At 40.3% G+C, this 922,746-nt stretch carries 911 protein-coding genes, 57 tRNA genes, 27 rRNA genes, 1 other RNA gene, 4 pseudogenes, 8 riboswitches and 5 other annotated features (1 of these 1013 only partly in view); of the genes and pseudogenes, 770 read left to right on the forward strand and 230 right to left on the reverse strand.

The window, feature by feature from the left end:
* The 10 genes from dnaA (at position 1) to rrf (AC0VYJ_RS00050) (ending at position 14,501) form a co-directional block, all read left to right on the forward strand.
* Complete coding sequence (gene dnaA / locus AC0VYJ_RS00005; protein ID WP_194218140.1) at positions 1-1,353, forward strand: chromosomal replication initiator protein DnaA; 1,353 nt, start codon at positions 1-3, stop codon at positions 1,351-1,353.
* A gap of 197 nt (positions 1,354-1,550) precedes the next feature.
* Entirely contained in the window at positions 1,551-2,693 is a 1,143-nt protein-coding gene (dnaN, locus tag AC0VYJ_RS00010; protein WP_194218139.1) for a DNA polymerase III subunit beta, read from the forward strand.
* A 196-nt stretch (positions 2,694-2,889) separates the two neighbouring features.
* The gene (gene yaaA / locus AC0VYJ_RS00015; RefSeq protein ID WP_194218138.1) at positions 2,890-3,102 is read left to right on the forward strand and encodes a S4 domain-containing protein YaaA; all 213 of its coding nucleotides are present in this window, start codon (positions 2,890-2,892) and stop codon (positions 3,100-3,102) included.
* Positions 3,103-3,116: 14 nt separating this feature from the next.
* Positions 3,117-4,235, forward strand: coding sequence for a DNA replication/repair protein RecF (gene recF, locus AC0VYJ_RS00020; RefSeq protein ID WP_194218137.1), 1,119 nt, complete (start codon positions 3,117-3,119; stop codon positions 4,233-4,235).
* Positions 4,236-4,244: 9 nt separating this feature from the next.
* Complete coding sequence (gene remB, locus AC0VYJ_RS00025) at positions 4,245-4,523, forward strand: extracellular matrix regulator RemB (RefSeq protein ID WP_194218136.1); 279 nt, start codon at positions 4,245-4,247, stop codon at positions 4,521-4,523.
* A 69-nt stretch (positions 4,524-4,592) separates the two neighbouring features.
* Positions 4,593-6,521, forward strand: coding sequence for a DNA topoisomerase (ATP-hydrolyzing) subunit B (gene gyrB, locus AC0VYJ_RS00030; protein ID WP_475366268.1), 1,929 nt, complete (start codon positions 4,593-4,595; stop codon positions 6,519-6,521).
* A gap of 108 nt (positions 6,522-6,629) precedes the next feature.
* Positions 6,630-9,191: a DNA gyrase subunit A gene (gene gyrA / locus AC0VYJ_RS00035; RefSeq protein WP_475366269.1), complete on the forward strand. Its 2,562-nt coding sequence runs from the start codon at positions 6,630-6,632 to the stop codon at positions 9,189-9,191.
* 303 nt (positions 9,192-9,494) lie between these two features.
* A 16S ribosomal RNA gene (locus AC0VYJ_RS00040) occupies positions 9,495-11,046 on the forward strand.
* A gap of 237 nt (positions 11,047-11,283) precedes the next feature.
* A 23S ribosomal RNA gene (locus AC0VYJ_RS00045) occupies positions 11,284-14,213 on the forward strand.
* A 171-nt stretch (positions 14,214-14,384) separates the two neighbouring features.
* Positions 14,385-14,501: ribosomal RNA gene (gene rrf / locus AC0VYJ_RS00050) — 5S ribosomal RNA — on the forward strand.
* Together the 16S, 23S and 5S rRNA genes form the textbook arrangement of a ribosomal RNA operon.
* A 473-nt stretch (positions 14,502-14,974) precedes the next feature.
* Here rrf (AC0VYJ_RS00050) and AC0VYJ_RS00055 read toward each other — a convergent pair.
* A complete protein-coding gene (locus AC0VYJ_RS00055; RefSeq protein ID WP_475366270.1) occupies positions 14,975-15,940 on the reverse strand; it encodes a YaaC family protein in 966 nt (321 codons plus the stop codon).
* Between the two features lie 116 nt (positions 15,941-16,056).
* On the opposite strand from AC0VYJ_RS00055, the gene guaB reads away from it, so the two are divergent.
* The 6 genes from guaB (at position 16,057) to AC0VYJ_RS00085 (ending at position 22,695) form a co-directional block, all read left to right on the forward strand.
* A complete protein-coding gene (gene guaB, locus AC0VYJ_RS00060) occupies positions 16,057-17,514 on the forward strand; it encodes an IMP dehydrogenase (RefSeq protein ID WP_194222560.1) in 1,458 nt (485 codons plus the stop codon).
* A gap of 174 nt (positions 17,515-17,688) precedes the next feature.
* Positions 17,689-19,005, forward strand: a complete 1,317-nt coding sequence (locus AC0VYJ_RS00065) for a D-alanyl-D-alanine carboxypeptidase family protein (protein ID WP_475367431.1) — start codon at positions 17,689-17,691, stop codon at positions 19,003-19,005.
* A 187-nt stretch (positions 19,006-19,192) separates the two neighbouring features.
* Positions 19,193-20,080 (forward strand): pyridoxal 5'-phosphate synthase lyase subunit PdxS, encoded by an 888-nt coding sequence (gene pdxS, locus AC0VYJ_RS00070; protein WP_098445637.1) that lies wholly within the window; start codon positions 19,193-19,195, stop codon positions 20,078-20,080.
* A 72-nt stretch (positions 20,081-20,152) separates the two neighbouring features.
* Positions 20,153-20,746 (forward strand): pyridoxal 5'-phosphate synthase glutaminase subunit PdxT, encoded by a 594-nt coding sequence (gene pdxT / locus AC0VYJ_RS00075; protein WP_283153224.1) that lies wholly within the window; start codon positions 20,153-20,155, stop codon positions 20,744-20,746.
* A gap of 66 nt (positions 20,747-20,812) precedes the next feature.
* Positions 20,813-21,017 (forward strand) — a binding site (T-box leader).
* Positions 21,018-21,114: 97 nt separating this feature from the next.
* A complete protein-coding gene (serS, locus tag AC0VYJ_RS00080; protein ID WP_194222562.1) occupies positions 21,115-22,389 on the forward strand; it encodes a serine--tRNA ligase in 1,275 nt (424 codons plus the stop codon).
* Positions 22,390-22,602: 213 nt separating this feature from the next.
* Positions 22,603-22,695 (forward strand) — tRNA-Ser (locus tag AC0VYJ_RS00085).
* A gap of 135 nt (positions 22,696-22,830) precedes the next feature.
* Here AC0VYJ_RS00085 and AC0VYJ_RS00090 read toward each other — a convergent pair.
* Positions 22,831-23,499: a deoxynucleoside kinase gene (locus AC0VYJ_RS00090; RefSeq protein WP_194222563.1), complete on the reverse strand. Its 669-nt coding sequence runs from the start codon at positions 23,497-23,499 to the stop codon at positions 22,831-22,833.
* Positions 23,496-24,137 (reverse strand): deoxynucleoside kinase, encoded by a 642-nt coding sequence (locus AC0VYJ_RS00095; protein ID WP_194222564.1) that lies wholly within the window; start codon positions 24,135-24,137, stop codon positions 23,496-23,498. Before AC0VYJ_RS00095 ends, AC0VYJ_RS00090 begins: the two co-directional genes overlap by 4 nt.
* A gap of 182 nt (positions 24,138-24,319) precedes the next feature.
* Between AC0VYJ_RS00095 and AC0VYJ_RS00100 the strand changes: the two genes are divergently transcribed.
* The 8 genes from AC0VYJ_RS00100 (at position 24,320) to AC0VYJ_RS00135 (ending at position 32,264) form a co-directional block, all read left to right on the forward strand.
* Positions 24,320-25,516 (forward strand): cation:proton antiporter, encoded by a 1,197-nt coding sequence (locus AC0VYJ_RS00100; protein ID WP_475366271.1) that lies wholly within the window; start codon positions 24,320-24,322, stop codon positions 25,514-25,516.
* Between the two features lie 215 nt (positions 25,517-25,731).
* Positions 25,732-26,838: a 4-hydroxyphenylpyruvate dioxygenase gene (hppD, locus tag AC0VYJ_RS00105; RefSeq protein WP_475367432.1), complete on the forward strand. Its 1,107-nt coding sequence runs from the start codon at positions 25,732-25,734 to the stop codon at positions 26,836-26,838.
* Between the two features lie 42 nt (positions 26,839-26,880).
* Positions 26,881-27,510, forward strand: coding sequence for a flavin reductase family protein (locus tag AC0VYJ_RS00110; RefSeq protein WP_430243119.1), 630 nt, complete (start codon positions 26,881-26,883; stop codon positions 27,508-27,510).
* A gap of 5 nt (positions 27,511-27,515) precedes the next feature.
* The gene (locus AC0VYJ_RS00115; RefSeq protein WP_194222568.1) at positions 27,516-28,445 is read left to right on the forward strand and encodes a fumarylacetoacetate hydrolase family protein; all 930 of its coding nucleotides are present in this window, start codon (positions 27,516-27,518) and stop codon (positions 28,443-28,445) included.
* The gene (locus AC0VYJ_RS00120; protein WP_475366272.1) at positions 28,408-29,565 is read left to right on the forward strand and encodes a homogentisate 1,2-dioxygenase; all 1,158 of its coding nucleotides are present in this window, start codon (positions 28,408-28,410) and stop codon (positions 29,563-29,565) included. Before AC0VYJ_RS00115 ends, AC0VYJ_RS00120 begins: the two co-directional genes overlap by 38 nt.
* Before the next feature lie 106 nt (positions 29,566-29,671).
* A tRNA-Arg gene (locus tag AC0VYJ_RS00125) sits at positions 29,672-29,747 on the forward strand.
* 185 nt (positions 29,748-29,932) lie between these two features.
* Positions 29,933-31,195, forward strand: coding sequence for a hypothetical protein (locus tag AC0VYJ_RS00130; RefSeq protein WP_475366273.1), 1,263 nt, complete (start codon positions 29,933-29,935; stop codon positions 31,193-31,195).
* Between the two features lie 82 nt (positions 31,196-31,277).
* Complete coding sequence (locus AC0VYJ_RS00135; protein ID WP_430243093.1) at positions 31,278-32,264, forward strand: hypothetical protein; 987 nt, start codon at positions 31,278-31,280, stop codon at positions 32,262-32,264.
* 35 nt (positions 32,265-32,299) lie between these two features.
* Here AC0VYJ_RS00135 and AC0VYJ_RS00140 read toward each other — a convergent pair whose 3' ends face one another.
* Positions 32,300-32,923, reverse strand: a complete 624-nt coding sequence (locus AC0VYJ_RS00140) for a cysteine hydrolase family protein (protein WP_475366274.1) — start codon at positions 32,921-32,923, stop codon at positions 32,300-32,302.
* Positions 32,924-33,023: 100 nt separating this feature from the next.
* Here AC0VYJ_RS00140 and tadA point away from each other — a divergent pair, with 100 nt between their 5' ends.
* From tadA to rsmI, 21 genes are all read left to right on the forward strand, one after another.
* Positions 33,024-33,530, forward strand: coding sequence for a tRNA adenosine(34) deaminase TadA (gene tadA, locus AC0VYJ_RS00145; RefSeq protein ID WP_475367433.1), 507 nt, complete (start codon positions 33,024-33,026; stop codon positions 33,528-33,530).
* Between the two features lie 33 nt (positions 33,531-33,563).
* Positions 33,564-33,656: transfer RNA gene (locus AC0VYJ_RS00150), tRNA-Ser, on the forward strand.
* Positions 33,657-33,755: 99 nt separating this feature from the next.
* Positions 33,756-34,022, forward strand: an RNA gene (gene ffs / locus AC0VYJ_RS00155) — signal recognition particle sRNA large type.
* A gap of 140 nt (positions 34,023-34,162) precedes the next feature.
* On the forward strand, positions 34,163-35,860 hold the full coding sequence (dnaX, locus tag AC0VYJ_RS00160) for a DNA polymerase III subunit gamma/tau (RefSeq protein WP_194222573.1): 1,698 nt from the start codon (positions 34,163-34,165) through the stop codon (positions 35,858-35,860).
* Positions 35,861-35,903: 43 nt separating this feature from the next.
* The gene (locus AC0VYJ_RS00165) at positions 35,904-36,224 is read left to right on the forward strand and encodes a YbaB/EbfC family nucleoid-associated protein (protein WP_370314437.1); all 321 of its coding nucleotides are present in this window, start codon (positions 35,904-35,906) and stop codon (positions 36,222-36,224) included.
* A gap of 11 nt (positions 36,225-36,235) precedes the next feature.
* Complete coding sequence (recR, locus tag AC0VYJ_RS00170; RefSeq protein WP_194222575.1) at positions 36,236-36,832, forward strand: recombination mediator RecR; 597 nt, start codon at positions 36,236-36,238, stop codon at positions 36,830-36,832.
* A 17-nt stretch (positions 36,833-36,849) separates the two neighbouring features.
* A complete protein-coding gene (locus AC0VYJ_RS00175; protein WP_194222576.1) occupies positions 36,850-37,065 on the forward strand; it encodes a YaaL family protein in 216 nt (71 codons plus the stop codon).
* 70 nt (positions 37,066-37,135) lie between these two features.
* Positions 37,136-37,402 (forward strand): pro-sigmaK processing inhibitor BofA family protein, encoded by a 267-nt coding sequence (locus AC0VYJ_RS00180; protein WP_194222577.1) that lies wholly within the window; start codon positions 37,136-37,138, stop codon positions 37,400-37,402.
* A 302-nt stretch (positions 37,403-37,704) separates the two neighbouring features.
* Positions 37,705-39,256: ribosomal RNA gene (locus AC0VYJ_RS00185) — 16S ribosomal RNA — on the forward strand.
* 237 nt (positions 39,257-39,493) lie between these two features.
* A 23S ribosomal RNA gene (locus tag AC0VYJ_RS00190) occupies positions 39,494-42,423 on the forward strand.
* 54 nt (positions 42,424-42,477) lie between these two features.
* Positions 42,478-42,594 (forward strand): 5S ribosomal RNA (gene rrf, locus AC0VYJ_RS00195).
* 663 nt (positions 42,595-43,257) lie between these two features.
* Positions 43,258-43,455, forward strand: a complete 198-nt coding sequence (locus AC0VYJ_RS00200) for a sigma factor G inhibitor Gin (protein ID WP_226616831.1) — start codon at positions 43,258-43,260, stop codon at positions 43,453-43,455.
* 168 nt (positions 43,456-43,623) lie between these two features.
* Complete coding sequence (locus AC0VYJ_RS00205; protein WP_475366275.1) at positions 43,624-45,063, forward strand: aminotransferase class I/II-fold pyridoxal phosphate-dependent enzyme; 1,440 nt, start codon at positions 43,624-43,626, stop codon at positions 45,061-45,063.
* Between the two features lie 4 nt (positions 45,064-45,067).
* The gene (gene tmk, locus AC0VYJ_RS00210; protein WP_430243516.1) at positions 45,068-45,706 is read left to right on the forward strand and encodes a dTMP kinase; all 639 of its coding nucleotides are present in this window, start codon (positions 45,068-45,070) and stop codon (positions 45,704-45,706) included.
* Between the two features lie 38 nt (positions 45,707-45,744).
* Positions 45,745-46,074 (forward strand): cyclic-di-AMP receptor, encoded by a 330-nt coding sequence (locus tag AC0VYJ_RS00215; RefSeq protein ID WP_048313368.1) that lies wholly within the window; start codon positions 45,745-45,747, stop codon positions 46,072-46,074.
* Between the two features lie 26 nt (positions 46,075-46,100).
* The gene (gene holB / locus AC0VYJ_RS00220) at positions 46,101-47,087 is read left to right on the forward strand and encodes a DNA polymerase III subunit delta' (RefSeq protein WP_194222581.1); all 987 of its coding nucleotides are present in this window, start codon (positions 46,101-46,103) and stop codon (positions 47,085-47,087) included.
* A 4-nt stretch (positions 47,088-47,091) separates the two neighbouring features.
* Positions 47,092-47,919, forward strand: a complete 828-nt coding sequence (locus AC0VYJ_RS00225) for a PSP1 domain-containing protein (RefSeq protein WP_475366276.1) — start codon at positions 47,092-47,094, stop codon at positions 47,917-47,919.
* Positions 47,920-47,935: 16 nt separating this feature from the next.
* Positions 47,936-48,280, forward strand: coding sequence for a DNA replication initiation control protein YabA (gene yabA / locus AC0VYJ_RS00230; protein WP_098445898.1), 345 nt, complete (start codon positions 47,936-47,938; stop codon positions 48,278-48,280).
* An 89-nt stretch (positions 48,281-48,369) separates the two neighbouring features.
* Positions 48,370-49,107, forward strand: a complete 738-nt coding sequence (locus AC0VYJ_RS00235; RefSeq protein WP_194222583.1) for a tRNA1(Val) (adenine(37)-N6)-methyltransferase — start codon at positions 48,370-48,372, stop codon at positions 49,105-49,107.
* Entirely contained in the window at positions 49,094-49,396 is a 303-nt protein-coding gene (locus AC0VYJ_RS00240) for a GIY-YIG nuclease family protein (protein WP_194222584.1), read from the forward strand. Before AC0VYJ_RS00235 ends, AC0VYJ_RS00240 begins: the two co-directional genes overlap by 14 nt.
* The gene (rsmI, locus tag AC0VYJ_RS00245; RefSeq protein ID WP_194222585.1) at positions 49,356-50,225 is read left to right on the forward strand and encodes a 16S rRNA (cytidine(1402)-2'-O)-methyltransferase; all 870 of its coding nucleotides are present in this window, start codon (positions 49,356-49,358) and stop codon (positions 50,223-50,225) included. Before AC0VYJ_RS00240 ends, rsmI begins: the two co-directional genes overlap by 41 nt.
* A gap of 51 nt (positions 50,226-50,276) precedes the next feature.
* Here the strand turns inward: rsmI and AC0VYJ_RS00250 are convergent, their stop codons facing one another.
* Complete coding sequence (locus AC0VYJ_RS00250; RefSeq protein ID WP_136948810.1) at positions 50,277-50,555, reverse strand: AbrB/MazE/SpoVT family DNA-binding domain-containing protein; 279 nt, start codon at positions 50,553-50,555, stop codon at positions 50,277-50,279.
* 536 nt (positions 50,556-51,091) lie between these two features.
* Here AC0VYJ_RS00250 and metG point away from each other — a divergent pair.
* The 133 genes from metG to AC0VYJ_RS00915 all read left to right on the forward strand — a co-directional run bounded on the left by metG (position 51,092) and on the right by AC0VYJ_RS00915 (position 164,566).
* The gene (gene metG / locus AC0VYJ_RS00255; protein WP_475366277.1) at positions 51,092-53,032 is read left to right on the forward strand and encodes a methionine--tRNA ligase; all 1,941 of its coding nucleotides are present in this window, start codon (positions 51,092-51,094) and stop codon (positions 53,030-53,032) included.
* Between the two features lie 279 nt (positions 53,033-53,311).
* Entirely contained in the window at positions 53,312-54,082 is a 771-nt protein-coding gene (locus tag AC0VYJ_RS00260) for a TatD family hydrolase (protein WP_303536035.1), read from the forward strand.
* A 160-nt stretch (positions 54,083-54,242) separates the two neighbouring features.
* Entirely contained in the window at positions 54,243-55,529 is a 1,287-nt protein-coding gene (locus AC0VYJ_RS00265; RefSeq protein ID WP_283153214.1) for a G5 and 3D domain-containing protein, read from the forward strand.
* A gap of 155 nt (positions 55,530-55,684) precedes the next feature.
* Complete coding sequence (gene rnmV, locus AC0VYJ_RS00270) at positions 55,685-56,242, forward strand: ribonuclease M5 (protein ID WP_226616842.1); 558 nt, start codon at positions 55,685-55,687, stop codon at positions 56,240-56,242.
* Positions 56,239-57,132 (forward strand): 16S rRNA (adenine(1518)-N(6)/adenine(1519)-N(6))-dimethyltransferase RsmA, encoded by an 894-nt coding sequence (rsmA, locus tag AC0VYJ_RS00275; RefSeq protein ID WP_283153212.1) that lies wholly within the window; start codon positions 56,239-56,241, stop codon positions 57,130-57,132. The genes rnmV and rsmA overlap by 4 nt, the downstream gene beginning before the upstream one ends.
* Positions 57,133-57,336: 204 nt before the next feature.
* Positions 57,337-58,215, forward strand: a complete 879-nt coding sequence (yabG, locus tag AC0VYJ_RS00280; RefSeq protein ID WP_194222590.1) for a sporulation peptidase YabG — start codon at positions 57,337-57,339, stop codon at positions 58,213-58,215.
* Positions 58,216-58,506: 291 nt separating this feature from the next.
* The gene (gene veg, locus AC0VYJ_RS00285; RefSeq protein WP_098445908.1) at positions 58,507-58,764 is read left to right on the forward strand and encodes a biofilm formation stimulator Veg; all 258 of its coding nucleotides are present in this window, start codon (positions 58,507-58,509) and stop codon (positions 58,762-58,764) included.
* 140 nt (positions 58,765-58,904) lie between these two features.
* Positions 58,905-59,087, forward strand: a complete 183-nt coding sequence (locus AC0VYJ_RS00290; RefSeq protein ID WP_226616845.1) for a small, acid-soluble spore protein, alpha/beta type — start codon at positions 58,905-58,907, stop codon at positions 59,085-59,087.
* A 174-nt stretch (positions 59,088-59,261) separates the two neighbouring features.
* On the forward strand, positions 59,262-60,131 hold the full coding sequence (gene ispE, locus AC0VYJ_RS00295) for a 4-(cytidine 5'-diphospho)-2-C-methyl-D-erythritol kinase (RefSeq protein WP_404684326.1): 870 nt from the start codon (positions 59,262-59,264) through the stop codon (positions 60,129-60,131).
* 61 nt (positions 60,132-60,192) lie between these two features.
* Positions 60,193-61,047, forward strand: coding sequence for a pur operon repressor (gene purR / locus AC0VYJ_RS00300; protein WP_194222593.1), 855 nt, complete (start codon positions 60,193-60,195; stop codon positions 61,045-61,047).
* The gene (locus tag AC0VYJ_RS00305) at positions 61,044-61,418 is read left to right on the forward strand and encodes a RidA family protein (RefSeq protein WP_194222594.1); all 375 of its coding nucleotides are present in this window, start codon (positions 61,044-61,046) and stop codon (positions 61,416-61,418) included. The genes purR and AC0VYJ_RS00305 overlap by 4 nt, the downstream gene beginning before the upstream one ends.
* A 107-nt stretch (positions 61,419-61,525) precedes the next feature.
* Positions 61,526-62,706 (forward strand): IS3 family transposase gene (locus AC0VYJ_RS00310; protein ID WP_475366278.1). Its coding sequence is split into 2 segments (ribosomal slippage): positions 61,526-61,817 and positions 61,817-62,706, totalling 1,182 coding nucleotides; the frame shifts between segments, so codons are not numbered across the junction.
* 275 nt (positions 62,707-62,981) lie between these two features.
* Positions 62,982-63,272: a septation regulator SpoVG gene (gene spoVG / locus AC0VYJ_RS00315; protein WP_098445913.1), complete on the forward strand. Its 291-nt coding sequence runs from the start codon at positions 62,982-62,984 to the stop codon at positions 63,270-63,272.
* Between the two features lie 190 nt (positions 63,273-63,462).
* Positions 63,463-64,830, forward strand: a complete 1,368-nt coding sequence (gene glmU / locus AC0VYJ_RS00320) for a bifunctional UDP-N-acetylglucosamine diphosphorylase/glucosamine-1-phosphate N-acetyltransferase GlmU (protein ID WP_194222595.1) — start codon at positions 63,463-63,465, stop codon at positions 64,828-64,830.
* Between the two features lie 114 nt (positions 64,831-64,944).
* The gene (locus tag AC0VYJ_RS00325; RefSeq protein ID WP_194222596.1) at positions 64,945-65,895 is read left to right on the forward strand and encodes a ribose-phosphate diphosphokinase; all 951 of its coding nucleotides are present in this window, start codon (positions 64,945-64,947) and stop codon (positions 65,893-65,895) included.
* Positions 65,896-65,971: 76 nt separating this feature from the next.
* The gene (locus AC0VYJ_RS00330; protein ID WP_194222597.1) at positions 65,972-66,622 is read left to right on the forward strand and encodes a 50S ribosomal protein L25/general stress protein Ctc; all 651 of its coding nucleotides are present in this window, start codon (positions 65,972-65,974) and stop codon (positions 66,620-66,622) included.
* Between the two features lie 121 nt (positions 66,623-66,743).
* Positions 66,744-67,301, forward strand: a complete 558-nt coding sequence (gene pth, locus AC0VYJ_RS00335) for an aminoacyl-tRNA hydrolase (protein WP_194222598.1) — start codon at positions 66,744-66,746, stop codon at positions 67,299-67,301.
* Positions 67,302-67,358: 57 nt separating this feature from the next.
* Entirely contained in the window at positions 67,359-67,589 is a 231-nt protein-coding gene (locus tag AC0VYJ_RS00340) for an anti-sigma-F factor Fin family protein (RefSeq protein ID WP_283153210.1), read from the forward strand.
* Positions 67,590-67,821: 232 nt separating this feature from the next.
* Positions 67,822-71,355 carry a transcription-repair coupling factor gene (gene mfd / locus AC0VYJ_RS00345; protein WP_475366279.1) on the forward strand — a complete coding sequence of 1,178 codons (3,534 nt, stop codon included), beginning with the start codon at positions 67,822-67,824 and terminating at the stop codon, positions 71,353-71,355.
* 151 nt (positions 71,356-71,506) lie between these two features.
* Complete coding sequence (gene spoVT / locus AC0VYJ_RS00350) at positions 71,507-72,037, forward strand: stage V sporulation protein T (RefSeq protein WP_194222601.1); 531 nt, start codon at positions 71,507-71,509, stop codon at positions 72,035-72,037.
* Positions 72,038-72,161: 124 nt separating this feature from the next.
* Positions 72,162-73,754, forward strand: coding sequence for a putative polysaccharide biosynthesis protein (locus AC0VYJ_RS00355; protein ID WP_475366280.1), 1,593 nt, complete (start codon positions 72,162-72,164; stop codon positions 73,752-73,754).
* A gap of 3 nt (positions 73,755-73,757) precedes the next feature.
* Positions 73,758-75,212: a bifunctional methyltransferase/pyrophosphohydrolase YabN gene (gene yabN, locus AC0VYJ_RS00360; RefSeq protein ID WP_430243487.1), complete on the forward strand. Its 1,455-nt coding sequence runs from the start codon at positions 73,758-73,760 to the stop codon at positions 75,210-75,212.
* Positions 75,213-75,230: 18 nt separating this feature from the next.
* Positions 75,231-75,491: an RNA-binding S4 domain-containing protein gene (locus AC0VYJ_RS00365; RefSeq protein WP_194222604.1), complete on the forward strand. Its 261-nt coding sequence runs from the start codon at positions 75,231-75,233 to the stop codon at positions 75,489-75,491.
* A 161-nt stretch (positions 75,492-75,652) separates the two neighbouring features.
* Positions 75,653-75,961 (forward strand): sporulation protein YabP, encoded by a 309-nt coding sequence (gene yabP / locus AC0VYJ_RS00370; RefSeq protein ID WP_194222605.1) that lies wholly within the window; start codon positions 75,653-75,655, stop codon positions 75,959-75,961.
* Positions 75,958-76,548 carry a spore cortex biosynthesis protein YabQ gene (gene yabQ, locus AC0VYJ_RS00375; protein WP_430243485.1) on the forward strand — a complete coding sequence of 197 codons (591 nt, stop codon included), beginning with the start codon at positions 75,958-75,960 and terminating at the stop codon, positions 76,546-76,548. Before yabP ends, yabQ begins: the two co-directional genes overlap by 4 nt.
* 12 nt (positions 76,549-76,560) lie before the next feature.
* The gene (locus tag AC0VYJ_RS00380; RefSeq protein ID WP_226616861.1) at positions 76,561-76,944 is read left to right on the forward strand and encodes an FtsB family cell division protein; all 384 of its coding nucleotides are present in this window, start codon (positions 76,561-76,563) and stop codon (positions 76,942-76,944) included.
* 74 nt (positions 76,945-77,018) lie between these two features.
* Entirely contained in the window at positions 77,019-77,504 is a 486-nt protein-coding gene (locus tag AC0VYJ_RS00385) for a S1 domain-containing RNA-binding protein (RefSeq protein WP_194222608.1), read from the forward strand.
* A 272-nt stretch (positions 77,505-77,776) separates the two neighbouring features.
* Positions 77,777-77,853 (forward strand) — tRNA-Met (locus tag AC0VYJ_RS00390).
* 12 nt (positions 77,854-77,865) lie between these two features.
* Positions 77,866-77,940 (forward strand) — tRNA-Glu (locus AC0VYJ_RS00395).
* A 490-nt stretch (positions 77,941-78,430) separates the two neighbouring features.
* On the forward strand, positions 78,431-80,890 hold the full coding sequence (gene spoIIE / locus AC0VYJ_RS00400; protein WP_430243483.1) for a stage II sporulation protein E: 2,460 nt from the start codon (positions 78,431-78,433) through the stop codon (positions 80,888-80,890).
* 60 nt (positions 80,891-80,950) lie between these two features.
* Positions 80,951-81,682, forward strand: coding sequence for a vWA domain-containing protein (locus tag AC0VYJ_RS00405; protein WP_404684336.1), 732 nt, complete (start codon positions 80,951-80,953; stop codon positions 81,680-81,682).
* A complete protein-coding gene (locus AC0VYJ_RS00410; RefSeq protein WP_430243479.1) occupies positions 81,651-82,628 on the forward strand; it encodes a serine/threonine protein kinase in 978 nt (325 codons plus the stop codon). The genes AC0VYJ_RS00405 and AC0VYJ_RS00410 overlap by 32 nt, the downstream gene beginning before the upstream one ends.
* Before the next feature lie 102 nt (positions 82,629-82,730).
* Positions 82,731-84,116, forward strand: a complete 1,386-nt coding sequence (tilS, locus tag AC0VYJ_RS00415) for a tRNA lysidine(34) synthetase TilS (protein ID WP_475366281.1) — start codon at positions 82,731-82,733, stop codon at positions 84,114-84,116.
* A 21-nt stretch (positions 84,117-84,137) separates the two neighbouring features.
* The gene (gene hpt / locus AC0VYJ_RS00420; RefSeq protein WP_098445932.1) at positions 84,138-84,677 is read left to right on the forward strand and encodes a hypoxanthine phosphoribosyltransferase; all 540 of its coding nucleotides are present in this window, start codon (positions 84,138-84,140) and stop codon (positions 84,675-84,677) included.
* Positions 84,678-84,747: 70 nt separating this feature from the next.
* Positions 84,748-86,682: an ATP-dependent zinc metalloprotease FtsH gene (gene ftsH / locus AC0VYJ_RS00425; protein WP_430243475.1), complete on the forward strand. Its 1,935-nt coding sequence runs from the start codon at positions 84,748-84,750 to the stop codon at positions 86,680-86,682.
* Positions 86,683-86,865: 183 nt separating this feature from the next.
* Positions 86,866-87,651: a type III pantothenate kinase gene (locus tag AC0VYJ_RS00430; RefSeq protein ID WP_475366282.1), complete on the forward strand. Its 786-nt coding sequence runs from the start codon at positions 86,866-86,868 to the stop codon at positions 87,649-87,651.
* A gap of 270 nt (positions 87,652-87,921) precedes the next feature.
* A complete protein-coding gene (gene hslO / locus AC0VYJ_RS00435) occupies positions 87,922-88,803 on the forward strand; it encodes an Hsp33 family molecular chaperone HslO (protein WP_430243472.1) in 882 nt (293 codons plus the stop codon).
* Positions 88,804-88,890: 87 nt separating this feature from the next.
* A complete protein-coding gene (gene cysK, locus AC0VYJ_RS00440; protein ID WP_475366283.1) occupies positions 88,891-89,817 on the forward strand; it encodes a cysteine synthase A in 927 nt (308 codons plus the stop codon).
* Positions 89,818-90,125: 308 nt separating this feature from the next.
* Complete coding sequence (locus AC0VYJ_RS00445) at positions 90,126-91,532, forward strand: anthranilate synthase component I family protein (protein ID WP_475367434.1); 1,407 nt, start codon at positions 90,126-90,128, stop codon at positions 91,530-91,532.
* Positions 91,529-92,113 (forward strand): aminodeoxychorismate/anthranilate synthase component II, encoded by a 585-nt coding sequence (pabA, locus tag AC0VYJ_RS00450; RefSeq protein WP_430243468.1) that lies wholly within the window; start codon positions 91,529-91,531, stop codon positions 92,111-92,113. The genes AC0VYJ_RS00445 and pabA overlap by 4 nt, the downstream gene beginning before the upstream one ends.
* Positions 92,104-92,958, forward strand: coding sequence for an aminodeoxychorismate lyase (gene pabC / locus AC0VYJ_RS00455; RefSeq protein WP_475366284.1), 855 nt, complete (start codon positions 92,104-92,106; stop codon positions 92,956-92,958). The genes pabA and pabC overlap by 10 nt, the downstream gene beginning before the upstream one ends.
* Before the next feature lie 69 nt (positions 92,959-93,027).
* Positions 93,028-93,849 carry a dihydropteroate synthase gene (gene folP, locus AC0VYJ_RS00460; RefSeq protein ID WP_475367435.1) on the forward strand — a complete coding sequence of 274 codons (822 nt, stop codon included), beginning with the start codon at positions 93,028-93,030 and terminating at the stop codon, positions 93,847-93,849.
* A gap of 20 nt (positions 93,850-93,869) precedes the next feature.
* Complete coding sequence (gene folB / locus AC0VYJ_RS00465; RefSeq protein ID WP_194222620.1) at positions 93,870-94,235, forward strand: dihydroneopterin aldolase; 366 nt, start codon at positions 93,870-93,872, stop codon at positions 94,233-94,235.
* On the forward strand, positions 94,228-94,752 hold the full coding sequence (gene folK, locus AC0VYJ_RS00470; RefSeq protein ID WP_194222621.1) for a 2-amino-4-hydroxy-6-hydroxymethyldihydropteridine diphosphokinase: 525 nt from the start codon (positions 94,228-94,230) through the stop codon (positions 94,750-94,752). The genes folB and folK overlap by 8 nt, the downstream gene beginning before the upstream one ends.
* Entirely contained in the window at positions 94,704-94,916 is a 213-nt protein-coding gene (locus tag AC0VYJ_RS00475; RefSeq protein ID WP_283153205.1) for a helix-turn-helix domain-containing protein, read from the forward strand. Before folK ends, AC0VYJ_RS00475 begins: the two co-directional genes overlap by 49 nt.
* Positions 94,917-95,375: 459 nt before the next feature.
* Positions 95,376-96,869, forward strand: a complete 1,494-nt coding sequence (gene lysS, locus AC0VYJ_RS00480; RefSeq protein WP_475366285.1) for a lysine--tRNA ligase — start codon at positions 95,376-95,378, stop codon at positions 96,867-96,869.
* A gap of 315 nt (positions 96,870-97,184) precedes the next feature.
* A 16S ribosomal RNA gene (locus AC0VYJ_RS00485) occupies positions 97,185-98,736 on the forward strand.
* 110 nt (positions 98,737-98,846) lie between these two features.
* A tRNA-Ile gene (locus tag AC0VYJ_RS00490) sits at positions 98,847-98,923 on the forward strand.
* A 56-nt stretch (positions 98,924-98,979) separates the two neighbouring features.
* Positions 98,980-99,055 (forward strand) — tRNA-Ala (locus AC0VYJ_RS00495).
* 221 nt (positions 99,056-99,276) lie between these two features.
* Positions 99,277-102,206 (forward strand): 23S ribosomal RNA (locus tag AC0VYJ_RS00500).
* A 233-nt stretch (positions 102,207-102,439) separates the two neighbouring features.
* A 5S ribosomal RNA gene (gene rrf, locus AC0VYJ_RS00505) occupies positions 102,440-102,556 on the forward strand.
* Positions 102,557-102,565: 9 nt separating this feature from the next.
* Positions 102,566-102,641: transfer RNA gene (locus AC0VYJ_RS00510), tRNA-Val, on the forward strand.
* Positions 102,642-102,675: 34 nt separating this feature from the next.
* Positions 102,676-102,751, forward strand: a tRNA-Thr gene (locus tag AC0VYJ_RS00515).
* A gap of 17 nt (positions 102,752-102,768) precedes the next feature.
* Positions 102,769-102,844: transfer RNA gene (locus tag AC0VYJ_RS00520), tRNA-Lys, on the forward strand.
* A 7-nt stretch (positions 102,845-102,851) separates the two neighbouring features.
* Positions 102,852-102,936, forward strand: a tRNA-Leu gene (locus AC0VYJ_RS00525).
* Between the two features lie 5 nt (positions 102,937-102,941).
* A tRNA-Gly gene (locus AC0VYJ_RS00530) sits at positions 102,942-103,016 on the forward strand.
* An 18-nt stretch (positions 103,017-103,034) separates the two neighbouring features.
* Positions 103,035-103,111, forward strand: a tRNA-Arg gene (locus tag AC0VYJ_RS00535).
* A 26-nt stretch (positions 103,112-103,137) separates the two neighbouring features.
* Positions 103,138-103,214, forward strand: a tRNA-Pro gene (locus AC0VYJ_RS00540).
* An 11-nt stretch (positions 103,215-103,225) separates the two neighbouring features.
* Positions 103,226-103,301: transfer RNA gene (locus AC0VYJ_RS00545), tRNA-Ala, on the forward strand.
* 169 nt (positions 103,302-103,470) lie between these two features.
* Positions 103,471-105,022, forward strand: a 16S ribosomal RNA gene (locus AC0VYJ_RS00550).
* A gap of 237 nt (positions 105,023-105,259) precedes the next feature.
* Positions 105,260-108,189 (forward strand): 23S ribosomal RNA (locus AC0VYJ_RS00555).
* Positions 108,190-108,422: 233 nt separating this feature from the next.
* Positions 108,423-108,539: ribosomal RNA gene (gene rrf, locus AC0VYJ_RS00560) — 5S ribosomal RNA — on the forward strand.
* Between the two features lie 520 nt (positions 108,540-109,059).
* Complete coding sequence (locus AC0VYJ_RS00565) at positions 109,060-109,521, forward strand: CtsR family transcriptional regulator (RefSeq protein WP_194220266.1); 462 nt, start codon at positions 109,060-109,062, stop codon at positions 109,519-109,521.
* A 38-nt stretch (positions 109,522-109,559) separates the two neighbouring features.
* Positions 109,560-110,096 carry a UvrB/UvrC motif-containing protein gene (locus AC0VYJ_RS00570; protein WP_194220267.1) on the forward strand — a complete coding sequence of 179 codons (537 nt, stop codon included), beginning with the start codon at positions 109,560-109,562 and terminating at the stop codon, positions 110,094-110,096.
* A gap of 41 nt (positions 110,097-110,137) precedes the next feature.
* Complete coding sequence (locus AC0VYJ_RS00575) at positions 110,138-111,193, forward strand: protein arginine kinase (protein ID WP_475367436.1); 1,056 nt, start codon at positions 110,138-110,140, stop codon at positions 111,191-111,193.
* Entirely contained in the window at positions 111,190-113,631 is a 2,442-nt protein-coding gene (clpC, locus tag AC0VYJ_RS00580; RefSeq protein ID WP_206759457.1) for an ATP-dependent protease ATP-binding subunit ClpC, read from the forward strand. The genes AC0VYJ_RS00575 and clpC overlap by 4 nt, the downstream gene beginning before the upstream one ends.
* 277 nt (positions 113,632-113,908) lie before the next feature.
* Positions 113,909-115,282 carry a DNA repair protein RadA gene (gene radA / locus AC0VYJ_RS00585; protein WP_194220270.1) on the forward strand — a complete coding sequence of 458 codons (1,374 nt, stop codon included), beginning with the start codon at positions 113,909-113,911 and terminating at the stop codon, positions 115,280-115,282.
* Between the two features lie 3 nt (positions 115,283-115,285).
* Positions 115,286-116,347, forward strand: a complete 1,062-nt coding sequence (gene disA / locus AC0VYJ_RS00590) for a DNA integrity scanning diadenylate cyclase DisA (protein ID WP_194220271.1) — start codon at positions 115,286-115,288, stop codon at positions 116,345-116,347.
* 161 nt (positions 116,348-116,508) lie between these two features.
* Entirely contained in the window at positions 116,509-117,606 is a 1,098-nt protein-coding gene (locus AC0VYJ_RS00595; RefSeq protein ID WP_194220272.1) for a PIN/TRAM domain-containing protein, read from the forward strand.
* Between the two features lie 25 nt (positions 117,607-117,631).
* Positions 117,632-118,324, forward strand: a complete 693-nt coding sequence (ispD, locus tag AC0VYJ_RS00600) for a 2-C-methyl-D-erythritol 4-phosphate cytidylyltransferase (RefSeq protein WP_404684292.1) — start codon at positions 117,632-117,634, stop codon at positions 118,322-118,324.
* The gene (gene ispF, locus AC0VYJ_RS00605; protein WP_430246607.1) at positions 118,324-118,797 is read left to right on the forward strand and encodes a 2-C-methyl-D-erythritol 2,4-cyclodiphosphate synthase; all 474 of its coding nucleotides are present in this window, start codon (positions 118,324-118,326) and stop codon (positions 118,795-118,797) included. Before ispD ends, ispF begins: the two co-directional genes overlap by 1 nt.
* A gap of 68 nt (positions 118,798-118,865) precedes the next feature.
* Positions 118,866-120,335 carry a glutamate--tRNA ligase gene (gene gltX, locus AC0VYJ_RS00610; RefSeq protein WP_475366286.1) on the forward strand — a complete coding sequence of 490 codons (1,470 nt, stop codon included), beginning with the start codon at positions 118,866-118,868 and terminating at the stop codon, positions 120,333-120,335.
* A gap of 15 nt (positions 120,336-120,350) precedes the next feature.
* Positions 120,351-120,573, forward strand: a binding site (T-box leader).
* A 116-nt stretch (positions 120,574-120,689) separates the two neighbouring features.
* Entirely contained in the window at positions 120,690-121,346 is a 657-nt protein-coding gene (cysE, locus tag AC0VYJ_RS00615) for a serine O-acetyltransferase (RefSeq protein ID WP_404684295.1), read from the forward strand.
* Positions 121,336-122,736 carry a cysteine--tRNA ligase gene (gene cysS, locus AC0VYJ_RS00620; RefSeq protein ID WP_430246605.1) on the forward strand — a complete coding sequence of 467 codons (1,401 nt, stop codon included), beginning with the start codon at positions 121,336-121,338 and terminating at the stop codon, positions 122,734-122,736. The genes cysE and cysS overlap by 11 nt, the downstream gene beginning before the upstream one ends.
* Positions 122,737-122,739: 3 nt before the next feature.
* Positions 122,740-123,159, forward strand: coding sequence for a Mini-ribonuclease 3 (locus AC0VYJ_RS00625; protein WP_475366287.1), 420 nt, complete (start codon positions 122,740-122,742; stop codon positions 123,157-123,159).
* Entirely contained in the window at positions 123,152-123,898 is a 747-nt protein-coding gene (gene rlmB, locus AC0VYJ_RS00630; RefSeq protein WP_226616809.1) for a 23S rRNA (guanosine(2251)-2'-O)-methyltransferase RlmB, read from the forward strand. The genes AC0VYJ_RS00625 and rlmB overlap by 8 nt, the downstream gene beginning before the upstream one ends.
* A 3-nt stretch (positions 123,899-123,901) precedes the next feature.
* Entirely contained in the window at positions 123,902-124,411 is a 510-nt protein-coding gene (locus AC0VYJ_RS00635; RefSeq protein WP_194220279.1) for an NYN domain-containing protein, read from the forward strand.
* Between the two features lie 115 nt (positions 124,412-124,526).
* Positions 124,527-125,177, forward strand: coding sequence for an RNA polymerase sporulation sigma factor SigH (gene sigH / locus AC0VYJ_RS00640; RefSeq protein WP_194220319.1), 651 nt, complete (start codon positions 124,527-124,529; stop codon positions 125,175-125,177).
* 259 nt (positions 125,178-125,436) lie between these two features.
* A complete protein-coding gene (gene rpmG / locus AC0VYJ_RS00645) occupies positions 125,437-125,586 on the forward strand; it encodes a 50S ribosomal protein L33 (protein ID WP_194220280.1) in 150 nt (49 codons plus the stop codon).
* A gap of 91 nt (positions 125,587-125,677) precedes the next feature.
* The gene (gene secE / locus AC0VYJ_RS00650) at positions 125,678-125,872 is read left to right on the forward strand and encodes a preprotein translocase subunit SecE (protein ID WP_098445961.1); all 195 of its coding nucleotides are present in this window, start codon (positions 125,678-125,680) and stop codon (positions 125,870-125,872) included.
* Between the two features lie 78 nt (positions 125,873-125,950).
* Positions 125,951-126,484: a transcription termination/antitermination protein NusG gene (nusG, locus tag AC0VYJ_RS00655; protein ID WP_194220281.1), complete on the forward strand. Its 534-nt coding sequence runs from the start codon at positions 125,951-125,953 to the stop codon at positions 126,482-126,484.
* A gap of 148 nt (positions 126,485-126,632) precedes the next feature.
* Positions 126,633-127,058 (forward strand): 50S ribosomal protein L11, encoded by a 426-nt coding sequence (gene rplK / locus AC0VYJ_RS00660; protein ID WP_048313309.1) that lies wholly within the window; start codon positions 126,633-126,635, stop codon positions 127,056-127,058.
* Between the two features lie 139 nt (positions 127,059-127,197).
* Complete coding sequence (gene rplA / locus AC0VYJ_RS00665; RefSeq protein WP_194220282.1) at positions 127,198-127,890, forward strand: 50S ribosomal protein L1; 693 nt, start codon at positions 127,198-127,200, stop codon at positions 127,888-127,890.
* 58 nt (positions 127,891-127,948) lie between these two features.
* Positions 127,949-128,084, forward strand: a sequence feature (ribosomal protein L10 leader region).
* A gap of 44 nt (positions 128,085-128,128) precedes the next feature.
* On the forward strand, positions 128,129-128,629 hold the full coding sequence (rplJ, locus tag AC0VYJ_RS00670) for a 50S ribosomal protein L10 (protein ID WP_160921565.1): 501 nt from the start codon (positions 128,129-128,131) through the stop codon (positions 128,627-128,629).
* 54 nt (positions 128,630-128,683) lie between these two features.
* The gene (gene rplL, locus AC0VYJ_RS00675) at positions 128,684-129,046 is read left to right on the forward strand and encodes a 50S ribosomal protein L7/L12 (protein WP_430246602.1); all 363 of its coding nucleotides are present in this window, start codon (positions 128,684-128,686) and stop codon (positions 129,044-129,046) included.
* Positions 129,047-129,162: 116 nt separating this feature from the next.
* Entirely contained in the window at positions 129,163-129,762 is a 600-nt protein-coding gene (locus tag AC0VYJ_RS00680; RefSeq protein ID WP_475366288.1) for a class I SAM-dependent methyltransferase, read from the forward strand.
* Between the two features lie 261 nt (positions 129,763-130,023).
* Complete coding sequence (rpoB, locus tag AC0VYJ_RS00685) at positions 130,024-133,566, forward strand: DNA-directed RNA polymerase subunit beta (protein ID WP_194220285.1); 3,543 nt, start codon at positions 130,024-130,026, stop codon at positions 133,564-133,566.
* A 35-nt stretch (positions 133,567-133,601) separates the two neighbouring features.
* Positions 133,602-137,222 carry a DNA-directed RNA polymerase subunit beta' gene (gene rpoC / locus AC0VYJ_RS00690; protein WP_475366289.1) on the forward strand — a complete coding sequence of 1,207 codons (3,621 nt, stop codon included), beginning with the start codon at positions 133,602-133,604 and terminating at the stop codon, positions 137,220-137,222.
* A gap of 86 nt (positions 137,223-137,308) precedes the next feature.
* Positions 137,309-137,557, forward strand: coding sequence for a 50S ribosomal protein L7ae-like protein (locus tag AC0VYJ_RS00695; RefSeq protein ID WP_194220287.1), 249 nt, complete (start codon positions 137,309-137,311; stop codon positions 137,555-137,557).
* 112 nt (positions 137,558-137,669) lie between these two features.
* Entirely contained in the window at positions 137,670-138,092 is a 423-nt protein-coding gene (gene rpsL, locus AC0VYJ_RS00700; RefSeq protein WP_283153199.1) for a 30S ribosomal protein S12, read from the forward strand.
* Positions 138,093-138,131: 39 nt separating this feature from the next.
* Entirely contained in the window at positions 138,132-138,602 is a 471-nt protein-coding gene (gene rpsG, locus AC0VYJ_RS00705) for a 30S ribosomal protein S7 (RefSeq protein ID WP_194220289.1), read from the forward strand.
* A gap of 46 nt (positions 138,603-138,648) precedes the next feature.
* A complete protein-coding gene (fusA, locus tag AC0VYJ_RS00710) occupies positions 138,649-140,727 on the forward strand; it encodes an elongation factor G (RefSeq protein WP_194220290.1) in 2,079 nt (692 codons plus the stop codon).
* A 106-nt stretch (positions 140,728-140,833) separates the two neighbouring features.
* Positions 140,834-142,024 carry an elongation factor Tu gene (gene tuf, locus AC0VYJ_RS00715; RefSeq protein ID WP_194220291.1) on the forward strand — a complete coding sequence of 397 codons (1,191 nt, stop codon included), beginning with the start codon at positions 140,834-140,836 and terminating at the stop codon, positions 142,022-142,024.
* A gap of 376 nt (positions 142,025-142,400) precedes the next feature.
* Entirely contained in the window at positions 142,401-142,709 is a 309-nt protein-coding gene (rpsJ, locus tag AC0VYJ_RS00720) for a 30S ribosomal protein S10 (protein ID WP_098445973.1), read from the forward strand.
* 46 nt (positions 142,710-142,755) lie between these two features.
* On the forward strand, positions 142,756-143,391 hold the full coding sequence (gene rplC / locus AC0VYJ_RS00725) for a 50S ribosomal protein L3 (RefSeq protein WP_430246599.1): 636 nt from the start codon (positions 142,756-142,758) through the stop codon (positions 143,389-143,391).
* A 17-nt stretch (positions 143,392-143,408) separates the two neighbouring features.
* Positions 143,409-144,032, forward strand: coding sequence for a 50S ribosomal protein L4 (rplD, locus tag AC0VYJ_RS00730; protein ID WP_475366290.1), 624 nt, complete (start codon positions 143,409-143,411; stop codon positions 144,030-144,032).
* Positions 144,032-144,316, forward strand: coding sequence for a 50S ribosomal protein L23 (gene rplW / locus AC0VYJ_RS00735; RefSeq protein WP_194220294.1), 285 nt, complete (start codon positions 144,032-144,034; stop codon positions 144,314-144,316). The genes rplD and rplW overlap by 1 nt, the downstream gene beginning before the upstream one ends.
* A 28-nt stretch (positions 144,317-144,344) precedes the next feature.
* A complete protein-coding gene (gene rplB, locus AC0VYJ_RS00740) occupies positions 144,345-145,175 on the forward strand; it encodes a 50S ribosomal protein L2 (RefSeq protein WP_194220295.1) in 831 nt (276 codons plus the stop codon).
* A 58-nt stretch (positions 145,176-145,233) separates the two neighbouring features.
* Positions 145,234-145,512 (forward strand): 30S ribosomal protein S19, encoded by a 279-nt coding sequence (gene rpsS / locus AC0VYJ_RS00745; RefSeq protein WP_048313326.1) that lies wholly within the window; start codon positions 145,234-145,236, stop codon positions 145,510-145,512.
* Positions 145,513-145,532: 20 nt separating this feature from the next.
* On the forward strand, positions 145,533-145,874 hold the full coding sequence (gene rplV, locus AC0VYJ_RS00750; protein ID WP_048313327.1) for a 50S ribosomal protein L22: 342 nt from the start codon (positions 145,533-145,535) through the stop codon (positions 145,872-145,874).
* A 3-nt stretch (positions 145,875-145,877) separates the two neighbouring features.
* Complete coding sequence (rpsC, locus tag AC0VYJ_RS00755; protein WP_098445978.1) at positions 145,878-146,537, forward strand: 30S ribosomal protein S3; 660 nt, start codon at positions 145,878-145,880, stop codon at positions 146,535-146,537.
* A 3-nt stretch (positions 146,538-146,540) separates the two neighbouring features.
* Positions 146,541-146,975: a 50S ribosomal protein L16 gene (gene rplP, locus AC0VYJ_RS00760; protein ID WP_048313329.1), complete on the forward strand. Its 435-nt coding sequence runs from the start codon at positions 146,541-146,543 to the stop codon at positions 146,973-146,975.
* Complete coding sequence (gene rpmC / locus AC0VYJ_RS00765; protein WP_048313330.1) at positions 146,965-147,168, forward strand: 50S ribosomal protein L29; 204 nt, start codon at positions 146,965-146,967, stop codon at positions 147,166-147,168. Before rplP ends, rpmC begins: the two co-directional genes overlap by 11 nt.
* Before the next feature lie 20 nt (positions 147,169-147,188).
* A complete protein-coding gene (gene rpsQ / locus AC0VYJ_RS00770) occupies positions 147,189-147,452 on the forward strand; it encodes a 30S ribosomal protein S17 (protein ID WP_194220296.1) in 264 nt (87 codons plus the stop codon).
* Positions 147,453-147,497: 45 nt separating this feature from the next.
* Positions 147,498-147,866: a 50S ribosomal protein L14 gene (gene rplN / locus AC0VYJ_RS00775; RefSeq protein ID WP_098445980.1), complete on the forward strand. Its 369-nt coding sequence runs from the start codon at positions 147,498-147,500 to the stop codon at positions 147,864-147,866.
* A 41-nt stretch (positions 147,867-147,907) separates the two neighbouring features.
* Positions 147,908-148,219, forward strand: a complete 312-nt coding sequence (rplX, locus tag AC0VYJ_RS00780; protein ID WP_404684302.1) for a 50S ribosomal protein L24 — start codon at positions 147,908-147,910, stop codon at positions 148,217-148,219.
* A gap of 25 nt (positions 148,220-148,244) precedes the next feature.
* Positions 148,245-148,784, forward strand: coding sequence for a 50S ribosomal protein L5 (rplE, locus tag AC0VYJ_RS00785; protein ID WP_194220298.1), 540 nt, complete (start codon positions 148,245-148,247; stop codon positions 148,782-148,784).
* A 16-nt stretch (positions 148,785-148,800) separates the two neighbouring features.
* Complete coding sequence (gene rpsN / locus AC0VYJ_RS00790) at positions 148,801-148,986, forward strand: 30S ribosomal protein S14 (protein ID WP_098445982.1); 186 nt, start codon at positions 148,801-148,803, stop codon at positions 148,984-148,986.
* A 29-nt stretch (positions 148,987-149,015) separates the two neighbouring features.
* Positions 149,016-149,414 carry a 30S ribosomal protein S8 gene (rpsH, locus tag AC0VYJ_RS00795; RefSeq protein WP_048313336.1) on the forward strand — a complete coding sequence of 133 codons (399 nt, stop codon included), beginning with the start codon at positions 149,016-149,018 and terminating at the stop codon, positions 149,412-149,414.
* A gap of 27 nt (positions 149,415-149,441) precedes the next feature.
* Positions 149,442-149,978: a 50S ribosomal protein L6 gene (gene rplF / locus AC0VYJ_RS00800; RefSeq protein ID WP_194220299.1), complete on the forward strand. Its 537-nt coding sequence runs from the start codon at positions 149,442-149,444 to the stop codon at positions 149,976-149,978.
* A 30-nt stretch (positions 149,979-150,008) separates the two neighbouring features.
* Positions 150,009-150,371 carry a 50S ribosomal protein L18 gene (rplR, locus tag AC0VYJ_RS00805; RefSeq protein WP_430246595.1) on the forward strand — a complete coding sequence of 121 codons (363 nt, stop codon included), beginning with the start codon at positions 150,009-150,011 and terminating at the stop codon, positions 150,369-150,371.
* Positions 150,372-150,389: 18 nt separating this feature from the next.
* Positions 150,390-150,890 carry a 30S ribosomal protein S5 gene (gene rpsE, locus AC0VYJ_RS00810; protein WP_098445986.1) on the forward strand — a complete coding sequence of 167 codons (501 nt, stop codon included), beginning with the start codon at positions 150,390-150,392 and terminating at the stop codon, positions 150,888-150,890.
* 14 nt (positions 150,891-150,904) lie between these two features.
* Positions 150,905-151,093, forward strand: coding sequence for a 50S ribosomal protein L30 (gene rpmD / locus AC0VYJ_RS00815; protein WP_194220301.1), 189 nt, complete (start codon positions 150,905-150,907; stop codon positions 151,091-151,093).
* 29 nt (positions 151,094-151,122) lie between these two features.
* A complete protein-coding gene (rplO, locus tag AC0VYJ_RS00820; protein WP_098445988.1) occupies positions 151,123-151,563 on the forward strand; it encodes a 50S ribosomal protein L15 in 441 nt (146 codons plus the stop codon).
* The gene (gene secY / locus AC0VYJ_RS00825; protein ID WP_194220302.1) at positions 151,563-152,858 is read left to right on the forward strand and encodes a preprotein translocase subunit SecY; all 1,296 of its coding nucleotides are present in this window, start codon (positions 151,563-151,565) and stop codon (positions 152,856-152,858) included. The genes rplO and secY overlap by 1 nt, the downstream gene beginning before the upstream one ends.
* Before the next feature lie 66 nt (positions 152,859-152,924).
* Positions 152,925-153,575: an adenylate kinase gene (locus AC0VYJ_RS00830; protein WP_430246594.1), complete on the forward strand. Its 651-nt coding sequence runs from the start codon at positions 152,925-152,927 to the stop codon at positions 153,573-153,575.
* On the forward strand, positions 153,575-154,321 hold the full coding sequence (gene map / locus AC0VYJ_RS00835; protein WP_475366291.1) for a type I methionyl aminopeptidase: 747 nt from the start codon (positions 153,575-153,577) through the stop codon (positions 154,319-154,321). The genes AC0VYJ_RS00830 and map overlap by 1 nt, the downstream gene beginning before the upstream one ends.
* A 16-nt stretch (positions 154,322-154,337) precedes the next feature.
* Complete coding sequence (locus tag AC0VYJ_RS00840; RefSeq protein WP_430246593.1) at positions 154,338-154,658, forward strand: KOW domain-containing RNA-binding protein; 321 nt, start codon at positions 154,338-154,340, stop codon at positions 154,656-154,658.
* Entirely contained in the window at positions 154,651-154,869 is a 219-nt protein-coding gene (gene infA / locus AC0VYJ_RS00845; protein ID WP_098445993.1) for a translation initiation factor IF-1, read from the forward strand. Before AC0VYJ_RS00840 ends, infA begins: the two co-directional genes overlap by 8 nt.
* Positions 154,870-154,904: 35 nt before the next feature.
* Positions 154,905-155,018, forward strand: a complete 114-nt coding sequence (gene rpmJ / locus AC0VYJ_RS00850) for a 50S ribosomal protein L36 (protein WP_003720928.1) — start codon at positions 154,905-154,907, stop codon at positions 155,016-155,018.
* 21 nt (positions 155,019-155,039) lie between these two features.
* Entirely contained in the window at positions 155,040-155,405 is a 366-nt protein-coding gene (gene rpsM, locus AC0VYJ_RS00855; RefSeq protein WP_048313347.1) for a 30S ribosomal protein S13, read from the forward strand.
* Between the two features lie 16 nt (positions 155,406-155,421).
* Complete coding sequence (gene rpsK, locus AC0VYJ_RS00860) at positions 155,422-155,817, forward strand: 30S ribosomal protein S11 (RefSeq protein WP_048313348.1); 396 nt, start codon at positions 155,422-155,424, stop codon at positions 155,815-155,817.
* A gap of 244 nt (positions 155,818-156,061) precedes the next feature.
* Positions 156,062-157,006 carry a DNA-directed RNA polymerase subunit alpha gene (locus AC0VYJ_RS00865; RefSeq protein WP_194220306.1) on the forward strand — a complete coding sequence of 315 codons (945 nt, stop codon included), beginning with the start codon at positions 156,062-156,064 and terminating at the stop codon, positions 157,004-157,006.
* A gap of 47 nt (positions 157,007-157,053) precedes the next feature.
* Positions 157,054-157,416 (forward strand): 50S ribosomal protein L17, encoded by a 363-nt coding sequence (gene rplQ / locus AC0VYJ_RS00870; protein WP_098445995.1) that lies wholly within the window; start codon positions 157,054-157,056, stop codon positions 157,414-157,416.
* A 303-nt stretch (positions 157,417-157,719) separates the two neighbouring features.
* A complete protein-coding gene (locus AC0VYJ_RS00875) occupies positions 157,720-158,559 on the forward strand; it encodes an energy-coupling factor ABC transporter ATP-binding protein (RefSeq protein ID WP_194220307.1) in 840 nt (279 codons plus the stop codon).
* On the forward strand, positions 158,535-159,404 hold the full coding sequence (locus AC0VYJ_RS00880; protein WP_194220308.1) for an energy-coupling factor ABC transporter ATP-binding protein: 870 nt from the start codon (positions 158,535-158,537) through the stop codon (positions 159,402-159,404). Before AC0VYJ_RS00875 ends, AC0VYJ_RS00880 begins: the two co-directional genes overlap by 25 nt.
* Positions 159,401-160,198 carry an energy-coupling factor transporter transmembrane component T family protein gene (locus AC0VYJ_RS00885; RefSeq protein ID WP_475366292.1) on the forward strand — a complete coding sequence of 266 codons (798 nt, stop codon included), beginning with the start codon at positions 159,401-159,403 and terminating at the stop codon, positions 160,196-160,198. The genes AC0VYJ_RS00880 and AC0VYJ_RS00885 overlap by 4 nt, the downstream gene beginning before the upstream one ends.
* Positions 160,199-160,209: 11 nt before the next feature.
* Positions 160,210-160,950, forward strand: coding sequence for a tRNA pseudouridine(38-40) synthase TruA (truA, locus tag AC0VYJ_RS00890; protein ID WP_194220310.1), 741 nt, complete (start codon positions 160,210-160,212; stop codon positions 160,948-160,950).
* A gap of 170 nt (positions 160,951-161,120) precedes the next feature.
* On the forward strand, positions 161,121-161,558 hold the full coding sequence (rplM, locus tag AC0VYJ_RS00895) for a 50S ribosomal protein L13 (RefSeq protein WP_048313355.1): 438 nt from the start codon (positions 161,121-161,123) through the stop codon (positions 161,556-161,558).
* A gap of 19 nt (positions 161,559-161,577) precedes the next feature.
* A complete protein-coding gene (gene rpsI / locus AC0VYJ_RS00900) occupies positions 161,578-161,970 on the forward strand; it encodes a 30S ribosomal protein S9 (RefSeq protein WP_048313356.1) in 393 nt (130 codons plus the stop codon).
* Positions 161,971-162,164: 194 nt separating this feature from the next.
* Positions 162,165-162,602 carry a DUF2521 family protein gene (locus AC0VYJ_RS00905; RefSeq protein ID WP_194220311.1) on the forward strand — a complete coding sequence of 146 codons (438 nt, stop codon included), beginning with the start codon at positions 162,165-162,167 and terminating at the stop codon, positions 162,600-162,602.
* Between the two features lie 82 nt (positions 162,603-162,684).
* A complete protein-coding gene (gene cwlD, locus AC0VYJ_RS00910; protein WP_475366293.1) occupies positions 162,685-163,398 on the forward strand; it encodes an N-acetylmuramoyl-L-alanine amidase CwlD in 714 nt (237 codons plus the stop codon).
* A 133-nt stretch (positions 163,399-163,531) separates the two neighbouring features.
* A complete protein-coding gene (locus tag AC0VYJ_RS00915) occupies positions 163,532-164,566 on the forward strand; it encodes an Mrp/NBP35 family ATP-binding protein (protein WP_194220313.1) in 1,035 nt (344 codons plus the stop codon).
* A 42-nt stretch (positions 164,567-164,608) separates the two neighbouring features.
* Here AC0VYJ_RS00915 and gerD read toward each other — a convergent pair whose 3' ends face one another.
* Entirely contained in the window at positions 164,609-165,244 is a 636-nt protein-coding gene (gene gerD, locus AC0VYJ_RS00920; RefSeq protein WP_475366294.1) for a spore germination lipoprotein GerD, read from the reverse strand.
* Positions 165,245-165,393: 149 nt separating this feature from the next.
* Between gerD and AC0VYJ_RS00925 the strand changes: the two genes are divergently transcribed.
* Positions 165,394-165,996 carry a KinB-signaling pathway activation protein gene (locus AC0VYJ_RS00925; RefSeq protein WP_475366295.1) on the forward strand — a complete coding sequence of 201 codons (603 nt, stop codon included), beginning with the start codon at positions 165,394-165,396 and terminating at the stop codon, positions 165,994-165,996.
* A 34-nt stretch (positions 165,997-166,030) separates the two neighbouring features.
* Here AC0VYJ_RS00925 and pdaB read toward each other — a convergent pair whose 3' ends face one another.
* Positions 166,031-166,789 (reverse strand): polysaccharide deacetylase family sporulation protein PdaB, encoded by a 759-nt coding sequence (pdaB, locus tag AC0VYJ_RS00930; protein ID WP_194220316.1) that lies wholly within the window; start codon positions 166,787-166,789, stop codon positions 166,031-166,033.
* Positions 166,790-166,908: 119 nt separating this feature from the next.
* Between pdaB and AC0VYJ_RS00935 the strand changes: the two genes are divergently transcribed.
* The 15 genes from AC0VYJ_RS00935 to rocF all read left to right on the forward strand — a co-directional run bounded on the left by AC0VYJ_RS00935 (position 166,909) and on the right by rocF (position 174,548).
* On the forward strand, positions 166,909-167,133 hold the full coding sequence (locus tag AC0VYJ_RS00935; RefSeq protein ID WP_194220317.1) for a hypothetical protein: 225 nt from the start codon (positions 166,909-166,911) through the stop codon (positions 167,131-167,133).
* A 248-nt stretch (positions 167,134-167,381) separates the two neighbouring features.
* Positions 167,382-168,933 (forward strand): 16S ribosomal RNA (locus AC0VYJ_RS00940).
* Between the two features lie 237 nt (positions 168,934-169,170).
* Positions 169,171-172,100, forward strand: a 23S ribosomal RNA gene (locus tag AC0VYJ_RS00945).
* A gap of 256 nt (positions 172,101-172,356) precedes the next feature.
* Positions 172,357-172,473 (forward strand): 5S ribosomal RNA (gene rrf / locus AC0VYJ_RS00950).
* A 10-nt stretch (positions 172,474-172,483) separates the two neighbouring features.
* Positions 172,484-172,558, forward strand: a tRNA-Asn gene (locus tag AC0VYJ_RS00955).
* Between the two features lie 4 nt (positions 172,559-172,562).
* Positions 172,563-172,638: transfer RNA gene (locus AC0VYJ_RS00960), tRNA-Thr, on the forward strand.
* 6 nt (positions 172,639-172,644) lie between these two features.
* Positions 172,645-172,719 (forward strand) — tRNA-Glu (locus AC0VYJ_RS00965).
* Between the two features lie 22 nt (positions 172,720-172,741).
* A tRNA-Val gene (locus tag AC0VYJ_RS00970) sits at positions 172,742-172,817 on the forward strand.
* A gap of 77 nt (positions 172,818-172,894) precedes the next feature.
* Positions 172,895-172,970: transfer RNA gene (locus AC0VYJ_RS00975), tRNA-Thr, on the forward strand.
* 10 nt (positions 172,971-172,980) lie between these two features.
* A tRNA-Tyr gene (locus AC0VYJ_RS00980) sits at positions 172,981-173,065 on the forward strand.
* Positions 173,066-173,069: 4 nt separating this feature from the next.
* A tRNA-Lys gene (locus AC0VYJ_RS00985) sits at positions 173,070-173,145 on the forward strand.
* Positions 173,146-173,148: 3 nt separating this feature from the next.
* A tRNA-Gly gene (locus AC0VYJ_RS00990) sits at positions 173,149-173,223 on the forward strand.
* A gap of 10 nt (positions 173,224-173,233) precedes the next feature.
* A tRNA-Gly gene (locus AC0VYJ_RS00995) sits at positions 173,234-173,307 on the forward strand.
* 3 nt (positions 173,308-173,310) lie between these two features.
* Positions 173,311-173,386, forward strand: a tRNA-Ala gene (locus tag AC0VYJ_RS01000).
* Positions 173,387-173,645: 259 nt separating this feature from the next.
* Positions 173,646-174,548, forward strand: coding sequence for an arginase (gene rocF, locus AC0VYJ_RS01005; RefSeq protein WP_194222547.1), 903 nt, complete (start codon positions 173,646-173,648; stop codon positions 174,546-174,548).
* Between the two features lie 22 nt (positions 174,549-174,570).
* Here rocF and AC0VYJ_RS01010 read toward each other — a convergent pair whose 3' ends face one another.
* The gene (locus AC0VYJ_RS01010) at positions 174,571-174,783 is read right to left on the reverse strand and encodes an aspartyl-phosphate phosphatase Spo0E family protein (protein ID WP_194222546.1); all 213 of its coding nucleotides are present in this window, start codon (positions 174,781-174,783) and stop codon (positions 174,571-174,573) included.
* A 216-nt stretch (positions 174,784-174,999) separates the two neighbouring features.
* On the opposite strand from AC0VYJ_RS01010, the gene sigW reads away from it, so the two are divergent.
* The 8 genes from sigW (at position 175,000) to AC0VYJ_RS01050 (ending at position 183,791) form a co-directional block, all read left to right on the forward strand.
* Complete coding sequence (gene sigW, locus AC0VYJ_RS01015; RefSeq protein ID WP_194222545.1) at positions 175,000-175,563, forward strand: RNA polymerase sigma factor SigW; 564 nt, start codon at positions 175,000-175,002, stop codon at positions 175,561-175,563.
* Positions 175,564-175,579: 16 nt separating this feature from the next.
* Positions 175,580-176,209, forward strand: coding sequence for an anti-sigma factor family protein (locus tag AC0VYJ_RS01020; RefSeq protein ID WP_303535674.1), 630 nt, complete (start codon positions 175,580-175,582; stop codon positions 176,207-176,209).
* Positions 176,210-176,450: 241 nt separating this feature from the next.
* Positions 176,451-177,269 carry a diadenylate cyclase CdaA gene (gene cdaA, locus AC0VYJ_RS01025; RefSeq protein ID WP_194222558.1) on the forward strand — a complete coding sequence of 273 codons (819 nt, stop codon included), beginning with the start codon at positions 176,451-176,453 and terminating at the stop codon, positions 177,267-177,269.
* The gene (locus AC0VYJ_RS01030) at positions 177,269-178,507 is read left to right on the forward strand and encodes a CdaR family protein (protein WP_475366296.1); all 1,239 of its coding nucleotides are present in this window, start codon (positions 177,269-177,271) and stop codon (positions 178,505-178,507) included. The genes cdaA and AC0VYJ_RS01030 overlap by 1 nt, the downstream gene beginning before the upstream one ends.
* A 39-nt stretch (positions 178,508-178,546) precedes the next feature.
* Positions 178,547-179,890, forward strand: coding sequence for a phosphoglucosamine mutase (gene glmM, locus AC0VYJ_RS01035; protein ID WP_194222542.1), 1,344 nt, complete (start codon positions 178,547-178,549; stop codon positions 179,888-179,890).
* Between the two features lie 493 nt (positions 179,891-180,383).
* Positions 180,384-182,189, forward strand: coding sequence for a glutamine--fructose-6-phosphate transaminase (isomerizing) (glmS, locus tag AC0VYJ_RS01040; protein ID WP_194222541.1), 1,806 nt, complete (start codon positions 180,384-180,386; stop codon positions 182,187-182,189).
* Positions 182,190-182,339: 150 nt separating this feature from the next.
* Entirely contained in the window at positions 182,340-182,969 is a 630-nt protein-coding gene (locus tag AC0VYJ_RS01045; RefSeq protein ID WP_303535682.1) for a LysE family transporter, read from the forward strand.
* Between the two features lie 63 nt (positions 182,970-183,032).
* Positions 183,033-183,791 carry a YqcI/YcgG family protein gene (locus AC0VYJ_RS01050; protein WP_242057456.1) on the forward strand — a complete coding sequence of 253 codons (759 nt, stop codon included), beginning with the start codon at positions 183,033-183,035 and terminating at the stop codon, positions 183,789-183,791.
* On the opposite strand, the gene AC0VYJ_RS01055 is transcribed toward AC0VYJ_RS01050, so the two are convergent.
* Positions 183,788-185,098, reverse strand: a complete 1,311-nt coding sequence (locus AC0VYJ_RS01055) for an amino acid permease (RefSeq protein WP_475366297.1) — start codon at positions 185,096-185,098, stop codon at positions 183,788-183,790. The two genes, AC0VYJ_RS01050 and AC0VYJ_RS01055, sit on opposite strands and share 4 nt — an antisense overlap.
* Positions 185,099-185,232: 134 nt before the next feature.
* On the opposite strand from AC0VYJ_RS01055, the gene AC0VYJ_RS01060 reads away from it, so the two are divergent.
* The 11 genes from AC0VYJ_RS01060 (at position 185,233) to AC0VYJ_RS01110 (ending at position 198,692) form a co-directional block, all read left to right on the forward strand.
* Positions 185,233-186,174 carry an arginine deiminase family protein gene (locus AC0VYJ_RS01060; protein WP_430246632.1) on the forward strand — a complete coding sequence of 314 codons (942 nt, stop codon included), beginning with the start codon at positions 185,233-185,235 and terminating at the stop codon, positions 186,172-186,174.
* 135 nt (positions 186,175-186,309) lie between these two features.
* The gene (locus AC0VYJ_RS01065; RefSeq protein ID WP_303535692.1) at positions 186,310-186,639 is read left to right on the forward strand and encodes a metal-sensing transcriptional repressor; all 330 of its coding nucleotides are present in this window, start codon (positions 186,310-186,312) and stop codon (positions 186,637-186,639) included.
* Positions 186,640-186,652: 13 nt separating this feature from the next.
* Complete coding sequence (locus tag AC0VYJ_RS01070; RefSeq protein ID WP_475366298.1) at positions 186,653-189,058, forward strand: heavy metal translocating P-type ATPase; 2,406 nt, start codon at positions 186,653-186,655, stop codon at positions 189,056-189,058.
* Between the two features lie 21 nt (positions 189,059-189,079).
* A complete protein-coding gene (gene copZ, locus AC0VYJ_RS01075; RefSeq protein WP_475366299.1) occupies positions 189,080-189,286 on the forward strand; it encodes a copper chaperone CopZ in 207 nt (68 codons plus the stop codon).
* Positions 189,287-189,417: 131 nt separating this feature from the next.
* A complete protein-coding gene (locus AC0VYJ_RS01080; protein ID WP_475366300.1) occupies positions 189,418-190,137 on the forward strand; it encodes a ZIP family metal transporter in 720 nt (239 codons plus the stop codon).
* A gap of 102 nt (positions 190,138-190,239) precedes the next feature.
* On the forward strand, positions 190,240-192,354 hold the full coding sequence (locus AC0VYJ_RS01085; RefSeq protein WP_475366301.1) for a heavy metal translocating P-type ATPase: 2,115 nt from the start codon (positions 190,240-190,242) through the stop codon (positions 192,352-192,354).
* A gap of 292 nt (positions 192,355-192,646) precedes the next feature.
* Entirely contained in the window at positions 192,647-194,413 is a 1,767-nt protein-coding gene (locus AC0VYJ_RS01090; protein ID WP_475366302.1) for a PTS mannitol transporter subunit IIBC, read from the forward strand.
* 27 nt (positions 194,414-194,440) lie between these two features.
* Positions 194,441-196,564, forward strand: a complete 2,124-nt coding sequence (locus AC0VYJ_RS01095; RefSeq protein ID WP_475366303.1) for a BglG family transcription antiterminator — start codon at positions 194,441-194,443, stop codon at positions 196,562-196,564.
* A gap of 1 nt (position 196,565) precedes the next feature.
* Positions 196,566-197,003, forward strand: coding sequence for a PTS mannitol transporter subunit IIA (locus tag AC0VYJ_RS01100; protein WP_160921705.1), 438 nt, complete (start codon positions 196,566-196,568; stop codon positions 197,001-197,003).
* Between the two features lie 2 nt (positions 197,004-197,005).
* A complete protein-coding gene (locus AC0VYJ_RS01105; protein WP_430246641.1) occupies positions 197,006-198,151 on the forward strand; it encodes a mannitol-1-phosphate 5-dehydrogenase in 1,146 nt (381 codons plus the stop codon).
* Positions 198,152-198,362: 211 nt separating this feature from the next.
* Positions 198,363-198,692: a DUF1516 family protein gene (locus tag AC0VYJ_RS01110; RefSeq protein ID WP_430246643.1), complete on the forward strand. Its 330-nt coding sequence runs from the start codon at positions 198,363-198,365 to the stop codon at positions 198,690-198,692.
* A gap of 274 nt (positions 198,693-198,966) precedes the next feature.
* Here the strand turns inward: AC0VYJ_RS01110 and AC0VYJ_RS01115 are convergent, their stop codons facing one another.
* Positions 198,967-199,479: an acyl-CoA thioesterase gene (locus tag AC0VYJ_RS01115; RefSeq protein WP_226616780.1), complete on the reverse strand. Its 513-nt coding sequence runs from the start codon at positions 199,477-199,479 to the stop codon at positions 198,967-198,969.
* 477 nt (positions 199,480-199,956) lie between these two features.
* On the opposite strand from AC0VYJ_RS01115, the gene AC0VYJ_RS01120 reads away from it, so the two are divergent.
* The 3 genes from AC0VYJ_RS01120 (at position 199,957) to AC0VYJ_RS01130 (ending at position 201,786) form a co-directional block, all read left to right on the forward strand.
* Positions 199,957-200,700, forward strand: coding sequence for a divergent polysaccharide deacetylase family protein (locus tag AC0VYJ_RS01120; protein WP_475367437.1), 744 nt, complete (start codon positions 199,957-199,959; stop codon positions 200,698-200,700).
* 74 nt (positions 200,701-200,774) lie between these two features.
* Positions 200,775-201,341: a biotin transporter BioY gene (locus tag AC0VYJ_RS01125; RefSeq protein WP_475366304.1), complete on the forward strand. Its 567-nt coding sequence runs from the start codon at positions 200,775-200,777 to the stop codon at positions 201,339-201,341.
* Positions 201,342-201,402: 61 nt separating this feature from the next.
* On the forward strand, positions 201,403-201,786 hold the full coding sequence (locus tag AC0VYJ_RS01130) for a DoxX family protein (protein WP_475366305.1): 384 nt from the start codon (positions 201,403-201,405) through the stop codon (positions 201,784-201,786).
* 191 nt (positions 201,787-201,977) lie between these two features.
* On the opposite strand, the gene AC0VYJ_RS01135 is transcribed toward AC0VYJ_RS01130, so the two are convergent.
* Complete coding sequence (locus AC0VYJ_RS01135) at positions 201,978-202,880, reverse strand: aldo/keto reductase (protein ID WP_475366306.1); 903 nt, start codon at positions 202,878-202,880, stop codon at positions 201,978-201,980.
* 145 nt (positions 202,881-203,025) lie between these two features.
* Here AC0VYJ_RS01135 and AC0VYJ_RS01140 point away from each other — a divergent pair, with 145 nt between their 5' ends.
* The 6 genes from AC0VYJ_RS01140 to AC0VYJ_RS01165 all read left to right on the forward strand — a co-directional run bounded on the left by AC0VYJ_RS01140 (position 203,026) and on the right by AC0VYJ_RS01165 (position 207,234).
* Positions 203,026-203,226, forward strand: a complete 201-nt coding sequence (locus AC0VYJ_RS01140) for a hypothetical protein (protein WP_194222522.1) — start codon at positions 203,026-203,028, stop codon at positions 203,224-203,226.
* Between the two features lie 299 nt (positions 203,227-203,525).
* Positions 203,526-204,065, forward strand: coding sequence for a hypothetical protein (locus AC0VYJ_RS01145; protein WP_475366307.1), 540 nt, complete (start codon positions 203,526-203,528; stop codon positions 204,063-204,065).
* A 174-nt stretch (positions 204,066-204,239) separates the two neighbouring features.
* Entirely contained in the window at positions 204,240-205,340 is a 1,101-nt protein-coding gene (locus AC0VYJ_RS01150; RefSeq protein WP_475366308.1) for a M24 family metallopeptidase, read from the forward strand.
* Positions 205,341-205,472: 132 nt separating this feature from the next.
* A complete protein-coding gene (locus AC0VYJ_RS01155) occupies positions 205,473-205,910 on the forward strand; it encodes a disulfide oxidoreductase (protein ID WP_475366309.1) in 438 nt (145 codons plus the stop codon).
* Positions 205,907-206,371 carry a thioredoxin family protein gene (locus AC0VYJ_RS01160; RefSeq protein ID WP_475366310.1) on the forward strand — a complete coding sequence of 155 codons (465 nt, stop codon included), beginning with the start codon at positions 205,907-205,909 and terminating at the stop codon, positions 206,369-206,371. The genes AC0VYJ_RS01155 and AC0VYJ_RS01160 overlap by 4 nt, the downstream gene beginning before the upstream one ends.
* Positions 206,372-206,484: 113 nt before the next feature.
* A complete protein-coding gene (locus AC0VYJ_RS01165; protein WP_194222517.1) occupies positions 206,485-207,234 on the forward strand; it encodes an SDR family oxidoreductase in 750 nt (249 codons plus the stop codon).
* Positions 207,235-207,289: 55 nt separating this feature from the next.
* On the opposite strand, the gene AC0VYJ_RS01170 is transcribed toward AC0VYJ_RS01165, so the two are convergent.
* Entirely contained in the window at positions 207,290-208,507 is a 1,218-nt protein-coding gene (locus AC0VYJ_RS01170) for a DUF819 family protein (protein ID WP_194222516.1), read from the reverse strand.
* 174 nt (positions 208,508-208,681) lie between these two features.
* Here AC0VYJ_RS01170 and mscL point away from each other — a divergent pair, with 174 nt between their 5' ends.
* The 6 genes from mscL (at position 208,682) to AC0VYJ_RS01200 (ending at position 211,978) form a co-directional block, all read left to right on the forward strand.
* Positions 208,682-209,188 (forward strand): large conductance mechanosensitive channel protein MscL, encoded by a 507-nt coding sequence (mscL, locus tag AC0VYJ_RS01175; protein WP_475367438.1) that lies wholly within the window; start codon positions 208,682-208,684, stop codon positions 209,186-209,188.
* A 93-nt stretch (positions 209,189-209,281) separates the two neighbouring features.
* Positions 209,282-209,968 (forward strand): alpha/beta hydrolase, encoded by a 687-nt coding sequence (locus AC0VYJ_RS01180; RefSeq protein WP_475366311.1) that lies wholly within the window; start codon positions 209,282-209,284, stop codon positions 209,966-209,968.
* Positions 209,969-210,071: 103 nt separating this feature from the next.
* Positions 210,072-210,710, forward strand: coding sequence for a nucleotidyltransferase domain-containing protein (locus AC0VYJ_RS01185; RefSeq protein ID WP_430241952.1), 639 nt, complete (start codon positions 210,072-210,074; stop codon positions 210,708-210,710).
* A 90-nt stretch (positions 210,711-210,800) separates the two neighbouring features.
* A complete protein-coding gene (locus tag AC0VYJ_RS01190; protein ID WP_226616766.1) occupies positions 210,801-211,130 on the forward strand; it encodes a tRNA-binding protein in 330 nt (109 codons plus the stop codon).
* A gap of 95 nt (positions 211,131-211,225) precedes the next feature.
* A complete protein-coding gene (locus tag AC0VYJ_RS01195; protein WP_475366312.1) occupies positions 211,226-211,657 on the forward strand; it encodes a nucleotidyltransferase domain-containing protein in 432 nt (143 codons plus the stop codon).
* Positions 211,658-211,702: 45 nt separating this feature from the next.
* Positions 211,703-211,978, forward strand: a complete 276-nt coding sequence (locus AC0VYJ_RS01200; protein ID WP_475366313.1) for a hypothetical protein — start codon at positions 211,703-211,705, stop codon at positions 211,976-211,978.
* Positions 211,979-212,036: 58 nt separating this feature from the next.
* Here AC0VYJ_RS01200 and AC0VYJ_RS01205 read toward each other — a convergent pair whose 3' ends face one another.
* The gene (locus AC0VYJ_RS01205; protein WP_475366314.1) at positions 212,037-213,980 is read right to left on the reverse strand and encodes an oxidoreductase; all 1,944 of its coding nucleotides are present in this window, start codon (positions 213,978-213,980) and stop codon (positions 212,037-212,039) included.
* 213 nt (positions 213,981-214,193) lie between these two features.
* The gene (locus tag AC0VYJ_RS01210; protein WP_194222510.1) at positions 214,194-215,051 is read right to left on the reverse strand and encodes a DegV family protein; all 858 of its coding nucleotides are present in this window, start codon (positions 215,049-215,051) and stop codon (positions 214,194-214,196) included.
* A 147-nt stretch (positions 215,052-215,198) separates the two neighbouring features.
* Here AC0VYJ_RS01210 and uvsE point away from each other — a divergent pair, with 147 nt between their 5' ends.
* The gene (gene uvsE, locus AC0VYJ_RS01215; RefSeq protein WP_475366315.1) at positions 215,199-216,164 is read left to right on the forward strand and encodes a UV DNA damage repair endonuclease UvsE; all 966 of its coding nucleotides are present in this window, start codon (positions 215,199-215,201) and stop codon (positions 216,162-216,164) included.
* Positions 216,165-216,452: 288 nt separating this feature from the next.
* Here uvsE and AC0VYJ_RS01220 read toward each other — a convergent pair whose 3' ends face one another.
* Complete coding sequence (locus AC0VYJ_RS01220; protein ID WP_430241944.1) at positions 216,453-217,040, reverse strand: TetR/AcrR family transcriptional regulator; 588 nt, start codon at positions 217,038-217,040, stop codon at positions 216,453-216,455.
* 129 nt (positions 217,041-217,169) lie between these two features.
* Between AC0VYJ_RS01220 and AC0VYJ_RS01225 the strand changes: the two genes are divergently transcribed.
* On the forward strand, positions 217,170-218,159 hold the full coding sequence (locus AC0VYJ_RS01225; RefSeq protein WP_430241942.1) for an NADPH:quinone oxidoreductase family protein: 990 nt from the start codon (positions 217,170-217,172) through the stop codon (positions 218,157-218,159).
* Between the two features lie 154 nt (positions 218,160-218,313).
* Here AC0VYJ_RS01225 and AC0VYJ_RS01230 read toward each other — a convergent pair whose 3' ends face one another.
* Complete coding sequence (locus AC0VYJ_RS01230) at positions 218,314-219,888, reverse strand: IS1182 family transposase (RefSeq protein WP_475366316.1); 1,575 nt, start codon at positions 219,886-219,888, stop codon at positions 218,314-218,316.
* A 188-nt stretch (positions 219,889-220,076) separates the two neighbouring features.
* A complete protein-coding gene (locus AC0VYJ_RS01235) occupies positions 220,077-220,715 on the reverse strand; it encodes an O-methyltransferase (RefSeq protein WP_430241940.1) in 639 nt (212 codons plus the stop codon).
* Between the two features lie 356 nt (positions 220,716-221,071).
* Here AC0VYJ_RS01235 and AC0VYJ_RS01240 point away from each other — a divergent pair, with 356 nt between their 5' ends.
* From AC0VYJ_RS01240 to AC0VYJ_RS01260, 5 genes are all read left to right on the forward strand, one after another.
* Complete coding sequence (locus tag AC0VYJ_RS01240) at positions 221,072-221,971, forward strand: hypothetical protein (protein ID WP_430241938.1); 900 nt, start codon at positions 221,072-221,074, stop codon at positions 221,969-221,971.
* A gap of 296 nt (positions 221,972-222,267) precedes the next feature.
* Entirely contained in the window at positions 222,268-222,750 is a 483-nt protein-coding gene (locus tag AC0VYJ_RS01245; RefSeq protein WP_475366317.1) for a PH domain-containing protein, read from the forward strand.
* Positions 222,743-224,185, forward strand: coding sequence for a PH domain-containing protein (locus AC0VYJ_RS01250; protein ID WP_475366318.1), 1,443 nt, complete (start codon positions 222,743-222,745; stop codon positions 224,183-224,185). The genes AC0VYJ_RS01245 and AC0VYJ_RS01250 overlap by 8 nt, the downstream gene beginning before the upstream one ends.
* Positions 224,186-224,267: 82 nt before the next feature.
* Positions 224,268-224,921, forward strand: coding sequence for a cobalamin B12-binding domain-containing protein (locus AC0VYJ_RS01255; protein WP_475366319.1), 654 nt, complete (start codon positions 224,268-224,270; stop codon positions 224,919-224,921).
* Positions 224,911-225,681, forward strand: coding sequence for an STAS domain-containing protein (locus AC0VYJ_RS01260; protein ID WP_475366320.1), 771 nt, complete (start codon positions 224,911-224,913; stop codon positions 225,679-225,681). Before AC0VYJ_RS01255 ends, AC0VYJ_RS01260 begins: the two co-directional genes overlap by 11 nt.
* A 48-nt stretch (positions 225,682-225,729) precedes the next feature.
* On the opposite strand, the gene AC0VYJ_RS01265 is transcribed toward AC0VYJ_RS01260, so the two are convergent.
* A complete protein-coding gene (locus AC0VYJ_RS01265) occupies positions 225,730-226,491 on the reverse strand; it encodes a rhomboid family intramembrane serine protease (RefSeq protein ID WP_430241926.1) in 762 nt (253 codons plus the stop codon).
* Between the two features lie 175 nt (positions 226,492-226,666).
* Between AC0VYJ_RS01265 and acpS the strand changes: the two genes are divergently transcribed.
* The 15 genes from acpS to AC0VYJ_RS01340 all read left to right on the forward strand — a co-directional run bounded on the left by acpS (position 226,667) and on the right by AC0VYJ_RS01340 (position 239,401).
* Positions 226,667-227,026 carry a holo-ACP synthase gene (gene acpS, locus AC0VYJ_RS01270; RefSeq protein WP_194222500.1) on the forward strand — a complete coding sequence of 120 codons (360 nt, stop codon included), beginning with the start codon at positions 226,667-226,669 and terminating at the stop codon, positions 227,024-227,026.
* 57 nt (positions 227,027-227,083) lie between these two features.
* Positions 227,084-228,616 (forward strand): NAD(P)H-hydrate dehydratase, encoded by a 1,533-nt coding sequence (locus tag AC0VYJ_RS01275; RefSeq protein ID WP_475366321.1) that lies wholly within the window; start codon positions 227,084-227,086, stop codon positions 228,614-228,616.
* A gap of 60 nt (positions 228,617-228,676) precedes the next feature.
* Positions 228,677-229,681: a LolA family protein gene (locus AC0VYJ_RS01280; RefSeq protein ID WP_430241920.1), complete on the forward strand. Its 1,005-nt coding sequence runs from the start codon at positions 228,677-228,679 to the stop codon at positions 229,679-229,681.
* A gap of 292 nt (positions 229,682-229,973) precedes the next feature.
* Positions 229,974-231,140, forward strand: coding sequence for an alanine racemase (gene alr, locus AC0VYJ_RS01285; protein ID WP_475366322.1), 1,167 nt, complete (start codon positions 229,974-229,976; stop codon positions 231,138-231,140).
* A gap of 128 nt (positions 231,141-231,268) precedes the next feature.
* Positions 231,269-231,553, forward strand: a complete 285-nt coding sequence (locus AC0VYJ_RS01290) for a CopG family ribbon-helix-helix protein (RefSeq protein ID WP_048312993.1) — start codon at positions 231,269-231,271, stop codon at positions 231,551-231,553.
* A gap of 4 nt (positions 231,554-231,557) precedes the next feature.
* Positions 231,558-231,908: a type II toxin-antitoxin system endoribonuclease NdoA gene (gene ndoA / locus AC0VYJ_RS01295; RefSeq protein WP_048312992.1), complete on the forward strand. Its 351-nt coding sequence runs from the start codon at positions 231,558-231,560 to the stop codon at positions 231,906-231,908.
* Positions 231,909-232,185: 277 nt separating this feature from the next.
* Positions 232,186-233,007 carry an STAS domain-containing protein gene (locus AC0VYJ_RS01300; RefSeq protein ID WP_430241915.1) on the forward strand — a complete coding sequence of 274 codons (822 nt, stop codon included), beginning with the start codon at positions 232,186-232,188 and terminating at the stop codon, positions 233,005-233,007.
* Positions 233,008-233,019: 12 nt separating this feature from the next.
* Positions 233,020-233,376 (forward strand): STAS domain-containing protein, encoded by a 357-nt coding sequence (locus AC0VYJ_RS01305; RefSeq protein ID WP_194222497.1) that lies wholly within the window; start codon positions 233,020-233,022, stop codon positions 233,374-233,376.
* 3 nt (positions 233,377-233,379) lie between these two features.
* Positions 233,380-233,781 carry an anti-sigma regulatory factor gene (locus tag AC0VYJ_RS01310; protein ID WP_194222496.1) on the forward strand — a complete coding sequence of 134 codons (402 nt, stop codon included), beginning with the start codon at positions 233,380-233,382 and terminating at the stop codon, positions 233,779-233,781.
* A gap of 15 nt (positions 233,782-233,796) precedes the next feature.
* Positions 233,797-234,807, forward strand: a complete 1,011-nt coding sequence (locus AC0VYJ_RS01315) for a PP2C family protein-serine/threonine phosphatase (RefSeq protein ID WP_303535794.1) — start codon at positions 233,797-233,799, stop codon at positions 234,805-234,807.
* A gap of 74 nt (positions 234,808-234,881) precedes the next feature.
* Positions 234,882-235,211 carry an STAS domain-containing protein gene (locus AC0VYJ_RS01320; RefSeq protein ID WP_048312987.1) on the forward strand — a complete coding sequence of 110 codons (330 nt, stop codon included), beginning with the start codon at positions 234,882-234,884 and terminating at the stop codon, positions 235,209-235,211.
* Between the two features lie 23 nt (positions 235,212-235,234).
* Positions 235,235-235,690, forward strand: coding sequence for an anti-sigma B factor RsbW (gene rsbW, locus AC0VYJ_RS01325; RefSeq protein WP_048313049.1), 456 nt, complete (start codon positions 235,235-235,237; stop codon positions 235,688-235,690).
* The gene (sigB, locus tag AC0VYJ_RS01330; RefSeq protein WP_194222493.1) at positions 235,659-236,450 is read left to right on the forward strand and encodes an RNA polymerase sigma factor SigB; all 792 of its coding nucleotides are present in this window, start codon (positions 235,659-235,661) and stop codon (positions 236,448-236,450) included. Before rsbW ends, sigB begins: the two co-directional genes overlap by 32 nt.
* A 2-nt stretch (positions 236,451-236,452) precedes the next feature.
* Entirely contained in the window at positions 236,453-237,055 is a 603-nt protein-coding gene (locus AC0VYJ_RS01335) for a PP2C family serine/threonine-protein phosphatase (RefSeq protein WP_475366323.1), read from the forward strand.
* Between the two features lie 177 nt (positions 237,056-237,232).
* Positions 237,233-239,401, forward strand: a complete 2,169-nt coding sequence (locus AC0VYJ_RS01340) for a Tex family protein (RefSeq protein ID WP_475367439.1) — start codon at positions 237,233-237,235, stop codon at positions 239,399-239,401.
* A 9-nt stretch (positions 239,402-239,410) separates the two neighbouring features.
* Here the strand turns inward: AC0VYJ_RS01340 and cmpA are convergent, their stop codons facing one another.
* The gene (gene cmpA / locus AC0VYJ_RS01345) at positions 239,411-239,524 is read right to left on the reverse strand and encodes a cortex morphogenetic protein CmpA (protein ID WP_194222491.1); all 114 of its coding nucleotides are present in this window, start codon (positions 239,522-239,524) and stop codon (positions 239,411-239,413) included.
* 101 nt (positions 239,525-239,625) lie between these two features.
* On the opposite strand from cmpA, the gene AC0VYJ_RS01350 reads away from it, so the two are divergent.
* From AC0VYJ_RS01350 to tsaD, 24 genes are all read left to right on the forward strand, one after another.
* Positions 239,626-240,078 carry a SprT family protein gene (locus tag AC0VYJ_RS01350; RefSeq protein ID WP_430241906.1) on the forward strand — a complete coding sequence of 151 codons (453 nt, stop codon included), beginning with the start codon at positions 239,626-239,628 and terminating at the stop codon, positions 240,076-240,078.
* A 177-nt stretch (positions 240,079-240,255) separates the two neighbouring features.
* A tRNA-Asn gene (locus AC0VYJ_RS01355) sits at positions 240,256-240,330 on the forward strand.
* 3 nt (positions 240,331-240,333) lie between these two features.
* Positions 240,334-240,424 (forward strand) — tRNA-Ser (locus tag AC0VYJ_RS01360).
* A gap of 7 nt (positions 240,425-240,431) precedes the next feature.
* A tRNA-Glu gene (locus AC0VYJ_RS01365) sits at positions 240,432-240,506 on the forward strand.
* A 53-nt stretch (positions 240,507-240,559) separates the two neighbouring features.
* A tRNA-Asp gene (locus AC0VYJ_RS01370) sits at positions 240,560-240,635 on the forward strand.
* A gap of 35 nt (positions 240,636-240,670) precedes the next feature.
* Positions 240,671-240,745 (forward strand) — tRNA-Gln (locus tag AC0VYJ_RS01375).
* A 4-nt stretch (positions 240,746-240,749) separates the two neighbouring features.
* Positions 240,750-240,825 (forward strand) — tRNA-Lys (locus AC0VYJ_RS01380).
* A 6-nt stretch (positions 240,826-240,831) separates the two neighbouring features.
* Positions 240,832-240,916: transfer RNA gene (locus AC0VYJ_RS01385), tRNA-Leu, on the forward strand.
* 39 nt (positions 240,917-240,955) lie between these two features.
* Positions 240,956-241,041: transfer RNA gene (locus AC0VYJ_RS01390), tRNA-Leu, on the forward strand.
* Between the two features lie 10 nt (positions 241,042-241,051).
* Positions 241,052-241,128 (forward strand) — tRNA-Arg (locus AC0VYJ_RS01395).
* Between the two features lie 23 nt (positions 241,129-241,151).
* A tRNA-Pro gene (locus AC0VYJ_RS01400) sits at positions 241,152-241,228 on the forward strand.
* 8 nt (positions 241,229-241,236) lie between these two features.
* Positions 241,237-241,310: transfer RNA gene (locus AC0VYJ_RS01405), tRNA-Gly, on the forward strand.
* An 8-nt stretch (positions 241,311-241,318) separates the two neighbouring features.
* Positions 241,319-241,395 (forward strand) — tRNA-Ile (locus tag AC0VYJ_RS01410).
* A 168-nt stretch (positions 241,396-241,563) separates the two neighbouring features.
* Positions 241,564-243,115 (forward strand): 16S ribosomal RNA (locus AC0VYJ_RS01415).
* Between the two features lie 236 nt (positions 243,116-243,351).
* Positions 243,352-246,281: ribosomal RNA gene (locus AC0VYJ_RS01420) — 23S ribosomal RNA — on the forward strand.
* 117 nt (positions 246,282-246,398) lie between these two features.
* Positions 246,399-246,515 (forward strand): 5S ribosomal RNA (gene rrf, locus AC0VYJ_RS01425).
* A gap of 628 nt (positions 246,516-247,143) precedes the next feature.
* A complete protein-coding gene (locus AC0VYJ_RS01430) occupies positions 247,144-248,283 on the forward strand; it encodes a trans-sulfuration enzyme family protein (RefSeq protein ID WP_430243525.1) in 1,140 nt (379 codons plus the stop codon).
* Between the two features lie 240 nt (positions 248,284-248,523).
* Positions 248,524-248,600: transfer RNA gene (locus tag AC0VYJ_RS01435), tRNA-Met, on the forward strand.
* A 129-nt stretch (positions 248,601-248,729) separates the two neighbouring features.
* Positions 248,730-248,805 (forward strand) — tRNA-Asp (locus tag AC0VYJ_RS01440).
* A gap of 185 nt (positions 248,806-248,990) precedes the next feature.
* Positions 248,991-249,977: a thiamine-phosphate kinase gene (thiL, locus tag AC0VYJ_RS01445; RefSeq protein WP_430243526.1), complete on the forward strand. Its 987-nt coding sequence runs from the start codon at positions 248,991-248,993 to the stop codon at positions 249,975-249,977.
* 9 nt (positions 249,978-249,986) lie between these two features.
* Positions 249,987-250,457: a tRNA (adenosine(37)-N6)-threonylcarbamoyltransferase complex ATPase subunit type 1 TsaE gene (tsaE, locus tag AC0VYJ_RS01450; RefSeq protein WP_430243528.1), complete on the forward strand. Its 471-nt coding sequence runs from the start codon at positions 249,987-249,989 to the stop codon at positions 250,455-250,457.
* Positions 250,438-251,133 carry a tRNA (adenosine(37)-N6)-threonylcarbamoyltransferase complex dimerization subunit type 1 TsaB gene (gene tsaB, locus AC0VYJ_RS01455; RefSeq protein ID WP_475366324.1) on the forward strand — a complete coding sequence of 232 codons (696 nt, stop codon included), beginning with the start codon at positions 250,438-250,440 and terminating at the stop codon, positions 251,131-251,133. Before tsaE ends, tsaB begins: the two co-directional genes overlap by 20 nt.
* 10 nt (positions 251,134-251,143) lie before the next feature.
* Positions 251,144-251,602, forward strand: a complete 459-nt coding sequence (gene rimI / locus AC0VYJ_RS01460) for a ribosomal protein S18-alanine N-acetyltransferase (protein ID WP_194222486.1) — start codon at positions 251,144-251,146, stop codon at positions 251,600-251,602.
* A complete protein-coding gene (tsaD, locus tag AC0VYJ_RS01465; RefSeq protein ID WP_475366325.1) occupies positions 251,592-252,608 on the forward strand; it encodes a tRNA (adenosine(37)-N6)-threonylcarbamoyltransferase complex transferase subunit TsaD in 1,017 nt (338 codons plus the stop codon). Before rimI ends, tsaD begins: the two co-directional genes overlap by 11 nt.
* Positions 252,609-252,938: 330 nt before the next feature.
* Here tsaD and AC0VYJ_RS01470 read toward each other — a convergent pair whose 3' ends face one another.
* Positions 252,939-254,861, reverse strand: coding sequence for an ABC-F family ATP-binding cassette domain-containing protein (locus AC0VYJ_RS01470; protein ID WP_430243534.1), 1,923 nt, complete (start codon positions 254,859-254,861; stop codon positions 252,939-252,941).
* 263 nt (positions 254,862-255,124) lie between these two features.
* On the opposite strand from AC0VYJ_RS01470, the gene moaC reads away from it, so the two are divergent.
* From moaC to tatC, 4 genes are read left to right on the forward strand one after another with little or no spacing between them, the layout of a single operon-like run.
* Entirely contained in the window at positions 255,125-255,607 is a 483-nt protein-coding gene (gene moaC, locus AC0VYJ_RS01475; RefSeq protein WP_475366326.1) for a cyclic pyranopterin monophosphate synthase MoaC, read from the forward strand.
* A 45-nt stretch (positions 255,608-255,652) separates the two neighbouring features.
* The gene (locus tag AC0VYJ_RS01480) at positions 255,653-256,285 is read left to right on the forward strand and encodes a redox-sensing transcriptional repressor Rex (protein ID WP_194222549.1); all 633 of its coding nucleotides are present in this window, start codon (positions 255,653-255,655) and stop codon (positions 256,283-256,285) included.
* Positions 256,286-256,309: 24 nt separating this feature from the next.
* The gene (locus AC0VYJ_RS01485; RefSeq protein ID WP_475366327.1) at positions 256,310-256,489 is read left to right on the forward strand and encodes a twin-arginine translocase TatA/TatE family subunit; all 180 of its coding nucleotides are present in this window, start codon (positions 256,310-256,312) and stop codon (positions 256,487-256,489) included.
* Between the two features lie 20 nt (positions 256,490-256,509).
* A complete protein-coding gene (gene tatC / locus AC0VYJ_RS01490) occupies positions 256,510-257,277 on the forward strand; it encodes a twin-arginine translocase subunit TatC (RefSeq protein ID WP_194222481.1) in 768 nt (255 codons plus the stop codon).
* 29 nt (positions 257,278-257,306) lie between these two features.
* Here tatC and AC0VYJ_RS01495 read toward each other — a convergent pair whose 3' ends face one another.
* Together AC0VYJ_RS01495 and AC0VYJ_RS01500 are read right to left on the reverse strand one after the other, a co-directional pair.
* Complete coding sequence (locus AC0VYJ_RS01495) at positions 257,307-257,531, reverse strand: YdiK family protein (RefSeq protein WP_430243538.1); 225 nt, start codon at positions 257,529-257,531, stop codon at positions 257,307-257,309.
* Positions 257,528-258,238, reverse strand: coding sequence for a lysostaphin resistance A-like protein (locus AC0VYJ_RS01500; protein ID WP_475366328.1), 711 nt, complete (start codon positions 258,236-258,238; stop codon positions 257,528-257,530). The genes AC0VYJ_RS01495 and AC0VYJ_RS01500 overlap by 4 nt, the downstream gene beginning before the upstream one ends.
* Before the next feature lie 338 nt (positions 258,239-258,576).
* Here AC0VYJ_RS01500 and groES point away from each other — a divergent pair, with 338 nt between their 5' ends.
* Together groES and groL are read left to right on the forward strand one after the other, a co-directional pair.
* Positions 258,577-258,864: a co-chaperone GroES gene (gene groES / locus AC0VYJ_RS01505; RefSeq protein WP_048313430.1), complete on the forward strand. Its 288-nt coding sequence runs from the start codon at positions 258,577-258,579 to the stop codon at positions 258,862-258,864.
* A 43-nt stretch (positions 258,865-258,907) separates the two neighbouring features.
* Positions 258,908-260,551: a chaperonin GroEL gene (gene groL, locus AC0VYJ_RS01510; RefSeq protein ID WP_194222478.1), complete on the forward strand. Its 1,644-nt coding sequence runs from the start codon at positions 258,908-258,910 to the stop codon at positions 260,549-260,551.
* Positions 260,552-260,759: 208 nt separating this feature from the next.
* Here the strand turns inward: groL and AC0VYJ_RS01515 are convergent, their stop codons facing one another.
* Positions 260,760-261,932 (reverse strand): site-specific integrase, encoded by a 1,173-nt coding sequence (locus AC0VYJ_RS01515; protein ID WP_475366329.1) that lies wholly within the window; start codon positions 261,930-261,932, stop codon positions 260,760-260,762.
* A gap of 323 nt (positions 261,933-262,255) precedes the next feature.
* On the opposite strand from AC0VYJ_RS01515, the gene AC0VYJ_RS01520 reads away from it, so the two are divergent.
* The 10 genes from AC0VYJ_RS01520 (at position 262,256) to AC0VYJ_RS01565 (ending at position 269,471) form a co-directional block, all read left to right on the forward strand.
* Entirely contained in the window at positions 262,256-262,420 is a 165-nt protein-coding gene (locus AC0VYJ_RS01520) for a hypothetical protein (protein ID WP_475366330.1), read from the forward strand.
* A 457-nt stretch (positions 262,421-262,877) separates the two neighbouring features.
* Positions 262,878-263,444, forward strand: coding sequence for a hypothetical protein (locus AC0VYJ_RS01525; RefSeq protein WP_283153682.1), 567 nt, complete (start codon positions 262,878-262,880; stop codon positions 263,442-263,444).
* Positions 263,445-263,728: 284 nt separating this feature from the next.
* Positions 263,729-264,298: a sigma-70 family RNA polymerase sigma factor gene (locus AC0VYJ_RS01530; RefSeq protein ID WP_206891426.1), complete on the forward strand. Its 570-nt coding sequence runs from the start codon at positions 263,729-263,731 to the stop codon at positions 264,296-264,298.
* Positions 264,288-265,361, forward strand: a complete 1,074-nt coding sequence (locus AC0VYJ_RS01535) for a hypothetical protein (protein ID WP_475366331.1) — start codon at positions 264,288-264,290, stop codon at positions 265,359-265,361. Before AC0VYJ_RS01530 ends, AC0VYJ_RS01535 begins: the two co-directional genes overlap by 11 nt.
* 118 nt (positions 265,362-265,479) lie before the next feature.
* The gene (locus AC0VYJ_RS01540) at positions 265,480-265,815 is read left to right on the forward strand and encodes a hypothetical protein (protein ID WP_475366332.1); all 336 of its coding nucleotides are present in this window, start codon (positions 265,480-265,482) and stop codon (positions 265,813-265,815) included.
* Positions 265,816-266,008: 193 nt separating this feature from the next.
* A complete protein-coding gene (locus AC0VYJ_RS01545) occupies positions 266,009-266,158 on the forward strand; it encodes a hypothetical protein (RefSeq protein WP_169525660.1) in 150 nt (49 codons plus the stop codon).
* Positions 266,159-266,278: 120 nt separating this feature from the next.
* A complete protein-coding gene (locus tag AC0VYJ_RS01550) occupies positions 266,279-266,731 on the forward strand; it encodes a YoqH family protein (protein WP_475366333.1) in 453 nt (150 codons plus the stop codon).
* Positions 266,732-266,788: 57 nt separating this feature from the next.
* Entirely contained in the window at positions 266,789-267,364 is a 576-nt protein-coding gene (locus tag AC0VYJ_RS01555; protein ID WP_303536498.1) for a histidine phosphatase family protein, read from the forward strand.
* A 410-nt stretch (positions 267,365-267,774) separates the two neighbouring features.
* Positions 267,775-268,608, forward strand: a complete 834-nt coding sequence (locus AC0VYJ_RS01560) for a DUF6843 domain-containing protein (protein WP_475366334.1) — start codon at positions 267,775-267,777, stop codon at positions 268,606-268,608.
* A gap of 560 nt (positions 268,609-269,168) precedes the next feature.
* Positions 269,169-269,471 carry a hypothetical protein gene (locus AC0VYJ_RS01565; protein ID WP_475365790.1) on the forward strand — a complete coding sequence of 101 codons (303 nt, stop codon included), beginning with the start codon at positions 269,169-269,171 and terminating at the stop codon, positions 269,469-269,471.
* 203 nt (positions 269,472-269,674) lie between these two features.
* Here AC0VYJ_RS01565 and AC0VYJ_RS01570 read toward each other — a convergent pair whose 3' ends face one another.
* The gene (locus AC0VYJ_RS01570; protein WP_475365789.1) at positions 269,675-270,688 is read right to left on the reverse strand and encodes a DUF3231 family protein; all 1,014 of its coding nucleotides are present in this window, start codon (positions 270,686-270,688) and stop codon (positions 269,675-269,677) included.
* 399 nt (positions 270,689-271,087) lie between these two features.
* On the opposite strand from AC0VYJ_RS01570, the gene AC0VYJ_RS01575 reads away from it, so the two are divergent.
* Positions 271,088-271,255 carry a hypothetical protein gene (locus tag AC0VYJ_RS01575; RefSeq protein WP_475366335.1) on the forward strand — a complete coding sequence of 56 codons (168 nt, stop codon included), beginning with the start codon at positions 271,088-271,090 and terminating at the stop codon, positions 271,253-271,255.
* A 139-nt stretch (positions 271,256-271,394) separates the two neighbouring features.
* On the opposite strand, the gene AC0VYJ_RS01580 is transcribed toward AC0VYJ_RS01575, so the two are convergent.
* Positions 271,395-271,598 carry a hypothetical protein gene (locus AC0VYJ_RS01580; protein ID WP_475366336.1) on the reverse strand — a complete coding sequence of 68 codons (204 nt, stop codon included), beginning with the start codon at positions 271,596-271,598 and terminating at the stop codon, positions 271,395-271,397.
* Positions 271,599-271,883: 285 nt separating this feature from the next.
* Between AC0VYJ_RS01580 and AC0VYJ_RS01585 the strand changes: the two genes are divergently transcribed.
* Positions 271,884-272,324: a hypothetical protein gene (locus AC0VYJ_RS01585; RefSeq protein ID WP_475366337.1), complete on the forward strand. Its 441-nt coding sequence runs from the start codon at positions 271,884-271,886 to the stop codon at positions 272,322-272,324.
* 21 nt (positions 272,325-272,345) lie between these two features.
* Here the strand turns inward: AC0VYJ_RS01585 and AC0VYJ_RS01590 are convergent, their stop codons facing one another.
* Positions 272,346-272,768 (reverse strand): helix-turn-helix domain-containing protein, encoded by a 423-nt coding sequence (locus tag AC0VYJ_RS01590; protein WP_475366338.1) that lies wholly within the window; start codon positions 272,766-272,768, stop codon positions 272,346-272,348.
* Positions 272,769-272,935: 167 nt separating this feature from the next.
* Here AC0VYJ_RS01590 and AC0VYJ_RS01595 point away from each other — a divergent pair, with 167 nt between their 5' ends.
* The 30 genes from AC0VYJ_RS01595 to AC0VYJ_RS01740 all read left to right on the forward strand — a co-directional run bounded on the left by AC0VYJ_RS01595 (position 272,936) and on the right by AC0VYJ_RS01740 (position 306,774).
* Entirely contained in the window at positions 272,936-273,196 is a 261-nt protein-coding gene (locus tag AC0VYJ_RS01595) for a helix-turn-helix transcriptional regulator (RefSeq protein ID WP_475366339.1), read from the forward strand.
* Positions 273,197-273,520 (forward strand): DNA-binding protein, encoded by a 324-nt coding sequence (locus AC0VYJ_RS01600; protein ID WP_475366340.1) that lies wholly within the window; start codon positions 273,197-273,199, stop codon positions 273,518-273,520. It abuts the gene before it with no gap.
* Between the two features lie 68 nt (positions 273,521-273,588).
* Positions 273,589-274,092, forward strand: a complete 504-nt coding sequence (locus AC0VYJ_RS01605) for a helix-turn-helix domain-containing protein (protein ID WP_475366341.1) — start codon at positions 273,589-273,591, stop codon at positions 274,090-274,092.
* Positions 274,093-274,126: 34 nt separating this feature from the next.
* Positions 274,127-275,152, forward strand: coding sequence for a DnaD domain protein (locus AC0VYJ_RS01610; RefSeq protein WP_475366342.1), 1,026 nt, complete (start codon positions 274,127-274,129; stop codon positions 275,150-275,152).
* A gap of 35 nt (positions 275,153-275,187) precedes the next feature.
* Positions 275,188-275,424, forward strand: coding sequence for a hypothetical protein (locus AC0VYJ_RS01615; RefSeq protein ID WP_475366343.1), 237 nt, complete (start codon positions 275,188-275,190; stop codon positions 275,422-275,424).
* A 265-nt stretch (positions 275,425-275,689) separates the two neighbouring features.
* Positions 275,690-276,283: a hypothetical protein gene (locus AC0VYJ_RS01620; RefSeq protein WP_475366344.1), complete on the forward strand. Its 594-nt coding sequence runs from the start codon at positions 275,690-275,692 to the stop codon at positions 276,281-276,283.
* Positions 276,284-276,348: 65 nt separating this feature from the next.
* Positions 276,349-276,522 carry a hypothetical protein gene (locus tag AC0VYJ_RS01625; protein WP_475366345.1) on the forward strand — a complete coding sequence of 58 codons (174 nt, stop codon included), beginning with the start codon at positions 276,349-276,351 and terminating at the stop codon, positions 276,520-276,522.
* Between the two features lie 35 nt (positions 276,523-276,557).
* Positions 276,558-276,821, forward strand: coding sequence for a hypothetical protein (locus AC0VYJ_RS01630; RefSeq protein ID WP_475366346.1), 264 nt, complete (start codon positions 276,558-276,560; stop codon positions 276,819-276,821).
* Positions 276,822-276,835: 14 nt separating this feature from the next.
* A complete protein-coding gene (locus tag AC0VYJ_RS01635) occupies positions 276,836-277,945 on the forward strand; it encodes a hypothetical protein (protein WP_475366347.1) in 1,110 nt (369 codons plus the stop codon).
* Between the two features lie 12 nt (positions 277,946-277,957).
* Positions 277,958-280,477, forward strand: a complete 2,520-nt coding sequence (locus tag AC0VYJ_RS01640) for a VirD4-like conjugal transfer protein, CD1115 family (RefSeq protein ID WP_475366348.1) — start codon at positions 277,958-277,960, stop codon at positions 280,475-280,477.
* 27 nt (positions 280,478-280,504) lie between these two features.
* Positions 280,505-282,091, forward strand: a complete 1,587-nt coding sequence (locus AC0VYJ_RS01645; RefSeq protein ID WP_475366349.1) for a pLS20_p028 family conjugation system transmembrane protein — start codon at positions 280,505-280,507, stop codon at positions 282,089-282,091.
* A gap of 35 nt (positions 282,092-282,126) precedes the next feature.
* Positions 282,127-282,438, forward strand: a complete 312-nt coding sequence (locus AC0VYJ_RS01650; protein WP_242057247.1) for a DUF5592 family protein — start codon at positions 282,127-282,129, stop codon at positions 282,436-282,438.
* Positions 282,439-283,077, forward strand: a complete 639-nt coding sequence (locus AC0VYJ_RS01655; RefSeq protein WP_475366350.1) for a hypothetical protein — start codon at positions 282,439-282,441, stop codon at positions 283,075-283,077.
* 17 nt (positions 283,078-283,094) lie between these two features.
* Entirely contained in the window at positions 283,095-285,017 is a 1,923-nt protein-coding gene (locus tag AC0VYJ_RS01660) for a VirB4 family type IV secretion system protein (protein ID WP_475366351.1), read from the forward strand.
* 2 nt (positions 285,018-285,019) lie between these two features.
* Positions 285,020-286,120 (forward strand): lysozyme family protein, encoded by a 1,101-nt coding sequence (locus AC0VYJ_RS01665; protein WP_475366352.1) that lies wholly within the window; start codon positions 285,020-285,022, stop codon positions 286,118-286,120.
* Between the two features lie 14 nt (positions 286,121-286,134).
* Positions 286,135-286,695, forward strand: coding sequence for a hypothetical protein (locus tag AC0VYJ_RS01670; RefSeq protein ID WP_475366353.1), 561 nt, complete (start codon positions 286,135-286,137; stop codon positions 286,693-286,695).
* Positions 286,696-286,709: 14 nt separating this feature from the next.
* Positions 286,710-287,573: a hypothetical protein gene (locus tag AC0VYJ_RS01675; protein WP_475366354.1), complete on the forward strand. Its 864-nt coding sequence runs from the start codon at positions 286,710-286,712 to the stop codon at positions 287,571-287,573.
* 251 nt (positions 287,574-287,824) lie between these two features.
* Positions 287,825-288,082: a hypothetical protein gene (locus tag AC0VYJ_RS01680; RefSeq protein ID WP_475366355.1), complete on the forward strand. Its 258-nt coding sequence runs from the start codon at positions 287,825-287,827 to the stop codon at positions 288,080-288,082.
* Positions 288,079-289,254: a MobP2 family relaxase gene (gene mobP2, locus AC0VYJ_RS01685; protein ID WP_475366356.1), complete on the forward strand. Its 1,176-nt coding sequence runs from the start codon at positions 288,079-288,081 to the stop codon at positions 289,252-289,254. Before AC0VYJ_RS01680 ends, mobP2 begins: the two co-directional genes overlap by 4 nt.
* Positions 289,255-289,264: 10 nt before the next feature.
* Positions 289,265-289,672: a hypothetical protein gene (locus tag AC0VYJ_RS01690; protein ID WP_475366357.1), complete on the forward strand. Its 408-nt coding sequence runs from the start codon at positions 289,265-289,267 to the stop codon at positions 289,670-289,672.
* A 67-nt stretch (positions 289,673-289,739) separates the two neighbouring features.
* Positions 289,740-290,021, forward strand: a complete 282-nt coding sequence (locus tag AC0VYJ_RS01695) for a hypothetical protein (protein WP_475366358.1) — start codon at positions 289,740-289,742, stop codon at positions 290,019-290,021.
* Positions 290,008-291,474, forward strand: coding sequence for an ImmA/IrrE family metallo-endopeptidase (locus AC0VYJ_RS01700; protein ID WP_475366359.1), 1,467 nt, complete (start codon positions 290,008-290,010; stop codon positions 291,472-291,474). The genes AC0VYJ_RS01695 and AC0VYJ_RS01700 overlap by 14 nt, the downstream gene beginning before the upstream one ends.
* A 1,087-nt stretch (positions 291,475-292,561) precedes the next feature.
* Positions 292,562-295,243 (forward strand): DUF499 domain-containing protein, encoded by a 2,682-nt coding sequence (locus AC0VYJ_RS01705; protein ID WP_475366360.1) that lies wholly within the window; start codon positions 292,562-292,564, stop codon positions 295,241-295,243.
* The gene (locus tag AC0VYJ_RS01710) at positions 295,243-296,232 is read left to right on the forward strand and encodes a hypothetical protein (protein ID WP_475366361.1); all 990 of its coding nucleotides are present in this window, start codon (positions 295,243-295,245) and stop codon (positions 296,230-296,232) included. Before AC0VYJ_RS01705 ends, AC0VYJ_RS01710 begins: the two co-directional genes overlap by 1 nt.
* A 20-nt stretch (positions 296,233-296,252) precedes the next feature.
* Entirely contained in the window at positions 296,253-299,618 is a 3,366-nt protein-coding gene (locus AC0VYJ_RS01715) for a DUF1156 domain-containing protein (RefSeq protein WP_475366362.1), read from the forward strand.
* Positions 299,619-299,621: 3 nt separating this feature from the next.
* On the forward strand, positions 299,622-300,146 hold the full coding sequence (locus AC0VYJ_RS01720; protein WP_475366363.1) for a hypothetical protein: 525 nt from the start codon (positions 299,622-299,624) through the stop codon (positions 300,144-300,146).
* A gap of 13 nt (positions 300,147-300,159) precedes the next feature.
* Complete coding sequence (locus AC0VYJ_RS01725; RefSeq protein ID WP_475366364.1) at positions 300,160-302,907, forward strand: DEAD/DEAH box helicase; 2,748 nt, start codon at positions 300,160-300,162, stop codon at positions 302,905-302,907.
* Between the two features lie 688 nt (positions 302,908-303,595).
* Positions 303,596-304,672: a DUF3644 domain-containing protein gene (locus AC0VYJ_RS01730; protein WP_475366365.1), complete on the forward strand. Its 1,077-nt coding sequence runs from the start codon at positions 303,596-303,598 to the stop codon at positions 304,670-304,672.
* 85 nt (positions 304,673-304,757) lie between these two features.
* Positions 304,758-305,585 (forward strand): hypothetical protein, encoded by an 828-nt coding sequence (locus AC0VYJ_RS01735; RefSeq protein WP_475366366.1) that lies wholly within the window; start codon positions 304,758-304,760, stop codon positions 305,583-305,585.
* A gap of 529 nt (positions 305,586-306,114) precedes the next feature.
* Positions 306,115-306,774 carry an MFS transporter gene (locus AC0VYJ_RS01740; protein WP_475366367.1) on the forward strand — a complete coding sequence of 220 codons (660 nt, stop codon included), beginning with the start codon at positions 306,115-306,117 and terminating at the stop codon, positions 306,772-306,774.
* 39 nt (positions 306,775-306,813) lie between these two features.
* Here the strand turns inward: AC0VYJ_RS01740 and istB are convergent, their stop codons facing one another.
* Complete coding sequence (gene istB / locus AC0VYJ_RS01745) at positions 306,814-307,527, reverse strand: IS21-like element helper ATPase IstB (RefSeq protein ID WP_206891096.1); 714 nt, start codon at positions 307,525-307,527, stop codon at positions 306,814-306,816.
* Positions 307,524-309,026 carry an IS21 family transposase gene (gene istA / locus AC0VYJ_RS01750; protein WP_475366368.1) on the reverse strand — a complete coding sequence of 501 codons (1,503 nt, stop codon included), beginning with the start codon at positions 309,024-309,026 and terminating at the stop codon, positions 307,524-307,526. Before istA ends, istB begins: the two co-directional genes overlap by 4 nt.
* A gap of 134 nt (positions 309,027-309,160) precedes the next feature.
* On the opposite strand from istA, the gene AC0VYJ_RS01755 reads away from it, so the two are divergent.
* Both AC0VYJ_RS01755 and AC0VYJ_RS01760 read left to right on the forward strand, forming a co-directional pair.
* Entirely contained in the window at positions 309,161-309,808 is a 648-nt protein-coding gene (locus AC0VYJ_RS01755) for an MFS transporter (RefSeq protein WP_475367440.1), read from the forward strand.
* Positions 309,809-309,952: 144 nt separating this feature from the next.
* Positions 309,953-311,983 (forward strand): catalase, encoded by a 2,031-nt coding sequence (locus AC0VYJ_RS01760; protein ID WP_475366369.1) that lies wholly within the window; start codon positions 309,953-309,955, stop codon positions 311,981-311,983.
* A 67-nt stretch (positions 311,984-312,050) separates the two neighbouring features.
* On the opposite strand, the gene AC0VYJ_RS01765 is transcribed toward AC0VYJ_RS01760, so the two are convergent.
* Positions 312,051-312,404 (reverse strand): DUF488 domain-containing protein, encoded by a 354-nt coding sequence (locus AC0VYJ_RS01765; protein ID WP_283153163.1) that lies wholly within the window; start codon positions 312,402-312,404, stop codon positions 312,051-312,053.
* 95 nt (positions 312,405-312,499) lie between these two features.
* Complete coding sequence (fdhA, locus tag AC0VYJ_RS01770) at positions 312,500-313,717, reverse strand: formaldehyde dehydrogenase, glutathione-independent (RefSeq protein WP_475366370.1); 1,218 nt, start codon at positions 313,715-313,717, stop codon at positions 312,500-312,502.
* Positions 313,718-314,077: 360 nt separating this feature from the next.
* Between fdhA and AC0VYJ_RS01775 the strand changes: the two genes are divergently transcribed.
* The 18 genes from AC0VYJ_RS01775 to AC0VYJ_RS01860 all read left to right on the forward strand — a co-directional run bounded on the left by AC0VYJ_RS01775 (position 314,078) and on the right by AC0VYJ_RS01860 (position 334,273).
* The gene (locus AC0VYJ_RS01775; protein ID WP_475366371.1) at positions 314,078-315,052 is read left to right on the forward strand and encodes an AAA family ATPase; all 975 of its coding nucleotides are present in this window, start codon (positions 314,078-314,080) and stop codon (positions 315,050-315,052) included.
* Positions 315,049-316,299, forward strand: a complete 1,251-nt coding sequence (locus tag AC0VYJ_RS01780; protein ID WP_475366372.1) for a DUF58 domain-containing protein — start codon at positions 315,049-315,051, stop codon at positions 316,297-316,299. The genes AC0VYJ_RS01775 and AC0VYJ_RS01780 overlap by 4 nt, the downstream gene beginning before the upstream one ends.
* On the forward strand, positions 316,286-318,457 hold the full coding sequence (locus AC0VYJ_RS01785; protein ID WP_475366373.1) for a transglutaminase TgpA family protein: 2,172 nt from the start codon (positions 316,286-316,288) through the stop codon (positions 318,455-318,457). The genes AC0VYJ_RS01780 and AC0VYJ_RS01785 overlap by 14 nt, the downstream gene beginning before the upstream one ends.
* A gap of 37 nt (positions 318,458-318,494) precedes the next feature.
* Positions 318,495-318,596, forward strand: a riboswitch (purine riboswitch).
* A gap of 151 nt (positions 318,597-318,747) precedes the next feature.
* Positions 318,748-320,286 (forward strand): glutamine-hydrolyzing GMP synthase, encoded by a 1,539-nt coding sequence (gene guaA, locus AC0VYJ_RS01790; protein ID WP_475366374.1) that lies wholly within the window; start codon positions 318,748-318,750, stop codon positions 320,284-320,286.
* 85 nt (positions 320,287-320,371) lie between these two features.
* Positions 320,372-320,473, forward strand: a riboswitch (purine riboswitch).
* Positions 320,474-320,657: 184 nt separating this feature from the next.
* Positions 320,658-321,953: an NCS2 family permease gene (locus tag AC0VYJ_RS01795; protein WP_194222465.1), complete on the forward strand. Its 1,296-nt coding sequence runs from the start codon at positions 320,658-320,660 to the stop codon at positions 321,951-321,953.
* A 643-nt stretch (positions 321,954-322,596) separates the two neighbouring features.
* Positions 322,597-324,148, forward strand: a 16S ribosomal RNA gene (locus AC0VYJ_RS01800).
* Positions 324,149-324,323: 175 nt separating this feature from the next.
* A tRNA-Ile gene (locus AC0VYJ_RS01805) sits at positions 324,324-324,400 on the forward strand.
* A gap of 11 nt (positions 324,401-324,411) precedes the next feature.
* Positions 324,412-324,487, forward strand: a tRNA-Ala gene (locus tag AC0VYJ_RS01810).
* 148 nt (positions 324,488-324,635) lie between these two features.
* Positions 324,636-327,565: ribosomal RNA gene (locus AC0VYJ_RS01815) — 23S ribosomal RNA — on the forward strand.
* Positions 327,566-327,719: 154 nt separating this feature from the next.
* Positions 327,720-327,836, forward strand: a 5S ribosomal RNA gene (gene rrf / locus AC0VYJ_RS01820).
* A gap of 864 nt (positions 327,837-328,700) precedes the next feature.
* Positions 328,701-329,003 carry an urease subunit gamma gene (locus AC0VYJ_RS01825; RefSeq protein ID WP_475366375.1) on the forward strand — a complete coding sequence of 101 codons (303 nt, stop codon included), beginning with the start codon at positions 328,701-328,703 and terminating at the stop codon, positions 329,001-329,003.
* A gap of 15 nt (positions 329,004-329,018) precedes the next feature.
* Entirely contained in the window at positions 329,019-329,342 is a 324-nt protein-coding gene (locus AC0VYJ_RS01830) for an urease subunit beta (RefSeq protein ID WP_430242440.1), read from the forward strand.
* Positions 329,339-331,045 carry an urease subunit alpha gene (gene ureC, locus AC0VYJ_RS01835; RefSeq protein WP_475366376.1) on the forward strand — a complete coding sequence of 569 codons (1,707 nt, stop codon included), beginning with the start codon at positions 329,339-329,341 and terminating at the stop codon, positions 331,043-331,045. The genes AC0VYJ_RS01830 and ureC overlap by 4 nt, the downstream gene beginning before the upstream one ends.
* A 12-nt stretch (positions 331,046-331,057) precedes the next feature.
* Positions 331,058-331,498: an urease accessory protein UreE gene (locus AC0VYJ_RS01840; protein ID WP_194222450.1), complete on the forward strand. Its 441-nt coding sequence runs from the start codon at positions 331,058-331,060 to the stop codon at positions 331,496-331,498.
* A complete protein-coding gene (locus tag AC0VYJ_RS01845; RefSeq protein ID WP_475367441.1) occupies positions 331,491-332,177 on the forward strand; it encodes an urease accessory protein UreF in 687 nt (228 codons plus the stop codon). Before AC0VYJ_RS01840 ends, AC0VYJ_RS01845 begins: the two co-directional genes overlap by 8 nt.
* Positions 332,178-332,198: 21 nt before the next feature.
* Complete coding sequence (gene ureG / locus AC0VYJ_RS01850; protein ID WP_194222448.1) at positions 332,199-332,816, forward strand: urease accessory protein UreG; 618 nt, start codon at positions 332,199-332,201, stop codon at positions 332,814-332,816.
* The gene (locus AC0VYJ_RS01855; protein WP_475366377.1) at positions 332,813-333,622 is read left to right on the forward strand and encodes an urease accessory protein UreD; all 810 of its coding nucleotides are present in this window, start codon (positions 332,813-332,815) and stop codon (positions 333,620-333,622) included. The genes ureG and AC0VYJ_RS01855 overlap by 4 nt, the downstream gene beginning before the upstream one ends.
* 18 nt (positions 333,623-333,640) lie before the next feature.
* Complete coding sequence (locus tag AC0VYJ_RS01860) at positions 333,641-334,273, forward strand: HoxN/HupN/NixA family nickel/cobalt transporter (protein ID WP_475366378.1); 633 nt, start codon at positions 333,641-333,643, stop codon at positions 334,271-334,273.
* A 54-nt stretch (positions 334,274-334,327) separates the two neighbouring features.
* On the opposite strand, the gene AC0VYJ_RS01865 is transcribed toward AC0VYJ_RS01860, so the two are convergent.
* Complete coding sequence (locus AC0VYJ_RS01865) at positions 334,328-334,771, reverse strand: Hsp20/alpha crystallin family protein (RefSeq protein WP_194222445.1); 444 nt, start codon at positions 334,769-334,771, stop codon at positions 334,328-334,330.
* 235 nt (positions 334,772-335,006) lie between these two features.
* Between AC0VYJ_RS01865 and AC0VYJ_RS01870 the strand changes: the two genes are divergently transcribed.
* The 14 genes from AC0VYJ_RS01870 (at position 335,007) to purD (ending at position 348,699) form a co-directional block, all read left to right on the forward strand.
* A complete protein-coding gene (locus AC0VYJ_RS01870; protein ID WP_194222444.1) occupies positions 335,007-335,534 on the forward strand; it encodes a DUF2179 domain-containing protein in 528 nt (175 codons plus the stop codon).
* Between the two features lie 3 nt (positions 335,535-335,537).
* Positions 335,538-335,732, forward strand: coding sequence for an NETI motif-containing protein (locus AC0VYJ_RS01875; RefSeq protein ID WP_475366379.1), 195 nt, complete (start codon positions 335,538-335,540; stop codon positions 335,730-335,732).
* A gap of 78 nt (positions 335,733-335,810) precedes the next feature.
* Positions 335,811-335,912, forward strand: a riboswitch (purine riboswitch).
* Positions 335,913-336,054: 142 nt separating this feature from the next.
* Entirely contained in the window at positions 336,055-336,540 is a 486-nt protein-coding gene (gene purE, locus AC0VYJ_RS01880; protein WP_475366380.1) for a 5-(carboxyamino)imidazole ribonucleotide mutase, read from the forward strand.
* Positions 336,537-337,649, forward strand: a complete 1,113-nt coding sequence (gene purK / locus AC0VYJ_RS01885; RefSeq protein ID WP_475366381.1) for a 5-(carboxyamino)imidazole ribonucleotide synthase — start codon at positions 336,537-336,539, stop codon at positions 337,647-337,649. Before purE ends, purK begins: the two co-directional genes overlap by 4 nt.
* A gap of 25 nt (positions 337,650-337,674) precedes the next feature.
* The gene (gene purB, locus AC0VYJ_RS01890) at positions 337,675-338,967 is read left to right on the forward strand and encodes an adenylosuccinate lyase (protein ID WP_194222440.1); all 1,293 of its coding nucleotides are present in this window, start codon (positions 337,675-337,677) and stop codon (positions 338,965-338,967) included.
* 22 nt (positions 338,968-338,989) lie between these two features.
* Positions 338,990-339,715 carry a phosphoribosylaminoimidazolesuccinocarboxamide synthase gene (purC, locus tag AC0VYJ_RS01895; RefSeq protein WP_475366382.1) on the forward strand — a complete coding sequence of 242 codons (726 nt, stop codon included), beginning with the start codon at positions 338,990-338,992 and terminating at the stop codon, positions 339,713-339,715.
* Positions 339,703-339,954 carry a phosphoribosylformylglycinamidine synthase subunit PurS gene (purS, locus tag AC0VYJ_RS01900; protein WP_098446125.1) on the forward strand — a complete coding sequence of 84 codons (252 nt, stop codon included), beginning with the start codon at positions 339,703-339,705 and terminating at the stop codon, positions 339,952-339,954. Before purC ends, purS begins: the two co-directional genes overlap by 13 nt.
* A complete protein-coding gene (gene purQ / locus AC0VYJ_RS01905) occupies positions 339,951-340,634 on the forward strand; it encodes a phosphoribosylformylglycinamidine synthase subunit PurQ (RefSeq protein ID WP_303533656.1) in 684 nt (227 codons plus the stop codon). Before purS ends, purQ begins: the two co-directional genes overlap by 4 nt.
* A complete protein-coding gene (gene purL / locus AC0VYJ_RS01910; RefSeq protein WP_475366383.1) occupies positions 340,618-342,843 on the forward strand; it encodes a phosphoribosylformylglycinamidine synthase subunit PurL in 2,226 nt (741 codons plus the stop codon). The genes purQ and purL overlap by 17 nt, the downstream gene beginning before the upstream one ends.
* Entirely contained in the window at positions 342,819-344,231 is a 1,413-nt protein-coding gene (purF, locus tag AC0VYJ_RS01915) for an amidophosphoribosyltransferase (protein ID WP_475366384.1), read from the forward strand. The genes purL and purF overlap by 25 nt, the downstream gene beginning before the upstream one ends.
* A gap of 15 nt (positions 344,232-344,246) precedes the next feature.
* Positions 344,247-345,287, forward strand: a complete 1,041-nt coding sequence (purM, locus tag AC0VYJ_RS01920) for a phosphoribosylformylglycinamidine cyclo-ligase (RefSeq protein WP_475366385.1) — start codon at positions 344,247-344,249, stop codon at positions 345,285-345,287.
* A complete protein-coding gene (gene purN / locus AC0VYJ_RS01925) occupies positions 345,284-345,844 on the forward strand; it encodes a phosphoribosylglycinamide formyltransferase (protein ID WP_430242457.1) in 561 nt (186 codons plus the stop codon). Before purM ends, purN begins: the two co-directional genes overlap by 4 nt.
* A gap of 32 nt (positions 345,845-345,876) precedes the next feature.
* Positions 345,877-347,415, forward strand: coding sequence for a bifunctional phosphoribosylaminoimidazolecarboxamide formyltransferase/IMP cyclohydrolase (gene purH / locus AC0VYJ_RS01930; protein ID WP_475366386.1), 1,539 nt, complete (start codon positions 345,877-345,879; stop codon positions 347,413-347,415).
* A gap of 15 nt (positions 347,416-347,430) precedes the next feature.
* Complete coding sequence (gene purD, locus AC0VYJ_RS01935; RefSeq protein ID WP_475366387.1) at positions 347,431-348,699, forward strand: phosphoribosylamine--glycine ligase; 1,269 nt, start codon at positions 347,431-347,433, stop codon at positions 348,697-348,699.
* On the opposite strand, the gene AC0VYJ_RS01940 is transcribed toward purD, so the two are convergent.
* Both AC0VYJ_RS01940 and AC0VYJ_RS01945 read right to left on the reverse strand, forming a co-directional pair.
* Complete coding sequence (locus AC0VYJ_RS01940) at positions 348,677-348,778, reverse strand: EYxxD motif small membrane protein (protein ID WP_337957775.1); 102 nt, start codon at positions 348,776-348,778, stop codon at positions 348,677-348,679. The genes purD and AC0VYJ_RS01940 overlap by 23 nt on opposite strands.
* A 68-nt stretch (positions 348,779-348,846) precedes the next feature.
* Positions 348,847-349,092, reverse strand: a complete 246-nt coding sequence (locus AC0VYJ_RS01945) for a YgaP family membrane protein (RefSeq protein ID WP_226616410.1) — start codon at positions 349,090-349,092, stop codon at positions 348,847-348,849.
* Positions 349,093-349,179: 87 nt separating this feature from the next.
* On the opposite strand from AC0VYJ_RS01945, the gene AC0VYJ_RS01950 reads away from it, so the two are divergent.
* From AC0VYJ_RS01950 to AC0VYJ_RS01975, 6 genes are all read left to right on the forward strand, one after another.
* Complete coding sequence (locus tag AC0VYJ_RS01950) at positions 349,180-350,925, forward strand: adenine deaminase C-terminal domain-containing protein (protein ID WP_475366388.1); 1,746 nt, start codon at positions 349,180-349,182, stop codon at positions 350,923-350,925.
* A 158-nt stretch (positions 350,926-351,083) separates the two neighbouring features.
* Positions 351,084-351,380, forward strand: a complete 297-nt coding sequence (locus AC0VYJ_RS01955) for a YerC/YecD family TrpR-related protein (protein ID WP_136948324.1) — start codon at positions 351,084-351,086, stop codon at positions 351,378-351,380.
* A 506-nt stretch (positions 351,381-351,886) separates the two neighbouring features.
* On the forward strand, positions 351,887-352,576 hold the full coding sequence (pcrB, locus tag AC0VYJ_RS01960; protein ID WP_430242468.1) for a heptaprenylglyceryl phosphate synthase: 690 nt from the start codon (positions 351,887-351,889) through the stop codon (positions 352,574-352,576).
* 63 nt (positions 352,577-352,639) lie between these two features.
* A complete protein-coding gene (pcrA, locus tag AC0VYJ_RS01965) occupies positions 352,640-354,862 on the forward strand; it encodes a DNA helicase PcrA (protein WP_430242469.1) in 2,223 nt (740 codons plus the stop codon).
* A gap of 25 nt (positions 354,863-354,887) precedes the next feature.
* Positions 354,888-356,888, forward strand: coding sequence for an NAD-dependent DNA ligase LigA (ligA, locus tag AC0VYJ_RS01970; RefSeq protein ID WP_475366389.1), 2,001 nt, complete (start codon positions 354,888-354,890; stop codon positions 356,886-356,888).
* 13 nt (positions 356,889-356,901) lie between these two features.
* Positions 356,902-358,149: a CamS family sex pheromone protein gene (locus AC0VYJ_RS01975; protein WP_430242472.1), complete on the forward strand. Its 1,248-nt coding sequence runs from the start codon at positions 356,902-356,904 to the stop codon at positions 358,147-358,149.
* A gap of 42 nt (positions 358,150-358,191) precedes the next feature.
* Here the strand turns inward: AC0VYJ_RS01975 and AC0VYJ_RS01980 are convergent, their stop codons facing one another.
* Positions 358,192-359,145 carry a metal ABC transporter solute-binding protein, Zn/Mn family gene (locus tag AC0VYJ_RS01980; RefSeq protein ID WP_475366390.1) on the reverse strand — a complete coding sequence of 318 codons (954 nt, stop codon included), beginning with the start codon at positions 359,143-359,145 and terminating at the stop codon, positions 358,192-358,194.
* Between the two features lie 646 nt (positions 359,146-359,791).
* On the opposite strand from AC0VYJ_RS01980, the gene putP reads away from it, so the two are divergent.
* The 7 genes from putP to AC0VYJ_RS02015 all read left to right on the forward strand — a co-directional run bounded on the left by putP (position 359,792) and on the right by AC0VYJ_RS02015 (position 368,156).
* Positions 359,792-361,255, forward strand: coding sequence for a sodium/proline symporter PutP (putP, locus tag AC0VYJ_RS01985; RefSeq protein ID WP_194222424.1), 1,464 nt, complete (start codon positions 359,792-359,794; stop codon positions 361,253-361,255).
* Between the two features lie 242 nt (positions 361,256-361,497).
* The gene (gatC, locus tag AC0VYJ_RS01990) at positions 361,498-361,788 is read left to right on the forward strand and encodes an Asp-tRNA(Asn)/Glu-tRNA(Gln) amidotransferase subunit GatC (RefSeq protein ID WP_226616418.1); all 291 of its coding nucleotides are present in this window, start codon (positions 361,498-361,500) and stop codon (positions 361,786-361,788) included.
* A gap of 14 nt (positions 361,789-361,802) precedes the next feature.
* On the forward strand, positions 361,803-363,251 hold the full coding sequence (gatA, locus tag AC0VYJ_RS01995) for an Asp-tRNA(Asn)/Glu-tRNA(Gln) amidotransferase subunit GatA (protein ID WP_194222422.1): 1,449 nt from the start codon (positions 361,803-361,805) through the stop codon (positions 363,249-363,251).
* 16 nt (positions 363,252-363,267) lie between these two features.
* Positions 363,268-364,701: an Asp-tRNA(Asn)/Glu-tRNA(Gln) amidotransferase subunit GatB gene (gatB, locus tag AC0VYJ_RS02000; RefSeq protein WP_194222421.1), complete on the forward strand. Its 1,434-nt coding sequence runs from the start codon at positions 363,268-363,270 to the stop codon at positions 364,699-364,701.
* 307 nt (positions 364,702-365,008) lie between these two features.
* On the forward strand, positions 365,009-365,956 hold the full coding sequence (locus AC0VYJ_RS02005; RefSeq protein ID WP_194222420.1) for a diacylglycerol kinase: 948 nt from the start codon (positions 365,009-365,011) through the stop codon (positions 365,954-365,956).
* A gap of 299 nt (positions 365,957-366,255) precedes the next feature.
* Entirely contained in the window at positions 366,256-367,623 is a 1,368-nt protein-coding gene (rlmD, locus tag AC0VYJ_RS02010; protein ID WP_475366391.1) for a 23S rRNA (uracil(1939)-C(5))-methyltransferase RlmD, read from the forward strand.
* A gap of 221 nt (positions 367,624-367,844) precedes the next feature.
* Entirely contained in the window at positions 367,845-368,156 is a 312-nt protein-coding gene (locus AC0VYJ_RS02015; protein ID WP_475366392.1) for an iron-sulfur cluster biosynthesis family protein, read from the forward strand.
* A gap of 100 nt (positions 368,157-368,256) precedes the next feature.
* Here AC0VYJ_RS02015 and katG read toward each other — a convergent pair whose 3' ends face one another.
* Both katG and AC0VYJ_RS02025 read right to left on the reverse strand, forming a co-directional pair.
* On the reverse strand, positions 368,257-370,494 hold the full coding sequence (gene katG / locus AC0VYJ_RS02020; RefSeq protein ID WP_475366393.1) for a catalase/peroxidase HPI: 2,238 nt from the start codon (positions 370,492-370,494) through the stop codon (positions 368,257-368,259).
* A 302-nt stretch (positions 370,495-370,796) separates the two neighbouring features.
* A complete protein-coding gene (locus AC0VYJ_RS02025; protein ID WP_475366394.1) occupies positions 370,797-371,621 on the reverse strand; it encodes a Cof-type HAD-IIB family hydrolase in 825 nt (274 codons plus the stop codon).
* 390 nt (positions 371,622-372,011) lie between these two features.
* On the opposite strand from AC0VYJ_RS02025, the gene AC0VYJ_RS02030 reads away from it, so the two are divergent.
* On the forward strand, positions 372,012-372,662 hold the full coding sequence (locus tag AC0VYJ_RS02030) for an SDR family oxidoreductase (protein WP_430247013.1): 651 nt from the start codon (positions 372,012-372,014) through the stop codon (positions 372,660-372,662).
* A gap of 293 nt (positions 372,663-372,955) precedes the next feature.
* Here the strand turns inward: AC0VYJ_RS02030 and AC0VYJ_RS02035 are convergent.
* From AC0VYJ_RS02035 to hxlA, 6 genes and pseudogenes are all read right to left on the reverse strand, one after another.
* Positions 372,956-373,042 (reverse strand): annotated as a pseudogene (locus tag AC0VYJ_RS02035) (YjcZ family sporulation protein); the annotation flags it as partial.
* Between the two features lie 440 nt (positions 373,043-373,482).
* The gene (locus tag AC0VYJ_RS02040; protein WP_194222401.1) at positions 373,483-374,082 is read right to left on the reverse strand and encodes a response regulator transcription factor; all 600 of its coding nucleotides are present in this window, start codon (positions 374,080-374,082) and stop codon (positions 373,483-373,485) included.
* The gene (locus AC0VYJ_RS02045; protein WP_303533718.1) at positions 374,079-375,215 is read right to left on the reverse strand and encodes a sensor histidine kinase; all 1,137 of its coding nucleotides are present in this window, start codon (positions 375,213-375,215) and stop codon (positions 374,079-374,081) included. The genes AC0VYJ_RS02040 and AC0VYJ_RS02045 overlap by 4 nt, the downstream gene beginning before the upstream one ends.
* A 132-nt stretch (positions 375,216-375,347) precedes the next feature.
* Positions 375,348-376,406, reverse strand: coding sequence for a Delta(5) desaturase DesA (gene desA, locus AC0VYJ_RS02050; protein WP_194222399.1), 1,059 nt, complete (start codon positions 376,404-376,406; stop codon positions 375,348-375,350).
* Between the two features lie 203 nt (positions 376,407-376,609).
* Positions 376,610-377,164, reverse strand: coding sequence for a 6-phospho-3-hexuloisomerase (gene hxlB / locus AC0VYJ_RS02055; RefSeq protein WP_475366395.1), 555 nt, complete (start codon positions 377,162-377,164; stop codon positions 376,610-376,612).
* A 6-nt stretch (positions 377,165-377,170) separates the two neighbouring features.
* Positions 377,171-377,800: a 3-hexulose-6-phosphate synthase gene (gene hxlA / locus AC0VYJ_RS02060; RefSeq protein ID WP_430247007.1), complete on the reverse strand. Its 630-nt coding sequence runs from the start codon at positions 377,798-377,800 to the stop codon at positions 377,171-377,173.
* A 184-nt stretch (positions 377,801-377,984) separates the two neighbouring features.
* Between hxlA and AC0VYJ_RS02065 the strand changes: the two genes are divergently transcribed.
* Positions 377,985-378,347, forward strand: coding sequence for a winged helix-turn-helix transcriptional regulator (locus tag AC0VYJ_RS02065; protein WP_098446173.1), 363 nt, complete (start codon positions 377,985-377,987; stop codon positions 378,345-378,347).
* Positions 378,348-378,390: 43 nt separating this feature from the next.
* On the opposite strand, the gene AC0VYJ_RS02070 is transcribed toward AC0VYJ_RS02065, so the two are convergent.
* The 5 genes from AC0VYJ_RS02070 to AC0VYJ_RS02090 all read right to left on the reverse strand — a co-directional run bounded on the left by AC0VYJ_RS02070 (position 378,391) and on the right by AC0VYJ_RS02090 (position 382,724).
* Positions 378,391-379,191: an alpha/beta hydrolase family protein gene (locus tag AC0VYJ_RS02070; RefSeq protein ID WP_475366396.1), complete on the reverse strand. Its 801-nt coding sequence runs from the start codon at positions 379,189-379,191 to the stop codon at positions 378,391-378,393.
* Between the two features lie 134 nt (positions 379,192-379,325).
* Entirely contained in the window at positions 379,326-379,514 is a 189-nt protein-coding gene (locus AC0VYJ_RS02075; protein ID WP_475366397.1) for a spore germination protein, read from the reverse strand.
* A 143-nt stretch (positions 379,515-379,657) separates the two neighbouring features.
* On the reverse strand, positions 379,658-381,310 hold the full coding sequence (locus AC0VYJ_RS02080; RefSeq protein WP_475366398.1) for a lactate permease LctP family transporter: 1,653 nt from the start codon (positions 381,308-381,310) through the stop codon (positions 379,658-379,660).
* 32 nt (positions 381,311-381,342) lie between these two features.
* Positions 381,343-382,293, reverse strand: coding sequence for an L-lactate dehydrogenase (locus tag AC0VYJ_RS02085; protein ID WP_475366399.1), 951 nt, complete (start codon positions 382,291-382,293; stop codon positions 381,343-381,345).
* A 188-nt stretch (positions 382,294-382,481) separates the two neighbouring features.
* Positions 382,482-382,724 (reverse strand): hypothetical protein, encoded by a 243-nt coding sequence (locus AC0VYJ_RS02090; protein WP_475366400.1) that lies wholly within the window; start codon positions 382,722-382,724, stop codon positions 382,482-382,484.
* A gap of 176 nt (positions 382,725-382,900) precedes the next feature.
* On the opposite strand from AC0VYJ_RS02090, the gene AC0VYJ_RS02095 reads away from it, so the two are divergent.
* On the forward strand, positions 382,901-383,728 hold the full coding sequence (locus AC0VYJ_RS02095; protein WP_475366401.1) for a nucleotidyltransferase: 828 nt from the start codon (positions 382,901-382,903) through the stop codon (positions 383,726-383,728).
* Positions 383,729-383,777: 49 nt separating this feature from the next.
* Here AC0VYJ_RS02095 and AC0VYJ_RS02100 read toward each other — a convergent pair whose 3' ends face one another.
* The 5 genes from AC0VYJ_RS02100 to AC0VYJ_RS02120 all read right to left on the reverse strand — a co-directional run bounded on the left by AC0VYJ_RS02100 (position 383,778) and on the right by AC0VYJ_RS02120 (position 389,609).
* A complete protein-coding gene (locus AC0VYJ_RS02100) occupies positions 383,778-383,927 on the reverse strand; it encodes a hypothetical protein (RefSeq protein WP_283153130.1) in 150 nt (49 codons plus the stop codon).
* Between the two features lie 65 nt (positions 383,928-383,992).
* Complete coding sequence (locus AC0VYJ_RS02105) at positions 383,993-385,450, reverse strand: carbon starvation CstA family protein (protein ID WP_194222389.1); 1,458 nt, start codon at positions 385,448-385,450, stop codon at positions 383,993-383,995.
* A 137-nt stretch (positions 385,451-385,587) separates the two neighbouring features.
* Complete coding sequence (locus AC0VYJ_RS02110) at positions 385,588-386,316, reverse strand: LytR/AlgR family response regulator transcription factor (RefSeq protein ID WP_283153128.1); 729 nt, start codon at positions 386,314-386,316, stop codon at positions 385,588-385,590.
* 3 nt (positions 386,317-386,319) lie between these two features.
* Positions 386,320-388,053, reverse strand: coding sequence for a LytS/YhcK type 5TM receptor domain-containing protein (locus tag AC0VYJ_RS02115; protein WP_475366402.1), 1,734 nt, complete (start codon positions 388,051-388,053; stop codon positions 386,320-386,322).
* A gap of 179 nt (positions 388,054-388,232) precedes the next feature.
* Positions 388,233-389,609, reverse strand: a complete 1,377-nt coding sequence (locus AC0VYJ_RS02120; protein ID WP_475367442.1) for a sigma-54 interaction domain-containing protein — start codon at positions 389,607-389,609, stop codon at positions 388,233-388,235.
* Between the two features lie 297 nt (positions 389,610-389,906).
* Between AC0VYJ_RS02120 and AC0VYJ_RS02125 the strand changes: the two genes are divergently transcribed.
* From AC0VYJ_RS02125 to nhaC, 4 genes and pseudogenes are all read left to right on the forward strand, one after another.
* On the forward strand, positions 389,907-391,109 hold the full coding sequence (locus tag AC0VYJ_RS02125; RefSeq protein WP_475366403.1) for an ornithine--oxo-acid transaminase: 1,203 nt from the start codon (positions 389,907-389,909) through the stop codon (positions 391,107-391,109).
* Positions 391,110-391,136: 27 nt separating this feature from the next.
* Positions 391,137-392,426 (forward strand): annotated as a pseudogene (locus AC0VYJ_RS02130) (Glu/Leu/Phe/Val family dehydrogenase).
* A 46-nt stretch (positions 392,427-392,472) separates the two neighbouring features.
* On the forward strand, positions 392,473-392,727 hold the full coding sequence (locus AC0VYJ_RS02135) for a biotin/lipoyl attachment domain-containing protein (RefSeq protein WP_475366404.1): 255 nt from the start codon (positions 392,473-392,475) through the stop codon (positions 392,725-392,727).
* A gap of 84 nt (positions 392,728-392,811) precedes the next feature.
* Complete coding sequence (nhaC, locus tag AC0VYJ_RS02140; protein ID WP_475366405.1) at positions 392,812-394,245, forward strand: Na+/H+ antiporter NhaC; 1,434 nt, start codon at positions 392,812-392,814, stop codon at positions 394,243-394,245.
* Positions 394,246-394,323: 78 nt separating this feature from the next.
* Here the strand turns inward: nhaC and AC0VYJ_RS02145 are convergent, their stop codons facing one another.
* Entirely contained in the window at positions 394,324-394,701 is a 378-nt protein-coding gene (locus tag AC0VYJ_RS02145; protein ID WP_427391586.1) for a PH domain-containing protein, read from the reverse strand.
* A 214-nt stretch (positions 394,702-394,915) separates the two neighbouring features.
* Between AC0VYJ_RS02145 and AC0VYJ_RS02150 the strand changes: the two genes are divergently transcribed.
* The 13 genes from AC0VYJ_RS02150 (at position 394,916) to AC0VYJ_RS02210 (ending at position 408,037) form a co-directional block, all read left to right on the forward strand.
* A complete protein-coding gene (locus AC0VYJ_RS02150) occupies positions 394,916-395,722 on the forward strand; it encodes an alpha/beta fold hydrolase (protein WP_475366406.1) in 807 nt (268 codons plus the stop codon).
* Between the two features lie 271 nt (positions 395,723-395,993).
* Positions 395,994-397,028 carry an ATP-grasp domain-containing protein gene (locus tag AC0VYJ_RS02155; protein ID WP_475366407.1) on the forward strand — a complete coding sequence of 345 codons (1,035 nt, stop codon included), beginning with the start codon at positions 395,994-395,996 and terminating at the stop codon, positions 397,026-397,028.
* Between the two features lie 15 nt (positions 397,029-397,043).
* The gene (locus tag AC0VYJ_RS02160; RefSeq protein WP_475367443.1) at positions 397,044-397,712 is read left to right on the forward strand and encodes a vWA domain-containing protein; all 669 of its coding nucleotides are present in this window, start codon (positions 397,044-397,046) and stop codon (positions 397,710-397,712) included.
* A gap of 261 nt (positions 397,713-397,973) precedes the next feature.
* Complete coding sequence (locus AC0VYJ_RS02165; RefSeq protein WP_475366408.1) at positions 397,974-398,579, forward strand: TerD family protein; 606 nt, start codon at positions 397,974-397,976, stop codon at positions 398,577-398,579.
* Between the two features lie 30 nt (positions 398,580-398,609).
* The gene (locus AC0VYJ_RS02170; protein ID WP_194222367.1) at positions 398,610-399,191 is read left to right on the forward strand and encodes a TerD family protein; all 582 of its coding nucleotides are present in this window, start codon (positions 398,610-398,612) and stop codon (positions 399,189-399,191) included.
* Between the two features lie 71 nt (positions 399,192-399,262).
* On the forward strand, positions 399,263-399,841 hold the full coding sequence (locus AC0VYJ_RS02175; protein WP_475366409.1) for a TerD family protein: 579 nt from the start codon (positions 399,263-399,265) through the stop codon (positions 399,839-399,841).
* An 88-nt stretch (positions 399,842-399,929) separates the two neighbouring features.
* Positions 399,930-400,655 carry a TerC family protein gene (locus AC0VYJ_RS02180; protein WP_306558473.1) on the forward strand — a complete coding sequence of 242 codons (726 nt, stop codon included), beginning with the start codon at positions 399,930-399,932 and terminating at the stop codon, positions 400,653-400,655.
* A 105-nt stretch (positions 400,656-400,760) separates the two neighbouring features.
* On the forward strand, positions 400,761-401,921 hold the full coding sequence (locus AC0VYJ_RS02185; protein ID WP_475366410.1) for an HpcH/HpaI aldolase/citrate lyase family protein: 1,161 nt from the start codon (positions 400,761-400,763) through the stop codon (positions 401,919-401,921).
* Positions 401,848-403,191 carry a phosphoribosyltransferase family protein gene (locus tag AC0VYJ_RS02190; RefSeq protein ID WP_475366411.1) on the forward strand — a complete coding sequence of 448 codons (1,344 nt, stop codon included), beginning with the start codon at positions 401,848-401,850 and terminating at the stop codon, positions 403,189-403,191. The genes AC0VYJ_RS02185 and AC0VYJ_RS02190 overlap by 74 nt, the downstream gene beginning before the upstream one ends.
* Before the next feature lie 8 nt (positions 403,192-403,199).
* Positions 403,200-404,318 (forward strand): cysteine protease StiP family protein, encoded by a 1,119-nt coding sequence (locus tag AC0VYJ_RS02195; RefSeq protein WP_194222364.1) that lies wholly within the window; start codon positions 403,200-403,202, stop codon positions 404,316-404,318.
* Positions 404,315-405,127 (forward strand): HAD family hydrolase, encoded by an 813-nt coding sequence (locus AC0VYJ_RS02200; protein WP_475366412.1) that lies wholly within the window; start codon positions 404,315-404,317, stop codon positions 405,125-405,127. The genes AC0VYJ_RS02195 and AC0VYJ_RS02200 overlap by 4 nt, the downstream gene beginning before the upstream one ends.
* A 178-nt stretch (positions 405,128-405,305) precedes the next feature.
* Positions 405,306-406,919, forward strand: a complete 1,614-nt coding sequence (locus AC0VYJ_RS02205; RefSeq protein ID WP_475366413.1) for a YceG family protein — start codon at positions 405,306-405,308, stop codon at positions 406,917-406,919.
* A 17-nt stretch (positions 406,920-406,936) separates the two neighbouring features.
* Entirely contained in the window at positions 406,937-408,037 is a 1,101-nt protein-coding gene (locus AC0VYJ_RS02210) for a toxic anion resistance protein (RefSeq protein WP_430246991.1), read from the forward strand.
* Between the two features lie 51 nt (positions 408,038-408,088).
* Here AC0VYJ_RS02210 and AC0VYJ_RS02215 read toward each other — a convergent pair whose 3' ends face one another.
* Both AC0VYJ_RS02215 and AC0VYJ_RS02220 read right to left on the reverse strand, forming a co-directional pair.
* Positions 408,089-408,268 carry a CsbD family protein gene (locus AC0VYJ_RS02215; protein WP_430241624.1) on the reverse strand — a complete coding sequence of 60 codons (180 nt, stop codon included), beginning with the start codon at positions 408,266-408,268 and terminating at the stop codon, positions 408,089-408,091.
* Positions 408,269-408,369: 101 nt separating this feature from the next.
* The gene (locus AC0VYJ_RS02220) at positions 408,370-409,788 is read right to left on the reverse strand and encodes an alanine/glycine:cation symporter family protein (RefSeq protein WP_194222359.1); all 1,419 of its coding nucleotides are present in this window, start codon (positions 409,786-409,788) and stop codon (positions 408,370-408,372) included.
* A 338-nt stretch (positions 409,789-410,126) separates the two neighbouring features.
* Here AC0VYJ_RS02220 and AC0VYJ_RS02225 point away from each other — a divergent pair, with 338 nt between their 5' ends.
* The 8 genes from AC0VYJ_RS02225 to AC0VYJ_RS02260 all read left to right on the forward strand — a co-directional run bounded on the left by AC0VYJ_RS02225 (position 410,127) and on the right by AC0VYJ_RS02260 (position 417,603).
* The gene (locus AC0VYJ_RS02225) at positions 410,127-411,059 is read left to right on the forward strand and encodes an alpha/beta hydrolase family protein (protein WP_430241622.1); all 933 of its coding nucleotides are present in this window, start codon (positions 410,127-410,129) and stop codon (positions 411,057-411,059) included.
* A gap of 188 nt (positions 411,060-411,247) precedes the next feature.
* The gene (locus AC0VYJ_RS02230; protein ID WP_430241620.1) at positions 411,248-412,633 is read left to right on the forward strand and encodes a tetratricopeptide repeat protein; all 1,386 of its coding nucleotides are present in this window, start codon (positions 411,248-411,250) and stop codon (positions 412,631-412,633) included.
* Between the two features lie 207 nt (positions 412,634-412,840).
* Positions 412,841-413,602 carry a threonine/serine exporter family protein gene (locus AC0VYJ_RS02235; RefSeq protein ID WP_475366414.1) on the forward strand — a complete coding sequence of 254 codons (762 nt, stop codon included), beginning with the start codon at positions 412,841-412,843 and terminating at the stop codon, positions 413,600-413,602.
* Positions 413,603-413,617: 15 nt separating this feature from the next.
* A complete protein-coding gene (locus AC0VYJ_RS02240; RefSeq protein ID WP_194222355.1) occupies positions 413,618-414,064 on the forward strand; it encodes a threonine/serine exporter family protein in 447 nt (148 codons plus the stop codon).
* Between the two features lie 102 nt (positions 414,065-414,166).
* Entirely contained in the window at positions 414,167-414,592 is a 426-nt protein-coding gene (locus AC0VYJ_RS02245; protein ID WP_475366415.1) for a DoxX family protein, read from the forward strand.
* A gap of 15 nt (positions 414,593-414,607) precedes the next feature.
* Positions 414,608-415,273: a DsbA family protein gene (locus AC0VYJ_RS02250; RefSeq protein WP_430241614.1), complete on the forward strand. Its 666-nt coding sequence runs from the start codon at positions 414,608-414,610 to the stop codon at positions 415,271-415,273.
* 173 nt (positions 415,274-415,446) lie between these two features.
* A riboswitch (cobalamin riboswitch) is annotated at positions 415,447-415,630 on the forward strand.
* A 114-nt stretch (positions 415,631-415,744) separates the two neighbouring features.
* Entirely contained in the window at positions 415,745-416,239 is a 495-nt protein-coding gene (locus AC0VYJ_RS02255) for an acyl-CoA thioesterase (RefSeq protein ID WP_430241612.1), read from the forward strand.
* Positions 416,240-416,523: 284 nt separating this feature from the next.
* The gene (locus tag AC0VYJ_RS02260) at positions 416,524-417,603 is read left to right on the forward strand and encodes an AI-2E family transporter (RefSeq protein ID WP_475366416.1); all 1,080 of its coding nucleotides are present in this window, start codon (positions 416,524-416,526) and stop codon (positions 417,601-417,603) included.
* Positions 417,604-417,679: 76 nt separating this feature from the next.
* Here AC0VYJ_RS02260 and AC0VYJ_RS02265 read toward each other — a convergent pair whose 3' ends face one another.
* On the reverse strand, positions 417,680-418,675 hold the full coding sequence (locus AC0VYJ_RS02265) for an LLM class flavin-dependent oxidoreductase (protein WP_475366417.1): 996 nt from the start codon (positions 418,673-418,675) through the stop codon (positions 417,680-417,682).
* Positions 418,676-418,914: 239 nt separating this feature from the next.
* On the opposite strand from AC0VYJ_RS02265, the gene AC0VYJ_RS02270 reads away from it, so the two are divergent.
* From AC0VYJ_RS02270 to AC0VYJ_RS02280, 3 genes are all read left to right on the forward strand, one after another.
* A complete protein-coding gene (locus AC0VYJ_RS02270) occupies positions 418,915-420,243 on the forward strand; it encodes a CoA-disulfide reductase (protein WP_475366418.1) in 1,329 nt (442 codons plus the stop codon).
* Between the two features lie 134 nt (positions 420,244-420,377).
* Positions 420,378-421,037 (forward strand): histidine phosphatase family protein, encoded by a 660-nt coding sequence (locus tag AC0VYJ_RS02275; protein WP_475366419.1) that lies wholly within the window; start codon positions 420,378-420,380, stop codon positions 421,035-421,037.
* A gap of 101 nt (positions 421,038-421,138) precedes the next feature.
* Positions 421,139-422,319, forward strand: a protein-coding gene (locus AC0VYJ_RS02280) for an IS3 family transposase (protein ID WP_475366420.1) whose coding sequence is annotated in 2 segments (ribosomal slippage) — positions 421,139-421,430 and positions 421,430-422,319 — 1,182 coding nt in all. Because the reading frame shifts where the segments join, the coding sequence is not laid out codon by codon here.
* 52 nt (positions 422,320-422,371) lie between these two features.
* Here the strand turns inward: AC0VYJ_RS02280 and AC0VYJ_RS02285 are convergent.
* The 3 genes from AC0VYJ_RS02285 to AC0VYJ_RS02295 all read right to left on the reverse strand — a co-directional run bounded on the left by AC0VYJ_RS02285 (position 422,372) and on the right by AC0VYJ_RS02295 (position 425,398).
* Positions 422,372-423,685, reverse strand: a complete 1,314-nt coding sequence (locus AC0VYJ_RS02285; RefSeq protein WP_475367444.1) for an alanine/glycine:cation symporter family protein — start codon at positions 423,683-423,685, stop codon at positions 422,372-422,374.
* Positions 423,686-423,783: 98 nt separating this feature from the next.
* A complete protein-coding gene (locus AC0VYJ_RS02290) occupies positions 423,784-424,974 on the reverse strand; it encodes an MFS transporter (protein ID WP_430241604.1) in 1,191 nt (396 codons plus the stop codon).
* Entirely contained in the window at positions 424,967-425,398 is a 432-nt protein-coding gene (locus AC0VYJ_RS02295; RefSeq protein ID WP_475366421.1) for a MarR family winged helix-turn-helix transcriptional regulator, read from the reverse strand. The genes AC0VYJ_RS02290 and AC0VYJ_RS02295 overlap by 8 nt, the downstream gene beginning before the upstream one ends.
* Positions 425,399-425,725: 327 nt before the next feature.
* Between AC0VYJ_RS02295 and AC0VYJ_RS02300 the strand changes: the two genes are divergently transcribed.
* From AC0VYJ_RS02300 to AC0VYJ_RS02325, 6 genes are all read left to right on the forward strand, one after another.
* A complete protein-coding gene (locus AC0VYJ_RS02300) occupies positions 425,726-427,324 on the forward strand; it encodes a GGDEF domain-containing response regulator (RefSeq protein ID WP_475366422.1) in 1,599 nt (532 codons plus the stop codon).
* A gap of 25 nt (positions 427,325-427,349) precedes the next feature.
* Positions 427,350-428,396 carry a HEAT repeat domain-containing protein gene (locus tag AC0VYJ_RS02305; protein WP_475366423.1) on the forward strand — a complete coding sequence of 349 codons (1,047 nt, stop codon included), beginning with the start codon at positions 427,350-427,352 and terminating at the stop codon, positions 428,394-428,396.
* Positions 428,397-428,445: 49 nt separating this feature from the next.
* The gene (locus tag AC0VYJ_RS02310; RefSeq protein ID WP_475367445.1) at positions 428,446-429,798 is read left to right on the forward strand and encodes a glycosyltransferase family 2 protein; all 1,353 of its coding nucleotides are present in this window, start codon (positions 428,446-428,448) and stop codon (positions 429,796-429,798) included.
* Positions 429,799-433,083 (forward strand): hypothetical protein, encoded by a 3,285-nt coding sequence (locus AC0VYJ_RS02315; RefSeq protein ID WP_475366424.1) that lies wholly within the window; start codon positions 429,799-429,801, stop codon positions 433,081-433,083.
* 101 nt (positions 433,084-433,184) lie between these two features.
* The gene (locus tag AC0VYJ_RS02320; RefSeq protein ID WP_430241595.1) at positions 433,185-433,550 is read left to right on the forward strand and encodes a response regulator transcription factor; all 366 of its coding nucleotides are present in this window, start codon (positions 433,185-433,187) and stop codon (positions 433,548-433,550) included.
* Positions 433,543-436,431 carry an ATP-binding protein gene (locus AC0VYJ_RS02325; protein WP_475366425.1) on the forward strand — a complete coding sequence of 963 codons (2,889 nt, stop codon included), beginning with the start codon at positions 433,543-433,545 and terminating at the stop codon, positions 436,429-436,431. Before AC0VYJ_RS02320 ends, AC0VYJ_RS02325 begins: the two co-directional genes overlap by 8 nt.
* An 18-nt stretch (positions 436,432-436,449) precedes the next feature.
* On the opposite strand, the gene AC0VYJ_RS02330 is transcribed toward AC0VYJ_RS02325, so the two are convergent.
* Positions 436,450-438,006, reverse strand: a complete 1,557-nt coding sequence (locus AC0VYJ_RS02330; RefSeq protein ID WP_303533822.1) for an ABC-F family ATP-binding cassette domain-containing protein — start codon at positions 438,004-438,006, stop codon at positions 436,450-436,452.
* Between the two features lie 272 nt (positions 438,007-438,278).
* On the opposite strand from AC0VYJ_RS02330, the gene AC0VYJ_RS02335 reads away from it, so the two are divergent.
* Positions 438,279-439,457, forward strand: coding sequence for an endonuclease (locus AC0VYJ_RS02335; protein WP_475366426.1), 1,179 nt, complete (start codon positions 438,279-438,281; stop codon positions 439,455-439,457).
* 38 nt (positions 439,458-439,495) lie between these two features.
* On the opposite strand, the gene AC0VYJ_RS02340 is transcribed toward AC0VYJ_RS02335, so the two are convergent.
* A complete protein-coding gene (locus tag AC0VYJ_RS02340) occupies positions 439,496-440,386 on the reverse strand; it encodes a manganese catalase family protein (protein WP_475366427.1) in 891 nt (296 codons plus the stop codon).
* Positions 440,387-440,399: 13 nt separating this feature from the next.
* The gene (locus AC0VYJ_RS02345; protein WP_242057324.1) at positions 440,400-440,612 is read right to left on the reverse strand and encodes a YuzF family protein; all 213 of its coding nucleotides are present in this window, start codon (positions 440,610-440,612) and stop codon (positions 440,400-440,402) included.
* A 135-nt stretch (positions 440,613-440,747) separates the two neighbouring features.
* On the opposite strand from AC0VYJ_RS02345, the gene AC0VYJ_RS02350 reads away from it, so the two are divergent.
* On the forward strand, positions 440,748-441,194 hold the full coding sequence (locus AC0VYJ_RS02350) for a staygreen family protein (RefSeq protein WP_475366428.1): 447 nt from the start codon (positions 440,748-440,750) through the stop codon (positions 441,192-441,194).
* Between the two features lie 63 nt (positions 441,195-441,257).
* On the opposite strand, the gene AC0VYJ_RS02355 is transcribed toward AC0VYJ_RS02350, so the two are convergent.
* A complete protein-coding gene (locus AC0VYJ_RS02355; RefSeq protein WP_475366429.1) occupies positions 441,258-441,974 on the reverse strand; it encodes a 3-ketoacyl-ACP reductase in 717 nt (238 codons plus the stop codon).
* 207 nt (positions 441,975-442,181) lie between these two features.
* Here AC0VYJ_RS02355 and AC0VYJ_RS02360 point away from each other — a divergent pair, with 207 nt between their 5' ends.
* The 5 genes and pseudogenes from AC0VYJ_RS02360 to AC0VYJ_RS02380 all read left to right on the forward strand — a co-directional run.
* Positions 442,182-443,546 (forward strand): sigma-54 interaction domain-containing protein, encoded by a 1,365-nt coding sequence (locus tag AC0VYJ_RS02360; protein ID WP_475366430.1) that lies wholly within the window; start codon positions 442,182-442,184, stop codon positions 443,544-443,546.
* A gap of 118 nt (positions 443,547-443,664) precedes the next feature.
* On the forward strand, positions 443,665-445,062 hold the full coding sequence (locus AC0VYJ_RS02365; protein ID WP_194220150.1) for a YjiH family protein: 1,398 nt from the start codon (positions 443,665-443,667) through the stop codon (positions 445,060-445,062).
* A 27-nt stretch (positions 445,063-445,089) separates the two neighbouring features.
* Positions 445,090-446,415, forward strand: coding sequence for an aspartate aminotransferase family protein (locus AC0VYJ_RS02370; protein ID WP_475366431.1), 1,326 nt, complete (start codon positions 445,090-445,092; stop codon positions 446,413-446,415).
* Positions 446,416-446,648: 233 nt separating this feature from the next.
* Positions 446,649-447,257 carry a DedA family protein gene (locus AC0VYJ_RS02375; RefSeq protein ID WP_475366432.1) on the forward strand — a complete coding sequence of 203 codons (609 nt, stop codon included), beginning with the start codon at positions 446,649-446,651 and terminating at the stop codon, positions 447,255-447,257.
* 149 nt (positions 447,258-447,406) lie between these two features.
* A pseudogene (locus tag AC0VYJ_RS02380) lies at positions 447,407-447,829 on the forward strand (AhpC/TSA family protein); the annotation flags it as partial.
* Between the two features lie 129 nt (positions 447,830-447,958).
* On the opposite strand, the gene AC0VYJ_RS02385 reads toward AC0VYJ_RS02380, so the two are convergent.
* Positions 447,959-449,302: a globin family protein gene (locus tag AC0VYJ_RS02385; RefSeq protein WP_475367446.1), complete on the reverse strand. Its 1,344-nt coding sequence runs from the start codon at positions 449,300-449,302 to the stop codon at positions 447,959-447,961.
* A gap of 236 nt (positions 449,303-449,538) precedes the next feature.
* On the opposite strand from AC0VYJ_RS02385, the gene AC0VYJ_RS02390 reads away from it, so the two are divergent.
* Positions 449,539-451,647, forward strand: coding sequence for a HelD family protein (locus AC0VYJ_RS02390; RefSeq protein WP_475366433.1), 2,109 nt, complete (start codon positions 449,539-449,541; stop codon positions 451,645-451,647).
* 164 nt (positions 451,648-451,811) lie between these two features.
* A riboswitch (cyclic di-GMP riboswitch) is annotated at positions 451,812-451,898 on the forward strand.
* A 42-nt stretch (positions 451,899-451,940) separates the two neighbouring features.
* Positions 451,941-452,843, forward strand: a complete 903-nt coding sequence (locus tag AC0VYJ_RS02395; protein WP_475366434.1) for an amidase — start codon at positions 451,941-451,943, stop codon at positions 452,841-452,843.
* 55 nt (positions 452,844-452,898) lie between these two features.
* On the opposite strand, the gene AC0VYJ_RS02400 is transcribed toward AC0VYJ_RS02395, so the two are convergent.
* Together AC0VYJ_RS02400 and ytzI are read right to left on the reverse strand one after the other, a co-directional pair.
* The gene (locus AC0VYJ_RS02400) at positions 452,899-453,093 is read right to left on the reverse strand and encodes a YwbE family protein (protein WP_430241581.1); all 195 of its coding nucleotides are present in this window, start codon (positions 453,091-453,093) and stop codon (positions 452,899-452,901) included.
* Positions 453,071-453,250 carry a YtzI protein gene (gene ytzI / locus AC0VYJ_RS02405; protein WP_475366435.1) on the reverse strand — a complete coding sequence of 60 codons (180 nt, stop codon included), beginning with the start codon at positions 453,248-453,250 and terminating at the stop codon, positions 453,071-453,073. Before ytzI ends, AC0VYJ_RS02400 begins: the two co-directional genes overlap by 23 nt.
* 191 nt (positions 453,251-453,441) lie before the next feature.
* Here ytzI and AC0VYJ_RS02410 point away from each other — a divergent pair, with 191 nt between their 5' ends.
* The 6 genes from AC0VYJ_RS02410 (at position 453,442) to AC0VYJ_RS02435 (ending at position 458,039) form a co-directional block, all read left to right on the forward strand.
* Positions 453,442-453,786 (forward strand): lmo0954 family membrane protein, encoded by a 345-nt coding sequence (locus AC0VYJ_RS02410; protein ID WP_475366436.1) that lies wholly within the window; start codon positions 453,442-453,444, stop codon positions 453,784-453,786.
* Positions 453,787-453,808: 22 nt separating this feature from the next.
* Entirely contained in the window at positions 453,809-454,453 is a 645-nt protein-coding gene (locus AC0VYJ_RS02415) for a PspA/IM30 family protein (protein ID WP_371018531.1), read from the forward strand.
* Between the two features lie 98 nt (positions 454,454-454,551).
* Entirely contained in the window at positions 454,552-455,277 is a 726-nt protein-coding gene (gene liaF, locus AC0VYJ_RS02420) for a cell wall-active antibiotics response protein LiaF (protein WP_242057322.1), read from the forward strand.
* Positions 455,274-456,302 carry a sensor histidine kinase gene (locus tag AC0VYJ_RS02425; protein WP_475366437.1) on the forward strand — a complete coding sequence of 343 codons (1,029 nt, stop codon included), beginning with the start codon at positions 455,274-455,276 and terminating at the stop codon, positions 456,300-456,302. Before liaF ends, AC0VYJ_RS02425 begins: the two co-directional genes overlap by 4 nt.
* A complete protein-coding gene (locus AC0VYJ_RS02430) occupies positions 456,299-456,931 on the forward strand; it encodes a response regulator (protein WP_283153094.1) in 633 nt (210 codons plus the stop codon). The genes AC0VYJ_RS02425 and AC0VYJ_RS02430 overlap by 4 nt, the downstream gene beginning before the upstream one ends.
* A gap of 259 nt (positions 456,932-457,190) precedes the next feature.
* On the forward strand, positions 457,191-458,039 hold the full coding sequence (locus AC0VYJ_RS02435) for a YitT family protein (RefSeq protein WP_194220137.1): 849 nt from the start codon (positions 457,191-457,193) through the stop codon (positions 458,037-458,039).
* Between the two features lie 48 nt (positions 458,040-458,087).
* On the opposite strand, the gene AC0VYJ_RS02440 is transcribed toward AC0VYJ_RS02435, so the two are convergent.
* Together AC0VYJ_RS02440 and AC0VYJ_RS02445 are read right to left on the reverse strand one after the other, a co-directional pair.
* Complete coding sequence (locus AC0VYJ_RS02440; RefSeq protein WP_283153093.1) at positions 458,088-458,816, reverse strand: TspO/MBR family protein; 729 nt, start codon at positions 458,814-458,816, stop codon at positions 458,088-458,090.
* A 125-nt stretch (positions 458,817-458,941) separates the two neighbouring features.
* Positions 458,942-459,973, reverse strand: a complete 1,032-nt coding sequence (locus tag AC0VYJ_RS02445) for an NADP-dependent oxidoreductase (protein WP_226616501.1) — start codon at positions 459,971-459,973, stop codon at positions 458,942-458,944.
* A 221-nt stretch (positions 459,974-460,194) separates the two neighbouring features.
* Between AC0VYJ_RS02445 and AC0VYJ_RS02450 the strand changes: the two genes are divergently transcribed.
* Positions 460,195-460,920, forward strand: coding sequence for a YqjF family protein (locus AC0VYJ_RS02450; RefSeq protein ID WP_475366438.1), 726 nt, complete (start codon positions 460,195-460,197; stop codon positions 460,918-460,920).
* A gap of 14 nt (positions 460,921-460,934) precedes the next feature.
* Here the strand turns inward: AC0VYJ_RS02450 and rarD are convergent, their stop codons facing one another.
* Positions 460,935-461,876: an EamA family transporter RarD gene (rarD, locus tag AC0VYJ_RS02455; protein ID WP_475366439.1), complete on the reverse strand. Its 942-nt coding sequence runs from the start codon at positions 461,874-461,876 to the stop codon at positions 460,935-460,937.
* A gap of 123 nt (positions 461,877-461,999) precedes the next feature.
* Between rarD and AC0VYJ_RS02460 the strand changes: the two genes are divergently transcribed.
* Entirely contained in the window at positions 462,000-462,698 is a 699-nt protein-coding gene (locus AC0VYJ_RS02460; RefSeq protein ID WP_475366440.1) for a VCBS repeat-containing protein, read from the forward strand.
* Positions 462,699-462,746: 48 nt separating this feature from the next.
* On the opposite strand, the gene AC0VYJ_RS02465 is transcribed toward AC0VYJ_RS02460, so the two are convergent.
* Entirely contained in the window at positions 462,747-462,872 is a 126-nt protein-coding gene (locus AC0VYJ_RS02465; RefSeq protein WP_206894414.1) for a DUF2639 domain-containing protein, read from the reverse strand.
* A gap of 202 nt (positions 462,873-463,074) precedes the next feature.
* On the opposite strand from AC0VYJ_RS02465, the gene AC0VYJ_RS02470 reads away from it, so the two are divergent.
* The 4 genes from AC0VYJ_RS02470 to AC0VYJ_RS02485 all read left to right on the forward strand — a co-directional run bounded on the left by AC0VYJ_RS02470 (position 463,075) and on the right by AC0VYJ_RS02485 (position 465,314).
* A complete protein-coding gene (locus AC0VYJ_RS02470; protein WP_475366441.1) occupies positions 463,075-463,242 on the forward strand; it encodes a DnaJ family domain-containing protein in 168 nt (55 codons plus the stop codon).
* A gap of 332 nt (positions 463,243-463,574) precedes the next feature.
* The gene (locus AC0VYJ_RS02475) at positions 463,575-464,120 is read left to right on the forward strand and encodes an ABC transporter ATP-binding protein (protein WP_475366442.1); all 546 of its coding nucleotides are present in this window, start codon (positions 463,575-463,577) and stop codon (positions 464,118-464,120) included.
* Positions 464,117-464,518: an ATP-binding protein DrrA1-3 family domain-containing protein gene (locus tag AC0VYJ_RS02480; protein WP_475366443.1), complete on the forward strand. Its 402-nt coding sequence runs from the start codon at positions 464,117-464,119 to the stop codon at positions 464,516-464,518. The genes AC0VYJ_RS02475 and AC0VYJ_RS02480 overlap by 4 nt, the downstream gene beginning before the upstream one ends.
* Positions 464,519-464,522: 4 nt before the next feature.
* Positions 464,523-465,314: an ABC transporter permease gene (locus AC0VYJ_RS02485; RefSeq protein ID WP_475366444.1), complete on the forward strand. Its 792-nt coding sequence runs from the start codon at positions 464,523-464,525 to the stop codon at positions 465,312-465,314.
* Between the two features lie 45 nt (positions 465,315-465,359).
* Here AC0VYJ_RS02485 and AC0VYJ_RS02490 read toward each other — a convergent pair whose 3' ends face one another.
* Entirely contained in the window at positions 465,360-466,121 is a 762-nt protein-coding gene (locus AC0VYJ_RS02490) for a methyltransferase domain-containing protein (protein WP_475366445.1), read from the reverse strand.
* Between the two features lie 177 nt (positions 466,122-466,298).
* Between AC0VYJ_RS02490 and AC0VYJ_RS02495 the strand changes: the two genes are divergently transcribed.
* Complete coding sequence (locus AC0VYJ_RS02495; protein WP_430241559.1) at positions 466,299-467,609, forward strand: lysine N(6)-hydroxylase/L-ornithine N(5)-oxygenase family protein; 1,311 nt, start codon at positions 466,299-466,301, stop codon at positions 467,607-467,609.
* A 125-nt stretch (positions 467,610-467,734) separates the two neighbouring features.
* Here the strand turns inward: AC0VYJ_RS02495 and AC0VYJ_RS02500 are convergent, their stop codons facing one another.
* From AC0VYJ_RS02500 to ytvA, 4 genes are all read right to left on the reverse strand, one after another.
* Positions 467,735-468,526: an STAS domain-containing protein gene (locus tag AC0VYJ_RS02500; RefSeq protein WP_475366446.1), complete on the reverse strand. Its 792-nt coding sequence runs from the start codon at positions 468,524-468,526 to the stop codon at positions 467,735-467,737.
* Positions 468,527-468,593: 67 nt separating this feature from the next.
* Positions 468,594-468,866 carry an acylphosphatase gene (locus AC0VYJ_RS02505; protein WP_430241556.1) on the reverse strand — a complete coding sequence of 91 codons (273 nt, stop codon included), beginning with the start codon at positions 468,864-468,866 and terminating at the stop codon, positions 468,594-468,596.
* A 25-nt stretch (positions 468,867-468,891) separates the two neighbouring features.
* Entirely contained in the window at positions 468,892-469,641 is a 750-nt protein-coding gene (locus tag AC0VYJ_RS02510) for a YwaF family protein (RefSeq protein WP_475366447.1), read from the reverse strand.
* A gap of 157 nt (positions 469,642-469,798) precedes the next feature.
* Complete coding sequence (gene ytvA, locus AC0VYJ_RS02515; protein ID WP_430241554.1) at positions 469,799-470,587, reverse strand: YtvA family blue-light photoreceptor; 789 nt, start codon at positions 470,585-470,587, stop codon at positions 469,799-469,801.
* Positions 470,588-470,828: 241 nt separating this feature from the next.
* On the opposite strand from ytvA, the gene AC0VYJ_RS02520 reads away from it, so the two are divergent.
* The 6 genes from AC0VYJ_RS02520 to AC0VYJ_RS02545 all read left to right on the forward strand — a co-directional run bounded on the left by AC0VYJ_RS02520 (position 470,829) and on the right by AC0VYJ_RS02545 (position 475,238).
* Positions 470,829-472,043: an EAL domain-containing protein gene (locus AC0VYJ_RS02520; RefSeq protein ID WP_475366448.1), complete on the forward strand. Its 1,215-nt coding sequence runs from the start codon at positions 470,829-470,831 to the stop codon at positions 472,041-472,043.
* 134 nt (positions 472,044-472,177) lie between these two features.
* Positions 472,178-472,579 (forward strand): secondary thiamine-phosphate synthase enzyme YjbQ, encoded by a 402-nt coding sequence (locus AC0VYJ_RS02525; protein WP_194220122.1) that lies wholly within the window; start codon positions 472,178-472,180, stop codon positions 472,577-472,579.
* Between the two features lie 2 nt (positions 472,580-472,581).
* Positions 472,582-473,052: a low molecular weight protein-tyrosine-phosphatase gene (locus tag AC0VYJ_RS02530; protein WP_303533889.1), complete on the forward strand. Its 471-nt coding sequence runs from the start codon at positions 472,582-472,584 to the stop codon at positions 473,050-473,052.
* Positions 473,049-473,915 carry a fructosamine kinase family protein gene (locus tag AC0VYJ_RS02535; RefSeq protein ID WP_475366449.1) on the forward strand — a complete coding sequence of 289 codons (867 nt, stop codon included), beginning with the start codon at positions 473,049-473,051 and terminating at the stop codon, positions 473,913-473,915. The genes AC0VYJ_RS02530 and AC0VYJ_RS02535 overlap by 4 nt, the downstream gene beginning before the upstream one ends.
* Before the next feature lie 74 nt (positions 473,916-473,989).
* Positions 473,990-474,391, forward strand: a complete 402-nt coding sequence (locus tag AC0VYJ_RS02540; protein WP_475366450.1) for a hypothetical protein — start codon at positions 473,990-473,992, stop codon at positions 474,389-474,391.
* A gap of 22 nt (positions 474,392-474,413) precedes the next feature.
* Positions 474,414-475,238 (forward strand): YihY/virulence factor BrkB family protein, encoded by an 825-nt coding sequence (locus AC0VYJ_RS02545; RefSeq protein ID WP_430241544.1) that lies wholly within the window; start codon positions 474,414-474,416, stop codon positions 475,236-475,238.
* Between the two features lie 39 nt (positions 475,239-475,277).
* Here the strand turns inward: AC0VYJ_RS02545 and AC0VYJ_RS02550 are convergent, their stop codons facing one another.
* Complete coding sequence (locus tag AC0VYJ_RS02550; protein WP_475366451.1) at positions 475,278-477,191, reverse strand: heavy metal translocating P-type ATPase; 1,914 nt, start codon at positions 477,189-477,191, stop codon at positions 475,278-475,280.
* 300 nt (positions 477,192-477,491) lie between these two features.
* Between AC0VYJ_RS02550 and AC0VYJ_RS02555 the strand changes: the two genes are divergently transcribed.
* Positions 477,492-478,289 carry a VLRF1 family aeRF1-type release factor gene (locus tag AC0VYJ_RS02555; RefSeq protein WP_194220116.1) on the forward strand — a complete coding sequence of 266 codons (798 nt, stop codon included), beginning with the start codon at positions 477,492-477,494 and terminating at the stop codon, positions 478,287-478,289.
* A gap of 147 nt (positions 478,290-478,436) precedes the next feature.
* Here the strand turns inward: AC0VYJ_RS02555 and AC0VYJ_RS02560 are convergent, their stop codons facing one another.
* On the reverse strand, positions 478,437-479,603 hold the full coding sequence (locus AC0VYJ_RS02560) for a class I SAM-dependent methyltransferase (RefSeq protein ID WP_475366452.1): 1,167 nt from the start codon (positions 479,601-479,603) through the stop codon (positions 478,437-478,439).
* A 100-nt stretch (positions 479,604-479,703) separates the two neighbouring features.
* On the opposite strand from AC0VYJ_RS02560, the gene AC0VYJ_RS02565 reads away from it, so the two are divergent.
* Positions 479,704-480,165, forward strand: a complete 462-nt coding sequence (locus tag AC0VYJ_RS02565) for a VanZ family protein (protein ID WP_194220114.1) — start codon at positions 479,704-479,706, stop codon at positions 480,163-480,165.
* Positions 480,166-480,203: 38 nt separating this feature from the next.
* On the opposite strand, the gene AC0VYJ_RS02570 is transcribed toward AC0VYJ_RS02565, so the two are convergent.
* Complete coding sequence (locus AC0VYJ_RS02570; protein ID WP_194220113.1) at positions 480,204-480,662, reverse strand: TlpA disulfide reductase family protein; 459 nt, start codon at positions 480,660-480,662, stop codon at positions 480,204-480,206.
* 142 nt (positions 480,663-480,804) lie between these two features.
* Complete coding sequence (locus tag AC0VYJ_RS02575; protein ID WP_430241536.1) at positions 480,805-481,974, reverse strand: MFS transporter; 1,170 nt, start codon at positions 481,972-481,974, stop codon at positions 480,805-480,807.
* A 141-nt stretch (positions 481,975-482,115) separates the two neighbouring features.
* Here AC0VYJ_RS02575 and AC0VYJ_RS02580 point away from each other — a divergent pair, with 141 nt between their 5' ends.
* On the forward strand, positions 482,116-482,505 hold the full coding sequence (locus AC0VYJ_RS02580; protein WP_226616524.1) for an OsmC family protein: 390 nt from the start codon (positions 482,116-482,118) through the stop codon (positions 482,503-482,505).
* A 95-nt stretch (positions 482,506-482,600) separates the two neighbouring features.
* On the opposite strand, the gene AC0VYJ_RS02585 is transcribed toward AC0VYJ_RS02580, so the two are convergent.
* Positions 482,601-483,023, reverse strand: coding sequence for a pyridoxamine 5'-phosphate oxidase family protein (locus AC0VYJ_RS02585; protein WP_475367447.1), 423 nt, complete (start codon positions 483,021-483,023; stop codon positions 482,601-482,603).
* Positions 483,024-483,208: 185 nt separating this feature from the next.
* On the opposite strand from AC0VYJ_RS02585, the gene AC0VYJ_RS02590 reads away from it, so the two are divergent.
* From AC0VYJ_RS02590 to rlmD (AC0VYJ_RS02615), 6 genes are all read left to right on the forward strand, one after another.
* Positions 483,209-484,579 carry an MATE family efflux transporter gene (locus tag AC0VYJ_RS02590; RefSeq protein WP_475366453.1) on the forward strand — a complete coding sequence of 457 codons (1,371 nt, stop codon included), beginning with the start codon at positions 483,209-483,211 and terminating at the stop codon, positions 484,577-484,579.
* Between the two features lie 74 nt (positions 484,580-484,653).
* A complete protein-coding gene (locus AC0VYJ_RS02595; protein ID WP_475366454.1) occupies positions 484,654-485,256 on the forward strand; it encodes a YczE/YyaS/YitT family protein in 603 nt (200 codons plus the stop codon).
* A 166-nt stretch (positions 485,257-485,422) separates the two neighbouring features.
* Positions 485,423-486,217 (forward strand): YfkD famly protein, encoded by a 795-nt coding sequence (locus AC0VYJ_RS02600; protein ID WP_194220109.1) that lies wholly within the window; start codon positions 485,423-485,425, stop codon positions 486,215-486,217.
* Between the two features lie 144 nt (positions 486,218-486,361).
* A complete protein-coding gene (pdaA, locus tag AC0VYJ_RS02605; RefSeq protein ID WP_475366455.1) occupies positions 486,362-487,147 on the forward strand; it encodes a delta-lactam-biosynthetic de-N-acetylase in 786 nt (261 codons plus the stop codon).
* Between the two features lie 141 nt (positions 487,148-487,288).
* Positions 487,289-488,158 carry a DNA-3-methyladenine glycosylase family protein gene (locus AC0VYJ_RS02610; RefSeq protein ID WP_430241528.1) on the forward strand — a complete coding sequence of 290 codons (870 nt, stop codon included), beginning with the start codon at positions 487,289-487,291 and terminating at the stop codon, positions 488,156-488,158.
* Positions 488,159-488,176: 18 nt separating this feature from the next.
* On the forward strand, positions 488,177-489,583 hold the full coding sequence (gene rlmD, locus AC0VYJ_RS02615; RefSeq protein WP_475366456.1) for a 23S rRNA (uracil(1939)-C(5))-methyltransferase RlmD: 1,407 nt from the start codon (positions 488,177-488,179) through the stop codon (positions 489,581-489,583).
* A gap of 316 nt (positions 489,584-489,899) precedes the next feature.
* Here rlmD (AC0VYJ_RS02615) and AC0VYJ_RS02620 read toward each other — a convergent pair whose 3' ends face one another.
* From AC0VYJ_RS02620 to AC0VYJ_RS02640, 5 genes are all read right to left on the reverse strand, one after another.
* Positions 489,900-490,070, reverse strand: a complete 171-nt coding sequence (locus AC0VYJ_RS02620; RefSeq protein ID WP_430241524.1) for a YfhD family protein — start codon at positions 490,068-490,070, stop codon at positions 489,900-489,902.
* A gap of 80 nt (positions 490,071-490,150) precedes the next feature.
* Entirely contained in the window at positions 490,151-490,264 is a 114-nt protein-coding gene (locus AC0VYJ_RS02625; RefSeq protein WP_194220105.1) for a YfhE family protein, read from the reverse strand.
* Between the two features lie 180 nt (positions 490,265-490,444).
* Entirely contained in the window at positions 490,445-490,999 is a 555-nt protein-coding gene (locus AC0VYJ_RS02630) for a GNAT family N-acetyltransferase (RefSeq protein ID WP_430241522.1), read from the reverse strand.
* Between the two features lie 280 nt (positions 491,000-491,279).
* Positions 491,280-492,395: an amidohydrolase gene (locus AC0VYJ_RS02635; protein ID WP_475366457.1), complete on the reverse strand. Its 1,116-nt coding sequence runs from the start codon at positions 492,393-492,395 to the stop codon at positions 491,280-491,282.
* A gap of 189 nt (positions 492,396-492,584) precedes the next feature.
* Positions 492,585-493,487: a TIGR01777 family oxidoreductase gene (locus AC0VYJ_RS02640; RefSeq protein ID WP_475366458.1), complete on the reverse strand. Its 903-nt coding sequence runs from the start codon at positions 493,485-493,487 to the stop codon at positions 492,585-492,587.
* A 131-nt stretch (positions 493,488-493,618) separates the two neighbouring features.
* On the opposite strand from AC0VYJ_RS02640, the gene recX reads away from it, so the two are divergent.
* A complete protein-coding gene (recX, locus tag AC0VYJ_RS02645) occupies positions 493,619-494,428 on the forward strand; it encodes a recombination regulator RecX (protein ID WP_475366459.1) in 810 nt (269 codons plus the stop codon).
* Here the strand turns inward: recX and AC0VYJ_RS02650 are convergent.
* Complete coding sequence (locus AC0VYJ_RS02650; protein WP_475366460.1) at positions 494,415-495,086, reverse strand: SDR family NAD(P)-dependent oxidoreductase; 672 nt, start codon at positions 495,084-495,086, stop codon at positions 494,415-494,417. The genes recX and AC0VYJ_RS02650 overlap by 14 nt on opposite strands.
* A gap of 96 nt (positions 495,087-495,182) precedes the next feature.
* Between AC0VYJ_RS02650 and AC0VYJ_RS02655 the strand changes: the two genes are divergently transcribed.
* Positions 495,183-495,503, forward strand: coding sequence for a YfhH family protein (locus AC0VYJ_RS02655; RefSeq protein WP_475366461.1), 321 nt, complete (start codon positions 495,183-495,185; stop codon positions 495,501-495,503).
* A gap of 24 nt (positions 495,504-495,527) precedes the next feature.
* Here AC0VYJ_RS02655 and AC0VYJ_RS02660 read toward each other — a convergent pair whose 3' ends face one another.
* On the reverse strand, positions 495,528-495,686 hold the full coding sequence (locus AC0VYJ_RS02660; protein ID WP_194220098.1) for a YpzG family protein: 159 nt from the start codon (positions 495,684-495,686) through the stop codon (positions 495,528-495,530).
* A gap of 25 nt (positions 495,687-495,711) precedes the next feature.
* Positions 495,712-495,867 carry a small, acid-soluble spore protein K gene (gene sspK, locus AC0VYJ_RS02665; protein WP_371018515.1) on the reverse strand — a complete coding sequence of 52 codons (156 nt, stop codon included), beginning with the start codon at positions 495,865-495,867 and terminating at the stop codon, positions 495,712-495,714.
* Between the two features lie 136 nt (positions 495,868-496,003).
* Here sspK and AC0VYJ_RS02670 point away from each other — a divergent pair, with 136 nt between their 5' ends.
* On the forward strand, positions 496,004-496,273 hold the full coding sequence (locus tag AC0VYJ_RS02670) for a YfhJ family protein (RefSeq protein WP_159781055.1): 270 nt from the start codon (positions 496,004-496,006) through the stop codon (positions 496,271-496,273).
* Between the two features lie 65 nt (positions 496,274-496,338).
* Here the strand turns inward: AC0VYJ_RS02670 and AC0VYJ_RS02675 are convergent, their stop codons facing one another.
* Positions 496,339-497,319 (reverse strand): metal-dependent hydrolase, encoded by a 981-nt coding sequence (locus AC0VYJ_RS02675; protein ID WP_475366462.1) that lies wholly within the window; start codon positions 497,317-497,319, stop codon positions 496,339-496,341.
* Between the two features lie 251 nt (positions 497,320-497,570).
* On the opposite strand from AC0VYJ_RS02675, the gene mutY reads away from it, so the two are divergent.
* Together mutY and AC0VYJ_RS02685 are read left to right on the forward strand one after the other, a co-directional pair.
* Positions 497,571-498,671, forward strand: coding sequence for an A/G-specific adenine glycosylase (gene mutY / locus AC0VYJ_RS02680; protein ID WP_475366463.1), 1,101 nt, complete (start codon positions 497,571-497,573; stop codon positions 498,669-498,671).
* Positions 498,668-499,429, forward strand: coding sequence for an SDR family NAD(P)-dependent oxidoreductase (locus AC0VYJ_RS02685; RefSeq protein ID WP_475366464.1), 762 nt, complete (start codon positions 498,668-498,670; stop codon positions 499,427-499,429). The genes mutY and AC0VYJ_RS02685 overlap by 4 nt, the downstream gene beginning before the upstream one ends.
* A 63-nt stretch (positions 499,430-499,492) precedes the next feature.
* On the opposite strand, the gene AC0VYJ_RS02690 is transcribed toward AC0VYJ_RS02685, so the two are convergent.
* Positions 499,493-499,687, reverse strand: a complete 195-nt coding sequence (locus AC0VYJ_RS02690) for a hypothetical protein (RefSeq protein WP_283153072.1) — start codon at positions 499,685-499,687, stop codon at positions 499,493-499,495.
* Positions 499,688-499,904: 217 nt separating this feature from the next.
* On the opposite strand from AC0VYJ_RS02690, the gene AC0VYJ_RS02695 reads away from it, so the two are divergent.
* The 10 genes from AC0VYJ_RS02695 to nikC all read left to right on the forward strand — a co-directional run bounded on the left by AC0VYJ_RS02695 (position 499,905) and on the right by nikC (position 509,795).
* Positions 499,905-500,225, forward strand: a complete 321-nt coding sequence (locus AC0VYJ_RS02695) for a gamma-type small acid-soluble spore protein (protein WP_194220091.1) — start codon at positions 499,905-499,907, stop codon at positions 500,223-500,225.
* A 113-nt stretch (positions 500,226-500,338) separates the two neighbouring features.
* Positions 500,339-501,013 carry an SOS response-associated peptidase gene (locus tag AC0VYJ_RS02700; protein WP_475366465.1) on the forward strand — a complete coding sequence of 225 codons (675 nt, stop codon included), beginning with the start codon at positions 500,339-500,341 and terminating at the stop codon, positions 501,011-501,013.
* A gap of 150 nt (positions 501,014-501,163) precedes the next feature.
* Complete coding sequence (locus AC0VYJ_RS02705) at positions 501,164-501,385, forward strand: hypothetical protein (protein ID WP_194220089.1); 222 nt, start codon at positions 501,164-501,166, stop codon at positions 501,383-501,385.
* Between the two features lie 207 nt (positions 501,386-501,592).
* Positions 501,593-502,120 carry a nucleoside tri-diphosphate phosphatase gene (gene ntdP / locus AC0VYJ_RS02710; protein ID WP_226616541.1) on the forward strand — a complete coding sequence of 176 codons (528 nt, stop codon included), beginning with the start codon at positions 501,593-501,595 and terminating at the stop codon, positions 502,118-502,120.
* Between the two features lie 100 nt (positions 502,121-502,220).
* Complete coding sequence (locus AC0VYJ_RS02715) at positions 502,221-503,939, forward strand: ABC transporter ATP-binding protein (RefSeq protein WP_475366466.1); 1,719 nt, start codon at positions 502,221-502,223, stop codon at positions 503,937-503,939.
* 188 nt (positions 503,940-504,127) lie between these two features.
* The gene (locus AC0VYJ_RS02720; protein ID WP_475366467.1) at positions 504,128-505,132 is read left to right on the forward strand and encodes an ABC transporter ATP-binding protein; all 1,005 of its coding nucleotides are present in this window, start codon (positions 504,128-504,130) and stop codon (positions 505,130-505,132) included.
* 14 nt (positions 505,133-505,146) lie between these two features.
* Complete coding sequence (locus tag AC0VYJ_RS02725; protein WP_194220086.1) at positions 505,147-506,127, forward strand: ABC transporter ATP-binding protein; 981 nt, start codon at positions 505,147-505,149, stop codon at positions 506,125-506,127.
* Between the two features lie 28 nt (positions 506,128-506,155).
* Positions 506,156-507,769 (forward strand): ABC transporter substrate-binding protein, encoded by a 1,614-nt coding sequence (locus tag AC0VYJ_RS02730; protein WP_226616544.1) that lies wholly within the window; start codon positions 506,156-506,158, stop codon positions 507,767-507,769.
* Positions 507,770-507,876: 107 nt separating this feature from the next.
* The gene (locus tag AC0VYJ_RS02735; protein WP_226616545.1) at positions 507,877-508,881 is read left to right on the forward strand and encodes an ABC transporter permease; all 1,005 of its coding nucleotides are present in this window, start codon (positions 507,877-507,879) and stop codon (positions 508,879-508,881) included.
* A 14-nt stretch (positions 508,882-508,895) separates the two neighbouring features.
* On the forward strand, positions 508,896-509,795 hold the full coding sequence (gene nikC, locus AC0VYJ_RS02740) for a nickel transporter permease (RefSeq protein ID WP_194220083.1): 900 nt from the start codon (positions 508,896-508,898) through the stop codon (positions 509,793-509,795).
* Positions 509,796-509,822: 27 nt separating this feature from the next.
* Here nikC and AC0VYJ_RS02745 read toward each other — a convergent pair whose 3' ends face one another.
* Together AC0VYJ_RS02745 and AC0VYJ_RS02750 are read right to left on the reverse strand one after the other, a co-directional pair.
* Positions 509,823-510,905, reverse strand: a complete 1,083-nt coding sequence (locus AC0VYJ_RS02745) for an FUSC family protein (RefSeq protein ID WP_194220082.1) — start codon at positions 510,903-510,905, stop codon at positions 509,823-509,825.
* Between the two features lie 178 nt (positions 510,906-511,083).
* On the reverse strand, positions 511,084-512,373 hold the full coding sequence (locus AC0VYJ_RS02750) for a glutamate-1-semialdehyde 2,1-aminomutase (RefSeq protein ID WP_475366468.1): 1,290 nt from the start codon (positions 512,371-512,373) through the stop codon (positions 511,084-511,086).
* Between the two features lie 152 nt (positions 512,374-512,525).
* On the opposite strand from AC0VYJ_RS02750, the gene AC0VYJ_RS02755 reads away from it, so the two are divergent.
* From AC0VYJ_RS02755 to AC0VYJ_RS02765, 3 genes are read left to right on the forward strand one after another with little or no spacing between them, the layout of a single operon-like run.
* Positions 512,526-513,539 (forward strand): ABC transporter ATP-binding protein, encoded by a 1,014-nt coding sequence (locus AC0VYJ_RS02755; RefSeq protein WP_194220080.1) that lies wholly within the window; start codon positions 512,526-512,528, stop codon positions 513,537-513,539.
* A complete protein-coding gene (locus AC0VYJ_RS02760; protein WP_194220079.1) occupies positions 513,532-514,323 on the forward strand; it encodes an ABC transporter permease in 792 nt (263 codons plus the stop codon). The genes AC0VYJ_RS02755 and AC0VYJ_RS02760 overlap by 8 nt, the downstream gene beginning before the upstream one ends.
* Positions 514,324-514,326: 3 nt before the next feature.
* Positions 514,327-515,112 (forward strand): ABC transporter permease, encoded by a 786-nt coding sequence (locus AC0VYJ_RS02765; RefSeq protein ID WP_430241500.1) that lies wholly within the window; start codon positions 514,327-514,329, stop codon positions 515,110-515,112.
* 40 nt (positions 515,113-515,152) lie between these two features.
* Here the strand turns inward: AC0VYJ_RS02765 and AC0VYJ_RS02770 are convergent, their stop codons facing one another.
* Complete coding sequence (locus AC0VYJ_RS02770; protein WP_475366469.1) at positions 515,153-515,698, reverse strand: RNA polymerase sigma factor; 546 nt, start codon at positions 515,696-515,698, stop codon at positions 515,153-515,155.
* Positions 515,699-515,866: 168 nt separating this feature from the next.
* On the opposite strand from AC0VYJ_RS02770, the gene AC0VYJ_RS02775 reads away from it, so the two are divergent.
* The 7 genes from AC0VYJ_RS02775 to perR all read left to right on the forward strand — a co-directional run bounded on the left by AC0VYJ_RS02775 (position 515,867) and on the right by perR (position 520,599).
* Positions 515,867-516,673 (forward strand): DUF4397 domain-containing protein, encoded by an 807-nt coding sequence (locus tag AC0VYJ_RS02775; RefSeq protein ID WP_430241496.1) that lies wholly within the window; start codon positions 515,867-515,869, stop codon positions 516,671-516,673.
* Positions 516,674-516,697: 24 nt separating this feature from the next.
* Positions 516,698-517,336 carry a class F sortase gene (locus AC0VYJ_RS02780; RefSeq protein ID WP_475366470.1) on the forward strand — a complete coding sequence of 213 codons (639 nt, stop codon included), beginning with the start codon at positions 516,698-516,700 and terminating at the stop codon, positions 517,334-517,336.
* Between the two features lie 52 nt (positions 517,337-517,388).
* Positions 517,389-517,820, forward strand: coding sequence for an ion channel (locus tag AC0VYJ_RS02785; RefSeq protein ID WP_430241492.1), 432 nt, complete (start codon positions 517,389-517,391; stop codon positions 517,818-517,820).
* A gap of 53 nt (positions 517,821-517,873) precedes the next feature.
* Positions 517,874-518,344, forward strand: a complete 471-nt coding sequence (bcp, locus tag AC0VYJ_RS02790; RefSeq protein ID WP_226616553.1) for a thioredoxin-dependent thiol peroxidase — start codon at positions 517,874-517,876, stop codon at positions 518,342-518,344.
* Positions 518,345-518,547: 203 nt separating this feature from the next.
* Entirely contained in the window at positions 518,548-519,498 is a 951-nt protein-coding gene (locus tag AC0VYJ_RS02795; RefSeq protein WP_475366471.1) for a D-2-hydroxyacid dehydrogenase, read from the forward strand.
* Between the two features lie 2 nt (positions 519,499-519,500).
* Positions 519,501-520,055: a cob(I)yrinic acid a,c-diamide adenosyltransferase gene (locus tag AC0VYJ_RS02800; RefSeq protein WP_475366472.1), complete on the forward strand. Its 555-nt coding sequence runs from the start codon at positions 519,501-519,503 to the stop codon at positions 520,053-520,055.
* A gap of 109 nt (positions 520,056-520,164) precedes the next feature.
* On the forward strand, positions 520,165-520,599 hold the full coding sequence (gene perR, locus AC0VYJ_RS02805; protein WP_194220070.1) for a peroxide-responsive transcriptional repressor PerR: 435 nt from the start codon (positions 520,165-520,167) through the stop codon (positions 520,597-520,599).
* A 45-nt stretch (positions 520,600-520,644) separates the two neighbouring features.
* On the opposite strand, the gene AC0VYJ_RS02810 is transcribed toward perR, so the two are convergent.
* Entirely contained in the window at positions 520,645-521,010 is a 366-nt protein-coding gene (locus tag AC0VYJ_RS02810; protein WP_224598799.1) for a YgzB family protein, read from the reverse strand.
* Between the two features lie 253 nt (positions 521,011-521,263).
* Here AC0VYJ_RS02810 and AC0VYJ_RS02815 point away from each other — a divergent pair, with 253 nt between their 5' ends.
* The 30 genes from AC0VYJ_RS02815 to AC0VYJ_RS02960 all read left to right on the forward strand — a co-directional run bounded on the left by AC0VYJ_RS02815 (position 521,264) and on the right by AC0VYJ_RS02960 (position 536,271).
* Complete coding sequence (locus AC0VYJ_RS02815; protein WP_194220068.1) at positions 521,264-522,130, forward strand: nucleotidyltransferase-like protein; 867 nt, start codon at positions 521,264-521,266, stop codon at positions 522,128-522,130.
* A 273-nt stretch (positions 522,131-522,403) separates the two neighbouring features.
* Positions 522,404-523,955 (forward strand): 16S ribosomal RNA (locus tag AC0VYJ_RS02820).
* Positions 523,956-524,192: 237 nt separating this feature from the next.
* Positions 524,193-527,122 (forward strand): 23S ribosomal RNA (locus tag AC0VYJ_RS02825).
* 244 nt (positions 527,123-527,366) lie between these two features.
* Positions 527,367-527,483 (forward strand): 5S ribosomal RNA (gene rrf, locus AC0VYJ_RS02830).
* 9 nt (positions 527,484-527,492) lie between these two features.
* Positions 527,493-527,567: transfer RNA gene (locus AC0VYJ_RS02835), tRNA-Asn, on the forward strand.
* Position 527,568: 1 nt separating this feature from the next.
* Positions 527,569-527,660 (forward strand) — tRNA-Ser (locus AC0VYJ_RS02840).
* A gap of 23 nt (positions 527,661-527,683) precedes the next feature.
* Positions 527,684-527,758, forward strand: a tRNA-Glu gene (locus AC0VYJ_RS02845).
* Between the two features lie 22 nt (positions 527,759-527,780).
* A tRNA-Val gene (locus AC0VYJ_RS02850) sits at positions 527,781-527,856 on the forward strand.
* Positions 527,857-527,864: 8 nt separating this feature from the next.
* Positions 527,865-527,940: transfer RNA gene (locus AC0VYJ_RS02855), tRNA-Asp, on the forward strand.
* Positions 527,941-528,098: 158 nt separating this feature from the next.
* A tRNA-Met gene (locus tag AC0VYJ_RS02860) sits at positions 528,099-528,175 on the forward strand.
* Between the two features lie 16 nt (positions 528,176-528,191).
* Positions 528,192-528,267, forward strand: a tRNA-Phe gene (locus AC0VYJ_RS02865).
* 4 nt (positions 528,268-528,271) lie between these two features.
* A tRNA-Thr gene (locus AC0VYJ_RS02870) sits at positions 528,272-528,347 on the forward strand.
* A gap of 70 nt (positions 528,348-528,417) precedes the next feature.
* Positions 528,418-528,502 (forward strand) — tRNA-Tyr (locus AC0VYJ_RS02875).
* 7 nt (positions 528,503-528,509) lie between these two features.
* A tRNA-Trp gene (locus tag AC0VYJ_RS02880) sits at positions 528,510-528,583 on the forward strand.
* Positions 528,584-528,599: 16 nt separating this feature from the next.
* A tRNA-His gene (locus AC0VYJ_RS02885) sits at positions 528,600-528,675 on the forward strand.
* A 4-nt stretch (positions 528,676-528,679) separates the two neighbouring features.
* A tRNA-Gln gene (locus tag AC0VYJ_RS02890) sits at positions 528,680-528,754 on the forward strand.
* A gap of 8 nt (positions 528,755-528,762) precedes the next feature.
* Positions 528,763-528,837 (forward strand) — tRNA-Gly (locus tag AC0VYJ_RS02895).
* Between the two features lie 9 nt (positions 528,838-528,846).
* Positions 528,847-528,921, forward strand: a tRNA-Cys gene (locus AC0VYJ_RS02900).
* A gap of 27 nt (positions 528,922-528,948) precedes the next feature.
* A tRNA-Leu gene (locus AC0VYJ_RS02905) sits at positions 528,949-529,038 on the forward strand.
* A 34-nt stretch (positions 529,039-529,072) separates the two neighbouring features.
* Positions 529,073-529,157: transfer RNA gene (locus AC0VYJ_RS02910), tRNA-Leu, on the forward strand.
* Positions 529,158-529,327: 170 nt separating this feature from the next.
* Positions 529,328-530,314 (forward strand): tyrosine-type recombinase/integrase, encoded by a 987-nt coding sequence (locus tag AC0VYJ_RS02915; protein WP_475366473.1) that lies wholly within the window; start codon positions 529,328-529,330, stop codon positions 530,312-530,314.
* Between the two features lie 662 nt (positions 530,315-530,976).
* A complete protein-coding gene (locus tag AC0VYJ_RS02920; protein ID WP_475366474.1) occupies positions 530,977-531,618 on the forward strand; it encodes an HNH endonuclease in 642 nt (213 codons plus the stop codon).
* A 29-nt stretch (positions 531,619-531,647) separates the two neighbouring features.
* Positions 531,648-532,301: a hypothetical protein gene (locus tag AC0VYJ_RS02925; protein ID WP_475366475.1), complete on the forward strand. Its 654-nt coding sequence runs from the start codon at positions 531,648-531,650 to the stop codon at positions 532,299-532,301.
* Between the two features lie 140 nt (positions 532,302-532,441).
* Complete coding sequence (locus AC0VYJ_RS02930) at positions 532,442-532,690, forward strand: hypothetical protein (protein ID WP_475366476.1); 249 nt, start codon at positions 532,442-532,444, stop codon at positions 532,688-532,690.
* A 1,209-nt stretch (positions 532,691-533,899) separates the two neighbouring features.
* Entirely contained in the window at positions 533,900-534,154 is a 255-nt protein-coding gene (locus tag AC0VYJ_RS02935) for a helix-turn-helix domain-containing protein (protein ID WP_475366477.1), read from the forward strand.
* Complete coding sequence (locus AC0VYJ_RS02940; RefSeq protein WP_475366478.1) at positions 534,151-534,627, forward strand: hypothetical protein; 477 nt, start codon at positions 534,151-534,153, stop codon at positions 534,625-534,627. The genes AC0VYJ_RS02935 and AC0VYJ_RS02940 overlap by 4 nt, the downstream gene beginning before the upstream one ends.
* Positions 534,628-534,669: 42 nt before the next feature.
* Positions 534,670-535,086: a hypothetical protein gene (locus tag AC0VYJ_RS02945; RefSeq protein WP_475366479.1), complete on the forward strand. Its 417-nt coding sequence runs from the start codon at positions 534,670-534,672 to the stop codon at positions 535,084-535,086.
* A complete protein-coding gene (locus tag AC0VYJ_RS02950; RefSeq protein WP_475366480.1) occupies positions 535,086-535,736 on the forward strand; it encodes a hypothetical protein in 651 nt (216 codons plus the stop codon). The genes AC0VYJ_RS02945 and AC0VYJ_RS02950 overlap by 1 nt, the downstream gene beginning before the upstream one ends.
* A 95-nt stretch (positions 535,737-535,831) precedes the next feature.
* The gene (locus AC0VYJ_RS02955) at positions 535,832-535,984 is read left to right on the forward strand and encodes a hypothetical protein (RefSeq protein WP_475366481.1); all 153 of its coding nucleotides are present in this window, start codon (positions 535,832-535,834) and stop codon (positions 535,982-535,984) included.
* Positions 535,984-536,271 carry a hypothetical protein gene (locus tag AC0VYJ_RS02960; RefSeq protein WP_475366482.1) on the forward strand — a complete coding sequence of 96 codons (288 nt, stop codon included), beginning with the start codon at positions 535,984-535,986 and terminating at the stop codon, positions 536,269-536,271. Before AC0VYJ_RS02955 ends, AC0VYJ_RS02960 begins: the two co-directional genes overlap by 1 nt.
* A gap of 1,120 nt (positions 536,272-537,391) precedes the next feature.
* Here AC0VYJ_RS02960 and AC0VYJ_RS02965 read toward each other — a convergent pair.
* Positions 537,392-537,943: a tyrosine-type recombinase/integrase gene (locus tag AC0VYJ_RS02965; RefSeq protein WP_475366483.1), complete on the reverse strand. Its 552-nt coding sequence runs from the start codon at positions 537,941-537,943 to the stop codon at positions 537,392-537,394.
* Positions 537,944-538,558: 615 nt separating this feature from the next.
* Here AC0VYJ_RS02965 and AC0VYJ_RS02970 point away from each other — a divergent pair.
* The 7 genes from AC0VYJ_RS02970 to AC0VYJ_RS03000 all read left to right on the forward strand — a co-directional run bounded on the left by AC0VYJ_RS02970 (position 538,559) and on the right by AC0VYJ_RS03000 (position 544,395).
* Positions 538,559-539,011, forward strand: a complete 453-nt coding sequence (locus AC0VYJ_RS02970) for a helix-turn-helix domain-containing protein (protein WP_475366484.1) — start codon at positions 538,559-538,561, stop codon at positions 539,009-539,011.
* Between the two features lie 342 nt (positions 539,012-539,353).
* On the forward strand, positions 539,354-539,701 hold the full coding sequence (locus tag AC0VYJ_RS02975) for a hypothetical protein (protein WP_475366485.1): 348 nt from the start codon (positions 539,354-539,356) through the stop codon (positions 539,699-539,701).
* Positions 539,702-539,855: 154 nt separating this feature from the next.
* Positions 539,856-540,398 carry a DUF4352 domain-containing protein gene (locus tag AC0VYJ_RS02980; protein ID WP_475366486.1) on the forward strand — a complete coding sequence of 181 codons (543 nt, stop codon included), beginning with the start codon at positions 539,856-539,858 and terminating at the stop codon, positions 540,396-540,398.
* A 97-nt stretch (positions 540,399-540,495) separates the two neighbouring features.
* Complete coding sequence (locus tag AC0VYJ_RS02985; protein WP_475366487.1) at positions 540,496-541,356, forward strand: hypothetical protein; 861 nt, start codon at positions 540,496-540,498, stop codon at positions 541,354-541,356.
* A gap of 24 nt (positions 541,357-541,380) precedes the next feature.
* Positions 541,381-542,151 carry a hypothetical protein gene (locus AC0VYJ_RS02990; RefSeq protein WP_475366488.1) on the forward strand — a complete coding sequence of 257 codons (771 nt, stop codon included), beginning with the start codon at positions 541,381-541,383 and terminating at the stop codon, positions 542,149-542,151.
* 152 nt (positions 542,152-542,303) lie between these two features.
* Positions 542,304-543,281, forward strand: a complete 978-nt coding sequence (locus AC0VYJ_RS02995; RefSeq protein ID WP_475366489.1) for a hypothetical protein — start codon at positions 542,304-542,306, stop codon at positions 543,279-543,281.
* Positions 543,282-543,693: 412 nt separating this feature from the next.
* The gene (locus tag AC0VYJ_RS03000; RefSeq protein WP_475366490.1) at positions 543,694-544,395 is read left to right on the forward strand and encodes a DsbA family oxidoreductase; all 702 of its coding nucleotides are present in this window, start codon (positions 543,694-543,696) and stop codon (positions 544,393-544,395) included.
* 39 nt (positions 544,396-544,434) lie between these two features.
* On the opposite strand, the gene yvfG is transcribed toward AC0VYJ_RS03000, so the two are convergent.
* Together yvfG and AC0VYJ_RS03010 are read right to left on the reverse strand one after the other, a co-directional pair.
* On the reverse strand, positions 544,435-544,656 hold the full coding sequence (gene yvfG, locus AC0VYJ_RS03005; protein ID WP_098446367.1) for a protein YvfG: 222 nt from the start codon (positions 544,654-544,656) through the stop codon (positions 544,435-544,437).
* A 271-nt stretch (positions 544,657-544,927) separates the two neighbouring features.
* Positions 544,928-545,596 carry a B3/B4 domain-containing protein gene (locus AC0VYJ_RS03010; protein ID WP_475366491.1) on the reverse strand — a complete coding sequence of 223 codons (669 nt, stop codon included), beginning with the start codon at positions 545,594-545,596 and terminating at the stop codon, positions 544,928-544,930.
* Positions 545,597-545,679: 83 nt separating this feature from the next.
* Between AC0VYJ_RS03010 and AC0VYJ_RS03015 the strand changes: the two genes are divergently transcribed.
* The 16 genes from AC0VYJ_RS03015 to AC0VYJ_RS03090 all read left to right on the forward strand — a co-directional run bounded on the left by AC0VYJ_RS03015 (position 545,680) and on the right by AC0VYJ_RS03090 (position 564,372).
* Entirely contained in the window at positions 545,680-547,374 is a 1,695-nt protein-coding gene (locus AC0VYJ_RS03015) for an ABC-ATPase domain-containing protein (RefSeq protein ID WP_475366492.1), read from the forward strand.
* A gap of 30 nt (positions 547,375-547,404) precedes the next feature.
* A complete protein-coding gene (queG, locus tag AC0VYJ_RS03020; RefSeq protein ID WP_475366493.1) occupies positions 547,405-548,544 on the forward strand; it encodes a tRNA epoxyqueuosine(34) reductase QueG in 1,140 nt (379 codons plus the stop codon).
* A 66-nt stretch (positions 548,545-548,610) separates the two neighbouring features.
* Positions 548,611-549,147: a methylated-DNA--[protein]-cysteine S-methyltransferase gene (locus AC0VYJ_RS03025; RefSeq protein WP_475366494.1), complete on the forward strand. Its 537-nt coding sequence runs from the start codon at positions 548,611-548,613 to the stop codon at positions 549,145-549,147.
* Between the two features lie 205 nt (positions 549,148-549,352).
* Complete coding sequence (locus AC0VYJ_RS03030) at positions 549,353-549,982, forward strand: YczE/YyaS/YitT family protein (protein ID WP_475366495.1); 630 nt, start codon at positions 549,353-549,355, stop codon at positions 549,980-549,982.
* A gap of 55 nt (positions 549,983-550,037) precedes the next feature.
* Complete coding sequence (locus tag AC0VYJ_RS03035) at positions 550,038-550,925, forward strand: amidase domain-containing protein (RefSeq protein WP_430243145.1); 888 nt, start codon at positions 550,038-550,040, stop codon at positions 550,923-550,925.
* A 65-nt stretch (positions 550,926-550,990) separates the two neighbouring features.
* Positions 550,991-551,464, forward strand: a complete 474-nt coding sequence (gene trmL / locus AC0VYJ_RS03040; RefSeq protein ID WP_194220053.1) for a tRNA (uridine(34)/cytosine(34)/5-carboxymethylaminomethyluridine(34)-2'-O)-methyltransferase TrmL — start codon at positions 550,991-550,993, stop codon at positions 551,462-551,464.
* 1,101 nt (positions 551,465-552,565) lie between these two features.
* Positions 552,566-552,871, forward strand: a complete 306-nt coding sequence (locus AC0VYJ_RS03045) for an antibiotic biosynthesis monooxygenase family protein (protein WP_194220052.1) — start codon at positions 552,566-552,568, stop codon at positions 552,869-552,871.
* 165 nt (positions 552,872-553,036) lie between these two features.
* Positions 553,037-554,932 carry a PrkA family serine protein kinase gene (locus tag AC0VYJ_RS03050; RefSeq protein ID WP_226616162.1) on the forward strand — a complete coding sequence of 632 codons (1,896 nt, stop codon included), beginning with the start codon at positions 553,037-553,039 and terminating at the stop codon, positions 554,930-554,932.
* Between the two features lie 249 nt (positions 554,933-555,181).
* Positions 555,182-555,739, forward strand: coding sequence for a signal peptidase I (gene lepB, locus AC0VYJ_RS03055; RefSeq protein ID WP_194220050.1), 558 nt, complete (start codon positions 555,182-555,184; stop codon positions 555,737-555,739).
* Between the two features lie 59 nt (positions 555,740-555,798).
* Positions 555,799-555,966, forward strand: coding sequence for a hypothetical protein (locus AC0VYJ_RS03060; protein ID WP_194220049.1), 168 nt, complete (start codon positions 555,799-555,801; stop codon positions 555,964-555,966).
* A gap of 285 nt (positions 555,967-556,251) precedes the next feature.
* On the forward strand, positions 556,252-557,418 hold the full coding sequence (yhbH, locus tag AC0VYJ_RS03065; protein ID WP_194220048.1) for a sporulation protein YhbH: 1,167 nt from the start codon (positions 556,252-556,254) through the stop codon (positions 557,416-557,418).
* Positions 557,419-557,585: 167 nt separating this feature from the next.
* On the forward strand, positions 557,586-558,455 hold the full coding sequence (locus AC0VYJ_RS03070; RefSeq protein WP_475366496.1) for a ComEC/Rec2 family competence protein: 870 nt from the start codon (positions 557,586-557,588) through the stop codon (positions 558,453-558,455).
* A gap of 77 nt (positions 558,456-558,532) precedes the next feature.
* Positions 558,533-558,970, forward strand: a complete 438-nt coding sequence (locus AC0VYJ_RS03075; protein WP_194220066.1) for a CBS domain-containing protein — start codon at positions 558,533-558,535, stop codon at positions 558,968-558,970.
* A gap of 170 nt (positions 558,971-559,140) precedes the next feature.
* Positions 559,141-560,715 (forward strand): IS1182 family transposase, encoded by a 1,575-nt coding sequence (locus AC0VYJ_RS03080; protein ID WP_475366497.1) that lies wholly within the window; start codon positions 559,141-559,143, stop codon positions 560,713-560,715.
* A gap of 190 nt (positions 560,716-560,905) precedes the next feature.
* Entirely contained in the window at positions 560,906-562,441 is a 1,536-nt protein-coding gene (locus AC0VYJ_RS03085; RefSeq protein WP_194220046.1) for a bifunctional GNAT family N-acetyltransferase/carbon-nitrogen hydrolase family protein, read from the forward strand.
* Between the two features lie 191 nt (positions 562,442-562,632).
* Positions 562,633-564,372 carry a phospho-sugar mutase gene (locus tag AC0VYJ_RS03090; RefSeq protein WP_475366498.1) on the forward strand — a complete coding sequence of 580 codons (1,740 nt, stop codon included), beginning with the start codon at positions 562,633-562,635 and terminating at the stop codon, positions 564,370-564,372.
* Between the two features lie 137 nt (positions 564,373-564,509).
* Here the strand turns inward: AC0VYJ_RS03090 and AC0VYJ_RS03095 are convergent, their stop codons facing one another.
* Positions 564,510-564,698: a hypothetical protein gene (locus tag AC0VYJ_RS03095; RefSeq protein WP_194220044.1), complete on the reverse strand. Its 189-nt coding sequence runs from the start codon at positions 564,696-564,698 to the stop codon at positions 564,510-564,512.
* Positions 564,699-564,855: 157 nt separating this feature from the next.
* Here AC0VYJ_RS03095 and AC0VYJ_RS03100 point away from each other — a divergent pair, with 157 nt between their 5' ends.
* From AC0VYJ_RS03100 to AC0VYJ_RS03120, 5 genes are all read left to right on the forward strand, one after another.
* Positions 564,856-565,116 carry a metal-sensitive transcriptional regulator gene (locus AC0VYJ_RS03100; protein ID WP_194220043.1) on the forward strand — a complete coding sequence of 87 codons (261 nt, stop codon included), beginning with the start codon at positions 564,856-564,858 and terminating at the stop codon, positions 565,114-565,116.
* 273 nt (positions 565,117-565,389) lie between these two features.
* Positions 565,390-565,959 (forward strand): TlpA family protein disulfide reductase, encoded by a 570-nt coding sequence (locus tag AC0VYJ_RS03105; RefSeq protein WP_475366499.1) that lies wholly within the window; start codon positions 565,390-565,392, stop codon positions 565,957-565,959.
* A 113-nt stretch (positions 565,960-566,072) separates the two neighbouring features.
* A complete protein-coding gene (locus AC0VYJ_RS03110; RefSeq protein ID WP_194220041.1) occupies positions 566,073-566,261 on the forward strand; it encodes a hypothetical protein in 189 nt (62 codons plus the stop codon).
* Between the two features lie 286 nt (positions 566,262-566,547).
* Positions 566,548-567,435, forward strand: coding sequence for an EamA family transporter (locus tag AC0VYJ_RS03115; RefSeq protein WP_475366500.1), 888 nt, complete (start codon positions 566,548-566,550; stop codon positions 567,433-567,435).
* An 81-nt stretch (positions 567,436-567,516) separates the two neighbouring features.
* Positions 567,517-568,596, forward strand: a complete 1,080-nt coding sequence (locus tag AC0VYJ_RS03120) for a mechanosensitive ion channel family protein (RefSeq protein WP_475366501.1) — start codon at positions 567,517-567,519, stop codon at positions 568,594-568,596.
* Between the two features lie 38 nt (positions 568,597-568,634).
* Here AC0VYJ_RS03120 and AC0VYJ_RS03125 read toward each other — a convergent pair whose 3' ends face one another.
* Positions 568,635-569,600 carry a bile acid:sodium symporter family protein gene (locus AC0VYJ_RS03125; protein ID WP_475366502.1) on the reverse strand — a complete coding sequence of 322 codons (966 nt, stop codon included), beginning with the start codon at positions 569,598-569,600 and terminating at the stop codon, positions 568,635-568,637.
* Between the two features lie 171 nt (positions 569,601-569,771).
* Here AC0VYJ_RS03125 and AC0VYJ_RS03130 point away from each other — a divergent pair, with 171 nt between their 5' ends.
* The 6 genes from AC0VYJ_RS03130 (at position 569,772) to AC0VYJ_RS03155 (ending at position 575,158) form a co-directional block, all read left to right on the forward strand.
* Complete coding sequence (locus tag AC0VYJ_RS03130) at positions 569,772-571,175, forward strand: SpoVR family protein (RefSeq protein ID WP_475366503.1); 1,404 nt, start codon at positions 569,772-569,774, stop codon at positions 571,173-571,175.
* Between the two features lie 3 nt (positions 571,176-571,178).
* Complete coding sequence (locus AC0VYJ_RS03135; RefSeq protein ID WP_194220036.1) at positions 571,179-571,751, forward strand: hypothetical protein; 573 nt, start codon at positions 571,179-571,181, stop codon at positions 571,749-571,751.
* Between the two features lie 75 nt (positions 571,752-571,826).
* A complete protein-coding gene (locus tag AC0VYJ_RS03140; RefSeq protein WP_475366504.1) occupies positions 571,827-572,531 on the forward strand; it encodes an alpha/beta fold hydrolase in 705 nt (234 codons plus the stop codon).
* Positions 572,532-572,785: 254 nt separating this feature from the next.
* Positions 572,786-574,147 carry a TrkH family potassium uptake protein gene (locus tag AC0VYJ_RS03145; RefSeq protein WP_430243169.1) on the forward strand — a complete coding sequence of 454 codons (1,362 nt, stop codon included), beginning with the start codon at positions 572,786-572,788 and terminating at the stop codon, positions 574,145-574,147.
* 470 nt (positions 574,148-574,617) lie between these two features.
* Positions 574,618-574,833: an alpha/beta-type small acid-soluble spore protein gene (locus AC0VYJ_RS03150; RefSeq protein WP_194220033.1), complete on the forward strand. Its 216-nt coding sequence runs from the start codon at positions 574,618-574,620 to the stop codon at positions 574,831-574,833.
* Positions 574,834-574,909: 76 nt separating this feature from the next.
* A complete protein-coding gene (locus AC0VYJ_RS03155; protein ID WP_194220032.1) occupies positions 574,910-575,158 on the forward strand; it encodes a hypothetical protein in 249 nt (82 codons plus the stop codon).
* A 37-nt stretch (positions 575,159-575,195) separates the two neighbouring features.
* Here AC0VYJ_RS03155 and AC0VYJ_RS03160 read toward each other — a convergent pair whose 3' ends face one another.
* From AC0VYJ_RS03160 to AC0VYJ_RS03205, 10 genes are all read right to left on the reverse strand, one after another.
* Positions 575,196-575,855, reverse strand: a complete 660-nt coding sequence (locus tag AC0VYJ_RS03160) for an amino acid ABC transporter permease (protein ID WP_194220031.1) — start codon at positions 575,853-575,855, stop codon at positions 575,196-575,198.
* Positions 575,848-576,639, reverse strand: a complete 792-nt coding sequence (locus tag AC0VYJ_RS03165; RefSeq protein WP_430243172.1) for a transporter substrate-binding domain-containing protein — start codon at positions 576,637-576,639, stop codon at positions 575,848-575,850. The genes AC0VYJ_RS03160 and AC0VYJ_RS03165 overlap by 8 nt, the downstream gene beginning before the upstream one ends.
* Positions 576,640-576,814: 175 nt before the next feature.
* Positions 576,815-577,912 (reverse strand): ABC transporter ATP-binding protein, encoded by a 1,098-nt coding sequence (locus AC0VYJ_RS03170; protein WP_430243174.1) that lies wholly within the window; start codon positions 577,910-577,912, stop codon positions 576,815-576,817.
* A 170-nt stretch (positions 577,913-578,082) separates the two neighbouring features.
* Positions 578,083-578,973, reverse strand: coding sequence for a PucR family transcriptional regulator (locus AC0VYJ_RS03175; protein WP_430243175.1), 891 nt, complete (start codon positions 578,971-578,973; stop codon positions 578,083-578,085).
* 173 nt (positions 578,974-579,146) lie between these two features.
* The gene (locus tag AC0VYJ_RS03180) at positions 579,147-579,362 is read right to left on the reverse strand and encodes a hypothetical protein (protein ID WP_283153046.1); all 216 of its coding nucleotides are present in this window, start codon (positions 579,360-579,362) and stop codon (positions 579,147-579,149) included.
* A 57-nt stretch (positions 579,363-579,419) separates the two neighbouring features.
* Complete coding sequence (locus AC0VYJ_RS03185; protein ID WP_194220027.1) at positions 579,420-579,641, reverse strand: DUF5342 family protein; 222 nt, start codon at positions 579,639-579,641, stop codon at positions 579,420-579,422.
* 44 nt (positions 579,642-579,685) lie between these two features.
* Positions 579,686-580,849, reverse strand: coding sequence for a YheC/YheD family endospore coat-associated protein (locus AC0VYJ_RS03190; RefSeq protein WP_475366505.1), 1,164 nt, complete (start codon positions 580,847-580,849; stop codon positions 579,686-579,688).
* Positions 580,846-582,219 carry a YheC/YheD family endospore coat-associated protein gene (locus tag AC0VYJ_RS03195; RefSeq protein ID WP_430243179.1) on the reverse strand — a complete coding sequence of 458 codons (1,374 nt, stop codon included), beginning with the start codon at positions 582,217-582,219 and terminating at the stop codon, positions 580,846-580,848. The genes AC0VYJ_RS03190 and AC0VYJ_RS03195 overlap by 4 nt, the downstream gene beginning before the upstream one ends.
* Positions 582,216-583,277: a YheC/YheD family endospore coat-associated protein gene (locus AC0VYJ_RS03200; protein WP_430243180.1), complete on the reverse strand. Its 1,062-nt coding sequence runs from the start codon at positions 583,275-583,277 to the stop codon at positions 582,216-582,218. Before AC0VYJ_RS03200 ends, AC0VYJ_RS03195 begins: the two co-directional genes overlap by 4 nt.
* A 12-nt stretch (positions 583,278-583,289) precedes the next feature.
* Positions 583,290-584,648, reverse strand: a complete 1,359-nt coding sequence (locus tag AC0VYJ_RS03205) for a YheC/YheD family endospore coat-associated protein (RefSeq protein ID WP_475366506.1) — start codon at positions 584,646-584,648, stop codon at positions 583,290-583,292.
* Positions 584,649-584,775: 127 nt separating this feature from the next.
* Between AC0VYJ_RS03205 and AC0VYJ_RS03210 the strand changes: the two genes are divergently transcribed.
* A complete protein-coding gene (locus AC0VYJ_RS03210) occupies positions 584,776-585,918 on the forward strand; it encodes a DUF445 domain-containing protein (protein WP_475366507.1) in 1,143 nt (380 codons plus the stop codon).
* Between the two features lie 83 nt (positions 585,919-586,001).
* Entirely contained in the window at positions 586,002-586,370 is a 369-nt protein-coding gene (locus AC0VYJ_RS03215; protein ID WP_194220021.1) for a YlbF/YmcA family competence regulator, read from the forward strand.
* A gap of 191 nt (positions 586,371-586,561) precedes the next feature.
* Here AC0VYJ_RS03215 and AC0VYJ_RS03220 read toward each other — a convergent pair whose 3' ends face one another.
* A complete protein-coding gene (locus AC0VYJ_RS03220) occupies positions 586,562-586,783 on the reverse strand; it encodes a hypothetical protein (RefSeq protein WP_194220020.1) in 222 nt (73 codons plus the stop codon).
* Between the two features lie 195 nt (positions 586,784-586,978).
* Between AC0VYJ_RS03220 and AC0VYJ_RS03225 the strand changes: the two genes are divergently transcribed.
* Together AC0VYJ_RS03225 and AC0VYJ_RS03230 are read left to right on the forward strand one after the other, a co-directional pair.
* Complete coding sequence (locus AC0VYJ_RS03225) at positions 586,979-587,830, forward strand: Cof-type HAD-IIB family hydrolase (protein ID WP_404684046.1); 852 nt, start codon at positions 586,979-586,981, stop codon at positions 587,828-587,830.
* Positions 587,831-587,994: 164 nt separating this feature from the next.
* Positions 587,995-589,476 carry an aldehyde dehydrogenase family protein gene (locus AC0VYJ_RS03230; protein ID WP_194220018.1) on the forward strand — a complete coding sequence of 494 codons (1,482 nt, stop codon included), beginning with the start codon at positions 587,995-587,997 and terminating at the stop codon, positions 589,474-589,476.
* Positions 589,477-589,598: 122 nt separating this feature from the next.
* Here the strand turns inward: AC0VYJ_RS03230 and AC0VYJ_RS03235 are convergent, their stop codons facing one another.
* Positions 589,599-589,784: a YhzD family protein gene (locus AC0VYJ_RS03235; protein ID WP_194220017.1), complete on the reverse strand. Its 186-nt coding sequence runs from the start codon at positions 589,782-589,784 to the stop codon at positions 589,599-589,601.
* 146 nt (positions 589,785-589,930) lie between these two features.
* Here AC0VYJ_RS03235 and AC0VYJ_RS03240 point away from each other — a divergent pair, with 146 nt between their 5' ends.
* The 9 genes from AC0VYJ_RS03240 (at position 589,931) to AC0VYJ_RS03280 (ending at position 601,135) form a co-directional block, all read left to right on the forward strand.
* Positions 589,931-590,827, forward strand: a complete 897-nt coding sequence (locus AC0VYJ_RS03240) for an ABC transporter ATP-binding protein (protein ID WP_475366508.1) — start codon at positions 589,931-589,933, stop codon at positions 590,825-590,827.
* Positions 590,820-592,070 carry an ABC transporter permease gene (locus AC0VYJ_RS03245; protein ID WP_475366509.1) on the forward strand — a complete coding sequence of 417 codons (1,251 nt, stop codon included), beginning with the start codon at positions 590,820-590,822 and terminating at the stop codon, positions 592,068-592,070. Before AC0VYJ_RS03240 ends, AC0VYJ_RS03245 begins: the two co-directional genes overlap by 8 nt.
* Positions 592,071-592,249: 179 nt before the next feature.
* The gene (locus AC0VYJ_RS03250; RefSeq protein WP_475366510.1) at positions 592,250-593,491 is read left to right on the forward strand and encodes a metallophosphoesterase family protein; all 1,242 of its coding nucleotides are present in this window, start codon (positions 592,250-592,252) and stop codon (positions 593,489-593,491) included.
* Positions 593,491-596,274 (forward strand): ATP-binding protein, encoded by a 2,784-nt coding sequence (locus tag AC0VYJ_RS03255; RefSeq protein ID WP_475366511.1) that lies wholly within the window; start codon positions 593,491-593,493, stop codon positions 596,272-596,274. Before AC0VYJ_RS03250 ends, AC0VYJ_RS03255 begins: the two co-directional genes overlap by 1 nt.
* Before the next feature lie 12 nt (positions 596,275-596,286).
* The gene (locus AC0VYJ_RS03260; protein ID WP_430243196.1) at positions 596,287-596,952 is read left to right on the forward strand and encodes a response regulator transcription factor; all 666 of its coding nucleotides are present in this window, start codon (positions 596,287-596,289) and stop codon (positions 596,950-596,952) included.
* Positions 596,949-598,316 carry a sensor histidine kinase gene (locus AC0VYJ_RS03265; protein WP_194220011.1) on the forward strand — a complete coding sequence of 456 codons (1,368 nt, stop codon included), beginning with the start codon at positions 596,949-596,951 and terminating at the stop codon, positions 598,314-598,316. The genes AC0VYJ_RS03260 and AC0VYJ_RS03265 overlap by 4 nt, the downstream gene beginning before the upstream one ends.
* A 57-nt stretch (positions 598,317-598,373) precedes the next feature.
* A complete protein-coding gene (gene yhaM / locus AC0VYJ_RS03270) occupies positions 598,374-599,342 on the forward strand; it encodes a 3'-5' exoribonuclease YhaM (RefSeq protein WP_430243198.1) in 969 nt (322 codons plus the stop codon).
* Between the two features lie 147 nt (positions 599,343-599,489).
* Positions 599,490-600,767, forward strand: a complete 1,278-nt coding sequence (locus AC0VYJ_RS03275) for an MDR family MFS transporter (protein WP_430243200.1) — start codon at positions 599,490-599,492, stop codon at positions 600,765-600,767.
* Between the two features lie 89 nt (positions 600,768-600,856).
* The gene (locus tag AC0VYJ_RS03280) at positions 600,857-601,135 is read left to right on the forward strand and encodes a sporulation YhaL family protein (RefSeq protein ID WP_283153030.1); all 279 of its coding nucleotides are present in this window, start codon (positions 600,857-600,859) and stop codon (positions 601,133-601,135) included.
* A gap of 45 nt (positions 601,136-601,180) precedes the next feature.
* Here the strand turns inward: AC0VYJ_RS03280 and AC0VYJ_RS03285 are convergent, their stop codons facing one another.
* Both AC0VYJ_RS03285 and AC0VYJ_RS03290 read right to left on the reverse strand, forming a co-directional pair.
* Positions 601,181-602,107 carry a peptidylprolyl isomerase gene (locus AC0VYJ_RS03285; RefSeq protein WP_475366512.1) on the reverse strand — a complete coding sequence of 309 codons (927 nt, stop codon included), beginning with the start codon at positions 602,105-602,107 and terminating at the stop codon, positions 601,181-601,183.
* 262 nt (positions 602,108-602,369) lie between these two features.
* A complete protein-coding gene (locus tag AC0VYJ_RS03290; protein WP_194220063.1) occupies positions 602,370-602,552 on the reverse strand; it encodes a hypothetical protein in 183 nt (60 codons plus the stop codon).
* A 123-nt stretch (positions 602,553-602,675) separates the two neighbouring features.
* Between AC0VYJ_RS03290 and AC0VYJ_RS03295 the strand changes: the two genes are divergently transcribed.
* Positions 602,676-603,272: a YpmS family protein gene (locus AC0VYJ_RS03295; RefSeq protein ID WP_475366513.1), complete on the forward strand. Its 597-nt coding sequence runs from the start codon at positions 602,676-602,678 to the stop codon at positions 603,270-603,272.
* Between the two features lie 233 nt (positions 603,273-603,505).
* On the opposite strand, the gene AC0VYJ_RS03300 is transcribed toward AC0VYJ_RS03295, so the two are convergent.
* Positions 603,506-604,051 (reverse strand): DUF3267 domain-containing protein, encoded by a 546-nt coding sequence (locus AC0VYJ_RS03300; protein WP_475366514.1) that lies wholly within the window; start codon positions 604,049-604,051, stop codon positions 603,506-603,508.
* 235 nt (positions 604,052-604,286) lie between these two features.
* Here AC0VYJ_RS03300 and AC0VYJ_RS03305 point away from each other — a divergent pair, with 235 nt between their 5' ends.
* The gene (locus AC0VYJ_RS03305) at positions 604,287-604,628 is read left to right on the forward strand and encodes a DUF1878 family protein (RefSeq protein WP_430246908.1); all 342 of its coding nucleotides are present in this window, start codon (positions 604,287-604,289) and stop codon (positions 604,626-604,628) included.
* Here AC0VYJ_RS03305 and AC0VYJ_RS03310 read toward each other — a convergent pair.
* On the reverse strand, positions 604,625-605,197 hold the full coding sequence (locus AC0VYJ_RS03310; protein ID WP_430246907.1) for an HTH-type transcriptional regulator Hpr: 573 nt from the start codon (positions 605,195-605,197) through the stop codon (positions 604,625-604,627). The two genes, AC0VYJ_RS03305 and AC0VYJ_RS03310, sit on opposite strands and share 4 nt — an antisense overlap.
* Positions 605,198-605,268: 71 nt before the next feature.
* Complete coding sequence (locus AC0VYJ_RS03315; protein ID WP_430246905.1) at positions 605,269-605,637, reverse strand: YtxH domain-containing protein; 369 nt, start codon at positions 605,635-605,637, stop codon at positions 605,269-605,271.
* Positions 605,638-605,806: 169 nt separating this feature from the next.
* On the opposite strand from AC0VYJ_RS03315, the gene AC0VYJ_RS03320 reads away from it, so the two are divergent.
* Positions 605,807-606,004: a hypothetical protein gene (locus tag AC0VYJ_RS03320; protein ID WP_194220001.1), complete on the forward strand. Its 198-nt coding sequence runs from the start codon at positions 605,807-605,809 to the stop codon at positions 606,002-606,004.
* 120 nt (positions 606,005-606,124) lie between these two features.
* Positions 606,125-606,523 (forward strand): YkvA family protein, encoded by a 399-nt coding sequence (locus AC0VYJ_RS03325; protein ID WP_475366515.1) that lies wholly within the window; start codon positions 606,125-606,127, stop codon positions 606,521-606,523.
* A gap of 36 nt (positions 606,524-606,559) precedes the next feature.
* Here the strand turns inward: AC0VYJ_RS03325 and AC0VYJ_RS03330 are convergent, their stop codons facing one another.
* Together AC0VYJ_RS03330 and serC are read right to left on the reverse strand one after the other, a co-directional pair.
* Complete coding sequence (locus AC0VYJ_RS03330) at positions 606,560-607,078, reverse strand: tryptophan transporter (protein WP_430246902.1); 519 nt, start codon at positions 607,076-607,078, stop codon at positions 606,560-606,562.
* 130 nt (positions 607,079-607,208) lie between these two features.
* Complete coding sequence (gene serC, locus AC0VYJ_RS03335; RefSeq protein ID WP_430246901.1) at positions 607,209-608,297, reverse strand: 3-phosphoserine/phosphohydroxythreonine transaminase; 1,089 nt, start codon at positions 608,295-608,297, stop codon at positions 607,209-607,211.
* Between the two features lie 197 nt (positions 608,298-608,494).
* On the opposite strand from serC, the gene AC0VYJ_RS03340 reads away from it, so the two are divergent.
* Positions 608,495-609,394 (forward strand): hypothetical protein, encoded by a 900-nt coding sequence (locus tag AC0VYJ_RS03340; RefSeq protein ID WP_475366516.1) that lies wholly within the window; start codon positions 608,495-608,497, stop codon positions 609,392-609,394.
* Positions 609,395-609,426: 32 nt separating this feature from the next.
* On the opposite strand, the gene AC0VYJ_RS03345 is transcribed toward AC0VYJ_RS03340, so the two are convergent.
* Positions 609,427-609,861 (reverse strand): HIT family protein, encoded by a 435-nt coding sequence (locus AC0VYJ_RS03345; protein WP_430246899.1) that lies wholly within the window; start codon positions 609,859-609,861, stop codon positions 609,427-609,429.
* A gap of 537 nt (positions 609,862-610,398) precedes the next feature.
* On the opposite strand from AC0VYJ_RS03345, the gene AC0VYJ_RS03350 reads away from it, so the two are divergent.
* Genes AC0VYJ_RS03350 through AC0VYJ_RS03360 form a run of 3 tightly spaced genes read left to right on the forward strand, consistent with a single transcriptional unit; the run spans position 610,399 to position 613,138 of the window.
* Positions 610,399-611,139: an ABC transporter ATP-binding protein gene (locus tag AC0VYJ_RS03350; protein WP_226616110.1), complete on the forward strand. Its 741-nt coding sequence runs from the start codon at positions 610,399-610,401 to the stop codon at positions 611,137-611,139.
* A complete protein-coding gene (locus tag AC0VYJ_RS03355) occupies positions 611,136-612,350 on the forward strand; it encodes an ABC transporter permease (RefSeq protein ID WP_475366517.1) in 1,215 nt (404 codons plus the stop codon). The genes AC0VYJ_RS03350 and AC0VYJ_RS03355 overlap by 4 nt, the downstream gene beginning before the upstream one ends.
* A gap of 47 nt (positions 612,351-612,397) precedes the next feature.
* On the forward strand, positions 612,398-613,138 hold the full coding sequence (locus AC0VYJ_RS03360) for an EcsC family protein (RefSeq protein ID WP_475366518.1): 741 nt from the start codon (positions 612,398-612,400) through the stop codon (positions 613,136-613,138).
* Positions 613,139-613,190: 52 nt separating this feature from the next.
* Here AC0VYJ_RS03360 and AC0VYJ_RS03365 read toward each other — a convergent pair whose 3' ends face one another.
* Positions 613,191-613,625: a ferritin-like domain-containing protein gene (locus AC0VYJ_RS03365; RefSeq protein ID WP_098446445.1), complete on the reverse strand. Its 435-nt coding sequence runs from the start codon at positions 613,623-613,625 to the stop codon at positions 613,191-613,193.
* A 182-nt stretch (positions 613,626-613,807) separates the two neighbouring features.
* On the opposite strand from AC0VYJ_RS03365, the gene AC0VYJ_RS03370 reads away from it, so the two are divergent.
* The 3 genes from AC0VYJ_RS03370 (at position 613,808) to AC0VYJ_RS03380 (ending at position 615,539) form a co-directional block, all read left to right on the forward strand.
* On the forward strand, positions 613,808-614,323 hold the full coding sequence (locus AC0VYJ_RS03370; protein ID WP_475366519.1) for a type 1 glutamine amidotransferase domain-containing protein: 516 nt from the start codon (positions 613,808-613,810) through the stop codon (positions 614,321-614,323).
* Positions 614,324-614,341: 18 nt separating this feature from the next.
* Entirely contained in the window at positions 614,342-614,689 is a 348-nt protein-coding gene (locus AC0VYJ_RS03375; RefSeq protein ID WP_194219992.1) for a DUF3243 domain-containing protein, read from the forward strand.
* Between the two features lie 103 nt (positions 614,690-614,792).
* Positions 614,793-615,539, forward strand: coding sequence for a phosphatase PAP2 family protein (locus AC0VYJ_RS03380; protein ID WP_475366520.1), 747 nt, complete (start codon positions 614,793-614,795; stop codon positions 615,537-615,539).
* Here the strand turns inward: AC0VYJ_RS03380 and AC0VYJ_RS03385 are convergent.
* Positions 615,504-616,397 carry a diacylglycerol/lipid kinase family protein gene (locus AC0VYJ_RS03385; RefSeq protein WP_430246892.1) on the reverse strand — a complete coding sequence of 298 codons (894 nt, stop codon included), beginning with the start codon at positions 616,395-616,397 and terminating at the stop codon, positions 615,504-615,506. The genes AC0VYJ_RS03380 and AC0VYJ_RS03385 overlap by 36 nt on opposite strands.
* Before the next feature lie 245 nt (positions 616,398-616,642).
* Here AC0VYJ_RS03385 and AC0VYJ_RS03390 point away from each other — a divergent pair, with 245 nt between their 5' ends.
* Positions 616,643-618,874 carry a YhgE/Pip domain-containing protein gene (locus AC0VYJ_RS03390; RefSeq protein ID WP_430246891.1) on the forward strand — a complete coding sequence of 744 codons (2,232 nt, stop codon included), beginning with the start codon at positions 616,643-616,645 and terminating at the stop codon, positions 618,872-618,874.
* 49 nt (positions 618,875-618,923) lie between these two features.
* Here the strand turns inward: AC0VYJ_RS03390 and AC0VYJ_RS03395 are convergent, their stop codons facing one another.
* The 3 genes from AC0VYJ_RS03395 to AC0VYJ_RS03405 all read right to left on the reverse strand — a co-directional run bounded on the left by AC0VYJ_RS03395 (position 618,924) and on the right by AC0VYJ_RS03405 (position 621,304).
* Positions 618,924-619,787 (reverse strand): formate/nitrite transporter family protein, encoded by an 864-nt coding sequence (locus AC0VYJ_RS03395; RefSeq protein ID WP_322098214.1) that lies wholly within the window; start codon positions 619,785-619,787, stop codon positions 618,924-618,926.
* A gap of 188 nt (positions 619,788-619,975) precedes the next feature.
* A complete protein-coding gene (locus AC0VYJ_RS03400; protein WP_430246890.1) occupies positions 619,976-620,734 on the reverse strand; it encodes a PRC-barrel domain-containing protein in 759 nt (252 codons plus the stop codon).
* A gap of 60 nt (positions 620,735-620,794) precedes the next feature.
* The gene (locus AC0VYJ_RS03405) at positions 620,795-621,304 is read right to left on the reverse strand and encodes an antibiotic biosynthesis monooxygenase family protein (protein ID WP_430246889.1); all 510 of its coding nucleotides are present in this window, start codon (positions 621,302-621,304) and stop codon (positions 620,795-620,797) included.
* A gap of 159 nt (positions 621,305-621,463) precedes the next feature.
* Between AC0VYJ_RS03405 and AC0VYJ_RS03410 the strand changes: the two genes are divergently transcribed.
* The 10 genes from AC0VYJ_RS03410 to AC0VYJ_RS03455 all read left to right on the forward strand — a co-directional run bounded on the left by AC0VYJ_RS03410 (position 621,464) and on the right by AC0VYJ_RS03455 (position 634,692).
* On the forward strand, positions 621,464-623,653 hold the full coding sequence (locus AC0VYJ_RS03410) for a transglycosylase domain-containing protein (RefSeq protein ID WP_475366521.1): 2,190 nt from the start codon (positions 621,464-621,466) through the stop codon (positions 623,651-623,653).
* A gap of 180 nt (positions 623,654-623,833) precedes the next feature.
* Positions 623,834-624,877, forward strand: coding sequence for a uroporphyrinogen decarboxylase (hemE, locus tag AC0VYJ_RS03415; protein WP_475366522.1), 1,044 nt, complete (start codon positions 623,834-623,836; stop codon positions 624,875-624,877).
* A 21-nt stretch (positions 624,878-624,898) separates the two neighbouring features.
* The gene (hemH, locus tag AC0VYJ_RS03420) at positions 624,899-625,852 is read left to right on the forward strand and encodes a ferrochelatase (protein WP_194219984.1); all 954 of its coding nucleotides are present in this window, start codon (positions 624,899-624,901) and stop codon (positions 625,850-625,852) included.
* Complete coding sequence (gene hemY, locus AC0VYJ_RS03425) at positions 625,845-627,257, forward strand: protoporphyrinogen oxidase (protein ID WP_475366523.1); 1,413 nt, start codon at positions 625,845-625,847, stop codon at positions 627,255-627,257. The genes hemH (AC0VYJ_RS03420) and hemY overlap by 8 nt, the downstream gene beginning before the upstream one ends.
* A gap of 186 nt (positions 627,258-627,443) precedes the next feature.
* Positions 627,444-628,694 carry an ATP-binding protein gene (locus AC0VYJ_RS03430; RefSeq protein ID WP_475366524.1) on the forward strand — a complete coding sequence of 417 codons (1,251 nt, stop codon included), beginning with the start codon at positions 627,444-627,446 and terminating at the stop codon, positions 628,692-628,694.
* A gap of 10 nt (positions 628,695-628,704) precedes the next feature.
* Positions 628,705-629,280, forward strand: coding sequence for a TetR/AcrR family transcriptional regulator (locus tag AC0VYJ_RS03435; RefSeq protein WP_194219981.1), 576 nt, complete (start codon positions 628,705-628,707; stop codon positions 629,278-629,280).
* Positions 629,281-629,468: 188 nt separating this feature from the next.
* Complete coding sequence (locus AC0VYJ_RS03440; protein ID WP_475366525.1) at positions 629,469-631,796, forward strand: YhgE/Pip family protein; 2,328 nt, start codon at positions 629,469-629,471, stop codon at positions 631,794-631,796.
* Positions 631,797-631,983: 187 nt separating this feature from the next.
* Positions 631,984-633,123, forward strand: coding sequence for an ABC transporter ATP-binding protein (locus AC0VYJ_RS03445; RefSeq protein ID WP_475366526.1), 1,140 nt, complete (start codon positions 631,984-631,986; stop codon positions 633,121-633,123).
* Positions 633,116-633,778, forward strand: a complete 663-nt coding sequence (locus AC0VYJ_RS03450) for an ABC transporter permease (protein WP_194219978.1) — start codon at positions 633,116-633,118, stop codon at positions 633,776-633,778. The genes AC0VYJ_RS03445 and AC0VYJ_RS03450 overlap by 8 nt, the downstream gene beginning before the upstream one ends.
* Positions 633,779-633,792: 14 nt before the next feature.
* Positions 633,793-634,692: a glycine betaine ABC transporter substrate-binding protein gene (locus AC0VYJ_RS03455; protein WP_475366527.1), complete on the forward strand. Its 900-nt coding sequence runs from the start codon at positions 633,793-633,795 to the stop codon at positions 634,690-634,692.
* A gap of 47 nt (positions 634,693-634,739) precedes the next feature.
* Here the strand turns inward: AC0VYJ_RS03455 and AC0VYJ_RS03460 are convergent, their stop codons facing one another.
* Genes AC0VYJ_RS03460 through AC0VYJ_RS03470 form a run of 3 tightly spaced genes read right to left on the reverse strand, consistent with a single transcriptional unit; the run spans position 634,740 to position 637,717 of the window.
* Complete coding sequence (locus AC0VYJ_RS03460) at positions 634,740-635,663, reverse strand: glycine betaine ABC transporter substrate-binding protein (RefSeq protein ID WP_475366528.1); 924 nt, start codon at positions 635,661-635,663, stop codon at positions 634,740-634,742.
* A gap of 11 nt (positions 635,664-635,674) precedes the next feature.
* Positions 635,675-636,508 carry a choline ABC transporter permease subunit gene (gene choW / locus AC0VYJ_RS03465; protein WP_194220255.1) on the reverse strand — a complete coding sequence of 278 codons (834 nt, stop codon included), beginning with the start codon at positions 636,506-636,508 and terminating at the stop codon, positions 635,675-635,677.
* Positions 636,509-637,717 (reverse strand): quaternary amine ABC transporter ATP-binding protein, encoded by a 1,209-nt coding sequence (locus tag AC0VYJ_RS03470; RefSeq protein ID WP_475366529.1) that lies wholly within the window; start codon positions 637,715-637,717, stop codon positions 636,509-636,511.
* 334 nt (positions 637,718-638,051) lie between these two features.
* Here AC0VYJ_RS03470 and AC0VYJ_RS03475 point away from each other — a divergent pair, with 334 nt between their 5' ends.
* Complete coding sequence (locus AC0VYJ_RS03475) at positions 638,052-638,582, forward strand: GbsR/MarR family transcriptional regulator (RefSeq protein WP_430246878.1); 531 nt, start codon at positions 638,052-638,054, stop codon at positions 638,580-638,582.
* Between the two features lie 87 nt (positions 638,583-638,669).
* Here AC0VYJ_RS03475 and AC0VYJ_RS03480 read toward each other — a convergent pair whose 3' ends face one another.
* Positions 638,670-639,398 carry an amino acid ABC transporter ATP-binding protein gene (locus AC0VYJ_RS03480; RefSeq protein WP_475366530.1) on the reverse strand — a complete coding sequence of 243 codons (729 nt, stop codon included), beginning with the start codon at positions 639,396-639,398 and terminating at the stop codon, positions 638,670-638,672.
* 222 nt (positions 639,399-639,620) lie between these two features.
* On the opposite strand from AC0VYJ_RS03480, the gene AC0VYJ_RS03485 reads away from it, so the two are divergent.
* The 4 genes from AC0VYJ_RS03485 (at position 639,621) to AC0VYJ_RS03500 (ending at position 645,350) form a co-directional block, all read left to right on the forward strand.
* On the forward strand, positions 639,621-641,294 hold the full coding sequence (locus AC0VYJ_RS03485) for an alpha-glucosidase (RefSeq protein ID WP_475366531.1): 1,674 nt from the start codon (positions 639,621-639,623) through the stop codon (positions 641,292-641,294).
* Positions 641,295-641,543: 249 nt separating this feature from the next.
* Positions 641,544-643,544 (forward strand): transketolase, encoded by a 2,001-nt coding sequence (gene tkt / locus AC0VYJ_RS03490; protein ID WP_430246876.1) that lies wholly within the window; start codon positions 641,544-641,546, stop codon positions 643,542-643,544.
* 109 nt (positions 643,545-643,653) lie between these two features.
* The gene (locus tag AC0VYJ_RS03495; RefSeq protein WP_430246875.1) at positions 643,654-644,604 is read left to right on the forward strand and encodes a sugar-binding transcriptional regulator; all 951 of its coding nucleotides are present in this window, start codon (positions 643,654-643,656) and stop codon (positions 644,602-644,604) included.
* Positions 644,605-644,609: 5 nt separating this feature from the next.
* Positions 644,610-645,350, forward strand: coding sequence for an MBL fold metallo-hydrolase (locus AC0VYJ_RS03500; RefSeq protein ID WP_475366532.1), 741 nt, complete (start codon positions 644,610-644,612; stop codon positions 645,348-645,350).
* A 283-nt stretch (positions 645,351-645,633) separates the two neighbouring features.
* Here AC0VYJ_RS03500 and AC0VYJ_RS03505 read toward each other — a convergent pair whose 3' ends face one another.
* Entirely contained in the window at positions 645,634-645,828 is a 195-nt protein-coding gene (locus tag AC0VYJ_RS03505) for a hypothetical protein (protein WP_048313175.1), read from the reverse strand.
* A 170-nt stretch (positions 645,829-645,998) separates the two neighbouring features.
* On the opposite strand from AC0VYJ_RS03505, the gene AC0VYJ_RS03510 reads away from it, so the two are divergent.
* From AC0VYJ_RS03510 to paaX, 10 genes are all read left to right on the forward strand, one after another.
* Complete coding sequence (locus tag AC0VYJ_RS03510; protein WP_475366533.1) at positions 645,999-646,988, forward strand: lipoate--protein ligase; 990 nt, start codon at positions 645,999-646,001, stop codon at positions 646,986-646,988.
* 244 nt (positions 646,989-647,232) lie between these two features.
* Complete coding sequence (locus tag AC0VYJ_RS03515) at positions 647,233-648,759, forward strand: fatty acid--CoA ligase family protein (protein ID WP_475366534.1); 1,527 nt, start codon at positions 647,233-647,235, stop codon at positions 648,757-648,759.
* A 144-nt stretch (positions 648,760-648,903) separates the two neighbouring features.
* Complete coding sequence (gene paaA, locus AC0VYJ_RS03520; RefSeq protein WP_475367448.1) at positions 648,904-649,836, forward strand: 1,2-phenylacetyl-CoA epoxidase subunit PaaA; 933 nt, start codon at positions 648,904-648,906, stop codon at positions 649,834-649,836.
* Positions 649,837-649,842: 6 nt separating this feature from the next.
* Positions 649,843-650,184, forward strand: coding sequence for a 1,2-phenylacetyl-CoA epoxidase subunit PaaB (paaB, locus tag AC0VYJ_RS03525; protein WP_303533085.1), 342 nt, complete (start codon positions 649,843-649,845; stop codon positions 650,182-650,184).
* Positions 650,184-650,960 carry a 1,2-phenylacetyl-CoA epoxidase subunit PaaC gene (gene paaC / locus AC0VYJ_RS03530; protein WP_475366535.1) on the forward strand — a complete coding sequence of 259 codons (777 nt, stop codon included), beginning with the start codon at positions 650,184-650,186 and terminating at the stop codon, positions 650,958-650,960. The genes paaB and paaC overlap by 1 nt, the downstream gene beginning before the upstream one ends.
* Before the next feature lie 18 nt (positions 650,961-650,978).
* Positions 650,979-651,452, forward strand: a complete 474-nt coding sequence (paaD, locus tag AC0VYJ_RS03535) for a 1,2-phenylacetyl-CoA epoxidase subunit PaaD (protein WP_194220244.1) — start codon at positions 650,979-650,981, stop codon at positions 651,450-651,452.
* A gap of 25 nt (positions 651,453-651,477) precedes the next feature.
* A complete protein-coding gene (locus AC0VYJ_RS03540) occupies positions 651,478-651,798 on the forward strand; it encodes an EthD family reductase (protein ID WP_194220243.1) in 321 nt (106 codons plus the stop codon).
* A gap of 19 nt (positions 651,799-651,817) precedes the next feature.
* Entirely contained in the window at positions 651,818-652,591 is a 774-nt protein-coding gene (locus AC0VYJ_RS03545) for an enoyl-CoA hydratase/isomerase family protein (protein WP_430246864.1), read from the forward strand.
* 138 nt (positions 652,592-652,729) lie between these two features.
* Entirely contained in the window at positions 652,730-653,506 is a 777-nt protein-coding gene (locus AC0VYJ_RS03550) for an enoyl-CoA hydratase-related protein (protein ID WP_430246862.1), read from the forward strand.
* A 94-nt stretch (positions 653,507-653,600) separates the two neighbouring features.
* Positions 653,601-654,494, forward strand: coding sequence for a phenylacetic acid degradation operon negative regulatory protein PaaX (paaX, locus tag AC0VYJ_RS03555; RefSeq protein ID WP_475366536.1), 894 nt, complete (start codon positions 653,601-653,603; stop codon positions 654,492-654,494).
* A 41-nt stretch (positions 654,495-654,535) separates the two neighbouring features.
* Here the strand turns inward: paaX and AC0VYJ_RS03560 are convergent, their stop codons facing one another.
* On the reverse strand, positions 654,536-655,060 hold the full coding sequence (locus AC0VYJ_RS03560; RefSeq protein ID WP_475366537.1) for a gamma carbonic anhydrase family protein: 525 nt from the start codon (positions 655,058-655,060) through the stop codon (positions 654,536-654,538).
* Positions 655,061-655,230: 170 nt separating this feature from the next.
* Between AC0VYJ_RS03560 and AC0VYJ_RS03565 the strand changes: the two genes are divergently transcribed.
* From AC0VYJ_RS03565 to AC0VYJ_RS03610, 10 genes are all read left to right on the forward strand, one after another.
* Positions 655,231-656,199: an NAD(P)H-dependent flavin oxidoreductase gene (locus AC0VYJ_RS03565; RefSeq protein ID WP_194220239.1), complete on the forward strand. Its 969-nt coding sequence runs from the start codon at positions 655,231-655,233 to the stop codon at positions 656,197-656,199.
* Between the two features lie 228 nt (positions 656,200-656,427).
* Positions 656,428-657,399, forward strand: a complete 972-nt coding sequence (locus tag AC0VYJ_RS03570; RefSeq protein ID WP_475367449.1) for an ABC transporter substrate-binding protein — start codon at positions 656,428-656,430, stop codon at positions 657,397-657,399.
* A 102-nt stretch (positions 657,400-657,501) separates the two neighbouring features.
* Complete coding sequence (locus AC0VYJ_RS03575) at positions 657,502-658,536, forward strand: ABC transporter permease (protein WP_475366538.1); 1,035 nt, start codon at positions 657,502-657,504, stop codon at positions 658,534-658,536.
* Complete coding sequence (locus tag AC0VYJ_RS03580; RefSeq protein WP_194220237.1) at positions 658,502-659,296, forward strand: ABC transporter ATP-binding protein; 795 nt, start codon at positions 658,502-658,504, stop codon at positions 659,294-659,296. The genes AC0VYJ_RS03575 and AC0VYJ_RS03580 overlap by 35 nt, the downstream gene beginning before the upstream one ends.
* A gap of 213 nt (positions 659,297-659,509) precedes the next feature.
* The gene (locus tag AC0VYJ_RS03585; protein ID WP_475366539.1) at positions 659,510-659,905 is read left to right on the forward strand and encodes a thioesterase family protein; all 396 of its coding nucleotides are present in this window, start codon (positions 659,510-659,512) and stop codon (positions 659,903-659,905) included.
* A 19-nt stretch (positions 659,906-659,924) separates the two neighbouring features.
* Positions 659,925-661,031: a Glu/Leu/Phe/Val dehydrogenase gene (locus tag AC0VYJ_RS03590; protein WP_194220260.1), complete on the forward strand. Its 1,107-nt coding sequence runs from the start codon at positions 659,925-659,927 to the stop codon at positions 661,029-661,031.
* Positions 661,032-661,054: 23 nt separating this feature from the next.
* Positions 661,055-662,119 carry a pyruvate dehydrogenase (acetyl-transferring) E1 component subunit alpha gene (pdhA, locus tag AC0VYJ_RS03595; RefSeq protein WP_475366540.1) on the forward strand — a complete coding sequence of 355 codons (1,065 nt, stop codon included), beginning with the start codon at positions 661,055-661,057 and terminating at the stop codon, positions 662,117-662,119.
* Positions 662,116-663,111, forward strand: a complete 996-nt coding sequence (locus AC0VYJ_RS03600) for an alpha-ketoacid dehydrogenase subunit beta (RefSeq protein ID WP_475366541.1) — start codon at positions 662,116-662,118, stop codon at positions 663,109-663,111. Before pdhA ends, AC0VYJ_RS03600 begins: the two co-directional genes overlap by 4 nt.
* 14 nt (positions 663,112-663,125) lie before the next feature.
* A complete protein-coding gene (locus AC0VYJ_RS03605) occupies positions 663,126-664,277 on the forward strand; it encodes a dihydrolipoamide acetyltransferase family protein (RefSeq protein WP_475366542.1) in 1,152 nt (383 codons plus the stop codon).
* The gene (locus AC0VYJ_RS03610; protein WP_475366543.1) at positions 664,277-665,674 is read left to right on the forward strand and encodes a dihydrolipoyl dehydrogenase family protein; all 1,398 of its coding nucleotides are present in this window, start codon (positions 664,277-664,279) and stop codon (positions 665,672-665,674) included. Before AC0VYJ_RS03605 ends, AC0VYJ_RS03610 begins: the two co-directional genes overlap by 1 nt.
* Before the next feature lie 55 nt (positions 665,675-665,729).
* Here AC0VYJ_RS03610 and AC0VYJ_RS03615 read toward each other — a convergent pair whose 3' ends face one another.
* Positions 665,730-665,903, reverse strand: coding sequence for a hypothetical protein (locus tag AC0VYJ_RS03615; RefSeq protein ID WP_430246841.1), 174 nt, complete (start codon positions 665,901-665,903; stop codon positions 665,730-665,732).
* Positions 665,904-665,972: 69 nt separating this feature from the next.
* Positions 665,973-666,542, reverse strand: coding sequence for a helix-turn-helix domain-containing protein (locus tag AC0VYJ_RS03620; protein WP_430246839.1), 570 nt, complete (start codon positions 666,540-666,542; stop codon positions 665,973-665,975).
* 111 nt (positions 666,543-666,653) lie between these two features.
* On the opposite strand from AC0VYJ_RS03620, the gene AC0VYJ_RS03625 reads away from it, so the two are divergent.
* From AC0VYJ_RS03625 to AC0VYJ_RS03660, 8 genes are all read left to right on the forward strand, one after another.
* A complete protein-coding gene (locus tag AC0VYJ_RS03625; protein WP_475366544.1) occupies positions 666,654-667,358 on the forward strand; it encodes an AzlC family ABC transporter permease in 705 nt (234 codons plus the stop codon).
* The gene (locus AC0VYJ_RS03630; RefSeq protein ID WP_194220230.1) at positions 667,351-667,656 is read left to right on the forward strand and encodes an AzlD domain-containing protein; all 306 of its coding nucleotides are present in this window, start codon (positions 667,351-667,353) and stop codon (positions 667,654-667,656) included. The genes AC0VYJ_RS03625 and AC0VYJ_RS03630 overlap by 8 nt, the downstream gene beginning before the upstream one ends.
* Before the next feature lie 91 nt (positions 667,657-667,747).
* Positions 667,748-667,870, forward strand: a complete 123-nt coding sequence (locus AC0VYJ_RS03635; protein ID WP_255622949.1) for a hypothetical protein — start codon at positions 667,748-667,750, stop codon at positions 667,868-667,870.
* Positions 667,871-668,073: 203 nt separating this feature from the next.
* Positions 668,074-668,946: a Cof-type HAD-IIB family hydrolase gene (locus tag AC0VYJ_RS03640; protein WP_475366545.1), complete on the forward strand. Its 873-nt coding sequence runs from the start codon at positions 668,074-668,076 to the stop codon at positions 668,944-668,946.
* A gap of 132 nt (positions 668,947-669,078) precedes the next feature.
* A complete protein-coding gene (locus AC0VYJ_RS03645) occupies positions 669,079-669,330 on the forward strand; it encodes a hypothetical protein (protein WP_194220228.1) in 252 nt (83 codons plus the stop codon).
* Between the two features lie 211 nt (positions 669,331-669,541).
* Positions 669,542-670,810 (forward strand): M48 family metallopeptidase, encoded by a 1,269-nt coding sequence (locus tag AC0VYJ_RS03650; protein ID WP_475366546.1) that lies wholly within the window; start codon positions 669,542-669,544, stop codon positions 670,808-670,810.
* A gap of 131 nt (positions 670,811-670,941) precedes the next feature.
* Positions 670,942-671,364, forward strand: coding sequence for a YueI family protein (locus AC0VYJ_RS03655; RefSeq protein WP_404683982.1), 423 nt, complete (start codon positions 670,942-670,944; stop codon positions 671,362-671,364).
* 3 nt (positions 671,365-671,367) lie between these two features.
* Positions 671,368-671,904: a redoxin domain-containing protein gene (locus tag AC0VYJ_RS03660; protein WP_430246831.1), complete on the forward strand. Its 537-nt coding sequence runs from the start codon at positions 671,368-671,370 to the stop codon at positions 671,902-671,904.
* A gap of 57 nt (positions 671,905-671,961) precedes the next feature.
* Here the strand turns inward: AC0VYJ_RS03660 and AC0VYJ_RS03665 are convergent, their stop codons facing one another.
* A complete protein-coding gene (locus AC0VYJ_RS03665; protein ID WP_194220224.1) occupies positions 671,962-673,299 on the reverse strand; it encodes a DUF2254 domain-containing protein in 1,338 nt (445 codons plus the stop codon).
* 158 nt (positions 673,300-673,457) lie between these two features.
* Between AC0VYJ_RS03665 and AC0VYJ_RS03670 the strand changes: the two genes are divergently transcribed.
* Positions 673,458-673,631, forward strand: a complete 174-nt coding sequence (locus AC0VYJ_RS03670) for a hypothetical protein (protein ID WP_430246825.1) — start codon at positions 673,458-673,460, stop codon at positions 673,629-673,631.
* Between the two features lie 97 nt (positions 673,632-673,728).
* Here the strand turns inward: AC0VYJ_RS03670 and AC0VYJ_RS03675 are convergent, their stop codons facing one another.
* The gene (locus tag AC0VYJ_RS03675; protein ID WP_430246823.1) at positions 673,729-673,950 is read right to left on the reverse strand and encodes a hypothetical protein; all 222 of its coding nucleotides are present in this window, start codon (positions 673,948-673,950) and stop codon (positions 673,729-673,731) included.
* Complete coding sequence (locus AC0VYJ_RS03680; RefSeq protein ID WP_475366547.1) at positions 673,950-674,510, reverse strand: histidine phosphatase family protein; 561 nt, start codon at positions 674,508-674,510, stop codon at positions 673,950-673,952. The genes AC0VYJ_RS03675 and AC0VYJ_RS03680 overlap by 1 nt, the downstream gene beginning before the upstream one ends.
* A gap of 245 nt (positions 674,511-674,755) precedes the next feature.
* On the opposite strand from AC0VYJ_RS03680, the gene AC0VYJ_RS03685 reads away from it, so the two are divergent.
* Positions 674,756-675,316 (forward strand): GNAT family N-acetyltransferase, encoded by a 561-nt coding sequence (locus AC0VYJ_RS03685; RefSeq protein ID WP_430246821.1) that lies wholly within the window; start codon positions 674,756-674,758, stop codon positions 675,314-675,316.
* Positions 675,317-675,379: 63 nt separating this feature from the next.
* On the opposite strand, the gene cls is transcribed toward AC0VYJ_RS03685, so the two are convergent.
* Both cls and AC0VYJ_RS03695 read right to left on the reverse strand, forming a co-directional pair.
* Positions 675,380-676,879 carry a cardiolipin synthase gene (cls, locus tag AC0VYJ_RS03690; RefSeq protein WP_475366548.1) on the reverse strand — a complete coding sequence of 500 codons (1,500 nt, stop codon included), beginning with the start codon at positions 676,877-676,879 and terminating at the stop codon, positions 675,380-675,382.
* A gap of 51 nt (positions 676,880-676,930) precedes the next feature.
* The gene (locus tag AC0VYJ_RS03695) at positions 676,931-677,338 is read right to left on the reverse strand and encodes a DUF948 domain-containing protein (protein WP_283152996.1); all 408 of its coding nucleotides are present in this window, start codon (positions 677,336-677,338) and stop codon (positions 676,931-676,933) included.
* A 217-nt stretch (positions 677,339-677,555) separates the two neighbouring features.
* On the opposite strand from AC0VYJ_RS03695, the gene AC0VYJ_RS03700 reads away from it, so the two are divergent.
* The 4 genes from AC0VYJ_RS03700 (at position 677,556) to AC0VYJ_RS03715 (ending at position 680,110) form a co-directional block, all read left to right on the forward strand.
* Positions 677,556-678,254 (forward strand): AIM24 family protein, encoded by a 699-nt coding sequence (locus AC0VYJ_RS03700; RefSeq protein ID WP_475366549.1) that lies wholly within the window; start codon positions 677,556-677,558, stop codon positions 678,252-678,254.
* 3 nt (positions 678,255-678,257) lie between these two features.
* A complete protein-coding gene (locus tag AC0VYJ_RS03705; protein WP_475366550.1) occupies positions 678,258-679,028 on the forward strand; it encodes a GNAT family N-acetyltransferase in 771 nt (256 codons plus the stop codon).
* A 91-nt stretch (positions 679,029-679,119) separates the two neighbouring features.
* Positions 679,120-679,560 carry a macro domain-containing protein gene (locus AC0VYJ_RS03710; protein ID WP_194220215.1) on the forward strand — a complete coding sequence of 147 codons (441 nt, stop codon included), beginning with the start codon at positions 679,120-679,122 and terminating at the stop codon, positions 679,558-679,560.
* 169 nt (positions 679,561-679,729) lie between these two features.
* Positions 679,730-680,110, forward strand: coding sequence for a KGG domain-containing protein (locus tag AC0VYJ_RS03715; RefSeq protein WP_194220214.1), 381 nt, complete (start codon positions 679,730-679,732; stop codon positions 680,108-680,110).
* A gap of 107 nt (positions 680,111-680,217) precedes the next feature.
* Here AC0VYJ_RS03715 and AC0VYJ_RS03720 read toward each other — a convergent pair whose 3' ends face one another.
* From AC0VYJ_RS03720 to ymzB, 3 genes are all read right to left on the reverse strand, one after another.
* Positions 680,218-680,415: a DUF2188 domain-containing protein gene (locus tag AC0VYJ_RS03720; RefSeq protein WP_194220213.1), complete on the reverse strand. Its 198-nt coding sequence runs from the start codon at positions 680,413-680,415 to the stop codon at positions 680,218-680,220.
* A 308-nt stretch (positions 680,416-680,723) separates the two neighbouring features.
* Positions 680,724-681,089, reverse strand: a complete 366-nt coding sequence (locus AC0VYJ_RS03725) for a DUF4870 domain-containing protein (RefSeq protein WP_430246812.1) — start codon at positions 681,087-681,089, stop codon at positions 680,724-680,726.
* Between the two features lie 107 nt (positions 681,090-681,196).
* Positions 681,197-681,544 carry a protein YmzB gene (gene ymzB, locus AC0VYJ_RS03730; protein WP_430246810.1) on the reverse strand — a complete coding sequence of 116 codons (348 nt, stop codon included), beginning with the start codon at positions 681,542-681,544 and terminating at the stop codon, positions 681,197-681,199.
* A 115-nt stretch (positions 681,545-681,659) separates the two neighbouring features.
* Between ymzB and mnmH the strand changes: the two genes are divergently transcribed.
* A complete protein-coding gene (gene mnmH / locus AC0VYJ_RS03735) occupies positions 681,660-682,721 on the forward strand; it encodes a tRNA 2-selenouridine(34) synthase MnmH (RefSeq protein ID WP_475366551.1) in 1,062 nt (353 codons plus the stop codon).
* Here the strand turns inward: mnmH and AC0VYJ_RS03740 are convergent.
* Complete coding sequence (locus tag AC0VYJ_RS03740) at positions 682,684-683,148, reverse strand: hypothetical protein (RefSeq protein ID WP_194220209.1); 465 nt, start codon at positions 683,146-683,148, stop codon at positions 682,684-682,686. The two genes, mnmH and AC0VYJ_RS03740, sit on opposite strands and share 38 nt — an antisense overlap.
* A gap of 348 nt (positions 683,149-683,496) precedes the next feature.
* Between AC0VYJ_RS03740 and AC0VYJ_RS03745 the strand changes: the two genes are divergently transcribed.
* The 5 genes from AC0VYJ_RS03745 (at position 683,497) to AC0VYJ_RS03765 (ending at position 690,711) form a co-directional block, all read left to right on the forward strand.
* Positions 683,497-685,629 (forward strand): ATP-dependent Clp protease ATP-binding subunit, encoded by a 2,133-nt coding sequence (locus tag AC0VYJ_RS03745; RefSeq protein WP_475366552.1) that lies wholly within the window; start codon positions 683,497-683,499, stop codon positions 685,627-685,629.
* A gap of 358 nt (positions 685,630-685,987) precedes the next feature.
* Positions 685,988-687,256: an ATP-grasp domain-containing protein gene (locus AC0VYJ_RS03750; RefSeq protein WP_475366553.1), complete on the forward strand. Its 1,269-nt coding sequence runs from the start codon at positions 685,988-685,990 to the stop codon at positions 687,254-687,256.
* A 32-nt stretch (positions 687,257-687,288) separates the two neighbouring features.
* On the forward strand, positions 687,289-689,259 hold the full coding sequence (locus AC0VYJ_RS03755) for a hypothetical protein (RefSeq protein ID WP_430246802.1): 1,971 nt from the start codon (positions 687,289-687,291) through the stop codon (positions 689,257-689,259).
* 137 nt (positions 689,260-689,396) lie between these two features.
* On the forward strand, positions 689,397-689,693 hold the full coding sequence (locus tag AC0VYJ_RS03760; RefSeq protein WP_303533015.1) for a Dabb family protein: 297 nt from the start codon (positions 689,397-689,399) through the stop codon (positions 689,691-689,693).
* 22 nt (positions 689,694-689,715) lie between these two features.
* Positions 689,716-690,711: a zinc-binding dehydrogenase gene (locus AC0VYJ_RS03765; RefSeq protein WP_475366554.1), complete on the forward strand. Its 996-nt coding sequence runs from the start codon at positions 689,716-689,718 to the stop codon at positions 690,709-690,711.
* Positions 690,712-690,763: 52 nt separating this feature from the next.
* On the opposite strand, the gene AC0VYJ_RS03770 is transcribed toward AC0VYJ_RS03765, so the two are convergent.
* On the reverse strand, positions 690,764-691,252 hold the full coding sequence (locus AC0VYJ_RS03770; RefSeq protein WP_475366555.1) for a hypothetical protein: 489 nt from the start codon (positions 691,250-691,252) through the stop codon (positions 690,764-690,766).
* 167 nt (positions 691,253-691,419) lie between these two features.
* Here AC0VYJ_RS03770 and AC0VYJ_RS03775 point away from each other — a divergent pair, with 167 nt between their 5' ends.
* Positions 691,420-692,088, forward strand: a complete 669-nt coding sequence (locus tag AC0VYJ_RS03775) for a DUF1836 domain-containing protein (protein ID WP_430246798.1) — start codon at positions 691,420-691,422, stop codon at positions 692,086-692,088.
* Positions 692,089-692,152: 64 nt separating this feature from the next.
* Here AC0VYJ_RS03775 and AC0VYJ_RS03780 read toward each other — a convergent pair whose 3' ends face one another.
* The gene (locus AC0VYJ_RS03780) at positions 692,153-692,554 is read right to left on the reverse strand and encodes a BsuPI-related putative proteinase inhibitor (RefSeq protein WP_430246796.1); all 402 of its coding nucleotides are present in this window, start codon (positions 692,552-692,554) and stop codon (positions 692,153-692,155) included.
* Between the two features lie 237 nt (positions 692,555-692,791).
* Here AC0VYJ_RS03780 and AC0VYJ_RS03785 point away from each other — a divergent pair, with 237 nt between their 5' ends.
* The 3 genes from AC0VYJ_RS03785 to AC0VYJ_RS03795 all read left to right on the forward strand — a co-directional run bounded on the left by AC0VYJ_RS03785 (position 692,792) and on the right by AC0VYJ_RS03795 (position 694,397).
* Positions 692,792-693,418: an NUDIX hydrolase gene (locus AC0VYJ_RS03785; protein ID WP_430246794.1), complete on the forward strand. Its 627-nt coding sequence runs from the start codon at positions 692,792-692,794 to the stop codon at positions 693,416-693,418.
* A gap of 300 nt (positions 693,419-693,718) precedes the next feature.
* The gene (locus AC0VYJ_RS03790; RefSeq protein WP_194220200.1) at positions 693,719-693,922 is read left to right on the forward strand and encodes a hypothetical protein; all 204 of its coding nucleotides are present in this window, start codon (positions 693,719-693,721) and stop codon (positions 693,920-693,922) included.
* A complete protein-coding gene (locus AC0VYJ_RS03795) occupies positions 693,915-694,397 on the forward strand; it encodes an endolytic transglycosylase MltG (RefSeq protein WP_430246792.1) in 483 nt (160 codons plus the stop codon). The genes AC0VYJ_RS03790 and AC0VYJ_RS03795 overlap by 8 nt, the downstream gene beginning before the upstream one ends.
* Before the next feature lie 41 nt (positions 694,398-694,438).
* On the opposite strand, the gene AC0VYJ_RS03800 is transcribed toward AC0VYJ_RS03795, so the two are convergent.
* Together AC0VYJ_RS03800 and AC0VYJ_RS03805 are read right to left on the reverse strand one after the other, a co-directional pair.
* Positions 694,439-695,659 (reverse strand): hypothetical protein, encoded by a 1,221-nt coding sequence (locus AC0VYJ_RS03800; protein ID WP_475366556.1) that lies wholly within the window; start codon positions 695,657-695,659, stop codon positions 694,439-694,441.
* Entirely contained in the window at positions 695,659-696,192 is a 534-nt protein-coding gene (locus AC0VYJ_RS03805; protein ID WP_475366557.1) for an RNA polymerase sigma factor SigX, read from the reverse strand. The genes AC0VYJ_RS03800 and AC0VYJ_RS03805 overlap by 1 nt, the downstream gene beginning before the upstream one ends.
* Positions 696,193-696,398: 206 nt before the next feature.
* Between AC0VYJ_RS03805 and AC0VYJ_RS03810 the strand changes: the two genes are divergently transcribed.
* Positions 696,399-697,679, forward strand: coding sequence for an MFS transporter (locus tag AC0VYJ_RS03810; RefSeq protein WP_430246786.1), 1,281 nt, complete (start codon positions 696,399-696,401; stop codon positions 697,677-697,679).
* Between the two features lie 91 nt (positions 697,680-697,770).
* Here the strand turns inward: AC0VYJ_RS03810 and AC0VYJ_RS03815 are convergent, their stop codons facing one another.
* The 3 genes from AC0VYJ_RS03815 to AC0VYJ_RS03825 form a co-directional block, all read right to left on the reverse strand.
* Complete coding sequence (locus AC0VYJ_RS03815; RefSeq protein WP_430246784.1) at positions 697,771-698,307, reverse strand: GNAT family N-acetyltransferase; 537 nt, start codon at positions 698,305-698,307, stop codon at positions 697,771-697,773.
* Positions 698,308-698,391: 84 nt separating this feature from the next.
* The gene (locus tag AC0VYJ_RS03820; RefSeq protein ID WP_475366558.1) at positions 698,392-699,273 is read right to left on the reverse strand and encodes a protein-glutamine gamma-glutamyltransferase; all 882 of its coding nucleotides are present in this window, start codon (positions 699,271-699,273) and stop codon (positions 698,392-698,394) included.
* The gene (locus AC0VYJ_RS03825; RefSeq protein WP_430246780.1) at positions 699,254-700,195 is read right to left on the reverse strand and encodes a hypothetical protein; all 942 of its coding nucleotides are present in this window, start codon (positions 700,193-700,195) and stop codon (positions 699,254-699,256) included. Before AC0VYJ_RS03825 ends, AC0VYJ_RS03820 begins: the two co-directional genes overlap by 20 nt.
* Before the next feature lie 205 nt (positions 700,196-700,400).
* Between AC0VYJ_RS03825 and AC0VYJ_RS03830 the strand changes: the two genes are divergently transcribed.
* Both AC0VYJ_RS03830 and AC0VYJ_RS03835 read left to right on the forward strand, forming a co-directional pair.
* The gene (locus tag AC0VYJ_RS03830; RefSeq protein ID WP_475366559.1) at positions 700,401-701,258 is read left to right on the forward strand and encodes an ABC transporter permease subunit; all 858 of its coding nucleotides are present in this window, start codon (positions 700,401-700,403) and stop codon (positions 701,256-701,258) included.
* Between the two features lie 21 nt (positions 701,259-701,279).
* Positions 701,280-702,326, forward strand: a complete 1,047-nt coding sequence (locus tag AC0VYJ_RS03835) for an ABC transporter permease (RefSeq protein ID WP_475366560.1) — start codon at positions 701,280-701,282, stop codon at positions 702,324-702,326.
* A gap of 95 nt (positions 702,327-702,421) precedes the next feature.
* Here the strand turns inward: AC0VYJ_RS03835 and AC0VYJ_RS03840 are convergent, their stop codons facing one another.
* Both AC0VYJ_RS03840 and AC0VYJ_RS03845 read right to left on the reverse strand, forming a co-directional pair.
* On the reverse strand, positions 702,422-703,051 hold the full coding sequence (locus AC0VYJ_RS03840; RefSeq protein ID WP_475366561.1) for a hypothetical protein: 630 nt from the start codon (positions 703,049-703,051) through the stop codon (positions 702,422-702,424).
* A gap of 7 nt (positions 703,052-703,058) precedes the next feature.
* Complete coding sequence (locus AC0VYJ_RS03845) at positions 703,059-703,622, reverse strand: sigma-70 family RNA polymerase sigma factor (RefSeq protein ID WP_430246772.1); 564 nt, start codon at positions 703,620-703,622, stop codon at positions 703,059-703,061.
* Between the two features lie 219 nt (positions 703,623-703,841).
* On the opposite strand from AC0VYJ_RS03845, the gene AC0VYJ_RS03850 reads away from it, so the two are divergent.
* Positions 703,842-704,492, forward strand: coding sequence for an N-acetylmuramoyl-L-alanine amidase (locus tag AC0VYJ_RS03850; protein ID WP_430246770.1), 651 nt, complete (start codon positions 703,842-703,844; stop codon positions 704,490-704,492).
* Positions 704,493-704,551: 59 nt separating this feature from the next.
* Here the strand turns inward: AC0VYJ_RS03850 and AC0VYJ_RS03855 are convergent, their stop codons facing one another.
* Complete coding sequence (locus AC0VYJ_RS03855; RefSeq protein WP_084006653.1) at positions 704,552-704,719, reverse strand: YfhE family protein; 168 nt, start codon at positions 704,717-704,719, stop codon at positions 704,552-704,554.
* A gap of 137 nt (positions 704,720-704,856) precedes the next feature.
* Between AC0VYJ_RS03855 and AC0VYJ_RS03860 the strand changes: the two genes are divergently transcribed.
* Entirely contained in the window at positions 704,857-705,171 is a 315-nt protein-coding gene (locus tag AC0VYJ_RS03860) for a hypothetical protein (protein ID WP_283152975.1), read from the forward strand.
* Between the two features lie 22 nt (positions 705,172-705,193).
* On the opposite strand, the gene AC0VYJ_RS03865 is transcribed toward AC0VYJ_RS03860, so the two are convergent.
* From AC0VYJ_RS03865 to AC0VYJ_RS03875, 3 genes are read right to left on the reverse strand one after another with little or no spacing between them, the layout of a single operon-like run.
* Complete coding sequence (locus AC0VYJ_RS03865; RefSeq protein WP_475366562.1) at positions 705,194-706,327, reverse strand: Ger(x)C family spore germination protein; 1,134 nt, start codon at positions 706,325-706,327, stop codon at positions 705,194-705,196.
* Positions 706,324-707,412 (reverse strand): GerAB/ArcD/ProY family transporter, encoded by a 1,089-nt coding sequence (locus AC0VYJ_RS03870; protein WP_475366563.1) that lies wholly within the window; start codon positions 707,410-707,412, stop codon positions 706,324-706,326. Before AC0VYJ_RS03870 ends, AC0VYJ_RS03865 begins: the two co-directional genes overlap by 4 nt.
* Entirely contained in the window at positions 707,399-708,922 is a 1,524-nt protein-coding gene (locus AC0VYJ_RS03875) for a spore germination protein (RefSeq protein WP_475366564.1), read from the reverse strand. The genes AC0VYJ_RS03870 and AC0VYJ_RS03875 overlap by 14 nt, the downstream gene beginning before the upstream one ends.
* Before the next feature lie 278 nt (positions 708,923-709,200).
* Here AC0VYJ_RS03875 and AC0VYJ_RS03880 point away from each other — a divergent pair, with 278 nt between their 5' ends.
* On the forward strand, positions 709,201-709,401 hold the full coding sequence (locus tag AC0VYJ_RS03880) for a hypothetical protein (protein ID WP_430246761.1): 201 nt from the start codon (positions 709,201-709,203) through the stop codon (positions 709,399-709,401).
* 44 nt (positions 709,402-709,445) lie between these two features.
* Positions 709,446-709,660: a binding site (T-box leader), on the forward strand.
* A 54-nt stretch (positions 709,661-709,714) separates the two neighbouring features.
* Positions 709,715-711,400: an arginine--tRNA ligase gene (gene argS / locus AC0VYJ_RS03885; RefSeq protein ID WP_475366565.1), complete on the forward strand. Its 1,686-nt coding sequence runs from the start codon at positions 709,715-709,717 to the stop codon at positions 711,398-711,400.
* 30 nt (positions 711,401-711,430) lie between these two features.
* Here argS and AC0VYJ_RS03890 read toward each other — a convergent pair whose 3' ends face one another.
* Positions 711,431-712,162 (reverse strand): TraR/DksA C4-type zinc finger protein, encoded by a 732-nt coding sequence (locus tag AC0VYJ_RS03890; protein WP_475366566.1) that lies wholly within the window; start codon positions 712,160-712,162, stop codon positions 711,431-711,433.
* Positions 712,163-712,312: 150 nt separating this feature from the next.
* Between AC0VYJ_RS03890 and AC0VYJ_RS03895 the strand changes: the two genes are divergently transcribed.
* Entirely contained in the window at positions 712,313-712,789 is a 477-nt protein-coding gene (locus tag AC0VYJ_RS03895; protein WP_283152968.1) for a hypothetical protein, read from the forward strand.
* 419 nt (positions 712,790-713,208) lie between these two features.
* On the opposite strand, the gene ctaG is transcribed toward AC0VYJ_RS03895, so the two are convergent.
* The gene (gene ctaG, locus AC0VYJ_RS03900; protein WP_194220179.1) at positions 713,209-714,114 is read right to left on the reverse strand and encodes a cytochrome c oxidase assembly factor CtaG; all 906 of its coding nucleotides are present in this window, start codon (positions 714,112-714,114) and stop codon (positions 713,209-713,211) included.
* A gap of 289 nt (positions 714,115-714,403) precedes the next feature.
* On the opposite strand from ctaG, the gene AC0VYJ_RS03905 reads away from it, so the two are divergent.
* The 10 genes from AC0VYJ_RS03905 to AC0VYJ_RS03950 all read left to right on the forward strand — a co-directional run bounded on the left by AC0VYJ_RS03905 (position 714,404) and on the right by AC0VYJ_RS03950 (position 722,439).
* Positions 714,404-714,730, forward strand: a complete 327-nt coding sequence (locus tag AC0VYJ_RS03905; protein ID WP_276511830.1) for an ArsR/SmtB family transcription factor — start codon at positions 714,404-714,406, stop codon at positions 714,728-714,730.
* A 114-nt stretch (positions 714,731-714,844) separates the two neighbouring features.
* Positions 714,845-714,967, forward strand: a complete 123-nt coding sequence (locus tag AC0VYJ_RS03910; RefSeq protein WP_276511829.1) for a hypothetical protein — start codon at positions 714,845-714,847, stop codon at positions 714,965-714,967.
* Positions 714,968-714,993: 26 nt separating this feature from the next.
* Entirely contained in the window at positions 714,994-715,134 is a 141-nt protein-coding gene (locus tag AC0VYJ_RS03915) for a hypothetical protein (protein WP_194220178.1), read from the forward strand.
* 144 nt (positions 715,135-715,278) lie between these two features.
* Positions 715,279-715,728 carry an NUDIX hydrolase gene (locus AC0VYJ_RS03920; protein WP_475366567.1) on the forward strand — a complete coding sequence of 150 codons (450 nt, stop codon included), beginning with the start codon at positions 715,279-715,281 and terminating at the stop codon, positions 715,726-715,728.
* A gap of 92 nt (positions 715,729-715,820) precedes the next feature.
* A complete protein-coding gene (locus AC0VYJ_RS03925) occupies positions 715,821-716,138 on the forward strand; it encodes an ArsR/SmtB family transcription factor (RefSeq protein ID WP_475366568.1) in 318 nt (105 codons plus the stop codon).
* A gap of 199 nt (positions 716,139-716,337) precedes the next feature.
* A complete protein-coding gene (locus AC0VYJ_RS03930) occupies positions 716,338-716,910 on the forward strand; it encodes an SCO family protein (protein WP_475366569.1) in 573 nt (190 codons plus the stop codon).
* Between the two features lie 268 nt (positions 716,911-717,178).
* Positions 717,179-718,621: an NADP-dependent isocitrate dehydrogenase gene (locus AC0VYJ_RS03935; RefSeq protein WP_475366570.1), complete on the forward strand. Its 1,443-nt coding sequence runs from the start codon at positions 717,179-717,181 to the stop codon at positions 718,619-718,621.
* A gap of 130 nt (positions 718,622-718,751) precedes the next feature.
* Positions 718,752-720,242, forward strand: coding sequence for a spore germination protein (locus AC0VYJ_RS03940; RefSeq protein WP_194220173.1), 1,491 nt, complete (start codon positions 718,752-718,754; stop codon positions 720,240-720,242).
* A gap of 23 nt (positions 720,243-720,265) precedes the next feature.
* A complete protein-coding gene (locus AC0VYJ_RS03945; RefSeq protein ID WP_475366571.1) occupies positions 720,266-721,360 on the forward strand; it encodes a GerAB/ArcD/ProY family transporter in 1,095 nt (364 codons plus the stop codon).
* Entirely contained in the window at positions 721,357-722,439 is a 1,083-nt protein-coding gene (locus AC0VYJ_RS03950) for a Ger(x)C family spore germination protein (protein WP_194220171.1), read from the forward strand. The genes AC0VYJ_RS03945 and AC0VYJ_RS03950 overlap by 4 nt, the downstream gene beginning before the upstream one ends.
* A 40-nt stretch (positions 722,440-722,479) precedes the next feature.
* Here the strand turns inward: AC0VYJ_RS03950 and AC0VYJ_RS03955 are convergent, their stop codons facing one another.
* The 3 genes from AC0VYJ_RS03955 to AC0VYJ_RS03965 form a co-directional block, all read right to left on the reverse strand.
* Positions 722,480-723,028, reverse strand: coding sequence for an NADPH-dependent FMN reductase (locus tag AC0VYJ_RS03955; RefSeq protein WP_194220170.1), 549 nt, complete (start codon positions 723,026-723,028; stop codon positions 722,480-722,482).
* Between the two features lie 135 nt (positions 723,029-723,163).
* A complete protein-coding gene (locus tag AC0VYJ_RS03960; RefSeq protein ID WP_475366572.1) occupies positions 723,164-723,811 on the reverse strand; it encodes a response regulator in 648 nt (215 codons plus the stop codon).
* A gap of 12 nt (positions 723,812-723,823) precedes the next feature.
* Positions 723,824-725,416, reverse strand: a complete 1,593-nt coding sequence (locus AC0VYJ_RS03965; protein ID WP_475366573.1) for a GAF domain-containing sensor histidine kinase — start codon at positions 725,414-725,416, stop codon at positions 723,824-723,826.
* A gap of 138 nt (positions 725,417-725,554) precedes the next feature.
* Between AC0VYJ_RS03965 and AC0VYJ_RS03970 the strand changes: the two genes are divergently transcribed.
* From AC0VYJ_RS03970 to AC0VYJ_RS03985, 4 genes are all read left to right on the forward strand, one after another.
* Positions 725,555-726,904, forward strand: coding sequence for a TrkH family potassium uptake protein (locus AC0VYJ_RS03970; protein WP_475366574.1), 1,350 nt, complete (start codon positions 725,555-725,557; stop codon positions 726,902-726,904).
* 111 nt (positions 726,905-727,015) lie between these two features.
* Positions 727,016-727,495, forward strand: coding sequence for a universal stress protein (locus AC0VYJ_RS03975; protein WP_475366575.1), 480 nt, complete (start codon positions 727,016-727,018; stop codon positions 727,493-727,495).
* A gap of 126 nt (positions 727,496-727,621) precedes the next feature.
* The gene (locus tag AC0VYJ_RS03980) at positions 727,622-727,831 is read left to right on the forward strand and encodes a helix-turn-helix transcriptional regulator (protein ID WP_430246735.1); all 210 of its coding nucleotides are present in this window, start codon (positions 727,622-727,624) and stop codon (positions 727,829-727,831) included.
* Positions 727,828-728,295 (forward strand): hypothetical protein, encoded by a 468-nt coding sequence (locus AC0VYJ_RS03985; protein WP_475366576.1) that lies wholly within the window; start codon positions 727,828-727,830, stop codon positions 728,293-728,295. Before AC0VYJ_RS03980 ends, AC0VYJ_RS03985 begins: the two co-directional genes overlap by 4 nt.
* Positions 728,296-728,298: 3 nt before the next feature.
* On the opposite strand, the gene AC0VYJ_RS03990 is transcribed toward AC0VYJ_RS03985, so the two are convergent.
* Positions 728,299-728,661 (reverse strand): YuzC family spore coat inner layer protein, encoded by a 363-nt coding sequence (locus AC0VYJ_RS03990; RefSeq protein ID WP_430246731.1) that lies wholly within the window; start codon positions 728,659-728,661, stop codon positions 728,299-728,301.
* A gap of 136 nt (positions 728,662-728,797) precedes the next feature.
* On the opposite strand from AC0VYJ_RS03990, the gene AC0VYJ_RS03995 reads away from it, so the two are divergent.
* The 6 genes from AC0VYJ_RS03995 to AC0VYJ_RS04020 all read left to right on the forward strand — a co-directional run bounded on the left by AC0VYJ_RS03995 (position 728,798) and on the right by AC0VYJ_RS04020 (position 733,289).
* Positions 728,798-729,037, forward strand: a complete 240-nt coding sequence (locus tag AC0VYJ_RS03995; protein WP_194219929.1) for a hypothetical protein — start codon at positions 728,798-728,800, stop codon at positions 729,035-729,037.
* A 126-nt stretch (positions 729,038-729,163) separates the two neighbouring features.
* The gene (locus AC0VYJ_RS04000; RefSeq protein ID WP_475366577.1) at positions 729,164-729,610 is read left to right on the forward strand and encodes a GNAT family N-acetyltransferase; all 447 of its coding nucleotides are present in this window, start codon (positions 729,164-729,166) and stop codon (positions 729,608-729,610) included.
* A 422-nt stretch (positions 729,611-730,032) separates the two neighbouring features.
* On the forward strand, positions 730,033-731,211 hold the full coding sequence (locus AC0VYJ_RS04005; RefSeq protein ID WP_475366578.1) for a thiolase family protein: 1,179 nt from the start codon (positions 730,033-730,035) through the stop codon (positions 731,209-731,211).
* A gap of 366 nt (positions 731,212-731,577) precedes the next feature.
* Positions 731,578-732,576 (forward strand): ribosome small subunit-dependent GTPase A, encoded by a 999-nt coding sequence (gene rsgA, locus AC0VYJ_RS04010; protein ID WP_475367450.1) that lies wholly within the window; start codon positions 731,578-731,580, stop codon positions 732,574-732,576.
* 29 nt (positions 732,577-732,605) lie between these two features.
* Positions 732,606-733,103, forward strand: coding sequence for a DinB family protein (locus tag AC0VYJ_RS04015; RefSeq protein WP_430246725.1), 498 nt, complete (start codon positions 732,606-732,608; stop codon positions 733,101-733,103).
* A gap of 63 nt (positions 733,104-733,166) precedes the next feature.
* Positions 733,167-733,289 carry a YuzL family protein gene (locus AC0VYJ_RS04020; RefSeq protein WP_194219936.1) on the forward strand — a complete coding sequence of 41 codons (123 nt, stop codon included), beginning with the start codon at positions 733,167-733,169 and terminating at the stop codon, positions 733,287-733,289.
* Positions 733,290-733,408: 119 nt separating this feature from the next.
* Here the strand turns inward: AC0VYJ_RS04020 and AC0VYJ_RS04025 are convergent, their stop codons facing one another.
* Positions 733,409-734,827 carry an aminotransferase-like domain-containing protein gene (locus AC0VYJ_RS04025; protein WP_475366579.1) on the reverse strand — a complete coding sequence of 473 codons (1,419 nt, stop codon included), beginning with the start codon at positions 734,825-734,827 and terminating at the stop codon, positions 733,409-733,411.
* 394 nt (positions 734,828-735,221) lie between these two features.
* Here AC0VYJ_RS04025 and AC0VYJ_RS04030 point away from each other — a divergent pair, with 394 nt between their 5' ends.
* Positions 735,222-736,922 (forward strand): peptide ABC transporter substrate-binding protein, encoded by a 1,701-nt coding sequence (locus tag AC0VYJ_RS04030; protein WP_194219938.1) that lies wholly within the window; start codon positions 735,222-735,224, stop codon positions 736,920-736,922.
* A gap of 86 nt (positions 736,923-737,008) precedes the next feature.
* Here AC0VYJ_RS04030 and AC0VYJ_RS04035 read toward each other — a convergent pair whose 3' ends face one another.
* The 3 genes from AC0VYJ_RS04035 to AC0VYJ_RS04045 all read right to left on the reverse strand — a co-directional run bounded on the left by AC0VYJ_RS04035 (position 737,009) and on the right by AC0VYJ_RS04045 (position 739,985).
* On the reverse strand, positions 737,009-738,484 hold the full coding sequence (locus tag AC0VYJ_RS04035; protein ID WP_475366580.1) for an amidase family protein: 1,476 nt from the start codon (positions 738,482-738,484) through the stop codon (positions 737,009-737,011).
* Between the two features lie 141 nt (positions 738,485-738,625).
* Positions 738,626-739,207 (reverse strand): ECF transporter S component, encoded by a 582-nt coding sequence (locus AC0VYJ_RS04040; RefSeq protein WP_242057313.1) that lies wholly within the window; start codon positions 739,205-739,207, stop codon positions 738,626-738,628.
* Positions 739,208-739,351: 144 nt separating this feature from the next.
* Positions 739,352-739,489, reverse strand: a riboswitch (FMN riboswitch).
* 169 nt (positions 739,490-739,658) lie between these two features.
* Positions 739,659-739,985, reverse strand: coding sequence for a c-type cytochrome (locus tag AC0VYJ_RS04045; RefSeq protein ID WP_430246915.1), 327 nt, complete (start codon positions 739,983-739,985; stop codon positions 739,659-739,661).
* Positions 739,986-740,217: 232 nt separating this feature from the next.
* On the opposite strand from AC0VYJ_RS04045, the gene spoIIP reads away from it, so the two are divergent.
* Positions 740,218-741,390 (forward strand): stage II sporulation protein P, encoded by a 1,173-nt coding sequence (gene spoIIP, locus AC0VYJ_RS04050; RefSeq protein WP_475366581.1) that lies wholly within the window; start codon positions 740,218-740,220, stop codon positions 741,388-741,390.
* 28 nt (positions 741,391-741,418) lie between these two features.
* Here spoIIP and AC0VYJ_RS04055 read toward each other — a convergent pair whose 3' ends face one another.
* The gene (locus tag AC0VYJ_RS04055) at positions 741,419-741,991 is read right to left on the reverse strand and encodes a YitT family protein (protein WP_475366582.1); all 573 of its coding nucleotides are present in this window, start codon (positions 741,989-741,991) and stop codon (positions 741,419-741,421) included.
* A 655-nt stretch (positions 741,992-742,646) separates the two neighbouring features.
* Here AC0VYJ_RS04055 and AC0VYJ_RS04060 point away from each other — a divergent pair.
* The 6 genes from AC0VYJ_RS04060 to AC0VYJ_RS04085 all read left to right on the forward strand — a co-directional run bounded on the left by AC0VYJ_RS04060 (position 742,647) and on the right by AC0VYJ_RS04085 (position 752,008).
* Positions 742,647-744,563, forward strand: coding sequence for a putative bifunctional diguanylate cyclase/phosphodiesterase (locus AC0VYJ_RS04060; RefSeq protein ID WP_194219942.1), 1,917 nt, complete (start codon positions 742,647-742,649; stop codon positions 744,561-744,563).
* 408 nt (positions 744,564-744,971) lie between these two features.
* Positions 744,972-746,606, forward strand: coding sequence for a M4 family metallopeptidase (locus AC0VYJ_RS04065; RefSeq protein ID WP_475366583.1), 1,635 nt, complete (start codon positions 744,972-744,974; stop codon positions 746,604-746,606).
* Between the two features lie 258 nt (positions 746,607-746,864).
* Positions 746,865-748,469 carry a cation:proton antiporter gene (locus AC0VYJ_RS04070; protein ID WP_194219944.1) on the forward strand — a complete coding sequence of 535 codons (1,605 nt, stop codon included), beginning with the start codon at positions 746,865-746,867 and terminating at the stop codon, positions 748,467-748,469.
* A 202-nt stretch (positions 748,470-748,671) separates the two neighbouring features.
* Positions 748,672-749,181 (forward strand): GNAT family N-acetyltransferase, encoded by a 510-nt coding sequence (locus tag AC0VYJ_RS04075; RefSeq protein ID WP_283152946.1) that lies wholly within the window; start codon positions 748,672-748,674, stop codon positions 749,179-749,181.
* A 181-nt stretch (positions 749,182-749,362) separates the two neighbouring features.
* A complete protein-coding gene (locus tag AC0VYJ_RS04080) occupies positions 749,363-750,670 on the forward strand; it encodes an ATP-binding protein (protein ID WP_475366584.1) in 1,308 nt (435 codons plus the stop codon).
* 123 nt (positions 750,671-750,793) lie between these two features.
* On the forward strand, positions 750,794-752,008 hold the full coding sequence (locus AC0VYJ_RS04085; RefSeq protein WP_475366585.1) for a S1C family serine protease: 1,215 nt from the start codon (positions 750,794-750,796) through the stop codon (positions 752,006-752,008).
* A 20-nt stretch (positions 752,009-752,028) separates the two neighbouring features.
* On the opposite strand, the gene AC0VYJ_RS04090 is transcribed toward AC0VYJ_RS04085, so the two are convergent.
* The gene (locus AC0VYJ_RS04090) at positions 752,029-752,682 is read right to left on the reverse strand and encodes a queuosine precursor transporter (protein WP_430246703.1); all 654 of its coding nucleotides are present in this window, start codon (positions 752,680-752,682) and stop codon (positions 752,029-752,031) included.
* A 1-nt stretch (position 752,683) separates the two neighbouring features.
* Positions 752,684-753,100, reverse strand: coding sequence for a preQ(1) synthase (gene queF, locus AC0VYJ_RS04095; protein ID WP_226615987.1), 417 nt, complete (start codon positions 753,098-753,100; stop codon positions 752,684-752,686).
* Between the two features lie 192 nt (positions 753,101-753,292).
* On the opposite strand from queF, the gene AC0VYJ_RS04100 reads away from it, so the two are divergent.
* Entirely contained in the window at positions 753,293-753,802 is a 510-nt protein-coding gene (locus tag AC0VYJ_RS04100; protein ID WP_194219949.1) for a YtxH domain-containing protein, read from the forward strand.
* Between the two features lie 90 nt (positions 753,803-753,892).
* On the opposite strand, the gene AC0VYJ_RS04105 is transcribed toward AC0VYJ_RS04100, so the two are convergent.
* Both AC0VYJ_RS04105 and AC0VYJ_RS04110 read right to left on the reverse strand, forming a co-directional pair.
* A complete protein-coding gene (locus AC0VYJ_RS04105) occupies positions 753,893-753,976 on the reverse strand; it encodes a YjcZ family sporulation protein (protein WP_136948306.1) in 84 nt (27 codons plus the stop codon).
* Positions 753,977-754,072: 96 nt separating this feature from the next.
* The gene (locus AC0VYJ_RS04110) at positions 754,073-754,798 is read right to left on the reverse strand and encodes a glycerophosphodiester phosphodiesterase (RefSeq protein ID WP_475366586.1); all 726 of its coding nucleotides are present in this window, start codon (positions 754,796-754,798) and stop codon (positions 754,073-754,075) included.
* A gap of 175 nt (positions 754,799-754,973) precedes the next feature.
* On the opposite strand from AC0VYJ_RS04110, the gene AC0VYJ_RS04115 reads away from it, so the two are divergent.
* The gene (locus AC0VYJ_RS04115) at positions 754,974-755,309 is read left to right on the forward strand and encodes a YmaF family protein (RefSeq protein WP_475366587.1); all 336 of its coding nucleotides are present in this window, start codon (positions 754,974-754,976) and stop codon (positions 755,307-755,309) included.
* Between the two features lie 95 nt (positions 755,310-755,404).
* Here AC0VYJ_RS04115 and AC0VYJ_RS04120 read toward each other — a convergent pair whose 3' ends face one another.
* The 6 genes from AC0VYJ_RS04120 to AC0VYJ_RS04145 all read right to left on the reverse strand — a co-directional run bounded on the left by AC0VYJ_RS04120 (position 755,405) and on the right by AC0VYJ_RS04145 (position 762,466).
* Positions 755,405-756,379 carry an ABC transporter permease gene (locus AC0VYJ_RS04120; protein ID WP_303533234.1) on the reverse strand — a complete coding sequence of 325 codons (975 nt, stop codon included), beginning with the start codon at positions 756,377-756,379 and terminating at the stop codon, positions 755,405-755,407.
* Between the two features lie 55 nt (positions 756,380-756,434).
* A complete protein-coding gene (locus AC0VYJ_RS04125; RefSeq protein WP_475366588.1) occupies positions 756,435-757,943 on the reverse strand; it encodes a sugar ABC transporter ATP-binding protein in 1,509 nt (502 codons plus the stop codon).
* Positions 757,940-759,073, reverse strand: a complete 1,134-nt coding sequence (locus AC0VYJ_RS04130) for a sugar ABC transporter substrate-binding protein (protein WP_475366589.1) — start codon at positions 759,071-759,073, stop codon at positions 757,940-757,942. Before AC0VYJ_RS04130 ends, AC0VYJ_RS04125 begins: the two co-directional genes overlap by 4 nt.
* The gene (mtnA, locus tag AC0VYJ_RS04135; RefSeq protein ID WP_475366590.1) at positions 759,070-760,134 is read right to left on the reverse strand and encodes an S-methyl-5-thioribose-1-phosphate isomerase; all 1,065 of its coding nucleotides are present in this window, start codon (positions 760,132-760,134) and stop codon (positions 759,070-759,072) included. Before mtnA ends, AC0VYJ_RS04130 begins: the two co-directional genes overlap by 4 nt.
* Entirely contained in the window at positions 760,135-761,346 is a 1,212-nt protein-coding gene (gene mtnK / locus AC0VYJ_RS04140; RefSeq protein ID WP_475366591.1) for an S-methyl-5-thioribose kinase, read from the reverse strand.
* A 114-nt stretch (positions 761,347-761,460) separates the two neighbouring features.
* A riboswitch (SAM riboswitch) is annotated at positions 761,461-761,597 on the reverse strand.
* An 86-nt stretch (positions 761,598-761,683) separates the two neighbouring features.
* Positions 761,684-762,466, reverse strand: a complete 783-nt coding sequence (locus tag AC0VYJ_RS04145) for a carbon-nitrogen family hydrolase (protein ID WP_475366592.1) — start codon at positions 762,464-762,466, stop codon at positions 761,684-761,686.
* A 108-nt stretch (positions 762,467-762,574) separates the two neighbouring features.
* On the opposite strand from AC0VYJ_RS04145, the gene AC0VYJ_RS04150 reads away from it, so the two are divergent.
* The 5 genes from AC0VYJ_RS04150 (at position 762,575) to AC0VYJ_RS04170 (ending at position 767,099) form a co-directional block, all read left to right on the forward strand.
* The gene (locus AC0VYJ_RS04150; protein WP_475366593.1) at positions 762,575-763,747 is read left to right on the forward strand and encodes an aminotransferase class I/II-fold pyridoxal phosphate-dependent enzyme; all 1,173 of its coding nucleotides are present in this window, start codon (positions 762,575-762,577) and stop codon (positions 763,745-763,747) included.
* 83 nt (positions 763,748-763,830) lie between these two features.
* A riboswitch (SAM riboswitch) is annotated at positions 763,831-763,940 on the forward strand.
* Positions 763,941-764,034: 94 nt separating this feature from the next.
* A complete protein-coding gene (locus tag AC0VYJ_RS04155) occupies positions 764,035-765,234 on the forward strand; it encodes a 2,3-diketo-5-methylthiopentyl-1-phosphate enolase (RefSeq protein ID WP_475366594.1) in 1,200 nt (399 codons plus the stop codon).
* The gene (locus AC0VYJ_RS04160; protein ID WP_475366595.1) at positions 765,231-765,929 is read left to right on the forward strand and encodes a 2-hydroxy-3-keto-5-methylthiopentenyl-1-phosphate phosphatase; all 699 of its coding nucleotides are present in this window, start codon (positions 765,231-765,233) and stop codon (positions 765,927-765,929) included. The genes AC0VYJ_RS04155 and AC0VYJ_RS04160 overlap by 4 nt, the downstream gene beginning before the upstream one ends.
* Positions 765,892-766,515: a methylthioribulose 1-phosphate dehydratase gene (locus AC0VYJ_RS04165; RefSeq protein WP_475366596.1), complete on the forward strand. Its 624-nt coding sequence runs from the start codon at positions 765,892-765,894 to the stop codon at positions 766,513-766,515. Before AC0VYJ_RS04160 ends, AC0VYJ_RS04165 begins: the two co-directional genes overlap by 38 nt.
* 50 nt (positions 766,516-766,565) lie before the next feature.
* Positions 766,566-767,099 carry an acireductone dioxygenase gene (locus AC0VYJ_RS04170; protein ID WP_475366597.1) on the forward strand — a complete coding sequence of 178 codons (534 nt, stop codon included), beginning with the start codon at positions 766,566-766,568 and terminating at the stop codon, positions 767,097-767,099.
* A gap of 53 nt (positions 767,100-767,152) precedes the next feature.
* On the opposite strand, the gene AC0VYJ_RS04175 is transcribed toward AC0VYJ_RS04170, so the two are convergent.
* Positions 767,153-767,671 carry a GNAT family N-acetyltransferase gene (locus AC0VYJ_RS04175; RefSeq protein ID WP_430246678.1) on the reverse strand — a complete coding sequence of 173 codons (519 nt, stop codon included), beginning with the start codon at positions 767,669-767,671 and terminating at the stop codon, positions 767,153-767,155.
* 111 nt (positions 767,672-767,782) lie between these two features.
* Between AC0VYJ_RS04175 and AC0VYJ_RS04180 the strand changes: the two genes are divergently transcribed.
* The gene (locus AC0VYJ_RS04180) at positions 767,783-768,664 is read left to right on the forward strand and encodes an alpha/beta fold hydrolase (protein WP_430246676.1); all 882 of its coding nucleotides are present in this window, start codon (positions 767,783-767,785) and stop codon (positions 768,662-768,664) included.
* 8 nt (positions 768,665-768,672) lie between these two features.
* Here the strand turns inward: AC0VYJ_RS04180 and AC0VYJ_RS04185 are convergent, their stop codons facing one another.
* A complete protein-coding gene (locus tag AC0VYJ_RS04185) occupies positions 768,673-769,746 on the reverse strand; it encodes an ATP-binding protein (RefSeq protein WP_475366598.1) in 1,074 nt (357 codons plus the stop codon).
* A 262-nt stretch (positions 769,747-770,008) separates the two neighbouring features.
* Between AC0VYJ_RS04185 and AC0VYJ_RS04190 the strand changes: the two genes are divergently transcribed.
* The 15 genes from AC0VYJ_RS04190 (at position 770,009) to AC0VYJ_RS04260 (ending at position 789,186) form a co-directional block, all read left to right on the forward strand.
* Positions 770,009-771,181: an MFS transporter gene (locus AC0VYJ_RS04190; RefSeq protein ID WP_475366599.1), complete on the forward strand. Its 1,173-nt coding sequence runs from the start codon at positions 770,009-770,011 to the stop codon at positions 771,179-771,181.
* A 161-nt stretch (positions 771,182-771,342) separates the two neighbouring features.
* Positions 771,343-771,846 carry a DoxX family protein gene (locus tag AC0VYJ_RS04195; RefSeq protein WP_475366600.1) on the forward strand — a complete coding sequence of 168 codons (504 nt, stop codon included), beginning with the start codon at positions 771,343-771,345 and terminating at the stop codon, positions 771,844-771,846.
* 275 nt (positions 771,847-772,121) lie between these two features.
* Positions 772,122-772,427, forward strand: a complete 306-nt coding sequence (locus AC0VYJ_RS04200) for a hypothetical protein (RefSeq protein ID WP_475366601.1) — start codon at positions 772,122-772,124, stop codon at positions 772,425-772,427.
* A 73-nt stretch (positions 772,428-772,500) separates the two neighbouring features.
* A complete protein-coding gene (locus AC0VYJ_RS04205) occupies positions 772,501-772,842 on the forward strand; it encodes a CHY zinc finger protein (RefSeq protein ID WP_475366602.1) in 342 nt (113 codons plus the stop codon).
* Positions 772,843-773,113: 271 nt separating this feature from the next.
* A complete protein-coding gene (locus AC0VYJ_RS04210; RefSeq protein WP_430246665.1) occupies positions 773,114-774,433 on the forward strand; it encodes a TrkH family potassium uptake protein in 1,320 nt (439 codons plus the stop codon).
* A 318-nt stretch (positions 774,434-774,751) separates the two neighbouring features.
* Positions 774,752-776,303: ribosomal RNA gene (locus AC0VYJ_RS04215) — 16S ribosomal RNA — on the forward strand.
* 237 nt (positions 776,304-776,540) lie between these two features.
* Positions 776,541-779,470, forward strand: a 23S ribosomal RNA gene (locus AC0VYJ_RS04220).
* Positions 779,471-779,687: 217 nt separating this feature from the next.
* Positions 779,688-779,804: ribosomal RNA gene (rrf, locus tag AC0VYJ_RS04225) — 5S ribosomal RNA — on the forward strand.
* A 797-nt stretch (positions 779,805-780,601) separates the two neighbouring features.
* Positions 780,602-782,020: a cryptochrome/photolyase family protein gene (locus AC0VYJ_RS04230; RefSeq protein WP_475366603.1), complete on the forward strand. Its 1,419-nt coding sequence runs from the start codon at positions 780,602-780,604 to the stop codon at positions 782,018-782,020.
* Between the two features lie 107 nt (positions 782,021-782,127).
* On the forward strand, positions 782,128-783,618 hold the full coding sequence (locus tag AC0VYJ_RS04235; protein WP_475366604.1) for a spore germination protein: 1,491 nt from the start codon (positions 782,128-782,130) through the stop codon (positions 783,616-783,618).
* A gap of 12 nt (positions 783,619-783,630) precedes the next feature.
* Positions 783,631-784,722, forward strand: a complete 1,092-nt coding sequence (locus AC0VYJ_RS04240; protein ID WP_475366605.1) for a GerAB/ArcD/ProY family transporter — start codon at positions 783,631-783,633, stop codon at positions 784,720-784,722.
* Complete coding sequence (locus AC0VYJ_RS04245; protein ID WP_475366606.1) at positions 784,719-785,780, forward strand: Ger(x)C family spore germination protein; 1,062 nt, start codon at positions 784,719-784,721, stop codon at positions 785,778-785,780. The genes AC0VYJ_RS04240 and AC0VYJ_RS04245 overlap by 4 nt, the downstream gene beginning before the upstream one ends.
* 136 nt (positions 785,781-785,916) lie before the next feature.
* Positions 785,917-787,425, forward strand: coding sequence for a histidine ammonia-lyase (gene hutH / locus AC0VYJ_RS04250; protein ID WP_430243879.1), 1,509 nt, complete (start codon positions 785,917-785,919; stop codon positions 787,423-787,425).
* A gap of 88 nt (positions 787,426-787,513) precedes the next feature.
* Positions 787,514-788,008 carry an Lrp/AsnC family transcriptional regulator gene (locus AC0VYJ_RS04255; protein ID WP_475366607.1) on the forward strand — a complete coding sequence of 165 codons (495 nt, stop codon included), beginning with the start codon at positions 787,514-787,516 and terminating at the stop codon, positions 788,006-788,008.
* Positions 788,005-789,186 (forward strand): aminotransferase, encoded by a 1,182-nt coding sequence (locus AC0VYJ_RS04260; RefSeq protein ID WP_475366608.1) that lies wholly within the window; start codon positions 788,005-788,007, stop codon positions 789,184-789,186. Before AC0VYJ_RS04255 ends, AC0VYJ_RS04260 begins: the two co-directional genes overlap by 4 nt.
* Before the next feature lie 37 nt (positions 789,187-789,223).
* On the opposite strand, the gene AC0VYJ_RS04265 is transcribed toward AC0VYJ_RS04260, so the two are convergent.
* Positions 789,224-789,466, reverse strand: coding sequence for a hypothetical protein (locus AC0VYJ_RS04265; protein ID WP_430243874.1), 243 nt, complete (start codon positions 789,464-789,466; stop codon positions 789,224-789,226).
* Between the two features lie 262 nt (positions 789,467-789,728).
* Here AC0VYJ_RS04265 and queD point away from each other — a divergent pair, with 262 nt between their 5' ends.
* The 3 genes from queD to queC are packed head-to-tail and all read left to right on the forward strand — an operon-like array spanning position 789,729 to position 791,602.
* Positions 789,729-790,205: a 6-carboxytetrahydropterin synthase QueD gene (gene queD, locus AC0VYJ_RS04270; RefSeq protein WP_226616375.1), complete on the forward strand. Its 477-nt coding sequence runs from the start codon at positions 789,729-789,731 to the stop codon at positions 790,203-790,205.
* Entirely contained in the window at positions 790,198-790,926 is a 729-nt protein-coding gene (locus AC0VYJ_RS04275) for a 7-carboxy-7-deazaguanine synthase QueE (RefSeq protein WP_475366609.1), read from the forward strand. Before queD ends, AC0VYJ_RS04275 begins: the two co-directional genes overlap by 8 nt.
* A 1-nt stretch (position 790,927) precedes the next feature.
* Positions 790,928-791,602 carry a 7-cyano-7-deazaguanine synthase QueC gene (gene queC / locus AC0VYJ_RS04280; RefSeq protein ID WP_475366610.1) on the forward strand — a complete coding sequence of 225 codons (675 nt, stop codon included), beginning with the start codon at positions 790,928-790,930 and terminating at the stop codon, positions 791,600-791,602.
* 128 nt (positions 791,603-791,730) lie between these two features.
* On the opposite strand, the gene AC0VYJ_RS04285 is transcribed toward queC, so the two are convergent.
* Positions 791,731-792,816 (reverse strand): citrate synthase, encoded by a 1,086-nt coding sequence (locus tag AC0VYJ_RS04285; RefSeq protein WP_475366611.1) that lies wholly within the window; start codon positions 792,814-792,816, stop codon positions 791,731-791,733.
* Between the two features lie 115 nt (positions 792,817-792,931).
* Here AC0VYJ_RS04285 and AC0VYJ_RS04290 point away from each other — a divergent pair, with 115 nt between their 5' ends.
* Positions 792,932-793,810 carry a LysR family transcriptional regulator gene (locus AC0VYJ_RS04290; protein ID WP_475366612.1) on the forward strand — a complete coding sequence of 293 codons (879 nt, stop codon included), beginning with the start codon at positions 792,932-792,934 and terminating at the stop codon, positions 793,808-793,810.
* Between the two features lie 140 nt (positions 793,811-793,950).
* Here the strand turns inward: AC0VYJ_RS04290 and AC0VYJ_RS04295 are convergent, their stop codons facing one another.
* Positions 793,951-794,352: a hypothetical protein gene (locus tag AC0VYJ_RS04295; RefSeq protein WP_475366613.1), complete on the reverse strand. Its 402-nt coding sequence runs from the start codon at positions 794,350-794,352 to the stop codon at positions 793,951-793,953.
* Between the two features lie 111 nt (positions 794,353-794,463).
* On the opposite strand from AC0VYJ_RS04295, the gene AC0VYJ_RS04300 reads away from it, so the two are divergent.
* Complete coding sequence (locus tag AC0VYJ_RS04300; RefSeq protein WP_475366614.1) at positions 794,464-795,294, forward strand: SPL family radical SAM protein; 831 nt, start codon at positions 794,464-794,466, stop codon at positions 795,292-795,294.
* Positions 795,295-795,353: 59 nt separating this feature from the next.
* On the opposite strand, the gene AC0VYJ_RS04305 is transcribed toward AC0VYJ_RS04300, so the two are convergent.
* A complete protein-coding gene (locus AC0VYJ_RS04305; RefSeq protein ID WP_475366615.1) occupies positions 795,354-796,517 on the reverse strand; it encodes a S1C family serine protease in 1,164 nt (387 codons plus the stop codon).
* 22 nt (positions 796,518-796,539) lie between these two features.
* Entirely contained in the window at positions 796,540-797,697 is a 1,158-nt protein-coding gene (locus AC0VYJ_RS04310; RefSeq protein ID WP_430243861.1) for a zinc-ribbon domain-containing protein, read from the reverse strand.
* A gap of 699 nt (positions 797,698-798,396) precedes the next feature.
* Here AC0VYJ_RS04310 and AC0VYJ_RS04315 point away from each other — a divergent pair.
* The 8 genes from AC0VYJ_RS04315 (at position 798,397) to coaW (ending at position 805,620) form a co-directional block, all read left to right on the forward strand.
* Positions 798,397-798,981, forward strand: a complete 585-nt coding sequence (locus tag AC0VYJ_RS04315) for a TetR/AcrR family transcriptional regulator (protein WP_430243859.1) — start codon at positions 798,397-798,399, stop codon at positions 798,979-798,981.
* A 1-nt stretch (position 798,982) separates the two neighbouring features.
* Positions 798,983-799,306, forward strand: a complete 324-nt coding sequence (locus tag AC0VYJ_RS04320; RefSeq protein ID WP_194220337.1) for a DMT family transporter — start codon at positions 798,983-798,985, stop codon at positions 799,304-799,306.
* A 12-nt stretch (positions 799,307-799,318) separates the two neighbouring features.
* Positions 799,319-799,636, forward strand: coding sequence for a DMT family transporter (locus AC0VYJ_RS04325; protein ID WP_194220338.1), 318 nt, complete (start codon positions 799,319-799,321; stop codon positions 799,634-799,636).
* Positions 799,637-799,692: 56 nt separating this feature from the next.
* Positions 799,693-799,821: an RAxF-45 family protein gene (locus tag AC0VYJ_RS04330; protein ID WP_475366616.1), complete on the forward strand. Its 129-nt coding sequence runs from the start codon at positions 799,693-799,695 to the stop codon at positions 799,819-799,821.
* Between the two features lie 197 nt (positions 799,822-800,018).
* Complete coding sequence (gene abc-f / locus AC0VYJ_RS04335) at positions 800,019-801,878, forward strand: ribosomal protection-like ABC-F family protein (protein ID WP_475367451.1); 1,860 nt, start codon at positions 800,019-800,021, stop codon at positions 801,876-801,878.
* Positions 801,875-802,681, forward strand: a complete 807-nt coding sequence (locus tag AC0VYJ_RS04340) for an AAC(3) family N-acetyltransferase (RefSeq protein ID WP_475366617.1) — start codon at positions 801,875-801,877, stop codon at positions 802,679-802,681. The genes abc-f (AC0VYJ_RS04335) and AC0VYJ_RS04340 overlap by 4 nt, the downstream gene beginning before the upstream one ends.
* Positions 802,682-802,833: 152 nt before the next feature.
* The gene (locus AC0VYJ_RS04345) at positions 802,834-804,675 is read left to right on the forward strand and encodes a PAS domain S-box protein (RefSeq protein ID WP_475366618.1); all 1,842 of its coding nucleotides are present in this window, start codon (positions 802,834-802,836) and stop codon (positions 804,673-804,675) included.
* Positions 804,676-804,813: 138 nt separating this feature from the next.
* A complete protein-coding gene (gene coaW, locus AC0VYJ_RS04350; protein ID WP_475366619.1) occupies positions 804,814-805,620 on the forward strand; it encodes a type II pantothenate kinase in 807 nt (268 codons plus the stop codon).
* A gap of 65 nt (positions 805,621-805,685) precedes the next feature.
* Here the strand turns inward: coaW and AC0VYJ_RS04355 are convergent, their stop codons facing one another.
* Positions 805,686-806,792, reverse strand: coding sequence for a GGDEF domain-containing protein (locus tag AC0VYJ_RS04355; RefSeq protein ID WP_475366620.1), 1,107 nt, complete (start codon positions 806,790-806,792; stop codon positions 805,686-805,688).
* A gap of 144 nt (positions 806,793-806,936) precedes the next feature.
* Between AC0VYJ_RS04355 and AC0VYJ_RS04360 the strand changes: the two genes are divergently transcribed.
* The 4 genes from AC0VYJ_RS04360 to AC0VYJ_RS04375 all read left to right on the forward strand — a co-directional run bounded on the left by AC0VYJ_RS04360 (position 806,937) and on the right by AC0VYJ_RS04375 (position 812,815).
* Positions 806,937-807,611 (forward strand): response regulator transcription factor, encoded by a 675-nt coding sequence (locus AC0VYJ_RS04360; RefSeq protein WP_475366621.1) that lies wholly within the window; start codon positions 806,937-806,939, stop codon positions 807,609-807,611.
* Entirely contained in the window at positions 807,608-808,975 is a 1,368-nt protein-coding gene (locus AC0VYJ_RS04365) for a sensor histidine kinase (RefSeq protein WP_475366622.1), read from the forward strand. Before AC0VYJ_RS04360 ends, AC0VYJ_RS04365 begins: the two co-directional genes overlap by 4 nt.
* 168 nt (positions 808,976-809,143) lie before the next feature.
* Positions 809,144-812,215 (forward strand): efflux RND transporter permease subunit, encoded by a 3,072-nt coding sequence (locus AC0VYJ_RS04370; protein ID WP_475366623.1) that lies wholly within the window; start codon positions 809,144-809,146, stop codon positions 812,213-812,215.
* 99 nt (positions 812,216-812,314) lie between these two features.
* Positions 812,315-812,815 (forward strand): carboxymuconolactone decarboxylase family protein, encoded by a 501-nt coding sequence (locus AC0VYJ_RS04375; protein ID WP_475366624.1) that lies wholly within the window; start codon positions 812,315-812,317, stop codon positions 812,813-812,815.
* A gap of 111 nt (positions 812,816-812,926) precedes the next feature.
* Here the strand turns inward: AC0VYJ_RS04375 and AC0VYJ_RS04380 are convergent, their stop codons facing one another.
* Complete coding sequence (locus tag AC0VYJ_RS04380) at positions 812,927-814,678, reverse strand: N-acetylmuramoyl-L-alanine amidase (protein ID WP_475366625.1); 1,752 nt, start codon at positions 814,676-814,678, stop codon at positions 812,927-812,929.
* A gap of 551 nt (positions 814,679-815,229) precedes the next feature.
* Here AC0VYJ_RS04380 and abc-f (AC0VYJ_RS04385) point away from each other — a divergent pair.
* Positions 815,230-816,912: a ribosomal protection-like ABC-F family protein gene (gene abc-f, locus AC0VYJ_RS04385; protein WP_475366626.1), complete on the forward strand. Its 1,683-nt coding sequence runs from the start codon at positions 815,230-815,232 to the stop codon at positions 816,910-816,912.
* Here abc-f (AC0VYJ_RS04385) and AC0VYJ_RS04390 read toward each other — a convergent pair.
* Entirely contained in the window at positions 816,909-817,091 is a 183-nt protein-coding gene (locus tag AC0VYJ_RS04390) for a hypothetical protein (RefSeq protein ID WP_098442379.1), read from the reverse strand. The genes abc-f (AC0VYJ_RS04385) and AC0VYJ_RS04390 overlap by 4 nt on opposite strands.
* 132 nt (positions 817,092-817,223) lie before the next feature.
* Between AC0VYJ_RS04390 and AC0VYJ_RS04395 the strand changes: the two genes are divergently transcribed.
* Together AC0VYJ_RS04395 and AC0VYJ_RS04400 are read left to right on the forward strand one after the other, a co-directional pair.
* Positions 817,224-817,955 (forward strand): MOSC domain-containing protein, encoded by a 732-nt coding sequence (locus AC0VYJ_RS04395; protein WP_475367452.1) that lies wholly within the window; start codon positions 817,224-817,226, stop codon positions 817,953-817,955.
* 263 nt (positions 817,956-818,218) lie between these two features.
* A complete protein-coding gene (locus tag AC0VYJ_RS04400; RefSeq protein ID WP_475366627.1) occupies positions 818,219-819,910 on the forward strand; it encodes a M3 family oligoendopeptidase in 1,692 nt (563 codons plus the stop codon).
* Positions 819,911-819,979: 69 nt separating this feature from the next.
* Here AC0VYJ_RS04400 and AC0VYJ_RS04405 read toward each other — a convergent pair whose 3' ends face one another.
* Positions 819,980-820,261, reverse strand: coding sequence for a hypothetical protein (locus AC0VYJ_RS04405; RefSeq protein ID WP_194220351.1), 282 nt, complete (start codon positions 820,259-820,261; stop codon positions 819,980-819,982).
* A 171-nt stretch (positions 820,262-820,432) separates the two neighbouring features.
* On the opposite strand from AC0VYJ_RS04405, the gene AC0VYJ_RS04410 reads away from it, so the two are divergent.
* Entirely contained in the window at positions 820,433-820,921 is a 489-nt protein-coding gene (locus AC0VYJ_RS04410) for an NUDIX domain-containing protein (protein ID WP_242057330.1), read from the forward strand.
* A gap of 11 nt (positions 820,922-820,932) precedes the next feature.
* Positions 820,933-821,340 (forward strand): GNAT family N-acetyltransferase, encoded by a 408-nt coding sequence (locus AC0VYJ_RS04415; protein WP_475366628.1) that lies wholly within the window; start codon positions 820,933-820,935, stop codon positions 821,338-821,340.
* 108 nt (positions 821,341-821,448) lie between these two features.
* Here AC0VYJ_RS04415 and uptA read toward each other — a convergent pair whose 3' ends face one another.
* Positions 821,449-822,045 (reverse strand): undecaprenyl phosphate transporter UptA, encoded by a 597-nt coding sequence (gene uptA, locus AC0VYJ_RS04420; RefSeq protein WP_475367453.1) that lies wholly within the window; start codon positions 822,043-822,045, stop codon positions 821,449-821,451.
* A 214-nt stretch (positions 822,046-822,259) separates the two neighbouring features.
* Between uptA and AC0VYJ_RS04425 the strand changes: the two genes are divergently transcribed.
* The 3 genes from AC0VYJ_RS04425 (at position 822,260) to AC0VYJ_RS04435 (ending at position 823,845) form a co-directional block, all read left to right on the forward strand.
* The gene (locus AC0VYJ_RS04425; protein ID WP_475366629.1) at positions 822,260-823,039 is read left to right on the forward strand and encodes a hypothetical protein; all 780 of its coding nucleotides are present in this window, start codon (positions 822,260-822,262) and stop codon (positions 823,037-823,039) included.
* A gap of 86 nt (positions 823,040-823,125) precedes the next feature.
* Positions 823,126-823,623, forward strand: coding sequence for an N-acetyltransferase family protein (locus AC0VYJ_RS04430; protein WP_475366630.1), 498 nt, complete (start codon positions 823,126-823,128; stop codon positions 823,621-823,623).
* 66 nt (positions 823,624-823,689) lie between these two features.
* Positions 823,690-823,845 (forward strand): hypothetical protein, encoded by a 156-nt coding sequence (locus tag AC0VYJ_RS04435; RefSeq protein ID WP_475366631.1) that lies wholly within the window; start codon positions 823,690-823,692, stop codon positions 823,843-823,845.
* A 70-nt stretch (positions 823,846-823,915) separates the two neighbouring features.
* On the opposite strand, the gene AC0VYJ_RS04440 is transcribed toward AC0VYJ_RS04435, so the two are convergent.
* Complete coding sequence (locus tag AC0VYJ_RS04440) at positions 823,916-824,551, reverse strand: FMN-dependent NADH-azoreductase (RefSeq protein ID WP_283152915.1); 636 nt, start codon at positions 824,549-824,551, stop codon at positions 823,916-823,918.
* Between the two features lie 112 nt (positions 824,552-824,663).
* Here AC0VYJ_RS04440 and AC0VYJ_RS04445 point away from each other — a divergent pair, with 112 nt between their 5' ends.
* The 4 genes from AC0VYJ_RS04445 to AC0VYJ_RS04460 all read left to right on the forward strand — a co-directional run bounded on the left by AC0VYJ_RS04445 (position 824,664) and on the right by AC0VYJ_RS04460 (position 827,508).
* Positions 824,664-825,239, forward strand: coding sequence for a DNA-3-methyladenine glycosylase I (locus AC0VYJ_RS04445; RefSeq protein ID WP_475366632.1), 576 nt, complete (start codon positions 824,664-824,666; stop codon positions 825,237-825,239).
* Positions 825,239-825,616: a DUF4937 domain-containing protein gene (locus tag AC0VYJ_RS04450; protein WP_475366633.1), complete on the forward strand. Its 378-nt coding sequence runs from the start codon at positions 825,239-825,241 to the stop codon at positions 825,614-825,616. Before AC0VYJ_RS04445 ends, AC0VYJ_RS04450 begins: the two co-directional genes overlap by 1 nt.
* On the forward strand, positions 825,613-826,215 hold the full coding sequence (locus AC0VYJ_RS04455) for an SGNH/GDSL hydrolase family protein (protein WP_475366634.1): 603 nt from the start codon (positions 825,613-825,615) through the stop codon (positions 826,213-826,215). Before AC0VYJ_RS04450 ends, AC0VYJ_RS04455 begins: the two co-directional genes overlap by 4 nt.
* Before the next feature lie 63 nt (positions 826,216-826,278).
* Positions 826,279-827,508: an MFS transporter gene (locus tag AC0VYJ_RS04460; RefSeq protein ID WP_475366635.1), complete on the forward strand. Its 1,230-nt coding sequence runs from the start codon at positions 826,279-826,281 to the stop codon at positions 827,506-827,508.
* Here the strand turns inward: AC0VYJ_RS04460 and AC0VYJ_RS04465 are convergent.
* From AC0VYJ_RS04465 to AC0VYJ_RS04475, 3 genes are all read right to left on the reverse strand, one after another.
* Entirely contained in the window at positions 827,425-828,249 is an 825-nt protein-coding gene (locus AC0VYJ_RS04465; RefSeq protein WP_475366636.1) for a helix-turn-helix domain-containing protein, read from the reverse strand. The two genes, AC0VYJ_RS04460 and AC0VYJ_RS04465, sit on opposite strands and share 84 nt — an antisense overlap.
* A 21-nt stretch (positions 828,250-828,270) precedes the next feature.
* On the reverse strand, positions 828,271-828,888 hold the full coding sequence (locus AC0VYJ_RS04470; RefSeq protein WP_475366637.1) for an NUDIX hydrolase: 618 nt from the start codon (positions 828,886-828,888) through the stop codon (positions 828,271-828,273).
* 77 nt (positions 828,889-828,965) lie between these two features.
* Entirely contained in the window at positions 828,966-829,343 is a 378-nt protein-coding gene (locus AC0VYJ_RS04475) for a thiol-disulfide oxidoreductase DCC family protein (RefSeq protein ID WP_475366638.1), read from the reverse strand.
* Between the two features lie 148 nt (positions 829,344-829,491).
* Here AC0VYJ_RS04475 and fabG point away from each other — a divergent pair, with 148 nt between their 5' ends.
* The 3 genes from fabG (at position 829,492) to AC0VYJ_RS04490 (ending at position 832,544) form a co-directional block, all read left to right on the forward strand.
* Entirely contained in the window at positions 829,492-830,253 is a 762-nt protein-coding gene (fabG, locus tag AC0VYJ_RS04480; RefSeq protein ID WP_430243824.1) for a 3-oxoacyl-ACP reductase FabG, read from the forward strand.
* Positions 830,254-830,364: 111 nt separating this feature from the next.
* Positions 830,365-832,086, forward strand: coding sequence for a pyruvate oxidase (locus AC0VYJ_RS04485; RefSeq protein WP_194220365.1), 1,722 nt, complete (start codon positions 830,365-830,367; stop codon positions 832,084-832,086).
* A gap of 71 nt (positions 832,087-832,157) precedes the next feature.
* Entirely contained in the window at positions 832,158-832,544 is a 387-nt protein-coding gene (locus AC0VYJ_RS04490; RefSeq protein WP_475366639.1) for a gamma-glutamylcyclotransferase family protein, read from the forward strand.
* Positions 832,545-832,610: 66 nt separating this feature from the next.
* On the opposite strand, the gene AC0VYJ_RS04495 is transcribed toward AC0VYJ_RS04490, so the two are convergent.
* Positions 832,611-833,204, reverse strand: a complete 594-nt coding sequence (locus AC0VYJ_RS04495) for a hypothetical protein (RefSeq protein ID WP_283152906.1) — start codon at positions 833,202-833,204, stop codon at positions 832,611-832,613.
* Positions 833,205-833,413: 209 nt separating this feature from the next.
* Between AC0VYJ_RS04495 and AC0VYJ_RS04500 the strand changes: the two are divergent.
* Positions 833,414-833,910, forward strand: a pseudogene (locus AC0VYJ_RS04500) (NUDIX hydrolase).
* Between the two features lie 73 nt (positions 833,911-833,983).
* Here AC0VYJ_RS04500 and AC0VYJ_RS04505 read toward each other — a convergent pair.
* A complete protein-coding gene (locus tag AC0VYJ_RS04505) occupies positions 833,984-834,871 on the reverse strand; it encodes a DMT family transporter (protein WP_475366640.1) in 888 nt (295 codons plus the stop codon).
* A 242-nt stretch (positions 834,872-835,113) separates the two neighbouring features.
* On the opposite strand from AC0VYJ_RS04505, the gene AC0VYJ_RS04510 reads away from it, so the two are divergent.
* Entirely contained in the window at positions 835,114-835,938 is an 825-nt protein-coding gene (locus tag AC0VYJ_RS04510; protein ID WP_475366641.1) for a DUF368 domain-containing protein, read from the forward strand.
* Between the two features lie 45 nt (positions 835,939-835,983).
* Here the strand turns inward: AC0VYJ_RS04510 and AC0VYJ_RS04515 are convergent, their stop codons facing one another.
* Genes AC0VYJ_RS04515 through AC0VYJ_RS04525 form a run of 3 tightly spaced genes read right to left on the reverse strand, consistent with a single transcriptional unit; the run spans position 835,984 to position 838,768 of the window.
* The gene (locus AC0VYJ_RS04515; RefSeq protein WP_475366642.1) at positions 835,984-836,430 is read right to left on the reverse strand and encodes a GtrA family protein; all 447 of its coding nucleotides are present in this window, start codon (positions 836,428-836,430) and stop codon (positions 835,984-835,986) included.
* A gap of 16 nt (positions 836,431-836,446) precedes the next feature.
* Positions 836,447-837,589 carry a glycosyltransferase family 4 protein gene (locus tag AC0VYJ_RS04520; RefSeq protein WP_475366643.1) on the reverse strand — a complete coding sequence of 381 codons (1,143 nt, stop codon included), beginning with the start codon at positions 837,587-837,589 and terminating at the stop codon, positions 836,447-836,449.
* Between the two features lie 30 nt (positions 837,590-837,619).
* Positions 837,620-838,768 carry an NAD-dependent epimerase/dehydratase family protein gene (locus tag AC0VYJ_RS04525; RefSeq protein ID WP_475366644.1) on the reverse strand — a complete coding sequence of 383 codons (1,149 nt, stop codon included), beginning with the start codon at positions 838,766-838,768 and terminating at the stop codon, positions 837,620-837,622.
* Positions 838,769-839,201: 433 nt separating this feature from the next.
* Here AC0VYJ_RS04525 and AC0VYJ_RS04530 point away from each other — a divergent pair, with 433 nt between their 5' ends.
* Positions 839,202-840,380 (forward strand): MFS transporter, encoded by a 1,179-nt coding sequence (locus tag AC0VYJ_RS04530; protein ID WP_475366645.1) that lies wholly within the window; start codon positions 839,202-839,204, stop codon positions 840,378-840,380.
* 43 nt (positions 840,381-840,423) lie between these two features.
* Here the strand turns inward: AC0VYJ_RS04530 and AC0VYJ_RS04535 are convergent, their stop codons facing one another.
* Positions 840,424-840,612: a hypothetical protein gene (locus AC0VYJ_RS04535; protein WP_475366646.1), complete on the reverse strand. Its 189-nt coding sequence runs from the start codon at positions 840,610-840,612 to the stop codon at positions 840,424-840,426.
* Between the two features lie 139 nt (positions 840,613-840,751).
* Between AC0VYJ_RS04535 and AC0VYJ_RS04540 the strand changes: the two genes are divergently transcribed.
* The 5 genes from AC0VYJ_RS04540 (at position 840,752) to tyrS (ending at position 844,727) form a co-directional block, all read left to right on the forward strand.
* The gene (locus AC0VYJ_RS04540) at positions 840,752-840,955 is read left to right on the forward strand and encodes a helix-turn-helix transcriptional regulator (protein WP_475366647.1); all 204 of its coding nucleotides are present in this window, start codon (positions 840,752-840,754) and stop codon (positions 840,953-840,955) included.
* 8 nt (positions 840,956-840,963) lie between these two features.
* The gene (locus AC0VYJ_RS04545; protein WP_430243895.1) at positions 840,964-841,332 is read left to right on the forward strand and encodes a permease; all 369 of its coding nucleotides are present in this window, start codon (positions 840,964-840,966) and stop codon (positions 841,330-841,332) included.
* Positions 841,333-841,408: 76 nt separating this feature from the next.
* The gene (locus AC0VYJ_RS04550; protein ID WP_430243802.1) at positions 841,409-841,759 is read left to right on the forward strand and encodes a hypothetical protein; all 351 of its coding nucleotides are present in this window, start codon (positions 841,409-841,411) and stop codon (positions 841,757-841,759) included.
* A 376-nt stretch (positions 841,760-842,135) separates the two neighbouring features.
* A complete protein-coding gene (hemH, locus tag AC0VYJ_RS04555; RefSeq protein WP_194220378.1) occupies positions 842,136-843,071 on the forward strand; it encodes a ferrochelatase in 936 nt (311 codons plus the stop codon).
* A gap of 128 nt (positions 843,072-843,199) precedes the next feature.
* Positions 843,200-843,423 (forward strand) — a binding site (T-box leader).
* A 56-nt stretch (positions 843,424-843,479) separates the two neighbouring features.
* Positions 843,480-844,727, forward strand: a complete 1,248-nt coding sequence (tyrS, locus tag AC0VYJ_RS04560; protein ID WP_475366648.1) for a tyrosine--tRNA ligase — start codon at positions 843,480-843,482, stop codon at positions 844,725-844,727.
* A 37-nt stretch (positions 844,728-844,764) separates the two neighbouring features.
* Here tyrS and AC0VYJ_RS04565 read toward each other — a convergent pair whose 3' ends face one another.
* Together AC0VYJ_RS04565 and AC0VYJ_RS04570 are read right to left on the reverse strand one after the other, a co-directional pair.
* Positions 844,765-845,523 carry a FixH family protein gene (locus AC0VYJ_RS04565; RefSeq protein ID WP_475366649.1) on the reverse strand — a complete coding sequence of 253 codons (759 nt, stop codon included), beginning with the start codon at positions 845,521-845,523 and terminating at the stop codon, positions 844,765-844,767.
* Between the two features lie 242 nt (positions 845,524-845,765).
* Positions 845,766-846,572, reverse strand: a complete 807-nt coding sequence (locus tag AC0VYJ_RS04570) for a GNAT family N-acetyltransferase (protein ID WP_430243796.1) — start codon at positions 846,570-846,572, stop codon at positions 845,766-845,768.
* Positions 846,573-846,687: 115 nt separating this feature from the next.
* On the opposite strand from AC0VYJ_RS04570, the gene AC0VYJ_RS04575 reads away from it, so the two are divergent.
* Positions 846,688-847,368: an HAD family hydrolase gene (locus AC0VYJ_RS04575; protein WP_475366650.1), complete on the forward strand. Its 681-nt coding sequence runs from the start codon at positions 846,688-846,690 to the stop codon at positions 847,366-847,368.
* Between the two features lie 4 nt (positions 847,369-847,372).
* Here the strand turns inward: AC0VYJ_RS04575 and AC0VYJ_RS04580 are convergent, their stop codons facing one another.
* A complete protein-coding gene (locus tag AC0VYJ_RS04580) occupies positions 847,373-847,900 on the reverse strand; it encodes an isochorismatase family protein (RefSeq protein ID WP_430243792.1) in 528 nt (175 codons plus the stop codon).
* Positions 847,901-848,075: 175 nt separating this feature from the next.
* Between AC0VYJ_RS04580 and AC0VYJ_RS04585 the strand changes: the two genes are divergently transcribed.
* The gene (locus AC0VYJ_RS04585) at positions 848,076-848,495 is read left to right on the forward strand and encodes an organic hydroperoxide resistance protein (protein WP_194220382.1); all 420 of its coding nucleotides are present in this window, start codon (positions 848,076-848,078) and stop codon (positions 848,493-848,495) included.
* 81 nt (positions 848,496-848,576) lie between these two features.
* On the opposite strand, the gene AC0VYJ_RS04590 is transcribed toward AC0VYJ_RS04585, so the two are convergent.
* A complete protein-coding gene (locus AC0VYJ_RS04590) occupies positions 848,577-849,416 on the reverse strand; it encodes a transporter substrate-binding domain-containing protein (RefSeq protein WP_475366651.1) in 840 nt (279 codons plus the stop codon).
* Positions 849,417-849,664: 248 nt separating this feature from the next.
* Here AC0VYJ_RS04590 and AC0VYJ_RS04595 point away from each other — a divergent pair, with 248 nt between their 5' ends.
* The 3 genes from AC0VYJ_RS04595 to AC0VYJ_RS04605 all read left to right on the forward strand — a co-directional run bounded on the left by AC0VYJ_RS04595 (position 849,665) and on the right by AC0VYJ_RS04605 (position 852,177).
* The gene (locus AC0VYJ_RS04595; RefSeq protein WP_475366652.1) at positions 849,665-849,898 is read left to right on the forward strand and encodes a hypothetical protein; all 234 of its coding nucleotides are present in this window, start codon (positions 849,665-849,667) and stop codon (positions 849,896-849,898) included.
* 197 nt (positions 849,899-850,095) lie between these two features.
* The gene (locus AC0VYJ_RS04600; protein WP_430243787.1) at positions 850,096-851,685 is read left to right on the forward strand and encodes a BCCT family transporter; all 1,590 of its coding nucleotides are present in this window, start codon (positions 850,096-850,098) and stop codon (positions 851,683-851,685) included.
* A gap of 138 nt (positions 851,686-851,823) precedes the next feature.
* The gene (locus AC0VYJ_RS04605; protein ID WP_303530348.1) at positions 851,824-852,177 is read left to right on the forward strand and encodes a hypothetical protein; all 354 of its coding nucleotides are present in this window, start codon (positions 851,824-851,826) and stop codon (positions 852,175-852,177) included.
* An 83-nt stretch (positions 852,178-852,260) separates the two neighbouring features.
* Here the strand turns inward: AC0VYJ_RS04605 and AC0VYJ_RS04610 are convergent, their stop codons facing one another.
* Together AC0VYJ_RS04610 and AC0VYJ_RS04615 are read right to left on the reverse strand one after the other, a co-directional pair.
* Positions 852,261-853,070: a ZIP family metal transporter gene (locus tag AC0VYJ_RS04610; RefSeq protein WP_430243784.1), complete on the reverse strand. Its 810-nt coding sequence runs from the start codon at positions 853,068-853,070 to the stop codon at positions 852,261-852,263.
* A gap of 180 nt (positions 853,071-853,250) precedes the next feature.
* Entirely contained in the window at positions 853,251-853,823 is a 573-nt protein-coding gene (locus AC0VYJ_RS04615) for a thioredoxin family protein (protein ID WP_475366653.1), read from the reverse strand.
* Between the two features lie 151 nt (positions 853,824-853,974).
* Here AC0VYJ_RS04615 and AC0VYJ_RS04620 point away from each other — a divergent pair, with 151 nt between their 5' ends.
* From AC0VYJ_RS04620 to AC0VYJ_RS04695, 16 genes are all read left to right on the forward strand, one after another.
* Positions 853,975-854,532: a tyrosine-type recombinase/integrase gene (locus tag AC0VYJ_RS04620; RefSeq protein WP_430243780.1), complete on the forward strand. Its 558-nt coding sequence runs from the start codon at positions 853,975-853,977 to the stop codon at positions 854,530-854,532.
* A gap of 15 nt (positions 854,533-854,547) precedes the next feature.
* A complete protein-coding gene (locus AC0VYJ_RS04625; protein ID WP_303530342.1) occupies positions 854,548-856,020 on the forward strand; it encodes a potassium/proton antiporter in 1,473 nt (490 codons plus the stop codon).
* A gap of 171 nt (positions 856,021-856,191) precedes the next feature.
* Positions 856,192-857,016, forward strand: coding sequence for an endonuclease VIII (gene nei, locus AC0VYJ_RS04630; RefSeq protein ID WP_475366654.1), 825 nt, complete (start codon positions 856,192-856,194; stop codon positions 857,014-857,016).
* A 78-nt stretch (positions 857,017-857,094) separates the two neighbouring features.
* Entirely contained in the window at positions 857,095-858,084 is a 990-nt protein-coding gene (locus AC0VYJ_RS04635) for a LacI family DNA-binding transcriptional regulator (RefSeq protein ID WP_475366655.1), read from the forward strand.
* Positions 858,077-858,967, forward strand: a complete 891-nt coding sequence (rbsK, locus tag AC0VYJ_RS04640) for a ribokinase (RefSeq protein ID WP_430243777.1) — start codon at positions 858,077-858,079, stop codon at positions 858,965-858,967. The genes AC0VYJ_RS04635 and rbsK overlap by 8 nt, the downstream gene beginning before the upstream one ends.
* The gene (gene rbsD, locus AC0VYJ_RS04645; protein WP_475366656.1) at positions 858,964-859,356 is read left to right on the forward strand and encodes a D-ribose pyranase; all 393 of its coding nucleotides are present in this window, start codon (positions 858,964-858,966) and stop codon (positions 859,354-859,356) included. The genes rbsK and rbsD overlap by 4 nt, the downstream gene beginning before the upstream one ends.
* Before the next feature lie 14 nt (positions 859,357-859,370).
* Positions 859,371-860,861, forward strand: coding sequence for a sugar ABC transporter ATP-binding protein (locus tag AC0VYJ_RS04650; RefSeq protein ID WP_475366657.1), 1,491 nt, complete (start codon positions 859,371-859,373; stop codon positions 860,859-860,861).
* Complete coding sequence (gene rbsC, locus AC0VYJ_RS04655) at positions 860,854-861,807, forward strand: ribose ABC transporter permease RbsC (protein ID WP_194220396.1); 954 nt, start codon at positions 860,854-860,856, stop codon at positions 861,805-861,807. Before AC0VYJ_RS04650 ends, rbsC begins: the two co-directional genes overlap by 8 nt.
* 10 nt (positions 861,808-861,817) lie before the next feature.
* Positions 861,818-862,741: a ribose ABC transporter substrate-binding protein RbsB gene (gene rbsB, locus AC0VYJ_RS04660; protein WP_475366658.1), complete on the forward strand. Its 924-nt coding sequence runs from the start codon at positions 861,818-861,820 to the stop codon at positions 862,739-862,741.
* Positions 862,742-862,839: 98 nt separating this feature from the next.
* Positions 862,840-863,859 carry a phosphotransferase enzyme family protein gene (locus AC0VYJ_RS04665; protein ID WP_475366659.1) on the forward strand — a complete coding sequence of 340 codons (1,020 nt, stop codon included), beginning with the start codon at positions 862,840-862,842 and terminating at the stop codon, positions 863,857-863,859.
* A 64-nt stretch (positions 863,860-863,923) separates the two neighbouring features.
* Positions 863,924-864,859 (forward strand): aldo/keto reductase, encoded by a 936-nt coding sequence (locus AC0VYJ_RS04670; protein ID WP_475366660.1) that lies wholly within the window; start codon positions 863,924-863,926, stop codon positions 864,857-864,859.
* 131 nt (positions 864,860-864,990) lie between these two features.
* Complete coding sequence (locus tag AC0VYJ_RS04675) at positions 864,991-865,182, forward strand: hypothetical protein (protein WP_430243771.1); 192 nt, start codon at positions 864,991-864,993, stop codon at positions 865,180-865,182.
* Positions 865,183-865,188: 6 nt separating this feature from the next.
* Positions 865,189-865,611 (forward strand): NUDIX hydrolase, encoded by a 423-nt coding sequence (locus AC0VYJ_RS04680; protein ID WP_430243769.1) that lies wholly within the window; start codon positions 865,189-865,191, stop codon positions 865,609-865,611.
* A gap of 145 nt (positions 865,612-865,756) precedes the next feature.
* Positions 865,757-866,446, forward strand: a complete 690-nt coding sequence (locus AC0VYJ_RS04685) for a Na-translocating system protein MpsC family protein (RefSeq protein ID WP_430243768.1) — start codon at positions 865,757-865,759, stop codon at positions 866,444-866,446.
* Between the two features lie 139 nt (positions 866,447-866,585).
* Positions 866,586-866,771 (forward strand): hypothetical protein, encoded by a 186-nt coding sequence (locus AC0VYJ_RS04690; protein WP_194220403.1) that lies wholly within the window; start codon positions 866,586-866,588, stop codon positions 866,769-866,771.
* An 80-nt stretch (positions 866,772-866,851) separates the two neighbouring features.
* A complete protein-coding gene (locus AC0VYJ_RS04695; RefSeq protein ID WP_475366661.1) occupies positions 866,852-868,069 on the forward strand; it encodes an NUDIX domain-containing protein in 1,218 nt (405 codons plus the stop codon).
* A gap of 64 nt (positions 868,070-868,133) precedes the next feature.
* Here AC0VYJ_RS04695 and chrA read toward each other — a convergent pair whose 3' ends face one another.
* Both chrA and AC0VYJ_RS04705 read right to left on the reverse strand, forming a co-directional pair.
* On the reverse strand, positions 868,134-869,321 hold the full coding sequence (chrA, locus tag AC0VYJ_RS04700; protein WP_475366662.1) for a chromate efflux transporter: 1,188 nt from the start codon (positions 869,319-869,321) through the stop codon (positions 868,134-868,136).
* 12 nt (positions 869,322-869,333) lie between these two features.
* The gene (locus tag AC0VYJ_RS04705; RefSeq protein WP_475366663.1) at positions 869,334-869,642 is read right to left on the reverse strand and encodes a PadR family transcriptional regulator; all 309 of its coding nucleotides are present in this window, start codon (positions 869,640-869,642) and stop codon (positions 869,334-869,336) included.
* Between the two features lie 327 nt (positions 869,643-869,969).
* Between AC0VYJ_RS04705 and AC0VYJ_RS04710 the strand changes: the two genes are divergently transcribed.
* The 4 genes from AC0VYJ_RS04710 to AC0VYJ_RS04725 all read left to right on the forward strand — a co-directional run bounded on the left by AC0VYJ_RS04710 (position 869,970) and on the right by AC0VYJ_RS04725 (position 875,531).
* On the forward strand, positions 869,970-871,454 hold the full coding sequence (locus AC0VYJ_RS04710; protein ID WP_475366664.1) for an MDR family MFS transporter: 1,485 nt from the start codon (positions 869,970-869,972) through the stop codon (positions 871,452-871,454).
* A gap of 432 nt (positions 871,455-871,886) precedes the next feature.
* A complete protein-coding gene (gene ltaS / locus AC0VYJ_RS04715; RefSeq protein ID WP_475366665.1) occupies positions 871,887-873,845 on the forward strand; it encodes a lipoteichoic acid synthase in 1,959 nt (652 codons plus the stop codon).
* A 213-nt stretch (positions 873,846-874,058) separates the two neighbouring features.
* Positions 874,059-874,880, forward strand: coding sequence for an MBL fold metallo-hydrolase (locus AC0VYJ_RS04720; RefSeq protein WP_475366666.1), 822 nt, complete (start codon positions 874,059-874,061; stop codon positions 874,878-874,880).
* Positions 874,881-875,177: 297 nt separating this feature from the next.
* Positions 875,178-875,531, forward strand: coding sequence for a cupin (locus AC0VYJ_RS04725; protein ID WP_430243759.1), 354 nt, complete (start codon positions 875,178-875,180; stop codon positions 875,529-875,531).
* Between the two features lie 76 nt (positions 875,532-875,607).
* Here the strand turns inward: AC0VYJ_RS04725 and AC0VYJ_RS04730 are convergent, their stop codons facing one another.
* Positions 875,608-875,808 carry a cold-shock protein gene (locus AC0VYJ_RS04730; protein WP_098442444.1) on the reverse strand — a complete coding sequence of 67 codons (201 nt, stop codon included), beginning with the start codon at positions 875,806-875,808 and terminating at the stop codon, positions 875,608-875,610.
* A 478-nt stretch (positions 875,809-876,286) separates the two neighbouring features.
* Between AC0VYJ_RS04730 and AC0VYJ_RS04735 the strand changes: the two genes are divergently transcribed.
* From AC0VYJ_RS04735 to dhaM, 5 genes are all read left to right on the forward strand, one after another.
* Entirely contained in the window at positions 876,287-877,099 is an 813-nt protein-coding gene (locus tag AC0VYJ_RS04735; RefSeq protein WP_475366667.1) for an STAS domain-containing protein, read from the forward strand.
* Positions 877,100-877,418: 319 nt separating this feature from the next.
* A complete protein-coding gene (locus AC0VYJ_RS04740) occupies positions 877,419-878,054 on the forward strand; it encodes a YczE/YyaS/YitT family protein (protein ID WP_194220413.1) in 636 nt (211 codons plus the stop codon).
* A 128-nt stretch (positions 878,055-878,182) separates the two neighbouring features.
* Positions 878,183-879,181 (forward strand): dihydroxyacetone kinase subunit DhaK, encoded by a 999-nt coding sequence (gene dhaK / locus AC0VYJ_RS04745; RefSeq protein ID WP_475366668.1) that lies wholly within the window; start codon positions 878,183-878,185, stop codon positions 879,179-879,181.
* Positions 879,182-879,193: 12 nt separating this feature from the next.
* Positions 879,194-879,814, forward strand: coding sequence for a dihydroxyacetone kinase subunit DhaL (gene dhaL / locus AC0VYJ_RS04750; RefSeq protein WP_475366669.1), 621 nt, complete (start codon positions 879,194-879,196; stop codon positions 879,812-879,814).
* Complete coding sequence (dhaM, locus tag AC0VYJ_RS04755) at positions 879,814-880,200, forward strand: dihydroxyacetone kinase phosphoryl donor subunit DhaM (protein WP_404682952.1); 387 nt, start codon at positions 879,814-879,816, stop codon at positions 880,198-880,200. Before dhaL ends, dhaM begins: the two co-directional genes overlap by 1 nt.
* A gap of 55 nt (positions 880,201-880,255) precedes the next feature.
* Here the strand turns inward: dhaM and AC0VYJ_RS04760 are convergent, their stop codons facing one another.
* The 5 genes from AC0VYJ_RS04760 to AC0VYJ_RS04780 all read right to left on the reverse strand — a co-directional run bounded on the left by AC0VYJ_RS04760 (position 880,256) and on the right by AC0VYJ_RS04780 (position 887,621).
* Positions 880,256-883,423 carry a bifunctional cytochrome P450/NADPH--P450 reductase gene (locus AC0VYJ_RS04760; protein ID WP_475366670.1) on the reverse strand — a complete coding sequence of 1,056 codons (3,168 nt, stop codon included), beginning with the start codon at positions 883,421-883,423 and terminating at the stop codon, positions 880,256-880,258.
* Positions 883,424-883,496: 73 nt separating this feature from the next.
* Positions 883,497-884,069 (reverse strand): TetR/AcrR family transcriptional regulator, encoded by a 573-nt coding sequence (locus AC0VYJ_RS04765; protein ID WP_475366671.1) that lies wholly within the window; start codon positions 884,067-884,069, stop codon positions 883,497-883,499.
* Between the two features lie 307 nt (positions 884,070-884,376).
* Entirely contained in the window at positions 884,377-884,856 is a 480-nt protein-coding gene (locus AC0VYJ_RS04770) for a site-2 protease family protein (protein ID WP_430243749.1), read from the reverse strand.
* Between the two features lie 226 nt (positions 884,857-885,082).
* Positions 885,083-886,183 (reverse strand): M24 family metallopeptidase, encoded by a 1,101-nt coding sequence (locus AC0VYJ_RS04775; protein ID WP_475366672.1) that lies wholly within the window; start codon positions 886,181-886,183, stop codon positions 885,083-885,085.
* Positions 886,184-886,226: 43 nt separating this feature from the next.
* The gene (locus AC0VYJ_RS04780; RefSeq protein ID WP_475366673.1) at positions 886,227-887,621 is read right to left on the reverse strand and encodes a sodium:solute symporter family protein; all 1,395 of its coding nucleotides are present in this window, start codon (positions 887,619-887,621) and stop codon (positions 886,227-886,229) included.
* Between the two features lie 545 nt (positions 887,622-888,166).
* Between AC0VYJ_RS04780 and AC0VYJ_RS04785 the strand changes: the two genes are divergently transcribed.
* Positions 888,167-889,576, forward strand: a complete 1,410-nt coding sequence (locus AC0VYJ_RS04785; protein ID WP_475366674.1) for an MBL fold metallo-hydrolase — start codon at positions 888,167-888,169, stop codon at positions 889,574-889,576.
* Positions 889,577-889,618: 42 nt separating this feature from the next.
* Here AC0VYJ_RS04785 and AC0VYJ_RS04790 read toward each other — a convergent pair whose 3' ends face one another.
* On the reverse strand, positions 889,619-890,782 hold the full coding sequence (locus AC0VYJ_RS04790) for an MFS transporter (RefSeq protein WP_194220423.1): 1,164 nt from the start codon (positions 890,780-890,782) through the stop codon (positions 889,619-889,621).
* A 183-nt stretch (positions 890,783-890,965) separates the two neighbouring features.
* Here AC0VYJ_RS04790 and AC0VYJ_RS04795 point away from each other — a divergent pair, with 183 nt between their 5' ends.
* Both AC0VYJ_RS04795 and AC0VYJ_RS04800 read left to right on the forward strand, forming a co-directional pair.
* Positions 890,966-891,568 (forward strand): TetR/AcrR family transcriptional regulator, encoded by a 603-nt coding sequence (locus AC0VYJ_RS04795; RefSeq protein WP_194220424.1) that lies wholly within the window; start codon positions 890,966-890,968, stop codon positions 891,566-891,568.
* 144 nt (positions 891,569-891,712) lie between these two features.
* Complete coding sequence (locus AC0VYJ_RS04800) at positions 891,713-892,477, forward strand: alpha/beta hydrolase (RefSeq protein ID WP_430243739.1); 765 nt, start codon at positions 891,713-891,715, stop codon at positions 892,475-892,477.
* Between the two features lie 99 nt (positions 892,478-892,576).
* On the opposite strand, the gene AC0VYJ_RS04805 is transcribed toward AC0VYJ_RS04800, so the two are convergent.
* The 4 genes from AC0VYJ_RS04805 to AC0VYJ_RS04820 all read right to left on the reverse strand — a co-directional run bounded on the left by AC0VYJ_RS04805 (position 892,577) and on the right by AC0VYJ_RS04820 (position 894,175).
* On the reverse strand, positions 892,577-892,825 hold the full coding sequence (locus tag AC0VYJ_RS04805) for a hypothetical protein (protein ID WP_475366675.1): 249 nt from the start codon (positions 892,823-892,825) through the stop codon (positions 892,577-892,579).
* Positions 892,806-893,342 carry an RNA polymerase sigma factor gene (locus AC0VYJ_RS04810; protein WP_475366676.1) on the reverse strand — a complete coding sequence of 179 codons (537 nt, stop codon included), beginning with the start codon at positions 893,340-893,342 and terminating at the stop codon, positions 892,806-892,808. The genes AC0VYJ_RS04805 and AC0VYJ_RS04810 overlap by 20 nt, the downstream gene beginning before the upstream one ends.
* Positions 893,332-893,697 (reverse strand): hypothetical protein, encoded by a 366-nt coding sequence (locus AC0VYJ_RS04815; RefSeq protein ID WP_194220426.1) that lies wholly within the window; start codon positions 893,695-893,697, stop codon positions 893,332-893,334. The genes AC0VYJ_RS04810 and AC0VYJ_RS04815 overlap by 11 nt, the downstream gene beginning before the upstream one ends.
* A gap of 163 nt (positions 893,698-893,860) precedes the next feature.
* Positions 893,861-894,175 (reverse strand): PTS sugar transporter subunit IIB, encoded by a 315-nt coding sequence (locus AC0VYJ_RS04820; protein ID WP_475367454.1) that lies wholly within the window; start codon positions 894,173-894,175, stop codon positions 893,861-893,863.
* Between the two features lie 245 nt (positions 894,176-894,420).
* Here AC0VYJ_RS04820 and AC0VYJ_RS04825 point away from each other — a divergent pair, with 245 nt between their 5' ends.
* The 6 genes from AC0VYJ_RS04825 to AC0VYJ_RS04850 all read left to right on the forward strand — a co-directional run bounded on the left by AC0VYJ_RS04825 (position 894,421) and on the right by AC0VYJ_RS04850 (position 900,947).
* The gene (locus AC0VYJ_RS04825) at positions 894,421-895,020 is read left to right on the forward strand and encodes a hypothetical protein (protein WP_475366677.1); all 600 of its coding nucleotides are present in this window, start codon (positions 894,421-894,423) and stop codon (positions 895,018-895,020) included.
* A gap of 296 nt (positions 895,021-895,316) precedes the next feature.
* Positions 895,317-896,108 carry an SDR family oxidoreductase gene (locus AC0VYJ_RS04830; RefSeq protein WP_475366678.1) on the forward strand — a complete coding sequence of 264 codons (792 nt, stop codon included), beginning with the start codon at positions 895,317-895,319 and terminating at the stop codon, positions 896,106-896,108.
* A gap of 169 nt (positions 896,109-896,277) precedes the next feature.
* On the forward strand, positions 896,278-897,564 hold the full coding sequence (locus AC0VYJ_RS04835) for a PucR family transcriptional regulator (protein ID WP_430243733.1): 1,287 nt from the start codon (positions 896,278-896,280) through the stop codon (positions 897,562-897,564).
* Positions 897,565-898,138: 574 nt separating this feature from the next.
* Positions 898,139-899,056 (forward strand): proline dehydrogenase family protein, encoded by a 918-nt coding sequence (locus tag AC0VYJ_RS04840; protein WP_475366679.1) that lies wholly within the window; start codon positions 898,139-898,141, stop codon positions 899,054-899,056.
* Positions 899,057-899,086: 30 nt separating this feature from the next.
* On the forward strand, positions 899,087-900,634 hold the full coding sequence (pruA, locus tag AC0VYJ_RS04845; protein WP_475366680.1) for an L-glutamate gamma-semialdehyde dehydrogenase: 1,548 nt from the start codon (positions 899,087-899,089) through the stop codon (positions 900,632-900,634).
* Positions 900,635-900,743: 109 nt separating this feature from the next.
* Complete coding sequence (locus AC0VYJ_RS04850; protein WP_430243727.1) at positions 900,744-900,947, forward strand: hypothetical protein; 204 nt, start codon at positions 900,744-900,746, stop codon at positions 900,945-900,947.
* Here AC0VYJ_RS04850 and AC0VYJ_RS04855 read toward each other — a convergent pair.
* On the reverse strand, positions 900,926-902,518 hold the full coding sequence (locus AC0VYJ_RS04855) for an ATP-binding protein (protein ID WP_475366681.1): 1,593 nt from the start codon (positions 902,516-902,518) through the stop codon (positions 900,926-900,928). The two genes, AC0VYJ_RS04850 and AC0VYJ_RS04855, sit on opposite strands and share 22 nt — an antisense overlap.
* Before the next feature lie 216 nt (positions 902,519-902,734).
* On the opposite strand from AC0VYJ_RS04855, the gene AC0VYJ_RS04860 reads away from it, so the two are divergent.
* Both AC0VYJ_RS04860 and AC0VYJ_RS04865 read left to right on the forward strand, forming a co-directional pair.
* Positions 902,735-903,301 carry a hypothetical protein gene (locus tag AC0VYJ_RS04860; RefSeq protein WP_430243721.1) on the forward strand — a complete coding sequence of 189 codons (567 nt, stop codon included), beginning with the start codon at positions 902,735-902,737 and terminating at the stop codon, positions 903,299-903,301.
* Positions 903,302-903,333: 32 nt separating this feature from the next.
* A complete protein-coding gene (locus tag AC0VYJ_RS04865; protein WP_475366682.1) occupies positions 903,334-903,654 on the forward strand; it encodes a YnfA family protein in 321 nt (106 codons plus the stop codon).
* A 107-nt stretch (positions 903,655-903,761) separates the two neighbouring features.
* Here the strand turns inward: AC0VYJ_RS04865 and AC0VYJ_RS04870 are convergent, their stop codons facing one another.
* From AC0VYJ_RS04870 to AC0VYJ_RS04880, 3 genes are all read right to left on the reverse strand, one after another.
* On the reverse strand, positions 903,762-904,388 hold the full coding sequence (locus AC0VYJ_RS04870) for a DUF2642 domain-containing protein (protein WP_475367455.1): 627 nt from the start codon (positions 904,386-904,388) through the stop codon (positions 903,762-903,764).
* 270 nt (positions 904,389-904,658) lie between these two features.
* Positions 904,659-905,117: a spore coat protein gene (locus AC0VYJ_RS04875; RefSeq protein WP_475366683.1), complete on the reverse strand. Its 459-nt coding sequence runs from the start codon at positions 905,115-905,117 to the stop codon at positions 904,659-904,661.
* A 33-nt stretch (positions 905,118-905,150) separates the two neighbouring features.
* Positions 905,151-905,696, reverse strand: a complete 546-nt coding sequence (locus tag AC0VYJ_RS04880) for a hypothetical protein (protein ID WP_475366684.1) — start codon at positions 905,694-905,696, stop codon at positions 905,151-905,153.
* Between the two features lie 215 nt (positions 905,697-905,911).
* On the opposite strand from AC0VYJ_RS04880, the gene AC0VYJ_RS04885 reads away from it, so the two are divergent.
* From AC0VYJ_RS04885 to AC0VYJ_RS04900, 4 genes are all read left to right on the forward strand, one after another.
* Entirely contained in the window at positions 905,912-906,691 is a 780-nt protein-coding gene (locus tag AC0VYJ_RS04885; protein WP_475366685.1) for a class I SAM-dependent methyltransferase, read from the forward strand.
* Positions 906,692-906,724: 33 nt separating this feature from the next.
* Positions 906,725-907,450 carry a class I SAM-dependent DNA methyltransferase gene (locus AC0VYJ_RS04890; RefSeq protein WP_475366686.1) on the forward strand — a complete coding sequence of 242 codons (726 nt, stop codon included), beginning with the start codon at positions 906,725-906,727 and terminating at the stop codon, positions 907,448-907,450.
* Between the two features lie 266 nt (positions 907,451-907,716).
* Positions 907,717-908,496 carry a TerC family protein gene (locus tag AC0VYJ_RS04895; protein ID WP_475366687.1) on the forward strand — a complete coding sequence of 260 codons (780 nt, stop codon included), beginning with the start codon at positions 907,717-907,719 and terminating at the stop codon, positions 908,494-908,496.
* 104 nt (positions 908,497-908,600) lie between these two features.
* Positions 908,601-909,017 carry an NUDIX hydrolase gene (locus tag AC0VYJ_RS04900; protein WP_475366688.1) on the forward strand — a complete coding sequence of 139 codons (417 nt, stop codon included), beginning with the start codon at positions 908,601-908,603 and terminating at the stop codon, positions 909,015-909,017.
* Between the two features lie 54 nt (positions 909,018-909,071).
* On the opposite strand, the gene AC0VYJ_RS04905 is transcribed toward AC0VYJ_RS04900, so the two are convergent.
* Complete coding sequence (locus AC0VYJ_RS04905) at positions 909,072-910,352, reverse strand: histidine--tRNA ligase (RefSeq protein ID WP_475366689.1); 1,281 nt, start codon at positions 910,350-910,352, stop codon at positions 909,072-909,074.
* Between the two features lie 280 nt (positions 910,353-910,632).
* Between AC0VYJ_RS04905 and AC0VYJ_RS04910 the strand changes: the two genes are divergently transcribed.
* The gene (locus AC0VYJ_RS04910) at positions 910,633-911,556 is read left to right on the forward strand and encodes an aminoglycoside phosphotransferase family protein (RefSeq protein WP_475366690.1); all 924 of its coding nucleotides are present in this window, start codon (positions 910,633-910,635) and stop codon (positions 911,554-911,556) included.
* Positions 911,557-911,573: 17 nt separating this feature from the next.
* On the opposite strand, the gene AC0VYJ_RS04915 is transcribed toward AC0VYJ_RS04910, so the two are convergent.
* Together AC0VYJ_RS04915 and AC0VYJ_RS04920 are read right to left on the reverse strand one after the other, a co-directional pair.
* Positions 911,574-912,236: a DUF4396 domain-containing protein gene (locus AC0VYJ_RS04915; RefSeq protein ID WP_430243706.1), complete on the reverse strand. Its 663-nt coding sequence runs from the start codon at positions 912,234-912,236 to the stop codon at positions 911,574-911,576.
* 129 nt (positions 912,237-912,365) lie between these two features.
* Positions 912,366-913,352 (reverse strand): zinc-binding dehydrogenase, encoded by a 987-nt coding sequence (locus AC0VYJ_RS04920; RefSeq protein ID WP_430243704.1) that lies wholly within the window; start codon positions 913,350-913,352, stop codon positions 912,366-912,368.
* Between the two features lie 199 nt (positions 913,353-913,551).
* Between AC0VYJ_RS04920 and AC0VYJ_RS04925 the strand changes: the two genes are divergently transcribed.
* Entirely contained in the window at positions 913,552-913,704 is a 153-nt protein-coding gene (locus AC0VYJ_RS04925) for a hypothetical protein (protein ID WP_475366691.1), read from the forward strand.
* A gap of 30 nt (positions 913,705-913,734) precedes the next feature.
* Positions 913,735-914,133, forward strand: a complete 399-nt coding sequence (locus tag AC0VYJ_RS04930; RefSeq protein ID WP_475366692.1) for an NUDIX hydrolase — start codon at positions 913,735-913,737, stop codon at positions 914,131-914,133.
* Between the two features lie 29 nt (positions 914,134-914,162).
* On the opposite strand, the gene AC0VYJ_RS04935 is transcribed toward AC0VYJ_RS04930, so the two are convergent.
* Positions 914,163-914,579, reverse strand: a complete 417-nt coding sequence (locus AC0VYJ_RS04935) for a universal stress protein (protein ID WP_475366693.1) — start codon at positions 914,577-914,579, stop codon at positions 914,163-914,165.
* 165 nt (positions 914,580-914,744) lie between these two features.
* Between AC0VYJ_RS04935 and lspA the strand changes: the two genes are divergently transcribed.
* Positions 914,745-915,206 (forward strand): signal peptidase II, encoded by a 462-nt coding sequence (gene lspA, locus AC0VYJ_RS04940; protein WP_475367456.1) that lies wholly within the window; start codon positions 914,745-914,747, stop codon positions 915,204-915,206.
* Positions 915,207-915,275: 69 nt separating this feature from the next.
* Here the strand turns inward: lspA and spxA are convergent, their stop codons facing one another.
* Entirely contained in the window at positions 915,276-915,671 is a 396-nt protein-coding gene (gene spxA / locus AC0VYJ_RS04945) for a transcriptional regulator SpxA (protein ID WP_194220443.1), read from the reverse strand.
* 260 nt (positions 915,672-915,931) lie between these two features.
* Here spxA and AC0VYJ_RS04950 point away from each other — a divergent pair, with 260 nt between their 5' ends.
* The 3 genes from AC0VYJ_RS04950 to AC0VYJ_RS04960 all read left to right on the forward strand — a co-directional run bounded on the left by AC0VYJ_RS04950 (position 915,932) and on the right by AC0VYJ_RS04960 (position 918,691).
* Positions 915,932-917,134: an MFS transporter gene (locus tag AC0VYJ_RS04950; RefSeq protein ID WP_430243697.1), complete on the forward strand. Its 1,203-nt coding sequence runs from the start codon at positions 915,932-915,934 to the stop codon at positions 917,132-917,134.
* Positions 917,135-917,219: 85 nt separating this feature from the next.
* Positions 917,220-917,390: a hypothetical protein gene (locus AC0VYJ_RS04955; RefSeq protein ID WP_430243696.1), complete on the forward strand. Its 171-nt coding sequence runs from the start codon at positions 917,220-917,222 to the stop codon at positions 917,388-917,390.
* Positions 917,391-917,563: 173 nt separating this feature from the next.
* Positions 917,564-918,691, forward strand: coding sequence for a M14 family metallopeptidase (locus AC0VYJ_RS04960; RefSeq protein ID WP_475366694.1), 1,128 nt, complete (start codon positions 917,564-917,566; stop codon positions 918,689-918,691).
* Between the two features lie 44 nt (positions 918,692-918,735).
* Here the strand turns inward: AC0VYJ_RS04960 and AC0VYJ_RS04965 are convergent, their stop codons facing one another.
* A complete protein-coding gene (locus AC0VYJ_RS04965; RefSeq protein WP_226616259.1) occupies positions 918,736-919,035 on the reverse strand; it encodes an MTH1187 family thiamine-binding protein in 300 nt (99 codons plus the stop codon).
* A 180-nt stretch (positions 919,036-919,215) separates the two neighbouring features.
* On the opposite strand from AC0VYJ_RS04965, the gene AC0VYJ_RS04970 reads away from it, so the two are divergent.
* Together AC0VYJ_RS04970 and AC0VYJ_RS04975 are read left to right on the forward strand one after the other, a co-directional pair.
* A complete protein-coding gene (locus tag AC0VYJ_RS04970; protein ID WP_430243692.1) occupies positions 919,216-919,512 on the forward strand; it encodes a hypothetical protein in 297 nt (98 codons plus the stop codon).
* A gap of 79 nt (positions 919,513-919,591) precedes the next feature.
* Entirely contained in the window at positions 919,592-919,876 is a 285-nt protein-coding gene (locus AC0VYJ_RS04975; protein ID WP_430243690.1) for a putative quinol monooxygenase, read from the forward strand.
* A 154-nt stretch (positions 919,877-920,030) separates the two neighbouring features.
* On the opposite strand, the gene arsC is transcribed toward AC0VYJ_RS04975, so the two are convergent.
* From arsC to AC0VYJ_RS04990, 3 genes are read right to left on the reverse strand one after another with little or no spacing between them, the layout of a single operon-like run.
* A complete protein-coding gene (gene arsC / locus AC0VYJ_RS04980; protein WP_475366695.1) occupies positions 920,031-920,453 on the reverse strand; it encodes an arsenate reductase (thioredoxin) in 423 nt (140 codons plus the stop codon).
* A 27-nt stretch (positions 920,454-920,480) separates the two neighbouring features.
* Positions 920,481-921,773: an arsenic transporter gene (locus tag AC0VYJ_RS04985; RefSeq protein ID WP_475366696.1), complete on the reverse strand. Its 1,293-nt coding sequence runs from the start codon at positions 921,771-921,773 to the stop codon at positions 920,481-920,483.
* 13 nt (positions 921,774-921,786) lie between these two features.
* Positions 921,787-922,131, reverse strand: coding sequence for an ArsR/SmtB family transcription factor (locus tag AC0VYJ_RS04990; protein ID WP_430243686.1), 345 nt, complete (start codon positions 922,129-922,131; stop codon positions 921,787-921,789).
* A 267-nt stretch (positions 922,132-922,398) separates the two neighbouring features.
* Between AC0VYJ_RS04990 and AC0VYJ_RS04995 the strand changes: the two genes are divergently transcribed.
* The gene (locus AC0VYJ_RS04995) at positions 922,399-922,494 is read left to right on the forward strand and encodes a YjcZ family sporulation protein (RefSeq protein ID WP_142329528.1); all 96 of its coding nucleotides are present in this window, start codon (positions 922,399-922,401) and stop codon (positions 922,492-922,494) included.
* Positions 922,495-922,624: 130 nt separating this feature from the next.
* Here the strand turns inward: AC0VYJ_RS04995 and desB are convergent, their stop codons facing one another.
* Positions 922,625-922,746 carry the 3' end of a Delta(10) desaturase DesB gene (desB, locus tag AC0VYJ_RS05000; protein ID WP_475366697.1) on the reverse strand. The gene runs 931 nt beyond the window's last position, so 122 of the gene's 1,053 nt are visible here — the last part of the coding sequence; its start codon lies beyond the right edge, outside the window; it ends in the stop codon at positions 922,625-922,627.

The raw sequence follows: 922,746 nt of genomic DNA on the forward strand, positions 1-922,746 counted from the left end.
TTGGATAACATCACGGATCTCTGGCAACAGGCATTATCCGAAATCGAAAAAAAATTAAGTAAGCCGAGTTTCGAAACCTGGTTAAAGTCCACTTCTGCTAACAGAATGGAAGGCGACACCATTATTATTACTGCCCCCAACGAGTTCGCTAGAGACTGGCTCGAATCTAGATACTCAAGTTTAATAACGGAAACGTTACTTGAGCTAACAGGCAGTGAACTCAAAGCAAAGTTCATTATTCCCCAGAATCAGTCCGATACTGATTTGGATCTTGAACAATCTATGAAGAAAAAACCAAAAGCAAATCCCGCTCAGGAAGAACATCCGCAGAGCGTGCTTAATTCCAAATATACGTTTGATACTTTCGTTATTGGATCGGGGAACCGTTTTGCTCATGCAGCTTCCCTAGCAGTGGCTGAAGCGCCAGCTAAAGCTTATAATCCTTTATTTATTTACGGGGGGGTTGGCCTAGGAAAAACACACTTGATGCATGCAATTGGTCACTATGTCATTGAGCATAATCCGAATGCAAAAGTGGTGTATTTATCATCCGAGAAGTTTACTAATGAGTTTATTAACTCCATTCGCGATAACAAGACCGTTAATTTTCGCAATAAATATCGAAATGTAGACGTACTACTGATTGATGATATTCAATTTCTAGCTGGTAAAGAACAAACCCAAGAGGAATTCTTCCACACATTTAATGCGCTTCATGAAGAAAGTAAGCAAATTGTGATTTCAAGTGATCGACCACCTAAGGAAATACCAACGCTAGAGGACAGGCTACGATCACGTTTCGAATGGGGATTAATTACTGATATTACGCCTCCTGATCTTGAAACAAGGATTGCGATTCTTAGAAAGAAAGCGAAAGCTGAAGGTCTAGATATCCCAAATGAAGTGATGCTCTATATCGCTAACCAAATTGATACGAACATTCGTGAACTAGAAGGTGCTCTTATTCGAGTGGTGGCCTATTCTTCACTAATTAATCAAGACATGAATGCGGACTTAGCAGCTGAAGCTCTAAAAAATATTATTCCATCATCAAAACCTAGAGTCATCACCATCCATGATATTCAAAATGTTATAGGTGATCACTTCTCAGTAAAACTAGAAGACTTTGCGGCTAAAAAGAGAACGAAATCAGTCGCTTTCCCACGTCAAATTGCGATGTATCTATCAAGAGAACTGACCGATTTTTCTCTTCCGAAGATTGGGGAAGAATTTGGAGGCCGAGATCACACAACTGTGATCCACGCTCATGAGAAGATTTCAAAACTAGTGGATTCTGATCAAGCATTTCAGAAGAAACTGCAAGATATAGTAGAGCAGCTGAAAAATGGATAGTTACCTTTTTTGTGGATATTAGTTGATAGAGTGTGTACAATTATCCAGAGTTACTAACACACTATCCACAGGTGGATAACTTGCGTGATATAGGTTCAATAACACTTATCCACACATTCACAGCCCCTACTAGTAAGACTACGACTTTTTTTAAGTAATAAATATATAATCAGGGTCATTTATTTAGGAGGTAAATTATGCGTTTCAAAATCGAGAGAGATTATCTAGTATCAAGCGTATCTGATGTCATGAAAGCAGTATCTTCAAGAACAACGATACCGATACTGACTGGTATTAAAATCGTGGCAAGCGATGAAGGTGTAACATTAACAGGCTCTGACTCAGATATTTCAATCGAATGTTTCATTCCCGCAGAGGAAAATGATAAACAAATTGTTGAAATCTCTCAGATGGGAAGTATTGTTCTTCAAGCACGTTTCTTCTCTGATATCGTTAAAAAACTACCAGGTGATCAAGTAGAAATTGAAGTTCACGATAGCTTAACAACGAGAATCCGTTCTGGATCTTCAGAGTTTAACCTTAACGGTCTAGATCCTGAAGAATACCCACGTCTACCAGAAGTAGAATCCAAAGAAGGATTTCAAATTCAAGCAGATCTCCTAAAAAACATTATTAGACAAACGGTATTTGCTGTTTCTACTTCAGAAACTAGACCGGTGTTGACAGGTGTAAACTGGAAGCTTGAGAATAGCGAATTAAACTGTACTGCGACAGATAGTCACCGACTTGCTCTCAGAACAGTGCAGGTTGAACCTAATGGTAATGACCTTTCATTCTCAAATGTCGTTATCCCAGGAAAGAGTTTAAGTGAACTTTCTAAAATTATTGATGATAACGAAGAACTTGTAGATATTACGGTTACAGAGAATCAAATTCTATTTAAATCAAATCACATTCTCTTTTTCTCAAGACTTCTTGACGGAAATTATCCTGATACAAGTCGACTTATACCTAACGAAAGTAAAACAAACGTAACGGTATCAGCAAAAGAACTATTACAAGCAATTGATCGAGCTTCAGTTCTTGCACGAGAAGGAAGGAATAACGTAGTCAAGCTCGCAAGCATAGAGGAATCAACGTTAGAAATTTCCTCAAACTCTCCTGAAATCGGTAAAGTTATTGAACAGGTACAATCTCAATTCTTTGATGGAGAAGAGCTTAAGATTTCTTTTAGTGCTAAATACATGATGGATGCGTTGAGATCGATGGATTCCAATGAAGTGAATATTAGCTTTACTGGTGCGATGCGTCCATTCTTAATCAAGCCTATTGAAGGAGCTGCTATTATGCAGTTAATTCTACCGGTACGAACTTATTAATTTTAGTTAAAATTCATGCAAAAATATTGAGCTGCTGAGAAGAATTCTTCCAGCGGCTTTCTCTTTTTTCTTGCCATTGTGAAATTTCCACTCTATAAGTCATGCGTTTTAGTTAAAAAAGAGTTATAATAAACTATTGTCATCCTTCAAACTCGTCATCGTTGAATGGAGTAGAAGGAAAATGAGGTGAACGAAGATGAATGAAATCAAATTAATTAAAGAATACATCACTCTTGGCCAACTTCTTCAAGAAGCTGGAGTGATTAATACAGGCGGAATGGCAAAGTGGTTTCTGTCAGAGTACGAGGTCTATGTAAACGGAGAATTAGATGACCGACGTGGCAGAAAACTCTACAATCAGGATAAAGTGATGATTCCTGGAGTCGGGGAGTTTGTTGTATCTAGCTGAATGGGGGTTTCCCGTTGCATCTAAACACATTGAAAGTAACGAATTATCGAAATTACACGAAGCAAGAACTGCAGTTTGAAAATAACGTGAACGTTTTTCTCGGTGAAAATGCTCAGGGGAAAACAAACATCATGGAAGCTATCTATGTACTAGCTATGGCGAGATCCCATCGTACACCAAGAGATAAAGAATTAATCAATTGGGACGAGGAATATGCTAAAATAGAAGGTAGAATAGAAAAACGAAATGGTCCCCTCTCCCTCCAACTGGTTATTTCCCAAAAAGGTAAGAAAGCCAAACTAAATCAATTGGAACAGCAGAAACTGAGCAACTACATTGGTGCACTGAATGTTGTCATGTTTGCACCAGAGGATCTCAATCTGGTTAAAGGCAATCCTGGCGTTCGCAGAAGATTCATCGATATTGAAATTGGCCAGGTACAACCAGTCTATCTCTATTATCTTGGTCGATATCTGAAGCTTCTTCAGCAGCGTAACAGCTTGTTAAAGACCTTGCGATATCAAAAAAATCCCGATTATGTAATGTTGGATATCCTGACCGAACAATTAATTGAAGCTGCTGCGAATATTTATATACGTCGAGTTCGATTTGTTCAACTCCTTCAACAATGGGCTGAACCAATTCATTATGGAATTAGTAGAGGGCTAGAAAAACTTGAAATTCACTATAATCCAACTGTAGAGGTATCAGAACCAACCGATTTGTCGAAAATAGTAGATGGATATAAGCAAAAGTTTGATAAAATTAAAGAGAGAGAAGTTGAGCGTGGTGTTACGCTAGCGGGCCCCCATAGAGATGATTTGTCGTTTTTTGTAAATGGGAAGGACGTTCAAACCTATGGATCTCAAGGGCAACAGCGTACCACGGCTTTATCACTAAAACTTGCTGAAATTGAATTAATTCATAGTGAAGTAGGCGAATATCCTTTACTTCTGCTTGATGATGTTCTGTCGGAGTTAGATGATTACAGGCAGTCTCATCTTTTAAATACAATTCAGGGAAAGGTCCAGACGTTTGTCACAACGACTAGCGTCGAAGGCATCCATCATGAAACGCTTGAGAAAGCGACGACTTTTCAAGTCCAAGATGGACTAATCGAAAAGGTGAAATGAGGTGAAGTGGTGTTTATACACTTAGGAGAGGACGTAGTTGTTCAATCGAGAGATGTTGTTGGCATCTTTGATTGGCAAGTTATGGAGGAAGCGGAGATTACGAATGAATTCTTGCACCGCCATCAAAAAGATAAGCTAGTAGAAGATATTGGTGGTGATTTAACGAAATCAATCGTTATCACAACTGATACGGTCTATCTGTCCCCTTTATCTTCACTTACACTAAAAAGACGTGCTTACACAGTATCGGATAGTGTAGAAGTAACATCGAATGGAGAATCATCTTAAAACCAGGTTGGCTGGCAATCAGCAAGCTTAATTGAGTCTATCTTTGATAGAGAAATGTAGGTGAACAATATGACATTAGAGCAACAGTCTAATAAAGAAAGTTATGATGAAAGTCAGATTCAGGTCCTTGAGGGACTTGAGGCTGTTCGAAAACGCCCAGGGATGTACATCGGTTCCACAAGTAGCAGAGGTCTCCACCATCTTGTTTGGGAAATTGTAGATAACAGTATCGATGAAGCTCTTGCAGGGTACTGTTCACAAATTACAGTTAGTATTGAGAAAGACAATAGCATTAAAGTAGAGGATAACGGACGAGGCATTCCAGTCGGTATTCAAGAGAAAATGGGCCGTCCTGCAGTCGAAGTTATTATGACTGTACTGCATGCCGGTGGTAAGTTTGGCGGCGGTGGATATAAAGTCTCCGGTGGACTGCACGGTGTAGGTGCATCAGTAGTAAATGCTTTGTCGTCTAAACTTGAAATTACGGTAGAACGTGAAGGCAAAGTTTATTACCAAAGTTATACACGCGGTGTACCTGATGAAGATCTTAAGGTTATTGGTGATAGTGATGTGACGGGTACAACCATTCACTTCATCCCTGATACCGAAATTTTTACTGAAACAATAGAATATGAATTTGATATTCTTGCTCATCGTCTAAGAGAACTTGCTTTCCTAAATCGCGGAATTAAGATTGTTGCGCAAGACAAGCGTCCTGAAGAAACTAAGCGTAATGAATATCATTACGAGGGCGGTATTAAATCATACGTTGAACATTTAAATCGTTCACGTGAAGCGCTCCACGAAGAACCAATCTTCGTAGAAGGAGAACGTGAAGGGATTTCTGTCGAGATCGCTGTTCAATACAATGATGGTTTTGCGAGTAGTATCTACTCATTTGCCAATAACATCAATACACATGAGGGTGGAAGTCACGAATACGGTTTTAAAACAGCCCTTACTCGCGTTATTAATGACTATGCACGAAAAAATAGTTTATTCCGTGAAACCGACCCTAACTTAACAGGGGATGATGTACGAGAAGGATTAACTGCAATCATTTCAATTAAGCACCCTGATCCTCAATTCGAAGGTCAGACGAAAACAAAGCTTGGAAATGCAGAAGCTCGTACAATTACCGAGTCTATTTTTGGAGAAAAGTTCTCTACTTTCCTTTTTGAAAATCCCCTCGTTGCTAAGCAAATAGTTGAGAAAGGTCTTATGGCCTCACGCGCTCGTGCTGCAGCAAAGAAAGCACGAGAGTTAACAAGAAGGAAAGGTGCTCTTGAAGTGAGCGCTCTCCCAGGTAAATTAGCTGATTGCTCATCTAAAGATGCTTCTATTTCTGAACTCTATATTGTTGAGGGTGACTCAGCGGGTGGATCAGCTAAACAGGGACGTGATCGTCATTTCCAAGCAATATTGCCTCTAAAAGGTAAAATTCTGAACGTCGAGAAAGCACGTTTAGATAAAATACTATCAAATAACGAAATTAGAGCGATTATCACAGCACTTGGAACAGGTATAGGTGAGGATTTTGATTTATCAAAAGCTCGCTACCACAAATTAATTATCATGACTGATGCGGATGTTGATGGAGCCCACATTCGAACGCTTCTATTAACATTTTTCTATCGCTATATGCGTCCGTTGATTGAAAATGGCTATGTTTACATTGCCCAGCCGCCACTTTATAAGATTACACAAGGAAAAAAAGTTACTTACGCTTATAATGACCGCGAGCATGATATTATTTTGAACGAGATTCCGAAAGCTCCTAAGCCCGGTATTCAGCGATACAAAGGTCTAGGTGAAATGAACCCAACTCAGCTTTGGGAAACAACGATGGATCCTGAGTCGCGTACAGTACTGCAAGTTGAACTACAAGATGCGATCGAAGCGGATGAAGTCTTTGATATGTTAATGGGAGATCGTGTTGAACCGAGACGGAACTTTATTCAAGACAACGCCCATTATGTAAAGAATCTAGATGTTTAAGAAATAAACTGAAGGGGGGAATCCCCCCTTTTCTGCTGTTCAAGGGTTAATAAGGCAATACAGCTAAATGTTATGAGATGAACAAGAGTATAATTGGAGGTTTTCCGTATGTCTGATATGGAAAGATCGAGAGTTAAGGAAATAAATATTAGTCAGGAAATGCGCACCTCCTTCATGGATTATGCGATGAGCGTTATTGTAAGTCGAGCTCTTCCTGATGTACGAGATGGTTTAAAACCAGTGCATCGCCGTATTTTGTATGCCATGAATGACCTGGGTATGACTTCTGATAAAGCTTACAAGAAGTCTGCGCGTATTGTTGGAGAAGTAATTGGTAAGTACCATCCACACGGTGATTCAGCTGTATATGACACAATGGTGCGCATGGCTCAGGACTTTAGCTATCGTAATATGTTAATAGATGGCCATGGTAACTTTGGTTCTATTGACGGAGATTCAGCAGCTGCAATGCGTTACACTGAGGCGAGAATGTCTAAAATCGCTATGGAAATGGTGCGAGACATTAACAAAGACACAATAGACTACCAGGACAACTATGATGGCTCTGAACAAGAACCAATTGTTCTCCCTGCAAGGTTTCCTAACTTACTAGTAAACGGAGCTTCAGGTATCGCTGTAGGAATGGCTACGAATATACCACCGCATAACCTTGGGGAAGTCATTGAAGGGATTTTGGAACTTAGTAAGAATCCAGAGATTTCGATACCTGAATTAATGGAGTTTATTCCAGGACCAGATTTCCCGACTGCAGCTGAGATTCTTGGACGTGAGGGTATTCGCAAAGCTTATATGACTGGTAGAGGATCAATTATCCAGCGGGCAAAAGCTGAAATCGAAGAATTTAGCAATGGTAAAAAGACGATCATTGTATCTGAACTTCCTTATCAGGTTAATAAAGCACGTCTTGTCGAAAAAATCGCAGAGCTTGTTCGCGATAAAAAGATAGAGGGTATCACAGATCTTCGTGACGAATCTGACCGCACAGGAATGCGTGTTGTCATTGAAGTGCGTAAAGATGCAAATGCGAATGTTCTCCTAAATAACTTATATAAACAAACTGCACTTCAAACTAGCTTCGGGATTAACACCCTTGCTCTAGTAGATGGACAACCAAAAGTATTAACGCTAAAAGAATGTCTTGAGCATTATCTAGAGCATCAAAAGGTTGTTATTAGAAGAAGAACGCAGTTTGAGCTAAACAAAGCGGAAGCAAGAGCACATATATTAGAAGGTTTGCGAATTGCACTTGATCATTTAGATGAAGTGATTAAATTAATTCGAGCTTCTGAAACAACAGATATTGCTAGAGAAGGCCTTATGACAAAGTTCTCGCTAAGCTATGATCAGTCTCAGGCGATCCTTGATATGCGACTTCAGCGTTTAACTGGTCTAGAGCGTGATAAAATTGAATCAGAATATCAAGAATTAATGAAGCGTATCGCTGAACTAAAAGCGATCCTTGCTGATGAAGAGAAAGTTCTTGAAATCATTCGCGAAGAGCTAGCGGAAGTAAAAGAAAGGTTCGCAGACAAACGTCGTACCGAAATAACGGTTGGCTTCGATATGATCGAGGATGAAGATTTAATTCCTAAACAAAATATTGTTATTACCCTCACACATAAAGGGTATATAAAGCGTCTGCCAATCGATACGTATCGTAGTCAAAAGCGCGGTGGTCGTGGAATTCAGGGGATGGGTACAAATGATGGTGACTTTGTTGAACACCTATTCACTACTCTGACGCATAATACGATTCTTTTCTTTACGAATAAAGGGAAGGTCTACAGACTTAAAGGGTATGAAGTACCTGAGCTTAGTCGAACGGCGAAAGGGATTCCAATTATTAATCTCCTTCAAATAGAAAAAGATGAATATATCACTGCAATTATTCCTATAGAAGAGTTTGTTGATGATTGGTTCGTTTTCTTTGCGACGAAGCAGGGTGTTGTTAAACGCTCTCCATTATCTGCCTTTGCGAATATTCGAAAGGGTGGGCTCATTGCCATCAACTTTAAAGAAGACGATGAGCTAATGGGCGTTCGTCTAACGAATGGATCGAAAGAGCTTATTATGGGAACGAAACAAGGAATGGCGATTCGCTTTCATGAAGAAGACGTTAGATCTATGGGTCGAACAGCTACTGGTGTTAAGGGGATCACCCTTCAGGAGAACGATCAAGTTGTCGGTATAGGCATTCTAGATGAAAACCAGGATGTACTTATTGTGACTGATAAAGGATTCGGTAAACGAACACCTGTTGAAGAGTATCGCGTGCAAACAAGAGGCGGTAAAGGTATCAAGACGTGTAACCTTACTGAACGTAATGGTGTGTTAACAGCTCTCAAGACTGTCACGCTTGATGAAGAATGTATGATTATTACTGAGAGTGGCGTCATTATTCGTATTGATGTACAGGATATTTCTCAAACCGGAAGAAACACGCAAGGTGTGAGATTGATCCGTATCTCTGAAGGTGACTCTGTCGCAACGGTTGCGAAGGTAGAGATCAATGAAGAGGGTATCGAAGGTGAGGACATCGAAGATACAGAACCTACTATTGAAGTAAGTGCGGAAGAAATCATTGATGTTGATGCTGAAGAGATCATCGAGAATGATGATAACGACGATTCAAAGCCTGAAGAAGAGTAACAAGTTAGAAGAAGAGGAGAAATCCTCTTCTTTTTTTATTTTTCTATTGCAATACTGATAAGCAGATGATAAGATGTAATTCCGTCGCTTTGACGGGGTCTCCAAAACCTTCTAAAATTGGTTTTAAAAAACTTATAAAAAAGTGTTGACGAGATAACGCATTACATGATATATTATTTAAGTCGCCGATAAACAACGGCGAAAACGAAAGAAACAAATCGATCTTTGAAAACTGAACGAAACGCCATGTAAGTAGTTGTTTCTACGGAAACAAAACATTGTTTTAAAGCTAGATTAAGCTTTCTATCGGAGAGTTTGATCCTGGCTCAGGACGAACGCTGGCGGCGTGCCTAATACATGCAAGTCGAGCGAAGAGATGGGAGCTTGCTCCCTGATCTTAGCGGCGGACGGGTGAGTAACACGTGGGCAACCTGCCCTGCAGACTGGGATAACTCCGGGAAACCGGAGCTAATACCGGGTAATACATCGCACCGCATGGTGCAATGTTGAAAGTTGGCTTTCGAGCTAACACTGCAGGATGGGCCCGCGGCGCATTAGCTAGTTGGTAAGGTAATGGCTTACCAAGGCGACGATGCGTAGCCGACCTGAGAGGGTGATCGGCCACACTGGGACTGAGACACGGCCCAGACTCCTACGGGAGGCAGCAGTAGGGAATCTTCCGCAATGGACGAAAGTCTGACGGAGCAACGCCGCGTGAGTGACGAAGGCCTTCGGGTCGTAAAGCTCTGTTGTTAGGGAAGAACAAGTACCGTTCGAATAGGGCGGTACCTTGACGGTACCTAACCAGAAAGCCACGGCTAACTACGTGCCAGCAGCCGCGGTAATACGTAGGTGGCAAGCGTTGTCCGGAATTATTGGGCGTAAAGCGCGCGCAGGCGGTCTTTTAAGTCTGATGTGAAAGCCCACGGCTCAACCGTGGAGGGTCATTGGAAACTGGAGGACTTGAGTGCAGAAGAGGAGAGTGGAATTCCACGTGTAGCGGTGAAATGCGTAGATATGTGGAGGAACACCAGTGGCGAAGGCGGCTCTCTGGTCTGTAACTGACGCTGAGGCGCGAAAGCGTGGGGAGCAAACAGGATTAGATACCCTGGTAGTCCACGCCGTAAACGATGAGTGCTAGGTGTTGGGGGGTTCCACCCTCAGTGCTGAAGTTAACACATTAAGCACTCCGCCTGGGGAGTACGACCGCAAGGTTGAAACTCAAAGGAATTGACGGGGGCCCGCACAAGCAGTGGAGCATGTGGTTTAATTCGAAGCAACGCGAAGAACCTTACCAGGTCTTGACATCCTCTGACAATCCTGGAGACAGGACGTTCCCCTTCGGGGGACAGAGTGACAGGTGGTGCATGGTTGTCGTCAGCTCGTGTCGTGAGATGTTGGGTTAAGTCCCGCAACGAGCGCAACCCTTGATCTTAGTTGCCAGCATTTAGTTGGGCACTCTAAGGTGACTGCCGGTGACAAACCGGAGGAAGGTGGGGATGACGTCAAATCATCATGCCCCTTATGACCTGGGCTACACACGTGCTACAATGGACGGTACAAAGGGCAGCAACACCGCGAGGTGAAGCGAATCCCATAAAGCCGTTCTCAGTTCGGATTGCAGGCTGCAACTCGCCTGCATGAAGCCGGAATTGCTAGTAATCGCGGATCAGCATGCCGCGGTGAATACGTTCCCGGGCCTTGTACACACCGCCCGTCACACCACGAGAGTTTGTAACACCCGAAGTCGGTGGGGTAACCTTTATGGAGCCAGCCGCCGAAGGTGGGACAAATGATTGGGGTGAAGTCGTAACAAGGTAGCCGTATCGGAAGGTGCGGCTGGATCACCTCCTTTCTATGGAGAATTACGAAGGTAACTTACGTTACCAACCTTACATGAGCGTTTCGTTTAGTTTTGAAAGAATGATTTATTCTTTCAAACCAGGTGAAGTGATGAAGCTTAGGCGGATTTAAACAGTAGCCTTGTTCCTTGAAAACTAGATAGCACAAACAACGACATCCAATAATTATTTTTTATGCAATAACTTAGTAATAACTGATGCGTTATGGCAGCAATGCCTAACAAATCGAAGGTTAAGCTACTAAGGGCGCACGGTGGATGCCTTGGCACTAGAAGCCTAAGAAGGACGGGACGAACACCGATATGCTTCGGGGAGCTGTAAGTACGCTTTGATCCGGAGATTTCCGAATGGGGGAACCCACCATCTTTAATAGGATGGTATCCATTTCTGAATACATAGGGAATGGAAGGCAGACCCGGGGAACTGAAACATCTCATTACCCGGAGGAAGAGAAAGCAAACGCGATTTCCTGAGTAGCGGCGAGCGAAACGGAATCAGCCCAAACCAGAGGGCTTGCCCTCTGGGGTTGTAGGACGTCTCTTTGGAGTTACAAAGGCACGGATAGACGAAGCGACCTGGAAAGGTCCATCAGAGAAGGTAACAATCCTGTAGTCAAAATCCGATGCCCTCCGAGACGGATCCTGAGTACGGCGGGACACGTGAAACCCCGTCGGAACCCGGGAGGACCATCTCCCAAGGCTAAATACTCTCTAGTGACCGATAGTGAACCAGTACCGTGAGGGAAAGGTGAAAAGCACCCCGGAAGGGGAGTGAAAAAGAACCTGAAACCGTGTGCCTACAACTAGTTGGAGCCCGTTAATGGGTGACAGCGTGCCTTTTGTAGAATGAACCGGCGAGTTACGATCCCGTGCAAGGTTAAGCTGAGAAGGCGGAGCCGCAGCGAAAGCGAGTCTGAATAGGGCGAAATAGTACGTGGTCGTAGACCCGAAACCAGGTGATCTACCCATGTCCAGGGTGAAGTTCAGGTAACACTGAATGGAGGCCCGAACCCACGCATGTTGAAAAATGCGGGGATGAGGTGTGGGTAGCGGTGAAATGCCAATCGAACCTGGAGATAGCTGGTTCTCTCCGAAATAGCTTTAGGGCTAGCCTCGCGGCAAGAATCTTGGAGGTAGAGCACTGATTGGACTAGGGGTCCTTACCGGATTACCGAATCCAGTCAAACTCCGAATGCCAACGATTTATCCGCGGGAGTCAGACTGCGAGTGATAAGATCCGTAGTCGAGAGGGAAACAGCCCAGACCACCAGCTAAGGTCCCAAAGTATACGTTAAGTGGAAAAGGATGTGGCGTTGCTTAGACAACCAGGATGTTGGCTTAGAAGCAGCCATCATTTAAAGAGTGCGTAATAGCTCACTGGTCGAGTGACGCTGCGCCGAAAATGTACCGGGGCTAAACGTATCACCGAAGCTGTGGATTGTCTTACGACAATGGTAGGAGAGCGTTCTAAGGGCTGTGAAGTCAGACCGAAAGGACTGGTGGAGCGCTTAGAAGTGAGAATGCCGGTATGAGTAGCGAAAGACAAGTGAGAATCTTGTCCGTCGAAAGCCCAAGGTTTCCTGAGGAAGGCTCGTCCGCTCAGGGTTAGTCGGGACCTAAGCCGAGGCCGAAAGGCGTAGGCGATGGATAACAGGTTGATATTCCTGTACCACCTCCTTTCCGTTTGAACGACGGGGGGACGCAGAAAGATAGGGAGAGCGCGCTGCTGGAAATGCGCGTCCAAGCGATTAGGCTGGTGAATAGGTAAATCCGTTCACCGTGAAGGCTGAGTCGTGATGGCGAGGGAAATTTAGTACCGAAGTCCTTGATTCTACGCTGCCAAGAAAAGCCTCTAGTGAGGAAAAAGGTGCCCGTACCGCAAACCGACACAGGTAGGCGAGGAGAGAATCCTAAGACGATCGGGAGAACTCTCGTTAAGGAACTCGGCAAAATGACCCCGTAACTTCGGGAGAAGGGGTGCTTCCTCGGGTTTATAGCCCAGGGGAGCCGCAGTGAAAAGATCCAAGCGACTGTTTAGCAAAAACACAGGTCTCTGCAAAGCCGTAAGGCGAAGTATAGGGGCTGACACCTGCCCGGTGCTGGAAGGTTAAGAGGAGGGGTTATCCCTTACGGGAGAAGCTCTGAATCGAAGCCCCAGTAAACGGCGGCCGTAACTATAACGGTCCTAAGGTAGCGAAATTCCTTGTCGGGTAAGTTCCGACCCGCACGAAAGGTGCAACGACTTGGATACTGTCTCAACGAGAGACCCGGTGAAATTATAGTACCTGTGAAGATGCAGGTTACCCGCGACAGGACGGAAAGACCCCATGGAGCTTTACTGTAGCCTGATATTGGATTTTGGTACAGCTTGTACAGGATAGGTAGGAGCCATAGAAGTCGGACCGCCAGGTTCGATGGAGGCGTCGGTGGGATACTACCCTGGCTGTACTGACATTCTAACCCAGCACCGTGATCCGGTGCGGAGACAGTGTCAGGTGGGCAGTTTGACTGGGGCGGTCGCCTCCTAAAGTGTAACGGAGGCGCCCAAAGGTTCCCTCAGAATGGTTGGAAATCATTCGCAGAGTGTAAAGGCACAAGGGAGCTTGACTGCGAGACCTACAAGTCGAGCAGGGACGAAAGTCGGGCTTAGTGATCCGGTGGTTCCGCATGGAAGGGCCATCGCTCAACGGATAAAAGCTACCCTGGGGATAACAGGCTTATCTCCCCCAAGAGTCCACATCGACGGGGAGGTTTGGCACCTCGATGTCGGCTCATCGCATCCTGGGGCTGAAGTAGGTCCCAAGGGTTGGGCTGTTCGCCCATTAAAGCGGTACGCGAGCTGGGTTCAGAACGTCGTGAGACAGTTCGGTCCCTATCCGTCGCGGGCGCAGGAAATTTGAGAGGAGCTGTCCTTAGTACGAGAGGACCGGGATGGACACACCGCTGGTGTACCAGTTGTTCCGCCAGGAGCATAGCTGGGTAGCTACGTGTGGAAGGGATAAGTGCTGAAAGCATCTAAGCATGAAGCCCCCCTCGAGATGAGATTTCCCACAGCATTAAGCTGGTAAGATCCCTTAGAGATGATGAGGTAGATAGGTTCGGGGTGGAAGCGTGGCAACACGTGGAGCTGACGAATACTAATCGATCGAGGGCTTAACCTAAACGAAAAGCGAAGTAAGCCGTTTAAATCCGACAAGCGGTTGGAGGCTTTTGAGTCAGACGCGCTTTATGCGTCAGAATCAAAAGGTGAAACGATCGAGGATTTGGCTTACGTAGCTGGACATATTGGAAAGTTGTGCGTGCTATCTAGTTTTCAGGGAACACCTGAATCGTCTAGTGATGATGGCGAAGAGGTCACACCCGTTCCCATGCCGAACACGGAAGTTAAGCTCTTCAGCGCCGATGGTAGTTGGAGGATCTCCTCCTGCAAGAGTAGGACGTCGCTGGGCACAAGATGAAAGGCGAGAGACCTGAGGGTTTCTCGCCTTTTTTTGTATCTATAAAGTGAAGAAAACTCGCAAGAGAAAAAAGCTTCATGTGAGACAATCAAAACTTCTTCGAAAGCTTCGTAGGGGTGGGAGAAGCAAGAAATTCGAGGAAGCAAGCTATGTCAGACCGGAGTGGATATTCGAGAGATCCATGAGGATCTGGCATCGCGCAGCTGGCGAAGTTCGCCGCTTATCGCGCCCCGTATGAGAACACGGAAGTTAAGCTCGAGCGCCGATGGTAGTTGGGGGATCTCCCCCTGCAAGAGTAGGACGTCGCTGGGCAATGAAGAGAAGCGAGAGACCTGAGGGTTTCTCGCTTTTTTGTATGGTTTTTTCGGTGTGTATTACCTAGCTGAATACCTAGGTCCACCACGTTCGTCGAATAAATACGAACTACCTGTTTCAACTCCCTTTACTTTACCAACGTACTGCGATCAACTTTTACTTCTCTTATTTAAAAACTCATATAGTAAATGCGGTATTTTTTCAGAAGTTACTTCAAGAAATTGTAGAATAAAAGGTAGATCTAATGACTCCTGAGTATGAAAAAGATCTCCCCACCATTCTGTCTCGTATCGGCAAATCATACTGAGGTTATATAAAATTAGATAGTGAGCCATTACCTCAGCAATAGGATTGTACTGACTACGTTCTGCCGGGAGGTAAAGAGTATTCCTATCATATAGGAAGGGGCGTCTCTGTAAACCTGCGACGGGGTCTTCCTTGAACTGCAAAGTAATGAAATCACGATTATGAGTAAGAACTTTTATTGAAGTATCCCCATGCTGCTGAAGGTAGGATTCAAAACGTTCTGCAGTCATATTTAACGTATCAAGAATACTTGCCTGAATAGTGAAAGAAGTGGAGGTAAGAGAAATCATTTTATAGCTCGTTACTTTACGAGTCAGCTTCTCAAATAATGGGCAAACTTCGGGTATAAGGGTAAGAAGATCTTCCATTTTATATTTCTCCCCTTCTACCTGTTTCACATGAAACATTTTCCTTGAAAAGTATTCAAAGAGTCCATTTTTTTGACCTTTTACTTCATCTTGCAAAAAAGCATAATGGCGTTTTTTTCTTTTTCGAGACGTAACGCCGTGTGCAAGAACATGTGTGTCACCCGGATAATTTGGATCAATTGTAATAAGACAAGCTTTTAACAGTTGAATCATCCCATAAAAAAGAAGGATTGGTTTTAGCTCTGCATCAGCAGTTGAAGCATGCCGATAATAGCGTTCGCCATATTCGATAAAATACATAAATCGATAACAGGAATCGTAGCTTTTACGTTCGGCATCCGGAAGTTCGATGTTAGAATAACATTCCTTTAAATATTGCTGAACATATGAGGCTGAGTGATATGCAAAGTTGTTTGAATGATAATGTCCAGAATATCCCATAGGAGCCCTCCATGTTTGATTATTCAAACTTATTCTATCTTTCTTGACAGTAGTTTAACCAATTGATAAGCTACTAATAAAATTTCGGACAATTCGATTAGAGGAGGATGAAAGGGATGTGGGAAACAAAATTCGCTAAAGAAGGGTTAACCTTCGATGATGTCTTATTAACACCAGCTTTTTCCGATGTACTACCAAGAGAAGTATCGGTGAAAACTCAATTAACGAAAGATCTTGAATTAAATGTACCGATTATTAGTGCTGGTATGGATACAGTAACTGAAGCGCCTATGGCTATTTCGATGGCAAGACAGGGTGGATTAGGTATTATTCATAAAAGCATGTCGATGGAGGAACAAGCTGAACACGTTGATCGTGTTAAACGATCTGAAAGTGGTGTTATTACTGATCCTTTCTTTCTCACACCAGAACATCAGGTATTCGATGCTGAACATCTGATGGGCAAGTATCGTATTTCCGGTGTTCCGATTGTTAATGAGGAACGCAAGCTCGTTGGTATCCTTACTAATCGTGACCTTCGTTTTATTGAAGACTACTCTATACAAATTAAAGACGTTATGACAAAAGAAAATCTTGTAACAGCTCCTGTAGGTACAACATTAAAAGAGGCTGAGCGAGTTCTTCAAAAGCATCGCATTGAAAAGCTTCCATTGGTTGATGATGATGGAACACTTAAAGGTCTTATAACAATTAAAGATATTGAGAAAGTTATTCAGTTTCCTCAGTCTGCTAAAGACAGCAGAGGCCGTCTTCTAGTTGGCGCTGCTGTAGGGAATACAACAGATGCTCTGAAGCGAGTTGAAAAACTAGTGGAGGCTGGTGTTGACGTTATTGTATTAGATTCTGCTCACGGCCATACAGAAGGCATTATGACAAAGGTGAGTGAAATCAAAAGCGCCTATCCTGATCTTCCAATTATCGCAGGTAATGTCGCAACTGCTGAGGGGACTAAAGCGTTAATTGAAGCCGGAGCCGATGTTGTGAAGGTAGGAATTGGACCTGGTTCAATTTGTACGACTCGCGTTATTGCTGGTGTTGGTGTACCTCAAATCACAGCGGTGTATGAATGTGCAACAGAAGCACGCAAACATGGTATTAGTATTATTGCTGATGGTGGCATTAAGTTCTCTGGAGATATCGTAAAGGCGCTCGCTGCAGGTGGCCATGCAGTGATGCTCGGTAGTATCCTTGCAGGTGTTGATGAAAGTCCAGGCGAACGTGAAATCTATCAGGGTCGTCAGTTTAAGGTATACCGTGGAATGGGCTCGATTGGAGCAATGGAAAAGGGAAGTAAAGATCGTTATTTCCAGGAAAATATGTCTAAACTCGTTCCTGAAGGAATTGAAGGACGTGTTCCTTACAAAGGACCACTAACTGATACAATTCATCAGTTAATCGGTGGCTTACGTTCTGGAATGGGTTACTGTGGGACAAGAACACTTAACTCACTTCGTGAAGATAGCCAGTTCGTTCGAATAACGGGTGCAGGCCTTCGCGAAAGTCATCCACACGATGTTCAGGTTACGAAAGAAGCACCAAATTACTCTGTTTAAATAGTGCTTTAGACTGAAGTTATAACAGGTGTGTGACAAAAATAGCTTAATACTTTCGAAAAGTAGATAGGGGACTTTCCTCTATCTATTTTTTTAATTTTAGGTGTGATAGAATAGCGGTTATGTGAGACTTATTTGGAGGTGTAGGGGTTGAGAAACCTTGGTTTGAAAGCCATGATCGTAACTATGGCGATGGTATTATTACTAGCAGGAACATTTGGTGGAGGCAATACTGCAGAAGCAGCAGAGGCGCCCGACATCAAAGCAGAAGCATCAATCTTAATTGATGCAAATTCAGGAAAGATTTTATATCAGAAAAATCCTGAATTAACGCTCTCACCTGCAAGTATGACAAAGATGATGTCGGAATATTTAGTACTTGAAGCAATTAATAAAAACGAAATAAGTTGGGATGAAAAAGTTACAGTAAGTGATACGATCCAAAAGCTATCACAGAACCGTTCTCTTTCAAACGTACCACTTCGTGTGGGTGAACAGTATACAGTTAAGGAATTATATGAAGCAATGGCCATTTATTCGGCAAATGCTGCCACAATGGCGCTGGCTGAGCACGTTGCTGGAACAGAAGCGAAGTTTGTCGAAATGATGAATGCAAAAGCAAAAGAAATGGGTATGAAGGAATACAAGTTTGTTAATAGTTCAGGGCTGAACAACAAAGACCTACTTGGTAATCATCCTGCTGGAGACCCTGATGAAGAGAACATGATGTCCGCTCGTTCAACTGGACTTCTTGCTTATAACCTTCTTAAAGATTTTCCTGAAGTAATAGAAACCACTAGTACTCCAGAAAAGAAATTCCGCGAAGGTACAGATGATGAAATTACAATGAAGAACTGGAACTGGCTTCTTCCTTCACTTGTATATGCTAATAAATATAAAGTAGAAGGCATAGATGGTCTCAAGACCGGCTCTACAGACCTTGCTGGTTTTGCTTTTACAGGAACAGCTAAACAAGGTGATATGCGATTAATTTCTGTTGTTATGAAAACTGATTCGTATGAAGCTCGTTTTGAAGAAACAGCTAAGCTTCTGAACTATGGATTTGATCAATTCCAGTCCCAAACAATTGTTACTAAAGGTGATAAAGCTGATGGTAATTCCACGGTTAAAGTTGTCAAAGGTAAGGAGAAAGAAGTTGGGGTCGCTGCAGGAGAATCTTTCAATGCAGTAACAGTGACGAATACGAAAGAACCATTTAAACTAAGCTATGAATACGATCAATCTCTTCTAACAGAAGATGGAGAACTAACTGCACCAATTAAAGAAGGCGATCAAGTTGGAAAAGTCGTCTTAAAATCAACCGGTGAAGACTTCGGTTACATAACAGGTGACAAGGGTTCTTCAGTACCTCTTGTAGCAACTGAATCTGTTGAAAAAGCAGGTTGGTTTACACTTACTATGCGAGCGATTGGTGGCTTCTTCTCTGGTGTATGGACTAGCGTAGCAGATGCTGTGAAAGGTCTGTTTTAATTAATAATATCAAGTATACTTGGAAAAAATACTCTTCGATGCGTTCATCGAGGAGTATTTTTCTAAATCTTTTATGAAATCACTGCACATGTGATAGGACAAGTCATGAAAAAATGTTACAATAAAAGCGTTTGATAGATGTCGTGTAACAAAGACGTTTCTAAGTATAGATATGGGAGGAATATAGATGAATCAACAAACAGGTACAGATCGTGTAAAACGTGGTATGGCTGAAATGCAAAAGGGCGGCGTGATTATGGACGTTGTCAATGCAGAGCAAGCTAAGATTGCAGAAGAAGCTGGTGCAGTAGCAGTAATGGCACTAGAACGAGTGCCATCTGATATTCGTGCAGCAGGCGGCGTAGCGCGTATGGCTGACCCTACAATCGTAGAGGACGTTGTGAATGCCGTATCGATTCCAGTAATGGCAAAATGCCGTATTGGTCATATTGTAGAAGCACGCGTTCTTGAATCAATGGGCGTTGACTACATTGATGAAAGTGAAGTTCTTACTCCAGTTGACGAAGAATTCCACCTTGATAAGCGCAAGTACACTGTTCCGTTTGTATGTGGAGCGCGTAACCTTGGTGAAGCACTGCGCCGCGTAGGTGAAGGTGCTGCAATGCTTCGTACGAAAGGTGAACCAGGAACAGGAAACGTTGTTGAAGCTGTACGTCATCAGCGTCTTATTCAATCCCAAATTCGTAAAATTTCAAGCATGTCTGAAGACGAACTGATGACTGAAGCGAAAAACCTTCAGGCGCCATTTGAGCTTCTTCTTCAAATTAAAGAGCTTGGACGTCTTCCGGTTGTTAACTTTGCTGCTGGTGGCATCGCAACTCCTGCAGATGCAGCACTAATGATGGAGCTTGGTTCTGACGGCGTCTTCGTTGGATCTGGAATTTTCAAATCGGATAATCCTGAGAAATTTGCTAAAGCTATTGTGGAAGCAACAACTCACTATCAGGATTATGAATTGATCGCGAATATTTCTAAGAACCTTGGTATCGCAATGCCAGGTATTGAAATTTCTTCACTTAAGCCATCAGACCGTATGCAAGAGCGCGGCTGGTAAAACATTGATTCCCCACCTGTGCAACATAAGGTGGGGTTCTTACTTAGATAAAGAGAAGGAGTCGAGAGAAGCATGGTGAGAGTTGGGGTCCTTGGACTGCAAGGTGCAATCCGAGAACACGTGAAAGCACTTGAAACAAAAGAAGCAGAAATCATTGTTGTGAAACGAGTAGAACAACTTAAGGATTTAGATGGCCTCGTACTACCTGGTGGAGAGAGTACGACAATGCGTCGATTAATTGATCAATATGGATTTTTAGAGCCACTTAAAGCTTTTGCAGCTGAGAAGCCTATTTTCGGGACATGTGCTGGGCTAATTCTGCTTTCAAAGCATATTGAAGGAGTAGACGGATCGCATATTGGTGTTATGGATGTAAAAGCAAAAAGAAATGCATTCGGACGTCAGCGCGAAAGCTTTGAAGCGCCATTACCTGTTAAAGGATTAGAAGATGACTTTATCGGTGTCTTCATTCGAGCTCCGTATATCGAAGAAGTTGGAGAAGATGTTGAAGTGCTTGCTACGTTTAATGAAAAAATCGTAGCTGCACGTCATGGACGTTTTCTTGCGTGTGCCTTCCATCCAGAACTAACAGATGATGATCGCATGCATCAGATGTTTATTGATATGGTTTTGGAGTTTAAGAAAGAAGGACTTGCAACAGAGTAATTTTTCGTGTAAATTATTACGTACCAAGAAGAAGAGAATTCTTTTTCTGCATAAGACGAATGATAAACGAAAACGTTGACGGGAATTAGTAATAGATGTTCAATGCCAAGAGAGTCGATGTGTGGTGCGAATCGATCATTGAACCCTGTGAATCCATCCTTGAGTAGAATGCTGAATGAAGTAGGCTTTCTCGGAGCAGACCGTTATTCTGTTAAGAGGCAGACAATCGTCTGCAATCAGGGTGGCAACGCGGGTAGCTCTCGTCCCTTTATAGGGGACGGGGGCTTTTTTGTATTTAAATACACGTCTCTACACCACTATCCCTTCCGTTAATTCGTTTATTGTTCATTAAAAAAGGAGGAAAAAGCATGATCGATTTAAAGTATTTGCGTAAGAATTTTGAAGAAGTAAAAGTAAAGCTATCTAAGCGTGGGGAAGATCTAGTAGGTCTTGATCGTTTTGAAGAGCTTGACCAGCGAAGAAGAGACCTTATCGCTGAAACGGAACAGTTAAAAGGACAGCGGAATGAAGCTTCTAAAAACGTGGCAGCATTTAAACGTGAGAAGAAAGATGCTGATCACCTTATTAAAGAAATGCGTGAAGTTGGCGATAAGATTAAAACAATGGATGAAGAGCTTCGCAATGTTGAGACAGAGCTTGAGCAAATTCTTCTTCAAATTCCAAACATTCCGCATGACAGTGTACCTGTTGGTGAGACGGAAGACGATAATATCGAAATCCGTACGTGGGGAGAGAAAAATGATTTTGCTTTTGAAGCGAAGCCACACTGGGACATCGCAACTGATCTAAATATTATTAACTTTGAACGTGCTGCAAAAGTAACGGGTAGTCGCTTCGCATTCTATAAAGGTGTTGGAGCTCGTCTTGAACGTTCATTGATTAACTTTATGATGGACTTACATGAATCAGAGCATGGCTATGAAGAGATTCTGCCTCCTTACCTTGTGAACCGTGAGAGCATGACTGGGACTGGTCAGTTACCTAAATTTGAAGAAGATGCGTTCAAAATTAGGGAAGAAGACTATTTCTTAATTCCGACAGCGGAAGTTCCTGTTACAAATTTTCATCGTGATGAAATTATGGACGGAGAAGATCTTCCACTTGCTTACACCGCATATAGTGCTTGCTTCCGTTCTGAAGCTGGTTCTGCTGGTCGTGATACACGTGGGCTGATTCGTCAGCATCAGTTTAACAAAGTAGAGCTTGTTCGCTTCGTTAAGCCTGAAGATTCTTATGATGAACTTGAAAAGCTGACTGGCCACGCAGAGAAAGTGTTACAGCTGTTGAACCTGCCTTACCGCGTGATGAGCATGTGTACAGGTGATCTTGGATTTACAGCAGCAAAGAAATACGATATTGAAGTTTGGATTCCAAGCTATGGCACATATCGTGAAATTTCTTCTTGCAGTAACTTTGAAGACTTCCAGGCACGTCGCGCAGGTATTCGCTTCCGTCGAGAAAAGAACGGTAAGCCAGAATTCCTTCATACGTTAAACGGATCTGGTCTTGCAATCGGAAGAACAGTTGCTGCAATCTTAGAGAACTATCAACAAGAAGATGGCTCTGTAATTGTTCCTGAAGTTCTGCGTCCATACATGGGTGGTCGTGAAATCATTAAATAGAAAATGATAAAGAGCAGAGGCATCTCTGCTCTTTATTTTTAGGATATAATCGTGTATAGTAAGGGGTGTTGATTTTCGGCGCGGTTTAACTGAAATGATCAACATAAGTAAGTAATTCAAATTCTTTTAAAAAAGTTTTGAGATATCGTTGACATTATTATAAGACGATGATATTATATTACTTGTCGCAGTTAGTTAATAACTTCTTCACACGGAGGAATACCCAAGTCTGGCTGAAGGGATCGGTCTTGAAAACCGACAGGGGCTTAGTCGCCCGCGGGGGTTCGAATCCCTCTTCCTCCTCCATTTACTAATTAATAACCAACGCGCATATAATTTGGAGATTATATTTCGACCGCTGTCATCGCCGACAGCGGTTTTTTCTATGTACTCATATTTTACGATAAGAAAAAAGCTATCCAACGGATAGCTTTTTTTAGATTATCTACTTAAAGAAGGGATTTGTTGAAATTTCTGTTCAATACGCTTTAAGATAAGTTCAACAGAGGATGGGTCGTTAACTAGATCATACTCATTGATATTTAAGCGGAGAATTGGACAGGCATTGAAACTGTCAATCCAATTTGTATAGCGCTCATACATTTCTTCCCAATAAGCAGTTGGCGTTTGCTGCTCCATCGGACGGCCACGCTCTTTAATGCGATCAACGACATCATCAAATGATCCTTCAAGATAGATCATTAAATCAGGATGGGGGAAGAAAGGCGTCATCACCATAGACTGAAACAGATTCGTGTAAGTATCATAGTCAACAGCTGACATTGTTCCTTTTTCATAATGCATTTTTGCAAAGATGCCTGTATCTTCATAAATGGAACGATCCTGAACAAATCCTCCACCATATTCAAACATTCTCTTCTGTTCTTTAAAGCGCTCAGCAAGGAAATAAATTTGCAAGTGAAAGCTCCAACGTGAGAAGTCATTATAGAATTTCTCTAAATATGGATTGTTATCTACTTTTTCAAGAGAAGTCCTAAATTGTAAGGCGTTAGCAAGTGAGCTCGTAATGGTAGACTTCCCGACGCCTACCGTACCAGCGATTGTAATGACGGCATCCTGTGGGATGTTGTATTTTTCTCTGAGATTCATTTAACAGGGTCTCCTTCTTTCAATGTTTTTTCGAGGGATTGGAAGATGGTGTGTAAATCATCTTGATTGGACACAAAATCCATCTCATCACCATTGAAACGGAGCACGGGAATATCAGGATGATGTGCTTCAAATTCTTGCATAAACCGTTCATAGTCAGATGAAAGACGCTCAAGGTAAGCGGGATCGATGCTTTTTTCAATCTGTCTTCCACGTTGTGAAATACGGTTAAGCAGCGTTTCAAGGCTAGCATTTAAATAGATAATGACGTTCGGTTCGGGCATTCCTTCGGTTAGAATGTCATAAATCTTCATATATTTAGAAAAGTGCTTGTCACTAAGTGTCTGTTGGGCAAATATCTTATTCTTAAAGATGTGGTAATCGGAAATAACGGGAAGCTGTTTTGATAAATGATGCTTCTCCATTTCCTCTAACTGTTTGTATCGATGGCTGAGAAAAAACATCTCGGTTTGGAAGCTCCACTCTTCAATGTTGTCGTAAAACTTACCGAGAAAGGGATTCTCTTCTACGATTTCTTGAAAAAGTTCAAATTGATAATGAGCAGCAATCGCTCGAGATAGGGAGGTCTTTCCAACTCCGATGGGGCCTTCGACGGCAATAAATGGGGTCTGGTTCATACGTATCCTCCTCCGTCGTTTCCTATAGCAGACCTTGCTTATCTTTGAATAGACAAAGATTATTGTAGCATACACCACGAACTGTTGACAGGGTTAAAGGAAGCAAGTTAGAGGTAAATAAAGCCTGCCTGTTTGAAGCCTAAATGGAGTAGGGAATGACACTAATACAAAGGAGTGAAATCATGGATTCTAATCAGATCTTAATTTTACTGTTCATCGGTTATTTAGTTTATACGATTGATAAAAAGCAAAAAAACTTCCCTGCACCACTGGTCTTATTAGGTTTAGGAATAGGACTTTCTTTTCTTCCGTTCTTCAGCTCCGTACATATAACGAAAGACATTATCTTTGAATGGTTTCTACCTGCTCTTCTTTTTATTTCTGCGTATCAGTTTCCGTTTGCTCATCTAAAAAAGCACGCGGGTATTATTGCCGCATTAAGCACGCTGGGATTACTATTGAGTGCTCTCCTCCTCGGTAGTTTATTATTTATTATGAGCGGGCCGTTCCTTTCATTATCATTTGTTGGGGCTTTATTAATTGCTTCTATTCTTACACCTACTGATCCCGTCTCTGTGGTCTCGATTTTAAAGCAGGCTTCAAAAGATCCAAAAATAGCAGATGTGGTCGAAGGTGAATCGATGGTGAACGATGGAACGAGTATCGTTCTTTTTACAGTGTTCGCTGGCATGTATCTTGGTGATGAGAGCTTTTCTATTAGCTCGTTTATTTATGACTTTGCTCTTGTGTCAATTGGAGGAATTGCGATCGGAGCGATATTTAGTTGGATTGTCTGTCGAGCCATTTCTTTTACACACCAGCGACAATATCAGGTGATGCTAAGTATCGTGCTCGCTTATGGAAGTTTTTATGTAGCAGAAAATCTTGGTGTGTCAGGAGTTCTCTCCGTCGTTGCAGCTGGAATCATGCTTTCACATGAACTTGATGGCTTTATTAAAGAATCACACTATAGAGAATACCTTAATAGCTTCTGGGAAGTTGTTGAGCCAAGTATTCTGTCATTGATTTTTCTATTGATTGGGATTGAATCAACAAACTATCTTGATTTTAACTACTGGGTATTTGCAGGATTGATCTTTCTCGCATCTGTAGTTGTTCGTTTCCTTGTGCTTGCAGGTATTATTAAATCATTTACAGCCTGGCGTAATGAATTTAATTGGAAAGACATTTCGCTTGTTACCTGGTCCGGCATACGGGGAACGATGTCGGTTGCACTTCTTCTAAGTTTGGAATCTGAGTATGGTTCAGGAGATAGTACGCTTATCTCTCTCACGTTTGGGGCTGTGTTGCTATCTCTTGTTTTTCAAAGCGTGACGATCTATCCGATGTCTAGTTATTTTGAGAAAAAAGCGAAATGACCTGTGGTGTAAGCGAATTCTGCGATATTTTAGTTTTCCCGCGAAAACTGCATTTATTTCCACGGTATAGAGAAGGCGCCGTTTCTAAACGCTCGTCTTCGCTTTTCATTTACTGCGTTATGGCTTTAGCATATGTTCTTGAAATGTTTGGAAAAAAACTATACGTTTAAGCTGAGTGACAAACTATATTTGGAGGGATGATTGTGCAGGAGCAAATGATGAATCAAAATCAACAGGAAACGGCTGATTTTTTCCCGGTGCGTGATGTGGATTATTTGGAGATTTATGTTGGAAATGCGAAACAGGCTAGTCACTATTTTTGTAAGGCGTTTGGATTTACGCCGGTAGCTTATTCAGGGCTTGAAACAGGGGATCGTGAAAAAGTATCTTATGTGCTGCAGCAAAATAACATTCGTCTCGTTTTATCAGGTGCACTGTCGAATGATCACCCAATTGCGGAGTTTGTCAAATTGCACGGAGATGGCGTTAAGGATATCGCTCTTACTGTAGAGAATATTGATAACGCTTACAAAGAAGCTGCTGAGCGAGGAGCGATTGAACTAAGTCCACCGAAAGAATATAAAGATGAGCATGGCGTAGTGAAGATGGCGGTTATTGGTACTTATGGTGATACCATTCATACATTAGTTGAACGAAAAAACTACTCCGGGCTTTTTCTTCCTGGGTTTAAGGAGTTTGAAGGGAAAATCCCTTCAAAGGAAACGGGGTTACTTGGTATCGACCACTGCGTTGGGAACGTGGAATCAATGGAAGAGTGGGTTTCTTACTATGAAAATGTGATGGGCTTTAAGCAAATGATTCATTTCGATGATGAAGACATTAGCACAGAGTACTCTGCGTTAATGTCGAAAGTGATGCACAATGGGGGACGCATTAAATTCCCGATCAATGAGCCTGCAAATGGGAAACGTAAATCACAAATTCAAGAATACCTCGATTATTACAATGGTCCTGGTGTGCAGCATATTGCTGTCCTGACGAATGATATTGTTGATACAGTTGCAAAACTTCGTGAGGGTGGAGTTGAGTTTCTTGAAACACCAGATGATTATTATGATGCGCTTACTGAGCGAGTAGGTGAGATTGATGAAGAGATAAGCAAACTACGCGAGTTAAAAATTTTAGTGGACCGTGATGACGAAGGGTACTTACTTCAAATTTTCACAAAACCTGTTGTCGATCGACCAACGTTATTTATTGAAGTTATTCAGCGTAAGGGTGCGAAAGGATTTGGAGAAGGAAACTTTAAAGCGTTGTTCCAAGCGATTGAACGAGAGCAGGAACGAAGAGGCAACTTATAGAAGATTATTTTCAATCTGCTTTAAGAAGGAGTTGCCTTTTTCATGAAAGTTCAACCGAATACTTTGGGATGGAAAGATGCCTATAAATTATTGATTGGATCTATTCTACCTCGGCCGATCGCATTTGTATCCAGTATAGATGAGAGCGGTGAGACGAATCTTGCTCCTTTTAGCTTTTTTACAGGGATATGTGCGGATCCTATGATGGTTTGCTTTTCTCCGATGCGAAAGGCTGGTGCAGGAGATAAGAAAGATACGCTCTTAAACATTGAAGAATCAAAGGAGTTTGTGATCAATATCGTTGGTGAGAAAATTGCTGAACAAATGAATGAGTGTGCTACGCCTTTTCCAAAAGGTAAGGATGAATTTCTGGAGGCTGGACTTACAAAAGTAGAAAGTGAGCTAATTCGTCCTCCTAGAGTGAAGGAGAGTGACGTTCAGCTCGAATGTGTTCTTGATCAAATCGTTGAGTTTGGTGAGCATGAAGGCTCAGGTAGTCTCGTTATCGGAAAAGTTGTGATGGTTCACGTGCGTGATGAGTTATATAAAGATGGCAAGATAGATACGGAGATGCTCCAACCAGTTGGGCGTTTAGCGGGTCAGGAGTATACGAGATCTATAACAGATACATTTACATTGAGACGAAAAACATCTCCTGATGGAAAGAGCTGAGGCCGTTGAAGTTCGTTACTTTCGAAGTAGAGGGTAGAAGACAAGCTGGTATTTATAAGGACTCGCGTATTATCGGATTACATGAGGCTTCTAATGGTGTTATTCCAGAAGATCTCATGAGGATCATTGTCGACTACCCGCGTTATCAACCGCTTATTGAAGCATGTATAAATGGTGATTATGAACTCGAAAACGTTACTCTATATGCGCCTCTTCCGCGTCCACTGAGCATCCGAGATTTTTATGCCTTTGAAGAACACGTGGTCACTGCACGAGGGAAAAGAGGGCTTGGTGTTGTGCAAGAATGGTATGAGCTTCCGGTCTTCTATTTTTCAAATCATCTTGCGGTCAAAGGACCAGGGGATGTAATTCTACGACCTAAAGCATGTGAAAAGCTAGACTATGAATTAGAAATTGCATGTGTCATTGGAAAAGAAGGGCGCAACATAAAAGCAAATCAGGCGAAAGACTACATTTTCGGTTTTATGATTATGAATGACTGGAGTGCGCGTGATCTTCAAGCACAAGAAATGAAAGTCGGCCTAGGTCCAGCGAAAGGAAAGGATTTTGCTACTTCCTTCGGTCCCTTTCTAGTAACGATTGATGAGCTTCCTATGGAACATGGGAAGCTTGATTTACAAATGGAGGCATTCGTAAATGGCGAGCGTTATTCCTTGGGAAATGCGAAAGATATGTACTATTCCTTTGGTGAGATCATTGAACAGGCCTCCCGCAATGTTACCTTATATCCTGGAGAAGTACTCGGTTCAGGCACGGTGGGAAGCGGGTGTATTCTTGAACAGACAGATCGTATCTTTCTACAGTCCGGCGATAAAGTTGATTTAGCTATTACGAACCTTGGCACGCTTTCAAATGTCGTGGGGGAGGAGGAAGAGTATGGTTTACTATCGAAAAATGGGAGAGGTTCCTTCTAAACGACATACAACGTTTAAAAAAGAAGATGGTTCCTTATACAGGGAACAAGTGATGGGAACGAAAGGATTTTCGGGTGTTCAATCGATCTTGTATCATCACCATTTTCCAACAGCGGTGACAGATGCGACCTTTCTAAAGAATATAGCACCAGAGTATGAGACAGAAAGCGCCCTTCGCCATCGTCATTTCCGAACAGCACAGTGCGACAAAAAAGGTGATGCGGTTGTCGATCGATGTTATTTCCTAGGGAATGAAGATGTGATTCTCGGGATCGTGAATCCTACGAAGACAATGGATTACTTTTATCGTAATGGGGATGGCGATGAACTTTTCTTTATTCATCACGGTTCAGGGAAAATCGAGACGATGTTTGGGGAAGTCTCTTATGAAGCTGGCGACTATATTGTCATGCCAATTGGAACCATTTACCGCGTTATTCCAAAAGGGGAGGATAATCGCTGGTTGGTTTTAGAAGCAAACAGTGCCATTACGACTCCGAGGAGATATCGAAACGAATATGGGCAGCTGATGGAACACAGTCCATTCTGTGAACGAGATTTCAACGGGCCAGATCGTCTTCTATCTTTTGATAAAAAAGGATCGTTTGAAGTAGTAACGAAAACACGTGGGGGGTTGCACCGCCATATGTTCGATCATCATCCGCTTGATGTTGTCGGCTGGGATGGCTACCTTTATCCATGGAAGTTTAATATCAACGATTTTGAGCCGATTACAGGGCGAGTGCATCAGCCGCCACCAGTGCATCAAACCTTTGAAGGTCATAATTTTGTCGTCTGCTCATTTGTGCCAAGGCTCTATGACTATCATCCAGACGCCATTCCAGCACCTTATTTTCATAGCAACGTTGATAGTGATGAAGTGCTTTACTACGTTGAGGGGAATTTCATGAGCCGGAAAGGTATTGAGGAAGCGTCGATTACCCTTCATCCTTCAGGTATCCCACACGGTCCGCATCCAGGAAAAATTGAGGCAAGCATCGGCAAAAAAGAAACGCTTGAGCTTGCTGTAATGATCGATACATTCCGACCACTTAAGGTCATTGAACACGTTCAGCAATATGAAGATGAGAATTATATGAAAAGCTGGGTCACAGAATAACGAATTGGGGAAATGAACGGCAGTCGCGTGATCACTTGATCACGCGATGATTATGTTGCACGATGCTTTTGCTTTTATGTATTTTCATGTATAATGTTATTCATTCGGCCCCGTAGCTCAGGGGATAGAGCAACGGTTTCCTAAACCGCAGGTCGGAGGTTCGATTCCTCTCGGGGCCACCATTTAAATCCTTATATGATAAGGGTTTTTTATTTTGTTCTTTTTACCCTCAGTTTTCTACGATTATCCATCTCACCCTTTTTTTTACTTTAACACTATCATTTATAAAGCCAACTTCATAAAAGGAAACACCAATCCATTTAGCGAAAGAGTAACGAACGATTCACTGGAAATGAGTGAGCTGATGATGGGGAAGCGTAAATGGTTTATGCTCATTGTTCTTTTAGGAGCAGCTTTTATCACGTTTACATTTATCGGAAAGGAAAAGAAGATTTCCGATGATGTTTTAACTGTGGAAAAGGCTGATGATATCGTCCCTTACTTTAAAAGCATCACTCCTGGACTTGAACTAGCAATAAAGTCAGGAGATTATCAAGCATATGAAGGTCCTTCACTACCAAAAGATTTTAAAATAAACGTGGATAGCTTCTGGTACTCTCGACACAATGTCTTTGTTTTCTATCATGTTGATGTGTCGGATAGTAAGTTTGTCATAACAAGAGATAGAGAAGATCTCCCTAAAATTGATCAACTTGTGATGGAAGATGGTTCGGGTAAAGCATCTGTATTGGAACTCGTCGAAACAGGTGAAGGTGTACTGTTTGAAGATGACTATTATATGAAGGGAACGTTTCAAGCTGTTACTCATTCTGAGACAAACGAGCCTCTTCAAAAATGGAATGGAGCACTAAAGGCAATCGTAAGTGGAAAGCGATCTGCTACCGTTGAAGTGCCTGTGTCTTATGAGTACGAAAAGGAAGAAAAGATCACAAGACAAATAAATGAAACAAAGAAATTTGTAGAAACAATTGTAACTGTTTCTCAATGGGAGAAGACGCCCTCTGATAGTCGTCTCATACTAAATATCAATTCTCCTCTTTCAAAAATTGTTGATATGGATTTGAAGATCTCAACCAATGAAAAAGAGATAGCGCCGCTAATAGTAGAAGAGATCAGCGGTCAATACTCAGTATCTTTTCCAAGTGGAACCGAGCTACCCGAAGCCATCCAACTCTATGGGCTGATTGGCGCAACTTCAAAGGAAATCATTTTCGAAGTTGATCCGAATCAATATGAAATTTATAAGCAGATTAAAGAATCGACTTACACGCATCGAGTAGATGAACCTATCACTACGATGTATGGTGCTGAAATTGTTAAGGAGACTCTCTATTATGATGATCATGGAGTTACATTTCACTTACTAGTGAATCAAATTGCTACGGAAGGTCTTTCCTTAAATTTGTTGTATAAAGATCAGATCTTGATAGAAACCGTCAATGAGAGGAATGAGAAACGTCACTTGAGATTACTTGGGGATGAAGAAGATCGATTGACGTTTAAGATTGACCGTGGGTTTTATGAACGGTCTGAAATGATTCAAGTTAAATTAACGAATCTCCCCGTGTATGTGAAAACAAACTGGTTAATCAAACCTCCGAATGAGTAATGCTCATTGTTAAAAAATGCAAGCTAAAGCAACGTAAAGGTGATATGATAGAAATAGTATGGAGAGTTGGGAGGCTTTCAAGTTGGACGATTGGAAAGGGACTTTGGCAGAACTATTTCGTGCTGTTGGCATCAATCTTAAATCAGAGCTTTCTCCCGTGGTTGATGGTATAAAATCTGTTTTCTCAGATAATCCGTGGGGACAGCTTTTCTTATTATTGCTTATCCTTCTCATCATTGCTCAAGGTATGAGCGCGATTGCTCGGCAATATGATCGTGCTTTCAGGCAAACGATTGAGCGGAAGATGGAGACGAATTCACATCTACATAATTTTTTTAAGGGTTTTTTGCATCATAAGCGTTCAGAAGGCTGGATGAGAGACGCAGCCTGGCAACAAAAAGAGCTTCAGCGCTTTGATTTATATGAATTGGAATGGCTGAAAGCGGAACTTGCAACAGCAGAAAAAGACTTCCGCGATTATCGACCACAGACTTTTTTTGCTGGCACCCTTTTTTCGGTGAGCATTCTTTTTCTAATCTGGTATTATGATTGGACGATTTTCGAAAAGGAAGTTCTGACCATTTTGTTACCAGTTCTCCTTGTTATATGGTGTATGGGTCTCGTGTTTTATAAGGTTGGTATTAAGAAACGCTTCTATCAGTCTTTGGATACTAGCGTCCAACTGGCGATTTCGACAAAAAAGGTCCAGGATGTGATGATGTACATCGATTCTGATTTAAAGCGATATAAAACAGAGCGTGTGACAACTGACGGGGGATATTATGAAGTTGTTCGCTGCATGACCTGTCTTTACCATTCAAAATATCTTGAAGAAGTTCGCTTCCAGATCAATGATACGACCCTTGCCTTTGCGGCTAAAGAACGTGTGATTGAAGTTACAGTAAATAGCGGATTCGGCAATTCGTTTTTAATCGATCGTCTTGAGTTTAGAGACGGCTACTGTCAGAGTCTTCGTAAAGGTAGCAAGCTTTTCGATGATAAATTAATGGTTACGTATTTAAATGCTGCTTTTGAACAAAGACCGGCTTATTTTCAAACAAGCTCATAACAAATGACCCCTCTTCTATGGAAGAGGGGATTTTGTTATCCTTCATAAGCTGTTGTTGTATTTCGCTGATTCGCTTTTTCAATAAGGTTGTCAATATCCAATTCAGTTGAAGCTTGTGTAATGGCTTTTAAGTTTCCTTCCATTAAGCGGAGGGCATAGTCATTATCCTCCTTAACGTTAGAGGCACAGCAATCAGATGGTATATAAAGATCGTATTCCCTCATATAAGCATCATTCGCAGTAAAGAGCACACAAATGTTTCCTGCAAAACCAGTTAGAATAAGTGTGTTGACGTTCAAGAATTTGAGCAACGTTGAGAGTGGGGTTGAGAAAAAGCCAGAATGCTTCGGTTTCACAACAGTATAATCATCGTCTTCTGGCTCAAGGCGATCAACAAGATGTTGTCCATTTGCTTCGGCTGCATAGTTGATGACCTTTTTGAAGTCAGATTGCCATAAGCCGTAATTATCATTAACATAGATAACAGGCATCCCTTTTGCTTTCGCTTCTTTTTTTAAAGATTGTATATTGTCTGCTGTTTTCTCTGTGTATCTAGCAAGAAGTTCAGCATCTTCGAAATCCATTGTATTGATCACATCAATTAATAAAAGAGCGGCTGAAGTAGTTTGATGGCTATGTTCAATGTGTTTCTTACTCATATGAACTCCTCTCCTTTAAATGAATTGGAATAATATGTAGTTTACCCAAACGATTAATAGATAAAACGACTGTAAAGGATGGAAATGAATGCAGGACCAAATTGAAAAAGATGAGCAGTTTATGCGACTTGCTATAACGGAAGCACAGAAAGCTTCAACCATAGGTGAAGTACCCATAGGCGCAGTCATTGTAAAAGATAATGAAGTGATTGCCTCTGCATATAACCTTAGAGAAACGGAACAACGATCTGTAGCCCATGCAGAGTTGCTTGCGATTGATGAAGCATGTCGTAAAGTGGGGTCTTGGCGCTTAACTGACTGCACGTTATACGTAACCCTTGAGCCTTGCGCTATGTGTAGTGGAGCGATTGTTCTTTCTAGAGTAGAGCGTGTGGTCTTTGGTGCCTACGATCCAAAGGGTGGATGTGCTGGGACATTAATGAATTTATTGGAGGATCCACGTTTTAATCATCAAGCAGCTGTAACGCCAGGTGTTTGTGAAGAGGAATGTGGAAACATGTTATCAGCTTTTTTTCGTGACTTAAGACGAAAACGAAAAGAAGAAAAGCAGCGATCGTCAATCATTGAAAATCAGAAAGAGACGTGATATAGTTTTTTTGTCAAAGAGACAACGTTAGATGGAGGCGTACCCAAGTCTGGCTGAAGGGGGCTGACTCGAAATCAGTTAGGACGTTCACGCGTCGCGGGGGTTCAAATCCTCTCGCCTCCGCCAGTTACATTTATCGGTGTAGTAGACCTGTTGCTAAATTGGTCGAAATACGATATACTTTATCTTGCACCATTCGAGTGCACAACAATGTTATCAAATTTGCCGTGCTAGGTGGGGAATTAGCGGTGCCCTGTACTCGCAATCCGCTACAGCGAGACTGAATCCCTTCCCGAGGTTTAGCTACTGCGGGGTCTGCCCTGAATAAGTGGTGTTGACATTCGGGTCCTGCGCAACAGAGTCCTATGAACCCTGTCAGGTCCGGAAGGAAGCAGCAGTAAGTAGGTACCCTCTGTGTGCCGCGGGAGTGCCCGGATCGAGCTAACTGTTCAGGTAACGCCTGTGGTTGCTTTATCAAAGGAAGGTGCACGGTTTACTTAATTTAAATGCTCAAACTCACTCTTCTAATAGGGTGAGTTTTTTAGTATCGTTTTATCTGATTGTCTTTTGAATTAGAAGCGGTGAAAAGGTATAATAGAAATGTATGAAGAGGTTAGGAGGAGAGTAGGCGAATGAGTTATCAAGCGCTATACCGCGTTTGGCGACCGCAAACGTTTGAAGATGTGGTTGGTCAAGGGCATGTAACAAGAACAATTCAAAACGCACTCATGCAGCAAAAAATCTCTCACGCCTATTTGTTTACAGGACCTCGAGGAACGGGAAAAACGAGTGCTGCGAAAATTATTGCGAAGGCCATTAACTGCGAGAAGGCACCTGTTGCTGAACCATGTAATGAATGTTCAGCATGTCTCGGGATTACGGATGGTTCGATTTCAGATGTTATTGAAATTGATGCTGCCTCTAACACAGGTGTTGATGACATCCGTGATATTCGCGATAAAGTAAAGTATGCGCCGAGTTCTGTTTCTTATAAGGTGTATATCATAGATGAGGTTCACATGCTTTCAACTGGAGCGTTCAATGCCCTTCTGAAAACGTTAGAAGAGCCACCAAAGCATGTAGTATTTATTCTTGCGACCACTGAGCCGCATAAAATTCCATTAACCATCATTTCCAGGTGTCAGCGTTTTGATATGAGAAGAATTACGGCGCAGGACATCGTTGGACGGTTACAAACAATTATTAAAGCGCAGGATATAGAGGTAGAAGAAGATGCGCTTTATCAAGTTGCTCGAGCAGCAGATGGTGGGATGCGAGATGCGTTAAGTATTCTTGATCAGGCAATCTCATATAGTGAGGCTGAAGTTGTATTAGATGATGTGCTTGCAGTAACAGGAAGCGTGTCCCAAAAAATGATCTCGAAAATTGCGATGGCTTTCTACAATAAAGATGTGGCAGAAGCTTTGAACGCAGTAGAAGAATTAATGGATCACGGGAAGGATGCTGCTCGTTTTCTAGAAGACTTAATTTATTACTACCGAGATTTACTGCTATATCAAACCGCGCCTCAGCTTGAGGAAGTAGTTGAACGGGTGAAAATCGACGAAACGTTTCAGCACTTGGGAGATCGTTCTCGGAAAGAATGGATTTATACTGTTATTGAGACATTGAATCGATCGCAGCAGGAAATGAAGTGGACGAACCATCCACGAATCTTTCTGGAATTAGCGCTTGTTCAAATCTGCCAGGAAGAGACGAGTAGTCAGCCTATACAAGGTGGAGAAGACCAAAATGAACTACTTGATCGTATTCAAAAGCTAGAAAATGAGTTGAAAACACTCAAGGAGCAAGGCGTTACGGTTAAGCAACAAGAAGAAGGTTCTGAACCAAAACAGAAGAAACAATTTAAACCTTCCAGACAGAAATCCGGCGTATCTCATGGTAGAATAAAAGAGATGCTGAAGAAAGCTACTAAGCAAGATTTAATGAAAGTAAAAAGCGTGTGGGGAGAAGTGATGGAGAACGTTCGTCAGGAAAAAGTCTCAGCACATGCCTGGTTGAAAGATAGTGAGCCGGTGGCCGCTACAGACAACACTTTTCTTTTATCTTTTCAGTATGACATGCATTGCCAGATGGCAATGAAGGACAACATTCGTGGTACGCTTGAACAAGTATTAGCACGAACGCTTGGTAAACAGTTAGAAATGGTTGCAATTGTGGAACAAGAATGGAAGGAAATTCGCACAGAATTCTTGAAAACAAGAGATGAACCAGAACCTGATCAAAAAGGGGCTGAACCGGCGGAAGATCCATTGATCGCTGAAGCAAGACGTCTTGTCGGCGATGATTTATTAGATATTCAAACATAAAAATGAACAATAACTAAGGAGGAATTTTTTTATGAAACGTGGCATGGGTGGCGGAGGAAACATGAATAACATGATGAAACAAATGCAAAAAATGCAAAAGGATATGGCGAAAGCTCAAGAAGAACTAAAGGATAAAATCGTTGAAGGTACAGCTGGCGGCGGTATGGTTCTAGTTAAAGCGAATGGTCATAAAGAAATCCTTGAAGTAATTGTAAAAGAAGAAGTCGTAGATCCAGATGATATCGACATGCTACAAGACCTTGTGCTTGCTGCAACGAATGATGCACTACGTAATGTAGATGAATTGGTAAACAAAGACATGGGCAAATTTACACAGGGTCTTAATATGCCAGGAATGTTTTAGGGGGTACGCAGGTGCATTATCCTGAACCAATATCAAAACTGATCGACAGTTTTATGAAATTGCCGGGAATCGGACCAAAAACGGCGGTCCGCCTGGCTTTTTTCGTTCTTGAAATGAATGATGATGATGTCCTTGATTTCGGAAAAGCGTTAGTTAATGCAAAGCGTCAGTTAACTTATTGTTCTGTGTGTAATCACATTACAGACACCGACCCTTGTCGTATTTGTTCAGATAGCCATCGCGATGAGACGATTATCTGTGTCGTTCAAGATGCTAAAGATGTTATTGCTATCGAAAAAATGAAAGACTACACAGGTTTATACCATGTTCTTCATGGTGCTATTTCTCCTGTTGAAGGTATTGGGCCTGAAGATATCAAGGTACCAGAGTTATTGAAACGTCTGCAGGATGATAAGGTAACAGAAATTATACTAGCGACGGACCCGACGATTGAAGGAGAAGCAACAGCGATGTATATTGCTCGCCTGGTTAAGCCTACAGGTATTCGTATTACTCGTATTGCTCATGGTCTCCCTGTTGGGGGCGATCTTGAGTATGCTGATGAAGTCACCCTTTCAAAAGCAATGGAAGGACGTCGTGAATTGTAGCATCAGGAGGGAAGCAAATGTTCTTCAAACGTAAAGGCTATTTGCGGAAAGACGCTGATGAGCGTTTGATTCAGACGCTATACGAATTAAAAGATGTATGGAACAATCAAAAAGAAATCGTAGAGCGCAGTGTTGAGCCTTCTGGAGCCGTTCTTGCGAAGCTTAAAGTGGATGAAGCAAAATACTTCTTTCTATTAAAAGAAGCAAAACGAAGAAAGATAAGAATGGGATAAACCTCCCGTTCTTTTTTATTTGGACAGACATATGCTTTAGTAATTCTGAAAAAAAGAGCGGAGGCCTATTATGGATCCTAAACTTATTATTGGCTTATTTGTCTTCAGTATTGTTTTGCTTCTTTTTGTGGGGGCACCACTGAAGCCGATGCGTTGGATTGGGCAGGGGTTAATCAAGTTAGCAATCGGTGCATTACTTCTATTCTTTCTCAATACATTCGGCACTCCATTTGACCTCCATGTTCCTATTAATCCCGGGACAGCAGTGATCACCGGTTTTCTAGGCGTTCCTGGCCTTATAGCTCTGGCTGCAATTGAACTGATTTTGATAGGTTGAATGAAAAGGACTCATGTAACTAAAAGAGTCCTTTTTTGTTTTTCTGAAATAACTTTTGAAAAAGGGGTTGCGTAACAGAGTTAACCCTGATATAGTTATAGAAGTCGCCGCAACAACGCGGTTGACGCCGAAAATAATTTCAAAAAAGTTATTGACGCTGACGGAGTTAATATGGTATATTAATAAAGTCGCTGAAAACGACATTGAAAGAAACAAATCGATCTTTGAAAACTGAACGAAACGCCATGTAAGTAGTTGTTTCTACGGAAACAAAACATTGTTTTAAAGCTAGATTAAGCTTTCTATCGGAGAGTTTGATCCTGGCTCAGGACGAACGCTGGCGGCGTGCCTAATACATGCAAGTCGAGCGAAGAGATGGGAGCTTGCTCCCTGATCTTAGCGGCGGACGGGTGAGTAACACGTGGGCAACCTGCCCTGCAGACTGGGATAACTCCGGGAAACCGGAGCTAATACCGGGTAATACATCGCACCGCATGGTGCAATGTTGAAAGTTGGCTTTCGAGCTAACACTGCAGGATGGGCCCGCGGCGCATTAGCTAGTTGGTAAGGTAATGGCTTACCAAGGCGACGATGCGTAGCCGACCTGAGAGGGTGATCGGCCACACTGGGACTGAGACACGGCCCAGACTCCTACGGGAGGCAGCAGTAGGGAATCTTCCGCAATGGACGAAAGTCTGACGGAGCAACGCCGCGTGAGTGACGAAGGCCTTCGGGTCGTAAAGCTCTGTTGTTAGGGAAGAACAAGTACCGTTCAAATAGGGCGGTACCTTGACGGTACCTAACCAGAAAGCCACGGCTAACTACGTGCCAGCAGCCGCGGTAATACGTAGGTGGCAAGCGTTGTCCGGAATTATTGGGCGTAAAGCGCGCGCAGGCGGTCTTTTAAGTCTGATGTGAAAGCCCACGGCTCAACCGTGGAGGGTCATTGGAAACTGGAGGACTTGAGTGCAGAAGAGGAGAGTGGAATTCCACGTGTAGCGGTGAAATGCGTAGATATGTGGAGGAACACCAGTGGCGAAGGCGGCTCTCTGGTCTGTAACTGACGCTGAGGCGCGAAAGCGTGGGGAGCAAACAGGATTAGATACCCTGGTAGTCCACGCCGTAAACGATGAGTGCTAGGTGTTGGGGGGTTCCACCCTCAGTGCTGAAGTTAACACATTAAGCACTCCGCCTGGGGAGTACGACCGCAAGGTTGAAACTCAAAGGAATTGACGGGGGCCCGCACAAGCAGTGGAGCATGTGGTTTAATTCGAAGCAACGCGAAGAACCTTACCAGGTCTTGACATCCTCTGACAATCCTGGAGACAGGACGTTCCCCTTCGGGGGACAGAGTGACAGGTGGTGCATGGTTGTCGTCAGCTCGTGTCGTGAGATGTTGGGTTAAGTCCCGCAACGAGCGCAACCCTTGATCTTAGTTGCCAGCATTTAGTTGGGCACTCTAAGGTGACTGCCGGTGACAAACCGGAGGAAGGTGGGGATGACGTCAAATCATCATGCCCCTTATGACCTGGGCTACACACGTGCTACAATGGACGGTACAAAGGGCAGCAACACCGCGAGGTGAAGCGAATCCCATAAAGCCGTTCTCAGTTCGGATTGCAGGCTGCAACTCGCCTGCATGAAGCCGGAATTGCTAGTAATCGCGGATCAGCATGCCGCGGTGAATACGTTCCCGGGCCTTGTACACACCGCCCGTCACACCACGAGAGTTTGTAACACCCGAAGTCGGTGGGGTAACCTTTATGGAGCCAGCCGCCGAAGGTGGGACAAATGATTGGGGTGAAGTCGTAACAAGGTAGCCGTATCGGAAGGTGCGGCTGGATCACCTCCTTTCTATGGAGAATTACGAAGGTAACTTACGTTACCAACCTTACATGAGCGTTTCGTTTAGTTTTGAAAGAATGATTTATTCTTTCAAACCAGGTGAAGTGATGAAGCTTAGGCGGATTCAAACAGTAGCCTTGTTCCTTGAAAACTAGATAGCACAAACAACGACATCCAATAATTATTTTTTATGCAATAACTTAGTAATAACTGATGCGTTATGGCAGCAATGCCTAACAAATCGAAGGTTAAGCTACTAAGGGCGCACGGTGGATGCCTTGGCACTAGAAGCCTAAGAAGGACGGGACGAACACCGATATGCTTCGGGGAGCTGTAAGTACGCTTTGATCCGGAGATTTCCGAATGGGGGAACCCACCATCTTTAATAGGATGGTATCCATTTCTGAATACATAGGGAATGGAAGGCAGACCCGGGGAACTGAAACATCTCATTACCCGGAGGAAGAGAAAGCAAACGCGATTTCCTGAGTAGCGGCGAGCGAAACGGAATCAGCCCAAACCAGAGGGCTTGCCCTCTGGGGTTGTAGGACGTCTCTTTGGAGTTACAAAGGCACGGATAGACGAAGCGACCTGGAAAGGTCCATCAGAGAAGGTAACAATCCTGTAGTCAAAATCCGATGCCCTCCGAGACGGATCCTGAGTACGGCGGGACACGTGAAACCCCGTCGGAATCCGGGAGGACCATCTCCCAAGGCTAAATACTCTCTAGTGACCGATAGTGAACCAGTACCGTGAGGGAAAGGTGAAAAGCACCCCGGAAGGGGAGTGAAAAAGAACCTGAAACCGTGTGCCTACAACTAGTTGGAGCCCGTTAATGGGTGACAGCGTGCCTTTTGTAGAATGAACCGGCGAGTTACGATCCCGTGCAAGGTTAAGCTGAGAAGGCGGAGCCGCAGCGAAAGCGAGTCTGAATAGGGCGAAATAGTACGTGGTCGTAGACCCGAAACCAGGTGATCTACCCATGTCCAGGGTGAAGTTCAGGTAACACTGAATGGAGGCCCGAACCCACGCATGTTGAAAAATGCGGGGATGAGGTGTGGGTAGCGGTGAAATGCCAATCGAACCTGGAGATAGCTGGTTCTCTCCGAAATAGCTTTAGGGCTAGCCTCGCGGCAAGAATCTTGGAGGTAGAGCACTGATTGGACTAGGGGTCCTTACCGGATTACCGAATCCAGTCAAACTCCGAATGCCAACGATTTATCCGCGGGAGTCAGACTGCGAGTGATAAGATCCGTAGTCGAGAGGGAAACAGCCCAGACCACCAGCTAAGGTCCCAAAGTATACGTTAAGTGGAAAAGGATGTGGCGTTGCTTAGACAACCAGGATGTTGGCTTAGAAGCAGCCATCATTTAAAGAGTGCGTAATAGCTCACTGGTCGAGTGACGCTGCGCCGAAAATGTACCGGGGCTAAACGTATCACCGAAGCTGTGGATTGTCTTACGACAATGGTAGGAGAGCGTTCTAAGGGCTGTGAAGTCAGACCGAAAGGACTGGTGGAGCGCTTAGAAGTGAGAATGCCGGTATGAGTAGCGAAAGACAAGTGAGAATCTTGTCCGTCGAAAGCCCAAGGTTTCCTGAGGAAGGCTCGTCCGCTCAGGGTTAGTCGGGACCTAAGCCGAGGCCGAAAGGCGTAGGCGATGGATAACAGGTTGATATTCCTGTACCACCTCCTTTCCGTTTGAACGACGGGGGGACGCAGAAAGATAGGGAGAGCGCGCTGCTGGAAATGCGCGTCCAAGCGATTAGGCTGGTGAATAGGTAAATCCGTTCACCGTGAAGGCTGAGTCGTGATGGCGAGGGAAATTTAGTACCGAAGTCCTTGATTCTACGCTGCCAAGAAAAGCCTCTAGTGAGGAAAAAGGTGCCCGTACCGCAAACCGACACAGGTAGGCGAGGAGAGAATCCTAAGACGATCGGGAGAACTCTCGTTAAGGAACTCGGCAAAATGACCCCGTAACTTCGGGAGAAGGGGTGCTTCCTCGGGTTTATAGCCCAGGGGAGCCGCAGTGAAAAGATCCAAGCGACTGTTTAGCAAAAACACAGGTCTCTGCAAAGCCGTAAGGCGAAGTATAGGGGCTGACACCTGCCCGGTGCTGGAAGGTTAAGAGGAGGGGTTATCCCTTACGGGAGAAGCTCTGAATCGAAGCCCCAGTAAACGGCGGCCGTAACTATAACGGTCCTAAGGTAGCGAAATTCCTTGTCGGGTAAGTTCCGACCCGCACGAAAGGTGCAACGACTTGGATACTGTCTCAACGAGAGACCCGGTGAAATTATAGTACCTGTGAAGATGCAGGTTACCCGCGACAGGACGGAAAGACCCCATGGAGCTTTACTGTAGCCTGATATTGGATTTTGGTACAGCTTGTACAGGATAGGTAGGAGCCATAGAAGTCGGACCGCCAGGTTCGATGGAGGCGTCGGTGGGATACTACCCTGGCTGTACTGACATTCTAACCCAGCACCGTGATCCGGTGCGGAGACAGTGTCAGGTGGGCAGTTTGACTGGGGCGGTCGCCTCCTAAAGTGTAACGGAGGCGCCCAAAGGTTCCCTCAGAATGGTTGGAAATCATTCGCAGAGTGTAAAGGCACAAGGGAGCTTGACTGCGAGACCTACAAGTCGAGCAGGGACGAAAGTCGGGCTTAGTGATCCGGTGGTTCCGCATGGAAGGGCCATCGCTCAACGGATAAAAGCTACCCTGGGGATAACAGGCTTATCTCCCCCAAGAGTCCACATCGACGGGGAGGTTTGGCACCTCGATGTCGGCTCATCGCATCCTGGGGCTGAAGTAGGTCCCAAGGGTTGGGCTGTTCGCCCATTAAAGCGGTACGCGAGCTGGGTTCAGAACGTCGTGAGACAGTTCGGTCCCTATCCGTCGCGGGCGCAGGAAATTTGAGAGGAGCTGTCCTTAGTACGAGAGGACCGGGATGGACACACCGCTGGTGTACCAGTTGTTCCGCCAGGAGCATAGCTGGGTAGCTACGTGTGGAAGGGATAAGTGCTGAAAGCATCTAAGCATGAAGCCCCCCTCGAGATGAGATTTCCCACAGCATTAAGCTGGTAAGATCCCTTAGAGATGATGAGGTAGATAGGTTCGGGGTGGAAGCGTGGCAACACGTGGAGCTGACGAATACTAATCGATCGAGGGCTTAACCGATTAAATTGGAAAACGTTGTGCGTGCTATCTAGTTTTCAGGGAACACCTGAATCGTCTAGTGATGATGGCGAAGAGGTCACACCCGTTCCCATGCCGAACACGGAAGTTAAGCTCTTCAGCGCCGATGGTAGTTGGGGGATCTCCCCCTGCAAGAGTAGGACGTCGCTGGGCAACTAGGAGAAGCGAGAGACCTGAGGGTTTCTCGCTTTTTTGTATTCAAAAAATGTTGAAAGCTCGTAAGAGAAAAAAGCTGCAGGAAAGACAATCAAAAACTTCTTCGAAAGCTTCGTAGGGGTGGGAGAAGTAAGAAATTCGAGGAAGCAAGTGATGTCAGACCGGAGTGGATATTCGAGAGATCCATGAGGATCTGGCATCGCGCAGCTGGCGAAGTTCGCCGCTTATCGCGCCCCGTATGAGAACACGGAAGTTAAGCTCGAGCGCCGATGGTAGTTGGGGGATCTCCCCCTGCAAGAGTAGGACGTCGCTGGGCAACATAAGAGAAGCGAGAGACCTGAGGGTTTCTCGCTTTTTTGTATGGTTTTTTCACGTTCGCGGAATAAATCTCAAATTCGCGGAATTATCATGGAAAAGCGCGGAATTAATCCGATTTTCGCGGAAATATCTAAAATATAGCGGAATAAAATCGGTATTTTTTTACCTTCTTAAGCTACAAGGATAATATACTTATGAAATTTCCTTTCTTTTTTAAAATCACTGACACGGGATAAGTTAAAGCCACATATCCATAGAAAGAAGAAAAAAATAGGCTAAAATGAAGTGAATCGGTATAGATCCACTATAATTGGGCAAAGCTTTTACCATGGAGGTGGGAAGATGGAGAAGACAATCAGGTATAGCTTAAGTGAGTGCTGCCTTGTTTGCGAAGAACACAGTTTAAAAGGTATTCATATTTGCGACCGATTTATTTGTTATGAGTGTGAGCGAAAGGTAATTCAAACAGATACCAGTCATGAAAACTATCAATTTTATCTTGAAAAACTACGAAAACTACGACTTAGTCGATTAGCATAAGCAGATAGCTGTTTTATAGGCTATCTGCTTTTTTACGGAAGAATGTGAAGCGGCAGTAAGTAGGAAGAGACGATACAGATTTACTTGCGCCTTTACTTCTCCGAAAGTCTAGATAATGATAGAATACTAGTATAAGTAATGAATCTTCGATAGATAGAAGTTGGTTTTATGAATAAAGCAAATCAAGCACCTTTATATGAAGCATTAACTATGTGGAAGGAACAGAACCCCCTCTCATTTCATGTACCAGGTCATAAAAACGGTAAGGTTTTTTCAACTTATAGAAGTGCGGATAACTCATTTAAAGAAATATTGAATATAGATGCCACAGAACTTTCTGGACTAGATGATCTTCATCATGCAGACGGTCCAATTAAGAAGGCAGAGCAGCTTACTGCTGATCTTTATGGAAGTGTTGAAAGCCGATTTTTGGTAGGGGGATCTTCAGCTGGTAACCTTGCGATGATCATGGCATTATGTTCTGAAGGGGACATTGTTCTTGTTCAAAACAACTGTCACAAATCAGTACTAAATGGACTTCGCTTATCGAAAGCACATCCTATTTTTCTTACTCCCTCCATTGATGAGGAAAGTCAGGTGCCAACAGGTGTGTCAGTTGATCTCATCCATCGAGCGATCACAAGATATAAGAATATTAAAGCAATCGTACTGACAAACCCCAATTATTACGGAATGACGAAAGATCTAAAACCGATCATTTCTTATGCTCATGAGAAAGGAATTCCGGTTCTTGTTGATGAAGCACATGGTGCACATTTTGTAAAAGAAAGGTTTTTTCCTGAAAGTGCTTTGAAACAAGGAGCAGATGTTGTTGTTCAATCAGCACATAAAACACTCCCTGCCATGACGATGGGCTCATACTTACATATAGGTGATCCGAAATATAGGAATGCAATAAACGATTATTTACAAGTCTTTCAATCAAGCAGCCCTTCATACCCGATCATGGCTTCGCTCGATTTAGCAAGACACTATATTTCTTCACTTCCTGATAAACAACTTGGTCAAATTTTAGAAGAGATTCTTCAGTTTAAGCACCGGCTGAATAAGATTCCTGGTATAAACGTTATTGGAGATGTAAGTCATGCTTATAAGCAGATTGATCCAATAAAAATAACGGTCCAGTTATCTGGCACCTCAGGATATGATTTGGCAAAAAAGCTTGAGAATGAAGGTATATTTGTTGAGCTTAGTGACCCATTAAACATTTTGCTCATTTGTCCCATAGCATTTAATGGTGAGGCTTATGAGCGAACGTTACAGGCGTTCAAAAGGATTGCAGTTCATAGGGATGAATCCACATTTAGAGTGTCTTTGAATCAGTTGAATCATGAAGAGATAACATTTCCTGCTTATTCTTTTGCGAAGTTGGAAACGATGAATACCAATACAGTTAGTATTAGAAACGCTGTTGGTTTAATTGCAGCGAAAGCCATTATCCCCTATCCCCCAGGGATCCCTATCGTTCTGCCAGGAGAGCGCATAACTTTAGGTAAGATCCAACTAGTAGAAACAGTGTTGTATGGCGGAGGACACATACAGGGGATGAATGGTGAGATGATTGAGATTGCAAGAGAAGAGGAGTAGGGCATTGAAAGGATTATTTATAACTTTTGAAGGACCGGATGGCGCAGGTAAGTCAACACAGGTTCAGAAACTAGCCGATTATTTAAACGAAGAAGGCATTCGTTTTATTCATACAAGAGAACCAGGTGGTACAGCTATAAGCGATCAAATTAGATCTTTGATCCTTAATCCAGAACATGAAGAGATGGTGGATGAGACGGAAGTACTTCTTTATGCTTCCTCCCGAGCTCAGCATGTGAGAGAAAAGATTCTTCCAGCATTAAACGAAGGATATCTTGTACTGTGTGATCGCTTTGTTGATGCATCAATCGCTTATCAGGGGGTTGGCCTTGGATTAGATGTAGAAACGATAAAGGTCATCAATGAATTTGCAACAGGAGGACTAACACCTGATCGAAGCTATATGATTGATCTTCCTGTTTCTGTTGGTAAAGAAAGAATGGCAGCAAGAAATCAACTTGATCGGATAGAGCAAAAAGGAACCGCTTATCATGAAAAGGTGAGAGAAGCTTTCCTGGAATTATATAAAAATAATAATGAACGGATTCATTTGATTGATGGTGAAAATGCTGTCGATGAGATTTTTTCCTCAATAAAAAAGGATTTTACAGTGTTGTGGGATAACTATTGTAGTAATAACTAATTGACGGGTGCATGCTTGCCGCCCGGGGAGGGATATACATGAAACTAGTAATGGCTGTCGTTCAGGATAAGGATAGTAATCGGTTATCCAATGCCCTAGTCGATCATAATTTCCAGGCGACAAAGCTTGCGACTACAGGTGGATTTTTACGTGCAGGAAATACGACATTTCTAGTAGGTACGGAAGATCATCGTGTACAAAAGCTTCTTGATATTATTAAAGACAATTGTCAGAGTAGAGAACAGATGGTGGCACCGGTCTCTCCGATGGGAGGAAATGCAGATTCTTATGTACCGTATCCTGTTGAAGTGTCAGTTGGAGGAGCAACGGTATTTGTTCTTCCAGTAGAGGCCTTCCATCATTTTTAATATGCACGGTAGGATGAGTGATAGCAATGACAGATTGGAATGAATTAAAAGACCGGCAACCCACGGTTGTTAGAATGGTCATAAATAGTTTCAAGAAAGAACGTCTTTCTCATGCGTATTTATTTGACGGTGGGGCAGGAACAGGCAAAAAAGATATTGCGGTTCATATGGCGAAAACGTATTTTTGTCAGGAAAGAACAGGAATCGATCCGTGTCAAAACTGCAGAGACTGTAAAAGGATTGATTCTGGAAATCATCCCGATCTTCATCTCCTAGAACCTGATGGACAATCGATTAAAATCGATCAAATTCGTAAGCTTCAGAAGGAATTCTCTTATCTTGGGGTAGAATCTCGAAAGAAAGTTTATATATTGAATCATTCAGATCGAATGACAACTCAAGCTGCTAATAGTTTACTTAAATTTCTTGAAGAGCCAGGACAAATGACGATGGCTATTCTCTTAACAGAGCAAAAGCAGCATATTCTATCCACGATTTATTCGAGGTGCCAGGTTATTACATTTCAACCCCTTTCAACAAATGGGGTGGAACAAGCCTTAGTGAATGACGGAGTAACACCACACCTTGCTAAATTAGCTGCTCAATTAACGAATGATCAGCGTGCAGCAAAGGAGTTGGCGCTTGATGAGTGGTTTGCACAGGCTAGAGCGATAGTGATACAATTGACTGAAGAGTTGAAGGAAAGACCTCATCAGGTTTTCCTAACGATCCATGACAAATGGCTAGCTCATTTTAAGGATAAAACGCAGCAGGATATGGGACTTAATCTTATGCTTTTTTGGTATAAGGATATAATGAAAATACAACTGCAGGATAATCGGATTGTCTATGCAGATCAGAAGGATAAGCTCGAACGTTATGCCCTTCAATTCGGAAGAAAGAAGATAAGTCAGCATATGATGGCGATACTTGATGCCAAAAGACGTCTGAGTGCAAACACAAACCCGCAGTTTGTGATGGAACAGCTAGTACTCAGGTTACGGGAGGGATAAGTTTGTGTATGAAGTAGTTGGCGTTCGCTTTAAGAAAGCGGGGAAGATCTATTACTTTGATCCGAGTAGCCTCCAGGTGTCCAACAAAGAATTTGTTATCGTGGAGACTGCAAGAGGGGTTGAATTTGGCAAAGTCGTATTAGCAAACAAGCAAGTTGATGAAGAGGATGTTGTACTTCCTCTTAAGAAAGTAATTCGCATAGCTGATGAAAAAGATCGCATTGCGGTAGAAGATAATAAACACGCAGCTGAAGAAGCTTTTGAAGTGTGTGTTTCTAAAATTGAAGAGTACAAGCTTGATATGAAGCTTGTTGATGTTGAATATACATTTGATCGGAATAAGATCATCTTTTACTTTACAGCAGATGGAAGAGTAGATTTCCGCGAACTTGTGAAAGGGCTCGCATCCATCTTTAGAACAAGAATTGAACTTCGTCAGATTGGTGTAAGAGATGAAGCGAAGATGCTTGGTGGAATTGGACCATGTGGCCGAATGCTTTGTTGCTCAACATGGCTTGGCGATTTTGAACCTGTTTCGATTAAGATGGCTAAAGATCAAAATCTATCTTTAAATCCTGCTAAAATTTCTGGACTTTGCGGCAGGTTAATGTGCTGCTTGAAATATGAGAACGATGCATACGAATCCGGCAAAAAAGAGCTTCCAGACGTTGGGAAGACGATTCAAACCGGACAAGGTAAAGGAAAAGTTGTTGGGTTGAATATATTGGAACGTCTTGTTCAGGTCGAATTATTTGAACTCAACCGCGTGACAGAATATACGCTTGATGAATTGATACAAGACGGCGCAGTATCTACGCAAGCCACAGATTGATTGAGGTGGAACGGAAGTGGAGAAAAAAGAAGTTTTTTCACGTGTAAGCTCAATGGAAGAACAGATTGGTGACTTATACAAACAATTAGGCGAACTAAAAGAACATCTTGCAGGACTGCTGGAAGAAAATCACCATCTCGAAATTGAGAATCACCACTTGCGAGAGCGGTTAGAACAAACTTCCGAGCCGAAGAGTCATTCATCTGGCAAAAAGAAGCGCGGTAAACCAGAAGTTGGAGAAGGATATGATAATCTTGCGAGATTATATCAAGAAGGTTTTCATATTTGTAATCTCCATTACGGTAGCATCCGGACAGAGGGAGATTGTCTTTTTTGCTTGTCGTTCTTAAATAAAAAGTAGTGATTTGGTCTTTCCACATCTGGAAAGACCTTTTTTACAATTATATAACTTGTTCACTAAAGAATTAAAATAGATAGGAGAAAAGCATCATGCATTTATATGATGATGAACGGATTGACTACATCATTGAAAATGAATTAAGAATTATTCAAAGCCCAACGGTATTTTCTTTTTCTCTAGATGCCGTTCTACTTGCACGATTTGCCTGGGTGCCGATAAAACGTGGTAAAATAATTGATCTTTGTACAGGTAATGGCATTATTCCACTTCTATTATCGAGAAGAAGTCAGGTTCCGATTGATGCGGTCGAAATTCAAGATCGGCTATATGACATGGGGACGAGAAGTGTGGATTTAAATGACCTTAATGATCAGCTTACCCTACATCATGGGGATATTCGGGACCTACCTGCTGGGTTATTAAAGGAATCTTATGATGCAGTAACATGCAACCCACCCTATTTTCAAAGTAAGCGAAATGAACAGCGTAATCTAAATGAACACCTTACCATCGCCCGACATGAAGTTATGTGTACTCTCGAAGATGTTATTCAATCTTGCAGTCGTTTAGCGAAACAGGGTGGGAAGGTATCACTTGTTCATCGTCCTGAGAGGTTACTTGATATTGTGACGCTAATGAGAAAATACCGTGTTGAACCTAAGAGAATGCAGCTCGTTTATCCGAAAGCTGGTAAAGAAGCAAATACGCTATTAATAGAAGGAATTAAAGATGGGAAGCCTGATTTAAAAGTGTTGCCGCCGTTCATCGTTTATCAGAAAGATAATACGTATAGTGACGAGATGAGAAATGTTTATGAAGAACTATAGTCATTTTGTCTATATGCTCGAATGTCGAGATGGTAGTTATTATACAGGCTATACGACGGACTTATCTCATCGATTAGCTCAACATGAATGTGGAAAAGGTGCAAAATATACGAGGGGGAGAGGTCCACTACGCCTCGTTTATCAAGCGGAATATGAGACAAAAAGTGAAGCAATGCAAGAAGAATATCGGATCAAACAACTATCTCGTATTCAAAAAGAAAAGATAATAAAAGAAAAGAGGCAAGTTCATGTGGAGTCAGAAGAGTTACAAAGAGAGCGAGACAGGTAAACTTTATCTCGTACCTACCCCTATCGGAAACCTGAATGATATGACTTTCCGCGCTATTCAGACGTTAAAAGACGTAGATCTTATTGCTGCAGAAGATACAAGACAATCAAAAAAGCTAACGAATCATTTTGAGATTGAGACACGGTTGATTAGCTATCATGAACATAACAAGGAATCGAGTGGATATAAACTTCTGGAGCGATTAAGGGAAGGACAAAGTATTGCCCTTATTAGCGATGCTGGAATGCCCGCTATTTCAGATCCTGGTTATGAAATTGTGTCAGCATGTGTGGCAGAGGAAATCCCTGTTATTCCCTTACCAGGCGCGAATGCAGCAATTACTGCTCTTGTGGCATCAGGTTTGCCAACACAGCATTTCTATTATTATGGTTTTTTATCTAGACAAAAGAAAGAGCGGAAAATTGAATTACAACAGCTAAAAACAATTCCTTCACCAGTTCTATTCTATGAGGCTCCTCATCGCTTAAAAGAAATGATGAAAGCGGTTCTTGAAGTTCTGGGAAACAGAGAAATTATTATAGCAAGAGAATTAACGAAGAAATATGAAGAGTTTATTAGGGGATCAGTTGAAGAGGTGCTTCGCTGGTTTGAAGAAAATGAAATCCGTGGTGAATTTTGTGTGATCGTCGAAGGTGGCATAGCCGAAGAAGTGAATGAAGAGCTTTGGTGGGAAGATTTCACCTTACGAGATCATGTAGAACACTATATTAATGACGGAATGAAAAGTAAGGATGCGATCAAACAAGTGTCGATTGATCGCGAGCTACCAAAAAGAGAAGTGTATCAGGCCTATCATGTAGAATCTTAGAGTACAAAAAAAGCTCCTGCCTTTATTGGCAGGAGCTTTTCTATACGTTCATTATTTAGCAAGAGCTTTTTGGATTTCTTCCAATACTTGCTCCGCACCTTCGCGACTAAGGATTAGTTTGCCGTTACCGATGGCAAGATTGTCATCGGATACTTCACCAGTTACCTGGCAAGTCATGTTAGGCTTATACTTTTTTAGGATGATGCGCTCATCGTCAACGTAGATTTCAAGAGCGTCCTTTTCTGCAATACCAAGTGTACGGCGTAGTTCGATCGGAATAACAACACGGCCAAGCTCGTCAACTTTACGTACAATACCAGTAGATTTCATGTTTTATACTCCCCTATTCCCAATTTTTTATTAATTACGTCAGGATTCGACAAATTTCTCTATTTATGTTCTATATAATACCAGTGTTTCCCATAAGCGTCAATCCTTTTAATCGGGTAAATATTTCCTATAATAGGTTTGTTACGGGATTCGAAGTACTATATTATTACCAAAACCTGACTTCCTTAAATAAATGATTCGACAATTTTCTTGTAAATCCTTCGACATTAATTGTAAATTTGTGTAGGTTACGCGATTTAAGCTCCGCTTCCTTGCATTTCTTCCTTAAATTAGTTATATTTTGATGAAGAAGAATTGTACTTGAATGAACAAAATGACGTTACACAGCGATACGCAAACGCGGGCTGTAGTTGAGAGTTGCTAACGTTCTCGTCCTACATGGGGCGGGAGCTTTTTATCCAGTAGCCCCCACCTCTAAACGTGAGTCAATTTTGCGTTAAGGTGGGGGATTCACTGTTCTAAAGAACGAATTAAGCTTTTCACTTTATCACTGTTTTAATCAAGGAGGAAGCAACATGGGTGACAAGACGTTTTATATTACGACACCGATCTATTATCCTAGTGGAAAGCTCCACATAGGTCATGCCTACACAACTGTAGCAGGAGATGCTATGGCACGTTACAAGCGTTTAAGAGGTTTTGATGTTCAGTATTTAACAGGAACGGATGAACATGGGCAAAAGATCCAAAAGAAAGCACACGAGCAGGGGGTTACTCCTCAGAAGTATGTTGATGACATCGTTGCTGGCATTAAAGATTTGTGGGATAAGTTAGACATTAGTTACGATGATTTTATCCGTACAACCGAAAAGCGTCACGAGGAAATTGTCGAAACGATTTTTCAAAAGATGTATGAGAAGGGTGATATCTACCTTGACCAATATGAAGGTTGGTATTGCACACAATGTGAGTCCTTCTTTACTGAACGCCAGTTAGTCGATGGGAAATGTCCCGACTGTGGACGTGAGGTGGAGAAAGTAAAGGAAGAGTCCTACTTCTTTAAAATGGGCAAGTATTCCGATCGTCTATTGAAATTTTATGAAGACAATCCCGAGTTTATCCAGCCGGAATCTCGAAAAAATGAAATGATCAATAACTTTATCAAGCCTGGTCTTGAGGATCTTGCGGTATCAAGAACTTCTTTTGACTGGGGTGTTAAAGTTCCAGGAGATCCGAAACATGTCATTTATGTTTGGATCGATGCATTGTCCAATTACATCACCTCCCTTGGGTATGGCACTGAAAATGATGAGCTTTATAATAAGTTCTGGCCAGCGGATGTGCATCTTGTTGGGAAAGAAATCGTTCGTTTCCATACGATTTACTGGCCAATTATGCTGATGTCACTAGACCTGCCGTTACCAAAGAAAGTTTTTGCTCATGGTTGGTTGTTAATGAAAGATGGAAAAATGTCTAAATCCAAAGGTAATGTGGTTGACCCAGTTACCTTAATTGATCGCTATGGACTTGATGCTTTACGCTATTATTTATTGCGTGAAGTACCGTTCGGTTCAGATGGCGTCTTTACACCTGAGAGCTTTGTGGAGCGAATCAATCATGATTTGGCGAACGATCTCGGCAACCTGTTAAATCGAACAGTAGCGATGATCGCTAAGTACTTCGACGGTGAAGTACCTGTGTATGAAGGATCGGTCACAGATTTTGATGATACTCTTGTAGAGATGGTAGATTCAACAATTTCCAAAGTAGAGACCTCTCTTGAAAACATGGAGTTTTCAGTTGCCCTTGCTTCGATTTGGCAGCTCATTAGTCGAACGAACAAGTACATTGATGAAACAGAACCATGGATTCTTGCTAAAGAAGAAACTCATAAAGACAAGCTTGGTGCTGTAATGGTTCACCTCGCTGAATCATTGAGACAAGTGGGTATTCTATTGCAGCCTTTCCTTACGCAAACGCCTAAAAAGATCTGGTCACAGCTAGGTATTGAAGAAGGCGAGAAAACAAGCTGGGAATCATTAGGATTCAAAAAAGGATTCGGTGGTACAACGGTTCAAAAAGATGCTCCGCTTTTCCCAAGGCTTGACCGTGAAGAAGAGGTTGCATATATAGTTGAACAAATGGGTGGCAATGTCGTTAAGGAAGCACCGCCAATTGAAAAACCAGATTTAGATGAAATTTCAATTGATGACTTTACAAAAGTTGATTTAAGAGTCGCCCAAGTACTTGAAGTAGAGCCGGTGAAAAAAGCCAATAAGTTATTGAAATTAAAATTAGATCTTGGTTATGAAACGAGACAAGTTGTTTCAGGAATTGCAAAACATTATAAACCAGAGGAACTCATCGGCAAAAAAGTTGTTTGTGTTTCCAATCTTAAGCCAGTAAAGCTTAGAGGAGAATTATCTGAAGGTATGATTCTAGCAGGTGAGCATGACGGCGAGCTGAAATTGTCGACTATTGCTGAAAGCTTGCCAAATGGAACACAAATCAAATAATGACTCATGACTCGGTCTTAAAATAGACCGGGTCTTTTTTACTTTCTAATTCACAATAAATCCCTGCCATTTACTTTGCTATTTGTGACTAAACTTCCATTTTGAGTTGCAAGATAAGTATATAAAAAAGAACCAAAACACCTTAATATACAGAATATTCTAACTTATTTTGTGAGCATTGTAAACAAAATGTAATTAAAATGAAACTGTTTAGACTTAGAAAATAACTAGGACATTTGGTACACTAGCATCGTACTAGAGCGGAGAAGGAGTTTTGACATGTTATTCGACACACACACGCATTTGAATGTTGAACAATTTTCCGAAGATCAAAAAGAAGTAATTGAGCGTGCCCAGGCAGCGGGAGTAAGCAAGATGGTTGTTGTTGGTTTTGATCGTGAAACGATAACACATGCTATGGAACTTGTTGAACAGTATGATTTTCTTTATGCAGCCGTAGGTTGGCATCCTGTTGATGCGATTGATATGAAAGAAGAGGACCTTGAGTGGATTGAAGAACTTGCTGGTCATCCAAAAGTAGTAGCAATCGGTGAAATGGGACTTGATTATCATTGGGACAAATCACCTCATGACATACAAAAAGATGTTTTTCGTAAGCAAATTCAACTTGCGAAAAAAGTGAAATTACCGATCATCATACATAATCGTGAAGCGACGCGAGATGTCATTGATGTATTGAAAGAAGAAAATGCAGCTGAGGTAGGTGGCATCATGCACTGTTTCGCTGGAACTGTAGAAGAGGCTAATGAGTGCCTTGATATGAATTTCTACATTTCTCTAGGTGGACCAGTAACGTTTAAGAACGCTAAACTACCAAAAGAAGTAGCGAAAGAAATACCAATTGATCGTTTGCTAATTGAAACGGACTGTCCTTTTCTAGCACCACACCCAAACCGCGGGAAGCGAAATGAACCTTCATATGTGAAGCTCATCGCTGAACAAATTGCGGATTTGAAAGAAATGGATTATGAAGAATTAGCAAGAAGAACATCCGAAAATGCTATGACATTATTCGGTATTAGTCGCTAATAAAAAAGACCGTTGTCGTTGAAAAGAAATGATAGGATGCTTTTAAAAATAACTTCTCCCATCATACAAGATCAAAGTAGATGCCTTTTCTACTAAACTAGCAATTGGGGATAAGTAAGAAGCTTTTCTTTTTGAAACACAGTCGGTTCAGGGGGTAACTATGACAATGAAATCGAACATGGAAAACTTTTTTGCTCGCGTTAAGGGTGGAAAGAACGTATTCATGATTTGTTTAAGTGTAATTGTACTAGGTTTAGTCTCCGGCTTTATCGTGTTTGAAACTACAAAAGCTTCGGTCACGCTTGTCCTTGATGGGGAAGAGAAGCCGGTAGATACACATGCAGATACAGTTGCGGAGTTATTAAAGGATGAAGAATTGAATCCTGGTTCTCATGATTATTTAAGTCACGATTTATCAGCCAAGGTTGAGGCTGGAGATGTGATTGAATGGAAACCGGCTTTTCAAGTAACGCTATCGATTAATGGGGATAACCAACAAGTTTGGTCCACCAAAGATACAGTGAAAGGGTTTCTTGAAGATCAAAACATGGAGCTCGGTAAGCATGATCAAATGTCTGTATCACTCGATGATGAATTGAAAGAAAATATGACGATTGCCGTTGATGAAGCTTTCAAAGTTGCGGTAAACGACGGTGGGAAACAAAAAGAGATTTGGACAACTTCGACTACGGTCGCTGGCTTTTTAGAACAGCAGAATATACAACTTGGAGAACTTGATCGCGTAGAACCCAAAAAAGATGAGGACGTTACAGCGAACTCGGAAATCAACGTGATTCGAGTGGAAAAGGTCACCGATGTAGTGGAAGAGACGATTGACTATGCAACGATTAAGAAGAATGATAGTTCAATTCAAAAAGGTAAAGAAACAGTCCTAGAAGACGGACAAGAAGGCAAGCGGGAGAAACATTACGAAGTTGTTTTAGAAAATGGTAAAGAGGTTTCCCGTGAGCTTAAGAAAACCGATGTAGTGAAGGAAAGCAGTGACAAAATCGTTGCTGTTGGTACCCAGGTTATTACACAAACAGCTGTGAAAACTAGCAGTGCCCCTTCAACTCAATCTAAATCAACAAAGACAGCTAGTAAGCCTGCTACAAAAACTTCAAAATCACCATCTAAACCTGAAAGTAAGTCGTCAGGGAAGGTAATGAACGTATCGACGACAGCTTATACGGCAAATTGTGCTGGCTGTTCAGGTATCACATCTACGGGCTTTAACTTAAAATCTAATCCTGATGCGAAAATCATTGCGGTTGATCCTAGTGTGATTCCCCTCGGCTCAAAAGTTCACGTAGAAGGATATGGAACGGCTATTGCGGCTGATACGGGTGGTGCGATTAAAGGTAACAAGATTGATGTGTTTTTCTCTTCGAAGTCTGCAGCTTACGCATGGGGAAACAAGACTGTTCAAATTACAATTCTCGATTAGTGATCGAGATATGGTATGCTAATAACACAGAGTGGGGAAAGTCTCTCTCTGTGTTTTTTGTATGATAAAGAAAAGATTTATGAGAGAAACTATAAAAATTCACGTGTAGTTATAATAACAGGGTAGAATCGGTTATGTATTATGGAGGAAACAGAGTGAAAGTAAAAGAAATCATTATCGTAGAAGGCAAAAACGATACATTGGCTGTGAAACGAGCGCTTGATGCGGATACGCTAGAAACGAATGGATCTGAGATTAGCGAAGAGACGCTTAGACGTATTGAGCTTGCTTGGAAGAGACGAGGCGTAATTGTTTTTACAGATCCAGATTATCCTGGTACAAGAATTCGTCAAATCATTAGTGACCGACTGCCTTCTTGTAAACACGCCTTTCTAAATAAAAAACGTGCCATCTCATCTAATGGAAAGAAAGTTGGAATTGAACATGCCTCTATTCAGGATATTCAAGAAGCCATTCTTTCAGTAAGAGAAGAGATAGAAGCTCCAGATGTTTTGATTGAATGGGAGGATCTTATCGCTGCTGGTCTGGTTGTAGGCGATCGTTCTAAGGAGAGAAGAAAAGCTTTAGGAGATCGGTTGCAAATGGGCTATATGAATGGAAAGCAGCTTTTCAAACGGCTACAAATGTTTCAAATTTCAAGAGAAGAGTTTAGTCAGGCTTTGGAAGAAGTGTTACAGGAGGAAGAGAAATGAATAAAGAAATATCAACCCCTTTTAGAACAAAAGAAATTTTATCTAAACATGGTTTTACTTTTAAGAAAAGTCTTGGACAGAACTTTTTAATTGATTCGAATGTCCTAACAAAAATTGTTGACCAGGCTAAGTTATCACCGAATTCTGGCGCTATCGAGATCGGACCAGGTATTGGAGCCTTAACAGAGAAACTAGCAAAACAAGCTAAAAAGGTCGTGGCATTTGAGATTGATCAGCGTCTACTCCCTATTCTAGAAGACACTCTTTCTCCTTATCCACACGTTCACATACGTCATAGTGATGTGTTAGAAGCCGATGTTCGTCAAGTGATTGAAGAAGAGTTTGAAGAGGGTCAGGATTTGATGGTAGTAGCGAATCTTCCTTACTATGTGACGACGCCTATTCTCATGAAGTTATTGGAAGAAAAATTACCAGTACGTGGGATCGTTGTTATGATTCAAAAAGAAGTAGCAGAGCGTATTGCTGCAAAGCCTGGTTCTAAGGAATACGGCTCATTATCACTTGCAGTGCAATACCATGCAGTGGCTAAAACGGCTCTCACAGTACCAAAAACCGTTTTTGTACCAAAGCCCAATGTAGATTCATCCGTTCTTCACTTGGAGCTGCGTCAGGAGCCTCCTGTCGATCTTTTGAATGAAGCCTATTTCTTTGAAGTGATTCGAGCAAGCTTCGGTCAACGTAGAAAGACCTTATTGAACAATTTGCAAAATAATCTTTTAAGTAAAGAGCAAAAGCCAATGATTGAGGAAGTATTACAAGAGACAGGGATTGATGGAACACGTCGGGGCGAAACGCTCTCAATGGAAGAATTCGCGGCGTTGAGTAATGCTTTTTATAGCAGAAAAAATGAAACTAAAAAAACACCTTGATTGTGGTGCACCCCGAACGTTAGAGTTATAAACTAACTTCCGGGGTGTTTTTTTAGTTTTCATGATTCGAACATCTTCCTAATAATCAGTGAAGGTAAACCAAGTTCTCATTTCTATATAAATCATCTTTTCTTAAAGTTCTCATATAGTAGGTAAAGGAGATGCTGTTTAGTCTTTCAGGTCAAGCGGTGTGGAGGGAAGATAATGACGATGAAAGAAGGAGATATCGTTGCCAGGCGTTCATATGGCTGTGACTTAATCTTTCGAGTAACAAGGATGAATGAGTCAAGTAAGTCAGCGGAGCTCGTGGGCGAGGATATGAGGCTAATCGCAGATGCCCCGTTTGACGACCTGGTGGTAATTGACTCCAATGAACACAAAATGAGACGGGAGCAGTCCAAAGAGAAAGAAGACTATTCCTTTCGTTTGTTTCGACAAGACTATCAACTGTTGCGAATGAAGCGAGAATATTCGGCAACTAGTCATTTTAAGAAAGAAACAAGTTTTTTTGAACTACCGGGGAAAATTCTTCATATTGACGGGGATCCACTATACCTTAGTAAATGTTTGGAAATGTATAAGCGTCTTGGCGTCCCGGTTTATGGGCTATATATGAAGGAAAGCGAAATACCGGAGAATATTATCAAATTAGTTAACAATGTTAGACCAGATATTTTGGTTATCACAGGGCATGATGCGTATACAAAACATAAAGGCGAGAAAAAGGATCTTCAATCGTACCGAAATTCACGGTACTTTGTTCGAGCTGTAAAAGAAGTGAGAAGTGTTTTTCCGAATCTTGATCACCTTGTAATTTTTGCTGGAGCGTGTCAGTCTCATTTTGAGTCACTCATTCGTGCAGGGGCTAATTTTGCAAGCTCTCCAGCTCGAATCAACATTCACATGCTTGATCCAGTTTTTATCGTATCCAAAATTGCACTCACATCTTTTACTGATCACGTTAATGTTTGGGACGCTCTTAGAAACACGTTGACTGGTGAAGATGGACTTGGTGGAGTAGAAACAAGAGGAATTCTACGCACAGGTATGCCTATGAAGGACCAGGAGGATTATTCAGAGTGAGCGAACGGGTGGAATACATATCCATCCGTTCGCTTTTTTACGTCAGTTTTAATAAAAAAATAAGCTCGTTGAAAGGGGCTAGAATAGAGAAATGTTCTTATGCGAAACCTGAGATAACCAGCATATTTCAATGAGTATACATATTTTTCGACAAATTAAGAAACAATAAAAATACACATCATCAGTAAATAACAATTGACATTGTTTTTGCTTCGTTGTTATAATTTAAGTTTTATTTGACAAGATGATGCAAAAGATGTTATAATTTGTCTAAGTGAGGTGGAGGTTCCGATGGCAAAAACGATTATTGAGATCAAACAAACGTTACAATCTCAGGTTGGCAAACGGTTGACCTTAAAGGCAAACGGAGGTCGCAGAAAGACAATTCAACGTTCAGGCATCCTTGAAGAAACCTACCCGGCAGTGTTCATTGTTAAGCTGGATCAGGACACGAACGCATTTGAGCGTGTGTCATACAGCTACACAGATATTCTAACAGATACAGTACAAATTACATTTAATGAAGAACAAGCGGCAGTAAGCGGTTAAGGCAAATGGTCTAACTGCTTTTTTGCTTTATTTGGGAATAAATAATTTTTCTCCTTCTTTTGGTTACATATTGGCAGTATAGCGATGGCTTTCGATCCTCACACTAAGAGAGTTACAGGATAGAAAGGAGCTTGATTCGCATGGCAAGACGTAAAGGGATTATGTCTGATCAATTGAAAGAAGAAATTGCGAAAGAGCTTGGTTTTTATGATACGGTTCAGAAAGAAGGTTGGGGAGGAATAAAAGCTCGCGATGCAGGTAACATCGTGAAGCGTGCTATTCAACTAGCTGAGGAGCAACTTGCAAACCAACAAAAACACTGAACCCTGTGACGATTGAACTCTGACTAATAGTCAGGGTTCTTTTTTTGTTGCAGAGAAGTTAAACTCTCCCGTGGTTGCATCCTATTCCGTTTCTTTCTTTTAGGCTTGTTGTGTTACAATAATTCACAGTAAGTTAAAATGTCGAACGGTAGGACGAAAATGTAGGTGAACGAGATGAAAAGAAAACTGAGTGTGAAAGCACCGGCGAAAATAAATTTAGCACTCGATGTGCTTCATAAACGACCTGATGGCTTTCATGAAGTAGAAATGGTTATGACGAATGTCGATCTTGCAGATCGACTTGAGTTAACGGAATTGAGACGAAATGAAATCATTATTGAGTCAACAAGCGGTTTTGTTCCAGACGATCAAAGGAATTTAGCTTTTCAAGCTGCAGCATTATTAAAGAAAAAGTTCAACATTCGGCAGGGTTTATCGATCAAGATTGATAAGCAAATTCCAGTTGCTGCTGGTCTTGCTGGAGGAAGCAGTGATGCTGCCGCGGCATTACGAGGACTTAATGAGCTTTGGCAATTAGGTTTAACTTATGATGAGCTTGCTAATATTGGTTCTGAGATAGGGTCAGACGTTGCATTTTGTGTATATGGTGGCACCGCCCTTGCAAAAGGACGTGGAGAAATTATTCAGCCAATGGATGCACCACCTCCTTGTTGGGTGATTCTTGCTAAGCCTTCTATTGGGGTATCGACAGCAGATGTATATCGACGCCTTAGAACAGCAGAGATGAACCATCCAGACGTAAGAGGAATGATGCAAGCAATAGAGGAAAAAAATTATGAAGCGATATGTCAGCGCCTTGGTAATGTTCTCGAGGATGTTACATTGAAACTTCATCCTGAAGTACGTCAAATTAAAGAAAAGATGGAAAGCCTCGGAGCAGACGGTGTGCTGATGAGTGGCAGTGGGCCAACTGTCTTTGGTCTTACACGACATGAATCGCGCATGCAACGAATTTATAACGGTTTAAGAGGTTTTTGTGGTCAAGTTTATGCGGTACGTCTATTAGGTGAGAAGAACCCTTGAATAAATCCGTACATTAGTGATATATTATGATTAATTATTCGGATTTTTTGGAGGTTCTTCTATGAAGATGAAACGAAGTTCTCGGCTAGTGGATATGACAAGGTATTTATTAGAGCATCCACACCGGTTAGTTTCACTAACTTATTTCTCAGAGCGATACGGGGCGGCTAAATCATCTATAAGTGAGGATTTGGTCATCATTAAAGAGAATTTTGAACAACAGGGTGTGGGATCGTTGTTAACCGTTCCAGGTGCAGCTGGAGGCGTAAGATACATGCCGCTTATTAGTGAAGAAGAAGCAGATCGTGTGGTTGGTGAACTATGCGATTTTCTAGAAAGTCCTGATCGTCTTCTTCCGGGTGGTTATTTGTATTTAACAGATATCCTCGGTAATCCGGAAATTATGAATCAGGTTGGCCGCTTATTTGCGTCTGTTTTCGCTGATCGTAAAATTGATTGTGTGATGACTGTTGCTACGAAAGGAATCCCCCTTGCGTATGCTGCTGCAAGTCATCTTAACGTTCCGGTTGTCATTGTTAGACGCGATAGCAAGGTCACTGAAGGCTCAACAGTAAGTATTAACTATGTATCAGGATCGTCAAAACGAATTCAAACAATGGCGCTTGCTCGTCGAAGTTTGAAACCAGGAGCGAACGTTTTGATTGTAGATGATTTCATGAAGGCTGGTGGAACAATTCAAGGAATGGTTAATTTGCTTGAAGAATTTCAAGCAGACGTTGCTGGAATTGGAGTGCTTGTTGAGGCTGAGGGTGAAGGCGAAGAACGACTAGTTGAAGAGTACGTATCTATGATGAACCTTGGTGGAGTCGATATGAAAGAGCGATCGATTCAGGTTGCGCCAGGGAATTACAAGAAATTTCTTACGCCATTAACAGAAGGAGTGGAGAACGAATGAAGACAGTCTATACGAAATCAGCACCAGAAGCGATTGGCCCCTATTCACAAGGAATGATCGTGAATAACATCTTTTATAGCTCTGGCCAAATTCCTCTTAAAGCAGATGGAACGCTCATTGATGGAGCGATAGAAGACCAGACTCATCAAGTATTTCAAAATGTGAAAGCTGTACTAGAAGCTGCCGGATCTTCACTCGAGAATGTCGTAAAAACTACAGTTTATATTAAAGACATGAACCAGTTTAGCGCGATCAATGAAATCTATGGTGAATATTTCAATGCACATAAACCCGCAAGATCTTGTGTTGAAGTTGCGCGTCTTCCAAAAGATGCCCTTATCGAAATAGAAGTAATTGCCCTAGTAGGCTAATCAATTGAACCCACTCATCCGCTGATATTATCCCCTTTAAGTAGACATTCAAAAAAACCTCCATGATATGGTGGAGGAAAGAATGATGCTTGGAGGGGATTTTTTCTATGGCTAAAAAAGGGCAGAGGTTTGAGAAGTATACAGACGAGTTTAAACAGAACGCCGTGATGAAATACATTAATGGTTCTCAAAGTTACAAAGCTTTAGCGGAAGAATTAGGAATAAAAAATAGTACACAGCTGAAAGTCTGGGTGAGGAAGTGGAAAAACGGTGAGCCGTTTGATATTCGAAGTCGCAGTGAGGTAAATCCTATGCATGGTAGGCCACGCACAAACTTTAAAACAATTGAAGAAGAGAGAGATTACCTGAAAGCGCAGGTGGATTACTTAAAAAAGCAGTATCAAAATCTCGAAAAGGAGGGAAAATCACGCAAAAAATAAAGTATGAAACCGTGGAAGATTTAAGGAATAAAGCTCCTGTTACCTGGTTGTTAGAGATTGCTTCCCTCCAACCATCCAGCTATTACAAATGGAGAGCTAGTAAAGTAAAGCGCGAAGAAAGGGCCAATCAAGATCATGACATCCAAATGCATATGATGGGGATTCATTTTCTTCATCCGGAAACAGGTTACCCTACTATGACGCGTTTATTAAAAGAAAGTGGTTACCGCATCAACCACAAAAAGGTGTATCGATTGATGAGCGAGATGGGCATTCAATCGGTGATTCGTAGAAAGAGGAAAAGGCATGGATACACTCCATCTGTGATCAATCCCAATAGGCTAAAACGAAACTTTAAAGCAAATGGAACGAATCAGAAAATGGTGACGGACATTACTTATGTATCAGATGGTAAACGATTCTATTACTTATCTGTGATTCAAGATTTATTCAACAATGAGATCGTAAGCTGGCAGCTTTCTAAACGCAACGATTTAGCGCTTGTACTAGATACAGTTGCGCAATGGACAAAGAAAAAAGACGTAACGAAAGCCGTTCTCCATTCGGATCAAGGCTTTCAGTATACGTCTAAGGCATACAACACACGAATAGAAGAATACGGCGTTAAGGGCAGCCACTCTCGCAAAGGAAACTGCCTGGATAATGCCTGCATTGAGTCCTTCTTTTCGCATCTCAAAACAGAGAAGTTGTATATCAATCAGTGTAAAACAGAAAACGAGATCAGACAAGCAATCGAGGATTACATCTACCACTATAACTACAGACGTTTCCAGAAGAAATTAAAGCAACGCGCGCCGATTGAATATCGACACGCGTTGGCAGCTTAGTTTTTTTAGACTGTCTACTTGACAGGGGTAGGACCACGCTGAGTGGTTTTTTTATTTATGAAACTTTTTTCTGACTTATTTAAGTTTTTGGAGTGAATGTCACTAGGGTGATTAATTTAGCTTGTTTCAGTCGATTTTTTATTCTGGAATAGAATCTTAGGATGAAAGCAACTAAATTTTTATAACATTTTTTATATTTAGAAGAAGGAATTAATAACTAGAAGTTGAATAGTGCATATATGCTCTAATTAATGGAAAAAGGTGGTGCACTCAAGTTGGAAATTACAGATGTTCGCCTACGTCGTGTGAATACGGAAGGACGCATGCGCGCAATCGCTTCCATCACAATGGATCATGAATTCGTCGTTCATGATATTCGCGTCATTGATGGGAATAACGGCATGTTTGTAGCGATGCCAAGCAAAAGAACTCCAGATGGAGAGTTTCGCGATATCGCTCATCCAATTTCCTCGAATACAAGGGAAAAGATTCAAACAGCTGTGTTAGCTGAATATCACCGTGTTGGTGAAATGGAAGCTGCTTATGAGGAAGCTGGAGCTTCCTAATCGTAAAAGTCTGGTCAACTGACCGGGCTTTTTTATTTGACCAGAAATTTCGCTTCATTTAGAAAAAAGTCATAGACCTTTCTTTTCCAACTTTTTATATGCTGAGGATTTAGGGAACTTCCTTGAAAATGAGGGGTTTTTGAGATATAGTCAAAGTGGAAAAATAGGATACAATGGAGGAACCATATACATGAATAGATTTGCAGTTGTGCTAGCAGCAGGTCAGGGAACACGGATGAAATCAAAGCTTTATAAAGTGCTTCACCCCGTTTGTGGGAAGCCTATGGTAGAGCATGTTGTTGATCAACTTGATGAACTTAAGCTCCAAAACATTGTAACTGTCGTCGGTCACGGCGCTGAAAAGGTTCGTGACCAGCTTGGTAGTCGAGTGAATTATGTCCTCCAGGAAGAACAGCTTGGTACAGCGCATGCTGTGATGAAGACTCAAGACACCCTATCCGATAAGGATGGCGTCACCCTTGTCGTATGTGGAGATACCCCTTTAATTACGAAAGAAACAATGGATGCACTATTGACTTATCATGAAGATCAGGGTGCAAAAGCCACGATTCTAACAGCAGATGCGGATAATCCATTTGGATACGGTCGAATTATCCGTGATGAGAATGGAAGTGTTCAACGAATTGTCGAACAGAAAGACGCAAGTGAAGCTGAGCAGAAAGTAACGGAAATTAACACAGGTACATACTGTTTTGATAACAAAACCCTTTTTGAGACGCTTCAGCTCGTTAAGAATGAAAATGCTCAGGGAGAGTATTATCTTCCAGATGTTGTTGAAATTCTTCAAAAGCAAGGTGAGGTCGTAAGCGCCTATCAAACAGCAGATTTTGATGAAACAATGGGCGTAAATGATCGAGTCGCGCTTTCAAAAGCTGAAATTGCGATGAAAAAACGAATTAATGAGAAACATATGCGTAATGGCGTTACGTTAATTGATCCCAATCAAACATATATTTCTTCAGAAGCAGTGATTGGTCAAGATACTGTTATCTATCCAGGAACCACTATAACTGGCAGAACCACTATTGGTAATGAAGCTAAGATCGGCCCTAACTCTGAAATTAAGGATAGTAAAGTTGGAGATAAGAGCGTTGTGAAACAATCGGTTATTCATGATAGCGAAGTGGGAAATGCTGTCAATATTGGTCCTTTCGCACACGTTCGTCCAGCTTCACAAATTGGGAACGAAGTGAAGATTGGAAACTTCGTTGAAGTAAAGAAATCCGTTATGGGTGATGGTAGCAAAGCTTCTCACCTAAGCTATGTTGGCGACGCTGAAATTGGTAAAGATGTGAATCTTGGCTGTGGTTCTATTACAGTAAATTATGATGGTAAGAAAAAGTACCTAACAAAAGTTGAAGATGGCGCGTTCATTGGATGTAATGTGAATTTGATTGCCCCTGTAACGGTAGGTAAAGGTGCAACTGTTGCTGCTGGATCGACGATCACAGATGATGTTCCTGAACAGGCGCTATCAATTGCTCGTTCTCGTCAGACGAATAAAGAAGACTACGCAACGAAAAAGAAGGATAGTTAATTTTAAGAAGATAAGAAAGCTTGAACTCTTGGTGTCTTACTACAATGCATAATCGTTTTGAAGTGATTAAGACGCTCGCGCTTTTCTTACTAATTAATGGAGGGGTACCGGCCAATGGCTAATTATTTAGATCCAAACTTGAAAGTGTTTAGTTTAAACTCGAATCCTGATCTTGCAGAAGAGATCGTAGAACATATTGGTGTTCCGATGGGGAAATGTTCTGTTGTTCGCTTTAGCGATGGGGAAATCCAGATTAACATTGAAGAGAGTATTCGTGGGTGTGACGTTTACGTTATCCAATCAACTTGTGCTCCAGTAAACGAAAACATTATGGAGCTTCTTATCATGATTGATGCGCTAAAGAGAGCCTCAGCTAAAACAATTAATATTGTACTCCCTTATTATGGATATGCACGTCAGGATCGTAAAGCAAGGTCTCGTGAACCCATTACGGCGAAGTTAGTTGCAAACTTACTTGAAGTTGCTGGAGTAACTCGACTCATTACACTCGATCTTCATGCTTCTCAGATTCAAGGATTCTTTGACATTCCTGTTGATCAATTAATGGGGGTTCCGACTCTCGCTAAACACTTTGAAGAAAAGAACCTTGAAGATATTGTTGTCGTATCTCCAGACCATGGCGGTGTAACTCGTGCTCGCAAGCTTGCTGAGCGACTGAAGGCACCAATTGCTATTATTGATAAGCGTCGTCCACGTCCAAACGTAGCAGAGGTCATGAATATTGTAGGTAATATTGAAGGGAAAACGGCAATCATTATTGACGACATTATTGATACGGCCGGTACAATTACCTTAGCAGCCAATGCATTGATCGAAAATGGAGCGACAGAAGTCTTTGCATGCTGTACGCACCCTGTTTTATCAGGACCAGCTATTGAACGCATCGATCAATCTAAAATTAAGGAACTTGCTATCACAAATACGATTCCGCTTCCGCATGATAAGCAAATCGATAAAATCACACAACTATCTGTTGCACCTCTTCTTGGTGAAGCAATCATCCGTGTTCATGAGCAACTTTCTGTAAGTAAATTATTTGATTAAATAATTTATGTTTATTGCCTCGTGATTATGGGTATCCATATAGAAGAGTAAAACCTAATCAGGAAGGTGATTTCAAATGGCAGCAACATTAAAAGCATTAGATCGTAATACGAAAAAAAGAAGTGAACTTAGAACATTACGCGAAACAGAAGAAGGTCTTCCGGCTGTTCTTTACGGTAAAGACCGCAAAAGCGCACCGGTACAGGTTGACGCTTTAGAGTTCATTAAAGTATATCGTCAGGTCGGAAAAAACGGCGTTATTGAATTGAACTTTGAAGGACAAGGCACTTACCCAGTCATGGTTTACGACATGCAAGTTGACCCAATTAAGAATCAAGTTCTTCACGTAGACTTCTATTCAGTTGACCTTAACAAGGAAGTTGAAGCAGAGGTTCCAGTTCATTTGACTGGCGAAGCTGCAGGTAGCAAAGAGGGTGGCGTTGTTCAGCAAATGCTTCACGAGATTCTCGTAAAAGCGAAGCCGAACGATTTCCCTGATAGCATCGACGTTAGTATTGCTGAACTTAACATTGGAGACGCTATTCAAGCGGGAGATCTTCCAAAAGGAGATAAATACGAAATTCTTCTAGACGCTGAAGAGCCAATTGCTTCGATTGTTCCTCCGACGGAAGAACCTGCTGAAGACGAAGAAGAAGCTGATGAAGTGGCTGAAGAGCCACCAGCAGATCAAGAAAAAACTGATGATGAAACAACGAAAACCGAATAAACTTCGAAGACGTAACCGAACGGGTTACGTCTTTTTTTCAAGATAATGAGCTAACAGGTGAATAAGTGGTCGCATTTTTGATAGGATAGAATAAAAGTAATGAAAGGTAGGGCGTCAGCTGTTGAAATTAATTGTAGGCCTCGGTAATCCGGGGAAGAAATTTGATAATACAAGACATAATGTAGGATTCATGGCTATTGATCAGCTATCGAAAGACTTAGGCATATCTTTAGATCAGAAGAAATTTCAAGGGATCTATGGGAAAGGTATAGTAAACGGAGAAGTAGTGTACCTCTTAAAACCGCAAACATATATGAACTTGTCAGGTGAATCGGTACGTCCTTTGATGGAATACTTTAATATTGAAGTGAATGATTTGCTAGTCATTTACGATGATTTGGACCTTCCTACTGGTAAAGTGAGAATTCGTCAAAAAGGTAGCGCCGGTGGTCACAATGGGATGAAGTCGATTATCACGCACATTCATACTCAAGATTTTAAGAGAGTGCGGATAGGAATTGATCGATCTGCCAGACAGTCCGTTATTGACTACGTTCTAAAGCCATTCTCTAAAGAAGAGGCAGAGCCAATTCAGCTTGCCATTGAACAGACGGTCAAAGCTTGTGAAGCATGGACAACGACGTCGTTCCCAGAAGTAATGAATCAATATAACACGTGAATATCCTTCTATTCTCCCGTCCATACTAGTAAAAGTTAGGAACAGGGAGGATCTGTTATGGATATTCATTACGTATGTCGTCACTGTAGAGCTGAGATTGGAAGACTGTCACAGATGAATCACACAGCTGATGAACTCGGATTTCAGCAGCTCACTGAAGAGGAGCGGCAAGCAATGGTTCATTACCACCACGATGGTACAATTGAAGTGAAAGCCATTTGTGAAGATTGTCATGAAGCTATGGAGCGTACGCCTTCTTTTCATGAGCTTGATACATTTATTCAGTAAGAAGCTTTGGGAGTTCGTCCAAAGCATTTTTGCGTTAACAGAATGATTATAAACATTAGTTTGTGTTATAGAATATAAATTTAAGAGAAGTCTAGCTTCAGTGCCAGGTCCCTTGGGCTGCTTCGCCTTTTTCAAAACAATCAAGATCTGTTTTGACTAATTGGTGGAAGCGCTTCTTGGGACTACATGTGCGCTTGCGCTTTTCAGAGTGAGAGGGGAGAATAACCTACCGATGTTAGGCTTAAGAGAATATTTTAGTAAGGGCGATGAATTCCAATCCGTTTTTACCGGGGTGAAAGAGGGTCTTAAAGAACAACTTGTTGCAGGGCTAGCTGGTTCTGCTCGGATGTTCCTAATGGCTTCTCTCTATCATGAAACAAAGCGCCCCCAGCTGATTATTACCCATAATTTATATCAAGCTCAAAAGCTATATGAAGACATGTGTGAGCTTGTTTCACCAGACGAAGTTTACTTATACCCAGTTAATGAACTCATTTCTTCGGAAATCGCGATTGCTAGCCCGGAATTAAGAGGGCAGCGAATGGAAGCTTTAAATTATTGGATGAAAAATAACAATGGTATTGTGATTGCCCCGATCTCGGGAGTAAGAAGATATTTACCACCGAAGAGTATCTGGGAAAGAAGTCAGATTTCGTTTGCAGTAGGCGACGATATTCCTTTGGATGAAACACTCGCTACTTTTGTAGCGATGGGTTATGAACGAGTACCAATGGTATCTTCACCGGGGGAGTTCAGTGTGCGTGGTGGTATCATAGATATTTATCCATTGACTGAAAATAGCCCAATACGAATTGAGTTATTTGATACTGAAGTTGATTCGATTCGATTTTTTGACATCGAGTCTCAGCGCTCTGCTAACAAAACAGAACGAATTACGATAGGACCAGCAGACGAAGTTGTTTTATTCCCTGAGCACTATGAAAAAGGGGCAGAACGTCTTCAAAAAGAACTTCAGAGTTCTTTAAAGAAAGTGAAGGATCAGAAAGTAAAAGAAGCAATGCATGAAAACATTACTTACGAAATTGATCAATTAAAAAGCCAGCAAAATTTCCAGGGTGTTATCAAATACATGGACTTTTATTACGATCAGCCTGCGAGTTTGCTAGACTATTTACCCGATGATGGTCTGGTCGTTTTTGATGAAGTGAGTCGCATTCAGGAAATGTCATCTGATCTGGATAAGGAAGAAGCAGAATGGCAAACAGCTCTTCTCAATCAAGGAGAGATTGTCTCGTCTGTTTCCCTGTCGAGATCTTATGATACGTTATTCGCTAAGCCTGTACACTCAACTATCTATTTATCGATTTTCTTACGACATGTTCCCTATACAAATCCTGAGAATATCATTAATGCTTCAAGTAAAGCGATGCAAAATTTCCATGGTCAGATGAAAGTATTAAGTACTGAGATTGAACGATGGAAGAAAAGCGGTATGGCGATTGTCTTTCTTGCAGCAACGGAAGAAAGACGTAAACGACTTGAACGTGTACTAGAGGATTATGAAATTAATGCGATGATGGTCGAACAAGATACGCCGATCTCTCATCAGCAGCCACAGATATTAATCGGAAGTCTTAATGGTGGATTTGAACTGCCGATGCAAAAGCTAGCCGTTCTAACAGAGGCGGAAGTGTTTACGAAACAGTCGAAAAAACCGCGTCGCTCTCAAAAGATGTCTAATGCCGAGCGAATCAAGAGTTATTCAGAACTAAAAGTAGGCGATTATATCGTTCACGTGAATCATGGGATAGGAAAGTATCTCGGTATCCGAACCCTTGAAGTGAGTGGTATTCATAAGGATTACCTGTATGTGAGCTATGCTGGTAATGACAACTTGTATGTACCAGTTGAACAAATTGATCAGGTGATGAAGTACGTTGGATCTGAAGGAAAAGAACCAAAACTATATAAGCTTGGTGGAACAGAGTGGAAGAAAGTTAAACGTAAAGTACAATCTTCCGTTGAAGATATTGCAGACGATTTAATTAAATTGTATGCAGAACGTGAAGCAAGCGTTGGCCACAGCTTTGAGAAAGATACGGAAGAGCAAAGAGAATTTGAAGCTGCCTTCCCTTATCAAGAAACAGACGACCAGCTTAGAGCCATTCAAGAAATTAAAGAGGATATGGAAAAAACACGTCCGATGGATCGATTGCTTTGTGGAGATGTTGGTTACGGTAAGACAGAAGTAAGTATCCGTGCCGCTTTTAAAGCTATAATGGACGGAAAGCAAGTAGCCTTGCTTGTTCCAACTACAATTCTAGCTCAGCAGCATTTTGCAACGATTCAAGAGCGTTTTGCAGATCACCCGATTAACATTGGCTTATTAAGTCGTTTTCGCTCACGTAAAGAGCAAAATGAGACGTTAAAAGGATTGAAAAATGGGACCGTTGATATTGTTATTGGTACGCACCGTCTTTTATCAAAGGACGTCACCTATAACGAGCTTGGATTACTTATTGTGGATGAAGAACAGCGTTTTGGAGTAACACATAAAGAGAAAATTAAAAAGTTAAAAGCGAATGTCGATGTGCTTACTCTTACTGCAACGCCAATTCCACGAACGCTTCATATGTCGATGTTAGGTGTGAGGGACCTATCCGTGATCGAGACCCCGCCTGAGAATCGCTTCCCAGTTCAAACGTATGTGGTTGAATATAGCGGCACGCTTGTACGAGAGGCAATTGAAAGAGAGCTTGCTCGAGGGGGACAGGTCTATTTCCTTTATAATCGAGTGGAATCAATTGAATACATGACAGACCAAATTCGTACACTAGTGCCTGAAGCAAGAGTCAGCTTTGCACACGGTCAAATGACTGAGACGGAGCTTGAGTCTGTGATGATTGATTTTCTTGATGGGAATTACGATGTTCTTGTAAGTACAACGATTATTGAAACAGGCGTTGATATTCCGAATGTCAATACACTGCTCGTATATGATGGGGATAAAATGGGGCTTTCTCAGCTCTATCAACTACGTGGTCGCGTTGGGCGTTCCAACCGAGTAGCTTATGCTTATATCACTTATCAACGGGATAAGGTTTTAACCGAAGTAGCGGAAAAACGTCTTCAAGCGATTAAGGAATTTACTGAGCTAGGTTCTGGATTTAAAATTGCGATGCGAGATCTTTCGATTCGAGGTGCTGGTAACCTTCTAGGTGCGGAACAGCATGGGTTTATTGATTCAGTTGGTTTTGATTTATATTCTCAAATGTTAAAAGATGCCATCGAAGAAAGAAAAGGTGATGCACCGAAAGAGAAGGCATTTAGCGTTGAAATTGACCTTGAAGTAGATGCCTATATTCCTGGTACGTATATTAACGATGAGAAACAGAAAATCGATATGTATAAACGTTTCCGATCAATTGAATCGTTGAAAGATATTATGGACTTACAAGATGAAATGATGGATCGCTTCGGTGATTTTCCTGAAGAAGTGGACTATCTTTTCCAGGTCTCCCGCATGAAAGAGATTGCCAAAGAAGTTAAGGTTGAGAAAGTTGGCCGAAGTAAAAAAGATATACAACTTCTATTCCATGAATCGGCTCGAGAGACGATTGGTGGGGAAACAATTTTTGAAGTAGCGAATGAATTTGGAAATAAGTTAGCTTTAGGAGCAGATGGAAATAAAGTGAAGGTAACGGTGAAAGGAAGAGGTCTTGATACAAAAGCTCACCTACAGCTTGTTGAGAAAGTCTTAAAGAAAGTGAAGCAAGCAGTAAAACAGCCAATGAATGCGAATTAAAGTCGATTTTGGATGAATCTCATAATTTTGACAGGTTTGTGAATAGAACTGATACCTCGAAAGGATACTAATGGAAACATATTGTAGAACAAACAATAGTAAAAGTGATTGGAGCAATCACCTACAACTTCCAGAAAGTGAGGCAACTTAGATGAAAGCAACAGGTATCGTTCGTCGTATTGATGATTTGGGTCGTGTTGTCATTCCGAAAGAAATTCGCAGAACCCTCAGGATTAGAGAAGGAGATCCATTAGAAATTTTTGTTGATCGCGAAGGGGAAGTTATTCTTAAGAAGTATTCTCCCATTAGTGAACTAGGTGACTTTGCCAAAGAGTATGCCGAGTCTCTTGCAGAACATTCGGGACACATTGCTCTCATATCTGACCGAGATGTCTATATTACAGCTGCGGGGGGACCAAAGAAAGAGTATTTGAACAAAAGCATTGGCGATTCTGTAGAAAAAGCAATGAATGAGCGAAGAAGTTTACTGAACGAAAGTAAGTCAGAGCTCATTGAAGGTGTTCCTGTTGATACAGGTCACGTGATAGCTCCAATTATAGCGAATGGCGATCCAATTGGTACGGTGATTCTACTTGCAAAAGAAGATGAAAAAGTGACTGAATTGGAACAAAAGCTGTCTGAAACGGCAGCTGGTTTCCTAGCAAGACAAATGGAACAATAAGTATAGAAGAAAATGGAGGCCAATGCCTCCATTTTCTTCGTTTTATGAAGCTTGAAAAGTTTCCCACTTTTATTCATGTGATATAATTCGTACATAAACTGGTACTTTCATTTGGCAGGTGTATATGACAAAAGAAGAAAATCAAAAAGGATTTTGGCAAGGCGCACTTCTGCTAACTGCAGTAGCCCTTTTTATGAAAGTCCTCAGCGTCGGCTATCGAATTCCTTATCAAAATATAACTGGTGACATCGGTTTTTATGTGTATCAACAAATTTATCCATTTTACTCAATCGCGATAATACTTGCTACATATGGGTTTCCTGTCGTGATCTCCCGACTTATTTCAGAAGAAATTGCAAAAAGTGAGTATGAGAAGGCTGAGGAGCTTTCACGGTATAGCTTTTGCGTGGTTGTGATTCTAGGCATTACAGGCTTTATTTTGCTTTATACAGGTGCGCCAGCGGTGGCGGCTTTAATGGCGGATCGAAATTTAGTTGGTCCTCTGCGAATGACGGCATTTTCATTTCTTATTATGCCTGGCATTGCTTCAATCAGAGGTTTTTTTCAGGGGCAGGAAAATGTGGTACCTACTGCATGGTCTCAAGTGACAGAACAATCGATTCGTGTTATCGCTATTCTTGCTATTTCAATTGGTCTTGTAGCGGGCGGAGCGGATGCATATGCGACTGGTACAGGTGCAGCGCTAGGGTCAATATTAGGAGGAGTCGCTGCGCTATTGCTTCTTGTAGTGCTTCGATTTAAAAAACGAGTAGCTAAAATAACGAAAATCAAATTTGAGCCTTTTCGGTTCATTGGCATTGCGCGTAGGCTCCTAACAGAAGGGACGTTAATTTGTGTAAGTGCGCTTGTATTGGTGCTATTTCAGTTAATGGATGCTTTAACGATTGTGCCGGGATTAACTGAGCATGGTCTTTCTTCTTTAGAAGCTCGTGAAATGAAAGGGGTATTTGATCGAGGACAGCCATTAATGCAGGTCGGTACCGTTCTGGCCACATCTCTCTCATTATCGATTGTCCCAGTCATTTCTAAAGCGGCTGCAGAGAATAATGAGATATTGATTCGCGAAAAAACAGCTCTTGCTCTTAAAGTGAGCTTTGTAATAGGGCTTGCTGCTGCAGCGGGATTGGCCATTATTATGAGTGAGACAAACATGATGTTATTTAAAGATCAATCCCTTTCTGCTACGCTCAGTATCCTTGCCATTGCAATCTTTTTTAGTTCGCTTAGCATGACGGCAGCAGGTGTTTTGCAAGGAGTAGGCTTAGCGAGAAACGCTGCTCGGTATGCTGGAATTGGAATACTAGTTAAGGGATTGTTAAACCTTGTTCTAATCCCGCTTATCGGTATTAATGGGGCGGCAGTGGCCACGGTTTTTGGCTTTGTCGTTGTCGCTACGCTCGCCATTCTTGCCGTATATTACAAAGTAGGGCTTCTCCAGTACCAATTTCATTTAAGGCGTGCAGTAACAGCCGTTATGTTCATGAGTGCAGCAGTAATCATTCTGCAACTATTTATCCCCTCCTTCCTTTCTAGGGGGCTTTCAAGCGTTTCAGCACTTGGAGGCGCATTACTCGGAGGCATCGTTTTTGGGTTTGCAACATTAGCGCTGCGGGTGTTTACAGAGAAAGAATTAATGCAATTGCCAAAAGGAGAAATTATTACGATCTATCAAAATAAATTACGGAGAGGGGCATAAGCGATGCCACGTATAACAATTGTAGGAACTGGAGCGGGAGATCTCAGTCAGCTTTCACTAGGAAGTTACCGCACGCTTCAGTCAGCTGAACGGATATTTGCTAGGACGCTTGATCATCCCGTTCTTAGGGAATTGATGGATGATGGGCTATCGATGACAGGGTTTGATGAGGTATATGAAGCGAATGAATCTTTCGAGGAGACTTATCGAACCATTGTTAATCAGCTGTTTCATGAAGCACAAAAAGGATCGCTTGTTTACGCAGTACCTGGTCATCCAATGATGGCTGAAGCAACCGTACAGCTCCTGTTGGAAGAACAATCTCAACATGGTGTTGAAGTGACTGTTGCTGGAGGTCAAAGCTTTCTTGATGCGCTTTTTACTGCAGTTCGAATCGATCCTATTGAAGGTTGTCAAATTCTAGATGCCACGCGTTTTACAAAGTCTGAGGTTCAGGTACGTAATCACTTAATCTTTGTCCAAGTTTATGATCAATTTACAGCATCGAGTGTAAAACTCACATTAATGGAGCTCTTACCTGACGATTATGAAATTACTGTACTGCAAGCAGCGGGAAGTCGGGATGAGAAAATCGTCTCTGTTCCCCTATTTGAATTAGATCGTTCGATGGAAGTAAATAATTTAACCGCTGTCTACGTTCCTCCAGTAAAAGAAGAAAATCTTCTCTACCAGGATTTCGGATGGTTACGAAATGTGGTTGCAACACTGCGAGGACCTGGGGGGTGTCCGTGGGATAGAAAGCAGACGCATGAGTCTCTCAAAAAATATTTGATTGAAGAAGCCTATGAAGTATTAGAAGCTATTGATGATCAAGATGAAGAGCATCTCGCAGAAGAGCTTGGTGATGTGCTGCTTCAAGTTATGCTTCATGCTCAGATAGGTGAAGATGAAGGTATGTTTTCTGTGGATGATGTGATTCATAAGCTAAACGACAAATTAATACGGAGGCATCCACACGTATTCGGCGACGAAAATGTGCAAACAGCCGAGGAAGTAGCTGGTGTTTGGAAGCGAGTGAAAGAAGAAGAAAAGAAAATTGCACCATCACAGTTTGATCAGGTACCAAAAGGGCTTCCAGGTCTCATGCGCGCCAATGAAATCCAGAAGGCTGCTGCGAAAGTCGGGTTTGACTGGGACGAAGTTGAACCGATTTGGGCAAAGATTTATGAGGAACTAGCCGAATTTAAAGAAGCTGTAAATGAAAAATCTTTTGATGATCGAGAAGACGAATTAGGCGATTTAGTGTTCGCTGTCGTCAATTTAGCTCGGTACTATAAAGTTGATCCGGAAGTGGCGATCCATCGCACGAATCATAAATTCTTCTCGCGTTTTCAATATATTGAGAATCGGGTAAAGGAAAAGGGACTTGAGATCGAGAATTTATCACTTGAGGAACTTGATCACTTCTGGGATGAGGCAAAAGAAAAAGGAATTTAATAGGGAGCGTTGAAACAAATGAGATTAGATAAATTTCTGAAAGTATCGCGTTTAATTAAACGTCGTTCAATCGCAAAAGAAATTTGTGATAAAGGACGAATTGAAGTGAATGGAAATAAAGCTAAAGCTGGAACAAATGTGAAGGCCGGCGACGAACTGGTGATTTCCTTTGGTCATAAGAAAGTGACGGCCCGAGTTGATGAAATTAAAGAAACAACGAAGAAAGAAGAAGCTAGCAATATGTTTACCATTTTAAAAGAAGAAGCTGCAGGTGAATAAAAAAGATCCGAGAGGGTCTTTTTTTTATTGATGTTCATTTTGAAATTCTCTTTTAATGAGAAGGGAATGGGCTACTTTTTGAATCGTTTTAGCCATCAGAACAGCTTGTTCTAAATGATCTCTTCTTCTCATAGACATGTATCGAGAAGAGGAGGAGAGCGATGGATAATTATTATGAATATGGCACATACGATAAGGCTTCTAACACCCCAGAGCATGATTTAGTTATGAAGTCGCGAAAGTCGCTTGAAATTACAGGTGTGAAGCACGTCGATAGCTTCGATAATGAAGAATTTCTTCTAGAAACAGCAATGGGATTTCTTGCGATCAGAGGGCAGCATTTGAAAATGAAAAATTTAAATGTCGAGCAAGGTCGTGTTTCGATCGAAGGGAAAATCTTTGATCTTAGTTATCTCGATCATCACGAAGGGGAAAAAGCTAAAGGTTTCTTTAGCAAGCTGTTCAAATGACGCTAACGGTGCAATTTTATACGATGGTAGCCATGGTGGCTATGGGGGTGTGGCTTGGTATAGCCATGGATACCTATAGCCGTTTTCTTCATCCAGATAGAAGTAAAAGTTTGTGGCTCTATGCGAACGATATCGTTTTCTGGTTGCTACAAGGGCTGATTATCTTTTATGTTCTCTATCTTGTTAACGAGGGTGAATTACGATTTTATGTCTTTTTGGCCATATTATGTGGTTATGCAGCATATCGGTCCCTTTTTCAACCGTTATATCGCCGTTTACTTGAACGAATCATTTTAATAACTATTGCTATTATTCGTTTTGTGAAGTCTTTATTTATTTATCTTATTTATCAGCCGATAAGGTTCATATTGAAAGTTGTATTTAGCTTATGTATGATGATAGTGAGTATTATGACAACCATTTTTTGGTTTATCTTTAAGTTTTTTTGGGTACCGTTAAAGTGGGGATTCTCGTTGATCTGGCGATTAATACCACAATCGGTACAAATGCCACTAATAAAATTAGCAGGAGTTGCCGATAAAATAAAGAACTACATATACCATTGGTTAACTAAAATACGAAAGTGAGGAGGGAAAAGCTTGGTTACTGCGAATAAGCGTAAGCCTAAAGTTACGGAAGTGCATTCGGAATATCATCAAGAGAAACAGCTACAGGACAAAGTGAAAGAACGAAGAAAGAGAGGTCTTGTACGGCGTCTGACAGCCTTCGCGGTAGCTGCTTTAGCCATAGCTATTCTATTCATCTCCGTATTCACTTCACAGGCAGCAACGATCGAAGAAAAAAACTTACAGCAAAAGCAGGCTGAAGAAGAATTAACGAAACTGAAAGACCAGGAAAAATATTTAACGGAAGAAATTGAGAAACTTAATGACCTTGATTATATCGGTGAATTGGCAAGAAGAGACTACTTTATGTCAAAACCCGGAGAGACAATCTTTAAGCTTCCTTCTTCCTCAAATTGACACGTTGTTTTTTGAAGGGGTATAATTAGCGTACGACTGATCTTTTAAAGATTCTAAGGAGGAGCTTTTTTTACATGGCAATCGAAGTAGGCAGCAAGTTACAGGGAAAGGTAACAGGTATTACAAATTTTGGCGCGTTTGTTGAACTACCAGACGGCAAAACAGGTCTCGTTCACATTAGTGAAGTTGCAGACAATTATGTTAAGGACATTAATGATTTTCTTTCAGTTGGCGATCAGGTTGAGGTAAAAGTCATCCAGGTTGAAAACGACGGTAAAATTGGTTTATCGATTAAGAAAGCAAAAGATCGACCTGCTCCTGAGCGTCCTCAGGGCCGTCCACAAGGTCGCCCTCAAGGTGGAGGAGGCCGTCCACAAGGCGGTGGAAGACCTGGAGGCGGTGGTTTTAAAGGTAAGCCACGCGGTGGTGGCGGACGTCCACCGGTAGAGTCATTTGAGGATAAAATGAGCAAGTTCCTTAAAGACAGTGAAGACCGCCTTTCAACTTTGAAGAAACAAACAGAGTCAAAACGCGGTGGTCGCGGCGCTCGTCGCGGCTAGGGCTTGTTGTCTACTATTTATATTCTATAACAAACCAGGCATGCATTCGCATGCCTGGTTTGTTATATGTGAAGATGTATTCCCTGTCATCTCAGTAAATGTTTTTGGTTAATTTTCTTAAGTAAGTTGCAGTATAGGATTATACGAAATGAATCTTTTATAGTTTCTGAAGAAGATTATAAGATTTTTATGCAAAAATATTAAAAAGAAGTTGACACAAACTTTCTCGCAATGTATTATATATCTTGTGCTTAAGAAAGCAACAGTCTTATGGCGGTGTAGCTCAGCTGGCTAGAGCGTACGGTTCATACCCGTGAGGTCGGGGGTTCGATCCCCTCCGCCGCTACCATTTTTATTAATTGGCCCGTTGGTCAAGTGGTTAAGACACCGCCCTTTCACGGCGGTATCACGGGTTCGAATCCCGTACGGGTCACCACTTATTAGTAATAACTATTCATTTGAATGTTTGTTATATACATAGTCTGCTAAAAAACACCCTGCATTTTATTAATGCAGGGTGTTTTTTTGTCTTGTCTTTCATGATTTCACTATGAGTCCTAGGATTCATAGTGAAAATAAACGTTATTAATATTCTTTTATTGGTTTTATGAGAGTTTCTTTTCTTTTTTATCTTTAACATTTCGACCTTTTATTTCTAGTTGCTTTTTTAGATAGAAAAGCATGAAAAAGCTTTATCTTTCTAATGAAAATTCATACTCTCCTATAATATGGATCGTTCCAGTTGTTTACAGGTTTCTTGTTCTGTCTACAAGTGATTGACAAGCTTCACTGAAAGAAGTCGAGAAGTTTATATCATACCTGTTCTTTTTTTGACAAAAAGCGAATTTCTATTGTGTTTTAATGATTAACACAAACTGCTTCAAGCAGATCGGTGAAAAAAAGAATGAAAGAAAGCAGGTGGGGGAATGCAAAGCGAACTAGTGATGGAAAGGTCAAAATCGAAGGTGGGCAAATGGATTCACGGAACAAAGAGTCGATTAGAAACGATTCTATTCCAGCGAGGTCTTCTGCTTTTTGTGATTGGGTTCCTACTTGGACGAGCTGTTATCCTTACTCAGGTTACTCCTTTCGCTATTCCTTTTTTTGGCGCAGTATTCTTCCTGAGACGAGAACGTGCACCTATGATTATCGTTGCTTTATTAGCTGGAGCGGTATCAACGGCTAATTTGCAGAATACAGCATTTATAATGTGTGGCATTCTTGTTTTTCTATTCATTAATCGTTTTGTGAAGTTATCTTCCCTTTCTCTTGTTAAGACGTTACCCATACTTGTGTTCTCAACGAGTATGTTGGGACGTCTGATCCTAAGTTTACTTACTGAACGTTCATTAGCTAACACAAATTGGATCCTAGCAGCTGTTGAAGGTGCTCTTGGAATGATACTAACCATTATTTTTATTCAGAGTATACCGGTATTATCTATTAAGAAAAGAACTCAGGCTCTAAAAAATGAAGAGATCATTAGTTTTATCATTTTATTAGCAACGATGTTAACAGGAACAATAGGTTGGGTTGTATATGGTTTCTCAATTGAAAATATCCTTTCTCGGTATCTCGTATTAATTTTCGCATATGTAGGTGGAGCAGCGATTGGCTCAACAGTTGGCGTGGTTACTGGCTTGATACTGGCCCTCGCTAATGTAGCTAGTCTCTATCAGATGAGTATGCTTGCGTTCTCGGGATTACTTGGTGGGTTATTGAAAGATGGTAGAAAAGTTGGAGTTGGTATGGGTTTACTGATCGGTACGTTATTAATCGCTTTATATGGGAGTGGTCCTGAGTTTCTATATCCTAATCTGATGGAGTCTGTGATTGCCGTATTACTCTTTTTCTTCACACCATCTAAAGTTACTTCACAGCTTTCTAAATATATCCCGGGAACGGTGGAACATGCGAATGAGCAGCAACAATACTTAAGAAAAGTACGCGACGTTACAGCTAATCGTGTCGAACAATTTTCAAGCTTATTTCAGGCTCTTTCTAGTAGCTTTACAGATGCCGATCTTCAAGGTGAAGAACAGTCAGAACGCGAAGTTGATTATTTTCTAAGTCACGTTACAGAAAAGACTTGTCAAAATTGTTTTAAGAAAGAAACTTGCTGGGCGAAAAACTTCGATGCCACCTATGGGTATATGACAGGGATAATGGAGGAACTGGAACAAACGGCGGAATTGACTAACTATAGTCTGAAGAGAGATTTCGATAAGCACTGCATTAAGGCAAATAAGGTGATTGATCTTATTGGAAAGGAGATGAGTCACTATCACGCCAATCGAATGTTAAAAAAACAAGTTCGTGAAAGCCGGAAGATCGTTGCCGATCAATTGCGTGGAGTGTCGCATGTTATGGGGGATTTCGCGAAAGAAATACAAAAAGAGCGTGATAACCTCCACCAACAAGAAGAGCAAATCATGGATGCCATTCAAAGTATGGGTCTGGAAGTAGGACAGGTGGAAATCTACAGCTTAGAAGAGGGAAACGTCGACATTGAGATGAAGATACCTGCCTGCGGAGGGAGAGGAGAAGGAGAAAAGGTCATCGCTCCAATGCTGTCAGATATTCTAAAGGAAAACATCGTCGTGAAAAGAGAAGTGTGTGCAGAACATGAGCACGACACATGTCACCTTTACTTTGGTTCAGCTAAAGATTTTGTGATCGAAACAGGCGTAGCAAATGCAGCGAAAGGAGGAGCTTGGATATCTGGAGACAGTCATTCTACGATTGAGCTAGGTGCAGGCAAATATGCTATTGCGATAAGTGACGGAATGGGCAATGGAGAGAGAGCGCATCAGGAAAGCACGGAAACCATTCAACTCCTTCAAAAAATTCTACATTCAGGAATTGATGAGACGGTGGCGATTAAATCGGTTAACTCTGTTCTATCTTTACGAAATACCGACGAAATATTCTCAACGCTTGATTTAGCCATGATTGACTTACAGGATGCTTCAGCCAAGTTTCTTAAAATTGGATCAATTCCAAGCTTTATAAAAAGAGGCGATCGAGTCATGATGGTGGAATCTGGTAATCTACCGATGGGGATTATTCCAGAATTTGATGTAGAGGTCGTAAGTGAACAATTAAAAGCTGGGGATCTCTTGATCATGATGAGCGACGGTATTTATGAAGGGGTTAAAAATATAGAGAATCCGGAGTTCTGGATGAAGCGGAAAATTAGAGAGCTTTCAACAGATAAGCCACAAGAAATTGCAGACCTCATCATGGAAGAAGTAATTAGGACGGAGTATGGCAGAATTGATGATGACATGACGATTGTAGTGGCAAGAATAAAACGTAATGTGCCTAAATGGTCAACTATTCCAATCTATTCAGCTCCTTCATTCAGGAAGAAAAAAGCGCAGTAGGTAAGTATAAACTCTCCTCCTAAAGGCGATGCTTGTAACAGCAAAAAAGGAGGAGTCGAGATGAAGAAAGGAACGCTAAGACAGATTCTATTAATCACAGACGGATGTTCAAATCAGGGGGAAGATCCGGTTGCAATGGCGGCTCTTGCACGGGAGCATGGAATGACAGTGAATGTAATTGGAGTGCTAGACGAAAACGAGCGGACAGATCATGGACTAAAAGAAATTGAGAATATTGCATTATCTGGCGGGGGCATCCACCAGCTTGTTTATGCTAAGCAGCTATCGCATACGGTACAAATGGTTACACGTAAAGCGATGACCCAGACGATTCAAGGATTCATTCATAAAGAATTGCAATCGATCTTGGGTAGCGAAAAAGAAATAGAAGATTTACCACCTGACAAACGGGGGCAGGTCGTGGAAGTGGTCGATGAACTGGGGGAAACGATGGATCTCGAAGTGTTGATTATGATCGATACAAGTGCGAGTATGCAGCATAAACTTCCTACGGTAGAAGATGCCCTTCTTGATCTTTCAATTAGCCTTCATTCAAGAATCGGTGAAAACGAATATTCTCTATATGCATTTCCCGGGAAACGAAAGCAAGTAGAACGTCTAATGGATTGGACGCCAATGTTGAAAGATATTCATACCATTTTTCCAAAGCTGACATCTGGAGGCATTACGCCAACAGGTCCGGCATTAAAAGAAGCGATCGAAGCTTATCAGAAAAAACGCTCAAAGAGAGGGCTATTAGATGACGGGTACTTCGAAGAATCAGGCAGCTGATGTTTCTCGTGGAACAAGACTAAGTGGGAAATGGAATCAGCAAAGCTACCAAATTATGAGGAAATTAGGTAGCGGGGCACTTGGTACAGTATACTTAGCTGACTCTGCAAGGGGGCGAGTCGCATTAAAATTAGGTACTGATAGTATGTCCATTACGTCAGAAGTGAATGTTCTAAAACAGCTTTCGGTGGTCCAGGGAACAGTTCTTGGGCCGTTTTTCTATGAGGTGGATGACTGGGAGATAAATGGGAAGCGTTATCCGTTTTATGTGATGGAATATATTGATGGTGAACCTCTTTTTACTTTCATTGAACGTAGAGGAAAAGAATGGATTGGGATTTTAATGCTTCAATTGCTCCGTGATCTTTCAGCCCTTCATAAAGAAGGCTGGGTTTTTGGTGATCTAAAACCAGACAATCTTCTAGTAGAAGGATCGCCTCCAACTATGAGATGGCTTGATGTGGGAGGGACGACTTCAATGGGAAGGTCAGTGAAGGAGTTTACGGAGTTTTTCGATCGAGGATACTGGGGGCTTGGCAACCGAGTAGCAGAGCCGTCGTATGATTTATTTTCTGTAGCTATGATCGTAATAAATGCCGCTTACCCTAAGCGATTTGACCGTCCTAAAAAAGACTCAGAAACCTATTTGCTCAATAAAATGGAACAAAGTCATCTGCTAAGGGAGTATAAGCCAATTCTTCGAAAGGCTCTACTAGGGAAGTATATACATGCTCAAGATATGCGACAGGAGCTTTTTTCCCTACTGCAAGGAGATAAGTCAAAGGTCCGTAAACGACCAGAAGCACCTTCTAACTCAAGGGTAGCCTCAAGGCAGAAGCCTCCAAAACGTGTGAAACAAAAGAGCTCAAAATGGATTGAAACCGTACTAATAGTTGCTTTTCTTCTATTCTTCTATACTTTATACTTAGTTGGTCATGTTTTTTAACAGAGCCTATATAAAAGAAAGGTTTGAAAAAGACGTAGTTGGGTTATTAGTACTAAAATGAAATGCTGTTTATCGAGACAGTGAGTGAGAGGAAGACAGAGTTTGTTGCAAGATGTCGAACGTTTTATCCACAAGCATGATTTAATCAAACATGGGGATACGCTAGTTATTGGAGTTTCTGGAGGACCAGACTCTGTTGCGCTACTTCACTACTTAGTAAGTTTAGCTCCCCGATTAAAATTATCAATTGTTGCCACGCATGTGGACCATAGTTTACGGGGAAAGGAATCTGCTGAGGATTTAGCGTTTGTGGAGAGCTATTGTGAACAAGAAGGGATCATCTTTGAAGCTTCTACGGTAGATGTGAATGCTTACAAAAAGGAGCGAAACCTCTCTACACAAGTTGCAGCACGAGATTGCCGCTATGATTTTTTTCGAAAAGTAATGGAAAAACATCATGCTAGCGCTCTGGCCCTTGCTCACCATGGAGACGATCAGATTGAAACAATGCTTATGAGACAGGTTCACGGTAGCTCAGGTTCTGGACTTTCTGGGATGCCGGTCCAACGTCCCTTCTCAACTGGAAAAATCATTCGTCCGTTTCTATGCGTTACAAAGGAGCATCTCGTGAACTATTGTAAGGAGCATTTACTTGGGTATAGGCTCGATCCATCTAATGAGAGCAATCAATATATGAGGAATCGTTTTCGGAATCATGTGTTACCTTTTCTTAAAGAAGAAAATCCCAATGTCCATACAAGATACCAATTATATAGCGAGCGAGCTCAAAGTGACGAAGCATTTTTAATGAATTTAGCTAAGGGATATCTCGATGATGTGATCATCGATCAATATGACAAATTTGTGAAGTTGGATAACAAGGCGTATGATTGCCTTCCTATTCCTTTACAAAGAAGAGTGATTCATCTAATATTAAATTATCTTTATACAGGCAATGCTCCTTTTTCTTCTATACATATTGAGGATTTGCGGTTAATGCTCGATTCTGAGCACCCTTCTGCTTCCCTTAATCTACCCCTGGAACTGAGGGCGGTAAAATCTTATACCACCTGTTATTTTTCTTTTGAAACCTTTTTGCAACCAGAACCGTATAAGTATCATCTCCCTTTATGGGGTACTGTCGAAACGCCACTTGGAACGATTACGGCCATTCCAGTTAACGACGTTCCGCAACACCTGACAAGTGATGATCTTATTATTGAGGAGCAATTGCTTCCTGCGGTTGTGCGCTCCAGGCGTCCTGGTGATCGAATTCAGCCAAAAGGCATGATAGGGACGAAAAAGGTAAAAGATATTTTTATCGACCGTAAAATAGACCGTTCAGAACGCGATGTATGGCCAATCGTTGAGGATGTGATGGGCCACACAATCTGGGTCGCTGGAGTAACTCGTTCTGAAAAGGCAACACTGTCTGCAAAAAAGAATCAGCTCGTGCACGTGCACTATGAGAAAAAAACACTTACATAGGTTGGGAGGGCAATACCACTGATGTTAAATGAAATTCAAGAAACACTAATTAGTGAAGAACAGATTCAAGAGAAATGCCGCGAGTTAGGGAAACGGCTTTCAGATGAATACGAGGATCGCTTTCCGCTTGTAATTGGCGTCCTTAAAGGTGCAATGCCTTTCATGGGTGATTTAACAAAGCGGATGACTTGTCATCTTGAGATGGACTTTATGGACGTATCAAGTTATGGCAATTCAACCGTTTCTTCTGGTGAAGTAAAGATAATTAAAGATCTTGATACTTCCGTAGAAGGACGAGACGTTCTTATTCTCGAAGATATTATAGATAGTGGGTTAACGCTTAGCTATTTGATCGACCTTCTAAAATACCGTAAAGCAAAGTCGATTAAGATTGTAACGCTTCTAGATAAGCCTACTGGAAGAAAAGTTGATTTAAAGCCGGATGTGGCAGGATTTATCGTACCTGATGAGTTTGTAGTCGGATACGGTCTTGACTTTGCTGAAAGGTATCGTAATCTTCCGTTTATCGGGATTCTTAAACCCGAGATTTATCAAGGTTAATTTGTTGTAGTCAGTTGTGCCAGTATGGTAAGATAATCTATGGTTTCCTGTTCGTGGGAGGAGGTAAGGAATGAATCGTATCTTCCGAAATACAATATTTTATTTGTTAATATTCCTCGTCGTAGTAGGTGTAGTCAGTTTCTTTAACGGAACAAATAATGACACGAATGTCCTCGATTACGGCGAATTTCAGTCCAAATTGAATAATGGTGAGATTCAAGAGTTAACGTTACAACCTGAGCGTGGGGTTTACACTGTCACTGGTCAATTAGCTGGTGGCGATGAAGACAGCGAAGATGCCAATGCATTCGTAACGAATGTACCTGACTCAGAGAAAGCTGTAGAGAATATCTTAACTGCAGCTGACGAAGGGATTGTAGAATTAACGACAGAACCAGCCCCTGAACAAAGTGGGTGGGTTACATTTCTAACAAGCATCATTCCTTTCGTTATTATCTTCATTCTGTTCTTCTTCCTACTTAACCAGGCTCAAGGCGGCGGTGGCCGTGTCATGAACTTTGGTAAGAGTAAGGCGAAGTTATACAGCGAAGAGAAAAAGAAAGTTACATTTAAAGACGTAGCTGGTGCAGATGAAGAGAAGCAAGAGCTTGTTGAGGTCGTTGAGTTTTTGAAGGATCCTCGTAAGTTTGCTGCAGTTGGGGCCCGTATTCCAAAGGGTGTTCTATTAGTAGGACCTCCAGGTACAGGTAAAACGTTGATCGCACGAGCGGTTGCTGGTGAAGCAGGCGTTCCGTTCTTCTCAATTTCTGGTTCTGACTTCGTAGAAATGTTCGTAGGTGTCGGTGCATCTCGTGTACGTGACCTATTCGAAAATGCGAAGAAGAACGCACCTTGTATAATCTTTATTGATGAGATTGATGCAGTTGGTCGTCAGCGTGGTGCAGGTCTTGGCGGCGGTCACGATGAGCGTGAGCAGACGCTTAACCAACTTCTCGTTGAAATGGATGGCTTTAGTGCAAACGAAGGTATCATTATCGTTGCGGCAACAAACCGTCCTGATATTCTTGACCCGGCACTTCTTCGTCCTGGACGTTTTGACCGTCAAATCCCGGTAAATCGCCCTGATGTGAATGGTCGTGAAGCGGTACTTCGAGTACACGCACGTAACAAACCTCTTAGTGATGAAGTCGATTTGAAAACAGTCGCAATGCGTACACCAGGGTTCTCTGGTGCAGATCTTGAAAACTTGTTGAATGAAGCTGCTCTTGTTGCTGCTCGTCATAACAAGAAGAAGGTTGATATGAACGATATCGATGAAGCGACAGACCGTGTTATTGCTGGGCCCGCTAAGAAGAGTCGCGTGATCTCTGTAAAAGAGAAAAATATCGTTGCTTATCACGAAGCTGGTCATACAATCATCGGTACACAGCTTGATAATGCAGATGTTGTTCATAAGGTTACGATTGTTCCGCGCGGACAAGCTGGCGGTTATGCTGTAACACTTCCTAAAGAAGACCGTTACTTAATGACAAAGCCTGAATTGGTCGATAAAATCATAGGCTTACTCGGTGGGCGTGTTGCCGAAGAAATTACATTCGGTGAAGCAAGTACCGGAGCAAGTAATGACTTCCAACGTGCGACAGCCATTGCCCGTAGTATGGTTACAGAATATGGTATGAGTGAAAAGCTAGGTCCGATGCAGTTTGGATCAGGTTCGGGAGGAAATGTCTTCCTTGGACGTGATATCCAAAATGAACAGAACTATAGTGATTCATTCGCCAATGAAATTGATCTTGAAGTTCAAAAGATCATCAAATCAGCTTATGAGCGTTGTCGTGAAATACTCCTTGAAAATCAGGATAAGTTAAATCTTGTTGCTGAAACGCTTAAGGAAATTGAAACGCTTGATGCTGAACAAATTCGTTCTCTTGTTGAAGAAGGAAAACTTCCTGAAGGTCACCATGCAACTGGTAGTTCAGAAGATGTGAAAGTCAACATCTCTAAAAAGGAAGATAAGCCTGAAACAGATGAAGAACAAGAATAAGTAAGATTGAAAGTAGGATGTCTTAAGGACGTCCTGCTTTTTTATTTATAATAAATCCATGTTATCTGTGAAATCGATATCTATGGTAATCGTTTTCAAAAAAGAACTTCGTTTTTAATTCCATTGTGTGGTATAACTATAGAGAGCATGATGAAAGTTAAAATTTTTTAATAAGGTGATAATATGATACTTGTGCTTGATGTAGGAAATACAAATATTGTTCTTGGTGTATACGAAGGCGAAGAGTTAACGCATCACTGGCGAATGGGAACAAGCAGAAAACAGACAGAAGATGAGTACGCAATGGTTATTAAAGGACTCTTCTCTCATGAAGAACTTTCTTTTGACGATGTGGAAGGCATCATTATTTCGTCTGTAGTGCCACCTATTATGTTCGCTCTTGAGCGTATGTGCCAGAAATATTTTCATCATAAACCGTTAGTGATTGGTCCAGGAATTAAGACAGGCCTCAATATAAAATATGATAACCCGAAAGAAGTAGGAGCGGATCGTATTGTGAATGCCGTGGCGGGGATTCAATTATATGGAGCACCGCTAATTATTGTGGATTTTGGAACAGCTACAACTTACTGCTACATTGATGAGCAAAAACAGTATGTTGGGGGCGCCATCGCACCAGGCATTAACATTTCGACAGAAGCTCTATACATGCATGCAGCAAAGCTTCCACGAATTGAAATTGCGAAGCCAAATCATATCGTTGGAAAGAATACGGTTAGCGCCATGCAAAGCGGCACGCTATATGGATACGTAGGACAAGTGGAAGGGATTGTTTCTAGGATGAAGAAACATTCTCCGAAGGAACCTACTGTAATAGCGACTGGTGGACTTGCCTCACTTATAGCAGAAGAATGCGATCTTATCGATGTGGTTGACTCGTTTCTAACATTAAAGGGATTACACATAATTTATAATAAGAACAAAGAAGAATTAAACGCATACCGATAAAACGGGGTGCGTTTTTCATTTTGCGTTTTGGGGGAAAATAAAAATAGATACTCTTTTTATCTCTTGTTTTATGGATGGATGTACCGTTTCCCATAATGATATCTAGACTTAGTTAAAAAAGCATTTAAAAAGTAAGTCGCAAGCCACAGATTTATTTAACGAAAGATACTAAAGGGAGAGCAAGTTAGTTTCTCATAATGGAAGTTCTTGAAAAAAATATTGTATCGTGTAATTGGGCAATGGCCCATTAGTGAAAGGAGCTACAAACAAATGAATGATTATTTAATAAAAGCACTTGCGTTCGATGGCAATGTAAGGGCTTATGCGATATCTAGTACTGAAATGGTTGCGGAAGCACAGCGACGTCACACTACTTGGCCTACTGCATCTGCTGCAATTGGTCGTGCTATGACTGCTTCCACAATGATAGCAACAGGATTAAAAGGTGAAGAGAAAATCACTGTGAAAATTGAGGGCGGTGGTCCTATCGGAGCCATTGTTGTAGACGCTAACGCGAATGGTGAAACGCGCGGGTACGTAAGCAATCCACATGTGCACTTTGATCTTAATGATAGTGGGAAATTGGACGTTGCGCGTGCCGTTGGACAAGATGGTTTCCTATCCGTTGTAAAAGATATTGGTATGCGTGAAAAATTCACAGGGCAAGTTCCAATTGTCTCAGGTGAATTAGGAGAAGACTTTACGTACTATCTTGTGACTTCAGAACAAGTCCCTTCTGCAGTTGGAGTGGGCGTGCTTGTTAATCCAGATAATACGATCCTTGCAGCAGGTGGTTTTATGATTCAATTACTTCCTGGTGCAGGTGAAGAAACGATTCGTTTTATTGAAAAACGTATTGAAGCGATTCCTCCAATCTCTAAATTGATTGAAGCAGGGAAAACACCTGAAGAAATCTTGAATGAACTTCTCGGAGAAGAAAACATTAAAATTATCGACAATATGCCTGTTCAATTTGAATGTAGTTGTTCCAAAGAGCGCTTTTCGAATGGCATTATGGGGCTTGGCAAAGAAGAGATCAGCAGTATGATTGAAGAAGACGGTGAAGCGGAAACAACTTGTCACTTCTGTAATGCACATTATCACTTCTCGAAAGAAGAGCTTGAAGAATTACACGCTGAGAGCAAAGTTTAATAAGGTTCAAATTGACACTTTTGACCTACGGTGATATTCTTTTAGAAAGAGAATTCCTATAAAAACACTCGGGTTTGAGGAGGCGTGATGATGAGGGTAGCAAATTCTATTACTGACTTAATCGGTCAAACACCTATTGTGAAACTAAATCGCATCACTAACGAGGATCATGCAGAGGTATATTTAAAGCTTGAATTCATGAACCCTGGAAGCAGCGTTAAAGATCGTATTGCACTTGCAATGATCGAAGCAGCTGAAGAAAAAGGCGAATTGAAACCTGGTGATACATTTGTAGAACCAACAAGTGGTAATACAGGTATTGGTCTTGCTATGGTTGCGGCTGCAAAAGGTTACCAGGCTGTTCTTGTTATGCCAGATACTATGAGCATGGAACGTCGTAACCTGCTGAAGGCGTATGGAGCAAAGCTTGTCCTTACTCCTGGTTCTGAAGGTATGGGCGGAGCGATTCGTAAATCAGAAGAACTAGCGAAGGAACATGGTTATTTCATGCCTCAGCAATTTAATAACGAAGCAAATCCGGAAGTGCACCGTCGTACGACTGGTCAAGAAATTGTTGATCAGATGGGCCAGCTTGATGGATTTGTGGCAGGTATTGGCACTGGTGGGACAATTACTGGAGCAGGCGAAGTGTTAAAAAAGCATTTCCCTTCAATCAAGCTATACGCGGTTGAACCAACAGATTCACCTATTCTATCCGGAGGCAAGCCTGGCCCACATAAAATTCAGGGGATTGGTGCAGGTTTTGTACCGTCAGTTTTGAATACGGATGTATATGATGAAGTTGTTCAGGTTCAAAATGAACAGGCTTTTGAATGGGCTAGAAAAGCTGCACGAGAAGAAGGTATTCTTGGAGGCATTTCTTCAGGCGCGGCGATTTATGCAGCGCTTGAGGTAGCAAAGAAACTGGGTAAAGGAAAGAAAGTGCTTGCTGTGATTCCAAGTAATGGGGAACGTTACCTCAGCACACCTCTTTTTCAATTTGATGAAGATTAAGCAACTCTAAAAACAGTCCTTAACGGGCTGTTTTTCTTTTTAGTTTTTTGAAGTGTTGATTTTTTACTATTCTAAACGAACGCTAATTAAATTAGACCGTCTATTAATTTATTTATTAGAGACAACGAAAAGCAAAATGAAAAGGTGAGTTTTTCCAAAAGGGTGTTCGGAAGAGTTTGGGGAATATAAAAAGGATGAAGCAACGAAAGACTTCATGTAGAATAGAGGCATAAACAGGGCGTACGCTTAGCTTTTGATAGGGTGTGAAAAATTTGCCGGAACAACTAGAGAAAACAACACGGTTTTCAATTTTTGAAACTCTCGAATTAAGTGCGGATGAGTGGTTTTCAGGGTATAAATCTTTTATTGAAGGCCGCGATGAACATATTTTATTGGATAGTACACGTGGTGGTCGATATAGCATGTTTGGTATTAAGCCTATTGCGAGCCTGTATGGACACGGCACTTTTCTTACGATTGATGAAGTAGGAAAAGAACCGAAAACGTTAGAGGGTAATTTACTTGAGTTGATGCAACACTGGATGGAACGGAATGTGTCGATCATGGATGAACGCTTACCTGACTTTCAGGGTGGGGCAATGGGGTTTCTGAGCTATGATATTGCGCGTCAAATTGAAAAACTTCCTGATATAGCATCAAATGATCTGGAGCTTCCTGAACTTTTCTTTGTTGTGTATGAAGATGTTGGCGTATATGATCACACTACGCAAACACTATGGTTTATTGCGCAAGTTGAAGAGGGAAATAAAGAAGAAGGTAAGCGGCGTCTCGAAGCCTATAAGGAGAAGTGGGTACAACAAAGTGAAGCAAGTTCTTCTGTGTCTGATTCTTATTCAAAAGCAACAACACAGACCTTTTCAATGAGTCAAGAGTCATTCTCGATTGCCGTTCGAAAAGTACAGGAGTATATTTCAGCTGGAGATGTTTTTCAGGTCAATCTTTCCTTAAGAGAGTCAAGAAGTCTCCACACAGCCCCTATTTCTATTTACGAGACGCTAAGAACGATTAATCCATCTCCGTATATGTCCTTTATTCATACTCACTCATTTGATCTTGTGAGTGCGTCACCAGAATTACTTATTAAGAAAAAGGGACAAGAATTAAGTACAAGACCAATTGCGGGGACGAGATCACGGGGAAAGAATGACGATGAGGATGAAGAATTGGCACGGACCCTTATTGAGAATGAGAAAGAACGCGCCGAGCATGTGATGCTTGTCGATCTTGAGCGAAATGATCTGGGGCGCGTTTGTACCTATGGAACGGTAGAAGTAGATGAGTTTATGGTGATCGAAAAATATTCTCATGTGCAGCACATTGTTTCAAACGTTCGTGGTATTTCATCGCCTGAGGCGACAGCATTTGATGCTATTAAAGCCACTTTTCCAGGGGGGACAATCACGGGCGCCCCTAAGGTTCGAACAATGGAAATTATTGAAGAACTTGAGCCTGTTCGCCGAGGGGTTTACACTGGATCTATCGGATGGATTGGATTCAATGATGATATGGAATTAAATATTGCTATTCGAACTATGGTCATTAAAGATAATATTGCTCACGTACAAGCCGGTGCTGGAATTGTAATTGACTCTAATCCCGAAGCGGAGTACAAAGAGTCATTAAAGAAAGCAAGAGCATTATGGAAAGCGAAAGAGTTAAGTGAAGAGATTAGCTTAGAGGAGGAAACAAAATGATTTTAATGATTGATAACTACGATTCATTTACGTATAACCTTGTGCAATACCTTGGAGAAATGGGAGAAGAGCTAGTTGTAAAAAGAAATGATGAGATAACTATTCAAGAAATTGAACAGCTTCGTCCGTCATTTATTATGGTTTCTCCAGGACCGTGTAGTCCTGATGAAGCGGGAATTAGTATGTCTGTTATTCAGCACTTTGCCGGTAGCATACCGATATTCGGTGTTTGTCTTGGTCACCAGTCGATTGCGCAGGTATTTGGTGGAGATGTTATTAAAGCCGATCGACTTATGCATGGGAAAACATCCCCGATGCATCATGATGGACGATCAATCTTTAAGGGGCTTGAGAACCCGTTTACTGCAACGAGATATCATTCATTAATTGTCAAAAAAGAGACATTACCGGACTGCTTTGAGATCAGCGCCTGGACACAGGAAGGCGAAATCATGGCAATTCGACATAAAGAGCTTGCGATTGAAGGGGTTCAGTTCCACCCTGAATCGATTATGACTGGTATAGGGAAAGCTTTGCTTAAGAACTTTATAGATGAGCATCGAAAAGAGCCATGTTTATAAACGTTAACGGAGAACTTATCGATGAAAAATCAGCAGTTATACCAGCTTATGATCACGGTTATCTCTATGGCGTAGGAGTTTTTGAGACGTTTCGAACGTACGATGGACATCCCTTTCTATTTGAAGATCACTATAATCGACTTTGTGATTCCTTAAATGAACTTCAAATCGCACTACCTTTTACAAAAGAAGGGCTTCTCTTTGAGATAAGGCGAACGATTGATGTAAATGGCATTAAAGACGCATATGTTCGCTTAAATGTTTCTGCTGGAGAAGGAGAGATTGGTCTGAGGACGGAACCCTACATTAGTCCAACGGTGATTATTTATTTGAAAGAAATAGGCGAACCAGTGCGAAAAGAAAAGCGTGGTGTGATTCTTTCGCTTAGGCGAAATACGCCTGAAGGCCCTGTAAGAATTAAATCACACCATTATTTAAATAATATTCTTGCGAAAAGAGAAGTTGGAAATGATCCTTCAGTGGAAGGGATTTTTCTCTCACAAAGAGGAAAGCTTGCTGAAGGAATTGTTTCAAATTTATTCTGGTTTAAAAACGGCATTCTTTACACCCCGGACCTTACTACAGGAATTTTAAATGGCATTACGAGACAATATGTGATGGACGTAGCAAGAAAAAAAGGGATTTTAGTTAGGGAAGGTAACTTCGAGAAAAAGGAAATTCTCGAAGCAGATGAAGTGTTTGTTACAAATTCTATTCAAGAGATCGTGCCATTATCTAAGATTGAGCATAAATCTTTACCCGGACTTGAGGGTCATGCGACAAATGAGCTCATCCTTCAATATGAACAACACCGCACTTCGTTAATGAGTCGAAATGAATGCTAGCTGAGAACATATGTACGAAAAGGAGTGAGCCGTTTGTCGACGGTAATAGATAATCATAAAAAACACCCAATGATGATGAAATGGCGGAATGGATTCATTGACTGGAATGAAAAAACCTGGGTTATGGGTATTCTGAATGCTACCCCCGATTCGTTTTCTGATGGTGGAGAATATAACACCACAGTTCAAGCAGTAGCGCATGCTCTCCAACTTGTTGAGGATGGCGCGGACCTCATCGACATTGGCGGTGAATCTACCCGCCCAGGGGCTACAATAGTTCCGATGGATGAGGAGTTGAACCGTGTTATTCCAGTTATCAAAGCTGTGCGTCATACTGTGGATGTTCCTATTTCTATTGATACTTATAAAGCGGAAGTGGCTAACCAAGCAATATTAGCAGGAGCGGATATTATTAACGATGTATGGGGAGCTAAGGCGGACCCTGATATGGCAAGGGTGGCAGCGGAACATAATGTACCAATTATTCTTATGCATAATCGGTACGACACGAATTATGCGGATATCATGCTTGATATCAAGTCTGACATTGAAGAAAGTATTGAGATAGCTCGTTCTGCAGGTGTACGGACTGAAAACATCATTCTCGATCCTGGAATTGGATTTGCAAAAACTCATGAGCAAAATCTTGAAGTTATGAGGAGACTCGATGAATTTTCTTCTCTTGGATATCCTGTTTTGCTTGGTACATCAAGAAAATCGATTGTTGCTAGAACATTGAATACGCCGCCGAATGATCGAGTAGAAGGTACTGGAGCGACAGTTTGTCTCGGGATTGAAAGAGGCGTTCAAATTATCAGAGTTCATGATGTAAAACCAATGGTACGTATGGCTCGTATGATGGACGCTATGCTTAAACCACAGCTTAATTAAACAACAGGAGAGTGAATGATATGGATAAGATCTATCTAAACGGAATGAAATTTTACGGTTATCACGGCGTTTTTCCTGAAGAAAATAAGCTTGGTCAGCGTTTCTATGTTGATTTGGCCCTCGAAACAGATCTATCCAAGGCTAGTAACTCTGATGATTTAAATTACACTGTGAATTATGCAGACGCGTATAATTCAATCAAATCAATTGTTGAAGGAACGCCAAGAAAACTAGTTGAAACTGTTGCTGAGGAAATAACAAAAAAGATGTTTCAAGAATTTGAGATTGTCGATGCTTGTACGGTGAAAGTGACTAAACCGGATCCTCCAATCGATGGTCAATATGATTCTGTTGCAATCGAGATGAAGAGGGAACGTAATGAATAGTGTATATGTTGGTATTGGATCCAATGTAGGGGATCGAGAAAACTATATCAAAACATCTTTATTAAGACTTCAAGAGTACCCGGGTGTAGAGATCACATCTACATCCTCGTTATATGAAACCGCTCCTGTAGGCGTAACAGAGCAGGGTGCTTTTCTTAACATGGTGGCTTTGCTAGAAACAGAATTGAATGCATTTCAGCTGCTCGAAATTCTTCAAGGGATTGAGCAGTCTCTAGGTAGAGAGCGCGACATTCGATGGGGCCCAAGAACAATAGACCTTGACATTTTGCTCTATAATCATGAGAATATTGTAGCAGAAGGTCTGGTCATTCCTCATCCTCGTCTCATTCAAAGAGGATTTGTGGTTATACCTCTTCACGAATTGAGTCCTGATATTATTATTCCAACTACCAATAAGAGAATTGATTCCTATTTTAATCATATAGAAGATAAAGAAGGTGTACGTCTATGGAAGCGGAGATCTACGGAAGACGTATTCGCGCTTTTCGAAAGTTGAAAGGTTATACTCAGGAACAGCTTGCGAAGGAACTCGGTGTTTCGGTATCTGTACTAGGAGAGATCGAGCGAGGGAACCGAAGACCTACAAATGATTTTATGCAGCTAGTAGCTAAGCAGCTCAGAGTTCCGCTTGAGGAACTTTTTCCTTTAGAACACAACTAAAAAATGAAGTGAAGCGTGTTAACGATTGGTGATGTTGCTTTATCGCACGGCTCAATACCTTGAAACCGGAAAGATTCTGGGTATCCTATGGTTAAAGAGAAGATTGATGTAGCAATGCTTCATCTTAATCGCCTTTTAGAGCTTAAAGGAGAAAGAGTCACCGTTCACGAAATAGGTAAACATGTTGAATAATACTCAATAGAACTTCGCGGTAACGATAAGGTTCTTTATCAAATCAATGTAACGACTACGAGAGATGGTCTTGCTGAATTACTATGCGGGTTTATTGCAGAGCTTGAATCTAGACAGGCAGTTTGACTTTCTAACTAGCGCTTCACCTTTGCCATGATACACCCGGCGCGTTTGTCATAAGTTTTATATAAGTGAATGCTTGCTATTCATGATGCTTTCCGATAAAGTTATAGCGGGATAAACATAGATTTGACAGGAGTGATAGAGATGAGTCAGGAGCTTGAACTGAATGACCTTCTTAAAGTAAGAAGAGAAAAGCTTGACGTTCTGAAAGAGAATAATATTGATCCATTCGGACATCGGTTTGATCGTTCTCACTCAGCTAGCAAAATGCTAGAAGAGTTCGATTCTTTTTCAAAGGAAGAATTAGCTGAACAAAGCAAGGCAGTATCCTTAGCTGGAAGAATTATGACTAAACGCGGAAAAGGAAAAGCAGGATTCGCGCATATTCAAGATTTAACTGGTCAAATTCAGCTTTATGTTCGTAAAGACACTGTTGGAGATGAGCAGTATGATCTTTTTGACTCAATGGATATTGGAGATATCATTGGTGTAAGTGGTGAAGCGTTCAAAACAAAAGTCGGAGAACTCTCTGTTAAAGTGAGTGACCTTCATTTGCTTTCAAAATCACTACGTCCATTGCCAGACAAATTCCATGGTTTGAAAGATGTAGAACAACGCTACCGTCAGCGTTATCTTGATTTAATAATGAGTCCTGACTCTAAAGAAACGTTCATCGCAAGAAGTCGCATCATCCAATCGATGAGACGTTATCTTGATGACCAGGGTTTCCTAGAAGTTGAAACACCAATGATGCACTCTATTCCTGGCGGCGCATCAGCACGTCCTTTCGTTACACACCACAACGCTCTTGATATGGAGCTTTATATGCGTATTGCCATTGAACTACATCTAAAGCGATTGATTGTAGGTGGCATGGAGCGTGTATATGAAATCGGAAGAGTTTTCCGAAATGAAGGTGTTTCTACACGACACAATCCTGAATTCACAATGCTTGAGTTATACGAAGCTTATGCGGATTATAAAGACGTCATGTCCTTAACAGAGCAAATGGTTGCTCACATCGCTAAAGAGGTAACAGGCTCTACAACGATTCAGTACGGTGATTATGAGATTAACCTCGAACCAGAGTGGAAAAGAGTGCATATGGTTGAGGCTGTTAAAGAAGCAACAGGTGTCGACTTCTGGAAAGAGATGACGGATGAAGAAGCGCGCAGTATCGCTAAGGAACATGGTGTCGAAATCAAAGAGACAATGGAATTCGGACATGTCGTAAATGAATTCTTTGAACAGAAAGTTGAAGAAACGCTCATTCAACCTACTTTTGTATATGGACATCCGGTGGCTATTTCGCCTCTAGCTAAGAAAAATCCTGAAGATGGCCGTTTCACAGATCGTTTTGAGTTGTTTATCGTAGCTCGTGAACACGCCAACGCATTTACTGAGCTTAATGATCCAATTGATCAAAGAGAACGGTTTGAAGCGCAGCTTGTGGAGAGAGAGCAAGGTAATGACGAAGCCCACATGATGGACCATGACTTTATCGAAGCTCTTGAGTACGGTTTACCACCAACCGGTGGTTTAGGTATTGGAATTGATCGGCTTGTAATGCTTCTAACAAATTCTCCTTCTATTAGAGATGTTCTTCTATTCCCTCAAATGAGAAATACGGAACGATAGAAGGTAAAGGCCTTTAGAATGAAGTTCGTTTATCGAACTTCATTCTTTTTAGTTTTTCTAAAAAGAATTCAAAAAAGGGGTTGCGTATCTAAAGTAACCCTGATATAGTTATATAGGTCGCCGCAACAACGCGGTTGACGCCGAAAAGAATTTCAATAAAGTTGTTGACATTGACTTAGTTAATATGGTATATTAATAAAGTCGCTGAAAACGACATTGAAAGAAACAAATTGATCTTTGAAAACTGAACGAAACGCCATGTAAGTAGTTGTTTCTACGGAAACAAAACATTGTTTTAAAGCTAGATTAAGCTTTCTATCGGAGAGTTTGATCCTGGCTCAGGACGAACGCTGGCGGCGTGCCTAATACATGCAAGTCGAGCGAAGAGATGGGAGCTTGCTCCCTGATCTTAGCGGCGGACGGGTGAGTAACACGTGGGCAACCTGCCCTGCAGACTGGGATAACTCCGGGAAACCGGAGCTAATACCGGGTAATACATCGCACCGCATGGTGCAATGTTGAAAGTTGGCTTTCGAGCTAACACTGCAGGATGGGCCCGCGGCGCATTAGCTAGTTGGTAAGGTAATGGCTTACCAAGGCGACGATGCGTAGCCGACCTGAGAGGGTGATCGGCCACACTGGGACTGAGACACGGCCCAGACTCCTACGGGAGGCAGCAGTAGGGAATCTTCCGCAATGGACGAAAGTCTGACGGAGCAACGCCGCGTGAGTGACGAAGGCCTTCGGGTCGTAAAGCTCTGTTGTTAGGGAAGAACAAGTACCGTTCGAATAGGGCGGTACCTTGACGGTACCTAACCAGAAAGCCACGGCTAACTACGTGCCAGCAGCCGCGGTAATACGTAGGTGGCAAGCGTTGTCCGGAATTATTGGGCGTAAAGCGCGCGCAGGCGGTCTTTTAAGTCTGATGTGAAAGCCCACGGCTCAACCGTGGAGGGTCATTGGAAACTGGAGGACTTGAGTGCAGAAGAGGAGAGTGGAATTCCACGTGTAGCGGTGAAATGCGTAGATATGTGGAGGAACACCAGTGGCGAAGGCGGCTCTCTGGTCTGTAACTGACGCTGAGGCGCGAAAGCGTGGGGAGCAAACAGGATTAGATACCCTGGTAGTCCACGCCGTAAACGATGAGTGCTAGGTGTTGGGGGGTTCCACCCTCAGTGCTGAAGTTAACACATTAAGCACTCCGCCTGGGGAGTACGACCGCAAGGTTGAAACTCAAAGGAATTGACGGGGGCCCGCACAAGCAGTGGAGCATGTGGTTTAATTCGAAGCAACGCGAAGAACCTTACCAGGTCTTGACATCCTCTGACAATCCTGGAGACAGGACGTTCCCCTTCGGGGGACAGAGTGACAGGTGGTGCATGGTTGTCGTCAGCTCGTGTCGTGAGATGTTGGGTTAAGTCCCGCAACGAGCGCAACCCTTGATCTTAGTTGCCAGCATTTAGTTGGGCACTCTAAGGTGACTGCCGGTGACAAACCGGAGGAAGGTGGGGATGACGTCAAATCATCATGCCCCTTATGACCTGGGCTACACACGTGCTACAATGGACGGTACAAAGGGCAGCAACACCGCGAGGTGAAGCGAATCCCATAAAGCCGTTCTCAGTTCGGATTGCAGGCTGCAACTCGCCTGCATGAAGCCGGAATTGCTAGTAATCGCGGATCAGCATGCCGCGGTGAATACGTTCCCGGGCCTTGTACACACCGCCCGTCACACCACGAGAGTTTGTAACACCCGAAGTCGGTGGGGTAACCTTTATGGAGCCAGCCGCCGAAGGTGGGACAAATGATTGGGGTGAAGTCGTAACAAGGTAGCCGTATCGGAAGGTGCGGCTGGATCACCTCCTTTCTATGGAGAATTACGAAGGTAACTTGCGTTACCAACCTTACATGAGCGTTTCGTTTAGTTTTGAAAGAATGATTTATTCTTTCAATTAAATATAGTTAACAAGCCTTTATGGGCCTGTAGCTCAGCTGGTTAGAGCGCACGCCTGATAAGCGTGAGGTCGGTGGTTCGAGTCCACTCAGGCCCACCATAAAAGTTTTGTTGATTCAATCTATTCCTCTTGGTTGAATGCCATTTGGATCATTTGGGGCCTTAGCTCAGCTGGGAGAGCGCCTGCCTTGCACGCAGGAGGTCAGCGGTTCGATCCCGCTAGGCTCCACCAACACATCTACTATAATGAAATGAAACAAATATGCACCTGCGTCTTCGAGTAATGCTAACGATGTTGGCTTCCTCGGTGCAAGGCAGCATAAAAGTGGATTCAAGTAGTAGCCTTGTTCCTTGAAAACTAGATAGCACAAACAACGACATCCAATAATTATTTTTTATGCAATAACTTAGTAATAACTGATGCGTTATGGCAGTAATGCCTAACAAATCGAAGGTTAAGCTACTAAGGGCGCACGGTGGATGCCTTGGCATTAGAAGCCTAAGAAGGACGGGACGAACACCGATATGCTTCGGGGAGCTGTAAGTACGCTTTGATCCGGAGATTTCCGAATGGGGGAACCCACCATCTTTAATAGGATGGTATCCATTTCTGAATACATAGGGAATGGAAGGCAGACCCGGGGAACTGAAACATCTCATTACCCGGAGGAAGAGAAAGCAAACGCGATTTCCTGAGTAGCGGCGAGCGAAACGGAATCAGCCCAAACCAGAGGGCTTGCCCTCTGGGGTTGTAGGACGTCTCTTTGGAGTTACAAAGGCACGGATAGACGAAGCGACCTGGAAAGGTCCATCAGAGAAGGTAACAATCCTGTAGTCAAAATCCGATGCCCTCCGAGACGGATCCTGAGTACGGCGGGACACGTGAAACCCCGTCGGAATCCGGGAGGACCATCTCCCAAGGCTAAATACTCTCTAGTGACCGATAGTGAACCAGTACCGTGAGGGAAAGGTGAAAAGCACCCCGGAAGGGGAGTGAAAAAGAACCTGAAACCGTGTGCCTACAACTAGTTGGAGCCCGTTAATGGGTGACAGCGTGCCTTTTGTAGAATGAACCGGCGAGTTACGATCCCGTGCAAGGTTAAGCTGAGAAGGCGGAGCCGCAGCGAAAGCGAGTCTGAATAGGGCGAAATAGTACGTGGTCGTAGACCCGAAACCAGGTGATCTACCCATGTCCAGGGTGAAGTTCAGGTAACACTGAATGGAGGCCCGAACCCACGCATGTTGAAAAATGCGGGGATGAGGTGTGGGTAGCGGTGAAATGCCAATCGAACCTGGAGATAGCTGGTTCTCTCCGAAATAGCTTTAGGGCTAGCCTCGCGGCAAGAATCTTGGAGGTAGAGCACTGATTGGACTAGGGGTCCTTACCGGATTACCGAATCCAGTCAAACTCCGAATGCCAACGATTTATCCGCGGGAGTCAGACTGCGAGTGATAAGATCCGTAGTCGAGAGGGAAACAGCCCAGACCACCAGCTAAGGTCCCAAAGTATACGTTAAGTGGAAAAGGATGTGGCGTTGCTTAGACAACCAGGATGTTGGCTTAGAAGCAGCCATCATTTAAAGAGTGCGTAATAGCTCACTGGTCGAGTGACGCTGCGCCGAAAATGTACCGGGGCTAAACGTATCACCGAAGCTGTGGATTGTCTTACGACAATGGTAGGAGAGCGTTCTAAGGGCTGTGAAGTCAGACCGAAAGGACTGGTGGAGCGCTTAGAAGTGAGAATGCCGGTATGAGTAGCGAAAGACAAGTGAGAATCTTGTCCGTCGAAAGCCCAAGGTTTCCTGAGGAAGGCTCGTCCGCTCAGGGTTAGTCGGGACCTAAGCCGAGGCCGAAAGGCGTAGGCGATGGATAACAGGTTGATATTCCTGTACCACCTCCTTTCCGTTTGAACGACGGGGGGACGCAGAAAGATAGGGAGAGCGCGCTGCTGGAAATGCGCGTCCAAGCGATTAGGCTGGTGAATAGGCAAATCCGTTCACCATGAAGGCTGAGTCGTGATGGCGAGGGAAATTTAGTACCGAAGTCCTTGATTCTACGCTGCCAAGAAAAGCCTCTAGTGAGGAAAAAGGTGCCCGTACCGCAAACCGACACAGGTAGGCGAGGAGAGAATCCTAAGACGATCGGGAGAACTCTCGTTAAGGAACTCGGCAAAATGACCCCGTAACTTCGGGAGAAGGGGTGCTTCCTCGGGTTTATAGCCCAGGGGAGCCGCAGTGAAAAGATCCAAGCGACTGTTTAGCAAAAACACAGGTCTCTGCAAAGCCGTAAGGCGAAGTATAGGGGCTGACACCTGCCCGGTGCTGGAAGGTTAAGAGGAGGGGTTATCCCTTACGGGAGAAGCTCTGAATCGAAGCCCCAGTAAACGGCGGCCGTAACTATAACGGTCCTAAGGTAGCGAAATTCCTTGTCGGGTAAGTTCCGACCCGCACGAAAGGTGCAACGACTTGGATACTGTCTCAACGAGAGACCCGGTGAAATTATAGTACCTGTGAAGATGCAGGTTACCCGCGACAGGACGGAAAGACCCCATGGAGCTTTACTGTAGCCTGATATTGGATTTTGGTACAGCTTGTACAGGATAGGTAGGAGCCATAGAAGTCGGACCGCCAGGTTCGATGGAGGCGTCGGTGGGATACTACCCTGGCTGTACTGACATTCTAACCCAGCACCGTGATCCGGTGCGGAGACAGTGTCAGGTGGGCAGTTTGACTGGGGCGGTCGCCTCCTAAAGTGTAACGGAGGCGCCCAAAGGTTCCCTCAGAATGGTTGGAAATCATTCGCAGAGTGTAAAGGCACAAGGGAGCTTGACTGCGAGACCTACAAGTCGAGCAGGGACGAAAGTCGGGCTTAGTGATCCGGTGGTTCCGCATGGAAGGGCCATCGCTCAACGGATAAAAGCTACCCTGGGGATAACAGGCTTATCTCCCCCAAGAGTCCACATCGACGGGGAGGTTTGGCACCTCGATGTCGGCTCATCGCATCCTGGGGCTGAAGTAGGTCCCAAGGGTTGGGCTGTTCGCCCATTAAAGCGGTACGCGAGCTGGGTTCAGAACGTCGTGAGACAGTTCGGTCCCTATCCGTCGCGGGCGCAGGAAATTTGAGAGGAGCTGTCCTTAGTACGAGAGGACCGGGATGGACACACCGCTGGTGTACCAGTTGTTCCGCCAGGAGCATAGCTGGGTAGCTACGTGTGGAAGGGATAAGTGCTGAAAGCATCTAAGCATGAAGCCCCCCTCGAGATGAGATTTCCCACAGCATGAAGCTGGTAAGATCCCTTAGAGATGATGAGGTAGATAGGTTCGGGGTGGAAGCGTGGCAACACGTGGAGCTGACGAATACTAATCGATCGAGGGCTTAACCTAAACGAAAAGCGAAGTAAGCCGTTTAAATCCGACAAGCGTTGGAGGCTTTTGAGTCAGACGCGCTTTATGCGTCAGAATCAAAAGGTGAAACGATCGAGGATTTGGCTTACGTAGCTGGACATATTGGAAAGTTGTGCGTGCTATCTAGTTTTCAGGGAACACCTGAAATAAGGAAGTTCGATTAAGTGCCACCACGTCCTGTGGTGAACACCGAACGGCTAACATCCTGTTAGTCTAGTGATGATGGCGAAGAGGTCACACCCGTTCCCATGCCGAACACGGAAGTTAAGCTCTTCAGCGCCGATGGTAGTTGGGGGATCTCCCCCTGCAAGAGTAGGACGTCGCTAGGCTTATATAGTGGAGGATTAGCTCAGCTGGGAGAGCATCTGCCTTACAAGCAGAGGGTCGGCGGTTCGAGCCCGTCATCCTCCACCATATTTTTCTTATAACCCGAAAGGGTACATATATCGCCGGTCTAGCTCAATTGGTAGAGCAACTGACTTGTAATCAGTAGGTTGGGGGTTCAAGTCCTCTGGCCGGCACCAGCTTTTCTTATCGAAAAGAGCCATTAGCTCAGTTGGTAGAGCATCTGACTTTTAATCAGAGGGTCGAAGGTTCGAGTCCTTCATGGCTCACCATGCATTTGCGGGTGTGGCGGAATTGGCAGACGCGCTAGACTTAGGATCTAGTGTCTTACGACGTGGGGGTTCAAGTCCCTTCACCCGCACCAATTGCGCGGAAGTAGTTCAGTGGTAGAACATCACCTTGCCAAGGTGGGGGTCGCGGGTTCGAATCCCGTCTTCCGCTCCATTAACTAAATTAGATTTTGCGCCCGTAGCTCAATTGGATAGAGCGTCTGACTACGGATCAGAAGGTTAGGGATTCGACTTCTCTCGGGCGCACCATTATTTTGTTGGTTTTCTTCTTTTTACGGGAAGTAGCTCAGCTTGGTAGAGCACTTGGTTTGGGACCAAGGGGTCGCAGGTTCAAATCCTGTCTTCCCGACCATTCATACCAACGGGGCCTTAGCTCAGCTGGGAGAGCGCCTGCCTTGCACGCAGGAGGTCAGCGGTTCGATCCCGCTAGGCTCCACCAATTATTTTTTAAAAAAGTTGTTGACACTGACAAATGAATCATGATATGATGGTTTAGTCGCTGAAAACGACGTTGAAAGAAAAATTGATCTTTGAAAACTGAACGAAACGCCATGTAAGTAATTGTTTCTACGGAAACAAAACATTGTTTTAAAGCTAGATTAAGCTTTCTATCGGAGAGTTTGATCCTGGCTCAGGACGAACGCTGGCGGCGTGCCTAATACATGCAAGTCGAGCGAAGAGATGGGAGCTTGCTCCCTGATCTTAGCGGCGGACGGGTGAGTAACACGTGGGCAACCTGCCCTGCAGACTGGGATAACTCCGGGAAACCGGAGCTAATACCGGGTAATACATCGCACCGCATGGTGCAATGTTGAAAGTTGGCTTTCGAGCTAACACTGCAGGATGGGCCCGCGGCGCATTAGCTAGTTGGTAAGGTAATGGCTTACCAAGGCGACGATGCGTAGCCGACCTGAGAGGGTGATCGGCCACACTGGGACTGAGACACGGCCCAGACTCCTACGGGAGGCAGCAGTAGGGAATCTTCCGCAATGGACGAAAGTCTGACGGAGCAACGCCGCGTGAGTGACGAAGGCCTTCGGGTCGTAAAGCTCTGTTGTTAGGGAAGAACAAGTACCGTTCGAATAGGGCGGTACCTTGACGGTACCTAACCAGAAAGCCACGGCTAACTACGTGCCAGCAGCCGCGGTAATACGTAGGTGGCAAGCGTTGTCCGGAATTATTGGGCGTAAAGCGCGCGCAGGCGGTCTTTTAAGTCTGATGTGAAAGCCCACGGCTCAACCGTGGAGGGTCATTGGAAACTGGAGGACTTGAGTGCAGAAGAGGAGAGTGGAATTCCACGTGTAGCGGTGAAATGCGTAGATATGTGGAGGAACACCAGTGGCGAAGGCGGCTCTCTGGTCTGTAACTGACGCTGAGGCGCGAAAGCGTGGGGAGCAAACAGGATTAGATACCCTGGTAGTCCACGCCGTAAACGATGAGTGCTAGGTGTTGGGGGGTTCCACCCTCAGTGCTGAAGTTAACACATTAAGCACTCCGCCTGGGGAGTACGACCGCAAGGTTGAAACTCAAAGGAATTGACGGGGGCCCGCACAAGCAGTGGAGCATGTGGTTTAATTCGAAGCAACGCGAAGAACCTTACCAGGTCTTGACATCCTCTGACAATCCTGGAGACAGGACGTTCCCCTTCGGGGGACAGAGTGACAGGTGGTGCATGGTTGTCGTCAGCTCGTGTCGTGAGATGTTGGGTTAAGTCCCGCAACGAGCGCAACCCTTGATCTTAGTTGCCAGCATTCAGTTGGGCACTCTAAGGTGACTGCCGGTGACAAACCGGAGGAAGGTGGGGATGACGTCAAATCATCATGCCCCTTATGACCTGGGCTACACACGTGCTACAATGGACGGTACAAAGGGCAGCAACACCGCGAGGTGAAGCGAATCCCATAAAGCCGTTCTCAGTTCGGATTGCAGGCTGCAACTCGCCTGCATGAAGCCGGAATTGCTAGTAATCGCGGATCAGCATGCCGCGGTGAATACGTTCCCGGGCCTTGTACACACCGCCCGTCACACCACGAGAGTTTGTAACACCCGAAGTCGGTGGGGTAACCTTTATGGAGCCAGCCGCCGAAGGTGGGACAAATGATTGGGGTGAAGTCGTAACAAGGTAGCCGTATCGGAAGGTGCGGCTGGATCACCTCCTTTCTATGGAGAATTACGAAGGTAACTTACGTTACCAACCTTACATGAGCGTTTCGTTTAGTTTTGAAAGAATGATTTATTCTTTCAAACCAGGTGAAGTGATGAAGCTTAGGCAGATTCAAGTAGTAGCCTTGTTCCTTGAAAACTAGATAGCACAAACAACGACATCCAATAATTATTTTTTATGCAATAACTTAGTAATAACTGATGCGTTATGGCAGTAATGCCTAACAAATCGAAGGTTAAGCTACTAAGGGCGCACGGTGGATGCCTTGGCACTAGAAGCCTAAGAAGGACGGGACGAACACCGATATGCTTCGGGGAGCTGTAAGTACGCTTTGATCCGGAGATTTCCGAATGGGGGAACCCACCATCTTTAATAGGATGGTATCCATTTCTGAATACATAGGGAATGGAAGGCAGACCCGGGGAACTGAAACATCTCATTACCCGGAGGAAGAGAAAGCAAACGCGATTTCCTGAGTAGCGGCGAGCGAAACGGAATCAGCCCAAACCAGAGGGCTTGCCCTCTGGGGTTGTAGGACGTCTCTTTGGAGTTACAAAGGCACGGATAGACGAAGCGACCTGGAAAGGTCCATCAGAGAAGGTAACAATCCTGTAGTCAAAATCCGATGCCCTCCGAGACGGATCCTGAGTACGGCGGGACACGTGAAACCCCGTCGGAATCCGGGAGGACCATCTCCCAAGGCTAAATACTCTCTAGTGACCGATAGTGAACCAGTACCGTGAGGGAAAGGTGAAAAGCACCCCGGAAGGGGAGTGAAAAAGAACCTGAAACCGTGTGCCTACAACTAGTTGGAGCCCGTTAATGGGTGACAGCGTGCCTTTTGTAGAATGAACCGGCGAGTTACGATCCCGTGCAAGGTTAAGCTGAGAAGGCGGAGCCGCAGCGAAAGCGAGTCTGAATAGGGCGAAATAGTACGTGGTCGTAGACCCGAAACCAGGTGATCTACCCATGTCCAGGGTGAAGTTCAGGTAACACTGAATGGAGGCCCGAACCCACGCATGTTGAAAAATGCGGGGATGAGGTGTGGGTAGCGGTGAAATGCCAATCGAACCTGGAGATAGCTGGTTCTCTCCGAAATAGCTTTAGGGCTAGCCTCGCGGCAAGAATCTTGGAGGTAGAGCACTGATTGGACTAGGGGTCCTTACCGGATTACCGAATCCAGTCAAACTCCGAATGCCAACGATTTATCCGCGGGAGTCAGACTGCGAGTGATAAGATCCGTAGTCGAGAGGGAAACAGCCCAGACCACCAGCTAAGGTCCCAAAGTATACGTTAAGTGGAAAAGGATGTGGCGTTGCTTAGACAACCAGGATGTTGGCTTAGAAGCAGCCATCATTTAAAGAGTGCGTAATAGCTCACTGGTCGAGTGACGCTGCGCCGAAAATGTACCGGGGCTAAACGTATCACCGAAGCTGTGGATTGTCTTACGACAATGGTAGGAGAGCGTTCTAAGGGCTGTGAAGTCAGACCGAAAGGACTGGTGGAGCGCTTAGAAGTGAGAATGCCGGTATGAGTAGCGAAAGACAAGTGAGAATCTTGTCCGTCGAAAGCCCAAGGTTTCCTGAGGAAGGCTCGTCCGCTCAGGGTTAGTCGGGACCTAAGCCGAGGCCGAAAGGCGTAGGCGATGGATAACAGGTTGATATTCCTGTACCACCTCCTTTCCGTTTGAACGACGGGGGGACGCAGAAAGATAGGGAGAGCGCGCTGCTGGAAATGCGCGTCCAAGCGATTAGGCTGGTGAATAGGCAAATCCGTTCACCATGAAGGCTGAGTCGTGATGGCGAGGGAAATTTAGTACCGAAGTCCTTGATTCTACGCTGCCAAGAAAAGCCTCTAGTGAGGAAAAAGGTGCCCGTACCGCAAACCGACACAGGTAGGCGAGGAGAGAATCCTAAGACGATCGGGAGAACTCTCGTTAAGGAACTCGGCAAAATGACCCCGTAACTTCGGGAGAAGGGGTGCTTCCTCGGGTTTATAGCCCAGGGGAGCCGCAGTGAAAAGATCCAAGCGACTGTTTAGCAAAAACACAGGTCTCTGCAAAGCCGTAAGGCGAAGTATAGGGGCTGACACCTGCCCGGTGCTGGAAGGTTAAGAGGAGGGGTTATCCCTTACGGGAGAAGCTCTGAATCGAAGCCCCAGTAAACGGCGGCCGTAACTATAACGGTCCTAAGGTAGCGAAATTCCTTGTCGGGTAAGTTCCGACCCGCACGAAAGGTGCAACGACTTGGATACTGTCTCAACGAGAGACCCGGTGAAATTATAGTACCTGTGAAGATGCAGGTTACCCGCGACAGGACGGAAAGACCCCATGGAGCTTTACTGTAGCCTGATATTGGATTTTGGTACAGCTTGTACAGGATAGGTAGGAGCCATAGAAGTCGGACCGCCAGGTTCGATGGAGGCGTCGGTGGGATACTACCCTGGCTGTACTGACATTCTAACCCAGCACCGTGATCCGGTGCGGAGACAGTGTCAGGTGGGCAGTTTGACTGGGGCGGTCGCCTCCTAAAGTGTAACGGAGGCGCCCAAAGGTTCCCTCAGAATGGTTGGAAATCATTCGCAGAGTGTAAAGGCACAAGGGAGCTTGACTGCGAGACCTACAAGTCGAGCAGGGACGAAAGTCGGGCTTAGTGATCCGGTGGTTCCGCATGGAAGGGCCATCGCTCAACGGATAAAAGCTACCCTGGGGATAACAGGCTTATCTCCCCCAAGAGTCCACATCGACGGGGAGGTTTGGCACCTCGATGTCGGCTCATCGCATCCTGGGGCTGAAGTAGGTCCCAAGGGTTGGGCTGTTCGCCCATTAAAGCGGTACGCGAGCTGGGTTCAGAACGTCGTGAGACAGTTCGGTCCCTATCCGTCGCGGGCGCAGGAAATTTGAGAGGAGCTGTCCTTAGTACGAGAGGACCGGGATGGACACACCGCTGGTGTACCAGTTGTTCCGCCAGGAGCATAGCTGGGTAGCTACGTGTGGAAGGGATAAGTGCTGAAAGCATCTAAGCATGAAGCCCCCCTCGAGATGAGATTTCCCACAGCATGAAGCTGGTAAGATCCCTTAGAGATGATGAGGTAGATAGGTTCGGGGTGGAAGCGTGGCAACACGTGGAGCTGACGAATACTAATCGATCGAGGGCTTAACCTAAACGAAAAGCGAAGTAAGCCGTTTAAATCCGACAAGCGTTGGAGGCTTTTGAGTCAGACGCGCTTTATGCGTCAGAATCAAAAGGTGAAACGATCGAGGATTTGGCTTACGTAGCTGGACATATTGGAAAGTTGTGCGTGCTATCTAGTTTTCAGGGAACACCTGAAATAAGGAAGTTCGATTAAGTGCCACCACGTCCTGTGGTGAACACCGAACGGCTAACATCCTGTTAGTCTAGTGATGATGGCGAAGAGGTCACACCCGTTCCCATGCCGAACACGGAAGTTAAGCTCTTCAGCGCCGATGGTAGTTGGGGGATCTCCCCCTGCAAGAGTAGGACGTCGCTAGGCAACATAAGAGAAGCGAGAGACCTGAGGGTTTCTCGCTTTTTTTGTATTTCTTTCTCAACAATTTTAGATAGCTAGTTCTGTTTTAAAAGATCGCGGAATTAATTTTTCTGTTTGCATAATTGTTTTGCCTTACTATCGCAGAGTAATTCCTCAAGCATCTAAATACCTGATCGGATATATTCTCTATCTAAGCACTCTATATAATAGAGAAATATAAGCAATTCATATTGCAGGGTTAAGAAACTTTTAATGAAAAATTTTGCTACCCTTATGTAGCAAATGAATTATTCGAGTCTAATCGTATTTTTTTGTTTAATAGTTTTCTGAAGAAAATTATAGTTGCTCTATTAAAAGGTGAAAACTAGAGAAAAAAGAGTCTTGGATTTATCTTAAATGGTAATGCTTTATACAGAAGAACTACGATAGGCTTGTTGCTTTGCAATCCTTGATAAAAACGTTATAATATATTTAACGTCAAATATAGTCAAAGTCAGTATGGGGACGGAGAGGAGGGAACTACGTGAGGAATGTTTCCGATATTATTGAAGCATATCTAAAGAAAATTTTAATGGTGGATGGAAGGGATGCTGTTGAAATAAAGCGAAGTGAAATAGCAGATAAATTTCAATGTGTTCCCTCGCAAATTAATTATGTAATAAATACCCGCTTTACGATTGAAAAAGGCTATATTGTGGAAAGTAAGAGAGGTGGAGGGGGTTATATACGGATCGTTAAAGTTAAACCCGAAACCCACGCTGATTTAATAGACGAAATGATACAGATCGTCAAAAATCAAGTGCCACAAGTAGTTTCAGAAAATATTATTCTTCGTTTACATGAAGAAGAGGTAATTTCGGAGCGAGAAGCGAAGTTAATGTTAAGCGTACTAGATCGTACTGTGATTACTATAGAATTACCAGTTAGAGATCATCTGCGTGCGAATATGTTGCGTGCCATGCTAACTGCTTTAAAATATAAATAAATTTTATACTTTTTAGGGTAGAGAAGGAGGGTTGCCCTATGACTTGTCAGGAATGTGGTGAGCGCCCTGCTACGCTTCATTTCACTAAGATTATTAATGGTGAAAAAACAGAGTTTCACATTTGTGAGAAGTGTGCTAAGGAAAAAGGTGAGGTTGAGCCAGGCACTAACCATTTTTCTATCCATAACTTATTATCGGGATTACTAAATTTCGATACCCCTATTGAGGAGAATCCAGCTCAGTCTTTTTATAAAAAAGAGCCAATACACTGTCCAAAGTGTGGGTTGACCTATCAACAATTCACTAAGATTGGAAGATTTGGGTGTTCTGAGTGCTACAAAACCTTTTCGGATAACTTGGATCCTATACTTAAAAAAGTTCATGGGGGCAATACTGTTCACGCTGGAAAAGTTCCGAAGAGGGCTGGAGCAGCGATAGAAATTGAACGCAAAGTTCAGAACTTAAGAAGCAAAATGAAAGAGTATATCCAGCATGAAGAATTTGAAAAAGCTGCAGAAACTAGAGATTTGATTCGTTCCCTTGAAGAAAAGAGCAAATGGGAAGGGGGAGCATAATGTCACTTCAGCATTTTATCAGTGAAGCCGTAAGCCCATGGATGAAAGATGAGGGGCCAGATTCTGATATTGTCATGAGCAGTCGGGTCCGATTTGCACGTAACTTAAAGAATTATGTTTTTCCGATCGTTTCAAACAGTGAGGATAATTTACAAGTTATAAAAGAAGTTCGACAACAGTTTACAGATATTCCAGACGACCAGATTGGTGAACTTGAACTAATTGAAATGGATGAGTTAAAACCTATCGAGAAGAGAGTTCTTGTGGAGAAGCACTTGATTAGTCCTAACCTTATCGAACACTCAAATAACGGCGGTGTGCTTCTGAGCGAGAATGAAACGGTTAGTATAATGATTAATGAAGAAGATCATTTTCGTATTCAATGTCTAGTTGCAGGGTTCGAACTGAAGAAGGCGCTAACCATTGCAAATTCATTAGATAACTGGATTGAAGGAAAAGTTGACTACGCATTTGATGAAAGAAAAGGATATTTAACAAGTTGTCCTACTAATGTGGGAACCGGCATGCGAGCTTCTGTTATGCTACACCTCCCTGCGCTTGTATTAACACAGCAATTAAACCATATTATTCCGGCTATCAACCAGCTCGGTCTTGTCGTAAGAGGTAGCTATGGGGAAGGTAGCGAAGCGCTAGGTAATATTTTTCAGATATCAAATCAGATCACTCTTGGAAAGACAGAAGATGACATCATCGAAGATTTACAAGGTGTGGTTATGCAAGTTATCGAAAAAGAACGTGCTGCTAGAAGGGCACTTCTAGATAACTCCCGAATTGAGTTAGAGGATCGTATTTATCGTGCCCTTGGTGTTCTGCAGAACAGCAGAATTATTCAATCAAAAGAAGCAGCTAAGTGTTTGTCAGATGTAAGACTTGGTATTGATTCAGGTCTTGTAAAAGGCTTATCTAAATCGATATTGAATGAATTGCTTATCCTAACTCAACCAGGTTTCTTACAGCAGTATGCTGGGGCAAGTCTTACCCCTACGGAACGAGATATCAAACGTGCTACTTTAATTAGAGAAAGACTTGAACTTGAAGATCAACTAACGAAGAATTTGGAGGGTGATGAACAATGATGTTTGGACGATTTACAGAACGTGCCCAGAAAGTACTTGCTTTAGCACAAGAAGAGGCGATCCGACTTGGCCATAACAACGTTGGTACTGAACATATCTTACTTGGGTTAGTCCGTGAAGGTGAAGGTATTGCAGCCAAAGCGTTAACAGCACTTGGACTTGGCTCAGACAAGATTCAAAAAGAAGTAGAGAAGTTAATTGGACGCGGGCAGGATTCTGTTCAATCCATTCACTATACACCACGAGCTAAAAAAGTGATTGAATTATCGATGGATGAAGCACGTAAGTTGAGCCATTCCTATGTAGGTACTGAACATATTCTACTTGGCTTAATTCGCGAGGGTGAAGGTGTTGCTGCACGCGTACTTAATAACTTAGGGGTAAGCTTAAATAAAGCTCGTCAGCAGGTTCTACAATTGTTAGGTAGTAATGAAAGCTCTTCTTCTAGTCATCAAGCTGGAGGAGCGAGCGCAAATACTCCTACACTAGATAGTCTTGCAAGAGATCTTACTGTGATCGCTCGAGACAACGGACTGGATCCTGTTATTGGTCGAAGCAAAGAAATTGAGCGAGTGATTGAAGTGCTTAGCCGACGTACAAAGAATAACCCTGTCCTAATCGGAGAGCCAGGAGTTGGTAAAACTGCAATTGCAGAAGGCCTTGCTCAGCAAATTATTAACAATGAAGTACCTGAAACGCTTCGTGATAAGCGCGTTATGACGCTAGATATGGGTACTGTCGTTGCAGGTACGAAATACCGCGGTGAATTTGAAGACCGTTTGAAGAAAGTAATGGATGAAATTCGTCAGGCAGGTAACATTATTCTGTTTATTGATGAACTTCATACACTAATTGGCGCTGGTGGTGCAGAAGGAGCAATTGATGCTTCAAATATTCTTAAACCTGCACTAGCAAGAGGAGAACTTCAATGTATTGGTGCTACTACTCTTGATGAGTATCGTAAATACATTGAGAAGGATGCTGCCCTTGAACGTCGCTTCCAACCAATTCAAGTTAACGAACCGACAAGTGATGAGTCCGCTCTTATTTTAAAGGGACTTAGAGATCGTTATGAAGCTCATCACCGCGTTACGATTACTGACGATGCGATCGAAGCCGCGGTTAAACTTTCAGATCGTTACATTTCGGATCGTTTCTTACCGGATAAAGCAATTGATTTAATTGACGAAGCCGCTTCGAAAGTTCGCCTTCGTTCTTATACTGCACCACCAAATTTAAAAGAACTTGATAAGAAGCTTGAAGAGGTTCGAAAAGAAAAGGATGCTTCTGTTCAAAGCCAGGAGTTTGAGAAAGCCGCTTCTCTTCGTGATTCTGAACAACGCTTACGCGAGCAGCTAGAGCAGACGAAGAAAGAATGGAAAGAAAAGCAAGGAAAAGAGAATCAAGAGGTTACACCGGAGGATATTGCGATTGTCGTTGCCAATTGGACCGGTATCCCGGTTTCCAAGCTAGAAGAGCAGGAAACAGAACGTCTATTGAAAATGGAAGAGATTCTTCATAATCGCCTGATCGGTCAAGAAGAAGCCGTAAAATCTATTTCAAAAGCAGTACGACGTGCTCGTGCTGGATTAAAGGATCCTAAGCGCCCAATTGGTTCATTTATTTTCCTTGGGCCAACAGGGGTAGGTAAAACTGAACTAGCTCGTGCTGTTGCTGAAACACTATTCGGTGAAGAAGATTCTGTTATCCGAATTGATATGTCTGAGTACATGGAGAAACACTCAACGTCACGTCTTGTTGGTTCACCTCCAGGTTACGTTGGATATGAAGAAGGCGGCCAGTTAACTGAGAAGGTAAGACGCAAACCTTATTCTGTTATCTTGCTAGATGAAATTGAGAAAGCACATCCAGATGTCTTTAATATTCTTCTTCAAGTACTAGAAGATGGACGATTGACTGATTCTAAAGGTCGCGTAGTCGATTTCCGTAATACTGTCGTTATTATGACTTCAAACGTTGGAGCTAGCACGCTTAAACGTAATAAATACGTTGGCTTTTCGACAGGCTCTGAAGGTCAGGAATATAGCGATATGAAAGGTAAAGTGATGGATGATCTTAAGAAGACTTTCCGTCCAGAGTTCCTAAACCGAATTGATGAGACGATTGTATTCCATTCGCTTGAAAAGAAACACTTGAAGGAAATCATTGTTCTGATGGCCAACCAGCTTAAAGCTCGTCTATCAGATCATGGTATTGATTTTGAATTAACGGATACGGCTCTCGATAAGATCTCTGAAGAAGGTTATGATCCAGAGTATGGTGCTCGACCGCTTAGAAGAGCTCTACAGCGCCATATTGAAGATCGCCTTTCTGAAGAGTTGCTTAGAGGTAACATCGAAAAAGGCCAACGAGTGAAAATCGATTATAAAGAAAATGATTTTGTTGTCGAGACCCTTTCTGAAGCAACTTCATCTTAAGAATAACAACCGGAAGGCAAATGTCTTCCGGTTTTTTTTATATTTGAGGAGTGGTTTGAGATACTTAAGGGAAAGGTATTGAGATAATGACTATGTCTTATTTCGGAATGCTAGTGTAAAAGAGTTGAAAAGCAGGTTATTTCAATAAACAGGACGGTTTATTTGTCCTAGAAAACTTTTTGAATCTGCCAATCATTATGAGTTCATAGGAACTTATAAGTTGTGATAAAATAAAGACAGTAATTTGTTCGGTTGATCGTGAAGGTGAGGATGTTAAATGGCAAAGAAAAAAACGAAATTTATGTGTCAGGATTGTGGCTATGAATCTGCAAAATGGATGGGGAAATGTCCGGGGTGCCATCAATGGAATACTATGGTGGAAGAGGTTGTACCAGGTGACAATGACCGAAGACGCTTTGTTACTTCAAGTAATGAAACTGCAAGTAAACCGACGTCCATACGACGTATTCAAAAAGAAATGGAGCCTAGGATTTTAACTCATATTACAGAGCTTGATCGCGTGTTAGGCGGCGGAGTAGTACCAGGCTCCCTCGTGCTTGTTGGAGGGGACCCAGGCATTGGTAAGTCAACTCTTTTGCTCCAAACGTCATCAAAGCTTGCTGACCAAGATCATCCGGTTCTTTATATCTCTGGTGAAGAGTCGGTCAAGCAGACGAAGCTTCGTGCAGATCGTCTAGGGGTCGATGCAGAAAAATTATATGTATTAGCAGAGACTGATCTTGAGTATATTAGTAAAGCAATTGAAGAAATAAACCCCCAGCTTGTGATCATCGATTCGATTCAAACCATTTTCAGGTCAGAAGTTACGTCTGCACCAGGTAGTGTTTCACAAGTGCGGGAATGTACTTCTCAACTTATGCGTATAGCTAAAACAAGAGGAATAGCTATTTTCATTGTTGGACATGTGACAAAAGAGGGATCAATTGCTGGTCCGAGACTTTTAGAACATATGGTTGACGCTGTGCTTTATTTTGAAGGGGAACGTCATCATACGTTTCGAATTCTACGCGGAGTAAAGAACCGTTTTGGGTCAACAAATGAAATAGGTGTTTTTGAGATGAAGGAAGAGGGGCTTGAAGAAGTACTTAACCCTTCAGAAATCTTTCTAGAAGAACGATCATCTGGATCAGCTGGTTCAACAGTTGTTGCATCTATGGAGGGAACGAGAACTGTTCTAGTTGAGATCCAGGCATTAATATCACCAACAAGCTTTGGGAATCCACGAAGAACTGCGACAGGAATTGATCATAACCGCGTTTCTCTATTGATGGCAGTTCTTGAGAAAAGAGTAGGACTTCTCCTGCAAAATCAGGATGCCTATTTAAATGTTGCAGGTGGTGTGCGACTTGATGAGCCGGCAATTGATCTTGCTATTGCAGTATCAATCGCGTCCAGTTTTAGAGATCAACCAACACGTCCATCAGATATTGTGGTAGGAGAAATTGGACTAACAGGAGAAATCAGAAGGGTATCACGGATCGAACAACGAGTGATTGAAGCTGCCAAACTTGGTTTTGAGCGGGCTATTATTCCAAAGAAAAATATAGGTGGTTGGACTTTCCCTGAAGGTATTCAGGTTATTGGCGTTCAAACCGTAGATGAAGCATTAAATGAAGCGCTAGGAGGGTAGAAGATGGAGATCGATAAGCAGCAGGAAATCATAAATGAAATTCTAAAAATCGTTGCACCCGGTACGCAGTTAAGGCATGGAATCGATAATATACTACGAGCCAATACTGGCGGTTTAATCGTTGTGGGGTATGATGGGAAATTGCAGGATATTGTTGATGGTGGATTTTCAATAGAGTGTCGGTTTACCCCTGCTTACCTGTATGAGCTTGCGAAAATGGATGGAGCCATTATTTTGAACAAAGAAGCTTCTAAAATCCTTTATGCTAATACACAGTTAATACCCGAGACTTCGATCCCGTCTACAGAGACGGGTATCCGACATCGAACAGCGGAACGCGTCGCCAAGCAAACAGGTAATCTAGTGATCTCGATCTCACAACGTCGCAACGTTATTACACTTTATCAAGGAAGTATTCGTTATTCATTAAAGGAAATCGGCGTTATACTGACAAAAGCGAATCAGGCGATGCAAACACTTGAAAAATACAAATCAGTTCTTGATCAAGGGATTACCGATCTCGGAGCTCTTGAGTTTGAAGAACTCGTAACCCTTCAGGAAGTTGCTCAAGTTATCCATCGTATTGAGATGGTTTTGCGCATCAAAAAAGAGATCCTTAACTACATTAATGAGCTTGGTACGGAAGGTCGACTGATTAGTATGCAGATGGAAGAGCTTGTTTCGAATCTTGAATCGGAAGCAAAGTGGCTGATTGGAGATTACGTAAAAGATGTGGATGAATCTCCAGCTGATGTTATGAAACGTTTAAAGAAGCTTTCAAGTGATGACTTACTAGAAGACAATGCCATTATGAGAATTCTGGGTTATCATGATCAAAATGAGAATGTAGCACCGAGAGGGTATCGGATCTTGCATAAAATTCCGAGACTGCCATCAAATATAATTGAGAACTTGGTAGATAGTTTTGAAAACCTTAACGCTATTTCTAAAGCCTCTATTGAAGAACTCGATCATGTAGATGGAATTGGGGCCATTCGAGCTAAGAAGATTAAAGATGGATTGAAACGAATTCAGGAGCAACTCTTTGTAGATCGCCACATATAGGGCTGTGAAATAGACATTCCATAGGGGGGTGTGCTAATCTATAATTAATTTATAGTCATGCAAGCTAACCTATAATCATACTATAAAATTCACAAACTTCAAGGATTTATGTTTCAATTCTGAGAATTTGTTTATAATGTTAAAAGGAGGTGAAAACGTCAATGATAAAGTGGATTGTACAGTTATTTTTTATCATTTTAGGCGGAGCACTGGGATTAGTATACTTACCAGATTTAATACAATTACTCAATATAGGGGACCTTCCAGCAGTATTTACTAATTCTTATGCAGGTGCTGTCATAGGAGCGGTGTTATTCTTTTTAGCAACTTTTTGGGTGACAGATTATATTGTCGATTTCATTCGTCTGGTTGAAGAAAAGGTTGTTAGTGCACCGGTTGGAGACGTACTATTTGGGGCAATTGGACTGATTATTGGACTTATAATTGCATTTTTACTAACCGTACCTCTGGCTGAGATTAACTTTCCAGTTGTGAGTAACATTCTGCCGATTTTCATTACCATTTTGCTTGGGTATTTTGGATTCCAGGTTGGATTTAAAAAGCGTGATGAGCTTATTAATCTTTTCTCGAACACCAAAGGAAAAGATAAGAAAAAGGATAACGATGAGGATGAGATTGATTCTGGTTCATCCAAATTGAAGATCCTTGATACAAGCGTAATTATTGATGGAAGAATTGCTGATATCTGTCAAACTGGTTTTCTTGAAGGAACACTCGTTATACCACAATTTGTACTAGAGGAATTGCAGCATATTGCTGATTCATCAGACGTTTTGAAACGAAACCGTGGTCGTCGAGGTCTTGATATACTAAACAAGATACAAAAAGAGCTTGCGGTGAATGTGGAAATATACGAAGGTGATTTTGAAGAAATTCAAGAAGTTGATAGTAAACTGGTTAAGCTTGCCAAGCTTGTTAATGGCATGGTTGTTACAAACGACTTTAACTTAAATAAAGTATGCGAACTTCAAAAGGTTCAAGTGTTGAACATCAACGATTTAGCTAATGCGGTTAAACCAGTCGTTCTCCCTGGTGAAGAGCTTAATGTTCAAGTCATCAAAGATGGAAAAGAATATAATCAGGGCGTAGCCTATCTAGACGATGGTACAATGATAGTAGTGGAAGAAGGTAGGAATTATATTGGCAAAACGATTGATGTTCTTGTAACGAGCGTATTGCAGACATCAGCTGGACGCATGATTTTTGCCAAACCCAAACTACTCGAAAAAGCACTTTAAGTGATAGGCGACGGGGGTTCTAGCTTTGAAATATTCAGTAGTCATTCCTGCTGCCGGACAGGGAAAAAGGATGAACGCAGGGAAAAACAAACAATTTATTATGCTTGAAGGAAAACCGATTATCGTTCATACGATATCGGTTTTTCAGAGTGACCCACATTGCGAGGAGATCGTGCTCGCTGTAAATGAACGTGAGCATGAAGATTTTCACTCGCTTATTCAGGAATATGGACTAACAAAGGTAAGTCATGTCGTAACAGGTGGCTATGAACGTCAGCAAAGTGTTTATGAAGGACTTAAAGCATTGCAAGGGGATAAAATTGTTTTAATTCACGATGGTGCCCGTCCATTTTTTACACATGAAGTTGCAAATCAAGCGGCGACAGCAGCTAAAGATTACGATGGTGCGATTGTAGCTGTTCCAGTTAAGGACACAGTGAAGCAAGTGGATGAACTGAAGGTGCAGAAAACCATTGATCGCTCAAGCTTGTGGGCCGTGCAAACTCCACAGGCTTTTCGTCTTTCGGTCATCAAAGGAGTTCATAAATGGGCTGAGGAGAACGGTGTGATTGGAACTGATGACGCCAGTTTAGTAGAGATGAATGGACGCTCAGTCCAAGTGATCCCGGGGGATTATTGGAATGTGAAATTAACAACACCTGAAGATTTAATTTTTGCGAGAGCGATCTTGCGAGAGAAGAGGGAGAGTGGAGTTTAATGCGAGTTGGTCATGGCTTTGATGTACATAAGTTAGTGGAAGACCGTCCGTGTATTATTGGAGGGGTTACCATTCCATTTGAGAAAGGTTTGCTTGGTCATTCCGATGCTGACGTACTCCTACATTCCGTTGCGGATGCTTGTCTTGGGGCTATTGGAGAAGGCGATATAGGAAAACATTTTCCCGATACAGATGAAGCTTTTAAAGATGCTGATTCAAAGGAACTTCTTCGACATGTATTTGGAATTGTGAAGGAAAAAGGCTTCACGCTCGGTAATGTGGATTGCACAATTATTGCGCAGCTTCCCAAAATGGCTCCTCATATTTCAGCTATGCGTGAAGTGATTGCTCATTTACTTGAGTGTGACATTAGCCAGGTAAATGTGAAGGCTACTACTTCAGAGAAGCTTGGATTTACTGGTAGAGGGGAAGGAATTGCGGCTGAAGTTGTCGTGTTGCTTCAAAAAGCTTGACCGATAATTTGACGGTAATGGTAAAATAATAAGACAGTTAAAGATAATAATTAATGGTGGTGGATATAATGGGAAACGAAGTACGCGTACGTTATGCGCCGAGCCCAACAGGTTATTTACATATTGGGAATGCAAGAACGGCGTTATTTAATTATTTGTTTGCTAGAAATCAAGGCGGTAAGTTCATCATTCGTATTGAAGATACGGACCAGTCTCGTAATGTTGAAGGTGGCGTTGAGAATCAGCTTGATTACTTAAAGTGGCTAGGAATGGATTGGGATGAGAGTATCGATAAAGAGGGAGAATACGGTCCATATACTCAAATGGAACGTCTAGATATTTATACTGAACATACAAAAGAGCTTTTGAATAAAGAACTTGCATATAAATGTTATTGTACAGAAGATGAGCTTGAGGCAGAGCGAGAAGCACAGCGTGCGCGAGGAGAAATGCCGCGATATTCTGGAAAATGTCGACATCTTACAGAAGACCAGCGTGAAAAGTTAGAAGCAGAAGGTAGAGAACCGAGCATTCGTTTTGCAGTTCCACGTGATAAAGAATATTCGTTTGACGATGTTGTAAAAGACCGCGTATCCTTTGAATCGAATGGAATTGGCGACTTTGTTATCGTTAAGAAGAACGGTATTCCGACTTACAACTATGCCGTTGCTCTCGATGATCACCATATGAAGATTTCTCACGTTCTTCGTGGGGATGATCATATCTCAAACACACCTAAGCAGTTAATGATCTACGAAGCATTTGGTTTTGAACCACCTAAATTTGGTCATATGACACTGATCGTTAATGATCAGAAGAAGAAGCTTAGTAAGCGGGATAAATCAATTGTGCAGTATATTGAACAGTACCATGACTTAGGTTTTCTTCCAGAAGCGTTATTTAATTTTGTGACACTACTTGGTTGGTCGCCTAAGGGAGAAGAAGAGCTGTTTACGAAAGAGCAATTGATCGAAATCTTTGATCCAGAACGCTTGTCCACTTCGCCGGCAGTTTTTGATTCACAAAAACTCTACTGGATGAATAATCAATATATTAAACAGGCGAGTCTTGATCGAGTGGTTGAACTGACTCTTCCACATCTTGTTGAAGCAGGAAGGTTCCCTCTTGAAATGACAGCGGAACAAAAGGAATGGGCTCAAGAACTAATCGCCCTTTATCAAGAACAACTTCACTATGGTAGAGAAATTGTTGAGCTTACTGAGTTGTTCTTTAAGCAAGAAATTCAGTATAATGAAGAGGCAATGACAGTACTAAACGAAGAGCAAATTCCTGAAGTGATGCAAGGATTCATAGACCAACTTAAAGAAGTTGAAGAATTTGAGCCAGCTGCAATTAAATCAGCTATCAAGGCTACTCAAAAGGCAACTGGTCATAAAGGGAAGAAACTCTTTATGCCAATCCGTGTGGCTACGACAGGTGAAACACATGGTCCTGAACTTCCGCAGGCGATTGCCTTACTTGGAAGGGAAGCAGTTAATGCTCGTTTGAATCAAGTTCTTGCGATGAGTAAAGCATAATAATAAGCGAATTGACAACAAACGTTGAAGAGGAAAAGTAAATGAGTGTAATTCTTTATAGAGAGAGCTGTCCTCGGCTGAAAGCAGCTTAAGTATTTACTCATTGAAATGCCCCTCTGAGTCTTCTACAGAAAGCCTTTATGGTTATTAGGTAGGAGCGGTGCCGCCGTTATCGGTGATAGGAACATTTGTAAAAATGTTCGAAGCAGAGTGGAACCACGCAAATAGCGTCTCTGTGTGATGGAGTCATCACACAGGGGCGCTTTTTTTAATAATTATTATTCTTTGGAACGCAGAGATGGTGAACCTACATTCTAGTTGATCTTATGGGAGTATACGGAGAGAGGTGAAGACATGTGGAAGACGTTGAAGCAGGATATCGATGTGGTCTTTGATCAAGATCCAGCAGCACGAAGTTATTTTGAGGTTATTCTAACTTATGCTGGCCTTCACGCAATATGGTCACATCGAGTGGCACACTGGTTTTGGAAAAAGAAGTTTTTCTTTCTTGCTAGAGCAGTATCGCAAATCAGTCGATTTTTCACAGGTATCGAAATTCATCCAGGAGCAACAATTGGAGAACGTTGTTTTATTGATCACGGTATGGGTGTTGTTATTGGAGAAACATGTGAGATTGGAAATAATGTGACGTTATTCCAAGGCGTAACACTTGGGGGAACTGGTAAAGAAAAAGGGAAACGTCATCCAACTCTTGGGGATAATACGCTTGTTGCGACGGGAGCGAAGGTGCTAGGCTCCATCACGATAGGAGAGAATTCCAAAGTAGGTGCCGGGTCAGTTGTTTTGCAGGATGTGCCTGTTAATTCAACTGTGGTAGGTATACCTGGAAGAGTCGTTATCCAAAATGGAGTGAAAGTTCCACATAATCTTGACCATCATAAGATGCCGGATCCAGTGGCTGATAAATTTAAGCAAATGGAACAAGAATTGCGAGAGTTAACAGAGGAAGTCCGAACGTTAAGGAAGAGGAGTGAAAGTTATGGCGATTAAGCTATATAATACATTGACACAGAAAAAAGAAACGTTTCAACCAATTGAAGAAGGTAAAGTACGGATGTACGTGTGCGGTCCGACCGTATACAACTATATTCATATTGGTAACGCGCGCCCTGCTATTGTCTTTGATGTTGTCCGTCGTTATCTTCAATACAGAGATTATGATGTGCAGTATGTTTCTAACTTTACGGATGTAGATGATAAATTGATTCGAGCGGCCAATGAATTGGGTGAAGATGTACCGGCAGTGGCTGAACGATTTATCGGTGCTTATCATGAAGATACGGGTGCGCTTGGCGTTAAGAAAGCAGACGAACATCCAAGAGTAACAGAGAACATGCAGGAAATCATTGATTTTATCACAGCTCTTATTGAAAAGAACTACGCATATGAGTCTGAAGGAGATGTGTACTTTAGAACTCGTCAATTCGAAGGTTATGGAAAACTTTCACACCAGTCCATCGATGAGCTTAAGCTCGGTTCTCGAATTGTGGTGGGTGAAAAGAAAGAAGACCCTCTTGATTTTACACTTTGGAAATCTGCAAAAGAAGGTGAAATTTCATGGGCGAGTCCATGGGGAGAGGGGCGACCAGGCTGGCACATTGAATGCTCGGCGATGGCGAAGAAATATTTAGGAGATACAATTGATATTCATGCGGGAGGAAAAGATCTGGCATTCCCTCACCATGAAAATGAAGTAGCGCAAACGGAAGCGTTAACTGGGCATACTTTTGCGAATTATTGGCTTCACAACGGGTATATCAATATTAACAACGAGAAAATGTCTAAATCACTAGGTAATTTTGTCCTTGTTCATGACTTGATTAAACAGCATGACCCAGAAGCGATTCGATTCTTTATGTTGTCTGTTCATTATCGTAATCCCATTAACTTTGACCATGAGCTCCTGGCAAGTGCTAAAACAGGACTTGATCGCATTAAGGATACGGTAGAAAACCTTGAGCACCGCCTTCAACACAGTGCTGACCTTGATGGAGAAGTTGAGAAATGGCAAGAGAGAATTGAGGGATATCGTGAACGCTTCGTTACAGAAATGGACGATGATTTTAATACGGCGAATGCGATCTCCATTTTATTTGAACTTTCTAAAGAAGCTAATCTCTACCTCCAGGGGACAAATTCATCCATGGAGATTCTTGAACTATTTATGGAGCGCTTTGAAGACTTTGGTTCCGTTCTTGGCATTTCCTTCAAAAGAGAAAAAGCTCTACTTGATGAAGATGTGGATCAACTGATAGAAGAACGAAATGAAGCAAGGAAGCAACGTGATTTTGGAAGAGCAGATGAAATTCGTGATGAATTAAAAGAACAGGGAATTCTTCTTGAGGATACACCTCAAGGCGTTCGCTGGAAAAGGATGTAGCGCATGAAGGAAATCGATGCAAAACTACTTAATTCACTTGCGCTTGCTTATATGGGAGATTCTGTTATTGAAATCAACGTTCGGAAGCGGCTGCTTTCACTTGGTCACATTCGACCTAATCAGCTGCACCGAACAGCAACGACGTATGTTTCTGCAAAAGCACAGGCAGCGTTCCTGCACCATGTATTAAACAAAGAATGGCTGACAGAGGAAGAAGCTGGTGTTGTGCGCCGAGGAAGAAATGCTAAATCGGGAACTGTCCCAAAGAATACGAGCGTAAGTACGTACAAATATTCAACAGCCCTTGAAGCTTTGTTTGGGTACCATCATTTAAAGGGAAATGAAGAGAGAGTAAATGAATTGTTACAAAAGCTTTATGAATTCGTAGAACAACCGAAGAAAGAAGTGAAGTCAGATGGATAAAGAATTTATTGTAGGACGAAATTCGGTTCTTGAAGCATTACGATCGGGACACGAAATCAATAAAATTTGGATAAATGAAGGGTCTCAAAAAGGCCCTCTTCAAAACTTGATACAAAAAGCAAAGGAACAAAATGTACTCGTGCAGTTCGTGCCGAAACGAAAGCTAGAACAACTATCCGGGGAAAGTAACCATCAAGGTGTTGTCGCTTCAATTGCGGCGTATGAATATGCTGATCTTGAGGATTTATTTAAGAAAGCAGAGGATTCTGGGAAGCCGCCGTTTTTCCTTATTCTTGATGAAATTGAAGATCCTCATAATCTAGGATCTATATTAAGAACAGCGGATTCTGCAGGAGCTCATGGAGTTATTATTCCAAAAAGAAGAGCGGTTGGTTTAACTTCTACCGTTGCCAAATCTTCTACAGGAGCGATTGAGTATATCCCGGTTGCGCGAGTAACGAACCTTGCTAGAACAATGGACGAGTTGAAAGACCGCGGCTTGTGGTTTGTGGGCACTGATGCAACCGGGGGGCAGGACTATCGTCAGGCAGACTATGATATGGGGATCGGACTTGTCATCGGAAGTGAAGGTAAAGGGATGGGACGTCTTATTAAGGATAAATGTGATTTCTTAGTAAGTCTTCCAATGGCCGGAAAAGTAACCTCTCTCAACGCTTCAGTTGCTGCAGGGTTAATGATGTATGAGGTTTACCGACAACGTCATCCTTTGGGGGAGTAAATAATGGACGTGCTGTTAGTTGATGGCTATAACATTATTGGTGCATGGCCAGAATTGCGAACACTTAAAGAGAGAGATTTCAGTAAAGCACGTGAGCTTCTAATTGAAAAAATGGCCGAATATCAAGCTTATACCGGGTATCAGGTGATCGTCGTTTTTGACGCTCACCTCTCTCATGGTATTGAAAAACGTCATAGCCAATACAGAATTGATGTTATTTATACGAGAGAAAATGAAACAGCAGATGAGCGGATTGAGAAAATGGCGAGGGAACTGAAGGGTATAAGAACGCAAATACATGTGGCAACATCAGATTTTACAGAGCAATGGGCTATCTTTGGCCAAGGTGCACTTAGGAAATCTGCGCGTGAACTTTACAACGAAATGCAAGGAATTGAAAAAGGAATTGAAAAAAGTGTAAATACTGAAAATCGTCGCAATCGTTCTGGTGGCCTGCATTTATCAGAAGAAATTAGCGAAATATTTGAAAAATGGCGAAGAGGCGGTAAATAGGCGGTTGACGATTTTTCGACACGTACTGTATAATATTTCTATATAGCGTACTGGTCGGGGGGAACGCATATTGAGTACAGTAGACCTCAAAGAAAGCACGGTAAATCAAGAACAACTGTCAGTAGACCAAAGACACCTGGAACACGTAGCATTCGATCAACTTGATGATGAAATGCTCGTCATCATGGTTCATGAAGGTCACAGTAGAGCGTTGGAACATTTGATTACGAAGTACAAAAATTTCGTACGCGCTAAGGCGAGGTCGTATTTTCTCATTGGAGCAGACCGAGAAGATATCATCCAAGAAGGGATGATCGGTCTCTACAAAGCCATTCGTGATTTTAGAGGAGACAAGTTCTCATCTTTTAAAGCGTTTGCCGAATTATGCATCACCCGGCAGATGATTACAGCTATCAAAACCGCTACAAGACAGAAGCATATTCCGCTTAACTCTTACGTATCGCTTGATAAGCCAATTTACGATGAAGAGTCTGATCGTACGCTTCTAGACGTTATATGCGGCACGAAAGTAACAGATCCTGAGGAATTAATTATTAATCAGGAAGAATTTGATGACATCGAACTTAAAATGTCAGAAATTTTGAGCGATTTAGAGAGAAAGGTGCTAATGCTCTATCTCGATGGACGTTCATACCAAGAAATTTCGGTTGATCTAAACCGTCACGTCAAGTCAATTGATAACGCATTGCAACGAGTGAAACGCAAGTTAGAGCGTTATCTCGAACTACGTGAAGTCAGCCTTTAATATGGACAAACCTAAGATGGTTAGGGAAAAGAACAGGGGCGAGTTCCCTGTTCTTTTCTTATGAGTACCTATCCGACGCTTTATTGACATGCTGAAACACGCTGTGATAAAGTGATAAAAGTAAGAATGTCAATTTTTTGTTAGGTTTGTAAGAACGTCACAGGGTAGCTGAACGTTTTTTTATTTTGCTCTTTTTTGAAATAATATAGCTTATATAAATTACAAACTTCACTACTGCGCGGCTTAGGAAGGTGTCATTATGCGAAAAAAGGCAGTACTAGCATGTGTTCAATGCAATAGCCGAAACTATACAACTATGAAAAACTCACAGACGAGCCCGGCCCGCATGGAAGTTAAGAAGTATTGCAAATACTGCGATGTTCACACTGTCCATCGTGAAACAAAGTAATGCCTCGAAGGGTGTTTGCTTCTTGAGGCAAACCTTATCAAAATAGATTCTCGGGGGAGTTTTCCACCAGATTAATTGGGGGTAACAAGTAATGGCAAGTATTGTTCAACGTTCTGGTAAGTTCTTTCGTAATGTCGCAAGTGAAATGAAGCGGGTAAGTTGGCCAACGCGTAAGGAATTAACACGCTATACGATTGTAACTGTTACAACGGTTATTTTTATAGCTGTTTTCTTCGCATTGATTGACCAGGGTATTTCCTCGATAATCCGCCTCATTTTAGGATAATTCGTTATAAATTTTCATTCAGAAGGTTAGAATGAGAGAGTAAATGAGCTGGGGAGGGAAGGACGCAGTCCTGCAAATATGGAAAAAAGATGGTATGTTGTTCATACGTACTCGGGGTATGAAAACAAAGTAAAAACCAACCTTGAGAAAAGGGTTGAGACAATGGGCATGACGGATAAGATCTTTCGTGTTCTCGTCCCGGTAGAAGAAGAAACAGAAGAGAAGAACGGCAAGAAAAAGACAGTTATGAAAAAAGTCTTTCCTGGCTATGTTATTACAGAAATGGTCATGACAGATGATTCATGGTATGTCGTTCGGAATACACCAGGTGTTACTGGATTCGTAGGGTCTAGTGGTGCTGGGTCTAAACCGACTGCATTGCTTCCGGAAGAAGTGGAATCACTTCTTAAGCAAATGGGTATGGAGCAACCAAAAGTAGATGTAGACTTTGAACTTAAAGAGAAAGTTAAAGTGAAAGAAGGTCCATTTGCTGATTTCGTAGGTTCTGTTGAAGGGATCGATACGGACAAAGGAAAGGTCAAAGTGCACGTAAATATGTTTGGCAGAGAAACGCCTGTTGAACTTAATTTCGGACAAGTTGAGAAGTTCTAATTGAAAAGTCCTTGCTTAACTTTTCGATTAATGATAGAATTTTAATGTTTCATGAGTCTCATACTAATCGAGACATTCAATTGATATATAAGGTGGGAGGGTGTAAAACACCCAAATACCACATCACGGACTTAAGGAGGTGTGTCGCGTGGCTAAAAAGGTAATCAAGGTTGTTAAATTGCAAATCCCGGCTGGGAAGGCGAATCCTGCACCGCCAGTAGGACCTGCACTAGGTCAAGCTGGAGTTAACATTATGGGATTCTGTAAAGAGTTTAATGCTCGTACTTCTGACCAAGCTGGTATGATCATTCCAGTAGAAATTACGGTTTTTGAAGACCGTTCATTTACATTTATCACTAAAACTCCACCAGCTGCAGTTCTTCTTAAGAAAGCAGCAGGTATCGAGTCAGGTTCTGGTGAACCAAACCGCAACAAAGTTGCGACTGTGAAGCGTGATAAAGTGCGTGAAATCGCTGAAACAAAAATGCCAGACCTTAACGCAGCGAATGTTGATTCTGCAATGCGTATGGTTGAAGGTACTGCACGTAGCATGGGAATTACGATCGAAGATTAATGTTACACAAGCCGTTGCGATTAAAAGGGATTCCTGCCTGTGTTATACAGGTTCGCAACTTTTATTATGATGTCGACATTTTGGCGTCATAAATAGTGGGAGGTTAATCCGCTAAACCACATTCAAGGAGGAACACAAAATGGCAAAAAGAGGTAAGAGATACCAGGAGGCTGCCAAGCTAGTTGAACGTACAACTTTCTATGAGCCTCAAGAAGCAGTTGAACTTGTGAAAAAGACATCTGTAGGAAACTTTGATGGAACAGTTGAAGCAGCAGTTCGTCTTGGAGTAGACCCTAAGAAAAACGACCAGCAGGTTCGTGGCGCGGTTGTACTTCCAAACGGAACTGGTAAAACACAACGCGTTCTTGTTTTCGCTAAAGGTGAAAAGGCTAAAGAAGCTGAAGCAGCTGGCGCTGACTATGTAGGAGAAGCAGACTATATCGCTAAAATCAACGAAGGTTGGTTTGAGTTTGACGTAATCGTTGCAACTCCAGACATGATGGGCGAAGTTGGTAAACTAGGTCGTGTACTTGGACCAAAAGGTTTAATGCCGAACCCGAAAACTGGAACAGTAACGTTCGACGTTGAAAAAGCTGTTAACGAAATCAAAGCTGGTAAAGTAGAGTACCGCGTTGATCGTGCTGGTAACGTCCATGCACCGATCGGTAAAGTATCTTTCGAAGCTGACAAGCTTGTTGAAAACTTAAACACACTTGTAGAAACACTTGTGAAAGTTAAGCCAGCAGCAGCTAAAGGTACGTACCTTAAAAACATTTCGGTTACATCTACAATGGGACCTGGTGTTAAAGTTAACGCATCAACTTACCGCTAATTAAATTAGCTGTTGACATTTGCGTAGCTATTAAATATACTTGTAAATGTTGTTTGATAAATTAATACTTTCTGTACCGTAGACAGCAGGGGTGTTCTTGCACTTAATATCCTGCCGAGGTGTGAAGTGATTCGATACGTATGTAATCGTAAAGCCTTCATGTCTTCGGATGTGAAGGCTTTTTATATGACCTCATATTCCAGGGCGGTATAGATACATTTCTTTAGGAGGTGGAACTATGAGCAGTATAGTTGAACAGAAGAAGCAACTAGTTACGGAAATTGCAGACAAACTACGTGATAGCCAATCAACAATTTTTGTTGATTATCGTGGACTTGATGTTTCTGAAGTAACTGAGCTTCGTAAGCAATTGCGTGATGCAAACGTTGAGTTCCGTGTTTACAAGAACACAATGACTCGTCGCGCGGCAGAAGAGCTTGAACTTACTGATTTGAATGAACACCTTGTCGGACCTACGGCAATCGCGTTCAGCAATGAAGATGTTGTTGCTCCTGCTAAAATTTTGAACAACTTCGCTAAGAATCACGAAGCTCTTGAAATCAAGACTGGCGTAATCGAAGGCGGCGTTGTATCAGTAGAAAAGATCAAAGAACTTGCGGACCTACCAAACCGCGATGGACTACTTTCTATGTTGCTATCTGTGCTTCAAGCACCTATGCGCAATATGGCACTTGCTACAAAAGCTGTGGCTGATCAAAAGGAAGAACAAGGCGCGTAAACGCACGGCCTATCAATTGGTATAAATAAAACAAAAATTAAGGAGGATTTACTCATGGGTAACGAGCAAATCATTGAAGCAATCAAAGAAATGACAGTTCTTGAGCTTAACGACCTAGTTAAAGCAATCGAAGAAGAATTTGGTGTAACTGCAGCAGCTCCAGTAGCAGCAGCAGGTGGCGCAGCAGAAGGTGCTGCTGAAGAGCAATCTGAATTTGACGTAGTTCTTGAAAGTGCTGGAAGCAGCAAAATCAAGGTCATCAAAGTTGTTCGCGAAATCACTGGTCTTGGCTTGAAAGAAGCTAAAGAACTAGTTGATGGCGCACCAAGCCCGATTAAAGAAGGCATTGCTAAAGAAGAAGCTGAAGAGCTTAAAGGCAAGCTTGAAGAAGTTGGCGCAGTAATCGAAGTTAAGTAGTCGTTTGAAACAAAAGCTCGCTTTTAAAAGCGAGCTTTTTGTTATTTGACGCTATTATTTTTGGTTTGGTTATAGGGGTTAGGCTTATAGAAATGACGTTGAAAAGAGGGAAAGCAATGGGTGAACATTATTATACGAAGAATCCGGGTGTGAAAAGCAGTCCGAACAAAATTGATGCGGATTTACGGGGAAGTAAATTTCAATTCACGACTGATTCTGGTGTTTTTTCAAAGAAGGAAATCGATTTTGGGAGTAAACTTCTAATCGAATCATTTGAAGAACCTGAACTTGAAGGGGATATTGTTGATGTTGGATGTGGCTATGGCCCGATCGGCATTTCACTTGCTTCTGAATTTTCAAATCGTTATTTTTATATGCTAGACATAAATGAACGCGCAACAGAGCTTGCGATGAGCAATGCCATTAAGAATCGCGTTCATAATTTGAGCGTTATGGCAAGTGATCAGTTGAATGCCGTAAAAGATAAAACGTTCGCGTCTGTCCTTACGAACCCTCCTATACGTGCAGGTAAACAAGTTGTTCATGGAATTCTTGAAGAGGCCTATGACGTTTTAAAAAAAGGTGGGACGCTTTGGGTAGTGATCCAAAAGAAGCAAGGGGCCCCATCTGCAATAACCAGACTCGAAGAAATGTTTGAGCATGTTGAAACCGTCGTGAAAAAGAAAGGATACTATATTCTTAAAGCAGTCAAGTAAAATATGAAAATATCCTTTGACTTCATGGATGGCCTATGCTAATATAATATAATGCCAATGATGGATTTTCCAGGCCTTTTTCACATTCGTGTGCAAAGAGGTATAAAATGCCGTCGTCTGGAAAAACTAATATAATCGCTTATAGTTAAGGGGAATTTTTATCAATGCCCTTTTTCTTTTTTGTCCAACGATAGATTCTTTTTAAAACAGAATATCATTGGGCTAAGAAAATAAATACGCTGGATTTGAGGGGTGAATCATTTGACAGGCCAACTAGTTCAGTATGGACGCCACCGCCAAAGAAGAAGCTACGCGCGAATCAAAGAAGTGTTGGATTTGCCAAATCTAATTGAGATTCAAACGGCTTCTTATCAATGGTTTCTTGATGAGGGTTTACGAGAAATGTTTCAGGATATTTCTCCAATCGAAGATTTCACTGGTAATCTTGTGCTGGAATTTATTGATTACAGCCTCGGTGAACCTAAGTATCCCGTGGAAGAAACCAAAGAGCGAGATGTGACCTATTCTGCGCCTTTACGTGTAAAAGTACGCTTGATCAATAAAGAAACAGGCGAAGTAAAGGAACAGGAAGTGTTCATGGGTGACTTCCCATTAATGACTGAAACAGGTACGTTTATTATTAATGGGGCAGAACGCGTAATCGTATCTCAGCTCGTGCGTTCTCCAAGTGTCTACTATAGTGAAAAGATCGATAAGAACGGCAAAAAAGGATATACAGCTACTGTCATTCCAAACCGAGGAGCATGGCTGGAATTTGAAACTGATGCCAAAGATATTGTCTATGTACGAATTGATCGTACTAGAAAGCTACCAATTACGGTGCTGCTCAGAGCGTTAGGGTTTGGGTCTGATCAAGAAATCATAGATCTCCTAGGTGAAGATGAGTATCTTCGCAATACCCTGGAAAAAGACAACACGGACGGCACGGAAAAAGCGCTTCTAGAAATCTACGAACGCTTACGTCCTGGCGAGCCTCCGACTGTCGATAACGCCAAAAGCTTACTTGATTCTCGCTTTTTTGATCCAAAGCGCTATGATCTTGCGAACGTAGGACGTTACAAGATTAACAAGAAGCTTCATATTAAAAATCGTCTATTCAATCAACGTCTTGCGGAAACGCTTGTTGATCCTGAAACAGGCGAAGTGATTGCAGAAGAAGGCGCGATCCTTGATCGTCGTCTACTGGACAGAATCCTTCCTGCTCTAGAGACTAACGTTGGATTTAAAGACGTTGAACCTCACGGTGGAGTAATTGAAGATGAGTCTATCGGTCTGCAATCCATTAAGGTATACGCACCTGATGATCCAGAAGGGGAAAGAGTCATTAATGTAATTGGTAATGGTGGAGTTGAAACAGGCGTGAAGAATATCACACCTGGCGACATCATTTCTTCTATTAACTATTTCTTTAACCTTCTACATCAAGTAGGTAACACAGATGACATTGATCACCTAGGTAACCGTCGTCTTCGTTCTGTAGGTGAACTACTTCAGAACCAATTCCGTATCGGTTTATCTCGTATGGAACGTGTCGTTCGTGAACGTATGTCTATTCAGGATACGAACGTTATTACGCCTCAGGCGCTTATCAACATTCGTCCTGTTATCGCTTCTATTAAAGAATTCTTTGGTAGCTCTCAGTTGTCCCAGTTTATGGATCAGACAAACCCGCTAGCTGAGTTAACTCACAAGCGTCGTTTATCTGCTCTAGGACCTGGTGGTTTAACACGTGAGCGTGCTGGCTTTGAAGTTCGTGACGTACATTACTCCCACTATGGCAGAATGTGTCCGATCGAAACTCCAGAGGGACCAAACATCGGACTTATTAACTCATTGTCTTCTTATGCGAGAGTTAATAAATTTGGCTTTATTGAAACGCCATACCGCAGAGTAGATCCTGAAACAGGTAAAGTGACGGAGTTTATTGACTACCTAACTGCTGATGAACAGGATAACTACGTTGTGGCACAGGCAAATGCTAAGCTACACGATGATGGTTCATTCCAAGACGAAGATATTGTTGCTCGTTTCCGTAGCGAAAACATTATCATCGCTCGTGAAAAAATTGATTACATGGACGTATCACCGAAACAGGTAGTTTCGGCCGCAACGGCTTGTATTCCGTTCCTTGAGAATGATGACTCCAACCGTGCGCTTATGGGTGCGAACATGCAGCGTCAAGCTGTACCTTTGATGGTTCCTGAAGCACCAATTGTCGGAACAGGTATGGAGCATGTTAACGGAAAAGATTCCGGTGCTGCTGTTATTTGTAAGCATGACGGTCTAGTCGAGTTTGCATCTGCTGCAGAAATTCATGTTCGTCGTATCTCCGTCATTGATGGACAGGAAGTGAAAGGCGATCTTGATCGTTACAAATTGCTTAAATTCATTCGTTCCAACCAGGGAACGTGCTATAACCAAAAGCCTATTGTTGTTGAAGGCGATCGCGTTGTAAAAGGAGAAATCCTTGGCGACGGACCTTCAATGGAAAAAGGTGAAATGGCCCTTGGGCGTAACGTCCTAGTCGGGTTTATGACATGGGAAGGTTACAACTACGAGGATGCTATTATTATGAGCGAACGTCTTGTAAAAGATGACGTTTATACCTCAATTCACATCGAAGAGTACGAATCAGAAGCTCGCGATACAAAGCTAGGACCTGAAGAAATCACTCGTGACATTCCGAATGTTGGGGAAGACGCATTGCGTAACCTTGATGAACGCGGAATTATTCGCATGGGTGCTGAAGTGAAAGACGGAGATATCCTTGTAGGTAAAGTTACTCCTAAAGGTGTAACAGAGCTAACTGCTGAAGAACGTCTACTTCATGCAATCTTTGGAGAAAAAGCTCGTGAAGTTCGTGATACTTCTCTACGTGTACCTCACGGCGGAGATGGTATTGTACTTGATGTGAAGATCTTTAACCGTGAAGACGGCGATGAGCTTCCTCCGGGAGTAAATCAACTTGTTCGTGTTTATATTGTACAGAAGCGTAAGATTCATGAAGGAGATAAAATGGCGGGACGTCATGGTAACAAAGGTGTAATCTCTAGGATTCTTCCTGAAGAAGATATGCCATACTTGCCTGATGGAACTCCGATCGATATCATGTTGAACCCTCTAGGTGTTCCTTCTCGTATGAACATTGGACAGGTACTAGAGTTGCATATCGGTATGGCCGCACGTGCACTTGGAATTCACGTAGCAACACCGGTATTTGATGGAGCTCGTGAAGAAGACGTATGGGAAACACTAGAAGAAGCAGGAATGCCACGTGATGGTAAAACTGTTCTTTACGATGGTCGCACAGGCGAACCATTTGATAACCGCATTTCTGTCGGTGTCATGTATATGATCAAACTTGCTCACATGGTCGATGACAAGCTTCACGCACGTTCTACTGGACCATATTCACTTGTTACGCAGCAACCGCTTGGTGGTAAAGCACAATTCGGTGGACAGCGTTTCGGTGAGATGGAAGTATGGGCACTCGAAGCATATGGTGCTGCATATACCCTTCAAGAGATTTTGACTGTGAAGTCGGATGATGTTGTTGGACGTGTTAAGACTTACGAAGCAATCGTAAAAGGCGAAAATGTTCCTGAGCCTGGTATTCCAGAATCGTTTAAAGTTCTAATCAAAGAATTGCAGTCGCTTGGTATGGATGTCAAAATGCTAGCAAGTGATGAGCAAGAAATTGAAATGAAAGAGTTAGACGATGAAGAAGACCAATCCAGTGAGAAATTAAACTTGAATGTTGGGTCAAATCAGGCGAGTGAGTAAGGGTTAAACCTGAATTCTAAAGGGAGGTAGGCCCCTTGATAGATGTCAATAAATTTGAGTATATGAAAATCGGTCTGGCGTCACCGGCTAAAATCCGCTCTTGGTCAAGAGGAGAAGTTAAGAAGCCAGAAACCATTAACTACCGTACCTTGAAGCCAGAGAAAGATGGTCTTTTCTGTGAGCGAATCTTTGGACCCACAAAAGACTGGGAATGTCATTGTGGGAAATACAAACGTATCCGTTATAAAGGAGTCGTTTGTGATCGCTGCGGTGTTGAAGTAACACGTGCAAAAGTCCGTCGTGAGAGAATGGGGCACATCGAGCTTGCTGCTCCTGTCTCTCACATCTGGTACTTTAAAGGCATTCCAAGTCGTATGGGACTTGTTCTCGACATGTCTCCGCGTGCACTAGAAGAAGTTATTTATTTTGCTTCTTATGTTGTCACTGAAGCTGGAGACACACCGCTTGAGAAGAAACAACTTCTTTCTGAAAAAGAATACCGTGCATACCGTGAAAAGTATGGTAAAACATTCTCTGCAGAAATGGGTGCGGAAGCAATCCGCAGACTACTGTTTGATATCGACCTTGATAAAGAAGTAGATATCCTTAAAGAAGAGCTTAAAACTGCACAAGGTCAACGTAGAACTCGTGCGATTAAACGTCTTGAAGTACTTGAGGCATTTCGTGGTTCAGGAAATAACCCGTCATGGATGATTTTAGATGTTCTTCCGGTTATTCCTCCAGAGCTTCGTCCTATGGTACAGCTTGACGGCGGACGATTTGCGACATCGGATTTAAACGATCTGTATCGTCGTGTAATTAACCGCAATAATCGTTTGAAACGTTTGTTAGATCTTGGTGCTCCTAGTATTATCGTGCAGAACGAGAAGCGTATGCTTCAAGAAGCTGTCGATGCCCTTATTGATAACGGCCGTCGTGGTCGTCCAGTAACAGGTCCTGGTAACCGTCCTTTGAAATCTCTTTCTCACATGCTGAAAGGGAAGCAAGGTCGTTTCCGTCAGAATCTACTAGGTAAGCGTGTTGACTATTCAGGTCGTTCCGTTATCGTTGTAGGTCCTCACTTGAAGATGTATCAATGTGGACTTCCAAAAGAAATGGCGCTTGAATTGTTCAAACCTTTCGTAATGAAGGAGCTTGTATCAAAAGGTCTTGCACACAACATTAAGAGTGCGAAACGTAAAGTAGAAAAAGTTCACCCTGAAGTTTGGGACGTTTTGGAAAACGTAATTAAAGAACATCCAGTTCTTTTAAACCGTGCACCAACGCTTCACAGACTTGGAATTCAGGCGTTTGAACCCATTCTAGTTGAAGGGCGCGCGATTCGTCTTCACCCACTCGTATGTACAGCTTACAATGCTGACTTCGATGGTGACCAAATGGCCGTCCACGTACCGTTATCTGCTGAAGCACAAGCTGAAGCACGTATCTTAATGCTTGCAGCACAGAACATCCTTAACCCGAAAGATGGTAAACCAGTTGTTACGCCGTCACAAGATATGGTTCTAGGTAACTACTACCTTACTATGGAACGTGAAGGAGCAATCGGTGAGGGTTCTGTTTACAAAGATACAAATGAAGCATTAATTGCTTACCAGAATGGATTTGCACATCTTCATTCTCGCGTAGCAATCCCTGCTGCATCATTGAATAAATCTGCCTTTACTGAAGAGCAGAACAAGCAATTGCTTGTGACAACGGTTGGTAAGTTGATTTTCAACGAAATTCTTCCGGAGTCATTCCCATATATTAATGAACCGACGACAAATAACCTTGAAATCGCCACACCGGAAAATTACTTCCTTCCTCACGGAGTGAATGTGAAAGAAGAAATTGCTCAGCGCGAATTGATTTCACCATTTAAGAAAGGTATTCTTGGTAAAATCATCGCCGAAGTGTTTAAGCGATTCAAAGTGACTGAAACGTCTCGTATGCTTGACCGCATGAAAGATCTTGGTTTCAAATTCTCAACTAAAGCTGGTATTACCGTTGGTGTAGCTGACGTAGTGGTACTTGCTGAGAAACAAGAAATTGTTCATGAGGCTGAAGAGAAAGTCGAAAAAGTTCTTAAGCAATTCCGTCGTGGTCTTATTACTGACGACGAGCGATATGATCGTGTTATTGCGATTTGGAGTAGTGCGAAAGATCGTATCCAGGAAAAACTAATGAATCGACTCGAAAAAGATAACCCAATCTTTATGATGAGTGATTCAGGTGCTCGTGGTAACGCATCTAACTTTACTCAGCTCGCAGGTATGCGTGGATTGATGGCAAACCCATCTGGACAGATCATTGAACTTCCAATCAAATCCAGCTTCCGCGAAGGTCTAACAGTGCTTGAGTACTTTATTTCAACACACGGTGCTCGTAAAGGTCTTGCCGATACGGCCCTTAAAACAGCTGACTCAGGTTACCTTACTCGTCGTCTTGTTGACGTGGCACAGGATGTTATTGTTCGTGAAGACGATTGTGGTACGGATCGCGGCCTTGAAGTTAGTGCGATTAAGAATGGAAATGAATTAATCGAAGGGTTGTTTGACCGTCTTGTTGGCCGTGTTGCCTTTAAGAAAGTTAGACATCCTGACACGAACGAAGTTCTTGTTGAGAAAAATAACCTAATTACAGAAGACATTGCTACTGAAATCGTAGAAGCTGGTATTGAGAACGTCTATATCCGCTCTGCTTTTACTTGTAGCACTAGTCATGGCGTTTGTAAGAAGTGTTATGGACGTAACCTTGCAACTGGTACTCGTGTAGAAGTTGGTGAAGCAGTTGGAATTATCGCTGCTCAATCAATCGGTGAACCAGGTACACAGTTGACAATGCGTACATTCCACACAGGTGGTGTTGCCGGAGACGATATTACTCAGGGTCTTCCTCGTATCCAGGAGCTATTTGAAGCACGTAACCCTAAAGGTCAGGCTGTTGTGTCTGAACTTGATGGTAAAGTGATTGATTTGGCTGAGGTGAAAGAGAAGAAAGAGATTGTCGTTCAAGGTGAAACTGAAACAAGAAACTACCCTGTTCCATACGGCGCTCGTTTGAAAATAGTTGTAGGAGATGAAGTGAAGGCTGGTCAACCTCTAACTGAAGGTTCGATTGACCCTAAACAACTTCTAACAATTAGTGGTATTGACGGCGTTCAAGAATACCTACTTGCAGAAGTGCAAAAGGTTTACCGTATGCAGGGTGTTGAAATTGGCGATAAACACGTTGAAGTTATGGTTCGTCAGATGATGCGTAAGATTCGTGTTATTGATGCGGGCGATACTGAAGTGTTGCCAGGATCCCTTATCGATATTCACCAGTTTAAAGGTGTTAACCGTAAAGTTCTTAAACAAGGTGGCTTACCTGCAACTGGTCGTCCGGTTCTTCTTGGTATTACTAAAGCGTCTCTTGAAACTGAATCATTCTTATCAGCAGCATCCTTCCAGGAAACAACTCGTGTCCTAACTGATGCAGCTATCAAAGGTAAGCGTGATGAGCTACTTGGTCTTAAGGAAAATGTTATTATCGGTAAACTTGTTCCGGCAGGTACTGGTATGCAACGTTACCGTAGAATCAACGTAGCAGGTGAAGCACAAGAGGCTGAAGAGCTTTTAGAACAAGAAGAAAGTGCGTTAGTTAGTCAAGAATAAACAGGGGAAGTGTTGACATCGGAAGTACAGGGTGATATTATATCCAAGGTGCTTCCGATAATCCTGTTACTTTGGAGGATATGTTCTTGTCTTATGAAAAAGTATCACAGGCAGATGAATTGATTATCGGAACGAAACAAACTCTAAAGGCCCTCCAGATTGGAGAAGCGAAGGAAGTTTTCATCGCTGACGACGCTGATCGCAGGGTAACTTCTAAAGTTGTTGCACTCGCCGAAGAGAAAAGCATACCAGTTTACCGAGTGGATTCTATGAAGAAGCTAGGTAAGGCATGTGGAATCGAAGTAGGCGCAGCAACAGTTACGATAAAAGCATAACCGTTTTTGCCGGGCAAGGCATGCCCTGTCAGGCAAAAACTTTCCTTTTATCTATACATGAACCACCTGGATGTGTGGGCTTGCTATTAACAAAAGAAGGGAGGAAAACAAAATGCCAACTATTAACCAACTTGTTCGCAAGGGACGCGTTTCTAGAACAAAGAAATCCGATTCTCCAGCATTGAACAAAGGATATAATAGCTTCAAAAAGTCTCATACTGATCTTTCATCTCCACAAAAACGTGGTGTGTGTACTCGTGTAGGTACGATGACTCCTAAGAAGCCGAACTCCGCATTGCGTAAATACGCTCGTGTTCGTCTTACTAACGGAATTGAAGTAACTGCTTATATCCCAGGTATCGGTCACAACCTTCAGGAGCACAGTGTAGTGCTAATCCGCGGAGGACGTGTTAAAGATTTACCAGGTGTACGTTACCACATTGTTCGTGGTGCGCTTGACACTGCAGGTGTTAACGATCGTAGACAAGGTCGTTCTAAATACGGTACTAAGAGACCGAAACCAGCTAAGAAATAATAGCTATTAATTAACTAAAACATGAAAGGGGGTCAACCCATGCCACGTAAAGGTCCAGTAGAACGTCGTGACGTATTACCAGATCCAATTTACAAATCCAAGCTAGTTACTCGCCTGATCAACCGCCTTATGGTAGACGGTCAGAAAGGTAAAGCTCAACAGGTGCTATACAAAGCATTTGATCTTATTCAGGAACGCACAAACACAGAGGCTATGGAAGTATTTGACCAAGCGATGAAGAACGTTATGCCAGTACTTGAAGTACGCGCTCGTCGTGTTGGTGGTGCAAACTACCAGGTTCCAGTTGAAGTACGTCCAGATCGTCGTACAACTCTAGGTCTTCGCTATCTTGTGAACTATTCCCGTCTTCGCGGTGAAAAGACAATGGTAGAAAGACTTGCTAACGAAATTATGGATGCTGCTAACAACACAGGTGCTTCTGTTAAGAAGCGTGAAGAACAGCACAAAATGGCTGAAGCTAACAAAGCATTTGCTCACTACCGTTGGTAATCAGCACACAACCCAAATCCCTTTATAAAAGGAAGGAGAAATACTAATGGCAAGAGAATTCTCCTTAAGAGATACACGTAATATCGGTATCATGGCTCACATCGATGCTGGTAAAACAACAACTACTGAGCGTATTCTTTTCTACTCAGGGCGTATCCACAAAATTGGTGAAACTCACGAGGGTGGATCACAGATGGACTGGATGGAGCAGGAGCAGGAGCGTGGAATCACGATCACTTCTGCTGCTACCACTGCCCAGTGGAAAGACCACCGTGTTAACATCATTGACACGCCTGGTCACGTAGACTTCACAGTAGAAGTTGAACGTTCATTGCGTGTATTGGATGGAGCAGTTGCAGTACTTGATGCACAATCTGGTGTTGAACCACAAACAGAAACTGTTTGGCGTCAAGCTACTAACTACGGCGTACCGCGTATCGTATTCATTAACAAAATGGATAAACTCGGAGCAGACTTCCTATACTCCACAGGTACACTAACTGAGCGTTTACAAGCTAATGCACACCCTATTCAGCTACCAATTGGTGCTGAAGATGACTTCGAAGGAATCATTGATCTCATCACAATGGAAGCTTTCTATTATCTTGATGATCTTGGTTCACGTACAGAATCACGCGAAATTCCTGCTGAATACAAGGAACAAGCTGAAGAGTACCGCACGAAGCTTATTGAGGCTGTAGCTGAGCTTGAAGAAGACCTTATGATGAAATATCTTGAAGGTGAAGAATTGACAGTTGAAGAAATCAAAGCTGCAATCCGTAAAGGAACTTGTAACGTTGAATTCTATCCTGTACTTTGTGGTTCTGCATTTAAGAACAAAGGCGTTCAGCTTGTTCTTGATGCTGTACTTGACTACCTACCTTCACCACTTGATGTTCCAGCAATTAAAGGTCATCTAAAAGATTCTGAAGAAGAAGTAATTCGCACAGCTGACGATAATGGTCCTTTCTCTGCACTTGCATTTAAAGTAATGACTGACCCTTACGTTGGTAAGCTTACATTCTTCCGTGTTTACTCAGGAACGCTTTCTTCTGGTTCTTATGTTAAGAACTCGACTAAAGATAAGCGCGAACGTGTAGGCCGTATTCTTCAGATGCACGCTAACTCCCGTGAAGAAATCTCAACTGTTTACGCAGGAGATATCGCAGCGGCAGTTGGTCTGAAAGATACTTCTACTGGTGACACTCTATGTGATGAAAAGGATACTGTTATCCTTGAGTCTATGGACTTCCCAGATCCGGTTATCTCAGTAGCAATCGAGCCTAAGACTAAGAGTGACCAGGATAAAATGGCTGTTGCTCTAGCTAAGCTTGCTGAAGAGGATCCAACTTTCAAAACTGAAACAAACGAAGAAACTGGCCAAACGATCATTTCTGGAATGGGTGAACTTCACCTTGATATCATCGTTGACCGTTTACGTCGTGAGTTTAAAGTTGAAGCAACTGTTGGTGCACCTCAGGTTGCTTATCGCGAATCAATCCGTAAAGCCGGTAAGGTTGAAGGTAAATTCGTACGTCAGTCCGGTGGTCGTGGACAATTCGGACACGTATGGGTTGAATTTGAACCTAACGAAGAAGGCGCTGGATTTGAATTTGAAAACAAAATTGTCGGTGGTGTTGTTCCACGTGAATATATCCCTGCAGTTGAAGCAGGACTTCGCGATTCAATGGCCAACGGTCTGCTTGCAGGCTACCCACTAATCGACGTGAAAGCTCGTCTTGTTGATGGATCTTACCATGACGTTGACTCAAACGAAATGGCATTTAAGATCGCAGCATCTATGGCTTTGAAAAAAGCTAAGACTGTTTGTGACCCTGCTCTTCTTGAGCCTATGATGAAAGTTGAAGTTGTAGTTCCAGAAGAATACTTGGGAGACATCATGGGCGATGTAACTAGCCGTCGTGGACGTGTTGAAGGTATGACTGCACGCGGAAACGCTCAGGTTATTAACGCGTTCGTACCACTATCAGAAATGTTTGGTTATGCAACTACGCTTCGCTCACGTACACAAGGTCGTGGTACTTATACAATGACTTTCGATCACTACGAGCAAGTACCTAAATCAATTTCTGAAGAAATCATTAAAAAAGCTACAGGCGAATAATTGTAGCAAACCAACTTTTGTTGTAATCTAAGATAGGCGAGATTGATTCATTCATACGCCTATCTTGGCATAGATAATTTCTTGGTAATCAAAGGAGGAAACACTAATGTCTAAAGAAAAATTCGACCGCTCCAAGCCCCATGTTAACGTTGGTACAGTTGGACACGTTGACCATGGTAAAACAACTCTAACAGCTGCGATCACTTCAGTGCTTCATAAGCGTTCAGGTAGCGGTACTGCTATGGCTTATGATCAAATTGATGGTGCTCCTGAAGAGCGCGAACGTGGAATTACAATCTCAACTGCACACGTTGAGTACGAAACTGAAAACCGTCACTATGCACACGTTGACTGCCCAGGTCACGCTGACTATGTTAAAAACATGATCACTGGTGCTGCACAAATGGACGGAGGAATCCTAGTAGTTTCTGCTGCTGACGGTCCAATGCCACAAACTCGTGAACACATCCTTCTTGCTCGTCAAGTTGGTGTACCAACTCTAGTTGTATTCTTGAACAAATGCGACATGGTTGACGACGAAGAACTACTTGAACTAGTTGAAATGGAAGTTCGTGATCTTCTTTCTGAATACGACTTCGATGGCGATGAAGTTCCAGTAATCAAAGGTTCTGCTCTTAAAGCTCTAGAAGGCGACGCTGACTACGAAGCTAAGATTTATGAACTTATGGACGCTGTTGATGAGTATATCCCTACTCCAACACGTGACACTGACAAGCCATTCATGATGCCAGTTGAGGACGTATTCTCAATCACTGGTCGTGGTACAGTAGCAACTGGCCGTGTTGAGCGTGGACAAATCAAAGTCGGTGACGAAGTTGAAATTCTTGGTCTTGCTGAAGAGAACAAGAAAACAACAGTTACTGGTGTTGAAATGTTCCGTAAGCTTCTTGACTATGCTGAAGCTGGTGACAACATTGGTGCACTTCTTCGTGGTGTATCCCGCGACGACATTCAGCGTGGACAAGTTCTTGTTAAGCCAGGAACTGTAAAAGCTCACACTAAGTTCCAAGCTGAAGTTTACGTTCTTTCTAAAGAAGAGGGTGGACGTCACACTCCATTCTTCGCTAACTACCGTCCTCAGTTCTACTTCCGTACAACTGACGTAACTGGTACAATCGCTCTTCCTGAAGGCGTAGAAATGGTTATGCCTGGAGACAACATCGAAATGACAGTTGAACTTATCGCTCCAATCGCAATCGAAGATGGAACTAAGTTCTCTATCCGTGAAGGTGGACGTACTGTAGGCGCAGGCGTTGTAGCAACAATCACTGAGTAATCTCATTGATTTAACAAAACACCCGGATTTTTCCGGGTGTTTTTTATTTTGAATCTATGTTAGATTAGACAAATGGGTTCGATCAGAACCATTTGAAATTACAACCGATTCATTGAATAGTCTGAAATTGCTTTTAGACCTTGCATTTTTCGGCGCAGGCCGTTATACTATCAAGAGTGTGCGATCGACATACTTTTCTAATTGAGCTTAACCTTGCATATAGGCGCTTAATTTAGTATAATAAGAATGTTGGTCATAAACAGCGATGATGTGGAAGGTTGCTGACACACCCGGCCCCTTTGCCATGGCGAGTGTGTTGGGTTTATTTTCACGGAGAACTGTCTATAACAATATGGGCGATAAAGGAGGGGAAATAATGGCAAAGCAAAAGATTCGTATTCGTTTAAAAGCATATGATCATCGTATTCTAGATCAGTCTGCTGAGAAAATTGTAGAAACAGCAAAACGTTCAGGTGCTCAAGTATCCGGACCAATCCCGTTGCCGACGGAAAAATCTGTTTACACAATTCTACGTGCTGTACACAAGTACAAAGATTCTCGTGAGCAGTTTGAAATGCGTACGCATAAGCGTCTTATCGACATCATCGAGCCTACACCACAAACGGTTGACTCGTTAATGCGTTTGGACCTACCGTCTGGCGTTGACATCGAAATTAAACTTTAATATAACGCTAAATAAATCATTTAAAAACAATTAGGAGGTGTGACGAATGACCAAAGGAATCTTAGGAAGAAAAGTAGGCATGACGCAAGTTTTTGCTGACAACGGAGATATTATCCCGGTAACTGTTATTGAAGCAGAACCAAACGTTGTCCTTCAAAAGAAATTGGTTGATACAGACGGCTACGAAGCAATCCAAGTTGGTTTTGCTGACAAGAAGAAGTCTCGCTTCAACAAGCCTGAAGAAGGCCATGCTACAAAAGCTAGCACAACACCTAAGCGCTTCGTGAAAGAAATTCGTAACGCAGAAGGTAGTTACGAAATTGGTCAGGAAGTCAAGGTAGATATCTTTAACGAAGGTGACGTAGTTGATGTAACTGGTACGTCTAAAGGGAAAGGTTTCCAAGGTGCAATTAAGCGCCACAACCAATCTCGCGGACCAATGACTCACGGTTCTCGTTATCACCGTCGTCCAGGTTCAATGGGACCTATCGATCCAATGCGTGTTATGAAAGGTAAACTTCTACCTGGTCGCATGGGTGGCGAACGTGTAACTGTACAAAACCTTGAGATCGTTAAAGTAGATTTAGAACGTAACGTCATTCTAGTAAAAGGTAACGTACCTGGAGCTAAGAAGAGCTACGTAACTATCCAAAGCGCGGTTAAAGCAAAAGAAGCTAAGTAAGAAGGGAGGATATCCAAGTGCCTAAAGTAACAATGTTCAACCAAACCGGAGCACAGGTCGGCGACATCGAACTCGCTGAAGCAATCTTCGGCATCGAACCAAACGAAAGTGTTATGTATGATGCGGTTATCATGCAACAAGCATCTATGCGTCAAGGTAATCATGACGTAAAAAATCGTTCAGAAGTACGCGGTGGTGGAGCTAAACCATGGCGCCAAAAAGGAACAGGTCGTGCTCGTCAGGGCTCAATCCGTTCACCACAATGGGTTGGCGGTGGAGTAGTATTTGGTCCGACACCAAGAAGCTATTCTTACAAGCTACCTAAAAAAGTTCGCCGTTTGGCAATCCGTTCTGCTTTGTCTTCTAAAGTACAAACAGAGGATATGGTCATCGTGGACAGCATTTCTTTTGATGCTCCAAAAACAAAAGAAATGAAATCAGTACTATCAAGCTTATCTGCAGAAAACAAGGCGCTTATCGTTACAGGAGACTATAACGAAGCAGTTGCATTATCTGCACGCAATATTCCTGGTGTTACTGTTGTAACTTCAGCTGGACTTAACATCCTTGATGTCCTTAAAGCTGACAAACTAGTTATGACAAAAGACGCTGTGGAACAAGTAGAGGAGGTGCTAGCGTAATGAACGCTCGTGATATCATCAAGCGCCCCGTTATTACAGAAGCTACTACAGATGTAATGGCAGACAAAAAGTATACTTTCGAAGTTGATACTCGTGCTAACAAAACTCAAATCAAGAGTGCTCTAGAAGAAATCTTCGGAGTTAAAGTTGCAGGAGTTAACACTCAGAACTATATGGGTAAAAAGAAACGTGTTGGCCGCCACAGCGGATTTACACCACGTCGCAAAAAAGCTATCGTGACGCTTACACCAGAAAGCAAAGAATTGGACTTCTTTGAAGGCTAAAAATTAATAGTGAAGGAGGGAAATAAGAATGGCGATTAAAAAGTATAAACCGACCACAAACGGTCGTCGTGGTATGTCAGTATCTGATTTTGCTGAAATCACAACAGACCAGCCGGAAAAATCGTTGCTTGCACCGATTCATAGAAAAGGCGGTCGTAACAACCAAGGTCGCTTGACAGTTCGTCACCAAGGTGGCGGTCACAAGCGTAAATACCGTGTTATCGACTTTAAACGAGACAAAGATGGAATACCAGGACGCGTTGCTACGATCGAGTACGATCCAAACCGCTCTGCTAACATCGCTCTTATCAACTATGCTGATGGAGAGAAGCGTTACATTCTTGCTCCAAAAGGAATTAAAGTAGGAACTGAAATCATGTCTGGCGCTGAAGCTGACATTAAAGTAGGAAACGCTCTTCCACTAATCAACATCCCAGTTGGTACTACTATTCACAACATCGAACTTAAACCAGGCCGCGGCGGACAGCTTGTTCGTTCTGCTGGCGCAGAAGCTCAGCTTCTTGGTAAAGAAGGCAGATACGTACTAGTGCGTCTTCGTTCTGGAGAAACTCGTATGATTCTATCTACTTGCCGCGCTACAATCGGTCAGGTTGGTAACCTTGAGCACGAGCTTATCAATATTGGTAAAGCTGGTCGTTCTCGCTGGTTGGGCATTCGTCCTACAGTTCGTGGTTCTGTAATGAACCCAGTTGATCACCCACACGGTGGTGGTGAAGGTCGTGCGCCGATCGGACGTAAATCACCAATGTCACCATGGGGCAAACCAACCCTTGGATTTAAGACACGTAAGAAAAACAAAGACTCTGACAAGTACATTGTACGACGTCGTAAAAAATAACGAGATTTTCCTACGGTTCCATGGAGCCGTAGCATAATCTCAAAAGGGAGGTTCACAAATGGGTCGTAGTTTGAAAAAAGGACCTTTTGTCGACGATCATTTAATGAAAAAGGTCGAAGACTTAAATGAAAAGAGCGACAAAAAAGTTATCAAAACTTGGTCTCGTCGTTCAACAGTATTCCCAGAATTTATTGGACACACTTTTGCAGTATATGATGGACGCAAGCATGTACCGGTTTATGTTACTGAAGACATGGTCGGCCACAAACTTGGTGAATTTGCTCCAACTCGCACATATCGCGGGCACGCTGCAGATGACAAAAAAACTAGACGTTAATTTGAGGGGAGGTACAACGAATGCAAGCTAAAGCTGTTGCAAAACACGTGCGTATTGCTCCTCGTAAAGCACGCTTAGTCGTAGATCTCATTCGAGGAAAGCAAGTCGGTGAAGCTATTGCGATTTTGCGCAACACAAACAAAGCTGCTTCTCCAGTAGTTGAGAAAGTGCTTAACTCTGCGATCGCTAATGCAGAGCATAATCTTGAGCTAGAACCGAACAATCTTACGGTTTCTCAAGTGTTTGTGGACGAAGGAGTAACAATGAAACGTTTCCGCCCACGCGCTATGGGTAGAGCTAGCCGCATTAACAAGCGTACTAGCCATATCACAGTCGTGGTATCAGAAAAGAAGGAGGGATAACGAGTGGGTCAGAAAATTAATCCGGTAGGACTTCGAATTGGTGTCATTCGTGATTGGGAGTCTAAATGGTACGCAGACAAAGATTACGCTAACCTTTTACACGAAGATATTAAAATTCGTGAATATATTGAAAAACGTTTGAAAGATGCATCTGTTTCAGCTGTTGAAATCGAACGTGCAGCAAACCGAGTGAATGTTACAGTGAAAACTGCTAAACCTGGTATGGTAATCGGTAAAGGTGGTTCTGAAGTTGAGTCTCTTCGTAAGTCTCTCGCGGAACTAACAGGTAAGAAAGTTCACGTTAACATTTTCGAAATCAAACAAGCTGACATCGACGCAACTCTAGTTGCTGATAACATCGCTCGTCAACTTGAAAACCGCGTTTCATTCCGTCGCGCTATGAAGCAAACAATTCAGCGTGCAATGAGATCCGGAGCAAAAGGTATTAAAACGCAAGTATCTGGCCGTCTAAACGGTGCTGATATTGCTCGTTCTGAATCATACAGTGAAGGTACTGTACCTCTTCACACACTTCGTGCTGACATCGATTATGGTACTGCAGAAGCAGATACTACTTACGGTAAGCTTGGTGTGAAGATTTGGATCTATCGTGGTGAAGTCCTTCCAACGAAAGGAACGCAAAAAGAGGAAGGGGGAAAATAAATCATGTTGTTACCTAAACGTGTTAAATACCGCAGAGAACATCGCGGAAAAATGCGCGGACGTGCTAAAGGTGGCACTGAAGTAGCATTTGGTGAATATGGTCTACAAGCTCTTGAAGCTAGCTGGATCACTAACCGTCAAATCGAAGCAGCTCGTATCGCTATGACTCGTTACATGAAACGTGGCGGTAAAGTTTGGATTAAAATTTTCCCATCAAAGCCTTACACTGCTAAACCACTTGAAGTACGAATGGGTTCCGGTAAAGGTGCTCCTGAAGGTTGGGTAGCTGTAGTAAAGCCAGGGAAAATCTGTTTTGAAATTGCAGGCGTATCTGAAGAAGTAGCGCGCGAAGCACTTCGTCTTGCTTCTCACAAATTGCCTATTAAAACTAAGTTCGTAAAACGCGAAGAAGTGGGTGGTGACACAAATGAAAGCTGAGGAAATTCGTAACTTGACCACTGCCGAAATCGAGCAGAAAGCGAAATCTTTTAAAGAAGAACTTTTCAATCTTCGCTTTCAACTTGCTACAGGTCAACTGGAAAACCCAGCCCGCATTCGTGAAGTCCGTAAATCAATCGCTCGCGCAAACACTGTTTTGCGTGAAAGAGAGTTAGGAATCACAAACGGTTAATATGAGGGGAGGTTTGCGAAATGAGCGAACGCAATAATCGCAAAGTATACACTGGGCGTGTAGTCTCTGACAAAATGGATAAGACAATTACTGTTATGGTTGAGACATACAAAATGCACCCGTTATACGGTAAACGCGTTAAGTATTCTAAGAAGTTTAAAGCACATGATGAAAACAACACTGCAAAAATCAACGACGTGGTAACTATCATGGAAACTCGTCCAGTTTCTAAAGATAAGCGTTTCCGTCTTATGGAAGTAGTTGTAGAAGCAGTTATTATCTAAATGAACTCGGATCATTGAATAATGTCCGAAGGGAGGTCTTTCTAGATGATTCAACAGGAATCTCGTTTGAAATCAGCAGACAACTCTGGTGCACGCGAATTGCTATGTATCAAAGTTCTTGGTGGCTCCGGTCGCAAAACTGCTAATATCGGTGACGTAATTGTTTGTTCGGTGAAACAGGCAACACCTGGAGGCGTTGTTAAGAAGGGTGAAGTCGTAAGAGCTGTTATTGTACGCAGTAAATCTGGCGTTCGTCGTCAAGATGGTTCATATATCAAATTTGACGAAAACGCAGCGGTTGTTATCCGTGATGACAAAGGACCGCGCGGAACACGTATTTTCGGACCAGTTGCTCGCGAACTACGCGACAACCAGTTCATGAAAATCGTTTCTCTTGCTCCAGAAGTTCTTTAATCATTTGAAAATAGATGCCTTGTAAGGAGGTGCGCGACCTTATGCACGTAAAAAAGGGAGATAAAGTAAAAGTTATTTCTGGTAAGGATAAAGGTAAACAAGGTGTGATCCTTGAAGCTTACCCGAAAAAAGATAGAGTTATCGTTGAAGGTGTCAACCTTGTTAAGAAACATTCGAAACCATCCCAGGCTAATCCTCAAGGTGGAATCATCGAACAGGAAGCTGCGGTTCATGTTTCTAACGTAATGGCGCTTGATCCGAAGTCTGGTGAACCTACTCGCGTTGGATACAAAGTAGACAACGGGAAGAAAGTTCGTATCTCAAAAAAATCCGGTGAAGTACTCGATAAGTAGTTCGTAGCGAAAGGAGGTCAATCCGATGAATCGTTTCCAAGAAAAGTATCAAAATGAAACTAAACCTGCATTGATGGAGAAATTTAACTATTCCTCTGTTATGGAAGTTCCAAAACTTGAGAAAATCGTAATCAACATGGGTGTTGGTGATGCTGTACAGAACCCGAAAGCTCTTGATACAGCTGTTGAAGAACTTGAGTTAATCTCAGGTCAAAAACCACTTATCACTCGTGCTAAGAAGTCTATCGCTGGCTTTAAGCTTCGTGAAGACATGCCGATTGGTGCAAAAGTTACATTGCGCGGAACTCGTATGTTTGAATTCCTAGATAAACTTATTTCTGTATCACTACCACGTGTACGTGACTTCAGAGGTATTTCTAAGAAAGCATTCGATGGTCGTGGTAACTACACACTTGGTATTAAAGAGCAGTTGATTTTCCCTGAAATTGATTACGATAAAGTAAATAAAGTACGCGGAATGGACATCGTTATCGTAACAACAGCTAATACGGACGAAGAGAGCCGTGAAATGTTGACTAACCTAGGTATGCCATTTCAAAAGTAAGTAAGGAGGGAAAATTGTGGCGAAAAAATCAATGATCGCGAAACAACAGCGTCAAGCTAAGTTTAAAGTTCAAGAATACACTCGTTGTGAACGTTGCGGACGTCCTCACTCTGTTATTCGTAAATTTAAACTTTGCCGTATTTGTTTCCGGGAACTTGCACACAAAGGTCAAATCCCAGGCGTTAAAAAGGCTAGCTGGTAAACCCGAAATAGGGAAGGAGGTAATTACTAATGGTCATGACTGATCCAATCGCAGATATGCTTACAAGAATTCGTAATGCGAACACTGTTCGTCACGAAAAACTTGAGTTTCCTGCATCTAATTCGAAAAGAAGCATCGCTGAAATCCTCAAACGTGAAGGTTTTGTGCGTGATGTTGAAATGATCGAAGACAGCAAACAAGGAATCATCCGTATCTTCTTAAAATACGGTTCAAATAACGAACGAGTTATCACTGGATTAAAGCGAATCAGTAAACCTGGTCTTCGCGTATACGCTAAAGCAGACGAAGTACCACGTGTACTTGGCGGTCTAGGAATCGCTCTTGTTTCTACTTCTAAAGGAATTATGACGGACAAAGAAGCTCGTCAACAGCAAGTAGGCGGAGAAGTTCTAGCGTACGTTTGGTAATTCTTAAAGCAGAATGGAGGTGTAATTATGTCACGTGTCGGACTTAAACCGATTGAAATCCCAAGTGGTGTAACAATTGATATCAAAGAAGACGTTGTAACGGTTAAAGGACCTAAAGGGGAACTTTCTCGTTCATTCAGCTCTGATATCAAAGTAAACATTGAAGAGAACGTGCTAACAGTAGCTCGTCCTTCAGATCATAAAGAGCACCGTGCACTTCACGGTACAACTCGCAGCCTGATCGCTAACATGGTTGAAGGTGTGACTAAAGGCTTTGAAAAAGGTCTTGAAATCATCGGGGTTGGTTACCGTGCTAGTAAATCCGGTCAGAAACTAATCCTTAACGTAGGGTACTCTCACCCAGTTGAGATGGTACCTGAAGAAGGTATTGACATTGAAGTTCCTTCAAACACAAAAGTTGTTGTTAAAGGAATCGATAAAGAACGCGTTGGAGCTGTTGCAGCAAACATCCGCGCTGTCCGTACTCCAGAACCTTATAAAGGCAAAGGAATTCGTTACGAAGGCGAATATGTACGTCGTAAAGAAGGTAAAACAGGTAAATAGGTAAAAACCTAGCGGAAAGGAGTGACTTTAATGATCACTAAGGCCGATAAAAACAAAGCGCGTCAAAAAAGACACGCTCGTGTTCGTCGCACAGTTACCGGTACTACTGAACGTCCGCGTCTAAACGTATTCCGTTCTAACAAGAACATCTATGCTCAGCTTATCGATGACACTAAAGGTGTTACAATCGTTGGAGCTTCAAGTATGGAAGAAGGAATTGACGTTAAACACGGCGGTAACACAGAAGCAGCTGTGAAGGTCGGAGAAACAATTGCAAAGCGTGCTGTAGAAGCAGGTTATTCTGTAGTGGTTTTCGACCGCGGAGGATACCTCTATCACGGACGTGTGAAAGCTCTTGCAGACGCAGCGCGTGAAGCAGGACTGAAATTTTAATAAAAAGGAGGTTAACTCATGCCTAGCATTGATGCTAACAAACTAGAACTTGAAGAACGCGTAGTTACCGTTAACCGCGTAGCGAAGGTTGTAAAAGGTGGACGTCGTTTCCGCTTTGCAGCAATCGTAGTTGTCGGAGATAAAAACGGTCACGTTGGATTCGGAACTGGTAAAGCACAGGAAGTTCCTGAAGCTATTCGCAAAGCTATTGAAGATGCGAAAAAGAACTTAATTACTGTTCCAGTCGTTGGAACAACAATTCCTCACCAAATCACAGGCCACTTCGGAGCTGGTAACGTACTATTGAAGCCTGCTTCTGAAGGTACAGGAGTTATCGCTGGCGGACCTGTTCGTGCGGTACTTGAACTCGCTGGTGTAGGTGACATTCTATCGAAGTCTCTTGGATCTAACAATCCGATTAACATGGTGCGTGCAACTCTTAATGGCCTTGAAAACCTTAAGCGTGCTGAAGACGTTGCGAAGCTTCGTGGAAAATCTGTAGAAGAGCTACTAGGTTAAGGGAGGGAAATTAGATGGCTAAGCAATTAGAAATCACCCTCACACGTAGTGTGATTGGTCGCCCTCAAGACCAACGCGTGACGGTAAAAACACTTGGACTTAAAAAGATGCATCACACGGTTGTTCATAGCGACAATCCTGCGATTCGCGGTATGATCAACAAGGTATCTCACCTTGTAACTGTTAACGAAATTGATGCGTAAAAAATCTATACATTGAGGAGGTGCCCACAATGAAACTACACGAACTAAAACCATCTGAAGGTTCTCGTAAAGAACGCAACAGACTTGGTCGCGGTATTGCTACTGGTAACGGTAAGACATCTGGCCGTGGTCAAAAGGGTCAAAAAGCTCGTTCTGGCGGCGGTGTACGCGTCGGTTTCGAAGGAGGACAGCTTCCAATCTTTAAACGTCTACCGAAACGTGGATTTACAAACATGAACCGTAAAGAGTTCGCGATTGTTAATCTTGATTCGTTGAACCGTTTTGAAGATGGAACTGAAGTCTCTCCAGAGCTTCTTTTAGAATCTGGCGTAGTTAGCAAAGAAAAAGCTGGAATTAAGATTCTAGGTAATGGTAAGCTTGAGAAAAAGCTTACCGTGAAAGCCCACAAGTTCTCTGCTTCTGCAAAAGAGGCGATTGAAGCGGCAGGCGGAAATACTGAGGTGATCTAATGTTCCAAGCAATCTCCAACATTATGCGCGTAGGTGATATTAGAAATAAAGTTATTTTCACCCTACTCATGCTTGTCGTGTTCCGTATCGGAACATTCATACCGGTTCCTGGTGTGAACAGAGATGTACTTCAATTTCAAGATCAAATGAGTCTCTTCGGAGTTCTCAACACCTTTGGCGGTGGAGCGTTGCAAAACTTCTCCATCTTTGCCATGGGAATTATGCCTTACATCACTGCTTCTATCATTGTGCAGCTTTTACAAATGGACGTCGTTCCTAAGTTTACCGAATGGTCTAAACAGGGCGAAGCCGGACGTAAAAAGCTAACACAAGTTACTCGTTATGGAACGATCGCACTTGGACTTGTCCAAGGTGTTGGACTTTCCATCGGGTTTAACAATATTGTTGGAGGTCAGTTGATTAGTAATCCCGGTGTACTAACGTATCTTAATATTTCTCTTGTTTTAACAGCCGGAACGGCTTTTTTGATGTGGTTAGGCGAACAGATCACTGCAAAAGGCGTTGGAAACGGAATTTCAATCATCATCTTTGCTGGGATTGTAGCTGCAATTCCTCCAGGGCTTAATCAGCTTTATGCTCAGATGTTTGAGGGTTCTCAGGATGAGTTGTTCATTAACATCGTTACACTTGTTATTATTGCACTAGCTGCACTTGCAATTGTTGTCGCTGTTATCTTTGTTCAACAAGGTCTTCGTAAAATTCCAATTCAATATGCAAAAAGAACTGTTAACCGCAGACAAGTTGGTGGTCAATCCACACACTTACCGATTAAAGTTAATGCAGCAGGTGTTATTCCAGTTATTTTTGCGATATCACTGATCATTACTCCACCAACGATCGCCAGGTTGTTCGGAGATAATTCGGTAACGGAATGGATCGTAAGGGTGTTTGACTATACACAGCCTATTGGTATGGTCGTGTATGCGTTACTCATCATTGGATTTACGTATTTTTATACGTTCGTCCAGGTAAATCCGGAGAAAATGGCTGAGAATCTGAAAAAACAGGGTGGATACATTCCTGGTATTCGTCCGGGTAATGCTACTGAAACGTACATTACACGAATTCTCTACCGTTTAACGTTTGTAGGAGCACTTTTCCTTGCTGTTATATCGATTATTCCGGTATTTTTCACAACCGTAGCAGGACTGCCGCAGACGCTGCAAATCGGCGGAACAAGCTTGCTGATCGTTGTTGGGGTAGCGCTTGATACGATGAAGCAAATTGAAAGTCAATTAATTAAACGTCATTATAAAGGCTTTATTAAATCTTGAGGATAAACCGGGAAGAGCTTTCTTCCCCTCCTTCATCCTCGATTGGGTGACGTGCGGAGGGATTAGATGAATCTAGTATTAATGGGGCTTCCGGGTGTCGGAAAAGGAACCCAGGCAGAAAAGATTGTCGAAAAGTATGGTATCCCTCATATCTCTACTGGAGATATGTTCCGAGCAGCGATCAAAGAAGGAACGCCTCTTGGTCTAAAAGCAAAAGAGTACATGGATTCTGGAAACCTCGTACCTGATGAAGTAACTATCGGTATAGTACGGGAGCGTTTAGGAAAAGATGATTGCGAAAAAGGATTTCTCCTCGATGGTTTTCCAAGAACCGTCGCACAGGCTGATGCGCTTGAAACGATCTTAGCCGATCTTGGTAAAAAACTTGACTACGTGGTAAACATTGCAGTCGAGGAAGATCAACTCATGCAGCGTTTGACTGGACGTCGCGTTTGCCGAAATTGTGGAGCAACCTATCACGTAATCTTTAATCCACCTAAAGAAGATGGAATTTGTGATAAGTGCGGTGGAGAACTTTATCAACGTGATGATGATAAGGAAGAAACTGTGCGAACTCGCCTCGAAGTCAACAAGCAGCAACAGCAGCCATTGTTGACCTTTTATGAAGGCAAGGGCTATCTTAAAACGATTGATGGCAACAGAGACATCAATGAGGTGTTTGAAGATGTCGACCAACTCCTAAAAGGGTTGTCGTAATGATTATTTGCAAGACTCCTCGTGAACTTGATATCATGCGAGAAGCAGGCAAAATTGTCGCGTTAACACATCAAGAACTACAGAAGCACATCAAGCCTGGAGTTACGACAAAAGAGCTGGATACGATTGCCGATCGGTTTATTCGTCAGCTTGGTGCAATTCCTTCCTTTAAGGGTTACAATGGATTTACTGGAAGTATATGCGCTTCAGTCAATGAAGAGCTTGTACATGGTATTCCAGGAGATCGCGTGTTGGCGGAGGGAGATATAATTAGCATTGATATTGGTGCTAAGTATAATGGTTATCATGGCGATTCAGCCTGGACCTATCCTGTTGGCACTATCTCAGAAGAAGACGAACGGTTGTTAAAAGTTACCGAGGAATCGTTATATAAAGGGTTGAATGAGACGAAGGCCGGTAGGAGGGTTTCTGATATTTCTCATGCGATCCAAGCATATGCCGAAGCTGAGGGTTTTTCGATTGTACGAGAATATGTTGGTCATGGTGTAGGTCAGGACCTTCATGAAGATCCTCAAATTCCCCATTACGGTCCTCCAGGAAAAGGACCGAGGCTTAAGCAGGGGATGGTCCTTGCAGTAGAGCCAATGGTGAATCTGGGCTCTCGCTACGTTCGAACACTTTCGGATAATTGGACTGTAGTAACAACTGACGGTAAGAACTGTGCTCATTTCGAGCATACGATTGCCGTTACAGAAGAAGGATATGAAATACTAACAAAAGCCTAAGTGAAGGTGATGGTTCGTGAAAGAGTCGGATACCGTTCCCGAGATCGGTCAGATCGTTTGGAATAGACGGGGAAGAGACGCTGATCAATATAGCGTGATTGTAGGGATTGTTGATGAACGTTATGTTTTCTTAGCCGATGGTGACAAACGAAAGTTTGATCGTCCTAAGCGGAAGAACCTCGCACACCTTGAGCTGGTAGAGTATATATCTCCTGAGGTAAAGCGAAGTCTTGAAGAAACGGGCCGTGTCACAAATGGCAAGCTACGTTTCGCGATCTCAAAGTATATGAATGAACACGTCATTGATTTAAAGGAGGGAGAGCAAGTAGATGGCTAAAGAAGAAGTAATTGAAATGGAAGGCACGGTTATCGAACCTCTACCGAATGCAATGTTTCGAGTAGAACTCGAAAACGGTCATAAGATTCTTGCTCACGTATCCGGAAAGATACGTATGCATTACATCCGTATTCTACCAGGTGACAAAGTAACTGTTGAGCTTTCTCCATATGACTTATCACGTGGTCGTATCACGTATCGATATAAATAAGAAATTAATCTCCGTATATAAGGAGGGTTAAAATAATGAAAGTAAGACCGTCAGTAAAACCAATGTGTGAAAAATGTAAAGTTATTCGCCGTAAAGGGAAAGTCATGGTTATCTGTGAAAATCCAAAGCATAAGCAAAAACAAGGCTAATATATAAGGAGGTGCAACGTAATGGCACGTATTGCTGGTATTGATGTTCCACGCGAAAAGCGCATCGTAATCGCGTTAACTTACGTTTATGGAATCGGTAAAACAACTGCGAAACAAGTTCTAGTTGACGCTGGTGTTTCTGAAGACACTCGTGTACGCGACTTAACTGAAGAAGAGCTCGGAAAAATCCGTGAAGTAGTAGACAAAATTAAGGTTGAGGGTGATCTTCGTCGTGAAATCTCACTTAACATTAAACGTCTAATCGAAATCGGTTCTTATCGTGGTATCCGCCACCGTCGTGGTCTTCCTGTCCGAGGTCAACATACGAAGAACAACTCTCGTACTCGTAAAGGCCCTCGCCGTACAGTAGCTAACAAGAAGAAGTAAGGGAGGTAATTAACAAATGGCTAAACAACGTAAAGCAAATACACGTAAAAAGCGCGTGAAAAAGAATGTTGAGAGTGGAGTAGCTCATATCCGTTCCACTTTTAACAACACAATCATTACGATTACTGATACTCACGGAAATGCGATTTCTTGGGCAACTTCCGGAAACATGGGCTTCAAAGGTTCTCGTAAGTCTACTCCATTCGCTGCTCAAATGGCTGCTGAAACTGCAGGTAAAACTGCACAGGAGCACGGCATGAAAACTGTAGAAGTTTCTGTTAAAGGCCCTGGTGCTGGTCGTGAAGCTGCAATTCGTGCACTTCAAGCTGTAGGTCTAGAGGTTACTGCGATCCGTGACGTAACTCCAGTACCTCATAACGGCTGCCGTCCGCCAAAACGTCGTAGAGTCTAAGGTAGTAGAGAGTTCAAAAACGTAGATGTTCCCTTCGGGAGAATGCCTGGTTTTGAACAATCTCTTATGGAAAGATTCAATCTATCGGTATACAATTGATGAACATGTCAATAATGATAATGTATAAATTGTTGACGGTTGACGAATCATAATTAGGTTGTTGGTATTTGAACCACCTAAGGGGATTATTCGGTTAGACAGCATGTCTAACCGAAGTTCGACGTTTTGAAGGAGGGTTTGTTGGATGATCGAAATCGAAAAGCCAAAAATTGAAGCGGTAGCTATCAACGAGGATGCAAAATACGGTAAGTTTGTTGTAGAACCATTAGAGCGTGGTTATGGAACTACCCTGGGTAACTCCCTTCGTCGTATCCTGTTATCTTCACTTCCTGGTGCTGCTGTCACATCCGTACAAATTGAAGGAGTACTCCATGAGTTCTCTACAATTGAAGGCGTACATGAAGATGTAACAACTATCATTCTCAATCTTAAGAAGTTAGCTATGAAAGTTTACTCTGAAGAAGAGAAGACATTGGTTGTTGATGTACAAGGACCAGGAACGGTAACAGCAGGAGATATTACTCATGACAGCGACGTGGAGATCTTAAACCCTGACCTTCATATTGCTACCCTTTCTGCTAGTGCGCGTTTCCAGATGCGAGTTACTGCAATTCGTGGAAGAGGCTATGTACAAGCGGAAGGAAACAAAAATGATGAACAGCCAATCGGTGTAATTCCGGTTGACTCGATCTTCACACCTGTTTCTCGTGTTAACTACCAGGTTGAAAACACTCGCGTTGGCCAGGTAACAAATTATGACAAACTAACCCTTGATGTTTGGACAGATGGAAGCATTCGTCCTGAAGAAGCTGTTTCGTTAGGTGCAAAGATTTTAAATGAACATTTAAACATTTTTGTTGGTTTAACGGACCAGGCTCAAAATGCTGAAATCATGGTCGAAAAAGAAGAGGATCAAAAAGAGAAAGTGCTTGAGATGACTATCGAAGAGCTTGATCTCTCAGTTCGTTCATACAATTGCCTGAAGCGTGCTGGCATTAATACAGTTCAAGAATTGACTCAGAAGTCTGAAGAAGACATGATGAAAGTTCGTAATCTTGGACGTAAGTCACTTGAAGAAGTACAAGAGAAGCTTGAAGAGCTTGGGCTTGGACTTCGTAACGAAGAATAGATATTTAAAGTTGTTGATTTTATAAACAACAAAGGAGGGAATACTTCATGGCATACCAAAAGTTAGGTCGTACTAGTGATACGCGTAAAGCGCTATTCCGTGACCTTGTTACAGATTTGATCATCAATGAACGTATTGAAACGACAGAATCAAAGGCGAAAGAACTTCGTTCTTTCATCGACAAAATGATTACGCTTGGTAAACGCGGAGATCTACACGCACGTCGTCAAGCAGCTTCTTTCATCCGTAACGAAGTAGCGGATCAAGAAAGCGGTCAAGATGCAGTTCAAAAACTATTCAGCGATATCGCTCCTCGTTATGCAGAGCGTCAAGGCGGTTACTCTCGTATCCGTAAACTTGGACCACGCCGCGGTGACGGTGCTGAAATGGTTATCATCGAGCTAGTATAAGACGCACTTGATTAAAAGGGCGGGACAGGATCTCGACATTGGATACTGATTCTATGCCCTTTTTTCGTGCGTTTTTTTGTTTGAATCGCACAAATTCAAGTGGTTATTTGCTGCTTGCCATTAAAAAAAGCCTGGCATCTGCCAGGCTTTTTTTATAGGATAAGTACAGTTAATATCACGCATTAAAAAGCTTATTATACTGATAGGAAAAAGCGGCGGTTCCATCTGCCCGCCTTTTTTTCGCACCAGTATATTGCCTGAAGCGATCACCGCTTGAAATTAGCAGAGGCAGGAGGAACGAGTATGGAAGAACTAATCACCGTTCAAAATGTATCCTTTCGGTATCAGGAAGAGCAACCCCATGTATTGCATGATGTTTCATTATCTGTTCATAAGGGTGAATGGCTAGCGATCGTAGGACATAATGGTTCTGGGAAGTCGACACTTGCAAAGCTTCTAAATGGGCTGCAACTTCCTGAAAAAGGCGATGTTACCGTAGAAGGATATAACAGTAGAGATGAGGAAAGTATTTGGGAAATTAGAAGAAGAGTGGGGATCGTATTTCAAAACCCAGACAATCAGTTTGTAGGTACGTCTGTGCGTGATGATGTAGCTTTTGGTCTTGAAAATAACGGAATGGCACGCGAAAAAATGTTGGAGCGCATCCATGAGAGTGTGAATAAGGTGCGGATGGCAGATTACCTTGATCAAGAGCCACACCGTCTCTCAGGTGGTCAAAAGCAACGTGTAGCGATTGCTGGGATTATTGCCTTAAGACCATCCATTGTCATCCTAGATGAAGCCACTTCTATGCTAGATCCAGCTGGTCGTAAAGAAGTGCTTCAAACAATGCGTGAGCTTAAAGACGAAGAAGGCATGACGGTGATCTCTATCACCCATGATCTCGAAGAAGCTGCACAAGCTGATCGATTGATCGTCATGAATGCAGGAGAGGTCATTGATGAAGGTCTTCCGGTTGATGTGTTTAAGAAAGGTGACATGCTTGAGCAAATTGGTTTAGATTTGCCGTTTCCACTTCAGGTGCAGCGAGCACTCAGTGAGAAAGGCTATGATTTCTCAAAGCTTACTTTATCTCAAGAGGAACTGGTGAATGAGCTATGGACATTACAATCAAAGATTTAGAGCATTCTTATGGTAGAGGGACCCCTTTCGAAAGAAAAGCGCTCTCTGAAATATCGTTATCTATCCCAGCACGTACTTTCCAAACGATTATTGGGCATACAGGCTCAGGCAAATCAACGCTGATCCAGCATTTAAATGGGTTACTTAAACCTACAAAAGGAAGCATTCAGATTGGCGACTTTTTGATTCGAGCTGGTGAGAAAGAAAAACGCCTAAAAGCCCTAAGAGAGCATGTAGGGATCGTTTTTCAATATCCAGAACATCAGTTGTTTGAAGAGACTATAGAGAAAGATATTATCTTTGGTCCTCGTAATTTTGGAGTATCAGAAGAAGAAGCGAAACAGCGTGCAGCGAGGTTAATTGAACAAGTGGGACTTGATCAATCATACCTTAGCCGTTCTCCGTTTGATTTGAGTGGTGGCCAAATGCGCAGAGTAGCTATTGCAGGAGTACTAGCGATGAAACCATCTATTCTAATTCTCGATGAACCTACTGCTGGACTAGACCCTAAAGGGCGACGGGAGATTATGAGTCTCTTTTATCGTTTACATCAGGAGGAGGGCCTCACTACGATTCTAGTGACCCATAGCATGGAAGATGCAGCGCAGTATTCCGATGAGATCGTCATAATGGAAAAGGGCGGTGTGGCACTTCAGGGGAAACCTGAGGAAATTTTCGCTAATTCCGATGCGTTAAAGAAACTAAGTCTTGATGTACCAGAAACTGTTAAGTTCATTCATCGGCTAGAAGAACGCTTTAATCTCAGTCTGCCAAAGAGTGTATTTACTCTCGATGCGGCAGTTGATGCAGCCCTGTCTATTTTGCAGAAAGGAGATGATTCTTGATGCAAAATATTATTATTGGTCAATACGTCCCAGGTCAATCCTTCATTCATAAACTTGATCCAAGAGCGAAGTTGCTAACGGCGTTTCTATTTGTTATTATCGTTTTCTTGGCTAACAATTGGATTACCTACGCATTACTTGGTGGTTTTACACTTCTAGCGATCCTGGTATCCAAATTACCATTGCGCTATATCTATAATGGTTTAAAACCAATTTTACTTGTTATCATTTTAACGTTTCTTCTTCATGTGTTTTTAACGAAAGAGGGACCGCTGCTGTTTGATTTTGGTTTTCTTGACGTTTATGAAGGTGGCTTGAAGCAAGGTGTATTTATTTCACTCCGGCTATTGTTTTTAATCATGATTACTTCCTTGTTAACTCTGACGACAACGCCTATTGATATTACAGTAGGTATTGAAACGTTACTTGGACCTATGAAAAAAATTGGTCTTCCTGTTCATGAGTTTGCTCTCATGATGTCTATTGCTCTTCGGTTTATTCCGACGCTTCTGGAAGAAACTGAGAAGATTATGAAAGCACAATCTGCACGAGGTGCGCAATTTTCTAGTGGACCAATTAAAGAACGATTGAAAAGTATTGTTCCTCTGCTAGTACCTCTCTTTGTAAGTGCATTTAAGCGTGCTGAAGATCTTGCTATGGCAATGGAGGCTAGAGGATATCGTGGAGGAGAAGGAAGAACTAGCATCCGATTACTGAAGTGGTCAGGAAAAGATACAGCCTTATTTCTTATCCTCCTCCTTCTATGTGTTAGTTTGCTGCTTCTAAGAAGTTAGGGGAGAATGTGATGCAACGAATAAAAATGACCCTCTCTTATGACGGGACGGCTTTTAATGGTTATCAAATTCAGCCAAATGGCCGCACAGTTCAAGAGGAAGTGCAGTGCGCCCTGAAGCAGATGCATAAAGGCGCCTCTATTCCGATTACCGGATCAGGAAGAACGGATGCTCGGGTGCATGCTCACGGGCAGATTATTCATTTTGACACCCCGCTTTCGATTCCTTCTGAAAATTGGACACGGGCATTAAACGCTCAGCTCCCACAGGATGTGAGGGTTTTACACACTGAAACCGCTCCTAGCGATTTCCATGCGAGGTATGATGTCGTTCGCAAAACCTATCAATATCGAGTGCATAATCGTGCAGCTTCAGATGTTTTTAGAAGAAACTATGCCGTACATGAACCTCATCCGCTCAATGTTAAAGAGATGAGGCGTGCAGCCGCTCACCTCATTGGGGAGCATGACTTTACATCCTTTTGTGCTAGTAAGACTGATGTGAAGAATAAAGTGAGGACCATCTACCGAATAGAAATTGAGCGAATTCAGGATGAACTCGTTTTTACCTTTGAAGGAAGCGGGTTCCTATACAATATGGTTCGCATTTTAATGGGGACATTCCTTGAGATAGGGAGAGGGCGGCGCTCAGCGAATGAAATGGTGTCCATTTTAGAAGCAAAGGATCGAAACACAGCGGGAAAGACGGCACCACCACATGGGCTTTATTTATTGGAAGTCTCTTATAGGTAAAAAAGGAAAGAAAGTTACCAAACACTTGACATTTTCGCCCCAGTATTATAAGATATTCTTTGGTATTTCTACATCCACTTGCCCCGGATTTAGAAATCTGACTGACAACTGACAATGAAAATTCTGTGCTAGTTTTAAAATAAATTGGATTGATTTTAGGAGGGAAACTCATGCGTACAACATTTATGGCTAAAGGCCACGAAGTAGAACGTAAATGGTACATCGTTGACGCTGAAGGTCAAACACTTGGCCGTCTAGCAAGTGAAGTAGCAGCGATCCTGCGCGGTAAAAACAAAGTAACTTTCACACCTCACGTTGACACTGGTGATCATGTGATCATCCTTAACGCTGAGAAAATTGAACTAACTGGTAACAAACTTAATGACAAGATGTACTACCGTCATAGTGGACACCCAGGTGGTTTGAAATCAAGAAATGCTCTTGAAATGCGTACTAACCGTTCTGAGCAAATGCTTGAACTTGCAATCAAAGGTATGCTTCCAAAGAACAGCCTTGGTCGCCAAATGATTAAAAAGCTTCATGTATTCGCTGGTAGCGAGCACAATCACCAGGCACAACAGCCTGAAAAATACGAACTAAGAGGATAATTAAAAGGAGGGAATTAACTTGGCACAAGTACAATACAACGGCACTGGCCGACGTAAAAACTCTGTAGCACGCGTACGTTTACTTCCTGGTAACGGACGTATGGTTATTAACAACCGTGAAATCGATGACTATTTCGATCTTGAAACACTTAAGCTAATCTCTAAGCAACCACTAGTTGAAACTGGTACTGAAGGCACTTACGATATTTTCGTGAATGTTAACGGTGGTGGATTCACTGGACAAGCGGGCGCAATCCGTCACGGTATCGCTCGTGCACTACTTCAAGCTGATCCGGAATCACGCGCTACACTTAAGAGTGCAGGCTTCCTAACACGTGATGCTCGTATGAAAGAACGTAAAAAATACGGTCTTAAAGCAGCACGTCGTGCACCTCAGTTCTCAAAACGTTAATATGGTTTTTCAAAACCTCTGGCCTATGGCCAGGGGTTTTTTTGTATTTAGAAAAGATTTGCTACTATGGTCTTTTTAACAAAAGACTTGAGAATTATTCATTTTGAAGCCTGAATGAATTACCAATTTATTTGCTGTATACTCCCCAACTCTTGAGTGAGACTAAAACAATATGATTCGAGAGGATGGGTGAGATGGACAACGTTATTACTGTATTCAAGGAACGTCAGCGTCATAAACGCCTTGAATTCGAACGAAGGGTGTTGATTGAAATTTCATTGAAAGAGCTATCGGATAACATAAGAGAACTGTTTTCTCCATTTTTCTCAGAGGCTATTCTGTATAAAGGTGATGTGGAGAATGTTTGTATGGACATTGCGATCGAAGCATATTTACTTGGTGCTGAGTATAGCAAGTTTTCTTATTATGGAGAATCAATGTCGACAGCGCATAAACGGTGCTTCAAATTAGAGAAAGCATTAATTGAAGCGTTGTTTGATTACTGGCTTTTCTGGAAAACGTCAGCGGTTTACGAAGAATCATTACAAATTACGTGTGATGTATTTGTTTCGAATTGGTGGAAAGCAGGCTATGAAAAAGGAACAATGAGGCGTCGACTTCGATTACAATAAATTGATTAAGTTCCATGACTAATTCAGCTACCCGTCCCATATAGATAAGATAGGACAAAATAAGGGGCGGTGTTAGTGGGATATGAAAAAGTGGTATAAGCGATTTGGTGTTGCCACTGGAATCATCGTGCTGTTATTTATTATTAATTACAAATTCGCTATTGATTCTTCTTGGGATGCCTGGCATCTTCCTTTATCAGGACAGGTCATTGTCATTGACGCTGGACATGGAGGGGCTGATGGAGGAGCTGTTGGTGATAACGTGGTTGAAAAAGATATTGCGTTAACGATCTCTCTTAAGTTAAGGGATTATCTCCAAGAAGCGGGAGCGCTTGTTATTATGACACGTGAGACGGATACAGATTTAGCAGCAGAAGGAACTAAGGGACTTAGCAATCGAAAAGCTGAAGATTTAAGAAAACGAGTTGAGTTGATTAATGAGGGAAGTAACGATCTTTTTGTGAGTATTCATCTAAATGCGATTCCGTCTTCTAAATGGAGTGGCGCTCAAACGTTTTATAATCCAGTTAATGATGAGAGCCAGGCCTTATCTCGTTTTATTCAGGCTGAAATTAAGCGAAACCTTGAAAACACAAATCGATTGGCTAAAAACATGGATAGTGTATATTTACTAAGAGAGGCTGAAGTTCCAGGAGCTCTTGTTGAAGTTGGCTTCCTTTCTAACCCTACTGAGAGGGAGTTATTAAATACTGAAACGTATCAAAATAAAGTCGCAGCCTCTATTTATCAGGGCATTATACGATATACGACAAATGAGCCAGTACCCGAGGAATAAAGAAAACACTGGCTTATTGTACGTTCTATACTCTTTCATTGATTTGGTATATCCTTCAAGCACCGAAGTCAAAACTCTCTGAATGATATGTTATACTAGCAATGTAATCGAATTCAGAGAAGGTGGTGCCTCCATGTTAACGAAAGATCAAGTCGTTGAATTACTACAAAAGGTGCAAGATCCTATTTTACATAAAAGTATCACGATTCGTGATGTGAAAACGAAAGAAGGCTATGTCAGTGTTAAGGTTGCTCTTGCTCAAACTGAATCAGCTGAACAGATGAAGGTGCAGCAAGAAATCGTCAACACTTTAAAAGGCGAAGGGGCCGAATCAGTGGGATTGCGATTTGAACAGTTGGCGGATGAAGAGCTTCCTGAAGGAACATCTGCTAATCCTGACCTCCCGTCATTGCTTTCTCCAGAAAGTAAAACACAGTTTATCGCAGTGGCAAGTGGAAAAGGTGGCGTAGGTAAATCAACTGTAACCGTAAACCTTGCAACGTCACTTGCCCGTCTTGGAAAAAAGGTCGGCATTATCGATGCAGATATTTATGGATTTAGTGTACCGGATATGATGGGGATTGAAACCAGACCCAAAGTGGAAAACGAAAAAATCTATCCCGTTGAGCGGTTTGGCGTTAAAGTAATGTCTATGGCCTTTTTTGTAGAAGATAACGCTCCTGTTATTTGGCGTGGTCCAATGCTTGGGAAAATGCTGAATAACTTCTTTAGTGAAGTAGATTGGGGAGAGTTAGATTACCTGCTTCTAGATTTACCGCCAGGAACGGGAGATGTAGCATTGGATGTTCATACGATGCTTCCGGCTTCAAAAGAAATCATCGTGACCACTCCTCATGCTACAGCAGCTTTTGTAGCTGCGAGAGCGGGTGCTATGGCGCTTAAAACGAAACATGAAGTGCTTGGTGTTGTTGAAAATATGTCTTACTTTGAGAGTAAAGTAACAGGCGAGAAAGAATATGTGTTTGGTCAAGGTGGAGGAGATAAGTTAGCTTCCGAGTTAACAACTGACATTCTTGGTAGACTTCCTCTTGGGCAGCCAGATTTTAATGATGAAGAATTTGCACCTTCTGTTTATCAAGAAGATCATCCGATTGGACAGCAATATCTTCACATTGCACAAGAAATCTTAAAAAGAACAGCAAAATAATAATAAAAGGGCATGCGAGCGCATGTCCTTTTATTATGCAGATTATTTCTGACCAGAATTTGATCCTTCGCCACTATCTGATTCGGTATTGTCTGTGTTTTCTTCTTTCATATTACCGCTCTCAGATGATTTTAGTTGTTCAGAAGTAATTCCAGTTAACATTTCCTGGATTTTGGCCTGGAATAACGGACTTTCAAATGTTTCGGATATAAGGTCTTTAATTTGCTGTCTCGATTGTTTACTTTCGAGTAGTTGTAAATAATGTTTTTCCATTACCGGATCTTGCAAGAGATCCATCATTTTTTCCTGGTATTCTGGATCATCCATCAGTGATTTAAATAATTTCTCATTTTCACTTTGAATGTTCTTGGCAAAGTTCTCAACGAACGCAGGATCTTTCAGCATTTCTTGCCAGTAATCTTTTCCTTCTTCAGTTGTTAGTACTTTTTGTATGGTTTCTTTCACAAATGGCTGTTCCATAACAAGTTGTTTTTTTATTTCTTCATCTGACATGACTTCTTGAATTGCTTTCTTGCCATCATCTGATTTAAGTAGATCGACAAGCATCTTTTTCGTTTCTTCGTAATTAGCCTGAGATCCTTCAGCAGAACCCGAGGCACATCCGGTTATTAAAAGAATGGTTAATCCAAGAGCAAGCAGTTTGAATCCATGACTCATAAGTCTGTGCTCCTTTCTCGAGGTGTTAACCTTAATATTAGGCGAAACTGTGAATTTATACCCGGTGAATAAAGGAAGGGTGGCAATTTAAAAGTGGCATTGGTACAATTCAACATAGAAGCACCATTAACGTTTACGGGGGTTTGATTTTGAAAACAAGAAATCTTGTTTACTTATTTTTTACAACCCTTCTGATTGGATCAACAGCAGGTATGCTCACAGGGATTGTTTTAGATTGGTCACAGTATTGGACGGATCTGAAAAATGGAGAATTTGTTTCGTTCCTCATTGTGATACTCTGGTTACTGGGAGTATCTAGTATCTTTAGTTTGATTAGTCAGATGGGATTCTTTGCCTATTTAACAATTCATCGTTTTGGTCTTGGTATCTTTAAATCAGTAAAGCTTTGGAATACGATACAAGTCGTACTTATTGCGGTCGCTCTATTCGATCTTGTCTACTTCCGCTATGCTGTTTTTGCTGAAAAAGGAGAGAGTATTCTAAGTTATATCTTGACCGCTCTTTTTATTTTGATTATTGGATTGGTAACAGCATATATTAAGCAAAAAGAAACGAATAAGCAGGCCTTTATTCCAGCTCTTTTCTTTATTGTTGTTGTAACTATTCTTGAGTGGATTCCTGGCCTGCAAAGTAATGATCCAAAATGGCTCTGGCTTATTTTGATTCCGCTATTGGTGAGTAATGTATGGCAATTGCTAACACTTCATCGATTAATTCGAAAAGAAGCTTAATACACAAAAGCAGCTCTCCTAATCGGAGGGCTGCTTATTTTACTTCCTTGGTATTTATTTTTGCATTAGATACGAGTTCACTGACTGTGACAAAAGAATAGCCTTCCTTTTTTAGAAGAGAGATCATTTCTGGAATGGCTTCAACTGTTTGTTTAGCGGAATCAGATGCATGCATAAGAATGATATCTCCCGGATCAGCTTGTGTTGTTACATTCTGAACAATTTTGTCTACTCCTGGGTTTTTCCAGTCTTCTGAATCGAGACTCCAATGAATGACTGTGTAATTAAACTTCTCAGATAGAATAAGAACACGTTTATCAAAGTTTCCATTTGGTGGTCTTAGTAATTCTGGTTGGTCATCTGTTACTTTTTTGATTGCTTCATTAGAACGAATAATGTCCTTTTTTATTTCCTCGTCCTTCATTGACGTATAGTTCTCATATCGATATCCAAGGTTCCCGATTTCGTGTCCATCTTTTGCAATTTGCTCAACAATTTCAGGGTGGCGTTCAGCCCAGGCTCCCGAAATGAAGAATGAGGCTTTCACTTTATTTTGTTTTAGCTCTTCAAGAATAGGTAGAGCTTTTGTCTCGCCCCAACTAATATCAAAGGTTAATGCAAGACGTTTATCCTCGCTTTTCACGTGATCAATTGCGAGCGGGACGTTGTTATTTGTAAATACAGCGAGGTCCCCACCTTCAATAAAAAGAATAATTGCAGCAAAGAAAGCGGCTGTAACTATAATCAGTCCTTGCTTTATTCGCATGCCATTCCAAATCCAAAAAAACCTCATCATGCACCCCCTTTGTCCCATTCATATGCGAAAAGTTTCTTAACTATGTACAAACTCTAGAGGAGACACATATTTCTTAAAAGCTTAGGTCATACTGGTTTGAGGAAGGAGAGGTTCAGATGATTGGATTCTTAGTAAACTTTAAAGAGATGAAGGAAATCGAATACTTACTTAAAAGAGAAATGGAAGAGCTACTGTTAGACCTGGATAACAATCGAATCGATGGACTAATTAAAAGAGCGATGGAAGAACGATATCACCTTCTATTAGGTATCTATAAAAGAACGGCTACAGAAGCGGAGATTTCGAAGTATAGGCGGATTTTGAAAAAAAGTACAAATTAATTTAAAATACCCCTTGCCAAATAGTACAACTACCTGTATATTTATATAGGTCGCCGCAACAATGCGGTTGACGCCAAAAAGAATTTCAAAAAAGTTATTGACGCTGACGGAGTTAATATGGTATATTAATAAAGTCGCTGAAAACGACATTGAAAGAAACAAATTGATCTTTGAAAACTGAACGAAACGCCATGTAAGTAGTTGTTTCTAAGGAAATAAAACATTGTTTTAAAGCTAGATTAGGCTTTCTATCGGAGAGTTTGATCCTGGCTCAGGACGAACGCTGGCGGCGTGCCTAATACATGCAAGTCGAGCGAAGAGATGGGAGCTTGCTCCCTGATCTTAGCGGCGGACGGGTGAGTAACACGTGGGCAACCTGCCCTGCAGACTGGGATAACTCCGGGAAACCGGAGCTAATACCGGGTAATACATCGCACCGCATGGTGCAATGTTGAAAGTTGGCTTTCGAGCTAACACTGCAGGATGGGCCCGCGGCGCATTAGCTAGTTGGTAAGGTAATGGCTTACCAAGGCGACGATGCGTAGCCGACCTGAGAGGGTGATCGGCCACACTGGGACTGAGACACGGCCCAGACTCCTACGGGAGGCAGCAGTAGGGAATCTTCCGCAATGGACGAAAGTCTGACGGAGCAACGCCGCGTGAGTGACGAAGGCCTTCGGGTCGTAAAGCTCTGTTGTTAGGGAAGAACAAGTACCGTTCGAATAGGGCGGTACCTTGACGGTACCTAACCAGAAAGCCACGGCTAACTACGTGCCAGCAGCCGCGGTAATACGTAGGTGGCAAGCGTTGTCCGGAATTATTGGGCGTAAAGCGCGCGCAGGCGGTCTTTTAAGTCTGATGTGAAAGCCCACGGCTCAACCGTGGAGGGTCATTGGAAACTGGAGGACTTGAGTGCAGAAGAGGAGAGTGGAATTCCACGTGTAGCGGTGAAATGCGTAGATATGTGGAGGAACACCAGTGGCGAAGGCGGCTCTCTGGTCTGTAACTGACGCTGAGGCGCGAAAGCGTGGGGAGCAAACAGGATTAGATACCCTGGTAGTCCACGCCGTAAACGATGAGTGCTAGGTGTTGGGGGGTTCCACCCTCAGTGCTGAAGTTAACACATTAAGCACTCCGCCTGGGGAGTACGACCGCAAGGTTGAAACTCAAAGGAATTGACGGGGGCCCGCACAAGCAGTGGAGCATGTGGTTTAATTCGAAGCAACGCGAAGAACCTTACCAGGTCTTGACATCCTCTGACAATCCTGGAGACAGGACGTTCCCCTTCGGGGGACAGAGTGACAGGTGGTGCATGGTTGTCGTCAGCTCGTGTCGTGAGATGTTGGGTTAAGTCCCGCAACGAGCGCAACCCTTGATCTTAGTTGCCAGCATTTAGTTGGGCACTCTAAGGTGACTGCCGGTGACAAACCGGAGGAAGGTGGGGATGACGTCAAATCATCATGCCCCTTATGACCTGGGCTACACACGTGCTACAATGGACGGTACAAAGGGCAGCAACACCGCGAGGTGAAGCGAATCCCATAAAGCCGTTCTCAGTTCGGATTGCAGGCTGCAACTCGCCTGCATGAAGCCGGAATTGCTAGTAATCGCGGATCAGCATGCCGCGGTGAATACGTTCCCGGGCCTTGTACACACCGCCCGTCACACCACGAGAGTTTGTAACACCCGAAGTCGGTGGGGTAACCTTTATGGAGCCAGCCGCCGAAGGTGGGACAAATGATTGGGGTGAAGTCGTAACAAGGTAGCCGTATCGGAAGGTGCGGCTGGATCACCTCCTTTCTATGGAGAATTACGAAGGTAACTTACGTTACCAACCTTACATGAGCGTTTCGTTTAGTTTTGAAAGAATGATTTATTCTTTCAAACCAGGTGAAGTGATGAAGCTTAGGCGGATTCAAGTAGTAACCTTGTTCCTTGAAAACTAGATAGCACAAACAACGACATCCAATAATTATTTTTTATGCAATAACTTAGTAATAACTGATGCGTTATGGCAGTAATGCCTAACAAATCGAAGGTTAAGCTACTAAGGGCGCACGGTGGATGCCTTGGCACTAGAAGCCTAAGAAGGACGGGACGAACACCGATATGCTTCGGGGAGCTGTAAGTACGCTTTGATCCGGAGATTTCCGAATGGGGGAACCCACCATCTTTAATAGGATGGTATCCATTTCTGAATACATAGGGAATGGAAGGCAGACCCGGGGAACTGAAACATCTCATTACCCGGAGGAAGAGAAAGCAAACGCGATTTCCTGAGTAGCGGCGAGCGAAACGGAATCAGCCCAAACCAGAGGGCTTGCCCTCTGGGGTTGTAGGACGTCTCTTTGGAGTTACAAAGGCACGGATAGACGAAGCGACCTGGAAAGGTCCATCAGAGAAGGTAACAATCCTGTAGTCAAAATCCGATGCCCTCCGAGACGGATCCTGAGTACGGCGGGACACGTGAAACCCCGTCGGAATCCGGGAGGACCATCTCCCAAGGCTAAATACTCTCTAGTGACCGATAGTGAACCAGTACCGTGAGGGAAAGGTGAAAAGCACCCCGGAAGGGGAGTGAAAAAGAACCTGAAACCGTGTGCCTACAACTAGTTGGAGCCCGTTAATGGGTGACAGCGTGCCTTTTGTAGAATGAACCGGCGAGTTACGATCCCGTGCAAGGTTAAGCTGAGAAGGCGGAGCCGCAGCGAAAGCGAGTCTGAATAGGGCGAAATAGTACGTGGTCGTAGACCCGAAACCAGGTGATCTACCCATGTCCAGGGTGAAGTTCAGGTAACACTGAATGGAGGCCCGAACCCACGCATGTTGAAAAATGCGGGGATGAGGTGTGGGTAGCGGTGAAATGCCAATCGAACCTGGAGATAGCTGGTTCTCTCCGAAATAGCTTTAGGGCTAGCCTCGCGGCAAGAATCTTGGAGGTAGAGCACTGATTGGACTAGGGGTCCTTACCGGATTACCGAATCCAGTCAAACTCCGAATGCCAACGATTTATCCGCGGGAGTCAGACTGCGAGTGATAAGATCCGTAGTCGAGAGGGAAACAGCCCAGACCACCAGCTAAGGTCCCAAAGTATACGTTAAGTGGAAAAGGATGTGGCGTTGCTTAGACAACCAGGATGTTGGCTTAGAAGCAGCCATCATTTAAAGAGTGCGTAATAGCTCACTGGTCGAGTGACGCTGCGCCGAAAATGTACCGGGGCTAAACGTATCACCGAAGCTGTGGATTGTCTTACGACAATGGTAGGAGAGCGTTCTAAGGGCTGTGAAGTCAGACCGAAAGGACTGGTGGAGCGCTTAGAAGTGAGAATGCCGGTATGAGTAGCGAAAGACAAGTGAGAATCTTGTCCGTCGAAAGCCCAAGGTTTCCTGAGGAAGGCTCGTCCGCTCAGGGTTAGTCGGGACCTAAGCCGAGGCCGAAAGGCGTAGGCGATGGATAACAGGTTGATATTCCTGTACCACCTCCTTTCCGTTTGAACGACGGGGGGACGCAGAAAGATAGGGAGAGCGCGCTACTGGAAATGCGCGTCCAAGCGATTAGGCTGGTGAATAGGCAAATCCGTTCACCATGAAGGCTGAGTCGTGATGGCGAGGGAAATTTAGTACCGAAGTCCTTGATTCTACGCTGCCAAGAAAAGCCTCTAGTGAGGAAAAAGGTGCCCGTACCGCAAACCGACACAGGTAGGCGAGGAGAGAATCCTAAGACGATCGGGAGAACTCTCGTTAAGGAACTCGGCAAAATGACCCCGTAACTTCGGGAGAAGGGGTGCTTCCTCGGGTTTATAGCCCAGGGGAGCCGCAGTGAAAAGATCCAAGCGACTGTTTAGCAAAAACACAGGTCTCTGCAAAGCCGTAAGGCGAAGTATAGGGGCTGACACCTGCCCGGTGCTGGAAGGTTAAGAGGAGGGGTTATCCCTTACGGGAGAAGCTCTGAATCGAAGCCCCAGTAAACGGCGGCCGTAACTATAACGGTCCTAAGGTAGCGAAATTCCTTGTCGGGTAAGTTCCGACCCGCACGAAAGGTGCAACGACTTGGATACTGTCTCAACGAGAGACCCGGTGAAATTATAGTACCTGTGAAGATGCAGGTTACCCGCGACAGGACGGAAAGACCCCATGGAGCTTTACTGTAGCCTGATATTGGATTTTGGTACAGCTTGTACAGGATAGGTAGGAGCCATAGAAGTCGGACCGCCAGGTTCGATGGAGGCGTCGGTGGGATACTACCCTGGCTGTACTGACATTCTAACCCAGCACCGTGATCCGGTGCGGAGACAGTGTCAGGTGGGCAGTTTGACTGGGGCGGTCGCCTCCTAAAGTGTAACGGAGGCGCCCAAAGGTTCCCTCAGAATGGTTGGAAATCATTCGCAGAGTGTAAAGGCACAAGGGAGCTTGACTGCGAGACCTACAAGTCGAGCAGGGACGAAAGTCGGGCTTAGTGATCCGGTGGTTCCGCATGGAAGGGCCATCGCTCAACGGATAAAAGCTACCCTGGGGATAACAGGCTTATCTCCCCCAAGAGTCCACATCGACGGGGAGGTTTGGCACCTCGATGTCGGCTCATCGCATCCTGGGGCTGAAGTAGGTCCCAAGGGTTGGGCTGTTCGCCCATTAAAGCGGTACGCGAGCTGGGTTCAGAACGTCGTGAGACAGTTCGGTCCCTATCCGTCGCGGGCGCAGGAAATTTGAGAGGAGCTGTCCTTAGTACGAGAGGACCGGGATGGACACACCGCTGGTGTACCAGTTGTTCCGCCAGGAGCATAGCTGGGTAGCTACGTGTGGAAGGGATAAGTGCTGAAAGCATCTAAGCATGAAGCCCCCCTCGAGATGAGATTTCCCACAGCATGAAGCTGGTAAGATCCCTTAGAGATGATGAGGTAGATAGGTTCGGGGTGGAAGCGTGGCAACACGTGGAGCTGACGAATACTAATCGATCGAGGGCTTAACCTAAAAACGAAAAGTAAAGCAGGCTTGGTCACTTTCGTAGACCATTGGAGCTCTTGAACGTAAGGCGCTTTTCGCCTGAAGTGAAAGAGTGAAATGGGCAAGAATGTAGCCTGCGGAACTAGACATTGTTATTGGAAAACGTTGTGCGTGCTATCTAGTTTTCAAGGAATGAAAATTTTTCTTGATCTTTATAAAGAAATATAGTAAGATATATCTTGTCCTTGGTTAAACACTTTCTAGTGGAACAACCTTTGATTAGTCTGGTAATGATGGCGAAGAGGCCACACCCGTTCCCATGCCGAACACGGAAGTTAAGCTCTTCAGCGCCGATGGTAGTTGGGGGATCTCCCCCTGCAAGAGTAGGACGTTGCCAGGCTGACCAATATTCCACAGTAGCTCAGTGGTAGAGCAATCGGCTGTTAACCGATCGGTCGTAGGTTCGAATCCTACCTGTGGAGCCATTATGCTTCCATAGCTCAGCAGGTAGAGCACTTCCATGGTAAGGAAGGGGTCATCGGTTCGAATCCGGTTGGAAGCTCCAGGACATGGCCCGTTGGTCAAGCGGTTAAGACACCGCCCTTTCACGGCGGTAACACGGGTTCGAATCCCGTACGGGTCACCAATTTAATTTATCTATACTCTGTGGAGGATTAGCTCAGCTGGGAGAGCATCTGCCTTACAAGCAGAGGGTCGGCGGTTCGAGCCCGTCATCCTCCACCATTTTTCTTAATAATTGCTTTACCTTCAGGAGTACTCAGTAGAGTGCACTCTTTTTTATTTGTTAATACTATATATTTGCCGGCCTAGCTCAATTGGTAGAGCAACTGATTTGTAATCAGTAGGTTGGGGGTTCAAGTCCTCTGGCCGGCACCATTTTTCCAGTGGAGGGGTAGCGAAGTGGCTAAACGCGGCGGACTGTAAATCCGCTCCCTCAGGGTTCGGCGGTTCGAATCCGTCCCCCTCCACCAGTAAGAGCCATTAGCTCAGTTGGTAGAGCATCTGACTTTTAATCAGAGGGTCGAAGGTTCGAGTCCTTCATGGCTCACCATATGCGGAAGTAGTTCAGTGGTAGAACATCACCTTGCCAAGGTGGGGGTCGCGGGTTCGAATCCCGTCTTCCGCTCCAAACTTTATATGCGGGTGTAGTTTAGTGGTAAAACCTCAGCCTTCCAAGCTGATGTCGTGGGTTCGATCCCCATCACCCGCTCCAAATGGGGCCTTAGCTCAGCTGGGAGAGCGCCTGCCTTGCACGCAGGAGGTCAGCGGTTCGATCCCGCTAGGCTCCACCATTTTCCTTAAACAATGTTTAGGGTTTTTTTTATGTCATAAAATCATTTTGAAGTAGGAAACTTTTCTATTTCTAATGCGCCTTGCAGATGATATATGATTCAGATCCTCCACGGCCAGGCTACTGTTCCTTATATTTATCCGTAAAGAACATCAATTTACGTAATTGTATGAATATTTATTCGTATTTTATGTCAGGTTGAGTCATTTACTGGAATATGGGTAGAATAGAGCTAGACTAGGATACGAGGAGGCTACATAATGAATAATAAACTTTCGATTATAGGAGTACCAATGGATCTTGGCCAAATGAGACGCGGGGTAGACATGGGTCCAAGTGCGATCAGATATGCTGGAATTGTAGAACGGTTATCAAATTTGAATTACGATATTGAAGATCTTGGGGATATTGAAATAGGAAGGCCAGAAAAGCGTCCAGAAGAACAGGATCATCAACTTAAAAATTTGAAAGAAGTTGCTGATGCTAGCGAAAAGCTTTCAAATGTTGTAAATGAAGTGATTAATCGAAAGCGCTTTCCACTAGTGTTTGGTGGAGATCATAGTATTGCTATTGGCACTCTTGCCGGTGTAGCACGTAATTATGAAAATTTAGGCGTTATTTGGTACGATGCGCATGGTGATTTAAATAACTCCGAAACGTCACCATCAGGAAATATTCATGGAATGCCACTTGCAGTTAGTCTTGGTATTGGTGATGAGTCTTTAACTAGCATTTCAGGATATTCACCTAAAATTAAACCAGAAAACATTGTGATTATCGGAGCTCGTTCTCTTGATGATGGTGAGCGTAAACTGATTAAAGAAAAAGGTATTAAAGTATATACGATGCATGAAGTTGACCGTATGGGTATGACGCAAGTAATGGAAGAGGCTATCGAGTATGTATCGAAAGACACTGATGGGGTGCATTTAAGTCTTGACCTTGATGGACTTGATCCGCACGATGCTCCTGGAGTAGGTACACCAGTACTTGGAGGAATTAGCTATCGTGAGAGTCATCTTGCGATGGAAATGCTTGCAGAATCAAACATTTTAACTTCTGCAGAATTCGTTGAAGTGAATCCTATTTTAGACGAGAAAAATAAAACGGCTACTGTTGCCGTCGCTTTAATGGGATCTTTATTTGGGGAAAAATTAAAATAAACACAAAGGCAGCGACTTTATCTTAAGATAAAGCCGCTGTTTTTTTATTTCGACATTGATCATATTCGTTTAATAGATAGTCCAGATAAGTGCTAATTTCAATTATTTCGGAAGAACTAAGTGGTTTGTTCCTTGCTAATAAATTCATTTTATTGCGGGAAGCCTCAATTTCTTGAAGGAGATGATCTTTCTCGCTTTTTATTTGAAAGCTTATTTTTCGATTCAACCTTTCCATGAGCCGAACCACCCTCTCAATAATTTATAGCTTTATACCCTATATATTAAAAAAATAAACTATTTTCACTAGAAAATTATGTATTTTCATTAAAAACAGTAATTCAAACGTGATAGAATAAGGAAAGATTAGAAAATGTTTTTTTAGAAAAAGTGAAACTTTGTTTTTCCTGATACGTAACTATAATAGCCGCAGGAATCAGCGGGGGTTGAAAAAATGGATGCAATCGTAAAAAGAATCGTGTTGAAAGTAAGAAAAGGGGACCATAATGCATTTGGGGAGTTAGTAGAGCTCTATAAAGATCGAGTCTTTGCTTTGACATACCGAATGCTTGGTAACAGGCAGGAAGCTGAGGATGTGGCTCAAGAGGCATTCATTCGTGCTTATACGAACATTGATCGCTATCAGATTGATCGAAAATTCTCTACTTGGTTATATCGTATAGCCACGAACTTATCGATTGATCGTATGCGAAAGAAAAAGCCGGATTATTACCTCGATGCTGAAATTTCGGGAACGGAAGGTCTGACAATGTATTCTCAAGTGTCGACTGATGAACCATTACCTGATGATGAAGTTGTATCGTTAGAGGCACAGGATGGGATACATCAGGCTATTCTAAGTTTGCCAGCTAAGTATCGAAGTGCTATAACTTTAAAGTATATTCAGGAGTTATCGCTAAAGGAAATCAGTGAAATTCTGGATTTACCAGTAGGAACGGTCAAAACCCGAATACATCGGGGTAGAGAAGCGCTTAGAAAGAAGCTTCGAGAGCAGTAAGAAAGGGGGAGAAGCTATGAAATGCCCTGCAGAAATAGTTGCAATTATGCATGATGTACTTGATGAAGAAGCTACAGATCAACAGCGTAAAGAGCTATTTGATCATTTAAAGACATGTCATGATTGCAAAGAGCATTATGAAGAACTGAAGAAAACGGAATCGTTTCTCCTCAGCTCACCTTCTATGAAGGCACCCGATGGTTTTACATCAAAGGTAATGCAACAGCTACCACAGGAGAAACGCACGGTCTGGATGAAACGATGGATGAAATCTCATCCATTCGTAACAGCGGCGATTTTATTCTTAGTATTAATGGCAGGATCTGTTTATTCATCATGGACGAGTGAGGATCAATTATCTGCGCTCTCTGGTAATTTAAGATTTGACCAGGAAACGAATACGGTTATTGTTCCTGAGGGTGAAGTCATTGAAGGAGATCTAACAGTAAAAAACCGTAATCTTGAAATTGAAGGACAGGTTAAAGGTGATGTTCTTGTGATCAATGGAGAACAGTATATGGCCTCTGCTGGACAGGTAACTGGTGAAATCGAAGAGGTGGATCATATTCTTGACTGGACGTGGTTTCAGCTGAAACACCTTTTTCAAGATATAGGTAGTGTATTTACAAATGATGAACAAAAATAAACCGTCCTATAGGGCGGTTTATTTTTGTGAATTATTGCTGTAGTAAAAAAATGATTCTTCTCCCCCGAACTCAACATTTGATCACAGAGTTACTAATTATATGAAATGTCATACTAATTGAGATGTGCTTTTTTTGAAGTTGTCAAAAATATGATATAATTAAAAAGTTACAAATGTATTTTAGCAATGCACTAGAAGTGAACTTCAGGCTAAATACAATACGTTTGGAGGAAGAGCCGTGCTGCCTGTTGGAAATGTAAATGTACTTGATTACATAACTGAGATTATTGATATTTTGCTCGTTACGTATGTGATATATAAAATTATTATGCTTATTCGCGGCACGAAGGCTGTTCAGCTTCTTAAGGGAATTACGGTCATTATTGCCGCATGGTTCTTAAGTAGTTTTTTCGAACTGAACACGCTACATTGGATTCTAGAGCGGGTCGTTCTTTATGGACTACTTGCCATCATTATTATTTTCCAACCTGAGCTTCGAAGAGCACTTGAGCAGTTAGGACGCGGTCGATTGTTTGCTCGCTCCGCTGTTGAAGAGGAAGAGACGAATAAAATGGTGGAAGCCATTATTAAGTCATCATCCTATATGGGTAAGAGAAGAATTGGCGCATTAATATCCATTGAGCGGGAAACAGGTCTCAATGACTATGTAGAGACAGGTATTCCTATGAATGCAAAATTAACTTCTGAACTTTTAATTAATGTGTTCATTCCGAATACACCACTTCATGATGGAGCGGTTATTCTAAAGAAGGATGAAATTTTAGCTGCAGCATGTTATTTGCCACTTTCAGAGAGTCCTTTTATTTCGAAGGAACTCGGTACAAGGCACAGAGCTGCTCTTGGAATAAGTGAAGTAACAGATAGCCTAACACTCATTGTGTCTGAAGAAACAGGGAGTATTTCCCTGACAAAGAACGGAGAACTTCATCGAAATTTATCTGAAGAGGTATTACGTGATCTTCTTAATGCTGAGCTAAATCCTTCTGTGTCTAAGACTGAGACTTCCAACCGCTTTAGTAATTGGAGGGGGAAAAAGTAATGGACAAATTGTTAACGAGCAACTGGTTTGTCAAAATCATCTCTTTTCTTCTCGCTCTCATGCTTTACACGATTGTTGCGATGCCTGATGGGTCTACTACTGATCCTAATGGATTACTTACTCAACAAACAGAAACAGAACGTTTACCAGATATGGAGCTTGAAGTGCTATACGATGAAGATAGCGTAGTGGTTTCTGATTTACCTGAAACCGTAGATGTCATTGTTGAAGGCCGCACAGATGGTTTAATGCTATCAAAGTTAACGAATAAAGAGGTCTATGTCGATTTGCGCAATTTAACACCAGGTCAACATCTTGTTACAGTAAAACACAGAGATTTTCCTGAAAATGTAGATGTCGCGATTGATCCAGTTAGAGTTTCTGTGACGATTGAAGAGAAAAAATCGAGTACCTTTCAAGCTGGAATTAACTTGTTGAAGGAAGATGAGCTTTCGGAAGGGTATGCGACAGAAGAACCGATCGTTTCACCTAAAACCGTTACAGTTACTGGTGCAAATTCCAAGCTTGAGCAAATTGCATTTGTTAGAGGCTATGTAAATGTGAGCGGTGCAAAAGAAGAAGTTAATGAAAGAATAACACTAAATGTGTATGATGCGAATATGGAAGAAATACAGGGGGTATCGATCGATCCTGCCGTAGTTGATGTAAAAGTACCAATTACTGCCCCTTACAAAAAGGTGCCGATTAAACTAGATCAAAAAGGAAAGCTTCCTGACGGTGTTAGTATCTCATCGATTGACCTTGAACCTTCGGAGGTTTCTGTCTTTGGTCCTGAAGAGGAACTTGGCAAACTAGAGTTTCTGGACGGTATTCCACTTGATCTATCAAAAATAACAAAGGATACAACGGTTGAGCTTGATGTACCAGTTCCGGACGGAATGAAAAAAGTAGATCCAGAAACGGTTGAAGCAAAAATTAAAGTTGGTAAAGAAGATGAAAAAGCATTTGAAGATGTACCAATTAAAGTAACTGGAGTATCTGATGGGTTAACAGCAAATATTTCAGAACCTGAAACGGGATCTACGGATATGAAGATATATGGTGTATCTAGCGTGCTTGAAAATATTCAGAATGATGATTTTCAGGCTTATATTGATGCAAGTGGTCTTTCCGAGGGAGAACATGAACTTGAATTACAATGGAACGGACCGTCTTATGTTCGCTGGTCCGGTTCATCCAAGAAGGTAACGCTGCAAATAGAGAATAGTCCTTCCTAATAGTTGGAACTGCGCGATAATAAAGGAGAGAGTATAACGATGGGTAAATATTTTGGTACTGACGGTGTAAGAGGGATAGCTAATACAGAGCTTACCCCTGAACTTGCATTTAAACTGGGCCGTCTCGGTGGGTATGTCTTAACGAAAGAGACCGAGAAACCTAAGATTTTAATCGGACGCGATACGCGTATTTCTGGATATATGCTTGAAGGGGCGCTAGTTGCCGGTCTTCTTTCCATTGGGGCTGAAGTAATGCGTCTTGGTGTCATTTCTACGCCAGGAGTTGCTCATTTAACGAAGGCACTAAGTGCTCAAGCGGGAGTAATGATTTCTGCTTCCCACAATCCAGTTGGGGATAACGGAATTAAGTTTTTTGGCCCGGACGGCTTTAAGCTTTTAGATGTTCAGGAAGAAGAAATTGAAGCGCTTATTGATAGCGATGAGGATCTTGTACCACGTCCTACAGGTGCTGATCTAGGTATCGTTAGTGATTACTTCGAAGGTTGTCAGAAGTACCTTCAGTATTTGAAACAAACAATTGATGAAGATTTCTCTGGACTTCACATTGCGCTCGACTGTGCACATGGTGCAACGTCTTCGCTTGCAGCTCATTTATTCGCTGATCTTGAAGCTGATATTTCCACTATAGGTACAAATCCTACTGGAACAAATATTAACGACGGTGTCGGATCGACGCATCCAGAAACACTGGCTGAATTTGTGAAAGAAAAGAATGCCAACGTAGGCTTTGCATTTGATGGAGATGGAGACCGTCTTATTGCCGTTGATGAAAATGGAGATATTGTAGATGGCGATCAGATTATGTTTATCTGCGCTAAATTCATGAAAGATCAAAAGCGTTTACGTCATGATACGGTTGTTTCAACTGTTATGAGCAATCTTGGATTCCATAAAGGGATGGAAGAGTCAGGTGTAACATCGCTTCAAACTAAGGTAGGCGATCGTTATGTGATGGAAGAAATGCGTAAAGAAGGCTACAACCTTGGCGGAGAGCAGTCTGGACATATTATTTTCCTTGATCACATCACGACAGGTGATGGTATGCTATCAGCACTTCAGCTTGCTAACATTATGCAAGTGACAAACAAACCGTTGTCAGAGCTTGCTGGAGAAATGAAGAAGTACCCTCAATCTCTTGTGAATGTGAAGGTAACAGATAAAAACAAGGTAGATTCAAACGAGCGTATTCAAGAAACGATTCAGCAAGTAGAAAGCGACATGAACGGAGAAGGGCGTATTCTTGTTCGTCCATCCGGAACGGAGCCTCTTGTTCGCGTCATGGCTGAAGCCCCTACAAAAGATCTATGTGATGAGTACGTCGATCGCGTTGTATCTATGGTGAAAGAAGAACTTGGAGCGTAATCGACAAAAATGAAAAGTTTGTACGAAAGGTATGCATGGGAAGCACGGAAAAAGCTACCCATGCATATTTTTATATATAGGGGAATTTTCACAAGTGATTTTCTCATTAAAATGAGTCAAAATAGAGCAAATTATAGCGAGAACGACTTGTTCTAGAAAAAAGAATTGACCAGCTTTTTACAATTGATATAATATAGAAGTATGTTTGGTTTTTATTCTAAAAGGGAAAGAGAGGGAAGTTGGGTTACTTTTGATATAAAAGCGCCTGGACTGTTTTCGAACGGTAGAAAACAGTTGACGAGGAAGAGGTTTATCGATCATCGGCGGATACCTCTCGATTGCTCCACCACAATCGAATGGTTTTGTGAAAAACAGAGAGGTGACTTTCTGAACAAAAGCAAAACTATGGTGACAAAAAAGCTATTAATCGGAAAAGAAGGGGCAGGTCTGCCCCGTTGTATGCCTGCTCCTTCAATTGAAGGAGGACTTTTACATGTGCGGTATTGTTGGATATATTGGAAATCAGGATGCTAAAGAAATTCTATTACGAGGTCTGGAGAAGCTTGAGTACAGAGGGTACGATTCAGCAGGTATTGCGCTTCTTAATGACGGTGGACTCCACCTTTTTAAAGAAAAAGGTCGTATTGCTGACCTTAGAAAAAAAGTGGATACAAGTGTGGAAGCGACAGCAGGTATTGGACATACACGCTGGGCAACACACGGTGAACCTAGTCAGGTAAATGCTCATCCACATCAGAGCTCAACTGAACGCTTCACGCTTGTTCACAACGGTGTAATTGAAAACTATCAACAAATCAAACGTGACTTCTTATCCGAAGTTAATTTCGTAAGTGCTACAGATACAGAAGTAGTTGTTCAACTTATTGCTACTCTTGTTGAAGATCAAAATATGTCTGTTGAAGATGCTTTCCATCAAACATTGAATGAACTTCACGGTTCATATGCACTTGCACTTATTGACAATCATAATCCAGAAACGCTCTACGTAGCGAAAAATAAGAGTCCGCTTCTAGTTGGAATCGGCGATGATTTCAACGTAGTAGCAAGTGACTCAATGGCTATGCTTCAAGTAACAAGTAAATTCATCGAGCTTATGGATGAAGAAGTAGTGATTGTGAAGCGTGATTCTGTCACAATTAAAGATATGAGTGGAAAAGTAATGGAACGCGAACCATTCACAGCTGAAATCGACGCAAGTGATATAGAAAAGGGAACATACCCTCACTATATGCTTAAAGAAATTGACGAACAGCCGCTTGCGATTCGTAACATTATTACAAAGTACAAAGATGAGAATGATAACATCAAACTTGATAAAGATATTCGTGAAGCAATGAAAGAAACGGATCGTATTTACATCATTGCGTGTGGCACAAGTTACAATGCTGGCCTTGTTGGTAAACAGCTGATCGAGAACATCGCTGAGGTTCCTGTTGAAGTGCACATCGCAAGTGAGTTCTTATACAATATGCCGCTTGTTTCACAGAATCCACTCTTTATCTTTATTTCACAAAGTGGTGAAACGGCAGATAGCCGTGGCGTACTTGTGAACGTGAAGAAAAAAGGATTTAAATCTCTTACGATTACGAATGTTCCAGGATCAACGCTTTCTCGTGAGGCTGACTATACGCTGCACACACATGCAGGCCCTGAAATTGCGGTTGCTTCAACAAAAGCCTACACTGCACAAATGGCTGTACTAACACTACTTGCTGTCGATACTGCTCAGGCAAAAGGCATTAAGCTTGATTTCAACCCAATTCAGGAGCTTGGAATCGTTGCAACAGCGATGGAGTCCATGATTGACCAGAAGGAAATGATCGAAACAGTTGCACGTAACTTCCTTTCAGTTACGCGTAATGCATTCTTTATTGGTCGCGGTGTAGATTACTACGTTTGTCTTGAAGGAGCTCTTAAGCTGAAAGAAATCTCTTACATTCAAGCTGAAGGATTTGCTGGCGGTGAATTGAAGCACGGTACGATTGCTCTAATTGAGAAAGGTACTCCTGTTATTGCTCTTGCTACGCAGAAGCACGTAAATGGAAGCATCCGTTCAAACGTACAAGAAGTCGTTTCTCGTGGGGCATCACCATGCATTATTTCTCTTGCTGGCCTTGAAGAAGAAGGCGACACCATCGTCCTTGATGAAGTACATGAGCATCTTACTCCGCTAGCTTCTGTTGTACCGCTTCAATTACTTGCATACTATGCAGCGCTACACAGAGAATGCGACGTAGATAAGCCAAGAAACCTTGCTAAATCAGTTACGGTAGAGTAACCATAGATTGATTAGAACGGCCTTTCCTTACTAGGGAGGGCCGTTTTATTTTTGGTTATCATTGTTAAAAAATGACTCGCCTCTCTTTTTGCGACTACTTAAAAGCATGTCCGAATACAATGATACGAATACGAAGAAGGGTGGAGGCGTATGAGTATCTTTGTAAGCTACATATTGTTAGGACTTTCCCTTTCAGCTCCAATGGGACCGATTAATGCGGCACAGCTGGACAGGGGGATTCGATTTGGTTTTATGAATGCCTGGTTAGTAGGGTTTGGAGCGATGGTAGCGGATGGCGTATTTATGATGCTCATTTACTTTGGACTTGCTCATGTCATTGAGACGCCGTTTATGAAAACATTTCTTTGGCTGTTTGGTTTTTTTGTTTTAACGTATACAGGAATTGAAAATATCGTGAAGGCTGATTCAATTGGACTTAAGCAGACAAGTGGTCGATATGAAACGAACCGCAAATCGTTTCGAACTGGTTTTTTTATCGCAATCTCAAATCCGCTGAACATTTTGTTCTGGCTTGGCATTTATGGTTCGATTCTAGCCCAAACATCTAGTATGTTTGGTGCCGCCCAACTGTTTCTTTATAGTACGGGCATTTTTTTAGGTATCACCCTATGGGATCTCACAATGGCGAGTGCATCAGCAGGTGCACGAGCGTGGGTAAATCCATTTATTTTGAAGCGAATATCGATCTTATCCGGTATCACGTTAATCGGATTTGGACTCTATTTCGGTATGCAAGCTGTTAGGTTGTTCCTTGGATAGACTGGCACCTCTTTTTGTCCCTCCTAATAGGATAACGCGTGTAGTGTTAAGGAGGGATTCCGTTTGGAACTATATACGAAATCATGGATTGATGAACATGGAGAAGGAATGGAAGGTTGGAAGCGAACTGCATTTGCTCATTTTGGAGCGATGTTATCAGATCGTGAACAACCTTACCCTTGCATTCCTGGGAAGCAGGGGTTCCATCAAGATAATTTACGATTTGGATTTGCGGAAGATCCTACAACAGACGTAGCAAGTGTACAGTTAGCTACATTGTTGAAACAGTACGGGGAAGTAGCGAGGGAAACGGGGAAATATGCCTCTCTTGTTGTTTTTTTTGACTCCACGACGTTACAGAAACAAAAAGCCGAAGTAGATCAATACCAGGAATTATTCTGGTCGCTACTAAACAGTTTACATGAGCTTGATGAGGCGCAGTGGCCAGAACATATCCCTAAAGACCCACATGATCCTAAATGGGAGTTCTGCTTCAATGGAGAACCGTATTTTGCATTCTGTGCGACACCAGCTCACCAAGTTCGAAAGAGTCGTCAATTTCCATCTTTTCTGATTGCTTTTCAACCAAGATGGGTTTTTGATGAAATTAATGCAGAAACAACATTTGGTCAAAAGCTTAAAAAAGCGATCCGGCAACGGTTGGTTTCTTACGATGGGATTCCAGCTCACCCCGCCTTGAAGTGGTACGGTCAACAAGATAATTATGAATGGGAGCAATATTTTCTATCTGATGATGATTCTTCTCTTTCCAAGTGTCCCTTTATGGCGATGAAAAACAAGTGGAAGAGCATTCGCTCTTAACTGTGTTTTCTTTTCATTTTCAGAAAAGTTGCCCCGGCAATGAGAACTAGAAAGCATAAACTAACCAAAAATCCAGCCCGGCTAATATGGTCAAATAACGTTCCTGAAATAGCTGTACCGATCAGGACTACGCCGATTCCTATTTTCAAATGATCTTTAAACGTAGTTTTGGTTAGTTTCCGATATGAAAAAAGAATGAACATCCAATTATAGAGAAGCATTAAACCAGCAGCTGTCGTCAAATACTCAAAGATGTTCTCCGGTAAAAGTAGTGCAACAACAATTGAAAGTAAGACGACTAGAGTCGTGAGACCAAAAGCAGGGAGAGGAATCTTCCTGCTTTTCTTTGCAAAGAGGGCAGGTGCATCATTTTCTTCAGCAAGTGTTACTAGCATGGTCGTTACGGCATATAGGGAAGCGACCATAGTGGAGAAACCGGCAATAATGAGGATCGCATTAAATACGTGCGGGATCCAGGGTAGATGAAATTGAGTTAAAGCTGTTAAAAATGGACTTTCATTCGGATCAATGCTTTTGATCGGAATAAGTTTTAACACAACGAAAAAAGACATTACGTAAAGAAACGTTAAGACTAAAAGCATGATCTTTCCAGATTTTGGGGCATTTTTGGGATCTTCAAGCTCATTCGCCATCAGTCCCATCACTTCAATTCCACCAAATGCATAGAACGCATAAACAAGGGCAACCCAGAGACCCATTGCGCTACCTGTGAGAAAGTCTTTTGACGTGATTTCAATTCCAGCGTTACCTTTTTGTGGTTCAAGCCATCCAAATAAGGCGGCGATTCCGATAGCGAGAAACATCACAATGGCAGCAATCTTCATTACCCCAAAAACGTTCTCCATTTTTTCTACGAGTTGAACACCGATAAGAATAACGATAAGGCCAAGTGAAGCGAATACAGATGCGGTGAGCCATAAAGGAGCTTTCGGAAACCAAAACTGTGCAAATAGAGCGAGGGCTGTTAGTTGACTTCCCATAATAAGCATTTCAGATGACCAGTATACCCAGCCGTTACTGAAGCCGGCCCATTGGCCAAAAGCTTGTTTTGCATAAGTGCGAAAAGACCCTTTTTCTGGATGTTCAGCAGTTAATTTCGCAAGTGCTTCATAAACAATCCATGTGCCGATCGCGGCCAGAAAATAAGCCAATAAAACGAGATAGCCTGCTTTTTCAATCGTGATACTAGAACCAAGGAAATACCCGGTCCCGATAATACACCCTACCCCTATAAACGACATTTGCCACCAGGTTAATTTCTTTTCGTGATTTGTCGATTTACTCATTATTGCATCCCCCTCTTATCTTCTTTAGTTTGAGAATCACTGGCAGTGTTTATGTGTGTTTCTTGAATTGGAGAATCTTTTCTTCGGATGAGGAGAAAGTAAGGAGACTATGTATGATAAAGGAGTTTGGTTGAATGAACATCCATCCGAATTGTTGGAATGAATATGGAGAATTAAAAACGGTTGTCGTTTGTTCTCCTTCACACTTAGATGTACCAGATCAGCAAACTGCTACAGATGTACAGTGGGAAAAAGCAGTGAAACAAAAGAAGGCGCAAGAAAATCATGAAGAAATGATTCGCGCAATGGAGGATGCTGGCGTTCATGTTATTGATTATTCCGTTCATTTATTACGAGAAGACCTTTTATTAAATGAAAAATTAATCAATCGTATTTTTGTACGTGATCTTGCTTGTGTATTTGGCAAGACGATTCTTCCGGGAGCAGCAGGAACTTCCATGAGGCGACCTGAATATTTTCAAAGCCACAGGTTATTTCAACAGTGGTTTGATGAGCGGACGTTTCAAATGCAATCAAATAATCAGTTAAAGGCATTGGAATATGGAGATGTCATGATACTTAATAAGGATGCTGTTTTTATTAATTCTGGGATTCGGACAAGCATTGAAAGTATAGAAGCACTGCAAGGGAGTATTTTTAATGCGGGGTTCCAGGAAATCGGTGTTATTGATCTACCACGACGTCCAGATACGATGCATCTTGATATGAATTGTAATGTAGCGGGAGAGAGTATATTTATAGCGAAAAGCTATATGAGGTATCTCCCTGTACAGGTTGTGACCGAAAATGATTTTCGATATGAGATGACGGGTGATTTTTTAGAGCGACATGGATATGAAGTCGAATGGACCTCTGAGATCAAACATACTGTTGCAGATATTAATTTCTTGAATTTAAATCCTGAGACGCTATTGATTAGTACGAAAACAAATAAATCTATTCTTAAGAATCATCCTACCCTTCGTAAAAAGAAGCTTATTGAGATAGAGGTAGATGAATTAGAAAACGGTGGTGGAGGAATCCGATGTATGACATTACCACTTGAGAGGGGATAAGAGAAAGTGGCTTGAAGGCTAATTCAATATATATTTCATAAAGAATCCTGCAAAGTTGTGGGATTCTTTTACATGTGTTTTGGTTGACTATTATACCTTAGGGGGGTATATTGATAGTAAGCTAAATTAGAGGAGATGATCGGATTGACAGATGAACTAAACATCCCTTTACAGCCGGATAAAAAGCCAACTGAACCGAGAACGGATGAAGAGAAACAGCAGCTGCAGAACCGATTGAAGCGAATCGAAGGCCAAATACGCGGGATTCAGAAAATGGTTGGAGATGATCGCTATTGCGTGGATATTCTTATTCAGCTGTCTGCCATTCAGGCTGCTTTAAAAAAGGTTGGCTATACGTTGCTTGAACGTCATACAAAAACGTGTGTTGCTAGTTCCATACAAGAAGGTAATGGAGATGAGCAAATAGAGGAATTAATGAAAGTGATTCAGCAGTTCTCTAAATAAAGAGGTGAGTCAGATGGATTCGAAGAAACAACTCTCTCTTGATGTGACGGGGATGACATGTGCTTCTTGCTCATCAAGAATCGAGAAGGTATTAAATAAAATGGATGGTGTCGAGGCAAACGTCAATTTAACGATGGAAAAAGCAACAATCTTGTACGATTACGATCAAGTGAAGACAGAAGATATCGTAGGGAAAATTGAAAAACTAGGCTATGGGGTTCGGAAAGAAAAAGTGGAGCTTGATATTCACGGAATGACCTGTGCAGCTTGCTCCACAAGAATCGAAAAAGGCTTAAATCGTACGAAGGGTGTTGAGCTTGCTTCGGTTAACTTAACAACAGAGTCTGGCGTTGTCGAATATCAGCCGGGAGAAGTGACGTTAGATGACATTCTCCAGAAGGTGAAAAAACTTGGTTATGAAGCGGTGATTAAAGAGAATCGTGAAAATCAAAAAAGCCATAAAGATGATGAAATTATGAAGAAGAAACGTCGATTATTGATTTCAGCTCTTCTTTCTCTTCCGCTTCTGTTAACGATGCTTGCCCATATACCTGGGGAGTTGGCTATTCCTGTGCCTCATCTTCTTATGGAACCATGGTTTCAGTTTCTTTTAGCAACACCTGTTCAATTTGTAATAGGTGCTCCATTTTACACTGGGGCTTATCGTGCCTTAGTAAATAAAAGCGCAAATATGGACGTTCTTGTTGCGCTTGGGACTTCAGCCGCTTATTTTTATAGTGTTATTGAAGGAATCAGAAGTTATTTGACAGAAGGATACAATCCGTCGCTTTATTTCGAAACAAGCGCCATTCTGATCACGCTCATCTTAGTAGGGAAGTTATTTGAAGATCTAGCGAAAGGGAGAACGACGCAGGCCATTACCAAATTACTAAACCTTCAGGCGAAAGAAGCGAGCGTCATTCGGGAAGGCGCTGAAGTGAAAGTACCTGTCGATCAGGTTCAGGTAGCTGATCGAATCGTCGTTCGCCCGGGTGAAAAAATACCAGTAGACGGTATCGTGGAAAAAGGGAATTCATCCGTAGATGAGTCCATGATTACAGGTGAATCCATTCCCATTGAGAAAGAAGTAGGGGCGAGTGTGATTGGCTCTACGATTAATGAAAATGGGACTTTAACAATGCGTGCTGAAAAAGTGGGGAAAGATACCGCTCTTGCTGGAATCATTAAGATTGTTGAAGAAGCGCAGGGTTCAAAGGCACCGATCCAACGTTTAGCAGATGTGATTTCAGGCATATTTGTCCCTATTGTGGTAGGGATCGCAGCGATTACGTTTCTAGTTTGGTATTTACTAGTCGATCCTTACAAATTGCCACAGGCACTTGAAGCGGGGATTGCGGTGCTCGTTATCGCATGTCCTTGTGCACTAGGATTAGCTACACCAACTTCTATTATGGTAGGGACTGGGAAGGGTGCTGAGCAAGGGATTCTGTTTAAAGGTGGCGAATTTTTAGAAGCCACTCATAAAATTGATGCAATTTTACTTGATAAAACCGGTACAATCACAAAGGGAAAGCCTGAAGTAACGGACTTTGTTGCTTTTGACCTCGATGAGAAAACGGTGCTCGAACAATTGGTTGCCGCTGAGAAAGCTTCCGAGCATCCTCTAGCAAGGTCCATTGTTCAATATGGCGCGAATCACAATGTTACTTTAGCTGAAGCTGAGCAGTTTCAAACTATACCAGGTCACGGTATTGTTGCTACTGTCAAAGGAAATCAGGTTCTTGTTGGGACTCGAAAACTTATGGAACGAGAGCAAATTCCTTATTCCACTCATGAAGAACAAATGAAAACATATGAACTTGACGGGAAGACTGCCATGTTTGTTGCATTTGACGGTCGCGTACAGGGAATTATCGCTGTTGCAGATACGGTGAAAGAAACGTCGAAAAGTGCTATTGAGGAAATGAGATCCCTTGGAATCGATGTATATATGATTACAGGTGACAATAAACGGACGGCTGAAGCTATCGGGCGGCAAGTGAACCTAAATGGTGTGTTTGCAGAAGTACTTCCTGAGGAAAAGGCTACTAAAGTAAAAGAGTTACAGGCGCAAGGAAAACGAGTGGCGATGGTAGGGGATGGCATTAACGATGCGCCAGCTCTTGCAACAGCCGATATAGGAATGGCGATTGGAACCGGAACAGATGTCGCCATTGAGACAGCAGACGTTACACTTGTTGGAGGCGATCTTGAAAACATTGCAAAGGCGATTCATTTAAGCCGTAAAACGATGCGGAATATTCGCCAGAATCTATTCTGGGCGTTATTCTATAATTCAATTGGGGTTCCAATTGCTGCAATTGGTTTACTAGCACCTTGGGTTGCGGGGGCTGCTATGGCCTTCAGCTCTGTATCAGTCGTAACCAATTCCCTTCGTTTGAAGCGAGTGAAACTATAATTCATTGAGAGGAGAATCACGATGGAACAAACAACATTAAAAATTGAAGGAATGACATGTGAACATTGTAAAGCAGCAGTAACAACTGCTTTACAGGAACTTGAAGGGGTTTCAGAAGTAAATGTGAACGTAGAAGAAGGAACGGCAAAAGTTTCTTACAATGCTTCTAGCGTTAGCGTTTCGGAAATGAATGAAGCGGTTGAAGAACAGGGATATGACATTGTCTAAATAAGAAGCCGAAGAAGGGAGTGAATCCTTTCTTCGGCTTTTTAAATTCATAACTTTCGTTTCTTGATAATAAAATTCGCTAATAGGACAAGTGGAAGAATAAGCTTATCTTTGAGGAGGGAAAGACGCCAATGAACACTTCACTGTTCACAAGTTTATTTATGATAGGCTTCGGGGGTCTTTTGATAGGAGCTACTGCAGGGAAGGTGGCATTTACCTATTATCAACATCGTTTGGAAGCTCTTTATCTGATTTGTGGTGGTATGCTCATCGGCGTGATTTCCTTTGAACTGATACCAGAAAGCGTTCGTTCGTATTCGTTTTGGGCACTACTTGCAGGTGCGTCGCTTTCTGTTCTTTTCTTTATTTGGACAGAGCAAGTGGTTCACAGGAAGTTTCAAGACAAGAGTTACCTTCCAGTGTTTGCTTTCGTTCTTGCTGTCATCTCGCACAATATCCCAGTCGGGATCGCTCTTGGAATGACGTCAGTTAGTAGCGGAATTGGCATGTCATTACTGCTATCTTTATTTATCCATCACTTACCAGAGGGAGTGGCTTTGTATATACTCACTCGAATGAACGGATTACATCGGTTGTTTGTGATCTTAGCAGCAAGCTCTGTAACAATTATTTTAACGCTATCGGCCTGGTTCGGTATGGTTTCTTATCAATCGCATCTACTAAATGGTCTCTTTATGGGCGTAGCTATTGGATCTTTATCATATGTAGCCCTTCATGAAATGATCGGTCATGTTGTTGGAAGAGTTTTAAATCGGGAGTTGTACTTATATACAAGTCTGGGAATACTTTTACTGGCTATTTACCTTGAGGTGACTCATAAACTCTTTTGACAACATATATAAAATTCAGTAAAATTGTACATAGACTAATATGAACACATGCTCATATATTGAATAAAATAAATAAACCACATAAGAAAGGAGTTCCCATCGATGGAAGAATATCGTTTGACAGGTTTATCCTGTCCAAATTGTGCAGCGGGAATGGAACAACAGATTCAAAAACTTGAATACGGAGAATCCGCTCAAATTCAATATAATTCCGGTAAATTAAAGCTAGATGAGAGAGTGAATCTTGAACAAGTTGAGAAAATTCTTGCTTCAGATCACGCATCATTGATTAAAAACGGAAATGGACATGCCCATGAACATAGTAAGGGTGACAACAACGGGAAGTGGCTCCTTGCTATCTCATCAGCGATTTTCGCTGCTGCTCTTCTTTTAGATGGATTTACAAACATACCAGCTATTCCTTTCTATTTAATTGCCATTATTTTAAGTGGCTATCAAACGTTTATTAAAGGTCTACAGAACTTAATAAAACTGACATTTAATATTGAGACGTTGATGACTATTGCTTTAATAGGTGCAGTCTCTATTGGAGAGTGGAAGGAAGGCACGCTTGTTGCAATCCTATTTGGACTGAATGAATATTTAGAAGGCCTAGGTATGGAGAAGGCAAGAAAGTCTATGGAGTCCTTACTAGAAATTGCGCCGAAGGAAGCCCTTCGTATTCGAGAGGGAAGAGAAGAAATCGTTTCGATTCAGGATCTAAAAGTGAACGACATTGTTTTGGTCAAATCTGGCGCAAAAATTCCATCAGATGGAATCGTCGAATCTGGCTATAGTTCAGTGAACGAAGCGGCTATTACTGGAGAAGCTATGCCGGTTGAAAAAAGTGCTAATGAGTCTGTTTATGGCGGAAGTATAAATAATGAAGGAATTCTTCGTGTGAAAATCACGAAAGCTTATGAGGATTCCTCACTAGCAAAAATATTGCATTTAGTTGAAGAAGCTCAGGAAACAAAAACACCTACGGAATTATTTATTAATCGTTTCTCAAAGTATTACACACCGATTATTATGCTTATCTCAGCACTCGTGATGCTTGTTCCGCCTTTATTGTTCGGAGGGGCTTTTAGTGAGTGGTTTTACCAGGGACTTGCAGTGCTTATTGTAGGATGTCCATGTGCACTTATTCTTTCATCACCGATTGCCAACATCTCGGGTATTACTCGAAATGCGCGTAACGGTATTCTCGTAAAAGGATCTGTTTATCTTGAACAGCTAGGAAAAATTGATACGCTCGCTTTTGATAAAACCGGTACGCTTACAAAAGGGCTACCTTATGTGGAGAAATATAAAGTTTATGACCAGGAGCATTTCTTATCAGTAGCGGCAGCGGTTGAGAAACATTCTTCACATCCGTTAGCAAAAGCAATCATGACAAAAGTAAATAGCTTTCCTTATCGTGAAATCGAAGCAACAAATATCGAAACGATATCAGGGCAGGGGATCATAGCCGACATTAATGGAAAAAGACATTGGGTAGGAAATGAAAAAAGTGTTCAACATGTAACCATCTCTGAGGATGTGAGAACATCGATTGATGCGATGAAACATGATGGGTTAACGCTGGTCCTTGTAGCCGATGAGAAACATATTCTTGGGATATTTGGAGTTGCAGATGAAATTAGAGAGGAAAGTGAGTCTGTTATTCGCGCTTTACATCATGTAGGTATTAAGAATACGGTGATGTTAACAGGAGATCATGAGAAAACAGCTGAGAAAGTGGCAAAACGTGTTGGCGTACGTTCTTATTTCGGAGGTCTCTTACCTGAAGACAAAGTGGCTAAGGTGAAAGAATTAACAACAGAAGGTAAAGTAGCCATGATCGGTGACGGGATTAATGATGCTCCGGCTCTTGCTTCAGCTGACCTTGGAATCGCTATGGGAAAAGGGACAGATAGCGCGATTGAAACAGCCGATATCGTATTGATGCAGGATCACTTAGGAAAACTGCCTGAAGCGGTCTCGATCGCTAAACGAGTGAATCGAACGATACGGGTTAATATTGCGTTAGCCCTTGGCTTAAAAATGATTGCTTTACTGCTTACTATTCCTGGGTTATTAACGCTATGGATTGCGATACTGTCTGATATGGGGGCAACAATTCTCGTGACGTTCATTAGTTTAACGATTCTATGGGAACGGAAAACAAAAGAAAAAACACATATTCATAATGAAGCAGAACCACAGCATTCGTAACCCTCTAGATGTCTAGAGGGTTTTTTTATTTATGCTGGCATTCTAGATTATTCATCATAAAAATTAACAGGAAGTATAGCTTTGTTTAATCATGTCAACAAGTGCTATGCCGAATTCGCGTTTGGATTTCGTTGTAACTGACTTTGTCTCCCTTTATGATAGTAAGTAATTAAGACAAACAATACGTGCCGGGGAATAGGGGTTCCAATTAAGCGAAATATAAGATCATGTCAACAAGTCTCCTAAAAAAATGAAAACGCTTTAACGGTGCGGAAGAAAGGGAGGATATATAATGAGTGAACAGAACACAGCAGAGAAATCTGGATTTAAAGTAAAAGTTCAGCGTTTCGGAAGTTACTTAAGCAGTATGATCATGCCAAATATTGGCGCATTTATTGCTTGGGGATTGATTACTGCTTTATTCATACCAGATGGTTATCTACCAAATGCAAGCCTTGCCGAGTTAGTAGAACCAATGCTTTACTACCTATTGCCACTCTTGATTGGTTACACTGGAGGTAAAATTGTATACGGTGGTCGAGGCGGAGTTGTTGGTGCAACGGCAACCATCGGTGTTATTGTTGGAGCAGACATTCCGATGTTCCTTGGAGCTATGGCTATGGGGCCGCTTGGGGGATATTTAATCAAGAAATTCGACGAAGCGATTCATGGCAAGATTAAATCAGGCTTTGAAATGCTCGTTAACAATTTCTCAGCTGGGATTATTGGTGGGGCTTTAACTATTATAGCTTCTCTAGCAATTGGACCAGTTGTATTAGGTTTAAACAAAGCGCTTGCTGCAGGTGTAGAAGTTATTATTGCTGCAGGTCTATTACCATTAGTAAGTATTCTAATTGAACCAGGTAAAGTACTCTTTTTAAATAATGCGATTAACCACGGGATTTTCACCCCACTTGGACTTGAACAGGTAGCGAATACAGGTAAATCGGTTCTCTTTTTAGTTGAATCCAATCCTGGTCCAGGTTTAGGGATTCTCCTTGCCTACTCGATTGTGGGTAAAGGGTCAGCAAAACAATCAGCACCAGGAGCTGCACTAATTCATTTTGTTGGGGGAATTCATGAAATTTACTTCCCTTACATTTTGATGAAGCCAGCACTTCTTCTAGCTGCCATTCTTGGTGGAATGAGTGGTGTGTTCACATTTACACTTCTAGATGCAGGGTTGTTAGCGGCAGCTTCACCGGGTAGTATTGTCTCTCTTATACTTATGTCACCACGGGGTGGTTATCTAAGCGTCATTGCAGGTGTTGTGGTAGCAACGATTGTTTCTTTCCTGGTCGCTTTCATAATCCTTAAACGCTCAAAAGATAGCGGAGAAGATATTTCAGAAGCGACTGAAAAAATGGAAGCAATGAAAGGGAAGAAGAGCAGCGTATCTTCTAACCTAAAAACGAATGCAGAAGAGCCAAAAGAAGAAACAACATCTTCTTATGGCAATATAGCCAAAGTAATCTTTGCATGTGATGCTGGAATGGGATCAAGTGCAATGGGGGCATCCGTACTACGTAATAAATTCAAAAAAGCTGGGTTAACAGACATTGAAGTAACAAATACTTCGATTAGCAATTTACCTAATGATGCAGATCTCGTTGTGACTCATCAAGATTTAACCGATCGTGCAAAGGATAAGCTTCCAGAAGCGAATCACATTTCGGTTAAAAACTTTATGAACAGCCCAAAATATGATGAACTTGTTGCTGAGTTAACTTCCGCAGGTGAAGTGCCAGTGAAAGAAGAAGTAGAGCAAGTTGAGAAGAAAGATATTAATAAAGTAGTGTTTGCATGCGATGCTGGAATGGGATCAAGTGCAATGGGCGCATCAGTCCTTCGCAATAAGTTCAAGAAAGCTGGACTTCAAGACATTGATGTGACAAATACGGCTATTAGTAACTTACCAGATGATGCCGACTTAATCGTAACGCACCAGGACTTAACAGATCGAGCAAAAGCAAAACGTCCTGATGCTGAGCATATCTCAGTGGCAAACTTTATGAATAGCCCGAAATACGAAGAGCTTGTTGATAGACTTAAAAAGTAGGTATAGCCAGAATTCGAGGTGAACCATGTGTTTATTTCAGCAAGGGAACGAACAATTCTTCAGCTTCTATTAGAGAGTAATGACTATTATACGGTCAAAGGAATCGCTCAAGAACTTGAGGTAAGCGAACGAACGGTTCACCGTGATTTAGTAGGCGTAGAGGATATTCTCACTCAGTATGATTTAACCTTAAACAAGAAAGCTGGAGTAGGGGTTCGAATTGATGGTGAAGAATCCAACCGAAATGAGTTGAAAAGCTATCTAGTTGATCTAACCATTACGGAATACACGCAACAAGAAAGGGAGACGCTGATTCTATGTAAGCTATTGGAATCAGCTGATCCTATTAAGTTAATTGGTCTAGCGAATGACTTGAGAGTGACAGTTGCTACTGTCAGTCATGATTTAGACAAAGCGGAAGAATGGCTTGAAAGAATGCAGCTTTCATTAATACGAAGGCGGGGATATGGTGTGCAGGTTGAAGGGACTGAAGCCCTGAAAAGGCACGCCATGAGTTCCTTGCTTGCTTCTGAGTTTAATGATTCAGACTTTTTTACGTTGTTAAAGAAGTCGATTCAAAAGAAATCTCAAGGCAATGTTCTCGAATCTGCTTCCGAACGATTGCTAGGGTTAGTTGATCGAGATAAGCTTTTGAAAGTTGAAACAATCGTTGATGATATTAACAATGAGTTACCTTATATGATCGCTGATAGTGCATATATTGGTTTAATTGTGCATTTGACTCTGGCTGTGGAGCGTATTCAAAAGGGTGAAAAGATCGAGATTGATGAAGACTATTTAAGCACGCTAAGGAATACGAAAGAGTTTGGTTTTGCTAGAATAATCGCTACAAAACTTGAAGAATCTTTTAGTGTCTTAATACCTGAAGCTGAGATCGGTTATATCACCATGCATTTACGCGGAGCCAAATTAAGAAACACTGGAGACTACTATTTAGAAGAAACAAATTATCCGATTCTTGTTAAAACCAAGGAGTTAATCCGCTATGTAGATAAGCGTCTCAATGCGAATTTAGAAACGAATGAATCACTTCTAGAGGGTTTAGTGACACACCTCGGTCCTGCTACGCATCGTGTTAGGCAGAACATGAATATCCATAATCCTTTGCTTACAAAAATCAAAGCAGATTATGCTGACTTATTCCAACTGCTTGAAGATGCGCTAAAAGATACTTTTCCGGGGGTATCCATTCCTGATGAAGAAGTTGGTTTTCTCGTCCTTCACTTTGGTTCAGCCCTTGAAGGTCGCTTTCAACATAACGAAGTGAATATTCTTGCCGTATGCTCAAGTGGTATCGGGACATCCAAAATGCTGGCGACTCGATTGAAGCAGGAGTTACCAGAAATCCAAACTATCAAAAGCGCTTCATTATTTGAACTACAAGATGAAGATCCAGAGAATTATGATCTGATTGTTTCTACAATCCCTCTCCCTGAATATGAAGGAGAGTATATAAAGGTAAATCCTTTTTTAACGGAGGAAGAGGCAACACGAATCCGCTCGACTCTTCATAAGAAGTCGATGATGAAAAGAAGAAGCACGGTCGAGAAGCCAAAGACGGATAAGGAATCCTTGTTTTTTTCAAATGATGAAGCGAGTACCTGGTTTCGTAAAGCTGAATTATATACCAAGACTGCAGCTTCAGTAGTGGAATTATTTCGAGTAAATCAATCTGAACACAAAGAGGTGGAGAAGCTTTTAGCAGAAGAGTGTATGCGTCTAGAAATGCTTGATGCTATCAGCGATTCATCAGATGTTAAAGAAGCACTTCTAAAGCGCGAAACCATTAGTGGAGTGGGTATTCCTGAGACTTCACTTGCATTGTTTCATACGCGGACACCTGAAGTTAAGAAGCCTGTGTTTACAATTGTTCGATTAATGGAACCTGTTCAGAGAAAGGCAATGGATGGTTCATTTATTGAAATGGACACCGCTCTTTTACAACTGGCACCAGAGGATTCGCCAATTGAAAGCATTGAGATCATGAGCTACATTAGTTCTCTTATCATTGAATCAAATGAAAGCATCGCGCTTTTTTCGGGGAGCAATCAAGAATCAATTGGATTGTATCTCGCTAACAAAATGAAAAGTCATGTAGAAAAACAATTAGGATTTAAAGGAGACGATTAAAATGGCAAAAGAAATTCTATCAACTGAGAACGTATTACTAAACGAAACGGCTGCAACAAAAGAAGAGGCTATCCGTATGGCAGGTCAAATCCTTGTAGACAACGGTTATGTGGATGAAAGCTACCTTGAGCAAATGCAAGAACGTGAAAAGATCACGACGACTTACATGGGCAACTCTGTTGCAATTCCTCACGGTACGGAGGATGCTAAGAAAGCTGTGAAGCATTCTGGACTATCCATCATCCAATTGCGAGAAGGCGTTGATTTCGGAGATGGAAATATTGCGAAGATTATCATAGGTATTGCTGGTAAGGATAATGAACACTTAGAGATCCTTTCTCAAATTGCCATTGTATGTTCTGAAGAAGAAAATGTAGAAGAGTTGATTCAAGCGGATTCCAAAGAAACGTTAATCTCAATGTTTAACGAGGTGAATTAATCATGCTTGCCGTTCATTTTGGTGCTGGAAATATTGGAAGAGGCTTTATTGGTAAGCTTCTTTCTCAATCAGGATATGAAGTATGCTTCGTAGATATCAACGAGAATGTGATTAACGAGCTTAATGAACGAAATAGTTATACAGTGGAAATATTAGGTCAGGATAAGGAGAAGATTGCTGTTGAGGGTGTGAAAGGTATTAATAGCCAACAAGATCCTGAGGCAGTTGTCGATGCGATCTATCAAGCTGACCTTATTACGACCGCTGTTGGCCCGACCGTATTGAAATTGATTTCTTCTGCTATCAAAGAAGGCATCTCAAAACGTATCGCAGATGGAAAGGCTCCCGTTAACGTTATTGCATGTGAAAATATGATCGGTGGCAGTACAATGCTTCGAAAAGCTGTTGAAGAAAAGATGGATGAAGCGGATCGTAAAGTGCTAGATCAATATGCTGGTTTCCCAGATGCCGCAGTGGATCGTATTGTTCCAAATCAAACGCACGAAGATCCATTAATGGTTGCGGTTGAACCGTTCTATGAATGGGTAGTCGATCAAACTATGATGGCTGGAGAGGTTCCGGATATTGCTGGGCTTACGTACGTTCAAGATCTTGCTCCTTACATTGAGCGGAAGTTGTTCACCGTTAATACTGGACACGCAGTGACAGCTTACCTTGGTTATCAAGCAGGGTATGAGACAATAAAGGAAGCACTAGACACTGAAGATATCTATCATGATGTTAAGAAAGCTCTTGAAGAGTCTGGTGAATTGCTTCAGCATAAGCACGGTTTCGAAAAAGAGGCGCATGAGGCTTATATTACAAAAATTCTTGGTCGTTTTCTAAATCCACATCTAGTGGATGAAGTTACTCGCGTTGGACGAGCTCCAATTCGTAAAATTGGAGCTGACGACCGTCTTGTTGGACCGGCACGTCAGCTCGCGGAATTAAACAAAGAACCAAACTACCTTGCGAAAGGAATTGCAGCAGCATTACGATTTGATCCTAAAGAAGATGAAGATGCTGTAACGATTCAGAGTAAAATCAAAAACGAAGGTCTTTCTAGTGCGATTACTGCTTTTACAGGAGTAACCGAAGGAGAAACTCTATTTGATCTAATTAGCAAGCATTATAAAGAAATGGCGTAATCTCTACGCAGAAGGGGAGCTCATTAAATGGAGCTTCCCTTTATTTGTTTGAAATCTGTTCGTTTCGGAATTATTTATTAGGGATAAATAATATCTTAAATCGTATCATTTTGTTACGATTTCGTATTAGGACTTGTGCCAACCTCAATACAATTCTACTATTAAGGTATGGCGTTAGTCATATTCATTTTCAATGGGAAGGGGAACACGAATGTTCAATATATTACTTCAGTCTCACTCAGGTTCATGGGCGATTCTTGTTTTGCTATTAGTGGTTAGTTACTTTGCTCCTAAGCAAAAGATCTCGCTTATGATTCAGCGATTATTTTACTTGATTATGCTCGGTACTGGAATTGGGATGCTCTTTATCCTTGGTTTTCCGCTGATCTATGTGCTTAAAGGGATCCTGGCGGTTGTGTTAATCGGGGTTATGGAAATGATTGTTGGAAGAAGAAAGCGTGCCGAATCAACAAAAATGCTTTGGATCGCATGTATTGTTCTTATTTTAGTTATTATTTCAATCGGCTACAATTGGATTTAATGTGAAAAAGCGACAGCCAATAAAATTGGCTGTCGCTTTTTTTAGTGGCTTCAGTCCCTCGATCGCTTCACCTCATAAAATGAACACAAAGACCGTGTTCTTTTTATAAGGCTCCAGCGCTTGTCGGGCCTAATCGGTCACTTCCGCTTTTGTTACCATCCAGCTGCAGTGACCAGTCCCTCGATCGCTTCACCACTCAAAATGAACACAAAAGACGTGTTCTTTTTGAGTGGCTCCAGCGCTTGTCGGGCCTAACCAGTCACTTCCGCTTTTGTTATTCCCAAGGTTTTTCTGTGGTTAGGAGGCCGGCTAGTTCTTTACTGGCCTGGCGGTGTTCTTTGCGTTTTTCTGCTCGGGCGGGAGCTGTTTCGTGTAGGTTTTTTTCTTCTTCTGATTCAGGGATGACTTTTGGAACGGGTAGTGGTTTTTTCTTTTCATCCAATGCCACAAATGTAAGGAATGCTGTAGCTCCTATATGTCGTTCGCCCGATAGGAGATGTTCTGCAATTACTTTCACAAATACTTCCATAGAAGACTTTCCGGTGAATGTCACGTATGCTTCGAGACAAACAGAGTCGTCTGGTGTAATCGGGTGTAAGAAGTCAACAGAGTCAGTTGAGGCTGTTACAACTTCACTACGACAGTGGCGCATTGCTGCGATTGATGCAATATCATCAATGTCTCTCATCAGCTGGCCACCAAATAAAGTATTATGATTGTTTGTTGCTTCTGGGAATACGTGACTTGTTTTGACAACACGTGATTCGCGAATGTATTTAGATTCCATAGTCGTCTCTCCTTATTATGCTTTTCTTGTCGTCTATCTTTACTATGCCCTTGATTAGGAGCTGAAAAACCTCTGTCAAATATGTAAGAGTAGAGGAGTTACCTAAAGTAGCGATTATATAAATCGTCCCACTCATCTTCGTTCACGTCAAAGACTGTTTTTGAATCCCATTTTGATAAATTGTCTCAAGGTTTAAATCGATCCATGTGTTTCTTTATGTATCGAGGTTTTCAAAAGGATGTGATGTATGTGATTTTTTTGAAGTAATTGAAGAGAGAGAAGATCGGTTGACCACTTTCTGTACAGATGCGTAGTAAATACTCATCTACGTTCATACTGAAGCTCCTTTCTTCTCTCTATTTTCATGCAGTCGAATGGATAACGCAACTGATCTACCTCGGCATTCATGAAGAAGCCTTGTATGGGAATAGTAAAGGGTGAAAGGAGTGTGTGGACGTGAACAAGTGGGTTTGTTTTATGATGTTGATCGTACTTTTTCCAAGTCACGTGTATGCGGAGAATAATCGCGAGTTGGCCATTGTTATTGATGATTTTGGAAATGACATGGGTGGGACAGATGAAATGCTTCGATTACCTGTTACACTAACGGTAGCCATTATGCCGTTTCTTGAAACGACTGAAAGAGACGCAGAGGAAGCGCATCGTTATGGACATGAAGTGATCGTTCATGTTCCGATGGAACCGGTAAAAGGGAAGAGAAGCTGGCTAGGTCCAGGCGCAATTACAACTGATCTTTCTAATAAAGAAATTCAAAAGCGAGTAAACGAAGCGATTGAGGCTGTTCCTCATGCGGTTGGAATGAATCACCATATGGGTTCAAAAGCGACAGCTGATGAACGAGTGATGAGGATAGTTCTTGAAGTGTGTCGAGAAAAGGGTCTCTATTATTTAGATAGCAAGACAACAGGCAAAAGTGTCATTCCTGAACTAGCAGAAGAAATAGGGGTACCTTACCTTGAGAATGAGCTGTTTTTTGACGATGTCTATACGATTCAACATATGAGCAGACAAGCTCAAGAGTTGGCGGAAAAGCTGAAGGATGATGAGGCTCATATCGCAATTGGACATGTAGGAATCGCCGGGAAAAAGATGGTAGCTGTTTTAAATGAATTTATTCCAATGTACAAAAGCGAAGCAAAAATTGTACCTCTTTCACAGATGATTCCAGGTTTTGAAATGATTGATGAAAGCATGCCTTAAATAGAACTTCCTCCTTTCTATAATAAATGTTAACATTTATTATATATAGGTTAACATTTGAGGGGGGGAAGAAAATGCAGAAATCAAAGCTTAGAATGATAATTTTATGTGGATTCTTTATTGGCATTACAGTTATTCTTGCACAAATGGAAATCCCTTTACCACTTGTCCCTATTAGTGGACAGACTTTAGCTGTCGGTTTAACCGCCACAATTCTTGGTAGTAAATACGGTGCCATTACAATGACAGGCTATACAATATTAGGGGGGATTGGTCTTCCGGTGTTTGCACAGGCTAAAGGTGGATTAGGAGTCTTATTAGGGCCGACTGGTGGATATATTTTTGCCTTCATTATTGCGGCATATGTTACTGGCCTTATCCTAGAGAAAACATCGTATACTTTGATACATGCGATGTTGGCGAACACCGTGGCTATGATTATCATCCTTTTAATCGGTACGATTCAATTGAAATTTGTTGTAGATCTAAACTGGCATGATGCGATGATTGCGGGAGTTTATCCTTTCTTATTTGTTGGTTTAATCAAAGCATTTCTTGCAAGTTGGTTAGGTATTACTGTTCGCAAACGTCTGATTGAAGCAAGGCTCTTACAAAGTCCAGTGGGACCGATTCAAGCATAAAGTGATCCAAGGACCCTATCTGACACGTTAGCTAAGAAACAATACAAGTGAGGTGTCCATTGTGAAGAACAGAATGGAATGGGGCTTTCTGGGTGGGCGAGTAATACTCGGTTTCATTATGCTAGCTCATGGAATACAGAAACTAGGTGGAATAGGAGATACCATTGCCATGTTTGAAAAGATTGGTCAACCTGCCTGGTTAGCTTATGCTACAGCCATTATTGAAGCCGTTGGAGGAGCGTTTCTTATTGCGGGGATTTTCGTTGTCCCATCTGCGATCCTTCTAGGATTAACGATGATTGGTGCTATTGTTTTTGCAAAGCTTCCTATGGGATTAATAGGAGGCTACGAATTTCCACTCTCCCTTTTTGGATTATCACTTATATTAGCATTTACAGGTAGTAGGAAGTTGGCCTTATCTGAAGTTATTTCAAGTGAAAAATAAAAAGATGAAATAGAACGATCTTTGAAGAGATGATTTTTCAACAAATATTGTACAGCAAGATAGCTCTAAATAGTGCTAAATAAACGTTTGTTTAAGAAGAATAAAATAAAGAAGCGCCTTTCTGTAGAGAGGCGCTTCTATTTGTGTCATATCCAGATAAAATTCAGAATATATCTCGGTTAGCGATGCTCTTATGGAATATCATGTCCCATAGAACTTGTTAGAATTTCAAACCACTGATCACGTGATAAGGAGTAAGAAAGAGCTTCGACAGCACTATCAATTCGCTCTAGCTTTCCTGATCCAACGATTGGCATAATGTTTGCCGGATGGTTAAGTAGCCATGCATAAAGCACTTGATCGATCCCTTCAGCACCGGTCTCAGAGGCTATCTTTTCTATCGTCTTGCGGAGACGAACTGCTTTATCGTCTTGCGATGTGAACACATCTCCTCCTGCAAGTGGAGACCATGCCATTGGTTTCATTCGCTTTTCCTGACAAAGATTTAACGTGCCATCTTCGAAGTTCTCAAGATGGTAGGCTGAAAGTTCCAGCTGATTTGTAATTAACGGTTGATCCACATAAGATTGTAGCATGTTAAATTGATGATGTTTGAAATTAGAGACTCCAAAATGACGAACCTTTCCAGCTTGTTTTAATTCAGAAAAAGCTTCGGCCACTTGTTCTGGATCCATAAAGGGGTCAGGTCGATGAATTAACAGGACATCGATATGCTCAATCCCAAGTGCTGTAAGGGACTGTTCAGCAGAAGCGATGATGTGATCTTTACTTGTATTATAATGATGAGATTGGTGGGAGGGACGATTGGGAGACTCGATTACAATCCCGCATTTTGTGACAATCTCCATTTGGTCACGTAGAGATGGCTTGAGTGCTAATGCCTTCCCGAAAAGTTCTTCACACTCATAACTTCCATAAAGATCAGCATGATCGAACGTTGTAATGCCACGATCGAGATTATGCTCTATTAAAGAAAGTGTTTCTCCGCTCGTTTGATTCCAGTCTGCCAGTCGCCAGAGACCATGAACGAGACGAGAGAATGATAAATCTGCTGTTAGATGAATACGCTGCATCATTAAACCTCCAAAATGGTTTTGTATGTACTTTTCTTATCATAATGTAATGAAATCGTTTGCGCAACTTGTTGAACCTTTATTAGTTGGCAAATGTGCTCACCCTTAATGATAATGCTTCTCATTATCATTAAGGCGTGCTATAATGAAAAAAATAGTCAACGAAGAGGTGGGTAAAATGGTTGAAACGTTACAAATCTCCATGTTTTTCTTAATACTGGTCTTTTCCTTTACAGCATTTGCACTTGTTCTTAGAGCAGAGGCTTTAAGAAGTGGTTATGTACGTGAAAAGAAAACGAGTGCTTTTGAATCAACACCACCAATTTCATTTAAGAAAAGTTATTGACTTTCTAATTGATAAAGATTATCATTATCGGTATAGAAGAAAAGAGACATGGTGTTCCCCGACACAAATTGTCCTATATAGCTCAAACAAAGCCAAAGAAGTTCCCCCTTCTCCAATTGTTTGAATATTGTAGCTGCCAACGCCGGCAGCTATTTTTATTTGTCTCCTTTAATAAATATACATAAATGCTTTTATACCAGTGATTTAGAAAGGGTTTTTATCCATATATTTTCATTTACAAAATTTAATAACGTGCTAAACTAATTTTTGGAAGTACACATATAATGGGGGTTATACCAATGAAAAAGGTCTTTTTTGTATTGAGTTTATCAATGCTTCTCGTCGTAGCAGCATGCGGTTCAAATACAAATAGTGCTAATGAAACTAGCGGAGATGCAGAGCAGATGGACACGAAGAGTGTTCTACTTGATTTTCAATCTGAAATTGTTAGCGTATTGAAAGAAAATAATGAAGACATTGCAGCATACGAGTCAGCTAAGTTTGCTGTAAGTGACAGTGAAACACCAGAAGAGGAAAAGCCTTCAACTGAAGAACTTAAAGAGCTGAAAGGCAGTGCTGTAGAAGCAAGCAAAGCCACTGTTGAAGGTATTGAAAGCCTGGAAGTTCCATCTGAATTGAAAGACTCGAAAGAAGAAATTGAAAGCGCACTTGATGAACTAACGGAAGCCTATGAAATTCGCGCAGAGCAAGCTGCTATTGATGATCCTTCAGTGCAAGAGAAGGCATTAGAGCATTTTACGATGTTTGAAGATCAAATGGGTAAAGTATTTGAAGATGCTGATTTAATTAAGCCAAGCTTTGCGAAAGAACTAGAATAGAGAAATTTAACCCTGCATATTAAATGCAGGGTTTTTTACATAGTAGTTTTTTGTATGACGTATACGATTTCACGTATGATAAGCTAGGGGAGGAAACGCTCTTAATAATCAAGAGGCCTGTGTTCTGATAGAATGAAAAAATGAACAGGTTAATTTAAAAAAGGAAGTGTCACTATGAACGAACGTTTATCGAAATTTACGAATTACCTTATTGAGCAGAATCAAGATTTTGCCTACATCCATTCCCCTTCTAATGTCTATTATTTGACTAACTTTCATTGTGAGCCTCATGAAAGGTTGCTTGGACTTTTTGTGGTGCCGAATCAGGAACCATTCCTAGTCTGTCCTGGAATGGAAGTTTCACAGGCTAGAGACGCAGGGTGGAAATATGACATTATCGGCTATAGTGATTCAGAACAACCATTTGACTTCATTTTTGAAGCATTGAAACAACGTGGCATCCATAAACCAACTAGTGCTTCGATTGAAAAAGGTACGCTTGCTTATGAGCGAGCTGAAGAACTGCAAGCACGTTATCCTGAGCTGAGCTATCACTCAGCAGAGCTTGGACTGAATCAATTGCGCCTAATTAAGGATGAGAAAGAAATTGAAGTATTACGTGAAGCAGCAGCACTTGCTGATTTTGGTGTAGAGACTGGTGTTAAGGCTTTACGAGAAGGTGTTACAGAGATGGAAGTCCTTGCTACCATTGAATTTGAATTGAAGAAAAAAGGAATTCGTGAGATGTCATTTTCAACAATGGTCTTGTTTGGTGAGAAATCTGGACAACCACACGGTAACCCTGGAGAGCGTCAATTAAGAAAAGGAGATCTCGTCTTATTTGATCTCGGAGTTGTATTAAACGGGTATTGCTCTGATATTACTAGAACAGTGGCTTTTGGTGAGACTAACGATAAGCAAAGAGAAATTTATGAGACAGTATTAAGTGCACAAACGGAATCACTTAATATCTCAAAATCCGGGACACGACTAGGTGATATTGACCTTGCAGCAAGAAACGTTATTTCTGATGCAGGCTATGGCGAACACTTTCCACATCGTATTGGACATGGTATTGGAATTGAAGTACATGAGTTTCCTTCCATGAGCGAGAAGAATGACGACTTGCTTCAAGTAGGTATGACGTATACGATTGAGCCGGGTATCTATCTACCAGATGTTGGCGGCGTGCGTATAGAAGATGATGTTCTTGTAACAGAGACTGGTTATGAGACGTTAACAAAGTACCCGAAGGATCTACAAATTATTAAGTGAGATAAAGTCGGCTCTTCAAAGAGCCGGCTTTAAAAAGAGTTAGGTGGATTGTCATCATTCTGTTTATTTCATGTCATCAATAGTAGTGTATAATAATAATATATTTTGGCTTGAAAGAAGAGAGGTACAGCTGTGAATACTGAGAAAAAAAGTGAGTATCTTTTATTTGGAGCGTGGGCTGCTTCAGTTCTTGCCCTTGCTGGAAGTTTGTATTTTTCTGAAGTTCTTAGATACGAACCTTGTGAACTATGTTGGTATCAAAGGATTCTCATGTATCCTCTAGTTATAATTCTAGGTATCGCTGTGGTGCGAAAAGACGCATCCCAACGATTTTATGTTCTCCCATTGTCGATCATTGGTACATGCGTTTCGCTGTATCATTATTTGCTACAAAAAACATCTTTTCTAGCAGAAGCGGCACCTTCATGTGGTAGGGTTCCATGTACAGGTGAATATATTAATTACCTTGGATTTATTACGATACCGTTTCTTGCACTTATTGCATTTCTAATCATTACGATTCTAATGGTTGCCTTACATAAGCAAACAAAGAGGGAGGAAAACATGTGAAGAAAGCTATTATCTTTCTTGGTATTGTCATCGTAATATTCGGAGCACTCGCCTTCGTTACAAACTATAGTAATAGTGAGAAGACAGAAGGGAATCCATACGGGAAGAGCTCTTTAAATCCGGCTACAATAGAGCAACTTGACGATCCATTATATCAAAATCAAATTTTACCTGATGAGCTTGAGGAAGCCCTGTCTAATGAAGAAGATGCCTTCGTTTATTTCTATAGTCCAACATGTATCCATTGTAAAAATACTTCCCCAGTCCTTGTACCACTTGCCGAAGACATGGGAATTGAATTGAAAAAATACAATGTTCTTGAGTTTGAACAAGGTTGGAATGATTACAGAATTGAATCAACGCCAACTCTTGTGCGATTTAAAGATGGTAAAGAAGTTGATCGTATTGTAGGTACGCAATCAGAAGACACTTTTAAACAGTGGATCGAAAAGAATGATTAACATACTAAAGCACCCTATGAGGGTGCTTTTTGTATACAATAAAACATTGGAATGTTTACACGTCATTCAACCGGGAACTAGAGATGTGAGGATAAAACGAAAGGTGGAGAATCATGAGTCATATTAATGGAAAAGTAGTTATTATTACTGGAGCAAGCAGTGGAATCGGCGAAGCAACGGCGAAGAAACTTGCAGGAGACGGCGCAAAAGTTGTTCTTGCAGCTCGACGTGAGGACCGCCTTGAAGAATTAAAGAACGATATTACGAACAATGGCGGAGAAGCAATTATTCAAACAACAGACGTAACTTCAAGGGAACAAATGCAGGCTCTTGCCGATAAAACCATTGAGCATTATGGACAGATTGACGTCATGATCAATAACGCAGGATTGATGCCACTATCATTCATGAATAAGCTTAAGATTGATGAGTGGGATAAGATGGTTGATGTGAATATAAAAGGTGTCCTCTACGGTATTGCCGGAGTTCTTCCACATATGGAAGAAAGAAAATCTGGACATATTATTAATGTATCTTCTGTTGCCGGTCATGAAATTATGCCAGCTGGTGCAGTGTATTGTGGTACGAAATTTGCTGTACGAGCGATTACAGAAGGACTGCGTAAGGAAATGTCTCCTTCAACAAATATTCGTGCAACGATCATATCACCAGGGGCTGTTGCAACAGAGTTAACGAACACAATTACAGATGAAGATGTTCAAGAGAAGTTGAACAATCGCGGACCAAATGGTCTTGATCCACTAGATCCAGAGGCGATTGCTGATGCCGTTTATTATGCTGTTGGTCAACCTGACAGTGTATCGATCAATGAAGTACTAGTGCGTCCAACATCCCAAGGATAATGAAAAAACCGTTCTCCATTTAGGAGAACGGTTTTTAACTTTCTAGATTAAGGTTCTAGAGCAACATTGTGGCGACCATCTTGGCCAATTGCGCACAGAGAACCGCTGCGTAGCTACCGACAACATTACCTACAATTCCCATCAAAAGTCCAACAGGAGCAAGTGAAGGTTGGAAAACAGAGGCAACGATTGGTGCCGAGCTTGTCCCACCAATATTTCCTTGTGAACCTACGGCTACAAAGAAAAGAGGGGCACGTAATAAGCGCGCTGCGATGAAAATAACAAGAATATGAATACTGAGCCACACAATGCCCATTAAAACATATTGTGGTGAATCCACTACATAAGTAAGATCCGCTCTTGCCCCTATTGTTGCAAGCAAAAGATAAATGGCTGTATAGCCGACTTTACTAGCGCCATAACCCTCTAGCTTTTTAATAGGAGTGAATGAGAACAAAATACCGATGGCAGAAATAATCATGACTGTCCATGTTGTTGTAGAAAGAACAGCTGATTGTGGAAGATTCTCGGAAATTTTCAATACAATATAAGAGACACCAAAGCCAAGTCCAAGTAATCCTAGTAGCTGAGGTACTTGAATTGGGCGTTCATTCTTACGTTGAATATCATTCATTTCCTTATTCACACTTTGAATAACGGAATCGTCCGCTTTGTTCCATTTGTTAAACTTGTGCTGGAATCCTGCTAGGAAAATCATAATCCCCATCCAGCTATAGCCGACAACAGTGTCAACGACAATAATTGGGGAAAGAATTTCTTTCGGTGTCCCCACTGCTTCAATCATTGCAGCCATATTCGCTGAGCCGCCAATCCAACTTCCTGCGAGAGCAGCAACTCCTGTCCATGCGTCTGCAGGTAGCCAAGGTTGGAAGATGGCTAGTGCAATCGGCCCGCCGATAATAACACCGATTGTTCCTGCTAGGAACATTAATAAGGCTTTTGGTCCTAATCTTAACGTAGCTGGGACGTTAGCTGATAATAATAACAGCAGGAGCCCAACTGGAAGAATATACGTAGAAACGAAGCCATATAAAGTCGACTCTTGCGGAATAATCGCAAATGTCGTTGATAGCATTGGGATAAAGTATGTCCAAATTAACGGTGGGGCATAATGAAATATCTTCTGCAGAACGTTGTTTTTTGATTCGCCAAGCATGAAGATTGCTCCAACTACAACCGTTAGATAGACAAATACAGCCATCGGATCCTCAATTAATGGATTAGCCTTTGACCAGGCTAGTGCAAATGTCATTATTGTTCACTCCTTGATGTTAGACTATAGTCGCAAATAGACATTATATCATCTAAGTGACTTTCTTCGCTTTTAAAATTAATTAAAGAAAAATTGCAAGTATTAGAAAAATTCATAGCTTGTATTAATGAAGCATACATATTGTGTAGAGCGAGGATAAAGGAGTGAATTTCCATCGGTCTATTAAATGAATTTCGTCATTTCGCTATTAGAGGTAACGCGGCTGATATGGGAATTGGAATTGTCCTAGGCGCAGCGTTTAGTAATTTTATCGATTCGCTTGTTTCAGATATAATACTTCCACCTGTAGGTCTACTATTAGCGAGAATTAATTTTTCCGATCTTTTTATTAGTTTAAATGGGCATTATTATCCTTCTCTCTCTGATGCAAAAGAAGCCGGGGCGGCAACAATCAATTATGGAGTTTTCCTTACAACGTCCATTCGCTTTTTAATCATTTTCTTTTCGGTGTTTCTTGTCGTTCGTCAGTTGAATAGATGGCGAAAACCAGGACAGGATCCTATTAATTCTATGACTAGAAAAGAATGCCCGTTTTGCTGTACACCGATACCTTCGAAAGCGGTGATTTGTCCGAATTGCTCTACATCTCTTCGTGAAGAATTTGAACCGCCTTCACTAAAGGTTCATGTTCGGAAAGATTCAAGAACATCATTTAAGTAATAGGAATGATATGTATGGGCAACAAGCGATTAACTTTTTCTTCTGATGGGAATATAAAGTGGTAACGACAGAAGGAAAGGTGAGAGGACAAACATGATTGGTTGTTTGCTCATACATGGATTTACAGGGTCACCATTTGAGGTTGAACCTTTGGCAAATTATTTTCGAAGTCAAACGGATTGGGTTGTAGCATCACCGACACTTCCAGGACACGGTGAGAACGATTCACTTAAAGGGATTACCTTTCAACAGTGGGTAGATACAGCTGAGGAATATTTAGTACAGTTATTAGAAAGGTGCGACACGATTTATCTCATTGGGTTTTCAATGGGGGGCGTTCTTGCAGGATATTTAGCAACGAAGTACCAAATCGATAAATTAGTATTATTAAGTGCAGCTATACAGTATATCCATCCTTTTCAAATGGTGAAGGATATAAGAGAAATGATGACTGATCTATGCAGAGGAAAGCTTCTTCAGAATGAGTTATTCATTCGCTATAGCAAAAAGGTAAAGACAACGCCACTCCTTGCTTCATTAGAATTTCGAAAGCTTGTCCAACACCTCAAGCCATCCTTCGAACAGGTCTCTATTCCAACGATCATTTTACAGGGAAAGCTTGATGGAATGGTACCTTATAAAACCGCTGATACGATTTATCAGTTGATTCGTTCGGATGAGAAACAGGTTAGATTGATGGAGAATTCAAAGCATTTGATCTGCCACGGGGAGGATCGGGATGAGGTTATTCATACGGTGTACCGTTTCCTTACAAACTAGCGGGATGATTGTTTATAAAACAAAGAACTTGCTTTTAACTATAAAGAACAGCTTCATACTTGCTAGCTCCTTCTTAGGGTCTCGGTGAAAAGGAGAAAAAGAGATGCGAAATCCACTACTTACTCCAATAATGATTGAAAAATACGCTAAACGACTTGTTGTCCGATTGAAACAACCATCGTTATCTGGGATTGTTTTGACTGGTAGCTTTGCTAGAGGGGAAGCTGGTCCATATTCCGATCTGGATATCTGGTGTTTTTATAAGGAGCTCCCAAGTAAGTCGCCATGTCTCCCTGAACTAACGGGTATTTCACTTGATCTAAGAGAAGTTAGTCTACAGGAATTTAGTGAAATGGCTGATGGGTCAAAAGAGTATGTGGCTCCTTGTTTTGAGCAATTAAATGTATTTGGAGAAACACCTTTTGTCCTTCCTTCAAGAAATAAAATCAAGGTTGGTCTTATGAGCCTGCTACAGTCTATTGATACTCGCTTGCAACAGTGTGTGCCACCAATCAACCACTACGAATTATTAAATGACATCATGTACGCCCTTCGCATCGAACAGTTCTTCAAGACTTCACAATACCCCCTCACCCTATCTGAACTATACGCTATACAATTTGAAGAGAGCGATCGCTTCCTAGTAGAGTGTTATTCTTCATTCTTATTTGGAGAGCGACACAAAAGTGAGGATGAAATTCATAGCGGGATTCATCTTTTTATGGAGAAGAGATTGGAATAAGAAGGATTTTAAAATCATCTCGAGAAACAAATGGTAGAGGTATTGAAAGAAAATGATACTATACTTAGATGAAAAGGCAGGGTGGATGAAGTGGCGACGTTTGATGATTTTATGAAACTTGATATTCGTGTTGGGGAAATTATTGAAGTGAATGATTTTAAAAAGGCTAGAAAACCAGCTTATCAATTAAAGGTAGATCTGGGGGAGGAAATTGGTATCAAGAAGTCCAGTGCACAAATTAAGGACCTGTATAACCAGAATGATTTAATCGGTAAACAGGTGATGGCAGTGGTGAATTTCCCCCCACGGCAAATTGCAGATTATATGTCTGAAGTACTTGTATTAGGCGTATACGGAGATGAAGGAGTCGTGCTAATACAGCCTGATCAAAAAGTGAAAAAAGGTGATAAATTAGGATAAGGAGTGCATATAAGCATTCTTTTTTTCTTGTCTATTTACTTCCAATCCCTATATAATGATTTAATATCTAAAAAATGTAAAAATGAGGTGAGGGAGTGAAGCAAGAAGAAGCAGTTCGACTGATATCTAACAGTCTGGAGCAAGATCCTCTCGTAAAAGCAATTTTCCTTAAAGGATCTATGGGGCGAAACGAACATGATGAAAATTCGGATGTTGATCTTTATTGTCTTGTAGAAGAGAACGATGTGGAGTTGTTTCTTAAGAATCGAAAGCATCATTTAGAAGCATATGCTAATCTTCTCTTTTATGATGAAATTTTTATTATTGCTCCACAGATCATCGCTGTGTTCGATAATATGCTCCATCTTGATTTATTTACAGTGACAGCGGAATCGTTGGTAGAGAAAGATTATTGCAAAGTGATTTATGATCCCAACAATCGGTTGAGTCATTTTAATGAGGAGTTAACCTTATCGAGGCAGGAGTTTATCAATCACGTGGATGATACAGCTTTTTTCTTATTTTAATACGAGAAGTCCAGAAGAAGAGGAAACGATATTTGGTCTGTTCATATGTTAAATCAAGTTATGCTTCATTATTCAAGAGTGATATTGCACCGTTATCATCCGGATCGAGCTCAGCTTGGTTTAAAAGCATTGGATGGAACACTGAAAGAGAAAAAGGTTGAGAAGTCGAAAGAAATTTTTCAGTTTATGACGATTGAAGAGCATGAGAAATCTGCTAAGTTTATTCGAAACTGGTTGAAGGAAGAGGAAGATTGGATCATAGAGCAGTTAGAAGGTACGGTTTATAGTGTGCCTTTTCTTAAACGTATGATTTGGAATTGATATAGAACGAAAAGAAAAGGCGCTCTCTGGCGTCTCTTCTTTTCGTTTTGGGACCTAGCTAGTTAATCGATATGGTTTCGGGTTCAAACGCGATTTTAGCACCTTCATAAATGGCGCGTTTCGCATCTAGCTCACCAGCAAGACGAGCGCCACCGATAACTGCGATATCAACACCTTTTTGTGAAAGCAATTCGCATTCACGGGGTATATTCGATTCCTGCCCAGCTGCGAGAATGATGGTGTCGGCTTCGAGAAATTCTTTCTCGCCTGTCTCTGCATTTCTGATTGTAAGACCATCCTTTGTCATTTCTTCATATGAGAGATTCGTTCGAAACTTCACACCATTTTGTTTTAAATCCTGCAACATCGCCCATTTAGTTGTTTTGCCAAGGCCTTCACCCATTTTTCCATTACGTCTTAGAAGGAGAATGTTATTGATTCCTTTTTCGATTAAGAAATGAGACACATCGCATCCGATGCCACCGGCCCCAATGATAATCACATTTCTGCCCACAGCCACATTACCAGAAAGAACGTCTGGATAAGCGATGGAGTGTTCAATACCCGGAATAACCGGTTGCCGTGGTGTCACACCAGTTGCTACCACAACAAGATCTGGTGAATGATTTAAAAGCTCTTGTTCTGTTGGTTTATGATTTAAATAAATCTTAACGCCTAATCGGTTTAGTTCCGTTGTATAGTAGCGAATGGTTTCATCAAATTCTTTCTTGATTGGAATTTTTCTAGCCAGGTTAAACTGCCCACCAAGCGCAGAGCTCGCCTCATAAAGTATCACGCTATGACCTAATTCAGCATGAGCTCTTGTAGCTTCCATGCCAGCGACGCCTCCACCGAGCACAATAACTTTTTTTATATTTTCAGCTTTCTTAATGGTCCACTTGTGCTCTCTGCCAGCCCTGGGATTAACAAGACAAGAGACGGCTTTGCCTTCGAAGGCATGATCAAGGCATGCCTGGTTACAAGCGATGCATGTGTTGATCTGATCAAGTGCTTGTTCCTTCGCCTTCACTAATAGATGTGGATCGGCCAGGAAAGGTCTAGCCATTGAGACCATATCGAGTTTCTGAAGTAACTCTTCAGCTAGAACCGGGTCATTAATTCGATTACTTCCAATCACCGGGATGGTCACCGCTTCTTTAATTTGTAGAGCGGGTTCAATAAAACCAGCACGAGGCACCATCATTGAAATCGTTGGGACTGTTGATTCGTGCCAACCGATTCCAATGTTTAGAATATCAGCGCCATGGGCCTCTAATTTTGTAGCTAGTTGAACGGTTTCTTCTGGTGTTGAGGAGTCGGGTACTAAATCGAGTCCAGACATACGAAAAATCACTGGATAATCCTCTCCGACTGTTTTTCGAACTGCTTTAAGGACTTCGATTGCAAAACGGGTGCGATTCTCAAAGTTTCCGCCCCATTTATCTGCTCGCTTATTTGTTCTTGGTGATAGGAATTGATTGATTAAATATCCTTCAGAGCCCATGATTTCTACTGCGTCAAATCCAACCTCTTTCGCTTTCCTGGCAGCTTCTGCATAGGATTCAAGTAAATTAAGAATATCAAGTTCATTTAGTTCCTGGGGAGTTTCTCTGTGTATGGGCGATTTGATAGGAGATGGAGCGACAGACGGAATGCCGTTCATCTCAGAGTAAGCATATCGTCCAGCATGAAAAAGCTGTGCCGCAATACGCCCATTTGCTGTATGCACGCTGCTTGTTAATCGTTTCATGACTCGAAGATCATCGTCTCGATAGAATCCTAGAAAATGGTGTCCACCATCGCCTTCAGGTGAAACAGAAATCCCTCCTGTGACAATGAGACCTGGCCCGTTCTCTCCTGACCGTTCAGTATAAAACGAAATGAGAGCATCCTCTTGATCCTTATTACCTTCCATTCCAAGGTGCATGGATCCCATCATTACTCTGTTCGGCAGGGTTAATCTCCTTAATTGAATTGGTTTAAATAATTTTTCCCATTTCATAACTGCTCACCACACTTCTTTGTTTTGAACACATTTCGATGAATGGTCATTCATTTCCTGTAAAGAAAGCGTTTTTTTATTTTAAATTTTTATTTTATTCAAGGCAATGGTAATGAATGTTATTGATTTTTGGCTCATTTGAGTAATCAACAATATGAGCAAACATAGATTTATCCAAAAAAAAGAGCGCAAAATGCGCTCCCTAAATGGATATTAATTTTTCTTGAATGCGACAAGAAGGCCACCTTCGCCAGCATAAGTGCCAATAAGCGGCCCCATCGTCGAAAGGATGACGTTTTTAAATTTATAGCGTTCTTGAATTTGCTCGATTAATGCTTTTGCTTTATCCTCACAATTACTATGAGCTACAGCAATGACTTTATCCTCAAAATTATGCCCATACTCGCCAATTTTTTGTATGAACTGGCGTACTGCTCGCTTGTTTCCGCGGATTTTATCAAGGACCTCAAGTGAACCATCGTCATCACTTGCCTTCATAAGTAATTTAATATTCAAGGCAGAAGCAATCGTTCCTCTTACACGATCGAGGCGTCCCCCCTTGATAACGTTCTCAAGGGTGTCTAATAAAAACATTGTTAGCGTATCTTCTGTGTATTCATATGCTTGTTCAACGATGGATTCAAAGGTTTCGCCGTCACGAGCCATTTCTGCAACGTGATAAACAATGATCCCAAGACCTGATGAGGCTGTTTTTGAATTGATGACTTCGATTTTCCTGTCAGGATGTTCCTCATGAAACATTTTCTTTGCAAGTACAGCATTGTCATAAGTAGTGCTTAATGCTCCGGACAGCGCTATAACAAGAATATCGTCCTCAGGACTTGCTTCTTCAAATTTTGTAAGAAAGTCCTGTGGTGCTGGGGCAGAGGACTTAGGAAGTTCTTTCGATTTTTTTAGTTTTTGGTAGAACGTTTGCGTATCAAGATCTACTCCAGCTTTGTATTCTTCTTCACCAAAGAGAAGGTTGAGTGGAACGACCGTTACGTTCAATTCATTTAGCAGTTCTTCAGGGAAGTCGACGCTGCTGTCAGTAATGATTCGAGTTGCCATACAATTACCCCTTTTTTGTTATTACCCGCATCCAGGTATTATGTCTATTGTACCACGCTTCAACGTCTAATCGAACGTAAGTTGTGGCTAATGAATTAAGAATGGAATGGAGAGCCTAATAGAAAGATGTTTGGAGGTGAGAATGGAATGACAATTATTCGGCTAGGGTATGTCGCAATGAGTACAGAACTGAATAACAGCTCTCCGTCTCAGACGATGACATATGCTCAATTTCAAAAAATCCAAGATAGAGAAGCTGCTATTCGGAAACTGGAGCGGATTGCAATTTCAAATCTTGAGAACTGCCTACGTCTTCTTAAGCACAATAAAGGGAACGAGATTCATTTTTTTCGCTTTAGCTCAAGGCTAATCCCGCTTGCCAATCATGAAGCCCTTGAAGGGTGGGATTATCTTTCTCCACTAAAGAAATCGTTGAAACAGGTAGGTGATTTTGCAATTAGAGAAAAAATGAGGGTGGACTTTCACCCGGATCATTTCGTCTTACTTAATTCACCTAAGAAAGAAATTTTACAAGCATCGATTCAAATGCTTTCTTTGCACGTGCGCCTTCTTGAAGAAATGGGACTTCCTTCAACACATCGGTGTGTCCTTCATGTAGGAGGAGCCTATGATGATAAGGAGAAATCACTTGAACGGTTTATCCATAATTGGATGTATACCCCACACAAAATACAACAAACCATTATTTTAGAGAATGATGATACAACGTTTACGCTCCTAGATACTCTTTATTTATGTGAGAAGTTAAACGTGCCGCTCGTTTTTGATTATCATCATCATGTGGCGTGTCATAAAACAAAAGATTGGGTGACAGAATGGGGGAGAGTGGTTAATACTTGGAGAGACTCTTCACTACCTGTTAAGATGCATATTTCTTCTCCTAAGAGTGAAGAGGATTTTCGAAGTCATGCTGATTATGTAGATGTTGATTGGTTCTTTTCTTTTCTAAATGAAGTCAAAGGTAGCACAGACCAAATTGATTGTATGATTGAAGCCAAGCAAAAAGATGCAGCGCTCTTTCAACTGATGGAGAGAATTAGACAAAGAAGTGATGTTGAACTAATTGATCAATCTACGTTTAAACTAAAGTAAAACCGGGCGTGCTTGGCCCGGTTTTACTCTGTGATTTTTTTGCTTTTTTGTTTAGTGGAAGGCTTTGTTTGGTTGGCATGTTCAACAGATTGAGACAGCTCTTTTTTCATGCCGCGTTTTTTCTCCTGAGGCAAACGTCATTCCTCCTTTACTTGATGTTAGCTTGTCCTTTCTCAGTTGTTTTATTAATAAGAGTGAAAGGCTGACTTGTTTTTTGAGAGAATGAAGTTCAATAGGAAATGTGGAGCTTTTCATTGAAAAGTAGCACGGGTCGAAAAGTAGCAAAAGTTAGTTTTGTATATAGGAAAGCACGCTTCTGTAACAAGCTGTTTTATATGCGCTATGTTGTATATGGTCACCCGTCATCATCCATTGAATCATATAACCGTCTATCATGGCCCTTATTGTTCTCCCTGCCTCTTCGTTATCAATCGTACGAAAGGCGCCCTCTTTCTTCCCTTGCTCGAGAATCACTTTAGAGATGGATGAACAATTTTGATAAAAGCGTTCATTTATTTCTCTGTACCGTTTGTTTTTGGTTGCCTGCGCAAGAAAATCTAAATATACACGGTAGAATTTCTCATTTTCTTTAGGACCTACAAACACTGTATTTAAATATGCCAGAAGCATGTTAGTTGAAGTTGTTTCTTTTTCAACAGCCAGCTTCTCTTTTTCGTATATGCGATCGGTAATTTGAGCGAGCAGATGAGCAAGTACGTCCTCTTTGTTCTGGAAATAATAATTCGGGACGCCTTTACTTACGTCTGCATAATCAGCTATGTCTTGAAGTGTAACCGCCTCATAGCCTTTATCAGAGACGGCTTGATAGGCTGCTTTAATAATCTGCTGTCGCTTTAACTCAGCTTTACGTTTCATCTCATTCCTCTCCTTACAGTGATCATTATACACAAACCATATGTGTGATTAAAGAATTCAGATTAATTGACCGGTCAGAATAATTTCTGTTAAGATGAGTCCGAAAGAAAGTTGAAGGAGGGATCCTAGATGGATCAATTTAAAGCTTTAGTTGTTGATAAGGTTGATGAGAATACAGAAGTATCGATAAAGAATTTAACGAAAGACGATCTTCCTGAAGGAGATGTGTTAGTTAAAGTTCATTATTCTAGCGTGAACTATAAAGATGGGTTAGCTACTCATCCAAAGGGAAATATTGTTAAGAAATATCCCCACATCCCTGGTATAGATCTTGCAGGTGTTGTTGCTGAATCGGATCATCCAGATTGGAAGGAAGGAGATCGGGTCATTGTTACTAGCTACGAGTTAGGCGTGTCACACTACGGTGGGTTTAGCGAGTATGCAAGGGTGAAATCAGATTGGATCGTCCCACTTCCTGAAGGGTTGTCTTTTAAGGAAGCAATGGTATACGGGACAGCAGGATTTACGGCAGCTCTTTCCGTGTATCAACTTGAACAAGCTGGTGTGACGCCTGAAAAAGGACCAGTTCTTGTGACAGGTGCAACGGGTGGCGTAGGAAGTATGGCTGTTGCTATTCTAGCTAAAAAAGGGTATGAAGTGGCAGCAAGTACAGGGAAAGAATCAGAATACGATTACCTGAAGCAACTTGGTGCGACACATACAATCGGTCGAGAAGAAGTAGCCCCTGAAGGATTTAAGCCAATTGGCAAGCAGAAGTGGGCAGGCGCAGTCGATCCCGTTGGAGGAGAAACGCTTGCTGCTGTTTTAAGTAATACAATGTACGGTGGCGCAGTTGCCGTAAGTGGTCTTACTGCAGGCGCTAAAGTTCCTACAACTGTTTTTCCGTTTATTTTAAGAGGAGTTAATTTACTTGGAATTGACTCTGTCTATTGTCCAATGGAAAAACGGAAGGAAATTTGGAAGAAAGCCGCTGACGAGTATAAACCGTCTGAGCACCTTGAAGCGATTCAAAATGAAGTGACACTTGATGAACTACCTGATGTGTTGAGTTCTATTCTAAATGGCAAAGTACGTGGAAGAACAATCGTAGCATTCTAAATAAGAGGGCGATGTTAGGCGGTTTCTTCGCCTTTCAGCTAACAAAAAGAAGAGGCTGGGACATAACTAGCCTGAAATAATGAAAAAGGGTTCCGTTCATCGTTTTTTGATGAACGGAACCCTTTTTTGTTTAGTTGTTCCCAGGGTTTTTGTATCACTCTTCACTCACGGCAGTGTACTTTCTTAAGTTCACCGCCATGAGCGCAAATCCTACTTCATTTTTGACGTTGTCATTACCCCTTACGGACATTCGAGTGAATCCCAAAATAGCCTTCAGAAATCCAAAAACTGGCTCTACATCGATTTTCCGTTTACCGTAGAGTTCACCTGTTTTTTCTTCCGAAAGCAGCTGTCGAACCATATTCTTTTGTAGTTCCCATTTGGCATTATAGTTGATTTTCCGATTGTCCCCATCTTTGGCTTTTGTACACTGAGAACGCAGCGGACAACCTGTACAGTCTTCGCATTCATAGACCTTAAATTTCCGAGTAAAACCATTTCGATCAGTCCGGCGAGAGACGTAACGGAACGGCAACTGTTTCCCATTCGGACATATGAAGAAATCGTCTTCCTTGTTGTAGTCCCAATTGGATACGTGAAACGCATTTTTCGTAAAGCTCTTCTTTTTCTCTTTACGATAGGTATTGTACGTGATGAGAGGCGTACGATTCCGGTTTTCCAGGACATCTATGTAGTTTTCTTCACTTCCGTACCCTGCATCAGCGACGATGTAGGTTGGTAGTTTAAAGAAATCATTTTCTACGCGATCTAGAAAGGGAAGAAATGTGCGCGTATCCGTTGGGTTCGGAAAGATATCGTAAGCGAGAGTATATTGCCCCTCCGTGGCAATCTGGAGATTGTAACCGGCTTTGAGTTGCCCGTTTTTCATGTAATCATCTTTCATGCGCATGAAGGTGGCATCGTGATCTGTCTTTGAATAACTGTTACGTTCTCCCAAAGTTTTCATATCGTTTTCGTATTTCGTTTTGCGCAACACAAAATCCTTTACCTGTTTGAGGCATTGCTTGGGTCCTTTTCGCTCTGAACGCAGCCTTTTTCGTTCAGTGACATCGTCACTCACATCAATCTTCTTACTATATTCCTCTACTTTTTCTTCTAGCTTTTCTTCTATTTTAGAGAGCTCTTCGATGGAAAGTTGTTCTGGACTTTCTCGTTCGATTTCGGGGATCACTTCTTTCTCTATCAATTCATCGTACATCGCATTCGACTTCTCAATCAGACTCTCGCTATACCTTTCAACAGCCTTGCGCCAAACAAATGTAAACTTATTGGCGTTCGCTTCAATCTTCGTACCATCAATAAATATGGCCTCATCATCAATGAGTGCTTTTTGAACGAGCTGACAACGAAACTGTACGAAGCCCTGACGGAGAAGTTCTTTGACTTCTGGGTGAACACGGAACCGGTTGATTGTGCGATAACTCGGTTCATAGCCTTGAGCCAACCACATCATACGCACACTATCCTTGAGTAGGCCTTCAATCTTTCTTCCCGAAAAAGCCGATTGCGTGTACGCACACAAAATGACTTTCATCATCATCCGTGGATGATAGGCAGGACAGCCAGTATCACGTAAGAAGCCTGAAAAAGCTTCGTCTGGAATTTGTTCCACCAAGTCATGAACGGCATAGGCGATATCATTTTCTTGTAATTTCATTTCTAAATCCAGGGGCAAAATCACTTGATTCATGTTATAATTTTTAAACATAAGGGCACCTCCGATGGTTATTGTGTGGTAACTTTAATTTTATCAGAAGGTGTCCTTATTTGATTATTACAATAAGATGAAAAATAGAAAGAGTGGCCCTGCGAACAAATTCTTTGTCCGCAGAGCCACTCTTATTTTAATTTACTGGCTTTTGTCCCAGCCTCTTCTTTTTTGTATATTTCTTCTAGTTAAGGTTTTACTCTACAAATCGTTAAGCCATCGCACAAAGGCAATAGAATGGACTCAACTCTATCATCAGTTGCTATTTGTTTATTAAATGTTCGAATAGCTTCCACATTCTCACTATGAATATCTTCATCGAAAACTTTATCACCTTGAAGGGTATTATCAGCTACGATGACTGCTCCGGGAGTTGCTAATTTTAGTGCCATAGTAAAATAGTTAGGATAGTTCACTTTATCAGCATCAATAAAGAAGAAATCGTATTGCTGGCCGGCATTATGGAGAGATTCCATATTTTGAAGAGCGGGTCCTATGACATACTTCACTTTATCGCCAAGTCCAGCTCTAGTGAGGTTGTCTTTAGCAACATTGGCGTAGGTTTCTTCTAACTCCAGGGATGTGAGGGAGCCTTCTTTCTCAAGAGCACCTGCGAGCATGATGCCACTATAACCGCCAAGTGCACCGATTTCCATTACGTTTCGAGGTTTTGCAATACTTACGAGTAGAGCTAGGAAGCGTCCTACTTCAGGTTTAATTGAGATTGCGGGCATACCATTTCTACGAATGCTTTCATTGACTGATTGAAGTGCTGTGTCTTCATTTCCAAATAAATTGCGAATATACTCATCATGGTTGCGTGCCAAGTGAATCTCATCCTTCCTGAAATTAGTGGATTCGTAATCATTGTTATGCAGAAGAGAAAGGGTGTCAAGGTAAAAGTCGTCCTCCTACTACTGTTTATTCACTAGTAGTAAAGAGAGCATGTCCCGGTTAAGTGGCTTGAATAGGGAGTAAAGTCCTAGTCCATTCCACAATACTTGGGAAAGTAGGAAACAATTCGCTTAATTAATCCGACGAAAGTTATTGTTATTTCCCAATACCCCCTTGACGAATTGTTTGTTAAACTAGTACTAACAGCAAGGATCGGTTATAAATATCTATCCTTTTTCCTACTTGCCTAAACGGAAGAAGGCAGCTGATTATGAAGGGAGAGTTTAGAATGCCGTTAGAGCAAGGGAACAAAGCACTTAAATCCGGTGAAAATGCCCATCACAATACTAAAACATCTGAGCGGGTCAATGTACCCAAGCTACCAATCGCAAGTGAAGAAGGCTTTTCTAATGTTGTAAGGGATTCAAACCAGAATTATTGGTTTACCAAGCAACTTTCATCTAACCATGTCGAGGTTTATGTCTTTGTTCACCACCTTGCTCAATTGAGAACATTTCAAGTAAACGGGAAGCCAAGTTTCTATGAATATCCTGAGTCAGTTTGCATTGCTTGTGAAGGGGAAGAATGGAATGGATGGATTTATGAGTTCGCAAAGGAAGACCCGCGAATCACACACCAGTGGCATGTGAATGGCATTTTCTGTGATCTAAAAAGAAAAGGAAATCAGCTAATTGTTTCTTCTTACCATGTTGAAGGAAATGAAGCTCTTTTAACAACATTCGGTGACAAAGGAAAAAAAGTGATCCCGCTAGAAGCTGGATATTCTCCAGTTAATATGATGATCGCAGAGGAAGGCATATATATTGCTGCACTATCGATCTCAGCTTCTTATCAAGATCAGATTCTTCTTCTAAATGATTCTTATCAGATAAAAAATTCCTTTAAGCTCGACTTTTCTCCAAGAACGATTCACTCCTGGAACGGGAGCTTAATTGTTCATGGCATCAATGGGCGAACAGGGAAAAGTGATCAGCTCGTTTATATATGCTCCAAAACAGGACATCAAGAAAAATTCCCTATCCCAAGTAGTGAGCTTGTTCAATGTTCAGATCAACATCTAACTTTCTACAACGCTGACTCAAAAATACTATCGATTTGGGATCATGAACAAAAAGAAATCATTAGTATGAGAGAATCCGAACGACCATATGTATCAAAGCATTTTTAATTCTGTCATGCTCATAAACGTTATTAATTTATTGGGCCTTTATCCTTTATAAGGACTTTTCGCTCGAAATGAGCCAGAATCGAAAAATCAATATTATGGACTAATATAGTTTTGATTTTAGAAAAAACTTGAGCTGAATGTCGCTCAAGTTTTTTGTTTTGTGAGATTTTGATGAAATGAAAAGGTGAATGAAGAAGGAACAAAGAATACAGTTAGAACTAGTGATAGAGGACCTTAATAAACATGATATACTAATTTAAAGAAAATAGAAGATACGAGGTAGAAGGGGGAAAAGAATGCGACTGGAACCTTCAAAACAAATTGATCCACAAGGATTGAAAGTTTGGCAAATTACTGGTGGACTGGCTTCTTTACTAGCCATTGCTCTCCTATGTGGCCTGTTTGTTATTCATTTAATGATAGTACCAATTCCTATATGGACATTGGTGATAAGCTGCATACTTGCTTTGCTCTTTTTCCTATTACAAACCTGGATTTTACCGAGATTACGATGGTCAAAATGGCGGTATGAAGTAACAGAACATGAAATTGAGCTTAAATATGGCGTTATTGTAGTGAAGCGAACGTTGATTCCAATGGTTCGAGTTCAACACGTTGATACAAGACAGGGCCCACTTTTAAGAGCTTATCGTCTATCATCTGTGACTATTTCTACTGCAGCAACGACTCACGAGATTCCAGCTCTATCAAATGACATAGCAGATGAGCTAAGAGACCGTATCTCCGTGCTTGCAAGGGTGGCGGAAGAAGATGTCTAATAAGAAACGTCTTCATCCAGTGGCTATGTTATTATCCCTTTTAAGATACGCAAGAGAAGCGGCGCTCCCTCTTATTTTCTTTATTTTTGTTGGGGGCGGAAGCGGCTATGAATGGTGGCACGTTATAGCAATAGGGGCACTCTTATTGTTTACGATCGGAAATGGTGTTCTTGGTTGGTTTTTTTATACATATCAAGTCGAAAACAATGAGCTTCGAATTCATCAAGGCTTTATATTTCGAAAGAAAAGATTCATTCCACGTGAAAGAATTCAATCCATTGATTTTTCTGAAGGTCTTATTCAACGTTTGTTCAGTCTTGTGAAAGTTCAAATTGAAACCGCTGGTGGTGGTGGCGAACCTGAAGTGGTTATGTCCGCTCTAAGACGTGAAGATGCAGAGCTATTAAGAAGTGAACTTTATGATAAAAGAAAACCAAAATTAGATGAAGAAGTGGAAGAACTTAAAAATCCAAAGACATTCGAATATAAGCTTTCATGGCAAGAGTTACTTATAGCGGCATCCACGTCGGGCGGTATTGGCGTAGTGATCTCGTTCGTTGCAGCCTTTGCTTCCCAAGTGGATGATCTTCTTCCTGATGCATTTTATGAGAGTATGACAGAGCGAGTGATGGAGGCTACCCTTCCATTTGTATTACTTGCTGTTGCCTTTTTATTATTAGTCTCCTGGATCTTCTCTGTTTTGGGGACTGTTTTGAAGTACGGAGGGTTCATTCTCACTCGAATGGAGAATGATTTAATCATTAATAGAGGGATATTAGAGAAGAGACAGTTAACGATTCCTGTGCATCGTATTCAGGCCATACGCATTGTAGAGGGGGTTCTTCGTCAACCGTTCGGCTTTTCTGTGCTTTATGTGGAGAGCGGTGGTGGCGGTGGAAAAGATGAACAGTTTTCAACGATTTTATTTCCGCTTATAAAGCGTCAGAAAGTTACCGAGTTGCTTGCAGAAATTCTACCTGAATTAGCGATCCATGAAGAATATGTCTCCTTGCCTGTTCGTGCTAGGAGAAGGTATTTTTTTCGATTCTGTATCCCCGTTCTATTACCAATAGGTGTCATTAGTTACTTTGTTCCATATGGCGCTATGTCGATATTGTTGCTACCGCTCTTTGCTCTGATTGGTTATCTTCATTATCGAGATGCTGCTTCTGGTGTGAAAAATGACGTGGCGCTGTTACAATTTAGGCAAATTGGGAGAACACGTGTCTATGTTTCTCGTAAGAAGGTTCAATCGCTGGAAATCGAGACGAATTTCTTCCAAAAGCGTCGAAAATTAGCTACATTTAAGGTATCGATTTTATCAAGTCTTGCTGGAAAACAGTTTAGAGTGAAAGACATCGGTCATTCTCATGCAGAAGAACTGTTAAATTGGTATTCCTATCGTTCAAATAAAAGTAAGGATAATAAAGAGTGAACTTCTTCTTGCAGAATGTCACGTCATATGAAATAGCAATACTTTTAGAGGGATCATTCATCTTATAGAAAGGGGTGTGAACATGGCGATCAATATTGAAATGTTAACAGATGACTTTCTTGAAGGTGATCAAAATCAAGCATGGGAAAGAATAATGGAGCATTCTGAGTTGCTGGAAAACAGTTATTTAACCTTCGAAGTTCTTACAAAAGCGATGCATCGTATTGGAATACTATGGGAGGAAAATAAAATATCTGTAGCGGACGAGCATTTAGCTACAACAACTTGTGATTATGTTCTATCACGATATGCGCATTTTAGAAAGATGGCGAATCGGAATTCAGAAGGACCAAAGGCTCTTTTTCTTTGTATCGAACAAGAGCAGCACTACTTGGGAGTGAAAATGATTTCATTGCTCTTTGAGGAATACGGATTTCAAACAAAGCTTTTTGGAGCAAATTTACCTCTTGAGTATACTTTAGATCAAGTTAAGAAGTGGGAAGCATCAGTAGTAGGGATTTCAGTCTCTATTCGTTACCATGCGGAGCGCTTAAATCGATATGTAACCGAACTTGAAGATTTGCCACATTCACCTGAGATAATAGTAGGAGGTAGGCTTGCATCACAATATGATTTGTCTAGCTACTGCTCTGAACAAACTACGCTAGTAGCTGATTTGTATCAGGTACGTGAATGGCTTGAAAGTTGGAAGGATAGTGTACAGTATGATTTATGATATAAATGATCATCCTCTTCCAGCTTTTTTAATTGATGAGACATTGACGATCCTTTCACAGTCCGAAAATGCTGTGAAAGCTTTCTCATTTCATTCGTCTTTCTTAGATCTAGTTGATCTTGATAGCAGAGATAAAGCGGTACGTATGTTGAGCCCCTCTCAAAATGAAGTTGAGTTAGAATTGGTCATGAATACGGTTCAGTCGCCCTATTCTCTTTTTCAGGTTTTTGCAAAATGGTCAAGTGGGATCGGGCAGATAGTTTGTATCAGACAGGATGATCGTATTGAGAAGTTGTCCACTATGCTACAGAAGCAACAGGAGAGACTAGCAGATACAAACTTTGATTTATTAGATAAAAAGGAGGAGCTTGAAGCTGCTTTATTGAAAATAAAGCAGCTATCAAGCCCCTTCTTACCAATATCTAATAATATGGGGATTATTCCTTTGTTTGGTGAACTTGAAAAGGAGCTCTTTCTTGTTAACGAATTAAATCTTTTGCAAATTTTGAACAATGGAAAGTATGAACGTGTGATTCTGGACTTTAGTGGTATTGGAGAAATTGAAAATAGCGGTGTTCTTCCGCTGTTATCGTTTTGCTCAATGCTCGAAGTTACTGGCGTTTCCGTGGTTTTATGTGGGTTAAAACCGAATCATGTGCTTCAATTAATGAAGTATGATTTTGAATTAAATCAAAACTTTGAGGTTACGGGAAGCTTAAAAGATGCTGTAGATTATTATTTAAAACAGTCTTTCATGTAAAAAAACCAGTGATTAGTTAAAATCACTGGTTTTTTTGTGTGAACTTCGTTAAACAAATCTTGCTATAAAACCAATTACGACGAGGAAAATGAAAATTCCCCATAGAATTTTTCCGCCGCGACCAGACCCTGTACGGATTTTCCTCCGTTGCCAACGATTTGGTTTAAACCGTATTTCTCCACTGTCTGCCGTTCGTCTGACGCGAATAATGCCGCGATTGATAAATGGTTTAGCTCCAATCAAAAGAATAGGTGCCAGAGCTGCCCCGCCTATAAACCCAAAGAGATGACCAAGAATGTTGATATTAGGACTTACAAATGTCATTACGAGTCCTATTCCAAGAATCATTAAAATCAATTGTGAATTTGCTTGATCAATTAATTCTTTGCGATAGAAAGCCATATAAAAATATATCCCAAAAAGCCCAAAGATTGCACCAGAAGCACCCACGTGACTGAAATTACTATCTTGCAAATAGAAGGTGGCAATATTGGCGATAATTCCAGCCCCGAAGTAGCCAACCAAGAACTTGGCTTTCCCTAACATCTGTTCTAAAGCCGGACCAAAAAGATAGAGTGAAAAGGAATTGAATAAAACGTGGGCAAATCCACCATGTAGGAAGATCGGCGTAATGAGTCTCCAATATTCACCAATTTCAATCGCTCGATTGTAGCCCACCCCAAGTCTTAAGATCGAATACAAACCAAAAAGGTTTACGAGAACAAAGAGGAGGATATGTATACCAATAAGTATGGAAATGATAGGATAATAACGGATAAATGAGCGAAAATCTTCATTTCGCACAAACATAATTCGACCACCTTTTTCAGAGAATTTATTATCAATTCAGTTCAATGGAATGTTGTAGGAGTGGCTGGTAAATTAAGCTCACTCGTTTTCTTATTAGTTTAGCATAGCTAGAGGTATAATCACTATTGAAAACACTATGCAGGCTTGTGACGAATTAGTACGAAGGAGTATAGAGATGATTAGAGGAATCGGAATAGATATGATTGAGATTGATCGTATCAAACAGGTTGTTCAGAGGAATGCTGCATTTGCTGGGCGTATCCTAACTGAACGTGAACGTAGAGAATATCAGCAAATAAGTGGGCATAGAAGTGTGGAATTTTTGGCGGGACGTTTTGCAGCTAAAGAAGCGTATGCAAAAGCGAGGGGTACTGGGATTGGTAGACTTAGCTGGCAAGACATTTGTGTGCGGAAATCGCCAGAAGGTGCGCCGTATATTGAATCAGCCGATCAAGATGAGAAGATACATATATCCATTTCACATACGAAGCAGCATGCTATTGCACAAGTAATTATTGAGTGCTCGTCAAGCTAGTCTGCATAAGGTGGAGACTTGCCTCATATAATTTACCACGGTCAGGAGGGACCTGTTGTGAGAATCGTATCCGGAGAAGAAATGTATGAAGCAGACCGTTTTGCCATGGAGGAAATCGGGATTAGCGGTGTGATGTTGATGGAAAATGCGGGGAAAGCTCTATTTGAGGCGATGAAGAGCAGAATTCAAAAAGAAAAGCGTGTGGCTGTATTAATTGGCACAGGGAATAACGGAGGCGACGGTTTTGTTCTGGGAAGATATTTAAAAGAGCATGGATATGATGTAGATATCTGGTTGATTCCACCATATTCAAAGATAAGGGGAGACGCTAGAACTCACTTCGATATTTATCGTAGCCTCTCGTATTCTTACAAATCGTATGAAGACGGAGTTGCATTCGCTCGGGACATTCAAAACTATTCTGTAGTTATCGATTGTCTTCTAGGACTTGGCTTATCAGGGGCAATTCGTGCTCCATACGATGAGGTAATTAGGCAATTGAATCGGTCTTCTGCAACGGTTTTATCTGTTGATCTTCCGAGCGGTCTACATGCGAATGGAGGATACGTGGGCGAAGGCGTTCCGGTTCGTGCGAATAAAACTTATACGATTCAGTGTCCAAAATTAGGAGCCTTCCTTTATCCAGATGCCGATTTTTATGGAGATTTAGAGGTAGTTGATATTGGTCTACCACAGGCTGCTTTTTCATCTGTATTCAATAGAGAACTCTGGCAAAAGTCAGATGTACATCGCACGCTTTCTGATCGATCGGCGTCCTCTCATAAAGGAAGCCATGGAAAAGGGCTGGTGATTGGAGGATCAAAGGGAATGGTTGGAGCGCCTGTTATGACAGCGAAAGCTGCCTATAGGAGCGGAGCGGGGTTAATTCAGGCTTCAGTACCTGATGAAATTCTTTCTGTGGTGGCTGGAACAGTCGTTGAAACAATTTTCCAGGGGTGGTCATCTCGCGAAGGATTTTTCTCTGGAGAAGTGCCGGAGGACCTTTCTTCTTTCGATGGAATTGCTGTTGGTCCAGGTCTTGGGAGAAAACCGGGGTGTAAATCAGTTGTTGAAGCAGCGTTATCAACAACTTCCCCCCTCATTCTGGACGCAGATGCTTTGTACCACCTGGCAGAATTGAAAGGATGTCTGAAGGCAAGGGAAACACCGACTGTGCTAACGCCCCATCCTGGAGAGATGGCAAGGTTAACTGACTTGCCAATCGAGGAAATTCAGCGTAAGCGATTCGAGATCTCTCGTTCATTTGCTAAAGAATTCGGTGTTTACCTTGTATTGAAAGGCCCGAATACGATTGTAACTTCCCCAGATGGAAGTCAGTTCGTTAACACAACAGGTAATCCAGCGCTTGCTAAGGGAGGAACCGGTGACGTCCTGACTGGTATGGTACTTGCTTTCGTTATGCACAGTTCGTCCATCCAAGAAGGGATAAGCAATGCGGTATTTCTACATGGGCAAGCAGCAGATACCCTTGTTCAAACGACTCACACTACTCTTGACGTACTGGCGACTGATGTTATTGCTACGATTCCAACCGTTCTGCATTCATTTCTTAACCAACATCACGGATAGGTTTTTCACATGACAGGAACCTCCTTTGTCGTTTTAAATGAGGCAAAGGAGTTGGATAGAGTGAAAAAGTTCGGAGTCGTTTTTCTTATCGGAGTACTGATGCTTGTGGCACTATCGGGATGCGGACAGAAAAGTCAGCAGGATGTTGTAGATGCTTTAGACAAAAAGTTGAATGAGATGGAGAGCTATAAAGTAAATGCCAAAATGACGCTTGAAACAGGTGAAGAACCACAGCGTTATGATGTAGAGATCTGGTACCAAAAGCCCTCTTTTTATCGTGTTGAGTTAAAAAACGCTTCAAAAGAACAGAGTCAAATTATCTTGCGTAACGATGAAGGGGTATTTGTTCTGACTCCTGCTCTTAATAAAAGTTTTAGATTCCAGAGTGATTGGCCGGAGAATGGTAGCCAGGCCTATCTCTATAACACGCTTGTTCTAGATATACTAAATGATTCTGGAGCAGAATTTGAAGCAAAAGAAAATGATTATGTGTTTACAACGAAAACAAACTACCAGAACAAGAACTTATCAAAACAGTCTATCCAATTAAATAAGAAAGACCTTGCGCCAGAGAAAGTAACCATTATGAATCAAGATCAGAAACCTCTTGTTGATATTGAATTCTCTAATATGAAATTCAACGCTTCATTCGATAAGGGTGCATTTGATATGGAACGAAATATGACAGCTGCTCAGTTAGAAATACCTGTCATTGCTACAACAAATGAACCGTTTGAAGTTGTGTATCCAATGTACGAACCACAAGGCACAGGTCTTACAGATGAGAAAGAAGTAGCCACAAACAAAGTTATGTTAAGCTTCACTGGTGAAAAGTCCTTTACGTTAATAGAAGAGAAAAGTGAGGCGGTGCTCGAAACAAGTGCTCCTGTCTCGGTAGGTGAGGGTCAACCGGTGGACTTAGGCTTTACAATGGGTGTCATGACAGATACGACAGTTACCTGGAACCATAATGGTGTTGATTTCTTCCTGGCTTCAAATGATTTAACTCAAGAAGAGATGGCGTCTGTGGCAAGGTCAGTGTATGGTATGACGGAAATTAAATAACACTTCAAAGAGGTTCAGCTATGATTACATGGCTGAACCTTTTTTAGAAATAGCTATAGTAAACCATATTTAATAGCTTCCAGCGCTTGTCGGAATTAACGAGACACTTGCGCTTTTATTGTCTAGCTCCAGTGTCTAGTTCCTCGAGTCGCTTCAGCTTTTCCCCAGAACACAAAGGGCGTGTTCAGGAAAAAAGCTTCCAGTGCTTGTCGGAACTAAACGAGACACTTGCGCTTTTCTTGAAATCTCCTAAAATAGAGGGCAGAGTGATTTGTTTTAGGAGGAAGTTGGAATGGACAATCAGGCGTTTTATCGTGAAACTTGGGCTGAGGTTAATCTGGATGCCATTGAACAGAATGTAAAATCATATAAGCAATATGTGCCGAAAGATGTTTCCATCATGGCTGTTGTGAAAGCAAATGGGTATGGACATGGAGCTGTTGCGACAGCTAAGAAGGCTTTAAGCGCTGGGGCTAAATACCTTGCGGTAGCTATTCTTGATGAGGCACTTGCACTTCGTGAAGAAGGAATTGATGCTCCCATTCTTGTATTGGGATGGGTGCCTCCTGAGTATGTGAAAATGGCAGCAGAACATGACATTACCCTTACTGCTTTCCAAAAAGATTGGATCGAACAAGCTGCGAGAGTACTAGGGGAATTACCACTTAATATCCATTTGAAAGTTGACACTGGGATGGGGCGTCTTGGGATAAAAAAGGAAACAGAAGCAACCATGATTATAGAAAGGTTAAGAAAGCACACTTCTTTTATCGTTGAGGGGATCTACACTCATTTCGCGACAGCGGATGAACCGGATAATGCTTTCATTGAATCTCAAATAGCAACTTTTAAAAAAATGAAAGATTATTTTCGAAGAGAAGGTATTGAGCCTAAATGGGTTCATCTTGGAAATAGTGCAGGAGCGATTCGCTACCCTGATCGAATTGGAAATTTAATTCGTATCGGTATTTCAATGTATGGATTGATTCCTTCTCAAGAGATGAAGTCCATTCAACCTTTTGAGCTTAAACCTGCATTTAGTCTTCATAGTCAGCTAGTTAACGTGAAGCAAATGAGCACAGGAGAGCCGATTAGCTATGGGTCTACGTATCACACAGCTGAAGGGGAATGGATTGGAACAGTTCCTATTGGATATGCTGATGGATGGATACGTAAACTAAGTAATGCTTATGTTCTCATAAATGGCGAGCGTGCACCTATTGTGGGCCGTATCTGTATGGATCAACTCATGGTTCGTCTTTCTTCTGAAGTTGAAATAGGAACTCATGTGACGCTAATTGGAGTACAAGGTTCAGAGGAAATTACAATAGATGACATTGCTGAACGACTTGAGACGATTAACTATGAAATTCCTTGTATGATAGGACCGCGCGTTCCGAGACTTTTTCGTGAAAACGGAGAAAAAAAAGGCGTAATGAATACAATTTTAAAAAAATAGTAAAATAAAAGAAGGATTTTGGAAGAATATGATGAAATAGTCTTGTGGAAAGTTGTTTTGCAATGCGTCGTTTGCAATGGTAAGATTAATGGTGGAATACAATATGAGTAGCAGTGCTTCGGAGGTGTATGTTTGTGTCAGAGGCAAACAAAAAATCGATTGTTGTAACTCTCCCACAACATATTTTAAATGAGGTGGATGGTATTATTCAACAGGAACAGCTTGATCGTAACGAGTTCATATCACAGGCCACGACAATGTATATTCGCGAACGAAAGAAGCGACAAATTCGTGACGCCATGCGCCAGGGGTACATGGAGATGGCTAAGATTAACTTGAACCTTGCAGCAGAAGCCTTTCTTGTTGAGGAGGAAGCAGAGCACACCGTGGACCGCTTAGTAAGCGGGGTGTAGTGGCTTGATTGTCAAACGAGGTGATGTGTATTTTGCTGACCTTTCTCCTGTTGTAGGTTCTGAACAAGGTGGGGTAAGACCCGTCTTAATTATTCAGAACGACATTGGGAATCGTTTTAGTCCTACTGTCATTGTTGCCGCAATTACTGCGCAAATCCAAAAAGCTAAGCTGCCCACACATGTGGAAATTGATGCCAAGCGTTACGGGTTTGAACGTGATTCGGTTATCCTGCTAGAACAAATTCGTACCATTGATAAACAGCGTCTAACTGATAAAATCACTCACCTTGATGAGGGTATGATGCAAAGAGTGCAAGAAGCTTTGCAGATCAGCCTTGGACTCATTGATTTTTGAAAACGTATAATACCCAAACGAAGCTGCTCCTATGAGCAGTTTTTTTGTATCATATAATTGTTTTTAGGTAGAGTGCTTCCTTGCAACTCTTGGTCTGCTCCCCCTTTTATTCACCACATTTCGTGTAGCTCATAGCAGGGAATTTTCTAGTTATGTCGAAAAGTGTGTTAAGATGAAAATGATGTGATGCGCTAAGACTAGTAAGGCATAATAATTGCGAGTGATTTCTTGCAATGAGAAGATAAATGAATGAAGAAAGATCGTAGGGAGGAGCACGATGGACAAGTTAGTTATACAATTATTGAACGAAAGCCGAGAACGTATTTACACCAGATGGATGGATGAGATGGAGAGAGTACGTGATGAACATCGGCTTCAATCAATAACAGATAATGCTTATATAGAAACAAACAAAGAGTTGTTCGAAATTATTTACACGCATATTGAACAAAACGTTCATAAACCAACAGATCGAATGACGGAGTTTGCAGAGCGTTTGATGAAGATTGGGTGGAGACTGAGTTATGTCACTCAGGGATTACAAAACTTCCGTCGAATTATTCTAGGTGTTCTTCTTGATGCGAATCAATCTAATGATAGAGTGTTTAGCATGTACGATGAAATCGATCGTTGGATCGATCCAATTGTTAATCAATTAATTAATGAGAGCGCAAAAAATTGGGAGAACACTGTATCTATTCAAAAAGTTGCTCTTCAAGAATTATCTGCACCTCTCATCCCGGTATTTGAGAATATTAGCGTCATGCCACTTATAGGCACAATTGATACTGAGCGGGCGAAACTTATAATGGAAAACTTGTTAACTGGTGTTATTAAACACAGGTCTCAAGTTGTTCTTATTGAAATCACTGGGGTTCCAGTTGTTGATACGATGGTCGCTCATCATATTATACAAGCAGCAGAAGCAGTGAGACTTGTTGGCGCTCAGTGCATTCTTGTAGGGATTAGACCAGAAATTGCTCAAACAATCGTTAACCTAGGAATTGACCTTGGACAATTCCCAACGAAAAGTACGTTATTTAAAGGCATGAAAACTGCATTAGAAATGACAAAACGTCAGATGATTGAGATTGAGTAAGGGGGGAAGACAATGCGAATTCCTATATTAAAATTAAATGAGTATTTACTAATTACCATACAAATAGACCTCGATGACAAAACAGCACTTCAATTTCAGGAGGATTTGCTCGAGAAGATTCATGAAACAGGAGCAAAGGGCGTTGTAATTGATTTAACTTCTGTCGATATGATTGATTCATTTATTGCCAAAGTTTTAGGTGATGTAGTGCGCATGTCGAATTTAATGGGGGCAAAAGTAGTACTGACAGGAATTCAACCTGCCGTTGCTATTACGTTAATTGATTTAGGAATCATGATGAAAAATGTCCCGACTGCATTAGATTTAGAACAGGGGTTAGAGAAATTACAACAGGAATTGGGGGGATAAGTTATGAATATCCAATCCTGTGTGGAAGTACGAAATGAATGGGATATTGTGAAAGCGAGACAGTCTGGTAGGAATATAGCAAAAGAGCTAGGCTTCGGTACTGTTGATCAAGCTCGTATTACGACGGCTATTTCTGAACTCGCTCGTAACATATACCTCTATGCCGGGAGTGGCGAAGTAGCCATTGAACGGGTAGAAAACGGGGGGAAGTTAGGACTTAAAATCGAAGCATCTGACTCTGGCCCGGGAATTAAAGATATTAGAAAAGTAATGGAAGATGGTTTTACAACCTCTGGTGGTCTTGGAGCTGGTCTTCCTGGGGTCAAACGATTAATGGATGAGTTTACGATCGATTCGAAAGAAAATGAAGGAACTGTTATCACTTCTATTAAATGGCTCCGTTAAGGAGGATAGACAATAATGGACGACCGAGATCTTCAATATCAAAAATACAAAGCAATATTAGAGAATTATTTAGAGGAGCAGTCTGAGCAAACCTTATATAAGGGACAGCAGTTTAGTCGAAAGATGATCGAACAAAAGATATCTCCTGAAGAAGCTGTCAGTCTCCATGTGAGCGTTCTTGAGGAACTGTTCCCGGATATACCTGAGCCGCTTAAAAATTCATATGATTTTCTACTTGAGATGATGATCGGGTATGGATTTGCATACAGAGAGCATCAGAGTCTTCGTAGTCGTCAGCAACAATTAGAATCCGAAATTGAGATCGCGGCAAACATGCAGCAAACCTTGCTTGCGGGTGATAAGCCAGAAGTTCAGGATCTTGATATTGGTGCTATTAGTAAACCCGCCCAGAAAATGAGCGGGGATTACTATCATTTTGTTCAAGATGAGAACAATTGCGTTAGTGTAGCTATCGCTGATGTTATAGGCAAAGGTATTCCAGCTGCTTTGTGCATGAGTATGATTAAATACACAATGGATAGCGCGCCAGAGCAGCGAATGCAGCCGGGTGCGGTTCTTGAAAATCTAAATCGAGTAGTGGAACAAAATGTTGACCCTAATATGTTCATTACGATGTTTTACGGATTATATGATCCTAGGGTACATTCATTTTATTACGCTGGTGCCGGTCATGAACCGGGCTTTTTTTACGATGCAGAAAAAGATGAGTTCGAGGAGCTATTTACAAAGGGACTTGTCCTAGGGGTTTCAAAGAAAACGTCATATCAAGAATACCAACGTGTCCTTAATGGAAATGATATGGTTATCATGCTTTCAGATGGTGTAACTGAATGCCGCTCCACTAATGGTTTTATTGAACGTGATGAAATTGTTGCGTTAATTCGTAAATACATCCACCTCTCTGCTCAAGAAATTGTCGATGAGGTTTATCGAGAGCTTGAGCGCTTACAGGAGTTTGAACTCAGAGATGATTTCACCCTTGTTATTTTGCGTCGTGAGGTTTAACTTCTTTCTAAAAGTGGAATAAGGAATTAATGGATTTAACTAATAATTAGAAGCAACCTACAGGGGGTAATGTTATGAATTTGCAAATCAAACAAGAAGACCATGAAAATACACATCATTTACATATAGCTGGTGAAATAGATGCTTATACAGCACCTCAGCTCCGTGAAGCTTTGCTTCCGTTAACTGGAAAAGAAGGACATGAGACACTTGTTCATCTTGGTGACGTAAACTATATGGACAGTACTGGTCTTGGTGTTTTCGTAGGTGCACTGAAGTCATCTAAAGAGCACGGTAGCTCTATTAAGTTGACTGGAATGACTTCACGCGTACAGCGTCTTTTTGAAATCACTGGATTAGACGAAGTGATCGATATCGAAGACGTAAAGGGGGGATCGAAGTGATCAATATTTCAGATTTTGTTGAAATGAAAATCCCTGCACAAGCAGAATTTGTTGGCGTTACGAGATTAACGGTTTCAGGAATTGCGAATCGCATGGGGTATTCCTATGATGAGATTGAGGATATCAAAATTGCTCTTTCAGAAGCTTGTACAAATGCAGTGAACCATGCCTATAAAGAAGATGAAAAGGGTCAAATCACAATTGGATTTGGTATTTATGAAGACCGACTTGAGATGATGGTGCTCGATCGCGGTCAAAGTTTTGACTATACAAAAGTTTCCGAAAAGCTTGGACCAGTTGATAGTGACAAGTCTGTAGAACAACTCAGTGAGGGAGGATTAGGGCTCTTTCTGATTGAATCACTGATGGACAAAGTGGAAATCAGTGGAGAGGACGGAGTAGTAGTCATGATGACAAAGTTCCTCCACAGAGATGGGGTGGAAGTAGATGCCGACACAATCTCATCATCCCCGCAATAATAACAACAATGAGGTATATGAGTGGATTGAGCAATATCAAAACGATCCGACTGATGAAGTTGTTCAACTAAAGCTTGTTGAGAGGTATCAGGATCTTGTGCAGTCACTCGCTCGTAAGTTCTCGAAGGGGAAAAGCATTCATGACGACCTTTCACAGGTTGGGATGATTGGGTTGCTTGCAGCTCTTCGTCGTTACGACCCTGAATTTGGTAGAAGCTTTGAATCGTTTGCAGTTCCAACGATTGTCGGTGAAATCAAACGGTTTATTCGGGACAAAACATGGAGTGTTCATGTGCCGAGAAGAATAAAAGAGCTTGGACCCCGTATTAAAAAAGCGGTTGAAGAATTAACTAATGAACTTCAGCGTTCTCCAAAGGTCGATGAACTTGCAGAGTACCTTAATGTATCTGAGGAAGAAGTTCTTGAGACGATGGAAATGGGCAAAAGTTATCAAGCTCTTTCGGTTGATAGTTCAATTGAAGCAGATCAGGAAGGAAGTACAGTTACTCTACTTGATCTAGTTGGTGATCAAGAGCAAGGGTTTGATCTTGTGGATCAGCAAATGCTTCTTAAAAAGGCTTTTGCAGTACTCACTGAGCGAGAACAAGAAATCTTGAATTGTACGTATTTTGAAAATATGAGCCAGAAAGAAACTGGAGAAAAGCTTGGTATTTCACAAATGCATGTTTCCCGCTTGCAGAGAAGAGCTCTCGAAAAATTAAGACAGGCAATTCGTATTGAACCAACGGAGGCTTTTTAATCATGATTCATCATCATGATTTTAAAAAGCTTACTGTTGCAGCTTATCAGAAACCTAAGGCAGGTAATCAGATGTGCGGGGATAGCTATTATGTAGCTGAAACATCTGATTATTTCATTTGCGCTGTAGCGGATGGGCTTGGCAGTGGAGATATGGCTAAAGATTCTTCCCTAGCCGCTATCAATGTAGTAAAAGAATATCAGGATGAAGATGTAGAAACTTTGATGAAACGTGCAAATGAAGAGATGAGAGGGAAACGTGGGTGCGTGCTTTCTATTTTTAAACTTGATCTTAAGACAAGACAGCTCGAATATAGTGGTATAGGAAATATTAATTTAATTATTTACCAACCGGATGGTAAGATTATTCGTCCTATCTCTTATTCAGGGTATCTCTCAGGAAAGCTTCAGAAGGTGAAGGTGCAATCAATTGATTATCCTTCAGGGTCCTCTTTCGTTACTTATTCTGACGGTGTTCAAATTAGTTCTAAAAACTACTCAATGATTGCTCGATTTGATTCAGTAAAGGAATCCTTTCAGCATTTAACAGACGCGCTTCCCTCTACAAATGATGACATTACTCTCCTTGTAGGGAAAACGGTATAAAAAGTTCTTCCAGATAAATCAGGGAGAGCTTTTTTATTTTGGTTTAAGTTTCTACTACTAGTAGTAGAAACCGTCTGAAGTGTTTTAGTGATTATGCTTGCGCGCTTTTAACTAATCAACTTATCCGGTAAACTAATAGTATTATCGAATGAGTCCCGAGGAGGAATTATTTTGGAAATGACAGCAGATAAAAAGCAAGCGGAACATTTTCATAAGGTAGCGCAGAAATTGCAGCTTGCTGAACGAAGTGTACGAGAAGTAATCACACTTTTAAATGATGGTAACACGGTTCCGTTTATTGCGCGTTACCGTAAGGAGTTAACAGGTGGGCTTGATGAAGTTCAATTGAGGGATATTCAGGAAGCTTGGCTTTATCTTCAAAATCTCGCCAATCGAAAAGAAGAGGTTATTCGTCTCATACGGGAGCAAGACAAACTAACAGATGAATTAAAGAAGCAACTAGAGAAGGCTACTAAGCTTCAAGAAGTAGAAGATCTATATCGACCTTATAAACAAAAGAAACGAACGAAGGCTACAATTGCAAAAGAGAAGGGATTGGAGCCTCTTGCTCTTTGGATTCTAAATGATGGAACTGGAGAAGCCTCCGAAGCGGCTGTAGAATACATATCAAAAGAAAACGAAGTTCCTACAGTGGAAGATGCCATCCAAGGAGCGCAGGATATTATTGCTGAATGGATATCAGATGATGCGGACGCACGTAAGTGGATTCGTGCAAAAACATTTCAACATGGTATTCTTCAAACCGCTGTGAAATCTGAAGAAGAAGATCCTAAAAAGATATTTGAAATGTACTATTCCTACCAGGAAGGTATTTCAAAAATCGTTCCACATCGGGTTCTGGCGATTAATAGAGGTGAGAAGGAAAAAGTTTTACGTACATCAGTCACCCCACCTACTGATTCAATCCATGATTATTTAAATAGGAAAATAATAAAAAATCAGCAGCAAAGTTGCGTCACTCTATTAGAGGAAGCCATTATTGACAGTTACAAACGTCTTATTCAACCTTCTGTAGAAAGAGAAATACGTAAAGAATTAACTGAGCGAGCTGAGGACCAAGCCATTCATATTTTCTCAGAAAACCTAAAACATCTTTTGCTACAACCCCCTTTAAAAGGAAAGAGAGTACTTGGGGTAGATCCTGCCTTTCGAACTGGGTGTAAACTAGCTGTTGTTGATGATACCGGTAAAATGCTTAATGTGTCTGTTATCTATCCAACACCGCCACGCTCAGAAGTCGAGAAAGCGAAAGCTATAGTGATACAAATGATAAAAGACTACGATATTGAGATGGTTGCTATAGGGAACGGGACGGCATCACGTGAAACCGAACAGTTTATTGCAGATGTGATAAAAGAAGTGGAAGTAAAAGTGGTCTATTTAATTGTTAATGAAGCAGGAGCGAGTGTTTACTCTGCATCAGACCTTGCAAGAGAAGAGTTTCCTGATCTACAGGTGGAGGAACGTTCGGCGGTTTCCATTGCGCGTAGAGTTCAAGACCCACTTGCTGAGCTAGTTAAAATTGATCCTAAATCAGTAGGAGTGGGACAATATCAGCACGATGTGTCTCAGAAAAAGCTGAATGATCAATTAACCTTTGTCGTGGAAACCGCTGTTAACCAGGTTGGCGTTAATGTGAATACAGCTTCTGTCTCTCTCCTTCAATATGTAGCTGGTCTTTCTCGAGCAGTTGCGATGAATATCGTTAAAAAACGAGATGAAGAAGGAAAGTTTACAAGTAGGGTGCAGTTAAAGAAAGTGCCAAGGCTTGGTGCTAAAACATATGAGCAGTGTATTGGATTTCTTCGAATAATGGGAGGGAAGCAACCTCTTGATCAAACAGAGATCCACCCTGAAAGTTATCAGGTAACAAAAGCACTTTTAGAACGCATTGATTGTAAGCCGCAGGATATTGGGACTGAAAAACTAGTGCAATCTTTGTCTGCAATTCCGATGAAGGAAACTGCAGAGGCTTTAAATATAGGGGAACCCACGTTACAAGATATTGTGGCATCTCTGCAGAAGCCGGGGCGTGACCCCCGAGATGAACTCTCACAGCCTATTTTAAAAACAGATGTTTTGAAAATGGAAGATCTTGAACAGGGTATGGAGTTAGAAGGAACAGTACGAAACGTAGTAGACTTTGGTGCTTTTATTGATATAGGGGTTAAACAAGATGGGCTTGTTCATATCTCGAAATTAACGACTCGCTTTGTGAAAAACCCTATGGAAGTTGTCCATGTAGGGCAAGTTGTTACTGTATGGGTTGATGAAGTTGATTTGAAAAGGGAAAGAATCGCTCTTACTATGCTAAAGCCATCATAAGCACTGCCCTTAGGGGCGGTGTTTTCTTCTGTAAAAAAACCAACATTGATTAAGAAGCTTGATTTGTCGGCGATTTTTCTCAAGGTAAGCTTGTTTCAGTTGTTTCTTAAACCATACAGGCAACTCCATCTCCTCCTTTAATGGATGACACTGCGTGAATGATGATGTAAATTAGTTTATGAAAAGCGGCTTGTATATGTTCGGAAAGTGAAAGGATGAATGAGTTGACTGAGAAAGAACTGCAGCGTTTAGTAGAAGCAATATCCGAGAGGTATTTTGGTATGCCTTTTCTTCATCAAGCTACATTTAATGCTCGTTTAAGAACTACTGGCGGACGTTATTTGTTAAGGTCACATAATCTTGAATTCAATAAAAAGCACTATGATCAATTTGGTGTAACAGAACTTGAAGGGATTATAAAGCATGAACTATGTCATTATCACCTACACATTCAGAAGAAAGGTTATAAACATCAGGACCAGGATTTCAAACAACTTCTTCAAAAAGTGGGGGGGTCACGCTACTGCCAGGTAGTACCTGGGCAAAGAAGAGTAGAATCATATAAGTACCTTTACGAGTGTCAACAATGCCATGCTAAGTATAGAAGGAAGAGAAGGATGGACACCTTACGATATGTGTGCGGAAAGTGTAGAGGAAAGTTAAAACAAGTTTATTGAAAGTTATCATTGACGACCTAGATTGTATGTGGTAAATTAATAAAGTCTCTTCGGAGAGCAAGTCCAGATCGAATACATAACGCTTTAAGAAATTTCAAAAAAGCTGTTGACTTTGATTGCTGGATAAGTTATTATATTAAATGTCGCCGATAACGGAGATAACAAATTAAACACTATTCCACAGTAGCTCAGTGGTAGAGCTATCGGCTGTTAACCGATCGGTCGTAGGTTCGAATCCTACCTGTGGAGCCAAACGGAGAAGTACCCAAGTGGCTGAAGGGGCGCCCCTGCTAAGGGTGTAGGTCGCGTGAGCGGCGCGAGGGTTCAAATCCCTCCTTCTCCGCCATTTTTATGGCCCGTTGGTCAAGCGGTTAAGACACCGCCCTTTCACGGCGGTAACACGGGTTCGAATCCCGTACGGGTCACCAACAAATTTTAAAAATAAAATGTTTCAACAACATGATATGTAATCAGTTATAGAGGTCTCGTGGTGTAGCGGTTAACATGCCTGCCTGTCACGCAGGAGATCGCGGGTTCGATTCCCGTCGAGACCGCCATTATTTTCTAAAATGAATCTGATTATATAAATTGTTGGGCTATAGCCAAGCGGTAAGGCAACGGATTTTGATTCCGTCATGCGCTGGTTCGAATCCAGCTAGCCCAGCCATGTTGAGCCATTAGCTCAGTTGGTAGAGCATCTGACTTTTAATCAGAGGGTCGAAGGTTCGAGTCCTTCATGGCTCACCACTTTTTGCGGGTGTGGCGGAATTGGCAGACGCGCTAGACTTAGGATCTAGTGTCTTACGACGTGGGGGTTCAAGTCCCTTCACCCGCACCAATTCTTTTAAAATGCTAAGTTTTCATCAAGTAACGATGTGCGGTTGTGGCGGAATGGCAGACGCGCTAGCTTGAGGGGCTAGTGGGGGAAACCCCGTGGAGGTTCGAGTCCTCTCAACCGCACCAAATATAATATGCGCCCGTAGCTCAATTGGATAGAGCGTCTGACTACGGATCAGAAGGTTAGGGATTCGACTTCTCTCGGGCGCACCATATTTATTTACTTAATAAAATGTCGGGAAGTAGCTCAGCTTGGTAGAGCACTTGGTTTGGGACCAAGGGGTCGCAGGTTCAAATCCTGTCTTCCCGACCATCAATATCGCGGGTGTAGTTTAGTGGTAAAACCTCAGCCTTCCAAGCTGATGTCGTGGGTTCGATCCCCATCACCCGCTCCATTAAAGATGGGCCTGTAGCTCAGCTGGTTAGAGCGCACGCCTGATAAGCGTGAGGTCGGTGGTTCGAGTCCACTCAGGCCCACCATCTTTTGAAAAAAGTTGTTGACACTGTTCAAGTCATCATGGTATGATGGTTTGGTCGCTGAAAACGACATTGAAAGAAACAAATCGATCTTTGAAAACTGAACGAAACGCCATGTAAGTAGTTGTTTCTACGGAAACAAAACATTGTTTTAAAGCTAGATTAAGCTTTCTATCGGAGAGTTTGATCCTGGCTCAGGACGAACGCTGGCGGCGTGCCTAATACATGCAAGTCGAGCGAAGAGATGGGAGCTTGCTCCCTGATCTTAGCGGCGGACGGGTGAGTAACACGTGGGCAACCTGCCCTGCAGACTGGGATAACTCCGGGAAACCGGAGCTAATACCGGGTAATACATCGCACCGCATGGTGCAATGTTGAAAGTTGGCTTTCGAGCTAACACTGCGGGATGGGCCCGCGGCGCATTAGCTAGTTGGTAAGGTAATGGCTTACCAAGGCGACGATGCGTAGCCGACCTGAGAGGGTGATCGGCCACACTGGGACTGAGACACGGCCCAGACTCCTACGGGAGGCAGCAGTAGGGAATCTTCCGCAATGGACGAAAGTCTGACGGAGCAACGCCGCGTGAGTGACGAAGGCCTTCGGGTCGTAAAGCTCTGTTGTTAGGGAAGAACAAGTACCGTTCGAATAGGGCGGTACCTTGACGGTACCTAACCAGAAAGCCACGGCTAACTACGTGCCAGCAGCCGCGGTAATACGTAGGTGGCAAGCGTTGTCCGGAATTATTGGGCGTAAAGCGCGCGCAGGCGGTCTTTTAAGTCTGATGTGAAAGCCCACGGCTCAACCGTGGAGGGTCATTGGAAACTGGAGGACTTGAGTGCAGAAGAGGAGAGTGGAATTCCACGTGTAGCGGTGAAATGCGTAGATATGTGGAGGAACACCAGTGGCGAAGGCGGCTCTCTGGTCTGTAACTGACGCTGAGGCGCGAAAGCGTGGGGAGCAAACAGGATTAGATACCCTGGTAGTCCACGCCGTAAACGATGAGTGCTAGGTGTTGGGGGGTTCCACCCTCAGTGCTGAAGTTAACACATTAAGCACTCCGCCTGGGGAGTACGACCGCAAGGTTGAAACTCAAAGGAATTGACGGGGGCCCGCACAAGCAGTGGAGCATGTGGTTTAATTCGAAGCAACGCGAAGAACCTTACCAGGTCTTGACATCCTCTGACAATCCTGGAGACAGGACGTTCCCCTTCGGGGGACAGAGTGACAGGTGGTGCATGGTTGTCGTCAGCTCGTGTCGTGAGATGTTGGGTTAAGTCCCGCAACGAGCGCAACCCTTGATCTTAGTTGCCAGCATTCAGTTGGGCACTCTAAGGTGACTGCCGGTGACAAACCGGAGGAAGGTGGGGATGACGTCAAATCATCATGCCCCTTATGACCTGGGCTACACACGTGCTACAATGGACGGTACAAAGGGCAGCAACACCGCGAGGTGAAGCGAATCCCATAAAGCCGTTCTCAGTTCGGATTGCAGGCTGCAACTCGCCTGCATGAAGCCGGAATTGCTAGTAATCGCGGATCAGCATGCCGCGGTGAATACGTTCCCGGGCCTTGTACACACCGCCCGTCACACCACGAGAGTTTGTAACACCCGAAGTCGGTGGGGTAACCTTTATGGAGCCAGCCGCCGAAGGTGGGACAAATGATTGGGGTGAAGTCGTAACAAGGTAGCCGTATCGGAAGGTGCGGCTGGATCACCTCCTTTCTATGGAGAATTACGAAGGTAACTTACGTTACCAACCTTACATGAGCGTTTCGTTTAGTTTTGAAAGAATGATTTATTCTTTCAAACCAGGTGAAATGATGAAGCTTAGGCGGATTCAAACAGTAGCCTTGTTCCTTGAAAACTAGATAGCACAAACAACGACATCCAATAATTATTTTTATGCAATAACTTAGTAATAACTGATGCGTTATGGCAGTAATGCCTAACAAATCGAAGGTTAAGCTACTAAGGGCGCACGGTGGATGCCTTGGCACTAGAAGCCTAAGAAGGACGGGACGAACACCGATATGCTTCGGGGAGCTGTAAGTACGCTTTGATCCGGAGATTTCCGAATGGGGGAACCCACCATCTTTAATAGGATGGTATCCATTTCTGAATACATAGGGAATGGAAGGCAGACCCGGGGAACTGAAACATCTCATTACCCGGAGGAAGAGAAAGCAAACGCGATTTCCTGAGTAGCGGCGAGCGAAACGGAATCAGCCCAAACCAGAGGGCTTGCCCTCTGGGGTTGTAGGACGTCTCTTTGGAGTTACAAAGGCACGGATAGACGAAGCGACCTGGAAAGGTCCATCAGAGAAGGTAACAATCCTGTAGTCAAAATCCGATGCCCTCCGAGACGGATCCTGAGTACGGCGGGACACGTGAAACCCCGTCGGAATCCGGGAGGACCATCTCCCAAGGCTAAATACTCTCTAGTGACCGATAGTGAACCAGTACCGTGAGGGAAAGGTGAAAAGCACCCCGGAAGGGGAGTGAAAAAGAACCTGAAACCGTGTGCCTACAACTAGTTGGAGCCCGTTAATGGGTGACAGCGTGCCTTTTGTAGAATGAACCGGCGAGTTACGATCCCGTGCAAGGTTAAGCTGAGAAGGCGGAGCCGCAGCGAAAGCGAGTCTGAATAGGGCGAAATAGTACGTGGTCGTAGACCCGAAACCAGGTGATCTACCCATGTCCAGGGTGAAGTTCAGGTAACACTGAATGGAGGCCCGAACCCACGCATGTTGAAAAATGCGGGGATGAGGTGTGGGTAGCGGTGAAATGCCAATCGAACCTGGAGATAGCTGGTTCTCTCCGAAATAGCTTTAGGGCTAGCCTCGCGGCAAGAATCTTGGAGGTAGAGCACTGATTGGACTAGGGGTCCTTACCGGATTACCGAATCCAGTCAAACTCCGAATGCCAACGATTTATCCGCGGGAGTCAGACTGCGAGTGATAAGATCCGTAGTCGAGAGGGAAACAGCCCAGACCACCAGCTAAGGTCCCAAAGTATACGTTAAGTGGAAAAGGATGTGGCGTTGCTTAGACAACCAGGATGTTGGCTTAGAAGCAGCCATCATTTAAAGAGTGCGTAATAGCTCACTGGTCGAGTGACGCTGCGCCGAAAATGTACCGGGGCTAAACGTATCACCGAAGCTGTGGATTGTCTTACGACAATGGTAGGAGAGCGTTCTAAGGGCTGTGAAGTCAGACCGAAAGGACTGGTGGAGCGCTTAGAAGTGAGAATGCCGGTATGAGTAGCGAAAGACAAGTGAGAATCTTGTCCGTCGAAAGCCCAAGGTTTCCTGAGGAAGGCTCGTCCGCTCAGGGTTAGTCGGGACCTAAGCCGAGGCCGAAAGGCGTAGGCGATGGATAACAGGTTGATATTCCTGTACCACCTCCTTTCCGTTTGAACGACGGGGGGACGCAGAAAGATAGGGAGAGCGCGCTGCTGGAAATGCGCGTCCAAGCGATTAGGCTGGTGAATAGGCAAATCCGTTCACCATGAAGGCTGAGTCGTGATGGCGAGGGAAATTTAGTACCGAAGTCCTTGATTCTACGCTGCCAAGAAAAGCCTCTAGTGAGGAAAAAGGTGCCCGTACCGCAAACCGACACAGGTAGGCGAGGAGAGAATCCTAAGACGATCGGGAGAACTCTCGTTAAGGAACTCGGCAAAATGACCCCGTAACTTCGGGAGAAGGGGTGCTTCCTCGGGTTTATAGCCCAGGGGAGCCGCAGTGAAAAGATCCAAGCGACTGTTTAGCAAAAACACAGGTCTCTGCAAAGCCGTAAGGCGAAGTATAGGGGCTGACACCTGCCCGGTGCTGGAAGGTTAAGAGGAGGGGTTATCCCTTACGGGAGAAGCTCTGAATCGAAGCCCCAGTAAACGGCGGCCGTAACTATAACGGTCCTAAGGTAGCGAAATTCCTTGTCGGGTAAGTTCCGACCCGCACGAAAGGTGCAACGACTTGGATACTGTCTCAACGAGAGACCCGGTGAAATTATAGTACCTGTGAAGATGCAGGTTACCCGCGACAGGACGGAAAGACCCCATGGAGCTTTACTGTAGCCTGATATTGGATTTTGGTACAGCTTGTACAGGATAGGTAGGAGCCATAGAAGTCGGACCGCCAGGTTCGATGGAGGCGTCGGTGGGATACTACCCTGGCTGTACTGACATTCTAACCCAGCACCGTGATCCGGTGCGGAGACAGTGTCAGGTGGGCAGTTTGACTGGGGCGGTCGCCTCCTAAAGTGTAACGGAGGCGCCCAAAGGTTCCCTCAGAATGGTTGGAAATCATTCGCAGAGTGTAAAGGCACAAGGGAGCTTGACTGCGAGACCTACAAGTCGAGCAGGGACGAAAGTCGGGCTTAGTGATCCGGTGGTTCCGCATGGAAGGGCCATCGCTCAACGGATAAAAGCTACCCTGGGGATAACAGGCTTATCTCCCCCAAGAGTCCACATCGACGGGGAGGTTTGGCACCTCGATGTCGGCTCATCGCATCCTGGGGCTGAAGTAGGTCCCAAGGGTTGGGCTGTTCGCCCATTAAAGCGGTACGCGAGCTGGGTTCAGAACGTCGTGAGACAGTTCGGTCCCTATCCGTCGCGGGCGCAGGAAATTTGAGAGGAGCTGTCCTTAGTACGAGAGGACCGGGATGGACACACCGCTGGTGTACCAGTTGTTCCGCCAGGAGCATAGCTGGGTAGCTACGTGTGGAAGGGATAAGTGCTGAAAGCATCTAAGCATGAAGCCCCCCTCGAGATGAGATTTCCCACAGCATTAAGCTGGTAAGATCCCTTAGAGATGATGAGGTAGATAGGTTCGGGGTGGAAGCGTGGCAACACGTGGAGCTGACGAATACTAATCGATCGAGGGCTTAACCGATTAAATTGGAATACGTTGTGCGTGCTATCTAGTTTTCAGGGAACACCTGAAATAAGGAAGTTCGATTAAGTGCCACCACGTCCTGTGGTGAACACCGAACGGCTAACATCCTGTTAGTCTAGTGATGATGGCGAAGAGGTCACACCCGTTCCCATGCCGAACACGGAAGTTAAGCTCTTCAGCGCCGATGGTAGTTGGGGGATCTCCCCCTGCAAGAGTAGGACGTCGCTGGGCAATTGAAGAAAAGTGAGAGACCAAATGGTTTCTCACTTTTTTGTATTGATAAAGTGAAGAAAACTCGCAAGAGAAAAAAGCTTCATGTGAGACAATCAAAACTTCTTCGAAAGCTACGTAGGGGTGGGAGAAGCAAGAAATTCGAGGAAGCAAGCGATGTCAGACCGGAGTGGATATTCGAGAGATCCATGAGGATCTGGCATCGCGCAGCTGACGAAGAAGTTCGCCGCTTATCGCGCCCCGTATGAGAACACGGAAGTTAAGCTCGAGTGCCGATGGTAGTTGGGGGATCTCCCCCTGCAAGAGTAGGACGTCGCTGGGCACAAGATGAAAGGCGAGAGACCTGAGGGTTTCTCGCTTTTTTTTGTATGGTTTTTACGTTCGCGGAATTAATCTCAAATTCGCGGAATTATCATGGAAAAGCGCGGAATAAATTTGATTTTCGCGGAATTATATAAGGTATCGCGAAATAACCGCATGCGAGTAAGCATTTTAATTCTATCCAGCCAGAATGTGGTGCTTAATAAGAATAATTAATTGAAAATTTCGAACCGTATTTCTTGAAATTACTCTCTAGAACACGTACAGTTAATGAAAAAGAATTTTATTTAGAGGAAGGGGAAAATAAATGGATTTTCATTTTGATACAAAAGCAGTACGTTTTCCACGAAAGACGAAAGCAGATACAGTTAGTAAGGTTCAACCGATTTATCAGACCTCTGCCTTTGTTTTTGAAGATCTCGATGATTTGGAATCTTTTTATGAAGGTAAAAAAGACTATTTGTATACGCGTGTTAGCAATCCGAATACAGATGATCTTGGAATGGGTGTAGCAGACCTTGAGGGGGCTCCTAAAGGCATTGCAACTTCTTCAGGTTTATCTGCTATTCTTGCAGGAGTACTTGCTGTTGTTAAGGCTGGCGACCACATTGTGGCTTGTGAAGATCTATACGGAGGTACATACTCTCTTTTTAATGAAGAACTCCCTGACTTCGGCATAGAAGTTTCTTTTGTTGATTTTACTGACAAAGAAAAAATTGAGCATGCCATACGTCCAAACACAAAGTTACTTTATACGGAATCAGTAACAAACCCGCTATTAAGAGTAGAGGATCTAACCCTTCTTAAAGAACTTGGTGAAAAGCATGAACTAATTACAATGATAGATAATACGTTTGCTACTCCGTATCTTCTTCAACCTTATCAAGTTGGAATTGATCTTGTTGTACATAGCGCAACAAAATACATTGGCGGACATAGTGATGTAACAGCAGGCGTACTAGTAGGCAGAGAAGATCTTATGGCTAAAGCAAAAGCCAAAGTGATTAACCTTGGTGCTAACCTTAGTCCATTCGAAGCGTGGCTAGGGTGCCGTGGGTTAAAAACGATGAGTGTACGAATGGAACGGCATGTTAGGAATGCTGCATTTCTTGCAAGCCAACTCAAAGACGTTAAAGGCATAAAGAATGTATATTATCCAGCATATGTAGCTGAAAGAGGATCTGGGGCAATGGTTTCCATTGAATTAGAGGAAGAAACCAATGTGAAATCGTTCTTCAAGTCACTAGGATGGGTGAAGATTATACCGACTCTGGCTGGATTAGATACTACCGTTTCTTATCCCATTGCCACCTCCCACCGAACAGTACCTGAAGATACTAGACAGAAGCTGGGGATCAATAAGCAGCTCGTCCGTATTTCTGTAGGAATTGAAAACGAAAATGATATTGTAGATGCATTCAAAAATGCTGTGGAAAAATCCCTCTAATAGGAGGGATTTTTCTTTTTCTCCTAAAGGTTGCATTCATTACATTTATCTGGTATAGTAGTATTTGTGTCCGAGAGACATATTAAGTTCTTTTATATCGTCGCGGGGTGGAGCAACGAGCGTTACTTCAATGAAACAACATCGAGTTGTTTCGACGGATACGCATCGTAGCATAATCTTGCAGAGGAAGAAACAGTGCACTGCATAAAGAAGCAGGCACAAATTATTTTTTTATATCGTCGCGGGGTGGAGCAGTTCGGTAGCTCGTTGGGCTCATAACCCAAAGGTCGCAGGTTCAAATCCTGCCCCCGCAACCAAAAATTTACCTACGTCGATTAATCTTCCTTGTTAAATTTTTATTGTAGTCCCTTTAGGGGCAACCTAAACTGATAACTTGGTATTATTTCTCACAATCGTAAGTGTATATTGTTCAAACATTGCATACTGGTCTCGTGGTGTAGCGGTTAACATGCCTGCCTGTCACGCAGGAGATCGCGGGTTCGATTCCCGTCGAGACCGCCATTTCTAATAGAGCGATAGAATCGCTTTTTTTTTATACTCTAAAATCGTTTTTTTTTCTATAAACCTTAGGGAAAATAGAAGTTTTTCTAAACAAACATGTGAATTTGTCGTTAAGTAAGATAAACTGATAGAAAAAGCACCTTAGGATGAAATTCCTAAGGTTTTTTTATAAAATAGAAAGAGAGATGAGTTTGGTGAAAGATGAATTTGCATTTATTCAATCCATTAAGCCAGCTTATACATTTCGTGAAGAATTGATTCAAGGGATTGGAGACGATGCTGCTCTTTATCGTATTGGATCAGACTGGGATGAAATCGCCTGTGCGGATACAATGGTGGAAGGAATCCATTTTAAAAAAAGTACGCTCTCCCCTTTTCAAATTGGCAGAAAAGCGCTTGCCGTCAATATAAGTGATATCGCTGCTATGGGCGGAATTCCGATGTTTTACCTTGTATCGATATCAGTACCTCAGACAGGCTGGTCGTCTAAGCAGCTGAAAGAAATTTATAAAGGTATGAAAGAAATTGCTGATGACTATGAAATAGATATGATCGGCGGAGATACAGTCTCGACGCGAAGCGATCTTCACATTGCAATTACTGTGATTGGTAAAATCGAGAAAGGACGCAAACTTCTGAGAAGTAATGCGCGAGCTGGAGATATTGTCTTTCTTACTGGACCTGTCGGTGGATCAGCTGCTGGACTTTCTTCTTTGCTTGAAGGGGAAGGGAATGAAGCCCCATATGTAAAATATCATCAAGAACCTAGTCCGAGAATAAAGCAAGGACGTATTCTCGCCAAAAGTGGGTACCGGATTTCATTAAATGATGTTAGTGATGGAATTGCAAGTGAGTCCCATGAGTTAGCTGAAGCAAGTGGCGTTTCTATTATACTGAATCAGGATACGATTCCAGCTCCTGAGGGCTTCGATGCTTATTCTTCCTTTCAGCGGTTAGAATGGATGTTAAATGGTGGAGAAGATTATGAACTTATCGGAACAGTTGCTGAGGAGAATTGGGAAAAGGTTGTAGAACTTTTCGAGGCGCACGATGAAGAAATTTATCGGATTGGTTATGTAGAGGATAAGCGGACAAGTGTATGGATGAATTATAAAGATCAAAAATTCAAACTGGACAAGAAGGGTTACAATCACTTCTCGTCTAAGGAATAGGTGATGACCATGAGTGGATATGCTTTCATCATGAAGTCTCCAGATGAAACGATGGAGTTTGGTAGAAAGCTTGCTGAAAAGCTTAAGCCAGGCAGTGTATTAACACTTGAAGGAGATCTAGGTGCTGGCAAGACAACATTTACAAAAGGAATCGGAAAAGGACTAGGGGTTACGAAAGTGGTAAACAGCCCTACTTTTACGATAATAAAAGAATATGAAGGTACGATTCCTCTGTTTCATATGGACGCATATCGTCTAGAAGAGAGTGATGAAGACCTTGGTTTTAGCGAATACTTTGAAGGGGAAGGTGTCACTGTAGTGGAATGGGCAAAATTCATTCAGGACATGCTTCCAAAGGAACTACTCAGAGTTGAAATTTATCATCAAAGAGAATCAGAACGTCGGCTAATATTGAGACCCTTTGGTCCTTTTTATGAGTCGTTATGTAAGGAGTTGCAACATGAGAGTACTAGCCATTGATTCTTCGAATTATTGTATGGGTGTCTCCGTTATGGTGGAGGGCACGATTGTTGGAGAAATCATAACAAATATAAAGAAAAACCACTCGGTTCGGTTGATGCCTGCTATTGAGCAATTGCTAGAAGAAGTTCAATTAAAGCCTATTGACCTTGATCGTATTGTAGTAGCGGAGGGACCAGGTTCTTATACAGGTCTTCGTATTGGTATTAGTATAGCTAAGACGCTTGCTTGGACATTAAACATTCCACTTGTGGGGGTTTCGAGTTTAGAAGTTCTGGGCCAGAACGGCCGTTATTTTGCTGGAGCTATCATTCCCTTTTTTGATGCTAGACGAGGACAGGTCTATATGAGCGTATATCGAGCAAATGGAATAGAAGTCGAGAGAGAAACCCACGATCATATCGTCCTATTTGAAGACTGGTTGAAAGAGAATAAAGATCGCTATGAGCGCTTCTTATTTATTAGTGGCGATTTAAATCTACACAAGGAACAAATCGAAGCGATTTTAGGAGAGAAAGCAACTTTTGCACCGAGTAGCAGCTTGAATGCTCGTCCTTCTGATCTTGCAAGATTAGGGTCTTGTAAAGAACCGGTAGAAGATGTCCATCAGTTTACACCAAACTATGTAAGAATGGCTGAAGCTGAAGCGAAATGGCTGGCTTCACAGAAAAAGTAGGGGATTAACGATGAATGAGACGGTATCGTTTCGATCGATGACGATTGAAGATATAGAAGCTGTCATGCGAATTGAGCATGCAACGTTCCCTACGCCTTGGAGCAAATCCGCTTTCTATAATGAAATTGTAATTAACCATTTTGCTACTTATCTATTGCTCGAGGTTGGGGAAGAAATAGCGGGATATTGTGGTGTGTGGGTCATCATCGATGAAGCACATATTACAAACATAGCGCTTCATCCGGACTATAGAGGAATGAAGCTAGGAGAAGCACTACTTAAGAAAGCCATTCATTTTGCGAAATTACGTGGAGCGTTGACCATGACTTTGGAAGTTCGCGTATCTAATAAAGTTGCGCAAAACTTGTATCGGAAATTTGGATTTGAAGAAGGCGGCATCCGCAAAAATTATTACACTGATAATCATGAGGATGCGCTAGTTATGTGGGTGAATTTTAATGGAAAATAAAAATGAATTAATACTTGGTATTGAAACGAGCTGTGATGAAACGGCAGTAGCGATTGTAAGAAATGGGAAAGAAGTTTTGGCTAATGTCGTGGCTTCTCAAATTGAAAGTCATAAACGGTTTGGTGGGGTCGTACCAGAAATTGCTTCAAGACATCATGTAGAGCAGATGACGCTGATTTTAGGAGAAGCATTGGACGAGGCAAACGTTACAATGGACGATATTGATGGGATTGCTGTAACGGAAGGCCCAGGATTAGTGGGGGCACTCTTAATAGGTGTGAATACAGCAAAAGCACTTGCTTTCGCTCATCAAAAACCGCTGATCGGTACTCATCATATTGCTGGGCACATATACGCGAATCAGCTTGTAGCAGAGCTAACATATCCACTGCTTGCTCTCGTCGTCTCAGGAGGCCATACAGAGCTTGTTTATATGCCATCTGAAGGTGAGTTTGAGGTAATAGGAGAAACGCGTGATGATGCAGCGGGTGAGGCCTATGATAAAGTAGCAAGAACGCTTCAGCTACCTTATCCAGGCGGACCGCATATTGATCGACTAGCCGCGGAAGGCGAGGAATCCGTCCCTCTTCCTCGTGCCTGGCTTGAAAAAGGTTCTTATGATTTTAGTTTTAGTGGCTTGAAATCCGCGGTTATTAATACTGTTCATAATGCGAAGCAAAGAAACGAAGAGTTAAAGCCTGAGGATCTAGCGGCAAGTTTTCAAGCTTCGGTCGTAGAAGTTCTTGTTACTAAAACTTTACGAGCAGCAAAAGAGTATGGTGTGAAACAGGTTGTACTTGCTGGTGGTGTAGCTGCCAATAGAGGACTCAGAAGTTCTCTAACAGAAGCATTCAATGGCAGTGAGACAGAGCTTGTGATTCCGCCACTTTATTATTGTACTGATAATGCAGCTATGATTGCAGCAGCTGGAACGATAGCTTATCGTAAAGGGAAGAGATCTAGCTTACAACTTAACGCAAATCCGGGATTAGAACTGGGAATCTAATCCCGGTTTTTTTATTTGAAGAAAAACCACCCATTTATCAGAAAGCTAAACAGACGTTCTTTTCATGTTTAAGGTGAGGTGTTTTAATGAGAACAGTTACCCACACGATGGTGGATAATGTGGATATAAGGAGAGGAAAGGGATTCCCTCGCCGTTTCTTGGAAAGTGGTCATTTTGTGGATAATCGGTTATTGACCTGTGGATAATGTTGATAGTTTTTAGGGAATTAGTCATAACAGGTGATTAATTGTGCATAAGTTTGTGGATAGTGTGAATATGTCGGAAAATTCTTACCTAATAAAAAAACAGTCCACAGTGGACTGTTTTTTCTTATGCTTCTTGTAGTTGCTCCCATTCTTCCATGAGAGTTTCCGTTTGGTGACGAAGATGATCCATTTCTTCATTTAATTTCATTACTTTTTCATGATCTTCAAAAACTTCTGGAATGCAAAGCTCTTCTTCTATTTCTGCGATGCGAACTTCAGCATTGTCGACCTCTTTTTCAATTTCTTCAATTCGTCTTTGCATTTGTCGTTCCTGGCGCTTCGTTTCCTTATCCTGCTGAAATGTTGATTTGGCAGATGGAGCATCTTGTGTGACATTGTTCTTTGGTTGCTCAAGAGCTGCTAATTCAGCAAGCTCTTGTTTTTTCTCAACATAGTAATCGTAATCACCTAGATAAGGTGTTACGCCATCAGTTGAAAGTTCAATGACGCGCGTCGCGATTCTGTTAATAAAATATCTGTCGTGCGAGACAAATAGGATTGTACCGGGAAATTGAATAAGTGCTTCTTCAAGAATTTCCTTACTATCTAGGTCTAGATGGTTTGTTGGCTCATCCAGTATTAGTAGATTTGATTTTTGCATCATCAACTTGGAAAGTGCTAGGCGCCCTTTTTCGCCCCCACTTAAATCAGAGACATTCTTCAAAACGTCGTCACCAGTGAAAAGAAAGCGTCCTAAAACTGCTCTAATGTCTTTCTCGTCTGTTAGTGGGAAGTCATCCCATAGTTCCTTTAAGACGGTTTTATTCGAGTGAAGATTGGTTTGTTCCTGGTCATAGAAGCCAATTTGAACATTGCTGCCATAGTGAATATCACCATTGAGGAGAGTTTCACCTGATACGATTGCTTTAAGTAGAGTTGATTTCCCAATTCCGTTTGGCCCTACAAGCGCAACGCTCTCCTGGCGCTTCAAATCAAATGTTAGGTTGTCGTTTATGGTGTTATTTGGATAGCCAATCGCTAGTTCTCTTAGCGTTAAGACGTCGTTACCAGTTTGCTTATCGATCCCGAACGTAATATTAGCAGATTTCTCGTCGCCTTTTGGTTTATCTAGTCGCTCCATTCGATCAAGTTGCTTGCGCCGACTTTGGGCTCGTTTTGTAGTTGAGGCGCGAACGATATTCTTCTGAACAAACTCCTCAAGTTTGGCAATTTCTTTTTGTTGCTTCTCAAACTCTTTCAATTGCTGTTCATACCGTTGTTCTTTTTCATCAAGGTAATAACTGTAGTTACCTTCAAATCTTTCCGCACGATGACGTGATACTTCATAAACTTTATTTACAATTTTATCGAGAAAATAACGGTCGTGAGAGACGATTAATAAGGCACCAGAATAGTTTTGAAGATAGCCTTCAAGCCAAGTAAGTGTTTCGATGTCCAGGTGGTTAGTGGGCTCATCTAGAATAAGTAATTCTGGTTTTGTTAGTAAAAGCTTACCAAGGGCAAGGCGTGTTTTCTGACCGCCACTTAACGTTGAGATTTTTGTGCTGTAATCAAAGTCTTTGAAGTTGAGTCCATGTAAAACCGTACGAATGTCTGCTTCGTATTTGTATCCGCCCTGATCTTTAAAGGCGACTTGAAGTTCATCGTATTCTTTTAAAATTCGTTCATATTCAGTTTCATTCTCGTAAACATCAGGATTGCCCATCTTCTGCTCGTAACTCCTGAGTTCAGATTCCATTTTTCGCAAACGATTGAAGACGCCAAGCATTTCTTCCCAGATTGATAAATCTGATTCTAAACCTGTATCCTGCGCCATATAGCCGATGGAAACACCTTTCGGCTTAATAATGTCTCCTGAATCATAGGAAAGCTGACCTGTTATCATCTTGAGAAGGGTGGACTTGCCTGCGCCATTACGTCCGACAAGTGCTACACGGTCTCGTGATTGTACTTCTAATTTAATATTCGATAAAATGGTATCAGCACCAAATGATTTGGTGAGTCCATTAACTTGCAATACGATCATGTTCTTTCACCTCTATTTCCTTCCTTAAATCCGTGAAAAACGGTTAGTAAGGAAAGGTTATTTCCTGGTGTATCACCGATAGTTCGGCATTATCCGAGTTTCCTTTAAGTTTACCGCAGAGAGGACGAGCTGAGCAACTAAAGGAATGTGCATGAGTTAACAAAAAAAGTCATCAAAAAAACAGCAAAATCGAAAGAAATGGTGTATAGTCACAAGTAGCAGCATTATCCTTCTATCATCTTCGGATGAGGAAAGGGGCAAATATGAGTTCATTTACTCACTTTAATGAAGAAGGCCGCGCAAGAATGGTCGACATTTCTGATAAAACTCCCTCCGTTCGGACTGCAACAGCACGAACGAGCGTAAAGGTGAGTGAAGACATCTATTCTGGTATTCAATCAGGAACGATGAAGAAAGGCGATGTGCTTGAAGTCGCTCAAATTGCCGGAATTATGGCAGCAAAAAAAACATCTGATCTCATCCCCATGTGTCATCCGATAGCGCTTTCTGGCGTTGACCTTCATTTTAACTGGCAGGAGAAATCGCAAGCCTATGAGCTAATTATTGAGGCTCATGTGAAGACGAGCGGAAGTACTGGCGTTGAAATGGAAGCGCTGACGGCAGCCTCGGCAGCAGCATTGACGGTATATGATATGTGTAAAGCGGTGGATAAAGGCATCGTTATCGGGGAAACCTATCTTGTTACTAAAACAGGAGGTAAAAGCGGGGATTATGCGCGCGAATAACGTGACGATGGAGCGCGGAGATCAATATGGAGGTAGTGTATGGATATTGATCAGACAAAAATTCCGCAGGCGACAGCAAAAAGACTGCCGCTCTATTATCGATATTTAAAAAATTTAAGTGCATCAGGTAAACAACGCGTTTCGTCAGCAGAGCTTAGCGATGCCATCAAGGTCGATTCTGCTACAATTCGAAGAGATTTCAGTTATTTTGGTGCTCTTGGTAAAAAAGGCTATGGGTACAATGTTCATTATTTGTTATCCTTTTTTAGTAAGACGCTTGATCAGGATGAAACGACAAAAGTCGCGCTTATTGGTGTAGGTAATCTTGGAACGGCTTTCCTGCACTACAATTTCATTAAAAATAATAATACAAAGATCGAACTTGCTTTTGACGCAGACTCTGAAAAAGTAGGACAGGAGATTGGTGGCGTTCCAGTCTATCATATCGACGAGTTTCAAAAGCGGCTGAGAGAAAATGACGTTTCCGTCGTTATCTTAACCGTACCAGTTCATGTTGCTCAATCGATTGCCGATCAGATGGATCAAACAGGAATAAAAGGAATATTAAACTTTACGCCGGCACGATTAACGGTGCCGGATCACATTCGAGTGCATCATATTGATCTTGCAGTTGAGTTACAAGCACTAGTTTATTTCATGAAACATTATCCAGTATAACGACATGTTAAGGAGGTGACACGCATGGGAATGGGTGGCGCAAGTATCGCTTTAGTTGCTGTGGTTGCTTTAATTATTTTTGGACCTAAGAAATTACCTGAGCTTGGTAAAGCTGCAGGAAATACGCTTCGTGAATTTAAAAATGCAACAAAAGGTTTAGCGGATGATGATGAACCAAACGAAAAGAAAAATAACGACAAGTAATCGGTTAGGACGGATAGTGAATGGAGGATCAGAAGCAATCCATCTATGATCATTTAGAAGAATTAAGAAAACGGATTATTATTACAGTCGTTTTCTTAATTCTTTCCTTTATTGCGGGGCTGTTTCTGGCTAAGCCAGTCATTGTGTTCTTGCAACATGCTCCTGAAGCGCAGGGTATACCGATGAACGCGTTTCATCTGACTGACCCATTGAAAGTGTATTTCAGCTTCGCTTTTTTAATTGCTTTTATTATGACATCTCCACTGGCGCTTTATCAGCTGTGGGCATTTATTTCACCAGGATTATTTGAACACGAACGGAAAGTGACACTATCGTATATTCCCGCAGTGTTTATTTTGTTTCTTGGTGGTGTATCCTTTTCCTACTTTGTTTTATTTCCTTTTGTCATCGATTTTGTAGGGAATCTTGCTCAAAGTCTTAACATTCAAGAAATGTATGGAGCGAATCAATATTTCAGCTTTTTGTTTCAATTAACGCTCCCATTTGGGTTTGTTTTTCAGTTGCCAGTCATCGTTCTTTTCTTTACAAGGCTTGGTATGTTAAATCCAGCTATGCTTGTACAGATTCGAAAGTATGCCTATTTTGTCCTTCTTGTTATAGCGGGGATGATTACACCACCTGAAATCATTTCACATCTTATGGTTACAGTACCGCTGTTACTTCTGTATGAATTTAGTATCATTGTGTCACGATATGGCTACCGTAAAAGATTGCAGGCTGAAGCAAAACGGATCCTTGAGGAAGCTCAGGAAGAGAGCAATAATTAAATGCAAATAAAAAGCGATAGGGGAAGCCCCTATCGCTTTTCGTTATCATCTTTTTTCTTTAGTTCCGTTATCCTTCTTTTCAAGACGAAGAAACGAATAGCATAAACAAAATCTACCGTAGCGAGAACCATCAGCAGAATGGTATAAAAACTCCATATTTCCCCGTTACTACTAGCGCTTTGAATCGCCAGGTAGGTGAAGAGGGAGCCAAGTCCCAAGTAGAAAAAACCCATTACAATTGGTGAAAGTTTCATGAAAAGAGTCCTCCAATAAACGATTGCATCTCGTTCAGCTGCTTTTCCATCTCCATAATATCATCAGCAAAATAGACGTTAATTAATACAACAAAAGTATTCATCGTCATATGAGCAATGATTGGTACAATCAGACGCTTCGTTTTTACATAAAGAAAGGCGAAGGTGAGTCCCATTGCTGTATAAATAAGAATATGAGAAAAGTCAAAATGAATCGCTGCAAAAATAACAGAGCTGAGTATGCCGGCAATCCAAAAATTAAATCGTTTGTATAACGAACCGAAAATAACTTTTCGGAAAACAATTTCCTCAAGAATTGGTCCGATAATTGATGTCACAATAATAAAAACAGGTGCCGCTTTTGCGACTTCTATCAGCATTTCTGTGTTTTCAGAACCAGGATCAATCCCAAATACGTTCATTTCGATCATTGCAGCAATAATTTGGGAAGCATAAGCCATGAATACGCCTAGAATGCTCCATCCAACCGCCTGACCAAGAGAGACGCGCGTTGAGCGTTCAAAAGGGACGTCCGGAGTGGAACGGAGAAGAAATAGCATGATAATCAGTGCTGTCAGAAAACTAAAGACAGACCAAGTGACGACTGGATCAGGGATGTTTAATTCCTGAAGTAGGGGAACGCCTACTAATCCTGAGAGCTGCATTACAATATAAGTAATCAATATAGTCCAATAATGTTTGGCCAAGAAGCATAACTCCTTTTAATGGTTTGCATGCCGTAAATGGCATTTTGCATACTCGTATTAGTTTAACACACTTTCTTAAGGGAATGCCGTTCATAAGACTTCGTATAACTGGTTTATATAGCCATATCGAATATAATCGAAAAACAGGCCATAAGTCTTATCAGTTTATGTCACATAGTGACGAGTAAAGGAGAAAAGAAAAAACTGAAAAAAAAATCAACTTAAGTACTTGCAAAAGAATAGTGAATTATTTATTATATACATGTGTTAGCACTCGATGATGGTGAGTGCTAAAAAACGAATCAAACCATAATTTCCATCTGAGGAGGGTGTTTGAGTTGTTAAAGCCTTTAGGTGATCGAGTAGTCATCGAACCAATTCAATTAGAAGAAAAAACGTCTAGTGGGATCGTACTTCCAGATTCTGCGAAAGAAAAGCCACAGGAAGGTCGCGTCGTGTCTGTAGGTAGCGGTGCACTAACTGATGGTGGAGAGCGTGTAGCTCTTGAAGTATCAGAAGGCGACGCTGTTATTTACAGTAAGTATGCTGGTACTGAAGTAAAGTATGACGGTAAAGAGTATTTGATTCTTCGTGAGAACGATATTCTTGCAGTCGTAGGCAAGTAAAAACAAAAATAAAAAGTACTACATACATTTAGGAGGGTAACAAATGGCAAAAGATATTAAGTTCAGTGAAGAAGCCCGTCGCGCAATGCTTCGCGGTGTTGATTCTCTTGCGAACGCAGTTAAAGTTACACTCGGACCAAAAGGACGTAACGTTGTCCTCGAGAAGAAATTCGGATCTCCACTTATCACAAATGATGGTGTAACGATCGCGAAAGAAATCGAGCTTGAAGATGCATTCGAAAACATGGGTGCAAAGCTTGTCGCTGAAGTAGCTAGCAAAACAAATGACGTTGCCGGTGACGGTACAACAACTGCAACCGTTCTTGCGCAAGCTATGGTACGTGAAGGTCTTAAAAACGTAGCATCTGGTGCGAACCCAATGGTTATCCGTAAAGGAATTGAGAAAGCAACTAGAGCTGCTGTTGAAGAACTTAAAAACATTTCTAAGCCAATCGAAGGCAAAGAGTCAATCGCACAAGTTGCGTCAATCTCTGCTGCTGACGAAGAAGTAGGTCAATTGATCGCTGAAGCAATGGAGCGCGTTGGTAACGACGGCGTTATCACTGTTGAAGAATCAAAAGGATTTGCTACTGAGCTAGAAGTAGTAGAAGGTATGCAGTTCGATCGTGGATATGCATCTCCTTACATGGTTACAGACTCCGACAAAATGGAAGCTGTTCTAGAAGATCCTTATATCCTTATCACTGATAAGAAAATTGCAAGCATCCAAGATGTTCTTCCAGTGCTTGAGCAAGTGGTTCAACAAGGTAAACCACTTCTTATGATTGCTGAAGACGTTGAAGGTGAAGCACTTGCAACACTCGTTGTGAACAAGCTTCGTGGAACATTTAACGCAGTAGCAGTTAAAGCTCCTGGCTTCGGTGACCGTCGTAAAGCAATGCTTGAAGATATCGGTACACTTACTGGCGCTGAAGTGATTACAGAAGATCTTGGTCTTGATCTTAAACAAGCGAACATGACTCAGCTTGGTCGCGCTTCTAAAGTTGTTGTAACGAAAGAAAATACAACAATCGTTGAAGGCTCTGGCGAAACTGATAAAATTGCTGGTCGCGTAAACCAAATCAAAGCTCAGCTAGAAGAAACAACTTCTGAGTTCGATAAAGAAAAGCTTCAGGAACGTCTTGCTAAGCTTGCTGGCGGCGTAGCTGTCATCAAAGTTGGTGCGGCAACTGAAACTGAATTGAAAGAGCGTAAACTTCGCATTGAAGATGCTCTTAACTCAACTCGCGCAGCGGTTGAAGAAGGAATCGTATCCGGTGGTGGTACAGCGCTAGTGAACGTCGTTAAGGCTGTTCAAGCTGTAGAAGCTTCTGGAGATGAAGCAACTGGCGTTAAGATTGTTCTTCGTGCACTAGAAGAGCCAATCCGTCAGATCTCTCACAACGCTGGTCTTGAAGGATCTGTTGTGGTTGAGCGCCTTAAAGGCGAGAAAATCGGTATTGGCTTTAACGCTCTTACTGGTGAGTGGGTAAACATGGTTGACGCTGGTATCGTTGACCCTACAAAAGTAACTCGTTCTGCTCTACAAAATGCAGCATCCGTATCTGCTATGATTCTTACTACAGAAGCAGTAATCGCAGATAAGCCTGAAGAAAATGCAGGCGGCGGTGGCATGCCTGATATGGGCGGCATGGGTGGAATGGGCGGTATGGGCGGCATGATGTAAGCTGTCCTCGAATCTCTTGATGTATAGGGGTTTGAACGCCTTTAATTGAATATTGACTGGGTTTTGACTGGATTTCTTTGAAATAAGGTCTAGACCTTGAAAACCTCTCATTAGTTCTATTGAACTTTTGAGAGGTTTTTTCTCGTCTTGTATTTGGTTGTTTGTATAAAATTGGATTGTTTTAATACAAAAATAAATTGATAAATAATTAGTCAAATGCTCCTTTCATTAGTTCACTAAATTTCTCTGAGGCTTTTTGCTCCATATTTTTTGTAATATGAGCATAGATGTTCATCGTTGTGTTTATATCTCCATGACCTAATCTTTGTTGGATTTCTTTTGTACCGACCCCAGCTTCGATTAATAGAGAAGTATGGGTATGTCTGAAGGAATGCGGCGTTACATGCTTATGAATGCCACTAAGCTTTAATAGACGCCTCATACGATTCTCTACCGTTTTGATGAAATCAGGATAACCAGGGTTATTTAGTTCTTTTGCAAAAACAAATCCCAGATCATGATATTGATCCCCTAGTGCTAATTTAATTTCCCGTTGTTGGATACAGTATTTCTTCAATTCACTGATCACCTGGTTATCCATTTTAAGAGTGCGTATTGATCTCTTGGTTTTTGGGGTGAGTAGTTGATAGTTTTTTGTATTATTACTTGGGTTGTAATAAGTTTTAGTTATTCGGATTGAGCCATTATCAAAATTAACGTCGTTCCATTTTAGGGCCAGTAACTCTCCGACACGAATACCACTATAAGCCAAAGTTAAAAACATAACATAGTCCCTATCTAAGCCTCTGTTCTTTGCAGTCTTTAGAAAAGTTATTAGCTCATTTTTTTCTAAGAATTTAAGAACCTCTTCATTTTGTTCAATTTCTTCTACCGTTTCAATTTTCTTAGGGGTTTTTGCGAATTCACTTGGGTTTGACTTAACTAGGTTATATTCTAATGCCTTTTTAAATAGCATACGTCCAGTCGTGTGAATGCCATCGAGAGTATTGTGGGCATAGCCCTTCTCGTGAAGATCGTTTAGTAGTGCTTGATATTGTTTTCTAGTTATGTCAGATAGCTTCATTTTGGAAAAACATCTTTTGAAATGATTCATTTCCTTTGTCCGAGCTCTATGGGAACTGACTTTAGAATTTTTAGCATAGAACGTAAGCCATTCATCTGCAAATTCACTAAAGCTAATGCTATTCTCCTCGAAATAAGTTCCATCTCTTAATTCCTTTTCAATTTCTTCTGCTTCAATTCTTGCATCTGTTTTTCTAGTGAAACCACTCTTTGTTTTTGTCTTTCTTTTCCCTGATACAGGGTCAAACCATTCTACTTGATAAGACCACTTATTCCCTCTTTTTCTTAAGTAAGCCATTGGCATTCCTCCCATGTACATCGTAAATTAAATAGTAGGTTCATAATGGTACAATTTCAATAAATGGGTTGACTAACGTTAATAACAATCCTCAAATATATACAAAAGGGTTATTTTTGATTTATCGTTCGGCACAAAATCTATTTTTATTTTTCTTGTATTATGGAATAAGTTGTTGAGTTTTATAGTCGAATTTGAAATAATTGGTATTCAAGAATCGGGCAGGTTTCTTGAAGACTTGAATTCGAGATAATAGAGGTTATTGGAACTAAAACCATACTTTTTCGTATAGGGAATTAGCTATATTTAGGAGGGATGGTTTCTTGGATCTTATTTTATTAGGAGTAGTGGCTGTTATTGGCGGAGTTGTTGCAGTTATAGGTACTTTAATCATTATAGGAAGAAGGTTAATACAACCGAATCAGGAATTAAAGGAAAAGGTTCAAAACCTTGAAAGCGAACTGAAAAACCTGAAAGATAAAGAGTAGTGTTCAGTATTCAATGTAATCGGAGCGATTACTGCACATTTATTGAAAGGATGTTGTGATATTTTCAAGTCAGAGCTTACTAACAAAGTAATAGACTTAGTAGTATGGATACTTCTTTATTGTTTTGTTATTAGTCAAGTGGATATATTTTTGAATTCATTTACAACTGGTTTATTTATTATCGCTACTGTAGTGGGGCTGTTTAAAGTAATACGTAATATAAGAGGAATAATAAAAGTAACTAGGAATAACAAAAGCAGAGTCAATAATAAATAAGAATTCATTTAAATCGATAATCTTTTATGCAGAATAATAGAAGATAACCAATCTTCTGCTATCTCGGAGCGATAGTGTATTAACCAAATAGATTAAGTAATTGTCTAATTTAAGTATTGAGTAGGAATACGAAGAGATAATGTAGATTTGGATTATGAAAAGGAATAGGATGAGATAGAAAATGGAATTCAAATACTACCTTAATGAAACTGGCTGGGCAACTTGTGTTGTGGAATTAAATTCACAAAAACTGGAGTTCTCAGCTAGTTATCTTACTGACTGTTTAGGTGATTTAGTAGAATCATTATTTTGTTTAAATCCATTACGAAGCGCCAAAGGTGAAAGAGTGTCTTTTGAATGGGAAGGTGAACCAGAAGGGATTCTTTGGACTCTTGAATTAAAAGAGAGCAACATCCTATTCATAGAGGCAACCTATTATGAGGACTTGGAAAACAAAGATATCGGTAACAAAGTAATACAAACGGAGTATTCCTATGATGATTTTTTAAAGGTAGTGTTAATTGAATTTGATTCTTTAATCAAGAGACACGGGATTATTGGATACAGGGAACAATGGGTTACTGCTGATTTCCCATTGCGTACTTTCTTGGAATTAAAGCATTATCTCTTTAAAAAGGAGAATTATCCAATATCAGAGGTTAAGGGAGAGATAATGGGAGAAACGACGGAAGAGGTTAGAAGTTCACTAAAATATGACCTGGAATTATTGATGGAAAGTATCCAGTAATATTGAAACTAAAACAACTAATAATGTAAATTTGATATTCCACAATCTCGGAGCAATTGCGTAAAAAATTTACCCTTTAAGTAGGCAACTAAATTAAATAAGCTCAAGCAATTTTCAGCTAAGCTCAGAGTTATTGAACTCCGAGCTTTTTTTGTGTGAGGTTTGTAAATTAGTCCTTGAATTAAAGTCATATTACTTTATTAAAAATATTTAAGAAAATGAAACTGCTTTGATAAATGTATAGTCTATAAGGTGCAGGATGAAGGTTGAAAGGAGGTTGAAAAGTGAAAAATAGAGATTCATTATTTGATAGGGAAGGATTTGGCGATGAAATAGCTAGTGAAACGGAGATTGATCTTTTGATCAAAGAGCACTCAAAGCAAGTGTTTATTTTAGCTTTTTCATATGTGAAAGATCATTCTTTAGCCGAGGATATAGCCCAAGAAGTTTTTTATAAGTGTTACAAAAACCTACATAAATTTAGAAAAGAATCATCAATAAAAACTTGGATTTCTCGTATCACAGTAAATACTTCAAAAGATTTTTTGAGAAAACGAAAATATAATTTATTTCATTCCCCCTCTCATCTTATGGAGGTGCTTGTTAAAAGGAAAAGTTCAGAAGATGAGTTTCTTGAGAAAGAGAATAGACAAAGTGTGATGGACATCGTTCTGTCTCTTCAGCCAAAATATCGAGAAGTTATTATCCTTTTTTATTTTCAAGATTTCAATACAGAAGAAATAGCGCTGGCTTTAAAGCTGAATAGGAATACAGTTAAAACGAGATTATCTCGGGGGAGACTTCTTTTAAAAGAAAAAATTAGTGGTTTGGAAGGAGGCAACTATGAAACGTGAAGTTCAAAAAGGGAAAATTGAATTAGACGAGCAATTTTCTTTAGAAAGAGAAAACAGAATTAGAGAAAGAGTGAAAGAAAGGATTAGGGAACGTGATAATCCACCCTATATCAATTATAAACTTATCTATATATCCTGTGCTGCAGTCTTGTTATTTGGTTTAGTTGTCAGTTTATCATTCGTTTCACCATCAATGGCTTCTGTTGTTTCTAAAATACCGTTTCTAAATGAATTGATGGAGAAGGAAGATTCCATCGGTGTCGATTCCATCGGCGACCTCCTGATCCATGAACTAAAAGAAGACAACTTTAAAGTTAGTCAGGGAACAAATATTAATTTTAGGGAAAAAACCATTTACGTAGGAATAGAAGGTACTAACGAATATTATCAAAAAAACCAAAAAGATATTATTGAAAAAAGTAATAGCATTTTAGATGCGCATGGTCTTGGAGCATACACTGTTGAAGTGACCAATCCTCAAGTAGAAAAAGAGCCATACGATGATGGCATTACAAAAGAAATGCAAAAGAAGTACGATGATTATGAGAAGAGAAGTCTTGCTCTTAGCGAAAAGATCATGAGTGAACTAAAAGAGCAAAACTATCAGGTTCAACTAGCTGATGTTCGAATTAATGACAAAGAGAGGTTTATACCACTTGAAATACCTGTCTCAGAAACAAGAGTTGAAGAGATGAAGGATATTGTAAGGAAAGTTGCAGAAGAAAAAGAACCAGGTGAATTTAAAATAAAAGTGTATACATTTGATCCTATAAGAGAAGAAGCACAAGTGAGATGGAGTCCTGTTATCGATACTCTTACAGAAGGATTAATTGGTAAAAAAGAGCTTAAAGTTGAATTAGTTGGTTTTACATTCTACTCAGAACCTTATACATTATCAGTTGACACTTCAATTGATAAGTCTAATCCTAATGCTTCAATGCTAGCAAATGAGATTGAAGATGAGATGAACACATTTATTAACTCAAAAGAGATAAAGAAAGTTGTAAATGGAGATGAATATCAGATTGTTGTTAAAAGCAAAGACGGTAAAAAAATAAATTAAATCATGGGATATATGCAAGTTAGATGTAGCTTAATATTCATTACCAATCTTCCACAATCTCGGAGCGTTTTCTTAATATTGGATTTAGGGAAAGAAGCTGTAAGATAGGAGTGTTCCTATGAAGAGAAGCTCATCGTTTGGCATTGTAATGGCTACTTTACTATTTGGATTGGTAAGCTGCGCTGGAAATGTTTCTGAGAAAAAAGTCGAGAGCGGAGTAACAGTTAGTGATGAAATAGCCGAAAAGAATGGCACATTATCTAAGGATAATGCAGAAGTTATGATTTTTAATAAACTAAGTGACGAAGAAAAGCAGAAATACACCGTAGACTTTATTAAAGAAGAAGGAACAAAATATTATATTAGAGTTTACGATCATAGTAGTGGCGAAGTAAAAGTAAAAAAGATCTATACTATTGATTTTCAAACAAAAGAAATTGAACAAATTGAATAAATGGACCAATGAGTTCTCAAAAATTTTATAATCCCACATCATTAAAGGTTTTCTTTCTTCCGCAATCTCGGAGCTTATCTGTAATAGGATAGGCTTTTTTTGTCAAATAAATGCTTGAGTTATTTACGCTCCTTTGAAACAATTGGAATAGAGTTTTAGATATTGAATTGAAGGTATAAAAGGTGGAATGAAGATGAAAGGATTATTTATTTCAATATTTACTTTTATAATAGTTTGGGCATTATATGGGGTATTTTTCAATGACTTTGAAGAGGATATTTTATTTCTTACAATAATAGGGATTATTACTGGTTATAACATAGGTAAAAGACAGCGTGATTAATGTAGATGTAGAAAGTATTTCTTCCATTATCTCGGAGCGTTTGCTGAAGAATATCAAGCAGCTAATTCTTATATTGAGTAGTCATTAGGGAAAGCTAATCAAAAAAAGAGAGGTATACATATGAAAAAAACTCTATTGATTACATCCCTTCTGGCTTCTGTATTTCTTTTTCCTAAAGAATCAAATGCTATCTCAATGCCTTGCAGTATGGTGTTAAACCCAATCGATGAAGGTCTTACTAATGCAAGAGGAAGTGCACTAATATATAAAGTTCAATTGATTCCACCAAGCTTTGCCAGAACTAATATCAGTATCTTAAGTGTTCATCTACCTGAACCCTCTACATACGGCGAATATGATATTTATGAGGGATTTGCTTTTATACCTGGTGAAATAAGCTGGAGGTTCAGACTTTATCCTACTCCAGAAGAAGATAGTCCTACCTGGTCGGGAAGGTTTGACTTGATCACCGCAAAATTAAACAATGCTAAAGTTCAAGTGAGAGCTTCCAATTCTACAACTGGAAAGTTGGGACCAGTGGTTCTGAATAATGATATTCTAAGCTGTAAATAGCTTACTACATAATCTCGGAGCGATTAAAGAGTAAATAATAAGTTTAGGGAGGGAATTATGGAACTAATATTTGTACGACATGGTCAAGGACAGCATACACTAGATACACCTAATAGTTTACATATGAAAAATCCTTCTCTAACAAAAGAAGGAAAAGAGCAAGCATATTTATTAAGAGATACTTTTCATCTGAAAAGTGAAGACACGCTCATTATAAGTCCTACTCAAAGAACGCTAGAAACTGCTCAAATATGGATAGGAAGTGCGAAAGTTAAAGCAATTGTTAGTCCCCTGGTTTCTCCAAGAATGTTTCCACAAAAACAAGAATGGCGAACGCTTCCTTGTGACATAATGATGAAACGGGAAAACATTGAAAAGGTATTTCCTGAATTTAATTTAGATCACCAGGTTTCTGAAGAGCTTTGGAAAGATGGTATAAATGCTTTACCAGAGAAAGAGTTTCGGATTATTGGAGAAGAATTCTTGAGAGGGTGCAAGCAAGAAGAGAAAGGGAATATTTATGTCGTGTCACACGATGGAACGATCACATCCTATCGCCAGTTAATCTCAAAACGATTACTTACTAGAGATGACTTTCCCAAGGATGCTGGTTGGATAAGGATTCAGTATTAAACAAACTCGGAGCGATTTTTGAATAAGTGGGGAAACCAGTTTTGGACGGGTTTCCCTTTTTAGCTCCAGTATCAACAACCGCTAATGGACCGCAACCTTGCACCCTGTTTTCATATACAATAGTGAATATCAAAATGAGAAAACTTTTTAAACTTTCCAAAACTGATCGTTCCTGTAACTTTTTGTGACAGATTCTCTTAATCATTCCTTTGCTACGAAGCATTTCAGTCTTTTAATCGGATCAGACCTTTTTCTACAAGAGTATTAGAAATAACCCTATTTGTGATAAAATGCTAATGTGAATTAATTCACATTAGCATTTTATTAAATGGTTAACAAGGGAGGAGAAACCAATTAAAAATAAACTTCTGTCCGCTGTATTTACTACGTTATTTATGGGGTTATTGTGGATGCTAAGTGGGTTTATTGGTTCAAGTGAACCATTTGGGATTGATGATTTCATGTTTATAGTGGTCATTATGGCTTATACAGCCTTTGGTACTTTAATATTTGGAATTCCCGTATCTCTTTTATCTGATTGGGTTTCGAACAAATTATCATCCTATCGCTTTATCGTCGCTGCATTTATTCATCTTTCTTTAGCGGTTGCTACATATTTTGTAATTGAGGATTTATCAGTTGTTGCTGTTGGAGCTGCGGTCTTTTTCTTTACAGCGGAAGAATGGCAGAATCGCAAACTTAGAAAGTTTCAAACGAAATCTTTTATTAGCAACACCTTGTTCGTCCTAGTGTTGTTTGCAGGGGTATGGGGTTTTTATCAACTCGATTTAGAACAAAAGACTGATATGCAGTATCTCATTCCTAAGGGGTATGAAGGCGTTATTGTCGTCAAATATAACCAAGAAGAGGAACCTCGTCTGGTAAAAGAAAAGGGTAAAAAAGTAATTCAAGTCTCTAAAGAAGAATTAGAATATACAAGTGTAGAAGATCGTATAGAATACGGTGTAGCAAAGACATCTTCTGATGAGCCTAAAGGTATGATAAATGATGAGTTTTATTACGTTACTAGTGATGGCAAAAGAACAAGGATTGATGATTCTTGTATTTATCGGAGTCGCTCAGGTAGTATTCATTTTGATGGAAAAGAAGGTCAAAGCTATGAAGTTCATCACGTAACAAACACAAACTGTGGAGACCAATTTAGTATTACGGGTAACCCGCTCTATAGTGATCAAGAATATGAAGTCATCGAACATTTATTTTCCGATTTCTACAAGTATTAGCTTTTTCGTTTCGAAGCCCTAATCACTCCCAGTTCTCTCTCTTGAGTCTTGTGCGTAAGGTATGAATACTATAATCCCCATACAATAGCAGATATGAAAGACTTTTTAGCAAGTATAGACGCATCGCCAGCGTTTTTCCGGTCTTTATAACACATAACTAATATAACTGCTGCAGAGTAAAAACTCTCCATAAGATTTACGCATATTTAGAATAACAGTACTAGAGGGACAAAAGATTCTTGAAGATGTAACCAAAGATACGTAAGGATTCCACCGAATTTAATTAACGAAAAGAAACCATATATATTACGAATCCATAAAAAGGTTTAGAAATGCTATCTCTATATCAATTTTTGTGGTCATCCTGTTACCTTAATAATAACGACTAAAGAACTCTTGAGTGATCTTCAACAATCTCGGAGCGCTTGCTGAATAAATGGTAGGCGCTCTATCCAGGTTTGGGTTTGAGATAACTTAATAATACTGAATGAAGGATTAATATCTTAATTTATTGAAATTAAGTAATAGGTTAGCATAACTAAAGAATAAGGGGTTAATCCATGACATTTAAAAAGAAGCTAAATGAAATAGTTGATTTTCAAGCTACTTTAGAGGATGGATATAGGGATATTATTGAATTATCGAAGAGATGTAGGTTTTCTAATTGCTCTCATACGAAAGAAACAAATTGTGCTGTGAAAAATGCGATTGATGAGGGAATTATTTCGAAGGAAAAATTCATTTCATATTATAGAGAGAGGAACGAAGCTTTATATGTTTCAAATCAAAGTAATAAAACTAAAGCTAGCGAGTATATGAAAAAAAGGGATCTTTTTCGAGATCCACCTATGAATTTTGAGTAGATGAAGAATATCAACCGATTTATCTCAGTTTCAAGTCATCGATTAAATCGGAGCGAATCATGTTTGATTTAACGTTAAATAAGGTTTCCAAAACTATAAACAAGAACCCTTATAATATTTTTCCGTTTAGGATACGTGCAAAGCCAGGTAATGTATTACTCCAAAATATTGCTTCAAGAACTTTGCTTTTATCCATTGCTGCGTCACTGTTTTAATAGTTCATCACGGTTTAAAGCCCGTGGAGGTTCTTCCATCCATCCATGTTTAATCAAAATCTTAGCCCCGTCTTCAGCGTATTTTAATATTTCTGCAATTAATCGGCTATACATAACCCCAATATCCCTTCTTGGACTCATGGATATGCTTCCCCCGTAGTATCCTACACTAAGTGCAATTAAACTTGTTGTATAAAACATCATTATTCTGTCAGAAAAAGTGTGCGTAATAGAATCAGTAACCTCTGTATCCAATGTCATAGGGGAGGGTAAATCACTTTCTTTTAAAAATGAACCAAATATTTCACAATGCTTATTTGCCATTTCCTTTCCTCTTAACAGAAATTGTTTTACTTCTTCATCCTGTGCAACTTGGCTATAACCAATCAGTGTGGCTGCCCCTAATGCGTTTCTTTGAAAATTGGTGTATAGGTTTGTGATTTCGGTACCAGTAAGGGGTCTTTTTTCTCCAAAAAAGCCTGCCAAAAAACTTTTCTGTTTTACAAAATCATAGGATTCAGGTTTTGGGAGGTATGGTGACCTAGTATACAACCCCTTTGCCAATAATAAATCATTCGTTTGTTTAATAAGATTGTCTGATTCCCGTAAACACTGACTAAAGAAGCTATAAACATCTTCTCTGACTGCTACAGTTGTTGCCGTGCTATACACATTTATACCAATTTTACCAAGATAATTAACATTATTTAATAAATAAGTATCAGAAAACAACCTCGGGGCAGTCACATCAACGTCTTCATTTAATTCAAAACCATGAGGAACAGGATAACCTTCCTGAGTAAAAATCTGTGTTATTGTGTTCACGTGCAATTGTGAAATGTCTAATGCATATTGAATAACAGATTTAATTTCAGTATCTTCCACTGTATTAAGATAGTATTTTAGATGGCAGATGGAACCACTGTCATTCATGTATGTAGCCCATAAAGTTGTTATCTCTGCTGATGTTAATTTGATACCGGTACGTTGAATGAACTCCATTGTCTTCACTCCAAATCAAATATGGTCTAACCTTCAGTTTATCCTTTATGTAACTATATATGTAAGATGAAGTTGTGGCTTATCCTATAAAGATCGCGAAAATAGGATCCCTATACGAAAAAGACAATTGATCATAAGCATTTTGAAAGAAGGTGATATTCAAGGTCTACCTAACCCATATTCTGTGCCATTAATTAAGTAGTTTTTGAAGGCAATTCAAGGATATTGGATCACGTCCTTTGTTCCGTTATTTCGGAGCTTATCTGTAATTAGGATAAGCTCTAATTTGAATAAAATAAAGATTGAGTTAGTCATTGGAATTTGAAATAATTGGTATTGAAATGATTGAGTAGATAAATGGAGTAAATAGAAATAATTAAAAGGAGAAGGTAGTGGATAATGATGGATAAACTTCTCTTGGTTCTATTGTTACTTGTTGGTGCTATTTATCTTGGTTTCAACAGCGCTGGTTTAATGGCTGTTTTATTTAATGATGTTTTACGTGTCTTAATGCTAGTTTACATTTATACAGAAAGTGATGTGAAACCAAGTTATTCTCTTTATTGAATTAAATCGGAGCGATTCTGCAACATTATAGCAGCGTTAGAGTTCAAGAGGGATATTCAACAAACGAAGATTTTGTTTGTTCTGTCATTCCCGTCGTATATCTTTGACCTAACTGGCAGTACAATTATTGAATTAATACTCACTCTTCATCTAATTCCCAAACTTTTTTTTGTATTGGATCATCGGAATCAACTATTACCGTACCCTTACCATCAGTCTTTACTCGTTCATACAATCCTTTTCCGGTTTGCTTTTTTAAAATTTCACTTTGCTTGTCTTCAATCTCATATAAACGTTCAAGCTCTTTTTGAAGTTCTTCTTCGCTCATTTTTTCTTTTGACATAGCTAGGCCTCCAAATTTATTTTTGATAATTATAACACAAATATAAGTTAGTGATTCCATTTGCCTCTTTAACATTTCACCTTGTTGTTTTTTAAATTCCCTAAGTCTTTTAATCTCTACCCACGCACCTCTACTGTCAGTGCCTTTTTAACTACATAACAACAACTCTATAATTGTGGATCTTAATTCAGATTTTAAATGATGTAATACGAGTATTATTGTGTTATTTTATTATTGAAATATATATCTTAATCGTAATATGAAAATTGGGAGGTTCATGTCACTATGACGAATCGAGAGAGATTCTATAATGCATTGAATAAATTGGATATTTCTTATGATGAAGAAACGGGGAAACTCTCTAAGACAATAACGATATTAGCTTATGAATCTAATAGAAAAATCAAAGCTGACAAGATTAAAATTTATAGAGATCATTTTAGTATAGAAAAAGAAGAAGAAGATACTACGAGAAAGATTTACTTTAAAAATGTCAATGGATTTAAATATGAAGAGATTAGCGAACTAGTGCATGTAGAAATATCAACTGAAAATAATGATTCTAAAAATAGTTCTAAAACGAGTCTTAAAAGTAATTATAAAAGTGTCAGAATTTATCCTGAAGACTTTAAGGAGTATAGACGACTATCTTATGAACAAGACAAAACAATAGTCGAGTTGATTTCCGAAGCTCTTCAATTAATAAAGAAAAAATATGAGGATTAAACCTTCCTCATATTTTTTTCTTTATTCTCCCGAGTGATCATCACGATCTTTTGACTTTTGAACTAAATACTGAAAATAGTTCTCTAACTCACGGATTTGTTCCGGCCCCATAGAGCCCCATTTGTCTATGTCTAAAAACGAAGAGTCTTCAATACCGTACTTTTGCATGAGCTTAAATATTTTTTTTAAAGTCTCCATTTCCTTTGGTTCATTCACATATTCGTTTTTAACCTCTTTTAATATTAAGTTATTTGTTCTTCCCAATAAATAGTCCGCGCTGACATCCAATGCATTGGCTAAGCTGACCAACATCTCGTTAGAGGGAGTACTATAGCCATTTTCATAGTTACTAACTGTACCTTTTGTGGTGTTAACCTTTTTTGCTAATTCACTTTGTGTAAGTCCTTTTGCTTTCCGTGAAGATTTAAGTCTTTGTGAGAGCATGATTATTATCCTTTCACTTGTCATGTACAAGATTATTGTACCATTTTTTCGGTTATTTATTTATATTCCGATAAAATGTACAAGAAACTTGTTTAGAAGTGTTGACATACAAGAATCTTGTACTTATACTTTTGGTACAAGGTATTCATACAGAAGGGGGTGAAGAAATGAAGAATTATCGTTTAAAGGAAGCAAGGAGACAAGCAAATTTAAGCCAAATGCAATTATCAGAATATCTTGGATATAAGGGTAGACAAAGTGTTGCCAACTGGGAGAATGGTTATTCATCGCCTACGCTGAAGGTAGCTATATTAATAGCGAGAGTGTTAGAGGAGGATGTCTATTATTTGTTTGGTCAACAGGTACAAGAATCTCATACAAACGATTTAGCTTTTGTTCAATCTACTATAAGAAAGGAATTGATCTAAATGTTTGAAGCTAAATTGCAACCGGAAGCTGATTTTAACAATAAGGTCTACGATATTTTTTATGATATTGCTAAGAAAGCTCAAGAAGATGTCCGTAATGAAAATGAATTACCTTACTTGTTAGATCGTACAAAACTATCTGAACACGTCTTCAATGTAAGTGTACAGTCCTTAGATGCCCATATACTAAAAAGAAAAGACTTTCCCAAGGTTCACGTAGGAGGTCGTACTCTTTATCCGAAAGACCTTGTGATTGATTGGATTAGAGACAATGTAGATGTTTCTAACAAAGTAGCTCCTGAGAGAAATTTCGGAGTAATCTAGTTCGATAAATCTAGTATAAATCATTAAATGAATGGAAACGGTACAACAAATGAAGGGGGGCGAAGTCAGTGAAAGAGAGTAAATCAGCACAATTAATGAAGAATATGAGAAAAGGGATAGGGAAAACGCAACAGCAACTGGCAATAAAAATGTTTCAATCGAGAGAATACATTTCTAAGCAGGAGAGTGGGGAAAGGAAGATACCACCGGTCACTACAAAATATTTCATAGAGAAATATAATAATCCTTTCTTGGCATTAGAAGCGATCAATGAGTATCTCGGATGGAGTATCAAGGATCTGGATGGACCAGCAGCTATAGACCTAAAAAATTGTGCTCTTGAAAAACTCAATGAGCAGTTAAAAATAGTCTTAGAGGTTCTTACTAGGGTTCAAAAAGGAACAAATTCATGGCATGAACAAGAGATTCAAACTTTGACGAAAGAACTTGCTAAAGTTATTCACTTTTCGATATGGTATTTAGCTACCTTGTCAGATTCAACTAATATTGAATGGAAAAGGATATGGGAAGACCACCATACTGAGATGAAGGCAAAGGGTTACGTAAGATAACTCCATTATATTTCAGTATTGGAGGAGTTGAGAAATGCAAGGATGGGTAAAGCTTCATCGAAAAATCCTTCATAGTGCAATTTTTCATAATGAAAAATTGTTAAAAATATTTATCTATTTCCTAGCAAAATCAAGTCATAAAACCAATGAGGTCAGAGTCGGAAGACAAATAATAGAGCTTAAGCCTGGGCAATTAATCTTTGGAAGAAAAAAGGCTGCGTCCGAATTAGATATGAAGGAATCCACTGTCAGGGACTACCTCAAAATGTTGGAAGAGGATGGTGTGATTAGCATCAAGTCCACCAACAAATATAGCGTCATAACTGTTGATAATTGGGGGTTATATCAATCAACTAGTGAAGAATACGACAACAAATCACCAAGAAATGACCTTCAAAAAGACAGCTTATCACCATCACAACACCAGCAAATAGACACATACAAGAATGAAAGAGAATTTAAAGAAGTAAAGAATGTACAAGAATTGATAAATACAACTACCTCTGAAAAATCAACTAGTGAAGCCATTCATTTTTTTGAGGAGAACTTTGGTGTGATACGTCCTTATCTTATGAAGGAAATAGTGACTTGGAGTGATGAACTGGGAGATCAGCTGGTAATAGAAGCAATGAAACGTTCCTTGTATCGAGGTAAATTAAATTGGGGCTATGTGAAAAGTATTCTACAATCGTGGGTAAACAAAGGGATACGAACGCTAGATCAGGCAAAGTCTGAAGAATCTCAACATCAGCTTCAAAGAAATAAATACAACAGGAGTCCAGTCTCTAAACAACATTCCAAGTCAGTTACGCCAGAATGGATTAGAAAAGAATACAATCCAGCAGAACATACAGAACAGAAACAACCAAGACTTGAAGATGTTGCGACAATTATCAATTTAAGAATTAAGTATAAAAAAGAACCAGACGAAATAATAAAGGCAAATTGTTTTGGTTATGACTTATCTAAAGAAGACATCATCGCTATTCGTGACGGTAAAAGTACTGCAGAAGAGGTATTGCGATCAAAAACAAAGCTGAGGGTCGTAGGTGATCCATAGGTGTGATAGAAAGCTTTAAAAATGGAGGAGATTCTATGTCCATTTCAAATCGACGGCATTTCGCTTTTTATGATATTTCTTCTCAAGCATATTCTATTAAAACGTTCGAAGGAAAAAGGTTTGATGTACATGGTTTGTGGGCGGTTGATAATGACGGTATGGTTGAGAAGTTATCTGCAATCTACTATCGCATTCGAACCGTAAAGGATAAACAATTTAGAACTATTGCCAAACGTAAAAATCCTGAAAGTGCTTTAAAAAAAGTAAAATAGGAATTTTTCAAGTGTATTAACAGCACTTATTGCACATTGATAATCATATATCTATGCTAGGAAAGGAATTGGTCGCAGAACTTTTCTAGTAGTCGATAACCGTTTGATGCGTGTGACGTAAAACGCATCTAGTGACCTGGTAAGCGTTGTATTGAGGATGGTTTGCTTTATGGAGGTGAGGTTTCATACTGATGAAGCTTTCAAAAGTAAGACCTAGATACATAAAGTTCTTCGTTTATGCTAAAAACGTTGTGCATTGCAGAGCATGTCAGTATATAATGCAGTCTGCATAGGGTTGATTGTTACTAGCCACAAACAATCTCTAAAAAAGAAGTATGTTAGTTTTGGTAAAATGTGGTTTCCTGTTTGGGTAGGTGTTAGAATTGTTTTTAATACAACCACTCAAGAAGGGAATGATCTGATGAAAAAGCGTTGGATCGGCTGTTTGGTTACATTCATATTTGCATTTATTATTACCGGTTGCGGATCTCAATGGACCACAGGGCAAGTCGAGTCTTTATCACCAGAAGAAATGAAAGAATATATTCAGAATAACGATACAGCTTATATCTTGATTAACAGCACGGAAGATGAGGAAGAACGTAAAGCTAACATAAAATTTGTGGGCGAAAACATTGACGATATAAACGTAAAAGAAATTAATTCCCAATCGCCTGAAATGCTAGACAACAATTTAGAATTAAAAGACCTGGGTTTGAAGAATATTCAATTTGAGACCTTAGGTTTGTATGAAAATGGGATATTAAAACAGTATGTTTCCTTAAGAAGTGTTGACTTCCCTTCTGAAGATGAAAAAGAAAAAGCAATTCAAAAATTTATAGAAATTACAGCATCCTAAAGGAGGTGATCTAAAAAGATCGCTTCTTTTTTTATGCTTACATCTAGTAACAGGAGGTGATGAACATGGGAGCAACAAATCGTGAGCTTAAACAATCGAAAGAGCTTGTTCAAACGCTTCTTACGATACAGGAGCTATCATATAACGATTGGTTACATGATAAACATCAGGAATACATTCAAGAAAATCAACAGGTTGTTATGAAATCTCTTATCCATTATAAAAGATTGAATGATTAATAACACAATAGAAAATTGTAAAAGGAGTGTTTTTTATGAGTATGTTTACAGACTTGGTTCTTTTAGATGCAATTAGTAATTTAAAAGCCACAGGTGCAGCTATTCTTACTGCCATGCAACTACTCGGTATTGTATCTGCAGCTATCGCTTTTGGTATTGGCGCCTATCATTTGATATGGGGAGGCGTTCGAGGGCGACAAAGTTCTATCGTGTGGTTTATCGGTGGTGCAGCTGGATTAGTTGTTTTAATGGGAGCTACTGCCATTGCTCAATACATTGATAGCCAGGTGGTCTTTTAAAGGGAGTGAAAAAAATGAAAGTGTTTTTTACCTCGAAAATAGAAGGAGAGATTTCTAGTTTTCATTCTTACTCATTTCAAAAGGCTGTAGAGAAAACAGCTGTGTTAGATAAGAAATGGAAAAAGAAAAATTCTGAACCGATTCCTCTTGATTTTATGATTTCAAATGACAAAGGTGAGAAGTTGTATTCCGGCACTTATGTGTTGGGATCTGATGATACAACGAATATTTATAACCATATCTGTTTGAAGCTCATGCAGCTACCGATGGAGAATGAACAACAAGAAACTGAGCGTGATAATTTACTTCAAAATTTAAATGCCAATACCCCTGCTTCTTATCAAATGGATCTAACTGAGTTAGCAAAACAGAATACAGTAAAAACGAACGGCTGGAAGCAATTAAGTAATCGCGTGAAGATTTTTACTTGTACTCTCGCAAGTCTGTTAGTTGTAGCTATTTTGTCATCAATAGTGCTAGCTACTATTGCAACCAGTAAAAATAACGCACTTGAAAAAGCAAATGTAGAAGTTGCTGAAGTGAAAGCAATAAAAACTATCTATGAAAAGGGTATCACTGGAGATGTGAATGAGGCCATTACTAAGTTGCAGGCGAATGAAAAGCATAGTGACTCTGAACAAGAAGTTCTGATTCATTTTCTTTTGTCGGTCAAAAACTATAAAGAAGCCGTCAATGAGACAGGAAAAGAAAACGTGTCAATACTAGCTAGTCAGATTATGCAACTCCATGGAATCGAGGAGCTGAAAAGCTTTCAAGAATCTTATCCGAGTTCAGCAGGAGAATTTGAGATAGCTTATCATTCGGAAGACTACTCAAAGGCCGTTGCGGTAAAAGATGTTCTTATGACATCAGAACGGTATAAAGAAAAAGGATTGGCATATTTGAATCTAGATCAATTAGATGAAGCTAAGAAAATGGCCAGTAAAGCAAAAAGTGATGAATTGAATAAGAAAATCACAACTTATGAAGATCTCGATCAGCAACTAAGGCAGCTTAATAGCCAATTAGAGGAAGAGGAAAAATCAAAGGATAAAGACGAGGAGAAAATTAAATCAATAAAGGAGCAAAGAAACGCGATTATGGAGGAGCAAAAAAATATCTAAGGAGCGATGAATTTGAAAGCGATCCTTGCTAGAAAACGGGTGCTTATACCATTAAGCATCTGTTTTTTTATTATGATGATGTTGATCGGTACGTTTATTTTGAATTTAGGATATGCCATGTTGGATACGATTCAAACGTTTCCTGAATTTAGCCAACCGTTAGTCATTCACCTTTCGTATTTTACGGAGTTTCAGATAAAAAAATTTCCATTAGCCTATGGCATATTAGCTTTTATAAGTTTACTAGGTATCGCTCAGATGGTTTATAAATTGCAAAGTAATTTTAAAGCGATTGGAACCGATGAAAAGGGCTCCCAGCGTTTTGCCACACGAAAGGAAATTCAAAAACAATACAAGATTATTCCAGATAGGAAGCACGCTTATAAAGGAAAAGGTGGTCCAGTATTAGCCAGAAAAGGTCGGAAAGCCTACATTGATCCTTCTCCAGTGAGCAATTTAATTATCGGTACGACAAGAAGTGGGAAGGGACAAACGTATGTGATCCCTACAATTGATGCTTATTCCCGGGCGGAAATGCAGCCTTCACTCGTGATCAATGATCCTAAAGGGGAGCTCTTTGCATCAAGTCGGGAGACACTTGTGAGACGTGGATATGAAGTTGAAGTTCTTAATTTAATGAACCCAATGCAAAGCATGAGTTTCAATTTACTTGAACTTGTCAAACAGGCTTATTTAGATGGGGACTATTCCACTGCTCAAACGCTTTGTGAAACCATTACCCACATGCTTTACCATAACCCTCAAGCTAAGGAGCCCATGTGGGATGACTCAGCAAAGTCCCTTGTCAATGCAATGATTCTTGCCATAACTGAAAAGTGTATTACCGAAGGAACAAAGGAAAAAATCACGATGTATACTGTTGCCAATATGTTATCTGAGTTGGGAACTAAAAATGAGATGGATGAAAATGGTCAAGAATACAATGCACTAGATCAGTTTTTTCAACAGTTGCCGCAATCACACATTGCTAAAGAACAGTATGCCACTAGTAACTTTTCCAAAGGAAATACGAGATCAAGTATCTTTACTACAGCAATGAATGGTCTTACTAAATTTACGATGAGTGAAACAGCTAAAATGACAGCTAGAAATTCATTAGACTTGAAAAAAGTAGGTTTTGGTCAATTTATTAAAGGGAGGGGAAGTGCTTTCTCAAAAGTGTATGTTACCTTTCCTGATGGCACAACGGAAACCAATCAATCGGGCGAAGGGGGCACTTGGAATATTAACTTTTCGTCACAATTAGCTACTGGAGACATTATCACGATTGTTCAAGATGAAGTGCCTTTGTCTGAGAAACAAAAAAGAAACCAGTCCAATGAGCAAAAGGTCAACTATGAAAAAAGAGAAAAGAAGAAATTATCAATTCAGATAAATGAAATCGATGAACAAAAGGGGGGAGTCACCTTCTCCTATACCTCGAATTGCAAAAACGACTTTACAGTGGAACGGATTTGTTACTTTACGAAGCCAATTGCCCTATTCATGGTTACGCCAGATTATGATACCTCGACCCATGCCATCCCATCAATTTTTGTAAGTCAGTTGTATTATATCCTTTCTAAAAACGCAGCTATTGCTAAAGGACAGAAATGTATGCGTGAAGTTGTTTTTCTATTAGATGAATTTGGCAATATGCCGGCTATTGCTGACATGGATAATAAAATCACTGTTTGTTTAGGAAGAAACATTCGCTTTCACCTTGTGATCCAATCATATGCTCAATTAAAAGATTTATATGGAGAAGATGGCCAGGCAACAATCCGGGGGAACTGTGGAAATGAAATCTATATATTAAGTGCTGATTACGACTCTGCATCCTCCTTTTCTTCCAAGTTAGGTAAAAGGACACTAAACACACAAACGCGATCAGGCACTACCTTTTCCTTAGATAAATCTAGAACAGAGAGTACGGAAGGAAGAGATCTACTAACTGCCAATGAGCTACAGGAATTGGAGGAAGGAGATACTGTTGTTCGTCGCGTGTTAATGAGACGAGACAAAAAGGGGAGAAAGATACGCGCATTTCCAATTTACAACACCGGGAAGCATAGCATGAAATATGCTCATACGTATTTGAGTGTTGACTTTAACACAGAGCGATCCATTACTGAGGAGGAAATTGATACACCTCATCGCTACATTAACCCTAAAGATTTGGTTATCGATTTTTATGGTGTTTCTCATCGAGAAAAGGAAAAGGAAGAGAAGGTAAGTCAAAAAACTGCAAGGTTAGAAGTAACGGACATTAATAGAGATCAATGGATCCAAAAGAATGTAGGCCAATTTTTTGATAAGAGCACGCTCCATATGATAGTAAAGCATATTGCGCCTCTACTAGAACACAGTGAACAAGAGATGAAAGAGGAGCCTATGGAGGCATTTCAATTCCATTTACAACTCTTAGGTGAAGGTCACGAAATTAGTCGTCAAGTATTTAGCCATATTCAAAAGCAGATTGATAAGTTGAAAACTGAGACGGAAAAGGAGGAAGAAAAGAATTATGTGTAATTCAGTCCGGTAAGGAGGAGAAAAAACATGTCAGATGAAGAGCTCCTAGAAAAACTGCTTCAGTTTTCTGATGTCTTGACCACCAATAATATATTTATATCAGGTTTACGAATTATGGGATGGGGCATTCTATTATTCTTGAAAATGATCGTTGATGGTTTAGAAGGCATGGTAAACAATGTATTAACGCTGACCGATTTTTTTATGAGTGAACCAGTACAAGATTTTCTGGATACGATCCAGCCTGGACTTTACATCTTGTTAGCTTTTTCACTGGCGATGATTGGTTTTCGATTAATTTTTAATAAAGAAAAAAACCGGGCAGATATACCAATGAATATATTCATTTCTATCATGACGATCACTCTTTTAGCTTTTGGAATGGGACAAGTTAATGAATTTACCCGTGATGCTGTAGATGTTGCGCAGGTTAATACTGACTCTTTTACTACTTCTGATCGGGTAATGATGGACTACATTACAGATATCGCAGTCTATGATGAAACAGACTGGGAAAATCCAGATATAGAAAAACAGCATTATGTTAGTTCAGATAATATCGATAAGATATCTGTAAATGAAACCCTTACACGAGAATTTGAGAAGGCAAACGGTGATCAGTTATCTGAGCAAGGAAAAAGAATCATAATGAATAAAGTGGGTTTAGAATCGAATGGAGAAGAAGGGTTAGTCGAGTTAGGCAAAAGTGGGTTATTTGATTTTCTACCAGAAAATTATTATCGATGGCATGTCGATTGGCTAACTGCTATGGTTACGCTTGGTGTAATGGCTTTTACCATGGTCTTGATTTCTATTAAGGTGGCCAAACTATGTTTTGAACTTGGATTCAATCATGTAGTGGCTCTTATTATGGCCTACGCTGATATTTCAACTGGGCAACGGCTGAAAGCCATCATTAAGAACATCGGTAGTATTTTTGCTTCAATTATTATGATTTTCCTCAGTTTACGAGTGTATATGTATTACACCGTATTTATAGGCGAAAATTTAGAGGGGATAGGATATTTGATCGCTCTCATTGCAGGAAGTTTAGCCGTTATCGATGGACCGAACATTGTCCAGAAACTATTCGGTATTGATGCAGGATTAAAAAATGCCTGGCATGTAGCGATGGGAGGGTACCTTGCTACTAAAACGCTTGGCCCAGTTACGAAAAAAACAGTTGGCGCTATTGCGAGTGGAGGAACAAGTGCCGTGATGAATTCAAGTGCTGGTGCTGCAGGTGCCTTGGCTGGAATAGCTGGAGGGCAAGGCAAAGGAAAGTCCAATGGATCACAACAAAACAAGCAAACACCTAGTCCTACGAAAAGCACGTCCACTCAGGGAAATAAACTTAAAGATAGGCAAGAGCCAAGCCCTATGCAGTCTTTAAGCAGATACAATCAGCAATCAAATCCTTCCTCTTCTGTTAATGGAGGACAACAGCGAACAAGGCAACAACCTATTGAAAATCGCACGGTTGGACAATATTTGAAAGATAATGTGGAGAAGCGAATGAAACAGAATGAAAAGATTATAGGAGCAAAACGCACCTATGATTTATCACGAAATACAACTGAAAAATGGAAAAATAAATTCAAGAAGCGTGAATAAAGGATAGACTTTATTCACGCTTTTCTAATGGAGGAATGATTGTTTTGCAATATAAAATCCCTTTAGAAATCGGAAGTGAGCTTAAGCTCAACCGTCTTTTTTACCTTAAGGACTTACTGGTGGTATTAATTCTTGGAGGACTTGGTTTTACCTTCCGTTATGTGGTACATCCTTCCCTAGTATGGTACTACACGTTCTTTTGGATCATTTTGACACTGTCCTGTTTGATAAGACCTAAAACTAATCCAGGGTTGCGCATGGGTAAAGCCCTGTTTTTGGCTGTAATTCGGAACCGGGTTACTTACTGCTCAATGGATACTCAGGCAAATGAGAAAGGAGAATCTTAAGTGGCTTTAGAAGAAAATCGTCCAGTAATATTTCATGAAGAAAGGCTAGAGCAACCAGCCCTTTTTGATGAAAATATCACTTTGAAAAAACATAAACGGAAGAAGAGGCGTAAGACAAAACGGGCAAGAGTTAAAGCTTCCGTTGCTGACATTCTTTCAATTTGCGATATGACTTCAGATGGGGCGTTTGCACTGCAAGAAAATAAGGGCTATATGGACATCATGCAGCTCCAAAGTAAAGACATTTACTCCCCTTCTACTCATGAGACGGAATACGACATCATGATGATGGCTAAATTCTTTCAGTCTTTTTCATATGACATTAAAATCGTTTCAATGAATTTCCCAGTTGATATACAGAAACAATTGCGTGCAATCGACCATAAAATCGAGAAGAACTCAGCTCCTTTATATGAAAGATTCTTATTGAAAAAACGTCAGGAACTTCAATTTTTAGAAACGCACCGGACGAATAGAGAGTTTTATTTATTTATCTACGCGGCTAGCCTCAAGCAACTATCGGAATATCGGAATAACTGTAGACGTTACTTAGGAAGAGTTGCTCCATTGATTGAATTAACGGAAGAGAAAAAACTTGATTTGATTTATAAGCTCTATAATCAGAATTCCAAACTATAAAGGAAGGTGAGCGACAATTGTTCAAATTTGCGAGCAAGAGTAGCGAACAGCTTAAAACGAAGTCAATCGGTTACAACCCTTACCTCCTTGCGCATATACAACCTCAAGGTGGGATGAGCTTTCAAGAGTCATTTATAAGAAAAGGAGATGGATATGAAGCGTGCGTTCATGTCTATTCTTTTCCAAAAAGCGTCTCGGACTTTTGGTTAGAACCGATTTTTAATATGGAACATGTGATCACGACGATGGATGTTATATCGGATGATCGGTTAAAGGTACGTGATGGTTTAAACAAAGGAATGGCAGAGCAGAGTTCCAGAATCATGAACGAAAGGGATAACGCCGGGATCATTGAAGCCCAAAACAACTATGACGACTTAAAGGAGCTATACAATCAGGTCTCAGAGGAAGGGGAAGTCGTGAAACGCATCCATCTGAGGCATTATGTAAGTGCCCCAACAAAAGCAGAATTAGAAGATAAAGTGAAAGTGGTTTTATCGACTTTACAAGATGAAAACTTTAGAGGTTCCATTTTTTTAAATGAGCAAGAATATGAATGGAAAGCTTTACTTTCCAATTACAGTGATCAGTCTCACTACCTAAACAAGCGTGATGGCCAACCGATTCCAACAATCGGATTAGCAGGAGGATTTCCATTTCATTTCACAAGTTTAAATGATCCTTATGGCACGTTTTACGGCACGACCATGACGGGCGGAAACGTCCTTTTTGATTTGTTTCACAGGGACCATCAACGAAAAAGTTTTAATGGGGTTATGGTCGGCGCAATGGGTGCTGGGAAATCGACCTTTCTAAAGAAAATCATGCTGGACAATGCAATCAAAGGATATAAAGTACGAACGTTCGACGTTACGGGGGAATTTGCAGAATTAACGGAGGCGCTGGGAGGTAAGCAAATTGCGTTAGATGGATCTGATGGAGTCATTAATCCATTGCAAGTCTATCGGACAGCTGAGGACGAGTATACGTCATTTACGCAGCACTTGTCTAAGTTGACGACCTTTTATAAGTTTTTAGCTCCAGAAGCTAAGGATAGTGAATTGAAAGAGTACGAGAATCTCTTAAGAAAACTTTATGGAAAGATTGGTCTTTGGAAAGAAGAGGAAGAGTCAAACATTACAAAGCAGTCTGTTCAGGACTATCCTATTTTCTCGGACTTCCTTGCGTTTGTAGAAGATCAACTCTATGAAAATACTAGCGAAGGAAAGCAAAGGGAGAATGTCAGTTTGGAACGAAGAAGACGGCTAGAAAACATTGAGTTGAACATTCGAAATGTCGTTGAAACATATGCTCATCTCTTCAATGGGGTCTCCACGATGGAACACTTCGATTCACAACAAGTCGTCACATTCACCTTACGTGGCTTGTCTCAAATGAGAGCTGAAGTCTTTCAAGCTCAGTTATTTAATGTGCTGAACTTGTTATGGGATTCGATGTTAACAAATGGCGCTCCTCAATTTGAAGCTTATGATCGAGGGGAGCTAGCATTTGAAGACGCGATACGTTATTTGATTTTGATGGATGAAGCCCACCACATCATTAATACGAAAAAGAAAAGCGAAAGTGCGCTTGATTTTCTTACGAAATTCAGCAGAGAAGCACGGAAGTATTTTGGTGGATTACTCTACGCAAGTCATACGATCCGAGACTTTGTGCCAGAGGGTTCGGATCAGAGCATGGTAGAAGAGATTAAGAAGTTGTTTGAGCTAACGCAATACAAAATCATTATGCAACAGGATAGTAATAATCTTGAGATGATGCAACAGATTTTCACTGGGCAGTTAAGTCAGAGTGAGTTACAGGACATTCCGTATCTCCAAACAGGTGAGACGATGCTAAGTATCAGGGCGGTTGAAAATATTCGTTTTAAAGTGGAGGTATCGGATGAAGAATTAGCTTTGTTTGGTGGAGGTGCTTAACAATGCCATGGTCACTATTATTACATCTTGTACCTAGAAAAGTATGGCTATGGCTGATAGGAATCGCCATGGCTCTTTTTATTTTACAAATGGTTCTGTTTGCTTCAGCGATTACCACGTTAATCGGGTTTCAAAAAAATCATTCCAATGACCAGGTGCAGTCAGTCGATATGGTAAATGGAACGGCACAAGTGTCAGCAGCTGTAGAGCAATATCGACCACTGTTTGAAGAATATGCGGCTAAATATGGCGTTTCCGACTATGTGGAGCTTTTGATGGCAAAGACAATGCAAGAATCAGGTGGATTGCTTAATGATGTCATGCAATCGAGCGAGTCACTCGGCTTGCCTCCCAACAGTATTGAGGATCCTGAACGGAGCATTAATGTTGGCGTTCGCTATTTTTCAAACATGTTAGAAAAAGCTGAAGGAGATGTGAAGCTCACCCTTCAAGCCTACAACTTTGGTGGAGGATTTATTGATTATGCCAATGCTCATAACAGTGGTGAATACAGCAAGGAAATAGCCATTGAATTTTCAAGAATGAAGTACCAGGAGTTGAAACATACCGGGCTGTATTCTTGTATTCGTCCTGAATCAGCAGCTACCGGTGCTTGTTACGGAGATATTGGGTATGTAGAAGCCGTCTTAAGCTATCTGAAAGGTGGCGTGGTCGAGGGAGAAATTGAACCAACAGGCGATTGGGTGATGCCCATCTCAGGGTCATTCATCCAAACTTCTGACTATGGTATGCGCATTGATCCGTTTGATGGAACTAGGACCATGCATCGTGGAATGGACTTTGCTTGTACGAACGCCGTGACGCCGATCAGAGCTGTTGATAACGGCCAAGTTGTCAGTGTTAGAAAGGGCAATACAGGCTACGGAAATAGCGTGATTATCAAGCATGAGAGTGGCTTATATAGTCACTATGTTCATCTCTATTCATTGCATGTAGCAGAAGGGGAAGTCGTTCAACAAAAGGAAGCTGTCGGAAAGTGTGGGACCACTGGAAACTCAACTGGTCCTCATTTGCATTTTGAAGTATTGACGAAAAATCAGTACCGTTCGGATATCGATCCAGCCCCTTATCTTGGCTTATAAAGGACGTTGATAGGATGAATAAAAAAATCATTTTTGTGTTATTTCTAGTCGTTCTAATGGTCATCACCTCGTTTAACATCTATGACTTCCAGGTGTCTTTGAATGAAGACTTCCAGGCAGAAATTCAACAATTACAGCATGAAAACAAGACTATTTCAGAAGAAAATAACAAGCTAAAACAACTTCTTATACAAAAAGAACCAGTAGAGGTTCAATCACAGTATAATCCTTTGTTAAAACAAATATCGACTTTTGTAAAAGTAGCTTTTGTTCAAAGCAAAGAGACGTATCCAGAACGAAAAAAGCAAGCTGAAAAGATTATGAGTGATGAACTGCGGAATATATTCTTCCCAACAGATACCTACAAGGGGGATACCAGAACAGGTGTTAATGATGTCCAAGTATTCATCGAAGCAAGTAATTTCACAAATGATCATGCGACGGTGTTAGTGAGGTTGAAACACACTCTTTATTCCTTGGAAAATGAACAAAAACAAGTTTCCCCAGTGTTTATAGAATTACATGCCCAACGTCAAAATGACCAATGGATCGTGACGGATTTTACTGAAATATAAAGAGGTGGAGATGGATGAAAAGGCAAGCAGATTCGATTACAGAAAACACTTCTACCAAGTATCTTATCGCCTTGAGTGCGAGTGTTATGTTACTTCTATTCTTTTTGTTTTCAGGGCTTGTATTCGGAAACAACGATCATGCAAAAGTACAACAGACCCCTTTGAAAGAGTCGTTAACCATTAGTGGATATGGAGAGTTGATTGTTGAAGATTGGATCTATAATCCGGCTAAGAATTTTATGATCGTGACATTGAACCTTGAGAATTCACCTACCATAAATGATAAAAACTTGCTCTTTGTAGCACAAGGAAAAGAGTATCCAAAACGAGATCTTCCAACTTCCGTTGAGTATCAAAATGGAAACCAATATGTCGTTAGCATCCAGAAGGTGAGTCCTTCATTTGAAGTCATGGCTTTAGATATCAACAAAGGTGATAACACCAATGGATCACTCATACAAGGAGAACCATCTCCTCCTAAAGGAGGTGAGAAGAGCAACGAGTTAGCTCGCATCTATACAGACGAACGCAAAGTGAAAGTAGACACCCAATTGAGAGTTCAAACGGAAAAGGAATATGAAGTTGCTTCACTATCACAAAAGATCAACCAAGCGAAAAAAACAATTAAAGAAAAGGAGGAACTGATTCAAACGATCGAAGAGCGATTAAAAGAGATTGATCAAAAAGTGGTTGAATTAGAGTCAGAACAATTCTATGAAACGGAGGAAGAGAAGGAACAAACCAATGCGCAAATCAATCAATTGGAAAATGAGAAAGATCAGTTAAATCGAGAAGCTTCGGACGGTGAACTAGCCATACAAACGACAAGAGAAAAGCTCACGATGTTAAAAGAAAAACGAAATATGGTTGAGGGTTAATGTCCCTGATATGTGCTTCATTTATGAACACGTTAGCGACACATCGCCTGTGTTATGGCCACACAGTTCATTTGAAAGCAAACGTATGGTGCTATTTTAGCAACACATTGAAGACACATCTGGCGGTTTTCTTGTTCCCATCGTTTTGCCCGGCTCTGCCGGGATTCCCACACCAAGTGGGAACAAAAACCCCTTATGCTCTTTTCTATCTAAGCATTGGTTTACAGACTATATCAATTGGAGGGTGTTCAATGGAAATTCGGATTCGGTATATGGACCCTAGAATGGTTCAAAGAATTGATGAACTTGCCAAGGAAAAAGGAATGAGTAGGCAAGAGTTTTTACACACACAATTACATCAATTAGCCGTCTTTCGTGAAGAGAACGAACGAGAAAAACGGTTAAACCAATTGGTTGATCGAAACATTCAAACGATGACACATTGTTACACAGCGATACGAGATATGTATGACATTTTACATTTTGAAGAATCAGGTGAAAAAACATGAGTGAAACGGTCCCACCTGGTGTGGTTTTAAAAACAAAATTTGTGACTGCGAATCAAAAGGGATTCCAGGATTACGTTCAGTATGTGGATCGGGAAGAAGCCAAAGGAAAAGGAGAAATCCACCTGTCTGTTTTCAATTTATATAACGATTATATGGATGACCCAGACAAAACCTCAGCTCTGTTCACCCAACAATCAGATCATCTATCAAAGGAAGGAAAAAGTGGTATTAAATCATTATTTAGACAAGCCCAAGAAAATAATAGCCTCATGTGGCAGGATGTTATTACGTTTGATAATGAGTGGCTTCGACAACAAGGCGTATACGATGACCAATCACATACTCTTGATGAGAATCGGTTGAAGCAAGTTACCAGGAAATCGATGCAGACCATGTTGAAAAAAGAAAGACTACAAGAAAGCGCAATCTGGTCCGCAGCCATCCATTATAACACCGATAACATTCATATCCATGTTGCAACGGTAGAACCAAATCCCACGCGTGAGCGAGGCAAACGCAAGCCGAAAACGTTAGATGCGATGAAGAGTGAAGTGGTCAACGGATTGCTCGATCGAGATCAAGAGCGGAATCAAATAAATTTTCTAATTCGAGATCATATGGTTCATTCCAAAAAAGAAATGAGCAGCTTGAAATGGAAAAATCGTGAATTTAAACCGTTATTCTTGGAAATCTATCATCAGTTACCCAATGATAAGAGACAGTGGCAATATGGCTATCAAACACTCAATCCGATTCGTGGGAAAATGGATGATCTTACCACCAGTTATTTAAACAAATTTCATAAAGAAGATATGAAGCATTTGCATCAGAAACTTGATCAAGAAGTCGAGGTGTTAAAGCGTGCTTATGGAGATGGGGAGAAAGACAAAAAGAGATATCAGCATTATAAACAGAACAAGCTTGACGATCTCTATAAAAGGATGGGGAATGCTTTTCTTCAAGAAATGAAACTTTATGACCGGCAACCGAATTCAAAGCAAGAATCACACTCTACTTCTGCCTCTCATCCTTCCATTCGCTCTATGCATCCTGGTTTTCAATTACAAAGGTCGTTGAGAAGAATTCAACGCTCAATGGATCAGACCTATGACCAATTTATCAACGATCTGGATCATCAGAAATTGGAACGTGAAATTGAACGAGAAAGGTAGGTTGGAAATGATGCGGAAACGCCAAAATCTTACACTACATGAAGAAACGATTGATTTAATAAACGAATATCAGGAGCAACATCATATTCGATACCCCGGTGAAGCGTTGGACCGTATGATTGCGGAATGGGAAGAACAACAGGCGAAGGATCATTCGCTAGAATATGTGATGAGTTTGATGACGAATCGTTTTCAAGAGGTCTTTTCTGGAGAGATGAAACGGTTACACTTAGCAGCAAACAGCACTAACAAAAATACGCAAGTGCTTCTCGAATTGATGAATGGATTTGCGATGGATCAAAACTTGGAAAGCTGTGTCACCACACAGCTTTTTGAAAGCCAGGCAATGAAAGATGCTAGGGAAGCTGTTGAAGAGCGGATCAGTCATCAACGGCAAAAAAGAATTAGTGCCGAATAGGAAAGGGACTATCAACTTATCTTATTTTGTTTTTCATTGCCTTCAACTATTGAGAGGAGTTGGATTCATGTTGTTGTCTAATCAAAACTATGAGATGGGTGTATTTAAAGGTTTTGGTGATCGAAATGAACTCGTCATTGAAGTAGGATCTCAGGAATATGTGCTTGTGTTAAACAAAGATGAGATAGCTGATGTTGTCTACCACTTAATGCATCATGAGAACTTACTTATTCCTTTTAATAAAAACACGCAGCAGTTGGTGTTAAATTTTGATCAGCACTATGATGAAGAAGAAATGGAAGAGCTCATGAATATCAGTGAGGGAGCTGATGATCATGACGAAGAGTAAACGATCTTATCAACAAAAGTCACCTGAACAAGTCAAAGAGGAAATTGAAAAACTCACGTCTGGAATGGAAGAACGTATATCAAATCATTTTCATTCACCGGAGCAGTTAAAAGAGTACTTGGACTTCATGGGAAAGTTTTATCGCTATTCTCCTCGAAATACAGCACTCATTGAATCTCAATTCCAAGGAGCTGAAGCTGTTGGTTCATATGCATTTTGGAAGGAAAAAGGCTTTCCAGTGAATAAAGGAGAAAAAAGCATTAAAATACTTGTGCCCAATCGATTAGGAGAGCAATTTCAGAATAAAGAGGGGGAATGGATCCCTCTTAAAAAAGCAACCAAACAAGAGAAACAACTAGTGAAAGACGGCCAACTCGATAAACGAGATGGTCGTCTTGTTTTTTCTACAGGAAGCATATTTGATATTTCTCAAACGAGCGCAACGCAAAAGGATTTACCTCAAATATTTCCGAACAAGTGGATCGATGGAGAAGTTGATAACTACCGTCAGTTAAGGAAGGGAATGGAGGCGATTGCAGAAAAGAATAAGATTCGTATTGTAGAGCCTTATGAAGAGCTTGGGGCAGCCAAAGGAGTTAGTTATACAGAAAGAGGAGAGGTAGCTCTTAATCCTCGGAATTCGGAACGTCAGGATGCGAAGACTTTACTCCATGAGCTTACACACGCCAAACTCCATACAAAGGACAGTTTCAACGCCTACACAACACCTGAGAAAGAATTCCAGGCGGAAATGACAGCTTATACTGTTGCTTCTTATTTCAATATTGATACCAGTGACTACTCGTTAGGTTATCTGCATAACTGGACAAAAGGGCATGAATTTAAAGACCATGAAAGTTTGCTACAAGAAGTTCAGTTAACAGCTAAAGAATTTATTACGACAATTGAAGAATCAATGGACCAAGAAAAGGAAGGAGATAATACTATGAGTTTTAGTGAATCAAAACATAAAATGGAAGAGTGTAAACAAGAAAGAGAGGGAGCACCTACAGAAAAGCTTTCGGAAATGTACCGGAGCCAATTGAGCAGGCCTTTTAATAAGGAAGAAAAATTTGAAAAGCATTATTCTCATCAAGATTTCAAAGATGCTTATAAAAGAGAGGTCACGAACTATTTTGAACCAATGGTCGGAAAAGGATTAGATAAAGAAGAAAATAATGATTGTCAAGAACGCTTAAGAAAGATACGTGCTTTTCAAAATACTCTTAGTAAAGTTGAGGTGTATCAACTTAAAAAGGACTCTCTTCAAGAATTGAAAGAGCTTCCATTAACAGATCGTGGAGAGCAACGACTATTTCAAATTGAAAGAAAGTTGGAGCGAGAGTTCAATAAAGATATGGAAAAAGAAAGTGCCACGGCTGAAAAGAAGAATGGTAAGGAGAGTAAGGGAGGTTCATCATATGGAAAAGAAAGGGTAGAGGATGAGAGGTAGGTAAGGAATTATTTCCTATATTTTTTATAACTAAATTTAGAAAGGAGGAAATGCTGGTTGAATTAAACATGTAGCGCGGAGCAAGTTGAGGCTGCTAGTAAAGATTATTTTGTAGATTTTCTAGATCGCAAAGTATATAGACCTTGAAAAGAGGGGAGATATATATCAATTTCGCATCTGGGATGTAGTTTAAGTGGAAGCAGCAAATAAAGATGGGTGGAGCAGATCGGGAAGTTATAAGGTACGGGGGGATATTATTTGACCATAATGAAAGGCTGGAAGAGTATTGGAAAAAAGGGTGTCAAAAGAGACTATTTATAAATAATGTATTAGTCCAAAAGCAATAAGGCTTTTGGGAATGTATTTAACAAATTGGTTTGTTTTGTTATATTTAATCTAACAATTAACTAGGAAAGGGGGACTATTTTGTCAATTTCAAAAGTAGCAAATAAAGTGTCCCCTATTCTGGATAAAGGTGTTATTAAGGAATTTAAAGCAGTACTATTGAATCAATTATATAAAAATTATTTTCTGTTTGTATTTGGTATAAATCAGGACTTAGAATAAGCGGCTTGTTAAATTGAAGGTGTCTGATGTTAGAGATGCTGTATATCTAGAAGTAACAGAACAATGAACAAAAAACACGTAAGATTAAAATATCATATCATTTGAAAAAGTCATTTGAAAAAGAAAATTAAAGAATACATTTAATCTAAATCAAGCACAGACAATTTATTCCCTTCCCGAAAAGGTCCATATCCTATAAGTAGAGTACAAGGTTGGAATATTATACGTGTAGCAGCTGAACAAGTGGGGATATATTCTGCAATGGGTACTCATACTTTAGGGTAAACTTTTGAGTATCATCATTATAAAGAAATATAGAGATATTTGTATTTTGTAACTTATATTGGTGCATTCTTCTCCTTCAAAAACTTTAGATTATATTGGTGTGAACGCAGAATTACTTGGTGGAAGTGTAGATGATTTCGAACTTTAATATTCATCTGAACATCATTACTTGGATACTACTTAGGTGTATTGAAATAGATTTTAATTAAATAGTTAATTTATAGGAGTGGAAAATATGTTGGAACTTAAATTAAGAGAAGAATTTAGAAAGACAAGGCTAAAAGGTACTATGATTGATTTTAATAATGTTGTAAATCAAGAAGCGTCTGATTTTCTTGATATTACATACCCATCCAATGACTTAATAAAAACCATTGAATCTGTCGAACCAGATCAAGCTAGGCCAGTGGTTATGATTGGAGCCCGGGGACAAGGTAAGTCGCATCTAATGGGGGCTCTTTACCACACCTTTACTAATCCTGATACTACTAGAGATTGGTTGAGATCGTGGGCAGATCGGTTGGACAGGCCAGAGATTGCCAATATAAGAATCAGACACAATATGTTTGTAATAGCGGAAAGTTTACAACGACAAAAATATAAATTCTTGTGGGATCTTCTCTTAGAACGTCACCCAAATGGTGAGTATATACGAGGTAGGTGGGAAGAGCAAGGTAACAAACAAACAGATATACTTGGTTATGACCTAGTACTAGAAATGGTCAAACGTCAACCTACTGCAATAATATTAGATGAATTCCAAACTTGGTTTGACGGACTGACAAACACTAAACAATACCCTTGGAAAAAATGGGCTTTTAACTTCATTCAAATATTATCAGAGGTAGCTGAGAACCATCCGGAGTTATTAATACTAGTGGTATCAGTTCGAAATGGTAATTCAGATGCTTATCAACAAATACACAGAAATAATCCAGTACTGATTGATTTTAAGGGTGAATATTCTAAAAGGGATCGAAAACGTTTGCTTTTGCATCGCTTATTTGAAAATAGAATACATACATCAAATAAGGATATTTTTTCATTAATTAATGTGCATGTAGAAGAGTATGTGAGGTTAAATCAAATACCTGAAGAAGAAAAAGCCAACGAAATAAATAAATTTATTGAGGCTTGGCCATTCTCCCCTCAACTTTTAAGGTTATTGGAGGACCAAGTTTTAATTGCTACTGATGCACAAGAGACAAGAGATCTTATTAAAATTTTGGCTAATCTTTACAAACATCATGATGAAAATAAAAATATTATTACTGCTGCTAACTTCTTAGTTGATTATGATCAAGGTGGGGTTACTGCTCTGTTAGACTCTGTATCCAATGAGTATCACAAAACATTGAGAGAAAAAGCAAAAAGAAATTTAGATGCTGTATTAGACGGTGTTAAATATGCAGAATCTAAACCGGTTCATGCTTCACAAATAATTAGTGCTCTTTGGTTACGTTCATTGGCTATTGATAAAATGGCAGGCGCAGAGCCTTCAACGCTTCAGGTTGATATTACTCAAGATAAAGCAATAGACGACAATTCTTTTACTTTTGAGCTAAACACTATTGTTAATAATAGTTTTAATATTCATCAAGTCGATAACAAATTAGTCTTTCGAGAAGAAGAAAACCCTCATGCTAAACTTTTAGCGTTTGCTAGAAATGATCGACTTTATCAAAATGGATCGGATTTTAATCAATTGGCAAAAGAAATTCGCTATTTAATTGGTGGTTCTGAAGATATAAGTAATAAATACCGTATTATTGTTTTGAAAAACAACTGGGAATATAATCCTTGGGGTGAGCTTGAAGAAGATGAGCATCCTTCACGCTGGGATAACCGAATTCCAATTGTTGTTATTCCTCAAATGATACATGACATAGAGTCAAAGCTAGGTGAATGGTTGAGTAAGCATGTACCTGCAAAACGGAACACGGTTAGGTTTTTACTTCCAAGTTCAGGTACTACTAATTTGTATAGAGATCAGGAAATAATTATTCTAGCTCGAGTAATTTTAAAAGCCGGGGAATGGAAAGGAAACAATAGTGAATATCAAATATTACAAAAGAAATATAGAAAGGAATTGCAACAGCGTATAAATGCTTTGTTTGAACGCTTTGCAATTTTAGATACTTGGAACTTTCAAGAACCTAAAAAGTGTGAGTTTCATTTTGATGCACATCAGGCAAAAGGATCAGCAATTCCAGGAGCAATTGAAAAGGTTATTAGGGAACATATCTTTATCCCTGAAGACTTTGATGATTTTGTGATGACTATTGCTGAACAAAGTGATCCAGTTAGCAAGCTTATCCGAGAACTACAGGAACCTCGCCCCTCTGGAGAAGAGTGTATCCCTTGGTTAGGAGAAACAGAAGTAAAGGAAAGGCTTATTAGTATGTGCGCTAATGGAAAAATTGCAATTGATAATAGAGGTTTAGAAACATTACGAGTGAATGCTTATGAAACATATGATGAAGCTTGGCAGAGGATGAAAGGAAAACTTGGTACAGGGAAACATCTTGATCAAACCTATATTCTTAAACCTAATGTTGCAACTACTGCGAATGCAAGGTTGCAAGATGACAAAGATGAAAATCCTATATCTATCGATACTACAGATAATCCAACATCCACCAAAAATCCTTTTGAATATGAAAATTCCCCATTTCCTGGGGAAAATATATTTGATAATCCGAAATCCGGTACTATAAAAACTTATAAAAGTGAGCCAACTTCTTATCTCAACCTTATAGGTAAGGTGGAACAATGGGGGATAAATACTGCCACACCTGTAAAGAACATCTCTGTTGAAATTGAACAATTGACGGGAGCACAACTCCAAACCTTATTAAAATCTCTACCTGACGGAATAAAGTATGGCTTAAGTGTTGATAAGGAGGAAGAAAAATAATGGTGATATCCTCAAAAATGCTACAGAATACTTTAGTTGAAGGGAGAGAAGGTGCCTGGAAGTATATCTATCAGAATCTTTACGAGATATTTTCAAAACCGTATAGTGATAATATGGAAATAGAACCTCAGATAATAATGCGTGAAAATATGGTTGAAAATATTGATACATTATTATCCGGTTCAGCGTGGGACTTGTGGAAATCATTTATAACAGAGACAGATAGAACGAGTACTAATATAATTGATTTTTGGAATAATACTAAAAATGGTAAAGCAGTACTTATACTAGACGGATTATCTTTAAGAGAGCTTCCTTTATTGTTAAAGGAAGGCATCAAAAGAGGATATGATATGCAGTCTAAGGTAACTAGTTCAGAATTACCCAGTGAAACCACTTTTTTTGCTAGGAGTTTAGGGTTTGCTCAACGTTCCTCTCTTGAAAATAATCGCGCTACCTCAACAGTTATAAAGGATGCTAAGTTTGATTGTGTCAATCTACCTTGGAAGGACTGTAGCTTGCTGATCAAAAATGAACCAAACTGGTTTTTATGGCATACTTGGCCTGATGATAAAATACATGCTTTATCTAGTCCAGGTAAAGGTGTACGCGATATGGGGAGAGATTCTATGAATAATCTAACCTCTGATGGTTTTTGGGAACTAATAGAAAGATTAACTATTGGGCGAAAACTTATTGTCACAAGTGATCACGGATATGCTGCATCTGGTCTATTTTCTGATGTTGTCAGTAAAGATCAAAGTAATTATTTGAAAAAAATGTTTAAAAGTGGACGCTATATAAAACATGAAGATAAAGGAAATACATGGGTACCTCCCACAGATTTACACTTGCAAACTAATTATGGTTCTTATCGATTTGTACTTGGTAGAAGGAAATGGAAAAGTTCTGGAGGGTATCCTACTTTATCACATGGAGGTTTGTCGTTAATGGAGGTAGCCGTCCCTTTTATAGAAATAAATAGATGAACCTAAAAGGGAGAAATAACATGAGTAATAGAAAAACGAAAAAAGAAATCATCGCTGAAGAAGTTTCTAAAACAGTAAATGCCGGAGATAAAAGTTCAATAGAAACGGTTGATTTTGGAGATGTCAATCGTTCAAAAACTGCTTTAGAAGTTGATTTTCCAATATTAAATGTAAATCAAATAGCAACTATTGAAGGAAATGCCGGAAAACCTATATACCAGATGTCTAAGTGGTGGGCTAGGCGGAGGTCAAGTGTGTTTCGTTCTATATTATTATCCGCAGCAATGAAGGCTCCTGAAGACCCAATGGATGCTGCGAAAAATGCTTGGGATGCTTATTATGCAGATCACCAATCTAATAAAAGGTTAGAAGAATTAAAAGTTGCAGACATATTCATGGGCGGAGGTACCACTATAGTAGAAGGGTCTCGTTTAGGAATGCAAATGTACGGAAATGATTTAAACCCAGTTGCATGGTTAGGCGTAAAAAATGAAATGGCTACTGTTAATTTAGTTGAAGTAGAAGAACTTATAAAAAAAGTTGAAGAAGAAGTGAAACCACAGATTGCACCATATTTTTCTGGTGGATGCCCTCGAGGGCATAAAGGGAAATGGCTAAAGTTTAACATACCTAACGTACCAATCTCTCCTTTCTTTGATTATTCAACTTTAACTGAACCCAATGAGCAAGAAATAAAGGAATTCAATGATGAAATTTCAACTTTTGAAGGGTGGTCCAACTGGTACAAAAGACAAGGGTACGAATTTGAAATCATGGAAGATGGCTTCAATGAATTAGAAACATCACAAGAAGAGAGATCATACTTTCGTTATTGGGGACCTGAAATAATTTATACGTTTTGGGCAAAACATGGTCCATGCCAAGTAACTGGTTGCGGACATAGAACTCCTATTATGACGACCCCGGTAATTACAGAAAAGAATATAAGTGTAAAGACATGGTCTAACTATAAATGTGAAGAGTGTAACCATAACTTTGATATTGAGGAAAAAGAAGCTCGAATTGCGCCAAGTGAACCTTTGGTAGTAGCAGATAGTGAAACCGATTATGTAATATTGGGGCAGGAATCAAAATTTAAATGCCCTGAATGTCAACACATACACTCCTCTATTAATTTAAAAGACCAGAAATATATGAAGAAAAAAGTAACATTAACATTACTCGTACATCCTGAGTGGTTGAAAGGGTCTCCGAGCGTTACTGAAGATGGTGAGCGTTTGGGAGGAAGTTCTGATGATGACGCATGGAGTACAGTATTATGGAATAACGAAAGAGCTAATAAGTTAAAATTAATTGAAGTTCGTGGAAAGTTACCTAATGAAATTACGTGTCCGGATACAGGAGTTAAATTTAAAACAAATGAAGAAGCTGGTACCAATAAAGGTAGAGGTAAATATAATTGCGGTTCATGTGGTACTCAACAGGTACTTTCTAAAAGCTTAGCCTCACTTAAAAAAGATGCTCCTGTTTCGATATATGCTTATCATTGTTATTGTCCAGATTGTGCGAATGAAAAAAAACTTTATAATGGAAGATACTTCATTAATGCTAAAGATGTAAAAAAATACAATGAGTCTGTTTTAGAATGGGATTCAAGGAAAAATGAGGATTTAAAAGGGTATTGGCCTGAGAGTGAAATAACGTATAGTCATCAAACACATCAAAGAGATAATTTACCTAACCATGGTTATACACACTGGTGGAAAATGTTTAACGATCGCCAACTTCTTGTTTTAAGTCAATTGTTAAAAACGATATCTAACACAGAAGGTTTTTCCTGGGAGTCTAGAGAAGTTTTATTAAGTGCTTTCCAACAGTATTTAAGAAATCAAAACATGTTCTGTATTTGGAATTCTAAAGCTGATAAGTTAGAGCCCCATTTTAGCAACAATAATTATTATCCTAAAATGAATATAGTAGAAAATAGTGTATTTTCTAACCTTGGAAGAGGAAACTGGAGCTCAGCATATGGGAATATGATTAAAGGATTGAAGTGGAAAGAGAACCCCCATGAAATTGTCTCCAAAGAATATCTAAAAGAAGTCTCCAAAGAATTATATGATTCCATTTCTACAAAAGGATTTAAAGTATCTACAAATGACCCAGTAAGAAATAATTCAAAATTAATATGTGAATCTTCTACAAACCTTAATTCTATAACTGATGGGGAAATTGATTTGGTTATAACAGATCCTCCTTTTGGAGATAACGTTCAATACGCCGAGTTAGCTGATTTCTTCTATGTTTGGCTAAGATTAGCATTGAAGGACAAATATCCTAAAGAATTTTCAACAGAATATACACTGAAAGCACTTGAGGCAGTATCCAATCGAGCACGTCACCCTGAAGATCCTGACGATTTTTACCAACGGCTTTTAACGGAATGTTGGAAGGAAGCCTATCGAGTAATGAAGCCTGGAGGCACGCTAGCATTTACCTTTCACCACAGTGAGGATGAGCCATGGATAGCTGTATTAGAAAGTTTATTTGATGCAGGGTTTTATTTGGAGGCAGCATACCCTATTCGTAGTGATGAGACTAAAGGAGAAGCCGGACAATTCGGTTCTAGAAAAATAGAGTATGACATAATTCATGTTTGCCGCAAAAGAGTTGAGAGTCCTAAACGTGTAAGTTGGGCTAGGATGAGAAGGCAAGTGATACGAGATATTCGTCATTTGCAAAACCTTATGACTAACCATTCAGAAGCAGGCTTACCTGAATCTGATCTGCAAGTTATCAAAAGAGGGAAGGCACTCGAATATTTTTCCAAGCACTATGGACAAGTATATATTGAAGATGGTCGGGAGTTTAAAGTAAAAGAAGCACTAATTGCAATTAATCAACTCCTTGCTGATGAATACGAAAAGAATTCGGAAGCTCCTCCAGTTGAAGCTGAAGGTTTAACTAGACAGTTTCTCAGAATATTTGATAAGAGAAGTACTATCCCTCGAAATGAGATGCAGAATTATTTAAGAGGAACTGGCGTTGCGGCTTCTGACTTTATATCGCGAAACTGGTGTACAGAAAAAAATCGTATTTTTCACATGACCCCACCCTTGACTATCGCAAAAGAATGGAAAGGTAAGCCGCGTAAAGGTATGGCTCATGATTATGAACAAGCTATGTTTTTAATTGGGGCTTCCTATGAAGAAAGTGGAATAAATGTTAATGAAACTTTAAATAACCCAAACTTCAAGCCGCATCCTGCAGTTGCTCCATTAATAAATTGGTTTACACATAATGGTGATTCTTCAGAAATGAAAATGGCTGCTTTGAAAGCTTACCAAATATATACATCTTGGGAATCTCGCAATCCGAAGTTGAAATATGATCAATTAGCTCTTTTTGATATGGAGGAGGAATGAGGATTGTCTTCAGTAATTTATACTGATAGGTGGACTCGGAGTGGCATATCGCTACTCTGGGATGCATCCGCTCTAAGCTCAATAAGTAATGCAGATGATGTTTGTAGTGTTAGAGAGTATCTCCAGTTTTATAAAGATGGTTGGCCAGACGAACTGCTATCTGCAGGTGGAAATACTATGGTTGTAGCAGGTTTAGAAACTATCTTAGATGCTATGGAACCTTCAAAAGTAATTGAATGGTTAGAAGAAGTTTTATATGCTTCTTTATTGTCTTTTCAACAGGAGTATGAAGGCCAATGCGGATTAGTTTTTTGGCTATCTGATGGTCAATTGCGGTTGAAATACAATATGACTGACAGTATTTATTATTGGAAGTGTAGTGGGAGTAATAAAGGAAGAGAAATTCCACTTAGTCGTTGTTTGTGGAATGGTGCGGCTACTGATGCAAAATTATTGGCTAGCAATTCTAGTGTCTCAGATATAGCTGATAATGGGTGTATAGGTATTTATCACCCTAGGATTTCATAAAGTTGGTGAAATAATGGATTACCATTCTGGACAACGTGTTTCTCATATAGAGTATGGTGAAGGGATAATAATATCTAAGTCATCTGAAGGGTTTATTAAAGTATTTTTTAGTAGTGGAGAAAGACAAGTACCAATTTCTTCAATTAACGCAATTTTGAGTCGTTCTGAACAAATTATACAAAATACTACTACGGGTGAGGAACGCAATAAAAGAGCGTGGCTAGTCTATCAAGCACACAATCTACCATTAGTGGAAAGTGCTGCTGCTTTGACATCTGCCAAAATTGATTTATTACCTCATCAAGTTGTTCTCACGCATAATGTTTCAACTGCTTCTCCTAGAAGATTTCTAATAGCTGATGAAGTTGGTTTAGGTAAAACAATTGAAACAGCTCTAATCTTACGAGAATTAGCAAGCAGAGGAGAACTTACAAGAGCCCTGATAGTTGTTCCTGCTGGACTAGTTAATAATTGGCATGATGAACTTAATAAAGTATTCAATTTGGATTTTGAAGTATTCGGAAGTGAAGGAGATGTAACTGATAGAAGATCAAATGCTTTCGAAAAACATGATCGACTAATAGCGAGTATTGATACACTAAAGAGAAAATCTAGAATTAAAAAGTTGAAAGAAGCTCCTCTATGGGATTTAGTAGTTTTTGATGAGGCTCATCATTTAAGTGCATACAAGAATGGTGGTAAAGTGAAAAAGACTGAAAATTACAAGTTGGCTGAGACACTAAAGGATTTAACAAGAGATATTTTACTACTCTCTGCTACTCCACATCAAGGTGATAATTTCCGTTTTTGGATGATGGCTCAACTTTTAAATCCAACACTTTTTAATGATATTGACGAAATGATTGAAAATCGTCATCGCTTAAATGAAATTGTATATCGTCGAACTAAAGCTGATGCGTGTAGGCCTGATGGTTCTACCTTATTTGCTAGGAGGTTAGTACATACTGAATCATTTGTAATGTCAGAAGAAGAAGTTGATTTTTATAATGCGTTAAAAGATTATATAACAGATGGGTTTGCATTAGCAAAACGGCAAGGTGGAAAAGGAAGAGCATTGGGATTTGTAATGACTATTTTTCAAAAAATAGCTGCTTCTAGTTTCGCCGCTGTAAATCGAACTTTAAGAAGACGATTATTAGCATTAACGATTCAAGAAGGCATTGTGCATGATTCAAACCTTAAGATCGAAGCGAGAGAAGAAGCATTTAAAGAAGCAAAGAAAATAATTCGTGAAGAGTATCAACTACAGCATGACCAAAAAGGTAATATTGAGGTAGACCATATATTAGCTGATTATAAGCGTAAAATTTTAAGGAAAATTGATGAGGAAAAACTCCAAACTGCTGCAAGCTTAGAGACCAACGAAATTGAGATGTTTCTTGCGGAAGAGGCAGCGGTAGGATCAGTTGATGTAGCTTTGCCTGAAGAAAGAAAGCGTATTTTACATGTTCTTTCTAAATTGCCAAAACATAAAGAAACTAAGGTTCACAAGTTACTTAATGCATTAGGTACACTGTGGCGAGCTAATCCAGAAGAAAAAATAGTTATATTTGCAACCTATCTAGGCACGGTTGAAATGCTAAATATAGAAATAGAGAGGTTTTATCCTGGTCAAGGTGTAACAATTTTAAAAGGTGGAGACCATGGAGCTAAAGTTGCTGCACAAAGACGATTTCAAAGATCTGATGGCCCGAAAATCTTAATTTCGACTGCAGCAGGAAGAGAAGGAATTAATCTACAATTTGCTAGGGTTTTGTTTAACTTTGATCTTCCCTGGAACCCAATGGATCTAGAGCAAAGAATTGGACGTATACACCGATATGGTCAAAAGTACACTGCCCAAGTTTATAATCTGGTATTATCCGATACAATAGAGGGTAAAATATATTTACTCTTAGAAGAAAAGTTACAACAAATTGCACGAACCTTAGGTAAAGTAGATGAATTTGGAAATGTTGCGGAAGATCTCCAATCACAAATTTTAGGACAATTGTCAGAGCGTTTAAATTATGAAAAGTTATATATGAACGCTTTGGATGATCCATCATTAATAAGAACTAAATTTGAATTAGAACAAGCCATGATTAATGCAACAGAAGCGAGAAAGGCAGTATTTGAGTTGTTCCAAGATCTTGATGATTTTAGCTTAGATGACTATAAACCATTTTCGAATCTCCAAAGTGGATTGGATCAAATTGAAAAGTTTGTAAAAGAGGCAGTTGTATTAGACGGCGGAACCTTTAAAACTATCAAAGATAACGGGTTTGAAATTTGTACTAGAAATTTTAAAGGCACATTTACTTCGTGCAGAGAAGAATCAATAAAAAATGATGAGATTTTTTTATTAGGGCTTGATAATCAAATTATAGAGGAGTACTTAAACCAATATTTAACTTTTAGCCCTAAGGAAATTGGTATAAGAGTTAAATCAAATGGAGAGAGATCGGGAATCTTATCTATATGGTATATTGAGACTCAGGGTGAAAAAAGAGAAGTGAAAACCTACCTCATTCCTTTAGCTGTAAATTATGAAGGTGAACGTGTCCCGAGCTGGGAAAAACAACTAGATGAGATCTTTAACTTACCACCAGATGAATGTGGACAAACACATGAGAATAAGGAGCAGCTTTTAAAAAGTATCATTGAACCAATGTTACAAAGAGAATTACTTCATCGTGGATTGATAATTGAAAATAGTGATTATAGAACAAAGTTGATTGGATGGATTGAGATCACTTAAAAAACTATTGAATATGTCTTTCTAAAATGATTGACATTCTATTTATGTCTAGATTTTACCTGAATATTGTTCAGAAGTATTGATATCTTATATTGCTAAAGTTAACCAAGTAAGTTTTATCACAGATAATAAAGGTACTTTATCTTACATTCTTAAATATTTATGTTGCTCAAGGAATGTGCGAGATTTCCACTCAAACTTCCTAACTATGCAAGATGATATTCGTAGAACTAGGTTGAATTTAAGTTGTTGACGAATTGTTGACTAAATTCGTCAACAACTACTTTTCTAAATCATTATGAATCATATACTTATTTTAAAAAACTCAATTAAACCAGTCTTATTTATCCTTTATCATTAACTATAAAACTAAGAAATCGTGACTGGCACTGTAGAGGTCAGCGGTTTAAGCCTGGTATGCTCCATCTATGGAACCCCCTTGCGGATGCAAGAAGGGTTTTTTCTTTTTTTTAAATAGTGATAATGTGTTAAAGATTAGTAAATGAAAAAAATTAATGAACGATGAATTCTATTATTTAAATTTTTTCGTAATATACTAATTCCTAAATATGTTAATATGAAAGTGTGGAGAAATCCAAAAAAGTAATTTATTCCAATGGCCCACTTTTTAATGGTTAAGATTTGTCATCTATTAAATAATCCCCCTTAAAGAAAAGGATGAGTTTAGTTGTTACGACAAGGGAAAACTAAGACATTATTAGAGAGCTCTATTGAGTCTGCATTACTAGCAGTAGAAGTTTACAATAAGCCTAGAGCACTTTTTAGAGTTGAGAATTATATTACTTTAATGGTAATGGCGTGGACCCGTTTGTTCCATGCATACTTTAATCATAATATTGGGGATAAATATTATTACAAAAATGGAAATAAGTATATAAGAGTAGATGGTGAGAAAAAAGCTTGGGAATTAAAAACATGTATTAATAAATATGATGGTCTAGATAATGCAATTAAAGATAACTTAACATTTTTTATAGGCTTGCGTAACAAAATAGAACATAGGCATGTTGAAAAAGATCAGATAGGTATTCTCATTTTCGGAGAATGTCAGTCCTTACTTTACAACTATGAAAATACATTAATGCATTTTTTTGGGGAGAAGTACGCTCTCAATGAAAGTCTGGCTTTTTCATTGCAATTTTCAAGCTTCAGGACAGAAGAACAACGCCAATCAAATAGAAAACTATTATCTAAAGAGGTAAATGATTTAAAAGAGTATATTGAAAACTACAGAAATTTATTAGATGAAGAAGTATATAATTCACAAGAATTTAGTATAAAACTAATACAAGTACCTAAAATTTCTAATACCAACAGAAATGATTTGTCTGTGGAGTTTGTTAATTGGAATAACTTATCCGATGAAGATAAAACTAACTATGAACAACTGGTAGCAATAGTAAAAGACAAGGTAGTAAAAAAAGATGTTATTAATCCTGGTAGGCTTAAACCAAGCGATGTAGTAAATAGGGTTAGTGAAGCAGCAAACACTATTTTTAATCAATATGATCATATGTGTCTTTATGATATTTTCTCGGTAAGACCGACAAAACATAGTGATAGAGATGAATTCGATACTAATACTTTATATTGCCATTATGATGAAGTTCATGGTGATTATGTATATCAAGATTCATGGGTTGAATTCCTTACGCAATTAATTGCTACTGGGAAAATGGAAAAAGAAACGTGGAAAATGCATTATAAGAGTAAAAGTAAACTAGATATAAGTAATTTTGAGTAAAAGATGAGAGTTAAAAGTTTATCTCAGATGTCCACCTAAAATAGAATATTAAAGTATTAGGGTTATTAGAAAATGGAGGATAATAATGAAGGGTGAACAAATTAAACATATATTGTATGAATCTGGGGTTCCTAAATATCACATTGCATTTTTAGAGTCAGAAGTTATGAAGTCTGAAGATGATCTATATAATACATATTCAAAGAGCGGGGAAGAAGAAAAAATTAAGTTCTCTGTAAGTAAAATTAAAGGCATTTCAACCGGAAGAGGAATTACTGGATATACATGGATGCATAACTTTATTTATACATCACAATGTAACTTCCGACACGAAACCGTAGAGAGCTTTATGTCGAAAATAACCAAATCGAATTTAGAGAATTTTAAAACTTCTTTTAATGAAAATCAATTTTCAGGCGATAACTTAAGGTTTAGCTATTATAAAGATGTAGATGAATATTATACGAGCAGTGGGGGAAGTCATAGAACTCTTTTTGCAAAAATAATAGGAGCTCCATATATATGCGGTAAAGTTACTACATATGAAAGAGATCCTATTAAAGAAGAGAATTTAGGAAAAGTTAAATCCAAAAAAGAAAATTTAAAAACATTATTAAAGAAGATGAATTTAGAGTTGGTAGAATATGGGGAAGAAAACTCTATTAAGTTTAATACTGTATATTTAAGAATATTTGAGGAAAATTTAATAAATGATTTTAAAGATCAAAATAGAGTGAAAGCACGTCTGAATATATACAATGAAGAAATAAAATACTTAAATGAGCTTCAAAGTCTACATAATCGCTATAAAAAAGCACCTTTGCTTTTCTTGCAATTAAAGAACTACATATCCACTCAGAAACTAATAGAGGATTTGGTTTCTCTATATAAAATAGGATGGAGCCCAAAGTGAAGGGCGCATTATTATATTGAGGATAATAAAATGGTATTTAACTAGTAGGTCAAATGATTTTCAAAAATGGTTGCCGAATAAGGGATTTAATGTTTTAGTTTTTAGTATCATTTTGAAAATGGCCAAGAAGGGGTTATCTATCTATTCCTGCGGTTTTAAAACTCTTTTACTGACTGGATTTTGACTGGATGATATTCTTATGTATCAGTGTCCTATTTATCAATAAATACTTTAAATTACTTGATAGAGCTATAAAATAAGGAATTAGAATCTCTATTTCTCCTTATTTTAATATCAAATGGTATGGGCGGCATGATGTAATTCATGCTCCCCTTCCGTCCGGTATTTCCGGATTGAAGTTCAAAAGCATTCTCTTGGTGATGAGCCAAGAGGATGCTTTTTGTTTTGTTCCAAAAGGGATTTTTTTCTAAATCAGTCTTAAGACGGAGTACTTATCAAACTGAGGGTCATCGTCTAGCTTTCTATGATTCGCTACACTTAAAGTATCAAAACAGCAGGGGTGTTAGTAATGGCGATGAAAGAAAATGTTATGGAAAGAATGCCGGATGTAAAAGCAGACAAGATTGACTCCATATTTAAAAATAAAAATTTCCTTCTTTTATGGGCGGCAGCGTTTTTATCAAGCTTTGGCATTTCCTTCTTTCTTTTTGCTGAGAGCTGGTACGTGGTGAATGTTTTAAATCTTGAAGCTTCACTCGGACTCATTTACATTGCTTCAAGTATTCCAAGACTAGTATTTATGGTGATAAGTGGCACGGTAGCGGATCGCATGAGTAAGACGAAGATCATGTTCTTATCTGATTTTTCAAGAGGGGTCCTTCTTAGTGGTTTAGTACTCTGGTTTATATTTGGAGATATCACTCTTTGGACATTTGTTGGAGTTGCCTTCTTCTTTGGAATTTTAGATGCTTTTTTCTGGGCAGCAGAGAGCGCTGTGATCCCATCGATTATTCGAAAAGAAAATCTGACTCGAGGCAATTCAATTATTCAAATGACTAACCAGGCATCGTTTATTATTGCACCTATGCTCGCAGGATTACTTATTGCTTTTGGAAGCTATGAAATCGTCTTCGCTGTAACAGCGCTAATGCTTTTTCTTGGAAGCGTATTGATTTATTTGATGAAAATCCCAAAACAAGATGTATTTGGCAACTACAAAATGTTGTAAATGGCAGTTAAAAATGTATGCCACTTGCCACTCCACGTATTAAATTAAAGATTCCTTGTATCGAAAGCTCTCACCTGTAAATAAAAGTAGGTGGGAGTGATGAATCAGTCGGTCTATTACTGCTTCCGTTAATATTGGATCTCCGAATACATGATTCCACTGTCCAAACTGTAAGTTTGTTGTAATGATAATACTTTTGGTTTCATAACACATCGATATTACTTGAAAGAGTAGTTCTGCTCCTTCTTTATTCAACGGAATATATCCCAATTCATCTAACACTAATAAATCAAGCTTTTTGATCTGCTTCATTACTTTCTGAAGTTCTCCTTTTTGGTTGGCCTCTATGAGATGATTCACCAAAGATGCCACCGTAAAGAACTTTACTTTACTGCCAAACCTATGTATGGCATTTAAGCTAATTAATGTCGCCAAATATGTTTTTCCCGTGCCAACTCCTCCATATAAAATGAGGTTTTCTTTTTCGTGGATGAAGTCGCCATTCAACGCAGCTTCTCGGCTAATCCCTTGTGGGATTTGAATATGCTCCCACAAAAATCGTTGAGTACCCGTCTTAGGTAGTTGAGCCTGGCTAAGTAAAAGGTTGATTTTTCTTTCTTCCCGATTCTCTACTTCCTTTTTGAATAATTCCAGAAGGAATTCTTCATTCGTTTCGGCTTTGACCTCCTGATAATGCTCTCGAATCCAGCTTAACTTCAAACGTTTGGCCAACATTTCTATTTGGTGATTCATTTTATTCGACCTCCAGTCTCCATGAGGGAATCATAGTGAGACAAACCCCTCGTGGCTGCCGGCACAATAGGAACTTTCATCGTTGGCTTAATGGTTTGATAGCTGTTGTCTTCTTGGATGATCGAGTAAAAACAATGCTTAATGTGATCTGCCTTAGGATGACCATGTCCCATGGCCAATTCAAGTGCTTGATTCAATAATTCAAAGTCGTTATTCTTCAACAGTTTCCCGAGTAATTGTAAGGCTTCTTTCTGTTCATGCTCTGTGCAACGGTTTAAGTATTCCGTCCATACTGGTGGAAACTGCTCATACAAGCTTGAATATTTGATTGCTCTTGGACGTCTCGACAATAAATCTAAATAGGGCTGCCAAATCATCGACTTTCTCTTTATCCCATACAATCTGTTGTGCCTCACAATCACCTCGTTATGATCATTTAGAATGACTACAGAATTATAGGTGATATGGACATTTACTTTCTGCCTGGCAAAACGCGGTGATGTAGAATATAGCTTATTGTCTACCGAGACCATCCCATACTTATCTGCGGTTAGTGTTTCATACCTTACGCAATCGTAAGATTTAACAGGGGGTATCAACCACTCATCTTTATCTTCTGAGTGAAGGTGTGTTTGTAAAATACCCTTATCATAATGAACACGACTACGGTCTTCTTTGGCTAATGTCCATAATGTCTCGTTGAAGTGATCAAGGTCTAGTATGGTACATTCAGGCAACAGGAAATTATTTCGCACATATTTCACCATGGCTTCCACATGCCCTTTTTCATTTCCTTTCCCTGGATTACAGAACTCATATTTAAAGCCATAATGTAACACGAACCGTTCAAATGTATTGGTGAGCTCGCGCTCCCCCTTAGCTCCTATTTTCTTTACAGCTGGCGAAAGGTTATCAAACCTTATTGTATGTGGTACGCCTCCCATATAATGAAACATACGTTGAAGACCCTCCAGTAAACACTCTGTGTTTTCCGAAGGAAAAACCTGAAAATAAAACGTATTACTGTAGGGGAATGACATTACTAAATATGGAAGGTCAATCACCTTCGATTGATAAATGAATGGTGCTTCTCCAAAATCTACTTGGGCAGTCCCTGGTATAGATTCAAGAGGGAGTGCTGCCTCTTCTACATACGCTTTCAATTCTTTCTTTTTCTTTGAAACATAGTCACGCACACTTCTATATGAACCTGTGAAACTATGATTTTTTACTAGCTGTGTGTACATGCGCTTGGCAGTACGGTGGTTCTTCTTTTTCTTCTTAAGGTCTTCGTTGATCCATTTCTCAATAATAGGTTTAACTGGATCCATTACCGGTGATCGGCGCGTTTGCTTCTTTCTGGACTTGAATTCTTCCTGGTTGGCATACTTGCTAACCGTACGTGCATCAATCTTCATGCGTCGCCCTATATCCGCATAGGAATCGCCTTTTTGATTGGCTTCATATCTGATATAATTAATTTCAGTCACTGCTAACATCTCCTAATAGCCTCCTGTCGAACGTTGTTGGTCCAACGAGGAGTTTAAAGTTATTGGGAGTGATTGGCAAGTGGCTTTTTTTATGTTCAGCTCCTACATAAATTAGCTGCCAAACCTTACATTTTTAGAATGCCATAAACAAACAAGAAGCAGAACAGAATCATCAAGACCAAACTTTTTTTGAAACTTTTAAAGAAGGTCTTCTCTATGTGAAAGAATCTAGGATTCTGGTGGTAGTTGTACTAACAACGGTCTTTATGAATCTATTTCTCGTTGGACCACTTTCCATGGGGCTACCTCTTTTTGTGAAAACAGTCTTAAATGGAGATGCATTTGCTTTCAGTTTAATGGAAGCCGGGGCGGCGATTGGAATGTTAATTGGGGCAGTAGTAATCGGTATTCTTAATCTAATGAAAGGACGAGGAAAAGTAGCTTTGCTTGCGTTAATCATTTCTGGTTGTGCTTTTATAGGTCTGAGTTTCTCGACGGAGCTATGGGTAAGTATTGTCATGCTGGTTATTTTTGGGGTGTGTCTTTCTGGAAGTAACATCCCTTTATTTTCTGCAATTCAGTCATTGATCCAAGAGAAAGTGCTAGGGCGAGTAATGGGTTTGCTGTCTTTAGCTTCAATGGGGCTTATTCCTGTTAGCTATGCGATGACTTCCCTTCTTCTCTCAGCAGGTATTGGCATTCAACATATCATGTCAGGCGGTGCGTTTCTAGTTGTGCTGTATGCTTGCTTCGTCTATGTGAAATATCATGAATTGAGAAATGTAGATTAATGCGAGTATGGTTTTATAGACCAATCAGATTGAATAATCGAGCATAGTAAAGAATAGCTAATAATCTAAAATATGGTTTGATCTTACTTTATTAGGGGAACCTTCCTATATAAGATTTTACATATATTAGCGGGAGGTATTACTGTGAGTGAAGACAATAAGAAAAAAGAACAACTAGAACAATATAGCACAAATGATAAAGGGAAAATGACGACAAATCAGGGCCTGAAAGTTTCGGAAGATGAATTTTCCCTTAAAGCCGGTGAACGCGGACCGACATTGATGGAAGATTTTCATTTCAGAGAAAAAATGACGCATTTCGACCATGAGCGTATCCCTGAACGTGTCGTACACGCAAGAGGATTTTCCGCTCATGGTGAATTTGAAGTATATGATTCATTGGAAGAGTATACGGATGCAGAATTCTTAAAAGATCCTTCCAGAAAAACGCCAGTATTTGTTCGATTTTCAACGGTGGCAGGTTCAAAAGGTTCTTCTGAAACGGTTCGAGATGTGAGAGGATTCTCAACGCGGTTCTATACAGATGAAGGGAACTACGATTTAGTTGGGAATAACATTCCAGTCTTTTTCATTCAGGATGCCATTAAATTCCCTGACTTAATTCATGCGGTCAAACCTGAACCTCATAACGGTATGCCGCAAGCTGCCTCTGCTCATGATACGTTCTGGGACTTTATTGCTAACAATCAAGAATCAGCACACATGGCGCTATGGGCAATGTCAGACAGAGCGATCCCTCGAAGCCTACGTATGATGGAAGGTTTTGGCGTTCATACATTCCGGTTTGTGAATGCAAAAGGAGAAGCGCGGTTTATTAAGTTTCACTGGAAACCAAAGTTGGGCGTACACTCGCTCGTGTGGGATGAAGCGCAAAAAATCTCAGGCAAAGATGCTGATTTCCACCGCGGAGACTTATATGAGTCCATTGAAAATGGCGACTATCCTGAGTGGGAACTAGGCGTGCAAATTATCAAAGAAGAAGATGAATTTAACTTTGACTTTGATGTTCTTGATCCAACTAAGATTTGGCCAGAAGAAGATATCCCTGTAAAAATCGTTGGGAAAATGACATTAAACCGAAATGTCGAGAACGTATTTGCTGAAAACGAACAGGTTGCTTTTCATCCTGGTAATGTCGTAAAAGGCATCGACTTTTCCAATGACCCGCTACTTCAAGGGCGCTTGTTCTCTTATACAGATACACAAATCAATCGTTTCGGAAGTGCAAATTATCATGAATTGCCGATTAATCGACCTGTTTGCCCGTTCTTTAACAATCAGCGTGATGGCTTTATGCGTCAAACAATTAACAAAGGTCAAGTAAGCTATCACAAAAATTCTCTTGCAGATAATCAGCCAGAACCAGCTACAGAAGAAGAGGGTGGCTATGTTCATTATCAGGAGAAAGTAGAAGGTCATAAGGTTCGCGCACGCAGTGAAAGTTTTAAAGACCATTTCTCTCAAGCGGTTCTTTTCTATAACAGCATGAGTGATGTGGAGAAAGAACATATCAAGAATGCCTTTAGCTTTGAGCTCGGCAAGCTAAAGAGTAAGTCAGTTCAGCAACAAGTGGTCGATATGCTTTCGAATATCAACCTTGACCTTGCTCAAACCGTTGCTCAGAATGTTGGAGCTAAAGAACCTACAAAAGGTGGATCAGATATCACGAAGACATCACCTGCGCTTAGCCAACTAAATACAACATTTACTGCGGATACTAGAAAAGTAGGTGTCATTGTAGACGATGGATTTAATGGAGAAGAACTCATACAAGTGCTTAATGAGCTTAAAGAAAAAGGCATTAAGCCTGAGCTCATTAGTGACAAACGTGGTGTGAAAAAAGCCACTGACGGAGCCGAGGCTGAAATTGATCATACGTTCCTTACAAGCGAATCCGTTTTATTTGATGCTATTTATGCGGTTGGTGGAAATCAGGAAAGCAAAGGATTCTATCAATCCGCTAATTACTTTATCAATGAAGCATTCTCACACTTTAAACCGATCGGTGGAACGCATGAAGGGATGAAGTGGCTAGAGAATAACGACTTAGTAGGTCAACCAGGAGTAGTCACTGGTAAAGATATGAATACATTCGTGAAAGAGTTCAGTGAAGCTATTGCAACGCATCGTCACTGGGATCGTGAGCTAGTATAATGGAATAGAATGAAGGAAGAGAGGATTAGATCCTCTCTTTTTTAGTGGAATAAGTGAAAATCCTTGTTCAACCTTCAATTATTTCTTTTAACACTACCGCATGATTATGCTCCATATCCTTTGCCCCAAATAAAAGAACAAGTCTTTCGTTTGTAGCCATTTTCTTTAGTTCTTGTAATTTCGTCTGTGCCGTCTTACTTCCATTGATTTCTTCTTGATATGCTTTCTTAAAGTCTTCAAACTTATCAGGATCATGATCAAACCATTTTCGTAACGAAGAACTTGGTGCGATTTCCTTCATCCATTCATTTAATTTGGCTTTTTCTTTTGAAATGCCTCTCGGCCATACGCGGTCAATTAGAATACGATTCCCTTCAAGCGGGTAATCTTCTCCATAAATTCGTCTAAGAATAACTGACATTTAAACCACCTTCCGGATTTATTGGCTTCGTATTAGTAGTATATAACTTAAAAAAAGAAGCCAATCCTAGCGATAAGGATTGGCTTCTTTTTGATTTACCTTCTTAACATCCCATGTGGATCAATGACAAACTTTTTTGATACACCACTATCAAACTCATTATACCCTTGAGGAGCTTCATCAAGACTGATAACGGTTGCATTTACAGCTTTCGCGATATCCGCTTTTCCATTTAAAATCGCCATCATTAATTGACGGTGATACTGCATGACAGGTGTTTGTCCTGTAACAAAATGGTGGGCTTTTGACCAGCCAAGTCCAAATCTTACTTTAAGTGAGCCTTCCTTGGCATCTTTGTCATCTGCTCCAGGGTCCTCTGTTACATATAACCCTGGAATCCCCATCTTTCCTCCAGCTTCTACAACATCCATCATCGTATTTAGCACTATTGCCGGCTGCTCTTCGTTATCTGTTCCATGACCATAAGCTTCGAAACCAACTGCATCGATCGCACAATCCACTTCAGGTATACCGAGTATTTGTTCGATTTGTTCGCCAGGATCGTTGTGTTCTTTGAGATTAATCGTTTCACACCCGAAACTCCGTGCTTGAGCGAGACGTTCTTCTTTTAAATCGCCAACGATCACAACAGCAGCACCAAGTAACTGAGCAGAATGGGCTGCAGCGAGTCCAACTGGTCCTGCTCCAGCGACATACACAGTGGACCCTGTCGTTACTCCTGCACTAATCGCTCCGTGGTAGCCGGTAGGAAAAATATCCGATAGCATCGTTAAGTCGAGGATTTTCTCCATCGCTTTCTCTTTATCGGGAAAGGCTAGTAATTGAAAGTCTGCATAAGGAACCATCACATATTCGGACTGGCCACCAACCCAGCCGCCCATATCAACGTATCCGTAAGCTGCGCCCGGACGTTCAGGGTTTACGTTTTGACAAATATGGGTGTCCTGACGCTTACACATTTTGCATCGACCGCAAGCAACATTGAATGGAACAGAGACAATATCTCCTTTTTTAATGAATTCAACATCTCGTCCAACCTCAATCACTTCTCCGGTAATTTCATGGCCGAGAACTAAACCAGAAGGAGCAGTTGTGCGACCGCGCACCATATGCTGATCGCTCCCGCATATATTCGTCACGATATTCTTCAAGATTACTCCATGTTCACATTTACGGCCGACATTACTCTTGGGAACGCCTGGACCCTCACGAAGAACTAAATCCGGATAGCTAATATCCTGAACTTCTACACGACCTGCACCTGTATAAACGACACCGCGATTACCTACCATTTAATTTCCTCCTTTTCGTTTTAGACGAGTGGGACGAGAGGCATAGCGTAATCTTATGTACTCACCTCATTATAATGGTTTGAAGATTCAGGATTCTTTTGGTGTTTTCATCTGAAAATTGTATTCCCTTTTTCATCCAGTATGAAACGATTTGCGATGTAGCTAGTCATATCTTTATTTGGATCAATAATGAAATTATAGGAAAACTCGCTTCTTATTAACGTGCCTAAAGTATTTTTTGTTACAATAAGGTTATGAGAATTCAGACATTTACTCTTGTTAAATTGTTGGAAAACGATAGGTAAAGAGACCTGTTTTTTAAAAATAAAAATTTGAGAATGACTATTGGAGGAATCAGCTATGAGTTCAACGTACCAATTTGATGCGTACCACCCGGCTGTCAAACAAGTGATTGAAAATATTGAGAAGGTGATGGTTGGTAAGCGAGATGTAACAGAATTAAGCCTGGTTGCGCTGCTTGCTGGAAGTCATGTCCTTCTGGAGGATGTACCGGGTGTTGGTAAAACGATGATGGTTCGTGCTCTTGCAAAATCAGTAGGTGCAAAGTTTAATCGAATTCAATTCACACCAGACTTACTCCCGTCTGATTTAACAGGTGTATCCATTTTTAATCAACGTGAGATGAAATTCGAATTTCGTAAAGGACCGTTATTAGGCAATATTATTTTGGCAGATGAAATTAACAGAACGTCACCTAAAACACAATCGGCCCTTCTAGAAGGAATGGAAGAGGGGAATGTAACGGTTGATGGAGAAACGCACATTCTTCCACAGCCGTTTTTTGTTATGGCGACACAGAATCCGATTGAATACGAGGGAACGTATCCTCTGCCGGAAGCTCAGCTTGATCGCTTTTTATTGAAGTTACGTATGGGCTATCCATCTCCTGAAGAAGAACTTGAAGTATTGAATCGTACGGAACACGCGCATCCAATTGACTCGATTGGGACGGCCCTTGAGCTGGAAGACCTTCTTGAGATGCAGAAAAAGGTGAAAGCTGTGTTTGTTGAAGGGTCTGTTAAACAATACATTATCGATATCGTGAGTAGAACGAGAAATAACTCATCTATTTATCTTGGAGCTAGTCCACGCGGGTCACTCTCACTAATGAAAGCGTGTCAGGCGTATGCGTTCATGCGCAATCGCGATTATGTACTACCTGACGATGTGAAATTCTTAGCTCCTTTTGTATTATCCCATCGCATCATTCTTAAATCAGAGGCTGCGTTTGAAGGACAGAAGCCTGAGGAGATTATTAAGGAGATTCTTCATCGTGTAAGAGTTCCTCTTCAAAAGGAAGAGAAAGTGAAATGAGAGAGAAGCTAGCGAATAACAGAGTGTTAAAGTTTTTCTTTTTAGCACTGCTTTTCCTGATTACTTTTTCGTATGCGATGTTTCAGGGAGGTTTTGTGAGCTGGTTCTTGTTCTATAGTTTTTTACCTTTCGTTATCTATTCTATCCTTCTTATTTTCTATCCCTTGAGCGCAATCAAGATGACGCGATTGATCAGTCATACAGAATTAACAGATGGACAGGAGTTAACTGTTACGATCCAGATAGAGCGGAAAAGTCACTTTCCTCTTTTTTATTTAGTTGTTGAAGATATGCTTCCTGATCGGTTAGCTCCGTTTGCTAGAGAAGCCTCCTCAAGGTATCAAAAACGTTCACTTGCCTTGCTTCTTCCCATGTTCAAAAAAGAGTTAACTTATCGGTATACCATCAAGCCAATTCCGAGAGGAGAATACCATTTTAAGAAACTACGCTGTCGAACGGGGGACCTCTTTGGATTCGTCCAACATGAGAATATGATAGAGAACGATCAAGCGGTTTATGTTCTACCGCAATATCAAGAAATATCATGGTCTCCCTATAATCAGCAGCTCTCTGGGACGAGACCTTCTCCACGTAAAGCAGATTTAGATTATTCTACGGCAGTTAGTGTTCGAGATTATGTACCAGGAGATAAATTGTCATGGATTGATTGGAAAGCAACCGCGCGAGGTTCGAAACTATTAACCAAGCAATTTGAACAACAAATTAGCCAGGATTATATGGTCTTCCTCGATCGAGAGACCGATCACTATGGTCGTGTAGATTCACCTTTATTCGAGAAGGGTGTAAGACTAGCTGCTTCCGTGACAAACGCTGCTTTAAAGCAGAATGCGATGATCGGTCTTGTTTCCTCAGGAAAAGATCATTCTGTTCTGAATATTAATGGTGGAAGAGCACAACGAAGGAGAGTATTTCATCATCTCGCACGAGTTCAAGCTAACGGGATAACAACGTTTGATACAGTTGTTAAAAGAGAGGCTCATCATTTCCCTGCTGGAACAGGTGTTATGATCATTAGTCCTTCGCTTGATGGGGCATTCACTTCTACGTTAAAAGAGCTTGTTGCACGAAAGGTTCAAGTGGAATTCTTTTATGTCACTGAGCACATTACGTTAGCGCAACAGGCTGAGCTTAATCAGCTTACTCTATACGGTGTTAAAGCACACGTGATTGTGGGAGATTCGTTTAATGAGGAAATAAAAGGGGGTGGGAAGCGTGCAACAAGGTAATGAAAAAACAGATTGGCTTTACGCGCTTCTCCTCTATGGATTGGGTTTTCTTCTGTTCTGGGAATGGCTACGACCTCTTTCGATCATTTCAGATACAGGTCAAACAGAAATTTTTATTCTGTTTACGGCATTTTTATTTTTGCTATCTTATTTTCAGCTACCTTTTTGGCTATCTTTCCCGATTAAAGGAGTGGCGTTAGTATATGCTCTACATGCCATGTTTTTTCCGGGACCGTTCTTTGAATTTCTGTGGGTAGATTACTTTCTATCAGACTTTTCACAGAACGTCGGTTTTCTATTTGATGGTAGTTTTGATCGTTTGTCAAATGTATTTCGAACCTTCTTGTTTTTCATATTGCTATGGCTTATAAGTTATTTAATGCAATACTGGTTAATTCAAACAAGACGGATTTTCTTATTTCTATTAGTGACGATCGTTTACATTTCGGTTATTGATACCTTTACAACTTATCAAGCGGATAATGCGATTATTCGTATTGTGATCATTGGTTTTGTATTACTAGGTCTTCTTCAAATTCTGCGAATTCAAGAACAAGAGGGAGTTATTTTTTCAAAGGGTCGCTTCCCAGTCTATTGGCTTATGCCACTAGTTGTTGTTATTGCTTTTTCTTCTATATTCGGTTATATCGCTCCGAAGGCTGATCCGCAATGGCCGGATCCGGTACCTTTCCTGAAGAAAACGACTGGAGATGGTGACGGCGCAGGGAGAAATGGCAACGGAATTAGTAAGATTGGATACGGAGAAGATGACTCACAACTTGGCGGCCCTTTCGTCATGGACGACACTCCTGTTTTTACTGCACAAATTAAAGATAGAGGGTACTGGCGTGTTGAAACGAAAGATGTGTATACCGGCAAAGGCTGGGAATCTTCCGTACAAGATCGAGTTATTTTTGAAGGTAGCACAGAAACATTATTTGAAGATGGTGTTGAGTTAGAAGCCTTTGATATGAAGATGAATATGACTGGGAATGAGAAGTTTGATTTTATTGTCCATCCAGGACAAGTAACAAACATCGAAACGGGAGCAGAAGTTCAACTACTTGAAAATCCTCTGACTGGAAAAGTGTTTACACAAAATCTTGGCGAGTCTATTGTGCTTGATAATTATAATTTAGATTACGAATCCCCTACCTTTTCTGAAAAGATGTTACGAGAAGCACCAGTTAACTATTCAGATCGGTTGGCAAATACGTACCTTCAATTACCGGAATCTCTTCCTGAGAGAGTCAGTGATCTTGCTGAAGAAATTACGGTAGAAGAAGAAAATCCTTATGATAAGGCGAGGGCGATCGAAAATTACTTCGTAGGGAATGGTTTTGTATATGAAACAATGGACGTTGCCGTTCCTGGGGATAATGATGATTATGTCGATCAATTTCTTTTTGAAACGCAGCTAGGTTATTGCGATAATTTCTCTAGTTCGATGACCGTTCTTTTAAGAAGTCTCGGGATTCCAGCAAGATGGGTCAAAGGATTTACCGAGGGAGAATTTGTGGCAGCTGCTGGAGACTATCGAGAGTATGAAGTAACAAATAACAACGCACACTCGTGGGTTGAGGCATACTTCCCGGAAGTGGGGTGGGTTCCTTTTGAACCAACTCGAGGCTTCACTAACCAGGCTGATTTTGTTAGCGATTATAGTGATGATGAAGCGACAAATTCTGAAGCACCTGATCCTGCACAAACTGAAGAAGAGCAGGCGCAGCAGCAGGAACAAACACCAGAGGAACAGGCATCATCAGGTTCATCATCTGTATCGTTTGAATGGACAGTGTGGTATACCGTTGTGCTTGTGCTTATTCTGTTGTTACTTGGATACGTCGTATTTAAGAATTATAAGAAATGGTTGAAGCGGTTGGTTATTTCAAGGTATAAGAAACGAGATGACGGAAAGGTGCTATCTGAAGCGTATTTTCGACTGCTATGGTTGTTAGACTTACATGGCATTAAGCGAGGGGAAAATCAGACTTTGCGGGAATATGCTGTTCAAGTTGACAGCAAGCTTCAAACAGAGGATATGAAGGAATTAACACGTCGCTACGAAGAAAATTACTATCGTGGAAAAGCGAACAGTGATGGTTGGGATGAAATGAAGGAATTATGGGAAAATTTAATTAAAAAGATGCAATCTTGACCGCTGTATAGACGGTTGATAGAATGAATCCATAGTTTGAACAACAAGTTGTAACCTTCGTATATCCCTGGGAATAAGGCCCAGAAGTCTCTACCGGATCACCGTAAATGATCTGACTATGAAGGCAGATACTCCTAGTATAAGCCAGGATTCTGCCTTTGTACCATGGCAGGGTTCTGGCTTTTTTTATATGACCTTGGATGAAAGAGATCGAAAAGCTTGTTAATCCCCTGTTTTTCGATTCGATTTCGGCAATGCTACTAGAGACTAAATAGAAGTGAGGGAATTAGATGTTAGAAGAACAGGAATCCATTATTGTCCTCGATTTCGGTGGACAGTACAATCAACTAATTGCTAGACGTATTCGTGACCTTGGTGTGTTTAGTGAATTGCACCCGAACACGATTACTGCTGAAGAAGTAAAGAAAATTAATCCAAAGGGAATTATCTTCTCAGGTGGTCCGAACAGCGTATATGGTGAAGACGCGCCGCGCTGCGATGAAGAAATTTTCGAGCTTGGCATTCCGGTTCTTGGCATCTGTTACGGCATGCAGCTAATGACACATCACTTTGGTGGAAGTGTAGAAGCGGCGAAACACCGTGAGTATGGTAAGGCGATGCTGACAATCAAGGACAAATCCCCATTATATGATGGTCTACCAGAAGAACAATCTGTATGGATGAGTCACGGTGATCTTGTTAAAGCTCCACCTGAAGGATTTGAAGTGGCCGCAACAAACCCATCTTGTCCAGTTGCGGCAATGAGCGATGCTTCTCGCCACCTATATGGCGTTCAGTTCCACCCGGAAGTTCGTCACACTGAGCACGGCAATGAACTATTGAAAAACTTTGTTTATAAAGTGTGTGAGTGTGATGGTAACTGGTCAATGGAAAACTTCATCGATGAGCAAATTAATGAAATCCGTGAAGCCGTTGGGCAAAAAAAAGTTCTATGCGCCCTTAGTGGTGGAGTTGACTCTTCTGTAGTTGCCGCCCTCATTCATAGAGCCATCGGTGACCAGCTAACATGTATGTTTGTCGATCATGGTCTTCTTCGCAAAGGCGAAGCAGACAGCGTAATGAAAACATTTGGTGAAGGCTTCGATATGAATTTGATCAAAATTGACGCTGCTGATCGTTTTCTTACAAAGCTTAAAGGTGTAACTGATCCAGAGAAGAAACGAAAAATCATTGGTAACGAGTTTATCTATGTTTTTGAGGAAGAGTCTGAAAAGCTTGAAGACATGTCCTTCTTAGCACAAGGAACACTTTACACAGATATCGTTGAGAGTGGAACAGCGACTGCTCAAACCATCAAGTCCCACCACAACGTAGGCGGTCTGCCTGAAGATATGAAGCTCGATTTGATTGAGCCCTTAAATATGCTTTTCAAAGATGAAGTTCGTAAAGTAGGTACAGAGCTTGGTCTTCCAGACGAAATTGTATGGAGACAGCCGTTCCCGGGGCCGGGTCTTGGTATCCGTGTGATCGGAGAAGTGACAGAAGAAAAGTTAAAAGTTGTACGTGAATCTGACGCGATTCTTCGTGACGAAATTAAAAAAGCAGGGCTTGATCGTGATATCTGGCAATATTTCACCGCGCTTCCTGATTTCCGTAGTGTTGGTGTTATGGGTGATGCGAGAACGTATGACTACACAATTGGTGTTCGTGCTGTAACATCAATCGATGGCATGACATCTGACTGGGCGCGTATCCCATTTGAAGTCCTTGAGGTTATCTCTACAAGAATTGTTAACGAAGTGGATCACGTTAACCGCGTTGTGTATGACATTACTTCTAAGCCGCCCGCTACAATTGAGTGGGAGTAAACACGAACGAAATATAAATAAATAGATAAAATGTTCGTGTTTTGTATTGACGGCTTGTGAGAAAGCTGATACACTACAAAAGTAAATAAATAGAACGACCATCCATCGTATAACATCGGGAATAAGGCCCGAAAGTCTCTACCAGGTTACCGTAAATAACCTGACTACGAAGGAAATAGAGAAAGTATTGAAACGTCTTGCTCATGTAGCGACTCGTGGAGAACCTTCTCTTTTCCTATTAGTCCGCTCCGGGTAGAGAACCTGGAGCTTTTTTCTTTTTATGAATAGTTAACCTAAATGAATCAAGAATAAAGAAAGGTTACTAAACCGTTAGAATGATGGATGAAGGGGAATAAGGGGGACTTAAAGAAATGGATCGTTTTTTTCGTTTTCATGAGCATAATACAACATATAGAAAAGAAACTATTGCTGGATTAACGACGTTCTTATCAATGGCTTACATTCTATTTGTGAATCCGGCTGTTTTGGCCGATGCAGGGATGGATCAAGGAGCTGTCTTTACTGCCACAGCACTTGCTGCTGCGCTCGGTACATTAATTATGGGTGTTCTAGCGGGATATCCAATCGCTCTGGCGCCAGGAATGGGATTGAATGCGTTCTTTACCTATTCTGTTGTCACCGTTATGGGCGTACCGTGGGAAACAGCACTTGCAGGGGTACTTGTTTCAGGAATTATCTTTATTATTATTACCATTTTTAAAATTAGAGAAATGATCATCAACGCGATTCCGATGGAATTAAAATACGCGGCAGCGAGCGGGATTGGACTTTTTATAGCATTTATCGGTCTTCAAAGCGCAGGAATTGTTCAAAACAATGATTCTACACTTGTTCAACTAGGTAATCTTCTCGCAGGTCCGACGTTACTTGCAGTCTTCGGATTAATTATTACTGTTATCTTAATGGTTCGTAACGTAACTGGCGGTATTTTCTACGGAATGGTGATTACAGCCATCGTAGGTATGATCTTTAACCAGGTGCCGATTCCAAGCGGGATTGTGGGTAGCGTACCAAGTCTTGAACCAACGTTCGGCGTTGCTTTAGGTCATCTTGGTGATTTGTTTACAATTGACATGCTTGTCGTTGTTCTCACGTTCTTATTCGTCGATTTCTTCGACACAGCGGGTACTTTAATAGCTGTTGCGACGCAGGCAGGCATAATGAAAGACAACAAACTTCCAAGAGCAGGGAAAGCATTGTTTGCTGATTCATCTGCAACTGTTCTTGGCGCTGTACTTGGTACGTCAACAACGACAGCCTACATTGAATCTTCATCAGGAGTAGCGGCAGGTGGTCGAACTGGTTTTACATCTGTTGTAACAGCAGGATTTTTCTTGTTAGCACTATTCTTCTCTCCGTTACTAGCAGTGGTCACACCTTCAGTTACAGCACCAGTCTTGATTATAGTCGGTGTCCTGATGGTGAGCGTACTCGGTAACATTGAGTGGAAACGATTTGAGATTGCGGTTCCAGCATTCTTAACAATTGTTGCAATGCCATTAACATACAGTATTGCAACAGGGATTGCGTTAGGATTTGTAATGTACCCGATCACTATGGTCGTAAAAGGTGAGGGGAAAAATATTCATCCAATCATGTATGGTTTGTTCTTTGTATTTATCGCATATTTCGTGTTTTTAGCATAGTTCGTTTTGGAGCAGTCGAGAAATCGGCTGCTTTTTGTTATGTAGTGATACTCTTCGGTTTGTTCCATTATTAAGGTGAGATCAAGTTTCGTAACCGAAGTGAGAGGGTACTTTTCTGTTGCTTAAGTAGAGTGAGGCGAGGAAATTCATTTTGTTAGTTAAAAGGTTAATTAAACGTTTGTTTAACCTTAAACATAGTTCTTCTTAATCTCCGTTAAAAAAGAAGCTTCATTATAGGGGATCAATTAGACGTGAATATCTACTAATATTAATGTGTCTCTCTAAGCAAGCTATGTCATATTGATTTAATTAATTTGAAAAATACTATTGACCATATCATTCTTTACTGATAAAGTAGAGAACGTTGTTAAGAAAACAACAACAAACGCATGAAAAAAAGTGATTGACATCATTTTGCACTTCATGTATTATAAATAACGTTGCCGCTAAAACAAGCAGGTAACACTAAATAAAACATTTCAAATTAGTTGTTGACATCAAACGAAACAACATGCTATATTAGTTGGGTCGCTGAAAACGACAACGAAAGAAATAAATCGATCTTTGAAAACTGAACGAAACGCCATGTAAGTAGTTGTTTCTACGGAAACAAAACATTGTTTTAAAAGCTAGATTGAGCTTTCTATCGGAGAGTTTGATCCTGGCTCAGGACGAACGCTGGCGGCGTGCCTAATACATGCAAGTCGAGCGAAGAGATGGGAGCTTGCTCCCTGATCTTAGCGGCGGACGGGTGAGTAACACGTGGGCAACCTGCCCTGCAGACTGGGATAACTCCGGGAAACCGGAGCTAATACCGGGTAATACATCGCACCGCATGGTGCAATGTTGAAAGTTGGCTTTCGAGCTAACACTGCAGGATGGGCCCGCGGCGCATTAGCTAGTTGGTAAGGTAATGGCTTACCAAGGCGACGATGCGTAGCCGACCTGAGAGGGTGATCGGCCACACTGGGACTGAGACACGGCCCAGACTCCTACGGGAGGCAGCAGTAGGGAATCTTCCGCAATGGACGAAAGTCTGACGGAGCAACGCCGCGTGAGTGACGAAGGCCTTCGGGTCGTAAAGCTCTGTTGTTAGGGAAGAACAAGTACCGTTCGAATAGGGCGGTACCTTGACGGTACCTAACCAGAAAGCCACGGCTAACTACGTGCCAGCAGCCGCGGTAATACGTAGGTGGCAAGCGTTGTCCGGAATTATTGGGCGTAAAGCGCGCGCAGGCGGTCTTTTAAGTCTGATGTGAAAGCCCACGGCTCAACCGTGGAGGGTCATTGGAAACTGGAGGACTTGAGTGCAGAAGAGGAGAGTGGAATTCCACGTGTAGCGGTGAAATGCGTAGATATGTGGAGGAACACCAGTGGCGAAGGCGGCTCTCTGGTCTGTAACTGACGCTGAGGCGCGAAAGCGTGGGGAGCAAACAGGATTAGATACCCTGGTAGTCCACGCCGTAAACGATGAGTGCTAGGTGTTGGGGGGTTCCACCCTCAGTGCTGAAGTTAACACATTAAGCACTCCGCCTGGGGAGTACGACCGCAAGGTTGAAACTCAAAGGAATTGACGGGGGCCCGCACAAGCAGTGGAGCATGTGGTTTAATTCGAAGCAACGCGAAGAACCTTACCAGGTCTTGACATCCTCTGACAATCCTGGAGACAGGACGTTCCCCTTCGGGGGACAGAGTGACAGGTGGTGCATGGTTGTCGTCAGCTCGTGTCGTGAGATGTTGGGTTAAGTCCCGCAACGAGCGCAACCCTTGATCTTAGTTGCCAGCATTTAGTTGGGCACTCTAAGGTGACTGCCGGTGACAAACCGGAGGAAGGTGGGGATGACGTCAAATCATCATGCCCCTTATGACCTGGGCTACACACGTGCTACAATGGACGGTACAAAGGGCAGCAACACCGCGAGGTGAAGCGAATCCCATAAAGCCGTTCTCAGTTCGGATTGCAGGCTGCAACTCGCCTGCATGAAGCCGGAATTGCTAGTAATCGCGGATCAGCATGCCGCGGTGAATACGTTCCCGGGCCTTGTACACACCGCCCGTCACACCACGAGAGTTTGTAACACCCGAAGTCGGTGGGGTAACCTTTATGGAGCCAGCCGCCGAAGGTGGGACAAATGATTGGGGTGAAGTCGTAACAAGGTAGCCGTATCGGAAGGTGCGGCTGGATCACCTCCTTTCTATGGAGAATTACGAAGGTAACTTACGTTACCAACCTTACATGAGCGTTTCGTTTAGTTTTGAAAGAATGATTTACTTCTTTCAACTGAAAAGGTAAGTTTTGAAGAAGAGCAAGTCTCTTTTAAGAAACACCTCCGGCTAATGGCTATGTCGGGGTATTTACTTTTCTTTTGTGGGCCTGTAGCTCAGCTGGTTAGAGCGCACGCCTGATAAGCGTGAGGTCGGTGGTTCGAGTCCACTCAGGCCCACCATAAAAGATCCTGGGGCCTTAGCTCAGCTGGGAGAGCGCCTGCCTTGCACGCAGGAGGTCAGCGGTTCGATCCCGCTAGGCTCCACCAACACATCTACTAATGATTAATACTAATCAAGTAGTAGCCTTGTTCCTTGAAAACTAGATAGCACAAACAACGACATCCAATAATTATTTTTTATGCAATAACTTAGTAATAACTGATGCGTTATGGCAGTAATGCCTAACAAATCGAAGGTTAAGCTACTAAGGGCGCACGGTGGATGCCTTGGCACTAGAAGCCTAAGAAGGACGGGACGAACACCGATATGCTTCGGGGAGCTGTAAGTACGCTTTGATCCGGAGATTTCCGAATGGGGGAACCCACCATCTTTAATAGGATGGTATCCATTTCTGAATACATAGGGAATGGAAGGCAGACCCGGGGAACTGAAACATCTCATTACCCGGAGGAAGAGAAAGCAAACGCGATTTCCTGAGTAGCGGCGAGCGAAACGGAATCAGCCCAAACCAGAGGGCTTGCCCTCTGGGGTTGTAGGACGTCTCTTTGGAGTTACAAAGGCACGGATAGACGAAGCGACCTGGAAAGGTCCATCAGAGAAGGTAACAATCCTGTAGTCAAAATCCGATGCCCTCCGAGACGGATCCTGAGTACGGCGGGACACGTGAAACCCCGTCGGAATCCGGGAGGACCATCTCCCAAGGCTAAATACTCTCTAGTGACCGATAGTGAACCAGTACCGTGAGGGAAAGGTGAAAAGCACCCCGGAAGGGGAGTGAAAAAGAACCTGAAACCGTGTGCCTACAACTAGTTGGAGCCCGTTAATGGGTGACAGCGTGCCTTTTGTAGAATGAACCGGCGAGTTACGATCCCGTGCAAGGTTAAGCTGAGAAGGCGGAGCCGCAGCGAAAGCGAGTCTGAATAGGGCGAAATAGTACGTGGTCGTAGACCCGAAACCAGGTGATCTACCCATGTCCAGGGTGAAGTTCAGGTAACACTGAATGGAGGCCCGAACCCACGCATGTTGAAAAATGCGGGGATGAGGTGTGGGTAGCGGTGAAATGCCAATCGAACCTGGAGATAGCTGGTTCTCTCCGAAATAGCTTTAGGGCTAGCCTCGCGGCAAGAATCTTGGAGGTAGAGCACTGATTGGACTAGGGGTCCTTACCGGATTACCGAATCCAGTCAAACTCCGAATGCCAACGATTTATCCGCGGGAGTCAGACTGCGAGTGATAAGATCCGTAGTCGAGAGGGAAACAGCCCAGACCACCAGCTAAGGTCCCAAAGTATACGTTAAGTGGAAAAGGATGTGGCGTTGCTTAGACAACCAGGATGTTGGCTTAGAAGCAGCCATCATTTAAAGAGTGCGTAATAGCTCACTGGTCGAGTGACGCTGCGCCGAAAATGTACCGGGGCTAAACGTATCACCGAAGCTGTGGATTGTCTTACGACAATGGTAGGAGAGCGTTCTAAGGGCTGTGAAGTCAGACCGAAAGGACTGGTGGAGCGCTTAGAAGTGAGAATGCCGGTATGAGTAGCGAAAGACAAGTGAGAATCTTGTCCGTCGAAAGCCCAAGGTTTCCTGAGGAAGGCTCGTCCGCTCAGGGTTAGTCGGGACCTAAGCCGAGGCCGAAAGGCGTAGGCGATGGATAACAGGTTGATATTCCTGTACCACCTCCTTTCCGTTTGAACGACGGGGGGACGCAGAAAGATAGGGAGAGCGCGCTGCTGGAAATGCGCGTCCAAGCGATTAGGCTGGTGAATAGGCAAATCCGTTCACCATGAAGGCTGAGTCGTGATGGCGAGGGAAATTTAGTACCGAAGTCCTTGATTCTACGCTGCCAAGAAAAGCCTCTAGTGAGGAAAAAGGTGCCCGTACCGCAAACCGACACAGGTAGGCGAGGAGAGAATCCTAAGACGATCGGGAGAACTCTCGTTAAGGAACTCGGCAAAATGACCCCGTAACTTCGGGAGAAGGGGTGCTTCCTCGGGTTTATAGCCCAGGGGAGCCGCAGTGAAAAGATCCAAGCGACTGTTTAGCAAAAACACAGGTCTCTGCAAAGCCGTAAGGCGAAGTATAGGGGCTGACACCTGCCCGGTGCTGGAAGGTTAAGAGGAGGGGTTATCCCTTACGGGAGAAGCTCTGAATCGAAGCCCCAGTAAACGGCGGCCGTAACTATAACGGTCCTAAGGTAGCGAAATTCCTTGTCGGGTAAGTTCCGACCCGCACGAAAGGTGCAACGACTTGGATACTGTCTCAACGAGAGACCCGGTGAAATTATAGTACCTGTGAAGATGCAGGTTACCCGCGACAGGACGGAAAGACCCCATGGAGCTTTACTGTAGCCTGATATTGGATTTTGGTACAGCTTGTACAGGATAGGTAGGAGCCATAGAAGTCGGACCGCCAGGTTCGATGGAGGCGTCGGTGGGATACTACCCTGGCTGTACTGACATTCTAACCCAGCACCGTGATCCGGTGCGGAGACAGTGTCAGGTGGGCAGTTTGACTGGGGCGGTCGCCTCCTAAAGTGTAACGGAGGCGCCCAAAGGTTCCCTCAGAATGGTTGGAAATCATTCGCAGAGTGTAAAGGCACAAGGGAGCTTGACTGCGAGACCTACAAGTCGAGCAGGGACGAAAGTCGGGCTTAGTGATCCGGTGGTTCCGCATGGAAGGGCCATCGCTCAACGGATAAAAGCTACCCTGGGGATAACAGGCTTATCTCCCCCAAGAGTCCACATCGACGGGGAGGTTTGGCACCTCGATGTCGGCTCATCGCATCCTGGGGCTGAAGTAGGTCCCAAGGGTTGGGCTGTTCGCCCATTAAAGCGGTACGCGAGCTGGGTTCAGAACGTCGTGAGACAGTTCGGTCCCTATCCGTCGCGGGCGCAGGAAATTTGAGAGGAGCTGTCCTTAGTACGAGAGGACCGGGATGGACACACCGCTGGTGTACCAGTTGTTCCGCCAGGAGCATAGCTGGGTAGCTACGTGTGGAAGGGATAAGTGCTGAAAGCATCTAAGCATGAAGCCCCCCTCGAGATGAGATTTCCCACAGCATGAAGCTGGTAAGATCCCTTAGAGATGATGAGGTAGATAGGTTCGGGGTGGAAGCGTGGCAACACGTGGAGCTGACGAATACTAATCGATCGAGGGCTTAACCTAAAAACGAAAAGCGAAGTAAGCCGTTTAAATCCGACAAGCGTTGGAGGCTTTTGAGTCAGAATCAAAAGGTGAAACGATCGAGGATTTGGCTTACGTAGCTGGACATATTGGAAAGTTGTGCGTGCTATCTAGTTTTCAGGGAACACCTGAATCGTCTAGTGATGATGGCGAAGAGGTCACACCCGTTCCCATGCCGAACACGGAAGTTAAGCTCTTCAGCGCCGATGGTAGTTGGGGGATCTCCCCCTGCAAGAGTAGGACGTCGCTGGGCAACATAAGAGAAGCGAGAGACCCTCAGGTCTCTCGCTTTTTTGTATTCAAAAAGTGTAGTAAGCTCGTAAGAGAAAAAAGCTGCAGGAAAGACAATCAAAGACTTCTTCGAAAGCTTCGTAGGGGTGGGAGAAGCAAGAAATTCGAGGAAGCAAGTGATGTCAGACCGGAGTGGATATTCGAGAGATCCATGAGGATCTGGCATCGCGCAGCTGACGAAGAAGTTCGCCGCTTATCGCGCCCCGTATGAGAACACGGAAGTTAAGCTCGAGCGCCGATGGTAGTTGGAGGATCTCCTCCTGCAAGAGTAGGACGTCGCTGGGCACAAGATGAAAGGCGAGAGACCTGAGGGTTTCTCGCTTTTTTTGTATGGTTTTTACGTTCGCGGAATTAATCTCAAATTCGCGGAATTATCATGGAAAAGCGCGGAATAAATCTGATTTTCGCGGAATTATATAAAATATCGCGGAATTACCATTAATTTCTAAGTTATTCACCTGATTCATTCACCATCCCCGTATTAAAAGTCCTGCATCTCCATAAAACTAAATTAATACTTGAAAATTTAGCGAGTAATATTTCATAAGTAGGATGATGGGAGAAGCGAATTGCTTCTTCTTTTTTTGTTGATCTTGCTGATTGTCAGTTAATCTAACATATTATTTTTAAATGGATTCATATAGAACATAAAAATTGTATGCGTTACCAAAACCTTATATGTTAAGGATTTTAGGTAGAAGGAATGCTTAACTTAAAATAAGACTTCAATATAAAAATAATCTAAACATATTTTTTAACTTACTATTTTATGTATAATATGAATTATCTTAATTTTCGGTTTCTATGTGCGGGAGGAGAACTTTCATTGAAGCTAATGGCGAGAGAACAAGAAAAATTGATGATCGTTGTGGCGGCAGATTTGGCGAGAAGAAGACAGGCTCGAGGCTTAAAGCTAAATTATCCAGAAGCTATTGCGATTATTACATATGAAGTACTTGAAGGGGCGAGAGATGGGAAGAGCGTCGCAGAATTGATGCAGTATGGAAGAACGATTTTAGCAAGAGAAGATGTAATGGAAGGTGTCCCAGAAATGGTCACAGATATTCAGGTAGAAGCTACTTTTCAAGATGGAACAAAATTAGTAACCGTTCACGATCCAATTATATGAAAGGGGTTCTGAGCATTGATTCCAGGTGAATATAAGTTAAGATCTTCTTCTGTTAGTTGTAATGTTGGGAAAGAATCAATCGAAATTGAAGTAACCAATATTGGCGATCGACCAGTGCAAATTGGATCTCATTTTCATTTCTATGAGGTAAATGAAGCTTTAAAGTTTGAACGTGACCTTGCTTTTGGGATGCATTTAAATATTGCTGCAGGTACTGCTGTCCGCTTTGAACCAGGTGACGCTAAAGAAGTCACGCTAGTCGCGTTTTCTGGTGATCGAAAGGTGTTTGGACTAAATAATAAAACAAACGGTTCGTTAGATAGAGAGGTAGATCAATGAGTTTTGAACTTTCAAGAAAAGCCTATTCTGATATGTTTGGTCCGACGGTTGGGGATCAAGTTCGGTTAGCAGATACAGAATTGTTTGTTGAAGTAGAACGAGATGAAACCTCTTATGGTGATGAAGTGAAATTTGGTGGAGGCAAGGTGATTCGCGATGGAATGGGTCAACATCCACTTGCTGCGAGAGGCGAATCTGTAGACCTTGTTGTAACGAATGCGTTGATCATTGATTATACGGGGATCTATAAAGCGGATATCGGTGTGAAGGATGGTCGTATTGCTTCAATTGGAAAGGCAGGTAACCCTTATTTGATGGACAGCATTGATATAGTGATTGGTGCTTCTACAGAGGTTATTGCCGCAGAAGGAATGATCGTAACAGCAGGTGGAATTGATTCTCATATACATTTTATATGTCCACAATTAATCGATACTGCGATCGAGTCTGGAATTACGACGATGCTTGGAGGAGGGACAGGTCCAGCGACTGGGACAAATGCGACAACTTGTACTCCAGGGGAGTGGAACATTCACCGGATGCTTGAGGCAGCAGAAGCTTTCCCTGTTAATCTTGGGTTTTTGGGCAAAGGGAATGCCTCAGGTGAAGAAGCTTTACGCGAACAAATAGAAGCGGGTGCGATAGGCTTGAAGCTTCATGAGGACTGGGGAACGACTGCTGCTTCCATTGACACGGCATTAACCGTGGCGGATGAATATGATATTCAGGTCGCGATTCATACCGATACATTAAATGAGGGTGGTTTTGTAGAAGATACCTTAAACGCAATTGATGGCCGCGTCATTCATACTTACCATACAGAAGGCGCAGGCGGGGGGCATGCCCCGGATATTATTAAGGCCGCTTCTTATGAGCATATCCTTCCATCCTCGACGAATCCTACTAGACCATTTACAACAAATACAATTGCGGAGCATCTTGATATGTTGATGGTTTGCCATCATCTTGATTCTTCCGTACCGGAGGATGTGGCATTCGCTGACTCAAGGATTCGAAAAGAAACCATTGCTGCAGAAGATATTTTGCATGATATGGGTGTTTTCAGCATTATTAGTTCGGATTCACAGGCAATGGGACGAGTTGGAGAAGTGATTTCAAGAACGTGGCAAACGGCGGATAAAATGAAAAAGCAACGTGGGGCATTTCCAAAGGGTTCAGAAAACGATAATGAGCGGGTGAAACGTTATATTTCGAAATACACGATAAATCCGGCCATTGCCCATGGTATATCAGACGAGGTGGGGTCCATAGAAGTAGGGAAACTAGCGGACTTTGTTCTATGGAAACCTGGTTTTTTCGGAGTAAAGCCCGAACAGATCGTTAAAGGTGGGATGATTGCTTGGAGTGTAATGGGGGATCCGAATGCATCGATTCCTACTCCTCAACCAGCTCTCTATAGGCCGATGTTTGGCCGATACGGGAAAGCGAAATTTAGAACCTCGATTACCTTTTTATCACAATCGGCTATTGAAAAAGGTGTTCATAACCAGCTTTCGCTGCAGAAAATCATTCGTCCTGTTCAGAATATTCGTAAGCTAAAAAAGAAAGACATGAAGTACAACGGTGAGACTCCTGATATTCAGGTGGATCCACAAACGTATGAAGTCGTGGTGGATGGTGAGCTAGTTACGTGCGAACCGGCAACGAGCGTACCGCTTGCACAAAGATACTTTTTATTTTGAGGTGGTAAACAGATGATCATTAGTGAGATAAAAGGAAACATTCGTGACGAAAAGGATACGCTACCGCATGTAGAAAGAGTTTATCTTCGAAGTGATGAACTTGTGAAACGAATTCAGCGAGTAAAGACCGATCACGGAAAAGAGCTTGGGATTAAACTTTCTAAGCCGAAAGATTTAGTCGATGGTGATATTCTGTATCGTGCGGATGACAATATGATTATTGTCAGTGTGATGGAAGATGAAGTGATCGTCATTTATCCTAATTCTTTGAAACAAATGGGAGAAGTCGCTCATATGCTAGGCAATCGCCATTTGCCAGCACAATTTGAAGGAGATGAGATGATTGTGCAACATGATTATCTAGTTATTCAGTTGTTAACAGAACTAAATATTTCTCATGTGATTGAAAAACGAAAAATGAAAGAAGCTTTTAAATACATTGGGCATGACTAATGCGCTCTTTCCGATCCTTCAACTAAGTGATTCGCAGTTTCCCTCAGGGGCCTTTTCGCATTCGTTTGGAATAGAAACATATATTACAAATGGCACAATTCATGACTCTTCTTCATTTCAACATGTTCTTGAGCTTTTTCTAATGAATCAGCTAGTTTATACGGATGGACTTGCCTGTCGGTTTGCGTATGAAGCCTTAGAAATGGATGACACGAATCGTCTATGGGAGCTGGATCAATCATTGTATGCGTTGGGGATGGCTAGGGAGACCCGAGAAGGGAACAGAAGAATTGGTAATCGCTTAGTTAAGGTAGTTTCCACCCTTTATCCGAACGCGATATTTAATCAGTATATGGATGCAATGAAGGAGAAAAAGGTGTACGGCCATGGGGCGCTAGTATTTGCGATTGTATGTTATCACCTTGGTATTGATGTTGAAAGTGCGGTTTCATGCTACGGATTTGCAACTGCTTCGTCACTCGTTCAAAACGCGGTTCGAGGCGTCCCGCTTGGTCAAACAGAAGGACAGCAAATTCTTGTTTCAATTCAGCCACTTTTAACAGATTGTGTGAAGCAGATTATGTCTCTTGAAGACAGTGACTTTGGGATAGGCGCTCCTGGCCTTGAAATTGCACAAATGAAGCATGAGGCGATCAATGTTCGTCTATTTATGAGTTAATGAAGAAAGGATGATTGAAAAATGAGTGAACCCATACGAATAGGAATTGGCGGACCAGTTGGTGCTGGCAAAACGCTTTTAGTGGATCGCTTAACAAGAGCAATGAATAACGAATTTAGTATGGCTGTCATCACAAATGATATTTATACGAAAGAAGATGCGATGTTTTTGAATAAGAACGGGATTTTGCCTTCGGACCGCATCATCGGCGTAGAAACAGGAGGATGTCCGCATACGGCGATTCGAGAAGATGCATCGATGAACTTTGCTGCTATTGATGAATTGAATGAACGTCATGAAGATCTTGATCTCATTTTTGTTGAAAGTGGTGGCGATAATCTAGCTGCAACTTTCAGTCCTGAGCTTGTTGATTTTTCGATTTATATTATAGATGTGGCGCAGGGAGAGAAAATCCCCCGTAAAGGCGGTCAGGGGATGATTAAGTCGGATTTGTTTATTATTAATAAAACGGATCTTGCTCCTTATGTTGGCGCCAATCTTGATATCATGCGAGAGGATACGTTGAAATCAAGAGGAGATCGTCCATTTTTCTTTACTAACTTAAAGGATGAAACTGGCGTTAGTGATGTTGTACAGTGGATTAAGGAGCAGGCCTTTTTTGTAGGACTTGAGCAGTGACCTATACAGGTTATCTCAAGTTAGAAGCATCTGATCGATATGGGAAATCCGTGCTTTCGGATGCTTACTATAACGGTGTTTTTAAGATTTCACGCCCTACTTACAATGAGGAAGGACTTCCTCTGTTGCAAATGATCCATGTAGGTGGAGGATATGTAGACGGTGATACGTATTATACGGAAATTCTTGTGAAGGAGAAGGCTAGGTTAGCTGTTACAACGCAGGCTTCCACTAAGGTTTACAAAACACCAAATAAGCAAGTTATACAAAAAGCGTTCTATAAATTAGAAGAGCATAGTGAATTACATATGAAGCTGGATCCGCTCATTGCTTATCGGGATGCTCGCTTTACGCAAGAAACAGAAGTACACATGGATGAAAGTGCTGTTTTCTTTTTGACAGACATTGTAACGCCGGGATGGTCAAAGGATGGCGTCCTCTTTCCTTATGAGTGTGTAACCTCTAAGGTGAAAATCTATCAGAATAAGAATCTCAAAGTATATGATCATTTACGGTTGAAGCCTGAAGAAGATATGAAGAGGTTGCTTCAGTTAGAGGGGAACACCCATATCGGTTCATTGTACTTTATTCATCCGAACGTAACAGGAGAGTGGATAGAGAAGTTAAGAGAGTACCTTGCTTCGTTCGGTGATACTCATTACGGAATATCGTTGTTGCAGGTTCCGGGGTGCTGTTTCCGAATTCTTGCGAAGCGAACGGCACATATTGAGACGGTTTTTGCTGCTATCGAAACGTTTATTCATAACACCATTTACAAGAGGAGTGCGATATCCTGGCGGAAGTAGTGTATACAGGAGGAAAAAATGGACGCTAGTTTATTATCAATTTTAGTTATTGGATTTCTACTTGGAATCAAACATGCTATTGAACCAGATCATGTAATAGCCGTATCGACCATTGCGAGTAAAACGCGTAGTTTGTGGAAATCTTCATTAGCTGGAGTGTATTGGGGGATTGGACATACCACCACGCTTTTCCTAGTAGGAATCCTTCTATTTCTCTTCAATACGACGATAACAGATACATGGGCGATGTTGCTTGAGATGATTGTTGGATTTATGCTCGTATTTCTAGGGATAAAAGCCTTACGTACAAAAACGGAAAGTACAGGATTGAAAGGAAACCATACATACGTACAGTCTGGAGTGATCGGGTTTATCCATGGATTAGCTGGAAGTGCCGCGATGATTTTGTTAACGATGAGTACGGTTGAAACGATGTTTCAAGGAGCTATCTATATACTAGTGTTTGGTGTAGGGACATGTGTTGGTATGCTCGGGTTTACAACCATTCTTGGACTTCCGTTCGTCGCAACGAGGAAGCAGTTAAAGCTCAACCATCGATTAACTCAAGTGACTGGGATTCTCTCAGTCGGGTTTGGATTCTATTATATTTATCGTATTGGTATAACTGATGGATTATTTAGCTTCTTATAAAGTGATTCATAATAAACAGAGACGATCGATATCGCTTATCGATCGTCTCTGTTTTTAGGTTTCATCTGATTCTACGTCTTTAATCTTTAATCGTTTTTTCTCTTCCTTCGATTCAATAAGTCGGTGAAGATGAATTAAGAGTATGCCCCTACTATAACTCGCATCAATCGGTTTTTCACGAACGGGGAATGGTAACTCAACGATGCGTTCGAAGGGACCGTGCTTATATTCTTCCTGAACATTACGATAACCTTTAAGGTTCATCGCTGTTTGGCCTTTTACCTTAAGTGTCCGATAATGGATATACACGTCAACATCATCAATTTTCTTAATGCCAGGAAGATAAACTGTGCAGATGAGTTCGTTTCCAGCTTCATAGAGATTAACAAGAGGTCCATTTGATACGAACATATCCTGAAAATCCGTCCAAAAATCATCTCCCATAAATTTATTCATTTTATTGCGCCAGTCATACATCTGTCCCCAATGGTCTCCCATGAGGTCACCTCCTGGGCTTTTTGCCAGTATATGCACCGAGAAGTGGAATGTTAAAAGAACGTACTGCTGGTTTAAACCCTTTTGAGAAGTGAATGGGAAAGATATAGGGGAAGTTTGGAAAAAATAGTCGAAAATTATTAGTCTAATTCGATAAATATCGCATGCGGTTTCAGGTTTCCTCGTGTTATGCTAGGGAAAGTTCGAGTTTGAACGATAAGGGAAAAGGAGGATGGACATGCTGGATACAGGTCTTGGCATGGTTTTGACCATTTTTGTTATTAATATCTTTTATGTATCGTTTCTCACGATGCGTACGATACTTACACTTAAAGGTCAGCGATACCTTGCAGCTGTTACAGGAACAATTGAGATTGCGATATATGTTGTAGGGCTTGGTCTCGTCCTCGATAATCTAGGGCAAATTCAAAACGTTATTGCATACGCCCTTGGTTTTGGTGTAGGAATTATCGTTGGGATGAAGATTGAAGAATACCTTGCGCTTGGTTATATTACAGTGAATGCCATCACAACAAAGCTTGAAGATGATATTCCCAATAAATTAAGAGATGTCGGTTACGGTGTTACACATTATCTTGCGCACGGGCGTCAGGGAGAACGTCTTGTCATGCAAGTTCTAACATCGCGTAAATCGGAGCGTAAGCTTTATCAGGCTATTGAGGAACTTGATCCTAAAGCCTTCGTTATCTCTTATGAGCCCCGTACCTTCCAGGGTGGATTCTGGGTTAGAAAAATTCGGAGGTAATGTATGGAAAAGAAAGCGAAGAAAAAGAAGTTTGAAGTTAAAGAAAATGAATCACTTTCTGACTGCTTAAAACGAATGGACGATGAAGGATACATGCCCGTAAGACGCCGGGAAGAACCAATCTTTAAAGAAGGTAAGGGTTCTAAAGAACCTGAGCTATGCGGTCAGAAAATTGTTTTTGAAGGAAAGTTAAAGTAAAAACCGAACATTAGACTAAATATAAAACGCATCGTTCGATTTTCGTTGACAGTTGAACGTCGCTCTTGTTACTATGTAAGAGGAGCAAAAAGGATACCTCATATAATCTTGGGAATAAGGCCCATAAGTTTCTACCTGACGACCATGAATCGTCGGACTATGAGGGGGAAAGTCGTGTTTTGCATATGCGCAGAACAGGATGGATGTGTTTTCGCCCGAGGTAGAAGCTTCTTCTAAGTAAATAGAAGAATTCTATCTCGGGCTTTTCTGTTATTTTCACACTATTTAGATTAATTAGCACCTTCATTTAAGGAGGAATAGCATGAACACAAAAGTTGGCGTCATCATGGGGAGCACTTCGGATTGGGATACGATGAAGCATGCCTGTGACATACTAGAGGAGCTTCAAGTGCCATTTGAGAAAAAAGTTGTTTCGGCTCATAGAACGCCGGAATTGATGTTTGAATATGCAGAATCAGCAAGAGAACGCGGTTTGAACGTCATTATTGCGGGAGCAGGTGGTGCCGCTCATTTACCAGGGATGGTCGCTGCTAAAACGACACTGCCAGTCATCGGCGTACCTGTACAATCGCGGACGTTAAATGGATTAGATTCGCTTCTATCAATCGTGCAAATGCCAGGTGGCGTGCCTGTTGCGACAGTTGCGATTGGAAAAGCGGGAGCGAAAAATGCAGGACTACTTGCTGCGCAAATACTAAGTACAGCTGATGAAACGATCGAGAAGAAGCTTAACGACTATCGAAATCTGATGAAAGAAACAGTACTCGAAAGTAGTGACAGCTTATGAGGAAAACCATTTTACCCGGTAGCACAATTGGGATTCTAGGCGGTGGACAATTAGGAAGAATGATGGCGTTAAAGGCAAGAGAGATGGGCTATCAAATCGCCGTTCTCGAACCGAAAAAAGATTCTCCCTGTGGCCAGGTGTCTGATCATGAAGTGGTTAGTGGATATGATGATTTGGATGGCGCTCGTAAGCTAGCTGATTTAAGTGATGTGATCACTTATGAATTTGAAAATATTACACACGATACTGCAAAGTGGTTGGAAGAAAATGCGTATATGCCTCAGGGTGGAGAATTGCTTCGCGTAACGCAGGATCGCTATGTTGAGAAGACAGCGATTCAGAAGTCGGGACTTCAAGTAGCACCTTTTGAAGCAGTCGATTCTCATCAAGATCTCAAGGGTGCGCTCGAGAAGATCGGTCTCCCTTCAGTCCTTAAAACACGTACTGGTGGTTACGATGGAAAAGGCCAGTGGGTTTTAAAAACAGAAAATGATGTTGAAGCTCTCTCTTTTCCTAATGTACCTTGCATTCTGGAGAGTTGGGTACCGTTTCAAAAAGAATTGTCAGTGATTGTGACACGCAGCGTAACTGGGGAAACAACGACGTTCCCTGTAGGTGAGAACGTTCATGTGAACAACATTCTTCATCAAACCATCGTTCCAGCTCGAGTAGACGAAGCGGTCATAACGAAAGCGGATGAGGTCGGAAAGAAGATTGCAAATACCCTACAGCTTGTCGGTACACTTGCAGTTGAGCTGTTTCTTAAAGATAATGAGATTTATGTAAATGAGCTTGCACCACGACCACATAATTCTGGCCATTATACGATGGAGGCATGTGAGACTTCGCAATTTGAACAGCATATTCGAGCAATATGTGGACTACCACTTGGAAGCACTGAACTTCTAAAGCCGGTTGTCATGGGAAATTTGCTCGGTCAGCACATCACACCGCTAATGGACAGTATAGAAGAGCTCGGTGATGCAAAGCTTCATTTATATGGGAAAGACGAAGCAAAGCCTAATCGGAAGATGGGACACATTAACTTTCTTGCACCTTCAACAGAAGAAGCAATTAAGCGAATGAACTTATGGAAGTTATGGCAGTAAAGACAAGAGACCAGGAGGACTTACAATGATTGAACGTTATACCCGCCCCGAGATGGGAGCCATTTGGACAGAAGAAAACCGCTATAACGCGTGGCTTGAAGTCGAGATCCTAGCATGCGAAGCGTGGGCAGAACTTGGCATTATCCCAAAAGAAGATGTACAAAAGATCCGTGAAAATGCCGGGTTCAATGTCGATCGCATTCACGAAATTGAAGAGGAAACGCGCCATGATGTTGTGGCATTCACAAGAGCGGTATCTGAAACGCTTGGAGAAGAACGGAAATGGGTTCACTACGGTTTAACATCAACGGATGTCGTTGATACAGCACTGTCTTATCAGTTGAATCAAGCGAACGACCTTCTGATTAAAGACATTGAGAAGTTCATTGAAGTCCTAAAGGCTAAAGCGCAGGAACATAAATACACGGTCATGATGGGAAGAACGCACGGTGTTCACGCAGAACCAACAACATTTGGTCTGAAATTGGCGCTATGGTATGAAGAAATGAAGCGTAACCTTGAACGATTCAAAACAGCTTCAGATAACGTTCGTTTCGGCAAACTATCTGGTGCAGTTGGAACATATGCCAACATCGATCCATTTATCGAGCAGTATGTTTGTGAAAAACTTGGCTTACAACCAGCACCGATTTCAACCCAAACACTTCAGCGCGATCGTCATGCTCATTACATGTCGGCTCTAGCACTTGTGGCAACATCCATTGAAAAGTTTGCTGTTGAAATTCGTGGTCTACAAAAGAGCGAAACGCGTGAAGTAGAGGAGTTTTTCGCAAAAGGACAAAAAGGGTCATCAGCTATGCCGCATAAGCGTAACCCGATAGGTTCTGAAAACATGACTGGCATGGCGCGTGTGATTCGTGGCTATATGACGACAGCTTACGAGAACGTTGCTCTTTGGCACGAACGTGATATTTCTCACTCATCAGCAGAACGCGTCATTCTTCCGGATGCAACGATTGCGCTCAACTATATGCTGAATCGTTTTGCAGGAATTGTTTCGAAACTAACGGTCTTCCCTGAGAACATGAAGCGCAACATGACAAGAACATACGGCTTGATTTATAGCCAGCGCGTTCTTCTTTCTCTTATTGATAAAGGGATGGCACGTGAAGCTGCCTATGATCTTGTTCAACCAAAAGCAATGGATGCTTGGGAAAGAGGCATTCAATTTAGAGAGCTTGTTGAAGCTGACCCTAAGATTACAGATCAGCTGAGTGAAGCAGAAATTGAAGATTGCTTTGACTACAATTACCACCTAAAGCCGGTGGATATGATTTTTGAACGTCTCGGACTTTAATTAAGCATCGGAGGGGATCACCATGGAAAAGCAAACATTGTTGTACGAAGGAAAAGCGAAGAGAATTTATGCAACGGATGAAGCGGAGGTTGTCTGGGTCGAGTATAAAGACTCAGCAACCGCTTATAACGGGGAGAAGAAAGCAACAATTACAGGCAAAGGTCGCCTGAACAATGAAATTACAAGCCTGCTCTTTGATTATTTAAAAAGTGCTGGAATCAAAAGTCATTTTATTGAAAAGCTTTCTTCTACTGAACAGCTTGTGAAACGCGTTTCGATCATTCCACTCGAAGTGGTTGTTCGAAACATCGCAGCTGGGAGCTTTTCCAAACGCACGGGTGTGGAAGAAGGGAAGTTACTAAAACAGCCGATCGTTGAATTTTATTACAAGAATGATGACCTTGGTGATCCTCTTCTTACGCTTGATCATGTGTTAGAACTTGAACTTGCAACAGAAGAAACTGTTCAAGAATTAAAAGAACGCGCGTTAAAGATCAATACGCTATTACGCGAATACTTCCTTGAGCGTGACGTAAAGCTCGTTGATTTTAAATTAGAGTTTGGTGTAACACCGGAAGGCAAGATTATGTTGGCGGATGAAATCTCTCCAGATACTTGCCGCTTATGGGATAGTAAAACGAATGAGAAACTAGATAAAGACGTGTTTCGAAGAGATATTGGAAATTTGACAGAAGCGTACGAACAAATTTTAACTCGCCTGGGGGGCTCCGAATCATGTACAAAGTAAAAGTCTATGTAACGTTAAAAGAAAGTGTTCTAGATCCACAAGGAAGTGCCGTAAAGAATTCATTGCACAGTCTTTCGTATCATGAAGTGGAAGACGTACGGATCGGGAAATACATGGAACTCACAGTGAAAGATACGGAAAACCTGGATCAGCGAATTAAAGAAATTTGCGAAAAGCTTCTTGCGAATACGGTTATTGAAGACTACACCTACGAAATCGAGGAGGGAGTCGCACAGTGAAATTTGCGGTGATTGTGTTCCCGGGTTCTAACTGCGATGTGGATATGTATCACGCCATCAAAGATGAGCTTGGAGAAGAAGCGGTTTATGTCCGGTACGATGAGCAAAATCTAGCAAACTATGATGCGATCCTTCTCCCAGGCGGTTTCTCTTACGGAGATTACCTTCGAAGTGGTGCCATTGCACGCTTTGCACCGATTATGACTGAGGTCGTGAAGGCAGCTGAAGCAGGGAAGCCAATTCTGGGTGTTTGTAATGGATTCCAAATTCTCTTGGAAGCAGGTCTGTTACCAGGAGCGATGAAACGAAATAAGAACTTGAAGTTTATGTGCCGACCGGTTACACTTCGCGTTCAAAACAATGAAACAATGTTCACTTCAACTTATGAAAAAGAAGAAGAAATAACGATTCCAATCGCACATGGTGAAGGTAACTACTATTGCGACGAAACAACACTTACTATGCTGAAGAATGAAAACCGTATTGCCTTCACATACGCGGATAATCCGAACGGATCAGTGGAAGATATAGCTGGAATCGTAAACGAAAAGGGCAATGTCCTCGGGATGATGCCTCACCCTGAACGAGCTGTAGATGAGCTTTTAGGAAGTGCAGATGGATTAAATCTATTTAAATCGATACTACGTAACTGGAGGGAATCCCATGTCACACATGCATGAACCAACACCTGAGATGATTAAAGACCAAAAGCTCTATAGTCAGATGGGTTTAACAGATGACGAGTTCGGTATGGTGGAAGCGATTCTCGGCCGTACACCGAACTATACGGAGACGGGGCTATTTTCTGTTATGTGGTCGGAGCACTGTAGCTACAAGAATTCAAAGCCAGTGTTAAAAAAATTCCCTGTTACGGGTGAGCGTGTTCTTCAAGGTCCTGGTGAAGGAGCCGGAATCGTTGATATAGGTGATGAACAGGCGGTGGTATTTAAGATTGAAAGCCATAACCACCCGTCAGCTATCGAGCCGTATCAAGGTGCTGCAACAGGAGTTGGCGGCATTATCCGTGATGTCTTTTCGATGGGGGCACGTCCTATTGCCCTTCTTAACTCACTTCGTTTCGGAGAGCTGAGCAATCCAAAAGTGAAGTATCTTTTTGAGGAAGTTGTAGCCGGAATTGCAGGATACGGAAATTGCATTGGTATTCCAACAGTTGGTGGGGAAGTTCAGTTTGATTCTTCTTACGATGGAAATCCTCTTGTAAATGCGATGTGTGTTGGCTTAATTGATCATAAAGACATTCAGAAAGGGATCGCATCAGGAGCTGGGAACACGGTCATGTACGTTGGCGCGAGCACGGGACGTGACGGGATCCACGGCGCAACCTTCGCATCTGAAGAATTGACAGATGCTTCTGACGAAAAGCGTCCTGCCGTTCAAGTTGGTGATCCATTCATGGAAAAGCTTCTGCTTGAAGCATGCATTGAACTTGTTCACTGCGAGTCACTTGTCGGTATTCAAGATATGGGAGCAGCTGGACTAACGTCTTCAGCTTCCGAAATGGCGAGTAAGGCAGGCATGGGACTTGAAATGAATCTTGATGAAGTGCCACAGCGTGAAAAAGGAATGACGCCATACGAAATGATGCTTTCTGAATCTCAGGAGCGTATGCTCGTTGTTGTGAAAAAAGGTCATGAAGATGAAATTAAAGCTATAACAGATCGCTGGGGTCTTTTAGCGAAAGAGGTTGGTGTAGTAACGGAAGATAAGCGATTCCGTCTCCTTCATAAAGGAGAAGTCGTTGCGGACGTTCCTGTCGATGCATTAGCAGAGGAAGCACCTGTTTATCACAAACCATCTCGTATCCCAGAATATTATATTGAAAATCAGCAGCTTCATAAGCCAATTCCAAATGTGGAAGACGCGAAGGAAATGCTCTATACCTTGTTAAGTCAGCCGACAATTTCAAGTAAGGAATGGGTTTTTGATCAGTACGACTATATGGTGCGAACAAATACAGTTGTGGCACCTGGGTCAGATGCGGCTGTTGTTCGAGTGCGTGGAACGAACAAAGGGTTAGCGATGACGACGGACTGTAATTCCCGTTATTTATATCTTGATCCTGAAGTAGGCGGTCAAATTGCAGTTGCAGAAGCAGCGCGTAACATTGTCTGCTCGGGTGGCGAGCCACTAGCGATTACAGATTGCTTAAACTTCGGTAACCCAGAGAAGCCAGAGATCTTCTGGCAAATTGAGAAAGCGACAGACGGAATGAGTGAAGCGTGTCGTATGCTGAACTCACCAGTTATTGGTGGGAATGTCTCACTTTATAATGAAACAAACGGCATCGCTGTTTATCCAACACCGGTTGTTGGAATGGTTGGCCTTGTCCACGATCTAGATCATGTGACAACACAAGCCTTTAAAGAAGAAGGAAACTTAATATATTTGCTAGGTGAAACGGGAGAAGATTTTGGCGGTAGTGAGCTTCAAAAGTATCTTGATGGTAAGATCTCAGGTCAAGCTCCTACACTTAATCTTGAAATTGAAAAAGAACGTCAAAACCAACTTCTAACAGCGATTCAAGATGGACTTGTTGAATCAGCTCACGACCTCGCAGAAGGTGGCCTTAGTGTTGCACTTGCGGAATCGCTCATTGGAACAGAATTTGGTGCGAATGTACGGATTGACGGAGATACGACAACAGATCTTTTCAGTGAAACACAATCTCGTTTTCTTGTAACCATCAAGGGGGAACATCAGCAGGCATTTGAGCAGCGTACAGGAGCGAAGCTGATCGGTGAAGTAACCGGTACTGGCGTATTAACGATTATGCACGAAGATGAAACACATATCTTCGATGCTCCGGTTCAAGAGCTTGAAGCAGCCTGGAAAGGAGCTATTCCATGTTTGGTGAAATCAAAGGCTTAAATGAAGAGTGTGGCGTATTTGGTATCTGGGGTCACCCTGATGCTGCTTCGCTAACGTATTACGGACTGCATAGTTTACAGCATCGTGGCCAGGAGGGAGCGGGCATTGTCACAACTGACGGTGATCGCCTCTATAATCATAAAGGACTTGGATTAGTGAATGATGTGTTTGGACCTGGTGATCTTGATCAGCTTGAAGGTAATGGAGCCATTGGTCACGTGAGATATTCGACAGCGGGTGGAGGCGGGTATGAGAATGTTCAACCTCTTGTTTTCCGCTCTCAGAACGGTGGCCTTGCGCTTGCGCATAACGGAAACCTTGTAAATGCGAATGCTCTTAAGCATCAGCTTGAAGGACAAGGAAGCATTTTTCAGACGACATCAGACACAGAGGTATTGGCTCATCTTATTAAACGAAGCGGCTACTTGAGTCAGCGTGAAAAGGTTAAGAATGCTCTTACAATGGTGAAGGGTGCTTATGCCTTTATTATGATGACAGAGAAAGAAATGATGGTGGCGCTAGATCCACATGGCTTAAGACCACTATCACTTGGTATTTTAGAAGGGGCTTACGTTGTTGCTTCAGAAACGTGTGCGTTTGATTTAATCGGTGCGGAATATATTCGTGACGTACAGCCTGGTGAGCTTTTGATTATTAGTGAGAACGGACTTGAATCAGAGAGGTTCTCGTCTTCAATCTCACGTGCGATTTGCTCAATGGAATACATTTATTTCTCTAGACCGGATAGTAACATTGAGAATATTAACGTTCACACAGCACGTAAAAAGCTTGGTAAGCAACTCGCTAAAGAAGCCCCGATTGAGGCAGATATTGTAACCGGAGTGCCGGACTCAAGTATTTCAGCAGCAATTGGCTATGCGGAAGAATCTGGTATTCCATATGAAATGGGATTAATTAAAAACCGCTATGTTGGCAGAACCTTTATTCAACCTTCTCAAGAGTTGAGAGAACGTGGTGTGAAAATGAAGCTTTCGCCTGTTCGAGGAGTTGTTGAAGGTAAGCGTGTTGTTATTGTCGATGATTCGATTGTACGTGGTACAACTAGCAGACGAATTGTGACGATGCTTCGAGAAGCGGGGGCAAAAGAAGTTCACGTTCGAATCAGTGCGCCACCGATTATTAGCCCATGCTACTACGGCATTGATACATCCAATTCGGGTGAATTAATAGCGGCGAAGATGAGTGTAGATGAGATGTGTGAAGAAATTGGAGCCGATTCTCTGACGTTCCTGACAACGGATGGGATGACCACAGCGATTGGAAGAGAAGAAGACGGCTCATCGTGCGGTCAATGCCTTGGCTGCTTTACAGGAAATTATCCGACTGAAATTTATCCTGATACCGTACATCCTTACGAAAAAGTCTAACTGAAGGAGGCCGTTATGGCACAAGCATACAGGCAGGCAGGCGTTAATATAGAAGCAGGTTATGAAGCGGTAGATCGGATCAAACCGCATGTAAAAAAAACGATGCGTAAGGGAGTTATAGGAGGGCTTGGTGGCTTTGGTGGCATGTTCGATCTGTCAGAACTCAATTATGAGAAGCCAGTTCTCGTTTCAGGGACGGACGGAGTAGGCACGAAGCTCATGCTTGCGATCCAACTCGATCAGCACGATACAATTGGGATTGATTGTGTTGCGATGTGCGTAAATGATGTTGTCGCACAAGGCGCAGAACCGCTCTATTTTTTGGATTACATTGCAACAGGTAAGCTTGCACCAGAGCGGATCGAACAAATTGTGAAAGGCGTTGCAGAAGGCTGTTCACAGGCAGGGTGTGCTCTTATTGGTGGTGAAACAGCTGAAATGCCTGACATGTACCAAGAGAATGATTATGACCTTGCTGGCTTTACAGTTGGCGCTGTAGAGAAGTCTCAGTTGATTACAACAGAGAATGTGACAGAAGGCGATGTTCTCATTGGCCTTGCATCAAACGGTATTCATAGTAATGGCTTTTCCCTTGTACGTAAAGTGCTTCTCAAGGATAATGATATGGATTTGAAAGCGTCATATGACGAACTTGGTATGACCCTTGGAGATGCTTTGCTGACACCGACGCGTATCTATGTTAAACCTGTTCTAAATGTTCTTCAATCTAACACTGTTCATGGGATTGCACACATTACAGGTGGAGGTTTTGAAGAGAATATTCCGCGTATGCTTCCTGAAGGGCTGGCTGCACAAATTGATTATGGTTCATGGCCGGTTCCTCCTATTTTTGATTTGATCGAAAAGAAGGGGAGTCTCGCTCGTAAGGAAATGTTTACAACATTTAATATGGGTATCGGGATGGTCCTTGCTGTTCCAGAAGATGTTGCGGTTAATGTCATCAAAGCACTTGAGCAGGATGGTGAGCGTGCTTATATGATTGGACGCGTTGTAAAGGGAGAAGGAATCGAATTCGGAGGCGGTGACTTGTCGTGAAGAAGCTAGCCGTATTCGCATCTGGGAGCGGCTCGAACTTTGAAGCGATTGCCGCAGCGATTGAAAAGGGGCAGCTTGAAGCAGAAGTGGCCCTCGTAGTCTGTGATCGTCCTGGAGCTAAGGTTGAAAAAAGGGCAGAACGCTTTGGCATTCCTGTCCTTTCCTTTTATCCTAAATCGTATGAATCGAAAGCTGACTTTGAAACATTTATTCTTCAGCAGTTACATGATGCTGGTGTTGAGTGGATTATTCTCGCAGGCTATATGAGGTTAATCGGTCCAACATTGCTTCAAGGCTTCGAAGGAAGAATTGTGAATATCCACCCATCTCTTCTTCCTTCTTTCCCTGGAAAGGACGCAATCGGACAAGCATTTGAAGCAGGTGTTAAAATCACTGGCGTAACCGTTCATTTCGTGGATGAGGGAATGGATACCGGAAAAATCATTGATCAAGACAGTGTTCGGATTGATGAGGGGGACACGAAGGATGACCTGGCAAATAAAATCCAGGCAGTAGAGCATCTTTTATACCCTGCCGTCATCCGTTCCCTTCTTTAGGAAAAAAACAAAAGGTAGTAGGAGGAATCATTATGGCTATTAAACGTGCGTTGATTAGCGTTTCTGATAAAACAGATATTACAGCATTTGCAAAAGGACTTGCGGACAAAGGGGTTGAGGTGATCTCAACAGGGGGGACAAAGCGTGCTCTAGAAGAAGCTGGTGTAGACGTGATTGGCATCTCGGACGTAACTGGATTCCCAGAGATTCTCGATGGTCGCGTAAAAACCCTTCATCCAAACGTACATAGTGGTCTTCTAGCTGTGCGTGATAATGAAGCTCATCAGAAACAGTTGGATGATCTTAATATCAAGCCAATTGATCTTGTTGTTGTGAATTTGTATCCTTTCCAGGAAACAATCGCAAAACCTGATGTTACTTATGAAGAAGCGATTGAAAATATTGATATTGGTGGACCGACGATGCTTCGTTCTGCTGCAAAAAATCATCGGGACGTAACAGTTGTAGTGGATCCTTCTGATTACAATCGCGTTTTGCGACAAGTTGAAGAAAATGGTGATACAACCGGAATTCTTCGTCGTGAGCTTGCTGCAAAAGTATTTCGCCATACAGCTTCATATGATGCTGTGATTTCGGAATATTTAACTGCTCAATCAGGAGAAGAAGAGCCTGAGTCACTTACGGTAACATTTGAAAGGAAACAAACGCTTCGCTATGGTGAAAACCCCCATCAAAAAGCTGTTTTCTACAAAAAACCTTTATATACTGGAGCTTCACTTGCTTCAGCAGAGCAGTTAAATGGTAAAGAGCTTTCTTACAATAATATTAACGATGCCAATGCGGCGCTTAATATTGTGAAGGAATTTGATCAGCCGGCTGTTGTAGCTGTGAAACATATGAACCCGTGCGGAGTTGGTACTGGTGAAACGGTTGTACAAGCTTATCAAAAAGCATATGAAGCTGATTCCACTTCGATTTTTGGTGGGATTGTCGCGATTAATCGTGAAGTGGATGAAGCAACAGCGCTTAAGTTAAAAGAAATTTTCCTTGAAATTATTATGGCACCTTCGTTTACTGAAGAAGCTTTAGCTATGTTAACCAAGAAAAAGAACCTTCGCTTATTGAAGCTTGATGTTTCTGCCTCTCCTGCGATTGAACATCAGTTAACTTCCGTAAATGGTGGCCTTTTACTTCAAGAGCGTGATCGTTATGGATTCGATGAAGCTGATATTTCGGTTCCAACCGATCGTGAGCCGACAGAAGAAGAGTGGGAAGCACTGAAGTTAGCATGGAAAGTTGTTAAACATGTGAAATCAAATGCTATCGTTCTAACGAAGAATGACCAAACGATTGGAATTGGTGCAGGACAAATGAACCGTGTCGGTGCTGCGAATATTGCCATCGAGCAAGCAGGTGAGAAGAGCAAGGGATCAGTTATGGGTTCAGATGCTTTCTTCCCAATGGATGATACTGTTGAAGCAGCAGGTCGCGCTGGTGTAACAGCTATTATTCAACCTGGCGGCTCCATTCGCGATGAGGACTCCATCAAGAAAGCGAATGAATATGGCATTACAATGGTCTTTACTGGCATTCGTCATTTTAAACATTAAGAGGAGGTTTTTCGAGTGAAGGTATTGGTAATTGGTCGCGGTGGCCGCGAGCATGTAATGGCATGGAAAGCGGCGGAAAGCAGCCTTGTTGATCAAGTCTTTGTCGCTCCTGGTAATGCAGGTATGACAGATGTTAGTCAGCTTGTGGCAATTGAAGAGAGTGATCATGAGGAACTTGTTGCCTTCGCAAAAAGGGAAAACATTGATTTAACGCTTATTGGTCCTGAACAACCTCTTCTCGACGGTATTGTAAATCGCTTTGAGGAGGAAGGACTCCGTGTATTTGGCCCAAGACAGGAAGCAGCCTTGATTGAGGGAAGTAAAACGTTCGCCAAAGAATTAATGGTTGCGCATAACATTCCTACCCCATTTTCTAAGTCCTTCACTGACTATATCGAAGCGAAAGCTTATGTTGAAAAAGTCGGTGCGCCAATCGTCCTAAAAGCAGATGGACTTGCTGCAGGTAAAGGTGTTGTGGTGGCAATGTCACTGGAGGAAGCACTCGAAAGCCTTCATGACATGATGGAGAACAATCAGTTTGGTGCTGCTAGTGAACGTGTTGTAGTAGAAGAATTTCTAGAGGGTGAGGAATTCTCTTTAATGGCTCTTGTCGAAGGTGATCGTGTTTACCCACTTGTTATTTCTCAAGATCATAAACGTGCTTTCAATGGTGACGAGGGTCCAAATACAGGAGGGATGGGAGCCTATTCTCCTGTTCCGCAAATTTCTCAAGATACTGTGGATCATGCGGTTGAGACGATTTTACGTCCTGCAGCAAAAGGAATGAAATCAGATGGCCGCTCCTTTACCGGAATTCTCTATGCTGGCCTTATGTTAACAGTTGATGGACCGAAAGTGATTGAATTTAATGCGCGCTTTGGTGATCCAGAAACGCAAGTCGTTCTCCCTAGAATGACATCAGACTTCGTCCAGGCTGTCCTTGATCTCCTCGAGGGTAAAACACCTAAGCTTGAATGGAGCGAACAGTCCGTTATTGGTGTTGTCGTTGCTTCAGGTGGCTATCCAGGTAGCTATGAGAAAGGCAAGGCGATTACTGGGCTTGATCAGGTTGGATCAGAGTCTCTTGTTTTTCATGCCGGAACAAAACAAATCGGTGGAAAGCTAGTAACAGACGGAGGTCGTGTACTACTTGTTGCTTCTGCAGGTGATGATTTGAGAGAAGCGAGTCAGGTGGTATATAAAGAATTAGAAAATGTAAAAGTAACGGAAGGCTTCTATCGAACAGACATTGGGCATCGCGCTATTTCACACGTTTCTTCCTAATGTAGGCGAACGCAATCGCAACGATACTTCCAATAATCATCGTATAAATTAACCATGTATCTGTTATATACTCGAGCATAAATAGACCTCCTTTTGATAAGGTAGATGAAACTTCCCTGAATGCAGGGAAGTTTTTTTATGAAAACGTTAAGAAGGATTAATCACTCTTTCAAGTGCCGTTTCATCTGGATCAAGTTTTTCATCGGGGGTCATGAGGTCAACGATGGGGCAATACCTCGTATGTCCTTCAGCTACTTTCATGGCACCGATTGCGGCGATTATCCAGGCTGATTTGGATTCTTCTTTAGAAAGCTTTGCGGTTGAATAAGCAAGAAGTGTGAATCCGGTAGCTAGTCGAACAAAGGCATTCATCATACTAATGTTTGGCTTCAATTGAAAAACTCCTTTCTTCATTCACAAATCTAAAGTAGCAATGTGTCGAAATTATGTTAAAATAAAGAAAACTTCTTGAAGCGGGTGATGGTTTTGGCAAAACGAAAAAATTTATGGACAAAGCAGCAATTACGACAACACGTTCAAGTAGTGTCTGGAGAACTGCCTCCATCGATCGTTTTTTACAATGCAACATATTTAAATAATGGACTTAAAAAATGGGTTACATCGAATATATGGGTATATGAAGATCGTATTGTGTACGTAGGCGATGATCTTCCTGAAAAGCACCCGTCAACTGAGTGGATTGATTGTTACGGGAAATATCTCGTGCCAGGTTATATTGAACCACATGCACATCCATTTCAACTATATAATCCCCTTACGCTTGCGCGATATGCATCTCAGCGGGGAACAACAACAATGATGAATGATAACCTTTTATTCCTTCTAGGTTTGACAAAAGAGAAAGCGCTTACATTGATTGAGGATTTAGATCAGTATCCCGTTTCGATGTATTGGTGGGCGCGATATGATTCACAAACACAGCTTCTCGATGAGGAGGCCATTACGAATAAAAATATGAAGGAATGGCTGGCACACCCACTTGTGATACAGGGTGGAGAGCTTACCGCATGGCCTGATGTTCTCGGGGGAGATGATGAAATTTTAGAATGGATGCAGGAGACGAGAAGACTCGGTAAACCAGTGGAAGGACATCTCCCTGGTGCTTCTCTCGCAACATTAACGAAGATGGGGCTTCTTGGCGTTTCGTGTGATCATGAAGCGATGACAGGAGAGGAGGCGCTGCGTCGCTTAGAGATGGGTATGATGACGTCACTCCGTTATTCTTCGATAAGACCTGATCTACCTGTCATTCTCGAATCATTGCTGAAAAAAGGAGTTACTTCCTTTGACCGCGTTATGATGAATACAGATGGATCAACGCCTTCATTCCTGGAAAATGGCACAACGGACAAGTTAATTGCAATAGCACTTGAGAAAGGAGTCCCTTCAGAAGATGCGTATTCTATGGTGTCATATAATGTCGCAAACCATTACGGTATAAGCGATACGCATGGTATGATAGCACCGGGTAGAGTGGCTCACATTAATATTCTTGCATCAAAAGAAGATCCGCTCCCTGTCTCTGTTCTAGCGCGTGGAAAATGGTTAAAGCGTGATCGTGATGAAGTAGAACAGGATTGGTCTTTTGATTGGGAAGATCATGGACTTTCTCCACTTGATAATTCGTGGGAAATCCAATCAAACGATTTAACTTTCTCTGGTCCGGCAGGAATTGAAATGGTGAATGCTGTTATTACAAAGCCTTATAATCTATCTGTCGAAACGTCAGTTGAAGAGTTACCTTCAGGTTCTGATGAAAGCTTTATGATGCTTCTCAGTCGTGAAGGGAAATGGCGTGTAAATACGATCATTAAAGGCTTCGCTAATCAAGTGAAAGGATTTGCAAGCAGCTTTTCGAATACGGGTGATTTTATTCTGATTGGGAAAAATAAAGCGGATATGATGACAGCTTTTAATCGAATAAATGAAATTGGTGGGGGGATCTCTCTTGTAGAAGATGGAGAAGTTATATCCGAAATTAAACTTCCTCTCATGGGCAAAATGTCTGATCTTCCACTTGAAGAACTAATCAAAGTTGAAAAGAGAATGATACAAGAACTAGAAGATAGGGGCTACTTATATAAAGATCCCGTTTATAGCTTGTTGTTCTTTTCTTCAACACATTTACCTTTTATTCGATTGACGCAGCAAGGAATTTATGATGTGAAAAGGAAAATGGTACTTTTTCCTTCGATAATGCGTTAAACTATAACAAAGTAACCTCTTAACGGAGTGAAGTGCATGATTTTATTCGGTTGAATTGTTAAAATGAATATAAAGCTGTAAAAATAGCACATCAAGATGAACGTTACAGAATGCAACATATAGACGAAACATACTTAAGTAAGGAGAGTGGATTTAGAATGCAAATTGATAAACTTCGAGGTAAGACACTTGACCAACTTTTTGAAGCGATTCTTTCATTGAAAGATCTTGAAGAATGCTATTTGTTCTTTGATGATCTAGCGACTGTAAATGAGATACAATCGCTTGCTCAGCGTTTGGAAGTAGCAAGAATGCTACGTGAAGGGTTTACGTATCATAAAATTGAAACAGAAACAGGCGCAAGCACCGCAACGATTTCCAGAGTAAAGCGCAGCTTGAACTATGGAAACGATGGCTATCAAATGACGCTTGATCGTGTTCACAATAAAGAGTAGAAAATGAGCCGGCTTCCGGCTCATTTTTGTTTTGGTTGGCGTGTTGATGGATATTTGCCTTTACGCGGATATATTTGAGAAATCGCGGAAATAATGATCGATTTCGCGGATAAAATGAGATTATCGCGGAATTATCGAGGAAATCGCGGAATTATGGATTTTAAATGGTTGCAGATGTTTGTGGGGGCTAAACGGGCGCTTCCGCTTTTAGGTGATCCAGCTGCAGTGGGCAGGTCCTCGATCGCTTCACCATTTCATCCGAACACAAAGGACGTGTTCAAATGAAATGCCCCCAGCGCTTGTCGGACCTAAACGCCCACTTCCGCTTTTCGTAGATCCAGCTGTAGTGGGCAGACTCTCGGTCACTTCACCTTTCACCTTGAACACAAAGAACGTGTCCAATTTGAAAGGTTCCAGTGCCATTCGAGTCTAAACGCCCACTTCCGCTTTTCATGTATTCTTTGATATAATCCAATTTATGAGGAAAAGTGGGAGGAAGGGTTAGGATGTTTGATTTTCGAGAGTGGAAGCATGTGTTTAAGCTGGATCCGAATAAGGAGATAGAGGATTATGATCTTGAGGCGATTTGTGAGTCTGGGACGGATGCGGTGATTGTTGGTGGTAGTGATGGCGTTACGCTTGATCGGACTTTAGATTTACTTGCTAGAATTCGCCGCTACGCGGTACCATGTGCTCTTGAGGTATCCACTGTTGAGGCAGTGACACCAGGATTTGATTTTTATTTTATTCCGACAGTGTTGAATACGGAAGATAGCCGTTGGGTGACCGGATTACATCATGAGGCTGTGAAAGATTTTGGCGAAATCATGAACTGGGATGAAATTGTGATGGAAGGGTATTGTATTTTAAACCAGGATTCTAAGGTTGCTCAGTTAACTTCTGCTCATACTAATCTAGATGAAGCTGATGTTCTTGCTTATGCTCGTATGGCAGAGAAAATGTTCAAACTGCCCATTTTTTATGTGGAATATAGCGGAACATATGGAGATGCAGAACTTGTTCGGAAAGTGAGCCAGGTTCTTGACGATACGCAACTTTTTTATGGTGGCGGAATTGACTCTCCTGAGAAAGCGAAAGAAATGGCAGCTTCTGCAGATACGATTATTGTCGGGAACGTCATATACGATAATATGAAGCAGGCGATAAAAACTGTTGCTGCTGTGAAAGGAAATTGATTCTCTCCTGTCGATCAGGTAAAATAAGAAACAAGAACATACGTTTGTGAGGAGTGCGAAAACATGCAACGAATAGTTGATAAGTTACTAAACGGGCTAAATCCCGAACAACAAGAAGCGGTCAAGCACACGGATGGACCGCTTTTAATTATGGCTGGAGCAGGTAGTGGAAAAACGAGAGTGCTGACGCATCGTATTGCGTATCTTCTTGTGGAGAAACAGGTATCTCCTTGGAATATTCTTGCGATTACGTTTACGAATAAAGCGGCGCGAGAAATGAGAGAACGAGTGAATTCGATTACGGGACCAGTCTCGGAAGATATTTGGATTTCGACATTCCACTCAATGTGCGTACGTATTTTAAGAAGAGACGGTGATCGGATTGGGATTAACCGCAACTTCACCATTCTTGATTCTGGGGACCAGCTGACTGTTATTAAGAAGATCTTGAAAGAGCAGAACGTAGATCCAAAGAAATTTGAGCCTAGAGGGATTCTTGGCAGTATTAGCTCTGCAAAAAATGAACTCGAAACCCCTGAAGATTATAAAGCTAATGCAAAGGGGCCTTACGAAAGTGTTGTTGCTGATGCATATGAGCAATATCAGAAACAGCTTCGTAAAAACCAGGCGCTTGATTTTGATGATTTGATTATGCGGACGATCACGTTGTTCAAAAAGGTGCCGGAAGTACTCGAGTTTTATCAGCGTAAATTTCAGTACATTCATGTTGATGAGTATCAAGATACAAACAAAGCACAATATATCCTTGTTAAACTCATGGCTGAGAAATATCAGAACCTTTGCGTAGTAGGTGATTCTGATCAGTCGATCTACCGCTGGCGTGGTGCGGACATACAGAACATTCTTTCCTTCGAGAAGGACTATCCAAGTGCACGCGCGATATTCCTTGAGCAAAACTATCGTTCAACTAAGAAAATTCTACAAGCGGCCAATGTAGTTATTGAAAATAATACGAACAGAAAGCCTAAAAAGCTTTGGACGGATAATGATGATGGGCCACATATTACTTACTATCAGGCAAACGATGAACATGATGAGAGCCGTTTCGTAACAGGGAAAATCCTTGATATGGTGAATAGCGGACAGCGAACGAATTCACAAATAGCGATTCTTTATCGTACGAATGCCCAGTCGCGTGTGATTGAGGAAATTTTAAATAAGTCGAACATCCATTACAACATTGTCGGTGGTACAAAGTTCTACGACCGTAAAGAGATTAAAGATGTTCTAGCATACCTCCGTCTCATTGCTAATCCAGATGATGATATTAGCTTACTTCGAATTGTGAATGTTCCAAAGCGTGGTGTTGGTGCATCGACAATGGACAAGGTAGCACAATATGCGGCTAATCAGGATATTTCTATCTTTACAGCTCTTCAAGAAGTCGAGCAGATCGGGTTAAGCGCTCGTTTCACTAAAACTCTTAAATCATTTGGTAATCAAATGGCAAACTGGTCACAAATGCAGGAATACCTAGCCGTATCTGAACTTGTTGAGGAAGTAATTGATAAGTCAGGGTATCGTGATGCGTTAAGAAACGAGAATACAATCGAATCACAAACACGACTTGAAAACATTGATGAATTTCTTTCTGTTACCCAAGAATTTGAGAAAGCAAGTGAAGATAAAAGCCTAATCGCTTTTCTAACAGACCTTGCGCTCGTTGCAGATATCGATAAGTTAGATGAGGATGAAGGTGAGCAGAAGGAAGCTGTTACACTTATGACGCTCCATTCAGCAAAAGGTTTGGAATTTCCTGTTGTTTTCCTCATTGGGATGGAAGAAGGAGTATTCCCGCATAGTCGTTCCCTATTTGAGGAAGAGGAGATGGAAGAAGAGCGTCGTCTAGCATATGTCGGTATTACAAGAGCAGAAGAAGAGCTTTTCATAACAAATTCTCGTCTTAGAACACTTTACGGAAAAACAAACGCGAATCCTGTGTCCCGCTTCATAGGAGAGATACCAGAAGAATTACTTGAGAAGCAAGGTCAAGAAAAGCCAGCTACACCGTTTGGTGGAACTAGTTCCCGACCTTCTTCAAGACCTGCTACTCCAAAGACGCCTAGACGTCCTCAACTTACTTCAACGGGTGGAGATTCACTCGATTGGAAAGTAGGAGATAAAGCAAGTCACCGCAAATGGGGCGTTGGTACGGTCGTTAGCGTTAAGGGTGAGGGTGACTCGACTGAGCTTGATATTGCTTTCCCTAACCCGGTAGGAATTAAGCGTTTGTTAGCGAAGTTTGCGCCTATTGAAAAGCAATAGTCATTTTAGAAGGTGAGGTTTGACGATGGAAGAAAAGCAAAAGCGCATCGAAGAGCTTCGTCAGCTCTTAAATCAGTACAATTACGAGTACCACGTTCTAGATCAGCCGACCGTTCCTGATGCCGAGTATGATCGGATGATGAATGAATTAATTAACCTGGAAGAAGAGAATCCTGAACTTAAAACGGAAGATTCTCCAACTCAGCGCGTCGGTGGCCCGCCGCTTGAAGGCTTTCAAAAAGTTGAACACAGAGTACCTATGCTAAGCCTTGGTAATGCATTTGGTGAAGAGGACTTGAAGGACTTCGACCGACGTGTACGTGATCGAATTGGCGAAAACTTTTCGTATGTATGCGAGTTAAAAATAGACGGTCTTGCCGTTTCACTTATTTATGAAGATGGAGTTCTTGTGCGTGGAGCCACACGTGGGGATGGCACGGTAGGAGAGGACATTACTCAGAACTTGAAAACCATTCCAGCTATCCCACTTCGTTTAAGCGAGAATGTTAGCATGGAGGTGCGTGGTGAGGCGTTCATGCCAAAGCCATCCTTCATGAAATTAAATGAAGCACGTGAGAAGAACGATCAGGATTTATTTGCAAATCCTCGAAATGCAGCGGCTGGTTCTCTTCGCCAGCTTGATCCAAAGATTGCTGCTAGCCGCAACTTGTCTATTTTTGTATACGGTGTAGGTACGGTTGAAGGCAGGGAAATTAGTTCACATTCAAATGGCCTTGATTTTCTCAAAGAGCTAGGATTCAAAACCAATCCAGAATGGAAGCGATGTAACACGATTGATGATGTTATTGATTACATCGGTGGTTGGTCAGAGAAACGTCCTGATCTTTCATACGAGATCGATGGGATTGTTGTGAAAGTAGATGCCCTCAATCAACAAGAGGAGCTAGGATTTACTGCGAAAAGTCCACGATGGGCCATTGCATACAAGTTTCCTGCTGAAGAGGTTGTAACGCAGCTCTTGGATATTCAGCTTAATGTGGGCAGAACTGGTGTGGTCACTCCCACGGCTGTTTTAGAACCAGTGCTTGTTGCTGGGACAACCGTACAGCGAGCATCTCTTCATAATGAGGATCTGATTCGTGAGAAGGATATTAAAATTGGAGACTATGTCGTTGTGAAAAAAGCAGGAGACATTATCCCTGAAGTTGTTTCTGTTCTCGAAGACCGTCGTACAGGTGAAGAAAAAGCATTTTCTATGCCTGAGAAGTGTCCTGAATGTGATAGTGATCTCGTTCGATTAGAAGAAGAGGTCGCACTTCGATGCATTAATCCAAAATGTCCAGCTCAGCTCCGTGAAGGACTCATTCATTTTGTTTCACGCAATGCAATGAATATTGATGGACTAGGTGAACGGGTGATTACTCAGCTGTTTCGTGAGGAATTAATTCATGATGTAGCAGATATCTATCAGCTGACACACGATCAACTTATTGAGTTAGAGCGAATGGGTGAGAAGTCAGTTTCCAACCTTCTTGAGGCGATAAGCGTCTCAAGGAATAATTCATTAGAAAAACTGTTGTTTGGTCTGGGGATACGCCATGTCGGTGCAAAAGCTGCGAAAACTCTTGCACAACAATTTGGCTCTATGGACAGTATTGTTCAAGCAAATATAGAAGATCTTGAAGCAATTAATGAAGTGGGACAGAAAATGGCTGATTCTGTTGTGCGATATTTTCAAAACGAAGAAGTGCATGAACTAATTGAAGAATTAAAAGAAGCTGGCGTTAATATGACCTATAAAGGACCTAAGCCAGTTGCGGTAGAAGACATTGATTCCGTGTTTGCGGGTAAAACAATTGTACTCACTGGTAAGTTAGAACAGTTGAGTCGCGGGGAAGCAAAGAAGAAGCTTGAAGAACAAGGCGCAAAGGTGACAGGTAGTGTAAGTAAGAGCACAGATCTTGTCATTGCAGGGGAAGATGCTGGTTCTAAGCTTGAAAAGGCAGAGTCTCTTGGCATTGACGTGTGGAGTGAGAACAGGTTCCTTGAAGAGTTAAACGAATGAGGAGAGGGAAGTAATGCCAAAGAAGCAAACGTTCATCGTTAGTATCATGGCCCTTTCGCTCGTATTATCCGGTTGTGTTCCAAGTTTTATGAAGGGCGATCAGGATGATACAGTGAAAGTGAATGATTCAGAAGGCGAAGATAGCGAAGAAATGATTGTTAGTGAAGATATCAAAACATCTGAAACGTATTATCGTTCAGTACTTGAGAAGGATGGGGATAAGAATTCTCTTGATACTTCACAAGTTAGGGGATTAATCACGGCTGGCGTTGATAACCGTCTCGATGTTGATGCGCTTGAGATGGGTTTAATCAGACTTTCTCAAGAGCAATTTGATCCTGAGAAATATTTCTTTAAAGAAGGGCAGCTTTTTGATACAGAGCAAATTCATAGCTGGCTGTATCGAGATAATGGTGTAACGAAAGAAGAAGCTGAAAAAGATAAAGAGAAGGAAGTAAATGAGGGACTTAATCCACAGCTCGGAGTGGAAGAAAATCCTGCTAATTATGAGCAAGTAATTGAAGCAGAGAAGAAAAACCCTAAATTCTTATCTTATATACATGAACAAGATTACTATGTTCAAAACAAAGATGACGAGTTACAACTAGGCGGAATTTCGATTGCCTTATCGCTTTATTCTGAATATCCTTACTCTGTTCTTGATGAGAATGGCTTGAAATATACTGGTTCAGTGAAACTAGGGAAAGAAGAAGTGATTTCTAAGGCGAAGGAATCGATTGAACCAATTGTGAAGAAAATTCGTGCTGAGCATGACGTACCTATCATGTTCACTCTGTTTTTAGAGCAACCAAGACAATCAGTTGTCCCAGGAAACTTTGTGGCGAGCACGATTGTAGGAGAGGGGAAATCCAGCCCAGATTCATGGAAGGATTTGAATGAGAAGTACGTTGCTTTTCCTTCTTCCGCAGCCTCCGACGAGTATCCTGCTGAAGCAGAGAAGTTTGATGATTTCACGCGTGAAATCCAGGATTTCTTTCCAAACTTTGTTGGTGTCATTGGCACCGGGTTCTATAAACAGGATGAGCTTACACAATTGAAGGTTGAAATACCAATTCAATTCTATAGTAAAGCGGAGGTCATTTCGTTTACACAGTTCGTAAACGGTCTTGTCAAGAAACGAAATGATACATTTCCTCAGGAGCTTCCGGTCTCCATCTACATTACAAATAACGGAGAAACGGAAAGTATGATTGTGAAAGATCCTAACGAAGAAGAACCGTTTGTTCATATTTATCAATAAACAAAAACCCTCTCAGTGTAAGGACACTGAGAGGGTTTTTGTTTATTCAGACAAGGCTTTTTGAAGTGTTTGAATGTTTTTTTTCATTAATGTGAAGTATGTTTCATTATTTTCGATATCTTCCTCGGTTAAAACTGATAGGTTATGGATGCGAAGCGTATTGAGTCCAAGCTCTTTTTGAACTGCTTTAGCAGGCTTGGGCGTAGCATTTTGTTCGAAAAGCATATACTTCAAATTGTGGCTTTTAGCTGTTTCGATAATTTCTTCCAATTGTTTTTGAGTTGGCTCTTGAGAAGGAGAAAGACCTGAGACGCTTAATTGTTCAAGGCCATAACGACTTTCCCAGTAGCTATAAGCATCATGAGAGATGAGAAATTCTTTCTTAGCTGCACGATCAGCCATTTCTTGAAAAGATTGATCCAAGGCTAATAATTCTTCTTGCAAAGAATTAAAATTAGTTTCGAATGTTTCTTTCTGATCAGGATCGAGCGTGATTAGAGCATCTTTAATATTTTCAGCCTGCTCGATTGCAAGGATGGGATCGATCCAGATATGGGGATTCATATCACCATGATCGTGATCGGCGTGCTCTTCATGTTCTTCATGCTCTTCATGCTCTTCTTCTGATTCATCTAGATGGATGTCTTTAGCAGACTCAAGAACCATGACATCCTCATTGCTTAGCGTATCCTGTGCAGCATCAGCAAATCCTTCCATACCTGCACCATTATAAATAAACAAATCAGCTTCAGCTAATTCGGCCATTGTTCTAGTTGTTGGCTCAAAGCTATGTGCATCGCTACCAGGAGGAATGATTGAGTCTGCCGTTACACCTTCTCCTCCAATCCGTTCTGCAAAGTATTCAAGGGGGTAAAGTGTTGTATAAATGGTGAGCTTCCCATCCGTTTTAGAGTCTGACTCATCTTGACCACAAGCGACAAGGATAAACGTAGATATAGATAATAATAGCGCTAATTTAAAAAAGCGATTATTCATAAATGATTTTCCCTTCCGTAAGTTTCTCTGCCACTCATTATATCGTAATCATTACGTTTTGCAAACAGTAATCTTTCCGATTAGTTTCGTTCATATAATGAAAAATCTTAAAAAGATTTTGAAGTGGGAAGGTTCAAAATTACATGGAAAATATAGTTATAATAATTAGCGTTATGAAGGTATGAAAAGAAGAGAAACGCGGCAATCTATAAAAAATATTTCAATTTAAAGATTAACATTACAAAATAGTGGGTAAATGTTACTAGAGTATGTAGATGAGGCAAATATTGGTGAATTAATTTAAATAAATTTTCCTGAATACTTATGACATAAAAGTTGCTAAAAGAAGGGAAATCTCTTTTATTGTGTATTTTTATTCATTAAAAAGTTTATCTTATAATATTTTCATTGTTCAGAAAAATATTTTGTGATATAGTAATCATTGGTTTGTAAAGGACTAATGGTCTACTTGAATAATTTGAATTCACAGCGAAAATGCATAGTTGTGAATATTGACTTTGGAGGGGGTGAAAGTGTGGAATATACCTTAACTACCGCAACATGGTTCTGGCTACTTATACCAATGCCTTTATTAGTCGTATTATCAATAATAACTTTTTTTACCGAAAGGAGAGAATAGTACTCGATGAGTATTGAGACGCCAACGTTAGTCACATTTATAGTGTACCTTGTCGGTATGCTCGCAATTGGATTAATTGCTTACAAAATGACAAGTAACTTATCTGATTATGTTCTTGGAGGAAGAAGATTAGGTGGATCTGTTGCAGCACTTAGTGCCGGAGCATCAGATATGAGTAGCTGGCTCTTACTAGGACTACCTGGTGCAATGTATGCAGGTGGTATGAGTCAAATTTGGATTGGGATTGGGCTCGCAATCGGAGCTTACCTGAACTGGCAGTTTGTTGCATCGCGTCTTCGCCGTTATACAGAAGTGGCGAATGATTCGATTACGGTTCCTGATTACCTTGAAAACCGTTTTCGTGATGGTTCGAAAGCACTTCGCGTGATTTCGGCAATTGTCATTCTTGTATTCTTTACGTTCTATACGTCTTCAGGTCTTGTTGGGGGCGCAATCCTGTTTGAAAGCTCGTTCGGAATGAGCTATGAAAGCGCATTGTGGATCGGTGCACTTGTTATTATTTCTTATACGTTCCTCGGTGGTTTCTTAGCGGTAAGCTGGACAGATTTCTTCCAGGGAATACTTATGTTCCTTGCACTTGTTGTCGTGCCAATTGTTGCCCTAAATGAAATGGGTGGCTGGAGCGAAACAGTTAATCAAGTTGGTGCAACGGATACAACTTATCTAGATATCTTTACTGGTATGAGCTTCATGGGGATTATTTCCCTGCTTGGTTGGGGACTTGGTTACTTTGGCCAACCTCACATCATCACTCGTTTTATGGCAGTTAAATCTTCAAAAGAGATTCCTAAAGCACGCCTTGTTGGTATGTCATGGATGGTTCTTTCATTGTTTGGTGCAATCTTTACTGGTTTCATCGGTATTGCCTATTTCGATGCGGGCCTTCCGAACTCGGAAACAGTCTTTATTGAATTTACACAAGTGCTCTTTAATCCATGGGTTTCCGGCTTCTTGCTTGCTGCAATCCTATCTGCGATTATGAGTACAATTGACTCTCAGCTTCTTGTATCTTCAAGTGCTGTTGCGGAGGACTTTTATAAAGCGATCCTTCGTAAGAATGCTAGTCAGACTGAGCTTGTATGGGTAGGTCGTATCGCGGTTCTTGCGATTGCGTTACTAGCTATTCTACTTGCTTACAACCCTGATAGCAGTGTTCTTGATCTTGTAAGTTATGCGTGGGCAGGGTTTGGTGCCGCATTTGGGCCAGTAATTATACTGAGTCTATTCTGGAAACGTATGACGCGTAATGGTGCCCTTGCTGGTATCATCACGGGTGCAGTAGTCGTTATTCTATGGGCTCAATTATCAGGCGGACTCTTCGACCTTTACGAATTGATTCCAGGCTTTATTCTTGCGTGGATCGCTGTTATGGCATTCAGCTTTGTAGGTAAAGAACCTGGTAAAGAGATTGAAGATGAATTTGAAGCAGCTAAGACATCTGAATTTTAATATTATCCTTTTTGAAGACTCACCCTGAGATGGGTGAGTCTTTTTATTGAGAAATGCCTTGTATAGTAGAGAACGTTTTAGTCTGCGGGTACGGCACCGCAGTCAAACAAACGTTTAATTACATTTTCTTAATTAAACGTTTGTTTAAAATTGGAACAGACGGCGTTCTGTTGCTTAATGAAGCTTGTTTTTGGTATCATCTATATATTGCAGGTTGTTCGAAATTTGTGGAGGTGAAAGTGATGTCCAGAATTACCAAAGAAGAGGTTAAGCATGTAGCGAACCTCGCTAGACTAGAAATGGATGAGGCAGAGGTCGAGAAGTTTACAACTCAGCTTGATGACATTATTTCAATGGCGGAGCAGCTGAATGAATTAGATACAGAGAACGTTGAGCCTACAACGCATGTTCTCGATTTAAAAAATGTACTTCGTGAAGACAAAGTACAGCCGTGGTTATCTCGTGAGGAAGCATTGAAGAATGCACCTGATAAAGAGAATGGTCAAGTAAAAGTTCCATCAATATTTGAGTAAGGGAGGCAACGTCCTTGTTTGATAAAAGCATAAGTGAGCTTCACAGCTTGCTTCATAAGAAAGAATTATCCGTCAGTGAACTTGTTCAAACCTCGTTTGATCGTATTCATACGGTCGACGAAAAGGTAAAAGCATTCATGACGTTAAATGAAGAAGGAGCAATGCAAGCAGCAAAAGCGCTTGATGAAAAGCTCGGTACAGAAGATGCAAGAGGGCTTCTTTTTGGTCTCCCTGTAGGTGTGAAAGATAACATCGTCACAAAAGGCCTTCGTACAACAGCGTCAAGCCAGCTTCTAAGCAACTTTGACCCATTACATAATGCAACGGTGGTTGAACGTTTAAATGCAGCGGAAACAATCACTGTGGGCAAATTGAATATGGACGAGTTCGCGATGGGTTCTTCTAATGAGAACTCTGGCTTCTTTGGCACGCGTAACCCATGGAACACCGATTATGTACCTGGTGGCTCAAGCGGCGGCTCAGCTGCATCTGTTGCTGCTGGAGAAGTTTTCTTCTCACTTGGCTCTGATACAGGTGGCTCAATCCGTCAGCCAGCTGCTTTTTGTGGTGTTGTAGGATTAAAACCTACTTACGGACTCGTTTCTCGATTTGGCTTGATCGCGTTCGCATCATCACTCGATCAAATTGGACCAATCACAAACACCGTAGAAGATAACGCCTATCTTCTTCAATCTATTGCAGGTCACGATAAGATGGATTCAACATCAGCGAACGTTGACGTTCCAGATTACCTTTCTAGCCTAACTGGTGATGTAAAAGGATTACGTATTGCTGTACCGAAAGAATACCTTGCTGAAGGTGTAGATGAAGACGTGAAGAACAGCGTCCTTCAATCACTTAAAAAGCTTGAAGAGCTCGGCGCAACTTGGGAGGAAGTATCTCTACCTCACTCTAAATATGCTGTAGCGACATACTATCTTCTTTCTTCTTCAGAAGCATCAGCTAACCTTGCTCGCTTTGACGGCGTCCGCTATGGCGTTCGTGCTGAAGCTGAGAACCTTCTTGATCTTTATAAGAAAACAAGAAGCGAAGGCTTTGGTGACGAAGTGAAGCGACGTATTATGCTTGGTACATTTGCACTTAGCTCTGGCTATTACGATGCTTATTATAAGAAAGCACAAAAAGTTCGTACGCTCATCAAGAATGACTTTGAAAAAGTATTCGAGGACTACGATGTGATTATCGGACCTACAACGCCGACACCAGCCTTTAAAGTAGGCGAGAAAATTGATAACCCGCTAACGATGTATGCGAATGATATTCTCACAATCCCGGTTAACCTTGCAGGCGTTCCTGCGATTTCCGTACCTTGTGGTTTATCAAATGGCCTACCTGTTGGACTTCAAATAATCGGAAAGCACTTTGATGAGAAGACCGTTTACCGCGTAGCTCATGCATTTGAGCAAGCAACGGATCATCATAAGGCTAAACCAGAGCTGTAAGGGGTGACGACTGAAAATGAATTTTGAAACTATTATTGGTCTGGAAGTTCACTCAGAACTGAAGACAAACACAAAGATTTTCTGTAATTGTTCAACGAATTTCGGTGCGCCGCCTAACACGAACGTTTGCCCGATCTGTCTAGGTCATCCTGGTGTTCTTCCAGTGATGAACGAACAAGCTGTTGATTTTGCGATGCGTGCGGCAATGGCATTGAACTGTGAAATCGCAGAAGATACGAAGTTTGACCGTAAAAACTATTTCTACCCAGATAATCCGAAAGCTTATCAGATCTCACAATATGATAAGCCAATCGGTGAAAACGGATGGATTGATATTGAAGTAAACGGCAAAACAAAGCGTATCGGTATTACGCGTCTTCACCTTGAAGAAGATGCTGGTAAGCTCACGCACGTTGATGGAGAGAACCATTCTCTAGTTGACTTCAACCGTCAGGGTACACCACTTGTTGAGATCGTATCTGAGCCGGATATTCGTACACCTGAAGAAGCGTATGCTTACCTTGAGAAGCTTAAAGCGATTCTTCAATATACGGAAGTGTCTGACTGTAAAATGGAAGAAGGATCTCTTCGTTGCGATGCGAACCTTTCTCTTCGCCCATATGGACAAGAAGAGTTTGGTACAAAAACTGAGCTTAAGAACTTGAACTCATTTGCTAACGTACAAAAAGGTCTTCAATTCGAAGAAGTACGTCAGGAGAAAGAACTTCTAGCAGGAAACGTGATCGGTCAGGAAACGCGTCGTTATGACGAAGCTGGCAAGAAAACAATTCTGATGCGTGTGAAAGAAGGATCTGACGACTACCGTTACTTCCCAGAGCCTGACCTTGTTCGTCTTGCGATTAATAAAGAGTGGATGGACCGCGTGCGCGAAGATATTCCTGAACTTCCAGATGCTCGTCGTGAGCGCTATGTGCAGAAATATGATCTTCCAGAGTACGATGCGATGGTACTCACTCAGTCCAAGAAAATGTCAGATTTCTTCGAAGTAGCGATTGACCAGGGAGCTGATCCTAAACAAGCCTCAAACTGGTTGATGGGTGAAGTATCGGCATACTTAAATGCGAACTATAAAGAAATTGATGAAGTGGCCCTAACTCCGGAAGGATTAGGCAAACTAATTTCTCTAATCGAGAAAGGAACAATTTCTTCTAAGATCGCGAAGAAAGTATTCAAAGATCTTATCGAAAAAGGCGGCGATCCTGAACAGATCGTTAAAGACAAAGGCCTTGTGCAGATTTCTGACGAAGGCGAGCTTCGTTCAATCGTTTCAGGTATTCTTGACGAGAACGAACAATCCATCGAAGACTACAAAAACGGGAAAGACCGCGCACTCGGCTTCCTCGTTGGTCAAGTGATGAAGGCAACCAAAGGAAAAGCAAATCCTCCAATGGTAAACAAACTCATTGTTGAAGAAATGGATAAGCGATAAATTGTGAAACCCTCCCATTGCGGAGGGTTTTTTTATTGTCTATATAGAAGTGCAAGCTTGTATACCTCATCCGCATTTTTTCGGCTTTGCTTTTTTTTAGGGAAAAGCCTATAATCAGAACAGAAGGTTAAGCGGTGGAAAACGGTCACGAGAATGTGGGCGTTTTTTGTTTGCGGCTATCATATAAATAAAAGAAGACATTACTTAAGAGAACGCGTACGATTGTTGTCCAAACCAAATCAAAAAAGTAACCATACATGCAAATCAGAATGAAAGAATTAAGATAGAGAAGATAGGATGATGAAGGATGAAACGTGCAAGACTAATTTATAATCCAACGTCCGGTAGAGAACAAGTGAAGCGCTCGCTGCCATACATTTTAGAACGCCTTGAAGTAAATGGGTACGAGACGTCTGCCCATGCAACCACTTGTGAAGGGGATGCAACGGAAGCAGCGCGCATCGCTGTAGAAAGACGATTTGATCTTGTTATTGCTGCAGGTGGAGACGGAACGATTTATGAAGTAATCAATGGCATCGCTGAGCAGCCGTATCGTCCAAAAATGGGGATTATTCCAGTTGGTACAACGAACGATTTCGCACGAGCGATTGGCGTTCCTCGCACAGTTGAAGGTGCTATGGATGTCCTATGCAACGGCCTTGAAATGCCAATTGATATTGGTCGTGTAAACGAACATTACTTTATCAACATCGCAGGTGGCGGACGCCTGACTGAATTAACGTATGAAGTGCCTAGTAAGCTTAAAACAATGCTTGGCCAGCTAGCTTATTATATGAAAGGCATCGAAATGCTTCCATCCATACGCCCGGCGAGGACTCGGATTGAATATGATGGAAAACTCTTTGAAGATGAAATTATGCTTTTTCTAGTCTCTAACTCAAATTCCATCGGCGGATTTGAAAAGCTAGCCCCTCATGCGTCATTGAATGATGGACTGTTCGATCTCATGATTTTGAAAAAGACGAACATCGCAGAATTCATTCGGATCGCAAGTAGTGCGCTACGTGGTGATCATATTAATGATCCAAATGTTGTCTATAAAAAAGCAAGTCACATCAAAGTAGAATCAGTCGATAAAATGCAGCTCAACCTGGACGGAGAGTACGGCGGCCCACTTCCAGCAGAGTTTACGAACTTATATCGTCACATCACAATGATTGTCCCGAAAGAAACGAGCGAGAAACATACAAACGAAGAAGAAGCCGCGCACAAGCGCGCTATTTCAGGTGAGTAGAAGTGAAGTGTATGGGAGAAGTCAGAGACTGAGAGCTCTGGCTTTTTCTGTTGTAGTGGAGGATCTGGGAGTGGAGGAGGAAATTTGGGTTTGGCCAATAAAAATTGATTTTGGCTAATATATTTCAGATTTGGCCAATATATCGTGAGTTTAGCCAATATAATCCCATTTTGGCCAATAAACCATGAAATCGAGCTTGCCTCACATGCAAAAAGCACCGCGCTGATACATTTCGCGATCCATTCACACTGTGGTACAATTTTTGTACATGAAATTGAACGGAAAAGGACGGAAACCAAATGAGTAATCAAGAAGTACCTGTAAAAAAGAATGACGTTGTTGAAGTAGAGTTCAGAGACCTTTCCCATGACGGAGCAGGCGTTGCGAAAATAGATGGTTACACGCTTTTCGTCCCGTACGGTATCCCTGGCGAAACAGCGAACGTGAAAGTGATCAAAACGAAGAAAGGTTACGGCTTCGGAAAGATTCTTGATGTGAAAGTTGAGAGCGAAGACCGTAACACGCCGCCGTGTCCAATCTTCTATCAGTGTGGAGGCTGCCAAACACAGCACATTACGTACGATAGCCAGTTGAAGTTCAAGCATAAGCAAGTTCAAGATGTGATGGAGCGGATCGCGAAAATCGACGTACCCGTTCATCCTGTGCTTGGCATGGAAGACCCATGGCGCTACCGCAACAAAGCTCAGGTACCAGTTGGCGAACAGAATGGTAAGATCGTCGCTGGCTTCTACCAGCAGCGCAGTCACCAGATTATCGACATGGACCAGTGTCTCATTCAGGAGCAGGAGAACGACGAAGTTCTTCGCGTCGTAAAAGAGATCGCTGAAAAATACGGCATCCGCGCATACGACGAGCGTTCACATCGCGGAACGCTCAGACACGTTGTTGCAAAATACGGAAAGCAAACGGACGATATCATGGTCGTCATCGTTACAAAAAACAAAGACTTACCAAATAGAAAGAACATCATCAAAGACATCACTGAGCAACTTCCGAAAGTGAAATCAATCGTTCAAAACGTAAATCCCAAGCGCACGAACGTGATTTTCGGTGACGAAACCCGCGTCCTGTGGGGCTCACCATACATTTACGATACGATCGGCGACATTAAATTCGCGATTTCAGCACGCTCGTTTTATCAGGTAAACCCGGATCAAACGAAAGTCCTTTACGATCAGGCGCTTGAATACGCTGGACTTACTGGGAATGAAACGGTCATCGACGCTTATTGCGGCATCGGAACGATTTCTCTATTCCTCGCGCAAAAAGCAAAGCAGGTATACGGCGTTGAAATCGTACCAGAAGCGATTGAAGATGCGAAGCGAAATGCCGAGCTAAACGGCATCACAAACGCAGAGTTTGCGGTAGGTGAAGCAGAGAACGTCATTCCAGCCTGGAAAGAGCAGGGCATCAAGCCTGATGTGATCGTCGTTGACCCACCACGTAAAGGGTGTGACGAAGCTCTACTTCAAACAATTATTGATATGAAGCCTGAGAAAGTCGTTTATGTATCATGTAACCCAGCTACGCTCGCTCGTGATCTACGCATCTTAGAAGATGGTGGTTTTAAAACGAAAGAAGTTCAGCCGGTTGATATGTTCCCGCATACGACGCACGTCGAGTGCGTAGCCGTACTGGAGCTATAATAAACTTCACTAAACCCCACCTTAACTCCAGTGTTAAGGTGGGGTTTTAATTAGTTGCAATAAAGAGGTCGATTTATAGGAAGATACGTCTTTATAATTGTAATGACTGTTGAGAATATATTTTGTGCAATCGAATAGAGTGCAATTAAATTGAATCGCATATAGTGGTGTGATATGGTTTAGGCGTGAAGCATTATTGTATTCTTGAAGGAGTGAGGATCTTGACTATTACGTTTACGGACGCTGCAATTGAACATTTAAATACAGAGGATCACGTAGCTTTTCAGCTTAATCCTAGTTTAGGTGGATGTAGTATTGGTGCGGATTGGATCACATTTAAGGCTTTGTCTTCCAAGGAAACACAGACAGGTGAGAAGTTGTTAGAGACTAATTATAAGCCTGTGGTTTTAGGAGTTAAGCACGAATCCTTTTTCAAAGAAGATATGATCATTGACTACTCTAGTAAAAGAAATGCATATACGTTAAAAAGCAAAAGTGAGATTCTCAGTTCTCGTTTGCCATTAGAAAAATAAGTTAGATTTACGAGTGAAAACATCAGGAACTGAAAGATGACCGAAAAAAAGCACCATCTCAAACTCTTCTAAGCGTTTGAGATGGTGCTTTTATGATTTATTATGCGTTAGACGCCATTTTATCCTTACTCATTTTCAGGTCAAAACGATCAGCATTCATGATCTTCACCCATGCTGACACAAAGTCGCGCACGAATTTCTCTTTATTGTCTTCTTGTGCATAGACTTCTGCATAAGCACGGAGGATGGAGTTTGAACCGAAGACGAGGTCAACGCGTGAAGCAGTGCGGATAAGTTCGCCTGTTTTGCGGTCGCGTCCTTCGTATTCATTGAAGTCAGCTGGCTTCCATTCAATTCCCATGTCGAGTAGGTTTACAAAGAAGTCGTTTGTTAGTGTACCAACGCGATCAGTGAACACGCCATGCTTCGTACCCTTGTGGTTTGTCCCAAGTACGCGCATACCACCAATAAGAACGGTCATTTCAGGAGCAGTTAGACCGAGAAGCTGTGACTTGTCGACGAGTAGCTCTTCAGGACTTAACGTGTATTCCTTCTTCTGATAGTTACGGAATCCGTCAGCCATTGGCTCTAATACGTCAAAGCTTTCAACATCTGTTTGCTCTTGCGTTGCATCCCCGCGTCCTGGTGAGAATGGAACAGTAACGTCAACACCAGCATCTTTTGCCGCTTTTTCTACAGCTGCACTACCTCCAAGAACAATCAAGTCAGCAAGGCTAACTTTTTTATCAAGTTTGCTTTGGATTTTCTCATATACGGATAGTACTTTTGATAATTGCTCTGGTTCATTTACATCCCAGTTATTTTGTGGCTCTAAGCGGATACGCGCACCATTAGCACCACCGCGATAATCAGAACCGCGATACGTACTTGCAGAAGCCCAAGCTGTTGTCACAAGCTCGCTGACACTTAATCCGGAGTCGAGGATTTTAGCTTTCAGGTTTTCAACTTCAGCAGCAGTCAATTCGTAATCCACATTCGGGATCGGGTCCTGCCAGATCAAATCTTCCTGTGGTACTTCAGGGCCAAGGTATCTTTCTTTCGGTCCCATGTCACGGTGAAGCAATTTGAACCATGCACGTGCAAATTGATCAGCGAAATATTCGATATCCTCGTGGAAGCGACGTGAAATCTTTTCATAAATTTCATCTTCACGAAGCGCCATATCTGCTGTTGTCATCATAGTATTCACTTTAATTGAAGGATCTTCAGCATCTGGTGCAAGGTGCTCTGGTTTAGGATTCACTGGCTTCCATTGGTGAGCTCCTGCAGGGCTTTTTGTTAATTCCCACTCATAGCCGAATAGTAAGTCGTAGTATCCGTTATCCCATTTTGTTGGATTAGCGGTCCATGCGCCGTCTATACCACTTGTAATTGTGTCGCGACCTTTACCACTTCCGTAAGAGTTCTTCCAACCAAGTCCCTGCTCTTCAATATCAGCAGCTTCCGGTGCGGCTCCAACGTTAGCCTCAGCATCTCCTGCGCCGTGTCCTTTACCAAATGTATGACCACCGGCAATAAGAGCAACCGTTTCTTCATCATTCATTCCCATTCGGGCAAATGTTTCACGAATGTCACGTGCACTTCCTAGTGGATCTGGTTCGCCATTTGGTCCTTCAGGATTCACATAAATAAGCCCCATTTGAACGGCAGCTAGCGGACTTTCGAGCTCGCGGTCGCCTGAATAACGGTTGTCACCAAGCCACTCTTTTTCAGCACCCCAATAAATATCTTCTTCTGGATGCCACACATCTTCGCGTCCGCCAGCAAAACCAAATGTATTCAAGCCCATTGATTCAAGCGCAACGTTCCCCGTGATGACAAGTAAATCAGCCCAAGAAATCTTATTTCCGTACTTTTGCTTGATTGGCCAAAGGAGGCGACGTGCTTTATCAAGGCTCGCGTTATCTGGCCAGCTGTTCAATGGTGCAAAACGCTGCGATCCAGTAGCGCCACCGCCACGTCCGTCACCAGTACGATATGTACCAGCTGCGTGCCATGACATACGGATGAAGAGAGGGCCATAATGTCCATAATCAGCTGGCCACCAGTCCTGGCTGTCTGTCATTAAGTCACGAAGATCCTGCTTCAGTGCATAATAGTCCAGCTTTTTGAATTCTTCAGCATAATCAAAGTCTTCCCCCATTGGGTTGCTTTTGCGGTCGTGCTGTTGAAGAAGTTGCAAGTTTAACTGGTTCGGCCACCAGTCTTTATTTGTAGTCTTCACTTTAGTCGTAGTAATGGCGCTATCTTCCTTTGTTTGGCCGTGAGAGACAGGGCACTTCCCAGCTTGGCTGTCATGCATTTCATTTTTATCCATATTTCAATCTCCTTCCGAATTTAAGAAAATTAATTATAACTCCTATTAGATTATAATTATAATAAATTAATAATCATTTTGGAAGAGTTATGCACTAATTTTCACAAAATAATTTTAATAACTCGTTTTATAAAGCGGTTACAATTAACGGGAAAGAAATAGTCACCCTTGTTTCGGGTTTATTTATCCACTTACTATATATTTTCGATTCCATTACGAGTTTACCTCTTTCAAAAAACAGTTTATGGCATATCATATAATAGAAAAGAGAGGCGGTAATCCCCGCCTCTCTTTTTAGTAACCTATTTTGTTATAAGCTGATCCTTCAAAAGAAACTTTTCAACCACTTTTGCGACACCATCATTCTCGTTCGTATCTGCAATATAGTCAGAAATCTTTTTGATGTCATCAGGGGCATTACCCATTGCAACACCTAGGCCTGCAAATTCAATCATTTCTTGATCATTGTAGCTGTCTCCAACTGCAATGACTTCTTCCCGTTTAACACCGAGCTCGTTAATAAGCTTCTCGATGCTCGTGCCTTTCGTAATCCCTTTATCAGTAAACTCGAGAAAGTAAGGCTTAGAACGCATCACGCTGAATTCTTCACCTAACTCAGCTTGAAGTTTAGTTTCCACTTTCTTCAGGTGCTCCGGTTCACCGACCATCAGAACTTTTACAACTGGTTCTGTGACACGATCGATAAACGAATCGACGACAGTGATTGGTAGACCTGTTAGATCAGACTCAATCGTTGTGTAGGGATTTTTTTCGGCGGTAATAATTTCATCCTCGACGTAAGTGTGAATATAGACGTTCTCTCGAAGACTGATTTCGTAAAGTCGTTGAACAGCTTCGAAAGATAATGTCTGACTGAAGAAATCCTTTTTGGAATGACAGTTAATAATCTTTCCGCCGTTAAAAGAAAGAATATAACTCTCATAGTCTGCGAGCAGGAGCTCCTCAGCATATGGGACCATTCCGAATGTTGGGCGTCCAGATGCAAGCACGACTTTGTTTCCTTCTTGCTGGGCTTGCATAAGAGCTTCTTTGCTTCGAGCAGAAATCATTTGATCAGCATTGAGCAATGTATCGTCTAAATCTAATACAATCATTTTATATGACATATGTGATTTTCATCTCCTTACTAGTTTCCTTTACCATTTTACTAGAAATAATGAGATAGAGGGGGAGGGATTAATAAATGGAAAAAAGTAATTAGTGTATTAGGTAACGAATAGAACGTTAGATCATAATTGAAATAATAGAGGACTAGTTAAATTCATGGGCTGATCATGGTCAATTCCGTGAGCCGTCCCCACACTTTTAGAATACTTATAAGCTAATTAAATAGAAAGATATATCCATTTCGCTAAACTCTTATGCTTTACGCATCATGTTAACGGGTATATGAATAGTGTAGAGCATTGATGTTACAAAACCATTTATAAGAATTGATAACATTGTGCTAATGATCATTTGATAGCTTAATATACTTAGAAAGGGTGTAGTAAAGAATGAAAGTACTTATTGTTGGTGCAAACGGTCAGGTTGGAAAGCATCTTGTTTCATTTATTCAAGATCATAAAGACTTAGAAGCGAAAGTTATGATTCGAAAAGAGGAGCAAGCTTCCTACTTTAAAGATTTAGGTGCTGAAACAGCGGTAGTTGATTTGGAAGAAGACATTAACGCTATAGCAAAAGCTGCTGAAGGCGTAGATGCTGTTGTCTTCACAGCAGGTTCTGGACCAAACACTGGAGCAGACAAAACCGTTCTTGTTGATTTAGACGGTGCTGTAAAAACAATTGAGGCTACAAAACAAGCTGGTGTGAAGCGTTTTATTATGATCAGTTCCTTTGATACATCTCGTGAAGCCATCCAGTCTGCACCTTCTTCCTTTTCACCATACGTGGTAGCCAAACATTATGCAGACAAATGGTTAAGAGCAACTGATTTGGATTATACAATTATCCATCCAGGTTTATTAACAAATGATAATGGAATTGGCAAAGTGAATGCAGCATACGAAGTAGAGAGAAATGAAATTCCTCGAGAAGATGTGGCAAGTGTCATTTTGGCCACTCTTGAAAATGATGCAACCATTGGGAAAGAATTTCAGGTTGTAACTGGAACGAATTCAATTAAGGATGAAATTAGTTCACTGTAATTGAAAGGTTATGCTTGGGACTTAGTACTCGTCTCACGATACTCATAAGTTTGAAGCTTCAGAGGCTTGAATTGAGAAATGTATGAGTCAGTGAATGAAGCGATAGGAATAGATTAAAAGGAGAGCACCTGATATCAGGTGCTCTCCTTTTAAATGGTAGTTACTAACAATTGTATTTTATCAGAAACGAACCAGAATGAATGTCCTTTTTCTAAATATTTCTGAAGGGGATATGAACAGAAGGACAAAAAAACAACCACCAGGAATTCTCCCTGATGGTTGTGATAAAAAAATTAGCAATCTTGCCCTTTAACAAACGCAGCGCCAACGATAATAAGAAGAATGAACAAAACAACGATCAACGCGAAGCCATTCCCGTAACGAGCGCCACCTACCTGGTTTCCACAGCCGCCATATCCAGCGCCGCCTACCTGGTTTCCACATCCGTAACCATAACTCATGAAATCATCTCCTTTCATAGGATCTTCTTTAGTGTATGAAGGAGATATGAATCGTGCTTAGGTGATGGACTAGGTAGAAGAAAGTTAGGTAGATCTTTATAAGACTAATAACAAAATTCTGCTTTACTAAAGCAGAATTTTGTACTTTCTATTTAAAAGAAGCATACCCTTCATCAGCCATTACGACGCTACAATTAGCAACTAAAAGAACGTGATATCGTCATGGTAGAGATCGAAGAAGGAGAGCATGAAAGGGTGTATCTTGCCCTTGTTCGTCATCGAGAAGGACAAGCAACTCGAGTAGGAAAAGAGTTTGTAACTAACATAAAAAAACATTTCTAAAAAAAAGGACTGGTTCATCATTTGAACCAGCCCTTTTCCTTGAATCGCGATATCGCTTCAATTCGATTTGTTACTTCTAATTTATCCAGAATGACAGAAATATAATTACGAACCGTTCCAGGGGTAATGTAAAGTTCACTTGAAATGTCTTTTGTGTTTTTACCATCAGCCATTAACTGAATGACTTGCTTCTCACGTTCTGTTAGCGGATTTTCATTACCGAAAGCTAGATCCACTAACTCAGGCGAGAAAATCCTCTGACCCTCAATGATCTTTCGAATCGAGCTCGCGAGCTCATCACTCGGACTATCCTTCAGAAGATAGCCACTAACGCCGGCTTTACGAGCACGTTCGAAATAACCAGCACGAGCAAAGGTTGTTAGTATAATGATTTTACATGAATGACTGCTTAGCTCTTCAGCTGCATCAAGTCCGCTTTTAAGTGGCATTTCAATGTCCATAATACAAATGTCTGGCTGTAATTCTTTTACTAAAGAAATCGCTTCTTCACCATTCGTCGCCTGACCGACAACTTCCATTCCTTCTTCTAGATCGAGTAAGGAGCCAAGCGCCCCAAGTAGCATACGCTGATCCTCCGCAAGCACGATGCGTATCACACCGATCCCTCCTGTTCTTTTTGTTGAATCACATTTGGTACACGAATATTTAAAGTTGTTCCTGTTGAAGAATTAATATCAAGAGAGCCGTTTACGAATTCTAGTCGCTCCCTCATTCCCTGTAGTCCGTGTCCTTTGAATGAAGTTGTTCCTTCTGGGATGCCATCACCGTTATCTTCGACTTGAATGAGGACATCTGTTGGAGATTGTTCAATCAGAACTCTGCACCATGAAGCGTTACTGTGCTTGACGATATTCGTCACAGCTTCTTTGAGACACATGCTTAAGACATTTTCTACGAGTAACGGTGTATTCTCAAGTTGTTGATTACCTTCAAAATGAAATTCCATCTCTGCGGCCTGTAAAATTTGTTGTACGCGTAAAAGCTCGTCTTCAACTCTGGCTCCACGCATATTCGATACCATTTCACGTACTTCTTTTAGAGCGGTTCTGGCTGTTTGTCGAATATCATGAATTTCATTAATAGCAGCATCAGGCTTAACAGGAATTAGCTTTCTAGCTAAATCACTTTTAAGTCCGATCATCGATAGTTTTTGCCCGAGTGTATCATGTAAATCTCTCGCAATCCGTTCTCTTTCTTCAATCACCATCAGCTGCGAAATTTTCTCATTCGCGTTTTGGAGTTGTTGCTCCAAGCGGTGCTGTTTGTTTCGATAGCGAATGGTAAAAGGAAGCAGAGCCACTCCAAGCACACAGATGAAAATAAATGGGAGCTGTGGTAGTAATGTATCATCGTGAGTGAAGAATATAATGACTGTTGCAGCTATAGTCGTTGTGAGATGAACAATATAGAGTGTTAGAAAACCTGCTTTATTTTCGATGCTACCAATGAAAAACGCTAAAAACAGAGCGAAGTAGACATAACCGAATAAGATCGTCATCACAATACTTATGGCCATTTCAATGCTGACCCATAAATAGACTAATTTACTATTTGATATGAAAGATAATCGATAGGATAAGAAAAATAAAAGAATGACGAAGATGCCGATTGTAATTTCTATAACCGATGAAGATCGGAAAATAAAAAAGAAGGGTAGCAAACAAAAAATAATCCAAACGTAAGAACTGATCCCAGTGTTCTTAGGAATGATATGATACCAGCTTTGCATAGGGATCTCCTTTCGAGGTGCTTTAATTACAGGATATACCATCAGTATTCGCCTGTCACTTATCTACCATTAGTATAATCTCTTTAAAGATATTGAAAAACCCATCCAGGCTGAATGGGTTTTTCAGTAATGTTATTTTTCCTGGAAGCTTGGTCTTTTCGTAGTCATCATCGCAAGCTTTGCAGGATTTTTAAGAAGTGGTTTTACTTCTTTAAATGTAACGAACGTTTTATTCTTTGTATCATATAGACGGAATCGAATGGATTCAAGGCTTGATAATAACGTAATCGTCGTCGCCTTATGCAATGGAGGCGTTGATTCATGCGCCTTTTCAAGATGATAATTTGGCACTCTTGGACTTAAGTGATGCACGTGATGATACCCGATGCTTCCGGATACCCACTGAAGAAGTTTAGGAAGTTTATAGTAAGAACTGCCATCCACGGCTGCTTTTACAAAGTCCCACTCTGTTTCATCTTCATAATAAGAGTCCTCGAATTGGTGCTGAACATAGAACAACCAGATTCCAAGTGAACCAGCAACATAAAGAATTGGAAGTTGAATGATTAGAAACGCTTCCCATCCAATAGCCAGGATCAATAGGGAATAGATCGCAACGATTGATGCGTTGGTAATGTATGTGCTCATACGCTCTTTACGTTTCGCGTCTTTGCGATTAAAACGGTTAGCGATAAGGAAAAGATAGATCGGACCAAGTCCGAACATCACAATCGGGTTACGGTAGAGACGATAAGCGAGTCTACCCCAGAATGTAGCTGCAGCATACTCTTCAACTGTCATCACCCAGATATCACCTGTTCCACGCTTATCTAAGTTTCCACTTGTTGCGTGATGAATATTATGCTCGCGTTTCCATTTTTCAAACGGGAAGAGAGTGATGATCCCAGAGATCGTACCAACTATCCGGTTTGCTTTTTGACTCTTGAAGAAAGAGCCGTGCGTGCAATCGTGAAAAATAATAAAGATTCGAACGACAAATCCTCCTGCGATCATCGCAAGTGGAACGGCTAGCCAGGCGGACACGCTTAAGCTCTGATAAGCCAGAAACCATAGCAATAAGAATGGAAGAAGGGTGTTCAAGAGCTGTCGTACCCCTACGACCGTGTCGGGTTTTGCGAAAGTTGATACACTTTTTTTCAATTCTTTTTGTTTTTGTTTTTGTTCATTCATATGGTTACCCCTTTGTTAGGCATAGTTGAAATAACGTTAAGCCTAATGATAGAGGATTTGGTGTCATGGTGTAAGACACAAACGTCAGGACATAACCATGATAAATGTCATGGGTTTGTTGGGGATAAAAGGAAGATAGAGTATGCTATCATGCAAAAACGCCTGAAAAACCTCTACTTTAGAGGTTTTTCAGGCGTTTAACACTATTCTAAGTTCGCATGCTTTCCATACATCTTATTCGTATCCAACCCTTTCTTATCCATAAAGCGTAAAATTATCGCATCATAGAAAAGTAAAAGAGTCTGTTCAAATAAAGAGCCCATTGGCTGAATCGTTTCATAATCACCTGACTGATCCTTTGGTGAACCTGGTAATGTTACGATGATGTCTGCTAGCTCGCCAATTGTTGAGTCAGGATTAATTGTTACAGCTGCGATCTTTCCGCCGATATTGGCGGCCTTATTAGCAATGGAAACGAGCTGTTTCGTTTCACCAGAACCTGATCCGATGATGACAAGATCACCTTCTTCAAAGTTTGGTGTGACCGTTTCGCCAACAACGTAAGCATCAATTCCCATGTGCATCATGCGCATCGCAAAAGACTTTGCCATAAAGCCAGATCGACCACCGCCAGCAACGAAAACCTTGTTCGCTTCCAGAATTTCGTTAGCGAGCTGTTCCGCTTCTTCGTCAGCAATGAGATCTACTGAACGATTTAGCTCATCAATGATTTCAGCTAAATAGTGAGTAGTCTGCATGATTGATTATCCTTTAATAAGCTCTTGCATTTTTGATGCAACGGCTTTTTTATCGTCTTCACCAGTAATACCGCCACCTACGATGACAAGGTCTGGTTGTACTTTTACAACTTCTTCAAGAGAATCAAGCTTAATGCCACCAGCGATTGCTGTTTTCGAATTCTTTACGACGCCTTTAATTGTTTCAAGGTCTTCGAAAGAATTCTGGCCTTTTGCTTGAAGATCGTATCCAGTGTGGACACAAATATAGTCAACGCCAAGTGCGTCTACTTCTTTCGCACGAGTTGCGAGATCTTTCACTGCCATCATATCAACAAGGATTTCCTTACCTTGTTTCTTCGCTTCTTCAACAGCACCTTTGATTGATTCATCTTCAGCAGCACCAAGAATTGTGATGATATCTGCGTTAGATTCAGATGCTTTCATAACTTCATATCCTGCAGCATCCATAATTTTAAGGTCTGCAAGAACTTCAAGGTTAGGGAATGCTGCTTTCATATCTTTGACAGCACGAAGACCTTCATTGATGACGATCGGCGTACCGATTTCAACGATATCAATATGCTCCTGAACTTCTTTCACTAGTTCAATACCTTCTTCTGTGTTTACCAAATCTAATGCTAGCTGTAATTTCATAATGCTTTCACTCCCAGTCCATATTTTTTCTTTCTCTCTCTTGTCCGACACCAATATAATCGATCTGTTGGTGTAGTAGCAAGTATACTGCTTACAACCTATTAATGTAAGTACGCACATTAAACTTACATAGTGTCAAAAAGTATACTATGAGTTATACTGGGCTTAAACGGAGGTGATGCGTATGTCACGTACCCAGGATAAAACATTTTACTGTGAAAAAGAATTAACGCTTGCGGTTATCGGAGGCAAATGGAAAATGCTTATCTTATGGCATTTAGGTAAGCAGGGAACGAAGCGATTTGGTGAGCTAAAGTCACTAATGCCGGGAATTACACAGCGTATGCTAGTGAACCAGCTACGAGAATTAGAAGACGACCAAATCGTACATCGAGAAGTATACCCTGTTGTCCCTCCGAAAGTAGAGTATTCCCTTACCGAGCAAGGTGAAACATTAATGCCTATACTCGACTCCATGTATGAGTGGGGGAAGAATTACAATCAGAACGTCCTTGGCAAACCGATTGAGACGAAAGAGTCTGTATAGAAATAAACGAAAAGCCGGGGCGCTCCCCGGCTTTTCGTTTATTTTAATATTCGACTAAAAGTGAAAGTTCTTCTTTAATCGTTTCCCATGCAAATGAAGTTGTATCGGTCAGCACAAAGTGTTCTGCTGAAGGAAGCTCGATCAATTTAACAAAATCGCCTTCGCCTTCACCTTCGCGCTGGTAGTAATCACTAATCCCGATCGGAACATTGATATCTAGCGCACCATGAACGAGAATTTGTTGCACACCAAGCGGAAGAAGTTCCACAGGGGAAGCATTTTTGTAGCGCTCTGGATATTCTCTAGGCGAACCACCTAGTAGTTCTGCGGTAGGATTATTTGGTTCAAGAGAGAGAACTTGATCTCTGTACTCATGAACACCATGCATCATTTCAAGATCGTTCACACCTGCAAGGCTAACCACTCCGTGAATAGGAAGAGGGGTGTCCGTAATGAATAACTCACTATTCTTATCTATACGGTGACGCGCAGCAATCCATGTAGCAAGATGGCCCCCAGCTGAATGTCCAATCGTAACCACTTTGTTTAGATCGAGCGGAAAGGATTCTGCAAGTGTCCTTATGTAGTCAGTTGCTTTTGCAGCATCTGTAAGTGTTCCAGGATAACCTCCACCTTCTTGTCCCGTTCGACGGTATTCAATATTCCACGTGGCAAATCCACTCGCTGTTAAATCTTCCGCTACTTTTCTCATGATCTCGAGTGTGAACGGTTTTCTCCAAAAGCCGCCGTGAATAACGATTGCCACAGGGAAAGGTCCTTCTCCTTCTGGAAGTCGTAGTTCGCCAAATTGATTTTCGTTATCTCCGTAGAAAAATTTCTCCATGTTACTTACCACCTCTCTGATTGGATTAGAGTCCTCTTCATTATCGCATATCTCCTGACACTTTCATTACGTTAGGAATTGAAAAAACCAATCGTTAATCGATTGGCTTTACTTCATAAAAAGGATAATGATGCCTATTGTCCGGACTTTATTCCTTTTGCAACGCTATAGAAATTATTTACAATCATAAATGATCCTGTATTGCCCCCACCGGATCCACTAACCGTATTACTTACGGAGATTGGGGAGATCGTGTGTGCACATTGGACTACCGTTCCGCTATTGTTTGTAATGATCACTTGTCCTCTAATAAAACAACCCATTTATTTCACTCCTCAAAAGCCATCTTCTGATAGCAGTATATGGACAAACTGATTGAATGGTGTGGACATGTCTTTAAAATTAGCGTCTAAATTTAGTTAAGCAAAAAAATAGAAGTCAGTTTCCTGACTCCTAAAATAAATGGTTAACTTATGAAAATCGCTTGCGCAAAAGTGATGCCCCCGGTGATGAGTAAAAAGACGAAGCTATATTTGAGAGTGAAACGGAAGAGATCTCCTTCTCGTCCTACTAGGCCAACCGCACCTGTTGCAACAGCGATAGACTGAGGAGATAGCATTTTTGCCATCACGCCACCTGCAGTATTCGCAGCAACGAGAACCATTGGAAGAACAGCAATTTGTTGAGCAGTAATTTGTTGCAAGTTCCCGAATAAAGCATTGTTAGACGTAACAGAACCAGTTAAGAATACGCCAAGCCATCCTAGGAGTGGAGAAAGGAATGGGAAGACACCTCCGCTTGCAGCAAGAGCTAGACCTAATGTAGAGCTCATGCCACTATAATTTGCAATGAAGGCAAATCCTAGCACCATCATAATTGTAAGTACGGGCTTTTGAAGTTCTTTTATTGTTTCAACAAAAGCTTCTAGCGCTGCTTTAGGACTCATTCTAAGAATGAAAATAGATAGGACCGCAGCGATGAAGATGGCTGTTCCTGTTGCTGAAAGAAGATCAAGTTTCAACATCGCCCCATATGGTGTAGGTTCACTTACAATTGGTGCTGTTTTAATGACGAGATTATGGAGTCCAGGTACAGGAATTTGAAGAATTGTTGCTTCAAGTAATCCGCCTTCTACAAATAAATTTTTGAAAGGTTTTAAACTCCAGATTGTTACCATTCCTGTTAACGCAATAAATGGAGACCATGCTTTTAAAATTCTACCTGCGGTTAGTTGAGCATCAGGGTCAAGAGAAACAGCCAGTTGTGCCTCCACTTCAGGGTTAATTCCCTGAGTTTGTTGCATTTTTGGATGCCATATTTTCACGAATACAGCTACGGCTACTAAACTAACGATGGAAGACGTAATGTTAGGGAGTTCAGGTCCAATAAATGTGACTGTCGCCCATTGCGTAATGGCATATGTGCTACCGGCAACGAGAGCTGGTGGCCATACTTCTTTCAAGCCTTTCATACCATCCATAATGACGACGAGTAGGAATGGAATTGTGAAAGAGATAAAGGGAAGAGACGTGCCGAGAAATTGCCCAATTTCCATTGGGGCGAGTCCACTTACTTGACCAGCAACAATGACTGGGATGCCCATTGCGCCAAAAGCACCGCTAGCTGTATTAGCGATTAAACATAGTCCAGCTGCTTTAAGTGGTTCGAATCCAAGTCCGACAAGTAGGGCGGCTGTAATGGCAATCGGTGCGCCAAAACCAGCTGCGCCTTCAAGAAACGCATTGAATGAAAAGGCGACGAGTAACATTTGAATTCGTTTGTCGTCCGTAATGGATACAATGGAACTTCTGATAATATCAAATTGCCCACTTTTTACAGAAAGTTTATAAAGGTAGACAGCTCCAATTACGATGTAAGAAATTGGCCATAAGCCAAATGCAAAACCGTAACCAGTTGTCGCTGCAACCATCGTAATAGGCATATCATAGAAGAGAATCGCAATCACTATAGCGAGCATCACTGTAACAGTAGCAGCGATATGCCCTTTCATTCGAAATGCTGTAAGAGCAAGAAAGAAAAAGAAAATCGGAATAAGAGCAATAAAAGCGGATAGCCAGATGTTATTAAATGGGTCATATACTTGTGTCCATGTTTCCATGGGGATCACCTCTTATGTGTTATAGTAGGGTTTCATTTAACCGTCTCAAAACAGGGTTTCATTGCTTCGCGTAACGTCCTTGCAGAATGATGCAGTTGTTTCATCTCGGTCTCTGTGAGATCAAGCTCTACAATTTCTCGAATACCGTTTCTGTCGATAATGGCAGGTGCGCCAATATAGATGTCATTAAGACCATATTCACCTTGCATCAATGTTGAAATCGTTAGGATAGAGCTTTCGTTTCTTAGAATCGCTTTGGTCAGACGTACAAGTCCCATTGCAATACCGTAATAAGTTGCGCCTTTCCGATGAATAATGTGGTAAGCTGCGTCGCGGACGTTCGTGAAAATCTCGTCAAGTACTGGCAACTCTTCTTCTGATAGCATTTTCGTTACTGGGCGGCTACTAATGGTAGCGTGGCTCCATACTGGAAGCTCCGTATCGCCATGCTCGCCGAGGATATAAGCATGTACATTTCTAGAATCGACCTTGAAATGATCGCCGATTAAGTAACGAAGTCTTGCGGTATCAAGAATCGTACCAGAACCAATAACGCGTTCCATCGGTAGACCAGAGAATTTCCATGTAGCATAAGAGAGGATATCTACTGGATTCGTTGCAACGATGAATAGTCCGTCAAAACCACTCTCCATAACGGCAGTAACAATTCCCCTGAAGATGTTTACATTCTTTTCAACAAGATCAAGTCTCGTTTCCCCAGGTTTCTGATTTGCGCCGGCTGTAATTACGACAATGTCAGCATCTCGACAGTCTTCATAATCCCCTGCCCAAATTCTCATAGCTGATCCAAACGGCATCCCGTGATTTAAATCTCTTGCTTCTCCTTCAGCTTTTTCTTTATTTAAGTCAATGAGCACCATTTCATTTACTACTTCTTGATTTAATAAGGCGAAAGCATAGCTTGTCCCAACAAATCCAGTTCCAATGACAGCAACTCTAGTTGTATATCGTTCGTTTTTCATATTAATTCCACCAATCTATTGTATGTGATGTCTTTCACATACATAATATAACGTGGATTTAATTGCTCATATGTGACAAAGATCACATGAAAAGGTTTACATGAAAAATTAATTTTATAAGGTAAAATAAATATGATTACATGAGAAGTCTATGTAAAAAAACGCTCAAAATCTGAGCGTTTTGCTTTTTACCAGAAAAAGAAAGGTGACCAGCTATAAGCGGCGATGGAGGCAAGACCGACTGCAATGAGAGCCGCTCCGAAAAAGAAGTAGCTTCCAAAGCCTGGACCATCGTTTTGGCCATCCATTGGTCGAAGATAGACATTGTCGCGGTCACAATGATCGATGTAACCGTAATGCGTTTTGCCATCATGACAGCGAATGGCTATACACCTACCAGCGTTTTTAGTGAATTCGTCGTGATAAGACATGTTATTCCTCTTTTCTTGTTAAATGTAAGAGTCGGGAAACTCTTAGATCGTGCATTATTACTTTATGAAATTCAGATAGATGGGGTTTGGACAGGAATGGAGCTGAAACAAAATAACGGCTCTTTTGTAAAAGGAATAAAGTAGCTATGATAAGGATAGAAAGAAGGAGGGATGAAATGGACGGTATTAAACAAATTGGGTCTTTCTATCAAGTCGATCATAAGGGGTACCTTGTAAATGATACGTCCTGGGAGAAAATCAATAGAAACTATCGAAACGCGATCGATCGTGCTGTGGAGATTTTAACTATAGCTATGCCTTTAAGCAGTATTTATTTAAGAGGATCAGTGCCAAAGGGGAAAGGAATAGAAGGTGTGTCTGATCTGGATCTCATTGTTTTAACAGAGAACGGGAATGAGCAAGTAGCTGAATTATTGAATCAACAATTAGTTGATGAATTTCCATGGTTAAATGGGTGTGAGATAAGTTTCTATTCAGCTAAAGAGTTAGAGGGGTTAACTTCCTTTTCAATCATTCCATTCATGCTGAAAACGTCCAGTCTCTGTGTTTATGGAAAAGATGTGGCAAAAGCTATTCCTAGGTTCAAGCCACATAGAGCTCTTGCAAATGATCATCTGATTCAGCTAGAAAACCACATCGTTCAGGCAAAAAGCGATCTTGTTGGAAATGAAGATATTGAAGATATAGCGGATTGCTGCGGATGGATTATGAAAATCATTGTCCGGAGCGGTCTCGCGCTTGTGATGGAGAAAGATCCAATGTATACAAGAGACCTTTATCCAGCTTATAAGCTGTTTAGTAATTTTTATCCACATAAAGAGTCTTATATGAAACAAGCCTTAACATACGCTGTATTTCCTACATCCTCAAGAGAAGAGATTACTCATTTTTTGGATCAGTATGGGAAATGGCTTATTCAAGAAGCGAATGATTGGCTAAATGAGTATAACCCTGAAAGAGTTCGGCATCTTTCGATTGAGTAGTAAAAAGGGAGCGAGATCATGGATTCGATCTCGCTCCCTTTTTAAAATTTCATAAATAGGTGATTAGCGCAATTCCGCAAAGAAACAAAACGCTAAGAATCACTTTTCCAAAGAGAGGGAGCTGTTCTTTTCCCTTCTCATTAATACGTTCTTCTTCCTCTTCAAGAGTCGTTTTATCTTTCGATTGGCAGCAGCCCATATCATCACACCTTTTCGGTTTAATACGCTATCCGTCAAAGGGGATTCTCTGTTCAATGTATCCCTTTAAGCAACGCTATCCTTATCCCAACCGGAAATGTCGATTTCTAGTGGAATGTTGGCAGCGCGTTGCTTACGAGCAGAGTAGAAGAAAGCTACAATAACGCCGATCGTAATGATGGTTGCGCCGATGTAGGCGACATTCATTGGTAAGCGAAAGCCGATTGGTGCATTAAGAATGTAAGTTGTCGTTGCCATTGTGATAAAAATTGCTGGGATCATGGCAATCCAGTAGTTTTTCTTCGCAATAAACAAGTACATCGCGCCAACCCATAAGGCAATCATCGCTGTAGACTGGTTAGCCCATGAGAAGTATCTCCACAGAAGGGTAAAATCAATTTTCGTAAGCCCAAATGCGACAACGAAAAGCGGTAGTGCGATCCAGAGGCGATTTGTTACTTTACGCTGAGAGTAATTAAAGTAATCTGCAATAATCATACGAGCACTTCTGAAGGCTGTATCGCCGGACGTGATTGGAAGGACGATGACACCAAGAATGGCAAGCGTTCCACCGATCGCACCTAGCATGAGAGTAGAAGCTTCACTTACAATCGCAGCGGGACCACCATTTGCAAGCAGTTCATTTAACCCAACCGGTCCATTGAATAAGCTCATAGCAGCAGCAGCCCAAATCATTGCAATGACACCTTCTGCAATCATCATTCCGTAGAAAATGTTGCGACCTTGTTTTTCATTTTGCGTTGTACGCGAAATGATTGGCGTTTGTGTAGCGTGAAATCCAGAAAGTGCGCCGCAAGAGATTGTTAAGAATAACAACGGAAAGACTGGTGCGTTGTCAGGGTGGAAATTACTTAGCGTGATTTCAGGAATCGGTGCGCCAGTGAACACAAGTCCAGCACCAACGCCGAGTGCGCTAATAAGAAGAAGCGCACCAAAAATCGGATAAAAGCGTCCAATGATTTTATCAATCGGTAGCAATGTAGCTAGGATATAGTAAACAAAAATCGCTCCTAGAATAAGACCCATTGTTGCCCAGCCGTTCATTAAGTTGTTCAATAGTCCAGCTGGTGCTGTGACAAACACCGTTCCTGTTAGGAGGAGAAGTAGCACAGCGAAAGCATTCACAACGTGCTTCATCACTTTTCCAAGAAACTTTCCTGCAAGTTCAGGTAAGTGAGCGCCCCTGTTACGAATGGAGATCATTCCTGTAAGGTAATCGTGAACAGCTCCTGCGAAAATACAGCCAAATACGATCCAGAGAAAAGCGACTGGCCCGTAGAGTGCACCAAGAATCGGGCCGAAGATTGGACCAACTCCTGCAATGTTCAATAATTGAATCAAGGAGTTCTTCTTCGTGTTCATTGGAAGGTAATCGACGCCATCCTGATGCGTATAGGCGGGGGTTTGACGTGCTTCCTTAATGCCAAAAATTTTCTCAACAAATTTTCCGTAAGTAAAATAACCAATTATAAGAAGTGCAATTCCTGCTAGAAATGTATACATGAAACCATCCCTTTCCGTACAATGTATGCGTTTACATAAAGTATAAGAGATGAGAGGGAGGAATGGATTAATTCCGCTCTAACATGTCTGAAAGTTGGATTGAGATGTTTGTATGAAAGACTGAAATGCACTCGGAATTACAATTCAAGTTCTGTACGTAGTGCTTTTACATAATTACGACTTACAGAAAGCTTTTCTCGAACACCTTCTAATTCAAGCTGATAAGCACCATTAAACCATGGGGTCAGGCGCGTCACGTAGTGAAGATTAACTAGATATCCTTTATGAATTCTAAAAAACGAAAAGGAGGATAGTCGGCTTTCAAGTTCTTTTAGCGCCATCTTCACTTCGTACTCGCCATTTTTTACAACGATCCGTGAGACTTTTTCATCGCGAAAAATAAAGAGGATATCATTGGGATCGAGGTAATGAATCTCACCTTCTAGTTCAACTGAGAGCTTGCCTTTCTTTGGCGGAGGTTCTTCTTTAGTAGATACTTGCATCAACTTCTCTAGACGTTGTACGGTTTGATGAAGCTGTTCTTCATCATAGGGTTTCAGAAGATAGTCAATCGCTTCATATCGAAAAGCTTCTGCAGCAAATTCAGGATAAGCGGTCGCAAAAACGATTAGAGGAGATTTCTTAAGTTCCAATAAGGCTTTTGCTGCTTCCATCCCATTCATTTTGGGCATCTCAACATCAAGAAAAACAACATCTGGTTGAAGTTGAAGTGCTTTGATCACTGCTGTTTCACCTGAATCAGCCTCACCGATCACATTTATCGACTTAAAATGTGAGAGTAAATGAACGAGTTCCTGGCGGCTGTATCGTTCATCATCCACGATTAAACATTTCATTTCGTTCATCTATTAGTCCTCCATTAGTGGAATCAAAAAGCAAATGGTTGTACCGTTGCAAGGCTCGCTATGAATGGCAAGGCTTGCTTCGCTTCCAAATAGCATTGTTAGGCGACGATTAACGTTATAGAGGCCAAGCCCTGTACCAATTTCTGACGACACGTGTACTCTACCAAGCTCTGGTAAACGATCAGGGGAAATCCCTTCACCGTTATCAGTTACGCAAACAGTAACCCCGTTTGGATTTTGAGCAATTGCAATTTCAACAAGACAATCGTTTTCCTTATTTTTGATACCATGTTTAATAGCATTCTCAACAATCGGCTGTAACGTGAGTGGAGGTAATTGGACGGATAATACACTTTCATCGATTGTATATTTAACGGTTAGTCTGTCTACAAATCGTGCTTCTTCCACTTCAAGGTAGGCTTTCACGTGTTTTAACTCCTGGTTAAGCGAGGTCATGTTCGCTGTAGTACCAGATAAATTTTGTCTTAAAAAGTGTGAAAGGGAAACGAGTAATTTACGTGCTTTATCAGGTTCAATACGAATTAACGAAATAATTGTATTCAGTGAATTAAAAAGAAAGTGCGGACTGATTTGTGCTTGTAATGCTTTGATTTCGGCTTCTTTTGCAAGCTGATAGGCTTTATCCGCTTCAGCTATTTCTAACTGATTACTAAGAAGATTGCTGAGACCGAGAACGAGCTCAGTAATAATATGGGTGATCTCTTTTTCCGATCGGAAATAGAATTTTAGCGTGCCGATTGTTTTACCTCGCTGTTTAAGGGGAGCAATAATGGCTGCTCCAAGCGGACAATTCTTCTCAGCACAGTGAATGGTTTGATCATTTGCTATAACAATTTCACCTTTATGAATCACGTCTTTTGTAATGGTCGTTTGAATCTCGTGTCCTGATTGATGATGGTCGTTCGCAAGGCCAACGTGACTTAAAATGTGTGTACGATCCGTTATCGCTACTGCGCTACCTTCAATTTCTCGATGAAGAATCTGACAGACTTCATGAGCTGAAGTCTCAGAAAGCCCTTGTCTTAGATAACCAAGTGTTTGATCTGCGATACGAAGGGTTTTCTGTGCCTGAAGCGCACCAGCTTTTTCTTCCTCGTTTACAACATTTTTTATGATAAGGAGGAAGAGAGCACAGCCAATTCCGTTTGCGAGAATCATTGGAATTCCGATCACTTCTACAAGAGCCATGGCATTTTGAAACGGTTTTGAAAGAAGCAAGATAATGAGCATTTGAACGGCTTCTGCACCTGCACCGATCATAAAGGCTGATCGAAGTTTTACATGACGGTTTCGTTTGTGTAGAGAGCCAGCGATAAGTCCAGCAATAATGGAGGCAAGTCCACAAGCTACTGCTGTAAATCCACCAAGCATATAGCGATGAATCCCTGCAATTAGCCCTGCACCAAATCCAACCCTCTTTCCACCAAGAAGTCCAGCAAGAACGACTCCGATTACTCTTGAATTCGCGATGGCTTCGTCAGAAGAAACTTCAAGTGGCCATGAATTAAATTGGAGTGAATCTGTACTAAATGTTAATCCTGTATATGTTCCGATGATCCCAAAGAAACCAAAGAAGCCAATCGCAACATACTGCTGCTTACGAGCAAGCTGATCGCTGTATATCATATCTCGGAAGAAGCGAAAGCGGGTTAGCACAAACGCAATTGTGACGATAATGCCAAGTCGCTCTAGCATCGTAAGCAAGAGTTCGAACATGAGGGAAAGCTCCTTTCTGGTCTTTCTGGTGCCTGTCACCACCCGGTTTAAGTCAAATTCTGTCGAATGATAAAGCGGTTACTTCTTATTATACGTGTTTTAATGAAGAGATAAAATGGATGGAAGAGAGAAGGCGAATCACTCACACATAAGCTACGATTTCATCTAGCCTCTTATTTTTACGTTTGAATATCAAATTTCCTTAACCGGTACTGCAAGCTTTGTCTACTTAGACCTAACACTTTTGCGGTTTTTGAGATATTGTTTTTGTTTTCTTGAAGCACCTTTTGGATATAAACTTTTTCAGCTTTCTCCATTTGTTCTTTCAATGGGATAATTTGATTGGAATGATGTATGGTAAGTTGATTAGCCTCAATCAAATGCCTTTCTTTTTGTAATGGCGATTTATTTCGATACTGAATGGGCAAATGAGAATAGTGTATGATGTCTTCGCTCATCATTAAATTCATTGCCCCTTCAATAATATGTTCTAATTCTCGTACATTCCCTGGCCAGTCGTAAGCTTGAAATGATTCAGAGACTTCCGTATCTACTCCTTTAACATCCATTTGAAAGAGATCGTTATATTTTGAGATAAACGAATCCACTAATAAAGAGATGTCCTCTTTCCTTTCTCTAAGTGGAGGGATAAATAGAGTCACAACCCCAAGTCGGTAATACAAGTCTTTACGCATTCGTTCCTTCGCAATGGCTTCAATGGGATCTTCGTTCATTGTAGCGATGATTCTAACGTCAATGGCCTTATCTTCTGTGTCACCAATGCGCCGAATTGTTTTTTCCTGTAGGACTCTCAATAGTTTCGCTTGTAAATTCATACTTAAAGAATTAATTTCATCAAGTAATAACGTCCCGCCTTCTGCTTGTTCAAATAAGCCTGGTCGCTCAGTTGCTCCTGTAAATGCGCCTCGCTTCGTACCGAACAGAAGGCTTTCAATCAAATTATCAGGTAAGGCAGCACAGTTTTGCGAAATAAACGGAGCGGAAGAACGGTGGCTACCATTGTGGATGCTTTGAGCAAATAATTCTTTTCCTGTTCCGGTTTCCCCAACGATCAAAACAGACGACGATGTTCGTGTGCTTCGTTTTGTATTCTCAATCACTTCTTGAATGGCAAGACTATCTCCAATAATGCTATCGAATGTGAATCGAGTGTTTCCTTTTCGATTCATATTGTCACGAATTAACCGTTCAAGCTTTGTTACGTCGTTAGAAATCTCGACAGCGCCTTTAATAGTTCCATTTTCTAAAATGGGAAATGAGTTGTTAATTGTTGTGATTTCTTTCCCTTTATTATTGAAATACGTTTGCTTCACATTCGACGTTTCGATGCCTTTTTGAAGTGCCTTAACAAGCGTGCTGCTCTCATTCGCTGAGAACATAAAGACATCTAATAAATATTTATCAACAACATCCTGACGATCCATGGCTTCAATTTGCATCATTTTAGGATTATAAATGATCGTTTTGCCTTTTTCATCAATCACATGAACGCCGACGTCGATTTCATCGATGATTTTTTTGTATACATGATTCATAGTTTTAAGTGCTTTCCAATCGTTCTCCGTTTCATTATCCAAGTTACGTACCTCCTTTGTTACTACCGCTATTGTATGTATGGAAGTACATGGATTGCAATATTATTTTGCACACACATGCAAAATAAATCAATTGTATGCAAAGAGGTTTTGCATGGTGAAATTGAATAATCCCCGTCCTTCCTAAGATTTAATCGTTTTAAAAAGTTGGCATAAAACTTGCTTGTTACTAAGGAGAGGGAGAGCGAAGTTCTTTTTGCTCCTCTAGGTGAGGCGAACTTTTAAAGGAGGAAGAACATGAAGACACAAACAACGACTGAGAATGTGATTGAAAAAACAACCCAATTTGGAGCGAATAACTATAACCCGCTTCCAATTGTTATTACGGATGCAGAAGGGGTGTGGGTGAAAGACCCTGAAGGTAACCGATATATGGATATGTTGAGTGCTTATTCAGCAGTTAATCAAGGACACCGTCATCCGAAAATTATTCAAGCCTTAAAGGACCAGGCAGATCGCATTACATTAACATCCCGAGCTTTTCATAACGACCAATTGGCTCCGTTTTATGAGAAGGTAGCAAAGCTAACAAATAAAGCAAAAGTTCTTCCAATGAACACTGGGGCAGAAGCAGTGGAAACCGCTATTAAAACGGTGCGACGCTGGGCTTATGATGTGAAAGGCGTTTCAGAAAATCAGGCTGAAATTATTGCATGTGTCGGAAATTTCCATGGACGTACAATGACGGCTGTATCTCTCTCTTCTGAGGCTGAATACCAGAGAGGATTTGGTCCAATGTTACCGGGAATTAAATTGATTCCATACGGTGATATTGATGCGCTACGAAATGCCATTACACCAAATACAGCTGCTTTCCTATTTGAACCGATTCAAGGAGAAGCAGGGATTGTCATTCCTCCAGAAGGCTTTTTAAAGGAAGCTTATGATGTTTGTAAAGAAAATAATGTGCTTTACGTTGCAGATGAAATTCAAGCTGGTCTTGGGCGCTCGGGTAAAACATTTGCGTGCGATTGGGAAAATGTTGAACCGGATATTTACATTCTTGGAAAAGCGCTAGGCGGAGGCGTCTTCCCAATCTCATGTATTGCTGCTAATGAAGAGATTCTTGGTGTCTTTAATCCTGGCTCACACGGATCCACATTTGGTGGGAATCCGCTTGGCTGTGCCGTTTCCGTTGCTGCTCTTGAAGTTTTAGAAGACGAACAGTTAGCTCAGCGGTCACTCGAGCTTGGAAACTATTTTCAAGAAAAATTAAAGGAAATCGATAACCCTCTAATTAAAGAAGTACGTGGTAAAGGATTATTTATCGGAGTTGAATTAACAAAGCCAGCAAGATCTTACTGCGAAAAGTTAAAAGAAGAAGGGCTTTTATGTAAGGAAACGCATGATACGGTGATCCGATTTGCGCCACCGCTTATCATTTCAAGAGAAGATCTTGATTGGGCCATAGCTAAAATCGTAAATGTGTTGTCCAAGTAAGAACAATAAATAAGATGAGGTGTCTACATGGAAGCGGCAGTTAGCCAACATTTAAAGCAGGCTGAAAAACAAGATACGGAATCACTGAATTTATTTTACTCCACTCAAATCGTTGTGAAGGAAGCACTGGATCAACTTGGCTATTCAGATGAGGTGTATGAACTTTTAAAAGAACCAATGAGAATGCTAACTGTCCGCATTCCCGTTCGAATGGATAATGACAAGGTTCGAATTTTTACCGGATATCGGTCCCAACATAATGATGCGGTGGGACCGACAAAAGGTGGGGTGCGATTTCATCCAGAGGTGAATGAAGATGAAGTGAAGGCTTTATCTTTATGGATGAGTTTAAAGTGTGGAATCGCCAATTTACCTTACGGCGGAGGAAAGGGCGGGATCATTTGTGATCCTCGTGAGATGTCATTCCGAGAATTGGAACGGTTGAGTCGTGGTTACGTTCGCGCGATCAGCCAGATCGTTGGTCCAACAAAAGATATACCTGCTCCAGATGTTTTCACAAATTCTCAAATTATGGCCTGGATGATGGATGAATACAGTCGGATTCGTGAATTTGATTCTCCGGGATTCATTACGGGTAAACCAGTTGTGCTTGGTGGCTCTCATGGAAGGGAAACAGCAACAGCTCGTGGCGTAACGATTTGTATTGAAGAGGCTGCTAGAAAGAAAGGAATCAAGCTATAGGGAGCGCGCGTCGTAATTCAAGGGTTTGGAAATGCTGGTAGTTTTTTAGCGAAATTCATGCATGATGCAGGAGCTAAAATTATTGGGATCTCCGATGCCTATGGTGCGATCTATGATGCCGATGGATTAGATATTGATGACTTGCTAGATCGCCGCGATAGTTTTGGAACGGTGACAACGTTGTTTAAGAATACGATTACGAACAAGGAACTGCTTGAGCTAGACTGCGATATCCTAGTTCCGGCGGCGATTTCCAATCAAATCACCATCGACAATGCTTCAGCTATTAAAGCTTCCATAGTAGTGGAAGCTGCGAATGGACCGACAACAATCGAGGCCACTAAAATTTTAACAAAGCGGGGCATTTTACTTGTTCCCGATGTGCTTGCAAGTTCAGGGGGTGTGATAGTCTCCTATTTTGAATGGGTTCAAAACAATCAGGGATATTATTGGACAGAGGAAGAAGTAGAAGCAAGGTTGCGAAAAGTGATCGTTGAGTCTTTTGCGAAAGTTTATGAAATCTCAAAAACTTACCACGTTGATACAAGGTTAGCAGCTTATATGGCAGGAATTCGAAAGATGGCAGAAGCTTCAAAGTTTCGAGGTTGGGTTTAGGTCGAGCGGCTTTTAAATGACTGTAACGAAAGGGAGGATGAAAAAAATGAATGAGATCGTTCATACAATCAACAGTCCTTACTCTGGAACAATTGAGCAAGTCGTTACACAGCCATTGGATCACGTATATGAGTGGGAAACATTGTTTTTAGTTAAGACAGTAGAAGGTAAACTTGAACACGTTAATGTTGGGGCGAGTGGACATCTCCTTTCAATAGAAGTGAGTCAGGGAGAAGAGATTACACCTGTTACAGTGCTAGGAACATTGAGAGATGATTTGTTAATAACCGGGAGCGATTGAAGTGATAGAAACGCAACACCCTTTTCTGTATAAGCGGAAAGGGTACATAAGTAGACCGTGGGCAGTCAAATTGGAGGTAAGCGAATGAGGAAAAGCGGCAAAGAGATGACTTTTGGTTTAGCAATTATACCGTTTATAGCCATGATTATTGTGATGGGTTTTACCATTGTCGTGTTTGAAGGAAGTGCGCACATCCCTCTTATTTTAGGTGCTTTTGTATCCGCTTTCATAGCGTGGTTTGTTGGTTATAGCTGGGGTGAAATTGAATCTAGTATTTATAAAGGTATCCGTCTTTCATTGCCAGCGGTGGTTATCATCATTCTTGTCGGGATTGTCATAGGAGCGTGGATTGGCGGGGGAATTGTTGCAACGATGTTTTATTATGGCTTAAAGCTCATTTCGCCTGCTTTTTTCTTAGTTTCTATTGCCGTCATTTGTGCGATTGTCTCAATTGCGACTGGAAGTTCGTGGTCAACGATGGGAACAATCGGCATTGCGGGAATGGGAATCGGAATGAGTATGGGGATTCCTTCAGGTATGGTCGCTGGGGCGATTATTTCTGGAGCCTATTTTGGCGATAAGATGTCTCCTCTATCAGACACAACGAATCTAGCTTCTGGAACGGTTGGAGCGAATTTATTCGAGCATATCAAGCATATGACGTATACCACCATTCCGGCGTTTATCATTGCGCTTAGCGTGTACTGGTATCTAGGTGCAAAGTTTTCCTCTAATAAAATTGATTTTGAGAAAATCGAATCCATTATGAAAGTGCTACAAGATTCTTTCGTTATTTCGCCATGGTTGCTTTTAGCGCCTGCACTCGTCATCGTATTGGTATCCAAAAAGGTACCCGTAATTCCGTCCCTAATGGCTGGTATTATACTAGGATTTCTAGCAGACATTTTTGTACAGGGTGGCGATGTTGGAACAGCTGTGAATACATTACAAAACGGCTTTTCCATCGAGACGGGAAACGCAACAATCGATGAACTTTTTAATCGTGGTGGTATTGACGACATGATGTACACCGTATCACTCGTTATTTGTGCGATGACGTTTGGTGGAATACTGGAGAATACGGGAATGCTTAATGCAATCGTAACTCAAATTATTAAAATAGCGAAGACAGCAAAGGGCTTATTAACGACGACGGTGATGTCGGCATTTGCGACCAATGTTCTAACAGCAGAGCAGTATATTTCAGTCGTACTCCCAGGCAGAATGTATGTAAAGAGATATAGAGAGCTAAATCTTCATCCGAAAAATTTATCACGTGGGATTGAAGATGGTGGGACATTAACTTCTGTGTTTGTGCCATGGAACACATGTGCTGTATTTATATTTGGTACGTTGGGAGTGTCTGTAATTGACTATGCGCCATATGCGATTTTAAATTACCTTGTTCCTATTCTTTCGATTGCCTTTGCGTGGAGTGGTTTAACAATTGCTTATATGACGAAAGAAGAGAGAATGAATTGGGTAGAGGATGAGGATAAGGTAGAGGATGTTGGATAATAGGTTAGGTATTTTAAGGAAAATATGAAAAGCAGAATCCCCTCTGAAAGGGATTCTGCTTTTCTATCTTTTTGGAACTCATCCACAAAGTTCAGTAAGTATCTTTTGAATTGTGTAGATGCTATCATCCTTCTTAAACTGCTTCGAGAAGGTAGGAGTCTGTGAACTGGAAATCCAGATTTTAAGCTCTGCATCAAGATCAAAGTGTCCTGCCGTTTCAATGCTGAAGTGCGAAATGCTCTTGTATAGAACAGAATGATATTCCACTTTCTTACCTGTCATGCCTTGCTTGTCCACAAACAAAAGGCGTTTATCTGTAAAGACGATTAAATCCCTCACAAGCTTAAATGCAGCATTCACCTCTTCTGTTTCTGAAAGAATGGTAGATAGCTCTTTTTGCACATCTTCTTTCTTCATCGTTGAAGCATTCCCCATAAATCCGCTTAAAATACCCATTGTAACTCCTCCTTCACATTTGTATTATGTTCTCCCTCATATTCTAGCATAGGTAGTGCCTGTCACCACCCGAACGGGCTCGAATGCTGTCGAGCAATATATGGATAAAAGAAGAGGTTCTTGCATACGTATCGTATGATGCTCGTGATAAATACGAGTTAGCTATACGATCAGGATTAACGGCAATTATTTCTTATTTATAGGAGGGGTAACAATGCCATTTTTGAATATTAAAGATGATGTAGAGCTTTATTATGAAGATGTTGGTATGGGGCAGCCTGTGATTTTCATTCATGGCGTTTGGATGAGTAGCCGCTTTTTCAAAAAGCAGCTTCCGTACTTTAGACAAAAGTATCGTGCGATTTCTCTAGATTTAAGAGGTCATGGCCAATCCTCACACGTTCAAACAGGGCACACAGTGGCAAACTATGCTCGTGATCTGAAGAAATTTATTGACCAGCTTCATCTTAAGGACGTAATGCTAGTTGGATGGTCAATGGGGGCATTTGTAATATGGGAATACTTGCAGCAGTTCGGTGAGGATAACGTGAAGGGGACAGTTATTGTTGATGAGCTAGCATCGGATTTTAAGTGGCCAGATTTTGAAATAGGCGCATTTGATCTACCGGCACTCACCGGAATGATGAGAGAGATTCAATCGGATCAAAAAGGTTTGCTTCAAGGATTCATTCCATTGATGTTTAAAAAAGATTTGTCTGAATCTGAGCTCGAGTGGATGTTAGCAGAGACAACCAAAATGCCTGCTTCCATTGCAAGCGCGATTCTTTTCGATCAATCCATCATTGACTGCCGCCCTTATTTAAACCAAATAACGAAACCAACGCTATTGTGTTTTGGAAAAGAAGAAAAGCTCATCCCAGTAGCAGCAGGGGAGCACTTAAATCGAGCGATCCCTAACTCGAAACTTGAATTGTTTGAAGAAAGCTGTCACTGTCCGTTTATAGAAGAAGCTGATAAGTTTAATCGAGTTGTTGATGAGTTTATTGGAGGTTTAAATTAGTGCCTGTCACCGCCCGATTAAGCTCAAATTTTGTCGAAATAATAAAAGCTTAGAAATTAAATAAACGTTTAATTAAGAATAGAGTGTGGACCTATTAAGGTTCGCACTTTATTTTTTGCTAGATAGAGGAGAATTTCGAAACCTGTCGAATGTTTAAATTTGGAATGAAATGATAAACGGGGAGGGTGAAATCTCGAGATAAGTATTCATGTTAAGCTAACTATATTAGCTGAATTAAGAAACAACTTTCACAGCAAAGAAGGAGTCAAACATGACAAAAATTTGGTTTAATAGATGGTTTACTACTGTGGCACATTACATAGAGTTAATTCGACAAAACGAAGATGGAGCAGAATTTGAAGTGTATGGTTCACACCCGAACGAAGATGCTTTGTATTTACAGTATTGCGATCATTCTTTTGTTGAACCTGATATTAGTGGCGATGCGTACGTTGCGTATTGTCTACAAGTTTGTGCTGAAAAGAACATCGATTTGTTCATACCTCGTAAAGAAAATGTCCTCATCTCGAAAAACCTTTCGAAATTTCACAGCATCGGTGTAAAAGTTCTCGTATGTGACGCAGAATTAATGGCTCTTATGGATAATAAAGCGGCTATGTACCAATCCATTCTTACAAAGGAAGCAGAGAAAAAGACATCGCTCGTTCCTATTCCAGATTACGCAGTAGTTACCAATGTAGAAGAATTCAAAAAAGCTTATCAACATCTTCGTAAAAAAGGTCATACTGTCTGTTTTAAACCTGTGATTGGTGAAGGTGCCAATGGTTTTCGGGTTATTAGTGAGGGGCAGGAAACGATTGAAGAACTTCTTACGGGTGGGGTATCTAGAAGAATTTCAATAGAGCAAGCTTGCTCTATTTTAAGTCAGAAAGATTCGTTCCAAGACTTAATGGTCTTAGAGTACTTAGATGGTTATGAGTATAGTATCGATTGTCTTGCGTATGATGGAGAGCAGCATCTTGCTATCCCTCGTAAGAAAGTTGAGGGAAGAGTAAGAGAACTTGAGAACAATGAAGAGTTACTAGAGATTGCACGAGCTATTCATAAGGAATATAACATTGATTACATCTCAAATATTCAAGTTAAGTTCAGCAATGGAATTCCAAAGCTTCTTGAAATTAACCCAAGGATGGCTGGGGGATTGAATATTAGCTGCTTATCGGGCGTAAACATCCCGTACGAAGCGATTAAACTGTTGCAAAATGGTGGTAATCCGTTCCTTAATTTAAATCCAGAAATGGGTGTTCGCGCTAGCCATATAGAAAAAGAAGTTATTCTTTCTTAATTTAAAGGAGGCACTCTGATGAGTATTACATTAATGAAGAAAAACGCTGGTATTATTTTGAAGAAAAAGAATTTAGATCAAGTTGTAGCTAGAGTAGGTCTTGTCCTTGATATTAGTGGTTCAATGCGGAAACTATACAAAGAAGGCGTCGTTCAAAAAGTCGTCGAGCGAGTTCTTGCAGTCGCAAGTCAATTCGATGATGATGGTTCACTAGATGTATGGGTATACGATAATGAGTTTAGTCGATTAAAGCCTGTAACAGAATTTGATTTCGAAGGTTACGTGGATCGTCAAATTCTTTCGAACGATCTCGTTCATAAATTTGGTCGAAATGATGAACCTCTCGTTATGGAAGATGTCATTAGTAAATACGTAGAAGAAGATCCATCGAAAGAGCCCGTGTTCATTGTATTTATTAATGATGGGGGCTGTAAACGTGGAATTAAGAAAGCCATTGTCGAATCTTCAGACCAACCTCTTTTTTGGCAGTTTATTGGTATAGGAGATTCAAACTTCGATGTACTTGAGAAATTGGACACAATGACGGGACGGTTCATTGATAACGCCAACTTCTTCCATATAGGAGATATTGACCGGACAAGTGATGAAGTGTTGTACAATAATCTTCTAAATGAATTTCCTGATTGGTTGGAGGAAGCAAAGGATAAAAGAGTTATTCAGTAAGTAGCTAGTTCCCTATGTTAACAGAATCGACAAAATCTTTTCATTTTATCGTTGTTGCTCAATGGTTAAAGGATTCATTTTAGCTGAAAATATGTTAGTTTTAAATAGAAAGAATTCATTTTTCTAGTTAAAAACAATTTTTTTGTTGAAACATGAAACTTTCTGAATCTAGGCACGTATTACAGAATAGGCAGTTAACTATTAAACTTAACACGCACCATCTCATATTTAACTTAAATCTACTAACAGGAGTGAAACGATTTGACAATTTCTTTGCAGAAAGGTCAACGAATTGACTTAACAAAAGGAAATGCCGGCTTATCGAAAATTATGGTTGGCCTTGGTTGGGATCCAGTTGAGCAAAAGAAAGGTGGTCTTCTAGGCGGTCTTTTTGGAGGCGGAAGCGGCGGCGCTAACGTTGACTGTGATGCTTCTCTCCTTATGCTCGAGGACGACAAATTAACTTCTAAAAAAGATTTAATTTACTTCGGTAACTTAAAAAGCGCATGCGGAAGTATCAATCATACTGGTGACAACCTGACTGGTGCTGGAGACGGTGATGACGAGCAAATTATGGTTGATCTCAGTAAGGTGCCACAGCGTATTACAAAACTCGTTTTTGTAGTAAATATCTATGATGCTGTGAAACGCAAACAGGATTTTGGTATGATTCAAAATGCGTTTATTCGCGTAGTAAACCAGTCGAATCAAGAAGAAATGATTAAATTTAATCTCACAGATAACTATTCTGGTAAGACAAGCCTCTTTGTAGCAGAAATCTATCGCCACGGCAGTGAATGGAAATTTGCCGCGATTGGTAATGGAACGAACGATGCTGGCTTAAGCGACATTGCAAAAAAATATTAAACTACTAAAATTCTAAAGGGGTTGACGAGCATGGCTGTATCATTATCTAAAGGACAAAAAGTAGATTTAACAAAAACAAATCCAGGTCTATCAAAGGTTATTGTAGGACTTGGATGGGACACAAATAAATACGATGGCGGAAATGACTTTGACCTTGACGCAAGTATCTTCCTATTAGACAGCACTGGTAAGTGTTCTTCTGATAAAGATTTTGTTTTCTATAATCAAACAGAAGGTGGCGGCGGTTCGGTTGTTCATACAGGCGATAACCGTACTGGTGAAGGAGAAGGAGATGACGAACAAGTAAAAGTTCATCTTCATGATGTTCCAGCTGAAATTGAGAAAATTTCTTTCGTCATTACGATACATGATGCTGAAGCGCGTAATCAGAATTTCGGACAAGTATCTAATGCATTTGTACGCATTCTAAATGAAGATTCAAACGAAGAGCTCATTCGTTATGATCTTGGAGAAGATTTCTCGATTGAAACAGCGATTATTGTTGGAGAACTTTACCGTCATAATGGCGAATGGAAATTCTCTGCAGTAGGATCTGGTTATCAGGGAGGACTTGCTAGAATCGCAACTGATTTTGGTTTACAAGTCGGATAAACTCTTCTTTTTTGGCAAGAGGGATGCCTCCCTCTTGCCATTCCAATATAAACGCGAATTGGGGGATCACATTGGGAATTCAACTATCTAAAGGACAGAGAATTGATTTAACAAAGACTAATCCAGGACTCGTTAAAGGACTTATTGGGCTTGGTTGGGACACGAACAAATACCAGGGAGGCTCTGACTTTGATCTAGATGCATCGGCATTTTTAGTTGATGCAAATAATCGTTGTCAGGACGATCTGGATTTTATTTTTTATAACAACTTAGAGCATCCAAGTAAATCAGTCATTCATACAGGTGATAACCGAACAGGTGAAGGTGATGGAGATGATGAACAACTGATCGTCGACTTCTCAAAAATTCCTGCGCATGTTGATAAAATTGGGATCACCGTCACGATACATGATGCTGAAACACGCCACCAGAACTTTGGACAAGTATCAAACGCATTTGTTCGTCTTGCGGATGAATCTTCTGGAGAAGAGCTATTGCGATTTGACCTTGGCGAAGATTTTTCAATTGAAACAGCCGTCGTCGTTTGTGAACTATATCGACACGGTAACGAATGGAAATTCAATGCAATAGGTAGCGGGTTCTCAGGTGGACTTGCATCCCTTTGTAAAAATTATGGCCTTGAGGTTTAAGGCTTAGCTAGTTGACATTAGGAGGAAACATCAAGTGGAAATCTTACAAGAAATTCTAAACACATATGCCTCTTTCTTTGATTGGGAAATGTGGGGAGAAGTTTTAACTGACCCTGTTTCATGGGGACTTATCGGTACGCTGGTGCTTTTAGAAGGGCTGCTATCAGCTGATAACGCACTAGTACTTGCCGTTATGGTTAAACACCTTCCACCAGAAAAACGTAGAAAAGCGCTAACCTATGGGTTAATAGGGGCATATTTCTTCCGATTCTTATTTATTGGTATTGGTATGTATCTTATTAAATTTTGGTGGATCAAAGTATTTGGTGCCGCATACCTTGCGTGGATTGTAATTCAACACTTTAGAAGTAAAGGTGAAGAAGAAGGTACGGAGGGTATGAAAAAGGATACCTGGCTTGTTCGAACCTTTGGTTTATTTTGGGCAACTGTTATTTCAGTAGAATTAATGGATATTGCGTTTTCTGCTGATAGTATTTTAGCTGCACTAGCTATTTCAGAACAAGTATGGGTACTGTTACTCGGAGGTATGATTGGTATTCTTCTTATGAGAACAGTAGCGGGTGTATTTCTGAAGTTGATTGAAAGAGTTCCTGAAATGGAAAATACAGCGTTTGTATTAATTGCAATCATCTCAGTGAAAATGTTCTTAAGCGTGTTCCATATTGAAATCCCGCACGTTGCTTTCTTTGGTATTATCGTGCTTGCCTTCCTTGGAACGTTTGTTGTTCATTACATTAACAATAAAAATCGACCATACGCTGAAGAAACAGCATCAGCAAAAGAGAACGAATAATATAAAGAGGAGGAGACGCGGGTGCTCTCCTTCTTTTTTATACAATGAAACTTTCAATTTAGTAAAAATAGAAGCTAATATAACCTAATAATTAGGACTTAGGGGGTGAAGACGCTGGAATATTTTAAATATCTATCAGAAATGCAAAAGGAGCAAATTTTCTATAAAAAACCAACACCTATTAATAAACATATAGATCGTGAACAGCTATCGTATGCGGTTGGTGCTGCTTTGTATATGCCTGCGATTCGAAAAGATATTGCTGAGATCGTGATCCAAGGCAAGTACCAAGAATTGACTACGATTGTGCTTGATCTTGAAGATGCAATTGGGGACAACTGTGTGGATGAGGCGATCGATCAGACGGTAGAACACCTTTCTTCTATCGCGCAAGCTATGAATGATCGTCAATTGTGTTGGGAGACACTGCCCCTACTGTTCATTCGTGTCCGGTCAGCTGAGCAGTTAAACGAAGTGGCAAATAAATTAGGTGCTTCTATTCACTATTTGACAGGTTTTGTGTTTCCTAAATTCTCCTCTAAGAATGGTGGAGAGTATTTACATACTCTCAAAAAAGTAGAACGAACGGCAGGTGCTCTTCTATATGGCATGCCGATTTTAGAGTCGCCAGAGCTTTTCTATAAGGAATCACGCTATACAGAATTCCAACGCATATCTTTGCTATTAAAAGAATACGAATCCTCTATTCTTAACGTCCGTATAGGAGCAACTGATCTATGTGGACTTTATGGAATCCGCCGCAGTGCCCAATCAACAATATACGATATATCGATAATGAGAGACTTTATATCTGATGTCGTCAATTATTTTGGTAGAACCTTTGTTATCTCGGGTCCTGTATGGGAGTATTTTAATAGCAGAAGAGAAGTAAGTGCACATGGGAACGAAACCATACTGGACTATAACACAGGACTGTTGAACGAGACGCTGCTTGATTTGACGAATGGTCTAATTGGTAAAACTGTCATCCACCCTACTCATATGAAAGTCGTACAGTGTGTAAATATTGTATCGAAAGAAGAATATCTTGATGCACTTAGCATTTTGGATCACGTAAGTGGGGATGTAGGCGTGCTGAAAAGCGAATCACAAAATAAGATGAATGAGATTAAACCGCATTATAAGTGGGCGATGAAGATCATTACGAAATCGAATATATACGGGGTGTATCATGACAAGTACAATTTCATCAAAATGCTTACCGAAACAGTACCATTTTCAGATCCTGTCGGATATGAGCGTTAAGTTAGAGGTTACTCAAAATAAATTGAACATACCGGTTGAGGAATTTTTTCAAATGGCAGCTAGAATTAATAAAAAAAGAGGTTTTTTGTTTGTTAGTAAAATGCTTGGCAAGCATATTCCGGTTCATCCTCATAAATCGCTACTTGCCTCAGGACTCTTAGCAATCACTTATTATGAGAGCGTGACAGGAGAGTCCATCGATTATTTATCAGAAGTAAGAGATGGGTTTTTAAGCAACCACCTGGAAGAAGTTAAGAAATCGTACGAGCGATTGCTAAACAATCCTCTCTATCTTGAGGAACCACCAATAGTAATTGGATTTGCTGAAACGGCTACAGCGCTCGGACATGCTGTATTTGATAGCTTTCAAGAAGGATACTATATTCATACAACAAGAGAAAATGTAAGTGATTTAGATCCAGAATTTAACTTTAAAGAAGAGCATTCTCATGCTGTGGATCAACGGTGTTATGCAGATCGGTCTATTCTAATGAAGTCTAATCCAGTTGTATTAGTAGATGATGAAATAACAACTGGCAAGACTTGTCTAAATATCATCAGGGAACTCCACGCAAACTATCCTCGCAAACATTATGCTGTTCTTTCTCTATTAGACTGGCGATCTGATGAACATATGGAACAATATAAAGCATTAGAAATGGAACTTGGGATTACAATTAGCGTTGTTTCTTTGCTTAAAGGAACTATTAAATTCGAAGGAAAGCCTCTTGAGCATCCGATTCATGACTTTCAATCAAGTCGATATCTTAGTGATGTAGCCGAGATTAATCGCATTGATTTATCATCTTGTTTCGATTCACGTAATGAAAATGACTATTTAACTTATAGCGGTAGGTTTGGAATTAATGGAACGGATAAGGCGAAGATAGAGGATTCATGTCAGAAAGCATCGAATCTCTTAAAGAAAGAATCACTCGAAGGGAAGACTCTATGCCTTGGCACTGGGGAGTTTATGTATATCCCGATGAAAATTGCCTCTTATCTAAATGGTGAGGTGTATTATCATTCCACGACAAGAAGTCCGATACAGCCGGTAGATATTGAAGGATATGCGATATCAAATGGATTCACATTTCAGAATCCAGAAGATCAACAAATTCAGCATTACGTCTACAACATTCCTGAAGGTGAATATGAGCAAGCTTTTCTCTTTTTTGAAAAAAGTGTCCCAGATGCTGACCTTAAAGAAATTATAGCAATATTAGAAGAACGGGATATAAAAACGATTCATATTGTAACGTGTTCTTGAAGAGAGGGATGAACAAATTGACTGTACAGACTACCAAAATGGGAAGTTATCCTGATCAAGATGTAACTTTCCTTCTAAAAGATTTATCAGACATCACAATGGAAAAAAGTACGATGGAGAGAGAACAGGCAATTCAGAAAGGTACACACTATTCTGAGATGCTTCCTATTGAGTATAAGCCGACAGATGAATATATGAAATTGTTCTATACTTCACTCGAAGAGGCGAAGCACAAAGTGGCTGTAGCAGTAGGGATTGTTGCTGAACAGCTTGTGGCGGAAAGAGGCTTTCAAACAGTACTTGTTTCGCTTGCTAGAGCAGGCACGCCAATAGGTGTATTAATCAAGCGTTACCTTTCTTATAAGTATGATCGAGAACTTCCCCATTACAGCATTTCTATTATTAGGGACAGAGGCATTGATGAGAATGCTCTTCAATTTATTTTAAATCAGCATCCTGATTCGTCTATTACGTTTATTGACGGATGGACTGGAAAAGGAGCGATTACAAAGGAGTTAACAAAGTCAGTAGCAGAATTTAATGCTAGTACTGGCAAGAATCTATCGAGCGAATTAGCCGTTTTAGCAGACCCAGGTGACTGTTCTTCTCTTTTTGGAACTCGTGAAGATTTTCTGATTCCAAGTGCTTGTTTAAATTCAACCGTATCAGGGCTTGTCAGTCGTACTGTGCTTAATAATAATTGGATTCATGAGGGAGATTTTCACGGAGGCAAATACTACTCGGAGCTTGCTGCAGAAGATGTCTCCAACTTATTCGTCGATACAATTTGTACACAGTATCCTTTGATCGCTACAGAGGTTGAAGATGGATTGCAAGATATCTCAAAGGAAGATCGCAAGCCGAAGTGGAAAGGACTTGAATCCATCGAAAACATCCAGAGGGATTATGGAATAGCAAACAGTAACCTCATCAAACCTGGTGTTGGAGAAACAACGAGAGTATTGTTACGGCGTGTTCCATGGAAAATTCTTGTGCATCCAGATGCGGAAATGAACTTAGAACATATTCTTATTCTAGCAAGAGACCGAGGTGTTCCAATTGAAGAGTACGCAAACATGTCTTATTCATGCTGCGGACTGATTAAGCCTATGGAGAAAGAATCATGAGAGCATTTGCTAGTGACTTAGATCGCACGTTAATTTATTCTAGTAGAATGATCGAGCAAGATACCCAGCAAAACTATGAATTAATTGAAACACTTGATGGAAAGGAAATTTCGTATATTTCCAACTATGCTAGTGAGTTATTACAGAAGGTAAATAAAGAGATTTATTTTATCCCTGTTACAACAAGAACAGTTGAACAATACCGTCGTATCACATTTTTTCAAACAACGATTCAACCCGAATACGCCATAACAAGTAATGGCGGTCGAATTTTAAAGAACGGAAAAGTATTGAGTGACTGGTCGAATCGAATCAATGCTTCGTTAGAAGAGTGCTTGTCGCTTGATGCCTTTGTTCGGCAACTGGAGAACCTTATCACAGGAAACTGGGTTGAGCGAATTCGTCATGCAGACTCCCTTTTTGTTTACCTAATTATTAAACGAGATCATGTATCGTCCGAAGAACTCTATCATTTATTTGAGTGGTCACGTGAGCAGGGATGGCAACCTAGTCTTCAGGGGAGGAAGCTTTATTTTGTTCCAAATCCAGTAAACAAATGGAAAGCCGTCGACTATTTGAAGAAAGAGATTGGATTATCTTACGTGTATACAGCAGGAGACTCCCTTCTTGATTATGAACTTGTTCACCAAGGTGATTGTGGCTATGTACCTGCACATGGTGAAGTTCTCGAAAGTTATCCCGATCTTCCCAAAACGACAGCCCATGGAATGAAGGCCTCAGAAGAAATTCTAGACTCCATTGTTGGCGACTTATCTTTAAAAAAGGAATCGGTAGAACAAAAGAGTTAAGTATGGAAGAAATAGTATGTTATTCTGAAAGATAGAAGATGTTATATTGATGAAAGAATGGCTAGAAATAAATAGGGTTACTTCTTACTTGTAAAAGTATAATAAAATTATGAATGTAGGGAGGCTTGATCGGAACTGACCATCCTCCGGAAAGGAATGAGAAAGCGGGGAGAACATCATGAGTCACTATGATCAAATTCTTATCAAGAAAACACCACTTGATGATGAGAATTTAAATGAACTATTATTCAAGCCGTTTCCTGAACGAACTCCTTATGAGAACGGGAACGAATTACTTATAACGCAAATCGTGGGGAGATTTTTGGGGAGCTATTATGATGAGAATGAATATTTTCTTCAGCTGCATGAGCTATCGAATTCTAACTATTTTCATGTATTAAGTGAAGAATTGAATAAGGTAATAAGTCCTGAACGACTTCAGGCGATTCAATCGATTCATTCCATTAACCAAAAAGAAAACGGACTTTCTGCGAATCGGTTTGTAGCCTTTTTGGAAGGCGCCAAACTTATTCCTTCACACAAAAATCCTGCCTTACATCGTCATTTGCGAAAATCATTAATCTCCATTCTTGAACTGTTTGAAAAACAGCATAATGGGGGATTTAGTCATCCGGAATTTCGCAGAGTACTTGTTGATTTAATGAAATGGACTTGGAATCATCTCGATCCATGGTTAGAAGGTGCGGAGTTTGAAATAAAGATGCCTGGTATTGTATGGTACGGTGAAGCTTCAACAAGTCAGCAATACTTTTTACTTTATCTTGTTCAGCTTGGATGCGATGTCCTTTATTTTCACCCTGAAGGAGTTGATTCGTTTGACGAACTCGATCCCGATGGGGAATTGATGGAGAAAAGGAAATTACCTACTACCGTCGCAATTGAACCATTTCCGATTGAAAAACCAGAGAGACGCTCTACGGTTGCTTATCGAGCAACAAAGGAAATGGATACGGTGCTTCATCATGAAGGATCGCAACTTTTTAAGCCTTGGCAGTTACGAAATTATTCCCCTAAGTCTGTTACGCTAAAAACGACTTATGATGAATTATTTCTGATTGCAAAGGAAAAAGCATTTATTAGACCTAATTTTAAAGTAGAGGATGGCACGGTCCATATCCCCTCTTTATTTGCTAAGATCATGGGAGTATCTGAGAATAAAAAGGAATACTGGAACCGACTTCAAGATATAAGTGAAGCAAAATCGACTACGATGATTCGTCAGTTTCCTTTCACACAAGAGGCGAGAGCGAATCAGAAATTTCACTACCAGCATACGATGAATCGGGAAGGAATGTTAGATCCTGAATTGATGATGCAGGGGAATTGGTGGCAGTATAAACACCTTCCAAATGAGACACAGAAAGCGATTGGACAAGCTATCTCAAGAATGTGTGCAAATCCGAAGCTGCTTCCGGAAGGTAATGAAACGGAAGAAGATATTAAGCTTTATTTATTCTCTCAAACTACAAAAATCCCTGAGGAGTTTGTTCATTTAATGCAAACGTTTGATTATTCTCAGGAAGTGCCGAAAGTAGTGCTATATAATACAGAAATGAACGGTACATTATCACGATCAGATGCAGCAGTGTTACACCTGCTAAATGAGTTCGGTATTGATATCATTCTATATAATCCTCCTGGTCATCAATGTATTGAGCGCTACCTTGATTCGAATCAGTTTGATACGCATTGGTTAGAGGAAATGGCATTTCGGCAGGATTTTAAAGAACCTTCTGTATTTCGTAAGCTATTTAAATCGATTAAATTATAATCAGGGAGTGATCGTCCATGACGAATGATACAGGCCTAACTACGCTCGATAAGAATGAAGAGATTACAGAAGCGAAGGCTGAAGATGTACGTTTAAAACTTCGCGAAGAGCAAGAAGTTCAAAAGCTTGCCGGTGAAATTGATGTAAAAGACCAAATGGCATTACTCGAATTTGGTAAAGAACCAGCGGTAGAGATTTCGAAGTTCTCAGATAAAATCTTATCTATGATGCGTACAACTAGCGTCACGGACTCAGGTGAGATGCTGAAACAACTTGGGAAAATCATGGATCGTTTTGATAAGAAAGATTTTGAAGAGCCGAAAACGGGCTTTCTCTCTAAGTTTTTCAAAAAAAGCAATGATATGGTAGAAAAGATTTTTGGTAAATATCAGACGCTCGGTGGAGAAATTGAGAAAGTACACGTTGAAATCTCCAAGTACAAAGATGAAATGTCTCGTTCTACTGGGACATTGGATGAAATGTACCAACATAATCTGAACTATTATGTAGAACTTGAGAAATACGTCGTTGCAGGTCAAATAAAGTTAGAAGAACTTCAAGATAAGGTTCCTGCGATCCAACAAAAAGTTAGTGGTGGCGATCAAATGGCGCAAATGGAGCTTGATACTTTGAATAATGCTATTCAGACGCTAGAGGAGCGCATCTATGATCTTGAGATGGCGAGAATGGTTGCAATTCAAACAGCTCCACAAATTCGACTGTTGCAGCGTGGAAACACTAAGCTAATAGGTAAGATCAATTCAGCCTTTATTATTACCATTCCTGTTTTTAAAAACGGTGTCATTCAAGCTGTGACCGCGAAGCGTCAGAAGCTTGTTGCTGATTCAATGAACGAGCTGGATCGTCGTACAAACGAAATGTTAAAAAACAATGCGCAGAACATCTCGAATCAAAGCGTTGAGATAGCTAAATTATCTGGTAGACCGAGTGTTAAGATTGAGACGATTGAGGAATCCTGGAATACAATCGTTAAAGGTATGGAAGAAACGAGAGCCATTGAGGACGAGAATAAACGTCTGCGAGATGAAGGTACGAAGCGAATTCTTGAACTTCAAGATAACATGAAGCAAATCGGTAATAATGCTAAACGTTCATAAATAAAAGGAGAGCGGGTTCCCGCTCTCCTTTTATTTATGAATTGAGTTTGTTTAATTTTTATCCTTGAGATTACCAGATCGTTCCTGATATTCACCTTTCGACTTATCACGTTTGCCTTCTTCTTGAAGGTGTTGGTCATCCTTTGCATTACCAATTTGATCTTTTACTTCACCTTTAGTTTTGGAAACAGCGCCTTTCACTTTATCACTTAGTCCTTTGCGATCACTCATTGCAAAAACGCTCCTTTCTCTTACGATTATCTAGTAAAGAAAATACCCCCTGAAGGCGGATGCCAAACGGCATTTTGCTTCAAGGGGCAGAAAATAGTACATTAGTTTGATTTGTCTTTTACAGGCTTATCTGTCCAAATATCTGATTTCAAGCCTTTTATCGTATCGGCGTAGAATTGAGGGTCTTTACCTGCTTTTCGCTGATCGCGATAGTCTTTCAATGCTACAAACGCCACTTTACCAATAATGGAGATGACGATTAAGTTCAAGAGTGCCATAAGACCCATGGAAAGGTCGGCCATGCCCCAAACGATACCGAATCCGGCTTTAGCACCGAACATAACCATGGCAAGAACGGCAAGTCTGTAAAGAAGAAGAGCGGTTTTGCTTGATTTAATAAATTCGATATTTGTTTCACCGTAGTAATAGTTACCAATAATTGAACTAAAAGCAAAGAGGAGAACGGCAACTGCTACGAATATACCTGCGCCACTTCCTAAGTGTTGGTTCATCGCTTCCTGAGTAAGCTGTACACCATCTAGCTTTGAATCAACATAGCCATCTGACATTAGGATCATAAATGCTGTTGCTGTAGCGATAAGTAGAGTATCCACGAACACACCAAGCGCCTGAATAAGTCCCTGCTTTACTGGGTGTGATACGTCTGCAGTTGCAGCAGCATTGGGAGCACTACCCATACCAGCTTCGTTAGAGAAAAGACCACGTTTGATTCCTAGAAGCATTGCGGCACCAACACCGCCTCCTGTCACTTCTTTTAAACCAAAAGCATGTTGGAAAATAAGAGCGATCATAGCTGGGATTTCAGTGAAATTAACGATTAAAACAAAACCAGCAACAATGATATAAATCCCTGCCATAATTGGTACAATGATTTGAGAAACAACAGCAATTCGACGAACGCCACCGAAAATAATGATCGCCGTTGCAACAGTTAAGATCGCACCTAATACCCAGCGATTCACATCAAATGAATTTTCGAAAGCAAGTGCGATCGTATTGGATTGTACAGAGTTAAATACAAGACCAAAGCTGAATGTAATTAAGACGGCGAAGATAATCCCTAACCATCTAGCATTTAGTGCACGCTGCATATAGTAAGCAGGTCCACCACGGAAATCGTCGCCATCGCGCACTTTATAAATTTGAGCTAGTGTGCTTTCAACAAATCCACTTGCTGCACCGAGTAGGGCAATAACCCACATCCAAAATACAGCACCGGGACCACCGATACTAACTGCTGAGGCAACGCCGGCAAGGTTTCCGGTTCCAACACGTGAAGCCGTACTAATGAAGAAAGCTTGTAAACTAGAAACAGAGTTTTTTCTTCCTTTCATTGTGTCCTTTTCAGAAAGAACATGGAACATCTCACCGAATAAGCGAAATTGAACGAATCGAGAACGAATTGTAAAATAAAGTCCGACACCAATTAGAATGACGATTAGAACATTTGACCAAATAAGCTCATTACCAGCATCAACAATTGTTTTTAAAATATCCATATGTAGGCCCCTTCTATATATGATTTAGGAAAGAAGAATGTAAGATATGATCACACTTCCCTTAATTCAACTGAATCTAACTTACTTTATAAGTGTTTTAATAAAAATGGAAAATAAATCGTATTTTCAGAAAATAAATGACGTTAGACGCAGCAACACAATTGTTTATTATACATGTAGTACTGATTGAAAAGGACACTTGATGTAAGATAACCTCACATTGTAAAATAAACCATCTTATTTATTCTTTCCTATTTTTGTTATTCGATATAATAAATAAAAACCCTTGGGGAAAATGAGAAGTGAGTACTAAATAACAGATTTAAGGAGCGAAAGGCATGAGGGAAATTGATGTTATGGTTAAAGGCGAATTTGACTTAAGTGCAACTCTTACTCTTCCTTCCAATTCAGAAGAGAAGTATCCTGTAATCGTGATGATACATGGAAGCGGTCCTGTGGATCGTGATGAAAATGCCAAAAGTCTAAAAATAAATGCGTTTAAGGAATTCACTACTATTTTGACAAGTGAAGGGTACGCCACTCTTCGGTATGACAAGAGGGGAATAGGTGAAAGTAGAGGGGATTATTATAAAACAGGGTACTATGATCTAATTGATGATGCTGTAGACGTTGTAAAGTTCGCTAAATCACATGAAAGTATTGATGAAGAGCGAATTTATCTTCTAGCGCATAGCGAGGGCTGTCTTGTGTCACCTGTCGTCCACACTAGGACTACTGTGCAAGGAATGATTCTATTATCTCCCTCAGCTGAGCCGCTTGCAGAAACGACAGCTTGGCAAAGAAGTCAAATGAAAGAAGATATGCAAACGCTAAGTGGCTTCCAGGGGTGGTTGCTTCGATTCATTAAAGCGGATAAAAAGTTAGATAAGATGAATGATAAAATGACCCGAAAAATAAAAAGTACTGATGCGCCAACTATACGATACAATGGTCAAAAAATAAACGCGAAATGGAATCGTGAACATGAGAAGTTTGACGTGCGCGAATATTTTAGTGAGGTAGAGTGTCCAGTTATTGCAATTACTGGCTCAAAAGATGTTCAGGTAAAGAAGGAGCAGGTGAAAGACGTTTGTCTTCTTGTTAAAGGTGAATGTGAACATTATATTGTTGATGACCTAACTCATGTTTTACGAAAAACGAAAGTAGAACATCGTTTCTCGAGTATCATCAATGATTACAAGAAGCAGGTAAAGCATCCTATAGATTCAGAGCTAATCGAACTTGTATCGGAATGGTTAAAAAAGCGATAGGCATATGGAGAAGAAACCTCAACAAATGAATTTTTAGCTTCATCCTTAAATTGTCTAAAGCAGGTTTAACTAATCGTTTATTTTAGCAGCTTCTGTAAGCTCAAGAATGATCACTTTCTTCCTGATGAATGGAGTGGTAAAATAAAGGTGGAAGGTTTAAAAATCAGCTCTGCCCGGGAGGGATTTTAATGATCGAGCAACCACAACGTGTTACTGTTATCTCGAATCAACGACAAGTCCAATTACGTGTTGAGCGACTCGTAATTCATCAAAGAATGAAGATTATAGAAGCTAAGAAGACAGATGGAAGTAACTTCTACCTTTTCTTTTATAAAGATGATTTCATTACTGGGAAAACGGCAGAAGTTAAAAATGGATCTCTTATTGAGAAAGCTTTCCAGAAAGGGATCGTACTCCAAGCACCTCACCCGCTTATTGATCACTTTCTATCTGATCGAACACTTCATCTTAAATCTACAAAGCAAGTCTTTCAATCTGTACAGAAACGGTACACCCCTCAAGAAACATCCTTTATCTTTTCTTATTTTGATTCATTTCTCTCAACCGAAACCATTATTAAATTAATGCGAAAGCATTTTTATGACTACCGCAGAAATGGCCAATTACGGATGGCGTTTCAAATTTTAGCTGTGATGCTTTATTTCGATCCAACAAATAAATGGGCGATCGAACTATCGCGGAAATTAGAATATCAAAAAGTTAGAAGCTTCTATGAAGGAGATCATGATGGTCTTAAAGAAGTGGATCCGCTTTTTGCTGAAATTCAGGCTTATGATGACCTTCAAGCACATCAAGCCTACCTTGAATCAATCCTTCGTAAAGAAAAACGTGTTATTGAACGATCCGCTTTACGCCTTTACCTCTATCTCCAATCACCTGAAGAGGATGATCTGGACCCACTATCTCTCATCGATGTTACGCTCTCTGAATCTGAGCGAGCCCGTCTGCTATCATTGATGTATGCAGAAGCACCTCACCATAAAACTCTAAGAAACAATGCTTTTCAAGCTCTAATGTATTTAAATAAAACAAGTGAAGCCATTCAATTAATGACAGAACGAAAAGGTGAAATCACCCAAAGTGAATATGACCTTCTTCTAAGTGCATTTCAAGATGAGACTACAAATTTCAAAACCTTTGATTATCCTTCCCTTCAAAGCTGTTTGGAACGTAAAGAAAATCGTCCTTATCTAGATGGTTTACTTCAAGCACTTATCCCTAGGATGCTGCATGAATTTGGATTGGGATACGTCTATAGCTGGGTGAAGCCTTTATTCGAGAAAAACCAAGATCTCTCTATCCTATCAACGCTACAAACAATGGCGGATATTCAAGATGATCCAGATAAGCAATTTCAGCTAGGTAAGCTCTACCATAAACTTAAACAATATGATGAAGCAATTACCTGCTTCGATTGGGAGATGGAGCTGCATCCAACGGACCCAACCCCTGTTCAGTGGTTGACGAAGGTATATCGTGAGATGGGTAAAGTGGAGGAATCGAATACCTATATGTCGATTTATTCTAAAATGCAAAGAGTGTCTCAACAATAGCGCTGGCTTATGCCAGCGCTATTTTTTTTGGCTATATTAATGAGCCTAAAATCGGGAATCAACAGTATAAGCTAACATAGCCTTTTTGTTAAAGTGACAATCAAAATGATCGTCTTCTTTTTATATTACATTTGATAAACATAAGTAGGTTCATATAAACTAAGAAACAACGAACAATGAATACTTCACGGTTGTCAGGAGCGACGTATGGAAAATCAAACGAGTTATGCCTATGACATTATTCAAGTATGCCTTTTGGCTGGAAAGGTAATGCTGCAAAATGGCGGTGAAACTTACCGTGTAGAAGATACGATGACTAGAATTGCGGACGCTTATGGGGCAACGCATTCGAATAGTTACGTAACCCCTACTGGGATTATTTTCTCTTTAGAAGGTCCTGAACCTTCCAAAACACAGTTGATGCGCATTTCAGAGCGCACGACGGATTTAGATAAAGTAACGAAGGTAAATAGTATATCGAGGAGAATTAGCAGCGGTGGTCTTTCGATTAAGGAAGCTTATGAAGAGCTTGACCAATTGGATAAAATGACCGAGCGGTATACATTTCCTAAGCAGTTAGTTGCTGCTGCGATTGCAAGCGGTTGTTTTCTAATTATGTTTCAAGGGGAGTGGGGAGATTTTCTTCCGGCAGTTCTTGCAGGGGGAGGTGGCTTTTATAGTGTTTCACTATTTAACCGCCTTGTACCGATAAAATTCTTCTCAGAGTTCCTTGCTTCATTTGTCATAGGATTACTCGCTGTCCTTTTTGTGTCTACTGGAATCGGTGGGCAACTTGATAAAATTATTATTGGTTCAGTGATGCCACTTGTTCCTGGTCTATTAATCACGAATGCTGTAAGGGATTTAATGGCGGGGCATTTAATATCTGGCCTATCTAAAGGCGCAGAAGCCTTTCTTACCGCATTTGCGATTGGAGCAGGCATTGCCCTTGTTGTATCATTTTTATAGAAAGGGAGGACAATTATGACAATTATTGCTCAGGTTTTGACGAGCTTTGTGGCAAGTGCAGCGTTTGGATTATTATTTAACGCTCCTAAATCCTCCCTTATTAAAGGCGGGTTTGTTGGCATGTGTGGCTGGATGATTTATTACGGAATGGAGGCATCAGGTATTGATGCTGTCATCGCCACTGTAACAGCCTCATTTGTCATCGCTGTTATTAGTCAGGTTTTTGCAAAGGTGTATCGGACACCAGTCATTATATTTAGTGTAGCGGGGATTATTCCGCTTGTTCCAGGTGGTCTGGCTTACGATGCGATGAGGAATTTCGTTCAAAATGATTACAATAGTGCCATTAACCTTGCAGCCAGAGCATTTATGATATCGGGATCCATTGCAGTAGGGTTAGTATTTTCGGAAGTGATCAATCAAATCATACGGCATTCCACACTCGCAAGGGGGCAGAAATAGGTCTTCATCCTTTTGCAATGTAGGCATTCATTATGATAACGTTTAGTTGGATAACTGTGTCGAACGGTGTCAAATAATGTTAGTATCTGGGGAGGATCAATAATGAAAACCTATCCCCATCTCGGGTTGTTAACAATTCGATTGGTCGTAGGTATGCTTTTTTTTGCTCATGGTTTTTTAAAGTTTTCTGAAGGGATCACGAATACAGTAGCTTTTTTTGAGACAATCGGTATTTCTGGTTTTCTTGCTTATGTTGTGGCTATAGTTGAGTTAACTGGAGGAGTTTTGATGATTCTCGGCTTAGGAACGCGAATTGTCAGCGTACTGTTTTCCATGATTTTATTAGGAGCTCTTCTCTTTGTAAAGAGATCAACTGGAATGCTGGGCGGTTATGAACTAGACATTGCTTTTCTAGCTATGTCAGTGTCTTTATTTCTAGGAGGCGGCGGTCCATATAGTCTTTCAACATACCTTAAGAGAAAAGGTTGGTCGTTTAAGATCGATCAGGAGAAAGTAACAAAGGATTAAAGAGGAAGTGACTGAATGGCTAAACCAAAAAAGAAGTTAAAACCGGGTGCCAGATGGTTATTATTATTTGCGGGACTCGTTATTCTATTTTTGTTTATTAACTTTCTGTTTCATCCATTTGCAAATACAAAAGGATTTAAATTAGATTCTCAACCGCACTTGGGTGAGGAAACAGCGCCAGTTGAAATTGTGCAATTTGGTGATTATAAATGCTCTTCATGTCAATCCTTTAATGAATCTTTGCTTCCAAAAATCCAAGAGGAATTATTAGCAACTGAGAAAGCAAAATTTTACTTTGTCCATTATCCGTTCCTCTATAAAGATTCCACGAGGGCTGCTGAATTTGCTGAGGTTGTTTATCAAGAATTAGGTAATGATGTATTTTGGCAATTTCATCATGTTCTGTATGACAAACATAAAAAAGGATCTGAGACGAAAGATGTTTTAACTGAATCTTTCTTAACGAAAACCCTTAGTGGTCTAGTTAGTGAAGAAGAAACGGACAGAGTTGTTAAAGCCTATAAGAGTGGTGCAGGTGAGAAACGAGTAGAAGCTGACCTTGCTTATGCAAATAAAAAGAATGTTTCAGAAACGCCTACCTTATTTGTAGATGGTAAGCGTTTTGACGGAACTAGTTTATCTGAATTAAAACAAATGGTTGAGGATTCAACCGACGAATAAATAAAGGCGCTGTGAAGGCGTCTTTTTTTTGTTGCATTCTAATTAATTGGTTCCTCTGCAGGCGGAAAAATCATTAAATAAACGTTTGTTTAAGGTATAAATAGTTAAACAAACGTTTGATTAACGAATGGTATTGACTTTTGGATCCCCGGCATGAAGAATAGAGAAGTACAATTGAATAAAATGGAAAAGGTGTACTGATTCCAGTACTTAATAGGGAAATTGGTGAAAATCCAATGCGGTCCCGCCACTGTAAGAAGTAAGGACGGTGCGTTACCCCACTTATCAATGATAGGGAAGGGGCATTCGTTCAACAAAGCTTCAAGCCAGGAGACCTGCCTTTTCTAAAGCACTGATTGACCTACGGACGATAGGGGGGTGTAACGGAGAAGACTGGGAAAAGTCTATTTGTTATGCATGCTCTTATGAAAAGAGTATGCATTTTTTATTGTTTAGAAAAGGAGAGATGATATGAAAAAGAATGTAAGCGAATCAAGAGTGTATAAGAGCAGCCGTATTTTTCCGCCTGACCTTAACAGCCATGGAACATTATTTGGGGGTAAACTCCTTGCCGATATGGATATGCTAGCATCAATCGCGGCGACAAGGCATTCTCGTCTAGAATGCGTGACAGTGTCTATGGATACGGTGGAGTTTTTACATCCTATAACGGAAGAGGATTCGATTCATTATGAAGCTTTTGTCATATGGACAGGTAAAAGCTCAATGGAAGTTTTTGTGAAAGTAAACGCCGAACACCTTTTAACGGGTGCCAATCGTATAGCAGCGACGTGTTTTATTACGTTTGTAGCCCTTCTCGACGGTAGACCAATGAAAGTACCTGGAATTCAGCCGGAAACTGAAGGGGAAAAGCAGCTTAACGAGCTAGCCCAAAAAAGAGCTCAAACAAGATTAGATCGTAAAGAAACAAGCAAGAATCTAGGGGGAATCCTAACGTTGTTATAACCAGAAAAGAGGGCTGGAGTATTCCGGCTCTCTTTTGTTAGTCGTGAGACATTTTATCGTTATATTTTGGTTCATTCCTAAAAGATGGTAGTTTTGTATTTAAAACCACATTTAGCTGATTGGAGAGGGAATCACCCCTCACTCTTATAGAAACAATATTTACGAGAGAGGTTCCTTTTTAGATCCCCTGGAATCGGAAACTTTTTGTGGAAATCAAGTTAGTAAAAGAGTGTTGAGTGGTATAGGGATGAGAGTGAAATGAATAAAAACAAAGGAGACGGCCAATGTGGATTAGACATGATTTCTTCAAGTATATAACAGGTATTATTCTATTATTAATCTGTTTTTTCTTTTTGACAGAATTAGATTTATTGAAACCGGTGAAAACAATTATAGGTACATTGTTTTATCCAGTACTAATTGCTGGTTTTTTGTATTATGCAATCAAGCCTATTGTTAAGTTATTAAAAAAGATTCCATTTGTATCAGATATTGTCGCGATTTTAATTGTGTTTATAGGGATTGCGGGTATCCTCTATACTGGATTCACTTTTCTAGCAAATCCGATTCAGAGTCAGGTTTCAGAGTTTTCGAAGGAGTTGCCTGAGAAGCTGAAAGAATCAGCAAAAGAAGCTGAGAAAATGATGGAGAAAAATGATATGGGGATGCTTTCTGTAGAAAACCTTCAACAAAAAGCAACGAGCTATTTAGGTAATTTAACGCAAAGCCTCGGTGATCATATTATGCAGGTTGTGAGTGCATTAACAAGTGCTACGACAGTCCTTGTAATCGTACCTTTTGTCTTATTCTATTTTCTTAAAGATGATCATAAATTAAGCCCATTTCTCCTAAGATTTATTCCAAATAAACATCAGGGTGAAGGAGAACAGATCCTTCATAAGGTTGATAAAACTTTATCGGCCTATATTATCGGACAAATTATTGTAGCAATCGTAGACGGTGTCCTAATGTATGTTGGTTATTTAATCATTGGACTACCTTATGCATTAATATTAGGACTATTTGTGATGATCACAGCAGTGGTCCCATTTTTCGGACCAATTATTGGTGTGATACCTGCTCTGGTTGTCGCTTTAACACAAGAACCGATGTTAGCCTTGTATGTGATTATTATTACGATAGTTGTTCAACAGTTAGAAGGAAACCTGGTAGCGCCTGTTGTCTTAGGTAAAAGGTTAAACATACACCCTTTAACCATCATTTTACTACTAATTGTAGCAGCGGCTTTATATGGGTTCATTGGGATGCTGATTGCTATTCCACTTTACTCCGTCATTAAGGTCATCGTTAAGAATTTCTATGAATTTTATCGAATACGGCATCGATCCGAATTAACTGAATAACGGTAAAAGCCCCTACTTCATTGAGAAGTAGGGGCTTTTATTTGAGTAACACCTAAAAACATGTTGAGTAATCGCCTTATAAATAAATATGTGCAAGACGCTCATATGATTTTCTTCGCTCATCAAAATCATGTATGTTTGTGAGAACCATGAATTCTTCAGTTTGATAGTGTTCGGCTAATTCGTCGATTTTCTTCTTTACTGTTTCTCTAGATCCGATTATCATTCGTTTTCGATTATTTTTTATTCGTTCTTCTTCCGTTACTGTATAACGGTGCTGTTTAGCTTCGTCAATGGATGGCACTCGACTATCAAGACCTTTTTCTACTCGCAGAAGCCAGAGATCCTGACTTAAAGCAAGTTCTTCCGCCTCTTCGTCAGTTTCTCCACATACGACGAATAGGGCAATAATAGCTGAAGGAGAAGGACTATAATAAGTAGGTTGGAACAGTTGATAGTAAGTTTGGAGGGCGTTTTTACCTCGATCAGGTTTAATAAAATGCCCAAAGACATAGCCAATGCCCAATTCTGCTGCTTTTTTAGCACTATTCTCACCCATACCTAATAGCCAAAGAGAAGGGGGTGAGTCGGTTTGAGGAGCTGCTTTTATGCCGGCAAACTCGTGTCCTCTCGGCATAGAGTCAGTCAAGTAGTGGGAGAGCTCTTCTAATTGACGTGGGAATTCATTCAAGCTTTTATTAATGCCATCTGTTAAAGCTAATCGTGTTTTTGCTGTACCACCGGGTGAACGGCCGACTCCAAGGTCAACACGTCCTGGATGAAGAGCTTCTAGTTGTCGGAAATTCTCTGCCACTTTGAATGGACTATATTGTGGAAGCAGGACACCACCAGAGCCTACCTTGATATTAAAGGTTGAGGCTGCGATGTGAGACATCATAATCTCTGGAGAGGTGCTGGCAAGCCCTTTTGTACTATGGTGTTCTGCAAACCAGTATCGGTAGTATCCAAGAGCTTCTGCAGTACGTGCGAGTTCACGCGTATGCTCAAGTGTTTTATAGGCATCACTCCCTGAAGGTATAGGGACTTGATCAAGAATGCTTAATGTAACCATGGTCAGACTCCTTCCGCTTTATTAAGTAGTATTAACCTTCTATCATTATCGTAACGCGATAGGAAGGTATGTGATAGTAAGACGACTTTGTGTTTAAAATTTATTGTGAAACATTGAACAAACTTATTGCAATTAATACAAAAGGAACATATAATTACAATATAGAAATTGTGAAACACATCACATGATTGCGTCCTTTTATGTGAAATAATTCACAATTATACAAGGAGGAATTATTGATGAAAGTAGCAGTTGTTGGATGTACACATGCCGGAACGGCCGCAGTTACGAATATAGCAACACGTTATCCTGAAGCAGATATTACGGTTTATGAGCGTAATGATAATGTCTCTTTCTTATCTTGCGGAATTGCTCTTTATGTTGGAGGAGTTGTAAAAGATCCAAAAGGTTTATTCTATTCATCTCCTGAGAAGTTAGAAGAGATGGGTGTCACAATGAAAATGAAGCATGAAGTATTAGATATTGATTCTATAAACAATCGTATTAGCGTTAAGAATTTGAATACAAAAGAAGTGTTTGAGGATGATTACGATAAGCTTGTGATGGCGACAGGATCATGGCCGATTATTCCGCCTATTGAAGGAATTCAACTTAATAATATCCTTTTATCAAAAAACTATACCCAAGCTAATACAATTATCGAACGAGCAAAGGAAGCTAAACGCGTTACCGTTATTGGGGCAGGCTATATTGGAGTTGAGTTAGTAGAGGCTTTTCAGAAATATGGAAAAGAAGTAACCTTAATTGATGGAGAAGACCGTATCTTAAGTAAGTATCTTGATCCAGAGTTTACAGATATAATTGAAGAGGACTTCAAGACTCGTGGCATTCGTCTTGCGCTTAACGAAACAGTGACTCGTTTTGAAGGAGAGGAACACGTCTCTAAAGTTGTGACAACCCGTGGAGAATATGAAGCAGATCTCGTTATTCTTTCTGTAGGCTTTCGTCCGAACACAGATCTTCTTAAAGGGCAGATAGAGATGATGCCAAACGGGGCCATTATTGTAGATGAATATATGAGAACAAGTAAGGAAAATATTTTTGCTGCTGGCGATAGCTGTGCTATACAATACAATCCTACTGGTGAAAATGCGTATATTCCTTTAGCTACAAATGCTGTTCGAATGGGTACCCTCGTTGGACAGAACATTATGAAACCAACGATCAGATATATGGGCACTCAGGGGACATCTGGTTTACACCTTTTTGATCACAGTATGGCTTCTACTGGTTTAACCGAGAGGGCAGCTATTAGTGTGGGTAAGAATGTGAAAACAATCACAATAAAAGAAAACAATCGTCCAGAGTTTATGCCAGATTATGAAGTGATCACACTGAAGGTGGTTTATGAAGTGGATACGAGGAGAATTCTTGGAGCTCAAGTGATCTCTAAAGCAGACGTAACGCAATCAATTAATACACTCTCTGTTTGTATTCAAAACAAAATGACTATAGAAGAATTAGGATACATCGATTTCTTTTTCCAACCACATTTTAATAAACCGTGGAACTTTCTAAATCAGGCTGGTTTACAGGCCGCTTTATAGATGATTATCCGCTGGCATATAGCTAGCGGATTTCTTGTGTAATGAGAAATAGAAACATTTTCTTCCACTTGCATCCTCTCGATACGATATCCATAATGAAGGTTAGAATTTGTGTAGGAGAGAGTGAGCAAGTAGTGACCAATAAGAGTATAAATAAAGCAACGAAACAAAGTCATACGCGTATTTATCTTGTACGACATGGTGAAAGTGAATGGAATGCAGCAGGAGATCTTTATTGTGGACGAACAGATATTGGACTTTCTACGGAGGGAGCCACTCAAGCGAAGAATGCAGGCGACTTTCTAAGTTCGGTTTCGTTTGATCGAGCTTATGCTTCTCCATTAATACGTGCACGTCATACAGCTGAACTCATTTTAGGAGAACGAGATTTGCCGATTCAAATAGATGAACGGATCTATGAAGGTGATTTTGGAGAGTGGGAAGGTCGATCGAAAGCGGAGTTTATTAAAGAAGATCCTGACTCATGGGATAATTGGATGGCTAACCCATGGGAAACAAGAGCGGGGCGAACGGGTGAAACGGCTCGTGAAATGTATGAAAGAGCGTCATCTTTTTTTAAGGAAATAAGTGAAAAGCATTCCGGTGAAACGGTGCTCGTTGTTGCGCACAACAACACGATTCGTTTCTTTCTAGCAGGGGTACTTGGGATGCCTTTTGCCAACTATCGTCGCATCTTTCAAGATAATACAGGAATAAATATCCTTGATGTGGCTGGCGATGAAATCGTGATCCGCAGTCTGAATATCAACTCTCATCTAAGTGCAGATAGATAGAAAAAAGCGATGCAGCTGATATTATCCCCTTTAAGTAGACATTCAAAAAAACCTCCATGATATGGTGGAGGAAAGAATGATGCTTGGAGGGGATTTTTTCTATGGCTAAAAAAGGGCAGAGGTTTGAGAAGTATACAGACGAGTTTAAACAGAACGCCGTGATGAAATACATTAATGGTTCTCAAAGTTACAAAGCTTTAGCGGAAGAATTAGGAATAAAAAATAGTACACAGCTGAAAGTCTGGGTGAGGAAGTGGAAAAACGGTGAGCCGTTTGATATTCGAAGTCGCAGTGAGGTAAATCCTATGCATGGTAGGCCACGCACAAACTTTAAAACGATTGAAGAAGAGAGAGATTACCTGAAAGCGCAGGTGGATTACTTAAAAAAGCAGTATCAAAATCTCGAAAAGGAGGGAAAATCACGCAAAAAATAAAGTATGAAACCGTGGAAGATTTAAGGAATAAAGCTCCTGTTACCTGGTTGTTAGAGATTGCTTCCCTCCAACCATCCAGCTATTACAAATGGAGAGCTAGTAAAGTAAAGCTCGAAGAAAGGGCCAATCAAGATCATGACATCCAAATGCATATGATGGGGATTCATTTTCTTCATCCGGAAACAGGTTACCCTACTATGACGCGTTTATTAAAAGAAAGTGGTTACCACATCAACCACAAAAAGGTGTATCGATTGATGAGCGAGATGGGCATTCAATCGGTGATTCGTAGAAAGAGGAAAAGGCATGGATACACTCCATCTGTGATCAATCCCAATAGGCTAAAACGAAACTTTAAAGCAAATGGAACGAATCAGAAAATGGTGACGGACATTACTTATGTATCAGATGGTAAACGATTCTATTACTTATCTGTGATTCAAGATTTATTCAACAATGAGATCGTAAGCTGGCAGCTTTCTAAACGCAACGATTTAGCGCTTGTACTAGATACAGTTGCGCAATGGACAAAGAAAAAAGACGTAACGAAAGCCGTTCTCCATTCGGATCAAGGCTTTCAGTATACGTCTAAGGCATACAACACACGAATAGAAGAATACGGCGTTAAGGGCAGCCACTCTCGCAAAGGAAACTGCCTGGATAATGCCTGCATTGAGTCCTTCTTTTCGCATCTCAAAACAGAGAAGTTGTATATCAATCAGTGTAAAACAGAAAACGAGATCAGACAAGCAATCGAGGATTACATCTACCACTATAACTACAGACGTTTCCAGAAGAAATTAAAGCAACGCGCGCCGATTGAATATCGACACGCGTTGGCAGCTTAGTTTTTTTAGACTGTCTACTTGACAGGGGTAGGACCAAACTGCATCGCTTTTTTTATTGAGAAAGCTCTTTATATGATTTTTTTACGACGCTACTTAAAGCGATCAGGGCAATGACGTTGGGCAACACCATGAATGCATTAAATGTATCGGCAAGCTGCCATACGAACGGCACATTTAAAACAGTTCCTAGGACGATGAAAACAAGAACAGCACCACGATAGTAAGGGACGCTTTTTTGTCCAAATAAATAATTTACATTTGTTTCGCCAAAGTAAGCCCAGCCTAAAATTGTTGTGAAACTAAAGAACAAAAGACTAAATGCAATAAAGTAAACACCAAAGCCCCCTAGGCCACTAGTGAAACTAGCTTGCGTTAACTCAATTCCAGTAAGGTTAGAACTTGCCCCGTCCGTTACAAGAATCACGAGTGCTGTAACGGTACAAATAATCACGGTATCGATGAGAACACCGACCATAGCTACAAATCCTTGCTGTGCAGGGTGTTTCACTTCTGCCACTGCGTGGGCATGAGGTGTTGACCCCATACCTGCTTCATTTGAGAATAGCCCTCTTGCAACCCCGTACCGAATCGCTTCTTTTATCGAGGCACCAAGCACTCCGCCTCCAGCTGATTCTGGAGTGAATGCCGATTCAACGATAAGTGATAGTGCTGGAAGTACTTGATCGAAATGTATGACAAGAATGATAAGAGCTCCGATAATGTAGAGTAACGCCATAATCGGAACGACATTGCCTGCAAATCGAGCAATTCGATTGATACCACCGAATAGTATTAAACTAATTAAAATCGCTACACCTATGCCGATCGCAATTGGTGGAATTTGAAATGCGGTTTGAAAAGCCTCGGCTATTGAATTAGATTGCACCATATTCCCAACAAAACCGAGCGCACAAATGATCGCAATCGCAAAGAAGGCGGCTAATTTTTTACTACCTAGACCGTCGCGAATATAGTAAGCGGGTCCACCTTTTACGACCCCATTTTCTTTTACGCGAAATTTCTGAGCTAGTACAGCTTCAGCAAAGATCGTCGCCATACCAAGAAAGGAAGAGATCCACATCCAAAAAATAGCTCCTGGTCCCCCAGCTGCAATAGCAGTGGCTACTCCGGCTAAATTCCCAGTCCCTACTTGAGCCGCAATGGCTGTTGAGAGGGCCTGGTAAGACGAAATACCTTTTTGTTTCTTTTTTGAAAACAGGGGCCCAAATGTTTGGCGAAATCCTTCTTTTAAGCCTGTAAACTGGATAAAACCAAGACGTATCGTGAAAAACAACCCAGTTCCAAGGAGGAGGGAAATCATTATGGGTCCCCAAAGAACCGCGTTAATTGCTTCTATTACTTGCACTGTTGTCAACTCGCTCTCATGAAAAAATAAGATTCTCCCATAATAGCTTACTTTTTCACTATACTTCAACCCATTAAATCGCTATGGTATACATTTCCTTAATAATTAGTTTGTGATCGAAGTTGTTTTCTCGAACTTTTTTGTTTCTGAATCCATTGATAGAAGAACAGAATACCAATCACAAAGAGCCCTAGAATCATGTAGAGATTAGCATAACCGAGAGAAGTCACAATGATGCCGAGTACGAATGACCCCGTTGCGATTCCAGTATCGAAAAAGGTGAAAAAAGTTGCCGTTGCATGCGCGCTTCTTGATTCGGGAGCTGCTTGGATAGCAAGTGTTTGGAAGCTTGGTACAATCGAACCGTATCCTAACCCGATCAATGCCCCTGCAAGAAGTAACATCCATGCTTGTGTTGTAAAACTAAGAGTTACGAGACCAAGAGCAAACAAAACAAATGCAGGAAGAATGACAGTATTAGGTCCTCTTAAATCAAACATCCTGCCAGTGAATGGTCGTGAGACAAGCATAGCTACAGCGAATACTGCGAAAAAGAATCCCGCAGCTTCAAGAAGACCGATTGATTTCGCGTATAGAGAGATAAATGAAATGACGCTTGCATAAGAGAAAGCAACAAAGAGTCCAACGATTGCAATTGGGAATGATTTTATTTCGAAAAGATCATCAAATGATAATTTTTTCTTAGGTATAGGTTCGGTATTTTCTATGGCTTTTACGCCTAGTGTGCAAAGAACCCCTATCACCATTATGGTACTTAATACAAGGAATATTGTTATATATGAAACATATTGAAGAAGCGTTAGGGCGAGGAAGGGACCAGTAACAACTGCAAGGTTCATAGACATTGCGAAATAACCCAAACCTTCTCCACGTCGTTCTCTTGGAATTGTGTCTGCAGCAATTGCTCCGGCTGCCGTGGTAACAATACTAAACCATACACCGTGAAAGAATCGTAGTAAGAGTAAAGCATAATAGTTGTCTACTAATGGATAGATAAAAGAAGCCGCAGCAAATAGAGAAGCACTCGTTACGAGCATTTTCTTTTTGCCAAACCGATCAATCAATTTTCCAGAGAAAGGGCGAACAATAATAGCAGATAGTAAGAAAATCGTAATAATAAGACCTGCTTGAGATTCGCTTCCGCCAAGTTCCTCTGTAACGTATATAGGGAGTAAGGTTAGAAGTGCATAGAAAACAATGAAGATAAATAGATTACTAGTTGAGATATTTAAAAAGCTTTTTGTCCAAATCGGTTGTTTATTAGACATGTGTTTTCTCTCCTTTCTGTTGCCCTATTTTGTTTAGAAGATGATAAAAGTGAATCTGCTCTTCAGTTGATAGGTGTTGAAGGAGGGATTCTTCCATCTCTTTAATAGAATCTTTTATGGTAGGCAAAAGCCCTTCTGCCTCATGAGTAAGACTAACAATGCGTTCACGCTTATCGGAACCTTCCATTCGATTAATCCAGTTATTTTGTTCCATTCGAACAAGAGTACGAGTGGTAGTTGGCGCTTCAACATTTAAGTATTTCCAGATATCTGTCTGTTTCATAGGACCGAATTGATCAAGACAATAGAGAATCGTCCATTGTGAACTATACAAGTTATACTCTTTCAATAGCTCGTTTACTTCTTTTGTGATGTGTCGCACTTGTTGATTTAACGAATGAAAAATATCGCTTGTTGAAATCATGTTAATCTCCTTTTGTTTACCTGGGTAAATAATTCGCATAGATACTAGTGTACCTAAGGAAGTAAACTTTGTAAACAAATGTCGTTTGCAATGAGATAAGACTCTATTAAATTTATTAACATAACCTCGCTGTTAGTTAATGGAAGATTCACTTTGATATATACGATGATAAAAAAAGGTGTAGAAAGGTATGAATCGAAAGATAGAAGTTTATAAAATGTGGAAAAAATACACAATCTTTGTTGTGGAACATCTAAAACTAAATTATGATGAGAGTATTTAGTAATTCGACAAAATTCACTCTTATTTGAAAGAGGAGGCTTTACATTGGAGAAATATAAAAAGAAGTTTGTTTCTAATATGAAAGAGAAATATGACGAGATGATAGCAGCAAATGAGAGTATAACAGAGATGGAATTATATAAGTTTTTACATACGTTTAAAGGTACTGCTGGGACAGTTGGATATAAAGTATCCGCTGATAAAGCGGAAGAGTTGCTGATGAAGATGGATTTAGAAAGCGAAAGAACCCTAACAAATGAAGAAACAACTCAATTATTAAATAGTGTGATGGAGGAAATTCTCGAAGCGGCTGTTGAGAACAAAGGTAAGGATGAAGAAGCAAATGTTCAGAAGATGATTATGCTTATCAACCAAAATCCGATGACGTTAATTGAGCGGAAAGCTCAGCTTGAGAAGGAAGGATACATCGTCTTTGCAGCGATGGACCTTAAAAAGGCGCAAACGGCCTTATACGATATGCACCCTGACTGTATTATTGTAGATTATCTTTTAATCAAAACAGACAAATCAGGAATTGCCAAAGAAGTTAGAGAAAAAGCAGAGCTACAGTTTACTCCGTTAATTATGACAGATACAGAAAATTCGATATCTAATCGTATCGACGGTTATCGATTTGGAGCAGATGACTTTTTTGATGTAGATATAACCTTAGAGGAATATTTATTAAGGGTTAATGGGAAAATTTCCAAAAGAAAAAACATTGTTCATTCTGTATTAACAGACGAATTGACGGGTGCCTACAATCGGAAATTTCTTGATAGCCAACTGAATTATATGCGCTATGACCTTGTCCGAAATGGGGAAAAAGCTTCATTAGCCATTTTTGATATAGACCATTTTAAATCTATTAACGACCGTTTCGGTCACTTAATTGGGGATCAGGTGCTAAGAAAATTATCAAAATTTATTATGGATGAAAAAAGACGTACTGATACATTGATTCGATACGGTGGTGAAGAATTTGTCTTGATTTTACCTGATACAACATCTATTCAGGCTGATAAATTTCTTCAACGTTTATTAAGTGGATTTCGTTCAAAAGTATTTCGGGTTAAAGAAGAAAGATTCTCTGTTACATTCTCTGGCGGGATCGTTGACATTGATGGTTCTTCTTCCAACAAAAAGCTATTAAATCAAGCGGATGAAGCGCTGTATCGAGCAAAGGCAAACGGGCGAAATCAAATGGTTATTTATGAAAGTGATTTAACTAATACAAAGCCTATTAAGACGATTCGAATTGCTGTTGTTGATGATGACGAAATTATCAGAACATTACTCACTTCTCAACTTCAACAGCTTCAACCAGAAGGAAATTATGAAATTGAAGTGAAAAGCTATCGTGAAGGAGAAAGTTTCTTTGAAGATAGCTGGCACAAAGCCGGTTCTTCTTGTCTTGTTCTACTTGATGGCATTATGCCAAGAATGGATGGGATTGAGGTATTGCGCAAGTTACGTAAGGAGAGTAGTCAAAACCAATACACTGTTATGATGCTGACGGGTCGTAAAGCAGAAAAAGATATAGTTAAAGCTTTAGAGCTTGGTGCCGATGATTATATTACAAAGCCATTTAGCATGGGCGAATTAGAAGCTAGAATTAGAAGGTTAATTCAAAAAATGCTATAAGAGAAAGATTGAGGCGAATGTAGATATGAGTGCAGTTTTTATTATTTTTCAAGTGTTTGTAATTCTTTTTATTGCTTTAACGGCCCTATTCCTCTTCCTTGTAGGTCAGAAAGTTCGATCTAACCGGTTCGAACAGAAGAAAGCAGATTGGAAAGTTTACTACTTAGAGCACATGAGCCCGTATATGCAAGGCTACGGAGAACTCCAGTTACCGAAAGAACCTTATATGATTGAAGCTTTTGAGGATGTTCTGACCCGCTACTATTCTCTAATGAAAGGGGATAACGATACCTCACGCAGAATTGAAGAACTTGCTGAGACAACCCTTGAAGATTATTACAAGAAAAGATTACTTCATAACCGATGGAGTATACGAATGAATACCCTCCATCGGATTGAGAAGTTTCGTATGATCACGCTAGTTGAGCAATGTGTCAGTCTTTATAAAGAAAAACGCACGAGTGAACTGGAGTCTATTCAGGTATTACGCATACTTGCGAATCTACAGGATGAGCGCATCTATACGATTCTATTAAATGAGGAAAAAGAATATCCTACCTTTTATTATTTGGACTTGTTTGGAAGATTAGATGAAGATCTATTAGACCGCTTTATTGGAACAATAGAAGAGTTTCCACAATGGATTCAGTTGTCGCTTATTGAAGCCATGGGGGATAGTGCAGAATACAAGTATTTGCCCACAATTGAATCTTTCATAGACTCTAAAGACACAGAATTTCGAATACGTGCTCTTAAATCTCTTGTTAAGTACGGGTATATTACAAATGCGAACAAAATCAAACCCTCTTTGCACGCGTCAAGCTGGCAAGAGAGAATGATGGCTGCTAGATTGGTCAAGCCATTAAAGGATAGTCGCTTCTTAGATGATCTGTTAATCCTTCTTACTGATGAAAACTGGTGGGTTAGAACTACTGCTGCCGAGTCTATTATTGTGCAGCAGAACGGCGGGGCAATCTTAGAAGATGTTGCCGCTACTCATGTCGATCGGTTTGCGCGTGATGCAGCGAAGGAATGGCTGCTTAGAAAGGGGAGAAACAGTGTCTATCGCTAGTATTTTTTCAACATTACTTCTTATATTTACAATTTTTGTGGCAATCTATATGGTTGGAATTATCATTTTCTATTTCATCCTTTTTCTTATTTCTTCTGTTCAACTTCGCAAAGAATATAAGCTCGATCAATTTGAGCCATATGAGGAGTTAGCTCAATCCTCCTTTACGAGACCTGTATCTATTCTTGTTCCTGCATACAACGAGGAAGCTGGAATTGTGCCAAGCGTTCGTTCACTCCTTAGTATCAATTATCCTGAGTACGAAGTAGTAGTGATTAATGATGGGTCTAAAGATAAAACATTAGAATCTGTTATTGAATCATTTGAAATGGTAAAGGTTGAGAAAGTGATTCGCAAACAGATTAAGTCTAGTGAAATTATTTCTGTCTATCAATCTACTATTTATGAGAACTTATACGCAATTGACAAAGTGAATGGCGGAAAAGCAGATGCTCTCAATGCAGGAATAAACGTTGCTCATTATCCATACTTCTGCTCTCTGGATGGCGATTCTATTATCGAACGAGATGCTTTTGCTAAAGTAATGAAACCGATTATTGATTCTAAAGAAGAAATTGTAGCAGTAGGAGGGAGCGTAAGAATAGCTAACGGTTGTACAATTGAACGTGGAGAAGTCATGAAGGTTGCCCTTTCTAAAAGTCCTCTCGTTGTCATGCAGGTTATTGAGTACTTCCGAGCGTTCCTTATGGGGAGAATTGGCCTTTCAAAACATAATCTCTTATTAATTATCTCTGGAGCGTTTGGCGTCTTCCATCGCGAGAGTGTTGTTAAGGTAAACGGCTATCGAACGGACACCGTTGGAGAAGATATGGACCTAGTAGTCAGGCTTCATAAATTAATCAAAGAAGAAAAATCAGGGAAGAGAATTGTTTATGTTCCTGATCCTGTTTGCTGGACTGAAGCACCGGAATCTACGAAGATTTTAAGGAGACAAAGGAGTAGATGGCATAGAGGTCTTTTTGAGAGCCTTTGGCATAACAAGAAAATGCTAGGAAACCCTAAGTACGGTCTTGTTGGTACTGTTTCAATGCCATACTTCTTAATTGTCGAATTTCTAGGGCCTGTCATTGAATTACTTGGGTATATTATTATGGTTATTTCACCATTTGTTGGTGGTATTTATACTTCCTTTGCTGTGCTTCTGTTCTTGCTCGCAGTCATCTATGGTTCTCTCTTATCGATGAGTGCAGTGCTACTAGAAGAATGGAGCTTAAGACGATATACAAGAGTACAAGATTTAGTACGGTTGTATTTCTATTCTCTTTCTGAAGCGTTCTGGTTTCGGCCATTGACCGTGTTTTGGAGAGTCGAAGGTATTATTCAGCTGATTCGTGGAAACACAAGCTGGGGTGAAATGAGCAGAAAAGGGGTTTCAAAATAAGTGCGTAGTATAAAGCGAACAACAATTATTAGTTTTGTAGTGGGGTTACTAGCTTTAGGACTTATTCTAATGTTTCCTGTTCTTTATTGGTATATGGAGGATGAGACTAGGAAAGATGTATTTATTATTGATAAAACTATCCCTGATGAAACCTATCGTGAACACAAAGGTCTAACATGGGTTATGAATCACGAGAAGTGGGTGAAAGGGGATGGGACTCCTTACTCAGAAGTAGAGGATTATACAGGATTCCGACCAGAAGATGAAGAAGACTATACGATTGATTCCTTCCCCGAAACACTTGTAGGACAGGACTTAATTTATCTTGCTGATTCATATGGAGTATACGAAGAAGAATGGTTTGGGAAGGCGTCTGAGGGTGATCGGTCAGATATAATCTACGGAGGAATGAAGCAAGAAGAAGTTAGTTTGATATCTGAAGCTGTACAGCAGGGATCTACATTTGTTGCGGAGTTTAATGCATTTGGTAGCCCGACTGATGATAAGGCGAGAGAGGGTCTATATTCTATTCTGAATCTGGAGTGGTCCGGGTGGATCGGTCGTTATTTCGATGACCTATCAGCAGATGGTGAAGTTCCAGGATGGGCTATTAGTAACTATGAAAAACAGAATGAAGAAGAATGGGATTTTTCGGATCAAGGATTAATTTTTGTGAATGAAGATGATTCGATCATTGTTATTGAAAAAGATGAGGTTGGAAATGATACCGTACAATTCTCATTCAATGACCAAGGTAAGAAATGGTTTGAAGATTCCTTAGTAAAGGACTCTATGTCTTATCATTACTGGTTTGATATTGTGGAGCCAATCAACGAAGAAGAGGTTCTTGCAAATTATACATTAGATGTTACTCAAGAAGCAGAAGATTTGTTGGTGGAAACTGGAATTCCGCTTTCTTTTCCCGCTGTTATGAAGCATAACCAATCTTACTATTTTGCAGGAGATTTCGCAGATCGCGATACAGATTCGAATTTCTATCAGTATAAATGGCTTCCTTCTATTAATCGTTTATTGTTGAGTGGAGATGATGAAAGTCTCGAATCGTTTTATTGGAAAATATACACCCCTATGATGGAGACTGTGCTTGAAAACTTAAAAAATATTGAAACAAAACAGGAAGCTAAAAGTTTAGATATTCAATCAATCGAAGGTATCCAGGTGGCAGGTAAAGTTGGAAAAGACAAAATTCAGGTGTTTCAAGATGGTGAATGGGCCGATCTCATTATTAAAGGTGTAAATATGGGTATTGCAAAACCAGGTTATTTTCCTGGTGAGGCAGCTATTACGAAATCAGAGTATAAAAGATGGTTTAATCAAATTGCTGAGATGAATGCAAATGCAGTTCGTGTCTACACAATTCACCCACCAGCTTTCTACGAAGCCTTGTTAGAACATAACCAAGAAGCTGACACACCGTTATACATATTCCATGGTGTATGGGTAGAAGAAGAACCGCTTATTGAAACTCAAGATGCATATGCTAATGAGAACGTTCAACTGCTTAAGAAAGCAATGGAGGATACGGTCGACCTAATACATGGTAATGCAACGATTAAGGAGAAAGTTGGTCATGCAAACGGGCGTTACACAGCTGATGTTTCACCATATGTACTTGGATGGGTTCTCGGTATCGAATGGGATCCGAAAGTTGTTGTTTCAACGAACGAGAAGAATAATGATATGGAGCAATATGATGGAGACTATCTTAATACAAAAGAAGCGAGCCCTTTTGAGATATGGATAGCGAAGATGATGGATGACACGATTGGATATGAAATGGAGAAGTACAATTGGCAAAGGCCAGTTAGCTTTACAAACTGGGTGACAACCGACTTACTTGAGCATCCAGCAGAACCATCGGAAGAAGAAGATTTAGTTTCAGTGGATCCGAATGTGATTGATTTGAAGGATAATTATTATGCGGGTCAATTTGCTTCTTATCATATTTATCCTTACTATCCGGATTTTTTGAACTATGAAGAGGAGTATGTGAATTATATTGACCAGAACGGTGAGAAAAACAACTATGCCGGTTATTTAAATGCACTTAGAAAAGTTCACACTATGCCAGTTCTTGTAGCCGAATTTGGTGTTCCAGCCTCCCGAGGTATGACTCATCGGAACGTATATGGAATGAATCAGGGCGGAAATTCCGAAGAAGAGCAAGGACTAACGGATGCGAAGCTATTTGAAAACATTGTTTCTGAAGACTATGCAGGAGGATTAGTGTTTTCTTGGCAAGATGAGTGGTTTAAACGAACGTGGAATACGATGGATTACGATAACTCGGATCGTCGTCCTTTTTGGTCAAATGACCAGACAAATGAACAACAGTTTGGGTTATTAAGTTTTGATCCAGGTGAGAAGCAAAAGATTAAAGTTGATGGAAAAGTGAAGGATTGGAATGAGGCGGGGATTAAGCCTTTATTTGAATCAAATAATAAAGATCAGAACTTACAAAACTTCTACATGACAAGTGATGAGAAATATATCTACTTCCGACTAGATTATCAAGAGATGTCCGAAGAACAATTGAAAAAGGATAAAACATTATTATTATTTGATACGATCAGTGGTCAGGGGAGTAAACAGGTTGAAGATGACCCTGAAATAAACGCATCGTCTGGAATTGATTTTATACTTAACCTTGCCGGGAAAGATCAATCAAGACTTAGCGTTCATAGCTACTATGACTCGTTTTACTACCAGTATGGTGAGGATCTTGGTTTAATCGAGAAAAAGAATTATGCGAGCAAAAAGGATAATGATGTTTTTCACCCTATTCGACTAGCCCTGAATAAACAATTAACAATTCCAAGCACAAAACAAATACTTCCATTTGAAGATTATGAAACGGGTCGTCTGACCTATGGAAATGCTAATCCAGACAGTGAAAACTTTAATTCACTTTCAGATTTTATCGTAAAAAACAATTCTATTGAAATTCGATTACCATGGGCTTTATTTAATATTAAAGATCCAAGTGATAAGGAAATGATGGGCGATATGTGGAATGGCGGACTTACTAGCTCGAAGAAAACAGATGGTTTTAAAGTAGGAGTGGTGATGTATGAGGGGGATTCAAAAGGTTCGGATTTGTCGATCTCATCTATTACTGAATCAATGCCATCTATAGATAACGGGAACCTGTCAGTTAATCAATTCTACAAATTCACATGGGACAAATGGAATGAACCTGACTATCATGAAAGATTAAAACAATCGTACTATATTATGCAAGATGAGTTTAGCCGATATAAGTAGTAGAGGGAATTTCCCTCTACTCTCTTTAATATGAAGGTATTATTAAAGGGTGTTCGTGATTTAATCTTATTAATCAATATTACAAGAAATGGGTGAATGGTTTGACTCCTCGATTATTAATAGCAGAAGATGAAGAGATTCTAAGAATGTTAATCGTTGATACACTTGAAGATGATGGGTATGACATCGATGAGGCTGAAGATGGGGCGGAAGCATACAATTTTATTCAAGATAATGACTATGATTTAGTATTACTTGATTACATGATGCCTGAGATGACTGGCCTTGAAGTTATCAAAAAAGTTCGCTCTGAAGGGAACATGGATGTCAAAATCATGATGCTAACGGCAAAAGCGCAAAAGAAAGATGAAGAGATTGCAAGAGAAGCTGGGGCGAATTATTTTATTTCAAAACCGTTTAGTCCTGTTGAGCTTGCGAGCGTCGTAGAGGATATCCTTGGTGAATAGAAGATGGAAAAGTAGTTTATCACGTCAATTTGTCTGGTTTATGAGCGGGTTTTTGTTATTGATTTTAATAGTAGCCGTAGGATTGGGCCTCTATAGTCAGTCGATTGAAAAAAAGTATGAGGAAAAAGTTGTTAACCTTCGAGAAAAGCAGCAGTACGCTGTTGAACTAGAAGATAGTTTGAATGATATGTTTTTTGAAGCACGAGGCTATCTAGGCTTTCGTTTGGATGAGCCGTTTCTCAACAATTACAAAGCCAAAAAGAATTCGATCGTCGATAAAATCAATCAGCTAGAGCCGAAATTGGAGAGTCCTGAAGAGGAAGAATATCTCACATATCTTCAAGATAAATTAATAAATTATTATAACCTTTTTGAAGAAGCGAAAAGTCAGGTAGCTAGTGATAATACAACAGGATTACAAATCTTATCTCAAAATCAAGGGGGCAGCAATCTCGTTTACAATTTAAGAGATCAAACGAGAAATTTAGTCTCTGACGTTGACAACGAAATAACCGCAACTGAGAAGAATTTAATTGATCGTTTAGCAAACTTACAAATTCTATTTGTTCTTTTTGTAGTGTTCCTGCTCTTAATAGCTACCATTCTTGCTGGGATAATGGCTCGCCGTATTGGAAAACCGCTGCAAGAGCTCGCTTTGGCCTCAAGTCAAATGTCCTCTGGTGAAAATGTAGCTGTACCACATGTTAGAAGATCAGATGAACTTGGAGAGCTTGCTAGATCATTTAATTTAATGATTACTAATATTCAACAAAACGAAAAAGCACTCATTGCATCAAATGAAACGTTGTTGGAGCAAAGCGAAGAACTTCAAAGTAGTAAAAATACCCTTGAAGAAAATGTGAAAGTAATGAACGTTCAGAAGCAAGTATTAGAACATCGTAATGAATTAAACCGTTCACTTGCTTCAACGCTAAATAAGAATGAGTTATTACAAAGTATTATTACGAACATGATTCATATCTTAAGTTCAGATAAAGGGATTATTGTGATGCTGAATCAAGGGAAAGATTATGCGTCGTTAGGCATCAGCCAGGAGAAGGTACATCAGTGGATTGATCATCTTACGGATGGACCCGGAATAAAAGCAGTTCAACAAAAGCGATATCACATTGTACAAAGACCAGCCTCAGTTGGAGAAGCAGGGTATCATGGTGATGAAGTTCTCTCAAATGATCTGTATATCCCTGTAGTTTCAAGTAATGAAGTAGTAGCTTTATTGTGCATTACTAGAACTGGGGTAGAATACAAGCCTGAAGAAGTATCGGAAATCAATGGTTTATCACGTCAAATTTCTCTTGCTTTAGATAAAATCCTATTATACGAAACAACAGAGAATGAACGACAGGTGAATAGAGAAATATTGAACACGATTCGAGAAGGAATTCTACTTGTAGACAGGGAAGGAACGACGCGTGCTGTTAATGATCAAATGTGTACAATGTTGGATGCCTGTTTTCCTGATGGCGTAGATGAAAAAACATTTGCTGAGTGGAGTTCGAAATTTCTTCTGCAAGTTGATTTAGATGATCGCGATGCAGTAAAGTCTTACGTGCATGACGTCATTGTGGGTGTTAAACCTAAGCAAAGTGAATTAATCTATCAAACAAATACAGAACCAGCGCTCTTTATTCAAATGTATTATGAGCATTTATATAATGGTGATAAATTCATTGGTTCGATTTTTGTTCACCGCGATATTACTCGTGAACATGAGGTAGATGAAATGAAAAATGAATTCGTTAGTACAGTTAGTCATGAACTTAGAACACCGCTTTCAAGTGTTCTTGGTTTTACAGAGCTTATGCTTTCAAAAGAGCTAAAACCTGAAAAGCAAAAGAAATATTTAAGCACGATTTATAAAGAAGCGAAGCGGTTAACCTCGCTGATTAATGACTTTCTTGATATACAGCGGATGGAAGCTGGAAAGCAAAATTATGACAAAACAAGAGTGAATTTGAAAGAAATTATTGAAGAAGTGCTCGATAACTATCGCGTTCATTCTCAGCTTCATTCTTTTATGATTGAAGACACAACAGATGAACATGAGATTATTGGCGATGCAGATAAGATCAAACAGGTCATCAATAATTTCATTAGCAATGCGGTAAAGTATTCTCCAGAAGGTGGGGCAATACTAACGCGATTCAGAGTAGGAGAAGGTCAGCTTTATGTGGATATTGAGGATGAGGGACTCGGAATCCCACAAGACTCTCTAGCTAAACTCTTTACGAAGTTTTATCGTGTTGATAATTCAGATCGACGCCAAATTGGTGGAACTGGGCTTGGGCTTGCTATATCAAAAGAGATTTTGTTAGCGCATGATGGTGATGTTGAAGTTACTTCTGAGCTTGGGAAAGGAAGTACATTCACACTTGTTTTTCCTCTAATAAGAGAAAGGTTGCCAATAGAACCGAAATCAGGGGAATTGGAGGATTCAGGCGTATTGATTGTAGAGGACGATGATAGCCTTGCCCTTTTATTAATGGAGGAAATTACAGAAAGTGGATTTACGGCCCATCATTGCCGCAGTGGTGAAGCCGCGATCAAAATGCTTGAGACAATGACTCCTAAAGGAATTGTGCTAGATATAATGTTAGATGGCCGCATGAGCGGATGGGATGTTTTGAAAGCCGTGAAGGAATCAGAGCGTACGAAAGATATTCCAATCTTTGTATCTACAGTAAGTGAGGAGAAGCAGCGAGGTTTTGAGTTAGGGGCAAATGACTACCTTATTAAGCCTTATCCCCCTCAAAATCTTACAAAATCATTGATTAAATCTATCGTAAACAAGAATAATAACGGTAAGATACTAGTTCCGGATTATTCGATTGAAGATATAGAAAAAGGCTTATCCGAATAATCGGATAAGCCTTTTGTTCTAAATTAATTTCGTTGTCCAATCTTCACAGTTCCATACATCTGTTGCAATGTCTTGATAGAATTCAGGTTCATGGGAGATCAGAATGATGCTACCCTTGTATTCGTTTAAAGCACGTTTCAATTCAGCTTTCGCTTCTACATCAAGATGGTTTGTTGGCTCATCAAATACGAGCAAGTTTGATTCTGTGTTCATCAATTTACAAAGTCTAAGTTTCGCTTTCTCGCCGCCGCTAAGAACGTCGACCCTGCTCTCAATATGCTTCGTTGTTAGGCCGCATTTGGATAAGGCAGCTCGAATTTGAGCCTGGCTGTAGTGGGGAAACTCTCTCCACATCTCTTCAATACAAGTGTTAGATGTTCTTGTCTTAATTTCTTGTTCAAAATAACCAGTATAAAGGTAGTCACCGAGCTCAACTGAACCTTCAATCGGCTTAATTTCCCCAAGTATACTGCGAAGAAGTGTCGTTTTACCAATCCCATTTGCACCCATAAGGGATATTTTTTGCCCTCTTTCCATTGAAAGATTTAATGGACGGGATAGTGGTTCATCGTACCCAATAACAAGATCTTTTGTTTCAAAGATGAGTTTGCCAGAAGCCCGAGCTTGCTTAAAATGAAATTCTGGTTTTGGCTTTTCTTTGGCGATCTCAATTACATCCATCTTATCAAGCTTCTTTTGTCTCGACATCGCCATGTTACGCGTTGCAACTCTTGCTTTGTTTCTCGCAACAAAATCCTTCAATTGAGAGATCTCCTGCTGCTGCTTTTTAAACGCTGCTTCAACTTGTTGTTTTTTCACTTCATATACAGATAAGAAGTTATCATAGTCACCTACGTATCTTGTTAGCTCTTGATTTTCCATGTGATAAATCAAGTTGATTACGCTATTTAAGAAAGGAATATCGTGAGAAATGAGTATAAACGCGTTCTCATATTCTTGTAAGTAACGCCTGAGCCATACGATGTGCTGCTCATCAAGAAAGTTTGTCGGTTCATCGAGAAGGAGAATATCAGGCTTCTCGAGAAGAAGTTTAGCAAGAAGGACCTTTGTTCTTTGACCACCACTTAAATCTTGTACATCTTTTTCAAGTCCGATTTCATCTAGTCCAAGCCCACGTGCAATTTCTTCTACCTTTGCATCAATTACGTAGAAATCATTGTTAGCGAGCATATCTTGCATTGTTCCTGTTTCTTCTAACAATTTTTCTAGCTCTTCTGGAGAAGCTTCCCCCATTTTCGCAAACAGCTCGTTCATTTCAGCTTCGTAATCAAATAAATACTGAAAAGCGCCTTTAAGGGCGTCACGAATCGTCATGCCTCGTTCAAGAACAGTGTGCTGATCGAGATAGCCGACTCTTACATTTTTCGACCATTCAACTGTTCCTTCATCTGGTTCTAACTTTCCAGTAATAATATTCATAAATGTCGACTTACCTTCGCCGTTAGCACCAACAAGTCCAATATGTTCGCCTTTTAGAAGACGAAATGATACATCATCAAAAATAGCACGGTCACCGAATCCGTGTGTTAGGTTTTTCACGGTTAATATACTCATAGGAAAACACCCTTTATTTATGGTTTAACAATCCTCATTGATTATATCGGACTATGGGCTGGGATGAAAGTAAGGAAGATGAGAAAACGATGGGAATTTTCGTAAAAAGCAGCCGTATAGTAAGAAAGACACAATATAAGGCGTGATGAGGCATTTGACCTATGATAAATAAAGGAACATTTACATCGTGTTTCATTTAGCTTAATAGTGTACGTTTACACTAGAGGGGCTTCATAAAACGGAGCTTTTATTTTAAAGGGGAGGGAATATGAATGAATACCACACGTCGTAGGGTTTATGGAACGGTTGCTTTTATGTTAGTTGTGTCGTTTATTATGATGTATTTCACGATTACACCATCTTTTGCTGATGGATCTGGAAATTCATTATCACCTTTTTCAGTTAATCAGGGAATAGCAAATCAAGGTAATACAGGGTCAGTTGAAGGGTATATTGTTGGAAAGCCAGTCTCAACTTCCTCCGTAACTACGTCTGACTTTTCGGATGACTATGCGATCGCGATTGCCGATCAAGTGAATGAAACAAATGTAAATGAAATGCTTTTCGTCCAGGTTCCATCAACTTTCAGAAATGATTTTGGATTGCAAAGTAATCCTAGTTTACTAGGTGAAGCTGTTGTGGTCAGTGGAAGCCTAACAGATTATTTCGCTCATACAGGAGTGAAGAGTGTTTCCAATATGGAATTAAGTGATGGTGAAGGAAGTGGGGATCCTAACGACCCAGGTGATGGAGAACCATCCCCTTACGATGATACATACTATAGCTCGGCTGTTGGTAAAACCGGTAGTGCCTTAAAATCTGAGCTGCATCTTATCATCGATGATCACAATGAGCTAACTTACAGTGAAGTTTGGGATGCCCTACGCGTGACGGATGAAGACCCAGCGAACCCGAACAATGTACTTCTCCTTTATAGTGGCAGATCTCAAAGCAAATATGAGAATGGTGGTAACGTTGACGACTGGAATCGTGAACACGTTTGGGCGAAGTCTCACGGGGATTTTGGGACATCTATGGGGCCAGGAACAGATATTCATCATTTACGCCCAACTGATGTAACAGTCAATAGCTCACGTGGTAATCTTGATTTTGATAACGGTGGATCGCCTCAATCAGAAGCACCCGGTAACTATTATGATAGTGATTCTTGGGAGCCTCGTGACAGTGTGAAAGGTGATGTAGCACGAATGATTTTCTACATGGCTGTTCGTTACGAAGGGGACAGTGGTGAAGTGGACCTTGAAGTAAATAATCTTGTAAACAATGGTTCATCACCATATATTGGGAAAGTTTCTGTATTAAAGGCATGGAATGAAATGGATCCCGTGGATTCTTTTGAAGAAAATCGAAACAATGTTATTTATGATCAGTACCAACATAATCGCAATCCGTTTATTGATCATCCAGAATGGGTGGAAGCGATCTGGTAGCAAGAAAAGAGCACCTGCCCTTAGGTAGGTGCTTTTTTCTATAAATTTCGCATTAAACGTTTTGCGATCTGTTCATAATGATCCTTAGTAATCCCTGGCGCAAATTCTTCTGGAAGATCATCTAGATTAGGAATAGGAGCTCCTTCTGGTGCCCCCTCAATCACCATTAGTTTTTCACCATTTTCCGGGTTAGTCCCTTTCCATATTTGTTTAATACCTAAGTAATCGCTATCACTCCAAGTATAAAGAACGTTGTTTAATCCTTGTTCTTCAAATTTTCGAGCATAGTCAAATTTGGAGTTATCAAGGCTCGGAATCGGAAGCATTTTTGTTAAGTCTGTACCTGTCGCGATCTCGATCGCTTTTGCGTATGCAAGTACATGAGTTCCACCACGTACGAGTAAGTAGCCAATCATTTCTCGGGCTGTAGGATGATCGGTCATTTCATAGACGCGCATCTTATGCGTTCTTGCACCAACCTCCAGAAAAAAATTATGGAGTAGGTCAAGCACTAGATTGCCGCTACTGAAGACGTAATCTCCGCGCCAGGAGTTGCCCATTCCATCTGCAGCAAGAGCTGTTTGTGCTGTAGCGACAAACTGAGCTGTATTTCGTACGTCTTTACCATTTTGTAATGGAGTTAAATCAGGTGGCGCTTGAAAAGAACTTCCTGTGGTCAACAAGTTGATCGAGGTTGTTACTAATTCCACATGTCCAAATTCTTCTGCAGTAATACTGGCAACAAGGTCATAAAAAGGCTTCAACTTTTTTTTCTCACGAAAGCTAAACGACTGGAACATGTAGTTATTTAGTGTAGACAATTCTCCAAAGCGTCCTCCAAGTAAATCCTGTACGGCAGCAGCTGCGTTTGCATCCCCATGATCTGGTATCGGAAGCTCAATTAACTGCTTATTGATTCGCTTAAACATGCGATCCCCCCCTTTAATTAGGAAATACCCAGACAATTTGTTGAATGCGAACAAAAAAAGGGGTTTCGTTCACTTGTAAAACAATATGATCTGGCATCACGGATTCGAGCATTCCTTGGAGTGAGCCATTTGTTGTTTGGACTGTAATCAATCTCCCTTCAATTGATATCAGTGTTTGATAGACGTAGGGATCTACAGAACTGATTAATTGGGGTTGTTGACTCAAATTCTCTCATCCTCTCAAAAATGTCCTTTAGCAATATTAATTTACGCACTGTATAGGTTGTCATAGTCGATAAGAATGAAATGAACCCAAATGAGTGATGACCCATAGTCTGTAAAAAGGAGGGGGAAGAGATAAGTGAAGCAGAAGCTGATGGTGACGTATCGTGATGGAATGAGAGAGAAGAACTGTGTATTAGGAAGGAAATATACATTAACACATTCCGATATAACTGGAGAATTGTTTTTAACGATTGGAAAAGAATATGCCTTTGATCGCATTTCTTCCATAAGAGATGAGGTGCTTGGAAGCTTTCGAAATGATTGTGGACTCTATTTTTACGTATATGTCTTAATTGACGATCCTACAGAAGAGGGGAGGTCGAGTATAAGAAATCGTATATTTCGAGAAGAGTTACCTGGAGCCTTATCGGCTATAAGAGTAGGAGATGAACACTTATATCAAGCATATCCAGAACTAGATAATTTACCTATTTGGGTTTACTTTGATTCAAATGAAGCACACTGGGAAGCTTACGAGTACTATGGATCACTTAGAGAATATAGAAACAGCCAGCATAAGTAGGCTGGCTGCTTCTTTCATTTAAATTAATCATGAGAATGAGAGTAACTTTTGTGAGAGTTTACCTTATGGGTTAGTTGTCCATAAACCTGCTGTTTTAATGAATACACGTTTGTTCATTTTTAGTTGAGCAACGATAAACTCAGCCATATCTTCTGGTTGAAGCATATTCTCTTGATTTCCATCTGTTAGGTTATTTTCTACTGCTAGATCCGTAGAAACGGTACTTGGTGTTAGCGCACTTACACGGATATCATGCTTGCGAACTTCTTGAGCTAGTGATTCCGTTAGACCCATAAGTCCGAACTTAGAAGCACTATAGGCGCTAGTAACTGGTGCACCTTTTTGTCCTGCTGTAGAAGAAATATTAATAATATCTCCTGATTTACGTTCAATCATATCTGGCAGTACAGCACGTGTTACATAGTAAGCGCCTAGCAAATTCACTTGAATGATCTTTTCCCACTCTGTAACTTCGAGATCCATGAAGCCACCCATTTTAGCGATACCTGCATTATTAATAAGAATGTCTACTTCGCCAAGTTCTTCTTTCAATTTAGCTACAGCTGTTGTTACTTCCTCATTAGAGGAAACATCTGCAATAGCGAAGGAAGTTTTCACACCTTCTGCTTCGATTTCTTTCGCTACGTTCTGAAGTGTCTCTTCTGTACGGGCAATCATTGCGATATTTACGCCTTCTTTTGCAAGAGCAATTGCCGATGCTCGACCAATTCCTCGAGCTGCACCTGTAATTAATGCTGTTTTTCCTTTAAGAGCTACCATGTTGTTTCCTCCCTCGTTAACTTTAAGTTCCAACGTTTATTCTATAGGGTTAGCTTTAAGCAGGAAAGAATTTTGCTTTGCGATTATAATAGTGTGATAAAATACAAAAGTGAGATTATTCAAAAATGAATAGTGAATAACTTGATAGATAAGGGATTTAATAACACATTGCAAAAGTATTCAATAATGAATAGATGAGGTGGGCGTATGGCGAAATGGAATGAATATGAGGCAATCTTTCATTCTTTACAGGAGGATATACTTGTCACAGATCCTAATGGAATCATTGTGAAAGTTAGTGAAGGAACAGGGATGGTTTATGGTGTTAACGCAAATGACTTAATGGGGAAATCAGTATATGAATTGGAACGAGAAGGTTTATTCACACCACTTGCAACGCCACTGGTGGTAAAGGATAAGAAGCGTGTTACGTTTGTGCAAACGGGTTCTGATGGCAAAAAACTGCTTGTAACAGGTTTGCCAGTGTTTGATGATGCTAAAGAGCTAGTAAGGATTGTAAGTTATTCTCATGATATTACTGAACTAATGGAAATAAAGGCCGGGATGGAAGAAATGTCTTCCGAAATGGAGCGTGTTAAAAATGAGCTTGAGCAGCTTAAGCAAAGGCAGGATGATGAAGGGCTTATTGCTAGAAGTCATGAAATGAGAAAAGTGATGGCAACAGGGAAACAAGTTGCAGGTGTGGATGTTAATGTTCTCCTTCTAGGGGAGTCCGGAGTAGGAAAGACGGAAATGGGAAGATACATTCACCACAAAAGTGATCGTAGAAATGGACCGTTTATTGAAGTGAACTGTGGAGCAATTCCTGAAGCGCTTTTTGAAGCAGAATTGTTTGGTTATGAAGAGGGGGCATTCACAGGAGCTAGAAAAGGTGGACGTATGGGGTTAGCAGAAATGGCGTCTACAGGAACACTTTTCTTAGATGAAGTCGGTGAACTTTCACTGCAAAACCAAGTGAAAGTATTAAAATTAATTCAAGAAAAACGCTTTTATCGACTTGGTGGAACAAAAGAAATTCATTCTGATTTTCGGTTGATCAGCGCAACAAATAAGGATTTGGAACAAGCTGTGCAAGAGAAAACCTTTCGAGAAGATTTATTTTTTCGGTTGAATGTCGTCCCATTGATGATCCCTCCACTAAGAGATAGAAAAGAAGATATCCTTCCGCTCATTCAATCGTTTGTCGATCATTTTTCTAGACAATATAAACGAAAGCGGATGCTAAATAAGATAGTGATGCATGAGTTAACTCAGCATGTGTGGAGGGGGAACGTTAGAGAGCTGATGAATTTAATAGAGCGTCTTATTGTTACTTCAGATGCATTCGTTATACACGAGGAAGATCTCCCTCAAACATATAAAAGTTCGAGTAAAGACTATTCAGAAATGAATAATTTTAATGAAACTTTACAAGAAACGGTTGAAAGAGTTGAGAAAGAACGACTTGAACAGGCTAGACGGCAGTTTCGAACGACGACAAGGATTGCTGATGCATTAGGGATGAGTCAACCAACAGTAGTTAGAAAACTTAAAAAATACAGAATTCCATAGGTTTTGGCATAATACTTGCATATTAAAAGAAGCAAGAAGTGAAAATTACTCTTGCTTCTTTTCTGATTTATATGCAAGAATATGAATTAATATTAAAAATGTCGAAGGAGAGTGAAGAATGGAAGTTAAACAGGAAAAATCCTATCCTCTTGAAAGTACGGGTCAATCAGTAGAGAAATCTCAAACCAAAAAAGCGTATGCATGGTTTCTTATTCCATCGTTAATCGGTATCTTATTATTTCTTGTTCCCGTTCCTTTTAATGGGAAAATGACGATTGGGGTCGGGATTTTGGCTGAGTCTATACAAATAAAACTAGCGCCTATCTTGCCTGGATTTATGACCGCCATTCTTATTTTATCTGCTATTATTCCTATTATTGCAAAAGCGTTTGAACCAAAAGCTATCATGCTTCGTCCGTTTCTGAAGCAATTATTTTATGTGAATTGGTTCTGGATTAGTACGAGGTTAATCGGTGCATTATTCGCAGTAATGACACTGTTTAAATTTGGTCCAGAATTTATCATCTCGGATGTTTCGGGTGGTACAATGCTTTACTCACTCGTTCCCGTTCTTGCAGCATGGTTTCTTTTTGCTGGTCTGTTAATGCCTCTCTTACTAGAGTTTGGGTTAATGGATTTCTTCGGAACAGCCCTTCGTTATGTGATGCGTCCTTTGTTTAAGTTACCTGGTCGCTCATCCATAGATGCGCTTGCTTCCTGGATGGGGGCAGGAACCGTTGGGGTACTGATCACAACGAAACAGTATGAAGAAGGCTATTATACAAAAAGAGAAGCTGCTGTTATTGCAACAAATTTTTCGATCAATTCGATCGCATTCAGTCTTGTTGTAATTAGCTTCATTGGTTTAGAAGATATGTTTATTCCGTTCTACTTTACGGTTGTGGTAGCAGGGCTAGTTGCTGCGTTTGTTTGTCCACGTATACCACCGCTATCTCGTAAAGCGGACACGTACTATGAGGGTACAGGAAAACAAATTTCTGAAGATGTACCTGAGGGTGTCTCTAGCTTCAAATGGGGAATACAAAAAGCACTAGAGAAGGCATCTGAAGTAAAAGGAGTGAAGCATGTAGCTGGTCAGGGTGTTAACACCGTTCTTGATATTTATTTTGCTCTTATTCCGCTTGTGATGGCACTTGGAACAATTGCCCTTATTATTGCTGAATTTACGCCTTTCTTCACATATTTATCAATGCCGATCGTACCGGTCCTTGAACTTATGCAAATTCCTGAAGCAGCTAAAGCAGCGCCGGCTATGTTAGTTGGTTTTGCAGATATGTTTTTACCTGCAGTTATAGGAACAGGGATTGAAAGTGAATTAACGCGATTTGTTATTGCAGCTATTTCATTAACACAATTAATTTATATGTCAGAGATTGGTATTTTGCTAGTGAAATCGAAAATTCCAATTTCAGTTCTAGAACTTGCTATTATTTTCTTGCAACGTACGGTTATAACACTTCCGATTATTGTTGTAATGGCCCATTTCTTTGTATAAAAGCAGAATTTAAAGGAGGATATCACATTGGCTACATCATTTGAACATAGATACAACAACATGTCAGACTATCTTGCACCAAGTATGGCAAAGGATCATCCGAATTTACCAGTCGTGAAAGAAGAGGGTTGCTATTACTATGGGGCAGATGGCCAAACGTACCTAGATTTTACTTCAGGTATTGCCGTAGCGAATACGGGCCACCGTCATCCTAAGGTAGTACAGGCTATAAAGGACGGTGCTGACTCTCTTATGCACGGGCCTTCAGGAGTAATTATGTATGATTCAATTCTAAAGCTAGCAGAACGTCTTCAAGGCATTATGCCGAAAGATTTAGATTGCTTTTTCTTTGCGAACAGTGGCACTGAGGCCATTGAAGGTGCGATGAAACTTGCTAAATATGTAACGAAACGACCGTATGTTGTTTCCTTTACAGGTTGCTTTCATGGACGCTCGCTTGGTGCTCTTGGTGTAAGTACATCAAAAAGCAAATACCGTAAATTTTTACAGCCTAATGGACTAACCTATCAAATTCCTTATGCGGATGCTGCTAGTTGTCCAGAAGGGCAAAGTGTAGAAGATTATTGTGTTGGTGAGCTTGAGAAAGATTTCGAAATGCTTTTTGATCATCAGGTAACTCCTGAAGAAGTGGCTTGCGTAATCGTGGAACCTGTTCTAGGAGAAGGTGGCTATATCATTCCACCGAAAGAATGGTTACAAAAAGTAAGAGAGATTTGTGATCGTCATGGCATGCTGCTAATCTTTGATGAAGTTCAAACTGGATTCGGACGGACTGGTGATTGGTTCGCTGCACAGACGTTTGATGTTACACCTGATATTATGGCGATCGCAAAAGGAATTGCTTCTGGGATGCCTCTTAGCGCCACAGTAGCTTCAAAAGAACTAATGAGTCAGTGGCCAATGGGAACACATGGCACAACATTTGGTGGTAATCCGATTGCTTGTTCAGCGGCGCTAGCTACTCTCGACGTAATTGAAGAAGAAGGATTACTGTCCAATTCGAAGGATATGGGTGCTTATGCATTAGAAAAATTAGCTCTTATAAAGGAAAAGCACCATGTGATCGGAGATGTCCGTGGTGTAGGGTTAATGATTGGAATTGAAATTATTGATCCAGAGACAGGCGCACCAGACGGAAATGGAATGATGCGGATACTAGATCTGTCTCTTGAAAAAGGGGTGCTTTTCTATCTGTGCGGAAAACATCAAGAAGTGATTCGAATGATTCCTCCATTGATTATTACGAAAGAGCAAATTGATGAAGGTCTCCGCATTTTTGAGGAAGCTGTTACGGAGTATGAACAAGAGAAACACGTTGTTTCTGTAGGATAGTGTTTTAATAGCCCCCATCACTTTGGACGTGATGGGGGTTTTGTTCTTTAACAGATACGTGGATATAACTAATTAATCGAGTAAATCATTTCATTTCCGCGGAAATATTTCAAACTTTGCGGGTTAAAACGACATATCCATTCATTGTTACGCATTAAAACAGTGTTACATTGGTTTCAGACTCACTGATCAGGGAACTTAATACATAGTTTTAGATTGAGAGGGGATCCACTATGCTGGAATTTCTGATTCATTTCCTGAAAGAGCTTGGAATCTGGGGTCTTTTAATAAGCAATGCTATTGAAGCATCATCTCTACCTTTTCCCGGGGGAATGATGACATTGACGTACGGTTATTTATTGAATGCTTCGATGATCGAGATGGTTGGTTTTGCATTTCTAACGAGCGGTATTTACACGATTTTTAGTTTTATTCCATATGGGATCGGTTTGAAAGTAAAGGATAAAGTCGAAAGGAAATTAAAAAAGAAGAAGGTTGAACGCGTTCAAAGATGGTTTAGAAAATGTGGATCATGGAGTATTGCAATTACACGCCCACTTGGGATAGGGAACTATGTATCCTATGTGGCTGGTATGAGTAAGGTCAAGCCCTGGATATTTGGAACACTTACCTTTGTCGGTATATTTCCTTGGACAATCGCTATGTTGTGGATTGGGCGGAATGGGAATATAAAATCAGTTCAAGCGATTTTAGGGAGCATACAGAAATATGTCTTTTTAATTGTTGTAGTGGCAGTTATTGGGTTAATTGGGTATCACTACTATCGTAAAAGGTGTAAAATCGATAGTAAGAAACAAGTGTTCAACACCGATCAAACGTAACATTGATCAGGTAAGGAGAGATTGTATTGGATAAATTAAATTATGAACTCGAAGTTCCAGGAAGTACCACTGTTACTCTGGAGCAACTGATTAATCAAAAGAAATCGATGGTCGTATTTGTCCGTCACCTTGGCTGACCAGTTTGTCGAGCTTATCTTACGCAGTTGCGTAAGCGCGTAAATGAAATTGAGAATGAGGGCTTTCAGATTATAGCCATCGCCCCCTCAAATGCTACTTATATTAGCCAGTTTACAGAGGCTTTTGGAGAATTTCCTTTTGTCATTGCAGGTGATCCGAAGAGAGAAGCATACCGTGGCATGGGACATCATACGATGCCGAAGTGGAAATTACTTGGACAAGCAGCGATTGGATTTGTCACCCGTAAATTGGATGGGTTTATTCCAAAAGAACAAAAGAAAAAGGATTTTGTATTAAAGTCGATGAAAACGCAGGATGTATATATTCAAGGTGGTACGTGGATTTTTGATGAGAGAGGGAAATTAATCTGGCATCATATCGATCAGTCGCCAGAAGATCATGCGAAAATCGATTCGGTTTTAAATGTATTGTGATTGACTGTATGATGCATAGAGAAAAGCTTCTAGCTATTAGTTAGAGGCTTTTTTTATGCAACAAAAACAGAGAAGCTCGAGACTTCTCTGTTTTTCCATATCTATTATAAGGGGGGGAAGACATGTGTTTTATTGATTAACAATTTTCTTGCGAATGGCAAATGCTGAACCAGCAGCAGCTAGAGAACCTAGAGTAATCCAAAGTGCTGTTAGGTCAGATGACTGCTCACTCGCACCACCCATACCTGTTTTTGGCATATCACCAGGCATTGCTTCTCCTGCAAATTTGTCTGGCATTTGCTTAACGATAGCGCCTCCAAGAGATTCGCCTACACCAAACATGAATGCATATCCTTCACGGAATTGTTCAATTGAACCTTCGTAATCACCAGACATGTAAGCTTCAAATGATCCAATTACTTGTTTTTCATGAGCCATAAGAGCTTCAGTAGCAGCGTCGGTTGGAAGGTTTTCTTCTGTTGCTGTTCCTAGGAAAGCTCCAAAGTTCTTAGGGAATGTTGTCATCATACGTTCTTTCGCCATTTCCATAGCTTCCTCGTCTTCAGATAGAGATGCGACTACAAGGTCAGCTTGTGCAGCAATATGATCTTCTTGCCAGATTTTTTCAAACTGAGCAGCACCTTCATCTCCGTAGATAGAACCGATAGCCGCTTTAAAGTCAGCAGTGTTTCTGTCTTCAGCCCAGTTTACAAAGTCATAGTCTTCTGATTGGTCATAGCCTTTTTCAAGACCAAGGGAAGAAAGAGCAAAGTGCTCAGATGCAAGGCTGTTTAGAGTTGAACGTAAGTCTGCAGCAGGAGTATCAGCTTTTGTATTTTCAAATTTATCAGGCATCTGCGTTACAATTGCACTAGATAGTGCTTTGCTGATCGCAAACATATGCTTATGCCCTTCACGGAATGTTGTGTAAGCTTCTTCGTAATTTCCTTCTGTATACTCATCAAAAGTTGTTAGGACTTGATCTTCGTGAACTTCTAGAACATCTGCAGCGGCTTCCTTAGGAAGATTACCTTCTGTAGCTGTATCAAGGAACGTGGAGAATTCTTCAACAAATTCGTCTACTTCAGCTTCAGCTTCTTTACGAAGTTCTGCATCATCTTCGGTTGCTGCTTTTACGAAATCAGTGGAGTAATCATTGTGACCTCGAAAGATATCTTCAAATTGTGCAGCGGCTTCATCGCCATAGACAGATGCAATCGCTGGTGTCATATCAGCTGCGTTCTGATCCAGGGCTTCAGTTACTTCTTCTGCATCCTCTGTCCCGTCATATGATTTCGTCATGGATGAAACAGCTAGTACAAAATGTTCGGATAAGAGCTGATCCAGTGTTGCGCGTAGATCTGAAGCAGGCGTTTTGGCTGTTGGCTCAGTTGCCGCTGCCCCAGCGACTGTTGGGAATAATAAGGTTAAGCCTAACGCGGGAACCATTAATTTCTTGAATGCTTTTTTCATGTTCATTTTACTTTTCACTCTCCTCGATTTTTTTTATCGTTTATTTTGATTACACATAGCTAACGTTCAAAGTGAATAGTTGGATCATTTTTTTATAAACTTTTTAATAAAGTTTTTTAAAATGGTAAAAACACTAATTTTAATATTCTAAAAACAATTGGTTGAACTACCTAATTTGTGGTAATATTAAACTTCTGTCTGATTTAGAGACAAATCTCATAAGGAGGTAACTGATCTTGGACAATAAGACTCAAAGTGCCTATCGGAAAGAGAAGCAGCAACTCGATCAAATCGCTGCGGAGATTACAAAACAGCGGCAGGTGTTGGAGAACTACCCCAGGTATTCTGGCGATAATGTAACAGAACAAGTTCTTGAGAGCATTCGAGAGGAGAATCGTCAATCTCTTGTCATAGCTTCAAAAGAACCATACTTCGCACGAATGGATTTTCAAGAGGATGAGAAGGAATCACATTCGTATTATATTGGGAAAGTTGGCGTAGCACATGGAGATTCACAGGATTCTCTGGTTGTAGACTGGAGAGCTCCTGTTGCGAGTATGTTCTATGCATTTACAGGCCCAGAAGAGGATGTCTATTATGTATCGCCTGATGGCGTCATCGAAGGGAACATAGAGCTGAAGCGAAATATTGTGATTCGAGATAAAGAACTTCAGCGAGTCGTAGACACTTATGTAGAAGGTAGCGATGATTTAAGTGGCTCAGATGAATTTCTTCTATATCGTCTGAGTGAAAATAAAGATAACCGTCTCCGTGACATCGTATCAACAATACAAACAAAGCAAAATGATATTATTCGTGCTGAGCGATCGACGCCACTTATCATACAAGGAGCAGCAGGAAGTGGTAAGACAACGGTTGCGCTTCATCGATTAGCTTTCTTACTATATGAATACAGAGATACCATTCAAGCGGGTAAAATGATTATCTTTGCACCGAATAGGATGTTTCTTGATTATATTTCAGGAGTCCTTCCGGAGCTAGGTGTAGGGGGAATTCAACAATCAACCTTCACAGATTGGACAATAAAAACGATTGAAGAAAAGATGACGATTGATTCATCTGGACACGACCTCAGAAAGTGGTTTGGGAAGAGTCGATTCGATTTTTCAATTGCAGAAGGAAGAGTAAAAGGATCACTGACATTTAAAAAATGGATTGATCAAGCTATACATCGTTATAGCAACTCAGTCGGTCCGGTTGGCTCCTTTCACCCATTTGAAGGAAGAGAGCTTTCAGAAACGAAGATCGAACAATGGTTAAAAGACCTTTCTGCATATCCTGTTGGCCGTAAACGCGAAATGATGATGAATCGTTTTAAAATTTGGATAAAAGGTGAGATCAAATCGGTAGAGGGAGCCCATTTAAAGAAAGAATATCGCAAACTAGCAAACGATCAGCTGAAGAATTATTTTAAAACATGGCCGAAGCAAACTGCTCTTTCGTTCTATCAATCACTTTTTCAATCGAATGTTCCTAGCTACATAACACAGTCAGAAAGAGCAGATGTTATAAGTGAAGAACTTGTGCTGGAAACGGCAAAGCGAATAAAAAAGAAGAAATTATCGCCGGATGACCTTGCCCCTCTCCTTTACATTCAATTTCAATTGAACGGTATTGATAAAGAACATAGGTTTCAGCATATTGTAATTGACGAAGCTCAGGACTTTTCACCTTTTCAACTGGCGCTTCTGAAAGAAGTGAATCGAAGTCAATCTTTTACAATATTAGGGGATTTGGCACAGGGCATTCATTCATATAAGGGCATTCATAGCTGGGAAGAATTTAGAGTGCTTTTCAACGGTAAAGACCTTTATATGGAACTTGAACAAAGTTATCGATCGACTTTAGAAATTATTGAATTTGCGAATGAAGTGATAGCTCATGCGGATATACCGGTTCAACCGGCTGTGCCTGTTTTTCGAAGTGGAAAGAAAGTCGAAATAAGCAAAATAGATAAGAAGAGGCATGTTAGTAGCTTGTTAAAATCAGCTAAAGAAATGAAAGAGAGAGGTATGAATACAGTAGCGATTGTTGGTAGGAGCGAAGAGGAATGTCATGATTTGTATGACAATCTTAGTAGGTATGATGAGAAGTTGCATCTCATTACTGCGGATGATCGATCTTATGAAGGGGGACTATCAATTGTGCCAATCTATCTTACTAAAGGATTAGAATTCGATGGAGTTATATTGGCAAATGCTAACGAAGATAATTATAGTCCACATGCAACAGATGCGAAATTACTATATGTAGGATGTACAAGAGCATTGCATGAATTAAAACTCTTTTATATTGATACTCCTTCACAATTGCTACCAGTTTAATCAAACGTTTGTTTAAAGGTTACCTTTGTTATTTCATACCATGAAATGAGCGATTGTTAGTACATTCAAGTATTAGCACCATTGAGCATTTACTTCACACAATCTACAAAAAAAGCTAAACTCTTTATTATTTATTGCCGATAATAAAAGTAGTTGGAATATAAAACTGAAAAAGGCAAACCTGTTGAAAAGCAGGGACGCAAAGTTATGGGCCTGCCCGCATGAATGCGAATGGTTGCCAAACCGCCAGGCTCCTTTTTGAGCTCTGGGTTGAAAAAAAGGAGAGCGTACATGTGAAGAATGTATCGGTTGCTGTTGGAATTCTCTTTTTTATACTGGGCTTTTTTGTGCAGATAATGGTTTTGCCTGAGGGGAAAGCTGAGGCGATAGAAATGGACACTTCTCTTGCTACATGGATTTGGAACACAAGGGACATTGAAACGAAATCAAATGAGTTCCTTCAGTTTATGGAGGAGAAACAAGTAACCGATGCTTACTTGCAAATAAATCGTTCAGTAATGGCATCTTCTTATGAATCATTTATTGGAAATGCGACATCCAAAGGTATTCGTGTACATGCTCTAGATGGGGCACCAAATTGGGCTACAAGAAATGGTGCTACATATCAGGCGAACTTATTTAACTGGTTGGATTCCTATCAAGCTAATGCGACAGAGAATCAAAAGTTTAGTGGTGTTCATCTTGATATAGAACCTTATCTTCATTCTGGCTGGACGAATAGTTATCAAAAAACGATTGCTTTCTATCAAGACCGTTTATCAGATGGAAAAACTCGTGCGATGAGTCTTGGATTATCGTTTGGTGTCGACACTCCTTTTTGGTTTGACGAACAATCTTACAACAATCGGTATGGATCGGGCAATTTAGCTGAGTGGATTATTCAAACGGCGGATGTGACTACATTAATGGCTTACCGTGATCGTGCTGATGGTGCAAATGGAATTGTTGCTCTTATTAGCAATGAGATAGCTTTAGCTGAAAAATATGGCAAGAAAATCTCCGTTGGTGTAGAGACAGGGCAAACGTCAGAAGCTTCCTACATTTCATTCTTTGAAGAGGGAGAAGCAGTCATGATAAAGGAACTTCTCAAAGTAAAGACTGCATATGAGCATTCCTCTTCAGTACAAGGTTTTTCCATACATTACCTTGATAGTTGGATGGCGTTAAAACAATAATAAAGATGAACCCCCGGACTGAAAATCAGCCGGGGGTTATTTTTATGAATTCAGCTTACGATAAAATCGATTTGACGCGACCAACCTGTCCATCTTCTAGACGTACTTTGATACCATGCGGATGGGTGGGGGATTTAGTCAGGATATCTTTTACAACACCTCTTGTCGTTTTCCCTGAACGCTGATCTTGTTTCAAGACGATATCTACAGTTTTCCCTGGTTCTATATTACTTCTGTTCTGTCCGTTCATCAGTAACCTCTTTCTCTGTCGTTTCGTTATGCTGCTCCTCAGGCAACGGATCGACAGTATGTTTGACACTGTATCCTTTTGATACAGCCATTCCAAAAGCAGCGGCAATGAAAATCGTCATAATGACAACGACGATGACTGTTATCGTAATAACCATTCCCGAACTCCTTTCCGTGATGTCTGCTTTCACTTTACCATGATTATCGCGGTTATGATAGAACATGATCTGACGAGGGTTGTCATATAGCTTAATCTGTCTAAGTCGCTGGTCCTATATAAATATATAGCTTTAGCTCATTATGGAGGCTTTGGTAAGCAGGTAGAATCAAAGTATGAAAGGAGGCGATTATGATGAAGAAAGCAGGTTTGCTTTTACTTGGGATCATCGCTGCGATTGTATTGTTGTCGAATCTTGGTTCATTAGTAGGTATGATGATTAGCCTTGGCATCCTCTACATTGCATTTAAGAAGTTTATTCAGGCAGATTCAACAACTGGTAAAGTCATCTGGGGGATCTTAGGATTCATCGGTTTAAGTACTGCCGTGGCGAATATGCCAGCTATTCTTGGTCTCGTAGCTATCTACATTCTTTATGTCGTTTATAAAAAGTGGGATGGAGCAAGTTACGATAAGAAAGACAATGACCCATTCACAAATTTTGAAAAGCAATGGGATGAACTGAAGAAAAGTTAATCAAACAAAGGAGAGAATGGACATGCCAAATTTACTTAATCGCATCAAAAACTCAATTGAAGCTGATTTTCATAGCATACTTGACCAGAAGGAGGAGAAAAATCCAATTTCCCTTTTAAATCACTATTTAAGACAGTGTGAAAGAGAAGTGGAAAAGGCGAGAAAACTTGTCGAGCGGCAGTCAACGCTACTTTTAGAATTCAGAAGAGAATTAGATAAAGCGCGAAGAAATGCTGAGAAACGCGCTGGACAAGCTGTTTTAGCAAATGAAGCAGGCGAGGCTGAGCTGTATGAGTTCGCAAAACAAGAGCAGTTGCAATATGAAGAAAGAGCTAACCACTTATCACAATTGATGGATGAGGCAGATCTTGAGCTTAAACGTCTTGAACAAAAGTACGAGAAAATGAAGCATAAGCTTAAAGATATGTCGATTAAGCGAATGGAATTAATGGGGAAAGAGAATAGTGTGAGGGCTCATCATAAGATGGATTTGGTTCTGGAAGAAAGGAATCTAGATCAACCATTTAATCGTTTTGATGAGATGGAGAGTTATATTGAGCAACTTGAGAAGAAAGTGAATAGAGATTACGATATGTCTACTATTGATACAAAGTTCCACTTACTTGAGAAAAAGGCGAAAAAACAAGAAACCAATTCAAATTCTTAGAGAAATAGTGGTATTCTAAAAGAGGCGCGTGCGCCTTTTTTAGTCATGAGTATAAAAGGTGCAATGACGATAAATGAGGGATGAATGGAGGGACGCTAGTGTGGAAAAATAGACATATTGACACTGTTAATGGACTTCTAATAATTGGAGTTATTCTTATCCTATTAGAAGTTTCTTTAAATGGCGGCCTCCTGTTCTTATTAATTCTTTCCGCTGCATTTGTTTATATGGGGAGAAAACGTCTTCCACGAACTTCAGGAAAAGTTTTTCTTGGACTCGGTATCTTTTTCTTTCTAACGACCGTTATGAATATGGTAGTCGTGAAGTTTTTTCTTCTTGTTCTATTAGTCTATCTTGGCTTCCAGTTTTATCAGTCCAAACAAAAACCGAAGAAAATAAGGCCGGTATTTGAAAAACCTTCAGTGTCTGAAGAAGGAATGATCCATCAAAAGCCATTGCTGCAAAACAAGTGGTCCGGTCGACAGAAAACACATGATCATGTGTACGAGTGGAATGATATTAACATTCAAGCTGGTTTTGGTGAAACGATTATCGATTTAAGTTACACGGTTCTTCCTAAAGGAGAATCCGTTATTATGATTCGAAACTTCGTAGGAAAAGTGCAAATACTCATTCCCTATGAACTCGAAGTGAATATTCAACATTCAGCTATGATCGGATCTGCCACGTTGTTACAACATGAAGAACCTGGAGTGTTTAATCAAGTTCTCTCTTATAAAACGAATGGATATGATGATGCTACTGAAAAGGTAAAACTAGTCACCTCGATGTTTGCTGGAGATTTAGAGGTGAAGCGAGTATGAGTGTCATGAAGCGTCATATGCTATTTGGTGCATTACTGTCACTCTTGCTATTTTTTCTTTTCTCTGCCGCTTATTTGACTGTTTTCCCACCGGCATCTCTTTCCCTTTTATTTGAGAAAGATTTAATGGACTTACCGTTCGGGTTAATCGTTCCAATTATATGTGTAATGATTGGAGCGGCTGTTGGAGGAATGTCAGGTTTATATGCAAGTAAAGAAATTCAAAACATTGCAGATACGCTAGAGGAACTTGATAAGGGACGTGCTTTACATAACTATAGTGGTACAAGTCTAAATGTCGTTTTTGAACAAATTGATAAATTGCAAAACCGAATGAATGATCAAGTAAGACTAGCCCAGAAGCTTGCGAACGAGAAAGCAGAGGATCATGAGAAGCGAGTTCAACAAGTCGTATCCGAAGAACGCAATCGTCTTGCTCGTGAGCTACATGACTCCGTGAGTCAGCAACTTTTTGCTGCTTCCATGTTAATGAGTACGATAACGGAAAGTCGTGAAGTAGCGGATGATCTAGAAACAAAGCACCTTAAGATGATTGAAGAAACCATTCATCAATCCCAACTAGAAATGCGCGCTCTCTTACTTCATCTTAGACCTGCCGCATTGAAAGATCGCTCACTCGAGGAAGGGATAAAAGAGCTATTGAACGAACTGTCTCAAAAGGTGCCAATACAAGTGAATTGGAAGCTTGAAGCCATTGAGCTCGATAAAGGTGTTGAAGACCATCTGTTTCGTATACTACAGGAATGTGTATCCAATACACTAAGGCATGCGAAGGCATCGACACTTGATGTTCTACTTATTCATCGAGATGGACGTACGATCTTACGAATAGTTGATGATGGGGTTGGTTTTAAGATGGACGAGAAGAAAGCTGCTTCATATGGATTACAAAACATGCATGAACGAGCACTCGAAATCGGAGGGGTTCTTAAATTGGTCAGTCTTCCACATAAAGGGACTAGGCTGGAAGTAAGCGTACCACTTGTTGGGAGGGGTAGAGAATGATTAAAGTTTTGTTTGTCGATGATCATGAAATGGTTCGGATTGGCGTTTCATCTTATTTATCTGCTCAGGCTGATATTGACGTCATTGGAGAAGCGGATAATGGAAAGAAAGGGGTAGACCTCGCGCTATCCCTTCGTCCAGATATCATATTAATGGATCTAGTTATGGAAGAAATGGATGGGATTGAAGCAACGAAACAGATTATTACACAATGGCCAGATGCAAAAATCATTATCGTAACAAGCTTCTTAGACGACGAAAAAGTCTATCCAGCACTTGAAGCTGGAGCTACAAGCTATATGCTGAAAACATCGAAAGCTGTGGAGATTGCAAATGCAGTTCGAAAAACGCACCATGGGGAATCTGTTCTTGAACCTGAAGTAACGGGGAAAATGATGTCGCGGATGAGAAGTAGAATTCAAAAGCAGCCCCATGAAGAACTCACGGATCGAGAGATGGAAATTCTCTTATTAATGGCTCAGGGAAAGGCGAACCAGACGATTGCTAATGAACTGTTTATTGCGCTTAAAACAGTAAAGGTTCATGTGAGCAACATTCTTGGAAAACTTGAAGTTCATGATCGAACCCAGGCGGTTATTTATGCGTTTAAGCATGACCTTGTAAAATGAGCAAAAACAGAAGCTGTTTTTGCTTTTTTTAATACAATGAAGAGAGGTTGATTCTACTTATTTAGCAACCAAAAAATTAAGAAAATTCTTGTATATTAGTGTCGAATTCAATAGATAACATAGTAATAAAGGCCTATTTATGAGTTGTAACCGCTTCAATTAAAAATCTTAGGTTTAGGCTGTTTACAAAGCGCTGAATCCCTATTATAATCCCGATTGTGCTTACGAAACGAAAACAAAACAACGGGAGGGATAATAGATGCTTCATCACATCAAAACTTATCTGCTAATTACTTTGGGTGCGCTCGGTGTTGCTACCCACGTTCATTTCTTTCTATCTCCTAATAGTCTTGCGACGGGGGGAGTCAGTGGTTTATCGATTCTGATGAACCATCTAGTCCCGAACCTGTCAGTCGGAATGTTTATGATCATATTAAACGCAGTACTTTTGTTAGTTGGAATTCTTTTTCTCGGTCCTAAATTCGGTGTTAAAACGATCTATGCAAGTTTCGCTTTATCGCTTGCTGTATGGGCATTTGAACGCTTTATACCAGTAACTGAGCCATTTAGCCAGGATATCCTAATTCAATTAATTATTGGTCAGTGTATTGCTGCAGCAGGTATGGGACTTGTCTTTCATCAGAAAGCTTCTACTGGCGGTACAGATATTATTGCGATGATTCTTAATAAGTATTTCTCTATGGAGGTTGGAAAAGCCGTTCTAATCTCAGATATTTCAATTGCACTATTCTCAGTCGTCTTGTTTGGACCTGAAATCGGAATGTATGCGATCTTTGGTGTCATTCTAAATGGCCTTGTCATTGATTATACGCTTCAGAGCTTTGAAGCTAAGAAAGAGATTGTGATTATCAGTAAAGAAAGTGAAGAAATTCGATCCTTTATTGTTGAAGAGATTGGAAAAGGCGCAACAATCCACACGGCTAGAGGGGCGTTTACTTCTGATGAAAAAGAAGTGATTACAACAATCCTTGGTAGAAAAGATCTTCTTAAATTGAAAAAGCATGTTGGTGTTGTTGATCAGAAAGCCTTTATTACGGTTCACAGTATGAAAGAAATTCTTGGTCAAGATTTTAAATCTCTTGCATAATAGCTTAAAACCCCTTTTCCAGAATGGAAAAGGGGTTTTTACTTATAATTATTTCTTACGTTTAAAAGCATACAGAAGCGTAACGATCAAAATAAGAGCAGCCAGTACATAAGATGAGTAAACGACTAATGGTACGTCTCCATTTTGATTTTTGACACCAATCCCAATAAAGGCCCAAACAAAAACGAGTGGGTAGATCCAATCTTGCTCGCTTTTCAAGAAATAAAGAGCAAGAATTGTCGCGATGATTAATAGTAGGAATGTCCATATCGTATCGGAAATACCAAATCCATCCCAGTCAATGTATGTTAGGTAGTAACTAATGTTGGCGATCGTCGCAACGCTAATCCAACCCAGATAAACGGAAAAAGGTAACAAATCAAAGAAAGAAGCATCTGCTGCTTTCAAATTAGTATAAAGCCTAATGAGTGTGAACAGTAAAAGAAGCATAACGATCACCGATAAGCCGAAGAATTCATAATGCCACATGAAAATCCAAAGACTATTTAGAATGGAACTTAGAACAAATAGTCCACTCGTCTCCTGGTAGATTGGCAAATCTCTCCGACTTTTAGGAAATTGACGAATAACCCATATTCCTAGAAGAAGATAGATCAGCCCCCATATACTAAAAACATAGCCGGCAGGTGTAAAAAGTACGTTCAGTCTATTTGATATTTCTCCTGTCGTTTGCCCATTTAACGGTAGTGCATTTGCAAGGCCATTTACTGTTACGACGAGTATATACGCAATGAGATTAAGAAGAAATTTACCCATAAGGACCTCCTAGAAATAAAGTCTATAGTACATACTATTCCTTCTTAATCTTAAACATAACCGTCTTTTTATGTGCATGAGCACATAGAAAAACCTGCCCCTAATTGAGGGGCAGGTGAGTGTTATTAGCGATTAGGAAGTGTAGCATATTCAGGGTCTGCTACTTTTACAAGTTGTTTACCAAGGTTTGTACCTTCAAAGAGACCAAGGAATGCGTCAGGAACGTTTTCAAATCCTTCCACGATTGTTTCTTCATATTTTAACTTGCCTTCTTGTAACCATTTCCCTAATTGCTCAGCACCTTCATTAAAGCGATCTGAATAATCGCCTACAACGAAGCCTTTCATGAGAGCACTTGATTGGATAAGTTTTGTCTGAACGCGTGGACCAAGATCCGCTTCTTTCTTATTGTAAGAAGAAATTGCGCCGCAAACAGGGATACGAGCAAATTTATTTAGTAGGCTAATGGCAGCATCGCCGATTTCGCCACCAACGTTTTCATAATAAACGTCAATGCCGTCTGGACAAGCTTCTTTTAGCGCTTTGTATACGTCCTGGGTTTTGTAGTTAATTCCTTCATCAAAACCAAGTTCGTTTTTGATATAGTCGATTTTATCGTCTGAACCAGCGATACCTACAACACGGCAGCCTTTGATTTTGGCAATTTGACCAACAACAGAGCCTACTGCTCCAGCTGCGCCTGATACAACGACTGTTTCGCCTTCTTTAGGCTGACCAATATCGAGAAGTCCGAAGTAAGCTGTTTGTCCAGGCATACCAAGGATTCCAAGATGCGTGGTAATCGGAGCGATAGATGGATCAATTTTTCGAAGATGCTTTTCATTCACAACTGAGTATTCTTCCCAGTTTAGGTGGCCAATAACAACATCACCTTGATTAAATTGAGAAGATTTGGATTCGGCAACTTCTGCTACGACACCACCGTTTAATGGTTCGTTGATTTGGAAGGGTGCTACGTATGATTTTGCATCTCTCATACGCCCTCTCATGTAAGGGTCTACTGTAAGGTATAGTGCACGTAGAAGAACTTCTCCATCTTTAGGTGATGGAATGTCCGCTTCAACAATGTTGAAGTGTTCCATTGAAGGCATACCTTCTGGTCGTTTTGCTAGATGAATTTGTCTTTGTTTACTCATTCATAATCCCTCCATTATATGATTGATGCCTCATTCATTTCTTATCTAAGCTGTTCCACCTAAACGGTACCACAAAACATTACAGTTTATCAAAGTATTCGCATTGTAAATAAGCACATCTAAAAACAGTACTTTTCATCTTCTTCAACACATTCAAATTCTCTTTTTTTGAAAAGAATAGACATAATTGGTTATGATACGAAAGAGAGGAGGAAGGTCTATTGAGTCCCAGAACTAGCGGGTGGATTATGAAACAAACGTGGGAGGATCTTTTGTTCCTACACTGGTCTGTTGATCGCTATTGGCTTCAATCCATGCTTCCACCTCAGCTAGAAGTAGATACGTTTGAAGGGGAGGCATGGATTGGAATCGTTCCATTTGAAATGAATCAAATTCGGTTTCGTGGCTTACCTTCGGTTCCATTTGCTTCAAAACTACTTGAGCTTAATGTGCGGACTTATGTGAAATATGGCCAGAAACGTGGCGTGTATTTCTTTAGCCTTGATGCTAGTCATAGAGCAGGTGTTATGATGGCGAGAAATCTTTTTCACCTTCCTTACCTTCAAGCAAAAATGGGTAAAAAAAGTGATGGAAAGCAAATTAGCTTTTGGTCTTCTAGAACACATAAGGGTGTTGAAAAAGCCGATTACCATATTATTTATGAACCACTAGGAACATCTTATGAAGCGCGAAATGGAGATCTTGATTTTTGGCTTACAGAAAGAGATCGGCTTTTTATTGTAAGAGGAAATAAAGTATTTCAGGGGAAAATTAAGCATGATCGATGGCCACTTCAAAAGGTTGATGTTGCTGTTCTTCGTGATACACTCTCACACCCATATCACTACTCTGATCAAGTTGTTACTCATTTCTCTAAGAAGGTGACAACTTATTTGTGGCCATTTGAGAATGTAACCCAGACAGGAAAACCCCTTCACATTAAGTAAGGGGGTTTTTGATATTACGATTCTAGTGAATGCTTTCTTTGAAATGAGCGGGGTTCTATGCGACGGAATAATTTCGTGCGAGCAAGGGTGAAAATGACCAGTGCTGCCCAAATTAAAGCAAAACTGACTAAGTGCACAGAAGTAAACGACTCTCCATATAGGAATACACCTTGTATGAGCATTAAAGTAGGTGCGATGTATTGAAGAAAACCAATCATCGAAAGCGAAATGCGGTTTGCCCCGCTTGCAAAAAGCAACAGTGGTACAGCAGTGACAATTCCAGCGCCTAGTAATAATCCGAAAAGAGTGGCGTCTTCTAAATACATGGCATCTGCCACACTAGTACGCACTGTTATTAAATAAATTAACGCAAATGGCGTAATGAATAGCGTCTCAATCGTTAGTCCTGTTAAAGCACCAAGTCTCGCTTTTTTCTTCAATAAACCATAGAGCCCAAAGCTCATGGCCAGGATGAGAGAGACCCATGGTATTTCTCCAAATCGAAAGACGAGATTTAATACGCCAATTGTCGCAAGAGCAAATGAAATGAGTTGCCAGAAGGAAAGCCTTTCTTTTAAGAATAGAATACCTAGAAGAACGCTAATTAATGGGTTGATATAGTAACCAAGGCTGGTTTGAATGACGTGATCATGATTGACAGCCCATATGAATGCATACCAGTTTATAGTGATGAATACGGATGCAAAAGCGATCGCTGCTAGCTTCTTCGGCTGACGAAAAATACCGAGAAGCTCTATTTTAAATGAAGTTAATTTCCTCAGCACGATTAATATGATAATCATAAAAGCAAAGGACCAGATGATCCTATGAGCTAACACTTCTTCAGATGGTACTTGCCCGACGAGCTTCCAATATAGTGGGAGAATACCCCATAAGAAATAGGCGCCGGCACCCGAAAGTATCCCAAACATTTGTTCATTATCTGAAAATTTCATCGTTTTTCCTCGTTTCCATAAGATCACTTCACACTAGTTTAGCTTCCTTTCCAAATCATTACAACGAAAAAGCGTTCGTCTATGAACATAGACTGTTACATAAAGCGAAAGGGGCTGGAAGCAATGAGAGCAGCGCGCATTTTATTAGATCAGAAGGTGGGAGACGTAACAGGGAACGGCATTCCTGATCTTGTGGCCCTTACTGGTAATAAACCATTTGGAGATGATTCACCGTTAGTCGATAGCGTGGTTCTAACGATCAAAAACGATGCCACAGCGATCGATGTCTCTTTTGCTCTTCCGGGTAGTAGTGGCTATAACCCGACCCTTTATTTGGGTGATTTTACCGGGAACAAAGTGAAGGAAATATTAGTGCGTTCTGATTCTGGAGGGAGTGGAGGAATTACGTATGACTTTTTGTATTCCTATCTAAATCAAACCCTGAGGTTACTTTTTGATCAACAGAGTTTTTATGAAGCTTTTACTTATGATGTATACTACCTTGATTATTATCAAGCGAAGGTTGAAAATAAAACGTTAAATCAAAACTATATTGTAAGTCTTCTTTATAAAGGAGAAGAGTATCTTTCGGAAATTTATAAGGAGAATGGGCAATTAAAAGCCCCGATAAAGGGAAGTGTCTTGCCTCCTGGAGGCGTATATCCCATTGATTTGCAGCGTGACGGAGTTGATGAATTGTTGGTTTATCAGAGAGTAATCGGAAGATATAACGCGGATGGGCTAGGTTTTCTTTCTACACCACTTCAGTGGAAAGAAAACCAGTTCGTTCCTATGTATCAATCTTTATGTATATTTGGATAGAGAGTATGTAATAAAAGGGGGATGTGATCCCCCTTTGGAATTTCGTTTTTATTGCTTTTCAAGAAGAGATGCAAGTACGTGTTTCTTGAATTTCTCTGTCTTGCGTCCTTCAATGTAACGTACATCATGTTTTTTAAGCTGTTCAACGTACCAGCCTTTGCTTCCGTAATGCATCGAACCATCCTTTCTCTATTGAAAATTCTATAAGGAGTATTCAATAAACCTTAACCGTGAACCATGTTATCATCCATTGCTCTCTATGAAAAGGGAAAAAGTCTATTTTTTTGAAGGAATTTTGTTACAGGATTCATGAAAAATCATATAAGCAAAAAGATAATGAAAGTAAAGAGGGATATGCATGGATTTTACCTAGTTTTTGGCAGAGGATAAGATTAAAACGGCATTGAGAAATGGTGATATTGACAATCTTCCTGGTAAAGGAAAACGACAGAATCTTGAGGGTTTATCGATGATTTCAGAAGATCTTAGAATAGCCTACAAAGTTCTAAAGAATAGTGGATACCTCCCTGAAGAAGTAGATTAAAAAAATGAGTTACTGTCACTAGAAAAACTTCTTAAGTATTATGAGGATGATAGGGAGAAAGAGCGTTTAAAGCAGCGAATCTCAGAAAAGCAGCTTCGTTACAATAAGCTTTATTAGGAAAGACGCTTCCGTTTAACTAAAGAATATCAGCCTAATGTGCAAAAGAAACTAACCGAATGGTAATTGCCCCCTTTGAATTCAATTTAAGGAGGTTCTTATTTGAACGACCACACTCTATTAAAGGAGAAATTTATACTAAGGCGAATGTAAGTATAACAGCGCGGGCGTGTTTCCATGCAGAAAAGCCTTCCAACAATAGAGGGGGATAGAGAATGGATGGGTCTATATCAGTACATGAGCTAGTTAAAACGTATAAAGGTGATGTGAAAGCTGTCCAGGGCGTAAGTTTTGAGGTAGCTGAAGGCGAATTTTTTGCCTTTCTCGGCCCAAATGGTGCAGGTAAATCTACGACAGTTCAGATTCTTACTACGCTTGTGAAACCAACGACAGGAAGCATTCGCATTGGTGGTGTTGATGTTGGAGAAGAACCTGAACGGGTGCGATGGAATATTGGCGTGGCTCTACAAGAAACGGGTATCGATCCAGTGTTAACGGGGAGAGAGTTAATTGAAATGCAGGCAAGACTATTTGGTTTTAGTAAGAAAGAAGCCAAAACAAGAGCTGTAGAGTTACTTACCCTTGTTGACTTAAATGATGCAGCAGATCGTCCATGTGGAAATTATTCTGGGGGAATGAGACGGAGGTTGGACCTCGCGCTCACCTTAGTTCATAAGCCTAAAATCCTTTTTCTTGATGAACCAACAACTGGACTTGATCCATCGAATCGAAAAGCCATTTGGAAGGAATTAAGCGGTTGAATAAAGAAGAAGGAACGACGATATTCCTAACAACCCAATATCTTGAAAAAGCTGACCAACTTGCTGATCGAATCAGTATCATCAACCAAGGAAAAATCGTCGCATCTGGTAGTGCCGAAGAATTAAAAAGGACGCTCGGATTTGATGCGATTCAACTTGTGTTCGATGAAGTTGATGAAGCGGAGCGAGCAAGTAAAACGCTAGCCGATCTTGCAGAGAATATTGAGCGATCAAAAGAAGAGATTACACTTTACACTAAGAATGGAACACAACTTCTATCAGAGCTTGTTCGTAAGCTAGATGAACACAACCTTTCACCAAAAACATTGAATGTAAAGCCACCATCTTTAGATGATGTATTTATTAATGTGACGAACGAGCAAAAGGAAAGGGCGTGAAGCTATGGGGGAGCAAAAGAAAGGCTCTTTTCTTGTAGATACACTGGTTTTTACAAAGAGAAGTATCATAACAATCATTCGAAATCCATTGATTTTCATTCCTAACTTAATCATTAGTCTTTTCTTTTTGTTTGTTTATGAAGGAGGATTAAGTGGGATTTCAGAGCTTCCTGCATTTGAAGGAGCAAACTACCTTGCCTTTATTTTACCTGTCTCTATCGTTTCAGCTGCGATCGGGGGAGCAGGTGGAGCTGGGCAAGCGCTGGTTAAGGATTTAGAAAATGGATACTTTTCACGTCTTCTTCTTACCCCTTCCTCAAGACTTGCTATCGTACTTGGTCCGATTATTGTGGGAATGCTGCAGCTGCTCATTCAAACGGTGTTAATTCTAGTAGTTGCTTATTTTCTTGGTCTAGAAGTTGCAGCAGGATTTGGTGGAGTAATCGTCGTTCTTTTATTAACGCTTGGGTGGGGGCTTGCTTTTGCAGGGTATTCAGTTGGTGTAGCGTTACGAACAAAGAATGCTCAATCTGCACAAGCAGGGACTTTTGTATTCTTTCCACTTATTTTTCTTAGCACAACTTTTGTTCCCTATGAATTGATTGAAGCAGGTTGGTTAAAAGTGGCGGCAACGATTAATCCGACGACGTATTTATTTGAAGCGATGCGCTCCGTGTTTATTGATGGTTGGGAAGCTTGGCCGCTTATTAGAGGATTTCTGGTCATAGGTCTGTTATGTGCTATTACGATTAGTTTCTCAGCGGTAAGTGCCTCCAAAGCGGTAAGTGCTGATTAAGAGAAAAAAGCTCGCATTTTATTGCGAGCTTTTTTAAAATATAGGCTATTTTTTAGCTGCATGTAGAATAAAGCGGTGTGAAGGTATATCAATAAATCCGTTGTTTTCTATATTTTTATGTAAGCGATAAAGGGCGTTTCGGTAGCGGTCGATCGAGAAGTTAGGAATTTGCCATGGAATCGCTTTTAAATAATAAATGACTGCACCAATGTCATAAAAACGTGTAGAAGGAAAAGATTCTTTAGCATCTACAATGGAAAAGCCGGAAGATTCCAGTTCTTGAACGGCGTAATTCAAGTTCCAATGATCGTATTCAGACTTCATTGGAGCATCCAACACTCGATTTAGTTCTTTCATATCTTCCCCGCCAACCTGCTGAGTAATATAAGCTCCATTAGCGGATAGTATACGATGGACTTCCTTTGGAGAGTAGGAATCATGCTTGTTCATCACGAATTGAAATTCAGCATCTAAAAAAGGAAGAGTATCGTCATCCTCGAATCCTTTTACAATGACTCCTTCAGGCTCAAGTCTTGATTTGGCAATTGGAAGGTTAGGGGGATAGCCTTCAGTTGCTGCTAACTTCTTTGGAAATGGCTTTAATGCTTCAAGAAATTCTCCGCCTCCAGTACCCATATCAAGTACACTGTAGCTAGAGCGGAAATAGTGTAGAACATAAGAAGTGTACGACCACGGAAGCGGTTCGCCGTTCATTCTTTCTGTATTTGTAATATAAGAAAAATCCCAACCTGAGAACGGTGTTTCGATGTCTTTAAGGTGAAATTCAAATGCTTGATCTGTTATCACGTATAACCCCTCCTGTTATTAATTACCATTATAGCAGGGGAGATGTAGAGAGTGAGAAAAAGTTAATATAATCAATTAGGATTTAAAACTACAGAGATTAGGGTAAACCAAGATATGCGAACATTCGATTGAATCGATACTGCAAACCAAGTGAATCTGGAATGGAGATTAAAGGACGTGAAGACATTGAATACAGCTAAGTTATATGATCTTATAGGAATTGGGATTGGACCGTTTAATTTAGGTATGGCTGCACTTGCAGATGAGACAGAAGTAGAAGCGATTTATTTTGATCAGAAAGAAGAATACAATTGGCATCCAGGGATGTTGATTGATGGAGCGGATCTTCAGGTTCCATTTCTTGCAGATTTGGTTACCATTGCAAATCCAAAAAGCCCTTATACTTTTATTAATTACTTACATGAGCATGATCGACTTTATCAGTTTTATTTTTTTAATAAATTTGATATACCGAGAAAAGAATACAACGCTTATACTAAATGGGTTGCGTCACAATTAAATAATTGTTTCTTTGGTCAAAAAGTAATTGATGTTCTTTATGATAAAGAAAAAGCATGCTATAACGTTACGATTGAAGAGGTAAAGACGGGTCGAACAGAGACCTTGCAAGCAAAGCATGTCGTCCTAGGAACAGGAAGTGTGCCAAATATACCTGATGGCTTCGACTCATATCCACCTGAAGATGTTCTTCATACAAATCATTATCTATATCACGAGAAAGAGTTGAAAAAATCACGTTCAGTAACAGTGATCGGGTCAGGGCAAAGTGCTGCAGAAGTGTTTTATGATTTGCTTCATGACCAGGAGAAGTACGGCTATCATTTGAACTGGTTGACTCGATCAGCAGGTTTTTTTCAATTAGAATCAGCTAAGCTAGGGCAGGAAGTATTCTCGCCTGATTATGTTAGCTATTTTCACGGCCTTTCGTTTGACGACCGGAAAGATGCTCTTTCAACACTTGGAACTTTAAGAAAAGGCATAGATTCATCTACATTAAAGAATATTTATCACCTTCTTTACCATCGATCCTCTGAGGGTTCGCTAGATGTGATGATACAACCTTTATCTGAGGTAAATGGTATTGAAAAGAGAGGTAAGCACTATGAACTTGCGTGTAGACAGTGGCAAGAAAATCATGAATTCCAAACGACTACGGATAAAGTTGTTCTTGCGACTGGATATAAACCTCACTTCCCTGAATGGTTTAGACGGATAGAAGACGAAATTGAATGGGAAGATGAGAATCGATTTAAAGTAGAGATGGATCAGCAGCTGGTCTTTAAAGATGGAAGAGAGAACCACATCTTTACGTTAACAAATCTCGATCATTCTCACGGAACAGGAGCAACAAACCTTGCCCTTTCTGTTGAGCGAAACAAGCGCGTGTTGAACTTCGTAGCAGGAAGATCCTTATACAAAGTTAATACAAATACCGTTTTCCAACAGTTTTCTAGTAAAGGAATGTAGAACTTGGAGTGGATAACGTAAAGATCTTTAAAAGCCATACGGAAGCACACTAGAAAAAGGACTCCCCAACTTATCATGTTTGGGAAGTCCTTTTTCTTTCACCAAGATAAGTGATATTAGTGATTCTAGTAACGTTCTTTCAATATGAGTGAATATCCTTCAAGATTAACAACATGGTTAATACCCTGACGAAACGTTGAAAATGTAGGAATTTTTGGATCAAGATCAAGATTCATTAACCATTGCACAACCCGCTTCGTGATTCCCACATAAACGACAAGAATGCCCATCAAAGAGAGCGACTTTGTCATCGTCTCGCATAAGGCTTGTGCCGAGCTCGCATTCAATTCAGATAGCCCAGAGAAGTCAAGCAGAACATAATCCGTATTGTTAGCTGCACAATAATTTAATGTGTTGTCAATAAGCTTTTCTGACCTTTCCTCATTCATGGTGCCGATGAGAGGAATAAGGATAGCATTATCAATAATGGTTGGAATAATCGCTGAAGATAGTTCACTAACAAGTTTTTTGTTTTCCTGAAGCTCCTTTTGCTTTTCTGTTACATCGCGCCAGACAAGTAGATAACCAGTTTTTTCACCTGATTCGTTAAGGTATTCAGAAATAACGATACTAGCTGCAAATCGGTCAAATAAGGTAATGGTACTTTCATATGGCAACTGATAGAGCAAAATGTTTCTTTGGTGTGAAGGATTTTGATGGAACTCATCAATGCTTTTCCCGATTAGTTCTGAAGGGTGATTAATAGGTAAATAGGGTATAAGTGACTTAAGTAGCATTTCTGCACGTTCATTAAACCACACAATACGTAAATCTAAATCGCATACAAATATATTATCGCCTAAACTATTAAGCGCCCTTGTTGTCTCACTATGTGAAAAAAAAGTCGTTTCTGCCAACTCATTACCTCCGCAAATTTAACTAACATATTAATAATATTATAATTCAAAGCATACCAATTGCCTATTAATAACGAATAGTAAAAGACCTTTCATTCTCATTGACTTCTTTTTCTTCCATAATCACGTTATCAACGACGGAATAGGGGCTACCTGATTCTAGTGCAGAGTGAAATTGGGTCATAGTGGCTTCTTCTCCTTGTGCTTCCACTTCAACAGAGCTATCCATTCGATTCATGACATAGCCAGTAAGGCCATATTGGGCTGCTTTTTGCTGTGTATATGCTCGGAATCCTACACCTTGAACTCTTCCTTTAACAATATAATGATACCGTTTCATCTGGCTTCATCCTTTCAAAGTAGTCCTATATAGTACTTTTCCTATTTGTTGTTCTATTAAACGAGTTGCTCTTCAGTATATAGAACGGAAGATAAAGAAGATGGAAGGCGATAATGGTAATGCCTTCGAGTGAAAGTAAGTATAATGGCCATGGTCCTAAGTAGTCCAGAATGGTATGACTATGCGGCTTATTCATTAAGAACATATAGTTTGAACCGATGCTAAGATTGATTGCAAATAACACAGCTACATATAAATTCAGAGTAGTAAAGGCCGTCCATATTGAGCGATAGGAGGGGATATATTTATCAACGGCAATAAATAACCATGATGTTAGAACAATCCCGCCGTGAGCTACAAAAAAATGAAAAAATCGAAAGTGTGGATAAGAATAGAAGCCAAGATCAGGGGTGATCATGGCGAGTAGGGCGCTAGAAGTCCCTACGAAATAAGTTATTTCAAACAATCCCCTCTGTTTTGTTATTAGAAGAGCAACAGATAAAAGAAGTGAAATGCTACTTAATTGAAGAGGTAAAGTCGTAGTAATGCTCCATTCGCTATAGTAAATAAACCAGAGATGAAAGCTCCCCTCTGACAGTAATAAAGCAGTGGCAATCATTATTCGCATCGCAAGATTTGCACGATTTTCTTTTAAGACTGATTTGAAGCAAAAGATAAGCAACATCATAATCCCTAAAGTAAACAACGCTGATAGATGAGGAAAAGAAAAAAGAGCAAAGCGGTTGTCTGTCGACCAGGAGAAAAAAGTTTCCATTCCTAAAAAACCTCTATTCTAATCAAGTAAGCTATTATAAAAAAGCCAAAAGCGTTTATTCGAAAGCTTTTGGCTCCATTTATTGAGATTGTTAAAGAATCTGTTCATAGTATTTTGATGAAGAAAAACCACTAAATGGCTAGCTCAGTTCAATCCTTTAATTGATTGTAATGAGAGCGTGCTGAACAGATGGAAAGCTTTTGACGGAAGACAGGGAGAAGTCAGCTTGTACACCTTCTAAGACAAAGTCAGGTCTAGCTCCGGTTAGCATTAGTTCAGCTCCCATTAGCTTAATGAGCTGATGGAGTTGATAGACTCCTTTATGAAGTTCAGAAGTGAAATGGCTGACACCAGAAAGGTCGATAATTAAGTATTCATCTCCGCTCTTCTGAATATGGGCACTTACGTTCTTTAGAATGAGATCGATTCGTTCGTCATCAATGTGCCCAACTATTGGAACGATCGAGACTTTACGGTCAATTGGAACGATAGGAGTGGATAAACGTTTCACCTGTTCGAAATAATGTTCAGATCGTTCTTCGGCCATTTTGCGTTTAGTAACATCCTGCTGTACCCCTACAAAAAATGTTTGATGTTCACTTTCGAAGTAGACTGGGTAAATTTGGAGTTCATTCCAAAAGAACTCTCCATTTTTTTTATAATTTTTGATTTCAACTTTGATTTTCTCTTTATTTTGAATAGCGGAACGTAATTGAGCAACCGTTTCTTTATCGCTATCCGCTCCTTGTAAAAAACGACAATTATTCCCGATAATTTCATCGGTTGAATATCCGCTTAATTTCTCGAAACCTTCATTTGTATAAACAATTGGATTATCGGGAAGCTCAGGATCTGTAATGACGACTCCTGTATCTACATATTCTATTGCTGTTCTAACGAATTCATTTCTTTTCATACGCTTAAGCTGTTCTTTGTTTACTTTCATAGCTTACAGCTCCATGACGTCATATTTCTCATTTGATCATCACCTTTTAAATTGAATGGTACTACTAGTATAAATCGCTCTCGTAGAAAAACCAATGAAAACCCATTTATTCGACTAGCTTATAAAAATGTTCAGATAATAAACTGAAAAAATCAGACAAATAAGATAGAGATATAAAGGATATTTAGTATTCATGCTATAATAAAAGTATTTATTTTGATTGAACGGGAGGGGTTATGTAATGGATGCACTTGATGTTATGGGAAAAAAAGAAGAGATCTTCCCATACTTCCAGCCTATTGTTAGTGCTGATAAGCAGCAAATTATCGGGTATGAAGTTCTCGGGAGAATTCGAACAGAAGAAGGAATAGATAGTCTCGGATTCTTTTTTCAAGATCAGTCTATACCTGAAGAGTACATATTAGAAATTGATTCACATATTCGAAGTCAAGCGATTGATATTCTTTTAGAGCGCGGAAACGGTCAGAGCCTATTCTTTAATTCGAGTGCCAGGCACCTTCTTTATGACCATGGTGAAACATTCACAAACGATCTTGAAGAGTATGCGAATAAGGGGATCGCTTATGAACAAATTGTCATAGAGGTTTCTGATTATGATATTGAAGATGAAGCATTACAGACTCTTCAGCATATCCTTACGTATTATAAGAGTCTTGGTGTACAAGTAGCTGTTAGCCATGCAGGTAATACGATGAGTAATATTGAAAAAATTGCTATTCTTAATCCCAATATTATTAAGGTTGGTTTATTGAATTTGAAAGATAAAGGTATGCCTCCAGAATATCGAGAAGTTTTGTATGCCTTATCTATGTTAGGAAGAAAAATTGGTTCAACTCTACTATTTGAAGGAATTGAAGGAGTAGGTCAGCTAAAATATGCATGGGAGAACGGCGGGCGTTATTATCAGGGATACTATCTTGGTAAGCCTAGAGCAGATTATCTTGATGTTAACCAATATAAATTTTTGTTAACAAATGAATTTCAACATTTTATCACGCATGAGAGAAAGCGTCTTCTCTCGCTTTATGAGCTGTCTCAAGACTTTAATCGTCATTTGCAGCAGCACATAAAAAGGAGCAGGCAAAATGATTGGAATACGATGGTAGCTGAAGCTGCCCATTCACTTGGTGAAGCTTGTTTTAGAGGCTACATTTGTGATGAAGACGGTCATCAAGTTTCGTCTAACTATTATAGAAATGGAGAAGGAGGGTGGGAGTTTCAGCCTGAATATGAAGGCGATAATTGGAGCTGGCGTCCATATTTTCTCGAAAATATCGTGAGGATGAAGCATGAAAAGGTTGGGATATTGTCTGACCTATATAGTGATATTGAAACAAATGAGCTCATCCGGACTTACTCTTATCCTATAAATGAATCTTATTACTTGTTTCTAGATATACCATACCTCTATCTTTATGAACGAGATGACTACTAGAGAGTGGTGAATACAAGCTCCGTAGAAAGTCATTGTTCCACGTGGTTTGCGTCATATAGAAAGTTTGTGGCAAGACTAGAGTGAAAAGAGGCTTTTAAGGGTAGTAGTAAGATAGTAGCTATAGGAGGGATCAGATGCTAAAAAAAATATCTGTTAAAACAAATCGTCGAGATGAAATGATTGATATTACCTCAGAGGTTAAAAAGGTTATCCGTGATGAGAATCTTAAACAGGGGACTGTTCTCGTCTATTCCGCTCATACAACGGCTGGTATTACGATTAATGAGAATGCTGATCCAGATGTAAAGCACGATATGCTTATGCGATTAGATGAAGTGTATCCATGGGAGCACGAAAAATACCAACATGCTGAGGGAAACTCTGCTTCTCATCTTAAAACAAGTACAGTAGGTGCATCGCAAACGATCATTGTAGAAGAGGGTAGTCTTATTCTTGGCACGTGGCAAGGCATTTATTTCTGTGAGTTCGATGGCCCACGTAACCGTACCGTTTATATCAAAACAATGGAGGGATAACGATGATCCGAGTCTTATTCGTTTGTCTAGGAAACATCTGTCGTTCACCAATGGCGGAAGCAGTCCTAAGGTCGAAAGTAGCACAAGCTGGATTATCGGATCAGATTGAAATTGATTCAGCTGGTATAGGTGATTGGCATGTAGGAGAACCTCCTCATGAGGGAACTCGGGAAATTCTTTTAAAGCAACAAATTTCAGTGGATGGAATGAAAGCAAGACAAGTGAAGGAAGCCGATCTTTCTCAATTTCACTATGTGATTGCAATGGACGCAAGTAATCTTGGAGAACTTCATGAAATGGCGGGAATGAACTCATCGAGCTCAATTTCACGATTGATGGACTACGTAAGCGAAAGTGAGATTGAAGATGTACCTGATCCTTATTTTGAAGGGAATTTTGAAGAAGTTTACCAAATGGTTGAAGAGGGCTGTTCAAAATTACTTGAACATATTAGAGATGAAGAGGGCATATGAAGCTTGATATTGAAAAAGCGATTGTAGAAACAGGTGATCGAACTTCAATTGTCGATATGCAGCCTGTTTTAGGAGGCTCGATAAATCAGGCATTTTACGTTCGAACGAAAGAGCGGGAATACTTTGCGAAAATAAATAAAACAGCTTCTGAACAATTTTTTCTAGCTGAGAAAAAAGGCCTTGAACGATTACGGAATAATGGATTGATGGTACCAAATCCCCTTCTACTTAAGGGGCGTGATGAAACAGAAATGGTTTTTCTGATGGAATGGATTCGTACCAAACCATCTGATGAAACAGGCGATCGGAGACTAGGTAGTCTTGTTGCAAAAATGCATCAACAGCATTCCAATCAGGTTGGTCTGAATGAGCCCAATTTTATAGGAGAGCTAACTCAATTAAACAGCCCTTCTTCCAATTGGGTTACGTTCTACAGAGATTTGCGTCTTGGGGCCATGCAGGAGCTAGCAATTGAAAAGGGGAGGATCTCAAGGGAGCGTGACCGCCGCTTAACCCAACTCCGCCAGAGGCTTGATTCAATCATAGGACATAAACCATCTTTTTCACTTTTACATGGTGATCTTTGGGGTGGTAATTGGTTGTATGGTGAGAATGGGCAACCTTATTTAATTGATCCTGCTGTTTATTTTGGTGACCGAGAAGTAGATATCGCATTTACATATTTATTTGGTGGTTATTCAAAAACGTTCTACGAGCAATATGAAGCTGATTATCCGTTAGAGAAAGAATTTGAGGATCGAATTCCGATCTATCAGTTATATTATCTTCTTGTTCATTTGATCTTATTTGGGGAAAGCTATGGAAGTGCGGTAGATCGAATACTGCAAAAGTACACACTCTGAATGTTATAAAGGCGTTTCATAAGCGTGAATAAAGGGAATTAAATCGCATCTTTATATAACAAGGAGGAAATCAAATGGGTCAGACATATTCAGGCGGTAGTCAAAATAAACTGTTTAAGGCAGTCCTTATTGGTGGATTAGCAGGCGCACTTATTTCACTGTTCGATCGAGGAACGAGAGAATCCATTCAAAACGGATCAAAAAAAGCAGGCACTATTTTGCGTGATGTTAAGAATAATCCATCATACTATACGGATAAATGGAAGCAAACCGTAGATGATGCAAGCGGGCTAATGAAGGAAGTACAAGATGACATTTCAACCCTGTCTCAGAAATTCAATGGATTGAAAGAAAGTTCGGTTGAAGCGTTTAATCTTGTCAAAGAAACACAGGACGATCTTAAAGAAATAGGCTCGAGAGTTGTGGAAGCTGGTGAAGAATTAACTGGCAACACTAACGATAAATTGACACATTAATTGAGCCGCAGGAGGGTATATGGTGGATGCATCATTAGGGCAATTTTCGAAACAGCTATTTTCAAGAATAAAAGAACACCAAGTAACCGACTTATCGGCACAGCTTGCTTACTATTTTTTATTATCGCTGTTTCCGTTTCTGATCTTTGCGATTACCCTCCTCACTCATTTTGATTTCTCTCAGGATCAAATTCTTGATTTAATTGCGCAATACGCACCTTCGGAATCATTTGTGACCATTCAAGAAAATCTTATTCTCGAAGATGGAGCACGCAAAGGCCTTTTATCATTTGGGATTATCGCAACAATTTGGTCAGCATCTAATGCAATCAATGCGATCATTAAGTCACTTAACCGAGCATATAACGTACAGGAAAGTCGACATTTTTTACTAGCGAGAGGATTATCGATTCTATTGTCGTTAGCGATGATCTTTGTAATCGTTGTGGCACTCGTTTTACCCGTATTTGGGGAAACGCTATGGCGTTTTTTTGTATCGTTCTTTGAATTACCTGAATCATTAAGTTTTATGTTTGCGATCATCCGGTGGACTTTAAGCCTATCCATTATGATTGTGGTTTTTATGTTTATCTACTACTATGCTCCAAATAAACGGCTAAATTATAAAGATGTGTTGCTAGGGTCTGTGTTTGCTTCGGTAGCTTGGCAGCTTGTATCATTAGCCTTTTCCTACTACATCAATAACTTTAGCAACTATTCTGCTACATACGGAAGTCTTGGAGGGGTTATTGCCCTTATGCTTTGGTTCTATCTCACTGGCCTTGTGATTATCATAGGAGGCGAAGTGAACGCGACCTCAAATTATTTCAGGAAAAAAGCCCAATAGAGCTAGCGGCGATATGCTGCTATATCTATTGGGCTTTTGTTATTTTAATAGGCGTAATCCATTTAATATAACAAGAATGGTACTTCCTTCATGACCGAGGACTCCCAATGGAAGAGTGAGGAATTGAAAGAAATTAGATGCAATAAGGATGAGTATGACGGCAATGGAAAAGATCACGTTTTGTTTTACAATTTGATTTAATCGGTTAGAAAGATTTACGGCTCGAGTAAGCTTTCCAAGATCATTTTTCATTAGAACAACGTCTGCCGTTTCAAGAGCTACATCTGTTCCCTGTCCCATAGCAATCCCAACATCAGAAACCGCTAGAGCAGGTGCATCATTAATGCCGTCCCCAATCATGCCAACCGTTGCATATTTTTTCTTTAATTCTTTCATGTGGGTTACTTTATCTTCTGGAAGACAATTGGCGAAATAGGTTTTTATGCCAACTTCTTCTGCTATCGCCTTTGCTGTTTGTTCACTGTCTCCTGTCAGCATAATAGGCTCAATCCCGCGTTTTTTCAACGCTTTAATCATTGCTGGCGATTCACTTCGTACTTTATCTTTTAAAGCTATCATACCAGCAAAACCATGTTGATCCGCAGCAAGTACAATGGTGTTCCCACTTGATTGCAACTGGGCGTACTTTTCTTGAAAAGAATCAAATCCATCCTTATCAGTAAAGAAATCTAACTTCCCTACCTTCCAACTGATTCCATTAATTTTCGCTTCAACACCCCATCCAGAATGATCCATCATTTCCTCAGGTTCAAGCCAGTTATGTGATCCTGAATGATTAACAATGGCTTTTGCAAGTGGATGTGTCGACTGCCGTTCGATAGAGGCTACGATGTTCATAAATGTCGTCTCATCCATATCTGAACGAGTGAAAACATCTGTAACTACTGGAGAACCTTCCGTTAATGTTCCCGTTTTATCAAGTGCAACAGCTTTCATGGAGCCTAGTTGTTCGAGATGAACCCCGCCTTTAAATAGGATGCCATTTCGTGCACCTGCTGATATAGCCGATAACGTAGCAGGCATAATGGATGCAACTAGGGCGCAAGGAGAAGCAACAACTAGAAAAACCATAGCACGATAGATCGTTTCATCCCACGTCCATCCAAAAAGAAAGTGGGGAAGGATCATAAGTAAAGAGCCCATTAGTAATACGATTTTGACATACCAGCCTTCAAGTTTTTCGATAAACAGCTGTGATGGTGCTTTTTGATCTTGGGCTTCTTGAACAAGGGCAATGATTTTTTGGAAGACGGTGTCCTCACTACTCTTTGTCATTTTAACGGTTAAATGTCCTGATATATTTAACGTTCCAGCAAATACTTCCTCATTCATTCGTTTAATGACAGGAATAGACTCGCCGGTAATTGCAGATTGATCCAGAGAAGTTTGCCCTTTCATAATTAATCCGTCTGCAGGAACTCTCTCTCCTGGTTTAATAAGAATAACGTCATCTACAGACAGCGAACTAGCAGGTACAACCATTTCAGAACCGTTTGAAATAATGGTTGCGGTTTCTGGTTGAATTTCCATCAGAGATTGAAGCTCTCGTTCACTTTTGTTCAATGTATAGGTTTCAAGGGCACCACTTAATGCAAAAATAAATATAAGTATGGCTCCCTCAGTCCAGTACCCAATACTACCAGCACCGATCGCTGCGATGATCATAAGAAGCTCAACATTCACGTCCTTCTCAGCAAACGAGTCTTCTATTCCTTCTTTTGCTTTAGCGAAACCGCCAATAACAAATGCCGTGATATAGAGACTAGCTTCAACGGAAGGTGAAAATGCGCCCTCCATGATCCAAGCAAAGGCGATGATTAATCCGCTTATTAGGGCAGCAGTTAGCTCCCCATGACGTTTCAAAGTATTCCACCAGAAAGAAGTATGTGAAGTGTAAGTACTTGATTGAATATTTGCCTGTTCCATTATCATTCCTCCTTTTTCTAATTGAGAATAATAGTCATCTTCATTCCCTTACTAAACGTGCAATGCTGTGACCACTTAAAGTGGTCACAGCATTAGAAAGCTGATAATACGGAGTTATCTAAATCGAATTGAGAATGTTTTTCATGTAGATTAGAATAATTATCATGTTTTAATAATTTTATTCTATCACATGCTTCTCATCTTGACTATAAGAAAAAGAACAATTGGGCGGAATGATTTTATGTTTAAAAATGGGAATGAACAGGGAATTGAATTTGTAACAAAGAAAAGATGAGGAGGAGTACAATGCTATTAAAAGAAAAGCTAGAACAACTGAAACATGCTCGTGTCCAAAAGCCTGATAAAGTGTTTACTCTGTATTTAAATACGGATCGTCGTGATGCGGACCGACAAAATGGTGAATGGAAAATTCAATTGAAAAACGGATTTCGAAATTTCGAGGAATACTTAAAGCAAAGTGATAATAAAGAAGATCTTGAAAAATATGAAAAAGTAAAAGAGAAAATTCAAGATGAGCTTAATCGTATAGAAAATGATTTAAAACGCGGACTTATTATTATTGCTTCTTCAGATGATCAGATTTGGTTCGTAGAGCGTACGCAAGTTCCAGTCGAAACGAACCTTTATTGGGAAGAAGAACCTCAACTAGAAGTAGTAGAAGAACTTGAAAACAACTATCCAAATACTGGTATTGTGCTTGTCCATCATGATTATGTTCGGATTATTGAAACTGAACTTGGTTTTCTAACCAAAAGTGAAGAATATGCCTGGGATCCGGACGAGGATAACTGGAGAATTTACGAGGGAACAACGGGAAATGAGAATATCTCTGGAAATGGAAGTACAGCACAGCGAGAGCTATATGAAGATCGAGTAAAAGCCAATCGTGAAAGATGGTACAAATCGATGGCTGCAAAGCTTGATAAAAAAGCAAAAACTCAGCAGTGGGAAAAAATCTACGTGGCTGGTGAAAAAGAAGAAGCAAGCGAATTAAATGAGTTAATGAATAAGGAAGCTACAGTAGTTGGTAAGAATTATTCTGATAAGCGAGATGATGAAGTGATCGAATCGCTAGTCTCATAATAATAAAAGCACCCTTGAGGGTGCTTTTATTATTATGAGCTATGTTAGCTTCCACTGTTGCTTCTCGATTTTTGACTCATTCAATTGGTCATCACAGAACGAGCAAAAATCTAGAATGTTCATGAACATTACCTTATTATATTAGGGCTATTTGACAGCTTTAACAGTGAAAATTTTCGGAATGCCTCTGTCGTGGAGCTTAATATTCGGTTCCTCTGTTACCTGTTTAATAATAAGGTTCTCATCAGCAATGCTTGTAAGAATTTCACCAAGTGTCCATTTACGCTGAAGCACCAGGCTTTCTGCTGTTTCGTTCGTTAAATGCTTCTCAAAAGCAACTTTAGTTTTGTGGATTGTCGGATCGAAATAGTTACCATCAACTTTATGCTTCTTTCCTTTAGACGAAATAAGCTTTGTTGATATAGGATGGAAATCTTGGATTACAAAGGTGCCTTCTGGCTTCAAGAGACGTGAAACAACCTTGAAGAGAGGGTGAAGATCAAGGAAGTAATGTAAAATCCCCAGTTCCATAACAATAATATCAAAACTTCTATCGAGATCATGGTTCATTTTTAAAATGTCAGTGACATAATAGGAGAGGTCCACGTTACACTCTTCTGCAATTTCTTTGGCGAATCGCTCATTTTCATAGGAAAAATCGATGACTGTTGCATTTGCACCAAGTAAACTCATTGCTGTCGCTTTCATACCATGTGATCCCATTAAGTTGGCTACTTTCTTTCCTTGTAGTGAAGGAAGATACGGTAGAAGTGATTTAAGACGTGATTTTGGATTTTCTTTTAATTTTGTTGCGGCTTCTTCAGGTTTTCCAAATCGATTAAGCAATGCTTCGTAAGTTTGTTGATTCCAAGATTTTGCATTCTGGGCTGTCACATTCTCTTGTATTTCTTTTAGGTGAGCATCAATTATATTCCGCCATTCTGGAAGCTTCTGATAGTAATAGAGTGAAAGGCATTGAACTGATTGTTCTCCTAGTGAGACTTCAATGAGATAAGGGTTCGTGCGGATAACGGTGTTGTATGTGCACTCAATTCGTACCGGACACTCATCGATCACATAAAGAGCGTAAGCAGTTTCGGAAGTGTAATCGGGTTTTGCTACTCCGTATTTAAGATTGAAATCATCTACGACGGACTCAAAAGCATCCCATTGAATCGAAACGGCTATAGAATGAGGGGCATCGACTGCTCCTTGAAGCCAAAGAGCTGTTTCATTTATAAAGAAAAAAGGAATGTTATAATTGTTTAGGTTTGAAGAAAGGTTCTTTAAGACATTTTCTTGGAGTTCTGGCATTTTTCCACCTCAATTTTGTTACATGAACATATTTTGTATAGAATACTATAGCATATAGACAGCCCATAAGGCATCTGAAGAATAGGGAGAGACGTAGGATATGCAGACTCAGAATGAAGGTGTGTCAACGCAGAAATGGGTGAAGAGGGGTGGGTCCTTCGCTTTAGGTATCTACTTACTTGCGCTTTTCTATGCGACGTTGTTTATTTATAATTATTATCCATATGGTAAATCAGTTAACCTTGTTTTGTTCGATAGTATAAAGTTAATGTGGGAAAGCGGAAGCTACTGGCTCATCTTAAAAAATATTATTGGAAATATTATGTTGTTTATGCCGCTAGGATTTTTAACACCGCTAGTTTATAAAAAAGGAAAGTCTGTGCTGATTATTGGCCTGATCGGTTTTTCAACGAGTACTGTTATTGAATTATTGCAGTACTTTGTCGCTCACCGTATATTTGATATTGATGATATTCTCTTAAATGCTCTTGGAGCTATCGTAGGCTACGGTGCCTATCGCATAGTGCTTTCATTATATAGGAAAATGAAAAAGACAAAATAAAAGAGGCAGCTTGCGCTGCCTCTTTATCATTTCGTTATTTAGTCTTCTTTCTTCGCTTTATCAAGAAGTTTAGTAATACGTTTTGTAAGCATTTTACGACCTTCTCCGCCTGCTTGGAAATGACGAAGTTTACCTTCTGAATCAAACACGTAATAGGCAGGTACATATTGATTTTCGAATGCGTCTGTCAATTTGTGATCACTATCAACGAAGATTGGTTGGCTAATATCGTGTTGATCAGCTACTTGTTTAATTTCTTCAAGGTCAAGGTCTTTTTCAGAGCGTGGCATATGAACAGCAATAACATTCATATCTTCACTATATTCATCACGGAATTCGTTAACCATTGGCATAGCTTCTTTACATAGACCACAGCTAATGGACCAGAAGTGAATAAGAGTAAGTGGTTTATTACCTACGAGGTCACTCTTCTTAACTTCTCCGTTAAACCATTCTTTTGCGCCTTCTAGTTCAGGCATTTCTTCGCGTAGTTTCATTCTGTATCGACTCCTTTGTTCGGAATTAATTATAATCATTATCAGATAATCACAATTCTTATTATAGTACATATAAATCATAAGTCAATGAAAAGGGTTCATGTATTATATTATTAAGATGGCTATAAAAAGGTTTCTTTACTCACGATGTAGAATACTGAGCATGTGGTTCGGGTTTCTTATGAACGGCTGTTGCTGTAAATAAGAAGAGTAGCATCCCGCTAATCGCATAGAAAATGCTTCCTTCTGTAAACCAATCAATGAAAACTCCACCAAGATAGGGCCCGAGTATACTACCAATGCCAAAAAATATGCCAGCTAGAATGTTCCCGGTTGGGAGAAGACTATTTGGTAGCAAATCGGCCAAGTAGGTAATACTCAGTGAAAATAAAGATCCAACCATCATGCCTGCAAGGAAAAATAAGATAAAAAGTATTGGTACTGATGTGGTGAAGATCGCACACGAAAAACTAACCCAGCCAATAAAAATACTAACGAGTAAGATATTTTTCCGACCAAATTTATCACTGATAACGCCAAGAGGCATTTGAAACACAAGACTTCCGATCACAAAGGCTGGAAGTAAAATCGAAACCGATTTTATATCAATTCCGTTCCGAAGTGCATACACAGGGAAATTACCGTGAAGAGATGCTTCAAGAAATCCGTATCCGAAAGAAGGTAAGAGGGCTACCCAGCCAACTTTCAGAACGCGCGCATATTTAGATAGAACTCGTTCAGAACCGTGCGTCAATGGATCAGGGAACTCATTTTTGATTTTTGTCAGCATCAACCATGTCACCATAGCAATGCCTGATGCCAGTAAAAATGGAAGGTACATAGAATACTCAACTAGAATAGTCGAGAGGGGACCGGCAGCGAAACCAAGTCCAAATGCAGATCCATAAATGGCGATGTTTCTTCCCCTTTTTTCTTTTGGGGTCGTTGTTGTAATCCAAAGTTGTGTTGCGAAATGAAGAAGGTTATCTCCTATTCCGACAATGATCCTTAAAATGAACCAAAACCAAAAGGCCTGCCATATAGGTATTAGCGTGATTGAAACAATTACAAGCAGAAGTCCAACGGCTATAGCTGGTTTATAACCATATTTTCGAACGGGTTTCTCAATAAAGGGTGAGGCAAAAAGGATCCCTATGTAAAGAGCCGAAGCATTAAGTCCATTCATGCTAGACGATACGCCTGCCTCCTCTAGAAGAATAGATAACAAAGGAAGCAGCATCCCTTGAGAATACCCAGAAATAAAAACGATTGAAATAAGAATCAGAAATCGGTAACGGTTTGATTCAAACAATTTGTTCACACTCCAATTAGCCAAAAAAGGAAATTCTTATCAGTGCTTATTTTAATGGAATGGGGTGAAAAGAGCCACCGTTCGCATTTTTTTAAAAGCTGATCTAAAATAAGGACAACGTCTAGTAAAGGAGTGGTCATGTTGGAATTTAACATGAAGAAAGAAGAAACTGGTTTTACAGCTGATTTTGAATATGGAACGCTTCATATTTCAGGGGACGAGCAGTTTGGTTTTCGTCCATATCAACTACTTGTTTCATCAATAGCAGTTTGTAGTGGTGGTGTGTTACGCCAAATTCTTGATAAAAAGCGAATGGACTATGAAGATATTCAAATAAAAGCAGATGTCACTCGTAATGAAAAGGAAGCAAATCGTGTTGAAGAAATTCATCTTCATTTCACACTAGTTGGAGAGCTGAACGAGCAGAAAGTAGAAAGAGCGCTTGAATTAACGAAAAAGCATTGTTCAATGGCACAGTCTGTTTTGGGAAGCATTGAATTGAAGGAAACTTTCGAGATTGTATCAAAATAAAGAAACGAAAAAAAGGGTCACCGCAGTGGCCCTTTTTTTCGTTTTTTTATTTTACCTATCTATGCGTAGTAAAACTCCTCTAATGGGAGGTTATTTTATAACTCAAGTGTTTCTGGTGTGTTTTCACCCTCATTCATTAAACGAATTGTATCCGGAGTGATTTTGAGAACGACATAGTTTGGATCTTCTGGTGAATCGAACCATTTTTTCAGCTGGTCACCCCATAGTTTTTCTTTTGTTTCTTTTGAGTCATCTATCGTGACGTGACCTTGTACTTCTACGTAACGGTCATGCCAACCTTCGCCGTCGTATCCAAGCAAAACGTGCACGTTATTATTTTGCTCGATGTCTTCTACTTTATGAGTTTCCTTACTAGTTGGAGTCATTAGTGTAAGTCCATCGTGGAAGAACGTCATAAATCTTGAATGAGGCTTATTTTCCTTCACTGTGCTAAGTGTTCCTACATAGTGAGAATCAAAGATGCTTAGTACCTTGTTTTTAATTTCTGATTGAGACATTGCCATTACAAATTCTCCTTTCGAATTTAACTCTAATCTTAATCTTCCTCTAATCTCGAATTCTAAAACGCGATAATATGCCATTATTTACTACGGGAGCTTTTAGCGCATTCCTTCGTTTTTCATTCAGATACTAGGGGTATAGCCATATGTAGATTCTAATTTGAACATAAGAAGGTAATCAGATGAACAAGAGCTATGATTTTACTCAAGGTAACATTACGAAGCAAATGGTTTATTTTTCATTGCCTATTTTTTTAACTAATTTACTGCAAACGTCTTATCAATTTATAGATAGCATTTGGGTTGGTAACTTACTCGGTTCAAATGCACTTGGCGCTATTTCAATTGCAGCTCCCGTCATTTTTACTGTTCTCTCCTTCATCATCGGAGTGAATAGTGCAACGTTAACAGTACTGTCTCAGCGGAAAGGAGCATCTGATAAAAAGGGATTAGTCGAGTCGCTAAATGCATTTGTTGTCGCTTTAACGATCTTATCGGTTGCGTTTGGAATTATTGGCTTCCTCTTTACTGACCCTATTCTTAAATTCCTTGGAACGCCGGATGAGATATTTGAAAGTACGAAAGTATACTTGCGAATTAACTTTTTAGGCATTCTCTTTTTATTTGGTTATAACTTTATCGGCACAGTATTACGAGCTCTAGGGGATAGTAAAACTCCGATTCGATTTGTCCTTTTTGCTGTAATTTTAAATACTGCACTGGATCCGTTGTTTATTGCTTATTTCAACTGGGGAATTGAAGGCGCTGCATATGCAACGATTATTTCTCAAGGCTCAGCATTTCTATATGGTGTGGTTTATTCTATCTGGAAGTCTAAAATTCCGTTTACTGTTCCCCACCTGCCAGACATGAAAGAACTTAAACGTATTTCAAAGCTTGGAATTCCTGCTGGCTTACAAATGATGACTGTTTCAGCGGGAGTGACGGCGATTATGGGGATTGTTGCAAGTTTTGGTACACAAGTTGTTGCAGGTTTTGGTGCGGCGCAAAGACTTGATCGCATTATCATGTTACCGGCGTTTACTCTTGGAGCCGCTGTAAATAGCATGGCTGGACAGAACATTGGCTCTGGAAAGTGGCAAAGGGTTTCAGCGATATCTAAGAATGGGATTATTTTAATCCTTGCCGTTTCTTTTACAATTAGTGCTATTATCTTTTTATCAGCTGAATCAATGATCCGTCTCTTTATTGATGATCCTAAGACAATTGCTTTCGGTGAGAACTACTTAAAAACCGTTGCCTTTTTCTATCCGTTTCTTGGTATTAATTTTGTTTTAAATGGAGTGGTTAAAGCTGCCGGTGCTATGGTTCAGGTGCTTATACTTAATATTATTTCATTCTGGATCCTTCGCGTTCCGCTCACTTACGCTTTTTCAAAATGGTTAGGAGCAGAAGGGATTGCGTACGGTATAGGAGTAAGCTTTATTATCTCGAGCGTATTTGCTATTGGGTATTACCGTTATGGAAAATGGCGTGATATAGAATTATTCGATCAGCAAAAGGAAGAAGACTCAAGTCAAAGTAAGGCTTAAAAGGAATGGCTTAGAAAGTGTCGTCTTTTTACTACATCGTACGTTACAATGAAAAGGATATAGTAAAAGAGAGGATGCGGTCAGTGAAAATAAAACGATTCTTATTTTATGTAATAGGGCTCTTCGTATTAACTGCTGGAATAACATTAACAATTAAATCTGATATCGGAGCAGGAGCTTGGGATGCGCTTAACGTAGGATTATCTGAGAAGATCGGTTTTACGGTTGGGACCTGGGTAATCCTCGTTGGAGTCATCTTGATTATAGTCAATGCGCTTCTGATGAAAGCCTGGCCAGATTTCTTTGCTCTTATCACGATTATCGTAACAGGTTTGTTTATTGATTTTTGGCTACTTACGTTATTTTCAAATTGGACGATTACGGACGTATTCCTTGCTTATGCGGTTTTTATAATAGGAATGATATTCATCGGCCTTGGTATTGCGATATACCTTCAAGCCAAATTTGCGGTGATCCCAATCGATGGTTTAATGCTTGCGATTCATCATAGAACCGGTTTAAGCATTCGAACTTCGAAAACGGCTGGTGAACTTATTGCGCTACTTGCTGCATTGCTTTTAGGAGGGCCGATTGGTGTGGGCACGATTGCCATTACATTTGGCATCGGACCTCTTGTCCAATTTTTCTATCCTACTTTTGAGAAAATGAACGCTTAAGCGTTCATTTTTTTTGTGGGAAATGTCTAGCGCTTGTCGGCTCTAAACGTTCGTTTCCGCTTTTAATATCTAAATTTGTTGGATAAAACGGATGGTTCTAGAAAAAAATACTGATAAGAGTTTGAAGCCATTCGTTTAAATGAATGCTAACAAAGGAGAAGTTTGTATGAAGAAAATCTTGTTAATGCTCGTTATTCTAGCTGTTATTCTACCTCTAAACACACTAGCCGCAGAAGGGCAGAAAGCGGGGAAAGATCAATCGCTAAAAGTTCCTGATTCTACGGTTAATATTTCGAAAGAAAACACTTATCCAAATCCCGCACAGGATTTACCTACCTTGCAGCCGAGTGAGTTGACGAAGGAGTTAACAGGATCTGCAGATGTCCCCATTGCTAATCCTGAATTGATTCAGATTTTAAATGATTCTTCGATTTCACCGTCTAAGCTAGCGATCGGTTATCGTGCGAGTATTTATCTAGGTAAGTGGGCGTTGAATTATGATTCTGCAGAAACAAATATTAACTGGCAATACAAGCAGGCAAATATAAATCGGGTAGATAATCGAGGTGGAAGTGGTCCAATTCAGATGACGTATCGCCAAGAGGAAGAGAAGAAGGTGAATGGTGGATTAACGGCCTCAATTCCTGATAGTGAAGACGTGAAGAAGATGATGATGATGAAGGCCTCTGAAAAAACGAAGCTCTCTTTATCTTTTCAAACAATGATTGGGAAAGATACTAAAAAAGGTAATGTGTATAATGTGGGAGCTAAGAACTATGGTACTTTAACGAGCTATGTTCCTGCTGTAAATGAAAAAGGGACAGTAACATATGGAGAAGTTTATCTTGTTTTAAAAGGAAGCAAAATGAAACTTGAGGTTCGTAACGTGACTCAGCAAGGAATTGGTGCATGGATCCCGGTTCAAGACTACCTTAGTTTTGAATTTAATACGCGACAATAACCAGCAGAAATGCTGGTTTTCTTATGAGGATAACAAGGTATTCGGTTCGAGGAAGTAATTTCCTTAGCCAAAGAGATGGAATTAGGATAGAAAACAGTGCAAACTTCACACACTAAATAAGGGGACAGACAAAGGAGGGATTAAATGAGGATACTCGTAATGACGATCGTTATATTTATTGGAACAGTGACGGGAACCTATGCGATAGATAACACGTCTCATGATTGGTATTTTAAACGAAGTGAAAATCATGCACCTGCCACAACAGAGCCTGAATTTCAGGAATTACTAAAGCCCTACGACAGCTACTTCATTGGTCGAACGGATCAGAAGGAATTGTATATGACATTTGATAATGGGTATGAGAATGGGTTTACTGACGATATTTTGGATGTTCTAAAGAAAGAAGATGTACCTGCCACTTTTTTCGTTACCGGTCATTACTTAAAGGACCAGCCAGATCTCGTTAAGAGAATGGTAAAAGAGGGACATATCGTTGGGAATCATTCCTGGAGTCACCCTGATATGACGGCCATTTCTGATGAAAAGATAAGACTTGAATTAAAAAAAGTGAAGGAGGAGTACACCCGATTAACTGGAGATGAAACGATGCAGTATGTTCGACCACCTCGTGGGGTTTTTAGCGAAAGGTCACTCGCTATTTCTTACGAAGAGGGGTATCGTAACATCTTCTGGTCACTTGCCTATAAAGATTGGGAAACGGATAAGCAAAAGGGGAGTCAGTATGCTTATGATTCGATTATGAAACAAGTTCACCCGGGAGCGATACTGCTTCTTCATACAGTCTCAAAAGATAACGCTGAAGCTCTTCAGAAAGTTATTAAGGATTTAAAGAAAGACGGGTATACCTTTAAAAGTTTGGATGACCTTGTCCTAACTGAAACAATTCCTGAACCGCTTATTCCTTAATAAATATTCTAGGCTGCCAGAAATGGCAGTCTTTTGCGTGATTTAAGAAGAAAGAAGAAAGGACGACTTACTATTCTGTAACTAGTAATCCTGTTTTGGATTTGCGATAATATAGACGACCTAAGAAAGGGAGGCGTTATGATGTGGGTTGAGAAATTATATCCTAAAGCGCCATATGACGTAGATCGACTTTTCCAAAGAATGAGCATGGATCCGCTTCAGTATATCGATGGTCACAGGCAACAATTTAAGATTCCTCTTATTATTAATAATGAAAAAGCCGTATATACAGTTCAATCAACTGGAAATCGTAAATACCCTTGCTTTGAGATATACGGATATGATGTAAGTAATAAGGAACAAGCGATTACTCAGATTAGTCAAATGTTTGACTTTCATATGGACATTGAAGGGATCTCATCAGTATTAAAAGAAACAAATATTCGATCATTAATGAATAATTACCTCGGTATGCCAATTATTTGTGAGCCTGACGCTTATTGTGCACTACTGAAGAATATTATTCATCAGCAGCTTAATATGAAGTTTGCGTATACGTTGACCTATCGTTTTGTGACAAGCTATGGAACTGAAATGGACGGCGTGTGGTTCTATCCTAAACCAGAGGTGGTTAGTCGTTTAACTGTTCACGAATTACGCGATTTACAATTTAGCAAAAGAAAAGCTGAATATGTGATTGGGATTGCTGAAAAGATTGTATCAGGAGCGCTTGATTTAGAGAATCTTTACAAATTAACAACTAAGGAAGTATATGATGAACTGCTTCCTATAAGAGGTGTTGGTCCATGGACAGTTGAATGTGTACTGCTTTTTGGACTAAGACGGAAAGATATATTACCTGCAGGTGATGTTGGGATCCAAAATGCCATTATGAAATGGTTTCAATTACCAACAAAGCCTACGAAAGAAGAAGTCGCTAAGTATAAAGAGAAATGGTCTCCGTATTCAAGCTATGTGTCCATGTATTTATGGGAAAGCTTAAGCGGTTAAGTAGAAGGAGAGATATTTTTGGATAACAAAAATGTGAAAGGGACAGGGCTTACGAACGGTCAAACAATTCCTTTAACAATTAAACGATTGGGGATAAATGGAGAAGGCGTCGGTTTTTTTAAAAGGACAGTGGTATTTGTTCCGGGAGCACTACCAGGAGAAGAAATTACAGCTGAAGTCACAAAGGTTTTTTCAAATCGTGCTGAAGCAAAAATAAAAAGGCTTCGAAAAAAATCGAATGACAGAACCACTCCACCATGTCCGGTATATGAAGAGTGTGGAGGATGTCAGCTCCAACATTTAAGCTATAAGGCACAACTTCGTGAAAAACGGGATATTGTGATTCAGTCGTTTGAACGACATGCAAAATTGGGTGAAAAGGATATAACGATAAAGCCTGTAATTGGAATGAAAGATCCCTGGAACTATCGAAATAAAAGTCAGCTTCAGGTAAGAAAGCAAAAGGGAAAAGTCATTGCAGGATTATACGGAGCAGGGTCACACGAGCTTGTTGAACTGACAAACTGTTTAGTACAACACCCGGAAACAAATAGAGTCACTCGTCAAGTTGTGAAGATACTCGAGGATTTAAATATTTCGATATATCATGAAAAGAAGAGGAAGGGGCTAGTTCGTACAATCGTAACGAGAGTTGGATTTGAAACGGGACAAATTCAATTAGTGCTTGTCACTTCAGAAGAGAACATTCCGCGGAAAGAATTACTTATTAAAGAAGTGAGGAAAAGGCTTCCTGAAGTGAAGTCGGTTATTCAAAATGTAAATGGGCAGAGAACATCCCTAATATTCGGTGATAAAACCTTCGTATTAGATGGGGAAGAAGTAATAGAGGAATCATTAGGAGATTTAAATTTCGAATTATCTGCTCGTGCCTTTTTCCAGCTAAATCCCACGCAAACTGTTCACCTCTATGATGAAGTGAAAAAAGCTGCTGCGCTTACTGGTAAAGAAAACATTATAGATGCTTATTGTGGAGTAGGTACGATTGGATTATGGCTTGCCGATAATGCGCGAGAAGTCAGAGGGATGGATGTCATTAAAGAATCGATTGATGATGCAAGAAAGAATGCTAAAAGTCACGGTTTTCAGGAGAAGATGACTTACGATGTAGGTAAAGCAGAAGAGGTCGTTCCTAAGTGGATAAAAGAAGGGTTCAAACCAAACGTGATTGTGGTAGATCCACCGAGAACTGGCTGTGATGAGACGTTATTAGCTACGATGGTAAAAGCAAAGCCAGATCGAATTGTTTATGTATCTTGTAATCCTTCAACGCTTGCAAAAGATTCTTCCTATTTAATGAAAAAGGGATATGAGCTTCAGCATTTACAGCCAGTCGATATGTTTCCACAAACCTCTCATATTGAAGTAGTGTCTGTTTTTAAAAGAAACACAGGGAATAAGAAATAGTTACAAGCTTATTTATGGATAGTGGAAGTAGTTAATCACTTCCGACTGGAAGCTAAATACAGTCATTAACACTTTCCACAGACTTATGCACAATATAAATAGGTATTTATAGCGTTACTAACAAGTTTATCAACAATATCCACAAGTTAATACGAGGTTATCAACAAAAAGAGTTGTTTATAGTAAATGTGCTTTAAAAAGGGAAAGATAACACGTTATGCACATTGTTAACAGCTTGTGCATAACTTTCTTGTTAACTTCTGAATCGCTATTTTTTTCTGAAATCAAAAAGGGACCGATACGGTCCCCTTTTTGGTTATTTGTTTTTCTTCGCGCGCTGGTTTGCAGCCTTAGATCTTTCTGCTGCTTTCGCATCAGCGGTGTCGAATTCATTTGCGAATTCTACATCCTGGTTTTGTGCTGATGGAATTGGATTTTTAGCTTGACGCTTTTGTTTACCTTCTGAAAAATTTGGACGTTTTGCCATCTTAATCAGCTCCTGTAAATGTGTTTGGAGAAGATCTCTCCACTCATTAGAATGGCTTGTTTTTGTTTAATTATTCGTCTTTATTTATGCCCAGCTCGGTCAGCACGTTTGAATTCTCTTCCAAAAAGAACATCTTGGGTCTTCGTTAGCGTCATTTTTGCTTCCTTATTTTCTCTGCCTTTACGTTTATCCACAATAATCCCTCTTTTCCTTAAGATGCTACTAGCATTGCCATCACATAAAGTTCTATGCACATGTGGATAAAAGCAATGACCGGTCGCCGATAGTAAGACTGTGGATTATGGCACTCTATAGAAAAAAACCAATAGAAATAAGGCAATAATAACAATAAAAAAAGTTCCTTTAACAGGAACTTATGCTTCTAATTGAACTTCAACTGCTTCTGTACCTTCACGCATGACATGAAGATGATAGTTATCGCGTTCAATTTCATATAAATGATATGATTTCTCTCCATTATTAATTTGCTTATAAACTTCAGGCCATTTCTCATTAGCTTTCTCGACATAAGGGATTTTTTCTGCAGCTTTTTGAGAGCGAATGTTATCCTTGTTAATTCTCATGAAAATTGTATGAATTTGCTTATCAAAAAACATTTCATTGAAGAAAGCTTCTTTCGCGATTTGATTATAACCTTTGCCGTGGTAAGGGGTACCAATCCACGTTCCAAGAAAGCCAGTTTGATGTTCAATATCAAACAAATTAATTGTACCAATAGGTGCACCCCATTCATCAAGAATGGTCCTAGAAATTAATTCTCCCTGCTCCTCAGCTTCAATAAGTTGTTTTGTTAAGAATAGATATTCTTCGTAAGAGCTTGCTTTATGACGTACGAATGGGAAGACAGCTGGGTCAACCATCAAGTCAAATAGCATATGACATTCCGACAGGTCACGATGTTTAATCATGAGTTTCCCTCCTGTCGAGGGCAGACTTATCCCCACCCTCGAATAATAGTATGTTGAATTATTATTCGGGGTGGGAATCGAACCCACTAGGACCAGTCACTGCTGGTGGCGCACCAATTGCCTTCCCATATTCAGATATGAAGTTGTTAGTTCATTTTATTGTAATTACAAAAGTATCATACTCGATTTATTTAAAAAAAGATACTGGTTTTTTGCGTATTTTTCACTTCTAAATGTAAAGTTATTGTAAGTGTCTATGTGACAAGAAATTTAAGCGATTTTAACGAATAATTTCCCCGTTAATCATCGTCAATATTGGACGGGCATCGTACTGGAATGGATGATTAGACCAGAGCACTAAATCGGCATCTTTTCCAACTTCTATACTTCCAATTCGGTGTTCTACTCCAAGGCTTCTAGCGGGATTTAGTGTAATTCCTTCAATCGCTTTTTCTTCGCTTAACCCTTCTCTAACAGCAAGCGCTGCACAAATGTTTAAGTACTGAATAGGAACGTATGGATGATCTGTTGTGATTGACACCTCAATCCCGTGGCTATTCAGAATACCATAAGTCGCCCAAGTTTTATTCTTTAATTCTATTTTCGAACGTCTCGTCATAGAAGGCCCTACAGTTACTTTAAGGTTTTGTCCACTAAGTTCATCTGCAATAAGATGCCCTTCTGTACAATGCTCAATTCTGAGATCAAGATTAAACTCCCTGGCAAATCGAACAGCCGTTAATATATCGTCTGCACGGTGAGCGTGAATTCTAACAGGAATTTCACGATTTAGTGTTGCAATAATGGGTGAAATTCGTGGATGCTCGATCTGATTAGATCTCCCAGCATCATAGAATGCTTCTCGAAGAAGGCCCATAATTCCCATGCGGGTAATGGAATCATTATTGGAGTGACTATGAACCCGTTTCGGGTTTTCACCTAATGCAATTTTTAGACCGGCGGTTTCTCTGACAATCATTTTCTCTACGTTCTTTCCATGCGTTTTCAGAACAGTTGTTATACCGCCAATAATATTCGCACTTCCAGGCATAACTTGGACAGAAGTTACGCCAAATGCAATCGCATCTTTAAAACCGACATCGAGTGGATTTACACCGTCAAGTGCTCTTACATGGGGAGTTAGAGCTTCTACGGTTTCATTTGCATCATTACCGGCCCAGCCAGTGCCCTCGTCATAAAGGCCAACATGTGTATGTGCATCAATGAAACCGGGTAAAAGATGATAACCTTTGCCGTCAATTACGGTCATATCAGCTTCTTCAGATATAGAGGGGGAGACTTCATGAATAAGGCCGTCCTTTACAAGAACATCAGCACATGGGAGTAATGGTGATGAAACTGGATAAACTCGAGCTTGCTTAAATAATATCGTCACATTATTCACCTATCATCCTTTAGTTTTATAACTATGCATCGTCGAAAATAGCTAGTTAATTCATTATAGCCATTATCCATCATCGATACTACCTAATCGAAGGTGCACATGCCGAAGGATTATTAATTGAAATACTACTTTTTCATTAACTATTCAAATGAAGAGAGGGTTTGAAAAAAACCTGCTGGTTTAGACCAGCAGGTTCTCTAATGCGTCTTTTAATTTAATGTAGCGGAAAGGATAGCCTAATTCTTTAGCTTTCTGTGGAAGAACGCACTGTCCTTTTAATACAATCCCACTTTTTTCTCCTAGAGCTGCTTGAACAGGTGCTTCAGGAACAGGCATCCAGTGAGGTCGATTTAATACTTCTCCAACTGTTTTACCAAAATCATTCATTCTCTTTGGTTCAGGCGCGGTTACGTTTAATGGTCCCTGGACAGAATCGTGATCAACAGCAAATCGGATCATCCCAACTACATCCATAATATGTACCCAGGAATACCATTGTCGTCCATCACCAAGTTTACCACCCATAAATAATTTATATGGCAAGGTCATTAAAGGAAGGGCTCCTTCTTCGCCAAGGACAACACCAAATCGCGCAAGAACGGTACGAACTCCATGATTCTGTGCTTTCATTGCTTCATCTTCCCATTTGCGTGTAACATCTGCCAGGAAGTCACAACCAGGTTCTGTATCATTTTCGGTAAATGATTTATCAACTGATGAACCATAAAATCCAATAGCAGAAGCGTTTACAAGAACGCGTGGTTTATGATCAAGTTTTTGAATGATGGAAATGATCTCTCTCGTTGACGAAATGCGGCTGTCTAGAATACGCTGTTTACGCTCTTCTGTCCACCGGCCGCTATTAATTGATTCGCCTGCAAGGTTCACGATGGCGTGAATCTTTGGGAGGTCCTTCTCTGGCTCAGCATCATCCTGAAGCCACTTTACATAAGTAACCCCTTTTTTTATAGGTTTGTTTGCAGGGTTCCGTGTTAGAATAAATACCGAATGCCCGTCATTAACAAAAGAGTCTGTTAGTTCACTTCCAACAAAACCAGTTCCTCCGGTAATCGCAATGTTCATATCATCTTCCTCCTAAGCGTACGCGATATACTTCTACTAGTTCTTTACCCATATTCATATTCCTCTAATCAAATGCTTTAACTTCATTCGTTTATTCAGAAAGTGCTACAATGTGAGTGGAGGTGAGTGCATTGGTCAAGGTTACGCGTATAACAACGCAAAAAAACAATAACGAACGATTTTCGATATTTATAGATAAAGGTTCAGGTGAAGAATTTGGTTTCGGTGTTGACCAGGATGTTCTGATCAGCTTTGGTCTTCGAAAAGGCGTCGAATTAAGCGACGAGATGCTTGAAGGAATTCATTTTGAAGACCAGGTGAAAAAAGGCATGAATTACGCGTTAAATTATTTATCTTACCGGATGCGCTCTGAAAAAGAGGTGAAAGAATACCTTACTAAAAAGGAAATACCTGAAGAGGCATTCGAAGCTATTTTCAAAAAGCTTCATCGCTATGGATACGTGAATGATCTTGAATTCGCTATTGCTTTTGTTAGAACAAAAGTAAATGGAGGCGCAAAAGGTCCATTTGTCATCGCGCAAGAGCTCAACCAAAAAGGAGTTAATAAAAAGATGACCGATAAAGCACTTGAAGAATACTCATATGAGCAACAGCTTGAGATTGCAATTAAGTTAGCTGAGAAAAAAGCATCAAAGCTAAAGACTTCTTCAGCAACGGAACAAAGGCAGAAAGTAAATCAGGAACTAAGAGCCAAAGGCTTCGATCGTGACATCATTCAAGAAGTGATGCAGCAAATCGATCTAGAAAAAGGAGAAGACGAGGAATGGGAAGCGCTCGTGCTTCAGGCCCAAAAAGCGGAACGACGCTATAGCAAACTCGAGCGCCGTGAATTCGATCATAAAATGAAGCAATTTTTATATCGTAAAGGGTTTCCTTTTCCGCTTATTAATAAATATCTAGAAGAACTTAACGATCAATAAATATCTCATTTTGTCCTTCATCTTCCTCGATGATTTGGAGGGCTTTCTCAAATGGGGATTTAAGTCTTGATACATCATTAATATGATCGGAATTCGCCCAAAATGGAGTATTCATCCCTCCCATATAAACAGCAGTTGCACTGACACCCGTGCCCTCTAGTTCTTTCCATAAGCTCTCAGTAAAACCTCTTATCGCATATTTAGAAGCGACGTAGACGGTTTCGTGATTTTTCCCTTTTAAACCAGCGGTAGAAATAATATTCATGATGCGACCTTCCATGCTTTTTAATGTAGGGAGGAACGTTTGTGTTGCAAAAATGGTGCCTTTCACATTTGTATCAATAACCTTATGTATATCAGAAATAGTAATGTCTTCTAAAGCCCCGAACGTTCCTGTACCAGCATTGTTTACAAGCATGTGAATTTGTAGATTATCCCGATCCATTGCTTGTTTCAGTTTTTTAAGTTCTTCAGGATCAGTTATATCGCATTCATAAATGGAACAGACACCTTTATTATTTTTGATTTCCTGGTCAATGGATTCAAGTTTTTGTTTGGTTCGACCAACAAGTACGACATGGTGTCCTTTAGTTGCCCACTGTTTTGCAAGCTCAGCTCCGAGGCCAGAACCGGCACCCGTAATTAAAATGGTTTTCATATAAAATCACTCCTTTCTGTAAGCGTAGCATATTTTTGTCAGGAAGTAGAAAATGAACTATACTTGGGGAAGAATTGATGATGATGGAGGTCAAGGATGGAAAAGCGTTTCAGTGATATGAGTGAGCAGGAACTAAGAAATGAAATTGCCCTCTTAAGCGAAAAAGCACGTAGAGCGGAGCAAATGGGCATTGTCAATGAATTCGCCGTTCATGAACGAAGGATTGCACTTGCTAAATCGTATTTATTAAACCCGGATGACTTTATACCGGGCCATAAATATGAAATTGATGGTGATCCAGGTTCTACGTTTATTATCGATTATATGAATGGGACGTTTGCATGGGGAAACCGTGACGGTAGCGATGAGATTGAAGCATTCCCTATTTCGATGTTAATTCAAAAAGAGCAGCAGTAACGCTGCTCTCTTATTTCATCATTTTTACGATCGTTTACGTGTTTGTACCTGTAGTACGATATCGTTATAAGTTTGCTGCGTTTCTCCATTCACCTGATTATGAGCGTGTTTTGGATTTGCACGCGGAGATTGGAATGGATCCTCATATTTCGGATGAAGTCTATCTCGGTTATTTTTTCCCATAGATGCTACCTCCTGTATAAGAGAATTATCCCTGACGGTGGCCTGTCCGATTTGAAGCATTCATCCGCTCTTGTGGATGAGTGTTAATCGACCCGTCAGCACGTTTTGATGCGAATTCTTCTTTTGCGCGGGGTTCACCAGAAAATTTAGCATCTGGAAATCCGGTTTTTTTATTTCTCATCAGCGTGCGCCCCTTTCCAATATCGTGTTGTGAATCAGGCACACCATTAGTATGCGAATTCGGTCGGAATGTTATGTGCCAAACAAAGTTATTTATTAGACAGAATTTGAATTACACCACGAAAGGAGAATGCCTCATGGAAGATTTATTTCAAAGGCTTACTCATAACCTTCTTGAGAAAAATGATCACCTCTCTTATGGTCAAGCGAGAACAATGGTGGAGTTGCTTTGGGAGGATTTTGAATCGTCAAGAGCCAAGGCAGGCAGAGAGTATAAAGGTCAGGATGTAACTGAAAAAATTGTAAAGCAATGGATTGACTACTATGGTCCTGTTTTACATGATTTCATGATGAATAATCCAAAATATAAAGGGTATTTTGGAGATGACAGAAGCATAAAACATTAAACAAAAACCGGCTGGGCACATTATGTGCCCAGTCGGTTTTCTGTGTCATAAAATAAAGTTAACGACTAATCAAGAGCGGGATCTAATTTCTTTCGTAACGTATCTTCGCTGTAAACCCATCCAGTATAGGAACTCGTTATTTCGAGCTGATCTTCCATTTGTACCACGGCGACAAATGGATAATGGCCTTTATTTCGATAGCGAAGATCAATAAAGCGAACTTCATATCCAACTTCTTTTTCTTCAATCTCCCATCTATAAACTGGTGAGAATGAAAGAAATGCACTTAAGTTAGGATCTTCCTTCGCAGATTCCAGTACTGGTGTTTTAGGAACAGGAACGCGATCAAATACGTCTTGAATATGGATCGTAGTTCCTTCAGCGCGAGCTACATAAAACTGTGTCTCAGATTTAACTGCGATATGCCACCTGCTCCAACGAATTGTTGGTGAGACGATCACTTCGACTGCATCTGGAATTCGCTTTCTCACAGCATGAATCACTTTCTTCTGTTCAATTATTCTCCAAACGTAATAGAGAATAAGTATGCCGTAGATCGTGAGGAAAGTGTACCCAGGATTGACTCCCAAATACCAGAGAATTAATCCACCAATATGACTGAGAAAAATAAATGGATCAAAAATATTAATGACGCCAAGGGCTACCCATCTGTTAGAAAATGGCCTAATGGCTTGCGTTCCATATGCGTTAAAAATATCGACAAACACATGAATGAAGACAGCAAGAAATGTCCATAACCAAAGGTGGAGCCAATTTGTTTCAGGAAAAAACACCATTATTCCGCTGCTAATAATGATTGGCCAGAGAAGAACTGCAGGAATGGAATGAGTAATTCCACGATGGTGTCGGATATAGACAGCGTTATTTTTAAGTTTAAGCACAGTATCAAAGTCCGGGGCCTGCGATCCTATTAGCGCTCCAATTAGAACGCTTTGAGCGGTAATGGGGTCCTGTGCAATAGCTGGATCTAACGTTGCAAGAGCTCCAATCCCCAGTCCCATGACCACATGTGTCCCAGTATCCATAGGCTAAGAATCCTCCTTATGAAACGTATCGATCGTTTAGCTAACGATCGTAAATAGACCAAAAAGAATTTATGTCTATTTTGCATTCTTTATTTAGTTATACCCAATTTGAACGAATGTGAAAAGTTAAAAGGTGAATGAAAAGGTATGATGCGTTATTATATGTGATAGACGAAGGTTGAGGAAGTTTCTTAGTAAATTTAAATAAATCTTTTAACACCATTTAATATATCATATCGGAGAGTTGATCCATGACAGAGAAAGTGACAGACCTTTTACATTATTTCGATGAAAAGCAGTTCCAACAGGACCTTATTGCCTGGTTTAAAAAAGAGCAGCGTACACTACCTTGGCGTGAGAATCAGGATCCTTATCGTGTATGGGTATCTGAAATTATGCTACAGCAAACGAGAGTAGACACTGTAATCCCATATTTTGAGCGGTTTATGAGCCTTTTTCCTACTGTGGAGGCACTTGCAAATGCTGAAGAGGCAGATGTATTAAAAGCCTGGGAAGGGCTTGGTTATTACTCAAGGGCGAGAAATCTTCAAAATGCTGTTCGAGAAGTAGCAGAGACTTATAACGGTATAGTGCCGAATAATCCCAAGCAAATATCTGAACTTAAGGGAGTAGGGCCCTACACTGCTGGGGCAATTTTAAGCATTGCTTATGACATACCACAGCCAGCTGTTGATGGAAACGTGATGCGTGTTCTTTCGCGAATTATTGGGATTTGGGAGGATATTGCCAAACCATCAGCAAGAAAGACGTTTGAAGAAGTAACTCGACGAATTATTTCCGATGAGGATCCATCCTCATTCAATCAGGGGATGATGGAGCTTGGTGCGATTGTATGTACACCAAGATCCCCTTCGTGTCTTCTTTGCCCTGTACAAGAGCATTGTAGAGCCTTTGCTGAAGGGTCGCAGGAAGAGCTGCCAATTAAATCAAAGAAAAAAGCCCCCAGACCCGTACCGATTGCAGTTATAGCTCTTGAGAATAATGAAGGCAAATTTCTTATTCGACAGCGTCCGGAGAAAGGACTTCTGGCAAGCTTGTGGGAATTTCCAAACGTTGAATTAACAGAAGGTGGCTTGAAAGAAAATCAGCTCAAACACCATTTACAAGATACTTATGAAATTAACTCTAAGATTGAGAAGGAATTATCCTCGTTTAATCATATTTTTAGCCATTTAAAATGGCAATTAACAGTTTATAAAGGATCATTTATTGGCCATATCGATCATGAAAAGGCGAAAATGGTTAGTAAGAATGAGTTGCGAGATTATGCCTTTCCTGTCGCTCACCAAAAAATTGTCAATTTGATTTTAGAAGGAGATGAAGCAGAGTGAATTTGAATCTTGAAAACAAGCGCGTTCTTATTACAGGAGGCTCTAAGGGAATTGGAAAGTCGATTGCGAAGGTATTCTATGAAGAAGGTGCGAAAGTGGGGATTTGCGGTAGAAATCGTGATGATCTCGAATTGGCTAGGAAGGAAATTGGTCAGGACTTAGCCATTTTTGAAGCGGATGTGACGGATGAGCGGAAGCGCGTCCAGCTCATTGATTCTTTCATCATGCAATTTGGTTCACTTGATATCTTAGTAAACAACGCTGGGGGAAGCAGTGGTTCGACAATTATGGAGACGGATATATCTCAATTCCATAAAGCAATGGAGCTTAATTACTACTCAGCGGTACACCTTAGTCAGCTTTCTGCCGAAATCATGAAGCAACAGGGAAGTGGCGCAATCATCAATATTTCTTCTATCTTCGGTCGTGAATCTGGTGGGAAACCAACTTATAATAATTCAAAATCGGCTATGATTAGTTTTACTAAAGCTATGGCTGATGAGCTAATTAAAGACGGTGTCCGCGTGAATGGGGTTGCTCCAGGAGCCATTCTGCACCCATCAGGGAACTGGCAGAAACGACTTGATGATAATCCTGAGAAAATAGCTGAATTTGTAGATAAAGAAATACCAGGAGGAAGATTTGGGACAACTGACGAAGTGGCGAATGCCGTTGTTTTCCTTGCCTCTGAAAAAGCTTCATGGATTGTTGGTGCGACAATCAACGTCGATGGCGGACAATCGAAATCAAATTTCTAACATTTACTTAAACAACCTTCTGAAGAGTTTCAGAAGGTTGTTTTTTTGACGAAGAACTGGATTTTATTCGGGCATAAATGCTGAGAGCCCACCACGCTGTTCAATTTCTTTCATTATTTCTCGATGGATAGCTACGCCTTCGCTATTTAAGTAAGGAGTAACCTGTTGAAGGCTATAGTGAAAAAAAGATAGTTCTTCGTCCACCCACTCCTTTTTAGACATCATAGAAAGCTCTGTCATATCTCGATTATTCATCATTTAACCTCCTTCTTCTTCTTAGTTTGTATCATTGATTTGAACAGTATGAAGGGGAAGAGATGGAAAGCATGATGAAATGTTCATTCCTGATAAGCTATCAAGTAACAGTCCTATAAGGGATATTTTTGTTTATTTGCACCCGAAACAAGTTTTTCTAAAAACAATACATAAGAATCATGTTACTGGATATTCTATTGTTTGTGGGAGGTGATAAGCCATGGCAAAGAAACCAGGACAAACACAAGCTGGTGCAAACATTCAACAAGCGAAACAGCAGAACCAACAAGCTTCTGCTGGTAAAGCTGGTCAGCAACAATACGGTGCTGAATTTGCAAATGAAACAGATGCACAAGAAGTAAAAGCTCGCAACGCGAAGTCTGCTCAAAATAAGCAGCAAGCATCTGCAGGACAAGCAGCTCAGCAACAATACGGTGCTGAATTTGCAAGCGAAACGGATGCACAACAAGTGAAAGCTCGCAACGCGAAGTCTGCTCAAAATAAGCAGCAAGCATCTGCTAAGAACCAGCAGCAACAATAATCGAACTTCCCGGACAGGGCTGACTTAGTCAGCCCTGTTTTTCGTTAGTTAAATGCTGGTAGGGATTATAAGACAAGTGGAGAAACAATCTAATATAGGAAGGGGTGTTGGTTATGTGCGGACGATTCTCGCTAACGACAGAACTCGACGTGTTACTTGAAAGGTTTCAAATTGATCAAACGAGCATGGATGAATATATACCACGATTTAATATAGCACCATCTCAACAAATCCCGGCTGTGATTAGAACAAATCAAATGAATCGAATGGGAACCTTGCGTTGGGGGCTAATTCCATTCTGGGCAAAGGATGCGTCTATCTCAAATAAATTAATCAATGCGCGAAGTGAAACAGCTCAGGAGAAAGCGAGCTTTAAGCATGCTCTTAAGCAGCGAAGGTGTTTAATATTATCGGATGGTTTTTATGAATGGAAGCAGACGAAGGATCAAAAAATTCCGATGCGGATCCAAGTAAGAAAGGGTGAGCCGTTTGCAATGGCGGGGTTGTGGGAAAAATGGAATGATGGCGACAAAAATCATTTTACATGTACGATACTTACCACAGAAGCAAATGAATTTATGAAAGAGATACATAATCGCATGCCCGTCATTTTAACAAGAGATGATGAGAGGATTTGGCTGGATGATACAGTAAGTGATAGTGAAATCTTAAGCAGTTGTATGAAGCCCATATCCTCTAAGGAAATGAATGCGTATGAAGTTTCGACGCTTGTGAATTCCCCTAGAAATGAACAACCAGAATGTATTGCTCCTGTAGGGAGTTTATGACAAAACTCCTGACTTCTCTACAGAAGTTCCCAAAGGATTTCACATGAGTTTATGGAATTTCTTTTTTGATGAAGGCTTGCTAGAAATCGCTAATGGTATTAGCTTGCTCCATGGGAATGTCAAAAATCACAATTTGGAAGGAGAGGTTAAATGAAGGAGTTTGATGAGCTCATTCAACAGCAGCTCAAGCTTGCCGATCAAATGATTCGTACGAAGGAAGAAATTCTAAGCTTAGAGGATATTCTGGATGAAGAAAAGGGTAGAAATGCCATAATTGTAGAAAGAAAAGAGATGCTATCACTTATGGAGGATGAGTTTGAACGACTTATTTCGGACGTCATCTCTACCTTTGAAAAAACCCCTATTTATTAAGCTGAAATTGGGTGCCATTCTATTCGAGTGGCGCTTTTATTTTAATTTTATTTTGTTAAGCGTTATAATAGAGAAGAATATAGATGAGATGTAAGATTTTTGATAATAGCCATGTATTGAACGGTAAGAAAGAAAGGATGCTGTGAGTCTGCCTGTATGCAAAAGGCATTCATCGTTTTCCGGAATTTCTTAGGAAAGGAGAAGAAGATGAGTTTCCCAACGACCGGGACGAGAATTCAAATTCAAAGCTATAAACATCGCGGTACGCTACATCGTACTTGGGAAGAAAGCATCGTACTTAAAGGCACATCCAAAGAAATAATCGGCGGAAACGATCGCATTCTTGTGACTGAAGCTGATGGAAGACAATGGAGAACGCGTGAACCTGCGATTTGCTACTTTAGTGCAAACCACTGGTTCAATGTCATTGGAATGATCAGAACAGATGGGCTATATTATTATTGTAATTTAGGTACTCCATTTACTTACGATGAAGAAGCATTGAAGTATATTGATTACGATCTTGATATTAAGATCTATCCTGATATGACGTTTAAGTTATTAGATGAAGATGAGTATGAAGCACACCGCGAAGAAATGAATTATCCCGAAGCAGTCGATCGTATTATACAACAAAATGTAAAAGAACTGATGAACTGGATTCATCAAAGAAAAGGACCGTTTGCCCCTGGATTTGTAGATCAGTGGTATGAACAGTTCCTTCAATATAGGTAAGAAAAACCTGTTGAATGTTTTTCAACAGGTTTTTGCATGATATAAAAACAGCATGTGATTAACTAAAGGATGATGCCATCTGGGTAGTATAAAAAGGTATATGACCTTTGTAAGACCGTATAAAAAACAAATTGGGATAACGATTGGAATTGGAATATTAAAGTTTGGTATTCCTCTTCTCCTTCCATTGATTTTAAAGTACGTCATTGATGACATTATCAATGCAGAAATGCCAGCTGGGGATAAGTATGAGCAGCTTCTTTGGTTGATGGGAGGAGCTTTCTTTCTATTCGTCGTTGTCAGACCACCGGTAGAATACTTCCGTCAGTATTATGCTCAGTGGATTGGAAGTAAGATTCTGTATGATATACGAGATAAATTATTTTCTCATATCCAACAATTAAGTTTGAAGTTTTACTCTAATAACAAAGCAGGGGAAATCATCTCAAGAGTAATAAATGATGTGGAGCAAACAAAAACATTTGTCATTACTGGGATGATGAATGTTTGGCTTGATCTCATTACCATCGTCATCATTATCGGTATATTATCATTTATGAATGTTTGGCTAACGCTTGCAGCAATTGTTCTTCTTCCTCTGTATGGACTGTCAGTTAAATTTTTCTATAAGCGTCTTCGTGATTTAACAAAGGATCGCTCACAGGCACTTGCAGAAGTTCAAGGTCATCTTCATGAACGAGTACAAGGGATGTCTGTGATTCGAAGTTTTGCCTTAGAAGATTATGAACAAGAGCAATTTAACAAAAGAAATACGAATTTCTTAGAACGAGCACTTGATCATACAAGGTGGAATGCCAAAACGTTTGCTGTCGTTAATACGATTACGGATGTAGCTCCTCTTATTGTTATCGCCTTTTCAGCGTATCTTGTGATTTCGGGTGGACTTCAAATCGGTGAAATGGTTGCGTTTGTGACTTATATGGACCGGCTTTATAGTCCTTTAAGAAGATTGGTGAATTCGTCTACCACATTAACCCAAGCCATTGCATCAATGGATCGTGTATTTGAATTTGTCGATGAAAAATACGATATTGTAGATAGAAAAGATGCAAAAAAGTTAAACAATGTTCGAGGAAATATCCAATTTGAAAATGTTTCATTTAAATATAACGAAGAGGATCTACCTGTTCTAAAAGGAATTGATCTTAATGTACGTGCTGGAGAAACCATTGCGCTTGTAGGAATGAGCGGTGGCGGTAAATCCTCACTTGTCAGCTTAATTCCACGTTTCTATGATGTGACGGGTGGGAGTATTCTAATTGACGGTACAGACATACGGGATTATGAAGCAAGAAGCCTGAGAGATAACATTGGAATGGTTCTTCAGGATAACATCCTATTTAGTGAATCCGTTCGAATGAATATCATGATGGGGAATCCAAATGCCTCTGAAGAAGAAGTTATACAAGCTGCAAAGGCTGCTAACGCTCATGAGTTCATCATGAACCTTCAAGACGGATATGATACGCCCGTTGGTGAACGAGGTGTGAAGCTGTCTGGTGGACAAAAACAACGGATTGCAATCGCAAGAGTATTTCTTAAAAATCCGCCTATTTTAATTCTTGATGAAGCAACGTCAGCACTTGACCTTGAAAGTGAACATCTTATTCAAGAAGCGCTTGAAGTACTTGCGAAAGATCGCACAACCTTTATTGTCGCACACCGTCTAGCAACAGTGACGCATGCTGACCGTATCGTGGTGGTAGAAAACGGCCAAATTTCAGAGAGCGGGAATCACCAAGAGCTCATGAAACGGAAAGGGTCCTACCATAACTTGTTTCAAGTACAAAATTTATAGTTATTCATCAAAAAGCATCTCTTTGAGGTGCTTTTTTTGTTTAAATATGCATATTATCGCGTAAAAGCGTCAAAAAAAGACAGAAAATTACCTCAATAAGCGTTGCCAACTAACAAAAATAATGTAATAATGAGAAGCAGATTTTAGTTTAATTAAAAAATTCAGAATTTACGGAAAGGGGTGAGTGTATGGAACATCCAGTATTAAATGTTAGTGGATTAGAAACGCACTTTTTTACTGATGATGGAGAGATTCCAGCAGTAGACTCCGTTGACTTTCATGTAAATAAAGGTGAAGTACTTGGGATTGTTGGGGAGTCTGGCTCTGGAAAGAGTGTGACTTCATTGTCCATCATGCAACTTATTCAGGCCCCAGGAAAAGTTGTAGGAGGAGAAATTACATACAAAGGGGAAAACCTTCTTACGAAATCAGAGAAAGAGATGAGAAAAATAAGGGGAAATGAAATTGGAATGATCTTTCAGGAACCGATGACATCCCTTAATCCTGTATTTAGAATCGGCAATCAGCTCGTTGAAGGAATTCGAATACATAAAAAATGGAACAAGAAAAAATCCTGGGAGCATGCTATATCAATTCTTAAACTAGTTGGGCTTCCACGGGCTGAAGAACTTATGAATGATTACCCTCATCAATTATCTGGGGGAATGCGGCAGCGCGTTATGATTGCGATGGCGATGGCATGTGAACCAGAAGTACTCATTGCGGATGAGCCAACAACAGCTCTTGATGTGACGATTCAAGCTCAGATTCTCGAGCTCATGAAGAAATTGAACCAAGAAACTAATACATCGATTATTATGATTACACACGATCTGGGTGTAGTCGCAGAAATTTGTGATCGTATTGTTGTTATGTACTCTGGCAAAATCGTTGAGCAGGGAAAAACAAGTGACATTTTTCAGCATCCAAAGCATCCGTATACGATTGGGTTAATCGAATCAGTACCTGATGTGAGAGTTCGAAAAGACAGGCTGTATTCTATCCCTGGAAATGTGCCAAAACCAGGTTCGATTCAAAAAGGATGTCATTTTGCTCCGCGTTGTAGTTTTGCTTTCGATAAATGCTTTGAAGAGAATCCAACGTTGTTAGATGCAGGACCAGGACAACAGGCTAGGTGCTGGCTTCATGAAGACGAGAAAAAAGCAGCTATATTAGAGAATGTGAAAAGCTAAAGGGGGCGCCTATTTTGCAAGAAGCATTACTTGAAGTAAAACAGCTTAAGAAGCATTTCCCAATTCAGGGAGGCGTACTTAAACAGCAGGTAGGAACAGTGAAGGCTGTGGACGGTGTAACTTTTACCTTACATAAAGGAGAAACATTTGGGTTAGTTGGGGAAAGCGGATGTGGGAAGTCTACAACTGGTCGGATGTTGATGAGACTTCTTGAGCCAAGTGAAGGGGAAGTTCTCTTCGATGGAAAAGAAATGACCAGTTTAAACAAAAAGGATCTTCGTCACCTTAGAAAAGATATTCAGATGGTCTTTCAGGATCCTTTTGCATCTCTTAATCCGAGACATACAGTTGAGAAAATTATCGAAGAACCTCTTATCGTTCATCAGCTTGGTAATAAAGCAGAGCGTAAAAAAAGGGTAAGAGAACTTCTTGAAATTGTTGGTCTTAGTGCCTACCACGCCAAACGTTATCCTCACCAATTCAGTGGTGGACAGCGACAAAGAATAGGTATAGCACGTGCACTTGCAGTTAATCCGAAGTTAATTATTGCGGATGAACCTGTTTCAGCACTTGATGTTTCGATCCAAGCTCAAGTATTAAATCTTTTAGAAGATCTTCAGAAAGAGCTTGGACTAACATATTTGTTTATAGCTCATGATTTAGGAGTTGTTCGTCATATTAGCGATCGTGTCGGAGTGATGTACCTTGGGCGCATTGTTGAAATGGCAGATAGTGAAAAGCTCTATTTGGATTCAAAACATCCGTATACACAGGCTCTTCTTTCAGCGGTGCCGGTTCCAGATCCTGAATATGGGAAAGACAGAATTATTCTTACTGGAGATGTACCAAGTCCATCTAATCCGCCATCAGGGTGTCCTTTTCACACAAGATGTCCTAAGGCGATGGACGTGTGCAGCTCCGTAGTTCCCGAATTCAGGGAGATAGAACCTGGGCACTATACAGCGTGTCATCTGTATGAAGAAGACCATGTATAAATCACACACATGACTAAGGGGGAAGAACATGAAGAAGACCATTTTTTCATTAATGTTTGTATTGCTTCTTTCGATTGGTCTAGCCGGTTGCGGTGGATCTAACGAAACGAATGGCAATGGTGGGGGAGACTCCGGAGACGGAGGCGAAGAAGCAGGTGGAACGTTGATCTTTGGTCGCGGTGGTGACTCCGTATCACTTGATCCAGCGTCTGTTACAGACGGGGAATCATTTAAAGTAACAAAGAACATCTTTGATACTCTCCTTGATTACGGTGATGATAACACAGATGTACAGGAAGCACTTGCAACAGAGTGGGAAGTTTCTGACGATGGCAAGACGTATACGTTCACACTTCGTGAGGGCGTGAAGTTCCATGACGGTACAGACTTTAATGCAGACGCCGTTGTTTACAACTTCGAACGTTGGATGAATGGGAATGAAGAAGCTTTCTATTACTATAAATCCATGTTCGGTGGATTTAAAGGTGACGAAGGACACGTTATTGAAAGTGTAACGGCGAAAGACGATTACACAGTTGAATTTAAATTGAAGCGTCCACAGGCGCCATTCTTAAAAAATATCGCGATGTCTCCATTTGCGATTGCTAGTCCAGATGCACTTGAAAAGCAGGGCGATAAGTTTGGTGAAAATCCTGTAGGTACTGGTCCGTTCGTATTTGATCAGTGGAACAGAAATGACAAAATCGTTCTAAATAAAAACGAAGAGTACTGGATGGATGGTTATCCAAAACTTGATAGTGTTATTTTCAGAGCGATTCCTGATAACTCAGCACGTCTAAATGCCTTAATGGCTGGGGAAATCGATTTGATGGATGGCCTTAACCCTTCTGATGTTCAGCAGGTAGAAGACAATGGCGACCTTCAAACTTTCTTCCGTCCTTCTATGAACGTTGGATACGTTGGATTGACAACAAATCGTGGGCCATTAAAAGATAAGCTTGTACGTCAGGCGCTGAACCACGCTGTGGACAAGCAAGCGCTTATCGATTCTTTCTATGCTGGACAAGCTGAACCAGCGAAAAACCCAATGCCTCCGGTAATCGGTGGATATAACGATGATATTGAAGGTTATGAATATGATCTTGATAAAGCGAAGGAACTTCTAAAAGAAGCTGGCTATGAAGATGGTTTTGAAATGGAGCTTTGGGCAATGCCTGTTCCACGTCCATATATGCCAGATGGTCAAAAAGTAGCAGAAGTTCTTCAGAAAAGCTTCGCAGAAATTGGCGTAGATGCTGAAATCAAATCGTACGAGTGGGCAACTTATCTTGAAAAAGCTCGTAATGGTGAAGCTGATAGCTTCTTGCTAGGTTGGACAGGGGATAATGGTGACGCTGATAACTTCCTATATGTACTCCTTGATCAGGATAACATTGGAAGCAACAACTATACGTACTATGAAAACCAGGAGCTTCATGATCTTCTAATCGAAGCACAGTCGACTCCAGATGAAGAAGAGCGTAATAAGATTTATGCAGAAGCTCAAGAAATCATCCATGAAGATGCACCGTGGATTCCTCTTGTACATTCTAAGCCAGCACTTGGTGGCTCTAGTACAATTAAAGGATTCTCACCGCATCCAACTGGTTCTGACAAGCTAACGAAAGTAACGCTTCAATAGGAAATAAAGAAGGGGAGTGATAAACTCCCCTTTTATTCTTCAAAATAAATTAGTTTTATACATATAGAACGGCATGTGATTTTACAGATGGAAGAAGAGGTGAGTAGATGCTTGCTTATACAGTTAGACGATTGCTAATGCTTATCCCGGTTTTATTTGGAATGACACTTATTGTGTTCTTTATGATTCGAGCTATTCCTGGAGATCCTGCCCAGGTCATTTTAGGTCAACAGGCAACAGAGGAAGCGATAAAAAGTTTAACCAAACAGCTTGGCCTCGATCAGCCGTGGTATCTACAATATATCGACTATATTAAAAACTTGTTTACAGGTGATTTAGGCACATCTCTTCGAACAAGTTCAGATATTAGTGGAGAAATTTGGCCATATCTTGCTGCTACTCTTGAACTGTCGCTTGTGGCGATGGTTATAGCTATTTTTATTGGCGTCAATGCAGGGATTATTAGTGCATGGTTTCAAAACTCTTGGTTCGATTATACGGCTATGGTACTTGCGCTAGTCGGTGTGTCGATGCCTGTTTTCTGGCTTGGTTTGATGGAACAATGGGCATTCTCGCTTGAACTTGGGTGGCTACCATCCACAGGTCGCGAAAATGTGAGAAACCCTGTTGATGCTATCACACATCTTTATCTTATTGATACCTTACTTCAGGGAAGAATGGATCAATTTGTAGAAGTGGTTAAGCATTTGATTCTACCTGGTATTGCTCTTGGAACAATACCGATGGCTATCATTGCTCGAATGACACGCTCAAGTATGCTTGAGGTTATGCGCTCTGATTTTGTTCGAACAGCTCGAGCAAAAGGTACAAAGATGTTTTGGGTTGTGTATAAGCATTCATTAAAAAATGCATTTATTCCTGTACTTACTGTTATTGGACTTCAAATGGGTCTCTTACTAGGTGGAGCTATTCTTACTGAAACTATATTTGGTTGGCCAGGAATCGGTCGTTATATTTACGACGCCATTAATTTCAGAGACTACCCAGTGATTCAATCTGGTATTCTCATCGTTGCTGTCATCTTTGTTTTTATTAATCTCATTGTCGATCTGTTATACGCTGCAATTGATCCTCGAATTAAATACAACTAAAGGGGGCTTCTAAGATGGCTGAAATTGCTCCGCAAAAAAAAGTGAATGTTCAAAAGCAACCAGATGAAGAAGTATTATCGCCATGGCGTGAAGCCTGGAAAGGATTCAGGAGAAATAAGCTAGCGATGGTCGGCATGGGGATTGTACTTTTTTTCATTCTTCTAGCGATCTTTGCAGGGGTCATCGCTCCTGAAGGGATTAACGAACAAAAATTAGGTGAACGACTTCAATCTCCATCAGCCAGTCATTGGTTTGGAACCGATGATTTCGGTCGCGATATTTTATCACGTATAATTTATGGGGCAAGAATTTCTTTATGGGTTGGCTTTTTTGCTGTACTAGGTTCAGCGGCGGTAGGGAGTTTACTAGGTATGGTAGCAGGTTATTACGGTAAGCTAGTGGATACGATTATTTCACGTATATTTGATATTATGCTTGCGTTTCCAAGTATTCTTCTTGCTATTGCTGTTGTTGCTGTACTAGGACCATCGCTAAGAAATGCACTTATCGCGATTGCGATTATTAATATTCCTAACTTTGGAAGGCTTGTTCGATCAAGGGTGTTAAGTGTGAAGCAGGAAGAGTATGTTATGGCGGCTAGAGCTGTTGGGATGAAAGATTCAAGAATCATTTTTCATCATATATTGCCAAATTCACTTGCACCTATAATTGTGCAAGGAACACTTGCAATTGCAACGGCTATTCTGGAGGCAGCGGCCCTTAGTTTTCTTGGTCTTGGTGCACAGGCACCACAGCCTGAGTGGGGGAAAATGCTTGCAGATTCACGTTCGTATATTATTCAGGCACCATGGACTGTATTCTTTCCGGGACTTGCGATTATGCTAACGGTTCTTGGATTTAACCTACTTGGTGATGGTCTTCGAGATGCGCTTGATCCAAAAATGAAGAAATAAAAAAATCAGCCGTATCGGCTGATTTTTTTATTTGGCATGAAGTTCCTGAATATCAACTTCATTTTCTTCCTGGTGATAGGAATGAAAGCTATCGACAAGTAAATCAAGGTGTTCAAGATGATCGTGGTAATCGATAATCATTCCGATTAGGGGGAATATTGTCATCCAAAGCTCGCGATTACATTCGCCATTTTCGTATAAGTCAACATAGCGTTCGGTTAAGGTAGACTCCCCAGATCCAACGGTGTTTAACATTTCCTCGGGAGACTGGTTCCTCACTTTTCCGATATATTTTAAATGGATGCGTTCGTGATAATTTGTTAGCTCATCGAGATGAGTCTGAATCATCTTCCTGACCTCGTCAGGCATGATCAAAATCTTCACATCAAGTTGATCAAGCATTTTTAGTATAGCAAGTGACTTTTCTGTTGTAGCAATCATCTGTCTAAATAGGACGAGCTTACGTGCTTTTACAAAATCTCTGCGTTTGAAGTACGTACGCTCTTCTTTGTATAGAAGAAAATACTGATCACTTTTAACTGTATCTTCTTTCAACTTAATTAAGTTCTCTTTCAATACTTTATGTTCGGCATCGTTTCTAGTAGCAAGCCTGATCCACTGTGAAATATATTCTGTATTGCTCACAATTTTGTGGAATAATTTCGTTTCATATCTCGGTGGCACGAAAACTAAGTTCACAAAGAAAGAACTGATCACACCGACCATAATGACTAAGAATCGGTTTGTCGCAAAAGTGATGAATTCCTCCTGAGGAGCATTCATAATTAAAATAACAGTTACGATTGCGAGTGGAATCGTACTTTCGATTTTTAATTTAATATTAATGGCGATAATGATGATCGCACCTAGACCAATTACGATTGGCTGATTTCCAAAGAGCAGAACGAGTATAACTGCAAGCACGGCTCCAATAATATTGGATTGAAATTGATCAATAACGGTTTGATAAGATCTGTAAATCGACGGCTGAATGGCAAATAATGCAGCTACGCCAGCAAAGGTCGGAGGCTCGAGTCCAAGCCATGTTGCAATATAAAGTGCGAGAGTAATCGCTAGCCCTGTTTTAAAAATACGGGCACCAAACTTCATTCTATTGTAAGTCCTTTCGTCGAGTACTTTTAGTATAGAGAGTATCCTCTATTTCCTCTTTTAAACATATGAGACGTTCTAGTTATACATCGGAATGGTCAGGATAGCAAGCCCTATTTTCAATAATAACAAAGATAGTAGAAAAGACAGAATGAAGGAACTTCATTCTGTCTTTTCGCTAAGCCATTTGATGAAAGACGCGCTTTACTGCTTCAAGCGTATCATCGATATCTTTTTCAGTGTGTTCTGTTGTTAAGAACCATGCTTCATATTTAGAAGGGGCAAGGTTGATACCTTCACTGAGCATTAGTTTAAAGAAGCGGGCGAATTTCTCTCCATCGGAGTCTTCAGCTTGTTTGTAATTAATAACCTTCTCGTTATTAAAGTAGACAGTTAAAGCTCCTCGGAGACGATTGATTGTAATTTGGATACCAGCTTCCTGTGCATGAAGGAGGATTCCCTTCTCAAGACGTTCTCCAAGTTTGTCTAAATGATCATAGACGCCCTCTTCTTGAAGAACTTCAAGACACGCAATACCGGCTGAGATAGAGGCTGGATTACCTGCCATTGTCCCAGCTTGATAAGCTGGACCAAGTGGTGCAACGTGTTCCATAATCTCGCGTTTCCCACCGTATGCGCCGATTGGAAGGCCACCACCAATGATTTTTCCTAGTGCCGTCATATCCGGTTCAACATTAAGTAAGTTTTGGGCACCACCATACATAAAGCGGAATGCAGTGATAACTTCATCATAAATAACGAGCGCCCCATATTGATGTGTGATCTCATTTACTTTTTCAAGGAAACCTTCCTCAGGTTCAACAATTCCGAAATTCCCAACAATCGGTTCAACGAGAACTCCGGCTACTTCATCTCCCCATTTCTCCATTGCTTCTTTATAAGCTTCAATGTCATTAAATGGTACGGTGATAACTTCTTTAGCGATGCTTTTTGGGACACCCGCTGAGTCAGGACTTCCAAGGGTAGCGGGACCAGAACCGGCGGCAACTAGCACAAGATCAGAGTGTCCATGATAGCAGCCAGCAAATTTCACAATCTTGTTGCGACCTGTGTAGGCTCTAGCTACGCGTATCGTTGTCATTACTGCTTCCGTACCAGAGTTCACAAATCGAACGCGCTCTAGAGAAGGGATGGCTTCTTGAAGCATCGAACCGAACCGATTTTCTAAGACGGTTGGTGTACCGTATAACACGCCGTTCTCAGCTGCTGTTGTGATGGCCTTAGTAATATGTGGATGCGCATGACCAGTGATGATAGGGCCGTATGCTGCAAGGTAGTCTATGTATTTGTTACCATCGACATCCCAGAAATAAGGACCTTTAGCTGTTTCCATAAAGACAGGAGTGCCTCCTCCAACGCCTTTGTATGAGCGAGATGGACTGTTTACGCCACCTAGCATAATATCGAGTGATTCTTTATGATGTTGTTCTGATTTCGTGAAATTCATGTTGACCTCCTTGTAATGCTTGTTCATCAAACTCCATTGTAGCATGACTAGAGTGTAACGAAACACTCTTGCCGCTTAAGTGAAAGCTCAAATATTGTTTATTACAAGCTGCTCTTGTAAACTAAGTTGGTGTGTTAAAAGGAGGAAGACGTATGGAAAAAGTGATTGATGTACAGGAACTGCGTAAAGATTTTAAATCTCACTCGAGTCGTTCTGGTTTAAAAGGAGCGTTTCGAGATCTTTTTACGCGTAATTATAAGGTCATCTCGGCTGTTAAAGATATTTCTTTTACCATTAATGAAGGTGAAATGGTAGGTTATATTGGAGAAAATGGAGCCGGGAAGTCGACGAGTATCAAAATGCTAACGGGTATTCTAACGCCCACTTCTGGAACTGTTCGTGTAAATGGAATGGATCCACATAAAGAACGAGAGAAGTTTGTTCGATCCATTGGAGTTGTATTTGGGCAACGATCTCAATTGTGGTGGGACATTGCCGTACAAGAATCATTTCGTTTGCTTAAAAAAGTCTATAACGTACCAGATGATGTTTATAACGAGCATATGAATCATGTGATTGAGTCTCTAGATATTGGTCCTTTACTTGATAAACCGGTTCGGAAATTATCGCTTGGCCAGCGTATGAGGTGTGAGTTAGCCGCAGCTCTTCTTCATAACCCTAAGCTTCTATTTCTAGATGAACCGACAATTGGACTTGATGTGCTAGTTAAATTAAAGATCCGTAATTTCTTAAAAGAGATTAATGAGAAGTATAAGACAACGATTTTACTTACGACTCATGATCTTACGGATATTGAAGCGTTATGTGATCGGGTTGTTATGCTAGATGAAGGCCAGATTATATATGATGGCAAGCTTGCAAAGCTTCGTTCTAATTGGGGAGAAGGGAAGCAAATTGAATTTCAATTTGGTGAACAGGTTAGTGGTGAACAACTTCAACCTTTATTGAAGGAACTTGAAGCAGAATGGACAAAAGGTGATCGCGAGAATGTGTGGATCGCGAATGTAGTGAATGAAGAGCATGTCATTTCCGAAGTAATTGGGAGAGTCGTAGCAGCAAACAGGATTACGGATATTAAGATTCATGAAATTTCGACTGAAGAGATTATTCGAAATATCTATGAAGAGGGCATGCGTAATGGGTAAGTACATTGAGATGATTCGCGTCCGCTTCTTAATGATGCTTGCCTATCGGACGAACTATTATAGCGGAATTTTAATTTACAGCATTAACATTGGTGCTTACTACTTTCTATGGAATGCGATTTACGGTGGAAAAGGGGAAATTGAAGGATTATCAGTTATTCAAATGACAACATATGTTGCTGTGGCTTGGATGGCAAGAGCTTTCTATTTTAATAATATTGATCGAGAAATCGCTCAGGAGATTAAAGAGGGAAAGGTAGCAGTTGAATTTATACGCCCCTATCATTATTTAATAATGAAGACGATGCAGGGGCTTGGAGAAGGGATTTTTAGATTAAGCTTCTTCTCAATTCCAGGGATGATTATTGTTAGCCTCATTTTCCCGATTGAATTTTCGGCTGCACTGTCGACGTGGTTGTTCTTTATGGTAGCAATTATTCTAAGTTTTATTGTTAATACTCAAATTAATCTGCTGACAGGCGTTATGACCTTTTTCTTCTTTAACAACGATGGACTGATTCGAGCAAAGCGCGTTGTGATTGATTTGTTCTCAGGGTTATTACTTCCAATTAGTTTCTATCCAGGTTGGGCACAGAATGTCATGGACTTTCTACCGTTCCAAGCCATTAGCTATATTCCAAGTATGATTTTCACAGAAGGTTTTACTGGAAGTGCGGTTTGGGAAGCGATTCTTTTCCAGCTTGTCTGGGCGGTTATTTTGATTCTTCCAATTCAAGCGCTATGGGTAATTGCCAAAAAACGCTTGATTGTGCAGGGAGGGTGACAAATGAAGCATGCTAGTATTTTCTTTCTATATGTCTCGCAATATATGAAAACGAGATTAACTTATCGTGTAGATATGCTAATGGAAATTATGTCTGACTTATTGTTTCAGGCAGTTAATTTGATTTTTATACTTGTCGTGTTTGGGCATACAAATATGCTTAGCGGCTGGTCGAAGGATGAAATCATCTTTATCTACGGATTTTTCCTCGTTCCTTTTGCTATCTTCGGAGCATTTTTTAACATTTGGGACTTTAACGAGCGGTATATTGTTAAGGGTGAAATGGATCGGATTCTAACAAGACCCGTTCATAGTTTATTTCAGATTATTTTAGAACGAATGGAGCTTGAATCTTTATTTGGGGTTATCACAGGAATCGCTGTTATGGTTTATGCGGGGAATCGACTTGATCTAAGTATGTCCTGGTACGATCCTATTGTATTTCTCTTTATGGTTTTAGGTGGTGCATTTGTGTATGCAGGTATTTTTATTCTACTAGCAAGCATTAGCTTTTGGTCTGATAGCAGAACAAGTATTATGCCAATGATGTACAATATCGGGAACTATGGGAGATACCCAGTGGATATTTATAATAAAGTGATTCGCTTTGTATTAACGTGGATCTTACCATTTGCTTTTGTAGGAGTGTATCCATCAGCTTATTTCTTAGGTCGTGAAGAATGGTATGGTTATGCTTTTCTTACACCTGTTATGGGAGTGGCGTTTTTTGGATTCGCCATCTTTATGTGGAATATTGGCGTCACGAAATACAGGGGCGCAGGTAACTAAAAAGTCCAGAGGGATCTCCCTCTGGACTTTTTGTTTATGATTAGACAGTTTCTAATAATGATAAATCGATCGTTTCTTTTAATTTTTTCATGCCAAGCCTAACGCGACTTTTCACTGTTCCAAGGGGAATCTTCTTTTTGGAAGCTACTTCTGCTTGACTATAACCCTCTAAGTAGATGAGTTTAAGAATTTCTTTTTGTTCTGTATTCAAAGTATTTAAGGCTCCATCAATCATATCTTTGTTTCCAAAGTCATCTTGAATATAAAGTTCTTTATCGACCAACTGGTGATCTTCAACAACTGTTTCTTTAAAATTACGCTGCTCTTTCTTAATCCGATCAATAGCTCGGTTTCGTGTGATCTGGTTAACCCACGAGGAGAGTTTACCTTTATCAGGCTTGAATTGATTTCGCTTATTCCAAACTTCTAAATAAACATCCTGAACGATCTCTTCGGCAATTTGCTGGTCATTTACAATGCGACGGGCGATTCGTAAAAGAGTCTGGTGGTTTTCTACACAAAAAATTTTGAAATGATCTTCATTTCCACTTTCCCAGTAAGCAATCGCATAATTGCCTTTACTCATTAATAAGTTCCTCCTCCGAGCTTTGCTAGTAGCTTTATTCCCTTGAATTCGAAATAAAAACAATGAAAGTGTAAAAAAGTGATCCGATTGCAAATATTTTGTCGTATTAGTTAATGAACAAAGGTTATACAAAAGTATAACAAAAATTAAATAAAGGGAGCGGATTGAATGCTTAGGAAGTTTATGGCAGCCGCAGTTGCGATGGTTATGATGTTTGGGATTATTGGTGGTACGGCATTCGCAGATAATCATGAAGCAATGGTACGAGTGATTCATGCGTCTCCAGATGCACCTGCAGTTGATGTTTATGTAGATGGTGAGGCAGTTGTAGAAGGTGCTGAATATAAACAGGCGACAGAATACATGGCTCTTCCTGCAGGAGATCACGAAATTGAAGTATTCCCAGCTGGTGAGAATGGAGAAGGCGAGCCGGTTATCAGTCAGTCAGTGACGCTTGAAGAAGGCATGAAGTATTCTGCTGCTGCAGTAGGTACGCTAGATAGCATCTCCCTTTGGGCGCTAAGCGATGATATGGAAGCTTCTAAAGGAAAAGCAAAAGTAAGGGTTGTACATGCGTCTCCAGATGCACCTAATGTAGATGTAGCCGTTAAAGACGGAGACGTTCTATTCTCAGATGTAGCATTTAAATCAACGTCAGACTACGCTGAAGTTGATCCTATGACTGTTGATCTTGAAGTTCGACCAGCAGGTTCTGAAGACGTTGTTCTTGAGATTCCTGGTGTTGAATTAAAAGAAGGCTATGTTTACTCTGTTTATGCGGTAGGTCTTGTAGAAGGTGAACCAACTCTTGAAGCATGGCCGATGGTTGATGCGACAAATATGCCTTCAGACATGCCCCAAACAGGTATGGGTGGTACAGCTGATCAGTCTCATACAGTTGCATGGGCACTTCTTGGAGGAGCTATTCTAGCAGCAGGAACTGGAATTTATCTTCGTAAGAAGCAAACAGCTTAAATCAAGGTAGAAGGAGGAGCGCATATGCCGTTTAAAAAGCTTTTATTAAGTATGTTACTTTTAGGAGCAGCGGCAGGCTGCTCCTCTTCTTCTAATCAATCAGATGAAATGAAAGAAGTTTTACCTAATAATGAGGAAACACATCTGATCTCTGCTCCAGATTTAACAGCATCTTCTTCATCTAAGAGTAACGAATCCGTTGAACCTGCTTTAGTAGGAATCATTCCAGCCCAATTATCCATTCCAGCTATTAATGTAGACGCAAAAGTGGAGCATGTGGGCCAATTAACAGATGGGCAAATGGATGTGCCCAAAGATGAACGTAACGTTGGATGGTATCAGCCTGGAGCGAAACCTGGTGAAAGAGGAAATGCCGTCCTTGCCGGTCACGTTGATAACAAAACTGGACCATCGGTGTTCTTTCACCTTGGAGATTTAGAAGCTGGAGATCTCGTTACAGTTACGGATGAACATGGATTGGCGTATGATTTTGAGGTGCATGCTGTTGAGTCTTATCCTAGAAATAAAGCGCCACTCGAGAAAGTATTTGGAACAAGTTCTAAATCAAGCCTCAATTTAATTACTTGTACAGGGACATTTGATCGAGATGCAGGAACACACGAGGAGCGGATGGTTGTCTACACGACACTTGTTTCAGAATAGTTCGTCCTAAATTCAACGAACACCTCATAAACCTATTATGAGGTGTTTACTAATGCTCTTATTGATTACTTGTGCTATTATTCTTGCCCTTATTAGTGTTGGGAGAAGTATGGTAGCTCTTATGAAAAGAACGAGAGTGCCTGGTAGTCTCCTGTCTGTTTATAAGATGTTTCTACTGTTCCTTGTTTATTTAACGATGATTATCGCTTTTGGGAGTATGTATTTAAGCCTCATTATCCTTGATATTCCTGTACTTCAAGAAGGTCAAATGGATCTTGCGGATATGACATTAACACCGTTTACAAGAGTTCAATCTGTCCTTTATTTCAGTGCGGTTACGCTTCTATCGGTTGGCTATGGAGATCTTACTCCAATTGGAGTTGGAAGATGGATTGCGATTTTTGAGGCGTTAATCGGTTACTTAATGCCAGCCGCATTTTTTGTCACGACCATCGTTGACTATCGTGAAAGCCCCAAGTTGTAAGTTCGAATGAATTTCGTTACGCTTATCTTAAGAAGATTTAAGGAGGCGTAAAAATGAGTGTTGAAATTGGTCAAAAAGCTCCAGATTTTAAGTTAGAAGCAAGCACTGGTGAGACTGTGTCTCTTTCAGACTATAAAGGAAAAAATGTTGTGCTTTATTTTTATCCAAAAGATATGACGCCTGGCTGTACGACAGAGGCATGTGATTTTCGAGATCATATTGAAGGATTCGAAGAACTGGATACGGTTATCTTGGGAGTAAGTCCAGACCCAGTCGAGAAACACAAAAAATTTATTGATAAGTATGACCTTCCGTTCCTTCTCCTAGCAGATGAAGATCATTCTGCTGCAGAAGCATATGATGTATGGCAGTTAAAGAAGAACTTCGGCAAAGAATACATGGGGATTGTTCGTTCTACCTTTGTTATAGACAAAGAAGGAACCCTTGTAAAAGAGTGGCGGAAAGTTCGCGTTAAAGAGCATGTGGAATCTGCACTAGGTTACATTAAAGAAAACTTATCATAAGCCTTTGTCTGCGGGACAAAAGACTATACCATTAGATGTTTGCAACATAGAGTATAGTAGATCATATCTTCAGTTGAGAGCGCATTATGCGCTCTTTTTTTGTTAGCGATGTTTCGAAGAGGTTGTTTTGTTTAAGTCATATTGGTCATTCAGCTATACTTAATACATGAAGAAAGGTTAAATAAATGGAGAGTGGTGAAATAATGCAGGTACTATCAACGGGGAAACTGAAGACAAATATTAAAGAGCGCCTTAGAGAAACATATCCAGACGTAACGTTTCATTTTTATCCATCAATGCAAGAAGCGGAGCCTAAACTTGCTGATGCAGAAATTCTTCTTACATATGGAGAGGACCTGAACGCAGAGTTAATTCAGAAAGCTTCTCACCTTAAATGGATAATGGTCCTATCTGCTGGACTTGAAAGAATGCCATTTCAGGCTATTAAAGAAAGAGGTATTCTCGTAACAAATGCACGGGGCATCCATAGCATTCCGATGGCTGAATATACATTATCTGTTATGCTTCAAGTAGCGAGGGATACAAAACAAGTGCTAGCAAATGAATCCTCAAAGATCTGGAAGAAAAAAACGCCTATACGAGAAATTACTGGTAGCTCGATAGGGGTTGTTGGTACTGGTGCCATTGGCAGTGAGATTGCAAGAGTGGCGAAAGCATTTCGAATGAAAACGCTAGGAGTCAATCGATCTGGACATGAAGTAGACCATTTTGATGTGATATATAATAATGAAGAACTTTTATCAATGCTACCGAAATGTGACTACGTGGTAAGTGTGCTGCCTAGTACGAGTGAAACGGCAAATTATTTTACGAAAGAACAATTTGCAGCCATGAAAGAATCTGGGGTATTTATTAATATTGGCAGAGGAGATACTGTAGATGAGCAGTGTTTGATTGACGCACTAAATGAACATCAAATTGCCCATGCTGTATTGGATGTGTTTAAAGATGAACCACTTGATTCGTCACACCCATTTTGGGAGATGGAAAATGTAACGGTTACGCCGCACCATTCAGCTATCTCTGACAATTATCAACCTAGAGCGATTGAAATATTTGAGCATAACTTAATTCAATATCAAAAAGGAACGAATGACTTGAAGAATGTCATTGATCCGGATAGGGGGTATTAATAGTGAAAATTTATACGAAGACAGGCGATAAAGGAGAAACCTCTCTCGTTTATGGGCAACGGGTGTCTAAAAACGATATTCGAGTCGAGGCATACGGAACTTGTGATGAAGCCAATTCCCAGATCGGACTTGCTCTAAGTTATATTGGGGCTACGAACTTCGATGGTAAAGAAGAATGGGGGGCCATTTTTCATAAAATACAAACGTGGCTTTTCCATGTGGGAGCAGAGCTTGCTACACCTAAAGGGAAAAAAGTAGGATGGACTATTGAAGAATCGCATATTAATGAAATGGAAAACCAAATCGACAGCTGGGAGCAGCAGCTTGAACCTCTCAGGAACTTTGTATTGCCAGGTGGACACTCAGCAGGAGCTTGCTTACATGTGGCGCGTACGATTGTCCGTCGCGCGGAGCGTCTTACGACAATGGTAGAAGACGCAAATCCTCTTGTCCTTTCTTTCTTAAACCGTCTCTCTGACTTTTTATTTGTAGCAGCTCGTTTCATTAACTACCATATGGGGGAGAATGAGTCGATCCTTCATCAAGAGCACAAATAAGAAAGAGGCCTATAAGCTTGTCATTATTGACAAAACCCTCTTTCTCCATGTACACTAATTATAAACATTACAAAGTAAGAATGCTTGTTGAAAGCGAGGTGCATGACGAATGGCTGAAGAAAAACTGCATGAAGCAATTGATGCTATGAAAAATTCAGGAGTGCGTATTACCCCGCAGCGTCATGCCATTCTGGAGCATTTAATCCAGTCCATGTCACATCCTACAGCAGATGAGATCTATAAGTCTCTTGAAGGAAAATTTCCTAATATGAGTGTAGCTACAGTTTATAATAACTTGAGAGTATTTAAGGAAATTGGATTGGTGAAAGAATTAACGTACGGAGATGCTTCCAGCCGATTTGATTGTGTCACAACAGATCATTATCATATTATCTGTGATGATTGTGGTAAGATTGTAGACTTTCATTATCCGGGATTGGACGAAGTAGAAACGCTTGCGGAACAGGTAACAGGCTTCCGAGTCGGTGATCACAGAATGGAGATTTACGGAAAATGTCCAGATTGCCAGCAAAGCAAACACTAATTTAAAGAAGGCTTCCACCATTAATGGTGGAAGCCTTCTTATCTTTTACTGCGTTCTTTTTTGGGCTCTTTTCACATTGTATTTCTCATCAAATTCTTTGCCGTCCAAATTAGGGTCCATCGTTAGTGGTTGTTTGCAATGCATACAAGCATCTACACGTCCAAGAACTTTCGTTGGCTTTTCACAGTTTGGACAAACTACCTGGATTGCTCTTGTGGAGAGCATTCCGATCCAGAAGTACACAACCGCACTTGCGATCGTTGCAAGAAATCCAATCAGCATAAAGATGGTCATAAGCAAGACAGATGTCTTGAAGAATATTCCTATATACATAATCGCGATTCCAATAAACACTAGACTCAGTGCGAACGTACGAATTTTATTAATCTTATTAGTATACTTTAGTTGCATTGCAAGTCCCTCCTGCACACAATTATAGCATAACCATGAGGTGTAAGCACTTTCCTTATAAGGTGAATAACGTAATCTGCATTTCATATAGTTGGATATTTTCAAGTAGATAGTGGAAACTTCAAATTCAGGGATTGCTTATTTCATTACAGGATTTATAATATGGACTGTTGAATACTTAAGTTAACGTAGGAAAAGGGAAATTGAATATCGTAAGGAAACAAAAGTATAAGTACTTCTGGAGGATCGAATTATGGAAAACCTTTTAAGACCGATTTATCAAGAGAGAGCTAGTCATCCTGATACACTGGGTGTACTAGTTATTGAAAAGACAAAGCCATTTCACCCGCTTACTGATAATTTTGATGTTGTCCTACTAATCATCGTTCAAAATAACGAGAAACCATGGTTCGTCAAACATTATGATTTTGAAGGAAAGAAAGCTGCTATGCACGTTATAACAGAGCAGCAGGTTAACGAATGGCTAATCTCTGGTAGCCACCGTCGTCTTGTGGCATGGCTTGTTAATGGAAAGATCATTTTTGATCGGAACGAGTACATAGCGGGATTGAAAGAGAGAATTAGAGATTTTCCATATGAAGAGCGCACTCAAAAAATTGGAGTGGAGTTTGCAAGACTTATTCGAAGATATACAGATGGGAAAGAACTTTTCGCTTCTAAGCAATATATGGATGCGTATAACTTTATTCTTCATGCTTTGCACCATCTTGCTCGCTTATCTGTTATTGAGCATGGGTTCCATCCTGAAATTACTGTGTGGAATCAGGTTAAACATATTGAACCTGAAATTTTCAAGTTGTATACCGAGCTTTTATCTGGAGAAGATCCTCTTGATAAACGACTGGAGTTATTGCTATTGGCTAATGACTTTTCTTTATCTTCAAAATCAAAAAACGCAACCGTTCATATAAGGAACATCATGAATGAACGTGAAAGTTTATGGACATATCAAGAATTAATGGAAGAAGAACAGCTAAAGGAATACGGGATAGACCTTGGTGCGCTTCTAGAATATATGATTGAAAAAGGGCTTATCGAAGTTCACCGAAGCGAGACTAAAGGTTCTGGTATTTTCATTCGAGAATATAGCGCTGTATAGGTGATTTATAAAACGGAGAAAAAATATCAAGAAAAGGGTTGACCGTATTTTTTCTCCGTGGTATATTATTACTTGTCGCCGCGAGAGATTAACGCGACAACGAAAAAAACTTTTAAAAGTTGTTGACGTCGGCCGAGTTAATGTGGTACATTAATAAAGTCGCTGAAAACGACAACGAAAGAAACAAATTGATCTTTGAAAACTGAACGAAACGCCATGTAAGTAGTTGTTTCTACGGAAACAAAACATTGTTTTAAAGCTAGATTAAGCTTTCTATCGGAGAGTTTGATCCTGGCTCAGGACGAACGCTGGCGGCGTGCCTAATACATGCAAGTCGAGCGAAGAGATGGGAGCTTGCTCCCTGATCTTAGCGGCGGACGGGTGAGTAACACGTGGGCAACCTACCCTGCAGACTGGGATAACTCCGGGAAACCGGAGCTAATACCGGGTAATACATCGCACCGCATGGTGCAATGTTGAAAGTTGGCTTTCGAGCTAACACTGCAGGATGGGCCCGCGGCGCATTAGCTAGTTGGTAAGGTAATGGCTTACCAAGGCGACGATGCGTAGCCGACCTGAGAGGGTGATCGGCCACACTGGGACTGAGACACGGCCCAGACTCCTACGGGAGGCAGCAGTAGGGAATCTTCCGCAATGGACGAAAGTCTGACGGAGCAACGCCGCGTGAGTGACGAAGGCCTTCGGGTCGTAAAGCTCTGTTGTTAGGGAAGAACAAGTACCGTTCGAATAGGGCGGTACCTTGACGGTACCTAACCAGAAAGCCACGGCTAACTACGTGCCAGCAGCCGCGGTAATACGTAGGTGGCAAGCGTTGTCCGGAATTATTGGGCGTAAAGCGCGCGCAGGCGGTCTTTTAAGTCTGATGTGAAAGCCCACGGCTCAACCGTGGAGGGTCATTGGAAACTGGAGGACTTGAGTGCAGAAGAGGAGAGTGGAATTCCACGTGTAGCGGTGAAATGCGTAGATATGTGGAGGAACACCAGTGGCGAAGGCGGCTCTCTGGTCTGTAACTGACGCTGAGGCGCGAAAGCGTGGGGAGCAAACAGGATTAGATACCCTGGTAGTCCACGCCGTAAACGATGAGTGCTAGGTGTTGGGGGGTTCCACCCTCAGTGCTGAAGTTAACACATTAAGCACTCCGCCTGGGGAGTACGACCGCAAGGTTGAAACTCAAAGGAATTGACGGGGGCCCGCACAAGCAGTGGAGCATGTGGTTTAATTCGAAGCAACGCGAAGAACCTTACCAGGTCTTGACATCCTCTGACAATCCTGGAGACAGGACGTTCCCCTTCGGGGGACAGAGTGACAGGTGGTGCATGGTTGTCGTCAGCTCGTGTCGTGAGATGTTGGGTTAAGTCCCGCAACGAGCGCAACCCTTGATCTTAGTTGCCAGCATTTAGTTGGGCACTCTAAGGTGACTGCCGGTGACAAACCGGAGGAAGGTGGGGATGACGTCAAATCATCATGCCCCTTATGACCTGGGCTACACACGTGCTACAATGGACGGTACAAAGGGCAGCAACACCGCGAGGTGAAGCGAATCCCATAAAGCCGTTCTCAGTTCGGATTGCAGGCTGCAACTCGCCTGCATGAAGCCGGAATTGCTAGTAATCGCGGATCAGCATGCCGCGGTGAATACGTTCCCGGGCCTTGTACACACCGCCCGTCACACCACGAGAGTTTGTAACACCCGAAGTCGGTGGGGTAACCTTTATGGAGCCAGCCGCCGAAGGTGGGACAAATGATTGGGGTGAAGTCGTAACAAGGTAGCCGTATCGGAAGGTGCGGCTGGATCACCTCCTTTCTATGGAGAATTACGAAGGTAACTTACGTTACCAACCTTACATGAGCGTTTCGTTTAGTTTTGAAAGAATGATTTATTCTTTCAAACCAGGTGAAGTGATGAAGCTTAGGCGGATTCAAGTAGTAGCCTTGTTCCTTGAAAACTAGATAGCACAAACAACGACATCCAATAATTATTTTTTATGCAATAACTTAGTAATAACTGATGCGTTATGGCAGTAATGCCTAACAAATCGAAGGTTAAGCTACTAAGGGCGCACGGTGGATGCCTTGGCACTAGAAGCCTAAGAAGGACGGGACGAACACCGATATGCTTCGGGGAGCTGTAAGTACGCTTTGATCCGGAGATTTCCGAATGGGGGAACCCACCATCTTTAATAGGATGGTATCCATTTCTGAATACATAGGGAATGGAAGGCAGACCCGGGGAACTGAAACATCTCATTACCCGGAGGAAGAGAAAGCAAACGCGATTTCCTGAGTAGCGGCGAGCGAAACGGAATCAGCCCAAACCAGAGGGCTTGCCCTCTGGGGTTGTAGGACGTCTCTTTGGAGTTACAAAGGCACGGATAGACGAAGCGACCTGGAAAGGTCCATCAGAGAAGGTAACAATCCTGTAGTCAAAATCCGATGCCCTCCGAGACGGATCCTGAGTACGGCGGGACACGTGAAACCCCGTCGGAATCCGGGAGGACCATCTCCCAAGGCTAAATACTCTCTAGTGACCGATAGTGAACCAGTACCGTGAGGGAAAGGTGAAAAGCACCCCGGAAGGGGAGTGAAAAAGAACCTGAAACCGTGTGCCTACAACTAGTTGGAGCCCGTTAATGGGTGACAGCGTGCCTTTTGTAGAATGAACCGGCGAGTTACGATCCCGTGCAAGGTTAAGCTGAGAAGGCGGAGCCGCAGCGAAAGCGAGTCTGAATAGGGCGAAATAGTACGTGGTCGTAGACCCGAAACCAGGTGATCTACCCATGTCCAGGGTGAAGTTCAGGTAACACTGAATGGAGGCCCGAACCCACGCATGTTGAAAAATGCGGGGATGAGGTGTGGGTAGCGGTGAAATGCCAATCGAACCTGGAGATAGCTGGTTCTCTCCGAAATAGCTTTAGGGCTAGCCTCGCGGCAAGAATCTTGGAGGTAGAGCACTGATTGGACTAGGGGTCCTTACCGGATTACCGAATCCAGTCAAACTCCGAATGCCAACGATTTATCCGCGGGAGTCAGACTGCGAGTGATAAGATCCGTAGTCGAGAGGGAAACAGCCCAGACCACCAGCTAAGGTCCCAAAGTATACGTTAAGTGGAAAAGGATGTGGCGTTGCTTAGACAACCAGGATGTTGGCTTAGAAGCAGCCATCATTTAAAGAGTGCGTAATAGCTCACTGGTCGAGTGACGCTGCGCCGAAAATGTACCGGGGCTAAACGTATCACCGAAGCTGTGGATTGTCTTACGACAATGGTAGGAGAGCGTTCTAAGGGCTGTGAAGTCAGACCGAAAGGACTGGTGGAGCGCTTAGAAGTGAGAATGCCGGTATGAGTAGCGAAAGACAAGTGAGAATCTTGTCCGTCGAAAGCCCAAGGTTTCCTGAGGAAGGCTCGTCCGCTCAGGGTTAGTCGGGACCTAAGCCGAGGCCGAAAGGCGTAGGCGATGGATAACAGGTTGATATTCCTGTACCACCTCCTTTCCGTTTGAACGACGGGGGGACGCAGAAAGATAGGGAGAGCGCGCTGCTGGAAATGCGCGTCCAAGCGATTAGGCTGGTGAATAGGCAAATCCGTTCACCATGAAGGCTGAGTCGTGATGGCGAGGGAAATTTAGTACCGAAGTCCTTGATTCTACGCTGCCAAGAAAAGCCTCTAGTGAGGAAAAAGGTGCCCGTACCGCAAACCGACACAGGTAGGCGAGGAGAGAATCCTAAGACGATCGGGAGAACTCTCGTTAAGGAACTCGGCAAAATGACCCCGTAACTTCGGGAGAAGGGGTGCTTCCTCGGGTTTATAGCCCAGGGGAGCCGCAGTGAAAAGATCCAAGCGACTGTTTAGCAAAAACACAGGTCTCTGCAAAGCCGTAAGGCGAAGTATAGGGGCTGACACCTGCCCGGTGCTGGAAGGTTAAGAGGAGGGGTTATCCCTTACGGGAGAAGCTCTGAATCGAAGCCCCAGTAAACGGCGGCCGTAACTATAACGGTCCTAAGGTAGCGAAATTCCTTGTCGGGTAAGTTCCGACCCGCACGAAAGGTGCAACGACTTGGATACTGTCTCAACGAGAGACCCGGTGAAATTATAGTACCTGTGAAGATGCAGGTTACCCGCGACAGGACGGAAAGACCCCATGGAGCTTTACTGTAGCCTGATATTGGATTTTGGTACAGCTTGTACAGGATAGGTAGGAGCCATAGAAGTCGGACCGCCAGGTTCGATGGAGGCGTCGGTGGGATACTACCCTGGCTGTACTGACATTCTAACCCAGCACCGTGATCCGGTGCGGAGACAGTGTCAGGTGGGCAGTTTGACTGGGGCGGTCGCCTCCTAAAGTGTAACGGAGGCGCCCAAAGGTTCCCTCAGAATGGTTGGAAATCATTCGCAGAGTGTAAAGGCACAAGGGAGCTTGACTGCGAGACCTACAAGTCGAGCAGGGACGAAAGTCGGGCTTAGTGATCCGGTGGTTCCGCATGGAAGGGCCATCGCTCAACGGATAAAAGCTACCCTGGGGATAACAGGCTTATCTCCCCCAAGAGTCCACATCGACGGGGAGGTTTGGCACCTCGATGTCGGCTCATCGCATCCTGGGGCTGAAGTAGGTCCCAAGGGTTGGGCTGTTCGCCCATTAAAGCGGTACGCGAGCTGGGTTCAGAACGTCGTGAGACAGTTCGGTCCCTATCCGTCGCGGGCGCAGGAAATTTGAGAGGAGCTGTCCTTAGTACGAGAGGACCGGGATGGACACACCGCTGGTGTACCAGTTGTTCCGCCAGGAGCATAGCTGGGTAGCTACGTGTGGAAGGGATAAGTGCTGAAAGCATCTAAGCATGAAGCCCCCCTCGAGATGAGATTTCCCACAGCATGAAGCTGGTAAGATCCCTTAGAGATGATGAGGTAGATAGGTTCGGGGTGGAAGCGTGGCAACACGTGGAGCTGACGAATACTAATCGATCGAGGGCTTAACCTAAACGAAAAGCAAAGTAAGCCGTTTAAATCCGACAAGCGTTGGAGACTTTTGAGTCAGACGCGCTTTATGCGTCAGAATCAAAAGGTTAAACGATCGAGGATTTGGCTTACGTAGCTGGACATATTGGAAAGTTGTGCGTGCTATCTAGTCTTCAGGGAATAAAATTTTCCTTGAAAAACATGATGGAATATAGTATGATATATTTTGTCGCTGGTATATCACGAAAGTGAAATCCAGTCCTTAGTCTGGTAATGATGGCGAAGAGGTCACACCCGTTCCCATGCCGAACACGGAAGTTAAGCTCTTCAGCGCCGATGGTAGTTGGGGGATCTCCCCCTGCAAGAGTAGGACGTTGCCAGGCTGATATTATTCCACAGTAGCTCAGTGGTAGAGCTATCGGCTGTTAACCGATCGGTCGTAGGTTCGAATCCTACCTGTGGAGCCATGGAGAGCTGTCCGAGTGGCCGAAGGAGCACGATTGGAAATCGTGTAGACGGTCAAAGCCGTCTCGAGGGTTCGAATCCCTCGCTCTCCGCCACTAGCATACATAATAGCAGCAAGGGCCCGTTGGTCAAGCGGTTAAGACACCGCCCTTTCACGGCGGTAACACGGGTTCGAATCCCGTACGGGTCACCATTATATATCATTTCTACTTTGTGGAGGATTAGCTCAGCTGGGAGAGCATCTGCCTTACAAGCAGAGGGTCGGCGGTTCGAGCCCGTCATCCTCCACCATTATCTAAGGTCCCGTGGTGTAGCGGTTAACATGCCTGCCTGTCACGCAGGAGATCGCGAGTTCGATTCTCGTCGGGACCGCCATTTATATTTTAACATTATCGTGGGGTGGAGCAACAAGCGATACTTCCTTGAAACAGCAACGAGTTGTTTCGACGGATACGCTTCGAAGCATAACCTTGTAGAGAAAGAAACAGTGCACAGCGTAATGAGCAGGTGCAGCATAATTACATTCACATTATCGCGGGGTGGAGCAGTTCGGTAGCTCGTTGGGCTCATAACCCAAAGGTCGCAGGTTCAAATCCTGCCCCCGCAACCAATTATATTTTAAACATGGCTCTGTAGCTCAGTCGGTAGAGCAGTGGACTGAAAATCCACGTGTCGGCGGTTCGATTCCGTCCGGAGCCACCATGTTGCCGGTCTAGCTCAATTGGTAGAGCAACTGACTTGTAATCAGTAGGTTGGGGGTTCAAGTCCTCTGGCCGGCACCATTTTCTCGAAATGAGATCAAATTCCATTGCACTTTCATAAAATGTGTATTACAATGGTAATTGTCAATTTGGAGGGGTAGCGAAGTGGCTAAACGCGGCGGACTGTAAATCCGCTCCCTCAGGGTTCGGCGGTTCGAATCCGTCCCCCTCCACCATCTTGATAGGGGTATAGTTTAAAGGTAGAACAGAGGTCTCCAAAACCTCCGGTGTGGGTTCGAGTCCTACTACCCCTGCCAATTTTAAATTTTTATGGCGGTTGTGGCGAAGTGGTTAACGCACCGGATTGTGATTCCGGCATTCGTGGGTTCAATTCCCATCAGCCGCCCCATTTTTGGGCTATAGCCAAGCGGTAAGGCAACGGATTTTGATTCCGTCATGCGCTGGTTCGAATCCAGCTAGCCCAGCCATTTTTGTTGCGGAAGTAGTTCAGTGGTAGAACATCACCTTGCCAAGGTGGGGGTCGCGGGTTCGAATCCCGTCTTCCGCTCCATTTTAAAAAGGCGGCATAGCCAAGTGGTAAGGCACGGGTCTGCAAAACCCTTACGCCCCGGTTCAAATCCGGGTGCCGCCTCCAATCTTCATATTTTTTCTTAAAAGTCCTGCCGGAGTGGCGGAATTGGCAGACGCACAGGACTTAAAATCCTGCGGAGGGTGTACCTCCGTGCCGGTTCGAGCCCGGCCTCCGGCACCACTTATTTTTCTGCCTGAATTGAATATGGTATTTTGCCGGTGTGGCGGAATTGGCAGACGCGCACGACTCAAAATCGTGTTCCGAGAGGAGTGTCGGTTCGAACCCGACCACCGGTACCATTTATTTCGTTAATAAATAATCAATTAACCGTGAATATATTGTAATATCAACGTTTCTCACATTGTGGGAAGCGTTTTTTTTGTGTTTAAAAAACGTTGATTCAAGTGTTATCTTTTCGTCTCTAATCGTGTGTACTAATCGTGCGAATAGGTGTGAAGGGGAGTGACATATGGTACGACGTAAAAACAACCTCAATGAACGTGAGTTATCTATTGTACGAAAAAGTTCTAAATCGTACACGGATACGTTTAAAGATGCGTTAAAGCTTTTTCTTGATGATTGTGACCTGCGTAATTTAAGGCCATTCACAATAAGATACTACCAGAATGAGATTCATGCTTTCCTTAGTCATTTGGAAGAACAAGATATAAACACAAGTGAGTTAAAGCCTTATAACGTTACTGAAGAACATATACATGAAAACGTAATTCGTTATATGCGTAGCTATAAAGGGGCTAAGATTGTTTCTATTAATACACGACTAAGGGCGTTACGTTCATTCTTTAACTTCCTTTATAAAAAGAAGCACATACCGAGTAATCCAATGGATAATATATCGCTTCTTAAGGACAGGAAGCATGTTATACCTACATTTTCTAAAGAACAATTAAATACACTGTTCAGACAACCAGACTTAACGACTTTTACTGGTGTTCGGGATTATACTCTTATGATGGTTCTTCTAGAAACAGGGATACGCGTAAATGAACTTGTGGGGCTTTCATTAGCTGATATTCAATGGGAAGACAGTTTGTTAAGGATACGTAATGCCAAGACGTATAGAGAACGTCTGGTACCTATACAAAGCGAAATGAAGAAGCAGTTTAGGAAGTATATATCGATTCGTGGACACGTTGAATGCGATGCGTTATTTGTAAGCATAGAAGGTACTCCTCTATCCAGGAGAGGCGTTCAGCAACGTATAACGACTTACGGTAACAAATCAAAGATAAAGGATGTGCGTTGCAGCTGCCATACGTTCCGACATACCTTTGCTAAATTAAGTGTTCAGCAAGGGGCTAATATATTTGAATTGCAAACGATATTAGGACATACAAGCATGGAAATAGTCAAAACCTATGTAAATCTATTCGGTAATGATGTGAGAGAACGACATAAAGATTTTTCACCTATTAAGGTATTGAAGAAAAGATAATACTTTTTTAACGGCAAATCATCAATGAAATGAAAAAGCCACGCGGTGCAACGCGTGACTCAAAAGAATCCTGAATAACTAAATACGGAATAACCGTTTAGCTACCTTCATCATACCGAAAAAATATCGGATTATGCAAGGCTTATTAAGTAGTGCCATATTAGAGTAGTGTTAAAACGTTTTTCCCTTGCTGGAACGCCTAATAATAGCAAGTAAATATAACCTTGATAGGTATTGATAGATGCCGACGCAATAAATTCTATCGTAACCACACTATAAGTGTTCCTTGTTTTACTTGTGGTTACTAGGTGAGAACGACCATTAACGGTTCGGTTTGGTAGCTAGGCGTACTATGGTACGGGTAGCGACGAATAGACTAACGCACATAGGACTAGCTTTATGTGTAGAAAGTTCGTCGTTGGAGAAATCCAAACGTTCAAACAAGGTGATACATGGATACCTCAACAAACTCAATTCAATTCAGTATTTAGGACGGCTATTTTATAGCACTCTTTTTTTGAGTGTTATAAGGTAGTCATTCTTTTGTCCAATATTTCCTAAGCAAATCTAATTAATTCAGAATTTTAGAGACCATAAAGTCAACATCAACTTACCATAGTTTGGTATCTTATTGTAAAGAAGTTTAATTAGGAGGGAAGTTAATGCAACAACCTAAACCATGGTTAGAGGAAATTGTTGAGGTTCTAGAAGGACTAGGCGGACATGGGACTTTATCAGATATTAATCAAATGATTCAAGATAGAGGGATAATGAATCTTATGTTAATTAAAGAATGGAAGGTCAGGGTTAGAACTACCATCTATAAACACTCTAGTGATTGTGATATTTACAACGGTGAGGTAGGTGGAACAAAAGATATATTTTATGCCGTTATGGGCAAAGGTAATGGGCATTGGGGATTGAGGGATTTTCAACCTAGCGAGAATAGAGTTGACTTAACAGAGGATGATTTAGGCTTTAGTGAGGGTAAGGAGAAGCTAAAGCAACACATATACAGAGAAAGAAATCCTAAAGTGATTATATTAGAAAAGCAGAAATTCAAGGAACAACATAATGGGAGATTGTTTTGTGAGATTTGCAGTTTTGATTTCCAAGAGAATTATGGAGAAATAGGTGAGGATTTCATAGAAGGACATCATACAATTCCAGTTTCAGAACTTGAAGAAGGAAGTATAACTAGAATAGCGGACATTGCCCTTGTCTGTTCCAATTGCCATCGTATGATGCATAGAAGGAGGCCATGGCTTAGTAAAGAAGAACTTAAGAGTTTACTAGAACATTAATCTAATCTGTAAAGAGGGGAGGGGTAACTATGTGGTCAAATCCATGGATAGTTGGAATTATAGGAGGTATCATAAGTGGTTTATTTGTATTTTTTGTAACAAATTTCTTAGTTAATAAAGTAAGTAAAAAAGAGTATTTTAATCAGGTCAATCAAGCAAACCAAGAATTAGTTAGTTTATTGATTGTATCAGTATCCGAAGGAGAACTTCCTTCTCTTACAATCCTCCAGTCTTTATCGGCTTCAGTTTCTAGGAAGTATAAAGTGAAACACCAAGATGTAAATTCTGTGAAAGATACTTTAGAAGACTTGATTAGAGAAATATTTGATACGAATTTTATATCAGTAGAGAATAAAATAGAGGTATCGGAGAAGCTAGAAAAAAGAATAATAGAATACGAAAGAAACAAACAGGTCAATGTGGAAGATGAGGCCACAACTCCTGACAGTATTGATACAAGCATAAGCAAAAGAATCTATTTTGCTTTTATTGTTCTTACTACTGCTGCAACAATGACTGCTTTCACCTCGGTATTAAAGGGGGCAAAGGTTGATGTAGAAATGTCCTACTTTATAATGCTTGTCAGTATAGGTACATCTATAGGGGTTGGAACTTACGGTTTAGTATATATTTTTACGAAAAGGAAAGAGAAATGGGAATATACAATTAGAGAGAGACATTAGTAAATTTAAAAAGCATATTAATAAATATATGCAGTAATGTAAAATGAAAACCGTATCACCGTATTACGTAAATGGCAAATATTGACAATTAATTAAATTCCTATACAATTACATTAGATAACGTATAGGGGGATTTAATATTGAAAAAGAAAAAACTGGATACTGTTCGTGAAATCGACGTTGCAGTGCTTGCAAAGAATAGGGGTATGAGTATTTTTGAAGCCCAAACTCATATAGATGGATTAGTAGAACAAGGTTTTATCTTACATATTGGAAGAAACAAGTATGACGTCGAACCTTTTGTAAGATTGTATTGTCAGTTCCTTAAAGAACATAGAGATGGTAAAGAAGTTGATATTCAAAATCTAGTAAATCAAATAATAGGATAGGTGATGTTACATGTACTCATTTATACGAAAGTCAGTTAAAGCAGGAGTCATCGCAAATGCAATTATGGGGATTTTAGTAGGGTTATTAGGATTGTTTGGAGTGGTTCATCTATCCTTTTAAGAAGTCGACAGAATTATTTTGTGGGTATCTAGATACGCTGAAGGATTGTTTGTGTAAGTTCATGTGATGATATACAAGGGTTAACCACTAGACATACCAAAAAAGCCCACACAAGAAATGTGAGGACTTCATATTGAGTCGAACTCATTTTCACGAATAAGTCATAGTGTGTTTTACCAGACTAAAGGACGTTGATATGAAGGGCTTTTTAAAATACCCGTGTCACAATGTTGCTGAAAGTAGTTGTATGGAAGTAATTGTATACAAGTGTTTTTGGTCTCTGTAACGAAAATGTAATAATAGCCAAACCCTTTGGGAGAGTAAGGGCGAAGGCGTATCCTTGATTTTGTCACCAAATCTTAACAATTAGAACACTTGTAAAACACCCTATTACAATGCCTATAACTAAGAGAGATAAAGAGAGTTATATAAAACGTTATTAATTCTTCTTCTTAAACAAATCGCTTTAGCGATTAAAGGTTTTAAGGATAAGTCTATTCTTATTGTTAATAATCAAAAAAAGATTAAGACCGCCTACGGCGTGTTACTCATTTCATTCGTAACCATAAACAATAAATCTATAGATAATAATTCATTGTTTACATTCTATTAGAAAGCCATATGTTTCTGAATATGAAAAAGCCTTTTACTTCGATTTGTGGAGTTGAAGGCTTTTTTGTGTACTCATTTTGTAGTGCGGGGAGTAATCGACAACCAAACCTCTGAATGTATTGAATTAACTCGTGGCTGAATTCATTCAGAGGATGTTATTGGTAATCGACACTTAGACTTAGTATACCGTTTTGGGAAAGTTAATATTTTCCACAACTTCATTATAAGTGTTACCTTTAAAAAATGGAACAACTATTCCGGTGTTTTTTTCACGAATAACACTTGTATTTTACACGTTCAAAAGGCTATAAGAGTGTGGAACATTATATAGTGCTTCTACTATACTTCACTATAATTTCATCTTAATACATAGAGTTTGGGTGGTCAGGGTTACGGTATCCCTTTCCGCCCTTTCTTATTTACACAATGAGGTAACAAAATGAATTCATACATACACGACAAAGGAGGTTAGCAGAATGACAGATTTTACACTAAGCGGAAAAGTAATCCGCATGGCACGGTTAATGGTTGAAATGTCCATTGTAGAGTTATCGGAGAAAACAGGGATTTACCATAATACAATCGCGATGGTTGAACGTGGAGAACGCAGAATATCCAAGCGTAATGAGTTCCGCATTATTAGAGAGTTAAGGCGTTCGGGTGTTTCAGATGAACAACTAGCGTCATTACAATTAATCACAGAATATAACGAAGGGAAGTTCGACAAATGAACAAAGAATCACGACTCAATGAAAAGCAACAAATCATCTTACAGGACTATTTCAGAAAGACATTAGAAGGTAAGACAATGGAGGAAATCGCCAAAGAAAACGGCGTTGGACGTAAAGCCTTATCAAACTATAAAAATAGCAATCACGGTAAGCAACTACACGCCGAATTCATGAGGGAGATGTCAGAGAATTCTATTCCCGTCTTTTATCAGCTTGTATCCGAACGCATGCACACAAGTTTTAAAGACCGCGAGTTATTCGCCAAGCTACACGGCTTAATGAAGCCAGAGAAGCAAGAGATTACTAATAAGGTTGAAGAACGCGACCCTAAAGAACATGGATACACGCCAGAACAACTTAAAGAATTGGAGGAACTTCTCGAAGATAGTTCGGACGTTAAGAACGATAAAAAAGAGATTGAGAACCAGAGTAAACAGAACGTAGTTAATTTGTACACCAAAGCAAGTGAATAGAAGTTGATTATTAATATTCAATAATGAGAGGGGAAACGGTATATGTCTAAACCGAAAGCAAGTATTAAAGCAAATACTAACTATACTTTGAACCCAATCGAGTTAAACACTCACGAAGGGAAATACATCGAATCTCAATTAAAGAGAATCAGAAAACGTTATGAAATAACCGTTAATGACTTCAACAAGAAGAAGGTAAAGCGTAACGCCTTGTTAGACAAACTAAATGAATACGACGAAGACAATTCACGTTTTAGCGTTCTGTTAGTCAAGCCAAATAAAGGACGCTTAGAACTACAAGAATTGTCTTCTTTTATTAGTCGAATAGAAGGCATTCACAACGAGTTGTATTTGCTTAACAGACAGATAAGGGAAACAGATAGACTCATTAAGGCTACGTATTCACAAGAAGTATTAGAAGCTATTCAATTAGGAGAACCGAAAGGGGAAAACAAATAATGAAGTTTTTCGAGGGAAACACAGTCAAGCGTCTTAATAAGATGATGGACAAGTCAGAAGCACGTAAAGAGAAACTAGCTAAACAGGTTGAGGACTTAAAGCAAGAGAAGGAACAAATGAGACAAGCAGTAGAAAACGACTTGCAAGAGTCCATTTTGTCGGATAAAGAACCTAACCGAAAGTTAAGCAGCGACCACCAGAAAGTTATTGAAGAACTACAACAAGCACAGTTGCAATTGTCCCAAATCGACAACGTTGTACAAGCCGAATTTGATAAGGCACAAGAAGCAGTACAACAGGAAATCAGAGACTTCCAAAAGGACGAGGGCGAAGAATTTGACGTTATCTTTGACGAACTTAACCAGTTGAAAATCCAATACCTTAACAAGCTAGTTGAGTACGACAAAAAGAAGCATGATTATAATGTTAACTTCCGTAAGAACTTCCAAGAGGTTATTCGTCGCGTAGGACTTACTAGACACGGCTACAATCCACAAGACCACTTTACATTATCACTTAATATTAGACATCAGATAGAAGGACGTTATTCACCAATGGTAACACCAGAAGAACTAAGAAAAGCAATTAACGGAGAAATGCCGAAGGCAACAGAGAAGAACAAAGATAAGTTTAAGAAGAAGAAAAAGTAATTAAAAAAGACACTCACAAGAACGGACAGGAAAACGGCGGAAGGGATTCTCACTCCTTTCCCTTCGTCAATACAATTTAGAAAGGAATTTAACACATGGAACAATTTAAAGAAGCACTTTACAGAGGACGTAAAGCAAGAAAGCTACAAGATGAAGCACTAGCATTGTTTGTGCTTCATATCCAGAACGTGGACGACTTAGCCACACTAGAAAACATAATTTCAGAATTGAAAGGCGGTAGATTGTAATGAGTAATAAATTACAGATTAGAGAACTTCAAGAGAGGGCATTGAATGGCGATACGGAAGCCCATGAATTGTATAATGAGTTTGTAAACAAAGGTGAAGCCCCTGCAATCAATGTTGGAACTACTAAGAATACTAGTCAACGCATGGCAGAGGGTTACGAAAAACTAAATCCTAAGAAAGACCTGGCGGAAGTTAAAAACCCGTTTGAAGGAAGAGATTTAGCTAGTCTATCACCAATGGAGAAGATGTCCGCAGGATACACAACTAGAAAACAGGAAGGCGAATAAAACGCCTTTCTTACATATCGGGGGTACTCATTAGGGAATTGAATGTATCCAATCAATTAGGGACGCTTAACCGCGTCTCTTTTTTGTATATCTAAACTTGAAAATTATTATTCAAAAATGAAGGGGGATTGTCTAAAATGAATCGGAAAAAGAAAGTCAAGAAAAGTTGTGCTAATTACAAAGAAGGAATGTGTTTGATAAGAGATATTGAATGTCCGCTAGTATCGGGCTTCACATATCGAGGTTATGAAGTACCAAAGGAGGACATACAATGCGATTACTTTAATAAGTTTGTAGACCCACAACAGGAAGCTAAGAAGACGAAAACAATCTTCTCTAATAAACCATGTAAACGTTGTGAGAATGTATTCAAACCGACTTCAAGAGGGGCGAGATATTGCAGCAGTTTTTGTAGGGAACAAACTAGGAAAAAATCATACAGAAAAGCGAATAGCAATAGAGGTAAGTAACAACAGTTTTAAAGTCTATAAAGCCCTTCACAACAGGCTTAATTTAGGATATTTTAACGATTGAAGGGTATAACACCCAATCTCATTCAAAGTTGTTGTTAAGCCTGGAGATAGAAGCAAATATGAAGGAGACTCTTGACTGGGTTTTTGTCCTTTTTTAATGTCTAATTTACAGTATGGATTATGCAGCAATAAGCGTGTTTGAGAGAAGCCCATATATACATCTAACTTTTTTCAGTTGAAGGGATGGGAGTTAGTGTTCTAATTTTAGTCGGCAAGTAATTCCCCTTAGATAATTATAGATAATGATGATACTTCACCGTTAGAGATGTACATCGCACACCAGCTACACAGTATACTTATGGGGACGGTTAGAGACGGACGAGATATTAGTATGACGAGTAAAACATATGCGTATATTGCCCCGTAAGGACACAAACTCCGTATATCTCATATGTGTACTATATTGGTTGAATACATGTCACAACTAGGTTTAAGGCACACTAGAAGGTACCCTAATCTATACTCTTGTGTTATTTGTTAGGGGGTTACTAAGAATGAAATAGGAATCAAATCGCACAATAAAAGTAGAATCATCTACTTCACCGTATAAGAAAAAGCACCGACTTAAGTAAGCCCGTGCTTTCAATCTACAATTTAAAGTTTTTCATTCTCTCTTCCTTCTCTTCTTCCGATACTCCAATATAACGTTTAGTGATGTTAGGGTGTGCATGATTAAGCATATCCTGTAATGATGATAAATCCTTATGTTGTTTATAGTACCAGTATCCGAACGTCTTCCTCATTGTATGAGTCCCTATGCCGTCTGGAATGTCTACCATATCCCCTGCTTTATTCAATGCCCTGTATGCCTGTGTGGTGCTTATAGCCTTATCTCCTTTACGTGAAGGAAATAGCCACTCACTATCTACTGTATTGATATAGTCCTGTAATTCCTCATAGATACTAGAAAGGTAGATTGTCCGTGCCTTCTTTGTCTTACCTTCCAGTATCTTAACCTGCTTCTTCCTCTTAATCTGCTTCACCTTCAACCTTAACAAGTCACCAACACGAAGCCCTGTATTAATACCAACAAGAAACAATATGTAATCACGTTCACTACAATGTCTCTTTAAACTCCACTTCATATCTTCTAATAATTCCTTGTCTCTAATTGGTTGAACGTCTTTAACTTGATTCATTCTTATATCCTCCTTCATCCCTTTATAATAAAGGAAATGAATGTACGTTTTTTTAATCTAATGCTAGAATATCACTAAAATAACGATACATCAATGAACAAAGCATATTGAATGTATGTTTTTATTATGATTTCTTACATTCATATTCTTGGACAAATATAGATGAAGATGATTAATCACTTTAACACTTTACCCCGCCATAGGGGTGAGGCAGGGGGTAGTTACGTCTGGTCGAACGAGTGAACCATAGCTACGTTATGAAAATCCGTCGGGTGCGTCATTGTACAAATTAACTAACGTTATCCCATAGGGGGTATCAAGGTTTTACCCTTTACATATTATCAATATCGTTATGAAAATTTTCGCTACCAAAAAATAACCTTCGAGTGGGACTTCTTACAATAGTTATCACGATTCCCCTACGTTTCCCACAATCGGTATATAAGAGGTTGTCACAAATAAGCCTGATGACTTCCTACAACTAATGGCAGAACGTTGTTGAGGACGTTCTGCAAAACAGAGTAGACGAATTTAGGAGAGTAGAGAATGGGCGGTTAACGGTTTAGCTGCACTTAGTTGAGTAAATCACACCAAAGACAAGGGGAATTATTACGCATGGAACAAACAGAGGAAAAGAAAGAAAGCAAAATTTCAGCAGAGGAAGTATTCTACCAAGTGCAAAAATCGTTCTACAATACGGGACTAGCATCACTTTTAGGACGAGGGGCAGGATTCACGTTTCTTGCTATCGCTTCTTTTATGAACGAAGAAGGTTTCGCCTATCCATCACAGGAAAGACTAGCCGAAGACGTAGGGGCAACGGTAGCCACAGTGAACAATGACATTAAGAAGATATTGAAAGTAGAAGTTGATGGAAAGCCGATTATGAAGGTTTTTAAATACAGGAACGAAGCAGGGCATTCAGCTAATTTGTATCAGATTCTACCAATATCACAAGTTAAGAAGTTCAAAGGAAAAATTGAGACAATCAAGAACCCACCACGTAAGCCGAAGAAGAAGAAAACAGAACTAGAAAGGGTTATGGAATTAGCGAGGATAGAGGGTTAAACACATTTATTGTGATAGCCCACTTATAGACTTTATAACCGGTCACAACAAAACTTTTTAAAAGCCCATTACGAAAACACGAAAAGTTGGTTACTCATTCTATAACATAATAAGAATCAACTAATGAGAATCACTAATGAGAATCAATTAATAATGGATGGACAAAACCATGAGGAAGAAAAACACTTCCTCAGGTATACAAAATACTAAGTAATTAATCTAGTTATTTACAATATTAAAGTAAGACATTAGACCAGGTTTCCGCCACGACGTTTTGGGATTCATATTGTTAATAAGTATTGTTTATTCCCGAGTTTCTTCATTAATTAGGAGGTAAGTATAATGAGAGTAATTGACCTATATACTGTAAAAGAAATCAAGAGTGATGAAAAGCTAAAGGAGAAAGCGGATAAGGAGTTGGAACGGCAACAAGCCATCTCAATCAAAGTGGAAGAGTTATTAGATACATCGTATGAATATATGAATGTTCATGATGTGGCTACATTGTATGAAGTAGGAGTGAATAGGGTTGTGGAAGTATTGGATATTGATAGAGGGATAATAGAAGAAATGAACGTACTGGTATCCAGAAAAGATGTCATCAACACGGGATTCTTATTGGAGGATTATGAATCAGTTATTGCCAAAGAAATACGTTCACAAATATCTGGAATTAAAGATATAGCTTAATACAACGGAAAGTCTAAAGAACTAACATAATACCCTCTTTTTTCCAATAAAATAGTGGTATTGTTGTTTGATATCCTGTATCATGAAAATATGTAATGTAAAAACAAATTTTACATTTATAACAAATTACATAATTCTTCAAGGGGGAGAAAGTATGAAGAAGTTTTTCAAAATTGGTTGTTTTGGAATCATTGGTTTAGTGGTTCTAGGAATTATTATCGCTGTAGCAACAGGTGGCGGTGACAATTCATCTAATTCAGGAACTAAAGTAGGTGAAAGTGAAGGCGACGCTAAACAAGAAGAAACAGTCGAGGATAAGACTTTCAAAGTGGGCGACACAGTAGACCTTAACGGGCTAGAAATTACTATCGCTTCTGCTAAGTACATTGAAGCTAGTGAATATTCACCTTCCGAAGCAGGTAAGATTCTACAGATGGAAGTAAACGTAACTAACAACAAAGACGATAAGATATACTTTGATTCTAGTGAATTCAACATTTACGACATGGACGGCAATGCCTTAGAAATGTACTTCGGTGGTGACGACTTAGACATAAGTGGTGACGTAAACGAAGGTAAGAAACTTAGTGGTACACTTACTTATGACGTACCTGAAGGCGACACTTATGAACTGATTTACGAACCAACATTCTCATGGACTGATGAACAAGTCACGTGGGAAATCTCACCAGAATAAACGGGAAGCCTTCGGGCTTCTCTTTTTTAGAATATAAGAGTTGTCATATTCACTAGTGAGTATATGGTGAAATAATGTAAAACTATGGGGTGATTATATGGAGAAGAAGAACAGTTTCCCAGATAAAAAGGATTTTTGGTATTCAATCAGTATTTTGGTATTAATTATTTCGGGTCTCACTGCTTTCTACTTCGGTGGTGAGGCTAGTAATATGGTTTCACATGTTGGGTTTGCAGGAACAATAGTTTCAATACTACTTGCCGTTATAGCAATAATTTATTCGTTTTATCAAAGTAGCACCTATGAAAATGCAACTCACAAACTTGATAAATCTGCACATGAAATTGAGAAAGCAACAAATCAACTTTCGAATGTTAGTGAAATAGAGAAAATTATGGAAGAGTTTAAAGGTGATGTAACATCTATAAAAGAAAGTATTGATGACATGAAAGTTATCGTGGATGATGGGATTGCTAATATACCTCTCCAAGTCCAAAGCTTAATCCAACCTACAGATGGCAACGGTGATAAGGAGTTAGAAGCTAATTTTAATGAAAGTTATTTGAAGAGTATTATTAAAAGGATACCAAAAGATACATTGTTTATCTTTATTGTGTTAGTTCACTCAAATGAAAATAACAATGAACTTAATTTGAAAGAATGCTTAGAATTTTATCGTAAACATGATAGTGAAACAAATGAATCCAAAGGTTCATTGATTTCAGTGACACACAGAAAACTTATAGAATTGTCAGTTTACAGTCACCTTGGTTTTGTTAACTTATTTACAGCTTCGGCAACTCCAAGTTTAAGAGTGTTCGCAATGAACGAAGAGTTCCGAAAAGTGCTTGCAGATATTGAGGGAGAAGTAATAAATGGTTCTCATCCAGATAAAAAGTTTGCAAAAATTGTACAATCTTATTTAACCAATCCAAGTCGATTATTTGATTCAGATTAAATTGATTCAATTGGGGTGATAGATATGGACGTGAAAGAGTTATATCAAACTTACAATGTTGAAAAATGGAGAAGCTATTTTACGCACATCCCTCAGTATGCAAGGCACCTTCCTAATGAAATATTAGCCGGACATAAGATTTTTGATGTGTTAATCCAATTCAATCATGCTAGAAGTTCATTAGAATTGTCTGACCTTGAAGGCTTAAATAAAGTATTCATCAAATCGAATGAGATGACTACGAGATATATTCAAGAAAAATTCTTCTTCGATTCAATGGCACACTATAACTATTGTATCGATTTATCATGGCAGTTTTTGTATCTCTATTATGGAAGTGATGAAGAGGAAATGATACAAGATAAAAACCGGTATTTAGAAGCTACAAAGAATTGTAACCTAGAATCCTTGAGGTACCAGTTATGGTTAGCTAATAAAACCAATACCTTTGAATTTGTGAAAAGATATTTTAATTCTGAATTGACGGTTCAAATACGAAAGAAGTATAACTATCTGAAACATCGTGGAACATACCACATTGATGGATTAGGGCTACTTGATAATGAATTTTTTCCGACAGTGTTAAGTAATGGTATGAGACCCTTAATGATTACTAGAGAAACTATTAATATTGATGAATGGAAAAAGAAATTGATTTCATTCGATATTTCATTCGTAGAGTATTTCAATCATCTCGTTAAAATAATGCCGGAAGGTTATACATCAAACAGTTTGAGTTTTGATGATATAGCTAATTATAAGAACAGATTAGAAACATGGTTATTAGATAAGTAATTTAGGATATTTACTTATCCAAAATAAGAGGATATATAATGGAAGAAACTCAAATATCAAGATTAAGATTGGAAGGATAAATTATCTTTTGGAAAGAACAGCTATTCAGTTCTTTATTATAAAAGAATACTATTAAAGTAAGGAGATGGAAAATGAAATACTTCTTTATTGCCAGGATATATGGCCTTGAAATTAATAGGACTTTAAATAGGGGATTACATATAATAGAGAATATAAGACTCTCGACAAGTAAGGATAGAATCAAAAAGATTTTTGATGAAGTTTTTATGCAAGGAATCGGTTCATTAGAATATAACGACTTATTAGAAGGCCCATATATCTATGCTGAAGGTCATTACTCGTTAGAAGAAGAAAAAGATAAAAAAGAAAGGGTGGAACTTTTAAATTACTTTATGGGATTAGGCCAAACCCTGCCTTCCGCATTGTGGGCAATAAAAGATAATAGTCTTAGAACAGAACAAGGTTTTATTTACATATATGATGATAAACAAGACAATCTCGAAGAAACATCAGTATCTTCTAATTCGAGAACTATTTATTACCTTAATTCTAAAGGTGAAACTGGAGATACAAAATTCACTTATGAAGAGTTAATAGAAGGATTACAAGAACATAGGATGAACTTTGAAGATGGCTATACTGCTAATTTGAGTCATAAACAAACTGCCCATATTGTTACTACCCATGCAAATAGAATAGAACGATTTATTTACTTTCTACAATCAGCAAGAGGTCAGTCATTTTTACCTAATAGGATTTCTACTTATTGCACTGCTTTGGAAACATTATTATCTACTGATAATCAAGAGATAAGTCATAAAATTTCCGAGAGGATTGCAAGGATTCTTGGAAATGATTACTCTTCGAGAGACAAGATATTTAAATTCATCAAAGTCGCCTATTCTATACGGTCTGCAAATGTGCATGGAGACAAGTTACCTAAAAAGTATAGGGATATTGAAAAACAATATGAAATATCAGTTAATTTGGACAACTATATAAGAGAGTTATACAATTTTATCTTATCAAATGATGAATTAAATCAAATATATGTAAAAGACAATAAAGAGGAATTAATTAAATGGTTTAATAAAGTTATTCTTTCCTAATATTTACACTCTCAATAAAAGCTAATTGAAATATTTAAGGAATCGTACTATAATGAACATTGTACATTAGTCGTATGAATATTGACGTGAAGAAAACCACAATTAACGTTCGAATATACAGTAATATCACGGTTTCTCAACCTTTATAGAATTAACGAAACTCAAAGCACGACTCAAAATCGTGTTCCGAGAGGAGTGTCGGTTCGAACCCGACCACCGGTACCATTACATACGTTATTACAAGACTTCAACGTTCTCGTTGAAGTCTTTTTTGTATTCTTTTTAATTCCTTCTCTTATTTGATATCACTAGTTTTCAATGACTCACTGAGCAAATTCCTGCTCATTTAAAAGTAGAGGTGATAAAATACAAGTATAAGATAGATAAAACAATTTACTGAAAGAGTGATTCGATGAGAATTGAAGTATGGTCCGATTTCGTTTGTCCATTTTGTTATATAGGAAAAAGACGTCTTGAAAGTGCGCTTCAGGCTTTTCCACAGCGTGATCAAGTAGAAGTTGTCTTTAAAAGCTTTGAACTTGATCCTAATGCGAAAGAATCGGATGGGGAAAGCATGGCTGAGCTTCTAGCAGGGAAATACAATGTCAGTCTAGAACAAGCTCAGGGTATGTGTGAGAATATGAGGCAGCAAGCTGCTGGAGAAAACCTAACGTATGATTTCGATAAAATGATTCCAACGAATTCATTTGATGCTCATCGTCTTGTTCACTATGCGACAGAGCATGGTAAAAGTAATGAAATGTCAGAACGTCTCTTTTATGCCTTCTTTACCGAATCGAAAAATATTGGTGATCATGAAACGCTTGCATCACTTGGTGAAGAACTTGGGCTAGACGCTGCGGATATAAAACGTATGCTAGGGACTGAAGAATTTACGAAAGAAGTTCGCAACGATGAAGCTATGGGAAGTCAGCTTGGCATTCAGGGCGTACCGTTCTTTGTATTTGACGGTAAATATGCCGTGTCAGGTGCTCAGCCTGTTGAAATGTTTGAACAGGCCGTTGAGAAGGCCTGGGGAGAAGGAAATAATCTTGAAGTAGTCGGTGGCAATGCAGAAGCGTGTTCTGCTGACTCTTGTGATCTTCCTAAATAAAACGTAAAAAAGCTCTCTTATTGTAAAGAGAGCTTTTTCTTATGCGTCTGTATTTTCTTGTTTAATCGTTTTGTAAGCTGAATCAAGGTTGCGAATGCGACGAACTATTTCTGAGTTTTTGTTAAGGTTGTCATAGATCATTGATGAAACAACTGATCGATAATAGCTATTCATTGCTTCTAATTTTGAAAATACATCACGATTCTTTTGTATGTATTGGCGAAAATTTTCTTCGAAAAATGGTGTTGAGAATGGTTCCATATGATTTCTCCTTTCTGTCTGTCATTCTGATTATAGGGTGATCGTCATCAGGACGTCAAACGGATTATGAAGAGTAAAATTCTATTAGCTCTGTCGTGATGAGAGACGTTTGTAAAGAAAATATGAAAAATGTGTTGTTTCTTTCATATGTTCTGTGGTATTCTATCTACATCAGCGAGGATTGTAGAAATTCCTCGAATTTTCACCATTTACCCAACGCAGTGTTTCGTTAAAATTAACGAAGCGTTGCGTTTTTTTATGTTTGCTTTCTTTAACTTGAAACCCCGCTTAAGAAGTCTCCTCCGTGAATTTGATTAAACATTTCTGCTGAGGCAGTTACAAGCTTTTCACCTTCTGAAACAGGGAGCGAAGGTTGAAGATAGAAAAGTTGAATGGCATGCTTGGTTTCTTCCGTTATAGCTGTTCGCTTAGAATCAACGATAGGACTTCCGAACGCTCCTTTGTGATCAAGTGAGAGGATTTTGTTGTTGAAGCTTACCTCACGTCCATTTAAGCCCTCATATGCAGTCGTCTCACTACCAATGTCGATTGTAATATCTCCTTCAACTTGATCAAGATCATAGATACCAATTGGAATTTTGTATTGAAGCGACAGAAGATTGTTGATGTCTGCAGCAGAGTGAACGAGAGGTAGCGAAGACCCTTTCTTTAACCGGCGTAATAGGGCTTCTGAGGACGGTCGATATTTGGCGGGATCCGTCCCGAACTTTTTGAAAATGGAACGCCACTCTGAGATAGCAGGAAAAGTGAGCAGGTCTGTCTGCTCAAGATCCATCATCAATGTTTCCTGATAGAACTGAAAGCGACCGCGCACCATTTGCGGCGACTTTTCAACAACGATATTATGGTAAATAGCATAACCAATTTTAAAATCAGGATATGTCTTTTTAATAGATGGAGCGAGAATTATACTTGTCATCACACTTTTCTCCTAACATATATTTTTTCGTTCATTTTATCATATACCTAAATTTGAAGCTTATAAGGAGGCTTGCCTCATTTATGAATAAACTTAGAAAACAATTAGAGCGTATTGATGGAAAAGGATATAAAGCATATAAAGACATTAGTGGGCACTATGATTTTGCGGATTACACCCTTTACATCGATTATGTCCAGGGAGACCCTTTTGCTAGTCCTTCTCGGATAAGAATCATCATCCCACGTAAGAAAACGATCGTAGAGCCTGAGTGGTTCGATTCGGCTGTAAGAAGAGTTCGAACAGAAGATATGATTGCTAGAAAAGTAGGAGAGGCCATTAGAAGGACTGAGAGGCATGCGAAAGGCACTGGGAAAAGTGGATTGGTCTCAATCGATATACCTGGTCAAAAGGTTATTGAGAGGGCAGCAGTGAGCGTGACAGAGGAATCTATTACGATTTGTCTATCAATAGGATTACCTGCACAAGGCAGAAAAGTTCTTGGCAGACAGGCTATAAACTTGCTTCTGCATCAGCTGCCAGACATTGTGAAGAATTCTGTTTTTGCATTAAACAAACGAATAATCTTAGAGGCATTGCATTTAGCAGACCAACAAGAGGCCATTCGTGAACAACTTACCCAAAACGGATATGTCGGATTTGTAGCGAATGGATCTATATTACCCCGCGAGAGCGGGATAAGCGATCGTCCTATGAAAAATGAGGCAGTGCAATTCCAATCACCTAAAAGCATGGAAGTGTCTTTAACAATCCCACACCGTACTGAGCCATTACAAGGAATGGCTGTTAAGGAAGGTATTACATTAATTGTTGGCGGTGGTTATCATGGAAAGAGTACCCTCTTGCATGCAATGGAGCATGGCGTATATGATCATATTTTAGGGGATGGTAGAGAGTATGTTATTACAAACCACCAGGCAATGAAAATTCGCTCTGAAGATGGTCGAAAGGTAACTGGAGTAGACATCTCGCCATTTATAAACAATCTCCCATATGGAAAAGATACGCGGTCTTTCACATCTGAGAATGCCAGTGGAAGTACGTCCCAGGCAGCCAATATCATTGAGGCGATCGAAGCGGGTTCAGATACGTTATTAATTGATGAAGATACAAGCGCGACTAATTTTATGATTCGAGACTATCGAATGCAGCAGTTAGTTGCGAAAGAGAAAGAACCCATTACACCATTCATTGATCGTGTGAAGCAACTACGTACAGAACATCATATATCAACCGTACTTGTTATGGGCGGATCTGGAGACTACTTTGATGTAGCTGATCAGGTGATTTTAATGGAGAACTACCTTCCATACGACGTAACGGATCAAGCTCGATCAATCGTACAAGAATCGGCACGCAGACAAGAAGGTGGAGAAAAATTCGGAGAGGCAAGAAAGAGAGTACCTGAGCAGAATAGCTTAAACAGCCAAAAGGGAAAGAAATCGAAAGTGACTGCCCGCGGAGTGCATCATATTCAATTTGGTCATACAGATATTTCACTACTTCAAGTAGAACAGCTTGTAGATCCAAGTCAAACGCGTTTTGCCGCTGACGTCCTTCATTTTCTGGAAAGAAATCATAAGCTAGGAGATAAGTCGATTCCAGAACTTCTTGATTTCATTGATCAGAAAATAAACACAGAGGGACTTGGTTCTTTTTCACTATATAAGAATCAGCATCCAGGAGATATTGCTCGAATTAGGAGAACAGAAATGGCGGCCGTTTTAAATCGAATTCGAACGCTAAAAATTAAATAATACACTCCCAAATAGGAAGGGGGGAAACTAATGACAAACGCACAATTAAAAGCTGATATTGTGGCATACAGTAAAACGATTGGGATTGATAAGATAGGCTTCGCGGCAGCAGATCCTTTTAAAACCCTTAAGCAACGCTTAAAGCGTCAGCAGGAGCTAGGTTATCAGTCAGGCTTCGAGGAATCTGATATAGAAAAGAGAACAGAACCTGAGCTATTGCTAAGCGGTGCAACAACGATTATATCAATTGCCATTGCGTATCCTTCGAGAATGAAAGATAGCCCTAGGAGTAAGAAGGGCGAACGAAGAGGACTTTTCTGTCGTGCTTCATGGGGAGTTGATTATCATCACCTCCTTAGAGAGAAACTCTTCCTTTTAGATGCATATATTAAATCAAAGGTTCCAGAGGCTAGAACGAGCTCGATGGTCGATACTGGCGAACTTTCTGATCGAGCTGTAGCTGAAAGAGCCGGCATTGGTTTTAGCGGTAAAAACACAATGACCATAACAAAAGAATTTGGTTCTTGGGTTTACCTTGGTGAAATGATCACCGATCTAAATATAGAACCTGATGAGCCTGTTGAGGAAGGGTGTGGTGACTGTAATATTTGTGTAGACGCGTGTCCGACTGGTGCCTTAATTGAAGGGGGGCAGCTAAACGCGAATAAATGCATCGCTTTTCTTACGCAAACGAAAGGTTTTTTACCTGATGAATACCGTACTAAATTAGGAAACCGATTATATGGGTGTGACACCTGCCAGCTCGTTTGCCCCAAAAACAAAGGAAAAGATTTTCATCATCATCCTGAACTCGAACCAGATCCAGAAATGGTAAAACCAAAACTCATACCACTTCTAACAATGTCCAATCGTGAATTTAAGTCTCAGTTTGGTCAAGCGGCTGGTTCGTGGAGAGGAAAGAAGCCTATTCAACGAAATGCTATTCTTGCTCTTGCTCATTATAAAGATGAAACAGCTATTGATACACTGGTTGAAGTGATGGAAAAAGATCCTCGTCCGGTGATCCGCGGCACTTCGGCCTGGGCGCTTGGGAAAATAGGTGGCGAGAAGGCCTTTAATGCCCTTATAAATGAGCAATTGAGAGAAAATGACAAGGATGTGGCAGATGAGATCGCTAAAGGCTTGTCTATGCTTGAAAATAAGACTTAATGCTGATGGTCAAACGATTGAATGCGTTGTAAGATAGTGAAAAATGTATAATAAAGAAGGGATAGAATGGATAAACAAGTGATTCATTATGGGGAGTTTCTATCGCCTATAGGTGCAATAACATTGTTTGCTAGTCCTAATGGAGTTAGTAGGCTCGATTTTGGTTGCCCTGAGGATGTGCTGCCTGCTGCTGAAACATGGTATAAAAAACATCATGTCAAAGCGGACCTTGTTTTCAATTCTGATATAATCGAACCCATCGTCATGCAACTGGAAGAATACTTCAGTGGAAAAAGAAGGTTCTTTGATCTAAAGCTTGATAAGATAGGAACGATTTTTCAACAGAAAGTATGGAACAACCTTTCGGAAATTCCATATGGTGAAACCCGGTCTTATCGAGATGTAGCTGTTGGTATTTCGGCACAAAAGGCTGTTAGAGCCATAGGCTCAGCTAACAATCGAAATCCACTTCCAATCATTGTACCGTGTCACAGAGTAATAGGAAGCAATGGTGCTTTAGTTGGATATGGTGGCGGTGTAGATAAAAAAGAATATTTATTATCACTTGAACAGCAGCATTCGATGCATGCCGTTCTACCGTAACAATATATAGTGCCAGTTCGCTATCTTGATAGCGAACTGGCTTTTTTGATTTTTTAGACTTAGGCATAAAGTTATAAAAAGAACTTCGTTTCTTGTAAAATAGCAAATGCATTCAAAAAAAGAGATACTAAAATATCTAGGGCGAAGAATGAGAGCAATTTGATACAGCTTTTAGTTTCAAGCCCTCATATGAGGAGTGAACATTATGAACAGCTTTTTATCCAAAAGTTTGATCTACGTAGCGGGATTATTTACATTAGCCTTTGGTGTTGTCCTATTAATTAATGCCGATGTTGGAATTGCCCCATGGGATGCTCTCTACGTTGCGCTTTCTGACCAACTAGGGTTTACTGTTGGAACATGGGTGTTTATTGTTGGTGGTATTTTAATTTTTATCAATAGTCTTATTATGATGAGGAAACCAAACCTAGCTGGTTTTATTCCAATTATTCTTCTAGGATTGTTTGTTGACCTCTTGAATTTACAAATTCTCACTTTCATTGATGTTGATGGAATCGTTACCAGGTGGATCTTATTTCTGATTGGATTAGTTATCATGGGTCTTGGAATTGCAGTGTACTTATTTGCATCTCTTGCATCTATTCCAAACGATGAACTCATGCTTGCCCTAACAGAAAGAACGGGTTGGAGTATTGGTATTACTAAGACATTAACAGAAGCACTTGCGTTTGTTCTGGCATTCTTGTTAGGCGGGCCAATTGGTGCTGGTACCTTTGTAGAAGTGCTTCTGCTTGGTATTCTTGTTGGTTGGTTTGATAAATTACTCAAGAAAATAACACACCCTTCAGCAGAGCCAGCTGTAAACCATTCCTGATTCCAAGTCATGTGTTTGATTCCCCTGTCATAAAGTGCGATGAGGGGGGACGCATATGGTGTGGGGAGACCAGTTGAAATCTTTCTGGAAAGAACAAGCGACTTGCTTACTAAATGGAACGGATCACTCAAGAATAGGAACCAGGCCTTCAGAGGAGGAAGAAGCAGTCAACCGTTATCGTAAACAGAGCCAAAATAGAGGAGCATCTGTTATTCGTATAAAAAATAAAGGGATCCTCCTGGGAAAAAAGACAGTCTCGACGAGCCAACTTTATGAATATCTTCTTCATCAGCAGTTTCTTATTAAACAGGGAGAGAAACTATATCAGGAAGAACGACTTGAAAAGAGATTGGCAAAAATGGTGGAGGGTGAACTTATTCTTGATCGATCAGCTGAGATAGAGGGAGGAACACTTCAAGTAGCAGAAGGTAAAGACAGCGGTGATGCTCGTCTGAAAGGTTCCTATTATGATCGGTTATCAGCCCTGAAATATGCTGAGAGATGGTGGGATGATGCGAATCCGTCTTATCAGTCGTTTGATGTAGATTGTACAAATTATATTTCTCAGTGTCTTCATGCAGGAAAAGCCCCTATGCGTGGTTACCCAGATCGCACTAAGGGATGGTGGATGAAAGGAAATAACTGGAGCTATTCATGGACTGTAGCTCATGCGCTTAGGTGGCATTTAAGTAGCTCGAAGAGTGGTCTTCGAGCTCGTGAAGTAGCGAATCCTGATGATCTCATTCCTGGAGATATTATTTGTTATGACTTTGATGGAGATGGCCACTGGCAACATACTACTTTCGTCGTAGATAATGATGAGAAGGGGTATCCTCTTGTCAATGCTCATACAACAAATAGCAGGATGCGCTATTGGGCCTATGAAGATTCTACAGCATGGACGCCTGAAATTAAGTATAAGTTTTTTCATATTGAGGATTAGAGAATGATATCTCCCAATCTAAAACATGCTATAATAGTATTGTTTTGAAGTGGAGGTGAATGAATATGTCTTTAAATATTGTACTGTTTCAGCCTGAAATACCAGCGAATACAGGGAATATAGCTAGAACATGTGCAGCAACAAATACAAGTCTACATCTAATTCGCCCACTAGGGTTTTCGACAGACGATAAAATGTTGAAACGTGCGGGCTTGGATTACTGGCAATATGCTGATGTACATTATTATGATTCTCTAGAGGAGTTCTTTGAAAAGAACCAGGGTGGAGAATATTATTATATTACGAAATACGGTACCAATACACATACTGACTTTGATTACTCAGATGTGAATGAGAATACGTATTTTGTTTTTGGAAGAGAAACGAATGGTTTACCAGACGAGTTGATTGAAAATAACAAAGAGCGTTGTCTTCGTCTCCCGATGACAGATCATGTTCGTGCTCTCAACCTTTCAAATACTGCTGCTATTATGGTATATGAAGCACTAAGACAGCAAAGTTATCCAGGAATGAAATAAAAAAGAACGACTTTCAGCAAAGAGCTGAAAGTCGTTCTTTTTTTGATAGAAGTTTAAGCGCGTTTCAGAGTTCAAAAACTTTGTTTCTGAATGCTCGCCTTCGCTTTTCGTGTCTAGCTGCAGCGCCCAGCCTCTCGATCGCTTCACCCTTTAAACTGAACACAAAGACCGTGTTCTTTTTAAAGGGCTCCAGCGCTTGTCGAGGCTAAACGGGCGCTTTCGCTTTTCGTGTCTAGCTACGACTCGCAGAAACTGCGATATTTCACTCTTTCACCAGAACACAAAAGGCGTGTTCTAGTTCAAGAGTTCCAATATCTCCGTTTCTAAACGCTCGTCTTCGCTTTTCATGTCTAGCTGCAGTGGGCAGACACTCGGTCACTTCACCTTTTCAACTGAACACAAAAAACGTGTTCAAATGAAAAGGCTCCAGTGCCTGCCGTGTCTAACCGCCCACTTTCGCTTTTCGTGTCTAGCTGCAGTGGGCAAATCCTCCGGTCGTTTCACCCAATCGATTGAGACAAAAAGCGTCTCATTCTCATGGGTTCCAACGCCCTGCGGATTTAACCGCCCACTTTCGCTTTTCATGTCTAGCTACGACTCGCAGAAACTACGATATTTCACTCTTTCACCAGAACACAAAAGGCGTGTTCTAGTTCAAGAGTTCCAATATCTCCGTTTCTAAACGCTCGTCTTCGCTTTTCATGTCTAGCTGCAGTGGGCAGACACTCGGTCACTTCACCTTTTCAACTGAACACAAAAAACGTGTTCAAATGAAAAGGCTCCAGTGCCTGCCGTGTCTAACCGCCCACTTTCGCTTTTCGTGTTACCTACTACCTTTTTTGGTTTTGCTTGGTCGGTCGTTGTAGCCAGCTGTAAAGATGGCTGCTAGGAAAGCTAGGATTACTACTAAAATACCCAGGAAACTCATGGTCTCATCCTCCTCAGGTAAAATTGTGTCCAAATCTAACTCTCATTATAAACCATGTGCGGGAAGGTGTGAATGTTTTGAGGGGAATTCTTGTAGTGAGGAGTTGTTTGAATTGGAAAAAAACGTCGTTATTCGATAGGATAGAGAGAGAAACCTAAAGGAGGATTTATTTTATGTATGTTGTGATGAATGAATTGAAGGTCCCTGATGAAGCAAAAGACATGATGAAGCAGCGTTTTGGGAAAAGTGCTGATAGTATGAAGAACGTTGATGGTTGCTTAGAGTTTCTATTTCTTGAACAGTCGGCTGAAAACGGAAAGCTTATTGTATTTACGAAATGGGAAAGTGAAGAGGCTTATCAGAATTGGGTGCACTCCGATTCATTTAAGAACGCTCATAAAGAAAAGCGCGAATCCAAAGAGAAATCTCCAGCCACAGGAAATGAACTAAGCGAATTTACAGTAGTTTATCATACGTAAGGATGAGAGCCGGGCAACCGGTTCTTTTATTTTGTGCTTTTTCCATAACTGAGTAGAAACCCCCTAAATACTCGATTGAATCATTGGAAAGAAAGCCGAATGTTATTGGACATCCCCGCATAACATGTATTAAATCCGATGAACCAAACTTGGAGGGGGCTCTTAATGGATATCTTACGTAAAATCCAGCAGCATCGAGAAGAAGAGAGGCGGCTGAAGTGGGAAGGAACCTTCAGCGAGTATTTAGACATTATCCGGGAACGACCTGAAGTAGCGCAGTCAGCTCATTCACGTGTTTATAATATGATAAGAGATGCAGGGATTGATGAGGTTGATGGGAAAAGAAGTTATTCTTTCTTCTCTGAAGAGCTTTATGGACTTGAGGAAGCAATCGAACGTCTGGTAGAGGAATACTTTCACCCTGCTGCCAAAAGGTTAGATGTCAGAAAACGTATTCTCTTGTTGATGGGTCCAGTAAGTGGTGGTAAATCAACTCTTGTTACGGTGCTGAAAAGAGGATTGGAGAAATATTCTCATGAAGATTCTGGTGCTGTTTATGCAATTAAAGGTTGTCCTATGCATGAAGATCCACTGCACCTTATACCACATCATTTGAGAGATGAATTCCACGATGAATACGGGATCCGAATTGAAGGAAGTCTCTCCCCACTAAACGTAATGCGCCTTGAGCAAGAATATGGTGGTCGTATTGAAGATGTGATGGTAGAGCGTATCTTCTTTAACGAGGATAAGCGGACAGGTATTGGTACATTTAGTCCTTCAGATCCCAAGTCTCAAGATATTGCAGACTTAACAGGAAGTATTGATTTCTCAACGATAGCGGAATTTGGATCAGAGTCTGATCCGAGAGCTTATCGATTCGATGGAGAATTAAATAAAGCCAATCGTGGAATGATGGAATTTCAGGAGATGCTGAAATGTGATGAGAAATTTTTGTGGCACTTGCTTTCACTGACTCAAGAAGGAAACTTTAAGGCTGGGCGCTTTGCGCTAATTTCTGCTGATGAACTTGTTGTAGCGCATACGAACGAAGCAGAGTATCGCTCTTTTATATCAAATAAAAAGAATGAGGCTTTACACTCTCGTATTATCGTTATGCCGGTTCCATATAATTTAAAGGTGAGTCAGGAAGAGCGTATTTATGAGAAGATGATTCGTGAAAGTGATGTAGCCGATGTGCACATTGCCCCACATGCTCTTAGAGTAGCTGCTATTTTCTCTATTTTGACGAGGTTAAAAGATACGAATCGTCAGGGAGTGGACCTTGTTAAGAAAATGCGACTCTACGATGGAGAAATTGTAGAAGGCTTTAATCAGGTAGATGTGGATGAACTTCATAAAGAGCATTCGGATGAGGGAATGAGCGGGATTGATCCGCGTTATGTTATTAACCGAATTTCCTCTACGATTATTAGAAAAGAAGTACCGTCAATTAATGCCCTGGATGTTCTTCGTTCATTGAAAGATGGACTTGATCAACATGCTTCTATCTCAAAAGAAGATAAAGAGCGGTATATGAATTTCATCTCCATTGCGCGCAAAGAGTATGATGAAATTGCAAAGAAAGAAGTACAAAAAGCTTTTGTTTACTCTTATGAAGAGAGTGCAAAGACGCTAATGGATAATTATCTTGATAATGTTGAAGCGTATTGTAATAAAAATAAGCTCCGCGATCCTCTTACTGGAGAGGAAATGAGTCCGGATGATAAGCTTATGCGTTCAATTGAAGAACAGATTGGCATTTCAGAAAATGCGAAGAAAGCATTTAGAGAAGAAATTCTCATTCGTATCTCTGCTTATGCCAGAAAGGGTAAGAAATTCGATTATAATTCTCATGAACGTTTGAGAGAAGCGATTCAGAAAAAGTTGTTTGCTGATTTAAAAGATGTAGTGAAAATAACGACGTCCTCCAAAACACCAAATGAAAATCAGCTCAAGAAAATCAATGAGGTTATCGCACGTCTCATCGATGAGCATGGATATAATTCAATTTCAGCCAATGAACTCCTACGTTATGTAGGTAGTCTCCTAAATCGATAATTAGAAGAAGCATGCCTCTTTAGGTATGCTTCTTTTTATGCTGCGATAAGGAGCGCTATGTATGAAATGGGTGAATATACTTAAAATAAGAAATTTTCTTGGTTCGTGGAATGGAATGGAATGCTGCTATAACGATGGAAGTGAGTGGTGAGAATATGAAATGTAATCGCTATCAAATACGTGTGTGCTTGTGCCGGCTTATTATGAGTGATAGATTAGACGTAAAGACGTATTGAAAAGAGGTTTGAGATGAAGAAGGAACGCAATCCGCTTTGGGAGTGGATCAAGGCTTTTTCAATAGCTGTAGTCCTGGCGATTGTTATTCGTGAATTTCTCATAACGAACTATGTCGTTCATGGTGAATCAATGATGCCAACGATCCAAGATGGGAATCGTTTAATTATTAATAAAATTGGTTATGAAGTCTCAGAGCCTGATCGATTTGATCTTGTTGTATTTCATGCGAATGAAGAAGAAGACTATATTAAGAGAGTTATTGGTCTTCCAGGAGATACGATCGAATATAAAAATGATGTTTTATATGTGAATGGTGAGAAAATAAAAGAACCTTATCTTGAGCGTTATAAGAAAGATATTTTTAACGGGAACCTCACTGAGAATTTCCATCTTGAAGATAAAACTGGAAAATCAGAGGTGCCCGAGGGATATTTATTTCTCATGGGGGATAACCGAAGACATAGCTATGATAGCAGGCATATTGGTTTCGTACCAATGAATCAAGTAGTAGGGGAAGTAAATCTACGCTACTGGCCACTTGAGAAAATTGATTTCACTTTCCAAAAATAAACTAAATATGGTTATTAAGGAAGAGAATCGGGGTACTATTACTATTGAGGTGATTCAAGATGGCGGATCATAAAGAAAAACCTGAGAACAGTTCAATGGCGATGAATGAAAAAGAAATGGCCGAACTCGGTAAAGAGATGGAAGAGCTAGACACAAATGATGAGATTAAGAAAAAGGGTAAACGTCCAGATCCGATTCAACACAAAAAGGAAAATGAAACAGAGTAACTCCCAATAAGGGAGTTTTTTTTTTGAATATAAACTGAGAAGGATAAAACATAAGTATAAATGGATGAAAGTCGTCCAATTCGAGTAGTTAGAGCAATAAAAGCTGTATTTGTCAGAATTAATTGTCAATTATCGCTTGTATTTGCATAGGATAAAGTATACTATTCAACGCAGCCGAAGGAAGTCCACATTAGGGTTAAGTTTCTGAACTAACATCATGAGCGATCATCGATCATTGAATAAATTTTCGCTAGAAATTTAATTTTTTTAGGAGGGAAATAAGGCATGAAAGACAAGGACTCCAACAATTTCGTCGTCTCTCAGGAGAATTGGTCCCTCCACCGAAAAGGCTATCAGGATCAACAACGCCATGCCGAAAAAGTTCAAGATGCTATCCAAAACAATCTCCCGGATCTCATCAGTGAAGAGAACATTATTTTATCTAACGGTCGAGATGTCATTAAAATACCAATACGTTCACTTGATGAGTATAAAATTCGTTATAACTATGATAAGTCTAAGCATGTTGGGCAAGGTGAAGGCGATAGCCAGGTGGGAGACGTTGTGGCAAGAGATGGTTCAGGGGAAAAACAGCCTGGGGCCGGTAAAGGTGAAGGGGCTGGAGATCAGCCAGGAGAAGATTATTATGAAGCAGAAGTTTCTCTGGTAGAACTGCAGGATATTTTATTTAAAGAACTGGAACTGCCGAATTTACGTGAAAAAGAAACAGCCGACGTAGTGAAAAAGAAAGTAGAATTTAATGATATTCGAAAAACTGGACTTATGGGTAATATTGATAAGAAAAGAACAATTCTATCAGCGTATAAGAGAAATGCAATTAGTGGAACACCATCAATTGCACCGATTTATCAAGATGATCTACGCTTCAAAACATGGAATGAAGAAATTAAGCGCGAATCTAAAGCCGTCGTTTTAGCCATGATGGATACAAGTGGTTCGATGGGAAAATGGGAGAAATATATGGCAAGAAGCTTTTTCTTCTGGATGTCACGTTTCCTACGATCGAAATATGAAACAGTGGAGATTGAGTTTATTGCTCATCATACAGAAGCAAAAGTCGTCACTGAAGACGATTTTTTTTCAAAAGGAGAAAGCGGAGGAACAATTTGCTCATCAGCATATCGCAAAGCGCTTGAACTCATTGATGAGAAGTATTCTCCAGCACGTTACAACATTTACCCATTCCATTTCTCAGATGGCGATAACCTGACGTCAGACAATACAAGATGTGTGAAACTGGTCAATCAAATTATGAAGGTCTCGAACATGTTTGGATATGGAGAAGTTAATGCTTATAATCGCCATTCCACCCTGATGAGTGCCTACAAAAATATACATGATCCTAAATTTAGGCATTATATTCTGAAAGAAAAGAAAGACGTCTATCACGCAATGAAAAGTTTCTTCCGAAAAGAAGAAATTCATTCATAAGCTTCCCAAAATGGGGAGCTTTTTTCTTTCAGTTAGGCTATGCGATTAAACGCTGTTATTTTCACTCAGAAGATCCACAAATTGAGAAGTCATAATAAGTTAACATTGCTTTTAGATCAGATAGGAAGGTACATACTAATAACAAGTAAAGCGTTGGAGGAATCATTATGAAATTCATTAGGTTTCTTTTTCTTTCCCTTCTTATCTTATTATTGATGCCTTATGATGTGACAGCTCAATCAAATGTGGTTGAAGTTCACTTTATTGATGTGGGACAGGCTGATAGCATTTTAATCACGTATGGAGAAAAAGCTGTGCTAGTCGACGCAGGAGATAATGGTGATGGAGAAGCGGTTTCAAATTATATAAAGAAGCTAGGCATTAGCCAATTAGATTATATTGTGGCGACGCATCCCCATCATGATCATATTGGTGGGATGGATGATGTGATAGAAAATTTCGATGTAAAAAATGTGATGATGCCCGATGTTTCTTATCCAACAGTTCATTATAAGTCCCTCATAAAGGTATTGAAGAAAAAAGACATTACCTTAGAAAAGGCACGAAAAGGTATGAAAATAAAACTAGGACATCAGGTGAATATACAGGTCATTTCACCTTCCAAAGAAGCAGAGTACGAGGATTTTAATGATTATAGTGCCGTATTACGGCTGAGTCATAAAGAGAATAGCTTCCTGTTGATGGGTGACGCTGGGATAGAAGTAGAGAAGCAAATGCTAGAAAACGTTAAAAGGAAACAGCTTAAATCTGATGTTCTAAAAATGGGGCACCATGGTGCTAGTTCGGCTACATCAGAGACATTTCTTAAAGCTGTCACCCCAGAGACTGCTGTTATTTCAGTAGGTAAAAATAATCGTTATGATTTTCCAGATAAAAATGTGATTCAGAGATTAAATGAACATCATATTTCTGTTTTAAGAACAGATGAAATAGGGACGATTATTGCTACAAGTGATGGTGAGAACATTGTATTTCATACTGATAACAACCTAATTTCACATAAAAAGGATAAATAATAACTGGCGAAGGAGCTTACACTACATGTTGAAAGGCACCGCCTTTCTTGTCTGAACGATCATACACCTTGGGAGGAATGCTTGTGCATAACAATCTGCAAAACCTCATGTCTAAGAACATCGTATCCGTTACACCAGAGCAATCGATCCAGGAAGCAGCGGCTCTAATGAATCAGTATAATATTGGTTCATTACCTGTCATGAAAAATGGTCAGCTTTGCGGGATGGTCACAGATCGTGATATTACGACTCGTGCCACTGCAACTGGTGGAAATGCGGATTGTCAGGTGAGCCAATGTATGTCTAATAACATTGTCTCAGCTACATCTAACATGAGTGCAGAAGAAGCAGCGGCATTAATGGCTCAGAATCAGATCCGACGATTGCCTATTGTTGAAAACAATCAGGTAGTGGGAATGGTTTCGCTTGGAGATTTTGCGACGAAAACACCTGATCATCAAGAGGCCGCCACCGCACTATCGAGCATTTCTCAGAATGGAACAACACGAGGTTAAGAACAGAGGCTGGGACAAAACCCAGTAAATTAAAATAAGAGTGGCCCTGCGGACAAAGAATTTGTTCGCAGGGCCACTCTTTCTATATTTTCATCTTAATTTAACAATAAAATAAGGACAACCTCTGATAAAATTATAGTTACCACACAATAACCATCGGAGGTGCCCTTATGTTTAAAGATTATAACATGAATCAAGTGATTTTGCCCTTAGATTTAGAAATGAAATTACAAGAAAATGATATCGCCTATGCCGTCCATGAGTTGGTCGAACAGATTCCGGATGAAGCTTTTTCTGCGTTCCTACGTGATACGGGATGCCCTGCTTATCACCCACGTATGATGATGAAAGTTATTTTATGTGCGTACACCCAATCGGCTTTTTCAGGAAGAAAGATTGAAGGTCTCCTCAAGGATAGTGTACGGATGATGTGGTTAGCGCAAGGGTATGAACCCAGCTATCGCACAATCAATCGGTTCCGTGTCCACCCAGAAGTCAAAGAACTTCTTCGTCAGGGCTTCGTACAGTTTCGTTGTCAGCTCGTTCAAAAAGACCTCATTGATGATGAAGCGATCTTTATTGATGGTACGAAGATTGAAGCGAATGCCAATAAGTTTACATTTGTGTGGCGCAAGGCTGTTGAAAGGTACAGCGAGAGTCTGATTGAAAAGTCGAATGCGATGTACGATGAGTTGATTGAAAAAGAAGTGATCCCCGAAATCGAACGGGAAAGTCCAGAACAACTTTCCATTAAAGAACTTTCTAAAATAGAAGAAAAGCTAGAAGAAAAAGTCGGAGAATACAATAAGAAGATTGAAACCAGTGCCGATGTAACCGAACGAAAAAAGCTTCGTTCAGAGCGAAAAGGACCGAAGCAGTTCCTTAAACAAATGAAGGATTTCGTATTGCGCAAAACAAAATACGAAAACGATATGGCTATCTTCAAAGAACGGAACAGTTATTCCAAAACCGATCATGATGCCACGTTCATGCGCATGAAAGATGACTATATGAAAAATGGGCAACTCAAAGCCGGTTACAATCTCCAGATTGCGACGGAGGGACAATATACGCTCGCTTATGATATCTTCCCGAATCCAACGGATACACGCACATTTCGTCCCTTTCTAGATCGTGTGGAGAATGATTTCTTTAAACTCCCACCTTACATCGTCGCGGATGCCGGTTATGGAAGCGAAGAAAACTACATCGATGTCCTGGAGAATCGCAAGCGAATCCCTCTCATCACGTACAATACCTATCGCAAAGAGAAAAAGAAGAGCTTTACGAAGGATACGTTTCGCGTATCCAACTGGGACTACAATGAAGAAGAAGATTTATTCACATGCCCAAATGGGAAACTGTTGCCGTTCCGTTACGTCTCTCATCGCACTGACCGGAGTGGCTTCAAACGAGAATTTAAAGTTTATGAATGCGAAGATTGTACCGGTTGTCCCTTACGTAAACAATGTACAAAGACCAAAGATGGCACGAATCGGAGAATCTATTACAATACCAAGTGGGAACAACAAAAGAATAAGGTTAAAGAGCTGCTTTCGGACGAAAAAACAGGTGAAATCTACGGTCAACGGAAAATCGATGTAGAGCCAGTTTTTGGATTTCTGAAGGCTATTTTGGGTTTCACTCGGATGTCCGTAAGGGGCAAAGAGAAGGTCAAAAATGAAATGGGCTTTGCGCTCATGGCGGTGAACTTGAGAAAGTACACCGCCATGAGTGCAGAGTGATCCAATAATCTTAGGAATAACCAAACAAAAAAGGTTCCGTTCATCAAAAACGCTGAACGGAACCTTTTTTCATTATTTCAAGCTAGTTATGTCCCAGCCTCCTATTTCGTTCATCCTATGATAAAATCAGGATAGAATCATGTGGAAATAGGGTACATAGTAATATAGATGGAATGTGGAGGGAAAGCATATGTCAGAATTAGATGTATCGAAATTCGAAAAAAAGATTGAGATTAGGCAAATTCATCACGAAGATATAGATGAAATCCTTTCATTACAGAAAAAATGTTTTCCTGGAATGGATCCCTGGAAAAGAGAGCATCTTGAGAGTCACCTGGAAATTTTCCCAGAAGGGCAATTTTGTGTAGAACTCGAAGGAGAAATCATAGGCTCCTGTTCAAGCTTAATGGTGAACTTTGATGAATATGATGATCAGCATACGTGGGATGACATTACGGATGAAGGATATATTACAAATCATAACCCCGATGGCTATAACCTTTATGGTATTGAAGTGATGGTGCATCCGGAATATAGAAGGATGAAAATCGGTAAGCGTCTTTATGAGGCACGAAAAGATCTTGCGCGAGAATTAAACGTCAAGAGTATTATCATCGGAGGGCGAATTCCGAATTACCATAAACACGCGAATGAAATGAAAGCATCAGAATACGTAGAAGAAGTGAAGTTCCAGAACATATATGATCCTGTTTTAACGTTCCAGCTCATGAATGGATTTAATGTAATGAGAATAAATCCGAACTATTTACCAGATGATAAAGCTTCAAAGCAATTCGCTACTTTAATGGAGTGGAATAACGTTGAATACAAAGCCGTGACAAGAAGACACTTTAGATCGTCATTCCCCGTTCGAATTTGTGCGATACAATATGCGATGAAGAAAATCTCTTCCTTTGAAGAATTTGCAAACCAAGTGGAATATTATGTTGATGTGGCAGCAGATTTTGGTTCTGATTTTGCTGTGTTTCCTGAGATTTTTACGACACAACTAATGTCGTTCATGGATGAAAAAATACCAAGTAAAGCTGTTCGTCGTTTAACAGAATATACAGAGCCGTATATCGAGCTTTTTACAGAATTAGCTGTAAAGTATAACGTTAATATTATTGGTGGTTCTCATTTCGTTTTAGAGGATGAAAAGATCTATAATATTGCTTATTTGTTTAGAAGAGACGGAACGATTGAAAAGCAATATAAAATTCATGTTACCCCAAATGAACGTCGCTGGTGGGGAATTCATGGTTCAGATGGTATTGAAGTTTTTGATACAGATTGTGGTAAAATTGCGATCCAAATCTGTTATGATATCGAATTCCCTGAGCTTGGAAGAATTGCGACGGATAAGGGCGCTAACATTCTATTTACACCTTTCTGTACCGATGATCGTCAAGGGTATTTACGCGTACGTTATTGTGCGCAGGCTAGAGCGGTTGAGAACCAAATCTATACAGTCATTGCCGGTACGATTGGTAACTTATCTCAAGTAGAGAATATGGATGTTCAGTATGCACAATCAGGGATTTTTACCCCTTCAGATTTTGCTTTTTCAAGAGATGGAATTGCTGGTGAATGTCACCCGAATATTGAAACTGTCGTGGTAGGCGATGTAGATCTTGAGATTCTTAGAAGACAACGTCAATCTGGTACGGTTCGCCAGTTGCGAGATCGCCGAAAAGATTTATATGAGATACATTACAAAAAGTAAGCAGCTTTGCGGCTTGCTTTTTTTGTCGAATTTAAGCGAATGGTGTTTTTTTCCTATATAGCATTGGCGTACGATTCAATTCATATTATGATAATTAGAGAAAAGGAGAAAATCTAGCCAAAATGCAGGATTTTAACAGGTTTTCTCGAATTGATAAAAATTAAAGAAGATTTACATAATAGGAGGCAATAATGGACTGGAAAAATGAATATAAAAGATGGGTATCAGCAACTTCCCTTGACGAAGAATTGAAAAAGGATCTTGAAGCATTAAAAGGACAAGACCAATCACTTGAAGATGCATTTTATAAAAATCTTGAATTTGGCACGGGTGGCATGAGGGGAGAAATAGGCCCTGGTACGAATCGAATGAATTTATATACGATTCGAAAAGCCTCTGAAGGTCTTGCGCAATACATAGATGCACATGGTGAAGCTTACAAGAAAAGAGGAGTAGCAATTGCTTACGATTCGCGTCACAAGTCTCCTGAGTTCGCTATGGAAGCTGCGAAGACCCTTTCGAGCCATGGCATTCAAACGTATGTTTTCGAAGAACTCCGCCCCACTCCAGAGCTCTCGTTCGCGGTTCGAACTTTAAATGCTTGCGCTGGAATCGTTATCACAGCGAGTCATAACCCACCAGAGTATAACGGTTATAAAGTTTACGGAGAAGATGGAGGTCAGCTACCACCTAAGGCTGCTTCAGAAGTGATTTCTTATGTAGACGGTGTTGAGAATGAGTTAGAAGTGAAGGTTACGTCCGAACAAGAACTGAAAGAAAAAGGACTTATTCAAATGGTTGGCGCAGAAATTGATCGCCAATATGTAGAACAATTAAAAACGCTTCGCGTAAATCAAGAATTACTTTCTAAAATGGGCGAGCAATTAAAAATCGTCTTCACGCCTTTGCACGGAACAGCGAATATTCCTGTTAGGGAAGGTTTGAAAGCTTATGGATTTTCAAATGTAACTGTTGTAAAAGAACAGGAGTTACCAGATCCTAATTTCTCTACAGTGTCTTCTCCAAACCCAGAAGAACATGCTGCGTTTGAATTAGCCATTCAATATGGGGAGCAGGAGGATGCTGATATACTTTTGGCTACAGATCCGGATGCAGACCGTGTTGGTGTAGCTGTGAAAAACAAAGAGGGTAAGTATGTGGTCCTGACTGGAAATCAAACAGGTGCACTATTGTTGAACTACATCATTACTCAGAAAAAAGAAAATGGAGAGCTGCCGGAAAATGGCGCAGTTCTTAAAACAATTGTTACTTCTGAAATTGGTCGTAAGATTGCGGAGGATAACGGTCTTACTTCATATGATACGCTTACAGGATTTAAATTTATTGGAGAAAAGATTAAAGAATTCGAAACAACTGGGGAGCATACTTTCCTATTTGGCTATGAAGAAAGCTATGGCTATCTTGTTGGTGACTTTGTTCGAGACAAAGATGCTGTTCAAGCATGCCTCGTAGCAGCTGAAGTTGCTGCTTTCTACAAGTCTAAAGGAATGACGCTTTATGAAGGTTTGCTCGAAGTATTTGAACAGTATGGATTTTATCAGGAAGGTCTTGAATCGTTAACACTGAAAGGAAAAGAAGGGGCAGAGAAGATCGTTTCTTTACTTGCGAAATTCCGTGAAGAGCCGCCTACTGAAGCAGCTGGATTACGAGTGCAAAGCGTAGAGGATTATGAGACAAGCAAAAGAACGTTTTTAGGTAGTGGTGAAAGTGAGCAAATTGAATTGCCTACTTCAAATGTATTGAAATATATTTTAGAAGATGGATCATGGTTCTGCCTTCGTCCTTCAGGGACTGAGCCGAAAGTGAAATTTTATTTTGGCGTAAATAGCGATAATCTTGAAAACAGTCAAAGCAAATTGGCTGAACTTAGATCGTCCGTTATGGGTAAGGTTCAAGAACGTTTGGGATAAAATAAAATAATGAAAAAGAAAACCAGGACAAATCTCTCGTCCTGGTTTTCTTGATGAGTTTCCTCTAAAAGCACAACATGTGTCTTATGCTAAACTAAGGCACGAAAAAAAATCGGCTAGTTTCGCCGATTTTTCTACTATTGGTGAAGTTGTTGTTTATTCAATTGATGTTCGTATTCAGCTTTGTTCATACGAATGAGATGAAATACTTTGTCTTTCGTTTCGCTATCTAGTTTCTCGAGAATTTTACCTGCTTTATACTCGTTTGAGGTAACAATCTTTCGATAAATTTTAGATAACCGTTTATCATCTTCGGATAAATCCAAAAGGCACTGCCTCCTTATAATGAACTAAACCTTTTTCCTATCCTTAAATTACGATTTATTTTACAATATATGAAGAGAAGTAGCAAGAAATTAATTTATTTATGACAGAATATTCTTATTCATAGAAACATAAATGAACACGAAAGGGAGTTATATCATGGAATATACAAATGAAATGAAAAACCGTTTAAAAAGAGTTGAAGGTCAAATTCGTGGTGTTCTTCGTATGCTTGAAGAAGAGAAAGATTGCAAAGATGTAATCACTCAGCTATCTGCTAGCAGAACGGCGATTGACCGTACGATAGGTTTAATAGTTGGTTCTAATCTAGAGGAGTGTATTCGTGAACAGCTTGATAAAGGCGAGTCTACAGAAGATGTTGTAAAGGAAGCTGTTCAACTTCTCGTTAAGAGCCGTTAAGGATTATTAGGATATTGAATAAAATATCATGAGAATCCTAGTACCTTTTTAAAATGGATACACGACTCAATAAATCATAACCCTCCTTCGTTTTCAAAAGTAAGATGGGAAATGTTCTGTGACAATAGTTGTCTTAAGTATTTGGTATAGTTCCACCTAAAATCGGTATGATAGTGAATAATGGATAAACTCTGCTATTTACAACATTTGTACTTACGAAGCTATGTGTTAATTAGGCATTTAGTCAATGTTCTTTGGTAAAAGGAGGAGCTAATGAGAAATTTGATAATCGGGATCGTCGTCCTTAGTGGTTTTTTAGCTTTTGGTTTGCAAGTTTTTACGGATAATAAGAATGTTAACGTTATAAATCAAGCAGAACCAGCGAAGCAAGTGTCAGGAGCTGTTGAAGTAGGATTGCAAAAAGGAGATAAGGCACCTGATTTTACATTATATTCACTAGAAGGGGAAGAAGTGAGCCTCTCTGATTACAAAGGGAAGGTAACTTTTATTAATTTCTGGACGACCTGGTGCCCCCCTTGTAAAAAAGAAATGCCGGATATGCAGGAGTTTTATGAAGAAAAGGCAGAGGAATACGATGCAGAAATTCTTTCTATAAATATTACGACCAACGAATCTTCTTCTCAAGTTGTGGAAGATTTTGTGAAAGAATATGCTCTTACCTTTCCAGTATTGTTGGATGAAAATGGTGATCAAACAAATACTTTCGCTACTATAACAATTCCAACGACGTATTTAGTTGACAAAAATGGTATAATAATGAAGAGGGTAATAGGTCCTATGAGTAAAGACCAAATGGTTGAGTTGGCCTCTTCAGTGGAATAAAAGAGGTATTGTTAGGAGAGGTATGAGCTTCCGTTCGCTCAATCGTTCTTTAAAAGAAACGATGTTTTAAAATTGCGAAGGACAAACAGTTGACGCATAAGGGGGAGTGAACTGTGACTAATTTAGGATTTGGTGTCATGTTGTTTTTGATGTTGGGATTTGTCCAATATAGCTGGATTTATGAGCCAGTGAATGGGGTTGGGATTGAATTTAAATCAAAATGGTCCTACATTTCAATGTCGGTTTTTCTTGGTTTACTTGTGGGTTATCTCATTACGACGGGGATCTATCAGATTTATTAGAAGTATACGAATGCTATAAATTATTTTCGCATCTCGTTCCTATGGTTCATTTGTAGTTTTACAGCTCTTATTGACGAGACGGGGATTAGGGCTTATGATTTATATATACTAAAACTAGCCTCAGACAGGTTAGACGGCGATTTTTCTGAAAGAAAAACCTTTCATTTTCATCGCCCTTTGTCGATTGTTCGACAGGGGGCGATTTTTTTATTGTCTTATTTTTATACCATTTATTGAATTCCTTTAAAAAAGGTAAACATGAGATAAATGATGGGAGGATCATTGAATGTGGAAATATGTATTACTTGTTTTATTTGCAGGATGTAGTTTAGGTTCATTGTCTACAATTACGAAAATAGGGATTTCTAAAGGATTTTCAGTAGGAGAATTATTAGCTGGTCAATTCTTTATTGGATGGCTCGTTCTAATAGTTCTCGTTGTTCTTTCTAAGAAAAAACTAAAATTACAAGGCTTAAAATTTATTCTAATCGGTGGAGTGGCTATCGGTTGTGTTTCTATTTTCTATACGCTTGCTGTATCCAAACTGCCAGCTTCTATTGCGGTGCTTCTTCTCTTTCAATTCACTTGGATCGGCCTCCTACTTGATTCTCTCAGTCAAAAAAGATGGCCAGAACCTAAAACGTTCGTATCAGTTATTATTCTCCTCATAGGGACATTTCTAGCGAGTGGAGTAGTAGGAGCTAAGGAATTCATTTATGATCCGATCGGTATTTTACTGGGTCTTCTTGCAGCAATCTGTTTTGCCATCTATATTTTTATTATGAGTAAAACATCAGCAGAAGTTCCTGCTGTTCAAAAAAGCTTTTATATGGTTACAATAGCTGGTATTCTCGTCTTAACTATGTTCTCCCCTGAGTCACTTTTCCAAGGGGATATATCAGTTGAATGGTGGATGTTTGGTTTGTTTTTAGCGCTTCTCGGAAATATATTTCCGGTCTTATTTATGGCCATTGGTGTACCTAAAGTAGGTTCAAGTGTTGGAACGATTTTAAGTTCCTCAGAGCTTCCAGCGGCAGTGCTTTTATCGGCGATTTTTCTTCACGAAGCGGTTCATCTTGTTCAATGGGGAGGCGTTTTGTTGATTTTGATTGGCATTGTCATCTCCCAGTGGAATGTAAGCTATGACCAACAGTCAGAAAAAAAAGCAGCATAATTCTCTGTAACTGACAAATACAAGTTCTAGAAAACGAATGTATATCCTTATAACCTATTTTTGTAAAGGGGAAGTTGCGTAATGGAATTGTTACGTATTCAAGACACATGGATTGAACTTGGTATTGCACTCGGTATTTTCCTTCTTTTTCTAGTAATGAGGAAAATTTTCGCGAAATATATATTTAATGTTTTTCTTAAATTAAGTAGAAAGTCTTCTACAGAATTTTTCACACACCTCTTCCTTGCTTTTGAGAGGCCGTTACGAATGTTATTCGTAATAATTGGTTTGTATATTTCTGTACGTTACGTGTCATTCCTAGATCATCATAATGAATTTTATAAAGAGATTATGAGATCGTCGTTAATTTTTCTTACTGCATGGGGATTATATAACCTTTCCTCATCGTCATCACTGTTTTTCCAAACAGTTAACAGCAAATATAATCTAAAAATTGATCAGCTTCTTATTCCATTTCTATCAAAAACACTTCGTCTTTTAATTGTTGCTATGACGTTTAGTGTTATCGCAGGAGAATTCGGCTATGACGTTAACGGCTTCATTACTGGGCTTGGACTTGGAGGTTTAGCGTTTGCTCTTGCTGCAAAAGAGACGATTGAAAACTTCTTCGGTGGAATAGTGATCATTACTGAGAAGCCATTTTCGATCGGTGAATGGATTAAAACACCGAGTGTAGAAGGCGTGGTTGAGGATATTACGTTTAGAAGTACTAAAATTCGTACTTTTGCCCAGGCGCTGGTGACAGTTCCGAACGCGCGATTAGCGAATGAGAATATTACGAACTGGTCCAAAATGGGTAAGCGGCAAATTACCTTTCATTTAGGAGTAACGTATAATACACCATCAGAAAGACTTGAAACGTGTATTAATCGAATTGAGAAAATGCTTCGCGATCATGAAGAAATTCATCCCGAGACTATATTTGTGTCATTTGATGAGTTTAATCATAGCAGCCTTGATGTTTTTCTTTATTTCTTTACCAACACAACCACGTGGGGGGACTTTTTGAATGTAAAACAAGATGTGAATTTTAAAATTATGAAAATAATGGAAGAAGAACATGTTGCTTTTGCATTTCCTACACAAACTCTCCATGTGGAAACTACTCCATCACATGAAGAAGAGAAAATGTATAACTAAAAGAAAGGCAGGTCCTCCATGGAGAGACCTGCCTTTTCTTATGCGCTTTTTTTAGTAAGGGCTTTTTGCTCTTTAGTAGAAGGTTTTCTTTTGCTCCAAATGGTAGCTAGGATCGGACCAGAGATGTTATGCCATACACTAAAAATAGCGCTTGGTACTGCGGCGATGGGATTAAAATGAGCAGAAGCAAGTGCTGCGCCTAGACCAGAATTTTGCATCCCGACTTCAATCGAGATGGCGCGTTGATCGGGTTCAGGGAGTTGCATTAATTTGGCAAGAAAGTAGCCAACGACAAGGCCAAGTATATTATGAAGAATAACAATTGAGAAAATAATGAGTCCCGTTTCTGCAATCCGGTCTTTGCTTGCCCCAACGACTGCTGCAACAATAGCGACGATTGAGATAACTGAAACAAGTGGAAGGACTTTAATACTCTCAGCAACTTTTTCTTTAAAAATTAGTTTTACTACAAAGCCAAGTGTAATGGGAATAACGACCATTTGGAAGATGGAAAGGAAAAGATCACCTGCAGATACAGGTAGCCATTGACTCGCAAATAAGAGAACGAGAGCAGGTGTTACTAAAGGAGCCAGTAGTGTAGAAACGGCTGTGATCGCTACTGATAAAGCTGTGTTTCCTTTCGATAAGTAAGTGATGACGTTTGAAGCAGTCCCCCCAGGACAACATCCAACCAGAATTACACCGACAGCAATTTCAGCTGGTAATTGAAAAATAACGGCCAGACCGTAAGCGAGCAAAGGCATAACAATAAATTGTGCAGCTACACCGATAGCAACGCTTTTTGGTTGTTTCACTACTTCCTTGAAATCCTTTGCAGATAAGGTCATCCCCATGCCAAACATAATAACTCCGAGTAAGATCGTTATGTATGATGTAATCCATGTAAATCCATTAGGGAATATAAACCCGAGTACTGCAAAAAGAATGACCCAAATCGCAAAAGTATTCCCCGCAAAATGACTTGCCTTCTCAAGAGCTCTCATTTCATCACATCCTTAGAAAATTTAATCCTGATTATACGCCTATTCGTGCAATTTTCAATAGAATCTGACAATTTAATAAAACATTTTTGAATAACGATTTTTTCACGTTACTCATGAACCTACTTGTCCGGTCATACATATTAGTAAGCAATTCATTTAGGAGGGAATGACATGTCTACAGAGAAAGAAATCTTTTACGCTATAGAAGAGATTACAGAAATAGCAAAAGGGTTTGGGCTCGATTATTACCCTATGCGTTATGAGATATGTCCAGCAGACATTATTTACACGTTTGGAGCTTATGGAATGCCAACTCGCTTCTCACATTGGAGTTTTGGTAAGCAATTTCATAAGATGAAGCTACAATATGACCTGGGGCTAAGTAAAATCTATGAGCTTGTTATTAATTCTGACCCATGCTACGCCTTTCTGTTAGATACGAATAGTTTAATTCAGAATAAACTCATTATTGCTCATGTACTTGCTCACTGTGACTTCTTTAAGAATAATATTCGTTTTTCAAATACGCGAAGAGACATGGTTGAGAGTATGACAGCAACCGCTGAACGGATCGCTTATTATGAGCATCACTATGGAAAGGCTGAAGTGGAGAGCTTTCTTGACGCTGTTCTCTCCATACAAGAACATATTGATCCTTCGATAATGAGACCAAGATTGACGTATAATCTTCAAGATGAAACCCCGATTCCAGTGAAGCCTGATTCTCGATATAATGATTTGTGGTCAATCGATAAGGATGAGCTAGCGGACGAGCCAGCTCCGACGAAAAAGAAGAAGTTTCCACCGCAACCCGAAAAGGATCTTCTTCTCTTCATTCAGGAATATAGCGCGGAGCTTGAGGACTGGCAGCGAGATATTATGACGATGATGAGAGAGGAAATGCTGTATTTCTGGCCACAGCTTGAAACAAAGATCATGAATGAAGGATGGGCAAGTTATTGGCATCAGCGAATTCTTCGTGAAATGGATTTAACGACGGATGAAGCAATTGAATTCGCTTCACTCAATGCAAATGTTGTGCAACCTTCACGAACACGCATTAATCCTTATTACCTCGGTCTTAAAATCTTTGAGCATATTGAGGAAGTGTATGATCATCCTACAGAGGAAATGAAGCAGCGCGGATTCGAAGTAGGTAAAGGAAGAGAGAAGATGTTTGAAGTTCGTGAAGTGGAAGCTGATATTTCATTTATTAGGAATTACCTTACAAAGGATCTTGTATATAAAGAAGATTTGTATTTGTTCCAAAAGAAGGGACGCGATTACAAAATAGTTGATAAAGAATGGGAGCATATTCGTGATCAGCTAGTGACAATGAGAGTAAATGGTGGATTCCCATATTTAACTGTAAGCGACGGGAACTACATGAAAGCTGGAGAAATGTACCTTCATCATTCTTTTGAAGATACAGAGCTTGATCTTCAATATTTAGAGCGAGTTCTACCGTATGTACATCAATTATGGGGGCGCCCGGTTCATATGGAAACGCGAGTGGAGGATAAGGAAGTTCTCTTTTCATATGATGGAAAGAAGTTGCATCGTAGGTACTTGTAGCAAATGGATTTCCTGAGTGACTTAAGCGATCATTTCTGGCTGTATCTACTCTCCATAACGCTAGCTGGTGCTTTAGGAGGGATTGGTAATATCCTGATCTCAGGTGAATTTCAACGGTTTCGAAAAGTAGTCAATCAACAAAATAATGCAGTCTATTATAATATTGGATCAATAAAAGAGCCACTAGTTGGTGGAATTGGTGGGATATTAACGACGTTATTATTTATTGAAACAGCTTCAGGTCAATACTTACTCTATTTAGCGCTACTTACAGGGTTCGGGAGCAGCGCTTTTCTAAAGCGTTATATCGAGCAAAAAACAGATCAAATTGTTGAACAAAATAACAACCGGCTTCAGAGTGAAAACATTCAAACGTATCACTACGAGAGCGAAACAAATGGCTCAGTTGTTAAAGGGATTATGAGTCCATCGCCAGTTTATTTAACTCAATCAGAGATAGAACGGCTTACAATCCTTCAAGCCAAGGTGGGAGAAGCAATAGGTCCAAAAGAAGCGAAGGTATATCAATGTGAAATTAATTCGCTTCTTAGCCTGGGAAAACAACGCTCATTTTAACCGATGCAACTATTGTGAAGGTATGAGATCTATCGTATTATATATGTGATAATGCACATATAAAGGGGATCTCAAATGAAGAAGTTCATGAAACGACTGTTAGTTATCGTTCCACTGATATTACTAGTTCTTGCGATCGTCTTCTTTTTCTGGGCAAAAGCGTCTTATGAACCAACACAGGAAGCTTTAGAGTACATGGAAGAGTCAAATGAAAGTGAATTAACATTTGGATCACAACATGCTGACAAGGGGATTATTTTCTATCAAGGCGGCAAGGTAGAGGAAGAGGCATATGCTTTTTTAGCTCACCAGCTTGCTGAGGAAGGTTATTTTGTAGTGATCCCTCGTCTGACGTTGAACCTGGCCATTTTAGATGGAGATAAAGCATCTGAAATGATAAGTAAATATGACGATGTAGGGGAATGGTACATTGGTGGTCATTCTCTCGGAGGCGCTGTGGCATCATCATTTGCTATCGAACATCCTGATGAAATCCAAGGGTTGTTTTTACTTGCAGCTTATCCAATTGAAGATATGTCTGAACTGTCTATATCGACGCTTACGATCTATGGTAAAGATGATGGAGTGGCAGTCCTATCTGATCAAAAAGAAAAAGAAGAGTTGCTCTCTTCTTCAGCAGAGATACACATTATTGAAGGGGGCAACCATGCCAACTACGGCATGTATGGCGAACAAAAAGGTGATAACCCAGGTTCCCTCACTTCTGATCAACAAATCAACGAGGCTGTTCGAACAATTACAACGTGGATAGAAGAATAAACCAAAATAAAGAGCCGTCTATGATGGTTCTTTATTTTGGTTTTATTTCTTTTGTCACGTTTTACTTTACTCAAGCGTGCCAATTATTTAGGGATTCTTTTTAAAGAAACGGGAATGAGGAATAATACGTAAGAAGATTCTCAATAATGGATGATATAGGAAAGAGATTGACAGAGAGCGTATATGGGTTAAGATAGGGAATGTGATGAACCAACCCTCAGAGGGGATGGAAGAATGTATTACGTGAAAAGGCTGTGGATGCTTTGTTAAGATCTCGTTTTCGACGGATACGGTTAACTTCTGTTCAGTTAATCGTTTTGTTTTATTTAATAGCGGTAACGGTTTCTACCTTTCTAATTGGTTTACCGATTGCCCATCAATCTGGCGTGCAGCTATCCTTTATTGATGCCTTATTCACAGCCGTGAGTGCGGTAAGCGTGACAGGTCTTTCTGTTGTGTCGATATCGGATACTTTTAGCGTTCCTGGAATCTTTATTCTTGCTGCTGTCCTTCAAATTGGCGGGATTGGTATTATGACGCTTGGTACGTTTGTCTGGCTTGTGATGGGCAAGAAGATCGGATTAAAAGAAAGACAGCTGATAATGACTGATCAAAACCAATCCACATTGTCTGGCTTAGTACAATTGATGAAGCAAATTCTTGGATTAATTTTCATAATTGAATTAGTTGGCGCTCTTGTCCTTGGTACTTATTACCTTCGCTTCTTTGAGACATGGCAGGAAGCTTACCTTCAGGGATTTTTTGCTGCAGTAAGTGCAACGACAAACGGCGGTTTTGATATTACGGGAAGTTCTCTTCAGCCATTTGCACATGACTATTTCGTTCAATTTATTCATATATTATTAATTATCACAGGAGCCATTGGTTTCCCTGTGTTAATTGAAGTTAAAAACTTTTTATTTGCTAGACAGAATAGCCATCGATATAAATTTTCTTTATTTACTAAATTAACAACAATGACTTTCTTTGTACTCGTTGTTTCAGGAGCTATCCTTATTTGGGCATTTGAAGCGAATTCATTCTTTGCCGGTAAGAATTGGCATGAATCGTTCTTCTATGCCATGTTCCAATCAGTGACAACGCGTAGTGGTGGCCTATCTACAATGGATGTAAATCAATTTCAAGAGCCTACACAGTTGTTGATGTCAGCCTTAATGTTTATTGGTGCTTCTCCAAGTAGCGTAGGTGGCGGTGTGCGTACAACTACATTTGCGATTGTGCTACTCGCTATTTTCTTCTTTGCAAAGGGTGGTACGTCAATTAAAGTGTTTGGACGAGAATTGCATCATGAGGATATTCATAAAGCCTTTGTTGTGTTTACCGTGGCGATTATCGTGTGGAGCTGTGGAATTATTATGCTTTCCTTCTCAGAACCATATCCAATCGTGGCTATTATTTTTGAAGTATCGTCAGCCTTTGGTACCACAGGTTTATCGATGGGCGTGACACCAGGTTTAAGTACTTTTGGCAAAATTGTTATCATGTGTTTGATGTTTATTGGTAGAATTGGAATTCTTTCGTTCCTCTTCCTTATTCGAGGAACAGTTCTTCGGGAAAGATACCATTATCCAACTGAACGAGTGATTATAGGTTAATTATAAAAAAGCAGGGGGATATGATCCCCTTGCTTTTTTTGTTGAATACTTTTAAGTTTTCTTAAGTTCTAATATTCTTGTTTCTAAACGCTCGCCTCCGCTTTTTATGTCTAGCTCCAGTGCCTGCCGTGTCTAAACGCCCACTTCCGCTTGTCGTGTCTAGCTGCAGTGGGCAGACACTCGGTCACTTCACCTTTTCATCCGAACACAAAGACCGTGTTCAAATGAAAAGGCTCCAGTGCCTGCCGTGTCTGAACGCCCACTTCCGCTTTTCATGTCTAGCTGCGACTCGCAGAAACTGCGATATTTCACTCTTTCACCAGAACACAAAAGGCGTGTTCTAGTTCAAGAGCTCCAATATCTCCGTTTCTAAACGCTCGCCTCCGCTTTTCATGGTCATATTTACCAAAAAAAATTGGTATATAAATATCGGGAATTCACAAACTAGTTGTACAAAGGAGGTGATTGACATGGCTCAACAACAAAACAGACAAGGAAGCTCTAACAACCTTGTAGTACCTGGTGTAGCTCAAGCTATCGACCAGATGAAGTATGAAATCGCTACTGAATTCGGAGTGCAACTTGGTCCAGATTCAACTTCTCGCGCTAACGGATCTGTTGGTGGAGAAATCACAAAGCGTTTGGTTCAAATGGCTGAACAACAGCTTGGCGGTTACCAAAAATAATTTTATACCATGGCTGTAAGGGGTGGACTTGTCCATCCCTTCTTGCGTGATTTGATACATAGAAGGAGAGGGTAGCATGTCTTTTGAATGTCCACTCTGTAATAGCTTTGCTGCTATCCAGCTTGTTTGTCAGGTATGTGAAGATAAACTAACAGATAAGGGAAGAGAAGCAGAGTATTACGATGAGTACAGTGCCTATGAATCGATTGAGTCGACTAAAAAAATGGACGGATTCATAAGTAAAGCACATGAATGTCCTCATCTTCTATCATGTCCAACTTGTGGTTGGAATGATGTTTACTTAATTGAAGAATGGAGTACATAGCAAAGAGCTGCCTTGTCTGGCAGCTCTTTGTCTCCATTTAAGAAGAAGGGATATATAGTTTTTTCTCAAGAATGCTTTGAATGACATTGAGAATCGTTGTAAAGAACCAGTAGATGAAGGCTGCTGTTAATAAGATTGGTAAGACTTTAAAGTTTGATGCGGCAATTTGATCTGCGTTATAGGTTAATTCTGAAATCGTAAGTACTGAAGCAAGAGAAGAGGCTTTAACGATATCAATTAAAGAATTCCACACCGGTGGAATGGCTCTTCTCCATGCTTGAGGTAGGATAACCTCTTTGTAAATTAACGATTTTTTCATACCGAGTGACATTGCGGCTTCCCATTGTCCCTTTGATAGGGAGAGAATAGCTGCGCGAAATGACTCTGAAATATAAGCACCAAAATGTAAAATAAGTCCAGTGTAGGCGGCCTGCCAGGCTGTTAATTGAATATCCACTGAAACAAGACCATAATACAAAATAAATAATTGAATAAGAAGAGGTGTGCCTCTAAAGAACGAGACGTACAATTTCGCTATTCCAGATGCGATTTTGCTTTTTGAAAGACGTAACAAAGCGATGAATAAACCAACTAATAGGGCACCAAATATTGAAAAGAAACTAAGTAGAAGTGTATTCTTCGCCCCTTCCAGAAGAAAGGGCAAAGAATTTATTAACACATCAGTTGTCTCACTCACTTACATTTTCTCCATTAAAATATTCTTTAGAAATGTCTGCAAGCGTTCCATCTTCCTTCATTTCTTGTAGTGCACCGTTGATCTTTTCAATAAGCTCTTCGTTTCCTTTTGGTAGGGCAAAGGCCATTTCTGTTTTGTTGAATGTTTCTCCAACGCCTTTTACTTTATAATCCTGTTCAGGAAGCTCAGTTAAAATGAAGAGACGATCATTCATCGCTGCTTCAATGTTACGTTCGTTACTAAGATCTGTTAACACCTGGTTAGCGCCCTTGTAGATTTTCGTTTCAGCACCAGCTTCTTCAGCAGCCTGAGCATAGTTACTTCCCTGGGTAGTTCCTACGGTTTTTCCTTCAAGATCTTCTATACCTTTAATATCATCGTTATTCTCGTTAACGATCACTTGTCCACCTGAATAAGTGTATGGTTCTGTAAAATCAAATTGCTCTTTACGATCATCTGTGATCGTTACTTGATTGGCGACCATATCGATGCGTTCTGTTTCAAGTGAAGATAGAAGTCCTTTCCATTCAATCGCTTTAAATTCGGCTTTCATTCCAATACGATCGGCAACTTCACGTGCAACCTCGACATCGTAACCTGTAATTTCGTTATTATCATCTCGATAGCTGAATGGTGGATAAGTTGCTTCTGTTCCAATTAATAGGGTTTCTTGCTCTTTTGAACTGCCTTCTTCGTTATTTTCTGTATTATCATTGCTACCGCAGGCAGCAAGTACAGTAAGTGTTAATGCAAGCACCAACCCTAGCATCCATTTTTTATTCAAAATAACATCCTCCTTTTAATTCCTACAAAATTGATGTGAATTCTAAATTTATTGTAGTTAGCATTTAACTTAAAGTCAATCAAGAAACATTATTGACGTTAATTTACCGCTTCATGCAAGAAGATAAATAAAAAAAGCTTCCTCGGTTTAAGAGGAAGCTTTCCCTATCATTTTATTAACGAATGCGCAGTTCTGATTCAGTATCAAAGAAGTGACATTTGTTCATATCAAAAGCAAGGCTGATGTTTTGACCATTTTGAATATCCGTACGAGAGTCAACACGAGCTACAAAATCTTGATCAGCTACTTTGGAATAAAGATATGTTTCAGCACCCATCAATTCGGCTACATCAATGACAGCACTTACTTTAGTATCCTGTGAAGATTCGATGAAGACAGGCTCATCATGGATATCTTCAGGACGAATACCAAGCATAACTTCTTTGTTCAAGTATCCTTGTTCACGAAGGGTTTTCATTTTTCCTTCAGGAACTTTCACTTGAATATCACCTAGCTTGAAATAGCCATCTTCTAATGTACCGCTGAAGAAGTTCATTGCAGGAGATCCAATAAAGCCACCAACGAAGACGTTGTCAGGTGCATCGTATACTTCTTTTGGTGAGCCTACTTGCTGGATAAGCCCATCTTTCATAATAACGATACGCGTTGCCATCGTCATCGCTTCAGTTTGGTCGTGAGTAACGTAGATAGTCGTTGTTTGTAGACGCTGATGAAGCTTAGAAATTTCAGCACGCATTTGAACACGAAGTTTTGCATCAAGGTTTGAAAGAGGCTCATCCATCAAGAACACTTGTGGATCACGAACAATCGCTCGTCCTAATGCTACACGCTGACGTTGACCACCAGAGAGTGCTTTAGGTTTACGATCTAATAGGCTTTCAAGCCCAAGAATACGAGCAGCGTCCGTTACGCGGCGCTCAATTTCTTTTTTGTCGAACTTGCGTAGTTTCAATCCGAATGCCATGTTATCGTATACGTTCATGTGAGGATACAGGGCATAGTTTTGGAATACCATTGCGATATCACGATCTTTTGGTGCAACGTCGTTGACGCGACGATCACCAATAACGAGGTCTCCATCTGAGATATCTTCAAGGCCGGCAATCATACGAAGCGTCGTTGATTTACCGCAACCAGAAGGACCTACGAAAACAATAAATTCCTTATCTTTAATATCCAGGTTAAAGTCTTTTACTGCCTCAAATTTGTTATCATATCTTTTGTAAATGTGATTGAGAGCGATCTCTGCCATGTTAATGCCTCCTAAGAAATGAACTCTTTTGCTAGTTCTAAGTCTACTCTATGAAAACGCTATCGTAAATTGGAAGCGTGCACAAAAATACCAATAGGTTTTGTGCATTCTGTACGAAATGCCATTATTTATACGTAATATTGTTGAAAAAGGTAAAAAAACTGCGTTTATTAACGCAGTTCCATCGCAAGAAGAGAAAGGTAAACCATCACAGCTCCTTGAAAACTTTTTACATCAATTCCTGTTTTCTCTATAAATTTATCCACACGATATTGAAGACTATTTCGATGTACATAAAGTTGTTTGGCTGCAAGAGTAATATTTAAGTTAGATTCTAAGTAGATGCGAATACTCTTCAAAAGCTCTGTGTCATGTTGTACGGGTTCGATAGCTTTAATTAAGTAATCAATCGATTCGTCACTTGCCTCGTGGAAGAGGACGGACGGGACCATATCCTGGTGCGTAAATACCATTTGTGATGGCATAAGATTTCGTCCTGTTGAGAACCATTTTTTTTCGGCTTTATAAATCCGTTTTAAATGGCTGTTATCATATTGTTGAATCGTTTGTCCGACAAAAAGAGACATGCCTGTGAAAAAGTCGGCAGTAAGTGCAGCAGCTGTTTGTTTAAGTTCATCTACCATCTGTTCGTCAAATTCATTTGTTTGAACGAGCAGACCTTCTTTGTCATTTTCAAATAGGAGTACAGTTTCTTCTGAAAATAAGCCGGTCATGGCTTCTGTGAAATCGGATAGATCTGATGGAGCATTTTTGAGGTTGAAATGTATGTATCGAATTGGGAGATCTATTGTAAGGTCAACGCTGAGATCGTCCTCAAAAAGAAGAGATGTCCATTTTTTTTGGGTAAGAGTCATGGACTCATTTTCCAGTCGGACAGTAGGGAAGAAGGCATTTAATAACTCATTTTCCTCGTTTGTTAGTCGCGTTTTACGTATGCCAAATCGTTCACCATCGGTTGTTCTATACCAGTGGAAAAGATCAGGTTGATCGGAGGTAACGACGAAATCATTTCCATATAGTTCAGCTAGTTTTGCATTCATAAGTGCCCCTCCTAAGTAACAGTTAACATATAGTATAACGTAATGATGAACACAAATTAATAATGAATCAAAGAAAAGAACCTCTATATGTGTAAGAGGTTCTTTTCTAAATTAGCAGTGATTGTCTTCGTTCAGTTTCAGTGAACGAATGAAAAGCATTTACTTTTATGTGATTATGAATAGTTTTGTTGATCATCATTTCTTCTTTGTTTACCTGAACGATGTGGTGGCTCCTGTTCCATGAGTGGAATAGCTTCCTCGATTTGAGCCTGCTTGTAACTTTGATGAACGGCACCGCCGGCCATTCCTTCATTAACCATACGGTCAATGTCCATATCGTATTTATCGCGACCTTCGTACTGAGAGTCTTCAGTTCTTTTGTTCGGCATCCTTTTTCATCTCCCTATTTCTTTGAATAGGGTTATTATGTGAAGAAATCAGGAGAATTATGAGTCCTGCTGTTCATAGACGTGAAAAAGCATGAGCTCATGAATTTGAGATTGCAGTTTGTTTTGCTCCGATTCAGGTGGAGCAGGTTGATACCATTCGAATTGGCCAGTATGGAGATAAAGAGTACGATAATATGTTCCCTGATAGAAAAAAGATACTTCCCATTTAGGTTTTCTTATTTTTGATCCAACTGATTTATATTGAAAGTGCGAAATCATGGTATTCCCCCAAATCACCTTTTTTATCATCATAACATAGGAAGCTAATACGCAGAATACGTTCGAAAAGAAGTGAGGAGAGAACGTATAAATGCTTGATGAATAAGTGGTTCATCAAAACGCATTGGTTTCGAATTCGCTTCAAAAATCCAGAAATGTCCTTCGCTATCTTTACCAATGTCCAAGGAGCATTCAAGCATCTTTTCTTTTTCTTCAAGTGATTCTGCAGTGCGAATAGCGAGCTCTCTTACCCGAATTTCATCGTCATTGTTGGCCACCTTATGAAAAGGGAGGATTTTTCCTCCTCTTGGAACATGAGTCGTCAGGCTGTTATTCTGTGCAGCTCTTATGCCGATACCTGTGACCTGCCAACTTTTTAATGGTTTTTGCAAAAGAATTCTAAAATCATAAGGATATTCATTATGAGTTGCGAGATCAATTTCACGTTGGATCAAATATTGCTCATGAATTAAGGGAGTGACGTGTTCTTTAACTAAGGCGAGATTTGGAAAGAAACGAGTGTTTTCGTGATCGGTGAATAGAAAACCGGACTTAACAGTTTTAACTTTAAATATTCCTCTACCTTTGCTTCCAGATGCAGGTTTGCAGAAAATAGATGAATATGTTTTTAGAAATGTATTAAGATTCGCATCTGTAAAGCAAGCTGTTTCTGGAATGTGATGCATTAATGCTTCATTCTCAGCTAAGTGATCGAGTATTTCATTTTTGAGGAAAAAAGATCGGTTAAAAAATGGAATGCCTTTTAACTTCAACAAGTTGAAAAAAGATCTCACTTTTGGAATGCGTTCTTCTGCCCTGTCAGGAATTCGATTGTACACAATATTAGGATATGGGAAGCGAAAACCTGTCCATTTTTGAGATGTAGCATCATAGAGATAGCCATTGATATATGAGGGATAAATGTCGTCAGGTGTAAAAACAAACGAAAGCCCTCCGGAATTAGTCAATTCCTTTTGAATGGATTTGAAGATCGCAGCATTGCCACTGAAATGGTGATGTAAGTTAGACCCTGCCAGAATGCCAACAAGAGGTCGAATGGCATCATGAGGAGTTTGAAGCTTTACAATAGAAGAAGAGAAAGCAGGAGAGGGAGAGAGCCTGGATGGCTCTTTCCCCCAATATACATATTGATAGCTACTTTTTTGATGCCACCGATTATTTTCTCTACTGTAAAATAATTCGATCATACTGGTGTAACCAGCTGTTTTTCAATGGTGGATCTTGCTAAAAAGATCGCGTATTCCATTGGTAATGTTCTCGTTTTGGCTTCTTCCGCTTTCAATCTCGGATGGGCAAAAATGCCTCTTCCAGGTTTTGAATTTGCTTCAAATAAATAAATGTCCCCTTCTTTTGTAATCCCGAGGTCAAATCCAATTTCGCCAATAAAGCCTGAAACTCTTTTATCGATGGCACGACTTAGTAGCAGGGAAGCTTCCATTAAATCTGTTTCAACTTGTTTTTTAATACCAAATTCAGAAGTGAGCTCTCCAATTGTTTTAACTGTTCCGTTAGAAGCCATGTGAGTGGTTAAACTTCCAGCTCCTGCAATCTTTGCAGCGATCGCACTAACTTCCCATTTCCCCTCTTTGTTTTTGTTTGTATGAACACGATAATCCATGGAACGCTGATTAATCCGATGTAAGTCAATTCCTTGTTGAGCAATTAAACCGTTCATGCCGTTTGGATATTGGGTTTTAAGAAGGCGTGCAAGAGAGGTATATCTTCTTAGACGATTTTCTTTGTCCGTTCTGAACCTGCAATAATAATACTTCTCATCGGCTGGCTTTAGAATTTGTTGAATCCCAAGCCCAAGACTACCGTTGGCAGGCTTAATAAAGATCTGTTCGTAATCCTTTAACATACGTGAGATTATGGCGCTCTTAGGACTTAATACAGTTTCAGGTAAATACGGCTTAACGATTGAGTCTTCACGTAGCTTTTCGAACATCGTCCATTTATCGAAAAATCCTGGGTTAAACCAGGGAGTGAAATATTGAGATTGAAGTTTCTCCATTGTAGTGCTTACTTGTTCGATGCTTGCTGAGCTTCGATTCGGTAGTCGATCGTATACAACATCAGGAATGGGAACAGTTACTCTGTACCATCCTCGCTTGTTATACATTAATCCTTTGATGCTTCCCGTTTTCCAATCAATATGATGAGCACCAAATGCAAAGCCAAAAGCACCACACTTAGAGGTAGCGGATAGTAGCTTGGCAAAATACATACTGCGCTCTCCGATAGGTCTCATACTATCCTTAGTAAATCCTGCAGTGAAAATACCTACTAAAGGTCCAATATGAAGAGAATTTCCTTTTTCGAAAAGGTGAACAGACATTTCTTCAGGAACACCTAATATTTTCCATAAGTCTTCTGAAATAAGGTATTCTTCTTTGTTACTAGGGTGAGGAGAAACCGTGCAGAATGAGCGTCTTGACCCAAAGCAAAGTTGATTCGGAAAAGAAACTTGGTCAACCCATTCCTTAAACTTTGTTGGAGGAACATAGAAATTCCCTTGAGAATTAATGTCCTTTTTTAATGGAAGAATCGTGTTCATGATTCGATAACCCCTTTCTTCTCATTCATGAGAGACCGGCAATATTGAAACGGTATAAAATGTAAAGAATCGTATGGTTGAATGGCTTTGTGTCCAGGTTTAGAGTTGGCTTCAAGTAACCAGACTTTACCACTTCGGTCAATTCCGAAATCAAGTCCAAGTTCAAACAACGGAGGAAATGTACTCTCGAGGTTAGTAGCAATACAACGGGAGAGGAGATTAATCTTTTGATCTGCGGCTTGGAGAACAGTTTCTGGAATAGAGAGCTTGTGATCACTTTGAATAGAGCCACCACTATGCAAATTAGATACAAAAGAGTCAGAACTCCCTACGCGCGTAGCACGGCCAATCTCCTTCCAACTTTCGATCGACGTTTTCTTCATTACCACTCTTCGATCAAAAGGTCGGTTGTTTTGGTCAAGTAAAGAAAGCCATTCTTGGGCTATATAGTCACGCTGGTTTTGAATTCTCCTCATTATTTTGAGGAAAGAACTGGTTGTATCATAAGTATGATGAAGGACGTTCCCATTATGATTGATTTGAACATCAACTTGATTTTGATTTCGGGTAAGGAGCATTAACCCATTTCCTTGAGAACCTACCACTGGTTTTAGAACGACCTTCTCGTGCTTCGTTAATAAATCGGATATAACGCTAGCGCTAGTAGCAGGCTGAAGCTTAACTGTTTGTGGAAGGTGCCGATTTATAAATGGCTTTTGCTTTAATTGTTTGTATATCGCCCATTTTCCTGGTAACCCGTGTCCTAGAAAAGTAGCGTTAGACTCGTTTTTTAACCACTTAATAAAGGAGGCTTCCATTTCTGTTATGAGACCATTATGGAAGCAGCGATCATAAATAAAATCAGGAATCGGAAAATTTGTTTCCAGCCATTTTTTTGTCTTTGGATCGTATTTCATTCCTAGAAGACTATTTCTAAAGTGCTGATCTGGAGAAAAACGATAGACGTTAAATCCAGAAGTGGATCCTGCTTCACCTAATTTAGAAAGGTAATCTCCTTCATGTTGGAGCGAACGTTGTAAAATACCAAGTGATGTCATACCTTGCTCCTTTTAAGATGACGTGTACCAGTTAATTAAGCGGATAAGTGCTTTAACCGATGGGCGATAGGTACTTGGTGTGATTCCTTCAGAAGTCTTGGAAGGTTTTGTGTTCACTTCAATGATCCAGGGGTGACCATTTTTATCAGAAGACATGTCGATTCCAAGCTCCGCAAATACTCCTTCACTTTCACGATCAATGATCTGTGAAATCTCACAGGCCAATTCGGGAAGGATTCGCTTCATTTGTCTTTTCATTGAATCCTCTAAGGGGGTGAGCCCCTCATCAAACTTTTTTAGTAACGCGCCGCGTGCAATATTGGATACGAACTGGTCATTTGTTCTAGAAACGCGCGAAACGGCTGAGACAACTGACCACTTGTCTCCAATACCTTTCAAGCATAAAATGCGGAAATCAACGGGGCATCCATTGACCTCAATTAGGGGAATGCCTTGTTGAATAAGATAAGGAATCGTTTTAGATCGTGAGCGAATGGTCGTATAAATGTTTTGAAGCGAATGTGACGTGAGCGTTTGATTGCCATTAAAGCTTGAGTAATCAAGGTAATAGAGATCATCTTTCTGAGTGATTCGAAAAATATGTTTTCCCTGACTTCCATTTAAAGGTTTCAAATAAAGGATAGGGTATTTATCGATCATGAAATGAATATCGTCGATTGTCTCTAACAAAACCGTTTCAGGAAGATAGGGTGCGACTTCATCGTAAGAAAGTAACTTCTGATGAACATCCCATTTATCAAGAAAGGATTCATTAAAATAGGGGATCTGTTGATCACGCCAATAGGTTTTTAATTGTTGAATGTAAACGGATTTCTCAAGCTTTCTCGAATGAATTCGATTATAGATGACAGAAGGGATGGGTAGCGTGGCTTCTACCCAGTCACGTTGGTTCCAAATCATACCCGAGACTTTAGTGTCACTCCACGGTTTTAGTGTGTAAACATAGAACAGAATATGATGCTCTTCGCAGTATTCTGCGACTTCTTTACAGAATTCCGTATAGGATCCGAATGGTGTTTCTTTCAGTCTAGAAATGTTAATCGCAAGACAGAAAATAGGACCGATTGAGAGCATTTGTTGCTGATGACTATAGGTAAGTGTAATCGGAAGAGATTGATTTGGAAGAGACAGAGAAGCTAGTAGTTCGGGTGAACAATATACGGTATGACTTGATGAAGTGCGATAGACCTTGACTGTTACAAATTCCTCAAGCACGCCACATCGAAGTCTAAGTGATGTATCTGAAAGCTTCCATTTTGAGGCGATGTTTTCTGGAATGGAAAGGGTATGATTAGATTGAGCTGAGGTTGAATTCTCTGGTTGTAAAATAATCTTTTCAGTATGTTTCATTCAAGACCCTCGTTCAACGTTTTTTCTTTTTTTACCTTCCTTTAACTGGATAGGCAATAGCGGATATCGTATACTATGAAGATGGAGTTTACTATGTGAACGTGAGAAATAGAAAGGTTGAGGTACGATGTCGTCCATTATCATAACGATCCTATTTATGATTGCCATTGGCGCTGTTATAGGTGGGTTTACAAATTCGTTAGCTATTAAAATGCTATTTAGGCCATATGAAGCTCGTTATATAGGGAAGTGGAAAGTTCCATTTACCCCAGGATTAATTCCAAAACGTAGAGATGAGCTGGCAGTCCAGCTAGGTAAAATGGTCGTTGAACATCTTCTAACGGCTGAGGGAATACAGCAAAAAATGAACGATCCAGTATTCAAGCGTACGATGATTGAATATGCGCAAAAAGAAGTTCTTAAACTTTTAGAGTCTGATGAGAAAATTGAAACACTTTTAAAGAAAGGACTTCATCTAGAGGATCCAGCCAAAGATATTAGAGCCAATGCAAGCTCCTACATCAATGGGAAAATTGAAAAGAAACTATTGGATTTGAAAAATAAAGAACTAGCTGAGATTCTTCCGGAAAAAATGCAAATGAGAATTGATAGCTCAATTGAACCAATTGCTGATCTCGTTTTAACAAAAATTAGTGATTACATTGCTTCTGCTGAGGGCAAGCATAAGCTTTCTGTTATGATCGACCGTTATCTTGCAGATCGAGGAACGCTTGGAAGCATGATTAACATGTTTTTTACAAACACAAGACTAGTAGATAAAGTACAGCCTGAGTTACTTCGTCTTCTTAAGCAAGACGATATTCAAAATGTTATCATAACGATGCTTGAGAAAGAGTGGAATTCGCTTAAAGAAACGAAATTTGCAGCGTTTGAAGATAAATTTAATTCAGAAGAACTTGTCAAAGAGGTAACAGATCTCATTGTGAATGAACTCCCAATTAATCACGTTCTGAATCTTAGTCTATCGGAAGCAGTTGATCCATATAAGGAGCGTATTGTTGAAGACATAGTTCCACGACTAGTAGATGCTGCTGGTCAGTATCTCAGTCAGAATCTCCAGCCACTCATGGAACAACTACACCTGGCAGACGTAGTGAAAAGTCAGGTGGAGACGTTCTCTGTTGGACGTCTTGAAGAGATGGTTCTTTCGATTTCACGTCGTGAATTTAAGATGATCACGTACCTTGGAGCTGTGCTCGGAGGAATGATTGGTTTAATTCAAGGAGTAATCATTACCCTTATTGGATGAATTTCGTGTCAGTCTTTGTTATAGTGGGGAAGTACAGGGTTATGAGAGCGAAATAATCCTCATTTACTAAGGAGGTATATACAATGGCAGAGAAAAATCTTTACGACGTAGCATACGAATTAGAAAGCGCAATGCGTGAGCACGAGGACTACACAAAGCTTAAAGAATTATATGATCAGGTAAACCAGGATGAAGTAGCAAAGAAACTTTTTGATAACTTCCGTAACATGCAAATGGAGCTTCAACAAAAGCAAATGAGTGGTCAACAGATCACAGAGGAAGAAGCTCAAACGGCTCAACAACAAGTTGAACTTGTTCAGCAGCATGAAGTGATTTCTCAGTTGATGCAACAAGAGCAGCGCATGAGCCAGGTTATTCAGGACATCAACAAAATCGTAACGAAGCCTCTAGAGGACCTTTACGGTAGCCCTGAAGAAGACGTTCAGCAATAATACAAAAAACGGTTCACCCAATTGGGTGAACCGTTTTTTGTATTCATAGTACCGATTACTTGTTCATAAGAAGTAAGTTAGCGTATAACCTTTGTTGCTGTGTGATTTTGGGTTTATTCGAGTGAAACAAATGCTTCAATCGAATAAGCACAAAATGAGAGAGGTGGTATTAAAATATAAAAAAATAAGGACTATGAAGCGTTTTCTATTACGCCAACAACTTCAAATTGAGTTGGTTGCGAAATGATCGTTTCTTCAATGGCGCACTCAGGACAATTTAATTGAAGTTCTCTTTTCTCATTTCCTCCAATAGTACCTCGAAATTCATGATCACATTCAGAGCATTTGTAAATGTGTGGTTCATTGAATTCTCCTGTGCAGTCAAACCTGATTCTCTCTTTTCCTTTGGTCATAAGTAAAACCCCTTTCGTTATTTGTAATCTATTTGTAATAAACTAGTTTCATATTAAAACTTCCCACGGTGTCCGTATTCTAAACGCCAAATTCATCCAAACATGTCATTATCATAAATTTAAGTGATAAGACAAGAATTACGAGTCATAGAGATAAGTGTTATAAGGACTACTTTTTACACAGGAGGGATCCGAATGGTCTATCAACTTCTTGCCTTAGATATTGATGGGACTTTGCTTAGATCCAATCATAAAATTGATAAGGAAACAAAGGACGCTATTAGCTATGTGAGAGAAAAGGGAGTTTACGTTACGCTAACGACTAGTCGCAACTTTGCATCTGCTAAGAAAATTGCAAAGGCGGTGAAGTTAGATGATGTGATGCTCGTTACTCATAGCGGCGCGTTTATTGCTGAAGAGGTTGAAGAACCGGTTTATGAAGAGAGAATACCCAATCAAGATGTTCGTGAGATTGTTAAGATCCTTGAAGGATTTGACTGCCATATTCGCATTATTCATGAACGATTAGCCGTTGGTAATCGCGTAAAGCATAATCATTACTTATCTGCTAAAATGACGCTCGGAATAGGAGATCCATTATTCTACCCCGTGAACTTTGTTGAAACCTTAAGTGAGTATCTCGAAAAGAAAGATTTATCCCCTCCGAAAATTGACGCTCATTTCTTTAATGAAGAAGAAAGAGAGGAAGCCCGTCTCCTGTTAGAAGAGCGAATTCCTTCTATTTCGGTTGTTCGATCGACAAAATGTAATTTTGGAATCATTCCAAAAGGCGTCTCAAAAGCAAAAGGATTGCGCATTTTAGGAGAGAAATTAGGAGTATCTGTCGATCAAATGGTGGTAATTGGCGATGCGGATTGTGATGCTGAAATGATTCGTCAAGCAGGCCTTGGTGTCGCGATGGGAAATGCTTCTTATGAGCTAAAACGACTTGCGGATTGGGTAACCCGCTCAAATGATCAACAGGGCGTATCCTACATGGTTAAAGAAGTTTTTAGAAGACAAATGCGAGTTCAATTAAAAAGGTAATGGTTAAAGAGAATATAGACGCCTTCATCGAACCCTGGCGATTTATGGGGAATGAAGGCGTTTTTTATGTTACTTTTGAATCATTTTAACAAAATGAAAAGGCTTTCACGAAAAAACCGCTAATATGTATAATGTTTGATAATTTTGAATTCTGGAGGGATAGTATGCAAAAATTACTCGACTTGAATCCAAAGGTGACTGAATTTCTGAAAGGAACGAAAAAACTTTATATTAATGGTCAATGGAAGGATTCGTTATCAGGAAGAACATTTGATACCCTAAACCCCTCAACTGGTGAAGTGCTTGCAACAGTTAGTGAAGCCGTGAAAGAAGATATTGATGAAGCCGTTATGGCAGCTCGTAAAGCTTTCGACAGTGGTCCGTGGTCGCGCATGTCTGCGTCAGCTAGAAGCCGATTAATTTATAAGCTTGCTGATTTAATGGAAGAAAATAAAGAAGAACTTGCCATGCTTGATACGCTTGATAACGGAAAGCCGATTCGTGAAACGCAGAATGCCGATGTACCACTAGCGATTGAGCACTTTAGATACTACGCTGGCTGGTCAACAAAAATTATGGGACAAACCATTCCCGTTAATGGACCATATTTTAATTACACACGTCATGAGGCCTTAGGGGTTGTTGGACAAATCATTCCATGGAATTTCCCTCTACTTATGGCGGCATGGAAGCTTGGAGCAGCTTTAGCGACGGGGTGTACCGTTGTTCTTAAACCTGCGGAGCAAACACCACTTTCAGCTCTATATCTAGCGCAGCTGATGGAGGAAGCTGGATTCCCTGAAGGCGTTGTGAACGTCGTACCAGGGTACGGTGAAACAGCAGGTGATGCACTAGTTAAGCATCCAAATGTAGATAAAATTGCATTTACAGGATCAACTGATGTAGGTAAGTATATTATGAACCAGGCTTCGAATGATTTGAAGCGAGTGACGCTTGAGCTGGGAGGTAAATCACCAAATATTATTTTACCAGATGCTGATATGACAAAAGCGATACCAGGCGCGTTAAGCGGTATTATGTTTAATCAAGGACAGGTTTGCTGTGCTGGATCAAGACTATTCGTACAAAAGAAAGCCTATGATAATGTGATGGCTGATTTAGTGAGTCATAGTCAAAAGATCAAGCAGGGAGCAGGATTGGATCCTGAAACGCAAATGGGACCACTCGTATCCGCTGAGCAGCATGAACGCGTAATGAGCTATATTTCAAAAGGGCAGGATGAAGGTGCTGAGTTACTTACTGGAGGACAGGTTCCTTACGATAAGGGATATTATGTCCAACCTACGATTTTCTCTGATGTGGATGATAAAATGACCATTGCAAAAGAGGAAATCTTTGGACCAGTAGTAGCCGCAATGCCGTTTGAAGACCTTGATGAAGTAATCGAGCGAGCGAATGCTTCGAATTATGGACTAGCTGCTGGACTATGGACAGAGAACCTCAAGTCCGCACACTATGTTGCAAACAAAATTAAAGCTGGTACTGTTTGGGTGAATTGCTATAATGCATTTGATGCGGCTTCTCCATTTGGTGGCTATAAGCAATCTGGTATGGGAAGAGAAATGGGCTCCTATGCACTAAATAATTACACAGAAGTGAAGAGCGTTTGGATTAACTTAAAATAACAGAAGAAAACCGCTCGTCCTTTACGGACGGGCGGTTCTTTTTAATGTTCTATTCTTAGGTGAAGTACTTCCAAAGTTTCAATTCGATCAGCTAATCATCAGAAAATAAAAATATGATAGCGCTATCTTTTTAATACGATTAATTTACCAGCAGAGGATACAACTCGTGCCGTATGGTTTTCAAAACCTTTTTGCTTTAAGAGTTCTTCGCCAACTTTTTTTGCTTCTTTGTCATCCTGTGCATCAAAGCTTTCATCTAGAACAGTCTCTCCGCTTTTTTCGAATGCCGTGATAATGTACTTTTCCATATTATCGCCTCCTCCTTTTAGTTTACCGATGTAATAATTTCTTGTCACTTATTTTTGGAAAAAACGAATCTTTTGAGAAAACGAAACGTTATACTAGTTGGGAAGCTATTTTTCATGTAATGAATGTCAATATAAAGGGGGAAGCTATGCTCGAATTTCAGAATGTATCAAAAAGATTCGGACCTTTTACAGCAGTAGAAGGACTTAATTTATCAATTCCTGAGAATGAGATTTTTGGGTTACTTGGAGGTAACGGAGCGGGTAAGACAACAACATTTCGAATGCTATTACGCCTCATTGATCAAACAAATGGAACGATTAGCTGGAAGAAAGAAGAAATATCTTATGATTCAAGCCATTTAATTGGCTATTTACCTGAAGAACGCGGTCTTTATCCAAAGATGAAAGTGAAAGATCAATTAATTTATCTTGGCAAGTTACGTGGGATGAAGAAAGCTGATATTGAGAAAGAAATTGTTATATGGCTTGATCGTTTCAATGTGCCAGAATATCTTGATAAAAAGGTAGAAGAATTATCAAAAGGAAATCAGCAAAAAATACAATTTATTGCAGCAGTTATTCATAAGCCAGAGCTTCTCATTCTTGATGAGCCATTTAGCGGGCTGGATCCAGTAAATGTGGAAGTGTTGAAAGAAGCTGTTCTTGATTTAAAGAATGCAGGAACAACGATCTTGTTTTCTAGTCACCGAATGGAGCATGTGGAAGAACTTTGTGAGCATCTTTGTATACTACATAAAGGAAAAGCAGTTGTTTCTGGGAACTTAAAAGAAATCAAGCGTTCTTATGGTAAGAAAAACATTATCATTGACGTTGATTTTGATCTAACATTTCTAGAAAATATTGAAGGGGTTCATCACATAAAGCAAGGAATGAATTATAGCACTGTTCAAATAGCAAATGAGCAAGTTTCTCAGAAGGTTTTACACGAGTTGATGAACAAAGGGTTTGTTAGAAAGTTTGAACTAGAGGAGCCGTCATTAAACGATATCTTTATTGAGAAAGTGGGTGCGGCATATGAATAAATTTCTTATTGTCCTCTCCCAAACATATTTAAATCGACTGAAGTCCAAGGCATTTATTATTACAACGGTTATTACGCTACTTATGATCTTTCTCATTACAAATCTTTCGACCATTATAGATAATTTCGATTCGAGTGAAGCGGATCGAGTGGGAGTCATCGATACAGCTTCGTATTATACACAACTTGAAAACCAAATGAAGATGATGGAATCTGATATTGTATTAGAAAAATTCGATGGCTCTGAAGAAAAAGCCGAACAGGCTATTGAAGAGGGTGATCTCGATAGCTATTTGATTCTTAAAGAAAACGAAAATTCCGAACCGACGGCCCTTTATAAAGCGGAGACAGTAGCAGAACAAGTCACTCCACAAGTTCTTGAATCAGCACTTCAGCAATTGAAGAGTACAATTGCTGCTGAGAAAGCAGGGGTTACTCAGGAGCAGCTTAGTGAAATCGACCAACCTGTCCAGTTTCAAAAAGTTGCACTCGAAAAAGGAGCAAAGACAGAAGATGAATTAAATCAAGCAAGAGTGTTCGTTTATGTACTTCTATTCGTCATCTATTTTTCAGTGATTTTCTATGGAAATATGGTTGCTGTGGAAGTGGCGACAGAGAAATCATCGAGAGTAATGGAAATCTTAATTTCAAGCGTTTCGCCAGTCAAGCAAATGTTTGGGAAAATACTTGGAATTGCCTTACTCGGTTTAACACAATATGCGATCATTATTGCAAGTGGGTACCTCTTTATGCAAATGCAGGAAGATGAGCTCGCAGAAGCAGGTTTCCTATCCTTTCTTAATTTTAGTAACCTTTCAGCTTCACTCATCATTTATGCGATCGTATTCTTTATTCTTGGCTATTTACTGTATGCGACGATTCTTGCAATGGTAGGCTCACTCGTTAGTAGAGCAGAAGAAGTTCAGCAAATGATTATGCCAGTCCAGTTTCTCATTATCATCGCTTTCTTTATTGCGATGTTTGGACTAAGTACGCCGTCTTCTACATTTGTCACCATTTCGTCCTTCATTCCCTTCTTTACACCAGTAGTGATGTTCTTACGGGTAGGTATGCTCTCCATTCCATTCTGGGAAGTAGCCATTAGTCTTGCACTCCTAATTGGATCGATTGTGTTTTTTGCAATCATCGGGGCGAAAGTTTACAGAGGTGGTGTTCTCATGTATGGGAAATCATCTTCTTTAAAAGATATAGGCAAAGCGTTAAAGCTATCACGACGTGAGTAATAGCTTTCAACTAACAATCTAGAAAGTTCCGGAACTTTAGTTCCCGGGACTTTTCTTTTTTTTCTTGTCGCATGATGAGTATAAAATCATTGAATGAGAAAAAGCGGAATCGTGCGAACGTGCGCTCGTTTGATTATGGTAAAATGAGAGATAGAGAGCATTAGAAAGGGAGATGAGTGATGAAAGAAGTAACCTTTCTGCACTGCGCGGATCTTCATTTAGACAGACCATTTTCCGGTACAAATCAGTTACCTAAATCCATCCATGAGTTTGTTCGAGAAAGTGCCTATCGTTCATTACGAACAATCGTTGATATTGCTATTAATCAACGGGTAGATTTTGTGCTGTTTGCAGGAGATTTATTTGATAGTAGCTATCGTAGCTTGAAAGCACAGATGATTTTATTACAACAATTGAAAAGATTGGATGAGGCAGGCATTTATAGCTATCTTTCTCATGGAAATCACGATGCGCTAGATGGAGAATGGGTTGATTTAACGTGGCCAGATACAAGTTATTTTTTTGGAGCGGAAGTAGAATCGGTTTCGTATAACAGAGATCAGACACCAATCGCATATATTCATGGCTTTAGCTATCCCACGCGTCATGTGAATGAGAAAATGGTAAGTGCATATGAAAGGGTAGATGAAGAGAGTTTCCAGATCGGAATGCTTCATGGGAATTTAGAAGGACAAACAGAACATTCTTCCTATGCTCCATTCACAATAACTGAACTAATGAATAAGAAATTTGATTACTGGGCTCTTGGGCATATTCATCAGAGAGCAATACTATCAGAAGAGCCCTTTATTGTTTATCCCGGTAATATACAAGGAGCACACTCGAAAGAACGTGGTGAAAAAGGGTGTTATGTTGTAAAGTTAAGCGATTCTGAGCCATCGCTTGTTTTTCATCAAACCGCTGATGTAACCTGGCACAAGTCTATTATTGATATTGGACAGTGTGATACGATCCAAGATCTTTTAAATAACTGTGAAGAAATTTTGAACCAGGAAATTTTCTCTACTGGAGGACATTTCATTAATCTTGAATTAGTTGGCAATAGTCCGATACATTCAGAGTTAATACATGGGGATCATTTAGAAGATATATTGCAGACGCTACAACTTAATAGAGAAATGGAAGACGAAGGATTTGTTTGGCCATATAAATTCACACTAAAATCAATGCCACTCTGGGATCGCGAGAATTTAAAACAGCAGAATGGATTTTTACAGGATATTTTATTTACCTCTGATCAGTACGAGCATTCCCAAATGAAAGAAGCGTTAGCTCCGCTATTTGAACATAGACGAGCTAGAAAAGCTCTACACCCCATTGAAGACGAGCAACAATTAATAAAAGAAGCTGAAGAGCTATTACTTACATATCTCATTGAGTCAAAAGGTGGTGAGAGTTAATGAGGTTACTCGGTCTAACAATTTACGGGTTTGGTAAATTTGAGAATTACGAAATCGAAGACGTTTCAACTGAACTTCAGCTTATCTTTGGAGAGAATGAGGCAGGGAAATCTACACTTATCTCTTTTATTGAATATGTTTTATTCGGTTTTCCTAGCAGGCAGGAGAACTATTATGAAATGAATCATCTCTCGCGTTTTGGAGGTAGTCTCTTTGTAGAAGAAAGTGGTGAAGCATTTAGAATTGAACGGACGAGGGATAGGAATTCTGAAAATCTTTATATCTATTTTCGAGATGGTACTTCAGGAAATAGTGATGATTTAAAAAAGCTCTTAAAAGGAATGAATCGAGCTAGTTTTAGACAAATTTTCTTTTGTAACCTTACAACTTTAAATAATGATCATCATTATGATGAAGAAGCGTGGAATCAAGTCCTTTATGAAGCAGGAATGAGCGGTGGAGCTTCATTACTTGAAATTGAAAAGAATTTTGACAAGTGGCAGGGTGAAATTTTTAAGCCTGGAGGAAGAAAACCTCAACTCAATCAAGATGTGGAATCCTACGAATCTTTAAAGAAGAAAACAAACGAATGGGAAAAGAAAAATGAGAACTACAATGAACTTATCAAAAAGACAAAGGAGTTAGAAATAAAAGTTCAAGAAAATGCTGAGCGGTTGCAATTTATCCAAAATGAGCAGCGAAAGCTTGAGCGTGAGAAGCATATCATTCCTTTATTGAATGAGAAAAAAAGACTTGAAGAAGAGATCGAGAATCTTCCTGAGTTTCATCCTTTTCCTGAAGAAGGACTTATAAGAATGGATAAATGGAAAGAACAAGCTGTTCTTCTTTCTGGGGAATTAGAAGGGTTAAAGAAACGAAAAGAACGACTAGAAAATGATATTCATCACGCTCAGTTGCTTCCTGATTCGAATGCGTTCTTACAAGAGGTATCTTATTGGAATGAAGAAATGATTCTTTATCGTGGGAGAGCAGAAGAAAGAAGAAGACTGCAGAGTGAGATACGCTCACTTAATACAACTTTAGAATCAGAGCTAATGGAATTTGGTCAGACTGAAGAAGCTCTTAAGTCCATCCATCCGACCTTTACTGGACGTGAGAGTCTCAAACAATTGGTGGCGTCCTATCAGCTTTCTGATCAGAAATACCAGTATATTCAGGAAGCTTTTCTTTCTGCACGAGATGAACTGGAGAAAGAGGAGAATGAGTATAATCGTCTGAAAACACGCCTTCTTTCACCGAAAGATCGGGAAAGGTTAGAAAAAGAACAATCGTCTTCTACTAATCAGAAGTGGTCGTTTGGGATGATAGCTGTCGCGTTATTAGTCTTTATTATTCTTGGCATTTATGAAAGTTGGCTGCTTGGTTTTGTAGCAGCGGCTATAGTGGTGGGTGGTGCCATTTTAATGAGAATGACCTCTAAAAGTACTGAGACGAAGAGTGAAGATGAGGTGCTTATTCGCGATAGAGAGTTGAGGAGACAAGCTGAGTCATTAAAAGACCAGGTCGATCGCCTTAATCGAACCTATTTGAAAGCAGCTGAAAAAGTAGACTTGTGGGAAGCAGAAAGGTATCAACTTGATGATAAGTTGAAAGAGTGGAGAACGATTCATCCTTTTCCTGAGTACATTCCTACCGATTCATTGCTTGATGCTTTTGATAGGATTGGGTCAATTAAGAAGGTTCAGACGGAACGAAATCAAAAGCAGCAGCAAATAGAAGATCTTGACTACAGTTTAACGGTAGTTGAAGATAGAATAAAGAAACTATGCGAGCGTGCAAATGTTTCCTACCAGGAGCCTGATAAAGCGATACAGCTATTGCTGCAGAAGGCAGAGGAACAAAGAGAATTAATGAGAGACATAGACCTCGCAACAAACAAGCTTCAAGAACTTGAAGAGCAGCTTGGTGGGGGAACCGAAAAGTGGCAAAGCTGTAATGATGAAATGAACAAGCTGATGCGCTTAGCAGGTGAAGATAATGAGGAAGCGTTTCGTGTGAAGGGAAAGGCTCATAAAGAAGCACAAGAGCTTAAACGACAGCTCGCAACGATTACTTCCCAATTAAGTGATGAATCGTTCGTGGAGCATACTACGGTGGAAGAAATCGAATATCATCGTGAACAGCTGGAGCACGAAGAGACTTCTATTATGAAAAAGCAGCAAGGTCTTTATCAACAGATTGCAAGTGAAAACGAACAAATTCGTCTCTTAACAGAAGATGGAACTTACGAAGAACTTCTCTTACAGCGTCAGCAGAAGGAAGATGAGATTAATTCTCTTGCGTGGAAATGGTCTGTACTGAAGGTAGCATCTGATTTTCTAACGAGGGCGAAGGCAAGGTATCAGGAAGAACGTCTCCCCGCGGTCATAAAGAAAGCAGAGAGCTATTTCAACATAATCACAGAAGGTCGGTATACAGCTATTTATCCTCCTGTAGAAGGTAATAAATTTCGAGTGCTGAACGTGGACGGCCGAGCATACAAGCCGTCTGAGTTAAGTAGAGGCACGGCAGAGCAGTTATACCTTTGTATAAGACTTTCGCTTGCGTCTATTTCGACAGTTCAGATGCCTATTTTTCTCGATGACATCTTTGTGAACTTTGATGAAAAAAGAACTGATGTTGCGAAAGCATTTATTAAAAGATTTTCAAAAGACAATCAGGTTATTTTATTAACGTGTCATTCATCTACAACAGTTGGGATAGATGACAGGATTCACATACTTGATCCGTCGCCAGCTTCCACAAAAAAAGGGACAATCTAATGAGGTGATCTTATGGAAGAAGTTTATAAAATACATTTAGTTGAAGATGAAGAAAATCTAGTGCAAATCTTAAAAACGTATATGGAAAAAGAAGGGTTTCAAGTTAAAGCGTTTATGAGTGGTGAGGAAGCACTTGAGAGTATTCACGAATCTTGCCACCTGTGGATTCTAGATATCATGCTACCTGGGATAGATGGGTATGAGTTATTAAAGAAAATAAAAGCTGAAGACGACGTACCGGTTATTTTCATTTCTGCGAGAGATGAGGATCTAGATCGTATTGTAGGATTGGAATTAGGAAGCGATGACTATATTGCTAAACCATTTATGCCGAGAGAACTTATTATTCGCGCCAAAAAATTATTAAAGAGAGTGTACCAACAATCTTCCCAGAAAAGGTTTGAGATTGTGGAGTATGAAATAGATCCGGTATCGAGAAAAGTACTTGATCGAGGAGAGCCAGTTGAATTAACGACGAAGGAAATGGATTTAATTCTTTTCCTAGTCGAGCATGTGAATCAAACCTTATCCCGTGAACAAATTCTCGTTCAGGTATGGGGGGATGATTATGTGGGGTCAGATCGTGCTGTTGACGATGTGATTAGACGAGTAAGAAAGAAAATGCCACGCATGAACCTTGAAACGTCATACGGCCTTGGTTATCGGTTGATTACATGATTCGCTTAAATTTAACGAAACGAATCTGGCTCTCATTTATGATTCTTGTTCTGCTTGTTGGGGTAGTGATTGCGGTGATCTACCCTCTCTCCATTAAAGGCACGCTAACTGAAGAGACATATCAGATTATTGAAAGTGAGCAGCAGCGATATACGTTTCCGGATCAAGACGGGCCACTTCCTCCTCAAACGGATCAAGATTTTATTGAACGAAGAGACGCGGAGCGTTCGGTTGGCCATACGTTGATTACAAGACTTTATAGTGGACCATTGCAGGGAGACCCCATACCTGATGAAGTAATTATCGAAATGCGTAAAAACGCACTTGATCAGAAAGAAGAGAAGGGGCGCTATGAGTTAACGTATAATAATCAGGCATCCTTGTTTTATGTGATATCTAAAGTAGATGTTAACGGACAAGAAGCGTACTTTATCTCTTATATGTGGGACACGTATCGTAATCAAATGATTGATCGCCTCTGGTTTAGACTTATCATTATTTTGCTTTTTGCATTATTGCTTAGTCTTTTGCCTGCAGCGTGGATTGCAAGGTATTTACGGAGACCACTAACCGTTCTCGGAGAACGCTTCGATCAAATTGCTAACCGCAATTGGAAAGAACCTTTCAAGTGGGAAGGTGATGAAGAGTTCCAGAAGCTTTCCAATCAATTTGAATCAATGAGACAGAACTTAATGAGGTATGATAAGGCTCAGAAAACGTTTATACAGCATGCCTCTCATGAATTGAAAACACCAATTATGATCATTAAAAGTTATGCCCAATCCATTAAAGATGGCGTAATGCCAGATTCTCTTGATAATACAATGACAATTATCCTAAATGAGTCTGATCGGATGGATCAAAGGGTAAAAGGGATGCTTACTTATATTAAACTAGATTCCATTGATGAACCTGAGGGAAACTGGGAACCATTTCGATTTGGGGTTCTTGCTGAAGAGATTCGTGAACGATTCATGTACCAGCGTGAAGATGTGACGTTTACAATATCTGGTGAAAATGTTGAGTTGATGGCTGTTCACGAACAGATGTTAACTGCTATGGACAATCTTGTTCAAAATGCATTGCGGTATGCGAAAAGCGAAATTCACTTAAATGCAATCCAGAGGGATGAAACCATCATACTAGAAGTGTTTAATGATGGAGAAGAAATTTCGTTTCAAAAGGTAGAAAAAGAGCAGTTGTTTGAACCTTTCCAAAAAGGGGATAAAGGTCAATTTGGGATTGGTCTAGCTATTGTAAAGAAAATTGCTGAACGTCACTCAGGTAAAGCTGAAGTGGCGAACTTGGACCATGGTGTTGTTTTCTCAATTATATTGCCAAAAAAACGAAGCGAAAGGTCCTAATGATGTATTAGGGCTATGCTATACTAGGTAAATACATTTTGCCCCGGAGGTGGAAAGATGAAGGAATTCAAAGGAATCGGACATTATCGCGTAGGAGATCAAGTTGATCACTACTTATTAATTAAATCATCAGTAAAAGGTGTAGCAAGTAACGGAAAACCTTTCCTTACTTTAATTCTTCAAGATAAATCTGGAGATATTGAAGCAAAGCTCTGGGATGCTTCTCCAGACGATGAAGAAAGCTTTGATGCTCAGCAGATCATCAAGGTAAAAGGAGACGTGACAAGCTACCGTGGACGCAATCAGCTTAGAATTAAAGCGATACGTCTCGCAACAGACATGGATCAAGTCAAGGTGGGTGATTTCGTTGAAACGGCACCTCTTGAGATGAACGAAATCATGGAGAAAGTGACGCAATATGTATTTGAAATGCGTAATCCAAACATACAACGGATTACACGTCACCTTGTGAAAAAACACCAAAATGACTTTCTGACTTTTCCTGCAGCAACGAAAAATCACCATGAATTTGTGTCAGGCTTATCCTATCATGTTGTTTCGATGCTTGATATTGCCAAGTCGTTAGCGAATCTTTATCCTTCTCTAGATACGGATCTGCTATATGGTGGGATAATCCTCCATGATCTTGGAAAAGTAGTTGAACTGTCCGGATCCATTGCAGCAAGCTATACGAATGAAGGGAAATTACTTGGCCATATTTCCATCATGGTTAATGAAATCGGTCAGGCTGCAAAAGAATTAGAAATTGACGGTGAAGAAGTGATGCTTCTTCAACATCTTATCTTAAGTCATCATGGAAAAGCGGATTGGGGGAGTCCTAAACCTCCTATGATTCGTGAAGCAGAAATGCTGCATATGATTGATAACATTGATGCGAAAATGAATATGCTCGATAGAGCTCTTGATAAAGTAGAACCTGGCGAATTTACTGATCGAGTGTTTGCACTTGATAATCGTTCATTCTACAAGCCTAAAATGAGTACTATTGATAGCTCGAAAAAATAAAACAGGCAAATCCAAGAGAAATGTGCTCTATGAGCCGTTTCTCTTTTTTTATGGTCATGTTACGTTAATTGTAAGCGTATAAGCAAGCCAAGTATCCATTCAATTTACTAACTTAGCCTTAGGATACATGCATAGTGGAGGAAGTACATGAGAATAAAAGATTGGGATCGGAATTTAAAGATACGGCTTTTGGGTGAAGGGATGATGAACATTCTTTTTTGGATGTTCTTCCCGTTTATGGCTATTTACTTTTCGGAGTCCTTTGGCAAAGGAATGGCCGGACTCTTACTTGTTTTATCACAGGTTGTTGCTGTTGTAGCTAACTTAGTAGGAGGATATTGTGCAGATCAGTATGGACGAAAGAAAATGATGTTTATCTCTGCAGTGGGTCAAGGACTCACCTTTGTCGTATTTGCTTTCGCAAACTCCCCATGGCTTGTTTCACCAATGCTAACGTTCATTAGCTTCTCCATTCTTGGGGTATTTGGGTCATTGTATTGGCCAGCTAGTCACGCAATGGTGGCAGATGTTGTGGCGGAAAAAGATCGTAATACGGTTTTTGCCGTTTTCTATACAGCTTTAAATATTTCTGTTGTTGTAGGGCCAATATTAGGCGGTCTTTTTTTCTTTCAACATCGATTCCCTTTACTTCTTATCGCTTCTATTGTCAGTTTCGCCGTCGCGGCATTGATTGCAATCTACGTTCGTGAAACAGCACCAGAGAAAAGAGAAAACAGTCTCGTTTCAGATTCATCTGTAAAATGGACAAGGTTTATTTGGGATCAGCTTCAAGATTATCGAATCATTGTTAAAGATAAGGTCTTTCTTTTATTTATACTTGCTGGAATACTAGTAGCACAAACGTTTATGCAGATGGACTTATTAATTGCCGTTTATTTGAGTGAAAAAGTACCTGACCAACCAGTGTTAACCTTCTTTAATACAGTCATTACTGCAGACGGAAATCGCATTTTTAGTTGGCTTATTTCAGAAAATGGGTTATTAGTTGCTCTATTAACAGTGTTTATGACGACTAAAATGAGTAAATTCAAAGAACGTAACGTCTTTATTTTCTCCTGCATGATTTATGCTGTCAGCATGATTTTATTTGGTCATGTAACGTCCGTTTGGCTACTTGCCATTGCGATGCTTGTATTTACGATGGGAGAACTGATGGTTGTGGGTATTCAAGAGGGTTTTGTATCACGCTTGGCACCGGAAAATATGCGCGGGCAGTATTTTGCGGCTGCAAGTCTTCGCTTTACAATTGGAAGAACTCTTGCACCAGCTGCCATCCCGCTCACAGCTCTCCTAGGGTTTCAATGGACTTTCTATCTCATTAGTTTCCTTGCGATCATTGCGGGAGTTATCTATTATGTAATGTTTGATATGCGAAGTAAACAGGGAGCGTACGGGCAATCATAATTCTTCTAGGAGGAATAAATCACGATCTTTGCTCATAAATTGTAGTAATTAATGGAGCTTGTACGAAAGAAGGAAAGGAAGTGCTTTAGGTGAGAAAGAGTGTTCTTATACTTCTTGGATTTCTATTGATTCTTAGTCTATTTCAGCTTACAGAAGTGTCTTCAACGTTATCGGGAGTATTCTCTTCATTTCCCTGGTGGCTCTATTTTGTACTAGCGGGGATTGTTTACAGCGGTTATAAAACGATGCAATTGACGGCTGAAGAGAAAAAAATCGATCAGATCCATATTGAAGAAGAAGGACGAGTATATGTGGAGAGAATGGAAGAAGAGCGGGAGCGGAGGAAACAGCGTATAACAGAACACTAAATAAAAAAAACGAAAGAGCTAATTTAGCTCTTTCGTTTTTTTTATTTATTCATTTGACTCTTTGGACTCTTCTTCAGTGTTAGCACTGTCATCAGCTGGTTCGTCAGCAGCTTCTTCGACTTTAAAGAGATCTTCAAACTGATCGTCTTTTACTTTAATATCAGACTCTTTAATAAGCTCATCGATTACAGTTGGAACATCTTTTGCGTTTTGTAACATATATTGTTCTTCAACTTGTTCTTTAGCATCTTCAAACGGCATCACCGTTTTCTTCTTTAGCTTAATAATGTGATACCCAAATTGTGATTGGACGATATCACTTACTTCGCCCTCTTTCAATGCAAAGGCTGCTTCTTCAAACTCAGCAACCATGTCGCCTTTTTTGAAGACGCCAAGATCGCCACCGTTTTCAGCAGATCCATCTTTAGAATACTCTTTGGCAAGCTCAGCGAAATCGCCGCCATCTTCCAATTTCTTTTGAACTTCTTTAGCAGTGTCTTCATCGTCAACTAAAATATGGCTCGCTTCTAGTTCAGTGAAAAGGTTTTTGTTTTCATCGTAGAATTCTTTTAGCTTCTCATCTGAAACTTCTACTCCCTCAGTTGCAGCTTTTTGAGCTAATAGCTGCTTACGTACATCAACTTTGAATTGTTCAAGGTCTTTGTAACCATTTGATTGAAGGGCTTGTTCAAGTTGTTCATCGGTTTCAAAGTTTTCTTTAATTTTATCAAGTTCTGCATCGACTTCTTTATCGGTTACATCATATTTATCTTCAAGAATTTTAGTTTGGACAAGGTCACTTAATACTGCTTCACCAGATTGATCTTTTAACGCTTGATAGAACTCTTCCTTTGTAACATCTCCAGCACTTGTTTCGACTACGGCTTCTGAATTATCCGCAGAGTCATTGCTACAAGCAGATATCGCGAGTAGGGCGATCAATGCAGAAAGCATTATGAACATTTTTTTCATCAAACATACACTCCTAAAGGGTTAGTTAAATTTAACAAAATTGTGATACAGTTAATACTATAGCATAGAAAGATAAGTGAAGTTAAATTCAATTGGAAATATGAGAAAAATTACACAAAACAGGCGAATTTTATGGGAAATTGATATAATAAAAGCGAGAATACAGTGTGATTCCCTAACCGGGTTAAAACCACTAAAAAAAGATGAGGCATTTGGCCTCATCTTTTTCAATCGTTCGTTAGGTAATAGGCTACCTAAGATTCTAAGTGAATAAAACTTCTACATATGAAGAAATGAGCAAAATAGTAATAAGAACGTTAATGGTTCTAAATACATTAGGCTGTTTTTCTTCAGGAATGTTTTTCTTCAAGCATAGTGCATTTGTCATTGAATTAAATGTGACTAGAATGAAAGTCGCAAATAGGATGAAGAATATTCCAATCATGGTCATTTCAGTACCTCCCAGAGTCCAATTCGATAATTCGAAGAAATATATAACGGTTTACTTTAACTTATCTTTCGATCCGTAGTATCATGGAAAATATTCGTCCCATAAGGAGCTGTTCAAATGTTTAAAAACCGATGGAAGGCGGCCTTTATCATTCTCTTCGCTGCCGTCATTCTCATCTTCGCAGGAATAGTAGGATTCTATCAATACTATTTTCCTGAAAGTGAAATTGCCAAACTCTCAAATGAGAAAAACACAGAAGAACCTTTTGAAACAACCTTTTCCATCCAGATGAAAAAAGATGAATTGAACGAGATCATCAATCGAGAACTTGAAAAGTATAGCGAGAAACAGGAGAACATCGGTTATAATGTAAACCTTGATGAACTTGCAACTTTCCAGGGGTATGTGACGATTTTTGATCGTAAAGTTGATTTTTTTCTTAAGTTTGAGCCACAGGTACAGCCAAATGGTGACCTTTTATTAAAAGAAAAATCTTTTCAAATTGGTTTGCTTGAACTCCCAAGTGATAAAGTTCTTTCTTTTATAAAAAAGCAGGCATCATTGCCGCCTGAAATAACAATTGATTCTGATGAAGGGACAATCTACATGGCTGTAAGCGAATTAGAATTGAAGAATGATATGAAACTAAGGGCTAAATCATTCGATCTTCCTAATGATGAAATTGTTTTCGATGCTTACTATCCTATTAATTAGTTCCTTGTCCTAATATTATTATGAAGGAAGTCTCATAAGAATTCAATACTGCTGACCTAGTGGCCAATCCAAAAGAACAGAGCGCTGAATTTCAGCGCTCTGTTTTTATTCTATTAGCTATGTTAATGAGCTCAAAATCGAGCAATTATTGTTGTATAGCTAATCTATTAGGGGCATCATATTTTATTCTTTCTCTCTGAAGTCTATTGTTTAATAGAGTGTCAGATTAGTTATTAAGAAGCCCGTTTAATAAGAATATGGAAACCTTCACTTCGATCCTCAACATAAGCATTCTTCGGTGCACGGAGCACCTGAGAAGCGTAAAGGAAGTCACTAAAGCTAAACCCAAGATTTATAGCTGCTAGGATCGAGAAGAACGATACATAAGCTGGCATATAAACTGACGCAATTATAGCTGCGGTCGTAATCGAAACCGCAGGTGCAAGTGCCGCAATTAAAAAGAGGTTACGTGAAATTGGGCTGCACGTTTCACAGCGCATCATCGGTACGATCACAAATCCTTTTTCTAATTTCATTGTTGCTTTTAATCCGGCTATTGTTAAAGGAAGCCAGTGTATTAGCTTATGAATAGGGAAAAGGACAGCTAAGGAACCGAGAAACGGTAAAATTGGTACGATCGCATGTTTTGTTGTCGGGTATAACATACTGAACACAAGATAAAACGCAATAAAGTATAATAAGGTTAACAGCATCGAGAAAATCGTTAATCGATGTGTACCGAATTCGCGATGTAGATAAATCGATTTCCAACAATTCATAAGAATCACCTGCTTTCGTAGCTTTCAATTTAGTTGATGTTTATTGAATACTCGTATACTGTACAGCGATTCTCGGAAGAAATCAACACGTTTTTTTAGAAAGAAATTAGTCAAAATTATTTTGACAAAATCAGCGGTTTTTCGCGCTGGATTAGTCTGGAAAATACATTTCAATTTAAAACCCGTTCCGTTAAACTATAAGTACTATTAATTGCACAGTAAGGAGTTAAGTCAGATGGAAGCTATCCACAAAAGATTAGATAAAATTGAATTTCATATGCGCCTACTTGCAAAGATGGAAGAGGAAGGAGACTATCCCTTTTACCGCCTTGTGATTGACAGAGGGCTGACAGAGTCAGAAGTGTCAGAAGTATATCAATTATGCGTAGAGGTGAACCAAAAAATGCATGAGCAGATCGAGGAGGGTCTCTTGAACCGTTCCACGTTGCTCACGCATTTCGTAGGGATGTTAAATATTAAATTGGAGCCCCTCTCAACCATTAAAGCACTGCAATCTCAAGAAGAGGTTTATAGAGAACTTATGGAGACGCTATTAAAAGTGTCGCCTTATCGTTAGAAAAGATTGGAGCGCTCTTTATCATCTTGTTCAGTGAGTTCTCTAGAGAATTCACTTTCAAGCTTGGTGAAAGATTTTTGGAAGATTTCCATGAAGTCTTCACCATATAGGCCTTTAATGACACACATCATCTCAGTAAATTCAGGGAATTTACCGTATAGTTCTCTAATCGGCATGGAAGCTTTCAAAACACTATCTCGACTTGGTGAATAATGTTTCCATGTTTCCTGAAGCAGCTTCTCTCCCTTTTCGGTAAGCTGTACATATGTATTTCGCTTATCATTCTCTTTTTTTGAGAATGTGAGGAGAGACCTAGATTCAAGTTTTTTTGAAAAGTTAAACGCTGTTGAGACGTGCATAACGCCAAACTTCGCAATATCTGATATTGAAGAGCCGTCAAGATGATAAGCAATTGAAAGAATATGGTGCTCATTAATATTGAGATCGAATGGCTTGAGCCAATCTTGCCAATCTCGCTCAACAGATTTCCAAAGTGCTTTGCTTAATTGGCCAATTCGATGGCTAAAAATCATTGCTTCTTGAATAGAAATTTCCTGTTCTTCTTTCATAAATGCCCTCCTTTACAACTAGATGATTCAAGCTATATTAGAATATTGTTGATCTTCGGTAAAAAAACCGGCTATTTTGAAGCCGGACTGTTTACTTCTTCTTTGACTGTTTCAATCGTCTTCTGCATTTCCTCGACATCTGCCTTTAGCCTAGTTAAATTCGGTTCAATATCCTGTTGAAATGAAGAGATGGATCGTTTAAGGTCAGCGGCTACTTCCTGAATAATTTCTTTGCCTTCTGAAGAAAGCTGTTTTACTTGAGCGGTCAGTTCGTTAAGATCACTTTTAAGCTTAGTAAACCCTTCCTTTATATCATCACTCTTCTCTTTAGCGTCAGTCATTAATTCTTTTCCGGATTTCGGAGTGGTTAAAAGTACAGAAGCAGCGGAAACTACCCCGCCTACTACAAATCCTGTTAATAATGTTTTTGCTTTTCCCATGATGTTCATCCTTTCCTATCCAAATCCTTATACTTCTACTTAAAGACATTAGTTCGCCATCCCAGTCAAGAATCCTGCTTTCTCCTTTCATTAATTCGTTGTGGTTATGAAAGCAGTGGGCATCACATATACCTTTTAGTATACGCTACGGTAAATGGAGGGGACGGGTATGGCTGGATTTATCTTTTTCCTTATTGCAGCTGGCAGTCTACTATTAACCGCAACAGTAAGCAGGCTGTTATTAATTAGAAAATATTCATTTCACAATGAACGAATGATCCGAAAGCAAAAAAGCGCCTACTTATTTGGTACGTTTGCGATTGTTTTCCTTGTGCTTGGGGTATCGATGGCCATGCTTATTTTCTAATGATGTCCTTTATTTTCCCCACGGCTTTCAACTTGCAAACATAAAAACGATATTAAAGGTTAGAATCACGCTCATTTGAGGTATCTTATAGAGAGAAGGGTATTTAAGGAGCGTGAAATAATGAATCGTATGATTAAAAGTGTTTTTAAGAGAATGACAAAGAAGGCAGTAATGGTTATGAAGGATAAAGACAAAATGAAGGATGTTTCAATCGAATCCTTGAAAAAAGGAGCCCTATACAATGGGCGTAAGGGCATGGATGAGATGTGGGTGGATGTGAAGACGTTCTCGAGACTTGTCCAGGAATTTCGTAAAGGAAGTTATCGCGATATTTCAAAAAAATCAGTCGTTATGATTGTAGGAGCATTACTTTATTTTATTAGTCCTATTGATGCGGTTCCTGATTTATTAGCGGGAGTCGGGCTTCTTGATGATGTAGCAGTAATAGGATTTGTTGCAAGTCAATTAAAGCATGAGTTAGAAAAGTTCCGAGAGTGGGAAACAGGAGTGAAAATATAAAAAAACGGCCAATTTGGCCGTTTTTTTTGTGTTTATTTAGAAAGCGAAGCTAGTACGTTTAAGGATTGATTGTACAACTGGAAAGATTAGTACCATTGCAATGGTATTTACTACGGCTGTTGGAAGAACAACGGTAACAAACAGTCCAGTGAATGCGGCGCCACCAGGAAGTCCTGCAAAGACAAGAGCAGCTCCAAGGAATATAGCCCCACTAATCATCGTGCCGATTGCTGTTAAAATTCCAACTGTTACTAATGATTGGCCAAACCGCTGAACGAGTAAATAAAGACCAAAGAAAGCAAAAGCTGTCACAGGTTTATCAATCATGTTAGCAAGTTGTCCACCAGGGAATGTTGTCGTTGCAGCAGAGATAACTCCTGTCGCAAGTCCGAGTACAAGAACGCTTTTGCGCTCAGGAAATAGTAATATTCCTAGAAACATCATTGTAAGAAGCATATCGTTCTTCATGCCAGAAATTAAGCCAGGTATAATTGCGTGTAGAATCGTTCCAATACCAAGTAGTAAAGCCATGAGTACTAAATTTTTTGTTTTCATAAAGAAATCTCTCCTCTTCTCATCTCATTCTCCGTCAAAAGACGGTGTTCTCTCCATCAGTGCGCTATGTGCCTGCTGCGAAAGAACTAATTTTTTATATCATAACAAACGAATGTCCTATTGAAAAGTGTTAAATATTGTGTTTGTGATGGAATGTCTGCATAAAGTCACTTAATGCACGAACTGATTCAAGGGGAACAGCGTTATAGATGGAAGCACGACATCCTCCAACAGAGCGATGGCCCTTTAACCCAACAAAACCTTCTTCTGCCGCCTCATGTAGGAACAGTTCTTCAAGCTCTTTTCCTGGTAAATTGAAAGTTACATTCATTGATGAGCGACTTGCTGTTTCAGCTGTTCCACTATAAAAACCTTTACTACTATCAATCGTGTCATAGAGTAGATTTGTTTTCTCAGCATTCATCTTTTCGATTTCCTTAATACCTCCCTTAGTCTTTGTCCATTCAAGAACAAGGGATAGCATATAGATCGCAAACGAAGGAGGGGTATTATAGAGCGACTTCTTATCAACGTGAGTACGATAGTCTAACATTGTTGGAAGTTGATCTGGGATGTTTTTGAGCATATCTTTCCTTAAGATGACTACAGTTACTCCTGCTGGACCAAGGTTTTTCTGAGCACCTGCATAAATAAGACCAAATTGGTCAATTGGAAGGGATCGACTTAATATATCGCTCGACATATCGGCAACGATAGGAGAATGGGTATGCTTGGGGAATTCCTTCCACTGGGTGCCATGTATTGTGTTGTTTGAAGTCAAGTGAACGTATGCATCTTTGTTACTGTATTGTAGCGTGTCGATCTCTGGTATACGTTTGAAATCATCTTGTTCACTACTTCCACCAACATACGTGTCTCCTAATTTCTGAGCTTCCTTTAATGCTTTTTGGGACCAGCTTCCTGTAAGGAAATAATTACCCTGCTGACCAGTTTGAAGAAAATTCATTGGGATCATTGAGAATTGTAAACTTGCTCCGCCTTGAAGAAAAAGAACTTCATAGTCATCAGGGATGTGAAGCAGTTCTCTTAAAAGCTCATTGGCTCCATCATGGATTTTCTGATATTCTTTGCTACGATGACTAAATTCCATAATGGACATACCTTGCTGTTGATAATTGAGAAGTTCTGCTTGAGCATGATTAAGTACATCTTGAGGTAAGGCGGACGGGCCAGCATTAAAATTATAACGACGTTCCACTAATAGACACTCCTTTAGTAATGTAATGCGATGCCTCGATTTAACTTGTACTCATCCTATCATTAAAGGATTCGGCGGTGCTATATTTTTTTCTAATCTTTTCGAATATTTCGTTCTATTGAAGCAGAAGCATTTGTTCTGCTTCATCATTTTGCTATTCTATATAGAAGTGAATGATAAGAAAGTGGTGTGAACTAATGTATCGAGAAAACAAACCAACTCATATCGGACCATACGATCATCCAGATATTTATCCTGGTCCACGACCAGCTTCATCTTTCCTATACCATAACGGGAAAGCACATCGAATTGATGAAGTTCAAAATACTCCAGTAGAGAAGCAAATTGTTCATTATGCAAGAGGGGAAGACGTGTCGGGTTCTCTTGCATTTGCAACGACAGAACAGTTTACAGTGGAAGAATTGCTGTTATCAGAAGGTTTATCTCCTATTGAAGAGCGAATCCCGCTTCTCGCATATGGATCGAATGTCTGTCTAGCACAGCTCAAATATAAGTTTAGTCTCAATCCTGATGTTAGTGATTTCATTCTCTATTATCGTGCAGAAATAAAGGATACAGACGTCATCGCAGGTTCCTTTCTAGCACCATATGGAGCACTTCCTGCTGTCATTGCTCCAGTTCAGGGAGCGAAGACAGAAGTGTGGGTTACATTTGTTGATCGTGAACAGCTAGAACTGTTAAATCGTACGGAAGGCGGTTATGTACTAAGAGAGCACCTTCATGGCAAGCTTACCCTTAAAACAGGGGAGAATTTCGAACGAGTTTACGCATACTATTATCCACACGGTTACATAAGAGAAGGTTCTTATGTACGATTTAAAGATATACCGGGGGAATCAAATCTCCCATCTATGTGGCAAGCAGATTTATTAAATGAGCTGAAGGCTATGGTCGGGTATGGAGGTCATAGAGAAGAGTTTATTCATGAATTAAGGTGGAATCCAGACTTACGAACAAAGATGTCAACGATGTTAAATGGATTAGATCAAACGTTTGATCATCCAGATTGGGTTGTTCCGAATGGCTTTTATACATTAAAAGAAATGAAACGCACCCAAATGAAAAGGAGACCATAAATGGTCTCCTTTTATGTATCAAGACAGTTTCATTAAGAATTAATGTGCGAACGAATCCCTTCAGCAAGACGCTGTAACTTGTCAGCATCATAGTCATTTTCGTGTGTTTTCCATACCGCTCCGAATCCGTCCCCTTTACCGTAGCGTGGAATAAGGTGTAGATGATAATGAAAAACAGATTGTCCAGCAATCGCTTCATTATTGTTTAGAAGATTCATGCCTTCAGGAGAAAAGTTCGCTTTTAAAGCATTTGCTATTTCAGGAACTGCAGCAAAGAGCTTTGAAGCTGTCTCGGGATCAAGCTCGTAGATGTTTTGCTGATGTTTTTTTGGAATGACGAGGGTATGTCCTTCTGTTACTTGTGTAAGGTCTAGAAAGGCTAGAACGTCTTCATTTTCGTAAACTTTCGCAGATGGAATATCTCCGTTAATAATCTTACAGAATATGCAATCGGGTGAATGGCTCATGTTCATCATCCTTTCAATCTTTTCATATATCGTACCATAATTTTCATTTTCGTTATGACCGCTTCTCCCTAATGTACTTACATATCTTGCAAACACAATCCAATGATTAAACGAAACTTCTATATGATCTAAGAAATATTTATTTTTAAGAATAATTGGATTGGAACAAGAAAAGGCTCTGCCGGGGGTGCAGAGCCCTGAGTGCAACTTGTTTTAAGGGAAGACGCCACACTCTCTATAAGGATGTTCTTAATACCATTGATCTATTCATGTATTTTGAGTTTTATTATCTCGATAACCGACAACTTCGAATGGGAACTATATCTACACTTAAATGAGTCAATAATAAAAGTTAAATAATATCAACGAGACTATAAAATGAAAAATGTCCTTTATGGAAAGTCTTCTGTGAAAAAGGTAAGATGTGGATAGGGGTAAGTGAGAAGGGTGCTGTACGAATCATTCAACTCATTGTTTCACGCTCCAATTGAAAGTTTGTTAAAATGTAAACAAATGACGCGAAATGAGAGGAACGCTATGACGAATTCTATTCTGGAAGTTAGCAATCTTACTGGTGGATACCAGGCGAATAAGCCTGTACTCCATGATCTTTCTCTTAATGTAAATTCAAATGAAATTGTTGGTCTCATTGGCCTTAATGGGGCTGGCAAAAGTACAACAATCAAACATATTCTTGGCTTACTTGACCCAATGAATGGTCGTATCCGCGTGGGTGGTACGAGCTTCTCTGAAAATAAAGATGGTTACCGTAAACAGTTTTCATATATACCTGAAACACCGTTGTTGTATGATGAGTTAACGCTTTGGGAGCATTTACAGCTGACAGCTCTAGCTTATGAATTAAGTGAAGAATGGAAAGAAAGAGCTGAAGCACTTCTTAAAGAGTTTCGGATGACTAATATGAAGAAGTGGTTTCCGGGTCATTTTTCTAAAGGGATGAGACAGAAGGTTATGATCATGTGTGCCTTTCTCGTAAAACCATCTCTTTATATCGTAGATGAGCCCTTTGTTGGTTTAGATCCTATTGGGATTCAGTCCTTCCTTGATATGATGCTGGAGATGAAAGAGGAAGGCGCAGGGGTATTAATGTCGACACATATTCTTTCAACAGCTGAAAGGTATTGCGATCGATTTATTATTCTGCACGATGGCCGAATTGTAATGTCAGGTACTATGGCAGAATTACGGCATCAAATCGGTAATAAAGCTGCTACGCTCGATGATATCTATATTGAAGCGACCAGGAGTGGCAAATGATGCAGCTTGAGACGCTATGGAAAGAAAGGGCAGGGGCCTTTTGGAAAATTGCCCTGCGTTACTTTAGACTAATTGGTAATAGCAGCTTTTTGTTCACGCTTGTTCTTACCCTCATATTCGGGGCGTATTATTACAGTGAATTATTGAAAGTACTTCCTGAAACATTTCCTGGATTAGCGGTCATTACAGTCATTGCTGCAGTGACTGTGGTTCGAACGCCATTAAGGTTCTTTTTGTCAGAAGCCGATCTAGTATTTATGCTACCAGCGGAAAACCGTTTACACGGCTACTTTCGTAAATCTCTATTGTATAGTTTCGGACTTCAAGTATTTATAACCGTTGTCGTTATGACGATTCTTGCACCTCTCTATCAGCACGAGATGTCTGCTGGAACGCCTTACTACGTGTTTGTGATTATTGTGCTGATTGCATTAAAGGGAGTTAACGTCATCATGAAGTGGATGGAACTCCACTTACCAGCTCACCAAACTTCCTGGCTTTATACAATGGTGCGTCTTTTTACTACAATGCTAGTAACATACTTATTACTGGCACAGGCATCATGGATTTTCGTAACGCTCGCATGTCTCATACTTGTAGCGATTCTTTTTCTATTCTTTCTTCCGCTTCAACGTAAATATGCAATCAAATGGGAGAAGCTACTTGTGCTAGATGAACAACAAAGTATGAAGTTCTATCGAACAGCTAATTTATTTACGGATGTCCCTAAATTAAAACAGTCTGTTAAACAAAGGCGTACATTAAGCTCAATTGCGGAGAAACTTCTCCCAACAAATACTGTCTATGAGACGCTCTATCAAAAAGCATTTATTAGGAGTAATGAATATTTAGGTATCTATTTTAGGTTATGGCTTTTAGGACTCGTAGTGATCGCTTTTGTTCCTGGAGTTACAGGTAAAGTGATTGGGACTGCGCTCATTATTTATTTAACAGCTGTTCAACTTCGAACATTGTTCCCTCACTACGAGGCACATGTGATGGTAAAACTTTATCCACTGTCAGATAAAGAACAAATAATGGCGTTTCGCGCCCTGCTAATTCGTTTACTAGGTGCACAAGCAGTTACTTTTGCTGTTATTTCTTTTGTTCTTTCTTTTGACATTGTGTCGGCTGGATTGATTCTTATTGTTGGGTCAGCGGCAGTTGCCGTAGCCACATCTCGAAACAGTAATCTGAAACAGAAGATTTAGTTGACTGGTTTGGTGTTAAAAGTCAGAGCCAAAGGATGTTTTGCAGCATGAGTTATTTAAGTGAGGTAGAAGAAGAGCTTGAATCTTGGGAACGAAAAATAAAGAAAAAATCTTCTATGGTTTCCCGTTCAGCAAAAAAAATACAAAGTCGGATTAACGATAAAATACCTGAACGTATCCATTCGATCGTCACAAATGGTATTAAAACAATGGTCCAAGGTGTTCTGGCTGGAAATACGTATACTGTTAAAGAACCAGATATCAATCAATCGCTTCAAGTGAGAGATGAAAAAGCAAGACGATTAATACTTAAGTATAAACGTATTGCTGCTACAGAAGGAGCAGGTACAGGCGCAGGTGGGATCCTTCTTGGTTTAGCTGATTTTCCTTTGCTTTTATCCATTAAGATGAAATTCCTTTTTGATCTTGCCAGTGTTTATGGATATGATGCTAAGAAATTCGAAGAAAGAGTGTTTATTCTTACGATTTTTCAACTCGCTTTTTCAGCAGATGAGGCGAGGAGGAGCAGTTACGAGCGCATCGCTAACTGGGATGATAACCTTAACCAGATGGAAATAAGAAATAAATACAATGATGAACATGATTGGAAGTCGTTTCAACTCGAGTATAGAGATTATATTGACCTTCCTAAATTACTTCAGATGATTCCTGGTTTTGGTGCAATAGTCGGGGCGTATGTGAATTATCACTTTCTTGACTGGCTAGGGGAAAATGCCATGAATGCTTACAGGAAGCGCATCATTGACGTAAAGGATGAAGAAGAATAGACAAAGAAAAGGCCAGCCGAATGTTCCGGCTGGCCTTTTTGTATCAATTATCTTATTCGAAGCGTGCATCGCTAAGAATGCGATCCATTTCTTCCATATGGTGTGTTTCATCAGCGATCATATCATCAAGCTTCACAACTAGTTCAGTAAATCCTAGTTCCTCTGCTTGCTTTTTACGTTTTTCATAACGATCGATGGTATCTTTTTCAGCCGTTCTAGCTTCAATAAGCATTTCTTTCACATCAGTAAGCTGTTTTACTTCAGCAGGAGCGGTTGTTGGTGTACCACCAAGCACTTTAATTTTCTCTGCAAGATAAAGAGCGTGTCCCTGTTCATCTGCAATTTCACTTTCAAAGAATGGTTTTAGTGTTTGACGATATAAACCAGATACAACAGCTGCATTGTAAGTGTACATAATGCTAGCAGCGTATTCATTTGCTAGATCCACATTAAGTCCATCAATTAGTTCTTGTTTTTTGTCGGCCATTCTAAACATCCTTTCTAAATCTGTTCTGTTTTGGTTCCATATTAATTTTACCCTTCCACTCCGTTAATAAAACATAAACATTGAAAAAGATAGGAACAATAGGATGGATGTTTGACTGATAGTAGGAGGGGTAATATTCAACTATGTAAATCACAATTAGTTAATCTATAGGAGGGCCTAAAGTGAGTAAAATTGCAGTACTTATGACAAGCATGTTTGAAGATGTAGAATATACAAAACCTGCTGAGCAGTTTAAGAATGCAAACCATTCTCTGACAGTAATTAGTACAGAAGCAGGTCAAGAATTAACAGGAAAACAAGGCGAGGCTAAAGTAATATCCGACAAAGGAATTGATGAGGTAAATGCGGAAGATTTTGACGTTCTTTTCATTCCGGGTGGCGTTTCACCTGATGAACTGCGCGCAGATGATCGATTTGTGGCATTTACGAAAAAAATGATGTTTCTAAATAAGAAAACGCTTGTGATCTGTCATGGTCCACAGCTGCTCATATCTGCTGAAGTATTAAATGGAAGAAACATTACAGGATTTAAATCCATTCAAACAGATCTAAAACATGCGGGTGCCAATGTGTTTGATGAAGAAGTGGTAGTTTGTGGTGGAAATTTAGTTAGTAGTAGAAATCCAGACGATATTCCGGCATTCATTGAAAAATCTCTGTCTGTTATGGACAACTGATAAAAAGGAGTGGAAGTAATGAGTGAAAAAAATCATTTAGTTGATAAAGATAGTCAGCTCGATGTAAATAAAGTTGATGATACACTAGATCGTATGAGCGATGACAAAATGGATGATATTCTCTCTAATTTTGAGGACTTTAAAAAATACCTTGCCACTAGAGTCGAAATCGGAGAAAAATTAGGACTTAGTGAAGAAGCGCTAGCTCAAGCTGCAGAAAAAGTAGCGGGTTATCTAGCGAAGAAGGAGGAGCCTAAGAATAGAGAAGAAAAGCTATTACAAGAGTTATGGCTTGTGGGAAGTAAAGAGCAACGTCATGAATTGGCCCATCTTCTTGTACGTATGGTTCTAACTAAAGATAAGTAAAGGCAAAGCCGCTGCTGATACAGCGGCTTTTTTAAAAAGAATTTTATGAGGTGAAGAACTTCACGGAGTTTGGAGAATTGAAAACGGTGAAAGGCGCGATATTATGAATAAAAATAATTTTTTTAGCTCCTTGCCAGGAGCGTTAAAGCAAAAAAAAGTGTGGTTTCCACTTGTACTAAATGCATTTGGACTATTCATCGCTGTTTTGGCAATCATGTTGTTTTCAGAGTTAGCAGAAGAAATATTAGAAAAAGAAACGCTACAATTTGATCAAGCGATTATTTCTGGCGTAGACGGCATTCGTTCCGATGGATTATTAAATGTGATGGAATTTATAACAGAACTTGGCTCTGTTTGGTGGATTTCAGTGGTTTCTGTTGCGACTGTAGCTTTTCTATGGTTTAAACTACGTGATGGTTGGAGCATTCTCTTTTTCGTTATAGCACAGGCTGCAGGCGGACTTTTAACGACAGAACTAAAACATTTTTTTGCTAGGTCAAGACCTTCCATCGATGCTGCTTATGATGCAGTGGGGTATAGTTTCCCTAGTGGACATGCGATGGGATCTTTTCTACTATATGGATTTATTGGTTACCTTATTGTAAGAAGCCAGAGGAGTAGAACGACAAAGTGGTTAAGTGGAACACTAGTATTCTTCTTCATCGTACTGATCGGATTTAGTCGAATCTATTTAGGTGTTCATTATCCAAGTGACGTTCTAGCAGGTTATGCAGCTGGTACACTCTGGCTATTTGTTTGCATTTTCTCTCTTGAATGGGTTCTTTGGATTAAGAGATCCTCGTTAACATTAGGTTCATTCAGAAAAATCTTCTCCAGTAAGAACAGTTAAGTATGCAGGCAATACTTCGAGCGTTGACGGAGTCGTATGATGACGTTCTCCGTCACAGTCGATATTTTGCTCTGGATCAGCTTCTATTTTTAAACGTTTTGTTTGGAAATGAATGATATCTTCGTTAAATCGCGACTGCTTGAAAACCTTTGATTGAAAAATGGACCAAAAAGTTGGAAGAGACGTTTCTTTAATGATTAAGACATCAAATTCACCATCTTGCAGGTTATTTTCAGGGAAGAAAGCTTGGATCCCGCCAGTAAATGGACCGTTCCCTACGATCATCATGACAGCTTCCCCTTCAAAATTCTGCCCATCGGCATCTACTTTAAGATGAAAAGGCTGTGGATTGTTGATCGTTTGTGCAGTACTAATGTAGTAAGAAAGCCTTCCGAAAACTTCTTTTGTATCAGGGTTAATGTTCTCAGAAGCCTGAGTGATTAAGCCGATTCCCCAGAAATTCAAGAAATACTCATCATTTGAGCGACCTACGTCAATATGGGAACGGTTATTTTCTAATAGCTGTTCAACAGCAAGGAGTGGATTCTGGTTGATGCCGATTGCTCTAGAGAAGTCATTGCAAGTTCCTCCAGGAATAATACCGAAAACAGGACGCTTCTCTCTTTGGCAAATTGCATTTGCTAATTCATTTATGGTTCCATCCCCACCAGCCCCAATGAGAATGTCTACTTCGTCGCCTAGTTCTGCGACTAATTCAGCACCGTGTCCTTTATATTCTGTTTTATAAAGGGAAACCTGATCATAGTTTTCTCGTAGTCTTTCTTGGATCGTATCAATTTGATTGACCATTTTAACATTTCCAGCTTTGGGATTTAAGATAATGGCTACACGTGTCAAGTTAATGACTCCTTTCGTATAATCTTCCTTTCTTATTCCCTTATATTCGGTGAAGTACACACGGATAGTAGAATTCGAAAAAAGTTGATTTCGAATTCAATTAGCTGAACACCTCCACATAGTAGCTATCGCAATTAGTTGTGAGATTGGACTGATTGACATTGGACTCATTTCTCATGACAATTCACTTCTTAGGGAATTATACTAGTTGGAGAATACATATTTTGACGAGTAGGAGCTTGTAAATGAAGAATATTTTAAGAATTTTCAAGAAAGATTGGAAGGGAATTGGAACGAATTGGGTAGCAGCGATTCTATTAGGTGGTCTCATTATTCTTCCTTCTCTTTATGCTTGGTTTAATATTGGAGCATCTTGGGATCCATATAGTCAAACGGATCAGCTTCCTGTTGGCATTGTCAATGAAGACAAGGGGGCAACCATTCGGGATAAGGAAATTGATGCAGGTGGAGAGTTAACGAAGGAATTGAAAGATAATGACAGTCTTGAGTGGCATTTCTCAAATCGAGAAGCTGCGATGGATAAGCTTGAGTATGGGGACTATTTTGCAGTGATCGTCATTCCAGAAGACTTTTCAGAGAAACTTGGGACAGTTATTAATGATGAACCCGAGAAAGCAGAGGTAGAGTACTATGTAAACGAAAAAGTAAATGCGATCGCACCAAAGATCACTGAAAAAGGTGCGAGTGTCATTGTTGATCAAATTACAAGTAACTTTGTATCGGTTGTGAATGGGACGATCTTTGAGGTATTTAATGATTTAGGAGTAGAATTTGAAAAGGATTTATCTGACATAAAACAGTTCGAGGAATATGTCTTCAAACTAGAAGAGAACCTTCCAGAGATCAATCGTTTGATTTCCGATGCCCTATCTGACTCGAGAGATGCTGAAGATGTGATAAATAAAGTTCAAGGACTTCTTCCGGAAGCTCAGCAAATTACGAGTGAAGGCATTAGTACGATTGATGAAACCACACAATTTTTAAACGAGTCAGAAGATCGCTTGAATAAGCTTGCACCGCAAGTAGAGGAAGATTTAACTAAAGCTCAACAAACAGCTGAGGATGTAAATAAGTTCTTATCGGATTTAAAATCGCCAGATATTGATTTATCCTCAGTAGAAGAAATAAGAAATCAGATAAATCAACAAGTAGATGAATCTGTTCAGCGTATTGATGATGTTGAAGTCGTATTGAAGCAAGTACAGGAAGCTAGCGATAATAACGAGAATGAGGAGTCGCAGGAAGAAGGAGAAGAATCTCCTCAAGAGCCGGTGCAGGAGCCTGCCGCTAACTCGCAGCAGCAAGAGGTTATCGATGAGGCAATCGCTGATCTTGATCAAGTTAAAGAACAGTTACAGACCATTAAAGCAGATAGTGATGAAATTGGATCTACCTTAGCTGATAAGCAAGAAGAAATAGATGATATTTTAACAACTCTTCAGGAAAAATCCGGAGAAACAGCTGATCGAATCGATTCATTCTTAAAAGAGTACAAGGAAAACATTGAGCCTCGTGTTCTTGCTGAAGTGGCAAGTGCGAAAAAGACGTTATCGAATGCTCGATCGACATTAAAAGAGGCGCAAACCACCATCCCTGAAGTGGAACGAATTCTTTCAAGTACTGAAAAGAATATCGGCGAAGGTCAGGATATTTTAGCATACATGTTAAATGAATATCCTTACGTAAATGATAAAGTGAACCAGCTTGCGGATCGAATCAGAGAGATTCAAGGAGAAACAGATATTAACGAGATCATTGATTTACTGAAGAATGATCCTATGGCAGAGCAAAGCTTTTTCGCAGAACCTATAGTGTTAAGTAAAAATTCACTCTTCCCGATTCAAAATTACGGTACAGGTATGACACCGTTCTATACTGTTCTATCGTTATGGGTAGGGGCACTTCTTCTTGTTTCATTACTTACCACTGAAGCCACTGGTTTTGAAGAAGCGTCGAATCGCCAGGTGTATTTCGGAAAATTATTGACGTTTATTAGCATTGGTTTCCTTCAGACGCTTGTTGTAACATCAGGAGATCTCTTTATTTTAAATGTAGATATCGTAAATCCTGTTCTTTTTGTACTATTTGGCATCGTGATTAGCTTTGTGTTCATGTTAATGGTTTATACTCTAGTTGCTGTATTTGGGGATGTGGGTAAAGCGATGGCTATTGTCTTTCTTGTTCTTCAAATTGCTGGGTCAGGTGGAACGTATCCAGTTGCTTTGCTACCAGAGTTCTTTCAAGCAATCCATCCTTATTTACCATTTTCGTACGCAGTAGATTTAATGAGAGAAGCAGTAGGAGGAATTGTATGGGCACGAGCAAAAGAAGATTTATTCTTTTTGGGAATTTTTTCTGTTGTGTTCCTTCTCATAGGAGCGGTACTTAAGGAAGTTATCATTAAAAAGACGAAGTATTTAATGAAAAAGTCCAGAGAATCAGGGTTATTTCATTAATATCCTCTTTGAAGAAAAAGCAGCCTGTCAACTGACAGGCTGCTTTTTCTCACTCTGCTTCTTCTTTTGGAAGGCTTTCTTCGTTAATTTCTTCTTTAAACGCATACGTAAATGTTAGAGCAACGAGTACCCCACCGCCAATCAGGTTACCGATACTTGCTGGAACTAGATTAAAGAACAGGAATTCCATCCAAGAGTATTCAGAGCCATGAATAAAGGATGTGCTGAAATACCCCATGTTGGCTACACTATGCTGGAAGTTTCCGGCTACGAATATAATAACAGGAAGTGTAGTAGCAAGAACTTTACCTGTTAAATCACGAGCTGCAGTAGCAAGAAACGCAGCCATTCCAATAAGCCAGTTTGCAATAATACCTGAGAGAAGAATTTGAAACCACCCTACCGTTCCATGAGATAGAAATTTCATTTTGTGCTCTGTATATGTAGCTAATTCGCTATAGAATTCAGGGGATAATGATCCTGATGCAACGACAAGAGCACCTACCAGCAGGGCACCTAGTAAGTTACCAAAATAACAAACTATCCAAAACTTCATTATATTCTTAGGAACCCAAAATCTCCTTTGGAGGATGTACGTAGGAAGGAGTACGTTAACTTCAGTAAAGAGAATGGCTCCTGAAATAAAAACAATCGCGTATCCTGTTACAAATCCTATTCCTGAAAGAAGATTACTAACACCTTCCGTTTCAACTCCCATAGCAATTAGAACAGAGAAAATAGCTCCGAACGTAACAAATGCCCCAGCTAGGATCGATAAAATAAACTGCCGATTCAGTGGCCTGGCGCTATGAGACTCCCCTTTTGCGATAAATGTTTCAACAATTTGCGCTGGAAAATAAAATTGTCTTTCCGGATATTTTACTTGTTTGTCTTTTTTATTAGAATTCGCCACAATAAATCTCCTATCTCTCTTTTTCTATGATTTCCCTTTTTGTCTTTTGGAATAAACTGACGAATGTGCCTCTACTATGGTGTGAATATAGGAAAGAAAGCTAATTTGCTGTCAACAAGTTAGATTTCCTGGGAAATCAACTCAAAGTTTGTCTGAAATAAGCGAGGTGGAAGGCCACCTCGCTTTCATTAAAATTTCCAGTATCCCGTTTTACCATAGTGCGTATGAAGGTCTTCTTCGAAACGGCGAGTAATGGGTTCGTTTAGACGAAATTCTGGTGATTGACGAACTTCTTCTTTTTTTATATTGACAACTACCGATCGATCCTGCCAGTGAATGTCATGAATCCATTTTGTAGAAAGCAGTACTTCTTTTCCGGAAAACCAGTTTTTAGTATCAACAATGATATATCGAAGCTGCCATGATTCTTCATCAAAAATGAAATCTTTAACATGACCAATTTCACCGTCAGTCGCCTGAATGTGGTATCCAGCTACTTCATTAGTACTTCGCAAGTGATTTTCTTCGTCTTGGTTAGAATGATGCAAAGTTGAATCAACATCAGGTAAATCATCAGCCATAAACGGTCTTGGATACATCCCGTTTCCCCAAGCATTAGTTCCTACCCAATAATAAGGCCAGCTAAAATGGCGATTCAGTTCCATTTCGTGTTTTCTAGAAATAGGTTGATCGGTATCAATATCAGGGCTTTCACTTACTTCTTCAGATGTAAGCGAAACTGAAATAGCTTCATTCTCATGATTCAATTGCTCGATTGAAATCGGAGAAATCAATACCTTTCGACCAGGTAACCATTTGTGTGTATCAACAACAAGATACCGTATAGTCCAATGTTCATCGTCGAAATAGAGCTCTTTTAAGACGCCTTTTTGGCCATCTTTTGTATCGATCGTGTATTTATTCACTTCACTCTCGCTTACTAACATGAGGCTCACTCCTATATGAATAATTCACTTAAGCTAAAAACTACCCGACCACGTTAAGAATTAAACCGAATCTGTTTTTTCGATTTGATAAGTTTTAAGATATGGCTTTCCTGAAAAGATCGTTTTTGGAAGTCCTTTACTTGTGTTACGATTTTTGTGCGCTGTTTGATAAGCTTCAGAAGTTTGCCAATTCTTGAAGTCCTTCTCAGTATTCCAGAATGTGGCGACGATATATGGATCGTTATGAACTGGACGTAAAATTCGAATTCCTTGACACCCGGGTTCATTTTCCACTTTCCCAGCGCGGTTTTTAAACCTATCTTCAAATATCGCCCGTTCACTCTCCTCAACAGGTATATGGTTTAAAACAACAAAACCAGGATCAGTTACCTCGCCTTTTTCGTCCATTAATTCGTACTTCTTAGCGTTTTTGAAAAAAGTTTCGGAAGACGTTTCGTGATAAAGTGCAGCACCATCAGAATTAGAAAAAAGCTTTACATTTTCTCCATCATGATCTTCTTTTACCTTTGATAAATAGTCGTAAGTTCCATATGTAACGTAAACGTTCATCTTATTCATCCTTTCAATGAAGTGATCAGGGAGAATTGCCTGATACTTTACCCTTATTTGGCAAAAACTAAACAGAATCGTCATTGTATATAGTACAAATATAACATTATTTCATGTAAGCTTAGCTGTAATTAAGTTAATAAGGGAGTGCCTCATAGAATGAAAAAACTCGGCATAGGCTTAATCGCAACATTAGCTGTATTCCTCATTGGATTATTAGGGTATTTGGGGATATTACTGGCTGGAAACTATGTCATCGACGAAAAAAAGCTTGTGATGAATTCAGCTACCCAACTTGTTGATGAAGAGGGAGAAATTATAACTAAACTTTATTTTGAAAACCGTGAGCCGGTCTCAATAGATGATATTCCAGACCATGTTCAGGAAGCTTTCGTTGCAACAGAAGATAGCCGATTCTACGATCATCATGGTCTTGATGTAAAAGCAATTGGCCGAGCGCTTTATCGTGATATTCTTGCTGGAAAAAAAGTAGAAGGCGGAAGTACGATTACACAGCAATTAGCTAAGAACGTTTTTCTAACTAATGACAAATCTTGGTTGAGGAAAACGAAGGAAGCTGTTATCGCAATTAATTTAGAACGTAATTACAGTAAAAAGAAGATATTAGAAATGTATTTAAACCAGATTTATTTTGGACATGGTGCTTATGGCATACAGTCAGCTTCCATGTTGTTTTTTAATAAACCAGTCTCAGAGTTAAGTGTTGAAGAAGGTGCCATGTTAGCTGGGCTTCCGAAAGCACCTTCAAATTATTCACCAATTAATCATCCTGAAGAGAGTAAAGAGCGAAGAGATTTAGTGCTATCTTTAATGGAGAAACAGGATTATTTAACACCAAAAGAAGCGGTTCGACTTCAAGGAAAGACGCTATCTCTTGATGTGGCAGAAGTAACAAAGGAAGCAGCTTTTCTTACGTACATTGATATGACGCTTCAAGAAGCGAAGACTCGATTTAATCTTTCGAATGAAGAAGTATTACGTGGTGGTTATAAAATCGTAGTTCCAATGGATAAAGATTTGCAGAAAGCAGCTTATGAACAATTTCAAAACGGAAAGCTTTTCCCAGGAAGTGATCCTAACAATCCGCCTCAAGGGGCTCTGACAATGATGGATGCAAAGAGTGGTGGAGTAGTAGCGGTTCAGGGAGGTCGTGATTATGTTCAGAAGGGTCTTAATCACGTGACCTCAAAGAGGCAGCCTGGATCTGCATTCAAGCCTATAGCCGTATATGGGCCAGCAATTGAGAAAAAGGAATACAGTCCTTACACATTATTAAAGGACGAAAAGACTGACTACGAGGGGTATTCTCCATCTAACTATAATAACCAATACGCTGGTCAGCTCTCTCTTTATGATGCTGTCAGAGTATCTGCTAACGCACCTGCAGTTTGGTTATTAAATGAGATTGGAATTTCATATTCAAAATCTTTTCTTGAAAAAAGTGGCCTTACAATTGAAGATAATGATTTAAAAATCGCTCTTGGAGGGATTGATAAAGGCGTTTCTCCCTATGAGATGATGGAAGCCTATCGTCCGTTTGCTCAAGAAGGAAAGCATGTCGATCCCTATTTTATTAGTAAGTTATACAATAATGACGGCAAGTTAGTAGGTGAAGCAAAACAAGAGGAAGAGAAAGTGTACTCCAAACAAACGGCATGGTATATGACAAGAATACTCGAAGGTGTCGTTAAGAATGGTACCGCCACAAGTGGAGATGCAGATGTTGCTATCGCTGGTAAGACTGGAACAACTTCGTATGAGGGAGTATCGGGTGGTTCGCGTGATGCCTGGTTTGTCGGTTTTACACCAGATTTGGTGGGTGCAGTATGGATGGGGTATGACCGGACAACGGATTCACAGTATCTGACGGGTGGAAGTGAATATCCGGTTCAACTTTTTAAAAAGGTGGTAAATACTTCAATCGATGAGAATAGTACTAAGGAATTTAGTAAGCCTTCAGGATTGAAAGATATGGAAAAACCTATTACCCTTCCAAAAGTGAATGATTTGAAGGCAGATTTTGATTTCCTTTATGGTCTTCCAGCCGTCAAATTGAATTGGACAGCATCCTCTGATGATCGTATTGTTTATCATATCTATGAAATGAAAGATGGGGAGAGAAAAAAGATAGCTGAAGTTGAAGGAAAAGGGGAATATACAAGAAACTCGATCTCATTCTTTGGATCTGTATCTTATCAAGTAGTTCCTTATAATCCGTTAACAGAGCAAGAAGGAGAGGCATCTAATGAAGCTTCCGTCAGTTTGTTCGATAGGTTTAAAGGTAATGAAGAAGAGAAAGAAGATAAAAAGATAGAGGAAAACAGGTAAGTGAGTGAGGATTTTCACTTAAACGCTCGGTTACTTATGGTAAAGTAGACGATGTAAACGGCTTCAAAGTTGGACGATTTTATGACTTTTTTCTTCAATATCTGTACACTGAAGCTTACGATCGCTATAGTATGTAAGGATGTAAAAAAGTACGTTTTGCAATTAGAAAGGTGGACAAGCATGAATAAAGCATCATTTAATGATCAATTTCTTCGGGCATGCCGAGGAGAAGCGACAGATCATACACCTGTCTGGTATATGAGACAAGCAGGTCGATACCAGGCTGAATATAGAAAAATCAGAGAAAAATATTCATTTCATGAAATGAACCTAAACCCAGAAGTAGCGGCTGAAGTGACGCGATTTGCCGTTGAACAGCTTGGTGTTGATTCAGCGATACTATTTGCAGATATTATGACGCCACTTCCATCTATCGGGGTGGATGTTGAAATTAAATCAGGTGTAGGTCCTGTAATCGATAATCCCATTAAGAGTAGATCTGATATTGATCGACTAGGTGAACTTGATCCTCTGAAAGATATTCCTTATGTAATGGAAACTATTAAGATGCTACGTGAGCAATTGTCTGTTCCATTAATTGGATTTAGCGGAGCGCCGTTTACTGTTGCAAGCTATATGATTGAAGGTGGACCTTCTAAGAATTATCATAAGACTAAAGCATTCATGTATTCTGATCCAGAAGGCTGGTATCAGCTAATGAATAAGCTTGGGGATATGACAATTGCTTATCTTACAGCTCAAGTAAAAGCGGGTGCTCAAGCTATCCAGTTATTTGATTCATGGGTTGGTGCTTTAAATGATATGGATTATCAGACGTATATTGCTCCTGTTATGAATCGGATTTTCTCAGCTTTAAAAGAATTGAATGTCCCACTCTTAATGTTCGGCGTTGGAGCGAGTCACCTCATTCAGGAATGGAACAAGCTGCCTGTTGATGTAATTGGAATAGACTGGAGAATTTCAATTAAGAAAGCGAGAGAAGTTGAGGGGATTAAAAAGCCGCTCATGGGGAATCTCGAGCCTGCACTTCTACTTGCACCGTGGGAAGTTATTGAACAAAGAACAAAAGAAATTCTTGATCAGGGAATGGAGACGCCAGGATTTATCTTTAATCTAGGTCATGGGGTGTTCCCACAAGTTCAAGTTGAGACATTGCAGCGTTTAACGAATTTTGTACACGAATATACGCGTAAGAACAGATAATGGAAATGGGGGAGGTATGGCATGAAGCGAACCATTGGCCTATTAGTTATGGCTTACGGTACACCGCGAAGTGAAGCAGAAATTGAACCATACTACACACATATACGTCGGGGGAAGCGACCTACAGAAGAAATGTTGGAGGATTTGATTGAACGGTATGAAGCGATTGGTGGTATATCTCCCTTATCGGATATAACAACAAAACAGGCTCAGAAGCTAGAGGATCGTATGAATGAAGAATTTGGCGAAGAGGTAGAGTTTAAGAGCTATCTTGGCTTGAAGCATATTGAACCTTTTGTAGAAGATGCCGTTCGGAATATGCAGAAAGATGGGATTGAGGAAGCCGTTAGTCTTGTTCTTGCTCCGCATTACTCTACATTAAGTGTGAAAACCTATAATGAACGAGCGAGAGCTGAAGCAGATAAACGGGGCTTCCCCAATATCTATGCGATTGACCAGTGGTACAACGAGCCTAAGTTCATCCAATATTGGGTGAATCAATTACAATCGTGTTTAAGTCAGATTGATGCTAAGGAAAAAAAGAAAACCATTGTTATATTCTCAGCGCACAGTTTACCTGAGAGAATCTTGCAGAACGGGGATCCTTATCCTGGCCAGCTAGAAGAAACGGCAAAGCATATTGCTGAACGAGCTGGGATCGAACATTATGCTATTGGCTGGCAGAGCGAGGGCAATACGCCAGATCCGTGGATTGGGCCAGATATTCAAGATTTAACTCGAGACTTATTTGAGCAAGAAGGTTACACAGGATTTATTTACTGTCCTGTAGGATTTGTCGCTGATCATCTCGAGGTGCTATATGACAATGATTACGAATGTCAACAGATGACCAATGAGCTTGGTGCAGCCTATCATCGTCCGGAAATGCCCAATGCAACGGATGAATTTATAGAGATATTAGCCACAGTTGTGAAGCATGAACTAATAAAAAAGAAGATGATACAGTATGAGTAAACAAACAAAAAAAATCGTGATTATCGGAGGCGGGATTACTGGTTTAACCGCCGCCTATTACCTTCAAAAAGAGATGAGGAACGAAAATCAATCCTATGAAATCACGTTACTTGAAGGCAAAGATCGTTTAGGTGGAAAGATTCAAACGGATACGACAAATGGCTTTGTGATTGAACGTGGTCCTGACTCCTTTCTTGCTAGAAAGGAAAGCGCAGCACGTCTTGTGAATGAAGTGGGAATGGGAGATCAACTTGTTCCGAATTCCACTGGACAAGCCTTCGTATTAAATAATGACCAGCTCTATCCGATTCCAGGTGGAGCAGTAATGGGAATCCCAACGGAGCTTTCTCCATTTATCTCGACAAAGCTATTTAGCTTAAAAGGGAAAGCTAGAGCAGCAGGAGATTTAGTTCTTCCGAGGAGAGAACAGGGAGAGGGAGATCAGTCACTTGGATTATTCTTTCGAAGAAGACTTGGGAATGAGGTTGTTGAGAATTTAATAGAACCTTTACTGTCAGGTATTTATGCAGGAGATATCGATAAACTCAGCCTTATGTCAACTTTCCCTCAATTCTCAGAAGTGGAAAAAAAGTACCGTAGTTTAATTCTAGGGATGAAGAAGACGACACCACCTTCTCGCCGAAGCACTGGTAAGAAAAAGCCGGCTTTTCTTACGGTCAAATCAGGTTTACAGTCATTTGTTATGGGGATTGAAAGATGTTTAACAGACGTTAACATTAGAAAAAATGTTAAGGTGGATCAATTAAAGCAAAATGAGGTCGATGGATCTTACACGCTTAAGACAACAAACGGCGAGGAGTTATCAGCTGATTCTGTTATCATCACGACCCCGCATCAGCAGGTATATCATATGTTACGAGAACATCAGGAAGTAGCTCCGCTAAAGGAAATGCCTTCCACAACGGTTGCAACAGTTGCAATGGCTTTCCCTGAAGAAGCCATAAAAAAGGCAATGGACGGAACAGGATTTGTTGTATCTAGAAACGCTGATTATACGATTACCGCTTGTACCTGGACACATCGTAAGTGGCAACATTCTGCACCAAAAGGAAAAGTACTTCTTCGTTGTTATGTAGGTCGAGCAGGTAATGATGGTATTGTTGAGAAAAGTGATGAAGAAATCGTTCAGACAGTATTAAACGATCTGAATCAAATTATGGAAATTGAAGGACACCCTGAGTTTTATCGAATTACGAGATGGAGACAATCTATGCCGCAATATGAGGTTGGGCACCGTAATAGAATTCAGACCGTCATTTCAGGAATTGAAAAGAAAATGCCGGGCGTTTTTCTAGCTGGAGCTTCATACAATGGAGTAGGTCTCCCTGACTGTATTGATCAGGGTGAGGCAGCTGTAGCCTCAGTTCAAAATTTCTTCAAATAAAAAGAAGGTTCACCGAATGCGGTGAACCTTTTTTATATTTCTCTTCTCTATAGAATACTTAATGAAGTGTATTTTGTATAAATTAACAAATGTTATACTGGAACTATTATCTATTTTTGTTAGTGCAGAAGAAATTCTAATGGTAGAATGTATATGGCAACAATTAGTAATAAAGGAGTACGAATCATGTCGGAAATGGCAAGGCCCTTACTTATTAATATTTCAATGCTCTTTTCAGTTTTATTTCTCTGGAATATGGTCATGCCATTTACAAGAGCAAGCTCGATTAACCTGAAAGAGAAAATAATTTATGGAGTGATCAGTTCCTTGATGGCTCTGCTTTGTATGCTCTTTCCGTTAGAAAAATTCGGAGATACAGTATTTGATTTGAGAGTTGTTCCTCTTATTCTTGTAACATTATATGGTGGCAAACTGCCTGGTCTCATTTGCATGATCACCATTTCTGTAACACGAACTTGGATGGGGGGAGAAAATGCTTGGGTTGGAGTACTTATTGCGATTGTTGGGTTTCTCATTGCAATTGGATTTATGAACTACTTTCAAAGATCAATCCGAAAGTGGAAAGGGATTATTTTCACAGGAATTCTATTTATCATTTCGTATATTGCCATCATTCTTATTTTCTTAGAACCGTTAAAAACCTATTTTTATCCGATCTATTTCACGTCATTTGCAATCGCCTATTTCATTATTTTCTATTTAACTGAACGACTTGTATTAATAAATATTCAACTTCAAGAAACAGTTTATCTTGAGAAACTATCAGTTGCGGGAAAAATGGCTGCTGCTATCGCTCATGAAATACGGAATCCGCTTACGACTGTTAAAGGTCTTCTGCAGTTTATTTCAGCTGATACAGCGGACACCAAAGTTCAAAATTATGCCCCATTGATGCTTGAAGAAATCGAGCGGACGAATAAAATCATTACAGATTATTTGATGCTGATCAAACCTTCAAAAAGTGACTGTGAACAAGTAGATTTGAATAAAATTGTCAGAGATACAGTTGCATTAACGGAAGTATTAGCCTCGTATTACGCGGTTAAGATTCAATATGATGAAAAAGGCGAATTTCATATATGGGGTAATCCCCAAGAATTAAAACAATGTTTAATAAACGTTATAAAAAATGCAATTGAATCAATTGAAGGAGAAGGAATGATTCATGTTGCTTTGCAATACGGAACAAAAAGAGGTACGGTAGATATCGTTATTCGTGATAATGGAGCCGGGATGAGCAAGGAAGAGCTTGAAAAGATCGGTCTACCATTTTATACAACAAAATCGAAAGGAACTGGCTTAGGTACAATGATCACGAACCGGCTAATTCGAAATATTGGTGGAAGAGTGAATTACACAAGTATACTAGGCGAAGGAACGACGGTTACAATAACACTACCAATCACAAAGCAATAGGGGGATAATAATGACGTTCGATCGAAGAAAAAGCATTTTAGAAGCAGCAGAAAAATCTTTTTCCATGTTTGGTTATAAAGCAACGACAATGGATCAAGTCGCTAAAATTGCGAATGTAGGAAAAGGAACCATATATACCTTTTTCAAAAATAAAGAAGAGCTATTCAATGAAATTGTAAGAGGTATGGTGTTGGAGTTGAAGGGGCTTGCTCAAGATTCCATTCATAGAGAGGAGTCCTTTTTTGTCAATCTCCATCGTGCTCTTTATAGTGTGCTAGAACATCGGAAGGAGCACAAATTAGCTATAAAGCTATCTCAAGAAGTGCGTGAAATTGGAACGCCTGCAGCAATGGACGCCCTTGATCTTGTTGAGAAAGCCATTCTTTCTTTTCTGGAACAAGAAATCGAGAGAGGTATTTCTGATGGTGAAGTGAAGAAGTGTGATCCTTCACTTACAGCATTTCTTATGTTTAAAATGTATATTGCACTCATTTTTGACTGGGAAAAAACTCATTCTTCATTTACGAAAGAAGAAATTGCAAATCACCTGGAATTTTATATGATGAGCGGGATTAAATTGAAGTAGCAGTATCCAAAGAAAGTGGACTACTGCTATTGCTATTCTAATGAAACGGTGTTATATTACTTTTTGTAGCAAAAAATGACCATAATTAAAAATTGGTCAATCGAGGCTTTTATATAAAAAGAAAAATGCTTTTTTTTGATTTAAAATGACCAATTGAGAAATTTGGTCAAATAGACAGGAGGACAAAAATGAAAAAATCATCTCGGCTATTTCGGTCAGAATGGTCGTCATTGTTAAAAAATAAAAAAATCTTAATCCCCGTTATCGCGGTGTTGTTTATTCCAGTAATGTATAGTGGAATGTTTTTGTGGGCATTCTGGGATCCTTATGAAAATTTAGATCAAATTCCCGTAGCTGTTGTAAATAGTGACAGTGGGGCAGATTTCGAAGGGGAACATCTTGAAATCGGTAATGAATTAGTAGATAAACTGAAAGATGAACCGGAGTTCAAGTGGGATTTCGTAGATGAAGAAGAAGCAAACAAAGGGCTTGAAGATCAAACTTATTATATGAAAATCCAAATTCCCGAGAACTTCTCTCAGAAATCGACAACTGTTCTTGATGAACACCCGGATAAACTAAACCTTGAATATGTTCCCAATGAAAGCTTTAACTTTCTAGCTGGGCAGATCGGTGGAACGGCTGTTAGTGAAATTAAATCTCAAATTGCTGAGAACATCACTGAAAATTACAGTGAGCTTGTCTTTGATAAGTTCAGTGAAATAGCTGATGGTTTATCGGAAGCAACAGATGGTGCAGGTGAGCTTGCTGATGGCTCTTCCGAATTGAAAGACGGTACACAGCAGTTGAAAGACAACTTAGCCTCTCTCAATGAAGGGTCAATTGAGTTAACCAACGGCATTAGTAGTGCAGAAAACGGGTCCATTGATCTTGCAAATGGCATTAGTAAGGTAAATAAAGGTACAACCGATTTATTAAACGGTTTAAAAGAAAAACAACCAGAAGTTAGTGAGCTAGCTGATGGAGCTTCAAGAGTAAGTAATGGGCTTGGAGAACTTAGTACTAAAATGGGTGAATTTAAAGTTGGCCAAGAAGAACTTCTATCTGGTGTTAAAGAAAGCCGCGCTGGAACGAAGCAGTTAATGGCTGGATTAGATCAATCTGTTGCAGAATTAGAAAATAGTTCATTACCAGAAGTTGATACAGAAGGATTAAAACAGTCACTAACGAGTGGAGTAACGAATGCAACTGCGGTACCTAAAGAACTGCAAGGCGTAATTGAATCAATTCAAGCAAGTGATCAATATACGGATGAGCAGAAGCAGGCGCTAATTAGCCAGCTTCAACCGATTGCTGAGAAATCTGGTTCAGCGGCGAAGTCAGTTGGAGAAGTAGCAACGACATTTGCTAACGCTTCAGATAAACTTTCAGGTGTATCTTCTAAGATGAATGCTCTATTAGAAGGACAAAGGAAACTTGCTCAAGGTGCTAGTGGTCTTTATGAAGGACAAGGAAAACTAGAAGATGGACTCAGTGATCTTGGTGATGGCATTAATCAAGCAGAGTCTGGAATTGCTCAGCTTCAAGAAGGAGCAATGCGGGTTGCAGATGGTAACGATACTGTAGCGACTGGTTGGAACAGCATGATTGATAATGTTGGCACAATTAACTCAGGAATGAATAGACTATCAAGTGGTTCACAAGAGCTTGTGAGTGGACTATCAGAACTAGAAGGTGGTTCGTCTGATTTATCATCCGGTGCAGGTCAATTAGCGGATGGATCTAAAGATCTTGACAGCGGGGCACAGAAACTCACAGATGGTACAACAGAGCTTCGTGATAAACTTGGCGAAGCGGCTGAGGAAACTTCTAATACAAATGCTGATGATGAAACGTACAATATGTTTGCTGATCCAGTAAATGTAGATACAGAAGCCGTCTCATCTGTACCAAACTATGGAACAGGTTTTGCGCCATACTTCCTTTCACTTGGTCTATTTGTAGGAGCGCTACTTATGTCCATTGTGTTCCCACTTCGTGATCCGGCTGGAAGCCCACGTACAGCAATTGGATGGTTTATGAGCAAATATGGCATTCTACTATCTGTTGGAGTGATTCAGGCGCTTGTGTCGGATGCGCTTCTATTATACGGATTGCAAATAGAAGTACAGAGTATTCCATTATTCCTACTCTTCTCTATTGTATCCAGTCTCGCTTATATGGCGTTGATTCAGTTCTTTGTAACAACGTTAGGAGATCCAGGGCGATTTGTAGCGATCATTGTTTTGATTTTACAATTAACAACAAGTGCAGGAACATTCCCGCTTGAGTTAATTCCAGAAGGACTACAAATCTTTAACACATGGTTGCCAATGACGTATACAGTTTCTGGTTTGAAAGCCGTCATTTCAAGTGGTGATTTTGACTTCATGTGGCAAAATGTATATGTTCTCTTAGGATTTATTGCGATCTTTGCTATTGGAACCATTACCTTCTTCTTTGTAGAATTGAAAAAGCGTAAAAAGCATGGCTTGGAACCAGCTATGAATGAATAATGAAACAAGGAGGCTGTCTCTATCATTTGATAGAGACGGCCTCTTTTCTTTTGATAAATGAATGGAAAAACGATACAGTAATAGTAAGAAAGTTGTGATGAAGCGCCATTGAGGGTTTCATATTAGGTTATGGAAGGGTAAGTATTATGAAGTTATGGATTTTTCGGGAGGCAGGAGAGGCGATAGAATGATTACTTTCGAGCATATTAGTAAGAAATTTGCTGATGGTACTGAAGCACTAAAGGATATTAATTTACATATTGAAAAGGGCGAGTTATTAACGCTCATTGGGCCAAGCGGCTGTGGAAAAACGACTACTATGAAGATGATTAATCGATTAATAGAGCCAAGTGGTGGACAAATTTATATTGATGGAAAACCAATATCGGATCAGGACCCGGTTGAACTAAGAAGAAGCATTGGATATGTCATTCAACAAATTGGACTTTTGCCACATATGACAATTGCTGAAAATATTGCCTTAATTCCCAAACTGAAAAAATGGGACAAAGATAAAATAGATAAGCGCGTCGATGAAATGCTTAATCTTGTAGGGTTAGAACCTTCTATTTTTCGGTCTCGCTATCCACTAGAATTGAGTGGCGGTCAACAGCAAAGAGTTGGTGTCATTCGTGCACTTGCAGCAGAACCACCAATTATTTTGATGGACGAGCCATTTAGCGCATTAGATCCTATTAGTCGAGAACAGCTTCAGGACGAGCTTGTAAAGCTACAGAAAGAAATTCAGAAAACAATTGTTTTCGTTACGCACGACATGGATGAAGCTATGAAAATCGCCGATCGTATTGCCATTATGAAAGATGGCGAAATACTTCAGCTAGATACGCCGGATCGCTTGCTACGCCACCCTAAGAATGAATTTGTCCGCAATTTCATAGGTGATGAACGAATGGCTAAAGGGCAAGCTCCAACAGCTGTCGATTTAATGATTAGAAAAGTAGCAACTGTGAAAAAAAGTAGAGGTCTTGCAGAAGCATTCCGTCTAATGAAATCAGAGCGAGTCGATAGCCTGGTTGTAACAGGGCCAGAGCAGGAATATATCGGTGTCGTTACACTAGAACAAGTTCAAAACCATTATGGTGATGATGGGAAACGAATTGTGGATGTGATTGAAGTGATCGAGTCCATTAATGAGAGCACGCTCTACCCTGAAATAGCGAAACGATTTGCTGAAAATCAGCCGATCAGTATCCCTGTAGTTGAAGATAATAAGCTTACAGGATTAGTTACAAGAAGTAGTATGATGCGAGGGTTAGCAGGACTTGAACAATATGATCAAAGAGAGGAGGGAAGCCTGAATGAATGACGAGAATTTTTTCATTCTATTTATTGAGACGATGCAGAATCGTTGGGATGATATACTAGTAGCACTTCAGGAGCACCTTTTCCTTTCGTTCATCTCTATTGTGATTGCGATATTAATATCTGTTCCACTTGGTATTTTTATTTCACGGAGAAAGAAGCTAGCGGAGCCATTCATTGCGGTTGCAGCTATCTTTCAAACAGTACCAAGTTTAGCCCTGTTCGGGTTTCTTATTCCATTTCTAGGGATTGGAAACATAACTGCTATTATTGCTTTAACGGTTTACGCGCTTCTTCCAATCCTCAGAAATACGTACACTGGCATCACTTCCGTAGATCAATCTTCTATTGAAGCTGGAAGAGGGATGGGTATGACGAATATGCAAATTTTGATGAAGATTGAAGTGCCTCTTTCTCTACCGGTTATTATGGCTGGTGTCAGAACAGCTACTGTCCTAACAATCGGAGTTGCAACTCTCGCTACTTTTGTAGGTGCAGGAGGACTTGGCGATATTATATATCGTGGTCTTACCTCGAATAAAGATGAGCTCGTATTAGCTGGTGCACTTCCTGCAACTATTCTGGCTCTTGGGTTTGATTTAATTCTAAAATTATTAGAAAATGCGGCAACTCCTAAAGGAGTTAAAGCAAAAAAATAAAGGGAGAGATTCGTTTGAAGAGAATTACCTTACTTTTACTAGGAGTTGTCATGGTTCTTGCTGCATGTGGAGGAGATAGCGGAAGTGAAGAAAGTGATCCGATCGTTATTTCCGGTAAGCCCTGGACTGAGCAATATATCTTACCACACCTTCTTGCGGAGTACATAAAGGCTAACAGTGATTATGAAGTAGAGGTTGATGCAGGTGTTGGTGAAGTAAATATTCTACAACAGGCGCTTATCGATGGTGATATTGATATGTACGTGGAATATACAGGTACAGGTCTTGAAGCGGTACTTAAAGAAAGTGCTGAATCAGATGAGTCAGCTGATGAGATTTTTAAACGTGTGAAAAAAGGATACAAAGATGAATATAATCTTGTTTGGCTTGAACCACTTGGATTTGAGAATGGCTACACGCTTGCTATGACTCAAGAAACAAATAAAGAGGTAAATGCAAAAACGTTCTCGGACATTATCCCAGCTTCAGATGATATGGTATTTGGTGGACCACACACGTTCTACGAAAGAGAAGATGGTTACGATGCCCTAGTAGAAGCTTATGGTTTTAATTTCAAAGACGAAGTGAGTCTTGATCCGAATATCATGTACGATGCTTTAAATGAAGGTGAAGTCGATGTGATTCCTGCCTTTACAACTGATGGACGAATTGCTCGTTTTGATCTTGCAACAACTGAAGACGATAAGCAATTTTTCCCACCATATTATGCTGCGCCAATTGTTCGACAGGAAGTTCTTGATTCACATCCTGATCTTGAGAAGATTGTGAACGAATTTGCTGGAAGTATTTCAGAAGAAGAAATGTCTGAAATGAATGCAAAAGTGGATATGGATGGAGAAGAGCCTGAGGATGTTGCAATGGAATTCCTGAAAGAAAAAGGATTGATTGATTAATAAAAAAAGCGAGATGAGGAATTCCTCATCTCGCTTTTTCATTTATGTTATTCAGCTGGTTTTAAATCTTCAATCGATTCAGCTTCAACGTATGATGGAACAACAAGTCCTGTTTTCGCACCTTCAAGGTTTACTCCAAGACGGTCCATGTTGTCACCATATTCATCTAGAAGGTCAGCGTGTGTAATTGGAAGCCATCCAGCTACCATTGCGTCAGCATCACCTTCAGAAACAGCGATGAACATAGAAGCTGCATCAAGTTGAGTTAATTTAACCTCATAGCCTACGCTCTCAAGAACTTTAGCTACTACGTTCGTACTTGCGATTTCAGAATCCCATGCTACATATGCAAGTGAGATTTCTTCACCGTCTACTTCATCAGCACCTTTAGTCCATTCTTCTACCATGTCGGAATGTTCGTCTACCCAGTTTTGTGCTGCTTCTTCAGGCTTAGCACCTTCCTGTACTTCGACCATAACATCGCCCATGTCTTCTGGAGTCCAGTTGAACTGATCAAGAATTGTATGAGCAGAAGGCTGATCTTCTTTTAACCCCATACGTGCAAAAGTTTCGATGTTTTCTTCTTCTCCATAAAGACCTTGTGGATCTTCAAGGTATTTAAGGTCGTATTTCGCGAACATCCAATGTGGTGTCCAACCAGTAACGATAATCGGTTCTTCATCATCAATTGCTTTACCAAGTTCTGCAGCCATAGCAGCTGAAGAGGACTCGATTAATTCCCAACCCTTAAGGCTATCGTACTCTTCAAGTGCAGATGTCGTAGCTTTCATAATACCAGCGCCTGGTTCAATTCCTACGATTTCGTAATCTACTGCTTCTCCAACGTTAGTACCGCCTTCGCTGGAACCTTCACTGCTATCTCCGCCATTGTTACCGCCACAAGCAGCAAGAATCAATGTGAGTGACAAAAATAGTGCAAGTCCTGTTAACCCTTTTTTAAAGTTAAACATGTAATTCCCCCTTAATTTTTTGTTTTACCTATATTTTGAGAAATCCGGTCAAGCATAATCGCTAGAATAACAATTGCAAGACCAGCTTCAAAACCAATACCAACTTTGATCTGCGTTACAGCACGATATACGTCTGCTCCGAGACCTGGTGCACCTACTAGAGATGCAATAACGACCATTGATAGTGAAAGCATGATGCTTTGGTTAATTCCTGCCATGATCGTTGGAGTAGCAAGTGGGAGTTGTATTTTAAACAACTTTTGTTTTGTTGTAGATCCAAATGCATTAGATGCTTCGATTAAATCTTCAGGCACCTGACGAATGCCGAGATTTGTAAGACGAATCGTAGGAGGCATTGCAAAGATAACAGAAGCTATGATTCCGGGTACCATACCAATCCCAAAGAATAGAATAGCTGGGATGAGATATACGAATGCAGGCATTGTCTGCATGAAATCCAATATCGGTGTGATAATTCCTCTTACACGGTCACTTTGTGATGCCCAGATCCCAAGTGGTACACCGAGAATAATCGATATGATGACCGAAGTTAAAACAAGTGCTAGCGTTTGAATAGTTGGGTCCCAATAACCGAGATTATCGATTAACAGAAGTCCAAGTAACGTGAATACAGCTATTGGCCAGCGACTAGACCACCATGCCAGAATCGTAAAGATTGCAATGAGAACAAGAGCTGGCGGGAAACCTAGTATGGAAACGATCCCTTCTACGAACCAATCAATCCCAGATGTAATACTATCGAAAACTGGTTCAAGGTTATCGGTTAACGTATCAACAATACTATCAACCCAGTCAGCTAGTGGTATTTTAGGAAAAAGTTGCATTTAGTTCACCTCGCCTTTCGTGGATTCAGTTTCGTGGCCTGCGAGTGCCCCGATAACTGCTCCTCTTACAATGATGCCTTGAAATTTATCGGCTTCATCGACAACGGGGAGAGGAAGGGATGAGTCTGCCATTTTCACAAACATATCCGTTAGTAAAGTCTCTGGTGATACAGTAGGAAGGTCTGTAATCAAAATGTCATTTATATCTTTCTTTTCTTCAATAGCTTTTGCCGTAGCATCTGCTGTAATAGCGCCTAACAGCTTTTTCTTTTTATCAACAATATAAATACTGGATAATTTTTGTTCTCTCATAAGCTCCAGTGCAACACGTGGCCCACGATCAGCTCGTAGCGTTTCAGCACGTTTCATTACGTGTGAAGCTGTTAACACTTTTGAAAGATCCACATCTTCAACGAATCGTTCAACGTAGTCATTTGCAGGATTTGTCATGATTTCTTCTGGAGAACCAATTTGAACGATAGAACCGTCTTTCATTAATGCAATGCGATCTCCAATGCGAAGTGCTTCATCGAGGTCATGTGTAATAAAGACGATCGTTTTTTCCATTGATTCTTGAAGTTCAAGGAGCTCATCTTGCATGTCTTTACGAATAAGCGGATCTAGTGCACTAAATGCTTCATCCATTAATAGTACATCTGGATCGTTCGCAAGAGCACGAGCAAGACCAACACGCTGCTGCATACCACCACTTAATTCAGAAGGAAAACTATTTTCATATCCTTTCAAACCAACAAGTTCAAGTGATTCTTGCGCTTTTTTTGCTCGGTTTTCTTTGCCAATACTTTGTACCTCTAGTCCATATTCCGTGTTTTCAAGAACAGTACGATGTGGAAAAAGAGCAAAGCGTTGGAATACCATACTAAGCTTCTTTCTTCTCACTTCACGAAGCTGTTCAGGTTTCATCCTGACGATATCTTCATCATCAATGAGAACCTGACCTGAAGTTGGTTCAATTAATCGATTGAGTAGACGAACAAGCGTAGATTTACCACTACCTGATAGCCCCATGATGACAAAGATTTCACCGGGATATACATCGAAGCTTGCTCGATTTACACCCACAGTATTTCCAGTTTCTTTAAGTATTTCACTTTTTGATTTGCCCTGATCTAATAGCTTTATAGCTTGTTTGGGCGATTTGCCAAATACTTTTGTTACGTCTTTTACAGTAATTTTGGCTTTTTCCATAGTTTCACCTCTGCCTTTATTAATAAATTTCAACGGTTAAAGTTACAAAAATCACTGAAATATGTCGAAATTTACGATAATCAGTCATTTACTAGTCTTTTTTTACCGACCTATTAAGTATAGAGCGTAGGTACTTAATACTACAAACGTCGTGAGAGCTCAAAATCAGTTAATTCAGTACATACAGAAAAAACTGTACAAACTAAACAGGTAAATGCTTAAGTATCGTCAAGGATGCTAGTATATGCTACAAGGTTCACGTGTAAACTTTACAATAAGCGAGGTTAACACTAAACTATGAAATGACAAACGATTGGAAAAGTAGGTGCATAGTTTGCGAGATAATAGAGTAGAGAATGCGAGAGAACGTGTTATTGAATCCATCTCTAAAAATATGGATATATATAGCGTCACGCCTTCTGTGGGGCGACTATACGGAGCAATGTTCTTTGAGAAAGAGCCAATGACTCTTGATGAAATGAAGGATAAACTTCAAATGAGTAAGACAAGTATGTCTACCGGAGTAAGAACTTTAATCGACTTAAATATGGTTGATAAGGTATGGAGAAAGGGCGAGCGTAAAGATCTTTACGAGGTGAAGTCAGATTGGTATCAAACCTTTACAGATTTCTTTTGTATTCACTGGCGTAAAGGAATTGAAATGAATAGAGATGCTTGTAGAGAATCCATTTCTGAACTTATGGACGTACTGGAGAATGATATTTCTAACGAAGAAAAAATGACGGCAGAAGCAGATTTAGATAAAATGTCTTATGCGTTGGGATACTATGAGTGGTTGAATAAGGTAGTGGATTTATTTGAATCTAGAAAGATATTTGATGTTATTGATAATGAAGAAGAGTAGAGGGAATTAGCAAGATATTGCTTCATGAAAATTTTGAATACGTTCTACATAATAACAAAACGTGCAGGGTTTTCCCTGCACGTTTTGTTATAGGATTTTACTTAAGAAAGCTTTCGTCCGTTCGTTTTGAGGATTTGAGAACAGTTCATTTGGAACATTTTCTTCAACGATATATCCCCCGTCCATGAAAATCACACGATCGCCTACTTCACGAGCAAACCCCATTTCATGTGTGACAACAACCATCGTCATACCTTCTTTGGCAAGGTCTTTCATGACTTCTAGAACTTCACCAATCATTTCAGGGTCAAGTGCAGAGGTTGGTTCATCGAAAAGCATAACTTTTGGCTCCATAGCAAGAGCCCTTGCTATAGCGACACGCTGCTTTTGCCCCCCTGATAGTTCCCCTGGATAATTATTGGCTTTATCTTCAAGGCCAACTTTTGCGAGAAGCTCCTTCGCCTTTTGGGCTGAGTTTTGTTTGTTATCCCCTTTGACTTTAATTGGGGCTAATGTCACATTTTCAAGCACGGTTTTATGCGGGAAAAGGTTAAAATGTTGAAAAACCATTCCAACATCCTGTCGAACTTTGTTGATATTCGTCTTAGGGTCAGCTATGTTGTGGCCGTTTACGATCACACTACCACCAGTTATTTCTTCTAATTTATTTAAACACCGAAGAAAGGTACTTTTACCTGAGCCAGAAGGACCAACGACGCATACAACCTCTTTTTCTTTTACGTCTGTATTAATATTCTTAAGTACTTCTAAATCTCCGAACGATTTCTTTAGATCTTTTACTTGGATGATGCTCATTGTTGCTCCTATCTCCTCTCGTTCTACATTCTTCCTTCGTTTGGAAGGGTTTGCCGATAAATTCTATTATACCAATCCTTGATTCATTTATAAAAGAACTTGTCCTTATTGAGGGGAAACTAGGGATTGTTAGCTGTTGTACTATAACCAGCATTCTTTTATAATAGCTAGTGAAAACGTTTGCGCAAATTAAGAAATTATCTTTTTCTAGGAGGATGCAGCATGGCACAGCAGTGGTGGAAGGAAAGCGTCGTTTATCAAATATATCCTCGAAGTTTTAATGATAGCAACGGTGATGGCATTGGAGATATTAAGGGAATTACGGAAAAGCTCGATTATTTAAAAGAGTTAGGAATAGATGTCGTTTGGCTCTCACCAGTGTATCAGTCACCGAATGATGATAATGGATATGATATAAGTGATTATCGAAACATTATGGATGAGTTCGGTACGATAGAAGATTGGAATGAGATGTTAGAAGAGATGCACAATAGAGGGATTCGTCTAGTTATGGATCTCGTTGTTAATCATTCTTCTGATGAGCACAAATGGTTTTCTGAAGCGAGGAAATCGAAGGATAATCCATATCGTGATTACTATATATGGCGAGAAGGAAAAGGGGATCAGCCTCCTAACAATTGGGGCTCCTTTTTCGGTGGGTCTGCATGGCAGTACGATGAGGAGAGTCAGGAATATTTTCTTCATCTATTTTCAAAAAAGCAGCCTGATTTAAATTGGGAAAATGAAAAATTGAGAGAAGAAGTCTATGATCTGATGAAATTCTGGCTAGATAAAGGGGTGGATGGATTCAGAATGGATGTCATTAATTTGATTTCCAAAACCCCTGGTTTACCAGATGCCGAAGTAACAGCAGATTCTCCTTATCAATGGGGAGGAGAGCATTTTGTAAATGGACCTAAATTTATTGATTATATGAATGAAATGAATGAAAAGGTTCTGAAGAAATTCAATGCTATGACTGTTGGTGAAATGCCAATGGCGACACCTGAGGATGGAAAAAGGTACACAAATGAAGACACCGGTATTGTAAACATGCTCTTTCAATTCGAACATATGGATGTGACGAGTGGACCTGGTGGGAAGTGGGATCAGCAGCCATGGAAACTCACTGATTTAAAGCGGATTATTTCAAAATGGCAAACTGAGCTACACGGAAATGGGTGGAACAGTCTTTACATGGAGAATCACGATCAACCTCGCTCAGTTTCCGTATTCGGTGATGACCAGGAATATCGAGTAACATCAGCAAAAATGCTTGCAGCCTGGCTTCATTTTCTTCAAGGTACGCCTTATATTTATCAAGGTCAGGAGCTTGGTATGACGAATGTCTACTTCAATTCAATTGAAGAATATGAAGATATAGAAACGCTTAATATGTATACAGAAGAAGTTATTGAAAAAGGAGAAACACCAGAGAAAGTTTTAGAGGCGATCCATAAAAAAGGTCGTGATAATGCGCGAACCCCTATGCAGTGGACTGAAGAGGAGAACGCTGGATTTACGACGGGTAATCCGTGGCTAAAAGTAAACGACAATTATCATGAGGTTAATGCGAGAAAGGCTTTAAGTAATGAAGATTCTACTTTTTACTTTTATAAGAATTTGATTCGACTTCGAAAAGAACTTCCAGTCATGATCCATGGTGATTATCAGCTGCATTTAGAAGAAGATGAGAATTTGTACGTGTATACAAGAAGCTATAATGGTAGAAGCTTACTTCTTGCAGCAAACTTCTCAAAAGAAACATGTGAGATGAAGCTGCCTCACACCCTAAGTGGTGGAGAGTTACTGGTTCATAATTACGAGGAAGTAAGTCATCTCTTGCAGAATGAGTCGATTATGAGACCGTATGAAGTGAAAGCATATTTACTATAGGAAGAAACGTGGGCATTCGCTCACGTATTCTTTTGTACAAGCTATCATAGGCTTATTTAGTTATCATTTTATTGGTTTTAAAAGGATTGAATTCTCTGTTTCGAGGGAAGCTAATTTTGGGAAAAAGAATTTACATGAAAAGTGATCGGTTTCCTTTTTCTTTTTGATTAAGTCATGTATAATAACAAATGTACATTTGTTCATGAGTGTGTTTACTAAATTTCAATATAAAAAAAGGAGTGTATACATATGACAACGACTCAAATGGATTCACTTGCTGTTAACACGATTCGTACGCTTGCAATCGATGCGGTTGAGAAAGCGAACTCGGGACACCCTGGGATGCCGATGGGTGCTGCACCAATGGCTTATACGCTATGGAGCCAATTTTTAAATCACAATCCTTCTAATCCAGAATGGTTTAACCGTGATCGCTTTGTTCTATCTGCAGGACATGGTTCTGCTCTTCTATACAGCATGCTACATTTATTTGGTTATGATGTTTCAATGGAAGACTTAAAATCATTCCGTCAATGGGGAAGCAATACACCAGGACACCCGGAATTTGGTGAGACACCTGGAGTTGACGCAACGACTGGTCCACTTGGACAGGGACTTGCTATGGCAACTGGTATGGCGATGGCTGAGCGTCACTTAGCAGCAACATATAACCGTGACGACTTCAATGTTGTGGATCATTACACATATAGCATCTGTGGTGATGGTGACTTAATGGAAGGTGTATCTTCAGAATCAGCTTCTCTAGCTGCTCACTTGAAATTAGGTCGTCTTATAGTAATGTATGATTCTAATGATATTTCTCTTGATGGTGATCTTGATCAGTCCTTCTCAGAGAACGTACAACAGCGTTATGAAGCATATGGCTGGCAAGTTATCCGTGTTGAAGATGGTAATGACATGGATACAATTGCAGACGCTCTTAAACAAGCGAAAAGCAATACTGAGCAACCAACACTAATTGAAGTGAAAACTACAATTGGTTATGGTTCACCAAACAAAGGCGGCAAAAATACTTCTCACGGTGCTCCTCTTGGTAAAGATGAAATTGCACTTGTAAAAGAGAACTATAAGTGGACGTTTGACGAAGACTTCTTTATTCCTGAAGAAGTGAAAGGTCAGTTTGCTGAACTTAAAGAAGCTGGCAGTAAGAAAGAACAGGAATGGAATGAATTGTTTGCACGCTATGAAGAACAATATCCTGAGCTTGCGAAGCAATTAACTGCTGCTCTAAATAATGAACTTCCTGAAGGATGGGATAGTGAAGTTCCTACTTATGAAAGAGGAACAAGTACAGCATCTCGTGCGGCATCTGGTGAAGTTCTAAACGCACTTGCTAAAAACAATGCGCAAATCTTCGGTGGATCAGCTGACCTTGCATCTTCTAACAAAACAATGTTAAAAGATGAGCAGGACTTTTCACCAGCGGATTATAGCGGACGCAACATCTGGTTCGGAGTACGTGAATTCGGCATGGCTGCGGCGATGAACGGAATCGCGCTTCATAAAGGTCTTCGCATCTTTGGAGCAACGTTCTTCGTATTCTCTGACTATCTTCGCCCTGCACTTCGTCTATCTGCATTGATGGGAGTACCGGTAACATACGTATTCACTCATGATAGCGTAGCGGTAGGAGAAGATGGTCCAACTCACGAACCTGTTGAGCAACTAGCTTCACTTCGAGCAATGCCAGGTCTTTCAGTTATTCGTCCTGCAGACGGTAACGAAACGGCTGCTGCTTGGAAGCTATCCGTTGAAGAAACAAATCACCCAACTGCTCTAGTGCTTTCTCGTCAGAATCTTCCAGTTGTGACAGATTCACATGATCAAGCATACGAAGGTGTTAAGCGTGGAGCTTACGTTGTAGCTGGTGGAGAAGACGCTGAAGCGATTCTTCTTGCATCTGGTTCTGAAGTAGGTCTAGCTGTTGAAGCTCAAGAACTATTAGCAAAAGAAGGTATTTCTGCATCAGTTGTCAGCATGCCAAGCTGGGATCGCTTTGATAAGCAGTCTGCTGATTATAAGCAAAGTGTACTACCTGACAATGTAACAGCACGTCTTGGTATCGAGATGGGCGTATCATTTGGCTGGGATAAGTATGTTGGCCAAAAAGGTGATATCCTTGCAATTGATCGCTTTGGAGCTTCTGCACCTGGCGATACGGTAATCAAAGAGTTTGGGTTCACGCCTGAAAATGTTGTAACTAAAGTTAAGACAATGCTCTCTAAATAATACAATAGGTTTTAGTTGAGAGTGAGAGGCTTTCAGAAGGCGAAAATGGTCTTTCTGAAAGCCTTTTTCTTACCAAAAGATAACCAATTTTGAATACACAGGTGTTGCTATGGAAAAGGATAAACTTACAAAGGTAGTAGAGGCCGCACGCTTATACTACCAATTAGACTATAGTCAACAGGAAATCGCTAAGAGACTTGAGGTTTCAAGGCCAACTGTTTCCCGTTTATTAAAGCAAGCGAAAAGAGAAGGAATTGTTGAAATCAAGATTCATGATCCTTCACAGGATGTGCATTTGCTTGCTACCGATCTTGCAGAAGCTTATGGACTTTTAGATGCCAGAGTCGCAATTGTTCCAGAATTTGAAGATCAACTTGTAAAAAAACATATCGGTAAAATTGCAGCTGATTATTTAAATGCAACTATTCAAGATAATGATTTAATAGGAGTTTCCTGGGGAACAACTCTGAATGAAATCGGTAAGAATCTTCGTCATCAATTACTTAAAAACGTTTCAGTTGTACAATTAAACGGAGGAATTAGCTATTCCGAAACTAACACATACGCTTACGAAGTCATTCAAATGATTGGTCGTGCCTTTCATGCTACAAGTCACTTCTTGCCTGTTCCGGCTATTGTAGATCACCTTCTTGTAAAGCAAACAATGGAAGAGGATAGGCACATTCGGCGTGTGCTTGATATGGGCCGAAATGCGAATATCGCTCTTTATAGTGTTGGAATTCCAACAAATGACTCTGTTATTGTTCAAGCTGATTATGTGTCAGAACAAGAGCTTGAAGCGATTCATTCAAAATCTGTAGGAGAAATTTGTTCACGCTTCTTTGATGAAAAGGGAATGCTTATTCATGAGGAGTTAAATGAACGAACAATCGGAATTGATCTTGAAGATCTTTCAAGGAAAGAGAAAGCAATATTAGCTGCAGGCGGTCCGAAGAAAGTTGAAGCGATTTACGGGGCGTTGCAAGGTGGCTACGCAAATGTTTTGGTAACGGATCATTATACGGCTCGTGCCTTATTAGAGAAAAAACAGGGGAGGTAAAAAGCATGAAAATCACTGTTTTAGGACCATGGGGGGGATACCCTAAGGCTGGAGAAGCGAGTGCAGGATATCTCATTCAGAGTGAAGGGTACAACCTGTTAATTGACTGTGGAAGCGGAGTTCTATCTCAACTCCAACATCATCTATCTGTAGAAGAGCTTGATAGTGTAATCATTAGTCATTATCATCCTGACCACATTGCAGATACAGGTGTTCTTTACCACGGTCGCTTAATTCAATCAAAAATTAAATCTGAGCTTCCTGTGTTGCCAATCTATGGTCATCCATATGATGAAGCTGGATTTAATAGCTTGGATCATAAGCCTTATACAGAAGCAAGGGAATATAGAGAAGAAGATATTTTGGAACTTGGTCCTTTCTCTATTACTTTTCAAAAAACAAAGCACCCAGTTATTTGTTACGCAATAAGGGTAACAGATGGAGAGCATAGCATGGTGTTTACTGCAGATTCTAGCTATATAAAAGAATTTGAAACGTTTTCTGCTGGAGCTGACCTACTCATTTCCGAATGTAATCTATACAGTGATATGGATGGCTCTCAGATGGGACACATGAATAGTACGGATGCTGCTAAAATTGCAAAAGAAGCGGATGTATCTACACTGATGCTGACACATCTTCCGCACTTTGGTGATTTATCAGAACTTGAGAAGGATGCTAAACAACATTTCGATGGTGAAGTGATGCTTGCATCTACGGGGCTCGTGTGGAATTCAGAAAAATAGTTATAGTGAAAAACCAGAACGATATTGCCGTTCTGGTTTTTTAATGGGAAGTATGCAGCGGGCAGGGTCTCGATCGCTTCAGGCCTTCATCCGAACACAAAAACCGTGTTCAAATGAAGGCCCTCCAGCGCTTGTCGAGGCTAAACGGGCGCTTCCGCTTTTCATGTCTAGCTGCAGCCTCCAGACACTTGGTCACTTCACCCTATAACTCGAACACAAAGAGCGTGTTCAAGTTATAGGGCTCCAGTGCCTGCCGTGTCTAAACGGAGGCTTCCGCTTTTCTTTATTCCCCTAATGTTGAGTCTAGTTTTCCGTTCATGTCCATTAGGAAGCCGATTTCTCGGCCGAGTAGTCTGGCTAGTTCTTTGGATTTTTTTTCGCCTTCGGATTTGATTTGTTCAATGGTTAGGCTTGAGTTTAGGTTTGATGCCCCTACGATGACAGGGATTTCACCTTTTTCGTAATAAACGATTTTCATATTGCTCCTCCTCATAGTACGTTTGTTTACAATATTCGTAGAGCGAGAGCGGGGAAAGGGTAGTGTAGGTGGGGTTTTTCGTTCTTTTGTCAGGGTGTCATAAGTATCAGGTTTTGATTCCTTACTGATATTTCATTAGAATAGAAGAAGAATAAACAGGAGGTAAGGCTATGCTTTATATAGATAATGAAAACATCATGGATGCGGGGCTTAATCTGGCAATAGAGGAATACATTTTGAAGGAGCTTGATCCTGAGGAAACGTACTTGTTGTTTTACTCGATGAATCCGACAGTGATTGTAGGAAAAAACCAGAATACGATTGAGCAGATTGATACGAGTTATATACGCGAAAATAACGTGGATGTGATCCGTCGTCTTTCTGGTGGTGGAGCCGTCTATAACGATCAAGGTAATTTAAGCTTTAGTATTATTACAAAGGATGATGGAAACAGCTTTCATAACTATAAGAAATTTACGGATCCGGTTGTGAGGGCTCTTGGTAAGCTCGGTGTCGACGCAGAGCTAAGTGGACGAAATGATTTGCTCGTGAATGGCAAGAAAATTTCAGGCAATGCTCAGTTTTCGACAAAAGGTAGAATGTATAGTCATGGTACGCTTATGTTTAATGTCAACTTAGAGAATGTCGTAAAAGCACTTAAAGTAAACAAAGAAAAAATCGAGTCGAAAGGGATTAAATCAATTCGAAGTCGTGTTACGAATATTAGTGAGCATATGGATCAGGAGATGACGCGAGAAGAGTTTAAACAAACGCTACTTCAGTATATTTTCGAAGAGAAAGAGGAGATCCCATCTTATAATCTGAAGGAAAAGGATTGGGAGGCGATTCACAAAATTGCTGAAGAGCGCTATAAAAGCTGGGATTGGAATTATGGTCGTTCACCGAAGTTTAATGTTCAGCATTCCAAACGCTTTCCGATTGGTTCGATTGATGTTCGACTTGAAGTTAAAAAAGGATACATCGAACAGGCTACCATTTTTGGAGATTTCTTTGGTGTTGGTGATGTAAAAGAACTTGAAAACAAATTAGTTGGTGTTCGTTATGAACCTGGTTCATTGGAAGAAGCACTTCAAAATTTAGATGTTTCTCATTATTTTGGGAAAATAACAAAAGAAGAGTTTATCGATCTTCTTTATTAAATGAAAGAAGCTGGGAGGCCAGCTTCTTAATTTTTTTATTTCATGTGAGATTGGCTTTCTAACTAGCTTACTAAAACGAGGGAGAATTGCTTTTTAACACGATTATCACTAAAAGATACTTTTGCTGTTTTGATTTAAATTATGAACTTTGCTCTGTTCCCCTTGCTACTGAAATTTTCTTCCAATATAATATATTTAGAAAATTAAAAATGAATGATTACTCATTCACATAGGAGGAGAGCGAATGAATTTATCTCAGCAATTAACAGAGACAGCTGCCACTTATCCTGAGAAACAGGCATACATTTATCAAGATAATGCTGTATCTTACAAAGAGTTTGAGCATAAGGTTTCTATGTTTGCTGCGAATTTATCGGCAGAAGGAGTAAAGAAAGACGATCATATAGCCCTTATTTTAGGAAACTCGCCGGAATTTCTAATTAGTTATTACGGTGCATTAAGAGCGGGTGCAGTCATCATTCCAATCAATCCTATCTATACCCCTGATGAAATCGGCTATCTCCTTCATAATGGAGATGTGAAAGCAATCGTGACGTTAGAGCAGGCACTACCTCTCGTTGAAAAAATGGCCGACCAACTTTATGGTGTAGGTCTAGTTGTTTATACAGGAGAGGGAACAGAAAGTAGAATGATTTCAAACATCAAATTGAAAACGTTTACAAATATGATTGAAGATCAAGGTAGGTCACTACCGGAAATAACCATTAATGAAGATGATCTTGCTGTTATTCTTTATACATCCGGTACTACCGGAAAACCAAAAGGTGCAATGCTTACCCATAGGAATATATTTAGCAATGCATCAGATACAGGATCATATCTCCAAATCTCCTCACAGGATGTGGTGATTACAGCCCTTCCGATGTTTCATGTATTCTGCATGACTGTTTCAATGAATGCACCGCTTATATCAGGCGGAACCATTGTCATCCTTCCTAAGTTCAGTCCTCAAGAAGTTTTTCGTGTTGCTGAGAAATACAAAGCAACAATTTTCGCAGGTGTACCAACAATGTATAATTTCCTCTATCAATATCCTGAAGGCCGTGCTGAATATTTTCAACATATGCGTATTTGTATTTCTGGAGGGTCTTCCTTGCCTGTCGCCCTTCTTCACCGTTTTGAAGAAAAGTTTAACGTCCGCATTTCTGAGGGATATGGGTTATCAGAAGCGGCTCCCGTTACGTGCTTCAATCCATTAGACCGACCTAGGAAAGCTGGTTCAATTGGTCGTAACATTACTAATGTCGAAAACAAAGTAGTTGATGAACTTGGGCAAGAGCTTTCGGTAGGGATGGTTGGTGAACTGGCAGTTAAGGGACCTAATGTGATGAAGGGGTATTATAAAATGCCGGAGGATACAGCCGTTACCCTTAAAGAAGGTTGGCTCTTTACAGGCGATTTAGCAAGAATGGATGAAGAGGGATACTTCTATATAGTGGATCGCAAAAAAGATATGGTAATCGTCGGAGGTTATAACGTTTATCCAAGAGAAGTAGAGGAGGTTCTTTACAAGCACCCAGAAATTGTAGAGGCTGCAGTTGTCGGGATACCTGATCCGAATTTTGGGGAAGCAGTGCAGGCTTTTGTTGTAACGAAGCAAAAGATTTCAGAAGAAGAAGTTATGAGCTTTTGCAAAGAACATTTAGCGAAATATAAGTGTCCCACGACAATCGAATTCATTGAAGAACTTCCGAAAAACACGACTGGGAAAATTCTGAGAAAAGCTCTTAGAAAACAAATGAACGTCTAAACCAAAAAGCTGATCCTAGTGGGATCAGCTTTTTATTATGAATAATCAGAAAACGATTGATATTTGTATGACAATAAAATATAATGACGTTAAATAAACGTTATATAGGTGGTGTGTGGAATAGTGGTAACTTCAGAACATCAAATGGCTCAGTTTATGGATCGTATTGATAATGGAGAAAAGATTGAAGCGGATGATTGGATGCCAGATGATTATCGAGAAGCCTTGATTAGGTTAATTTCAATGCATGGAATTAGTGAAATCATGGGGGCGTTACCAGAGAAAGAATGGGTTCCTAAAGCCCCTACCCTTTATAGAAAGCTTGCGATTATGGCTAAAGTACAGGATGAAATGGGGCATGGACAGTTACTGCTCCGTGTAGCTGAGGATTTAATGGAACCACTAGGAAAAGGTCGCGATGACATTATGCAGGACCTTTTTTCTGGAAGGTTGAAATTCCATAATGTTTTTCATATGGAGGCACCGACTTGGGGAGATGCTGGAGTGATTGCTTGGTTAGTAGATGGAGCGGCAATTATTTCGCAAACGATGATGTTAGGAACTTCTTATGGACCGTATGGCCGTGCTCTGAAACGCATCTGTGCGGAAGAGGTGTTTCATGCTCAGCATGGGGAAAGCATCATTATGGCTCTAGCGGAAGGAACAAAGGAGCAGCGTACCTTATTACAAGATTCTATTAATAATTGGTGGCCATCTCTTCTCATGTTTTTTGGACCGAAATCAAAAGCGGATACTGGTCACACGAATCAGGATAAGAATATGCGCTATAAGCTCCGAACGAAAACAAATGAACAGCTGAGACAGGAATTTCTTACGAAGTATGTTCCAAGAGTTTGGGCCTTGGGCTTAACCATACCAGATGAGACGTTAACGTATGATGAAGCAACTGCTGAATGGACGTATCAGCAGCCGGATTGGCAAGAATTTAAGCAAATTGTTAGTGGAAATGGACCTAAATCGAAAGAGCGATTAGCACTTCGCGTGCGTTCGTATGAGATGAATAGCTGGGTAAGAGATGCACTCGGTTCAAGCGTAAAAACGAATTTAGTGAGGTGATAGGGTGTGAGTGAAGAAAATAATCAGTTTTATGAAGTTTATGAGGTTTTTAGTAAGAAGACGGATACCGCATCACTACAGCATCAGTTTAGTCTTCTTGCACCTAATCGTGAGCTCGCCTTTATTATGGCGAAAGAAAATTTTTTTAGGAGAGAGCAGGCAGCTGATATTTGGGTAGTGAAACGTGATCATATTAAACGGATGAGTCAAGAGGAACGAGAGGCAATGAAGCATCTGGAGAAGAATTATCGTGAGACTAAGGGATACGGCTATTTAAGGAAAAAGTGGCGTCAGTATGAGCAAGAACAGCTCACTGAAAAAGACATTATGGGAGGAGGCGAGGGGTAATGAAGTCTGTGGAATATCAACAATGCTTAATTGAACTAATCTATCAATTAGCAGATGATGACTTTATTCTAGCTTATCGGGGTTCAGAATGGCTCGGCCTCGCTCCTCATATCGAAGAAGATGTGGCGTTTGCATCGATTAGCCAGGATTTAATGGGGCATGCAGCACTTTATTATTCATTGTTAGAAGAGCTTGGTGAAGGCGAGACTGATGTTTTAACACATCAACGATCAAATGAGCATTTTCGTAATTCTGTGCTTGTGGAGTTACCGAATGGAACGGGGACCTATTTAGAAAATCCATCGTATGATTGGGCTTTTACTGTTGTCCGAAATTACTTTTATACTCTCGCAAAAAAAATCCGGCTTGATTCTATTAAACAAGAATCCTATGAGCCTCTTCAACACATTGTTCAAAAAATCTCTATTGAAATGAGCTACCATATGATGCACTGGGAAGTGTGGTATGAACAGCTAATGAATAGCACTTCTGAAGCGAGAATCAGAATGGAGAAGGCGATCAGCATCGTACTTGAAGATCTAAGTGGCGTTTTTTCATACGGTCGTTTAGGAGATCAAATGGTGCGCCTCTCGCTTATTGAAGGCGAGGAAATTCTTAAGCAACGTTTTATCGAATACTTAAATAAAAAAGAGTCTACTTTTACAATGGGCATGAAGCAAGGAGATGGACGAAACGGGATTCATACAACGCATTTAATGACAGCATTGCTTACTCTTTCAGAAGTCTATCAATCTGTGCCTGCAGCTGAGTGGTAAGGAGGGGGACAACATAGAATGTTTCTTAAAGAAAGAGTCATGGAGGTTCTTGAAACTGTAAAGGATCCTGAAATTCCAGTTGTAAGCGTTGTTGATCTTGGGATAATACACGAAGTTCACACCTCCAATCACCGAGTGACAATTGAAGCTATGCCGACATTCTCTGGCTGCCCTGCCCTAGATATGATCAAAAGGAATATTGAGTTGGCTGTAGAAAGTATTCCTGAAGTGGATTTTGTAACTGTCACTTTCATTCGGTATCCGATCTGGACAACGGACCTTGTTTCTACAAAAGGAAGAGAAGCGTTGAAAAAGTTTGGCATTGCTCCCCCAGAAGAACACGATGGGAAGGAATGGAGAGTACCCTGTCCTTATTGTGAATCAGTTTATACAACGATGGACAATATTTTTGGGCCAGCTGCTTGTCGAAGTATATTGTATTGCAGGTCGTGTAAGAATCCATTTGAAGCGATGAAGCCTGTGTCGATTTAATTAAAATGAGAGAGGTTGATGAAGAATGGTCAAATTAATCGCATTGTACAAACAACCGGAAAATGCTCAAAAGTTCGATGAACACTACTTTAATACACATGCTCCGATTACATCAAAAATTCCCGGTCTTAAAAAAATGGAAGTAACTAAAATAGTTGGTTCACCAATGGGGAAAAGTGACTACTATCTTATGTGTGAAATGTATTATGAAGATCACGAAGCGATGAAAGCTGGCATGAAGTCGCAAGAAGGAAAAGCCTCAGGGAAAGATTTGATGGGGTTTGCGGGAGATCTTGTCACACTAATGGTTGGCGAAGAAGTTGGAGAGACAGCAGATACAAAGTAGAAGAGGCGGTGTTAATAAGATGTTCGAAACGATTGAGTATGAAGTGAAAGATCGTGTAAGTTGGATTCGTCTAAATCGACCGAATAAATTGAATGCGTTTACATCTTTGATGAACAAAGAAGTAGCGAAAGCGGTCAATCAAGCAACAAACGATCAAGAGGTTCGCTGCATTGTTATTACAGGTAATGGAAGAGCTTTCTGTTCTGGTCAAGATTTAAGTAGCGTTGAAGAAGGTGTGGATCACGCGGAAATGCTCAGATCTACTTATAACCCAATGGTGAAAGAAATAACGTCATCAAGTAAGCCGGTGATCGCTGCTGTGAATGGAGTAGCGGCGGGTGCTGGAATGAGTCTTGCTCTAGCGTGTGATTTTCGGTTAGCTCATGAGCGTGCAAGCTTTATTGAGGCTTTTGTTCATGTTGGGCTTGTTCCTGATTCTGGGAGCACTTACTTTCTACCGCGATTACTTGGTCATGCGAAAGCACTGGAGCTTGCTATGCTTGGAGAGAAAGTAAGTGCTGCAGATGCCAAAGAGCTTGGTCTTGTGACAGACATGTTCTCAAATGAGTATTGGGAGCAAGGAATGAATCAGTTTGCCAATCGCTTAGCTAGTCTTCCTCCTAAAGCGGTGCAGCACATTAAGCAAAACTTTCAAAGAAGTTGGGAAAGTAATCTTGATGAAGTACTTGAGATGGAAGCTGTGACTCAAGGAGAAGCCGGAAAAACGAACGATCATCTTGAAGGCATTCAAGCTTTTACCGAGAAACGTAAACCAGTTTTTCACGGCAGTTAAGTTATGAGAGAAAAAAGCAGGAAAATGGGGGTAAATCAAGAATAGATGCTATAGAGTGAAAGTAGCCGTGGTGGTTGATTGCGCAATCAGCTCCCCCGGCTCTTTCCTATGCTTACAAACATAGAGGAGGTTTTTTTAATGGCTGTCGTTACATATGAAATGAAAAACCATGTGGCATACGTAATGTTAAATCGTCCAGATGTATTAAACTGTTTTAATTATGAAACACTCTCAGTTCTTCAAGGCATTGTTGATGATATTTACTCGGATCGAGAGGTGCGAGCCGTTATTTTTATGGGAGCTGGTGAAAGGGCTTTCAGTGCAGGGGCGGACTTAAAAGAAAGGCGAACACTTTCTGAGAGTGAGGTGCGGCGAAATGTGAAGAAGATTCGTGAGGTTTTCTCCTCTGTTGAATCGCTTCCCCAGCCAACGATCGCTGCGCTGAATGGTTTTGCTTTTGGGGGAGGGTTTGAGCTCGCTCTTGCATGTGATTTTCGATTTGCCGTCGAAGGAACAAAAATGGGCTTAACTGAAACGAGTCTTGGCATCATACCTGGTGCGGGAGGAACGCAACGGTTACCTCGTTTGATTGGAACAGCGAAAGCAATGGAATTAGTTTTAACTGCTCGCAAACTATCATCTGTAGAAGCCTACGACTACGGAATTTTAAACGGTGTTACGACTCGTGAGAATTTACTAGGTACGTGTGAAGAGCTAGCGAGAGAGATCTGTCAAAATGCTCCTATTGCGGTACAGCAGGCGAAATTTTCCGTTCGTGAAGGTATGAATGTAGACCGTCATACTGGTATGGCTATTGAATCTAAAGCATATGAAGTAACGATTCCAACAGAGGATCGTCTCGAAGCGTTAGATGCTTTTGCAGAGAAAAGAAAACCAGTGTTTAAAGGAAAGTAAAAGTTGCTTTGGACCAATGGCTCTGGTAGTATAACATCATATTTAAGCGACGTATTCATAACGGAATGAAGTTATGACGAGCGGGGGTATGATGATGAGTGAAGGTTTAAATACAAGATCAATGATTTTTACACTGTATGGAGAATATATCAGACATTATGGAAATGAAATTTGGATCGGAAGCCTGATTCGTCTTTTGAAAGAGTTTGGTCATAACGATCAATCTGTTCGAGCGGCCATTTCAAGAATGAGTAAACAAGGTTGGGTGGAATCCAGGAAAGAAGGTAACAAAAGTTTTTATTACTTAACAGACCGCGGTGTTAGAAGGATGGATGAGGCTGCGCGAAGAATATTTAAGCTTCAACCTTCAGAGTGGGACGGAAGATGGCGAATGTTGCTTTATAACATTCCTGAAGAGAAACGTCATATTCGCGATGAGCTGCGTAAAGAGTTAGTGTGGAGCGGTTTTGGAAGTTCTTCTGCTAGTTTATGGCTATCTCCCAACCATCTTGAAGAACAGGTGAATTTGCTAATTGAGCAGTATGATATTCGTGATTATATCCATTTCTTCATAGCCGATTACAAAGGACCGCACGAGAGCATGGCTCTTGTAGAGGAATGCTGGGATTTGAATGAAATTAGTAATAAATATCGTGAATTCATCCAAATGTATAGTGAGCGCTATGTGATTGATCGAAGTAAAATTGAAAAAGGTAAGATGAGTGATGGGGAATGCTTTGTTGAACGGGCAAAGCTGGTTCATGAATATAGAAAATTTCTCTTCGTTGATCCAGGACTTCCCTCAGAACTATTACCTGAAGAGTGGCCGGGTGAGCATGCGGCTACGTTATTTAGTGACTATTACAGAACACTTGCCCAGCCGGCTTCTCGCTTCTTTGAAGAAATCTTTAAAGAAGGAAATGAGTTAACAAACAAAGATAACGGTTATGATGCATTACAGCATCCTCTCTTAACGGATCGCCTATAAAAAGAAGGAACGGAGGATTAACCTCCAGTTCCTTCTTTTTTCTATTCTTTTATTTCGAACGAGCTTTCTTTAAATTCTTTCCCTTTTGTTTTATAAGTTTCAATGGTTAGCTTAATCAGTTCTCTATCTTTATCTGTTAGTTCACGAATTACTTTACCTGGTGAGCCAAGCACCATGCTGTTTGGCGGGATTTTTTTACCTGATGGAATGAGTGTATGTGCCCCAATTAAAGAACCTTCTCCAATATCAGCTCCATCAAGAATGATCGCCCCCATCCCGACTAGAGCACCTTTTCGAATGGTGCAACCATGAAGAATGGCGTTATGACCAACTGATACCTCATCCTCAAGAACGAGAGGATACCCTTCAAATAGATGACAGGTGCAATTGTCCTGAATGTTGCATCCTTTCCCGATACTAATCGGTGCTTCATCACCTCTTAAAACAGCGTTAAACCAAACTGTAGAGTCCTCTCCGATTGAGACATCTCCGATGATTTTTGCGCCGGGTGCGACAAAAACATTTGGAGCGAGAGTAGGTGCTATACGATTATACGAAAATAACATAGTTGCTCTCCCTTCTTTTTTAGCTTGCAAACTATTTTTTCATTGTTTCAAAATAGAAGTTTCATATTAAGCAGGAATTATGTTGATCTTCTTTGAATGTTATTAATAAGTATAACACGAATGTTTTGTTTCGTATCATTATCGTTATATGAATGAAAGGAGGGATATAAATGAAAAGAGTCTGTCAGCTATTTTCCATTCGTTATCCAATTATACAGGGGGGAATGGGGAATATTTCGAGTCCGATTCTTGCATCGGCGGTATCTGAAGCAGGAGGACTAGGAACGATTGGAACTGGAACGCTTAGTCTTGAAGAAGTGGAGAGCCTCCTTCTTGATATGAAACAGCGAACAGCTAAACCATTTGCTCTCAACATACCAATTACTGTTACAACAGATTTAAAGGGGATGTGTGAACTTGCAGTAAAACATGCTGTTCCTATTGTTTCTCTTTCCGCAGGAAATCCTGCACCTTATGTTCCCTTTCTTAAAGAGTGCGGTATAAAAGTTATTTGTGTAACAGCTAGTGTCAAACAAGCGAAAAAAGCAGAAGAATCCGGTGCAGATTTAATCGTAGGAGAAGGGTATGAAGCAGCTGGAATTAATTCTCCACTAGAGATTACTACGATGACCCTGATTCCTCAGCTCGTCGCAAGTGTGCAAATACCAGTTATTGCAGCAGGTGGGATTGGAGATGCTAGAGGGTTTGCTGCAGCCTTAGCTCTTGGGGCAGAAGGAGTACAGATGGGTACACGATTAATTGCGACAGAAGAATCGCCATATCATGAGCGATATCTAACAAAGCTTCTAGAAGCTAACGATACTGAAACAGTTATCGTTGGGAGATCTGTTGGAAAAGTGAGAAGGGTTTTGAGAACTGAATACGCAGATCAGTTATTAAAAGCTGAATTAAGTGGAGTAAAGCCTGAAGACTTTGCGGCGATGACTGATGAAGAGAAACATCGGATAGGAGCAGTAGAAGGACGACTTGGAGATGGATTTATTAATGGAGGACAAATAAGTGGGATAGTCAAATCTATTCCTTCTGTCCAGAAACTATTTGAAGACATGGTTGAAGGAGCATTACTAATTTATAAAAATAAACTGGAAGAGTTTGAGAAAATATCTATGAAGAAGTAGTCATATATCAAGTGTTATTTTTAAAATATATTAAATAATTCAAATTGTTTGAATACTCGTTGACAAGCTAGAATAGCAAGTGTACCATAACGATACGATATCCCGGTTTAGTCAAGAATTTTCAGTGGATAAAGAATATAACAACAATAAGTTTAGAAAACTTATTTGGGGGAGGACAGGCGTTTGAGATCCTGGAAAAAATGGTTAGGTATTTCTCTAGTTAGTGTGATGGCTCTTACGGGTTGCGGAACGAACAATTCCTCATCAAACACGGATTCTAGTAGTGGAGAAGCAGAGGATAAGGAGTCTTATACAATTGGCGTGACTCAAATTGTTGAACATCCTTCTCTAGATGCTGCTTATGAAGGATTTAAAATGGCGCTTGAAGAGAATGGATTTAAAGAAGGCGAGAACATTTCCTACGATGTTCAAAATGCGCAGAACGATATGAACAATAGCAATACGATTGCACAAAATCTAGTTGGAGATGAAGTGGACCTAATCTTTGCTAATTCAACACCAAGTGCACAATCTGCATTAAATGCGACCTCAGATATTCCAATTCTTTTCACATCCGTGACTGATCCAGTCGGTGCAAAGCTTGTTGAAGATTTTGATAAGCCAGGAGAGAACATTACGGGAACGACTGATACACATCCAGAAGCCATTCCGAAAACAATTGAATTTATAGCAAGTGAATTTGACGCAAAAAATGTAGGACTCATCTACAATGCTGGTGAACAAAATTCTGTTGCGCAAGTGGACATTGTAAAAGAAGCGATGGAAGGTACAGATATGAAGGCTGTTGAGAAAAGTGTCTCTACTTCAGCTGAAGTTAAACAGGCTGCAGAAGCACTTGTTGGTAAGGTGGACGTGATCTACATTGTAACTGACAATACTGTCGTATCAGCACTTGAGTCGGTAATCAGCGTAGCGAATGATAAAGATATTCCGATGTTCGCAGGAGAATTCGATTCTGTTAGCCGAGGAGCATTTGCAGCATATGGCTTTGATTATAAAGATATTGGATATGAAGCTGGCCTGATGGCTGCGAAAATTTTGAAGGGGGAAGAGACGACGGCAGATATCCCCGTTCAATACCCTCAGAATTTAAAACTTAAAATGAATCAAACAGCGGCAGAAGAAATGGGCATCGAAGTGAAGACAGAATGGGAAGAGATGGGGGAATATATCGAGTAGATCATTAGGTTCGAAAAAGAGAGAGCTTCTTTTTCGAACCTATTTTTATCAGATGGACTATGAACGTGCTTTCAAATGATAGGGAAGAGGAGGGCGCTTAAGATGGGCTCAGCAATGTTTGGGGCAATAGAATCTGGCATTATATATGCCATTATGGCACTTGGAGTGTATTTATCATTTCGAATTCTTGATTTTCCAGACTTAACTGTTGATGGAAGTTTCGTAACAGGGGCAGCCATTGCTGCTATTCTGATTGTAAACGGGACTAATCCCTTTTTTGCTACGCTTGTAGCCATTGGAGCAGGTTTCTTAGCGGGTTGTGTGACGGGTCTTCTACATACTAAGGGGAAGATTAATCCTCTTCTTGCGGGAATCTTAATGATGATTGCTCTTTACTCAATCAATTTAAGAATAATGGGGAGATCGAACGTTCCGCTCTTAAATGAAGAATCCATTTTCACAAAGATAGAAAGTTTTTTTGAGACATCGGGACTTGATTCGGTTTTAAATAATATGGCATCAGGTATTGGCTTAGGAAATCTCACTTCAACATGGGCTATATTAATAAGCATGCTTGTTGTTACGACAGTGATTAAAATTTTGACTGATCTTTTCTTACGTACTCAAATTGGTCTTGCCCTCAGAGCGACAGGTGACAATAAACGAATGATTCGGAGTTTCTCAGCAAATACGGATAGGCTAACGATTATTGGACTTGGACTTTCAAATGCACTTGTTGCGTTAGCAGGAGCGTTAATTGCTCAGTATAGTTCATTTGCAGATGTGGGTATGGGAATCGGAATGATCATTATTGGTCTTGCGTCGGTTATTATTGGGGAGGCTATCTTTGGAACAAGGACGATAGCTGTGACCACATTCGCAGTTATAGGTGGCGCAATTGTCTATCGTATTGTTGTGAGTCTTGCCCTCCGAGTGGATTTTCTTGAAACAGGTGACATGAAATTAATTACGGCAATTATCGTTATTGCTGCACTTGTTCTTCCACAATTAATTGATGGTCAGAAAGAGCGAAACCGTAAAAAACGAAAACGCCTCCAGCAAGAAGTGAAATTGAAAGAAATGAAGGAGGGGGACGAAGGGTATGCTTCAACTAAATCAAATTCACAAAGTATTTAACGAAGGGACTCTGGATGAAAAAGTAGCGTTAGAAGACATTAACCTAACCCTTAAAACCGGCGATTTTGTAACCGTTATTGGAAGTAACGGGGCTGGTAAATCGACTTTAATGAATATGGTATCTGGCGTCTTAACACCTGACGTTGGGGACATATTCATTGATGAAAAAAAGATTACAAGTTTACCAGAATATAAGCGGTCAAAATTGATCGGGCGCGTTTTTCAGGATCCGATGGCTGGAACAGCGCCATCGATGACGATACAAGAAAATTTAGCATTAGCTTATAATCGAAATCGGAGACGAACGTTAATGAAGGGCGTGACGAAGAAACTGAAAACAACTTTTCAGGAAGCGCTCGAAACACTTCACCTCGGCCTTGAAGATCGCTTATCCGCAAAAGTTGGTTTGCTTTCAGGAGGAGAAAGACAAGCGCTCTCCTTATTAATGGCGACCTTTACAGAACCAAAAATGCTTTTATTAGATGAACATACTGCAGCACTTGACCCAGCAAGAGCAGCCCTAATCACAAAACTAACCGGAGAAATTGTGGAGCGAACGAACTTAACGACACTCATGGTTACTCATAATATGCAACAAGCCTTAGATTTAGGGAACCGTTTAATTATGATGGATAGCGGTAAAATTATCTTAGAAGTAGAAGGAGAGGATAAACAGAACTTAACGATTGAAGCGTTACTTCATGAATTCCAGCGAATAAAAGGGGCCAAAATGACAAATGATCGCGCCCTGTTAGGATAGTGAAGTTAGATAATAAGAGTAAGAGCCCCCACTTAGCGAAATATGAAGTGGGGGATTTGTTCCTATAATAGCTCGTCAATTGACTCATAATCTTGAAGTTCACTTTATTGTTTTGATTTTTTTGACAATTTATTGACGGTTAATATACGCAATGTTATTATATCGTTAAATAAACGTCATATATTATAGTGTGATGTTAAAGGGGTGAAGCAGGTGAAGAGTGGTATTACGATCGGCCAAAGTACTGTTATTCAAATAGAGGTAACCCCTGACATGTATGCAAAATTTGAAGGAAAAGTAGTCCACAAGGCATATTCAACTGTTTCGATGGTTTACCATATGGAATGGGCAGCAAGACAGCTAATTCTTCCTTTTCTTGAAGAAGAAGAGGAAGGCATTGGTGGGGGGATTGAAGTAAAACATCTAGGGCCAGCTTGCGAAGGACAAATGGTCGAGATCTTTGCCGTTATCATTTCGCTAACACACAAATCTGTCATTAGTCGAGTAGACGTGAAAAGAGGATCAGAACTTATCGGGACAGGGAAAGTGATTCAGTTCATTCTTCCTAAGAACGTTATCGATGAAAAATTAGCAAGCACTAAAATGTAAGCGATTTCATAAAGGGGTGATAATCGTGTTTGATCGAATCATAGAGCATGAACAGTTACTTTTTTGTAATGATGTCGATACAGGTCTAAAAGCCATCATTGCCATACATAACACAACGCTTGGTCCGGCGCTTGGAGGCTGTAGAATGAGACCTTATGAAACGGTCGATGATGCGATAGAAGATGTGTTAAGGCTGTCAAAAGGGATGACATATAAATGCGCTGCAGCAGATGTTGACTTTGGTGGTGGAAAAGCAGTCATCATCGGGGATCCGCTAAGAGATCGAACTCCAGAGCTTTTTCGCGCATTTGGCCAGTTTGTCGAATCGTTGAACGGGCGGTTTTACACTGGTACAGATATGGGAACGACTCCTGATAATTTCGTTCATTCATTAAGAGAAAGCAGCTGCATTGTCGGTGTTCCGGAAGAGTATGGCGGAAGTGGAGATTCGTCAGTTCCAACCGCTAACGGTGTGGTCTATGGAATACAGGCTACAAACAAAACTGTGTTTGGTTCAGAAGAGCTAGGAGGGCGCACTTACGCTATTCAAGGGCTTGGGAAAGTTGGATATAAAGTAGCAGAACTGCTTCTAGAGCAAGGTGCAGATTTAATTGTTTCAGATATTAATCAGCATGCGATTGACCGTTTGATTCAAAGAGCTATTGACCTAAACCGTGGGGTGAAGGTTGTTTCTGGAGACGAAATCTATGAAGCGAATGCTGATGTATTTGTTCCTTGCGCCCTTGGAGGAATAATTAATGACCAAACGATTCATAAGCTTAAAGTACGGGCAGTTGTTGGATCTGCTAACAATCAGCTTTTAACAAATGAGCATGGTGATTTGTTAAATGAACGCGGCATACTTTATGCTCCTGATTATATAGTAAATAGCGGCGGTTTGATTCAAGTATCTGATGAGCTTTATACGCCAAATCCAAAACGAGTATTGCAAAAAACCAAAGCCATTTATGACACCTTGCTATCTATTTTTGAGCAAGCAGAGACGCATTCTTTTTCTACGATAAAAGCAGCGAATCTTTTTTGCGAAAAGCGTTTGGAAAGTAGGAAACGAAGAAATAGTTTTTTTGCACATAAGAAACCTGGAAAATGGACAGTTCGCTCTTAAAATAGAATGAAAGGTGGATGTCAATGGATCTAGCTGAGCAGTTTCCGTTGAGACAACTCGTTAATGGGGAAGGTAGGCAATTGGAAGAAAGTGAATATGTCACAGTAGAGAACGCCAGGCGCTTTTATGAGCAAATGACGTTCTCACGCATGTTTGACCGAAAAGCAGTCAATCTTCAGCGTCAGGGACGAATTGGTACGTATGCTCCATTCGAGGGTCAGGAAGCTTCTCAAATCGGAAGTGCGCTTGCTTTAGAAGATGGAGACTGGATGTTCCCAACGTATCGCGATCATGCTGCAACAGCTGCTTTCGGACATTCCCTCGTTAATATTTTTCTATATTGGAAAGGGTGTATTGAGGGGTGTGTCCCACCAAAGGGTAAACATATTTTTCCGCCATCTGTACCTATCGCATCGCAAATTCTTCATGCTACAGGTACAGCGTGGGCGGAGAGGAAAAAAGGAAGCGATCGAGTTTCTATAGTGTATTTCGGTGACGGGGCAACATCTGAAGGGGATTTTCATGAAGGGCTAAACTTTGCAAGTGTGTTTCAAATCCCAGTTGTATTCTTTAACCAAAACAACGGGTATGCGATCAGCGTTCCTCTTGAAAGACAAATGAACTCTAAGACGATAGCTCAGAAATCACTTGGTTATGATATGCCAGGCGTACGAGTGGACGGCAATGATGTCTTTGCTGTTTATAGTGAAACATTGAAAGCCGTAGAGCGAGCGAGGAAGGGCGAAGGGCCAACGTTAATTGAGGCCGTTACGTGGCGCTATGGGGCACACACGACGACAGATGAGCCTTCGAAATATCGCGATCAGGGGGAAAGTGAACGGAGAAGACAGGTGGAAGATCCAATTAAGAGAGTGGAGGAATATCTTAAAGCTCGAAATGCTTGGGAATCTGATTGGGTGGGACAGATCAAGAACGAAGCAGAAGATCGATTAAATACTGCTGTCTCGGAAATGGAAAAGACAAAGAAATCAGATGAAGCTCTTATGTTTGATCATGTGTTCGGCACTAGCGTTTGGCCAGTGCAGGAACAAAAAGAGCGCTTTTTTCACAAGGAGAGTGAAAAATGAGTATAGCGGTGAATATGAAAAAGCTAACGATGGTGCAGGCCATTACGGAAGCTTTAAAGGTGATGCTTGAAGAAGATGAGTCCGTTCTTGTGCTAGGGGAAGATGTTGGGAGAAATGGCGGTGTTTTCAGAGCCACAGATGGGCTTTATGAACTTTTTGGTGATGACAGAATCATAGACACGCCGCTTGCAGAGTCAGGCTTAATAGGAACTTCGATAGGACTTGCGATGAATGGTTTTATACCAGTTGTGGAGATTCAGTTTCTTGGCTTTATTTATCCAGGATTTAATCAAATTATGACACATGCGACGAGAATTCGAACGAGAACACAAAGTCGTTATACAGTACCACTGACGATTCGAGTGCCTTATGGAGCCGGTGTAAGAGCACCAGAAATTCATAGCGATAGTACAGAAGCGCTATTTGCTCACATACCAGGGTTGAAAGTTGTCGTGCCATCAACGCCACATGACGCAAAAGGGCTCCTTATTAGCAGTATAAAAGATCCTGATCCAGTCCTGTTTCTTGAGCCTATGAGGATGTATCGCACAGGCAAAGGTGATGTACCGACGGGAAGTTATACGATACCACTAGGCAAAGGGTACAGACGGCGTAATGGTAGTGATGTTTCTCTTTTTGCTTGGGGAGCTATGATGAAAGTGGCTGAGCAAGCTGCTGAAAAAGCAGCTTCCAATGGGATTGAGTGTGATGTGATTGACCTCAGGTGTCTCTATCCTCTTGATAAAGAATTGATCTCTGATTCAGTCCAAAAGACTGGGAGAGCGGTTATCATTCATGAAGCTGCATCATCTGGAGGAGTAGGAAGTGAAGTTATCTCAATCATTAACGATACTTCGTTTCTCTATATGAAGTCACCGATAAAAAAAGTAACGGGCTACGATGCGCCAGTGCCGTTATTTACGCTTGAAGATGATTATCTACCTGATGCTAGTAAAGTTCTGCAGGCGATTGAAGAAACAGTTCGCTTCTAAAGGAGGGATCGTATATGGACGTGAAATTGCATGACATTGGAGAAGGAATGTCAGAAGGTGAAATTGTACAGCTTCTTGTTAAACCAGGTGATCAAGTCATAATTGATCAGCCGTTGGTCGAAGTGCAGACTGATAAAGTAACCGCTGAGCTTCCATCTCCGCTAGCGGGGAAAGTAGAAAGAATTCATGTAGCAGCAGGTGAAGTAGTTGAAGTGGGGGGTACGTTATTAACCATCTCTCCAATCTCTCAACACGTGGAGCAAACGCTTATTCCAAACCGAACGAAACGAATTTTAGCTGCCCCATTCACGAGGAAAATAGCGCGAGAAAATGACGTTGATATCGAGAGGGTAACAGGTACCGGGCCAGGGGGACGCATTACAGACGAAGATGTTTTAAGACATATTGCCACGTTACAAAGTCCTCGAGAGCCTCAAGAGCAAGAAAAAGCAAACGAAACGAATCTATTACAAACTGATACCATTCCATTTTCAGCGAGACGGAAACAAATCGCAGCAAAAATGAAAAAATCCACTCTCACAATTCCTCATGTTACACATTTTGACGAAGTAGATGTGACGAATGTATTAGAGATGAAAAAGACTCTTCAAGAAAAAAGTGGCGTATCTATTTCTGTTGCTGCCTTTTATATTAAAGCAGTATGCCTTGCACTTAAGGAATATCCCATTTTCAATTCGGAATTAAAAGAAGAGGAAGGTCTCATTTATTTAAACCCTGATATCCATATTGGTTTAGCAACGGATACGGAGGAAGGGCTCATTGTGCCTGTTATTCACGACTGTGACAGACTTTCAATTAAAGGCATTCACACTAAGATGAAAAACCTCCATCAATCTGCTATGAGTAATCAGCTCAAGAGCAAAGACCTTTCATCTGGTACATTTACGATTAGTAACGCAGGACCGCTTGGTAGCACTGGGGCTACGCCGATTATTAATTATCCAGAAGCGGCTTTACTTGCTTTTCATAAAACAAAAAAAATGCCAGTTGTTACGGAAAAAGACGAAATCATTATTCGCTCAATAATGTCGATATCAATGACGTTTGATCATCGTATCGCAGATGGAGGGACATCTATGCGCTTTACGAATCGCTTTATTGAATTGATCGAACAACCTTCTCTATTTATAACGGAGCTTGTCTAATGGTTGTAGGTGAGATCATTCATGAAAAAGATGTTGTCGTGATTGGCGCAGGGCCAGCTGGTTATGAAGCCGCTCTTCGACTTGCGAAGCATGGAAGAGACGTTACTATGGTAGATCGATCTCGATCAGGTGGGGAATGTCTTCATAGAGGATGTATACCATCAAAACTACTGGCATCTTCAGCGAGAAAAATGAAGGAAACGGCTCCAGGGGTAACGATAGCTTCATCGTTTTCTATGGAAAAATGGCATAGCGAGAAAAATCGCATGATCGATTCCATGGAAAAAGGTCTTGAGATGCGCTTTAAGTCAAATAACATTGACTGTGTAAAGGGACATGCAGCGTTTTTATCTTCTGAGCGAATTGGTGTAGAACAAGGGGAGAAATTTGAAGTTTGGTCATTTAACGATGCGATTATTGCAACAGGGAGTCGACCCAAAACCCCATCCTTCATTTCAATCGGAAAAGAAAACATTTTTCCTGTAGAACAGCTCTATGCGTTATCCTCCCTGCCTAATCGACTTGTTATTTTTGGAGCAGATTATCTTACGGTAGAGGCGGCGAGTACGTTTCGCTCGCTAGGTGTAGACGTATCGATTGTGACAGACCAAGAAGCGATTCTTTCTGAATGGGATGAAAGCATTCAACGTGAATGCAAAAGGCAATTTAAAAAGCAAAAGGTTCAGGTGTTCAGAGGAGTATCTGATTGCAGTGTAAAGGACGATGGTCTTGGATTGATATTCCGTAACCAAAACGGAGAAAACGTTGAATTAGAAACAGAAATAATTGCCTATTCGATTGGAAGGATTCATAATAGTGATTCGCTTGGATTGGATCAAGCGGGAATAGACTTACAAGATGATGGATATATTCACATTTCTGAGGGATGTGAAACGTCAATACCAATGATCTATGCCTGTGGTGATGTAACTGTGGGACCCTCGCTTGCTGCGAAGGGAATTAAGCAGGCGAAGACGGCGGCGGATCGTTGCTGCGGTATAAAAGCCGCATTTACGCTCGATTGTCTTCCGCAAGTCATCCAAACTCAAATTCCGGTAGCATCTGTAGGTTTAACGGACAAAGAAGCGAAAGAAGCAGGGTATGAGTTTATGACGGCAAGTTCTTCTATGCAAGCAAATGGTTATGCAACAGTCATGGGCCATAAAGAAGGTCGGATCAAAGTCATTCGAGATCGACAGAGTCATGTGCTTCTAGGATTTCATGCTGTGGGTGCTGGTGCTGTTGAACTGATCGAAAAAGCAACGCTAGCTCTTGAGATGGGGGCAAGAGACGAAGATTTTATCTATCCTTATTCCCCGCATCCAGGATATGGTGAAGCCTGGACAGAAGCGGTTGAAATGACTGTTGAATCAGTAGTGAAAACAAAAGTTAGATGATAAAAGACCAGGCGAGCGAAAATATTTGCTCGCCTGGTCTTTTACATGGGGTAATTCAATGTTTTTTAATACTAGTCGTTCGGTTCCTTGTAAAAATAGCTAGTAAGAGTATAGCAACTAATCCTGTCATGTTGATGATTGTTTGTAGGGAACTGTTTTCGATAAAAAGGTTGATGGAGAAAGAAGCTACTACAATCAGTAGAGTCACTATAAATAAAGCTTTCCTCATCACAAAGACCTCCTAAAGAACTTTCTGAACTAAATGGGGAGAACTATATCTTCCGTATAACTCTCTGTCTTAACGTATAGAACTCGGATAGTGAATGATCATCATAGCTTTACATGATTCACTGTAAGGATTTCGATAATAATGTGGATAATTTGCAGTGAATCTTAAACTTTCTCCACTAGAAATGATGTATGACTGCGTATCAACCTCAAGGGTCATACTGCCTTCTTCAATAAATAAATATTCTTCAACACCATCAGGATGTGGATTAGAATGATAGTCACATCCTGGTTCAAGTTCAATATAAAACGTTTCAAACGATTTTCCTGGTTCCATCGGAAAGAGCGGGACCACCTTCATTTTTCCGCTTTCTTCAATTAATGGTTCGATTTCAGATCGATTGACTTTCTTGATAACAGGCTGTTCTTCATCGATGAATGCCGTGAAAGACACGCCAAGTCCATTTGCAATTTTCCATAGTGTATTAACGGTTGGGTTTGAAGCACCTCGTTCGATTTGAGCAAGCATTGGCTTGCTTACTGAGCATCGAGCGGATAGTTGATCGAGACTTAATTTATTTTCAAGACGAAGCTTTTTTAGTTTTTCGCCAATTTGTTTTGTTAGGGATTGGTTTTCCATTGAATACTCCTCTTTTAGTGTTACATATTTATCCTTATATTGAAAATTTGTTTAATATAACATACAATAAGTTTAATATATTGAACAATTTGTAGCAATAGGAGGGATAAAGTGGAGGCTATCGTAACAAAGAGTCATTCTGATTTTGTAGATGGATTAAAAGCAGGTGTAAGCATAGCGGTCGGATATATGCCGGTTGCTCTCACATTTGGCTTACTTGCAAGAACAACAGGACTAACGCTTTATGAAGCGGTCCTTATGAGTATTCTCGTCTTTGCAGGGGCTGCTCAATACATTACGCTTAGCTTAATTGCCATTGGGACAGGTGCCTTTGAAATTATTTTTACAATCTTTATTGTTAATATTCGCCACCTATTGATGAGTGCCTCTATAAATGAAAAAGTAGAGGTAGATACTCCATGGAAAAAAGCCGTTTACGCCTTCGGAATTACTGATGAAACGTTTACCGTTTCCGCAACAAAAAAAGGTGCTCTCACGACAGGTTATATGTTTGGATTATGTCTGATTTCCTACTCGAGTTGGGTCATCTTTACAGGGGGAGGATACATTGCTGGGGCAAATCTACCTGAAGTGATTCAGCAGGGTATGAGTGTTGCGCTTTATGCCATGTTTGTAGGGTTACTTATTCCGTCTGCTAAAAAAAGTCGGAAGGTGCTTTTTCTTGCAGGGTTAGCTGCAATATTTAATAGCATTCTTACGTTGGCTCAGTTTCCAACAGGTTGGGCTATCGTGATTGCCACTCTGCTGTCATCCATAATTGTTGAATGGTTTATAGGGAGGGGAACGAATGAGTAATTCTATGATCTGGCTTATTGTCGGACTTGCAGTTGTCACTTATATTCCAAGAATGATTCCACTCGTATTCTTTAATTCTGATAAAATACCGCCTGTTATTCAAAATGTACTAAAGAACGTTCCCTTCGCGATTTTGGGTGCGCTCATCTTTCCGGGTATTTTAACAATCAATGATGATATGATGTTTGGTGTTATTGGGGCAGTGGCAGCAATCGTTGCAGCATACCTTGGGGCGAATTTAATTGTTGTTGTTATGTTTGCTGTTGCAGTGCTCAGTACGTATGCCTATTTTATTTAGCAAATGTGAAATTAATTGATTTGAATTTTTTGATTTTTGTGATATAAATAAATCAAACCTAATATCGAGAGTTAAAGAGGAGGAATGAAACATGCATTTGTTTCGTATTTTGATGGTTGGGTTTTTCTCAATGACCGCTGTGTCACTCGTCTGGTTCCAATCTGTCGAAGTAATATCCTCATTCATTGACTTTTTCTTTCAAAATAAAAAGTAACGTTTTGTTAAGAGCTTTCTTGAAAGCTCTTTTTTATTTGTTTAGAGCTATATTCGATTTTCGGTTCATTCGATCGTTCGTCACAGGGGTTAAATGAGCCAAATATCAACATCGTTTATTTTTTTATACAAGCATTACGTTTGCTATACTATTTAAGAAGTTTGAAAGAAGGATTGGACCAAATAGAAAAGGATGTTGCCCTAATGAGATGTATCTCAATTGATATGGATGGAACACTTTTAACGAATGAACAAACAGTCAGCTTTGAGAATGTTAATGCGATTAGAGAGGCACAGAGTCAGGGGATAACAGTTGTTCTTAACACTGGTCGGGCCTATGATGGTGCGATGAAGCCACTTGAAGGAAGTGGATTGGAAGTTCCTGTTATTTGCTATAACGGCGCAGAGATTCGCTCTGTTGAAGGAGAGATCTTGCACGCCATTTACCTTGATCGTCAACAAGTCCAATCGATTAAACAAATACTTGATAGTGAAGAGATTTATTATCAGCTATTTACAAATAAAGGTGTTTTCACGCACGATTATGAAGGAACGATTGATTTAATCATGGATATGATGAAGAGTTCGAATCCCGCCCTAACTCCAGAAGAATTGAAGATTGGAGCAAAGCGTCAGTTCGAAAGCTTATCACTTAAAGCCATTAATGATTTTGATGAACTACTAGAAGATGAAAGCCTACATGTGTATAAATTCCTTAGTTTCTGTTTTGATGAAAGTCGATTAGGGCGAGCGGCATCTGCAGCTGAAAATGTACAAAAAACTGTGGTTACTTCTTCAGGTAAAGAAAACTTGGAAATTAATCATGAAGATGCTCAGAAGGGACTTGCGCTTGAAACATTTGTAGCGCAAATGGAGCTGGATATGAAGCAAACCGCCGCAATTGGCGATAACTATAATGACGTTTCGATGTTCAATAAAGCCTTCTATCCTATTGCAATGGGAAATGCGGACGAGCAAATAAAAAAACAGGCTTCATTTGTTACAAAAACCAATGAGCATGATGGCGTTGCTCATGCCATATATAAATTAATGGACGAAGATTTACTGTCTAATTAACCTTGTGAAAGATGTTTGATTTTTTTCACAACGGGAACCCTCTTTACAGGAAGGGATTCCCAGTTTTATTGGAGGTTTTCCGGGCCTTGTTTCTGCAGTCTTTGAATTACTCTGCTAAAGGAGCTGGAAAAAATGACATTAAAGCCAACCGAAATTGAAGAAAAAGCAACGTGTCGAATGTGTGAGACTGAGTATACGTGGTTTATTCCAATTGCAAAAGAACATGTATCTATGGAAGAACGGGTTGAGGCAACTGGAATTACGACGAAAAGTAGTCAGGCGCCAATTGTTGAACTGCAAGTTCTTGCAGAGTGTCCCGTTTGTGGGATTCTCAATCGATTTGATCACAGCTATGATAGAACGAACGCGTACGCGGAAAGCTAATAAAAGATATAGAAAGCCGACAGGTCACTCTGTCGGCTTTCTATATGGAAAGAGTGAAAGAAAGATTTGGTTAGGCTTGAAAGAGAATGGCATGTTTTGTAGAAACTACATAGAAGAGTAGTTAGTATTCGCAATCGTTAAGGGGAAAGGTTCTAAAAAGTTGTTTTGCTCGTACTATTGATAATGAGATCGTATCGGGAGGAGAATGAAGATGAAGAAACGCATAACCTGGCTCATTCTGGGATTCTCCATTTACGCCCTGATCCTGGGACTCTATTTATTTAATTGGGCGGACTTCGGGGTACCTGAAGCATACAAGGGAACAGCGGCAGATCCAGCAACATTTATGACAGACAGGCAGTTAGAATTATCGGAGGAATATTCACGCTACAGAAGCTTTCTCTCGTTTATTGCGATTCCATATGAATGGCTCATCTATCTTGGCGTTCTCTGGTTTGGATTATCAAAGCTCTTTAAACAATTCGGTGAAGGTATTTCAAAAAAACGGATAGTCGTTGTTCCGTTGTATATCATTTTATTAACGGCTTTTACATGGTTACTAACATTTCCACTGCACTATTGGGCGAGGTCTTTATCCGTTAAATATGGGATTAACACGCAATCCTTTTCGGGTTGGATGAAGGATGATATGATCTCATTCTGGATTGATATTTTGCTTACCTCCCTTATTATCGGTGTCCTTTATGCACTAATGAATCGTTTTAAGAAAAAGTGGTGGCTCATTGCGTGGGGATTAATGGTTCCGTACCTTGCTTTTATGATGTATATTCAGCCGGTCGTAATTGATCCTTTATACAACGACTTTACATCATTAACAGACAAAGAATTAGAAGAAGAAATACTCAGTATGGCTGATACGGCTCATATTCCTGCAGACCGTGTTTTTGAAGTGAATATGTCAGAAAAAACGAATGCAATGAATGCTTATGTATCTGGTATTGGCGACAATTTACGAATTGTTCTTTGGGACACGACCTTAAATAAGCTTGATGATGACGAAGTGCTTTTTATTATGGCACACGAAATGGGTCATTATGTTATGAATCATCTATATGGAAATTTAGTTGGCGCTCTAGCAACGAGTTTTATAGGGTTATACCTGGCATATCGGCTTCTCGGGAAGATGATTCGAAAATGGGGCGACTCATGGGGGATTCACTCAGAATCAGATCTTGCATCTTTACCAGCATTATTGCTTCTTTTCTCGATCATGTCTTTTATTGCGAGTCCGGTAGAACTTGCGGTTTCTCGGCATGCTGAGATGGAGGCAGATGAATATGCCATTGAAATGACCAGTGATGTGGATGCAGCGATTGGTTCCTTTCAAACGCTGACGGTTAATAGTTTAAATGAAGTAAATCCGCCTTTCATTGTGAAATATTTTAAATATGGTCATCCAACGATGATGGAACGGTTGATTATGTTGAATGACTATGAAGAAGATGCCCCCACGGAATGATGGGGCATCTTTTTGCATTGAATCATCTTTAGTTTGAGAGGGAATCCTGTTTCAAGATACATGCCTTCATTTTTAACAGAACCTTCACTTTAAGAATGAGTGGAGATAGTATAGGATGAAGGTAGAAGTCAATGAAACAAAGCAATTTACATGATGAGGTGGCAAACGTGAACGAAGATATTAAGAGAGTACTTGATGCTGGAATCTATGGTGCGCCAGAATTAAAACCGGCAGAAAAAGCGTTGTTCTTATCAACTTTTAGAGAGCGTGTATATGTTGCTCTTACAAAAAGGCAGGTTGCACAAAACAACGTATATCAAGAAGTGATTAATGAAATGAAGCGTATTCGGAATGGCATTCTATATTTAAATGGGGATTTATCTTACTCTATGCTTTCAAAATATATTAAAGAAGCGAGCAAAGCTTCCCTATCATTCACGATTGTGAATGATAAAGAAACAGATACTCCACTTGGACTTGTCCTAGCCTCAAAGCAGGATGCGATTGAACGAGAAGAGATCTTTGTTCGTGATGATCGCTTTTCGTTGGACTAGAGTATGAATAAAAAAGATCGAATGAAAATGATTAAGAAGTTTGTGCTAATCGTTCTCGCGATTGCTCTTCTATGGGGGATTTATAATACAGTTATCGCCGATCGAAGTGTAGGAACGGAAGTTGGCGATAAGGCAGCAGATTTTAACTTAGAAACCCTAGATGGAGAAGAAGTGAGTCTTTCAGATTATGAAGGAGAACCCGTTTTTCTTAATTTCTGGGCGACATGGTGTCCACCCTGTGAAGAAGAAATGCCGGATATCCAAAAATTTGCTGATGTTCATGGTGAGGAAGTAACAGTTCTATCCGTTAATTTCACTAAATACGAGCCAAAGAAAGAAGCGATTCCAAAATTTGTTGAATCACATGAGCTTCGCTTCCCAGTTCTTATGGATCGAGAAGGTAACGTAGGTGAGAATCTCTACCAGGTTATTTCTATGCCAACTTCGTTTATGATTGATGAAGAAGGAATTATTCGTGAGAAACGAGTGGGGCCTCTTACGCTGAAAGATATGGAAACATGGCTTGATCAAGTAAAATAATAGCAAAAAACGGTCTCTCTGGTGAGACCGTTTTTCTTATGGAGATTTCTAACGGGGCTATTCATGTGAGATCGGATGAAAAGCATCTTGAAAACCAGTTGCGTTCGCGAGTCGTTCAAGCTTTTCATTTATATAGCGATGATCGAACTTATCGAGCACTTTTGGATCAAAACCTCTAATTACAAACTGACCAAACTCCCATATAGTTTCGTGCGTATCATGTTTATTTCCGTCTGCTGCTAATTCTAAAGAATGAAGAATCGAGCCAAGAACGGATACATCCTCTTTGGCATAATGCCTAATTTGATAGAAACTTTTATAGAGGTACGTATCATACGTAATAGGTTTTGTGATCACCCGTAAGTTTTTCTTTTCATCATGATACAGGGGGTGTGGGATGTGTTTTTGGCCAAGACGTGATAAAACTCTCCCAAGACGGTTGATGCAATTAATGGCTGTATTGGGATCATTAATCCCAGGTGAGATCGCTCTTAATGCAATTTCAACTAATTTTTGGATGCCATATTCTATGTCTTGATCAGTTGTTCGTTCTGTTCCAAGAGATAACGTATTAAGAAGGATATGAGAATCAGGAGAAGAATCCATTGATGCCCAATAAGAAAAAATCACCGTACCTTCATCAATATATTCTCCGATATCTCTCTCGAGGCGAATGATAAAATCTTTGTTTGTAGCAACCGAAATCAAATCAGGTAAATCAATATTTTGTAGGTACCCTGATTTAGTGGATCGAATGGCAATAGGTTTTTTCATCTTAATTTCATCCAATTCCCAAGAATCCCATGAGGCGATATCACCATGATTGGCTTCTTCAAAATCTAAAAAAGTACGGTCGATTGTTGTTAACGTATTAGTAGTGATATGTTGTATCAAATTGCCAACGAGAATCCAATTCGATACGTGATGGATAAAGAAAACGAAATAGGCGACACAGACAATGGCATAGATCACAGCGAAAACAGGTGCAAGATAGACAACATCTTCTTGACTGCTTTGTTCAATTAGGAGAAGAAGAATAATAAAGTAAATAATTCCTCCAACAAAAATTCCAAGCACTCTTTTCGTAATACGATCGGTAATGAAATTCTGCAATGTTCGTGGTGAGAAGTTCGATAAATACGTTGTTAAGACAACCATAATCGTCGAAAACGTAATGGTAGTCATTGTTAACATGGAAGATACGAGCGTGCTTAAAATAGTGACGCTTGTTTCATAGGAAGCAAAGAAAAAATAAGGAAGAACCATCGCGCTACCTTGGATGATCGTTCGGTCTATAATGAGCGTGATAATAGCTGCGAGAAAAGCGCCAACACCATAAAAAGTTGGAATAAACCAGAAGCTTGATCGGATTCGCTTGAATTTATTGTGCTCCATACCCCTTTTCCTCCAAAAAAGAATGATTTTGGATAGTATGTGAAGAAGGGGCAGTGTTTCATGCATTATCATTCTAAACGTGATAAAAGTAAAATAGGTAATTAGGCATTATTTAATTAGGGTATAGTCATAGAAAGGATACTAAGGAGGAAAAGCAGATGAAGATTGATCGGACGGGCATCGTTGAAAATTTCTCCGAAAAGAGATATGAGTACTGGGTAGTTGAGAATAAAGAAGTGAAGGTAATGGCTTCATGGATTAGCTGGAGCCTTCCTCAAGAACAAATAAATAAATGGATGGAAGAGATGCAGCTATCAGGTACCTCTTCTTGAACGAATGACTCACATTGATGAGAATAGTGACTCGTTAGTTAATGCGGTCTAGAAACCTCCTCTTAGGGGAGGCATCTTTTTATGTTTTTTGATAACTTCACTCAGTTTTCTTAGAAGAAGGATCATCCACCTTTTCTAGTGATTTCTCTTTCTCCATTTTTTTCTTAACAACTTCTTTTGGTTCCCAACAGTTAAACTGGTAGGTAGGCTTCGTTTCAAAGCCGAGTCTTGCGCATCGATAGCTTGTTGTTTCTGCTTTCACCACTTCAAAATGAATGCAAGTAGCGCAACAGTGGAAACGAGAATAGAGTTGAGACATTACAATGGTTCCCCCGATAACTTAACGTTTTGAATGGATTCGATCGTATTATTATGAAAAGTAAGGCAGAAGACGTCTGGATTCCGAAGTTTCTTCCATGTGTTGAACTGATAATCTGTATTAAAATGATGCAGTATTAAGGTTAATAAATTCCCATGTGTCATGACAAGACAATATTCTTTCGTATAGAGAAGGGCGTCATTTAAAACCGCAATACTCCTAGAAATGGCTTGCTGGCTTGATTCTCCGCCTTCAATGGTGTAAGACAGATCCACAAATGTTTGCTCAAGTTCTTCTAACCAGTTTTCAATAGGAACAGCAGATAACTTTCTCTCTTCTAGCCGATCATCAATAGTAATTGGTTTATCTAATTGAAGAGCGAGTGGCTCAATCGATTGAAGGGCACGTCTAAAAGGTGAACTATATAATTTATCAAATGGAATATGTCCAAGAGATTGTGCTAATTGAGTCGCTTGATTGCGTCCTTCTGCCGTTAAGGAAGCAGTAGATTCTTGTCCTGAGGCGCTACAATGTCTGACCAAGTATATTTTTTTCTTCAATGTGATCACTCCTAGAATCGTTTGAGCGTGCTTATAATCTATTTTACCATTCAGGTAGAGTGAAGAAAATTATTCATAGAATATTGAAACTTTTAATAGCGCTTATTCGTTATAAGATAGACCCCTTTTTTAAGAGATATTTTACCCCCTGTTTGCTTAAAGAATGCCAGCCATTCTTTAAGCATTTTTTTATATGAAGTGTTATTGGGTGTAAATAATTCAAATGAGATATAGGAGTGGATGGCATGGAGATGGAGAGTTTTCCAGAACTAACTACAAATCGATTAAGATTAAGAGAATTAAGAGAAGATGATGCTCCTGTGTTATTGTCGATATTTTCGAATCCTCACACGATGAAATATTACGGAAGTGAGCAAATGAGCGGTCTTGAAGAAGTAGAAGGAATGTTAATGAGCTTTAAGAAAGGGTTTGAGCAACGGCAGGCGATGCGATTTGGAATAGAGGTTAGAGAGAGGGGAGAATTGATTGGTACTTGTGGCTTTCATAATTGGGCCAAGCGAGTCAATCGCATTGAAATAGGATATGAATTAAAACAAACTGAAGAAGGAAAGGGGTATATGACGGAAGCTTTATCAGCCATCATTCCCTTTGCCTTTCAGCAGTTAGATATGAATCGTATTGGTGCATTGATTCATCCAAACAATGCATCTTCGAGGAAACTTATAACCAAACTGGAATTCCAACAAGAAGGACTATTGCGTGATTATGTTCTCGCTGGTGGAGAGTATATGAATCTAATCATGTATTCTTTATTAAAAAGTGAATGGGAATCTTCTCGTCCATAATATCTGATTAAAATCATGCAGCTTCATAGTAATCAAATACCTCACGTTGATAGTACCTTCTCGTTATAATACCGGTGAAAACAGTCGGGCGAAAGATTCTTTTGTGCGGTGCTTAAGTCCACGCTTACTATAAGAGTCTTTTGTCACGCTTACTGAATCATTCAAATCATTTTGATAAGCTGCTACAAGGTCATGAACCGTTTTGGATTGAAAAAGAAACATATTTACTTCGAAATTTAAATTCAATGAACGCATATCCATATTTGCTGTGCCGATTGTGGCCAGATCATCATCAACAATCATAATTTTTTGATGGAGAAATCCTTTTCGATACATATAAATTTCTACCCCATAATCAAGAAGCTCTGAGAAGTAGGATCTTGTTCCGTATTGGGTAAGAAAGCCGTCACTTACTTCAGGAACAATGAGTCTCACTTCAATACCTCTCATAGAAGCCATGGCTAGAGCGGTACGGATGGCTTTGTTTGGAACAAAGTAAGGAGTAGCAATCCAAACTCTTTTTTTTGCAGAAGTTATCAAACTGAAATATAGATCGGACATAGCTCCTCGTTTTGTATCTGGCCCACTAGCCACAAGCTGAGAACCACCATCACCTTCGACATCATATGTTTCGAGGTACTTGCCATTTAGGAGTTCCTCACCACACATATAGGACCAATCCATTAAGAAAACGCCATGGAGGGCAGAAAGCACCTCTCCTTTAACAAGTAGGTGAGAATCACGCCAGAACCCCATTTGATTCATATCTCCAGCATACTCGTCACCGATATTTAAGCCACCTACAAAACCGACTTTACCATCAATGACAATGATCTTACGATGATTTCGAAAATTTATGGTTTGATTGACGAATCCATATTTAATTGGGAGAAATTGCTGTACACTTGCACCAGCTTCCCTTAGGGCTGTTTTAGAAGCTCTTGAAAGGTTATGGCTTCCGATTGAATCATAAAGAACCCTTACCTCCACACCTTCTTTGGCTTTATTAACGAGTAGGTCAATGATCGAGAGTCCGAGTTCATCCGAACGAAACGTATAATATTCCATATGTATGTACGTTTCAGCTTTTTGAATTTCATTTTTAATCGCCGTAAACGTCTCTCTACCGTTTAGCAAGAGGTCCGTTGTGGATCTCATACTAATAGGACTTGCAACCATCGTGGCAATAAGGTTTGAGAAATTTTGGTTTCGCTCACTTAGGTCATGCCATTTTTCAGAAGCTGGAAAGTTTACGTACTTCTTGAAAAATTCAAGGCCGTTCGTACGTTTCTCTTTAAATAAATGTCCCTTTACTTCTAGTTGACCAGAAAATAAAAAGAAAACATAACCTACAATGGGAAAGAAGATTAATACGTATATCCATAAAAGCGATTTGTATGGAGATCTACCTTCTAGTAAAAGTACGAATAAAATAGAAACTAGAATGGCTACATAAAGAATACCTGCAGCCCATTTCCATGATGGTGATAGTGATGTGAACAAGATGATCGAAAGTGAAGTTGTCATTAGAAGAAAGAAAATGATTTGTCTTGCTTGTTTCATAATATAGCCCACCTCATTTGAATTTGACCAAAAAAAGTAAGGGCATAGCCCTTACTCCGCATGTTTTGATTTCCGTTTTAGACGATATCTTCCCCATAAGTCAACAAGTTGATCACCAATTTCAGTTAACTGTGAATCTCTAGCTTCACGCTGCGGATTTGGCGTGTTTTTAATTGATGAAACAAGGTTTTTAAAGGGTTCAGGTGTGCCTTTGGCAACTTGAATTACGCCTTGAACGGTTTCTTTTTTCGATTGGATGCCTTCAGAAATGGTTGTAGTGGTCGCTGTTAATTGATTTGTTTCCTCAGTGATTTTATCTACTTTTTCTTGAAACCTCGCTGCGGTCTCAGATAAATCATTTAAAGATTTTTTGGTTTCTTTGAAATTTTGAAGGGCTATGTATCCCAGGTAAATAAGTGAAAGAACTACGATTGCAATACTAATGTAAACGATAACCATATGATAACCTCCTACTCGCGATTATAGTTAATGTTACCTTACCCTTAACATGATATGTGCAAACAATTTGATGAAAAAGAGATGAGTATAAGCAGAATTTACTTATTAAATACAAAAAAATGAGTAGTAAGAGTTCGAATTTTACTGAAAATTACGTAGAAAATTGAAACGTATTGCAGTAGCTATTCGTAATAGTTAATTAGAAGGAGAGATGAAAATGAATCGATACTCAATAGAAGAATTTATTCAGTCAACAGAACAAAAAGATAAAGGAGAAGGATTTTTCGAGTTAGAAACGCCAAGAATGTTAGAAGTTAATCTCGCTGGGCGTGTGTGGGCGAAATCTGGCGCTATGATTACTTACAACGGTCAGATTAAATTCGAGAGGGAAGGAATTCTTGAACACGGCCTCGGAAAGATGTTTAAAAAAGCCCTTACAGGTGAGGGAGCTTCGTTAATGAAAGCTGAGGGGAATGGAAAGTTATATCTGGCGGATTCTGGGAAGAAGATTTCCATCCTACATTTGCAACATGGTGAATCAATTAGCGTAAATGGAAACGATCTACTCGCATTTGAAGATGGCATCCAGTGGGATATCAAAATGATGAAACGGATTACTGGAATGATGGCAGGTGGATTATTTAATGTCACTTGTCAGGGTCCGGGAATGGTTGCCATTACAAGCCACTATGAACCACTAACAATTCGAGTAACTCCGGGAAAACCAGTCATTACAGATCCTAATGCAACGGTTGCCTGGTCAGGTCAATTGCAGCCGAATTTTCAAACAGATGTGTCGCTGAAGTCCTTCTTTGGAAGAGGCAGTGGTGAATCGGTTCAAATGAGATTTGAAGGAGAAGGGTTTGTTGTCGTTCAACCATTTGAAGAAGTATCTATGCAAAATAATCAGGGGTAACGTATGGTTTTCTCATTGAATGAACATGAAAAACAGCTAGGTGTCAAATTACTTGATGGAAGACCTTACTACCTTTCAATCGAAGGTGTAGATAAACTCAAGCATAGTCCTGAATTTGATTTGTTACTTGATCGGTTGAATGTTGCTCTAGAATCAAAAGAGGTTCTTCACTGTACGGTAACGGTAGAAGCATCCTCCGAATTAAAAATACAGGTGCTAGAAAATAATTTTTTTGCTTTAAAGTCTGAGTCCATCGACTATTATAAAAGTTTTCAAATGGAAAAAATGCATTTTAATCACAATAGTAGTATTACTTATAAGCTAGTTGATGAGAGGGATATCAAACTCTTTCTTGAATTGTGGCAAGCATGTTCAGAGGGAACACTTAATGCTCCTTCCGCTCACCCTATCGAAATGCAGTATGAAGCGATGAAGCAAGAAATTGGTGAGCAGTACAAATCTAGCTGCTACTCTGTTTATTGGAATAAATACCTCTTAGGCGTAGTTATTCCAATTATCGAACCGGGCACGGAAGAAGAAGGTAGACTATTTTACATGGGTGTATTGCCCCAGCAGCGTGGGAAAGGATTCGGGAAGCTATTACATCAGCTGGGTTTGTTTCTTTTGCAAGAAAAAGGCGCCACTTATTATATAGGTAGTACAGGTATAGAAAACAAACCAATGCAGCAAATATTTCAATATAATGACTGTCATCCAGTTTTTCATACAGTTACGTATACAAAAGCGAGTTCAGAAGTGCGAAACTTATCATAATATGCTGAAGGAAGTAAAATATTCCTATTGAAATTAATAGAATTTTCTTTATAATCATACAAAAGGGTTCTTTACGAAGGAGAGTGCATGTATGATTCGTTTTGAAAAAGGCAACCTTCTTAAAAGTGACTGTACTGTAATTGCACATCAATGCGACTGTTTTAATGCAATGGATGTTGGCATTGCGAAATCAGTAAAAGAAACGTACCCTGAAGCCGCTAAAGCAGATGAAGACTTTCCGTTTTCTCCGAAGAAGAAGTTAGGTAAATGCTCGTTTGCTTTAAGTCGAGATAATAAGCGTATTATTGCTAATCTGTATGGACAGTATAAGCCAGCTGGACTTCAAACCAATTATCCCGCCTGGTTGAAATCATTTGAACATATGATAAAGGAACTGAAACCGTTCGAGGAAAAAGGGTTTAAAATCAAAATCGGCTGTGGCATTGATAAAGACGATTTGATCAATGTCAAAAAGTCTCTTGAGAAACTTTCTAAGAAATATGAGAAACCAATCCATGTTTACTATTCTTAATTTAAACGCTCCCAATGTTGGGAGCGTTTTTTGTCGGATAAGAACTAGTATTAGTAAGATAGAATCAAAAATGTAAAAAGAAACCATTTTCCCGTTTATCAATTGAGTAAGGTGGAATACAACAAGTGTAGCGCAAGATGTAAAAAAATTACTAGAGGAGGTTTTTTAAATGGCTAACAATAGTAATGACAAAATGAGCAGAGAAGAAGCAGGACGTAAAGGTGGCAAAAAAACATCAAGAGAACATAACAAAGAGTTTTATCAGGATATTGGAGAAAAAGGTGGAGAAAAAACAGCAAAAGAGCATGATCAAGAGTTCTATCAAGAGATAGGAGAAAAGGGCGGTAATAAAACGGCTCAAGAGCATGATAAAGAATTCTTCGAGGAAATTGGAGAAAAGGGTGGTAAGAAAACCGCTCGAGAACACGATAAAGAGTTTTATCAAGAAATTGGAGAAAAAGGTGGAAACCAAACATCCAAAAATCAAGATAAAGAATTCTATGAGGAAATTGGGAAAAAGGGTGGAAAAAAGAGCGGCGGAAACAAATAGAAACAGTAAAGAGCGAAGGGATTTCCCTTCGTTCTTTTTAATGAAATCCTATTTGAAATAAAAATAAAGAAGCCCTCCGTAAGCTACGGAGGGCTTCTTTATGTAGATTAAAATGAGCGTTCTTCTTCAACTTCATGCTGTTCATTTAAAATCAATAGGCGACTTGGAGAATCTCCTTTAGCCATTTCCTCTGCTTTTTCAATAGCTGTTGAGCGCATATCGTAGAGGTCTGTTGGAGCGACGTCCTCAATTTTAACATACCAACCTGTTACATCTTTATTTGGTGCTACTGTAAATTCCTTCATGAATAAATCCTCCTTTAAGCTGTGTATAAGGAACAATTCCCATCATATGTAGTGATGAAACCTGCTTTTAAGAGAATTAAAAAAACCAGCGCATTGACGCTGGTTTTACTGTGGACGTGAAATTATGTAGAAACCAATAACAAAAGCAATAGGAACGATCCAAACCATAAAGGCAAGTGCCCATACAGTAAAACGGTTCCATTCTTTTTCCTTAACAGCCAAGAGCAGACCCTCCACATCATAAGTTTAGTTTCATTATAACATGGACATACCTAAATTATGTGTAAACGCTTGAAATTCTTGAAAATTCAAGATACAAATCGAATGGTTAAGGGGTAGCGATATAAAGTGCCCTGATTCGACTTGACCGATGCAATCACAATAAAGATAAGGTGCATGACAAGTAGAATAGGGAGAAGGATAAGCCCTATAAGGACTAGACTTAAGATCCCAGCAATGACTAGATAGAGTGTCATGCTTATTTGGAAGTTAATGGATTCTTTTCCTTGCTCATCGATAAACGGTTCATCTTCTCTTTTAATTGACCAGAGGATGATTGGACCAATAATATGTCCCAGAGGAATTAAATAACCACTCAATGCAGAGAGATGAACATACATAGCCCATTGTCTTATTGTTTGATCAGGAACCGTTGTTACGTCTTTATTATCCATCTCAATACCTCCCTATATAGCTCATCTATGATCAGCATATTACTCATTATTTTAAGATATGCCTTTAATAAAGTAGGCAATAAAAAAAGGAACCACCTTTGGTTCCTTTAATTGGAATTGTAGTTGATGTGATAAGACGCGCGTTCTGTAAGTACGATCAGCTCGTCTGAATGCTTTTTAACATTGTTTATATCTTCTAAAGGAATTTCAAAAGTGGAGTGTGGAAGAGGGGCTGTAGCTTCGTCTGAAATGACTTTGCCCTCGCCTTTAAGTTGAAGGAGTGTCGAAGCCGTGTAATCATCGACGGTCTCCCCTCTGTGTTGAAATACAAAATCTTCGAGTTTCATGATGGTTTTATCGAGATCGTCTTGTTCTTTTTTCTCAATGATAAGATGTCCGCCTACCCATTCAGTAAGCGTGTTACGAACTTCTGTTAGCATAGTTGACGCATTCATTTTATCACCTCACTATCAAATTTCCCCATTTATACATTGGATAAACAGTACAAATGAACTTGGCAAAGAGATGATGATATACTTGTGCTATGTAAATATATAAAGGATGAATGTCATGAAAACAATAACAATCGATGAAGTTTTGGAAAGCAAGATGCTCTTATTGGATGTTCGTACACCGGCAGAATATGAAAAGTTTCATATCCCAGGTGCTGTGAACCTACCTATTTTCTCTAATGAAGAAAGAGAAATTGTCGGAACAACATATAAGAAAAAAGGAACTGAAGCAGCGAAGGAATTAGGGATTTCTCTTGTTTCGCCCTTACTTCCTGAGTTTTATAAACGAGCGAAGGAAATAACAAAAGGTAAAGAATTTGCTATTTACTGCTGGCGAGGCGGAATGAGAAGTAAAAGTTTGACAGTTATTTTTGACATGATGGGACTGCCATGCCGACAGCTAGAAGGAGGTATTCGTTCCTACAGACAAAAAGTGACGGCTGGTTTAGAATACTTAGCGAATCAGACGACACCCTATCTTGTTTTGGAAGGACTAACCGGTACATCTAAAACTGAAATACTGAATGATTTAGAAGAGAAGGGCTATCCTGTTCTTGATCTTGAGGGACTTGCAGCTCATCGAGGTTCTGTATTTGGAAGAGTTGATTTGCCTGAAAGAAGTCAAAAAGAATTTGAAGCCATGCTATACCATAGATTAGGAGAAATTGGAGAAACGTCTTATTACATCATTGAATCTGAAAGTAAGCGACTTGGAAATATTATCATTCCAGAGTTTATTTTAGAAGGCAAACAAAAAGGGACGCGTATACAAGTCCACGCCCCGCTTTCTTATCGAATTCGTACGATCTTAAATACGTATCATCCTGAACATCATCACGAAGAAATCACAGGAGCTATTAACAAAATTGAGAAGCGATTTTCGAGTGAAGATAAAGAAGTAATTGCCGATGCTCTTGCTGAGAATGACTATGCCTTGATTGTTGAACGGCTCCTGATTTATTATTATGATCCTCGTTATGAATACAAAGCATATGAGAACGAAGGTAACATTATTAACCTAACGTATGATTCACTTGAGGAAGGAACTAAACTTGTCCAGAATGAAGTAGATCGCTTCGAGATTAAGCTTCGATCAGAAGGCGAGAAAGTTTCGCTTTAATGGATTTTCTTTCTTCAGGAAGCTGTTCATTGTTATACCGTTCAATAAGGTCATCAATGCGTTTAAAATACAAGTGACTTACCCATGCGACATAGCTTCTGTAAACGGGCGACTTTAGAAAATGAATCAACATATTGTCGTCGGGGCCAAAGTAGTATGTTTTATCATCAAAGAAGGTAGAAAAGCGTCTGAAGGATAATTTGGTGAATGAGTTGTCCAATTCAAATCGAAATTTGTTGAGGGCATCCGGAATTAAACGAATTGTGAACACATCATCATTATCAAACATTTCCTTAGGCGTGGGTAAGATTAAATATGGATATTCCCGATCATCAAGGGCAATGAAGAAATCCTCAGGCGTCTCGTGACAGCTAGGCACTCGTTTGACGGTTGTTTCAACAATCAATTGATAGACTGAATCATTCATAAGATATCCTCCCTTTGTAATCTATCATCATTGTTACCGTACTAGTAAACTTGTATACCCCTTTGTCGAAAAGTAGTTATTACAATCTATTATCCAACCTCTGAAAAAATTCCTCTATTTCAAATATTACAAATATTTTTAAGAACCATATATGAATGATATTTTCCTGAGTCGTTAATCAGTTAGAAAAAAATAAAATTTGGATGAGCAAAAGACTTGAAAGTCAAAGATAGTCAAATTATAATTTGGTTACAAGGTCAAAGATAGTCAAAGTCAAAGCGAGTATCTTTCACCTTTTATCTTAATTTCATAAAATGTACGTTATATATATTATAAGGAGGCCATCATATGCTTTGTGATCATTGTCAACAAAATCAAGCATCGGTTCAACTTAATGTCCAGATGAATCAGAATAAGAAACAAGTACACCTTTGTAGTACGTGTTACGCAAAAGTGATGAATGGTCAAACTGCATCATCACCAAAAGGTCAAATGGATGAGTTCTTTCAATCCTTTATGAACCAATCAGGTCAACATGGATTTAACGCACAACAGGAGGGGCCGCAAACCGAGTTTGGAAATGGAAAAGGTGGCTTACTTGATGACTTGGGACGAAATCTTTCTGACGCCGCAAAAGCTGGATTAATTGATCCGGTTATCGGGAGAGAGAATGAAGTATCAAGAGTGATTGAGACGTTAAACCGCCGAAATAAAAACAACCCTGTCTTGATTGGGGAAGCTGGTGTCGGGAAGACAGCCATAGCGGAAGGCCTTGCTCTTCGGATAACAGAGGGCAATGTCCCTTCTAAGCTAAAAAACAAAGAAATTTATTTACTTGATGTAGCTTCACTCGTTTCAAACACAGGTGTTCGTGGTCAATTTGAAGAGCGGATGAAACAGTTAATTTCTGAGCTTCAAAGTAGAAAGAATGTTATTTTGTTCGTGGATGAATTACATCAAATCGTTGGAGCTGGATCTGCTGAAGGCTCAATGGATGCAGGTAACATTTTGAAACCAGCGTTAGCTAGAGGTGAACTTCAGTTAATTGGGGCAACCACTCTCAAAGAGTATCGCCAGATTGAGAAAGACGCAGCGCTTGAGCGTCGCTTCCAACCAGTTATGGTTAATGAGCCAACGGTAGATGAAGCCATTGAAATATTGAAAGGTTTGCAGTCTAAGTATGAAGACTATCATGAAGTCAAGTACACAGATGAAGCCATTAAAGCATGTGTAACATTGTCTAATCGTTTCATTCAAGACCGCTTCTTGCCAGATAAAGCGATCGATTTAATGGATGAAGCAGGGGCGAAATTGAACTTAACGTTTGCAGAGTCTAGCCACGATGAAATTCAGCAACGTCTAACAGAAATAGCTGCTGAAAAAAATAAAGCAGCCGAAGCAGAAGATTATGAGCGTGCTGCCAAGTTAAGAACTGAAGAATTACAGCTTGAGGAGCAGCTTGAGCAATCGCTGAAAAATAAATCAAGTGTGAATCATTTAGTGTCTCTTGAAGAGATTCAACACATTATAGAAGGAAAAACAGGTATTCCAGTACGTAAACTTCGCGAAGATGAACAAACGAAAATGAAAAATCTTGCGGATCGACTTAATGCGAAAGTAATTGGTCAGGAAGATGCCGTAAATAGAGTCGCTAAAGCGATTCGCAGAAGTCGTGCCGGATTGAAACGTCAAAATCGTCCAATAGGTTCCTTCCTATTCGTTGGACCAACAGGAGTCGGTAAAACAGAGCTATCCCGATCACTTGCAGAAGAAATGTTTGGTGATCGTGAAGCCATGATCCGTCTTGATATGAGTGAGTATATGGAGAAACACTCTGTATCTAAGTTAATCGGCTCGCCTCCTGGTTATGTTGGTCATGAAGAAGCTGGGCAATTAACCGAGCGAGTAAGACGTAAGCCATATAGCATCATATTAATTGATGAAGTTGAAAAAGCTCATCCTGATGTTCAAAATATGTTCTTACAAATTCTTGATGATGGACGATTAACTGATAGTCAAGGTAGAACTGTTAGCTTTAAAGATACGGTTATTATTATGACAAGTAATGCTGGAACGTCAGAGCGCAGAATTACAGTTGGTTTTGAATCAGCTGAAAGCTACACGGATGTGATGGAGAGTCTTGGTGGTTACTTTAGACCTGAGTTCTTGAATCGCTTTGATGGAATTATTCCATTTAAATCACTCGAACAATCCAGTCTCGTTACAATCGTTGATTTAATGATTGAAGATTTGGATGAGAGTCTCGAGGAACAGAATATTTCTCTTACAATTAGCGATGAAGCGAAAGAGAAGTTAGCTTCACTTGGCTATAATCCGCAGTTTGGTGCGCGACCACTTCGCAGAGTGATCGAAGAACATGTTGAAGATGGTATTGCCGATATACTAGTGGATGAAGGAGACCTTCAGTCAGTTACAGTTGAAGTTGTAGAAGATAAACTCGTCGTATCAAAAGAAAAATAAGTCACATTCTTGAAAGTCGTTCCAATGGAGCGGCTTTCTTTTTTATTAGCTATAGTAGCTTATATTATTGATATCTCGTTTTTTGGCTCATTCGCGAGTGAATTCAAAAAAAGAAAAGAAAAAACTTTGTTTCCATGGTTTTTTTGTTACTTTTTTACAAAAAGAGGGAAGGTATAATTATGGTATCCTGACTGTACTTTTTCTATAGCGTTGTCGAATGGTAAAGTATTGTGACTTGTTTTGTATTTATAGGTCGAAAAGTCAGAATATTAGTTAAAATTAGTCTTCAAATCTGCTACGTTAGATAAGGAAGGTCAGGAAAGACTTCTCTACTATTTCATAAAGGAGCGAGAACAAAATGGAACTGGATCAACTAGAAATGAACCAGACGTTACAAGAAAGTCAGCCAGAAGGAAAGACAATTCCATATTTAACAGCATTGATTGGATGGAGTCTTCCCGCAATTGAGGCCTGTGACAAGTTGAATCGGCCTTTTGTAGTGGTTGGTCCTCCTGATTTTAAGGATTATGCCGAGAAGCATGACATCACTTTCGTAGGTTGGGAGTTTGATAGATTGAATGAAGGATCAGACAAACTCTATAAGCAACTTAAAGCTTTAGGCGCAGAGGTTGCTGTCCCCCTTTATGAAGAGTGTGTGGAATGGGCAGGAGCTCTGAATTCTCGCTTTAGAGAAGAGCCTAGATTATTTAACCGTTCTCTATTGTTAAGAGATAAAGGAATGATGAAACGAAAGGCACAGATGGCTGGTATTAAAGTAGGTGTTTTCGAAGAAGCAAGAGACAAGGAAGATGTAAAGCGCTTTCTTAAAAGGGTCAACGATGCTCTTTTGAAAGTGGATGGAGATAAATACGAGCCGATTCATTGTAAGCCTTTAGATAAGGCTGGTTCAGTAGGACATCGAGCCATCGATGATCCTGCAGATATTGATGCATTAACAGATACTGATTTTCCTTTATTAATGGAAAGTCATTTGGATGGGCAGGAATTCTCATGTGAGGTTTTTGTACATGATGGGAAAATTCAATTTCTTAATATAACAGAATACGTAAAACTTGGGTACTCAAACTTTGTTCCACCTTCTCCTTCTCTTGAAGAGAAGCGTCCCGTTATCCGGAAAGCGATTGAACAATTAATCGAAGCGTTCGAAGTGGAGAACGGCGTGATTCATCCTGAGTATTTCATTATGCCTGATGGCACACTTCACTTCGGAGAAGTAGCTGCTAGAGTACCAGGTGGCCATATTTTTGATCTAATTGAACGCGCTTACGGTTTTAGTGCTTATGAAGCTCAAATTCTATGTAGTGATCCAAATACGACTGAAGAAGAGTTAAGAAAATTCTTTCCTGGCGAAGATGAAGCTATGGGATATGCGGGTTGTTTAATGGTACATCCACATGTGAATTACATTGAGGAATTAAATATTCCTGAAGAGCTTGAGGAACATCAATTCTTTGAGAAGCATGATATGTTTACCCCTCCGCAGGGGAAAGTAGCTGAGCGGGTCGGTTTCGGTAATCATTATGGGACCATTTTCTTCTTCGGAGATGACAGTGCGGAGATGACGCGGTTACTTGTAGACTACGAAAAATATGATTTCTATCTGTAGATAATTATTTTTACCATAAAGGAGAATTTAGCATGCCATCTGAAGTAACAGAAGGAAAGATTGCAAGGTTTTCCAGATCACTCACTCGTCTTGAAGAAGCACCATCCTATGCGAAATCTCGCTATCAGACAGACGTTTTCCAGGAAGCGAATCGGCTTTTGGAAACCGATGAAGGTCTTGAGTTTCTATATCAATACGCTCAACGTTTTGATGAAGCGGGAGTATTCCAGGATGGTCCATGGGAAGATCCCTCAAAGCTCCAGCCGCCTCTTGTTGCAGGATCGCTTCAAGCAAAGGGTCTTCCTTACGTGATCGAAATGCTTAGCGATCTGCGTATGCTTGCGATTGCGGAAGGAAAGGGAAGTCATCCAAAGGTCTCACAAGAAATGGCGATGGACTTTTTAAACGAAGTTATGGCGTTAAATCTAGATATCCTTTTCCCAAATGCTTCAGAAGCTTCCCGAATCGAGGAGAAGGAGAATACGATTGAAACACAGAGGCTGTTTCAATTTATATCACAGTATCTCTCTTCAAGTGCTTTATCAGAAACACTGATCTATGAGATTGAACGTTTAACCGCTCAACGACCAATTACGGTTAAAAGAACAGTGTCCATGATTAAAATGGCTAAGGAAATGTTGAGGTCAGAAACCAGTGAAGAGCAGCGGTCTACTCTTGAAGGATACGTGGCTTCGATTGAAGGCCCTTCTGAATTAAGTCACACTTATCAGTTGCCGAATGAATACCGTAAACAACTGATGGGACTATCAACAGAAGAGCTTCGAAGAGAAAGTGAGTTACTCGGTCTTTCTATGAGAAAAACCGGTCTTTGTTCTCCACACCATAGTGTGCTTGCTCGCTTCTTAAGTCGAAAATCACCTCACCTTCTACCTGTATTACTTCAATTAACTGGGAAGGGGAAGGCGAATCTTGAAGAACATGGGGAGCTTATTTATCAGCTCATTAAAGTTGCGCTTTTTCCGTCTACTTGCCAATCCGTCTATGGATTAGCATTGTTATTAGAGAGAGGGGTGCTTTCGGCTTCTCCAGTTATGCCTGGATTAAGACGTATGATTGAGCTAGATATACGTCCAGAAGTTCGAAGCGCATTATTCAATACAGTTGGAGAAGGTGAAGGGTTAACGGCTAATAGCATTTTGCTTGCAGGTGTCATTAGCGTCCTTGGACAGCCGCTCGGTGTTGGTCAAGGACTTAATCCAACATGTCAAGCGGCAAGAGGAATAAGCCTATGGGCTCAGCATGCTCCTGGCTATCTACTTGAGATCATTCCAAGAGCTGCAAGAGATGGTGACATTGATATGGTGTTTGAAGGTGTTCAAATTCATTCGAAAGATCTTCAAGGTGGTCTCGCTCCTGATCTTCACCCAGAGCTTGACCCGGTGTCGCTTGTACTCGTTCCACATCTCGATCGAATATACAGTGAGATGATGAGCAGAGTAGCGCTAAGAGGAGAAGATGGACATCGCTGGGTCAACCCTGCTTTTTATGGAAATTGGGTTCAAAAAGGCTTTAGTACCGTTATCGAGCCGATTACTGGCAGCGTAACAGACTATCCTGGTTTCGTCAGATTGTTTTATGCGACGCATCATCCTGAATACAACGATGAATACGAATTAATTTATCCGAATCCAGTTGGGATCTTCATTACGAATGTTCATGGAAAAATGCTTGGGTTCCATGCTGTTTCCATCCAAAGAATCGCAAAGAGTCCTGATGGAGAGTATCGCGTTTATTTTTATAATCCTAATAATGATGGTTCCCAGAATTGGGGTCAGGGAATTGAATCCACTGTTATGGGAAAAGGGGAGCTTTCAGGAGAAAGCTCGCTACCATTTGAAGAATTTACATCGCGTTTATATGCGTTTCATTATAATCCTTATGAACAAGGAGATGCGTATGCGGTTGAAGCCGAGCACATCTCAATTGTGAAATCACTCGCAATAGATAGCTGGGGACACGAGTATACCTGGCTAAGTAAATAAGAGGTTATAAATCACGGTTTTTGGGGAAATATATAAGCAGAGGTGCCAGGGATATCATTTGTTTCCTGGCGCTTTTTTTGATTAACTTAACTTGTCATATTGAATTGACAGGCTTGATATAAGAAGGAGGAAATAGAGTGATTGAACACGTTGTTTTATTTAAATTCAGTGAAGAAACGACCATGGATCAGAAAGAAGAGGGCATGAGAAGATTAATTCAAGTTAAGGAGAAAATTCCTGGAATTATTGATATTCAAGCAGGAAATAACTTCACTGATCGTAGTCAGGGCTTCGAAAGTGCTCTAACGGTTCGGTTTGAATCAAAAGAAGCGCTAGAAGCATATGGTCCACACCCGGCGCACCAAGAAGTAGTCGCATACTTGAAAGAGGTTGGAATGAGAGATGTCCTTGCACTAGATTTCGAATGTCTATAAATATGGAAAGGAGCTTTTACATATGAAAGGATTTGTTCATGGCAATGAAGCAGGTCATAAAGGGCTATCGCTTAAAGATCATATTGTTGAGTCGGAGCCTCGCAAAGGTGAAGTGAAGATTAAACTAAAGGCAGTGGGGTTAAATCACAGAGATCTATTTATACCAGATCGTCACGATCCGAAAGATCCAGACGTTATTCTTGGTTCAGACGGTGCTGGTGTTGTCGTTGCAGTTGGTGAAGGCGTTGATGAGATTCATGAAGGTGATGAAGTGATCATTAACCCCGGTCTTGGTTGGGAAAAGAATTCTCCTGTTCCTCCAGCTGGATTTCAAATTGTAGGCTTTCCAGGTGATGGTACATTTGCTGAAACGATCGTTGTTCCAGCTGAAAATGCTGTGAAAAAGCCAGAAAACCTTACCTTTGAAGAAGCATCTGTCATAGGTTTGGCCGGATTAACGGCGTATCGTTCATTATTTACAAGAGGGCAACTTCGAAGAGGACAAACTGTTTTTATTCCTGGAATTGGTGGAGGCGTAGCAACGTTCTTGCTTAAGTTTGCGAAAGCGGCTGGTGCGAGAGTGATTGTTAGTTCCAGAAGTGAATCTAAGCGAAAGGCCGCTCTTCGACTTGGTGCAGATCGAGCTCTTGCCGATGAAGAGGATTGGACTGAAGCAGCTGAGGGTGAAAACGTTGATTTGGTTATTGAAAGTGTCGGTGCAGCTACGTTCAATCGATCTCTCGGAGTACTGAAAAAGGGTGGAACCATTGTTATTTTCGGCTCTTCAACAGGGGATGCAATTGAATTTGACTTGCGCTCATTTTTTTACGGCCAATATAACTTGCTTGGCTCAACGATGGGAAGCGCTGAGGAATTTCTAGAGATGGTATCTTTCGTAAATGAACATTCTATCAGGCCAATTATGGATGAAGTCTATTCTTTTGACGATATTCAAAAGGCTTTTGCTCATTTGAGTGATAGTTCCCAATTTGGGAAAATTTCATTAAGTATGAGGTAGTGTTTTTTGAAATATTCATAGAAAAAAGGAAGCCGTTTGGCTTCCTTTTTTCTTAATAGTAATATGGCGGATAGCCGTAGGGATAATAGGGGCGATAGTAAGGAATGAGACTAAGAGCTGCAATTCCAGCTAAAGGAAAGAAAAAGCGCCCGAATCTGCGATAGCGATAGCGGCCATATTGTCTATCCGTATCTTGACCTTCGCTTTCTTCTACTTCTTGAGGGATCATCATACCCATGTGCTCATCATCTGAGTCCATAATAATTCCTTCATACTCCATCCCATCCTGCATTCTTACTTTAGCATGATAGGTGTTATACCTTTTGCATAACTGTTTCATATCACCCATAAGCTGTTTTTCTTCTCCAAACATTGCCCCTTGAACGGCGTTGTTTTGCATATTCGGCCCCTGCATGGCCCCTTGCACTGCCTGGTGAGGCATTTGATTACCCTGCATGGCTCCTTGAACTGCCTGATTCGGAGAATGTCCCTGCATCGCACCTAGAACGTTCTGATTCATTTGGTTCCCGTACATGTTCATAAGCGATTCCTCCTTTACACAACACAGGATATTCACCTAGATATGAATCAGTTACTAACACAAGTGCAATTTTGAGCCCAAATATCTCATTTATGTGTGCCCTTCTTGAAATTTCCATAAAGAAACTATACGATAAGTTCAAATGACCTTAAATGTAGAGGTGGAAGATGAGAGACTTTTATTTAACTAGAACTGAAATGGGAAATTTTCTTCAGACGATTCGCGCAGAGGAAAAGCCAGATGAAATTTTATTGAGAGCGATGAAAAGGTCCGGAAAAGGAAGAACAGAAATACCAGCTATTTTTGATAAGTTATTGAAAGTGACTGAAGGTGCTTTCGGCTTATCTATTAATGAAATTGTAACGCTTGGTAATCAGCTAGAGTATGCAAGTTTCCGATCCACTGCTGTTCAAAATTGGGTGAAAAGAGATATTAAAGAGTGGATTGGTCCACCACAATTAGGTAAGAAATACGCAATAGAACAAGCGGCAATTTTATTTATTGTAGAAGACTTGAAGAATACGCACGATTTCGAAAGCATCCGCCTTCTATTGAAATTTGCTTTTAATAACCCGGCGGATCGAAATGATGACTTAATCGATCCATTAACCTTTTATACTGCGTACTCGCAGCTTTTTGAAGTGATTCATACGAAAATAAAACCTTCAAAGGAAGAGTTTAAAAAGAAGTCAATTGAGTTGTCTAATGTTTTCCATGAAGTAACGGAAAATCAAAAAAAAGATATTGAGAAACTACTTATTTCTGCCGCACTCTCTGTTCAAGCTGCTTACTATCAAACGTTATCGAAGCAATACCTTGATGATGTTTGGAAATAAGAACTGATGAATGAGGAAGAAAGAACGAGCTGGAACCTCATAAAAGGCGCCAGCTCGTTTTGTTTTAATCGATTGTAAAATCAATGGATTGTTTGAACTGGCCTTCTCCATCTGTTGCTAGCCAAACTTCTAGTGTATAGGATCCTGGTGTAAGTTCATCTACAATAATGGAGTACTCGAGTGATTCAGCTTGTTTTAATGTAACGTTCTCTTCTTCTTTCAAAAAGCTTTTGGTAGCGGAATAGGTTTTAATTACTTCTCCTTGCTCATTCGAAAGTGTATAGTCATACTTTTGACTACTTGGAAAGTGGATAGATTGGACTCTCTCTGTTTGGTTTTGAATACGATATAAGAAAGTTGCCGCTCCGCTTTCCGTTGTTTCAAGCTGCAGGGTAGGTTCAAGAGATCCAGCTACTATGCCAGAAGAACCAGATACTTGCTCACTTGTATTGTTGTTTGTATTCATAGTTGCGTTCTCCTCTCCACATCCGGTCAAAGTAAGGAGTACCATTGTTCCTATCATCACATATTTAAGCATCCCATCACTCCTTTGTTTATTAGACGAGGTGACATCCTAGAAAGTTACAATTCAAAGGAATGAACTTAAAACCTTATTTCAATCTTCAAAGACAAAGTGGAGGATATACCGTTATAAATGCCATATAATAGAGTGAGATAAGTTCTACAGAAGGAGTTCGATAGAATGAAGCCATCGTTAGTAGATATTCAAGCTAGGATAAATGGCAGAAGTGCAGAAGTCCTTGGAAATGAGCGCTTTTATAAATTTGCCGTTCTCTTGCCTTTAATAGAACGGAATGGAGAGCTACATGTATTATTTGAAGTTCGAGCACGGTCGTTAAGAAGACAGCCGGGAGAGGTTTGTTTTCCGGGTGGTAAAGTAGATCAGCACGACAAAAACCCGAAAAATGCAGCAGTAAGAGAAACTTGTGAAGAGCTCGGTGTTTTAGAAAGAGAAGTTACTGTAATGGGGGAACTTGATTTCCTAGTTACATCATTCCAATCTATCGTATACCCGTTTGCGGGGATGATCCAATCAGACTCTGAATTATCACCTAATCCAGATGAAGTAGAGGAAGTGTTTACAGTTCCTTTATCTCATTTTAAGAATCACCCACCAGAGCGACATGATATACGTGTACATGTACAGCCAGATGAAGGATTCCCGTTTCATCTTATTCCGAATGGTGAAGAATATAATTGGTCATCCTCAAGTATGCCGGAGTTCTTTTACTATTATCGTGACTATGTCATCTGGGGGATGACGGCAAGAATACTGTATCATTTCATTCAATTGGTGAATGAAGAATAAGAGAAGAAGCGTTTTTCCATTAAAGGACTATTGTCAATTGAAGCAAATATAGGTAAACTAGAAAAGGTCGATTTATGTCGGTTTTTTCTAGTTTTTTTGTGATTTCCTTTTTCGGAATGTTGAAACTTTGATGAGTTTACTAGGTTATATATTTATTAGGTAACTTAACTTATTTACTATAGGTGATAAGTTTAAATTAAAAACGACAAAAACCTACAGATCGACGCGAAAGAATTTAGTTGGATTATAATAAGTGCAATACATAGAGAGAATGCCAAACATTTAATAGGGGGAAAAGCAATGTTAACGATTATTTTTGTTTTACTTGCCGCTTCACTTGGTTTCTTTATTTACTCGTATTTTGTTAAGGACTACGCTAAAGAAGTGAAAGGTCAGGTTGATGACGTTTATATCAACTTAATGAAAGAGTTGAAAACGGTTAAGAAACGTACTGAAATGCTAGAAAGCAAAACAAAATCTGTAAGTGGTGGTCCTAATGAGTAAGCAAGAAGCAAAAGGAATTGGGGCTGGTCTTTTATTCGCTGCGCTTTTGTTAACGGCCTATTACTTTTTGTTTTCTCCAGCAAAAGCAGAGGATGGCAATAAGTTAACAGAAGCTGCCGTTGAACAGCATTTAGAAGAAAAAGGCATGGTTATGGTTAAAAAGGAAGAGTATGATTCTTTGAAAGAAAAAGAAGTGACTCAGAATCAACAAGTGAGCGAAAATCAGGCTCCAAAAGAAAAGGCAGAGAAAGAAAAAGTCTCTGATCAACCTGAGAAAATCACCTTTACTATTAAGGAAGGAATGACTAGTCAGGAAGTTGCTCAAAGTCTAGAAGACAAGAAGCTAGTAAAGAAATCGGATGATTTTATTAAATCGCTTCGAGACATGGACAAAGAAATGGCAGTTCAGCCAGGTGAATATGAACTTCAAACGGATATGTCTTCTGCAGATATAGTGGAAGAGATTACTAGATAAACGAAACACCCGGCATAAATTGCCGGGTGTTTTGTTTATTTTCATCTCGAAATAGCGTTGGGAGAAGAAGGAATGGTTAGGGATTGATCGAGTGAATATCCACCGATTTGATCAAAGCCAGTGTTCTCAAAACGAATCGTCTGATAGTTATATTGAGAAGCAGTAAGCATTATGGCTTCGATTGTTTGCATCGCTTCCTCTTCTGATTGAAATTCACTTTCTTCCGTAAAGGTAATTGTTGCTTCAGCACCGTCTCCGTCGAATGAATAGATGTCTACGTTAGGAGGGATCGCTGGCATATAATAGGGCACGTTAGGATCGCCTTCTTTCATAAGCGAGAGAGCGACATCGAGTTCAGCACCTTCTTCACCTGAAAGGGATGGTCCTTTTACGAGAAAACGTAATTCAGAACTTGATTCATATAGGTAATATGGAGAAGGTTTTTGATTCACTGTCGTGTCAGCTGAACCGAAATTTCCGAGAGTGTAGCCTTCCTCTCCATTCGTTTGCCAATTGATTTGATCGGCACCGAGACTTTTCGCTAACTGTTGAACACTATCGTTTATCATAATTGATTCCGTCGATGAAAGGCTATCACCAGACTCTTTGAAGCTAACTATGAGTGTTTTAATTCCATCAGTATCAATCAAATCTAGAGTTGTATCAACTAGTGGTGAGCGTTCAAGACCAAATTCCGAAACATCAAAAGTAGATAAAATTTCTTCTAAGTTTTCTTGTATGCTTTTGTTTTCATCTAAAGTAAATGAAAGCGGAATGAGAAGTAAGCTTTCAGGATCTGGGAAAGAAACGACAACGTTTGCTCCTTCAGACTGCTGAAATGCTGGAATGTAGCTGTCAAAAGTAGTCGGTTCTCTTGTGAGTGTTGGCGGCTCTTCCTTAACAGTATCACTCGTTTGATCTGATTTCTCATCTGTAGGTGCTAATGTTGTGCTTTCAGATTTTGAATCATCTCCTGAGGCTGAAGAGTTTGCTGTATCTGAATTGTTTGAGTCTGATTGTGTAATGGCCATATTAGAAGAGTTATCATTTTGATTGAAGAGACCAGGCGTAATTAGAACGGCCAGGAATAGGACCACAATAGCGGCAATACTAGGAATAATCCATGGCGTTTTCTTCTTTGTTCGATGTCTTTGTGATTGTTCATTCTTTTTTTTCTCGATGTTGTGATAGATCGATTCTTTGCTTCTATGATCTTTGACTTCAGGTAGTTGAGAAAGAAGGGATTTTGTTCGATCACTCATCATAAGACCCCCTTTAGTTGGTTTTTGGATGGATCATCTACTAGCTCGCGGAGCGCTTTAATAGCCCGATGCTGAGTTGTTTTCACTTTACTAACACTCCAATTTAATATTTCGGCTGTTTCGTTTATCGACAGCTCTTGAATGTAGCGAAGAATTAGCACCTGTTGCTGATCAAGTGTGCATTCTCTTAAACATTTATAAATGGCTTGGACTTCTTCTTTTTGAAGTAGGATTTCTTCCGGAAGTGGAGATTCATCAGTTGGCTGCTGCTTGTTAAAATCGAACTTACTAAGCCACCTTGAGGTTCTTCGATTGTGTGTACGTAAATAATCAATGGCTATATTTCTCGCAATGGCAAACAACCATGTCTTCTCATTGCTGCGTTCTTCATACTTGTCATAAGAACGTAGCACGTTAATATAAACCTCTTGCACTAACTCTTCCGCAATTGCTCTATTTTTTACCATATAGAATAAAAATTGAAATAAGTTCGTGTGGTAGCGATCATATAAACGTTCAAATGTCTTATCCATTCTTCAGCCCTCCTTCTTCTATTTATTAAAACGATATATCTACTTAAAAGGTTACAGCAAGATTACAAAAAGAAATAGAACAATCTATTTTGAGGTTGTAGGAATGAATGAAAATAACGATATATGGATGACAAAGCAAAGTGTTTTAGTATTTAGCTTTTCTTCGATAGAATGTTATTTAATGACAGCTTGAGAGGAGTTATTGGATGCAGTTATTTTCGAAGCAGCAAAACTCATCCTTTTTTTATGGATGGTATATTGTGATGGCAGCAGCCATTGGCGTCTTTTTTTCAGGACCAGGTCAAACTTACGCCGTATCTGTGTTCATTGACTATTACATTCAAGATTTTGGCTGGGGACGATCGCTTGTATCAGGCATTTATTCTTCTGCTACGCTGGCGGCTGGACTATTGTTATTTGTTGTAGGGAGATTAGTAGATAAACATGGACAGCGGCGAATGATGCTCATAATGGGGGCTTTGCTAGCAGTCGCATGTTTTTGGAATAGCTTTGTTATTGGACCTGTCATGCTATTTATTGGTTTTTTTATGCTTCGTTTATTCGGACAAGGTTCAATGACGTTAATTCCGAATACACTTGTGCCTCAGTGGTTTGTAGTAAAGCGTGGGCGAGCACTTAGCTTTATGGCTATTGGTGGTTTTTTAAGCTCAGCTTCTTTTCCTCCACTTAATACATGGCTAATTACAACGTTTGGATGGGAAAGTGCCTGGAGAATACTTGGACTCGCACTCATTGTTATTTTTCTACCTGTTGTGTTTTTTATTGTTAAAAATAAACCTGAAGACATCGGACTTCTTCCTGATAATGCTATTTCGAAGAAAAGACTTGCACAACGTCGAGAAGAGAAAATGGAAGAAGAGGAGCAAGAAGAGGGCTTCGAAACGAATTGGACTGTGAAAGAAGCGATGAGAACGAGAGCATTTTGGTTTATTCTTTTTTGCGTTAGTATTCCTGCACTTGTCAATACCGGTTTAACTTTTCACTTATTTTCTATTCTAGGTGAGCAAGGTGTACCAGGAAGTACAGCTGCCATCATATTGAGTATCATGGCGATTGTTGGCTTCCCTGTCACAATGGCTTCTGGATTTATTCTCGAGCGCGTGAACGTTCATATTGTTCTTGGTTTATCGTTTATTGGCCAAATGGTATTTATCTTATTGTTAACTCAGGTGCATACTTATTTACTTGCTATTGTGTTTGCCGTTCTTTGGGGAATGATTGGAGGTATTGAACGGATTACATTAAACATTATATGGCCGAATTATTTTGGTAGGGAACATCTAGGGAGTATTAAAGGAATTGCGACAACGACGATGGTCATAGGCTCTGCTTTTGGACCACTTCCATTTGGTATTGCTTTTGACGTTTTTGGAGGGTATACAGAAATATTATTGATTATACTTATCTTTCCAATTCTCGGTACAATTGCTGCATTTATGTCTCCACCGCCTAGTAAACAAGTATAAAGAAACGCTTCTTCAGGTATTATCTGAAGAAGCGTTTTTTTTTGCACATTTAAGGAGTGTGAGCGGAAGTAAGGAAATTACCTATTAGATTTTATTGGAATAGAGAATAAACGAGCACATGATAATACTGATTTCTTAAATAGACGTGATCTATAAAGCGTCCTTCTTCATGAAAGCCAAGCTCATCTAAACGCTTAACAGCGGCACGGTTGTCTTCTATTGTTTGCGCATAAATTTTGTGAAGTTTCATTTGTTCAAAACCGTATTCTATAACGGCTTTTGCTGCTTCGGCTCCATAACCACCGCTCCAGTAATTTCGAGACAGAATGGCACCAATTTCTGCTTTAGAAGAGGTGCGATCCCAGTTTTGGAAACCTGCCGTACCAATTAATTTGTTTGAGGTCTTCAATCGGACACCCCAACGTATTGTATTGGTCAAAGATATCGATGTGGTATCTTTGAAAGCACGTATATAGTGAAGGGCCTGTGTAGAGGTTTTCATAACTTTTCCACCATCATAATAGGTGACAAGTGGATCTGCGAATATGGAAAAAAGTGAACTACGATCTTCTTCTTTAAGTGCTGTTAAAACAAGGCGTTCAGTTTGAATTTCAGGGAATTCTTTCAATGCGTTCACCACCCGTTACTTTACCATATGCATATGTGAAAACGGGGTGGAGGGCTTATGACCCGGGAGTTAGCCTGATTTTATTCAAGAGCTATTTCCAATTCGTATCGTTATGAAGTTTTTTAGAAGGTCTTCATGCTTTTCTTCATATTCATCAATTGACATTGTTGATCGCTGTAAGGTGTCATCGAACAACATAATAGGCGTTGTTCCTTCTTTTCTATTGGATGAGAATTGATACAAGTAGGAAAACCCAGGTCTAGTAGCAGGAAGCATTAAATAAGGCATCCGCGTCGCACCCGGCCGTCTTCTTAATGCAAGGGCTTCAATCATACCTTCAACGGTTCGAAAGCCTAAACCGTGTCCAAAAAAAGTACCGTCCCCTAAATCTACAACATTCTCACCTTGCCATTCTGGCGTAAGAGGATTCACGTCAGGATTTTTTACATATCGAATATCCCCAGGAAGGTAGTCAGGAGGAATGTTATGAACGATTTGCAAATCTTGATCGTATTTCCATCCCCAAAGCCGTATGTTTGAAAAAAGTCGATTAAACTGTGCGGGAGGGAGCATTTTGACTGCTGCGTGATAGAGAATAATAATCATAGCGGTGGCGCATTCAAACGCATATAGTCTCCCATTTCGGTAAATATCGAGTATTGCTTCAGATGCCGGAACGCCCATTTTTAATTGAAAGGCGCCATCTGGGAGGAGGTTCCAGAACATAGGGTTACATCGCGATCGATAAAAGTCTGCAAATTGAACACCGCTATAGTAAAGTTCACGTGAACTGTCTGTGATGGCTACTCTAAATCGAATTTCAAATAATAAGGCATCCATCGAGCGATAGGAATACGTATAGGGACTTGCATACATGACATGAAGTATCGTTTGTTCAAGAGGTCGTACGATACCAGCGTTTATCGCATCGTCTTTATTTAAACTATTACCTCCTATAGTAATCATGATGAACCTCCTCAATGAGCGTCAATTGGGCATCGAGAGGTCGATTGATCCACTCCTTCCATTTGTTTCGAGATCTTTTTCTCATTTGATAGGAGAAGTTGGCAAGATCTTCTTTTTCATCTTCGGTTAACGTATGAAATCCTTTATCTCGATGGTATTCCGATGAAGTGTTTGAATGATGTTCACGGTATTTTGTGTAGTGATCGATAATATAAGGTGAAAGTTCAGCTGTTAATTCATAGCTATTTTCATTATGAAGAAGGTATGGGAGGTTCTCTTCATACCAACCCCTAAAATAGGCATACTGATCAGAGCTTTCTTCTAAACCGGAAATGAAATGAAGCAGTTCTCTTGCAAACTCAACTTCTTCTTCATGAGAAGATAATAGTTTTTCACCAATAGGGAGGAGACTAGACATGTTTCGTGAAGAAAAATAAGACCATGTTAAGTAATGTGTAGAGTGGCCCTCGCTGTTTCTCTTGAATAATAGTTCTGAAACAAGGGAGAGGTCTTCCGGGTTTTGATAGATGGTTGTCAATAGCCCAGCAGCGCGGTCAATAACAAGTCGATAACGAGCATTCAGTTTATCCTCTTTCCCAGTTTCGACCATCCATCTGAGTACAGAGTGAATGAACTGTGGAAGATCGCAGACTGAATATGGAAAAGGAGTTGCTGGTGTACGTTCTGTAGCAAGGATATCTCTTTGGATGGACAAAGCTACTTTATTCCGATCTGATAAGTTCTTTGTGAGACTGTGTTCGCGAATAACCTTTGATAAGACATAGAGAGTGGGATAAGTGAGGTCCTCGTCATTGATGCGTGAAATGGCTAATTTTGCATCATGCTGAATCAACTCTCTTATATACAGATCAAGACGTTTAATGCCTTCTGTTTTCCGGATTATCTCAAGTGAGGTAGACATGTTTAAGGGAGGCCTCCTTTCGAAAGTGCGCTGTTAACAGCGTATTCGGCAGGGGGGAGTTTCATCACATGTAATAAAAAATGATTCTTTATGCTCTATCTGAAACTTTTACTTATTTGCTCCGTCTTTAAGATAGACTAAGTTAAATCAAGAAACCTACACGATCAGCTATGAAGGAAAATTGAATTCATTAGGGGGATACCGTATGGAGAATAAGGCTGTTCGAACTAGTCTTAAGTTTATTACTGCATTTATTGGTGTGCTGTTACTAGGGGCGTTACCGGGGTTATTCAATGGCATGAAGCTTGATTTTTCTGGATATTTGAAGAGATTAGTTAAGACATTAGAGGAGTTGATCCACTATCAAGATATAACGTTTCGCTCTGGGAATGCGAATTATCAATTGTTCCCAGAGGTCTTTGATTATGCGACATATTCCATAGTCATTTTATTCAGTGCCTTATTTCTTTCGTTTGTTGTAGGATTTGTTTTTACATACGTTACCTACAGATTTACGCCTCCTATGCGAAAATGGTTTAAACGATTTGCGTTTCTAACTGAATCTTTTCCAGATGTATTTATTCTCGTAATTGTTCAAATTGGAATCATCTGGTTTTATAAAAAAACCGATATTTTGTTAATGGATATTGCAGTATATGAACGAATTTATACGATGCCTATATTAGTGCTATCTATATTACCAGCTTTCCTATTCTACCGAATTATGATGCAAGTTTTCGAAGAGGAATTTGAAAAGCCTTATGTTGAGCTTGCGCGAACGAAAGGCGTGCAATCAACAGTCATTTTCCTTGTCCATGTTTTTCGGAATGCGATTTTATCGATTTACTTCCATTCGCGCTCCATTGTCTGGTTTACGTTATCTAATTTATTTATTATGGAATTCGTCTTCAATTTGAACGGATTAATCCGCTTTATGTATGAACATCCTACGCCAGAAATTTTCACGGTAGGCGCTTTATGTCTTTTTATCCCTATCTTCTTGGCGTTGACACTTTACCAGTTTGTAGCGGAGCAAGTTTCAAAAGAAGAAGCGTTACTATAGTTCGGAAGTGAGGGAAGAAGGATGTTGAAAAGTGCGTTGCGAAATCCAATGTTTATGTTCGGAATGATCATTATCGTTCTCTTACTAGGTAGCAGTATTTTTTATTCGCTCGTTTACCATGATGACATTCCTCAAACGTTTATGCTTTATGACGACGATGGAAATTTAATTGACCGATCGCCTCTTTCACCTGTACAAGTTCTTCCATTTGGTACAGATAAGTTCGGCTACCATTTGTTTGAGCAAATTATCATTGGTGCGAAATATACAATTGGAATTGCCTTTCTTGTTGCTTCAATGAGAATGGCGTTATCGTTTGTTGCAGGTGTAATTGGAGGGACTTATTTTCGCCGAACGCTTAGAAGCACAGCTGGAGTGGTGGATGCGATGCAGTATATCCCTATTTCGTTATTATGTTACTTTATTCTCCATGGAGTATTAATGGAAAACGGGATGGAAGGAACGTTTTCATACTCTTTCACTGAACGCATGGTTTTTGAAGTGATTATCTTGACAGCGGTCGCTATTCCTACAACGACGATTCTTATTTCAAATGAAACGAACGCCATTTGGGGTAGAGAATTTATTGAAGGAGCACGAACGTTAGGAGGCTCTAGAAGACATATTCTTTCAAAGCATGTACTACCACACTTAGGACCACGAATGATGATTATTTTTCTTCAGCAAATTGTTAACGTTCTGATTCTTTTGCTACATCTTGGATTGTTGAAGTTGTTTTTTGGTGGAACGTTCTTTAATCCAGACCCTATGTTAGGTGATGAATATCGCTCGGTTTCTGGAGAATGGTCAGGGTTAATTGGATCCACCTTTAGATTCCTTTCATATGAAACATGGATTCCGTTGATTCCCATCCTATGTTTTGTTCTTGTCATACTGGCACTGAATTTTGTTTTAGAAGGCTTCAAGCAAGTGTTAGATAAGCAGTCGTATAGTAGAAGGATGAAGAATGTTGAACTTCCTGAAACAAAGACAGAGATCGATTCAAGTTCCTTTTCTTTTGTTCATAATCATGGCGAAATGATGGAGAGGAAAACGGCAAGTAGATAAGAAAAAGCACAATTCAAGATTGTGCTTTTTCTTTTATGATTGTTTACAACGTTACTATGATCTACGAGTAGCGGATAAAAATTCATACAGGTTAGTTAATTAGATGGAGAGGACCAACTCATACTTGCTTCCTTTATCCTCTTAGAACCTTTAAGAAAAAAGGTACTATCTTCTTCATCCATAAAGGCTAAAGAAGGGTAATCGCTGTTTGGTTTAATCGTAATTTCTAAATGATAATAATCCCATATTTCCCCCAGTTGATCATTTTTCAATTGATATAAATGAGATAACACCTCCAAATATTGTATTGTTAGTTCCTTCATTTTTTTATTTGAAAAACTGTCTGACACCATGATATCCAGATAGATCGTTTTATCCATTGAGAAATAGGTTACATCGAGAATATCTAGGTCACGTTGAGCAATTTCTGATGCCCGCTTCATATAAGCTGCACTTACGTATGGGGCCTCTTGTAGTTTGTTAGAAGCTTCATGTTTTATAGGAGGATCCAAATCAATATCAATGACTGTGAGAGTGACTGTCATAAGTAGTGCCAAACAGACCGCAAATCCAACCAATGCTAGAAAGGTGCTTCGTTTCTTCTTATGGTCAGCGTAATGAGCAATAAGGATATTTTCCATAATTCTTTCTTTTTTTCTTTCTGTTAAATGCTCTTTAATGAATAAAGATTCTTTCACTTTTTCTTTTAATCTATTTTGGTTCATTTTTCATTCACTCACTTTCATTATTCAGTCTTGATTCAAGAAGGCGACGAGCCCTGTGCAATCTGGATTTTATAGTTGCCTCTTTTGTGTCAAGGAGTGAACTAATGTCCCTAATGGATAAATCTTCATGATAGTAGAGAATAAATGCTTCACGATATTTTAATGGAAGTTGTAAAATCGTTTGGCGTAACATATAAGATTCTTCTTTTGTTATCGCAATAAGTTCTGGGGAAGGCTGATGATTCTTAGAGAAATTTAAGATCATGTTACTTGGAATGATGTTTTTAAAAGACCAGCTTCGTACATAGTCATGACAACGGTTAATCGCAATGCGATAAAGCCAGTTCTTTAGAGAAGCTTCTCCTCGAAAGGTATTTATCTTTAAAAAGCAAGTCAGAAAAACCTCCTGTATGATATCTTCTGCTTTACCCCAGTCCTTTACATAAGTATAAGCCAGTCTTAGCAGAGCTTCGCCGTATTGATCCATTAATTCTTCGACTAACTCTGTTTTTTGCAGTGTTGTATAGGTAGAGAAATCTGCATTAAGTTTAAGAGGGGAATTATCGTTCATATCATCATCCTTCGAAGGTCATTTAGGGTTGGCACTGAATAGCAATTGAAACTAAGACCTTTCCTATTAAGACGAAGGATCAAAAGAAAGGTTGCAGAATTTGTAAAAATTATCTGTTAATGCCCCTTTTATCTTTTTCAATTCGATATATAGCATAAGGAGGCAGCGATTGGTATCGAGAATAATCGATACGAAAAAGGAATAGAGGGGGAATGAAAAGTGATTATCATTGATGCAGGACATGGCGGGAATGATCCAGGAGCGGTGGCGAATGGCGTGAAAGAGAAGGATTGGACTATGGAAGTAGCGCTTCATCAATATGAGTTTTTGAAGAATCTTGGCATACCGTGTGCGATCACAAGAACGACAGATATTGATCTATCTTCTGAAAAGCGTTCTGCACTTGTGAAAGGGTCAGGTGCTTCGATTTGTTTGAGTAACCATTATAATGCGGGAGGAGGAAGTGGGGCTGAAGTTATTCATTCAATTTACGCAAAGAGTGATTTGGCAGGCAGTATAGCAGAAGGTTTGAAAAAAGCCGGGATGGGATTGCGAAGGGTATTCTCTAGAGAAGGAGCGGATAGAAAAGATTACTACTACATGCATCGATTGACTGGAGATGTAGAGACAGTAATAATTGAATACGGCTTTTTGGATTCTTCGTCGGATGTAAAAAAATTAAAGGCTCGTTCCTATCGCCTTCAGCTCGCTGAGGAAGCTGTACTTGCGGCCGTGCGGTATTTAAAAGGTGCGCTTCCACAGTCACTGTATTACGTCCAGGCCGGCGCTTATAAGGAGAAGGCTAGCGCTGATCAATTATGCCAGAAATTGAAAAAGAATGGGTACGACGCATTTGTGAAAAAGGTTTGATGAAGTCTAAGTACTGCATAAATAAGGAGCCATGCAATCAGCATGGCTCCTTAGAGTCATTATTTAAGTAGATCAGGATTTTCGCTCTTTGCCCTTTTCACTTTAGGCTTACGAATTCCGCCTGCAATATCTGCTTTCTTAAATTCTTTCGCATAAGCTACTTCTTGAGCATCACTTAGTGAGAAACCACTCTCATGAATTGGTTGGTATTGAGAATTCTTAGCCATTTGTAATTCCTCCTTGTATCGTCTCTTATAATAAATGGTACCCGTGTGAAAAAATCATTAAACATCCTAATCTAACTTTGTTAAAATACTAATGTTTGTGGTAACTTAATACTAAACATGTTCAATACGGAGGCACTATGAATAGAAAGAGAGCATTAAATATATCGATTGCAAGTATCGTCGTACTTGTCAGCCTTTTTTTAATTGGAAAGTATACCTATGTTCATGAAAAACATATTGAACATGGTGAAGTGATTAAGAAGGAAAGCACAGATCATCATTTCTATGTTTTTGTTCAGCCTGAAGGAGAAGGAGAGGCCATTGAACTTTTGGTTGAAGATGAAATGGCCTGGAACCTTGTGGATGAAGGGGAATATTATGAAGTCGCCTATTCTTGGTATGGTGCAAAAGAACCGGCGATTGAAGAGATGAAGCAAATAGAAAGAGAGTAAGCGTTGTGCGCTTACTCTCTTTCTATTTAATTATTCCTGTTTCAGCGATCTTTACCTTTACGTTTGCCTGAAGATCTAGTTTTGGATAGTCATTATCCCACTGTTTTTCATTCCATGCTTTGTGGTGATAAGCATTTAAATCACGACCAATACCTAGGAAGTCACAGTTGGCTTCTTGAAGTTTATGAAGAATATCATTCGCTCTTTTTGTTAACCGTGTGGATAATTCATCTGCAATATCATGTACCATTCCTTCTTTAAACAGATGGTTTTGAGGATATTCTTCTACATTTCCTCTTATTTCAAGATTGATAACGCCTTTATTTAATTGTTGATCTTGAAAAGAATATTCATTAGATGCTTTGGCATTTCGGACGTTTATAGTAACGGTTTTGGTGAGAAAACCTTCATTGTGTTCTTCACCAATATTTTCTGTAATACTTGCTTTTTTACTTTTCCTATCAGCCATAAGGAGTAGTAAGGTTGCGTCTATTGGAGGAAGAACAACTCCTGTATAGTTGGCGTGATGAAATAAAGCAATTCCGTTTATTTCAGGTGCGCCCACATCCTTGTTGAAACTAATATATGGAAGGGCGTAATCTTGTCCAACATCTTTAGAATAACGAAATGTTTTTTCGATCGTCATTCGCGGGGCTTCTGTTTTATTTTCAGCACCTTTAATAAGATCTGACATAAATTCTGTAATGAGAGTATCGCCAATATGGTCTAAATTTAACATGTCTTCGGCTCGTCCATCGACAACTCCGACTCTAGCGTCTAGTGGACCTTTTGGATCTCTGTACAGGACATCAAAAATGTGGTCAATGTCTTTTTTGGCTATCTCTTTCCCTAAGAGAATGAGCTGATTTTTTGAAGCTGTTACTTGCTTTGATAAAACTCGATCCACTTTAATTCGCGTATCTCTGGGTGAAGACCCTGAAACGGAAAGAATGCGATTAGAGTATACGCCCCCTTGACTAACTGGAATACCAAGGTTCCGAACGGCGAACGTTGTGCGAATTTCATTTTCATTCTCATAATCCAATCCAGCCCCATAAATCAGCTTCGATTCTTTTAAAAGTTCCTGATCCCAGCAAGAGGTCAGAAATAACAGGCTGAGCGAAAAAATGATGGAAAGATGTTTTAGTTTTTTCATCGTGACTCCTCTTTCTTCTTAAATAAAAGACTAATGAGCAAAAGCAGGAGAGGGAAGCCAAGGGCAAAAAAATAACTTGCTTTCGCATGATAACTAGAAATCATTTCCACAGTATATCGATCATGTGAAAACATTGAGAAAAACAGTGCAATAAAGGCGGCAGTCAAAATGGGACCAGTTGTTTTTTTTCTTTTTGTTAAATATTGAATGCCTCTTCCTGCAATATATATATACGATACATAGGAAGTCATAACAGAAACGATCCAGATCGAAAGAAAAAGGAGATCCACTCTATCCACAATTACAAAGGATACACCTTTTAACATATACACGAGGGGTTCAGGAATCATTTCAAGCTGAGAAGGGCTAAAAAAGACGTACGTTGCAAATGTTAAAAAGCTATATAATAATGTTACTGCTATATTAGCCAGTGTTAAGCTTTTTAGTGCTGCTTTCCCTTTTGTTTGAACGTAAGGGTAAATGAATAATACGATTTCAAAACCCAGCATGGATACTATCCCTTGCTGTGTTGCTTTTAGGATTGTTCCTACGCCATTTTGACCAATTGGCAAGATATAACGAATATCCGCGTCCTTTAAAGTATAGGCGGCCATAATGATCAGAGGAATAATTAGAACTGAAACAAACTGATAAAATCTCCCCATTACTTTGATTCTGCCAATAGCAAGGTAAGTGCCACTAATAGTTAGCAATAAAAAGATGACAATCATGGGTGTTCGAAATAAGATCCAAGTTTTTATTGTGGTTTCAAACAATTCCAATACAATGACCGCTGTTGAAATAGCGAATAGTGTGTAAAGAAGTGAGACGACGAATGCTACATATTTGCCAATGATTTTAGGCCCATATTCAAAAAGCGTTAATGATGGGAAACGGTTGCTCAAAAAGTAAAGTATAAAAATAATTAGTTGGATAGCAACACCAGTAACAAGAAGAGTAATCCAGCCATCAGTTCCAGCTCCTGCATATAAGGAAGAGGGAAGAGAGAGTACGCCTACGCCAACTTGTGTTTGGAATATGATGAAAAAAAGCTGCGCCGAATTAATTTTGCTACTCGTCTTCATTTTGTTTCCACCTTCTTGAGACCCACTCCTGTGTTCCATGCTGTGCACGAACGTCTGACGGTCGCCTACCGAGTAACCATCTTGGAAGGCGAATAACAGAATCTTTTAGTTCGTTGAAACGAAATGGTGCAAGCGGGGAGAAATAAGGTGTGCCGAAAGTTTCTAAACCACATAAGTGGATTAAAATGATGGATAATCCGAAGACAAGCCCAATAAATCCAAATGCTGCAGAAAGGAGCATGAGTGGAAAACCAAGCAGCCTGATTGACATACTCATTTCATACGATGGAACTGCAAAGGATGATATAGCCGTCAGTGCGACGACAATAATCATCATATTCGATACAAGGTTAGCTTCTACAATCGCAGTCCCAATAACTAAACCCCCAACAATACCAATTGTTTGTGCAATAGGACCTGGTAGTCGTATAGCAGCTTCTCTCAATAATTCAAGAATAATTTGCATAATTAAAGCTTCTAGTAATGGTGGGAATGGAACGTTTTCAAGCGAGCTTTTAATATTTAAGATTAACTCGGCAGGTAGTACCTCTGGGTGAAAAGATACGGTGGCGATATATAATGAAGGCAACCCTAATGCAAAAATAAAGCTGGCTACTCTTATGAGTCTTAAGATAGATCCAATATACCATCTGCTGTTGTAGTCTTCAGGCGATTGATAAAAGGCAAAAAAAGTTACTGGAAAAATTAAAGTTGCAGGGCTTCCTTCCATTAGGAGACCGACTCTTCCTTCCATGAGGTGAGCAGTCATTCTATCAGGTCGTTCCGTACTTAGCATTTGGGGGAATGGAGAGAATGGTGCATCCTCAATAAACTCTTCTACATAGCCAGGCGTTTGAATGGAATCCGTTTTAATAGATGTGATTCTTTTTTCTATTTCTGCGATAAGATCAGGGTTTGTAAGGTGCTGTAAGTAAATAACAGCTATTTTCGTGTCTGTTGTTTTACCAATTTTAAAGAACCTAATCACAAGGTTAGGATTCTCAATTCTTCTGCGAAGCATTTGTAGGTTTTGCATAATATTTTCGACAAAACCTTCATGTGAACCGCGAACGACTTGCTCATTAATTGGCTCAGATATTGCTCTAGAATTTCCTGAGAAAGCTTCTAGTAAATAAAAATGTACTTGTCCATTTATTAGTAGAACGACAAATCCTTTTGTTAATCCTGTAATAGCTTCATTTAAATTTTTTGATCGCCGGTATTCCTTTGATGTGACTGTATCCTCGATGTTTAACTGATTTGTCTCAAATAATGGTTTCATAATCGTTCTTTGTAGCTTCTCTTCATCAACTAAAGGATCTAAATAAGCAAGTAGGCATTTCACATCCTGAACCGTAATATTTCTGAATTTGATATCTTCTGTATTATGAAATTTTGCTTTTATATATTCTTTGTTCTCTTCAAGAGAATAGTATGCATCATGTGATTCAGTAGCAGTTGGAATTTGGTAGGACTCATTTCGAATTGATTTTCGTTTGCTTCGTCTCACAATGCACCCTCCTCAATAAAATTAGATAGGTATAGGTTGTTATAATAATTGAGAAGTTATGTATACGAATTGAAATGAATCATTCATAAATGATTTAAAAGAGTTATAAATGCCTTGTGATAGGTCTATAGTCTTTGTTATCCCGTGATTGTTCTCGTCGTTTACTGGTCTTTTGTAGGGTTTTAACATAATTCAAATCGAGTCTTGTCGAATGAGTGCAAATACATTGTTAAGGTGGTGTATAATACGGATAACTTATCCGGAAGGTGGTTCTAACGATGACGATTAAAAATGTTCAAAAGGAAAAATTGGCAGTTGATCGGTGTATGAAGCATTTAGAGGTCGTGAACGTAGAGCCAAAAGTAAGACAGCTGATTTCCATGTACTTAACATCCATTTATCGAGAAGGGTATCAGGAAGGTTTTGCTGATGGTGAAAAAAATGGATATTCTGAATCGGAAAAAGGACTTATAAAATAAGTGGTTGAATTTATATGGAAGTCGGCTATAATAAGACTAATATTGTATCGTCAATGCGAAAGAGAGTAGTGTTTGTATACGGATAAAGCGATCCGGGGATGGTGAGAGCTCGGAACCTTAGCAGGCATGAACCGGACTTTCAAGACACTGTTTTGAATTAAGTAGAAGCAGTCGGACTCCCCGTTATAGAGTGAAGTAGGCTCAAATCGTTTTATTGAGCAATCAGAGTGGTACCGCGGAATTCATCTCCGTCTCTTTTATAGAGACGGAGATTTTTTTATAGGCAAATGGATATACAAATAGGAGGGAATGTATGAATTACAAAGAATTATTTGCACAACAACTTTATCAAGCATGTGAAGAAGAAGTGAGCTTTCTTAATATTCTGCAGCGAATTGAACTGCCTAAGCATGACTCTTTAGGTGACTATGCCTTCCCATGCTTTGATCTTGCCAAAGTGAAACGAATGGCTCCTCATCAAATTGCGAAGGAGCTTGTTACTGACATTCATGAGTCAGCCTTTGAAAAAGTAGAAGCTGTTGGGCCTTATGTTAATGTGTTTCTTAATAAAAAAATGGTTAGTACTGAGGTAATAAGTCGCATTGTACGTGAGGGAAGTGAGTACGGTGCTTCTAATGTAGGAAAGGGAGGTGCCGTGACGATTGATCTTTCCTCACCTAATATAGCGAAGCCCTTCTCAATGGGCCATTTACGCTCAACCGTTATTGGAAATTCATTAGCGCTAATTGTTGAAAAAGTCGGCTATCGCCCCATTCGCATTAATCATCTTGGGGACTGGGGAACTCAGTTCGGCAAATTGATAACGGCCTACCGAAAGTGGGGGGAGGAGCAAAAGGTTCGTGAGCAAACGATTAAAGAACTCCTTAAGCTCTATATTACATTTCATGAAAAAGCGGAATCAGATAATGGTCTTGAAGATGAAGGACGTAAGGCATTTAAAGAATTAGAAGAAGGTAACCCAGAAGCCGTTTCATTATGGAAATGGTTCCGTGAAGAATCTCTTAAAGAGTTTGATCGAATTTATGAGCTTATGGGGATTACCTTTGATTCAACAAATGGGGAAGCATTTTATAATGATAAAATGCAGAGTGTCATTGATCTACTTGAAGAAAAAAATCTCTTAGTTGAATCTCGTGGCGCCATGGTAGTAGAACTTGGAGAGAGCTTACCACCATGTCTAATTAAGAAGAAAGATGGTGCCACACTTTATGCAACCCGTGATCTCGCTGCAGCCATTTATCGCTATGAAACATATGGATTTAGTAAGGCTCTCTATGTCGTAGGAAATGAACAGAGTCTACATTTCAAACAATTATTTGAAGTATTAAAGAAAATGGGATTCGATTGGGCAGATCAAATGCACCATATTAACTTCGGAATGATGTTAAAAGATGGAAAGAAAATGTCGACAAGAAAAGGGAAAGTAGTATTGCTAGAAGAAGTGTTGACTGAAGCAATCGAGCTTGCAAAAGTAAATATTGAAACCAAAAATCCTAGTTTAGAAAATAAAAACGCGATTGCTGAACAAATTGGGGTAGGGGCCGTTTTGTTTCATGACTTAAAGAATGATCGTCGAAATGATATAGAGTTTTCACTTGAAGACATGCTACGTGTTGAGGGTGAAACTGGTCCGTACGTGCAATATACTCATGCGCGTGCTTGTTCTATTCTACGCAAAGGGGATTTTCATTCCAATGATCATATAAAAGGTCTCGAAGATGAAGAAGCCTGGTCAGTTGTGACAAAGCTGCTTAGTTTTCCAAATGTAATTGAAAGAGCAGCAGCTGAATACGACCCTTCTCAAATCGCAAAGTTTGTCCTTGACCTTTCACGTTCTTTTAATAAATACTATGGACAGATTCGTATCTTAGATGACCCATCCTGTAAACAAGCGAGATTGCAGCTGGTGTCAGCTGTCTCCATTGTTTTACAAGAAGGCTTGCGATTGTTAGGACTACATGCACCAGAAGAAATGTAATAAGACAGCCCGTTTTTAGGGCTGTCTTATTTAGATGAGGTCACTATCTTCGATTGTACCCTGACTTGCCTTCTGGTCATGATCATCCAGTAAGTCTTCATAACGTTCATGACGTTGATTTGGAATCACTCCAGATGGTTTGCCATCTAGATCGGCTGATAAAAATGATTCGATTTCCTCGACATACCCGACAGGCTCATTGGAATCAATATACATTTTGTCATAGTTCATTTCCTGAGCGTTAAAGTCTGAAGGTGTTTCGGATGTTCCATACTTCGCAGCTCGTTGCCATGAATCTTCAGCGTCAAAAAAGGTAGCATCGTTAGTGTCGTTTACATGTTCCTCCAAGGAATTGCCAAGTACACCTTCTTCTGCTGGTCTTCTGTCTGATGTCTTTTGTGATGGACTATGTTCTACACATGTGGAAGCTGTTGGAAGGGCAGCGAGTCTTTCTGTTGAAATATCATTTCCACAAACTTCACATATGCCATATTTTCCATTTCCAATTCGTTCAAGGGCCTTTGTCAGTTCTGCTAATTCTGTTTTTGCATGTTCATTTAGTGATAGATCTTTCTCGCGTTCATATAATTCTGTCGCCGTATCGCCAGGGTGATTATCGTAATTGGATAGTTCACCTGTAGAATGTTGAGCAAAAGACTGAGAAGCACCAAATTCATCGTTTTCATCTAATTCATCACTAAGAGCCAGGATGCGTTCTTGAATCATTTTCTTATATGAACGAAGTTGGTTCGTTGTTAACATAGTCAATTCTCCTTTCTTTTTCTTATATCCGTAGTATGGATCAAAAAGAAGGGTGCTACTTCTGAAAATAATTCCATGAGAGTTGGATGAAATACCAGTAATATGGAAAAGGTAAAAATGTAGCTGAGACAATAAGAAGCTGGTGATGGGATGAACAGAAAAGTAAATCCAATTGAAGTTCTCTTGTGGAGTATTGCCTTTCCCGGGTTTGGACAAATCATTAATAAGAATTACATAAGAGGTGCTTTTTTTATTGGGCTTGAGTTTTTGATCAATGTGAATGCAAATCTTAATATGAATATTCTCTATAGTTTTCAAGGTAAGTCCGTCCAGGCAATTTCAGTTACAAATTATGAATGGGCTATGTTTTATCCTTGTGTTTACATGTTTGCGATTTATGAAAGCTATCTAGGTGCTATTGAAAAAGCAGGGAAACTACCAGGTGATTACCTGTCTTTACCCTTTGTATGTGGAGCGTATTTTTCTACGGTGGCTGTGATTGTATCGAATTTAAGAACAGAGCCTTTTGTTATTCCACCGACCTTTGTTGCTATTATAGGTATTGTTATTGGGGTAGTAATTGGGGGCGGATTACGACAATTGTTAAGACGGAAGGGTATGCAATAACAAAAGCCATGAAGCAAAGTGCTTCATGGCTTTTTGAACGGGACGGTTTTGGTTTTCGGTGTCTAGCTACAGTGGGCAGACACTCGGTCACTTCACCTTTTCATCCGAACACAAAGACCGTGTTCAAATGAAAAGGCTCCAGTGCCTGCCGTGTCTAACCGCCCACTTCCGCTTTTCGGTGTCTAGCTGCGCGGGCCAAATCCTCCGGCTGTTTCGCCCAATCGAATGAGACAAAGAGCGTCTCAATCTCATGGGCTCCAACATCCTGCGGATTTAGGCGGGCCCGCTCCGCTTTTCGGTGTCTAGCTGCAGTGGGCAGGGTCTCGATCGCTTCAGCCCATAAAATGAACACAAAGACCGTGTTCTTTTTATGGGCCTCCAGCGCTTGTCGACCCTAACCGCCCACTTCCGCTTTTCGTTTAAATCTCACTGATTCGGAATTCTGGTGATTGTAGTTCTTCGGCGTCTTTTTCTCGTTCTCTTCTTGCCCATTGGAAGAAGATGTAGCCTAGTGCGGTGCCGTATGAGAGTTCTTGGATGATTTTCATGATGATGCCGCCTAGCTGTTGGTCTTCCATGATGCCTAGTGGTTTGAATTGGTCAAATAGTTCAGGTGAAACGGTCGTGCCGGTTGGTACGCAATATCCCATTGCATTAGCCCAAATCGTTGGATCTGTATATGTAGCGTATAATGGAGTAGTTGCGAAAATAATGAGAGCACATGCTGGTGTGAGTAGGACACCATCTGCGAAGATGTATCCAAGTTTTTTAACACCTGATAACGTATCGTATTCTGGTATTGGACAAACAAGTGGCCACCACATAGCAAAGGCTGTCAGGATTAGAGCGGCTTTATAGAAATTCTGAGCCGTATAGTGCACCATTAAGTAATCAAAGATTTCTGGGATATGATAGAAAGAAAATAACCCGTTAAATAAAAGCAGTGAAATAATAGGGAATGTGAAAAATTTAAAGATTTTACGAATCACTTTGATATTTAGCAGTGGACGTAGCAACCATGCTGGGGTGCCTACTATCATGAGTGGTGGAGCGACTAAATATACGAGCGCCATCTCAGTCATATGGATGCTGAGTAATAAATGCCCCATAAGTGATAGTGGACCGCCAAGTCCGAGATAAAATAAGAAAACCCCGATTAAGAAAAAGATCTTTTTGTAAAGGGGAATCGGTGCTGAGTCTTTAAAGCTATTTTTCCAAGGTCCTGTTAGAAGTAAGTAGAATCCAGCAATAACGATTGCAGCTACCATAATTCCAGGACTCCATAAAGCACTAAACGAAAATGTGCTCGATAATTGTTCCCACATTAGGAACACCTCCATCTATGATCATAATGCCTGACAGTAAATGTTGACCGTTTTCATCATACCATATCATCTTCTTGCATCCTATCTAACGATAAGAAAGCCTTTACTTTTTCTTCTTACTCTATTGTAAAAAGGATTTCCCATTAACTCAAGGCGGGTTCTACATTTTGTGTGAAGGAATCGTGACAGGCTTCCTCATCTAAGTTGACAATAGTGAAAGGTCTTTCATACAATGGCAACAGAATGGTATATGAATGTATGTTCATGTAATGAGGGAGAGGGGATCGTTTTGGATAATCATGGGCAGGATGTGGCAAAAGAACAATTGGATCTAGATGAAGAAACACTTTTTATTGTTTCGCAAACTTTTAAAGCTTTGGGAGATCCAACGAGGATTCGGATATTAAACTTGTTGGCAGATCGGGAATGTGCTGTAAGTGAAATAGCGGATGCTCTGCATCTTTCTCAATCGACTGTTTCTCATCAGCTTCGCTTTTTGAAGAACTTACGCTTAGTAAAGTTTAGAAGAGCCGGCACGAGTATTTTTTATTCTCCTGATGATCAGCATGTGATGGCACTGCTTCACCAGGCGATCCACCATGCCTGTCACGATTAATCGCTCTGTATGGTAGAATTGTACGGAAACGTTCAAGAAAAATGGACGGTAATGAAGTGAAGTTTCGTTATACTATTATTTGAGTGATTGATAAAGTGAAAGGAGAATGGCTTCTTGTTATCTAAAATTAAACAGCATAAAACAGAATCCGCTGTTATTTTCCTGGCCTTTGTTCTGCCTTTTATAACGATGATGGTCATTGGAGTATTATCCATCTATTTATCATACAGCGGGTAGTACGGAATTAGAAAGGTGGACAAAATATGGATATAGGGTCGATTCTAGTTTATATGTCAACAGGGCTATTTTTTGTAGTGTTTGGTTTATTTGGGTTTTTCTTGTATATGTTAAAGAGAAAAGAAAAAACGGTAGAACATGGGGAGATGGACAACCATGAGAAATAAAAATATTCGCCTTCTTATTATTTTATTAGTTCTTTGTGCTGTCTGGGGTGTAGCCTTCTGGGTTTGGGCGTTTGCCACCGCATAAAAAGCCTTTTCGAGAGATCGAGAGGCTTTTTGTTTGATTTCAATTCTTTAGGAGGTACTATGGACTATATTCAACAAATAAGAGCGTTAGTTGGGAGTCGGCCATTAATTCTACCTGGTGTTGCGATTTTATTATTTGATCATACGAAGAGCAGGCTATTGTTACAGAAGAGAACAGATAATAAGCTATGGGGATTAACAGGTGGATTTATGGAGCCGGGAGAATCTTTTGAAGAGACGGCTGTACGTGAAACGTTTGAGGAATTAGGAGTAGGTATTAAGGAGTTAACGTTTGTTTCCCTCTTTTCTGGTGAAGAGTTATATTACCGATATCCAAATGGAGATGAGGTTTATAGTGTTATTGCTGTTTATAAGGGACAATGTGAGAGTGAAGCTTTTAAATTAGATGGAAATGAAGTATCAGAAGTGAAATATTTTCCAATAAACGAGTTACCTAAAGAAATGAACCCAAATCATAAGGTAGTCTTGGAAAAGTTAGGTTATTTATAACCGTAACCGTTTATTGACAGGATAGAAGGATTCCTATATGCTGAAATCAGGTTATATGTTTAAACACTTAAACGAACAGGAGGCTTTCTGCTATGAATCAGAAAAATGAACATCAGGAAGCGATCCAACTTTTTCGCAAAAGCACACCAATCTTCCAGGCGCTTGGTGATCCCTATAGACAGGATATCATTATGCTACTTAGTGAACACGATCCATTAAGTGTGAATGAGATTACGGAGCGATCGACTTTATCACGTCCTGCTATTTCTCATCATCTGAAAATTTTGCGTGAAGTTGGGCTTGTTTCTGTTGAGCAGAAAGGCACAACGAGATTCTATTCTCTACAATTAGAGGATGGTGTCACAACGTTAAAAATGCTGCTAGCAAAAGTAGAAGAGACTTGCTATTAGTCCTTCTACTCTATTTTAAATACTTATAGTTCAAAAGTTTAAACTTTTGGACCTTAAAAAAGAAAGAGGCTTTTTTGAGAGATACAGCTTTTTGTTCATGAAATTCTCAAAACCGATATTTACGTCGTATAGCATCTTTCCTTATTTTGAGATAAGGTAAAGAGAGCGCTTAATTTTATTTTTATTGGAGGTAACCGTTATGAAGAATCGACTGTTATTAGTAACAGTAATAACTCTTCTTGTCGTACTAGCTGCATGTGGAAAAGATGTTCCTGACGATCTCGATTGGAAAGTACAAGATTTTACATATACAGACCATACAAAAAGTGAGTTTGGATTAAATGATTTAGAAGGAAAAGTGTGGATAGCCGATTTTATTTTTACAAATTGTGAGACGGTGTGTCCCCCAATGACAGCGAATATGTCACAGCTTCAGGATAAGCTAAGTGAAGCGGATGTAGATGTAGAACTCGTTTCATTTTCAGTAGATCCTGAACGGGATACTCCTGAACAGCTTGTGACATTCTCTGAAAAATTTGATGCTGATCTATCTAACTGGCACTTCTTGACTGGATACAATGAAGACGAAATAAAAGGTTTTGCGGAAAGTAGTTTTAAAACGGCTGTAGATGCTGACCCAAGTTCAGATCAATTCATTCATGGTACTAATTTCTACCTTGTTAATAAAGAAGGGATTGCCGTTAAGAAGTATTCTGGCTATTCTAACGTTCCATTTGAAGAGATCGTGGACGACGTCAAAGCGCTTCAATAATGATCAACCAGTCCTCTTCCTTTAGAGGCTGGTTTTTTTTGAAGCGGCGATGACAGAAACTCTGTAAAATTGACAAAAAAGCACATGATTTCTATAATAACCTTGGAAAGCGATAACAAAATGTTGGTTTATTCCATGATTCAAGTCCAGAGTTGAACGATCTTGAGAAATGGATATTTCACTGTATCTGAAAGATCCGGTGTTCTCTAATTGAGCCTACCGGGTTTTTCAATTTGTATTGATAGACCAGAGAGAAGGAGAGAAGATCATGGCAGAAAAGCGCCCAATTACGGTAGCAACAGGAGACGGCATTGGTCCAGAAATTATGGAAGCAACCTTGCACATCTTAGAACAAGCTGGGGCTGAAATTGAGCCTGAATTTATTGACGTTGGAGAGAAAGTATACCTTTCTGGAAATTCAACGGGAATCCCTCAGGAAGCATGGGATTCGTTGCGTCGAACTAAAGTACTTCTCAAAGCACCTATTACAACACCACAGGGTGGAGGATACAAGAGCTTAAATGTAACCATTCGTACCGCTATGGGTCTATATGCAAACGTTCGCCCTTGCGTTTCTTATAACCCTGTTGTAGAAAATAAGCATCCTGACATGGATCTTGTCATTGTTCGAGAAAATGAAGAAGACCTCTATTCAGGAATTGAGCATCAGCAAACACCGGACGTTGTACAAAGCTTGAAGCTTATTTCACGACCGGGATCTGAGCGTATCATTCGTCATGCATTTGAATATGCTCGTAAAAACAATCGCAAGAAAGTAACATGTCTCGTGAAAGATAACATCATGAAATTAAGTGATGGTCTTTTCCATCAGGTTTTCAAAGAGATTGCGGCTGAATATCCTGAAATTGAATCTAATAGTTATATTGTTGACATTGGTATGGCGCGCTTAGCTGATTCGCCTGAAGAATTTGATGTAATCGTTACATTGAATTTATACGGTGATATCGCTTCTGATATTGCCGCTCAAATTGCTGGAAGTGTAGGTTTGGCGGGATCTGCCAATATCGGGGATCAAATTGCGATGTTTGAAGCTATTCACGGAAGCGCTCCTGATATTGCAGGTAAAGGTATTGCAAACCCATCAGGTCTTCTGCACGGTGCGATTATGATGCTTGTTCATATTGGACAGCCTGAAGCTGCAGAGAAAATTCACAATGCATGGTTGAAAACAATTGAGGATGGCGTACTAACAGGCGATATTGCAAAAGGGAAAAATGCTGTTGGAACGAAAGAATTCTCTAATGCAGTAGTTGAACGTCTTGGTCAATCTCCTTCAGTACTCGAACCGGTCGTATATCGTAAAGAAGTATTGGAAGAGAAAGAAGAAACGAATCGTCCCAATTATGTTCCTGAACGCGAGCTTGACGGAACAGATGTATTCTTATTTAACAACACCCTAACAATTGATGAAATTGCAGAGAAGCTAACGCGTGCAGCGGCAGAAAGCAATCATGAATTTGTGATGATGACAAATCGTGGTGTGAAAGTATATCCCAATGGATTCTCTGAAACATTCTTATCTGATCACTGGCGCTGCAGATTCCAGCCAGTTGAAGGTAAAAAAGAAACTCAAGGAACGATCCGTGAGCTACTAACACAAATTGAATCAGAAGAATTAGATTGGATTAAGATCGAGAACTTATATCGCTTTGACGGTAAGATTGCATACTCACTAGCACAAGGGCAATAAAGGAAAAAGCGTGTCGTAATGACACGCTTTTTTTATTTGGTTTGATTTCATTGATGAAGCATGGAGGTGGATAAATTGATGTGACTTGTAGAAACTACAAAGAGAACATGAGAATGTGTGGTGACTGAAAGTGCTTCGATGGTTTAAAAAAAGTCGATCTCCCGATAAGCTGAAAAACTTGCCTGAGCTAATTAAAAGCTTAAAAGACTCCGATGATTTTTTGCATTTTGAAAATAAACAGGATAACAGCTCTTTCTTTTTATATTATTTTAAAACGCTTATTCATGAGAATGAATTCAACGACCACATTTTACCCTATCTCGTGAGAGAACCATTGAAGTCACTTGATGAGGTGAAGAAAAGGGTACCCGTGCCAGGCGTCATCATTACAGAAGATCTTAAGGTAATTTGCGAAAAAGTAATGATGGGTTTTATTATTATTCGCTTGAATGAATCTGCCACAAAATGTGCGATGATACCTTGTCAGGTAAAAAAGGCCAGAGCGATCACACAACCTGAAGTCGAGTTTACAGTTGTCGGGTCAAAGGAAGCATTTGTAGAAGCACTAGATACTAATTTACATTTAATCCGAAAACGGTTACCTGTACATGAATTAAAAGCATATGAGTTAACGATCGGAAAGCTAACAAATACGAAAGTAATCGTTCTCTACCTTGAGGGAATTGCAAACGAAGAGAATGTAAACACCGTTAAACAGCGTCTCGCAGATCTTAAAGTTGATCAGGTTGTCGATAGTTCCGTTCTTATGCAATTAATATCCGATAATAGAAATTCTCCATTCCCGCAACTCATTGATACCGAAAGACCTGACCGCGCTACATCCGTGTTATGCGAAGGGAAGATTGTGATTCTTTCAGATGGATCACCTCAGGCTCTGATTGGGCCAACGACGCTTGTCGAATTCTTTTCAGCATTTGAAGACTATTTTGTGAATTGGATCGTCGCCTCAAGTGCTCGCATGATCCGCATTTTTGCGATTTTATTTTCAATACTTGTGACACCGGTTTATGTAGCAACATTAACCTATCATTACGAACTGATACCGAAAGATCTACTCGGCACCCTCGTTAGCTCCAGGCAACGTATACCGCTACCTCCCATTCTTGAAGCCATATTTTTGGAGTTAGCCATTGAGTTGCTAAGAGAAGCTGGAGCACGATTGCCGACAAAAGTCGGTCAAACGATCGGTATTGTAGGCGGTATTGTTATTGGGACTGCTTCAGTTGAAGCAGGATTAACAAGCAACGTCCTATTAATTATCGTGGCACTTTCTGCCCTTGCCTCCTTTACAACTCCTGTCTATCGAATGAGCAACACTATTCGCTTAACAAGGTTTCCTTTCCTGTTTTTCGCTCATCTGTGGGGGCTCCTTGGTGTAACGATCTGCTTTAGCTTTTTAATAGCTCACCTTCTCAAATTAAAATCGTTAGGTAGACCATTCCTAGAGCCAATCTACCCATTACGTGTTCAGGATTTAAAGGATGCTCTTATTAGGCTTCCATTGAAATTTCAAAATAAGCGACCTATTCAATTACAAACAGAGGATACAGTACGATTTAACCCAGTAACGAAGAAAGAGAAAAATGATTTCCATGAGTAAACGGAGAAAGGAGATGCTTTTATATGGCTGGACCAGAAGTGAAAGATGAGTATAAAGTATCTCCATTTCTAGTGTTTTACCTTGTTCATTCCGTTCAAGTAGGGGTAGGAGTCATGGGGTTTCAAAGAATCAGCGCAAAATACGCAGGAAATGATGCTTGGATCTCGGTACTAGTTGCTGGCCTTAGTCTTAATGTGATTATTTATTTGATATATAAAATCATGCTAAAGGAAAAAGGGGACCTCATTTCGTTACATCAAAATCTTTTTGGAAAATGGATAGGAGGATTATTTAGCTGGATTGCTATTGTTTATTTCATTGCGATGAGCGTGACTATTCTACGTACATATATCGAAGTGGTTCAAGTATGGATGTTTCCAGACTTAAATAAATGGATCTTCGGTTCTGTGTTTCTACTTTTAGTCTATTACTGTTTATCTGGTGGGTTTAGGGTAGTTGCCGGTATAGCTTTCTTTGGTGTCATATTGCCATTTTATCTTATTTTAACGATGATCTTTCCGATGTTTTATGGACATTTCCGAGACCTTCTGCCGATATTCAACCACTCTATAATTGAAATGTATGAGGGAGTTAAGGGGGCTTCCTTATCTTATTTAGGTTTTACAACGCTTTTTATGTACCTCCCATTTGTGAAAGACCCCGAAAAATCTCATCGATGGGCGCAGGCAGGGAACTTATTTACGGTTTTTATTTATACAACAGTCATGATTACAACGATCGCCTTCTTTAGTACCGAACAGTTACAAAAGACCATTTGGGCGACGCTAACAACATGGAAAATTGCAGAAATGCCTTTTGTTCAGCGTTTTGAGTACATTGGTATTACCTCGTGGGCACTTGTGATTCTTCCAAACCTTTGTATTACGATATGGGCTGGAGGTAGAGCAATTAGGAGGTTATCAAATATCAGTCAACGAAATGTGACGATCCCTCTTCTTTTTGTCATTTTATTGGCTAGCAGTGCCTTTGCTAGGAGAGAGAGCATTGATTTACTAAATCAGTATACGAGTCAAATGGGGTTCTACTTTGTTTATCTCTATGTACCATTCTTATTTGTAGTTCAGTATATCAAAAGTAAGGTGGGGAGGTCAGAATGAGACTGATCCTGGTATTCGTAATATGTAGTGTCCTACTTACAGGGTGTGTGGAAAGCAGTATTCTAGATGATATTCAAATGGTGACGATTATCGGTTATGATCTCCCTGAAGATGACAATGAAGAAAGTTTTATTAAAGGAATTGCAGTAGCTCCCCAATACCAAGCTAATGGTAGGGTTGATAATAGCATCTTTATTCAAACAGCTGAACTTAGTAAAGAAATTCGCAGTCAATATAATTCCGAGTCATCAAAATCATTTGTAAGTGGAAAACTGGAGGTTGCTCTCTTTAGCAGGGAAATGGCAGAATCAGAAGGTATTATTGAATTGGTTGATACGCTCCAAAGAGATCCGTCAATTGGTTCAAGAGTGTTCTTGGGCATTTCTAACAGTGACATGGAAACATTATTAAGTACCAATTATGGGAACGTGGATACTGGTACATTTATCCATGATACTTTAAGTCATAATACTAAGCACGGCATGCTGCCACAAACGAGTTTGCATAACTTTCTGTACCATTACTACTCAGAAGGAAATGATCCGATCCTTCCGTTGGTTGAACAAGATGGAGATAAGGTGAAGATTATTGGGCTTGCATTATTCAATGGAGATAAAATGGTTACTACCATTGACTCACAAAGTTTGTTTACATTCAAAATTCTGTATGAGAAATTTTCTAGTAACGATTCATTTACTGTGAAACTGAATGATGAAGAGCATGCTGCTATTTATAATATTGCTTCTAAAAGAAACCTTAACTTAAAAAAGGTTAGAAGCAATAAGGTTCAAGCTCATGGTGAGGTTTTAGGAGTAATCAAGGAGTACTCAGGAAAGCAGCTAACCCCTCAGAAGCTTAAAGAAATTGAGAAAACGATGGAGAAGGAAATTGAGAACAGAGGAAATGAGATGATTCAAGAATTCCAACGGCTAAAGATCGATCCTCTTGGACTTGGGAATGCGATTCGTAGTGTGACTCGAGGTGATTTCAGTCATGAGGATTGGATGGACCGTTATCCTGATATGGATATCGAATTTCATATGGATGTGAAAGTAACAGAGTCGGGAGTCATAGAATAGGCGAAAAGAACCCGATAGAGAAACGCTATCGGGCTCTTTCTTACTGTACTTCTATTTTATTTTCTATAGTTTGGGATAGGGAAACTAGTTCATCTATAACGATTGTCAGACGTTCTTTCGCTTTTGTTTCCACCATGTAACCTTTCTCATCAAAGCATGTGGGATCTGCGCAGAATTGATCAGGGAGGACGAGAGCATATAACCCTCTCATAACTGTTCTCATATTGTTCAATGCGTTAATACCGCCTTTTCCACCACCGCCAACAGAAGCAAGAACAGTTGGCTTATGTTTGAAATGAGAACCACCTAAAAAATCGAGTGCGTTTTTTAAAGCTCCGCTCATGCCATTGTGGTATTCAGGAGAGCAAATAACAAATGCATCAGCTTTTGTTGCATGGTTTATGAGGCGCTGCACCTCTGGATGATCAAGATCTTCTTTTCTACCTTTAAACAAAGGGAGGTCATGGAATCCTGCGTCGAATGTGAGCACTTCAATTCCCTTTTCATCTAATTGATCGGTAACTGTATTTGTTAAATTCCTCGTCATAGATTTGTCTCTTGGACTACCGTTCATCACCATTACTTTCATAGGAAAGCTCCTTTCTCATACCTCTATATTCTTTTATTACCTCAAATGTGAGTATTTCAATCTAAGTGTATTTTAAATTCTTGTATCGGGCATCGGAGGGAAGAAGGAATTCAGTCTCAGCCTTTAGTTGTAGATTTAATTTTCAAACCAGTTCTGCTTTGTCGCGAAGAGAGCAGCCTGTGTCCGATCGTGGAAATTTAATTTGGAAAGAATACTACTTACATGAGTTTTTACTGTTTTTTCAGTAATATATAAAGCGGCAGCAACCTCTTTGTTGCTCTTCCCAAGAGTGATTTCTCTTAATACCTCTTTCTCCCTTGGTGTAAGGTTTGTGATTCTGCGTTCATCATCGACTTGATCTTTCTTAGTCATATGAGACATCAGCTGATTTGTAGCGAGTGGATGAAGTTGGCGTTTACCGCTAAATGCTGCGCGTAATGTATAAACTAACTCATCAGGGTCAATATCTTTTAATTGATACCCTTCAGCACCAGCGCTAATGGCTGGAAGAACATGATCCTGATCTGAAAAACTTGTTAAGATAATAATTTTGATGTGTGGGGCGTTTTTTTTCAATTGCTTAGTTGCTTCAATTCCATCCATTTCAGGCATAACTAGATCCATTAAAATAACGTCAGGACTGAGCTCATAAGCAAGCTTCACGGCTTCAACTCCATTTTTTGCTTCCCCAACAATTTCAATATCCTCCTGTGTTTGTAAGAATAAGCGAAGTCCTTTTCGAACCATAAGATGGTCATCAGCAAGAAGTAATTTAATTTTCATCATATCCTCCTCTCATATCGGCAGTATAACTTGTACTGTTGTCCCAAAGTTTCTTGTACTTGTGATGGATAAATGGCCACCGAGTATTGCCGCACGTTCCTTCATTCCTCTAAGACCAAGTGTGCAATCCCCAACAGTCGTTTGATCAAAGCCAACACCGTGATCCACAATTGTTAAGCTAGCATCGGTTTCAGAAAATGCCAGCTGAAGTGATACTTCTTTTACAGCAGCATGCTTATGTATATTGTTGAGCGCTTCTTGACCAATCCGGAAAAGCGCCTCTTCTATTGGTGTAGGGAGGAGTTTAAGACCTGAAACATCACAAACGGCTTGAAGACCTAGTCCTAGTGCATAAGTTTTAAGGGACGTCATCACACCGGCTTCAATTCCCACAGGTCGAAGCTGCCAGATTAATGTTTTCATTTCTTGCATTACTTGCTGAGATAGCTGTTGAATATCGACTAATGCCTCATTAAGAACTAGAGGGTTGTCTTGAATACTCTGTGCACCACGTGCTGTCATTGATAATGAGAACAGTTTTTGGCTAACGGAATCATGCAAGTCTCTTGCAAGTCTGTTTCGTTCTTCAGAGAGAATTAGCTCCTGTCTCTTTTCATTTACTCGTGATTGCTCAATCGCAAGAGCCGTGTGATCAGCAACAGCTTGTAAAATTTCTTCATCTATTTTTGAGAGCCTTACATCGTTGTGACTAAGAGCAAATAGAATACCTATTTGATCATTTCGAATCGTAACCGCTCGGGCATGAATTTCAGTGATTTCCGCATCAATTGGAAGATGAAACGTGTGAGGTGTAACTGGAATTTCTTTATCCACTGCTTCTATAAGTTCTTTTAGTGTATCATCAGAATAAGGCATGTTCAGTACGTTTAATTTGTTTTGATCGTACAAAGAGTGGAGAACATGCTGGTGACCGCTATTATGGAAATAACCGACGATAGGCCAGTTAAAAGATTGAGCGGTTTGCCGTACAATCCCGTTAATGATCTCCTCAGTATGTTCGCACTTCCATAATTCTCTTGTAAGTGATTCAAGTTTCGAATAGTTTTCTGCACGTTCTTGCTCATCTTGATATAATCGTACTCGTTTAATAGCTGTTCCAATTTGAAAAGCAACCGATTCAAGTAGAGTAAGTTCTTCCTCAGAAAACTTTTCTTTACCAGGAGAGCCAACATTTAAAATACCAAATGATTCCCCGGCGGCAGTTAATGGAACGGTCGCATGATGAGTTAATCCCTCTGTATCACCGGTTTTGTGATGAATGGCATCTTCAATTCGTTTACATTCAATGATGTTAACTGCTTCGTTCAGTCGTCCATCCCAAAATTTATTTAAGCACCAGCAAGTTCCTTTACACATTGGTTCCTTTTCTTTCAATGCAAGAGCTTCAGGAAGTCTTGCATCGGCTGTACAAGTAAACTGCTTCTTATAGTTTGATAAGAAAATCCATCCTGTTTTGAGTCCGGTGACGTTCAAAAGCTCTTCAAGAACAGATTGAAGCATTGTTTTCAGGTCGGTTGAACGATTTAATGTTTCGGCAATGGTTTTCATGGTGAGTAATTCACGCTCGTATCGTTGATCATCCACAGTAGTTCCCCCAATATTTAAACAATTGACATTTTTAATTATACTATTAACAGGGTTATTATCTAAACAGTGAGATTTACAAGAATACGATGTTCGTAATAATCCAGTCATAGATCAGAGAGGCTGAGGAGGAATAAGATGAAAATCAAAGAAAAAGCAACAGAACTTTCTTCCGTCCAGCTGATTGTTCTTTTCTATTTTGCGGCTGTAGTATTATCGACGGTTCTGTTAAGTCTTCCGATTGCCCATCAAGCTAATGTTGAATGGAACTTTATAGATGCTTTATTTACAGCTGTAAGTGCAATTAGTGTTACAGGACTAACTGTCGTTTCTACTGCAGATACGTTCAGTACAACCGGCACGTACATCCTAGCTTTTGTCCTTCAATTCGGTGGAATTGGGATTATGACTCTTGGCACTTTTATTTGGTTATTAATGGGGAAGAAAATAGGAATGAAAGAACGTCAGCTTATTAGTACAGATCAAAATCGTGGTACATTAGCTGGCCTTGTAAGTTTAATGAGGCAAATCCTCGGGCTTATTCTCTTATTTGAAGCGATAGGGACAATTATTCTTGGGATCTATCTGCTAAAGTATTATGATACGTGGCAAGACGCCTTTTTGCAGGGATTCTTTGCTTCAGTAAGTGCTACGACAAATGCAGGGTTTGATATTACTGGGAGTTCACTTATTCCATATGCAAATGATTATTTTGTGCAATCCATTAACATGATTCTGCTTATATTAGGCGCAATAGGGTTCCCTGTTCTTATCGAACTGAAGGATTACTTATTCCAAAAGAAAGAAACGGTAGCGTACCGCTTTACGTTGTTTACAAAGGTTACGACGGTTACTTTCTTTGCTCTAATCTTAATCGGTACCGCCCTTATCTGGATTTTAGAAGCAGGAAATTTCTTGGCTGATAAGTCATGGGATCAATCGCTATTCTATTCATTGTTTCAATCTGTTACAACGAGAAATGGTGGTCTCGCAACTATGGACGTGAGTGAATTCACTCTGTCTACGCAGTTAGTGTTAAGTTTACTTATGTTTATTGGCGCATCTCCAAGCAGTGTCGGCGGAGGGATTCGAACGACTACTTTTGCTGTTGCTGTATTAACAGTCGTTCACTTCGCAAGAGGTCGAAAAAGTGTCAAAGTTTTTGGGAGAGAGCTTTTACATGATGATATTATCAAATCGTTTATCGTCATTTTTACAGCGACTGGTCTTTGTGGTTTGGCAGTCGTTATTCTTTCAGCAACAGAACCATTCTCATTAACTGCCATTGTATTTGAAGTGACTTCAGCCTTTGGTACAACGGGTTTATCCCTTGGCATCACTCCTGAACTAAGTACTGCGGGTAAATGGGTTATTATCTTTCTCATGTTTGTTGGAAGAATTGGGATTATATCGTTTCTACTGATGATGCGAGGAAATGCTCCTCTCGAACGTTACCATTACCCAAAAGAACCTATTATTACCGGATAATGAGGCTAATGTAACAAATATATCTATATGAATACGTTTTCAATAATGGCGTTATTTTCCTCTCAGTAGGGGTATATCCATACTACTTCAAATACTGAGGAGGAAAGTATCATGTATACCAAAATTGTAGTAGCTTATGATCGTTCTGAGGATAGTGAAAAGGCTCTCCACCAGGCAGTTAAATTAGCAGAACTAAGCAAAGCTTCTATTCATTTAGTACATGTTGCGAAAGAATCACATAAACTTTCAGCTCAACCGGCGACGAGCACTGGAAGTATCGGTAATGAAGGACATGCTGGTGTCCCCACACCGATTCCTGAAGAGCAAAGTGGCGTATCGGTTGAACGAAGTGATGGAGAAGCAATGCTTCGAGAAGTGAAAGAAACGCTGCATCATATGGGTGTGAATGTTTATTCCGATGTAAGAAGTGGCGATCCGGCGAAAGAAATCGTGGATCTAGCCGTTATGACAGAAGCAGATTTAATCGTTATCGGGAGTCGAGGGTTGAGTGGGATTAAAAAATGGATGCTTGGAAGCGTAAGTGAGAAGGTTGCTCAACAATCGCCATGTCCTGTCCTCATTATAAAATAGATAGCCTGGGAAACCAGGCTTTTTTCTTTGGACAAAAAGTTAATTATTATTAACTTTAAGTTAGGTTTACTTAACATTTTGTTTGGTGTAGAATACATATAAAGGAAATGTGAGAGAGGGGTTCAGGTGACATTACAAAATCGAATTAGAGAACTAAGAGCTCGTTTTCAGTTAACGCAGCAGCAGCTTGCTTCAAAAGTAGGGGTAACGAGACAAACGATCGCAGCTGTGGAAAAGGGTGAGTATGTTCCGTCATTATTACTAGCTATGAATATTTGTAGAGAATTTGACATGTCGGTGGAGGAAGTATTTCAACTACAGGGGGAATCGGAGTGAAATTATCTTTCGTTTATTTAATGAACTTGGTTATACTTGGTCTGTTTGGTTGGGCAATGGTTACTTATTTCGATGCAGCTTCGCAATTTCAAACTATAATAAGTGGAGACGGAAATGAAGTTACGATTAACCTACTCCCTGTTCTTTTGACTATTTTGATCACGAGTTTTATTGGCTTTATATTCACTCGTAGTAAGAGAAGAAAGAATAAGGGTTGGAAAGAAGCGCTTTTGCTTCCTTCCGAACTGTGTGAAGATGATGAACGGGAAAAAGCTTTAACCGCCCATGCGTGTCGCAATGCTTATATTGGGATGATGTTTGTCACGCCTATTTTAATTGCAGCAATGACTTTTCAACCGTTTATATCTCATTATTTTTCAGCCTACCCGATCCTAATATTGCTACTATTGCCGTTCGTTCAGGTTAGTGTTTTTTATTTTTCTCTTCGGAGGAAGTTAAAGTAACGTTTACCAGCAGAGCTTTAGCGTTAATTCACTGCAATTATCTTGATTACCTGCTGTGAGATCGACGCGAATGGCGTCTGGCGTATAAGCTATGTGAAAGGGAGAAGTCACGCCAGCACGTTGAATCAGCATATGAACATGGGAATGATCATTTTTCTGAGCGGCGTCTTTTAATTCATGAGCAAATTGAGCGTCGTTTTCCACTTTATTAAGCAGCTTCTCTCCATCTGTCATTAGCTTCGAACACGTCTCGGCTGATTTTTGGAAACGAGTCACTTCAATTGGAGGGAAAGGGCGATAATAAGAGGGATAACAAGGTGAATACGGATTAGGCCATTCGTTGTATCTGTAATGTTTAAATGACATCATAGGCCTCCTGAATATGTGATGCTATTACCCTATGGTTTTATAAAAAAAGGGGTGCATCTTTCTTTAATTTGTGAAATTTGATTACAACAGGTTACAATAATTCAGAAGACGTTTGGAGAAGGAGCATGGTGTTTTGAAGAAATACGTTATTTTTACGATCAGTCTTATTAGTTTCTATTTCATTTTGAATTTAATCATTGGTTCGATTGTTAATGCTATATTTCAACCAGATTGGTTGATGGCCTGGGCTAAGGGGCAACAGGTGACAGGCACCGTTACGTTTGGCCTTCTATATAATCCTATTGATCTTATAAGTTTGATTTTGTCGCTAGTGATCAGTGTTATCATTACATCTAAAGTCAAACCTTCTTAAATCGTGCCGAGGCACGATTTTTTATTTTTATGGTGTTTGAAGGCATTGTTCATAAAAGAATAGAATGATTAACTTGTGAAAAAGAACAAAGGTAGGATGAAAATGACTGAGTAAGGAGGTTTTTTGATGAAGATAATGCAAATAAAAAAGGGTTTTCCTTATGATCTTCTACTTGATGCTGATCCATCTCTCGATCATATTGAACGTTATCTAAAAGTTGGGAGTTGTTATGTTGCGGTTGAGGAGCAAGAAGTGATGGGAGTCTATGTGTTAGTAGAAAAAGAAAAGGAAATAATGGAGATCATGAATATAGCAGTAAGGGAGGATAGAAGGGGAAACGGAATAGGAAAAAAGCTTATTAACGATGCTATCCAAAGATCAGAGGCGCTTGGAGCGACTACGATAGAGATTGGCACGGGTAATTCAAGTCTGGATCAATTAGCTCTCTATCAAAAATGTCACTTTCGAATAACAGATGTTATTGAAGGTTTTTTTGATAGCTATCCTGAAACGATTATAGAAAACGGTATTCCTTGTCGGGATATGATTCGGTTAAGCTATAGCAAAATATAAATTGACTTTTCCATTGTCTAATCGGAGTAAATGGAGTTTTCTGTAAGTTTTCTCGTCACTTAAATAGAAGAATGACTTTAAATCAATGGGCAGGTGTTTGTTCCGGAGGAGTTGAGATAACAAGTGATTATAGCGAACAACTAGAAAGGCTATCAGAAGCAAAAAACAAAAATATCTTAAAACACTGTCTCACAAGGGTAGTCTCTTTTACTGAGGTAAAGCAAAGGTTTATTTACAAGAAGATAACTAGTTTTTTTGCGACAAGGCAAAAGGAATTACAGGTCAGGCAGTGGTCATTGATGGAGGATACACGGCACAATAATGGATTCAATTAGTGAAAGAGAGTTAAATCTTTTCTCTCTAAAAAAACTTGTAAACGCTTTCCTTTTGTTTGTAAAATAGAGAAGAATGGAGGGGAGAACATGAAAGATGTTTTTATTTTGGAGGGTGCCAGAACGCCATTTGGAACGTTTGGAGGTTCACTTAAAGATATTAGTCCAACTGACTTAGGAATTACGGCAAGCAAGGAAGCGCTAGTAAAAAGCGGGATAGAGGCTAGTGAAATTGATCTTTCTGTTATTGGGAATGTGATTCATTCAACATCAAATGCTTCTTATCTCGCACGTCATATTGCTCTTGGAACAGGAATACCGATCGAGAGCCCTTCACTAACAGTGAATCGTTTATGCGGTTCTGGAATGCAGGCCGTCATATCAGCTGCTCAATCTATTATGATGGGAGACGGTCAAACGGCCCTTGCCGGCGGAGCGGAGAATATGAGCTTATCGCCTTATACGTTAAGAGGAAATCGTTTTGGAGCTAAAATGGGTGCTCCTAAAATGGATGATATGCTGTTGGCTACGTTAACAGATGAGTATACTGGAACAGGAATGGGGATAACGGGAGAGAATCTTGCAGTAAAGTATGGGATTTCTAGAGAAGATCAAGATGAGTATGCAACCCGAAGTCAGCAAAAAGCAGCCGAAGCAAGAGAGAAAGGCATTTTTGTGGAGGAAATCGCCCCTGTTGAGATAAAAGGGAAGAAGGGGGTTGAAAGCTTTGCGATTGATGAGCATATTCGAGAAGGTACTACAGAAGATAAGCTAGCTAGTTTAAAGCCAGCTTTCAAAAAAGATGGAACTGTCACTGGTGGAAATGCAAGTGGAATTAATGATGGGGCAGCTTCGGTCGTATTAGCAGGAACAGATTACGTTACGTCTAAAAATCTCAAGCCTCTTGCTCGAATCGTTTCTTGGGGAATAGCGGGAGTAGATCCTTCAATCATGGGGATTGGTCCTGTTCCTGCCATTCGACAGGCACTAGATAAAGCAGGTATGACATTGCAAGATATGGACTTGATTGAAGTAAATGAAGCTTTCGCAGCTCAGTATCTGGCTGTTGAAAAGGAGCTAGAGCTTGATCGCTCACGAGTGAATGTAAACGGGGGTGCCATCGCGTTAGGACACCCAGTTGGAGCAAGTGGGACACGTGTTCTTTATACTCTCATAAAAGAATTAAAGCGCAGAAATGGAAGATATGGTGTTGCCTCCCTGTGTATTGGCGGAGGACAAGGTATTGCCGTAGTAATCGAAATTAGTTAATTTGTCAGAAAAGATTGCCAATTCACACGATGTTGCGTATACTAAAAGTATTAACTAACGGAAAGGGGCTGTGCATTATGGTAAATAACAAAAAGAATTCATCGTTAATTGCATATTGTGCACAGTCCCATTGGTAGGGTAGGAACCTTTTCTTACTTCTGATTAATAAGATCAAAAACCATGGGCTGTGCGACTGTGTCTATGGTTTTTTATACTTTATCAGCTAATTACTTACGCTGATTGTATGATAAAAGCCGACATCATTGTACGGCTTTTTGTCATATTTACACTTATTAATCAGGAGGCTTTCAATTGAAACGAATAAAATTAGGATGGAATTCATACTTTGAAGAAAATTATCAAGCTATGACAGAAGATGGACTTATACCAGCTCGAGTTAAAATGGAACATCGTGGAGGTTACAGCGTTTCAACAGGAGAAAGTTCTTATGCAGCAGAACTTTCAGGTAAGTTCCGATTTGAAGTAACACAACGTGATGCTTTGCCAGCGGTTGGTGACTGGGTACTGATTACTCCAAAATCAGAGAATAAAGCGATCATTCATCAGTTGCTCCCAAGAAAAAGTAAGTTCTCTCGAAAAATTGCTGGAACGACGACAGAAGAGCAAATTATCGTAGCGAATGTCGATACGGTTTTTCTTGTAAACGCATTAAATCAGGATTTTAATCCAAGTCGAATTGAGCGATACCTTTTGATGGCGTGGGAAAGCGGGGCAAACCCCGTTATTGTTCTAAGTAAAGCAGATCTTTGCGATAACGTCATGGAGAAAGTGAATGCATTAACTGGGGTCGCAGTTGGAGTACCAATTCATGTGGTTAGTTCAGCGACTGAGATTGGGATTGATGAATTAACTCCTTATTTAATTGAGGGAACGACAACCGCTCTTCTTGGTTCGTCAGGAGCAGGAAAGTCCACGCTTATAAATAAGTTATACGGACAAGATATTCAAGTTGTCCAAGACATTCGTGAAGAAGACGGTAAGGGTAAACATACGACGACAAGTCGAGAACTGATTTCTCTTCATACCGGAGGCGTACTGATTGATACGCCAGGTATGAGAGAACTTCAATTGTGGGAAACGAATAACCTGTCTCAGAGTTTTCCTGATATAGAAAGCCTTGCGGAACAATGTTATTTCAGGGATTGCAAGCACGAAGGTGAACCAAAATGTGCTGTAAGAAATGCTATTTCTGATGGAACGCTAGAAGAAAGAAGGTTTGAGAATTATAGTAAGTTCAACCGAGAGCTTGCTTTTCTTGAACGTCAAACGAATAAGAAGGCTCAGCTCGAGGAAAAGAAAAAGTGGAAAAAAATCGCTGGAGATCGAACTAGAAAGCATCGCTAGGCTCTTTAATTTAGGAAGGAGTAGATGAGATGACGGATGAGCGTTCAATTTTAAACGAATATGCTTCATTGACGAACTGGTTAGAAACGACGGCGATGGAGATGAGTGAGGAAGTGTTTTTTAAGCCTATTAAATCAGGTAAATGGTCTCCAGCTGAAATTCTCTCTCACATCATGAAATGGGATGATTATCTATTAGAAGAGCGAATTCCATACATGAAGAGTGAAGCGATTTTGCCAAAGCTTGAAAAGGTAGAAGCAGTGAACAATCGTGCAGCCAAATTTGCTAGATCTGGGGTTACCCAAAAGGAATTAGTGAAGGAAACGATAAAATCAAGAAAACGAGTAGTCGAGAGACTTCTAGAATGGCGCCCATTCGAATGGGAAAACACGTTTTATATTGATAAGTATCCTCTCTGTCTAACAAGTTATATTAAAGGATTAATTGAACACGATGAGCATCACAAACTTCAAATAGAAGTTTTTATGAATGAACAGGGAATACCTCACTCTCTTTTCTTAACATAGTTGTGAAAGGTATCGGATAATAAAAAGAGGCACGGGAGAGTCTAAAAGGTGGAGGTGAGAAAAATGGCAAAACATAAAGCAAACCCCACTACAAATGGACTTGCTTCATCTCAGCCAGAAGGACAAGGAACTGGTATTGAAGTTGGAACAGCCCGTGATTCTCAAAGAAAAAAGAAAAAGAAGTAACCAAAAAACGCTGCCTCGCACGAGGTAGCGTTTTTTTTGATTATTTGTCTTTATCTGTCCAACGAAGAATTGTTCCCCGGGAGGATCGGTGTTTGAATGGAAATCATTATCGCCAACTATTAGTAAATTGCTGCGAATTGTCTCACGTGTAATGTATTCAAGACACTGATTAGGCGACTTGTCCCTTCTAAGAGCTGCTCTTTTGTTACATAAGAAAGCGGTAGTCTCATTCTTACAGCATGCTCTTGCTTATGTGGCACAAGCAGGACGTTTGATTCTAGTAGCGTATCAAATAATTCCTGGCGATTAAGTGATGGCTTGAAATCAAACCAAATAGAGGTAGGGTCTTCTATTTGAAGTATCGTTATGTGATCTTTAAGAGTATTAAGCTTATGCAGGACTTTCTGCTTTCGTACATACAGTTGGTCTTGGATCGTATCAATATGATCATGAAGTTCATCAGAATTTAAAATGTTATCAACGATTTCGAGCAATACCGGAGGAGGAGTCATGCAAAGTTGCATTTGAACCTCTTGTATTCGGTTTACTACATGCTCTGGCCCAAGAACCCATCCTAAACTTAGGCCGGGGGCTATGCCTGTGAAGTGGCCAATCTGAACAACAAATTCACGATTCGATCCTAATTCAAAAAAAGAAGGGAGAACGTTTCCTACAGAATTAGTAAGTAATGATGTTTCAACAATTTCGAGAATAGGAATGCCTACTTTCTCACATTGAGAAAGCAGTTTTTTTCTTTGTTGTAAAATAGTTGAATGACTTAAGGAATGATCGTAAATGTTGTTGGAGTTGGCAATTACAAGTTTAATGCTTTCTTTTTGAAACATGTTTTGTGTTAATGGCTTGTCTGTTGAATACTTAATAACTCGGATCCCTGAGACAATTAGGATATTTAAGTGTGAGTAATTCACAGGTTCTTCCATAGCTATCGCATCCCCAGGGTTTAGAAAACATTTAACTGATAAGAGCATCGCTTGTTCAAGGCTTGATGTGAGGACCATGTGTTCACTTAGAGATGATTGTTTCATAAACCGACAGATCGAGTGAGTGACGCGCTCTTTCGTTGGTGGAGCATTATCAAGCTTAGTTGTAAAAGGTGTTAATTCATGAGCAGATTTTGCCAGGCATAAATCTTCCGCTATTGATCCTGATATTAGATTTATTAATGATGGGTCTTTTAAATACTCGTAATGTTTTCCATACAAAGAAGAGTCTTCAGCTAAATGTTGATTTCGTAGTTTATTCCATGTCATTGAATGATCAGGAATTAAATCTGCAGCCTCAGAACTTACGCGTGTGCCACTTCCTTGTCTGGATGTTACATAGCCATTTGCACGTAATTCGGCGTATGCTGTCGTAACGGTGCTCCGATTCACACCTAGTTGGACAGCCAGGTCACGCTCAGCTGGAAGGGCATTACCAGTTTGAAGAGATCCATTTATAATCGAATTCTCATAGTAATCAACGATTTGTTTGTACAACGGTTTGCTGCTCTCTGGATTGAGTATAAATCTCGCCATTGTCCACCACCTCACTCCTATTATAGTGAATTTTAGATAAAATTGTATAAAATTTTCAAAAAAATTAACAATTAAATATTCTCTATAAACACAGGTTTTAAGCCATTTGACGGATATTTTTGTAGGAAAAGACAAATTGGATGGTATACTTTTGGCTAAATTGGATGGTTACAGAAAGTTTTTTGAAATTTAAAATAAATTTAATCATTCAGTTAATTGTTAATATTCAAACGAATAGTCGGCATTGGTTTACATAGGTTGAGTGATATGACCTCCCTGTTATAGATCTCACAACGTTTTCCGTCGAATGTATTCGTTTGAATGATTAACTGTGAAGAGTCTACATTGTGCTAGATCTTCAACTGAATGGTACAAACAAATAGGGGGTAACACAATGAAGAAAAAGTTTTCGCTTCTGCTTTCGGTCATCTTGTTGTTAAGCCTTTTCCTTGCAGCGTGTTCTGGTAACTCAAACACGTCTAGTAACTCGAACAGTGAGGGAGAAGCAACCAGCGGAGACAGCGATAGCTCTGAGGGATCAGCTGAACAGGTGCTAAATTTAACGGATACACAGGATATACCGACTATGGATTCAACACAGGCTACAGATACAGTAGCATTTAACGCAATGAACCAGGTATTTGAAGGGCTGTATCGTCTAGATAAAGACAATAAGCCAGTTCTAGGTATGGCAGCTGAAGAGCCACAAGTTGAAGAAAAAGACGGAGAAACTGTTTATACTTTCAAGATTCGTGATGATGCGAATTGGTCTGATGGTACTCCAGTTAAAGCAGATGATTTCGTTTATGCATGGCACAAAATTATTCACCCAGATACTATGGGCGGATATGCATCAATGATGGGTGCTGCAGGAATTAAGAATGGTAACGAAATTATCACTGAAGGCGATCCTTTATACGGTAAGGTAGAAGAGCTTGGTGTTAAAGCAGTAGATGAGAAAACACTTGAAGTAGTAGTGACTCAAGAGGTTCCTTACTTCTTCGACCTTTTAACATTTGCATCTTTCTATCCACAGCCAAAAGACTTTGCTGAAGAGCAAGGCGAAAACTATTCTCTTGAATCTGATACAATGCTTTACAACGGTCCATTTACACTAGCTGAATGGAATCATGGCGACGGTTGGAAGCTTGCTAAAAATGATGGGTACTGGGATGCAGATACAGTACAACTTAAAGAAGCGAATTACAAAATCGTAAAAGACGAAGCAACTCGAGTTAACCTTTATGAAACTGGAAAAATTGATCGTGCTGGTCTTAGTGCAGATTTCGTTGATCAGTTTAAAGATCGCGAAGATTTCACAACAATTCTTGATACAACTATTTACTTCCTTCGTATGAACCAGAAGAACGAAGCACTTGCGAACAATGACATTCGTAAAGCGCTATACCTTTCTTATGATCGCGACGGTCTAGTAAATGTATTGCTTAACAATGGTTCAGTAGCTGCTCGCTATCTTGTACCAAAAGAATTCCTATTCTTTAACGATGAAGATTTCCGTGCACCAGCTCCAGACGGCTATCTTGCAGATCAAACAGCAGACGATGCTGCTGAGTACTGGAAGAAGGGGCTAGAAGCTCTAGGTACTGACAAAGTTGAACTTGAATTCCTTACAACTGATAGTGACCTTGCATCCAAAATTGCAGAGTATGCGAAAGATCAGTTTGAGTCTAAGTTAGACGGTCTTACAATTACAATTAACAAACAGCCTTGGAAGCAGTTCCTTGATCTTGAAGATGCAGGAGACTTTGATATCTCAACTGGTGGTTGGGGACCAGACTATCCAGATCCAATGACTTACATTTACATGTTTGAAACAGACGGCGCTTATAACCGCATGGATTATTCTAACGAAGAGTATGACAAGCTAGTTTCAGATGCAAAAACTGAAACGGATGAGCAGAAGCGCTGGGAAATGATGCAAGAAGCTGAGCGTATTCTAATCGAAGAAGATACAGCGATCTTACCAACTTATCAAGGTGGTTCCGCTATTATCATGAAAGACTACGTGAAAAACTACCACATCCACAAGTTTGGTGCTGATTCTTCTCTTAAATGGGTAACAATCGAGAAGTAATCCTAAAAAGCGCGAGCCGAGAGGCTCACGCTTTTTATTTGGTGTGAAAAGGAAAAGTTTGATCATGGCTCTTTAATAAATGATTGTCATCTTGTCTCATGTGTCGTCTGGTTATTGATAAACAAATGCGGCAATCTTCGATGATGTGTATGCTGTTCGAAGACGTAAGCAAGTTTAATAAGCTGTGGTTCACTAAATGCTTTACCAGTCAGAGTGATGCCAAAAGGTTTGTTATTAGAAGTGAAACCAGCTGGTACGGTTATAGAAGGGTAACCTGCTTTTGCGGGAAGTGTTGAACCGTAAGAGCCTGCGAATAGTAATAAATCTAGATCTTCTCTTTCCATAAGTTGATCAATACCTTCATCCTTTGCGTATTTGAAATCTTGGAGTCGACTTTTAAGATAGGATGGATCAAATAATGTTCCTTGCGTTTGGTTTGATTCGATAAGAAGCGATTGACCAAATGGCAGAGAAGTCGACTGATTTTGGTTATAGTAATCAATAATTGTTGATAGATCTAGTGGAACAGAAGAGGTTGTTTCCTTAGCAAGGTAGCTGTTCACCCCTGATTTGAATTCGTGGAGAAGGACCTGGTAGTCTCTCTCTAACGCTTCCTGATATGGACTTATTTCTTTCACTTCTACAATAGAGCAACCTATCGTTTTAAGATCTTCCATGGCTTTAGCCAATTGTTCTTGTTCTTCCTGATGCATCGCATCATAATAGCCTTTTTTAACGACACCTATTCTTAAATTCTCAAGTAATGTAGGGAAGAGATATGGCGTATAATCATGGTACTCAGGTACAAAATGCGTCGCTTGATCTTGTGAATCCTTTCCTGATAACACACCGAGAAGGATTGCAGCATCAGTGACATTGCGTGTCATTGGGCCAGCGGTATCCTGTGAATAAGAAATAGGAATAATTCCAGTCCGGCTAATAGATCCCACGGTTGGTTTTATACCAACACCAGCATTAGAGCTTGATGGGCTAAGAATAGAGCCATTTGTTTCTGTTCCTACAGCAGCCGTAGCGAAATGACAGGCAACAGCTACAGCAGAACCAGAGCTCGATCCTCCGACGTCAAGTGTTCCAGGCCCATAGGGATTAAAGACTTGACCGCCTCTTGAACTAAATCCATTAGGCATTGTTTCACTCATGAAATTAGCCCATTCGGTCATATTGGTTTTCCCGAGAATCACAGCACCAGCGTGGCGAAGATTTTTTACTAGAAAAGCGTCATTTTTGCCATAAGAAGAAGCTAATGCCATAGAACCTGCACTTGTATGCATGTGGTCATCGGTGTTGATGTTATCTTTGAGCAGGATTGGGATTCCGTGTAATGGACTTCTGGGTCCATTTTGTTTGCGTTCACGATCAAGAGATTCTGCAATAAAAAGGGCGTCAGGATTGATTTCTAGTATAGCGTTTACTCGTGGATTATAATTTGCGATTTGTTCAAGATAGTACTGTACGAGCTGGAGAGAAGTAAGGTTGTCTTCTAACATTGCTTGCTGAAGATCAAGGATCGTTGATTTTTCTAACCATTCTAATGACAGCATATAGTATCCCCCATGAGAATCCTTTTTGTAACTATTTCAACAAAAATTGGTAAAATCCTTTTGCAATAGTCAGTTCTTGAGCGTTCGTTTTCAATTCACATAAAAAACCCGAATCTCTTTGTAAGATTCGGGTTTTGATATTTATGCAACTCTCGTTTGACGAGCAAACCAAGGTTTTAATTTTATAAAGAAGGCAACGAATATACTTGCTATAATAGCGCCTTTTACAAGGTTGAATGGTGTAATTCCTGTTAATACGAGAGCCTGACGAGCTGATGAAGACATTTCTTCAAAGCCCATAAACCACGTATATGCTGGAAGAATAATTAAATAGTTCAACAGTCCCATCACTGCCGACATTAGAATCGTTCCGAGCGTCAATCCCAGTGCTAACCCTTTCTGAGTTTGATTAAATTTACGGAAGATTAAAGAAGTTGGTACGATCAAGAAAACTCCTGCAATGAAGTTTGATATTTGACCAATTGGTACTCCGGTGAAGCTTCCTTGAATTCCAAAGTGAATGAAATTCTTAATCGCTTCTACAAGTATCCCAGCAACTGGACCATACAGAATGGCAACAAATAGTGCTGGAATTTCACTGAAGTCTATTTGTAGAAAAACAGGAAATCCAGGCAGTGGAAAATCTAAAAGCATTAACAAGTAAGAAATACTGCTGAACATCGCAACGACAATCATACGTTGCGTTTTTGAAACACTTTTCATTTTGACATTGCTCCCTTTTTTTCGAACCACCGAAAAAGGAGATGTGGCCCCAGTGCACACAAAAAACCATGAGTATGGGGCTCATGGTTACGGCATGGGGAAATAAGCAAGCTTCTGTTATAATTCAAAGAAAGCTTACTACTCCACCATCTTCTCCCATCCAGACTATACTGTCGGCTCTGGAATCACACCAGATCCTGCCCAAATTACAGGCTCGCGGGCTTGAGGAATTACTTATCCTTCACCGCCGGTCGGGAATTACACCCTGCCCCGAAGATAGTTCGTTATAATATTTACAAGTTCATTATACAGCGAAAGTAGCGATATCTCAATGAAAACATCTTGAACATATGCTATTTTGTGATAACGCTTTCTTTTTAGGGGGGCTAGCAGAGACATAAACTTAAAAGCTCTCCATCTTTGAAGAGGGAGAGCTTAAAATAAAGCGCTATTATTTTTTCTCAGAGAGCCACGTTGCGACCTTTTCAGCGTCTCCACCTTGGATGACACCAGCAGGCATACCGCCGCCTTTACCATTCTTAATTATTTCTAGAATTTCATCTTTTGAATACTTGCCACCTACTGCTTCAAGAGCAGGACCAGCACCGCCTCCAAGGTTTTCACCATGACATGACGCGCAGTTTTGAGAGAAGATTTTCTCGGCTTCTCCTCCAGCTGAATCTCCACCGCCTTCTTCAGACTGTTCACTATGGCCGGCTTCATTTCCACCAGCATGTTCTTCGGTTGTGGATAGCCAGTATGTAAAGCCTACAACCATAACTAGGAACAAAATTATTGCAGTAATATATGCGGATGATTTTCCCATTCTGTTCACCTCCTGTATCCTCATCTTTATCATACTTTTCAAACATTCAATTATCAAATATATTTTGCTTATTTCTTCCTGAATTATGTATGCGTTTCTATGATCACTAGTGAAAAAATCTTCTATTTTGGGGTGCGGATTCATAGACATAGAGTATGACGTTTAAGGAGCGGGGGGACAGGAAATGAAGAGCAGCTCACGCATGCTGTTTAGTGATACAAGCAGTAGACAAATTAGGTTTGTTTCTTTCTTTTCAATTGTAGGACTTATTCTCCTGTTTATTGTAGCAGGAATGATTTCCTCATCAGAAACGAAGTATCAACTCTCCTCTTCTGTGTTACATGATTGGATTACAAGTTTCTCGACTGAAGCTCTCGTTTATGGAATGGGGACGGAAAACCATTACTTGACTCAAGTACTACCAGAGGAAAGTGAGCCGCCAGCGCTGTCCTTAGTTGCCTTTCAGTTTATTACGAGTGTGAAACCCGGGGATATACGTAGTCTTTTGGGTGGGGAGCTACCAGGGTTTGCATTATATGATGCTAAAATCCACGTAGCCGGTGAAGGGACGAATTTCACTAATCTCCCTATTGAATCAACTCCTGCATTAGATGAATTGTTAAAAGAACGTGAAGTTCCAACTGAAAAATTACAGATAAATGATTCCAAGGATCAAGTAACACCTCCTCTTCAAACAACAAATGGCCGAAAAGTAGCTTTTATTTATCACTCTCATAGTTATGAATCATATCTGCCATTACTAGGACTTGAAGGCAACAAAAATGCAAATCTTGCAAATGATGGAAAAACGAATATTACGTTAGTTGGTAAGATGCTCGGAGAAGAACTGGCTGAGAGAGGGATTGGAGCAAAAGTAGATGATTCAAATATAGGCGCACTTTTAAATGAAAAAGGTTGGGAACACGGTAAAGCATATGATGTGTCTAGAACAATCGTACAATCGGCTGTGGCAGGAAATGATGATTTTAATTTGTTTATTGATATTCATCGAGACTCCTTAAGAGAAAAAGATACGACAGTGACAATTAACAATGAGGAATATGCTCGTACGGTCTTTGTTATTGGAGAAGAGAATCCAAATTACGAGAAAAACTTAGCACTTGCAAAGGATTTACATGTAGAATTAAAGACCAAGTATCCTGGGCTCAGCAGGGGAGTTATTGGTAAAAAAGGTCAAGGGGTAGACGGTATCTACAACCAGGACATATCTCCTAACGCTATGTTAATTGAAATAGGGGGCGTAGATAATAACCTCGAACAGCTGAGTCGAACAGTTAAAGCGATTGCGGATGTCGTTAGTGAACACTACTGGAAGACCCAAAAAGTAAATAACTAACAAAGCGCTGTGCATATGCACAGCGCTTTTAAGCAGCTTCTTTATTTAATGTTAGTAAGCTAGTCGCAATTCCAACTGCAAAAATAGTTATGGCAGAGTATAATGTAGCATTCAATCCAATCGTCTTTGAACCGATAATAATAACAACCCCATCGATGAGAAAGATAATGATACCAATATTCAATGAGAGGACACGGGAGATGAACTGAGCAAGCAGATCTGTTCCGCCGGTGCTTGTATCATATCTCAACATAATACCAATGCCTGATCCAACAAAAAAGCCGCCAAGGACAGCGCTAGTAAGGATCGGAAATGAAAACGTATATCGAAGGGGAGAGAGAATATCAATAAAAAATGAAGAAAGTAATAAACCATGAAGGCTATTGTAGAAGTAAGGCCGAAAATATAGAAACGCAATAATATAGAGAGGTACACTTAAACAAATAATGGTAAATCCTGTTTGATAGCCCCAAATGTATTTGATAATGAGGCCAATTCCGATCATTCCCCCATCGATGAGATGGTTCGGTACAAGAAAGGCGTTAATGCCAGCACCAACTAGGATGCTTCCAGATATTACTGCAGCGATTTTTTGATACATATCATACTCACCTGCTTGGTCGTGGTTGTATCATATTTATGTAAGAATGGCTGAGTTCATAACGGGTTTCTCTAATATCTGTTCAATAGCAATGGATTATCCCAAAATACTATGAAAACGTCTGTCTTCGGAGAGACATAGAAGAAAGTCGGAGGATTTAATGAAGTCAATCATCTCGTTATATCAATTAGAATATATATTTGTTATTTTGGGTTTTCTTGTCTCTTTTCTTACCTTCTATGGCGGGCTCTCATTCATCCGTCTTTTCTTAAAGAAAGAGCGTGAACAACCAAAATGGAAGATTGGGATAGTTTCATTCGTATTAGGAGTTTTCTTTTATTCTATTAATATAATGGTGAATCTATCTGTTTTGGAAATAAACGATAGAGAAGTGTTGGTGTTTCACGGACTGATTATTGTGTTATTAAGCAGTGTGATTAGTTATATTGTTATAAGGATAATTTTGAATAAAAATTGGAGAGGGCGATTTTTACTCAGGGGTGGATTCCTAGTAGCGGGAGGTATCTTTTTAACTTTTTTTATAGGGAACCTTGTGTATTTCAATAAAGTTATCGCATTCAATTTCGTTCAATTGATATTAGCTTTGTTGCTTATTATAGGGTTTTCTCTATGCATTGTTAGGTTTCTTCATCTTATGAATAGTGATGAAAACTTATTAATTAGTTTGGGCTGGAATGTGTTAGGTAGCCTTGCTTCAGGAACGGTCTTTTTATTTTTACCGTACCTCGTGTTTTATGGAATGATCGAGGAAAAGTTGATTATTAATCTCGATCAGCAAGGTGATCCCTATCTTATTGCACTTGCATTCAACCTGTTGTGTATCGGTCTACTTATTTATATTCCTGATCGGTATGGAGTTTTGAAACAAATGGAGCAGTCCGAACAGTTAGTCAAGCACGAGCAACAGTTTCAAACTTTGTTTCATCATAACCCTGATGCTGTATTTTCTGTTGATCCGAATGGAAAGTTTATAAGTGTAAATTTCATTGCTTCGGAATATACCGGCTACTCCATTTCAGATCTTAAGAGAATGACATTTGAAGATGTGGTCGCTCCGGAGAATGCAAATCTTGCTAAAGGTATGTTTAAGCGTTCTTTACAGGGAGAGGTTCATCAATTTGAGGTTCTAATAAAGACTAAAATAGGAGACTATAAAGAGCTATATATTTCCACAGTACCTATTATGATCAGTGGGCGTATTGTTGGTGTTTATGGGATTGCGAAGGATGTCACTGAGAACAACCGCGCAGAGAAAATGATTCATTATTTAGCTTATCATGATGAGCTGACGGGCATGGCAAATCGCAGATATTTTAATGAAGAGCTAGAACGTTTATTAATGCATGAAAATCAGGTTTCATTTGCGATTATGTTGCTCGATTTTGATCGATTTAAACGAATTAACGATTTATTTGGTCATGAATTCGGAGATCGAGTCATTCAAGCAATCGGAAAGCGTCTTTCTGAAGTATTAGATGATCGTTTTGTTGTTGCACGTCTTGGGGGAGATGAATTCACCATTATAGTGACAGGCAATTTGGGAGAAAGGGGTGTGTCACTTCTTGCACAGCATGTGCTTGAGTCATTTCAATATCCACTCTTAATCGATCATCAGGAATGTTTGTTGACGGCAAGTATTGGTATTTCGCTTTATCCGCAGCACGGGAAGGATGCAGCTGAGCTGATAAAGTATGCGGATATGGCGATGTATGATGTGAAAGACAAGAGCACCAATAACTACGCTTTCTATAAAGAAGAGATGAGTAATCAAACCTTACATAAGATCGTATTAGAAAACGATTTGCGTCGTGCCATTGATGAAGACGAGCTGATCCTACACTACCAACCTAAGATCAATACGAGGTCGAACAGTGTGATTGGATTTGAAGCGCTTGTTAGGTGGCAACACCCGTCTATCGGATTGATTTCTCCGGATGAATTTATCTCCGCTGCTGAAGAAACAGGGTTAATCATACCGATTGAGAAGTGGGTAATGAGTCAGGCTTGTCAGCAACTGAAAAAGTGGCAGTGTTATTTTGGAGAGAATCTAACGATGGCGGTTAATCTATCACAGCGCCATTTTTATCAAGAGGATATCGTTTGTACTATCTCCTCTATACTGCAAAATGTGGGGCTTGCGCCTTCGTCACTTGAATTGGAAATTACAGAAAGCATGGCTATGTTTAATGAAAAGGAAACGATCGAGAAATTGAACAGGCTAAGAGAGTTAGGACTAGAAATAAGTATGGATGACTTCGGAACGGGATATAGCTCGTTAAGTTATATGAACAAGCTTCCGATTAATCGCTTGAAAATCGATCGGTTATTTATTCGTGATATTACGAGTAACTCAGGAGACCTAGCCATCGTGACAACAATTATTTCAATGGCTCATCACCTTGGGCTTGAGATTATTGCAGAAGGGGTAGAAACGGAAGCGCAGCTACGGATTTTGCATGAGTTAGATTGTTATGAAGTTCAGGGATATTTTTATAGTAAACCTCTCTCGGTTGAAGGGGTAGAAGAGTATATGCATAGTTATATGAAGTGAATTTTTAAATTTGGACATTCAGAAAGGTGGAAACATATTCGAAACATGTACTAGTTAAGAGATTACGATTGAAAAAAGTAGGGTAGAAATGCTAACATCCGAGAAATGTTACTTTAATCAAATGTAGTACCATTGGTAGATAAATAATAAATCATCACTTTCTAGACAGGCCATTGGTCTGTCTTATTTTCATTTAACCACCCATTTATGTAATAAATTTACATTTTATGATGAGCACAAGAAAATTATACCACGTAGATTACAAAGTTGTTATTGGGAAATTCAAAGTGAAATAACAACGTATAAACTCATGTTTTCCTCTATATTTCCCAATACAAACATTAAGAATTCTGTGATAATCTACAAATGTACCAAAAATTCTCACTATTCTGAAACGGAGGAAATGAAATGAAAAAAGGAATTGCTGTTGTACTTGCGACAGGTCTTGCGTTTGGTTCTGCTCTCCCGTCTGCTTCTGCTGCTTCTTCTAACAACTTAAATGCGGAGCAGAAACAAGCCTTAGAAAAAATGGAAATTGTAAAACAGGATTGGGAAAATGATCGTAAGGTTCCTTCATTCCTTTCTGGTAAACTATCAGAAAAGAATGTGAAAACAGAGAAAGCTGTGAAATCATATCTTAAGTCAAACGAATCTCTCTTCAAAGTGAAAACGAAAGATTTGAAACTAGTGAATGAAACGACAGATGAGCTTGGAATGACACACTATGAATATGTTCAAACAGTAAAGGGTGTTCAGATCGACGGAGCAAAATTCATCGTACATACGGATGAAAAAGGCGAAGTTACAGCAGTAAATGGAGACCTTCATCCAGAAGCATCTAAGAATTATAAAGGAAGTTCAGATGTAAAGCTCTCTGATAAAGAAGCACTTAAAAAAGCATGGGATCACATTGATGTAAAGCCACAGAACGTTGTGAGTGATGAACCAAGCTTTGTAAGAAAATCTGATGCTTTTGATATGGTAGAAAAAAGTGAGAAAGTTGTATATGAGAAAGATAACAAGTACTACCTAACTTATAAAGTACAGCTTCAATTCATCGACCCGTATCCTGCAAACTGGCAAGTTTATGTGGATGCTCGCGATGGATCGATCGTAGATGCATATAATGCAGTGGCTGATGGAGCAGAAACGGGATACGGGTATGGCATCCTTGGCAACTATAAGTCCCTCAACACGTATTATTCAAATGGCACATACTACCTTTATGACACGACGAAGGCAATGAGCGGTGTGATTGAAACAAGAACAGCTAATAACGGAACATCCCTTCCAGGAAGCTATGCGGTAGATAGCAACAATGCGTTTACGTCTAGTTCTCAAGGTGCAGAAGTGGATGCTCATTACAATGCTGGTGTTGTGTATGACTACTACAAGAATACCCATAACCGCAATAGCTTTAATAACAATGGAGCCACGATCCGTTCAACTGTTCACTATGGATCAAATTACAACAATGCGTTCTGGAATGGCTCACAAATGGTTTACGGTGATGGAGATGGATCAGTATTCGCTCCGCTATCAGGTGCACTTGATGTAGTGGCACATGAAATTACTCACGCCGTTACGGAAAGAACAGCTGGACTTCAATATCAGAACCAATCAGGGGCTCTTAATGAATCTATGTCGGACGTATTTGGCTACTTCGTTGAGCCAGGAGACTTCCTAATGGGTGAAGATGTCTATACACCTAACAAGGCAGGAGATGCGTTAAGAAGCTTATCTAACCCTGAAGCGTATGGACAACCATCTCATATGGATGACTATTATTATACGTCTTCTGATAATGGAGGAGTTCATACGAACAGTGGAATTCCTAACAAAGCTGCATACTTAACAATTCAAAGCATTGGCAAAGCCAAGGCTGAGAAAGTTTACTATCGCGCACTAAGTGTCTATTTAACGCCTACAAGCAACTTTAGTTCAGCCCGTTCAGCGCTACTTCAAGCGACATCAGATCTATATGGTACAGGTACAACATACAATGCTGTTGCAAGCGCCTGGAATCAAGTTGGCGTAAATTAAAGTTAGAGAAGGAAGAGTTCAAACATTGAACTCTTCCTTTTTTTGTTACGTTCAAGCCAACGAACATGAGCACTTTAGGCAACAGTGAATTTTCGAGCATGATTCATAAAGTGCAGGAGATAGTAAAGAAGGTAGAGATCAGGTATGCTTTTACATTGTTTTGATCACCGCATGTTTATGAAACAGAAGTAAAAGGAATTTTCCAATACTGTGGGATATTGGTTATAATGAGAAGATACTTACGATCGGAGGCTCTATATGGAACATTTAGATATGCATCATATTTTTGAACTTGGACTTATCCTTACTATGATTGCAGCGGGTATTACAGCGATAGCTAAGAAACTGAAGCAGCCTTATCCGATTGCCCTTGTGATTATTGGCACTTTAATCGGATTGTTTAACATTCCCGTACTTGAACCGCTTAAAATGTTTATTACGGAGGGTGACGTTTTTAATTTTGTTATTTTAACGATTTTCCTTCCTGCACTTCTAGGGGAAGCAGCGCTAAAATTGCCTTTCTCCCATTTAAATCAAAACAAAAAGCCGATCATTGCCCTGGCTTTTGGTGGAACCTTCCTTTCCTTTCTAGTGATCGGATTCTCAACACACTTTCTTCTTGGATTATCAATTCCAGTTTCGTTCGTCTTTGCTGCATTAATGAGTGCAACAGATCCCGTTAGTGTATTATCGATTTTTAAAAGTATGGGCGTAAATCACAAACTCTCTACAGTAATTGAGGGAGAGAGCTTATTTAATGATGGGCTTGCAGTTGTTTTATTTAAAATATCAGCCTTCTCTCTTTTAGCTTATCTTGATATGGGCTGGGGCGGCTTAACGAGCGGTGCTTTTGAATTCATAAAAGTTGTTGCTGGTGGATTGCTTGTCGGTGGAGGATTAGGATATGCGATTTCAATCCTTACAAAGTACTTTGATGATTATCCACTTGAAATTATTTTTAGTATTCTCCTTTTCTATGGTTCCTATTTAACTGCAGAAAGTATCCATGTTTCCGGGGTTATTGCAGTAGTTGTAGCAGCTTTAACGTTTGGTAATTTTGGTTCGAAAGTTGGAATGAGTCCAACAACAAGATTAAATATCAACAACTTTTGGGATGTTGCCGCTTTATTAGCAAATTCCATTGTTTTCTTAATGGTTGGTCTTGAAATTACTCGAATTAATTTCGCCGATCAGTGGGGTACGATAGGACTTGCGCTTTTAATTGTTCTAATAGGTAGAAGTATTGCAGTCTATGGAAGCACCTTACTTGTTAAAGGTCTTCCGTGGTCATGGAGACATGTCCTTAATTGGGGCGGTTTAAAAGGGTCGTTATCCATAGCGCTAGTCCTTAGTCTTCCGGGAGATTTTGCAGGACGAGACACCGTTTTGATTCTTACATTTAGTATTGTTTTATTTTCATTAGTTGTTCAAGGTCTAACGATTAAACCACTAATTAGCTACTTCGGTTTAAGAGCGAAGCATAGCGGATCGAAAGAGTATGAAGACATTGTTGCGAATCTGCATCGTCATGAAGCTGGAGTTGCAGAAATTAAAAAACTGAAGACACAGCTATTCGTTCCCGAACCAGTTTTTTCTGAATTGTTGACAAGTTACCAGAATGAAATTGACAACAGTCATCGTGAACTTGATGCTTTATTAGATCAATATCCTGAACTTAAAAAAAGTCAGTTAATTACGTTACGAAAGCACTCACTTTATGCCCAGTACGATAAAATTAACGAGCTAGAACAAGAAGAAATCATTTCAGGTGAAATAGCTGGAAAGTATAAAGAACTATTAAATAATGGCCTGGCGGATTTTGAAGAAGAAGAAGTTGTGAAAGATTCGAAAAGAAAACATTAAGCTGCTACATTTGTAGCAGCTTTTTCCTTTGGCTTGCATATCCTAGTAAAGAAAGGGACAAAGCACGTGCAATGATGGGAATATTCCGTTTATTATTAAATGATCGGGGTATTGTTTACAGTAAGTAAAGCAATAAGGTATAGTGTAAAAAGTCATTTTCAACCACAAGAAAATAACTCATAAGGAGGACTTTTGAGAGAAAATGCCTTATCTTCAGACCGATCGTCTGACCATTATTCCTTTCTCATTTGATTTAATTAAAGCTATGACTGATAAGAAAGAATTAGAGAAGCTGTTACATGTTGAAGTACCTGAAGAGTTTAAAAATGTGCAGTTCGAAGAATTCCTACCTTTTCATCTAAATGACTCTGCTATTTCAAGAGTGAGTCACAAGTGGGAAGGCATATTGATTCATACTTCTGATGAAAAAGTAATCGGCACGATGGGATATAAAAATATGGAAGCGTCAAGTAATCTTGAAGTTGGGTATCATCTGATACCTGAGTATCGTAACAAGGGGTACGCCATTGAAATGGCCAGCGCCCTCGTTAACTGGGCATTTCCAGACGAAAAAGTGAACAATAAAGTGTCTTCAGAAGAAGTAAACAACGTCATGGAACGAATTGGATTATCAAAACTAACGGTTGAACCACCTGTTGTTAAAAACAAAATAGATGAAGAAAAATTCATGAAGGAAAATGAATATATGTAAAACCCTACAAAAAAACTGTAGGGTTTTTTTATGTGAATTTCGCGTGATAATCATTAGAATCCATACCTTCAGTGATACTTACAAAAATAGAGGAATTTGGAGATTTTTGTCGAATATTTTATGGTATAATCATCATTGCTTTGAAAAATATGTAACTGCATGAGCGGGGTAAGGAGCTAATATGCGTTCACCTATACGTAATGAAATCAAGATTGAGGAAGAAAGACGGGCAAATAAGTTATTTATCTTTCTGTTTTTTGTATCCGTTATTTTATATGATGTGTATCGGTTTATTATTAGTCCTTTAATCGATCCCGATACGACTATGATCTTGCTAAATGAATCGAAAGAACTCATTCCACTAATGATGATCTATGCCATCGAATTTTCATTAATTCCTATTTCCAAGTGGTATTCAAATAGAGAGCAGCCTTTTGCTACAAAATATTTCTTTTTTGTAGTATTCATGGCGACTGCTCTCATTACAGAGATTTTTCGGTACATTGGAACAGACGAGATGTATGCTAGCGGAAGCCCAGTTGAGCTATTCTTTGTTTTGTTCTCTCCTTTGTTCGTGAACAAACGATTTTATATTACTGTTGTGGCTGGAATAACAGGGAAGTATGCCATTATGGGCTTTCTTACAATGTCGCCAGTCGTTGTATTTCCGATTCTTATACTTCTTTTATTCTCGGGAATTACGTTTATTATTTTAAATCGATTCCAATCCTATTTAAACACAATTGTGAAATCGTATGAGCAAGCTGCGCATAATGAGAAGTTAGCTTTTATTGGAAGGATTGCGACTGGAGTCACTCACGAAATTAAGAACCCTTTAACTTCTCTTAAAGGATTTGTACAGCTGCAAGAATCGGAGCAAACCTACAACCCGAAATATTCTAAGATTATGCTACAGGAGTTAGAACGATTAACGATAATCGTTAATGATTTAATGGTGATTGGCAAGCCACAATCAATTAATTTGAAACCGATTAACTTAACGGACTGTCTCGAATACGTTGTTAGTTTATTGCAGCAGGAAGCAGAACATAAGCAAATCACGATTTATACTAACTTTCCAGAAGAGCAAGTTCAGATCATGGGGGAAGACGTTAGGTTGAAACAAGTTATACTTAACTTGGTGAAAAATGCAATGGAAGCGATGCCTGATGGAGGAGAAATTCGCTTGAAGCTTGTTAATGATGGTGATTGGACAACTATTCATATCATGGATAGAGGAGTTGGAATTGCCGAAGAAGACATTCCGCATTTAGATCAAGCTTTTTATACAACGAAAGAAAATGGGACTGGGCTTGGTTTAATGGTCAGCTATAAAATTGTAGAGGATCACCATGGTAAAATTGACGTACATAGTGAAGTGAATCACGGGACAACTTTTTCAATTAGCTTTCCCATACTGTCACATTCCTTAGACAACACAGTAGTTAATTTGGCGTCATACCAGGGGGATAACGGACATACCCTGTAGAAAAAATGAAATGACGTTAAATATCAAACAATATCAAAAATATCACATATTTAGGAAACGACCGTCATCTCTCGTTACAATAGAACTATAAACAAATCAAAAGGGAGAAAGGGTGACCGGGGAATGGGTTACTATGACGATAATCAATCAAGAGCGAAACAGACAAAAAGAGGGATGAATTGGTTTTTACCGAGTACGTTCGGCGCAATTGTCGGAGCATCCGTTATGCTTGTTGCGGCGCCGCTCGTCTCGAATGTAGAACAGTCTTCAACAAATCAAGCGGCGGTAACCACTACTGCAAGTGGAGGTGTTGAAACTTCCAATGTAGCATACAATGTCTCATCTGATATAACAACGGCTGTTCAAAAAGCACAGGACGCTGTCGTAAGTATTACAAGCTATCAAAACCAGGGGAGTGGATTTTCTTTAGAAGATCCATCCGGTCAATCGGGACAGGCTGCTGCATCAGGGTCTGGTGTTATTTACAAGAATGAGGGCGGAAAAGCCTATGTAGTGACGAATAACCACGTAGTTGAAGGTGCGTCTTCAGTAGATGTAACGTTAAGCAATGAGAAAAAAGCAGAGGCGAAGGTACTTGGTACGGATGCGTTAATGGACTTAGCTGTGTTAGAAATTGATGCGAAGGATGTTGAAGCAGTTGCCGAACTTGGTTCTTCTTCTAGTCTACAAACAGGGGAACCTGCTATTGCGGTTGGGAATCCATTAGGCTTCCTTCAAGGATCTGTGACGCAGGGAATTATTAGTAACCCAAGTCGTACGATTCCTGTTGATCTTGACCAGAATGGACAGCCTGATTATGAGGCGGATGTTATTCAAACTGATGCATCGATTAATCCCGGTAACAGTGGTGGTGCATTAATTAATATTAAAGGTCAATTAATTGGTATTAACTCATCCAAAATTGCAGAAGAAACAGTTGAAGGCATCGGATTTGCGATTCCGATTGACGATGCGCAACCGATCATTGAGCAGCTTGAAATGACAGGTGAAGTAAAGCGTCCAGTAATGGGAGTTACACCTGCCTCGTTAGCTGAAGTTCCAACGCAATATTGGACTGGTACGCTTAATTTACCTGAAGGTGTAGAGAGCGGAGTAGTTCTAATGGGCATTGCTCCTAATTCTCCAGCTTCAGACGCAGGGTTGAAAGAAAGAGATGTCGTCGTTAAGCTTGATGATACGGAAGTAAAGGATTCAGCCGCACTTCGTAAGTACTTGTATTCCAATAAAAAAGTTGGAGATAAAATGGATGTAACGTTCTATCGTGACGGAAAACAACAGACTGTTTCAATGACTCTAGCTAATCAGAATGGACTTTAAATATCAAAAAACCCTCTGGATCATGCATCCAGAGGGTTTTCGTTATGAATGGGCTTTTTAGCACCATTGATTTTTGTGAGAAAATAGAAGACAGGCGTATCTAAAAGAGCAAGCGCCATTTTAATCACAAATTGTGAAAGAATCATGATCCATATGTTAGGGACCGTTCCGATAAACGCAATTGTGATGAAAATGGTTGTATCAAGTAGCTGAGATGTCAGTGTACTCACGTTATTCCGAAGCCACTTATGACGGTCAGCTGTACGTTTCTTAATCGCAGAGAAAATATAAACGTCTACGTGTTGCGAAACGAGATAGGCTGCAAGGCTGGCAAGAACAAATCGATAATTCTGACCTAGGAGAATTTCGTATGCCGCCTGCGTATCAGTTGCAAAAGGTGCTACAGGTAAAAGCATACCAAGATAAATCATAATACTAGCAAAAATTTGCGCAATAAATCCATACTGAACGGTTCGTTTTGCTTCTTCTTTCCCGTAGTTCTCGTGAATGATATCTGTGAATAGAAACGAAAAGGCGTACATCACAACGGCCGCGGGAATCACGAAACTTCCGATCATCACCACTTTTCCTGCTAGTACGTTTGCGATCACAATGGAAGTCGCAAATAACACGTTAAACAGGACAAGTTGACGGTCGATGTATTGATTCGTCATATTATGATGCTGCTTTCTCACGAACAGCTGTTGTTTTTAGCTCGATACCGCCTCGTGCTGATTGATAAACTGTAATTGTAACTTTCAAAGGGTCGATTGCGTAGACAACATCATCTGCGATGCGGGCAGCTAGTGTCTCGCAGAAGCTTCCTTCGTCACGGTAAGACCAGAGGTAAAATTTCAGTGATTTTGACTCGATGCATTTTTCATCGGGTACATATGAAATTTCAACTCGTCCAAAATCAGGCTGTCCTGTTTTGGGACAAACTGCTGTGAATTCGAGTGCATTAAACGTGATTTCCTGAACGTTCGGTGCATCAAATGCTTCGTTTTTTATTACTTCTCGTGCTTGTTCTACGCTTTCCGGGCGAGGCATTGGTCCGGAAGAAGGTAGCCATGCTTTATCCATGCTATTCATTCTAATTCCTCCTTTAGTTTTGATGAAGCAGGAAGGTTACGAACTGCTGTCATACAACGTTGTCTATTATAACAGAGCAGCATTCTGATGCGAAGAAAGAAGTTCATGTCAAATTTTTTAGTTTAGCTTTTAACATAAAGGGAAAGAAAAAACTAGCTAAGTAAACTAAGAAAGACAATAGGAGGAATCGTCATGCAAACGACAACGACAGTAAACGAAGAAAAGAACGGAAAGCTTGTTAAAGGTATTTTGGTAGGCGCGATTGTAGGTGGCGCTGTAGCTATGCTTGATTCAACAACTCGAAACAAAGTACGCTCAACAGCAGGAAACGTAAAAGATTCTTCAAGAGGTTTCTATACGCGTGTGAAGGAAAACCCTGGCGAAGTGAAGGACGACTGGATGGATCGTATTCAATCAGCATCTTCAGTACTAAAGGAAGCAATGAATGATGCACAATCACTTTATGAAAAAGTAAATGATGAAGTGGTTGATCAGGTGAATCAGGTAAAAGAAGATTCAACAGAAGTGATTTCAACAGCGAAAGAAGCTGGAGAAGACCTGCATGAAATTGGAAGTAAAGTAAAAGAAGCAGGTCAGGAAGTATCTGATTCTAGTGAAAATCAATATGAGCCAACAAATATTCCAGGAAGCGAAACGCGTACACCTGGAAATACATCTTCCAATCCGAATACGAGCTTGTAATTGAACGAACATCACCATATAAAAGATTAATGAAGGATTAACAAAGAAGGCTTCCGCTTATAAAGAGCGGAAGCCTTCTTTTTAATTTAGTTACGAAATGTAAGATGCACCAATGATTATTAAAAGAATAAACAAAACAACGATTAACGCAAAACCTTGACCGTAACCACTCATGATTGTTCCTCCCGTCAATATGTGTCGCTTCTTTACTAACGTATGTTGGGAGGTGGAAATGTGGACGTAGGCATTAGCCCTTTTTGGGTGGGCAGGCTATATCGTTTGGATAGCAGAAGCAGGGTAGTCCGTAAATATCGCTGAACAACCGAGTTTTTGGAGGTTGGATACTTGTAGAGGATCATTTACTGTGAAAGCTCGCACAGGAATTCCGCGCTTCTGGGTGTTTTTCATTAAATGTTCATCCACTGCCTGCCATTCTATGTGAAGACTTTGAGCTCCAACGCGTTGAAGGTAGTCCCATGGATCAATGATTTTTTCCATTAAAAGAACAGCTGTTTCAATTTTATCGTTTTTTTGTGCGAGTTTCTGAATACTATAATGATTGAAGGATGACAGAATGGTTCGGTCGCAAAGCTTATAGTAAGTAAGAAGATCCAGGACGCGATCTTCTAGACTATTATACGGAAAAACGCCATTCTTCAGTTCAATGTTTAAGAGTAAAGAAGTGGAAGACACCCATTCCAACACGTCTTTTAATGAAGGGATCGACGTTCCCTGAAAGCGGTTGGAGAATGTTTGGCCAGCGTCTAATCGGATAAGATCTTCGTAAAGAAAGTCTTTTACAAAACCGATGCCATTCGTTGTTCGCTCAACTCGTTCATCATGAATAACAACAGGGACAAGATCTTTAGTTAATTGAACGTCGAGTTCGATTCCGTGAGCACCAGCTCTATGAGCAGCCTGGAATGAAAGGAGTGTATTCTCAGGGTGCGTACCTGATGAACCGCGGTGTCCATAAATTTGAAATGAAGAAGCCATAGGTCACCTCTTTCTGATTTGGATTTAGAAATCCATCTATGTAATGTATTCGCTCATGGATTCATTTTTCCTTTGATTTCATATATCAAGTTCATGCTAAAGGAGAGTTTGAATCAATTTGAATGGATTATGATAAAGGTGTGTTATGCCTGTTATAAGGAAGGGAGAGAATAGTGTGTCTAAAGGAGTTGCTTTACCTGAAGCTCACTCTCATTATTTTCGTGGGAGCATCGAAAACCGATACAATCATCACCATTTAAGTATGATAGGTTTTAGTTTGCCTGTAAATGGGACTTCGTTTGATCAACATGTTCACCGTATTGAAGGGATTACGGTAATGGATCAGGGTCACCAACACCGTTATAGCGTTCGATCTAGTCCGCCGATTACATTACCTGGTGGTGGTCATTATCATACGTTTAGCGGTGAAACGATATCAAAAGAAAAGCATGAGCATTATTTCTCTGGTCAAACGAGTCCTCCTATAGGAAATCCTCCAGCGGATTGGTAGATCAGTTAAATGGGGTGTTTTCCTTCAATGAATTGAAACCTAAGCCTCATGATTGGCAGTTATTAAAAAAGGCGATGCACATGGCATCGCTTTTTTTACATTTTAATTTCTCGTTTGTTTTGATAAAACGTGAATGCTAGGGCACCAATCAGAATCGTGCCTTTAATAATATCTTGAGCATAATAAGGAACATTCAACATTGTTAGCCCATTTAATAGAATTCCAATTAAGACAGCTCCAATGAACGTACCGAATGCATTTGGTTTTCCGGAACCAAGTACAGAATAACCAATCAATGCTGCGGCAACGCCGTCCATAAGTAAAGGTGCACCGGCAGAAACCTGACCAGTTCCAATTCTTGAAGCAAGAACAATTCCAGCAATTCCGGCAAACAGTCCGCTAAGTACGTAGGCGAGCGTACGATATCGTTGAACCGCAACACCTGATAATCTTGCAGCTTCTCGATTACTGCCTGTCATGTAGAGTAATCTTCCCGCTCGTGTATAAGTGAGAAAAAGGTGAACGAGAATGACGCAAACAATCATAAAAATCGCTGGAAAAGGAACGCCCGCGATTTCACCCTGGCCAATAAAAAGAAAAGATGGAATGAATTTGCCTGGGGCGGTTGTCCCGTCACTCATAGGCATATTGTTGTAAATGGAAAAACCTTTCGTATAAGTTAGTTGAATCCCATTCACGATATACATAACGGCTAGCGTTGCAAGAAGATCAGGGATTCTTATTTTAATTGTTATGAAGGCATTTATTAAGCCAATCAATACCCCGATCAGAATAGGAATGAGTAGAGCGACGAGAAGTTCTTGCCGATACCAGACTAAGGCAGATGCGCTCGCAACAGTAGCGAGACTAACGGTTGAGCCAACAGATAAGTCAAAACCTCCAACAATTAATGTAAAGGTAACACCGAGTGCAACGAGTGTCACAATTGAAATGGAGCGAAGGATATCCGCAAAGTTACTGTAAGTAAGAAAGCGATCGTTAAGAATAGTGAAGATGAGAATAAGTCCAACGATGACGAGTAACGTACCATATTTGACGAAAAAGCTGATCACTTTATCCTTGAATGGTGAGGCGATCCCTCTTTGATTTTGTGTTTGTACGAGTTCAGCTGCTGATTTCAATCTTCCTACCTCCTGTAGCTGCTTGCATAATGGCTTCCTCTGTCATCTCTTCACCTGTGAGCGTGGCAGTAATTTCGCCATCGTACATGACAAGGATTCTATCTGATAGATCAAGAAGCTCTTCGATTTCGCTGGAAAAATATATAACCCCTTTCCCTTGATCGGCAAGCTCTTTTATTAGAGCTATCACTTCTGCTTTGGCTTTCACATCAATGCCTTTTGTTGGTTCATCAAAGAGAAATACTTTCTGATCATCGTATAACCATTTTCCGATAGCTGCTTTCTGTTGATTTCCCCCACTGAGATGATGGATCGGTTCTTTAGGTGAAGCTGCTTTAATGCCGAGCTGAGTTATTTGCCTGGATGAATAATTTTCCTCTTTTTTTCGATTAAGGAATCCTCTGAGTGAATGACGCCGTAGAGAAGGGAGCGTTAGGTTTTCTGATAATGAGAAATCGAGTAGAATACCCGATTTTCTTCGCTCTTCTGGTACAAGACAAATCCCGGCTTTAATCGCGTCAGCTGGAGAGCGAAAGCGGTATGTTTGGTTGTTAATGTGAACACATCCTCTTGTATGCTTTGTTGCTCCAAAGAGGGTTAATGCCGTTTCCGATTTTCCTGCACCTACAAGTCCTGCGACACCAATGATTTCTCCATGATTCAATAAGAAATTCACTGTTTTTCCAGTTTCGGGTATAAAGAGATTCTCAGCCCGCATTAAAGCATGACTCGTGCTCTTTGTTTGACGGGGTTCTTTTTTTCTAAGGGTTGATCCAACCATACTGGAAATGATCTCATCCGCTGAAACAGTTTTTGTTTCAGCGGAAAGATGAACTTTGCCGTCTCGTAAAATCGTAAAACGGTCGCTTATTTCTTCTATTTCTGGCATGCGGTGAGAAATGTAAATCATCCCCACGCCTTTCTTCTTCAGTTTGTTAATAAGATGAAATAATAGCTTTGTTTCCTCTACACTAAGTGGAGCAGTTGGTTCATCCAGGATCAAATATTGCGTCTCCTGTGCCATTGCTCGAGCAATTAAGATCATTTGTTTCTCTGACAGCGAGCATTCGCAAGCCAGTTTATCAGGTGTTAAAGTAATACCGAGAGAGTTAAGTAAATCTCTTGTTCGTTGCCGTTCTTTGTTAGAAGAATAGCGTTTGAAAGGAGATTTATTCATTGAGTCAGCCCAAATATTTTCAGAAACGGATAGGGTAGGAAACAAAGCCGTATCGACTTCTTGTACAACCATTCCGATGCCAGCTTTTTTTGCATCGGAAGGTGTATGAATCGGTAGAGGTTCTCCGTTAAGTAAAATAGAACCGCTGTCTCGTTCATAGTCTCCACAAACCATTTTCATAAGCGTGCTTTTACCAGCTCCATTCGTACCGAGCAGGGCGTGCACTTCGCCTGAACGAATCGTTAGGGAGACGTTTTTTAATACAGGGATATTTCCGAATGATTTAGAAATGTTTTGAATGTATAACTCACTCATTTGCTATCATCCTGTTGCGTTAATTTCTCCATCCACGGAGAAATAGCTGCGTCAGAAGAGCCCCAGTCATCGACGTAATTGCCTAATTCACTCATTGAAATGGTTTCGTCTGGTAAATCAGATTGTTTTACTAGATGCGGATCAAGTGAGAAAATCTCAGGCGTTTCTTCTCCAGCAATTTTCTGATAAGCAAAACGTACTTGAACACGTCCTACTTCCGCCGGATCAGTAGCGGCAGATGAAAGCCATGGGCTATTATCCTTTTGCATCATTTGGAGATCTTCGTCACTCATGTCGATGCCATAAACTTTGATTTCTTCTCGACCAGCTTGCTCAATGGCACGAGTAGCGCCTTTCGCAAATTCATCCCATGGGGCAAATACAGCATCAATATCTCCTTTGTTTGGATATTGCTTTAGAATAGTTTCCATTTGGGTTTGGGTATCAAGAGCTGTATTAGCACTCGCGGTCCCGAACTTAGCGATTTCATTGATTTCTGGATAGCGCTCCTGGAAGGCCTCATAAATCGCATTTCGTCGCTCCATGGGCGCAAATCCTCCTACCCACACATAGACAATATTTCCTTCACCATTTAAATCTTGAGCAAGCGTTTTTAATGTATTCCATGCAAGACTATAATCATCTTGATCAATAACTGTTACACCTGGCACGTTAATATCGCTATCAAACACAACGACAGGTATGCCTTTATCAACGGCTTTTTTCACTCCAGCTTCGAGTGCATCTGCTCGGCCATGATCAATTAAGATCGCATCGACTTTTTGGTTGATGGCTGTATCAAGGTGTGTAGCCATTTTGGAAAGGTCATTATCAGCATTATAAACTTGAACGCTTCCGCCAAATTTTTCAACCTGATCTTCAACTCCTTTTACGTACTGGGAAGAAAATGTACCGAGGGATGCTTGCATAATCGCTGCTATTTTGATAGGTTTTTGAACTTCTTTTGGAATGTCTGAAGAAACTTTAGACGTTTCTTCACCCGTGTTCGTAGTTGCCTCACTTGATTCCGTATTGCTTGCTTCTGGTGCACTTACGGCATCTTGCTCACTCGTACAAGCTGCAAGCACGACGAGAAGAAGAATGGATAAAATAAGTCCTAAGCGTTTCATGAATGTACCTCCGTGTTTTTAGCGTGTGGGAAAGCAAGATGAGCAAGGTTTTCAGCAGACGGTGTTCGAACGATACCGTGCTCCGTAATGATTCCGTTAAGTAATTCATTTGGCGTCACATCAAAAGCAGGATTAAATACACCAATGTTTTCAGCTGCAACACGTTCACCTTTATAGTGCGTGACTTCTTTCGTGTCTCGCTCCTCAATCGGAATCGCTTCTCCGTCAGGGATCGAGTAGTCAATTGTTGAGATGGGTGCAGCAACATAAAAAGGAACGTTGTATGCTTTTGCGATATGGGCAAGGCCGAGCGTACCAATCTTATTAGCTGTATCACCATTTGCAGCAATCCGATCAGCACCAACAATTACTGCAGCGATTTTCTTTGTTTTTAATACGTGAGCTACCATACTGTCTGTAATAAGCGTAACGTCAATACCAGCACGCTCAAGCTCCCATGCGGTTAATCGAGCACCCTGTAGAACTGGTCTGGTTTCCGTCGCAATTGCAGAGATGGAGAGACCGTTTTCCTTTGCCAGATGGAGAGGCGCAAGAGCAGTCCCGTATTTTGCTGTTGCGATCCCACCTGCATTGCAGTGTGTGAGGATGGTATCCCCATCATTTAATAGCTTCAGACCATGTTCTCCAATACGCTGACAGACAAGTTCATCCTCTTTATGGATAGTAAGTGCTTCGTGCAGAATCGCTTCTTTCATTTTTTGAACTGTTGGTAAGGAAAAGCTAGCTCGGATGATGCGATCGATCGCCCAAGAGAGATTAACTGCAGTGGGACGAGAGGAGGCAAGATATTTTCCTTGGTTGACTAGCGCTGTCTTGAACGCTGTTGCTTCGTTTGTTTGAACATGCTGACTCCAAAGAACAAGACCATACGCTGCGGCGATTCCAATGGCTGGTGCTCCGCGGACCACAAGGGCAGAAATGCTATTCCAGACATCCTCGATTGCCGTTTGCTTAAGGTAGATCTCTTGTTGTGGAAGATGCCGTTGATCGAGGAGTAAGAGATGATCACCTTTCCACTGGAGTGATGAGATAACAGTCATTTAAATGACCTCCTTGATTGCTTTAATGTATTGTTCAATCGAAGTGATGCTTTTTCGGTCTAAAATAAGTTTTTTTCCAAGGGTAAGCGCCTTTTTTTCCACAGCGAGTTTTACTCTTGGATCACTGATCGTCTCGATCTCTTCTACATGAGCAAGTCCAATCGTTCTTCGGATGATTTTACAGCCGGAAAATCCAATGCTATCGACAAAAATAGATTGTAGAAGAGCGTCTAGGTATCCTCTCGAATAACGATTATCTTCTGAGAGATGGTCGTCCCATAATGATCGGAAAGTAGATTCAAATACGTTCCAAACCTCGGTAGTGACGCCAAATAAATAAGCGAGGTATCCTTCTTTCTCTTCTTCTGATCTATGGGCCTCCTGCGACAGGATACTAAGCGCAATATTGGCGATAAAAGCACCGACATCAAAACCAGCTGGCCCATAGAAAGCAAATTCTGGATCGATTATTTTGGTTGAGCTTTCCGTAACAAACAGGCTACCTGTATGTAAGTCCCCATGTATCAAAGCTTCTCCTTTTGTTAAAAAAGAGTGTTTGAGGGAGGCCACTTCAGTGAGGAAATCGTCATCTTCCCAGAGCGATTCAACATCTGCTCGAAGCTCTTCTGTAAAGGCATTGCTTTCGGCATTATAGAAAGGATCTGAAAATACGAGGGTTTCTGTTATGCCACATAAGTCTGGATTACTAAACCGTTTGGCAAGCTCTTTCTTATTTGCCGAACCAAGACCGTAGTCAGAAGTGAAAAAGAGCGTATGAGCGAGGTAGGTACCGACGTTTCTTGCAAGTTCAGGATATATACGTCCTTCAATAAGTCCTTTGCGTAAAATAGTGTGCGTTGATAAATCTTCCATAACCGTTGCGGCTTTTTCAGAGTCATGCAAATAAACGATTGGAGAAAAGTCAGGAACGAGCGAGTGAGCTTGCTTGAGCGCCTCGCTTTCAATTCTGGACCGATCAAGTGTAAGCGGCCAGGATTCGCCAACTACTTTGGCATAAGGCAAGGCTTGTTTGACGATCCAGGATTGTCCTGTTTTCTTGTGTTGAACATGAAAGACATAATTTAAATTGCCATCGCCAATTTCCTTTACATGAACAGGAGCGGTGCGATCCAAAAGCTCGTGATGCTCTAAAAATTGCACAACTGTTTCGCTTGTAAACGGTGTGTACCCTGAAGTGATCTGAATACCCATGTAAAATTCCCCTTTCAACTATTTATGGTTGTTGTATTGCATGAAGATCGGAATTTCGGCATAAAAAAAGCCTCTTTCCGAAGAAAGAGGCTTGAAGACAGAGATACTTCACACCTCTTATCTTCCAGAATGAATATCATCCTGTTGGAAGTAGCACCGTGCCATTTAAGTCATCGATTCATCTGGACTTTAAAATAGGTCGGTTGCTGGGCGTCATAGGGCCAAATCCCTCAGCCTGCTCTTGATAAGAGAAAGTTTATGAAATTATTTTACAATTTTTTCGCTTGAAATGTATGTTACATAGAAAGGAACATGTTTGTCAATAATATTTTGAATATTATTTATAAATATCTGGACGTCGATCTTCAAAGATAGGAATGCGACTCCGGATTGATGACATTTCCTCTTCGTCAATAGAACCTGTTAAAATAACCTCTTCTTCTCCTGCTTCTGCGATAATTGTTCCCCACGGATCAATGATCAATGAGTGTCCTCCAAACGTATTATCAGGATCTTCCCCGACACGATTACAAGCAATCACGTAGCACTGATTTTCAATCGCGCGACTGATAAGTAATGCTCGCCAATGATCGGTGCGTTGCTTTGGCCATTCTGCTGGTACGAACAATACTTGGGCACCTTCAACTGCATGAAGGCGAAGCCACTCAGGAAAGCGAATATCATAACAAATGAACCCGGCACATGGGAGTTCTTCAAGTGTAAAATGACTTTTTTCATTTCCAGAAACGAGGAATTTCTCTTCATTCATTAAACGAAACAGGTGCGCTTTGCTATACTCATGAACGAGCTGCCCATCTCGATTGAACACAAGCATGGTGTTCGTTACTTCGCCGTTATGATGCTTAGCGATGGAGCCCCCGACAATATTTACGTCGTTTTTTTTGGCGAGGCGAGATAGAAAAGCAATCGACTTTTCTGCATCAGTATCTCCAATTTCATCAAGACGAGATAAATCATAACCTGTGGACCACAATTCTGGTAAAACGATGATATCTGGTTTGTCACTCACCGCCTTAGAAACAAGCTCTTCAACTTTAGAGAAATTCTTTTCTGGATTGCCAAAAGCAATATCAAATTGCAACAGGGCAAGGTTTTTCATTGATTTGTCCTCCTTACATGTTTAGAAATTGACCTTTACATGGTTGTGTATCCAAGATAACATAACTTATTAGAATTTCTCGAAAATTTTAACAGGATGTGATTCCATTTGAAACAATTTCAAACTTCAGATGCACTTAAACGTTTACCAGAACAATTTTTTGCGAAGCTTGCTGGAAAAGTGAACCGTTATGTAGAGGCGGGATATGACATTATTAACCTTGGCCAAGGAAATCCTGACCAGCCGACGCCTGCACATATTATCGAGTCTTTGCAGCAGGCAGCTGAAAACCCTGCATACCACAAGTATCCGCCATTTAGGGGGCAGCCTTTTCTGAAACAAGCCGCGGCTGAATTCTATAAGCGAGAGTTTGGTGTTGAGCTTGATCCGGAGAAAGAGGTAGCCGTCCTCTTTGGTGGAAAAGCTGGCCTTGTAGAAGTCAGTCAATGTTTGTTAAATAAAAGTGACGTGGCGCTCGTGCCAGATCCTGGCTATCCTGATTATTGGTCTGGAGTTGCGATGGCTGAAGCGGATATGCAAATGATGCCGTTACTTGAACAAAATGATTTTCTGCCTGATTATAGCGCGATCCCAGAGAGTGCTCTTGCAAAAGCAAAGCTCATGTTTTTAAATTATCCAAACAATCCTACCGCTGCTATAGCAACGAAAAGCTTTTTTGATGAAACGGTTAGGTTTGCGGATGCCAATGACATCTGTGTCGTTCATGATTTTGCTTATGGAGCGATCGGATTCGATGGAGAACGTCCTAAAAGCTTTTTGGAAACAGAAGGTGCTAAAGATGTGGGAATTGAGATTTATACTCTTTCCAAAACGTATAATATGGCAGGATGGCGTGTTGGGTTCGCTGTCGGAAACCCATCTGTAGTGGAAAGCATCAACCTGCTTCAGGATCATTTCTACGTTAGTTTGTTTAGTGCAGTGCAAGAAGCAGCTGCAGAAGCTTTACTAGGTTCACAGGAATGTGTTGAGAACCTTCGCCAAACGTACGAATCTAGACGGAATGTATTGATACAGGGGCTTCACGATATTGGCTGGGATGTAACCTCTCCTGCGGGGTCATTTTTTGCCTGGTTAAAAGTACCTGAATCATTTACTTCAGAGGGATTTGCGGACTACTTGCTTGAGAATGTTCAAATTGTAGTTGCGCCTGGGAACGGCTTTGGAGAGTATGGGGAAGGCTATGTGAGAGTAGGCTTATTAACTTCCGAAGAGAAACTCAGGGAGGCAGTTGAACGAATTAATTCTCTTAATCTCTTTTGATTCAGAAAAGTAAAAAAATAGATTGACAGGATTTCCTACGTCTGGCATAATTCGAATCAATTACTTAAACGAATAGTTGCATACTCTTATCCAGAGAGGTGGAGGGACGAGCCCTTTGAAGCCCGGCAACCGATTTTCAAGGTTACTTGAAGACACGGTGCTAATTCTCGCAGCAAAAGCTGGAAGATAAGAGGAAGAGCATGGTGATAACGACCTCTTCCTCGTGAAGGGGTCTTTTTTGTATGATCAAAGATTGAGGACTAGCGCGATGGAAAGGAATGAGCATGATGAGTCATCTTGTGGCAACTTACCTTGTTAAGAATGACCAACAATTATCTAAGCGCGCTGAAGCGATCGCCCTTGGATTAACGATTGGGACTTGGACCAATCTACCGTTATTAGAAAAAAAGCAGTTAAAGAAGCATAAGGGTGAAGTCGTTCACGTAGAGGAAAAAGGGGAAAAGGGCATCATCGCGATTGCTTACCCCACCATCAATTTCAGTGCGGATCTACCTGCGATTTTAACAACAGTCATCGGTAAGCTTTCACTTGATGGTGAAATTAAGCTGGTTGATTTAGAGTTCTCTGCAGGGTTACTAAATCAATTCCCAGGTCCAGCATATGGAATAGACGGTATTCGAAATCTTACAGAAGTATACGATCGACCGCTCGTTATGAGTATTTTCAAAGGAGTTATTGGAAAATCGTTAGGCGAATTGCAGGAACAAATGAAACAGCAGGCGCTTGGTCGAGTCGATTTTGTGAAGGACGATGAAATCCTTTTTGAAAATGAGTTAACCCCTCTTGAAAAGCGAGTACCCGCCTTACGAAAAATGCTGGATGAAACGGCTGAATTGACAGGAAAGCGAACGCGTTACGCAGTGAATTTAACAGGAAGAACGGCAAACCTCAGTGATCGAGCAAAGCTTGCTGTGGAATTAGGAGCAGATGCGCTTCTGTTTAATGTTTTTACATATGGACTAGATGCATTGCAATCACTTTCAGAGGACTCGGATATTCCGGTTCCAATCATGGCACACCCTGCATTCTCTGGTGCAATGGCTGCCTCAAGCACACATGGGGTAAGTTACTCCCTATTACTTGGAAAGTTGCTTCGAACTGCTGGGGCAGACTTTTCCCTTTTCCCTTCGCCTTATGGGAGTGTAGCGCTTGATCGAAGAGAGGCGCTCGCAACAGCAGAAGCCTTAACGAGAAATAATAAGCTGAAAAGAACATTCCCTGTTCCTTCAGCGGGCATTCATCCTGGACTAGTACCGCTTCTTATAAAAGATTTCGGTATAGACAGTGTGATTAATGCGGGAGGTGGCGTGCACGGGCATCCCGATGGAGCAGCTGCAGGCGGAAAAGCTTTCCGAGATGCCATTCAAGCTGTTTTAACAGAGCAACCTCTTGAACAGGCCTCTCAAAATAGTGAGGAACTTCATCAGGCTCTTACAAAGTGGGGGAGCGGGGAGGTAGTGCGATGAAGCAGCCGATTATTTTTTGCGATTTTGATGGCACCATTACGAAAAGTGATAATATCGTTTCTTTGATGAAACGGTTTGCTCCGAAAGAGTGGGAGCAAATAAAAGATGATGTGCTCGCTCAAAATATTTCCATTCGTGAAGGGGTCGGAAGGATGTTTCACTTAATCCCTTCCAAATTGAAACAGGAATTACTCGATTATTTAGTAGCTACAACTGAAATCAGACAGGGTTTTAGCGAATTCGTAGACTACACGAGGCAAGAAGGGATCGAGCTCTATATCGTCAGTGGAGGGATCGATTTCTTTATTTATCCTCTTCTTAAGCCATACGGTATTCCAGAAGAAAATATCTTCTGTAATGGCAGTGATTTTACTACTGATACCATCTCAATAACTTGGCCGTATGCCTGTGGAGACGATTGTACGAAAGATTGCGGTTGTTGCAAGCCAGGTATATTAAATCGTTTTGATAAAAAGGCTAACCGAAAAATTGTGATTGGAGATTCTATTACCGATTTAGAAGCTTCAAAGCAAGCAGATTTTGTGTTTGCTAGAGATTTTTTAGCGGAGAAGTGTCAAGAACTTGGCATTCCAGCCGTTTTATTTGAAACGTTTGATGATATCGTCGAAAAGTTAACTGAAGAAAGGGGGAAGAATCATGTGCCAAGTGGAGAATCGATGGAACGAACTTGCTGATATTAAAGATGAATTAGCAGCAAGAGATTGGTTCCGTGGAACAAGTGGAAATCTTTCAATTAAGGTAAGTGATTCGCCGCTTCAATTTTTAGTAACGGCTAGTGGAAAGGATAAAAGAAAACGAACAAAAGAAGATTTCATTCTAGTGGATAGACAAGGGCAGCCAATTGAAGAGACTCTATTGAAACCATCAGCAGAGACCATTATTCATCAGGCGATCTATTCAAAGACAGATGCAGGCTGTTGCTTACACGTGCATACAGTTGAAAATAATGTTATATCTGAACTTTTTGCGGGAGAAGGAGAAGTTACGTTTCAAGGACTGGAGTTAGTTAAAGCTTTTGGTTTATGGGGACAGAATGACAAAGTGACAGTACCGATTATCGAGAATTCAGCTGATCTTTCTCTACTAGCTCATGATGTGGTGCACGTGCTTAAGAATGACACGAAAGCCATTTTGATGCGAAATCATGGGATTACAGTATGGGGACGTAATGGTTTTGAAGCAAAAAAATATCTGGAAGCATTTGAATTCCTTTTTGAATATCATCTTAAATTACGAAGCTTTCAAGCAATTGTAAGTTAATCAGTAATCAACAAAGTTTCATTAGCTTAACAAAAGAGGAGGAAGCATTAATGGCAGTAATTAAAATACGAAATACAAATGAAGTTATTGAAGGTCAAGATCGAGTAGGGGCATTTCTTCAGAATGAAGGAGTGTTATATGAACATTGGGATGTTGAGAAGCTACCGACGTTTCTTAAGGGGAATTGTCATGTTACAGAGGAACAGAAAAATGAAATTCTGAGTGTATTTGATGATGACATTCGTTCTCTAGCTCAGCGAAATGGATATGGAAACTGGGATGTGGTGGCACTTTCTGAACAAACGCCTGATCTTGATAAGATTCTGAAAAAATTTGAACAGGTTCATGTGCATACTGAGGACGAAGTAAGAGCGATAACGGCGGGACATGGGATTTTTATCATTAAAGGTAGCGTGGGGTATTTTGATGTTGAGCTCGATCCGGGTGACGTGATTTCTGTACCGGTTGATACACCACACTTCTTTACATTAATGGATGATCGGCAAGTTGTAGCCGTACGCCTTTTCATCGATCCATCAGGATGGGTAGCCCATCCATATGAAGAAAAAGAAAGTGTGAAGTGAAAAAAGGGCCGTGAGCAGTCACGGCCATCATTTTTGATTTTGCTTCAATCCCTTTAGCTACAAAATCCAATTAATTCATTCAGGTCGTTCCAACCAAAGCCGGTTTCTTTAAATGTCTTACCTGCAATTTCTGTTTCTTCCACGGCAATTTGAAGTGGATGAAAACTTTCGTAGAATTGAGAAGCTGGGTTTCCATTCAGTACCCAAACAAGCATAGACTGATAAGATTCGCTTCTAAGATGTTTAGCTACCGAGCACAGAAGTTGTTTGCCAACTCCCTTTCCCTGTGCTTCTTCAAGAAGGTATATCGCATAAAGTTCTCCATCGAATTTGTAAGCAGCTGATCTGTTTTTTCCGCCATTCGCAAATCCTATTATTTCCCCTTCTTCGACTGCCACAAGGATAATACTTCCATTTTCAATTCCTTTCCGCCAACGAGCCTCGCGTATTTGAACGTCTAATGAATTCAAATAGTCTTCTGAGATAAGCGCACGGTAAGTCGTTCTCCAGCTGTTTACATGAACATTTGCTATCGCTAAAGCATCATCTACGACCGCTTTTCTGATTTCCATTGATTACCTCCATCTCAATTTGATTTTCCTATCAGACTCATTTCGAGAGAGAGGGAATGAATCCTGCTAGTCGAATATATGAAGTAAGTCATAGTTTAAAGGAAAAGTGAAATGAAAAAAATCATAATAGAAATAGATGGCAGTTATGTTCATGGTTTTGAATGGGGAGATAGGAGTCAGCCAACTGTCATTCTTCTTCACGGTTTAACGAACAATGCACTTGGTTTTAGTGAGATGGCAGAAGGTCTTAAGGATTACTTTCATTTAATCTCGATTGATCTACCAGGCCATGGTGAGACGCCTCCATTTAATGAAGATAAGAGTTATTCTTTTGAACTTCTAACAGAGTGGCTTCATAAGGTTTGTACATCATTAAGTGACGTACCAGTCTGGCTCATTGGGCATTCGTGGGGAGCTGCCCTGGCACTTCATTATAGTAGTCAATTCTCTAAAATGGTAAAAGGTATCGTGATGATTGATGGCGGTTATCTTCATTCTTCTGATGATCCGTCACTAACGCTTGAAGAACTTCTTGAACAAATGTCTCAATGGGTGGTAGAAAATCATTACAGAAAATTGGAAGAATATGAACAAAAGAAGAAAATGGAAATCGGAAGGTGGAGCAAGTATTTAGAGCAAATGGTACATAGGGATATGGAGGAAAGGAAAAATGGCGTAGCCTTAAGGGCTAGTGGTAGTACAGTAAGAGCGATTATGAAGTCCCTCTATCAAGAACCATGCAAAGAAATTTTTCATATGGTAAATGTTCCTATCTATCTCCTAAGGGCAACACTTCCTGTAGCAGATGAAACTAATAGAAAGCATGCAGCAAACGTGATGCGGAATGAAGTGAAAGGTGAATGTAGAATTGACGCTATTCCACAGACAGGTCATGTTCTACATTGGCAAAAACCTAAAGAAGCTTTATATATGGTAGAGAGATGGTTAAAGGAGCAAACAAAGCAAAAGGGCCATACGCAAGGCCCTGAATAACAGGGGGGTTAATTGCCAACCCCCTTTGGAAAAGTGAGCGTAATGATCGTGCCCTTCCCCTTATTACTTTCGATAGTTAAGTTCCCTTTATGTTTTTTTACTATACGTTTGCATATCGTAAGCCCAAGTCCAGTCCCGTTCTTTTTGGTAGTGAAAAACGGAGAGCCGAGTTTCTCAAGCTCTTCATCTGTGATTCCGCTACCATTATCAATGATTCTAATTTGTAATTTATCGTTACATTCTCGGGCTGAGATTGTAATTTCTCCCTCTTCACCGATAGCATCCATCGCATTTTTTATCAAATTAATAAAAACTTGTTTTAATTGATTACTTTCACAATAAATCTCTGGGAGAGAAGAGTGGTACTCTTTTGTTAGAATGATTGCTTTCATATTAGCCTGGCCACTTAGCAATTCAATGACTTCATCTAATATGAGATCGATTCGATTATAGTTAAAATTAATTTTTGTTGGTTTTGCAAGAATAAGAAATTCATCGATAATCTGTTCGATCCGATGAAATTCTGAATCCATCACCTGGGCATAGCGATCAATGTCTTGATCAGAGTTTTTGAACTGTATTAATTTTAAGAAACCCTTTAAAGAAGTGAGCGGGTTTCGAAGCTCGTGTGCGATCCCAGCTGCAAGTTGTCCAACAATCGATAGCTTTTCGGATTGAGCAAGGTGCTCTTCATTCATTCTTTTCTCGGTAATATCTTTCGCAATTCCAATGATCCTCGAAACATTCCCCTCTTCTACAAGTGGCACTAGTGTAATATCAAATAGCTTGTAGCCCTGTTTTGGGAAAGAATAACCTTCTTCAAATTGAATGGTTTTCTTACGAATCATGGCTTCTTGGAATCTTTTAATCGCTTGTATTCCTTGGTCAACCCCTAGAAAGTCTTCGATTCTCCGCCCAGATATGGCTTCTTTGGAAGTCTCATAACTTGCTAGATAAGCTTCATTTACAGCTTCGATTTCATAATGGTGAACATCGATCACACGAATTTGGAAAATAAGATCTGAAATATGGTGAAAAATAATATCTAAATTCGCCTCTTGTAGCTCGCTTCCATTTTTCATAGAAATCCCCCATAATCAGCATTTTAACTTAGTACTAATTGGATATTTCTACAAGATATGCGTATCCCCTTCAAATTATGATCGATATTTGTAATAGATTGGAAATTTTTGGCGTTCGAAGTGGTTGATAAGGTAGGAGAATATAGTAATAATAATGGAACCAATCCCAATGAAAGCGCATTGCAATTCAATTGTACTTACTATAGAGTTAGAAGAAGTATTTTGAGCGCATCACATTTAGCAAGGGAGGACGGCTTAAAAGATGACCAAAAGAGACTCTGTCTTTTTCCTTAGTCTGTTCTTGTTCTTTTTTCATGGAGCAAATACAATCATCATTAGCTATATGCCAGTATATTTTCAACAAAGTGGTATGTCTGAGAGTAAAATTGGATCTATCCTAGCGATCGGACCACTTGCAGCCATAATGGCTCAACCGTTTTGGGGTTACATAAGCGATAAATTCGGAACAATTAAAAAGGTTCTACTCGTAACGTTAGTTGGCGTTGCCATCATTAGCATTTTTCTTCTAACGAACCATAACTATGTGTTTATTCTCATCTCCGCTGCGGCGTTCTATGTTTTTATGTCCCCAACAGGGGCTCTTGGTGATAGTCTAGCTGTTAAAACAGCAGCTAGCGTGAATAGAAACTTTGGAAGTATTCGAACCTGGGGCTCAATTGGTTTTGCAGTTTCAACTTTAGTAGTTGGTCAGTTTTTTGCTTTTTTTGGTATAGCTTTTATTTTGGTTCCTTTTATGCTCATGATTTTGCTTGCTTTTTTTACAGCTATGAGAGTATCAGATGTCGAAACACATAATAAACCTGTTACTGTATGGGATGCCATACGGATTGGAAAGAATCCTCGCTTCCTACTCTTTTTGATTACGATCATGTTTTTAACCATTCCGCATCGAGCAAATGACAGTTTCATAGGGATTTATATCACGGATCTTGGTGGAAATGAATCTCAAATAGGACTAGCCTGGTTCGTTGCAGTTGCTAGTGAAGCTCTCATATTTGCGACAAGTCATTTTTGGTTTAGGCGTTTTAATGAAGTGGTCTTTATCTTAATAGCAGGTTTGATCTATGCTGTCAGATGGATAGGGTTAGCTTACGTTGGAGGACCTCAAGCAGCGATACTTCTTCAAGTTTTTCACGGCGTAACGTTTGGTGTATTTTACGTTGCGGCCTTTCAATACGTGACCAAATTAGTTCCAGAGCATTTACAGGCGACAGGCCATTTGTTATTTATTTCGGTGTTTTTTGGTTTGTCTGGCATACTAGGTTCATTGCTTGGAGGAATGATTTTTGAAGAAACTTCTGGTGCTACTTTGTACAGTGTGATGGGGTACGTGACCTTAATTGGTTGTCTTGCATTACTTTTCTATCGTGTAATCGATAAGAGAAAATCCAAAAGAGACGAAAGTTATGCATAGGATAGAAGAGATTCTGTCCTATTTGAATTATCCAGTTATTTCATACCCGAATCGTAACTATATAAAACAGTTAGATTAATAGTGATGTAATTCACATAATGTTTTTAGAAGCTCCCTTACATTAAAGGTGTGTTAAGAATAAATAGTGGGGAGTGAGAGAGATGTTTGTTCATTTTCTAAGAGAAAATAAAGCAGCAGCTGGTATACTCTTTTTTATTCGGATATATCTTGGTTATCAATGGGTGACATCTGGTTGGACAAAAATCACTAATGGTTTTGATGCAAATGGCTTCTTACAGGGGGCAGTAGCCAACGCTAGTGGTGAGCATCCTGCAGTTCTAGGGTGGTGGGCTACATTCTTAGAAGGCGCAGCAATTCCAAATGTCGATTTCTTTAATGTTTTAATTCCTTGGGGCGAATTCTTTGTTGGTCTCGGATTACTACTTGGAACATTTACAACACTTGCCGCTCTTATGGGAGTAATCATGAATTTTGCCTTCCTGTTTAGTGGCACAACCAGTACAAATCCAATGATGGTCATTCTTGGAATATTATTGCTCATTGCTGGTTACAATGCAGCTAAGTTCGGGCTTGATCGTTGGATTGTTCCTTATTTAAAGAAGAATATTAAAACACACCAAAGTAAGCCCATATTCCATCACTAAAGCGAAAGGTTCCGCATAAAAGCGGAGCCTTTTAAATTTCTATAAGTAGGAATCAAACTATTATTAAGAAGGTTAGATGAAAAATTGATACTAATCTCACTCTTGGTATGTCGAATATTACGAACTTTATTTGTTACCCGATTAGTAAAAAGCCTTCTTCAGAAAATAAATTACATTTAGTTAAAAAATGACTGGTATCTGTAATAAATTGTAAAGAGGGGGAGCGAGTGTCACGACGAAAATGGTCTAGTGATAAATAAGTGGGAGGCTAGACTATGATCGGTATTTTCAAAGAAAATGAAGAACGTTATTTAAACTGGTATCGTGCTAATCCGGAAGGATATGTATTTAATCATTTTAAAGGGAGCGATCCTGATTATAATAAAATTCATATCGCCACATGTCGAACGTTATGGCGACAAAAAGACGCGGGTGTGCGAACGAAAGTTGAAAAGATTTGTTCAGGTAATCTTGATGAACTTATACAAATGACTGCGAATGTCAGAGACAAAAAAGGTTTTTCTTTTTGCAAAATTTGCATGACCGACCATGTGATTAAAAATGATCTATCAGTTAATTAATCATTTTTCTAGACAATGGAAGATAATGATAGAATGATACGTAATAGAAGATGGAATTAGAGAGGGATATAAAATGGGATCTGAAGAGATTGTTATAAAAGGTAAAGTTGTAGATGATGAAACTAGATGCCAACATTACTATAGTAAACGGGATATTATTGCGATTAAATTCAAATGTTGTGGTACATATTATCCATGTATCTATTGTCATGAAGAAACAACGGATCATTCTGTTATAAAGTGGCCCAAACACGAAGTTGATGAAAAAGCTGTACTTTGTGGGAATTGCAAGTCAGAACTAACGATACAACAGTACATTTCTTCAAACTCAATTTGTCCATACTGTCAGTCTCTCTTTAATGATGGTTGTAAGCTTCACCAACATCTTTACTTTGAGCAGATCGACGCTAAATGATTTTCTTTACTTGTGGGTAGTCTGGATGTATTATTATTTCAATCCTATTGAGAAATCCTTTATTGTGTCGAAAGCATAGGGATAAAAATAACATCAGGCTTTGGTATAAAAAGAACTTTAATGGGTTATATCTTCGTGTCAAACACAGATTTCCTGTGTTTTTTCTTTTTGTTTACTTCTATATAAATGAATCGTTTTAACGCTTTTGATGTGGAAAGTATATTTCGAGGGGTTTGCGTGGCTGTTCTTAAAGAAGAAAGAGGGGTATGTCTTGAAATACAAAAAGGTTTTACTTCATCCGCCTAGAGCTTTGTTGCTTCTATTTCTATTTGTTAGTACGATCGGAACGTTTCTTCTAAAGCTACCACAGGCAACCACAACGTCAATTAGCTGGCTAGATGCCTGGTTTACGGCAATATCTGCTATCACTGTTACTGGTCTAGTAGTAGTGGATACGGGCAGTGTGTATACTATTTTTGGTCAGCTTGTTATCATGTTACTCATTCAAATTGGCGGGCTTGGCATTATGTCATTTGCAGTTGTGATCTTTCTATTAATAGGGAAAAAAATCGGGGTTTCTCAAAGGCTCTTAATTACTCAGGCATTAAATCAAAAAGGAATGGGAGGCATTGTTAAGCTCGTTCGAAGTCTACTTTTATTTTCGATCATAATAGAAATGATTGGAGCCATTATTCTTTCGGCGAGGTGGATACCTGAATACGGAGTAGGAAGCGGAATTTACGCAGCAATTTTCCATTCTATTTCAGCTTATAATAATGCTGGCTTCTCGATTTGGTCAGACAGTCTTTCTTCATATGTTGGAGATCCGGTTATCAATATTGTTATTACTCTCTTGTTTATCTTAGGTGGAATTGGCTTCACGGTTTTAATCGATCTTAAGAATAAGAAGCATTTTCGTGAATGGGCCCTTCATACGAAATTGATGGTAATAGGGAGTATCATCATAAATGCACTTGCTTTTATCGTGATTATCACGCTCGAGTGGAATAACACTTCTACAATTGGGCAACTAAATGGTCCAGGAAAAGGATGGGCTGCATTATTTCAGGCTGTAACTCCTCGAACAGCAGGTTTTAATACGGTAGATATCGGTAGTATGGAAGAAGCTTCTCTCTTTTTTATTATATGTCTTATGTTCATAGGGGCTGGAAGTGCTTCTACTGGAGGTGGAATTAAGCTTACTACCTTCATCGCTATGCTCCTTTCAGTTAATACCTTTTTAAAAGGTAAAAACGAAGTAACCATTTTTCATAAAACGCTCGCTTTCTCTATCATTATTAAAGCTCTTGCAATAACTGTGATTTCAACAGGGGTTGTTATACTCGGAGTTTTTATTCTTGAACTAACGCAGGAATCTCCTTTTTTAGTTAATTTATTTGAAGTTGTATCCGCATTTGGAACAGTAGGACTTTCAATGGGATTAACAGGCAGCCTAGATGGAATAGGAAAAGTAACAATTATTGTCATCATGATGGTTGGTAAACTTGGTCCCCTGACGCTTGCCTTCATCTTTGCTTCTAAGAAGACTTCTAAAATAAGATACCCTGAAGAAGAAGTACTTACAGGATAAAACTGCCCCCTTCCATTGATGAGGAAGGGGGGATGAAAATTAATTCCCATAAATGGTTGACGCCATTGTTATCACATGGTAAGATGTTTCTTGTCACTTCGAAAAACAAACAACATCTTACATACAAATTACATACAAAAATGTTTTAAAAAAAGACATTGACTTATATGAATGTTGCTGGTAAGATAGAAGTTGTCACTCGGGAGAATAACACCGAGATTAATAGAATTAAATCGATCTTTGAAAACTGAACGAAACGCCATGTAAGTAGTTGTTTCTACGGAAACAAAACATTGTTTTAAAGCTAGATTAAGCTTTCTATCGGAGAGTTTGATCCTGGCTCAGGACGAACGCTGGCGGCGTGCCTAATACATGCAAGTCGAGCGAAGAGATGGGAGCTTGCTCCCTGATCTTAGCGGCGGACGGGTGAGTAACACGTGGGCAACCTGCCCTGCAGACTGGGATAACTCCGGGAAACCGGAGCTAATACCGGGTAATACATCGCACCGCATGGTGCAATGTTGAAAGTTGGCTTTCGAGCTAACACTGTAGGATGGGCCCGCGGCGCATTAGCTAGTTGGTAAGGTAATGGCTTACCAAGGCGACGATGCGTAGCCGACCTGAGAGGGTGATCGGCCACACTGGGACTGAGACACGGCCCAGACTCCTACGGGAGGCAGCAGTAGGGAATCTTCCGCAATGGACGAAAGTCTGACGGAGCAACGCCGCGTGAGTGACGAAGGCCTTCGGGTCGTAAAGCTCTGTTGTTAGGGAAGAACAAGTACCGTTCGAATAGGGCGGTACCTTGACGGTACCTAACCAGAAAGCCACGGCTAACTACGTGCCAGCAGCCGCGGTAATACGTAGGTGGCAAGCGTTGTCCGGAATTATTGGGCGTAAAGCGCGCGCAGGCGGTCTTTTAAGTCTGATGTGAAAGCCCACGGCTCAACCGTGGAGGGTCATTGGAAACTGGAGGACTTGAGTGCAGAAGAGGAGAGTGGAATTCCACGTGTAGCGGTGAAATGCGTAGATATGTGGAGGAACACCAGTGGCGAAGGCGGCTCTCTGGTCTGTAACTGACGCTGAGGCGCGAAAGCGTGGGGAGCAAACAGGATTAGATACCCTGGTAGTCCACGCCGTAAACGATGAGTGCTAGGTGTTGGGGGGTTCCACCCTCAGTGCTGAAGTTAACACATTAAGCACTCCGCCTGGGGAGTACGACCGCAAGGTTGAAACTCAAAGGAATTGACGGGGGCCCGCACAAGCAGTGGAGCATGTGGTTTAATTCGAAGCAACGCGAAGAACCTTACCAGGTCTTGACATCCTCTGACAATCCTGGAGACAGGACGTTCCCCTTCGGGGGACAGAGTGACAGGTGGTGCATGGTTGTCGTCAGCTCGTGTCGTGAGATGTTGGGTTAAGTCCCGCAACGAGCGCAACCCTTGATCTTAGTTGCCAGCATTTAGTTGGGCACTCTAAGGTGACTGCCGGTGACAAACCGGAGGAAGGTGGGGATGACGTCAAATCATCATGCCCCTTATGACCTGGGCTACACACGTGCTACAATGGACGGTACAAAGGGCAGCAACACCGCGAGGTGAAGCGAATCCCATAAAGCCGTTCTCAGTTCGGATTGCAGGCTGCAACTCGCCTGCATGAAGCCGGAATTGCTAGTAATCGCGGATCAGCATGCCGCGGTGAATACGTTCCCGGGCCTTGTACACACCGCCCGTCACACCACGAGAGTTTGTAACACCCGAAGTCGGTGGGGTAACCTTTATGGAGCCAGCCGCCGAAGGTGGGACAAATGATTGGGGTGAAGTCGTAACAAGGTAGCCGTATCGGAAGGTGCGGCTGGATCACCTCCTTTCTATGGAGAATTACGAAGGTAACTTACGTTACCAACCTTACATGAGCGTTTCGTTTAGTTTTGAAAGAATGATTTATTCTTTCAAACCAGGTGAAGTGATGAAGCTTAGGCGGATTCAAACAGTAGCCTTGTTCCTTGAAAACTTGATAGCACAAACAACGACATCCAATAATTATTTTTTATGCAATAACTTAGTAATAACTGATGCGTTATGGCAGCAATGCCTAACAAATCGAAGGTTAAGCTACTAAGGGCGCACGGTGGATGCCTTGGCACTAGAAGCCTAAGAAGGACGGGACGAACACCGATATGCTTCGGGGAGCTGTAAGTACGCTTTGATCCGGAGATTTCCGAATGGGGGAACCCACCATCTTTAATAGGATGGTATCCATTTCTGAATACATAGGGAATGGAAGGCAGACCCGGGGAACTGAAACATCTCATTACCCGGAGGAAGAGAAAGCAAACGCGATTTCCTGAGTAGCGGCGAGCGAAACGGAATCAGCCCAAACCAGAGGGCTTGCCCTCTGGGGTTGTAGGACGTCTCTTTGGAGTTACAAAGGCACGGATAGACGAAGCGACCTGGAAAGGTCCATCAGAGAAGGTAACAATCCTGTAGTCAAAATCCGATGCCCTCCGAGACGGATCCTGAGTACGGCGGGACACGTGAAACCCCGTCGGAATCCGGGAGGACCATCTCCCAAGGCTAAATACTCTCTAGTGACCGATAGTGAACCAGTACCGTGAGGGAAAGGTGAAAAGCACCCCGGAAGGGGAGTGAAAAAGAACCTGAAACCGTGTGCCTACAACTAGTTGGAGCCCGTTAATGGGTGACAGCGTGCCTTTTGTAGAATGAACCGGCGAGTTACGATCCCGTGCAAGGTTAAGCTGAGAAGGCGGAGCCGCAGCGAAAGCGAGTCTGAATAGGGCGAAATAGTACGTGGTCGTAGACCCGAAACCAGGTGATCTACCCATGTCCAGGGTGAAGTTCAGGTAACACTGAATGGAGGCCCGAACCCACGCATGTTGAAAAATGCGGGGATGAGGTGTGGGTAGCGGTGAAATGCCAATCGAACCTGGAGATAGCTGGTTCTCTCCGAAATAGCTTTAGGGCTAGCCTCGCGGCAAGAATCTTGGAGGTAGAGCACTGATTGGACTAGGGGTCCTTACCGGATTACCGAATCCAGTCAAACTCCGAATGCCAACGATTTATCCGCGGGAGTCAGACTGCGAGTGATAAGATCCGTAGTCGAGAGGGAAACAGCCCAGACCACCAGCTAAGGTCCCAAAGTATACGTTAAGTGGAAAAGGATGTGGCGTTGCTTAGACAACCAGGATGTTGGCTTAGAAGCAGCCATCATTTAAAGAGTGCGTAATAGCTCACTGGTCGAGTGACGCTGCGCCGAAAATGTACCGGGGCTAAACGTATCACCGAAGCTGTGGATTGTCTTACGACAATGGTAGGAGAGCGTTCTAAGGGCTGTGAAGTCAGACCGAAAGGACTGGTGGAGCGCTTAGAAGTGAGAATGCCGGTATGAGTAGCGAAAGACAAGTGAGAATCTTGTCCGTCGAAAGCCCAAGGTTTCCTGAGGAAGGCTCGTCCGCTCAGGGTTAGTCGGGACCTAAGCCGAGGCCGAAAGGCGTAGGCGATGGATAACAGGTTGATATTCCTGTACCACCTCCTTTCCGTTTGAACGACGGGGGGACGCAGAAAGATAGGGAGAGCGCGCTGCTGGAAATGCGCGTCCAAGCGATTAGGCTGGTGAATAGGCAAATCCGTTCACCATGAAGGCTGAGTCGTGATGGCGAGGGAAATTTAGTACCGAAGTCCTTGATTCTACGCTGCCAAGAAAAGCCTCTAGTGAGGAAAAAGGTGCCCGTACCGCAAACCGACACAGGTAGGCGAGGAGAGAATCCTAAGACGATCGGGAGAACTCTCGTTAAGGAACTCGGCAAAATGACCCCGTAACTTCGGGAGAAGGGGTGCTTCCTCGGGTTTATAGCCCAGGGGAGCCGCAGTGAAAAGATCCAAGCGACTGTTTAGCAAAAACACAGGTCTCTGCAAAGCCGTAAGGCGAAGTATAGGGGCTGACACCTGCCCGGTGCTGGAAGGTTAAGAGGAGGGGTTATCCCTTACGGGAGAAGCTCTGAATCGAAGCCCCAGTAAACGGCGGCCGTAACTATAACGGTCCTAAGGTAGCGAAATTCCTTGTCGGGTAAGTTCCGACCCGCACGAAAGGTGCAACGACTTGGATACTGTCTCAACGAGAGACCCGGTGAAATTATAGTACCTGTGAAGATGCAGGTTACCCGCGACAGGACGGAAAGACCCCATGGAGCTTTACTGTAGCCTGATATTGGATTTTGGTACAGCTTGTACAGGATAGGTAGGAGCCATAGAAGTCGGACCGCCAGGTTCGATGGAGGCGTCGGTGGGATACTACCCTGGCTGTACTGACATTCTAACCCAGCACCGTGATCCGGTGCGGAGACAGTGTCAGGTGGGCAGTTTGACTGGGGCGGTCGCCTCCTAAAGTGTAACGGAGGCGCCCAAAGGTTCCCTCAGAATGGTTGGAAATCATTCGCAGAGTGTAAAGGCACAAGGGAGCTTGACTGCGAGACCTACAAGTCGAGCAGGGACGAAAGTCGGGCTTAGTGATCCGGTGGTTCCGCATGGAAGGGCCATCGCTCAACGGATAAAAGCTACCCTGGGGATAACAGGCTTATCTCCCCCAAGAGTCCACATCGACGGGGAGGTTTGGCACCTCGATGTCGGCTCATCGCATCCTGGGGCTGAAGTAGGTCCCAAGGGTTGGGCTGTTCGCCCATTAAAGCGGTACGCGAGCTGGGTTCAGAACGTCGTGAGACAGTTCGGTCCCTATCCGTCGCGGGCGCAGGAAATTTGAGAGGAGCTGTCCTTAGTACGAGAGGACCGGGATGGACACACCGCTGGTGTACCAGTTGTTCCGCCAGGAGCATAGCTGGGTAGCTACGTGTGGAAGGGATAAGTGCTGAAAGCATCTAAGCATGAAGCCCCCCTCGAGATGAGATTTCCCACAGCATGAAGCTGGTAAGATCCCTTAGAGATGATGAGGTAGATAGGTTCGGGGTGGAAGCGTGGCAACACGTGGAGCTGACGAATACTAATCGATCGAGGGCTTAACCTAAAAACGAAAAGCGAAGTAAGCCGTTTAAATCCGACAAGCGTTGGAGGCTTTTGAGTCAGAATCAAAAGGTGAAACGATCGAGGATTTGGCTTACGTAGCTGGACATATTGGAAAGTTGTGCGTGCTATCTAGTTTTCAGGGAACACCTGAAATAAGGAAGTTCGATTAAGTGCCACCACGTCCTGTGGTGAACACCGAACGGCTAACATCCTGTTAGTCTAGTGATGATGGCGAAGAGGTCACACCCGTTCCCATGCCGAACACGGAAGTTAAGCTCTTCAGCGCCGATGGTAGTTGGGGGATCTCCCCCTGCAAGAGTAGGACGTCGCTGGGCAACATAAGAGAAGCGAGAGACCCTCAGGTCTCTCGCTTTTTTGTATTCAAAAAGTGTAGTAAGCTCGTAAGAGAAAAAAGCTGCAGGAAAGACAATCAAAGACTTCTTCGAAAGCTTCGTAGGGGTGGGAGAAGCAAGAAATTCGAGGAAGCAAGTGATGTCAGACCGGAGTGGATATTCGAGAGATCCATGAGGATCTGGCATCGCGCAGCTGACGAAGAAGTTCGCCGCTTATCGCGCCCCGTATGAGAACACGGAAGTTAAGCTCGAGCGCCGATGGTAGTTGGGGGATCTCCCCCTGCAAGAGTAGGACGTCGCTGGGCAATTAAGAGAAGCGAGAGACCTGAGGGTTTCTCGCTTTTTTATATGTTTTTTTACGTTCGCGGAATTAATCTCAAATGCGCGGGAAAAATCCGGATTTCGCGGAATTATATAAAATATCGCGGAATTAATGGCTAATGATAAGCTTCTTGGTATTATAAAATTGATAGAGATTTCTTAAAAGATCAGGTGAATTGTATAAAATAATGCTTTAAAATCGAGGGGAAGAACTAGAATCTACTATTAATGGAGTGAACCCTTTTGGAACAGCTTCTTTTCAATCTTAATCATTGTAATAACAATTTGGTTAATGATTAAAGTGTTACATATCGCGTTTAAGAGATTCGAATAAATTATTCATTTGTCTTATAGGTAGACCACTTATTTAGCTACAATATCGTTAGTTGGCATCTATAGCACATTCAAACTGTATGCCTCCCTTTCTTCGAACTAAAATGATAGTAGAGGTGAATGTGATGAGTGAAATCGTTATCGTTTGGTTTAGACGGGATTTTCGTTTAAACGACCAAACTGCTCTTGAAAAGGCTATCGCCTATTGTGAAGAAAATGATGCTAACTGGGTAGGGATTTTCCAGTTTGATCCCCATTTTACGAATACAATCGATCTCCACCATGATTATTTCTTTCGGACGGTGGCTGAATTTCAAGAACGCTGTAAAAATGAGAAACTTCCCTTTCAAATTAGCTACGGAACTCCAAAAGACGTATTTGATAAGGTAACGGCTCGTTTAAATGTAACGGCCATTTTCTTTAATGAAGATGAAGCAGGTTACGGAGCGAGGCGCGATCATGAAGTGAGTAACTTGCTTAAAGAGAAGGGCATTAAAGTATTTTCTTATAAAGATTACTACCTTCATGGTTCTAAAGAAGTTAGGAAACATGATGATACGATGTATAAGGTATTTACGCCCTATTATAAGCAATGGCGGACGCTAAGAAAGCCACCAGTCATTCAAAATGATTTTAAGAAGGTTAAGAAGTATGCTCATTCGTTAGATCATACACTTGATCCCGAATCTGAAGCCGAATTTGCAAACATTTTAAATAAGTGTGAAGCAAATTGGCAAGCGATTGGTGAAAAGAGTGCAAATCAACGGGCGAAGCGTTTTGTGAAAGAAAGAATCAAGGATTATGATAATCATCGAGATGTTCCTTCACTTGTGGGGACGAGTAAGTTATCACCGTATTTAAAGACAGGTACTCTCTCTGTCCGAACCCTTTTTCATATGGTAGCGGAATATGATCATAAAGGGGCAGAAACGTTTATTCAGGAACTTTCTTGGCGTGATTTTTATGGAATGGTTCATTCAGAGTTTCCTGAATTTCGAGATCGTGAATTTCAGTCCAAATATCGAAGCATTCCGTGGAATGACGATGAAGAAAAATTCCAGAAGTGGAAAGAGGGTAAAACAGGCTTTCCAATCGTTGATGCTGGAATGAGGCAACTAAATCAGGAAGGCTGGATGCATAATCGACTTCGTATGATTACGGCTTCATTTCTTACAAAAGATTACCTTATCGATTGGAGACTTGGTGAGCGTTACTTTGAGGAAAAGCTGATTGATTATGATGAGTCTTCCAATGCTGGAGGATGGCAGTGGGCTTCTTCGACTGGTACAGATGCTGTCCCTTATTTTCGCATCTTCAATCCGACGACTCAGGCAGAACGATTTGATCCGGATGGTGTTTATATTAAGAAATACGTTGAAGAGTTAAAAGGTGTGCCTAAGAAGTATATCCATCAACCATCAAAAATGACTGAAGAAGAGCAAAAGGAAAATAACTGTGTCATTGGGGAAGATTACCCACTTCCAACTGTGGATCATAAAGTACAGCGCCAAAAGGTGCTAAGTGTTTATAAAGAAAGAACGTGATAAAAAGGTCAGGTGCTATATGCGCGCCTGATCTTTTTTTGATGGATAAGAGGACAAGAAATGCGCATGCTAATTGGAAGAGAATGCTAAGTGCGGAGCTGATTCATGTGAAATGGTTTAAGAAAGGCGCTTCTGAAAAGCCATCTACGTTAGAGGAAATGATAAAAGACCTTAAACAATCGATCGATTTTGTAGCATATGAAAATAAAGCGAGCGATCAGCCTTATCGGTTAATCTATTTTGCATCGCTTGTTGATTCTGAACAGCTCCACCGTGACATATTGCCAGTAATTAAAGAATGTAAGTCAAAATCACTTGAAGACTTAAAAGGTATTCTTCCAATCGAAAATATTGAGATTTCATCAGAGCTATCAGTCATCCAAGAACGGTTGTTAGAAGGTTATCTTGCCATCCAACTTTCACGAGGTCAAAAGGTTCTCCTTGTAAACATTAGTCTTCGCAAATCAAGAGATTTATCTGCTCCTGAAATTGAATTTAGTGTGATGGGACCGAAAGAAGGTCTAGTCGAAGATCTTCATACAAATATGAATTTAATTCGTAGAAGAATCCCGCATCCCAGGTTGAGAATGAAAGAGATTACCGTTGGAACGATAAGTAAAACGAAGGTTGTCGTTGCCTTTATTGAGGGTGTGGCTAGTGAACAGAATATTAATACCGTTATGCAGCGTCTCGAAGATCTCGATTTTGATATTATTTCTGACTCTTCCTTTATTGGTCAGATGTTAGAAGACAATTCTCTGTCTGTTTTTCCGCAAATGATTGATACGGAACGAACGGATCGTATTACAGGACATATGAATTTTGGTGCATTTGCGATCTTAACAGAAGGCTCTTCTAATGCTCTAATTGGTCCAATTAATTTTGGGCAATTGTTAGTTTCCTTTGAAGATTACTATCTTGGATGGAATATTGCTTCCTTTTTTCGTGTCGTCCGCATGATTGCCATTCTAGCGTCGATTATCGCTACTCCTTTGTACGTTGCAGTTTTAACGTATCATTATGAATTATTTCCTTCTAAGTTATTAGCAACGTTAATTTCATCAAGAAGTGACATCCCTTTCTCTCCTGTTATTGAAGTGTTTTTTCTTGAAGTGACAATCGATTTGTTACGAGAGGCGGGGGCAAGGATGCCGACGAAGGTTGGGCAAACACTCGGTATTGTAGGAGGTATTGTTATTGGAACGGCTGCTGTTGAGGCTTCTTTAACTAGTAATATTCTGTTGATTTTGGTTGCCTTATCAGCTCTTGCTTCTTTTACAACACCAGTTTATCGCATGACTAATACGATTCGTTTTTTACGCTATCCTTTAATTGTGTTCGCACAATTTCTTGGCTTAATCGGAGTAGCGCTGTTTGGACTATTTATTCTAACGCATATGATCAGGTTAACATCATTTGGAAACCCATATCTCGCGCCGCTTTATCCTCCGAGGGTAAAAGATTGGTACGATTCTTTCTTTCGTTTACCTTATGTCATGCAAAAAAACAGATTTCAATTTTTTCGAGGGAAACAGACGAAGCGATTTGAGGATAAGAAAAAACGCCAAGAGCATCATTTGGATTTCGATGAGCAGTAGAGGGTGAGTTGCATGGAACAGAGCAAGCGAAATGATCTTCTTATATCTCCCTTCCTGATCATGTTTATTATTCACAGTAATCAGGTGGGAGTTGGAATACTAGGCTTTCCTCGCTATATCGCGGCCTATGCAGGAAATGATGCCTGGATTGTCGTTATTATTACAGGTGTTATTTTTCACGTGTTTATATGGATGATGTATCGTGTTCTTAGTGATGGTTCTTATGACATTATTGATCTTCATCATAAGTGGTTCGGAAAGTGGATAGGAGCGTTTTTTAACATTGCACTAATGATGTATTTATTGCTAGGGACGATTGTTATTCTTCGTACGTTTATAGAAGTCATTCAGGCCTGGATGTTTCCTGAATTAGCCACTTGGATACCTGTCGGAATGTATTTGTTGTTAACGTATTATGTGCTTGCTGGAGGTTTTCGAACTGTAGCAGGCATCTGTTTCTTTGGAGTGGTTATTCCAGTGTGGCTAGTATTTACGGCAACGGCTCCATTGAAATTTTCTACATTTAGCAACATATTCCCTATCTTGGATCATTCGTTGCAGGAATTTGCTCTTGGAACAAGGCAGATGACGCTAAGCTATGTTGGCATAGACATCTTATTACTTGCTTATCCATTCTTAAAAAATCCGAAGAGCTCTCGTATATGGGCACACATGGGCGTTTTATTAACGACATTGATTTACACGATGGTTATGATAATTTCTCTTGCATTTTATAGCGAGGGGCAACTTCAGCAGTCTATTTGGTCTACACTAATTGCATGGAAGGTTGTCGAGTTGCCATTTGTAGAGCGATTTGAGTATCTTGGGATAACATTCTGGTGCTTCGTTGTTTTTCCTAATATTTGCTTAACGATGTGGGGGGCAAGTCGAGTTGGAAAAAAGGTGTTTCATATAAAACAAAAGTACTTTGTTCTGGTTTTGATTGCATTTGTTTTTACAGCATGTGTGATGGTTACGAATCGTGATCAGGTGGACTATCTGAATACGATAACTTCTATTATAGGAACCTACGTTTATTACTTTTATATTCCATTTATTTTCTTATACAGCATGATTTGGAGGAGAGTGAAGAGGCGAACATGAAATATTTCAGCTTAATAGTTCTTTGTATGCTTCTGACAGGTTGTGTAGCAGAGGAAATAATTGATGAAGTTCCCATTCTATTTATCGTTGGCTATGACAACGGCGAAAAAGGGAAAATCAAAGGAACGATTTCTCTCCAAACATTTGATCCAAATCAAGAAGTTGAGACAAGGTCATTTGAAGCGGAGGCATATACAAGTAAAGGACTTCGCAATCAATTAAGTGGTTTACCTAAGCCAATTTCGATAGGGAAGATGGCGGTATTGTTATTTAGTGAAGATATGGCTGAAGAGGGAATCATAGATGTGTTAGATAGTTTTCTAAGAGACCCAGCAGCTGGTCGTCTCATTTACGTTGGTGTAGTAGAAGGAAGTGCAGGCGAACTCATAAAAAATGAATTTCAATATTTACAGGGAATCGGCCCATTTCTACAGAATCTAATTAAACAATCGATTGAGTATGGAAATATGCCCCAAAATAATATTCACTTGTTTGATTACAAATATTATGGCGATGGGATGGATCCAGTTGTTCCTATACTTAAGAAAGAAAAGACTGAAGTGAAAATAACTGGTCTCGCTTTGTTTGAAGATGAAAAGATGGTTGGGAAACTGAACTTGGATGAAATGTTTATGTTCGCATTAATTAATAAAAGTTACAGCGCTGGTTTATATGAGTTGGAGCTTCCAGATGGAGAATATGCAAACCTACAAAAGATCAAATCAAAAGTGAAATATAAGGTGAAAAATGGGAATACCAATCCTTCAGTAAACATAACAATTAAGTTAAATGGAAATGTTGTAGAGTACACAGGGGATAAGTTGAGTAAAGAGACAAAAGAAGAAATTGCAGAGACGCTTGAACGTAACGTGCAAGCTCAAGGTAATGAGATGGTTAAGAAATTTCAAGAATTAGGAATAGATCCTTTCTCAATCGGTGATCATGCTCGTAGTCAGACTAGAGATTTTGATTTTAAAAAATGGTATGACCGTTATCCTGATGTTCCTGTAACGATTGATGTTAAAGTGAATATTGGAGAATCAGGAATCATTGATTGAGGAAAGGTGTGAAGGGCTCATGAGCAATTACACACAATATAGGAATAAAAAAACTCGTTTTAAAAATCGATTCGATTTTTAAAACGAGTTTTTTATGTACCTTTACTTAGATAATATGGTAGAGGAGTGGTAGTAAATGATTTTACTCGATGGTTATCAGTTATCATTAAATGATCTTAGAAAACTTTTATATAACGGTGCGCGTGCTAGTTGTTCGAAAGAGAGTCTAAAGCGTGTTGATCAAAACAGAAAAGCAGTGGAAACGATTGTTGCAAACGGGGAGACAGTGTACGGTATTACAACAGGATTTGGCAAGTTAAGTGATGTTCATATTCAAATTTCAGATGTTGATCAGCTTCAGTTGAACCTTATTTATTCCCATGCATGTGGTATCGGTGAACCCTTTCCACCCCTTGTATCAAAAGCTATGCTTTTGCTGCGAGCGAATGCTTTACTGAAAGGATTTTCAGGGATTAGGCGTGAAGTGATTGAAAGACTATTGCTATATGCCAACGAAGAAATTCTACCCGTTGTACCGCAGCAAGGATCACTTGGAGCAAGCGGTGACCTGGCCCCTTTAGCTCATCTTGTTCTTCCGTTATTAGGTGAAGGAGAGGTATTCTACCGGGGAAAGCGAGAGAACGCGACTGTTCCAATGAAAGAGAAAGGAATCGAACCGATTAAATTAACCGCTAAGGAAGGTCTTGCGCTTATTAATGGAACACAGGCGATGACGGCGATGGGCGCTGTCACTTATCTTGAAGCAGAAAAACTCGCCTACGAAGCGGATGGGATCTCATCTCTTACATTAGAAGCCTTGAGAGCTATTACAGACGCCTTCGATGAGGACATTCATTTGGTCAGAGGTTACCCTGAACAAGTGGATGTGGCTAGAAGGTTAAGAAAGCTATTAAAAGGGAGTCAGTTAACAACGAGGCAAGGAGAGATAAGGGTTCAGGATGCTTATTCCCTCAGATGTATTCCTCAAGTACATGGTGCCTCCTGGCAAGCCCTTGCTTATGTAAAAGAAAAACTTGAAATTGAAATGAACGCCGCCACGGACAACCCACTTATTTTTGATGGGGGAGCCAAAGTACTATCTGGAGGAAATTTTCATGGACAGCCCATTGCCCTTGCAATGGATTTTCTTTCGATTGCGATGGCTGAATTTGGGAGTATTGCAGAACGTCGTATTGAACGTCTCGTGAACCCGCAATTGAATGATCTTCCTGCATTCTTAAGTCCCAAACCAGGGTTACAATCAGGGGCAATGATTATGCAATACGCAGCAGCATCTCTTGTCTCAGAAAACAAAACCCTTGCCCATCCGGCTTCAGTTGATTCCATTCCATCCTCAGCCAATCAGGAGGATCATGTTAGTATGGGAACGATTGGTTCTCGTCACGCTGCCCAAATTACAACAAATGTGAGAAGAATTCTAGCGATTGAAGCGATTTGTGCAATGCAAGGAATTACCTATCGAGATTCCACGAAGCTTGCACCAGAAACGAAAAAAATATATGAGGCAGGAAGAGGCATTGTTAGAGAAATAGACTGCGATCGCATTTTTTCATATGATATCGAACGATTGACCGATTGGTTAAAGGAAAATGGGGATATCGAGAAAATTGTGGTAGGTGTGTAGGAACATCCTTCCGTGCAAATAACAAAATGAAATAAAAGTAGAAGAATGATATAGTAGATGAAATAGATGGAAAGCAGGGGGCAATACAGTGAATGAAAAAGAAATCGAAATCCTAGAAATTTTAGAGGATAATGCACGCGTACCAATGGATGTTTTAGCTGATATGGTTGAATTATCAGTTGAAGAAGTAGAGAAAGTCATTAAGAAACTTGAAGAACAGGATATTATTTTAAGCTATTCATCTGTCATTAATTGGGATAAAACTTCTGGCAAAGACGGTGTTGCAGCCATGATTGATGTGAAGGTAACCCCAAAAAGAGATGTTGGGTTTGATGAGATTGCTGAGCGTATTTATCGTTTTCCGGAAGTGAAAGCGGTGTACTTAATGTCAGGAGCGTTTGATTTGTCTGTTCAGATCGAAGGGAAAACGATGAAGGAAGTTGCTTTCTTTGTTTCTAACAAGCTTTCAACACTTGATTCAGTTTTGTCGACAACAACGCATTTCTTACTTAAAAAATATAAACACGACGGTGTAATTTTTGAACCGGAACAGAAGGATAAGCGGATTGTGGTGTCACCATGAAGGAAGTTCAACAGCAGTATATTTCTAAAACAGCTTCTCAATTAAAACCTTCAGGTATCCGAAAATTCTTTGATCTTGCTTCCCAAATGGATAATGTTATTTCACTTGGTGTTGGTGAGCCAGATTTTGTTACACCGTGGAATGTATGTGAAGCGGGCTACGCTTCACTTGAAAGCGGCTATACAGCTTATACGGCAAATGCAGGTCTGCTAGAGCTAAGGGAAGAAATTTCGTCTTACTTAGATGAACAATTTTCACTGAGCTATTCAGCTGAATCACAAATCATATTAACTGTTGGAGCAAGTCAGGCGATTGATCTGGCTTTTCGAGCAGTGATTGATCCGGGTGATGAGGTTATTATTGTCGAGCCAGGTTTTGTTGCATATTCACCAGCTGTAACGCTCGCAGGTGGGACACCTGTCTCTTTGGAAACAAAGGCAGAGGACGAGTTTAAAATAACGCGTGAGTCGCTTGAAAAAGTGATTACGAAGCGAACAAAAGCGATCCTTCTGTGTTTCCCGAGTAATCCTACTGGTGCCACAATGTCTGAAGCAGAATTGAAGAACGTAACGGACATCATTGAAGAACATGACCTACTCGTACTTTCGGATGAGATCTATGCGGAATTAACGTATGATGAAACGCATTATAGCATTGCCCGAGCTGATGGCATGAAAGAGCGTACAATTCTTATTTCAGGTTTCTCGAAGGCATTTGCTATGACAGGCTGGAGACTTGGTTACGTGACTGGTCCTGAAGAAATCATTGCGGCGATGTTGAAAATTCATCAGTATACAATGATGTGTGCGCCGACAATCGCTCAGCACGGGGCACTCGAAGCTTTGAAAAGTGGAAGAGACGATCTTGAGAGAATGAAGAAAAGCTATCGTCAGCGAAGAAACTTTCTTGTTAAAGCATTTAACAACATCGGACTTTCCTGTCATATGCCAGGTGGTGCATTCTACGCATTTCCATCCGTACAGGCAACTGGGATGACATCAGATGAATTTGCTGAAAAGTTATTAGAAGAAGAGCAAGTTGCTGTTGTGCCAGGGCATGTTTTTGGTGCTGGTGGAGAAGGCTATGTGCGCTGTTCTTACGCAACGTCAATCGATTCTTTGCAGGAAGCTGTTAAGCGAATCGAACGGTTTGTTAACCGTCACAATTCAAAGGGATAATTAGGAACGCCGTCCTCAGTGAGGACGGCGTTATGTATTAATAGGAAGTTGGATCCTCTTTGCTTGTTGAAATACTTGAAGACGTTTGTTTGGAAAGTAACTGTCTGAGCAATTCATTCTGCTCTTGATCAGCAGCGTTCTTTCTTTTCATATAGCTCATCGCTTTAAATAGGAATACGATCGTTAATACCACGATAAATAAAATAATGACCATATATAGAAAACCAAATAATTCAAAAAGCATGCCAAATCCATCCATGCCACCACTATTAGACATCATCAAATCAACTCCTCATCTGATGTTGATTTTACCACTATTTTCTAAATTTTAAACGCGGTATTTTCCTTCAATAGAAGAGCTTTAGCATACGTCTCCTTTTCTAATATGACGTGTTATGATATTATAATCAAGTTGGAGAGTTCGTAATTCCCTCCTCTCGTAAAACAAAACTAGGGACCGTGAAAAGTGTAGCCCAGTTCTCTGAATGGAGATGGGGTTTTTCATGCGTCTCCCTTACTGAATAAAGAAGGGGGCTTTTTTTATGTCTTTTATGATTCCAAAGAAAGTTGAAGTACTTGGAGAAGATATTCAGAAAAGCGAATTAAAGTATCATCATAAACGAGTAGCGGTAACAAAAGAATTTACATTTGATGCTGCGCATCATTTGCACTGCTACGAAGGTAAGTGCAAAAGCATGCATGGCCATACGTATAAAGTCGTCATCACAATCAGCGGATTTGTGAATGAAATCGGCATTTCAGTTGATTTTGGTGAAATTAAAACCCTATTTAAAGAAGTGATTGATTCGAAGTTGGATCATCATTATTTAAATGAAGTGCTTCCGAACATGAACACGACCGCTGAAAATATGATTGTTTGGATGTGGGAGCAGTTAGATCAAGCTCTGACTGAGCGCAATATGAAAGATCTTGGTCAGCGCATTGAAGAACTAGTTCTCTATGAAACACCAACAAGCTACGCAACGCTAAAGCGGGAATGGATGGAAGAAAATGAGTAAATGGGTGCTACCGGAACAATCCGAATATATGAAGTGGGAACTACCGATGGTGGAGGTATTTGAGACAGTAGAAGGAGAGGGAACGCGCGCTGGTTTTCCAACAGTATTTGTACGCGTCTTTCACTGTAACTTGCGCTGTAGCTGGTGTGACACGCCTTATAGCTATGCACCGGATAAAGCAGAATACAAAGGTTCAATTGCCTCGATTATCGATCAAATCAAACAATATAATAGCCGTCACATCTGTTTTACAGGAGGGGAGCCGTTAATTCATCGTGAGAAATCAATGGCGCTTATTCAAGCGATGGTAGATCTTCCGCATATTGAAGACATTCATATCGAAACGAACGGAGCGATTGATCTTACGCCATATGAAGCGGTTCGAAAAGACGATGAAGCCTGGCAGGAGAAAGTTCGTTTTGTGATGGACTATAAGCTGCCTGATTCTGGTGAACAGCATCGCATGCTTCATGAGAACTTTGATCTTCTTGATACACAAGATGAAATTAAGTTCGTGATCGGCTCTGATGAAGATTTCACAGTAGCAACTGAAGTTGTCTCACAAAATCATCAAAAAGGTCAGGTATTGTATAGTCCAGTGTGGGAAACGATGCCTCCACACAAACTTGTTGAAAAAATTCTAGAAGCAGGACTAAGCAAAGTGAAGCTAAGTATGCAGCTTCATAAGATTATTTGGGATCCTAATAGAAGAGGTGTGTAACGTGAATAAAAAAGCAGTGATTGTATTGAGCGGTGGTTTAGATAGTACAACATGCATGGGAATCGCGAAGGAAAATGGCTATGAGCTTTATCCGATTACATTCCACTACGGCCAAAAGCATAACCGAGAAGTAGAGCAGGCGAAGAAAGTAGCGGAATATTACAATGCACCCGATCATCGCATAGTGAACATTAGTTTTCTAAATCAAATTGGGGGCAGTGCCCTTACAGATGATTCCATTGATGTACCAACAGATATGGATGAAGATGAAATTCCAGTTACTTACGTACCAGCTCGTAATATGATCTTTCTTTCTCTTGCCTCTGCTTACGCAGAAGTGATTGGAGCTGAAGCGATCTACATCGGTGTATCTGCCGTTGACTATAGTGGATACCCGGATTGCCGACCAGAGTTTATTGAAAGTATGAATGAAACGGTTAATCTAGCTACAAAAGCTGGAGCAACAGGTAGTGAAATGAAGATTGATACGCCGTTAATTAACTTGACGAAAGCAGATACGGTTAGTGAAGGCTTACGTTTAAGCGTTCCTTATGAACTAACGACATCTTGCTACAATGGTGAAGAAGAAGCATGTGGCGAGTGTGATAGCTGTCGTCTACGTCTGAAAGGCTTTGAAGAAGCTGGAGCGGTAGATCCGATACCTTATAAAGTGTAATAAAAAGCTGCCGGAGGATACTCCGACAGCTTTTTATGTTTTGGACAATAAACTTCCAACGGAGGAGTGGCTCGACATATAGCGCGGGTGACAGGCACCCGCGCCGACCGCCGAATCCGCACCCCTGCTTACTCAGGCATTTCCCCGCTATAAACAGAAGATGGGCGGATGATACGGTTATTGTCATTTTGCTCGTACACGTGTGCGATCCAACCTGCCGTTCTGGCTGCTGTAAATGTTGGGGTAAACAGTTCTGTTGGTAGCTCGATCGCTCTTAAGATGGCCGCTGCATAGTACTCCACATTCGCATAAAGTTTTCTGTCAGGTTTGTACTCCTGGAGAAGGCGTACGGCCGTGTCTTCTACTTTGTGTGCAAGTTTAAACTCTGCATCGTCATAGAAGTCTGAAGTAATCTCGCTTAAAGCGGCGGCACGGGGGTCACGCGTTTTATAAACCCGATGTCCAAAGCCCATTAGCTTCTCACGATTTTCAAGTTTACGTCGCAATACTTTCTCAGCATCGCCGTCGCGCTTAATTTCTTCTAATAAATCAATAACCCCAGTTGGCGCTCCGCCATGAAGAGGTCCTTTCATAGCGCCAATAGCCCCTGTAATAGCTGATGCGAGATCACTTTCAGTTGATGAAATCACCCTAGCAGTAAAGGTAGAGGCGTTTAATCCATGCTCCATCGTTAAAATGAAGTAGGCAGTTAACGCTTTAATGTGATTTTCCTGAGGACGTTCTCCTGTCAACATATATAAATAGTTCCCAACGTGAGACAACGTTACGTCTGGATCGATTTGGGATAATCCATTTTGAGTGCGGTAGCGATAGGCAATAATAGTGGGAACGATACTCAGTAGGTGAATTCCCTGTTCCTGTGTCGCTGGGAACTGATATGAGTGATCTCCCATGGAAGATAAGACCGTTCGAATAACGCTCATCATCTCCATTTTTTTAGGTAAACGATTTATGATTTCCTTCTGGTTTGGTGATAAGTGTCTTGCTTCACCAAGTGCGGAGGTGAAAGCAGTTAGCTGTTGTTCAGTAGGAAATGAACCATTCCATAGGAAGTAGGCAGCTTCTTCGAATGATTTTTCTTTCGCAATTTCTTTTGCCCAGTGTCCTCGATAGACAAGCAAACCGTTCTCTCCGTCTACAAGGCTGATATTGGAATCAGCCGCAATGATTCCTTCTAATCCGGCATGAATCATAAACTCAACTCCATTTCATTCGTCTTGTATCTAGTGTATCGATTCGATATGATTATGACTAATAAATAATTACTGAATAATTAATAGAGAAACGCTATCAATAAGGGGGGTAAGAATGAATCTAAACTGGTTGAAAACATTTGTCACAGCTGCTTCGTATGAAAATTTCAGGGAAACATCTGAAAAACTCTATCTTGCTCAACCTACTGTTACGGTTCACATTCAACAACTCGAAAAGCAGATTGGCAGTAAGCTATTTATGAAGAGCGGTAGAAGAGTGGTGCTCTCCGAAGCAGGAAGACAATTTCTTCCGCATGCCAAAGAGTTAGTTGAACAGTATGAGACTAGCTTACGTCATATGAACGGGTGGAGGCAGGGGTACCATCGAAAGTTGACGATTGCTGTATCTCCTTTAATTGCTGCTACGGTTCTACCTAATGTCCTTCAGCAATTTATGAAAGCTTATCCATCGATTGAGGTAGTTGTAAAAGTAAGTGAGTCTAATGAAATTGGAGAGATGATCACCAAAAATGATGCAGATTTCGGTCTTTCAAGAATGAAATCTTTGCAGGCATATGTGAAAAATGAACAAATTGGAGCCGATCCAATTGTTTTAGTTGTGCCACACGATGGGGGAGATGCGGAAACAAGTCTGCCTTTAACTTTAAGTGAGTTTTGTTTGAGATCAACGTTACTCACACACAATCATCCTGATTATTGGGAAGATCTTTTAGTTGAACTACGTTCTAAATATGACGGTGTTCGAACGATGGTTGTATCCCAAGTACACATTACAAAGCGATTTATTGAGGAAGGGCTTGGGTTCTCTTTTTTACCATGGTCATCTGTTCGGCGTGAGGTATTTGAAGGGAGAATTCTTCAAGTCGATACTGAGGAAATCAAACTGTCTGAGGTTCACACATACATGGTCTATCAACATCTTTCGGAGGAAACAGAAATATTTAAACAATTTATTGAGAAAAGCATGAATTAAGCCCGATCAGCGTCCTGATCGGGCTATCCTCTTATTTTCCGAGTGTGAAATAAGAGTGTGGGATGGTTGCGTGTCATAGATCCTAACGGCTAGCTTACACGCATGAGTAGTATGTGCGAAGTAAAATAAAGTATACACATTTAGTAAGTAGTTAGTCCCCAAACTTTCCACCCCTTTTCTTCTTTAGAAGCAAAGAGGTGCATGCGCACGGGGAGTTGAGAAGATTTCTTTGTGACGAGTACATCAATAAGGTAAGTGTGATTTGCGACTTTTTTTTCACAGGTTTTAACGGCTGGCGCGTAATAGGGTGACTTCTTTTTTAAAGGGGACATGCTAATGATTTGCCATGAATTTGTATCGGGAGTATTGGCCATTAAGCCTGAAAGAATCGTTGTAGCTTTCGTTGTAAGTCCTTTTGTTGATGCCGATTGATCTAGTGATGTTGGACACTTTCCTTGAATGAGCTGAATCGGACCAGCTGCATAAGCATGAATTGGTAAAAGAAGAAGTAAGAAAAGGAGACAGCTTACTGTACGTTTCATCAATTTATACCACCTTTCACCTTTACCGTGCCCGCTTAGTGAAAAATTATTCGTAATAATCGAATACATGTTCGGTTTATGGTACACTAATGGAAGAAGGAGGGATCGCCATTGCAGCCTTCAATTCAGAAGCGAACATCTCGGTCTATTTTAACAAAAGGTAGTGGATTTCTTAATGGATATAGTCACACTCTGAACCCTTACGCTGGATGTGCCTTCGGTTGTTCTTATTGCTATGTAAGAAGAATGCCTATTGCCCTTTTTAGGGAAGAGGATTGGGGAGAATGGGTAGATATTAAAGAAAACGCTGTGGATCTTGTGAAAAAAGAGATTCCGAAAGCTCGGAAAAAAGGAGAAGTATCGATTTTTATGTCTTCTTCGACAGATCCTTATCAGCCTATTGAATTTAAGACTGATTTAACAAGAGGATTACTTGAGGCTATGGTAGAAGAAATGCCTGATTTTCTATTTCTTCAAACCCGCTCTCCACTCGTCACTAGAGATATTGATTTGTTAAAAAAATTCGGCAAAAAGGTTCTGGTCAGTATGACAGTAGAAACAGACCTTGATTCAGTGCGCAAAATTTTTGCGCCATCAGCACCGCCAATTGCAGCAAGGTTAAAGGCGCTACAAACGTTACGAGCAAACGGTATTCCTGTACAAGCGGCAGTGGCACCACTTCTCCCGTGTTCTGAACATTTCCCTAAGAAGTTAGCTGAAGTAACGGATCGCCTCACGCTTGATGACTTTTTCATGGGTGATGGGAGCGGTGGTAAAAGAACAGAGCAGCTTGGCATTCGTAAGCTCTTTGAAGAAGCGGGTCTAGAAGGTTGGTATCAACGTAAAGCCTATTTGAAAATAAAGAAGCGATTACAGGACTTTTTTCCTGATAGCGCCATTTATATTTCTCAAGAAGGTTTTTCACCTCCAGACGAGGGCTAGTTTAAATAAATAATAACAAATAGGCTAGAGAATGTACCTCTAGCCTTATGTTGCCTACTTTACTTTAATTTTTCAGCCTTACCACTTAGAATTTTCAATTGGTCATTTTCATAACCAACCTGGTAAGTGACGTTGTATAGAGAAGTTGTTGTCTTCTTATCCTCGGTTCGTTCTTGTGCTTTAATAGTAGCTGTTACCTTTACTTGATCATTCGTTTGATTTAAACTTCCGGTCATATTTGAAACTTCCACGTCAAGGGTATGGATATAGCCACTTCGAAAATCTTCATACAGCATTTCACTCTGCCAGCGACTGCCAAGTAAGGAGTAGCCAGTGACATAGTCTTGAGTAGACAAGCTTTCATAGAAATATCCAATAAGATAGGTAGCATTATTTTTAAAGTCTTCTCCTGTGAGTCCCTGTGGTGTTGATACTTCTTCCTTACTTTCATCATCTACCGTTATTTCTACTGGGTCATCAGACCAATTTTTAATTTGCTCAATAACGTTGGGGAGCGGAATGCTAAAGCCGATTGCCCCTGAGTCTGTTCCTGCGGAATTAATGGCGATTGCCTCTCCTGTATTTGCATCAATAAGGGGACCTCCGCTGTTACCTTTTGTAATGGGGGCAGAGATTTGATAGATATGTTCATAGCGATAGGGTTCTAATATGAATTCTCGATCGAGGCCACTGACAATCCCTGTTGTAACGGTGTTCTGAAGTCCGAGTGGGCTACCAAGAGCAATGATATCGTCCCCAACTTCCGCCATGCGCTCTTCTGCAACAGGTAGGGGGTCATTTCCCTCTAGTCCTGGAACGCGAATTACCGCAACATCTATCGTATCACCCATACCAATGATTTGAGCTTCGAATTGTTTAGCATCAGAGGTTTTAACGGTAATCTTTTGAGCGCCTTCGACAACATGAGCGTTCGTAATGACGTCTCCGTTTGCATTGTAGAGGAAGCCTGATCCAGAAGAAGTGCCATCTTTTAAGGCGACTTCAATTTGCACAACGCTTTTTTGTGTCTCATGAATGACGGATTTTAAGTCTGAATCATTCTTTTGGTTCTCTGGAGCATTTGTTTTCTCTCCTAGAGTAGATGTTGCTTCAACGGTTGTATTCGAATAGTAATCATGTAAAAAATAAAAACCTGCGGCGCCCCCAATCAGAATAAAGAGGGAGCTTGCAATGGACAGTAGCAAAGCCAATTTCTTAGACATCCGTCTTGAATACTCCTTTCTGCTAATCCAAGTACCATGTGAAATGATCAATCTCGACTGTGAATTGATCAAGATCCTTCACGTCTTCACCTACATCGTAGATCATAAAGTCAAATTTACCTGTATCGTCAGGATAAAGTTTGTCGGGGTTAATATAAACCTCCCCTTTATCAAACTCTTTTCCATCTCCGTCCAATACTTTATAAGAAGCCCCGATCGAATTGACGGGAACAGTGGCTTTGCTTGTGACCGTACCTGTTACTTTTAATTCATTGTAATCTGTCACCTTTGTTTCTAATTCATTGAGTTCAATCGCGCTTGTACGATTCATTTCTTCTTCTTTTGCTGCAGCAACCATAGCATGTTCAATTCGCTTTTGTTGCTCCTCCTCAAACGAATTTCGTCTCTTTTCAATTACGGTTTGGAGGTTTGATAGCTTTTCGTTACCTTTATTGATTTCTAAGCCTTGTTCTACTGAGTTTAATGCTTCCGTAAAGTGGTTCTCTTCCAAATAACCATTTGCTTCATTAATTGAAAAGTCGACAATTTGATTTCGAATTTGTCCGGCTATGTCTTGGGCTTCATCCACTTGTAAACTTTCAGCCCTTGTTAACACAGGTTTCAATTCATCAATGGATTCTTTCCCTTTCATATCATACTTTAATTCGGCAACCATCACAGTTGTCCGAACCGTTCCGATGTCTTCTTGTAAAGTAGAGAAAAGATCACCTTTATAGGATGCTGAGGTTTGCTCAGCTTCTTTAATCAAATCTAAGGCTTTACTGTAGTTATCTTTTTTTCTTGCGGTTTCCGCCTGTTTTAAAGTCTCTTCAACGTTTAATGCGATCGTTACAATATTTTCGTTTTTTTTGGCAGCGGGGAAACGAGGTCGGTTTTGTTGAGCCTCATTAAATTCTTTTTGTGCTGCTTCGAGCTTGCCGTTTTTAGCTAATTCCTCTCCCTTTTCAAAAGAGCGAATCGCTGCCTTTGACGTTGATTCTTCATAAAAATAATATCCGGCAAGTGTGCTAGAAAGAAGAAAAAACACCATCACTGGTAACCAACGCCACAGAATGGATAGGCTATGCTTAGATTTATTTTGAGTGACTAGTTCTTTTCCACAAGAGAAGCAAAATTGCTCATCATCGCCTCTTTTTTTTCCACAATGTGGACAGTACATCCTTATTCCACCTGCTTTCAATCTCAATTGCTAGTTATATTTTGACACATTTCCCTTGTAAGGGAAATATTTTTCAGTAGGTTGTTGGGGAATTGAAATATAAAGCAATTTTCGCTCAAATCGAGTAAGAGCTTACTTATAAAATAGCCTATAAAGAGGGGGAGGGATTGATTCAAAAGACATATTTCTTTTTGTTATGATTAAAAGTGAATAGATTGTACTAGTTCAAAGGACATCAAATCATGAAAAAGAAGTTACTTCGTTCGATTGTACCGGTATTGAAGGACCTGTTCACACCTATACCCCTTTGATAAGATGATCCTAAGACCCCCTTTCAAATATTCCGTTACCAGGAAGACCGGCATTTGCCGGTCCTTTTTTTTTGCCCCGATAAATGTGTAGCATTCATTTTCACTATAATCGATCAATGACAAATCACTCTCTTGTTTGTAGATAATCCTAGAATAAGCATGAAATGAAATAAATCTTCTTTTTTTGAAACCTCATGAGGTAGTTGCTCGTCTAATTAGTTGAAAACCCTTATTCCCTTAGATGTAGCCACTACGATATTTACCTAGTGGCTGCTTTTTTTGTGATCGTTGCATAAGATAGGAATTGTTGATATAATAACTAACGAGTGGTAGGCAAATGCCTGCGTTTTTTATTTGTTAACAACTAACGATCGGTAGGTAATGTTATATGAAAAAAGAATCGACTCAGGATCGAATTAAAGAGGTGGCCCTCATTCTATTTGCACGTAATGGATTTGAAGGGACTTCCCTTTCGGATATTGCTAAAGGAGTAGGCGTAAAAAAACCCTCCTTATATGCGCATTATAAAAGTAAAGAAGATTTATTTTTAGGTGTGATTCATAAAGTATCAGTTGATTACAATGCGTTTTTTGTAAAGACGGCTGAACGATTAAGCAATCAATCACCTGAGAAACAATTATATGACCTTCTTCGTGAAAATACAGAGTATTTACGGAATGATGAAATGGGACTTATTTTCAAAAGAATGATGCTATTTCCACCAGAGTCGTTACGGAAGGAAATCGCTCAAATGTTTGAAAAAACGGAGAATGTGATGAAGAGAGTGATTAAGTCTATTCTCGAGCAGATGCTCCCAAATGAGGAATGGGAACGAGTTTTTGATGCTTATTTATGTTTACTTGACGGTATGTTTGAACAAATTTTCTACTATTCACCTGAGGAACATAATAAACGGTTAGAAAATTCTTGGACTCTATTTATTAAAGGCGTTCATAGTAGGGAGGAGAAATAAGATGGCATGGATCTATCTTGTGATCGGTGGTCTGATGGAAGTATTATGGGCTATTGGATTAAAATATTCAGATGGCTTTACGAAACCACTTATAAGCTTGTTAACGATAGTTGGTATTGCAACAAGCTTTTACTTTTTCGCTAGAGCATTAAAATATTTACCTGTAGGTACAGCATACGCCATATTTACAGGATTAGGCGCAGCAGGGACAGCTGTGATTGGAATGATGTTCTTAAATGAATCGATTAGTTTCATAAAACTATTTTTTATCTTATTGCTTATTTCTTCTATTATCGGTTTGAAGTTAAATGCAAAGGAAGCTTAGGAGGGAAGCAAAATGGCATGGATTGCATTGTTAATCGCTGGTCTAGGTGAAGTTGGCGGTGTTATTAGCTTGAAGTTATCAGAAGGATTTACAAAATTAAAGCCTTCTATTTTTACAATTCTTTTCGGGAGCATGAGCTTTTTTATGTTGTCTTTATCATTAAAAGCTCTACCGGTAGGAACAGCCTATGCGATATGGACTGGCATAGGATCAGCGGGCAGTGTATTGATCGGTATGTATTGGTTTAAAGAACCCAAAAATAGAATGCAATTAGTGTTAATATCTTGTGTTGTCATTTCTGTCATTGGTCTTCGCGTAGCTGAAGGTTGATTTTGTCAGAGCATTCAGATAGAATGAAAGTATTAATTTAAGGAGGTGAGGAAGGGATGTCTAACGCTTTTGTACGTACGGAATTTATGGATTATGTATCAGTTTGCCGTGCGATTTTTCATGAAGTAGCTGCCGATGGGACAGGTGTGTCCAAAAACAGCAACTTCATAAGAAACAAAGCGTAAGGCTCTCTTACCCTGCTTCAGGCGGAATGTATAAATTTACTGAAAAGAGAGCGGCAAATTTGTCGCTCTTTTTTATTTGCTTTAAGTATCTTAAGGTTTTAGTAGACTTAAAGTGAAATGATGCCAGATTCAACCACAGGTGAGGTGTATCCTTATCTGTGGTTTTTTGTATGCTTATCTGAATGAAAGGACTGATTATAATGATCGTTACAGCACAATCAATTAGTAAGATGCTTGGTGGAACTCTTATTTTTGAAGATATATCTTTTGAGATAAATGCGAAGGAACGTGTAGGTATTGTTGGAAGGAATGGTTGTGGAAAGACGACTCTTTTTCAATTGTTAGCAGGTGTTGAGCAGGTAGATGATGGAATGATTTATTATAAAAAAGGGGCAGAGATCGGATACTTAGCCCAAATTCCAAATTATCCAGGGGTACTGGTAGAAGATGTCTTAAGAAAAGCTTTTAGTGATCTTGTAGAAATGCAAGAACGAATGAATGTACTTGAATCTCAAATGGCGAATGGGCAAGAAACCGAACGTGAACTTAAAGAATATGGGCAATTACTTGAGAGTTTTACTCGTAGGGGAGGATATGAAATAGATTCATCTATTCAAAGTGTCGCGAATGGACTTGGTATTCAGCATTTGTTGAATGCATCATTCGATCGTTTGAGTGGAGGAGAAAAGACAAAAATAAGTCTGGGGTTACTGTTATTAAAAGAACCAGATTTGCTCTTACTTGATGAACCAACAAATCACCTTGATGTGGAAGCGGTTGAGTGGCTTGAAAGTTTTTTAAAGCAATATAGTGGAACGGTCTTAATGATCTCACACGATCGGTATTTTCTTGATGAAGTGGTTACGAAAATAATGGATCTTGAAGATGGTGAGTTAACCGTCTATCACGGATCTTATAGTGAGTTTGTAAAGAAAAAAGAAGAGTTGTTGCTTACAGAGTTTGCTGCCTATCAGGAGCAGCAAAAGAAGATCAAAAAAATGAGAGAAGCGATCAAACGTTTAAGAGAATGGGCTAATCAAGCTAATCCTCCGAATGCCGCCCTTCATAAGCGTGCAAGAAATATGGAACGTGCTCTAGAGCGTATGGACAAATTGAGACGTCCGGTTTTAGATCGGAAGAAAATTGGCCTGGACTTTGACGTGAAGGAGCGCAGTGGAGAAGATGTTCTCACTTTCGAAAATGTTACAGCGGGTTATAAACAAAACGTATTATTTACTGAAGTTGATTTGCACGTAAGGTACGGTGAGCGGGTCGCTATTGTTGGGAGAAACGGAAGTGGAAAGACAACGCTTCTAAATGTTCTGCTCGGAAATGTAGATCCTTCAATTGGACAAGTAAAGGTAGGCGGAAGTGTGAAAATCGGTTACCTTTCTCAACATGTCCTAGAAGATCGTGGAGAAGAACGTGTCATTGATGTCTACCGTGAATCAGCAAAAGTATCAGAAGGAGACGCTAGACATGAATTAGCTCGATTTTTATTTTACGGATATGACGTTTTTGCTAAGATTTCTTCCTTGAGTGGTGGCGAGAAGATGCGTTTACGTCTTGCTGAATTGATGAGTAAGGATCTAAATTTATTAGTTCTTGATGAGCCAACAAATCATCTTGATATTGACTCCAGAGAGGTATTAGAGGATGCGATTGAGCGCTTCCCTGGGACGATCGTTTGTGTCTCGCATGATCGTTATTTTCTGAATAAGTGTTTTCCAGTGACATATTGGATTGAAAATCAACACCTTTACCAGCATTTGTATAGTTATTCAGAAGCTAAGATAAAGCACGAGGAAATGATTGATGGTTGGAGGTCAAGGAAGAGTATAGTCCCGTCACCTCCCATTCAGAAGGTGGAAAATAAAACGAAATCGCATTCAATAGAATGTGAGCTTGAGGAAATTGAGTCCCTGATTGATCAAATCGATCAAAAGCTTAATGAAATGAAGGACCTTACAGAGCTTCAAGCCTTATTTGATGAAAAAGAGAAGCTGAGCATCAAACGAGAATCATACTATGACATCTTACTGGAGGAAGAATCATGACAGAGAGAAATGTAATGAATAAGGTATATTTCCCCCTTACAATCGATAGTCTTGAAAAAGATTTGAGAGAGCTTGGGGTAAAGGACGGAATGACATTAATCGTTCATACATCTTTAAGCTCTTTAGGATGGGTATGCGGGGGTGCAGAAGCTCTTATATTAGCATTGATAAGAGCTGTTGGAGAAGAAGGAACGATTGTCATGCCAGCGCAGTCAGCGAGTAATTCAGAGCCAGCAGACTGGATGAATCCGCCAGTTCCAGAAGAGTGGTGGCCTATTATTCGAGAGAATATGCCAGCATTTTGCTGTGATACCACTCCTACGCGTGGCATGGGAGTGGTAGCGGAGTTGTTTAGAGCATTCCCAGGTGTCGTGCGCAGTTATCATCCGATGTACTCGTTTGCTGCCTGGGGCAAACATAAATATTTCATTACAAATGACCATTTAATCAAGAGTGGCTTTGGAGAGGAATCACCTCTTGGAAAGATATATAAGCTTGATGGAAAAATTCTTATGCTTGGAGTAGGTCATGATAGTAACACTTCATTTCACCTTTCTGAACACGCTTCAACCAAGAAGGAACGCTCAGAAAAGTCTGCAGCAATAATCGAAAATGGTGAGCGAGTATGGAAAACATATACAGAGATTGATTATGATTCAGATTGCTTTGATCAAATTGGGTTTCAATTTGAAAAGAAAGAACACTTTAGAAGAATGAAGATAGGTGCTGCCATATGCAAACTTTTTAATCAACGAGATCTCGTTGATTTTGGACGTAGGTGGTACGAAGAACGTTCTAATTGAACAAAGGAGGAGAAGTTAACGTCATTTGTTATCTTCTTTTTTTGAATTAAAGAATAGTTGCAGGAAAACGGCTATTTTTAAAGAAGATATGTAAGTATTCATATCCCTCAAAAGACCCGCTGCACGAATATCATATTTTAGAAGGAGAAGCTATGAATCATAACGAGAATACAGCTATCTATAGACGTTCGGGCCCTCCTCCTGAGAATGAAACTAAGGAACAGAGGGATGATAAATTAGCAGGATTAGTTAAGTACTACGAAAGTTCTACTACAGCACTAGTTGTTCAAAAAGAAGAAAAGTGGCTTTATTTAAATGATGCGGCCGTTCATCTTCTCGGGTTTGATCACTTTAGTGAACTCGAAGGTAAGTCAATTTGGGAGACGGTTCATCCAGAAAATAGAGAGGTTGTTTCAAAGCGGATCGAAGCTTCTATTAATGGTGTTAACCCTGGAGTTCTCGTTCAAAGATGGTTGAAAAAGGACGGGTCCTATATCTCTGTTGAAGTTACTGGGATTCCTGTGGAGAATTTTCTTGGGCAAACGACAGCGATTATTAAAAAGGTTGATTATGATCGTGCCAATGTACAAAATACTCTTGAAAACTATCAACTCATTACAGAGAATATGAATGAAATTATAAGCTTACTTGATCCGAAAGGAAATCTACTATACGTTTCACCTTCATATAGAGCATACGCAAGAGAAGGAATTGAAGATGAAATTGGACGTAGTTCAATTCGATATGTGCATGAAGAAGACAAGGAACGTGTAAGAAAAGAATTTTTTAAATTAGTCAAATATCGACAGCCCCTTATCATTCAATACCGTATGCAGCGTAAGGATGGAATATATCGTTACATTGAATCACAGGGGACATGTATTTCTAATGAAAATGAGCGATCTTATGTTGTCGTTTCAAGAGATGTTACGGAGAGGCATGAGGCCGAAATGCTGCTTCATTGGAATGAAAAAAAGCATCGTATGATTCTAGAACATAGCAATGATTTAATTTGTATGATGAATAATGAAGGAACATCTGTTTATGCATCACCTTCTTATAAGGAAGTATTAGGATATGAACAGAATGAAGTTGTAGGAAAAGATATTTTGACATTTATCCATCCTGATGATTTTGAAAAGTGTCAGAGAGCCATTCAGAAATTAACTGAAACCAAACAGCCTATTACGACTATTTATCGTAAACTGCATGCTTCTGGACATGATATTATACTTGAAGCAAAAGGAATGGCCGTTATTGATGAAGAGGGAAACGTCAATCATTTCGTGTTTATTTCAAGAGATATCACTGAAAAGATTCAACTTCAACAATATCGCGAAAATATTGAGAAGCTTGCATTGATAGGAGATGTAGCAGCAGGATTTGCCCATGAAATTCGGAATCCTCTTACTTCCATAAAGGGGTTTGTAAAGCTTCTAGCAAGGCAGGAGGAAAGTGATCGTACGTATCATCAAATCATTGAAGATGAGCTTACCAATATCGAAGAAGTTGTGAATGGCTTTATTTCTCTTGGTAAGCCTGAGGCTTCTGAGGTAGCTGAAGTAAGTTTGCTGAAGCTAATAAAAAACGCGATTACAGTCCTTACGCCACAGGCTTCATCAAAAAACATAAGAATTAATATAAGTAGTCAGCTCAAGTCAATTGTTATTCGATGTCAGAGAAACCAAATGAAACAGGTATTTATCAATATTCTTAAAAATTCGGTTGAAGCCATTGAGCAAGATGGACAAATTGATGTGATTCTTGAAGAAAATCAGAATGGGGTCATCATTGAGATTCATGATAATGGCATGGGAATTGACGAAGAACGTCTCGAGCGGATCGGGGTCCCTTTCTATACCAATAAAGAAAAAGGAATTGGGCTTGGGATGACCGTTAGTAATAAAATCATAACCGAGCATAGAGGACGACTTAAAATTGAAAGTAAGCCAGGACAGGGTACAAAGGTATTAATTCAACTACCGAAAGAGTGATCCATTCATTCGTGCAAAGCCCCTCTATTCTTTCAAAGGATAGAGGGGCTTTGACTCTGTCTGACTATGTTTTACTTGTTTAAACGAACTGGGATAGAATAAAACTATCTCATTAAGATAGGGAAAGAAGGGGTGAGTATGGCAAACAAAATAGGCATCGATGCTGGTGGGACATTAATTAAAACTGTGCATCTTGAGAATGAAAAATACTGCTATCAGACTTTTTCAACGAGTGATATAAGTGATGTTGTGTCATGGGTGAAAAGCCATGAGGAAGCAAAGTTAATGATTACTGGTGGGAAGCAAATGGCTCTTGCTAAGCTTGTGGATAATGAAGTCGAAATGGTTCCGGAATTTGAAGCGACTACATCAGGCATCCGAGCGCTAGTGGATCAAGCAAAGCTTCATTTACCTGATAACTATTTAGTAGTGAACGTTGGAACTGGTACATCAATTCATTCTGTTAATGGCCAGAGTGCTGAAAGACTTGGAGGAACTGGAGTAGGCGGTGGAATGCTCATGGGACTTGCTTACTTATTGACAGCGCGAACAGATTTTCAAGAGATTACTCGACTAGCAGAAAAAGGCGATCGAAATGGTATCGATTTAAAGGTGAAGGATATTTATGGAGATGCCTCCCCCATTGGCGGTGATTTAACTGCCAGTAATTTTGGTTTCATTGAGCGGATGAAGCAGCAAGAAGTAAAGGATGAAGATGTGCTGGCAAGTTTAATTGGAATGATTTCTGAATCGATTTTAATGATGGCTATCCCATTTGCGAAAACCATTTCTACGTCAAACATTGTATTTATCGGTTCTACTTTTCAATCGAATCCATTATTTAGACAGCAGCTTGAACGTTTTGAGGAATTATTTGATATCAAAGCTTACTTTCCACATCTGGGGCAGTTCAGTGGAGCGGTCGGAGCATTATTATATCGTTAAACAGGGTTCATATAGAATCATGAGATAGGAAATGAAAAAGGGGCAGGAAGCCCCTTTTTTTAATACTAATAGACTTTCATGGTATGTTCATTTGAACAAATGCGATTTCGTCCACTTCTCTTTGCGTGATAAAGGGCTTCATCTGCTTCTCGATAAAGCTGAGCAGGAGATGGAACAGTTTCGGGAAAAGTACTTGCACCGAGTGAAGCGGTGATATGAATACTTACATCCTTATTGATTGCAAATGAATTTTCCTCAATCATGGATCGGACCCGTTCTCCAATCTCCAAAGCCTCTCTATTAGTGCAATCCCCTAATAAGATGGTAAATTCTTCTCCGCCATTTCGAGATACAACATCGTTTAATCTAGCAGCACTTCTTAGTGTCTTACCAAACTGTTTTAATACGATATCTCCAGCTGCGTGGCCATATGTATCATTCACTTTTTTAAAATGATCGATATCAATGACTAGAAGTGACAATGGCTTGTTATCGTCCGTAGCTGCTTCTTGTATCGCGCGATTTAACGCTTCATCAAAGCTTCTTACGTTGTTTAACCCGGTAAGGGGATCGATAGTAGCACTCTTTTTGTATTCTTTAAACAGATGATTTATTTTTCGTAAATGCTCTGTTGTGTAAATCGCCATTACTCCTGTCACAGTGGATGTAATCCAGAAGAGAACGTTGATTTCACTAAATAAGCTTTTTATATCAAGTAGCAAGTAGACGATTAAGATACTGAAGACGAGATTGGAATAAAGGAGCATCCAGAGAGCTTTGATGAAAATCCCAATCTTCCATTCTCTAAAGATAAGGTAACCGATATAAAGAGAAGTTAGCAAACCAAGTGAAACAAAGGAAGAAAGATTTATTCCAATGATAAAGCGCGTTATTTGGATCACAATAAGAGCAATAACTCCAGGAACTGGACCTCCATATAAGGTGACTAGTAAAAGAGGGATATGTCTTAGATCGACAATGGTCGTTGCATCAACTTGAATGCTATATATCATCAGGAAAACCCCGATTATTCCTGCATACAAACCACTAAGGAATTTTCTTTTCAAAGAAGATGTTCGTGATAGATTTTCTTCTCTAAAAAATTGATAATAAATAAAAAGTAGAGCTAGTATAATCATCATATTTACAAAAAAGTCATGTATTAACTGCATTCGATTACACCTCGAATTTCTGGTGATTTCTTTCGACTTTATTTTACCATTTTCAATAAATAACCGGTTCATTTTTATCTACTCGTTCATATTCTATTCACACTAGGCCATTACACTATCAATATAGAAAAGGAGCTAATGATGATGATTACGATATTACTCGCAGACGACGATCCCAACATTCTTGATTTAATGGCTCTATACATAGAAAAAGAAGGATTTGTTGTTAAGAAAGCTTCAGATGGAAAGGAAGCAGAAAAAATCCTCGAGACTGATAAGATAGATCTCGCGGTTATTGACATTATGATGCCCCATATAGATGGATGGCAGCTATGCGAAGAAATCAGAGCATATTACGATATTCCAGTTCTCATGGTTTCGGCAAGAGGGCAGGCCTCTGATAAAGTGAAAGGTTTTAAACTTGGAACTGATGATTATGTCGTCAAACCATTTGATCCCATTGAACTTGTTATGCGCGTAAAAGCATTATTACGGAGATATCACATTCAAAGTGCGAAGAATTTATCAATAGGGTTATTTAAAATGGATGCAGAATCATTTGAAGTAGCACTTGGAAAGGAGAAAATTTCTTTGCCAAAAAAGGAGTTTGAACTTCTGTTTAAATTAGCCAGCACTCCAGGTAAGATTTTCACGCGAAACCAATTGATTGAATCAATATGGGGTTATGATTTTCAAGGAGACGATCGAACGATAGATGTTCATGTTAAACGAATCAGAGAGAGGTTTAATAGTAGGGACACCCCTTTCGTAATTAAAACTATGCGTGGACTGGGGTATCGACTGGAGTTAATCAAATGAAGCGATCGATCTATCTCAGGAGTGTCGTTATCTATATAGGGGTCGTTTTGATTAGTCTCATTCTTTCTTTTTGGATTATGAATGTTTATTATATTGATACCATCCGAGAGCGTCTCCAAAAAGACATTACAGAAGTTGGACGTCAAACGATTACCTTATATGAGAATTCCAATTATACGGATCCAGTTGAATTTATCGCTAATATTCCTACGTTTAACTATAATCTCATCATTTACGATGAATCTGGTAAAGCGCTCAATCCTAATGACAACGGGCAGTGGGGAACCTCCGATGACCAAATTGAAAAGGTGTTGAACGGTGGAGTTGTTCGTGTGAATGATCGGTCAGTTTCCCCTCCGTCACAACTAAATGTTGGTTTACCATTTCAGGACAACGAAAGTCGGTATGCTCTATTTATTAGACCTGACCTTTCATTTGAAGAAAATACGATTAAACGAGTGATGCTAACGACATTATTACTTGTACTTATAATTGGGAGCTCCATCTTTGTCATATTAATGAGGTATGTCGTTCGTCCAATTCAACACCTGACAGAAGCGACAAAAAAAGTAGCTATAGGTGATTTTACTGTTCGAATAAATAGTGAACGTCATGATGAGATTGGTGACCTTTCGAGAAGTTTTGATCACATGGCGCACGATTTAAGTCATCTAGAAGAAATGCGTCAGGAATTCGTAGCAAATGTTTCTCATGAAATACAGTCTCCGCTTACTTCGATCGGCGGCTATGCTAGGGTATTGCAGGATAACATGTTAGAAGAGGTTGAGAGAAAGAAATACCTTGGTATTATTCAAAAAGAAACAGAGCGCTTATCCAAATTAAGCGAAAATCTTTTGAAAATGACAACACTTGATGCGGATGATCCTATGTTTCACCTTAGAAGCTATTCACTTGATGAACAGCTCAGGGAAGTGATTGTATCTCTTGAAGCGATGTGGGCTGAAAAAGGGATTGAGGTTGAAGTTGATTTAAAGGAAGTACAAATCGAAGCCGATTATGATCAACTAAGCCAGGTTTGGATAAATTTACTATCAAATAGTATTCGGTATACGGATTCAAATGGTGTTATCTCTATTCAAATGATAGAGAAAGTAGAAGAAGTGATCGTAGAAGTAAGAGATACAGGGAGTGGTATACCGGAAGAAGACCAGGCTTATGTATTTGACCGTTTTTATAAAGCGGATAAAGCAAGATCGGGTAATGGAGGTAGCGGTCTTGGCCTTGCGATTGTTCAACGAATCGTTCATCTTCATCAAGGGAATATTTTGCTTGAAAGTAAGGTAGGCATTGGTACAACGATCACTATTACACTCCCTAAACTGAAAAAGCGAGAAGAAACGTAAGTGTTTCTTTTCGCTTTTTCTATTTATTCCTAGTGATAAATTTTTGCAAAGATTAGCGGTGGGGGAGATGGAGATAATAAACAGCACTGAAAAGATAACAAAAGTTTGTTCATAATGCGTTCATTTTCGCGTCGTATACTGATGTCAGATCAAGAAGGAGTGAATGAGATGAAATTTCTTACTAGATTTAGTTTAAAGAATACGATTGGTGTTCTGCTATTGACGATGCTTGTTTTGGCAGCTGGAATCATTTCTACCAATCAAATAAAAGTAGAGACTTATCCCGATGTCACATTCCCTGCGCTTATTATTCAAGGGGTCTATCCGGGGGCTTCAGCAGAGGCAGTTGAACAGGAAGTAACGACCCCCGTGGAAGATCTACTCGAAAATAGCACGAAATATGATGACTTAACGAGTACATCTTCTGAAAATGCCAGCACCATTTCTCTCATGTATCCGTTTGGTACGGATATTGAGGAGACGAAACGAGAACTTGAAGATATCGTTTCGAAAGCGGATCTTCCAGAAGAAGCCGAAGTTAAGGTCATCAGCATGTCCGCAGGAGCGAGGCCAGTGTATGAATCTGCGCTCTCATCAGAAGATGCGGATGCCCTTCAAAAAAAGCTTGAAGATGTGATTGTTCCAGAGCTTGAAGGACTTGCAGGAGTGAATAGTGTAAGTTTAAGCGGAACAAAGGAAACGACACTCTCTATTAAAGTGGATGAAGAGAAGGCAAGTGAGTATGGGCTAACATTAAATGATATTAAAGATAGATTAACACAGAGCGAGTATAGCCTCCCTCTTGGATCAGTTGACGACGAAGACACGACGATTCCAGTCAAACTACAAGGCTCTATTGACTCCCTTAAAAAATTTAAAAACACAAAATTTGTAATTGAAAGCAGTCAGTCACCACAAGGGGCCCAGCAAAATTCACCACAAGAAAGTAAGCAAGTTGTTCTTGAGGATTTTGCTGACGTTATGGAAGCATCAGAGAAGAATGAAATTTCTAGGTTTAATGGACAGGAAAGCTTTCTCATTCAGGTAACAAAAAGTCAGGATGAAAATACGAAGGACGTTGTCGATAAAGTGAAAGAAGTCCTTGGTGAATATGAGACAGAAGATGTGCAGTTATTTACCATCCTTGATCAAGGTGAAGAAGTAGAAAAATCAATCTCTTCTCTTCTTAAAGAAGGTGGATTCGGCGCACTGTTCACAGTCATTGTTATTCTCTTGTTCCTGAGAAACATTCGTGCAACCATTATTGCGATTATTTCTCTACCAATTTCTATTCTAGGAACAATTGCCCTCCTCGATCAGTTTGGCTACACGTTGAACATTATGACGTTGGGTGGTCTTGCAGTTGCTGTTGGGCGGATTGTAGATGACAGTATTGTCGTCATTGAAAATATATATAGATGGCGTCAGGAGAATAAAGAAGAGTTGTCCAACAAAGCTTTAACCTACTATGCCACAAAAGAAGTATTAGGGGCTATTGCTTCTTCATCCATTGCGACACTCGTTGTATTCTTACCTCTCGCATTTGTTGGGGGCATACTTGGTGAATTCTTCAGGCCATTTAGCTTGGCTGTCGTTTTCTCAATCTCGATTTCACTCTTAGTTGCACTGATGTTGATTCCGGTTCTCGGGAGTGCATTCTTTAAAAAAGTGAAGCATCACGATAAGGAATCAAGATTAAGTCATTTATATGAACGTTTTATAAGAGGGGCACTTAAGAAAAAAGCGCTCGTCATTGTAACATCCATTCTATTACTCGCAGGTTCTCTTGCGATGATTCCCGCACTTGGCGTTTCATTCTTACCAGCGGGGGAAAGCGATTCTTTCGAGTTAAATGTATCACTGCCTCCTACAACACAGCTTGAAGATACAAATGAGGTTGCAAGTCAAATAGAAGATTATTTGGATGAGAAAGAAGAGATCGACTATAGTCAAGTATCAATCGGAATGTCAAGTAGCCCAATCCCAGGCGAAGGGGGAGGACAATCAAAGGATAATGAAACGACTGTCTTTATAAAACTTTCGAACAGTGATGACCTTCAAACTACATTAGAGGCGTATGAAAAGGATGTACAGAACATTGTAGAAGAAGCTTATGAAGAAGGTACTGTTAAAGCAACAGAAGTGCAACAGGAAGGTCCACCGAGCGGAAACGCGATTGATGTTAGCTTGTATGGAGACGACCAGGAGAAGTTGACAGAAGCAGCTACTCAAGTTGAGGAACTTCTATTACAAGACAGAGAATTAACAAACGTTTCTAACAATCTTGAAGAAGTTCAACCAAAATGGACAATGACGCTCACTGATGAAGGTGAAGATGCGAATGTTAATCCATTCCAGATTATGCAACTTGTAAATAGTCGTTTGCAACCACTTGATGGCGGGACAATTGAAATTGATGACCAGAAGTGGAAAATGTCTCTTTCTTATAATGAAGAAGTAACATCAAAGCGGGAGTTGGAAGAGCTTCAGGTTCCAACTGCAGATGGAGTGCAACCATTATCAGATCTTGCTTCAATTGAAGAAACGACAGCACCAGTAACGCTTTATCATGATGATGGCAGAACGTCTGCTTCAATTTCAGCTGATATTAAGTCCGATGATACTGCACAAATTTCACAAGCTGTTGAAGAAGATCTCAGTGTACTTTCTTTACCAGAAGGCGTTGAAATGGAAGTTGGCGGTGGTCAGGAGATGATTACTGATGGCTTCGCTGACCTGGGACTTGCGATGATTGCAGCGATCCTTCTCGTATTTTTTGTATTAAGTCTAACCTTTAGAGGAATTATTACACCGATCGTGATTCTATCCTCATTAATATTTGTTCCAATCGGATCATTAGCTGGACTACTGATTGCAGGTCAAACGCTCTCTATGAGTGCGATGATTGGGATGCTTATGCTGATCGGTATTGTAGTCACGAACGCAGTAGTGTTGCTAGATCGAGTAGAAACGAACCGAATGAACGGTTTAGAAATGACAGAGGCTTTAGTTGAAGCGGCGAAAGTGAGATTGCGTCCAATCATCATGACGGCTCTTGCAACGATCTTTGCCCTCATTCCTCTCGCGCTTTCTAATTCAGCATCAGGTCTCATTTCAAAGGGACTTGCGATTACGGTCATAGGCGGATTGACTACCTCTACATTATTAACACTCGTTTTCGTCCCGGTCTTTTATGCAATGATCGGAAAGTATCGTCGAATGAAAAAAGAAACGTTTTAAAACCAACTCTTCCCACTGTGCTTCTTAGCACAGTGGTTTTTTTGGGAAAACAAAATTATTTGTTATGATAAAGAATGGATAAAGAAGGGATGATAGAAAATGCCATGGATTAAACCAGCTAAACAGTCAGATCTAAAGGATCTTGAAATCTACAAAGATCTCGAACACCCTGTTCCTGTTTTTAATCGACTTATTGCGAAAAGTCCTGACGTTTTTTCAGCGTTTATGCCTTTAGCAGCAGCTGTTAAAGCAGGCGTATTGAATGAATTTGAAACGGAAGCAGTTGTCGTTTTTGTTTCTCATTTGAATGGTTGTGAGTTTTGTTATACGGGGCACGGAAACTTATTAAAAGAAATCAGTGGAGATGAGTCTATTCTTGCAGAGCTTGAAAGATATGAAAGCTCAAATGCTTTTGAAAGTCATATAAAAAGTATTCTAAGCTATGCCGAGAAACTTGTTACGAACCCGAAGAGTCTGGAGAAAGCGGATCTTGAGAAATTAAAAGAACATGGATACACTGAAAAAGAAATCGTTGAGATTAATCAACTTATTGCATATACGTCTTATACTAATCAGACTTCGATTGGCCTTGGGTTATAAAGAGGACTTCGCTGACTTCGGTTGGGCGTAGGCTTCGCCTACACCGTATTATTGTATATTTAAGAAATAAAATAGGAGCCTCCTGGATAAGTGGAGGCTCCTTTTTGACACTTACTTCGTTTTATAAAAATCTAATACACCTTGATAAATGCCCTCAGCAAGTTCTTCACGATAGGATTGTGTAAGAAGAAGTTTATATTCTTCATTATTTGTTAAGAACCCAACTTCTACAAGTACACTTGCCATTCTAGATTCGCGAATAACGGAGAAACTCTGATTTTTGACACCACGATCTCTTGCTTCTGTTACTTCGATCAAACGTTTTTGGATGCTTTCTGCTAAGGCTTTGCTTTCTGCAGAGCTATATTTGTCATACCAATATGTTTCAATGCCGTGAGCAGCTTCACTTGCTGCATTAGTATGCACGCTAATAAATGCGTCGGCATTCAAATTATTAGCGATATTCGAACGTTCTCTCAGTTCTAAGAACGAATCATCTCTTCTCGTCATGACGACGTTCGCTCCAGCTGACTTAAGTTTCTTCTCTAAATAAAGAGCTACATCCAGATTGATGTCTTTTTCAAGGAGCTTCCCATTGCTTGCGCCCGGGTCATGGTCACCGTGGCCAGCATCCACAACGATCGTTAAGTTGTTTAAAGAGTTACTACTTTTGGGTATCAAGTAAGCACTGTGCACGTAAGCTACTTGTCCCTGATACTTAATTTTAGCCCAATCGCCTGAATAACCATAAATATCAACTTCAGCGTTACGTGGCAATGCACCGATTCTTGTTCCATTCATTTCTGGGGAAGTTCGAACATTCAAGCTTGAAGCTGTAACAATTCCTGTTTCTAAAACAACTTCTTCAACTTTCTCTTTCATTTTATAAGAATCTACGATACTAGAAGGAATAGCTGCTTCTCCGCCTAACACCATCAAGGAAGAAGCGTTTTGATAAAGATAAGTTTGAACGTCTGGAATTGGTCTCGTATTGTGAGCTAATACAACTGGTGCTTTAAATTTCTCTGCTAAGGAAGCGGCAGCTACAGCATCTGGATAATCTTCTTTATCTTGTTGCACCGAAGTTCCTCTTGCTAAAATATAAGAAGAGTTTGATGTGAAGAAGGCTTTATTGACTGCAATGTTTGTTAGGAAACGATCGTCACCAGCAAGGCGAACAACCTTCTTACCTTGCTGTTCTAATTTCTTTATAACAGCGTCTGAAAGAACAGCATTTCCTCCAATTACATAAACAGTCTTAATATTTGTAGGAAGCGATGGCGCTTTTGTCTCTGTTGTTAAATAGATTGGATAATTTTTCATAGCAGCTACGCTTGATGCTGATAGGGAGTCTGCTACTTGATTTCCATTTACCACAATAGCTGTAGATGAGTGATCAAGGCCTGATGCTTTATTAATAGCGTTGGCCGTCTCGTAACGGTTTGATCCCTCAACTCTCGCTACTGTATATGTCCTTTTTAATTCATTTTCAATCCCCTGACTAATGGCAGTTGTTCCTCCAAGGATATAAACCTTTTTCGCGCCAAGACGAGCGAGTTCATCCGATACTTTGTCATCAAGTTTAGATGAGCCTGTTAATAATATCGGTGCTTGTTTTACTCCCGCAAGTCCTGAACTTGCTAAAGCATCAAATGGCATATCTGAACGAGTGAGGATAACAGCCTTTTCAGCTGATGCAAGCTTACCTGGTGATACCTTCTTAGAAATTTCAAGAGCAGTATCAATTCTGTTTGGACCACTGATACGTTCGATTTCACCACTTGCAGATGTTTTTTCTGGAAAACTCATTCCTGTAAAAATTAAAATAACGGCCATAATAAACGTAAGAATTTTACTCCGCACGATGTGTATTCCCCCATATTCTATGTTTCTATTTTTCTTATGTACGCAGTGACGTCACAACAACGGACGAAATGGCCCCCCTTCAAAATATTATCAAATGGAAAGTATTTCTTAACTATTTCTAATATCGGTCTGGAATATGAGACATTATAGGGTCCTTTTGTACTAAAAAAGGATAAAAATCGACTAATTTTCTAAAAGTCCTCAACAAAATTCGATTTTTTAAAGGCCATTCATTTTATAAATGGCTAAAAAAGAATTTGACATCGCTTACATAATTCTTTAAAATAATGGCAACTAAAGACGAAGGGAATGGTTAAGAAGCGATGAAGAACTAATCTTATTTATTCAGATCTAATTTCAAATTGTGAAATTGATTTTCTGGAGAATAGGATTAGTCTGCCCTTTTTAATCACTTGTGCTGGCGAAAACATGCTTCTTTGTGATGCATTTTTTCGGTGGTATGGGAAATTGGAACGACAGGCCTCTCCAGGTAATGGGGAGGTTTTTTTCTCCTCAAAGCATTGAACTGAAAATTTGGGGGAGATACTGTGAACGTTATTTCGATAAGAGGATTGAAAAAAAGCTTTAATGAGAACTTGTTATTTAATCAAGTGAACCTTGATATTCATAAGGGAGAGCGCATTGGAATTGTTGGACCGAACGGTGCTGGTAAAACAACTTTAGCAAGAATAATCGTAAAAGAGATCGAGCCAGATGAAGGGAGAATTACTCTCAAAGATGATATCGGCTATCTGAAGCAGTCGGTTGACCAGACAGGGATGGTTGAGCAATATGGGCTGGAAGTCGATTCTTCTGACTTTAAAAGGGAAAAGGAGTTAGGATTACGCCCTATTCCAACTAGTGAAGGAGCGGAACATTTAAGCGGTGGGGAAAAGTTAAAACTAGCGCTCACAAAGATTTGGTCGACTCATCCGGATTTATTAATACTAGATGAACCAACAAACCACCTAGATGGAAAAGGCGTAAGTTGGTTAATTCGAGAGCTTCACTCTTTTAAGGGTGCTGTTCTTGTTATATCTCATGATCGTTATTTTCTCGATCAAGCGGTTGGCAGAATCCTTGAAGTTGAAGGTGGTAACATATGCGACTATCAAGGAAATTACACGGCATATCGAGCCGAAAAGCAAAGAAGATACGAAGACCAGCTCCATCATTATGACGAGCAGCAAAAAGACATAAAGCGAATAGAAGGTCAGCTTGCAGGATTAACGAATTGGTCTGAAAAAGCACACGGTGAGTCAACAAAACAGGAAGGGTATAAGGAACATTACCGCATGAAAGCAAAGAAAATGGATCGTCAGGTGAAGTCGAAACAGAAGAGACTCGAGAAGGAACTGCAGAAAAATAAAGTGGAAGAACCTGATCAGGAGAAAGAAGTACGCTTTCAATTTCAGGCGAATGATACACGTGGTAAACGGGTATTAGAAGCGACTAATGTCGGAAAACGTTTTGAAGAACGATGGTTATTTCAAAAAAGTTCTTTCTACATGAAGTCTGGGGAACGAGTGGGGATTGTTGGTGAAAATGGTTGTGGGAAAACCACCTTATTGCGAATGCTGCTTGGAATGGAGGCGCTTAGCGAGGGAGAACTGTGGAGTAGTCCAACGCTTCAGATTGGCTATCTGTCACAGGATGTGCATGATCTTCCTGAAGAAAAAACTCCGCTTGAAGTTTTAAACGTAGCAACTAAGGAAGAGATCTTTCGGGCAAAATCGATTTTTGCTTCGATGGGAATGGGGAGAGATCGAATCCATGCCACCATTAATCAACTCAGTCTTGGAGAGAGAACAAAGCTGAAACTGACGCGTATGTTGATGAACAAATATGATCTTCTGATACTCGATGAGCCTACAAACCATTTAGATTTGCCTTCACGTGAGCAATTGGAAGATACACTGCGAGAGTTTCCGGGAACTCTTCTCATTGTTTCGCATGATGTTTATTTTATGGAGAAAATGTGTGATCAGCTTCTTGTATTTGAGAATCAACAGATTAAAAGGGTTGAGAGGAATTTAGCGGAATATCGAAAAAGAGTGCAAGAAAAAAGCTCTTCTGTTTCTTCAAAAAAGGAAGAAGAACAAAAGATGCTTCTTGATAACGAAATATCTGCGCTGATTAGTAAGATTAGTCTTTTATTACCTGGTGATCCTGAAATAGCTGAGATTGATCAAAAATTGGCCATATTACTTGAGAAGAAAAGGTCATTTTAGACGTCTTCTACTGCAAAAAAACGTTCTACCGAATATAAGTCTGCTTTCGGATGATTGCGAAGAAGAACATATCCTTCACGCTGTGCCTCTTCGAAATTATCATATTCATCTTCTGAATGAAAGATCGCTCTTCGTCTTTCATTATAGAGGGTAATGGAGTAGTATTCTTTTATTTCCATTCGGATCTCTCCTTTTTTCCTTTGTTTCTACTAGTTTTATGCAAATCTCTCATTGTTTATACTAGACTTATAGAAAAAAATGAGATTCTGTCTCTTTGGTTATACTAAGGAGGCAGAAGGGAGCTGATGATCATTCAAGTTGGAACAATTAGTGAGTTGATGCGTCATCCTGTGAAGTCGATGACAGGAGAACGCGTTACTCAGACAATGGTGATGAACTACGGCCTTTATGGCGATCGAAGTCATGTGATATTAGATGAGAAAGAATCGTTTTTTACGATTACACAATTTCCACCACTCGTGCGTTACCAAGCATCATTCAGTGCGCCGGAATCACTTGATGCTTATCCTGAACCGGTCATTACCACACCAGAAGGAGAAACGTATAAGTGGTCTGATTTGACCTGGCTACGTGAAATAGAAGAAGAATCTTCAAAGCAGCTAACGAAGAAAGTTTATCATCCGGAAAATGTTCCAATAGGGCCGATTGAAGAAGAGCACATTTTGATTGTGACGGATGCTTCTCTTGATGCGTTATCATCTTCCTGGGGTAAAAAAACAGATGAAAGACGCTTTCGACCAAACCTTAAAATCTCTTTGTTGGAGAAAATGCCATTTGTAGAAGAAACGTGGGAAGGGAAAGTTCTACAAATCGGAAAAGAAGTGATGCTTGAAATCGTAAAACCCTGTGAGCGATGTATGATTATCACCGTTGATCCTGAGACTGGAGGAAAACATCCGGACCTCTTGAAGAAGGTTGCCAAAGAACATGGTAATTTATTTGGGATGTATGCGAAAGTGATTCAAACGGGAAAAATTAATACGAATGATGAAGTGTGGCTAGTCGATCAGAAAGAAGGATAATATTTCAATTAACGAATTGGCGTTTTTACGTTATAGATCATAATGATACGGGTACAAGCATGAATGAAGCCCCGTCCTTGGATGGGATGCTTTGTTTTCCACACAGGAGGGGTCCCATCCACGGGGTGGGGTCCCATTTTTGTGTTTTCCGATTTAAGCCTTTCATCAATGTGGACTCATGAGAAAGGTTATGACATATCCTGTCAGAAAATTCTGTGGTAAACTATGAACTGGTACATAAAAGCATCTTAAGGGGGAAGTTGATGAGTACGTTTTATGTTGAAAAGTATGATTTTAAAAATCCTTCTATTCTTGAAGAAGAGTTTAAAACGCTCCTCAATCAGTCGATTCATTCTGCTGATGAATTAGAAAAATGGGTGATGAGCTTATCTTTATTAATGGATGGTGTGGCAGAAGGACTTGCCGGACACTATATTGATTTCCAGTGCCATAGCAGCAGTGAAGAAGCAAAAAAGACAATCGAGCACGATCAAGAATACATAGAACCTATGGTAAAGCGATATGAGGGGCTTTTTGATGAAAAGTTTCAGGAGTCGCCTTACAAGTCGCAGCTGAACCAAGAGTATTATAAACAATTTCTTCTTCGGAAAGAAAATGCAATGACGCTTTTTAATGAGGAAAATATTAACTTAGAAGTTGAAGAAGATCGCATTGTTAATCGTTATTTTGAGCATACAGGTAGTCTCTCATTTCATTGGGATGGCGAAGAAAAAACACTTAGCGAAATGTTTTTAATGATGCAGGATGGGGATCGCGAAGTTCGCAAAAGCGCTATGGAAGAAATCTTCACGACGCTCTTAACGAAAAAAGACGACTTACAGGAAATTATGGACGAGCTGATTCAGCTCCGTCAGAAAAAAGCTGAGAATGTGAATCTCGATAATTACAGAGATTATATGTTTAAGAAATACGAGCGGTTCGATTACACGCCAGAGGATTGTAAATCTCTAGCCGAAGCAGTTCGAAAGCACGTTGTTCCTCTAAAAGAAAAGCTGCAAAAAAAGCATCAGCAAGAGCTTGGTATTGAGGAGTATAAACCATGGGATACGAGGGCTGTTCCGAAAGATAAGCAGCCGCTTCGTCCATTTAATAAAATCGAAGAGCTAATCAAAGGCACATCTGATATTTTCGATAAGCTTTCTCCGCGCTTCTCTTATCTTTTAAACGAGATGAATGAAAAAGGTGCACTTGATCTCGAAAGTCGGAAAGGAAAGGCGCAGGGAGGTTTTTGTGAGTATCTTCCGGTTTCTGAGCTTTCCTTTATCTTTATGAATAGTACAAAGTCACAGGATGATTTTATTACGCTTCTTCATGAGATGGGTCACTGCATTCATAATGATTTTAAGCGTAATCAAATGCTATCAGCTTATCAAGATACGCCTATGGAGTCAGCTGAGCTAGCAAGCATGTCGATGGAACTCTTAACGATGGACTACTGGAATCTGATGTATCAGGATGAAAAGGAATTGCTAAGAGCTAAGAAAGATCAGCTTGAAGGGTTAATCCTCTTCCTTCCTAGTGGTATCGTGGTGGATCAGTTTCAGCACTGGATGTATGAGAACCCAAATCATACGAGCAAAGAACGTAGCGAGAAATATATGGAGCTATCGCGCACATATGATTCCTCATATGTAGATTGGACAGGGCAGGAAGAATGGATTCAGAATAACTGGCAGTTGATTCTGCATATTTTTGAAGTGCCGTTCTACTATATTGAATATGTTATTGCCCAACTTGGTGCGATTCAAATGTATCGCCAGTATAGAGAAAATCCAGAACAGGCTCTAGAGAATTACAACCGTGCCTTATCACTCGGAAGCTCTGTATCGTTATCCGAAGTGTATGAAGCGGCAGGTATCCATTTTGATTTCTCTGAACCAATGATCAAAGGATTGATGGATTTTATTTCAGCTGAATTAGAAGAACTATCGTAATAAATAAGAAAGCCCTTCTCAAACATCGAGAAGGGCTTTTCGATATCGTTTACATTCATAAACGCTTCTTTACTTGTCATCAATCGTCCATACTTTGCAGCTTGGGCACTGGATGATTTCAAAACGATCTTTTTTCAGTTCATCCATCCACTCTTCCCAGGAGTTATGCTCAGGTGACATTTCCAGCGTTTTAACTGTTTGCAATTCGTCTCCATCGCTATTCGTACAGGTGCATTCAACAATCGCAAGCTGTGACTCTTGATAGTCATCTTCTTTCGTATTTTCAACTGACCAGTTGATTAATCGCTCATTCATTGGATTGCGTTCTTTGTAATGTGTGCGGGTTAACATGGTATCACTCCTTTTCCTAACTTGGGCGGTATGACTTACGCGATCATGCCTTCTATATTGGATGTTACCCTGTTTCTTAAAAATCATTCATCATAGTATAGTAGGTTCCTAACTCAGAATGATATATACTGTCATCATAGACGAAGATAGGATTTGCTGGAGGTGGAATGGATGACAACGATAAAAGCTACTTTACTATCCATGGTTATTTTACATAATAGAGAAAAAGATGAAATTCTCTTACTGAATCGACCTCCTGAAGCAGGGTTTCCTGGCTATATCGGTCCAGGCGGGAAGATTGAACTCTCAGAAAGCTTTGCCGAAGGTGCTGCAAGAGAACTTTATGAAGAAACGGGATTTATTGTTCATCCTTGCGATCTTACATATAAGGGAGTCGATGAATTTATTATTCCAGATGAAGAGTTTCGGTACATCGTGTTTAATTATGTAGCTACTTCCTACTCTGGTAGTAAGCACCCCGATCCACCAGAAGGTGAATTAATGTGGGTGAAGAGAAATTTAGTTCATACGCTTCCTATGCAAGATTGGTTTAAACAGAGACTGCCAAAGTTCTTTGAGGAGGGAACGTTTGAAGTTTCCGTAGAATACGAGAGAGGAAGCGAGATTCCAGTTAAGGAAACAAGAAGAACGCTCGGGTGAGGAGGATTTGAATGATACAAAGAAGAGATGAGTCACGAGATTTCATTCGAAAGAACGTTGTTGAATATAACAAACAGAAGCTTTCATCTGCAGTTAAAACTCCGCTTGAAGAAATCGCATTCGTCATAGAAGAAGAGGATGAAGTGATTGGCGGGATTTCGGCAACATTGTTCTGGCAGCACCTTCATATCGATTTTCTTTGGGTGACAGATGAGAAGAGAGGGAACGGTGTTGGAAGGAAACTTTTCCAACAAGTTGAAAGACTTGCAGAGGAAAAGGAATGTCGACTTATATTGCTTGATACATTCAGTTTTCAAGCACCTGGATTTTATCTAAAGGAAGGGTATGAAATTTGTGGTAAAGTAGAAAATCATCCTCAAGGTCATACCCAATATTTCTTGCAAAAAAAACTTAGCTAGTGCACTAAGTGCCTCATCATTAGTCGTAAGAGAATGGGATTAGGTGTATAGGTAAACTTTGGTTGAACGATTGCTTAGTATACTTACCGCGGGCAATTTTTGTTAGAGTTAGCGAATGCGTCGCCTCTTCATAATAAGTAGAAAGATGTAACAGATAAGAAAGAATCCTGCTCCGAGACTAACTGGTAACGTATAAATTCTTGTAGCAGAATGAATCTGGGACCAGTTGTCACCGAGCTGTATTCCAATATATAGGAAGAGAATGGACCACGGAATCATAGCCAGGATCGTATAGAAGGTAAATCGCACGATCGACATTTTAGCAATACCTGCTGGAATAGAGATCGCGTGACGAACGACAGGAATAAAACGAGCTGTAAAGATGACGCTCACGCCATTCCGATCGAACCAGGTTTCAGCAATGGCAAGATGCTTTTGAGAAATAAACAGGAATTTTCCATAGCGCTCTAAGAACGAACGTCCACCAAAACGGCCGAGCCAGTATAAAAAGAGCTGAGCGACTGTGCCACCGATCGTTCCAGCAATAACAGCACCAGTAAAACGAATCGTTCCTTCAGATACCATATATCCTCCATAAGCGAGTACGAGTTCACTCGGAATGATTTCAATCATTAGAGCAAGGGCGATGCCAGGGTAACCGAGCTGTAGCAGCCACTCTAAACATTGATGAATAAGGGTTTCTATAGTTAACAACTCCTTTTATGGACAAACGAATGACTTGTTTTCAAGTGTATTGTCCACATAGGATTGTTAGACCTTCGAAAATAGCTATCCTCGTAAAATAGAAGGTGCTTTCGAACAATTATAGAACCCGGAATGTAAGCAATCCGGGTAATGTTCGTTCTCAGAAGAGGATGACAATAGAGTAGAGAGGTGAAAAGTCAGGATGTTAACATCCATGAAGAAATTTCTTGCGACACTAGATCAGCCTATGCAAGCGAAAACGGGAAAAGAAAAAGTACTAACGGTTCTTTCCATTATTGGATTCATTTTATTATTATATCTTGTGGCGTTTTCCCCATTTATGTTCAGGTTGTTCTTAACGTGTCTTAGCGTCGGCGTTTCGCTATATGTTATTAAAAAAATTCATGATTTTGATGCAAAGTTAAAGGGTGAGCGGGTAGAGGATACGGCCTCTTCAACTACTACAGCAGATGATCAGCTTTCATTTTCACTTGAAAACACGGATATCGAGGCAGAATCGATGGAGGAAGCTGAGAAAGAGCGTGAACTTGAGCAGATCAATAGTGATAAAACGATGCTTTTTGAAGAGCTTCTTTCTAAAGCGGATCTCGATGAAATAGAGAAAGAAAGCTATCGTAACAGAATGCAGCATAAGGAATCTGAAAGCAATCGGATCAAGCAAGAAGTGCTTCTGTTTAAAGATAAAATTCAAAAAGCAGTCATTGATAAGAAGGGACTTTTCATTAAAGAAACCCCTGATATGAAGCTGGTTGCTGAGTTAATTGGTATTGATTCTGTTGAATCTAGTTCATTTGTTGAGTTAAATGAAGAGCTTCGACTCATTTATAACGACATTCCAGAATCAAAGCGGAACACTTTAATCGAGTATGAGCTAGTGAACGATGAGTTTGAATTAACGAGACTCGGATATAAAGAACTTATGAAAGAAGTAAGAAAGCTAGAAAAGAAAACAAGGCCGGTTGTTGAGCAGTAAAACAAGGGAAAACGCGTATAATTCTTTATACGCGTTTTTCTTATGGTAAGCTGTGAAGAACAGTTATAGGAAATGAGGACAAACAAATGAAAATTAGACAAATTAGCCCAGATGATGCCGAAGCATTTGTGAAGCTAATAAAAGGTGTGGAGAGCGATTCCCCATTTATGCTCTTTGAAGACGGCGAGAGAAAGACGACAATAGCTGAGCAGCGTGAACGGATTGAAAAAATGGAGAGTGATCGTCATTCTCGTATATTCGTAGCTGAGAATTCTGGTGAATTGATCGGCTATCTAATTGCGGTGGGCGGACAGGCGAAGCGCAATCAACATAGCGCCTATCTAGTGATAGGAATTAAAGAAGAGTATCGGGGACAGGGAGTGGGATCCGAGTTATTTGTTGAATTAGAGAAGTGGGCAGTGACTCAAAGCCTACACCGCCTCGAATTAAATGTGGTCACACGAAATGAAGGTGGATTAGCTCTTTACAGGAAAGCAGGTTTTGAAGTGGAGGGCTTGAAACGTCACTCACTGTTAATAGATGGTGAATTTGTTGATGAATACTATATGTCGAAGCTGCTATAGAATTGCAACTAGATCTCATAATTAGATCGTTCTTCAACCATACTAGAAATGGAAGGAGACGATGAAATGTTTGATCATACACAACATATTCCGCTAGAGGGTATACCAGGAGAAATGAACGTGAGTGAAGTCCCCCATCAGAATGAAGAGATCGCTGAGATGAGCTTCCCTTTTGATTACAGTTTAATGATTCCGCTCGACCACTCGTTAAGGGATGAATAAAAAAGCGCAATGTGCGCTTTTTTATTTTGGGGAAATGCTATTTCAGAGGCACGAACGAATACTGTATTTCTTAGAAAGTCTTTGCAGCTTGTTTCGCTTCTTCCATCGCCTTTTTCTTGATTTCTTCAGCTTTCTCAGGCATTTGTGCCATTCCTTCAGCAATGACGGATTCAACAGAAGGGATGCCTAGGAATCCAAGTACAGCATGTAAGTACCGATCTCCGAATTCCATTTCTTTTGCTGGCCCTTCTGAATAGATGCCACCTCTCGCCTGGATGTGAAGGGCTTTCTTATCAGTTAGGAGACCAACTGGGCCTTCTTCTGTATATTTAAAAGTCTTACCAGCAATAGCCACTGTATCAATGTAAGCTTTTAATTTAGGGGGAAAGCTGAAATTCCAGAATGGCGTAACAAAGACATATTTATCTGCTGATATGAATTGATCTGTAAGGTCGTTGATTTTACTTACTTTAAGCTGTTCGTCTCCTGATAAATGGTCAAATGCATTTCCCTGTTGCAGCTTGCCCCATCCGTTAAAAACGTCAGTATCAATATAAGGAAGATCAATATTATAAAGATCTAGCTTTACGACGTCATCATTCTGATGTTTTTCCTGGTAGGTTTCAAGGAAAACTTCCCCTATACTTAAACTGAAAGATTCTTTTACCGGTTTTGGATTCACGGTAATATAAAGCAATCTAGCCATCACGATCATCTCCTTTGTTATCGCCACTTAGTATGGCTAGCGTAGGAGAAAGTATTCAACTGGATTAGCGTTAAGAAATTGTAGGCAACTAGCCTTTATTGGAGGTAACATTATGAACCGTTGTGCATGGGTGAATGAAGAAGAAATTTATAAAGAGTATCATGATCATGAGTGGGGAGTTCCTGTTTATGACGATCAAAAACTTTTTGAAATGCTCATTTTAGAAGGAGCGCAGGCGGGGTTAAGTTGGATTACGATTTTGAAAAGAAGAGAGAATTATCGAGCTGCTTTTGATCAATTTATTGTTGAGAAAGTAGCGACTTATGATGAGGACAAAATACAAGAGCTACTCCATAATGAAGGCATTATACGGAATAAATTAAAGGTGCGCGGAACGGTAAAGAATGCGAAAGCATTTATGGAGGTTCAAGAAGAGTTCGGAAGCTTTTCATCATACATATGGGGTTTTACGCAAGACACTCCGATCATTCACGACTGGAAATCGTTAGAGGAAGTACCTGCAGAAACAGAACTTAGCAAGAAGATTAGTAAAGATATGAAAAAGCGTGGTTTTACGTTTGTAGGTCCTGTTATTATATATAGCTTCTTGCAAGCTGTTGGTTTAGTCAATGATCATACAACTGACTGCTTCAGACATCCTGATTTTAGTGAAAAGGCTCAACTGTGATGCTGATTAAAAAAATAGTTTGCAACGTGCGAGAAGGTCAGGAAGCAACTTTTTCTAGAGGGCAAGAACGCTGGATTGAATTGCGAAATGACGAAGGGTTTATAGCTCAGTACGGTGGCTGGTCAGAAGGAAACGTGGCGATTATTATTGGTTTTTGGAAAAGCACCCAATCCTACAACCGTTTTATGAATGATGATCATGATGCCATCTATCTAAAAACAAATCAACAGGGAAGTATTGAATCGATTGATGTTCATCTTGAGGAAACCGATGTGAGGGATATTGAACAATACTCAAAAAGCTGGATATTAGAGCAGCATAGTAAGGTAAATGAGCGATGGACCATTACGACTGAGAACCTGGAGGAGCTTATATGAAGTGGTTGTTTATCGGGGATAGTATTACGGATTCAGGCAGAAACCAGGACCCTGAAGGACTTGGTTATGGATATGTAAGAATGATTAAGGAAGAGATAATAAAGGAATTCCATGTGGAGATCATCAATAAAGGCGTGAGTGGTGATCGAATCACTGATCTTGAAAGTAGATGGAAACGGGATGTTTTAGCGGTGGAACCTGATCTGATTTCCATTTCCATTGGCATTAACGATGGGTGGAGACAATTGGATCATTCTGAGATGGAGCAGGTGTTGCCAAGTGAGTTTGAGGAGGTATATGAACGACTTTTAAATAAAGTAAATGATGGTATTGTGCAAATTGTCCTAATGGAACCAACGATTATTGAAGAGAATATCTATTCAAAAGGAAATCAGTTGCTTATGCCTTATGTTGAAATCGTTCGGAAGTTGGGAGTTAAGTTTGGCGCAATTGTTGTTCCTACTCATGGAACTTTCCTACAAGCGCTAAGGGAAAAGAAAGATACTCTCACAACGGATGGCGTTCATATGACTTCAGTAGGCAATCGTCTTATGGCTGATACATGGCTGAAATCATATAAAGACAATTTATTGCGCTAAATTGTAGCAAGATCTTATAAGATAAATCACCTCTTTCTTTTTATGATAGAGAGAGGTGATTTTATGTATATCAAATTAATGTTCAATCAAAACATAAGGTACTACTTGCTCGGAGGAGGGATTTCAAAGCTAGGCGATGTCCTTTCAGGTATGGCGTTTCTTTTTCTTGCTTATGAGATAACCGGATCTAAGGTATTGACGACTGGAATGGCGATTGCGGAAACGCTCCCTTATTTACTCTTTGGATTGATAGGAGGGGTGATCTCCGATTGGGTACAGAAGAAGAGAATGCTCATTATTTTAGATTTTATCAGAATTCCATTAATTGGATCTGTTGTATTGTTCTATTACGCAGATTTGTTAGGATATGCTTATTTACTGTTTGTTAGTTTTCTCATTCAATCGATTGGTTGCTTCTTTAACCCAGCTCATCGTGCTTTGCTGCCTCTTATGACAGAAGAGAAAGAACGAACATCGGTTAATGGATTGAATGATACACTTCAAAGAGGGGTTACGGTCATAAGTCCTTTTCTTTCAATATGGATTCTTACAACGCATGGTGCTGTCCATTTTTTTACTATTGACGCCATAACTTATGGATTGAGTGCATTCTTTCTTATGAAATTACAAGTGAAAGAAACCACTTATAATGGGGAAAAATCCTTGAGCGGAGTCTGGCGCTCAATCGGATCGTTTACTAAATGGGCTGGTGAGAATATCACCTTGAAGCATTTGTTTCTAAGTACTTTTGTAATTGTATTTCTTAATACCTGGGTTTGGGAAGTGGGGCTCCTACTCGCGCTTTCAGATATGACCTCAAGGAGTGAAGAGATTTATAGTTTGATACTAGGTTTGTTTGGTGCAGTTGTGATTGGAACGAATTTAGTGATTCCTTATATTGTAAAGGAAATGGATTTAAAAACATATATGATTGGTGCTTTCATTTGGGGAGCGGGCGTATTTTATTATGGCGTATTATACGAGTTAGAACATTTTTTTGTAGGTGCTATTCTAGTAGGAATCGGGATTCCGATAGCTGGACTTGCAAGAGTTTATCTCCTGCAAACCATCGTACCGAAAGAACAGCTTGGAAGAGGCTTTAGCACGAACGCTGTTCTACTCTATCTTGCTAATACCCTTTCATTGGCTCTATTTGGTGTATTCGCTGTACTTCTGCCAATTCAAGTTATAATGGTTGTTAGTGGAATGTTAATGATGCTCATTAGTATCGTCTATCTTGTAGGAACCACTGCGAAATTGAGAAGGAGATTTTCCATACAACTTTTTAAATAGATGATTGTAAGAAGAAAGATTCTTGAATCCTGATGAAAAAGCAATTGATAGAATTGATTCACTAGAGTGAAGAAGCTTTTCCTGACTTTTCATAATGCGATAAAGTTGCAGGAATGAATAAGGCGAAATACCAAACGCTTCTTTAAAGGAGTGAGCGAATTGATATTTCGAGAGACCTGTCAGGTTTGCGAGCTGCTCAAGCGACCAGTCTTCTTGAAATCCTTCTTTCATAGCTGTGATAGCAGTAGTAAGCGGGAACTTCGCTGAAGGGATGGAGAGCTCCTGTTGATGCAATCCTGGAGCATGCTTAAGCATGAGGATAACAAGTTGTACCGCACTGTGCTCAAGGAAGTAAGTGCTTTCTTCGGATTGCAAACCGTTCCCCATACAATCTCGTACAAAAGAAGCCCACTGCTGAAACTGTGGATGACAATAAGGAATAGACGCAAATTCAGGACAGCGTACACTGAGGTTGAGATCTTTTGCTACTTCTTGAAAAATCGTTTCATCTAGTTCGATTAGAAATTTTTCATCCGTAACGTTAAGTTGGCGATGGGTATCGCCGGGGTTAAGAATATAGAACAGTCCTTTATCAATTGAAATATCACCACGTGGTGTTTCGTAAAGCCCTGACCCCTGGTGAGAGAATATAAACTTATAACAATTATCACTTCTCCAGCTTCGTTCTTGTAATTTGTCTTTCCTCATAAGAAGAAGGCCATTGTTAAATGGTTTAATCATTGTGATAGCTCCTTATTTCACCTAATCAAAAACAGGTGGAAGGGTAACGTTGTTATGGAGATTATAAAGCATCCCAACCTGTGATTCAGTAATTCTGCCAGTCGACAAAGGGGGAAGCTCGTCTTGAGCGAAAAAACCACTGTCACTTGTTTCGATACTTTCGGCCGCATTTCCACCGACTAGCTCACACTCAATCATCACCTTATAAATATGATAAGGCGATGGTGGGTGAGGGTGTTTTTTGTGATCGAGCACGGCAAGAAGTCGCCGTGCTTCTACAATGTAGCCTGATTCTTCTTGAACTTCTTTTACCGCTACTTCTCCTGGCGTAAAGCCTACATCACCCCAGCCGCCGGGAAGGGACCACTTGCCATCAGCTTTTTCTTTAACGAAAAGCAATTTACCTTCATGAAAAACAGCTGCACGAACGTCTACTTTAGGCGTTTGATAGCCAGTTTCATTCGTGAAAAGTTCGCTAATTGTTTTCATATCATAGTCCGTGTAGGTTTCCATGATTTCAGCACTTAGCTGTCTCAGTTCAATATATCTTTCATAATCATAGTTATCCTGCGTATAAGTTAGCCCTGCTTGAGCAATGGATTGTATTTGTTTCGCCCAGGTAAGCCATTTTTCTTCCATATCAAAGCATCCTTCCAAACTAATTCTCTGATAAATAGTATTCTAGAAAAAAGTATAAACGCCTGCTTTTAAAAAAATTATTCAAAACGGGGCTCTGAATAACGTCCAAACCAATCATAACGGTTTTTTGAAAACCAGATATAGAATGGTGAACCAAGCTTATCAATAAAAGGTAAGTATAGTAGTAAAGAGAGAGGTACCGTTACTGGAAGTGCCATTAACAGTCGTCTTACCGTATAAAAGCCTGCATGAAGTTTCCCAGATGTCGTGAGCATATGAATTTCATCATACATTCGTTTGTGGCGAAACTGCATATAAGGATAGTCTTCTGGGTGTTTCTCAATTTCTTGGACCGGTATCCATTCGATCTTATTAAACCAATCCAGTTTGCGAAGTGATTTCTTTACATAAAAACAAAAAGGACATTCAGCATCATAGAAAACGAGATGTTTCATCGCGATAGCCTCCAATATAAATAATTCATTCTCCTACTCTTTTCACTTATTATCCTAATTTTAAACTGGATGACAATAGTTGACAGAAAATTATAGTATTATTATAGTTTAATTAGAGCTAAGAAAACGCTTACAGGAGTGAGGTTGAGTGAAACGACTTGAAGGTAGAGTGGCATACATAACTGGTGGAAGCAGAGGGATCGGTGCGAGCATTGCAGAAAAGTTTACAGATGAAGGGGCTAAGGTATACCTTGCCGATGTGAACGAAGAAGCCCTTTCCACAACTAGAAAGAAATTAGAAGGGAAAGGCTTCTCAGTTATGACAGGAGTTGTGGATGTTACACAGCGAGAGCAGGTAGAGTCAAGTATGAAAGAAGCGGCTGAAGCATACGGCTCAATTGATATTCTTGTAAACAACGCTGGAGTTATTCGAGATAATCTATTATTTAAAATGAGTGATGAGGACTGGATGACGGTCATGCAGGTACATCTTACTGGGAGTTTTTATGCTTCAAGAGCGGCACAAAAGTATATGGTTGACCAAGGATATGGTCGCATCATAAGTCTATCCTCTACTTCTGCACTAGGTAATCGTGGACAAACGAACTATGCAGCTGCCAAAGCGGGCATTCAGGGGTTAACCAAAACGCTCTCACTCGAGCTTGGTAAATATGGCATTACGGCTAATGCTATCGCGCCAGGATTTATTGAAAGTGATATGACAAAAGCAACGGCCGAACGTCTCGGTGTTGAATTTGACCAGTTTATTGAATATAACAAAAAGCAGATTCCAGTAGCTAGAACAGGGAAACCGGAAGACATTGCGAATGCTGCACTCTTTTTTGCAGATGAAAACTCATCCTTTGTTAGTGGACAAGTTCTTTATGTTGCAGGTGGACCACGAACGTAATATCGATAAAAGCAGTCCAATTGGGCTGCTTTATTCTTTTCTCTGACGTTTCACTGATCCTATAGAGGGGTACTTTCCCATTATGGATAAGGAAACGAAGGAGGAGTCATGATGTTTGATAAAAATGCTGGCGAGATTTTACTGAATACACTCTCTGAATGGGGAGTAGATCATGTGTATGGTTTACCAGGAGATTCGATTAACCACTTTGTGGAAAATTTAAGAAATGCTCAAGACCGTATGAAGTTCATTCAGGTTAGACATGAAGAAGTTGGTGCCCTTGCAGCAGCATCGTATGCGAAAATAACAGGCAAAATAGGTGTCTGCCTTTCGATTGCGGGACCAGGAGCAGTTCATTTGATGAATGGTCTTTATGATGCAAAGGCTGACGGTGCACCGGTTCTCGTTATTGCTGGACAAGTCGCAAGCGACCAACTTGGAACGGATCAATTTCAGGAAATTAACCTTGAACGAATGTTTGATGATGTATCTGTATTTAATCGCAGGGTGGAAACTGCGGCATCGTTACCGGACTTAACTCATCAAGCTATACGAACAGCTGTTGAGAAAAAGGGCGTAGCAATCCTTACAATTCCAGATGACCTTGCAGCTGAGAAGGTAAAACAAAAGGTGGAGAACACCTCTCTCATTCGCTCGAAAGCAGTCGTTCATCCACATGACTCCAATTTAAACGAAGCAGTCGCTATGTTAAATGAAGCGAAGCGACCGGTCATTTTAGCAGGAAAAGGCTCTAAACATGCGAGAGAAGAACTGTTAAGCTTTGCAGAAAAAGCAGGGGCACCGGTTATTTTAAGTTTACCAGGTAAGGGAGCTATTCCTGACGTTCATCCTTATAACCTTGGTCAACTCGGTCAGATTGGAACGAAGCCTGCTTATGAAGCAATGGAAGAAACTGATTTACTCATCATGGTCGGTACGTCATTCCCGTATCGCGATTATTTACCAGATAAAGCAAAGGCGATCCAGGTTGATATTGACCCAACTCAAATCGGGAAACGTTACCCTGTAACGGTAGGATTAATAGGAGATGCCAAGTGGACGTTATCTTACTTAACCGAGCATACTACCTACCAGGAAGACCGTGAATTTATTGAGAAATGTCAGGACAATATGAAAAACTGGTGGGCTCATCTTGAAAAGATTGAATCGGAACAGTCTACACCGATTAAACCACAGCAAATCATGCCACAACTTCAAAAAGTTTTGGATGATGATGCCGTCTTGTCAATCGATGTAGGGAATGTGACAGTTTGGTCAGCAAGGCATTTACGCATTACGAATCAAAAATTCATCATTTCCTCATGGATGGCGACAATGGGTTGCGGTCTTCCAGGAGCGATTGCAGGTAAGATAGCTCATCCAGATCGTCAGGCCGTAGCGATTTGCGGTGACGGTGGTTTTACGATGGTTATGCAAGATTTCTTAACAGCTGTGAAATATAAGCTACCTATGATGGTTGTCGTCTTTAACAACGAACGTCTTGGCATGATTAAATATGAACAGCAGGAAATAGGGAACATTGATTATGAAACGGAATTAAAAGACTTTAACTTTGCCGCATTTGCTGAAACAGCTGGTGGTGAAGGTTACCGCGTCGAAAAGTATGAAGAATTGCTTCCAGCTTTTGAACGAGCTGCGAAATCACCGAAGCCTGTCATTGTCGACATTGTGATTGAAGAGCAACCGCCTCTTCCAGGTAAAATCACGTATGAACAAGCAGCAAGCTATTCGAAATACATGCTCAAAAAAGCATTTGAAGAACAGGAAATTGATATGCCACCATTGAAAAAGGCATTGAAGCGAATTTTTTAATAAAGTTACTGGGGAGCCCGCTTATTGGCGGGCTTTTCGCTATAGCTATGGAGATAAAAGGAGAGAGAATCATGCATCTTGTGTTTTGTTATGGAACATTACGATTAGGAGAAAGCAATCATGGTGTCATAAAAGGAGCTGCTCTAAAAGAAAGCTTCTGTTGGACAAAGGGACAGCTGTATGACACACAGGATGGTTACCCTGCTTTAGTTCAAAGCGAGGAGCATAACGTATATGGAGAAGTCTATGAAGTCGATAATCAGTTACTAGAAAGAATTAATATTCTTGAAGGTTATCAGGAAGGGCGCGATCATAACTTGTATGATTGTGTCATACAGGAAATCGAAAGTGAGCAAGGGAGTTTCAAAGCCATTACTTATATCATGAAAAATCCAGAAAAGCGTTTTATCGAAATACCAGGTGGAGACTGGATAGCGTATCGCAAAGATAAAAGGTAACCAATCGAGACTAGCACAATGAAAGAAAGCACACCTCCAAAAATGGAGCGTGTGCTCTTTGAAAAATTAGTCCGTTAGAATCATATAATCTTCAGGAATGTGAAGGGTTGTTTCATAATAAGCCTCATCTGAGTAGTGATCTGAAATGTTTTTTTCAATCATTCTGTAAGTTAAATAGGGCTGTTGAATTGGTTCTTTTACAATCGTCGCTTCAACGATTTTTTCTTTTTTTTCACCAGTATCCGTAGTGGTGGCTAGCTCGATCCAAATTGGAGATATGTCTTCATCTACATAATTTGATTTTATGCCGTTATCAGGGTCTTTTAGTAATTGGGAAAAATCCTCTACTTGTTCGTTGTGCTCATGTAAAGACTGAAGATAAGGGGCGAGTGTATTTTCTTTCCAAGATTTCTCGTTCATTGAAAAATCATAGCTGTTTAACGTGTACGATAAATACCCTATGATGAGTAAAATGATGAACAGGAAGGCTCCTCTAAATAGAAATTTTGATGGAGATAAGAATTTCCGGTTATGGATCAGATGCATAATGAAAATGAGTCCAACGATGATCCATAATACCTCGGATATGATGGTGAGTGGAGCATCTGAAAGCTTTTCCAATTCATTATAGCTTTCAATGACTTGATTGATTGTTGGCATGCTTACTTTCCTCCTGAATGTCAGAGAAAAATTAATTGTTCCTTTTATTCAACTCTACTATCGTTTTAAGACGACTTGCTCATTGTAACAGTAAATTAACTGTTTTATCCATATGGAGTGAATGTTTAGTAAAATAGATAGGTGATTGCTTTAGGTTTTTATCAAACTTATATAATTGGATCAAATTATGAGAAACTAGGTGACGGTACATGCTTCAATATACGATTTGTTTTATCAAAAGAAATCAAGATCTTCTCCTGTTAAATCGACGCAAAGCCCCAACAATGGGTCTCTGGAACGGCGTTGGTGGGAAGCTAGAACAGAATGAAACGCCGTCTGAGTGTATAATAAGAGAAACCTTTGAAGAGACAGGGATTGAATTAGAGAGCGTTATCTATGCAGGGAATGCTCTTTTTTATAGTGAGCAGGGCAACTCAGGTATGTACATTTTTCTCGCGGATTTACCAGAAGGAATGATTCTTACTACCCTTTAAATACGGCAGAAGGAATACTAGACTGGAAACGAATAGATTGGATTCTAGATGAAGATAACCAGGGTGTAGTAAGCAATCTGCAGAAGTTTTTGCCCGAAGTACTTGGAGGAAACTATTTACAGGAGCACAGGTTTATCTATCACCATCATCAAATGCAATCTTATTCGGTCTCTCCAATAGTAGAGAGTGAAGTTAAAACAGTTCACAAATGAATCAGTGTCATTGGAAAACAAAAAAAGAGAGGCAAACTTAAATAGAAGTTTGCCTCTCTTTTTATTATGTGAATCAATGCGAAGTTTGTGGTTGTCTCTTCTCAACCTTTTTCGCTTCTCGGTTGTTACGAATAAACATATAGAACGAAGCCGAGAAAATAACGATATACCCAATAATACTCAAGGCATCAGGTATTTGACCGAATAGCACAATGCTGATTAAAGCAGAGTAAACGACGGTCGAGTAGAAGAAAATTGAGATTTCTCGAGCGGGTGCAAATTTATAGGCTACGGTGAGCCCAAATTGTCCAAGCGTTGCGAATACGCCCGCTAATAATAGATAGATCAGCTGTTTTGTTTCCATTGGTTCATAGAAGATAATCACGAATGGCAATAATACTACGGTTGAGAAGAATGAGAAATAGAAAACAACCGTATAGAACTTTTCACGCTGTCCAAGAACCCTGAGTACTGTATAGGCACCTGCAGCAAAAATAGCAGAAAGCAGTCCGGAAATATACGGAACTGTCTCGACTGAGAACTGTGGCTTTATAATTAATAGCGTTCCGATGAAAGCGATGATGATCGCAATGATCTGGAACCGTTTCGCTTTTTCTTTTAAGAAAAGAGCGGAAAAAATAATTAATAAGAAAGGACTAAGCTTATTGAGCATGTCGGCATCAGAGAGGACAAGGTTGTCAATCGCGTAGAAATAGAAAATGATTCCTAGTGTTCCAAGCGCTGATCGCAGGAGCAAGAATTTCTGGTTCTCCTTTTTACCGAATAGTCTTTCTTTGTAGTACATCACAAAGCCAAATGAAATGATGGCAGAGACGGCATTTCGAAACATCGTTTTTTGAATCGTAGGCACGTCACCTGATAGCTTTACAAAAGCAGCCATCATCGCAAATCCAAATGATGATATTAGCAATAGGATAATTCCTTTATTTCGATCACTCATCAAATTCCTCCAGTTTGTCAATCACTTCTATCACTTTACTGCAAAGGGATCCTCTTTTTCAACTACAGAGCTTAAAGTAGGAAATGTCACAAAATTGATTCATTCTTTCTTGAAGGGATTGTGGCATAGTAGAAGGGTGATTGAACCTTTTCGAAATCGCGTTGATAAAAATGCTCGGTTAATAAGAGGGTATATATGGGTAATGTAGGTACTAGACATAAAGCAAAAGGAGAAACGTGATCATGTTTGTATGGCGCAATATTTATCGAGGATTATTAATGGGCGTAAGTGATTTAATCCCTGGCGTAAGCGGTGGTACGATTGCCATGGTGCTTGGCATTTATAGAAGACTGATTAGCGGTATTAATGGATTGATGAGTAAGAATTGGAAAAAAGAACTTGGGTTTTTTATTCCCCTTTTAATAGGCGTAGGACTTGCTTTACTGCTCGTTAGTCAGCTTATGGAGAAACTGCTCGAGCATTATCCACAGCCTACGTTCTTTTTCTTTATTGGCTTAATTATTGGGGTTGTCCCTTTTTTATTAAAAAAAGTAGACTATAAGAAAACGTTCGAGCCTTTCCATTATGGATTGTTAATTGTAGCGGCGATTTTAATTGCTTCCACTTTGTTTCTAAAAGGGGATGGATCAGGAGAGGTGATGAAATCGTTAAGTATGGTTGATTACATCATTCTGTTTTTCTCTGGCTGGTTAGCTAGTACAGCGATGATTCTTCCTGGAGTAAGTGGCTCTTTTGTCTTATTACTGCTTGGGTCATATCAGACTGTTATCCATGGTCTTTCATCGTTTCAAATTCCCCTCTTACTAACGGTAGGAGCAGGCATTATTATTGGATTAAGCTTAACAGGTAAGGTCATTGCTCACTTACTTTCAAAATATACGGTTTCGACTTATGCCGTTATGATTGGTTTAGTGATCGGCTCAGTCGTTGTGTTGTATCCAGGATTTCAGTCAGATGTTGGACTTGCGGTAGCGAGCCTCTTAACATTATTGGGGGGACTTGGCGCAGCTATAGTACTTGGAAAAATTGAACATAAGGAAGAATAACAAAAACCGCAGGAAAACCTGCGGTTTTTGTGTGTCTTATTGCTCTTATTGCTTTGGTTTTGTATGAGGAAACACAAGATGTTTCATCATAAAGAAGCTTGAAGCAGAAGAGAGGAACATGGCTAGTCCTTTTGAAATATTACGTTCAATGTAGCGTGGCAGCGTGATCCATTCGAATATCAAGAGAGCGCCATAAAAGACAAGGTTGCTAATACCAAGTGCGATGATGGCCTGAACTAGAAATAACAGCACCTGTTTTTTGTCATGGATCGCTTTTGAAGGGAACGTGAGCTTGGCATTCCAGAAATAGCTGTTAATGATCGCCAGAACGTATGAAATTGTGTTGTACATAATAAGCTGGATTCGATCATCTGTTGGAAATAACAGCATGAGCAGGTTTAAAGCACCTATATCAACTAGTGCATTCATCACACCAATTACACTGAAACTCATCACCTGTTTAGAACCCTTGCCAATTCTCTGCTGCTTCATATACTCATCCTTCTATCTATTGAATCGCCTGCTGCTGTTCTTCTTGCTTTTGCTCAATGGCGGACTCATAGAAATCAAGTAGCTGTTGAGCTGGACCTCGCCAACCGTAATCTCTAGAATGCTCGTAAGCTTCTTTTGACATTTTTTCTAATAGCCCTTTTTCCTGAAGGCGATTAATGACTTCAGTGAGGTTACCGTTCGTTCCTGAACGATAGAGTAGACCTGTTGAACCATCCTCAACCTGTTCGTTCGTTGGACCAGATTCTGCGGCAATAACAGGAAGGCCACTTGCCATCGCTTCAAGTATGACAAGCCCGAGCGTTTCAGTCGTTGATGGAAACATAAACGCATCTGCAGAAGCATAAGCCCTTGCTAGCTCTTCTCCGTGTAGAAAACCAGTAAATGATACGTTATCAAGATGACCAAAGTTCTTTTCAAGTTCACCTCGATAAGGGCCATCCCCAACAATCGCCAGGTGAGCATCTGGCTTGTCTTCAAGCATCGGAACGAGCGAATCGATTTCTTTCTCGAATGCAAGTCTTCCGACAAAGAGGAGAAGGGTTTTATCTGGATTGTCGTTTGATAACCGGCGTCTCATATTGCTGTCACGAAGTTCAGGATTAAAGCGTTCAGTATCAACACCGCGTTTCCACAAATGCATGTTATAGAAGTTTTGTTCATTTAACTCTTCTAATATGGCTTGTGACGTACAGAGGTTAATATCCGCTTTGTTGTGCATTCTTCTGAAGTGCCACCAGAGAAGAGGTTCCGACCATGACATATTGTAGTGATCAGCGTATTTAGGAACGTGAGTATGATAAGAAGCAATAAGCGGAACCCCTAGTTTCTTACCATACTTGATACCAGAATAGCCCATAAAAGCCGGATTAACGACATGTACAAGATCAGGATCAAACTCCTCTAAATAGGTTTTAATCACACGAGTTGGCATGCCGAATTTCCGATGTTTATATAGAAAGAATGTACGAGGCTGAACTCCATCAAAACGAATATTCCGATAGCTGCGCACTCCTAAATCTGGAGCAATGACCTGAATATCATGCCCTTGATCAATTAAATAATCGATCGATGCACGAAGTCTTGTCACCACGCCATCTGTTGAAGGAAGGAATGTCTCTGTTACGATGGATATTTTCATAAGAACACCTCAGTTAGTATTGTGCATCTTTTACTTCCAGGTCACGTTAGGAAGAACGTTTTCTTTCAGTACGCGGTCTTTGTATTTGAGAGCTGTATCAAGCGTTCTCGAAATGTGTTCATCTGTTAAAAGAGAAGGCTCAAGACCAAGATCAATTAAGCTCGTGTTTACAGCGTGATAGTAGTGCTCTTCTTTCTCAACACGAGGATTCTCAAGGTGATCGATGTTAACTTTGAGTCCTTTAGCTTCAGCTACACGCTGAACTTTCTCAGCCAGTTCAAGTACAGAAAACTCTTCAGTAAACTGATTGAACACACGGAATTCTCCTTTGTCGGCCGGGTTTTCTGCTGCAATTTCTACACAGCGAATCGTGTCCTTAATGTTTAAGAAAGCGCGCGTTTGTTTACCAGATCCGTACACTGTTAAGTTATGGCCAATGGCTGCTTGAATGATGAAACGGTTAAGGGCTGTACCAAATACACCATCGTAATCAAGGCGATTGATTAAACCTTCATCAAGTTCATCTTCATCTGTATGAAGTCCATAAACAATTCCCTGATTTAAGTCTGTTGCACGAATGCCCCAAATTTTGCAGGCAAACTGAATGTTATGGCTATCATGTACTTTTGATAAATGATAGAACGATCCCGGCTGTTTCGGGAACGGAAGAACGTCTTCACGTCCTTTATGTTCTATTTTTATGTATCCTTCTTCGATATCTATGTTAGGCTGTCCATACTCACCCATTGTGCCCAATTTAATTAAGTGACAATCAGGTGTAACTTCTTTAATCGCATAGAGCACGTTCAAGTTACCAACAACGTTATTCGTTTGTGTAAATACCGCGTGCTCACGATCGATCATAGAATATGGTGCTGAGCGCTGTTCAGCAAAGTGAACAAATGCTTCGGGCTGTACTTGCTTGAAGATTTCTTTTAAGAAGTCATAGTGCATCAAATCACAATCATACGTTGTGATATGCTTACCTGATTTTTCTTCCCATAATTTCACTCGTTCTTCAAGGGGTAAGATGGGGGTGAGTGAGTTCGATTGAAGCTCATCATCCCATTTACGGCGTACCATGTTATCAATGATCGTAACCTCATGGCCCTGTTTTGATAAGTAAAGTGCGGTTGGCCACCCACAGAAACCATCTCCGCCTGCTACAATAATTCTCATAGATTTTACCTCCATCACAATGGTCGATTTAGTTGTAGATATCCTTGCTTTATCAAATATTTACGATAGCATTCCTCAAGATGGCATTCAACTCGCAACAATCAATTTACGAAATCTTTAAACCAATCCGAAAATGTATCATTATTTCTTTCCCTAAAAAGAGTATCACTACACCTTTTAGTTTGCATGAAACGCTTCATAAAAACAATTAATTAATTTAGAAAATTCAAAACGGTCATTTTAGGAATATGGTAAAATAATAAAAAATGCTATCAAACGAATTATCTCATCATAACGCCTACTATTTTTTCATTCATATTAGCAACTGTTATCTGGACATTTAAAGACATTGAAGAATAGGAGTGATTTTCCCTATGTAAACTGACTACCCTTTAGTTCATTTGTAAGACCAAAATAAAAAGGGGTAGTTATGATGAGACTACGTTCATTTCGTTTCTTGTGGATTGGCCAGGGGTTTGCCAACACGGGAGATGTTCTATATATTGTGGCGCTAATAGCTGTTCTTTATCAATCAACAGGTTCAGCACTTTATCTTTCCCTGCTACCATTTACTATTACGATCGCTCGATTTGTAAGTGGAATGTGTGCACCGCTAGTCTTGAACCGCTTTTCGTTAAAAGGATTACTAGTCGGATCACAATGTATAAAGACAGTGTTGTTGGGGATGCTTGGCTTGTCTTTATGGCTTTTTGATCCTTCAATACTGATTATTTTAGTTCTTGTTTTTATCATCGCTTTTCTTGATGGGTGGGCCGCACCTGCTCGAAATGCCATGCTCCCTCAACTCGTTACGGAGGATGAGCTTGCGAAAGCGAATAGTTTTGTAGCGGTTGTTGATCAGTCCATTCAATTTGGCGGTTGGGCACTCGGTGGTATTCTTGTAGCAGCAACGTCAGGCTCCTTCGTTATATGGGTTACCTTTGTGATGTACGTGATTTCCACACTGATGATGGGGTTAATTGTTGTGAGGGATCACAGAGAAAGGAAGACGAAAATTCATATGATGAGCGGATGGAGGTTGATTTGGAAGCATCCTGTTCTGCGTATATTTCACATTATGATTTTTATTGAAGCGATAGCAAATGTCGTTTGGATTGCTGCTATCCTTTATATTTTTGTCGAAGAAGTTCTTATGAAATCAGAAGCGTGGTGGGGATATCTTAATGCGTGCTTTTTCATCGGCTTGATAGCAGGTGGAATGGCCGTATCCAAATACACGAATTGGTTTGAACGTTATATGAAAGAAACGCTTCTCGCCACGTGCTTCGCGATTAGTATTTTAACGTTTGTTTTTGGTTTAATAAGTGTTCCTGTGATTGCACTTCTGTTAACTGTGCTCTCAGGAATGGTGGAACAAATAAAATCAATTGCGATGGTGACATTCATCCAAAAGAAATGCCCGAAAGATTCACTTCCTGAAGTTTTTAGCGCTCAAAGCGCTCTGATATCCATTACGTTTGGTCTTGGCTCTTTGCTATACGGTTTTCTTGCTGAGACGATTAGTGTTCCATTTGTTTTTGCTTTATCAGGAGTTTTACTATTAGCATCGGCTTTTTACTTATTGAAGAGCATGCACTACTTAACAGAATAATAAAGTAGAGCCCCTTTGCTAGCAAAGGGGCAGTTTAAGTTGGTTATCGATTTTTGTCCTTATTCCCCGTTACATCAATGGCAGGTGTATTGTTTCCGAGGTAGCTCGTGGGTTGAGCTGGTTCTTCGCCATAGAAGTCTTCATTGATCTTTTCATCAACATTGACAGGTGCTTGTCCTTTGTAAAATGAATCGTTTATCTTTTTGTTTGCTTGTGTTGTGTCACGCTTCATTTTTTACCTCCTGATTTCGTTAGGATCTTTCTAGCATGTGTAGTGAATGGAGGATTATGATTCATCTCGATGTAAAGTAAGCTTTACGTAAAGTGAGCTTTACCTTATAATGTAAATGAGAAGTGAGGAGGCTTTTTAGTTGAAAAATGTACTCCGTGAGAAAAGAACAGAACAAGGGTATTCCCAGGATCGCCTAGCCGAAATACTTGGTGTATCAAGGCAAACGATTATTTCAATTGAGAAAGGAAAGTACAATCCATCTTTACCGCTCGCACTTGAAATGGCGAGGTTGTTTGGAACGATTGTGGAGGAGATTTTTTATTTGGATTCTGAGGGGGATTAGAAGTGGCAATGAATAAAACGTATATCGGATTTGGCGTCTTTTTTGCGTTGAATGCTTTATTACTGATTAGTGTTGGTCTTGGCACAGGAAATGAACCTATTCCTGCAAGTTATATGATGATGAGTATGTCTATTATGACCTTTTGCTTAAGCTATCTTCAGCCGCAGTTTAAGGCACGGGACGAGCGAAGTCGAATGATTCGAGAGAAAGGGATGTTTTATTCGTACTTTGCTGTACTAGGTTATATCATGGTGTTTCTTTTTCTTCTACAATTCAACATAGTGAATATTAGCTCAGTAACAGTGCTGAGTGCATTAGCCGCCATGCTGATTAGCACAGTCTTTGTTTCCATGGTGATCGTCGCTAAAAGACATTAATTTTTATCACGATGATTAAAGATGGCAAGAATCGGGAAACCCTTTTTGTGAGATCATAAAAAGGAGTTGGATTGACATGAGTAAATCATTACAAGCTTATTTTACAACAGAGAACGATGCAGAGAGTGCAAAAGCTGATTTGCAGGCTTATTCGGTAAGTCAATTGTCAGTTGAACATATTCCAGAAGATCAAAAGCTTAGTATCGATACACCAGTTCAGGGACAGGGAACTGCTACCCCGGCTGGAGCGAATAACGATTTGTTTTTCTCTAATGAAACGCCAACAGGCAAGCAAGAAGAAAATGCTGATCCATCTGAGGAAGCGGACAGAGAGTTTCGCTACGTGTTAGTTTTTAATACAGAAGAGCAAGACGACACGGATCTGCGTGAAGTTGTATCGAAGCATAATGGCGCAATGGAAAAATAGATAAATTGGAAAAAGCTGCGCAATGATGCGCAGCTTTTTTTTGTGGGGGGAAGCGGGGGTCACGCACCTAACCCCAGCTTCACTACCGCGTTATTCAACCACAGTATGAAATCTGAAAATGGTGGATAGGATGAAATAGAAGTGGAGGAAGAGAAAGACAGAACGCTTAATGTTCGCTATACTGTGATAGGAAGCGCATCGGAAGTGGCAAAATACATAAAGGTTTGCTTCAATAGGAGTGACACAAAACGTTACGAATTTATAGTCAGATTCCTTTGATTCAGGGGAGAAAAAAAGGTATACTGATACCTAGATGATAATGATTATAAAAAGATAGTTTATTTAATTAATCACTGTATGAGAGGGGAACACATTCATGGCTAAAAAGACAATGGGATTACTTGTAATGGCGTATGGAACGCCTTATAAAGAAGAGGATATTGAACGTTATTACACACATATTAGAAGAGGCCGCAAGCCATCTGACGAGCAGCTAAAAGATCTTCAGGACCGATACAAAGCAATTGGTGGAATATCGCCACTTGCCAAAATTACGGAAGATCAGGCGAAAGGGCTTGAAGCTCACCTTAATGAAATTCAAGATGAAATTGAGTTTAAGCTTTATATCGGATTAAAGCATATCGAGCCTTTTGTAGAAGATGCGGTACAGCAAATGCACAATGATGGTATTGAAGAAGCCGTTAGTATTGTGTTGGCGCCTCACTTCTCTACATTTAGTATCAAATCTTATAATGGACGAGCAAAAGAAGAAGCTGGAAAACTAGGTGGCCCAGTTATTCATTCTGTTGAGAGCTGGTATGACGAGCCTAAATTTATCTCTTATTGGGCGAAGCGTATTAAAGAGATATTTGAAGGGATGGCAGATCAAGAACGCGAGAAATCTGTCCTAATCGTTTCCGCGCACAGTTTACCTGAAAAAATCATTGCAAATGGAGACCCTTATCCAGACCAATTGAAAGAAACGGCAGATCTTATCGTAGCAGAGTCAGGTGTGAAGAACGTGGCAATAGGATGGCAAAGTGAAGGGAACACTCCAGATCCATGGATTGGCCCAGACGTACAGGATTTAACAAGAGATCTTTATGAAAAACAAGGTTTTACATCGTTTGTTTATGCTCCAGTAGGATTCGTAGCCGATCACTTGGAAGTATTATTTGATAATGACTATGAATGTAAAGTTGTAACAGATGAAATCGGTGCAAATTATTATCGACCAGAAATGCCAAACGCACAGGAAGAATTCATCGATATTCTTTCAACTGTCGTGTTAAAAGAATTAAATAAACAATAATGAAAAAGGCGCAGTCTTGCAAGGCTGCGTTCTTTTTTGTGAGAAATTCCAAACTGCTTCTGAAGAAACAAATTGACAACTAGCGTAAAAGAAGATAAAGTAATGAGAAATTCATGCATCGTAAATAACAATAGGCTAGGAAGAGGAAGCAGTAGCGTGTTATGACGAGTAGTGTCAGAGAACCAGTGGTTGGTGTGAACTGGTACAGTCTAACCGTGAATTACCCCTCAGAGCCTTCTTGATGAACAGAGTGATCTAACTAGTCAGGAACGGGAAAACCGTTATCGTATTCGAGCCGGAAGAAGTTATTTCTTCAATCAGGGTGGTATCGCGTGTAAGCCACGTCCCTACTATATAGAGGGGACGTGGCTTTTCATATGAAATTTAATAATTAGGAGGTCGACAGGAATGAACTCAATCATGGATCAATTAACAGAAGAACAAAGAAAGGAAATGGAAAGGCAATATGTGGTTTATACACATGGAACGAGTCAAGTCATTCCTGGAGATGAACTTAAGCATAAAATAGCCACTTCGATTTTTAAGAATAAGCCACTTAAAGTGAAATTGGGTCTTGATCCTTCTGCGCCCGATGTCCATGTTGGTCACACCGTTGTGTTAAATAAGTTAAGGCAGTTTCAAGAAAATGGCCATATCATCCAACTCATTATTGGAGACTTTACAGGTAAAATTGGTGATCCTACTGGAAAATCAACAGCAAGAGTGCAGCTAACGGATGAAGAGGTGAAACGAAATGCTGGAACTTATCTTGAGCAGTTTGGTAAGGTTCTTGATCAAAGCAAAGTGGAGCTCCACTACAATGCGGCGTGGCTATCTGAACTAAAGTTTGAAGACGTTATTGAACTCGCTGGAAAAATAACGGTTGCTCGTTTACTTGAGCGCGATGATTTTGAAAATCGAATGAAGGCGAATAAGCCTGTCTCGCTTCATGAGTTCTTTTACCCTTTAATGCAGGGCTATGATTCTGTTCATCTTGAAAGTGATATTGAGCTCGGTGGAAATGATCAATATTTCAACGTTTTAATGGGGCGTCACCTTCAAGAGCAGTTCGGAAAAGAGAAGCAAGTCGTCTTAATGATGCCTCTTCTAGAGGGATTAGACGGGATTGAAAAAATGTCTAAATCCAAAGGGAATTACATTGGGATTACAGAGAAGCCATCAGAGATGTATGGAAAAGCGATGTCGATTCCTGATGAGCTGGTCGTCAAATATACCGAATTAATCACGGATCTATCTCTAGAGGAAAAGCTTACGGTTCGTAAAGAAATTGAACAAGAAGAAATCCATCCAAGAACAGCTAAAATGAATTTAGCTAAGACGATCGTTCGCATGTTTCATGGAGAAAATGCTTCTGAAAAAGCAGAAGTGGAGTTTCAACAAATCTTTCAGCAAAAGCAGCTTCCAACCGATATTGAGGAAGTCATATGGGATGGAGATCGGATGGTAACTGTGCCAACATTGATCGCTAAACTAGGCATGCTACCTTCAACAAGTGAAGCTAGACGAATGGTGAAGAATGGCGGTATTAAGCTAAATGAGGTAAAAGTAACAGAAGTGAATGAGGAAATTGAAGTGAAAAATGGATTGGTCATTCAAGTGGGCAAAAGGAAATTCAAGAAAATAAAACTAGCATAGTAAAAATTTCCCCCTCGAATAGAGGGGGAGGATTTTATTATTCTGTAATGGTGACACTTTCTTCGGTATGTTCATGAAGACCTTCATCGTTCTCTACATGGATGGTAACGGTGTAGTCACCAGCTTCTTTAAAAGAAGTCGTTCCTTCATATTCCCCATCCTTCATTTCTTCAGCGTCAACCCACTCAGCTTTTTCTTCATCTACTTTCGAAATTTCAAAGCGAACGTCAGCACCAGTTAAGGCTTCTTCGTCTTTTTGAAGGTGTGCCATGAACGAAACATCTTCATTCGCTTTTATCTCTTCGGGCTTCATAAGATGGATGGATACGTCGCTTTCGTGTTCGTGCGCGTGTTCATCAGTTTCAGAAGCAGCTTCTTCTTCAGAACCGACCATCATTTCATTTTTCGGCATCGTATGTAGGTCACGAGCTGTCACGTGAGATTGAACGAAGTATTTACCAGCATCGTCGAGTTCCTTTTCAGCAGTATAAACGCCTTCACCATCATGAGAAGCTTCGATCATTTCACTATCTTCTTTGGAGCCTTCTTTCCATACTTCAAACATAACTTCGTCAGCATCGTCTACCTTTTCATCACCCTGTGTAACCGTTGCAGAAAAAGTAATCTTTTCACCTTTTTCTACTTTTTCAGGAGTATCTAGTGCAACATCAAGTGTTTCGACCTGAGTTTCCTCTGCCGTCGAGGCGTTGTTAGACTCATTTGCATTATCCTGTCCGCACGCTGCTAGCACCATAGAAATGCTAAGGATAGATACCCACGATCCGATTTTTTTCATAACAATTTTTCCTTCCCTTCATTTCTTACGTCCATTTCTGAATAAACAGTATGGCCACTTCAGTAATCTTGTAAACCTTTATCCACACTTTAATAGTAAGAAAGTTATAACCTAATCTCAAGGCTAATTCATGAATAGTTGTGTCTAGCTGGCAACAAAAGAGATTGATAGAAGTTTTATACGATTGAATTTAAAAGAGACAATAAAAAAACGATCCTTATTGAAAGCAAGGATCGGAGAGATTAAACAAGAGCTTCTTTTGTTTCAAAATGAATCATCATCCATTTCTCGATATCTTGAAAGCCTATTCGCTTGTAAATGTTTCCTGCCTCTGGATTATCATAGAAAAGACATAGGACTTTTCCTTCCTTAAGGACGTCATAACAAAGCTTACTTGTACATTTTGAAGCATAGCCTTTTCGTTTATAATTTGCCAATGTACAAACACCAACGATCATCGCTGATTGAGAATTTTCTGCTGCGGTAGAAGCTGCTGACACAGGCTTCCCATCCTCCTCAATAAAGTATGTTCTTGATACTCCTTTTTCCTGATTTCGTCGCTTTTCTTCTACGGTCTCAGATGAGTCAAACTCACCAATTTGTTCATGAAGAGAATGGATGTGACTTAGGTCAAGCGATGAAGCGACTTGTACATTGGTGATGTTATCGAGGGCAAGTTCGTTAGTACTCTCACATTTCGCATAGAACAATTCACGACTTGAGCGAAAAGGATGGGAAACAAAGGGTTGTATTTGACTTGTGACCCGTTTAAGTCCTGACATCATAAAGAAATCGCTGTCTTCTGAAATCACTTTTGCAAAACCTTTTGCGTCAAAATCCTCAGGTGCAAACGGAATATAGTTTTTTTCATATTTTAATAAAACAGCTCGCAATGTACCATCCTCTAAGAAATCACCCCAAAGCTTCTGGAAAGGTTGATCATACCCATAAGCTTCAATATCTCCTAAAATGAACAAGTTCTCTGCAGCGTGTGGTGTTAATAAGGAGAGGCATTGAAGATGATCATTTTCAGTTAATCTTCTAATCAATTGATAGTTTCCCCCTTTCTAATTCTAACAACCAATTTTACATAAAATAACACAAAAGTAAATAGATTATGAAAATTTATGCTAATCTAAAAATATAGTGGGATTTAGAAAGGAAATGAGGCAATTGATAAAAGGGATTCTTTTTGATTTTGATGAGACGCTTTTGAATAGGAAAGACTCAGTGAATATCTTTATTCATGACCAATATAAACGCTACCTCACATCTTTAGCAGACATAGAGGAAGAACAGTTTTGCTCACGTTTCATTACTTTAGATAACAATGGGTATACGTGGAAAGATCGCGTTTACGAACAGCTAGTAGATGAATATGAACTAACAATATCTTCAGAAGCGCTTCTAGAGGATTATATTTGTTCCTTTCACCTTCATTGTAAACCTTTCAATGGTTTGATCGATATGCTAGATCGCTTAAAAAGCAGTGGGTACTTACTTGGTTTAATCACCAATGGAAAAACAGCATTCCAGTATAGAAATATTAGTGCTCTGGGAATTGAAAACCATTTTGACGTTATTCTTATTTCTGAACAAGAGGGCGTGAAAAAACCAGAGAAAGTGATTTTCCAGCGTAGCCTTGAGCGGCTTGATTTAAAAGCTTCTCAAACCGTTTTTATAGGGGATCATAAGATAAATGATATAAAGGGTGCTAGTGACGCTGGAATGAAAACAATATGGAAGAAAGGGTTCAATACATCCGAAGAGTTAGGAGACGCCTCGATCCAATCGTTATTAGAAATTCCACAAGTGTTGAATGAGTGGAAGCGATTAGGCATGTAGAAATTTAGCGTAATCTATCAACAAATTGATCTGTTGAGATCGGATCTGCAAACCATTGAAGTGTCTGGTTATGATGCTGGATGATTTTTTTAGCGTTTAGTAGAGACGTATCCCAAGTACTGTGAGCATCTTCAATTAAACTGATAGAAAATCCTTTACTATAGGCGCTCCTACATGTTGAATCTACACAAACTTCTGTTTGAATACCAGTTATAAGAAGATGATTGATGTTTTTAGAATGGAGTTTTTCTTCCAGGCGAGTGAGATGAAAGGCATCTGGTGTTGTTTTGTAAATCACTTCATCTTCCTTTTCGATGGTGAAAAAGGGATGAAGCTCCCAATCAATCGTGTTCCGCTTTAGGTGATTTCCATTTGTTTCATGCTGGATATAGTAAACTGGTATGCGTTCTGATTTAGCGGAGGCTGTGATTTTTTTTAAGTTGTATAGTAGCCTGGCATCTTGGTAGACGGAAGACCCGCGATGAAACATTCCATTTTGGACATCAATGAGAAGCAGAGCAGTAGTGTTCAATCATATTCCCCCTTAAATAAACGAACAAATGTTCTTGTTCAATCATACCCCGTATTTGAACGAAAATCAACCGATATATGGAATGAAAGCATGCATTTGTAAAAGTAAGACGTTTAAAAGAGAGGAGAAACGGGGACATTTTAATTGTATGCAAATTAGAAGGAGCTGATATTCAATGAGTAATGTAATGTTTACTTCACAAGCAACTGCAGAAGGCGGACGTAATGGACAAGTTAAATCTTCGGACGGTTTAATTGACTTAAATCTTGTTATGCCAACAGAAAAATCAAGCGAAACTGGCTCAAACCCTGAGCAACTGTTTGCTGCTGCTTATGCGGCTTGTTATGATGGTGCATTAAATCTTGTGGCATCTAAGAAGAAGATGGATATTGATTCGAAAATCACAGCAGATGTTAGCTTATTGAAAGATGAAGCTGACAATGGCTTTAAAATCGGCGCAGCTTTAAATGTAGAAATTAAAGGTGTAAGCCAAGAAGATGCAGAAATGCTCGCAAAAGAAGCTCACAAAGTATGCCCTTACTCCAAGGCAACGCGAGGCAACATTGATGTAGAAATTAATGCAAAAGCTGTGTAACAGATGAAAGCCGTTCTCCAACAAAGGAGAACGGCTTTTTTTCTTGTCTAAAATCTGCTTTTTAACTATAAGAGACGTAAGTTATTTTTGGAATTCAATATCTTCTGGGAGTTCTGTTACATCAGCCCCGTTAAAGAACGTCTTTGATAGATCACGAATCGTTCCATCTTCAAGCATTTCTTCAATTACTTCATTCACTTCAGTAATAAGCTTTTCGTTTTCCTTATTCATCAAAAGACCGCCTTCACTTGGCATATATTGAATAGCAGGGTGAATGGTAAGGTCAAGTTCAGGAAATGCCGCTAGAGCCAATCGCTGCAAGTAAACATCATTTAAAATGACATCGGTTCTTCCGTTGTCAACGTCGCGAAGGTATTGCTCATTTGTCGCATTATCATAGATTACTTCTTCAGCGCCTTTTTCCTTTGCGAGTTTCATGAAGTTCGTTGTAGCTGCACCGGCTGCTTTCTTTCCTTCTAAATCGTCGATTGAGTCTATACCAGATAGATCCTCCGCACGAACGATAGCCGTGCCGTAAGAATGTTTGTATGGCGTAGAAAGTGCAAATTTTTCTTTGCGCTCTTCTGTAATGCCGATATCATTAGCAGCCATATCGACTTTTCCTGTTTGAACAGCTGTCAGCATTCCGTCAAAACCCATTTCAACAAATTCCACTTCTAAATCCAAACGGTTGGCCAGTTCTTTCACAATTTCTACATCAAAGCCAGTTAAATCGTTTGTTTCTTGCTCATGATAAGAAGTTGGATAAAGTGTACCAGAAGTCGCTATTTTAATTGACTCAGCATCCTGGATCTCTTCCCAAGCAGTGTCTCTTTCTTCTTCAGAGCTATTATTGCTGCACGCTGCTAGAATTGATACAACTATCAAAACGAGCAACAGTAAAAAACGATTCGATCTCATGATCATGTCCCCCTTTTTTAAATCAGAACATTACCATAGCAAAGCAGCTTCGGCTTAAGCAAGAGATTTGTCCTAAATATTTCTAATTATAAGACTGGTGAGAGGGACTACCGTATAGGTTTGGATGAGAAGAATGATTCGGGCGAGACGTAATACCCAGTTTAGTTTATAGAAGATGGGGTAACTGTACCGTAATTAATTTTTTATGGAAGTTATTTCATTAATTCACTAACGGAAGGGGATTAGCTGTGAAACATTCTGTGGGGACTTTTACGCATCGGTATTCCGTTGTGCATCATCAAACACAGGTCGCGATTCAACATTCGAGACGATTATCTAAGAAGAAGATAGATATTCGGAAGCTTTCTCAAATGACCGGCTTTTCTGAAGAACAAATTCTTGAATCGATGGAGTTCAGTGATCCAAGTGTAAAAGTTTCTCGTCCGACTCTTCCTAAGCAAACCCTTTATTTGGATGTATAATAGAAGGTCACATAAGTGATGTTTGATTGAAATCGACTGCTAAAGTCGATTTTTTGTTTGTCTAAAATTTGGAGAAAAAAGGGTAAATCTGGTTAGTTTGAATTTTATAAGGGTAAATGATAATGTAGTCAGACTAGTGAAAAAATGATTGGGATATGTTGAATTTGATTTTGCTACCAATCTGAAAGGAGAGATCTATGAAAGAAAAGGAAAGTCAAAGAAAGAACCCGGTCTTTTGGGTATCGGGTATAGTCGTATTGTTACTTGTGATTTGGGGAGCTGTGGTACCTAAGTCATTTGCATCCGTAGCTAGCTCAGTTTACTCGTTTACAACGAATGCATTTGGCTGGTTTTACTTAATAGCGGTTATTTTCTTCGTGGTTTTTTGTTTCTATTTAGCTATTAGTAAATACGGTAAAATTCGCTTAGGTCCAGATGATGAGAAACCTCAATATCCATTCTTCACCTGGATTGGCATGCTGTTTAGTGCTGGTTTTGGGGTAGGTCTTGTTTTCTGGGGTGTCGCAGAGCCAATGACGCATTTCGCTAACCCACCAGCAGGTTTTGGTGTTGAAGGAGAGACAGAGCAGGCAGCAAAGCTTGCCATGCGCTATTCTTTTTTTCATTGGGGAATTCACCAGTGGTCGGTCTTTACGGTTGTAGGGCTTGTGATGGCTTATTTCCAATATAGAAAAGGTCGTAAAAGCTTAATCAGTGAAACGATTTCAAGTAAGTCTAAATCAGGAAGTAAGGCATCGTGGAAGAAGATCATTAACATTCTTGCGGTCATTGCAACCGTGATGGGTGTAGCCACATCACTTGGATTTGGTATTTTGCAAATCAATGGTGGGCTGGATTATATGTACGGACTTCCGCAAAATGCGGTCGTTCAAATTAGCATTACTGCCATTCTTTTCGTCTTGTATATGGCATCTTCAACTACAGGATTAAACAAAGGCATCAAGTACTTAAGTAATTTAAATTTGGCTTTAGCTCTTATCTTAATGCTATTCGTTCTTTTTCTTGGACCAACTGTTTTTATACTTGAGAGCTTTACATTAGCATTAGGTGGGTATATTCAGAAGTTCATTGAAATGAGTTTCTTTATGACCCCTTATCAAGGTGGAACATGGGTGAAAGAATGGACCGTGTTTTATTGGGCATGGGTCATTGCGTGGTCGCCATTTATTGGAGCTTTCGTTGCTCGTGTCTCTAAAGGACGTTCCATTCGCGAAATGATTTTTGGGGTTCTGATTGTCCCACCGTTTATTGCTATGGTGTGGATAGCTGTATTCGGAGGAGCGGCTTTCCATCTCGATCTATTTCAAGGAACAGCGATTGCCGATGCTGTTAATGAGGATGTGACAAGTGCATTATTCGTGACGCTTGAACAATTTCCGTTAACTCAGGTGTTATCGACGCTATCTATCTTTTTGATTTGCGTCTTTCTTGTTACTTCTGCGGATTCGGCTACTTTTGTTCTCGGTATGATGACCTCTGACGGTGATTTGAATCCTTCTTTATTTTCAAAGCTTGTTTGGGGAACGCTTATTGCTGCTATTTCAGCAGTATTGATTATTAGTAGTGGTCTTCAGGGACTTCAAACAGCTTCGCTTGTTGCTGCGTTACCGTTTACAGTAATCTTGATTATCATGTGCGTTAATCTGTTTAAATCATTACGTAATGAAGCGAAAGAAGCAGAAGGAAAAAGAGAAAAAACGTTACTAAAAAAATTAGCCGAAGCTTCTAAAGAGAAGAAAGAAAATCGTCAAAAACAATCTTCTTAAATTGTGATTTCCTCAGAAATTAAAAAGTAACTATATCCCTATTGCCTATGTTTCTTGTAGACTAAAGGTGTATGTGCTTAGTTTCGAGGTAGACTTAGGCTCCTATGTCACGAACTTGTGAACGAAAGAGGATTGAGAATGTCGGATATTTTATGGATTTTGTATCTTGGAGTACTTGGAGCACCAGCGATAGGATTTTTGTTAAAAGGAAAGTATAAGACCGCTTCAATGAAGATAGACTTTCTCGTGTCAGCAACAACTTGGACAGGGTTATTTGGATATGTTACTGAAATCAGCATAGGCCCAGCGCTATTATGGAAATTTGTTTTTTTCCTTGGTTTACTTTGGGATCTTCTATTTGTCCTCTACTTTGATCAAAGTGATGAAGCGATTGAGGGAATGAGTGAGAAAACAGTAAAGATGACAACCGTTATCTTTTCGATCATAATGCTTATTCCACTCTATTATGGACTATTTCGCTATGCATTTTAAAATGCTGTGCTAAAACCAGAAACAGTTACTAAAGGTATTAGAAAAGGCGCATCATCCTATTACGGATGATGCGCCTTTCTTTCTTAACCTAGTGCTACGTCAAGGACCATCATGACTGAAAAACCGATCATTAATGAGATGGATGCGATCTGCACATTCCCCTTTTCTTGTGAGCCAGGGATGATTTCTTTTGCTACTACGAAAATCATTGCTCCAGCAGCAAAGCTTAGTGCATACGGTAGTAAAGGTTGAATGTAGATAACCGCTAAGGCACCCACTACGGCAGAAATTGGCTCAACAATTCCTGATAGCTGCCCGTAGAAAAAGCTTTTGGCTCTGGACATACCGTCACCTCGAAGTGGAACAGCAACGGCGGTTCCTTCAGGGATATTTTGTATCCCGATACCGATTGCAAGCGCAATGGCACCAGCAAGTGTGGAGGTTGAAAATTCTGCAGCAACAGCTCCGAATGCTACACCAATAGCTAGACCTTCTGGAATATTGTGCATTGTAATGGAGAAAACAAGCATCGCTGTGCGGTGTTTTGCTTTTTTATCTTTAATTTCTTTAAAGTACAAATCCTCATTAATGTGAGGCAAGATGCGATCTACGAGAAGAAGGAAAAACCCTCCTAATAGAAAACCAACAACTGCAGGAATATAGCCTGGTACTCCTTGTTGTTCAGCCATTTCAATTCCGGGACTGAGCAGGGACCAAAAACTTGCAGCGATCATAACTCCGCCTGCGAATGCGAGCATACCATCAAAGACTTTCTGATTGACGGTTCTAGTAAAGAATACAAAAGATGCCCCAAGTGCTGTGGCGCCCCATGTAAACAACGTAAATAAGAATGCCTGTGTTACAGGGCTTAATCCAACAATCCAATCACCCATGAGTAAACTCTCCTTCTAAGAATCTATCTATTATTTCCTATCGTCATATTTTTTGCCTTCAGGAAAAATCTATACCCTCAAGTCTAATGCGACTGGTGTCGACTGTCAACATTAGTGAATTGCATAGAGCATTTTATAATGGCATGAAAAAAGCCCGGCATTTGCCAGGCTTTGGATTTATTATTTTGTGACTGTTACCGATTGACTCAGCATTGCGAGCATATCATCCTTTATATGCGTCCACATGTCATGATCAGTCGTAAAACGTTCAGTCGTTTCGCTTATAAAAGAAAGAAAGGCCTTTTTAAAGTTCGGATCTCCTTTTGGAGGAAGGGCCTGTTTGGCTTGGTCCACATAAGCTTGAACTTCAGGAGCACGTGGTCCCCATCTTCCAACTTCATTACCCTCTGAATCAATTAAAACGATGATTGGAATCGATCTCGCTGTTCCATTCGTTAAATAGAGATCCATCAATTCAAGATAGTTATCGCGGATAAAATATTTGCATTCTATTAAGGCCTCATTAGCCATTCTCATGAAAATAGGAAGGTTTACCATCGCATCACCGCACCAGTCAGCCGTTATCACAAGGGCACGTAGTTTCTCAGATTGAAGAGAATGAAGAAATTCAAGATTGGATTTTTCGAGCTCGAAATGATTGTAGATGGTTAATAAATCACCTTTATGCTCGTCCATACTATGAATGTATTGTTGCATCGTCATACCCTGGTCAAACCAATTTGTTAGATTCATTGAGAGCCCTCCTTTATTCCTACACAGTTATTATACTACGAAAGAGACACGAATTCCTTTTTACAGAGGAGCATTCTTTCAAAGAAGCATATCAATAGTGACATAACCTATGCTGTGATACAATTGAGTCACATTAAAGGATGTGATAAGAGTGAATGCCGTCGAAGCTATTCAAAATACAAAACAGATCTATCATTTAAAAGAAGCGTTAATAAATCGATCAAAACGAGATTATTTGCTTTTTATTCTCAGTATTAATACCGGTATTCGTTTAACACCTCTTTTACATCTCACTCTTCATGATGTTATGAACAATGAGTCTTTCAAAGATTATCTTGAATCCTCTATCACAGAAACTACAGATATTTACCTCAATACAGAAGTAAAGCGCGCGCTTACACGCTACATGGATAATCGACCTCAAAAGACAAACTATTATCTTTTTCATACGAAAAAAGACCCGACACACCCCATTACAAGACAGCAGGTTCATCGAATCTTATCCCAAGCTGGGAAAGAGGCGGGATTAGATCAACCGATTAGTTTCCATAGTTTAAGGAAAACATTTGGTTATCATGCCTTTCAACAGGGAGTTGCTGTGTCATTAATTCAGAAGATATATGGTCATGCAACTAGAAGTGAAACATTAAAATATATTGGTATAAATTCTGCTCAGATTCCGAAACTGAAAATTGATGTTCATTTATAGAAGGGAGGGAAATCGATGGAGACGAATATAGTCATTTTATTTAGCGCCATCTTTTTAATTGGCGGAGTTTTCATGGCGAAGTTTTCTTCTCGCTTAGGCGTACCGGCACTCGTATTATTTATTATCGTTGGAATGATATTTGGTAGCGACGGACTGGGGTATATTTATTTTGATAACGCGTCACTCACGCAGTCACTTGGGATATTAGCACTCGTACTCATTCTATTTGATGGTGGTTTGCAAACCGAATGGCGTCGTACAAAGGCTGTTCTTCCTATTTCATTATCATTGGCAACAGTAGGGGTCCTTGTGACTTCAGGCTTATTTGGTGTAGCTGCCAAAATGATTTTGGATGTTAATTGGAATGAAGCGCTGCTTCTAGGTGCGATTGTAGGCTCAACAGATGCTGCCGCTGTTTTTGCCGTATTGAAGGGAAAAAACATTAAGCGGAAACTACAATCTACGCTCGAAGCTGAATCGGGTTCGAATGATCCGATGGCGATGTTTCTAACACTTGCTTTATTACAACTTGCCATCGGAGAGAAAACATTTGGTGCATCTGTGATTCTTTCATTCTTCTGGCAAATGGGAGCTGGACTCTTATTAGGCGTACTATTCGGGTATTTAGCATCCTGGGCAATGAAGAAAGTTGAGTTGGGATCGAACGGTTTATATCCTGTTCTTTCGATTGCCATTGCCTTAATTACATACAGCGCGACAGATTTGATTAACGCAAGCGGTCTGCTTGCCGTTTACGCTGCTGCCCTTGTCCTTGGTAATACGAAAAGTCTTCCGTATGGACAAGCGATTTTCCGGTTTCATGATGGAATTGCATGGATGATGCAAATATTGATGTTTATTATGCTAGGTCTCCTAGTAAATCCTTCTGAATTATTCTCAACTTGGATTGTATTAAAAGGATTAGCCCTTTCTCTCATCTTGATTTTTATTGCTCGTCCGATTGCAGTGTTTCTTTCGAGTCTTCCGTTTAAATTTACAATAAAAGAAAAAAGCTTCCTTGCTTGGGCAGGATTAAGAGGGGCTGTACCGATTGTGTTAGCAACCTTCCCACTACTTGAAGGGTTAGAAAATAGCCAGCTTTTCTTTAATCTCATATTCTTTATTGTCCTTACATCAGCTCTTGTTCAAGGGGCAACCATTCCATTTGTGGGAAAAAAGTTAGGTTTAACAGGTCCTGAGGTACATGTGCCTTCTCATTCTCTAGAGCTGGTTTCATCGACAACGGTAAATGCAGAAATGATTCCCTATACGATTACTTCTTCTTCTAAATTGATTGGAGAAGAACTATCAGATATATCCTTCCCGGATAAAGTGCTCGTTAGTGCGATTATTCGAAGAGATGAGCTGATTGCGCCATCTGGAGATACCAAAATCAAAGTCAACGATGTGCTTTATATTCTCGTGGAGAATCAAAAGAAATCAGAGTTAGAAAAAGTATTAGGGATCCGCAAGACCATTGGTGGATAAGAAAAAAAACTAGTAGGTATCACTGAAGGGGTTCTCCATTGGAGAGCCCCTTCAGCCGTTTAGTTTATAGAAGGAAGGGGAAAATTTTATCATTGAAGGATTTTGTTCCTAAACTATCCCTCTTCAAATCAAATGAAAAAATCTACGAATCCAGAAAGAAGGTCATAGATTATGCCTGAAGGTCCAGAAATTAGAAGAGCTGCTGATCAGGTGGAAAAAGCATTACTGAAAGGACGCGTGATGGATGTTTTCTTTGCATTCGAACAGCTAAAGGGCTATGAATCCTTATTAAGTGGAGCGGAGGTAAAGAGGGTAGATACGAAAGGAAAGGCAATGCTCATTCGTTTCGATAACGGCTATACAATCTATTCCCATAACCAGCTATATGGAAAATGGGTGATTCGTAATGCCTACAACTATCCAAAAACAAATCGGCAGCTTCGCTTAGCGCTACATAATGAGAAGGAGTCAGCTTTGCTTTATAGTGCATCAGATATTGAAGTTCTACGCGATGAAGAAGTGCCTCTTCATCCATTTATAGCAAAAGTTGGACCGGATTTGCTTAGTGAGGAAGTAAGCGCTGAACAATTGAAGGAACGATTTGAATCACAGGAGTTTCGTAGAAAAAAGTGGACATCATTACTATTAGATCAATCGTTTATAGGTGGAATTGGTAACTATTTAAGAAGTGAAATTCTCTTTCTGGCAGGAATTCATCCTGATTTACGTCCAATGGACTGCACAGATCAGCAATTAGACAAAGCTGCTGAGGCAACGATCACTCTTGTTGAACGGTCATATAAGCATAACGGGATTACAAACGATATTGATCTTGCTATGAAGTTAAAAGAAAAAGGGCAGGCGCGTTCGACATACAGGCACTGGGTCTTTAATCGTGAAGGAAAGCCGTGCCGAATTGATGGAACAGAGATTCAAAAAATCAAAGCGGGATCAAGAAGATTATACTTCTGTCCTACATGTCAGTCGAAAATATAAGAAAAAAACTTGCAAGCGGATTCATGCTTGTGGTAAATTATCTGTAACCGGTTACACAATGTTGAAGGAGTGAAGCAAATGGCTACAATTCGAGATGTAGCAGAGCAAGCAGGCGTATCTGTTGCTACCGTCTCTCGTGTATTAAACGATAATGGTTACGTTGGTGCAGAAACGAGAAAACGCGTGATGGATGCGATCAAAAGCTTGAACTACAGTCCAAATGAAGTAGCGCGCTCACTCTATAAACGACAATCACGGCTTATCGGACTGCTTCTCCCAGATATTACGAACCCTTTTTTCCCTCAGTTAGCGAGGGGGATAGAGGATGAAGTCAATCGAGCAGGATTCAGGTTATTACTTGGAAATAGCGATGAAGAAGCAACGAAAGAGTTGGATTACATTCAAACCTTTTTACAAAATCAAGTTGTTGGTATGATTTCAGCAACAAACAATATAGACAATGAGAATTATACAAATCTTGATCTACCTGTCGTCTTTCTAGATCGTGTGTCAACACAACATCCATCTGTTTATGCAGATGGAATCGAAGGGGGGCGGCTTGCAGCGAGAGCACTAGTTGAGAGAGGCTCCAAAAGAATTACTCTCATTAAAGGGCCTGCACATGTAAAGCCTGCCATGGATCGCTTTCAAGGAGCACTTGCAGAATTAAGTGAAGCAGAAGTTGATTTCTCTGTTCTCTCGACAACGTCTTATGCATTTGATGATGCGGGCAAATGGGCTGAAGAGCTTTTTGCAAAGCATCCAGATACGGACGGAGTGATTGCAAGTAATGATATTGTTGCCATTGCGATTTTGCATGAAGCCCTTCGTCTTGGAAGAAGCATACCTGACGACTTACAATTAATTGGTTACGATGATATCCCATTCAGTAGCCTGTCCTACCCGTCTTTATCAACGATCAGGCAGCCTGCATACGAAATGGGAAAAGAAGCAGCAAAGTTACTTTTGCGAATGATCCGCAAAGAAAAAGAAATTGATCAAACGATTCAATTACCAGTGACATTAATAGAACGAAATACGACAAGAAAGGTTGATCCAAATGCGTAAAGCTAAAATAGCGGTCATCGGAAGCTCTTCAATGGATCTAGTAGTTACTTCTAAGAAACGTCCAGGAGCAGGAGAAACGGTATTAGGAGAATCATTCAAAACTGTTCCAGGGGGTAAAGGGGCTAATCAGGCCGTTGCTGCAGCGCGTCTTGGTGCAGAAGTTTATATGATTGGCTGTGTAGGAGATGACCATTACGGTGAGGCAATCTTAAATAACTTTAAGAAGAATGGTGTTAAAACCGACTATGTGGAACCGGTTACAGGTGTGGAGAGTGGAACAGCTCATATTATTCTTGCAGAAGGTGATAACAGTATTGTTGTTGTCAAAGGAGCGAATGATCATATTACCCCTTCATATATCACTAAAGCAGCTAAGCTCATTGATAGCTGTGATCTAGTGATGATTCAGCAAGAAATACCTGAAGAAACGGTGGAATATGTAGCAGAGCTATGTGAGGAAAAGCAGGTTCCGTTGCTACTTAATCCAGCACCTGCAAGGGAAATCTCACAAAAGGTGATTGACGGTGCAACCTATATCACACCAAACGAACATGAAGCGGACGTTCTTTTTAATGGTCAGCCTCTTAGTGAATCGTTACGTACTTATCCTGAAAAAGTGTTCATTACGGAAGGGGCAGCTGGCGTACGCTACTTCAATGGGAAAGAAGAGGTGCTAGTTCCTTCCTTTAAAGTGAAAGCTGTTGATACGACAGGGGCAGGAGATACGTTCAACGCAGCGTTTGGTACAGCGATCGCCGAAGGCAAGGACCTGATAGAAAGCATTACGTTTGGCAATCGTGCCGCTTCTCTTTCAGTTACTAGTTTTGGAGCACAGGGCGGCATGCCTACCCGTGAAGAAGTTGAAAGGAAGCTATCAGAATGAAACGAAGAGGAATGTTAAATAGTCATATTTCGAAAGTACTTGCAGATCTTGGGCATACAGATCAGATTGTCATTGCAGATGCTGGTCTCCCGGTTCCTGACGATGTGAAGAAAATCGACCTTGCCTTAAAACCAGGGCAGCCTGCTTTTACTGACGTTGTGAACGAACTTCTAAATGAAATGGTTGTTGAACGCGTCACGCTTGCTAAAGAAATAGAAGGCAATCAGAAGGTATATGATTGGCTAAAAGGTAAGCTTCAAGATACAGAACAAGATTATGTGGATCATGAAGTATTTAAGGAGAAAACGAAGCAAGCAAAAGTTGTCATCCGTACAGGCGAGACAACGCCATATGCCAACTGTATTCTTCATTCAGGGGTAATCTTTTAAACGAGGTGAGCAGCATGCAAATTAGCATGAAGGAAATTCATAAAGCATTTGGCGCAAATAAAGTACTTGAAGGAGTGAACATTGACATCCAGGATGCCGAAGTTCATGCGCTTATGGGAGAGAATGGAGCAGGGAAATCGACGCTCATGAACATTCTCACAGGTCTTCATAAGAAAGACAGCGGAACAATCGTGATAGATGGACAAGAACGCGTTTTTGATAACCCAAAAGAAGCAGAAGAAAACGGTGTCGCTTTTATTCATCAAGAGCTGAACATCTGGCCTGAGTTAACGGTATTGGAGAACTTATTCATCAATAAGGAACCGGTTACATCTTTTGGGCTAATTCATACGAAAAAAATGAAAGCGATTGCGAATGAGCAATTTAAGAAGTTAGCTATCTCGATTCCTCTTCAGCAGGAAGCTGGGAAATGCTCGGTTGGGCAACAGCAAATGATTGAAATTGCCAAAGCGTTAATGACAGATGCGAAAGTAATTATCATGGATGAGCCGACTGCAGCGTTAACAGAACGCGAAATACAAACGTTGTTCCAGGTGATTCGCTCTCTAAAGAAAAGCGGTGTTTCCATCGTCTACATTTCTCACAGAATGGAAGAGATTTTCACCATTTGTGACAGCATTACGGTTATGCGAGATGGAAAAACAGTCGATACAAAGCCTATTCCAGAAACGAGCTTTGACGAGGTTGTTCGCAAAATGGTGGGGCGAGAATTAACGGATCGTTTCCCGGAACGGTCACCTAAGCTTGGAGAAACGATGTTGGAAGTAAAGGGTTTATCCAGAAAAGGTGTGTTTGAGAATGTTAGTTTCTCAGTAAGATCAGGGGAAATTGTTGGTGTATCCGGACTAATGGGTGCAGGAAGAACGGAAATCATGCGTACCATTTTTGGACTCGATGGGAAATATACTGGTGACATTCTACTGAATGGCAAACAAGTTGTTATTAAAAGTCCTCACCAGGCTGTTCAGTTGGGACTTGGTTTTATTACGGAAGATCGGAAAGAAGAAGGTCTTGTGCTCGATTTCTCGCTAAAAGATAACATTGCTTTACCAAGTCTCTATAGCTTTGCACCAAAAGGGATAATCAATGAGAAGAGTGAAGAAGATTTCGTGGAGCTGTTGATTAAACGACTAACGATTAAGACGGAGTCAGCTAAAACAAGTGCCAAAAACCTTTCTGGAGGTAACCAGCAAAAAGTAGTTATTGCGAAATGGATTGGTATCGGTCCAAAAGTCCTCATTCTTGATGAACCAACACGAGGTGTTGACGTGGGCGCCAAACGCGAAATCTATCAGTTAATGAATGAGTTAACCGATCGAGGAGTGGCGATCATTATGGTTTCCTCAGAGTTACCTGAAGTGCTCGGAATGAGCGATCGCATTCTTGTTTTCCGTGAAGGTCATATGACTGGTGAAGTATTAAAAGAAGAAGCAACGCAAGAGAAAATAATGACGCTGGCAACAGGAGGTCAAGAAGATGAATAATGCGCTAAAAACAAACCATGTTGGGAATATCATGCAGAAGCTTGGACCGCTATTAGGCTTACTCGTTTTAGTTGTAACCGTTTCCATCATGAACCCGAGTTTTTTAGAACCACTAAACCTATTGAATTTACTTAGACAAGTAGCGATCAATGCTTTAATTGCGTATGGCATGACATTTGTTATTTTAACAGGTGGGATTGATTTATCTGTTGGTTCGATTCTAGCGCTATCAAGTGCGCTTATGGCTGGGATGATGGTATCCGGAATTGATCCGATTCTAGCTATTCTCATTGGTTCATTGCTTGGTGCTTTAATGGGCATGGTTAACGGACTATTAATTACAAAGGGAAAGATGGCACCATTTATTGCAACGCTCGCAACGATGACGATGTTCAGAGGGTTAACGCTAGTGTACACGGATGGAAATCCAATTACAGGTCTCGGCGATAGCTATGCTTTCCAACTTTTTGGAAGAGGTTATTTCCTCGGTATTCCAGTTCCAGCGATCACGATGCTGCTTTCTTTCGCAGTGCTTTGGATTATTCTTCATAAAACTCCATTCGGACGAAAAACTTATGCCATTGGTGGTAATGAGAAAGCTGCCCTTATTTCAGGCATTAAAGTCGATAAAATTAAAGTGATGATCTATTCACTTGCAGGTCTACTGTCAGCTCTTGCGGGGGCAATTCTAACGTCTAGATTGAATTCAGCACAACCGACGGCAGGTACATCTTATGAGCTTGATGCCATTGCTGCTGTAGTACTAGGCGGAACAAGCCTCTCCGGAGGACGAGGATTAATTGTTGGTACGTTAATCGGTGCATTAATTATCGGTACGTTAAACAATGGTTTAAATCTACTCGGAGTATCTTCATTCTTCCAGATGGTTGTTAAGGGTATTGTTATTATCATTGCTGTACTAATTGATCGTAAAAAAGCAGCTTAGGAGGATTACTATGAAAAAGCTATTGCCACTTCTGCTTAGTTTGTCACTGCTTGTGCTTGGAGCGTGTTCGCTTCAGCCACCTGAATGGGCGAAACCGAGTCAGGAAACGGATATAGAAGATATTAAAATTGGTTTATCTGTTTCAACGTTAAATAATCCATTTTTTGTTTCGATGAAAGATGGCGTCGAAGCAGAAGCAAAGGAAAATGGAATGGATGTTGTTGTTGTCGATGCGCAAAATGATGCGGCAAAACAGATTAACGATGTAGAAGATCTTATTCAACAAGGAGTCGACGTTCTATTAATTAATCCAACGGACTCAGCTGCGATTTCAACAGCTGTACAATCAGCGAATAGCCTCGGTATTCCCGTCGTTACTCTTGATCGCTCAGCTGAAAAAGGTGATGTGGCGACTCTCGTATCCTCTGATAATGAAAAAGGAGGAGAAATGGCTGGAGAGTTTCTTGTTGAACAGCTAGGTGAAGGAGCTAAAATAGCTGAGCTTGAAGGTGTACCGGGTGCTTCCGCTACTCGTGAACGTGGTCAAGGATTCCATAATATTGCGGATGAAAAGCTTGATGTTGTGGCAAAACAAACAGCGAACTTCGATCGTACGGAAGGGTTAAATACGATGGAAAACTTGCTTCAGGGTAATCCGGACATTAAAGCCGTATTTGCTCATAATGATGAGATGGCGCTAGGCGCTATTCAGGCAATCCAAAGCTCAGGTAAAGATGTTCTAGTTGTTGGATTTGATGGTAACGAAGATGCGATTAATAGCATTAAAGATGGTAAGCTATCTGCAACAGTGGCACAGCAACCTGAAGAGATCGGTTCTCTTGCTGTTCAGGCAGGCGTCGATGTACTAAAAGGAAACGAAGTAGACGAAACGATACCAGTGCCTTTGAAACTTGTTACAGAAGAGACAGAATAACAGTTAACGCTCCCACTATTGGGGGCGTTTTTCTGTTTAAAAGGAAATGTGAGACGAGAGTCGAAATTATTATAGTAGAAAACAAGGAGGTTGTGGAGATGGAAGCGTGGATTGAAGCAATGTTCTCCCAAACGTTTGTCGATGAAGCGATTGATCGGTTTGGTATTCAGAAGATAGGTGTGAAAAAGCTAGGGGATTTCGAAAACTATGTTTTTGAAGTAGAAGAAAAAAACAACTTCTGGATCCTTCGCTTTACTCATAGCTCACATCGCACAATAGAAGAAGTGAAGTCGGAACTTGTATGGGTCAATCATTTATACGATGAAGGGGCTCATGTAGCGCGCGCTTACCCTTCAAAATACAATGAAATGATTGAGATCTTCTCGTCAGCAAATGGGCAGTTCTTTGCCTGTCTATTTAATAAAGTGCCGGGAAGAGCGGTTAAAGTTGATGATCCTATATTTGGATCTCCCTTGTTCGAAGCATGGGGAAAGGAAATTGGGAAACTGCACGGTATTTCCATGAGAAATCAGGTTTCAGTTCAGCGACAGAGATGGGATGCAGGTGACCTGCTTCAATTCGATCGGTATCTTTCAAAAACAGCGGATGCTCGAATTATTATAGAAGGTAAACGACTAATTGAAGAGATACAGACCTTTCATGAAACAGGAAAAACGTTTGGTCTCATTCACTCAGATGTCCATTATGGCAATTTTCATTTTGATGGTAAGAGTATTCATCTCTTCGATTTCGACGATAGTATGTATCACTACTATATTAGTGATATTGCGATCCCCGTTTATTATGCTGTCTGGCAAAAATGTGGAACAGCTTCGCTTACGGAGCGTTCAACCTTTGCGACAGAATTTTTACGTTCATTTTTGAAAGGATATCGAGAAGAAATTCACGTCTCAGACGAGTGGCTCAAGACCATTCCTTACTTCCTGCGTTTAAGAGACTTTGAGCTTTATACTGTGTTTCATAAAAAGTTTGATGTTGAACGGATGAATGATAAGGAGAAAGGGATGTTGGATGGCATTCGTTCGCGTTTGATGCGATCCGAATTAATAGCGAAACCAGCTTTTGAAGAATTAAAAAATCGTATTGAAAACGCGTAGCGATGTTTTCCAATTAGTAAGAAGTGGTAATGTACTTTTGCGAAGCTTTTAATAGAAAGGATGAATGAAAGTGGCAAAAGTACAAATTGGAAAATCAGGTTTACAAGCAAATCCGATCGGATTAGGTACGAACGCAGTTGGTGGACATAACATTTATCCGAACTTAAATGAAGAAACTGGGAAAGATCTCGTAAGGGCAGCACTTGATAATGGCATTAACTTACTTGATACAGCCTATATATATGGACCAGAGCGTTCAGAAGAGCTCGTTGGTCAAGTCATTAAAGAGCGAGGCAGTCGCGACGATATCGTCCTCGCTACGAAAGGGGCTCATGAATTTAAGGGGGAAGAGGTTGTTTTAAATAATTCACCAGCTTTCTTGAAGCAATCAGTTGAGAATAGCTTGAATCGCCTCCAAACAGATTACATCGATTTATTTTACATTCATTTTCCTGACGAAGATACTCCGAAAGCCGAAGCAGTAGGAGCTCTAAAGGAATTGAAAGATCAAGGCAAGGTTAAATCTATTGGTGTATCTAACTTCAACTTGGAGCAGTTGAAAGAAGCGAATAAAGACGGCTATGTTGACGTTCTTCAAAGTCACTATAACTTATTCCATCGCGAAGCTGAGGAGGATCTCCTTCCTTATACGGCAGAACAAGGCATTTCTTTTGTTCCATATTTCCCTCTTGCCTCAGGACTTCTAGCTGGTAAGTATGATGAGAATACAACCTTCGATGATATTCGTGCTAAGGATCCTTTATTCCAGGGGGAGGCATTTAAAGAGAATCTTAGGAAGGTTGACCAGGTTCGCGAAATGGCAAACGCAAAAGGCGTTGAAGTTCCTCATATGGTGCTGGCATGGTACTTAACTCGTGATAGCATTGATGTCCTAATACCAGGAGCCAAACGTCAAGAGCAGGTTGTTGATAACTTAAAAACGCTTGATGTGAAGTTAACGAGTGAAGAAGTACAGCGAATCGATCAAATTTTTAAGTAAGAGAGGGATTAACCAGAGGATGTAATGTCCTCTGGTTTTTCAGTGTCATTAAGGTGCTTTAAGTGGTAATGTGTATGTGAAAGTAGATTATTTCCGCGGTCATCTTACTTGCCTAAAAGGAGGACTTCGAATTGAAAAAAGGTGTGCTCTTTTCTCTTACTCTTTCTCTCGTTCTCATTGCTATTCTGCTTATTTTCCTGTTTGAAGATGATCGAGCGGCACGCCCTGGAATGATCATGTCTCTCGGTGCCCTTGCTGTGGTATTTCAGCGCGTCGTCTGGTTAGTGATGAAGAGGAAAAAGAAGAATCAAAATAGGAGGTAACTCGATGTGATTAAAGTGAAAGCGCTCGGCCTTCTATTTAGAGAAGATAAGATTCTTGTTGAAGCATTTTATGGTAAGCACTCAAATGGTTTAGGAGGTTATTATCGACCATTAGGTGGGAATATAGAGTTAGGAGAGCCCTCTAATGAAACGGTTGTGAGAGAATTTAAAGAAGAGCTAGGTATTGATATAAAAGTAGAGAAATACATAACGTGTCTCGAAAATAGGTTTCAAATCGATCAGAAATGGTCTCATGAATTGATTCAATTGTATACGGTTTCGTTTATTGATGAGGCTCATTATATGAAAGAAAGATTTTCCTTTATTGAAGGGGATGCTGTGGCAGAGTGGTTAGCGGTCGAAGACATACTTAATGATATAGAATACTGTTACCCTAATGGATTAGATCAAGTGTTGAATCAGTTCTAATAGGAATTTTCTTTCGTTCACAACACACTGTCATCTAATTGAAATATCAAAATCAATCCATATTCTTTCATTGATTAGGAAAGACTACTATAATGATTACTGGACGGGGAATAATATGTTTCTGTCTAAACAAAGGATGAACTTAATGGAACGGAAATCAAATGAAGCTGAAATTGCCAGCTATGTTGGCAAGCTGTTAAGAGATAATTTTGGAAAAGGGCCATCGTCTGTTTATGTGTCGATTCAAGAGCCTTACATGACAATCTATTTTCGTGACTTTCTAGCACCTATGGAACGCGTTCTAGTCGATCAGAAAGAAGATATGCGTGTAGAAGAAACAAGAGATCTTCTCATGCTTGGATTACTTCCTGAGATCAAAGCGTCTATCCGTGTGATGGCGGATATTGAGATTGAATCGTTCTACCATGATTGGTCGCTTCATAACCGATCAGGTATCATTGTTGGTGTGATGAAAGAAGTGAATTCATTTGAAGGACGCGAACTTGAAGGGTATAAAGAAAAAGAGCAAGTTCATGATCAGATCATTCGCGTTAGTAAGCTTGCAGAAAAAGCACCTGAAAACGTAGACTCTTGTAAGTTGAATGATCGTACGTTAGTTGTTCTTCGAGAAGGTATTCTCGTTCGGATTGAAAAAGAGTTAATTCGCGATGGTTTTGAAGAGGAACTCAAGTTAACGAAAAGACGACTTGAAAAAGGGTTGTTACACGATCATCAATTCGAATCGATTCTTTCGGCAAAAGTGGAGGATATCTTCGTAGACTGGGATTTTACTTTAGATAAAAGCTACATTACGATTATTATGAAACCAAATTAAGATTAGGTGGAAATAAACTGGGCGATAGAACCAGTGATAAGCCGAAAAGAACCAGGAACCTGGTTCTTTTCGGCTTTTTTTATTTTCTTCCTAGTTTGTTAAGTACCTATCATCCAAAAATGATTCAAGGAGGAAAATGATGAAATATTTAATTGATCACTCAAAACGAGTGATTCATCGCACGCCTTTCGCTGGAGATCAATGTGAATTCCATACTACTCCAGTTCAAGAAAGGGAGGGGACACATGACCCTTTGTATCTTCGAAAACTGGTTGAAAAAAAATCTTATGAAATATGCAGTTTTTGTAAGGGGAGTCTTCAATAATATAAAGAAAGAAGGAGGTTCCCCCTTGAGTTACGAATGTTGTAAGTATGTTAAAGCAGTCGGATTAAGGGGGAACATTAGTGTTAAGAAAAAGAGCGGGAGTTATTCTTATCGAGAATAATCAGATCGCGCTAATAGAGCGAAAGCGAAATGGGAAAGTATATTATGTGATTCCAGGTGGCGGGATTGAGACGAACGAAACGCCTGAACAAGCTGCAAGAAGAGAAGCTGTTGAAGAGCTTGGTGTGGAGGTACAGCTGTCAGAGCTATATTGTACCCTCCAGGATAGAGAAAATTATTACTATAAGGCTAGTATTATTCAGGGGGATTTTGGAAGCGGATCAGGCGATGAATTTATGACGGCTGATTATCGTCGTGGAACGTATAAGGCTGTTTGGGTATCGTTAGCTAAATTAAAGACTTTGAATGTATATCCGGAAGAACTGGCCCAATCTCTTGCAATCCATAAGGGTGAAACGGAGCTCAGTGAGAATAACCGTAGTGAAGGAAACAGTATACGATGGGTAGGTAGTGAGAAAGCATATCTAGATGAGCCCTCGTGTTCTCAAGTTGGGAAAGTTCACGTGGGGCGATTTGGTGGAAATTCATCAGCTGGTCAAACGAAGAACGAAGATGGATGTCTTGTTTGGAATGGTGTTGATTGGGAATTAGCCATGGTTTTAGATGCGCATAAAACCGCCAGTAGTGCAGGGCTAATTCTAGATGAGTTTGAGCGGAACCGTTCGACTATCTCAAGCATTATAGCCAAAGAAACGAGAGAAGCGATGAGTGAATTGCAGCCAACAGTCTTAGCGCTTTTCCAAGATGAAGACTTTAAACAAAAATGCAGGGAAGTAGAAGGAGAAACGGCATGCTTGCTCGTTGTTAGAAAAGGCAAGTATTTATGGTGGTTCTCAGTTGGGGATTGTTTGTTGTTTCTATTGCATGCAGATTTAGAGGGGCTTGGGGAAGCGATTCAAAACCATCGCAGTTTCTATGAGTGGATTGGTGAAGTGAACACCTTTGATACGATCGTTCCATGCTTTAGCACAGGAACAAAGGAGCTGAGAAAAGGTATAAATCGTATCTTTTTAACAACGGATGGACTTCTTGAATGTCCGAATTCGAATTTTCATCAATCAGAGGAAGTGATCGATCGATTGAAGGGCGATTTTATTAAGGAGGATATCCATAGGTTATTAGAGGAAATAAAGAATAAGAATGTAAGAGACAGTACGACGATTTTAGCGTGGGACATTACCATATGTGAAGATGGTTTGATGCCAAGTGATCAATAAAGACTCACATGGAAGTAACGATGGTTAATGAAAGAAGACGTCGCTATTGCGACGTCTTCTTTCATTAACTTATAAGCTGAATCACATAACCACCGATAACTCCGATTAAAACGATCATCCATGCTGGGAGTTTCCAAATTGAAAGGAGAGCGAATAAAATCGCTGCAAGGGCAAAGTCTTCTCCTTTTATTATGGCACTTTTGAAAACGGGATCATAAAAGGCAGCCAATAGTATTCCGACAACGCTCGCGTTCACGCCGATTAATATTTTTTGAAAAGAAGCGCGTTTTCGTAACTCGTTTAGAAAAGGGAGTGCTGCCGTGATCAAAAGGAAAGACGGTAAGAAAATTGCGACTGTGACGACAATAGCACCTGTAAACCCTTCTAGCATCGTACCCAGGTAGCTAGCGAAAGTAAATAGTGGACCTGGAACAGCCTGGGCCATCCCATAACCAGCTAGAAATTGATCAGCTGAGAGAAGTCCCTGTGGAACAATTTCGCGTTCGATCATCGGAAGCACAACATGACCACCGCCGAATACAAGCGCTCCAACTCGAAAGAACATGTCAAATAAATGAAGCAGAGCGTTATCGGTAAACCGGTTGAGTATAGGTAATGCGATTAAAAGCGTTACTAAAAGGATAAGCGCACATACACCAACTTTTTTTGATAAAGAAACAGGAAACGGTTTTACGTTAGATTCTGTCTTATCATTGAAAAGACGTAACCCAAGCAGTCCAGCGCCTACGATAATAAGGAGTTGCATCCATGCTGAGGGATAGAGGAGCATAATGAGTGCTGCCGCTAATGCGATCGCGATTCTCGTTCGGTCAGGTGTGAGTTTCTTTCCTAGGCCAATGATGGCATGTAGAACGACAGCAGCCGCGACAATTTTTAAACTATGAATGAAAATCCCATCTCCGAGTGAGAAGGTTTGATAAAGCATGGCGAAGATGACAAGAATAAGAATGGATGGGATCGTGAAGCCAAACCAGGATAGGAAACCACCGAGCATCCCGCCGCGCATCATTCCGATTGCAATTCCTACCTGACTACTTGCAGGTCCAGGCAAAAATTGACAAAGAGCAATAATGTCAGCGTACATTTTATCATCAAGCCACTTTTTTCGATCGACATATTCATTTTTAAAATAGGCAAGATGAGCAACTGGCCCTCCGAATGAAGTAAGACCAAGTCGCGATGATACAAGAAGTATTTCAATAAATGTTTTGAAGCTATGTTTACCAGGCATGTTTGTCCTCCGTTAGTCTTTAATTTCTTTAAATAGCTCATAGGCTTTTGATTGAGCTTCTGCTAAGACTTGTACACCTTTATCGGTCGTGCGATAGTATTTTCGAATTTTCCCATTTACGTTGCTTTCTGCTTTGGTCAGCAGTTCGTCTTTCTCCATACTGTGAAGGATCGGGTATAAGGTCCCCGAGCTCATTTCATAGCCATGTTCACGCAGTTCTTCAAGCATCCAGGTTCCATATATCGGTTCTTCCTTAGCATGATGGAGAATATGGGTTTGAATGAAGCCTAGAAAAAGCTTTCGCAGAATTTTATTATCCAAAAGTAGCCACCTCTCTGATATTGCAAATCGATATCGAATTGCGATATTGGTATCGCTATTATTGTATAGTGGAGTAGGAAGTTAAACAAGGTCTTGCCAAGCTTATTTACAAACCTTTAATATTTCGTTCTGATAAGTATTGGAGTGAAGGAGCAGTAAGCTGATTCAATAAATCCTAATCTTAAAAGAAAGAATAAGCTAATTTCTTTTATTACTTCTTCAGGTATAGTAAGATATGGACTGTTGTTTAGAAGACATTTGAACGGTAAATCCTAATAGAAATACATCTTTTTGTACGCAACCGTCATAGAAAAAGGAGGGGAATAGATGGAGGAAAAACAAACATACGAATTCTTGGCTGACGATCCGAATTTCAACGTCAAACCAGTCATGATCTCTCTTATAATCGGAGCGTTTTTTGCCATCTTAAATGAAACACTTTTGAATATCGCGTTAACTACTTTAATGGAGAAATTTAGTGTAACGCCTGCCACAGTTCAATGGATGGCTACAGGATTCTTGCTTGTGATGGGGATATTAACTCCAATCTCGGCTCTTCTTCTTCAGTCGTTTACAACGAGACAGATGTTTATCGGCACGATGACCGTATTTACAATAGGAACGGTCATATGTGCGATCGCGCCAACTTTCGGCGTTCTCTTAAGCGGAAGGCTTTTACAAGCAGTTGGTACTGGATTATTAATTCCAATTATTTTTAACACGTTTCTTCTTATATTCCCGCCAGAACGACGCGGTACTGTTATGGGGACAGTTGGGCTTGTTATTATGTTTGCTCCTGCAATTGGACCAACTCTTTCAGGCATTATCGTCGATCAGCTCGGCTGGCGTTATCTCTTTATTACGGTTATTCCATTCGCGTTATTTTCAATCGCATTTGGCTATAAATTCCTAAAAAATGTTGGAGAGGTAACAAAGCCAAAAGTAGATGTGCTTTCCATCCTTTTATCTACTATTGGATTTGGGGGAATTGTTCTAGCGTTTAGCTTTGCCGGAGAGGGAGAGGTTGGCTATTTAGCACCACAAGTCTTTTATCCTCTCGTTATTGGAGTTATCTCCCTCGTTATTTTTGTGATCAGGCAGCTGAAATTAGAAGAGCCGATGCTGGATGTGCGAGTGTTTAAATATCCGATGTTCACTGTAGCCGTATTGTTGTTTATCATCATCATTATGGCCATGTTCTCATCAGAAATTATCCTTCCGATGTACATGCAAGGACCGCTAGCATTAACTCCTCAAACGGCAGGGTTAATTCTCCTTCCGGGAGCGCTGTTAAATGGACTGATGTCACCGGTGATGGGGAAATTATTTGATAAGTTTGGTCCAAGAAAACTAATTATCCCAGCAACGTTTGTCCTTGTTGGTGTGATGTTTACATTTAGTAAGCTAGGGATAAATACATCGATTACATTAATCGTTGTAACTTACATCTTACTCATGCTATCGATTTCAGCGATCATGATGCCAGCTCAAACGAATGGATTAAATGGTCTTCCGAAAAAACTTTATCCGCATGGCACGGCCATTATGAACACGCTACAACCTGTTTCAGGAGCGATCGGTGTCTCTGTTTTCATTAGCATCATGACAACGCGACAACAGACTTATCTCGATAATGCTTCAAACCCAGCAAACCCACAAACCATTAGCGAGTCACTCGTATCAGGAGTTGAACTTGTCTATCTTGTAGCATTTGGATTTGCTATAGTTGGTTTCTTAGTGGCTCTCTTTATTCGAAAAGCATTACCTGAAGATCAAACAGGGCAACCTGAAGCACAAGCTGTAAATGAATAAGAAAAGCGTCTCTCTTGAGGCGCTTTTTTAGTTGTCACAACTCTGTAACCAAATATGCGACTTTATGCTTTTTTGTAGAAAGTGAAAATGTAATATAATTGAAAAGATGTAGATGGTTTAAATGAGTTTAAGAAAGAGAAAGAAATTAATGGAGGTATTTTACATTTACATCCCAAATAATGTATGCTCCTTTCCTTATTTTCTCTATTCTTTAACAGTAGGGTTACGATTTGCGAGGTAACTTTACTAATGTGTTAAAAGAACGTTTTCATAGAAGGACAATGATTTATGCTCTCCTAGAGTGGAAGTTGACATTAAATTTTCTAGGGAGTATTATACTCAAGTATTAGGATTTAAAAAGAATTTACAAATTTACAATTAAAATAGATTAAAAAGATATTTGTATCACATACAAGGAGGTCTTCAACTGACATGCGAAATAAATTAAGCAGTCAGATTAATAAGCCATGGACACTGTTCATTGGCGTGATTCTATTATTCTGGTTAAAAATGTACGCTGTCTATCAGACTGAATTTGATCTTGGAATTCAAAATGGTATGCAATCGTTCCTATTAGTCTTAAACCCAATTAGTTCATTACTTCTATTCTTTGGATTTGCGCTGTTCTTTAAAGGACGTAAACGAGCATGGGCAATCCTCATTATTGATTTTGTACTTTCATTTATTCTCTATGCAAACGTTGTGTACTACCGATTCTTTAATGACTTTATTACACTACCGACTGTGATGCATACGAATGATGCAGGAGAATTAAAAGATAGTGCTTTTGCTTTAATGCAGTTCTCGGATGCTTTCTATTTCATTGATACACTGCTTATTCTTAGCTTGATTTTGTTTAAAGTTATCAAGCCACAAGTAGCGATGAAAAAGAAGAAAATCGCGCTTGTTTTCGCATCAGCAGCAGTATTCTTTACAGTGAACCTGGGGCTTGCTGAAGCTGATCGTCCTGAATTACTAACGCGTGCTTTTGATCGTACGTATATTGTGAAGTATCTTGGGCAGTTCAATTACCAAATCTTTGATGCCGTGACGACAGTTAAGTCAAGCTCTCAGAGTGCATTCGCAAGTAGCGATGACTTAACGGACGTAAGAAACTTCGTAGAAGCAAACCGTACAGAACCAAACCCAGAGTATTTCGGTAAGGCTGAAGGGATGAATGTGATTTACATTTCATTAGAATCACTTCAAAGTTTCGTGATCGGAAGAGAAGTAGATGGTCAGGAAGTAACACCATTCTTAAATAGTCTTATTGAAGATCAGAATACGTTCTATTTTGATAATTTCTTCCACCAGGTTGGTCAGGGGAAAACGTCTGACGCAGAATTTATGATGGCGAATTCTCTCTATCCATTACCAAGTGGATCAGTAGCAATGGAAAAAGCGCGTAACACTTACCAGGCACAGCCTGCGATTCTTGAACAAAAAGGTTATTCCACAGCTTCCCTACACGGTAATGGGAAAACATTCTGGAACCGTGATGAAATGTATAAGTCATTTGGTATTCAGAAATTCTTTGATTCAAGTTATTACGATATGAATGAAGAAGATGTTCATAACTATGGTCTTAAAGATAAGCCGTTCTTTGAACAATCCATTCCATATCTTGAAAGTCTAGAACAACCGTTTGAAGCGAAAATGCTTACTTTATCAAACCACTTTCCGTTTACTATGGACGAAGGTGATGTTGATTTCCCAACACCTGAAACAAATGACTCAGTCGTAAATGGCTATTTCCAAACAGCTAAATATATGGATGAGTCGATTGAACAATTCTTTAATGATTTGAAAGAATCAGGTCTTTACGATAATACAATGATTGTCATGTATGGTGACCATTATGGTATTTCTAATAACCATAATACGGCGATGTCAGAGGTAATGGGAGAAGAGGTCGGCGCATATGAAAATGCTCAATTACAGCGTGTCCCTCTTTTCATTACAGCCCCTGGCGTAGAAGGAAAGCAAGTACATGAATATGGTGGTCATATGGACGTTCGTGATACGGTTCTTCACCTACTAGGTGTTGAAACAGATGATTTTATCTCATTCGGATCCGATCTTCTTTCAGAAGATCACCGTGAGATTGTACCTTTCCGAAATGGCGATTTTGTAACACCAGAAGTAACATCTGTCAACGAGAAATGCTATGCGAATCCTACAGGAGAAAAAGTAGACGCTGAGGCATGTGAGCAGGCAGGACAGTTTGTCGAAGAGTCACTGGAACTATCAGACAAAGTCGTCTATGGTGACCTACTTCGTTTCTATGAACCTGAAGGCTTCACTCCTGTTGATCGTAACGATTACAACTATACTGTGGATCAAATGGAACCAGTACAAGAAGATCCAGCTCAAGAAAAAGAACAGAAATAATGACAAAGCAACCTGCCTTATGTGGCAGGTTGCTTTTTTATGTGCAACATTGGTGCATCCTGTTGAACCACGTTTTTGGCTTATTCAAGTTAAACATAGCCTATCTCCATCTAAAGTTGTAGATGAAAATAAGTAAATAGCTAGAGTTTTTGTTGCTTTAAGTAGGTTATTATTTCCATATAGATATCAATCTTTGGAAAGAGGGAGATAGGAATGAAGCGACCGATCTGTATCACTTGTGGGACGCAATATGAGCTGATGGAAAAGAATCCAGATACATGCCCCATATGTAAAGAAGAAAGGCAATACGTTAACCCTGAAGGGCAAGAGTGGACAACAATGGAGGAAATGCAAGCAGCTCAATTTCAAAACCAGATCATTGAGGAAGAAAAAGGACTATATAGTGTGACGACAGCACCCACTTTTGGGATTGGACAAACAGCATACTACATTCAGAGTAAGGGATTTAATCTGCTTTGGGATTGCATTTCTTATATTGATGCGGATACTATCCAAAAGATAAATGATCTTGGTGGCTTAGATGCAATTGCTCTTTCACATCCCCATTATTACTCTGCACAAGTCGAATGGGCAGAAGCCTTTAACGTTCCCATTTACATTCATGAAGATGACTCTGAGTGGGTGATGAGAGAGTCTGAAATGATTCGTTTTTGGAGCGGGGAGGAATTAAAGCTAACTTCGGATTTAACAATTTATCGCCTTGGCGGCCATTTCCTAGGAGGAGCAGTTCTTCATGTACCAGAAGGCAATGAAGGAAGGGGCTTGCTTTTAACAGGAGACATTATTCAAGTTGTAGCTGATCAAGAGTGGGTAAGCTTTATGTATAGCTATCCAAATCTAATCCCATTGCCAGCATCAAAGGTGGAAGAGATGGCGCGAAAGGTGAATTTGCTAAAATATGATCGACTATACAATGCGTTTCATCGTAGTGTGAAATTCAATGCTGATCAATCTGTTCAGCTATCGGCGACTCGATATATAAAAGCGCTTGAAGGTAAGTTGTTTCATACGTGAAGAGAAAGCTTTGGTAGTTTATACTGTTGATTCTCGATTATTGGCTCAATCGAGTGTAAATGGTCATAAAATCAATAATGTTTATAGCCTTGGTAAAGTACAAATTAGCAGGGAAATCCCATTATAAATCGAATACGGTTAGAAGAATGACTGAATGAGGAGGGGAATGAGTAATTTAAGGAGGTTTCAAAATAGGAATAAGTGGAAATAAAACATTACTATGGTGATATAGAACGGTCCTTCAAAGCTACTGTAGAAAAGATGAAGGTGCTAGGTCTATATGAGGAGGTAGCACATATGAAGATTTATCATTTTGGTGAATCGGCAGGAAAAGAAATAACGAAGTTCGGATCAAACTTCATCATGTCCCGAATTTCACAAACAGAGGGAAGCGTACATATTGGAGTTATGTATTTAGACAAAGAAGGGATAATTGGGTTCCATCAAGCTGTGACGCCTCAATTATTGTTAATCATCAAAGGTGAAGGTATTGTGAGAGGAGAAGAGGATGAGTTAATAAAAGTACGAGAAGGAGATGCTGTTTTTTGGAATATAGACGAATGGCATGAGACCACATCAGAGAATGGATTGACTGCCATTGCGATCGAAGGGGAAATGGATCCAGAGTTATTTATGAAGGAGAAGGAGTAACCGGAAGTGTAAGAAAGAACAGTTAAAAAGATAATAAAAAAGCTCTTCCACCGGGGAAGAGCTTTTTCTATATGATTTACGCTTTAACTACGTTAGTAGCTTGTGGTCCGCGGTTACCTTGCTCAGTGTCAAAAGTAACTGTTTGACCTTCTTCAAGAGTTTTGAAACCTTCGCCTTGAATAGCTGAGAAATGTACGAATACGTCGTCTCCGCCTTCAACTTCGATGAAGCCAAAACCTTTTTCTGCGTTAAACCATTTTACTGTACCTTTGTTCATGTGTGTATCCTCCAAGTGCATTTTGCACAAATATTACTATTACTGCTCTACATAATCATTTGAGATGTAAGTACTTCCTAAAGTAGCCTGCTCTTTAATAATCAGTACCGAACAACAATAATTAACCTTAGTATAACACGTCTCCCAAAAAAAGCAAACCTCTTCTGAAAAATCGTTCTTTTTTACTTCCAAACAAAGTACTGTATAGGTATGTTCGTATACTGTTAGTTAGTGAAAAACATTGATCAAACAGACTCTTAGTGTCGTTCTACCAATGAAGATATGGTAAAAATTCTAATCAAATATTATTTGTGTGAAGCAATTGGTCGTCATAGGTTGTAAAAGAACCTCAAACCAACTGTGACTATCGACCGTACCTACAAATATTAATGAAGATGGAATGAAATTTTTAATGTAAAATGAAATAGGTTCATCTATTATAGAGAAGAGATTCGATTTATCATCGGAGGTTGAAGATATGCCAGTTCAAGAATCGATCATTGAACAGGAAGTTCAAATGATTGGGAAGCAACTAGAAGCAAGAAAGTTAGATATTGCCAAAGGCTTACTTAAGCCAGGCGCTGATAACGCAGAAGCATTGCAATTACATACTGAGCTTGTTCAGCTTTGCGCAGATGCGATTCTAAGTGGTTTAGAAACAACAATGCCGCGATTAACAAAGTGGGGAAGAGACACGGGGGAGCTTGCCGTTCAATACGGCTCTGAGTTAGATCAGTCACTAAAAAATACTTCAGAAGTTCGACAGGCTATTTGGTCGGTGGTTGAACTTGTGACGATCGAAGCGAATCATACTGTCCAAAGTGTTTTTAGAGTAGGGAAAATCATTGATAACTTGCTTGATCATGCTGTTTATGCCTATAGCACAGCATACGTGGAATCATTTAAGAATACGCTTAGCCATGCACAGGAAGTTTTTCTTGAGCTATCTGTACCGGTTGTTCCGATTCTTGATGGTGTTGCAGTATTACCAATTGTTGGCGATATTGATACGCATCGTGCGAGTCTTCTGATGGAAACAGCTCTAAGAGAATCAACTGAAAAACGATTAACGCATTTATTTATTGATCTTTCTGGCGTAACCATCGTGGATACGATGGTCGCAAATAACATCTTTAACATTATTTATTCACTTGAACTTCTAGGAGTGAAAGGGATTTTGGCAGGTATAAGACCAGAAGTTGCTCAAACAATGATTCATCTCGGAATCGATTTTTCTTCCATCCAAACACATAGTACGTTAAAACAGGCTCTTGCTAAGCATATTTTTTAAGAATAGATGAGCAAGATTATACTAAATAATCCATAATGTAATGCTGTCCAATACGGGCAGTATTTTTTTGTACTAACGAAAAAATTGGAATGTTTTTTTAAAGTAAAATCGATTGACGTTGAAGTCAATCGCTAATAAAATGGTCTCGAAAAATCTTAGTAAGATCCTCTCTTCCAAAAGTATGAACATGTCGTCTCAAAGGACAGGCGGTATGCAACGCCTGATTGGCTTAGCCAGTCAGAAGAGGGAATTAAGATGCTTTCTCTAAGCGTCATGCTATCAGATTTTCTTTATTTTTAGTGGAAGGGAGGAGGTCGTAATGTTTTATCGAATTACGGTTTATCTTCTAGGTATGTTTATTAACTTCTTTGGTGTTGCACTAGTTATTCATGCAACGCTTGGCGCAGGATTTTGGACTTCGTTCTTTATAGGTCTTTCCGATTTAGCTGGGTTAACAGTTGGTTTCTGGTATGGTTTATTTCAAATACTGGTTATATTCCTAAATGGGAATTTAATGAAACAAAAGCCAGAGTATGGAGCCATCTTACCAATTATATTAGAAAGTTTTATTTTGGACTTCTGGTTAGAGATTGTATTTTCATCCGTTCAGTTAGCATCAGCACCGCTGATGGCAAAAGTAGCGATTCTTATTGCTGGGATGGGAGCGATTGGGCTAGGAGTGGCTATCTATATATTGCCACAGTTTCCACGTGCACCGTTTGATCAGCTGTTTCTCGTTATTAGCTCTAGATTCAATCTTAGCTTACAAATGGGACAGACGATTGTGGCTGTTGTTATGGCTTCACTTGCATTAATGATCGGAGGGCCTGTCGGCGTTGGGACTATTGCACTCGTATTTTTACTTGGCCCAATCATTCAGTTCTGGTATGAAAGAGCTTATCCGCTGTATTACGTGCTATACCCAGCGCAAGCACCACATGAAGAATATTTATAAAATCATACGTTAAAGGCGCTTTTCTGAAAAAACAGAAGCGTCTTTTTTATAGAGAGAGGTCTTTCCTTTTATTTTGACTTTTGCGAAATCTAAAACACGGGTATAACCATTCTGGGAGGGATAAACTGATGAAGAAAATAATCAATCAACCAGACGACGTTGTAAGCCAAATGCTGGACGGAATGGTGAAAGCTCATCCCGAATCCTATCAAAGACTGGAAGGTACAACAGTTCTCGTAAGAAAAAATCTGGCGGAAAACAAAGTAGGTGTTGTTAGCGGTGGCGGAAGTGGACATGAACCTGCACATGCGGGGTTCGTTGGAGAAGGTATGCTTGATGCTGCTGTGAGTGGAGAAGTGTTTACATCTCCTACACCAGATCAGATCTTAGAAGCGATTAAGGCGGTTGATCAGGGTGCTGGAGTTCTCCTTATTACTAAAAATTACACTGGGGATGTTATGAACTTTGAAATGGCGGCCGAGATGGCTGAAGACGAAGGTATATCTGTCGAACAAGTGATTGTTAATGATGATGTTGCGGTAGAGGATAGTACTCATACGACAGGTCGAAGAGGCGTAGCAGGAACTATTTTCGTTCATAAGATTGCAGGGGCAGCTGCACAAGAAGGTAAAACACTGAAAGAAGTGAAAGCGCTTGCTGAGGAAGTGGTTCAAAATGTCAGATCAATGGGCGCAGCGCTTCATCCGGCCCAGGTTCCTGGCTCAGGAAATCCAGGATTTGATATTAAAGAAAATGAAATGGAGCTTGGAATTGGTATTCATGGTGAGCCTGGGATGGAAACGATCGGACTGGTTTCGGCCGATGAATTGGCAGAGCGTCTTGTAGAAGAAGTGCTACCCGAACTAGAACTAAAACAAGGCGGTGAAATAGCGGTCATTGTGAACGGAATGGGAGCAACTCCATTAATGGAACTATACATTTTAAATAATCGTATTCATGATCTCTTAAAGGAAAAAGGCATTAAATCGGAATTGACGTTAGTGGGCAACTATATGACTGCCCTAGAAATGGCAGGTGCTTCTTTAACAGTTCTAAAATTAACGAATGAACTAAAGAAATACGTGACAAACCCATGTCAGACGATTGCATGGACGATAAACGACTAAGGAGGGTCATGTATGTTTACAGCAGAGATGGCTAGACAATGGATCAAAGAGTCTGCTAAAAAGATAGAATCGAATAAAGAACAGCTAACTGATCTTGACCAGGTACTGGGTGATGGAGATCATGGGCTTAACATGACAAGAGGCTTTAAGGCGGCTGTCGAACAGCTGAATGAAGAGACGGATGAACCAGGGAAAGTACTGAAGGCTGTTGGAACGAGTCTGTTGTCTAAGATAGGCGGTGCTTCAGGACCGCTTTACGGCACTCTTTTCATGAAAGCTGGAAATCAGTTAGAAGGAACAGAAGTGCAGATTAGCGACCTTTCTTCAAGTCTTCGAGTTGGCGTGGATGGAATGAAGAAACGAGGTAAGGCTGAGCGTGAAGAGAAGACGATGGTCGACTTACTTGAACCTGTAATTGAGTTAATGGAAGAGAAGGGAAATGAGCTTACACCTGCTCATTTGATCGACAAGGCGAAGGAAGCGCTTGAGCATGTAAAAGAGTATGAAGCCAAGAAAGGCAGAGCGGCTTACTACAAAGAAAAATCAAAAGGTAAACAGGATGCGGGGGCGCAGTCTTCTTATTATCTAATAGAATCCCTTGCGACAGTTCTCGATAAGGACGGTGAAGCTTAATGGTCAGTCTTGTCTTAGTATCACATAGTCCTGATATTTCAAAGGGATTGAAAAAGATGCTAGATGAAGCACAGCCTGAAGTTACTGTGCTCGATGCTGGAGGAACAGATGATGGTGAAATGGGAACGAGTGCTATTAAGATTCAAACTTCTATTGAAAAGGCAGACCATGGCGATGGCGTCGTTATTCTCGTGGATTTCGGAAGCTCAGTCATGAATGCAGAGATGGCGATCGATTTAATAGAGGATGCTCATTCCGTCAAGATTGCAGATGCGCCATTGATTGAGGGCGCCTATAGTGCGGTAATGGAAGCTGGATTTGGCAAGTCACTAGATGAAGTGGTGAAATCAGCAGTTCATGCAAAAGATATGAAGAAAGTGCAGTGAAAAGAAGAATTGAAAAAAACAGCGCATCCGCCTGGATGCGCTGTTTTTCTAAATTTTAAGCGCCAGCCCATACGTCTTTCGCATATCGGCCGTCTCGCTCAAGTTCTTCTAGCCATTGAATCGCTTCTTGCTCAGTTGTTTCATACATTGATTGATAGCTTGTGATCATCGTTTGCTCAACTTCAGGAGCCATGTGGCTACCGTCGCCGCAAACGTACAAGCGTCCACCTTCTTTTAGAAGTGGGATAACATCTGTAGCGTTATCGGATACAAGATGTTGAACATACGTTTTTTCTTTTCCAGGGCAACGAGAGAAAGCAGTGTGAAGGGTAACAAGTCCATCTTTTTCAGCTTGCTCTAGCTCTTCCTGGTATAAGTAATCATGTTCAGGATTACGACAGCCGAAGTAGAGGTGAGCAGCACCAAGCTTGACGCCTTGCTTGCTTAATTCACGACGTGCTTGAATGAACCCTCTAAATGGCGCAATGCCAGTTCCAGGTCCAATTAAGACCATTGGTGTTTCTGGATCTTCTGGAAGCTGGAAGTTGGACTGTGGCGTGTTAATGAAGCAGGCCACTTTGTCACCAAATTCACGCGTTGCCAGGTAGTTAGAGGCAACACCTTTGTACTCTCCTTTACCATTCCATGCAGTGTCTCGAACGACACTAACTGTCATGCTCGCTTCTCGCTCTTTGTAAAGCGGAGAACTAGAAATGGAGTAGTAGCGAGCTTTCAATGGTGGAAGCAGTGCAATGAATCGCTCAAATGGAATCTCACAAGCCATGTACTCCTCAACGAGTTCAAGCATCGTAACGCGTTTCTCAAGAACTTCTTTTTTATATATGTCGTCTTCAAGTAATTGCTCGAGCTCCACAACATGCGGTGGGCAAACTGTATGTGCAGCTAGCGCACGTATTTGAGAACGAGTTGCTGGTTCTTGAAGCTCTACATAAGAAGAAAGAAGTTCCTGGAGTTTCACTGGTTTGTCAGTAGGAAGATGCGCTGCTTTACCAGAATCTCCAGTCAGTAGCACGTGATCATGACCATTTAAAGAGAAGCGCTCGAGGACGCGGTTAACCATGTTATCACTGTTTTGTGGAAGGATACCAACATGATCACCTTCCTGGTATGAAGCGCCATCAGGAAGCATAAGTTCAATGTGGCGCGTGCTTCTGCCGCTCTCTGTATGCTGTAATTCTACATTTCGATTAATAATAGCAGTGAAAGCATGATGTGTTCTAGCGAGAGGTGTATCACTTACGCCACTCACGAAGCTCATAGAGATCGCGCTGTTTTCTGCGTTATTTTCATTTAATTCTATATTCATCGCTTCTGCGAGATTTGGCCAAAGCGTTGCTTCCCATTTCTCATAATCGCCTTCAAAGTCATCACTTGCGTCGCCAAATCCAGTTTCAGCCATTCGCTTTGCACCTTTTTGAGATAATTGCTCGTCGATGAAAGAAGGAATGCGTTGATAAGTGTTTGCCCAGTTACGGTCACCGCAACCAAATACAGCATATTGCACACCATTTACTGCTCCATCTTCCATCTCATCAAGCCACTGTACAAATTCATCCGCATTGTCTGGAGGATTTCCGTTATAGGAAGCAGACACAATCAGAACAGCTCCATCCTGTGGAAGTTCATTCACATAATCATTCAGTGGCCCAACTTGAGAGCTAAAGCCTTGTTGTCGACCAGTCTCAGCAAGGTCACGTGCAATTCCTTCAGCGGTGCCAAGGTTTGAACCATATAAGACAAAAAGAGGAGTGCCGTGCGCATTTTCAACGGGTGTTGGCGCGGTTTTCTTATCTTTTTGAACAGGCTCAGAAGCTTGAGTTACAAAAGAAATCGAATCTTTTCTTGGTTTCACCTTCATTTTCATGCCGTCAGGTTTTAGTGTTAATGTTTCTTTTACTTCTAGCTGATAATTCGCATGGTCAATCAGGTCGAAATTCTGGATGATCATACCAAGCAATAGCGTAGATTCATGAAGAGAAAACTGTTGTCCGATACAAGCACGCTGTCCATTACCAAATGGTTTAAAAGCATGCTGAGGGATAGATGATGGATCTTCAAATCGCTCTGGAATAAATGATTCGACATCTTCACCCCAGATGGATTTATCACGATGAAGTTCTGGTAAAAGAAGTGTGAAATCATCACCTTTTTTCACATCATATTCACCGTTTAACGTGGTGTCTTCTTTCGCATAAAGAGTAAACGCAGGAGCCGTTGGCCATAACCGAAGCGTTTCATTTAAAATCATTCGGACATATTTAAGCTGTTTCACTTGCTTATAGTCAGGAATGCCATCTCCAACAACGCGATCGACTTCTTCTTGGGCTTTTGCTAGTTTGTCAGGGTTGTTCATTAAGTAGTAAAGGGTAAATGAAAGCAAACCGCTGGTAGTTTCATGGCCAGCTATTAAAAAGGTGATGATTTGGAAACGAATGTTTTTATCATCAAGAGGTTCACCTGTCTCTGGGTCTTTTCCTTTTAACATATGAGAGAGAAGATCATCTTCACCCTGATCCCCGTTTTTCTTACGATCGGCGATTAAGTCATCGACAAGATTGAACATATAGTCAATGTCTTCTCGAAACTGCTTTTTAGATCTTACCATTAGCTTATCTTGAACACCGAGACGTTGTGATTGATTCATTGCTTCATCTAGCGCACGAACCATAGCATCGACAAATTCATGATTATTCTCTCTGTAGAAGCTATTAAAACGAAAGTCGAATCCACAAAGACCAATGGTATCAAGCGTTAAGCGAGTCATGTCTTCAGATACATCGACCTCTTCATCAGGATTCAATCGTGCCCATTTTTGAATAAGCTGTGTGGCAATATCAACCATTTTATTATGATAGCCCTTCATGGCCTGTTGGCTAAAGCTTGGTAGAAGAATATTATGGGCTTTTTTCCAATTTGGTTCTTCCGTTTCGCTTGTAAATAGACCATCTCCACCGAAAGCACGAACTTTTTGGAGGGCAGGGCCTATTTTTTTGTCAAACCGCTTCTCGTCGGTAATTTCAGCGACAAGATCTGCGCTGGAAACGAATGTACTTGTGCGGCCAGGGAATTGAAATTGGTAGATTGGCCCGAATTCTTTTGCTAGCTTCATAAACGATTGAATAGGTTTTTCTTTATCAATAAGAGGAATGCTTCCTAAAGGTCCATATGTTCGGGGCTGTGGGAACGATTTCTTAGTAGTCATGTTTAAATCACCTCATCTATAAATTAGCGGAATGAACGTTCATTCATTTCGCTTTATGAAGAGCAAATGCTCTTCACGAATGTGATCTTACGGAATCCCATAAGCTATTCTCAATACCTGAAAGAAGCTCTGGGTTGGGATGAAGTTCACCTGCTCTTACAAGATTCTGAAGTTCTAGAAAAGCTCCATAAAGGATGGCGATTAAGGCTTCAGAAGGCAGGTTTCGAATTACTGATTGTTGTTTACCAATATCAAAGAAGCTTCTTAATAGGTTAAGCAGCTGTGTGAAATCTTCCTGACTTTGACGATCTAGGAAGTGTGCGGCACTATGCTTTTTAATAAAATAGAGCGCATGTTCATTTTGATTTGTAAACAAAATCATGGCTTTAAATATATGGTGAAACTGATCACGAACGGACTGATGATAAGGAAATTGATCCTCAATCGTCTTTGTAAATGTTCGAACATAATCTTGAAAAAGGGTGTTAACGAGCACCTCTTTATTCTCAAAATAACGGTAGATCGTGCCAGCACCCACATTAGCTGAGGTGGCAATCATTGGCACGGTAGTCGCATCAAAACCTCGCTCAGCAAATAAAGCAAGAGCGCTTGTCATAATGTTTTCCCGCTTATTTTGGGTCGTCACAAGCATCCCCCTTTCTTACACAACATACGGAATGAACATTCATTCCCTTTCTATTTTAAACCTATTGGAAAAGCTTAACAATAAAGCAGAGGACCTAAAAAGATTGAAGATCTTGTTAACTAAAGGGTCTTAAAACCTATGAATATGCAAATGATTGGAAAAATAATCTTCTGAAACCATGATGTGGTATTTAAAGGGGATTATTTTTCCTTTAATGTCCCTCATCATAGAAGGGAGATTCTCAAGTCAAAGAAAGAGCCACTCTTCGGACGAAAAGTGGCTCTTTCTTTGAAAGTTATGTCATCGATCAATCGATTGGATCTTGAGCTTTTCCGTAGCGGAGTACATCAATAATAGCCATGCCATCGCTTGGTTTACCAGAATCATTTCGATAAGGCATGAGAGAAAAGAAGATAAAGTAGATGGAGAAGTAAGTGAATTGATAGAAAAATAGGTCTACTGGAAGGACTTCCGCATAAATCAATGCGTTCATAATAAGGACGACAATGATGTTAAATAAACTACCTGCCGCATAGATGGCAACGTGTGCCCATGTCTTGTTATAAGTGAGATCCTCGTACTGACACCATCCTTCCATAAAGTACTTCTTTTTTACTTCTAGAGGTCCGATATTAAAAATGGTCTTGCCAGTTCCGATACAGAACTTAATTTTTCCTCCGAAAACCCTTGCAACAAGAACGTGACCAGCTTCATGTAGTAGAGTAATGATCGGTAATATAATGAAAAAGTTCACGAAGAACATTGGGATATCGCTTAAGGTAAACATTTAAAACCTCCAAAGTGGTATTGTGATAAATATAAAGTGCTGTAAGAAAAGCGTTCCCGTATTTAATACGTTTGTAACACGATTAGAAGATGTTCTATTTATCAAAAAGTTTAGCTTACGTGAATGATGGAGATGAGAAAACAGTCATGTAGACGAACAAAACGAAACACTAGAAGGACTTCACCATATAAAAAGGAACGCCCTATGAAAGGCGTTCCACCGGAGCTTATTCAATAATTTGAAGTTCTTTCGGATACTTTGTTAATGTTTCATACCCTGTTTTCGTAACAAGAACATCATCTTCAATTCGAACTCCGCCTACTTCAGGTACATAGATGCCTGGCTCGATCGTATATGTCATTCCTTCAATTAGAAGAGAGTCGTTGTTTTCACTCATAGATGGATATTCATGAACTTCAATTCCAATTCCATGACCGATGCGGTGAGGGAACTGGTCTCCATATCCAGCGTCTGCAATGATTTGTCTCGCCGTTTTATCAAGATCCCCAAGTCTTGTTCCAGGTTGAGAGATATTGAGCGTTTCAAGCTGAGCGTTCAGTACGACATCATAAATTTCTTTTTGCTTTTCATTCACTTCTTTGTAAGCAACTGTTCGCGTAATGTCTGAACAATAGCCATCTAACACCACACCAAGATCGAATAAAACGAGGTCGCCTTTTTTCAACTTACGATCGCCTGGATTACCGTGTGGCTGTCCAGCTTTTTCACCGAAAAGCACCATTGTTGAAAAGGACATTTCACGAATTCCTTTTTTCTTAAGTTCGTACTCAATCGTTGCAAGAACTTCCATCTCAGTACAACCTTCTTGGAGCGCTTTAACTCCCGTCTCTACCCCGAAGTCTGCTAGTTCAGCAGCTCTTCTTAGAATCTCTAATTCTTGCTCATCTTTAATTAAACGTAGTTCGTGAAGTTTCTCTTCAGCACTTGTAAATGAAACAGATGGATAACGTTTCATGATTTGTTCAGCACGTCCATAAGAGAGTGTTTCTTTCTCAATAGCTACCTGACTCGCTTCTTTAATACCGCGACTCTTCAAGGCATTATGGATAAATTCCCATGGATCATCGGCATCTCCATGTCCGATAATCTCATATTTCCACCCTGCATCTCTTGCTTGAGATACTTCCATACCCGGACAAACTAGAAACGGTTCTGCATCCGGGAAAATAAATAAACCTAATAGTCGTTCATGTGGCTCACATTCAAAGTTGGAAAGATAGAATACATTGGAAGAAGAGTGAACAAACGCAAAGGTTTGTTCAGTTTCTTCTAGCCACTTCGAAAATTTATCTAAACGCTGATTCATTTTTTCTCACAACCTGTTCTTAAAAATTTTAATGATGACTAACTTATTCAGACTTTGTTTTGTTGGTAGTTACTAAAGTTACGACAATTAATACGATAACTGCTACTGGAACAGCGAAAAGAACACTATTTAGTTCAAATGGTTTTGCAAGTGGGATTTCCCAAACAAGCGTTGTCACAACTCCGGCGATCATAGACGATACACCGCCATAAAGGTTGACACGTTTCCAGAAGAAGACAGCTAATACGGCAGGAGTAATACCAGCTCCGTAAACGGTATAAGCATACATTTGAACAGATAATACGGTAGGGAAGAAGCTAATAATGACATAAGCAAGAACCCCGAGGATGACGATGAACCATTTGGTCATGACTAACAGCTGCTTATCAGTCGCATCCTTTTTTAAATATTTTCCGTACAGATCATACGTGACGTTTGTAGCGGCGGAAAGAAGGTAAGAGTTACCTGTAGTGATAATAAAGGCTGTTGCTGCCGTTAATAAAATACCGCCGACAAACGTTGGCATCACGACAGTTGTTGCCATCAGTGCCATCCCTGGATCAATATCAGGGAAGATTGAACGTGCTGCAAAAGCGATTAAACTAATTGTTGGAGAAATCAGAAGCATCGCCACGAGCCAACCAATTTGGGCTTTTTTCGATGAACGATCTCCACTTGATGAAGCCAACCGCTGATACATGTTCTGGTCAGCCAATAATAGAAAGAGGGAAGGTAATAAATAACCTAATAATTGAATGTTCGATAACTGGCCGCTAAATGTTAAGTGGTCTTTTGGTACATTCGCCAGGATGCTGTCCCAACCACCAGCAATAACAAATATGGTTGGTAATGTGATACCTAGCCCGACAACCATTAAAATGGCACTTACAGCGTCAGTAGGAGCTACCGAGCGTAATCCACCAATCGTTGCTAGGAAGATGATAAGAGCAGCACCGATAATAGTACCTGTTTCAACTGAAATACCTGTTGTCAGATTCAGAATGAAGCCAAACCCTTTCATCTGATAGGAAACAATTCCTACATAGGCAAGAATAATGATAATGCCTGCCAGCGTCCTCGCGAATGAACCGTATTTCTCTTCAAGTATTGAAGATACTGTATATTTCCCAAATGCTCGGATTCTTGGAGCAATGATATAAAGAATCAAGATACCTACTATCGTTGGAATGGCCATTAGAAACGCCGGAATAATTCCATAGCTATACGCCATAGACGTTTCGCCACCTGAAATGCTTCCACTACCTGTCCAGGTTGCTAGCAGTGTACCCGTTAATACTAGAGCACCAAGTCCTTTACCAGCGAGAATAAAATCCTCACTATTTGACACTTTTTTAGAGAAATAAATTCCAAGTCCCACCATGAGAATGCCATAAGCAATAACAAACCATAAAAGGTTAGGATTGTGTGTAATTTCCATTACGTAAACGTCACTTCCTTGTCTTAGTTGTGTTTTTTCTTAGGTGCGCACCGTTAAATATGCTATCACAACAATTTGGGTATTAAAAAAAGTGGGAAATAATCTCTGTGGAAGACTTTGGGAATAAACCTGATGACAATCTAAATACACACTTCTTTCTTCACCTATTATTGGTTATTATTTTCATTTAATAGAAAACAATTCAAATAAAGTGGTTATATAGTACTGAATCGAAAAACTTTGTAGATTAAATAAAAGCGCTATTATTTGGATTTTTACTATAATTTAAACAATTTAAGGATCGATAAACATGTGAAGTGAAGTAAACACTAGAAAATGACGTTCTGTTAAGAGCTATTTATTGTGTTCAAGATTGAGAATAATGCAGAGCACTCTTTTTTTCTTTAGAAGGGGAAAATGATGTTTTGGTGAACTAGTTATTCAGGGTATAAAGCAAGAAGGTTGATGAAAAGTTTAAAAAAGTTTATGATGAAATCAAATACCCTGTGGGGTAATTAACAATACGTTTTCGGGAGGATTAAATCATGTATTTACGTACTTTCTTTGATGAGAAATTGGCACAGTATTCTTATATGATCGGTTGTCAACGAACTGGTGAAGCGCTTGTGATTGACCCGGCGCGTGACGTGACACCGTATTTAGAAACAGCGAAAAAAGAAGGCTTTCATCTTGCGGCCGCAGCTGAAACGCATATACACGCCGATTTTGTATCAGGCGCTAGACAATTAGCTGAAAAGCATGACGTGAAATTATATTTATCAGATGAAGGAGATCAAGACTGGAAATACGGTTATCTAGAAGGATTAAATGTCGAACTAGTAACGGACGGTTCAATTATTCGCGTTGGTCATGTAGAACTTCGCGTAATGCATACCCCAGGTCATACCCCTGAAAGCATTTCGTTCGAACTCACTGATCGTGGTGGTGGCTCGGAAGTACCAATGGGCATTTTCACAGGAGACTTTGTCTTTGTTGGTGATATTGGTCGACCAGATTTGCTTGAAAAAGCCGCAGGCGCTGTTGGCACAGCGGAAACTGGAGCGAAGGCGATGTTCCAATCACTTCAAAAATTTAAAGAGCTACCAGAATTTCTAACGGTTTGGCCAGGACACGGTGCAGGCAGTGCTTGTGGGAAATCTCTTGGTGCTGTGCCACAATCAACAGTGGGCTATGAGCTACGAAATAATTGGGCCTTGAAAGAAGAGAACGAAGGGGAATTCGTTAAAGAATTATTAAACGAACAGCCAGAAGCCCCAACATACTTTGCGGTTATGAAAAAGGTGAATAAAGAAGGACCTAACGTGTTATCAGGGGAAGAACTAGAAAAGATTATGAATGTTGATGAGTTCCGTGCGCTTGCATCGAAGGACAACACAACAATCGTTGATACACGTCCTGCACAGGATTTTGCAGATGGGCATATTGATGGAGCGATTAATCTTCCATTTAATAAAGCCTTTACGAATTGGTCAGGCTGGGTTCTAGATTATGAGCACGATCTTCTCCTCATTGCAGACGATGAGCAGAAAGATGAGATTGTGAAGGCCTTACATTCGATTGGCATCGACCATATAAGTGGCTATGCAAGTCCAGAACTTCTTTCCCAGTGGGACGATCTAGAGGGATATTCCTTTATTTCAACGGAACAATTGAATGATGTTTATGACAAAGAAGATGTTTATGTTGTAGATATTCGAAAAGAAAATGAATGGAACTCAGGTCATATTCCTGGAGCTAATCATCACATGCTTGGCTATTTAGAAGATCAGGCGAATGACATTCCAGAAGATAAAACAATCGTCGTTCACTGTCAGTCTGGCACTCGTTCAGCAATCGGAACAAGCTTACTACAATCACTCGGTTTCAAGGACATTTTAAACTATAGCGGTGGCTTTGCTGCATGGGAAAAAGATGGAGATAAAATCGAAAAATAATCAAAAAAAAGCGTAAAGCAGACACTGCTTTACGCTTTTTTCTTATGCACTCATTTCAGTTTCTAACGTAGCCGGCTTAGGCTTCATTAGCATTAATCCGATTCCTCCAGCACTAAGGACAGCTGCAACGAGGAACGGTGCGTGAGCTGATACTCCTTGACCAATCAAACCGGAAAGAACAGGAGCAATGGCAGCACCGAGCCAGCGGAGGAAGTTGTATCCTCCTGACGTAATGCTTCTTTCATATGGAGAAACCTCCATAACGTAGCTTGTAAATAACGCGTTATTTAGTCCAGAAGCAAGACCTGAGACGATCACGACAGTAATCAGAAGAGGTGTTGATGGAACAACAAATAATAGTGCTAGTAAGATAGCAAAAATCAATAAGCTATACGGAAGAATCTTCTTAGGTAGAAACTTCTTCTCAAGCTGGTGACTTAATATGGCTGATCCATAGGCGAGCATTAATCCCCAGCCAAAGAAGACAAATCCAATTTGAATCGCATTAAGTCCGATAATTAGTGGCGTATAAGCCAGAACTACGAAAAATCCATAGTAATAAAGCATTGCTGCAAGAGCGGAAGTTAGGAATGGCTTGTATGAGAAAAGTCCTTTTAACTCACTCATTCCAACAGGTTTTCGTTTTTGTTTGCCATTTGGTTCAAACACAAAGAATAGAACAAGGCAGAATGCAGCTAGAATTAAGATGGACGTTGCAAAGAAAGGGAATCTCCATGAATAACCACCAAGAACACCACCTACAAGTGGTCCGCCCGCCATTCCAAGTCCAATAGCTGCCTCATAGTAGCCAACGGCTTTTTGCGGGTCTTTAGATAAAGCGATTAAAAGCGTCATGGCTGTCGCGAAGAACATAGAATTACCAAATCCCCAACCTGCTCTAAAAATAGATAGGCTTGCGATTCCATTTGAAAGAGCGCAAAGCAGTGCAAAGACCGTAACGATGAATAAACCAAATACCATCATGCGCTTATCACCAAATCGACTTGCAAAAATACCGGCTGGAATCATCATAATCGCCATTGTCAAAATGTAAGCAGTAAACAGCATTTCAACCTGCCAGTGGTTCGCGCCAATTTGCTCTGCGATCGTTGGAAGAATCGGATCGACAATCCCGATACCCATAAACGCAAGGAAGGTGGCGGCGATCGTTATCCATCTTGCTTTCGTGAATTTTTTTTCATTCATTCAACTTAACCTCCTATAAAAATCGTTCAAAAAGAACAACGGTTGTTATTTATACAACAAGTGTCGTAAAATATTGTAACAGAGTCATGAAATTGAGCAATAATCAAGTTTTCGAGAAACGTTGTCTAAACGACGTGTTTTTAAATTTTGTTGAGAAAAAGTTTAATTTGGAGGAGATTTCTTATGAAAGAGAAAGAAGACCCACGTGTTACCCGAACACGAAAGCTCTTACAGGATGCGTTTATCCACCTAATGGCAGTAAAAGAATATGAGAAAATTACAATTGCTGATATTACTAAAGAAGCCACTGTTAATCGCGCTACTTTTTATTTGCATTATCAGGATAAAGAAGAGTTACTACTTCAAACGGTTGATGAAATGCTGAGGCAGCTTTTTGGCGAGGCGCTGACGATCCCACCTGGTAATTTACCAATTGATGATTTGCAACGATATATTGCAGAGCACATTTTCTCAAGCATTGCCGAATATGATAAGTTTTTTCACGTCATGTTAATCAAAAAAGGAATGCCGAACTTTCTTGATCATATGCGTAGCTTTTTCTTTGATTTCTATGACAATCGAATTGCGAAAGGAAGGTTCGATCCTTTGCCATTACCAAGTGAGGTGATCGCAAGCTATATCGCTTCTGCGTATACAGGAATGATTTCCTGGTGGCTTGAAAATGACATGCCCTACACACCAAAGGAGATGGCTGAGCAAATGATTCAGTTGAATCAGAAGGGACCAACTGGGATTTTGAAGATGCATGTGAGGAAGCGAGAGTAGGAGTACCTTCCTGAGCAAATTAAACATCATGGTAAAGCTAGTCTCGTTTTCCAATTGGAAAACGAGACTAGCTTTTTTAGTGTTAATAGAGGAACCGTGAGATTTTGATAGAAAAGGAAAGGAAGCAGAGGCGGTGTATGAAAAATGTTAGTGAAAATTAAATATTGGATTCCGGTGTTTCAGGAAGAGAGGATGATTCGCGTCTATTTGCCTCATGAGTACGCTCATACAGATAGAAGCTACCCGGTTCTTTATATGCATGATGGACAAAACGTATTTGAAGATCAGGATGTAGTTGGTGGAAGTTCGCTGAGGTTGTTAAACTATTTGGAGCAAAAAAAGTTTCAGCTTATTGTTGTTGCTATTGATTCAGGAGCTAAACGAATGGAAGAGTATTGCTTATGGCGGCATGGTCAATTAAGTGAAGAGCTAACAGGTAAAAGTGAGATCGTAAAAGCGAAGGGTCGAGAGTATATCGCATATATCGTAAAAGATTTAAAACCAGCCATCGACGCTACATACCGAACGCTTAGAAATACAAATTATATGGCGGGAATTTCTTTAGGTGGATTACTTACTACATACGCCCTCTGTCATTATCCTACTGTTTTTAGTAAAGGAGCTTGCATCTCTTCCGCTTTTTTTCGAAACCAAGAAGAATTGGAGGGATTTATCTTGGAGTCCGAACTAACAGATCGTAGTTGCTTTTATTTGGATTGCGGAGATAAGGAATCTGGAGACGAGCGGATTGATAAAGCATTTCTGAATTCAAATGATCGAATATATCAATTGCTCGAGGAGAAAGCTTCATGTGTGCAATTTCATTTGATAAAGGATGGGGAGCATAACTATAAATCATTTCGTACCAGAACGGATGATTTGATGAGTTTTTTTATGAATGAGAGATAGAGTGAATGAATGTTATATCTAACACTTTAATGGTAAAAGAAGGAAATTGTTAAAGTGAAGGAAAAGGACCTTCAAAGGAGGTCCCTTTCGAATTGATATCTAAAGAAAGAATAAGAAACCTGCTGACAATGCAATGGTTACGACGATAGGAGCTAATTGGATTTTTAGTAAAAGACCAGGCGTCATGGAGTGATTTTCTAGTGGGTTTTGTACTGGCATAGCTAAAAAATCAGCTAGTCGATCGCTTTTCTGCTGTTTATAAGGAATAGGAGGAACATCGACAGTATACTGGTCGAGCTGTTCACGGAGTTCTTCAGGTAGGTCGTGCTTATAGTGTGATTTCATCATTTTGCCCCTCCAATAAATCTCTTAAGTGTTTGATCGCTGTAGATAATCTTGATTTAACGGTTCCAACGGGGATATCTAGAACGTTGGCGGTTTCTTCTTGAGTCATATCGTGATAATAGATGAGAAGGATAACCGACCGATGTTTTTCTGAAAGTTCCTTAATAGCCCACTGAATTGTCATCTTCTCAACAGTATCACTAGAGAAACTTTCCTCTCCCTTGACTAGAAAGGGAAGGAGTGATTGCCACTTTTTTCTCCGTTTAACTTTATTGATCATCAGGTGATAACCGATTTTAAATAGATACGTTTTAAGCGATGCTCTTGAGACATCATAGCGGTTCTGGTATTTATGGAATTTAACGAATGTATCCTGCACAATGTCGATACTCAACTGCTCATCCCGCGTATACCGATAGATGAATCGATAAAGAGGGTCTTTGTACATAAGATAAATAGTCTCAAATGTCATAGATACGGCTGCTTCGAAGGAATAATCGCCACTTTCCTTAAAACTCATTCGGCCAGCGCTCTTTTATCCCTTTATAGGTGTAAGCCAGTCGAAAAATAAACCAGAGAAACGTGATAAGTGGAAAGACAAACGTTTGATGTAGAAAGAACTGAACAAATGGATTTTCGATATTCTCACCTTTAATTAGAAAAACAAATAGCCCTGTAATGCATAGGAATGAGTAAATGGACGACGCAATCATGACATAATCCCAGCGTGACCAGTAGAAATAAAGATTTGTTTTTTGAAAGTCAATTCTCCCATTCGTTTTGTGAACATGCTTTTGAAGCGTTGCAATTAAGACGGCAAAAATGGTTCCGAGAACTCCAGCCATCACTAACCCCATGATCCAACCGATTGCCATGTATTTCACACCTTTCTTTCTATATTTTCACATATTTATACAAATGAAAGGGAATGAAAGTTCATTAATAAATGATTTTTTTCTGAATTATTAATTTAACTTAAAAAAAGAGGCGCGACTGGTTGTCGCACCTCTCTTATATGATGATTAATTTGAATCCTTTTTAAGAAGCATTTGATTCTTTCATAATTTTATTAATCTCATTTTTGTACAAATCAGAACGTCCACTGAAAATAGCTTGGATGTTTTGATCGACTTTCACAACACCAGCTGCTCCAAGTTCCTTTAGGCGATTTTCGTCAAATGCTTTTACTTTCGTTACTTCTACACGAAGGCGAGTAAAGCAGGCGTCAACATGCTTTATGTTGTTTTCGCATCCAAGTGCTTCCATGATTTCCAATGCTAATTCTTTGTTCTTGCCTTTTCCTGGATTATTCTTGTTGTAGTCTTTACTGGTGGCTGATTCGAATTTGCCGATTCTAAAGGTGCAGTTGTATAGTACCTTTCAAGATTCCACTATTTTCGAATATAGTCAGATTTATTTTAAGAGTGATGAGTATAAATTTACTTTGCGAGCTTCTCGACCAGGAAATTAACGTAAAGTTTGACCACGAAAGCGACAGTTGTGTGATAAGCACCTGTCGCTTTTGTATGAAAAAACAAACATATATGGATGTAAAAAGGAGAACCTAGGTGAAAAGTGGTTAACAGGGAGGATGTAACTTGAATAAACTTGGATTTCTCTTCGTTTGGATATTAGTCGTCAGCAGTTTAGTTGGTTACTTGGATAAGGTGCATGCTACTAATGAAATGGAAGAAAGTGCCCAACAAGAACCAGATCTCAGTGAAGTAACCTATTTCAAATCAGAAACAAAAAGAGATATGGAGCTTGAAAAAGTTTTTTCTAAAGAGTTGGGTTTAAAGAAGGGTGTAGACTCCGTTCGCTATTACTACAATAAGATAGACCTGAACGATGATCAGGTTCCTGAGACATTTGTTTATTTAATAGGTCCCTCTGTCTGTGGGAGCGGAGGATGCAGTGGTCTTTTACTAGAAAAGAAGGACGGAGCATACTTTGTTAACACGCGCTTTTCATTAGTAAGAACTCCCGTAATCATTCAAAATGAAACAACTAATGGATGGAAGAACATTGTGATGTACGTTGCGGGTGGGGGAATAGAACCAGCCTACCATAAGCTGAAATTTGATGGAGAAAGCTACCCTGAAAATCCATCTGTTGCACCGATTGTGAAAGAGAAAAAGATAAAAGGTATAGGGATCATAAACGATGAAATCGCTGATAATACTGGCATCGCTTACTGAAGAAAAAACCGAGGACAAATGAGAGGATTTGTCCTCAATCTTTTTTTATGTAGGAACGGGTACATATTGCATCTAATGCTATACTTCTTATCGACTCCAAGATTGAGCAATAGTGGTTGTGGTATATTGTTGGCGGCATTCTAGTTGCGGTTTTGAGTGGAGAACGATGAAAAGAAAGTTCAAGTGTGAAATCAACTCATAAGAATGAAACGTTTTTGATGGTATATTATAACGAAAATGAACTTAGAGTGATAGAATTGTAGAAAATAACATATTAAAAATGGAGTGTTCTTGCTATGGATTTAAACCTACAAGAAAAATCAGTTGTCGTAACAGCGGCAAGTAAAGGACTAGGAAAAGCGTCAGCACTGGCTTTTGCAAGAGAAGGCGCACGCGTCGTTCTTTCTAGTCGAAGTGAAGAAGAACTTAAGAAAGCTTGCGAAGAAATGATTGAAGAAACGGGAAATGATCAGATTACATTTCGAGTTTGTGATGTCACAAAAGCGGATGAGATCAAACAATTGATGACGTTTGCAGCTGAAACATACGGTAGTGTCGATGTATTAATTAATAATGCAGGCGGGCCTCCAGCTGGTAAGTTTGAGGACTTCAGCGATGAAGATTGGCAGAATGCTTTTGAACTAAATTTATTAAGCTTCGTTCGAACGTCACGGGCCGCTATTCCTTTTATGAAAGAACAGGGCTGGGGACGCATCGTAAATATTGCCTCTTCTTCTATTAAGCAATCGCTAGATAATTTGATCTTATCGAATACATTTCGTGCGGGTATCGTAGGACTTGCAAAAAGTCTTTCACAGGAATATGCCGAGCACAATATTCTTGTGAATACGGTTGGACCTGGACGTATTGGAACGGATCGAGTTGAACAGTTGGATCAAATCAAGGCACATCAGTTAGGCATTAATGCTGCTGAATTAAAGAGTCAGGTGGAGCAATCAATCCCAATGAAACGATATGGGGAGCCTGATGAATTTGCGAAAACAGTTGTTTTTCTTGCTTCAGGAGCAAATACGTATATGACCGGGCAATCACTCGTTGTCGATGGCGGACTTGTAAAAGCACTGTAATAAGAAAAAGGACGTAGCGCTTACGTCCTTTTTCTTTTGTCATTCTCGCCAAATCATTTTTCTTTTAGAGATAAATCTATATAATAGAAGAAGATGAAGAATTACTAATTCTGGTATTGCTAAACCCTTTGGTTTTAATGTAATTGGCGGTACAGGGGAGGGTTAAATAATGGTAGAAGCAAAAGAGCGCATTCTTGAAGCGACAGATATTCATAAAGCGACTGAGATGATCAGTGTCGCAACGAATAAGCCGGTCATTATTGAAAACAAAAACTTTGAACTCATTTCATATAGCACGGCATCGGAGAGCTTTGATCAAACGCAGCAAAAGACGATTCTCTATAAAAAATGTCCGGTGTTTATTATTGATCGTTTGAAAAAAGAAGGGATCGTTCAGCAGCTTGAGAACAACGAAGCTCCGATCCGGATTGCTCCAATTGAGGAAATTGGTTTTTATCAACGTATTGTTGTGAAAGCGATTTATGAAGAGCGGACGATGGGATATCTCTGGGTGCAAGAAACGAATAGTCCTCTGACGGAAGAAGAGGTTGCTTTTCTTACTGAAATCACACCTCACATTGGAAAGCTTATTCATGATTCTTATCAAAAAGGGAAAGAGCATGAGGGGAAGCAGGAGAAATTGCTTTGGAATGTGCTTCTTCATGAATACGAAAGTGAAAATCAAATGCGGCGTAAAGCTCAGGTGGCGAGCTTACCATTACCTGAGCGCTTTTCCGTACTCGTCATGTCAATTGCTGAGCCTACCCAGGAGCCCTTGTTAAATGAAGTTCTCGAGCTTTTATCCCGTTTTAAGAGGCATAAAATTCAAGTACTGAAAACTGAGCTTCAAATCGTTGCTGTTATTTCAGGTGATAAAAATAGAAAAGGCTCAGCGATTGAAAATAGCCGAGAGCTTATAGAGTATGTAAAAAGTGCGTTAACTCATGAAGAATTTTATTCTTTCTTGATTGGGATTGGGAAAGAATATACGGAGCTCATTGAGATGAGGAAGAGCTTCTTAGAAGCATTAGAAGTGATTGAGACAGCTGACTTCATTGGTCCAAGGCCAGATGTCATGCCACGTGAGTTCTCAAAGCTTGGCGTCTACCGATATCTTGCCGCCCTTTATGAGAAAAACAATACGGAGCATTATTTTAATCAGAATTTGCTTAACTTGATGGAAAAGGATTCAGTTAGTCATTCCAGTCTGTTAAAGACGCTAGAAGTGTATTTATCGAACAACGGTAAGGGGAAAAGCACCGCGGCTGAGCTGTTTATCCACCCAAATACGCTGAACTATCGCATGAAGCAGATTCAGGACTTAACGGATATTGATTTTGATGATTTTAATATGAAAAGTCACATATATATCGAGTTGTTGTTGCTAAACAACATACCGTCTTACTATAATCGGTACCTTTCTGCAGTAGAGGAGCAGAAAAGTACTGCGAAGTAGCCTATTTGAGTGGGCTGGGAGCTTGTTTATTGACCAAACTGGGAAGCTGCACATTGTGCAGCTTCTTTTCTGTTGTTTAGGGCTGGAAAGTGTGGCGCAATAGCTGGTTTTCGTGGGGGGAGTGTGGTTTATTGGCCAAAATGGAGATATATTGTCCAAAATCAGAATATATTGGCTAAAATCCAGATATATTGTCCAAATCGGAAATTCCGCTCACTAAACGGGGGCTCCGCTTTTCACGGCTCCAGTGCCTGTCGTGTCTAAGCGCTCGTCTCCGCTTTTCATGAGATCCAGCTGCAGTGGGCAGACACTTGGTCACTTCACCATTTCATCCGAACACAAAAAGCGTGTTCAAATGAAATGGCTCCAGTGCCTGTCGTGTCTAAACGCCCACTTTCGCTTTTCCTATTGTGTTTAAACCACAAAATCTCAGCAAACTATTGTGTCGTGACCACGTTGCCAGATGGGGGGTAAAATCGATATAATTTTCACAAGAAAACAAAAACTTTCTTTGAAGTATTTCACAAGCTTTATGAATGATTGGAGATATAGGGTTAAAAGGAGCGTGGTAGAGTTGGAAGCCATCAACAAGAGTTTTTTCCTTTTTCTCGCTAGCAGGCCCTCGCTTGATCGGCTCGCCAAACGATGGGGTAGTAAGTTTGGGGCGGATAAGATTGTTGGGGGTGAGACTTTTGAGCATGCGGTGCCTCTTATTCAGAATTTGAATAGTCAGGGGCTTCGGGTAACGGTGGATCATCTTGGTGAGTTTGTTTCTTCTGAAATAGAAGCGAAGGAGCGGACTCAGGAGTGCATCAATACCATTCGCATGATTAGTGCTCATCAACTAAATTCTCAGATGTCTTTGAAAGTCACTTCACTTGGTCTGGATATTAGCCATGATCTTGTATGGCGTAACATGATTGAGATTATGGAAGAAGCGGTAAAGCATGATGTATTCGTTACGATCGATATGGAAGATTCGACACGAACGGAGGCGACGCTTCAGCTTTATAAAGACCTGAAGAGAAAGTACGACAATATTGGAACGGTTGTTCAGTCTTATTTATACCGATCCGATCAAGATTTAGATGATTTAAATGAAGTAAAGCCGAATTTACGTCTTGTGAAAGGGGCGTATAAGGAAGCCGCGAAGGTTGCTTTTCCAGCGAAATCAGATGTGGATCATAACTTGAAGCTGCTGATAAAGAAACATTTATTGAATGGGAATTTTACAGCCATCGCTAGTCATGATGATGCCATCATTAACTTTACGAAAGAATTCGTGAAAGAACATGATATTCCGAAAGATCAATTTGAGTTTCAAATGCTTTACGGCATGCGAAGCCAGAGTCAGCTAGATCTTCTTGCTGAAGGTTATGCGGTAAGAGTATACCTACCTTATGGGAACGATTGGTATGGGTATTTTATGCGGCGGTTGGCGGAACGACCTGCGAACATCGCCTTTGCTTTCAATGGATTATTTAAAAAATAAACTTCTTATATTTGAAAGGGGAATTTACTCATGGTAGTACCATACAAACACGAACCGTTTACTGATTTTACTGTTAAGGAAAACAAAAAGGCTTTTGAAGAGGCTCTTAAACTAGTAAAAGAAGAACTTGGAAAAGACCATGATCTTCTCATCAATGGTGAGCGAGTTAGCACGGAAGATAAAATTGTTTCCATTAACCCTGCGAACAAGGAACAAATCGTTGGTCGCGTATCAAAGGCAACGAAAGAGCATGCGGAACGCGCGATTCAAGCTGCAGATGAAGCATTTGAAGGTTGGAGAAAATGGTCGGCTCGCTCTCGTGCTGAGCTTCTATTCCGCGCAGCTGCGATTGTACGACGCCGCAAGCATGAATTCTCTGCTTACCTGGTGTACGAAGCCGGTAAACCTTGGAAAGAAGCGGATGCTGATACTGCAGAGGCAATCGACTTCATGGAATACTATGCTCGTCAAATGATCGAGCTAGGTGAAGGGAAAGCGATTGAAAGCCGTCCTGGAGAGCAAAACCGTTACGTTTATACGCCAAGCGGAGTTGCCCTTGTTATTCCTCCATGGAACTTTGCATTTGCGATTATGGCAGGGACAGCAGTAGCACCACTTGTTACAGGAAACACAGTACTTCTTAAGCCGGCAAGTGCAACACCGGTTGTTGCAGCGAAGTTTGTTGAAGTGCTTGAAGAAGCTGGGCTTCCTAAAGGTGTATTGAACTTTGTGCCAGGTAGCGGAGCTGAAGTAGGGGACTATCTCGTTGATCACCCGAAAACATCGATCATCACATTCACTGGTTCTCGTGAAGTTGGTACGCGCATTTATGAGCGCGCTGCGAAAGTACAGCCGGGTCAACAACACCTGAAGCGAGTGATCGTTGAGATGGGTGGTAAAGATACGATCGTTGTGGATAAGGATGCTGATCTTGAACTTGCTGCGCAGGCCATCGTTGTCTCAGCATTCGGCTTCTCAGGTCAGAAATGTTCTGCAGGCTCCCGTGCGGTCATTTTGAAAGAGGTATATGATCAGGTTCGTGATCGCGTTGTTGAATTAACAAATGAGCTTACACTAGGTGAAACGACAGGTCCAGATGTGTACATGGGACCAGTTATTGATCAAGCATCATTTGATAAAATCATGAGCTACATTGAAATTGGAAAAGAAGAAGGCCGCCTCGTTGCTGGTGGAGAAGGCGATGATTCGAAAGGGTTCTTCATCAAGCCAACTGTATTTGCAGACCTAGCTCCTAAATCACGCATGCAGCAGGAAGAAATTTTCGGACCGGTTGTTTGCTTAACGAAAGCAAATAACTTCGATGAAGCGATTGAAATTGCGAATAATACAGAGTACGGCTTAACTGGTGCTGTGATCACGAATAATCGTGCACACATTGAGCAAGCGAAAATGGACTTCCATGTAGGTAACCTATACTTCAACCGGAACTGTACGGGCGCAATTGTTGGGTACCACCCATTTGGAGGATTCAAAATGTCCGGTACAGATTCAAAAGCAGGTGGACCGGATTATCTTGGACTTCACATGCAAGCAAAAACTGTTTCAGAAATGTATTAATTAGTAAACACGATTAGTTTAAAAAGGCTGTTCCCCTCTGCTAGGGGAACAGCCTTTGTTTGGTTTTAGTTAGGATGAGAAATATGGAAGAAAAAGGGATTTTATCTATTTGAAGATTAGGGCTGCCATTGTCTTCACGATCGGTATTATCCTTGTTCTATCTTTCTTGATTAGAACCAAAAGGCAAGAGCTTAACAGAATGGCAAAAGTATGGATTAGACGCACTAGCGATTGGGATTTTACTCCTTACGTTCATCGTCGTGTTGAGCATGTGAGGAAAAAAAGAGAAGCTCAGTTCTCTTCTTTATGGTAAGGGAGAATGAGCCTGGCTTTTGTACCTTTTCCTATTTCTGAATCAATGGCTATTTCTCCATTATGAGCCTCCATAATATCAAAGCAAATCGATAGTCCAATCCCAAGCCCGCTTCTTTTCGTACTAAAGAAAGGGGTGCCTAGCTGTTTCACTTCTTCTTCGCTCATTCCTTTGCCGTCATCTTCAATGGAGATAACCGCATTTTCCTCGTTTTTTGTTAAATGAACCGAGATTTCTCCGCCTTCAGGCATAGCTTCGATCGCATTCTTGATAAAATTAATGAGCACTTGTTTGATTTGTGAGGAATCCATACAAACCGTAATATTCTCAGTGTTCGCATCGAATTCAAGTTCGACATTATGTAAGTGAGCATTGCTTTTCATTAATTCTACCGTTTCAAATACAAGGGGATTTAACTGTTTTAGCGTTCGCTCGCTTACCGTTGGTTTCCCCATCATAACAAATTGATTTACAAGATTTTTCATACGGTCGAGTTCAGCCCTAATGATACTAATGTAATTGGCTTGTTTCTCATCTACATCTAAAAGTTGTGTAAAGCCAATAATTGATGTAAGTGGGTTGCGGATTTCATGAGCAAAACCAGCACCTAGTTTTCCGATTGCAGAAAGCTTCTCAGATTGAATGACCTGTTCTTGTAGTTGATAATAAGAAGTCATATCTCGGAATTGAGCGAAAGCTCCGCTTAGCTGTTGATTGTAATCGTAAAGAGGCAAAATATCGAGTAAGCATTTACGTTCATCGTTTTTAAAAAAAGTGATTTCGATGTCTTCGATGCCCTTTTGTTTCGAAAACACATGGTCGAAAAACGGTTTAAGAGTAGGGATTTCGGTAATTGGATAGCCAATCATTTTGGTTTTATTAAGTCCCGTTAGTTTTTCAGCACTTCGATTGAATTCTTTTATTTGCCCATCTTGATCCGAAATGACAATTCCGATTGGAGTGGCACGCATAAGCATCTGGTTATAGAGATGGAGCTGTTCGTTTTGCTTGTTAACCTGGATCTCCCGTTCAATCGTATCTATAGAAGATGAAAGCAAGCCTAGATGCAATTGAGAGGCATATTTCTTAGTTGTCATGAGGGAGATCGTACCGATAATCTCCCCATTATGATATGCATATGGTGCTGAGTAGCAAGCCACATCTTCAAAGCAGTAGTGATAATGATCATCCCCAATGAGATGAATCGGTTCTTGGTGTTTTAAGGCAAGTGTAATGGCGTTCGTACCAGCTGTTTCTTCATCAAACTTAACGCCATTTTGAATGCCGAGTGACGCTGTCATTTGTTCGAAGGATTCATCGCCATATGAATCTAATACATAGCCTTCGTGATCAGTTGTTACCACCACGGTTGGGGTGTCAGATAAAAAGCTAAGAAGCTTTTTCATGAATTTTTGTATGATGGAGAGAGAACATGAATAATTTTGTAAACGAAGCGCTAACTCTTCTTCTGAAAGTAAAACGTGAAGAACAGGAATTGAGTTTGGATCCAATTGATAGACATGTTCGCATGTGTTTTTAGAATGTTGGATTTGAATTTCACGTTGCGTCATGAGGCATCCTCTTTTCCTGGAAGTAGTAATGGTTTTATGTGAAAAGTATTATTTTTGCATTTAATAGAATCATTTTTTTATAGATTATCATACTTTGGTCCCTACTGGTTAGTTTTTACCATTAGTAATACGTGATTCTACTTGATGTTGTCGAAAAAATTGTAATCGCATTCTTAGATACTTTATAATGAAGCCATTTAGATTGGAGGGAAAATTATGCTTGAGTATATAGAAGAAATCGAAATTAGAAAAGAGACGGATCATACGGGGAAGGGACTATTGTATACTGTATTGAGCAATAAAAAAGGAATAGGTTCAATTGAAGAAATCCCTTCAGATAGTCCATGGAATTGGTTTTTAAAGGTTTTTACCTTGCGCCAGGCTGTTAGTCGTGAATTACATCTACATTTGCCTAACGGACCGAATACATCTATTGATAAAGATCGCGGTTACTACAAAGACATCTTCCTTTATTCAGCAAGCGAATTAATTGGAACGATCAAGTCTGAAGTAAAAGTGAAATCGCCAAAAATGACGGTTGTTGACACAAGGGGGAGTACCATTATGCAAGCCCTTGGAAAGTATGGTGCTACAGATTTTTCTGTGTATGGCGTTGAATCAGTTCATCGTGTTGGTACGATTAAGAAACGATCTGCAGTTTATCAATCCATGAAAGATAATCTTTTGAATGAAGATCATTATTTTCTTGATGTTCGTCACCTTAGTTATGAAGAAAAGGTAGTGATGATCGGAATGACACTAGCGCTTGATTTGTATTATTAACATTTATTGCATTGTGAAGGAGGGTAGCGGAAATGAAAACAATTCTCTTATTTGTTTTAGCTGGACTTGCTGAGATAGGAGGAGGTTATTTAATCTGGCTTTGGCTTCGTGAAGGGTATTCGAGCATATTTGGTCTAGCTGGTGGAATCTCTTTAGTTCTTTATGGTGTGATTGCGACTTTGCAAGTATATCCGGAATTCGGTCGCGTGTATGCGGCGTATGGTGGTGTGTTTATAGTGATGTCCGTCCTTTGGGGATGGGGAATTGATAAGGAAGTCCCTGATAGCTATGATTTAATTGGAGCGTTTATTTGCTTAGTAGGTGTAACGGTGATGCTCTTACCGCGGAACTAAAGGAAGTTCATTTAGAAGTCTTCATCAAGACATAATAAAAAGCCCGTTTTCATGGAACGGACGAATGAGGCTGAGATATAACCAATGAGTGAATCGATGTCTTGATTTTAAGGGAAATGAACGCATTTTATATGGTGAAAATTAATGAAAACTTGACCCTCTTTTGCCGTCATTAACGTGACCTGGTTTTCCTGAATACTTGTTAATTTCCCTATTTTGTTTTGGTTTTCATATATATCGAAAATGACTATTTGATTGGTTACTTTTTTTAGCTGCTCTTCTAATGTGCGTGATAAGGAGAGTCCAATTGGTACAACGGGGAATTCTGAATGTGTTAAGTGATATGGTCTTTCGTTACCTTGATAAGGGATCAGCCACTTTAGATGTTTCATGGATATATACATCGTTTTGTGAATGGGACTTTGGAACACAAAGTAATCGTTCATAATACTAGTGATGTATCCATGAAGAGAGTGATGGCCAGTAACATAAATCTCTGTAAACATTCCTTTTGATTCTTGTAGTGCTTTACGAAGCGAAATCGAATTTAACGTTTCAGGTTCTTCAAATAGCGACTCTTTTGGAAGTGAAATTTTTTCATCTTCTTTCGTACATACATCATAATGCTGAACATGGTATTGGGAGACATAGATAAAGTCTTTGCCGTTATATAAGACAAGAATGTCATTTCCTGAGTCGATTAGCACACCGATAATGTCTTTTGTTCCGTTCATTTTTAATCGAATGGTTTCGTTCGTTAAATCTGATGAATTTCTCACTTTTGACCTCCTTTCATATGAAAAAACCAGCTGTGCCATATAAACAAGTGATTCTGATAGGACGATCATTTTTCTACATAAAAAATAATTGTGAGGAGGAAGATGACTGTACAAATAACTATGAATTTAAAGGCGAGTCATTTCCTCATCACATGAAGTAACTTCCGAAATGCGTAAGGAGAGATATAGTCGATCATGGCTCTCTCTTCCTCTCAAGAATACGAGTTAAGCCTCGGCGATTTTTGCAGGAACTTCTTTAATCACCGTTTCGATAGTACTGAAGCTTTTAATATGGAAAAGTGTAATGCGAACAAGTTCAGCTTTCACTAATAGAAGAATATGGTCGCTTGCTACATTGAGGAGAATACCTTCAACATGCTCGGGACCGCCACGATTAATCTTTACCCATTTATAATGGAGCGCCCCTAACACTTCTGTGATAGAGCTTCCTTGGATTGGATCAAGAAACGTATTCCCAGTGATTTCCGGCATAGTAGTTGTATCTAAGGAAATTGATTTAACATGGTCAAGGTTGTAATAAATCATTTCTTTCTCTGTTTGTAGCATAAAGTGGTCCGTTGCAACCTGAAAGAGAATACCTACTTTTGCTTCAGGTCCTTTTAAATTGACTTTAACTTGCTTACCTAGCAATGGCACGAGCGTATCGCTATTTAAATTGGCCATCATATATCCTATCCTTTCATAAGCATTCGCTATTTATTTTTTTGAAACGGGCTGCCAGTAGTTAGAAAAGAGGTTTTCTCTTCTGCTTTCTCCTCGGTTTTCTTTTTGATTGTCTTCTTGATTGTTGCTAGACTCTTCTTGTTGAGTCATTTTAACGACCTTACTAACGCTTTTTACATGAAACAGTGCAATGTGTACCAATTCTGCTTCCTTCCCTACGATGATGTGATCATCGTTCACTTCAAGTAAAACACCTTCTACTTTCTCTGGGCCACCGCGATTAACTTGAACAGAACTAAAGACTAATTCATCAAGAACTTCTTGAAAACTTTCTCCACTTTCAAATTCAAGAACAGGTTCTTCAATTGGCACAATAACTTCTACTTCCTCTTTCGTATTGATTGTGACGCTTTTGATGTGAGTAGCATGGAAATAGATAACGTTATTTTTTTGTCCAAGCAAAGTTAAGAAATCCTGTTTAAGCTCAAGAAGTTTTCCTTCCTGACTTTCAGGTCCTCCACGGTTGATTCGAACATTCTTGCCGATGTAGCTCTCAAGTTGTGAAAAGTTCATTTGCACATTCATGCATCCTTTCTTCCTTTTTATATAAACGCTTGTAATGGCATAGTATGTATCTCGGAGGGACAAAGATCAGTATATTTGTCTATCATTTGGAAAATGTGTGTTTGTCCACCGTGAGATTAGCCTAATCATTGGGGAATTTAGGAGCAGGGTTTTTACTAGTTAAACAGAATAGGAGAACGAGAGTGATTTTAACTAAGTGAGGGAAGACAATGAAAACAAATGAGTATAACAGTCAGATTTGGGATAAGAAAGTGGAGGATCAAGTTGTTTATACAAAGCCAGTCACTCAAGAAATGATCAAAGAAAGTAAAGCAGGGAATTGGCATATCACTGTTACGACGGAGAAAGCTGTTCCGCGTCATTGGTTTCCAGCTAATCTGAAGGGCTTGCGCATTCTCTGCTTAGCATCTGGTGGTGGACAACAAGGTCCAATACTTGCAGCCGCAGGGGCGGAAGTGACAGTTGTTGATCTTTCTGAGAAACAGCTAGAACAGGACAGATTTGTAGCTGAAAGGGAGAACTTGCAGTTAACTGTTGTTAAAGGAGACATGACGGATTTATCCTTTTTAGAAAATGGGTCATTTGATGTGATTGTGCATCCTGTTTCAAATGTATTTGTTGAAAATGTATTACCTGTCTGGAAGGAGGCGGCAAGAGTACTGAAGGAAGGGGGCACACTTATCTCAGGATTTACGAATCCACTATTGTATCTTTTTGATGATGAGCAAGAGGATAAAGGAATTCTGGATGTGAAGAATAGCATCCCATACTCTCCTATTGAATTGTTAACGAAAGAAGAACTTCAGAAATACAAAGAGAGTAACTTGGCCCTTGAGTTCGGACATACGCTGGAAGATCAAATACAGGGACAGATTGATGCAGGATTTGTCATTAACGGTTTTTATGAAGATGATTTTGGAGGGAGTCGCCTAATCGATCAATATATTAAAACCTTTATAGCAACAAAGGCGATAAAAAATGCAGGTTGAACTAGTCACTTATTTATAAAGGAGATACTGAAAATGGAATATAGCGGTTCGCGGGTTTATGATGATCACGATTTTTTTGAGAACTATATGGCTAGACGACATAGGGAAGAAAGCCCGAATAAAGTCATCGAGTATCCTGCTCTTATGACATTACTAGGCGATGTTCGGGAGAAGACCATTCTTGATCTTGGTTGTGGAGATGCTTCGCTCGGAGAAGAATTACTAAAGCAGCAGTGCGAGCGATATGTCGGGATTGATGGTTCAAAAAATATGTGTCACCAAGCAGAGTTGAAGCTAAAGGGAACGAAGGGGAGCGTTGTCCAGTCAAATCTAGAGTCGTATGGTTATCCATCACAGACTTTCGATTGCGTCGTTTCACAATTAGTTCTTCATTACATAGAAGACCTTGATCATATTGTTAAAAAAGTATATGACACGTTAAAACCAGGTGGAGAATTTGTATTTAGCGTTTTGCATCCAGTTATGACCGCTTCTTTCAAAAGTATGACAGGTAAAAGAACCGATTGGATTGTAGATGATTATTTCCAGACGGGGAGAAGAATAGAGCCCTGGATTGGAGAGAGCGTTGTGAAATATCATCGTACGATTGAGGAGTATTTCTTGCTTCTGCAGCGAACTGGTTTTACGATTCAAGGTCTTAGAGAGGGAACGCCGCAACGAGAAAACTTTCAACATCAGGAAGAGTATGAACGAAGACAGCGCATTCCGCTATTTCTTCTACTTTCTTGTATAAAATAATAATTGACAGCGATAGAATATTAGATTATGATCATTTCAAATAATAAAAATTTCATACTGCAACTCCTAAAGGGGAGTAGCTTTTACAGCAAAGTCGTCATTCCAGAGCTTCACTGCTCTCGGCTTTGTTGGCAACATTCGTGTTGTTAGCAAGACCTTTACTTTTACGGTAAAGGTCTTTATTTGCATCAAAAACCTTTGCCAATTAGGCAAAGGTTTTTTTGTGAAGAACAAAGCAGTATGGATGAAAAAAGGGGGATGTACAGATGGATGCTTCAATGTTACTAGAATATGGATGGGTTTTGCTGCTTCTGATTGGTCTTGAAGGGCTGCTTGCGGCAGATAATGCACTTGTCTTAGCGATTATGGTGAAGCATTTACCAGATGAGGAACGTCAAAAGGCTCTATTTTATGGTCTTGCCGGTGCATTTGTTTTTCGATTTGCTTCATTATTTGCTATTTCTTTTCTAGTCAACGTATGGCAAGTTCAGGCGATCGGTGCGTTATACCTCTTGTTTATCGCGATCAATCATATCGTTCGAAAACAGATGATTCACAAAGGTAAGGAAGCGCCAAAGAAACAGAATAAGAAACAGGCAGGCTTCTGGGGGACTGTTTTTAAGGTAGAGCTAGCGGATATCGCTTTTGCCGTAGATTCCATTCTAGCAGCCGTTGCATTAGCCGTCACATTGCCAAATACACCCCTACCGCATATTGGTGGTTTAGATGGTGGGAAATTCCTTGTTATTTTCGCTGGTGGATTAATTGGATTATTCATAATGCGATTTGCAGCAAATTATTTCGTGAAGCTATTAAAAGCAAGGCCCGGTTTAGAGGTTGCTGCGTTTATGATTGTAGGATGGGTTGGAATTAAACTATCAGTATATACACTCTCGCATCCTGATTTAGGGGTGCTCCCTGAAGCATTTGCAAAGTCTCCAGGATGGAAAATAACGTTTTATACGGTGTTACTTTTGATTGCAGTCGGTGGCTGGTTTTTATCGAATTCGAAAAAAACTGAAGCATCAAAGGGAGAAACACTGTAAAAACATGAATCTCAATCTTTTCCCCATTGTGAGAAAGGGATCTGGTAAACTATAAAGGTAAAAAATGGTTTTTGCGCTTTGTTGATTTTTGATTAGGATGGGGAGTGTTCAAAGTAATAAGAGTTGATGTGGTATATACGCTACTTTACAACGAAAAAGAAGATCAAGTGTTAATGGTTCAAAATATCAAACATAATAACTGGTCTTTACCAGGTGGATCGGTGGAAGATGGAGAGACCCTTGCACAAGCTGCTATTCGCGAAATGAGAGAAGAAACAGGATTAACCGTAGAAGTAGAAAATCTATTGAGTGTTAATGAAGCGTTTATGACGAATTACCATGTCCACTTCTTTACATTTAGAGGAAAAATATCGCGTGGACATTTATCTATTCAAGATACGGAAACAATAGCGAACGTCAAGTGGATGAACAGAAAAGAAGCAGACAAATGGATGCCTTATCATCAAGGGGGAATTGAGAGCTTACTTCATACTTCAATTCCTTACGTCTTACAGGGATAATGTAAAGTAGCCTTAAGATCCTCGGGGGATCTTAAGGCTATATTTATAACAGTTTTAAAATTGGAAGGGAATGCGCTCCTCCGTTCCTTGATCTAGTGTTTTTACGATGATTTCATTGTTTTCAACTTCCTTATCCCCAATGAGAATTACTTTTTCTATTCCTCTTTTACTTGCGCGTTCGATCGATTTACCAATCCGTTTCTCACTCATATCCACCTCGATCCGACATCCTAATTTCCTATAAGCAGAGGCGACGATCAAGGCTTCGCGTTTAGCATGAATGGGGATGATGACATATTCAGGCTTTTCATTTGTCACAAGTGAAGTAGCATTCTGTTTCAATGCGGTTAAAATTACATCTAGGCCGAATGAAATCCCAACAGTTGAAAAAGGTTCTTCACTACCGAGTAATCCACCTATCGCACTATCGTAGCGACCACCGCTTCCAATGCTGGATGTAATGGATTGGTTACTTAAGAAAATCTCATAAATCGTCCCAGTATAAATATCGAGCCCTCTTGCAAGGAAAGGATTGAACTGACATTTTTGAACGAGGTTGAGTCCATCCAGGTAGGAAGTCAGTTCTTTAAGTTCATTTAACCCCTCCCGTACAGTTGAATTCGCAGATGCGAACTGTTCAAAATAATAGAGGTCTTGATTAATCCACTCTTTTGCATAGCGCTCAACGCTATTAATGGCTTCAGAGCAGATATCTTTTTGGAAGAGCTCTTCCTTAACGCCCTCCATCCCGATTTTCTCGAGCTTATCCATCGTGAGAATCACATCATTTAAGCGAAGTGTAGGAATAGAGATCGACTCTAGCATACCTGCAAGCAGTTTGCGGTTGTTATACTGAATCGTCACATCAAGTTCGAGTTGACTGAAAAGATCGAGCGCCATCTCCATTAATTCTGCTTCGGCCATTTGCGGACTAACGCCGGTTATATCCACATCGCACTGAGTGAATTCTCTAAAACGCCCTGGTTTAACTGGTCCATCTCGAAACACCTTTCCGATTTCATAACGCTTGAATGGCATTGGTAAATCTGGATTCATCGCAACAACTTTGGCGAACGGGATGGTCAAATCGTATCGAAGGGCAAGTTCTCTCTCTCCACGATCAGAGAGGGTGTACATTTCTGCTAAAATCTCATCGCCACCGGCATACTTTGAAGCCATCAATTTCCGATCGTTAAGGATCGGTGTTTCAAGTGGAGAACAGTTGTATTGAATAAATGTGTCTTCTATTATTCTTCTTACTTTGCGCCGTATGATTTCATCTTTAGGTAAATAATCCATCGTTCCTTTGACATTCTGATCTTTCAGCTTTTTCATAGTCCTCATCCTTTCGTTTTTGAATACAAAAAACCGCATGAATGGGAGAAATGTTCTTCTCAATTCATACGGTTACGAGTAATAGCCTTCCTATACGCGATTATTTTGCAATCGGATAGCAAGGCTAGCTGTGATGATGAAGTTGTACGATGAATAATTGTCTCATATCGCTCACCTCTTATTTCAAAATATAGTAGCACATGAGAACCATTTCAGCAATCTTTCTTTTTTTCTGAAGATTTGATAGGATAATATTTCCTATAGAAAGGTGGGGGATTGCTTGAGGAGTCTTACGGAAGAAGAAGTCATATCGCATATTCCTGAACTATCGAATGTTACATTAAGAAAGATTACAAAGGGGTATTCTTTTGATTTAAAATATGTAACAAAGTGGAATGGAAAGAACGTATTGCTTCGATTATATGAGTTGGATTTACGTGAGCGGGTTCAAGAGAAAGTTGAGAAGATGAAGGCTTTTAAGAAGCTAGGAGTCCGCTGTCAGGAAATTTATGCGTTCGGTGAAGTTCCTGAAGAAAACTTCTGTTATACGATTTTTTCTTTTCTGGAGGGGGAAGATGGCGAAGCTGCTTTAGCGAACTTAACAATGGAAGAACAGTATGCTGCTGGTTATGAAGCAGGATTAGATCTCGTTCACATGCATCAACTTCGAATCGAAGCGTCAATGCCGGAACATATGGCCTTTATTCAAGAAAAATTTGAGAAAGCGGTAGAACGGTATTATAGACTTGATATACAAATCCCTTATGGTAGAAAGACCATTGACTATGTAAGAAACAATATCCATCTTATCGGTGAAAGCAGGCTCGTCTTTGCTCATCATGATTTTCATGCAGGGAATTTGATTATCTCTCAGAAAAAATATGCTGGTGTGATTGATTTTAATCGATGCGGTGTAAATACGGCTTATTCGGAGTTTGATAAGCTAGAATTATTCTCAAGTCGTTTAAGCATTCCTTTCTCAAAAGGGGTTATTCATGGTTACTTTATTGATTGTGTTCCTGAACTGTTTTGGAAAATCCGATCGGTTCATATGGCTCAGCTTCTGATCTATCATATGAATTGGGCAATGGATTACTTTCCGGAAGATCTTCCTCAAGCGAAAGAGGCCATTCAGTATGTGTGGGAGATGTATGAAGGCTTCGACCGGACCATTCCTAAATGGTATGAAGAAAGCCAGGCCTAAGGCCAGGCTTTCTTCAGTTACATTGCTTCTTTTATTCCTTTCTTTACGAGCCACCAATTTGCTGGATAGCTTGTGGCAAATCCAAGAATCATCGCAATTTGCATCATAAACCAGTAGACAGCTGAGTCGGGCTTTGGTGGTTCGGTAAATAAAACAAAATGAACGATGGCCATCCAACCAAACATGCCAACTTCAAAAGCGATCAAAGAAAGCGTATCGGCTTTCGCAGCTTCTTTAATCGCATTCCATGCACCATTCTCTTTGTTCATAGGGTAAATGGCATAGAATTGAAATAGAATACCAAACCCATATGCCAGAATGAACTCGACAAGATAATGAGTATAGAGAATGGAACCAAGCAGCGCAAAACCTGTTAAAGCAACGATCGGAACGCCTACCGCATCACCAAGTGTACAACCGGCAGAGCAGTGACTTGTGGACATAAACACTTTGGCAGACTTTCCGCGATTGTCTTCTAGATCCAAATTCTTCGCTTTCAAACGCCCCCATTTAAAATAAGCCCAGATAGCGAAAGGTCCAAGAAACCATCCGTTAATCGGCCAGACCACATTCATGATTTTCATCATTTGAGGATGATGAATGATGTCTATAAGAATGACGATGGAAGAAAGAAGTCCAATTGATAGGGCAACAATGGATATAAGCTGTAAAGTAGTCAAATCATCTCACCTCTAAAATAAGTATGTACAAAACAATTACCCTCTGGGGGTATAGGATAAACGAATGATTCGGAAGATTCATGATCAGAAAAAGACTCGCCCTTTTTGAAAGAGAGCGAGTCCAATAGGTTATTCCTGTTCGATTTCAGCTACAATTTTCCCTGTAACATGACGTTCTGAAAGCTCAACCAATGCTTGCGGAATTTCTTCAAGCGATATTGTCTTCTTGATCATTGGATCGACATATCCACCCAACAGTAGGTTGATCATCTCATCACCCATCATGGCAAGATCCGCTTGCTCAGCTTTATTAGAGGATTGATAGACACCACCAAGTGCGATTTGATGGAACGAAAGAGGACGAGCAAAGGAAACGCCCTGCGCAAAGTCGGGTGCACCTGCAATATAAGCCATTTGCCCATTAAACGTAAGTGTGTCTAGCGATTTGGTTGCATTATCACCACTTACCGCATCTAGTACAGCGTGAACACCAATTCCATTTGTTATTTCAAGCGTTCGGTTCACAAAATCTTCTTCTTTATAATCAATGGCATAATCAGCCCCGAGTTTTTTTACAAAATCATGATTGTGGCGGGAAGCAGTTGTAATCACCGTTAATCCCATGTATTTGGCCATCTGTATAGCATAGCCTCCTACGCCGCCAGCGCCAGCATGGATGAGTATGGTTTGACCTCGTTGAATATGAAGTTTGCGGAATAGCGCCTGATAGGCTGTATAACCAGCTGTTGGAATTGCAGCCGCATGAACGAATGAGATCGACTCAGGAAGTTTAGAGATGGTATGAGCTTGTGCAATCGCATATTGTGCGAACGTTCCTTTTCTCATCAGGTCACCGTGATAAACGACTCGGTCGCCGGCTTGCCATTCAGTTACCTCATCACCAATTTGGTCAATAATACCAGCACCATCAAGTCCAAGAATGTGCGGGTATTCCCAGTTTGGATTCCCGTTAGTTGCTGTCTTATAGTCAACTGGGTTCAAGCCCGCAGCGTGGATTTTTACAAGAACTTCTCCTTTTCCAGGTGAAGGGGTATCGATTTCTTCAACACTCATTGAATCCCATTGTCCTTTAGCTTTTAGTAAAAGAGCTTTCATTATGAAAATCCTCCTTAAAATAAGTTCAGAATATGAATATGTTTCACTTGGGGAGCTTTTAGTAAACCTTCTCTCCCGTTTTCCCATTATAAAGTTCATGAATTTTTTTGGTAAGTAGGCACTTTTTAGTAACTATTTGAAACAATAAGGCGCCGTGAATCGTAGAATAATGAGAGAGTTTAATGGAGGAGGGGACAAATTGACGTTAATCGGTTGGATTTTCTGGGGTTTGATCGCTTCGATTCTAATGATTGGTTTTATCATCCAAAAAAAATATGGAATGAAAGCACCTGAAGAAACAAATCATCAGGTTTCTAGTTCAGAACACGTTAAAAGTCAGACGAGTCCCTAAATACATAATGGAAGCTAAAGGGTGAGTAGAATGCAGGAATGGTTTGGAGCAGCTGCTGTATGTATCAATGACCAGGGAGATTTACTAATGATTCGTAATGAAACTGACGAATGGGCCGTTCCTTCTGGTGAGATCGAGAAGGGAGAAACGCCTGAGATGTGCTGTGTTCGTGAAGTGATGGAAGAGACGGGGTATCAAGTAGCCATTGAGAAACCTTTGTTCGTTAAAGATCAGGATGTGAATGGAATGAATGTGACGACCTATTATTACGAAGTAAATGTGGTAGGTGGTATGCTTTCTCTTGACGATTCTGAAGAAGATGTGAAGGAAATTGAATGGAAAACGATTGATGAAGTAGAAGAAATTCCACATGCCTATCCTGAGGACGCAGGATATTTAACGAATTATTTATACGAAAAGACTCCTTAAGCTAAGGAGTCTTTTCTCTGCTTCATTCATTATTTGACAATAAGTACAGGGCAGCTTGCCTTTTGGATGACTTGATGACTTACACTGCCGATCACCATTTCTTGAAGAACATTAAGTCCTCTTGTGCCCATAACTACAAGATCACTTTTTGTTTCATTTGCATGATCAATAAGAGTTGTGGAAGGAGATCCATGTAGAATAGTCACATCATAAGAAACGTTTGTTTCTTCAGCAATTGCTTCTGTGGAGCTTAGTTTCTCTCTTCTCTCCATATCAAGACCGGGGGAATCGGCATGACGTAACGCATCGTGCTTAGATGTTTCACCATCAATGACATAAACGATTTCAACATGTCCACCTGTTAAGCTTGCTAATTCAAAAGCCTTTTCAGCTGCTTTTACTGAATCTGTGGATCCATCCGATGCAAGTAAAATCTGTTGATACATTATCACAAAACCTCCAGAGTAATTGACTTGTTACTAGGTTCTATAAGTCCTTACCCTGTATAGAAGTGTGTCAATCAAGCATAAAAGACGAAATGATTGTCAGAGAAAGCGGTCATAAAGGATAATGGTTGAAGAGTAAAAAAGGATGTGGGCACGGTGAAACGGATGATCACGATGGTGACCATTTTGCTTGTTATGGATCTTGTAACAAAGCGATGGATTGACTCGATCTTAACCTTAAATGAACAAATTGACGCGATCAATGGATTTTTAACCTTTCAGCTTTACTACAATACAGGAGCTACAAGAGGATTGTTAGAAGGATACACAGGTTTATTAATTTTTCTACAAGCGAGTATCGTACTTCTCCTTATTTATGGATACATACGTGCCACCCCAAAACGCTTTGCTGTGCAGCTAGCTTTTGGCTTACTCATTAGTGGTGGACTTGGAAACTTGATTGATCGTATTCAATATGGTTATGTGATTGATTTTATGAAAGTGAGCTGGAGCGAAGGGATTTTTAATCTTGCTGATACTGAGATCAGATATGGCTTTATTTTAATCCTCGTTCTTTATTTTATGAAGAAATTTACGATTCAAGGATTTGATGATCAGGAGAAATAGCGAAACAAAAAGCGAGAGAGGATAAACCTCTCTCGCTTTTTGTTTCGCTTACTCTAAAGGGACAATTTATTATTTTGCTTCTTGAAGGATTTGTTCAAGTTGAAAAGCTCGAACTTTTCTAGGGAGAAAACTTCTGATTTCGTCCTCGTGAAAGCCTACTTGAAGTCGTTTTGTATCAAGTAAAATCGGGCGTTTTAAAATGCCAGGATTTTCTTTAATTAAGCTGTATAGTTCCTGAAGTGTAAGCTCATCAACCTCTTTATCAAGCGCATCAAAGGCTTTTGAACGCTTTGAGATGATTTCTTCGGTACCTTTTTCAGTCATACGAATTATAGCTTTAATCTCATCTTCTGTGAGCGGCTTTGCGAACATGTTGCGCTGTTCATAAGGAAGGTTGTGCTCTTCCAGCCACGCTTTTGCCTTTCTGCACGAAGTACAGCTTGGTGATGTGTAAAGTGTAATCATATGTTTGACCTCCAAATGGATTTTACATGGTTCATCTCCATGTTAAGTATACTAAAAAAAGTCGTTGCCTGACTGTAAGTTATGTTACACATTTTCGACGATTATCTATGTGTTAAATTCCTCTTGGTCAAAGTTATTCGATCTAAATAACAGGAATTTCTTCTAAATGATTAATAATAATAGCCAGCTTTTACTAAGGTATACCCGCTAACGAGAGCAGGCAAACTACGTAAGAAGTTAAGTTTTATTGGAGGATGCTCATGGATGATAAAAAGAAGTGGGATTTGATATCACTTGCTTCAATTCCACTTGTGATGACGCTAGGGAACTCAATGCTTATTCCAGTCTTGCCTATAATTGAAAAGAAGCTCAGCATCACATCCTTTAAGGTTTCGATGATCATTACGGTTTATTCTATTGCAGCCATTTTATTAATTCCAATTGCCGGTTATTTGTCCGATCGATACGGAAGAAAAAAAGTGATCATCCCGAGTTTGTTTATCGCTGGGATTGGAGGGCTCGTCACAGGCTGGGCATCATGGTCTCTAGAAAATCCATACGTCATGATTCTTATAGGAAGGGTACTTCAAGGGATTGGATCTTCTGGAGCAGCCCCAGTTGTTCTTCCTCTCGTAGGAGATTTATTCAAAAATGATAAAGATGTAAGTGCGGGATTAGGCTTAATTGAAACATCAAATACAGTCGGGAAGGTGCTGAGTCCCATTCTTGGAGCTCTTCTGGCATCCTTTCTCTGGTACTTGCCCTTCTTGTCCATACCTGTTTTCTCACTTATTTCAATATTACTTGTCATATTCCTTGTTAAGTCACCAGAAAAAAAAGAGAAGCCACAAACTTTTTCCTGTTTTTTGTCATGCTTAAAAAATATTTTTCGAAAAGATGGAAAGTGGTTAACGGCGATTTTTGCAATTGGCGGTGTGATAATGTTTGTTCTTTTTGGCATTCTATTCTATCTTGCCGGGTTTTTGGAAAATGAATTTCAAATTGTAGGTGTTAAAAAAGGTGGGGTTATTGCTATTCCACTTGTTGCTCTTTCATTAACCTCTTTTGTGACGGGAAAACGTATCGGTGAGAATAAGAAAACGATGAAATGGTGCATTTTCATTGGTTTATTTATTCTGGCAGCAGCGACACTAAGCGTTTCATTTACAGAACGACTCTGGTTGATGTTACTGATCTTATTTGTGGGTGGAGTAGGAATTGGAATGTCTCTACCTTGTCTTGATGCCCTCATCACAGAAGGGGTAAAAAAAGAAGAACGTGGAACAATTACATCTCTATATAGCTCGACTCGCTTTCTTGGCGTAGCGGCTGGTCCACCAATCTATGCATTGCTCATGAAGCAGTCTCATGAAGTTGTTTTCTATGCTTCAGCAGGTGTAACAGCAATTGCGATCTTTCTTTGCTTTGTTTCCATTAAGCCTGAAACCAATACAGATGTTTAGAGTGGCGAAATAAAGGGTAAATATATAACCCCCACACGATAAGCAAAAAGTAAGGAATAAATGGAAAAATAGAAAGAGGGAATGAATGATGTCATTAGAATTAATACTACAGTTTTTAATGTTAAGTATAGGCTTTATAGCGGTAGCGGCACTATTTCTCAACGTTGATAAAAAGCGTACACAAAAGCGTTTAGAATTAGAACTTGCTGAATATGAACAATCGCATCAAGTATCAAAATACGAGAAGAACAAATAAGATGGAGACTCTGAAACGAGTTTTCATCTTTTTTTGTATCTTGCTTAATGGAAAGATAGAAAGTTACCGGGTATTTGAACTCTTAGAAGTTTGATAATTACGGATAGTGGTATGAAAAGGTTAGATAACCAATTTAGCAACGGTACAATAGAACGCAAAGGAGATTATTCGTTATGACACTTCAAACAGATCACTATTTTGCTAAAAATTATGAACAGTCACGCGAGACATTTCGCAATCATCTTGATAAAATCCAAAAGAAATGGCCTTCCGCAACCTTATCAACAAAGTCAATTGGGAAAGAAGAAGATAATACAATCGATATGATTTCCTCTGAAGCCCTTACATCAAACGATCGTGTCTTATTCTTTACTTCAGGTGAACACGGGATAGAAGGGTATGCTGGAGCAGCGGTTATCCATATGTTCGTAGAAGAATATCTTGATCAAATCGATCCTTCAACGACTGGGATTTGCCTGATTCATGCCCTTAATCCGTGGGGAATGCGTCATTTCCGACGGGTTACGGAAAATAATGTTGATCTCAACAGAAATTACTTTTATGACGAAAATTCTATTCGTAGAGACGTGAATAAAAATTATGCTAAGGAAAGCGACTTGTTTCTTCCAGATGGTAAAATCACTGACTTACAAGCAGAGAAGCACAAGCTATATGCACAGTTGATTAAAGGTCTCGCAAAGGAAGGGTACGCAGGATTAAAAAAGGCAAAGGGAATGGGACAATTTGAATTTGAGCGCGGTGTCTATTACGGAGGTTCAACAGCTGAAGAATCAGCTCTTTTCTTGAAGGATATACAAGAAAAGTTGTTAGGAACTTATCCTGGTGTTGTCCACATGGATTGGCATACAGCTCTCGGACCAACAAATGAAATAACGATGGTGATCTCAGAGAATGATGGAAGAGACGTGAAGGAGTTACAAGAAGCGTACAATCTTAACAACGTCGAAAAGTATACTCCTGAAAAAGTTAAAGGGGATTCTACGAATCATTTCTACAAATTAAAAGAAGAAGCATTTCCAGAAACATATCTTCTGTCGGCATTGTTTGAGTTCGGAACGTTTGGGACAGATAAACAGGCTGAAATTCGCGAATTTACGACGATTATTTTGGAAAACCATTTGTATTTTGAAGGGGCAGAATCAGTTGATGATATTCAATGGATTCTAGGAGAATTCGAAGCGATGTTTTACCCGGATGATTCCGAATGGAGAGAATCAGTTGTCAATGAGGCACGCCATGGAATAGAGGGAGTTTTAAAGAAAGAAGAGATTCTAAGTTAGAAATAAAAGGAGGGAGCGAATCATTCGCTCCCTCCTTTTTGTTATTACCCAATTGAACTTCGAACTTCATTCACTTGACCATCAATTGAAAGAGGCTGGTCTTCTCTTTGTTCAATCTTAATATTTGTGATAACACGATCTGTACCTTTTCCTAGAGCACTTGTATGAATGTCTCTTGCTAATTCAAAGAGTTCATCGACGTTTCCTTCAAAGACAGTAGAGGTTGGTCCAATATGGTAAGTGAATCCTTCTTTCTCAGCTAACTTTACAGCTTCTGTTACAAAATGATTCATGCTCGTTTGACTTGTCCCTACAGGTGTTACACTGATTTCTAATAGTGCCATAATTAATCCTCTCCTTCTCTTATGGTCATAGTAGTCTATTGACGTATTTTCTCTAATCCAAACGTTAATAGAAGGATACGATGTAAAAAGAATTAATGAAACTTCCTTTATTTTCAAAAAAACGAAACGAAAGAGACCCCTCATTCGTATAAATAGAAAAGAGCTCGGGAGGAATGCTGCATGATGAACTTGTTTCTTATGTTGGTAGTTATTGTTGCATCTTTAACTGGCTTCAATTGGTTAATGGGCTATCGGAAAAATCATATCCAGATTGACCTGGATGAACGCTATATCGACTACAATGAATACGTAAGGGCACTTAAGAATGAACTGAGTGCGCAAGGAAAAGATGTGGAGTACCTGGGTAATCGTAAGTTTAAGATCGATGGTAAGAAGTATCTGTTTATTGAACGAAACGTCACCATGGGGGGAGTCCCACTTCAGCGCACTATCTTGAAGCCAGCCCCTAATTCATAACAAGCACATCAATTGCTATAATAAGTTGAAGCTACTATGCTTATCCTATTCTTAAATAAGCATTGGAGGTAGTAAACTTATGGAACAAATTGCGGTTACGGCGATTTTAAAGCCTAAAACAGGTAAAGAAGAGAATGTCTTAAGTGTTCTTCAAGAAGTTCTGAAAGGTTCAAGGAATGAAGAAGGTAATATTCAATATGACGTTCATCAATCTATAGAAGATACAACATTTGTGATCTATGAAGTGTGGGAAAATCAACAGGCGATTGAAACGCACATTAACTCAGAGCATTATGAGAAGTATCGCAAGGATATCGGTGACCTTATTGATAGCCGAGAAGTTTATAAAATGAAAAAGCTTTAAAGTCATTTCCGTTTCATTTCCGCGGAAATAACTGAGATATCGGGGATATAGTTTGTTTTTCGTGGGAATAATGACGAAAATCGCTGAATGAGCCAAAAATAATAGCATTAGAAAAGCACCTCGGATTCGGGATCCGAGGTGCTTTTCTAATAAATTAACGTCCTTCTTTTGCAAACCGTGCGATACGTTCTTCGATTTCATCACGTACTCGCTGGAAGAAAGCCCATTTTTCTTCTTCTGTGCCTTCTGCTTTAGCTGGGTCATCAAATCCCCAATGTTCACGCTTTACATGCGCTGGTGTTCTCGGGCATTTATCATTCGCATCTCCACAAAGCGTAACTACAAGATCCGCATTGTTTAAAAGATCCATATCAATCATGTCGGAAGTTTGGGCGGAAATATCAATATCGGACTCTTTCATTGCTTTAACAGCATTAGGGTTGAGGCCATGGGCTTCAATCCCCGCAGAATAAACATCGTATTCATCACCTAAGTGTTTTTTACCGAATCCTTCAGCCATTTGGCTTCTGCATGAATTACCTGTACATAAGAAATAAATTGATTTTTTGTTAGACATATATTGTTCTCCTTTTTAAATTAAAATTTAGATGATTAGTAGCCAGAAGTAAAGGCCAAGTAATGTAATGAGTAGAGTTGGTACTGTTAAAATAACACCAATTTTAAAGTAGTATCCCCACGATATTTTGACGCCCTTTTGGGAGAGAACGTGGAGCCATAATAGTGTTGCAAGAGACCCAATTGGCGTAATCTTTGGACCTAAATCAGATCCAATAATATTCGCGTAAATAAGGGCTTCGCGCATTGTACCGGTCGTTGAAGTCGCTTCGATCGCTAGTGCATCAATCATAACAGTTGGCATGTTATTCATAATTGAGGACAGGATTGCAGCGATGAAGCCCATCGAAACGGTTCCTACGAGCAAACCTTGATCTGCTACTGATTGGATGACATTTGCAAGAATATCTGTTAGTCCCTGGTTACGAAGGCCATAAACGACCACATACATTCCGATTGAGAAGAAAACAATCGCCCATGGGGCCCCTTTGATGACGTTCATCGTTTCAACCGCTTTACTGCGTCTCGCCATTAGTAGAAAGAAGATCGCGACGATTCCTGCGATAATCGATACAGGAACTCCGATAAATTCACTGGAGAAATAACCGACAAGTAGAATCGCAAGGACAAACCAGGAGAGCCTAAACATTCTGCTGTCTTTAATTGCTTCATGTGGAACGCGAAGCTGGTTAACGTCGTAATTTCCAGGAATGTCTTTTCGGAAGAACAGATAAAGGACAAGGATACTTGCGCCTAAGGAAAATAAGTTTGGCACAATCATACGTGATGCATACTCAACGAATCCGATATCAAAGAAGTCAGCGGAAACGATGTTCACAAGGTTACTCACAACAAGTGGAAGTGAGGTTGTATCGGCAATAAACCCACTTGCCATGATGAATGGGAAAATCATTTTTTCCTTAAAGTTCAAGTTCCGTACCATCGCAAGAACAATTGGCGTGAGAATAAGGGCAGCTCCGTCATTTGCAAATAAAGCGGCAACGACTGCTCCGAGTAACGATACGTAAATGAACATGCGAAGTCCGTTTCCTTTGGCGATCCGTGCCATGTGAAGCGCCGCCCATTCAAAGAATCCAATCTCATCAAGAATAAGAGAGATGAGAATGATGGCAATAAAAGCAAAGGTAGCATTCCATACAATCCCAGTTACGGTGATGACATCTTGAAAATCTACCACACCGACTAATAAAGCAAGCAATGCGCCGCCACACGCAGACCAGCCAATACCCAGGTTCTTAGGTTGCCAAATAACGAGTACTAACGTAAGTATGAAAATAAGAATAGCGAGTGTGACTGTCAATCTAATACCTCCATTAATCGCAACAAATGCGTAGTCCTTTTTTTTCTAGTTCGTAAAGTTTATCCTTTTGGTCAGGAATGAAGGTTAAAATACTCTGAATAACTAAAAAGGCTTCATGATCTGCATTTAATGAATAGAATACCCATTGGCCCTTTTTGCGTTCTTTCACTAAACCAGAGTCTCTCAATTTTCTTAGGTGCTGACTGATAGAAGGTTGGCTCATTTGCAATACTTCTACAAACTCACAGACGCAGCATTCACCATCTTTTAAAAGGCCCACTATCGTTAAACGCGTTTTATCTCCAAGTAATTTAAGGACAGAAGCAGCCTGATCGATTTCAATCATAGTGTTCTCCATTTCTTCACCTCCACAAATCATTATATAAGCATATACTTATATAATCAAGCGGATTTAAAATGTTGAGAAATTTAGAAAACGGAGCAAGAGTCATTGGTAAACGTTGCTTCGAAATTCTTGTTCGATTAGCATTCTTTCTTGTAGGCAACTGCCTTATGCTTAACAATATGGTTAGAAAAGTAACGATAAAACTAAACGAATGCCCATCCATTCAATAGGAAGTTGCATAGTATGAAGTAATCCAAGATGGAAAGGAGGTCATACTCCATGGGATACGGTTACGGCAGTGGGTTTGCTCTAATTGTAGTGCTGTTTATTCTCCTTATCATCGTAGGTGCAGCTTTTGTTGGAGGAGGCTACTAATTCTCGGAACATAAGCTGTATTCAGCAGGGAATTCCTGTTGAAGGAGCACGGGTTGAATAATAAATGCGCAAGAAGGCTGATTAACTTTAAATCAGCCTTTTCTTGTATAGAAAGATTGAACAAGCTCCTTCAATCTGTTGTCTTTTTTGGGAGTATGGATTTTGGGTAAAGCTTGTTACCTAGTGAACCGTATGTCTCACTCGTTCTGGGATCAATTAAATTTGTCTGTTCATGATAAACTCGAGGCGTAT

It is taken from the genome of Anaerobacillus sp. 63XJN7_5_ISO-PGPR-S23-430 (assembly GCF_056173695.1).

Bases quoted from the DNA above. Each gene is read 5' to 3' on its own strand.
- dnaN (WP_194218139.1), top strand. From the start codon at position 1,551: ATGCGTTTCAAAATCGAGAGAGATTATCTAGTATCAAGCGTATCTGAT.
- yaaA (WP_194218138.1), top strand. From the start codon at position 2,890: ATGAATGAAATCAAATTAATTAAAGAATACATCACTCTTGGCCAACTT.
- gyrB (WP_475366268.1), top strand. From the start codon at position 4,593: ATGACATTAGAGCAACAGTCTAATAAAGAAAGTTATGATGAAAGTCAG.
- gyrA (WP_475366269.1), top strand. From the start codon at position 6,630: ATGTCTGATATGGAAAGATCGAGAGTTAAGGAAATAAATATTAGTCAG.
- AC0VYJ_RS00055 (WP_475366270.1), bottom strand. From the start codon at position 15,940: ATGGGATATTCTGGACATTATCATTCAAACAACTTTGCATATCACTCA.
- guaB (WP_194222560.1), top strand. From the start codon at position 16,057: ATGTGGGAAACAAAATTCGCTAAAGAAGGGTTAACCTTCGATGATGTC.
- AC0VYJ_RS00065 (WP_475367431.1), top strand. From the start codon at position 17,689: ATGATCGTAACTATGGCGATGGTATTATTACTAGCAGGAACATTTGGT.
- pdxS (WP_098445637.1), top strand. From the start codon at position 19,193: ATGAATCAACAAACAGGTACAGATCGTGTAAAACGTGGTATGGCTGAA.
- pdxT (WP_283153224.1), top strand. From the start codon at position 20,153: ATGGTGAGAGTTGGGGTCCTTGGACTGCAAGGTGCAATCCGAGAACAC.
- serS (WP_194222562.1), top strand. From the start codon at position 21,115: ATGATCGATTTAAAGTATTTGCGTAAGAATTTTGAAGAAGTAAAAGTA.
- AC0VYJ_RS00090 (WP_194222563.1), bottom strand. From the start codon at position 23,499: ATGAATCTCAGAGAAAAATACAACATCCCACAGGATGCCGTCATTACA.
- AC0VYJ_RS00095 (WP_194222564.1), bottom strand. From the start codon at position 24,137: ATGAACCAGACCCCATTTATTGCCGTCGAAGGCCCCATCGGAGTTGGA.
- AC0VYJ_RS00100 (WP_475366271.1), top strand. From the start codon at position 24,320: ATGGATTCTAATCAGATCTTAATTTTACTGTTCATCGGTTATTTAGTT.
- hppD (WP_475367432.1), top strand. From the start codon at position 25,732: ATGATGAATCAAAATCAACAGGAAACGGCTGATTTTTTCCCGGTGCGT.
- AC0VYJ_RS00110 (WP_430243119.1), top strand. From the start codon at position 26,881: ATGAAAGTTCAACCGAATACTTTGGGATGGAAAGATGCCTATAAATTA.
- AC0VYJ_RS00120 (WP_475366272.1), top strand. From the start codon at position 28,408: ATGGTTTACTATCGAAAAATGGGAGAGGTTCCTTCTAAACGACATACA.
- AC0VYJ_RS00130 (WP_475366273.1), top strand. From the start codon at position 29,933: ATGGGGAAGCGTAAATGGTTTATGCTCATTGTTCTTTTAGGAGCAGCT.
- AC0VYJ_RS00140 (WP_475366274.1), bottom strand. From the start codon at position 32,923: ATGAGTAAGAAACACATTGAACATAGCCATCAAACTACTTCAGCCGCT.
- dnaX (WP_194222573.1), top strand. From the start codon at position 34,163: ATGAGTTATCAAGCGCTATACCGCGTTTGGCGACCGCAAACGTTTGAA.
- AC0VYJ_RS00165 (WP_370314437.1), top strand. From the start codon at position 35,904: ATGGGTGGCGGAGGAAACATGAATAACATGATGAAACAAATGCAAAAA.
- AC0VYJ_RS00175 (WP_194222576.1), top strand. From the start codon at position 36,850: ATGTTCTTCAAACGTAAAGGCTATTTGCGGAAAGACGCTGATGAGCGT.
- AC0VYJ_RS00180 (WP_194222577.1), top strand. From the start codon at position 37,136: ATGGATCCTAAACTTATTATTGGCTTATTTGTCTTCAGTATTGTTTTG.
- AC0VYJ_RS00200 (WP_226616831.1), top strand. From the start codon at position 43,258: ATGGAGAAGACAATCAGGTATAGCTTAAGTGAGTGCTGCCTTGTTTGC.
- AC0VYJ_RS00205 (WP_475366275.1), top strand. From the start codon at position 43,624: ATGAATAAAGCAAATCAAGCACCTTTATATGAAGCATTAACTATGTGG.
- AC0VYJ_RS00215 (WP_048313368.1), top strand. From the start codon at position 45,745: ATGAAACTAGTAATGGCTGTCGTTCAGGATAAGGATAGTAATCGGTTA.
- holB (WP_194222581.1), top strand. From the start codon at position 46,101: ATGACAGATTGGAATGAATTAAAAGACCGGCAACCCACGGTTGTTAGA.
- AC0VYJ_RS00235 (WP_194222583.1), top strand. From the start codon at position 48,370: ATGCATTTATATGATGATGAACGGATTGACTACATCATTGAAAATGAA.
- AC0VYJ_RS00240 (WP_194222584.1), top strand. From the start codon at position 49,094: ATGAAGAACTATAGTCATTTTGTCTATATGCTCGAATGTCGAGATGGT.
- rsmI (WP_194222585.1), top strand. From the start codon at position 49,356: ATGTGGAGTCAGAAGAGTTACAAAGAGAGCGAGACAGGTAAACTTTAT.
- AC0VYJ_RS00250 (WP_136948810.1), bottom strand. From the start codon at position 50,555: ATGAAATCTACTGGTATTGTACGTAAAGTTGACGAGCTTGGCCGTGTT.
- metG (WP_475366277.1), top strand. From the start codon at position 51,092: ATGGGTGACAAGACGTTTTATATTACGACACCGATCTATTATCCTAGT.
- AC0VYJ_RS00260 (WP_303536035.1), top strand. From the start codon at position 53,312: ATGTTATTCGACACACACACGCATTTGAATGTTGAACAATTTTCCGAA.
- AC0VYJ_RS00265 (WP_283153214.1), top strand. From the start codon at position 54,243: ATGACAATGAAATCGAACATGGAAAACTTTTTTGCTCGCGTTAAGGGT.
- rsmA (WP_283153212.1), top strand. From the start codon at position 56,239: ATGAATAAAGAAATATCAACCCCTTTTAGAACAAAAGAAATTTTATCT.
- yabG (WP_194222590.1), top strand. From the start codon at position 57,337: ATGACGATGAAAGAAGGAGATATCGTTGCCAGGCGTTCATATGGCTGT.
- veg (WP_098445908.1), top strand. From the start codon at position 58,507: ATGGCAAAAACGATTATTGAGATCAAACAAACGTTACAATCTCAGGTT.
- AC0VYJ_RS00290 (WP_226616845.1), top strand. From the start codon at position 58,905: ATGGCAAGACGTAAAGGGATTATGTCTGATCAATTGAAAGAAGAAATT.
- ispE (WP_404684326.1), top strand. From the start codon at position 59,262: ATGAAAAGAAAACTGAGTGTGAAAGCACCGGCGAAAATAAATTTAGCA.
- purR (WP_194222593.1), top strand. From the start codon at position 60,193: ATGAAGATGAAACGAAGTTCTCGGCTAGTGGATATGACAAGGTATTTA.
- AC0VYJ_RS00305 (WP_194222594.1), top strand. From the start codon at position 61,044: ATGAAGACAGTCTATACGAAATCAGCACCAGAAGCGATTGGCCCCTAT.
- glmU (WP_194222595.1), top strand. From the start codon at position 63,463: ATGAATAGATTTGCAGTTGTGCTAGCAGCAGGTCAGGGAACACGGATG.
- AC0VYJ_RS00325 (WP_194222596.1), top strand. From the start codon at position 64,945: ATGGCTAATTATTTAGATCCAAACTTGAAAGTGTTTAGTTTAAACTCG.
- AC0VYJ_RS00330 (WP_194222597.1), top strand. From the start codon at position 65,972: ATGGCAGCAACATTAAAAGCATTAGATCGTAATACGAAAAAAAGAAGT.
- AC0VYJ_RS00340 (WP_283153210.1), top strand. From the start codon at position 67,359: ATGGATATTCATTACGTATGTCGTCACTGTAGAGCTGAGATTGGAAGA.
- mfd (WP_475366279.1), top strand. From the start codon at position 67,822: ATGTTAGGCTTAAGAGAATATTTTAGTAAGGGCGATGAATTCCAATCC.
- spoVT (WP_194222601.1), top strand. From the start codon at position 71,507: ATGAAAGCAACAGGTATCGTTCGTCGTATTGATGATTTGGGTCGTGTT.
- AC0VYJ_RS00355 (WP_475366280.1), top strand. From the start codon at position 72,162: ATGACAAAAGAAGAAAATCAAAAAGGATTTTGGCAAGGCGCACTTCTG.
- yabN (WP_430243487.1), top strand. From the start codon at position 73,758: ATGCCACGTATAACAATTGTAGGAACTGGAGCGGGAGATCTCAGTCAG.
- AC0VYJ_RS00365 (WP_194222604.1), top strand. From the start codon at position 75,231: ATGAGATTAGATAAATTTCTGAAAGTATCGCGTTTAATTAAACGTCGT.
- yabP (WP_194222605.1), top strand. From the start codon at position 75,653: ATGGATAATTATTATGAATATGGCACATACGATAAGGCTTCTAACACC.
- yabQ (WP_430243485.1), top strand. From the start codon at position 75,958: ATGACGCTAACGGTGCAATTTTATACGATGGTAGCCATGGTGGCTATG.
- AC0VYJ_RS00385 (WP_194222608.1), top strand. From the start codon at position 77,019: ATGGCAATCGAAGTAGGCAGCAAGTTACAGGGAAAGGTAACAGGTATT.
- spoIIE (WP_430243483.1), top strand. From the start codon at position 78,431: ATGCAAAGCGAACTAGTGATGGAAAGGTCAAAATCGAAGGTGGGCAAA.
- AC0VYJ_RS00405 (WP_404684336.1), top strand. From the start codon at position 80,951: ATGAAGAAAGGAACGCTAAGACAGATTCTATTAATCACAGACGGATGT.
- AC0VYJ_RS00410 (WP_430243479.1), top strand. From the start codon at position 81,651: ATGACGGGTACTTCGAAGAATCAGGCAGCTGATGTTTCTCGTGGAACA.
- hpt (WP_098445932.1), top strand. From the start codon at position 84,138: ATGTTAAATGAAATTCAAGAAACACTAATTAGTGAAGAACAGATTCAA.
- ftsH (WP_430243475.1), top strand. From the start codon at position 84,748: ATGAATCGTATCTTCCGAAATACAATATTTTATTTGTTAATATTCCTC.
- AC0VYJ_RS00430 (WP_475366282.1), top strand. From the start codon at position 86,866: ATGATACTTGTGCTTGATGTAGGAAATACAAATATTGTTCTTGGTGTA.
- hslO (WP_430243472.1), top strand. From the start codon at position 87,922: ATGAATGATTATTTAATAAAAGCACTTGCGTTCGATGGCAATGTAAGG.
- cysK (WP_475366283.1), top strand. From the start codon at position 88,891: ATGATGAGGGTAGCAAATTCTATTACTGACTTAATCGGTCAAACACCT.
- pabA (WP_430243468.1), top strand. From the start codon at position 91,529: ATGATTTTAATGATTGATAACTACGATTCATTTACGTATAACCTTGTG.
- pabC (WP_475366284.1), top strand. From the start codon at position 92,104: ATGTTTATAAACGTTAACGGAGAACTTATCGATGAAAAATCAGCAGTT.
- folP (WP_475367435.1), top strand. From the start codon at position 93,028: ATGATGATGAAATGGCGGAATGGATTCATTGACTGGAATGAAAAAACC.
- folB (WP_194222620.1), top strand. From the start codon at position 93,870: ATGGATAAGATCTATCTAAACGGAATGAAATTTTACGGTTATCACGGC.
- folK (WP_194222621.1), top strand. From the start codon at position 94,228: ATGAATAGTGTATATGTTGGTATTGGATCCAATGTAGGGGATCGAGAA.
- AC0VYJ_RS00475 (WP_283153205.1), top strand. From the start codon at position 94,704: ATGGAAGCGGAGATCTACGGAAGACGTATTCGCGCTTTTCGAAAGTTG.
- lysS (WP_475366285.1), top strand. From the start codon at position 95,376: ATGAGTCAGGAGCTTGAACTGAATGACCTTCTTAAAGTAAGAAGAGAA.
- AC0VYJ_RS00570 (WP_194220267.1), top strand. From the start codon at position 109,560: ATGACTTGTCAGGAATGTGGTGAGCGCCCTGCTACGCTTCATTTCACT.
- AC0VYJ_RS00575 (WP_475367436.1), top strand. From the start codon at position 110,138: ATGAAAGATGAGGGGCCAGATTCTGATATTGTCATGAGCAGTCGGGTC.
- clpC (WP_206759457.1), top strand. From the start codon at position 111,190: ATGATGTTTGGACGATTTACAGAACGTGCCCAGAAAGTACTTGCTTTA.
- radA (WP_194220270.1), top strand. From the start codon at position 113,909: ATGGCAAAGAAAAAAACGAAATTTATGTGTCAGGATTGTGGCTATGAA.
- disA (WP_194220271.1), top strand. From the start codon at position 115,286: ATGGAGATCGATAAGCAGCAGGAAATCATAAATGAAATTCTAAAAATC.
- AC0VYJ_RS00595 (WP_194220272.1), top strand. From the start codon at position 116,509: ATGATAAAGTGGATTGTACAGTTATTTTTTATCATTTTAGGCGGAGCA.
- ispF (WP_430246607.1), top strand. From the start codon at position 118,324: ATGCGAGTTGGTCATGGCTTTGATGTACATAAGTTAGTGGAAGACCGT.
- gltX (WP_475366286.1), top strand. From the start codon at position 118,866: ATGGGAAACGAAGTACGCGTACGTTATGCGCCGAGCCCAACAGGTTAT.
- cysE (WP_404684295.1), top strand. From the start codon at position 120,690: ATGTGGAAGACGTTGAAGCAGGATATCGATGTGGTCTTTGATCAAGAT.
- cysS (WP_430246605.1), top strand. From the start codon at position 121,336: ATGGCGATTAAGCTATATAATACATTGACACAGAAAAAAGAAACGTTT.
- AC0VYJ_RS00625 (WP_475366287.1), top strand. From the start codon at position 122,740: ATGAAGGAAATCGATGCAAAACTACTTAATTCACTTGCGCTTGCTTAT.
- rlmB (WP_226616809.1), top strand. From the start codon at position 123,152: ATGGATAAAGAATTTATTGTAGGACGAAATTCGGTTCTTGAAGCATTA.
- AC0VYJ_RS00635 (WP_194220279.1), top strand. From the start codon at position 123,902: ATGGACGTGCTGTTAGTTGATGGCTATAACATTATTGGTGCATGGCCA.
- rpmG (WP_194220280.1), top strand. From the start codon at position 125,437: ATGCGAAAAAAGGCAGTACTAGCATGTGTTCAATGCAATAGCCGAAAC.
- secE (WP_098445961.1), top strand. From the start codon at position 125,678: ATGGCAAGTATTGTTCAACGTTCTGGTAAGTTCTTTCGTAATGTCGCA.
- nusG (WP_194220281.1), top strand. From the start codon at position 125,951: ATGGAAAAAAGATGGTATGTTGTTCATACGTACTCGGGGTATGAAAAC.
- rplA (WP_194220282.1), top strand. From the start codon at position 127,198: ATGGCAAAAAGAGGTAAGAGATACCAGGAGGCTGCCAAGCTAGTTGAA.
- rplJ (WP_160921565.1), top strand. From the start codon at position 128,129: ATGAGCAGTATAGTTGAACAGAAGAAGCAACTAGTTACGGAAATTGCA.
- rplL (WP_430246602.1), top strand. From the start codon at position 128,684: ATGGGTAACGAGCAAATCATTGAAGCAATCAAAGAAATGACAGTTCTT.
- AC0VYJ_RS00680 (WP_475366288.1), top strand. From the start codon at position 129,163: ATGGGTGAACATTATTATACGAAGAATCCGGGTGTGAAAAGCAGTCCG.
- rpsL (WP_283153199.1), top strand. From the start codon at position 137,670: ATGCCAACTATTAACCAACTTGTTCGCAAGGGACGCGTTTCTAGAACA.
- rpsG (WP_194220289.1), top strand. From the start codon at position 138,132: ATGCCACGTAAAGGTCCAGTAGAACGTCGTGACGTATTACCAGATCCA.
- fusA (WP_194220290.1), top strand. From the start codon at position 138,649: ATGGCAAGAGAATTCTCCTTAAGAGATACACGTAATATCGGTATCATG.
- tuf (WP_194220291.1), top strand. From the start codon at position 140,834: ATGTCTAAAGAAAAATTCGACCGCTCCAAGCCCCATGTTAACGTTGGT.
- rpsJ (WP_098445973.1), top strand. From the start codon at position 142,401: ATGGCAAAGCAAAAGATTCGTATTCGTTTAAAAGCATATGATCATCGT.
- rplC (WP_430246599.1), top strand. From the start codon at position 142,756: ATGACCAAAGGAATCTTAGGAAGAAAAGTAGGCATGACGCAAGTTTTT.
- rplW (WP_194220294.1), top strand. From the start codon at position 144,032: ATGAACGCTCGTGATATCATCAAGCGCCCCGTTATTACAGAAGCTACT.
- rplB (WP_194220295.1), top strand. From the start codon at position 144,345: ATGGCGATTAAAAAGTATAAACCGACCACAAACGGTCGTCGTGGTATG.
- rpsS (WP_048313326.1), top strand. From the start codon at position 145,234: ATGGGTCGTAGTTTGAAAAAAGGACCTTTTGTCGACGATCATTTAATG.
- rplV (WP_048313327.1), top strand. From the start codon at position 145,533: ATGCAAGCTAAAGCTGTTGCAAAACACGTGCGTATTGCTCCTCGTAAA.
- rplP (WP_048313329.1), top strand. From the start codon at position 146,541: ATGTTGTTACCTAAACGTGTTAAATACCGCAGAGAACATCGCGGAAAA.
- rpmC (WP_048313330.1), top strand. From the start codon at position 146,965: ATGAAAGCTGAGGAAATTCGTAACTTGACCACTGCCGAAATCGAGCAG.
- rpsQ (WP_194220296.1), top strand. From the start codon at position 147,189: ATGAGCGAACGCAATAATCGCAAAGTATACACTGGGCGTGTAGTCTCT.
- rplN (WP_098445980.1), top strand. From the start codon at position 147,498: ATGATTCAACAGGAATCTCGTTTGAAATCAGCAGACAACTCTGGTGCA.
- rplX (WP_404684302.1), top strand. From the start codon at position 147,908: ATGCACGTAAAAAAGGGAGATAAAGTAAAAGTTATTTCTGGTAAGGAT.
- rplE (WP_194220298.1), top strand. From the start codon at position 148,245: ATGAATCGTTTCCAAGAAAAGTATCAAAATGAAACTAAACCTGCATTG.
- rpsH (WP_048313336.1), top strand. From the start codon at position 149,016: ATGGTCATGACTGATCCAATCGCAGATATGCTTACAAGAATTCGTAAT.
- rplF (WP_194220299.1), top strand. From the start codon at position 149,442: ATGTCACGTGTCGGACTTAAACCGATTGAAATCCCAAGTGGTGTAACA.
- rplR (WP_430246595.1), top strand. From the start codon at position 150,009: ATGATCACTAAGGCCGATAAAAACAAAGCGCGTCAAAAAAGACACGCT.
- rpsE (WP_098445986.1), top strand. From the start codon at position 150,390: ATGCCTAGCATTGATGCTAACAAACTAGAACTTGAAGAACGCGTAGTT.
- rpmD (WP_194220301.1), top strand. From the start codon at position 150,905: ATGGCTAAGCAATTAGAAATCACCCTCACACGTAGTGTGATTGGTCGC.
- rplO (WP_098445988.1), top strand. From the start codon at position 151,123: ATGAAACTACACGAACTAAAACCATCTGAAGGTTCTCGTAAAGAACGC.
- secY (WP_194220302.1), top strand. From the start codon at position 151,563: ATGTTCCAAGCAATCTCCAACATTATGCGCGTAGGTGATATTAGAAAT.
- AC0VYJ_RS00830 (WP_430246594.1), top strand. From the start codon at position 152,925: ATGAATCTAGTATTAATGGGGCTTCCGGGTGTCGGAAAAGGAACCCAG.
- map (WP_475366291.1), top strand. From the start codon at position 153,575: ATGATTATTTGCAAGACTCCTCGTGAACTTGATATCATGCGAGAAGCA.
- infA (WP_098445993.1), top strand. From the start codon at position 154,651: ATGGCTAAAGAAGAAGTAATTGAAATGGAAGGCACGGTTATCGAACCT.
- rpmJ (WP_003720928.1), top strand. From the start codon at position 154,905: ATGAAAGTAAGACCGTCAGTAAAACCAATGTGTGAAAAATGTAAAGTT.
- rpsM (WP_048313347.1), top strand. From the start codon at position 155,040: ATGGCACGTATTGCTGGTATTGATGTTCCACGCGAAAAGCGCATCGTA.
- rpsK (WP_048313348.1), top strand. From the start codon at position 155,422: ATGGCTAAACAACGTAAAGCAAATACACGTAAAAAGCGCGTGAAAAAG.
- AC0VYJ_RS00865 (WP_194220306.1), top strand. From the start codon at position 156,062: ATGATCGAAATCGAAAAGCCAAAAATTGAAGCGGTAGCTATCAACGAG.
- rplQ (WP_098445995.1), top strand. From the start codon at position 157,054: ATGGCATACCAAAAGTTAGGTCGTACTAGTGATACGCGTAAAGCGCTA.
- AC0VYJ_RS00875 (WP_194220307.1), top strand. From the start codon at position 157,720: ATGGAAGAACTAATCACCGTTCAAAATGTATCCTTTCGGTATCAGGAA.
- AC0VYJ_RS00880 (WP_194220308.1), top strand. From the start codon at position 158,535: ATGGACATTACAATCAAAGATTTAGAGCATTCTTATGGTAGAGGGACC.
- truA (WP_194220310.1), top strand. From the start codon at position 160,210: ATGCAACGAATAAAAATGACCCTCTCTTATGACGGGACGGCTTTTAAT.
- rplM (WP_048313355.1), top strand. From the start codon at position 161,121: ATGCGTACAACATTTATGGCTAAAGGCCACGAAGTAGAACGTAAATGG.
- AC0VYJ_RS00905 (WP_194220311.1), top strand. From the start codon at position 162,165: ATGGACAACGTTATTACTGTATTCAAGGAACGTCAGCGTCATAAACGC.
- cwlD (WP_475366293.1), top strand. From the start codon at position 162,685: ATGAAAAAGTGGTATAAGCGATTTGGTGTTGCCACTGGAATCATCGTG.
- AC0VYJ_RS00915 (WP_194220313.1), top strand. From the start codon at position 163,532: ATGTTAACGAAAGATCAAGTCGTTGAATTACTACAAAAGGTGCAAGAT.
- gerD (WP_475366294.1), bottom strand. From the start codon at position 165,244: ATGAGTCATGGATTCAAACTGCTTGCTCTTGGATTAACCATTCTTTTA.
- pdaB (WP_194220316.1), bottom strand. From the start codon at position 166,789: ATGAGGTTTTTTTGGATTTGGAATGGCATGCGAATAAAGCAAGGACTG.
- AC0VYJ_RS00935 (WP_194220317.1), top strand. From the start codon at position 166,909: ATGATTGGATTCTTAGTAAACTTTAAAGAGATGAAGGAAATCGAATAC.
- rocF (WP_194222547.1), top strand. From the start codon at position 173,646: ATGAATAATAAACTTTCGATTATAGGAGTACCAATGGATCTTGGCCAA.
- AC0VYJ_RS01010 (WP_194222546.1), bottom strand. From the start codon at position 174,783: ATGGAAAGGTTGAATCGAAAAATAAGCTTTCAAATAAAAAGCGAGAAA.
- sigW (WP_194222545.1), top strand. From the start codon at position 175,000: ATGGATGCAATCGTAAAAAGAATCGTGTTGAAAGTAAGAAAAGGGGAC.
- AC0VYJ_RS01020 (WP_303535674.1), top strand. From the start codon at position 175,580: ATGAAATGCCCTGCAGAAATAGTTGCAATTATGCATGATGTACTTGAT.
- AC0VYJ_RS01030 (WP_475366296.1), top strand. From the start codon at position 177,269: ATGGACAAATTGTTAACGAGCAACTGGTTTGTCAAAATCATCTCTTTT.
- glmM (WP_194222542.1), top strand. From the start codon at position 178,547: ATGGGTAAATATTTTGGTACTGACGGTGTAAGAGGGATAGCTAATACA.
- glmS (WP_194222541.1), top strand. From the start codon at position 180,384: ATGTGCGGTATTGTTGGATATATTGGAAATCAGGATGCTAAAGAAATT.
- AC0VYJ_RS01045 (WP_303535682.1), top strand. From the start codon at position 182,340: ATGAGTATCTTTGTAAGCTACATATTGTTAGGACTTTCCCTTTCAGCT.
- AC0VYJ_RS01055 (WP_475366297.1), bottom strand. From the start codon at position 185,098: ATGAGTAAATCGACAAATCACGAAAAGAAATTAACCTGGTGGCAAATG.
- AC0VYJ_RS01060 (WP_430246632.1), top strand. From the start codon at position 185,233: ATGAACATCCATCCGAATTGTTGGAATGAATATGGAGAATTAAAAACG.
- AC0VYJ_RS01065 (WP_303535692.1), top strand. From the start codon at position 186,310: ATGATCGGATTGACAGATGAACTAAACATCCCTTTACAGCCGGATAAA.
- AC0VYJ_RS01070 (WP_475366298.1), top strand. From the start codon at position 186,653: ATGGATTCGAAGAAACAACTCTCTCTTGATGTGACGGGGATGACATGT.
- copZ (WP_475366299.1), top strand. From the start codon at position 189,080: ATGGAACAAACAACATTAAAAATTGAAGGAATGACATGTGAACATTGT.
- AC0VYJ_RS01080 (WP_475366300.1), top strand. From the start codon at position 189,418: ATGAACACTTCACTGTTCACAAGTTTATTTATGATAGGCTTCGGGGGT.
- AC0VYJ_RS01085 (WP_475366301.1), top strand. From the start codon at position 190,240: ATGGAAGAATATCGTTTGACAGGTTTATCCTGTCCAAATTGTGCAGCG.
- AC0VYJ_RS01090 (WP_475366302.1), top strand. From the start codon at position 192,647: ATGAGTGAACAGAACACAGCAGAGAAATCTGGATTTAAAGTAAAAGTT.
- AC0VYJ_RS01100 (WP_160921705.1), top strand. From the start codon at position 196,566: ATGGCAAAAGAAATTCTATCAACTGAGAACGTATTACTAAACGAAACG.
- AC0VYJ_RS01105 (WP_430246641.1), top strand. From the start codon at position 197,006: ATGCTTGCCGTTCATTTTGGTGCTGGAAATATTGGAAGAGGCTTTATT.
- AC0VYJ_RS01110 (WP_430246643.1), top strand. From the start codon at position 198,363: ATGTTCAATATATTACTTCAGTCTCACTCAGGTTCATGGGCGATTCTT.
- AC0VYJ_RS01115 (WP_226616780.1), bottom strand. From the start codon at position 199,479: ATGGAATCTAAATACATTCGCGAATCACGTGTTGTCAAAACAAGTCAC.
- AC0VYJ_RS01120 (WP_475367437.1), top strand. From the start codon at position 199,957: ATGATGTTGATCGTACTTTTTCCAAGTCACGTGTATGCGGAGAATAAT.
- AC0VYJ_RS01125 (WP_475366304.1), top strand. From the start codon at position 200,775: ATGCAGAAATCAAAGCTTAGAATGATAATTTTATGTGGATTCTTTATT.
- AC0VYJ_RS01135 (WP_475366306.1), bottom strand. From the start codon at position 202,880: ATGCAGCGTATTCATCTAACAGCAGATTTATCATTCTCTCGTCTCGTT.
- AC0VYJ_RS01140 (WP_194222522.1), top strand. From the start codon at position 203,026: ATGAAAAAAATAGTCAACGAAGAGGTGGGTAAAATGGTTGAAACGTTA.
- AC0VYJ_RS01145 (WP_475366307.1), top strand. From the start codon at position 203,526: ATGAAAAAGGTCTTTTTTGTATTGAGTTTATCAATGCTTCTCGTCGTA.
- AC0VYJ_RS01150 (WP_475366308.1), top strand. From the start codon at position 204,240: ATGAACGAACGTTTATCGAAATTTACGAATTACCTTATTGAGCAGAAT.
- AC0VYJ_RS01165 (WP_194222517.1), top strand. From the start codon at position 206,485: ATGAGTCATATTAATGGAAAAGTAGTTATTATTACTGGAGCAAGCAGT.
- AC0VYJ_RS01170 (WP_194222516.1), bottom strand. From the start codon at position 208,507: ATGACATTTGCACTAGCCTGGTCAAAGGCTAATCCATTAATTGAGGAT.
- AC0VYJ_RS01180 (WP_475366311.1), top strand. From the start codon at position 209,282: ATGATTGGTTGTTTGCTCATACATGGATTTACAGGGTCACCATTTGAG.
- AC0VYJ_RS01185 (WP_430241952.1), top strand. From the start codon at position 210,072: ATGCGAAATCCACTACTTACTCCAATAATGATTGAAAAATACGCTAAA.
- AC0VYJ_RS01200 (WP_475366313.1), top strand. From the start codon at position 211,703: ATGTTAAATCAAGTTATGCTTCATTATTCAAGAGTGATATTGCACCGT.
- AC0VYJ_RS01205 (WP_475366314.1), bottom strand. From the start codon at position 213,980: ATGAAATGGGAAAAATTATTTAAACCAATTCAATTAAGGAGATTAACC.
- AC0VYJ_RS01210 (WP_194222510.1), bottom strand. From the start codon at position 215,051: ATGGCAACTCGAATCATTACTGACAGCAGCGTCGACTTCCCTGAAGAA.
- uvsE (WP_475366315.1), top strand. From the start codon at position 215,199: ATGACAATTATTCGGCTAGGGTATGTCGCAATGAGTACAGAACTGAAT.
- AC0VYJ_RS01220 (WP_430241944.1), bottom strand. From the start codon at position 217,040: ATGAAACGTAAAGCTGAGTTAAAGCGACAGCAGATTATTAAAGCAGCC.
- AC0VYJ_RS01225 (WP_430241942.1), top strand. From the start codon at position 217,170: ATGGATCAATTTAAAGCTTTAGTTGTTGATAAGGTTGATGAGAATACA.
- AC0VYJ_RS01230 (WP_475366316.1), bottom strand. From the start codon at position 219,888: ATGTTTAAAAATTATAACATGAATCAAGTGATTTTGCCCCTGGATTTA.
- AC0VYJ_RS01240 (WP_430241938.1), top strand. From the start codon at position 221,072: ATGCCGTTAGAGCAAGGGAACAAAGCACTTAAATCCGGTGAAAATGCC.
- AC0VYJ_RS01245 (WP_475366317.1), top strand. From the start codon at position 222,268: ATGCGACTGGAACCTTCAAAACAAATTGATCCACAAGGATTGAAAGTT.
- AC0VYJ_RS01250 (WP_475366318.1), top strand. From the start codon at position 222,743: ATGTCTAATAAGAAACGTCTTCATCCAGTGGCTATGTTATTATCCCTT.
- AC0VYJ_RS01255 (WP_475366319.1), top strand. From the start codon at position 224,268: ATGGCGATCAATATTGAAATGTTAACAGATGACTTTCTTGAAGGTGAT.
- AC0VYJ_RS01260 (WP_475366320.1), top strand. From the start codon at position 224,911: ATGATTTATGATATAAATGATCATCCTCTTCCAGCTTTTTTAATTGAT.
- AC0VYJ_RS01265 (WP_430241926.1), bottom strand. From the start codon at position 226,491: ATGTTTGTGCGAAATGAAGATTTTCGCTCATTTATCCGTTATTATCCT.
- acpS (WP_194222500.1), top strand. From the start codon at position 226,667: ATGATTAGAGGAATCGGAATAGATATGATTGAGATTGATCGTATCAAA.
- alr (WP_475366322.1), top strand. From the start codon at position 229,974: ATGGACAATCAGGCGTTTTATCGTGAAACTTGGGCTGAGGTTAATCTG.
- AC0VYJ_RS01290 (WP_048312993.1), top strand. From the start codon at position 231,269: ATGTTTGTGTCAGAGGCAAACAAAAAATCGATTGTTGTAACTCTCCCA.
- AC0VYJ_RS01300 (WP_430241915.1), top strand. From the start codon at position 232,186: ATGGACAAGTTAGTTATACAATTATTGAACGAAAGCCGAGAACGTATT.
- AC0VYJ_RS01305 (WP_194222497.1), top strand. From the start codon at position 233,020: ATGCGAATTCCTATATTAAAATTAAATGAGTATTTACTAATTACCATA.
- AC0VYJ_RS01310 (WP_194222496.1), top strand. From the start codon at position 233,380: ATGAATATCCAATCCTGTGTGGAAGTACGAAATGAATGGGATATTGTG.
- AC0VYJ_RS01315 (WP_303535794.1), top strand. From the start codon at position 233,797: ATGGACGACCGAGATCTTCAATATCAAAAATACAAAGCAATATTAGAG.
- AC0VYJ_RS01320 (WP_048312987.1), top strand. From the start codon at position 234,882: ATGAATTTGCAAATCAAACAAGAAGACCATGAAAATACACATCATTTA.
- rsbW (WP_048313049.1), top strand. From the start codon at position 235,235: ATGAAAATCCCTGCACAAGCAGAATTTGTTGGCGTTACGAGATTAACG.
- sigB (WP_194222493.1), top strand. From the start codon at position 235,659: ATGCCGACACAATCTCATCATCCCCGCAATAATAACAACAATGAGGTA.
- AC0VYJ_RS01335 (WP_475366323.1), top strand. From the start codon at position 236,453: ATGATTCATCATCATGATTTTAAAAAGCTTACTGTTGCAGCTTATCAG.
- AC0VYJ_RS01340 (WP_475367439.1), top strand. From the start codon at position 237,233: ATGACAGCAGATAAAAAGCAAGCGGAACATTTTCATAAGGTAGCGCAG.
- AC0VYJ_RS01430 (WP_430243525.1), top strand. From the start codon at position 247,144: ATGGATTTTCATTTTGATACAAAAGCAGTACGTTTTCCACGAAAGACG.
- thiL (WP_430243526.1), top strand. From the start codon at position 248,991: ATGAGTTTGGTGAAAGATGAATTTGCATTTATTCAATCCATTAAGCCA.
- tsaE (WP_430243528.1), top strand. From the start codon at position 249,987: ATGAGTGGATATGCTTTCATCATGAAGTCTCCAGATGAAACGATGGAG.
- tsaB (WP_475366324.1), top strand. From the start codon at position 250,438: ATGAGAGTACTAGCCATTGATTCTTCGAATTATTGTATGGGTGTCTCC.
- rimI (WP_194222486.1), top strand. From the start codon at position 251,144: ATGAATGAGACGGTATCGTTTCGATCGATGACGATTGAAGATATAGAA.
- tsaD (WP_475366325.1), top strand. From the start codon at position 251,592: ATGGAAAATAAAAATGAATTAATACTTGGTATTGAAACGAGCTGTGAT.
- AC0VYJ_RS01470 (WP_430243534.1), bottom strand. From the start codon at position 254,861: ATGATCGTATTGCAAGTTAATGGACTCACCAAATCATTTGGTGCTGAT.
- moaC (WP_475366326.1), top strand. From the start codon at position 255,125: ATGAGTTCATTTACTCACTTTAATGAAGAAGGCCGCGCAAGAATGGTC.
- AC0VYJ_RS01485 (WP_475366327.1), top strand. From the start codon at position 256,310: ATGGGAATGGGTGGCGCAAGTATCGCTTTAGTTGCTGTGGTTGCTTTA.
- tatC (WP_194222481.1), top strand. From the start codon at position 256,510: ATGGAGGATCAGAAGCAATCCATCTATGATCATTTAGAAGAATTAAGA.
- AC0VYJ_RS01495 (WP_430243538.1), bottom strand. From the start codon at position 257,531: ATGAAACTTTCACCAATTGTAATGGGTTTTTTCTACTTGGGACTTGGC.
- groL (WP_194222478.1), top strand. From the start codon at position 258,908: ATGGCAAAAGATATTAAGTTCAGTGAAGAAGCCCGTCGCGCAATGCTT.
- AC0VYJ_RS01515 (WP_475366329.1), bottom strand. From the start codon at position 261,932: ATGGCTTACTTAAGAAAAAGAGGGAATAAGTGGTCTTATCAAGTAGAA.
- AC0VYJ_RS01525 (WP_283153682.1), top strand. From the start codon at position 262,878: ATGGAATTCAAATACTACCTTAATGAAACTGGCTGGGCAACTTGTGTT.
- AC0VYJ_RS01535 (WP_475366331.1), top strand. From the start codon at position 264,288: ATGAAACGTGAAGTTCAAAAAGGGAAAATTGAATTAGACGAGCAATTT.
- AC0VYJ_RS01540 (WP_475366332.1), top strand. From the start codon at position 265,480: ATGAAGAGAAGCTCATCGTTTGGCATTGTAATGGCTACTTTACTATTT.
- AC0VYJ_RS01545 (WP_169525660.1), top strand. From the start codon at position 266,009: ATGAAAGGATTATTTATTTCAATATTTACTTTTATAATAGTTTGGGCA.
- AC0VYJ_RS01550 (WP_475366333.1), top strand. From the start codon at position 266,279: ATGAAAAAAACTCTATTGATTACATCCCTTCTGGCTTCTGTATTTCTT.
- AC0VYJ_RS01555 (WP_303536498.1), top strand. From the start codon at position 266,789: ATGGAACTAATATTTGTACGACATGGTCAAGGACAGCATACACTAGAT.
- AC0VYJ_RS01560 (WP_475366334.1), top strand. From the start codon at position 267,775: ATGCTAAGTGGGTTTATTGGTTCAAGTGAACCATTTGGGATTGATGAT.
- AC0VYJ_RS01565 (WP_475365790.1), top strand. From the start codon at position 269,169: ATGACATTTAAAAAGAAGCTAAATGAAATAGTTGATTTTCAAGCTACT.
- AC0VYJ_RS01570 (WP_475365789.1), bottom strand. From the start codon at position 270,688: ATGGAGTTCATTCAACGTACCGGTATCAAATTAACATCAGCAGAGATA.
- AC0VYJ_RS01575 (WP_475366335.1), top strand. From the start codon at position 271,088: ATGATGGATAAACTTCTCTTGGTTCTATTGTTACTTGTTGGTGCTATT.
- AC0VYJ_RS01580 (WP_475366336.1), bottom strand. From the start codon at position 271,598: ATGTCAAAAGAAAAAATGAGCGAAGAAGAACTTCAAAAAGAGCTTGAA.
- AC0VYJ_RS01585 (WP_475366337.1), top strand. From the start codon at position 271,884: ATGACGAATCGAGAGAGATTCTATAATGCATTGAATAAATTGGATATT.
- AC0VYJ_RS01590 (WP_475366338.1), bottom strand. From the start codon at position 272,768: ATGCTCTCACAAAGACTTAAATCTTCACGGAAAGCAAAAGGACTTACA.
- AC0VYJ_RS01595 (WP_475366339.1), top strand. From the start codon at position 272,936: ATGAAGAATTATCGTTTAAAGGAAGCAAGGAGACAAGCAAATTTAAGC.
- AC0VYJ_RS01600 (WP_475366340.1), top strand. From the start codon at position 273,197: ATGTTTGAAGCTAAATTGCAACCGGAAGCTGATTTTAACAATAAGGTC.
- AC0VYJ_RS01610 (WP_475366342.1), top strand. From the start codon at position 274,127: ATGCAAGGATGGGTAAAGCTTCATCGAAAAATCCTTCATAGTGCAATT.
- AC0VYJ_RS01615 (WP_475366343.1), top strand. From the start codon at position 275,188: ATGTCCATTTCAAATCGACGGCATTTCGCTTTTTATGATATTTCTTCT.
- AC0VYJ_RS01620 (WP_475366344.1), top strand. From the start codon at position 275,690: ATGTCAGTATATAATGCAGTCTGCATAGGGTTGATTGTTACTAGCCAC.
- AC0VYJ_RS01625 (WP_475366345.1), top strand. From the start codon at position 276,349: ATGGGAGCAACAAATCGTGAGCTTAAACAATCGAAAGAGCTTGTTCAA.
- AC0VYJ_RS01630 (WP_475366346.1), top strand. From the start codon at position 276,558: ATGAGTATGTTTACAGACTTGGTTCTTTTAGATGCAATTAGTAATTTA.
- AC0VYJ_RS01635 (WP_475366347.1), top strand. From the start codon at position 276,836: ATGAAAGTGTTTTTTACCTCGAAAATAGAAGGAGAGATTTCTAGTTTT.
- AC0VYJ_RS01645 (WP_475366349.1), top strand. From the start codon at position 280,505: ATGTCAGATGAAGAGCTCCTAGAAAAACTGCTTCAGTTTTCTGATGTC.
- AC0VYJ_RS01650 (WP_242057247.1), top strand. From the start codon at position 282,127: ATGATTGTTTTGCAATATAAAATCCCTTTAGAAATCGGAAGTGAGCTT.
- AC0VYJ_RS01665 (WP_475366352.1), top strand. From the start codon at position 285,020: ATGCCATGGTCACTATTATTACATCTTGTACCTAGAAAAGTATGGCTA.
- AC0VYJ_RS01670 (WP_475366353.1), top strand. From the start codon at position 286,135: ATGAATAAAAAAATCATTTTTGTGTTATTTCTAGTCGTTCTAATGGTC.
- AC0VYJ_RS01675 (WP_475366354.1), top strand. From the start codon at position 286,710: ATGAAAAGGCAAGCAGATTCGATTACAGAAAACACTTCTACCAAGTAT.
- AC0VYJ_RS01680 (WP_475366355.1), top strand. From the start codon at position 287,825: ATGGAAATTCGGATTCGGTATATGGACCCTAGAATGGTTCAAAGAATT.
- mobP2 (WP_475366356.1), top strand. From the start codon at position 288,079: ATGAGTGAAACGGTCCCACCTGGTGTGGTTTTAAAAACAAAATTTGTG.
- AC0VYJ_RS01690 (WP_475366357.1), top strand. From the start codon at position 289,265: ATGCGGAAACGCCAAAATCTTACACTACATGAAGAAACGATTGATTTA.
- AC0VYJ_RS01695 (WP_475366358.1), top strand. From the start codon at position 289,740: ATGTTGTTGTCTAATCAAAACTATGAGATGGGTGTATTTAAAGGTTTT.
- AC0VYJ_RS01700 (WP_475366359.1), top strand. From the start codon at position 290,008: ATGACGAAGAGTAAACGATCTTATCAACAAAAGTCACCTGAACAAGTC.
- AC0VYJ_RS01705 (WP_475366360.1), top strand. From the start codon at position 292,562: ATGTTGGAACTTAAATTAAGAGAAGAATTTAGAAAGACAAGGCTAAAA.
- AC0VYJ_RS01710 (WP_475366361.1), top strand. From the start codon at position 295,243: ATGGTGATATCCTCAAAAATGCTACAGAATACTTTAGTTGAAGGGAGA.
- AC0VYJ_RS01715 (WP_475366362.1), top strand. From the start codon at position 296,253: ATGAGTAATAGAAAAACGAAAAAAGAAATCATCGCTGAAGAAGTTTCT.
- AC0VYJ_RS01725 (WP_475366364.1), top strand. From the start codon at position 300,160: ATGGATTACCATTCTGGACAACGTGTTTCTCATATAGAGTATGGTGAA.
- AC0VYJ_RS01735 (WP_475366366.1), top strand. From the start codon at position 304,758: ATGAAGGGTGAACAAATTAAACATATATTGTATGAATCTGGGGTTCCT.
- AC0VYJ_RS01740 (WP_475366367.1), top strand. From the start codon at position 306,115: ATGGCGATGAAAGAAAATGTTATGGAAAGAATGCCGGATGTAAAAGCA.
- istB (WP_206891096.1), bottom strand. From the start codon at position 307,527: ATGAATCACCAAATAGAAATGTTGGCCAAACGTTTGAAGTTAAGCTGG.
- istA (WP_475366368.1), bottom strand. From the start codon at position 309,026: ATGTTAGCAGTGACTGAAATTAATTATATCAGATATGAAGCCAATCAA.
- AC0VYJ_RS01765 (WP_283153163.1), bottom strand. From the start codon at position 312,404: ATGTCAGTTATTCTTAGACGAATTTATGGAGAAGATTACCCGCTTGAA.
- fdhA (WP_475366370.1), bottom strand. From the start codon at position 313,717: ATGGTAGGTAATCGCGGTGTCGTTTATACAGGTGCAGGTCGTGTAGAA.
- AC0VYJ_RS01775 (WP_475366371.1), top strand. From the start codon at position 314,078: ATGAGTTCAACGTACCAATTTGATGCGTACCACCCGGCTGTCAAACAA.
- AC0VYJ_RS01780 (WP_475366372.1), top strand. From the start codon at position 315,049: ATGAGAGAGAAGCTAGCGAATAACAGAGTGTTAAAGTTTTTCTTTTTA.
- guaA (WP_475366374.1), top strand. From the start codon at position 318,748: ATGTTAGAAGAACAGGAATCCATTATTGTCCTCGATTTCGGTGGACAG.
- AC0VYJ_RS01795 (WP_194222465.1), top strand. From the start codon at position 320,658: ATGGATCGTTTTTTTCGTTTTCATGAGCATAATACAACATATAGAAAA.
- ureC (WP_475366376.1), top strand. From the start codon at position 329,339: ATGAGTTTTGAACTTTCAAGAAAAGCCTATTCTGATATGTTTGGTCCG.
- AC0VYJ_RS01840 (WP_194222450.1), top strand. From the start codon at position 331,058: ATGATCATTAGTGAGATAAAAGGAAACATTCGTGACGAAAAGGATACG.
- AC0VYJ_RS01845 (WP_475367441.1), top strand. From the start codon at position 331,491: ATGACTAATGCGCTCTTTCCGATCCTTCAACTAAGTGATTCGCAGTTT.
- ureG (WP_194222448.1), top strand. From the start codon at position 332,199: ATGAGTGAACCCATACGAATAGGAATTGGCGGACCAGTTGGTGCTGGC.
- AC0VYJ_RS01860 (WP_475366378.1), top strand. From the start codon at position 333,641: ATGGACGCTAGTTTATTATCAATTTTAGTTATTGGATTTCTACTTGGA.
- AC0VYJ_RS01865 (WP_194222445.1), bottom strand. From the start codon at position 334,771: ATGGGAGACCATTGGGGACAGATGTATGACTGGCGCAATAAAATGAAT.
- AC0VYJ_RS01870 (WP_194222444.1), top strand. From the start codon at position 335,007: ATGCTGGATACAGGTCTTGGCATGGTTTTGACCATTTTTGTTATTAAT.
- AC0VYJ_RS01875 (WP_475366379.1), top strand. From the start codon at position 335,538: ATGGAAAAGAAAGCGAAGAAAAAGAAGTTTGAAGTTAAAGAAAATGAA.
- purE (WP_475366380.1), top strand. From the start codon at position 336,055: ATGAACACAAAAGTTGGCGTCATCATGGGGAGCACTTCGGATTGGGAT.
- purK (WP_475366381.1), top strand. From the start codon at position 336,537: ATGAGGAAAACCATTTTACCCGGTAGCACAATTGGGATTCTAGGCGGT.
- purB (WP_194222440.1), top strand. From the start codon at position 337,675: ATGATTGAACGTTATACCCGCCCCGAGATGGGAGCCATTTGGACAGAA.
- purC (WP_475366382.1), top strand. From the start codon at position 338,990: ATGGAAAAGCAAACATTGTTGTACGAAGGAAAAGCGAAGAGAATTTAT.
- purS (WP_098446125.1), top strand. From the start codon at position 339,703: ATGTACAAAGTAAAAGTCTATGTAACGTTAAAAGAAAGTGTTCTAGAT.
- purL (WP_475366383.1), top strand. From the start codon at position 340,618: ATGTCACACATGCATGAACCAACACCTGAGATGATTAAAGACCAAAAG.
- purF (WP_475366384.1), top strand. From the start codon at position 342,819: ATGTTTGGTGAAATCAAAGGCTTAAATGAAGAGTGTGGCGTATTTGGT.
- purM (WP_475366385.1), top strand. From the start codon at position 344,247: ATGGCACAAGCATACAGGCAGGCAGGCGTTAATATAGAAGCAGGTTAT.
- purH (WP_475366386.1), top strand. From the start codon at position 345,877: ATGGCTATTAAACGTGCGTTGATTAGCGTTTCTGATAAAACAGATATT.
- AC0VYJ_RS01940 (WP_337957775.1), bottom strand. From the start codon at position 348,778: ATGCTCGAGTATATAACAGATACATGGTTAATTTATACGATGATTATT.
- AC0VYJ_RS01950 (WP_475366388.1), top strand. From the start codon at position 349,180: ATGGTTTTGGCAAAACGAAAAAATTTATGGACAAAGCAGCAATTACGA.
- AC0VYJ_RS01955 (WP_136948324.1), top strand. From the start codon at position 351,084: ATGCAAATTGATAAACTTCGAGGTAAGACACTTGACCAACTTTTTGAA.
- pcrB (WP_430242468.1), top strand. From the start codon at position 351,887: ATGTTTGATTTTCGAGAGTGGAAGCATGTGTTTAAGCTGGATCCGAAT.
- pcrA (WP_430242469.1), top strand. From the start codon at position 352,640: ATGCAACGAATAGTTGATAAGTTACTAAACGGGCTAAATCCCGAACAA.
- ligA (WP_475366389.1), top strand. From the start codon at position 354,888: ATGGAAGAAAAGCAAAAGCGCATCGAAGAGCTTCGTCAGCTCTTAAAT.
- AC0VYJ_RS01975 (WP_430242472.1), top strand. From the start codon at position 356,902: ATGCCAAAGAAGCAAACGTTCATCGTTAGTATCATGGCCCTTTCGCTC.
- AC0VYJ_RS01980 (WP_475366390.1), bottom strand. From the start codon at position 359,145: ATGAATAATCGCTTTTTTAAATTAGCGCTATTATTATCTATATCTACG.
- putP (WP_194222424.1), top strand. From the start codon at position 359,792: ATGAGTATTGAGACGCCAACGTTAGTCACATTTATAGTGTACCTTGTC.
- gatC (WP_226616418.1), top strand. From the start codon at position 361,498: ATGTCCAGAATTACCAAAGAAGAGGTTAAGCATGTAGCGAACCTCGCT.
- gatB (WP_194222421.1), top strand. From the start codon at position 363,268: ATGAATTTTGAAACTATTATTGGTCTGGAAGTTCACTCAGAACTGAAG.
- AC0VYJ_RS02005 (WP_194222420.1), top strand. From the start codon at position 365,009: ATGAAACGTGCAAGACTAATTTATAATCCAACGTCCGGTAGAGAACAA.
- rlmD (WP_475366391.1), top strand. From the start codon at position 366,256: ATGAGTAATCAAGAAGTACCTGTAAAAAAGAATGACGTTGTTGAAGTA.
- katG (WP_475366393.1), bottom strand. From the start codon at position 370,494: ATGGATAAAAATGAAATGCATGACAGCCAAGCTGGGAAGTGCCCTGTC.
- AC0VYJ_RS02025 (WP_475366394.1), bottom strand. From the start codon at position 371,621: ATGTCATATAAAATGATTGTATTAGATTTAGACGATACATTGCTCAAT.
- AC0VYJ_RS02030 (WP_430247013.1), top strand. From the start codon at position 372,012: ATGAAAGTACTTATTGTTGGTGCAAACGGTCAGGTTGGAAAGCATCTT.
- AC0VYJ_RS02045 (WP_303533718.1), bottom strand. From the start codon at position 375,215: ATGCAAAGCTGGTATCATATCATTCCTAAGAACACTGGGATCAGTTCT.
- desA (WP_194222399.1), bottom strand. From the start codon at position 376,406: ATGAATGAACAAAAACAAAAACAAAAAGAATTGAAAAAAAGTGTATCA.
- hxlB (WP_475366395.1), bottom strand. From the start codon at position 377,164: ATGCAGACTACTCACTATTTAGCTGAAATCATTGATGAGCTAAATCGT.
- hxlA (WP_430247007.1), bottom strand. From the start codon at position 377,800: ATGAAATTACAGCTAGCATTAGATTTGGTAAACACAGAAGAAGGTATT.
- AC0VYJ_RS02065 (WP_098446173.1), top strand. From the start codon at position 377,985: ATGTCACGTACCCAGGATAAAACATTTTACTGTGAAAAAGAATTAACG.
- AC0VYJ_RS02070 (WP_475366396.1), bottom strand. From the start codon at position 379,191: ATGGAGAAATTTTTCTACGGAGATAACGAAAATCAATTTGGCGAACTA.
- AC0VYJ_RS02075 (WP_475366397.1), bottom strand. From the start codon at position 379,514: ATGGGTTGTTTTATTAGAGGACAAGTGATCATTACAAACAATAGCGGA.
- AC0VYJ_RS02080 (WP_475366398.1), bottom strand. From the start codon at position 381,310: ATGGAAACATGGACACAAGTATATGACCCATTTAATAACATCTGGCTA.
- AC0VYJ_RS02085 (WP_475366399.1), bottom strand. From the start codon at position 382,293: ATGAAAAACGAACGATATACAACTAGAGTTGCTGTCATTGGAACTGGA.
- AC0VYJ_RS02090 (WP_475366400.1), bottom strand. From the start codon at position 382,724: ATGTCTTATCACGACGAATTCACTAAAAACGCTGGTAGGTGTATAGCC.
- AC0VYJ_RS02095 (WP_475366401.1), top strand. From the start codon at position 382,901: ATGGACGGTATTAAACAAATTGGGTCTTTCTATCAAGTCGATCATAAG.
- AC0VYJ_RS02100 (WP_283153130.1), bottom strand. From the start codon at position 383,927: ATGGGCTGCTGCCAATCGAAAGATAAAACGACTCTTGAAGAGGAAGAA.
- AC0VYJ_RS02105 (WP_194222389.1), bottom strand. From the start codon at position 385,450: ATGTATACATTTCTAGCAGGAATTGCACTTCTTATAATTGGTTATTTT.
- AC0VYJ_RS02110 (WP_283153128.1), bottom strand. From the start codon at position 386,316: ATGAACGAAATGAAATGTTTAATCGTGGATGATGAACGATACAGCCGC.
- AC0VYJ_RS02115 (WP_475366402.1), bottom strand. From the start codon at position 388,053: ATGTTCGAACTCTTGCTTACGATGCTAGAGCGACTTGGCATTATCGTC.
- AC0VYJ_RS02120 (WP_475367442.1), bottom strand. From the start codon at position 389,609: ATGAATCATGTATACAAAAAAATCATCGATGAAATCGACGTCGGCGTT.
- AC0VYJ_RS02125 (WP_475366403.1), top strand. From the start codon at position 389,907: ATGAAGACACAAACAACGACTGAGAATGTGATTGAAAAAACAACCCAA.
- AC0VYJ_RS02135 (WP_475366404.1), top strand. From the start codon at position 392,473: ATGAATGAGATCGTTCATACAATCAACAGTCCTTACTCTGGAACAATT.
- nhaC (WP_475366405.1), top strand. From the start codon at position 392,812: ATGAGGAAAAGCGGCAAAGAGATGACTTTTGGTTTAGCAATTATACCG.
- AC0VYJ_RS02145 (WP_427391586.1), bottom strand. From the start codon at position 394,701: ATGGGTATTTTAAGCGGATTTATGGGGAATGCTTCAACGATGAAGAAA.
- AC0VYJ_RS02150 (WP_475366406.1), top strand. From the start codon at position 394,916: ATGCCATTTTTGAATATTAAAGATGATGTAGAGCTTTATTATGAAGAT.
- AC0VYJ_RS02155 (WP_475366407.1), top strand. From the start codon at position 395,994: ATGACAAAAATTTGGTTTAATAGATGGTTTACTACTGTGGCACATTAC.
- AC0VYJ_RS02170 (WP_194222367.1), top strand. From the start codon at position 398,610: ATGGCTGTATCATTATCTAAAGGACAAAAAGTAGATTTAACAAAAACA.
- AC0VYJ_RS02180 (WP_306558473.1), top strand. From the start codon at position 399,930: ATGTGGGGAGAAGTTTTAACTGACCCTGTTTCATGGGGACTTATCGGT.
- AC0VYJ_RS02190 (WP_475366411.1), top strand. From the start codon at position 401,848: ATGACAAGTACAATTTCATCAAAATGCTTACCGAAACAGTACCATTTT.
- AC0VYJ_RS02195 (WP_194222364.1), top strand. From the start codon at position 403,200: ATGAACAAATTGACTGTACAGACTACCAAAATGGGAAGTTATCCTGAT.
- AC0VYJ_RS02200 (WP_475366412.1), top strand. From the start codon at position 404,315: ATGAGAGCATTTGCTAGTGACTTAGATCGCACGTTAATTTATTCTAGT.
- AC0VYJ_RS02205 (WP_475366413.1), top strand. From the start codon at position 405,306: ATGAGTCACTATGATCAAATTCTTATCAAGAAAACACCACTTGATGAT.
- AC0VYJ_RS02210 (WP_430246991.1), top strand. From the start codon at position 406,937: ATGACGAATGATACAGGCCTAACTACGCTCGATAAGAATGAAGAGATT.
- AC0VYJ_RS02215 (WP_430241624.1), bottom strand. From the start codon at position 408,268: ATGAGTGATCGCAAAGGACTAAGTGATAAAGTGAAAGGCGCTGTTTCC.
- AC0VYJ_RS02220 (WP_194222359.1), bottom strand. From the start codon at position 409,788: ATGGATATTTTAAAAACAATTGTTGATGCTGGTAATGAGCTTATTTGG.
- AC0VYJ_RS02225 (WP_430241622.1), top strand. From the start codon at position 410,127: ATGAGGGAAATTGATGTTATGGTTAAAGGCGAATTTGACTTAAGTGCA.
- AC0VYJ_RS02230 (WP_430241620.1), top strand. From the start codon at position 411,248: ATGATCGAGCAACCACAACGTGTTACTGTTATCTCGAATCAACGACAA.
- AC0VYJ_RS02235 (WP_475366414.1), top strand. From the start codon at position 412,841: ATGGAAAATCAAACGAGTTATGCCTATGACATTATTCAAGTATGCCTT.
- AC0VYJ_RS02240 (WP_194222355.1), top strand. From the start codon at position 413,618: ATGACAATTATTGCTCAGGTTTTGACGAGCTTTGTGGCAAGTGCAGCG.
- AC0VYJ_RS02245 (WP_475366415.1), top strand. From the start codon at position 414,167: ATGAAAACCTATCCCCATCTCGGGTTGTTAACAATTCGATTGGTCGTA.
- AC0VYJ_RS02250 (WP_430241614.1), top strand. From the start codon at position 414,608: ATGGCTAAACCAAAAAAGAAGTTAAAACCGGGTGCCAGATGGTTATTA.
- AC0VYJ_RS02255 (WP_430241612.1), top strand. From the start codon at position 415,745: ATGAAAAAGAATGTAAGCGAATCAAGAGTGTATAAGAGCAGCCGTATT.
- AC0VYJ_RS02260 (WP_475366416.1), top strand. From the start codon at position 416,524: ATGTGGATTAGACATGATTTCTTCAAGTATATAACAGGTATTATTCTA.
- AC0VYJ_RS02265 (WP_475366417.1), bottom strand. From the start codon at position 418,675: ATGGTTACATTAAGCATTCTTGATCAAGTCCCTATACCTTCAGGGAGT.
- AC0VYJ_RS02270 (WP_475366418.1), top strand. From the start codon at position 418,915: ATGAAAGTAGCAGTTGTTGGATGTACACATGCCGGAACGGCCGCAGTT.
- AC0VYJ_RS02290 (WP_430241604.1), bottom strand. From the start codon at position 424,974: ATGTCTAATAAACAACCGATTTGGACAAAAAGCTTTTTAAATATCTCA.
- AC0VYJ_RS02295 (WP_475366421.1), bottom strand. From the start codon at position 425,398: ATGATTTCAACAAGCGATATTTTTCATTCGTTAAATCAACAAGTGCGA.
- AC0VYJ_RS02305 (WP_475366423.1), top strand. From the start codon at position 427,350: ATGAGTGCAGTTTTTATTATTTTTCAAGTGTTTGTAATTCTTTTTATT.
- AC0VYJ_RS02310 (WP_475367445.1), top strand. From the start codon at position 428,446: ATGGTTGGAATTATCATTTTCTATTTCATCCTTTTTCTTATTTCTTCT.
- AC0VYJ_RS02330 (WP_303533822.1), bottom strand. From the start codon at position 438,006: ATGAGTATATTAACCGTGAAAAACCTAACACACGGATTCGGTGACCGT.
- AC0VYJ_RS02335 (WP_475366426.1), top strand. From the start codon at position 438,279: ATGAATACCACACGTCGTAGGGTTTATGGAACGGTTGCTTTTATGTTA.
- AC0VYJ_RS02340 (WP_475366427.1), bottom strand. From the start codon at position 440,386: ATGTTTAAGCGAATCAATAAGCAGTTAATTGAGCTTCCGATACCAGAT.
- AC0VYJ_RS02355 (WP_475366429.1), bottom strand. From the start codon at position 441,974: ATGGTAGCTCTTAAAGGAAAAACAGCATTAATTACAGGTGCAGCTCGA.
- AC0VYJ_RS02360 (WP_475366430.1), top strand. From the start codon at position 442,182: ATGGCGAAATGGAATGAATATGAGGCAATCTTTCATTCTTTACAGGAG.
- AC0VYJ_RS02365 (WP_194220150.1), top strand. From the start codon at position 443,665: ATGGAAGTTAAACAGGAAAAATCCTATCCTCTTGAAAGTACGGGTCAA.
- AC0VYJ_RS02375 (WP_475366432.1), top strand. From the start codon at position 446,649: ATGCTGGAATTTCTGATTCATTTCCTGAAAGAGCTTGGAATCTGGGGT.
- AC0VYJ_RS02385 (WP_475367446.1), bottom strand. From the start codon at position 449,302: ATGAAAAAAGCATTCAAGAAATTAATGGTTCCCGCGTTAGGCTTAACC.
- AC0VYJ_RS02400 (WP_430241581.1), bottom strand. From the start codon at position 453,093: ATGAACGGACAGAACAGAAGTAATATAGAACCAGGGAAAACTGTAGAT.
- ytzI (WP_475366435.1), bottom strand. From the start codon at position 453,250: ATGGTTATTACGATAACAGTCATCGTCGTTGTCATTATGACGATTTTC.
- AC0VYJ_RS02410 (WP_475366436.1), top strand. From the start codon at position 453,442: ATGATGAAGAAAGCAGGTTTGCTTTTACTTGGGATCATCGCTGCGATT.
- AC0VYJ_RS02415 (WP_371018531.1), top strand. From the start codon at position 453,809: ATGCCAAATTTACTTAATCGCATCAAAAACTCAATTGAAGCTGATTTT.
- AC0VYJ_RS02425 (WP_475366437.1), top strand. From the start codon at position 455,274: ATGAGTGTCATGAAGCGTCATATGCTATTTGGTGCATTACTGTCACTC.
- AC0VYJ_RS02430 (WP_283153094.1), top strand. From the start codon at position 456,299: ATGATTAAAGTTTTGTTTGTCGATGATCATGAAATGGTTCGGATTGGC.
- AC0VYJ_RS02435 (WP_194220137.1), top strand. From the start codon at position 457,191: ATGCTTCATCACATCAAAACTTATCTGCTAATTACTTTGGGTGCGCTC.
- AC0VYJ_RS02440 (WP_283153093.1), bottom strand. From the start codon at position 458,816: ATGGGTAAATTTCTTCTTAATCTCATTGCGTATATACTCGTCGTAACA.
- AC0VYJ_RS02445 (WP_226616501.1), bottom strand. From the start codon at position 459,973: ATGAGTAAACAAAGACAAATTCATCTAGCAAAACGACCAGAAGGTATG.
- rarD (WP_475366439.1), bottom strand. From the start codon at position 461,876: ATGAAATTTTCAGATAATGAACAAATGTTTGGGATACTTTCGGGTGCC.
- AC0VYJ_RS02460 (WP_475366440.1), top strand. From the start codon at position 462,000: ATGAGAGCAGCGCGCATTTTATTAGATCAGAAGGTGGGAGACGTAACA.
- AC0VYJ_RS02465 (WP_206894414.1), bottom strand. From the start codon at position 462,872: ATGCATTACGGAAGCAAAGGCTGGTACGTTGAACAGCTTAAAAAACAT.
- AC0VYJ_RS02475 (WP_475366442.1), top strand. From the start codon at position 463,575: ATGGATGGGTCTATATCAGTACATGAGCTAGTTAAAACGTATAAAGGT.
- AC0VYJ_RS02485 (WP_475366444.1), top strand. From the start codon at position 464,523: ATGGGGGAGCAAAAGAAAGGCTCTTTTCTTGTAGATACACTGGTTTTT.
- AC0VYJ_RS02505 (WP_430241556.1), bottom strand. From the start codon at position 468,866: ATGAAACGGTATCATTATATTGTTAAAGGAAGAGTTCAAGGTGTAGGA.
- AC0VYJ_RS02510 (WP_475366447.1), bottom strand. From the start codon at position 469,641: ATGGAAACTTTTTTCTCCTGGTCGACAGACAACCGCTTTGCTCTTTTT.
- ytvA (WP_430241554.1), bottom strand. From the start codon at position 470,587: ATGAAAGTAAACAAAGAACAGCTTAAGCGTATGAAAAGAAATGAATTC.
- AC0VYJ_RS02520 (WP_475366448.1), top strand. From the start codon at position 470,829: ATGGATGCACTTGATGTTATGGGAAAAAAAGAAGAGATCTTCCCATAC.
- AC0VYJ_RS02525 (WP_194220122.1), top strand. From the start codon at position 472,178: ATGCTAAAAAAAATATCTGTTAAAACAAATCGTCGAGATGAAATGATT.
- AC0VYJ_RS02530 (WP_303533889.1), top strand. From the start codon at position 472,582: ATGATCCGAGTCTTATTCGTTTGTCTAGGAAACATCTGTCGTTCACCA.
- AC0VYJ_RS02535 (WP_475366449.1), top strand. From the start codon at position 473,049: ATGAAGCTTGATATTGAAAAAGCGATTGTAGAAACAGGTGATCGAACT.
- AC0VYJ_RS02540 (WP_475366450.1), top strand. From the start codon at position 473,990: ATGGGTCAGACATATTCAGGCGGTAGTCAAAATAAACTGTTTAAGGCA.
- AC0VYJ_RS02550 (WP_475366451.1), bottom strand. From the start codon at position 477,191: ATGATAATGGAACAGGCAAATATTCAATCAAGTACTTACACTTCACAT.
- AC0VYJ_RS02555 (WP_194220116.1), top strand. From the start codon at position 477,492: ATGCTATTAAAAGAAAAGCTAGAACAACTGAAACATGCTCGTGTCCAA.
- AC0VYJ_RS02560 (WP_475366452.1), bottom strand. From the start codon at position 479,603: ATGCCAGAACTCCAAGAAAATGTCTTAAAGAACCTTTCTTCAAACCTA.
- AC0VYJ_RS02565 (WP_194220114.1), top strand. From the start codon at position 479,704: ATGCAGACTCAGAATGAAGGTGTGTCAACGCAGAAATGGGTGAAGAGG.
- AC0VYJ_RS02570 (WP_194220113.1), bottom strand. From the start codon at position 480,662: ATGAAACTACGCGAAGAAATGCCTGAACTAGAAGGCGCAAAAGAATGG.
- AC0VYJ_RS02585 (WP_475367447.1), bottom strand. From the start codon at position 483,023: ATGTCTCAATCAGAAATTAAAAACAAGGTACTAAGCATCTTTGATTCT.
- AC0VYJ_RS02590 (WP_475366453.1), top strand. From the start codon at position 483,209: ATGAACAAGAGCTATGATTTTACTCAAGGTAACATTACGAAGCAAATG.
- AC0VYJ_RS02595 (WP_475366454.1), top strand. From the start codon at position 484,654: ATGCGGTCAGTGAAAATAAAACGATTCTTATTTTATGTAATAGGGCTC.
- AC0VYJ_RS02600 (WP_194220109.1), top strand. From the start codon at position 485,423: ATGAAGAAAATCTTGTTAATGCTCGTTATTCTAGCTGTTATTCTACCT.
- pdaA (WP_475366455.1), top strand. From the start codon at position 486,362: ATGAGGATACTCGTAATGACGATCGTTATATTTATTGGAACAGTGACG.
- AC0VYJ_RS02610 (WP_430241528.1), top strand. From the start codon at position 487,289: ATGTGGGTTGAGAAATTATATCCTAAAGCGCCATATGACGTAGATCGA.
- AC0VYJ_RS02620 (WP_430241524.1), bottom strand. From the start codon at position 490,070: ATGGCAAAACGTCCAAATTTTTCAGAAGGTAAACAAAAGCGTCAAGCT.
- AC0VYJ_RS02630 (WP_430241522.1), bottom strand. From the start codon at position 490,999: ATGATTAAACATCGTGACCTGTCGGAATGTCATATGCTATTTGACTTG.
- AC0VYJ_RS02640 (WP_475366458.1), bottom strand. From the start codon at position 493,487: ATGAACATTGCGATTACCGGAGGAACTGGTTTTGTTGGAAGTGAACTA.
- AC0VYJ_RS02650 (WP_475366460.1), bottom strand. From the start codon at position 495,086: ATGAAAACCATTTTAATTACGGGTGCCGGTTCTGGCCTCGGAGCTGAG.
- AC0VYJ_RS02655 (WP_475366461.1), top strand. From the start codon at position 495,183: ATGGAAAAGCGTTTCAGTGATATGAGTGAGCAGGAACTAAGAAATGAA.
- AC0VYJ_RS02660 (WP_194220098.1), bottom strand. From the start codon at position 495,686: ATGGGAAAAAATAACCGAGATAGACTTCATCCGAAATATGAGGATCCA.
- sspK (WP_371018515.1), bottom strand. From the start codon at position 495,867: ATGAGAAATAAAAAAACCGGATTTCCAGATGCTAAATTTTCTGGTGAA.
- AC0VYJ_RS02670 (WP_159781055.1), top strand. From the start codon at position 496,004: ATGGAAGATTTATTTCAAAGGCTTACTCATAACCTTCTTGAGAAAAAT.
- AC0VYJ_RS02675 (WP_475366462.1), bottom strand. From the start codon at position 497,319: ATGGATACTGGGACACATGTGGTCATGGGACTGGGGATTGGAGCTCTT.
- mutY (WP_475366463.1), top strand. From the start codon at position 497,571: ATGACAGAGAAAGTGACAGACCTTTTACATTATTTCGATGAAAAGCAG.
- AC0VYJ_RS02690 (WP_283153072.1), bottom strand. From the start codon at position 499,687: ATGATGAATAATCGAGATATGACAGAGCTTTCTATGATGTCTAAAAAG.
- AC0VYJ_RS02695 (WP_194220091.1), top strand. From the start codon at position 499,905: ATGGCAAAGAAACCAGGACAAACACAAGCTGGTGCAAACATTCAACAA.
- AC0VYJ_RS02700 (WP_475366465.1), top strand. From the start codon at position 500,339: ATGTGCGGACGATTCTCGCTAACGACAGAACTCGACGTGTTACTTGAA.
- AC0VYJ_RS02705 (WP_194220089.1), top strand. From the start codon at position 501,164: ATGAAGGAGTTTGATGAGCTCATTCAACAGCAGCTCAAGCTTGCCGAT.
- ntdP (WP_226616541.1), top strand. From the start codon at position 501,593: ATGAGTTTCCCAACGACCGGGACGAGAATTCAAATTCAAAGCTATAAA.
- AC0VYJ_RS02715 (WP_475366466.1), top strand. From the start codon at position 502,221: ATGACCTTTGTAAGACCGTATAAAAAACAAATTGGGATAACGATTGGA.
- AC0VYJ_RS02720 (WP_475366467.1), top strand. From the start codon at position 504,128: ATGGAACATCCAGTATTAAATGTTAGTGGATTAGAAACGCACTTTTTT.
- AC0VYJ_RS02730 (WP_226616544.1), top strand. From the start codon at position 506,156: ATGAAGAAGACCATTTTTTCATTAATGTTTGTATTGCTTCTTTCGATT.
- AC0VYJ_RS02735 (WP_226616545.1), top strand. From the start codon at position 507,877: ATGCTTGCTTATACAGTTAGACGATTGCTAATGCTTATCCCGGTTTTA.
- nikC (WP_194220083.1), top strand. From the start codon at position 508,896: ATGGCTGAAATTGCTCCGCAAAAAAAAGTGAATGTTCAAAAGCAACCA.
- AC0VYJ_RS02745 (WP_194220082.1), bottom strand. From the start codon at position 510,905: ATGAAGTTTGGTGCCCGTATTTTTAAAACAGGGCTAGCGATTACTCTC.
- AC0VYJ_RS02750 (WP_475366468.1), bottom strand. From the start codon at position 512,373: ATGAATTTCACGAAATCAGAACAACATCATAAAGAATCACTCGATATT.
- AC0VYJ_RS02755 (WP_194220080.1), top strand. From the start codon at position 512,526: ATGGAAAAAGTGATTGATGTACAGGAACTGCGTAAAGATTTTAAATCT.
- AC0VYJ_RS02760 (WP_194220079.1), top strand. From the start codon at position 513,532: ATGGGTAAGTACATTGAGATGATTCGCGTCCGCTTCTTAATGATGCTT.
- AC0VYJ_RS02765 (WP_430241500.1), top strand. From the start codon at position 514,327: ATGAAGCATGCTAGTATTTTCTTTCTATATGTCTCGCAATATATGAAA.
- AC0VYJ_RS02770 (WP_475366469.1), bottom strand. From the start codon at position 515,698: ATGAGTAAAGGCAATTATGCGATTGCTTACTGGGAAAGTGGAAATGAA.
- AC0VYJ_RS02775 (WP_430241496.1), top strand. From the start codon at position 515,867: ATGCTTAGGAAGTTTATGGCAGCCGCAGTTGCGATGGTTATGATGTTT.
- AC0VYJ_RS02780 (WP_475366470.1), top strand. From the start codon at position 516,698: ATGCCGTTTAAAAAGCTTTTATTAAGTATGTTACTTTTAGGAGCAGCG.
- AC0VYJ_RS02785 (WP_430241492.1), top strand. From the start codon at position 517,389: ATGCTCTTATTGATTACTTGTGCTATTATTCTTGCCCTTATTAGTGTT.
- bcp (WP_226616553.1), top strand. From the start codon at position 517,874: ATGAGTGTTGAAATTGGTCAAAAAGCTCCAGATTTTAAGTTAGAAGCA.
- AC0VYJ_RS02795 (WP_475366471.1), top strand. From the start codon at position 518,548: ATGCAGGTACTATCAACGGGGAAACTGAAGACAAATATTAAAGAGCGC.
- perR (WP_194220070.1), top strand. From the start codon at position 520,165: ATGGCTGAAGAAAAACTGCATGAAGCAATTGATGCTATGAAAAATTCA.
- AC0VYJ_RS02810 (WP_224598799.1), bottom strand. From the start codon at position 521,010: ATGCAACTAAAGTATACTAATAAGATTAATAAAATTCGTACGTTCGCA.
- AC0VYJ_RS02815 (WP_194220068.1), top strand. From the start codon at position 521,264: ATGGAAAACCTTTTAAGACCGATTTATCAAGAGAGAGCTAGTCATCCT.
- AC0VYJ_RS02915 (WP_475366473.1), top strand. From the start codon at position 529,328: ATGGTACGACGTAAAAACAACCTCAATGAACGTGAGTTATCTATTGTA.
- AC0VYJ_RS02920 (WP_475366474.1), top strand. From the start codon at position 530,977: ATGCAACAACCTAAACCATGGTTAGAGGAAATTGTTGAGGTTCTAGAA.
- AC0VYJ_RS02925 (WP_475366475.1), top strand. From the start codon at position 531,648: ATGTGGTCAAATCCATGGATAGTTGGAATTATAGGAGGTATCATAAGT.
- AC0VYJ_RS02935 (WP_475366477.1), top strand. From the start codon at position 533,900: ATGACAGATTTTACACTAAGCGGAAAAGTAATCCGCATGGCACGGTTA.
- AC0VYJ_RS02940 (WP_475366478.1), top strand. From the start codon at position 534,151: ATGAACAAAGAATCACGACTCAATGAAAAGCAACAAATCATCTTACAG.
- AC0VYJ_RS02945 (WP_475366479.1), top strand. From the start codon at position 534,670: ATGTCTAAACCGAAAGCAAGTATTAAAGCAAATACTAACTATACTTTG.
- AC0VYJ_RS02950 (WP_475366480.1), top strand. From the start codon at position 535,086: ATGAAGTTTTTCGAGGGAAACACAGTCAAGCGTCTTAATAAGATGATG.
- AC0VYJ_RS02955 (WP_475366481.1), top strand. From the start codon at position 535,832: ATGGAACAATTTAAAGAAGCACTTTACAGAGGACGTAAAGCAAGAAAG.
- AC0VYJ_RS02960 (WP_475366482.1), top strand. From the start codon at position 535,984: ATGAGTAATAAATTACAGATTAGAGAACTTCAAGAGAGGGCATTGAAT.
- AC0VYJ_RS02965 (WP_475366483.1), bottom strand. From the start codon at position 537,943: ATGAATCAAGTTAAAGACGTTCAACCAATTAGAGACAAGGAATTATTA.
- AC0VYJ_RS02970 (WP_475366484.1), top strand. From the start codon at position 538,559: ATGGAACAAACAGAGGAAAAGAAAGAAAGCAAAATTTCAGCAGAGGAA.
- AC0VYJ_RS02975 (WP_475366485.1), top strand. From the start codon at position 539,354: ATGAGAGTAATTGACCTATATACTGTAAAAGAAATCAAGAGTGATGAA.
- AC0VYJ_RS02980 (WP_475366486.1), top strand. From the start codon at position 539,856: ATGAAGAAGTTTTTCAAAATTGGTTGTTTTGGAATCATTGGTTTAGTG.
- AC0VYJ_RS02985 (WP_475366487.1), top strand. From the start codon at position 540,496: ATGGAGAAGAAGAACAGTTTCCCAGATAAAAAGGATTTTTGGTATTCA.
- AC0VYJ_RS02990 (WP_475366488.1), top strand. From the start codon at position 541,381: ATGGACGTGAAAGAGTTATATCAAACTTACAATGTTGAAAAATGGAGA.
- AC0VYJ_RS02995 (WP_475366489.1), top strand. From the start codon at position 542,304: ATGAAATACTTCTTTATTGCCAGGATATATGGCCTTGAAATTAATAGG.
- AC0VYJ_RS03000 (WP_475366490.1), top strand. From the start codon at position 543,694: ATGAGAATTGAAGTATGGTCCGATTTCGTTTGTCCATTTTGTTATATA.
- yvfG (WP_098446367.1), bottom strand. From the start codon at position 544,656: ATGGAACCATTCTCAACACCATTTTTCGAAGAAAATTTTCGCCAATAC.
- AC0VYJ_RS03010 (WP_475366491.1), bottom strand. From the start codon at position 545,596: ATGACAAGTATAATTCTCGCTCCATCTATTAAAAAGACATATCCTGAT.
- AC0VYJ_RS03015 (WP_475366492.1), top strand. From the start codon at position 545,680: ATGAATAAACTTAGAAAACAATTAGAGCGTATTGATGGAAAAGGATAT.
- queG (WP_475366493.1), top strand. From the start codon at position 547,405: ATGACAAACGCACAATTAAAAGCTGATATTGTGGCATACAGTAAAACG.
- AC0VYJ_RS03025 (WP_475366494.1), top strand. From the start codon at position 548,611: ATGGATAAACAAGTGATTCATTATGGGGAGTTTCTATCGCCTATAGGT.
- AC0VYJ_RS03030 (WP_475366495.1), top strand. From the start codon at position 549,353: ATGAACAGCTTTTTATCCAAAAGTTTGATCTACGTAGCGGGATTATTT.
- AC0VYJ_RS03035 (WP_430243145.1), top strand. From the start codon at position 550,038: ATGGTGTGGGGAGACCAGTTGAAATCTTTCTGGAAAGAACAAGCGACT.
- trmL (WP_194220053.1), top strand. From the start codon at position 550,991: ATGTCTTTAAATATTGTACTGTTTCAGCCTGAAATACCAGCGAATACA.
- AC0VYJ_RS03045 (WP_194220052.1), top strand. From the start codon at position 552,566: ATGTATGTTGTGATGAATGAATTGAAGGTCCCTGATGAAGCAAAAGAC.
- AC0VYJ_RS03050 (WP_226616162.1), top strand. From the start codon at position 553,037: ATGGATATCTTACGTAAAATCCAGCAGCATCGAGAAGAAGAGAGGCGG.
- lepB (WP_194220050.1), top strand. From the start codon at position 555,182: ATGAAGAAGGAACGCAATCCGCTTTGGGAGTGGATCAAGGCTTTTTCA.
- AC0VYJ_RS03060 (WP_194220049.1), top strand. From the start codon at position 555,799: ATGGCGGATCATAAAGAAAAACCTGAGAACAGTTCAATGGCGATGAAT.
- yhbH (WP_194220048.1), top strand. From the start codon at position 556,252: ATGAAAGACAAGGACTCCAACAATTTCGTCGTCTCTCAGGAGAATTGG.
- AC0VYJ_RS03070 (WP_475366496.1), top strand. From the start codon at position 557,586: ATGAAATTCATTAGGTTTCTTTTTCTTTCCCTTCTTATCTTATTATTG.
- AC0VYJ_RS03075 (WP_194220066.1), top strand. From the start codon at position 558,533: ATGCTTGTGCATAACAATCTGCAAAACCTCATGTCTAAGAACATCGTA.
- AC0VYJ_RS03080 (WP_475366497.1), top strand. From the start codon at position 559,141: ATGTTTAAAGATTATAACATGAATCAAGTGATTTTGCCCTTAGATTTA.
- AC0VYJ_RS03085 (WP_194220046.1), top strand. From the start codon at position 560,906: ATGTCAGAATTAGATGTATCGAAATTCGAAAAAAAGATTGAGATTAGG.
- AC0VYJ_RS03090 (WP_475366498.1), top strand. From the start codon at position 562,633: ATGGACTGGAAAAATGAATATAAAAGATGGGTATCAGCAACTTCCCTT.
- AC0VYJ_RS03100 (WP_194220043.1), top strand. From the start codon at position 564,856: ATGGAATATACAAATGAAATGAAAAACCGTTTAAAAAGAGTTGAAGGT.
- AC0VYJ_RS03105 (WP_475366499.1), top strand. From the start codon at position 565,390: ATGAGAAATTTGATAATCGGGATCGTCGTCCTTAGTGGTTTTTTAGCT.
- AC0VYJ_RS03115 (WP_475366500.1), top strand. From the start codon at position 566,548: ATGTGGAAATATGTATTACTTGTTTTATTTGCAGGATGTAGTTTAGGT.
- AC0VYJ_RS03120 (WP_475366501.1), top strand. From the start codon at position 567,517: ATGGAATTGTTACGTATTCAAGACACATGGATTGAACTTGGTATTGCA.
- AC0VYJ_RS03125 (WP_475366502.1), bottom strand. From the start codon at position 569,600: ATGAGAGCTCTTGAGAAGGCAAGTCATTTTGCGGGGAATACTTTTGCG.
- AC0VYJ_RS03130 (WP_475366503.1), top strand. From the start codon at position 569,772: ATGTCTACAGAGAAAGAAATCTTTTACGCTATAGAAGAGATTACAGAA.
- AC0VYJ_RS03135 (WP_194220036.1), top strand. From the start codon at position 571,179: ATGGATTTCCTGAGTGACTTAAGCGATCATTTCTGGCTGTATCTACTC.
- AC0VYJ_RS03140 (WP_475366504.1), top strand. From the start codon at position 571,827: ATGAAGAAGTTCATGAAACGACTGTTAGTTATCGTTCCACTGATATTA.
- AC0VYJ_RS03150 (WP_194220033.1), top strand. From the start codon at position 574,618: ATGGCTCAACAACAAAACAGACAAGGAAGCTCTAACAACCTTGTAGTA.
- AC0VYJ_RS03155 (WP_194220032.1), top strand. From the start codon at position 574,910: ATGTCTTTTGAATGTCCACTCTGTAATAGCTTTGCTGCTATCCAGCTT.
- AC0VYJ_RS03170 (WP_430243174.1), bottom strand. From the start codon at position 577,912: ATGGCAGAGATCGCTCTCAATCACATTTACAAAAGATATGATAACAAA.
- AC0VYJ_RS03175 (WP_430243175.1), bottom strand. From the start codon at position 578,973: ATGAATGCAAAACTAGCTGAACTATATGGAAATGATTTCGTCGTTACC.
- AC0VYJ_RS03180 (WP_283153046.1), bottom strand. From the start codon at position 579,362: ATGCCGAACAAAAGAACTGAAGACTCTCAGTACGAAGGTCGCGATAAA.
- AC0VYJ_RS03185 (WP_194220027.1), bottom strand. From the start codon at position 579,641: ATGATTTCGCACTTTCAATATAAATCAGTTGGATCAAAAATAAGAAAA.
- AC0VYJ_RS03190 (WP_475366505.1), bottom strand. From the start codon at position 580,849: ATGATCGAATTATTTTACAGTAGAGAAAATAATCGGTGGCATCAAAAA.
- AC0VYJ_RS03195 (WP_430243179.1), bottom strand. From the start codon at position 582,219: ATGAACACGATTCTTCCATTAAAAAAGGACATTAATTCTCAAGGGAAT.
- AC0VYJ_RS03200 (WP_430243180.1), bottom strand. From the start codon at position 583,277: ATGACATCACTTGGTATTTTACAACGTTCGCTCCAACATGAAGGAGAT.
- AC0VYJ_RS03205 (WP_475366506.1), bottom strand. From the start codon at position 584,648: ATGAAACATACTGAAAAGATTATTTTACAACCAGAGAATTCAACCTCA.
- AC0VYJ_RS03210 (WP_475366507.1), top strand. From the start codon at position 584,776: ATGTCGTCCATTATCATAACGATCCTATTTATGATTGCCATTGGCGCT.
- AC0VYJ_RS03215 (WP_194220021.1), top strand. From the start codon at position 586,002: ATGGCAGAGAAAAATCTTTACGACGTAGCATACGAATTAGAAAGCGCA.
- AC0VYJ_RS03220 (WP_194220020.1), bottom strand. From the start codon at position 586,783: ATGACCAAAGGAAAAGAGAGAATCAGGTTTGACTGCACAGGAGAATTC.
- AC0VYJ_RS03225 (WP_404684046.1), top strand. From the start codon at position 586,979: ATGGTCTATCAACTTCTTGCCTTAGATATTGATGGGACTTTGCTTAGA.
- AC0VYJ_RS03230 (WP_194220018.1), top strand. From the start codon at position 587,995: ATGCAAAAATTACTCGACTTGAATCCAAAGGTGACTGAATTTCTGAAA.
- AC0VYJ_RS03235 (WP_194220017.1), bottom strand. From the start codon at position 589,784: ATGGAAAAGTACATTATCACGGCATTCGAAAAAAGCGGAGAGACTGTT.
- AC0VYJ_RS03240 (WP_475366508.1), top strand. From the start codon at position 589,931: ATGCTCGAATTTCAGAATGTATCAAAAAGATTCGGACCTTTTACAGCA.
- AC0VYJ_RS03245 (WP_475366509.1), top strand. From the start codon at position 590,820: ATGAATAAATTTCTTATTGTCCTCTCCCAAACATATTTAAATCGACTG.
- AC0VYJ_RS03250 (WP_475366510.1), top strand. From the start codon at position 592,250: ATGAAAGAAGTAACCTTTCTGCACTGCGCGGATCTTCATTTAGACAGA.
- AC0VYJ_RS03255 (WP_475366511.1), top strand. From the start codon at position 593,491: ATGAGGTTACTCGGTCTAACAATTTACGGGTTTGGTAAATTTGAGAAT.
- AC0VYJ_RS03260 (WP_430243196.1), top strand. From the start codon at position 596,287: ATGGAAGAAGTTTATAAAATACATTTAGTTGAAGATGAAGAAAATCTA.
- AC0VYJ_RS03265 (WP_194220011.1), top strand. From the start codon at position 596,949: ATGATTCGCTTAAATTTAACGAAACGAATCTGGCTCTCATTTATGATT.
- yhaM (WP_430243198.1), top strand. From the start codon at position 598,374: ATGAAGGAATTCAAAGGAATCGGACATTATCGCGTAGGAGATCAAGTT.
- AC0VYJ_RS03275 (WP_430243200.1), top strand. From the start codon at position 599,490: ATGAGAATAAAAGATTGGGATCGGAATTTAAAGATACGGCTTTTGGGT.
- AC0VYJ_RS03285 (WP_475366512.1), bottom strand. From the start codon at position 602,107: ATGAAAAAAATGTTCATAATGCTTTCTGCATTGATCGCCCTACTCGCG.
- AC0VYJ_RS03290 (WP_194220063.1), bottom strand. From the start codon at position 602,552: ATGATTGGAATATTCTTCATCCTATTTGCGACTTTCATTCTAGTCACA.
- AC0VYJ_RS03295 (WP_475366513.1), top strand. From the start codon at position 602,676: ATGTTTAAAAACCGATGGAAGGCGGCCTTTATCATTCTCTTCGCTGCC.
- AC0VYJ_RS03300 (WP_475366514.1), bottom strand. From the start codon at position 604,051: ATGAATTGTTGGAAATCGATTTATCTACATCGCGAATTCGGTACACAT.
- AC0VYJ_RS03305 (WP_430246908.1), top strand. From the start codon at position 604,287: ATGGAAGCTATCCACAAAAGATTAGATAAAATTGAATTTCATATGCGC.
- AC0VYJ_RS03310 (WP_430246907.1), bottom strand. From the start codon at position 605,197: ATGAAAGAAGAACAGGAAATTTCTATTCAAGAAGCAATGATTTTTAGC.
- AC0VYJ_RS03315 (WP_430246905.1), bottom strand. From the start codon at position 605,637: ATGGGAAAAGCAAAAACATTATTAACAGGATTTGTAGTAGGCGGGGTA.
- AC0VYJ_RS03320 (WP_194220001.1), top strand. From the start codon at position 605,807: ATGGCTGGATTTATCTTTTTCCTTATTGCAGCTGGCAGTCTACTATTA.
- AC0VYJ_RS03325 (WP_475366515.1), top strand. From the start codon at position 606,125: ATGAATCGTATGATTAAAAGTGTTTTTAAGAGAATGACAAAGAAGGCA.
- AC0VYJ_RS03330 (WP_430246902.1), bottom strand. From the start codon at position 607,078: ATGAAAACAAAAAATTTAGTACTCATGGCTTTACTACTTGGTATTGGA.
- AC0VYJ_RS03340 (WP_475366516.1), top strand. From the start codon at position 608,495: ATGTATCGAGAAAACAAACCAACTCATATCGGACCATACGATCATCCA.
- AC0VYJ_RS03345 (WP_430246899.1), bottom strand. From the start codon at position 609,861: ATGAGCCATTCACCCGATTGCATATTCTGTAAGATTATTAACGGAGAT.
- AC0VYJ_RS03350 (WP_226616110.1), top strand. From the start codon at position 610,399: ATGACGAATTCTATTCTGGAAGTTAGCAATCTTACTGGTGGATACCAG.
- AC0VYJ_RS03355 (WP_475366517.1), top strand. From the start codon at position 611,136: ATGATGCAGCTTGAGACGCTATGGAAAGAAAGGGCAGGGGCCTTTTGG.
- AC0VYJ_RS03360 (WP_475366518.1), top strand. From the start codon at position 612,398: ATGAGTTATTTAAGTGAGGTAGAAGAAGAGCTTGAATCTTGGGAACGA.
- AC0VYJ_RS03365 (WP_098446445.1), bottom strand. From the start codon at position 613,625: ATGGCCGACAAAAAACAAGAACTAATTGATGGACTTAATGTGGATCTA.
- AC0VYJ_RS03375 (WP_194219992.1), top strand. From the start codon at position 614,342: ATGAGTGAAAAAAATCATTTAGTTGATAAAGATAGTCAGCTCGATGTA.
- AC0VYJ_RS03380 (WP_475366520.1), top strand. From the start codon at position 614,793: ATGAATAAAAATAATTTTTTTAGCTCCTTGCCAGGAGCGTTAAAGCAA.
- AC0VYJ_RS03390 (WP_430246891.1), top strand. From the start codon at position 616,643: ATGAAGAATATTTTAAGAATTTTCAAGAAAGATTGGAAGGGAATTGGA.
- AC0VYJ_RS03400 (WP_430246890.1), bottom strand. From the start codon at position 620,734: ATGTTAGTAAGCGAGAGTGAAGTGAATAAATACACGATCGATACAAAA.
- AC0VYJ_RS03405 (WP_430246889.1), bottom strand. From the start codon at position 621,304: ATGAACGTTTACGTTACATATGGAACTTACGACTATTTATCAAAGGTA.
- AC0VYJ_RS03410 (WP_475366521.1), top strand. From the start codon at position 621,464: ATGAAAAAACTCGGCATAGGCTTAATCGCAACATTAGCTGTATTCCTC.
- hemE (WP_475366522.1), top strand. From the start codon at position 623,834: ATGAATAAAGCATCATTTAATGATCAATTTCTTCGGGCATGCCGAGGA.
- hemH (WP_194219984.1), top strand. From the start codon at position 624,899: ATGAAGCGAACCATTGGCCTATTAGTTATGGCTTACGGTACACCGCGA.
- hemY (WP_475366523.1), top strand. From the start codon at position 625,845: ATGAGTAAACAAACAAAAAAAATCGTGATTATCGGAGGCGGGATTACT.
- AC0VYJ_RS03430 (WP_475366524.1), top strand. From the start codon at position 627,444: ATGTCGGAAATGGCAAGGCCCTTACTTATTAATATTTCAATGCTCTTT.
- AC0VYJ_RS03435 (WP_194219981.1), top strand. From the start codon at position 628,705: ATGACGTTCGATCGAAGAAAAAGCATTTTAGAAGCAGCAGAAAAATCT.
- AC0VYJ_RS03440 (WP_475366525.1), top strand. From the start codon at position 629,469: ATGAAAAAATCATCTCGGCTATTTCGGTCAGAATGGTCGTCATTGTTA.
- AC0VYJ_RS03445 (WP_475366526.1), top strand. From the start codon at position 631,984: ATGATTACTTTCGAGCATATTAGTAAGAAATTTGCTGATGGTACTGAA.
- AC0VYJ_RS03450 (WP_194219978.1), top strand. From the start codon at position 633,116: ATGAATGACGAGAATTTTTTCATTCTATTTATTGAGACGATGCAGAAT.
- AC0VYJ_RS03460 (WP_475366528.1), bottom strand. From the start codon at position 635,663: ATGTTTAACTTTAAAAAAGGGTTAACAGGACTTGCACTATTTTTGTCA.
- choW (WP_194220255.1), bottom strand. From the start codon at position 636,508: ATGCAACTTTTTCCTAAAATACCACTAGCTGACTGGGTTGATAGTATT.
- AC0VYJ_RS03470 (WP_475366529.1), bottom strand. From the start codon at position 637,717: ATGGAAAAAGCCAAAATTACTGTAAAAGACGTAACAAAAGTATTTGGC.
- AC0VYJ_RS03480 (WP_475366530.1), bottom strand. From the start codon at position 639,398: ATGAGCATCATCCAAGTAAAAGATCTAAAGAAATCGTTCGGAGATTTA.
- AC0VYJ_RS03485 (WP_475366531.1), top strand. From the start codon at position 639,621: ATGGCACAGCAGTGGTGGAAGGAAAGCGTCGTTTATCAAATATATCCT.
- tkt (WP_430246876.1), top strand. From the start codon at position 641,544: ATGACAACGACTCAAATGGATTCACTTGCTGTTAACACGATTCGTACG.
- AC0VYJ_RS03495 (WP_430246875.1), top strand. From the start codon at position 643,654: ATGGAAAAGGATAAACTTACAAAGGTAGTAGAGGCCGCACGCTTATAC.
- AC0VYJ_RS03500 (WP_475366532.1), top strand. From the start codon at position 644,610: ATGAAAATCACTGTTTTAGGACCATGGGGGGGATACCCTAAGGCTGGA.
- AC0VYJ_RS03505 (WP_048313175.1), bottom strand. From the start codon at position 645,828: ATGAAAATCGTTTATTACGAAAAAGGTGAAATCCCTGTCATCGTAGGG.
- AC0VYJ_RS03510 (WP_475366533.1), top strand. From the start codon at position 645,999: ATGCTTTATATAGATAATGAAAACATCATGGATGCGGGGCTTAATCTG.
- AC0VYJ_RS03515 (WP_475366534.1), top strand. From the start codon at position 647,233: ATGAATTTATCTCAGCAATTAACAGAGACAGCTGCCACTTATCCTGAG.
- paaA (WP_475367448.1), top strand. From the start codon at position 648,904: ATGGCTCAGTTTATGGATCGTATTGATAATGGAGAAAAGATTGAAGCG.
- paaC (WP_475366535.1), top strand. From the start codon at position 650,184: ATGAAGTCTGTGGAATATCAACAATGCTTAATTGAACTAATCTATCAA.
- paaD (WP_194220244.1), top strand. From the start codon at position 650,979: ATGTTTCTTAAAGAAAGAGTCATGGAGGTTCTTGAAACTGTAAAGGAT.
- AC0VYJ_RS03540 (WP_194220243.1), top strand. From the start codon at position 651,478: ATGGTCAAATTAATCGCATTGTACAAACAACCGGAAAATGCTCAAAAG.
- AC0VYJ_RS03545 (WP_430246864.1), top strand. From the start codon at position 651,818: ATGTTCGAAACGATTGAGTATGAAGTGAAAGATCGTGTAAGTTGGATT.
- AC0VYJ_RS03550 (WP_430246862.1), top strand. From the start codon at position 652,730: ATGGCTGTCGTTACATATGAAATGAAAAACCATGTGGCATACGTAATG.
- paaX (WP_475366536.1), top strand. From the start codon at position 653,601: ATGAGTGAAGGTTTAAATACAAGATCAATGATTTTTACACTGTATGGA.
- AC0VYJ_RS03560 (WP_475366537.1), bottom strand. From the start codon at position 655,060: ATGTTATTTTCGTATAATCGTATAGCACCTACTCTCGCTCCAAATGTT.
- AC0VYJ_RS03565 (WP_194220239.1), top strand. From the start codon at position 655,231: ATGAAAAGAGTCTGTCAGCTATTTTCCATTCGTTATCCAATTATACAG.
- AC0VYJ_RS03570 (WP_475367449.1), top strand. From the start codon at position 656,428: ATGGCTCTTACGGGTTGCGGAACGAACAATTCCTCATCAAACACGGAT.
- AC0VYJ_RS03575 (WP_475366538.1), top strand. From the start codon at position 657,502: ATGGGCTCAGCAATGTTTGGGGCAATAGAATCTGGCATTATATATGCC.
- AC0VYJ_RS03580 (WP_194220237.1), top strand. From the start codon at position 658,502: ATGCTTCAACTAAATCAAATTCACAAAGTATTTAACGAAGGGACTCTG.
- pdhA (WP_475366540.1), top strand. From the start codon at position 661,055: ATGGATCTAGCTGAGCAGTTTCCGTTGAGACAACTCGTTAATGGGGAA.
- AC0VYJ_RS03600 (WP_475366541.1), top strand. From the start codon at position 662,116: ATGAGTATAGCGGTGAATATGAAAAAGCTAACGATGGTGCAGGCCATT.
- AC0VYJ_RS03605 (WP_475366542.1), top strand. From the start codon at position 663,126: ATGGACGTGAAATTGCATGACATTGGAGAAGGAATGTCAGAAGGTGAA.
- AC0VYJ_RS03610 (WP_475366543.1), top strand. From the start codon at position 664,277: ATGGTTGTAGGTGAGATCATTCATGAAAAAGATGTTGTCGTGATTGGC.
- AC0VYJ_RS03615 (WP_430246841.1), bottom strand. From the start codon at position 665,903: ATGAGGAAAGCTTTATTTATAGTGACTCTACTGATTGTAGTAGCTTCT.
- AC0VYJ_RS03620 (WP_430246839.1), bottom strand. From the start codon at position 666,542: ATGGAAAACCAATCCCTAACAAAACAAATTGGCGAAAAACTAAAAAAG.
- AC0VYJ_RS03630 (WP_194220230.1), top strand. From the start codon at position 667,351: ATGAGTAATTCTATGATCTGGCTTATTGTCGGACTTGCAGTTGTCACT.
- AC0VYJ_RS03635 (WP_255622949.1), top strand. From the start codon at position 667,748: ATGCATTTGTTTCGTATTTTGATGGTTGGGTTTTTCTCAATGACCGCT.
- AC0VYJ_RS03640 (WP_475366545.1), top strand. From the start codon at position 668,074: ATGAGATGTATCTCAATTGATATGGATGGAACACTTTTAACGAATGAA.
- AC0VYJ_RS03645 (WP_194220228.1), top strand. From the start codon at position 669,079: ATGACATTAAAGCCAACCGAAATTGAAGAAAAAGCAACGTGTCGAATG.
- AC0VYJ_RS03650 (WP_475366546.1), top strand. From the start codon at position 669,542: ATGAAGAAACGCATAACCTGGCTCATTCTGGGATTCTCCATTTACGCC.
- AC0VYJ_RS03655 (WP_404683982.1), top strand. From the start codon at position 670,942: ATGAAACAAAGCAATTTACATGATGAGGTGGCAAACGTGAACGAAGAT.
- AC0VYJ_RS03660 (WP_430246831.1), top strand. From the start codon at position 671,368: ATGAATAAAAAAGATCGAATGAAAATGATTAAGAAGTTTGTGCTAATC.
- AC0VYJ_RS03665 (WP_194220224.1), bottom strand. From the start codon at position 673,299: ATGGAGCACAATAAATTCAAGCGAATCCGATCAAGCTTCTGGTTTATT.
- AC0VYJ_RS03670 (WP_430246825.1), top strand. From the start codon at position 673,458: ATGAAGATTGATCGGACGGGCATCGTTGAAAATTTCTCCGAAAAGAGA.
- AC0VYJ_RS03675 (WP_430246823.1), bottom strand. From the start codon at position 673,950: ATGTCTCAACTCTATTCTCGTTTCCACTGTTGCGCTACTTGCATTCAT.
- AC0VYJ_RS03685 (WP_430246821.1), top strand. From the start codon at position 674,756: ATGGAGATGGAGAGTTTTCCAGAACTAACTACAAATCGATTAAGATTA.
- cls (WP_475366548.1), bottom strand. From the start codon at position 676,879: ATGAAACAAGCAAGACAAATCATTTTCTTTCTTCTAATGACAACTTCA.
- AC0VYJ_RS03695 (WP_283152996.1), bottom strand. From the start codon at position 677,338: ATGGTTATCGTTTACATTAGTATTGCAATCGTAGTTCTTTCACTTATT.
- AC0VYJ_RS03700 (WP_475366549.1), top strand. From the start codon at position 677,556: ATGAATCGATACTCAATAGAAGAATTTATTCAGTCAACAGAACAAAAA.
- AC0VYJ_RS03705 (WP_475366550.1), top strand. From the start codon at position 678,258: ATGGTTTTCTCATTGAATGAACATGAAAAACAGCTAGGTGTCAAATTA.
- AC0VYJ_RS03710 (WP_194220215.1), top strand. From the start codon at position 679,120: ATGATTCGTTTTGAAAAAGGCAACCTTCTTAAAAGTGACTGTACTGTA.
- AC0VYJ_RS03715 (WP_194220214.1), top strand. From the start codon at position 679,730: ATGGCTAACAATAGTAATGACAAAATGAGCAGAGAAGAAGCAGGACGT.
- AC0VYJ_RS03720 (WP_194220213.1), bottom strand. From the start codon at position 680,415: ATGAAGGAATTTACAGTAGCACCAAATAAAGATGTAACAGGTTGGTAT.
- AC0VYJ_RS03725 (WP_430246812.1), bottom strand. From the start codon at position 681,089: ATGGATAATAAAGACGTAACAACGGTTCCTGATCAAACAATAAGACAA.
- ymzB (WP_430246810.1), bottom strand. From the start codon at position 681,544: ATGAATGCGTCAACTATGCTAACAGAAGTTCGTAACACGCTTACTGAA.
- mnmH (WP_475366551.1), top strand. From the start codon at position 681,660: ATGAAAACAATAACAATCGATGAAGTTTTGGAAAGCAAGATGCTCTTA.
- AC0VYJ_RS03740 (WP_194220209.1), bottom strand. From the start codon at position 683,148: ATGAATGATTCAGTCTATCAATTGATTGTTGAAACAACCGTCAAACGA.
- AC0VYJ_RS03745 (WP_475366552.1), top strand. From the start codon at position 683,497: ATGCTTTGTGATCATTGTCAACAAAATCAAGCATCGGTTCAACTTAAT.
- AC0VYJ_RS03750 (WP_475366553.1), top strand. From the start codon at position 685,988: ATGGAACTGGATCAACTAGAAATGAACCAGACGTTACAAGAAAGTCAG.
- AC0VYJ_RS03755 (WP_430246802.1), top strand. From the start codon at position 687,289: ATGCCATCTGAAGTAACAGAAGGAAAGATTGCAAGGTTTTCCAGATCA.
- AC0VYJ_RS03765 (WP_475366554.1), top strand. From the start codon at position 689,716: ATGAAAGGATTTGTTCATGGCAATGAAGCAGGTCATAAAGGGCTATCG.
- AC0VYJ_RS03770 (WP_475366555.1), bottom strand. From the start codon at position 691,252: ATGAACATGTACGGGAACCAAATGAATCAGAACGTTCTAGGTGCGATG.
- AC0VYJ_RS03775 (WP_430246798.1), top strand. From the start codon at position 691,420: ATGAGAGACTTTTATTTAACTAGAACTGAAATGGGAAATTTTCTTCAG.
- AC0VYJ_RS03780 (WP_430246796.1), bottom strand. From the start codon at position 692,554: ATGAATACAAACAACAATACAAGTGAGCAAGTATCTGGTTCTTCTGGC.
- AC0VYJ_RS03785 (WP_430246794.1), top strand. From the start codon at position 692,792: ATGAAGCCATCGTTAGTAGATATTCAAGCTAGGATAAATGGCAGAAGT.
- AC0VYJ_RS03790 (WP_194220200.1), top strand. From the start codon at position 693,719: ATGTTAACGATTATTTTTGTTTTACTTGCCGCTTCACTTGGTTTCTTT.
- AC0VYJ_RS03795 (WP_430246792.1), top strand. From the start codon at position 693,915: ATGAGTAAGCAAGAAGCAAAAGGAATTGGGGCTGGTCTTTTATTCGCT.
- AC0VYJ_RS03800 (WP_475366556.1), bottom strand. From the start codon at position 695,659: ATGAGTGATCGAACAAAATCCCTTCTTTCTCAACTACCTGAAGTCAAA.
- AC0VYJ_RS03805 (WP_475366557.1), bottom strand. From the start codon at position 696,192: ATGGATAAGACATTTGAACGTTTATATGATCGCTACCACACGAACTTA.
- AC0VYJ_RS03810 (WP_430246786.1), top strand. From the start codon at position 696,399: ATGCAGTTATTTTCGAAGCAGCAAAACTCATCCTTTTTTTATGGATGG.
- AC0VYJ_RS03820 (WP_475366558.1), bottom strand. From the start codon at position 699,273: ATGATTACTATAGGAGGTAATAGTTTAAATAAAGACGATGCGATAAAC.
- AC0VYJ_RS03825 (WP_430246780.1), bottom strand. From the start codon at position 700,195: ATGTCTACCTCACTTGAGATAATCCGGAAAACAGAAGGCATTAAACGT.
- AC0VYJ_RS03830 (WP_475366559.1), top strand. From the start codon at position 700,401: ATGGAGAATAAGGCTGTTCGAACTAGTCTTAAGTTTATTACTGCATTT.
- AC0VYJ_RS03835 (WP_475366560.1), top strand. From the start codon at position 701,280: ATGTTGAAAAGTGCGTTGCGAAATCCAATGTTTATGTTCGGAATGATC.
- AC0VYJ_RS03840 (WP_475366561.1), bottom strand. From the start codon at position 703,051: ATGAACCAAAATAGATTAAAAGAAAAAGTGAAAGAATCTTTATTCATT.
- AC0VYJ_RS03845 (WP_430246772.1), bottom strand. From the start codon at position 703,622: ATGAACGATAATTCCCCTCTTAAACTTAATGCAGATTTCTCTACCTAT.
- AC0VYJ_RS03855 (WP_084006653.1), bottom strand. From the start codon at position 704,719: ATGGCTAAGAATTCTCAATACCAACCAATTCATGAGAGTGGTTTCTCA.
- AC0VYJ_RS03860 (WP_283152975.1), top strand. From the start codon at position 704,857: ATGAATAGAAAGAGAGCATTAAATATATCGATTGCAAGTATCGTCGTA.
- AC0VYJ_RS03865 (WP_475366562.1), bottom strand. From the start codon at position 706,327: ATGAAAAAACTAAAACATCTTTCCATCATTTTTTCGCTCAGCCTGTTA.
- AC0VYJ_RS03870 (WP_475366563.1), bottom strand. From the start codon at position 707,412: ATGAAGACGAGTAGCAAAATTAATTCGGCGCAGCTTTTTTTCATCATA.
- AC0VYJ_RS03880 (WP_430246761.1), top strand. From the start codon at position 709,201: ATGACGATTAAAAATGTTCAAAAGGAAAAATTGGCAGTTGATCGGTGT.
- argS (WP_475366565.1), top strand. From the start codon at position 709,715: ATGAATTACAAAGAATTATTTGCACAACAACTTTATCAAGCATGTGAA.
- AC0VYJ_RS03890 (WP_475366566.1), bottom strand. From the start codon at position 712,162: ATGTTAACAACGAACCAACTTCGTTCATATAAGAAAATGATTCAAGAA.
- AC0VYJ_RS03895 (WP_283152968.1), top strand. From the start codon at position 712,313: ATGAACAGAAAAGTAAATCCAATTGAAGTTCTCTTGTGGAGTATTGCC.
- ctaG (WP_194220179.1), bottom strand. From the start codon at position 714,114: ATGTGGGAACAATTATCGAGCACATTTTCGTTTAGTGCTTTATGGAGT.
- AC0VYJ_RS03915 (WP_194220178.1), top strand. From the start codon at position 714,994: ATGGATATAGGGTCGATTCTAGTTTATATGTCAACAGGGCTATTTTTT.
- AC0VYJ_RS03920 (WP_475366567.1), top strand. From the start codon at position 715,279: ATGGACTATATTCAACAAATAAGAGCGTTAGTTGGGAGTCGGCCATTA.
- AC0VYJ_RS03925 (WP_475366568.1), top strand. From the start codon at position 715,821: ATGAATCAGAAAAATGAACATCAGGAAGCGATCCAACTTTTTCGCAAA.
- AC0VYJ_RS03930 (WP_475366569.1), top strand. From the start codon at position 716,338: ATGAAGAATCGACTGTTATTAGTAACAGTAATAACTCTTCTTGTCGTA.
- AC0VYJ_RS03935 (WP_475366570.1), top strand. From the start codon at position 717,179: ATGGCAGAAAAGCGCCCAATTACGGTAGCAACAGGAGACGGCATTGGT.
- AC0VYJ_RS03945 (WP_475366571.1), top strand. From the start codon at position 720,266: ATGGCTGGACCAGAAGTGAAAGATGAGTATAAAGTATCTCCATTTCTA.
- AC0VYJ_RS03950 (WP_194220171.1), top strand. From the start codon at position 721,357: ATGAGACTGATCCTGGTATTCGTAATATGTAGTGTCCTACTTACAGGG.
- AC0VYJ_RS03955 (WP_194220170.1), bottom strand. From the start codon at position 723,028: ATGAAAGTAATGGTGATGAACGGTAGTCCAAGAGACAAATCTATGACG.
- AC0VYJ_RS03960 (WP_475366572.1), bottom strand. From the start codon at position 723,811: ATGAAAATTAAATTACTTCTTGCTGATGACCATCTTATGGTTCGAAAA.
- AC0VYJ_RS03970 (WP_475366574.1), top strand. From the start codon at position 725,555: ATGAAAATCAAAGAAAAAGCAACAGAACTTTCTTCCGTCCAGCTGATT.
- AC0VYJ_RS03975 (WP_475366575.1), top strand. From the start codon at position 727,016: ATGTATACCAAAATTGTAGTAGCTTATGATCGTTCTGAGGATAGTGAA.
- AC0VYJ_RS03990 (WP_430246731.1), bottom strand. From the start codon at position 728,661: ATGTCATTTAAACATTACAGATACAACGAATGGCCTAATCCGTATTCA.
- AC0VYJ_RS04000 (WP_475366577.1), top strand. From the start codon at position 729,164: ATGAAGATAATGCAAATAAAAAAGGGTTTTCCTTATGATCTTCTACTT.
- AC0VYJ_RS04005 (WP_475366578.1), top strand. From the start codon at position 730,033: ATGAAAGATGTTTTTATTTTGGAGGGTGCCAGAACGCCATTTGGAACG.
- rsgA (WP_475367450.1), top strand. From the start codon at position 731,578: ATGACAGAAGATGGACTTATACCAGCTCGAGTTAAAATGGAACATCGT.
- AC0VYJ_RS04015 (WP_430246725.1), top strand. From the start codon at position 732,606: ATGACGGATGAGCGTTCAATTTTAAACGAATATGCTTCATTGACGAAC.
- AC0VYJ_RS04020 (WP_194219936.1), top strand. From the start codon at position 733,167: ATGGCAAAACATAAAGCAAACCCCACTACAAATGGACTTGCTTCATCT.
- AC0VYJ_RS04025 (WP_475366579.1), bottom strand. From the start codon at position 734,827: ATGGCGAGATTTATACTCAATCCAGAGAGCAGCAAACCGTTGTACAAA.
- AC0VYJ_RS04030 (WP_194219938.1), top strand. From the start codon at position 735,222: ATGAAGAAAAAGTTTTCGCTTCTGCTTTCGGTCATCTTGTTGTTAAGC.
- AC0VYJ_RS04035 (WP_475366580.1), bottom strand. From the start codon at position 738,484: ATGCTGTCATTAGAATGGTTAGAAAAATCAACGATCCTTGATCTTCAG.
- AC0VYJ_RS04040 (WP_242057313.1), bottom strand. From the start codon at position 739,207: ATGAAAAGTGTTTCAAAAACGCAACGTATGATTGTCGTTGCGATGTTC.
- AC0VYJ_RS04045 (WP_430246915.1), bottom strand. From the start codon at position 739,985: ATGGTTGTAGGCTTTACATACTGGCTATCCACAACCGAAGAACATGCT.
- spoIIP (WP_475366581.1), top strand. From the start codon at position 740,218: ATGAAGAGCAGCTCACGCATGCTGTTTAGTGATACAAGCAGTAGACAA.
- AC0VYJ_RS04055 (WP_475366582.1), bottom strand. From the start codon at position 741,991: ATGTATCAAAAAATCGCTGCAGTAATATCTGGAAGCATCCTAGTTGGT.
- AC0VYJ_RS04060 (WP_194219942.1), top strand. From the start codon at position 742,647: ATGAATAGTGATGAAAACTTATTAATTAGTTTGGGCTGGAATGTGTTA.
- AC0VYJ_RS04065 (WP_475366583.1), top strand. From the start codon at position 744,972: ATGAAAAAAGGAATTGCTGTTGTACTTGCGACAGGTCTTGCGTTTGGT.
- AC0VYJ_RS04070 (WP_194219944.1), top strand. From the start codon at position 746,865: ATGGAACATTTAGATATGCATCATATTTTTGAACTTGGACTTATCCTT.
- AC0VYJ_RS04075 (WP_283152946.1), top strand. From the start codon at position 748,672: ATGCCTTATCTTCAGACCGATCGTCTGACCATTATTCCTTTCTCATTT.
- AC0VYJ_RS04080 (WP_475366584.1), top strand. From the start codon at position 749,363: ATGCGTTCACCTATACGTAATGAAATCAAGATTGAGGAAGAAAGACGG.
- AC0VYJ_RS04085 (WP_475366585.1), top strand. From the start codon at position 750,794: ATGGGTTACTATGACGATAATCAATCAAGAGCGAAACAGACAAAAAGA.
- AC0VYJ_RS04090 (WP_430246703.1), bottom strand. From the start codon at position 752,682: ATGACGAATCAATACATCGACCGTCAACTTGTCCTGTTTAACGTGTTA.
- queF (WP_226615987.1), bottom strand. From the start codon at position 753,100: ATGAATAGCATGGATAAAGCATGGCTACCTTCTTCCGGACCAATGCCT.
- AC0VYJ_RS04100 (WP_194219949.1), top strand. From the start codon at position 753,293: ATGCAAACGACAACGACAGTAAACGAAGAAAAGAACGGAAAGCTTGTT.
- AC0VYJ_RS04105 (WP_136948306.1), bottom strand. From the start codon at position 753,976: ATGAGTGGTTACGGTCAAGGTTTTGCGTTAATCGTTGTTTTGTTTATT.
- AC0VYJ_RS04110 (WP_475366586.1), bottom strand. From the start codon at position 754,798: ATGGCTTCTTCATTTCAAATTTATGGACACCGCGGTTCATCAGGTACG.
- AC0VYJ_RS04125 (WP_475366588.1), bottom strand. From the start codon at position 757,943: ATGAGTGAGTTATACATTCAAAACATTTCTAAATCATTCGGAAATATC.
- AC0VYJ_RS04130 (WP_475366589.1), bottom strand. From the start codon at position 759,073: ATGAAACGCTTAGGACTTATTTTATCCATTCTTCTTCTCGTCGTGCTT.
- mtnA (WP_475366590.1), bottom strand. From the start codon at position 760,134: ATGACTGTTATCTCATCACTCCAGTGGAAAGGTGATCATCTCTTACTC.
- mtnK (WP_475366591.1), bottom strand. From the start codon at position 761,346: ATGGGTATTCAGATCACTTCAGGGTACACACCGTTTACAAGCGAAACA.
- AC0VYJ_RS04145 (WP_475366592.1), bottom strand. From the start codon at position 762,466: ATGAAAAACCTTGCCCTGTTGCAATTTGATATTGCTTTTGGCAATCCA.
- AC0VYJ_RS04155 (WP_475366594.1), top strand. From the start codon at position 764,035: ATGAGTCATCTTGTGGCAACTTACCTTGTTAAGAATGACCAACAATTA.
- AC0VYJ_RS04160 (WP_475366595.1), top strand. From the start codon at position 765,231: ATGAAGCAGCCGATTATTTTTTGCGATTTTGATGGCACCATTACGAAA.
- AC0VYJ_RS04165 (WP_475366596.1), top strand. From the start codon at position 765,892: ATGTGCCAAGTGGAGAATCGATGGAACGAACTTGCTGATATTAAAGAT.
- AC0VYJ_RS04170 (WP_475366597.1), top strand. From the start codon at position 766,566: ATGGCAGTAATTAAAATACGAAATACAAATGAAGTTATTGAAGGTCAA.
- AC0VYJ_RS04175 (WP_430246678.1), bottom strand. From the start codon at position 767,671: ATGGAAATCAGAAAAGCGGTCGTAGATGATGCTTTAGCGATAGCAAAT.
- AC0VYJ_RS04180 (WP_430246676.1), top strand. From the start codon at position 767,783: ATGAAAAAAATCATAATAGAAATAGATGGCAGTTATGTTCATGGTTTT.
- AC0VYJ_RS04185 (WP_475366598.1), bottom strand. From the start codon at position 769,746: ATGAAAAATGGAAGCGAGCTACAAGAGGCGAATTTAGATATTATTTTT.
- AC0VYJ_RS04190 (WP_475366599.1), top strand. From the start codon at position 770,009: ATGACCAAAAGAGACTCTGTCTTTTTCCTTAGTCTGTTCTTGTTCTTT.
- AC0VYJ_RS04195 (WP_475366600.1), top strand. From the start codon at position 771,343: ATGTTTGTTCATTTTCTAAGAGAAAATAAAGCAGCAGCTGGTATACTC.
- AC0VYJ_RS04200 (WP_475366601.1), top strand. From the start codon at position 772,122: ATGATCGGTATTTTCAAAGAAAATGAAGAACGTTATTTAAACTGGTAT.
- AC0VYJ_RS04205 (WP_475366602.1), top strand. From the start codon at position 772,501: ATGGGATCTGAAGAGATTGTTATAAAAGGTAAAGTTGTAGATGATGAA.
- AC0VYJ_RS04230 (WP_475366603.1), top strand. From the start codon at position 780,602: ATGAGTGAAATCGTTATCGTTTGGTTTAGACGGGATTTTCGTTTAAAC.
- AC0VYJ_RS04240 (WP_475366605.1), top strand. From the start codon at position 783,631: ATGGAACAGAGCAAGCGAAATGATCTTCTTATATCTCCCTTCCTGATC.
- AC0VYJ_RS04245 (WP_475366606.1), top strand. From the start codon at position 784,719: ATGAAATATTTCAGCTTAATAGTTCTTTGTATGCTTCTGACAGGTTGT.
- hutH (WP_430243879.1), top strand. From the start codon at position 785,917: ATGATTTTACTCGATGGTTATCAGTTATCATTAAATGATCTTAGAAAA.
- AC0VYJ_RS04260 (WP_475366608.1), top strand. From the start codon at position 788,005: ATGAAGGAAGTTCAACAGCAGTATATTTCTAAAACAGCTTCTCAATTA.
- AC0VYJ_RS04265 (WP_430243874.1), bottom strand. From the start codon at position 789,466: ATGATGTCTAATAGTGGTGGCATGGATGGATTTGGCATGCTTTTTGAA.
- queD (WP_226616375.1), top strand. From the start codon at position 789,729: ATGTCTTTTATGATTCCAAAGAAAGTTGAAGTACTTGGAGAAGATATT.
- AC0VYJ_RS04275 (WP_475366609.1), top strand. From the start codon at position 790,198: ATGAGTAAATGGGTGCTACCGGAACAATCCGAATATATGAAGTGGGAA.
- AC0VYJ_RS04285 (WP_475366611.1), bottom strand. From the start codon at position 792,816: ATGATTCATGCCGGATTAGAAGGAATCATTGCGGCTGATTCCAATATC.
- AC0VYJ_RS04290 (WP_475366612.1), top strand. From the start codon at position 792,932: ATGAATCTAAACTGGTTGAAAACATTTGTCACAGCTGCTTCGTATGAA.
- AC0VYJ_RS04295 (WP_475366613.1), bottom strand. From the start codon at position 794,352: ATGAAACGTACAGTAAGCTGTCTCCTTTTCTTACTTCTTCTTTTACCA.
- AC0VYJ_RS04305 (WP_475366615.1), bottom strand. From the start codon at position 796,517: ATGTCTAAGAAATTGGCTTTGCTACTGTCCATTGCAAGCTCCCTCTTT.
- AC0VYJ_RS04310 (WP_430243861.1), bottom strand. From the start codon at position 797,697: ATGTACTGTCCACATTGTGGAAAAAAAAGAGGCGATGATGAGCAATTT.
- AC0VYJ_RS04315 (WP_430243859.1), top strand. From the start codon at position 798,397: ATGAAAAAAGAATCGACTCAGGATCGAATTAAAGAGGTGGCCCTCATT.
- AC0VYJ_RS04320 (WP_194220337.1), top strand. From the start codon at position 798,983: ATGGCATGGATCTATCTTGTGATCGGTGGTCTGATGGAAGTATTATGG.
- AC0VYJ_RS04325 (WP_194220338.1), top strand. From the start codon at position 799,319: ATGGCATGGATTGCATTGTTAATCGCTGGTCTAGGTGAAGTTGGCGGT.
- AC0VYJ_RS04330 (WP_475366616.1), top strand. From the start codon at position 799,693: ATGTCTAACGCTTTTGTACGTACGGAATTTATGGATTATGTATCAGTT.
- AC0VYJ_RS04340 (WP_475366617.1), top strand. From the start codon at position 801,875: ATGACAGAGAGAAATGTAATGAATAAGGTATATTTCCCCCTTACAATC.
- AC0VYJ_RS04345 (WP_475366618.1), top strand. From the start codon at position 802,834: ATGAATCATAACGAGAATACAGCTATCTATAGACGTTCGGGCCCTCCT.
- coaW (WP_475366619.1), top strand. From the start codon at position 804,814: ATGGCAAACAAAATAGGCATCGATGCTGGTGGGACATTAATTAAAACT.
- AC0VYJ_RS04355 (WP_475366620.1), bottom strand. From the start codon at position 806,792: ATGCAGTTAATACATGACTTTTTTGTAAATATGATGATTATACTAGCT.
- AC0VYJ_RS04360 (WP_475366621.1), top strand. From the start codon at position 806,937: ATGATTACGATATTACTCGCAGACGACGATCCCAACATTCTTGATTTA.
- AC0VYJ_RS04365 (WP_475366622.1), top strand. From the start codon at position 807,608: ATGAAGCGATCGATCTATCTCAGGAGTGTCGTTATCTATATAGGGGTC.
- AC0VYJ_RS04370 (WP_475366623.1), top strand. From the start codon at position 809,144: ATGAAATTTCTTACTAGATTTAGTTTAAAGAATACGATTGGTGTTCTG.
- AC0VYJ_RS04375 (WP_475366624.1), top strand. From the start codon at position 812,315: ATGCCATGGATTAAACCAGCTAAACAGTCAGATCTAAAGGATCTTGAA.
- AC0VYJ_RS04390 (WP_098442379.1), bottom strand. From the start codon at position 817,091: ATGGAAATAAAAGAATACTACTCCATTACCCTCTATAATGAAAGACGA.
- AC0VYJ_RS04400 (WP_475366627.1), top strand. From the start codon at position 818,219: ATGAGTACGTTTTATGTTGAAAAGTATGATTTTAAAAATCCTTCTATT.
- AC0VYJ_RS04405 (WP_194220351.1), bottom strand. From the start codon at position 820,261: ATGTTAACCCGCACACATTACAAAGAACGCAATCCAATGAATGAGCGA.
- AC0VYJ_RS04410 (WP_242057330.1), top strand. From the start codon at position 820,433: ATGACAACGATAAAAGCTACTTTACTATCCATGGTTATTTTACATAAT.
- AC0VYJ_RS04415 (WP_475366628.1), top strand. From the start codon at position 820,933: ATGATACAAAGAAGAGATGAGTCACGAGATTTCATTCGAAAGAACGTT.
- AC0VYJ_RS04425 (WP_475366629.1), top strand. From the start codon at position 822,260: ATGAAGAAATTTCTTGCGACACTAGATCAGCCTATGCAAGCGAAAACG.
- AC0VYJ_RS04430 (WP_475366630.1), top strand. From the start codon at position 823,126: ATGAAAATTAGACAAATTAGCCCAGATGATGCCGAAGCATTTGTGAAG.
- AC0VYJ_RS04435 (WP_475366631.1), top strand. From the start codon at position 823,690: ATGTTTGATCATACACAACATATTCCGCTAGAGGGTATACCAGGAGAA.
- AC0VYJ_RS04440 (WP_283152915.1), bottom strand. From the start codon at position 824,551: ATGGCTAGATTGCTTTATATTACCGTGAATCCAAAACCGGTAAAAGAA.
- AC0VYJ_RS04445 (WP_475366632.1), top strand. From the start codon at position 824,664: ATGAACCGTTGTGCATGGGTGAATGAAGAAGAAATTTATAAAGAGTAT.
- AC0VYJ_RS04450 (WP_475366633.1), top strand. From the start codon at position 825,239: ATGCTGATTAAAAAAATAGTTTGCAACGTGCGAGAAGGTCAGGAAGCA.
- AC0VYJ_RS04455 (WP_475366634.1), top strand. From the start codon at position 825,613: ATGAAGTGGTTGTTTATCGGGGATAGTATTACGGATTCAGGCAGAAAC.
- AC0VYJ_RS04460 (WP_475366635.1), top strand. From the start codon at position 826,279: ATGTATATCAAATTAATGTTCAATCAAAACATAAGGTACTACTTGCTC.
- AC0VYJ_RS04465 (WP_475366636.1), bottom strand. From the start codon at position 828,249: ATGATTAAACCATTTAACAATGGCCTTCTTCTTATGAGGAAAGACAAA.
- AC0VYJ_RS04470 (WP_475366637.1), bottom strand. From the start codon at position 828,888: ATGGAAGAAAAATGGCTTACCTGGGCGAAACAAATACAATCCATTGCT.
- AC0VYJ_RS04475 (WP_475366638.1), bottom strand. From the start codon at position 829,343: ATGAAACATCTCGTTTTCTATGATGCTGAATGTCCTTTTTGTTTTTAT.
- AC0VYJ_RS04485 (WP_194220365.1), top strand. From the start codon at position 830,365: ATGTTTGATAAAAATGCTGGCGAGATTTTACTGAATACACTCTCTGAA.
- AC0VYJ_RS04490 (WP_475366639.1), top strand. From the start codon at position 832,158: ATGCATCTTGTGTTTTGTTATGGAACATTACGATTAGGAGAAAGCAAT.
- AC0VYJ_RS04495 (WP_283152906.1), bottom strand. From the start codon at position 833,204: ATGCCAACAATCAATCAAGTCATTGAAAGCTATAATGAATTGGAAAAG.
- AC0VYJ_RS04505 (WP_475366640.1), bottom strand. From the start codon at position 834,871: ATGAGTGATCGAAATAAAGGAATTATCCTATTGCTAATATCATCATTT.
- AC0VYJ_RS04510 (WP_475366641.1), top strand. From the start codon at position 835,114: ATGTTTGTATGGCGCAATATTTATCGAGGATTATTAATGGGCGTAAGT.
- AC0VYJ_RS04515 (WP_475366642.1), bottom strand. From the start codon at position 836,430: ATGAAGCAGCAGAGAATTGGCAAGGGTTCTAAACAGGTGATGAGTTTC.
- AC0VYJ_RS04520 (WP_475366643.1), bottom strand. From the start codon at position 837,589: ATGAAAATATCCATCGTAACAGAGACATTCCTTCCTTCAACAGATGGC.
- AC0VYJ_RS04525 (WP_475366644.1), bottom strand. From the start codon at position 838,768: ATGAGAATTATTGTAGCAGGCGGAGATGGTTTCTGTGGGTGGCCAACC.
- AC0VYJ_RS04530 (WP_475366645.1), top strand. From the start codon at position 839,202: ATGAGACTACGTTCATTTCGTTTCTTGTGGATTGGCCAGGGGTTTGCC.
- AC0VYJ_RS04535 (WP_475366646.1), bottom strand. From the start codon at position 840,612: ATGAAGCGTGACACAACACAAGCAAACAAAAAGATAAACGATTCATTT.
- AC0VYJ_RS04545 (WP_430243895.1), top strand. From the start codon at position 840,964: ATGAATAAAACGTATATCGGATTTGGCGTCTTTTTTGCGTTGAATGCT.
- AC0VYJ_RS04550 (WP_430243802.1), top strand. From the start codon at position 841,409: ATGAGTAAATCATTACAAGCTTATTTTACAACAGAGAACGATGCAGAG.
- hemH (WP_194220378.1), top strand. From the start codon at position 842,136: ATGGCTAAAAAGACAATGGGATTACTTGTAATGGCGTATGGAACGCCT.
- tyrS (WP_475366648.1), top strand. From the start codon at position 843,480: ATGAACTCAATCATGGATCAATTAACAGAAGAACAAAGAAAGGAAATG.
- AC0VYJ_RS04565 (WP_475366649.1), bottom strand. From the start codon at position 845,523: ATGAAAAAAATCGGATCGTGGGTATCTATCCTTAGCATTTCTATGGTG.
- AC0VYJ_RS04575 (WP_475366650.1), top strand. From the start codon at position 846,688: ATGAGGCAATTGATAAAAGGGATTCTTTTTGATTTTGATGAGACGCTT.
- AC0VYJ_RS04585 (WP_194220382.1), top strand. From the start codon at position 848,076: ATGAGTAATGTAATGTTTACTTCACAAGCAACTGCAGAAGGCGGACGT.
- AC0VYJ_RS04590 (WP_475366651.1), bottom strand. From the start codon at position 849,416: ATGAGATCGAATCGTTTTTTACTGTTGCTCGTTTTGATAGTTGTATCA.
- AC0VYJ_RS04600 (WP_430243787.1), top strand. From the start codon at position 850,096: ATGAAAGAAAAGGAAAGTCAAAGAAAGAACCCGGTCTTTTGGGTATCG.
- AC0VYJ_RS04605 (WP_303530348.1), top strand. From the start codon at position 851,824: ATGTCGGATATTTTATGGATTTTGTATCTTGGAGTACTTGGAGCACCA.
- AC0VYJ_RS04610 (WP_430243784.1), bottom strand. From the start codon at position 853,070: ATGGGTGATTGGATTGTTGGATTAAGCCCTGTAACACAGGCATTCTTA.
- AC0VYJ_RS04615 (WP_475366653.1), bottom strand. From the start codon at position 853,823: ATGAATCTAACAAATTGGTTTGACCAGGGTATGACGATGCAACAATAC.
- AC0VYJ_RS04625 (WP_303530342.1), top strand. From the start codon at position 854,548: ATGGAGACGAATATAGTCATTTTATTTAGCGCCATCTTTTTAATTGGC.
- nei (WP_475366654.1), top strand. From the start codon at position 856,192: ATGCCTGAAGGTCCAGAAATTAGAAGAGCTGCTGATCAGGTGGAAAAA.
- AC0VYJ_RS04635 (WP_475366655.1), top strand. From the start codon at position 857,095: ATGGCTACAATTCGAGATGTAGCAGAGCAAGCAGGCGTATCTGTTGCT.
- rbsK (WP_430243777.1), top strand. From the start codon at position 858,077: ATGCGTAAAGCTAAAATAGCGGTCATCGGAAGCTCTTCAATGGATCTA.
- rbsD (WP_475366656.1), top strand. From the start codon at position 858,964: ATGAAACGAAGAGGAATGTTAAATAGTCATATTTCGAAAGTACTTGCA.
- AC0VYJ_RS04650 (WP_475366657.1), top strand. From the start codon at position 859,371: ATGCAAATTAGCATGAAGGAAATTCATAAAGCATTTGGCGCAAATAAA.
- rbsC (WP_194220396.1), top strand. From the start codon at position 860,854: ATGAATAATGCGCTAAAAACAAACCATGTTGGGAATATCATGCAGAAG.
- rbsB (WP_475366658.1), top strand. From the start codon at position 861,818: ATGAAAAAGCTATTGCCACTTCTGCTTAGTTTGTCACTGCTTGTGCTT.
- AC0VYJ_RS04665 (WP_475366659.1), top strand. From the start codon at position 862,840: ATGGAAGCGTGGATTGAAGCAATGTTCTCCCAAACGTTTGTCGATGAA.
- AC0VYJ_RS04670 (WP_475366660.1), top strand. From the start codon at position 863,924: ATGAAAGTGGCAAAAGTACAAATTGGAAAATCAGGTTTACAAGCAAAT.
- AC0VYJ_RS04685 (WP_430243768.1), top strand. From the start codon at position 865,757: ATGGAACGGAAATCAAATGAAGCTGAAATTGCCAGCTATGTTGGCAAG.
- AC0VYJ_RS04690 (WP_194220403.1), top strand. From the start codon at position 866,586: ATGAAATATTTAATTGATCACTCAAAACGAGTGATTCATCGCACGCCT.
- chrA (WP_475366662.1), bottom strand. From the start codon at position 869,321: ATGCCTGGTAAACATAGCTTCAAAACATTTATTGAAATACTTCTTGTA.
- AC0VYJ_RS04710 (WP_475366664.1), top strand. From the start codon at position 869,970: ATGGAGGAAAAACAAACATACGAATTCTTGGCTGACGATCCGAATTTC.
- ltaS (WP_475366665.1), top strand. From the start codon at position 871,887: ATGCGAAATAAATTAAGCAGTCAGATTAATAAGCCATGGACACTGTTC.
- AC0VYJ_RS04720 (WP_475366666.1), top strand. From the start codon at position 874,059: ATGAAGCGACCGATCTGTATCACTTGTGGGACGCAATATGAGCTGATG.
- AC0VYJ_RS04725 (WP_430243759.1), top strand. From the start codon at position 875,178: ATGAAGATTTATCATTTTGGTGAATCGGCAGGAAAAGAAATAACGAAG.
- AC0VYJ_RS04730 (WP_098442444.1), bottom strand. From the start codon at position 875,808: ATGAACAAAGGTACAGTAAAATGGTTTAACGCAGAAAAAGGTTTTGGC.
- AC0VYJ_RS04735 (WP_475366667.1), top strand. From the start codon at position 876,287: ATGCCAGTTCAAGAATCGATCATTGAACAGGAAGTTCAAATGATTGGG.
- AC0VYJ_RS04740 (WP_194220413.1), top strand. From the start codon at position 877,419: ATGTTTTATCGAATTACGGTTTATCTTCTAGGTATGTTTATTAACTTC.
- dhaK (WP_475366668.1), top strand. From the start codon at position 878,183: ATGAAGAAAATAATCAATCAACCAGACGACGTTGTAAGCCAAATGCTG.
- dhaL (WP_475366669.1), top strand. From the start codon at position 879,194: ATGTTTACAGCAGAGATGGCTAGACAATGGATCAAAGAGTCTGCTAAA.
- dhaM (WP_404682952.1), top strand. From the start codon at position 879,814: ATGGTCAGTCTTGTCTTAGTATCACATAGTCCTGATATTTCAAAGGGA.
- AC0VYJ_RS04760 (WP_475366670.1), bottom strand. From the start codon at position 883,423: ATGACTACTAAGAAATCGTTCCCACAGCCCCGAACATATGGACCTTTA.
- AC0VYJ_RS04770 (WP_430243749.1), bottom strand. From the start codon at position 884,856: ATGTTTACCTTAAGCGATATCCCAATGTTCTTCGTGAACTTTTTCATT.
- AC0VYJ_RS04775 (WP_475366672.1), bottom strand. From the start codon at position 886,183: ATGAATCAGCGTTTAGATAAATTTTCGAAGTGGCTAGAAGAAACTGAA.
- AC0VYJ_RS04780 (WP_475366673.1), bottom strand. From the start codon at position 887,621: ATGGAAATTACACACAATCCTAACCTTTTATGGTTTGTTATTGCTTAT.
- AC0VYJ_RS04785 (WP_475366674.1), top strand. From the start codon at position 888,167: ATGTATTTACGTACTTTCTTTGATGAGAAATTGGCACAGTATTCTTAT.
- AC0VYJ_RS04790 (WP_194220423.1), bottom strand. From the start codon at position 890,782: ATGAATGAAAAAAAATTCACGAAAGCAAGATGGATAACGATCGCCGCC.
- AC0VYJ_RS04795 (WP_194220424.1), top strand. From the start codon at position 890,966: ATGAAAGAGAAAGAAGACCCACGTGTTACCCGAACACGAAAGCTCTTA.
- AC0VYJ_RS04800 (WP_430243739.1), top strand. From the start codon at position 891,713: ATGTTAGTGAAAATTAAATATTGGATTCCGGTGTTTCAGGAAGAGAGG.
- AC0VYJ_RS04805 (WP_475366675.1), bottom strand. From the start codon at position 892,825: ATGATGAAATCACACTATAAGCACGACCTACCTGAAGAACTCCGTGAA.
- AC0VYJ_RS04810 (WP_475366676.1), bottom strand. From the start codon at position 893,342: ATGAGTTTTAAGGAAAGTGGCGATTATTCCTTCGAAGCAGCCGTATCT.
- AC0VYJ_RS04815 (WP_194220426.1), bottom strand. From the start codon at position 893,697: ATGGCAATCGGTTGGATCATGGGGTTAGTGATGGCTGGAGTTCTCGGA.
- AC0VYJ_RS04830 (WP_475366678.1), top strand. From the start codon at position 895,317: ATGGATTTAAACCTACAAGAAAAATCAGTTGTCGTAACAGCGGCAAGT.
- AC0VYJ_RS04835 (WP_430243733.1), top strand. From the start codon at position 896,278: ATGGTAGAAGCAAAAGAGCGCATTCTTGAAGCGACAGATATTCATAAA.
- pruA (WP_475366680.1), top strand. From the start codon at position 899,087: ATGGTAGTACCATACAAACACGAACCGTTTACTGATTTTACTGTTAAG.
- AC0VYJ_RS04855 (WP_475366681.1), bottom strand. From the start codon at position 902,518: ATGACGCAACGTGAAATTCAAATCCAACATTCTAAAAACACATGCGAA.
- AC0VYJ_RS04860 (WP_430243721.1), top strand. From the start codon at position 902,735: ATGCTTGAGTATATAGAAGAAATCGAAATTAGAAAAGAGACGGATCAT.
- AC0VYJ_RS04865 (WP_475366682.1), top strand. From the start codon at position 903,334: ATGAAAACAATTCTCTTATTTGTTTTAGCTGGACTTGCTGAGATAGGA.
- AC0VYJ_RS04870 (WP_475367455.1), bottom strand. From the start codon at position 904,388: ATGAACGGAACAAAAGACATTATCGGTGTGCTAATCGACTCAGGAAAT.
- AC0VYJ_RS04875 (WP_475366683.1), bottom strand. From the start codon at position 905,117: ATGGCCAATTTAAATAGCGATACGCTCGTGCCATTGCTAGGTAAGCAA.
- AC0VYJ_RS04885 (WP_475366685.1), top strand. From the start codon at position 905,912: ATGAAAACAAATGAGTATAACAGTCAGATTTGGGATAAGAAAGTGGAG.
- AC0VYJ_RS04890 (WP_475366686.1), top strand. From the start codon at position 906,725: ATGGAATATAGCGGTTCGCGGGTTTATGATGATCACGATTTTTTTGAG.
- AC0VYJ_RS04895 (WP_475366687.1), top strand. From the start codon at position 907,717: ATGGATGCTTCAATGTTACTAGAATATGGATGGGTTTTGCTGCTTCTG.
- AC0VYJ_RS04905 (WP_475366689.1), bottom strand. From the start codon at position 910,352: ATGAAAAAGCTGAAAGATCAGAATGTCAAAGGAACGATGGATTATTTA.
- AC0VYJ_RS04920 (WP_430243704.1), bottom strand. From the start codon at position 913,352: ATGAAAGCTCTTTTACTAAAAGCTAAAGGACAATGGGATTCAATGAGT.
- AC0VYJ_RS04930 (WP_475366692.1), top strand. From the start codon at position 913,735: ATGCAGGAATGGTTTGGAGCAGCTGCTGTATGTATCAATGACCAGGGA.
- AC0VYJ_RS04935 (WP_475366693.1), bottom strand. From the start codon at position 914,579: ATGTATCAACAGATTTTACTTGCATCGGATGGATCCACAGATTCAGTA.
- lspA (WP_475367456.1), top strand. From the start codon at position 914,745: ATGATCACGATGGTGACCATTTTGCTTGTTATGGATCTTGTAACAAAG.
- spxA (WP_194220443.1), bottom strand. From the start codon at position 915,671: ATGATTACACTTTACACATCACCAAGCTGTACTTCGTGCAGAAAGGCA.
- AC0VYJ_RS04950 (WP_430243697.1), top strand. From the start codon at position 915,932: ATGGATGATAAAAAGAAGTGGGATTTGATATCACTTGCTTCAATTCCA.
- AC0VYJ_RS04955 (WP_430243696.1), top strand. From the start codon at position 917,220: ATGATGTCATTAGAATTAATACTACAGTTTTTAATGTTAAGTATAGGC.
- AC0VYJ_RS04960 (WP_475366694.1), top strand. From the start codon at position 917,564: ATGACACTTCAAACAGATCACTATTTTGCTAAAAATTATGAACAGTCA.
- AC0VYJ_RS04965 (WP_226616259.1), bottom strand. From the start codon at position 919,035: ATGGCACTATTAGAAATCAGTGTAACACCTGTAGGGACAAGTCAAACG.
- AC0VYJ_RS04970 (WP_430243692.1), top strand. From the start codon at position 919,216: ATGATGAACTTGTTTCTTATGTTGGTAGTTATTGTTGCATCTTTAACT.
- AC0VYJ_RS04975 (WP_430243690.1), top strand. From the start codon at position 919,592: ATGGAACAAATTGCGGTTACGGCGATTTTAAAGCCTAAAACAGGTAAA.
- arsC (WP_475366695.1), bottom strand. From the start codon at position 920,453: ATGTCTAACAAAAAATCAATTTATTTCTTATGTACAGGTAATTCATGC.
- AC0VYJ_RS04990 (WP_430243686.1), bottom strand. From the start codon at position 922,131: ATGGAGAACACTATGATTGAAATCGATCAGGCTGCTTCTGTCCTTAAA.
- AC0VYJ_RS04995 (WP_142329528.1), top strand. From the start codon at position 922,399: ATGGGATACGGTTACGGCAGTGGGTTTGCTCTAATTGTAGTGCTGTTT.